The following is a 922,746-nucleotide window of genomic DNA, read 5'->3' on the forward strand; positions in this document are numbered from 1 at the left end:
GTGGTGCGGGCGGATCTCTGGTTCACCACGCCAGCGATCGTTTTTCAACCTCTGTCGGGCTTGTGGCTGGCACATGCCGCGGGCTGGTCCTGGAACGCGCCGTGGATCGTTGCGGCGATCGGACTCTATCTGCTCGCGGGCGCATGCTGGTTGCCGGTCGTATGGCTGCAACTGGCCATGGCGAGAATCGCCGCGACTGCCAATGCGAGCGGCGCCGTCGCGCTACCGCCGCAGTATTGGCGCTATGCCATGCACTGGGAGTGGCTGGGGTATCCGGCGTTCGTGGCGATGGCGGTGATTTACTACCTGATGGTTTTCAAGCCGGCTTTGTAGCCAGGATAAGACGCACACCCGTTTGCGAGGCGTGCGTCTCTTCTTTTACTTTCATTGATAGCGCACCTGAGATAACGCACCTGAGTCGTCAAATCGATTTGACCTCTCCACCGTCCATCCTCAACGTCGAACCCGTCATCCAGTGAGCCGCCGGCGACACGATGAACGCCATCAGTTCGGCGATCTCTTCGGGCGTGCCATACCGGGCGATTCCCGCTTCGGCAGGAAACCGCGCCGTGGCTTCTTCGACTGTCATGTTGTGCAGCGGCGCCCAATGTTCCAGATACGATTGCCGCCGCCCCGTCATCACCGGGCCGGGCAACACGCTGTTGACCTGTACGCCGTCGGTAATGCCCCGGTCCGAGAAAGCTTTCGCCAGCGCCACAATCGCTGCGTTGATCGTGCCCACGGCCGCGTACGGTGCCTTGGGAAACAGCGCCGAATTGCCCGACATCAGCACGACCGATCCCGAGGTTTTCTTCAACGACGGCCACGCTGCGATCGTCAGGCGCCGCGCGCCATGCAGCTTTAGCGCGAAGCCCCGGTCCCATTGATCGTCGGTCATGTCGAACACATCGATCTGCGGCACCGCGCCCGCGATATTGAGCAATGCGTCGATCTGCCCAAATGCCGCCAGTGTGTGATCGACAACCTGCTGTGCGGCCTCCGGTTCAGACAGATCGAGATCGATTGCAAGCGCTTCGGCGCCTGCCTTTTTCACCTCGTCAGCGGTCTGTGCGAGGTTCTCACGATTGCGCGCCACGAGCACGATCGACGCAAAATCCCGCGCTAACCTGATGGCGGTCGAACGGCCGATACCCTGGCTCGCGCCTGTCACGATAGCTACCTTGCTGGACATTTCCCTTCTCCTTTAGCTCGCGGATGCGCCGTTTGAGCGGCGCATCCAATGATCGGCCACGATGCTGTCTTTGCCGGTCAGCGGACCAGAAATCCGGCTATTGCCGCGGCGATCTCTGCCGCGTGAGTCTCCAGCGCGAAGTGTCCGGTATCGAAGAAACGCACCTCGGCGTCCGGTATGTCGCGCTTGAATGCCTCGGCGCCGGGCGGCAGGAAAAACGGATCGTTCTTTCCCCACACGGCAAGGAAACGGGGCTGATGAGTGCGGAAATACTGCTGGAATGCCGGGTACAACGCGACATTGTTCCGGTAGTCTCCGAACAGATCGAGCTGGATCTCGTCGGCGCCTGGGCGGTTCAAATAGAACTCGTCGAGCGAGTAGCCATCCGGCGACACGGAACTCGTGTCCGGTACGCCATGCGTGTATTGCCACTTGGTCGATTCATGCGTCAGCATGGTGCGAAGGGCCTCGCGATTGGCGTGCGAAGGATCCTGCCAATACGCGCGGATCGGATTCCAGCCGTCGCTCAAACCTTCTTCGTACGCGTTGCCGTTCTGCGAGATGATCGCGGTGATTCGCTCAGGGTGCCGGAGCGCAAGCCGAAAGCCGGTGGGCGCGCCGTAGTCGAATACATACATGGCAAAGCGATCGAAACCGATCTGCTCGGTAAAACCTTCGATCACGTTGGCGATGTTGTCGAATGTGTAGGCAAAAGCGCTGCGTGCCGGCATGTCCGACTGGCCAAAGCCTGGCAGATCGGGCGCGACGATATGGAAGCGCTCGGCAAGCAGGGGGATCAGGTCCCGAAACATGTGGCTCGAACTCGGAAAGCCATGCAGAAGTAACAGTTTCGGTGCGTTCGAACGACCCGCTTCGCGATAGAACACCTTGACGCCGTTGACGTCGGCATAACGATTGGCAATGGATGACATGGATTAACTCCTGATTTGGGAAATGACAGGCGGTGAGAGCCTGTAGGCGCGATCGGTTTTAGGTATTCCTAACGAGTTGATAGGGAGGCCGAGGCAGCCTGGACCGCTTCGACGATGACATCGGTAACGAGGTCAGGAGCGGTAACAATCGGTGTGTGATCGACCTCGTGTGAATGCACGCGCGCGTTCATGCGCTGTGCCATGAAATGTTGCGTGTCGGGATTGATCATCCGGTCCTGGCCGGCGGTCAGGAACCAGCTTGGCCGGTCCTTCCAGAGTGGACGCCCGAGCGTCTCGCCAATGCATGAAACCGCAATGGGACGTTGAACCGCGCTAAGCACGGCCAACTCCTGCACGCTCGCGTGCTGTGCGAACGCTGCTGCGAATGCTTCTTCCGGCAACCATATCTGGCCATGCCGATCCGGCGCCAGTTTGGGTGCCAGCGGGTGCGCTTCACCACGATAGAACACGTCGCTCACCGTTTCGCCCTCGGCAGGCGCAAGCGCCGCGATATAGACGAGCGCCTTGACGTTGTCGGCGCGCGTCGCGCCGATCACCGCGCCGGCGTAGGCATGCCCCGCGACAACAACCGGACCGTCGATGCGCTCCAGCGTTCTATCGAGGGCCGCCACGTCCTCGTGCAAAGCACTGAGCGGCAAGGGGGCCGCTACCGCGTGTATGCCATTTGCCTTCAGGCGTTCAATCACCTTGCTCCAGCTTGAGCCATCTGCCCACGCGCCGTGCACCAGCACCGCGCTCACATTGCCGATCGACATTTCTCGCTCCTTTGACGGACTTGGGTGCTGCCTCGCAGGCATGCACATCCGGTTGGCGTGCCTGCTGTGTAACCTGATAAATCGTTATTTAGAGGTTACAAACGAACGATGTAACTTGTCAAGTGCATTTTTAGCGGTTACGATGCAGTCATCGTCACCTCACATCCGTCATGAGAAATGGACTACCGTCAGACTCCCGCGATACTGGTGGCCGACGCGCCGGGCCTCGATTTCCTGAACTCGGTTGCTACGCCTGTCGATGAAGCTGTCGACTGGATCAGCGACGGCGAAGGCTTGCTTGCCTGGCTGGACCAGGCGGCGCTAGTGCCCCGCACAGTCCTCGAGGCGATGCGGAGCCAATCGAGCGCGGCCGAACTCGACGAGTTGGCGGCGCGCGCGCGCGAACTACGCGAATGGTTCAGGGGGTTTGTCCAGAAGCGGAAGGGACGGCCGCTGGCTGCCAAATATCTGCGTGAGATCGAGCCCTTGAACCAGCTGCTCGCGCAGGATCACCAGCACGGCGAAATCGTGACTAACGCATCGGACGGTGCGACACGCTTTGAGCTGCGCGCGAACCGGCGCTGGCAATCGCCCGAGTCGCTACTGATGCCGATCGCCGAGGTGCTGGCGAGGCTGGTATGCGAGGAAGATTTCACCTACGTGAAAGCGTGCGAAGGTCCCAGATGCACGTTGATGTTTGCGGATCACACGCGCGGTCACGCGCGTCGTTGGTGCAGCATGGCGATGTGCGGCAACCGTGCGAAAGTTGCGGCTCACCGCAAGCGGCTCAGGCAACAGGACGGCGCTCAGGTGTAAGCTTCGGGGTCGGCGCGCGGTTCGCGCCAATCGCGACCCGCACACCCTGAATGGCCGACAAGTGGAACCGCAGATGCATAACAACAATCGCTGGCTGCTTGCTCTTGCTTCATCCGTGCTGGGTCCGCTGTGTCTATTGGCGGCGTGCACGTCAACCGATCTGCAAAGCGAGAATGGTCCACCGCTGCCATCGGCCACGGACGTGACCAGCCGCTGCCTCGCGCGCGTGACGCAGAGCGGCGCGCCGACGCCGGCGCTCGATCAATTGACCGGATCGCAATGGCGCGGCTATGTGGGTTGCGCATTGGCCAGCAATCTGGTGGTCGATTCACGCAACGTTGCGGACAACCCGGAAGCGATTATTTCTATTCGCGTCAATGCGGACGGTTCGATCGATTCAGTTGCGCCGTTGCACTCCAGTGGCAATCCGGCGTGGGACGCGGCGGTACAACGCGCGATAGCGGCTGTCGCGCCGTTACCCGCGGCACCGGCCACGCACGCCTTTTCGAGAATCGACCTTCATTTCAGGCCTCAACCGCGTCCGCTCGGCATCGGCGGCAGCACCGGACTCACGGGCGAAAGCCATTGGTCGATACGTCATTGCACCACGGTAGACGGCGTCACCGCGTGCCGATAGCGCCGCTGCGAGTCGTGAAGAGCAGGGTGAAGTCAATCCCTGAATCTGACATCTTCAACTTCTGCGTGACTGCAGCAGAATAATCGGCTCAGCCCGATTAAATTCAAACTATTCCATTCGCATACTATGACGGAAAGCCCGCGCAAGTTTGCACGTTAATGCAAAGACCCCGGTACTATATGGTCCAGCGGAATCGGCCCGGGAGCCAGTGTGAGAGAAACCGGCTTGTAAGCCGGTGCAAGGCACGCCATATATTCCACGTAAAAGACATGAACAATTTTATTCGACCCCCTGTTTTCTATCCGGCATCTGTCGTTTTCGTGGACGACAGCGACAGCTACCTCGACGCGTTGCGTCGATTCTTTCCGGATATTTCCACCAATCTGTTTTTCACGCGGCCTCAAACCGCGCTCGCATTCATCCGCAAACATGCCCGCGAGAATTCGCTGGCGTTTGCGCCGGCTTCAGCCGGTCTGACTGAGACAGGCCTTGAGCGCTTTGTCGAAAGCTCGGCGGAGCGGGACGTGCTGACCCGGGATGCGCGGTTTTCAGAGGTGGCCGCGGTGGTGGTCGATTACGATATGCCCGGACTGAGCGGGGTCGAATTCCTTTCGTCAATATCCAATTTGCGTTGCGCGAAAGTGCTCCTGACCGGTGTCGCCGACGAGACCGTTGCAGTAAAGGCTTTCAATGCCGGCATTGTCGATCTTTATCTGAGAAAAACGGATGCCGATTCAGCCAACAGGCTGGTCCATTTTCTAAAAGACGCCAGAAGCAGACATTGTTCGGAGTCGGGCTGGCTGGGCCTGGGCGATAACGGCATGACCTATTGCGATCCGCGAACCAGACGGGTGATCGACGCGGTGGTCGCCACTGAAGGTATCGTCGAGTATTACTGGCGTCCGGAACAGAATGCGATCCTGATGTTCGACCGTGCGGGCAACCCAAGCGTTTTCCTGGCATGGGCAGAGAACGACTGGATCTCGCAGGCGGAGATCGTGGCCGACGAAAGCGGGCCGGCGAATCTGCTGAAGCAGATGGCGGTACGCGAGTCGATGCCGGTTTTCTGGCCGAATCTGGCGTTTCGTCCCGGAGCGGCATTCAGGACGGTAACGCCGCAAACCATCCCAGGCTGGGACGACGTTTTCTATTGCTGGACCAGAATAGATTCCACCGACGTGGGTCTGAACACGCTGACATTTTCGCAATGGCGTAGTGGCCGCAATCAGCAGGCCCATCTATGAGGAATTAGCCAGTTCGCATAGCCGCTTTGAAAATGCTGTAACAGACCAACGTTTCCCGACACATCGAGCCACATGTACGCCATTCCGACCGCCTTTGTGTCAGCGCTGTTCGTGGTGTTCGGCCTTTACGTACTCATCACTCAAGGGGTGACGCGGCTGTCGGCGCCATTTCTTTTGATGTGCGCGACGACATTTGCATGGCAGGGTACCTGGACCCTGCTGTTCCAGACGCAGGACCCCCACATCGCAAGCGTGCTGGTTCGGGTGGGGTACCTTTTCATTCTCTTCCTGCCTACCACCTTCTATCACTTCGTCACGGAGGTGGCCGCGAGGCGTCGTGAGCGGCCGATATTGCTCGCGTCTTACGGTCTGTGCGTTGTCTTCGCGGTGCTTCTGCCTGGCGATGAAGTCGTCTCCGGCTACCGGCACTACTTCTTTGGCTACTATCCGAGCGCCGGGCCGCTGCATCCTTTGCACGTGCTGCAGACCGTATTGCTGGCCGGCCGCAGCGGACAGCTTCTGCTCGCGGCCCGCAAGCAGGCCGGCGCCGAAGCGCGCAGGCGCCTCGATCTCTGTTTTGCGAGCCTCTGCGTCTATTCGCTTGCCGCGGTCGACTATGCGGTCAACTACGGCTATCCGTTCTATCCCCCAGGGGTATTGTTTATTGCCCTCAGCCTGGGGCTTCTCGCGATCACGATCGTCCGGTATCACCTGATTCATCCCTATGCGATCGCAGCGACGATCGCGCACGAAATTGCCACGCCGCTGGCGACGATCGCCATGCATGCCGACGAGATTGCCAGCGTGTGGTCGCACGTGTTCAAAGGCTACCGGCTGGCCGTCACGCACGGGCTTTACGACGATCAGGAGGAGCATTCCGGGCAGACCGAACGCGTGAGCCAACTCGCCACGGCAATCAGAAGGGAGGTATCGGGCACCAGCGCGATGGTCGAAATGGCGCTCGCTTCGTTCACACTGGATCGTCTGGACCGCACACGCTTTACACCTCATTCCATGAAGCAATGTGTGGTGTCGGCGCTCGAGCGCTATCCATTCCGTGGCGACGAACGCGCCCGCGTCACCGTGGCGCCGATCGACGCAAGCTTATGCTTTTCGGGTTCGGACACGCTGGCGGTTTTTGTCCTGTTCAATTTGCTGAAAAACGCGCTGCATGCGATTCACGTGAGCGGCGAAGGGGAGATCGCGATCAGTGCGGTTCAGGAGCATGGTTTCTGCGTGCTGCGATTTCGCGACACGGGGCCGGGCATCGCGCCCGACGTGCTGCCGCATATCTTCGACGCCTTCTTCTCCACCAAGCGGCACGGAAGCGGCGCGGGAATGGGGCTCGCATTCTGCCGTCGCGCGGCGGAGCTTCTGGGCGGCAGTATCGAATGCAGTTCGACGCGCGGTGCGCACACCACGTTCACCGTGCGCTTGCCGGTACCGGGCTCGCCGGCGGACCGCGCACTGAACAAACCGCCAGCGCGTTCTTTGCGCCGGCGGCAAAAGGTGAAAGTCTAAAGTTGAAGGTTAGTGGTCAAAGTCAGGCGTGGAAGTTGGCAGTGAAAGATAGCGGTGAACCCCCACGACAAAACCCGGCGAAAAAAACTAAACGGCGAAAGTTAATTGTTGAGATCAGGCGGCTAGTGCCGTCCATGGCAGTTCATACTCCTTGACCCGTTCAACGATGCCCTGCGGGAAGCGTCTGATCTTCCGGTCCCGTCCGGCATACAGGATCTGCTGATAGCCCTGCGAAACCTCCCGGCCATCCACGCAAAAGCGGAACAGCAGATAGGCCGAGCACTGCTTGACCTGCACCGTGTTCAGATAGCAATCCACGCGCTGGAAGGGGAACGTTTCATGAACGTATTCCTGGTGCGCGCGTTTGGTCACGAACATGCCGTCCGATCCCAGCAGATCGTTGTGTATGCATTCATGAAACCACCGCTCGCGGCACACACCTTGCCACTCGAAGTAGCGTGAGAAATACGTATTCATGAATGCGTTCGAGTCCTTCAGGTAAATGTCGAACGTATGGTGGAAGGTCTTGAGCGAGGACGGGCTAATCGGGTCTTGCGAAAGAAGGGCGGATCCTCGGGTCAGGGCGGGTGGGATTGCGTCACGCATCAACATACGATTTTCCTTTTTGCAGGAATGGCTGCTTGCGGCAGCCACGCATGCCTCCCTATATGGCAGGCACATCCCATTCTCTTGGGGATAGGGGTTGCGTGGCTATTGGCTGGCAAACATGCCGTGCAGAAAAAGGCTGGTCGTACGCGATCCGTCTATCGACCGGAACAGCGTGCCGTTGCCGGGCGACACGAAAGCGATGCTGACCGGGCAGAGCAAGTAGCTTGATGCATGCATCCTCACTATGCCCGGCGCATTTCCTGTCGTACCTCAGCGGCGCATCAACGGGCGCCGCGTTGTATGGCCTCGCCCAGTTCGGCATTGGAATACGCTTTGCCGCCAATGCCCCATGCACCATCAACCGCATACGTCACGTTGACAAACGTGCGCTCTCGCGGATGAGACCCCGCACTGAGCCGGTCGATGATGTCCGTGGCCGCGCGAACGAATGCCTGCTTGACTTCGGTGTCCGGAAAGGTGGTGGCCGGAACCTTCACCTCGACAACGGCCAGCGATTGAGGTTTGCCGCCGACATAGCTCTGCGACTCCGGGCTGACGATCAGATGGCCAATCACGTTCGGGGTCATGAACCCGTTGCCGCTCAGGCCGTGGGCGCTTAGCAGCGCATCCGCAACAAGAGGCAGCACTTCACGCTCTCCGTGCGGGGTGAGAAGACCTTGCGTGACGTGGATGGAAATAGGCATTGCTGTCACTCCTTGATCAAACGGGGTTAGTCGAATCAGAGTTGTTGCGCCTGCATCACGGTCGCGATATAACGATCGTGATGTCGCGATAGTTTCATAACGATCGTGATGTCGTCAAGCACAAAATAGCGATCGTTATCTGGAGGCGCACGCAATGGCACATCGGGCAGGCAAGAAGGAAGAAAGCAGGGCGAGGATTCTGACCAGCGCGGGCCGGGGATTTCGTAGCCGCGGGTTTGGCGGCTCGGGCGTGGACGGCCTGGCGAAGGACGCCGAGGTGACATCCGGTGCGTTCTACGCACATTTCAAGTCGAAAGCCGCGGCTTTCCGCGAGGCGGTGGTCGTGGGGCTCGAAGACCTGCGGCGAGGTATCGGGCAGACACGCGAGCAAATGGGCGGCAACTGGCGCGGCTGGTTCGTCGATTTCTACCTGGGCGAGCGCCGTACCTGCGATCTTGCCGAGAGTTGCGCTCTGCAGAGTCTCTCGAGTGAAGTGGCCCGCGCCGACGACGAAACCCGGCAGGCCTATGAAACGGAGTTGTGTTCGATTATCGAGGCGATGGCGGCAGGGCTCGAGGGCAAGCCAAAGGCTCGTCGCGAGGAAGCGACGGCGCTGCTCGCCTTACTGGTGGGTGGGGTAACGCTCGCGCGGGCCGTGAAGGACCCGGCGATCAGCGACGAGATTGCCGCGGCTGTCCGCAAGGCCGCGCTGGACCTTGGTGTTCAGTCTGCGTCGTGATGCAAAGGTAGCGGCCATTGGCCGTCGACACCCGTTCGGCGCGATTCGCTTCAGGGTGTCGACGGGTCTTCAATGCATTGTCTGGGTGCGAGAGCGGATCCTTACTGCTCAAACCCGCTCAAACTTGCCCAGACATGGACATCAGAAGCGGTGACGCACGCCGACGCGGAATGCCAGCTGGTTGTCCGCGCCCGGACCGGACGGGCCGAAGAAGCTCGTGCTGGAGCCGATCTGTGCCTGTACGTCCTGCGTGCCATTGCGGCCCGATGCGATCTGGTAGATGCCCAGTCCATACACATCCGTACGCTTGCTCAGTGCGTAGTCGACGCTCAGGTCAGCCTGGTTCCAGTGGCCTGCCCTGGCGCCGCTCAGATGCATGTACGTGTAGCCCGCACCCGCCGTCAGTGCCGGCGTGAATGCGTACTTTGCGCCTGCTTCGTACGCAGCGAAGGTGGTCGAGCCGCCCGTGATCGGCGTGAAGTGCGTGTTCGTGTACAACGCCCACATCGTCGCCGCGCCGATCGAGTAACGGCCGCCGACGCCGAACGTGCGCAGATCGCGGATGGTGCCCGTCGTGACGTTGGCCATCGACGTCGAGGACTGCGTCGTGGTTGCCTGGCTCGGGTAACGGATGTCCGTGTACGCTGCGCCCGCGGCGAACGGGCCGTTCGCGTAGTTCACGCCGAAGCTGTATGCACGCGACGAACCTGCGACCTGTGCCGTAGCCGGGCCGGTTGCCGGCGCGCCTGCGAATGCGCCAGCCTGGTTCGAGAAGCCGTACAACGCGCCGAACGTGAAGCCCGAGAAGTTCGCGCTGCTGAACTTGATCGAGTTGTTGATCCGGCTCGACGTCAACTGGTCCACGTCGTTGATGTGGTAAGCGTAGTTACCCGCAACGGTCTGGCCGCCCGTCGAGTAGTTGCCGCCCAGATAATCCGTCGAAAACGAATACTGGCGACCGAACGTCAGCGAGCCGACGCCGTTCTGCGACAGGCCGACAAACGCCTGACGGCCGAACATCGAATTGCCCTGGCCTGCAGCACCCGTGCCGCTGTTAAAGCCGTTTTCCAACACGAACAGTGCCTTCAGGCCGCCACCGAGGTCTTCGGTGCCGCGCAGGCCCCAACGGCTGCCCGATGCCACGCCGTCGTCGTACTTGACGAGGTTGTCATGGCTCGTGCCGGCACGGGCGTTGTTCACGTAGCTGATACCGGCATCGATCAGGCCATACAGCGTGACGCTGCTTTGTGCATGAGCGCTGAGCGAGATGCTTCCGAGGACAGCGGTGGCGAGGATAGTCTTCTTCATTTTTTCCTTCTTCTTTTAAGGTGTCCATGCCGCGTGTATCCGAGAGCACGGCGTGGACCCAGGTTGGCAAGCGATGCGGATCGAACGCCCACGACAAAGCCGCGCGAGGCCGCGCAGGAATGAGGTCAATGTCGGGAGGGTGCGATCGAACGGGCGCGCAGCGAAAACCTCGTTATGCGAGGTCGTCACCGGCGGGTGACGGAAGCGCCGGAGCATCGGCGAATCCATCCGGCGTGTGGCGTCTTTGAGTGAAGCGAAACGTCTATCCCGTTGTGTTTGACGGAATATATCGAGCCGTCATCTATCCGTAAACAGTTTCGAAGCAGTTTCAAAGGAAATTGTCGCCTTTATGACACATAGCGACCGCTCAGAGCAGCACGACACATTTCCCGACGGCCTCGTTGCGTTCCATCAACGCATGGGCGATCGGCACTTCGGAAAGGCCAAACACATGCGCAGGTTTGCCTCGATACAGGCCGCTCGATTCGAAATCCACGATCTGCTGCATGGGCACGTCCGATAGTGCAAAGTTGGCGGTTCCGAAGTTAAAGCTGCCGAAAAAGCTCAAATGAACGCCGCTCGGCATCTGGCTGAGCGGATCGAAGTCGGCGAGTGGTGCGAGCCCGCCCAGAAATCCGGCGAGGCACACGCGACCGCCACGACGCGTCGCGCGCATTGAGTCGAGAACGGTGCGGTTACCGATGAGGTCGAGCACCGCGTCGACCTTGCCGCCCGGCCAGTCCGGCGCCGCGCAAAGCTCATCCGCGTTCGTCACGGCATGGGCGGCGCCACGCGAGCGCAGCATGGCTTTTCCCTCCGGCCGACGGCTGCTTGCAATCACTTCCACGCCGAGTTGGCAGGCGATATCGATAGCGGCCTGCCCGAGGCTCGACGTGCCACCCCGCACGACGAGCAGCTGCCCGGCCCGGACTTCCAGGTTCCGGTGAAGGCAGGTCCACGCGACGGCATAGGCTTCCGGCAGCGCGGCGAGATGTTCCCAGTCGAGGCCGCTTTCAACGGGCACGACATTCGTGGCCGGCACGAGCACGTATTCTGCGTAACTGCCGTCGATCGTTCGCCCCATTCCGCCCATCAGCGCCACGACCGTCTGACCCTCGCGCAGCGTTCCGGTCGCGTCCAGCACGACGGACCCCGCACATTCGATGCCGCTCACTTCCGCGACGCCTCCCCACAGCCCGCGCCGCATATAGAGCTCGGCCCGGTTCAGGCCAAATGCCCGAACGCGAATCAGGACGCAGCCCGGTTTGACTGCCGGCACCGGTCTGTCGGCAATACCGAGTACTTCGGGACCACCAAACCGTGTTCTTACGATTGCCTTCATGGCGATCTCCTCACGTGGAGACTGAATCGTAGGATCGACGTTCATCGAAATAAATTACTATGTTTCGACAAAGACTGAAGGCCATTTCTACAATGAACGAGCCGACGCTACTACAGCTGCAGTGCTTCGACGCATTGGTTGCCGAAGGCAGCTTTGCCGCGGCCGCAGCACGTCTGAACCGGACGCATCCAACCGTCCACGCGGCCGTAACGGCGCTTGAGGCTCAAGTGGGGATGGTGCTGCTCGACCGGGCGGGGTACCGTGTGTCGCTGACGGCGGAAGGCGCGGCGTATCACGCGCGGGTGGCGCAGTTTCTTCGCCACTATGAAAATCTGCAGCGAGAAGCGGCCCAACTCTCTGCGGGGCAGGAGGCGGAGTTACGCGTCGTGGTAGGTGACCTGTGTCCGTTGCCGGAGACGTTGGGCACGCTCAGGCGGTTTTTTGAGGCGAGTAGCGGCACGCGCCTCATTCTGCTATTCGAGGCGATTAGCGGCCCCTGGGAACGGCTGAACAAGGGTGACTGCGACTTGATTTTTCATCATCTCGACAAACCGTCGCCTGCAATCGAAACTGTCGAGCTTTTCGAGGTAAAGCTTGTGCCGGTTGCCGCGCCTGGGTTTCTCAGGCAGGCCCCAGAAGAATCGCTCACGCCTGACGACATGCGGCCCTACGTTCAGTGCATCATTCGCGATACCGGCAGGCAGCCGTCAGAGGCCAATTACTATCTGATCGAGGGCGCGCCAACCTGCACGGTGCCCGACCAGTTAATGAAGCGCGAGTTGATCGTGCAAGGACTTGCGTGGGGCCACATGCCCCATCATCTCGTCGCTCGCGATATTGAGGAACGTCGTCTGGTGTCGCTGGAAGGGCGGCACCTGCACGGCGCCACGCTCAAGCACTATGCAGCGCGGCGCCGCGAGGCGGCGCACGGTCCGGTTGCGCAGCGTCTGTGGAGTCAGTTGCTGGAGCGTGGCGCACGTTGATCTTCACCTGGCTCCCGTCAGCATCAGAATGTAGGCGATTGTCGATACCACGATGACGCACACGCCAATCAAAACCTTCGTCTGATTGAACTCGACGAGACCAAATACGCAAATTGCGATACCGAAAACCGCCATCAAAGTGCCGATGGCCGCAAGCGCTACGCGCACCTTGCTTGCGGTCGTTTCTTCCGGATCTTCATGCGCTTCCAGGTGTTCAGATTTCATGTGGAATCCTTGCGCGACACGAGCGCGCGGCCTCCAGCCAACGATCACCGGCGGGAGAGATTCTTCAGGCAATCTGGCGCCCCATGTGCCGGTAGATTCATTGTAGAAAGTCTGGTTTACACATCAATGCGTGGCGTGGACACAAGTGCTTCCGGGCGTTATCCGTTATATTCGTAAGGATATAACCGGAGAGCCAGGATGGAAGCAGCAGCTAAAGAGGCAAAACAGGCAAAACAGGCGGTCGGAAGCAGGTACGTGCTTGAGTCGATGAAATATGCGCAAGGCCGAACCTGGGAGGTGGTGAACCAGCTTGCGCGGCGGGTCAAACCGGGCATGCTCGAGTCGGAGGCGACGGCCGAATGCAAGAACGTATTGAACGAATTGGGCATGGATCGTATCTGGCATCCGGTGCTGGTGCGCTTCGGCGAGAACACGCTAAAGACCTTCAAGCAGCAATCGGAGGGTGATCCGCGGCTCAAGGAAGACGATATTTTCTTCGTCGACCTGGGCGTGGTTTGGGATCAGCACGAGGGCGACGCGGGCGCGACCTTCGTCGTCGGCCATGATGCGGAGATGAAGGCTTGCGCTGACGCCGCGAAAACCGTATTCGATGAAGTGGAGCACCATTGGCGCTCGACGCATGCGGGCGGCAAGGCGCTGTATGACTTCGCTGAACAGCGCGCAACGGCGCTCGGCTGGCGGTTGAATCTGGACATCAAGGGTCACCGTGTCAGTGACTTTCCGCATGCGATCTACAAAGCAGGAAATCTGGGCGATTTCGCGGATTGCCCGGACGCCGGCCTGTGGATTCTGGAAATCCAGCTTGCCCATCCGACCCGGCCGTTCGGGTCGTTCTATGAAGACTTGCTGATCTGATCTCGCGTTGCCGAACGTTACGCCGTCGTACGGCTTGACGCTCGCTCAGAGCGCAATGCTGGCGACAGCCGGCTTCTCGGCGGTCGGCAACTCGAAACAGAATGCCGAACCCGTTCCCGCGTGCTCGAGCAGGCGTATCTGGCTGTGATGCAACTGCAGCATGCGCTGCACGATCAGCAGTCCGAGTCCGCCGCCACGATGCGCGCCGCCCGGATTCAGCGGACGCTCGAACAGCCCCTCGCGCTGCGCCGCCGGAATGCCGGGACCGGTGTCGGTGACGGTGACCGATACCTTGCCGTCCTTGTGCGCGAGATCGACGTCGATCGATCCACCGGTGGGCGTGTGGCGAATCGCGTTGTCGAGCAGGTTCGTCAGCACGCGCTCGATCATGCCCAGATCGGCGCTGACGGCCGGCAGACGAGGAGGAAAATCGGCGCGCAACTGGATGTGCCGCGCCTCCGCCGGCAACTCGAATTTCTGGAACACGTCCTGAACCAGATCGACCAGCGAGAATGATTCGAGCGCGGGCTGCACGTTGCCATGTTCGAGCCGCGCCAGTTCGAATAGCGCCTGCGCGAGCCGTCCGACCTTGACGCTTTGCGCAAGTGCGATCGCCAGATAGCGTTTGCGCTCCGTTTCGCCAAGCGTGTCGGCTTTCAGCGACAGCGTCTCGAGGTAGCCGTGCAGCGAGGTCAACGGCGTGCGCAGGTCGTGCGAGATATTGGCGATCAGTTCGCGCCGCTGCTGATCCTGGCGTGTCAGTGCGCGCCACTGATCGCCGATGCGGTTGGCCATCTGCGCAAAAGTGGCTTCGAGTACGGCGATTTCGTCGCGCCGCCCGGCAGGCGACGAGCGTGGCACCGCCGGCTGCTGGGCGGGTTCGCCATCGGCATCGAAGTGGCGCATGGCGTCGGTCAGGCGGCGTAGCGGCCGCGTGATCAGACCGAAAGCCGTCAAGCCGGCGAGCAATCCCAGCAGCGCGACCAGCGCCATCGACCAGAGCGTCGTGCGCAGCACCGAGCTGGCGTCGATGCGCGCGGCGAGCGCGTCGTGTTCTTCGCCGAGCAGGACGACGTAGATGTAGCCGGAAGGCGGCTGCCCATTCGCTTGCAGCGGCGCGGCGCTAAACACTTTCTTGCCGTCGACGCTGCGCGGATCGTCGCCGAGAATCGGCAACGCGTCCCCGGCGATAAATTGCCGGATCGGCGCGAGATTCACCTGGGTGCGCTTGACGTGACCCGCGGGGGCGTCGTCGCCCTTGATGCGCCCCTGGTTGTCGAGCAGGTACACCTCGACGCTCGGATTCACTCTCATCAACTGACCGAACAGTTGACGCACCGCGTCGGGCCGCAAACCGTTCGCATCCATCAGCGTGGTGCGATGCGCGATATGGTCGGCGAGATCTTTTGACAGGCTCTGCACGACCTCCTTCTCATGCAGATCGCTTGAACGGATTTGCAGCCACGCTGACGCACCGCAGCATGCGAGCAGCAGCGCGGAGAAGACGAGCGAGAGCCGCTGGGTGAGGGTCAGGTTCACGGCGCATCCTTCGGTGTGCCGGCGGGCGCGGGTCCGTCACCTGGCGTGCCCGGCATAGCCAGCTTGTAGCCACGCCCCCAGACGGTGAGGATGCGCTCGGGCTGGGCAGGATCGGTCTCGATCTTCGCGCGCAACCGGTTGATGTGGGTGTTGACGGTATGTTCGTAGCCCTCGTGCCGGTAGCCCCATACGGCATTGAGCAGGTCCATGCGCGAGAACACTTTGCCAGGATGCTGCGCGAAGAAATACAGCAGGTCGAATTCACGCGGCGTCAGTTCGATGGGCTTGCCGTCGACCGTTGCCTCGCGCGTCAGCGGATCGATCGTCAGGCCGGCGAGCTGCAAGCTGCCCGCGTCGATGCGCGAATCTTTCGCCAGCGCTTCGACGCGCCGCAGCAAAGCCTTGACGCGCGCAACCAGTTCCAGCACGGAGAACGGCTTGGCGAGGTAGTCGTCGGCGCCGAGTTCGAGGCCGAGGATCCGGTGCACTTCGCTCGAACGTGCGCTGGTGATGATGATCGGCGTATAGCGTGTCATCGCGCGGGCCCGCCGGCAGATTTCCAGGCCGTCGACGCCGGGCAGCATCAGATCGAGAATCAGTGCGTCCCAACCGCCTTGTTCCAGCAGGCGCAGCCCTTCGTTGCCGTCGGCGCTGTGCACGACCTCGTAACGCTCGTCGCGCAGATGAAGGCTCAGCACGTTGGCGATGTCGACGTCGTCTTCAACGATCAGGATGCGCTTTGCTTGGTCCATGGATGGCTTTAGCCGCGGGCGAGGGCGGGGTTCAGAACGGTGGAGGAAAGGGCGCCCGCAACAAGCGGGCCGTTGCGTCATTGTGCAAAATTTCCGGACGGCGAGTTATCACATTTAATTTAACTTTTCGTGAGGACTTCGACACCGCCGGCGCCCTAGGATGTGGGCACTTTCCGCTGATTCGTAACGCACCCGAAACCCGTGCGTATCAGCGTGCCCACCCTGACCGACTGACAACCACGCCCGGAACCGACATGTTAATCATCGTTCTCGCCTATCTTGGCGGCGCTCTGACGATCCTCAGCCCGTGCATCCTGCCGGTGCTGCCGTTTGTTTTTGCCCGCGCCGATCAGCCCTTCGTGCGCAGCGGCCTGCCATTGCTCGCCGGCATGGCGCTCACGTTCGCCGTCGTCGCGACCCTTGCCGCCGTGGGCGGCGGTTGGGTCGCGCAGGCCAACCAGTATGGCCGCTGGCTTGCGATTGCCTTGCTTGCCGTGTTCGGACTGACACTGCTGCTGCCGCGTTTCGCCGATCATCTGATGCGCCCCCTCGTGAGCGCCGGCAATCGCCTGTCGAATTTCGCGCAGGGCGATGGTCAGCAGGTTCGCGTGGGTTCGTCCTTTCTGCTGGGTATCGCGACCGGCTTGCTGTGGGCGCCGTGCGCCGGTCCGATTCTCGGCCTCGTGCTGACCGGCGCGGCATTGCGCGGCGCAAGCGTGGGCACCACGCTGTTGCTGGTGGCCTATGCGGCCGGCGCCGCGACCTCGCTTGCAGTGGCGCTGCTGATCGGCGGGCGGGTGTTTACCGCGATGAAGCGCTCGCTGGGCGCGGGCGAATGGATCCGTCGCGGGATCGGCGCGGCGATGCTGCTCGGCGTGGTGGCGATTGCGCTCGGACTCGACACCGGTGTGCTCGCTCGCGTATCGACCATCGCCACGGGGGGCATCGAACAGAGGCTGGTGGACACACTGTCGCCGGGTGCGACGCCGGGCAATCCGGCTGCGGCGGGTAGCAACGCCAATGCGTCGGCCAATGCCTCGGGCAGCGACGCCGTGACGACCGCCAACTCCGCCACGGATGCAAGCGAAACCGGCGCGCTGATGCATACCGCGCAAGGCGCGCCAGGCGGCGCGGCTGCGTTGCCCGTCGAAGGCGTGCTGCCGACCTTGAACGGCGCCGTCCAGTGGCTGAATTCCCCGCCGCTGACGGTGCAGGACCTGCGCGGCAAAGTCGTACTAGTCGATTTCTGGACCTACTCGTGCATCAACTGCCTGCGCTCACTGCCGTACGTGAAAGCGTGGGCGCAGAAATACAAGGACCAGGGGCTCGTCGTTATCGGCGTGCACGCACCGGAGTTCGCATTCGAACGCAATATCGACAATGTGAAGAAAGCCGTCCACGATCTCGGCGTCGACTATCCCGTTGCAATCGACAACAACTACGCGATCTGGCGCGCACTGAACAATCAGTACTGGCCGGCGCATTATTTCGTCGACGGGAAAGGGCAGATTCGCTATCACCATTTTGGCGAAGGCGACTATGCGGAATCGGAAAAAGTGATTCAGGAACTGCTGATCGAGGCCGGGCATCCGAACGTGTCGAAGATCGCAGTCGGTATTTCAGGCACGAGCGCGCAAGGTGTGCAAGCCGCGGCTGACAATGCCGACATGCAGTCGCCGGAAACTTACATCGGCTACCAGCGTGCCGAGAATTTCGCGTCGCCTGGCGGCGAGGCGCCGGACAAGGTTCACACCTATGCGGCGCCGTCACAACTCGACGTCAACGATTGGGGGCTGGCCGGCGCGTGGAAGGTGGGTGCCGAACACGCGACGCTCGCGGCCGCGTCAGGACGCATCGTCTATCGCTTCCACGCGCGCGATCTGCACCTGGTGCTCGGCCCGGACAAGGACGGCAAACCGGTACGCTTCCGTGTGAGCGTGGATGGCGCGGCGCCCGGCAATGCGCATGGCACGGACGTCGCTGCCGACGGCACCGGCACCGTTACCGGCCAGCGTCTTTACCAACTCGTGCGGCAATCCGGCGAGGTCGCGGATCACACGTTCTCGATCGAATTTCTGGATCCGGGCGTGCAAGCGTATGCCTTTACTTTCGGCTAACCTGAATGGGGTGGCGTGAATCGCCATGTCACACCCACAGGTCGGTAAATGGATCGTCAGCAGGAGCTTGGCACGGTCCGCCGCGCGTATGCCCGGCGGCTGATGGCATTAGCGGGTATTGCCAATCCGGGCATCGAGGCGGCGTTCGCGGCTGTCGAACGCGAACGCTATCTGGGCCCCGGACCGTGGCCCATCCTGTGTCCCGCCGGCTACGTTGCCACGCCCGACGACGATCCCGCCCGCGTCTATGCCGATGTCCTGATCGGCATCATCCCGGAGCGCGGCCTTAACAACGGCATGCCGTCCTACCATGTGCCGCTTCTCGCCAGCGCCGGGATTCGAGCCGGCGACCATGTCGTCCATATCGGCGCGGGTGTCGGTTACTACACGGCCATCATGGCCCGCCTCGCCGGTCCCGCTGGCCGGGTCACCGGCATCGAATTCGATGCCGGTCTGGCCGCGCGCGCGGCTACGAATCTGTCGAATGTCGGCAACGTTCAGGTGCTTCAGGGCGACGGCTTCTCGATGCCCTTTGATCCGGCCGACGTAATCTATGTCAACGCCGGCGTGACCCATCCCGCCGACATCTGGCTCGATCGTTTAAAGGACGGTGGCAGGCTGATTCTTCCCCTTACGACGGAGAATATCTGGCCGCCTGCCCGCGGCGCGGCCATTTCCCATTACGGCGTGGTATTTCGAATCGAACGCGCCGGCGACGAATATCTCGCCGCCTGGATCTCCGCCGTCGCCCTTTATCCGTGCGAAGGAGGGCGCGACGACGCGTCGGAAGCCAGGCTCGACGCCGCCTTTCAGAAGGGTGGCTGGCGTCGCGTCACACGCCTGTACCGCACCGGCGACCTGCCGGACGAGCGATGCTGGTTGCGTGGGGCGCGCTGGGCGCTCGCTTACGACTGATCGCGTTATAGTCGAGACCTATCAACGGCATTGCGAGAATCGCATTCAATTGACGCTCAGTCGCACGTATATTTTAAGTTGCAGTCGTTTGCCGACGCGAGGCAAGCTCGCCCATGCATGCGATGACATCGTTATCGGATGAAGCGTATGCGCGTCGGGTAGTCAACAGTGGTACACAAAAAGCGCCCACTATGTGATTTCCGGCCAGCCCGCCGGCGCGGTTCGGCGGTGCACCCCAGGAGCCGGATGCGGTAGCAGACCAAGTGGGTATGTCCTCTCAAGGAGATAGCGCATGTCAAACGAAGCAAAGTGCCCGTTCAACCATACCGCCGGTGGCGGCACGACGAATCGTGACTGGTGGCCAAAGCAACTGCGGCTCGATCTGCTCAGCCAGCACTCCAGCAAGTCCAACCCGCTGGACAACAGCTTCAACTACGCCGAGGCTTTCAGGAGCCTCGATCTCGCCGCGGTGAAGAAGGACCTCGCCGCGCTGATGACGAATTCGCAGGATTGGTGGCCGGCCGACTTCGGTCATTACGGTCCGCTCTTTATCCGTATGGCATGGCACAGCGCGGGCACTTACCGTACCGGCGACGGCCGCGGCGGCGCCGGGCGCGGCCAGCAGCGGTTCGCGCCGCTCAATAGCTGGCCGGACAACGTCAGTCTCGACAAGGCGCGCCGGCTGCTATGGCCGATCAAACAGAAGTACGGGCAGAAAATTTCCTGGGCCGACCTGTTGATCCTTACCGGCAACGTGGCGCTGGAAACCATGGGCTTCAAGACCTTCGGCTTCGGCGGCGGCCGTGAGGACACGTGGGAGCCGGATCTCGACGTCTACTGGGGCAACGAAAAGACCTGGCTGGGCGGCGATGTCCGTTATGGCAAGGGCGCGGCCGGCAAGGACGGCGACGAAGGCGTGATCGTGGCCGACGCGGAATTGCACGGCAGCGAAACCAGCCGCGACGACCATGGCCGCAATCTGGAGAATCCGCTGGGCGCCGTGCAGATGGGCCTGATCTATGTGAACCCGGAAGGTCCGGACGGTAATCCCGACCCGCTCGCCGCGGCCCATGACATCCGCGAAACGTTCGGACGCATGGCCATGAACGACGAGGAAACGGTCGCGCTGATCGCTGGTGGTCACACCTTCGGCAAGACGCACGGCGCCGGTCCTGCCAGCAACGTGGGGCCGGAACCCGAGGCCGCCGGACTCGAGAACCAGGGGCTGGGCTGGAAGAGCAGCTTCGGCACCGGCAGTGGCCGCGATGCGATCACCAGCGGTCTGGAGGTTACCTGGACCAGTACGCCGACCAGGTGGGGCAATGGCTTCTTCGAGAATCTGTTCGGTCACGAGTGGGAACTGACGAAGAGTCCCGCTGGCGCGAATCAGTGGGTCGCCAAGGATTCCGCTGAAACGATTCCGCATGCATTCGATCCCGCGCAGAAGAAGCGGCCGACGATGCTCACCACGGACCTCTCGCTGCGTTTCGACCCCGCCTACGAGAAAATTTCGCGGCGCTTCCTCGCGAATCCGGATCAGCTTGCCGATGCCTTTGCCCGTGCATGGTTCAAGCTGACCCACCGCGACATGGGACCGCGTGCCCGCTACCTGGGACCGGAAGTGCCGGCCGAAGAGCTGCTCTGGCAGGACCCGATTCCGGAGGGCGACCACCCGCTGGTCGATGCACAGGACATCGCCTCACTGAAGCAGAAAATCCTCGCATCGGGGCTGTCCGTTTCGCAACTGGTCACGACGGCCTGGGCGTCGGCATCCACTTTCCGCGGTTCCGACAAGCGCGGTGGCGCCAATGGCGCACGTATTCGCCTCGCCCCGCAGAAGGACTGGCCGGTCAATCAGCCCGAGCAACTGGCCAAGGTGCTGAAGACCCTCGAAGGCATTCAGGCCGAGTTCAACGGCGGGCAGTCAGGCGGCAAGAAGGTCTCGCTGGCCGATCTGATCGTGCTGGCGGGGAGCGCCGGCATCGAGAAGGCTGCAGAGGCCGCGGGCCATAAGGTGAGCGTGCCTTTCACGCCCGGTCGCATGGATGCATCGCAGGAACAGACTGACGTGGAGTCCGTCGCGTTCCTCGAACCGGTTGCCGACGGCTTCAGAAACTATCTCAAAGGCAAATACGGCGTTCCGGCCGAGGCTTTGTTGATCGACAAGGCGCAATTGCTGACGCTGACCGCCCCTGAGATGACCGCGCTTATCGGCGGCCTGCGTACCCTGAACGTCCATGCCGGACAGAATAACCAGCATGGTGTCTTCACCAGCCGGCCGGAAACGCTGACCAACGACTTCTTCCGCAACCTGCTCGACATGGGTACGGAATGGAAACCGGTCTCGGCCGCCAATGACGTGTTCGAAGGGCGCGACCGCAAGACCGGCGAAGTGAAGTGGACCGGCAGCCGGGTCGATCTGGTCTTCGGTTCGCATGCTCAACTGCGGGCCTTGGGCGAAGTCTATGCAAGCGAAGATGGGCAGGAGAAATTCATCCGCGACTTTGTCGCGGCCTGGGTCAAGGTGATGAACCTCGACCGTTTCGATCTCGCCTGAATCTTTTGAGTAGATGCGGGTCCCGCCAGGCTTGTTGGCCTGGCGGGACCCGGTTTCCCGTTTCTCATCGGTGAAGCCGCCGTTACAGCCTTCCGCGGACCACGTCGGATAACTCCCTCGCAATCCGGCAAACATGCCGGCAACCCACACCCAGATACCGCCGCATTTGCGCTGTCCAGCGCGTGACGCCAGCGCGGATGGAACGCGAATGCGTCATGACGTCTACTTCATCCCACGCATCGTGTTCGTTCCTTTTGCCAGGACCCGCTCGCTCATCGTGAGGCGAGCGGGGTGCCCGGACCGAAACCCACAACGAGCGTGATATAGACGAGCGCAGCGAAGACGCCGGCCAGCGTGCCGAGCAGGTCGCGCGCATCCCGGCCGCGTCGGAGCTGGAGCGGAATTCCGACCAGTAGATACGTGAGCGAGAACACCACGGCGACCATCAAGGGCGGTGGCGCGAGCGAGACAACGAAGTCGGCTAATGCGCGCATGGTCAAATGCTAGTGAAGCTGGGCGACCAACGCGTCCGCCCCCTTGTCGATCCCGGTCTTCGCGGCGCTCAACGAACCGAAGGCGGCCGGAAGGTTCATCGCGTTCGGATACTGCTTCGACACATAGGCCTTCAATAGCTGCCCACTGGCGGCGTCAAAGATCTCCACTGCGTAGGATACCGAACCGCTGAACGCGCCCTGGCCGCCGCGGATTGACTGCACGCCGTTGTAGAGATTGCCTGCAAGATCGAAATGCATGAACTGTCCAATCAGCGTCGTGGTCTGTTCGGCACCCGTTAGCGTCAGCTTGACCCGCAAGGTGTTAGGGCCGGGTTGCTGCGCAACGCTGAACTTCGTCGCCAGTTTTTCCGAAAACGTCTTACCCATGTAATCGGCAAGCGCGGCGCGATCTTCGTTTTTCATGTCGCCGAACTGGTTGTCGCTGCCTTGATAGACAACCACAGGATCCAGCACGACCTGCGTGTAGCGCGACCAGGCGACGGGGGCCGAGTATTTATAAGGCACCTTGCCAGAATCGTCGCCACGGTTCTGCGTCAATTGCGGCGCGGAGGAGATGCCCGTGTAGGCGACCGGCTGTACACCCGCGCATGCGGTCAGGGTCAGCACCGCCGCGGCGGTGAAAAGAAGCGGGACGAGGTTTTTCTTCAGCATTCTGGGTTCCACGAAGGGCAGGTTGGGGTGTCGGGGGATGTTTCGTTTGGCGCAGGACCGATGAGGCCGAACAGTAGCATTGCCGTTATTGTTTGTAAACCGTCTATCCGGATTGTTTTTGTGGTGACTCGATAATGTTGCAATGAGAAGTCGGTTTGTATCCGGTTCTGGTCTTCGATAAAAACAAACCGCCTGGACGGTTTACATAGAAAAATTGCGGTGTTACGCTGGCGCCTCACTTGAACTGTCTCTGCGCAGCGCCGGTACGAACCTGGCCGCACCGATCGAATAAGGTGCCACGCGCTGCTGGGCTGTGCGAGGTAATGCGCCCGCAAGCGGATGCCGAAGATGAATGAAGCCAGAATGATCGCCTGTCACGAATGTGACCTGTTGCAATGGAGGGCGTCGCTGTTCGAACGCAGCATCGCGCGCTGCCAACGATGCGACGCGGCCCTCTACCGGAGCCTGCCGGCTACCTGCGATCGCGCGCTGGCGTTGACGCTCGCCGCCGGGATCCTGTTCGTGGTTGCCAACTGTTTTCCGATCATCGGACTGTGGGTCAAGGGCGCACTCGTCGAAACCACGCTGCTCGATGCGGTTTGTTCGCTGTACGCCGACGGTATGTGGCCCATAGCAGGTCTCGTTCTGGTAACGACGATTCTGATGCCGGCGCTGAACATCGCGGCGGTGATCTATCTACTTTTGCCGCTGCATATTGGCGGCTCGCCTCAGCGTCCCGAGATCGTTCTGCGCGTACTAAGACACGTCGCGCCATGGGGAATGATTGAAGTACTCATGCTTGCCATGCTGGTCGCGCTCGTCAAACTCCAGCACTTCGCGACCGTTGTTCCCGGTGTAGCGATCTGGGCAATCGGCGCGGTAATGGTGCTGCTCGCGGCAGCGGCTGTTTCGTTCAATCCGCGTGATATATGGGCGCGTATTGACGGCGTGCCGGGTGGCGACGCCGCATCACGCACGCCAAAGGCAAGCGTCAACGCGGCTACTGCTGCACGCGCCGGTCTATTCGCTTGTCATGACTGCGGGTTGGTGTCGAAACCGCTCGCTCATTTTCGTGGCGGGATTTGTCCGCGTTGTAGCGCGGTGTTGCATCTGCGCAAGCCCAATAGTCTTGCACGTACCTGGGCGTTTCTGCTGGCCGCAATGGTTCTCTATATCCCTGCCGTGCTGCTGCCGGTAATGATCACCAGCACCTTATTCAGCTCGCAATCCGACACGATTCTGAGCGGCGTGGTGTTTCTCTGGACTTCGGGTTCGTGGGCGCTTGCCACGATCGTTTTCATCGCCAGCATCGTGGTGCCCATGCTCAAAATTCTCTCGTTAGCCTATCTCGCCTGGAGCACTCAGTTGCGCTCGTCCCTGATGCCGCGCAAGCGGACACGTATTTACCGGTGGGTGGAGTGTGTCGGCCGTTGGTCGATGCTCGATATCTACGTCATCACCATCCTGGTCGCGCTCGTGCAATTCGGTTCGGTTGCAACGATCGACGCGGGTCCCGGGGCCATAGCGTTCGGCGCGGTCGTTGTTCTGACCATGTTCGCCGCGCTGTCGTTCGATCCACGACTCATATGGGACGCCGTGGAGCTGGACGGTGAATAAGGTGTCAGGACAGAACGGCAACGACGATACGGCTCACTTCCCAACCGCGGTTGTCGCGCAGCGATCGAAGTGGCGCATGCCGCTTGTGTGGCTCGTGCCGCTCGTGGCGGTGCTGATAGCGGGCGGACTGGCGGTGCAGTCGATCATGCAAAAAGGCCCGACCATCACCATCAGCTTTACCACGGGTGAGGGCATCGAGGCAGGCAAGACGAAGATCAAGTTCAAGAACGTCGATATCGGCGTAATCAGGAGTGTCACCCTTTCCGACGATCACAAGACCGTGCTTGCCAGCGCTGAGATGTCGCGTAACGCCTCGAGCATGCTGGTCGACGACACCCGCTTCTGGGTGGTTCGGCCGCGCATTTCAGGCGGCACCGTGTCGGGTATCAGCACCTTGATTTCCGGTTCGCACATCGGCATGGATATTGGCGCCTCGCAAAAGGCCCGGCGCGATTTCGTCGGACTCGAGTCGCCGCCGGTGCTCGCTTCGGGGGCGCCGGGGCGGGAGTTCGTGCTCAGGAGCAGCAGCATCGGCTCACTCGATATCGGTTCGCCCGTATTCTTTCGCAGGCTTCAGGTTGGCCAGATCGTTTCCTACGCCCTCGATCCCGATGGTGCGGGAATGACCGTGCATGTTTTTATCAACGCACCGTACGACAGGTACGTCACGAATGACACACGCTTCTGGCAGGCGAGCGGTGTTGACGTGAGCCTGGATACGACGGGCGTGAAGGTCAACACGGAATCGCTGGTCTCCATCCTGATCGGCGGCCTCGCGTTCGAGAACCCGCCTGACACGACGACCAGATCTGAAGCGGACGCGAAACGCGAGTTTCAACTTTTCGGCGATCGGGCCGACGCCATGAAGCGGCATGATGCAATCGTCGACAAGTACGTGCTGAACTTCAACGAGTCGGTACGCGGATTGGCCGTCGGCGCGCCCGTCGACTTCCGGGGGATCGTTATTGGCGAAGTATCGGCGATTTCGGCGCACTTCGATCCCGTCAGAAAGGAATTCAATATCCCTGTTGAGGTCAACATTTTCCCTGAACGCCTGGTCTCGCGCGGAAACTGGCAGGGCGGCATGGGTGGCACGGCGTCTGAGCGACAAGCGTTTGCGGACTATCTGATAGCGAAAGGATTGCGAGCCCAATTGAAGACCGCGAGTCTTCTTACGGGGCAACTCTATGTTGCGATCGATTTCTTTCCCGCAGCGCCGAAGGCGAAAGTGAACTGGAACAATGCGACTCCTCAATTGCCGACGGTGCCGGGCAACCTGCAGGGCTTGCAAGACTCGATCGCCAGTCTCGTTGCCAAGCTGAATGCCATTCCATTCGAGGGAATCAGCAAAGATCTGCGCAAGACCTTGAACGACGCGGATTCGCTGTTGAACACCGTCAATACGGATCTGGCGCCGGATGCCAAGGCGACGCTGGCTGCGGCGCGTGAGGCGCTCACGTCAGCAAATCGCACGATGCAAAGCGACTCGCCATTGCAGCAGAGCACGACTGAAACAATGCGTGAACTGTCACAAGCCGCCGTGTCGATTCGCACGCTGGCGGACTATCTGCAGCGCCATCCGGAAGCGCTGATTCGTGGCAAGAGCGAGGATAAGCCATGAGCCGACTGTCGTCGTTTTGCCTGGGAGCGATCGTGCTTACCCTCGTTGCGGGATGCGCAACGTCGCCACCGTCGCAGTTCTATACGTTGAGTCCCGTGCAGCTTGTCGAACTGCGACCGGCTGTCAAACCTGTGGCGATTGCGATCGGCCCGGTTACGGTGCCGGATTTGGTCGATCGCCCGCAAATCGTCTCCCGGGTTGACGAGAACCGTGTATCCATCGACGAATTCGCTCGCTGGGCTGATCCGCTGAAAAGTCAGATTGCGCGTGTGATAGCGGCTGATCTCACGCAATGCCTCCCGGGTTCGATCGTATCCGTCTACCCGCAGCGTGCGGACGACAATGCCTACCGCGTGTCGGTGGACGTGCAGAGCTTCGATTCAGCAACGAGCGGTACGGTGATGCTGGCCGTGATCTGGTCGGTGCGCGCGCCGAAGCGGGGCGAACCGGTTGGCGGGCGAACGGTTGTACGCGAGGTGCTGAGCGGACCGGGCTACAACGCGCTGGTCAGCGCATACAGCCGTGCTCTCGCGTCCGTGGCGCGTGATATCGCCGGGGCGATGCAATCCGTTGTATCGCAGTAGAGGTCAGGGTAGACGGATTAGTGCATGCGCGACAGCGGCTCAGCTCATTCTCCAGCGCCAGCAGCGCGTGGCGCCGGAGAATGGGCGCAGAGGCGTTAGCGATCGACGCGCTGCTGCAAGTGGGCCGGGTAGCGATCGCCCACGACCTGGATCTGCTTTAGTGCCGCTTCGATCGCGGTTAGATCGGCTGCCGACAGTTCGACCGAGGCCGCGCCGATGTTTTCCTGCAGCCGATGCAGCTTGGTGGTGCCCGGAATCGGCACGATCCACGGCTTCTGCGCGAGCAACCACGCTAGTGCGATCTGCGCGCGCGTGGTGCCGCGGCTGCCTGCGATCTTGCCGAGCACGTCGACGAGACCGGCGTTGGCTTTGCGGTTCTCCTCGGAGAAGCGCGGCACGATACTGCGAAAATCAGTCTTGTCGAAGGTGGTGTTCGCGTCGATGGCGCCGGTCAGGAAGCCTTTTCCCAGGGGGCTGAACGGTACGAAGCCGATACCCAGTTCCTCCAGCGTGGGCAGCACCGTCTGCTCGGGCTCGCGCCACCACAGCGAATACTCGCTTTGCAGTGCGGCTACCGGCTGCACGGCGTGGGCGCGCCGGATCGACTGCGCACCCGCTTCGGACATGCCGAAGTGTTTGACCTTGCCTTGCGCGATCAGATCCTTGACCGCGCCGGCTACGTCTTCGAGCGGCACGTTCGGGTCGACGCGATGCTGATAGAACAGGTCGATGCGATCGGTTTTCAGACGCTTGAGCGCCGCTTCGGCGACTGCCCGGATGCGTTCGGGGCGGCTGTCGAGCCCCTTGCTCACGTCGCCCTCCTGGAAGCCGAACTTGGTGGCGATCACGACCTGATCGCGAAACGGCGCAACCGCCTCGCCGACCAGTTCTTCGTTGAAGAATGGGCCGTAGGCCTCGGCGGTGTCGAAGAACGTAACACCTTGTTCAAAAGCACTCCGTATCAGTTTGATGCCTTCGGTTTTCTCGGTGGCCGGGCCATAGCCATAGCTCAAACCCATGCAGCCAAGGCCGATTGCCGACACTTCAAGACCGCTTTTTCCCAGTTTGCGCTTTTGCATGTGCATTCTCCTTTCGAAAGGTGGCTGGCGCAGCGCGCGCCATCTGCAACGCTGAGCAGCGTCGCTCGAGGTTCGTTCAATAGAAGGCAAGCTTAGGCTGCTGTATGTGATTCAACAATATGGCTACAATTGCATGAGGTTATGAGTGGAATTCATCTATGCTGCGCGCCGGTCTTTCCGAACTCACTGCTTTCGTCGCGATTGCCCACCAGCGAAGCTTCAGCGCGGCGGCGCGCACACTGGGTGTCTCTCCATCGGCGCTCAGCCACGCCATGCGAGGCCTCGAAGCGAGACTCGACGTGCGGTTGTTCAACCGGACGACCCGCTCGGTCGCGCTGACCGAGGCCGGCGAGCAACTTCTGCGGCGCGTGGGGCCCGCCATCGCCGACCTCGAAGACGCGGTGAACGAGGTTGCCTCCGCGCGCGATCGTCCGTCGGGTTCGATCCGCATCAGCGCGTCCGAGTCCGGTGCAAAAGCCATTGTTCGGCATGTGTTGCCCGATTTTCTGGCGACCTACCCGGATATTCACGTCGAATTTGTCGTGGATACGCGGCTCGTGGATATCGTGGCCGATGGTTTCGATGCCGGCATCCGGGTGCTGGAGGACGTGCCACGTGACATGGTGGCCATCCGGTTCGGCGCCGATATGCGCTTTGCCGCAGTCGCGTCGCCAGACTACCTCGCGCAGCATGCAGCGCCCAAGGCGCCGCACGATCTCGCGCAGCACCGCTGCATTCGGTTTCGCTTCGAAAGCGGCGCGCTTTATCGGTGGGACCTCGAGTACCACGGCAAGAGCGCCAGCATCGACGTCGACGGTCCCATGACGCTGGGCAATCTGAACGTAATGGTGGAGGCGGCGCTAGTCGGCATCGGCATCGCCTGGGTGCCCGACTATCTGGTCGTAGAGCATCTGGCGTCAGGGCGCCTCGTGCAGGTGCTTGCCGAATGGAGCCCGTCGTTCCCGGGCGTCTGCCTCTATTACCCCGCCAATCGCCATCCGCCCACCGCGCTTCGGTTATTCGCGCAGGCGGTGCGGGATTGGGCCAACGCCAATACCGCCGACACGCGTTGATCACAACCCTTGCAAGCACGATTAGTGAATCGCGCACATAAGGGCGTGCGCGTTATCGGTCTTCTTTCCTTGCTGAACCCTCGCTAGCATGGGCGGTTCACACTCGTCGGTGGCGGGTCACAAGGTGCGCCCGGGCAGCACGGTGTATGCGGCGACCAAGGCCGCGGTGCGTATGCTGTCCGAGGGTTTGCGCCAGGAGGTCAAGCCATACAACATCCGAACCACGATTGTGTCGCCCGGCGCAATCGCTACTGAATTGCCCGGCAGCATCACCGAACCCGATGTCGCCAAAGGTATTCAGCAGTTCTACGAACAGTTCGCGATTCCCGCGGAGTCGTTCGCGCGTGTAGTGGTGTTTGCGATGAGCCAGCCGGACGACGTCGATATGAACGAAATCCTGTTCAGGCCGACGAGTCAGGAAGTGTGAACTTCACCCGCCGGCTACGACTGCTCCACCAGTTCAAACGCCAGCTTCTGTGCCGCTTCCTTCGACTCGACAATCTCCATGGCGACACCGAATGCTTTCGTCGCCAACACGGATTGCGCCTTCAGGGCAGTCCGTTTGATCGCATCCGGTTCGATGGCGACGACTGCCTTGCAAAGTGCGCCGAGCGCGAGTTTGTTGCGCTTGAGCCAGAGCCCTCGCGTCTTCCTGTCTTCGTGCGATTCGTCGGGCTGACCCTCTTCGAAAATGATCACGAACGGCGTTGCGCGTTCAAGCAGCGCATCCATTTCGCTTTCCCACTGCCCGGAGTACCCGGGCTTGATGGCGGAGCGGCGTGACCAGACGACCGGGAAGTTCTCAAGACTATGCACGCTGAAATTGTCGATGGATTCCATGGTTTTCCCTCTCATGAATGATGTGTGGTGGCCACGCAGAACAGACTGCGTGCGCCGTCTTCGGAAGCATTGAGCGCGGTTTCCGCCCAGTCGCGCATGGCGGTTTCGTAACGGGAGACGGCCTCGTGCAGATCCGCGCAAGTCGAGACCGCCTCGGCGAGCGCGGCCGCGTCCCGTAGCGCGGTATTGGCGCCTAGGCCACCGGCAGGGCTCATCGCATGGATCGCGTCGCCGAGTAGCGTCACGGGACCGGAGGGCCACGTTGCGAGCGGCGAGGTGGCGCTGCGTACAGGCAGCATGGCGAGCGTGTTGATATCGCCTTGTGCGAAGAGCGTACGAAGCCTGGGATGCCAATGAGAAACAAGCGTTTCGATGAGCGTCGTTAAACGGGCCGGGTTCGGCAGATCGGCGGCGATGCCCATCCGCGCCCGAGGGCCGATGAACGCCCAGTAAAGATAATCGTCGACCGGGCTCAGCTTGCAGGTGGGCGCAACCCGCCTCGCGATGGAAGGCAATTGTTCGGGAAACCGCATGGGGTCCAGAATCACCGCGAATCCATCGTCAAAGATCACGGATGTGTTCGCGCACAAGCTTGTGCCGATCTTCTCCCTGAGCTCCGGCGTGGCGACGGTCTTGCCATAGATGCAGAGTGCGCCAGTGTCGCCCGGCTCCGATGCTGGCGCGAGTTGCTGACGCACGCTCGAATTCACCCCGTCCGCACCGATCAGCAACGTCGACACCGCCCGCGTGCCGTCCTCGAAGCGGATGCGTACGGCGTCGTCGCCGTCGACCTCGAACTGCTGCAACGACTTGCCGAAATGAACGCGATCCTCGATACCGCTGAGCAGGATCTCTCGCAAGGTTTGCCGGTTTGCGCTGAGGTCGGGCGACGTGGGCTGCGGATCGCTGTCAACGCCCGAGGTCCGCCAACTTCTGGCAGGGCGTCCCGGAGTAGGTTCGAGATCGCCATTCAGAAACTGAACGTTTCCAGCGGCGCCGCAAGTTTGCAGGAACAGCGCGTACAGGTCCTCAGGGAGGCATTGCGATAGCGCCTGCTGTCCGTGAGCGTCGATCCTGATCCGATAACCCTGAGTGCGGCTTTCCGCAGCCGGATCCCGTTCATAAACATCGAAGGGCACGCCGGCCTTTCTTAGACCTTGTGCCAGACACAAGCCGCCAAGACCCGCACCGACGATCGAAACATGCCGCATCTGCATCTATGCTCCCGGAATCCAGTCGGAGCGGTCATTCCGCTCCTGAGATGCAACAAGGTTACCGGTCAAGCCGATTGGCATGATAATGACGGTCGGACGATAAATAATGAAATATGGCCATTTTTAACAAGGGTATCGATCCCATTCCGGATCTGAGCGAACGCGCGGATGGCCCGGCGCTTTTTGCCTTTTGGGGCGCCGATGAGCCTGGAAACGAATTCCGGCTTGGAACGCGGGAGTACAAGTGGCACAGCCACGTGCGCGGGCAACTCTTTTACATCGAGAGCGGCCTGGTCCGCCTTCGCACCGCGCGAGGATCGTGGCTATTGCCGCCGCATCGTGCCGGGTGGCTTCCGCATGGCGTCGATCACGAGGCTAGTGTGAGCGGTGCGCTGAGCGGTTGGGGCGTGATGATCAGACCGGACGTGACCGCGGGTCTGCCGGAGCAGCCATGCGTCGTCGGGGTGAGCGAGATGTTGCGCGCCCTTGTGCGCCGGGCGGCAAGCTGGAGCAGCGCGGAGCAACTTCAGCCGGAGCAGGAACGGGTGGTCGCGGTGCTGCTCGATGAGATCCGTCTGGCGCCGCGCGAAGCGCTTCATTTGCCTATGCCGACGGAGCGCCGGCTTCTGGCGATAACGAACCTTCTGCTCGAATGCCCGCAGGATGAAAGGACGTTCGACGAACTCGCGATGTGGGCCGGTCTGTCGGCACGGACTGCGCGTAGACACTTTGTGGCGCAGACCGGCATGAGTTTCGCGCAATGGCGCCAGCAGAGCCGCCTCACGCTCGCGCTTGAAATGCTGGCAAACGGAGATGCCGTTGCGCACGTTGCCGATGCACTCGGCTACGCAACCCCGAGCAATTTCATCGCGATGTTCCGCAAGGCGTTTGGCGAATCGCCCGGCCGCTATTTCTCGAACCGCAGCAGTGTGGGTTAGGGCGGTGGACAGCGTAGGGTTTTTCCAGCCAGGCGAGGCGATGAATACAGCGGATAGCCGGCCAGCGCCGCGGCGCTACTCGTGAGTCCATTAACCGATGCGCTGGTAGTGGCGGCACAAACCATGGCCTATCATCATTGCAATGGGGCCGTACAGCGCTGTTACGCGACATGTCCATGCGGATCGTGACACGTCCGGCACGCAGCGGCAGATCATGCCTCCTTCGGAAACCAACCGGAGCACCTCATGAAAGGCAGTCAATTGACGATGTTCGCAGCCAATCAAAGCCACCGCAAAAGTCGCATGACCGTTGTCGACTGGATTCTGGAGATGACAAGAACAGCCGGTATTGAGGGCGCGACGGTGATCGAAGTGAGCGAAAGCATCGATGTGCGTGGCAAGTACCACGCGGCGCGCTTTTTTGAATTGGTCGACGAGCCCGTCGTGGTCACGGTGGCTGCGGAGGATGCACGCATCGATGCGCTGCTCGATACCCTCCGGCACGGCGGTGTTCAACTCTTCTATACGCGCTGTCCTATCGAGTACGAAGTGCTTGGCGCAGGCGCAAGTGCGGGAACGGGTAGAGGGGAGCACGACGCCGGGCACGCAGGCGGCGATTGAAGCGATGCTGCGCGGCACAATCGCGCGTGGTTACTGGCGTGAACTAGAATAAATCAAGCGGTGGATGCCCGGGCCTGCCCCGGTCGGGCAAGGTGGCGGGCGGTCCGTGCACAACCTGGCGCCGCAATGACCCGTTGGGCGGCGGAGATACGCGATGAACGGCTATCAACTGACGTTCTATACAGAGCAGAACAGGCGGCACGGTCATCAGACTATATGCGAATGGCTGCTGCACGAGGTTCGCAAACTCGGTATCAATGGCGCAACCGTGATCAATTGCGCCGAAGGTATTGGCCACGCAGGTTCGCATCATGCGGCGCACATGCTCAGGCTCGACGATCAGCCGGTGCAGATCATTCTGGCCGTGACTGAAGAGGAGGCCGGGCAGCTTCTGGATATCGTACGCGCCGAAAACGTACACGTTTTCTACGTACGCTTTCCGATCGAGTTCGGTGTGATCGGCGACGACGTCCCGCACAAAGCGGCGAAGCATTTTTCCGTGTTCAAACGCTCGCAGGAATAGGCGGAAAACACGGAAAACACGGAAAACACGGAAAACACGGAAAACACGGAAAACACGGAAAACACGGAAAACACGGAAAACACGGAAAACACGGAAAACACGGACCTTGTGTCAGGGGCTGCCTCGCGGTCAGCCCCATCGCAATCGCGCACCGGATGTCCTGCGTGGCGGCGACTGCGATCCGCGCGACGACGCGCGGATCTACCGTTATTTCACCGTGAAGGTGTAGTGCCCCTGGGTACGGTGCCCGTCTTCCGCGACCGCCACCCATGCGACCGAATAATCGCCTGGCGTCAGCGCGCTCAGCGCTACCGACATGTGCTTCCTGTTGGACGAATCGACCACGGATTTGCCGCTCGTCACCGGTTTGCCCTGTGCATCGGTCACGGTAATCGAGCTGAATGCCGGTTCCAGACCATCGTCGAAGTCGATCGCCACGTCCTTCTGGGCGGTGGTCACCGTGGCCCCGGCGGATGGCGCCTGATGGGTCGGATACGCGTGAGCATGCGCCAGTTGCGCGACAGTCAACGTGAACGCGGCAACCAGGCCACGTGCTGTGAATGAGTTCAGGAGAGAGGTTTTCATTTAATTGAAGAGCGGCTTGCCAAGAGAGTTGGGGAAGATGTCGTCGAAATACAGATGGGCGTCGAATAGCACTCCCACGTGATTGCCGCTCAGGTGGTTGACCGGAATTTGCGCTTCGACACCGAACTGTCCGTAACGGTTGAGCCAGAGAACGCCCGGGTTGACGGTGCCGGTGGTTTGACCGGCGCATGCGCCGGCCGTGCAGGTGCTCATCGGCGCTTCCACGACCAGCACCAGGTTGCTGAACGGTTGCGGGATGCCCAGGTCCTTCACCTGGGATTGCAGGTAGGGAAGGCTGTACTGCAACGTCAAACCCCAGCCGAGCGAGTTCGGACCATTGTCGGACGATGTAGTCGTCAGGTTCGGCCCGATCTGCCCCGTCACGGCAAAGGGACGCAGGTAGCCAAGTGAGGCCGGCAGGTCGCCAAAGCCCTTGCCGAAATAGAAATTTGGCGTTAGCGTGGAATAGGCATTCGCGATCGATTTTGCGCCAGTGCCGCCGATCTCCGCGAGCAGTCCTATCGACGCCATGAATTCGTGATGCGCATTGGCGTAGATCATGTACTTCGCGCCGACGGTGAGGTTGTCCCAGCCCTTGGCCGAGCCGCCGTTCGGTGCGTTCTGCGTGACGTAGTTGCTGGCAATGCTGAACGCGAGATTATTTGTGATCAGCTTGTCCCACTCGTAGGAGACGGTGTTGACGTTCATGTTGTCACCGTTGTCGTCCTGCGTCTTGACATGGCCGAACTGAGTGTCGAATTCATCGCCGACGCCAGGGTCGTCGACCGTCAAGGTGGCGGGAAACACCCGATCGCCGACGACCGCGTGGGCCGAAGCAGCCGGCGAACCGGCAAGGCAGGCGGCGCCGGCCGCCGCCATCAGCGCGGCGCGCGCGGGCGCCGCGTGCCGCTTGAAAAGCTTGCGCATGATTGAGTCCTTCTCCAATTGTCTTGATACCGCGCCGCGCGTGCGTGCGGCGACACCCCACGACTGCTTGCGCAGCGCGGATTCTGTTCAGGTACAGATCGACTCAGGAAAGGACAGGCGGCGCACGCGGCTGGGCCGCGGTGTAGAAGAGGGGGACGTGGAGCGCGTTGCGCGTGGCGGCAACCGGCGCACGCGCGACCAATTGCATGGCGGCAAACACCGCCGGCGTGCCCGGCAATACCGGTACGTGAGCAAGCATGCCGCAGTACGCGCACGCTTGCCAATGAAATGCTGAGGAGTGCGACGACTTGCTGTCATGCGCGAGCGGTGTGGTGTCCGGCTCGGCGGTGCAGTAGCTCGAGAGGGCTTCGCCCAGCCGGTTATGTGCCGCGAGCGCCTGCGAAACCGTTGGCGCAAGCGTGCTCATCAGGATCGCAAGCAATCCGAGCAGGTTGCCAATCTTCAGGAGGCGCGAGCGAAACATGCTGAGGACGGAGCACGCAGACAGGTAAGAGCGAGGCGCTGATTATGCCACGCGGCTATTCAGCCAAAGATACAAGGTTTCACATGTCCAATGTAGCGCTATTACTAATTTTAATGTGGGGTTACAACCGGCTTACGAGTGTGTGAGGTCACGCGTTCAATGCGGTCAGTCCGCTCGAATCCAGAGGCGGACTGACGCGTGCCGTTAGCGGCTTACTTCCAGTTCGTCGAAACGCTTTGCCCGATAGATCAGGACTGATGTAACCCAGCTGAGAACGAAGATGCCGATGATGATGTAGCCGAGGGTTCCGAAATTATCATTGAGCGTGCCGATGGCATCCCACACCGGACCTTGCAGCTTCAACTGGTCGGCGATCAGCCCCAGCGCTTCGATACCGCCGATCACAACCGCCACGATGACCGACACCAGCGTGATGGTCATGTTGTAGTAGATTTTGCGGATCGGTTTCAGGTAGGCCCAGCCGTAGGCGCCTAACATCAGGTGTCCGTCAAGCGTATCGATCAGCGACATGCCGGCGCTGAACAGGACGGGAAACACCATGATCGCCCACGGAGAGAGACCCCTGGACGCCTGGGTTGCGGCGATCCCGAGCAATCCGATTTCGGTTGCCGTATCGAATCCCAGGCCAAACAGGAAGCCCAGCGGGTACATGTGCCAGCTGCGCGTAATCAGGCGGAACAGCGGGCGAAAGAGCCGGGACAAAAACCCGCGATCCGCCAGCAGCATGTCGAAATCGTCTTCGACATATTTGCCGCCGCTTCTGACGTGACGCCACGCGCTATAGATCGACTTGAGAATGATCAGATTCATGAGCGCGATCGCGAACAGAAACAGCGCCGACACCAGGGTTCCGACGATTCCGCCAATTTCCTTGTAGTGATCGAAACGCGTTTGCATGGCGGACGCAGTAATCGCAACGGCGACGGACGCGAGCACGACAACCGTTGAATGGCCAAGCGAAAAGAAGAAGCCCACTGCCACAGGCCGCTTCTTTTCCTGCATCAATTTGCGCGTGACATTGTCGATTGCGGCGATGTGATCGGCGTCGACGGCATGACGCAATCCGAAACCATAGGCCAGCAGCGCGGTTCCGAGCAGCAGCGGATGGTTGCGGAATGCCACGACGGCCCAGATCCACGCGAGCACGTTGATCGCGATTAACAGGCTGTAGATACCGAAGAGCTTGCTTCGCACCTCCGTACTCGAGTCACTGAAAACTTTTGCAAACTGAGAAATCATCGGTTAGGTCCTTGGGAGGAGCGCGTCCCATTTGAGGTAGAAGCAGGGCGACAAGAGGTCTGACTCCCGGTTCGGCAATCGTGAAACTGCCCAACCGGATACAGCGGCGCGACCGTGCCGGATTCTCACCGGCTTCACTTTCCGTCCTGACAAGGTGATGCCTGACGCTTATACAATGCGCGCGCGTCGAGCGGCAAGTATGGTTTGTGTCGTAATCGATATTCGTGCATCCCGCATCCGCTTTTGTCTGAGAGTTTGAGAAACATGCACAAGAGTCATGCCACCTTCGATCCAAACAGCCGGAGAATGCCGTTGCCATGGGGATTTCAGCCGATCCTGCAAACGATCCCATGTGCTGCCGGCATGCACCTGTCTGGCGCAACATGCGCAACGGCTGGGCCTGGGCGTCATGGCGGTGCATGCGGATGCAGAATCGTTTACGCCGGGGCGCTTATCCGGCATCCGCAAGACGGTTCGCCGCGAGGCAAACGCACAAGGGCGGGCAGCACCTCGGTCTTCATTGCCCGGTAGCCGTTCTGACGAACTCGGCCAGGTCGCGATTGAAACGATCGGGTTCCTCAATAAACGGCGCGTGGCCTGATTCAGCGTACACCTTGCTGACGATGCGAGGATTGAGCGCGGTGGCGCGGGCAAGCGTCGCGTGGGTATCGACCAGCGAATCCTTGCCGCCGTAGAGGAAGAGCAATGGCACATGCGCGTTGCCGAGACCCTCAGCGGCGAACACCGTCATCGTAGGGACTTCTCTTTGCATGTCCCAGGACGCCATCGCGGCGTTGGCGAGCAGCCGGGCGAATGTGTCGGCATCTGGCCGCCGGTTGAAGCAAAGTCCGACAAAGCTGCGCTCGCCGTCGAGATGCGTCTTTAGATCCGGGGCGTTCATGTCCCGGTAGACCTCGGGGTGCGCCACGAGCTGGCCGGGCGTCAGTTCGACCACACCATCCACGTACACGGCGCCGGCGATGGCGCGATCGCCATAGGCTGCGAGGTAGTTGGATATCACCACGCCACCAAGCGACCATCCGACCACGACGGGTTTCTTCGCGTGCGAGCCATTGATCACCGCCGCGAGGTCGTCGCCCCAGCGGCGGCCGTCGTGATACGGCACTGCGCCGGTTGGCTTGTCCGACAGACCGTGGCCGCGCAGATCGTACGTAATGATCCGGTACTGGCGCAATGCGGGGCTTTGCACCTGCGGGTCCCAGTTCAGACGACTGCCGAGCAGACCGTGGATCAGAATGACCGGCGGGCCGTTGGGGTTGCCGGTTTCCTGAACCGCCAGCCTGACCCCGTCCTTCGATGCAACCATGTAGTTCGTCGAACCGGCGGCCGCCGCGGGTACGAACGAGAGGAGGGTGCTCGCCGCGACTGCGGCAATCAACACGTTACTGAAAATTCGGGCGCGCATGGCATATTCCTCATGATGAACAGTTCAGCCAGTCTCAACCCTCACACTGATGTGAGAGTCAAGCGGCTTGTGCTAAGCTGTTTTTCATGAACAGGATGCCCGCACACGAATTGCCGACCATCGTGCTGACCATCGGCGAGCTCTCGCAGCGCACCGGCGCGAGCGTGCGGTCGATAAGGCACTACGACGAACACGGTCTGCTCGCATCGGTGCGTGCGAGCAATGGCTACCGCATGTTTCCCGACAAGGCGGTCGCGCAGGTCAGGCAGATCCAGCGCATGATCGCGACCGGTTTCACCATCGAGGATATTCGCGGGTTCCCGGACTGCATGCTGTTGATCGAAGGCGCCCGGTCGTGCGACCAGATCACCGACGTTCAGCGGCAACGTCTCGCCGCCATCGATCGTCAGATCGCGGATCTCGAACGGCGTCGCACCAGGCTCATCAAGACCTTGTCGGAAGGCGCGGTTCCGCCGGTCGATTGAAGCGCGCAGGCAGGGAAAACCCAGTCTGTCTGCCGGATTTCTCGACCGCGGCGATCAATTCACGCGCGGCCACCGAAGTCGTATTCGCGAACGCGTAGAACTTCACATTGGGCAGCGTGGGCATTCCATCGGCTTTGTCGAGTACACGCAGACCGTCGCGCAGTTGACTGCGTGCAATGGGCGCCACAGCGAACCCCGCGTGCGCAGCGGACAAACAGCCCGCCATACTGCTGCTTTCGAACACCAGGCGCCATGATTTGCCGGCGCGGGTGAGCGCGGCGATCGCCGCCTCGCGATAGACGCAAGGCTCAGGGAAGGCTGCAACAGACACTTCGCCGTCGCGATCGAAAACGATTCCATCGGCGAATGCCCAGACCAGTTCCTCCTCCCACAGCAGCGTTCCGTTGTCCGGCACGCGGGTGCATTGCTTGCCAAAAACAATATCGAAGTGGCCGTGCTCCAGATCGTGCACGAGATCCGCTGTCACGCCCACTTTCAACTCCACGGTTGCCGCGGGATGGGCGCGCCGGAACATCTGCAGGACGCGCGGCAGCCACGCACCCGTAAAATCTTCCGAGGCGCCGATTCGCAAGCGCTCAGCGGTTGGTGCGCCGCGCAGGCGGGCTCGCACCTCGCGCTCCAGATTGACGATGTTCCGTGCGTAGGTGTACAGCATTTCGCCGGCCGGTGTCAGTTGGAAACTGCGGGTTGTCCGCAACAGCAGACGGGTTCCCAGAGCCTGTTCGAGGCGTTTGATATGGCCGCTGATCGCGGGGGCTGTCAAAGCCAGTTGCTCGGCAGCGCGGGCGAAGCCGCCCGTATCGACGACCTCGAGAAAGGTCGCCAACAGGACAATGTCGAGCCCGGCGGCGCTCGATTCCGTGCTCATGGTTGCACCGTAATTCATAGCGATACGTTAACAATAGCATCGAATTCTTCAGCAATTCGCGAGCAAAAATATTCTACTGTCTACTCCTCGACGCCAAGGTTTGAGACCAATCGAAGGAGAACGCGGAAATGGAATACTCGTACGTCAGCACGCCGCTGCTGGAGGTGGGCTATCTGGAATGGAACCCAGCCGGAGAACGCACGGCAGTGCTCGTTCATGGCTGGCCGGATTGTCCGCAAACCTGGGGCGGGGTCGCGGCACGCCTTGCAGACGCCGGCTACCGGGTCTTGTGTCCGGCCTTGCGCGGTTTCGGGCCAACCCGGTTTCGCAACGCGGCAACACCACGGAGTGGTCAGCTCGCGGCGCTTGGGCGGGACCTGCTGGAATTTATCGATGCGCTGGGGATTTCACGGCCGTCCCTGATCGGACATGACTGGGGCGCGCGCGCTGTGGCCAACGCATGCGGTTTGCGCGAACGCGCCGCATCGCACCTGGTGATGCTCTCCGTCGGCTATGGCACCAACGATCCGCAACAGGCGCTCAGTTACGAGCAGGCCCGTAACTACTGGTACCACTGGTTCATGGCCACGCCGAGAGGACAGCGAGCGGTCGAGCAGGATCGGCGAGGTTTTACCCGCCTGATGTGGGACACCTGGTCGCCTGCCGGGTGGTATAGGGAACAGGACTACGAGCAGGCAGTCGCTGCATTCGACAATCCCGATTGGGCCAGCGTGGTACTTCATTCCTACCGGCACCGATGGGGTTTTACATCAGGCGACCCAACGTATGCGGCGGATGAAGCCAGTTTGAATCCTGCCCCCGTCTTGCAGGTTCCCACGCTTGTGCTGCATGGCGGTTCGGATGCCTGCAATCATCCTGACAGTTCGGCCGGCAAGGAGAAGTTCTTTACCGGACCATACGACCGGATTGTGCTTGAGCGTGTCGGACATTTTCCACAACGGGAGGCACTGGCTGAAGTGGCCAGTGCCATCATTGAATTTTTTGAACGAACGCCGGAAAAATCATAGCGCTGCACTGGACGCCCATTGTGTGCCGCGCGTCACGCGCTGAGGAATCCAGCTTGCCGGACCCTCAGCGCATTGCCGACGCGAGCATGGTCCGCTGCCGGATCACAGCAGGGATTTGCCTTGGGCGAGAATCTTGTCGCAGACCTGCTTCGTGACCTGTTGCTTCAGACCACCGCCGCTCAGGTCAAGTTGCTGGCCATTGCCGCTGCTCAGGATGCCCTTGGCGCCGTTGGTATAGCCGCTGTCGGACGAGGCTGAACTGGAGCCGCCGGGAAGCTTGCTCATTAGCGAGTCCTTGACCGAAGACGCGCCGTTGCCGCTGAGATAGTTGTTCTTGATGCAGAACTCGAGCACGCCCGCCACGTTGCTTGTGCTGCCCGAGGTCAATGACTGACCCGACAGGGCACTGCCCACGCCGCCGAGGCTCCCCAGGCCACCGGACGACCCGCCACCTCCGCTCTGGTTGAGCAGGTTTCCGAGCTGCGCCTGGGCAGCGCAGACAGGTAGCAATGCGGCGATCAGGATCCCGGTAGCGGTGGCGCGATAGGTACGTGCTTTCATACTCGAACTCCTTTTGATGGCTGGAAATCCTCTTTACTATAGTTCTTTTCCCACCCGTGGCAGACTCGGCGCCCCAATCGCGCTATCCAACATGCATCCATCATCTGACAGCGGGGCCTCGAACACGGCGCATAACGGACCGGTCACGCCGCCCGATCAATCGGCAAGATTCACCGATGCGCTGGAGAAGGTGAGGCCGCTGCTCGAGATGCAGCCGCCGTTAGCGGACGCCATGCTGGCTGAAGCGTTGCAGATCGCCGCGGTCAGTTCGCTCGGGCTGGGCCTGCTCGACGACGCCGAGTCATATTGGCGCCGCGCGATCGCAGCAAACCCGGGCTTCGCGGACGCGTACATGAATCTCGGCACCCTGCTGAACGGCCTGAACCGCCTGCGTGATAAGGAGGTGCTGTTTCGGCAATTGCTGGCAGTCCGCCCGGATCTCGCCGATGTTCACAACCAGCTCGGCTCGATGCTGCAGGACCAGGGGCGTCTGGCCGAAGCTGAGGCGTCTTATTGGCAAGCGTCGCTCGTTGAACCTGATCGCGCTGAGTTTCATTACAACCTCGGCGTCGTGCTCAGGCCGCTCGGCCGTTGGCACGAAGCCGCGCAAGCGTATCAGCGGGCCGTAGAACTCAGCCCCGGCATGGTCATGGGCTACAGCAACCTCGGCAACGTACTGAAGGAGCTCGGACATTTGCGGGAAGCTGAAGCTGCCTACCGTCAGGCGCTCGCGCTTCGCGCCGATTACCACGTGGCGAAGTTTGGTCTCGCCATCCTGCTAATCAGCATGGGGCGCTTCCAGGAAGGATGGCGCTTATATGAGGAGCGTCACGCGAATCCCAGGTCGATGCAGCATAAGACGCAGAAAGTCATTAACCGTCCCCCTTGGCGCGGCGAAGCACTGGCAGGAAAAAAACTGCTGGTCTGGCAGGAGGGCGGACTCGGCGATGCGATTCAATTTGGCCGCTATTTTTCGTGGCTCAAGGCGCAAGGGGCGGCGGAAATCGCTTTCGCCTGCGCTCCCGCGCTGCATCGGCTCTTCGCGGCGGTTGAGGGCGTCGACGTGGTGCTGGCTCACGAGGCAGGCTGGGCGGGTTCCGCGAATTACGACTATTGGACGAGCCCGCTGAGCGCGCCGCTGTATAGCGGCACAACGATGGAAACGATCCCGCCGCCCGTGCGGTTGAGGCTGGACCCGTCTCTCATCGAAGCGTGGCGCGTGCGCCTCGCAGAGCTTCCTGCCGGTCGCCGGATCGGTCTCGTATGGAAAGGCAACGTCCTGCATCAGAACGATGCCAACCGGTCGCTGCGATCCCTTGCGACGCTGGCGCCGCTCTGGCGCATCCCCGGCATCAGCTTCGTGAGCCTGCAAAAAGGCGAGGGCGAGGATGAGGGCAACGCGCCGCCCGTCGGCCAGCCGTTACTGCATCTCGGGTCCGACGCCGTGGATATGGCCGATAGCGCCGCGATCGTCGCGCAACTCGATCTGGTCATCTGTGTGGATACGTCGATTGCGCATCTCGCCGCATCGCTTGGTACGCCGTGCTGGGTCATGCTGCCGGCAGAGGAAATCGACTGGCGCTGGATGCACGAACGCACCGACTCTCCGTGGTATCCCGACACGATTCGTCTGTTCCGCCAACCTCTGGACGGAACATGGCCGACGGTCGTCGAACAGGTTCGACAGGCGTGTGCCGAAGCATTCGCGGGGTAAAGGGCGGACGAGACCGCCCTCGGCAACACTTCAAAATCACTGCGCCTTCGCGTCGACACTCCCGGCCGCCGTATTGCCTGTCTGCGCAGGCGCAGTCTGCTTGTCCGGATGCCGCGGATCATGCAACTGATCCGCCGACCAGCCGCCGCCCAGATCGCCGAATAGCGAGGCCGTGTCCAGCAGGCGCGTTTCCTGAACATTCAGCGCGGTCTGCTGAGTGCTCAACTGGGTGGCCTGCGCGGTGGCCACCGTCGTGTAGTCCACTGTCCCGGCCTGATACTCGTTGAACGCGATCTCGGCGCCACGGGTTGCGTCCTTCACGGCCGTCTCCAGCACGACCGATTGCTCGGCCAGGATTCGCAACCCGCTCAGATCGTCTTCAACGTTCTGGAATGCCGTCAACACCGTGCCCCGGTAGGTGGCGACGGTGGAATCGTAGGCCGCCTTCGCCGCGTCGACGTCGGCGCTGCGCAAACCGCCGTCGAAAAGCGTTTCGGTCGCGCTGCCGCCCAGCGACCAGACGTAGTTGGCCACCTTGAACAGACCGGACAAGGGCGACTGTGTAAAGCCGGCCAGCCCGGACAGGGAAATCTCCGGGTAATACGCCGATACCGCCACGCCAATCGCCGCATTTTGCGCCGCCATCTTGCGCTCGGCCGCGGCGATATCGGGCCGCCGTTCGAGCAGCGTCGACGGCACACCCACCGGCACGCCCGGCAGCGTCGGCATGGTGGTGCTGTGCGTGATCGACAGTTCTTCCGGATTCTTGCCCACCAGCACGGCAATCGCATGCGCGTACTGGGCGCGCGCCACGCCGAGCGCGATCAGACTGGACTGCGCCGTCTCGAGTTGGGTGCGGGCAGTGATCAGGTCGGACGGCGCGATGGTGCCCGCCTGATCCTGGTCGGACACGACGTCCAGATAGTGCTGGTAGGCCACGACCGTTTTTTGCAGAAGGTCGATATTGGCGTCGCTGGTGCGCAGTTCGATGATCGCCGTGGCCAGCGCCACCTGCTCGGAGAGCGTCGCATTGGCGAGCGTCGCTTCGGTCGATTGCGCCGTCGCGGCGTTTTCTTCGATCGTGCGCCGCACCTGGCCCCACAGATCGGGCGCCCAGCTGACGTTGCCTTCCAGCGAGCCCGAGTTCGCCACGCGCGCCACATTGCCGACCGAGCCACGCGCCTTGGTGCCCGAACCGGTTACGCCGATGGTCGGAAACAGGCTGGCGCGCGCCACCCGCACTTCGGCGAGTGCTTCCTGATAGTTCGCGTAGTCCGCGCGCACGTTCTGGTTCGATACCGACACCAGCGGTTCAAGCTGGTCGATCAACGGATCGTTGAAGGCCGTCCACCAGTCGCCTTTCGGTTTCTCGGCCGAGGGTTCGGCTTGGGTCCAGCCCGGCAACTCCGAGTAGGTGGCGGCCACGTTGACCGGCGGGCGGTGGTAGTCCGGGCCGACCGTGCAGGCACTGGTCAGCAGGGCCAGCGTCGCGACGGCCAGAGGCCGCAGTGGGCCAACGAGGCCAACGAGGCCAACGAGGCCAACGAGGCCAACGTGACCAGGGTGGCCAGGGTGGCCAGGGTGGCCAGAGCGGTTACGGGAAATCTTCATCGTCATGCCCTCGTATCCGGTTGTCCGGGTTGCTGCGTGTCGCGATTCCATGGCAGGTTGGCGGACCATCTGACCAGCTTGAAGCGCAAGCGGTCGAGGTAGAGGTAGATCACCGGTGTCGTGTACAGGGTAAAGACCTGGCTCAGGATCAGGCCACCCATCACGGTGATACCGAGCGGTTGGCGCAGCGACGCGCCCTGGCCAATGCCGATAGCGAGCGGCACCGCGCCGAGCACGGCCGCGAACGTGGTCATCATGATCGGCCGCAGACGGACCACGGCGGCCGAGTGGATCGCTTCCTTCGCCGGCATGCCTTCGCTGCGTTGCAATTGGATCGCGACGTCGACCATCATGATGCCGTTCTTCTTGACGATACCGATCAGCAGGATGATGCCGATCATCGCGATCACCGAGAACGGTGTGCCGAAAATCAGCAGGGCCAGCGTCGCGCCGATGCCCGCGGACGGCAGCGTCGACAGAATGGTCAGCGGGTGGATCGAGCTTTCGTACAACACGCCGAGCACGATATACACCACGCCGAGTGCCGCCAGAATCAGCAGCGGCACCGTCCCCATCGACTGCGAGTAGGCGGCCGCCGCGCCGGCAAACGAACCGTGGATGCTGGCGGGCATGCCGATCTCGCGGATCGTGTTGTTGATCGCCACGGCCGCCTTGCTCAACGAACCGCCCGCCGGCAGGTTGAACGAAATCGTCGCGGCCACGAGGCCGCTCTGGTGATTCACCTGAGTCGACGTATGGCTGTTCGAGAACGAAGCCAGCGCCGACAGCGGCACCATGGTTTCAGCCGAGGTACTGTCCGCGCTGCCGGTCGAACTGCCGCCCTTGCTGTTGGCGATGCTATTGGTGGTCGCGTTGGCCTGCGCGTTCGAGTTGAGTGCGTTCGTGGTCGTGCTGGCCTCGGTCGCCACCGTCACACCCGATACCGTGGCGCCCGGCATCTGCGTGCCCGCCGTGCCGGTGGGGTTGCCCGACGCCGTGCTCAGGTAAATCTGGTTGAGCGTTTGCGGGTATTGCCAGTAGTCCGGCGCCACTTCCATCACCACGAAATACTGGTTCAGCGGGTTGTAGATGGTCGACACGGTCCGCTGGCCGAACGCGTCATACAGCACGCTGTCGACCTGGTTCGGCGCAAAGCCGTAGCGTGCCGCCGTCGAACGGTTGATGGTGACGTAGGTCTGCAGGCCATTTTGCTGCAGGTCCGAGTTCACGTCGAGCAACTGCGCGTGCTCCTTGCCGAGCGCGGCGACGAGCAGCGGTGTCCACTTGAACAGCGCGGCGGAATCGTCGCTGGTGAGCGTGTATTGATACTCGGCGGCGGATTGCCGTCCGCCGATTCGCAGATCCTGCTGGGCCTGCATGAAGAGGCGGGCGCCCGAGACTTCATTGAGTTTGGGCCGTAGACGGTTCACAACTTCGGTGGCCGTGGCATGGCGCTCCGCCAGCGGCTTGAGTTCGACGAACACGTTCGCGGTATTGAGCGCGCGGCCGCCCGTAAAGCCGGCCACCGAGGCCACCGCCGGATCCTTCTGCACGATCTCCTGCAATTGCGTGAGCTTCTTTTGCATCGCCGGAAAGGAGATGCTCTGGTCGGCAATGATCTGTCCGATCAGGATGCCCGTGTCCTGTTCAGGAAAGAAGGTGGCCGGCACCAGCTTGAACAGGAACACGTTCGCCACCAGCAGGCCGACCAACAGCAGGATGACCAGCAGTGCATGGTCCAGGACTGCAGTAAGCGAGCGCGCGTAGGCATCCTTGAAACGATCGAACTGCTTTTCGACCCATATTGCCCAACGCGCTTTCGAATGTCCGGCGTTCTCGCGGCTCAGCACGTAGGCGCACATGGCCGGCGTGACTGTCAGCGAAATCACCAGCGAGATCAGGATCGCGATGGACAGCGTGACCGCGAACTCGTGGAACAGGAGGCCGACCACGCCCGGCATCAGCATGATGGGAAGGAACACCGCGATCAGCGAGAGGCTCATCGAGATCACCGTGAAGCCCACTTCGCCGCTGCCTTTCAAGGCGGCCTCTTTCGGGCTGAGCCCTAACTCCATGTGACGCACGATGTTTTCCAGCACCACTACCGCGTCGTCGACCACGAAGCCCGTACCGATGGTCAGCGCCATCAGCGAGAGGTTGTCGATGCTGTAGCCGAGCAGGTACATCGGCCCGAAGGTGCCTACGATCGAGAGCGGCAGCGCGACGGCCGGCACCAGCGTGGCGCGCGGCGATTGCAGGAAAATGAACACGACGCCCACTACCAGCAGCACGGCAATGAACAGCGTGCGCTCCGTGTCGCCCACCGACGCTCTGACCGATTCCGAGCGGTCAATCGCGATACCCACATGCACACTGCTTGGCAGCGTCGCCTCGATCGACGGCAGGACCTTGCGGATCTGCGCCACGGTGCTCACGACATTGCTGCCAGGCATCGGATACACGATCACGAGAATGGCGGACTTGCCGTTGAAGAGGCCGGCATTGCGGATGTTTTCGTTCGAATCCCTGACCTCGGCCACGTCGCGCAACTGCACCGGTGCGCCGTGGCGGTAGGCGACCACCAGGTCGCGGTAGGGCGCCGCATGTGTGATCTGGTCATTGGAGGTGACCACGTAGCGCTGGTCGCCCTCGTCGAGATGGCCTTTGGCGCTGTCGGCGTTGGCCGCGCTGATTGCCGCGCGCACGTCTTCGAGACCGATACCGTAGCTGCTCAGTTTGCCCGGCTGCAATTCCACCCGTACCGAGGGCAGCGCACCGCCGCCGAGCGTGATCTGACCCACGCCCTGGACCTGCGAGAGCTGCTGCTGGATGACCGAATCGGCGGAATCGTAGAGCTGTGCCTTGGTGAGCGTGTCCGACGTGAGCGAGAGCACCATGATCGGCGCATCCGCCGGGTTGTACTGGCGATAGCTCGGATTGCTGCGCAGCGTGGTCGGCAGGTCGGCGCGCGCGGCCTGGATGGCCGCTTCGACGTCGCGCGCGGCGCCGTTGATGTCGCGCTTCAAACCGAACTCGACCACGATCAGCGACGAGCCGACGGAGCTGATCGAGGTCAGTTCTTCGACGTCGGCAATGGTCGCGAGCCGCCGCTCGAGCGGCTCGGCCACCGTGGTTCCCATGATGTCCGGGCTCGCACCTGCCATGTTCGCCTGCACCACGATGACCGGAAAGGCAATGTTCGGCAACGGCGCAACCGGCAGCCGGAAGTAGGCGAGCGCTCCGGAGATCAGGATGGCGATCGCCAGAAGCGTGGTCGCGACGGGCCGCCGGATGAACAACGCCGAGATGTTCAAGGCGCTTCCTCCGCCCCGCCGCGAGGCGAATCCTCCGGCTTATCCGAATTATGCGGTTTGTTGCGGTTGCGCCAGCGTCTCGTGCGCTCGGCCATTCTGTCGAAGAACAGATAGATCACCGGCGTGGTGAAAAGCGTCAGCATCTGGCTCAGCGTCAGACCGCCGATGATCGCGAGCCCCAGCGGCCGCCGCAATTCCGAACCCGTGCCGGAGCCGAGCAGCATCGGCAGTGCGCCGAGCATGGCGGCCAGCGTCGTCATCAGGATCGGCCGGAAACGCAGCAGCGACGCCTCGAAGATCGCTTCGCGCGGGGCCTTGCCGTGATTGCGTTCGGCGTCCAGCGCGAAGTCCACCATCATGATGGCGTTCTTCTTGACGATACCGATCAGCAGCACGATGCCGATGATGCCGATCACATCCAGGTCGCTGCCGGCGATCATCAGCGCGAGCAGTGCGCCGATACCCGCCGAGGGCAGGGTGGACAGAATCGTCACCGGATGGATGAAGCTCTCATACAGCACGCCGAGCACGATATACACCGCCACCAGCGCCGCGATCAGCAGATAGACCTCGCTCGACAGCGAGTCTTCGAAGGCCTGCGCCGCGCCCTGCAGCGACGAGGTGATCGACGGCGGCAGGTTCACCGACTGTTCGGCTTGATGGATCGCCTTGACCGCCGTGCTCAGCGACGCATCCTTCGCGAGATTGAACGAGATCGTGACCGACGGGAACTGCGCCAGATGGCTGATTACAAGCGGCGACTTCGTGATCTGGATCTTTGCGATACCGGACAGCGGCACCTGGCCCGTGCTGCTGGTCTGACTCGGCAGATACAGGTTGCCGATCGACTGCACGTTCGGCAGCGATTCCGGTTTGGCGACGAGAATCACGCGGTACTGGTTCGACTGCTCGAAGATGGTCGAAACGATCCGCTGGCCCAGCGCGTCGTAGAGCGCATTGTCGATCGTCGCGGGCGTGATGCCGAAGCGTGCCGCCAGTTGCCGGTTGACCTCGACGTTCACGCTCAGGCCGTCGGTATTCATGTCGCTTTGCACGTCGGCGAGCGATGGGATCTGCTTGAGCTTCGCGACCAGTTCCGGCACGTACTTCTGGAACGCCTGCTGGCTCGGTCCGCGCAGCACGAAGCTGTACTGGTTCGGCGAGACTGTGGTGTCGAGCGTCAGATCCTGTTCGGGCTGCATGTAGAGCTTGACGCCCGGCACTTGCGCGACTTCCTGTTGCAGACGCCGGGCAATCTCCTGCGCGGTGTCGGAGCGCTTGTCGTGATCGCGAAGATTGATCAGGAAGCGACCGTTGTTCAGCGTCGAGTTCGTGCCGTCGATACCCACGTAAGAGGTCAGCGAGGTGACGTCCGGGTCTTTCAGGATCGCATCGGCGAGCGCGCCCTGGCGGTTCACCATCGCCGCGTACGACACCGAGTTGTCGGCTACGCTGATCCCCTCGATCACGCCGACGTCCTGCACTGGAAAGAGCCCCTTCGGAATCACCACGTACAGGATGCCGGTCAGCACCACCGTGCCGACGGCCACGACGAGCGTCAGCACCTGGTGATCCAGCACCCAGCGCAGGCCACGTTCATAGGCGCCCAGTGTCTTGTCGAACAGGCCTTCGCTGATCCGCTCGAAGCGGCTCGGATGGCGGTCGGCCTGCGCGCGCAACATGCGCGCGCAGAGCATCGGCACCACGGTCAGCGAAACGATCGCGGAGATCACGATGGTGACGGCGAGCGTCACCGCGAATTCGCTGAACAGACGCCCGATCACACCGCCCATGAAGAGCAGGGGAATCAGCACGGCGATCAGCGAGATGGTCAGCGACAGAATCGTGAAACCGATCTGACCCGCGCCTTCCAGTGCGGCTTCGAGCGGTGTCTTGCCTTCCTCCAGGTAACGCACGACGTTCTCGATCATCACGATCGAGTCGTCGACCACGAAGCCGGTGGCGATAATGAGCGCCATCAGCGAGAGGTTGTCGATCGAGTAGTTCAACTGATACATCACGGCCAGGGTGCCGATCAGCGACACCGGCACCGACACGCTAGGAATGAGGGTGGCGGGCACATTGCGCAGGAACACGAAGATCACCGCGACCACCAGCACGATGGCGAGAATCAGTTCGAGCGCCGCGTCGGAGACCGACGAGCGGATCACGCCCGTGCTGTCCGACACCACGGTCACCTTCATGCCGGCCGGCAGCGTGGATTCGAGCTGCGGCAGTTGCTTCATGATCTGGTTGACCGTCGCGATCACGTTCGCGCCGGGTTGCCGCTGGACGTTGAGCACGATGGCCGGCGAGCCGTTGTACCAGGCGCCGCGTTCGACGTCCTGGGCGGCCTGACTGACCCGCGCGACGTCGCGCATGAACACCGGGGCGCCGTTCTGGTAGGCGATCACCGTATCCAGATAGTCCTTCGGATCGCTGATCTGATCGTTGCCGTTGATCGTGTAATCGAGGTCGGGGCCGTCGAAATTGCCCTTCGGCTGGCTGACGTTGACATAGCTGAGCAGCGTGCGCAGATCGTCGATATTCAGGCCGTAGGCGGCCAGCTTGTGCGGGTCCGCTTCGACACGGATGGCCGGCACATTGCCGCCGCTCGTGGTCACCACACCCACGCCCGACACTTCGGAAATCTTGGTGCCGAGACGGTTGTTGGCGACGTCCTCGAGCTGGGTCAGCGACATCGATTTCGACGTCACCGCAAGCGTCAGGATCGGCTGATCGGCCGGATTGACCTTGGCATACGTCGGCGGCGCGGGCAGGCCGGCGGGCAGGTAGCTGTTCGAAGCGTTGATGGCCTGCTGGACGTTCTGCTGCGCGATGTCGAGGTCGAGCGAGAGATCGAACTGCAGCGTGATGACCGACGCGCCGTCCGAGCTATACGACGTCATCTGTTGCAAGCCCGGGATTTCGCCCAACTGCACTTCGAGCGGCGCCGTGACTGTGGTGGCCATCACGTCCGGACTCGCGCCCGGATAAAACGTCTGCACCTGGATGGTCGGATAGTCGACGTTGGGCAGCGATGAAACCGGCAGCACGCGCATGGCGACGAGGCCCACCAGCACGAGGGCGATCATCAGCAGCAGCGTGGCTACCGGTCGAAGAATGAACAGACGGGAAATATTCATCGGCGCGTGAGCCTGCTACGACGAAGCCGCATTGGCCGACGCTGCGGCCGATGCGGCAGCGGGTTCGGAGGTAGCAGGGGCAGCGGCGGCGCCGCTGGACGCTGGCTTGGCCGCCGCGGGCTTCGGCTTGGCCGCCTCGATCTTGGCTCCGTCGTTCAGGCGGTCGGTGCCGTCCGTGACCACCTGGTTCCCCTGGGCGAGGCCGGAGAGAACGACGGTGTTCTTGCCGTCGCTCGGGCCCAGCTTCACTTTATGCACGGAGACGGTGTTGTTCGCGTTGACCAGATAGACGAAGTCGCCCGGCGCGCCGGTTTGCACGGCGGGGGTCGGCACCAGCACGGCATTCTGCATCGTATCGACCAGCAGCTTGACGTTGACGAACTCGTTGGGGAATAGCGCTTCGTCGTCGTTGGGGAACGTGGCGCGCAAGGTGACGGTGCCGGTCGAGGTGGCCATCTGGTTGCTGACCGCGTAGAGCGCGCCTGTGGCGACCTCGCGCGCGTTGTCGCTGCTATAGGCGGTGACCGGCAACTTTGCGCCGCCATTCAGGCGCTGCACGATCGAGGCGAGCGAGTCCTGCGGCACCGTGAACTGCACGGTAGTCGGCTTGACGGTGGTGATGACGACGATCCCCGTCGACGACGACGCGGTCACGTAGTTGCCCGGGTCGACGAGACGCAGGCCGACCTTGCCGGCGACCGGCGCGGTGATGCGGCAATAGGTCAGGTCGAGGTCGAACTGGGCGATGTTGGCGAGATCGGACTGGACCGCGGCCTCGTCTTGCTGCACGAGGAATTTCTGATCCTCGAAGGTTTGCTGCGCGATCGACTTGCGCTCGTTCAACTGCGTGTAGCGGGCAAGATCGGCACGCGCCTGGGCGAGCGACGCGTGGTCTTTGGCGAGTGCCGCCTGAGCCTGCTGCTTGCTGATCTGATACTGGCGCGGATCGATCTGGGCGAGGAACTGGCCTTTCTGGACTTCCTGGCCTTCGTGATAACCGACCTCCGTGAGGTAGCCGCTCAGTTGCGGCAGCACGGTCACGGTGGCGGTGGGGGTAACCGTGCCGAGTTCGCTCAACGTGACCGGCATCGAACCGAGTGTGGCGCTCGCCACGGTGACGACGATCGGCGCGACTTCACGCGAGGGCTTCTTCTGCGTCAACAGGTGTACAACGACGAGCGCGATCAGCACCAGCACGATAAGCGCAAATAGAATGAGCCCGCGTCGGGAGCGCTTGGGTTGCTTGGACACGGCTTCGCTCATAGGTATCTCCGAAAACGAAAACAGATGCTGCCGTAAATGATCGGATGGGGAGTCATTCTCTGCCAGGATTTTGGGAACATGCCATGGTTCTTGCGTGTTGTCACAACTCAATGATCTTTTTGCATGGCGTTATCTAATTGAAAGAAAAACGGGTCGCGCAAAATGCATAACGTCGTAACCGGCATAAGGCGCCGTAATGGCGTTATGGCGTGGTAACTGGATCGATGACGACGAACACGCTGTGAAATCGGCGGTAATGTTTTATCGGAGCGTCCCCGCGGAATCGAGTGGGCGGCGCGTTGCCGACTGCCGCGAGCGCCTTGCTGACAGACCGTGTGTTGTTCATGTTTGCGTTGGTGGATGCGGGTGGACAACGGGCATGCCGCCAATGTACCGGGTACGTACAAAGTTTGAGTTACCAACGTGAAACATGTTGGGGTCGGAAAGACTCTGTGGGTGTCTTTCCGACCGCAAGCGGCGTCAACGGACAGTTGAATGTGGGGGGTTTCTTTTAGCGGACGTTACGGCGAGTGGGAACGTCCGCTGAAAGCGTGATGTAATTATTTGGACCGTGTAATCGGTCGCGTGCCGCGACATGCCTTCACGCGGCTGCGCCGCTTATACGGCACTCGCAACTGCAAGATACTGGTGAATGGCCTGAATGACGGCTGCGCCTTCACCCACGGCAGCCGCTACTCTTTTGACAGACCCGCTTCGCACGTCGCCGGCGGCGAAGATACCGGGCCGGCTTGTCTCCAGATCATGCGCTGGCCGCTCAGCTTCCCACCGGACGCCTGTATCGGCACCGGTCAGCACAAACCCATCCTTGTCCAGCGCCACGCAATCGCCAAGCCACCGGGTATTGGGCTCAGCCCCCAGGAAAAGAAAAACGTGCTGGATCTGTTTCTGTTCGATGTGTCCCTGCCGGTCCCATTTGATTGCCTCAAGTCTCGACTCGCCGCATAACTCGACGATCTGCGTCCTCGTGTGAAGCGTGATGTTGGCGGTCGCGTTGATGCGCCTGATCAGGTAATCCGACATACTCGCACTGAGCCCGTCGCCGCGAATGGCGACGTGGACGTGACCTGCGAATCTCGCAAGGAATACCGCAGCCTGTCCGGCCGAATTCCCACCGCCGACAACAATCAACTCCTGGTTTTTACAGAACGCACCCTCCATGAAGGTCGCACTGTAGTAGATGCCGCAACCTTCGAAATGCTCCAGTCGGGCAAGCGCCGGCTTCCGATAACGCGCGCCGGTAGCAATGACCACGGCGCGAGCGTGAACACTCTCGTTCTGACCCAGTCCGATGTGAAACGTTTGAGGATCCGTGCATTCAACCTTCAGTGCTTCGATTGGCACACCGACTTCGGCGCCGAACTTGCGGCATTGGGACAGGCCTCGGCCGGCCAGTGCCTGCCCCGATATACCCGTAGGAAAACCGAAGTAATTTTCAATCTTCGAACTGGTGCCCGCCTGGCCCCCTGGCGCCTTGGCATCCAGAACCGCAACCTTCAACCCCTCTGATGCCGCATATACCGCGGCCGCCAGTCCCGCGGGTCCTGCGCCGACCACAACGAGATCGAAGCGCTCGCCGTTCAACCGGTCCGGACTCAGGCCAATCGCATCTGCCACGGCCCGGTTGCCGGGTCTCCTGAGAACGGTGCCTTGCGAGGTGACCACAACCGGAATGTCGGCTTCGGTTACGTCATAGCGGGTCAGAAGTTCTTTTGTTTCGGCATGCTCGACGATATCGAAATATGCCGAGGGTTGCGCGTTGCGGCTCAGGAAATGGCGCAGGCGTAGCGTCGCGGCCGAGGACGTACTGCCGATCACCACCAGGCCTGCCTGGCTCTGGGCGAAAGCGACCCGGCGCAGAATATACGCGCGCATGATGGTCTCGCTTAGCTCCGCTTCAGCGATCACGAGGGCGCGGAGTGACTCCTCATCGATAACGATGACCTCGCAATCGGAAACGGCGCGCGTCGTCGCCGCGGCAGCCCGGCCGGCGAGCGTGCCAACTTCGCCGGTGAAACTGCCGGGACCATATGTACCCAGCGATACGGGGCCTTGAACGGACTTTCTGGTTGTGTTGATCGTTCCGGACAGAATGGCAAACATCGCGATGTGCCGGTCACCCTCGGAATAGAGGATGTCGTTGGTTCTGATCTTGCGGCGCTCGCCGTATCGCTCCAGTATCGCCAGCTGCTTTTCGTCCAGCGTGGGATACACCTGATGGTAACGGCCGTCACCTGACGACAGCTTGCCGGACTTGCCTGAAGAGTCTTGACTCATGATGGATTCCATCAGATTGAGGATGATCCTTGCCATAGAACTACTGCATCCGGCGCATATGATATCGCCGGTTGCAACACGTGATTGGGCCGCGTGCTCTATGGGCCATCGGCACCGGCGTCGCGCTACCCGCTCGCGAGAGGTGGGTCGATTCGGACGCATGTTCCACAAGGGGCGACTACGGAAATTCGTTGTGGGACGGGGACCGGCCAGAAACCGGCGTTTGCGAGTGACAGGCTCCTGGTTGCCGAAGTATTGATGGACGCTGTCTTACGTCTATGATAAATACCGGCACGAGGTGGCATCGCGTTTTCGCACATTCATTGAAGGGTAGAGTCATGACCAGAATGATTTTTGTGAATTTGCCAGTCGCAAATCTGGCGGCATCAAGGCGTTTCTACGAAGCGCTTGGCTTCACGAACAACCCGCTATTCAGTGACGACACGGCTGCCTGCATGGTATGGAGCGAGTCGATAAACGTCATGCTGCTCACCCATGCCAAGTGGAGCACGTTCACGACTCGTCCCATTGCGCCCAGCACCTCAAGCGAGGTGATGCTTGCTGTCTCCTGCGACAGTCGCGAGGCGGTCGACGCGATGAATACGGCTGCAGCGGCTAACGGCGGGACAGCTGATATCAACCCGATGCAGGATCTTGGTTTTATGTACAACCGAAACGTGGCGGATCCCGACGGCCACGTCTGGGAAGCGGTCTGGATGAACCCAACGGCCATTAGTGCCGGCGAGCACAAAGCGCCGGCAGAATAACCGGCGGCTTGTCTTCGATTGCCGAGCGGATTGCCGATCCGGTCTTCGGGAAGAAGGGATTGAAGGGAAAGATTCTTAACCCGCTCGAAAGAAACAGAGAGAAGGAGAGCATCATGTCCACTCCCGCCAGAAGCGTAAAAGCAACCATTATTCCCTGCCTTCGGTACCGAAACGCTCCTGCTGCGATTGACTGGCTGTGTTCGGCATTTGGCTTCGAGAAGCATGCCGTCTATCCGAATCCGGACGGTACGATCGCCCATGCTCAACTGACGTTTGGCAACGGCATGATCATGCTCAGCTCGGTTCTTGAAACGGAGTCTGAATGGACGCGGCTGATCAAACAACCCGATGAGATCGGTGGCGCCGAAACGCAGAGCGCATGCGTGATCGTCTCCGATGCAGACGCAATCCATGCCCGGGCGAAATCTGCTGGAGCCGAAATGCTGCTGGACATTAAAGATGCAGACTATGGTGGCCGCGGCTTTACATGCCGAGATCCCGAGGGGCATATCTGGAACTTTGGGACCTACAATCCATGGTGATACCCAGGCGTCCCTTGCAAAAATCACTGGCTGTTCATCGAGTCGATCCTTTGATCGTCGAGGCGTGGGTAATGGGCTGGGCGCTCTCGCGAAGAACGCCCGCTCCGACGGCATTGCCCATTGGTTTTCGGGTCGACGTCGGATTGCCTCAACAAAAAGCACGCTACGTGCTGCCGGAATTCCAACCCGAAGTCGTTGCGGATCTGGCTTCCCGCATTCATACCCCATGGACGTTCATCAAGGTTTGCACCGAGCCGCGAGCCATAGCTAAGATCCTTCCGCAGACCTGGACCGTGCAAGCGCCGGTATTCCTGATGACTGCCGCTCTCGCCGGCAACGAATGTTCGCGAGGCGAGCCGGTCCTGTCCAAAGAGTATGCCGTGCGCGTCTTTGACGAGGGGCCGATTATCCGGGTACAGGTCGAGGATGCGGCGGGTGATATAGCCGCAAGTGGTCAGTGCGCTCTGGACGGAGAATCGTGCATATTCGACCAGATCATCACGCATGAGTCACACCGAAGACGCGGCCTGGGAAGCGCAGTCATGACGCTACTGAGCGGCGAGGCCGTGGCGCGGGGAAAGACGCAAGGCATTCTGGTGGCGACGACCGATGGCCTCGCGCTGTACAGTGCGATCGGATGGACTGTCCATTCACCTGTCACCTCGGCCGTGATCATTCCCGCGGGGGAGAGCGCAGCCGGGCAATAGCTCTCTGGTAGCGGCCGCGAAATCTTCCACGCCGTTTAAAGGACATGACCTGTTACCTTGCGCGGGGCTCATCTCACTCCCGGCAGGTCGACAAGGCCGTACCTAAGAATTCCTATTGACAACCGTTTTTTTGGCGCTTTAACCTAGCGCTACGCAATTACATTTCGTACCCGTCGCCAACATTGCCGACGAGGTACAAGGCAAAAATGCCCTGTGCAGACGCTCACCCGTCTGCCCGGGGCTTTTTTTTGTCCATTGTTCCTGCAACGTCTCTAACTTGCAGTCGAAAACCCGCTGTTTGCCTGACCTCGCCCGACGCCGGATTCGCCGGCGCCGCGGCTCGTGCACGCCCGCTCAACCTATAACGGGGAGATAGGAGTATGACCAGTATCAATCGCCGACGTTTTCTGCAACTGGGCGGAACCGCCGTTGCCGCGACCGCATTGCCTTCTGCCACGCTCTGGTCCGGTCGCGCTTTTGCTGCCGAGCCGGTCAAGCTTGGGTTGCTGCATTCGCTGACCGGCACGATCGCGATTGCCGAGGCGGCACTCGTGGATGCCGAGAAGCTCGCTGTCGATGAGATCAACGCAGCAGGCGGCGTGCTGGGCCGGCCTATCCAGCCAATTGTCGAAGACGGTGCGAGCGACTGGCCGACCTTTGCAGAGAAAACCCGCAAGCTGCTGCAACGCGATCGGGTTGCGGCCATCGTCGGCTGCTATACGTCGGCTTCGCGCAAGGCGGTGTTGCCCATTCTCAACCAGCATCACGGCCTGCTGTACTACCCGACCTACTACGAAGGCCAGGAGCAGGACTCCCAGGTGATCTACACGTCGCAGGAAGCGACCCAGTCGGTGATCGCTGCCATCCAGTGGATGGCCACGCAGCAAGGCAAGACGTTCTTCCTTGTTGGCTCCGACTATATCTATCCGCGCACCTGCAACAAGATCGCACGACCAACCATCGCCCGTGTCGGGGGCACCGTGGTGGGCGAGGAGTATGCGCCGCTTGGCAACACCGAGTTCTCGTCGATCATCAACAAGATCAAGGCCGCCAAACCCGACTGGATTTACTCGACGGTGGTAGGCGGCAGTAATGTCGCGTTCTACAAGCAGTTGAAAGCGGCGGGACTCGACGGACAGCAGCAGAAGCTGCTGTCCACCGTGGTTTCGGAGAACGAGATCGACGGTATCGGCCGCGAGAACGCCGTGGGCTACTACGCGTGCATGGGGTATTTCCAGAGCCTGCAGAATCCGCGCAATGCCGCCTTCGTCAAGGCGCTCAAAGCGCGGTACGGCCAGAACCGGGTGGTGGGTGACCCGATGGAATGCGCCTACAACTCGGTGTACTTCTGGAAGAAGGCCGCGGAGAAGGCCCAGTCGTTCGATGTCGACAAGGTGATTGCCGCCTCGTCCGGACTACCACTCGATGCGCCCGAAGGGCAGATCCACATCAACGTCAGCAATCACCACGTGGCCAAACGCGTGCGTGTCGGCAGGGCGCGTGCGGATGGCCAGTTCGACATCGTCTACGAGTCCGGTCTGATCGAGCCGAATCCGTTCCCCAAACTGTGACGTCCGGAAGCGAGCGACGCATGACACCCGACATCTTCGCAATGCAGCTCTTCAACGGGCTCAGCAGCTTCACCATCCTGTTGCTGATGGCGCTGGGTCTGGCGATCGTATTCGGCCTGATGGGCGTGATCAACATGGCCCATGGCGAGCTGATGGCGCTCGGCGCGTATATGACTTACCTGACGGCGCGCTTTTTCGAGCTTTATTTGCCCGGTCTGATGGGCATCTACCTGTTCGTTGCCATTGTCGTGGCGTTCTGTTCGACGTTCGCCTTCGGCTACCTGCTCGAACGTCTGTTTATCCGTCACTTCTACGACCGGCCGCTCGACACACTGCTTGCGACCTGGGGGCTGAGCCTGATCCTGCAGCAGGCCTATCGCTCGATTTTCGGCGCCCAGGAAGTGTCGAGTCCGCTGACCGCCTGGTTGAGCGGTGCCTGGGAACCGGTGCCGGGGATCCAGTTACCGCTCAACCGGATCTTCATCATCGGTCTCACCGCGGTGGTTGCATTGTCTGTGTGGGCGATTCTGTACCGCACGCGCTGGGGTCTGAGGGCTCGTGCCGTGACGCAGAACCGCAAGATGAGTTCGGCGGTCGGTATCGACATTCATCGAGTCGACGCGCTGACGTTTGCACTCGGCTCGGGTCTGGCCGGTATCGCGGGCGCGGCGTTCACGATGATCGGTTCGACCAACCCGGGCACCGGCCAGCTCTACATTGTCGACTCGTTCATTGTGGTCGTCTTCGGCGGAATCAGCAGCCTGCTCGGCACCGCTGCATCGGGCTTCGTGATCGCGCAATCGCAGACCACACTCGAATACCTGATGAGTGGTTCGATGGCGAAGGTGTCGATCATGCTGCTGCTGATCGTGGTGTTGTATTTCCGGCCGAACGGGTTATTTGTTTCAAAGGTACGGACATCGTGAAACTAACCTCGAAAACTCTCTCATGGAGCGCCTGGTTCATCACTGCAGTGGTGCTTCTGCTGGCGTTTCCGCTATTACTCGAACCGTTCTGGATCGGCGAGTTCGGCAAGTATCTGGCATTCGCGCTGGTGGCGATCGGCATTGTCCTGAGCTGGGGCTACTGCGGCATCCTGAGCCTTGGACAAGGTATTTTTTTCGGCATTGGTGGCTATGCGATGGCGATGTTCCTGAAGCTGGAAGCGTCCGCGCCGGCGCTGCCCGATTTCATGGTGTGGAGCAGCGTCGACAAGCTGCCGTGGTGGTGGGTGCCGTTTGCCCACTTTCCGGTCGCCGTCCTCGCGATCGTGCTGGTGCCCGTGATGGTCGCGTTTCCCCTTTCGTACGCGCTCTTCATGAAACGCGTGAGCGGCGTCTACTTTGCAATCGTCACGCTGGCCCTTGCCTTGACGATGACGGTGCTGATTGTGGGGCAGCAGGGCGACACGGGCGGCGCGAACGGCATCACGGACTTCAAGACCCTGCTTGGCGCCGACGTCATCAGCGATCCGGCCAAGCTGCACATCTACCTGGTGGAGGCCGTTCTGGTCCTGATCGCCATGGCCTTCGGCAACTGGCTGATCGGTACGCGCTTCGGCAAGATCCTTATCGCCGTGCGTGACCGCGAAGACCGTGTGCGCTTCTCCGGATACGACACGGCGATGATCAAGGCGTTCGTGTTTGCGGTATCGGCGGTACTGTCGTCGATCGGCGGCGCGCTTTTCACGGTGCAGGTCGGACTCGTGAGTCCGAATTCTATCGGGGCGGTTGCCTCGGTGGAGATGGTGATCTACGCAGCGGTTGGTGGACGTCTGTCGGTGTCGGGCGCGGTGACGGGCGCTGTGGTGGTGGGGTTCATGAAATCGTACCTGTCCGAACGCTTTCCCGAAGCATGGCTGTTCTTCCTCGGCGCCATGTTCATTCTGGTCGTCGCGGCGATGCCCAGAGGCGTGGCGGGTCTTGCAGAGCGCTTGCTCCACAAGGGGGACGCCGCATGAACCAGCCTTTACAGGTTGCTGTGCCGCCAAACAGTCTCGCGGGTAGCGGCACGGTTTCAATGACACACGACAGCATGCTCGACATTGACAACGTGACGGTCTCATTCGACGGCTTCAAGGCGGTCGATTCGCTATCGCTTCGCATCGACGAACGGGAATTGCGCGTCGTGATTGGGCCGAACGGCGCGGGCAAGACCACCTTGCTCGATCTGATCTGCGGCAAGACGCGCGCGAGCGCCGGCAGCGTGCGGTTTCGCGGCGTCGAGCTGACCCGCTTGCCGGAATTCCAGATCGTGCGCGCCGGGGTGGGGCGAAAATTCCAGAATCCATCGATCTACGAAGACCTGAGCGTTCAGGAAAACCTGGAGATTTCGATTCCGCAGGCACACAGCATCCGCCGCTCGTTGTTCTTTCGCCGCACGCCGGCCGTTCGTGAGCAGATCGAAGTGGTGGCCGAGCAGATCCGTCTGACGGCACACCTGCGCATGAAGGCCGGACGCCTCTCGCATGGACAGAAGCAGTGGCTCGAGATCGGCATGCTGCTGGTGCAGAACCCGGCGCTGCTGCTGCTCGACGAACCGGTGGCCGGCATGTCGCCGAAGGAGCGCGAACAGACCGCTGAGTTGCTGCGCACCATTGCGCTCGGCAAGTCGCTGGTGGTGATCGAACACGACATGGACTTTGTCCGGTCGATCGCGCAGCGTGTCACCGTGCTGCATCAGGGGCGCGTGCTGGCGGAGGGGGGCATCGACCAGATCCAGGCCGACCCGCGCGTGATTGAAGTGTACCTGGGCCAATGAGCGGGGAACGGTCATGTTGAACGTAGCGAATCTCAATGTGTACTACGGCGAAAGCCAGGTGATTCATGACGTGTCGCTAAACGTCGGGACAGGGCGTTCACTGGCCCTCGTAGGGCGCAATGGCATGGGTAAAAGCACCTTGCTCAAAGCGATGATCGGCATGATCGATGCGCGTTCGGGCTCCATCACGCTCGACGGGGTCGAACTCGCGCGCCAGCCGAGCTATCGGCGCGTCCGCGCGGGTCTCGCGTTCGTGCCGCAGGGCCGGATGATTTTCCCGCAACTGACGGTTGAAGAAAACCTGCTGACCGGTCTCGAAACGGGCCGCTACGAAAAAATCCCCGACTTCATTTACGACTTCTTCCCTGTGCTCGCCGAGATGCGCGAGCGCAGGGGCGGCAATCTGTCCGGCGGTCAACAGCAGCAGATTGCGATTGCCCGCGCGCTGGTGTCGAAGCCGAGTGTGCTGATCCTCGACGAGCCGACCGAAGGCATCCAGCCTTCGATCGTCAAGGAGATTGCCCGCTCGCTTACGGCGCTCCGGCGCGAACTGGGCATCGCACTCCTGGTGTCCGAACAGGTTTTGAGTTTTGCGCTCGAACTGGCCGATCGTCTTCTCGTGATCGACGGCGGACGGATCGTGCGCGAAGCGGATCGCGAAGAGGTGGACCTCGACGAGGTTCGCTCCTTCCTTACGGTGTAACACCGGCAATCAACGTTGGAGAGACAGTAATGCGACACGGCGATATTTCGAGCAGCAAGGATTGCGTTGGCGTAGCGGTAGTCAACTACAAGATGCCGAGACTGCACACCAAGGCCGAAGTGCTGGCAAATGCACGCAAGATTGCGGAGATGGTTACCGGCATGAAGCAGGGGCTGCCGGGCATGGATCTGGTGATTTTTCCGGAGTATTCAACGCACGGCATCATGTACGACTCGAAGGAAATGTACGAGACCGCGGCGACCGTCCCCGGCGAGGAAACCGAAATTTTCGCGGCGGCATGCCGCAAGGCCAATGTCTGGGGTGTGTTCTCCCTCACCGGCGAGCGTCATGAGGAGCATCCGAACAAGGCGCCGTACAACACGCTGATCCTGATGAACAACCAGGGTGAGATCGTGCAGAAGTACCGCAAGATCATGCCATGGGTGCCGGTCGAAGGCTGGTATCCGGGCGACTGTACCTACGTGTCGGACGGTCCGAAGGGCATGAAGATCAGCCTGATCATTTGCGACGATGGCAACTATCCGGAGATCTGGCGCGATTGTGCGATGCGTGGGGCTGAGCTGATCGTGCGCTGCCAGGGCTATATGTATCCGGCCAAGGAGCAACAGGTGATGGTCGCCAAGACCATGGCATGGATGAACAACACCTACGTTGCGGTGGCCAATGCAACCGGCTGGGACGGCGTCTACTCGTACTTCGGACATTCGGCGATTGTCGGTTTCGATGGCCGTACGCTCGGGGAGTGTGGCGAAGAGGAGATGGGCGTGCAGTACGCGGAACTGTCGGTGAGCCTGCTTCGCGATGCACGCCGCAACATGCAGTCGCAGAACCATCTGTACAAGCTCTTGCACCGCGGTTACACGGGCACGATCAATTCGGGCGAAAACGTGAACGGGGTGGCGGTATGCCCATTCAAGTTCTACGGCGACTGGATTCAGGACCCCGAGGGCACCCGCAAGGCGGTCGAAGCAATCACGCGTTCAGCGCCAGGTACGCCTGAATGTCCGATCGAGGGCATCCCGACAGAAGTCCCGTCTCATCGCTAACCTTGCGGTACGAAGCCACGCTATGGATGAACGTATCAAACCCTATCTGATTGCGAGCGAGCCGTACTACCGGCCTGCCGGGCGCGAGGTCGAGTTGTTCGAGGCGGCCTATGCGCGCCGTATGCCGATCATTCTCAAGGGGCCAACAGGCTGCGGCAAGACGCGTTTCATCGAGTATATGGCGTGGCGACTGCGCAAACCGCTGATCGCGATTGCCTGTAACGAGGATCTGAGCGCATCGGATCTGGTGGGCCGCTTTCTGCTGGACGCAAACGGCACAGTCTGGCACGACGGTCCCCTGACTACCGCGGTGCGCTGCGGCGCGATCTGCTATCTCGACGAGGTGGTGGAAGCACGTGCCGACACGACCGTGGTGATCCATCCGCTGGCGGATCACCGCCGCGCGTTGCCGCTCGACCGGCGCGGCGAACTGGTGCTCGCGCATGCGGACTTTCAACTGGTGATGTCGTATAACCCAGGCTATCAGAGCAGCGCGAAAGACCTGAAGATGTCCACCCGGCAGCGCTTCGGCGCACTCGATTTTCACTATCCGCATAAGGAAATCGAAACCGAGATCGTGATGCGGGAGGGGGCGGTCGATAGCGATACGGCGACTCGTCTCGTCGGGATTGCCCGGCAGTCGCGCGAACTGCGCGGCCGTGCGCTGGACGAGGGCATCTCCACGCGCATGCTGATTCATGCCGCCGGGCTGATCAGCCAGGGTATCGATCCGCACGCTGCCTGCCGGATCGCGATGACGCGTCCCATCAGTGACGAGGAGGACGTGCTGCACGCGCTGGACGGTTTTGTGGAGGCGCACTTTGGAACGTGACGTGGGCGTGTCCGGGGAAGGGTGGGTGTGTGCATTGCCGCATGGCGCGCCCGACGGTGCCGGTGTGTCGATCGAGGCGTTGGCGTTGTACGCGCGCGGCTTTGGCCTGGGCAGCATCAACGTCGATACGTTTGCAGAAGACGACAAGGGAACGCATGGTCCCGTTCGCGCGGCGCTCACACGGACCTCGATCATCCTGCCGCCGTCCACGCTTGACAGCGATGCACGCGGCCTCGCCAACGCAACGCTTGCGCATGCGTTCGGTCATCTTCGTTATTCGACCTCAGACCGTCCTGTTGAGAAGCGCAAGCCGTTGCTGGTGGCGATGCTTTCGCTGATCGAGGATGCACGTGTCGAGTGCCTGATGATGCGCGACTACCCCGGTCTGCGAGTGCTATGGGGCCGGTTTCATCGTGCGAGCGCTGTGCGATACGCAGAGGGGCTGAGTTTTTCAGCGCTGGCCGCGCGTCTTGGCTGGGCGTTGCATGAACCCGCGTACATTGATCCGCATCACTGGGTCAACAAGGGCCGCGAGTTGTTCTACGCGGCATGCCGTGACCTTCATGAAGTTGTCCATTTTGAAGAGGCTGCCGCGATTCTCGCGAACGACCTCGGCCAGATGCGCGTGCGCCTCGACGCGTCGTCCTATCAGGTCGAGCCGCCGTATCGTGATGACAACAGCTTCCTGTGGCGGTTCGACGAGACGGAACCGGTCAATGTCGCGCGCACCGAAAGCGGGGAGCTGTGTGGCGGGGCGGAACTCGGCACGAGCGACGAAGCCGACTTGCGTAACTCCGGCGCGACCGTGCAACAGGAGGTCGTGACTCGCCTGTATCCGGAATGGAACTACCGCACTGAGACGCTGCGTGAAGACTGGGTCACCGTCGTGGAAGGCGCGGCGCCGCTGGAGTCGCCGGCGTGCGCCGGGCAGCAGCATACTCTCCGGCCGTCGTCCGGCCCGAGTCAGCGGCTCCAGCCGAGGTGGCGGCAGACTTTCAGCGCACGGCGTCTGAGACGTCAGATCGATGGTGACGATTTTGATCTGGACGCGTTGATCGAGCATATGAGCGCGCGGCGCGGCAAGCGGGAGCCGGATGGCCGCGTTTATACCCGCGCGGGCCGTGAACCGCGTCCCGCCTCGGTGCTCCTGCTGCTGGATCTGTCGATGTCCACCGGGCGGCAGGTCGACGCCTCGGCGTTGAGCCTGCTGGATCGCGAGAAGATTGCAGCCGAGCGCATCGCTTCGGCGTTCGATGGTGCCCGCCACCGCATTGCCCTGCATGGTTTTGCGTCGAACGGCCGGTCCGCGGTACGTTATGTGAAGCTGAAGGAATTCGGCACACCGTATGCCGCGCCACAGCGCCAGCGCTTGCACGCGCTGCGTCCGGCATGGTCGACGCGTATCGGTGCTGCACTGCGTCATGCGGGGCATTGCCTTGCACGTGAAACCAATGCGTCAAAGAGCATTCTGCTCGTCACAGATGGCGAGCCCTCGGACATCGACGTGTTCGATCCGCGCTATCTGCTCGAGGACGCCCGTCACGCCGTGCAGATGCTGGACGCGCAAGGCATCCGGACGCATTGCATCAGCCTCGATGACGAGGCGCATGCGGCGGTCGCATCGATTTTCGGGCATGGCAACTGTGCGACTCTGCCGCACGGCAGTGGTTTGAGCGCCGCCCTTGAGCGCGTGCTGGCGAAGGTTGCGGGGCGATGAAATCGGCCGCGGGTTTCTTTCTGCGCGTGGCTTTGCGTTACGATAGCTTGCGAAGCCGGCTAGCAGCCGGTCCTAACGAGCTGAGGATTTAACATCGTGGCACACACTGACCCTGTCAAAGTGGGCGTGCTGTACTCAGAGACCGGCGTGACGTCGTCGATCGAATCGTCGCAGTTGTTCGGCACGCTATTCGCTATCGATCAGATCAACCACGCCGGCGGCATCAATGGACGCGAGATCGTGCCAGTGCGCTACGATCCTCGCTCCGAGCCACGCGTCTATAGCCAGCTAGCCGAGCGCCTGATTACCAGCGACAACGTCAAGGTAATCTTTGGGTGCTATATGTCCAGCACCCGCAAGGCGGTCATTCCGGTCGTCGAGCGCTGGAACCGCCTGTTGTTCTATTCGACTCTGTACGAGGGGTTCGAATTTTCCGAGCACCTGATCTACACGGGCGCGGCGCCGAACCAGAATAGCGTGCAACTCGCCGAGTTCATGACGTCGTCGTTCGGACCGCGCGTCTATCTGGTCGGCTCCGACTATATCTATCCCTACGAGTCGAACCGCATCATGGCAGACCTCGTGAGCCAGCATCCTGGTGGTGAGAAGGTCGGTGAGCGCTATGTGCCGCTTAACGCATCCGAGGAGGATTTTGCTGACGTGCTAGCCGATATCCGCATTGTGAAGCCCGACTTCATTTTCTCTACCGTGGTCGGCAATGCGACGCAAAACTTTTATCGCGCGTATGCGCGGGCGGGCTTTGATCCGGACAGGTTGCCTATCGGCAGCCTCACTACCACCGAAGTCGAGATCGCGCAGATGGGCGGAGAAATCGCGGCCGGACACTACACCTCGGCGCCATATTTCCAATCGATCGACAGCGACCTCAATCGTGCCTGCCTCGCACGCTTTCGCGAGGGATTCGGTGAGCAGATCGCACCGAATGCGTGTTGGGAAGCCGCCTACTTCCAGGTCCACCTGTTTGCCAACGCCATGCGTGCGAGCGGCAGCGACGATATCGATGCGCTGATGCCCGCTTTGCTAGGGGCGAGTATCGACGCGCCGCAAGGACAGGTCCGCATCGAACCGTCGAACCATCACGCGTCTCTGTATCCGCGTATCGGCCAGGCCAATGCAAACGGACAATTCACGATCCTGCGCGAAACGCGCAACGCTGTGTATCCGGACCCGTATCTCGTCGCGCATTCGCTAGGCGACTGGACGCTCCGTATGACCCCGGTGGAGAATTGAATGCGCACCAACGATGAAGGTGTCCGCGGCGGTACCGACGCGATATCCTCGTCGACTCGTGCCGGCTCGCAGGTTCTGAGGGATCTGCGTTCGCTGCATGTGTGCGTATTTCATCCGCACGATCGCGACGGCGAATTGCTGATGCAACAGTTGCAGCGAATCGGTTGCCAGGTACATTGTTTCTGGCCGCCGCTCGATACACCCGTGCCGGGCAGCGATCTGGTGTTCATTGGCTTGTATCCCGATACCATCACCTACGATTTCGCGTGGTGCGATGCCGACGATGCTCCCTCGGTGGTCGCCGTGGTCAATTACGAGAATCCGACCATTATCGACGCCGTGCTGCGAGTCGGCGCGAAGGCGATCGTCGCGGCACCTGTACGTTCATTCGGTGTATTGAGTGCGCTTGTGCTGGCCCGCCAGATATCGGGCGATCTGAAGAAGCTCAACAAACGTATCGCGCGGCTTGAAGAGCGGGTTTATGGCGCTCGCAAGATCGCTGAAGCGCAGGAAATCCTGATGCGGCAGCATGGCATCAGCAAGCCGGAGGCGTACAAAGCCATTCGCGATCAGGCGATGGGCAAACGCGTGTCGGTCGAAGAGATCGCGTCTGCGATCGTCGCGGCTGACGAGATACTCTCAATTGGGCGTTAGACGCGGTTTGATGGGGTTAGGCGCGGTCTGACGTGGGTGTCGCGCTGATTGTGCGACTACATCGGGCTACTGTTTTTTCCTCGCTTGCCTTCATGTGCTGCTGACACTCGTTTGGTTCAGCGTCTTGATTGCCGCTACGGTTCCGTTGAGCAGATTCTTGCGGCGGCCGGCTGCCGTGAAGACGCTAGATCGTCTGACGGGTGATGTCTTTGTCGCATTTGGCATCAGGCTCGCCGGGTCGACTTCTCACTGAAATAACGGACGGCAGCGCCATATTTTCTGTTTCTCCCTCAAAAACGAAGCTGTCCAGCACGTAGCAGTTCTTCAAAAATCGACTCGCTATATAAGCCGTTGGTCTCCACTATCAACGGCTGACCCTTCATTTCCTACGGGAAACCGACCTCCAGATTTCGTTGCTTTTGCCGATTGCCTGACCTACTATCAAGCAATAGTAAACTGGTCTACTGGCGATGAGCAAAGCGAATCACGACACACGGGCGAAACTTGTCGCCGAGGGGCTTAAGTCCATGATTGTCAATGGGTATGACGGGATTGGCCTGAACGCCATTCTCGATGCCGCGGCCGTTCCCAAGGGCTCGTTCTACTACTTCTTCAAGAGCAAGGAGGAATTTGCCGCTGCAGTACTGGAGGCATATGAGCGGCACTACGTCGAACTGCGGGACGTCATCCTCAACGATGTGTCGGTGAGTCCGCTACAACGGCTAAGAAATTATTTCGATGAGGTCGAGCGCATTCATCTCGCGGAAACGCCACTGGGTGGATGTCTGTATGGCGTACTTGGACAGACAGCACGCGCGCGCACGCCGCAGTTCCGCGCAAAGCTTGCCGCCGTGTTTTCAAGCTGGGAAAAGCAGCTTCAAGGTTTGCTCAAACAGGCGCAGCTCGCGGGTGAGATTGATCCATCTATAAACCCAAAAGACGCCGCAGCCTTTCTGATCGACGCGTACGAGGGAATGCTGATTCGCACCAAGGTCGACGGCAACAAAAAGGCGTTCAACAGATTCAAGACCTTTGCTATCGACTCGCTTTCCCGTTGACGTCTATCGACAGGACTGTTTACACCAGCTAACGAATAGAACTGCTTAACAGGAGTTTGTCGGACGCATGGAGGGTATTGCTGCGGCGCGCACCGTCTGCCTGGTGACAGGACGGCGGCAAGCTATTCGCCTGCCTTCACATGGTGCGGCGGTTCACCAAAGCTTGCCGAGCGCGTCCTCGTCGAGGTCCAGGCGAGGCATAGAGCGATCGCAACCACAGCGCAGCCTGCCCACGGTGTGCTGAGCAACGCACCATTGTCCACCAGAAGCCCCCCGAGGCCCGCGCCCAAGGCCACGCCAAGATGCATTGCGGAAACGTTGATGCCGATGCTGACGTCGGCCTGAGCCGGCGCGCTGCGTATCAGGTAGTTCTGGACGATCGGCGAAATGGACCAGCTCAGGCATCCCCACAGCATCATGGCGGGCAGGAAGAGCAGGGGCGTGCGGCTAGTCGCAGGGAGTATGGCCATGGTCAACAAAAAGACCGCAGGGCAACAGGTCAGCGCACGCGCCGCGCCTGCCCGATCGGAAAACCAGCCCCCCAGCCACGCGCCTATGACGCCCGCCACGCCGAAGGCGACATACAGCAGAGTCAACGTGGCCGCGCCAGGCGAATACAGGGCCTGCACATACGGTGTCAGATAGGCGAACAGCGTAAAGTGCCCGCCGATCATCGCAACAGAGACCAGTTGCCCGGTAAGCATTCGCGGATGCGTGAGCTGGGTCCAACAGGTTCGAACGGAGATTGATTTGCGCGACGCGGACCGCGGCAGCCGGCACGCGAGATAGCCGGCGAGCGGCAATGCCAGAATAGCGATGCAGCCGAATACCGCACGCCAGCCGGCCCAGTTGTTGATGACCATGCCTACTGGAACACCGAGCACCAGCGAGCCGCTGATGCCCATGAAAATAATCCCGATAGCCCGTCCGTGACGGGCGGCGGGTGTGAGTTCGGTGGCAAGCGTTGTGGCCAGCAGGATCACCGTTGCGCAACTGGCGGCCATCAAGATTCGTGCCGCGAACAGAACGACGTAATCGGGAGAGAGGGCTGCCAGCAGATTGCTGAACGCGAAAGCGCCCAAGGCGTACAGCAGCAGGCGTTTGCGTTCCCGATGCGATAGCCACGCCGACACGCAGAACGCGGTCAGTGCGAAGGTGCAGGAAAAGATGGTGGTCAGTTGCCCAGCAGACGCAAGCGAGACATGAAGGTCCGTTGCGATTGACGGCAGAATGCCGATGCAGATGTTTTCGTCGATGCCGGCCAGAAAGACTGTGGCTGCCAGCAGGTACACGCGCGTGTCCATGAAATCCCGTCCGATGTGAGGGATGACGCGGCGAACAGGCCGGGTGCGTCATCGTCAGTCAGTTGGGTTTCGAGGTGCGACCTTCGGTTATCCCTGAAGACTGGACATTACCGAAATTGACGGAAGGCTGCAACTGCAGGGCTTTTGTCGATATGTATTCCTGTGACATTCAAACCTCACAAATATGCGAAAGGCGCGTATGGCGGTGCCAGGGAATGTCAGTCGCTCATCCGGTTAGCATCCGCTTGCCTTCAGGTAGCGGTCGCGCGCAGAATTCCGATTCATCTGAGAGAGGTGTCATGAGCACAACTGAACCCGTCAACGAGCCCGGAAAGGTCTTCACCGTTGAGGCCGACGCCTCGACCGCCTACTGGCATAACAGCCCGGCTAACGCGCTTCCACCACCGGACATGATGGGCGCCTACATGCGCAATCGGCCGGTGCCAGGTCAGGCAGTGGAGGGGCGCAAGGCATGGATTATCGGCAGCGGCATCGCCGGTCTTGCCGCAGCGTTCTACATGATCCGCGACGGCGGCATGGCGGGTGCGGATATCACCATACTGGACGCGCTGCAGGTCGAGGGCGGCTCGCTCGATGGCGCGGGCAATCCTGAGGAGGGCTATATCATCCGCGGTGGCCGCGAGATGAACTGGAACTATGACAATCTCTGGGATCTGTTCCAGGATATTCAGGCGCTCGAACTACCTGAAGGGTATAGCGTGCTTGACGAGTATCGGCTCGTCAATGACAACGATCCCAATTATTCCAAGGCCCGGCTCATGCACAAGCAGGGCCAGGTTCGCGATTTTTCCACGTTCGGCCTGTCGAAATCGCAGCAATGGGAACTAATCCGCCTGCTGCTGAAGCGCAAGGAAGATCTGGACGACATCACCATCGAGCAATATTTCAGCCCGGGTTTCCTCGAGACCAACTTCTGGTATTTCTGGCGTTCGATGTTCGCATTCGAGAACTGGCAGAGTCTGCTCGAGATGAAGCTTTACATGCATCGTTTCCTCGACGCGATCGATGGGCTGGCGGATATGTCGGCACTGGTGTTCCCGAAATACAACCAGTTCGACAGCCTGGTCCGCCCACTCGTCAACCACCTCACGCAACGCGGCGTGAAGGTGCAGTTCGGCACGCGTGCCTATGACCTTGATATGAGCGTCGATGGTGAAGCCCATACGGTGACGGGAATCCGGGCCCGGGTCAGCGGCGTCGACACTGTCATTCCCGTCGGCCCGAAAGACGTGGTGTTCGCACTGACCGGCTCGATGACCGAGGGCACGGCGTATGGCGACATGGATCATGCACCGGTGCTCGAACGCAGCAGACACGATCCCGGTGACGAGAGTGACTGGGCGTTGTGGAAGAACCTTGCCACGAAATCGCCGGTCTTCGGCAAGCCCGAAAAATTCTACGGCGATACCGACCGGTCGATGTGGGAATCGGTCACGCTCACCTGCCAGCCGTCGCCGCTGGTCGAGCGACTCAAGGAGCTTTCGGTCAACGACCCCTATTCGGGCAAGACGGTAACCGGCGGAATTATCACCTTCACCGATTCCAACTGGGTGCTGAGCGTGACCTGCAACCGTCAGCCTCATTTCCCCGATCAGCCGAAGGACGTGCTGGTACTGTGGGCCTATGCGTTATTGATGGACAAGGACGGTAACCACGTTAAAAAGCCGATGCCGGCCTGCACGGGGCACGAGATTCTGGCCGAACTTTGCTATCACCTCGGCATTGCGGATCAGATCGATGCGGTGGTCGCGAACACCAAAGTTCGTCTGGCGCTGATGCCGTACATCACGGCGATGTTCATGCCGCGCGCGGCAGGCGACCGGCCGCACGTGGTGCCTCGCGGGTGCACCAATCTCGGTTTGATGGGGCAGTTCGTGGAAACGTCGAACGACATCATCTTTACGATGGACAGCTCGATCCGTACCGCGCGTATCGCTGTTTATACGCTGCTCGGCCTGCGCAAGCAGGTGCCGGACATCAGTCCGACGCAGTACGATATCCGCTCGATACTGAAGGCCGCGCGGGCGCTGAACAACAATGAACCTTTCCCCGGCGAACGGCTACTGCATCGGGTGCTGGGCAAGACCTACTATGCCCATATCCTGCCGCCGCTTCCGGATCATGAGGGTTCCACGCGCGAAACAGTGGAAGACGAACTGGGGCGTCTACTCGGCAAGGGTGGTCAGGCGCTTGGTGCAATCGGAGGTTGGCTGGAACAGATCAGGGAGAGCTTCTCTTCTCGCAGGAGTTAGCGCTGCGGCGTGTGCCGGCTTGCGGCGCGCAGCCTTGATGTGATGCGCGAAGCGCGAAGCCGGCGCCGAACTTGTCGCCCCGGCGCCGGATCGTGTCGTAACTCACGAGCGTCACCCATCCAGCGCCTCAAGCTTGCCCGGGATACGTTCGCAAAGAAACTGCCAGACCGCGTTCTGTGGCGTCTGCCGGGCAACATCCGCGGGTGCCACGAGCCACAGTGCGATGTAGTGATCAAGAGTGCTGGGTAGTCTTCGCAAACGTGGGTCGTTCCCGGCTAGCATGCACCACAGCGGCGCCACGCCTGACCCCGCAAGTGCAACCCGCTTGAGCGCGTCCCACGTGTTGACACGGGCGCTGATCGTCGCGTTGTGGCCAATACTCTCGTGAACCCAATCGAGAAACGGACGTGGCGCAAAATCGCTCCAACCCACCCATGACGCAGAGCGTTGCGACGGGTCACCTTCGGCCGAGCCGTAGAGCGCAACTTCGAGATTCCCCAGCAACGCGCAATCGAACTTCTCGGGGCGGTCATAACGTTCGGCAATGCCCAAATCCGCCTCACGGTCGTCGACAAGTCGCATCGGATCTGCGACGCATACCAACTCGATGCGGATGCCGGGATGCCGATCCTGCACGGCGACAATATCGTCGATAAATGCATCGCCGAGGCCAAGCGACACGGCAATTCTCACTGTCCCCTCTATTTCTTGCCCTCGCCCCTGCAGGGTCGCCTCCAATGCTTCGATCGTGGTGCTTACCTGTTGAGACGCGGCTAACACCGCCCGGCCCGTATCCGTCACGCGAATCACGCTCCCGTCTTGCGTAAGCAATCGCTTGCCCACCACCCGCTCAAGTGCCTCGATTCTCCGCGCAACAGTCGTGCGATCCACCCGAAGCCTTTTGCTAGCCCCCGAATACGATCCAGCCTGAGCCGTTGCGAGAAAAAATCGTAAATCGTCCCATTTTATCAAGGTGTGCATTTTTGCATTTCACGTTGCGAAATAACTCATGTCGGCATTATGTCGATGTTTTTATACTACCAATTCAACTCGGCATCCGGAAGCGCGAGGCCATAAAAGTATGACTACTGCATAAGTATTAACTTTAATTAAATCGAGGTACGGAAATGGATCGACTGATTTCGCAACCGAGACATGCAAAAATCAATAACACGGACAGTCGACGTAAGCGCTTGTACGATCTGCTGCAGGAAAATCCGCACGTGGATCCTTATCCTGAAGGATGGTTTGTTATTGCTTTTTCCGAAAAAGTCAGTACCGACCGACTTATGTCCAGGAAATTTTTTGGCGAAGATGTCGTGATTTACCGCCATCCGGAAACGCGGAAAGTTATTGTTACCCAAGCGCACTGCCCACATCTGGGGGCGCACTTCGACAGTTACCGAAACGGCGGTTGCCTGGAAAATGGCGTTATTACCTGCCCATATCATCACCTGAAGTTCGATCCCCAAAGACAGGCGGATCGCTGCGCCGAACATCCGCCGGGGCGCTTCGATCTGAAAATTTACCCGACGATCGAATACCACGGCTTCGTGCTCGCTCTGCGGCAGCGCGACGGCGCAACGGCTCCATTGCCCGTGCCGGATCTCGCGTTTGCGGAGGTAGACGAAGATGCATTCCTCTACGACGTCCAATCAGTCGGGGTCTTTCAGGGCGACATGCTCGTTCCGTTAATGGCGAATTCGGATTACATGCACTTCCAGACCGTGCATGGCACCCCGGAGCCCGTCAGCGACCACGACTTCAAGGTGGCCGATGACGGTCAGTCGTGTTTCTTCAGTTTTGAGATTCCGTTGCGCAATGTCGGGAAGGTGGACCCTCAATATCCGCGCGCCGGCAACTGGCGCCGGTTGCGCCGGTTTCTTGCCCAACCGTCTGTCACCAGGAAGTTGCCCGAGGTGCTCACGCACGTTACTGCGGCAGGGATTGGCCCCGGGCTCGCCAAGAGTCGCTGGTGGGAGCCGCAGTTCGGGATCGATCTCCTTTCCTGGCTATACGTCACGCCCATTGACCCCTACACCTATGAACTCTTCATGTGCCATGGGGCACGCACAATCAAAACGTTCAATTCACGGCCGGTGCAGACCATTCTCAACGCGCTTGGCTTGCAGGCGCACATGCTGGCCAATCATCTGTACGTAGGGCAGGAGGATCCGCCGTTCTATACGGCGGACAAGATCCGCTTGTTCAATCCGGCGCTGCGGGGCAAAGACAAACTCGTCGAGCGCTATACCGGCTGGTGGAAGTCGACGTTCTTTACACCAGGGTACCAGGCGATGGTCGACGGCTACGACCTGGATTTCACCCGCCCGTGAAACGGCAACACATACGCGTATGACGAGGGGAAAACACATGAATTGGACCGAAAGCCACGATGTGGTTGTTGTCGGCTCGGGAAATGGCGGTCTGACTGCCGCACTCTGCCTGTACGAGATGGGGATCAAGGACGTGCTGGTCATCGAATCGTCCGATCAGGTGGGAGGCACCAGCGCACTGAGCGGCGGTGGCGTCTGGGTTCCAGGTAATCCGTATGCCGAGGCCGAAGGGATTAAGGACAGCTACGACGATGCGCGTGCGTACGTGCTGGCAACGGACCCGGACGGTGTCGTACCGGTCGAGATGATCGAAACCTACCTGCGAAACGCGCCGAAGATGCTACGTTTTCTGCATGCCCGTACGCGTGTCCGGTATCGCTCTCTCGCGCATTACCCCGACTATTTCTCTACGCTGCCCGGTTCACGTCCTGGGCATCGATCGATTGAGCCGGAGCCGATGAACATATCCGTGCTCCGCGGCGGTGGGCGATATTTGCGGGACCATCATCCGATCCTGAAGATGCTGGGCCGCGTGCCGATGACGCAGACCGAGGCGCACGTATTCAACGTTCAGACGCCAGGTTGGCGCTGGCTTGCCGCGAAGCTTCTGGCACAGTACTTTTTCGATCTTCCGCAACGATTGCGAACTCACCGCTCGCGACGGGCCACATGTGGGAGCGCGGGCGTGGCGCGCCTTCTCTGGTCGATGGACGAGCGTGGTATGTCTCTTGACCGAAACACAGAGATGGTCGATCTGGTGACCGAGAAGGGTACGGTGCAGGGCATTGTCGTCAATACGAACGGCCGTCAACGGGCCATTCAATGCCGGCGCGGCATCATCCTGGCGTCGGGGGGCTTCGAACAGAACCAGCGCATGCGGGAAACTTACCTTCCTGCACCCACGCACGCGAGCTGGACGACGACGCATAAAGGCAACCACGGCAAGCCGATTGAGATTGCGCAGCGCCATGGTGCGCGCCTGACCCGCATGAGCGGAGCATGGTGGGTACCGACATTTCGTGTTCCTGGGATTCCTTATCCTTATCCATCGATCATGGAGAAGTCGTATCCGGGCAGCATCGTCGTGGACAAGCGCGGCAAGCGCGTCGCTAACGAATCGATGAACTACCAGATGTACGTACGGGAATGCCACCGTCTTCATCAGTCGGGGATCGACACCAGCGACCTGTGGATCATCTTCGATGCCGATTTCCGCAGAAAGTACATCGTCAGCCCAATTCTGACCTCGAAGCTCATGCCGGATCGGCGCATACCGAAGGCCTATTTCGACGAAACCTTCCTCACGAAGGCGGATACGCTGGATGCACTCGCGCGTAAGGTCGGCATCGATATCTCAGGACTGTCGGATACCGTCGAACGCTTCAACCGCTTTGCGTCCAACGGCAAAGACGAGGAGTTTGGCCGGGGCGACAGCGAATACGACCGCTACTACGCGGATCCGTCGGTCAAGCCCAATCCGTGTCTCGCGCCGATCCATCAGGGTCCGTTCTATGCGGTGAGGATCTACCTGGGCGAGTTCGGAACCAACGGCGGTCTGGATATCGACCCCAATGGGCAGGTACGGGACGAACAGGGCCATCCCATACCGGGTCTCTATGCGACAGGCAACTGCGCTGCTGCGATCCTGCCCGCGTATCCGGGACCGGGTTCAACGCTGGGGCCGGCCATGACGTTCGCGTATCAGGCGGCGAAACACCTTTCGGGCACGACGCTCGTCGAATGACTGGACCAATTGCTAATGAAAAAGGACAGGGTATTCGTGCGGATTTCCTGCACGGGTCACGACGGGGCTGCACAGATTACGACAACCCATAGCGTATTAAATAAGCAAAGCTTGAGCGAGGTAATTGATGGCGTTGGCGAATGAATGTCAGGGTACCGGGAACAACACCGAACTTCAAACGCATCGGTCTAGATATGGCCTTGCGGTGCCCTATGGCTGGTTTTGCGTGCTGCTGTCGGAGGAGCTGGAGAACGGAACCGTCACTTCGGTGCGCCGCTTCGGACGCGAGTGGGTAATTTTCCGGGACGATGAGGGCAACGTCGGCATGTTTGAACCACATTGCCCACATCTCGGTGCTCATCTGGCAATTGGCGGCAAGATAGAAGGCGGGTTGCTCCGTTGTCCATTCCACAATTGGGGCTTTGACCATCAAGGTTACTGCCGCAATATCCCTTATGCGAGTGCGCTGCCCGGTAAGCTCATACGTGAGCCGGCCTTGAAAGGATTGCCGGTCGTGGAAATGAACCGGATGATATGGGCCTGGTATCACCCGAACGGCGACCGTCCATTGTGGGAAATCACGTCGGTTCCAGAGGCGATTGATGACAACTGGCGCTCAAGACACAGTCAGTTGTTCGAGATCAGGACCGTCCCACAGGAGATCGCAGAGAACAGCGTGGATACCGTTCACCTGAAATATGTGCACGGACAAGCGGCATCGTTGGATATCAACTCGACGTACGACGGCCAGCTTCGTACGACGGCTATCGAGGGGCCGATGACACTGACCGATGCGAACGGTGACAAGGTCGATTGCCTCTTCTCTGTGCATTTCGAACAGATAGGCCCTGGATTACAGGTTGTTCGCATGGAGCGTCACGTGAAATTGATTATGTTAATCACGATCACCCCTGCGGAAGCCGAAATGACGCGATTACGCTTTACGTTCCTCCATCCGGATTACCAGCACGACACCGTTCGGCAGGCGATGCTCGAGGATCTCATCGAGGAACAGATTGGATGGTGCGGTCCGTATGCCGGTGTACTGGCCGACCTGCCAATCTGGGATAACAAAATCTATTTGCGCACGCCTCTTTTATGCGACGGCGACGGGAAGATCATGGAATTCCGTCGTTGGTTCGCGCAATTCTACGCCTGACGATCCTTTCGCTGGAGTGCGGATGTGTAGCCGTGACCGGGTACTGACCTTGAAGTGTTGACCTACCATCGGCCCAGGTTGACATCCGTGCCTGGTTGGACGGCCGATGAAAATCGCAGGTGCTTTTGTGTGCTTCATTTGTGCTCCCTGGCGAGCCATGCTCGCCAGCCGCCAAACTCCGTGATATCGGCCCCGGATTCCAGTCCATATGACTCGCACACGAACCCTGTCACCCACTCGCCATTTGATAGTTCAATCTTCCCCAGCGCAAGCGGAGAAGGAATGGTCGTGATGAACGAACCTAATTCCAGGCTGGGCATTTCCCAGACCTCAATCGCGATCGCCGTGCCGCCGTCTGACACTCGCCGCATTCCAGGGCGTCTTGTGCTATCCGGTGCGGCCGCCAGCGCAGACAACCGATAATGCGGCGCAGTTTGCGTGGCCTCCACGAGGCGTGCGCCACGGCATACCAGGTCACGATTGAGCGGCAAACCCTGCATATGCGCGCCGCACACCGCGACCTTCACGCGATCGTTATTCGCCTGATGCCTATCGTTCGTATCGGATTTGCCACCGCCGACACATTCAATTCCGCTCATTCGTTGCAACGTGTCCGCCACGCTTAGCAGATATTGATCCGTGAACGCGCGGCCGAACACCGTGACGCCCCATGGCAGACCATTCGCCATGAACGCGGTCGGCGTCGCGACGGCGGCATAGTCGAGCAGATTCATGAAGTTCGTGTAGTAGCCGAGTAACGAGTTTGGCCGGATCGGATCGCGTTCAAGCTCCGCCAGCGTAACGGAGCCGCGGATACGTCGGCGTGAGAACAAAGTCGAGTGGTTCAAGCGCCGCGTCGCAGATCGCCTTCAATGCCTGCAGGCGATATTGCGCACGAAAGAGTTCGACGGCGGTGGACCCCGGCGCCTTCGCCAGCACGTCGCGAATAACCGGCAATACGGCCTCCGGGTTCGCTTCCAGCAACTCGTCCACGACGCTGTAGCGCTCCGCGACCCAAGGGCCTTCGTAAAGCAGGTTTGCCGCTTCGACGAACGGCGCGAAGTCGATTTCGACGGCTTCGCCGCCCGCCGCTTCGAGCATCGCACGAGCCTTCGCAAACAACGCCGGGCTTTCCGCGCAGCCCGCGAATTCGAGTTGCGACGGCACGCCGAACCGGAATGTAGCGAGCCTGCCGAACGCGCGTGCGTCGTTCCATTGCGGGTTCTTGCGGCTGTATGCATCGCGGGGATCGACTTGGGCGGTCAGTGCGAGCAGTTCGCTGGCTTCTCGCGCGGTTGCGGTGAAGTACGTCGCGCAATCGAGCGTGCGGCAGGCCGGCACTACACCGGCGGTCGATAGCAGGCCTTTGCTCGCCTTGAGTCCAACGAGGTTGTTCAAGCCTGCCGGCACACGGCCCGAACCTGCGGTATCGGTGCCGAGCGCGAAGCTCGCGACGCCCAGTGCGACGGCTAGCGACGACCCCGCACTCGAGCCGCCCGATGGATAGTCAGGGTGCACGCTGTTACGGCACTTGCCGTACGGTGAACGCGTGCCGTTCAGACCGGTGGCGAACTGATCGAGATTGGTCTTGCCGAGCGGCACGGCGCCTAGCGCGATCAACCGGGCGACGAGTGTCGCCGACTCGGCCGGCGTATAGGCGAAGGCGGGGCACGCGGCCGTTGTCGGAACGCCGGCCAGATCGATGTTGTCCTTGATCGCGAACGGAACGCCATAAAGCGGCAATGCTTCAATATCCTGTGTTTCGAGCCAATCCAGATACGGCGCGACTTCGGCTTCGCTCAGAAGGTGGATGAACAGATGAAACTCGGGATTCAGTGCGGCGGCTTTCGTCAGCAACTCGCCGATCAGCTTGCGCGGCGTATGCGTCCCGGTGCGGTAAGAGGTGCGCAGCGTGGACAGGCGCAGATCGAATGAAGACATCCGTGTTTTCTCCGAATAGTCAAAGACGTTTGATGACGGCAACGCGCTGCCCGGCGCGCACCGGCGAACCGGGCGCCACGTGAATCTCGCTGACCATTCCCGCATACGGTGCGCACACGGAGATCTCCATTTTCATCGACTCGATGATAAGCAGCACGTCGCCTGCTTCGACCCTATCGCCGGGCGACACCCGCACTTGCCAGAGGCTGCCGGCAATCTCGCTGTCCACCGCAATTTCACCGTCTTGCAGCGGTGCCAATTCCGCGCTCTCAACGACTGGCGCGTCGAAACTCTCATCCGTGGTTCCCCCTTCGCGCCAGCGCTCACGTTCAGCTTGAAACGCGGCTTGCTGGCGCGCGCGGAATTGCTGGATGCCGGCAGATTCACGCGTGAGAAACGTTTGATAGTCGGTCAGCGACAACTCGGTCTCATCGATCTTCAACGGATAGCGCCCGAGCGGGAAGTCCGCACGGATGCGCAGCAACTCATCGGCAGGGACTTCATAGAAACGGATCTGATCGAAGAAGCGTAACAGGTACGGCCGCCCCTCGAAATCCGCGACTTCGCGATAGCGATTCCACATCTGCAATGTGCGGCCGACGAACTGATAACCGCCTGGCCCCTCCATCCCGTACACGCATAGATACGCGCCGCCGATACCGACCGAGTTCTCCGCCGTCCACGTGCGCGCCGGGTTGTACTTGGTTGTCACCAGCCGGTGACGAGGATCGAGCGGCGTCGCGACCGGCGCGCCGAGATACACGTCGCCGAGCCCCATCACGAGATAGCTGGCATCGAAGACGATCTGTTTGACCGCATCGATCGAATCGAGGTCGTTGATGCGGCGGATAAACTCGAGATTGCTCGGACACCAGGGGGCGTCCTTGCGTACCGTGGTCATGTATTTGTCGATCGCGAGACGGCACGCGGGATCGTCCCACGACAGCGGCAAATGCACGATCCGCGACGGTACACGCAAGTTCTTCTGCAACAGAACGTCCTGCCATGCGCGCTCGACGATCGCGAGCAACTGCGAAAGCGGCAGGCTTTCTGGCTGATAGTGAATCTGCAGCGAGCGGATGCCGGGTGTCAGATCGATCACGCCGGCAAGCGCCATCGCTTCGAGCGACTGCATCAGCGCGTGACCCCGGAAACGCAAGGCGAGATCGAGCTCCGTCGGGCCGATTTCGAGCAGCAGATGCGTATCGCCGGAAACCCGCGCGACGAGCCGTTCGCGATCCGCACCGGTTTCGAGGACGATAGGCGAGGTGAGCGCTGCGGTCTTCGTGAATGCCGCTTGCGGCTCGAATTCGAGCGTTTGCAATTCACGCAGACGTTGGCGTGCAGCCTCACGCGCGGCGTCGATCTGCACCGGCACGAAGCGCACCTTGTCGCCGGCCTTCAACTGGCCGATTTGCCAGAGATCTGCCTCGATGATCGTCACCGGACAGACGAAACCGCCAAGGCTCGGACCATCGGGGCCGAGAATCACAGGCATGTCGCCGGTGAAATCGACCGCACCGACCGCATAGGGGTTGTCGTGGATGTTCGATGGATGCAGCCCCGCCTCGCCGCCGTCCTCGCGCGACCACTCGGGCTTCGGTCCGATCAGACGCACGCCGGTGCGGCTGGAGTTGAAATGGATCTCCCATTCGGTGTCGAAAAACTGCTCGACATAACGCGGGCTGAAGTACTCCGGCGCGCCATGCGGACCATAGATCACCCGCAGCGTGCGCACGGTTTCCAGCGCGGGAAGGTTAGCGAGTACCGCGCCCGCATGCCCGTCCTGCAACGGATGAAGATGCAGCACATCGCCCGCACGCAGCGCTCGTCCGCCATGCCCGCCGAACTGGCCTAGCGTGAAGGTGCTGCGGCTGCCGAGATACACCGCGACGTCGAAGCCGCCGCGCACGCACAGATAGGCCCGAGCGCCCGCGCCGCGAATGGTGCCGAGCGCGAGCGTCGAACCGGCGGCAACCAGGAGGGTCGTGTTCAACGGCTGTTCGATATCGTCGAGCAGCACGGGCAAATTCGCACCCGTCACGACGACGACCGCGTCCGTGTTAAACCGCAAGGTCGGCCCACTCATCGTAATTTCGAGCGCGGCAGCGTCGGCGCCGTTGCCAAGCAGACGGTTGCCGAGCCGCAGCGCACGGTCGTCCATCGGACCGGATGGCGGAATGCCGACCGCCCAATAGCCGAGACGGCCGGGATGATCCTGCACGGTTGTCTGCGTGCCGGCGCTGATGACTTCGAGCGTGCTCGCCCGATACTTCAGACCTTCGAGGCAGCGCGTCCACGGCTCGCCGGACGCAAACGGATGATCGTCGAGGATCTGCCGCAGATAGTCGCGGTTCGTCTCCACGCCATAGAGGCGCGTCTTCTGCAACGCGTCAGCGAGCGCGAGGCGTGCCGCGTCGCGCGTTGGCGACCACGCAATCACCTTGGCAAGCATCGGGTCGAAGTAGGGCGGTACTTCGCAGCCGGCCTCGATCCACGTATCGATGCGCAGCGCGCGGCCGTCGGCGGGCGGAAACGCGACATCGGTCAGCAAGCCCGGGCTCGGCTTGAAGTCACGGCCCGGGTCCTCGGCATAGAGCCGTGCCTGAATCGCGTGCCCCTGTGGCTTCAAACCCGCGGCGAGTTCCTCCAACGGCGCGAGCGTGCCCGCCGCCAGTTCGATCATCCAGCGCACCAGATCCACGCCCCAGACCTGCTCGGTGACGCCGTGTTCGACTTGCAGACGCGTGTTCACCTCGAGGAAATAAAACTGCTGCGCGGCGCTGTCGTAGACGAATTCGACCGTGCCGGCGGAACGGTAACTGACCGCTTTCGCGAGCTTCACCGCGGCGTCGCACAAGGCGGCCGACATGCCGTCCGGCAGATTAGGCGCGGGCGTTTCTTCGAGCACCTTCTGGTTGCGCCGTTGCACCGAACAGTCGCGCACGCCGAGGGCGATCGCGTCGCCGCGGCCGTCGCCGAATACCTGCACTTCCAGATGCCGCGCCCGTTCGATGTACTTTTCGAGGAACACGCCTGCATCGCTGAAGTTGTTCTGGCCAAGGCGCTTGACTACCTCGAAATACGCACGCAGTTCGTCGACGTTCCAGCACACCCGCATGCCGATGCCGCCGCCGCCCGCCGTGCTTTTCAGCATCACGGGGTAGCCGATCGCCGCGGCCGCTGCCAGTGCGGCGGCGAGATCGTCCAGCAAGCCCGTGCCATTGAGCATCGGCACACCCTGGTCCGCGGCGATCCCACGGGCCGTGTGCTTCAGGCCAAACGCCCGCAACTGGTCTGGCGTCGGTCCGATGAACTCGATGCCCGCCGCCTGGCACGCTTCGCCAAAGGCCGCATTCTCGGACAGGAACCCGTAGCCCGGATGGATTGCCTGGACGTTTTCGCGGCGGGCGATCTCGAGGATCTTTCCCGTGTCGAGGTAGGTGGCGGAGGCCGGACCGTCGCCGAGACCGTGCGCGATAGGCGCCTCGCTCACATGGAGGCTCGCACGATCCGCTTCCGCGTAGACGGCGACGCCTGTTACATCGAGTTCACGCAGCGTTCTGAGGATGCGGCACGCAATGGCACCACGATTGGCGATCAGGATTTTCTCGAACATGAGAGGGGACTGGATTCATGGGCGGGTCGTCCCGCCACGTGGGAATTGCATGCCGCGGTCGTCCGCGGCAGAGGCCCATGTCAGCGATTTGCGTGGGTCAGTTGTTCGCGCGTGCGGGTGCCATGTCGTCCGGCGCGAACCAGCATGACGAAATAAAGCCAGTTGCGGATACGCTTCAGTTCCATATCAGCAACTCCGCGGGTGTCGGGTTATAGGCGTTGCACGGATTGTTCAACTGCGGGCAGTTGGAGATCAGCACGATCACGTCCATTTCCGCGCGCAATTCGACATACTTGCCCGGCGCCGAGATGCCGTCTTCGAATGTAAGACCGCCTTCGGACGTCACGGGCACGTTCATGAAGAAGTTGATATTCGCGCCGATATCGCGCTTCGACAAACGTCCGTCGTGCGCGCAGGCACGCAGGTAATTGTCGCGGCAGCTATGCATGTAGCGCTTTTCCAGTGCGTAGCGAACCGTGTTGCTTTCCTGTGCGCAGGCGCCGCCGAGCGTATCGTGGCGGCCGCAGGTGTCGGCGACGATCGTCAGCATCGGATTGCCAAGGTTCGAATACAGCACGGTCCCGGTCGTCAGATACAGGTTTTTCTGCCGGCGCAGCGTGCGTTGCGGGTCGAAACGCTCGCGCGGATCTGCAAGACTGTAGAACAGCGTATCGACGGCCTGATTGCCTTCCAGGTCGAGAATGCGCAGCGTCTGCCCGGTTTTCAGTTCGTGAAGCCACGGTTCACCGGCCGCGAGTGTCTCGCGAAAGACCGCATGTTCGGGGCGTTTGTCGCTGACGGTAAGCGTTGTTGTCATGGTGTCAGGCTCCGCTCAAAGAAAGAAACGATCGGTGTTGAGAAAGCCGCGCACGTTTTCCTCGCATGAGGTTCGGCAAAGTTCGGCGACGTCGCGCTCCGAGTGGCTCAACGCAAGCTTGACCGGCCTGGGCGCGTATTCCGGGTTCGGATCGAGCGGATGCTGGATCGAGGTCAGCACGACGAGCGTGTTCATCGGGGCATACAGCTCGACATAGTCGCCGGCCTTCGAGTTGCCGGGCACGAAGTTCAAGGCGCCGGCGTCGGTGACGTCGACGCGGCTAAAGAGATTGAGTGTCATCAGCAGGTCCGGGATACCCAGCCCCCACTTGCCCATTTCGACCAGCAGGTTGTCCGTGCCGTTGCGATAGAACGCATTGCGCAGTTCCTGATAACGACCCGCGCCGTAACGTTCGTACACTTCTTCTGCATTCGAGACACCGCCGATACTGTCGTGCCAGCCGCAGGTATCCGTAACGATCGCGGCGAGCACACGGCCCATATCGGAGTACAGACAATGACCGGCCGTCAGTTTCGCCGTGTGCTGACATTTCAGCGTATCGGGGAGATTGAGCCGTTCGCTCCTCTCGGTTGCGTTGATCAGCAGGACGCTGGCGTTCGCGCCGCCGTGCAGGTCGGTGATGCGCAACGACTGGCCGCGCTTGACGATCAGCGAGGTATGGCCGCCGCCGGGGACGGTTTCTTCGAGTAGCAAATCCATGGGGTTAAGATTCCCGTTAGGCTCAGACCGTTTCGACACGCGATGCGCCTTCCACCACGGCTTGAGCCATATGAATGGAGGACGCGGAATCGCGGCTGTGGTCGAGCGGAATGTTGTAGGTGATGCGCGCGCCGTAGGCGCCGGGCGCTTGAGGGTCGACGCGGACCTTGTCGAACACCAGCACGCGGCTGCCGAGCGTGAAGCCTTCCTTCAGGTCATGGGTGACCATGAAAATCGTCAGCTTCGATTCGCGCCACAAGCCCAGCAGCAAGTCGTGCATGTCCTTGCGGATGCCGGGATCGAGCGCGCCGAATGGTTCATCGAGCAGCAACACGCGTGGTTTCATCATCAGCGCCTGGGCAATCGCGAGACGTTGTTGCATGCCGCCCGATAGCTGCTGCGGAAACTTATCCAACGCGGCGCCGAGGCCGACGCGTTTGAGCATCGCGACGGCTTCATCGCGCGCGGCGCGTCGCTGTGCACCGAATAGACGGCCGGTGAATTTCGCGCGGCGCAATTCGAGTCCCAGCATCACATTGCGAACCACACTGAGATGATCGAATACCGAATAGCGCTGAAACACCACGCCGCGATGCTCATCGGGTTCAGCCGGGAAGGGTGCGCCATCGAGCAGAATTTCGCCACGCGTCGCGCGCTCCTGACCGAGCAATAGCCTCAGGAATGTGGACTTGCCACAGCCCGATGCGCCGACCATCGAACAGAATTCGCCTTCTTCGACACGCAGATTTAGCCGTTCGAGCACGACCTGATCCCCGTATTCCTTCCAGACGTTACGAACTTCGATCATCGTGCGCCTCCGCCGTACCAGGGGAACGACCATTGCGTGAGGCGGCGCAGCAGCTCGTCGATGAGCCACGCGAGCAGCGTGATCCACGCGACGTAAGGCAGGATCACGTCCATTGCCAGGTAGCGCCGCATGAGAAAGATGCGGTAACCGAGGCCATCAGTCGAAGCGATCGCTTCCGCTGCGATAAGAAACAGCCACGCCGAACCCAGCGCGAGACGCATTGCCACCAGTAAGCGTGGCAGCAGTTGCGGCAGCACGAGGCGCAGAACCAGGGTCCAGCTGCTTGCACCGAGCGTCTGTGCCTTGACCCACAACTCGGTCGGAATCTCGCGAGCCCGCGCATGCAGATCGCGGACGATCATCGGCGTAATGCCGACCACAATCAGCACCACCTTCGACAACTCGTCGAGCCCGAACACGATGAACAGGATGGGCAGCACCGCGAGCGGCGGAATCATCGAGATCACCGTGATGAACGGTGAGAACGTCGCGCCCACCAGCGGAAACGAGCCGGTCGCGATGGCCGCGACCAAGGCAATTACGGCGCTCACAACGAGGCCGATGCCGAGCCGTCTCAAACTCGATACCGTGTCGGCCCACAGCAGATACTCGCCCGTGCGCTTGTCTTCGTTGAAGGCGACTTCCTTGATGGCGTCGCTCATTTGCGTCGCGCTCGGCAGCAGCTTGTCATCGGGATTGAGCTTGAGCCGCATCGACGACCCGGTGAAATAGACCGCTATCAGCACGATGAACGGCAGCAACAGCAGCATCAAGGCGCCGCTTCGGCTGGGGTGTCGATTGATGAGTCTCATGGGTGCCTGCCGGATGAAATACGTGTTGTTTGACTCAGAGCTTGCCGGCCGCGGCCATTTCCACGTAGGTCGGATCGAAGCGCAACTTGACGTTGCCCTTGTTGCCGATCACGACACCCTTGTCGAACGCCATGCCGACCACGTCCGCGCTTTTCGCGTCCTGCCCGAGCAGACCGTGATCGAACGAGAACTTCGCGACGCGCGTCATGATCTTCGGCAGGTTGGGGCTGGTGACAAAATCGACTGCGGCCTGCGGCGTATAGAACAGCGCGGTGGTCGACAGTTGCCCCTTGAAGCCCGCGAGATCGGTGCCCGATGCCTTCGCCATCGCGGTGAGCGCGGCGGTACTGTCGGCGTTATTGGCCCGCATCAACGCGACCATCTCGAACCATGCGCCCGTCAACGCCTTGCCGAGCGCCGGATTGTCGTTCAGGGTCTTCGTGTTGACGACCATCATGTCCATGATTTCACCGGGAATCTTGCTCGAGTCGAAGACTTCGGTGACGTTCGGCTGCGCCTTCAGTTCGGCAAGCATCGGGTTCCACGTCACTGCGTTGTGGACGGTGGGCGTGGCGAATGCACCGGAGATGTCGGCGTCGGAAGTGTTGACTACCTTGAGGTCGCGCTCGCTCATATGCGCACTCTCGAGGGCGCGTGCAAGCAGGTAGTGCGATACCGAGAACTGGACCAGATTGATCTGCTGGCCCTTCAGGTCGGCAATCTGTTTGCCTTTGCCCTTGACGAGCACGCCATCGTTGCCGTTCGAATAGTCGCTGACGATTAGCGCCGTCGAATCCACGCCGCCTGAGGCTGGGATGGTCAACGCGTCCATGTTGGTCATCGCGCAACCGTCGAACTTGCCGGCGGTGTACTGATTGATGGATTCGACGTAGTCGTTCAGTTGCACGACATCGACATTGATGCCGTATTTCCTGGCCCATTTGGAGACGATGCCCTGGGTTTTCGCCTGACCCCACGGCATCCAGCCCGCGTAGATGGTCCAGCAGACCTTGAAGTCGGTGCGTCCGGCGGCAAACGAAGGAGTGGAGGTGAAAGCGGCGAGAGAGACCGCGGCGATGCTGAGAAAGCGAACGAACTTGCGCATGAGGTTGACCTCGGAAGGGACAGTTAGCGACGGCAGGGAGCAGCGCAAACATCGCGTTCTCTCCCGGGCTTTTGTCCCGCCGTGTAACCTCACCGAGGTCGACAGCTCTCGGACCAGCACCTGCTTGAAGCAGGCCGGAACCCTAGCCGTCCATTTCCAGATTGTGTGTTAAACCGGATCATGCGCCGGCTCCTTGCACTCCCTTGTTAGCGAGAAGCGTGCCAAACGAAAATCAGCGCATTCCGGCACGGCGCAGCGGATTTTTGCACCGCTCCGGTGACGGCGTGCATCCGTGCGTACCGGACTCGCACCTTGTTCGTGCATTGATTGCCGGGTCTTGAATTCAGCCCGATGAAGCCCGCCTTGCCATTGCAATCGATTGGCTGAAGGCCGAATTCCCGAAAACCTGTGAGTTGTACTGTGAGGTCTGTGCGCTGCTGTCCGCAATATCGAATGTCGCTGCCGGCGCGGCTCTGAACGACGGGAGTATCGCGGGCTCATGCCTCACACCCGGCCGATCCTCACTCAGAAAGGAGGTGGCTCGGCGCGAACCCTGGGAAGCTATCGCAACATTCGACAAGGTCCTTGATAAAGATTGAGGCATGGATGCCGTTAACTATTGTTGGATGCAGATTCCCTATTCGAAGCAGGTTCGTGCAATTCGCATAATCGGCCGATTGACTGGCGTGGGACGGAAATGAGCAGAGTTCGCTGTGTCCAATTGATTGAATTACCCGACAACACATTAAGAAGAAGTTAGGACATGCGGAAGGGAAAAAAGAGTTTTTTTCGGGTTGCGGCGATGCTTGTCCTCTCCACACTCGTAGCGAGTTGCGCGATCGACCCGTCTTCTCCGGTGTTATCAGGCCAGAACTTTGCGCCCGAGATGACCGGCGCATTCGATGTGGTGGAAATGAGTGATAGCAGAGCGGGATTTTCACGTCTGACCACCTCTTTCAGCCCGGACGGAACAACCGGCTCGCTTGTGTACAACTACGCCAACGGGCATCGCATGGATGTCGATCTCACTGGTTGTGCATCGTACACTCGACACATTCTCCCTGGCGTAATGCATGACAACGCCACGGTTGAACAGGACGTCCATGAGGTCCGTTGTCGATCCACCGGGTCTATCTGGCGTGTCGCGATTTTTCGGAAAGGTACGCCTGAAACCGGCATCACTGCGTCATTGAAGGCGGCGACGGGCTACGAATTTTCCTTTGACGTCCCCTTCAGATCCACGGTTGCGGTGAGGGCCGCCCGGAGCGTGAGTCGATCCGTCGAGGGGCCGGTTGATAAGAGCTGACCGATGGGCGAGACGCGCATCCACGTCAAGGGGGAATGGCGGTATTTCCACCGGACCATCGACAAAGCGGCGTCAATCGTGACGCGCTTGAAGTGACCAGCGCTCAGCGAGAAACACCTATAAGGATCCGCCAGTCCAACTATCTCAACAACCTCGCAATCCAGGCGGCATTTCCTATATCGATTTCACTCACCATTTAATCCTTACCGCGACAAAACCAAAACCAGTTTCGGTGAAATTAAATCCCATTATATGTATCTATCATTCCCGTATTGGAGTTTCCAAAATGGCCGCTCTACAATCCAGCCCAACACGGGCTGCGAGCCAGAAGTATAGGTGCGAACGTGACGGCGAATAACCGGAGACAAAGCGCCATACCCAATGGTCAGGGGTAGCTTCTCCATGCTTGCCGCCCAGCCGGCAGTAGCCAACAGGCGCGCAACATAAAGCAAGGTGAGCAGCAAGCATGAGTAACAACGGGTATTTAAAGCGGGTACTCAGATTTCACCGGGCGACGAACTGGCGCGTGTGTCACTACCAGTGCAAGGAGACGCAGCTGATACCTTCTAGTTATCAATTAGCCAGGGGACAAGCATCATGAAGCGAAGTATTTTCCTTTTCCTGACCGCAGCCGCGGCGGGAGTGTTCTCGGGTGAGAAGGTGATGAGCACAATCGGCAGCCTGTCGGCTCAGAACGCACAAGGCTTTGTGATTTGTGCGCCTGACATCAAGCTCGGACCGGGCTTCGTCGACAAGGCGAAGGCTGACGCCTGGCTGCGGAAATCAAGAGCAGTGGCTGGGATATGAAAGATGTCGGCACGATCGACATAAGCTACAACCAGTTGTGCAATCGCCGAAGTACAAATGAAGTACTCTCGTCGAATTCATCTTTCTGTCATCAATCAATTCCTAGAACTTTCAAAATAAGCGCTACTTTGCATATCGATCAACGTTACTCCGCGAGCTGTACTGCGACAAAACCCGACATGCGCTGTACCGCGCTTTGTTCTCTACAACGATGTCTGAAACCGATTCATTTTGCCGGGATCTGATCGAGCTTAAGCACGGCGGATGTTGAAGAAGCTCCGTCGGCCGCAGTTTGCTGTGACTCATTGAGTCCAGACAACGTTGTTGCTTGTGCTGCCGGGCTATTTGTCGAAGAGGGAACAGTTTGCGAAGAATCGTCTCCGCCACAGGCAGATAAAAGGAGCGCGAGACAGGTAGCGCCGCATACAGCAGCGACTTGTCGATTCGCAAAAGGACCGGACTTGAGCATGATTGGATAGATTAAACGGCTGATAGGCCTGAGGCCGTCTGCAGTGGCCTCAGGGCGGTCGTCAGTTGGCCCGGACGAACTTGACGTTTTCGGCACGTGCGCAACCGCTGCCGCTTGACGTCAGAGTCACGGTCGTGGCCTTGCCTGCAGGTACGGCGATCGGCGCTGCTGTCAGTTGTACCCAGCCGGTGGTGCCGGTGGTGCCATTGACCATGGTGGTCTGCCCGGCGACATTGAGACTCATGTTGGAATCGCTGTTGGCATTCACGATGTTGTAGTAATAGACGTTGTAGTTGCCGGCGTTCAGGATCGTCGGGGTCCAGGTGGCCACGTTGCCGGCTACGTTGCAAGTCGCGTTGCGCGACACGTAGCCCTTCGTCCAACCCGGGAGGCTGGAGGTGTACCAGGTTCCCGTGACTTCCGCGTATCCCGTGCCCGCGTTGTTGTAGTCGACGTAGTAATCCTTCTGCCAATAGCTGGCATAGGCCCACTTGATCTGGTCTGTAGCCGCTGTAGGCCACTGCGTTGCGACGTCGCTCAGCCAGATATTGACCGGATCGTGAGTGTCCGATCCTGGCTCATATGTGAGGGTTTTCATCAAATTGCCGTCGACGTAATAACTGACCGAATCTTCTTCCCAGTCAATGCCGTACGTGTGATAGCCCGTCGAAAAGTTTGCTCCGCCAGTGAAGTTTGGATACTGGTAGACGCCGGAAGTCAGCTCTGGGGTGCTTTTGAAAGGGGGGTACCACTCGATGATGTTGTGCCGGATGTCGGTCAACGCAGCGGAGTCGATTTCGAAGCCATCGATCTCGGTACGCCGGGCTGTCGTGTACGTGTTCGAACCGTCGCCCGCCTGTAGCCAGAAGGAACTATGCCAGCCGGGAGTGGAATTGATTTGCGCGGAGGTTTCGTAGTAGCCGTAGCGGAAAGCCTGCTTGCTGACAATGCCACCACCGGTGTAATGCTGAGTGGTCGTCCCATTTGACGTTTGCACGTTAGGGGTGGCTTGCTTGAGAAGTGTAATGATCAGACCGTTGTTCACGCTGACATTCGCCGGCGTCTGCACGCTCTTCATGTGTGGCTTCCACTGATCGGTGCGGTAGTTCCACTTTGTTGTGTCGAGGGCCGTGCCGCTGAAGTTGTCGGTGAACACAGGATTGGCGGCGACGTCAGCAGTCCACCCGTTGGTTCCCACCGGCGGCCCCGAGGCCTCGGCGATCGGAACGACCAGGCTCAGAAGGCCCGCAGCGGTGATAGCCAGGGCGGCAGGGTGAATCAAGGGGATCGATATCAATGGCGCGCGCAGGCGCGAAACCTTCTGTCTCATGGTGTTCCTGTCTGATGAGTTTTATATGTTAGTTCCGTTAATTGGAACTAAGCGAAGATTACCCCCGGAATGTCCCTGCACGGTATTGGGGTTAATGCCGAAAAATCCCATTCATCAGAAAAATTAACATCCTTGTTGTCCGTTTAATGGGATTTCGACGATGGTCTCGCGGACCGCCGCTGCATGCTTGGCACCGGTCGAGCACAGGGGAAGTTGTGGAACGCGTGCCGGTACGGCGGGCGCGTTGTGGGCGATCGGGAGGATGATTGAAGGACAGATGGGCAGGCGTTCGGCAAACGTGTCGCACCCAAAGCTGGCTGAAGCGCCAGGTGCCGTGGTGTCAGCGTGAGCACCTTCGCCACACTTTGCTCTTGCGAACACCTGCCTCGCGCGCAGCACCATTACCCCGTTTTCGTCAGAGCCCCGGCTGGACGCGAGCAGAGAAACGCGTCAGCTGATTCCATTCAACCCGCAAAAGTTGTCTCGGGTATGCCGCGTACACCGGGAACCTGAATGGCAAAGAGCGAGCCCGAAAGCGGCGCGCTTTTGAGCACGTCCTGCGTGAGCCGCACACGCGCGCTCGTGACATACAGGATGTCGAGATTGGGGCCGCCGAAGCAGCAACTGGTCGGGCGCGGCACCGGCAGGCGGACGCGCGTCATTTCACGGCCCTCGGGATCGAAACGCGCGATGCACCACTCGTCCCACATCGCGATCCAGAGGCAACCCTCTGCGTCGACGGTAAGCCCGTCGGGCGAGCCCGCCGACGCGTCGAACGAGATCAGCGGCTGGCGATTTTCGATCGTGCCGTTGATGAAATCGAAGTCGTACTGGAACACGAGCTTGCGATGCGAATCGGTGAAATACATGCGCGTATTGTCAGGGCTCCAACCTAGACCGTTCGCCACCGTAAAGCCCGTGTCCATCTTGAACCATGAGCCGTCGGGGTCGACCTTGAACAGGTTGCCGCGATTCGGTGCGGCACCCATGTCCATCGTGCCGACCCACAAGCGACCCATGCGGTCGCACTTGCCGTCGTTGTAGCGATTGCCGGGCCGGTCTGCCTCGGGGTGGGACAGACGCGTCAGCGTGCTGCTGTCGTCGAGGGTCATCAGTCCCTTGGGCGTCGCGATCAGCAGTCCGCCCGTTGCCTTCGGAATGACGAGACTCACCATCGAGCCGAGCTTCGTTTCGGTATCCTTGCCCGTCGCCACGTCGAAGCGGTGAATCGCGGGGGTAAGGATGTCGACCCAGTACAACACTTCGTCACGGGGCGACCAGAGCGGGCCTTCGCCGAGCAGCGACGGAATCTGACTGACGCAGCGAACCTCGGCGTTCGAATGCATTTCCGGCTGGCCCTTGGCCGTGATCGACATTGAGCGGCCACCTGCGTTGTGTGAAATCTTGCGGGCTGCGCCAATGACGGCGGCTGACAGACTATGCGCACGCGCCTCATCCAACTGCGCGAAGGTCCCGGAGATCGCGAGCGCGCCGATGGGCCGCTCTTCGAAATCGAAGATGGGCGCAGCCAATGCGACGGTATCCGCGGAGCTTTCGCAGATGGCCAATGCATAGCCACGCGCGCGCGTCAGATCAAGTTCGCTCCTCAGCGCGCCGATCGACGTAATGGTGCGCGGACCGAGCGACGGCAATCCGATCGAGTCCAGCAGTTGCTGTTGCTGGCTCGGATCCAGCCAGGCCATCACCGCCTTGCCCACCGCGCTCGCGTGCAACGCGAGACGCTCACCAACGCCAGGCGAGAGCCGCGCTGACTGGCGCGCCTGCTCGCCGGCGATCACGACGGCGCTATGTCCTTCGAGCACGACCAGATGTACGGCCTCGCCAACCTGATCGCGTAACAGAAGCAGTTCGTCCTGAGCGGCAACCCGCAAGTCGAAGTCGCTCCACACCTCATGCGCCAGTTCGAGAAAACGCAGACCGAGGCGAAAGGTTTTGCCCCCCACGTCGTGCTGGAGCAGTCCTTCACGTTGCAACGTCGCGAGAATGCGATGCAGCGTGGTGCGCGGCATACCGCACGCATGCAGGAGCTGGGCGAAGGTCATCGGCGCTGGCGCCTTCGACACGATGTTCAGGAGCGTCATCGCCTTCTCCAGTACACCGATCCCGCCAGCGCTTTTGTCGGCGGCAACAACGGCAGATGCTGCGGCATCTGCCCGTTTCGGGGCCGCTTGTGTGGCCGGGCGGGGCGTGGCCGGCAGTTTTTCTCTCACAGTGTTCAAGGTGTCGGATCTGCTCGAAATGGAATGCTCTGCGCCGGCATTGTACGCCGAAAGCCTGTTTACACAGGGTGGGTGTTCTATTGGTTGGGCTTATGACCAACCAATCGGGCGGATAGCTGACATAAAAAAGCTCTCTTTCCCTACCGTGTCGGTCAAGAAATTCCATTGATCGGGAATTTCGAATCCAAAATTTTTCACAAATCTGAACGTTTCGCCGCGGCGCAGGCTGCCGTCAATGCACATAAAAACCGCGCCAGATACTGGGTTCGCTTCAAATTCCGCCGTAGCCGGCGGGGTTTTGAGCCGGTATACGGGACACCCCTGGGCAAGTTCTCCTTTATTTTTTTCCATCTAATGGTAGCATTCGCCGCATGTTGTTCCGTTCAATGGAAAATACAGCCGGGGAGACCAGCCCGAATGAAAGTAAAAAAACAGTTGTTCGTCTTGACGATGGCAGCTTTGGGGGCGTCGCCAGCAATGGCGCAATCGAGTCTGACCATGTACGGCATCGTCGACCTGGAGGTCGGCAAGTACGACGGGAGCACTGCGATTCGTGAGAACACCGGGGCGACGAGCCGCTGGGGTTTGAAGGGTACGGAAGACCTCGGCGGTGGATACCGCGCTGTTTTCTGGCTGGAGCAGCAGTTCAATCCGAATAACGGCACGCTCTACAACTCCACTTCGTTCTTCAGCGGGCGATCGACGGTCGGCCTCGAGGGGTGGTTCGGTCACTTCGTGGTGGGGCGCGACGTGAACGCGAGCCACTACGTGGAATCGAGCGCCGATCCGTTTGGTCAGGACGGCGTCGCTGCCGGTTATGGCGCGCGAGGCGGTATCTCGCAGGCAAACGGAGGGCCTGGCCAGATCGATACCGTGCGGACCAACAATTCGGCCAATTACGTCTACACATGGGCCAACCTGACACTGCGCGCGACGGTGGCCGCGCGTGACAGCGCCATCCAGGGAGGCGACGGCAGCATTCCGTATTCGGCGTCGCTCGTCTACGAGGACAAGCGTCTGAAGTTGGGCGCGTCGTGGATTCGTCCGCAAAACTACAACGCGCACTGGGGCTACACGGCGGGTCAGTACGATTTCGGCTTTGCGCGGCTCTATGCCGGCTATGGCTTCGGTCAGAACACCTATCAGCAAATCATGCACAACCAGATGGTGGGTATCGCGATCCCGACTGGGGCGTACGGCATGGTCCGTGGCACGTACTCGCACACCACCGCTTATGGGCACACGATCCAGAGCCGTAGTGTGCTGGGCTACGTGTACTTCCTTTCGAAGCGCACTTCGGTCTACGCCGATGCCCTCTATGACGCCAATGCGGGCAAATATGCGTACCGCACCGCTAGCACGACCGGCGTCAATGGCTGGCAGCCGACCGGCACGTCGTCGAGCGGAACGGGCTTTACGGTGGGCCTGAAGCAGGCATTTTGACCGGACGCGTGGCGCGGCGCGTGTCAGGGATTCCCGATGCCGACATCCCACGAACTCATGTTCAGGAGGCAAATTGATTTCACGCAGACATTTCATCGGCGCGGTGGCGGTCGCGTCCGGATTGACGGCAGCGGGGGCGAAGGCGCAAAGCCGCGGGATCACGTACGTCGGCTGGTCGCAGGAAGAGGCGGCCAGCAAGCCGACGCTTGCCGCGCTGTTCAACGGCTATCGTCAGAGCGCGGGCGTATCGCTCGATACGGTCGGTTATCCATGGGCGCAGATGCAGCAAAACGTGCTGCTTCGTTTGCGCTCGGGCCAGCCCATGGACGTCGTGCAACTGAACGAACGCTGGGTGCCGCAATTCGCGGCAACGAACCGGCTTGTCGATATCGATACTGTGTTTGGCGCGGCGCAGTTGCGCAATCGCATCAGCAAAGGCGTGCTGGAACTCGGAAGTTACCACGGCAAACAGATGGGACTGCCATGGTCGGCCGGGTCGATCGGCATGGTGGCGAACGCGAAAGTGCTGCAGGGCGCGGGCGTTGCAAAGCCGCCTGCAACAGTGGATGAATTCCTGAGTGCACTCAAGGCAATCAGGAAAGCGAATCCGGATGCCGTGCCGTACGCGATGGCCACGAAGAACAACAATGCGTTGAGCCCCGACTTCCAGGTATGGCTATGGACGTTCGGCGGCCACCTGTTCGACAGCAACGGCAAGGTTGCGGTGGGTAGCCCGGCAGGCGTGAAAACGCTCAGTTTCATGGCGAGTCTCGTCAAGGACGGACTGGCAACGAAAGACGTCGACCGGCCGGACGCACGCCGGATGTTCGCGCAGTATCAGACGGGTTTCTATAACGACGCGCCACTCGCACGTGGCTTTGCCCGCAGCAATTCGAGTATCGGTGACAAATTCGACGCGCTCGTGATTGCGATGCCGACGCCGGTGATGCGCGCGGGTGATGTACCGCGCTCGCTTGCGCGGGGGCATCTGCTTAGCATTTTCAGCGACGGCACGCAGAAGATCGATGCGAACTCGCCGCAAGCGAAGCTGCTCGCATATCTCGCGCTCAACGACGATTCGCAGTTGCGCATTTTCAAGGACATTGGACTCTTTCCCGTCACGAACAGCGCGCTCGAGAAGCTGGCTACCGACCCGTACGTATCGGTCTGGTCGACGGCGGCACGCCGCGCAACGCGTGACGAGACGTCGTTCTGGCCGAATGCTGCCGCGCTCACCACGGTGATCGGCGAAGAAGTGCAGGCCGCATTGCTGGCACAGAAGTCACCACAGGAAGCCATTGACAGCATGAGCAAGCGCTTGCAGGAACAGACAGCGGGTATTTCGAGGTTCTGATATGAGTGATGCATCCATCGCGTCCGCGGATCCGCCGCGCGAAGTGCGCCGCCATTCGACGCTCAAGCAGCACGAGCGCCGGGTCGGTGTGGCGCTTGCGCTCCCCGCGCTGGCAGCGTTCGTCGTCGTCATTCTGACTCCGTTTGTGAAGTCCCTGAAGCTGTCGCTGTTCAAATACACGATCGATACGCCGGAGCCGCAATTCGTCGGGTTCGAGAACTTCGCCAGACTGTTTCGCGACCCGGTCATCGTCAACGTGTGCCTGAATACGGTGGTGTTCGTGGTCAGCGCGACGTGCGTGACGTTGGTGATAGCACTTGCGTGGGCGCTAATGATGAATCAGGCCTTCAAGGGACGGGCGTTGGTGCGCGCGGCGTCGCTGCTGCCATGGGTATTGCCGTCTACGGTGACGGCTTTCCTCGCGGCGTGGATCTTCAACGGTCAGTACGGTGTACTCAATGCCATCATGCTTTCGACGGGACTGATATCGGAGCCGGTTATCTGGCTGGCGGAGCGTCACGGCGCGATGGCATGTGTCATCGTCACGAAAGTTTGGCTTTCCGTGCCACTTTTCATGGCGTTTTTTCTCGCCGGCTTGCAAAGCGTTTCGCAGGACCAGGTCGATGCCGCGCGCGTGGATGGCTGTGAGAATTTTGGTGTCTTGAGGCACGTGGTACTGCCGCATCTCGCGCCCACCATCATCATCGTGATGATTCTCGGCGCGATGGGAAACCTGCAGGCGTTCGACGTAATTTACGCGTTGACCCAGGGCGGACCAGTCGGTGCAACCACGATGCTCTCCGTGGAGGTTTACAAGCAGGCGTTCGAGAGCTGGGACATGGGCATGGCATGCGCGATCGGCGTGTTGTGGTTCGTACTGATTGCCGTACCTACGGTGTTCTATCTGCGTGCGCTGTTCAGGCGGGAGTTGTAATGCTGCTCAATCTTCGAACCAGACTGGCCAGAACGACATTCGTAGCGGCATTCGTGGCTATTGCGGCGTTCCTTTTCCTGCCGATCATGTGGATGGTTATGACGTCGATCAAGCCGCAAGGCGAAGTCTTCGTACGATTTCCGTCGTTCTGGCCACATGTGCCGACTTTTGAAAATTATCGGAACCTCTTCGCACAAGGCGAGATGGTGGGCTATCTGCGCAACAGTCTGCTCACGGCGGGCGGCGGCGCGCTGCTCACGGTCACGCTGGCCACCTATGCGGCCTACAGTTTCGCGAAGTTCCGTTATCGCGGACGCAAAACGCTGATGGTGCTGATGCTCTCGGCACAGATGTTTCCGTTCGCGATGCTGCTGATTAGCCTCTATCCGATTCTGCAAACTCTCGGTTTGCTCAATACGCGCATTGGCCTGATCATCGCGTATATCGTGCTGGCGTTGCCGAGCGGCACGTATATGTTGTACAGCTACTTCGTCAACATTCCGAACGAAATCATTGAAGCGGCACGCACCGATGGCGCGAGCGAACTCTACATCCTGCATCGCATCGTACTGCCTCTGGCGATGCCTGCGCTCGTCACCGTGGGACTGTATTCGTTCATGTGGGCATGGAACGATCTGCTGTTTTCACTGACGTTGATCACGTCGCCCGAGCTGCGTACGGTCGGCCCAGGCCTGCTGCTCGGTTACATGGGCGAGGGCAAGAGCGATTGGGCCGGCGCGATGGCGGCCTCGGTTGTGAGCTCGTTGCCTGTAGTGACCGGCTTCGCGTTTCTTCAACGCTTCTTCATTCAGGGACTCACGGCCGGAGCTGTCAAGTCATGAGATTCTTAGACGAGGTTGTGATCATGACGGATACGGCGCAGGGCAGAGGCGGAGCATTGCTGCGGCGATCACTGAGCAAGCAGATCGCGATCGAGTACTGCACGCAGAGTATTCGCGGCAATGCCGTTTCGCTCGCGTCGATCGCAACTGAAAGCGCAATACAAGCCGTCAACGAACGCGACATGCGCTTAACCGCGAGTGCGGCCCAGTCGGCGCGGATGCGCGACTCCGCGACATGGCCAATACCGTGCTGTTTCTTGCGCCGGATGAAACGTCGTTCGTGGCGGACGTGGATATCCCCATCTATGGCGACCTGACCTCGCTCGCCGAGCGCGCCACCGGACGCATGACGCGGCTATTGCCGCGAAGCGTTCCAACGAGGACAACCCTTATAAAGGAGAAGACAAATGGCTCAAGTTGAGCTGAAAGGAATATGCAGGAGCTTTGGCTCAGTGACCGTGATTCATGGCAACCACCTGCAGTGTGCCGAACACGAAGCACGGCGTGTTTTCACTCCCCGACGGTCCTGGCGTTGGCAATCAGCCGGATATCGACAAGCTTGATCATTACAAGGTCGATCACATCCGCGGCGCGTATCTCGCTGCATATCAGCCCGGATGGATTTCGACCAGGCCTGCATATTGAGCGTGGAGATCAATCAATGACGAAAAACGACAACGTTGCACCCATCCTGGGTGTGTTCCCTGTTTTGCCAACGCCGTTCGATGAACATGGCAAGCCTGATGTCGACAGTATGCGCAGACTCGTGCGCTATCTGATCGAAGCGGGTGTTGACGGCATGACATATCCGGGTGTCGCGAGCGAGTTCAATCAGCTGACGACGGAGGAGCGGCTGGCTTTGACGAATATTGTACTTGGCGAACTCGATGGCCGCCTGCCGTTGGTAGTAGGTGTATCGAGCACCGACATCGAGCAGACCGTTCAGCTCGCACGGGCGGCGGACGAGCATGGTGCGGGCGCGTTGATGATCGCCGTGCCGCCCGACCGCAAGACGGCCGAAGCGCAGATTGAGTTTTTTTCAGCGGTGACGCGCGCCGTGCCCCGCATGCCAATCGTTTTGCAGAACGTGCCGGCGCCCGTGGGCGCGGGTCTCGATCCGGACGTGCTGGTGGCCATCCTGAACGCGGTGCCGGGAATTCATTACGTGAAGGAGGAAACGTTGCCGAGTGGACAGCGGCTCACATCGATCCGGCGCTCGGCACCCCAAACGCTACTCGGCGTCCTGGGTGGCGCGGGCGGCCGTTATATCACCGACGAACTGCGGCGCGGCGCATGCGGCACGATGCCCGCCATTGAACTGGCGGAAATTCATGTCGCGTTGTTTGCCGCGCATCGTGCGGGTGAGATTGAGCGTGTGCGACAACTTTTCACGCGCATGCTGCCGATTCTGAACGTGCAGGCAGTATTTCGCTGGTCGTTGACGAAATATGTGTTGCATCGCCGGGGGCTGATTGCCTGCCGCCTGCAACGTGCGGCTGGCCCATTGCTCGATAACGAAGATGCCGCCGACGTGGATGCTTTCCTGCACGATATCGAGGATCTCCTCGCACCGAGCCGATAAGGACACAAGCCATGCAGACACACATCGCCAGAATAGCCCAGGTCGAATCGTTCGTCATATCGATTCCGCGCGACGAACCGTACCTCGGCGGACTCGGCAAAGACGAGCAGATCAACTCTCGAGGCTATCTGATCCGCAAAGGCAATAAAACGATCTATCCGACTGCGGACATGTCGGTGCTGATCAAGGTGACAGCCGAGGATGGCACCGTAGGTTGGGGTGAGACTTACGGCATTGTCGCGCCGGAAGCCGTGACAGCCATCATCGACGACGTGCTTGGGCCCGCCGTTGTCGGTCGCGATCCGCGCGACGTCGTCGTGATCCAGGAAGATCTGTACGACATGATGCGCGTGCGAGGGTTCTTCGGTGGGTTCTATGTCGATGCCATCGCGGGTGTGGATATCGCGATCTGGGATCTGTTCGGCAAGCTCGTGCGGCAGCCCGTGGTTAAGCTGATCGGCGGGCAGCGTCTGAATGAGATTCCCGCATACCTGTCGGGGCTGCCGGGCCCCACACTCGACGACCGTGTGGCTCTCGCGCGCTCGTTCGTGAAGAAAGGGTTCAACTCGATCAAGTATCACTCTGCGGTATCGTTCGACGGGATCGTCGAGGAGATGCGTGCATTGCGTGAAGGGCTTGGCGACAGCGTCGAGTTGATGGTCGATCTGCACTGGAAGTTCACAGCTCAGGAAGCAATTCAACTGGTAGACCGGTTGACGCCGTATCGTCCGTATTTCATCGAGGCGCCGTGTGCCCCCGAAGACATGGAAGGGCAGGCCCGCGTGGGCGAACAGATTCGCGTACCGCTTGCGCTGGGCGAGGAATGGCGCACGGTCTACGAATACCGCCCGCGCCTGGAAAAGCGCTCAATGTCGATCATTCAGCCGGAGATGGGACATACGGGTATCAGCCAGTTCATGCAGATTGCGCGAATGGCGAACGCCTTTCACGTGAAGGTCATCCCCCATGCGACCATTGGGATCGGCATTTTTCAGGCGGCGAGCCTGCATGCGGCGGCGGCGCTGCCCAACGTACCGATGCACGAGTATCAGCATTCCGTGTTCGATCGCAACCTTCGGTATGTGAAGACTGCGATGCACTGCGCGAATGGTGCATTCCAATTGCCACAGGGGCCTGGCCTCGGCGTCGAGCCGAGCGACGAAGTCTGGCAGCATGTGCGAAAGAGAGCGATAAGCTGAGATCCACAGGCCGGGAATAAGGCCAACGAATGCCTGTTCCCGGAGTGCTAAACATAAATATAGGATACCGTACTATGAATCCATCTTTTATCAGTCTCGATTGGGGTACGTCGAGTTTGAGAGCGGCGCTGGTCTCGGCTGATGGTGAGATCATGGAAAGCCGAAGTGCTCCTGGCGGTGTCATGACCGTGAAGGACAGGGATTTTCATACGCCGTTGAACGCGATCTGTAAGGCCTGGATCGATACTCACGGCTGCCCGATCGTGGCAAGCGGCATGATTGGCAGCCGGCAAGGTTGGGTCGAAGCGCCTTATCTGGCGTGTCCCGCGACGCCAGCAGCGGCCGCAGTGGCATTTACCACGCTCTCCGTAGCCGACAAGGTCGACATGCACATCATTCCCGGTGTGCGTTGTGGCGGCATTGACTCCATCCACGACGTGATGCGCGGCGAAGAGACACAGATCTGGGGGGCGGGCGTCGACTCCGAATGTCTTTGCGTCTTGCCGGGCACACACAGTAAGTGGGTATTTGTCGGCGCAGGCGCAATGATCACCCACTTTGCGACCTACATCACGGGCGAACTGTATGGTTTGCTGACCAGGCATGGCATTCTCGGACGGCTCATGGAGTTCGGTTCGCGCGACGACGATGCGTTTCAAGCGGGTGTGTCACTCGGGCTGAGACATCCGAACCAGGCGACGCATGTCGTGTTTGCCGCACGCACGACGCGTCTGATGAATGAGTTGCCTTCGACAGCATTACCGGACTACCTTTCGGGGATTCTGATCGGCGTGGAGGTGGCGAGCGCGATGGCGTCTTATACACTGAATGAGACACGGTTAGTGGTATTGATCGGCGATAGTGACTTGTGCAGGCGCTATCAGTTTGCATTAGAGGCGGCTGGTTTGCGGGTGGAGCGGACCATTGAAGAGGCGACAGTTCAAGGTCATGTGAGAATAGCTCGCGAAGCAGGGATCGTCGGGCCACGCAGCTTGAGTGGGTACACCCCGGTTCTTTCTCACGCCGCTCAATTGGCGGGTTTCTGACATGAACGTCAATCGCACACGGGCCTTCGATTACCGCATCGGAAAAACCCTGTTTTCGCGACTGCGCCAATTGACTGCGAGGCACATTCGTTATGAGGTGATCGGCCTGATATTCATTGTCATGACGGTCAATCTTGCGGATCGCGCGGCGATGTCAATTGCGGGCGCGCCTATGTCCGCTGAGTTACACCTGAATCACCTTCAGTTAGGGTGGATTTTCTCGTCGTTTGCATGGGCCTACACGCTCTTCCAGTTGGCGGGCGGGTGGGCGTTGGATCGGTTCGGGGCCAAGCGCACTTATACCGGGGCCGTTTTCCTGTGGTCGTTCTGTACTGCGGGTGTAGGTTTCGCGCCGCTCTTTGGGCAACATGCAGCGAGCGTACTGATTTTTGGTTTGATCTTCATGATCGGTGTGGCTGCGGCGCCGTGCTATCCCGCTAACGCCAAGATCGTTTCGGCCTGGTTTCCGGCAACCGAACGCGGGACGGCATCGGCTATCTTCAACGCCACGCAGTACTTCGCTGCCGCGGCGTTTACGCCTGCGCTTGCTTTGCTAGCCGCAAACTTCGGATGGCGCTCCGTCTTCTTTGCGATGGGCGCCATCGGCGTCGCGGCTGGTGTGCTATTCGCACTCAGGCTGAAAGGGCCGCTGGATCACCCGCGGGTCACGCGCGAGGAACGCGAGTTAATCGAAGCTGGCGGCGGGACGCTTGATATGGACGGCGGCGATAGTGGCCGAGCGAGTGCACGCGCCATGCAGAGCATGTCGGCGCGACGACGGATCAGCTTCGGCACGTTTCGCCGGCTGCTGCAAAACCGCTTACTGTTGGGGATTTCAATTGCGCAATACTGCATCAGCACCCTGAGTTTTTTTTTCATCATGTGGGTTCCGGTCTATCTTGTGCAGGAAAGACATATTCCGTTGCTACGCGCCGGCATTCTCGCGTCTGTGCCAGCCATTTGCGGATTTTCTGGCGGAATTCTGGGCGGCGTGCTTTCTGATTTGCTATTGCGGCGCGGTCGGACACTGACGGTTGCACGCAAGGTGCCCATTTGCATGGGCATGCTAATGGCTTCCAGCATCATGGTATGCAATTACGTCAGCGCGGACTGGCTGGTCGTGACGATCATGGCACTGGCTTTCTTTGGGAAGGGCTTCGGCGCACTAGGATGGGCGGTCATCGCTGATACCTCGCCGGTGAATGCGGTGTGCGCTCATATTCGTCGGGGCTCACGCTTTACTCGCTATTGCGAGCTATATGTTTATCGTCGGCACTATCAGGCGTGTCGATCCGTTTTAGGGTGCGGGCCGGGTGACTGATCGTTGGGATCTTCGGGAATTCGAAATTATTTATCACACGATCTTACGCATCGCATGGGCACTGTGACAAAGTCCATTGATGTCCTGCTAACGTTACTCGACATCGTAGTATGCATTCAATGGCGTATTTCTCAGTACATAGCGATCGTCTTAACACGATAAAACATGGATGGCCAATCAAGCGGAGGTGGGCGTGTGTCCTCTCGATCAACTCGAAGCTGACGAATTCACCCTGGGCGTAGATATTGAACGACGCGATACTGCACGCGAGAGGGTGGAGTTCGCAGAGGACATGTTGCATGCAGCCCTGCTGACGGGCCAGCCTCGTTCACTGGAACAGATCATTGCCGCGAACGCGCAACTGCGCGATCCCATTGGACGGGTGGTCGGAAAAACGGAAACCATTCGCTGCTTCAACGAGGGGTGCTTTCGTGTGGATCTGCGCATTCTGAAGAACCGCAGGATTGCCGTGGTCGGCACGTGCGCCCTGACGATCAGTGTTGTGCATCTGAGATGGCAGCGTGAGATGTTCCAATACGAAACCGATATTTGCGAGGTACGGCTCTGGAAAGTGGACGAATCAGGGGCAACGCTGGTGCGCTACGAGTGGCGGCCTACCCGCCGGTGTTCCTCTCAGGGGGAGGGGGCATTTGATGAGGAAAACCGACAGCGTCGCATTGATTGTCGACTTCTTCTCGGTGATTGGGCGCGGCAGCGAGATCGGCTTGTTCATTCACTTGACCCCGCAGGGTGTACGCGTGGTGATCACCGCGGCGAAGTTCAAGCGTGCCATGCATCGATACGTGAACTGCTGGTCGCCGAGCAGGCCGCCGGAAACCGTATCGCTATGGACTATTCCGGGTGGCCGAAAGAAGCGAGTGTTTACTACCGAATGGAGAAGCCTCTGCAGCGAGCGCAGCTCGCGACACAAACCATTAGGTACCGCAGCGTTCGGACGTCCCGTGGATTCAAGGAGGAGTATGAGGATCTCGTGACCGGCGATGTCATGGCGTTTATCGAGTAAGACCGATCGATGTGAAGGAAACTGCTCCCATGACCAATGTTTGGGGCGATTTTTTTGGGCTTCCGGCAGACCCAAAATGCAACGTTGGATAGCTGCCTAACGTAATTACACTTCCGAAGAAAAATGGAGCTTATATGTCGACAAATCGAAAGAAAAATGCTCATGCTTTGTCCATCGATTTGCGACGACGCGATGCTATATGGAAGCTTGGTTTGTTAGGGGGATCGTGCGTACTGTCTGCCTGTGGCGGTAGTAATTCACCGTCAGCGTTGCCTGCATCGGCGCAGCTTGCGGCAACGTCGGCCGCGCTGCCGCAGCAAAAATTGGCCGCCGCGCAGCCTCCGCTATCTGGACCGGTAACGCAAGCGACTGTTGCAATCGACACCAGCGTCGTGGGTCAACTCCCTACCGATGCCGTGGGCGTAAGCATCGGAAAATCAAATATCGGTAGCAAGTTCTACTCTTCTGCGAACACGCAATTGATAGCCGTGTACAAATCACTGGGTAACAGCCTGCTGCGTATTGGTGGAACCGTGGTCGACCACACCGTATGGACGCCTTCCGGGACAGGCAACACGTCAGGTCAGGTAGCGCCGCCGGACATTGATGCACTGGCAGGTTTTCTGCAGGCAACGGGATGGTCCGTACTGTATGGCATCAATCTGATGAACTCGACTCCTGAGCTGGCTGCGCAAGAGGTTGCCTATGCGGAACAGGCGCTGGGGAGTTCTCTGTACGGCATTGAAATTGGCAACGAACCGGCAAACGACAAGTACACGTTATTCGCCAATTTCCTCACAAAATGGCAAAGCTTTGCCACTGCCATCCGGCAGTCTTCGCCAAACGTCAGGCTGACTGGTCCCGCAGCAACCCAGGCGCACATCGTCGGATACGTTGCCCCATTTGCCCAGAAGGAAAGAGCGGTAATAGAGCTACTGACCTTTCATTACTACAAGAGCAATATAAATGCGCCGCTCACGGTGAAGGGCTTACTCTCTTACCCGGACACGGTCCTACAGGCGGACCTTGCGCAAGTGTCGCAAATCGCCGGTGGTATGCCCTTTCGCGTTGCGGAAACCAACTCAATTTCCGGCGGTGGCGTTGCTGGCGTCAGTAATAGCTACGCGTCGGCGCTTTGGGCAATTGATCACATTATGACAAGCGTAGAAGGCGGGGCCACGGGAGTAAATTTTCAAGCAGGCGGTGCCGCCTACACGCCGTACAATGAAACCAAGGGGCCGGTGACCCATATATTCCCTGAATACTATGGAATGCTATTCGTTGCACTGGCGGGGAGCGGTAACCTGCTTGATACAAAGATTACCGCGAATGACCTCAACGCATCCGCCTATACGGTCCGCCGTGCTGACGGCAGCCTCAGCCTGATCATCGTCAATAAAGACGCACAGAACAATCTTGCTGCGAGTATTTCGCTGCCGGGAACTGCGAAAAGCGCAACGCTCGTCGTCATGCAGGGGCCTGCGCTGGATTCGCTTCAGAGCCCGACTATTCAGGGTGCCTCAGTGAATGCGGATGGCAGCTTTTCGTTGCCCGCGGCATATCCACTCGAGATATCGCAGCTGACCGCGAGCGCGAGCGTGCCTGCCGCAAGCGCAGTGCTGGTTCGAATAGTGTTTTGAGTTCCGAAATACGGCTCTGGCGCACACAAAGAATGAACACGTCACGGTCAAGGTGGCGGCCGGAGAACAGCCTGTCGAAACTCTTCGGCCTGCTCATCGCAGTCGCTCAAATCGATCAACTCGACTCTCTACCCGATTCGTTGGCCGCTATTTGCACCACTGCCATTGTTCCACCTTAAGTGAGTACGAGCCATGCTGAACGGCTTCGGATCAGGGCTCGCCAAGGTGTATTCATGCGAGCGGTGTCGGAACGGGTGCTCTTCCGAACAACGTCCGCGCTGCCACGCTTCGAGTGACGCGGGCGCAGTCGCCCGCGTGCCAGGCTTCAGTGGCTCGCGGATTCTGCTGCGCCGATACCGGTCTCCGAACGAACTGTCTGCGCTCCGAAGCCGGCCTTGTCAACGCGTGCCCGCGCCGATCTGTCGGTCACTGAGAACAGCCAGATGCCTAAGAAACCTGCCGTCATCGAAAAGAGCGCGGGAGATGCATAGGGAAACGGCGCACTCGCGTAGTGGAGCACATCGACCCATACGGCCTTCGAGAGTACCGTGAGCACCACGGCCGTAAGCAACCCGAGGAACCCGCCGAGCGCCGCGCCGCGCGTCGTGCAACCGCTCCACAGCACCGACATGAACAGGACCGGGAAGTTGGCCGATGCTGCGACCGCGAACGCGAGCGGCACCATGAACGCAATGTTTTGCTTCTCAAACGCGATGCCGGGCACAATCGCCGTCACACGTGATACTCGTAGCTCGCTCGCACTCGTCGCGTTGCTCTCTTGATCACAATGGCGTATATATCATGCGATACCGCCGATGCACCCGGTACGTCAGGATCAGGTCGAGATCGTCTCAGCCCGTAACGGCCGGTGAGCATCGAACGCGCTTCTGGGTACCTTGCCGAACCGGCCGTTAAAGTCGGCGATGAAGTGGGGCGCATAGTCGTTCGCGGCTTCATGTGTATCAATCCCACGCAGCCGCAGTTCCTTCACGAGCCGGTCCTGCAAGATCAGATTCGCCCGTTCAACCCGCCCCTTGGCCTGGCTGCTGTTCGCATACCATGACTCGATATTGAGCTCGTACAGGGCCCGCCCAAACTGCGTAAATCCCTTGCCGGCCGTCGTCGACGTCTGCGCCGAACGGAACACAGTGGCCTCGTCGCTGTAGAACGCCACCGGTTTGCCATGCTGCCTGAGATACCCGCGTGTCGCCTCGAAGTAACTGAAAGTCGACTCGGTGGCCGTGAAGTGCAGCGCCATCAGCCGGCTGGTCGCGTCGTCGACATACACCAGCAGCGTGTACGCCGGTGCCCGTTCCTCGAACCACCGGCGATCGCTGCCGTCGATCTGTACCAGATCGCCCACGCAGGCCCGACGACTGCGCAACTGATGGATCTTCGGCGGCCGCTGATACCGCGGGATCCACAGGCCGGCATCGGTCATCAGTCGCCTGACGGTTTCCTTGGCCAGCCGCAGTCGATGGCATTCACACAGCTTCTCGCACGCCAGCGTCGGGCTAAAGTCGGCATAGCGCTCGCGAATGATCGCCAGCGCGCGAGCCGCGGTGCCGGCATCGAGCCGGTTGTTACTCGGCTTCGCGCATCGGCCGGACACCAGACCCGCCGGGCTATCTTCACGCAGGCGCGCAACCAGTCGCCGGATCTGCCGCGTCGTCAGGCCGAGCCGCTGCGCAGCGCGCCACGGTTTGAGCAGATTGTCCGCCACCGCCTGCATGACCTTGAACCTGTCCAGCTCACGCATCGTCATGGTGATCCTGTCCGTTGCAGCCATCGCAGCCTCCGGCGCCGGAGGATCGACGCCGGGTAAGCTTATGCCGCCCAAAAGCGGACATCTGAACCTGGCTAAAAGCGGACATTACAACTTAGCCTCTACATCCAATATGTTGATAATTTATATTATGTCAAATTACTTATTCCGGTTGTTCAAATTCCACCGTTCCTCTCCAGCCGACGCAGCTTCGCCCGGTACCTTCGCGTCAGGAGCTAGGTAGCGTGCTCACTTTTGTGTTCGGTGCGCCAATAGTAATCGTCGACACGATGGGCGGCACCATGACTGACTTCATCATCATGCAGGTCGTCAACATTGCTGGCTTCATTGTCACTGCGAATCTCAGCGTGCCGATCGCCGAGCGCTTTGGCACCGAAAACGTCATCTCGCTTGGCACAACATTGGCGGCTATTAGCGCGCTTGCGCTGCTCGCCTACGGCATTACAGGCGGCATGAACACGTCGATGCTGCCGGTGCTTTTCACGCCGATGGCGATCGGCTTCGGCTTGCGCGGTCCCACTGGCTTCTATCGAGGTACCTCCGCCTCAGGCAGTAATAGCGCACGTGGATCGGCGCTGATCGTCTTTTTTATCTTCACGATGACCACGCTCGGTACGGTAGTCGCGGCTCCGTTTATCACGAAGGGACTTCCTGCGCTTGCGTTGGTGGTGAGCGGGATACACATCATGTCGATTGCGGTGCTCCTTGTTCTGCCGAAAATGCCGGAGAACGCGCCCGAACGAACGGAGCCCGATCGGAGTCCCGGACGCGCTGACGGCGGCGCGCAATGAGGGTTTTCGGAAAACTGACGATGCCGGGTTGTCGGCGATCCAGCCAGCTCATGGCCGGCGCGAGTCCGATGGCATAGTGCGCTGATTCAGGTGCCCTCCTCGGGCGCCACTGCTGTGACGCCCGGCGAAGGGATACATCAAAGCGTCTCCGGTGTCTCAGCGCACTGGTTCGATCTTGAAAGCATCGACCGCTACACCAAGGTCTATGCCTTCACCGCTGCCGCTCAACGCCATCGACGTCGTTCCCTTGGTCAGCACCTGCGCAGTACCGCTACTTCCTGCGCCGGCCGAAGCACCGGCCTGCGCGTAGCTGCCGAACACATCCTTAATGCTGTAGACATGGGTGATATCGCCGTGGCCGGTGACGTGAAACTTGCCGGCCGTCAGGCCGCCGCCGTGCACGCTGATCGTGACAGCGGCCTTTTGCCCATTATCGCAAGTTACCTTGCCGCGCCCTTCCGCATGCTGATAAATCGCCGACCATCCGGACATGCTGAAGGTCAGATGGCATTTCACCGGCGCACCGCCTGCCTGAGCCGGGGTGGCGGTCAAGCCCGTCAGGGCACCCACGCACAGCAACGTGGCGGCAGTCGATACAAAGGCATGCTTGCTCATAGGAGTCTCCTGGCACAGGAAGATAGATTATCCAGTGTAACCGTCATTCGCAATGGGTCGGCGAACGGCGACCCAATGTCCGTGCAGCAGTGCGGGCGAACGCCGATCCATGGCCAATCCGTAAATGGCTCCGGGAATCGCTCGCGAGCGCGTTGTGGATCGAAGCGGCCGATAGCAGATTGACATTCACAGGAATGCTCACGATTGCGCCCCGCTCTGCAGACGCAATCTGCGCGCCTGCCTCGGAAGAACAATATAGAATGCCGCGACCGCCTGGACGGCGAGTCCCACCAGTTGGCACAGTAGAACGTTAGTTATGCCACTGATCCAGAAAATGACGAGACTGACCGGTGTCGAAGCACAGAAAGACCATCCCATCGTCGTGAGCCCCACCATAACCACCTGCCAGAACCTCGGCTTGTCGGGAACCGGCATTTTCTGCACGATGAACCCTCGGCGTACCGCGTAACCAACACACGGCACACTGATCAGAAAGCAGATGGCGGATTCAACCGGTCATTGCAACACCTCTGTTCCAATACGGAAATGGAGTGTGGAGCACGATGGAACGACAAAGAAAACATTGGTTGAGCGCGGAGCAGAAGAACGAGATATGGAGGATGTGGCGCGAGGGTGAGTCGTTGAGCACAATCGCGCGCATGCTCGAGCGTCAGCCGAGTGGGGTTTATCGGGTTGTTCACAAGACCGGTGGAATCTCTCCGGTCGCTCGTACACGATCTGCCCGGTCACTGACACTTGCCGAACGCGAGGAGATATCGCGGGCCTTGGGGGCAGACAGATCGTTGGGCCAGATTGCCCTGCAACTGGGGCGCTCGAAATCGACCATCAGCCGGGAGATCGGGCGCAATGGCGGTATTCAGCGATATCGGGCGCACGAGGCCGATGCGAATGCCTGGGAGCGTGCACGGCGGCCCAAGGCGTGTGCGTTGTCGGGCAACGCGCGTCTGCGCCGGCTGGTGGCAGCCAAGCTCAAATTACAATGGGCTCCTGTACAGATAGCGGGATGGCTCAGGCGCGAGTTCCGGGTCAACAAGGACATGCAGATATCTCACGAGACGATCTACCGCAGCCTGTTCATCCAGGCGCGCGGGGTGCTTAAAAAGGAACTCGTCACCCATCTTCGTACGAACCGTACGATGCGTCAGGCGAAGAGCGCCTCGGCAAGCGGCCAGAACAGGGGCAAGATAATCGGGGCAGTGTCGATCAGCGAAAGACCCGCTGAAGTGGAGGACCGCGCGCTGCCCGGTCACTGGGAGGGCGATCTGCTGGCGGGTTCGAACAACACCTACATTGCCACACTGGTGGAGCGGCACTCGCGTTATGTGATGCTGGTCAAGGTGGCAGGCAAGGACACGGCAAGTGTGGTGTCCGCGTTGATAAAACAGGTGAACAAGCTGCCAAAAGAACTGCGTGGATCGCTGACATGGGACCGCGGCACGGAAATGGCGAGCCACCGGAACTTCACGATTGCCACGGACGTGCAGGTGTATTTCTGCGATCCGCGAAGTCCATGGCAACGGGGCAGTAATGAAAACACGAATGGCCTGCTGCGTCAGTACTTCCCCAAAGGCGAGCCGGTGGGCGGCTATTCGCAGTCAGAATTGAACAAGGTCGCCGCGCGCCTGAACGGTCGGCCCCGGCAAACCTTGCAATTTATGAACCCGGCTGAAAAACTGGCAGAAACGTTGGGTGTTGCGTTGACCGGTTGAATCCGCCGATTGATCCAAGCACACAAAACGCTTCCAGCAGGGCTACAAGCGAGGGATACACCCACTGGGCATGCATGAAACCCCATATTAAGGAAAGTCCTAGACAGAGCGCCGAGAGCGGCAAGGTGAACAGCAGTTGCCGCCATAGACACGACCAACATAACGCGACCCGTTGCTCCAGATTCATGGTCGGAAGCATTCTGAACATCTATCTTCTCCTGTGTGAAGCTATATATATCGTCCGGCGAATCTCAACGCCAGAGGTAAAACCGCCGGGTCCAGCCAATGCGTGAAAGCACGCTGACCGTCACTCGGAAGCCGCTGCCGGCTCATTGCCCTGCGCAGTGCCGCACTGATGGCAATGGGGGAAAAAGAAGAAATTCCGGCCACCGCATCCGCATACATTGAAGAGCATCAATCCGCAATGCACACAGAACGTGGAGTCGTCGCCGCCGAGATTCCATTGTTTTTCGCATGACGGGCAGCGTTTTTTTCCGAGTGAACGAACGGCCTTTTCGTACCCGATCGCGCGCGCACGTTCTCCCTGGTCCTGCTGCAATTCGAGCCGCTTACGCTCGGCATAGCGCTTAAAGGCCTTCATCATGTAAAGACCGGCGAATACGGTGAGCGCAATGCCGACCAGCACCCGGACATAGCCGCCGAAGTTCGGCAGGTACGGGACCAGTTCAATGAAAAATGCGCTCAATGCAAACAGGCCAAAGCCATACACAAAAGGCCAGTAGCGCGCCTTGCGATAGCGGATGAACAGCCAGATCGCGACCAGCAGTATCGGCAACGTTAGCGCAAGCCGCAGGCCGAACACCTGCAACTCATAATGCCGCGTCGCCTCATTGAGGCGCCGTTCGGCCACGGCGTCCACGTCGGCGATTCGCGCGTCCAACTGAGCCTTCTGCGATGCCAGTGTCCGTTGCTGGTCGCCAATCGCATCGATCTGATGCTGCCAGTTGATGGCCACCGCCTGGAGCGCGTCCAGCTTGCGGGTTCTGGCCAGAATGTCCGGATCCCTTTTACTGTCGCCCGTCACCGAGCGGGTTGCCAGCCAGTTACGGAAACTTTCCTTCTCGTCCGCGTACTCCTTCGCGGCGCGTCCGCGCGCCACCTCCATGGTGTCAGCCTTCTCATCGAGCGCGTCGCGTTGCAATTGCAGATCGCGCCGCGCTGAGTCCAACTGCGCCTTCGCCGGAGCATCTACGAATTGCTCGATGGTTGGCGGCCCGCCACGCGGTGCAAATGCCATATCGCGGATCACGAGACTGCCGAGCATGTTCAGAAAGATGGCGAAGACAATCGCGATCACGCATGAGGCGAGTCGCAGTAGCCGCGCTGGGCTGGTCAGGCCGTCGCTGGAAGTCATCATTGTCGTTGCCTTTGTTATTAAAAATCTGAAAATGATATTTATCGCTTTTCTACGGATCGATTGTTAACGATCCAGGTGCCAATGTCGAATGTCGGATCGTAGCCGGTTGCTATTCGATGCGTATTGAATCAGCAGCACGCGATATTCGCGTTTCGCCTGTATGCGAACGCGACTTCTTTATTCGGACCGCTCCCAACGACTGCAGCCTCAATAGCGCCATCGACTTTAAAATCTGTTTCGCCAGAACACCAAACCACATGCGCATAATTGATTGGGTTCGAGACACCTATATTCTTTGGCGGCCACAGCGTTTACCGGTCCGCCGTCTGCTCAAGGCTTTAAGAGCCATGCCGGTTCTCTCATACGTGCAGCGAGCAGTGAATGGGCACGGACTCGCTACATGGCGGAGTTTCCACTTTGCAGTTGCCGGTACCAACTGGATAGTCGTTGTACACGACCAGGGATCAGGTCGAGAGCCATGGACGATCTTCATCAATAGATCGAAGGCTTACTCGTTTCAAGGGCGATTCGCGGACTTTCAGCGGTTTGTCGCGCAGTTGCCGGAGCCCTTGCAGAACGAATTCAGGGCTAATGAAGCGCTGTTTCCGAGCCCTCGTCGCAGCCGGGCTTCTAAGGTGCCGTAGGCGGCAGGGTCAATCGATGACCGCGATCGCATCAACTTCGATCAGGTAGTCGGGGGACAGCGCCGTTACACCGAGCAGCACGTCCGCCGGTTTGTGATCTCCGAACAGCGCTACCCGGGCCCTTTCAATAATCGGCAAGCATTCGTCGCGTTGGTAATTGACGACGTAGATTGTGATCCTGGTGACCTGCTCAGGCCGCGCACCGGCTGCAGCAAGTGCCCGGCCGAGATTACCAAACACCTGGCGCGCGTGGGCCTCGAGATCACCACGTCCAACAAGCTTGCCATCGATGTCCTCGGGCTCCTGGCCTGAGACGAATACCATCTTGCTTCCCGTCGCGACGACGACCTGGGTGTACGTTTGCGGAGTTGGCAGATCCTTGGGATTGATGCATTCGAGCGTCATTGATCAGGTCTCCTGCTACGGTTGAATTCCAACATTCCGGCGTGCAATTACCAAATTATTGTAAGACTTTGCAAGCAGAAAATATAAGCTTTGAGGTTGCCCTTTTCTCGTAGACCATGGGCACGCATTACCGCGCACACGCGGGTCTACATCGTTTGAGAAAAGCAGGCCATGCCAGTGCGGTGGAACGTCGTAGTGCGGCCCAGTCAACCAGCCTGGTTATAATCCGCTGCCGTACACAAGAACAAAGCTATCAGCACTCGTTTTGGGGAATCAATGGCACTGGCCAAGCGCAAGGACGTCAAAAAGGGGTTGCCAGTCGGGCAAAGGCCGGCCCGCATTGAGGGATTAAGAATCCGGCCTGGAAAAAAGAAGTCCGCGCCCTCCTCGACTTTGGCTGTAATCAAACGGACCGCCCTGATGCTTCTGAGCGGCCAGCAGCTTCTGATCGCAAATGATGCGCCCCAGGAAGTCCGGAAATTGCTGTGGTATTACGACTGGGCCACTATCGGCGATTCCATCATGGATCTGTCGCAGCGGTTCCTGATCGACCCGCGCATCTCCATCGATCTGTGCATGCCCCACGGTCCGCTAGAGCTGTTTGCCGGCGATGACCGGTTCCGGCGCGTAGTCCGTTCGCTGAACGATTGCGACGCACGATACGACATGGTGATAGTGCAAAGCCTCTCCACGAAGGCCATCCTCAAGAAGCTTCAGTACCATCCGTTCACGCCGTGGTTTTCAATCATGGGACACCGAAGGGATGAGCATTTTTCGAGAATTCACCTCGCGTACGAACAGATTGCACGCGTGTTCAAATCGAAGCACGAATCTGGCCCGATCGAACCCACGCTGACAATGCCGAACCCGTGCGCCGCGCGGTCCGATAGATTTACGATTGCAGTCGCGGTAGGCGGCGGCGACAAGCGTCGCAGGTTTGAAGATTGGGCCGTGCTTCTCCAACTGATTGCTTCGAACTGGCCGAAACAGGCGCCGAGCCCGCGGTTCGTCCTCCTCGGTGCCGGCAAAAGTGCGTTCGATGCCGTCAAAGCGATTCGTGACCGCGTGGATTGCCCGCATATCGACTCGCACGTCGACCTGCCAAATATCACGGCTGCGGCCGAACTGATAGAACAGAGCCGCTTTTTTGTCGGTGCGGACGGCGGCCTCATGCATATTGCCGCAGCCCTGGGGAAGCCCGGCGTGGCGATGTTCTGTCAAATCAAGCCGGAATGGCGTCTCCATTCCCAATCGAAAATGCGGACCGTTTTCGCTGAGCAGGATATCAACAGCATCCCGACCGAAACAATCGCGAGCGAGGTGACCGATTACTGCCGCACACTGCTGTAGTTCAGCCCGCATGGCACGTAACGAAAGCCCGCTCTGACGGGCTTTTTCTTTGATACGGATCGCAAGAGAGGCAGGCGGTTCAGGCGGTTTGGGTTATGAATCGGCCCGACGGCTCTTGCCTGCTTTCTCCCGCCCCGCCCTCGCCGCCTGGCGCAGTTTTCTTGCTTTAGCCGACTTCACCGCGGCTTCTCTTCCCGGCCATAGCGCCACGCCGACAGCGATCAAAAGCAGGCCAGCGAGGCTGAACCCCAGCCCCATCCCCAGATCCATCTTCCATTCGCCGGTCTCGACTGCTTCGCTTCGCCACGCTAACGAGGGATGATCGGCCGACACCCGTAGTCCTTCCGCAGCGGCTCGGGCGCAAAACTTTCTGGCGAGGGCTTCCTCCTCGCTCGGGTTCACGACAGGATCCGGCCCACGGCTATACCTCGGCGAATCCGGGGGCGTCCAGGTTTCCTGGTAATGCTGCTCGAAACCGTTCCCGTAACTAAACGCAGCCGTGACTTCCCACCACGAATCGCGCTTGCCATAGCGCCTGTCCAACGAACATTGATCGACGCGCGCCGTGACCGCGGGCCAGTTGCGTGCCTGCCAGAGTGTGGCGGCATCGCAAAGCCCTTTTATGGCAGCAATCAGAACCACCAGTCCGACCAGAATGAGGACAATCGAACGGATAGTGGAAAAAAAGATTTTCATTGGATATAGCGCTTCAATGGACGTGCACGCACGAATAATCACGACGACGCGGGATTTTATTATGATGTCGCGCTATGGTATTTCATTGATCTGGCAATGGCCGAAAATACAAACGATTCAACTGAACGGCCGCACGCGAGTAAGTGGCACATGCTCGCCGAATTCGCGGTCATTGTTCTGGTGACATGGGCGAGCGCAAAGCTACCGCTGCAATGGGGTCTCGCGGGCTGGCTTTCTATCGCGCTGTTCGAATGGCTGCAGAGTCGATTTACCGTTCTCCGCACCCATTGGCTCTCGCTCGTCAAGCTGTGCTGGCCGATTGGACTCGGCATCCGCACGGCCCTCGAGGTGCCTCATCTCGTGCTCGGAATACCGGCTGGCATTGGTGTTTGGGCGATTTCCGTGCTGGCGCTGGAGGCATTCGAACGGCGCATTGGACTGAGGCCGCGCACGGTCGAATCTGAGCCAGCCGGGCAGAATGCTGAGCGTCCTGCGCGCGCCGTTCACGACGGCCCACGTGGCGGCAGCGCCTGGGGCGGTGACGAGCCTGTCCAGACACCCGAAAACGAGCCAGTCCGCGTGATCTGTGCGGAAGAGATTGCCATGGGCGGCCCGGTCGTCTGCGACTTTCTGCTCCCCGACGGCATCGTGCTGCTCAATGGCGGCGCATCGGCTCGCTTTTCCCGCGATGGACGCTACTTCGTGTCCCCCATGCCAAGTCGCGGCGCATGGGGGCTGTACGTATTCGACCGTCGGGAGCGCGTTCTGTACCACTGCCGCGAGTCGCGCTTCTGGGAACTTGACGAGGTCACCGAGACAGACGTCAAGGGGCGGGTCAGTCCGCTTACGCACGATCAACCCTCGGTGGTGCCGCTCGCAGAATTGATCGCCACAGGCAGGCCTGAGCGCTTCGTCGCCGTGCAGGACCTCTGGCTACAGGAGTCGCTCGTCGAAGACCTCGCAAAACGGCATGCGCACGAGGAGCCGCCGCCGGGGCCGCCGGGATCGCCGGTTGTCGAATGCCGTCATTGGCTGCCCGAGTCTTTGCGCACGCTCGACGATCCGCTTGCCCTGCTCCGGCGACCGCAAGGCGACATATTTGTCGATGGCGTGGCCACCGGGTTAAAGGTGTTCTCGAAAACACTGACCATCGACTGGTGCGGCGGCGGCCCCACCTTTATCTGCACCGCGATGGCGGCCGACGACTACGCGACGCGTCGCCGTCAATGGAGCGCCGAGCATGGATTCACGCTGATCGACGACACGGCGTCGCCCGTTTCCCCGCACCCCTAGAACTTCGGATGGCATTCGAAATTCACCGACGATGCGTGCTCGGTCATCATCTCCACGCCGCTCACCGTTTCAGTCGTGACACTGCTTTGCATGCCGCGACGTTCGCAGAAATCGCGCGCCTCGCTTACCGCGTGTTCATGCGCCCGAGCCCAGGCCATCCGGCCGCCGGTTGCGCTCGCCGCAACGGTGTAAGTGCCGGGTTTGTCGGTAGCGACAACATCGGTCGACGATGCACATCCCACAAGGCTCGCGCACGTGGCGATCGCCGCGAGAAGCAGGCGCGCCCGGGTGGCCAGCTGGTTTTGGCGCTGCGACGCTGCGGGTGCCCGCTCCTCACCGGATGTGTGATCTGAAAAAATAGGGTTGAAGCTGCTCATCTACATTTATTAACTGTTTTTCCAATCCCGAAATTATCCGCAATCAGGCGCGCCAGATCAGCCTCCTCTACTGAAAACACTGTTGCATGCGCTTGAACAATCGCCGCCAGGTGCCGCCGGGACGGGACTTCGCCAAGCCTCGGCCGGCTGGACGACTCAGGCGATTGCGCCGGCCTGAGCCGCGCTTCTCCGGTCTTTTCCTGCCATGCAGTATCTGCACTCTTCTCATAAAAACAATGCACTGGCTTTATCCCGCCAGTTGACTTGAAATTAGCACGGTCATTCCATTTTGCCGCGACCGGTCGGGGTCGCCAGGGTCGAAGAATTCGGACCCCACGCGCTCCCGCATAAAGACAGTGCAATCAAGTCCGCTACAAGCGGATATAAAAAGAGGAGACATGCATGCGTTTTATCAATCATGGCGTTTGCGGAGCGACGCTGATTCTTGCCGCCGGTGGCGCCGCGGCCGCCGAGTCAAGTGTGACCTTGTATGGCGTCGTCGATGCGAACATTCAGTATCTGGATAACGGCGGCGTCCATTCGTATGCAGAGAAAAGCGGCGGCTCGACCGGTTCCCTGTTCGGCCTGAAGGGTACGGAAGACCTGGGCGGCGGCCTGAAGGCGCAGTTCAACGTCGAAACGGGTTTTAACGTGAACAACGGCGGGCTGTTCGCCGACACCTCCGCGCTCTTCTATCGCCAGGCCTGGGTCGGTCTGAGCGACGACAAATACGGTTCGTTGACCATGGGACGGCAGTACGAACCCAGCTTCCGGGTCATCTATCCGTCCGATCCGTTTCGCGCGAACGAGGTGCTGTCGCCGTTTTCGGCCACGGTCCTCGCGGTGGACCGGAACACGCTCTCGACGCAATACGATTCCGGCCGCGCCAGCAATTCGGTCATGTATCAATCGCCGAATCTCAAAGGCCTGCAGTTCTACGGCATGTATGCGTTCGCCGCCACGGTGACGCAGCCTGTGCCGGCCACGACAGGCAACATGCTGAACGTCGCGGCCAACTACTCCGGCTACGGTTTCTACGCCGGCGTTGCGTACGTCAACCAGCACTCCGGGCGGGAAACCATTGCCGGCTTGCCTGCCGCGCTGAGCCTGTTGGGCACCGAGCACTTCATTGGCGCGCTCGCTTACCGGATCGGCATCGTGAACTTCCAGTTCAACTATTCCTATAACCGTGCGCAAGACCCGGCGCCAGGGTCGCTGGCCGCTCATCTGGGCACCGGGCACTCGCTGAGCATTGCGGAGTTGGGCGCCACGATTCAGGCCACGCCAGTCGACGTGATCGAGATTGCCGGAGTTCAGCGCAATGTGCGCGGCACGCATGACAACACGCCAGGCATCGAGCTGGGTGTCGATCACTCGATATCTCAACGCACGAGCCTGTACATGCGGGCGGGCTACATGAAGAACAACGGCACGGCTACGGTGAGCTGGCCGGGTGTGACCGTGACCGCACCTGGAACGAAGCAGATTCTTGCGACGGTGGGCATGACGCACCGGTTCTAACGCGAACCGCCGCGGCAGCGTGGCACGGAAGCCTCGTTGCCCGACGGCGGGTGCGCCTGAAGCAGCCCGCGCGAATCATGGTTTGCCGCGTTCCTGTCGAGCGGCGGCAGGCACGGCGAAGGCGGCGAGGTCCTGACGGCGGAACGCTCGTGAAGCCCTCACGGCGCTGCGCTCGCGCTGGCCGGTGCGCTCGGCAGTGAGTGGGCCGCGCTGCCGCCTGCGTCCGGCGGAGCGATGTCGTCCGGCGTGGGCGTCGGCGCCAAAGCCGGCTCGCCGCTGCCATGCGCCTCACCGTCGACGGAGCCGTTCGCTGCACCATTCACCGCCCCACTCGCCGGCCCAGGCGCTTGAAGAAGCGGCGGCTGCGCGGCCAACGGTTTCGGTTCGACATCCACAGCGGACGCCGGCGCAGGCGTCGGTGCAGGCGCGGTGGCGGCAGGCACGTGTCGTGTCGTATTGCGCTTGACGACCGGCGCTTCAGTCTTCGTGGACTGCGCCGTGAACAGATGCTGGAACCACTCGCGCAACCTGCCCGAGCGTTCCGCAAACCAGCCCGGCTGCTGATCGGTCGCGAATCTGACCCGGCTGTCGATCAGCTTCGAGCGTTGCGCGCGCTGGAAAAAGTCGCCGACGATTGGCAACGCGCTGTGCGCCCCCTGGCCCCAATAGTCGCTGCGCAAGGTCACCCGGCTGTCGTTGAAGCCGACCCACGCGCCTGCCACGAGCTGCGGCTGGATCAGGATGAACCAGCCGTCGGCGTTACCTTGCGTGGTGCCCGTCTTGCCCGCGACGTCGCCGCGAACGCCGAAGCGGCTGCGAATGCTCGAGCCCGTGCCCCGGCTCACCACGTCGCGCATCACGTCGACGAGCGTGCGGGCGGCGTCGGGGGGCAACTCCTGCTTGGGCGGCGCGGGCGCGAATTCAGCCAGCACTTCGCCGTTGCGGTCTTCGATACGCGTGACCATCACCGGCTCCACGTAGCCGCCGAGGTTGGCGATCGTGCCGTAGGCCGAGACCATTTCCTTCAGCGTCACCGGACTCGTGCCGAGCGCGAGCGACGGCACCGGATCGAGTTCGCTGTCGCGCACGCCCATGGCGCGCGCCAGTCGCGCGACCTTGTTCGGACCGACCGTTTCCATCAACTGGGCCGTGATCCGGTTGCGGGAATACGCGAGGCCATCGCGCAGGCTGATGGCGCGTTCGCTCGGCTCATCCTCGTCGTTTGGCCGCCAGACTTCGCCGCCGGCCAGCGGGATCTCGATGGCTTTGTCGACAAACGTGTCGGAGGGTTTGGCGCCGTCTTCGAAGGCCGCGGCGTAGACGAACGGTTTGAAGGTCGATCCTGGCTGACGTCGTGCCTGCTGGACGTGGTCGAACGGATCCTGGCTGAAGTCACGGCTGCCGACCCACGCCTTGATTTGACCGTTGCGTGGGTCCATCGCCAGAAAGTCCGCCTGTACCCGGGTTTTGGATTCGCACACCGACTGCACCAGGTTGCGATCGGATGAGACGCGCTTGAGCGCTTCGTCGTCCGTCAGGCCCGCATCTTTCGCGGCGCGATAGTCGGGTGTTTCGCGCAGGAAAGTTTGCAGCAGATCGCGGCCGTTCGAACAAGCCGCGCGCGTGCCCCACGCCGAGTTGGCGATGCCTTGCAACTGGTTGCCCTGCAAGGTCACGGCCTGGGTGGCCATGGTTTGCAGGCGTGAGTCGATGGTGGTGCGCACCACGAGCCCGTCGGAATACATGTTGTAGTCGTTGCGATCCGCCCAGGCCGCGAGCCACCTGCGCAGTTGCTGTGCGAAGTGCGGCGCGGGTCCGGGCGGCTCGGTTTGCCGCTCGAAATCGATCCGCAGCGGACGGCGTGAGAGTGTCGCGTAGGCCGCGGGCGTGAGCTTGCCGTACTTGACCATTTGCGCCAGCACCGTATTGCGCCGTTGCAGGGCGCGTTCCGGGTTGAGCACCGGGTTGTAGTAGCTGTTGCCTTTGAGCATGCCGGTGAGCGTCGCGCTTTCCAGCACGTTCAGTTCACCGGCCGATTTGCCGAAATAGGTTCGTGCCGCCATCTCGATGCCGTAGGCGTTGTAGAGGAACGGCACCGTGTTGAGATAGGTCTCGAGGATCTCGTCCTTGGTGTAGAGCGCCTCGATCTTGAAGGCCGTGATCGCCTCCTTGATCTTGCGGGTCAGCGTGGGCGCACGGCCAATCTCATCGGGGTAAAGGTTGCGGGCGAGTTGCTGGGTGATGGTCGAGCCACCCTGGCGGTCGCCGGAAAACGTGTGCAGCGCGGCCGATGCTGTGCGACGCCAATCCAGGCCGAAATGCTGGTAAAAACGGTGGTCTTCCGTGGCGATTAGCGCGTTCACCACGTTTGGCGAGATGTCCTGGAGTTTTACCCACTCGCGGTTCGAGGGCTTGAATTCGGCCAGCAGTTTGCCGTCTGCCGAGAGGATTTGCGCCGGCTGCTCGATTTTCGCCTTACGGATATCGCCGATGCTGGGCGTGAACGGGATCAGGGCCAGCACATACACCACGAAGAGCGCGGGGATTGCGGCGCAGGCCCATGCCATGCCGCGCAGCGTGGGGTGGCGCAGGTGCCAGAAGGCTCTGGCGATGGGTTGGTTTGCCAGGGTTAGCCCTTTTTCAAGGGTCTGCAGGAGTTGGGGGATCAGGCGCTTCACTCGAGGGTACCGTTGTCGTTCTGCTTTGACGAAGGCAGCATCGTAGCAGGGGCTGGCTGGTGGTTTTGTTGTTGAGGTGGGTTTTTGGCGTTGCCGTGCTGTGGTCGTGGTCTGTTCTGCTGTTGGTCTTTTGGCCTTTCCTTGATTTGTTCGTGGTCTGTTTGGGTTGGTCTTTGGGCCTTTCCTTGATTTGTTAGTGGTCTATTAGCGTTGCCCCTGTGCGGGGCGGCACCTACTTCTCTTTGCCGGCCGCAAAGAGAAGTAGGCAAGAGAAAGCGGCTCAAACCGCTAATTCTTAAGCGGGTCCCCCGCACAGCCACGGTAGTGGTGCATCTGGAATCTGTGTTCTCGCACATTCGGCCTCAGTGATAAGGCCGTCATACCTCCGGCGGCGCTGCGCGCGCCGATACCCGGTTCATAACGCCGCCCGCCAGGTTCTTGCTGCCCCGATTTATCCCGTTCCCGGTTCGCCGTTGCATCGCTGTCACCAGGCGGGGTTTCGCTTTCCCGCTTTCCCTTGTTCCCTGATTCGCCGTTGCCTTGCTGCTGCCAGCGCAACCGCGGCAGCGATTACGATCGCACCGCGAAAGCGCCACACTGACGTTCCAGTTGAGGTGGGATTCGCCAATCGGAGCGGGAGCGTTTCGCCGAGGCGAAGCCAATGGCTCCCGCTGCGCGAAGCGAAGCCGCTGGTTTCCCGGGCAGACCCGTCCGCGACGCACGCAGTGCGGAGTGGGAGCTGATGAGTGCCTTGTCGCTAACGTGGAGTGTGCGGGGGCACGGATTCCAGATGCACCACTAGCGCTACTGTGCGGGGGACCCGCTTATGAGCTTGCGGTGTAAAGCCGCTTTCTCTTGCCTACTTCTCTTTGCGGCCGGCAAAGAGAAGTAGGTGCCGCCCCGCACAGGGGCAACGCTAATAGACCACTAACAAATCAAGGAAAGGCCCAAAGACCAAAAGACCAAAAGCCCAACAACAGAACAGACCACGACCACAGCAAGAAAAACCAAAGCGGCACCGCCAAACAAACCCAGGCCCTGAACAACCCCAAACCCTTCCCCTCTATAATGTCGGCAATTCTGACAAGAGGTGCTTCATGATCATCAAACCGCGCGTGCGTGGCTTCATCTGTGTATCGACCCATCCGACCGGCTGCGAAGCCAACGTCAAGGAACAGATCGAATACGTCAAGACACGCGGCCCCATTGCCAATGGCCCGAAAAAAGTGCTCGTGATCGGCGCCTCAACCGGCTACGGCCTCGCCGCCCGCATCAGCGCCGCATTCGGCTCCGACGCCGCCACGCTCGGCGTCTTCTTCGAACGCGCCGGCAGCGAAACCAAAGCCGGTACGGCCGGCTGGTACAACACCGCAGCCTTCGAAAAATTCGCAAAAGAAAAAGGCCTGTACGCGACCAGCATCAACGGCGATGCCTTCTCCGATGAAGTCAAGCAACGCACCATCGAAGTCATCAAGCGCAATCTCGGTCAGGTCGACCTGGTCGTCTACAGCCTGGCAGCACCCAAACGCACGCATCCGAAAACCGGTGAAGTGTTCACCTCGACCCTGAAGCCGGTCGGCAAGGCCGTCAAGCTGCGCGGCATCGACACCGACAAGGAAGTCGTCAAGGAAACGGTCCTCGAACCCGCCACACAAGAAGAAATCGACAACACCGTCGCAGTGATGGGCGGCGAAGACTGGCAGATGTGGATCGACGCCCTCCTCGACGCCGGCGTGCTCGCCGACGGCGCGAAAACGACCGCGTTCACCTATCTCGGCGAAAAAATCACGCACGATATCTACTGGAACGGCTCGATCGGCGCGGCCAAGAAAGACCTCGACCAGAAAGTGCTCGGCATCCGCGAGAAACTGGCGGCCAAGGGCGGCGATGCACGCGTCTCGGTGCTCAAGGCTGTCGTCACGCAAGCAAGCTCCGCGATCCCCATGATGCCGCTGTATCTGTCGCTGCTCTTCAAGGTCATGAAGGAAAAAGGCACGCACGAAGGCTGTATCGAGCAGGTCTACGGTCTCTACAAAGACAGCATGTACGGCGCAACGCCGCACATCGATGAAGAAGGCCGTCTGCGCGCCGACTACAAGGAACTCGATCCCGAGGTGCAGGCACGTGTCCAGGCACTCTGGACCCAGGTGAACGACAACAACATCTACGAACTCACCGACTTCAGCGGCTACAAGACCGACTTCCTGCGTCTGTTCGGATTCGAGATCGCCGGCGTGGACTATGAAGCCGACGTCAACCCGGACGTGCAGATCCCCGGGCTCGTGCAGATCTGAGTCTTCGCGGGGCATCCACTGCCCCGCTTGCCTGAAAAATTTGAGTTGCAGTCGGTCGCCCATCCAGGGCTAAACCCATGAGGTCTGGCACGCGATGACCTTCGAAGCGGGCAAAGCTGGCGAAGCGGCGATGTGGCAACTCGTACAGCGCTATACAGGTCGGGTCGGATACCGGCGCGGCGTCAAGTCCGAAGGACTTTCAGCGTCCCCGCCGGTCATCGATTGCTCAGGATGGACCGCCCTGCTTCTCGCCCAGGCCCTGCAAGCGGAAAACGCGGCGGCCTCCCGCACGATCTTCGCCGCTGACAGCATCGAAGCCCTGCACGTGTGGTCCGACCGGATCATCCACGAGATCGAGCACCGCACAGGATTCATTCTTGAGGGGGCCGAGGTCACGGCCGACGCGCTTGCGCGCTGCGCAACCATCGGTTTGAAAATGGGCGAACCCGCATGGGCGGCCAATCATCCCCGGCCGCGCGGTATCACCCATATCGTTCAGGTCGTCCGTCGCCCGGACGATGGCGCGCCGTTCGTTTCCGAGGCATTCGGCGGTTCGGTTGCGCCAGGCATCAGCCTTACGCCGCTGACGGAGTGGCTTGCCCGCTCGCAGCCGTCTGTTCTCGCGAACGAGATATGGGCGGTAGACGCATTTCGAATGGCCTCGTAGCCGAACTGCCTGTCAACTGCCCGGCCAACTGCCTGTCAGCAGGGAAACGCCCCCTGAAGCGAGCGCAGAATGGCGAGCCCGATCGGAAAGTCGTCTGAAATACTCGGATGATTGGTGAAAAACTGATCGAGCAGCGGATAGACGTTCTGGTTGCCGATTGCCAGGTTTGGCGGCGGACAGAACAGCGGCGGACGTTTCTTCGACACCAGGTCCCCGTTCGCCCAACCCAGTGCGTTGATCGTGCCCGTAATGTAAGCCGCGTACACCGAGTTGTTGTCGGTATGCGCCCAGAGCTTATATTGCGCCGCCGTCATCTCGGCGCTTGCGTTGAGCGTACAACAGGCTGTCAGCACAGCCAGTGCAAATTTCAGTACTCGCATCTTCAAACCTTCAATCTGTGTTGCGAAACCGGCCATTGTAGGCGAGTCGCGCCGAGCTACACAGAAGCACCCTGCACCTGGACTTTCGTAAGCATTTGACCGGTATTTTTGTAAGCATTCGCCTGCGAACGGGCCCGTCACGCCAACATCGCCACAGTTCGGCAGCGTCGGCCTGTTCGCCAAGGCGGCACAGCAGGGCGCCGCCCTGGTGGAGTAACCGCACGGCTTACGGCGTGCCGTTGCGGCAATACGCCAGGTAGCCAGGACGCGTGGCCAGGCGCGCCATGTAAGCCGTCAGCGCGGGAAAACCGCCATGCTGTAGCGGCGTTTCGAGCCAGCGGTTGATCGAGAGCGCGATCGGGATGTCCGCAAGCGAGAACGATGGTCCGGCGATGAAGGCACCGGTCGTCTCCAGTTGCCGGTCGACGATCGCAATATGCCGGGTCCAATTTACGCAAGACAGGTCGATTTGCTGCGGATCCTGATGCGCCGGCGAATTGCGGACCAGCGCCAGAAACGCGTAGCTCCACGCCCGATTCAGTTCGCTCGCCTGCCAGTCGATCCATTGATCGCATTTCGCGCGTTCGCAAGGGTCCCCCGGGTAGAGGAACTCGCCACCATAACGGCCGGCCAGATAACGGATGATCGAGTTGGACTCCCACAGCACGAACTCGCCGTCCCGGATCACCGGCACCATTGCATTCGGGTTCAAAGCGACGAATTCGGGCACGTTGGTCGTCCTGAATCCTGAGCCCCAATCTTCCCGTTCAAACGGCAGGCCGAGTTCGGTACATGCCCACAGCACTTTGCGGACGTTGATGGATGAGGCTTTGCCTAGTATCTGAAGCATGGCTGGTCGCTGCCCGTTCGGTCGCTATGGAGGAATACACCGGGAATCCGGTTCGAATCGTAGCGTATCCGCGACGTGACAAAGCGGACATGGACACTTTGCGCGCAGTGCACAGGGCCAGCCCGCCAACCTGACTCAAACCGACTCAAACCCCGCCAGCACATTCACCGCATTCACCCCAATCGCCGCGACTGCATAGCCACCTTCCATCACGAACAACGTCGGTTTCCCCAATCGTCCGATCGCCTCGCCTATGCGCAGATAGTCCGCGCTGCGCAGCTTGAATTGCGAAATCGGGTCTTCTTCGAAAGTATCGACACCGAGCGACACCACCAGTGCATCCGGCGCGTAATCGGCGACACGCGCGCACGCCGCGTCGAGCGCCACCGTATAGTCCGCCCACGCCGTACCCGGTTGCAGCGGGAAGTTCGCGTTGTAGCCGAGGCCCGCGCCCGCGCCGGTTTCGTCGGCGTGGCCGAGAAAGAACGGATACTCAGTGCGCGGATCGCCATGCAACGACGCGAACAATACGTCCGAACGCTGATAGAAAATGCTTTGCGTGCCGTTGCCGTGGTGATAATCGACGTCGAGAATCGCCACGCGTGTTGCGCCCGCATCGAGGAACGACTGCGCCGCCACCGCCGCGTTGTTGATATAGCAGTAGCCGCCCATATAGTCCGCCGCGGCGTGGTGCCCAGGCGGGCGGCATAACGAAAATGCGCCGCGCGCGCCTTCCCTCACGTGGCGCGCGCCGGTGAGCGCCACGTTCACCGCGTCGCTGACGGCGGCCCACGTACCTGCGGTGATCGGCACACCCGCATCCATCGAGTAGTAGCCTAGCTTGCCGTCGATATCTTCCGGCACGCGGTCCTGGCGCATGCCGCGCACCGGCCATATGAGCGGCAGCGCGTCATGTTTGCGGCCGAGCGCGCTCCATTCGTCCCACGCGCTGCCAAGAAACGCAATGAAGCCTTTGTCGTGAATACGCTGCACCGGATCGAGTCCGAACGATGCGGGCGCAATCACGTCGCCGAGTTTCGTTTCGCGCACCCGTTCCAGGATGAAATCAGCGCGGCTCGGCATCTCGAAGCAAGGCTTCATTTCGCCGTCGATCAATTCAGCGTGGCCATGATGCAGCCGGTGCCGATCGCTATATACAGTCAACATGCAATGTCTCCTCAGAATGCTTGCTGCTTGAATCCGTCACTCAATCCGGCGGGGTCCGTCACACTCGTGGATACGATGCTCAGGGTGCGCCCTCCTGAGTCCGGCGTACGCCATCGCTCGTCGCGAGGATGCCGTAGCAGGCCGGCCGCCGGTCGCGAAATACGCCCCATGCATGGCGTGTCGCGGCAACCGCATCCAGATCGAAACGATGCAGCAGGATCGCGGGCTCGTCACGCCCTGCTTTCTTCACCTGCTCGCCATACTGATCGGCGATGAACGACGAGCCGTAATAGCGCTGCGGGAAGTCGCGGCCTTGCTCGCGGCCGGTGCGATTCGCGGCGATCAGCGGCACCAGGTTCGCGCCTGCGTGGCCCTGCATCACACGCTGCCAGTGCGGGCTGCTGTCGAGCGACGGGTCTTGCGGTTCGCTGCCGATCGCGGTCGGATAGAACAGCAGTTCTGCACCGAGCAGCGCCATCGCGCGGGCCGTCTCCGGGAACCACTGGTCCCAGCAGATACCGACGCCGAGTGTGCCGTAACGCGTCGGCCAGACGCGGAAACCTGTGTCGCCGGGCGTGAAGTAGTACTTCTCGCTGTAGCCCGGGCCGTCGGGGATATGGGTTTTGCGGTAGCGGCCGAGCACGCGGCCATCGGCGTCGATCATCGCCACCGTGTTGTAGAAGACGTTGCCGGCCCGTTCGAAGAAACTGATCGGCAGGACCACGTCCAACTCTGCCGCGACGCGGCTAAACCGCGTAATGGCGGGATGGCCCTCGAACGGCAGCGCATGACGGAAGTGCTTTGAATCCTGTTCGGTGCAGAAATACGGCAACTCGAACAACTCGGGCAGCAGAATCACCTGTGCGCCCTGTGCCGCCGCTTCACGCACGAGGCGCTCGGCCTCGGCGAGATTCGCCTCGCGATCCCATCCAGGTACGGCCAACTGGATTGCCGCCACGCTGACTGCACGCATCTCATGTCTCCCTTGTATTCGTCTGGGAAAATTCTGCCCGAGGTGCGCGAGTGAGCGATAACGGAGAAGCGGTCATCGAGGGGATAAATGTGGCCAATGTGGCCCGGCGTCAGTCGTTCATGAGGAGACTTTGCGGCACGAGGTTGCGCCGGCCGGTACGTCGGCTTCGAGGGACGTTTCGACAGAACCGCCAGTCAGGCGTAGCGGTAATCGCTCGGACAATGGCCCGTCCAGCGGCGGAACGCGTGCCGGAAGCCCGCCGTTTCGCTATAGCCGAGCCGCTCGGCAATATCCGACATCGACAGTCGCGTACGCGTCAGATAGTCGAGCGCGAGATCGTGGCGCACGCGGTCGAGTAGCGTCTGGAAGGCGGAGCCGCTGCCCGCCAGGCGTCGCCTGAGAGTGCGCTCCGACACGCACAGCGCATCGGCGAGCGCGCGCAGCGAACCGTAGCGGCAGGGGTCGGAATACAGCAGGCGCAAGCTGCGCGCGGTCACGTCGTTGCCCGCCGCGGTGGCCCATTCGCGCTCCAGTTGTGCGCATTGCTGGCGCGACATCAGATAGCTCACCGGCTCGGCGAGCGGGAGCGGTTCGTCGAGCCAGCTGGCCGGAAAAATCAGGGCGTTTTCGGTGGCGTCGAACGTGGCGTGACGGCCTATGCGCGCTTCGTAGGCATCCGCGTGAGCGGGTGCGTTGAACGTCACCTTAAGCGTATCCGGCGCGCGCCGTGCCGACAGCACGTCGCAGACGATCGCCCACATCGAGGCGAGACACATGTCGGTATTGATCACAGCGAGATCCGGCCGGTAGTGATAATCGGCCGCGACGATCGCGGCTTCCTCCGCGTTGCGGCGCAGCGAAACCTTGAAGTAACTTCCGAGCAGTACGGGAAAGTCCTGGGCGCATTGCAGCGCGTCGCCGAGCGTGGGACTCACCAGCATCGCGTAACCGAGGATGCCGTAGCTCGAAATATGCATGGCGCGGCCAATGTCGAGACCAATACGCGTATCGCCGCAGGCGCGCAGCGCGTTGGCGAACACCATCAGTTCCTGCGCGTGCGTGACAAGCCCGGACGGCTGCCGCAGATCGCCTGCGCCGACGCCGCTTCCCGCCAGCAACACGTCGGCGCCAATCCCCTGCCGCTCCAGCAGCGAGACGGCGGCGGCAATCGTATGCAGGGTCGCAACGCATTGGGCCGGCGACGGGCATTGGGAACACGGCGCATCGGTCATGGGCAGATCTCTCGGGTTCCCTCGATGAATCGATGATATTTGATCAAATTTCCCAAAAGAAAAAATCCGTGTCATGATTTGATGAAATCTCATGATGCAAAACGCCCAGCTTTCCCGAACAGGCAGCGCGTCGCGCAAGGTTTGCCGCCCCCGCCCTGCTTCGCGCCGTCTTCATCAACCGACTGGAGTCAACCTTGCAAAGCGACCTGCGCGACGATCTACGCGAGTTCCTGGAACATCACCACATCCACGAAGTGGAATGCGTGATACCGGACATGACGGGCGTTGCGCGCGGCAAGATCGTGCCGAAGAACCTGTTTCTCTCGGAAGGCAAGATGCACATGTCGAACGCGTTGCTGATGATCACAGTCAACGGCGAGTTCGCGGATTTCGAGCGCTTTGTCGGACCGAGCGATCCCGACATGGTCTGCATTCCCGATCCGAACACGGTGCGGCTCGTGCCGTGGGCGATCGAGCAGGTCGCAGTGGTGATCCACGATTGCGTCGGACTCGACGGCGCGCCGATCGGCATTTCACCGCGCGCGGTGTTGCGGCGCGTACTGAAGCTCTATGAGGAAAAAGGCTGGCGCCCCGTGGTTGCGCCGGAGATGGAGTTCTACCTGATCGCGCAGAACAAGAATCCGCATGAACCGCTGCGCCCGCCACTCGGCCGCGCGGGGCGTCACGAAGCGGGACGCCAGTCGTTCTCGATCGACGCCGTCAACGAATTCGATCCGTTCTTCCAGGAGCTTTCGCGTTTCTGCGAGACCACACATCTCGGCGTCGAAACGCTGGTGCATGAAGTCGGCGCGGGACAAATGGAGATCAATTTTTCTCACGGCGACGCGCTCGATCTCGCCGACCGCGTGTTCCTGTTCAAGCGGGCGGTTCGAGAAACCGCCTTCCGCCATGGCATTTTCGCGACGTTCATGGCCAAGCCGATGGAGCATGAACCAGGCAGTGCGATGCATATTCATCAGAGCATCGTCGACCGTGAAACCGGCGAGAACATTTTTTCGCTCCCCGACGGCACCGCCAGCCCGCTGTTCTTCAACTATATCGGCGGTTTGCAGAAGTACATGCCGCAAGCCATGCCGATGTTCGCGCCCTACGTGAACTCCTATCGGCGCCTGTCGCGGTTTACCGCCGCGCCGATCAACGTGCGCTGGGGTTACGACAACCGCACCTGCGGCATCCGCGTGCCGAACTCCGGACCAGACGGCCGGCGGCTCGAAAACCGCGTGCCGGGGGTCGACGTCAATCCGTATCTGGCCATGGCGGCCACCCTCGCCTGCGGCTACCTCGGCATGGTCGAGCAGCAGGAAGTGTCGGCGCCGATGGTCGAAAGCGCCTACGACCTCGAATACGAATTGCCGCGTGGTCTCGAAGACGCCCTCAAGGCGCTCCTGAAGTGCAGCGAACTCGCCGACGTGCTCGGCGAGAACTTCGTGCAGGCCTATTGCTCGGTCAAGGAAAAGGAGTTCGAGACCTTCTCGCAAGGCATCACCGCGTGGGAACGCGAGCATCTGCAACTGCTCGTCTGAACGCGGGCAGTTTATGGAAACGTCATTGGAGAAGCAGGATTTGGATACCCGTCACGGCATCAACTGGGAGCACGCGCAGGCGCTTGTCGAACGCGAGCGCCGCGCTTTTGCGGAGGCCATGCCGGCATCGCGCGCGCTGTCCGAACGCGCCGCGCGCCATCTGTTGTTCGGTGTGCCGCTGCACTGGATGAACGACTGGTCGACGCCCTTCTCGCTCTATGTCGACGAGGCGCGCGGCGCCTCGTTTACCGATGTGGACGGCCATCGTTACGCCGACTTTTGCCTCGGCGACACGGGCGCGATGTTCGGCCATTCACCCGCCCCCGTGGCCCGCGCGCTGGCGGCCCAGGCTGAGCGCGGTCTGACGACCATGCTGCCGGGCGAGGACGCCGCGTGGGTCGGCGAAGAGCTGGCGCGCCGTTTCGGACTGCCCTACTGGCAGTTCGCAATGACGGCGAGCGACGCCAACCGCTTCGCGCTGCGCTGGGCGCGTGCCGCGACCGGGCGCAGCCAGATCGTGATCTTCAACGGCTGCTATCACGGCACCGTGGACGACGTATTCGTCGATCTCGTGGACGGCAAGCCGCAACAGCGCGACAGCCTGATCGGCCAGGTGCACGATCTGCTCGAAACCACGCGTGTGATCGAATTCAACGATCTTGCCGCGCTGGAGAACGCGCTGAAAGACGGCGACGTGGCCTGTGTGCTGGCTGAGCCCGCGATGACCAACATCGGCATGGTGCTGCCCGAGGCGGACTACTGGCGCGAGGCGCAAGCGCTCATGCGCCGCTACGGCACCCTGCTCGCCATCGACGAAACCCACACCATCAGTTGCGGGCCGGGCGGTTACACGAGGGCGTACGGCCTCGAACCCGACCTGTTCATCCTCGGCAAACCGGTGGGCGGCGGCTTTCCGTGTGCGGTGTACGGTTTCAGCGCCGAACTGGCGGCCCGTGCGCAACACGCCAAGCGCAGTGCCCCGCCCGGCCACTCCGGCATCGGCACCACGCTGACGGCCAACATGCTGGCGATGAGCGCGATCCGCGCGACGCTTGCCGAAGTGATGACCGAGGCCGCCTACGATCACATGTTCGCGCTCGCAGAACGGATCGAGGCGGGCCTGACGAATGCGATCGCGCGTCATGGCCTCGCATGGTGCGTGACATGCGTCGGTGCCCGCACCGAATTCCAGTTCACGCCAACCCCGCCGCGCAACGGCATGGAAGCCGGCCGCCAGCTCGACCCGGAGCTGGAGCAGATCGTTCATCTGTATCTGCTCAATCGCGGCGTGCTGATCACGCCATTTCACAACATGATCCTGGTTTGCCCCGACACGTCGGTCGCCGACGTCGACAGACTGGTGTCGATGTTCGACGCCTGCCTCGCCGAACTGACCACGGGAGCCTCTCTGGATCGCGGCTGATCGGGTACGGCCGACGCTAAACTGTCGGCCTTTCTGCTGTCTCTTTCGGCTTCTATTTCGAGCTTTATGAAAACTTCGCGCCATCACACGCTGCAGGACCAGACCTACGAAACGCTGCGGCAATGGCTGACGATCGGGCGCTTCGTGCCGGGCGAGCGCATCAAGATCCGTCACGTCGCCGCCGAACTCGGCGTGGGCGAGATGCCGGTGCGCTCCGCGTTGCAGCGCCTCGCGGCCGAATCGGCGCTGGTGAACGTGCCCAATTGCGGCGTGACGGTGCCACGCCTATCGAAAGAACAATTCGACGACGTGCTGCGCGTGCGCCTGATTCTCGAAGGCCAGGCCGCCGAACTGGGCACGCCGCATCTCAGCGCGCGCGATCTGGACACGCTGGAAAAGTTGAACGATGCAATGGAACGGGCTCTGCGGACTACGGACGCCAAGGGTTATCTCGACGCCAACGAAGCGTTCCATCTGATTCTGTACCGCGCGGCCGGTTCACCGCTTCTACTCGAGTTGATCGAAACGGTGTGGCTGCAGGTCGGGCCGATTTCGAACCTGCTATTTGGCGATGCGCAGTTTGCCGGCACACTCAACGATGCGCACGACGAATTGCTGAACGCCGCGAAGGCGCGCGACGCAGCGGGCGTGCGGCGTGCGATCGAACACGATCTGAGTCATGCGGCGCGTTGTTTGCGGGCACAGTGTCTGTGAGGATCGCGCTTACATCAGGCCTTCAACGTCGCCTGTTCAAGAATCATGTCGTACAGCGCCTGTGCCGCCGGCGATAAATGAGCCGTCTTGCGCGCCACGAGAACCAGCGTGCGCGAGACCACCGGATGCGTAAGCTCGATGGTGCGAACCGTCGGATACGCACCCTTCTGGATGGCGAGCGCCGGCACCACGGCCGCCCCCACTCCCTGAGCGACCAGGCCGACCGCCGTCGAGCTGCGTTGCACTTCATAGAAAGAGCGCAGCGACAGCTCGCTTTTCTCTAGCGCAACATCGAGCAAGGCGCGATTGCCGCTAACCTCGCCGGCAAAGATCAGCGGATAGGGCTGCAATTGCGGCCACGCGATGCGCCGCCGTTTTGCCAGCGGGTGATCTTCATGGCAAATCAGCACGTAGCGGTCTTCCGTCAACGGCACACTGGCGAGATCCGGATGATGCTCGCCGGCGATATTGATGCCGAACTCCACCTCGCGGCGCAACACCGCCGCCTCCACCGCGGAGGACGCGTGATCGAGAATCTTGATGCGGTTATGCGGATGACGCGCCGCATACGCCTGCAGAATGCGCGGCAGATACTGCACGCCCACGGTCGGCACACAGGCAATCGACACGTCGCCGCGACGGGCCACGCCCGTCTCGCGAATCTCCACCAGCGCATCGGCAAGCTCGCCCAATAAACGGCGTGCCTGCGGCAAAAAACTGCGCCCTATTTCCGTCAGCGCCATGGAACGGGTGGTCCGCTCGATCAGCGTGACGCCGAGAAACGCTTCGAGCTTACGCAGGCGTTGGGTAATGGCCGTTTGCGTGACGTGCAGCGAATCAGCCGCGCCTTGAAAGCTGCCGCGATCTGCAATCGCAACGAACGCCTGGACGCCTAGCGTGTCGATTTTCATTAGAAAAATGAAGGAATAGGAATGATAAATTCATTTTACTCCGCCTTCGCCACCGCACAGAATGAGCGGATTGGATCGGGTCGGCATCGCACGCGGTGAACGGATGTCGGCGAACATGGCTTGGTGGCCAGGATGGCAGGGCAACGGAGGGAAAGATGACTTCATCGACGGATTGGGCGGCAAAACAGTACATGTTGTTCGAAAACGAGCGTACGCGCCCGGTCAGGGATCTGCTGGCGGCGGTCCCGGCAACGGCCGTGCGGGTCGCGGTCGACATCGGCTGCGGTCCCGGCAACTCCACCGAAGCGCTGGCGGCCCGCCTGCCCGGCGCGACGGTCAGCGGCATGGACAGTTCCCCGGACATGATCGAGGCAGCCCGCAAACGCCTGCCGCAATTCCAGTTCGACGTGAGCGACATTGCGACGTGGGATGCGCCGGGTCCGTACGACCTGATTCTGGCGAATGCCGTGCTGCAGTGGGTGCCCGATCACGAGCCGCTGTTTGCGTCGCTGGTGAAGAAACTTGCACCGGGCGGCAGCCTGGCCGTGCAGATGCCGGACAACCTCGACGAACCGGCGCACCGCCTGCTGCGCGAAATCGCGGCGGACGGCCCATGGGCTCACAAACTCAAGGGCGTGGAACGCACCATGCGCTATGGCGCCGACTGGTACTACGGGCTGCTCAAGCCGCTGTGCGAGCGGGTCGACGTGTGGCGCACCGTCTACCATCACCCGCTCGCAGGCGGCGCGGACGCGGTGGTCGAATGGTTCAAGGGCAGCGCGCTGCGGCCGTTCCTGGCCGAGCTCGACGACCGCGAGAAAGGGGTCTTCCTGGCACGCTACCGGGATGCGATCGCAAAGGCTTATCCGGCGCTCGCCGACGGCACCGTGCTGCTGCCGTTCCCGCGGCTGTTCATCGTCGCGACGCGCTGACGCGGCCGGGACGGCGGCCGGCTGGCAACTGCCGCCGCATGCTGTTTGTGGTGCCGGAGCCGCCAGGGTCAGTCAGGCATTGCCGCTCGTGAATTCTGCGTGATATTGTGTAACGGAAGCGGAGGACGGCTTGCCGTCCTTACCGGAACGCAATTTACAGCAGCGAGCGTCGCCATGAGTGATGTACGCCATCATCTGAGTCCACGGGACCGTTTGGAGCTGTTGTGCTGGCTCACCTGCGGTTGCCTCGGCGCTTATTACCTGAATGAGGACTGGCCTGACGCGGCGTTTCACGTGCAGGCCGCCCATAAGTGGCTCGACCACCGGTCCCGGGAAGCGGACTGGTTGAGCATCGCCAGACTGTCGGCCACCGCGCTGGAGATTGCGCGGCGGCACGCGAAATTTGTCGAGGCCGATTGGGCGCGGGACGCCGTCGAGGAAATTCTCGATACGGACGAACTCGATCCCCAGGCGCGGCTGGTGAAGCAGGTGCTGGCGGATTGCCAGAGCGCCCTTGCGGACAAGCGCCTGGCCGATTAACGGCAGACTAGAAATTGTGCCGTATGCCGACGATCACGGAGAGTTGCTTATCCGTGTCCGAGTTGACGATATTCGAAATCTGCGCCAGATTTTCAGTCTGCCCTGTCGCCGGATCGATCGCGAGGCCGGCGCCGGATGATTTCTGCCCGATCGCGACCGCATAGACCGCTGTCCGCTTCGACAAGCTGTACACCGCCCCCAGGTTGATCTGATGCACGCGCGTTGAGGCACCGCCACTCGGTTTGGCATCGTTGAAGATATACGCCAGACCAAGCTGCAGATCCGGCGCGAGCATATACGTCGTGTTCAACTCGGCAATGTCGAACGCGATATCCGCCCCGTCGGGTCGCGCCGCACTCGCGAAATACTGGCTCTGCGACAGCCGCGTGTGCGTGTAGCTGAGCGCCACGCTCGCCTTGCCGAACGCATACGAACCCCCTGCTCCGAATATCCTCACCTTGCTCGCCTGCTGCAGCAGACAATACTGTGCATCGGCATTCGAGCAACTGAAATCGCCGATATACCCGGCAGTGCCGCCTAAGGCCGCCTGCAACGGCTGGTTCAGCTCCAGATACCCCGCGCTCAACGACAACGGCCCCTGCGCGTAATTCGCCGCCAGCGACCAGCCCTTGTTCTGCGAAAAATTCCCTGCCACGCCCCCAAGGCTGAACAGCCCGCCAACCGTCAAACCACCGAAGCTCGGGCTGATGTACTTGATCGAGTTGTTGAAGTTGAACGCCTCGTTGAGATTGTCGACGTCGCCGAAATGCGAGCCGTATAGCGTCGCCCAGTTATTGCTTGACGCGTACGCGCCCATGTAGTCGGAGAACGGATCGTATTGACGGCCGACTGTCAGCGCGCCGTAGTTGGCGTTGTTTAAACCGACCCACGCGTTGCGGTTGAATAGCGTATTCGATTGCAGCATCGTGCCGCTGCCGATCAGAAAACTGTTCTCCAACGTGAAGTTCACCGTGGTGCCGCCGCCGATTTCCTCGGCGCCTGTCAAACCCCAACGCGACGGCACCAGATTGCCGCCCGCCAACTGGTAATTCGCGTGGCCGTTGGTGCTGCCGTTGGCGAGCGTCGTCTGCTGGTTGGTCGTGTAGACGACGCCGGCGTCGACCGTGCCATAGAGCGTCACCGAAGATTGCGCATGGGCGCCCATCGCGAGGCCGCACGTGGCCAGCGCAAGCGCCGAGCGCTTGACGAATTTGTCTGCCATATCTCTGTCGAAAGTTAAGTGGTGAAATCAGCAAGAACAACGGGACGAACGACACCGCTCCGCTGCCGTTCGGGAATGAACAGCAGCAGTCGATCGTTGGAACGTAAGGAGGTGGCGCGCGCTGGGTACCTGGCGCGCCCTTCGATTACTGCCCGAAGCGTGCGTAGATATCCGGCCGCTTCTTACGCAAGATGAGACCGATCATGACGCCGACGAGCGCCACGGCGAATACGATCCAGGGGAAGGATTTGACGATCGGGCTATCGGAGCCGCTGAGCGCGTCGAGATTGCGCACCAGAATCACGCCGATATACAGCAGGCCAATGCCGCCCACCAGAGGCGCAACAAACGAGTGCCATATGCGCGTGTCCTTACGCGTCTTACGGAAGAACGCGATAACAGAAAAACTCGTCACCGCTTGCAGCATCACGATACCGATCGTGCCGAGCGCCGAACTCCAGCTGAATACGATGTTAAACGCATCGCTGCCGGCCGCGATGAAGATCCCGAGCAGAACGCACACGGAGAGTGTTTGCAGATAGCTCGCCACATACGGTGAGCGGTATTTTTCGTGCACCCGGTTGAGCGCTTGCGGCAGGATCCCCTCCAGGCTAAGCGCATGGATATAACGCACCAGCGTGTTATGGAACGACAGCAGACTCGCGAAGATACTGCTGAGCAACAGGAAGCTCATCACAGTCGTCACCGCACCGCCCAGGTACTTGCCGGATTGTATGAACCAGAAGTCGCCCGGTTGCTTCGTCGCGACCGCGACCACGTCATTCAGTCCGTACGCGCAAACAATCGTCCACGTGACGAAAGCGAAGAAAACGAGGATCAGCATGACCGACACATACGTCGCGCGCGGCACAGTCACTTTCGGATCGCGACACTCCTTACCGTAAATTGCCGTCGCTTCAAAACCGATAAACGACGCGAAGGCGAACATCACTGCGATGCCGAGGTGGCCGCTGAACACATGTTCCGGCGTGAACGGCGCGAGCGTGAGGCCGTTCGGGCCACCGCCGTGCACCACAATTGCAATCGCTAGCAGCAACAGAATGCCGAGTTCGAGACACATCAGCACGCCTAGCAGCCGGCTATTCAGATCGATGCCGCGAATGCCGGTGAATTGCACCACGGCCACGCAGATCAGCGAGTAGCCGTACCAGGGCATCGCGGTGTGCAGCAGCGGAGAGAGAATCACCGTGCAGAAGAATCCAAACAGCCCGTACAGCGCGATCTGGATAAAGGTGTACGACATCAGCGCGACGAGTGCGCCGGCCATGCCCAGCGGCCGTCCGAGTCCGGCCGTGATGTAAGCGTAAAACGCGCCGGCGCGCACCACGTGGCGACTCATCGACGCAAATCCCACGCTGAAAATCAGCAGCACCACGCCGGCAATCACGAACGCGCCTGGAATGCCCGCGCCGTTGCCCAGACTGATCGCGGGCGGCACCGCGCCGAGCATGCCGGTCAGCGGCGCGGCTGCGGAGATTACGAGGAACACGATCTGCCACAAGCCCAGCGTATTGCCCTTCAGTTCCACGGGATTCTCCGCGTCGATCAGACGGGTCGGAGAGTAGGGTTCATTCATGGCTGCCTCTGTTTTTGTTGGCTAGTCTGGAATTCGCCTAAACCCGGGACATGCTGGTCCAGACGCTCGGTTGACCGACATTCGATGCTTCGGTGTGAGCGCATGGTAGGTAGCTAAAAAATAAAACGTCTTCGCGAACTGCGCCATTTTTTCGATAATTTGCGCCAATGCGCGCGCCTGGCGGGCACCGCGGTTCGCAGCAAATACTTAGGATGTTGAAGTTATTTTTCGTGTGACGATTGCGCGCCCTCCTGCTTTCAGAGTGAAAGAAATTTTTAGTATCACGAGCGTTTATTGTTTCTTCCAGTTGCGCGTGGCGCGCCACAAAACTGTCGCATCGGCATAACCCACGGCGCGAGCGATCGCCGCATTAGTCAGCCCGTCACGCTCAAGCAGTCCTTCCACACTGCGCTGCCGTTCCTCGCGCACGATTTGCCGTACGGAGGTCCCCGCCTCGGCCAGATGCCGCTGCAACGAGCGATGGGAGAGGCCAAGATCTTTCGCGATGTCCGCAACGATCAGTTTTTCATGGGCAAGCCGCCGCGTGACCAGATCGCGCACCTGCTCGACGATGCTGTGAGGCATCGCATCGCGCGCAATCAGATCCGTGGCATGGCGCTCCATCATGCGCGCCATTTGCGTGTCGGCGCTCTTGAGCGGCGCATCGAGATCTTGCGGGCGCAGGATCACGCCATTGAAAGGCTGTTGGAAGCGCACGGGTACGCGGAAAATGCGTGCATACGGCTTGAGGTCGGCGGGTGTGGCATGTTCGAAATGCACTTCGACCGGATTCCACGCCGCGCCGCGTACGGCGCGGATCATATGGCACATCGTCGACAAGCTGTACTCCGCATCCTGCCGGCGCGGCCATATCTGCGGATTGGCGATCTGATAGGTCCATACCGGCCATTCGCCATCGCGCAGCAACTCGCAGGTCGTGGTGTTCTGCCATGACGCGAGGGCGAGTGAGAACTTGCGCATCGCCGCGTTCAAGGTTGGTGACGAAAGAAACACGAGGCCCGCCGGCCCGAGCTCCGTCAGTTGCAATTCGCTGCCGAGACGCAAGCCGAGCAACGGTTCGCCGAGTACCTCGGCCGCGCGTTCGAAGGCCGCCACATAGCGGGTGAGCGGCAGAATTTCATAGGGGTTCGACAGGAGCTTGCGGCTCATGCCGAACGCTTCGAGCAGCGCGTCGCAATTGGCGCCTGATGCATCGAGTGCGCGCACAACTGGTCCCATTACCGCAGCGCGGATCATCGGGAAACTGCCGTTGAGCGTGACTTTTTTCATGCCGAGCGTCTCCTCTCAAGTCTTCGCTGATGTGCTGCTGTGTCATTGCACCTGGCGCACTTTATCGTTCATTTGGCGCGATAAGCAAGCGCGAAAATAATATTGAGTTCCTACGATTTGCCATCGACTCAGCGTTCGCCGCGCTCGGCTCATCTGCGCGGGACTGCGGTCCGGTCCAGCACAATCCTTACGGGAACCTTATGAATACGAATGCCACGAAAGCCGCTCACTCGCCCGTTCATCCGCTCGATCCGCTGAGTCCGGACGAAATGCAGCTTGCCTGCGATCTCGTGAAGGCCGCCGAAAAACTCGACGCGCAGGTTCGCTTTCCGATGGTCGAGTTGCGCGAGCCGCCAAAGGCCGAAGTGGTCGCATTCAAGGCAGGCGAGTACTTCTCGCGCACGGCGTTCGTTCTGGCAATCGACCGCACGAACGGTACGACCATCGAATACAACGTGGACCTGAGAGAAAAAAGAGTCGCCTCGCGCAACGCGCTGCCGTGCGATCGGGCGCCTTACGGCCAGCCGCCGATCATGATCGAAGACTTCATGAACGCCGAGCAGATCGTCAAGAACGACGCCGCATGGCGCGTTGCAGTATTGAAGCGCGGTCTGACCGAGAAGGATCTGGAGAACGTGCAGGTGGATCCGTTTTCCGCCGGCTGCTTCGACCGCGAGAACGAGAATGGCCGGCGCCTTGTGCGTTGCGTGAGTTACTACCGCGAGAGCGTGACCGATAACGGCTACGCGCATCCAATCGAGGGCGTGGTGGCGGTGGTCGATCTGCTTGAGAAGAGAGTGATCGAACTGGTGGACGACGGCCGCATCATTCCGATTCCACGCGCGAAGCACAACTACGACACGCCGAGCCTCGGCGAGCCGCGCAGCACGCTCAAGCCGCTGTCGATCAGCCAGCCCGAGGGTCCGAGCTTCAAGATCGACGGCTGGCACGTGAGCTGGCAGAACTGGAATTTCCGGGTCGGCTTCACGCCGCGCGAGGGGCTAGTGCTGCATCAACTGTCGTGGGACGACGGCAAGAATGCACGCCCGATCATCTACCGTGCGAGCGTGACGGAGATGTGCGTGCCCTACTCCGACCCGAGCACGAACCACTACTGGAAAAGCGCGTTCGATGCCGGCGAGTACGGCCTTGGCAAACTGGCGAACCAGCTTGAACTCGGTTGCGATTGTCTCGGCACGATCCGCTATTTCGACATCCCGTCCGCCGACGATTTCGGCAATGCGTTCCTGATGAAGAACGCCGTGTGCATGCACGAAGAGGATTACGGCACCCTGTGGAAGCACTATGAGTTCCGCACCGGCGTGTTCGAAATGCGCCGCTCGCGACGCCTTGTGATCTCCTTCTTCGCGACCGTCGGCAACTACGATTACGGTTTCTACTGGTACCTGTATCAGGACGGCACGATCCAGCTCGAATGCAAGCTGACCGGGATCGTCCAAACCTCGGCCGTGGCCGACGGCGACGCGTATCCGTGGGGCGGCATGATTACCGAAAACCTCGGCGGCCCGACCCATCAGCACTTCTTCAATGCGCGCATGCACATGATGGTGGACGGCGAGCGCAACAGCGTGACTGAGCACGAATTCGTGCCGCGTCCGATGGGCGAAACGAATCCGTACGGCAACGTCTTCGACACTACGAAGCGCGTATTCCAAACCGAAAGCGAAGCCGCGCGCGTGGCGAACGGCGGTACTGGACGTTACTGGAAGGTGACCAATCCGAACGTGAAGAACGCCGTCGGCGCCAATCCCGGCTACAAGCTGATCGTGAACGACTCCCCGCTCATGCTGGCGGACGAACGCTCCAAGGTTCGCCAACGCGGCGGCTTTGCTACGCGTCATGTGTGGGTCACACCGTTCGACCCGGCCGAGCGCTACGCGAGCGGTGACTATCCGAACCAGCATGCCGGCGGTGATGGCTTGCCGCGTTACATCCAAGCGAATCGCAACATTGAGAACGAAGACATTGTCTTGTGGCACAGCTTCGGACACACCCACGTGTGCAAACCCGAGGACTTTCCGGTGATGCCGGTGGAGTACGCCGGGTTCATGCTCAAGCCGAACAACTTCTTCTCTGCCAACCCGACGATGGACTTACCGTCCGAGCGTGACCAGAACAGCGTTGAAGACGGCAAGTCCGCGGATCATGGCTGCTGCAAGCACTGAACCGACCACGCGCCGCGCGCGAGCTGCGGCTGCACGCATAGCCGACGCGGCATGCGTGCGTACCGCGATTGCGGCGGACGCCACACACGTGCTGACGGCGAGCATGGGAGAGGCGGCACGCAGGCCGATTGCGAGCTTGAGAAACCACACACGCGGGCTAGTGACGAGCGTGAGTGGCGCAGCCTGTGTGTTGCTCATGAGTGGCGTCGCGACACTGGTGATGCAGGCCAGCCTTGGTCAACGAGCCAGCGCGATATGGATGAGCGCGCTGGCTTTGGCAACGATGACGATCGTGCCGTTATTGATGTCACGGATCGCCAGAGCGCACACCACGTTTGCAACGGCGGTGACGCTGATTGCTGCAATGAGTGCAATGAGCGTCGTGCCACCATATGTGGGCAAGCTGGAGCATCCCACTGCAATAGCGGCGATGTTTGCGATGGTGGGTGGCGTATTGCTGCGTTGCCGGCGGCATTTCGTCGGCGCACGGGCTGCGCCATCAGAAGATGCCGATCGAAATCGGCACACGATTAGAAGCACGGCCCAATCGCCCGAATCCATCCACGCGACCGGTGCGGTGGTGTTGCTTGCATTGCTTGCGGGCTTATCGAGCGGCATGCTTGCGCGTTTTCAGCTGGTTGCAATTTGCGGCGTGGGCAGCCTGCAACCGATGTGGCAGATCGCACTTTCGCTGGTTGCTGTTTGTGCGTTGTCGTTCATCGCTGACCGATCCGGCAGCAACAATCGGATGTTGATTGCGTTGTACGTGTTACGTGCGACGTTAATTGCAGCGCTTGCAGCCGCAGACGCTCCCACCGCGGCCCTGCTCGCGGCAAGAGTATTTGTGATTCTGGACTGCCTGACGATTCCCGCGCTTATGAAGCCACGTAGCAAATCGAACAGAGTGATGAACGCTGGCTGCCCTGGCGCGGCACATCACGTTGGCATGATATTGGGCGCAACGTTGTCGACGACGCCCTATTTTTTCGGTGACGGATTCACGATGCTGTATGTATCGGGCGCGATAGCGAACCTGGTATGCGCCGTAACACTAGCGACCGGACGGTGGCCACTGCACGAGTACTTAGGCCACCGCACCGCAGGGGCAAACCTATCCGCCGAGCACGAAGTGCAAGTCGGGAAGTATGACTGCCTTGTCACTGAGGCGAAATGTGCGAGAACACAGATTCCAGATGCACCACTACCGTGGCTGCGCGGGGGACCCGCTTAAGAGTTAGCGGTGTGAAGCCGCTTTCTTTTGCCTACTTTTCTTTGCGGCAGGCAAAGAAAAGTAGGTGCCCCCCCGCACAGGGGGAACGCTAATAAACCACTAACAAAGCAAGGAAAGGCCAACGAGCCAGATCAACGAAAGAACAACACCCCAAGCAAGCCGCAAAAAAAAACCGTAACTCAAACCCCACAGGAGACACCACAAAATGCCCGACCAAAAAAGCACAGCGCAGCTTCCCACCACCATGTTCATCAACGGTGAAAAGACCCCCAGCGCCGCAGGCAAAACCTTCCCCATCTACAACCCAGCCACAGGAGAAGAACTAGCCCAGATCCCAGACGCTTCAGAAACCGACATCGACCACGCGGTCAAAACTTCGAAGGCAGCTTTCGAATCCAACACCTGGCGCAGAATGCCGCCAGCCACTCGCGAGCATCTGCTACTAAAACTAGCCGACCTGATAGAACAGCATACAGACGAACTAGCCACCCTGGAGACCCTGAACCAGGGAAAACTCATCGCATTCTCAAAGATGCTGGAAGTCTCGGGCAGCGTCCAGTGGTTGCGTTACATGGCTGGCTGGGCCACTAAAATCGAGGGTACGACTTTCGACCTGTCGATCCCCTTCCCGCCGGGCACCCGCTACAACGCTTCGACAAAACGCGTCCCGACGGGCGTTGTCGCCGCAATCGTCCCCTGGAATTTTCCGCTGCTGATGGCGGTCTGGAAAATTGCTCCGGCGCTCGCCTGCGGCTGCACCGTCGTGCTCAAACCAGCCGAAGAAACTCCTTTAACGGCAATCCGTCTGGCCGAACTGGCTCACGAAGCCGGCTTCCCAGCGGGCGTATTCAACGTCGTCACGGGCCGCGGCGAGACTGCTGGCGCGGCGCTGGTCAGGCATCCACTGGTAAACAAAGTCACTTTCACCGGTTCAACCGAAGTGGGCCGCATCATTGGCCGCCAATGCGCTGACGATCTGAAGCGGGCATCGCTGGAACTGGGCGGCAAGAGCCCGGTGATCGTGCTGGACGACTGTGATCCGAAGAAAGCGATTGAAGGCGCGGCAGGCGCGATTTTCTTCAACCACGGACAGGTCTGTACTGCGGGTTCTCGCCTGTATGTTGCACGATCGATTTACGACGAAGTCGTGCAAGGCATTGCCGCGGTAGCCGACGGCATTGCATTGGGTTCCGGTTTCGACGCGGCGACGCAGATGGGGCCCATGGTGTCCGCCCGGCACCGCGACAAGGTCATGGGGATGATTGCGCAGGGCAAACAGGAAGGTGGTGAGATTCTGTCGCGCGATGCGGCTGTTGATGCGGATGGTTTTTTTGTCCGGCCGACGGTTATTGCCAATCGCGCTTGCAAGCCGCTTACCGTTGTCAGGGAGGAGGTATTCGGACCGGTGTTGGTGGCGATGCCTTATGACGATATCGATGAGGTTTTGACTCTGGCCAACGCGTCAGAGTATGGGCTTGGGGCGAGTGTGTGGACGAATCAACTCGATAAAGCACTGCGGCTTGTCGATGGGATCGAGGCTGGGACGGTTTGGGTCAACACTCATAATATGGTTGATCCGGCTATGCCGTTCGGCGGGTTTAAGGCGTCCGGGATCGGACGTGAACATGGGAAGGTTATTGTTGATTCCTATACGGAATGTAAGTCTGTTTGTATTGCTTACTGATGTGGGTTTTGCCTGGTTGGCGGTTTTGTTGGTCTGGATTTTTGGCGTTGCCATGCAGTGGTAGTGGTCTGTTCTGTTGTTGGTCTTTGGGCCTTTTGGCCTTGCCTTGATTTGTTAGTGGTCTATTAGCGTTGCCCCTGTGCGGGGCGGCACCTACTTCTCTTTGCCGCCGCAAAGAGAAGTAGGCAAGAGAAAGCGGCTCACACCGCTAATTCTTAAGCGGGTCCCCCGCGCAGCCACGGTAGTGGTGCATCTGGAATCTGTCGCCTCGCACATTCGGCGCCAGTGACAAGGCAGTCATACCTCCGGCGGCGCTGCGCGCGCCGACGCCCAGTTCATCACACCACCCGCGAGTTTTTTGCTCCCGCGGGTGGCCCGGTTCGCGGCTCGCCGTTGCATCGATGCCACCGGGCCGCAGCCTCACCCTCCGTTTGTCCCCGTCCCGGACTCGCCATTGCCTCGCTGCTGCAAACACAACCGCGGTAGCGATCGCACAGCAAAAGCGAAAGCGAAAGCGACGCACAGACATTTCCTTTGAAGTGGGGGGGTAGCAAACCAGAGCGGGAACACCTCGCCGAGGCGAAGCCGAGGGCTCCCGCTGCACGAAGCAAACCCGCTGGTTTCCCTTGCAGACCCGTCCGCGACGCACACAGTGCGGAGTGGGAGCTGATGAGCGCTTTGTCAACAGTGCGAAGTGTGCGAGGTCACGGATTCCAGATGCACCACTACCGCGGCTGTGCGTGGGACCCGCTTATGGGCTTGCGGTGTGAAGCCGCTTTCTTTGCTCATCTTTCTTTGCGGCGGTGTATAGACCGGAGACATGGTTGACAAACGTGCGGAGACATCATTGACACTTTATGGTCAGTGATTGTCGCTCCTCAGGTCAAGGGTGAGGATGCGGTGATGGGCAAACCAGAATTCAAATACGCCGTCTTCGCCCGGCTTTGCGCGTGCCGCAACCGGCAGTCCATAAAGTGCATTCGAGACCTTGAGGTGCCGTCCTTCAAAGCGTAGCCGGCCATCCGATTTAACCAGCAGCACCACGTCATCCGGGCCGTACTCCGGCTCCGGCAGGATCGATGGATACGCCCGGGGGCTCGGCCGGTAACGGCTGATGGGCGTGTCCATGCCGATCGCCTCATGCGGGCGCTCGCAGTTATATACGGTGCGCCAGCGGTCCAGTTCCTGTTGCACGTGCTGCTGGGTAGCGAAGCTTCGTCCGTTCAGTACTTCAGCCTTCAGCGTACGGTGAAACCGCTCGTCCTTGCCGTTGGTCTGCGGGTGGTAAGGCCGGCTGTAACTGATGCGGATACCCAGCCGGATCAGCCAGACGGCCAGTTCGGTGAGTTGCCCCGGACTGCCAGGCGAACCCCACGGCGAGCCGTTATCGGTATTGATGCGTAACGGCAGGCCATAGTGTCCAAACGCCTCCCGTAATCCTGTCTGCACGGTAGCGGTGTCGGTGGGTCCACAGGCGCGCAGCAGGATGCTGAAGCGCGAGTGGTCGTCGAGTACCGTCAGGGGGCTGCAGCGCTCCTTCCCGAGGGTCTCAAAGTGCCCCTTGAAGTCCATCTGCCAGAGTACGTTAGGCTGCTCGTGCTCAAAGCGCTTCCAGGGTTGGCTCATCGCTGAATCGGCCGGCAGGATCAGGTTGTGCCGGTGCAGGATGTCGGTCACGGTGCTGGGCTGCGGCACCGCCTCAAGGCCCAGATCACGCAGGCGCCGGCTGATCTTGCGGCCGCCCCAGCGCGGATGGGCCTGGCGCAGCCGTACCACTTCCTGCTCCATCGCAGTGGGGGTCTTCGACGGACTGCTGAGCGGGCGTCGGGATTGATCTGCCAGCGCATGCTCGCCGCGATGGAGCCATTTGTAGCCGGTCTGCCGGCTGATGTTAAAGCGCTGGCACAGCTCGGTCATCGTCAGCGTGTCCTGACTGGCCAGATGAACAAATTCCTGTCGGAGGCTCATAGTGTCTCTTGCGTTCCAGGGCATGGTCGGGACCGGGTGTTTTAGTACCCGGAAGTGTCAACCATGTCCCCGCACACCTGTCAGCTATGTCTCCGGTCTATACACGGCGGCAAAGAAAGTAAGTGCCGCCCCGCACAGGGGCAACGCTAATAGACCACTAACACAGCAAGGAAAGGCCAAAGGCCAAAGGCCAAAAAACCAGATCACCAACAAAACCGCCGACCAGGCAACTCCCCCCGTGTGTAACACAGTAAAATACCACCCCACCCGCGCGCCAGCGCCCACCCGCCAACCGGCCCCCGATCTTGAAACGCAAAATGCCCGCGCTAAACGCGCTAAAAGCCTTCGAAGTCGCCGGCCGCACGGGCAGTTTCACCCGCGCAGCGGAACTACTAAACGTCACACAAAGCGCAGTCAGCCGGCAAGTCCGGCAACTTGAAGCCCAACTCGGCGAGACCCTGCTCCAGCGTCACCATCACCACCTGGAACTCTCGGCCGCCGGCCGCATCCTCCTGCAAGCACTGCAACAATCATTCGACCGGATCGAACTCACCGTCCGCAGCCTGCAGGAAAAAACCCACCGCAACCGCCTGCGCATCAACGCGCCACCCACCTTCACGAGCCGCTGGCTAATGCCGCGTCTCGGACGTCTGCGTGACGCGCATCCGCATCTGGAACTCAGCCTGTCGACCCGTCTCGACGACAATCTCGCCGAATCGGGCGTCCTCGACTGCGCCATCCGCTTCGGCAACGGCGAATGGGAAGGCGTCGACAACCGCCTGTTGATGAACGAACGGCACATCGCCGTCTGCGCGCCCGCATTGCTGGCGCGCCAGGCAGGCCGCGCGGCCATCGATCTGAATCAGTTCACGCTGCTGCACGTGCTCGCAAGCGCCGATCAGCGCTATCTGACCTGGCAGCACTGGCTGAAAGCCGCCGGCATCGAAAACGTCGACACCCGCGGCGGCTACGAATTCGATCTGCTCGATCACGCAATCCGGGCCGCTATCGACGGGCTCGGCGTGACCATCGCCGATCGTCATATGATCGGCCGTGAACTCGCGGAAGGCCAACTCGTACAGGTGCTGAACGTGCACGTCGACGGACATCAATCCTATTGGCTCGTTACGCGTGCAGAACAGGACGAACTGCCGCACGTCGCACTGTTTCGCGACTGGTTGCAGCAGGAGATCTGGCTGACCGAACGTGCGCTCCATTCGTCGGAATCGGCACAGTCAGGCGCAGCGAGTTGATGCGAGTGCAACTCGTCTGAGTATGCGAGCTCGGGCGACCCCCGTCAGTCTGCGCCACGCCTGTGTGGCCCTTGCATAATGAAAAAAACGCGCCGATGCGAGGCAATCGGCGCGTTTTTCTTTACACCACCGGCGGTGATTTCCAACCCGTCAGGCAGCCGCTGCCAACTCCACGGCCTTGGGTTCAAAGGCGGTTTCGACGGCGGCGTCCATGAGAATCATCTCGGCGCCCTTCTCCGCCACCATCATGGTGGGCGCATTGATGTTGCCCGACGTGATGTTCGGGAAGATCGACGCATCGACCACCCGCAAGCCGGCAACGCCGTGCACCCGCAAACGCGCATCAACCACCGAAGTATGCGGATCGTCACCCATCGCACACGAACCGCACAGGTGATAGATCGAACCGGATTGCTCGCGGAAATACTGCAGGAAACCTTCACGCGTATTCACCTGCGGTCCCGGCGAAATTTCCTCAACGGTGATCTCTTTCAACGCCGGCGATGCCATCACCTTGCGCACCAGTTCGCAGCCCTGAATCACTTCGTCAATATCCTTCTCCGTGGTCAGCGCGTTGATGCGGATTTTCGCGGCGTCTTCGGCACGGTTCGACGCGATCTCGATCGATCCGCGACTCGTGGGCCGGCACGGATTGAATGCCAGCAGGAAGCCCGAATACGGTTCGGGCTTGAGGCTCGCCGTGCTGCTTTTCGGAATCCGGTACGACAGCGGATTGAAGTACAACTGCAGGTTAGGCTGCGCCTCCTGGTCGTTGCCCTTGAAGAAGCCGCCCGACTGGTTCACGCTCATCGCGAGCGGCCCCTTGCGCGTCAGCAGATACTGCAGACCAAGCTTGAGCTTGCCAAGCAGGGGACGCATCTCGTCGTTGAGCGTTTTCACGTTCGCACGATAGTAGAAGCTCACGCACAGGTGGTCCTGCAGATTCTGCCCGACAGCGGGCAGCTCCTTGACCATCGCGATGCGATGCTTCGCGAGCAATGCACTGTCGCCTACGCCCGAGAGTTGCAGCAACTTGGGCGAATCGACCGCGCCCGCCGCCAGGATCACCTCACGGTTCGCCATGAATTGCCGCGTAGCGCCGTTCTGCGTCACGCTCACGCCGATTGCCCGCTGGTTGCCGTCGAACAGCACGCGGTTCGCCAACGTGTCACGTTCGACCGTCAGGTTCTTGCGCGTCAGCACGGGATGCAGGTACTCGAAGCTGCTCGATGAACGCTGACCGTTGCGCGTACTCACGTCATAGATGCCCGCGCCTTCGAATCGCGCGCCGTTGAAGTCGTCGCTGCGTTTGTAGCCGGCCTGATCGCAGCCTTTCAGGAACACATGGCAGATCGGATGAACGGCATCTTTCATCGGCGAGATACGGATCGGGCCGTCCGCGCCGTGATACTCGGTGTTGCCGAGCGGATGCGATTCGAGCTTGCGGAAATACGGCAGCACATCGTGAAACGCCCAGCCCGGGTTGCCTGCCGCGGCCCAGTCGTCGAAATCGTGCGGTTGGCCGCGCACGTAGATCATCGCGTTGATCGAACCGGAGCCGCCCTGCACTTTGCCGCGCGGACAATAGATCGGGCGGTTGTCGAGTTCCTTTTCGGGCTCGCTGTAGTACATCCAGTTATAGGTTTCGTTGTAGTACGTCTTGGTGAAACCCACCGGGATCCTGAACCAGAACGAGCTGTCCTTGCCGCCCGCCTCGAGCAGCAAGACCGAATATTGGCCCGACGCCGACAGGCGATTAGCCAGAATGCAGCCCGCCGAACCCGCGCCGACGATGATGTAATCGTAGTTCATGCTCTATGTCGCCACACGGCGCCCAATCCATTGAATGCGTAAAACAGATGAATCCGACAGACTCAACCCTTGGCCGGCGCGAGGTCTTTCACGTCGGCGGGACGAGCCGCCATTTGCAGATGCAGACGCTCGCCGGTATACGGCGTGTGCTGCCGGATCACGTCCATGTTCAACTCCACCCCCAGGCCCGGTTCCTGTGAAGGAATGATGTAGCCGTCTTCCCATTGAATCGGTTTCTTCAACACCGCGGCGTGGAAACCGTCCCATGTGCCGATGCTTTCCTGAATCAGGAAGTTCGGCGTGCAGGCCGCGAGCTGAATGCTGGCGGCGGCGCCGATCGGCCCGTTGTACAGATGCGGTGCGATCTGCGCGTAATACACCTCGGCGATCGCCGCGACTTTCTTCGCTTCGAGCAGACCGCCCACACGCGCCACGTTCAGTTGCAGAATCGACGCCGCACCCGCTTCGAGCAGCTTGAAGAACTCATACTTGGTGGTCAGGCGCTCGCCCGCGGCAATCGGAATACTCGTGTGCTGGGCGACTTGCGCCATGGCACCCTCCTGCCCCGGCGGCACAGGTTCTTCGAACCACAGCGGATCGTATTTCTCGAGGCGTTTGGCCAGCCGGATGGCTGACGACGGCACCATCTGCCCATGCGTGCCGAACAGCAGATCGGCCTTGCTGCCGACCGCTTCACGCACACGGCGGCAGAATAGTTCGCAACGGTCGAGCACTTCCATCGATAGTTGATGCCCCGAGTAAGCCGTATACGGCCCCGCCGGATCGAACTTCACCGCGGTAAAACCACGCTTCACATTTTCAACGGCGCATTCGGCGGCGAGATCGGGATCGTCGTAGTCGTATTCGCCTTTGCTGTTCTTCGGATACAGGTACGTGTATGAGCGCAGGCGCTGATTCACCATGCCACCGAGCAGTTCGTACACAGGCTTGTTGGCCGCCTTGCCGATAATGTCCCAGCACGCCATTTCCAGCCCGCTCACCACGCCCATCATCGTCAGATCGGGGCGTTGCGTGAAACCGCTCGAATACGCCTCACGCCAGAGCCGTTCGATATGGTGCGGATCCTGATCGAGCAGGTAGCGGCCGAATACATCGTCGATGATGTGGGTCATCGCCTTCGGATGAAACGTCGCGGAATAGATTTCGCCGACGCCTTCAATACCGCAATCGGTCTTGAGCTTGACGAAGATCCAGTACATGCCGCCCACGTGCGGCGGCGGTACGGCGACGATATGCGTTTCGAGCGAGACGACTTTCATTTACGCAACCCCTTTTTTGCTAAGCATGTTTCTCAGCGCCAGGCCGGCAAAGCCGCCGAGCGCCGCCATTCCGGCCACATAGCCGAAGTAAAGCTGATAACCGAAGACACCCGGGAAGTTCTGTGTCAGATAGCCGTTGATCAGCGGCAGGAACACATCGGGCGAATAGCCGAGCACGGAGATCAGGCCAATGGCGAGGCCCATCGTTTCGACCGGGATATTGCAGCGATCCAGCAGCGACCAGTACAGCCCGCGAATCGCGTAAGTCAGAATGCCGATGAACAACACAAGGAACACCAGCAGCACATGGCTCGAGATACGCGGCGCCGCCATCAGGCCTAGCAGCGACAGCGCCGCCAGGAACAGTGCGATCACCAGCACCGAGACTTTCGAATAACGGTCGCCGAGAAAGCCGCCGCCAATCCCGCCAATCGGCCGCATCCATAACTTGAGCGTCGTGATCGTGCCGGCCATCACCACGGTCAAACCGATCTCGCCTTCATGCAGATACGCGGAGAAGCTGTAGGTGGCCCAGAACACCTGATAACCGCAGAACACGATGGCGGCGACCAGCCACAACTCGGGAATCGATGCGAGCGTTTTCAGATCGACCAGCACGTTGCTGCGTTTGCGCGTGGCGCGGTTGGCGGCGGCGTCTTTTGTGCCTTGCGGATCTTTGACCAGTGCGAGCACCACGCCGAGCGCGATGCATAAAAAGGCGTACATATAGACGACCAGCCTGAAGCCGGCCGTCACCGGCTCGCCTTTGGTCTGCGTGAACCACGCGAACAGCGTGATCGCAATGGTCGCGAGCATTGCTTCGATCAAACCGCGCCCACCGTCGAGCAAACCGAAGAAGCGGCCCTGCTCGTGCGTGCCGGCGATCATCGTCACGCGCTTGATAACCGCGGCCCAGAACGTCAAACCGGTCGACAGACCCCAGCCGCCGAAGATCAGCATCAGCACATTGAACGACGGCGCGGTGGAATACCACAAGCCGAGCACGCCGGTTGCGATCAGCGAAAAGCAGATCAACAGACGTGGTGCGATGCGGTCGGCAAGCCAGCCGCTCGGCAGGTAGCTCAGCAGAAAGATGGTGCCGAGCATCGAATACAGATAGCCAAGCTGACTATCGGTGATGTGAAACACTTCAAGCATGGTCGGCTGATAAACCTGCCGAAGATACAGAATCGGGTAAATCGCACCGGCCGCCAGCACCAGCAGCATGAGCTGGATATAGCGTTGCGCCTTATTGCTTTCCAATGCGGCTTCGTCGCTTAACGCGAGCGAGGCAGTGGTTTGAACGGGTTGAGATGACACGTGAGCGCTCCTGGGAGACACAGCGCCGGGCCGGGTCTCCAAATATTTTTATGAGTGCAGCGGTTTGCTGCGTTTATGCGGGTTTTAGGGCAACGCGTGCCGACTACTCCGAATCGCGCGGCACGCGCCGTTTTTGCGTCAATATCTGCGTCAGTACTTCATGACCACGAGACGGGTCTGCGTGAATTCGAGCATGCCGTGCTTGCCGTCGTCGCCGCCGAGACCCGAGCGTTTCCAGCCTGCGTGGAAACCTTGATACGGATCGGCCGGCGTGCGATTCACATACAACTCGCCAGCCTCGATGCCGTTGGCGATCTTCATCGCGCTGCGGTAGTTCTCGGTATAAAGCACCGAGGACAAACCAAACTGGTGGTCGTTGGCCATCTCCAGCGCTTCGTCCAGCGTGCGGTATTTAACGACCGGCATGATCGGACCGAAGGTTTCTTCCTGGATGATTTCCATGTCCTGCCGGCAATTCGACAGCAACGTGGCCGGATAGAAAAAGCCCTTGCCTTGCGGCAGCCTGCCGCCGGTTTCGAGCGTGGCGCCCGCCGCAATTGCGCGCTCCACCATGCCGTGAATCGACTGGCGCGACGCGTCGTTGACGAGTGGCCCCATCAGCGAAGGCTGTTCGCTGCGATCGCCGCTTTCCACCGCGCTCATATGTTTTTTCAGCAGCGCGACGAAACGGTCATGAACGCTTTCCTGCACATAGACGCGTTCGATCGCCGTGCAAAGCTGCCCGCAGTGAGTGGTTTTGGATGCAACCAGATCGCGTGCGGCCTTCTCGAGATCGGCATCCGCTTCAATGATGGCGGGTGTCTTGCCGCCCAGTTCGAGCGAGGGCTTGGCGATATTCGCCTTGCAGTAGTCGAGCACCTTGCGGCCGGCGCCCACGCTGCCCGTCAGCGTGATCATGCCGACCTTGGGATGCGTGCAGAGCGCCTCGGCGGTTGCGTGATTCATTGCGAGAATGTTCACGACGCCGGCCGGCAACCCGGCCTTCTCCACCGCTCTCGCGATCTCGAACGCCGAGGTCGGCGTGTTGTTGCTCGGACGCACCACCACGGTATTGCCGGCAATCAGCGCGGGCGCCACCTTGCGCATGAACGTATAGACCGGGTAATTGAACGGGATCAGGCACGCGACCACGCCGATCGGTTCGCGATGCAACACGAGGTTTTCGTCGGGCGTGTCGCTCGGAATCACCTCGCCTTCGATGCGGCGCGCCCACTCGGCGTGGTAGCGCGTGATCTGGCCGGCGTAGATCGCCTCATTGGTGGCATCGGCCACGCTCTTGCCCGACTCAAGCGCAAGCGCCGCGCCGATGGCGGGCGCGCATTCGGTAAGCGCATCGGCAAGCTTGTGCAGATAGACCGCGCGCTCGGCCGAAGGCAGCTTGCGCCAGCCCTTTTGCGCAGCGGCGGCAGCGTCGACCGCGGCGATCGCTTCGTCGCGGGTGGCGCCCGTGACGTGAGCAATCACGGCTCCGGTAGCAGGGTTGGTGACGGCGATACGCTCGTCGCTTGCTGCGTCGATAAAGCAGCCGTTAGCAAAATTCCGGTCGAGTCGCATGTCGTCTCCTGACAAAGCTGGTGCGGTGGTGCATTGCCTTCAGCTATTGCCTTCATGCCAAAGGTGCATGAACGGAATTTTTGTCCGCTGTTTGATGCGCCACAAGCGAATAATTCGCGGGACAAACATTCGAAAAAGTCACGTTTATCCAGGGATGTGCCTCATACGCGTTTCCCATCTCGAATAGCAGAATCCAGCCTTTGCCAAAAAGCAGCGGCCGTTGAAGCCGGTCGGATCGCGGTTCGAACCCTGTGCTGAACCTCGCTTCGAACCACCCGGGCCGCTCATTACCAACGTCTGGAGCTCACAATGAAAAAGAATCTCTTCGCTACCGCCGCTTTCACCACGCTCGCCTCGCTGGCGGCCCCATCTGCCTTCGCGCAGAGCAGCGTGACCTTGTACGGGGTGCTCGACGAGGGTATCGACTACACCAACAACGCGGGACGCGGAGCGGTCTGGGAAATGGCGAGCGGTTATGCGCAGGGCAGCCGCTGGGGCCTGAAGGGTTCGGAAGACCTGGGCGGGGGCATGAAGGCGGTGTTCCAGTTGGAAAACGGCTTCGACATAAGCTCGGGACGGCTTGGCCAGGGCGGCCGCATGTTCGGCCGTCAGGCCTACGCAGGTTTGAGCGACGGCCGGTTCGGCACGGTCACGCTCGGACGCCAGTACGACTCGGTGGTCGACTATCTCGCGCCGACCACGGCCAATGGCAACTGGGCCGGCTACCTGTTTGCGCACCCGTACGACAACGACAATACCGACAACTCGTTCCGCCTCGGCAATAGCGTGAAGTACACAAGCCCGGAGATCGCGGGCTTCCAGTTCGGCGGCGTGTACAGCTTCAGCAACGACACGAACTTCGCGAACAACCGCGCCTACAGCTTTGGCGGCAAGTATTCAAACGGCGGGTTGTTGATTGCAGCCGCCTACCTGCAGGCAAACAATCCGGGCGCGGGTTCCACCGGTGCGATCACCGCGAACGACGCGAGCTTCATCGCCGGGCGCATGCGGGTATTCGGCGCCGGCATCAACTACACCTTTGGTTCGGCGAGCGCCGGTTTTGCGTACACCAACTCGAACTATAAGGACCCGACCGGCAACGGCTATATCGGCATTCCGCTGGCGGCATCCGGCGTCACATTGAATACGCTGAAGTACCAGAATTTCGAAGTGAACGGCAAATATCAGTTCACGCCGGCCTTCTTTGTCGGTGCGCAATATGTGTACACGATGGAGAACTACGATGCGTCGACCGGCAGCGTGAAGCCGAAAATTCACTCGGTCGGCTTAATGGCGGATTACAACCTATCGACGCGCACGGACGTTTACGTGCAGGGCGAATTCCAGAAGGTCGCGGGCAGTTCGACCCACTCGATTCTCGACAATGCGTTCATCCCTGGCGTGCAGGCGCCGTCGTCGACGGGCAATCAGCTCGCGGTGCGAGTCGCGCTGCGCCACCAGTTCTGAGCGTCAACAGGTTGCGGGTTGGCGGCTGGGCGTCGCGCTGCCGGTGTCAATCTTCCTCCACCGCCGCCTTCAATCTCAACAACGCCTGATCCCACTGCTGCGAGATCGCCTCGAGCGCTTGCCGCGCTTCGTCAAGGTGCGCCGGTTCAAACGCCCATAAGCGTTCACGGCCCATCTTGACGTCGCGTACCAGGCCGGCATTGGCGAGCACCTGCAAATGCTGCGTGACCGACTGCCGTGTCATTTCCGTGCCGGCGGTCAATTGCGCAATCGACATCGCACTGCCCGCGCACAACACGGCGATCAGACGCAGGCGCGTTTCGTCGCCGAGCGCCGCGAAAATCTGCGCGGAGCTTCGCAGCATGGCAGCCTTCACACGCGCAGGGCCGGCAGCCGGTTTAGCACCGGGCGGCTTGCCGGGTAATTTATCCTTTGGCGACATACTTCTCTATGTTGAGCATCTGTTCCTCCCAGCCGCCGGTATTCATGCGGAACGCTTCCGCGCGGCGCGAGGCGGGAATCTGGTCGAAACCCGATTCGATCACGCGCAGCAAAGTACCCGAATCGACCTCGCTCAGCTTGAATTCGACCAGCGTGGTGGGCTCCGACGAGTAATCGACCGTCACATCCACCGCGGCCGGATGCCAGCGAAACGACAGATGATGTTCCGGCTCGATGCGCTCCACCAGCACCTCCATGACGAGATGCTCATAACCCCGATAGGTGATCTTGCCTTGAATGGGTTGACCGGCCACAAACTGCTTGCCGTTGAAATTCACGCAAAACCATTTACCGAATTCGTCGGCGTTGGACACCGCGCGCCACACGCGCGAGCGCGGCGCCCTCAGCAGAATCTGTTTTTCGATGCGATCGGTCGATGTGCCTTTCGATGTGTCCGATGAGATTTTCATATGCAGCCTCCTGACTGCATATTAGGCGCGTCGCTCACGACATGCAAGTATTTGCCTGCATATTTTTTCGCACGTACCGAACGTACTCAATGTACTCAAGGTCTCCGTATCAATCGCCGACCTTCACCACCACCTTGCCAAATGCACCGCGTTCAAGATGCGCCAGCGCGGCAGGCAGTTGGTCGAATGCGTAGACCGTATCGACAACCGGCTTGAGACCGAGCGTATCGACCGCGCGCACCAGATCGTCGAACGCGCGCCGATGTCCGACGCCGATGCCCTGGATAGTCGGCCGGCCAATGAACGACGGGATACTCGGCAGCGACATGTTGTAGCCGTCGAGCGTGCCGATCAGCGAAATGCGGCCGCCCTGACGCAGCGCACGCAACGAGGCGCCCAGGTTGTCGCCACCCGCCAGTTCGAACACGTGATCGACACCCCGTCCACCCGTCATCTCGCGCGCAACGCGATCCCAATCGGGCGTCTCGCTGCGGTCGATACCATGGGTCGCGCCGAGTTCGCGCACGCGCCGCAGTTTGGCCGCGCTGCTTGAGGTAACGATCACCTGCGCGCCGTGGGCGCGAGCGAGTTGCACGCCGAACAGCGCGACGCCGCCGGTGCCTTGCATCAGCACCGTCTGCCCGGCATGCACGGTGCCCTTCTCGACCAGCGCGAACCACGCAGTGAGCCCGGCGCATGGCAGCGTGCTGGCCTCGATCGCACTCAAGGTACGCGGCGCGCGGACTGCCCAGGCTTCGTTCAGGATGACGTACTGTGCCAGCACGCCGGGCAAGGAGCCACCAAGCACACGGGCCTCAGGCGGGCATTCGCCATCGATCCACCCCGCCCAGAATGTTCCGAGCACGTCGTCGCCCTCACTAAAGCGGATCACGCCTGCCCCCGTGGCCACCACGACGCCGGCCAGGTCGGAGCCTGGTGTCGCCGGCAAGGTCAACGCGGTGCCCGACTGGCCGCCGTTAATGAAACCGAGATCGCGGTAGTTCAACGCAACCGCCGCCACGCGCACAACGATCTCCCCCACGCCGGGTGTAGGCACCGCCGTTTCTTCCAGCGCCAGATGCTGCACGCCTGCTTGCCGAAAAACCCATTTACCCATCGTTTGCATGTCGGCTCCCGCCTGCTCGTTACTAACGGTAAAAAGTCTACGGTTTCTCAGCACGCTACAGTGGTGGAGAATTTTCGCTAGACTGTAGCTATTTTGTCGCCAATTGGAATGGCGTACCCGCAGGGAGAAACTTCGATGAGAGACCGTCTGAGCGGTATCACCGCCTTCGTCAATGCGGCGGAAGCCGGCAGCTTTGCACTCGCCGCCGAGCGTATGCACCTGTCACGCTCGGCGGTCGGCAAGACGATCGCGCGCCTGGAGGATCAGCTCGGCACGCGGCTCTTTCGCCGCACCACGCGCAGCCAGAGCCTGACCGAAGACGGCCACGCGTTCTACGAGCGCTGCGTGCGCGCGCTGGCCGAACTCGAAGCCGGCGAAGCCACCCTGCACGCAGGGCGCCGCGATCCACAGGGGCGCCTGCATGTCAGCGTGCCCGTGTTGTTCGGGCGGCGCTGCATTGCACCGATTCTGCTGGAGTTGGCGCAGCGCTATCCGCAACTGGAGTTGCAGATCAGCTTCACGGACCGGGTCACCGATCTGGTCGACGAAGGGATCGATCTGGTTGTACGAAGCGGAAGGCTGCGCGGCGCGGCGGCGGGATTGGTGGCGCGCAAGCTTGGCGAGCAGGTGATGGCGCTATGCGCGGCGCCCGCCTATCTGGCGAAGCACGGCACGCCTCGCACGGTCGAGGAGCTCGCCAGCCATGAAGGCATCTTCTATGTAACCGGGCGGCAGGAAGCGGCGTGGCCGCTGCCCGATGAAAACGGCGAATGGAAGAGCGTCGCGGCACGGCACCGGTTGCGTCTCGACGATCTTGAGACCATTCTCGCGGCCACCATCGCGGGTGCGGGGATCGCACGCATGCCGTGCTGGCTGATCGCGGACGCGCTCGATAGCGGCGCACTGGTCAAGGTATTGCCCGAGTTGCCCGGGCCGCGTATCGAGCTTCATCTGGCGTGGCAACAGACGCGGCATCTGCCGTCGAGAATGCGCGTGGCGATCGACGAACTCGCGGCACGGGTGCCCGCCATTCTTGCCGTAGGCACAGTGGAAATAGCGGACACATAGCGCCAGGACGTTCGGACATTAGGACGTCCGCACCGCCACGACACCCGGCGTCGCGCTGCGGACGTCCAGTTGCACTACTCCGTTGCGTGCGCGTGCATCACACTGCTGTGCATCGACCACGCCATCCACGGACGGCGCAGTGCGACGATCGCGAGGAACGCGCAAGCCGCCAGCGCGCCGAAAGTCGCGAAGCCCATCTGATAGCTGCCGGTGCTTTCCTTCGCAATGCCCATCACAACCGGCAGATAAAAGCCGCCAATGCCGCCCGCGGCGCCGACAATGCCCGACATCAGGCCGGTGCGGCCCGCCCAACGATGCGGCACCAACTGGAAGGTCGCGCCATTGCCCAGACCGAAGGCCACATACAGGCACAGCAACAGCGCAATCCCGCCCACTATCGACGGCATCGCGGCGGCAAAGACGAAGTCGCACAGCGAAATGATCGCGAGCAGGAAGGTCAAGGCGCGCACGCCGGATACCTTATCGGCAATCAAACCGCCGAGCGGCCGCACGATCGCGCCGGTCGCGGCCAGCAGCGCCATGAACAGACCTGCGTCGATCTTCGAGAGCTGATACAGATTCGTTAGCAGCAGCGAAACATACGACGACATACCGACAAAACCACCGAACGTGATGCTGTACACCAGCATGATCACCCACGTGTCGCGCTCGGCGAGTACCGTGCGATAGCGCTTGGGCAGCACCGCAATCGCCAGCAGCGCGCCGATCACCGGCAACAGCAGCACGCCGGTCTTGCCCGAGCCGAACATGCCTGCTTCGACCAGCAGCACGAGCACGATCAAACCGGCCAGCGTGATCGCGAAGCTGCCGAACGCGCGCAGCACGCTGCCCGATTTGATGCCGGAATCATTGGCCCAGAAGTACAGCGTGATACCCGCGATGGCGAGCAACGGCAGCGCGCCGGCAGTGGCCATTTGCCACCCGTAGTGCGCGGCCAGTTGGGGAAACAGGAAACCGTCGAGCACCGCACCGATGTTGCCGGCAGCGGCAAGGCCCAGCACGAGGCCCTGCACTTTCGGCGGATAGTTGCTGCCGGCCATCGGTAGCGCCACCGCGAAGCTCGCGCCACCCACGCCGAGGAATACGCCGAGCACCAGCAGCAAGGTGTACGACGGCACGAACGGCAACAGCGGCAGCACGATGGTCGGCACCGCCGACAGCAACACGCCCATCAGCGCAATGCGTTTGCCATGCGCCGATTGATAGAGGTTACCGAGCGTCACGCGCAGGATTGCCGCCGACAGCACCGGCACGGCGACCAGCAAACCTTGCTGCGCAGGCGTCATAACCACGCTCTTGCTGATGAACGGCGCAAGCGGTCCGTACAGCACCCAGACCGTGAAGCCGGTGTCGAAGTAGAGAAAACACGCCACCAGTGCGCGCCAGTCTCCGCTCTTTAGTGAGCTCATCACGTTTTTCATTAGGCATCCTCAAATAGACTGATTGTTTTCCAACCTGGCGCATCACGCTGACTCATTGCGCTCGTGCATGGCGCACCGGAATGATCATCACGTTGAATTCCGGTATGAACATGCAACCTTCATGCCATCCGGGCTCTTTTCTGAAGCTGTACTGCGTACTCTGCGGGATCGTGATGCGGCGCATTGGCCACCGCATTAAAAGTCAATAAACGTCACGTACGTAGCGCTTTTCCTGCGCCAGATGGCTCACATACTCAGCGGCTTTTTCTTCGCTCATGGCGCCGTGCTGGGCAACCACATGCTTGAGCGTCGCGTCCACGTCTCTTGCCATCCGGTTTGCGTCGCCGCAGACGTAGAAATGCGCACCGTCTTCGAGCCATGCCCACAATTGCGCACCCTGCTCGCGCATGCGGTCCTGCACATAGATTTTTTCCGTTTGATCGCGCGAGAAAGCAACGTCGAGCCGGGTTAGAACACCGCTGTCCCGCATCGCTTCAAGTTCGTCGCGATAGTAGAAATCGGTGGCTGCGTGCTGCTCGCCAAAGAACAACCAGTTGCGTCCCTTGTCACCACGTGCACGCCGTTCGTGTAGAAATCCGCGAAACGGTGCAACGCCGGTGCCTGGGCCAACCATAATGATCGGCGTGCCGGAAACATGAGGAGGCCGAAAGTGTGCCGACTTCTGCACGAATACCGGCACATTGACGTCACCCGCGCGGTCGGCGAGAAACGTCGACGAGACGCCCTTGCGATGGCGGCGGCCGTTGTTATAGCGAACCGCGGCAACCGTCAGATGAACTTCGCCGGGATGCGCTTTCGGACTCGATGCAATCGAGTACAAACGCGGTTGCAGGCGCTTGAGCATGCCGGTCAATTCGGCTGCCGTCAGCTTGACGGGAAATTCGTGAAGGACGTCGGCGAGCTGTTGGCCCCACAACCATTGTTTGAGATCGGCCTTGCGCCCGGCACCGAGCAGATCGCGCAGTGCGCCGTTGTTGCTGCGGGCGGCAATGAACGCGAGCGCATCGGGACTGGGACGCGCGATCTCGTAGTGCCTCGCGAGCGCGTCGGCGAGATGCATTTCACCCGCGCCGGACACGTTGACCGTCGCGTCCGCGCTCAAACCGCTCAGGCTGATCAACTCGTCGACCAGTTCAGGGCAGTTGCTCGGCCATACGCCCAGCGCATCGCCCACTTCGTATTCGAGGCCCGAGTCGCCCGTGCTCAACGAGAAGTAACGCGTATCCTTCGCGGCGCCGTGTTTGTTCAATGGCAGGTTTCTGACGAGACGGGATGCGGCCGGCCGCGTCCTGGTCGGCACGGCGCCTGGCACCACCGCGTTGATCATGCCGCCAGGCGGCACCGCGTGCAGCGCCGCATCTTCTTCCTTGATACGCACGACGATGCTTTCCAGCCATGCGTCAGCCTGTTCCTGATACTCGCTGTCACAGTCGACCCGGTCCATCAAACGCAGCGCGCCTTGAGCGGCGAGACGTTCGTCCAGACGGCGGCCATGGCCGCAAAACTGGTCGTAGTTGCGATCGCCCAATGCGAGTACCGCGTAGCGTAATCCGTCGAGACGAGGCGCGGCGTCGCCGGCCAGTTGCGACCACAGACCTTGCGCGTTGTCGGGTGGATCACCGTCGCCGAAGGTGCTCGACATCAGCAGCGCGTACTGCGCTTTCGCCAGCGCGGAGACCGGATAGTCCGCCATGCACGCGGTGCGGATTTCGAAACCCGACTCCATCAACCGCGTGGCATAACGTTCGGTCAACGATTCCGTGTTGCCGGTTTGCGAGGCCCACAACAGAGTCACCTTGGGTCGCACACGCAAGATACGCACACCGGATGCCTGCGTGCCGTCGTCATGCGGTGCGGCAAGCGTACCGGCACGCACCGCCGCATGGGTTCCACTGCGGCTATACAGTCCGGCCAGCAAACCGTCCACATACAGGCGGTTTGCCGGATCAAACGGGGCGCCCGCCGGAAGAACCGGCACGCTGTCGATGCCTTGTCCTTCTACCGAGCGCAGCGCGCTAACGAAACCGGCCAGATACGCCCGCTCGGGCTCCGTGAACGACGGCGCCTGCGTCGGTGGAAGCTGCAACAGGCGAGTCAGTGCATCGATGCGGGGCATGTCCGGTTCCTTGGTGTCCGCCGATAGTGCGCCAGGACTTGCCGCGTCGACTCCAGCGGCAAGCGGCTCAGTGAGCGTCTCGTCATCCGCGCTCGAAACCGGCTCGATGGCATCGGCCACAACCGGGCTCAACGCTACCGCGCAGAACTTGAGTTCAGGTTGCTGCGAGATCGGATCGACGGCGTCACTGGTGACGGCGTTGATGCAGAGGTCGTCGCCGAATACGTCGTTCCAGTGCATCGGCGCAAAACAGTTGCCTGCCTGCACGCGCTCCGTGACGACTGCCGGCAACACGGCACGGCCACGCCGCGAACGGATTTCGACCGGATCTTTGGCCTTGATGCCGAGCGTGGCGGCATCCTCAGGATGAATCTCGACGAATGGGCCCGGGTTAAGCTTGTTGAGCATCGCGACCTTGCCGGTCTTGGTCATGGTGTGCCATTGATGCTGCAAGCGCCCCGTATTCAACACGATCGGAAATTCGCGATCGGGCAATTCCGCCGGGGCTGCATAGGCACGGGCAAAAAACACGGCCTTACCGCTTGCGGTCGGAAACACCAGCCGTGGACGGCTGCCGTCGGGCCCTTCCTTCAGTGTCTGGCTAATGCCGTCGTTGACATAGCGAATGGGATTGCGCTCGGCGGCGTCGCTGGAAGCAAGCGGCCATTGCAGCGGCGTATCCCTCAACCGCCGATGGCTCGCGCCGCGCAGGTCGTAGCCGGTTTTCGGATTCGACACGCGGGTGATTTCCGCGAAAACCTCTTCGGCGCTGGCATAGCTAAACGCATTGGCAAAACCCATTTCACACGCCACGCGCGCAATGATCTGCCAGTCCGGCAACGCGGCGCCTGGCGGCTCGATGCCTTTTTGCATCAGCGTCAGATTGCGCTCGGAGTTGATCATCACGCCTTCGGCCTCGGCCCACAGCGCGCCTGGCAAGAGCACATCGGCGTAACGGTTGGTCTCGGTGTCGAGGAACGCATCCTGCGCAATTACGAGCTCCGCCGCGCGCAATCCGGCAATAGCGTTCTGACGGTTCGCGACACTTGCGACCGGATTCGTGCAGATGATCCAGCACGCCTTGATTTCGCCCGCGGCCATGCGGGTGAACATATCGATCGTGCCGTTACCGACTTCCGTTTTCAGTGTGCCCTTCGGAATGGCCCACAGGTTTTCGATAAATACGCGGTCTTCTTCGACCAGCACCGATCGCTGTCCCGGCAAACCCGGACCCATGTAGCCCATTTCACGGCCGCCCATCGCGTTGGGCTGGCCGGTCAGCGAGAACGGTCCACTGCCGCGGCGGCAAATCTTGCCGGTCGCCAGATGCAGATTGCAGATCGCGTTCGTGTGCCATGTGCCATGCGTGCTCTGATTCAGGCCCATGGTCCAGCAGCTCATCCACTCCGGCGCCGCGCCAATCATATGCGCGGCCCGGCGGATGTCCTCGGCGGCGAGGCCTGTTATCTCCGCCACATTCTCCGGTGTGTAGTCCGCGAGAAAGGCCGGCATCGAGTCCCAGCCTTGCGTGGCGTCGGCGATAAAAGCCGCATCCGTATGGCCGTTTTCATGCAGCAGATGCAGCAGCCCATTGAGCAATGCCAGATCGGTACCCGGCTTGATTTGCAGAAAAAGATCGGCCTTATCAGCGGTCGTATTGCGGCGCGGATCGACCACAATCAGTTTTGCGCCCGCCTTCACGCGATCCATCATCCGCAGGAACAGAATCGGGTGACAGTCGGCCATATTCGCGCCGATTACAAAGAACAGGTCGGCGTGATCGATGTCTTCGTACGATCCCGGCGGGCCATCCGCGCCAAGCGAGAGTTTGTAGCCGCTGCCCGCGCTCGCCATGCAAAGACGCGAGTTCGATTCGATGTTGTTGGTACCGACAAAACCCTTGGCGAGCTTGTTGACGAGATACTGCGCCTCGATCGACATTTGCCCGGACACATAGAACGACAGCGCGTCCGGTCCGTGTGCATCGAGCAGGCCACGCAGACGCGCTGCCGTGTCGCTGATCGCCTGTGCCATCGGCAGCGGTGTCGGGTCCTGGCCACGGGCATGACGCACGAACGCCCCTTCCAGTCGCCCGGACTTGCGCAGGGCGACGTGCGCCGACTGCCCCTTCGTGCAGAGCCGTCCGAAGTTGGCCGGATGCTCCCTGTCGCCGGAGATTTTCACGACCTGGCCGTCCTCGACATGCAGCACCATTCCGCAGCCGACGCCGCAGTAGGGGCATACCGTTTTGACGTTACGGGAGGACATGGCAGGCGGCATCGTTCGAGAAGGTCGATAAGGAATCAATGACTCAGATCGCGACCCACACCTGCCCGTTTTCCACCCGCGCGGCAAACGCGTTGACGGAATACGCCGGTGTTTCGAGGCACTCGCCGGTGCGCAGATCGAAGTGATGCTTGTAGATCGGCGAAGCGACCACGAGGCGTTCGCCGAGACTGCCGATCAGCCCACGCGAAAGCACGGCGGCTTGCGAGCCCGGATCGTAGTTTTCGATCGCATACACGACGGTGTCCGTGTCGCCGTTGTCTACGTGAAATACCGCCACCTGTTCGCCATTGACGAGCGCGCACACACCCGTGTTGGGAACAATGTCCTCGAGCGGGCAAATCGGTGTCCAGGCAAGCGGAAGACGGTCAAGGTTCATGGCGTGGGTCCTCGATGAGTGACACAAAAAATCAAACGGTTTCGGCAACCACAGGAATCGCAGCGAGCTTCGAGCGCCGCTCGTCGAGCGTCGCGGGCCGGATCTGGCCGCGTTCCTCGACGAAAGCGACGTTACTGTCCGGCTCGCCGCTGTTGACGAAATGACGAAAGCGCTTACGCGTTTCAGGATCGCTGACGGCCTTCTTCCATTCGCATTCGTAGGTGTCGACCACGTGCTGCATGTCCACTTCGAGCTCCGCCGCCACGCCCAGGCGATCGTCGACAATCACGCCCTTCAGATAGTCGAGTCCGCCTTCGAGGTTGTCGCGCCATACGCTAGTGCGTTGCAGACGGTCGGCCGTGCGCACGTAGAACATCAGGAAACGGTCGATGTAGCGCACCAGTGTTTCCTTGTCGAGGTCCGAGGCGAGCAATTCGGCATGGCGTGGTTTCATGCCGCCGTTGCCGCAGACGTAGAGATTCCAGCCCTTCTCGGTGGCGATGATGCCGACGTCCTTGCCCTGCGCTTCCGCGCATTCGCGCGTGCAGCCGGACACGCCGAATTTGATCTTGTGCGGTGTACGCAGGCCCTTGTAGCGATTCTCGAGTTCGACCGCGAGGCCCACCGAATCGCCGACGCCGTAGCGGCACCACGTCGAACCCACACACGACTTCACCGTACGCAACGACTTGCCGTATGCATGGCCCGATTCGAAACCGGCTGCGATCAGTTCTTCCCAGATCAACGGCAACTGCTCCACGCGCGCGCCGAACAGATCGACCCGCTGACCACCGGTGATCTTCGTGTAAAGGCCGTATTTCTTCGCGATCTGGGCGACCGCGATCAAACCGTCGGGCGTCACTTCGCCACCGGCCATGCGCGGCACGACCGAATACGTGCCGTCGCGCTGGATGTTGGCGAGGTAGTAATCGTTGGTGTCCTGCAACGACGCATGCTCCTTCTTCAGCACGAATTCGTTCCAGCACGAGGCGAGAATGCTCGCCACGGCCGGCTTGCAGATATCGCAGCCGAGACCATGTCCGTGCTTCGCCAGCAATTCGCCGAAACTGCGCAGGCCTTCCACGCGCACGATGTGATACAGCTCCTGGCGCGAATACGGGAAGTGCTCGCACAGATGATTGTTGACCGCGAGACCCTGCTTCTTCATCTCGGCTTTCATCACCTGCGTGACGAGCGGCACGCAGCCGCCGCATGAGGTGCCGGCCTGGGTCGCGCACTTCAACGCGCCGATATCGGTTGCGCCTGCGCAGACGGCCGCGCACAGGTCGCCCTTCGAGACGTTGTTGCACGAGCAGATCTGCGCGCTAGCGGGCAAGGCCTCGACCCCGAGCGCCGGTTTCGCCTGACCGTCTGACGACGGCAGAATCAGGAACTCCGGCGAGGCCGGCAACTCGATGCGGTTCAGCATCATCTGCAGCAGCGTGCCGTATTCGCTCGCCTCGCCCACCATCACGCCGCCGAGCAGGTACTTGCCGCATTCGGACACCACCAGCTTCTTGTAGACCTGCTTGCGTTCGTCGCTGAACTGATAGGCGCGGCTGCCGGGCGTATTGCCGTGCGCATCGCCGATGCTGGCCACGTCCACCCCCATCAGCTTCAACTTGGTGCTCATGTCGGCACCGGCGAATTCCGCCGGGTCGCCGAGCAGTTGCTTCGCCACCGTGCGCGCCATGTCATAACCCGGCGCAACGAGGCCGAACAGTTGGCCGTTCCACAGCGCACACTCGCCGATCGCGTAGATGTGCGGGTCGCTGGTGCGGCACGCGTTGTCGATCGCGATGCCGCCGCGCTCGCCGAGCGCGAGGCCGCTCGCGCGAGCAAGATCGTCACGCGGACGAATGCCCGCGGAGAACACGATCATGTCGGTGTCGAGGAAGCTGCCGTCGGCGAACTGCATGCGATGCGTGCCGTTCTCGCCGTCGACAATCGCGGTGGTGTTCTTCTGCGTGTGGACCGTCACACCGAGTTCTTCGATCTTGCTGCGCAGCACGCGGCCGCCGCCGTCGTCCACTTGCACCGCCATCAGGCGCGGCGCGAATTCGACCACGTGCGTTTGCAGGCCCATGTCGCGCAATGCTTTCGCGCATTCGAGACCGAGCAGGCCACCGCCGACCACCGTGCCGGTCTTCGAACGCGCACCGCATTCCTGCATGGCTTCGAGATCGTCGATGGTGCGGTAGACGAAGCAGTCGGCCCGTTCGCGGCCTTGCACGGGCGGCACGAACGGATAGGAGCCGGTGGCGAACACCAGCTTGTCATACGCCAGGGTTTCGCCGGTCGATACCGTCACGATGCGCGCGTCCCGATCGATCGCCACGGCTTTCGCATTCAGCTTCAGCAAGACGTTCTGGCGTTCGAAGAAACCTGGTTCGACGAGCGACAGATCGTCCGCCGTCTTGCCCGCGAAGAATTCGGACAGATGCACGCGGTCGTATGCGGGCCGGGATTCTTCGCACAGCACCGTGATATCGAGGCCATGCGCCGCGTCTTGTGCCAGGCATTCGACCAGTTTGTGGCCGACCATCCCGTGACCGATAACGATGATTTTCATGACCGCGGTTCCTTGGTGTGCTGAGCTTGCTGTGCTTCGATCGCTGACGCGTAGCCTCTGGCGAAAGCGACTCCGGAAATAAAAACGGCGTCCCGCGAACCCAGTCGATGACTGAATTCGGGGGACGCCGTTGTCCTGACCTGTGCTGCAGCGGGTGCTCTGTTGTTGCACTCGCGCCGGATCCACGTTGATCCGATGGGAAGGCTTAATGCAAAGCCCGTGCCAAGCGTGCGAAATATGGGCTGCAGCGCCGTGGCGCGGGCCTTGGCGGCAAATTAGATAAGGGTGCGGTGAACCGCGTGTGCGTCACGCTTTGATGCAGGGAAGCACAGGGATGGTGCGACGCAGCACTGTGCTCGTGCGAACCGCGAGCATGCGGCCGGGGCCATCGCCCGGGCCGCGTGACATCACGCTGCGATCGGCATCCTCGCCACAAACACCGTGCCTTCCCCGGCGGACGATCTGACTTCGAGCTTGCCGCCATGGGCCAGCACGATCTGCTTGCAGATATACAGGCCGAGCCCCAGACCGCCGCCCGGCTTGCTGGTGGGCGGCCGCCAGTAAGGCTCGAAGACCTTGTGCAGGACATCCGGCGCGATTGCGTCGCCGCCGTTCAACACGCTCAGCACGAACTCGCCGTTCTCCACCCGGGCCCTCACCTGCACCGGAAACTCCGCCGCGCCGTGCGTTAGCGCGTTGCCGAGCAGATTCGAAAGCAGTTGCTGCACGCGCATGCGGTCACACCGAACCCGCGTGGCGATCGCGATGTCGTCGGCCAGCATCCGTTCCGGATTGGCCTCGCGCGCTTCGTCAACCACCGCGCGCAACGCGCTCGCCAGATCGTCGACGTCCCCGATCGATACGTCGACACCGGAACCGAGACGCCCGCGCGCGAAATCCATCACATCGTCGATCAGGCGCGCCATGCGCAAGGTTGTGGTCTTCAGGCGCTGGCCGATTTTCACGAGATCGGGCTCGTTCTTGCGCAGCGTCAGCAGCTCTGCGGTGGCACTGACCGCGGAGAGCGGATTGCGCAAGTCGTGGCCGAGCACCGCGATAAACTGCTCGCGCAAGCTCGAATTCTCCCGTTCGTAGAATAACGCCGCCTCCGTCTCCTGCTGGCGCCCTTGCGTGACGAGCTGGGCCGCGATCAGATCGGCGAATACTTCGAACATGCTTAGCGTGCGCGCATTCGACAGATCGTGCGGATTCGGATCGATCGCGCAGAGATTACCGAAGTAGCTGCCATCGGGCAAAACGATCGGTACGGAGATATAACTTCCCAACTTGTAGATCTGCGCTGTGTGATGCTCCCGGTAGACCGGGTCTTCAGTGAAATTATCGATCACGATCGACGCACGTGCGGCGCGCGACTCGAAACACAGCGTGGTGTGCAGATCGAGCTGGTCGCCGGCGACCAGGCCGAAGTTCACTTCGTCCTGCACCGCACAGGCGGTCCAGCTGTATTCCGTGACCCGGGCGACCGCTGCAAAGCCCATTCCGGTGTTTTTGCAGATCAAGCGCAGGATCGACGGCACCGCTTCGATGCGGCTGACCGCCTCGATGTCCCGCGCGATTCGCGCTTCCTTTTCGTCCCCAAACGGCAATTTATTCATAAGAAGCGGTGGCGGATAGCGTGCTGGAATGACCGGAATAAACAGATTCTTCGAACCCCGATTCTAGCGGGACTTCAAATTGCTCAATACCAGGTACGCAACCTGGAGAAACCGGATGTCTACTGACGATGCCGCACGCCTGCTGATCGCCGACGACGATCCGAACCTGCTGGCCGCCTACGTACTTTTTTTCAGCGCGCATGGTTTCGACATTCGAACCGCGCGCAACGGCCTCGACGCGCTCGCGCAGTATTGTGAGTGGCACCCGGGAGCCGCACTGCTCGACGTCGAAATGCCGCGTCTCGACGGACGTGCGGTCGCGCGGCGCATCCGGCGCGTGGCGGACACCCCGCCGCCCACGCTGGTCGCCGTAACGGGGCTCGCGCGCGCCGAGGATCGGACCGAGTCGTTGCGCTCCGGCTTCAACCATCATTTCGTCAAGCCGGTGCCAATGCCGGTAATCCTTGCGGCGCTGACCGGGTGTGGCCGGCATTAGCGGCATTAGTGGGAATTGCGGGCAAGCGCAGAAATTGCGTGCCCCGGTTGGACCCCGTTTAATCGCCAAAGGCCAATTCAGCTTCCACTTCCTGGCCGACCCGCAGCCACGCCCCGGCTCCCCGCGCGACGACGGCATTGTTGCCGAACGTCAGTGCACCGTTTCGCTGCGGATTCGCCCGATAGGTGCTCAGCGTGTCGGTGGGTTCGTTTGGCCAGTCGGGGTCGGGCGCGCCCTTGGCCTGATCGACGGTCGGCATTGGACAGCGCGCGCACAGCTTGACCAGTTGCAACTGCACGTCCTGCCCCTGCGTGCCGTCGACATTCAGACTCTCGACATAGTCTTCTTCGTACGCGTCGAGCCCTGTCAGCACGACGTTGGGGCGAAACCGGTCGATCGGAATCGACGGAGCGCCCTTGCTGTTCAGGCGCACATTCAGATCGTCGAGCGAGGCCTGACCGATGACCAGCAGCGGAAAGCCGTCGGCAAAATACGTGGTGGCGCCGCCAACGCTGCTCGTGTACTCCGGATCGACAATCCGCTCGCGCTCGGGATTGAAGCGCAGAAGCCGTGCCGGCACACCGAGGAACGCAGAAAACCATGCAGCGCTTGCTTCGCCGGTGTCGAGTCCGTAGGCCGCGTCGCGCCATACCACGGTTTGCACCTTTGGCGCTGCGCCGAGCGCGGCGGCGTCGAGCGGCGTGCGCAACACGCCCATGCCCGGCGCGCGGATCAGGAGTTCGTGCTGGCCGATCTCGACCGTGATCAGCGCCAGGCGCGGATACGCGCGCTGCGTGAGCATCGCGCCGTCAGGGTCGGTGACCATCCAGTACCGATCGTATTCGAGGCCCGTGGCGAGCAGACGCGCTTCATTGAGCGCAATGCCGGCGCAGGATTTGATTGGGTAGACGAAAAGCTCGCTGATAGTGGGCATGCTGTTCAGGCGTGGGGCGGCACGCGTTTTTTGTGTTGATGCGCGATTGTAGAGCTTGTAAAGCGTCGGCACACGTTCGCGCCGGCAGCGCGATAGTTTCGCGAGGCGGCGCGCGCCGCAGCGCCGATCACTCCCAGCCCTCCAGCCGCAATGTTGCACGCACGAGCCGCTGCTCTTCCTGTTCGATTTCCCGTAGGTTCGCGCAGACGCTGGCGATATGATCGGCCGCCGCCTTGCGCGCCTGTTCGGGCAGCTTGCCGGTCACGGCGTTGTAGAGCCGCGCATGCTGACGATCGATCACCCGCTTTTGTGGCTCGCGGTGATAGAGATTGTTCACCGACGCAAACACCGAACTCAATAACAGGTCCGTCAGCGAACTCAAGGTATGCACGAGCACCGGGTTGTGCGAGGCCTCGCAAATCGCGAGGTGAAACGCATGATCGAGCCGCGCGTGGGTGGACGCACTGGTCTCCTTGCCATGCGCCGCGAGCATCTCCTCATAGCGGCGCGTGATCAGCACGAAGTCCGCAGGCGTGCCGCGCAGTGCCGCGAGGCGCGCGGATTCCGCCTCGAGCAAGCCGCGCACCTCGAACAGATCGTACAAGGTGCGCGGCTGCGAGCCGAGCAGATGCATCAGCGGCGTGAGCGCGGGTTGCGCGGTGAGGCTGGCGACAAACGAGCCTTTACCGTGCGAGGTTTCGATGATGCCGCGTGCCCGCAAAAGCTTCAGCCCCTCGCGCAACGCCGTGCGCGACACGCCGAGCTTATCGGTCAGGCGTCGCTCGGAGGGTAGCGCCTGCCCTGTTTTCAGCACGCCGTCGACGATCAATCGTTCGATCCGCTCGGCAACCACGTCCGCGACCTGCCGCGAGCTGTCCTGATCTGCTGTCTGCATTGCAATTCCAACTGGTATGACCACCTTCAAATGCTAACACGCGGAAATCATGCTTGTTCGCTCTATCACCCATTCATAAACGTACTTGCCCTGGCTGCCGTGAAACTGTCAATTCAAAAACTGGTACGACCACTTGTCAGGACCGTCGACAGCAAGTCCCGTAGCCGCAACAATTCCGCCTGAAACACGCTCGCGCACCCGTGTCCACGGGCATGACCGCCAGGTTGGCGCGGCGCCAGGAGACCCCCACATGAGCTACCACTACGACGAGCGCATCGACGGCGCACTCGCGACGCACGACAAATCCGCAGTTGTCGCGCAGTTGCAGGCGCAGATCCCCGACTTGCAGCTTCTCTACGAGCAGGAAGATTTGCGTCCGTTCGAATGCGACGGCCTCGCCGCCTATCGAGCGACGCCCATGCTGGTCGCGCTGCCCGACAGGGTCGAACAGGTCGCGGCGCTGCTGAAATTCGCCAGCGTGCAGAAGATTCCCGTGGTCGCGCGCGGTGCCGGGACCGGTTTGTCGGGCGGCGCGTTGCCGTTGGACAAAGGCATTCTGCTGGTGATGGCGCGCTTTAACCGGATTCTCGAAGTCGATCCCGAGGCCGGCATCGCCCGCGTGCAACCCGGCGTGCGCAACCTTGCGATCTCGCAAGCGGCCGCGCCCTATGGCCTGTATTACGCGCCAGACCCTTCGTCGCAAATCGCCTGCTCGATCGGCGGCAACGTCGCGGAAAACGCGGGCGGCGTGCATTGCCTGAAGTACGGGCTGACCGTCAACAACATCCTGAAGCTCGAGATTCTCACGATCGACGGCGAGCGCATCACGCTCGGCTCGGAGGCGCTGGATGCCCCCGGTTTCGATTTCCTCGCGCTTTTCACCGGCTCGGAGGGCATGCTCGGCATCGTCACCGAAGTCACCGTGAAGCTGCTCACCAAACCGCAAAGCGCGAAGGTGCTGCTCGCCAGTTTCGACGACATCGAGAAAGCGGGCGCCGCCGTTGCACAAATCATCGGCGCGGGCGTGATCCCCGGCGGCCTCGAAATGATGGACAACCTCGCGATCCGCGCCGCGGAAGATTTCATCCACGCCGGCTACCCGGTCGATGCTGAAGCGATCCTGCTGTGCGAAGTCGACGGCGTGGAAAGCGACGTGCAGGAAGACGTGGAACGGGTCGAAGCGCTGCTGCGCGCGGCGGGCGCCACCGATATCCGGCTCGCCAAAGACGAAGCCGAACGCCAGCGTTTCTGGGCCGGCCGCAAGAATGCGTTCCCGGCCGTGGGCCGCATCTCGCCGGACTACTACTGCATGGACGGCACGATCCCGCGCCGCGAATTGCCGCGCGTGCTCAAAAGCATCGAGGAGCTGTCGAACGAATATGGCTTGCGCGTGGCCAACGTCTTCCATGCCGGCGACGGCAACATGCACCCGCTGATCCTGTTCGACGCGAACGCGCCCGGCGAGACCGAACGCGCCGAAGCCCTCGGCGCGAAGATCCTCGAACTGTGCGTGGCGGTGGGCGGCAGCATCACCGGTGAACACGGCGTGGGCCGCGAAAAGATCAATCAGATGTGCGCGCAGTTCAATAGTGACGAACTGAGTTTTTTCCATGCGCTGAAAGCCGCTTTCGATCCGGACGGCCTCCTGAACCCCGGCAAGAACGTGCCGACCTTGCACCGCTGCGCCGAGTTCGGCTCGATGCATGTCCACCACGGCGCACTGCCCTTTCCTGAACTGGAGCGTTTCTGATGCTGATCGAACCGGTATCGATGGACGATAGCGAACGGCTCGTCGCCGAAATCTCGCAAGCACGAGCAGACGGCACACCGCTGAAGATTCGCGGCGGCAACAGCAAGGCTTTTCTCGGCCGCCCGGTGCAAGGCAAGCCGATCGACACGCGCTCTCATCGCGGCGTGCTCAGCTACGACCCGACTGAACTCGTCATCACCGCGCGCGCGGGCACCCCGGTCGCCGAACTGAACGCGGTGCTCGACGCGGCCGGTCAGATGCTGCCCTGTGAGCCCCCGGCTTTCGACGGCACGGCCACGGTCGGCGGGATGGTTGCCGCCGGTCTCGCCGGACCACGCCGGCCGTGGTCCGGTTCGGTGCGCGACTTCGTGCTGGGCTGCCGGGTCATCACCGGCGAGGCGAAGCATCTGCGCTTCGGCGGCGAGGTGATGAAGAACGTCGCGGGCTATGACGTTTCGCGTCTGCTGGCCGGCAGCTTCGGATGCCTGGGTTTGATCACCGAGGTGTCGCTCAAGGTATTGCCCAAACCACGCGCGCTCGGCAACCTCACGCTCGATCTCGATGCAAACGAAGCGCTGCGTGAGTTGTCGGCGTGGCGCCGCGCCGCGTTGCCGATCAGCGGCGCCGCTCACGTCGACGGGCGCCTCTATGTGCGGCTCGAAGGCGGCACGGGATCGGTGGCCTCGGCGCTGGACCGCATTGGCGGCACCGAACTCGATTCGCGCTTCTGGGACGCCTTGCGCGAGCATCGTCTGGCGTTTTTCGACGACCCGCGCCCACTGTGGCGCCTCTCGCTGCCGAATGGGTCGCCCCTCGTCCGCTTGCCCGGCGACACGCTGCTCGACTGGGCCGGCGCGCAACGCTGGCTCAAAAGCGATGCGCCGGCCGTAACCATCCGCCAGATCGCACACGCCGCAGGTGGCCACGCAAGCTGCTTCACACCACGCGTGGACGCCGAACCGTTCACGCCGCTGCCGCAGGCGCTACTGCGATTTCATCAGCAGTTGAAGCAGCACCTCGACCCGCGCGGCCTCTTCAACCCCGGCCGTCTTTATGCCGGCCTGTGAGGCCCGGCCCGTGAGCCTCAGTCTATGAGCATCGACCTGTGAAGCCCTGAAGGCGAACGACACCATGCAAACCAATCTCAGCGAAGCCGCCAAAACCCTGTCGCGCGCCGACGAAGCCGAACAGATCCTGCGCTCGTGCGTGCATTGCGGCTTCTGCAACGCGACCTGCCCGACCTATCAGTTGCTCGGCAATGAACTCGATGGCCCGCGCGGCCGTATCTATCTGATCAAACAGATGCTGGAAGGCGAGCCGGTCACGCAGAAAACCCAGTTGCACCTCGACCGTTGCCTGACCTGCCGCAACTGCGAAACCACCTGCCCATCGGGTGTCACCTACCATGCGCTGCTGGACATCGGCCGCGCCGAACTGGAGCGGCGGATTGTTCGGCCCGCCTCGGAACGCCTGCTGCGCGAGGGTTTGCGCCGGGTAATCCCGCATCCGGCGGTGTTCGGGGCGCTGCTTAAGACCGGCCAGGCCATGCGGCCGTTTCTTCCAGCCGCGCTTGGACGTAAAATCCCCAAGCGAGGCGCTCGGCCAAATGCTGGGACGGAACCGAGGCCGGCGTCGCGGCATCCGCGCAAAATGCTGATGCTGGAAGGCTGCGTGCAACCCGCGCTGTCACCGAACACCAACGCGGCCGCCGCGCGCGTGCTGGACCGGCTGGGCATCAGTATCGTGAATGCCCGCCGGGCCGGTTGTTGCGGGGCGACCGATTATCATCTGAATGCGCAGGAGGCAGGCCTTGCGCGGGCACGGCGCAATATCGACGCGTGGTGGCCCGCTATCGAGGCCGGTGCCGAAGCGATCGTGCAAACCGCGAGCGGCTGCGGCGCGTTCGTCAAGGAGTATGGGCATCTGCTGCGCCACGACCCTCGCTATGCGTCAAAAGCGCAGCGGGTCAGCGAGCTGACGCGAGACCTCGTGGAGGTATTGGCTAACGAGCCGCTCGATCAGCTACAGGCGAATCAATTGCCGGCCGGAGCGGCAACGAAGTTGCCCGATCAGGCGCCGCAGAAAATCGCGTTTCACTGCCCTTGCACGTTGCAGCATGCGCAGAAGCTGGGCGGTGCGGTCGAGTCGGTCCTGCAACGGCTCGGTTTCGATCTCGCCGCCGTGCCCGATGCCCATCTGTGCTGCGGATCGGCGGGCACGTATTCGATCACCCAGCCAGAGCTTGCAGAACGGTTACGCAACAACAAGCTCGATGCACTGGAAAGCGGCAAGCCGGAGATGATCGTCACGGCCAACATCGGTTGCCAGACCCATCTGAACGGCGCCGGGCGCACTCCGGTGCGCCACTGGATAGAACTTGTAGAAGCATCCCTACCATAAACGAAACAGGAAATTCATTATGCTGAGCAAACCCGTGTTGACTGTTGCCGAAACGACCCGAATCCTCGAAGCCGCCCGCGCGGAGGCCGAGAAGAACCAGTGGGCCGTCGCTATCGTAGTGGTGGACGATGGCGGCCATCAACTCGGCATGCTGCGTCTGGACGGCAGCGCGCCGGCCAGCTCGTACATCGCGACGGAAAAGGCTCGCACCTCGGCGATCGGCCGCCGTGAAACCAAGGTGTATGAAGACATGATCAACAATGGCCGCACGGCATTCCTGAGTGCGCCGTTGCAAGGTACGCTGGAAGGCGGCGTGCCGGTGATCGTCGACGGCCAGGTGGTCGGCGCGGTCGGCGTATCGGGCGTCAAGTCGGATCAGGACGCGCAAATCGCCAAGGCGGGTATTCAAGCGATCGCCGCTTAAGTTCGAGATCCGTTCGGATTCGTTCAAAGCGGCATCAATAAAAGCAGGAAGCACAACACGGACCGGTGCCCCCACATCGGTCCCATTCAAGGATGGAGCAGTCGATGACTCAGATGAACCCGCGCGGTGGACTGCAAGTCGCCGCCAACCTCGACCAGTTCGTCGAAACCGAAGCCCTGCCCGGCACCGGACTCGACAGCGCCGCATTCTGGTCAGGTTTCGACGCCCTCGTGCACGAGCTGGCGCCCAAGAACCGTGCGCTGCTCGCCGAGCGCGACCGCCTGCAAACCGAACTCGACGCCTGGCACCGTGCCAATCCGGGTCCGGTACGCGATCTGCGCGCGTACCGCGCCTTCCTCGAAGGCATTGGCTACATCGTGCCGTCGCCGGCGAGCGTCAAAGCCACGACCGACCACGTGGACACCGAAATCGCCGAACAGGCCGGCCCGCAACTCGTGGTGCCGCTGTCGAACCAGCGCTATGCGCTCAACGCCGCCAACGCACGCTGGGGCAGCCTGTACGACGCGCTGTACGGCACTGATGCGATCCCCGAGAGCAATGGCGCGGAAAAGCAGAAGGCCTTCAATCCGGTGCGCGGCGCCGCGGTGATCGCTTATGCGCGCAAGTTTCTCGATCAGGCCGCCCCGCTCGCGAACGGCTCGCACGCCGACGCCACGTTGTATAGCGTCGAAGACGGCAAGCTGGTCGTCACGCTGAAGAGCGGCAAGACCGAATTGAAGACGCCCGCGCAATTCATCGGCTATCAAGGCGATGCAAGCGCGCCGTCCGCTGTGTTGCTGAAGCATAACGGCCTGCACTTCGAAATCCAGATCGACGCGAACGATTCGATCGGCAAGACCGATTCGGCGCACGTGAAAGACGTGCTGGTCGAAGCCGCGGTGAGCACCATCATCGACTGCGAAGACTCGGTTGCAGCCGTGGATGCGGACGACAAGGTCCAGCTCTATCGCAACTGGCTCGGCCTGATGACCGGCGATCTGACGGAAGAAGTCACGAAGGGCGGCAAGACCTTCACACGCCGTCTGAACGCCGATCGCGTGTACACCGCCGCGAACGGCACCGCGCCGGTCGTGCTGCACGGCCGCTCGCTGCTGTTTATCCGCAACGTCGGCCATTTGATGACGAATCCGGCCGTGCTGACCAAAGACGGCCAGGAGATTCCGGAAGGCATTCTCGACGCCGTCATCACCACGCTGTGCGCGTTGCACGACCGCAAGCACCAGTTGAATTCGCGCACCGGCTCGATCTATATCGTGAAGCCGAAAATGCACGGCCCGGCCGAAGTCGCCTTCGCGAGCGAACTGTTCGCGCGCGTCGAAGACCTGCTGAAGCTGCCGCGCAACACGATCAAGATGGGCATCATGGACGAGGAGCGCCGCACCAGCGTCAACCTGCTCGCCTGTATCGGCGAAGCGTCTGAGCGTGTCGCGTTCATCAACACGGGTTTCCTCGACCGCACCGGCGATGAAATGCACTCGGCGATGGAAGCCGGCCCGATGATGCGCAAGGGCGACATGAAGTCGAGCGCATGGATTACCGCGTACGAGCGCAGCAACGTGCTGGTCGGTTTGAGCGCGGGCTTGCGCGGCCGCTCGCAGATCGGCAAGGGCATGTGGGCAATGCCCGATCTGATGCACGCCATGCTCGAACAGAAGATCGCGCATCCGAAGGCCGGTGCGAACACCGCATGGGTGCCCTCGCCGACCGCCGCGACGCTGCACGCACTGCATTACCATCAAGTCGACGTGCAAGCGGTTCAGCAGGAACTCGAACGCACGGACTACGCGAACGTGCGCGACGAACTGCTCGATGGCCTGCTGACGATTCCGGTCGTCGCCGAGGCGAAGTGGAACGCCGACGAGATCCGCAGCGAACTCGATAACAACGTGCAGGGCATTCTCGGCTACGTGGTGCGCTGGGTCGATCAGGGCGTGGGCTGCTCGAAGGTGCCGGATATTCACAACGTCGGTTTGATGGAGGACCGTGCCACGTTGCGCATCTCCAGCCAGCACATCGCGAACTGGCTGTATCACGGCGTGGTGACCCGCGAACTGGTCGAAGAAACTTTCAGACGCATGGCGAAGGTAGTCGACGAGCAGAACGCGGGCGATCCGCACTACAAACCAATGGCGCCGGGCTTCGACACGCTGGCGTTCAAGGCCGCGCAGGCGTTGGTGTTCGAAGGACGTCAACAGCCGAGCGGCTATACGGAACCGTTGCTGCACAAGTTCCGGCTGGAAGTGAAGAAGGCGCAGTAAAGGGTTTTGAGGCGTAGCCCGGATCCGGGGTTCGATTTTTGGACCCAGTGGATCCCGGACGCGAAACAAACCGGAAAGAAAGACGGGCGCCGCGTGATGCGGCGCCCGTTTTAATTTGCGCGATCGTACTGCGCGTTGCTGCTGCGTGAAACAGTTGCGGCGCTCAAGGCCAGACCTCTTACACCTTAAGCCGCTTCAGCCGTGTACTGCGCAGGCACGCTGGCCTGCATATTCGCCTGCATGTAGGTTTGCAGATACGCTTCGAAATCCGCCTTCACTTCAGGATGACGCAGCGCGAATTCCACGGTCGCCTTCAGATAGCCGAGCTTGCTGCCACAATCGAAGCGCGTGCCGAAGTAGCGATAGGCGAGCACCTGTTCTTCGGTCAGCAACGATTGCACCGCGTCGGTCAATTGCAGCTCGCCACCTGCCCCCGGCTTGAGCGCACGAATATGCTTGAAGATGGTCGGCATCAGCACGTAGCGGCCCACCACGCCGAGATTCGAGGGTGCCTTGTCCGGCGCCGGTTTTTCGACGATGCCCGACAGCTTGATCACGTTGTCTTCCCATTCCTTGCCATCCACGACACCGTACGAGCGGCTGTCTTCGCGCGCGATGGTTTCGACACCGATCACCGAGCTGTGATAGTGATTGAACGTGTCGACAAGTTGGCTCATGACCGGCTTCGTGCTGTGCAGCAAGTCATCCGCCAGAATCACGGCGAACGGGCTCTCGCCCACCAGTTTTTCGGCGCACAGCACCGCGTGCCCCAAACCGAGCGCCTCGGCCTGACGCACATAAAAGCAGTCCACATTAGCCGGCTTGATGCTGCGCACGAGGTCGAGCAGCTTCTGTTTGTTGCGCGCTTCAAGTTCCGCTTCGATCTCGTAGGATTTATCGAAGTGGTCTTCGATGGCGCGTTTGCTGCGGCCCGTCACGAAGATCATTTCGGTGATGCCGGCGGCAATCGCCTCTTCAACCGCGTACTGGATCAGCGGCTTGTCGACGATCGGCAGCATTTCCTTCGGGCTTGCTTTGGTTGCCGGCAGGAATCGTGTCCCGAGGCCCGCTACGGGAAACACGGCTTTGGTGACTTTCAGCATGGTAGGTATTCCCACATCGGTTAGAAATTAGTGTGCTCGCGGGCCTGGCGGCCACTCGATGTCGCTGAAATGGCTAACAAAAAAATTCAATCCATTTCATGTGTTAATTTTTCCGCCTCGAATAAATAAATTGATTAATTTTTTTCGAAATTACGGATCACGTTGTGATTCAGGAAACATTTACATATTCAAATTGAATTATTTTCGAAAATTCCGAAAATCTTACGTGCCCGCGCTCCAGCATGCCGGCCCATCCGGCCCCAGAACAGCGTCGGGCGCGGTGAACGGCGGTCACCGTTCTGGTGCTGCTCACTCGTTCTCGTCGACTTGCGGCAGCTTGCCCGGATTGATGCGAAAACGGCGAATCGGTTCGTTGCGTAGCGCCTCCCGGTACGCGGAGGCGGCGACGAGGATCAGCAGCACGGCAATGCCGGCGAGTAAATGCAGGTTCATGACTTCACCCCAGGTCAGAGAATCCGTGATTTAAATTAGCACGAAAAAATCGGCAAATAATTCGCCGTAGCAAATGCTTGTGCGTAATTACAATTCGTCACAAAACCGCCATTTGATTCCCATCTGATGCCATTTGATACGCAATTTTTTATCGATTTTTTGCCTCCGCGGTGCACTAGCATGTGATGCATCGCGGGCGCGTACGGAGCGTCCGGGAATAAGCATTTTCCTTCTTCAGAATAAGGACCGCGTATGAGCGACCCTGCACTGGATGCCGCCGGCTCATCCCTGCCCCTCTCCCCATCACAGCCGGCCGCCACGCTGCGCGCCCGCAGCGAAGCGCGCGCCGACAGCGCCGGCAAGGAACATGTGATCGACGCAATGCGAGGCTTTGCCGCGCTTCTGGTCGCGTATTTCCATTGCCGCCAGGTCGAATGGGTCGGTATGCAGGCGTTTCACCAGAGCGTCGGCCATTTATTCAATCTGAGTACGATTGCAGCTTATCTGACGTTTCCGATTGCGTGGGGCTCGGCCGGCGTGCCGATTTTCTTCGTGATCAGCGGTTACTGCATTCATCGCGGCGGCGCACTGCGCCTCGCAAAAAATCCCGACTACCGGCTCGACGCGGCCAATTTCTGGGTGCGCCGTTTCGCGCGTATTTATCCGGTGCTGCTTGCTGCATTGATACTGACGCTCGCACTCGACTGGGTCAGCTTGCAGTTGCCGCCGGTCAGTCACAAGATTCGCGAGATTGGTCTGCAGGCGTTTCTGGTCAACCTGTTTTCATTGCAAGGCGTGGCCGGCAAGACCTATGGATCGAACGGCGCGCTCTGGACACTGTCGCTCGAAGTGCAGTTTTACGCGATCTACCCGTTGCTATTCGCGCTGCGCCGGCGTTTGGGCATGACCTCGGTGCTGGCGATTGTCGCAGTGATTAACGGGGTGTCCGCTTATGTGCTCGAGCGTCACGATATCCAGTTCTTCACGTCGTACTGGTTCTCCTGGATGCTTGGCGCGTGGATTGCCGATGCGAAAGCCCGCACGGCGCCCAATGCACGTTCGTCCGCCTGGCTTTATGTGCTGGCTGTTGCGTTCATTGCGCTTGGCTGTGTGGCGTTTCACTTCGGCCAATACGGCGCGTTCCAGTTCTGGGCGCTCGGCTTCGCGTTCTATCTGTATAAGGCGCTGGAACGCCCTCAGAGCGCTGCGGCCGATTCGGCCGGCATGCGTCTCCTGTCGCGCTTTGGCGATTTCAGCTTCTCGCTGTATCTGATCCATCTGCCGATCTTCGTGCTGCTGTCGTCGATCCTGTTCCGCTCGTCGCTGCAAATGTCGATCTGGCCGTCGTTCGGATACATGCTGGTCGCCGTGCCGGTGGCTTACCTGTTCTACCGGCTAGTTGAATTACCGGCGATGAAATGGTCGGCAAGCTTCAAGCCGCGATGAAAAGGATGTGTTGCAGGCTTTTTTAGTTGGGGGTGATCGTCAATGTTTAGCGGGGAGATCAGCGGCTTGCAAGATGCACCGTCATCGATAAGCCCTCCCGGCATCACTTTTGCGAGGCCGAAAAAAACTCAAATTAATTTCGCTGCAGGCGTCATTTTGTCAAAACTTTGCTTGTGCGTACGCCCCCGCTTCCCAGTTCATGTGAATCGGCCAAGTAGCGGCGACGCCGTTTTGCGCGACGATGACAAATCGAGTGAAGTTTCTATCAGTGATTCGTATGCTGCTTTTTCCGAAATTTTCACAAACAAAATCTACGGCTTCGTCCAAAGGAAGAAAATCTCCAAGCTTCCGACGAACATGAATTAGAACGTCCATAGTTTCGAGCGTTGCCAGAAGTTGCTGAAGCAGATCCCGTTGAAGCGCTCCGTCACGAATGATGTGGGTCCATTCACAACTCGCAAGATCGATTGCAGGACAGTGTTTTTTGAAAAGTGTATGTACGCGCCTTGGGTTCATATCGTTCGGACAATGTGCCCAGCGTCGACGCCGTGAAAGTATCCTCATTTTACGGAAGCGCGATACCCGCGCGGCAACGCTGGGGAAATGCGGGTCGATGGGCATTCGTGCACACCACGGCGATGCCTCACAGTTCAGGTCACCGCTGCTATAGCCTTGAATAACAGCTCATCGCGCGTGACCAGAAACAACGTTGGACATCCCGCTCCGAGTACGTGCAGAGGGGCGAGTCTCGTAATTTGATCCCAGAACGCGGCCGTATGCTCATCGTCCGAATTGAGCACGCTAAATCCCCAACGGTTAACAAAATTTAGGTGGGGTGCGGGCTCGTCGTTCCGGTCGTAGACATACCACTCGTCAAAGCCGGGCGTCGGAAGCCGAGAGACGGTTTCCACCTTCGGGCTAATCGCGAGCGCCCCAACCTGCCTCCACCCGGCTGTAAGCTCATCGTCGGTTGGCGTGTATGAACCGCTATCACAGCTCGCTATGACAACATACCGCCCTACCAGCGACTGCGCGCAGTGTTGGACAAGGTCGCCCATACAAGCGTCCGTTCCGTCGTCCCGTTCCATGATCCAATATCCGGCGCGATAGCCTGTTCTCACCATTCTTGTCTCATTCGCATACGCGCTCCTTGTCATCCTGCCATCCATGGCTAGAACCACCTGCGCCCGGGTTAGGATTCGGTACCCAGTTAAGGCCGCCCTGCGGGTCTGTAAACCCGTCATCGAACTGCAGCAACCACCCCGCGGGCAATAACCCCAAGTCTAACGTCGTCAGCTATCGACACGGGTATATGGCCGAATACCCAACACCGCCACCTCCGCACAAGTTACTTGTACGTCAAGCCCAATGTTGGGTAAAAGCAGAAGGACCACGAAACGCGGCCCTTCTGTTATCTAGACCCGTGACAGACAACAAATATAACAATTTGCAATTCAATCTTTATCTTGTACGGCTGGACACGATGCGGCAACGGCAACAACAGATCAATCATCTAATGGCTCACAAAGCCAAGTCCCGTCACCTCTAAGCGTCCGCACCTGCTTCGCCTCATAGTCGTAGAGTAGCCACTGCTCCTCATGTCGACCTCCCTCGTCCGGATAAGGCCATGTTGCAAGCTCTCCGCCAAGATCAAACCGAAAGACCGTCTTTACATCTTCCGGTAAGACCTCGACCGACAGCAATATTTGCCCATCGAGATATCGCGATGCTTCATTGATGGCTTCGCTCGACGCCTCGTTGTCCGCGAGCCACGCACCATTCGAGCTTATCGTCCAGTTGCACATATAGATCCAAAGGTGCCACCGACCAGACACGATTACTCGACGACGATCTGCCGACTTGCGAACTTCAGGCAACTCCGATCGAGACCAACGCGGTTCCTGAATCTGCAGATGCGGGTCACCGTACTCCAGGGTAAGGAACGATCCGACGCCTTTCCGGACCAGCCAGGTCGGCAGGCCGCAGACCTCCGAAAAAGCATCTCTTATGTCATCACGCAACATACCTTCGCCTAGTTATTGGTCGGGCAAAACATCTCAATCGCTATCGCTTTGATCTCATGGTAGCCGTAGTCTTGACCAGTTATCGCGTCATGCAAATTACGACGCTGACCTTTGGTCAAGCCGAGTTCCCTAACGATATCGCTAACTTGTTTGTTTTGAGCTTGATTGTTGCCCGGCGTACCTGTTGACTCGAAACCGAACGGTCATTGAATTGAACCGGATTGCCACCCGCGTAAGCGTACGCATTCGTCTGCCCACTCGCCCAGCGAACCGGATCCTCGCTGAAGAACCGTCCAGTCGCCGGACTGTAATACCGACTGAGATAGTAGTACAACGGTGTTGCAATATTTCATACTGCTTACAGTTGGGAGGTCGCATCATGGTTGCACCCTCGAACGCCCGTACCCCACATTTTGGGTATGCCGAGGAACAGATGGCTCATTGCCGCTCATGCCAGTGTCAGGTGGCCGATGCACGCTCTACGCAGATATTTCTGAGCGTCATGAGGCCGATACTCTTGATCTAAAAATAAAAAACCCGAATCGTACGCCCACCCACATCCCGGCCCCCACTCCTAAAAACACTAATGATTGGGTAGATTCACGCCAGCCATATCTGAAAGAAATGGCCACGCACTGACCAACGCCTATTGACAAGATCGCCATAGAGAAAAGACGTATCCATTGCCACGGCGACACCAAACCATTCGACCATGCTGGCATCTCCCATTTTCTTTTTTTGGGCCAAACAACATGATGCAACAGGAGAAACCCCAAGGAAAATATCGCGCCCATTGCCGCTCCTACAAGTCCAATAAATGCCCTAACCGCTAGGGGAAAATGGTCAACCGGGGATCCAAAAAGACCTGTGATCAAAGCGCCTAACAGCACTACGGTCTTGATCCCAGGCCAAATCATAAATTTATTTTCCACGAGTATTGGTCACCTCAATACCAACTGCTGCGCAGGCAGAGCCTCTAAATCCATCGCTCGGAAATCCAATTGAAACGCCACTTCCCGACCCGCGATAAGGCCTTCCTCCGAATCCCGGAAGTCCTGAAGAACCGGACCCGTTGAACTCCATTCCATTGGAGACCCCAACGTTTGTGGCAAAGGGCCCCCAACTAGCGCCGGCCTCCGCAAAGCCACCGATAGTGACAGATGAACCCGTACTATTTCTGCTTGGAGGCGAGCCGTTTGGGTCATAACTAACTCCCCCACCCACCCCGAAGCCACCGCGTCCTCCAACGCCCGTAATATTTAAGCCATCCCCATAGACAGTGACCTGCCCACCAACGACTACGTAGCCGCCAGCGCTAATGCTCCATAGCCCGTAAGGGTCATACAGCGACATGGGATTTCCATTGACGTAGGCATACGCATTCGTCTGCCCACTCGCCCACCCGATCGGATCTTCACTGATGAACCTGCCCGTTGCGGGGTGGTAGTACCGACTCCGATAGTAATACAGCCCCGTCCCATCATTCTCCCGCCCGGTGTACTGCTGCGGGTTCGCATCCGCTGCGCCACTCAGCGTCGTCTGTCCGTAAGGCTCGTAGCGGTACTGCGTGACGATGTTCTGCCCCGCATTGGTCAGCGCAATCACGTTGTTGTTCGCGTCGCGCAGCACGTAGCGGTCGGTTGCCGGATCATCACCAATGCGCCGCATCAGCAATTCGTCCGGCGCACCCCCGACGAACAGCGGGAACTGCTGCAGCCGGTGCGACCAGTCGTCGTCCGTGTTCGCAAGCGCCAGATCGTCGCCCACGTTCAGGTAGTCTGTCGTCCTGCTGCCGTTCGCAATCATCCGCTTGCGGCGCCCCAGCACGTCGTACTGGTACTGGATACTGCTGCCGTCGGCGCTGTCGATCTGACTGAACTCGCCAGTCACGCCCCAGCCGTAGCGATTCACACCGTCGCCGGTGAGGCTGCCGTTCGCGTCATAGGTGAACGTCTTTCCCGCCCAGCGCGTGAGCTGGTTCGCGCCGTTGTACTGCGCGTCAGCGACCGGTTGCGGCAGTGTTGTCTTCGCGAGCGAGCCGCCCATGCCGGTCCGGCGGCCGGCCGCATCATAGGTGTACGTCAGTGTGCCAATCGTTGTGCCGTCGCTCCTGCCGTATGTGATCCCGGTCAGCTGGCCGGCGGCGTCCCACGTGTAGGCAATCGCAATGCCATTGCCCAGCGTCGCCTTCGACCGGCGGCCCAGGGCGTCGTAGGCAAAGGTAAATGTCTTCGGCGCTTCATCGTTTAGCGTGTACTGCGCCTGCGTGATCCGGTGTTCCGCGTCGCGCATGTAGTCTACTGTCGCGTCGTTCAGCACCACACGCGTCAGGTCGCGGCTGTCCTGGGCATATCCATACTGCTGTGTCTGGTGCCCGGGCAGATTGGGGAACTCCTGCACGTCCGCCACCTTGCCGCTGACCGGATCGCGTTTAACCATCAGCACCGCAGCGTTGTCCGTGAAGTACGGATCTTTCCAGGCACTCTGCGACGTGATATCACTAAGTTCGAGCGAATGAACTTGAGACTAGTCTGCACCACCTTCCCCGTTCTCAGCGAAGTAGCGCTTGCCAAGTTCGATAGCGGTTGGCGGATAGCCCAAGTCCGGCACTTCCATACACCGCTTCAGATTTCTTTCAAATCCGCTTCGAACTGCATCGGGGCTCAAGTCACTTATCTTAATTCTAGTGACGTTGGCTGTCGCACCACGCAGCACCTCAAAGATCACCCAATGCAAATTTCGCATGAAGATTTCTTCTGCGGACCCAATATATCGATCTCCGATCGCATCGGCCATTTCGCCAAGACCACTAACGGAATACCTATTCGATATCGGATCGCTCCTCAACATAGGATTGATGTCGATCTCCGAGGGCCACTCCGCCAGAGCTCTAGCCAGTAGATCGTTGAACTTAACCGACATAGATTCCCTCTGCTCCCTATTTCCGGATACGCCCATCGGGCCAGATGCTCTGGGGCGTCCGCCCCTTCTCCCACGACTTCCTGTCTGGCCAGCGCTTCCACTGACTGCCATCGCCATCGCGGTTGCCGTGACCCGACTTATCACGCTCCCAGACTGAGCCATCGTTACATTGCTTTCCGGGAGTTCCGTTAATTGGCGTGAATACGCCATCATCGGCTTTATCCGGATTGTTCGGATAGACAACAGGACTATCGGCGTCACCGTTCGAGAATATCCCGCCAACGGTATCCCTGATCCAGTCGCTAGCCCCCTGAGCACCCCACGGCGGAGAAACCCAGGACGGTGTGTTTGACCCTGCGCCCGGCGGCGGTGGGACCGGCGTGTATGGGAACGGTACCTGCAGGCCCGACGGATCACTGTACGAAACCGGATTGCCGCCCACATAAGCATACGCATTCGTCTGCCCACTTGCCCAGCCTATGGGGTCTTCGCTAATGAACCGCCCGGTTTGTGGGCTGTAATACCGGTTCCGGTAGTAATACAGCCCCGTCCCATCATTCTCCCGCGCCGTGTACTGCTGCGGATTGCTATCCGCCGTGCCGCTCTGCGTGGTCCGGCCATACGGCTCGTACGTATACCGCGTCACGATCTGCTGGTTCGCGTCCGTGAGCGCAATGACGTTGTTGTTCGCGTCGCGCAGGACATACCGGTCCTGGCTCGCATCGTCGCCGATCCGGCGGAACATCAACTCGTCCGATGCGCCCTCGCCGAACAGCGAGAACTGGCGCGTGCGGTGCGCCCAGTCGTTGTCCGTGTTCACCAGGCTCAGGTCGTCGCCAGCGCTGAAATAGTCCGTGCGCTGGCTGTTGATCTGCGCCCACCGCCGGCGGCCGAACATGTCATACACGTACGACGCGTTCCACGCTCCCGCCTGCCGCGTCAGCGACTGCAGCTGGTCCTGGATATCCCAGCCGTACTGGTTCTCGCCGTCGCCCGTCAGGTTGCCGTTCAGGTCGTACGTGAACGTGAAGCCCGCCCAGCGCGTGAGCTGGTTCGCGCCGTTGTACTGCGCGTCTCCGACCGGTTGCGGCAGCGCCGTCTTCGCCAGACTGCCGCCCATCTTCGTGCGACGCCCCGCCAGGTCGTATCCATAGGTCAGGTCGCCCAGCACGCTGCCGTCCGCGCGACGGTACGTGATGCCCGTCAACTGGCTCGCCGCGTCCCACGTGTACCCGATGGCGATGCCGTTGGCGAGCGACGCCTGGCTGCGCCGGCCCAGTGCGTCGTAGGCGAAGCCGAAGGTCTTCACCGTGCCGTCGTTCAGCTGGTACTGCACCTGCGTGAGCCGGTGTGCCGCGTCGCGTGTGTACTGCACCGTCACGCGGTCGAGCAGCAGGCGCTCCAGTTCGCGGCTCGCGGGGGAATACGCGTACTGGATGGTCTGCCCCGGCACGATCGGTGTCTGGTCTTCCCTGGCCAGCTTGCCGGTGAGTGCGTCGTAGGCATAGATCTTCATCGAGATCTCTTTCACCGACGGATCGCGCGCCGTGTTCTGCGTGACCCCCATCAGATGGCCGTTCGCGCTGTCCCAGGCGTAGCTCCACGACCGGATGAAGCCCGCGGTGGACGACGGCGACGCCACCTTCGACACCAGGCGCCCCGCCGCGTCATACCTGTATGTAGTGACCTGCCCCTTGCGGTCGGTCACGCTGGCCAGTTGCCCCGCACTGGTCCACGTGTACGTCTCACTGTGGCCCAGCGGGTCGGTTTTACTCACCGGACGGCCGATGGCGTTATAGGTGTAGCGCGTGGTCACGCCCTTCGGGTCGCTCTGGCTGAGCAGGTGCCCGTTGCGGTCCCACGTGAAGCGGGTCACGCCGTTCAGTGCATCGGTGATATCGGTCGTGCGGTCCAGCGCGTCGAGGGTGCGCTTCGTCCTGTTGCCCAGCGGGTCCTGCACCGCCGTCACACGGCCTGCCGCATCCGTCGTGTACTGCGTGGTGCGGTTCAGCGGATCGGTGACAGCCGTCAGGTCGCCGCCGCTATAGGTGTAACGTGTGATGCCTTTCAAGGCATCGGTCACCGTCAGGACGCGACCCTGCGCGTCGACCGTGAAAGTCGTGCGCTTACCCAGCCGGTCAGTGACCGTCAGCAGGTTGCCCTTCGCGTCGTACGTGTAGCCGGTGGCCACGCCGCGCTGCGGATCGCCCGCCTCCGCGTCCGTCAGGACCTGGCTGTAGCTGTCATGGGTGCGTGTGTGCAGCGTGCCGTACTGATCGGCCTCACTGATGCGATTGCCGTTCGTGTCGTAGCCATAGGTGTACTGGCGATCGCCTGCCGTCAGGTTCGTCACCCGGCCCGTCGCGTCGTACGTGAAGGTCTGCACCTGCTGCGTGGTGTCACCCAGCGGATAGGTGTTGCGCACCACCCGTCCGTTTGCGTCAAACTCCACGCGGCGGATGCTGCCGCGCCGGTCGGTTACGTCGGTCTGCGTCGCCTTGCCGCCGCCCAGCGTATAGGCGAACGCAAAGGTACTGCCGTCCGCGAGTTTCTGGGCAATGACCCGATCGTTGCCGTCGTAGGTGCTGGCGACCTGGAGGTTGCCCTCGGGATCGGTGATGACTGCAAGGCGTGAGTTGCTGTCCCAGCCGTATTTCCAGATGCCGCCGGCTGCGTCGCTCACCTGAACCAGACGGTCCGCGCTGTCGTACGTGTAGCTCACCTGGCGGCCCAGCGGGTCGGTCACGCGCGAAATGAGCGGCGTGCCGCGCGCCCCCACGATCGACGTGAACGTCAGCGTGCGGCCATTGGGGCCGCTCACGCTGGTGATCGCGCCCGTACTGCTGTCACGGGCGATCACGACAGCATTCCCGTTGCGGTCCTCGAGACGGCTCAGGCGGTACACGCCGCCCATCGACGTAAAGCGCTGGATGCGGCCATCGCGCAGCGTCAGCGTCAGGCCGGTCGTGCCGGCCGCGTCGATGCGGGCACGGTAGTACTCGCCGGGACTGGTCAGATCGTCCCAGCCCTTGCCGCCGCTGCCCGCGCGCGGCGTGAACGGCACGCGGATGCCGGTGGCCTGGCGAAGTTCGAGGCGCTGGCGGTCCGTGCTCATCGCGAGGATCGTGTCGAAGCCCAGGCCGCCGCCGACGCCGAACGCGCCCACCAGCGGCCGCCCGCTACCGTCGTAAGCGCCGCTACGGTAGGTGCGGGCAAGATCCAGCGGCAGCGTGTCGGTCACCGCCAGATCGTGGCGGAAGAAATAGAACTGGCCGGTGTACAGGTTGACCGGCTCACCGCCCGACGTGCTGCTGCCACACCCGGCAGTGGCGTCGGCCGCGCAGTTGTCCTGGTCGTCCGGCATGCTGCCCTCGGGCGCAACCGGTTCGGTCGTGTCGGTGGCCGACGGACCGCTGCAATAGCTCGCGATCACCGAAGGATCGCCACAGACGTAGCCGCCCATGCCGCCGAAGTCAGCGGCAGCGGCCTTGAGCGGGCACATCGGATCGGCAGGGTACGCGCCGGAAGCGGCGTAGCGGCTGGGACACTCGACAGCATGCGCGTGCGGCGTGACAAACCACGACAGCAGCACGAAGAAGAACAGCACGAACGGGCGCAGGAGGACCCGACGCGCCGTGAGGGCATCGATAGTGTGCATAAGGATCTGGGAGAGGCGGGGGAAGGAACCCGGAAGATCAGGCGCCGCGAACCTGGCGCGCGCTGGTCTGAGTCGGGATTGACGACAATGCCGGATTACCGGCATCCGCAGCCGGCGGAGAACCCGTGCCGCTCACCGGCACCGCAGAAGCCACCCCACCCTGCCGCCGGATTGCCGTGATGTTGCCCGCCGCGTCGTAGTCGTAATACGCGGTGGCGCCAGACACGGCGACCGACGTCAACCGGCCCAAGGCGTCGTAGCCGTAGGTGATGTCGTCGGCATGACAGAGAAAAGGCAACAGCGCCGTGCCAGCAATCAGTGCCGTGGCAACCACGCCTCGGACGGTTGCCACGGACGCCTTGGGATGACGCTCAATAGGAATACTCACCGCATCTCCTCGTGATCGTTACGTTCTGGAAACTGATCGCAAAACAGTACGGCACCGACCCCTATTAAAGAATCAGCCAGTTCAGTTTGATTTGTAGGAATACACCGCGCCTCATTCGGAGCGCCCACTCCTGCAATGAGCTAATAACGCAAAAGCCCTCAGCCCTTCACCACGCGCTTCAGAATCCGCGCGACACCGTCCACATAGGTTGCCGTCCCAAACCGGCTCAGCGCTGCCTGATACCCATTCCTGACCAGTTTCTCGCGCAGTTCGTCGTTCGAGCGCAACTCAGCCAACGTATCGGCGAGACCATGTGCGTCGCCGGGCGTGCAGAGCACGCCGTTCTCATAGTCGTCGATGATCTCCAGCACGCCGCCCGCGCGTGCCGCCACCACCGGCCGCCGCGCCAGCATCCCCTCGACAATCACGCGGCCGAACGGCTCCGGCGTGATCGACGTGTGGACAACCGCATCGACCGCGCACATGCAAGCGGGGATATCGTGCTGGAAGCCGAGAAAATGCACCCGGTCGGCCAGATCATGCGCGGCGACAAACGCGTGCAGTTCGATCTCGTACGCGTCCTCGCCGAACAGCGGCGCGCCCACCAGCACCGCATGCATCTGCGGATTGAGGACCATTGCTTCGAGCAGTACATGCTGCCCTTTCCAGCGCGCGAGGCGGCTGAACGAGCCGACCAGAAACCCGTCCTGCGGCAAGCCCAGGCGTCTGCGCAGCGTCGCTTGAGGCACCGTGCTCAATGCGTCGAACGGCGCTGCGGAAATCCCGTTGAACACCACGTCGACCCGTTTTTCGTCGAAATGCGTGAGTTCCGTAAAGGCGCGAGCGGAGGCTGCCGAATTGGCGATGACGTGTGTGAGGCCAAGCCGCGCGCACCACTTGATGATCGCCAGTTGCTTGCGGCCAAAGTGTTCCGGGCTGACGATATCGCGCAGATGCCACACCACCGGCCGCCGTGCGAGCTTGCCGGCAAGCGCGCCGATCACCATCGCGCGCTGCGTGTTGGCGTAGATTACCTCGGCGTCGCGCGCGCGTCTTGCCGTGGCGCGCACGAGCGATATCAACCCCTTGAGCGCCTGCCCCTTCGGCAGCGATCCACCCTGCTTGCGAACGTGGCGCAGCGCACCCGCGTCCAGCACGTTGACGCTCGCGCCGGCCTTCGCAAGAGCCGTATGGAACGGGCCGTCGTCGAACAGTACGACTTCCATACGGGTACGCAATGCCTTGACGATCTCCAGCAACGACAACTCGGCACCGCCAAGGACACCGCTCTGATCGACTGCCAGAATACGCGGCGCGCCGGCAGCGGCATCGGCTTTGTAGGGAACATACGGCGGCATCGTTGCCGAGCGCAGTGCGGGCACCGCATCCCGCACATGGTTGAAGAAGCGTTCGCGGAAATGGGCAGCAGAAAATTGCTCCGCGTTCGCACGGCAATCCACCGGCGAAAACCGCTTCACGTGGTCGTCAAAACGCGCGACCGCCGCAATGATCGAATCGACGCTCTGTTCATCGAAGAACATGCCCGTGGGCCGCGCTTCGGACAGATCGCGCACGGTTTCGAGCGCCCCGCCCTTGCCGTACGCAATCACCGGCGTGCCGCAAGCCTGCGCCTCGACCACCGAGATGCCGAAGTCCTCTTCGGCTGCAAACACAAAGGCCTTGGCGCGGCTCATATGGTCCTTCAGCACCTTGAACGGCTGATAACCCATGATCTCGACATTGGGCCCCGCCTTCGCGCGGATCTTCTGCATGTCGGGGCCGTCGCCGATCACCACCAGCTTGCGCTCCGGCATCTGCGCGAACGCTTCGACGATCAGATCGATCTTCTTGTACGGCACCATGCGCGAGGCGGTCAGATAGAAATCGCCCTTATCCGTGCACAGCGAAAAAGCCTCGACGTCGACGGGCGGAAAGATCACCTTTGAATCGCGCTGATAGACCTTCCTGATTCGACGCGCGATGAACTCCGAATTCGCCACGAAGCCATCCACCGAATTCGACGTGCGGATATCCCAGTTACGGATGTAGTGAAGAATCAAGCGCGCGAGTGCCGACTTCGGTCCGCCGGTCAGCTTCGACTGCTGCAGATACTGGTGCTGCAGATCCCACGCATAGCGGATCGGCGAATGCACGTAGCTGATATGCACCTGGTCGGGACCGGTGAGAATCCCTTTCGCTACCGCGTGGCTGCTCGAGATCACCACGTCGTAAGCCGACACGTCGAGCTGCTCGATTGCAAGCGGCATCAGCGGCAGATAGGCGCGGTACTTGGTCCGCGCGCGCGGCAGCTTCTGGATGAACGAGGTCGTCACCGATTTGCCGCGCAGGAAGCTGCGATCGTCGAGAAAATCGACGAGGCTGAACAGATCGGCGTCCGGAAAACACGCGACGATCTGCTCAAGCACCTTCTCGGCGCCCGCATAGGTAACGAGCCAGTCGTGCACGATCGCGACGCGCACCGTCTTGTCGCTGCGCAACGCCGTGTGGCGCGGCGGCGCCTGAACGCCGGGAACGGTGGTGAGTTCGGCCAGTGCACTGCGCGTCGTGGGTCGCAGCACGGCTTCTTCAAGGACTTCGTGGTTCATGCGCTTTTCCTCGGATTCAGTCGCAACAGCAGTGAACGCGCAAGATCGCGCAAAGCGGGTGTCATCGTGATGGACCAGGCGACGTTCGCGCCGACCATCAATACGCCGGCGACGATCGCCAAAGCGAGACTCGGCAGGAAGCTGGCAAGCCACAGGCTGGCCAGCAGAAAAGCGAGGTGAGCGAGCATGTCGAGCGCGATCTGGCGCGCGCGAATCGCCGACAGGCGCAGCAGCACGACGTAGTCGAACAGAGCGCGGCCAGCCACGGCCATCGCCGCGCCGGTCAAACCGAAGTGGGTGATGCCGAGCCATAAAGCCCCTGCAAACAAGGGCAATTCGAACAGGCCGACCCGCGCAGCGGTGGCCGGATTGACTTGCGACTGGATCAGAATCCGCGTCACGTTCGCCTGCCCGACGAGCCACACGGCGACGATCATGATGCGGCCCACCGGTGCGGCTACGGTGGCGATCTCATTGCCGACCCACAGATGCAAAAACGGCTCGAGCACCAGCATCGCAACCAGCGCGACGGGGGTGAACACCCCATTGAGGAATTCGAGCGACTGCTGCGTGATGGTGTCCGCATCCGCGCGGGCCACGGCGGACAGGCGCGGAAACAATGTGCGCACCAGCGCGGTCGGCACGATATTCAAACGCGTCACGAGGTTTTGCGGCACCGTGTAATACGTGACGAAGCGCGCGCCGAGACTCGTGCCGAGCATCACGCGGTCGAGCGATTCCGCGATCATGTTGGTGACGCTCGCAATCAGCATCCAGCCGCCGAAGTTGAAGAGCCCCTTGGCCACGCCGAGTTGCGGCGCAAGAATGCTGCGAATCTCCAGCACCTTCAAGGCCGAACGGCCCAGCAGAATCGCCGCGAGAATTCGCGCGAATACGGCGGCGGCGAGCACGTTCTGCAGCGTCGCGCCTAGCCACAGCGCGGCGCCGAGGGGCAGCAACTGGAACAGAAAGGTGCCGATGGTCTGATTGGTGTTGTAGACACCGAAGCGCTCCGCGCCGTTGATCGCGCCGGCGAACACCCACGACACATTGGCAATCGGAATCGCCACCGCGAGCCACGGCAGCGCCATATAAACCTCGTGCTGCAACTCCGGCGACACCTTGGTGAAGTACGCGGTGTACAGAAACGCGCCGAAATAGATAATCAGACCGCCGACCACACCGGTCGCGAGATTGAGCCACGTCGCGCTCCAGAACACGCGTGCGCTCTCACCCTTGTCGCCCGTGGCACGCGCCTTCGAGATGTGATTCTGCGCGGCCATACTCATGCCGAGATCGAGAATCCCGAAGTAGCCGATCAAGGTCCACACGAGACTGATCACGCCGTAGCGCTCGACGCCGAGCAGCTTGATATACGACGGCACGGTCACGAGCGAGACGAAAGTCGGCAGTACCAGGCCGAAAAAATTGATCGCTACGTTCTTGAGAATGCCTTTGTCCATCGGATGCCTTGGGTTAATTCAGTTGCCTGATGATTCATTCGGAAGCCCTCGCGCCACGAGCGGCGCGTCACGTCACATCGCTTCAAGGCTTCCAGCGATACATCATCACTTTCCCGCGCGCGTCTTCCTCGACGAACACGAGATACTCACCGTTGCTGCGTTTCGCGGCGCTGATGCCGTTGGGCACGTCGACCCAGCCTGACGCGCTGCCTACCTCCGGGCCAGGACGGATGACGCCGATCTCCTTGCCGCTGTTCTTGTCCCACACGTGCACCGCGCCGACCGGTTCGACGCCGAAGATGTATTGCCCCTCGACCGTGAGGCCGATGATCGTGGCGATGGGTTTGGTCTGCGTGGTCCACGGCAGCGTGATCGAATAGCGCTGCACCGGATTGCCGCTCGACCATTTGTCGTAGCGCACCAGCACGCGCCCCACCTCCTTCCAGAAGCCGCGATCGAACGGCGTATCGGGCGTATAACCGGTCAGGTACATCGTGTCGGTATCGGGCTCGTAAATCGCCCGATGCAGTTCGGTGAACGGCTGCGGCACCGGGTAATGCGTGAGATTCGAATACGAGTAAACAGGGTTGCCCTTCGCATCGAGGCCGCCGAAACGGAAGCGATAAATACCCCGGTTATCGCGGGCGCGCCAGATATCCCCCGCGCTATCGACCCACCAGCCCCAGCCGCCCGCCAGCTTCGTGCCGCTCGTGTTGAGGGTGAATTCGTCGGTGTTGAACCTGCCGTCGCCGTTCACATCGCGCCAGATCCAGTCGCCGCCCGGCGGGGCATTCGGCACTTTGGCAACGGCCCGCTCACGCCCGGCGATGAAGCCCGAAGGAATCGCCACTTCGCCATCGCGCTGCGGATCGAAGCGATAGATTTTCAGGTGATCCGCGTACATGTCGGTCAGGTACAGAAACGTGTGACCCTTGAGCTTGCGGGCGATCGGCAGGCCGGGATACTGGTCGGTGTGAAAGACCGGGTCGTCGGGATACTTGAAGCGGTTCGACAGAAAACCCACGTATTTCCAGTCCTGACCGGCAGGCTTCGAGAGATCGAGTTCGAAGCGCTTATTGCCGGTATAGACGCTATCCGGACGTGACGGATCGATCCATGCGCCGTCGACGAACAACAAGCCCTGCACCTGCCAGTTCCGCTTGCCGTCCGGCGCGTAGCTTTCGAGCGTGGCGCCGAGGCCCGCGCCGATCGGCGCATAACGCGGACCGATGCCGTTGGTCGACACATAAACGTTGCCGCGCGCATCCACGCCCACGCCAGTCAAACCGTTGAAGCGCTGCGGTCCTGGACGGCCGGGTACACCGCTGAAAATGCCACCGCGCTCGCCCAGCGAACCCGACTCCGCGTAACGGCCATTGCTCTTGCTGAAGAACAGCACCTGCTGACGCGGACCGTTGTCGGCAATGAGAATGCGGCCTTGCGCATCGACGGCGATATCGACCGCGACCGCATCGGCGGGCAACGTGAAGGTTTCGTCAAGGCGCTTGCCTGAGGCCGTGTAATGCTCCACATGTGGCGCGCGGTCGTTGCGCGTACCGCTCAACACCCAGAGCGTGCCGTCGGGGGCAAGCGCCATGCGGCCCGGTTCGTGCACGCTCCAGTTTGCCTTCTGCTGCATCGATTCCGCGTCATACACCTCGATACGATCGCGCGCGGTGTTCGCCGCGTACAGCGTGGTGTCGTTCGCTGCCAGACCGCCAATTTCCGCGCTGGTGCCCGTCGGCACTTCGTTCATCATCAGAAAACCGGCGGCCAGTTGCGCATGCGGGTCCGCGTTGTTCGCGGCCGGCTGGAACGGCGCGGCGCGCTTCGGATCGGCGATCTGCCGGCGCGAAATGCCGAACCATTGCTTACCCTTCTCCGGCCATACGCCTCGCTCGACCAGATGTCCCTTCTCATTGCCGACCGCGATAGCCACGAACGCGTACTTGCGATTCACCGCGACCGCGTTGCCGCCGCCGTTGCCCCAACCGTGCGTGCCACCCGCGAAGCCGAGCATCTTGCCGTTCTGGTAGATGCTCGCTTCAGCGCCGCTTTCGTCCCACGGTGCGTTCGTATAGACCTTGCCGTCGGCTGCGACCGCAATCGCGGTGATGTCGATCTGGGTCCATGTGCCGTCGCCAAAACCGAAGGTGTTGCCGATCCAGGAATTTTTCGCGTTCAACACGGTTTCAGCGGATGCCGTGAAGCTGACCGACGCGGCCGTCATGCCGGCCGCATAGGCAAATACAGCAATCCAGGTTTTGAACGTGAAACGGGCCAAAAGTAATTCCTCCAATCCGGGCCGTGCCGCGATCGGGCACCGAGCCCGCGCAGATGCGAAATGCAAAGAAGTGCCAGCAGAGACCGCTAGAAGCGACGTAAGAACGTGAGACGGATCACACGGCTCACATTACGCGGGAAAAACGCCGCAACGAAAATCGAAAATAATTCAAAAATATTCGCCGCTTTAAGCGTTGCGAAAGAAAATTATTTAAAAATCGATTAAACGAAAATACTTGCGGGCACCTGCCCCCGGCTCTGCCTTCGCGACCATCCTTACCGATGTGGCGGGATTTCCCCTGCACTTCTTACGCTTTACGACAACCATAAGACACAAGCATGGAAATCAATTTCGAATGGGTAACGAAACACCCTGTTTCAATCTGATTCATTTATCCATTTCATTCCCGTTTTTTCATCAATTTCTTTTGCCTAAAATCGATTGCACTACCGATGCGACGCGCAGCGAGCGCGATCCTTCTCCCGGCTCATCCGCTTCACTCCATGGACGGTTCATGACTGCTAGCGCACTGCCCTTAGCGCCCTCTCACTCACGCCGCATCGTGCAACTCGACGGGTTGCGCGCGATTGCCGTGCTGGCCGTGTTCGCCCAGCACGCGCTAAAAGCGCCGCTGTGGATGGGCGTCGATCTGTTTTTCGTGTTGAGCGGCTTTCTGATTACCGGCATCCTGCTCGAACGCAAGGCGCGTCAACAGTCGTATTTCGGCTACTTCTACGCGCGCCGGGCGCGGCGCATCCTGCCGCCTTATCTGCTGCTGATGGTGGTGTCGTCGATTCTGTTCGGCTTCGGCTGGGCACGGCACTGGCAGTGGTACGCGTTCTTCGCGACCAATATTGGCGACGCGCTCAATCAGAGCGGCCACGACAGCCTGAATGTGCTGTGGTCGCTGGCCGTCGAAGAGCAGTTCTATATTTTCTGGCCGTTTGTGATTCTGCTGCTGCCCGAGCGTGTGCTCGGCTACGTGGCGGCCGCGTTGATCGTGCTGGTGCCGGTGCTGCGCGCGGTTGCCACGCCCTGGTTCGATTCGTTCTGGCCGATCTATTACCTGACGCCGTTCCGCATGGACCTGCTGGCGGCCGGCGCGCTGCTCGCGGTTGCCGTACGGCGCGATCGCGATGCCCTCGAACCGTTCAAGGGACTCGCCGTGCTCGGCTTCTTCGCCGCGCTGGCCGTGCTCGCATGGCTGCATCTGCATTACCCGCGATTTCGCGCGGCCAACACGCCGCTGTCGAACGCCGGGCTCTACAGCGTTTCACTGGTGCTGTGCACTTCCGTCGTGGTCATCGCCCTGCAAAGCAAGGGCATCGTCAAGCGGCTGCTGTGCAACCCCGTGCTGGTCTATATCGGCACCATCAGCTACACGATCTATCTGATTCACCTGAGCGTGCTGTACACGCTGTGGCCGCTGCATCTGAACCGTTACGTCACCGCGGCGCTAGCGCTTGCGATCACCCTCGCCTACGCCAGCATCACATGGTTCGCGTTCGAGAAACGGTTGATTTTCGGCGCGGCCGGCAAAGGCGCGGCCGGCAAAGGCGCGGCCGGCAAAGGCGCGGCCAGCAAAGGCGCGGCCGGCAAAGACCATGCGAGCGCCGGCAGCGTGACGGGAGGCGCGTCGCAAGCGCCGCAAAGCCGCGCATGAGGCGCCGTGCGTGGCTCGCCGCGAGCGTGTCGGGCGTTGCGTGGGCGGTCGCTTCAATGGCTGCGCTGAATGCGCACGCCGGCAGTCCGGCAACCCAGGTGCTGGTGGAGGCCTACGGCGATTCGACCACGCTTGGCATTACATGCAGCGACGGCCGCTGCGGCCCGCAGGCGCAGAACGCCGTGTCGTATCTGCAGGACGACTTGCAGGCGAAGCACGGCGACCGGGTGCGCGTCACGAACTACGGGGTGGGCGGCACCACGGCCACCCAGTTGCGCGACGGCACCGGCAACCGCCGGGCCGGTCCGGGCGCGGGTTTGCCATGGCAGGAACGGCTTGCCGCGTCATCCGCGCAGATCGTGCTGATCAACTACGGCATCAACGAAGTGATGCAGAACCAGACGCCCGAGCAGTTCTACGCGGCCGAAACGACGCTCGTGAAAAGCGCCCGTGCGCTCGGCAAGGAGCCGGTTCTGCAGACCTCGAACCCGATGCCCGACAACCGCCTCAACGCGCGGCTCGCCGCAATGGTTGCAATGACGCGCCGCGTGGCCGCCGAACAGCAGGTGCCGCTCGTCGATCAGTTCGCCTACATCAGCAGTCTGCCGGACTGGAAGGCGCTGATGTCCGACGGCGCGCATCCGAAGCCGGACTTGTACCGGCTCAAGGCTGAACAGGATTTTCAGGTCGTCGATCCGCTGGTGCGGCGACTGCTGGGCGGCACGCTCTGAAGCTCTTTTTTCCAGTGCGCTTCTTTTTTCTTTTACCAATATCGAAGGCAAGCTATGAGCCAACCACGCAAAGCGATCATCACCGGCGTATCCGGACAGGACGGCGCCTATCTGACCAAACTGCTGCTCGACAAGGGCTACCACGTGACCGGCACCTACCGGCGCACGAGTTCGGTCAACTTCTGGCGCATTCGTGAGCTCGGCGTGCTCGATCATCCGAATCTGCGTCTGGTCGAACACGATCTGACCGATCTCGGCTCCACGCTGCGCCTGCTCGAAGGCGCGCAGGCCGACGAGTTGTACAACCTGGCGGCGCAGAGCTTCGTGGGCGTTTCGTTCGACCAGCCCGTGACGACCGCCGAAGTGACCGGTATCGGCGCGCTGAATCTGCTCGAAGGCATCCGTATCCTGAATCCGAAGACCCGTTTTTATCAGGCCTCGACCTCGGAAATGTTTGGTCTCGTGCAAGCGGTGCCGCAGCGCGAGGACACGCCCTTCTACCCGCGCAGCCCGTACGGCGTGGCCAAGCTGTTTGCGCACTGGTCGACCATCAATTATCGCGAGTCGTACAACCTGTTCGCCAGCAGCGGGATTCTGTTCAATCACGAATCGCCGCTGCGTGGCCGCGAATTCGTAACCCGCAAGATCACCGACACGGTCGCGAAGATCAAGCTCGGCAAGCAGGACGCGCTGGAACTCGGCAACCTGAGCGCCAAGCGCGACTGGGGCTTCGCGCTCGAATACGTGGAAGGCATGTGGCGCATGCTGCAAGCCGATGAACCTGACACCTTCGTGCTCGCCACCGGCCGCACCGAGACGGTACGGGACTTCGTGCGCATGGCGTTCGCCGCCGCGGGCTATCAGCTCGAATGGTCGGGTAAGGAAGAACGCGAGACAGGCATCGACGTCGCCACGGGCAAGACGCTGGTGCGCGTGAATCCGAAGTTCTACCGCCCGGCGGAAGTGGATCTGCTGATCGGCTGCGCCGACAAAGCGCGTGAGAAGCTTGGCTGGAAGCCGGAAACCACACTCGAACAGCTGTGCCACATGATGGTTCATGCGGACCTCGGCCGTAACGAGCATCACGAGACGTTCTGACCCGGTGTGATGGAGGATGGTCACCGGAGGCCTCCTCTGCGCCGGCGTGCCCGCCTTCATCGATATCTGCCTGAGTTCGTCAAGCCTGATTGCAATGATTCAGGTCAATGCTATCGATACCTGGTAGTGCAAAAATAGTTGCTCCAGAGGCGTGCCCTGTCTTCCCTCAAGACCTGGCACCCTCACCACTGCCAGATGGAGTGACAGATGTTCCCCGAATACCGCGACCTGATCTCCCGCCTCAAGACTGAAGACGCCCATTTTTCCCGCCTGTTCGAACGCCACAATGAGTTGGATCATCGCATTCACAACATGGCAACGAACGTCACGCCTGCCGACAGCGCCACCATCGAGGCCTTGAAGAAGGAAAAACTTCTGTTGAAAGATCAACTGTATGGGGTCTTGAAGAAAGCGGCCGAAGCTGCCTGAGCAAGCTTGCGCTCCACCCCTGAATCTGTGCGACTGTTCTGGCGTTCGTGGTCGTGTCCGTTCGTGTCCGTTCGTGTCCGTATGTGCGTCCAGCTTCGTTCGTGCCGACTTCGTTCGTCCTGACGCGCGGAGATCAATCTTTCACAAGGAATCCCCTATCGTGGCATCCCAGCAGGACAAAACTCGCCCACGCGCCCCAGCGCCCCGACTCGTCAGTCACGGCGACGTCGCCGTCGACATTCATGCCACTGCTCGCGGCGACGCGCATGGCGAGGCCGCTAGCGAAACCCCCGCCCACGCCAATCACGCCGCGCGTACTGTTGAACGCAGGGAGACCCGCCGTTCGGTGGAAACCGCAAATGCCTTTATCGTCAACGGCATGGAAAGCGTTCTTGCGGGGCAAACCAGATCCAGGCGCGAGCCCGGCGGTGCAATGAGCGCCATCAAGACGCTGCTGGACGGCCTCTCCCCCGATGAAGCCCAGGCGCTGCGTATGCATTTGCTCGAAGGCAATCCCGCCACCTGGCATGCTGGCGCCGTCCGTCATCCAGACGACGAGCTATCACCGGCGCTGCGTGAAGGTGGCTATCCGTACCGCAATCTGATGTCCCGCCGCGCGTACGAAAAGCAGAAATATCGCTTGCAAGTCGAATTGCTCAAGTTGCAGGCGTGGGTTCGGGAAACCGGCCAGCGCGTCGTGATTCTGTTCGAAGGGCGCGACGCGGCCGGCAAAGGCGGCACGATCAAACGCTTCATGGAACATCTGAATCCACGCGGCGCCCGGGTCGTTGCGCTGGAAAAACCGAGCGAATCGGAGCGCGGCCAATGGTACTTCCAGCGCTACGTCCAGCACCTGCCCACCGCGGGCGAGATCGTGCTGTTCGACCGTTCCTGGTACAACCGTGCCGGCGTGGAACGGGTAATGGGTTTCTGTTCACCGCACGAATATGGCGAGTTCATGCAACAGGCGCCCGAATTCGAGCGGCACCTTGCGCGCAGCGGTACGCATATCGTCAAATTCTGGTTCTCGGTGAGCCGGGAGGAACAACGCCGCCGTTTCAAGGAGCGGGAGGTGCATCCGCTCAAGCAGTGGAAGCTGAGTCCGGTCGACCTCGCCTCGCTCGACAAATGGGACGAATACACGCAGGCCAAAGAAGCCATGTTCGCGCAGACCGATACGGCCGATGCGCCGTGGGCCGTCGTCCGCTCCGATTGCAAGAAACGTGCGCGGCTCAATGCGATGCGCTACGTGCTGCATAAGCTGCCGTATGCGAATCGCGACATCGAGGCGCTCGGCCCGGTGGACCCACTAATCGTCGGGCGGGCGATGTAACACTCACCGGCGCAGCGGCCGCCTCAAAGGCGGCCGGACCTCCCCTCAATGCACCCCGCCCGCCGCAATCGCTTCGCTATACACCGAGGCCACACGCTTCGCGATCACCGAGTTGTCGAAGTTCTCGCGTGCATAGCGACGGCAAGCCTCGGCGTCCGGCAGCTTCAGTGAGCCGTTCAACGCGCCCGCCAGACCTGCCGCAATCGCTTTCGCACCGGTCTCCGGCAATACCAGGTTCGGCGACAAAGCCGCCACCGCTTCCGGCAAGCCGCCCACCGGCGTCACCAGCACCGGCGTGCCGGAAGCCAGCGATTCAACCGTAATCAGCCCAAAACCCTCCAGCGCCACCGTCGGCACCACGCTGATATTCGCCGCACGGTACAACGCCGCCAGATGCTGATCGGGCACGAAGCCCAGCAGCTTCACGTTGTTCTCAAGGCCCGCCTCGGTAATACGCGCCTGCAATTCACCTTCAAGCCGCCCCTTGCCTGCGATCAGCAGCAGCACATCGGGTTCCGTACGCTTGAGCAGTTTCACCGCATCGATCAGATCTTCGAGACCCATGCGGCGCACCAGACGCCGCACGGCCAGTACGATCGGCCGGTCTTGCGGCAATTGCAGCTTCAGGCGCGCCTCGGCCGGCGTGAGCGGCAGATTGAACTGTTCGACATCCACGCAACCCGGCACCACACGGACGCGCTCCGGCGCAATGCGATAGCGCGAAGTCAGAATCTTGCCGAACGCCTCCGACAGCACGATCAGCCGCGACGAGCGCACATACACCGATTGTTCCAGATAGCGCTTGGCACGCTGGCCGAGTGAATCGGCGCCTTCCACATGGCTCTCGTCGGCCCACGGTCCCTGGAAATGCGAGACCTGCGGAATGCCGCGCGTCACGTCCAGACCCGGGAACGTGTACAGCGCGAAGTGCGACGAAATCACGTCGGGACGCGAGACGCTAATTTCCTGGCGCAGCGCGCGGCGTGCCGCCATCAGCCGCAGCGGCAGCGATTGCGCGGCGGACCCGAAACCGTTGATCGCGCCACCGGTGTCCGCGGCAACTTTGGGCGAGCCCGCCACCACGCCGCGCACGGCAACGCCCGCGCCCGGCAACGCGCCGACCAGCGAGTAATACATGCGGTCGAGGCCGCCCGCGCGTTCGGGGAACCAGTGCATGCCGATCTGCAGCGATTTGATTGAACTCGTCGTCATGTTTATTGCCCCTGTGCGTTCTGAGAATTGTGGTGAATGGTCTGCCCGGCCAGCGTGTTCAGCGTCAATGCGTCGTTCCTAGCCACCGCCGCGGCCTCCGTTTCGCGGCTCTTGCGGTCTTTCTGCTGCCCCGCGAGTTGCCGGTATAGCGCGATGTATTGCGCGGCCATCCTCGCCCAGCCGAAGCCGCTTGCCAGTTCATTGGCAGCCTTACCCATCGCGCGGCGGGTAGCGTCGTTTTCAGCGAGGCGCGCGACAGCGCCCGCCAATGCCTTGGGATCGTCCGGATCGTCGAGCACGATGCCGCATTCCGGCGTGATGATTTCGGCGCCGCCCGCCGTGCGCGCCGTGACCACCGGCAAACCGGCGGCCATCGCTTCGAGCAGCGACAGGCTCATCGCCTCATAGCGCGACGGGAATACGAACGCGTCGACCGAATGCATCAGCACGGGCATCTCTTTGACCAGCCCAAGAAAATGCACGCGATGCGCAATGCCGAGCGCCTTCGCTTGCTCGGGATACGGACTGCCCGGCAGAAATCCGGCCACCGCGATCTGTACGTGGTCAGGCAGATGCTTGAGCGCCTGCAATACCGTGCCGAGGTTTTTGCGCGGCGTGCGCAGATCGCCCACGAATAGCAGCAGGAATGCGTCGGCGGCCAAGCCAAATTTCGCGCGGTCGCCGGTTGCGGCGGCAAAGCCTTGCGTATCGACGCCGTTGTAAATCACGTCGACCCGGTTATCCGGCGTCAACCCGATCGCGCGAATTTCATCGGCAACCTTCTGCGACACCGCGGTGATCACCTTCGAGCGCCGGTAAGCCCAGCGTTCGAGCCACGCGTTGCAGCGCGTATAGACCGACTGATACGCGGACCACACGCCTTTCGTAAGCCCGAACGGGTAATACTTGCTGCCGAACCAGCCGCTATGCACGAAGTGCGAGGTGTTGACGTCGGCGGGCATCCACGTGATGAAGCCGTTCACGTGCAGCACGTCGTATTCGCGGCGATGCGCGCGCAGCCACATCGCGCTCTTGAACGCGAACACCTGCTGGCGCAACAGGTTGGTGGGCCACCAGCGGCCGATTTTGATCGGCGTCCAGCGTACGTTCGGATGCGCGAGAAGATCTGGCGCGACGTGCGATGCCACCAGGGTGACCGCGATGTTCTCATCGAGGGCGGCGCGCGCAATCTCGTGGTTGACGCGCCCCTGGCCGTCGTTATGGCGCACGACGTGCGTGACAATGGCGACTCTCAATCAGTGCCTCCGTGGAGAAATAGCGTGCGTCTGCGGTTCATCTTCTCGTAGTGCACCGCAGAAAGGATCGAAAAAACACTCATGAAGAGCAGCAGGCCGCCGGTGCCGACCAGCGAATTGGTGAACACCAGCATCGCGAAGGTCGCGAGACTGAGGCTCAGGCAGGCCGAGACGAATTTATCGTTGCGCAGCTTGAACGAGGCGAGCACCGCCCGCACCACCAGCCAGACGATGCCGGACATGTAAAGCAAGGTACCGGGCCAGCCGAGCACGAACGGGATGTTCATCACGCCGCTGTCGAAATTGCCGTACTGGCCGAGCTGGCCGCCGTCGTTCGACAGCTTGGTCGAGGTGCCGGTCGCGCCCATGCCCTCGCCCGACACGTCGGTAAAGGCGGTCTTCGCGAAGTTCGCGTAGAACTCGTTACGCGCGGCGTAGCTCTGGTCGTCGCTCAGATTGACGATGGTGGTCAGACGCGCCTGCATGCGCTCCGCGACCGGGCCGACCGCCAGCAAGGGCACGCACAAACCGACCAGCAGCACCGCACTCGCGACAATCCGCACGCGCACCTTGTTGTTCGACTTGACCAGTTGAATCAGCAGCGCGATCACCCAGCCGCCCCATGTCGAACGCACGAGACTCAACGCGAACGAGAAGAAACCGAGCGCCACCGCGATCCAGCGCACCCGGTGCGTGGCCGCCATCACGAAGACCATCGCACCCATCATCGCGAACGCGAACGGTCCCGACGAGTTCATCGTGCTGAACACCCGCACGCCCATCGGCACGGCATCACCTTGCGAGTTCATCTGCGAGCCGAGCATCCACAGTGCATCCCACTGCGGCATGATGAAAAACTGGATCAGGCCGTAGCCGCCCATCACCAGCATGCCCCAGATAAAGGTATTGACGATGGTATCGCGATACTTCGGGTACTGACGCGTGTGCGCCATGATGTGAAAGCCGATCAGGATCGGATAGAGCCAGTTCGCGAGGTCATAGGTGGCGGCGAGCGGCCCGCTCGACATCACGCCGATCATGAACGCGTAGGCGAGCCCCATCAGGATCAGCAGCACCGGCAGGCCGCGCCGTTGCGACAGCAGCTTGTAGTAGCGGAGCAAGGAGAACGCACTGATCATCGTCACCGCGAGCGGCGCGACCTGGATCAGGCTGGTCGGTGTGAACGAGCCTTTGGACCAGTCGGCGAGACGCCGCACTTCCGGGCTCAGGAACCACAGCCACCACATGAAGCCGATGTAGCGCGCCGGGTTCTTGAAGTAGAGCCACAGGCCCGTCAGGATCGCGAGCACCGGAAAGCCGTACGTGAGCGCCGTGCCTTGATGCGCGCCGATCAGCATCGCCGTGATCAGCCACAACAAGGCCTCCGGCAGCCACTCCTTGCGAGCGCCGGACAGTGCCCGTGTGGCGCTGTCGTCACCGGCTCGCGTAATTGTCGACATCGTTCAGAGGCCTCCGCGTGATTCGGGCGAAGGGCGCGGCGTCTGCCTCTCGCTGCCTGCCGCGACGCGTCCGCGCGACACCGCACGCGCCCGCAGCATCTCCTGCGTGACTTTCACGTGCTGCATCGCATAGCTCTGCGTGGTCAGATCGCGCGACAGCAAGCCGGCCGCGGCGGCCTGCGCCTGACGCAGTGCCTCCATCGGCGCAGCGGCAAGCTGGTCCACCGCCTCACGCAACGCCGGCGGGTTGAACGGCGGGATATAGGCCGCCTCGCCCGCCGGAAAATAATCCTGCAATGCGCCGACGTTGGTGACCACCATCGGCTTGCCGACCGCCGCCGCTTCCAGCATCACCGTAATGCCCGAGGCGTGCGAATTCGGCCGCAGCGGCACGACGATCAGGTCGGCCCAGTCGTAGAGTTCATGCTGTTTTTTGATGCCCGAGAACAGCGCGATTTCGACGTTCGGTGCACGCAGCGAAGCGGGAATCCGTCGCCGTGTGGCGAGTTTCACCGTGTAGCGCTCATCGTTGCCGAAGGCCTTGATGAGCGTGTCCCAATCGCGGTCGCGATCGTTGCCGATCGCGGCGATGCGGATCGGCGTATGGGGCGTCCATTCGGTGGGCATCCTGACGGGAAAATCCTGCGTGTTCAGGCCGTAGAAAAGCGTTTTCGCGTCGCGCTCGAAGTAGCGCTGGCACAGCTCGGCGTTTTCGCTGGCGAGCGTGGTCAACTGATCGGCGCGGCTTATCAGCTTGCGATACAGCCAGCTGCGCACAATCCCATAGGAAGGCCATTTATCGAGCAGCCACACGCTTTGCGCCAACAGCAGCGGCGCGGCTTCAGCGCCCGCCTTGCGACCGCTCAGCAGCAGCATCAGCGCGGCGGACAGCCATTCCTGCTCGGTATGCGTCCAGATCACGTCTGAGCGCAGCATCGCGGCGCGGTTGCGCCACGTATGAATGAAATCGAAACCGAGCGCGGCCTTTAGCGCACGGCGCAGCAAACGCACCGGCTTGCTCTCGCGCGCGTCCTGCGAATAGGTCAGCGCGAATGCATCGGATTCGGCATGGTGATAGCCATACAGACAACCGATGTTGTCGCCCGGCCGGTAAAAGCGCGGGTCGGCGCCGTAAAACAGGTGAACGTGAACTTTCGTACTCATGCAGACACTCCGCTCTGCCGGTGGAAAGGAGCATCGGCAGGCACGAACAGGCCGCGCCGGGACCGATGCACGAACGTGCAGGACGATGGGAGGATGCGTGTCGCGCGTGTCATATGTGGCTCACGCGGTCCGCGACAGCGCGCGGCGCGCCTCATGCGCGCCGGTACGCACCGCGCGCCAGCGCGACAGCCGCAGGCTCGCCTGTTTCGAAACCAGCGCGAGCGCGGCATGCGTAAGACCCGGATAGACGCGCGTGCCGACCAGCGTCCACCACCACCACGCAGTTTCGCGGCGCAGCGGCGGCAACTGGTCGCGCAGGATCAGGTGGAAATTGAAGGCGGCATTGCGCAATGCCGCCATGGTTTGCGCGTCGCGCCGGTCGTCGTCGAAACGTTCGGCAGGGAAATGGTCGACGGCCACGCGCGGGTCGTACATCAGCTTCCAGCCGGCATTCTTCACGCTCAGACTAAAGGCCATGTCGTTGTGAACCTGGGCGCCCGCGCCGCGCAGGCGTTGATCGAAACGGATCGTGCGCACCGCGTCGCGCCGGTAGCTCATGTTGGCGCCCTTCAGGATGTCGACTTCGCGTGCGCCGCCCACCCCCAGGTGATGATTGCCGATGATCTTGCCGTGTGCCGTGACCTTGCCGACCAGCGGCCGCTCCCCATCCAGCACGCGGCCTTTTTCATGCACCCAGTCGCGGCCGCCGAGCGCCCCCAGGCGCGCGTCGCTCTCAAAGGCCGCGGCAATCCGTTCGACCCAGTCCTGGTGCGGCGCGGCGTCGTCGTCGGTAATCGCGATCACGTCGCCGCTGGCCGCATCCAGCCCGCGATTCAGGGCCGCGACCTGGCCGGGCGCCTTCACCAACGCGACGGACAGCGGCAACCTGCCCGATACGGCGGGATCGCGCAGGCAGGCGTGGCTCGCTTCGTCGTCGGCGCGCGCGACCACCACCACTTCGTCCGGCGCGCGCGACTGCCGTTGCAGCGCCGCGAGGCAGCGCGCCAGATCGGCCGGGCGGCGGTAAGTCGGGACCAGTACCGTCACTTTCATCGTGATGTCCTCTTCTATCGTGTTTGCGCTGGGATCAGAACAATGGGCTCAGCCGGCTGGCTCAGGCGCTCAAATATTCCTGCACCGCTGCGTAGCCACGCGCATAACCGCCGCGCGAACGCGCTGGCATTCCGTTGAAAATCCCGCCCTGCACATGCACACCGGCCGCACGCAACCGTTTCAACGACTCCGAGATCTCGCTTTCGTTGTGCACGCCCGAGCGCATCACAAAGAAGGTCGAACCGGCATACGCGCCGATGATCGATGCATCGGTCACGGCCAGCACCGGGGGGGTATCGATCAGGATCACGTCGTAGCGCTTGGCGAGGCCGTCCAGGTATTGCGGAAGGCGCGGCGACATCAGCAATTCAGACGGATTCGGCGGACGACGGCCGCACGAGATGAAGCTCAAGCCTTCGACGTTCGAGGCGCGGATCGCTTCCTCGAGCGAGATCTGCCCGCTCAGCAGTTCCGACAAACCGTTGTCCTGCGCCCCGCCCACATAACGCTCGAGCACGCCGCGGCGCATATCGCCGTCGATCATCAGCACGCGCTTGCCCGAGTTCGCCAGCAGCACCGCCAGATTGACCGTCAGGAAGCTCTTGCCGACACCGGCCATGGGACCGGTCAGCATGACGATGCGGTTTTTGGCATCCATCACCGTGAACTGCATGGAGGTGCGCAAACTGCGCAGGCTTTCGATCGTGACGTCCTTTGGCCGCGCATTCGCCAGCACCGAGCGCAGGCGTTCGCCGCCACGCTGGAAGGCCGTTTCGAGCAATGCCTGTTCAGCGCTCAAGGGCACGAGGCCGTACACCGGCAGATGGAAAGCGCGTTCGATATGGTCAGGGTCGTCAATCCCCTTGAACATATTGCGGCGCAGGAACACGAAACCGGTGCCGCAGATCAGCCCGAGAATCACCGCCGCGGACAGGATCAGCATCTTCTTCGGTTTGACCGGCGCACCCGGGCGCATCGCTTCGTCGACGATATGCACGTTGCCGCCGGTACCGGCCTTCTGCACCGACAACTCCTGCACGCGGTTAAGCAGCAGCACGTAGATGTCTTCAGCCACCTTCGCATCCCGTTGCAACTGCACGGCCTTCACTTCGGTCGCCGGCAGATCGCGGAAACGGTCAGCGTATTTGGCACGCTGTGCTTCCAGCTCGGCCATCTGCTGGCGTGCGGCCACGAGCATCGGATGGTCGTCGCCATAGCGCTGGCTCAGTTGCGCCATCTGCAGGCGCAAACCGGCAATCTGCTGCTCGTACTGCACGCTGCCTTCGAGGTAGACCTTGGCTTCATCGCTCGCATTGATCGAGCCGGACTGGCGCTGGTACGCGGTCAACGCGGCTTCGGCGCGTTCGAGATCGGACTTCAGACGCGGCTCTTCGCTTTTCAGGAAGTCGAGCATCTTGCTCGCGTCGACCTGCTTGTTCGACACATGCTGACGCACATATGAATGCGCAAGCGCGTTGGCCACCAGCGCCGCATGTTCGGGGCTCTTGTCTTCCAGCGAGATCTGGATCACGCCGGTCTGCTTGCCCTGCTCCTGCACGGTGATCGCCGACTGGAACGCGGTGATCGCGTCGAGGTCGTTAAAGCGCGTCACGATGAACTCTTCACCTGGACGGGCCACCAGTTTGCTGACGAGGATCGTCACGCCACCACCCTGCTCCTGCTGGCCGACCTGGCCGCGCAGCAGCAGTGAGCCGTTCTCTGCGTACAGTTCGTAGTGCTGGTCGTCCTGTACTTTCATTGTCAGCTTCGCGCCTTCCAGCGCGGGCACCACGTCGATCGAGTCGACCTCGGCGTCCTCACCGCCCCACGCATAGGAAGACAGACCCAGCCATGGCCGTGCCGGCTGCCCCGGCGTTGCCAGCCGCGCGGCGATGCTGCCGAGCAGCGGAATCGTCCGCGGCGCGACGCTGAAGTTCAGCTTCAACTGCTGGACCACCGGGCCGACCACGCCGCGGCTCTTGATGATTTCGATCTCGGCGTCGGTCGGCAGCGAGGTCGAACCGGTGGTGATCGCCGCGCCCGTCTGCGTTTGCGTGAGCGCCTGCGAGGTGTTGTCGGACTGCTCGACCCGCACGTGCGCGTCAGCGGAATAAATCGGCTTGGCGAGGAAACAGTACGCGGCGGCCAGTGCGACGATCGCCGCGGCGATCGCGATCAGCCACCAGATGTCGTCCAGGATGACCTGCACCAGTTGCCCGAGGACCACGTCCTCTTCTTCGGTCTTGATCGGACCGGCCATATGTGGAGAGATTTGATTGCTCACAATTCGATCCCGTTTCGGTTGCTTCGGCGTGGGCTTCAGCGGGTGCTTTTGGCATGTGCTTCAGCGCTTGCTTTAGCGTTTGCTTTAGCGTTTGCTTTAGCGTTTGCTTCGGTCCCGCGCCCTGGACGAGCGGCGCGGGCCTGTCGACGGTTCAGAGGCTTACTTCGTCAACTGCTTCAGGTAGAACAGCGTCTGGATGGTCGGCAGGACTTGCTGCAACACACGGTTGAATGTGGTCGAAGCGGCGGTGCCCACATACACGACGTCCATCGGTTGCAACTGGAACTGGGCCGACAGCATGATCGCGTCAGGCTGCGTCATATCGAGGCGGTACACGTCCGGCGTGGTCGGATGCTCGCGCATGCCGCGCATCACGAAGATCTGGCGCGGGTTGGCGTCCGTATCGAGAATGCCGCCCGCCTGGGTCAGCGCGTCGGCGATCGTCAGGCGGCCCTTGAGCATCGGCACCTGGATCGGCGTCTTCACCTCGCCCATCACGAAGATCCGGCTGTCGCTGCGATCCGGCACGTTGATCACGTCGCCGTTCTGCAGCATGACGTTCTGCGAGGTATCGCCCTGATCGAGCATACGATTCGCGTCGAGCACGTACAGCTTGTTGTCGCGCGTGAGACGCACACGCTGAATGTCGGCGTCGCTGTTCGTGCCGCCCGAGCGCGTGATCGCGTCGACCAGCGTGATCGGCACGTCGCTGATGGCCAGCGGACCCGGCGTCTTCACGTCGCCGGTGACCTGCACTTTCTGGCCGCGGTATGACAGTACGCGCACGTCGACCTGCGGATTGCGGATGTAGCGCACGAGGCCGGCGCTCAACTGATCGCGCAACTCGCCCACGGTTTTGCCCGCGGCCTTGATCCGGCCGACGAACGGGAAAAAGATCGTGCCGTCGGCGGCAACGGTCTGGCCGTACGGATCGGCCTGACCCGGCAGCGCGGCCGTGTACGGCTGCTGCAAGGCGCCGCCGACGCTTTGCGTGGTGTTGCCGCCCGAGGACAGCGTGCTGCCCTGCGGGGTAGTCAATTCAGGGTGATCCCATACGGTGATGCCGAGAATGTCCTGTGGTGCAAGCCGGTACACATACTGCGACGGGTCGGCGAAACGCGAGACCGGCAGCGCCTGCTGCGCGGCGGCGGCTTGCGCCTGCGCTTGTGCGGCGACCAGCGGACCGTCGATCAGATGGACCGGATAGGTCTCCTGGGGTTGATTCTGGTGCTGGCCGTCGTCCTTCAGACGGGACGTGTCGAGGTAGTTGCCAGGAGCGGTAACACAGGCCGACAGAAAGGACGTCAGCAAAAGCGAGGCGGCGAACTTCGGCCTGAAGTTCGCGAATGTGTGTGCGGTGAGTTTTTTCATCAGCATATTTTTTTCAGCCATCCCATGACCAGATGTTCGATGAGCACGAGACTCTCCCTATAGTCGGCTTCCACGTGGCCGTGCGGATCGGCGACGTCGGAGTCGTCTTCCCATTTGCCGAGTGGATAAACCTTGCCGCGCGAGGCCGGATCGAGCGCTTCGACCGCGCTCACCTGCGCGCGCTCGGTGACGAGCACGAGATCGGCGTCGCGCACGAGCCTGCGTTCGAGGCGCCGCGAGTAGTGAGTACTGGCGGCGACACCCTGCTCGGCGAGCAGGCGCTGCATCACCGGGTCCATGCCGTGGCCGTTCACGGCACGCAGGCCCGCCGAATGAAACGCAATCGGCGTTGAGGAAGACCGCGATGCCGTGCGTTGCCGCGACTTGAACAGCATTTCGGCTGCGGGCGAACGGCATACGTTGGCGTGGCAGACGATCAGAACGTTGGCGAACATAGCGGGCTCCTTGACGAGGTGCAGCGGCCTGGTGATCAGCTTATTGACCGGCTTCGACCGGGTCGGCCGAATGCGCCGCCGAGGTCGTTACCGGCAAACCGTTCGTGCCCGCTCGCGCCGGCGCATTGCGCAGCGCGTGCTGGCGGCCGATCGCGTGATACTCGATACCGAGTTCGAGCAACGTGTCCGGCTCGTACAGATTGCGGCCATCGAAAATCAGCGGCGTGTTGAGACTCTCCTTGAGCGAATTGAAATCCGGACTCTTGAAGACTTTCCACTCAGTGAGGATCACGAGGGCATCGGCGCCCTCGGCCGCCTCCATCTCCTCGTTCACGAACGACAGGCGCGCGTGCTGTTGCGGCACGTCTTTCAGATCGAGTGCGAACACGCGCTTCGATTCGTCGATCGCGACCGGGTCGTAGGCCTTCACGCGTGCGCCGCGGCGCAGCAGTTCCGCGATCAGCGGGCGGCTCGGTGCTTCGCGCATGTCGTCGGTGTTCGGCTTGAATGCGAGACCCCACACGCCGAAGGTGCGATCCGACAGATCCTCGCCCAGGCGCTCGACAATCTTGTGTGCGAGGATCTTTTTCTGCGTGTCGTTGACGGCTTCCACCGCCTCGAGAATGCGCAGGTTGGCCTTGTGATCGGCGGCCGTGCGAATCAGCGCCTGCACGTCTTTCGGGAAGCACGAGCCGCCGTAGCCGCAGCCGGCATACAGGAAGTCGTAGCCGATCCGCGGATCGGAACCGATACCGCGGCGCACCGCTTCGATATCCGCACCGACGCGGTCGGCCAGATTCGCCAGCTCATTCATGTACGAGATGCGCGTGGCGAGCATCGCGTTGGCCGCGTACTTGGTGAACTCCGCCGAACGCACGTCCATGTACAGCGTGCGCTCGCGATTGCGGTTGAACGGCGCGTAGAGGCGCTTCATCAGTTCGCGCGCTTTTTCGCCCGGCACGTCTTCGTCGCAGCCGAGCACGATGCGATCAGGCCGGGTGAAATCTTCCACCGCCGCACCTTCTTTCAGGAACTCCGGATTCGACACCACGGAGAACATGTGGCCAGCGTTACGCGCGGTCAGCTCCCCGGCGATCACCTCGCGCACGCGCGAGGCCGTGCCGACCGGCACCGTCGATTTGTCGACGATCACCTTGAAACCCGTCATATGGCGGCCGATGTTGCGCGCGGCGGCGAGCACGTATTGCAGATCGGCGGAACCGTCTTCGTCGGAGGGCGTGCCCACCGCGATGAACTGGATGTCGCCGTGCGCGACCGCGGCTTCGATGTCGGTCGAAAACCTCAGGCGCCCTGCTTTGCGATTGCGCGCGATGATTTCCTGCAGACCCGGTTCATGGATCGGCACGCCGCCGTTGTTGAGCACGTCGATCTTGCGCTGATCGACGTCGAGACAGAACACGTCATGGCCGATGTCGGCCAGACAGGCGCCCGTCACGAGGCCTACGTAGCCACTACCGATGATCGTCAGGTTCATGTGTTACACCTCGGAAAAGGGAGTTGATTCAGGGGAGCCGTTGCGCGATGCGTTGCGCGGCGGCGGCCCAATAAACGGTCGAACGGTTAATCCGGCGGTCAGTAAGCGTTGCTGCCCACAAAGCCCTTCCACAACGTCAGCACGACGATCTTGATGTCGAGCCAGAAGGTCCAGTGCTGCATGTAGTACAGATCGAGCTTGACGCGGCCCATCATCTTTTCGATGCGATCGGTTTCGCCGCGGTAGCCGTTGATCTGCGCCCATCCGGTGATGCCCGGCTTGATCCGGTAACGGTGCATATAGCCCTTCACCAGATCCTTGTAGATGTCGTCGTGTTCGAGCGCGTGCGGGCGCGGGCCGACCACGGACATCTCGCCGCGCAGCACGTTGATGAATTGCGGCAGTTCGTCGAGGCTGGTGCGCCGCAGGAACGCGCCGACCGCCGTGATGCGCGGATCGCGCCGCGTGGCCTGAGTGATCTTGCCGGCCTCTTCCTGATGGATCTTCATCGAGCGAAACTTGTAGATCTCGAACTGGTTGCCGTCGATGCCCTTGCGCTTCTGGCGGAAGAACACCGGGCCTGGCGAGCTCAGCTTCACCATCACCGCGATCACCAGCATCACCGGCGCCAGCGCGGTCAATGCCGCCAGCGCGAACAGCCGGTCGAAAATGCGTTTGGGCAGCACGCGCAGATCGGTGATCGGCGAGGCGGCCAGGTTGATCGCCGGCACGCCGAGCAGATCGACCATCGGCTGATTGAAGAGCGTCAGGCTGCGCACGTCCGGAATGAAGCGGATGTTCACGAAGTCGTTCTTCAGGTCCATCACAAAGCGGTGGATCGCCTTCTCCTTCGAGATCGGCAGCGCGAGCCACAACTCGCGAATCGCGCGTTGACGCACCAGTTGAAGCATCCGCGCGTAATCGCGCTCGACCGGCACGCCTTCGATCGAGTCGCTGGCATCGGGGTCTTCATAAGGATTGATCGTGCCGTCCTCGTCGAACACCACGACGGGACTGAAGCCCGCTTCCGGGCGGCTGCGCATCTGCGCAATCAGAAAGCGTCCATACGGCGCGCCGCCGACGATCGCCACCGCCCGCTGATTGAAGCCTTCGCGGCGCAATCCGCGCAGGATCGAATAGACGATCACCTTGGTAACGATCAGCAGCACGATCGTGGCGACCGCCCAGTAGACGAGCCACAGCCGCGACAGGCTGTCCGAGCGGTGCAGGCTGAAACTGATCAGCACGCCGGTGACTTCCACGATCAGCCAGCCGCCCGCGACGCGGCACAGCAGGTCGTAGAGCGGCTTGCCGCGCCACGACTGATAGATTCCCAGCGCCGGAAAGAACACCACCACCAGCAGACAATCGAACGCGAGCGATACGCTTTGGACGTCGTCCAGCCACACCAGTTTCCCGCTGTGCACGGCCGTCGCGATGGCGGCGCCGAACGCGACCATGGCGATGTCGATGATTCTCGATAGAACGCTCAGCATGCGCTGCCCCTCAGTTCGTCAGTCAAGTGCCGTCCGTTGGTTGGTTGAATTCGCGTCACACTCATCCGGTCCCCGGCGAGGCAACGCAACGCCGGTATCCGCGCCGGCCAGATAAATGCGCGACGCGAAACTGATTGAAGCGGTGCGAATTGCCCTGCTGCTTTCCTGACTAAAAATTGCCTGACGGCCGATTCGGAAAGCGGGTGCCTGGATGAGTGAATACCCTTGTACAGGTATAGATAAAGCGATATTAAAATTCGGACTGCAAGACAGCAAAATATCTCAAATTGTATCGGTCAAATTTCCGGTATTTTTTCTGATTTTTGTACGGCAATTGTTACCGAATTCACGTTTGAGATCCGCATTTATCGCCTTTCTGGACGTGGCAGCGCGCCGATCTTCTTGTTTTCCTACGAAACTTACGTCCCCTTCGTCGTCTGTAATTTTCCTTATTTCGGCGGACAAAAAAATTCGCCGCCATTTTTTTCGCTTAATTTTTATTTTTAAAAAATTATCCAGACATTTTTCCTTCACGAAATGACTAATTTTATTAGACGCTTTATATAGCTTCTATTTAACGTGCTTTTATTGATTCTTTACTTCGTGATAAAACTCGACGCACTCACCCAGCCTCGAGGAGTCAATCATGACAGCTCCGGTTACGGCCACGCCCGCCGACACCCGGTCCACACAAGCTATGCCCCTTAACGTCAAGCTCAAAGTACATCCCGTGATTCTGGCCGGCGGTTCCGGCACACGGTTGTGGCCCATGTCGCGCGAGCAGTACCCGAAACAGCTGATTGGCTTGCTAGGCGAAGATTCGCTGCTGCAATCCACGACGCGCCGTCTCGACGGGCTCGAAGCGGGTCATCTCCTCTCGGAGCAACTCGTCGTGGTGGCCAATGAAGAACATCGCTTCACCACAGCCGAGCAATTGCGCACGAGCGGCAAGCCGAGCCGGCTGATTCTTGAGCCCGTTGGGCGCGATACCGCGCCGGCACTGACGGTGGCCGCCCTTTCGATCGCCGCGCAGGACGAGGACGGCATCATGGTCGTGATGCCCGCCGATCACGCGGTGACCGACATCGACGGGTTTCATGCGGCGGTAGCCGCGGGCGTACAGCATGCGGTGGCCGGCCATATCGTGACGATGGGCATCGTGCCGACACGTGCGGAAACCGGCTACGGCTACATCCGTATCGGCACGGCGCTTGGCATGCCTAACGACGCCTGCGCGACGCATGCCGATGCAACCGGCAAGATCGGCGCGCACAAACTGGACCGTTTCGTCGAGAAACCGCATCTGGAATTGGCGCAGCGTTATATCGAATCGCAGGAATACTGGTGGAACAGCGGCATTTTCATCATGCGCGCATCGACCTGGCTCAAGGCGATCCGTCACTTCCAGCCGGCGATTTACGAAGCCTGCGCAATAGCGTTCGCTGGCGGCAAGGCGGACGGCGATTTCTTCCGTCTGCAACGCGACGCGTTCAGTGCCTCGCCGTCCAATTCGATCGACTACGCGGTGATGGAACAACTGGGCAACGATCAGAGCGCCGCGTCCGGCGTGGTTGTGCCGCTGCGAGCAGGCTGGTCGGACGTGGGCTCGTGGGACGCAATCTGGGACATCTCGGAGAAAGACGCCGATCAGAACGTAGGCCGCGGCCACGTGATGTTCGAAGGCGCGGATTCGACCTTCGCACATTCGGAAGGACGCCTGATCGCCTGTGTCGGCACCCATGATCTCGTGGTGGTCGAGACGGCCGACGCGATTCTGGTCGCGGACAAATCACGCGTGCAGGATGTCAAGAAGATTGTCGGACGGATTCGCACCGATGGCGGCCTGGAAGCGGCCAACCATCGCAAGGTGCATCGCCCGTGGGGCAATTACGATTCCGTCGACACCGGCGAGCGCTTCCAGGTGAAACGCATTGTCGTGAAGCCGGGCGCGCGGCTCTCGCTGCAAATGCATCATCACCGGGCGGAACACTGGATCGTCGTGCGCGGCACCGCGCTCGTCACGCGAGGTGAAGAGCGCTTCATCGTTTCCGAAAACGAATCCGCCTATATTCCGCTGGGCGTCACCCATCGTCTCGAGAACCCGGGCAAGATGCCGCTCGAAATGATCGAGGTGCAATCGGGTTCGTATCTCGGCGAAGACGATATCGTGCGCTTCGACGATACGTACGGACGACAATGATTCACAACGGATGAAGCGGGAACCTGCGGCGGTTGCTCCTGACGGCCGCGGGGTACTGCTACGCCGGGGTACTGCTGCGCTCTAACCACTGTGCCGGCACCGCGCTTGCTGCTACGCCAGCTAACGCGCTTACGACGGTACTGACAGTCGCACTTGCAGCCGTCCTCACCCCGCGTGGGAGATGAGTTCCGGAAACGACGGAAAACGATCCGACGCGCTACCGCTTTCCGTTGCGGGTGCAGCGGGTTCGCTGGGATAACGGCGCAGCGGTCCACGGAACGCGTTGAGCGGACCGTGCAACGGGCCGCCGTGATTCGCCGTGACGGGTTCCGGCACATGACGCATGGCCGGCAACGGACGCGCCGCTCCCGACGCCGGGTTGGCAGCCGGCGCACCGTCTGCTACAGCCTGCGTACGGCATTCACGGTCGATCCACTGCCGCGCCCATTCAAGCGCGTATTGTTCCGCTGCCTCAGCCTCTGCAAAGCGCGGGCCGACGAGGCCGGAACGCTCGACGCGTCTGCCGTCCTTCATGATCTCCGCCCACGCGCGATACATGGCGTTGGGCACCTGCTCCGCCGCGACGTAAATCACGTAGCCCTGCTGATCGGAGACTTGCGTGCCACGCGGCGCGAAGCTCATTGACAGCGAGCTGCGCTGATCTTCAAGCTGCTGTGCGCGGCGTGCCGACGTAATGGCCGAGTCCAGACTGTGCATGGCCGCGTCAACCGCCCGCGCTTCGTCGAGACCCTGCGGATCGGCGCGCATGACGGGCCGTGCCACCAGTGGCGAGGACACCGGCGGTGGCGAAGGTGCACGAGACACCGGCGGCACGTTCGTCAGTCCGGACAACTGGCGTGTGATATCGGCGATCGGATCGGCCGAGCGCCATTGGCTCAGACTGCTCGATACGCCGGGCGCCTGCCACGACTCGGGACTTTTCCACGACACGCCACGCAGACCTTCGTCGCGCACGCTGACGGTTTCGGTTACCGGCGCGGCCGGCTTGGCCACGACCGGCGGCGCCGGTTGCGGGATGTAGGCGAAGGTACGCCCGGTTTGCGACAACAGCCGAACCATCTCGAGCAGGGTGCCGTTCAACTGCCACTCTTCGAAACGGCGCCGGCAGGTGGGACCCGACGGATAGCGCCCCGGCAGCTTCGACCAGGGTTCGCCAGTTGTCAGAATCCACAGGACGGCATTCGCCACGATGCGCGGTTCGGCGCGGGGCCGGCCGCGCCGGTTCAGACGGACGGCCGGCTCATCAGAGACAAGCGCTGCCAGCAGCGCCCATTCGTCATTGCTTAGCTCATCGAAAAACATTGGGTTTTCTCCACGCAGCCTGGCCCGGCCGCGGCTTTGGGCGGCCACGGATTCAACGTTCACGATCCGTGTGCAGCCCTCGGTTGCACAAATATGTTTTGTACGTTCTGTTTGCGGGTCAATATCGCACTGGCTTAGTGCGGTTTGTCCCTATTGCGAAGCACAAAACGTGGTCTCACTCGTGCATGGGAGAATTTGTGCACGAAGCATACCATCACCAGGGTTTGCGTGAATATCGTTGAGACAAGTGTTACGGATGGAAACAATCTTGTCCTTTTTGCCGCATCGCTTCACGCATTGCTGTAACAGAGCAGCCATCGGTCCGGGCTTCGAAATCCACTATTGCATAGCACAACGGCATGAGAAAAGCGGTGAATTGACTTTACGAAATCAACGCTTGATCCATCATGCATTTCGATGCGCTTTGAAGCTGTTTTTGCCCAGCCTGGGGGATGTGGGTGCAGCAGATGGATAGTACCTGACCGACATCGAAGCTCAATCGTCGAGGAAGCGAACCGCTGCATTTGCGCATGCTGTTCGCATTCCTCTCGATACCGTACAGGAGGCATTGCCGGGCTTGCTTCTAGCGCACAGGATTCGCCGCGCCCTCACCCACCACCGTCATCCATTGGCGCACTCGCCAATGCGTCACCAGTCCCGCGAGTACATACGGATCGGCTCTGGCAAAGGCTTCAGCGGCTGCGGGAGAGTCGCCATTGAAAAGCAGCGCGGCGGTGTCGACAGGGTCGGTCAGTGCGCCGGCCAGATGCAATTCACCGCGCTCCACCGCCGCCCAGGCAAGTTTCAGATGCGCGTCGCGATATGCGCCACGCCGTTCGAGGTAGTCCGGTACGAGGTCATAGATCAACAGATAGTGCATCGCGTGCCTCCTTTGACCTGCGCGGCGCAGACGCCGGGGCGGCGCCTTGGTGCAGGAATTCAAGTCAAGATTACCCCGCTGCTCTTCAACGGCATTTTCTGCCGATTTCCTATTCATTTGCACTTGCAGCAATACGGATCGAATCTTTAATGCCGGATCAGACTTTATCGAATGACGGCGAGCTAATTCATTTGCCTGCCTCTCGCAAATTAATCTGGATTGCATAACATATTTTTGACACCATTAGGGACTTGCCGTTTCAGCCCCTGGAGCACCGTCGTCCCTGACGTCTAGGGGAAAACCTGCGTGAGCGCCTGTCAACCGGAGTGCTCTTTTATCCGTTCAGGCAGACAGCATTTGCCATAATGGACGTGCCGAGGGGTCCTGGACGCCGTAGACGCCCGCGCGCATGAACGACCAAAAACGTTTTCACCACCGATGGAGTGTCCCATGAAAGTCCAATCCGCTATCGCTACGCTGGTGCTGGGTGCTGTCCTCGTGTCGCCGGTGTTCGCACAGAACAGCCAGCAAACGAAAATGGCCGACTGTAACAAGCAGGCCGCCGACAAGAAAGGCGACGACCGCAAAGCCTTCATGAAGACCTGCCTGTCCGCCAAGCCGGCCGCCGCGGCACCGATGAGCCAGCAGGACAAGATGAAGGCATGCAACGCGCAAGCCACCGGCAAAAAGGGTGATGACCGCAAGGCCTTCATGAAGACCTGCCTGTCGTCAGCACCGGCTAATTAAACGCGAGGCAAGCGGCGCGGCCCCATGCCGCGCGTGTAACCGCCTGCTGCTCGAACAGGGTCGCGCCGTTTTCCGGCGCGGCTACTGCGTTTGTTTTGTGTCTGCCGTTGTGTCTGCCCTCGTGCCTGCTTCTGTCCTTACCCTACGCTCCTTCGTAACGTCTCTCCTCAGCAAGCGCCCTCGCGTCACCCACTCCTTCACTGTCCATTCGCGCGAACGCGTCGTTTTTCTTCTATGATGGCTGCGGAGACGGCCCACCCCCATACACAACATTAGACGGGCCGCCATCTTGTCGTTGGTGCTGAAGAGCATCGATCGGAGGCAAGGATGGTAACGAAGCATAAAAACCGCTGGTTGAGGCGGTGGCTGGTCGTCATCATTTTCTGGGCCGTGCCCGTGGCGATCGTTGCGGTCAGCGAGATCCGGGAGGAAATGGCGTACAACGCCGTCGATCTCAATCGCGCGCTGACCACCTGGGACTTCACCGACGCACAACGCGCGGCCGGCGCGCCCGCGCGCTGCCATGGCAAGCCCGACGAGGCGCAAGCCGCCGGCTGTCCGGCCGACGTACTGGCTGCCAATGCGCCGCGCCAGCAAGACGCCCGCAATGAATACAGCGTACGTCGCTCTACCCTCATGGCTTACCTCTGGCATGCGTTCGTCGGCTACTGGATCGTGCCGGCTGTCACGCTGTTCCTGATCGGCCTGCTGATCGGGATGGTTCGCCGCGCGCTGCGCCGCCCCCCGCCTGTCAAAAGTCCGGCGAACCACGGGTGAGGACGCACATGAGGACACGGCGGACGCGCAGGTGGCGTCGCGACAACACTTTCAATTTGATTTCAACGTGGATTTCAACGCGAGCTGCGAGCGCGCAAAATCGGTAAAACAGACGCTTGATACGGCCTCCGTTTAACGGCCGGTGCGCCGCTCCCGGCCTGGCGCGATGCGCCAGAAGCCCATTTGAACGCGCTGCGCCAGCCTCTCGCAACTGTCTTTTGAGGCCGGTCAAAGTTACATCAAGATGCCTTATGGCATGGCTCAAACCCCCGCCACACAAGGCTTTTCGCCTGGCGACGAACTACGCCTTCCCCGCTTGCGTGTGATATAACTCAAAGACAACCCGGCAAGACCATATGAGGTTGTACCCAGGAACCATGATGGAGAAAAACGATGCAAAGACGAAACTTCATGCTGAAGACTACCGCTGCGCTCGCTTTCGGAGGCCTTGCACTCGCTGGTTGTACAACCAACGGCAGCACCCCGAACACGCCCTCCACTGATGCATCCAAACGCCAGTCGATCGACGCCAGCGTCGACGGCACCATGTCGCGCCTGTTCACCACCGTGAAGGGTTCGCGCGAACTCGTCTCCAAGGCGCGCGGCGTGCTTGTGTTCCCGTCAGTACTGCAAGCGGGCTTCATTGTTGGTGGCCAGTATGGCGAAGGCGCGCTGCGCGTGGGTGGCAGCTCGGTGGGTTACTACAGCACGATTTCCGGATCGTTCGGTCTGCAGGCGGGCGCGCAGTCGAAGGCTATCATCTTCCTGTTCATGACCCAGGACTCGCTCGACTCATTCCGCAATGCCGACGGCTGGTCGGCAGGCGGCGACGCCTCCGTCGCGCTGGTGAAGATGGGCGCCAACGGCGCAATCGACACGACCACGGCAACCGCCCCTGTCGAAGTATTCATCCTGACTAACGCCGGCCTGATGGCCGACGTCTCGCTGCAGGGCACGAAGGTCTCACGCCTGAAGATCTAGGCGCCTGCCGGATTCCGGGGCTCAGGTCCCGTAATGTCATGCAGCGGCAATAAAAAACGGCGATGCGCATTGCACGTCGCCGTTCTTTTTCATTGCGCAGCGCGAGTCACACAAGCCATGCACGCCACGCGAGCCACGCCGCTCAGCTCCCCGACGTATCGATCACCTTGAAGCGCGAACGCTTCTGAGCGCGAATCACCGACTGATACGCATCCACATACTGTTGCGCCATGCGGTGCGACGTAAAGCGCTCTTCGAAACGCTGCCGCACACCCGCTCGCGGCATCTTATGCAGGCGATTGACGGCCGCCACCGCGCCGATCTCGTCTTCGACGATAAAGCCTGTCACCCCGTCGTCCAGCACTTCCGGCACCGAGCCACGGTTAAACGCGATCACCGGCGTGCCGCACGCCATGGACTCGATCATCACGAGGCCGAACGGCTCCGGCCAGTCGATCGGGAAGAGCAGCGCATGGGCGCCCGATAGAAACTCGGCCTTCTGATCATCCGCAATTTCGCCGATGAACTCGACATGCGGCAAGTCCAGCAACGGCCGGATTTCGCGCTCGAAATATTCGCGGTCGGCGGCATCCACTTTCGCGGCGATCCGGATCGGCATTCCGCAGCGCCCGGCAATCCGGATCGCGGTATCGACCCGTTTTTCCGGCGAGATGCGGCCGAGGAACGCGAGGTACTTCTGCTCGACCGGCTGCGGCGTGTAGAGCTGCTCCGGCAAGCCGTGATAGACGGTGGTAAGCCATTTGGCCTGCGGCAACGGATGACGCTGCGCGTTCGAAATCGAGATCACCGGCGCGGTGTTGAAGGTGTCGAACACCGGTTGCTGCTCGGGTAGGTCGAGACGCCCATGCATGGTCGTAACGAAGGGAGTCTCCTGGCGCTTGAAGACCGAAAACGAGTAGTAGTCGAGGTGAAAATGCAGCACGTCGAAGTTGTCGGCCTGGCGGCGCACCAGTTCCATCAGCAGCATGTGGGGCGCGATGCGATCGCGGATCCCTGGATCCAGCCGCAGCGCACGCGGCCATACGGCTTCGAGCTTGGCGCTCGTGACGGAATCGCCGCTCGCGAACAGCGTCACGTCATGGCCGAGCTCGACGAGCGCCTCTGTGATGTAGGACACGACACGTTCCGTGCCGCCGTAGAGCTTTGGCGGCACCGATTCGGTCAGGGGGGCGATCTGCGCAATCTTCATATTTGTCTCCGTGAACTGACGGCTTGCGCTGATGGCGGTGCACGTCAGCGGCGCTAAACAGCTCAGCACCGTCCTTCTCCATCACTTCTCCATCAATGCGGCGAACGCCAGGTGTCCGCCTGCACCATCCGCATCAAAGCATTATTCATCAGGGCGTCACAAAAAGCCGCTGGCTTTGCAATTCCTGTGCGCTGTTACATTCAGCTTACATCCCACGACGTGCCTATTATCCACTGCGCGGCGGTTAGCGCGCCGGCCATTTCCAGCCCGGCAGATCGCGATCGTCCGAATCGGCGATGCGCGTCGCGCCAAAGTGCTTCTCAAGCACGATCGACTGACTGCCGTCCTCCCGCTCGAGCGCCGCAATCAGCCGCGCCGCATGCGACACGACCAGCACCTGGGAATGCGCGGAAGCCCGCGCGATCAGGCGTGCCAGCGCCGGCAGCAGGTCCGGATGCAAGCTCGTCTCCGGTTCGTTCAGCACCAGCAGCGCGGGCGGACGCGGCGTGAGCAGCGCGGCCACCAGCAGCAGATAGCGCAAGGTGCCGTCCGAGAGTTCCGCGCCCTTGAGCGGCCGCAGCAAGCCATGCTGCTGCATCGACACTTCGAAGCGACCGTCCAGCGTGGTGACGTCGAGGCGTGAGCCGGGAAAGGCGTCGTCGATTGCGGCGTCGAGCGCCACGGGGTCGCCGATCTCGCGGATCGTTTGCAAGGCCGCGGCAAGGTCCGCGCCGTCGTCCGACAGCACCGGCGTGTGCGTGCCGATCTGCGGCAGACGCGCGGCCGCTTCGGCATCGGTGCGGAAGTGGTCGTAAAAGCGCCACGAGCGGATCTGCTCGCGCACCGTGATCATTTCGGGGGCGGTCCGCGGGTCGGAGAACTCCGTCATCATGCTGTCGAAACTGGCGACGGGCTGAGGGATGGTTTGCCAGTCGCCCTGCTCATCACGCGTGCGCAGCGCCGCGCCGTGCCGGTCGACCAGCAAGGCCGACGGACGCAGCACCGGACCGCTCCAGATGCACTCGCGTTTGATCGTGGGGTCGAGTGGAAACCGGGTAGCTCTATCGAGTGGCGGCAATCCCAGATCGATCGCGTAACCGAATTCGTCGCCGGAAAACCCGAGCCGCAAGCTCACCGGATCTTTGCGACGCGTGCCCTCCACCGGCAACTCGCCGGCCAGCACTGCGCGCGAGAAGCGTTCGGGCCCGGCCCACAACGTGGACTGCAAGCCACCCTCACGCGCCAGCGACGTAATCACGCCGCCGCGCGCGGTCTCGGCCAGCAGGCGCAGCGAGCGATACACACTCGATTTCCCGCTGCCATTCGCGCCCGTGATGACATTCAACTGCCCGAGCGGCACGATCAACTCGCGTAGCGACCGGTACCCCGCGATAGCCAGGGTTCTCAGCATACGGCCGCCTTTCGGGCCGGCAGGCGCCGTCGGACCTTCGGTAAAACAACTTCGTTCAAACGCATCAATATCATTAGTTATGTCCGCCGCCTTTGCCCGGTTTCTGCATAGGCACGCTGCGCAAATCGTTCAGGAAGGTATCGCGCCACACACCGAGATCGTTCTTGCGCAGCGCCGCCATGTTGATCTCGTGACGCCGCTGGCGCGCATCGAGCGGCATTTGCAGCGCGCGCTGCAAGGCTTCGCACATGCCGATCGCATCGTGTGGATTGACCAGCAGCGCGCCGCTCAACTCAGCCGCCGCGCCGGCGAAGATCGACAACACTAGCACGCCGGGATCGTCGGGATTTTGCGCGGCGACATACTCCTTCGCGACCAGGTTCATACCGTCATGTAAGGGCGTGACAAAGCCGATCTGCGACTCGCGAAACAGCGACATCAGTTTCCAGCGGTCGTATTGCTGATTCAGATAGCGGATCGGTGTGTAATCGAGGCCCGAATAACGGCCGTTGATGCGCCCCGCTTCGTATTCGAGATCCTGGCGGATCTTCTGATAGGTAGCGACGTCCGAGCGGGTGGGCGGCGCGATCTGCACCAGCGTGACGTTGCCGCGCCATTCCGGCGAGCGCTCCAGCAATTGCTCGAAGGCACGGAAGCGCTCGACGAGCCCCTTCGAATAATCGAGCCGGTCGACGCTCATGATCAGCTTGCGGCCCTCCAGACTCTGCTTCAGTTCGAGTACGTGCTGGCGGCTTTCGTAGCGTTTGGCCTGTTCGGCGATTTCGTCGGGGAACACGCCGATCCGATAGACGCCCGTGCGCAGCTTGCGGCCGAAGGCCTCGACGTGGTTGCCCTCGCTCACGGTGCCGCGCGCGTGGCGCGTCACATAGTCGTGGAAAGCGAGTTCGTCGGTGGCGGTCTGGAAGCCTAGCAGGTCATAGCAGGACAGCGATTTCACCAACTCTTCGTGCGGCGGAATGTTGAGCAGGATCTGCGGCGCGGGAAACGGAATGTGCAGGAAAAAACCGATGCGGTTCGTGATGCCCTCGGAACGCAGCGCTTCAGCGAACGGGATCAGATGGTAGTCGTGAATCCATATCACGTCGTCGGGTTCGAGCAGTTTGATCAGCTTGTGCGCAAGCCATGCGTTGACGCGCCGGTAGCCCGCATATTCTTCCCGCTCGTAACGCGCGAGATCGTTGCGGTAGTGGAACACCGGCCATAGCGTGGCGTTCGAGAAGCCGCGGTAGTACTGGTCGTAATCCTTGCGCGTGAGGCCGACGGTCGCGAAGGTCACCGCGCCGTCCTGCTCCAGCGTCGGCCCGGCGTTGGCGACAGTCTCGCTCACCACGTCGCCACTCCAGCCGAACCACACGCCTCCCGCATCTTTCAATGCGCCGAATACACCGACCGCGAGGCCGCCCGCGGACCCCTTGGTTTCCGTCGGCGTTGCGACACGATTCGACACGACGATCAGTCGGCCCATGTTGGTAGTCCTCCCTGGTTCGTCCGGCACGGGGGTCGCGTGTCACGCGCTTGCGGCATCTGCTCGTGGCGCCCGGTTGTGACATCCAGGACGCTATAGCATTTTGAGGACCCGAAGCGGGTAAAGCAGGCGGCGCCGTGTCAGTTTGATGAGTTCAATCGACAGTTCGACTGCTTCGGCGTGCGGTCGGTTGCACTCAATTTCGCGTGGGGTGGGCGCATGGTGCGCTGTGGATTGGGGAAAAGCCGCCTGGAGCAGTAGCGTCCGAAGCCGAACGGCCGGCTTTGAGCCGGCACGGAAGCGCATTTCTATATGTACGCCAGCCAATCCGCGTGACGTGCCCGACTCGGGCACGCGGCGTAGGCGTCAGCCGCGATTCACGTCAGATTCAAAGCAACGACACGCTCAGTTACCGCTCTTGCAAGGAAATGCCTTGCCGAGCCCCAATGAGATCGCCGTGCTGGCGTTATAGCCCGCAACGATCGGGTTATCCGCGATGTACTTGCGCACCGCGTCGGTGAGTTGCGCCGAGCGTGCGTCCGGCGGAAGGCAGAAGTACTGGCCGACGCGCGGCCCGGTAGTGCCGCCGATTGCGTCGATCGTGTTGAAGATGCCGTCGGCGGCGCCTTCGATATAGGCGGCACACGCACTGCGCGAAGCCACATCGGTCTTCGTGCAAAGCTTGTTGAGGTCGCCTCCCGTAAACGCGGCTGCCGACAGGGGGACGGCAAGCGCGCTGGCGAAAATCAAGGCCCGCAGCATGGTGTTCCTTTCCAGGGTCGTTTATCAGGCGGTCTTGCGCCGCATCGAACCGGCGCGCCTCGTAGCGCGCCAAGTCGTCATTCTGCACTGTTTTACGGAGCGGCAGGCATGCCGGACACCGCTATCTTCAGTCAAATTCGTTGACCGGCACTCCGGTGGCCGGCAAGTTCCATATTGCGGCAGCCGGTGTGCCGAAGCACGGCGCACCGGTTCTCCACTCAATTCACTTCTGCTGCATCTGTTGCAGGCGCGCCGTGAGTCCCTCGACCACATCCGGCTCCTTGTAGGTCTTTGCGAAATCGAGTGCGGTCAAGCCGATCTGGTTTTTCACCGTGAGGTCCGCGCCGTTGTCGAGCAGCAACTTTACCGTCGACACATGACCGCCGCGTGCGGCCATCATCAGCGGCGTGGTGCCGTTCGGCGAGCCGGCGTCGACATAGGCCGAGTGATCGAGCAGTACCTTGACGATGTCGTCGTGGCCGTTCGCCGCCGCGTAGTGCAGCGGCGCCCAGCCCTTCTTGTTGACTTCGGCGTCCTTCGCGATCAGCAGGTTGACGAAGTTGAGGTCGCCGTTGAGCGCGGCCATCATCATCGCGTTCTCGCCGGCCTTGTCCTGGATCTCGATGTTGGTCTTCGGATTGGCGAGCAGCGCGGCGCCCACCTTGTCCGACTTCTCGCGCGCGGCGATCACCAGCAGCGGGTAGCCCTGATTGTCGACGCTGTTCGGGTCCATACCCTTGGCAAGCAGCTTGTTGACACCGTCGACGTCGTCGAATTTAACCGACTTGATGAGCGAGTCGATCGGCGCGGCCTGAACCGGAGCCGCGACCAGCGAAGTCAGCGCAGCGCAGACGAGCGTGGCGGCCAACGCGAGACGCGACGCGCTGCGGCGTGCCGAGCCGAGGGCGGTTTGCACCGCTGAAGTCTCTTGCAACAGCACGGTCGAAGTCGAGTAATTTGTCATATTTTGCTTTAGGAAACGTCCCTATCCTATTGATATATAGAAACTTTATAAATCACGCGCCGGCCGGCGAAGGGATCTTGAAGAGCCGGAAGAAGTTTTCTGTCGTGGCGGCGGCCAGCGCCGTATCCGGCATGTCGCGTTGTTGCGCGATGAAGCGTCCGACATAACTTACGTACGCAGGTTCATTAGGCTTGCCGCGATACGGCACCGGTGCGAGGTACGGCGAGTCGGTTTCGATCAGCAAACGATCGAGCGGGACGCGGCGTGCGACATCCTGCACGTCGGTCGCGCTCTTGAACGTGACGATGCCCGACAGCGAAATGTAAAAGTTCTGCGCCAGTGCCTGCTCGGCAACCGCCCACGGTTCGGTGAAGCAATGCATCACGCCGCCCGGCTCGCTTGCGCGCTCCTCGGCCATGATGCGCAACGTATCTTCCGCGGACGAACGCGTGTGGATGATCAGCGGCTTCCCGGTGGCGTGCGCCGCGCGGATATGGGTACGGAAACGCTCGCGCTGCCACTCCATATCGGCGATCGTGCGGCCTTCCAGACGGTAGTAATCGAGACCGGTCTCGCCGATCGCGACCACCTTCGGATGCGCGGCCAGTTCGATGAGTTCGGCGAGGCTCGGCTCGCGCATGTCCTCGTGATCCGGGTGGACCCCGACCGACGCGAACACGTTCTCGTGCTGGCTGGCGATCTCCAGCACGGACGGCAGCGTCTCCAGGTCGACTGAGACGCACAGCGCATGCGTGACCGAATGGCTGCGCATGTTCTCGAGCACCTGCGGCAGACGGTCGGCGAGTCCTTCGAAGTTGATATGGCAGTGCGAATCGACAAACATGATGATGTCCTGCTGATAAATAGCGTGGGGTGAATCTGGCCGTCAGTCCGGTTGCAAATCAGGCCGCGGTTGCCGTGTCGAGCCGTTTGCCGAGAATCACCAGGTCGCGCTCCACGCCGTCCAGCACCGCGACGCGCGGCAGTGATCCCCACGTGTCGAAACCAAAGCTGCGGAACAGGCGCAGGCTCGCGTCATTGTGGCCGAAGATAAAACCCAGCACGGTGTCGATGCCGAGCGCCGGCGCCGCCGCGAGCGAAGCCGCTAGCAACTGCTTGCCGAGCCCCTTGCCGCGCGCGCTTTCGTCCAGATAGATACTGACTTCGGCGGTACGCAGATAGGCCGGGCGGCCGTAGAAATCCGAGAAGCTCAGCCACGCGATCACGCGGCCGGGATGCTGCGCATCTTCCACCACCCACAGCGGACGCTTTTGCGGGCCGTGGGCATGAAACCAGGCCAGACGGCTTTCGACGCTCACCGGTTCGAGATCGGCGGTGACTTGCCGCGACGGCACGGTCGAGTTGTAGATGGCGACGATCGCGGGCAGATCGTCGAACGTGGCATCGCGGTAAGTAAGGCTCATGGTGCTTGGACGTGAGGTGGAATACGAATCGAATCAGCGGACGGATGCACGAGGCGTCACAACCGGTAAAGCACCCGGCCCTGAGCAAATCGTCCGGCATCAAAAGATTTATGCGAATAGCTCGCGATAACCAATAAACAGTTCTTCAAACACCAGGCGCGCATTCAGCGGGTGGTTCTCGACCGCGCGCTGGCGCGTCACGGTGCGCATGAAGCGCGCGAACGCGCTGGCGTCGGCTTGCGATGCGCAGCGCGACAACGCCATCGACGCCTGCGGAAAATAGCGCGGCGCGCCGGCCGTGCGCTGCGCCAGCAAATCGTACATCCAGCGTTGCAACCAGCCGAGCACCAGCGGCACCGGCAGCTTCTGCAGCGCCTCGCCGCAGGCAAAGGCGTCGCAATCGGCGCCGGCGGCCAGTTGCTTCAGGGTCCAGTCACGCAGCGTGCGGTTCTCGTCGCTCGCCAGTGCAAGGGCCGTGAGCGGCGCGCCGCCGGCCTCGGCGAGCAGCGCGGGAGCTTCGGCGACGCCTTGCGCGGCGAGCCACTTCGTGGCGACCTCCGGCGCGGGCATCGTCATGGGCCATTGGCGGCAACGGCTGATAATCGTGGGCAGCAGACGGTCGACGCGCGCCGACACCATCAGGAACACCACACCCGCCGGCGGTTCTTCGAGCGTTTTCAGGAGGGCGTTGGCCGCGGCAATGTTCAGGCCCTCGGCGGGATACAACACCACCACCCGCGCACCGCCACGGTGCGAACCGACGCCGACGAAATCGAGCAGCCCGCGAATCTGCTCGATCTTGATTTCCTTGCTGGGCGCGCGGGTCTTCTTGCCTTCTTCGCCTTCAGCCTTCTCGGCTTTTTCGTCCGCGGCATTGGCGAGACCCGCTTCGGCAGCCAGCGCCTCAGGCACGACGATCCGATAGTCCGGATGATTGCCCTGCGTGAACCAGTTGCATGCCACGCACGCGCCGCAGGGCTCGCCGTTGGCCTGCTGAGCTTCACACAGGAGTCCTTGGGCGAGGTGCTGCGCGAAGCGCAACTTGCCGATCCCTGCCTGCCCATGCAGCAGCAAGGCGTGCGGCCAATGTCCACGCAACTGCTGCAGGCGATTCCAGTCGTCGGCTTGCCACGGATAAATCATTGTTTCTCTTTTAAATCAATCGATTGACGACGCCTCCTGAGACAGAGGGCGAACTTCATCGAAGTTATGAGTTAAAATTATATTCTTTTAAAATCAAAGAACTGCAATCAATTCTTCAAGTTGCTTCTGAATTCGCGCGATGCTCTGCGAAGAGTCAATGATAGCGAACCGGTATGGCGCTTCTTCCGCGCGGCGCAGATATTCGGTACGGGTGCGGTTGAAAAACGCCTCCGATTCGCTTTCGAAACGGTCTGGATCGCGCGCGGCACTGCGCCGTTCGTTGGCGATTTCCGGCGCCAGGTCGAACAGCACGGTCAGGTCCGGCTGGAAACCGCCCTGCACCCAGCGTTCAAGCGTTTCCAGCTTGTCGCGCGGCAGGCCACGGCCGCCGCCCTGATAGGCGAAGGTCGCATCCGTGAAACGGTCGGACAGCACCCAGTCGCCGCGTGCCAGCGCCGGCTCGATCACTTCCGCCAGATGCTGGCGGCGCAGCGCGAACATTAGCAATGCCTCGGTTTCGAGGTCCATCTTCTGATGCAGCACGATCTCGCGAATCTGTTCGCCGAGCGCCGTGCCACCCGGCTCGCGCGTCATCACGACCGAGCGGCCGGTGCTCGCGACTTTCTCTTCGAGGCGCTCGCGAAACCAGCTCAGGTGAGTGGTCTTGCCGGCACCGTCGATACCCTCAAACGTTATGAATTTGCCCCGCGCCATCATTGCCCTCGAATGTATTTGTCCACGGCCTTGTTGTGATCGCCGAGGGTGTCAGAAAAGATACTGCTGCCGTCGCCGCGCGATACGAAGTACAGCGCGGTGGATTGCGCCGGGTTCATCGCCGCCTGCAGCGATGCGACACCGGGCAGCGAGATGGGCGTTGGCGGAAGTCCCATCCGGGTGTACGTATTGTAGGGAGTGTCGGTCTGCAGGTCCTTCTTGCGGATACGGCCGGTGTAGCTGTCGCCCATGCCGTAGATCACGGTCGGGTCGGTTTGCAGCGGCATGCCCACGCGCAGACGGTTCGCGAATACCGCCGCCACCATCGGCCGGTCCGATGGCTTGCCGGTTTCCTTTTCGATGATCGACGCCATCGTCAACGCATCATACGGGGTCTTGTACGGCAGGTTCGGCGCCCGCGCGGTCCATGCTTCGTCCAGCCGCTGCCGCATCAGACGGTACGCACGGCGATAGATGTCCAGATCGCTCGTGTTCTTGTCGAACAGATAGGTATCCGGGAAAAACAGTCCTTCGCCATTGCCGATCGACGCTTCCGGCGCGTTGATCGCGTTCATCAGATCGGTATCGCTCATGCCGGCCGTGTCGTGTCTGAGCGCCGGATTGGCGTCCAGTTCGGCCCGCATGCGCTTGAAAGTCCATCCTTCGATGATGGTCGCCACGTATTCGTTGACGTCGCCACGGGCGATTTTCTGCAGCACTTCGTACGGCGTGATGCCCGTCTTGAACTCGTAGTTGCCGGATTTCAGATCGCTTTGCAGCCCGAGCAGGCGCGTCATGACCACGAACAGTTCAGGCTCGACCGGCACGCCGCCGCGAATCAGCTGCAGCGTGACGCTGCGCAGGCTGCTGTGCGGTTTGACGGTGACGTCGAGTTGCGCGGGGGTCAAATCGAGTGGGCTGGTGGCCCAGTGATATCCGCCTGCGATTGCGGCTGCGGCCAGCACAATGACAATTGAGCCGGCGACGAAACATTTCTTCAGAAGGGACATGCGGAACGTGGCTGGGTTGGACCTCATATAATACTTGTTTGCCTTAGCTAAAGTCAGAATTGACTGTTCTCGGAATCCATGAACACACCGCTCGCTACCGCTTCAGGCACGCCCTCCGTCACTCCTGCAGTTGCGCCCTCCGGCGCTGTGGCCACGGCCCAGGCTGCCGCATCTGCCGCACTCCCTACGCTGCCGCGCCCTGCCGCCGATGAATTCGACGCCGTCATCCGGCAAGGCGCCTACATGCCGCTCACGCAGTTCGGCGTGATCGACGCGACCGGTGACGACGCGGCGAGCTTCCTGCATGGCCAGTTGACCAACGACACCCAGCATCTCGATGCCGCCAATGCGCGCCTCGCGGGCTATTGCTCGGCCAAGGGCCGGCTGCTGGCGTCGTTGTTGACGTGGCGCACGGGCGAGACGATCCGTCTGCTGATCTCGAAGGACCTGCAGGCCGCCGTGCAGAAGCGGCTGTCCATGTTCGTCCTGCGCGCCAAGGCAAAACTTGCGGACGCGAGCGGCGAACTGGCGGTGGTGGGCCTCGCGGGCGACGTGCGCAAAGCGCTTTCCGGCGTGTTCGACGCGCTGCCCGACGGCGTGCATGTGCAGGTGGACGGCACGGCGGGTTCGCTGATTCGCGTTCCGGATGCGCTCGGCCGGCTGCGCTATCTGTGGATCGGCCCGAAGGCCACGATCGAAGCGCATCTGCCGACGCTCGACGAAAAGCTCAAACGCGTGTCGCCGGCGGTATGGGATTGGCTCGACATTCGTGCCGGCGAGCCGCGCATCACTCAACCGGTGGTTGAGCAGTTTGTGCCGCAAATGGTCAATTTCGACGTGCTCGGCGCGGTCAATTTCCGCAAAGGCTGCTATCCGGGTCAGGAAGTGGTAGCCCGCAGCCAGTATCGCGGCACGATCAAGCGGCGCACCTCGCTCGCGAACGTGGCGGGTGAACTGGATACGGTCAAGGCCGGCGCGGAGTTGTTCCACTCGGACGATCCGGGCCAGCCGTGCGGCATGGTGGTGAACGCGGCATCGGCGCCGGAAGGTGGTGTCGACGTGCTGGTGGAGATCAAGCTGGCGGCGCTCGAAGGCGGCTCGGTTCACCTGGGCGCGGCGGACGGTCCGGCGCTGACGTTCCTCCCGTTGCCGTACGGATTGCCGACCGAGGTTTAAGCACCCGAACCGCAGCGGCGCAGCAATCAGGCGCCGCTTTTTTTATTGCTTCTGTTCCTCCACCGCCCTCACCGGGAGACTGCCCCCGATGTGCCTGATCGTTTTCGACTGGCGACCCGATGCGCTCGACGGGCCGCTCTTCACACTCGCGGCGAATCGCGACGAATTCTTCCGCCGCACCGCCGAACCGATCAGCTGGTGGCATGACGCGCCGACCGTACTGGCCGGCCGCGATCTGGTGGGCGGCGGCACATGGCTCGGCATGTCACGCGACGGCCGCTTCGCCGCACTGACCAATTACCGCGCGCCACATAAAATGCGCGCCGATGCGCCGACCCGCGGCACGCTGGTCAGCGACTGGCTCACCGGCTCCGCGCAAGGCACGGACAACGGCAAGGGCAACAGCAATGGCCGGCACGAAACGCCGCTCGGCTATCTGCAACACGTCGCGCAAACCGGCGAGATCTACAACGGCTTCAATCTGCTTATCGGCGACTGGACGCGCCGCGAGCTCGGCTGGTATTGCAACCGCTCGAATATCGCGCCCACGCTGCTCGCGCCGGGCACGCACGGCATCTCGAATGCGGTGCTCGATACCGCATGGCCGAAGCTGGTCAGGAAACGCACCGAACTGGCCGCGATGCTCACGCGCGACGCGATGCCGCGGCTCGAACGCCTGATCGATCTGATGCGCGATCCGCGCCTCGCGCGCGATGACGAACTACCGTCCACCGGCATTCCGCTCGAACGGGAGCGGGCCTTGTCGGCAGCGTTTATCGAAACGCCCGAGTACGGTACGCGCGGCACGACCGCGGTGCGCGTGGTCGCGCATGGCGAGGTTATCAGCGTAGCGGCGGCGGAACGCAGCGACGACAACGGCTCGCACCGGATCGTGCGGCCCGGCGATTTCGAGCGAAGCTTCGCGTTCAACGTTGAACGCGAGATTGCCTGACGCGCGGCGTTTATTCGACGCCGAACGCCACCCGCAATGCCGCGGCGGCATCCGCGTGCGCCTGCGCGACATCGGGGACGTAGCCGCCCATCTTGAAGAACTCGTGAATCATGCCCGGATAACGCTTCAGGGTGACCTGATTGCCCGCCGCGCGCAGTTTTTCCGCATACGCATCGCCCTCGTCGCTTAAGGGATCGTATTCGGCGGTCGCGATCCATGCGGGCGCGAGGCCGCTGAAATCGGGCGCGCCGCGCGTGCCGTCGAGCGGCGCGAAACGCCAGTCGTCGCGGTCGCTCTTATCACGCACGTATTGATCGAAGAACCATTGAATCGTCTCGCCCGACAGCAGGAAGCCGTCTGCGAGGCGCGCGTGCGAATCGGTTTGCTGGTGGCCGGTGGCACCTGGATAGATCAGCAATTGCAGCATCAGCTTGATGCCCGCATCCCGTGCCAGCACGGCACACACCGTGGCCAGTGTGCCGCCCGCGCTATCGCCGCCCACCGCCAGCCGCTCTGCGTCGATCCCGTATTCGGCGGCATGCGCGTGCAGCCAGGTCAATGCATCGAATGCGTCTTCAACGGCGGTGGGGAATTTGTACTCGGGCGCGAGCCGGTAATCGACCGACAGCACGGCACAGCGGCCGTCGCGCGCCAACATCCGGCACAACGCTTCGTGCGTATCGACACTGCCGACCGTGAAGCCGCCGCCGTGGAAATACACCAGCGCCGGCGCAGGCTCGGCCCAGCTCGGCTCGACAGGTTGATAAAGACGCGCACGAATCGCCGCGCCGTCGCGCGTCGGCACGCTCAGGTCTTCGACCCCGAACATGGGTGCGCTTGCGATCTCCAGTATCGGCGCGCTTTTCTCGTAGGACGCACGCGCCTGTTGCGGACTCAACTCGTGAAGCTGCGGGCGTTTCGCCCGCGCGATCATGTCGAGTACCTGCTCGATCTTCGGATTCAGCGGCATTGGGTTTCTGGCGGCGCGGAGGCGCTGGGCATCAAGGGGACTTTAAGGGATAAGACCCGGGGGATAAAACCGGGAGAAAAACGTCGGGACAAGCAGCAAAAAACACGGCGGCAACCGCCCCCGTGTGATGCCACACGCCCCTAGCTCGCGTTCTTCACGTCCGGCTTCAGCGACATCGGATCCGTTGGGTTGCGCAACTGCTCGATATCCTCATGACGCAGCTTCACCGTCGCCATGATGCCAGGATGCGTGATGATGTAAAAACGCCGCGCGGCGATCGCTTCGAACGTAATGTCGGCAACGTCGGTCGCGCTCAGCTTGCCCGCTTGCACCGCCCGCTGCAATTGCTTGCCGGCGGCGATCTGCGAGCGCGTCGGTCCACTCGCGTTGCGCAGCTCCGTAGGCCGCGCGCGTTCCGCGTCGGCGATGCCGGTCGGCACGAAGGCCGGACACAATAACGAACAGCCCACCTCGCCGCCACCTGCCGCCGATTCAGGCTTGCCTGCCTGCGCGAGTTGCAGGTCGTGATAGAGCGTCTCGGTGAGCGACACCACGGCGTGCTTCGAGGCGTTGTAGACGCCCATCGCGGGTGGCGACAGCAAGCCCGCCACCGACGCCGTGTTGACGATATGCGCGGGCTCGTTCTGCCGCAGCATGATCGGCGTGAAGGCACGCACGCCGTGCGCGACGCCCATCACGTTGACGTTGAACACCCACGCCCAATCGTTCGCCGAGCTTTCCCAGAGGAAGCCGCCCGAGCCCACGCCCGCGTTGTTGAACAGCAGATGCACCTTGCCGAACGCGTCGAGCGCCGCTTGCGCGAGCGCTTCGACCTGGGCCGCGTCGGACACGTCCGTCGGCACGCCGATTACCTCGGCGCCGCCGGCGCGCAATGCGTCGACGGTTTGAGCAAGCGACTCGGGATTCAGGTCGGCCAGCACGAGCTTCATGCCGAGCGACGCGCCCTTCTCCGCAAACGCCCGGCCGAAACCGCTTGCTGCCCCCGTGATCACCGCCACCTTGCCGGCGAATTCGAACATCGTTTCTCTCCTGCGTTTATCGGCCCGGAATTATCCGCCGGAAAGCGTCAGCCGATGCGGCGACCGGCTGACGCTTTCGATATCTACCGCATACGCGGCTCGACAGCCGCGACGCTCAGCTCAGATCAGCTTGACGAGCTGCTTGCCGAAGTTCTTGCCCTTCAGCAAACCCATGAACGCCTCGGGCGCCGCATCGAGCCCTTGCGCGATGGTCTCGCGATATTGCAGTTTTTTCTGCGCGACCAGCGTGCCGAGCTGCTTGAGCGCTTCGGGCCACACCTCCATGTGCTCGCTGACGATAAAGCCCTGCACCAGCAGACGCTGCGTGAGCATCAGCGAGGGGTGCTTGAGCGGCAGCGGCTGGCCGTCGTAACCCGCGATAAACCCGCACAACGCGATGCGCCCAAAAGCGTTCATGCGCGCGAGCGTTACGTCGAGCACTTCGCCGCCGACGTTCTCGAAATAGCCATCGACGCCGTCCGGCGTCACGGCCTTGAGCTCCTGATACAGGTTGCCGGCCTTGTAGTCGACGCAGGCGTCGAAGCCAAGCGTCTCGACCACGTAGCGGCACTTATCCGCGCCGCCTGCGATACCGACCGCACGTGCCCCGGCCAGCTTCGCCAGTTGGCCGACCACGCTGCCCACCGCGCCGCTTGCCGCGCTGACCACCACGGTATCGCCCGCTTTCGGCGCGATGATCCGGTTCAGGCCATACCAGGCCGTTACGCCCGGCATGCCGACCGGGCCGAGATATGCCGACAGCGGCACGTGCGTGTCGTCGACTTTCTGCACCCCCGCGCCGTTCGAGGTGCCGTATTCCTGCCAGCCGAACATCGCGACCACCTTGTCGCCAACCGCGAATTTCGTATTCTTCGACTCGACCACCTCGCCCACCGTGCCGCCGATCATCACTTCGTTCAGCGGTTGCGGGGCTGCATACGACTTGCTGTCGTTCATGCGGCCGCGCATGTACGGATCGAGCGACAGAAAGTGATTGCGCACGCGGAATTCGCCGTCGGCAAGCGGCGCAAGCGGGGTTTCGACGAGCTTGAAGTTATCGGGCGTAACAGCACCTTGTGGGCGCGAAGCCAGCACGAGTTGACGGTTGATCTGGGGCATGACGATCGTCTCCATGGGTTACCGATGTGATCGGCGAGTGATTCGAACGAACGGTGTCTGCAATAACGGAATCCGGCGCGCAGCGTGCTCGATGCGCGCCATTCATCCGCTGATTAGCTGTCGCTGGGACCGGGTTTCGCCGAAGGATCGCTGCGTAGACGCTGTTGCGTCACGTCGCGGCCCACGGCAAGACGCCGCATATATTTGAAGGTGCCGAGCGCCTTGGCGACGAAGTGACCCTCGCTATCGCGGATCTCGCCTTCGCAATAGGCCATGGTGGTCGAGCGATGCAGCACGCGGCCGGTGGCGCGCAATTCGCCGCTGCCCGGTTGCATGAAGTTGACCTTCATCTCGACGGTGACCACGCCGATACCGTCGCCGGCCAGGCTGCGCGCGGCCATCGCGAGCGCGACGTCGGCAAGCGTCATGGTCACGCCGCCGTGCGCAACATCCCACGTGTTCATGTGGTCGTGCTGCAGCGGCAACACGATTTCGCTGACGCCGTCGGCAACCGATACGAGTTGCGCACCCAGCCGGTCGACGAACGGGCTTTCGGGCAGCGACGCACCGCCCGGTTTAGATGAGGATGATTCGGTCATTGCTGATTTCAGATTCCGTAATCGGCACATTCACGCGACGCGCGCAGTGCGCCTGGCGTGAAAATCCGCGGGTTTCGGGCTGCCCGGACGTGCGCTCGACGGCGCACGCGCGCAGCAGGAAATGATAACCGCTATGGCGTTCGTGCATGCGCCGCCATCCGTGCCGCCAGCCGCCCCAGACTGCGCACCGCCTCGTCGGCCTGATCGAGATCCGTACTCGGGCAACTGAGGCGAATGAAATGATCGAAGCGCCCTGCGTTCGAAAACACCGTACCCGGCATTACGCGGATGCCTTCATCCAGCGCCGCTTCGAAAAAAGCGGAGGACGACACGTTACGCGGCAGTTCGATCCAGTAGAACATACCGCCGCCCGGCGGCGTGAAGCGCGTCCCTTCGGGGAACGATGCGGCGATCGCCGCGGCCATTCGTTCGCGCTGAATCCGCAACCGGTCGCGCAAACGCCGCAAATGCCGCTCATACGCATTCGTTTCCAGAAATTCGGCCAGCACGACTTGCGACAGCTGCTCGTTATGGCGCGACTGCGTGAACTTCAGCATGCCGACGCGCCGATGCCAGCGTCCGCCATTGATCCAGCCGACTCGCATGCCGGGCGCGAGCGTTTTGTTGAACGACGTGCAGTGGATCACCGTGCCGTCGGTGTCCCAGGACTTCAGCGATCTGGGCGGCTGAGCGGTGTCGACCAGTTCGCGATAGGGATCGTCTTCGATCAGCGCAATGCCGGCACGCGAGCACAGTTCGACGAGCCGCGCCTTGTGCGTGTCGGGCATGACGCTGCCGAGCGGATTCTGCAGATTCGGCACGACCACCACCGTCCTGATATCCGGATGCGTTTGCAGCGCGAACGCCAGCGCTTCGACGGCGATGCCGGTGGTCGGGCTGGCCGGGATTTCGAGCGCCCGCAGGCCGAGGCTTTCGAGCACCTGCAGCAAGCCGAAGAAGCATGGCGATTCCACCGCGACCGTGTCGCCCGGCTGCGTCACGGCGCGCAAGGCCAGGTTCACGGCCTCGATGCCGCCGTGGGTCATGATCACGTCGTCCGCGCCGATCTGAATGCCGACGTCGAGCGCGCGGCGCGCAATGATCGCGCGCAACTCGGGATCGCCCTGATCGTGGCCGGCCGTGGTCAGCAAGGTCGGCCGGCGGCGCAATGCGCGCAACGCGGCCTTTTGCAGGGCGTCCGTGGGGTAAAGATCGGGCGACGCAGTCGAGCCGCCGAGATTTAACGCGCCGGGATAGCGCTGGAATTTCGACACGATCGCCGAAATCGCCGAATGGATGCCGACGAACTGCGCGGCACCGAGGGCGGCCGCGAGATCCGGCTCGGTGGCGGCCGGCAACGTAGCCGCTTGCCGGGCGCGCACAAAGTAACCCGCGCGTGGCCGGGCCTCGATCAGCGCGTCGCGTTCCAGCGTGCGATAACTTTCGGTCGCCGTCGCGAGGCTCACGCCGTGCCGCTGCATGAACGCGCGCATCGATGGCATGCGGTCGCCGGGACGCAGCACACCGTTATCGATCGCACGGCGGTATTGGTCGGCCAGTTGGCGGTAGAGGGGGCGGCCATCCGCGGGGCGGCCATCCGCAGGGCTGCCGTCCATGGGCTGTTCCTCCAGCGGTAAAACCGCTGCCGGCGCCTCGGGCATGGAAAGAGAAGAGTTCATGAACCGATGGTGCGGACAGTTCGTGCGCGGCGACAGATACACATCGGCCTGATTCCAACCGATACAGCACACTGAAATCTCGCTTTGTACCGGTTCACATAGTCCATTGCTGCGCCTGTTTTCACGTGGACGAACTCAATAAGCTGTGTGGCATGGAAACGGTTTAAAGGAGTCGGCCATGCCCGCTGCAGCACCTCGCCCCGATTTGTCCCGCGATGCCACCACCTCCCGCGTCGCGGCCGGCCAGATGGCCGTACACAATCTGCGCGCACGCACCTCGATCGTGGCCGTCGAAGGCGATCTGCAACTCGACTTCCGCGATCACGCCCTCGCGTGGCTCGGCGACACCGTCCCGCTCACCTCGCTCACGCTGCACGAAGGCGAACGCTATGTCACGCCACAGCGTGGCGTCGTAACGATCAGCACCACGTATGCGCGATCTGCGGTGTTCGTCGTCCAGCCGTGCCGCGCCGAAAACGAGTGGCTCAGTTACCTCGTTCAAGCCGTGCGCAATCTGGCGAGCCTCGTCAAAACGCGACTGCGGCGCGCCGCCTGACACGTCCCTTCCAGCGAGTGACCGGGCCGCTCTGCCCGGCCACGCGCCTGATCACACCACTTCGAACAAACCTGCCGCGCCCTGCCCGCCACCGATACACATCGTCACGACGACCAGCTTCGCGCCGCGCCGCTTACCTTCGATCAACGCGTGGCCGGTCAGGCGCGCGCCCGACACGCCATACGGATGGCCAACCGCGATCGCGCCGCCGTTCACATTCAGACGGTCGTGCGGAATGCCGAGCTTGTCGGCGCAATACAGCACCTGCACCGCAAACGCTTCGTTCAGCTCCCAGAGGTCGATATCTTCGACTTTCAGGCCGGCCTGCTTAAGCAGCTTCGGAACGGCGAACACCGGGCCGATGCCCATCTCGTCCGGCTCGCAACCGGCCACCGCGAAGCCGCGGAAAATACCGAGCGGTTGCAGACCTTCGCGCTCCGCAACTTTCGCGTTCATCACGACACAAGCCGACGCGCCGTCCGAGAACTGGCTCGCATTGCCTGCCGTGATCACGCCGCCGGGCATCGCAGTGCGAATCTTCGACACACCTTCGAGCGTCGTGTCGGCACGAATGCCTTCGTCGGCGCTGACCGTCACTTCCTTCGTGAAGAGACGCCCGCTCGCTTTGTCGGCGACGCCGGCCAGCACCGTCAGCGGCACGATCTCGTCCTTGAACTTGCCGGCTTCGAGCGCGGCCGCGGCGCGCTGTTGCGAGCGCACCCCGTACTCGTCCTGACGTTCCTTCGAGATCGAGTAGCGCTTCGCGACGTTCTCGGCGGTCTGCAACATCGACCAGTAGATTTCCGGCTTGTTCTTGCTGAGCCAGCCTTCGGCCACCATGTGGCGATTCATCTCGTTCTGCACGCACGAGATCGACTCCACGCCACCCGCGACGAACACATCGCCCTCACCGGCGATCACGCGTTGCGCGGCCAGCGCGATCGTCTGCAACCCGGACGAGCAGAAGCGGTTCACCGTCATGCCCGGCACGCTGACCGGCAAACCGGCGCGCAGCGCGATCTGGCGCGCGATGTTGGCGCCCGTCGCGCCTTCCGGATTCGCGCAGCCCATGATCACGTCTTCGATGCGCGCCGGGTCCAGCTTCGCGCGCTCGACGGCGGCCTGCGTCACATGGCCGCCGAGCGTCGCGCCGTGCGTCATGTTGAAACCGCCGCGCCATGATTTGGCGAGGCCCGTACGAGCGGTGGATACGATTACGGCATCAGTCATGCATGTCTCCAGCTTCCAGATGTTGATGGTGGGCGCTCGCGGACCGCTTCATACACCGCGACGGCCCGCACTTCGGTGCGGCGCCGGTGGCGCGTCGTGCTGCACTCCGCTGCACGCTGCTGCATTCGCAAGGCCCATCGGCGTGATGGAGTCGAAGCGTCGGCGCTTACACGCCACGCATTCCAGTATTCACCACGCCGCTCATTTCATTCACACGGTGATCGAACAAGCCTTCAGCCGTTGAACCCACGGCCCTTTGCCGCCAGTTCCGCGATGCTCGGCGCAAGTTGCCACGCGTCGCCATTCGGCCGCGACGCATAGCGGCGAATCGCACGCTCGACGTTGTAGAGGCCGACCGTATCCGCGTACAGCATCGGACCGCCGCGATAGAGCGGGAAGCCGTAGCCGGTCAGATAGACCATGTCGATATCCGACGCCTTCGAGGCAATGCCTTCCTCCAGAATCTTCGCGCCTTCATTGACGAGCGCGAACACGAGGCGCTCGACGATTTCCTCGTCGCTGATCTTGCGGCGCTCGGCACTGGTTTCCTTCGAGAACGCTGCGATCATGTCGTCGACCACTTTCGACGGATACGCAGTGCGGTCCCCCGCCTTGTAGTCGTACCAGCCGCCGCCGGTCTTCTGCCCGAAACGGCCGGTCTCGCACAGACGGTCGGCAATCTTCGAGTAGTGCATGTCAGGATGTTCCTGATAGCGACGCTTGCGAATCGCCCAGCCGATGTCGTTGCCGGCCAGATCGCTCATGCGGAACGGGCCCATCGCAAAGCCGAACTTCTCGATTGCCTTGTCCACCTGTGCGGGCAATGCGCCTTCTTCAAGCATGAAGAGCGCCTGGCGGATGTACTGCTCGATCATCCGGTTGCCGATGAAGCCGTCGCAGACGCCCGAGACCACCGCGGTCTTCCTGATCTTCTTGGCAAGTTTCATGACGGTGGCGAGCACGTCTTTCGCCGTGGCCTTGCCGCGCACCACTTCGAGCAGCTTCATCACGTTGGCCGGGCTGAAGAAGTGCATGCCGACCACGTCTTGCGGGCGCTTCGTGAAAGCGGCGATCTTGTCGACATCCAGCGTCGACGTGTTCGACGCGAGGATCGCGCCGGGTTTCGCTACCTCGTCCAGACGCTTGAACACCTGCTCCTTGACGCCCAGTTCTTCGAACACCGCTTCGACGATCAGGTCGGCGTTTTTCAGGTCGTCGTAGGAAAGTGTTGGCGTGATCAAAGCCATGCGCTGTTCCAGCGCTTCGGGCTTGAGCTTGCCCTTCTTGACGGTGGCTTCGTAGTTCTTGCGGATCGTGGCGAGACCGCGATCGAGTGCTTCCTGCTTCGTTTCCAGCAGCGTGACCGGAATGCCGGCGTTGATGAAGTTCATCGCGATGCCGCCGCCCATCGTGCCGGCGCCGATCACGGCCACCTGCTTGATGTCGCGCACCGGCGTATCCGACGGCACATCGGGAATCTTGCTCGCCGCACGTTCGCCGAAGAACGCGTGACGCAGTGCGTGGCTTTCCGGCGTTTGCACGAGCGCGACGAAGCATTCGCGTTCGAACGCGAGGCCCTTGTCGAAACCGTTCTGCACGCCCGCTTCCACGGCGTCGATACACTTCAGCGGAGCCGGGAAATTCTTCGCCATCGCGGCAACCGTATTGCGCGCGAACTGGATGAAACCGGCGGCATTCGGATGCTCGATCTTGCGGTCGCGCACCTTCGGATGCGGGCCGGCGTGTGCCCCGACCTTGCGGGCAAACGCGAGCGCCGCTTCAGCCAGATCGCCTTCCACGACCTGGTCGAACAGCCCCGAATCGGCCAGCTTCTCCGACATCACCGGTGCGCCGGAGACGATCATGTTGAGCGCGGCTTCAAGGCCAATTGCGCGCGGCAGACGCTGCGTGCCGCCCGCGCCCGGCAGGATGCCGAGCTTCACTTCCGGCAGCGCGATCTGCGCGCCAGGTGCGGCGATGCGGTAATGCGCGCCGAGCGCAAGTTCAAGGCCGCCGCCCATGGCGACGCTATGAATCGCGGCGACAACCGGCTTGGCGCTCCCCTCGACGGTCTTGATGACCGTGTGGAGGGTCGGCTCCTGGGTCGCCTTCGGCGTGTTGAATTCGGTGATATCGGCGCCGCCCGAGAAGGCTTTGCCGGCGCCCGTCAGCACGATCGCCTTGATGGCCGGGTCGTTCTGCGCGCGCTCGATCCCTTCGACGATACCGGCTCGCGTCGAAAGGCCGAGGCCGTTTACGGGGGGATTGTTCAGCGTAATGACGGCCACGCCGTCATGAGTTGTGTAGTCCACTGCCATCTGCCTGCCTCCGTGCGATGAGGCGGCGCATGACGCGCCGCCCGTCCGGGTTATCGAGTCGACTCATTGTCCGACTTTAGCGCCGATTCCCCGGGGTCAGCAGGCAGAATACACAAAAAAGCACGCTCGTTCAATTTATCGTTAGGCGGGGTTTCCCCTGGCAAGCGGAGTCAGCGGGCAATCCTTTTCGTCTTCGAGCGCGGACGGCAGTACGTGGCTACGGAAAATGTCGCGCAGCTTGAGTTTTTGCAGCTTGCCGGTGGCCGTGTGCGGCAACTCGTCGACGAAAACGACGTCGTCGGGAATCCACCATTTCGCGACCTTGCCGTCGTAGAACGCAAGCAGTTCTTCACGTGTCACCTCGAAACCCGCCCGCTTGACGATCACCAGCAGCGGCCGCTCGGTCCATTTCGGATGCGCGCAGGCGATGCACGCGGCTTCGGCCACCGCCGGATGCGCGATCGCGACGTTCTCGATGTCGATCGAACTGATCCACTCACCGCCGGACTTGATCACATCTTTCGAGCGATCCGTGATGTGCAGGAAGCTGTCGCGGTCGATGGTGGCGACGTCGCCGGTGGGGAACCAGCCGTCCACCAGCGGCGAATCGTCCTTGCGGAAATACCGGTCGATCACCCACGGACCGCGCACGTGCAGATCGCCGAACGCCACGCCGTCCCACGGCAGATCGCGCCCGTCTTCGCCGACGATCTTCATATCGACGCCATACAGCACATGGCCCTGCTTTTCGAGCAGTTTGCGCTGCTCTTCCAGCGGACGCTGACTCTGTTCCCACGTCAGTTTCGACAGGGTGCCGAGCGGGGACATTTCCGTCATGCCCCATGCATGGATCACCTGCACGCCGTACTCGTCCTCGAAGGTCCGCAGCATGGCGGGCGGACAGGCCGAGCCGCCGATCACCGTGCGATTGAGCGAGGAGAAGCGCACCTTCGCCTCGCGCAGATAGTTGAGCAAGCCGAGCCACACGGTCGGCACGCCGGCCGAATAGGTGACGCGTTCGCTTTCCATCAATTCATACAGCGACTTGCCGTCGAGATCCTTACCGGGGAAAACCAGCTTGGCGCCGGTCAGCGGCGCGGAATGCGGAATGCCCCAGGCGTTCACATGAAACATCGGCACGACCGGCAGCACGGAGTCGCGCGCGGACAGGCTCATCGCATCGGGCAGCGCCGCGCCGAACGCATGCAGCACCGTCGAACGATGCGAATACAGCGCGCCTTTCGGATTGCCGGTGGTGCCGGAGGTATAGCAGAGATAAGACGCCTGACGTTCGTCGATGGCCGGCCAGTCGTAGTGGCCATTCTGAGCGTCCAGCAAGGTTTCGTAGCTCAGCACCGGCGTTTGCATCTTCGGCAGATGCGCTTCGTCGGCCAGCGCGATCCAGCCGCGCACTTTGGGGCACTGCGGCGCGAGCGCATCGACGAGCGGTGCGAACGTGGTGTCGAACAGCACGTAGGCGTCGTCGGCGTGGTTGACGATGTAGGCGATCTGATCGGGAAAGAGGCGCGGGTTGATCGTGTGGCAGACTGCGCCGAAGCCGGCCGTGCCGTAATACGCTTCCAGATGCCGGTAGCCGTTCCAGGCCAGCGTGGCCACCCGCTCGCCGGGCTCGACGCCGAGCACGATCAGCGCCTGCGCCAACTGCTTCGCGCGCTTTTCACAGTCGCGATAGGTATAGCGATGCACGTCGCCTTCGATGCGTCGCGACACGATCTCGGTGTCGCCGAAATGCCGCGCGGCATGCGCGAGCAACGAGGACACGGTGAGCGGCACGTCCATCATCTGGCCAAGCAGCGGCGTCGTCATAAAGAGAGGTCTCCTCGCCTTGTGTGCGTCATTGGGGTTGCAGTTCGGGGCCGTGCGGCGCGTTCAGCTCGAGTTACGTGCTCACAGTTACGTGCTCACAGGATTGAGTCGCGTTAGAGTCGCGCGAAACGCGCCGGTAAGTCCGTGCGGCATGCTCTGAAACGGTGCAGGCGCGCTCCGGCAGGAGACGCCCGGCACGCGAGCGGCATGGGGCCAAAGGCCGGCCAGCAGCTCCGCGGGCGCGGACTTACAATATCGGTTAATCCAGAGGCGCTCAACATGTCGTTTTCCCCAAGCATTGCAGGGTTATCCGAGCCTTTATCGGCTCTTTCCAACGCACTTACCGCCTCGCCCGAAAGCGCGTTCGCGCGCCTCGGCAGCGTGTTTCTGACACGGCTGCCGGCGGCGCCGCTCAGCGCACCGTACGTGGTTGGGTTCTCCGAAGAAACCGCTGCGTTGCTCGGTTTAGAGCCCGGGCTCCAGAATGATCCGGGCTTTGCCGAACTGTTCTCCGGCAACGCCACACGCGAATGGCCCGCCGAAGCGCTGCCGTATGCATCGGTGTATTCGGGGCATCAGTTCGGCGTATGGGCCGGCCAGCTCGGCGACGGCCGCGCGCTCGGTCTCGGCGAAGTCGAACACGACGGCCAGCGCTTCGAGCTGCAGCTCAAAGGCGCGGGCCGCACGCCCTATTCGCGCATGGGCGACGGCCGCGCCGTACTGCGTTCGTCGATCCGCGAATATCTGTGTTCGGAAGCGATGCATCACCTCGGCATTCCTACTACGCGCGCGCTGTGCGTGATCGGTTCCGACCAGCCGGTGCGCCGCGAAGAAGTCGAAACCGCCGCAGTCGTCACGCGCGTGGCGCCGAGTTTCGTACGCTTCGGGCACTTCGAACATTTCTATTCGAACGATCGCGTCGACGCACTGCGCGCCCTCGCCGACCATGTGATCGATCGCTTCCATCCGCATTGCCGCGAGACCGGCGATCCGTATCTCGCACTGCTGAACGAAGCGGTGCTGTCCACGGCCGATCTGATGGTCGAATGGCAAGCCGTCGGTTTCTGCCACGGCGTGATGAATACCGACAACATGTCGATCCTCGGTCTCACGATCGACTACGGCCCGTTCGGCTTCATGGACGGCTTCGACGCCGGCTACATCTGCAATCACTCGGATTCGCAAGGCCGTTACGCGTACAAGATGCAGCCGCAGATCGCGTACTGGAACCTCTTCTGCCTCGCGCAAGGCCTGTTGCCACTATTGGGTGAGCAGCATGAGGAGAGCGTGCGTGGCGACAAGGCGATCGAAGACGCGCAACGCGTGCTCGGCGGTTTCAAGGAACGTTTCGCGCCGGCGCTGGAAAAACGCATGCGCGCCAAGCTAGGCCTGGAAACCGAACGCGACGGCGACGACACGTTAGTCAACCGTCTGTTCGAAGTGATGCACGCCAACCGCGCGGATTTCACGCTGACGTTCCGCAATCTGGCGCGTATTTCCCGGCACGACGCAAGCGGCGACGCGCCTGTGCGCGATCTGTTCCTTGACCGCGCCGCGTTCGACGCGTGGGTGAACGACTACCGCGCGCGCCTGTCCCACGAAACACGCGACGACACCGCGCGCGCCATTGCAATGAACCGTGTGAACCCCAAATTCGTACTTCGCAATCATCTGGCGGAAACGGCGATCCGCCGGGCGAAAGAGAAGGATTTCTCCGAAGTGGAACGTTTGGCCGCCGTGCTGCGCCGGCCGTTCGACGAGCAACCGGAAAACGAAGCGTATGCGGGGCTGCCGCCTGATTGGGCCAGCTCGCTGGAAGTGAGCTGCTCTTCGTGACGAGCCCCAAAAACAATCTCGAGACAGGAACCCCGACCATGAACAAACCCGACGACCTCAACACCGGCGCCCCCGCGGTGCAGAAAGACGACGCCGAATGGCGCAAACAGCTCTCCGACGTCGAATATCAGGTGACGCGCCACGCGGCCACCGAGCGCCCCTTTACCGGCCGCTATCACGATCACTGGGACCGCGGCATCTATGATTGCGTCTGCTGCGGCACGCCGCTGTTCGAATCGGACACCAAGTTCGACGCCGGTTGCGGCTGGCCGAGCTACTTCAAGCCGATCAACGGCGAGGTGATTGCCGAAAAAACCGACCGCTCGCACGGCATGCTGCGCATCGAAGTGCAGTGCAAGAACTGCGGCGCGCACCTCGGTCACGTGTTCGAAGACGGACCGGCGCCGACCGGTCTGCGTTACTGCATCAATTCGGCTGCGTTACAATTCGAGCCCAAGTAACGCAGCGCGGAGTTCGGCGCGTTGCCGGCCAGCGTCTGTCATGAAACGCCAGCCGGTGGCGGCTCCCTTCATCCGGCTTGCGCACCGATCAACGCAGCGGTCAACGCGGCGCTTACCCGGCACGGCAATCCTGCTACGAATGGCGCAACGCGCCGCTCCGGGCTGCCGCGGCGGGTTTCTGCCGCAGTCCCTGCCACCGGGCGCCCCGCGCCGCGTCCCCGTTTCTTCGACCCACTCTCCGTATTCCCGACCAGATAATGAAATTCCTGTTCGATCTGTTCCCGATCATCCTGTTTTTCGTCACCTTCAAGATATGGGGCATTTTCACGGCGACGGCAGTGGCGATCGTTGCCACGCTGGTGCAGATCGCGTGGGTGGCCTTCCGCCACCGCAAGGTCGATCCGATGCTGTGGGTGAGCCTGGGCGTCGTCACCGTATTCGGCGGCGCCACGCTCGTGCTGCACAACGACACCTTTATCAAATGGAAGCCGACCGTGCTGTACTGGGCGTTTTCGGTCGCGCTGATCGTCTCGCAACTGGCCTTCAACAAGAACCTGATCGAAGCGATGATGGGCAAGCAGATCACGCTGCCGCACGCGATCTGGGGCAAGCTGAATATCGTCTGGGCGATTTTCTTCGTGCTGCTGGGCCTGGTGAATCTGTTCGTCGCGTACAACTACACGACCGACCAGTGGGTCAATTTCAAGCTGTTCGGCGCAACTGGATGCCTGGTGGTATTCATCGTCGGACAGAGTTTGTGGCTGTCGAAGTACATGAAGGAAGAATGACATGACGAGCGATGTGTTCATGCACGCCACCACCGCCGAGCGCGCCGCGCTGATCGAGGCGCGCCTCACCGCGGCGCTCGCGCCGGTCGCCTCGATCCAGATCACGGACGACAGCGCGCAGCACGCAGGCCATGCCGGCGCGTCTGCCGGCGGTCATTTTACTGTCACGATCGTGGCCGCCGCATTTGCCGGTAAGGCCCGCGTGGCGCGGCATCGCATGGTGTATGATGCGCTGGCCGATGCCATGCAGCGCGGCATTCACGCCCTTGCAATCACGGCGTATACGCCCGAAGAATTCGCTTTGTTGCCCCGCTAGGAAAATTTCTGATGACCTTGAAGAAAACCCACCTTTGGGTATTGCTGGCTGCCTTTGCGGCCGCACCTGCATTTGCACAGAACATCGCTGTCGTGAACGGCACGCCGATTCCGAAATCGCGCGCCGACGCGCTGGTCGATCAACTGGTTCATCAAGGCCAGCAAAACACGCCGCAACTGCAAATGGCCGTGCGCGAAGAACTGGTGAACCGTGAAATCCTGATGCAGGAAGCGCTGCGCCGCGGCCTGCCGAATCGGCCGGACATCAAGGCACAAATCGCCGTCGCGCAACAAACCGTCGTGCTGCGCGCGCTGATCGAAGACTTCGTGAAGAACAACACGCCGACCGACGCCGAAGTCACGGCGCGCTACAACGCGCTGGTCAAGGACGCGGGCGGCAAGGAATACCACCTGCACCACATCCTCGTGGACAACGAACAGCAAGCCAAGGATCTGATCGCCAAGATCAAGGGCGGCGCGAGCTTCGAAGACCTCGCCAAGCAATACTCGAAGGACCCGGGATCGGGCAAGAATGGCGGCGACCTGGACTGGTCGGACCCGAAGGCCTACGTGCCTGAATTCGCGGACGCGGCCACGCATCTGCAGAAGGGCCAGATGACCGACACGCCGGTGCATACGCAATTCGGCTGGCACATCATCCGTGTCGACGACATCCGCGATGTCACGCCGCCGCCGCTCGAACAGGTGCGTCCGCAGATCGTGCAGCAGATCCAGCAGGAAAAGCTGCAGGCGTTCGAAGAAGGTCTGCGTAAGAACGCGAAGATCCAGTAAGCGTTTCTGGCTTGCTGCTTCAGAGCAAAAAAACCGCCCTCGGGCGGTTTTTTTGTTTCTGCGGATTTCATGTGGGATTGCCTGCCCCTCGAGGGCACCGATATCAGTTTCGCAAAGCTCTGCTCATCTCCGCGAGCGGCATTGCAGCAATCGAGTCGAGCAGCCGGACTTCGCCGGCATTGGGCTGCGCAATCTCGTCGATCGCGCGCCGGGTGTCCGCTACCCTGGCGTCGACGATAGCGAGCATCTCATCGAGCAATTTTTCCGAGCCTTTTGACTGAAGGCCAAGCGCTTCGCCGAATGCCAGCATGTTCTTTCTGGAAATGTCCACAAACTGGGTGGCCTCTCCAACAGGCATGGTCAGGTCGCAGTGCGGCCAACGGTCCCGCTGATTCGGCTGGTAGGTCGGCGTATGGTAGACGACCGTGCTGACCAGATCGTAAAACGGCGCCAGCATGTAGCCTCGAGCATTGACGAAAAACGAGAGGTTTTTGAGGTGGGAATCGGCGTTGCCGATTAACACGTTGAAGACCGCCCATCGAAACACATCAAGACGTGCCTTTGCCCGTGTGCCGGTTGTTTCGATAGCATCCCTGAGTATCTGTGCCGTCGCGTTCTGATATTTGAAATGGCGATCGTAGTTCAACAATTGCATTGCGTCGACCGTATGCAGGCGTCGAACCGGCTCTGCCGCCATATCGCGATCGAAACGGTCGATAACATAGCAGGCCGAGGGCACGCGCATGAAATGCGTAGGCGGCACGCACACGCCCATCGCTTGCGCCAGGCGCATGCAGAAAAATTCGTTGATCGCCGAATGCGGATAGCCTGTGCTTCGCATGTCAGGCTTGAGCAGATGCATGGACGGCTCATTCCCCACGGGTTCAGAAAGCTCGTAATTCGGCGCGTCACCCTGCAAGGACAGCAGCAGTTTTTGTTGGGCACCCGCCGCGGACATGCGTTTGGGTGCGGTCGTGCTGAGTGCACGCTCCGGCATGGCCTGAATGCGAGCCTCCAGTTCCGCGTACGACAAGGGCTGCAAACCGGCGGATGCCTCGCGCTCGCCCTCGGCGAGAAGCGTCAAGGCTCCTGCCGACTCCCGTCCGTAGTATGCAAGCAGCCCCCACGCATCGCTCGCATTGACTTTGGCTTCACGAGCAAGCGCCGTGCGCATTTCCTCTTCAGGCAAAAGATTGTCGAAGAACCATTGCACCGGCCTCTGGCTCGACCCGTCGACGAAAGGCCCGGCGTGTAGAGGAAAAGCGGGTGAAAGCGCGAATGCGTCTTCGCGGCCCAGCCAGTCCTCATCGTAGGTAAATGACCAGATACCGCTGTCATCACTCACGACACCGACGCGCCAGCCATTTGCGTAGGCGACGAGCGTTCTAGCTGCCATGAGCCGCTCGTCTGCGCTTGGGGGCCTTGGCGGCCAGGGCCGGAGGAATATCGACGGAAACCTGCGCGCGCAGCGTTATGCCCAGTTCGCCAAGAAGGTGGAGCACCTTGCCGATCTGGGCGGTCGGCTTACCCGCCTCGATGTGTGTAATGAATTTTGGAGACAGGCCGGTGGCGATGGCGACGTCGTCGCGCGTCAGCCCTTGTGCGAGCCTTGATGCCCGCACAAGATCGCCCAACTCCGTCATGCCGCTGATGTAAACCTCAGACTGACGCATTCTCTACCCCACCCGTTCGTACCCGCTCGGGAACATTATGCCAGAGATAGATTCAGGAGCCCAAATTCGTACCCGACCGGGTACGAATTCTCGAATTGAAAAGCGCTATAGCTATTTCGTACCCGAGCGGATACGAGCGACACCAAACCTGCAAGTATCACGCTCTTTCGTACCCGATCGGATACGAAGAACACGAACTGAACGTCGCCAATCTAATGGCAGCAACGCGGCGCTCCTGCACAGAAGCCGCCCGCTGCCAGCTTACTGCAGCCGCCGTACCGGCAGACCGCCACGCACGGATAACGCGGCGATCTGCATTACAACGCTATTAGCCCAGCCAGCGGCGAGCGTTCTGGAACACGCGCAGCCAAGGGCTTGCGTCCGTAGTGCCGTCGCCCCAGCCTTCCGGATGCCAGCTCATCTGCACCGCACGATGCACGCGCTCGGTGTGCGGCATCAGCACCGTAAAGCGGCCATCCGGCGTTGTAACCGAGGTGATGCCGTCCGGCGAACCGTTCGGGTTGAACGGATACTGTTCCGTTGCCTGACCACGGTGATCGACGAAGCGCATCGACACGTCTACCTTCGACGCATCGCCTTGCTGTGAGAAGTCCGCGTAACCCTCGCCGTGCGCGATCGCCACTGGAATGCGCGAGCCTTCCATGCCGGCAAAGAAGATCGACGGCGAAGCCTGCACTTCGACCAGCGAGAAGCGCGCTTCGAATTTCTCCGACTTGTTGCGCGTGAACTTCGGCCACGCTTCGGCGCCCGGAATCATCGACGCGAGGCTGCTCATCATCTGGCAGCCGTTGCAGATGCCCAGCGCAAACGTGTCTTCGCGGCCAAAGAACGCGGCAAACATATCGGCCAGTTGCGAATTGAAGCGGATCGCCTTCGCCCAGCCTTCACCGGCACCCAGCGTGTCGCCGTACGAGAAACCACCGCACGCCACCGCGCCGGCGAAATCCGCCAGATTGGCGCGGCCGGCCAGCAGGTCACTCATGTGCACGTCGTGCGCGTCGAAACCGGCGCGATCGAATGCATAGGCCGTTTCGAGATGCGAGTTCACGCCCTGCTCACGCAGGATTGCGACACGCGGACGGGCGCTCTTGCCAATGAACGGCGCAGCAACGTCTTGTGACGGATCGAACGTGAGAACCGGCGAGATGCCTGGATCAGCAGCGTCGGAAAGCGCGTCGTATTCGGCATCGGCGCAAGCCGGGTTGTCGCGCAGACGCGAAATACGCCAGCTCACTTCGCTCCACGCGCGATGCAATTCGGTACGCGGTGCTTCGTAGATCTTCTTGGCGTCGCGATAGATTTCGATCGTGTCGCGTTCATTGGTCTTGCCGATCACGTGCGAGCATGCCGACAGACCGTGTTCACGCAACGCGCCCAGCACCGCGTCGCGGTCTGTCGCACGCACCTGAATCACGGCGCCGAGTTCCTCGTTGAAGAGCGCGCGGATCGTGCGGTCTTCACGACGGCCGCTGGTCTGCTTCGCCCAGTCTTTCGCGTCGCCGTAATCGGATTCGTGGTTCGGATCGAGCACCAGCATATCGACGTTCAGCGACACGCCGACGTGACCCGCAAACGCCATTTCGCACACCGTTGCCCACAGGCCGCCGTCCGAGCGGTCGTGGTACGCAAGCAGCTTGCCGTCGCTATTGAGCGACTGGATCGCCGTGAAGAAACGCTTGAGATCTTCCGGATCGTCGACGTCGGGCACCGTATCGCCGACCTGCTGCGTAACTTGCGCGAGGATACTGCCGCCCAGACGATGCTTGGCGCGGCCAAGGTCGATCGCGATCAGCACGGAGTCGCCCACCTCATTCGCGCGGCGCAGTTGCGGCGTGAGGTGGCGGCGCACGTCTTCGACCGGCGCGAACGCCGAGATGATCAGCGAAACCGGCGCGACCACTTCCTTCGCCACGCCACGGTCTTCCCACTTGGTGCGCATGGACAGCGAATCCTTGCCAACCGGAATGCTGATGCCGAGCGCCGGGCACAGCTCCATGCCGATCGCCTTGACCGTGTCGTACAGTGCGGCGTCTTCGCCCGCTGCGCCGCATGCGGCCATCCAGTTCGCCGACAGCTTGAGCTTATCGAGCGACGCGATCGGCGCCGCCGCGATATTGGTCACCGCCTCGCCGACCGCCATGCGACCCGACGCCGGCGCGTCGATCACGGCGAGCGGCGTGCGCTCGGCCATGGTCATCGCTTCGCCGCGGAAACCCGCGTAATCCATGGTCGTGATGGCGACGTCGGCTACCGGCACCTGCCACGGGCCGACCATCTGGTCACGCGCGGTCGTGCCGCCCACCGAGCGGTCGCCGATCGTGATCAGGAACGACTTGCTGGCAACCGTGGGGTGACGCAGCACGCTCACCGCGACTTCCGGCAACGCGATGCCGGTGACATCCACCGGTTCGAGCTTCTGTTCGACGCGCTTCACGTCGCGATGCATGCGCGGCGCCTTGCCGAGCAGCACTTCCATCGGCATGTCGACCGGTTCGTGCGCGGCGTCGCCGCTCGCTTGCGAATCGATCACCTTCAACTGACGTTCGGCCGTGGCCGTGCCGACCACCGCGAACGGGCAACGCTCGCGCTCGCACATGGCTTTGAAGGCCGGCAGATCGGCCGGCGCAATCGCCAGAACATAACGCTCCTGCGCCTCGTTCGACCAGATTTCGCGCGGCGACAAACCGCTCTCTTCCAGCTGGATCTTGCGCAGGTCGAAGATCGCGCCCTTGCTCGCACCATCCACGACTTCCGGGAACGCGTTCGACAAACCGCCCGCGCCCACGTCGTGAATGCTCAGGATCGGATTCTTCTCGCCGAGTTGCCAGCACGCGTTGATCACTTCCTGCGCGCGGCGCTCGATTTCCGGATTGCCGCGCTGGACCGAGTCGAAATCGAGTTCGGCCGTGTTGGTGCCGGTCGCCATCGAGCTGGCGGCGCCGCCGCCCATGCCGATGCGCATACCCGGACCGCCGATCTGGATCAGCAGCGAGCCTTCCGGCAGATCGTGCTTATGCGTGTGTTGATCGGAGATATTGCCGATGCCGCCGGCGATCATGATCGGCTTGTGATAACCGCGCACCAGACCCGCGACGTTCTGCTCATAAGCGCGGAAATAGCCGCCCAGATTCGGACGGCCGAATTCGTTGTTGAACGCGGCGCCGCCGAGCGGCCCGTCGATCATGATTTGCAACGGCGACGCGATACGGTCAGGACGGCCGTACGCTTCGAACTTGTCGTCCGGGTTCCGGTGCGCCAGCGGCTGCGAGGCGTCGCGCGCGTTTTCCCAGGCTTCCACGCCGTCCGGCAATTCCAGATTCGACACCGTAAAGCCCGCCAGACCCGCCTTCGGACGCGCACCGCGACCGGTCGCGCCTTCGTCGCGGATTTCGCCGCCCGCGCCGGTCGAGGCGCCCGGGAACGGTGAGATCGCGGTGGGGTGATTGTGCGTTTCCACCTTCATCAAGGTGTGTGTCAGTTCGACGCCGCGGCGATAGTGTTCGGGCAATTCGTTCGCGCCGAGCTCAGCCGGCGTGCGCGGGAACCAGCGCTCGGCCATGCCGCCCGCCATGATCGCCGAGTTATCCGAATACGCGACGATCGTGCCCTGCGGGTTCAGCTTCTCCGTATTGCGGATCATGTTGAACAGCGAGATGTCCTGCTTCTCGCCGTCGATCGTCCAGTCCGCGTTGAAGATCTTGTGACGGCAATGTTCGCTGTTGGCTTGCGCGAACATCATCAGTTCGACGTCGGTCGGGTTGCGGCCGAGTTTCGTGAAGGCGTCGACCAGGTAGTCGATTTCGTCGTCGGCGAGCGCGAGGCCCAGTTCGGTGTTCGCCGCTTCCAGCGCGCCACGGCCGTTGTTCAGCACGTCGACGGTTTGCAGCGGCTTGGCCGGCAGTTCGTCGAACAGATGCAACGCATGGTCGCGCGAGGGCGACATGCTTTCGGTCATGCGGTCGTGCAACGCCGCGGCGACGGCCGCGCGGGCCTCATCTGAAAGCGCTTTCTTGCCGCCCAGCAGACCGCTTTTCAGGGTGACCGTGTATTCGACACCGCGTTCGATGCGGCGCACCTGCGTCAAGCCGCAGAGGTGGGCAATATCGGTTGCCTTGCTGGCCCACGGCGACACGGTGCCGAAACGCGGCACCACGAGGAAAGTTTCAGCCGTGCCGCGCTCTTTGGTTTCTTCGAGCGGATCGCCGTAGTGCATCAGCGCTTCGATCTTCGCGTTGTCTTCCGCGGACAGCGGGGTTTGCGCGTTGACGAAGTGCAGATACTGCCCGCGCACGCCGGTGATGTTGGCGTCGATGCGCGTGAGCGTTTCGAGCAGGCGGGTTTGACGGAAATCGGAAAGGGCCGAAGCGCCGGGGAAACACGAGAAGTGGGCCATGGACTTGACGTTGCGTCGCTAATGATGCCGATGAGTGATGCCGATGAGTCGCGCGTGCAGGCGACGTGAGGCGCAAAGGAAGTCCGAGATTATACCCCGGGAACGGGCTTCCGACGGGCTTCGCACCAGGGTTTTGGTGGGGTTTGCGCGGTGGATCGGGCGGGCCGTGGCGGCGCTTGAGCGTAGCGCTCGCGTGGCAGAGCCATCCGTTTGACTGCTATCATTCGGCCTTTCACCAGATCGGCGCGAGCGGCCTGAGCAATGCCGGGCAGCGCGCCGCATGCCACGCTTAACGGGAACGCGGCGTTTCGGCGTCCCGCCGGCAAATCGAATCAGATATGGATGTCATCGTCATTGGCGGCGGGATTGTGGGCGTCGCCACCGCTTATCAACTGCGCGCGGCCGGCCACCGGGTATGCGTCGTCGAGCGCCACGCAACGGTCGCGCAAGGCGCGACCTATGGGCACGGCGGCACCGTGCTGCCGACCCCGCTCGACGTCTGGTTCGGCCCGACTTTCATGGCGAGCCGCCAGGGCGCCAAAAACGGCGTGATCAGCAAGGCCGGCTTTAATGGGCCGGCACGCCAGTTCGTCAAACAACTGGCCGCCTTGCAGGAGCCCGAGGCGTTCAGCCGCCAGTACGCGCACCTGCGTCCGCTGATCGAAGCCTCGCGCGAGGCCATGGCCGATATCGAAGCGCGCTTCGGCCTGGAATTCGAACAGGCCAGCGGCCTGCTCTATCTGGTGCGTTCCGAGCAGGAATGGCAGCAGACCCAGACGGCGCTCGATCTGCTGCGCCAATACGAAGTCCCGCACCACGTGCTGACGCCGGCCGAATGCGCCGCGTTCGAGCATTCGGTACGGACCGAGCCGGAATTCGCCGGCGGCGTGCTGTTCGACCACGAGCGCACGGCCAACTGCCCGCTTTTCGCCAAACTGATCAAGCAAACGCTCGATACGCAAGGCGGCGTGCAATTCATGCTGGGCTGCGAAGTCTCGGCGATCCGGCTCGAAGGCCAGCGCGCCGCGGTGGAGCTGGCGCCACGGCCCGGCGCCGGTTCTGCCACCGCACGTTCACGCGAAGTCGACGTGATCAACGCCGACGCAATCGTCGTCGCCGCGGGTTACGGCAGCCTGCCGCTGCTCGAACGCCTCGGGCTGCGGCTGCCGCTGCATCCGTTGCGCCTGCATAACCTCGTGGCGCCCATTGCGCATGAGGAATGCGCACCGCATGTCGCGATTGTGGATGCGGTCAAGCGGATTACGGTCAGCCGCATGAATCATCGCCTGCGGGTTGCGGGCGGCGCGGTGTTGCAAAGCGCTGCGCAGATCGACAAGCCGCTGGGCGAGGCGCTCACGAAAGAAGCGCTGGCGTTGCTGGGCCAGGCGACGCACGACTGGATCCCGGGCGCTGCGCGAATCTCCGCCGCCCTGCCGTGGGAAGGCGTAAAACTGCTGTCGCCGGACGGCTTGCCGGTGATCGGCAACGCGCTTCATCCGCGCCTGTTCGTGAATGCCGGTCATGGGCCTGCCGGTTGGGGCCTGGCATGCGGAGCGGGCAAACTGGTCGCCGACCTGATCTCGGGCAACACCCCCGAGGTCCCCGCCGACACCCTGGCGGCGCTGCGCGCGGACCGCTTCCAGTAAGGCGGGCCCGCTCAGCAGCGGGTCCTCGCCAACACGGCGCGCGTCAGACACCTATCGGCACTACCATAGTGGCTCCTCAAGCTTCGTCGCCTTGTCCAAGGTGAACTTCACGCCCCGCCATGACCGCGTCCGAATCCACGCTTGCGATCTTAATCAGCCCGCGCAACCGGGCCTTGCCGCTGCTCACGCTAACCGACCTGCGAATCCTTGAAAGCCAGGCCGCGGCGGCGCTGCCTGAGCACACGCTGATGTCCCGTGCCGGCAAAGCCGCCGCGAGCTACCTGCAGGAACAGATCAGCCGCGATACCTCGATCGAAAAATCGAAGCACAAGGTATGGATCGTGGCCGGCCCGGGCAACAACGGCGGCGACGCCTTGATCATGGCCGCGGAACTCCACCAGGCCGGCATCGCCGTCGACCTGTGCATGCCGCTTGAAGTCAAACCGGACGACGCCCGCTGGGCGCTCGACACAGCCCGCACCGCGGGCGTCGCCATCACTGCGGCGCTGCCGGCCTCGCTGGAAAGCTTCACGTGGCTGGTGGACGGCATGTTCGGGATCGGCCTGACCCGCCCTCTGGAAGGCATCTTTGCGGGCATCGCCCGTCAACTGTCGCAACGTACCAAGGCAAAGCGGGCAAGAGGCGGCGTCCTCGCGCTCGACACACCCAGCGGTCTCGATAGCGATACCGGCACGGTGGTCGGCGAGCCGCGGGATCAGGACAAGGGCGGTAACGAAGGCTCCAGCGATGCTTGCGCGGTACACGCCACCCACACGATCACCTTCATTGGCGCGAAACCCGGCCTTTTCACCGCGCAGGGACGCGATCTCGCCGGCCGGGTGACAGTGGCGCCGATCGGCGTCGACAGTAGCGCTCGCACGGCCGTGCAACTCAACGCACCCGATCTGTTCGCCGCCTTCCTGCCGCCCCGCGACTTCGCCACCAACAAGGGTACGTTCGGCAGTCTCGCCGTGGTCGGCGGCGACACCGGCATGTGCGGCGCGCCGATCCTCGCCGCGCGCGCGGCGCTTTATACCGGCGCGGGCAAAGTGCACGTCGCGTTGCTGGGCGACGGCGCCCCGCCCTACGATCCGCCCCATCCCGAACTGATGCTGCATGCGATCGACACGCTGCCGCTCGACAGGATGGACGCACTCGCCATCGGCTGCGGCATGGGTCAGCGCGATCGGGCCACACATGTCATGCACGACGTGCTGCCGCTCGACGTGCCTAAACTGTTCGACGCCGACGCGCTCAATCTGATTTCCGCCGACCCGTCGCTCGCCGCCGAAGTCACCGCGCGCGGCGTCCAAGGCGACCCGTGCGTACTGACTCCGCATCCACTCGAAGCCGCGCGCCTGCTCGGCACCGACGCGCCGGGCGTGCAACGCGACCGCCTCGCCGCCGCGCGCGCACTGGCCGCGCGCTTTGCCGCCGTGATCGTGCTGAAAGGCACGGGCACCGTGATCGCCGCGCCGGACGGCCGCGTCGCAATCAATCCGACCGGCAATGCCGCACTGGCGACGGGCGGCACGGGTGATGTGCTCGGCGGCATTATCGGCGCGTTGCTCGCCCAGCATCTGCCGCGCTACGAAGCCGCGCTGGCGGGCGTCTATCTGCACGGCCTCGCCGCCGACACATTGAGTGCACAAGGCCACGGCCCAGCGGGTTTGACGGCGGGCGAACTCGCCCCGATGGTGCGGACGTTGCTAAACCGGATGTTCTATCCGGCGGCCGCTGAATAAACCCACCCGTCCCACAGTTTGCGTCGAGCGCCCCAACCACAGCCGAACCGCTGCCACCCCGCTGTCACCTGTCACGCAACGCCGCTATACTGATTAACTGCGCCGCACGTCGGGTCATCGCGGGCTGCAGCGAAACTTCGGTGGGCCGACTCGATTACGAGCCAGGCTCGCGAAGCTTCACGGCAACCCATCGCGAACCCGGCCGCGCGGCATCGCTCTAACAGCATCGTTGCTTCATCCTCGGCAGCGCTTCACGCGCGCGCCATTCTTCGTGCCCCTTCGTTAGACGGACGCTATGACGCAGAACTCGCTCCCCTCCTGGTCCTCGCTGCAAACGCATTACGAGAAGATTCGCGATGCGCACATGCGCGACTGGTTCGCCCCCGCGAACGATCCCGCCCCTACCCGTGCTGAGCGCTTTGCGTTCGCGGGCGGCGGTCTCGCGGCCGATTTCTCGAAGAACCGCATCACCGACGAAACCCTGAAACTGCTGGTGCAACTCGCGCGCGAAGCCGGCGTCGAGAAACGCCGCGACGCGATGTTCGCGGGCGAAATCGTCAACCCGACCGAAGGCCGCGCCGCCTTGCATACCGCGCTGCGCGCCACCGATCCGAAAGCGCCGTTCCATGCTGAAATTCAGGCCGAACGCGCGAAGATGGCCGCGTTCGCCGACCAGGTGCGCAGCGGCGAGTGGACCGGCTATACGGGCAAGCGGATTCGCTACGTCGTGAATATCGGCATCGGCGGCTCGGACCTTGGGCCGAAGATGGTCGTGCACGCGCTGCATCATCTGGCCACGCCGGAGATCACCACGCACTTCGTGTCGAATGTGGACGGTGCGGATCTGTACAACGTGATGCAGATGATCGATCCGGAAGAAACGCTCGCGATCATCGTCTCCAAGACCTTCACCACGCTCGAAACGATGACCAACGCGCGCTCGCTGCGCGACTGGTTCATCGAGAAAGGCTGCCCGGAAAGCGCGCTGGCGAAGCACTTCGTCGGCGTGTCGGCGAACCCGGCCGAGGTGGTCAAGTTCGGCATCGCGAAAGAGAATGTGTTCGAGATGTGGGACTGGGTCGGCGGGCGTTACTCGCTGTGGTCGGCGGTGGGTCTTTCGATCATGATCGCGATCGGCCCGCAACAGTTCGACGAACTGCTGGCCGGCGCCAACGAGATGGACCAGCATTTCCGCGACGCGCCGCTCGAAAAGAACCTGCCCGTGCTGCTCGGCATGATCGGCATCTGGTATCGCAACTTCTTCGGCTCGCAAAGCTATCTGGTCGCGCCGTATTCGGAAGCGCTGCATTTCCTGCCCTCGTACCTGCAACAGCTCGAAATGGAAAGCAACGGCAAGTCGGCGCGCCTGGATGGCGCGATGGTCGACTATCCGACTGCCGCTGTGACCTGGGGTGAACCGGGCACGAACGGCCAGCATGCGTTCTTCCAGATGCTGCACCAGGGCCCGACGATCGTGCCGATCGACTTCGTCGCCGTATTGACGCCGGAGCATCCGCTCGTCAGTCATCATCCTAAGTTGCTGGCGAACTGCTTCGCGCAAAGCGAAGCGCTGATGCTCGGCCGCACGCTCGAAGAGGCGAAGAAGGTGGCCGGCGCGGACAAGCCTGAGCTCGCGCCGCATCTGGTGTTTCCGGGCAACCGTCCGACCACGACGCTGCTCGTCGACGCGCTCACCGCGCGTTCGCTCGGCGCATTGATCGCGCTGTACGAGCATAAGGTGCTGGTGCAGGCATCGGTATGGGACATCAATCCGTTCGATCAATGGGGCGTCGAGTTGGGCAAGATCCTCGGCAAGGTGGTCGAGGCGGATCTGACGTCGGCGAGCGTCGACGAGAAGAAGCATGATTCGTCGACCTCGGCATTGATCGCACGAGCGCGCGCTGCGTTGAAGCGCTGAAAGCTTGACGCGTTCAGAGCGTTGAAATAAAAAGCGGGCCTTTGCGGCCCGCTTTTTATTTATCGACACCCTGGCTGGTCAGGCCAGGCGCCCCGCCTCGATGGTCACCGTCGTATCGCAGCGACGCGCGAGTTCGACGTCGTGCGTGACAAGGATCAGTGTGGCGCCGTTCGCGCGGTTCATCTCGAACATCAAATCGATCACCGCGTGGCCGGTAGCGGCATCGAGACTGCCGGTCGGCTCGTCGGCGAACAGGATCGCCGGATGCGTGACGAAGGCGCGCGCCAGCGCGACCCGTTGCTGTTCACCGCCCGACAGCAGCTTGGGATAGTGTCCCGTGCGTTTGGCGAGCCCCACCTGCTCAAGCAAGCCGCGCGCACGTGCCGCAGCTTCACGCGTGCCGATGCCGCCTTGCAGCTCGAGCGGCAAGGTGACGTTCTCGAGCGCCGTCAAATGCGGCATCAATTGAAACGACTGGAACACGAAGCCGACCGAGCCGCTACGCAATGCAGCGCGCTCGTCTTCGTTCAGTTCGGTCAGTTCGCGACCGAGCAGCCGAACCGAGCCCGAACTCGCGCTGTCCAACCCTGCGAGCAAGCCGAGCAGCGTAGACTTGCCCGACCCGGATGCACCGACGATCGCCACACTGCTGCCGGCTTCGATAGCAAGATCGATGTCCTCGAGAATCGTCAGTTCGCCCGTTGCATCCTTAACCTTCTTGCACAAACCCCGCACTTCAATGACTGGATCAGTTTTGTTTAGCATGGTGAAGCGTAGGTTGAAAGTGCGCGCCGTAGCGCCTCGCGCGCCGGCGCTGACTACGGCATTCGGTTCGGCCGTGCTGGCCGCAACCCTGTTTTCGCTGCCCTTCCCAGCCTTTGCGGCCAACGCGCCGGAACAGGCCAGGCCGGTGATCGTCGTGCTCGGCGACAGCATCTCCGCCGAATATGGCTTGCCCCGTGACACTGGCTGGGTTGCCTTGATGCGCCAGCGTCTCACCGACGAGCGAATCGATTATAGCGTTGCCAACGCGAGCATCAGCGGCGACACCACGAGCGGCGGCCGGGCCCGCTTGCCGGCGCTCCTGCAGCGGCTCAAGCCGAGCATCGTGATCGTCGAACTTGGCGCCAACGATGCCTTGCGCGGCGTGCCGCTCGCCACTACCGAAGACAATCTGCGTACGATCATCGAGCAGGCCCAACAAAGCCACGCGAAGGTCGTGCTGGTCGGCATGTATGTGCCACCCAATTACGGCCCCGACTACACGCAAAAGTTCCATGGCCTGTACGGCGAACTCTCGAAGCAATTGCGAGTGCCGTTAGTACCTTTCCTGCTCGCCGGCATCGCCGACAAACCGGACATGTTCCAGGCGGATCAGATCCATCCCACGCAGCAGGCACAGCCAATGCTACTCAACAACGTGTGGCCGGCTGTCAAGCCACTCCTTCGCACAAGTTCGCCGCACTGAAAAGCTCGCTAACAACTTGTTTCCGGTAATTGGGGAACGCGGATCGGCAAGGTCGTTCTGACACTTTAGTAATCCCGCGTAACCCGGCTCGATTTCTGAGCGACTTCTGAGGAGATAACGTGAAATATTTACCGTTAATCGCTTTGACCGTGGCAATTTCTGCATGCGCCGCTCAACCGCCTGCGGGCGTTCAATCCGTCGGCCAAAGCCAGCAACCACCGAAGGCCGTCGCTACCTGCATCGCGCAAAAGTGGGCTGATAGCTCGCAGCAGCAAGTGGTATCGCAGGACACGCTGGCGAACGATCAGGCGGTGGACGTCTACGTGCCGGGTCAGCAGCCGCCTAACGGCGCGGCCGCCGTGGTACGGCCGTCCTACACCGGGCCGGGTTCATGGGTCGGGTTCCGTTCCAATGGCGCCGCGGGCAGCGACGCCACCAGTTCGATCAGCGCTTGCCTCTAAGCTGAAGGCGATTGACTGCATAGCAAGCCGCGTTCGTTCGCGAGCAAACTGTTTGACGGGTTTGCATGCGTCAAATAAAAAAGCCCCGCAATCTGCGGGGCTTTTTTTGTGCGGCGCGGCTTTACCTGCTTGCGCGCAGCGGATGAAATCGAGCTTTAGTCACCGTTCGCCTGGGCATTGCTGCTGTCGAGCGAGCCATAGAACTTCACCTTCGAACGGGCACGCAGCGCTTCGACATACGCCTCAGCTTCAGACTGAGCGTCCACTTGCGCAATCTGTTGCTGCGCAGCAGCCAAACGCTGCGGATCGATCGGAGCACCCGCAACAACTGCGTTCACGCGATAGATCGCATAGCCGTCGTCACCCAGGTCCACACCGACGTAGGCAGGTAATTTTTGCGCGTCTGCCTTGTAGATTGCACTCAATGCGGCCGGCGGCACGCCCTGAGCGTCGTTGCGCGAAACCTTCAGCGGCGACGAGAAACCTGCCGTGGACTTCGACTTGTCGAACTCAGCCAGCTTCGCGATGCCATCCTTGTGAGCGGCCTCGTTCGACTGAGCCGCAATTACCTTTTGCCGTACTGCATCCTTGATGGCGTCGAGCGCCGGCACGGCTGCGGCCTTGTAGTCGGCCACACGCGCTGCGATCAGTGTGTTACCGCCGACGTCGATCGCCTGCGTATTGTTGCGCGCGGTAACTGCATCGTTTGCGAAGACAGCAGCCAGGAACTTCGGATTGTTCAACGGGCTGTCAGGCGGCAACTTCGGATCCGGCTGCGGCGTTACCGTGGCCGTTTGCAGTTGCAGCTTGTACTTGTCGGCGGCCGGCTGCAGGCTCTTCGCCTTCTCGTACACGATCGACGTGAAGCCTTCCGAATCGTCGCTGAATGCCTTGCTTGCCAGTTGCTTCTTCAGGTCTTGGGCGATCTGATCTTTCACTTCGTCGAACGGCTTGGTGACGGCCGGCTTCACGTCCGTGACCTTGACGATGTGATAGCCGAAGTCGGTCTGCACGATGCCGCTGATTTCGTCTTTCTTGAGACCGAACACGGCGTCGTCGAATGCCTGGCCACCGGCGATCATGCCGCGGCCGAAGTAACCCAGATCACCGCCCTTCGACGCCGAACCCGGATCCTGCGAATCCTGTTGCGCGATCTGCGCGAACTGATCAGGATGCGCCTTGACCTGTGCGAGCACCTCTTCGGCCTTCTGCTTCGCCTTGGCCTTGTCAGCCGCGCTCGCATCTTTCGGCGCCGAGATCAGGATGTGACTCGCCCGCACCTGACCGTCCGTGCGGTAGTGCGCGATGTTGTCGTCGTAGTACTTTTTCAGATCAGCGTCGCTCGGCTGCACCGCGGCAGACAGCGTTGCCGGCGACATCACCAGGTACTGGATCGTAGCCGTAGCCGGCGTGGCGAAGTCGTTGCGATGCGCGTCGTAGTACGCCTGCAGTTGCGCAGCCGTCGGCTGGATCTTCGCGGCGTAGTCACGCGGATGGAACGCGATGCCCTGCACTTCGCGCTGCTGTTCGGCGAGCTCGGTCAAATGCTGTGCGAGGGTCTTCGACGTGAACGCGCTGCCTTGAATGCTGGCCGGCAGTTGCTGCGTGGCGAGACTGTAGCGCACACGTTCGTCGTATTGATCGGGCGTCATGCCCTGCATTGCAAGCAACTGCTTGTAGCGGTCGACGTCGATCGAGCCGTCAGGATTCTTCAGCGACGAAATCACCGGATCGTTCAGCAACACGCGGCGCACGGCGTCGTCGGATGCAGTCAGATGGAGGCGTTGCGTTTCATCGGCCAGCACACGTTGCTCGATCAGGCCGTCGAGCATTTCGCGACGGCGCTCAGGCGTATCGAACGACTTCATGTCGAACTGCGCGCCGAGCATCTGACGAGCGCGGTCAAGCTGCTGACGCATCGCGTCGTCATACTCTGCGCGCGTGATCTTATGACCGTTGACGCTGGCGACGTTTGCACTTTCGTCAAAGAAGCCGCGGAAACCTTGAATGCCCACAAAACCCAACCCCGGCACAATGACGAGGATGAGCATGAACATCATCAGGCGTTTGTGATTGCGGAAAAAATCGAGCATGCGTAAAGGAGTGCCAAAAACAGAACGCCCGATCTTACAACAGCGGGCAATAAAAAAGGCGAACCGGAGTTCGCCTTTCGAGGATACTGGCGGAGTGGACGGGACTCGAACCCGCGACCCCCGGCGTGACAGGCCGGTATTCTAACCGACTGAACTACCACTCCTTATACTTCGACTGCGCTGAAGCACTTAAACGAATCTGAAACTGGTGGGTGCTGAGAGGCTCGAACTCCCGACCTACGCCTTGTAAGGGCGCCGCTCTACCAACTGAGCTAAGCACCCGTTTCATGATTCAGTGCTTCTGCTTTTGCTGCCTGATCTGCATTCCTCACGCAGCAAGCCCATTAGTTTAGCGCATCCTTCAGAGCTTTGCCAGGCCTAAATTTAGGGACCTTCGCGGCCTTGATCTTGATCGCGGCACCGGTGCGCGGATTACGCCCCGTACGCGCGGTACGTTTGCCTACAGCGAACGTACCAAAACCGACCAAAGTCACGGAGCCGCCTTTCTTCAACGTACCTTTAACCCCACCGATCACCGCATCCAGTGCACGACCCGCCGCGGCCTTCGAAATATCCGCTTGCTGCGCAATGTGATCGATCAATTCCGTTTTATTCATTCCAACCCCCGAGAATGTTTATGGCAATCGTGACGGTGCTCTGCTGCACCTCGTTTAACGCGGCTGGCGCCCAGCGCCGAGCCGACTCATTAGAATTGGCCGAAACCCTTGTGTCAAGCGGGGTTGAGCCTGATTCGAGCGGCTCCGGAAGGGGTTTCTCATCACCATATCTTGCCGCCAATAGCCGCTTGCCCAGTCGTCGACAAATAAGAACGCTCTTTGCTCAAAAGATGGGATTGAGTGCATTCCAAAACGCGTGTGTCGTGCATCTTTTGATTCGCATCTTTCGACTTCTTGCCGGCAATAAAAAACCCGCGACCGAGGTCGCGGGTTTTTTACCAGCAAACAGCTGTCGCTGCGGGCTAACTCAGTGCTTCACGACTTCCGTCGCGCCTGCGTCCTTGCCCGGCTCAGCCGCAGCGACAGGCGCCGCCGGCTTTGGCTCTTCCTCTGGCAGTGCCTGAGGCACACGTTCGAGCGCCAACTCGAGCACCTTGTCGATCCACCGGACCGGCACGATTTCGATCGCGTTCTTCACGTTGTCCGGGATCTCCGTCAAGTCCTTGACGTTTTCTTCCGGAATCAGCACCAGCTTGATACCGCCGCGATGCGCCGCCAGCAGTTTTTCCTTCAGGCCACCGATCGGCAGAACTTCGCCACGCAACGTGATTTCGCCCGTCATCGCGACATCGGCACGAACCGGAATCCCGGTCAACACCGACACCAGCGCGGTGGTCATCGCGATACCGGCAGACGGACCGTCTTTCGGCGTCGCGCCTTCCGGCACGTGAATGTGAATGTCCTGCTTCTCGAACGCTTCGTCCTTGACACCCAGACGGCGCGAACGCGAGCGGACCACCGAGCGCGCAGCTTCGACGGATTCCTTCATCACGTCGCCGAGAGAACCCGTGCGGATCACATTGCCCTTGCCCGGCATCACCGCGGCTTCGATGGTCAGCAAATCGCCGCCCACTTCTGTCCACGCCAGACCCGTGACCTGACCGACCTGATTTTCCTTGGCGGCCAGACCGAAGTCGTACTTGCGCACGCCGAGGAAGGTGTCGATATTGCTACCGTCGACCTTCACCGCGCCTTCTGCCTTCTTCAGCAGAAGCATCTTCACGACCTTGCGGCAGATCTTCGAAATTTCACGCTCGAGCGAGCGAACGCCTGCTTCACGCGTGTAATAACGAATGATGTCGCGGATCGCGGTTTCCGTCACATCGACCTCGCCATCCTTGAGGCCGTTATTCTTCTTCTGCTTGGGCAAAAGATAACGTTGCGCGATGCTGACCTTCTCGTCTTCCGTGTAACCCGACAGACGGATCACTTCCATCCGGTCGAGCAACGGCGGCGGAATATTCAGCGAGTTCGACGTTGCCACGAACATCACGTCCGACAGATCGAAGTCGACTTCGACGTAGTGATCGGCGAACGTATGGTTCTGCTCCGGATCGAGCACTTCCAGCAGCGCCGAGGACGGATCGCCGCGGAAATCCTGGCCCATCTTGTCGACTTCGTCGAGCAGGAAGAGCGGATTGCGCACGCCGACCTTAGTCAAGCTTTGCAGAATCTTGCCGGGCATCGAACCGATATACGTACGACGGTGACCGCGAATCTCGGCTTCGTCGCGCACGCCACCGAGCGCCATACGCACGAACTTGCGGTTCGTCGCGCGAGCGATCGACTGACCCAGCGACGTCTTACCGACACCCGGAGGCCCAACGAGGCACAGGATCGGCGCTTTGACCTTGTCGACACGTTGCTGGACCGCGAGATACTCGAGAATGCGTTCCTTCACTTTCTCGAGACCGAAGTGGTCTTCGTCGAGCACGCGTTCTGCATTCGAGAGGTCGTTGTTGACCTTGCTCTTCTTGCGCCACGGCAAGCCGATCAGCGTGTCGATATAGTTGCGCACGACCGTTGCTTCAGCCGACATCGGCGACATCAGCTTGAGCTTCTTCAGCTCTGCGTCGGCCTTCTTCTTGGCCTCCTTCGGCATGCGGGCAGCCGTGATGCGCTTCTCGAGTTCCTCGAGATCCGCACCTTCTTCGCCTTCGCCCAATTCCTTCTGGATCGCTTTGACCTGTTCGTTCAGGTAGTACTCGCGCTGGCTCTTCTCCATCTGGCGCTTCACACGCCCACGGATGCGCTTTTCAACCTGCAGGATGTCGATCTCCGCTTCAAGTTGCGCGAGCAGATGCTCGAGACGCTCGATGACCGGGAACATCTCGAGGATGTGCTGCTTCTGGTCGAGCTTGAGCGGCAGATGCGCCGCGATCGTATCGGCCAGACGGCCAGCCTCGTCGATGCCCGACAGCGACGTCAGGATCTCCGGCGGGATCTTCTTGTTCAACTTCACATACTGGTCGAACTGCGACACGATCGCGCGGCGCAGCGCTTCAGTTTCAGCGCTGTCGGCGTGGTCGGGTTCGAGCGGCATGACTTCGCACGAAAACTGCGTTTCCTGCTCTTCGATGGAAAGCGTTTTCGCGCGCTGCAAGCCTTCGACGAGCACCTTAACGGTGCCGTCGGGCAGCTTCAGCATTTGCAGGATGTTGGCAATACACCCTACTTCGTACATGTCCTTTTCGGTCGGCTCATCTTTCGCAGCCGTTTTCTGGGCGACGAGCATGATGTGCTTACCGCCTTCCATCGCTGCTTCGAGAGCCTTGATCGACTTCGGGCGGCCTACGAAGAGCGGAATCACCATGTGCGGGAAGACGACTACGTCACGCAGCGGGAGCAGCGGGAGCGTAATGCGTTCCGGCGGAAGGAGTTGGGTTCCTGACATTTCATTTCCCCATGAGTGGAATCAGTTCGTTCGATAGGTGAGGCCAGCAGAAAAGATTGCAAGCCTCCGCGTGTGGGAAAAGTTCAGTGACTCCGAAGGTTCAGTGACTCCATAGTGAAAACAACAATCCTGACCACACGATAAACGAAAAAAGCCGTTCACGTTGCCATGAACGGCTTTTTTTTGCGTAACCCGAAAGCCGATCAGTTCGAACCCGCCACTTTGGGCGCGTCTTCGTAGATCAGTAGCGGTTTGCCGTCGCCGTCAATCACGTTGTCGTCAATGATGACCTTGCTAACGCCTTTCATTTGCGGCAGATCATACATTACGTCAAGCAACGCCTGTTCGAGGATCGAACGCAAACCCCGGGCGCCCGTCTTGCGGCGGATTGCCTTACGTGCAACAGCTTGCAACGCACCCGGGCGAATTTCGAGCTCGACGCGTTCCATGTTGAACAGCTTGTGATATTGCTTCACCAAGGCATTCTTCGGTTCGACGAGAATCTTCATCAGCGCCGTTTCGTCGAGCTTGCCGAGCGTGGCCACCACCGGCAGACGGCCGATCAGCTCAGGAATCAGACCGAACTTGATCAGATCTTCCGGCTCCACTTCGCGCAGCACTTCGCCGGCGTCGCGGTCCTGCTTGCTCTTCACGCTTGCGCCAAAGCCGATACCGGTCTTCTCGGTACGGTCGACAATGACTTTCTCGAGACCGTCGAACGCGCCACCGCAAATAAACAGAATATTGGTGGTGTCGACCTGAATGAAGTCCTGATTCGGATGCTTACGGCCACCCTGCGGCGGCACCGACGCCATCGTGCCCTCAACCAGCTTCAGCAAGGCCTGCTGCACGCCTTCGCCCGATACGTCACGCGTAATCGACGGGTTATCGGACTTGCGGCTGATCTTGTCGATCTCGTCGATGTAGACAATGCCGCGCTGGGCCTTGTCGACTTCGTAATTGCAGTTCTGCAGCAGCTTCTGGATGATGTTCTCGACGTCTTCACCGACGTAGCCGGCTTCCGTCAGCGTCGTTGCGTCGGCAATGACGAACGGGACGTTCAGAAGGCGTGCGAGCGTCTGCGCGAGCAAGGTCTTGCCGGAACCGGTCGGGCCGATCAGCAGGATGTTGCTCTTGGACAGCTCGATCTCGTCCTTCTTGTCGAGATGCTTGAGGCGCTTGTAGTGGTTGTACACCGCAACCGCGAGAATCTTCTTCGCGCGCTCCTGACCGATCACGTACTGGTCAAGGATTTCGCGGATTTCCTGCGGGCTCGGCAGATCGGACTTGGACAAGCCCGCTTCGATGCCCGCGCCTGCAGCCTCATCGCGGATGATTTCGTTGCACAGGTCAATGCATTCATCACAGATGAACACCGACGGGCCTGCAATCAGCTTTTTGACTTCATGCTGGCTCTTGCCGCAAAACGAGCAATACAACAGCTTTTCGCTGTTAGAACTTTTCTTGTCCGCCATAGATGTGTGAGCCTCCGGACACTCGATTACATGATACGCCGTTTGCCCCGGCCTCGCAGTCAGGGCGCGGCGGGGCTTGAGCCAAGGTGACGGCGTTTGCCGCAGGCGCTCGGACGAGTCTTGATTATTTCACAACCGATCCGATGACGGCCTCACCCCGTTTCAGGGCAAGACCGCACCGACGATTCAAGGACACTTCATGGACGCTTGTGCGCCACCTGGTCAACCAGACCGTAAGCTTGTGCGTCATCGCCGGACATGAAATTGTCCCGGTCGGTGTCGCGTGCGATTCGCTCGACAGGCTGGCCCGTGTGATGCGCGAGCAGATGATTCAGCCGTTCCTTCAGGTACAGGATTTCACGTGCCTGGATTTCGATGTCCGAGGCCTGGCCGCGCGCGCCGCCCAGCGGCTGGTGAATCATCACGCGCGAATTCGGCAGCGCAAAACGCTTGCCCTTTGCACCGGCTGCCAGCAGAAACGCACCCATACTGGCCGCGAGGCCCATGCACAAAGTCGACACGTCCGGCTTGATGAACTGCATCGTATCGTAGATCGCCATCCCGGCCGAAACCGACCCGCCCGGGCTGTTGATGTAGAAACTGATGTCCTTGTCCGGATTTTCGCTTTCAAGGAACAACATCTGCGCGACGACGAGGTTGGCCGTCTGGTCGTTCACTTCGCCCACCAGGAACACGATCCGTTCCTTTAGCAGACGCGAATAGATGTCATACGAGCGCTCACCGCGGCCGCTCGTTTCCACGACGATCGGCACCAGTCCGAGCGCCTGCGCTTCGAGATCCCGCGAAGACTGGGAGGTCAGCGTGTCCAGCATTTGGGCGCGAAAGGTCATGCAATGGATCCTTGTCTGGAAATATTCTAAATATCAGGTGCTAGACAGGTGCGGCCGACGAGACCGTATTCAAGTGCCCGATCAGCGCGAACGCGGTGTGCGACGCCGCGTGAAACGCGCCATGCAAAACGCAACGTACTTTCACAGCACAAAAAAACGGCGTGCGAGCCGTCGCTCCGACAGCCGGCACGCCGTTGCAGCGACGCTTACGCTTGCGCCGTTGCGCTTGCCAGTTCTTCGAAGCTAACTTCCTTGTCCGTCACCTTGGCCTTGCTGAGGACGAAATCGACGACGTTGGCTTCAACGACGTACGCTTCCATTTCTGCAAGACGTTGCTGGTTGGAATAATACCAGCGGACGACTTCCTTCGGGTCTTCGTAGCTTTTCGCGAATTCGTCGACTTCGGCACGAATCTGCTCCGGCTTGGCTTGCAGCTCATTGGCCTTGACCAGCTCGGCCAGCACGAGGCCCAGCTTCACGCGGCGCTCAGCCTGTTCCTTGAACATCTCAGCCGGGATCGGTGCATCAGCGGCGTTCGGCACACCACGTTGCTCGAGGTCCTGACGCGCCATGCCGACCAGACGTTCCTGATCTTGCGCGATCAGCGCGTTCGGCACGTCGAGCTCCGAAATCTTCAGGAGCGCGTCCATGACCTGGTTCTTGACGATCGCTTGCGTGCGGCGCTTCGCTTCACGCTCGAGATTGTCTTTGATCTCAGCGCGCATCTTGACCAGATCGCCGTCTTCGATACCGAGCGATTTTGCGAATTCGGCGTCGATTTCCGGCAGGTGCGGCCACTCGATCTTCTTCATCGTGATCGTGAACTGCGCGGTCTTACCGGCGACATCCTTGCCGTGGTAGTCGGCCGGGAAAGCCAGGTCGAATTCCTTCGCCTCGCCGACCTTCAGGCCGAGCGCTGCCTTTTCGAATTCCGGCAACATGCGGCCTTCGCCCAGCACGAATGCGAAGTCTTCGGCGCTGCCGCCCTGGAACACTTCACCGTCGATCTTGCCGACGAAGTCGACCGTCACGCGGTCGCCGTCTTTAGCTGCCGTGTCCGCGCCGCCGTCGCCGTGCTCGCCGGATTCGCCACGAGCGTGGAAATGCACGCGCTGCTTGCGCAGGATGTCCAGCGTGCGATCGATTTCGGCTTCGCTGATGGTGGTCGTGGTGCGCTCGATTTCAGCCGTGGCGACGTCGCCCAGCTTCACTTCCGGATACACCTCGAAGGTCGCGTCGAACGCGTAGTCGTTTTCAGCAGCGTCGGCCTTCGGCGCGAAGCTTGGCTGACCGGCAACGCGCAGGTTTTCCGCGCGGCTGATGTCGAAAAACTCCTTGCCGACCTTGTCGCTCAGCACTTCAGCTTCAACCTGGCCCGAATACTGTTGCGTCACCATCTTGAGCGGCACCTTGCCCGGGCGGAAACCCGGCATGCGCACATTCTTCGCGAGTTGACGGATACGCGAGTCCACTTCCTTCTGCACGGCGTCCTTCGGCAGGGAAATCGTTACGCGGCGTTCGAGCTTGCCGAGGTTTTCAACAACGTTAGCCATGGCTTCAATCGTCCTAAAATTATTCGAGCGAATCAGTTATCTTCTGCGTGCCGCTTTTCGATGTCGCTTCGCATCGCGCGTCGCATCAATTCGGCGCCTGCGCCGCGGGCTTGCAGCCCACCGGCAGCACGCTTGGGTCCAAAGAGCCGAATATTTTAGCAAACTATTTGCGCGCTTAGCCGGGATTCGACGATTGCGCGCGTTTTTATCGGTGTTGGAACCGCTTTCGGTGCTGTTTTTCACCTGTTTGCGACTCGCCGGTCGCTGTTGGGTCCTTGCCTTGCGCCTCGCCTGCCAGCATCACGTCTGCTTGCGGTGGTGCGGCGGGCAGTTTGGCTGCCCTTTTCACCGGCTCAGCGGCTGCGCCCACCAGAGCGGCCCGCGGATTCGCAAGCCACACCTGGCGCCCTGCCGCACTTGCCGCCCGCGCCCGTGATTTCCGCACGCGCTCCCATGGACGATTCCGGCTATGCCGTTCGACATATTCAGTCCGCGCGCCCATGCTGATAAGCTAACGGACGCGCTCGGGGCTGCGCATTTATCTGTTCAATTCACCCGCCCTCGCAACGACTCCAACCATTCAGAGACACCATGCCGAATTTGCCGTCCTCGCCTGTCGTCGTCATTGCTCCCGATTCCTTCAAAGGTTCGCTCAGCGCGGAACAGGTCGCGCAGGCGATTGCGTCCGGCATCCAGCGCGCCCGGCCGGACGCCAGCGTGCGCATCTGCCCGATGGCCGACGGGGGCGAAGGCACGCTCGACGCCATGCTCACAAGCGGCGGCGAACGCCGCAAGCTGAGCGTGCGCGGCGCGGCCGGCCCGGTGCGCGAGGCACTGACAGGCCTGCTGGCGGATGGCAGCGCGATCATCGAAACCGCGGAAATCGTCGGCATTACCGATCCGGTCGGCATGGGCGTGCCGGTCGAGGCGCGCAGCACCCGCGGCATGGGCGAAGCGATTCGTGCCTTGCTCGACGCCGGCGTGCGGCGCTTTTTCGTCGCACTCGGCGGCAGCAGCACGAACGACGGCGGCGCCGGCTTGCTGGCCGGCCTCGGCCTGAAACTTTTCGACGCGCAAGACAAGGAACTCGACGCCACGCCGGAGCAACTCGCTCGTGTGGCGCGCGTCGACGTATCGCAACTGGACGCCCGCCTTGCGGACACGCAGTTCGTCGGCATGTCCGATGTGGACAATCCGCTGACCGGCGAACACGGCGCGACCGCCGTGTTCGGACCGCAAAAGGGTGTCAAGCCGGAACAGGTTGCTTCGATCGACGCCGCCCTCGCCCGCTTCGCCGATCTGCTCGAGGCGGCGCTGGGGCGCACGGCGCGCGACCAGCCCGGCGCGGGCGCGGCCGGTGGTCTCGGCTTCGCGCTGCACATGCTCGGCGCGCAGTTCGAGCCGGGCGCGGAAACCGTCGCGCGGCAGATCGGTCTGGACGCCGCGCTTGAAGGCGCGAACTGGCTGATCACCGGAGAAGGACGCTCGGACGTGCAAACGCTGCACGGCAAGGCGCCGTTCATCGCTTGCCGTCATGCGCAGGCTGCGGGTGTGCCGGCCACGCTGCTCTCCGGCGCGGTCGACTCCGCGGCACTGCCGCGCCTTGCCGAATACTTCAGTGGCTGCTTCTCGCCGGCGCCCGGGCCGATCACGCTCGAAGTCGCAATTCGCGACGCGGCGCGCTTGCTGGCCGACGAAGCCGAACAGTTGACGCGTTTGAAATACGGCGTGCGTTGACCGGAGGGGACGGTTGCGGCAACAATCACAGCGCCACAACCGCGCCACTTATCACGGGACAACCATGAAGGCCTCCGCCAAAGCCGGACTCGAGCAGTTCCTGACGTACCGTCTGCATGTCCTGAACAAACTCGCCGAGCGTGGCATCAGCGTGCGCTATCAGGACAAACTGGGTGTGACATTGCCTGAAGCGCGGGTGATTGCGTCAGTGGGCTCGTTCGGACCGTTTTCGATCATGGACCTGGCGCGGCATGCCAACCTCGATAAGAGCCAGGCGAGCCGCGCGGCTGAGGCATTGATCAAGCAGGGACTGGTGAAGCGCGAACCGAGTGCCGAAGACGGCCGCGTCGTGCTGGTGTCGCTCACCCCCGAAGGCCGCGCGCTCTATCGCAAGGTGATGCCGATCGCGCGTAAGTGGAACGGGGATATGTTCGACTGCCTCGATGAACAGGAAAAACTCGCGTTCGGCCAGGCGCTCGACAAGATCATCGAGACAATTTCCGTCCACGAGGGGTAAGCAAGGGCATGTAGTCCCGTCAGCTCTTTGCGGGGCCTTGAGCGTCGGCGTTGTCGCCGCCTGCATCGCTCGCGGTAACGCTCGCCGAGCCGGATTCGCCAGGCACGCCACCTGCCGATCCACCAGCAGCGCCCGCGTCACCGGTTCCGGCCGCTCCGCCCGTTGCACCCACCCCGCCGCCGGCCACACCCCCAGGCTGAGCCTGAACGCCACGCGCAAGCCGCCAGGCAATCGCACCCAGCGAGCCGACAGCCAGCAACAAGGCCGCCCACAACATATAGCGCCGCATCGCGTCGGGGTCTTTACCCGACGCCTGCGCATCGCCTCCCGGCTCAACAGGAAGCGCCTCACCCAGTCTCGCGGTGGCAGCAACCGATGACGCTCCCATCAACAAGTCCGCCCGGCTCAGCGCCGACGACTCCGCGGCCGCGCTCCCCACCGCCAGCGTAAAAGGCCCAGCCCCACGCGCGACAAAGGTGAGCGTCGTCGGACGCCAGCCCGCGGCAACGGTCAACGCGCCGCTTCCCAAACCGCCATTGCGCGTATCGACCACCACTCGCCATTGACGGTTCGTGTCAGGGGCCATCTCAAGCGATGGATTGCTTTGCTCCACCGTGCCGTTGTGCAAACGGAACAGCGTCGCGCCCGATACCTCTCGCCAGGCCGCCTCCAGCCCCGCACGCGAGTAGACGACAGCGGGCGCCACGGTATTCGGCTGCGGCAGGTTCAGGCGCAGACGATCGACGGGATAAGGGCCGCCGGTCTCGAAGAAATATTCGCCGTCTTTCGGACCCGTACGGGCAACGATGCCTTCGCGCCATTCCCGTTGAGTATCCGCGCTCCGCGCGCTATCGGCGCCGGCCGCCTGTAGCTGGGCATCGATGGATTCGATGTATGGCGCGCCGTCGAGCCAGTGCAAACGCAGATAACGCGCGCGCATGCCGGTGAGCTCGATACGGTCCTGGCTCAGCGTGCTGCCGTTGTAGCTCACCTTGAGCAGTTGCGCTTCGCCGGCGGGTTGCCAAATGCGCAGATCGTCACTCGATTCGACGCTGACACGCCCCTGGTAATTGTCATCACGCACATGGACGACCAGTGCATCGATCCGGGCGCCGCCCCGCGTCTCGCGCGCGACATCGATCAGCTCGGCGTCCTGCTGCTCGCGTGACGGTGGTGGGGACGTTGCACGCAGCGACCCGTCGGCGGCAATCGTCACGCCGAGTGGCGCGCTGGTTCCGCCCGGCACGGCGGACGGCAACGGAAACCAGCGCACCGGGCGCAAGGTAGCCGGCGCCCGGGAGGGCTCCCGTGGCGCGTCGAGCGAATACGGTACGGGCTCGCCCGCGCCATTGAACACGCGCACATCGCCGAGATCGCCGCGCTGGCTGGCAGCGTACACGGCAGCCGGAAGCGTCACGCTGTAATAGGCGGCGCCGCTCTCGAGTTCAAGCGCAAAGCGCTGTGCAAACCGATCCGCCGCTACGGCCGCCGTCGACACCCACGCGGACGAGATCGCAAGACACCACCCCGCCGCTATCAGGACACGCTTCATTGCTCAGCTTCCAGAACCGCCGCTTTGGGCGGCAACGGCGAGAAGTAGCCGATCAGCAGCAACATCAGGCCAATACCGATGAACGACACAATCCGCTCGATACCGGTCACGTGTGACAGATCGAACAGGAACAGCTTGACGACAGTCGCCGCCAGCAGAGCGCCGCCGATGAACCAGAAAATCCGGCTGGCTCGCCTGGTCGCCCAGATCATCATAGCCAATGCGCAGGCGGTCCAGAACACCGAGACCGACGCTTGCACGAGCATCGAGTGCGACATTTCGTCGAGCTGGTATGGCACGCCGATCCAATGATGCAGCGTGCGCAGCAGCATCGCGTTGAGCCAGACGAATCCGGTCACGCCAACCGCCACCTGCAACGGCACACGATATTCGCCGATCGGCACGCCGAGACGGTTGATACGGATGAGCCACAACGCCACCAATGCAAAAACCACCGCCTGCACCAGGTCGAGCGGATTGAGCAGCGGCAAACGCGCCCACGCGCCGCCATCCTGCGTCAGGTTCGCATAGAACGTCCACAGCCACATCACCAGCACAAGTGGCGTCGAGGCGATCGCGCACACCCGCACGATGCTGTCGCGGCGCGCAACCCACAGCCCCGCAAAGGCAAACGCACTCCAGCCAACCAGAAACACCTGCTGGAAATTGAACGACGCCAGCACCGCATCGACATCGTACGCTGCATGGAAATGATGATGCAGCGTACGCAGCAGCAACGCGTTGAACCACAGGAACAGGGTCGCGAGCACCGCATAGTCGAAGGCCCGCGGATGCCAGTGCACGCCCAGTGCGCGCAGGCGCCGCAGCCACACGGCGCAAGCGATAAGCGCGAGGATCTGCGCGACGTCCAGCGGATTGAGAATCGGCAGCCAGAAGAGCGGCGCGGCGCTGCCGTCGCTCGTCACGCTCGCGATGCTCCACACCCACAGCAGGACGGCGAGCGGCGCGGCGCCCCACACCTGATACGCTTGCAAGAACCGCGCGACCGGCCAGCGCAAACGATGCCCGACGCCCGCCACCAGCAGCAGCAGAATGCCGAAGCCGTACGCCCACGCGCTCCAGCTCCATGCGCCCTCCGGCACATACGCACGCAAGCCCCAATAGCCTTCGAGCGCGACGAGTGCGCCGGCTGCCCAGAACATCAGCACATGCAGGACAGCAAGCACACGGTCGCTAATATCGCGCTGCTGACGCCACAGCAGCACGTAGGCGGCAGCCGCGACAACCGCGCAAACCAGCCAGCCGTAGCCGCTGACCGGCGCCATGCTCAACATGAACAGACTCAATGTCAGCAAAGCGAGCACCGGCACGAGTGCCAGCGCAGGCAGTTCGGCAAGCGGCCAACGCAGCTTGCGGTGTGCGCCGTGCGCAAGCCACGCGGTTAGAACGGCGAATAGCGCGATGACGGCGGTCTCGAAACGATCGCGGTCGTACGCAAGATGCGCCTGCGCGTACACGTGGATTTCGTGCAGCCCTCCACAGATCCACCACAACAGTCCCCACACCCCGGCGACGAGGCCGATCTGCGGCATCCATGCATGCCATGCGCCCGCTTCACTGCGGCCATGCAGGCACCATCCCGTGAAGATGCCCGCGATCGCAATCAGCACGGTCGCGATGTACGCGCCGTTCAGGACCGGCCAGGCATGCGCGCTGCCGATCTGCGCGTACGTGCCGACACCATACGCGGCCGCCGCGGCCAGTTGCATCAGCAGGCCAAAGCCGAAGGCACTCAGGCGCCGTTGGCGCACGGCGAGCCAGGTGATCGCGGCGCCTTCGATGGCCCAGGTCGCGCTGGTGGTCGGTCCGGTGAAAGCGAGCGGCACGGCGAGTGTGGCGAAGATCACGGCCAGCGCGAGCATCGCATCGAACATCATGCCGAGGCGCGCGCGCCGCGGCGCCAGCCAGCCCGCGATCGCGAGGTAGAAAGCAGCCAGCGCCACCGCGCTCCACGCCAGACCGAATTCGGTGCCCTTCATCAGAGCCGCTTGCAGACCGATCGCGACGAGCGGCGTGCCGAACACCAGCGTACCGTCGACGTAATGCTTGAGCGCGATCTCACGGCGCACCGCATAGAGCAACGCGATGCCGACATACATCAGGAAGAACAGGATCAGGAACGGCTCTGTGCTGGCCAGCAGTTCAGGCCGGTAAGCCGTCACGCCCCACGCGGCGCCGATCGAGAACGTGAACACGAAGCCAAGCAGATTCAGGGGCCGCCACGCCTTGAACCACGCAATCGCGAAAATACCCGCGTTGAGTAGCGCGTAGTAGCTGAACAGCATCACGTGACTACCACCGCCCGTCGACAGGAGTACCGGCGCGAGGAAGCCGCCCGCACTGCCCATGAAAGCCAGCGACGATGCGTTCTGCCGCACCGCCAGAAATGCGCTCAGGCCGCAGATCGCAATCATCAACGGCAAGGCCGCGCCCGCCGGCAGCAGATGATATAGCCGGGTTGCGGCGAACACGGTCAGATAAAGCGCGCCGACGCCGCCGCCCTGCAAGATCAGCCCGTACGCTCCGCGACGCTCGCCAATGCGCCAACCGAGCCCAAGCAGGACGGTCGCGGCGAGCGCCACGCCGGCCAGGCGGAATTCGATCGGCAACAGACTGTTGTCCGCGGCGTATTTGAGCAGGAACGCAATGCCGAAGAACAACACGACGATACCGACCCGCACAACCGTATTGCCGCCAAATAGCCAGTCGCGAGCGCTTTTGAAGAGGCGTTCGACGAGACCGGGACCGCGCGGCGGAGCGGGCGGAGACGGTGGCGCGGGCGGAGTTTGCGCGGGTATCGGTGAATCGGTAGACGGTGACAACGCTGCCGGATTGTGCGGCTGGACATTCAGCGTGCCCGGTACGGCCGGTCCGCTCGCTGCAAGCGCTGCGGCCGACACAGGCGGCGTGGCTGCGCTGATGCTCACCGTCGGGCGCACCGGTGCCGGCTGCGGCGGCGTTACTGCACGCTCGCGAGGTGGCTGCTGTCCCACCGCGGGCGGTATCGCGTAAGGATGCGATGCGATAGTGTCAGGACGCCGCCCGGACAACATCGATTCACCATCCGCACTCCCGGTCGCCGAGGCGCCGGTAACGCCGGCGCGCAATTCCCGGATCTCACCGCGCAGGACGACAATCTCCTGCTCGAGTCGCTCGACGCGCGCAGCGAGTTCGCCGGATGGGCTGCCGGCCGGGTAGTTCAGGTTATCGGACGCAGCCGGTTTGGACACGGGGTTGTTCACGGGTCGTGGAGACTGCTTTTGCAGCAGACGTGCGAGTGCAACGCCAGCCATCCCCCCCACCAATGCACCGAAACCGATCGAGAAATCGTTCGACACGGCGGCTACTATCCCGATCACCGCGCCGATCAGGGCAAATATCACGCTCATCGCATGCCTCTTTTATTGTCTTCAACCGCGAGATCCGTTTGTCGCACGGATTAATCCGAAACCATTGCGCCAGCAATACAGCGAAAATCGGCGCGCAGAATACCATGTAAGTCGAGTTGCGAACCACGCTTTTGAAGCATTACGTGAACGAAACCAAATGGTGGCACCTATTCACCAACGCATATCTCTTTTTTGCCAACCTTTTTGCCAGTTTTTTTGCTAACTTCACACGGTTTTTTTCGCAGGATTAATCCGGGGAAGGCTACCGGCGATTAGCGCACGCCCACGCGGACGCACCGACCGGCGTGGTTCAAACACGTGTGAGCCACGGCCTGGCCCGAGCGGACCCGGGTAGCCATTTCTTAATCCATGCGTTCAATCCCGGTGGCATGCGAATTAACAATCCACGCAATATGCATCGCAACGGATGCCGCATGAATTCAGGCACAGCGCGCTGAACATCCGATTGACTGGACAAATCCGGCAGCCGCTCCCACCTACGCCCGCATCCATATTGTTTAACAGATTAACTGCGTTGAACGCCTTCGTCACACTTCCAGCACGGCAGGTCTGGCCAACCCGCCGGGTTCGCGGCAAGCCATCAACCATGTCAAAATTCGGGATCGGCCAAGCGGCCTTCGATCACCCCATTTCATCCAGGGAAGCTTCAGTGGACATCAACAAACAGGTAGCGGCCCTCACCGCCTCAGAACTTCAAACCGCCGGCGCGAGCCAGGCGACAGCGATCGCAGTCAGTGTGCTGCTGCGCCATCTGCGCTCGCCTGAATTGGTCAAGCTGTTGTCATCGGCGTTCGAAAACCACCAGGCGGTCATGCTGCAAACGCCGTGGCCCGATCCGATGCTGCAGGCGTTCGAATCGACCCGTCGCTTTCTCGAAGGCGCCGCACAAGCCGAACTGCCTGGCACGCAAACCGAACCGCCGTCGCCCGCGCCGGACGCCTGAGCGCTGCCGGACACGCGAAGTTCGATACACGTCGCGCGGAAAACAAAAAACCCCGTCAGTCCAAAGACTTAACGGGGGTTTCTGCTACATACGGATGGTGCGAGGGAGGGGACTCGAACCCCTACACCCTTGCGGGCGTCAGGACCTAAACCTGGTGCGTCTACCAATTTCGCCACCCTCGCAGCCGGGCAAAGCGCTGCGCGTTCCGCCCGATGTCCTGCATGCTCATGAGCGCGTCAAAATCCGCGCCCGAAAGCGTAAGCGCGAGATTCTAACCGATTGATTCGCGCTTGTCTGCATTTGCTCATGCATCTGTCCAACAGGCGTCGATGCTACAATTTTTGGCTAAACGCACGCACACCGTGCCCTCTACGCCTGCCCTTCCCCACATTCCAATCCCGTGAATTTCGACGAATACTGCCAGCAGAAAGCGGCGCCGCCCGGATCGAGCACTTACTATGCGCTTCGGCAGGCACCCGCGGCAAGCCAGCCGCTCCTGACCGCGCTGTTCGCGCTGCGCCGCGAATTCGAGGAAACCGTAAAAGAAATCAGCGATCCGGCAATCGGCCGCACCAAACTCGCGTGGTGGCAAAACGAGCTCGCCGCACTGGCTTCGGGCTCGCCGTCGCATCCGGTTTCAAAGGCACTGGCGGCTTATCTGCCCGACGTGCAGGCCGTCTATCCGGAGTTGCAGGCGTTGCTCGCCGGCTTCGAAATGGACCTCGACCAGGCACGCTATCTCGACTACCCGAATCTGCGGCGCTATGTGCAGGGTGTAGGCGGCACCTTTGCGTCGCTGGTCGCGCGCGCGACGGCAAAAAACGCCGTAGATGCGTCAAGCTGGGCGGCACCGCTCGGCGAGGCGCTACAGCTTGCGCAGTTCGTTGTCGAAACCGGCAATGATGCACGTCACGGCCGCATCTATATTCCGGTCGATGAAATGCAGCGCTTTAACGTCACTGCCGCCGACCTGATCAACCGGAAATATTCCGACGCCTTTACCGATCTGATGCGCTTCGAAACCAGGCGGGCTCGCGATGCGGTGCAGGCAGCACGCGCCGCCATGCCCGCGCATGAGCGACGCACGCAGCGCACGTTGGTCGCGCAAGCGGCACTCGCTCTCGCGCTGCTGGATGAGATCGAACGTGACGGTTATCACGTACTGCATCAACGCATTGCGTTGACGCCGATCCGCAAGCTCTGGCTTAGCTGGCGCGCCAGGTAAGCGGACAAATAGACAAACGGACAAGCGAACCACCGGCTCAGACGAACGGCCGCCGCCTCATGGTGGGAAGCGCGCGCCGTCCCTTGTCAGACGCGCAGTAAGGGCAGCGGCTCGAACCGCTGCTGCAGGATCGCGGACGAATCGAGCCCCCACCAGGGTCCGAGCACGGTCGCGTAGAGTTGCTGGAAATCGACGCCGACCGGCAAGTTGCCGTTGCCGTCGAGCCGCGCGAGCACCGGCGGCACGCCATACAAACCGCCCCGCACTCGCCCGCCCATCACGAAATGCGGCGCCACGGTGCCGTGGTCCGTGCCGTTGCTCTGGTTCTCACGCGGGCGCCGGCCAAACTCGGCATAGGTCATCACCAGCGTTTCATTCCAGCGGCCGAGTTCCACCAGCGCCGACTTCATCGACGCAAACCCTTCGGCGAGTTGCTTGAGCAGCGCCGCCTGCTGGCCGGGCTGGTTCTGGTGCGTATCGAACCCGTTCAGCGTCAACCGGATCACGGCGACGCCTTGTCCATTACGCGGCTGCCCTTGCGGCGTATCGCCGGCGGCGAGCACCTGCATTGCCGTCTTGATCGAACTGCCGAACGCACCGCCGGGAAACGTCGTCTTCAATTGCGCCTGACCTTGCGTAGGACGCAGACGGTCGGCGGCTTTCACGATGTCGTTCTCGACGTCGAGAATGTGCGCCAGCTCCGGATTACGCTCGTGCAGCGACACCGGCGTGGCGAGGCGCGAGGCTTTGACGAATTGCTCCGGATTAACCAGTGCGATCGCACGCGCGCCGTTGGCGAGCGGCCCCATTTCGGCGCTGCCGATCACCACGCCGTCGGCGGCAAAACCGGTAGGTACCGGCGTCTGCGCGAACGCACGGGTGAGCCAGCCCTCGCGCAGGTATTGGTCCGAACGCGACGCGGTGTCCCAGATTTCGATCGAACGGAAATGCGACAGGTTCGGTTGCGCGTAGCTCACGCCCTGCACGATCGCCAGTTGGCGGCTTTGCCAAAGCGGCATCAGCGGCTGCAATGACGGATGCAAGGCAGTGCGCTCGTCGAGCTGAATCGCCTGCTCGCGTTTGATGCCGATGTTTTTTCGTAGCTGATAGTAAGTGGGATCGGCAAACGGAATCACGGTATTCAAACCGTCGTTACCGCCTTTCAGTTCGACGAGAATCAGCAGGTTGCTGTAACCGCGATTCGCTGAGCCGCCGGGCGTCGCCATCTGCGCACCAAAGGCGCGCGGCAACCAGAGCGTTGCGCTGGCGGCCGCGCCCATCGAGAGAAAGCTGCGTCGTTTCATCCTGCACCTCGTTCGCATGTCATGGCGCGCGTCGGGTCGCCTTCGACGGATCGTTGGTTCGCGTGGCCGATCCGGGTTAAACGGTTGAGCGGCTCAATTCCGTCGCCTGCCGCGGTCGCTTACCTCAACCCATAAGCTCGCTGCTCATTCCAACTCTCACTTCAACTGATAAGCCGGGTCCATCAGCAACGCCTCCAGATAAGCACTGGCGGTCGAATCGGTGGCGATGGCATCGACCGGCGTGAGCGGCAACACCGCATGCTGCAGTTGCAGCTCCACCGACAACCCCGGCTTGGCCGTCGGCGCGGCGTTGTATTGCGCAAGCCATGTGTCGATGTCAAAGCGTACGCCACCTTGGGTCGGCTGGCCGACTCGCGCCATCGCGCGCTGCATCTGCGGATTCGCCTGCATCTTGCCGGGTGCGCCGGTCGCTGCGATCTTTGGGTTCATCGGATTGCCGGTACGCCGCGGACCGGCGGTTTCGGTCGCGCGAAACAGTTGCTCGACGAATTGCTTGCGCGCAAGCAAGGTCGAACTATTGATCCATATGGTGCCGCCCGGCCACCCTTTGACGTTCGGCGGATAGAACAGGTTCTCGCCGAGCGTGCGGATCTCCGCGGCGAACGGCGCCGTGTTGTCATAGCCGATATCGAACGCGCGCAGGGTCCCCACGACGAACTCTGCCGGCGATTTCACCAGCACGCCGCGATCGCTGTCGTCCCAGAACGCGTCGCTCATGAAGAGGCCGCGCAGCGCGACCTTGATGTCGTAGTGACTCGCGCGAAACTGCGCGGCGATCGGTGCGATGCGGGCGGGATCCGGGGTATCGGAGACAAACTCGCGCCACAGCTTGGTCGTGACGAAGGTCGCGGTTTCAGGCCGCGCGAGGAGGATGTCGAGCACCTGATCGCCCTCGAACGGACCGGTTTGCCCCAGCACGGTCTTGTTACCGTCGTCGTGCTGGTTGGCGCGCCACACGTACGCCTGCGTATCGGGGTCGAGGCTCCACCCCGTGTAGGCACGCGCGGCTTCCGATACGTCGCGCTGGGTGTAATGCCCTTCGCCGAGCGTAAACAGCTCCATCACCTCGCGCGCGAAATTTTCGTTGGGTTTGCCCTTGCGATTGCTCGCGCCATCCAGGTATTGCAGCATCGCCGGATCTTTCGCGACGTCGTGCAACAGTTCGCCGAAGTTGCCGAGCGCGTCGCGGCGCAACAGCATATTCTGCTGCGCCATTTCCTGCGGATACGCGACCTTGTCCTGCCCTGACGTGAAGTGGTTGTGCCAGAAGAGCGTCATGCGTTCGGTCAGCGGCGACGGCGTGCTCAACATCTCGCGCACCCACCATGCACGTAATATTTCGTAACGCTGGCCGCGCTGCCGCTGCTCGTCGCGGCGTTGATCGTCCGTCCACGTCTTGCGGATGTCGCGCGTCGGGATCGGCTCGAGCACCCATTCAGGCAGCGGAGTCACGGCTTCGGTTCGGACTGTTGCCAGTACCTTGTCGACGGCCTGCTCGCGCGTGAGCCCAACGTATTGCGCGACCTCGCCGCTATCGGGCGCGAAACCGACTCGCGTCAGGAAGAAGCGCGCATCATCGGCGTCGAGAACGTCCTGTTCGGCGGAGACAACGGAGGATGCGGCAGACGCCGCACGATGCTTGTTGTGGGGGACATGAGTGGCGCCTTGCTGCACGGCCGGCGCCGACGCACACCAGGTCGCGGCTGCGAGCGCAGTGGCCGTCACTGCTAGCCAGCGTCTACCCTTACCGCCTGTCAGCACGTTCATTGTCGATTGTCCGGTTGATCCGGTTGAGGGGCGTCACGAAAAGGCGTTCGCGCGTGCAAAAAACGCGCTGTGCTCTGGCAACTCAACGGCAGATGGAAGGGGAAAGTTGACGGGGGAAGTGCAACGAAATCTTTCAGCCGCGGCGAAAGCGCGACCGGGCGCACCCAGAGCGGGCACGGAAATAGCTAGCGTTTGTAGAGCTCGCGGACAGCGTCTTCGATATGCTGCCGCAACAGACGCCGTTCGTCGGGCGTCATATGACCATCACGGCGACGTTGATCAAGATCGGGGGGAACTGCAGTGCGCATCATTGCGTCTGACGCAGGGCGGTCATTAGTGGGGATGTGCCGATTTGCCCTGGCATTAGCCTGCCTTGGCACGCGTTCGCTCGTAGCTCTGTCGGCCGAAGGCTGGGCGTGGGCGAACGTTGACCCGAGTGTGCCTGCAAGCGTCCCGGCTACCGCCAGTGCAATTACGCTTAGGCGCACATTCGGCCAAACCCCTCCCTTCATGTTGTTCCCTTCGTGGCGCGGCAACCGGCTACCTCAAATGCGTATACAGACCCCGGTAGCGAGCCGGGTGCGAGAGTTTTAGTCGAGTGAAGTATCCACCGAACAGCCGCATTCAGTAAAGGAGTCTACCTGCCGATGCTTTACGTCGTGCCACAGTGCGGGTAAATTTTGTAACTGACTGTAACCCCGAAAACGATGCAACCGCGCACCACTTTCTAATCGCGCTAAGATGCCGACCATGGAAACCAAAAACCCTTCGAAAATCCTCGTCGTCGACGACGATCCGCGCCTGCGCGATCTGCTGCGCCGCTACCTCGGTGAACAGGGCTTCAATGTCTATGTTGCCGAGAACGCGCCGTCCATGAACAAGCTCTGGGTGCGTGAGCGCTTCGACTTGCTGGTGCTCGATCTGATGCTGCCTGGCGAGGACGGCCTGTCGATCTGCCGTCGCTTGCGCGGCAGCAACGACCGTACGCCGATCATCATGCTAACGGCCAAGGGTGAAGACGTCGACCGTATTGTCGGGCTCGAAATGGGCGCCGACGACTATCTGCCCAAGCCGTTCAACCCGCGCGAACTGGTCGCGCGGATTCACGCGGTGCTGCGTCGCCAGTCGCCGTCGGAGCTGCCGGGCGCGCCGTCCGAGACCACCGAGGTGTTCGAGTTCGGCGAGTTCGCGCTGAATCTGGCCACCCGCACGCTCACCAAGGCCGGCCAGGAAATCCCGTTGACCACGGGTGAGTTCTCGGTGCTGAAGGTGTTTGCGCGCCATCCGCGCCAGCCGCTGTCCCGTGAAAAGCTGATGGAACTGGCACGCGGCCGTGAATACGAAGTCTTCGACCGTAGTCTCGACGTGCAGATTTCGCGTCTGCGCAAGCTGATCGAACCGGATCCGGGCAGCCCGCGTTTCATTCAAACCGTCTGGGGCCTTGGCTACGTGTTCATTCCTGACGGTGCAGCCTGAGTTTGTTCTCACCTACAGTTTTTGATTTCAAATAAGAAGGGCCCATGCGGATCGACCGGCGCCTCCTGACGCTCGCGTTCGGCGGCCTTTTCTGGCGGACCTTTCTGTTGATCGCGCTGTTGATCGCAGTCAGTCTCGCCGCGTGGTTCCAGAGCTTTCGAGTGATCGAACGCGAGCCGCGTGCGCAGCGCGTGGCTTTGCAACTGGTCGCCATCGTCAAGCTCACGCGCACCGCACTCCTCTATTCCGATCCCGACCTGCGGCGCGCCTTGCTGCAGGATCTGGAGAGCAATGAAGGGGTGCGCGTGTACCCGCGCGAAACCACCGACAAGTACAAACTCCAACCCGACGAGTCGCTGAACCGGCTGATTGAGCACGACATTCGCGGCCGCCTCGGCGACGACACGGTCATTGCGCAGAGCGTCAACGACATTCCGGGCGTCTGGATCAGCTTCAAGATCGACGACGACGATTACTGGGTGGCGCTCGACCGCGATCAACTGGACAACGCAACGGGCCTGCAATGGGCCGGCTGGGGGGTGTTTGCGCTGGCGCTCTCGCTGTTTGGCGCGGCCTTCATTACCAGTCTCGTGAACCGTCCATTTGCCCGGCTCGCGATGGCTGCGCGCAAGGTCGGCTCGGGCCAGTCACCGGAGCCGCTGCCCGAGCGCGGCATGGGCGTGGCTGCCGAAACCAACCGCAGTTTCAACCAGATGGTGCAGGATCTCGAACAACTCGAGGCCGACCGTGCGCTCATGCTCGCGGGTATCTCTCACGATCTGCGCACCCCGCTTGCACGGCTACGGCTGGAAACCGAGATGAGCCCGTCCGACCAGTCCACCAAGGATGCGATGGTGGACGACATCGAGCAGATGGACATGATCATCGGCCGGTTCCTCGATTACGCCCGTCCGGTGCAGCGTGTGCCGGAACCGGTCGATCTGTCGGTGATCGCGGGCGAACTCGCGGCGCGGATGCAAAGCGAAGACAGCATGCGCCTGATCACGCGGCTCGCGCCCTCGGCGGTGATCGAAGCGGACGAAACCGATATGCGGCGCGTGGTGGGCAATCTGCTGGAGAACGCGCGCAAGTACGGTTTGAGCGATGGCGATGGCATCCCGCACGTGATTCTGGAAACGCGGGTGTCGCACTCGCGCGTCGAACTGTCCGTGGTCGATGAAGGGCCCGGCATTCCGGAAGACCAGCTAGCCCTTGTCACGCGGCCGTTCTACCGGGTGAACTCGGCGCGCACCCAGGCGAACGGCACGGGCCTCGGCATGGCAATTGTGCAGCGGCTGGTAGGCCGTTATCGCGGCGCGCTGCGCCTGCGCAATCGCACGCCGGGTCCGGGTCTGGAGGTCACCATTGAATTTCCGCTCGCAAAAGGCGCTTGAATCCCACGAAGGAGCACTCGCATGAAAACCGTCGGCGATAAACTCGAAGCGTTCACCGTGACTGCCGCCAAGCCCGGTTTCAACGATTACGAAGAAAACGGCATATCGGCGTTCGAAGAGATCACCGAACAGTCGTTTCCCGACAAGTGGAAAATTATCTATTTCTACCCGAAGGATTTCACGTTCGTGTGTCCGACGGAGATCGTTGAATTTGCCAGACTCGCGAAGGATTTTGAGGAGCGCGACGCAGTGCTGCTCGGCGGCAGCGTCGATAATGAGTTCGTCAAGCTGGCATGGCGCCGCGAGAACAAGGATCTGAACAAGCTCAACCACTATTCGTTCGGTGACGTGAAAGGCGAGTTGATCGACCAGCTCGGTGTGCGCGACAAGGAAGCCGGCGTGGCGCTACGCGCGACGTTTATTGTCGATCCGGACAATACGATTCAGCACGTCTCGGTCAATAACCTGAACGTCGGCCGCAACCCCGGAGAAATATTGCGTCTGCTGGATGCACTGCAAACTTACGAAGAGTCCGCTTGCAACCGCCCCGTCGGCGGATCGACGTTGTGATGTAATCGGTGCGATTAAAAAACCCGCGGCGCTTGAAAAGCAGCAGCGGGTTTTACGAGGCTCATAAAATCGCACCCAACTTCTAGTTTTTAATCAACAAAACCACGGCCTGAGCCTCAATCCCTTCGCCACGGCCGAGATATCCCAACTTCTCATTCGTCTTGGCCTTAACGTTAACCCGCTCGACCGGCAGATTAAGGTCCGCGGCGATGTTAATCCGCATTGCTTCAATATGAGGCGCGAGCTTAGGCGCCTGAGCAACCACACTACTATCCACATTAGCGATAGAAAATCCACCCGCCGTCACACGGGCAAAGCATTCCCGCAATAAAACCCGGCTATCCGCACCGGCGAATTTCGCATCGGTATCGGAGAAATGACGCCCAATATCCCCCATCGCTGCCGCACCAAAAATAGCATCAGTAATCGCATGCAGCAGCACATCGGCATCCGAATGCCCGAGCAACCCGCGCTCATAGGGAATCGTCACCCCACCAATAATCAACGGACGGCCCGGCACCAGCGCATGCACGTCATAACCCTGCCCAATTCTGAAATCCATATGCGTCAAGTCCATTAATTTAAATTCGATTACCCGCTCAGGAAGCTGAAGCCGGCCGGCACAAAATCGCCTCGGCCAGATCGAAATCTTCCGGATAAGTGACCTTGAAGTTACGCAAACTCCCCTGCACCAACCTGGGCGCATGCCCCAGCCACTCGATCGCGCTCGCTTCGTCGGTCAAATCGTGACCGTCCGCCTGCGCGCGCAAAATCGCCTCGCGCAACATGCCGATGCGGAACATCTGCGGCGTCTGCGCCTGCCACAGGCCGTCGCGCGCCTCGGTGCGGGCAATCCGCCCGTCGGACGAACCGGCTTCGATCCGCTTCAGGGTATCCGCAACCGGCAGCGCCATGATGCCGCCCACCGCGTCGTCCTTCAGCGCGGCGACCAGCGTGCGGATCAAGCCAGGCGTAATGCCGGGCCGCGCGGCGTCGTGCACCAGCACCCAGTCGTCGTCGTGCGCGCCGAACTCGGCCAGCGCATGCAAGCCGTTCAGCACCGACGCCTGGCGCGAGGCCCCGCCAGCGCGGCGCACGGCAAAACGCAGCCCGCTGAAGCGGCGGGCGTCAAAGTGCTGGTCGTCTGGGGCAATGACGACAAGCGTTTGCGCAAACTCGCTGCAGGCGTCGAACGCCGCCAGCGAGTAATGCAACATGTCGCGACCGGCGACAGTGCGATATTGTTTGGGCATCGCGGCGCCGGAACGGCTGCCGGTGCCAGCGCACGGAATCAGGGCAAATAGACGGGAAGTCACGAGTGCGGATGCCGCGAAGTGAAAGTAAACGACGGATTTTATAATAGGTCCTTCGCATCTACGCCCCGACACGCGTAAACTTGCCGATCACGTGTGAGCCCGAGGCCGTCTTTTCTCTTCTATGCCAGACATCGCCGCATCATCGCAGTACTCCCCGCCCGTCGCGCTCGTCAAGACCGGCCAGCGTTTTGCCTTCGACGGCACGCACGGCTCGTCCGACGCGCTGCTGATCGCCCGCTACCATCTCGCCTATCGCGAGAAGGTGCCGTTGCTGGCCGTGGTCTGCGAAAGCGCCGTCGACGCGCAACGGTTGTCGCAGGAAATCAGCTTTTTCGCGCCCGAGGCCCGGGTGCGTTTGCTGCCCGACTGGGAAACGCTGCCTTACGATACCTTTTCGCCTCACCAGGATCTGGTCTCCGAGCGCCTCGCCACGCTGCACGATCTCGGCGAAGGCCGCTGCGACATCCTGCTGGTGCCGGCCACCACCGCCTTGTACCGGATGCCGCCCGCGTCCTTCATGGCGGGCTACACGTTCTCCTTCTCGCAAGGCGAACGCCTGAACGAAGCCAAACTCAAGGCGCAATTGACCCTGGCCGGCTACGAACACGTGAGCCAGGTGGTGCGTCCCGGCGAATACTGCGTGCGCGGCTCGCTGCTCGACCTTTTTCCGATGGGCTCGCCGTTGCCGTACCGGATCGACCTGTTCGACGACCAGGTGGACTCGATCCGTGCCTTCGACCCGGATACGCAGCGCAGCCTCTACCCGGTGAAAGACGTGCGCCTGCTGCCCGGCCGCGAATTCCCCTTCGACGAGGCCGCCCGCACGGCCTTCCGCAGCCGCTGGCGTGAAACCTTCGAGGGCGATCCAAGCCGCGCGTCGATCTATAAGGACATCGGCAACAGCGTGCCTTCGGCGGGCATCGAATACTATCTGCCGCTCTTCTTCGACGAAACCGCCACGCTCTTCCACTATCTGCCCGAAGGCGCGCAACTGGCGTTCGTCGGCGATCTGGATGCGGCGATCAAGCGCTTCACCAACGACACCAGGCAGCGCTACAACTTCCTCTCGCACGATCGCGACCGGCCGATTCTGGAGCCGCAGCGTCTGTTCCTCTCGGACGAGGATTTTTTCACGTTCGCCAAGCCGTTCGCGCGGCTCATCCTGCCGGCTAACGCGGGCGGCGGCTGGTCGACCCCGTTGCCGAATCTTGCGATCGACCGTCACGCGGAAGATCCGATTTCGGCCCTGCGCGCCTATCTGGACACCACGCCAAACCGTGTTCTGTTTGCCACTGAATCGGCCGGCCGGCGTGAAACGCTATTGCAATTGCTCGCCGACAATCATCTGCGACCGGCATCGAGCGATACCTTCCAGAGCTGGCTCGCGGGCGATACGCGTTTCTCGCTCGGCGTCGCCCCGTTGGCCAACGGTTTTGCCGTGCCCGCGGAGGGCATCGCGATCATCACCGAGACGGAGCTTTACGGGCCACTCGCGCGCCGCGCGGGCCGCCGCCGTCAGGAACAGGCGAGCAACGTCGATTCGATGGTGCGCGATCTGTCCGAGCTGAAGATCGGCGATCCGGTCGTGCATTCGCAGCACGGCATCGGCCGCTATATGGGCCTCGTCACAATGGATCTCGGCGAAGGCGAGACCGAATTCCTGCACCTCGAATACGCGAGCGACAGCAAGCTCTACGTGCCGGTCGCGCAGTTGCACGTGATCTCGCGCTACAGCGGCGCAGATCCGGAAAGCGCGCCCTTGCATTCGCTCGGCTCGGGCCAGTGGGAAAAGGCCAAACGCAAAGCCGCGCAGCAGATCCGCGACACCGCGGCAGAACTGCTGAACCTGTACGCCCGTCGCGCCCTGCGTGAGGGCCATGCGTTCGCGCTCGAACCGAAAGACTATGTGAAGTTCGCCGAGAGTTTCGGCTTCGAGGAGACGCCGGATCAGGCCGCGGCGATTGCCGCTGTGATCGGCGATATGACGAGCGGCAAACCGATGGACCGCCTCGTGTGCGGCGACGTCGGTTTCGGCAAAACCGAGGTGGCGCTGCGTGCGGCGTTTATCGCGGTGATGGGCGGCAAGCAGGTCGCGCTGCTCTCACCCACCACGCTGCTCGCCGAACAGCACACGCAAACCTTTAGCGACCGATTCTCCGACTGGCCGGTGCGCATTGCCGAACTGTCGCGTTTCAAGTCGACCAAGGAAGTCAACGCGGCGATCCAGCAGATCAACGAAGGCACCGTCGATATCGTCATCGGCACGCACAAGCTGCTGTCCTCAGATGTGCAATTCAAGCGGCTGGGGCTCGTGATCATCGACGAGGAACACCGTTTCGGCGTGCGTCAGAAAGAGGCGCTGAAAGCGTTGCGCGCCGAAGTCGACGTACTCACGCTCACCGCCACACCGATCCCGCGCACGCTCGGCATGGCGCTCGAAGGCCTGCGCGATTTCTCCGTGATCGCCACCGCGCCGCAAAAGCGCCTCGCGATCAAAACCTTCGTGCGTCGCGAAGAAGACAGCGTGATTCGCGAAGCCATGTTGCGCGAGTTGAAGCGTGGCGGCCAGGTGTACTTCCTGCATAACGAAGTCGAGACGATCGAGAATCGCCGGCAGATGCTCGAAACGCTCGTGCCCGAAGCGCGCATCGCCGTCGCGCATGGTCAGATGCATGAGCGCGAACTCGAACGCGTGATGCGTGACTTCGTTGCCCAACGCGCGAACGTTCTGCTGTGCACGACGATTATCGAAACCGGTATCGACGTGCCGAGCGCCAACACGATCCTGATTCACCGTGCCGACAAGTTCGGCCTCGCGCAATTGCATCAGTTGCGTGGCCGGGTCGGCCGTTCGCATCACCAGGCGTACTCGTATCTGCTGGTACATGACCCGCAAGGCTTGACCAAGCAGGCGCAGCGCCGCCTCGAAGCGATCCAGCAGATGGAGGAACTCGGGTCGGGCTTCTATCTCGCGATGCACGATCTCGAGATTCGCGGCACAGGCGAAGTGCTCGGCGACAAGCAGTCGGGCGAGATTCAGGAGATCGGTTTCCAGCTCTATACCGACATGCTGAACGACGCCGTGAAGGCGCTCAAGGAAGGCAAGGAGCCGGATCTCACCGCACCGCTCGCCGCGACCACCGAGATCAATCTGCACGCGCCCGCGATTCTGCCGGCGAACTACTGCGGCGATGTGCAGGAGCGCCTGTCGCTCTACAAGCGCCTCGCTAATTGCGAACACAACGATTCGATCGACAGCATTCAGGAAGAGTTGATCGATCGCTTCGGCAAGTTGCCGCCGCAGGCACACGCGCTCGTCGAGACACATCGTCTGCGATTGGCGGCCAAGCCTTTGGGCATTTCGAAAATCGATGCAGGCGAAGCCGTGATCGGCTTGCAGTTCATCCCCAATCCGCCGATCGACGCCATGCGGATCATCGAGATGGTGCAGAAACACAAGCACATCAAGCTCGCGGGCCAGGACAAGCTGCGCATCGAAACGCGCAGTCCGGATCTGGCCGTGCGTGTGGCGACGGTCAAGGAAACCTTGCGCGCGCTCGGCACGCCCAGTCGCGGCACCGCTGCCACGGCGGCTGCGCGCTAAGCTGTCGTTGGGTGTTCATGCGCCGCTATCAGGCCGACTTCGGCGTGCATAGCGGCGTCGCGACGGATACCCGCGCCGGCACGTCCGCCTGATGCAAAAAAAACGGGTACGTCTAGCCGTTTTTCGCTCATGCTGCGGTGCGCAAACGCGCTCCGCAGCATACGGGTGAAGGTTTTTTGGGTATGATCGAAAGACTCAAATGCTGGAGTCTTGTCATGTCACACGTCGCTGAATCAGCGCAGTCCTCGCAAACGCCCGCCTCTGCATCGAATTCTTCCTCGCCTGCCTCGCTTCCCTGGGTCACCCGTCTCGTGTCGATGGACACGGTGAGCCGCAATCCGAATCTCGGTCTGATCGAAACCGTGCGCGACGAATTGCGCTCGGTCGGAATCGAAGCCACACTCACCCACGACGAAAGCGGCAAATGGGCCAATCTGTTCGCCACGATTCCGGCTCACGACGGCGAGACCAACGGCGGCGTGGTGCTGTCGGGCCATACCGACGTCGTGCCGGTGGACGGGCAACAGTGGGACAGCGATCCGTTCAAGCCTGAAATTCGCGGCGACAAACTGTATGGCCGCGGCACCTGTGATATGAAAGGCTTCATCGGCGCCGCGCTTTCACTCGTGCCTGAGATGCAGCGCACGAAGCTCGCCAAACCGATTCACTTCGCCTTGTCATTCGACGAGGAAGTGGGTTGCGTAGGCGCACCGCTCCTGATCGCCGATCTGATGAAACGCGGCGTCAAGCCGGACGGCTGCATCGTCGGCGAGCCGACCAGCATGCGTCCGATCGTGGCGCACAAAGGCATCAACGCTTATCAGTGCTGCGTGCGCGGCCAGGCAGCACATTCGTCGCTTACGCCGAAGGGTCTGAATGCGATTGAATACGCCGCGCGTCTGATCTGCTACATCCGCGATATGGCCGATCAGTTCCGCGAGCAAGGCCCGTTCGACGAACTTTATGACGTGCCCTTCACCACGGCGCAAACCAGCACGATCGTCGGCGGCAATGCGATCAATACCGTGCCGGCCGAATGCAAATTCCAGTTCGAATTCCGCAATCTGCCCACGCTCGACCCCGAACCGATCTTCGCGCGCATCGATCAATACGCACGCGAAACGCTGCTGCCGAAAATGTTGCGCGAGCATCCATCCGGCGCCATCGAGATCACCAAAATCGCTGCGGCGCCCGGCCTCGATTCGTCTGAACAAGCGGCCATCACGCAACTCGTGCGCGCGCTGACCGCCGACCAGGACAAGCGCAAAGTCGCATACGGCACGGAAGCCGGACTGTTTTCGCTGGCGGGCATTCCGAGCATTGTGTGCGGCCCCGGCGACATCCAGCAGGCCCACAAGGCCAACGAATTCGTGGCGCTGGATCAGCTCGTGGCATGCGAACGTTTTCTGCAAAAATTCATTCACAGCATGTCGGTCGACGCCCACGCGCACTGAAACTGAGCGCGGCAAAAATAGTCTTAACCATATCGAGGAAAAACCTACTCACGCCATGTCAACCGCCACGCCGCAGCACACCGACCATACGATCGACGGTGAGCCGATCCCCACACTCGACGACATCGCCACACAGCACTTTGCCCTGACGCCGTGGGTGACACGAACGCCGGTGTTCGACCGGCTCGATTTTCCGTCGCTGGAAGGCACGGTGGTGAACTTCAAGTTCGAGTTGTTGCAGGCGGGCGGCAGCTTCAAGGCGCGCGGCGCGTTCACCAACCTGCTCGCGCTCGACGAAGCGCAACGCAGCGCGGGCGTTACCTGTGTTTCGGGCGGCAACCATGCCGTGGCGGTCGCCTACGCGGCAATGCGCCTTGGCATCAGCGCGAAGGTCGTGCTGTTTCGCGCGGCCAATCCGGCACGCGTGGCCTTGTGCCGGCAATATCGCGCGGAGATCGTGTTCGCGGAGAACATTGCCGAAGCATTCGAACTGGTGCGCCGTATCGAAGCGGAAGAAGGCCGCTACTTCGTGCACCCGTTCAATGGTTATCGCACCGTGCTGGGCTCGGCCACGCTCGGCTATGAATGGGCGACGCAAACGCCCGATCTCGAAGCGGTGATCGTGCCGATCGGCGGCGGCGGGCTCGCCGCCGGCGTGGCCACCGCCATGCGGCTCGCCAATCCCAAGGTGCACATATATGGCGTCGAGCCCGAAGGATCGGATGCGATGGGCAAAAGTTTTGCCGCCAATCACACGATCAAGATGGGCCACATGCACACGATTGCCGATTCACTGGCGTCGCCCCACACCGAGGAATACAGCTACGAGTTGTGCCGCCGTCATATCGACCGGCTCGTCACCGTCTCCGACGAGCAGTTGCGCGCGGCCATGCTGACCTTGTTCGGACAACTTAAGCTAGCTGTCGAACCGGCCTGTGCCGCGGCTACAGCAGCGCTGCTCGGGCCGCTGCGCGAAACGCTGCAAGGCAAGCGCGTCGGGGTGCTGCTGTGCGGCACCAATACCGACCCGGTCAGTTTTGCCGCGCATATCGAACGGGCGCGCCACAGCCAGTCACAGTTTCCAGAATAGAGCCAATCCGCTCTTTCCGCGCCAGGGGACTAGCCTATCGCTCTCAGATTGGTATGATTCGATCATCGACTTCTGGGAGGAACATCTATGAGCATGATTAAGGAATTCAAGGAATTTGCCCTTAAAGGCAACGTAATGGATCTGGCTGTCGGGGTGATTATCGGCGGCGCATTTTCCACAATCGTCAATTCAATTGTTAAAGACCTGATCATGCCGGTTGTCGGCGTTGCTACCGGCGGCCTCGATTTCTCCAACAAATTCGTTCGCCTCGGCGATATTCCGGCGAGTTTCAAAGGCAGTCCAGAATCGTATAAAGACTTGCAGACGGCAGGCGTGGCGGTGTTCGGTTATGGCTCGTTCATCACGGTGGCCATCAACTTCGTGATTCTCGCGTTCATCATTTTCCTGATGGTCAAGTTCATCAACAACCTGCGCAAACCGGCTGAAGCCGCACCGGCGGAACCGCCGCCGACGCCGGAAGATGTCGTGCTGCTGCGCGAGATCCGCGATTCGCTGAAGAACGCGCCGCCGCGTTAAGGCTTCCGCATCAAGCATCCGCAAAAGCATTCGCGTCAAGCATTGGCACCGGTGCATTAGCCGGCGCACTAGCCGACGACAATGAAAAAGGCCTGTAGCGCGAAAATCGCCACAGGCCTTTTTTCATCCTGCACGCCAGTTACACCACCTCAGTCGGGGCCGAAAATACAACTAGGCGCCCTTTGCGCCCGCTTCGTCCTTTTCGTCCTTATCATCGGCTTCGCCCTTTTCCGCCTTCAGGTTCAGCGCGCTTTCAATCATTGTTTCGAGCTGTCCGAAATTGACGGGTTTGGTCAGATGCGAAGTAAAGCCCGCGCTCAGGCAACGGCGCACGTCTTCGTCGGTACCGAAGCCGGTCAACGCAACCGCCGGCGCATCCGAATGCTCGCGGAACGCCTTGACGAAATCGAGACCGGTGCCATCCGGCAAGCCCACATCGCTGATCACCAGATCGAAGCTCTGCAACTGGGTGGCGGCCAACGCATCGTCAACCCGCCCCACCACGGTCACGTCGTGCCCCAGGCTGCGAATCAGCTGCGCCATCACCTCGGCGGTATCCACGTGGTCTTCGATCAGCAGGATGGTCAGCAAACCGGGCGGACGCACCTCATCGGGCGCGGCGACAGGCGTCAGCTCCTCCGGCGCGGCGGCCGTGGGCAGCGTGATCGTGAAGGTCGCGCCGCAGTGCGGGCCCGGACTCTGTGCGATCACCGTACCGCCGTGCACGTCGGTCAGCGCCTTGGTGATCGCGAGACCCAGGCCCAGGCCGCCGAATTGCCGCGTCATGTTCTGGTTGCCCTGCTCGAAGGCATTGAAAAGCTTGCCGATCTGCTCGGGCTCGATACCGATGCCCGTATCCTCGACCGAGATCTGCACATGCATGCGTTCATCATGCGTGCGCACGTAGATATGACCGCCGTCCGGTGTGAATTTGGCCGCATTGCGGATCAGGTTCCACAACATCTGCTGCAGCCGTGCGCGATCGGCGAGCACGTAGTGATGCTCGGCGTTCTTGTGGACGTGTACGTCCTGCTGCTTGACCTGGATCTCGCTACGGAAGAGTTCGAGCACGCTGTCCATCACCTCATGCACGTCGACCGTTTCGAGCGACAAACGCAGCTTGCCATTCGCCACACGCGTGAGATCGAGCAGATCGTCGATCAGGCGCGCTTCGAGTTCGACGTTGCGGCGGATCATGCGCACGCTCGTGCGTGCCTGGTCGGGCAGACCCGGGATCATCTCCAGCACGCTGGCCCCCGCCAGCACCGGCGTGAGCGGCGTGCGCAATTCGTGCGACAGCATGGCGAGGAAGCGGTCTTTCGCACGATTGGCTTCTTCCGCGATCTGGCGAGCGGCCTGCTCCGAGGCGAGCAAGCGTTCGCGCTCCTCGATCGCCTCGCGCTGCGGATGAATATCCGTGCAACTGCCGAACCATTTGCTGATATTGCCCTCCGGGTCGCGCATGGCGACTGCACGGACGTCGAACCAGCGATATTCGCCGTCATGGCGGCGAATCCGCAGTTCGTGCCGATAATCGCCGGCGCCGCCCGTCACCGCCTTGAGCCAGGTCCGGCGAATCTCTTCACGATCGTCGGGATGCACCGCTTCGAGCCATGCGAGGCCGTACGAACTGCTTTCCGACAATCCCGTGTAGTCGAACCACTGCTTCGACAGGAAATCGCAATCGCCCGCTGCGTTGCAGGTCAGCACGAGGTGCGGCAACGCCTCGGACAAGGTCCGGTAATGCTGTTCGCGGTCGCGCAACAGCAAGGCTTCAGCCGACGCCTTCTGCAAGCGCACCTGGGAAAGCACACGCTCCACGGCTTCCGGCAGGTAATCGAGGTAGTCGCCGGATTTCGGCACCACGTCGGACACGCCCGCGCGTAACGCTTCGATGACGCGGGATTCGTCAGTGAAACCGGTCACGAGGATGGCGGGAATCCGCACACCTTCGGCCCGCAAACGGCGAAAGAAGTCGAGGCCGGTTTCGGGCCCGCTCAACTGGTAGTCGAGCACCAGCAGGTCGGGCGCGCCGGCAGCAAGCCGCTCGCGGGCCGTGTCGACACCGGCGCAGATGGCAACCCGGCAGCCGGCGCGTTCGAGCGACTTGCGCGCGAGCCGCAGGATGCCTTCGTCGTCATCGACGACCAGCACATACGCGGCGGGTTGCGTGGACACTTCTTCGGTCATGCGGAGTCTTCTTTCGCTAGGTCTGATATGGTTATCTTGTCATGAGCCGCTTTCGGCTTGCCTTCGCATGCGCCTTCCGTCAAGGCGCCGCCAGCCGGTGGCCCGCCGGCAGCTTGACGACTTGCAGGAAGAAGCCGAGGCGGCGGACGGCTTCGATGAACGCGTCGTATTCGACCGGCTTGGTGATATAGACATTGCAGCCGAGTTCGTAACAGCGTTCGATTTCGCGCGGATCGTCGGTCGTGGTCAGCACGATCACCGGCACCGCGGCGGTCTGCGGCGAATCCTTCAGACGCCGCAATACCTCGAAGCCATCCACCCGCGGCATTTTCAGATCGAGCAGCACGACGAAATTCGTCAAATCCTCCCGAGGCGGGTAAGGACTGGCTGCAGCGTCCGCGGGCGCCGGGCCGAAGAAGTAATCGAGTGCCTGCTGGCCATCGCGAAAGCGCACGAAACCGTTTGAAACACCGGCACGGCGCAGATTGCGCTCCACCAGCGTGGCGTGGCCGTCGTCATCCTCGATCAGCACGATGCTGACCGTTTCCCCGTGACTCATATGCCCTCCGGGCTGACAATCCGTTTTTGCATCATGTTTTAGCTATCCCCACATTTTTTCCCGATGCCTGCCCTGACTCAATTGCGCGCGGGCTGTTCCGGCAACACGACGAAAAAGGTCGATCCCGCCCCTTCCGCGGACTCGACCCAGATGCGCCCGCCATGCCGTTCCACCATCCGCCGCACCACGGCGAGGCCCACGCCGTCTCCGTTCGCGACGTCGCCGTGCAGGCGCTGAAACGCCCGGAACACCTTCGACATATACGCTGCCGGAATGCCGAGGCCGTTGTCACGCACATAATAAGTGCGCGTGCGTAACGCGCGCGGCTCCGTCTCGTCGACCGGTTCCGGCTCCAGCGCGCCGATCTCGATGCGCCCATTGCGCGCCGGGTCGAGATAATTCAGCGCGTTACCGACCAGGTTGCTGAAAATCTGCTCGATCGCACCCGGGTCGCCCCACGCGGGCGGCAATTCGCGCACGGTGACCACGGTCGCCCGCTGGCTGATCACGCCCTGCAGCGCGTCGACCACCCGCCCTACCACGCGTCCGACACTGACCCGCTGCCATTGGTATTCAAGCCGGCCGGCACGCGAAATCCGCAACAGCGCGTCAATGATCGCCGCCGCCTGCGTTACCGCGGTGCGCAGATATTGCAGAGACTCGCGCACGTCGCCATCAAGGATATGCGCCATACGCCGATGCTCAGGCTCCGGCAGATTCGCCGCCTCGACGATGCTGTCCAGTTCGTCACACGACACCTGCAATTCTTTCGAAAAGCCCTGCAGATTCACCAGCGGCGAGCGCAGATCGTGCGATACGCTGTAGATGAACATTTCGTTGTCTTGCGTCTCCTGGCGCAGCTCTTCGTTCACGCCCGCCAGTTCCCGCGCGCGCGCCTCGAGCCGCGCTTTCAGCAGCGTCTGCTCGCCTTCGGCCTCGCGCAGGCGTGCACCCGTCTGATGCAGCACCGCGTCGAGCGCGGCAATTTCGTCGCTGCCGGACAGCGGCGGCGCCAGCTCCCAGCCGCGGCCCAGACGTTCGGCGTTGCCAGTCAACACTTCCAGACGCCGGCCGATACTACGCGCAAACACCACCGCGGTGACCGCCCAGATCAGCATCGACCCCAGCACCGCGGCGATCAGCGCGTACTGCTGGCGTTCATGCCGCCGTGCCAGCGCCGCGGAGCGCTCGGCGTCGAGCCGCGAGGCTTCGCTGCTGAATTCGGCGAGCTGCTCGCGAAACAACGCGATCTGCGAAGGGAGCGCGCCAGTATCCTGGGCCGCAAACGAATTCACGTTGTGTCCGGCGCGCAGCGCCTGTGCGATCGCGTTGGCCTGTTCGCGATACGCCTCGATCGCCTGTTGCATCCTGCGTACGCGTTCGGCCTGCTGCGGCGTATCGGCCACCAGCGTTTCCAGGCTCGAAAGCCGGTCGCCGAGATCGACCCAAACGGTATGACGGTCGATAAACGACGGATCGCCGACGACCATACCCGTGCGGACCCGCGCGGCCTGACGCAGCAGCGGATCGACAATGGCCGACGACTGATAAAGGATCTGCTTGCTGTTGCTGACCCACTGCGCGGCCTGCGCCGTTTGCTCCTGGGTATCGAAGAGGACGCCCAGAAGCGCCAGCTCGACCACGCTCGGCACTGCAATCAGCAGCAGACCCTTGGTGAATAGTTTCATGTTCGCCCGAAGGGTCGTTCAAGCCGCGGCGCGCTTGCCAGTCGTGCATCGACCACGCGCGTCGCCGCACCGCGCGGGCGGCCCGTTGCGGTGCGGGATTGGCGAGCACGCCACGGTGCAGCCGGACGGGCCATTATCGACGTGAATGTGAGATATTTCAACGTAGGGACTGGATGCGCTCGCCCACACAAAAATGACTTTTTTATTGATACGGGATGTTTTTTCGGCGGCGCCTGAGTCTATGATGGAGACAGATGTGCTGGGAAGCGAAAGCGCGCGGCGAGGCGGTTCGGCATGATTCGTGCGGGAGGCGGTGGGACGGCGTAGACGTCGAATCACCGTGAATCCGGCCTTGTCGTATGCTATAAAAGATCGACGTGCGGCGCGCGAAGCCGGGAGTTGTCGCATGAGGACGCTGCGTTTCTTGCAATTCTTTTTCAGGCGAATTTTTATGTCCTTCCCGAAAAAGCGTAGACGCGCGAAGGTGGACGGCGATGAGTCGTTCCTCGCGGTACTACGGCATTTCAAGCCGTTCGGTCAGCTCGACACCAAAATTGCGCGCGCCCGCGCGCAAGACGAGCCGGTACTCTATGCACATGTGCTGCCGGGGCTCGACGTTCTGCTCTGCAGCGTACGAGGCGCGCAACCGCCCTATCCCGCGCCCGCCGAATTGCGGCGGCGTTGCATCGAATCCATCACCAATGCGCTGGAGCAGCCGCTAGATGGGCTCGAGAACGGCGGGTACTGGTATGAAGCCGACGGCTTCGGCTTTCTGGTCTTTGCCAGCCGGGCTCGAGGCAAGATCCTGACGGAATTTGGCGCCACCCGCGTTGGCGGCGCCCGGCGAGGGGTTCGCCGGCAGGATGCCGCGGGCGACGCCGCACCGCGCTCGCTCAGGTAGTTCTTTCCTTCCCTTATCGGCGCCGGCGTTTTCAGCCACGCGGCGCCCATTTCCCCGTCTTTCTCTTTCTTTTCCCCTTTCGCCGTGGCACGCGCCGCTTGCGCGATGCTCACGCCCAACGGCCGTGGGTCTCGGGCAAAAAATCCTCAATTCCCTTTGTATTCGGCCGCCGCGGCCGGCGGCATGACTGCTGCCGCAGGCTTCTTTCCGGCCGCAGCCGGCGAATGCGCGTCCGCTGAAGGCTTGTTCACAGGTGCACCGTCGAGGGAAATAGCCGGTTTGGGTTGCTGCTTCATGCCCGGCGGCGGCGCGCTCGGCGCCTGACGAACCTGCGAGAGCAACTGCGCGCACGGCAGCGGCTTGTTATTGCTAGGCGCGAGCAGCGGAATCAGCGCCGCAAACGGATTGATCAGACCGAGCCCGATCGCGGCGCCCCCTCGCAGCGCCAGCGCGGCGGCATTCACCCCCACGTGCGGATCCTTGAACGTCCCCTTCACATACAGCGGCGAGCGCAGCGAAAACACCCGGAAGCCCTTGGTATGCGGATGCACGCCAAGATCCATCGACTCATCGCGCAAATTCACATTGCCGTCGATGTCGATCACCGCGTCGTCCGTGTCGAGCGCGAAGACACGTGAATCCAGCACGCCGTTGGTCGCGACAAAATCCGCCGCCGCGCAGTTGATCTTCACGTCGCGACTGCCAAACAGTTTTTCGTAGACCACGTTTGCCACGTTCAGGCCCGCGGCTTCCATCAGCAGGCGGCTCACCGTCCCGTCGGTCACCAGGGCCTTCACCTCGCCGTTGGAAGTCGCTGCCAACGCCGCCGGCGAATTGCCGGTCGCGCTCAATGCGGCGTCGCCGTTGATTTCACCGAGTGCGTTCTGCATCGTCTTGAAGTTCGGGAACAACTGCTTGAGCTTCAGATGCCGCGCCGAGGTCGCGAAGCGGCCCTTCAACGGTGTCGTGCTGCCATCCAGATGAATATCCGATGACAGCGAGCCGCCGGCCACGCCGAACTTCAGCGGTTCGAGCGACAGCAAGCCGTCGGTCATCACGACGTGCGCGTACAAATCCGTGATCGGCAGGTTGGCGTCCTTGACGATGCGGCGCCCCGTGAACTTCACGTCGGCGTCGATCGCTTTCCAGCGGTCGGTGCGAAACTCTTCCACGGGCAGCACCTTATTGCCGGGTTGGGCCGTCGCGTCGCCGCGCTTCGCCTTGCTGGCCTTCGAGTCCGCGCCGATGATCGGCGCCAGATCGGCGAATTGCAGCAGATGCGACACCAGTTCGCCCTGCAACAGCGGACGTGGCTCACGCGCCGTGTAGGTCAACGAGCCATTCAGATCGCTGCCGCCCACCCGTCCTGTGAAATTCTCATACGTGAAGACGTTGCCGCTGGACTTGAACTGACCGATCAGGTGTCCGTCGGTCGCATACGGGGGCGTGTCGGGCAAGGTCACGCCGGTCAGCGAATACAGGCGCGCGAGGCTGTTGCCTTGCAGCCAGAGGCGCAAATCGACCGCGGCGAGATGCGCCGGATCGGTGATCGTGCCCACCAGGCCGACGCGCAGATCGCCTGCCTTCACATCGGCCTGCACCGGGAACGGGCGGTTTGCGTCCTGCAACGCCAGCACGCCGCCGACCTTGCCGCTGCCGGACACCGGCGTCTTGTTGTAGGTCCCCTTGACGGTCCAACCAATCGCGTAAGGCGGGATCGCCGGTTTTGCGCCGTTCGCCGTGCCTGCGGCGCTGCCGCCCGAGGCCACCGCGGCACCGCTGGCCGCCGCGCTTGTTGCTGTGCTTGCTGCTGCGCTCGCACCATTCGTACTACTTGCGCCATTCGGAGCACTTGCAACCAGCGCGCCCGAGGTGCCATTCGCCGCGCTCGCGCCCGAAGCGGTGGCCGCCGTCGACGCAGCATCGGCAGCCGTCGACGCAGCATCGGCCGCCGCCGCCGCGGAGGCCGCCGCAGCTTCCGATGCGGCCTGTGCATTCGCCTGGGCGGCCAGCTTGCCCGCGCCCGCTTTACCGACCGTCTCCGCCGATGCGGTGCGCGACGCCGCCTCCTGCTGCTTCATCACCTCGCCGATCGGAATCGGCTGGCCCAATGTATCGATGGCTACCTGCACCTCGACCTTCTTCTGCTGGTCGGACAAGGCGACATTGCCCTTGGCAAACGCGATGTCGTGCAGATCGAGCCGCCATTCGGAAGGCCCGCTGGAAGACGCCAGTTTGAAGGTCCAGTTGTTGCGCCCGTCGAGCAGTCGTTCGAGGTCGACCGACGGATTCACAAGATTGATCGCGGGAATCACGATATCGTGCGCGAGCAGCGGCAGCACCATGACCTCGAAGTCGATTTCATCGAGCGTCGCGAAGTGCGGCTGTTTGGCCCAGTCGGGATTGCCTACCGTGATATTGGCCGCCGAAAAACGCGGCCAGGGCACCCAGCCGCGCCAGCCAGTCTCGCCGACCGGATGCCGCCACCCGACTTTCAGATCGCCGTTGATCGCGAACGGCCGGCCGATCGCCTGCGTGACCTTGTCGTCGATGTAAGGCCGCGCGCGGTTCCAGTCAAAGGTCAGAATGAAAATTGCCAGCGCGACAATCAGAATGACGATGATCGCCAGCAGCCATGCGATGATTTTTCCTATCCGCCTTCCAATCGTGCTCGACACCGCCATTGAGAAACTCCGCCTTTGTTCTTTGTTGTGCATCGGGGCAGCACGTATCGTGCCTGGTAATATTGCCTTAAGGGTGCCGTTTTATCATGCCGCAGCGTCCGGGCGCGAGCTACCCTGCGGATTACCTGTCACGCAAAATGTCAATGAGCGTCAATGAATGTCATGGCACCCCTGAATTCACGCAAAAATTCACCCACGACCCAACCATGACCGATGTTCCCTTCGTCTTCGCCGACGGTATCGCCCGGCGCGATGCCTTGCGCGGACAGACGCTGCTGCAACCCACCACGTTCGCCCTCTACGCAAGCGACCGCGTCGCCATCACCGGGCCGTCGGGTTCGGGCAAAAGCGTGTTTCTGCGAGCCCTTGCCCTGCTCGATCCGCTCGATGCCGGACGCATCATGTGGCACGGCGCGCCGGTCGAACGCGCGGCCATTCCGGGTTACCGGCGCAACGTCGCGTATATCCGGCAGCGGCCCGCGCTGCTGGACGGCAGCGTCGAGGACAATCTGCGATATCCGTACGAACTGCGCACCTATCGCGACGTGCGCTTCGATCGCGCACGCGCGGCGAGCCTCGCCGCTCAGGCCGGCCGCGGCGATGACTTTCTCGACAAACGCGCGAGCGAGTTGTCCGGCGGAGAAGCGCAGATCACCGCGCTGATCCGCGTGCTGCAACTTGCCCCCGAAGTGCTGTTGCTGGACGAACCCACCGCTTCGCTCGACCCGGAATCGTCCCACGCAATCGAAGCGCTGGTGCACGCATGGTTCGCCGCCGATCCCGGCCGGCATGCATCGATGTGGGTATCGCACGACCCGGCGCAAGCCGCACGCATGAGCGCGCGGCATCTCACGATGCGCGCCGGCGTGCTCGACGAATCCGCGGTGACGTCGGTACAGCAGGAGCTCGGCCAATGACCTTGCAAAACCTCAGTCTCTGGGACGTCGCGATTGCCGCACTGCTGATCGTGGTGAACGGCGTGGTGTCGGTGGCGCTCAAACTGGACCTCGAACGCAAGCTCGCGTGGGCCGCGGTCCGCACCGTCGTGCAGTTGCTGGCGATCGGCTATGTGCTCGGCTGGGTGTTCCGTTACGACCGCTGGTTCGTGGTGCTGCCCTTGATGGTCGTGATGACGCTGATCGCCGGTTTCGCGGGCGCGCAGCGCGGCAACCGCACCTACGCGGGCCAGCGTGCGGATAGTGTGCTGTCGATCTGGGTCAGTTCGTGGCTGGTGGGCGCGGTGGGCCTCTTCGTCGTGATCCGCATTCACCCATGGTATGAGCCGCAGTATGCGATTCCGATTCTCGGCATGATCCTCGGCAACACGCTGACCGGCGTGTCGCTCGGCATCGAGCGGATGACCGAGGAACTGACCGCGCGGCGTGACCGTGTGGACATGGCGCTCGCGCTCGGCGCAACCCGCTGGGAAGCGGCGCAGGCGCCGGCACGCCAGGCGGTGCGCGCGGGCATGATGCCCACGCTGAATCAGATGGCCGTGGTCGGCGTGGTGAGTTTGCCAGGCATGATGACCGGGCAGGTGCTGGCCGGACAGTCGCCATTGCAGGCCGTGCGCTATCAGATCGTGATCATGTTTCTGATCGCGGCCGCGTCGGCCCTGGGCACGGTGGGCGCCGTGCTGCTCACCTATCGGCGGCTTTTCTCGGCGGAGCACCGGTTTCTGTCGGCACGGCTGGTGGAGCGGGCGGTAAAGCAGCGTTGAAGCGGCAAACAGGCGCGCCGCGCAAGCTTCGGGCCGCCTGTCCTCCTGTTTTCCTGTCTGTCTGCCTGCCTGACGACAACCACAACGACAGCAGCGGCCGCTGCCGACCGGCACACGGCCGCACCCGCATCACGCACTGTTCAGCACGCGCCCGTCAACGTTTCGCAGTGACCGCCAGTTCGGTGCCGTCATTGAGCGTCAGCGTTTTCGTACTGCCATTGGTCGGCATCGTAAAACGCAGAATCTGGCTGACGCTCACCTCGTTCGGACACTTGAGCGTTTTGCCGCCACTCGTCACGGTCTTCACGCCATGCGGCGTCTGCGCCTGGAAGCTCAATTGCACGGACGCGGTGCCGTCGCCGCCGACCACCGGCGCAAAGCGGATCTGCGTTTGACGAATCATCGCGCCATTGGAGTCGGTCGGGAGCGACGAATAATTCGGGCAGCTATCCGCGGCAGGTACGGGGCCGCCTGGCGGCACGGTTTTCCACGTGAAGTCGTCCGATTCGCCGGAGCGGATCGTGCGGGTTTCCTGTGAATTGCCGAATTGTTTCGACGTAACGCGAACCGTGTAACGGATCGGACCGTCGAGGGCCGACTGTGACGTCACCGTGATCGGCGTGGCGGCGTGAGCCGCCGTCACGAGCATGCCGGGCGCAAGCGCGCATGCGAGAGAAGCAACAACTGAAACGGCGGAGAGTTTGAAGCTGAAGCTCATACTGTCACCTCGTTGTTGTACCGCTGCGCGCCCGCTCAAGCGCTACTGCCGATACACCGCCTGACCGAAACCTGATTGATGCCGGGTCCGCGAGACACGCAACTGTTTTAGCATGATGCCCCACCAGTCTACCGCCAAGCGGCGCCGCGCGCGCCTCATACGAATCGGGTATTACCCCGCTTGCAATGAGACGTTTTCTGCGCGCGCGATCTGACAGAACCGCTCAACTCCGTGAAAACCTGCCCGGCTCAGAAACCTGTCAGCACCAGCTTGCCGATCGCGCGCCCCTCCTCGAGCAGCCGATGCGCCCGGCGCAAATTCTCCGCGTTGATCTTGCCGAGTTCCTGACCAACCGTCGTGCGCAACGTGCCCGCATCGACCAGACGCGCCACTTCGGTCAGCAGCTTGTGCTGCTCGATCATGTCGGGCGTGCCGAACATGGAACGCGTGAACATGAACTCCCAGTGGAACGCTGCGCTTTTCGTCTTCAATAATTCGACCGGCAGCGGCTGGCTATTTTCGACGATCGTGCAAATGCCGCCCTGCGGTTTGAGCACTTCGGCGGCGGCCGGGAAATTCCTGTCGGTATCGTTGAAGATCAGCACGTAGTCGACCTGCTCGATGCCGAGTTTTTTCAACTGCGCGGGCATATCGCCGAAGTGATCGACGATATGATCCGCGCCCAGCTCGGTCGCCCACTTCGCCGATTCGGGACGCGAGGCGGTCGCGATTACCTTCAACTTCGCCAGCTGTTTGGCCAGTTGAATGCCGATCGAGCCGACCCCTCCCGCCCCGCCGATGATGAGCACCGTGCGGCCTTCGTCCGCGCCTTGCGGCGAGACCCCGAGGCGGTCGAAGAGCGCCTCCCAGGCGGTGATCGCGGTCAGTGGCAACGCGGCTGCGTGCGTGAAATCGAGCGATGCCGGCTTACGCCCGACAATGCGCTCGTCGACCAGATGGAACTCGCTGTTCGCACCTGGCCGCGTGATGCTGCCCGCATAAAAAACCGGATCGCCGACCTTGAACAGCGTCACGTCCGGCCCGACCGCCGCCACCGTGCCGGCGGCGTCCCAGCCAAGCACGCGCGGCGCTTGCTCGATAGTGTCTTTCGGCGACCGCACCTTGTAATCGACCGGATTGACGGAAATGGCCTCGACCTTCACCAGCAAATCGCGGCCGCTGGCTTCGGGTTGGGGAATATCGACGTCGACCAGAGACTCGGCTTGATCGATCGGCAAATAGCGATAGAGACCCACGGCTTTCATCACAGCTCCTGTTGTTTCAAATGAGGTTGAGAGACCGGCGATCGATTGCCGGCGGCGCCTGGGCGCCGTGACTGCCAATCGATCGCATTGACGTCATGCTAAGGCGGTTCTTATTCTCATAAAAGCGTCATAATGACTGAAACATCTTTTTGAATTTCAGAAGAATGGCCCATTCTGATAACCCGGCACAACCCGCTGCAAAATCCAGCGTAAACGCCCGACACAACGAGCGGGAACGGCTCGATCTGCTCGACGTCGCACTGTTCGTGCGAGCCGCCCTGCTCGCCAACGTGTCGGCGGCCGGCCGCGAATTCGGCTTGTCGGCGGCGGTGGCCAGTTCGCGCATCGCGCAACTGGAAAAGCGCCTCGGCGCGCGTCTGCTGCATCGGACCACTCGCCGCATCAGTCTCACGCAGGATGGCGAGGTTTTCATGACCCGCGCCCAGACGCTGCTCGACGCGGCCGATGCCGCCCGCGCTTCGGTGGGACGCGCGCAGGCCGAACCGCAGGGGCGCTTGCGAGTGTCCATGCCGTCGTCGTTCGGGCGGCAGCACGTGTCACCGGTGATCAGCGAATTTCTGCGCCGCTATCCCGGCGTGAGCGTCGATCTGCGGCTGACGGATCAGCTGGTCGATCTGGTCGACGCCGGTATCGATGTAGCAATCCGCGTCGGCGTGCTTAAGGATTCGTCGCTGGTGGCGCGGCGTCTCGCCGTGAACCGGCGCGTGCTGTGCGCCGCCCCCGCCTACCTCGCTGCGCGTGGCACGCCGCACCATCCTTCGGACCTCGCCCGGCACGAATGCATGATCCTGTCCGACCAGCGCGACTGGGCCTTCGTAACGCCCGCCGGTCCGCTCGAGGTGCGCGTGAGCGGACGCCTCGTTGTCGACAACGGTGAAGTCATTCGCGACGCGTTGCTGGCCGGTTTCGGCATCGCACTCAAATCGACCTGGGATGTAGCGCCCTATCTGCACAGCGGCGAGCTGGTGAGCGTGCTCGACACCTATCCGCTCGCGGAGCAGGTGGCGATCTGGGCGGTCTATCCGAGCCGTGCGTTCGTGCCGCCGAGGACACTCGCATTCATCGAGTTCCTCGCTGCGCATTTCGGCGACCCGCCGTATTGGGATGTGGAACCGGAGTGAGCCGCTCCGGTCAACGCGCGTGGCGCACCGTCAGTGCTTGCCGCGCCCGCCACTGCCGGGTTTGTGATCGGAGTTGACGTCCGCGTGCGAGTCGTTCTGGGTTTTCTGCTGATACTCGTCGCCGCCGCGGCGGTCCGTGTCCTTCAGTCCGCGCTCGATGTCGCGATGCGCCTGCTTGCCGACGCGACGCGGATCGCCGTCATGTTGCGATTCCGGATCCTGATCGGTTTCATGCGGCAACGGTGCTGATGACTCTTCGAGAGGACGCTTCTTTGTGTGCGGGTCGGCTTGCTTGTCGCCGTTGGATGATTGCGGTGAGGTCTTCATGGTTTGCTCCTCTTTCAAGTTGAATAAGGCCGGCTGGATCCGTTCACTGCGCTTCATCCAGACGTTTTTTCATTGCCGCCGTAATGCGCTGACGCGTTTTCGCGTAGCCCGCCCACGGGTCGCGCTTGAGATCCTTGAGACGCTCGTGCACGTTTTCGATGGTCCACTGATCGCCGCTCGTCGTGGTTGCGACTTCGTCCCATGAGAGCGGTACTGAAACGCCCAAGCCCGGCCGGGCGCGTGCCGAGAATGCGGCTACCGTGCTTGAGCCGCGGTTGTTGCGCAGGTAATCGACAAAGATCTTCCGCTTGCGATTCTGCGCACCCATCTTCGCGCTGAAATGCGTGGGCAACGTCGTCGCCATATGCTGGGCGACCGCTTGCGAGAACGCTTTTACTTCGTCCCAACCGGCCTGCTTCGCAAGCGGCACCACCACGTGGAAGCCTTTGCCGCCGCTGGTCTTGCAGAACGAGTTCAGTCCAAGTTCTTCGAGCAGCGAGCGGGTCAGTTGCGCGGCCTCGATCATCCGCTCCCAACCGAGCGACGCGCCGGGGTCGAGATCGAACACCATGCGATCCGGTTTTTCGATGTTCGACACCACCGCGTTCCATGTATGAAATTCAACGGTACCCATTTGCGCGGCGCCGACCAGCGCCTTGAGTGTGTCGACAGTGATCAGCGGCGGATGGCCGGGGTCGAGCCCGGGATGCTGCGTGACGTTGGGGATCGACAGTTTCTGGCTGTGCTTCTGGAAAAACAGTTCGCCGCCGATGTCCTCAGGCGCGCGCACCAGCGATACCGGCCTGTCATGCAGATGCGGCAGCATCCAGTCGGCGACCGATTCGTAGTAGTGCACGAGATCGATTTTCCGGACGCCGGTGCTCTTATCGATGATGCGGTCGGGATGCGAGACGCGCACGCCGGCGACTTCAGCCGGTGCCGCGGCGTTTTTTGATTTCGACGTGCGCTTCTTCGGCACGGTTTCGGATGCGGTATCAGTTCGCTCTTGCACGTCGGCTCCTTGACGAGGATCTTCCTTGATAATTTGCCGTGCCGGTTTGTCGTTACGCAGACTCACGAACGATGCCTGCCGCACGATGCCGTCGCTCGTCCATTCAGCGAAGTTGCATTCGCAAACGAGCACCGGCTCGACCCAATGCACCGGCGTGCGGCTGCGTTCGCGCGGCGCGCTGGCAAACGGCATCTGCCTGATCTCGTGTACGTCGAGCGCCTTCTTGATCGAGCCCAGCAAGGCAGTATCGAAGCCCGTGCCGACACGTCCGGCGTAGCGCAATTTGCCTGCGTTGTCGTAGATACCAAGCAACAACGCACCGAACGCCGCACGGCGGCCGGCCGGTTCCGAATAGCCGCCGATCACGAACTCCTGGCGCCGCCGGCACTTCAATTTGATCCACGCGGACGAGCGTCCCGATGCGTAGCCGCTATCGCGCCGTTTGCCGATAATCCCTTCGAGCGCTACGTCGCATGCACTCTTCAATAGTTCGTCGGCACTGAACGCGAAGTCGTTGGAGAAGCGGAGCACGCCGCCGTCGTGCTTATCCTTGTCGTGCTTATCCTTGTCGTGCTCATCCATTACCGCGCGCAAAATCGCGCGGCGCTGTTCGAGCGGCACGTTGCGCAAGTCATAGCCGTTCAGAAACGGGACGTCGAACAGATAGATCACAACGTCTTGCGGGCGGTTCGAATCAAACGCGTTCTGCAGCGCCTGAAAACTCGGCAGACCGCTTTCATCGAGCACCACGGCCTCGCCGTCGAGCCAACCGCTTTCGATGTCGAGTTGTTCGAACGCCTTCACCTGCTCGCCGAACTTCGCGGTCCAGTCGTTGCCCGCGCGCGTGAACACCTTGACCGCACGGGTCTTCGCTTTTCGATCGATGCGGGCCAGCACGCGATAACCGTCGAACTTGATTTCGTAGGCCCATTCGTCGCCGGGTGGCGCGGTGTCGACGAGCGTCGCCAGTTGCGGCTTGAACGTGGCGGGTAATGCGGCTTTGACCGCGCCTTCGATCGAAGGGGAAGCGGCAATCGCCTGCGTCGTGCTCGCGGCCCTTTTTGCGCTTGCGCGCCCACGCGTAGACTCGTCCACAGTCTTCGTTGGGGTCGCCCGGGTTGTGGGTCCCGCGCGCCTGCCGGTTCGCGCACGGCCATTCAACACGCGGCCCGGGCACGCCGTCACGACGTCATATTCACTCTCGCTACGGGCTTCATCGTCGCGCTCCTTGATCAGCAGCCACTGCTCCTTGTCGCCGCTGCCGCGCATGTGACTGCGCACCAGCGTCCAGCCGCCGTGTAGTTTTTCGCCGTGGAGATGGAATTTGAGCTTGCCCGCCTGATACGACCTGGCGGCTTCCGCCGCGCCGCCGTTCGGCTCCCATGTCCCCCGGTCCCATACCATCACCGTTCCCGCACCGTAGTGCCCCGGCGGAATCTCGCCTTCGAACGAGCCATATTCCACAGGATGATCCTCGACATGCACCGCAAGCCGCTTCACCGACGGATCGAGGCTCGGCCCCTTGGGCACCGCCCACGACAGCAAGGTGCCATTCAGTTCGAGCCGGAAGTCGTAGTGCAAGCGCCGCGCGTGGTGCTCCTGAATCACGTACGACAGCGCCTCGCTCGATGCGCGCGCCGCCATCGCGCGGCCCTTCTTGCGCACAGCCGCGCCTGACGGCTCCGGCGTTTCGTCGAAGCGCCGCTTGCGGTTGTAGAGATCGAGCCGGTCTTTCATGGCAGTGAGTACGTCGTGGGTCGAACCAGCGAGGTGTTAGCGAGCCAGCGATCGATCAGGCAGCCGCGCGCCGTTTGTGTGCCGACGGCGCCGCCTTCGCACTAGCGCTGCCCCGCTTCCCACCACCGCTTCGGCTCGTAGTACTTGCCGTGCGCGCCGCGCGCGGCTTCTTACGTGCTCGCGTGGCCGGCTCGGCATCGGCATCGGCATCGGTGGTATCGCTTGTATCGGCAGCCTCGTCGTCATCGTCCGTCGCATGCTTGCGCGCACCCGCCGCCGGCTTGCCCTTGCCGCGGCCGAGGCTGCGTTTGAGCAGGTCGGACAGATCGAGAATATCGGCGGATCGGCGCGATTCGCGCGGCGCTTCGACTTCGGTGATTTCCTCGGTCTTTCCCGCACGAATTTTTCGCTCGACCAGCGCCATGATGTCGTCGTGAAACGTGTCGTGATACTGCGACGGATCCCACTTATCGCTCATGTCGTTGATCAGCTTCTTCGCCATGTCGAGTTCGCGCGCGCTGACGCCGGCCGCCTTCATCCCTTCGGGTGGCAGTTTGAACTCATCGAAATCGCGGACCTCGGCGGCCCAGCGCAGGGTATTCAACGCCAGCATCGGCCCGACCGGAATCAGCGCGGCGAGATGCTGCTTGTTGTGCAGTACGACGCTCGCCACACCGATCTTGCCGGACGCTTTCATCGCCTCGCGCAGCAGCGCGTACACCTTTTCGCCCTTGCGATCGGGCGTCAGGAAGTAAGGCGTGTCGAGATAGAGGAACGAGATGTCCGGGGCGTCGACGAATGCGAGGATATCGACCGTCTGCGTCGACTCGGGATTGGCCGCGCGAATTTCATCGTCCGAGAGGACGACGTACTTGTCCTTTTCGTACTCGAAACCGCGCACGATGTTATCGCGCGCCACCTCCTTGCCGGTGCGCTTGTTGATCTGCTTGTAGCCGATCGGATCGATCGTGCGCTTGTCCAGCAGATTGAAGCCGACTTTCTCCGACTGCGTCGCCGGATACAACTGCACCGGTACGTGGACAAGGCCGAAGCTGATTGCGCCCTTCCATATCATGTGTGCCATCGTGCGCTCCCCAAGGCCTAGGATCTTGGGTGAAGCAGCAAGCGTGCCACGGTTTCCTATACTGTCACGGGTGGGGCGCCGCGCTGGCTGTCACGGTTTCTGGCGCGATCGCCGGCTGCGCAGCACCGGCTGCCACGGGCAGCGGCTGTAAGTCTTGCGTGATGTCGGCAAAAGATACGGCGCTGATGGACGATTCAACGGTGTGCGTTGAGCGGTGTTCGACACCCGCCGATCGTCATCCACCGGCCCCGGGTTCGAGTTCGACCGGCACCGCGGCAAAGCCGCGAAACCGTACGCGTCCGCCGCGGGTCGGTTCGCCGTCGAGACGATACGCCGGAAAGCGCTGCACGAAGCGTCCAATGGCGATCCGCGCCTCGAGTCGCGCGAGCGACAAGCCCGCGCATTGGTGAATACCGAAGCCGAACGCCAGATGGCGGTTCGGATCGCGGCGGATGTCGAAGCGATCGGGCTCAGCGAACTGTTCAGGGTCGCGATTGGCCGCGCCGATGCACAGCGTGACGGGCGTCCCGCGTGGCACTGCCAGACCGCCGATCTCCGTGTCCACGGTTGCCATGCGGTTGCCCAGCTGATTCGAACTCTCGAACCGCAAACACTCTTCGACCGCCGACTCGACCAGCGACGGTTCGCGCTGTAAGGCGGCACGTTGTTCCGGCCAGTCGGTAAGCGTAACGAGACCGTTACCGATCAGATTCGTCGTTGTCTCATGACCGGCGTTCAGAATGAAAATGCAGTTTTGCAGCAGTTCCGCTTCCGATAATTGCTCACCGCCCTGCTCGCCTTGGATTAGACGCGTCAGCACATCGTGCTGCGGATCGCCGGGCTCGCGCCGACGCCGCGCCACCAGATCGCGCAAATAATCGATGAATTCGCTAACCGCGCGGTTACCGCGTTCGAGTTGCGCCTCGCTTAGCGACGGTTCAAGCGCGCCGAGTATCGCCAGCGACCAGTCGCGCAACGGTTCGCGCTCAGCGTGCGGCACATCCAGCAGATTGCCGATGACCTCGACCGGAATCGCCGACGCGAACTCGCCGATCAGATCGATCCGGCCACGCGCCGCAGCGGCATCGAGCAAGCCGTCGACAAGACGGATCAGCCCCGGCTCCATGGCCGCGATCGCGCGCGCCGTCAGCGCGCCGGCGATCAATTTGCGCACCCGCGTGTGCCGCGGCGGATCGTTGAAGACGAGACTGGTGGTGTGATGGGCGTAAAGCGGAGAGTCGCCGTATTTCGGCTTGAATTCGACGGTCTTGTCGGAACTGAAAGTTTTCGGGTCGCGGTAGACCGCTTGCACGTCGCGAAAACGCGTCAGAAACAGTGAGCCGTCCGGCATGCGTTTGACCGGTTCATAGCTGCGCAACGCGTGGTAGACGGGGTACGGATCGGCATGGAAGGTGGGGCTCAAATGACGCAGATCGAAATCGCGTGCGAGGATGGACGCGTCACTGGCGGTCGCAGGGGGCATGTCTTGTCTCCGTGTGGTAATCCGCCTCTTCGCAGGCGTCAATGCGTACCGTGTGCGGCTCGCCGCGCGCCTCCTGGGCGCTGCGGAACCGGCCAAGGCCCACTCGCCTGCGGGGCATCGTTCGAAGCGCCAGTATGACGCGGCGGCTCGATGATTGCACGGTGGAATGCCTGGCGGAACACGCGATGGGCTGCCTCGCGGGTTTCCATGCCGGGCCGGCTATCCGCGCCTAACGGATAGCGCACGGGTAGCGCACCGCCGAACCGTTACAATGGCGGAATTTTCCGCGCGAACCGCGCGCCCGTCCCTTTCCGCGTCAATGCGTCGTCGTCCATGAACCTCGTCATCCAAAGCACCGCGCCCCTTTCCGCCGACCACCACAAAACGCTCGTCGCACTCGCGCGTGGCTCGCACGCCGCCGTCATCGACGCGAACGCGATTCGCATCGCCAACGCGAACCTTGCACAGCGCGCCGACCTCGAGGTCTATTGCGGCACGCACCAACTGGACTACGCGTTTGTCGAACCCGGCCGCCAGCTGCGTGACTTCGGCCTCGTCGCGATGGACATGGACTCGACGCTGATCACGATCGAATGCATCGACGAAATCGCCGACTTCTGCGGTTTGAAAGCAGAAGTTGCGGCGATTACTGAAGCGTCGATGCGCGGCGAAATCAAGGACTTCAACGAGAGCCTGACGCGCCGCGTGGCACTGCTCAAAGGACTCGACGCCGGCGCGCTCGAACGCGTTTACGACGAACGGCTGCAACTCTCGCCCGGCGCCGAACAGATGCTGGCCGGTGCGAAAGCCGCGGGATTGAAAACACTGCTGGTGTCCGGCGGATTCACGTTCTTCACCGAGAAACTGAAGACCCGGCTCGGCCTCGATTTCACTCGCGCGAATACGCTTGAGATCGTTGATGGCAAGTTGACCGGTAACGTAACCGGCGAGATCGTCAACGCTGACGTGAAGGCACGCACGCTACGCGAGACATGCGCCGAACTGGGGATCGAACCGACGTGCGCGATTGCGATGGGTGACGGTTCGAACGATCTGAAAATGATGGCTGCCGCAGGACTTTCCGTCGCATTCCGCGCGAAGCCGGTGGTACGCGAAGCGGCCAGTGTGGCGTTCAATTACGTTGGACTGGATGGGCTGCTGCGGTTGTTCTGAAGCTTTGGTTTTGCGTTGGCCGGCGCAATGGCGGCCAACGCGGAGACGAGCGTTATTTGTTCAGAAACCTATTGCAAACACGCCCAGCATGTAGATCGCTGTGGCGCATATCACGACGGTCGCCCATTTCAGAACGCGGGCGTAATTTTCGTCAGACTCCAGATACGTAAAAATTTTGTGCATGAGTGCCTCCCGTAAGTAGATCAGTATAAAACCTACGTTATCTAGAAAATCTAAATCAGGCGCACGTGTAGGATTGCAAACAAAATAGCAGCGAAGGAGGAGGTGAGAATCGAAATCCCAATCGCCACGCGCGATAACGCCCCTGCGACAAACCGTTTCTGTCTGTCATGAATGCATGTAGCCATCCGCTCGTGATGTGCATTCACGAGGGACGACATCACGATTGTCGAACAGACGAACGCCAGCACGCAGAAGCCGGCGATAGCAAGCGCGAGAATAGCCGCCACACCACTTCCCCGCTCGAGCGCGCTCACCGCCTCATAAACCGCAGCCGCACATAGCCCGATTGCGCACCAGAACAGTTGGCCGTCTTTCACCGATGCGGCGATCAACCTCTTCGCGACGCGCCAGCGGTGCGTGGGTGCGACGAGCGCCAGCGTAAAGATCGGGGCGACAATCGGCACGCCAAGATTCAGCAACATCCAGAAAAATAGATTCATCGAAACTCACCATCGTGCGATATTCGTTAGTCACGGTACGCACCATCGTAGCGTCGAGATCTGGCATCGACCATTCGGCCGAATGGTTAGGCTTACTGGTTATCTCGACAAACTAAAAAGCCCATCGGGAACCGGTCCCGATGGGCTTACTCAAGCTTCAGCAATCAGCCTCGCAGCTCAGATACTTACCCCAGGGCCACCAGACACTGTTCGATATCCGCGCGCAAATCGGCCTCTTCTTCCAGACCGATATAGAAGCGCACCAACGTACCGCGATACGGCCATTGCCCTTCCGTGCGCATCGAGGCGACCTCATACGGCATCGCAAGACTGTGCGCGCCGCCCCAGCTCCAGCCCAGCGAAAACAGTTCGAGCGACTCGCAGAACGTGTCGATTTGCGCCGCGCTATACCGTGCGTCGAACACCACGGAGAACAACCCGCCCGCGCCGGTAAAGTCGCGTTTGAAAAACTCATGCCCCGGACAGTCGGGCAAGGCCGGATGCAAAACTGCGGCAATTTCCGGGCGTGTCTTCAGCCATCTGGCCAATTCAAGCGCCGCCCGGTCATGCTGCTCGAAACGCAATCGCATGGTCGGCAGACTGCGCAAAATAAGCGAGCAATCATCCGACGACACACCGATACCCGTGCGCATGCGCGCGGCCTTCAGCTTCAGATGCAACTCGCGATCGACGGTGATCGTCGCGCCCATCAGCACGTCGCCGCCGCCTGACTGGTACTTGGTCAAGGCCTGCACCGAGATATCGACGCCGTGGTCGAACGGCCGGAAACCGAGTCCCGCCGACCAGGTGTTGTCGATCGCCGTGACGACGTTGCGCGCACGTGCAGCGGCGGTAATCGCCGGCACATCGGGCACTTCCATCGTGACCGACCCGGGTGCTTCCAGCCAGATCAAACGCGTATTCGGCTGGATCAGATCCGCGATCCCCGCGCCGATCATCGGATCGTAGTAGCGCGCGGTGATGCCGAAATCGCGCGCCAGCCAGTCGCCGTGGTCGCGGTTCGGCGAGTACACGTTATCGGGAATCAGCACGTCGTCGCCGGCCTTCAAGAGACCGAAGTACACGTTCGAAATCGACGACAGCCCCGATGGCTGCAACAGCGCGTGATTACCGCCTTCGATCGTGGCAAGGCGCTGCGCCAGCGCCAGCGAGGTGGGCGTGGCGTGCAGGCCATAGCGCCATTGCGCGTCGTTTTTCCAGTCGAGCGCGCGCATCGTCGCGAGATCGGGGAACACGACCGTCGAAGCACGCGTAACCGGCATCGAAAAAGATTCGAAACCCGGCGTGAGTTGATCTTCGGCACGCACGACACGGGTTTGCAGGCTGCGTTTGAGTTTGGATTGAGTCATGGTGTAAATAGGCCTCACTCGCCGGTTTGCAGATTGCTAACCCCGCCGACGGCGTGAGCGCTACTCGCCGCCGGAGCGGGTGCCGCGGCACTGCTGGCATGCGGTGCGAGCGCCGCACCGGCGCCCGCTGAAGCGGCCGGCACGGCCTGCCCGGCTGCCAATGGTTTCAGATCGAACGGCTGCGGGTCGGAATCGTCGACGTTCATCCGGTCGCCCGACACCGAACCGTCGGCGGCAAACTTGCCCACCCAGTTTCCGGTGATATGCGTGCCATCGTTCGATTCCTCGACTTCGAGCGTATCGCCATCGCGGTCGCCCGCGATCAGGATCACCTCGCCGGTATCGGTGTATTGATACTCGCCATGCACGCCAGCGGGGTCGTCGGTTTTCGCGCCGAGCCGCAACACGATCTGCCGCTTGCCCAGCGTGCCAACGTAGCGCGGAAACTTCGCGAATTCGGGGCTTGGCTTGAGCGGCAACTGAATCGGCGGCGGTGCCGCCAGTTCCTTCACCGCGTCGCTTTGCGCCCATGCCTGCGCGGGCAGCATTGCCCCGGCGCCGGCACACAGCAGCGCGACCGCGCTCAATACGGCCCAACCGCGCCGACGCATCGCACCCTTCATCGCTTTTGATTCCTGCATCCGTTCATTCCTTGTTGCACGATACTGCTCGATGCCCAGTTTGTTACCCGCTCAATGCCGGACCTCGTTCAACAGGGGGAATCAGCGCACTGCCCCACCCCTGCCCCTGCTTCAGATCCGTTCGAAGATCGCAGCGATGCCCTGCCCGCCGCCGATACACATCGTCACCAGCGCATAGCGGCCGCCAATCCGCTGCAATTCATACAGCGCCTTGACGGTAATCAACGCGCCGGTCGCGCCGATCGGGTGGCCAAGCGAAATACCCGAGCCGTTCGGATTGACCCTGGCCGGATCGAGGCCAAGCTCCTTGCTGACCGCGCATGCCTGAGCGGCAAACGCTTCATTCGCTTCGATCACATCGAGATCGGCAACCGTCAGGCCGGCGCGCTCGAGCGCCTTGCGTGTTGCCGGCACCGGACCGATACCCATGTATGCCGGATCGACGCCTGCATGAGCGTACGAAACCAGCCGTGCCAGCGGCTTGATGCCGCGCTTCTCAGCGACGCTACGCTCCATCAGCACGACCGCGGCGGCGGCGTCGTTGATGCCCGACGCGTTGCCGGCCGTCACCGTGCCGTTTTCCTTCGCGAACACCGGCTTCAACTTGGAGAAGTCTTCTGCCGTCGCGTTCATGCGCGTGTGTTCGTCGGTATCGAACACGACGTCGCCCTTCTTCGAGGGAATCGTGATCGGCAGGATCTGGTCCTTGAAGTAGCCGCTGGTAATCGCATTGGCCGCACGGCGATGCGATTCGAGCGCAAGCGCGTCCTGCGTTTCACGCGAGATTTCGTATTTGCGCGCGACGTTCTCAGCGGTCACACCCATGTGGATCGACTGGAACGGGTCGTTCAGCGCGCCGACCATCATGTCGACGAGGCGCGCATCGCCCATGCGCTGACCGAAACGCGCAGCCGGCATCGAGTACGGCGCGCGGCTCATGTTTTCCGCTCCGCCGCCGAGCGCAATGTCGGCATCGCCGAGCAGCACGCTTTGCGCGGCCGAGACGATGGCCTGCAAGCCCGAACCGCACAGGCGGTTGACCGTCAATGCGGGGGCATGTTGCGCAACGCCGCCGTTGATCGCCGCCACGCGGGCCAGATACATGTCTTTCGGTTCGGTATGCACGACGTTGCCGAACACCACGTGGCCAACTTCGTCACCCGACACGTTCGCGCGCGCCAGCGCTTCACGCACGACGCGTGCGCCAAGGTCCGTTGGCGGAAAATCCTTCAGACTGCCGCCAAAACCGCCGATTGCCGTACGCACACCGCTTACCACCACTACGTCCCGTTGCATCGCTCGCTCCTCTCTTTAGTCTCTGAAGATGATCTTGCCTTGCCGGGCTGCGGGGCGCGCCTCGCAGCGCATCGCTGTCAGCCGGCCAGGATGTGTTCGACTGTGGCCCGCAAAGGGATCGGCGCGACCGCGCCGTAACCTTGCGTGGACAGTGCAGCGGCGACGTTCGCATAACGCGCCGCCTGAAAAGGATCGTCGCCCGCGACGATGCGCGCGACGAACGCGCCGCCGAAACAGTCGCCGGCGCCGGTCGCATCGACCGCGTTGACGACGTGGCCCGGCACGACGCGCCGCTCATCGGGCGTGGCAATGTACGAACCTTCCCTGCCAAGCTTGAGTGCCACGACGCGCGGACCGTGCGACAGCAAAAAATCGACGATTTCGTCACGGCCGGTCAGGCCGGTGAGTTCAGTCACATCGTCCCAGCTCGGCAGGCAGATGTCGGTTTGACGAATCGCCTCGAGCATCACCGCGCGCGCTCGGGCGAGCGGCCAAAGCTTCAGGCGCAGGTTGGTGTCGAAACTCACGCGCACACCGTTTGCCCGCGCGTGCTCGATCGCCGCGAACGCTGCGTCGCACGCGCTCACACTGATCGCGAGACTGATGCCGGACAAATGGATGACTTTGGCCGCGGCGATCGCGTCGAGCGGCAAATCGTGCGGCGCGTAGCGGCTCGCGGCCGACCCCGCGCGCAGATAGTCGAACGCATGGCCTGCGGGACCGTGCGAGACGAAATAGACCCCGGTGGACGCATGCGGATCGACGCGCACCAGCGACGTGTCAACCTGTTCGCGTTCCCACAGATCGACCAGCAGACGCCCAAAATGGTCGCTGCCGACGGCCGACACGAAACCCGTCTTCGCGCCCTGCCGTGCTGCCGCGATGCAGAAGTTCGACGTATCGCCGCCGAATCCTTGCAGATAGTTCGGCTGATCTTTAGCCGACTGATTGAATTCGATCATCGCCTCGCCGAGCGCGAGGACTTCTGGAGGCAGGCTTACCGGGGGCCGGTTGTCCGGAGACCGGCCATCCGGCGTGCGGGCCATACTCATCGTCATTGCTTAGACCTCGCCCCACAGATCGTGGCCATCGGCACCGGTGATCTTCACCGAGACGAAATCGCCGACCTTGTAACGTTTGGACGCCTTGGTGGTCGGCGCGATGTACACGACACCGTCGATCTCGGGCGCATCCGCCGCCGTACGGCCGATGCCGCCGTCGGCATTGATTTCGTCGACCAGCACTTTCAGCGTCTTGCCAACCTTCTTCGCGATCCGTTTGGCCGACACTTCTTCGGCCACTTCCATGAAACGCGCGCGACGTTCTTCACGCACTTCATCGGGCAACGCGCCGTCGAGTTCGTTGGCGCTCGCGCCTTCGACCGGCGAGTAAGCGAAACAGCCCACCCGATCCAGTTCCGCCTCGCGAATGAAATCGAGCAGCGTCTGGAATTGCTCCTCGGTCTCACCCGGGAAGCCGGCGATAAACGTGCTGCGGATCGTCAGATCGGGACACATTTCGCGCCACGCCTTTACGCGCTCCATCACCTTTTCGGCGTTCGCCGGGCGCTTCATGCGCTTCAACACTTCCGGATGCGCGTGCTGGAACGGTACGTCCAGATACGGCAGCACGTGGCCCTTGAACGGACCTTCAGCCATCAGCGGAATGACTTCATCGACGCTCGGATACGGATACACATAGTGCAAGCGCACCCATGCGCCGTATTGCGCCGCGAGTTCGCCCAACGCGGCCACCAGATCGGTCATGCGCGTCTTGATCGGCTTGCCGTTCCAGAAACCGGTGCGGTACTTGACGTCGACACCGTACGCGCTCGTGTCCTGCGAAATCACCAGCAGTTCCTTCACGCCGGACTTGAACAGGTTCTCCGCTTCGAGCATCACGTCGGCGACCGGGCGCGACACGAGGTCGCCGCGCATCGACGGGATGATGCAAAACGTACAGCGGTGGTTACAGCCTTCGGAAATCTTCAGGTACGCGTAGTGGCGCGGCGTGAGCTTTACGCCGGCGGCCGGCACCAGATCGATGAACGGATCGTGCGGCTTCGGCAAATGGTTGTGCACTGCCTGCATCACTTCGCCGAGCGCGTGCGGACCGGTCACGGCCAGCACCTTCGGATGCACTTCTTCGATCAGGTTCGAGCCGCTCGCGCTCTGCTTTGCACCGAGGCAGCCGGTAACGATCACCTTGCCGTTTTCGCTAAGCGCCTCGCCGATCGCGTCGAGGCTTTCCTGCACCGCTTCGTCGATGAAGCCGCAGGTGTTGACGACGACGAGATCCGCGCCGTCGTACGTGCCGGAGATCTCGTAACCCTCGGCGCGCAACTGCGTGATGATCTGTTCGGAATCGACTAAAGCCTTAGGACAGCCGAGGCTGACGAATCCGACCTTCGGAGTAGAAGGCGTCGGCACGGCGGGGGAAATGGTCTGCGACATAGGTGGGTCCGGCGTATAGCGGTAACGACAAATGGGGACGGTGCGGCAAGGCTGAGGGTCCAATGGCCATCAAGACCACAGCCCGGACAGCGTCCCGCGCACGCAACCCTTTATTGTACCGCGCCGACGACCGCGTAGCCGGTCAAGTGGCGAGGCAGTGCCGGCTCGGGCAGGCCGGAAGCCGCGTGTTGATGTGCCGGCATCGAATCGTCAACTGCGAGCGCACTTTCGATCACCTCAAGAATCTCGCGCGAGTCGTGCAGGCGCCGGATCGCCGCATGCAGTTCGGCGGCCTGCGGCCAGGTCCGCTTCAGATAGCTGAGCCACATTTTGACGCGTCCGTGCTCGTGGCGAGCCGCGACGCGAGCTGCCAGCTTTCTCAGATAGTCGGCCAGCTGACCCAGCACGGCCGGCCATTCCTCAGCGGACGGCGTCCGGTCCATCAGTCCGCGTACGCGCAAGGCCAGGAAGGGATCCGATACGGCACCTCGCCCGATCATCACATCCGCGCAACCGCTGACCGCCCGGCACCGTTCCCAGTCGGCTACCGTCCAGACTTCGCCATTCGCGATGACCGGCACGTCCACTGCCTCGTCGATACGCGCGATCCATTCCCAGTGTGCCGGCGGCCGGTAACCATGGTCACGCGTTCTGGCATGCACGACAAGGGAGGCCGCGCCGCCTTCGGCCAGTGCCGTGGCGCAGTCGATCGCGAGCGACGTATCGGACACGCCGAGCCGCATTTTGGCTGTCACGGGGATGCCGGCAGGCACCGCGGCGCGAACGGCCGCAACGATCCGGTTCAGTTGTTCGGGGTGAGCCAGCAACATCGCGCCGCCGCCGTGCCGGTTGACGACTTTGGCGGGACAACCGAAGTTCAGATCGAGTCCATGCGGCGACAGCCGGGCCGCCTGGGCCGCATTTAGCGCCATCCATTCTGGATCGCTGCCGAGCAACTGGATCACCATCGGCGTGCCGAAGGGGGTGTAGCCCCCGTGCAGGACTTCGGGCGTGTCCCTCTCGTAGACACGCTCGGGAAGCACCGAACCCGTCACCCGGACGAATTCAGACACGCAGCCATCGAATCCGCCGGTGCTGGTCAGCACATCGCGCAACACGTAGTCCGCAAGCCCTTCCATGGGCGCAAGGAAAAGCTGGTGGCTCATGCGAGAACAGCGCCTAAGCTGCGCTCGCGAATCTTCCGGTCAGCCAAGGCTGACAGATCCGGCCTTGGGAATCGAAGGCGTGAGTGCGGCAGGGGAACGGAAGCGGAAACGGGTCGGCGACATGGACGGTAGACGGGACAGGCACGCAGCGATGGCGATGGCCACAAATGGAATTGAGCGGGGAATGTGCGACGCGGGGCTACGGGGATCCAGAGATGGATCATGAGGATCGCCAGGACCACCCCAAGCCAGCGCACGCAACCTGCAATTGTACCGCGCTCGCGACCGTCCGCTTTCGAACGGCAGGCGGGCCGCCGCGCGGCGGTCCCCACCAACGCACCCTCTGGCGCAAGGTGCACGCCCCGCCGCCGCGTCCATGAGGTGGCCCGCCCAGCGGCGCACCGGTCGCATCAGCGTTCGCGTCGCGCTGCGCGCTTACTTCTTCTCCGGCTCCGGGTTGCTTTGCGGATTAGACGGTGCGCCCGGCGCTCCAGCCGCGTTCACCGGCCCGCCGGGCGTGAACGGAAAAGTCGCGAACATCGATTTCGCCTGGTTCTGCATCTGCTCCTGCATCTGCACGAACATGTTCTTCGACTGCTCGATATAGCTGGTCATCATGCCCTGCATCATCGGTGCCTGCATGTTCATGAACTGCGACCAGACTTCGGGGTTCATCGCCTTGCCTTCGTACAGATTCTTCGACTGGTCGGCGAGTTTCGCCTGAATGTCGATGAAGGCCTGGATGTTCTTCTCCAGATACGTGCCCATCATGCCCTGCATCGCATGGCCGTAGAAACGGATAATCTGCGACAGCATCGACGACGAGAACATCGGCAAGCCGCCGCTCTCCTCTTCGAGAATGATCTGCAACAGGATGGCGCGCGTCAGATCCTCGTTGCTCTTCGCATCGATGACCTTGAAATCCTCCTGATCGAGCACGAGCTGCTTAACGTCCGTCAGCGTGATGTACGTGCTTGTCTCGGTGTCGTAGAGCCGACGATTCGGATATTTCTTGATCAGTCGTTCGGCTGTTTTCTTTGTAGTAGTCATGTAACGCCTTTGAGCGCGAGTTGAGCGCGGAAACGGCGTCATACCGACTGCGCAATCGGGTTATTGCACAGTCGAGACGCCGCCGGAACCATCTGAGTCGAAACACGCCGCCTTGTGAGCAGCGCGCCGCTGACTCAGCCCATATGCAAACCACCATTCAGCGAAAAATCCGCACCCGTGGAGAAACCCGATTCGTCCGAAGCAAGCCATGCCACGATCGAGCCGATTTCGTCCGGCTGGCCGAGACGGCGCACCGGAATCGTCGCGACGATCTTCTCCAGCACGTCCGGACGGATCGACTTGACCATATCCGTGCCGATGTAGCCCGGCGACACGGTGTTCACCGTCACGCCTTTGGTGGCCACTTCCTGCGCCAGCGACATCGTGAAGCCGTGAATGCCGGCCTTCGCGGTCGAATAGTTGGTCTGACCGAACTGCCCCTTCTGGCCGTTCACCGACGAAATGTTGATGACTCGCCCGAAGCCGCGCTCCACCATGCCGTCGATCACCTGCTTGGTGACGTTGAACAGGCTGGTCAGATTGGTGTCGATCACCGCCGTCCAGTCTTCATGCGTCATCTTGCGGAACACGACGTCGCGCGTGATACCGGCATTGTTCACCAGCACGTCGATCTCGCCGACTTCGGCCTTGACCTTGTCGAACGCCGCCTTGGTCGATTCCCAATCGCCGACATTGCCTTCGGACGCAATGAAATCGTAGCCGAGAGCCTTCTGCTCTTCGAGCCACTTCACGCGGCGCGGTGAGTTCGGGCCACAACCTGCAACGACCTTGAAGCCCTCTTTGTGCAGCCGTTGGCAAATGCTCGTGCCGATGCCGCCCATCCCGCCCGTTACGTACGCAATTCGCTGTGTCATACACTACACTCCGTTTTTCGTTTTCGAGGCGCCGACCGGCTGCCTCTTCCCTCGCCTGGTACTTCATCTCCACTGCCGCCGGGCGACCGGCCGACGAGGCCATTGCTCACCGCGCGCCACCTGCATCTGCTTGCCAGACAATGCGCGGCAACCCTGCTTACAGCTTGCTAAAACCCACCTGAACCCGCTTGAACCCGTTTGCGCCTCGAGTCTCTGGCCGTTGTTGCGACCCGCGACCCGCAACTCGAGGCCCGCGGACCCGTTAGGCGCGCTCGAGTGCCAGCGCCACGCCCATGCCGCCGCCGATACACAACGACGCCAAGCCCTTCTTCGCATCGCGCTTCTGCATTTCGTGCAGCAACGTGACGAGAACCCGGCAACCGGACGCGCCGATCGGATGGCCGATCGCAATCGCGCCACCGTTGACGTTGATCTTCGACGTGTCCCAGCCCATTTGCTGATTCACGGCGCACGCCTGCGCGGCAAACGCTTCGTTGATTTCCATCAGGTCGAGATCGGCCGGCGTCCAGCCCGCGCGCTCAAGACAGCGGCGCGACGCAGGCACCGGGCCCATGCCCATGATCTTCGGATCCAGGCCCGAGGTCGCATACGCCTTGATACGCGCGAGCGGCGTGAGGCCGAGCGCTTCGGCCTTCTTCGCCGACATCACCAGCACCGCCGCCGCGCCGTCGTTCAGACCCGACGCATTGGCCGCCGTCACCGTGCCCTCTTTCGAGAAAGCCGGCTTCAGACCCGCCAGCGATTCAGCCGTCACGCCGTGACGCACGAACTCGTCCGTCGCGAAACGCAGCGGCTCACCCTTGCGTTGCGGAATCTCGACCGGCACGATTTCGTCGTTGAAACGGCCCGACTTCTGCGCGGCTTCCGCCTTGTTCTGCGACAGCGCCGCGAACGCGTCCTGCTGCTCGCGCGTGATGCCGTATTCCTTGGCGACGTTTTCCGCCGTCACGCCCATGTGGTACTGGTTGTAGACGTCCCACAGGCCGTCGACGATCATCGAGTCGATCAGCTTCGCGTCGCCCATGCGGAAACCGTCACGCGAGCCCGGCAGCACATGCGGCGCGGCGCTCATGTTTTCCTGACCGCCGGCGATCACGATGTCGGCATCGCCCGCGATGATCGCGTTGGCCGCCAGCATCACGGCCTTCAGGCCCGAGCCGCACACCACGTTGATCGTCATGGCGGGCACAGCCGTAGGCAAGCCGGCCTTGATCAGCGACTGACGCGCCGGGTTCTGACCCGAGCCGGCCGTCAGCACCTGCCCCAGAATGACTTCGCTGACCTGCTCAGGTTTCAGACCAGACCGTTCGAGCACGGCGCGAATCACGGTGGCGCCGAGTTCGGGCGCGGCGATCTTCGCCAGCGACCCACCGAATTTGCCTACTGCCGTACGGGCGGCCGATACGATCACAACATCAGTCATTTCCATATCCTCCGGGCACATCGGCCAAATAGGCCGTAGCCCGTCAAGTTAAAAATCTTGTTGCTCATGCGCCCTTGCCTGTCCGGGCGCGCATTCATACCGCCAGACCACCGCGCCTTCCAGCGCTAACCCTACTCCCGTTGCCGCACATAACGCCCTGGTGCCGGCTCGATTACGGGGAATTCCGCGGAGCCGGCCGCAGCGCGCGGCTTCACTTTCTTGCCGCCGAACTGGTCGAGCCACGTGGTCCATTCGGGCCACCAGCTGCCGGGCACTTCGGCTGCCTGATCGAGCCATTCGTCCGGATTTTCCGGCAACGTTTTGACATCGCCTTCCAGCGTCCAGTAGTTGCGCTTTTTCTTGGCCGGCGGATTGATCACGCCCGCGATATGACCCGACGCACCAAGTACGAACTTCAGCGGCCCGGCGAGCAGCGGCACCGACGCATAGGCGGTTTGCCACGGCACGATATGGTCTTCGCGTGAACCGTAAATAAAGGTGGGCACGTCGATCTTCGAGAGGTCGACCGGTTCGCCGCAGGTGCGCAACGCACCCGGCTCGCGCAGACGATTCTCAAGATACGTATTGCGCAGATACCAGACATACATCGGACCCGGCAGACTGGTCGAATCGCTGTTCCAGTACAGCAGATCGAACGGCACCGGGGTGCGCCCCTTGAGGTAGTTGTCGACGACGTAGTTCCACACCAGATCGTTCGGCCGCAGGAACGAGAAGGTGTTGGCGAATTCGATGCCGCGCATCAATCCGGGCGTGCTGCCGTTCTTGCCGCCGATGGTTTGCTCGCGCATCTGCACATGCGCCTCGTCGACAAAAACGTCGAGCACGCCGGTATCCGAGAAGTCGAGCATCGCGGTGAGCAAGGTCATCGACGACGCCGGATGCTGGCCGCGCGCGGCCGCCACCGCCAGCGCCGTGGCCAGCATCGTGCCGCCCACGCAAAAACCCAGCGTGTTGATCTGCTCGCGGCCACTGATCTTGCTGACCGTGTCGATCGCCTTGAGGACGCCCTCGCCGATGTAGTCGTCCCACGTCTTGCCCGCGATCGACGCATCCGCATTGCGCCACGAAATCAGGAACACCTGATGACCCGAATCGAGCCCGTGCGCAACCAGCGAGTTCTCCGGTTGCAGATCGAGAATGTAGAACTTGTTGATACACGGCGGCACGATCAGCAGCGGCCGCTCGCGCACGGTGGCCGTGCGCGGCTTGTACTGGATCAACTGCATCAGATCGTTTTCGAACACCACCGAACCTTCGGTGTTCGCGAGATTTTCACCGACCACGAAACGCGATTCGTCCGTTTGCGAAATTTTGCCGCGCTGCAAGTCGCCCAGCAGATTCATCACGCCCTGCCGCAAGCTCTCGCCCTGGCTATCCAGCAAGGTCTTTTGCGCTTCCGGATTCAACGCAAAGAAGTTGCTGGGCGATGCCGCCGCGGTCCATTGCTGAACGGCGAAGCGGATGCGCTCGCGCACTTTCGGTTCCGTATCGAGCGCGTCGACCATTTCCTGCAGATAGCGCGCGTTCAACAGATACCACGCGGCGGTAAATGCATAGGCCGGCGTCGCACTCCACGCGTCGGAACTGAAGCGGCGGTCTTTGAGTTCGGGAGCTTTCGTCGCAGAACCCGCTGCCTGCTGGATCAGCTCCATCGCCTCGCGCGAATAATCGGCCTGCAGCTTTTGCAAACGCTCCGATGGAATCGCGGCGCTCGGCACATTGAGTCCGGCGAATGAAGGCATTGACGGCAGAGATCCCACCGTCAGTTTGCTGAAGTCGGGCATGCCGGGGAACGAGGGCATCTGCGGCAAGCCCGTTTGCGGCATTGGCGGGATACCCATCTGCGGCATCGGGAAAGCTGCGCCATTGCCGCCGGGCGGCGTGCCGAGTGAACGCCATGCGTTCATCCACACGTCCAATAACTGCTGCATGCCTGCGGCCGGCGTTGCGCCGCTCGTACCGGCCTGCTGCGTGTGCTCCGTCGAGGAGTCCGTGCTGGGGGAAGCTGAGGAATGTGATGCTGCCATACCTGCTTTTGACCGGTAAGTCCTTGCGGACGGGTTGAGAGGCAGGTTCGTGCGCAAGTGGGCGATTGCTCGCGACCTCGTCACGCCCTGTCTCATGTACGAGGAGCTGTGAGGAACATTCTTGCTCCCCATCGCAAGGCATGTCAATGCTTGTTCCCGATTTTGCCGCAGTGCGATAGTTTTTTAATTATCGTTTTCCCTGTGTAGCAGATCGCGCTTTTGGAACAGGGATTTTTCGGTGCCGATGCAAACGGAAAAAGCTCCCGTACTGCACGGGCTTATCTCAATTCATCCGTTCGCATGCGAACAGTTTTGGCGGCAGATTTACGCCTGCGCGGGGAATTCCGGCAGCGCAGCAAAAAACCATGCTGCGCCTCCGAACAAACCCTCATACGTATGCCGCGAGGAATACATGACGCCCACTCCAGCGGGCGCCAAGGTGGATAGTTTATGCCGCGATTGTCCGCGCCTGATCGTCGAGCCAGATCAGCGCGGCCATGCGGCCGGTTTCCCGATCGCGGCGATAGGAATAGAAACGCTCGCGTTGTGTGACCGTACACAGATCGCCGCCGACAATGCGCGTCACCCCGAGCCGCTGCAAGCGCAGGCGCGCCAACGCCGCAAGGTCGGCGAGATATTTGCCGGGATTATGCGGATGCGTAACGAATGCATTCGCGGTGGCCTCGCGTTGTTTGCCGTCCACGCCATTCATGAAGGCGTCACGCACATCTGCCCCCACCTCGAATGCCTCCGGTCCGATCGCCGGGCCGAGATAGGCGTGCAGCGACGCGGCCTCCACGCCGGCGAGATCGGCAACGCGCTGCGCGGTCTGTTCGACGACGCCCGCTGCGAGGCCACGCCAGCCGGCATGAGCCGCGCCGACCGCGCGCCCCGCTTCGTCGCACAACAGCACCGGCATGCAATCGGCAACCATCACGACGCACACCGTGCCAGGCCGGTCGGTGACACTCGCATCGGCTTGTGTCGGCATGCCGTTCGCGTGAGCTTGCGCGAGCACATCTTCGGCACGCACGATGCCCGCACCGTGAATCTGCTCAAGCCACGCGGCCTCGCTCACGCCGGCCAGATCCAGCAGCCGCGCGCGATTGACCGTGACCGCGGCCGGATCGTCACCGGCTTTCATTCCCAGATTCAGGCCGCCGGGCTGATCGACGCCGTCACGCCAGCGGCCGAACGGCGGTTCGCTCACACCGCCGTTACGCGTGGTGACGAGCGCACGCACCCGTGGCGACACATTCCATGCCGGTTGCACAACATCGGCCAGGCTCAGCTCGGGCAAGCTCATGCGTGATCGTCCTCGTCGTGTTCGTCGTGTTCGTCGTGTTCGTCGTGTTCGTCGTGTTCGTCGTCTTCGTCGTCTTCGGCAGGATCGCCGTCGCCGTGTGTTTCATCTGCGTCGGCATCGTCGTCCAACGAGGCTTCGTAGTCGTCTTCCTCGTAGTACGTCTCGTCGAACTCGCCCGCGTCGTCGCGCCCGAGGCCGAGCGCCGCCGACAGCACCTGCATGTCTTCCGGCGCATCGGCGCGCCATTGCATGGTGCGGCCGGTTTCCGGGTGAATCAGGCCGAGGCGCCATGCATGCAGCGCCTGGCGGGCGAAGCCGTCCGGCAGCGGCGTCACCGAGCGCTTGCCGCGCGCACGCCCATAAACCGGATCGCCGAGCAGCGGATGGCCGATGTGCGCGCAATGCACACGAATCTGATGGGTGCGGCCGGTTTCCAGATCGCAATGAATCGCGGTGACCGGCTGACGCTGCCAGATCGCCGTGTCCACGCGCCGGAAATGCGTGCGCGCCGCCTTGCCCGATGCGCTCGTCACTACCGCCATGCGCGTGCGTTCGCGCGGATCGCGGCCGATCGGCGCATCGATCGTGCCCTCTTCAGGCATGTTGCCCCATACCAGCGCGAGATAACGGCGCTTCACCGTACGTGCCTGAAGCTGGCGCACCAGATCGGTCTGCGCCTCAAGCGTGCGCGCCACCACCATCAGGCCGGACGTTTCCTTGTCGAGCCGATGGACGATACCGGCGCGCGGCAAGCCGGCCGCGGCGTCGCCATAGCGGTACAGCAGACCGTTCAGGACCGTGCCGCTCCAGTTACCGGCTGCCGGATGCACGACCATGCCGGCCGGCTTGTTGATAACCACCAGTGTGTCGTCTTCGTAGATGACGTCGAGCGGCACCGGCTCGGGCGTGAACGCGAGTTGCTCGGGCAACAGGTCGGGCACGAGCTCGATGGTCGCGCCGAGCGGCACCGGCTGACGGATTTTGGCCGGCTTGCCGTCGATGCGCACCCGCTCCGACTCGATCCAGCTTTGCAGCCGGTTACGTGAAAACTCCGGAAAGATCCGGGCGAGCACCTTGTCGAGGCGTTCGCCGGCCATTTCGTCGGGTACGACGATACTGCGCGGCGTCTCGTCCGCCACACGGCTCGCCACCGTCGGCACCATGCTCTGCGGGCCGGCACCGGCAAGTGCGTCGCTGCCGAGATCGTCGTCGAGTGAATCGACGCCCAACGCGTCGGAGGGGTCAGCGCTTACGCTATAATCTTTGTTGCTATTCCCGGCACCGGTTGCGGCGCCTGGAGTATTTGAGCGGGTCATTGAGTCTGGGTCACCTGGACGTAAAGCTAGACTGGAAAATGCGAGCCTTGAACACCATTACTAAAGCGGCGATCAATTTGGCGGCCATCAAGAAGGCGGCCCGGAAAGTGGCCGGATACATTGCGTGTGCCGCGGCCGTCGCCGTTATTGCGGCTTGTCACGGCCTGCCGGAAAAGACCGACGAGACGGCTACGTGGAACAACAACAAATTATATACGGAGGCGAACGACGCTCTGACCGGTGGTGATTACGGCAAGTGCGCCAAGTATTTCGAGATGCTCGAAGGCCGCGATCCGTTCGGCCACTTTGCCCAGCAGGCACAGATCAACGTCGCCTATTGCAACTGGAAAGATAACGAAAACGCCGCCGCCGACCAGGCGATCGACCGCTTCATCCAGTTGCACCCGGATCACCCGGACATCGCGTACGCGTACTACCTGAAGGGCATGATCCACTTCAACGACGACCTCGGTCTGTTCGGCCGCTTCTCTGGCCAGGACATGAGCGAGCGCGATCCGAAGTCGCTGCGCGAGTCGTATGACGCGTTCAAGGTCGTGGTCGACAAGTACCCGAACAGCAAGTATGCACCGGACGCCGCGCAACGCATGCGCTATATCGTGAACGCGCTGGCGTCGCACGAAGTCCACGCGGCGGATTATTACTACCGCCGTGGCGCCTACGTCGCGGCGATCAACCGCGCGCAACTGGCGTTGAAGGAATACAAGAACGCGCCGGCTATCGAAGACGCGCTGCACATCATGATGCTGTCGTACCAGAAGCTGAATCAGCCGCAACTGGCCGACGACACCAAGCGTATTCTGGCAGGCACCTTCCCTGACAGCCCGTATATCACGGGCCATGCAAGGCCGGGTAAGGAAAAGTCGTGGTGGCAGTTCTAAGCTTCAGCCACGCGCTTTAAGAACGCTTCAAACAGAAACGCCACGACCTCGGTCGTGGCGTTTCTGTTTGTGGAGCGCAGCCAGCGTGCGCTCCAGGCCGGCTGGCGACAGGCGCTCTCAGTCCCGCTCGAACAGCGCAATCGACTCCACATGCGAGGTGTGCGGGAACATGTTCACCACCCCCGCGCCCACCAGCCGGTAGCCGGCCTCATGCACCAGCAGGCTGGCGTCGCGAGCGAGCGTAGCCGGGGCGCACGACACGTAGACGATACGCTTGGGCAACGGCCCGTTACCGCTCTGTGCGATCTCAGCGAGCGCCTTGGCGACGGCCAGCGCACCTTCGCGCGGCGGATCGATCAGGACTTTGTCGAAATGGCCGAGCGCGCGCAGATCGTCGGCGGTGACTTCGAACAGGTTTCGGCAGGCAAACGATGTGTGACCTGCCACGCCGTTCAGTTCGGCATTGGCCAGCGCACGCGAAGTCAGCACCTCACTGCCCTCGATACCCATCACTTCCTTCGAGATCCGGGCCAGCGGCAGCGTGAAATTGCCGATTCCGCAGAATAGATCGAGCACGCGGTCGGTGCTGGCCGGGGCCAGCAGACGCAGTGCGCGACTCACCAGCACGCGATTGATCGCGTGGTTCACCTGGGTGAAATCGGTCGGCTTGAACGGCATCCGGATGTTGTATTCCGGGAGCGTGTAGTCGAGTTCCGCGTCGAGCGGATAGAACGGCGCGACCGTGTCAGAACCACCCGGCTGCAACCACCACTGAATCTTGTGTTCGTCGGCGAAATCGCGCAGCACCTGCTCGTCCGCGGCGGTGAGCGGTGCGAGATTGCGCAGCACCAGTGCGGTAACCGAAGAACCGACCGCCAGCTCGATCTGCGGCATACGATCGTGAATCGACAGCTTGCGAACCATGAAGCGCAGCGGCATCAGCATCGCCGACACATGCGGCGGCAGCACCTCGCAGGTCTTCATATCGGAGATGTAGCTGCTCTTCTTCTCGTAGAAACCGATGCGCATGCCGCCCTTTTCCGGCAGATAGCGCACAGCCAGACGCGCGCGGTAGCGATATCCCCACGCCGGCCCATGAATGGGACGGTACACCGTCTCGGGGCGCAGCTTCGCCAGATGCTGGAAATTGTCTTCGAGCACGCGTTGCTTGACGGCGATCTGGGCGCGGATGTCGAGATGCTGCATCGAACAGCCGCCGCAAATATCGAAGTAGGTGCATTTCGGCTTCGTGCGAAGCACGCTTTCGCGGAACACCTGGACCACCTCGGCGTGCTCGAATTTCGGCTTGCTGCGATGGGTCGAGTAGCTGACGCGCTCGCCAGGCAGCGCGCCTTCGACAAAGATTACCTTGCCGGGCGTGCCGTCTTCGCTCTCGATACGGCCCACGCCGCGCGCTTCCATATCGAGCGAAACGATTTCGATGATCGGCTCATTGCCGGTGATGACGTGCGCCTTGACCGGAGCGGGCGCCTTCTGGCGCTTGGGCGAGCGACGTTGGGGGGCAGTTCGGGACACCTGCGACTTCCTGACAAACTTGGGGAAAGGCGAGATTGTAGACGAAGCGCCGCCATTGCCAACGATTTGGCGCGACTGCGGCGGCTAGCGCCTGCCTGCTTGCGCCATAGCCGATTTGCGTACTGCCAACCGCTTCGCTAGCAGAATATTACGGCTTATTGATCAAATGCAGCCAGATACTCGGCCCATTGCGGCGCCGCCTCCAGCGCTAACGCATTCTTGACCAGGTTGATCTCGTCAGCATACTCCGCGGCCGAAAACGCGCCGCGGATCAGCTGGAAGCGGCAATACAGCAGATAGGTATTGACGACGTCGGTCTCGCAATAATTGCGGATTTCCTCGATGCGCCCTTCCTGGTACGCGTGCCACACCTGGCTGCCGTCCATCCCCATCTTGCCGGGGAAGCCGCACATCTTCGCGAGCGCGTCGAGCGGCGCGTTGGCGCGCGCCTGATACATCGCCAGCACGTCCATCAGATCGGTGTGGCGCGCGTGATAGCGGCTGATGTAGTTGTTCCACTTGAACTCGCGGTCGTCCTCGCCGAGGTCCCAGAAACGGGACGCCGGGATGCCGTTGACCAGCGCGCGGTAGTTCAGCACCGGCAGATCGAACCCGCCGCCGTTCCACGACACGAGTTGCGGCGTGTACTTTTCGATCACGCGATAAAACGACTGCACGAGCGCCGCCTCGCCGTCTTCCAGCGTGCCGAGCGAGCGCACACGGAAACCGTTGTTGTCGCGGAACACACAGGAAATCGCCGCGATCCGCTGCAGGTGATGCGGCAGGAAATCGCTGCCGGTTTTTTCGCGACGAGCCGCAAAAGCGTGCTCGGCGACTTCGGCGTCGCTCAACGTGGCGGGCAAATCTTCGAGGCGGCGAATGCCGGCGACATCGGGAATCGTCTCGATGTCGAATACAAGAATCGGTGTCATCAGCTTAGAGAACGGCGTCCTTCCGAACACCGTTGGAGGCAAAGAAGCGCTTTAACCGCACCAGCGCTTCCTGTTGGATCTGGCGTACACGCTCGCGCGTGAGGCCCATTTCGTCGGCCAGCTCTTCGAGCGTGGCGGGCTCGATGTGGTTCAGCCCGAAGCGGCGTTCGATCACATGACGATGCTTGTCCGACAGCCGTGCGAGCCACGCACGCGTAAGCGTTTCCAGCTCGCGATGCTGCACCTCGGCATCCGGCGACTGGCTTTGGTCGTCGGACAGCAGATCGAGCAGACTGCTTGCCGGGTCGAGATCGAGCGGCGCGTCGAGCGACGCGGTGTGCTCGTTCAGCGCGAGGATGTCGGTGACTTCGTCGGTGGTCTTGCCGGTCAGATAGGCAATGTCGTCGATGCTGGCGTCGCGGCGCTCGGCCGCCTCGCCGGAATTCATCGAATTTTTTTCCAGATGACGCTTCGCGCGCAGCACCTGGTTGAGCTCACGGATCACGTGCACCGGCAAACGCACCGTGCGCGCCTGGTTCATGATCGCGCGCTCGATGCTCTGGCGAATCCACCAGGTGGCATACGTCGAGAAACGGAAGCCCCGTGTGGGATCGAATTTCTCGATGGCGTGCATCAGGCCGAGGTTGCCCTCTTCGATCAGATCGAGCAGCGGCACACCACGATTCAGATAACCCTTCGCGATGCTGACAACGAGCCGCAAATTACGCTCGATCATCACCTGGCGTGCGTCGAACTCACCCGCCTTCGCCAGACGCGAATACTTCTGCTCTTCTTCGACGGTCAGGAGCGGTTTGACGCTGATGCGATTCAGGTAATGCTGAATCGTGTCGGCCGTCAACTCGGCTTGCAGCAGCGCGCGGAAATCGTCGACGTCGGGCGGGGTGTCGCTCGCGCCTTCGCGGGTCTCTCCGGTTTCTTCCGCAGCGCCCTGGCGTTCGTCGAGATCGCGCTCTTCGACGACCTCTTCTTCCGCTTCAGAAGCGCCGCTATCCTCCACCGAAGCGGACGTGACGCGGCTAATCGTCTCAGACTCGGCTTGCGGCAGGCGGCGCTTCGATTTCGGCATGGTCGTATCGCTTATTGCGGCGGCAAATACTTCAGTGGGTCGACAGGTTTACCCTGCCGGCGAACTTCGAAATGCAACATCACGCGGTCGGAATCGCTATTGCCCATCTCAGCGATCTTCTGCCCTTTGGTTACCGCATCCCCCTCTTTTACCATCAAAGCGCGGTTGTGTGCATACGCCGTGAGATAAGTTGCATCATGCTTGATGATAATGAGATTGCCGTAACCACGCAGCCCATTTCCGGCATAAACCACGCGGCCATCCGCGGAGGCCTTGACGGGATCGCCCGCTGCACCGCCGATATTAATGCCCTTGTTGGTCGAATCGTTGAACGTACCGAGCATCGGCCCGCGCACCGGCCACGCGAACGCGATGTTGCCGGACGCACCGGTACTCGAGTCACTCGCGGCACCCGGGTTGGCCGGCGGCGTCGCCGCGTTCGCACTCGAACCATAGACCGGCGGCGCCGCGACGCCTGCTGCGGCACCGGCCACCGGCGGCGTGCTGCCAAGCGGCGCGCTCTGTACCGCGCCGCCACCGACCGGCGCCGTCGCCACACCCGGCGTCAGCGCCGCAGTGTTCGCACCCGGCGGCACGACGCGCAGCAACTGGTCGACTTCGATCTGATTCGGATTGGTGAGATTGTTCCACGCCGAAATATCGCGATAGTTCTGGCCGTTCTCCAGCGCGATCCGGTACAGCGTATCGCCGGGTTTCACGCGATAGTAGCCCGGCGGCGGCGGTCCGAGCGGCACGGCCGGCTGCTGCGCGGCTTGCGTGCCGAGCGCGCCGCTGCCGGAGCGGTCGACGACGGGCGCCTGATCGAGACGGGTCGCACAGGCCGACATCAACAGGGACAAGGCGAGCACGCACACGCTACGCTGGGTTACGGTCATAGGAATATTCAGTCTGGTTCTTTGCATCGCGCGCAACATACTCATCGGTGTCAAATCACTCCGGATTTTAAGGGTACAAAGAAAACGCGATCAAGCCGCGACTCGCGCCACTGCGCGGGTCCGAGGCGTTCAACCAGGGTCAGCACCTGGTTCTGGCCTTCCTGCGAGCCGACCGGCGCGACCAGACGGCCGCCGATCGCGAGTTGTTCAAGCAATGCTTGCGGTACGTCCAGCCCCGCCGCCGCGATCACGATCGCATCGAACGGCGCCGCCGACGGCAACCCCAGGCGGCCGTCGCCGTAGTGCAACCGGATGTTCGGAATGCGCAGCGGACGCAAGTTTGTCTTCGCGCGTTCGGACAGCGGCTTGATACGTTCAATCGAATAAACATCCCGCGCGACCTGGCTCAGTACCGCGGCCTGATAGCCGCAGCCCGTACCGATTTCGAGCACGGTGTTCAACGCACGGCCGGCGGCCGCCAGCTCGATCATCCGCGCGACCACGGAGGGCTTGGAAATCGTCTGGTGATGACCGATCGGCAGCGCGGCGTCTTCATAGGCCTGGGCCGCGAGACCCGGGTCGACGAACATGTGGCGCGGCACCACCGACATCGCGTTCAACACGCGCTGATCGGTCACACCGTTCGCACGCAGCCGTTCGACCATCCGTTCGCGAACCCGTTCCGAAGTTAGTGCCAAAGCGCCGTTCAGCGCGACATTCGGCACCGCACTGCGCTCGCTGAGTTTGGCCGCAGGTTTGCTGAGCGGCGCCGGTTTTGGTGCGGCGCGCACAACCGAACCTTGCGCGACGGCTACTGCGTGCGGTTTGGCTTGCGACTTGGCCGGCGCGTTGCCCGACGTGCTTACAGGCGCCTTCGTCGGCGCCTTGGTGGGTGGCTTTGCTTGCGGCGTCGCCTGGGTTTGGGCCTGCGCCCTCACCGGCGGCTTCGCGGGGGTTTTCCCACCGGCACCCGCGGCCGGATTTTTCGCCGATTGCGGGCGAGCATTCAGCGCCGCGAGCGCCGCCGCGCGCATATCACCCGGACGACCTTCAACCCTGCGCGGTTCGCGCACCAGGTCCTCGAGGCCGAGCGGGAAGCGCTTTGCGCGCTCGCTGGTCATGAAGCGCCGCTACCGGCGCGCGCCCAGTCGCGCGCTGCGGGCAGCATTTGCGTGTGGGTCAGATCGAGCTGCAACGGCGTGATCGACACCTGGCCGTTCGCGACAGCGTGGAAATCGGTACCTTCGCTCGCATCGCGCGCGCTGCCCGACGGACCGATCCAATAGATCGGTTCGCCGCGCGGGTTGGTCTGGCGGATCACCGGCTGCGACGGATGCCGCTTGCCGAGACGCGTGATGTGCCAGCCGCCGAGTTGCTCATACGGCAAGTTCGGAATATTGACGTTCAGGAGCGGATGCCCCGGCAGCGGTTGCTCGAGGTAGTGCGCGACGATCTCGGCCGCCACGCGCGCGGCGTCTTCGAGGTGCCCCCAATCCTTGTCGACCAGCGAGAAGGCAATGGCCGGCACGCCGAACATGATGCCTTCGGTGGCGGCGGCGACGGTGCCCGAATAGAGCGTGTCCTCGCCCATGTTCTGGCCGTTGTTGATACCCGAGACGACGAGGTCCGGCGTGTGGTCCAGCATACCGGTCAGCGCGATGTGCACCGAATCGGTTGGCGTGCCGTTCACATAGTAGAAACCGTTCGCCGAGCGCAGCACCGAAAGCGGACGCGACAGCGTCAAGGAATTGGACGCGCCGCTGCAGTTCTGCTCGGGGGCCATCACGGTGACGTTCGCGATCGGCTTGAGCGCTTCGTAAAGCGCGGCAAGCCCGGGCGCCAGATAGCCGTCGTCATTGCTGAGTAGGATTCGCATGCGGCGATTGTAACCGAGGAAAGAAGGCACGCGAACGACACGGCAGGCGCTACGCGCATCCCATGCAAAGCGCACGCGCCAGGCACCACGCCGGCGGGTATCGTCCTCACGGACACCGGGCCCGGAACAATAAAAACGCACGGTCGTGCTGTTTGTTTTACACTCAGAATAGTTGCGACGCCCCGAGGGAAGTCCCCGCGGGGAACCCCGATCGATATGGAGACACGATGCGCGCGATTCGCTGTAATCAGTACGGGCCGCCGGAAAGCCTGGTTGTCGAAAATCTGCCGGATCTCGAGCCGCCGCCCGGACACGTCGTCATCGACGTCAAAGCGGCCGCTGTCAACTTTCCCGATGTGTTGATCATCGAGAACAAATACCAGTTCAAACCGCCGCTGCCCTTTACGCCCGGCTCCGAAGTCGCGGGCGTCGTGCGCGCGGTCGGCGCGGATGTGACGCAGTTCAAGCCGGGCTCCCGTGTGGTCGCGTTCACCGGCTCGGGTGGATTTGCCGAGCAGGCGCTGGCACCGGTCACGGCCTGCGTGCCGCTCGCGGACGGCGTCGAGTTCGAACTGGCCGCCGCGTTCACGCTCGCCTACGGCACGTCGCATCACGCGGTAGTTGATCGCGGCCAGTTGAAGGCCGGTGAAACGATGCTGGTGCTGGGCGCGGCGGGCGGCGTCGGGCTCGCCGCGGTCGAGATCGGCAAAGCGCTCGGCGCGCGCGTGATCGCGGCGGCGTCGAGCGACGAGAAGCTTGCCACTTGCGTGAAGCACGGCGCGGACGCCACCATCAACTACAGCACCGAAGACCTGCGCGAACGGATCAAGGCGCTGACCGACGGCAAGGGTCCGGATGTCATCTACGATCCGGTCGGCGGTATGTATGCGGAACCGGCGTTTCGCAGCATCGGCTGGCGCGGGCGTTATCTGGTGGTCGGCTTTGCGAACGGCGAGATTCCGAAGTTGCCGCTCAACCTGACGCTGCTCAAAGGCGCTAGCCTGGTCGGCGTATTCTGGGGTGACTTTGCAAAACGCGAGCCGCAGCACAATCACGCCGCGTTCGAGCAGATGACCGGCTGGATCGGCGAAGGCAAGCTCAAGCCTTACGTGTCGGCGCGCTATTCGCTGGAAGATACCGGCCGCGCGTTGCGCGATATGGCGGAGCGCCGGGTGATCGGGAAGGTGGTGATTACGCCCTAGCCGGTTGGCCGTTGCGCGTTCAAGCTACGCTTCGTCGAGCCGCAAATAAAACGGCGCGCGGTTTTAAAACCACGCGCCGTTTTTGCTGGACCTTTGCTAGCGGGCCTTCACGGCCCGATCTTGCCTGCGTGACTACAGCTTTTCCGTATCACCCGACTTCGGCTGCCACTTCATCAACCGACGCTCGCCAATCCCAACAATCGCATCGAGAATCAGCGCGAACGCCGTTAGCACCAGAATCCCCGCGAACACCGTATTGATATCGAAGGTGCCTTCGGCTTGCAGAATCAGATAGCCGACGCCGCGCGCCGAGCCGAGATATTCCCCCACCACCGAGCCGACAAACGCCAGCCCCACCGACGTATGCAGGCTCGAAAACACCCAGCTCATCGCGCTCGGCAGATAAACAAAACGCAGCAGCTGCTTGCGGTTCGCCCCAAGCATGCGCGCGTTGGCAAGTACCACCGGGCTCACTTCCTTCACGCCCTGATAGACGTTGAAGAACACGATAAAGAACACCAGCGTGACGCCCAGCGCCACCTTCGACCAGATGCCGAGGCCAAACCACACGCCGAAAATCGGCGCGAGAATCACGCGCGGCATCGAGTTGGCCGCCTTGATATACGGATCGAATAGCGCGCTCGCGAGCGGCGACAGCGCGAGCCACAGACCGACGCCGAGTCCGAAGGCGGTGCCTAGCGCGAACGCGAGGACCGTTTCGACCAGGGTGATCCACAGGTGCAGATAGATTTCGCCGCCCGTGAACCACTCCCAGATGCGCTGCAACACCTTCTGCGGCTCGCCGAAGAAGAACGCAGCCTTGTTCGGATCGTCGAAATAGAACGGCGGCAGCAGCGTCGGACTGGTCAGCGCGTACCAGAGCACAAAACACAGCACGAGCAGCAGCCACTGCCAGATCACCAGGTTCGCCCGGTTCGGGCGCAACGTCTTCCACATGACTAGATTTGCCTTAGACGATTGATCGACACAACAACTGAGCGCCGCCCGCGAGCGCAGCAACGGAACGCCAACGCATCCTTCACCCGCGACGTGTCCGCGAGCCGTGACTAAACGGCGGTGAGTTGCTGCTGGTAGCCCTTGAGCACCTCGTCGCGCAACACGCTCCAGATCTGTGCATGCAACTCGACGAAGCGCGGATGCGCGCGGATCTCGGCGACGTCGCGCGGACGCGGCAGATCGATCGCGAATTCGCCGATCGGGTGCGTGCCCGGCCCCGCCGACAGCACCACCACGCGGTCGGACATCGAGATCGCTTCGTCGAGATCGTGCGTGATGAACAGCACCGCCTTGCGTTTCGCCGCCCACAGGTCGAGCAACTCGTTTTCCATCAGCTGACGTGTCTGGATATCGAGCGCGGAAAACGGCTCGTCCATCAGAATGATGTCCGGGTCGAGGATCAAGGTCTGCGCCATTGCGACGCGCTTGCGCATACCGCCCGACAGTTGATGCGGATAGCGATCGCCGAAACCGCCGAGTCCCACGCGCTTTAACCACTCGTCGGCTTTACTGCGCGCTTCGGACGGCGGTACGCCGTGAAAAGCGAGGCCGGCCATCACGTTGTCGATGGCCGAACGCCACGGCATCAGCGCATCGGCCTGAAACATGTAGCCGGCGCGCCGGTTGATCCCCTTGAGCGGCTCGCCGAACACACTGACCGTGCCCGACGACGGCTCCAGCAAACCCGCGCCGACATTTAACAAAGTGGATTTGCCGCACCCGGTCGGGCCGACCACCGAGACGAATTCGCCCGGGGCGATGCGCAAGGTCGTGTCCTTGACTGCTGTATAGCGCTGCGCGCGGTTGTCCCGCGCAGCGAACGTGCAGGTGATGTTGTCGAGCGCCAGGGCGGCAACGGTCATCGTTCGACTCGCTTCGAAGATCGGTTTTGATTCTGGTTTGTCATGCCGTCGTGACAACGGGGTTCGAGGCGAGCGCAGCACGCACCGCCCTCGCCTCCGCGTTCACCGTGTCTATGCCTTGACCGTCGCCAGCGCTTTCTTGACGAAGTCGTTGGTCCACGCCTTCGACAAATCGATCGGCTTGCCCTGCACGGCCGGATCGAATGCCTGCAAGGTTTTCAGCGACGTGGCCGGGCCATCGGCGGGCATCAGCCCATCCGGCGACATCGCCTCCTTCACGTGCTGCCATGCATCCAGATAGACCGCGCGGTCGCCGAGCAGATAGCCCTCCGGCACCGTGTTGATCAATTCGCTGCCGGTCGCCGTTTGCAACCACTTGAGCGCGCGCACCATTGCATTAGTCAGCGCCTGAGTGGTGTTCGGATTCTTCGTGATGAAGCTCTGCGACGCGTACAGGCAGCCCGCGGGCATGTCGCCGCCGAACACGCTGCGGGTATCGGCCAGCGTACGCGTGTCCGACACGACGCGAATTTCGCCGGTGCGTTCGAGTTTGGTCATCACCGGGTCGAGATTGGCGATCGCGTCGATCTGGCCCGACTGCAGCGCGGCGATCGCGCCCGCCCCTGCGCCCACCCCGATGAACGCCACGTCTTTCGCGGTCAGCCCGGCTTTTGCGAGCACGAAACTCGCCATGATCGAGGTCGACGAACCCGGCGCGGTGACGCCGATTTTCTTGCCCTTCAGATCGGCGATCGACTTGTAGTTCGGCATCGCCTTCTTCGACACGGCAAGCACGATCTGCGGCGCGCGCCCTTGCAGCACGAATTCGCGGAACATCTGCTTTTGCGCCTGCAACAGCAAGGTGTGTTCGAACGCGCCGGAGACCACGTCCGCGCTGCCACCCACGGCCGCCTTCAGCGCTTGCGAGCCGCCGGCGAAATCCGAGATTTCGACCTCGAGCCCCTCGTCCTTGAAGTAGTTGCGGCGCTCGGCAATCGTGAGCGGCAGGTAATAGAACAGGTTCTTGCCGCCGACGGCGATCGCCACCTTGCTGGTTTCAGGTTTGCCCTGGGCGAAAGCAAGCGGCGTGGCAGCGAAGGTGGCGCCCGCAAGCGCGGCGGTGCCGGCGAGGAAGGTTCTGCGTTGCATCGTGTGTCGTCTCCGAACTTTGGTTTTGTTGTCTTCGCAGGGTCCAGCCACGCGCGCTCACTCACACAATCTGTTGCGCACGCAACCTTGCAATATTGTCAGAATCATAACCTAGCGACTGCAGGACTTCATCGGTATGTTCACCCAGTTCCGGGCCCAACCACCGCGTTTCACCGGGCGTGTCCGAAAGCTTCGGCGTTACTGCCGGCAGCGTGATTTCCTGACCGTCCTGCCACTTGAAGCGCTGGATCATCTGGCGTGCCATGAATTGCGGATCAGTGAACATGTCCGCGACGCTGTAAATACGGCCGACCGGCACGTCGGCGGCGTTCAGCACCGTGAGCGCTTCGTCGATGGTGCGCGTGGCGAGCCACGCGGCAATCGCCCCGTCGATCTCCTGGGTACGTGGCACGCGGCCGTCGTTGTGCGTCAGACCGGGATCGTTCGCCAGATCTTCGCGTTCGATCGCGATCATCAAGCGTTTGAAAATCGGGTCGCTATTGCCACCAATGACAATGCTGCCGTCGCGGCAAGGATACGTGTTCGACGGCACGATGCCCGGCAGCGACGCGCCGGTGCGCTCGCGCACCATGCCGTACACGCCGTACTCCGGCACCACGCTCTCCATCATGTTGAAGACCGCTTCGTACAACGCGACGTCGACCACCTGCCCTTTACCGCCGTTCACCTGTTTGTGATGCAGCGCCATCAATGCGCCGATCACGCCATGCAGTGCGGCAATCGAATCGCCGATTGAAATGCCGATACGCGGCGGCGGCAAATCCGGATAGCCGGTGATGTGGCGCAAGCCGCCCATCGATTCAGCGATCGCGCCGAATCCCGGCCGGTCGCGATACGGCCCGGTCTGGCCATAGCCGGACAGACGCACCATCACAAGCCCGGGATTCTCCGCCGACAGGACGTCATAACCGAGGCCGAGCTTTTCCAGCAAACCCGGCCGGAAATTTTCGACGACGATATCGGCTTCTTTCGCCAGACGCCGCACGATCTCCTTGCCCTCTTCAGCTTTCAGATTGATCGTCACCGATTTCTTGTTGCGCGCCTGAACGGCCCACCATAGCGAGGTGCCGCCGACTTCCGGATAGAGCTTGCGCCATTTGCGCAGTGGATCGCCGCCTTTGGGATCTTCGATCTTGATGACGTCGGCGCCGAACTCGCCGAGAAAGCGCGCAGCGAACGGGCCGGCGATCAGCGTGCCGAGTTCGAGCACCTTGACGCCGGCAAGCGGGCCTTTCGGCGCGGCGGTGGCGCTGGGATCGGGGTTGACGCTCATAGGTCTCCTCTGTGGTCTGTTCTTGTCCGGGCACGGCCTCGTGGCCTGACGGATCGATCTCACACGATTTCGCCCAGACATTGCGGGCGCCGCGAGACGTGGCGCTCCCGCAGCTAATCGCGCTACATCGAACGCCGGTCGAGCATTGCGCGGGCGATGGTGCCGGCGTCGACGTATTCGAGTTCACCGCCCACCGGCACGCCGCGCGCGAGGCGCGTGACGGCAAGACCGCGCGCCTTGAGCGTCTGCCCGAGGTAATGCGCGGTGGCCTCGCCTTCATTGGTGAAATTGGTTGCGAGCACGACTTCCGTGACGATGCCATCCGATGCGCGCTTGACCAGCCGATCGAAATGGATCTCCTTCGGACCGATGCCGTCGAGCGGACTGAGCCGACCCATCAGCACGAAATAGAGGCCGCGATAGGTCATGGTCTGTTCGAGCATGATCTGGTCGGCGGGCGTCTCGACGACGCACAGCAACGTCGGATCGCGCTCCTCATCGAGGCAGACCTCGCAGATCTGCGCTTCGGTAAAGGTATTGCACTTCTCGCAGTGCTGCAGATGTTCAGTCGCGAACAGCAACGAGCGCCCGAGTTTTTCGGCGCCGTCGCGGTCGTGCTGCATCAGGTGGTACGCCATGCGTTGCGCGGATTTGGGCCCGACTCCGGGCAGCACGCGCAGCGCTTCGACGAGCGCCGACAAGGCGGAAGGTTGTTTCATGCGGATCGGCGGTGTCGAAGTGGGTGTTGCCGGGGATTCAACTCACGCCGCGGCCACAGCGGCAGCGTGAGTCCATTCTTGCAGCGGCGCCGCTCAGAACGGCAGCTTGAAGCCCGGCGGCAGCGGCAGACCCGAAGTCATTCCGCCCATCTTTTCCTGAGCGGTGGCCTCGGCCTTACGCACGGCGTCGTTGAATGCAGCGGCGACCAGGTCTTCCAGCATGTCCTTGTCGTCGGCAAGCAGGCTCGGATCGATCGATACGCGGCGCACGTCGTTCTTGCAGGTCATCGTCACCTTGACGAGACCGGCGCCCGACTGCCCTTCGACTTCGATCAATGCAAGCTGCTCCTGCATCTTCTTCATGTTTTCCTGCATCTGCTGGGCCTGCTTCATCAGCCCGGCGAGTTGGCCTTTCATCATGGACATGCTCCTTCTTGATAGCGTGAAATCCGGAAATCGGGTGCGCCACGGGGGCGCGGCGAATCAGTGGACGGACGGCGCGCCGTTCGGGCCGGCGTCCTGAGTGATCGGGCGAATCGAGCCGGGAACGATGCTCGCGCCGAATTCGCGGATCAGCGACTGCACGAACGGATCGGCGCCGATTTCGCGCTCGGCTTCCTGCTGGCGCTGGGCCCGCATCGCGGCGTCGTGCGCGGCTGCCGTGCGGCGCGCCGGGCCGACTTCGACCAGCACGTCGACGTTCTGGCCGAGCTTGTCGGCGAGCGCGGCTTTCAGTTTAGCGACCTGCGAAGCCTCAGCGTACTGCGGCACCGGCACGTTCAGTTTGAGCGTGTTGCCTTCGAGCGCCATCAGTTCGCTGTTGAACGCGAGTTGATACGAGATGCCCTTGAGCGGCAGATCGACGGCGAGCGCGGGCCAGTCGCCCTGAAAACCCAGCGGATCGAGCGGCACGGCGGGCGGCAATGGCCGCCTGTCGACCGCCGGCGCGGGTGTCGGCGCAGGCGCGGCGTTCACGCGGACATCGTCGGGACCACTGTCGAACACCGGCACGTAGTTGTCGTCCGGCAGGCCGTAATAGCCCTCGTCTGCTGCGGTGAGCGGCATGTATTCATCGGGCGGCATGTCGTCCCACGGCGCGCCCGGCGAGCCACCTGACTCCTGATGCTGCGGGGACGGTGCACGCGCTGCCGGCGCGGCGTCCTGTTGCGCCGCGCGGCGCGGGGCACCGGGCGTCGGCACATTGACGACCACGCGCGGTGCGGCCGGCTTCGGTGTAACCGGCGCGGCAGCAGGCTTGGCGGTGGTTGCCGCCGTCGTGCGGCCACGGTCGGACGATACTTTCAGACCGGCGCTGCGCAAGACATTGAGCGCGTCGCTCGCGCCGCCGGCACGGCGCGGCGGAATCTCGGCCGCGGGCGGCGATTCTTGCGACGCCGTCGCGGACGCGGACGCGGACGCGGCTTCTTCCGCCCGTGCAGACGCGGCTGCAGCCGGAGCAGTGAATGAAGACGCGGGCACCGAATTCTCGGGAGCGGCTGCGACGGATGGTTCGTTCGGGAACGGCTCGGTGGGCGCATCGTCCCAAGGCGCCAAGGCCCGTGCGGTCGCTACTTTTGTGGTCTCGATGGTTTCAGATGCTTCGGCTGCCAAGGCCGGGGGCGTTGTTTCGAGCATCGCGACCGCTCGCGGCGCGCTCGCCTGCGTCAATGCGGGAGACGCCGACTCACTCAGACCCCGCTCGGCGGGCGGTTCTTCGTGCCACGGAGCTAAAGCTGGCGCGGCAATGGCGGCCGCAGCCGTAGGCGCATTCGGCTCCCCAGAAACAGTTGCAGTTACGGACCTGGAAGCGGCAGCCGCTTCGCCAGAGGCCGGTGCGGACACGGCAACAGTTGCCGCTTCAGCTATGGCGGCTTTCGGCACATCAGTATTTCCAACTGCCTCCGCAGACGCCGGGTGCTGCGAATCCAGCGTCGAGGGCTTCGCGTTTGCCACTGGATTCGCGGAGCGTACCGGCGCCGCAGGGGCTGCTTCGAGCGCCCGCGCCGCCGGCTGCTGCGCGGCGACCGCCGGCGCGCCGGAGCGCTTCGCACCACCCGCCCCCGCTGGCCCTGCCGGACGCGCGGAAGCAGCACCGCCGCCACCGCCGGTGGGCGCCGGCTCGAACGCCAGCATGCGCAGCAATGTCATTGTGAAACCGGCGTATTCATCAGGCGCGAGACCCAGTTCGCTTCGGCCGATAGTCGCAATCTGATAAAACAACTGCACCTGCTCGGCGCTCAACGCTTCGGCAAAGCGACGCAGATCGCCCGCTTCCGGCCATTCGTCCAACACCGACGACGGCGCGAACTGCGCCCACGCGATTCGGTGCAGCAAGCTTGCGAGATCCTGCAACGCCGTCGAAAACGACAGGCTGCGCAACGCCATCTCGTCCGCGACTGCCAGCACGGCGGCGCCGTCGCCATCGGCCAGCGCGTCGAGCAGGCGAATCAGATAGCTTTGATCGAGTGCGCCGAGCATGCCGCGCACCGCCTCTTCATTCACCTGATTGGCCGAATAGGCGATCGCCTGGTCAGTCAGCGAGAGCGCGTCGCGCATCGAGCCGTCGGCCGCGCGTGCGAGCAGACGCAACGCCTGGGCGTCGTAAGGCACCTGCTCTTCGCCGAGGATGTGCTCGAGATGCGAGACGATATGCCCGGCCGGCATCTGCTTCAGATTGAACTGTAGACAGCGTGACAGCACCGTGACCGGAATCTTCTGCGGATCGGTTGTGGCAAGAATGAATTTGACATGCGAAGGCGGTTCTTCCAGCGTCTTCAGCATCGCGTTGAACGCGTGGTTGGTCAGCATGTGCACTTCGTCGATCATGTAGACCTTGAAGCGCGCATCGACCGGCGCGTAAACCGCGCGCTCCAGCAGCGCCGCCATTTCGTCGACACCGCGGTTACTCGCCGCGTCCATCTCCACGTAATCGACAAAGCGACCTTCGTCGATCTCCCGGCACGCGCGGCACACGCCGCACGGAGTGGAAGTCACGCCGGTTTCGCAATTCAACGCCTTGGCGAAGATGCGCGACAGCGTGGTTTTACCGACGCCGCGGGTGCCGGTAAACAGATAGGCATGGTGCAGACGGCCACCGTCGAGCGCGTGCGTGAGCGCGCGCACCACGTGCTCCTGTCCGACGAGCGAAGCGAAATCCTTCGGCCGCCATTTGCGTGCGAGAACTTGATAGGTCATCCGGAAATTGTATCAGTAACGATGGCGCGCAAAACCGAATCGAGACGGCGCGCGAACGCATGTTGCCGCTTCATTGAAACAGGCTAACGGACCGATAGAAAAAAATAGATGAAGTGCGCGAGAAACGCCAATGCAGTGTCTGAGTGACAGCGGCAAGAGTAAAACAAGGGCGGTGGAGGTACGGCAGAAGAAAACAGAAAGAGGAAGGTGACGAGCCTGACCCTCGGCACTGGTGGAAAACGGCTGTGGCTGCTTCGTTCCCGACCTGACCAGGTTGACCATCCCTCCATGCGAGGAGGCCCGTCACGAAACATTCTATCATCGCTCGGACCGCCGCGCGACTGTAAATACGAACAAACCGACATCGGCGCGCTGAATAGGGAGCTTCGCACCATATAGTGCAGCACCCCGCGGCACGGGCTCGGGGTACTTGAGTTTGCGGCGCCCGCCACCAGATAAGCAGCGTCGCGGTTGTTAAAACGGAGTGGCGCTTCACCGGCAGCCATGGGCCCCACTGCCTTTGATGAGTACTATCACCACCGGCAACGCATAGCGAATTAAGCTAAACTGCCATACGGATGACCCGCAAACGCGAGCTTTCCGCACATTCCAGGAATGGTCTTTCGACTTTTTCAGGCAGGTGTCGGCAAGGTTCCGCTTGCGGCAAAGCGAACGGAAGTTTCCCTAGATTTTGACGTATCGTGGCGAGCAATTCAGGCGGGCCTCGAACCGATAGAGGTATTCATACAATGAGCGAATCAATCAAGCATATTAGCGACGCATCGTTCGAACAGGACGTCGTGAAATCCGATAAACCCGTGCTGCTCGATTTCTGGGCTGAATGGTGCGGTCCGTGCAAGATGATCGCGCCGATCCTCGACGAAGTCGCCAAGGATTACGCCGATCGCCTGCAAATCGCCAAGATCAACGTCGACGAACATCAATCGACGCCGGCCAAGTTCGGCGTGCGCGGCATCCCCACGCTGCTGCTCTTCAAGAATGGCGCTGTCGCCGCGCAGAAAGTCGGCGCGCTGTCGAAGTCGCAACTCACCGCATTCCTCGACGGCAACCTGTAAAGCGGCACATCGGCGCGCCGAAGATCTCTTCAGACTTTCAGGCGCGCTGTCTTAGGCGTATGTCTTAGGCGTGTTGTCCCGCGACAACACGCCTGATAAGAAAGATGCCATGCCATCGCACTGGCGAAATTCGTCGTGTGCTATGCTAGAATCCGCAAAACGTCGAAAAGACGTGTAAGTCCTTGAGCGGTTCCGCTCACTCTCCTCCCAGATTTCATTTCGTCGCACCTTCTCCTGCGGGTTCTCCGTATGCATTTATCCGAGCTTAAGACTCTGCACGTGTCCGAATTGATCGAGATGGCCAATGGCCTCGAGATCGAAAGTGCAAACCGCCTGCGCAAGCAGGAATTGATGTTTGCCATTCTAAAAAAACGAGCCAAAACGGGCGACACGATCTTCGGCGACGGCACGCTCGAAGTGCTGCCGGACGGCTTCGGCTTCCTGCGTTCGCCGGAAACCTCGTATCTCGCCAGCACGGACGATATTTACATCAGCCCGTCGCAAATCCGCCGCTTCAACCTGCACACGGGCGACACGATCGAAGGCGAAGTGCGTACGCCGAAAGACGGTGAACGCTATTTCGCGCTGGTGAAGGTGGACAAGGTCAACGGCCAGCCGCCGGAAGCCTCGAAGCACAAGATCATGTTCGAAAACCTGACGCCGCTGCACCCGAACAAGGTGCTGCTGCTCGAACGTGAAATGCGTGGCGAGGAAAACGTCACGGGCCGCATCATCGACATGATCGCGCCGATCGGCAAAGGCCAGCGCGGGCTGCTGGTGGCGTCGCCGAAATCCGGTAAGACGGTGATGCTGCAGCACATCGCACACGCCATCAAGCAAAACCACCCGGATGTCGTACTGTTCGTGCTGTTGATCGACGAACGCCCGGAAGAAGTGACCGAAATGCAGCGTTCGGTGGCGGGCGAAGTGATTGCCTCCACATTCGACGAACCGGCCGCGCGTCACGTGCAAGTCGCCGAAATGGTGATCGAGAAAGCCAAGCGCCTCGTCGAAATGAAGAACGACGTGGTGATTCTGCTCGACTCGATCACGCGTCTCGCGCGTGCATACAACACCGTCGTGCCGGCCTCGGGCAAGGTGCTGACGGGTGGTGTCGACGCGAACGCGCTGCAACGCCCGAAGCGTTTCTTCGGCGCGGCGCGCAATATCGAAGAAGGCGGTTCGCTGACCATCATCGGCACGGCGCTGATCGAAACCGGCAGCCGTATGGACGACGTGATCTACGAAGAGTTCAAGGGCACCGGCAATATGGAAGTGCACCTCGAGCGCCGCCTTGCTGAAAAGCGCGTCTATCCGTCGATCAACCTGAACAAGTCCGGCACGCGCCGTGAAGAACTGCTGATCAAGCCCGAAGTGCTGCAAAAGATCTGGGTGCTGCGCAAGTTCATTCACGACATGGACGAAGTCGAGTCGATGGAATTCCTGCTCGACAAGATTCGCCAGACGAAGAGCAACTCCGAATTCTTCGACATGATGCGTCGTGGCGGCGGCAGTTAAGGCTTCACGCCGAAACAGCCGCACCCGCTGCACTGCATAAAAAAAGCCGCTCGCCACAACGAGCGGCTTTTTTTCGCCCACAGGATTTCATCCCAACGATGTGCGGCAAAGCATGGCAACGTATACGTGAACGTACACGTTGCAGTACAATGCACTCTTCCGTCATGCTGGCGCTGCCTTATGTCGAAGGATTCACCCGCCCTGCTCACCGTACGCGATGCCGCCGAACGCCTCGGCGTCACGCCGCGCACGCTGAAGTACTACGAGGAACGCGGTCTCGTCGCGCCTACCCGCAGCGAAGGCCGCTACCGCCTCTATGACGAGGAGGACCTGAAGCGCTTCGGACGCATTCTGCGGCTGCGCTCGCTCGGCTTTTCGCTGCACAGCATCACCGAAATGCTCAAACGCCCGCTCGAGCCGGTCGAAGGCGGTCATCGCTATTCCACCGAATCGCTGCAGCAGATTCGCGACGCCATTTCAGACCAGGTCCAGGCGCTCGATGCCCGCATCGAAACGATGCGCCGCGAACTCAAGGAAGCACAGAAGCTGCGCGCTGAACTGAGTCCGGACCTCGACTATCTCGAACGACGGCTCGCCGGCGAGAACGCGGACGCGCTGCTCGAACAACGCCGCAACGCATTCGCCAAAGCTGACACCACGTCGCTCGCGAGGCGACCGAAAAAGTCGGGCGAGCCCACATGAGCGCGACCTCGCCCCGCGTACCGCTGTTTAGCGCAGCAAAACTGCGCGGCGATTTTTTCCCATGGGTGCTGGCCGTCGTTACCGGCCTCGACTACTTCGACAACGCGATTTTTTCGTTTTTCACCAGCTACATCGCAGGCGGCATCAACGCGTCGCCGGACGAACTGGTGTGGGCGTCGAGCGCCTATGCGGTGGCAGCCGTGCTCGGCATCCTGCAGCAGCAATGGTGGGTCGAACGCTTCGGCTACCGGCGCTACGTAGCCGGTTGCATGCTGCTCTATTCGGCCGGCGCGATCGCCGCCACGTTATGTGAGTCGTCCATCGAGCTTGCGTTCGCGCGTGGTTTTCAGGGCTATTTCATCGGCCCGATGATGGGTACCTGCCGCATTCTGATTCAGATGAGCTTTACGCCGCAGCAGCGACCCGCGGCAACCCGCGCCTTTCTGGTGCTGATCGTCTTGAGCAGTGCGCTCGCGCCGCTGATCGGCGGCCAACTGGTCGCGCATTTCGATTGGCGCGCGCTGTTCGCCTGCACCGCGCCGGCAGGTGTGCTGTTTGCTATCCTCGCCCTGCTCGCGCTGCCCGATACTGGCAACCGCTTGCCGGAGGAGCGCGGCACGGCGCACTTCTGGCCTTACCTGATTTTCGCGTTCGCGCAAGGCGCGCTGCAAATCGTCATGCAACAGGTGCGGTTCCAGTTGTTCAGCGCCTCGCCGGGGCTGATTCTGCTGACAGTCGCGGGCATCGGCGCGCTGGGTTGGTTCGCGTACCAGCAATGGCACCATCCGGCGCCCCTAGTCCGTCTGCATGCGCTGCGCGAAAAGGTGTTTCAGGTCGGGATCGTGCTGTACATGTTCTACTACTACATCTCGACCGTATTCAGCTATCTGACGTCACGCTTTCTCGAGGGCGGGCTTGGCTATCCGGTCGAGAATGCCGGGCGGCTAGTCGGCGTGACGTCCTTGATTTCGGCGAGCGCGCTGTTCGTCTACCTGCGTTACGCGAAGCTCCTGCCGCGCAAGAAGTGGATCATCGTGCCGGGCTTCGCGGTGGCCGCATTTGCCGCGGCGTGGATGACGCGCATGTCGCCCGGCGTGGACCAATCCGCGCTGATCGTGCCCATGCTGTTGCGCGGCCTGCTCTTGCTGTTCATCGTGCTGCCGGTCGCCAATCTGACGTTTAGAATCTTCGCTATCGAAGAGTTCACGCACGGCTACCGGCTGAAAAATATCGTGCGGCAACTGACGATCTCGTTCGCGACCGCCTCGGTGATCATCGTCGAACAGCATCGGCAGGCACTGCATCAAGCCCGTCTCGGGGAGTTCGTGAATCCGTACAATCCAGTGTTCCAGAATTCGCTCGCGGCGCTGACCCGCGGCTTCAGCGCCGCCGGGCGCTCGCCATCCGAAGCGCATTCGCTTGCACTGGTGGAAATCAGCCGGACGGTCGCGCAGCAGGCCAGCTTCCTGACGTCACTGGACGGCTTCTACTTTCTGATTGGCATTGCGATATGCGGCGGCATTTTCGCCGCGTGGCAAAAACAGATCGACTAAGGGTTTCATCAGGTCATGCTCTCGAAACTCACCCAATGGTTCGGCACGCGCCGCCGCGACCGCGCGCTGCGCGACTACGCGATCGAGGACGCCCTCTGGCAGGCCACGCTCGACGGCCTGCCGTTTCTCGCCCATCTCGACGCGCCGGATCGCTTGCGCCTGCGCGAACTGACCAGCCTGTTCATCGCGCAAAAAGAATTTTCAACCGCGCACGATCTCGAACTGACCGACGCCATGACCGTGGCGATCGCCGCGCAAGCGTGTTTGCCGGTGCTGAATCTGAGCCTCGATCTGTATCGCGGCTGGGTCGGTGTAATCGTCTATCCGGGCGAGTTCGTGATCCGCAAGACGGTCGAGGATGAAGACGGCGTAGTGCACGAGGTCGAGCAGGACGCGAGTGGTGAAGCGTGGGAAGGCGGCCCGGTGGTGTTGTCGTGGGAAGACGCGCAGATGACCGATGGCACCGACGCCTATAACGTCGTGATTCACGAATTCGCGCACAAGATCGACATGCTGAACGGCGAGGCAGACGGCCATCCGCCGCTCACGCGCCGCTGGCACGCACCGCTCGATTCACGGGCCTGGGCCGACATTTTCGACCACGCCTACGACCACTTCTGCGCCAGAGTGGACGCGGTGCCGGACAGGCGCTGGGCCCGTTTCGAGCGCGATTCGCTGATCGATCCGTACGCGGCGGATCATCCATCGGAATTTTTTGCCGTTTGCAGCGAGGCCCTGTTCGTCCAACCGCAGGCCTTCGAGGCCGAATATCCCGAGCTGTACCGTTTACTGGCACGGTATTACCGCCAGGACCCCGCGCGCGTTGGTTTGGCGTTCGCTCCGGCCTGACGCCCACCGCACAAGGGGGACACCGCGCGGCACCCGCACGGGAACGAGCGGACCGGGCAGCGGAGAAATCGACACAAAACACTGCGAAAAAGGTCGCGAAAAGATCGTCAAGCGACTGATTTTCTGGCATAATCGCCGTTTTTCGACCATAGGCAAGTGGCTCGCGCCTAGATGCTGTCCGCCTTCATAGCGGCTGCTCGCGGGTTGGCTACCGCCAGATTAAAGGAAAGACCATGAAAGAAGGCATTCACCCGGATTACCGCGAAGTCCTGTTCGTCGACATGTCGATCGACTTCAAGTTTGTGACGCGCTCGACCATCCAGACGCGTGAAACCGCCGAATTCAACGGCAAGACGTACCCGCTCGCCAAGATCGAAGTGTCGTCGGAATCGCATCCGTTCTACACCGGCCAACAAAAGATCATGGACACGGCTGGCCGCGTCGAGAAGTTCAACAAGAAGTTCGGCACGCGCGCTACCGGCAAGGCAGCAGCGAAGTAATACGCGTTTCGTCGCCGGCCTTGGCCCGCAACGAAGCAGCAGCACAAAAGGGCAGCGCAAGCTGCCCTTTTTTGTCACCCTATTCTAGGCGCCGCAGGCGCCTGGATGTAAGTCGCCCGGCGAAGCGCCGCCCATTGCGGCGCGGTGTTACAGACACCCCGTTCACGTTGCGAGCCGTTACCGGCCGTGACGCGCATCGCACGGCACGACTACAATGCCGGATGCTCCAAACTGGCCATTCCCGCCGGACCCTGCGTCTGGTCCCGGCTGCACCGCTTATCCGATATCCACACACCGCATGAGACCTGTCGTTCGCCTCACTGCCTCCGCGACCAGTGCGTTGCCGCGCTGGCTGCTGCTGACCATCTGTATCGTCTACGCCTTTTTCGGCCTGTTCGGCCGGGATCCGTGGAAGAACGAGGACGCAGCCGGTTTCGGCGTCATGTGGACGATGGCCAACGGCAGCGCCCACGACTGGCTGCTGCCGAATCTGGTCGGCAAGTACATGACCGAAGACGGCCCGCTCGGTTACTGGCTCGGCGCCGGCGCGATCCGCGCGCTCGCGCCCTGGGTCGACGCGAGCAACGCGTCGCGCGTGTTTACCGGCCTGCTGTTTTGCGCGGCCTGCGCATTCGTCTGGTATGCGGCCTACCTGCTCGGCCGGCGCGCCGAGGTGCAGCCGTTCAAATACGCGTTTGGCGGCGAGCCGGAACCGCGCGACTACGGCCGCACCCTTGCCGATGGCGCGCTGCTGATCCTGCTCGCCTGTTTCGGCCTGGCCGAACGCGGCCACGAGACCACGCCGCAACTGGCGCAGTTCTTCGGCATCGCCATGCTCGTCTATGGGCTCGTGCGGATGATCGACAAGCCGATCCAGGGCGCGCTGATCTGGGGCCTCGCGCTCGGTCTCGTGGCGCTCGCCAGCAGCCCGGTGCTGGTCGGCGCACTGTTGCTCGGCACTCTGGCGATGGCCTTGATCGTGCGCGAAGCACGTTCGCGCTGGCTGCTGCTGGCCGGTTTGCCGGTAGCGCTCGTGCTGTCGGTTGCGTGGCCGATCGCCGCAATCGCCGCGTTTCCCGACGACGCTGTCTGGTACCTGAACCAGTGGGTGCACGTCAGCCTGTCGTCATTCGCCGGGCCGCCGGGCTCGGTGGCCGCCTATGCACTCAAGAACCTGCCGCTCTTCACGTGGCCGGCCTGGCCGCTGGCGCTCTGGGCGTGGTTCAGCTGGTCGGGCCTGCGGCGCGCGCCGCACGTCGCGATTCCGCTGTCGGTGATCGGGCCGTTGCTCGTGCTGGTCGTGTTGCAGAGCCACCAGTCGAACCGGCTTTACATGCTGTTGCTGCCGCCGCTCGCGGTGCTTGCCACCTTCGCGCTGCCCACCCTCAAACGCGGCGCGATCAATGCGATCGACTGGTTCGCGTTGCTGAGTTTCACGATCCTCGGCAGCTTCGTCTGGCTGGTGTACATCGCCGGGTTGACCGGCTTCCCGCATCCGCTCGCGCGCAACCTCGCGCGTCTCGCGCCGGGTTTTGCGCCGCAGTTCAAGGTCCTGTCGTTCGTGTGCGCGGTGGCCGTGACGATTTGCTGGTTCGTTCTGGTGCAATGGCGTCTGGCCCGTCATCCGAAAGTCCTGTGGCGCAGCGTGGTGCTCTCGAGTGCCGGCACAACGCTGATGTGGGTGCTGCTGATGACGCTGTGGCTGCCGGTCGTCAACTACAGCCGGACCTATAAGGACGTCGCTGAACAGATCGCCAGCCATCTGCCGGAAGACTACACCTGCATCTCGCCGGTGCGCCTCGGTAATGCGCAGATCGCGACCTTCGCCTATTTCGGCGATATGCATTTCTCGTTCAACCAGGATTGCGACGTGATCCTGCGTCAGGACACCCAGGATTTCGGCGACCCGAGCGCGATGTCGGACTTCATCTGGAAGCTGGTATGGGAAGGCCGCCGGGTGGCCGACCGCGACGAACGCTTCCGCCTGTATGTGCGGATCGACCGTCCGAAGTCGCCGGTCGTCAAACGCCGTAGCTGGCATAAGAAGCCGGACTGATCATGCTCGCCGACGTACGGAAAATCGCCGGGCTCGCATGGCCCGTGCTGATCGGTCAACTGGCGATCATCGCGTTCGGCGTGATCGACACGGCGATGGTCGGCCGCTATTCGGCCGTCGATCTCGCCGCGCTCGGCCTCGGCTCGTCGATCTACATTTCCGTCTACATCGGGCTGACCGGCATTCTGACCGCGCTGCAGCCGATCACCGCGCAACTCTACGGCGCGCGCCGCTACGTCGAGATCGGCGAAGAAGTGCGCCAGGCCTTGTGGCTCGCGCTCGCATTGACCGTGATCGGCTTTCTGATTCTCTATTTTCCGGGGCGCGTACTGCAGCTCGCGCGGGTGCCCGAAGCGCTGCATGAACGCACGGTCGCCTACCTGCGGATTCTGGCGTTCGGCTTGCCGGCCGGCCTCGCGTTTCGCGTCTATAGCTCGATCAGCAATGCGGTCGGCAAGCCGCGGCTCGTGATGATCCTGCAGATCGGCGCGCTGCTGCTCAAGTTTCCGCTCAACACGTGGTTCATCTTTGGCGGATTCGGCGTGCCGGCGCTCGGCGGGCCCGGTTGCGCGCTGGCCAGCACCGCGATCAACTGGGGACTGGCCGTGGTCGGGATGCTGCTGCTGACACGCGTCTACGTGTTCAAGCCGTTCGAGATCTTTGCGCATTTCTGCTGGCCGGTCTGGCGCCGGCAGGCGGCACAGTTGCGGCTGGGCATTCCGATGGGGCTGTCGTACCTGATCGAAGTCACCTCGTACACTTTCATGGCGCTCTTCATTGCGCGCTTCGGCACGACCACGCTCGCCGGACACCAGATCGCCGGCAACATCGGCGCGGTGCTCTACATGACGCCGCTGTCGATCGGGATCGCTTCATCGACGCTGGTTGCCCAGGCGCTCGGCGCGCATCGCCCGGAAGCGGCGCGCACGCTGTCGCGGCACGGCATCATGATGGCGGTGGCGATCGCCTGCTGCTACGGCGCGATCGTGCTGGTGCTGCGGCCGTACGTGATCGAAGGCTATACGCCGGATGCACAGGTCGCGGCGGCAGCGATGCCGCTGGTCTTGATCGTGGTGTGCTATCACCTGTTCGATGCGCTGCAGATCACCACCGCGTTCGTGCTGCGCGCGTACAAGGTAGCGGTCATACCGACCGTAATCTATGCGGTTGCGCTGTGGGGGGTCGGGCTAGGCGGCGGCTATCTGCTCGGCTTCGATGTCTCCGGCACCACGCCGCAATGGCTGACCGGGGCGCGCGGCTTCTGGGTCGCCAATACGCTGAGCCTGGCAATTGCCGGGGTGGGGTTGCTGTTGTACTGGCGTGGTGTGAGCAAGCGGTATTTGCACGCCGAGGCGGTGGTCCGGGTAGATCCGGCGGCTTGACGGGGGCTCGTTGCGTTCGATCGGGTCGACGGGCTGGCTCAATCGGATTGACGGTTTTGCTCGACCGGATTGCAAAACTCAGCGTATCTGACTGTCGAAGCCTCCGTTTATGCAAGCCGGGTTTCCGGGCCGTACCGGCGGCACGCTGTCCAAGTTGCTTACGATATCTGACCGTTAGTTGCATCTTGAACCTCGTAAAAAAAAACGGCTGCGCACGGCAGCCGTCCACCCTGCTCCATCGTCCTGAACTTTTGTCTCAAGCCGCTTGCGCTTGCTCCAGCGCCTGATCACGCCGCTCGAAAACCTCCCGCGCCGCAAACAATGCGTTCAGCGCAGCCGGGAAACCCGCGTAGAGCGCCATCTGCATGAACACCTCGACAATCTCCTCGCGCGTGCAGCCGACGTTCAAGGCCGCCTCGATATGCACCTTCAACTGCGGCTGCGCGCAGCCGAGCGTCGCCAGCGATGCAATCGTCGCGATTTCTCGCGCCCGCAGATCGAGTTGCGGCCGGCTGTAAATATCGCCGAAGCCGAACTCGATCAGCAGGCGTCCGAAATCCGGCGCGATCGGCGCCAGCGCGGCAATCACCTGCTCACCGGTCGAACCGTCGATTTCCTTCAGTTTGTTCCAGCCTCGGGTGTAGCGATCGTTTTGTGCGTGTTCCATGGTGAGTCCTTTTCCGAATGCGAAAGCGATTGGGGTTCGTCGATCTGTCGTGTCGGAGCACTCGCAGTGGGCTGCTGGCCGGTGGCTTCTTCGTAATAAGCGATTTTGTCGATGATCGCGCCGAGATTGCTCTGCAACTCGGCGATCCGCGCCAAAACCGCATCACGATGCGCCACCAGCAAATCACGGCGCTCGCCCATCGTAGGCTGACCTTCCGCCCGCAACGCCGCGAACGCCTGCATCCCGGCGATCGGCATGCCGGTCGCCTTCAGACGCATCACGAACTGCAGCCAGTCGAGATCGGCCGGCGAATACAGGCGATGCCCCGCCTGGGTACGCCCGACTGCCCGAATCAGGCCGGCCTGCTCGTAGTAGCGCAGCGTATGGGTGGAGACGCCGATCGTCCCGGCGACCTCGCCGATGGTGAGTGCTTTTGACATTTTCGACATGACGGAACTCAGGTTAGGACTTCGAGTGCACTCTAAGTCAAGTGGAAGGCGCTGTCATTTATCCGCGCGGTCATTATTTACGGTGAACCGCATTGATCGATAAACGCATAACAGCTCAATCGCCAGGCAAAATCTTCAAATATTGTCCAGCCTGATTTACTTGTCACGAATCGATCGGTATAAATCGTCGGCGTTTGCAAATAAGGGCGCGCAATTTGTTCTATGCTTAAGCGCAGCGCCTGCTGACAGGCTGCGTCGTCCCGAGTTTTCCCTTTGCGGCTAACTTTTTTTGCCCTCAATGGAGTGCTTGCCATGCTGAAGAAGCTTTTGATGCTTTGCCTTGCTTTGGCTTTGTCGCTGTCGGCTGGATTTGCGGCGGCCGTCGAAGTAAATTCCGCCGATCAGGCGGCGCTCGAATCGGTCAAGGGTATCGGCCCGGTACATGCGAAAGCGATCATTGACGAACGCACCAAGAACGGCCCCTTCAAGGATGCCGATGATCTCGCCACTCGGGTCAAAGGCCTCGGCACCAAATCGGTGAGCAATCTCGAGGCGGCGGGCTTGACCGTGAACGGCGCGTCCACGCCGCCTACCGGCGCCAAGGCTGCCGCGAAGTCCAGCAGCAAAGCCGCGCCAGCAGCAACTACCACGGCCGCGACAACAACATCAGCGGCACCGGCTGCGCCTGCCGAGGCATCCGGCACCAAGGCTTCGAAGTCGAAGAAGAAGAGCAAAGCGGCTGATGCGGCGGCCTCCGCACCGGCCACGACGGCGGCTGCCAGCGCGCCGGCCGACGCGTCCGGTACCAAGGCTTCGAAGAAGAAGGCGAAGAAGAGCAAGGCTGCATCGGCTGCGGCAGCCTCTGGCGGCGCGTAAGCCAAGGTAGAGCACCGGTAGTACGGCGGCCACGCGGCTCACATGGTCTGTACGCATGATGAAACCCAGGCGCCGCTCTGCTCCCGTTCGCCCTCCTTCCACCGGCGCCGCGCAACCGCGCGGCGTTTTCACCCGCCGGCTCGTCAAACACGGGTTGGCATTCAAGAGAGACCGTCATGAGCCTACTCGACACTATCGGTTCCCTGGTTGGTAAATCGCCGGAAGGCGGTGGCCAGCAGGCCCTCGTTTCAGCCGCGCTGGAATTCGTCAACAATCAGCCGGGCGGCCTGAACGGCCTGATCAGCAGCTTCGAGGAAAAGGGCCTCGGCGACGTCGTTTCGTCGTGGGTCAGCAACGGCGAGAACCAGGCGATCTCGCCCGACGCACTGCACAGCGTGCTTGGGTCGGACGTCGTTACCAATCTCGCGGCGAAGGCCGGCGTGCAACCGGAGCAGGTCACCGGCCTGCTGTCGCAGATTCTGCCGCACGTCGTCAACGCGGCGACGCCCGACGGTGAAGTCCCCGCCGAAGGCAAACTGAATTCGACGACCGTGCTGGGCGCGCTCGGCGGCCTGTCGGCGCTGTTCGGCAAGGGCAACGCGTAAGCAGCGTCGTCCTGTTACTGCCCGATAGCAGACAAAAACAGGCAAAAAAAAAACGGCAACGAAGTTACCTTCGTTGCCGTTTTTCAGCTTTGGCCGGAACGGCCCAATCTCTGCCGTTCCGTGCGCAGCCGAGCGCGCTTCGCCTGGTTCACTGCTTAATGCACGAGTTGGCGCACGAGTTGGCGCATTCGCACCACTCAGTGCACGACGCGGTCGAATACCAGTTGGCCGTCTTCCACCTCGACCGGGATCACGTCCTTCGGACCGAACTTGCCGGCCAGAATCAGCTTGGCGACCGGGTTCTCGATCTCCTGCTGGATCGCGCGCTTCAACGGCCGCGCCCCAAACAGCGGATCGTAGCCAACCTTGCCGATGTGCTCGAGCGCCGCGTCCGACACCACCAGTTGCATGTCGAGTTTGGCAAGCCGTTCGTGCAGACGCTGCAGTTGAATCCGCGCGATCGACTGGATGTTCGAACGGTCGAGCGCATGGAACACCACGACGTCGTCGATCCGGTTCAGGAACTCGGGCCGGAAGTGCAGCTTCACCTCTTCCCAGACCGCGTCCTTCACCGCTTCCTGCGGCTCGCCGACCATCGCCTGAATCACCTGCGAGCCGAGGTTCGACGTCATCACGATCACCGTGTTCTTGAAGTCCACGGTACGGCCCTGGCCATCGGTCATCCGGCCGTCGTCGAGCACCTGCAGCAGAACGTTGAACACGTCCGGGTGCGCCTTCTCGATTTCGTCGAGCAGGATCACGCTGTAGGGCTTGCGGCGTACGGCTTCAGTCAGGTAGCCACCTTCTTCGTAACCCACGTAGCCCGGCGGCGCGCCGATCAAACGCGCGACGCTGTGCTTCTCCATGAATTCGCTCATGTCGATACGGATCAGATGATCTTCCGAATCGAACAGGAACGAAGCCAACGCCTTGCACAACTCGGTCTTGCCCACGCCGGTCGGTCCGAGAAACAGGAACGAGCCATACGGACGGTTCGGATCGGATAGGCCCGCACGCGAACGGCGGATCGCATCGGCCACCGCGCTGATCGCTTCGTTCTGACCGACCACGCGGTCGTGCAGTTTCTCTTCGATCTGTAGCAGCTTTTCGCGCTCGCCCTGCATCATGCGCGACACTGGGATACCCGTTGAACGCGACACGACTTCCGCGATTTCCTCCGCGCCCACCTGGGTGCGCAACAGACGCGGCCGGGTCGGATTGTTCTGCTCTTGCGCTTCGGCCTTGGTCACTTCCTTCAACTGCGCTTCGAGACCCGGCAGCTTGCCGTACTGCAACTCGGCGACCTTCTCGAGCTTGCCTTCACGCTGCAAGCGCGTGATTTCCGCACGCGTTTTTTCGATGTCTTCCTTCAGTTGCGCGCTGCCCTGCACCGCCGCTTTTTCCGCGGTCCATATTTCTTCGAGGTCCGAATATTCACGATCCAGCCGCTCGATTTCTTCTTCGATCAGTTGCAGACGCTTCTGCGACGCTTCGTCTTTTTCCTTCTTGACGGCTTCGCGCTCGATCTTCAACTGGATCAAACGACGGTCCAGCCGGTCCATCTCTTCCGGCTTCGAATCGATTTCCATCTTGATCTTCGAAGCGGCTTCGTCGATCAGGTCGATGGCCTTGTCCGGCAGGAAGCGGTCGGTGATGTAGCGATGCGACAGTTCGGCCGCGGCGACGATCGCCGGGTCGGTGATATCGACGCCATGATGCAGTTCGTACTTCTCCTGCAAACCGCGCAGGATCGCGATGGTTGCCTCGACCGACGGCTCGTCGACCAGCACCTTCTGGAAGCGGCGTTCGAGCGCGGCGTCCTTTTCGATGTACTTGCGGTATTCGTCGAGCGTGGTGGCGCCGACGCAATGCAGTTCGCCGCGCGAGAGCGCCGGCTTGAGCATATTGCCCGCGTCCATCGCGCCTTCAGCCTTGCCCGCGCCAACCATCGTATGAATTTCGTCGATGAAGACGATGGTCTGGCCTTCGTCCTTGGCGATGTCGCTCAGCACGGCCTTCAGGCGTTCTTCGAACTCGCCGCGGTATTTCGCGCCGGCCAGCAGCGCCGCCATGTCCAGCGACAACACGCGCTTGCCCTTGAGCGTTTCCGGCACTTCGCCGTTGACGATCCGCTGCGCAAGGCCTTCGACGATCGCGGTCTTACCCACGCCCGGCTCGCCGATCAGCACCGGGTTGTTCTTGGTGCGGCGCTGCAGGATCTGGATCGAACGGCGGATCTCGTCGTCCCGGCCGATCACGGGGTCGAGCTTGCCCGCCCGCGCACGCTCGGTCAGATCGACGGTGTACTTTTTCAGCGCTTCACGCTGGCTTTCGGCGTCCTGGCTATGCACTTGCGAGCCGCCACGCACCGCCGCGATCGCGCTTTCCAGCGACTTGCGCGACAGGCCGTGCTGACGCGCCAGACGGCCGGCCTCGCCTTTATCGTCGGCGACGGCGAGCAGGAACATCTCGCTCGCGATGAACGTGTCGTTGAGTTTTTGCGCTTCCTTGTCCGCCTGGTTCAGCAAGCCGGTCAGCTCGCGGCCGATCTGCACGTTGCCGTCAGTGCCCTGCACTTGCGGCAGGCGCGTGATGGCGTCGCCGAGCGCGGTTTGCAGTGCCTGGACATGCACGCCCGCCCGCGAAAGCAGCGAGCGCGCCGAACCGTCCTGCTGGGCGACAAGCGCCGACAGGACATGAACCGGTTCGATGTATTGATTGTCGTGACCGACCGCAAGACTCTGCGCGTCGGCCAGTGCTTCCTGGAATTTAGTGGTAAGTTTGTCGATTCTCATCAAGAGACCTCCAATTTCGATTACCACCAAATTGAGGCGTTTTACGCAGGTTTCAAGCGCTTTTTTGCAACCAGCAGCAACTATTTAACATTTGACGCGCGAGAACTTGCTGACCGGTTTCAGGTGAGCGGCGCCGCGTCGCCGGCAGACGCGGCCGGCACGATCGGGATCACCGTGCTTAAGCCCAGCAGGGCGGCGAGCGGTCCACGCGGTCCTGCGACTTCGCCAATGGTATGACGGTCGAGCTCGGCGAGGAATGCGTTGCGTGCGGCTTCGAGCGCGGCGCGCAAACGGCAGTGCGGTGTAATCACGCAACCCCGGCGCTCGCCATGCTGATCGGGGAAGCAGTTGACCAGCGCGAAGTCGCTTTCCGTGACCCGTACGATCTCGCCCACGGTCAATGCGCTGGTTCGTTCGGCAAGACGCAGGCCGCCGTTGCGCCCGCGCACGGTCTCGACCCAGCCGAGTTCGCCGAGTTGCTGAACTACCTTCATCAGATGGTTTTTGGAGATCCCGTACGCGTCCGAGATGTCCTGGATGGTCGATAAGCCATCGCCGCGGACAGTCAGGTACAGCAGGACGCGCAATGAGTAATCCGTATAGTCGGTCAGTCTCATAAGTGCAGATGTCACGATAAGCGCAAGTCGCGATCCTCGGGATAACCGCGTCGATGCGAGGGTTGCCGGTGGCCACCGCTTCGCCTTAAGATGCAGGCGCTACGCATATTTTATGATTGTGCGCTGAACAGTCGGTGTTGATCTCTCGGCAGTAATGGTAGCGTTTCCTGCATAGGCCATTTATGCGAAAAGCGGGTTGTTCGTGGCCTACTTCCTTTCGTTGGGACGCGGTTTGAGGTCATTCCTGGCAGTCTGTGGCGCCGCGTGGCGATTCATCATAAATAATCGCATTATCTGGAATTTGCATGAACCCGTCATTCCCTGCCGCACCGGCTGTCGAACGCGCCGCCGAACCTACCGAAGCGAATGTTCGCGAGCTCGTCTACGGCTTCTATGACCGGGTGCGCGCCGATCCGCTGCTGGGCCCTGTGTTCGACGCCACGCTTGCGGGCCGTTGGGACGACCACTTGCCCAAAATGTGCACGTTCTGGGGCAGTCTCGTGCTCGGCGCAAAGCAATACCGCGGCAATGTGCAGCAGGCGCACCAGCCGCTCGAGGGCGTCGAGCCACAGCATTTCAGCCGCTGGCTGTATCTGTTTCTGGATACGGTGGAGTCGCGCTATCAGCCGGCGGCGGCGGTCCGTTTCATGGAACCGGCGCTGCGGATCGCGCAGAGTTTGCAGTTGAGCCGCTTCGGCTGGGATTACAAGATTCCGGCGGAACAACAGGCTTTGCTGGAGCGCGTCGCGCCAAAGCGGCGTCCGCACGACAACGAACATGCCGCAGCCGTTTCGACGCGACCGCCCGGTGAACCGTTTCCGACGCGGATCGTCGGGAAAGCCAAAGACGATTGACGCGGGCGCTTCAAAAAGCACCGGCTCCAATCCCGCTAGTCCGCGTCCTGGTTCCCCGATTCGATACCCCATCTGGCCAGCGCCGCGTCGTCGGTAACACGGGCGTCGACCCAGCGCTCGCCTGCTTCGGTCTTCTCTTTCTTCCAGAACGGCGCCTGGGTCTTCAGGTAGTCCATCACGAACTCACATGACGCGAAGGCGTCGCCCCGATGGGCGGCGGTGGTCGCCACCAGCACGATCTGGTCAAGCGGATAAAGCTTGCCGACCCGATGCACGATCAGCACCTCGATCCCCGGCCAACGCTCGCGCGCACTCACCACGATCGCTTCCAGCGACTTCTCCGTCATGCCCGGATAGTGCTCGAGTTCCATGGTTTCGACCGCGCTGCCGTCGTTCAGATCGCGCACGGTGCCGACAAAACAGGCCACTGCGCCGATCTTCGGATTACGCGCGCGCAACGCGGCGACCTCGGCGGTGAGGTCGAAGTCTTCCGTCTGGACACGAACGGGCATCTCTGGCTCCTGTGCGGCCTGGCGAGGCCTGGGTGACGCTTAGCGGGTCAGCCAAGCGTGGTTTCTGGCGGTCACCCGTGCTGATCAACCGCCGGTGACGGGCGGAAAGAACGCGACTTCGCAATTTTCGGTGATGCGCGTGCCGGCATCGGTCATGACGTGATTGCAGGCCATGCGCAGCGCGCGGCCCTCGGCAAGGGTGTCTGCCCAGATGCCGCCGCGGGCGCGCAACCAGCCGCGCACGTCGCCGACGGTCGCAATGCCGTCAGGTACATCGACCGTTTCGTCCGCGGTTTCGAGTGCTTCGCGCACACTTGCAAAATATCGGAGTTGAATCTTCATCGGGACACCGCCGGCGATTGCCGGCCTCAGTTCAGCAATTCGGAAAAGGGGATGAAACGCACGGTCTCGCCAACACTGATTGCATGGTTGGGCGGATTGTCGATCAGGCCGTCGCCCCATACCGTCGATGTCAATACCGCCGAGCTCTGATTCGGAAACAGATCGAGGCCGCCGGCCGCATTGACGCGCGCGCGCAGGAATTCGTTGCGGCGATCGGCCTTCTTCTGGGCGAAATCGGCGCGCAGCGACAGCACGCGCGGCGCCACCGTCCGCATGCCCGCAAGCAGCAGGACAAACGGGCGAACGAACAGCAAAAAGGTCGCGAAACTGGAGACTGGATTGCCCGGCAGGCCAATGAAGAAGGTTTCGGCCGATGCTGCCGCGTCGGCGTCTTTGTCTGTCTGCTGGGCAGACCGGCGCACAGCGCCGAACGCGAGCGGCTTGCCCGGCTTCATCGCGATCTGCCACATAGACAGGCGCCCTTCCGCCTCGACTGCCGGCTTGACGTGATCCTCCTCGCCTACCGACACGCCGCCGCAGGTGAGGATCAGATCGTGCGCCTGGGCGGCTTCGCGCAGCGTTGTGCGGGTGGCGTCGAGCTTGTCGGGGACGATGCCGTAGTCGGTAACTTCACAACCCAGGTTTTCCAGCAAGCCGCGCAGCGTGAAACGATTCGAGTTGTAGATCGCGCCGGGTTTCAGCGGCTCGCCTGGCATGGTCAGTTCGTCGCCGGTGAAAAATACGGCGACTTTCACACGGCGGCGCACCTGCAACTCAGCGCAGCCGACTGAGGCGGCGAGTCCCAATGCCTGCGGCGTCAGGCGCGTGCCCGCCGGCAGGATGATCGAACCGTTGCGGATGTCCGCGCCTTGAGCGGTGATCCATTCGCCGGGTGCCGGGCTGTGGAGCAAAGTGACTTCGTTGCCGTCTGTTTCGGTTTGCTCCTGCATCACGATGGCGTCGGCGCCGCGCGGCACGGTGGCGCCTGTGAAGATGCGGGCTGCCGTGCCTGGTTTTAATGGCTCAGGCGCGTGGCCGGCTGGAATGCGTTGCGAAATGGGCAAACGGCGGTTGCCATCCGCTGTTGTCAGATCCTCAGTGCGGATCGCGTAGCCGTCCATTGAACTGGTGTTCATTGGCGGGACGTCGAGCGGCGAAATGACGTCCGCCGAAAGCACGCGGTTGAGCGCTTCCAGCGTGGGGATCGATTCGGTGCCGGTGATTGGGGTCGCTGCGCTGAGCAAGGTCGCCAACGCTTCGGCAGTGGAAAGCATCGGAGCGCGGGGCGTTGGGGTGGACATCTTTCTGATCTCGAAGCCGCTGGGTGAAAGGAATATTGTAGCGGTAGGAGGGGCCGGCGGTGGCGGCCTGGTGTTATGGTGGTTTTTTTGCCTTTCGGCGAGGGTGCTTCTTTTGGCTGGCTTCCTTTGGCCTTTCCTTGCTTTGGTAGTGGTCTATTAGTGTTGCCCCTGTGCGGGGCGGCACCTACTTTTCTTTGCCTGCCGCAAAGAAAAGTAGGCAAAAGAAAGCGGCTCAAACCGCTAATTCTTAAGCGGGTCCCCCGCGCAGCCACGGTAGTGGTGCATCTGGAATCTGTGTTCTCGCACATTCCGCGTTAGTGACAAGGCAGTCATACCTCCGGCGGCGCTGCGCGCGCCGTGGCGGTACTTCTTGAAGCCGGTTTTCGCTTCGCGTTGAGCGCGACTCCGTCGCGCTCAACGCTCGCTGGTGTTACTTGCCGGTGTTTGCCGCGATGAAGTCTTTTACGCGTTGCGCGTCCGCCGGCAATACCTCGAATCGCTGCGGTAGCGATTCCAGACCCGAAAATGCGGCTGGGCGCTCCGGTTCGCGCAGCAATGCCTCGCGGATCGTTTCGCCAAACTTGATCGGCTGCGCCGTCTCCAGCACGATCATCGGGATGCCCGCCTGCAAATGCTCGCGCGCTACCTTCAGGCCGTCTGCCGTGTGCGTGTCGATCATCGTGTCGTAGCGCTCGAAAACGTCGCGGATCGCGTCCACGCGGTCCTCGTGGCTGCTGCGGCCCGATACGAATCCAAACTCCTTCACGCGCGCAAAATCGCCGCTCGCCGCCAGGTCGAAACCGCCCTTCTCTTCGACGTCGCGGAACAATTGCAGCACGCGCGCCGGGTCGCGGCCCAGCAGGTCGAACACGAAACGCTCGAAGTTAGAAGCCTTCGAAATGTCCATGCTCGGGCTGCTCGTGTGGTACGTTTCGGCCGCCTTGCGCACACGGTAAATACCCGTGCGGAAGAACTCGTCCAGCACGTCGTTCTCGTTGGTGGCAACCACCAGCTTCTCGATCGGCAAACCCATCATGCGTGCGATGTGGCCCGCGCACACATTGCCGAAATTGCCCGACGGCACCGTGAACGAAACGCGCTCGTCATTCGACTTCGTCGCGGCAAAGTAGCCCTTGAAGTAGTACACGACCTGCGCCACCACACGCGCCCAGTTAATCGAATTGACCGTGCCGATCTTGTACTTCGCCTTGAACGCGTGGTCGTTCGAGACTGCCTTCACGATGTCCTGAGCGTCGTCGAACACGCCCTCGACCGCGATGTTGAAAATGTTCGGGTCCTGCAGGCTGTACATCTGCGCCGTCTGGAATGCGCTCATCTTCTTGTGCGGCGAGAGCATGAACACGCTAATGCCCTTCTTTCCGCGCATCGCATACTCCGCCGCGCTGCCGGTGTCGCCCGAGGTCGCGCCCAGAATGTTCAGCGTCTCACCGTGCCTGGCCAGCGCGTACTCGAACAGGTTGCCGATCAACTGCATCGCCATGTCCTTGAACGCAAGCGTCGGCCCGTTCGACAGTTCCAGCAGCGACAGCGGCGCGCCGTTCTCGACGCCCAGCGTCTTCAACGGCGTGATCTGCGCCGCGCTTTCGTCGTCGCGCACGTTGCAGTACGTCTGAGCCGTGTAGGTCTTGCGCGTCAGTGCGTGCAGGTCTTCGGCGGGAATGTCGTCGCTGAATTTCGACAGGATCTCGAAGGCGAGATCCGCGTACGGCAGCGTGCGCCAGCGCGTCAGTTCGTCCGCCGTGACGCGCGGATATTCCGCCGGCAGGTACAGGCCGCCATCTTTGGCAAGACCGCCCAGCAGAATCTCGGAAAACGTATGGCGCTCGCCGGCTCCGGCGCCGCGCGTAGAGAGGTAGTTCATAGTTCGGCCTAGTTCAGCGCTTCCATGCGCAGCTTCGTGACTTGCGAAACAACGGTCTTCAGCGCTTCGATCGTCCTGATCGCCGCGTTGACGTTCTTTTCAACCGTTTCGTGCGTAATCAGGATGATGTCGGTTTCGCCCTTGCCGTTCGCGTCGACCTGCTCCGATTCCTTCTGCAGCAATGCGTCGATCGAGATGCCCCGATCCGCCAGAATGCGCGTGATGTCGGCCAGCACGCCAGTTACGTCAGCCACACGCAGACGCAGGTAGTAGCCGCTCGTCACGTCGTCGATCGACAGGATCGGCGTGCTCGACAGGCTGTCCGGCTGGAACGCCAGATGCGGCACGCGATGCTCCGGGTCCGCCGTGTGCAGACGCGTCACGTCGACCAGATCGGCCACCACGGCGGAGGCCGTCGGCTCCGCGCCCGCGCCCTTGCCGTAGTACAGCGTGGAGCCCACCGCGTCGCCGTGCACGACGACCGCGTTCATCGCGCCTTCCACGTTCGCCAGCAGGCGTTTTTCCGGAATCAGCGTGGGATGCACGCGCAGTTCGATGCCCTTATCCGTGCGGCGCGAGATGCCGAGCAGCTTGATGCGGTAGCCAAGTTCTTCGGCATATTTGATGTCGATTGCGGCCAGCTTGCTGATGCCTTCGACGTACGCCTTGTCGAATTGCACCGGCACGCCGAACGCGATCGCGCTCATGATCGTCGCCTTATGGGCGGCGTCCACGCCTTCGATGTCGAAGGTCGGGTCGGCTTCGGCATAACCCAGTTCCTGTGCGGCTTTCAAGGCGGTCGCGAAGTCGAGCCCGCGGTCGCGCATCTCCGAGAGGATGTAGTTCGTCGTACCGTTGATGATGCCGGCAATGTACTGGATGCGATTGGCCGTGAGCCCCTCGCGCAGCGCCTTGATGATCGGAATGCCGCCCGCCACCGCCGCCTCGAACGACACCATCACGCCATTGGCGCGCGCCGCCTCGAAAATCTCCGTACCGTGCACCGCGAGCAGTGCCTTGTTGGCGGTGACCACATGCTTGCGGTTTTTGATCGCGCGCAGGACGAGATCGCGTGCCACGCCCGTGCCGCCGATCATTTCCGCGATGATATCGATCGACGGATCGTCAACCACCGCGTTGAAGTCATCAGTCAGCGCCACTGTGCCGGCTTCGCTGCCGAGCGCCGCGGTCGCTTTGGCGGGATTGCGCACGGCAATGCGCGCAATCTCAATGCCACGGCCCGCGCGGCGTTTGATTTCTTCCTGATTGCGGCGCAGTACCGTGAAGGTGCCGCTGCCTACCGTGCCGAAGCCCAGCAGTCCAACTTTGATCGGTTCCATGCAGCGTGTGTTTTCGAGTAAGTGATTAAAAAGAAACTGAGGCAACTGGGGCTGGCAGCAGCGCGCGCCGGGCGCGCCGTCCATCTCAAGCTGTGTGGCGTTTGCGATAACCGTCGAGGAAGCGCGCGATCCGGTTGATCGAATCCGCGAGGTCGTCCACGTTCGGCAGGAACACGACGCGGAAGTGATCCGGCGTCTTCCAGTTGAAACCGGTGCCTTGAACCAGCAGCACGCGCTCTTCCAGCAGAAGATCGAGGATGAACTGCTGATCGTCCTTGATCGGATAAATCTTCGGATCGAGGCGCGGGAACATGTACAGCGCCGCCTCCGGCTTCACGCAGCTCACGCCGGGGATGGCCGTCAGCATGTCATACGCGAGTTCGCGCTGTTTGTACAGGCGCCCGCTCGGCACGATCAGGTCGTTGATGCTTTGATAGCCGCCGAGCGCGGTCTGGATCGCGTACTGGCCGGGCACGTTCGGACACAGGCGCATCGAGGCCAGAATGCCAAGCCCTTCGAAATAGTCTTTCGCATCACGGCGGTTCTCGCCGGTCAGGCCCGAAATAAACATCCAGCCGGCGCGATAGCCACACGAACGATAGCTCTTCGAGAGGCTATTGAATGTGACAGTGAGCACATCTTCGGAGAGCGCGGCCATCGACGTGTGCTTCTTGCCGTCGTAGACGATCTTGTCGTAGACCTCGTCGGCGAAGATCACGAGGCCGTGCTGGCGGGCGATCTCGATCAGGCCGAGCAGCAGTTCGTCCGAGTACAGCGCGCCGGTGGGGTTGTTCGGGTTGATGACGACGAGCGCGCGGGTATTCGGCGTGATTTTCGCGCGGATGTCGTCCAGATCGGGCATCCAGCTGTTCGATTCATCGCAGATGTAGTGCACCGGCGTGCCGCCCGACAGGCTGACCCCGGCGGTCCACAGCGGGTAGTCCGGCGCGGGCAGCAATACTTCGTCGCCGTCGTTCAGGAGGCCTTGCAGCGCCATCACGATCAGCTCGGAGGCGCCATTGCCGATGTAGATGTCGTCCAGCTCGACGCCGTGCACACCCTTTTGCTGGGTGTAATGCATGATCGCCTTGCGCGCGGCGAACACGCCCTTGGAATCCGAGTAGCCGGACGAGCCGGGCAGATTCAGGATCATGTCCTGGATGATTTCATCCGGCGCGTCGAAGCCGAACGGCGCGAGATTGCCGATGTTCAGCTTGATGATGCGGTGGCCCTCTTCTTCGAGCCGCTTTGCATGTTCGAGGACAGGCCCGCGAATGTCGTAGCAGACATTCAACAACTTGTTGGATTTGAGAATCGGTTTCACGGCGGGCACTTCATCCTGTTGGTGGGCTTGGGCGAACAAGCAGGGATCAAAAAAGACCCAGGCAAGTCCGCCGACACGGGGAATTATGGCGCGGCACGCCCGCCAGACACGGATCGGACCGCCAGACGCGGATTGGGCCCGCTACCGGACTGAGCCGGCGCATCCGGCGGATTACGCCGGCGCTGCAGCCGAACAGACCCAAAAACGGGCAAAAAACAGTCGAAAACCAGACAAAAAGCGCGCGGAACCCGGCAGGTAGCCGGTAGGCCTAGCCCGTGCCCTCAGCGCGGCTTATGACAGCACATGAGGCGGCACTTGAGCGAGGGGCGCCGCAAGGCGGCTAAAAAGTTATAATTTAGCGGATTTTGGCCGACTTCCGCAATGCACCAACCGCAACGGCAAGCCTTTTCGGCCGCTTCTGTGCCATTCGCGTGTCGCACTCGCGTCAAACCGCCCTGCTTCCGTTCTGCCCGGTCAGGCCGCCAACACGCATGATGTCTCACGACGACTTCGGAAAACGAATTTGAAATTACATCAGGATTCCAGCGGCGCCCTCAACACCGTCACCGGTTACGGCGCCGGCTATGTCGAAATCAATCTGGTGCGCCACGCCGGCAGCATTCTCCTGCTGCCGGAAGCACCCGTGATCGCCTGGCCCGTCGCCGCTTTCGACCAGCTGAGCGCCGAACACTTCGCCATGCTGGTGGAGGCCGCGCCCGAGGTGGTCATATTCGGCAGCGGCGAACGGCTGCGCTTCCCGCACCCGCGCCTGACCGCGGCGCTCACCGCCAAACGCATCGGCGTCGAAACCATGGACTTCAAGGCCGCTTGCCGCACCTACAACATTCTGATGGCCGAGGGCCGCAAGGTTGCGGCCGCGTTGCTGATCGAAGGCTAGTGGCACCGCGCGAGCGCTGCAAAGCTGGCGCTGAGCTTGCATCGAGCCGCCGTGCAGGCGCAGTTCGCCATGCGCGGCGCCCGTAGCGTGCATGGCCGCCGCAGCGGCCCCATCTCTCGCCGCATTACGGCCGATAACGTACACTGCGCGCCATTGGCGCCACGCCGGCAATCGTCTTTCTCAAATAACACCGCCTCGCCGCTCACGCGGCGTCGCCAAAAAGGTTGAAATCCATGAACGATACGCCGACAAGGCTACCGCTCAATCGCACCACGATCCTGCTACTGGTGCTGGCCCTCGCCCTGATCTGGTTCGTGCCGCTCGGCTGGCGCCACCTGCTGCCGAGCGACGAAGGCCGCTACGCCGAAATGGCGCGCGAAATGTTCGTCACCGGCGACTGGATCACACCGCGCTATAACGGCTACAAGTATTTCGAGAAGCCGCCGCTGCAAACCTGGGCAAACGCGCTCACGTTCGCGTGGTTCGGCATCGGCGAATGGCAGGCGCGGCTTTACACCGCACTGACGGGCTTCGCCGGCGTGCTGTTGATCGGCTTCACCGGCGCGCGCGTGTTCAACGCGGCAACCGGCATGTTCGCGGCGATCGTGCTGGCCACCTCGCCCTACTGGAACCTGATGGGCCATTTCAACACGCTCGACATGGGCCTGTCGTTCTGGATGGAGTTGACGCTCTGCTCGCTGCTGCTGGCGCAGCGCCCCAACCTGCCTACCGCCAGGGTGCGGGCATGGATGTGGGTGTGCTGGGGGTCGATGGCGCTCGCGGTGCTGTCCAAGGGCCTCGTCGGCGTGATCCTGCCGGGTGCGGTGCTGGTGCTGTACACGCTGGCCGCACGCGACTGGGCGGTATGGAAGCGTCTACACCTGATCGGCGGCCTGATCGTGTTCTTCGTGATCGTCACGCCATGGTTCGTGCTGGTGCAGCAACGCAACCCGGAATTCCTGAACTTCTTCTTCATCGTTCAGCAGTTCAAGCGCTATCTGACGCCTGAACAGAACCGTCCGGGCCCGTTCTATTATTTCGTGCCGGTGCTGCTGGTCGGTTTCCTGCCATGGCTGTCGGTCACTCTGCAAAGTTTTCGCCATGCATGGCGGCTGCCGCGCCAGCCGAACGGCTTCGCGCCGGTCACGCTGATGCTCGTGTGGGCCGCCTTCATCTTCCTGTTCTTCAGCGCGTCGCACTCCAAGCTGCTCTCCTACACGTTGCCGATCGCCCCGCCGATCGCCCTGGTCATCGGCATGTACCTGCCGCTCGTCACGCGCGACCAGTTGCGCCGCCATCTGGCTGGCTATGCGCTGTTTCTCGTGGTAGCCGCGTTTGGCGCGCTGTTCATGTCACGCTTCGGCAGCGCGCGCAACCCGACTGAGTTGTACGTCGAATACCGCGTGTGGGTACTGGCGGCGCTCGGCGTCGCATTCGTGGTCACGCTGTTCGCGCTGTGGCTAAACCGCCGCAGCCGTGCCGGCACGCTCGGCGCCGTCGCGAGCTTTGGCGCGGCGTGGCTGCTGCTGGGCACGATTGCCGGCACGGGTCACGAAGTGTTCGGCCGCCTGAGTTCCGGCGCGCCGCTCGCGCCCGCGATCAAGGCCGAGATCGCCAGATTGCCGGCTGACACGCCGTTCTACTCGGTCGGCGTGCTCGACCACACGCTGCCGTTCTACGTCGACCACACGATGATCATGGTCGAGCATCCCGATGAACTGGCATTCGGCATATCCGTCGAACCGCAGAAATGGGTGCCGTCGGTCGATGCATGGATCGAGCGCTGGAAGGCCGAGCGCTATGCGCTCGCGCTGATCCCGCCGTCGACTTACGACCGGCTCCTCAAAGAAGGGCTGCCGATGCAGGTGATCGCGCGCGATTCGCGCCGGGTGGTGGTGGCAAAACCTGCACCCGCACCCGCATCCGACGCGGCAGCACAAGGCGCACCGGCGCAGGACACAGCCGCGCCAGTAGAAAAACCACAGCAATGACCCCATCTCAGAGACTAACCGTTCGATGAATCCGATTTCGCTCTTTTGTATCCTCGCCGGCGTCACGTTGAACGCCGGCGCGCAGTTGCTGCTCAAAGCCGGAACGAATGCTGTTGGACACTTCGAATTCACCCGTGCGAACATCCTGCCCATCGCCTTCCGGCTTGCAACCCAGCCGCCGATCATCGGCGGACTGGCCTGCTATGTGATCAGCGTGGCCGTATGGGTGGTCGGGCTCTCGCGGGTAGACGTTTCGATTGCCTATCCGATGTTGTCGCTCGGATACGTCGTCAACGCGTTCGCGGCGTGGTATCTATTCGGCGAAGTGATGTCGGTGCAGAAGCTGGTGGGGATCGGCGTCATCCTGATCGGCGTCGTCGTGCTGGCGCGCAGCTAGGCTGCAAAGCCTCCGGTCGCGCTGTGCCGGGCACGATTTATTACCGTTTATTGCCGGCGCCGCTGCAGGCGCTGCGAGAATGCCGGCTGCAAAAGATGTGGCAAGCCGATGTGGTAAGCCGGGCACCGCCGCCGGCCCGGTAACACTTGAGTCTGGTCGCGGCAACCTGGACGGTTGCGCCCTTTTTTAGTCGTACCCTTGGGTTTGCGTGTAGTTTGTGATCTACTTCGCGCCCTTCGGGTTGCGCCCCTTTCAATCGAGCGAAGCATTCATGAGCCAGTCAACAGTCCCGTTTTTGCCGTTTGTCAAACCTGAGATCGATGAAGAAACGATTCAGGGCGTCGCCGACGTGCTCCGCTCCGGCTGGATCACGACCGGCCCGCAAAACCAGAAATTCGAAGCGGCGCTCTCCGAATTCTGCGGCGGCCGCCCGGTGCGCACGTTCAATTCCGGTACCGCGACGCTCGAAATCGGGCTGCGCATCGCCGGGGTGGGCGAAGGCGACGAGGTCATCACCACCCCAGCCTCGTGGGTTGCGACCAGTAACGTGGTTTATGAGGTCGGCGCGACGCCGGTGTTCGTCGACATCGACCCGGTGACCCGCAACATCGACCTGGATCTGCTGGAAAAGGCCATCACGCCGCGCACCAGGGCGATCATTCCGGTGTACCTGTCGGGCCTGCCGGTCAACATGGACCGGCTGTACGAAATCGCCCGCGCCCACAAACTGCGCGTGATCGAAGACGCCGCACAGGCGTTCGGCTCGACGTGGAAAGGCGAGCGCATCGGCAAACTCGGCGATATGGTTTCGTTCAGCTTCCACGCGAACAAGAATCTGACCTCGATCGAAGGCGGCGCGCTGGTGCTGAACAACGAGGAAGAAGCGATCCTCGCGCAGAAGTACCGCCTGCAAGGCGTCACCCGCACCGGCTTCGACGGCATGGACTGCGACGTGCTGGGCGGAAAGTACAACCTGACGGACGTCGCCGCGCGCGTCGGCCTCGGTCAGTTGCCGCATCTGGAGCGTTTCCTCGCACAGCGCAAAAAGCTCGTGCGCGCATACTTCGCCGGGTTCGAAGGCGGCGCGGCGGTCAAGCTGGGCATTGGCCTGCCGTTTGCCGATTTCGAGAACAGCAACTGGCACATGTTCCAGATCACGCTGCCGCTCGAAAAACTGTCAATCGACCGCGCCGGCTTCATGGGCCAGTTGAAGGAACGCGGTATCGGCTCGGGCGTGCACTATCCGGCGATTCACCTGTTCTCGCTGTACCGTGCGCGCGGCTTCAAGGAAGGGATGTTCCCGCACGCGGAGCGCTTCGGCGCCACCAACGTCACGCTGCCGCTCTTCACGCTAATGAACGAAGGCGACGTGGAGCGGGTCTGCCGCGCGGTCAATGAAATTTGCGAACAATACGGAAAATAAGCGGAAATGAGTTATTCGGAACATCGCGCCGTCGCACCGGAAGTGTCGATCATCATCCCGGTGTACAACGAGGAAGCCGGACTGGCGGCGTTATTCGCACGCCTCTACCCGGCGCTCGACGCGCTCGGCACCGGCTATGAAGTGATCTTCATCAATGACGGCAGCCGCGACAAATCCGCCGCCCTGCTCGCCGAGCAGTTCCGCGCGCGGCCCGACACGACCCGCGTGATCCTGCTGAACGGCAACTACGGCCAGCACATGGCAATTCTGGCGGGCTTCGAGCAATCGCGCGGCGAAATCGTCATCACGCTCGACGCCGACCTGCAGAATCCGCCGGAAGAAATCGGCAAGCTGGTCAACAAGATGCGTGAAGGTTACGACTACGTCGGCACGATCCGGCTGCAACGCCAGGACAGCTTGTGGCGCCGCAAGGCCTCGCGCGCGATGAACCGTCTGCGCGAGCGCATCACCCGCATCAAGATGACCGACCAGGGCTGCATGCTGCGCGCGTACAGCCGCCATATCATCGACACGATCAATCGCTGCGGCGAGATCAACACCTTCATTCCGGCCCTTGCGTACACGTTCGCGCAGAATCCGGTCGAGATCGAAGTCGCGCACGAAGAGCGTTTTGCCGGCGAATCGAAGTACTCGCTGTACAGCCTGATCCGCCTGAATTTCGACCTGGTCACGGGCTTCTCGGTGGTGCCGCTGCAATGGCTGTCGTTCATCGGCGTGATTCTGTCGCTCGGCTCCGCGGCGCTGTTCGTGCTGCTGCTGATCCGCCGCTTCATTGTCGGCGCGGAAGTGCAAGGTGTGTTCACGCTGTTCGCCATCACCTTCTTCCTGCTCGGCGTAATCATCTTCGCGCTGGGCCTGCTCGGTGAATACATCGGCCGGATTTACCAGCAGGTGCGCGCGCGTCCGCGCTATCTGGTGCAGACGATTCTCGAACAGCGCGACGGCACCGCCGTGACCGAAGCGCCGCGTCAGGGTGTGGTGCAGGCCGTGCACACCGCGCCGCTGATCGATCAGGGCCCGAACCCATGAAGCCGCGCGCCGTCGTATTCGCGTATCACAACGTCGGCGTGCGCTGCCTGCAGGTGCTGCTCGCGCGCGGCGTCGACGTGGCGCTGGTCGTCACGCATGAGGACAATCCCACCGAAAACATCTGGTTCGGCAGCGTTGCCTCGGTTGCGGCCGAGCACGGCATTCCGGTCGTCACGCCGGCCGATCCGAAAAGTCCGGAACTGCGCGCCGCGGTAAGCGCCGCGCGGCCGGACTTCATCTTCTCGTTCTATTACCGCCACATGCTGCCGGTCGACCTGCTGGCGCTCACCGCACGGGGCGCTTACAACATGCATGGCTCGCTGCTGCCGAAGTACCGTGGCCGCGTGCCGACCAACTGGGCGGTCATCCACGGCGAAACCGAAACCGGCGCGACGCTGCACGAAATGGCCGCCAAGCCCGACGCCGGCGCGATCATCGCGCAAACGCCGGTGCCGATTCTGCCCGACGACACCGCCGCGCAGGTGTTCGACAAGGTCACCGTGGCCGCCGAGCAGACCCTGTGGCGCGTACTCCCGGCGCTGCTCGCGGGCGAAGCGCCGCATCTGCCGAACGATCTGTCGCACGGCAGCTATTACGGCGGCCGCAAGCCGGAAGACGGCCGGATCGACTGGACGCAACCCGCGCAGCAGGTCTACAACCTGATCCGCGCGGTCGCGCCGCCTTATCCCGGCGCGTTTACCGATATCGCGGGCCACCGCTTCATCATCGCCCGTGCGCGTCTGGCTGCGCCCGGCGCGCTACGCCCGGATTTGCCGCCAGGCCTGCACGTAAGCGATAATGCCGTTTTCGCGATATGCGGCGACGGCCGCTCGATCGCCATCCACGAATTGCGGCACCAGCATGGCGGCAACGAAACCGTTGTCACCCCCGCCGAATTCACCCAGCTCATCCAAACTCCCCGTCATTCATGAAAAAAGTCCTGATTCTGGGTGTGAACGGCTTCATCGGCCATCACCTGTCCAAACGCATTCTCGAAACGACCGATTGGGAAGTCTTCGGGATGGACATGCAGACCGAACGTCTCGGCGACCTCGTCAATCATGAGCGGATGCACTTCTTCGAAGGTGACATCACGATCAACAAGGAGTGGGTCGAATATCACATCAAGAAGTGCGATGTGATCCTGCCGCTGGTCGCGATCGCCACGCCCGCCACGTACGTGAAGCAGCCGCTGCGCGTGTTCGAACTGGATTTCGAAGCGAACCTGCCGATCGTGCGTTCGGCCGTCAAGTACGGCAAGCACCTCGTGTTCCCCTCGACCTCCGAGGTCTACGGCATGTGCACGGACGAGCAGTTCGACCCGGAAGAGTCGCAACTGTCGTACGGCCCGATCAACAAGCCGCGCTGGATCTATGCGTGCTCCAAGCAGTTGATGGACCGCGTGATCTGGGGTTACGGCATGGAAGGCCTGAACTTCACGCTGTTCCGTCCGTTCAACTGGATCGGCCCGGGCCTCGACTCGATCTACACGCCGAAGGAAGGCAGCTCGCGCGTGGTCACGCAGTTCCTCGGCCATATCGTGCGCGGCGAGAACATTAGCCTCGTGGACGGCGGCGCGCAAAAGCGCGCGTTCACGGATATCGACGACGGCATCGGCGCGCTGATGAAGATCATCGAGAACAAGGACGGTGTTGCCACGGGCAAGATCTACAACATCGGCAACCCGACCAACAACTTCTCGGTGCGCGAGCTCGCGCACAAGATGCTGACGCTTGCCGCCGAATTCCCGGAATACGCCGACCTCGCGAAGCAGGTGCAACTGGTCGAGACGTCCTCGGGCGCATATTACGGCGCCGGCTATCAGGACGTGCAGAACCGCGTGCCGAAGATCGACAACACGATGCAGGAACTCGGCTGGGCGCCGAAGTCGACCTTCGACGAAGCGCTGCGCAAGATTTTCGAAGCGTATCGCGGCCACGTCGCCGAAGCTCGCGCCCTCGTCGAACAACAATAAGGCCTGATCCTTGGCTCGTATCGTCCTGAAGATCGACGTCGACACGCTGCGCGGCACCCGCGAAGGCGTGCCGAATCTCGCGCGCATCTTCGATCGCTTCAAGGCGCGCGCCACTTTCCTCTTCAGCCTCGGGCCCGATCACACCGGTTGGGCGATGCGCCGCGTGTTGCGGCCGGGCTTTCTGAAGAAGGTGTCGCGCACGTCGGTGGTCGAGCATTACGGCATCAGGCAACTGATGTACGGCGTGCTGCTGCCCGGCCCGGACATCGGCGTGAAAACCGCCGCGGAAATGCGCGCGATTCATGAAGCCGGTTTCGAATGCGGCATCCACACGTGGGACCACGTTTACTGGCAGGACAACGTGCGTTCGAAAGACCGCGAGTGGACCGGCAAGCAGATGCAGAAGAGCTTCAACCGTTTCGTCGAGATCTTCGGCGCACCGCCCGTCACGCACGGCGCGGCGGGCTGGCAGATGAACGGCCACGCGTTCGAGCAGATCGACGCGTGGGGCATGCGCTATGCGTCCGACGGGCGCGGCCACTCGCCGTATCTGCCGGTGCTCGACGGCAGGCCGCTGTCGCACGTGCAGATGCCCACCACGCTGCCCACGCTCGACGAAGTACTCGGCGTGGATGGCGTCGACGAGCACAACGTCGCCGCCTGGATGTTGAAGCACACCGAAAAAAATCCGCACGATCAGGTGTTCACGCTGCACGCGGAACTCGAAGGACAAAAGCTCGCGCCGATTTTCGAACAGCTGCTGGAAGGCTGGCGCGCGCAAGGCCATACCTTTGCGACCATGGGTGATTACTACGCCACGCTGGACCGCGACACGCTGCCATCGTACCCTGTTACGTGGGGCGAAATTCCAGGCCGCTCCGGCGAGTTGATTGTCCAGCCCTGACTGGTCAAAATACAGCCGGCCTCGCGACCTGGCCGCCGCGCAAGCGTAGACCACGCGCCAGTCGCCCTCCCCCAAAGCCTCGATGCCAGGCCGACGCCACAGCAGTTGCAAGAATCCGTGCAAGTACCGTGGCGGCGGCCATACCAACCGGAGAACCTCGTGCCCATCGCAGTCGACCAACCCGTCCCCGACTTTACCGCCCCCGCTACCGGTGGCGATATCACGCTGTCCAAGCTGCGGGGCAAGAAGGTGGTGCTGTATTTTTATCCGAAGGACAACACGCCGGGCTGCACGACCGAAGGCCTGCAATTCCGCGACCTGTATCCGAAGTTCAAGAAGGCCGGCGCGGAAATTCTGGGCGTGTCGCGCGACAGCCTGCGCTCCCATGACAATTTCAAGGCAAAGCTCGAACTGCCGTTCCCGCTGATCTCGGATCCCGAAGAAACCTTGTGCGCGCTCTTCGGCGTCATGAAATTGAAGAAAATGTATGGCAAAGAAGTACGTGGGATCGAACGCTCCACGTTCCTGATCGATGCCGAAGGCGTGCTGCGTCAGGAGTGGCGTGGCGTGAAAGTGCCAGGGCACGTCGACGACATTCTGGAGGCTGTACAAGCGCTTTGAGGCGCGTTATATTGGGTTCCAATGAGTGCCTGTCCACCCCACACTTTTCGCAGCTGCGCCGGACTTGACGGCCGTTTTCCCGGTTCCGTCGAAGTCGTGAGGCGCAACGCGATAACCGAAGGCGAGCCGCTTGTCCCGTACGCCGGGGCGGCGGCTTTTTTAATTGCGCGCAACCGTTCGTTCACTCGGCCACGCGCTTCCGTTAAGGAGCCGATCGAAGACCAGGCGAACCGGCATCTCTAGACCGAATGCGCGCCTCCGGACGCAAACTGCGTGCACACATACTGGCACCGGCAGAATGCGACAGGCGGCGCACGAAATGTGACCCGATTATTTCGAGGGAAACCATGCCTTTGCCTACCCCCCCCAGCAAGCTCGGCAATCTCCTGCCGCCTGACGAATACAAGGCCAAAGCCGCCACACCGGCGCGCTCCGCCGCGAAGAAACAGGCGGTCGTTGGGGAATCCGCAGAGTCGGCCGATTACGGCCGCGCGAACGTCGCCACGCCGATGGCGCACGCAGCCAATGCCGCGACCACCTTGCGGCCCGTGCCGGCATCGTCGGCCTCCCCTGCTACGTCCGCATCCGCCGAGCAAGCTGCACCGGCGCGCGGACGCAAATCGAAGCAGACCGCCGCATTGCTGCAACCGGTTCCCGCCGCCCGTCCGCAAGCCGAGCCGGCGGTTGTTTCAACGCCCGCGGCCAAATCGCAGCCGGTCGTCGCGCGCGCGCCAAGCGCGAAAGATCCGGCCGCCAGCACATCCGCAGCCGTAGCACCCAGCACGCGCGGCACCAGCAAGAAGCGCGGCGCGTCCACCGACCCGCTCGAAATGCAGAAGCTTTTCGTGCTCGACACGAACGTGCTGATGCACGATCCAAGCTGCCTGTTCCGTTTCGAGGAACACGACGTCTATCTGCCGATGATGACGTTGGAAGAACTGGACAACCACAAGAAGGGCATGTCCGAAGTCGCGCGTAACGCTCGCCAGGTGAGCCGCACGCTGGACGCGTTGGTGGCGAACGCCGGCAACATCTCGGACGGCATTTCGCTTGCGCGTCTCGGCAGCCGTGAAGCGTCCGGGCGCCTGTACTTCCAGACCAAGCTCAACGCCATCGAGCCGGTCGAAGGTCTGCCGGAAGGCAAGGCCGACAATCAGATTCTCGGCGTGGTGCGCGCGCTGCAGCGCGACCGGATGGATCGCCAGGTCGTGCTGGTGTCGAAAGACATCAACATGCGCATCAAGGCGCATGCGCTTGGCCTGCCCGCGGAAGACTACTTCAACGATCAGGTGCTCGAAGACAGCGATCTGCTGTACTCGGGCATCCGCGCGCTGCCGCAGGACTTCTGGACCAAGCACGCGAAGGGCATGGAGAGCTGGCAGGACACCAAAACCGGCACCACGTATTACCGTGTGACGGGTCCGCTGTGCGCTTCGATGCTGGTCAACGAGTTCGTCTATCTCGAGCCGCAGAACGGCGAGCCGGCGTTTCATGCGCTGGTGCGCGAACTGAACGGCAAGACGGCGCTGCTGCAAACCTTGCGCGACTACGGCCACCACAAGAACAATGTGTGGGGCATCACGGCGCGTAACCGCGAGCAGAATTTCGCGCTGAACCTGTTGATGAATCCGGAGATCGACTTCGTCACGCTGCTGGGTCAGGCCGGTACCGGCAAGACGCTGGTCGCGCTCGCGGCCGGTCTCGCCCAGGTGCTCGACGACAAGCGCTACAACGAGATCATCGTGACGCGCGCAACGGTTCCGGTCGGTGAAGACATCGGCTTTCTGCCGGGTACGGAAGAGGAAAAAATGCAGCCGTGGATGGGTGCATTCGACGACAACCTCGAAGTCTTGCAGAAAACCGACGACGCCGCCGGCGAATGGGGCCGCGCCGCGACCCAGGAGCTGATCCGCTCGCGCCTGAAGGTCAAGAGCATGAACTTCATGCGCGGCCGTACGTTCGTGGACAAGTATCTGATCATCGACGAGGCGCAAAACCTGACGCCTAAGCAGATGAAGACGCTGGTCACACGCGCCGGTCCGGGTACGAAGATCATTTGTCTGGGCAATATCGCGCAGATCGATACGCCTTACCTGACGGAAGGCAGCTCGGGCCTGACGTACGTGGTCGACCGCTTCAAGGGCTGGGCACACAGCGGGCACGTCACGCTGGCGCGCGGCGAGCGTTCGCGCCTCGCGGATTACGCATCGGAAATTCTTTAAGTTTCAACGCATTAGCTTCATGCAGAAGCCGCGTCCGGGTCACTCCGGGCGCGGCTTTTTTATTCGGTGCGCGTTCCCGACGGGCAACACTTAGCGCTCAAACTTCAAGTAATTTATCAAGAATTCTTGCCTGAGCCACGTTTGACGGGCTACCATCCCGACATCGTCCGCCATTAAACGAGCGTTTACCGCTCACTTCGTGTTCATGCGCCGACTCGCCCTTTCGCTGCTGACCGTTTTGCTGCTCGCCGCTTGCGCCGGCGCGCCGCAGAAAACGTCGCGCGGGCCAGGTTCGTCGGTCGTGGTCACGAACGGCGCTTATCACGCGCCACCGCCGGGCTTCCCGAATTTCGTCGACCACAGCATCGGCCGTGAGGAAATCTCCATTCAGGCAATGAGTCTTGTCGGTATTCCATACCGGTGGGGCGGTAATACGCCTGATAGCGGCTTCGATTGCAGCGGATTGGTTCGCTATGTCGTATCGCGCGCCGCTTCCGTGAATCTGCCGCGCACTACCGCCGATATGAGCGGTCGCGGCGAATCGATCGAACCGGATCAAATCGCGCCGGGCGATCTGATTTTCTTCAACACCACCGGGCGAGCGCATTCGCACGTCGGTATTTATGTGGGCAAGCTGCGCTTTGTCAACGCACCGTCGACGGGCGGCACCGTGCGGCTCGACTATCTGACCAATCCTTATTGGGCCAAGCGCTTCGACGGCATTCGCCGCGTGGCGGCGCCGGCCGTGACACCTGCGCCGTTCGATACGCCGAGTTATCAGGCGGCAGCGCCTCAGCCTGAACGTGTTGCACCGGTGGCTCAGGCGGCATCGGCTTATGCAGGCACCGCCGCATTGGCAACGCAATCTACGGGCGTTGCGACCACGCGGGCTTCTGACTACGCGGCAGCCCCGGCTGCGCCACAAGCTCCAGGCTATGCCGCGAACCCGGCGGCATCGCAACAGCCGGCTCGTGTTGCGGCCATTCGTGCGCCGCTGACTGCTGGTGGCCTGCCGGCTGTAGCCACGGCCGCCACACCGGCACCCCAGGCTGATCCGTTCGAACCGCCGCCGCCTGGCATGAGCGCCGCGCAGATGCAGGCGCGTGCCGCAGGCGCGGTGTCTCCGGCGCCCCAGCCGGCCGCGCAAGCGAGTGCGTACGACGCCACAGCGGGCGTAACCAGTCAGCAGACGGCAGCGGCGCGTACCGAACCGCCGACGGCTGCGGCACGAGCGCCGGATCCGATCGACGCCGCCGCCGATGCATTCGAGCCGCCTCCGCCATCCGCTTCAATCGCCGCGCGCCAGGCGCAGCAGGCTCAGCAAGCCGACGGGAATGCAGAAGGTGTGCGGATCATGCGCGCTTCGACCGCATCGCGTGGCGTCCCCGCCCCCACGCAAACCACCGACGACCCGATCGCGCGCTTCGCCAACGGCAATTTCTAAGAGCGCGGACGCTGGCTAATCGTCGCTCATGACGCGGGCCGCAACTTGTGGCTCCGTGCCTCGCACCCATACCAACCCAAGTCTGGCCGCGCGACGAAGCCCACACAGCGCACCTCAGCCCGGCCCATCCCCTCCTTGCTGCCGATCTGCTATCGTCATCGATATTCTTCCGACAGCAGGTGATGACGATGGATCTCGGGCTGAAAGACAAGGTGGTACTGATCACGGGCGGCAGCAAGGGGATCGGGTTCGCCTGCGCCCGGGCATTCGCACTCGAGGGCGCGAAGGTGGCGATCGTTTCGCGCGACCCCGCCAATCTCGCGCGCGCTTACGAACAGTTGAAACAGGAAGGCCTGAACGTGCATCGGACCCGCGCCGATCTGCACGAACCGCACAGCGCGGCAGACATCGTCGAGGAAGTCAGCACGGCGGTCGGCCCGATCGATGTGCTGATCAACAGCGCCGGCGCCGCCCGCCGCTACGACCCGGAAACGCTGGACGCCGACGCGTTCCGCGCGACCATGGAAGCCAAGTATTTCCCGTACATCTACCCTCAGCAGGAAGTGCTGCGGCGCATGGCCGAGCGCGTCAAGGCGGGCGACGATGCCGCACCCGGCACAATCGTCAACATCATCGGCATGGGCGGCAAGATCGCGAGCGACATCCATATCGCCGGGGGCGCCGCGAATGCCGCGCTGATGCTCGCCACCGTCGGCCTCGCCCACTACTACGCGCGCTACGGCATCCGCATCAACGCGATCAATCCAGGTTCGACGCTGACTGAGCGCGTCGAGGAAGCGGTCAGGCTGGAAGCGTCGCAGCAAGGCATCGAAAGCGCGGATGCGTTAGCGCGCGGGCAGGCTAAAGTGCCGCTCGGCCGTTATGCAAAACCGGAGGAAATCGCTGATGTCGCGCTGTTTCTGGCGAGCCGCCGCGCGAGCTATGTGACGGGCGCAATCGTCCCGATGGATGGAGGTAGCGCGCCGCTGATCTGAGCGATGCGCTTTATCGACAGCTTTAATTGCTTTGCAGCGTGCGGACAGCCTCGCCGTCCGCGCGCCACCTGCTTACAGGAACCGGTGGCCGAGCCACCAGGCCGCCGCGGAGAGCGCCGCCGAGGCCGGAATCGTCAGAATCCAGGCCCAGACGATGTTGCCGGCCACACCCCAGCGCACCGCGCTCAACTTCTGCGTGGCGCCGACCCCGACGATCGCGCCGGTAATCGTGTGCGTGGTGGACACCGGAATGCCGAGCCACGAAGCGGTGAACAGCGTAATCGCCCCGCCCGTCTCGGCGCAAAAACCGCCGACCGGCTTCAGCTTGGTGATCTTCTGACCCATCGTGCGAACGATCCGCCAGCCGCCGAACAACGTGCCGACACCCATCGACAGATAGCAGCCGCCGATCACCCACAGCGGCGGAGCGTCCGCGATCGATGAGGCATAGCCCGTCGCGATCAGCAGCATCCAGATGATGCCGATGGTTTTTTGCGCGTCGTTACCGCCATGACCCAGGCTGTACAAACCCGCGGAGACCAGTTGCAGACGCCGGAAACGCCGGTCGACTTTGCTCGGCGGCGTGCGGAAATAGATCCACGACACCGCCAGCATGAAGAACGAACCGAGTATGAAACCGAGCAGCGGGGAGATGAAAATGAAGGCCACCGTCTTCATCAAGCCGTCGATATTGAGCGAACCCCAGCCCGACTTGGCCAGCGCCGCGCCCACCAGTCCGCCGATCAGCGCATGCGACGAACTGGATGGAATGCCGTAATGCCAGGTGATGATGTTCCAGCCGATCGCCCCAACCAGTGCACCAAAAATGACGTAGTGGTCGACGATATCCGGATCGATTGTGCCCTTGCCGACCGTCTGCGCCACCTTCAGGTGGAACACAAAGTACGCGATAACGTTGAACGCTGCCGCAAAGGCCACCGCCTGTTGCGGCTTCAGCACGCCGGTCGACACGACCGTGGCGATCGAATTCGCCGCGTCGTGAAAGCCGTTCATGAAGTCGAAAATCAGCGCGACGGCAACCAGGCCGGCGACGACCCAGATAGCGAGTTGTATCGATTGCATTATGCGTTTTCCAGCACGATGCCTTCGATGATGTTCGCCACGTCCTCACACTTGTCGGTGATCGTTTCGAGCAATTCGTAAATCGCCTTCAGCTTGATGAGCGTCTTGACGTTGTCTTCTTCGCGGAAAAGTTTTGACATGGCCGAGCGCAGCACGCGGTCGGCTTCCGACTCCAGGCGGTCGATGTCCTCGCACGCCTTCAGAATCTGGCTCGCCTGCTTCATGTCCGACAGCAGGCTGACAGCGAACTGCACGCGCTCCGAGGTGGCTGTGCAGATGTGCGCCAACTGGCTCGCCTCGGAGGTCACTGCCTGCACGTCGTACAGCGAGATAGCAGTGGCGACGTCCTCCATCAAGTCGAGGATGTCGTCCATCGTGGTGATCAGCTTGTGGATTTCGTCGCGGTCGAGCGGCGTAATGAAAGTCTTATGCAGCAGGTCGATCGCTTCGTGCGTGAGCTTGTCAGCGGCCTTCTCGGCCTTCTGCACATTCTGCTTATGGGTCTCGGCGTCCTGCAGGTTGTCGATCAGCAGCTCGAGTTCGCGGCTTGCCGAGACGATGCACGTTGCGTGTGCATTGAAAATTTCAAAGAACTTGCCCTCGGTGGGCATGAATCGACCGAACATTGGGATCCTGGAAATGGGTCACATTATGGCTGACATAAAACCGCCACATTGTACCGTTACAGGATCGATGCCGCACTTTTGAAAGCGTCGTTACAACAGGCCGGACAGTTAGCCCTTTACTCGCTGTAGAAATTCTGCGCACCGGCAAAATTATCGAACTTCGTGAATTGACCATGGAATGTGAGCCGAACAGGGCCGATCGGACCATTCCGCTGCTTACCGATGATGATCTCCGCGGTGCCCTTGTCCGGACTGTCCGGGTTGTACACTTCGTCGCGATAGATGAACAGAATCACGTCCGCGTCCTGTTCGATAGCGCCGGACTCCCGCAAGTCGGACATGATCGGCCGCTTGTTCGGACGCTGTTCGAGACCACGGTTGAGCTGCGACAACGCGATCACCGGTACGTCGAGTTCCTTCGCGAGACTCTTCAGCGAACGTGAGATTTCCGAAATTTCGGTCGCGCGGTTTTCGCCCGACGACGAACCGCTCATCAGTTGCAAATAGTCGATGATGATGAGACCAAGCTTGCCGCACTGACGCGACAGCCGACGCGCGCGCGAGCGCAATTCCATCGGGTTCAAGCCGCCGGTTTCGTCGATGAAAATCTGCGCCTCGCTCATTTTCTGCACCGCGTGCGTGAGCTTCGGCCAATCCTCGTCAGTCAGACGCCCCGTGCGCATGCGGTGCTGGTCGAGCCGGCCGACCGACCCCAGCATACGCATGGTGAGTTGCGAGCCCGGCATTTCCATGGAGAACACGGCCACCGGCAGACCATACTCGACCGCCACATATTCGCCGACGTTCATCGAAAACGCCGTTTTACCCATCGACGGGCGGCCCGCCACGATGATCAGCTCACCGCCGTGCATACCGGAGGTCATGCGATCCAGATCGACGAAGCCAGTCGGTGTGCCGGTCACGTCGCTCGGATTGGCGGTGTGATACAGCGTATCGATCCGCTCGACCACCTCGGTCAGGAGGGGGCCGATTTCCAGGAAACCCTGCGTGCCACGCGCGCCGTCTTCAGCGATCGAAAACACCTTCGATTCAGCCTCGTCCAGCAACTGGCGGACTTCCTTACCTTGCGGATTAAACGCGTCGGCGGAAATCTCGTCGGCGACGGACACGAGACGGCGCAATACCGCGCGATCGCGCACGATTTCCGCGTAGCGGCGGATATTGGCCGCGCTCGGCGTGTTCTGCGCCAGCGCGTTCAGATACGCAAGACCACCGACCTCTTCCGCCTTGCCCGAGGTGCCGAGCGCCTCGTACACGGTAATCACGTCGGCCGGACGCGTCGCCGCGATCAGCTTGCCGATATGCTCGAAGATGATACGGTGGTCGTATCGGTAAAAATCGCTCTGCGACAGGAAGTCGGCGATGCGGTCCCATGCCGCGTTGTCGAGCAGCAGGCCGCCCAGCACCGACTGCTCGGCTTCGATCGAATGCGGCGGGACTTTCAGCGACTCGATTTGGGGATCTTTGGACGGTGCGTTCATGGAGAGGAATTATCGGGGTAAATGCGCGCGGAGGGAAATCAAAAACCGATACTTCGATACATGGAAAACGAGCAATAAAAAAGGCAGGGGCCGGTCACCCGGCCCCTGCCTTTTGCCAGAAACGTCCTGGCAGATACTGCTAAATGCTTAGACGTGTTCGCCGATCACAGCTACCGTCACATCGACGAGAACGTCGGTGTGCAGCGAGATCTGAACAGCGTGCTCGCCAACCAGCTTCAGCGGGCCTTCCGGCAGACGCACTTGCGCCTTTTCCACTGCGAAGCCTTGCTTAACCAAAGCGTCAGCGATGTCGGCGTTCGTCACCGAGCCGAACAGACGACCGTCAACGCCGGCCTTCTGATTGATCTGAACCGTCGAGCCTGCCAGCTTTTCGCCTTGAGCTTGAGCGGCAGCCAGCTTTTCAGCGGCGATCTTTTCGAGTTCAGCGCGGCGAACTTCGAATTCAGCCAGGGCTTCCTTCGTTGCACGGCGAGCTTGCTTGTTCGGGATCAGGAAGTTACGTGCGTAACCGTCCTTGACCTTCACGATATCGCCCAGGTTACCCAGATTGACGACTTTTTCCAGAAGAATGATTTGCATTCGGATGCTCCTTATCGCGTCGTCGGGTTAGGCCTTGTGCTGGTCGGTGTACGGCACCAGCGCGAGGAAACGTGCGCGCTTGATTGCCGTATCCAGCTGGCGTTGATAGTGCGACTTCGTACCCGTGAGACGCGCCGGCGTGATCTTGCCGTTTTCGCCGATGAAGTCCTTCAGCGTTTCGAGGTCCTTGTAGTCGATGTGATCGACGCCAGCGGCCGTGAAACGGCAGAACTTCTTGCGCTTGAAGAGCGGATTTTGTTGCTGACGACGCTTGTCGAATTTCTTACCAGTCGGGCGGGGCATGTTCAGTCCTTTCCAATGTCCTGCAATTCTGTGATGTGAAATACCAGTGTTCTTGCGTTGCGGTGCTTTTTTGCCAGAAAGCCTGTGAAGAGCGTTTCCACGCCCATCTGACAGCCTTCGAGCTTACCGCTCGCCTCACCTGCGGCTACCGCCTGCATGGTCAGTTCGACTTGCCGGGTAATGCCGGCTTCGACGACTTCCGTGCGGTGGTGCAACGTGCAACCTGCAATCGGAACGCCGGCGGGGGTATACCGCACCGGTTCGCGTTCAACGATGCTGGCCGTAAGTTGCAGCCGATTCATGTAACCTTTGGCGAGAGCGACGCTTTCGTCTGGTAGCTTAAATAGTGTGTCTTAAGCCTGCGCTTCGGACGGTTGCGTAGCAGCCGACTTCTTGGCTTCTTCGCGCTGCACTTCCTTCATCATCGGTGACGGGCCGGTTTCGGCCTTCTTCATCTTGACGATCAGGTGACGCAGAACCGCGTCATTGAACTTGAATGCGTGTTCCAGCTCGTCGAGCGTGGCCTGGTCGCATTCGATGTTCATGCAGACGTAGTGAGCCTTCGCGAGTTTCTCGATCATGTAGGCCAGTTGGCGACGGCCCCAGTCTTCGATGCGGTGGATCTGGCCACCGTGCGAGGTGATCGTGGACTTGTAACGCTCGATCATTGCGGGCACTTGCTCGCTTTGATCCGGGTGCACGATAAATACGATTTCGTAATGACGCATATTCACTCCTTGTGGATTAAAGCCACCCGGGCGTCGGAACCGGTGTGGCAAGTGAGAAGCCAAAGAGTGTAACCCGATTAGGGCCGGGTTGCAAGATATCCCGTTAATCTGGCGCGTGAATCGAGTGTGTTTTCAAGGGTTTAGGGCTAAGCGGACCAACCGCCTTCATCCCTAAGCGCGCGGCGCGCGCCCGGCGGCGACACCACCGGATCGCGCCCGCGAGGCCTGCTCAGCCTCCCTCGGTCTGCTCGCTGCCGCCCGCCAGACGGGCTTTCAGCGCCGTTTCAAGGCCGCCGAGCGCATCCGGCGCGGCGTCGGTCACGGCCCACCAGGTCATCCCCTGCGCGTTCCAGTGCGCGAGCGAGTAACCCTCGCGGGTCTGCGTCAACGCAGCTCCAGCGGCCGCGTAGCGCGCCTCCGGAAACACGTAGACGTCGATGACGTGCTTCTGATAGCGGTACACCAACACCGCCACCCGCTGATGCCCGATGTAGTCCAGCCGGCCGCCTTCGAGCGGAAAACCGTTCGCCGCGAGATCCTCGACCGGTGGCGAATAATCGATCCGGCCGTTGAACCACGGCTTGACCGTGTGCCGATCAGTCGAAATAACGTCGATGTCGTGACCGGACATTTGCGCCCGCACGTGGCTTTCGACCAGTTCATCGGCGAACAGGCTGGTTTGCGCGGGACGCTGCAGGTTCATTGTCACACCCACGGCCACCGCGCCGAGCGCGACCACCAGCGCGACGAGCCAACCCCGCCCGATCGTTGCGCCGGCGCCTGCGCCCCCGCCGGGCCGGCCCATCGCACCTTGCGGACGCCACCAGCCATTCAGCCAGTTACCCAGCCAGCTTCGCTTCGGCCCCGGCGGAACGGGAGCCCGCGGGGTTTCGAGCGGCTCACGAGCAGCGGCATCGTCTTGCGGGAGTGCCGCAAGAATGCGCGCCCGCAAGGCGTCCGGCGCGCGGTGATAAGGCTGCGCGCGCAGCGACTTGCTCAGCACATGCAGGTTTTCGCTTTCGCGCCGGCAAGCGTCGCAAGTCTCGATATGCTGCTGGATGCGTTGGGCGTCCGGCGCGGGCAATTCGTGGTCGGCGTTCGCATCGAGGAGCGGCCGCGCTTCGTTACAGTCCATCTGGCGTCTCCTGAGCTAAGCCGGCAGCACTGGCGCCGGGGTTGTTGGACGGACGGCCGTTGGCGGCTGCCCGCAAGGGTGTGACCGAAGCCGTGGGTGTCGTGCATGCGCCCGGCATCGTGGCGCGTGGCGAACCGCCTCCTCCTTGCATCTCGCCCAGAAGCGCGGCCAGCTTGCGCCTGCCACGCGCGAGCCGCGACATCACCGTGCCGATCGGCACATCGGCCACCATCGCGATCTCGCGATAACCCATTTCTTCAAGCTCCCGCAGGATCAGCACCTCGCGGTACTCCACCGGCAACTTCGCGAGCGCGTCGTGCACCAGCTTCGTATCCTCGTCGCGGATCAGGAGCGTCTGCGGATCCGCGCCACCCGTGCTCCAGCCGTCGAAGGTCGCGTCGTCCATGGTGTCGTCGAACTCGACCGTTTCATGCGATGACGCGCGCCGCCGCCACTCCGTGTACCAGGTGCGGCGCACGATCGCGAGCAGCCACGGCCGCGCCGAATCGCCACGGAAGGTGTCGAAAAAACGGAACGCGCGCATAAACGCTTCCTGCACGACATCGTCGGCGTCGTTGGTGTTGCCGCACAACCAGCGCGCAAGGTTGTACGCGGCGTCGAGGTGCGGCAAAGCCAGCTGCTGAAAGCGGCGGCTCCTTGCTGCATCGGCGTCGGCATTGACGTGCGCGCGGGCGGCGTCGGAATCGGTTTGGACCACCTGGGCCCTCCAGGGCATTGCGGCTAGGCTGTGTGACTCGTTTTCACTCGCATTCACTCGCTCATCACGCATAACCGGTCACACGCCGAGTTTATTCCCGCCTCCCCCTGAATTCGACCATTTAAATGCGCAGGGCTCGCAGAGCTCACAGGGCTAATACGTCGGGCGATTCCAGTAATCCTCGCTGGCATACACCTCTTTCAGATAATCGATGAAGTAACGCACTTTGGCCGGCACATAGCGTTGCTGCGGATAGACCGCCAGAATGTCGTAGTCGGGCAGCGCGAATTCATCCAGCACGGTTTCCAGCTCGCCGCGCGCCAGTTGCTGCTGGATTTCCCATGTGGAGCGCCAACCGAGCCCGAGCCCTTCGGATACCCAGCGGTGCAGCAATTCGCCGTCGTTGCAATCGAGCGTGCCGCCGACCCGCACCGTCGCCAGCTTGCCGTTGCGGCGGAAATACCAGCCGCGGTTCTGGCCGCCCTGCAGATTGAACGCGAGGCAGTTGTGCTGCGGCAGATCTTCGAGCGTTTTCGGCTTGCCGTGTTTGCGGAAATATTCCGGCGTCCCGCAGACCACGCGCCGGTTCGACGCCAGCTTCACCGCGACGAAATTCGGATCGACCGCGCCGCCGATCCGGATCGACAGGTCGTAGCCCTCGCGCACCAGGTCCACCACCCGGTCGGTCAGATTGAACGAGACCTGCAATTCCGGTTTGTCGGCGAGAAAAACCGGCGCGAGCGGCGCGACGTGCTTGCGCCCGAACGCGGCCGGCGCCGACACGATCAGATGGCCGTTCACCGCGCGCCGCCCGGCGCTCAGTTCGTTTTCCGCCTGGTCCCATTCGGTGAGCAGGCCGCGGCAGCGCTCGAGAAACGCCGCGCCGTCTTCGCTGACCACGAGGCGCCGCGTCGAGCGGTACATCAGCTTCACGCCGAGACGCTTTTCCAGCGCGTCGATGCGGCGCCCGAGAATCACCGGCGACACACCCTCTTCCAGCGCGGCCGCCGCGAGACTGCCCGCGTCGGCGACGCGCACGAAGGTTTCGATCTGTTTGAAGCGGTCCATGTTTGTCTCCTCTCCCGTGCATCGCCGCGGCCCATGCGTCGCTCTGCAGGCTGTCACGCCATGAAACCGATGCATTCCATACTTTTTGTTTCGAAATAAGCGACCCGGACTGATCTTATCAAACCTTTAGGTGAGGCCTACAGTTCGATCAACACCTTTTGGTTTGCACATTCCGTCAGCGGATTCGTTACCCCAGCGATTCGCCCACCTCAGACATTCAGGAGACATTCATGGCCAAGATGAGAGCCGTCGACGCAGCCGTGCTGGTGCTCGAAAAAGAAGGCATCAACACCGCTTTCGGCGTTCCGGGCGCAGCCATCAACCCGTTCTACTCGGCCATGCGCAAGGCAGGCAGCATCAGCCACGTGCTGGCGCGTCACGTCGAAGGCGCATCGCATATGGCCGAAGGCTATACGCGTGCCCAACCGGGCAACATCGGCGTGTGTATCGGCACGTCGGGCCCTGCCGGCACCGACATGATCACCGGTTTGTACTCCGCTCAGGCTGATTCGATTCCTATTCTGGCTATCACGGGCCAGGCGCCGCGCGCACGTCTGTACAAGGAAGACTTCCAGGCCGTCGATATCGAATCGATCGCCAAGCCGGTCACCAAGTGGGCCGTCACCGTGCGCGAACCCGCACTGGTGCCGCGCGTGTTCCAGCAGGCTTTCCACCTGATGCGCTCGGGCCGTCCGGGTCCGGTGCTGGTCGACCTGCCGATCGACGTGCAACTCGCCGAAATCGAATTCGACATCGACACGTACGAGCCGCTGCCGGTCTACAAGCCGAAGGCAACACGCAAGCAGATCGAAGCCGCGCTCACGCTGCTGAACAACTCGGACAAGCCGTTGATCGTCTCGGGTGGCGGCGTGCTGAACGCAGCCGCCGAAGACCTGCTGGTCGAATTCGCCGAAACCGTCGGCGTGCCGGTGATCCCGACGCTGATGTCGTGGGGCGCGATTCCCGACGACCATCCGCTGATGGCCGGCATGGTCGGCTTGCAGACTTCGCACCGCTACGGCAACGCCACGATGCTCGCCTCCGACTTCGTGCTCGGCATCGGCAATCGTTGGGCGAACCGCCACACGGGCAGCGTCGAGGTTTATACGAAGGGCCGTAAGTTCGTGCACGTGGACATCGAGCCGACGCAGATCGGCCGCGTGTTCGGACCGGACCTCGGCATCGTGTCGGACGCGAAAGCCGCGCTCGAACTGTTCGTTGAAGTGGCTAAGGAATGGAAGGCCGCCGGCAAGCTGAAGGACCGCAGCGCCTGGGTCGCCGATTGCCAGCAGCGCAAGCAGACGATGCACCGCAAGACGCACTTCGACAACGTGCCGATGAAGCCGCAGCGCGTGTACGAAGAGATGAACCAGGTGTTCGGCCGCGATACGTGCTACGTGAGCACGATCGGTTTGTCGCAGATCGCCGGCGCGCAATTCCTGCACGTCTATAAGGCGCGTAACTGGATCAACTGCGGCCAGGCAGGCCCGCTCGGCTGGACGATTCCGGCAGCGCTCGGTGTGCGCGCAGCCGATCCGCAACGTCCGATCGTCGCGCTCTCGGGCGACTACGACTTCCAGTTCATGATCGAAGAACTGGCAGCCGGCGCGCAATTCAAGCTGCCGTACGTGCACGTGGTGGTGAACAACTCGTACCTCGGCCTGATCCGTCAGGCACAGCGCGCGTTCGATATGGACTTCTGCGTGCAGCTCGGTTTCGAGAACATCAATTCACCGGAAACGAACGGCTATGGCGTGGACCACGTCGCGGTTGCCGAAGGTCTGGGCTGCAAGGCGATCCGCGTGTTCAAGCCGGAAGAACTGAAGCCCGCACTGTTGAAAGCGCAATCGATGCTCTCCGAGTTCAACGTGCCGGTGATCGTCGAAGTGATCCTCGAACGTGTGACCAACATTTCGATGGGCACCGAAATCGACGCGATCAACGAGTTCGAAGATCTGGCCGAGAAGCGTGAAGACGCGCCGACGGCAATCAGCATGCTCGACTGAGCCTGACCGAGCCTGGCTGACGGTTCGACCCGCGCTCAACCGCCTTAACCGGCGCGTTGAAGCGCGCCTCGAACCGATGAGCATCACATGAGCGCGGTGCGGCACCCCGATGCCGCCTCATGAAGTTATTTCACTGACCGACCAGCGAGACACAAGCACCATGCCGAAATTTGCAGCGAATCTCACCATGCTGTTCAACGAAGTCCCGTTCCTCGACCGCTTCGCGGCAGCAGCGGACGCGGGCTTCAACGCCGTCGAATTCCTGTTTCCCTATCCGTACCAGATTGCCGAGTTGAGCGAACGTCTGCAGCAGAACCGTTTGAAACTCGTGTTGCACAACCTCCCCGCGGGCAACTGGGAAGCGGGTGAGCGCGGTATCGCATGCCTGCCGGATCGCGTGAGCGAGTTTCAGGAAGGCGTCGGCCGCGCGATCGAATACGCAACGGCGTTGAAAGTGCCGCAACTGAACTGCCTCGTCGGCATTCCGACGGCGGGCGTCGATGCGGACAAGGCGCGCTCGACGATCGTCGACAACCTGCGCTTCGCTGCGGGCGAACTGAAGAAAGCCGGCATCAGGCTGCTGGTCGAGCCGTGCAATTCGTACGACATCCCGGGCTTCGCGCTGAACCGTTCGGGCGAAGGCCTCGACGTGATTCGCGCAGTGGGTTCGGACAATCTGTTCCTGCAGTACGACATCTATCACATGCAACGGATGGAAGGCGAACTCGCGGCAACCATCAAGAAGAATCTGCCGCAGATCGCGCACATCCAGCTCGCCGACAACCCGGGCCGCAACGAACCGGGCACCGGCGAAATCAACTACCCGTTCCTGTTCGACCTGCTTGATTCGCTCGGCTACGAAGGCTACGTCGGTTGCGAGTACAAGCCGCGCACGACCACCGCCGCCGGCCTCGGCTGGGTGCAAAGCGTGGCCGGGCAAACCCGCGGTGCAGCCCACGCCGCAGCCTGATCGATCCGTCGATCGCATCAGGCACACCACCCCAAACAACACTGGAGATTTAGACACATGGCAAAGATCGGTTTTATCGGCCTCGGCATCATGGGCGCGCACATGGCGCGCAACCTCATCAAGGGCGGCCACACGCTGTTCGTGAATGGCGCGTACCCGGTGCCGGAAGATCTGAGCAAGAGCGCGAGCGTGGTCGCCAGTTCGACCGCGGTTGCACAAGCCGCTGACATCGTTGTCATCATGGTGCCGGACACGCCTGACGTCGCCAACGTGCTGTTCGCCGACGACGGCGTTGCCGCCGGCCTCACGCAAGGCAAGCTCGTGATCGACATGAGCTCGATCTCGCCGCTCGACACGCAGGCTTTCGCGAAGAAGATCAACGCGCTGGGCGCCGACTACCTCGATGCGCCGGTGTCCGGTGGCGAAGTCGGCGCGCGTGAAGCGTCGCTGACGATCATGGTCGGTGGCCCGGAAAAGGCGTTTGCGCTCGCCAAGCCGCTGTTCGAACTGATGGGCAAGAACATCTCGCTGATCGGCGACAACGGCGCGGGTCAAACCTGCAAGGTCGCGAACCAGATCATCGTCGCGCTGAACATCGAAGCCGTGGCCGAAGCACTGCTGTTCGCTTCGCGCTCGGGCGCCGATCCGGAACGTGTGCGCAAGGCGCTGATGGGCGGCTTCGCTTCGTCGCGAATTCTCGAAGTGCATGGCGAGCGTATGACCAAGCGTACCTTCGATCCGGGCTTCCGCATCGAACTGCACCAGAAGGATTTGAACCTCGCCCTGGACGGCGCGCGCAAGCTCGGCATCGCCCTGCCGCATACGGCCAGCGCCCAGCAACTGTTCAGCGTGTGCGCAGCCAACGGCGGCAAGGCATGGGATCACTCGGCGATGGTGCGCGCGCTGGAAATCATGGCGAACTACGAAGTCGCGCAAGCGCCGGGTAGCGAAGCCAAGGCGGCCTGATACATCTCCTGCGAAGGCCGGTTGCACGGGTCACGCACCAGTTCACACGCGTGACCCGCCGTATCGGAGCGAATTGCGACGGGCCAATCAGGGAGCAGGCAGCGGGCGTCAAACGCTGCACATAAAAACAACATGAAGCATGTCATATGGATTGCCGTGATGGTTGCATCGTCATCGTCATGGCAATCGCAGGTGGGGCGCCCGGTCCGTCGTGCTGTAACGGCGGCGGAACGGGCAAATCGTGCCGCTCTGGGCTGAGAGCGGCAAGTGGGGTCCGCAGCGGCACCCGGCGGCGCCGGGGAAGCCTTGGTCGGTCAGACGTCGTCGTCGGGTGTCCGGCTGTCGGATTTCAAACTTATGCGTTTTCCGCCATTCTCTCGCAGCGGCTGCATCATGCATGCCGCCTGCCAGCACCTCTCTCTGCAAGTCTCCTCGCAGCTGTGCTCGCAAGTCCGCTTGCATTTGCTTGCAACTCCGCGTCCGCGGCACGACCTTTTTTGACACATCCCTCCGTACTTTTCTCCTACACTCTTTGAGTCTGGTTGCAGGCGTATCAGCGATCACTTGCGGCTTGCCGATCATCGCAACGCATGTGCTCTGCTTCATTCGCCCGATTCGCAGCCAGTGTTCAACCCGTGAGCGGAATGTGCTTGCGCCGGTAACCCATCTTGCAAAGGATTCAGAATGAGCATCTTTGGTGACATCGTAAACAAGCTCTTCGGCAAAGCGAAGCCCGACCAGCCCGCACCTGCGGTCGAGCCGACACCGGATCCGGCAGCGGCACAAGCTGCCGCACCCGACGCGACACCGACGCCCGCGCCGCTGGCCGACGTCGACGTTGCTGTTGTCATGGACCAGTTCGTGAGTGAGAGTGGGCAAACGTTGAACTGGCGCACGTCGATCGTCGACACGCTGAAAGCGCTCGGCGTCGACAGCAGCCTCGAGCATCGCAAGCAACTCGCCCAGGAACTGAAGTACAGCGGCGACACGAACGATTCGGCAAGCATGAACATCTGGCTGCACAAACAGGTGATGCAAGCGCTGGCGGCAAACGGCGGCAAGTTGCCTCCGGATCTGGCGGGCTAACGGCTTGCCGGCGTCGCCCGGTTTACATTGGTATCGGCATCGGTATCTGTATCGGTAGCAACAAACCTTAAGCTGAAACGACAACGCGGCGCCCGGGTCGATGACCTGGGCGCCGCGTTGTCATTCAAGCGTCGTGCGCGGGACACGGTTCTGACTTTGAACCGGACCACCCGCGCTAATTCAGTCAGTACGTGTCGAAAGTTTTCTGCAACGCAACCGGCCCCGTGCCGCCCGCAGCCAGTGCGAGCATCAGCAGGACCCGCGCCTTGTACGGATTCAGCGAGCCCGCGCTGACGAAACCGAGCGCGTCGTCAGCGGCCGCGCCATTGCGCATGACATGGCCTGAACCCACCCGCGACGAACGCACCACCGCCACACCCTGCGAGGCCGCATCCGCCAATGCCTGTTGCATCGAGGCGTGAATCGAGCCATTGCCCGTACCCGCCACCACGATGCCGCGCACACCCGCCGCCACCAGCGCATCCACGGCGATCCGCGAGACACCGGCATAGCTCGCGACAACCTCCACATGCGGCCACTTCGCGCCGATCACGAATTCGGTTGCAAGCGTATGCGCACGCACCACGCTGCGCTGATATTCGACGCGGCCGTCCTGCACCCAGCCGAGCGCGCCGATCTCGGGCGACTGGAAAGCATCGACCGCATACGTGCTTGTCTTGACCACATCACGCGCGCTGTGAATCTTATTGTTGAATGCCACCAGCACGCCCTGCCCGCGCGACTGCGCGTTCGCGGCAACCGTCACGGCATTCAGCAGATTCAACGGACCGTCGGCCGACAACGCCGATGCCGGACGCATGGCAGCGGTGAGCACGACCGGCTTATCCGACTTGATCGTCAGATGCAGCAGGTAGGCGGTTTCTTCGAGCGTATCGGTGCCATGCGTAATCACCACGCCGTCGACATCACCGTCGGCGAGCAGCGTGTTGATGCGTTGCGCGAGCGTGCTCCACAGCGACATCTCCATGTCTTTACTGTCGACGCTGGCAATCTGCTCGGGCGCGATCCGCGCGACCGTGGACAAAGCCGGCACCACGGCCAGCAATTGATCGACGCCGACCACGCCCGCCTGGTAGCCGGACGTGTTGGTGGCGTCCGCGGCCGCCCCGGCGATCGTGCCGCCCGTTGCCAGCACGGCGATGCGCGGCAGTTGGGGCGTTGCGCCCTGGTTGGAAGGCGTCGCGGAAGAAGAGGTCTGAGTATTCATGGCGGCGATTGTAAGCGATGTGCCGCGCGCCGCCATGCGTCAAAAAAAACGGATGCCCGTTCGCCTGGAGCGCAACGGCTTGCGCCCTCGCCTCAAACCGCTTCGCGCAATTGTGCGGCGATTTCCGCTTCGTTCAGTTGCGGCGCGAACATTTCGATCAGCCGGTATGCATACGCGCGCAGGAACGCGCCCTTGCGCAAGCCGACCCGCGTGGTGCTCGCCTCGAACAGATGCTGCGTATCCAGCGCGACCAGTTCCGTGTCGCGCTTCGGATCGTAGGCCATGGCCGCGACCACGCCGATGCCCATGCCGAGTTCGACGTAAGTCTTGATCACGTCGGCATCGATGGCGGTCAGCACGACGTCCGGCAACGCACCCGCTTTCGCAAACGCCTGGTCGATATGCGAGCGGCCCGTGAAGTCCTGGTCGTACGTGACGATCGGGAATTCGGCGATCTCATCGAGCGTCAGGTTTTCGCGGCCCACCAACGGGTGATCCTTCGGCACCACCACGATGTGATGCCACGAATAGCACGGGAACGTGACGATATCCGGGAAACGGTCGAGCGCCTCGGTCGAAATGCCGATGTCCGCTTCGCCGTTGATGATCATCTGGGCGATCTGTTGCGGGCTGCCCTGGCGCAACGCCAGATGCACCTTCGGGAACACCTCGGTGAATTGACGAATCACCTTCGGCAGCGCATAACGCGCCTGCGTGTGGGTGGTTGCCACGACGAGGTGGCCGCTGTCCTGATCGGCATACTGGCGCGCGACGCGGCGCAGATTCTCCGCATCGAGCAGCATCCGCTCGATCAGTTGATGCACCGCCTTGCCCGGCTCGGTGAGGCCCGTGAGGCGTTTGCCGCGCCGGATGAAGATATCCACGCCGAGCTCGTCTTCCAGATCCTTGATCTGTTTCGATACGCCCGACTGCGACGTGTACAACACGTTGGCCACTTCGGTCAGATTCATGTTCTGACGCACGGCCTCGCGCACAAAGCGCAATTGCTGAAAATTCATCTGTATGTCTCCGGTTAAGCCAGAGTTGAGTTATTAGAGTTTGATTGAAACGCCGAGTTTTGTTGTGCTGCCAGCAGTGCCGCTTATTGCGCCGGAAATACGCGCAACGCGCGCGGCACGGCGGTCACGCCGTCGCCGATCGCCAGTTGCAGATCGCGCCACGATTCGCGGTCGAGTTCCGCCTCGAGCAGGTTGCCTTCGCGACCCGCCAGTTCCACCCGCACCGAGCCGCCGAGCGTCACCACGCGCCGCACGTCGACCACGATGCCTTCGCGATGGCCGGACGCTTGAGGATACAACTGCAGATCGTGCGGCCGCACATACGCGAATGCCGGCCCGCTGAAATCGGCCTTGATCGTGACCGGCAGCGCCGCGCCGTCGACCACGAAGCCGCTCGCATCCACATTGCCGTGCAGACGGTTCGCCGCGCCGAGAAACTCGTAGACGAACGAGGTTTGCGGATGGTCGTACACGTCCTGCGGACTGCCCACCTGCTCCACATGCCCGCGATTCAGCACGACGATCCGGTCGGCCACTTCGAGCGCTTCTTCCTGATCGTGCGTGACGAAAATCGTCGAGATATGCAGATCGTCATGCAGACGACGCAACCAGCTACGCAATTCCTTGCGCACCTTGGCATCCAGCGCGCCGAACGGTTCGTCGAGCAGCAAGACCTTCGGTTCGACCGCCAGCGCGCGCGCCAACGCAATCCGCTGCCGCTGACCACCGGACAATTCCGACGGATACCGTTGCGCGAGCCAGTCGAGTTGCACGAGCTTCAGCAGTTCATGCACCTTCTCGCGAATCACCGCCTCCGAGGGCCGCTCCTTACGGGGCTTCACACGCAATCCGAACGCGACGTTCTCGAATACCGTCATATGACGGAACAGCGCGTAATGCTGGAACACAAAGCCAACTTCGCGTTCGCGGGCGCCGACCGTCGCAACATCCTGGCCCTGCAGCACGACCTGGCCGCCGTCCGCGTATTCGAGACCGGCAATCACACGCAGCAAGGTGGTCTTGCCACAACCCGAAGGCCCGAGCAGCGCAACCAGTTCGCCCGGCGGAAAGTCGAGCGAAACGTTATCGAGCGCGACGAAATCGCCGAAGCGCTTTTGCAGGTTACGAACGGTGATACCCATTACAGCTCTCCTTGCTTGAGCGGGTGCTTGACTACATTGTTCGGCAGACGGGCCGCCTTGACGGACGGTGCAGCGGAGCTCGGCGCGAGCGGCCCGGCATAGGCCGGCACGTCGCGCGCGGCGGACAATTCCGCCGACATATGGCGCTCGGCGAGCAGTTTCAGGCCGAGCGTCACGAGCGCCAGCAAGGCCAGCACCGATGCCACGGCGAACGCGGCCGAGAAGTTGTACTCGTTATAAAGAATTTCGACGTGCAGCGGCATCGTGTCGGTCTGGCCGCGAATGTGGCCGGACACCACCGACACCGCGCCGAACTCGCCCATCGCGCGCGCATTACACAGAATCACGCCGTACAGCAGACCCCATTTGACGTTCGGCAGCGTGACCCGGCGGAAGATCTGCCATCCGGACGCGCCGAGCACGTGCGCGGCCTCTTCCTCGTCGTTGCCTTGCGCCTGCATCAGCGGAATCAGCTCACGCGCGACGAACGGGAACGTGACGAAAATCGTTGCCAGCACGATGCCCGGCACCGCGAAGATGATCTGCACGTTGTGGTCCTGCAACCACGGCCCGAACCAGCCCTGCGCACCGAACATCAGCACGTAGATCAACCCGGAAATCACCGGCGAGACCGAGAACGGCAGATCGATCAGCGTGGTCAGCAGAGCCTTGCCGCGGAACTCGAACTTGGCGATACACCAGGACGCGGCAAGACCGAACACGAGATTCAGCGGCACCGCGATCGCGGCCGTAATCACGGTGAGCTTGATGGCCGACAACGCATCCGGATCGGCCAGGGACTCCAGATAGAAGCCAAGACCCTTGTTCAGGGCCTGATAGAAGACCGCGACGAGCGGTACAACCAGGAACAGCGCAAGAAACAGTAACGCGACGCTGGTCAGAATCCAGCGCACAACCGGCGACTCGGTGACCGGATCGGGCCGGCGCGCGAGATTGAGGGGCGCGCGCGGCGCCACGGCAACAGCCGCGGCATCCGCGCCATTCAGGGAGTTGCGGCTCATTGCACACCTCCGCCAAACGCCACGCTCGCAGCAGCGGGTGCCGGACCTGCGCCGCCACGGCTTGTGCGACGCTGCAAATACCATTGCAAGGTGTTGATGAACAGCAGCATCAGGAACGACACCACCAGCATGACCACGGCCAGCGCGGTCGCGCCGGCGTAGTCGTATTGTTCGAGCTTGGTAATGATCAACAGCGACGTGATTTCCGATTTCATCGGCACATTACCGGCGATGAAAATCACCGAGCCGTATTCGCCGAGCGCCCGCGCGAATGCCAGCGCGAAACCTGTCAGCAAGGCTGGGAACACGGCCGGCAGCACGACGCGGCGAAACGTCAGCCAGCGCGAGGCGCCAAGGCAGGCAGCCGCTTCTTCCTGCTCGCGCTCGAACTCTTCGAGCACCGGCTGCACGGTCCGCACGACGAACGGCAAACCGATGAAGGTCAGCGCGACCAGCACACCGGCCGGCGTGAAAGCGATCTTGATGCCGAGCGGCTCGAGAAACTGGCCGATCCAGCCGTTGCCCGCGTACACCGCCGCGAGCGAAATACCGGCCACGGAGGTCGGCAACGCAAACGGCAGATCGACCACCGCATCGACGATGCGCTTGAACGGGAAGGTATAGCGCACCAGCACCCACGCGACCAGAAAACCGAACACCGCGTTGATCAGCGCGCCGCCGAGGGCCGAGAAAAACGTCAGGCGATACGACGCGAGCACGCGCGGCGACGTGACCGCGCGCACGAACTGGGGCCAGTCGAGCGTCGCGGTCTTGAGAAAGGTCGCCGCAAGCGGAATCAGCACCACGAGGCTCAGATAAGCCACCGTGATGCCGAGTGTCAGGCCAAAACCGGGCAACGCGCTCGGTTTTCGGAAGGTCAACGTCGTCATGCTCAGTACTCTTTCAGGGTTGAAACCGGCGGCTCTTTTCGGCCGCCTGGCTGGCCAGAAAGCGCGCCTTGCGGGCGCGCTTTCCGGCGAGGTGTCACTACGCGTTCAACCGCGCATGTCGTTGTGCCGGGTGCCCCTTACTGCGGCGAGTAAATCGAATCGAACACGCCGCCGTCGGCAAAGTGCGTCTTCTGTGCATTCGCCCAACCGCCGAACGAATCGTCCACCGTGTACAGCTTCAGCTTCGGAAACTTCGAGGTCAGCTCGGCCGGCACCTTGCTCGAACGCGGACGGTAGAAGTTCTTCGCCGCGATTTCCTGACCCTGCTCGCTGTACAGGAAGTTCAGATACGCTTCGGCCAGCTTGCGTGTGCCGTGCTTGTCGACCACCTTGTCCACCACCGCGACCGGCGGCTCGGCCAGAATGCTCACCGACGGCACGACGATTTCAAACTTGTCCGGACCGAATTCCTTCAACGAAAGGAAGGCTTCGTTTTCCCACGCAATCAGCACGTCGCCGATGCCGCGTTGCACGAAGCTGGTGGTCGCGCCGCGCGCCCCCGAATCCAGCACGCCGGCATTCTTATAGAGCTTGCCGACGAATTCCTTCGCTTTCTGGTCGTTGCCGCCCGGCTGATGTTCGGCATAGGCCCATGCAGCCAGATAGTTCCAGCGCGCGCCGCCCGAAGTCTTCGGATTCGGCGTGACGATCGACACGCCCGGCTTGATCAGATCGTCCCAATCCTTGATGTGCTTCGGGTTGCCCTTGCGCACCAGAAACACGATCGTCGACGTGTACGGCGACGCGTTGTCCGGCAGGCGCTTTTGCCAGCCCTTGTCGAGCAAGCCCTTGTTGGCCAACGCGTCGATGTCGTAGGCGAGCGCCAGCGTCACCACGTCCGCCTGCAAACCGTCCAGCACCGAACGCGCCTGCGCACCCGAGCCGCCGTGCGACTGCTTGAAGGTGATCGTCTCGCCCGTTTTCGCCTTCCATTCCTTGCCAAATGCCTGGTTGACGTCCTGGTACAACTCGCGTGTCGGGTCGTACGACACGTTCAGCAGCGTCGTGTCCGCTGCATGTGCCTGCGTCACGACGCCGGCCGCGGTAATCGTGCCGACTGCGCCGAAAGCGAGCGCCGCAATGAATTTTCTGGTCTTGCCTGCCAGCCCCGTGCCTTGATGGTTCATGCCAACTTTCTCCGCGTGGTGGTCCGCTGAAACAGCGTGTGGTGTTGTTTTGCGTCGCGGTCACGTGCACATGAGCCCCAACTCGAAGGAAAGTCTATCGAAGAGCTTTCATCATTAAAAATAATGTTTCTTCATTCTTTAATACGCAAAAGTGGTAATGACGGCCGGATAAGGCGTTGCGGCACGAAAACGGGTGTTATGACGTCCGTTTGCGGCGCTGGAGCGCCACCCCAGGGCACGAACTTAAAGTAAAGCTTGAATTGCGCGGAATACTGTATAAAAATACAGGCACCTGTTCATACATACAGTGGCGCCATGACCAAACTTACCGCACGTCAGCAGCAGGTTTTCGATTTGATCCGCCGGGCCATCGAACGCACCGGTTTCCCGCCCACACGGGCGGAAATCGCCGCCGAGCTGGGTTTCAGCTCGGCCAACTCGGCAGAAGAACATTTGCGGGCGCTGGCTCGCAAGGGTGTGATCGAACTGGCGGCCGGCGCATCGCGCGGCATTCGCCTGCTTGGGGGCGCCGAAGATTCGCCGTACCAGTTCACGCTGCCGCACGCCAGCATCATGCAACTGTCGCTGCCACTGATCGGCCGCGTTGCGGCGGGTAGTCCGATCCTCGCGCAGGAACATATCTCGCAGCATTACGCGTGCGACCCGGCACTGTTCTCGAGCAAGCCGGACTACCTGCTGAAAGTACGCGGGCTGTCCATGCGCGACGCGGGCATCTTCGACGGCGACCTGCTCGCGGTACAGAAGAAAAGCGAAGCCAAAGACGGTCAGATCATCATCGCGCGCCTTGGCGACGACGTAACGGTCAAGCGCCTGAAGCGCCGGCCGAACGGCATCGAGTTGATCGCCGAGAACCCCGATTACGACAACATCTTCGTTGAAACCGGCAGTGCGGAATTCGCGCTCGAGGGTATCGCCGTCGGGCTGATCCGCCCGGGCGAGTTCTAAGCCCTGCGCGTGCGCCAACCCAAAGCTGCCCCAACGTTGAATCGCCTGGAGAGACTCATGGAACGCCTTGCCCGCCTGCTGCCTTTTCGCCAGTTCGGTCGTCTGCGCCATCTGCGCAAGCTGGTGCCCTGTTCGCTAATCGAGGCGTCCCCGGCCGGCACTCCATCGCTATCGCTGTTCGACGCGCCCGGCGTAGGAGCAGGTTTGCCGTCCTCGTTGCCGGCTTTTGCGCGCGTGTCACTGAATTCCGGGCTGAATACGGCTGAACCCGCGCGCCGTGCGCCGGTGCGCGTCTATCATGGGCCGTCGCGGCTGATCATGGTCGGCACGGTAGACGCTGTGTGCCGCATGATCGATCGTTGCATCGCCGACGAAGCCAACGTGCACGGCGCGGTGTTCGAGGCATAAGCTGCACGGCGGGTTGGCGGCAACCGGCTGCAACCGGCTGCCGCCATGCAGCGCACGGGATGCCGCGCGCGACATGCAATAGCCCGCATGCGACGCCCGGCGTGTGCCCCGCAGCCTGCGACGCCCGGCATAGAGTCTCGGCCGCCCGGCCTTCCCGGATATTGCATCGTATGGGATCGTTTTTACGTGGCCGCGGTCCACGTTAGATGACACCTGATAGAGAGTCCCGCTCGATGGCAGTTTCAACTCGCACGAAACGTAGCGCTACCCGGCCGCTGATCGTCACTTTGATTGTGATTGTGGTGATCGCCGCATTGGGGTTCGGATATGCGTCGCCCTACATAGCGCTAAATAATCTCAAGCGCGCGGCGGACGCACGTGATGCGCAAACCGTCAATAAATACGTCGATTTTCCCGCGTTGCGCGAGAGCCTGAAACAGCAGGTCACCGGCCTGCTCACGCGTAGGCTCGACGGACATGGCAACGGTAATCCGTTCGCAGCGATTGGCGCCATGATCGGCGTGGCCTTGATCGGTCCACTGGTCGACGCTTATGCGACACCCGACGGCGTGGCGGCCTTGCTGAACGGCATGCCGCCGCGCGGCAACCCGGGCGAACGGCCGCCGGTTCCACCTGCCGCGCCAGGGCCTGCACCGGAACCAGCCCCGCCTGTTGCCGGTAGCACGGGCAACGACACGGGCAACGGCACAACCAACGGCCCAACCCATAGCGAGAACAACGCGACACCACCGCAACCGCCGCAAACCACGGCGGGCTATCGCGGCTTCAACGAGTTCGTCGTCACTTATCAGCATGGTGCCGGCGATGCGCGTTACTCAGCGATCTTGCAACGCGAAGGTTTATTCATCTGGAAGCTGGCCGCGGTCGATCTGAACGAGTGATCGTCTGGAGGGGCAGTTGGCGAACGCGGCCAGCTGGAACGAATCGCAATCTGGCCGATGCACTCGTCCTGAACAAACGAACGCTCGGCCCATATGACCCGTTTGACCTGTTTGGCCCGTTCAGCCAGATTCACGGGCTCCACGCCCTGACCCCGTCCTGCTTCAAGCCGCCTCTGCTTGCTGCTGCTCCTGCGCGGAAGAGCACGCCACCAGAATGCTGCACGAGATCCGATCGAGCAGCGGGGTATTTCCCGCGCCCATCCACCATCGTGACAGACCGGTTCGGCAACGATGGCCGACCACCACGAGGTCGACATGCAGTTCGTTGGCGAGGTTGGCGATCTCGTCGATCGGATGGCCAAACGCAAAATGCCCTTGCGCGGCCACGCCGCGTTCGGTGAGCCAGTCCACGCCTTCCTGCAGGATGTCGCGGGCCGTTTTCTCGAAACTGCCACAGGCCACATCGGTCAGCAGGCCGGCGCTTTGCGCAATGCTCGAGCGCATGTCGACCACCGACAGCAAGTGCGTTTCCGCTTTCAGATCCAACGCCAGATCGGCGCCGCAACGTAACGCTTTGCGGCCTTCGCGCGAGCCGTCGTAGCACAACAGGATTTTTTGGTAGCTCGCCATGATTTATCTCCCATCCCGCGAGGAACGCGGTCTAAATGAATCATGGTGCGCCGCAATTCAGGTTGCAAGGGATGGAAAACGCTAAGTGCGCCCTAAACAGGTGCGTGCTGGATTCGGGCCCGATCCGGGGCGCCCGCGACCCTATGCGGCAGCGCAAGAAACACCATCGGGCCCATCCTGCGGCCGCCAACGCCTCGCTGCCGATGCCATAGAATGGGCGGCCTTACCGGCTATTTGCCTCTTTTCCCGGAGCCTTGATCGATCCATGTCTGAAGCCGCCATTGAGTTCCACCAGGTCAAAAAAAGCTACGGCGAAAAGACGGTCGTCGACGGACTGTCGTTTCATGTCAACACAGGCGAATGTTTCGGCCTGCTCGGCCCGAACGGCGCGGGCAAGACCACCACGTTGCGCATGCTGCTCGGCATTGCCGCACCGGACGCCGGTACGATTCGGCTGTGCGGCGAGCCGATTCCCGGCCGTGCGCGGATCGCGCGAGCGCGCGTTGGGGTCGTCCCACAGTTCGACAATCTCGATCCCGATTTCACCGTCCGCGAAAATCTGCTGGTATTTGGCCGCTACTTCGGTTTGAGCGCCGCGCAATGTCGCGCGATGGTGCCGTCGCTGCTTGAATTCGCCCGCCTCGAGAGCAAGGCGGATGCCCGCGTGAGCGAACTGTCGGGCGGCATGAAGCGGCGCCTCACGCTGGCGCGCGCGCTCGTCAACGATCCCGACGTGCTGATCATGGATGAGCCGACCACCGGCCTCGATCCGCAGGCGCGCCATCTGATCTGGGAACGGCTGCGTTCGCTGCTGGTACGCGGCAAGACCATCCTGCTGACCACGCACTTCATGGAAGAAGCCGAACGGCTGTGTCATCGCCTGTGCGTGATCGAGGAAGGACGCAAGATCGCCGAAGGCGCGCCGCGCGAGTTGATCGCGTCCGAGATCGGCTGTGATGTGATCGAAATCTTCGGCCCCGATCCGGTGGCGTTGCGCGATGAACTGGCGCCGTTTGTGGAACGCACCGAGATCAGTGGCGAGACGCTGTTCTGCTATGTGAGCGATCCCCAGCCCGTGCATGCCCGCCTCAAGCAGCGTGCCGATCTGCGCTATCTGCATCGTCCGGCGAATCTGGAAGATGTATTCCTGCGGCTGACCGGACGCGAGATGCAGGATTGACGCGCAGCTTGGCGCCTGGCGGCCCCGGCCCGGCTCACAACCTTCTACCGCTATAACGACACGGCAAGAGACACGCAATGGACGCACGCACTTACGAACCGCATGGCGAGACGCCGCCAGAACAGGAAACCTTCGCCGCTTTCCCTGCCAACGCGGTCAACTGGATTGCGGTATGGCGCCGCAACTATCTGGTCTGGAAGAAGCTCGCGATTGCCTCGATGTTCGGCAATCTTGCCGACCCGATGATCTATCTGTTCGGTCTGGGTTTCGGGCTTGGACTGATGGTTGGCCATGTCGACGGCGTGTCGTATATCGCGTTTCTCGCCGCGGGCACGGTGGCGTCGAGCGTGATGATGTCGGCCAGTTTCGAGTCGATGTATTCGGGCTTTTCGCGCATGCACGTACAGCGCACGTGGGAGGCGATCATGCATACGCCGCTGACGCTGGGCGACATCGTGCTCGGCGAGGTGGTGTGGGCGGGCAGCAAGTCGATGCTATCGGGCGCGGCGATCATGCTGGTCGCCGGGGCGTTGGGATACGCGAATTTTCCGTCGATGTTGCTGGCGTTGCCGGTGATTGTGCTGACGGGGTTGGCATTCGCGAGTATCGCGATGGTGGTGACGGCGCTTGCTCCGTCGTATGACTTTTTTATGTTTTACCAGACGTTGGTGTTGACGCCGATGTTGCTGTTGTCCGGGGTGTTTTTTCCTGTTTCGCAGTTGCCTGCCGCGGCGCGGGCTGTGACTGAAGTTCTGCCTTTGGCGCATGCTGTAGACCTGATTCGGCCGGCTATGCTGGGGCGGTCGGTTGATGGGGTGGTGTTGCATGTTGCCGTGCTGGCGGCTTACGCGGTGGGTGGGTTTGTTGTTTCGGCGGTTTTGTTTCGGCGCAGGATGATGAAATAAGGGGGTGGGATTTTGCCTGCCCGGCGGTTCTGATGTTTTTTTGGCGTTGCCATGCTGGGGGTTCGTGGTCTGGTCTGTTGGTGGTCTTTTGGCCTTTCCTTGCTTTCTTATCGGTCTATTAGCGTTGCCCCTGTGCGGGGCGGCACCTACTTCTCTTTGCCGGCCGCAAAGAGAAGCAACCGTATTGGAAGTCAAGCGACGGCTAGCTGGCGGATGACCGATGCCCGGCACGGTAGTCAGCGATGCACAGGCGAGCGCAGACAGCACGATGGATGATCGCGCCCGGACTGCCCGCCATCAGGGCAACGCGTGACGAAGCTCAGTTAGTCGGCGAACTCCAGGGCGTGGCGTTACGGACCATCGCATTGAGCGTGACGACGAGCTTGCGGATGCAGGCCGTGATAGCAACCTTGAACGGTTTGCCGGCCTTGCGCAGCCGGTCATAGAAAGTCCGGATGGTCGGGTTAAAACGCAGCGCCGGCACGCAGGCCATATAGAGCGCTCGCCGCACGACGGCGCGCCCACCCTGAATGCGGCGTTTGCCGATGTGCCTGCCGCTGTCGCTATTGAAGGGAGCGACGCCGGTGAGCGCAGCGATCTCCCGGCGGTTCAGCGAGCCAAGTTGCGGCATAAAGGCGATCAGCGTCGCGGCGGCGCCGGGACCGATGCCTGGCACGGAGCGCAGCAGGTCTTCCTTCTGACGCCACGCGGGCGAGGAGCGCAGGAATGAATCGATGTCGTTGTCAGCGAGCTTGATCTGCTGCTTGAGCCATTTGATGTGCTCGTTCAGACTGTCCCGTGCAGCGGCATGGGCGCGCTCAAGCCGTGCTTTCTCGGCCACGAGCATATCGATGAGCTGGGCACGGCGCAGCAGCAGGGCCTGCAACTGCTCGGTCTGCACATCGGTGAGCGGGCGCACGACGGGCTTGAGGACCGCGGCGAAATGGGCGATGGCGAAGGCGTCGATGCGATCGGTTTTGGCACGCGAGCCGGTTGCGCGGGCGAAGTCGCGTACCTGCCGGGGATTGACCGCGACGGCGGGCAAGCCGGCCTCGCAGAGGGCCCTGAGCACAGCGAGTTCAAGCTTGCCGGTGGCCTCCATGACGATCAGTGTGGGGCTCAACGCGATCAGACGTTGCACCAGCTGTTCGATAGCGACCGGCTCATTGTCGACACGGAAATGTTCGGTGGTGTCGTGAATGGCAATATCGAGCGCGCTGCCGCTGACGTCGATGCCGATATAAACGGAAGAAGATTGATTCATCACGGTACCCATACTTGCAGGAAAATACGAGCTCAAGACTCAGTCAACTGTTCGGGTTAGAAGGATGAAAAAGGATAGTCGCTCAAGCTTTTCTGCGGGCTCGAAACCCGGTAGGCAGACGAACTGACTGTCCCTGTGACGACAACTGATCGGGTCGGCGTCACAGAAGGGAATATACAAGTAGGCAAAAGAAAGCGGCTCACACCGCTAATTCTTAAGCGGGTCCCCCGCACAGCCACGGTAGTGGTGCATCTGGAATCCGTGTCCCCGCACACTCCGCGCCGTTGACAAAGGACTCATCAGCTCCCGCTCCGCACTGCGTGCGTCGCGGACGGGTCTGCCAGGGAAACCAGCGGCTTCGCTTCGCGTGGCGGGAGCCGTCGGCTTCGCCTCGGCGAGACGCTCCCACTCTGATTGGCGAAACCCACTTCAAACGGAATGTCGGTGCGTTGCATTCGCAGCGCAATCGCGATCGCTGCCGCGGTTATGCTTGCAGCAACGGGGCGACGACGGGTCAGGCAACGGGGGCAAACGCGAGAGCGAAACGGCACCCAAGTGGCAGCGATGCAACGGCGAGCCGGGGACGAAGCAAATGCGAGAGCGGAACGGTATCCAGGTGGCGGCGATGCAACGGCGAATCACGAAACCGGGCAAACGGGAGAAGCAAACCGCAGCTTGGTCACAGCGATACAACGACGAGTCGGGGAACGGACCAAACCGCGGAAGCAAAAATCCGGCGGCCGGTTTTATGAACAGGGTATCGGCGCGCGCAGCGCCGCCGGAGGTATGACTGCCTTGTCACTGGCGCCGAATGTGCGAGGGAACAGATTCCAGATGCGCCACTACCGTGGCTGCGCGGGGGACCCGCTTAAGAATTAGCGGTTTGAGCCGCTTTCTCTTGCCTACTTCTCTTTGCGGCCGGCAAAGAGAAGTAGGTGCCGCCCCGCACAGGGGCAACGCTAATAGACCACTAACAAATCAAGGAAAGGCCAAAAGGCCAAAAGCCCAACAACAGAACCAGCCCCCAACAAGGCAACGCCAAAAAAAACCAGAACCGCCGGGCAGGCAAAAACCCAACCCTCAATCCTCATCATCCGTCCAGGGAATATCCACATCAGAAATAAAGGCCACCGTTGCAAACGGCCCCCCATCCTGACGGCCGATCTTCCCATCGGCACGCTGCCATTCAACCCTGAACACCGTGGCAGGATCATCGGCAATCAACCGCACCGTGCGAACTTCATCCGGATCCGCTTCCTCGACAGGACCATCGAGCGAAACCAGCAACTCCTGCGGCCAAAGCCCATCGGTGGGATCGTAAATCTTGTCGCCGTCCGGAATCAGCGTGAATGCCTCCACACCGATCGTCGCGGACGCCTCAATGATCATCTTGCCCAGCGCGCGTAGCAACGCAGTCGCCCGCGCCGAGTTGGCCTGGCGAATTGCAAGATCCCCGCGCGTCAGCGCCTGCTCAAGTTTTGGGTTGGTTTTTTGTTGCGCCATTCGATGTCCTGATTCCTATCGCTCTGTTATGCACGGCACGCCGATTCGTCACGTACCGCTCTCCGTTTTTCGGGCTGAATCCTACCACTGGTGCGGGCCGCAGCATCGCCAGCCATGCCGTAAAAGCCCACCAAGCCGCTCCGTCACCACAGTTTAGGTCGTGAATCGCCGTCCGGCAGGGAGATTTGCCTTTCAATGGGCCTTGCCTCGCTTTCGGGCAGGCTTCGGCGCCGCAGCATCCGCCGGCTTCGCGCCGCCGATCCCGGCAATCAGATGGTCGCGGAACGCCTTGACCGACGGCGGCAACTCCCGACCGGCCATGGTTTGCACCTGGATGCTGCGCTGACGCATCTGCGGGTGCGTCAGCGGTATCGCGACGAAGCCGTCGCCGGCGTAACGATCGCGCACCGATAGCAGCCCCGTGAACATGATCGCCCCAGACTTCTGCGCGTAGCGGTACATCGCCCCGCTATTGTTGCTGGTGAGATCGGGCTCGAGCAGCACGCCTTCAAGCGCACAGGTAATGTCGATCAGTTGCCGGATCGTCGTGCCAGGCTCCGGCAGCACCAGCGGATAGCGCCGCAGGTCAGCCAGCGACACCCGCGCGCGCGCCGCCAGTGGATGGTCGGCGTGCAGCAGCGCCAGCACCGGCGCGCGCTCGGTGTGTTCGACCTTGACGCCCTTCTCCGGCGCGAGACTGAAGGTCAGCGCGAGATCGGCGTCGCCATCGCGCACACGGCGGGTCGCCTCGCCCGGCGGCACCACGGAGAGCGTGAAGTCGATCCCCGGGTACTGGCCGCGGAACGCCGCCATTGCACTGGGCAGAAAATCCGCGGCAAACCCCTCTGAACTCGCGACCTTGATCATGCTGCCATGCAATGCCTCGAGGCCGCCTATCTCCTTCATCACATGCTCCGCCTCGAGCAGGCTGCGCTGCGCATAGGCAAGCAGCCGCTCGCCCGCCTCGGAGAGCGACATGCCACGCGGCCGCCGCTCGAACAGCGCAACGCCGAGATCGCTTTCAAGCCGCGCGATCTGCCGGCTGATCGCCGAAACGGCGACATGCAGCCGCGCGGACGCGTCGCTGATCGAGCCCGTACGAGCCACTTCAACAAAATAGCGCAATGCGATGCCGTGCAATGAAAGTGCCATGAAGGTTGCCTTGAGCAAAGGTACGCACGAGCGTGTGCAGCCGTGTGTGGAGAGATTCAGCTTTGCCTTTTCGGCAATGCAAGTTTCGAAACACGATCATTGTGACAAAAATAACGGCCTCCTAGAATCGTTTCGAAGCTAATGGCCGCGAACCCAGGACCGTGCCACACCAGGCGCCGCGTCGCCGCCATCCCCCGCACCCCGCATCGGAGACAGACAAACGTGAGCCGCAATCAGGCCATTGAACACGCCACGCATCATTTCGAATCCGGCGCCTTTCTTGAGAACCTCAACCGTCGCGTCGGCTTTCGCACCGAGAGCCAGGAAAGCGACCGTGCCGCCACGCTGCTTTCGTACTTGAGCGACGAAATCGCGCCGGAAGTCGAAGGGCTCGGCTTTAGCACCCGCATCGTCGATAACCCGGCGCCAGGGTTCGGGCCGTTCCTGTTCGCCCATCGTCACGAAGACGACCGCCTGCCCACCGTACTGATCTACGGCCACGGCGACGTCGTGCGCGGCTACGACAGCCAGTGGCGCGCACCGCTGACGCCATGGGCCGTGACCGTCGAAGGCGAACGCTGGTACGGCCGCGGCACCGCCGACAACAAGGGCCAGCACTCCATCAATCTCGCCGCGCTCGCGAGCGTGCTGGCCGCGCGCGGCGGCAAGCTGGGCTTCAACGCGAAACTGCTGATCGAGATGGGCGAGGAAACCGGCTCGCCAGGACTCGACGCGATCTGCCACCAGCACAAGCAGGAACTGGCCGCCGACGTGCTGATCGCCTCCGACGGCCCGCGCCTCGCCGCGCGCCGCCCCACCGTCTTCCTCGGTTCGCGCGGCTCGGTGAACTTCAAGCTGTCGCTGAATCTGCGCGACGGCGCGCATCACTCGGGCAATTGGGGCGGCCTGTTGCGCAATCCAGCCACCGTGCTGGCGAACGCACTCGCCAGTCTGGTCGATGCGCGCGGCGTGATCGCAGTCGACGGCTTGCGTCCGCCGCCGATTCCCGAGGCGGTGCGCCGCGCACTGGCCGATATCACGGTAGGCGGCGGCCCGGGCGATCCGGCCGTCGACGACAACTGGGGCGAGCCCGGCCTCACGCCGCCAGAACGCGTGTTCGGCTGGAACAGCTTCGAAGTGCTGGCTTTCAAGGCGGGCAATCCCGAGAACCCGGTCAATGCCATTCCGTCATCGGCATTCGCCCATTGCCAGTTGCGCTTCGTGGTCGGCACCGACTGGGAAAACCTGGCGCAGCATCTGCGCGCCCATCTGGACGCGCATGGTTTTTTGCTGGTCGAGATCGGCGTCGAGCGCGGTGCGCCGGCCACCCGTCTGAATCCCGACGACCCATGGGTGACCTGGGCCATCGCCTCGCTCGAACAGACCACCGGCAAGAAAACGGCCGTCCTGCCGAATCTCGGCGGCACGCTGCCCAACGAAGTCTTCGCCGACACGCTCGGCCTGCCGACCATCTGGGTGCCGCATTCGTACCCGGCCTGCTCGCAGCACGCGCCGAACGAGCATCTGCTCGGGCCGGTGGTGCGCGAGGGCCTGCAGATCATGGCGGGACTGTTCTGGGATCTGGGTGAGAACGCGCCGCGCACGAGCGCAACGCGTCCAGAAGCCACGGCCTGAGCGAGCACCGCAGCACGTTCGCCGCTCATCCCCGGTTCACTCGCACTTCACCCGCAGTTCACTGCCAGCCGCATCCGCTACGAGGCACGCCCACGATGATCACGTCCACCTTGCAAGCCAGCGCCGCGCGGCCGTCCGCCGCGAAGGTCCATCGCATCATTCTCGCGGCGTCGATCGGCAATGCGCTTGAATGGTTCGACCTCGTCGTCTACGGTTTTTTCGCGGTCACGATCGCGAAGCTGTTCTTCCCGGCGCGCACCGAAGCAATTTCGTTGATGCTCACGCTCGGCACCTTCGGCATCTCGTATCTGATCCGCCCGCTCGGCGGATTCGTGCTCGGTTCACTCGCGGATCGCGCGGGCCGCAAGGCATCGCTGCTGCTGTCGATCGGCTTGATGATGATCGGCACGTTGACGATCGCCGTGATGCCGTCGTATGCCGCGATCGGGATATGGGCGCCGGCCGGCATCATGCTGTCGCGGTTGGTTCAAGGATTCTCGGCGGGTGGCGAGTTCGGTGCGTCCACTGCGTTTCTGGTCGAGCATGCGCCGCAGCGGCGCGGTTTCATGGGCAGCTGGCAGTTCGCCAGCCAGGGGCTCGCGACGCTGCTCGCCTCCGGTTTCGGTGCGTTGCTGACGAGCCAGCTCACGACGGCGCAACTCGAATCCTGGGGCTGGCGCATTCCGTTTCTGTTCGGCCTCGTGATCGGCCCGGTCGGCTTCTATATTCGCCGTTACGTGGACGAAGGGGCCGAGTTCGACACAGAGCCCAAAACGCGCACGCCGCTGCGCGATCTGTTCGGCACGCAGAAGGTCCGCATGCTGCTCGCGATCGGCTCGCTGGTGATCTCGACCGCGGCCAACTACATGATCCTGTACATGCCGACCTACGCGATCAAGCAGTTGCACCTGCCCGCCTCGACCGGCTTCACGGCCACGCTCGCGACGGGCATCGTGCTCACCGTGCTGACGCCGTTCGCCGGCCACTTGTCCGATAGCGCGGGACGGATCCGCATCATGGCGGTTGCCGCGACGCTGATGCTGCTGACGGTCTATCCAACCTTTATCTACATGAACGCGCATCCGTCGTTCGCCACGATGCTGCTGGCCTTGATCTGGATCGGCGCATTGAAGGCGGCGTACTTTGGCGCACTGCCCGCGCTGATGTCAGAGATTTTCCCGACGCAAACGCGCGCAACCGGTCTCGCAACCAGCTACAACATCGGCGTAACGGTGTTCGGCGGCTTTGCGCCCTTCGTGATCACCTGGCTGATCGACGCAAGCGGCAACAAGCTCGCGCCCGGCTTCTATCTGATGTTCTGCGCGGTGGTGAGTTTGTCGGCGCTCTATGCGGTGCGCTCGAAGCTGAAGATTCGCTGAGCGGCTTGCCGTGAGCTGGAGGGAGTTCGCGGAGGGCTCGAGGCGAGGCGAGGTGAGGCAAGCTGAGATAAGTTCAGACACGCTGAGGCGGACAAGGCAGATCAACCCGCCTTGCCCGCCCCGGCAACTACCTCAAGGCGCAGGATTGGGCTGCAGTTCATGCAGCTTGTCGATCTCCGCGAGCGCTTCCGGCGAAAGTTTCACGTCGGCGCTGGCGATATTTTCCTTCAGTTGATCGAGCGACGTCGCGCCAATCAGATTGCTCGTCAGGAACGGCCGGCTATTGACGAAGGCCAGCGCGAACTGCGCGGGCGACAGGCCATGACGCTTCGCCAGCTCCACATAGCGCGTGGTGGCCTGGACCGCTTGCGGCTTGCTGTAACGCTGAAAGCGCTCGAACAGCGAAATGCGGGCGCCCGCCGGACGCGCGCCGCCTTCATACTTGCCCGACAGCCAGCCAAAGGCCAGCGGCGAATACGCCAGCAGGCCGATATTGTCGCGATGCGCATACTCGGACAGACCCGCTTCGTACGTGCGGTTCAACAGGCTATACGGATTCTGGATGCTGACAATGCGCGGCAAACCGAGCTTTTCGGCCGCGCGCAGAAACTGCGCGACACCCCAGGGCGTTTCGTTCGACACGCCGATATGGCGAATCTTGCCTGCCTTGACGAACTCGGCGAGCACCGAGAGGGTTTCTTCGATCGGCACCGTATACGCGTCGTCGACCCACGGATAGGCGGGACGGCCAAATGTCATCGTGCTGCGATCCGGCCAGTGCAACTGGTACAGATCGACGTAGTCCGTTTGCAGACGCTCAAGGCTGCCGTTCAGCGCTTCGGTCAGATTCTTGCGGTCGAACTGGTTGCCCTCGCCGCGAATATGGCGCGGGTTGTGCGGCTGACGCGCCGGGCCGGCGATCTTGGTGGCCAGCACGATCTTCTCGCGCGCGCCGCGATGCTGCGCGATCCACGTGCCGATATAGCGCTCGGTCGAACCTTGCGTCTCGGGGCGCGGCGGCACCGGGTACATTTCCGCGGCATCGATCAGATTGACGCCATGGTCGAGCGCGTAATCGATCTGTGCGTGCGCTTCCTGCTCGGTGTTCTGCTCGCCCCACGTCATGGTGCCGAGACCGATCAGGCTAACCTTCACATCCGAGTCGCCGAGTCTGCGGTATTCCATCGAACCTGTCCTATTGTGTGTAAACGGAAAGCGCCGACGTTACCATGCCCGCGCAATGCCTGCAGCGCGGCTAAAATGCTGCTTCAGCAGCCGCTCACACCGGCGCGCTCAACGAACTTTCCGTCGACCGATCTGCGATGAATCCCGAACACCTCGAACTGCTGGTCACGCGAGTGATGCCGTACGGAAAATACAAAGGCCGGCTGATCGCGGATCTGCCCGGCCACTATCTGAACTGGTTTGCGAGTCAGGGCTTTCCACCGGGAGAAATCGGCCGTCTGCTGGCCTTGATGCACGAGATCGACCACAACGGTTTGTCGTCGCTGATCGAGCCTTTACGCAAGCGCTGAGAGCGACGCCTTCGGCAGATGCCAGCCGTAGGTGACGGCAAGCACGCGCAAGATGAAGCACGCGGCGCCGCCGGCCAGGGCCGCGACGCCAGGCGGCAAGCCGGCGCGCCGCGCCACCACCACGACGAAAGCACCCGCGAAGGCCGCGGTCGCATAGATGTCGGCATGCAGCACGAGCGGCACGCGCGCCATCAGCACGTCGCGGATCACACCGCCGCCCACGCCTGTGACGGTACCCATCAGCATCGCGATAAACGGGCGGATTCCGAATAGCAGCGCTTTCTCGACACCCGCCACGGCAAACAGCGCGAGGCCGGCTGCATCGAGCACGGTGATCAGCCCGGCAGGAAATTGCTGGACAGTGGAATGGAAAACGAAGGTGAGCAGCCCGGTGGCGAACGTCAACGCCGGGTAACGCCAGTCGCGTATCGCGTTAGGCGGTGAATCGCCGATCAACAGATCGCGGATCACCCCGCCGCCAAGCGCCGCGACAAACGAGATCACCATCACACCCAGCAGATCGAGACCGCCGCGCATCGCGCTGAGCGCGCCCTCGATCGCGAAGACAACCGTGCCGGCCAGATCGGCGGCCAGAACCAGCGCTTCGACGTTCGGCGTTATTTTTCTTATCGACAATGTCGGCATCGACGCATCACCCTTTCAGTCCACGAGTAGCCGGAAAGGTATAGCGAAATGCCCGCCGCCTGGTGAAAAATTTGTGCGGCCGGCACACAATACGGACGGCGCGCCCGTTATTTCGCGAGGCGCGGCCGGCCAAGCCCGCTCTCTCTCGTCAGGCAACCCATGGCGACCAGATGCACGAGCAGGCGGTCTACCGCCTCGTCGATCGACACCCGATCGGTTTCGATCATCAGATCGGGATCGAGCGGCACATCGTACGGCCCGGAAATGCCGGTGAAATTGGGAATCTCGCCACGCCGCGCACGCGCGTAGAGGCCTTTGACATCGCGTGCCTCGCACACCGTCAGCGGCGCATTCACGAACACTTCGACGAACCCCTCGCCCACGATCTCGCGAGCCATGCGCCGATGCTCATGCTCAGGCGAAATCACCGCGGCCATCGCGATGAAACCCTGTTGCATGAACAGCGCCGCGACGTGCGCGACCCGCCGCAGATTTTCGGTGCGGTCTTCGGGGGTGAAGCCGAGGCCGGCGGTCAGGCCGCGCCGCAGCACGTCGCCGTCGAGCACGATCGAGGCATGCCCCGCTGCTTTCAGACGCTGGTGCAACGCGTCGGCCAAGGTCGATTTACCGGCGCCGGACAGACCGGTCATCCATATGACGGCTCCGCGGGTTGTGCTCATGACTTACGCTCCATATCTGTTGCCGGTGCCTCGGCATTCGCCACCGGCGCGCCGAAGCTGTCGGCCGGCGCCAGGTCCGGTCCCAAACCGTCAAACAAGGGTTGCAGCAACGCCTGGCGCGGCTGCCAGCGCCGCACCGAGGTCTTGTAGAGCGGGCGGCGCACCTGCGCCGCGCTTGCCGTGTTGACCTGCCGCTCGGTCTGGTGAAACGACAGGCAGCGCTCGTCCCAGTCGAGTCCGCAATGCGCAAGCAAACGCCGGACATTGCCTTCGAGGTCCTCGACCAGCTCTTCGTATTTGACTTCGATCATCGTGCCTTCGGGTAATACGCGTTGCCAATGCGCCATCAGCGCGTCGTAGGCGCGGTAGTAGCGGCCCAGTTCACCGAGATCGTAGCTAAACGGTACGTCGTGAAAAATTCGTGAAAAAATCGACAGACAACTTTGCAACGGTGAACGGCTGCTGTGAATGAAGCGCGCGTTCGGCAATGCCAGATGGATCAAGCCGACGTTGATGAAATTGAATGGATACTTGTCGGTGAAGCGCGTGCAGCCCGGTGCCGAGCCTTGCATTTCCAGTTGCGGCGCGTGCATGCGGCGCAAATAGTCGGCGCCGAGCGTGCGCAATTGTGCGGCCCCGACGCCCTGCAATGCTTCGATATCGATACGCAACGGGTCGTTTAAATCGCGGCCGATGCAATTCACCAGCGCCTCGCCGAAGTCCGTACGCTCGCCCATGCCGAGAACCTGCGGATGGCTCGCGAGAATCTGTTCGATCAGGGTGGAACCCGAGCGCGGCATACCGACAATAAAAATCGGCGCGGCCGACGGATCGCCCAGCCCGTGTTTGGCCGCCAGCACCTCCGCAGTCAGGAGCTCGGGCAAATGCGCGAACAGACCGAGCGCCGCCGCTTCGTCATAACGCACGCCGGCGCGGTGCAAGGCGTTCCCTTTCAGGAAATGATCGAACGACGCATTGTTGCGGCCCAGATCGGACAGCGCCTGACCATACGCGAAGTGCAGTTCCGCCTGATTGGCCGGCGTGAGCGAAGCAAGCTTGCCGGCGAACCGCTCGAGCGCGGCGAACACCGGATCGTCGGCGCTCAGGCGCTTGGATTGCACGAAGTTGCGGTAGTACAGCGGCACCTGCGGAGCGGCTTCGATCGCGTGGCGATAGGCTTCGTGCGATTCGTCAAAACGGCCGAGCGCCTGCAGGCAGTTGCCCATGTTGTTGTACGAACCGTCGGCTTGCGGATTCAGCCGCACGGCTTCGCGGTAGGCGTCGACGGCCTGCTCGAGCCGGTGCATCTGCTCGAGCGACCAGCCGAGCCCGTGACGTAAATTGGTGTTCAGCGGATCGAGCGCAATGGCCTCGTGATAGCGGACCACGGCTTCGGAAAAGCGGTTCAGCACGGCGAGCGTCCCCGCAAGGCGCTCATTGACGGCGCCGTTGGCGGGATCGAGCGCGCGCGCCGCTTCGAAACAGTGGAGTGCCGCCTGGAGTTCGCCGCGAGCGACGCATGCGTCGCCTTCGGCGCACCATTCCGGGGCAGTCGCAGGCTGTGGATCGTGCTTCATTAACGGCCAGTTTCTTGCAGGCTTCGCGTCAGGCAGCCCGGCAATGTGGGATACGTTCTTCTTCGTCCAGTGTCGGCACAAACCTGCTCTGGATTCAAAGGGGGAATTGTCTGACGCGAAAGTATCAGGCGTGCCCTACAGTTTCGTTTCGAATATTTAACGAAGTGTTACAGGGAGATGAATCGGTCATCTTCTGGAAGCTTGCTGCAACGCGCGACCGCTATGGCATTGGATCGCCGCGCCGGCCTCTCGGCGGCGGCGTGGCGCGCACCGGCCGTAATTTGCGGACACAAATCCCGCTGAACTCCCGGGCACAGCGTTTTTCTGACTCTTATACGAGGAGGCGGGAGAAAATCGTGAGCAGGCTTATTGCATCAGTCGCGATGCTGGCTGTGGCGGCAAGTCTCACCGGTTGCGCGGTCGCACCGGGATACGACTACGCCTACCCTTACTACTACCCCGGCTACGGTTACGCGTACGGGCCATACGGACCGGCTTACGGCTCGGTCGACATCTGGGGCGGCTGGGGCGGCTCGTGCTGCTACTACCATGGGCACGGCGGCTACTGGCGTGGCGGTGGATGGCACGGCGGTGGATGGCACGGCGGAGGCTGGCATGGGGGTGGCTGGCACGGCGGCGGGGGCGGCCACGGCGGTGGCGGTGGCGGCAGTGCGTGGAGCAGCGGCGGCGGTCAGGGCGGTCACGGGCATTGACACCGCCGGCCGTGCCTTTGTCACGCAGCGGAGCGCGCCGGCCGGGGTGCCCGGCTTACTCATACACGAGGCCGTCGCCTCATCCCTCCCGCGCCACCTCGATCTTCGTTGTCGTTTCAACGATCTTGCCGCTTGACAGCCGGATCACCCGGTCCGCCGTATCGAAGAACCGGTCGTCGTGCGAGATCACGATCAGCGTCTTGCCCTGCCGCTTCAGCTCAGGCAGGAACTCGTTGTAAAACACGCGACGGAAGGTCGGGTCCTGATCGGCCGCCCATTCGTCGAACATCATCACCGGCCGTTCTTCGAGCATCGCATGCACGAGCGCGAGCCGTTTGCGCTGCCCCGCCGACAGATCGATCGTCGAAAACACGCCGTCGCTGACCTTCACCTTGTGCGCGATCTCCAGATGTTCGAGCCACTTCTGGGCGCGCGCGATCATTTCCGGATCGCGCGCAACCAGGTCGTCGAACAGGTAATAGTCAGAGAACACCGCGGAAAACATCTGCCGGTAAGCGTCGATCCGTTCGGCCGGAACCGGTGCGCCGTCGAGCAGCAACTGACCGGCGCTCGGGCTGTACAAACCGAGCAGCAGCTTGACCAGCGTGGTCTTGCCGCAGCCGTTTTCGCCGACGATAAACAACGTCTCGCCGCGCCGGATCGTCAGATCGACCGGGCCGAGACTGAACGGCACGACCTCGCCATTCGACGCATACGTATAGCTCGCCGCGCGCAACGTGATGTCCTCACGCATCGTCAGACGTTCCTGTGCCGGCCCTTCCCTGTCATCGAGCAGATACGGCTCGCGGCTCGTGAATTGCGAGGTCAGATCGGCGATCCGCCGGAACGACACCTGCGCCTGACCGAGCGCGGGCAATGCGCTTGCAAGCTGGTCGACCGGGCCGCGCACGTACAGCAGCACGATCACGAAGCCGCTGATCACTCGCGGATCGACTCCGAGCCGGTATTGCGCCACCAGCAGCACGCCGATCACCGCAAAAAACAGCGTCGAACTGGCCGCGTCGGTGGCCCAGAATACCCGCATCGCACGCGTCTTCAGATCGGCGATCGTGTCGGCCGCACCGGACAATTGCGCGCCGTACACCCGCTCGCGCCGATCGCGATTCAGACGCAGTTCCTTCGCGCCTTCGGTGATCGCGCGGTACTGCTTCTGCAATTCGTCCTGTGCGCCTCGCACGCCTTCGTAATGGCGCGTCCAGCGGCGCGATGCATTGCGGTTGAAGAGCATCCCGAGCGCGATCGCGACTGCCGCGAGCACGAACAGCAGCGGCGAGAGCACCAGCATATAGACGATGCAGCCGACCACGATCGCGAACGCAATCGCGAATCCGGAGAAGTTGAACGTGAATGCGCTGACGGTATCGACATCGCCATTCAGCGTCGCGATCAGCCGATGCACCTTGTAGCGCTCGATTGCCGAAATCGGCGCGCAGACGATCCGCGCGGAAATGTCCTTACGCAGCGCGGCAATGATCTGCTGCCCGATCATGCTGTTGCCGACTCCGGCCGCCGCGCGCCCTGCCAGCGTGACGAGACAGAGCACGACGAACAGTGCGATGGTGCGCCCGCTCGCGCCACCCGGCGCATGCAGGCCGTCATTGATGGTTGCCAGCAGCCACGCGGTGGACAGGCCGCCGATGCCGCCCATCAGGGTTGCAAACAGCGTTACGCGCCAGAACGGGCGCAGCAGGCGGATCAGCTCGTGCGAAAGACCCTGTTTCGAATCAGCCGCGGGGGTCGTGGTGGTGGGTGTCATCGCTTTTTCCATCGTATGCGCCGTGCGGCGTTCAACGTACGTAACTCACCGGCTCGCCGGTGTCGGGGTGGCGCATCACGCCCATTGAAATGCCGTAGATCGCCTGTAATTGCGCGGGCGTCAGGATCTCTTCCGGCGTGCCTTGCGCGATCAGCCTGCCACCGTGCAGCGCGACGATTTCATCGCAATAGCGGGCGGCCATATTGACGTCGTGCAGCACGACGATGATGCCGATGCCGCGCTCGGTCGACAGCCGCTGCACCAGCGACAACACCTCGACCTGATGCGCGACGTCGAGCGCGGAGATCGGTTCGTCGAGCAACAGATAGTCGGCGTCCTGCGCGATCAGCATCGCCAGCCAGACACGCTGGCGCTCGCCACCGGACAGCGTATCGACCAGCCGGTCGGCGAAACCGGTCACGTCGGTGAGCGCCATCGCCTCCTCGACTTTCGCGCGGTCGGCGTCGGTAAAGCGGCCCAGCGCGCCGCGCCACGGATAGCGGCCGAACGCAACCAGTTCGCGTACCAGAATCCCCGCGGCCGACGGCGTGTGCTGCGGCAGATACGCCAGTTTCTGCGCGAAGGCGCGGGTCGGCCATTGATCGAGCGGCTTGCCTTCGAACAGGATCTGGCCGTCGCTGGCCGGCTGCTGCCGCGCGAGAATCTTGATCAACGTGGACTTGCCGGAACCGTTATGGCCGATCAGCCCGATCACGCGCCGCGCGGGCAGCGTCAAGCTCAGCGAACGCAGCAAGGTGCGCTCCGGCAACGCGAACGTCACGTCGCGCAACTCGAAAATCGGCATTTCGGGCGCGTTGTGCGTACCGTTCGAACCGTTCGAACCGGCAATGGCCAGGCTCGCGCCGTCGGGCGCGTCGCCCGCTTGCGCGCGGGACACGGGCCACGGAACCCCATTCGCGGGTCGGGTCATAGGCTTTTTCCTGCCAAACGTCGGGTCGCGCGCGCGGCATCGCGCAGCATGACCGTGAATCGGAGCTTCATGATTTTTGCTTCCACATCAGAATCAGAAAATACGGGCCGCCGATGAATGCAACCAGCAAACCGGCCGGCACCTGATTCGGGAACAGCAGGTTGCGGCCGAGCCAGTCGGCCAGCACCATCAGCGCGGCCCCGATCAGGGCGCCCGCGAGCGCTTGCGGCACCGCGCGGCGCAAACCGAGCAGCCGCGCCATATGCGGCGCCATCAGCCCCACGAACGACACCGGCCCGACAATCAGGGTGGCCGCCGCGGTAGCCAGCGCGCACAAGCCGAGCAAGGCCATCCGCACCGTGGATACCGATACGCCGACCGCCCGCGCCGACTGCTCGCCGAGCGACAGAATCTCGAGAGAGCGCGCCGCGAACGGCAGCAAGCCGGCGCTGGTCACGGCAACCACGCAGGCCGCCAGCGCGTCGGCGCTTTGCACGCGATAGGTCGAGCCCGCCATCCACGCCTGCAGGATCGGCATGCGTGGATCGCCGCTCGTCAGCAGTACCGACACGACGCTGCCGGTCACGGTCGCCACCGCGATGCCGACCAGCACGAGGCGCTCCGGTGAGAACGTGCTTTTGCGCGCGAGCGCAAACATCACCAGCAACGTCGCCAGCGCGCCGGCCGCGCCGGTCAGGACGCGCACCGCCTGCCCCGCCGACGGCGCGATAAAGAGCAGCGCGATCAACGCCAGCGACGCGCCCGACGAAATGCCCAGCACTTCGGGGCTCGCCATCGGATTCGCGGTCAGCCGCTGGATCACGACACCCGCGACCGCCAGCATCACGCCGGCCGCCAGCGCAGCCGCCACGCGCGGCGCGCGCAGCGTCAGCAACGGCTGCACGTCGGCCCACGGCAACAGCCGCCAGCCCGACAGGCCGCGATTGAAATCGACCGCCAGCGTAGCGAGAACGACCAGCGCAAGCGCCGCCAGCACGAGCCAGCCCGCGTGAAACCGGCGCGGCGCCGACGCCCCATAAGAGCTCGGCGCGGGTTGCAACGCGGCGTCTTTCAGGAGCGGCAACATCAGCAACAGCAGCGGTGCACCGAACAGTGCCGTCACCGCACCGGTTGGAATCTCCACGAACACGCGGCCGGCGAGTTGCGCGCCTTCGTCAGCGAGCCACAGCAGGCATGCGCCGATCACCGGCGACCAGACCAGCCGCTGCCGCAGCGTGCGGGCTCCCGCGAGCCGCGCGAGCACCGGACCGGCCAGCCCGATAAAGCCGATCACGCCGACCGCGCTCACCACCAGCGCGCTCAGCATGGAGGCGATCAGCAACGCGCCTGCGCGGATCGTGCGCAACGGCAAGCCCACGCTGCGGGCACTTTCGTCGCCGAGTTCGAGCACGGCGAGCGCGTTCGTCATTAGCGCGACGAGCGCCGCGACCACCGCGAGCCGTGCCACCAGATACTGCGCGACCGCCCAGCCGTTCTGATTCAGCATGCCGCTCTGCCAGATGAACACCGACACGAGGCTCTGCCCGAAAAACAGTGCCAGCACCGACGTAAACGCACCGGTGCACAGCGTAACCAGCAAGCCGCCGAGGATCATGCTCAAGGGCGAGAAGGCGCGGCTCCACGACACCGCCATGACGACGCCGACGCTCACCAGCGCACCCACCAGCGCGACCCATTCACGGCCGTGTATCAACAGATCCGGAAACCACAACGAGACCACCGACAGCGACACGCTCGCGCCCGCCGACACGCCGAGCGTGGTCGGCTCCGCGAGCGGATTGCGCAGCACATGCTGAAAGATCGCGCCGGCCAGCGCGAGCGCCGCGCCGCTCGCCAGCGCGACGGCCAGCCGCGGCAATGTTGCGTAACGCAGCGCGATCAGCGAGAGATCGTCGGACGACGCATCGGCGAGATGCCACAGCGTTCCCCACGACGCGGACGGCAGTTGCAGGCTCAGCAGCCAGAGCGTCGCGGCCAGCGCGACACCGCCTAAGCCGGCCGCCATCAGCCACGGATGCGCAAGCGAGCCCCGGGTGCGCCGCGCGAGCGCAAGACCGGGCGTCACGCGGACCTCCGCGCGGTGAGCGCCGCCGCGAAGTGATCCGCGAACTGGCGTGCGCTTGGCAGCGAACCGAACACGTCGAATGGCTGGATCGGATTCACGCGACCCTCGCGAACCATCGGCAAACGGCTCCACACCGGGCTCTCGGTCAGCGTGTTCAGCGCGGCCTGGGTCGATGCACCGTAATCGATGTAGAGCAGTTCCGCCTGCGGCGCCACGGCGAGTTGCTCGACGCCGACCACCGCGCAGCCGTAGCCGTTGGTCCTGCCTTGCCATGCATTGACGAAGCCGAGTCGCTGCATCACGTCGGACACGACGCAATTTTTTGCATAGATGAGAATATTGCTGCCGCCTGTGTCGAGCTGGGTGACGAACACAGGGCGGCGTGACGGAGGCTTCGCTACCTCGACCGAATCGCCGCCGAGCTTCGTTTTCAGTTCGGCGAAGTGCGCGCCGAGCTGGGCGATATAGGCGGCCCCCTCACGCTCGCGTCCAATCACCCGCGCGAGCCGCATCATTTCTGCGCTCGAGCGCTCGACGATATTCGCGTGGCCGGCGCCGGAATAGATGTCGAGCACGAACACGGGTGCGATCCGTTCCAGCAGACCGCGCAAGCTCGCGCTCATCGTTTCGATAACGATCAGCGAGGTCTTCAGTTCGCGCAGTACTTCGAGGTTCGGCTCCGCCGGATAACCGCAATCGACGATACCGTCGGGCAAAGGCGGAAAACCGCCCATGGTCGCGTACACGTCGAGCGCACCGGCCGCCACCGGTTTTACATCGAGCGCGAGCAGCGTTTCGGTGCCAGGCCGATCCGGGGTCGCGACACGCGGCCCGTTTGCGAATCCCGCAACCGCATGCGTGGAAGCGTGCGCGGTTGCGGGCGTGAAAGTCAGAGCGCCTGCGACCGGCATCATCAACGGCACCGTCAATGCGCCGAGAAAGCCTCGCCGCGTCGTCATTGCCGCGCTCCGGTCACGGCGGCGGCGTCGATGGTGGCATCGAGCCGGATCGTGTCGTTACGGTTGGCGCCCCCAGGCGCATCGCTCGCGATGCCCGTGGCGAACGGCATGCGCAGCCAGTCCTTGCTCGCATAGCGCAGTGTGCCGGCGCTGAAATACGGCGAGCCCGGATCATCGGATTGCGCATCGGCCATCATCGTGTACGCGACCGGGCCGCCCTCCGCGCCCGGCTGCGCAAAGCCCACCGTTTGCATATAGCTGTTGCCGGCCAGGTCCGCAGCGTCGGCGGCGGGTTTGGCGCGGCTGGCGCCGAATACGCACGCTGCCGTGAAATAGCCCGTTTCGCTGCATCCCCCGTACAGCGGAATGCGACGGCCGTTTTCAGTGACGGACAACAACTCGCCGGTAGTCGCATCGATCGCGACACCGTATTTTTGCAGATCGAGCACGGCGGCGCCCAGTGCCGCGCCGAGCCGCGCCGGATCGGTTTGCAAACCGCGCGGCGTGTTCAGTGGATCGGCGGGATCGAACTGGGTCGCGTAGAGCTTCGCATCGCCGATCTTTTCCGCGCGCGACCAGAATGCGCCCCACAACGGCGCACCGCGCGATTGCGTCGCGCCGGTGTTGTCCCACCCGCGCAGCACGCGGCACGCGGCGGCGATATCCACTTTGCGCGAGGCTGGCGCACCCGGGGTGCTCGCTGTGTTGGCAGCGTTGGCAGCAGATGCAGCCGCCGCCGGGTCGTTCGGCACACTGACTTCGATGCGATTCGCACTATCCGCGACGCACACCTGCGCCAGCAACGCAGCCTTGAACAGTTCCGCCGACAGCACGCGGCTATTCAGCGACAGGTCCCGTACCGTCGCATTGGTCGCACCGCGTCCCGGCAAGCCATCGCTGCCCGCCATACGTTGCGCGATCATCAGATGCCCGAGCCGCGCGCGCAACCCGGGCGCCTCCGGTGCGCCGCCAAAAATCCTCGGATAACCGGTAAGCGGCTGCGCGGGATTCGTCAGCCAGTGGCTGTTGTTCATGTTCGCGACGTAATCGGTGCGCAGCAGGCTCGGCATGCTGCTCGCGGCGAACGCGCCGGGTTGAGGCGAACCGGCGTCGGTGCGCCAGTTGCACGACGAACGCGAGCCGTCGAGCAAGGGCACGCCCGGAGCGCCTTTGGCGAACGCGGGTGCCAGCTTCGGCGCGCATTGCGCGGCGAGCTCGTCGGGCACGTTCGGCACCGCGCCGATATCCGCGTACCACGCGCGACGATCGCCACGCCCTATCGCGAGCGTGTTGACCCACGGCACGGCGGCGAGGCGCCGCTGAATCGCGATGAAATCGTCCAGCGAGCGCGCCTGATCCCATGCGAGGAAATTGCGGAACACCCGGAAGTTGTCCGCGTTGATATCGCGGATCGCAAACGCCTGCTGCCCATTCCACGCAAACGCCGGCGACATGGCGCCGAGATTGACCAGCGGACCGAAGCGCGTGCGATACAGCGTGCGCGTACGTTTGATCAACTGACCGTTGCCGTCGAGCACATCGATGGTGAGCGGCACTGCCGTCATCGGCTCGGGTTTGCCGTCGAACAGATAGGTGGTCGGCTTGCCTTGCTGCAAGCTCAACTGAAACACGCCGAAGCGTCGCGCGCTCGATACCGTGTGGGTCCACGCCACCGAATCGTTGAAGCCGATCATCACGAGCGGAACACCGAGAAACCCGGCGCCGCTGACATTCAACTGGCCAGGAATCGTCAGTTGCTGCTGATAGAAACGATCCGGACCGCGCCAGAACCAGTGTGGGTTGCCGAACAGTAACGGCTGGCCGTCGGGCGTCGCGTCGCCGCCGAACGCGATGCCGTTGCTGCCGAGTCCGACGTGTCCGCCTGCCTGGAAGTACTGTTGCGACAAGGCCTGCGCCGCGCTATCGAGCGATGCCGTCTGAATGCCGGCCTCTGCTGAACTCCGCCGTTCCGTCGACGACGTTTGAGCATTCCCGGAAGGCGGCGTAGCCGTGGCGATCGCGGTGACGAATTGGGCGTAACCGCCGGCAAGATTCGCCGCGTACAGACGGCGGTAAATATCGGCTTCAGTGATATCGCTCAGCCACGCCTGCCCGCGGCACGCCTGATATTGCTGGGCCGGTGCGCTACCGTCGCGCACCGATTGCACGACCCGGTTGTAGCCAGCCGCGAAACCATGCACCAGTTGCCGGATTTGCGGCGGCTGCGCTTGCCGGTAGGTCTCGACGATCTCGTTCGTATCGATCAGCCGGAAGAAGAAATCGGCGTCGATGTTCTTCGGCTGGCCGTACGTGGAATGCAAGGGCAAATGCGCATCCGCGCCGAAATAGCGCGAACGTTCGCCGCGATACGTGACGAACGCATCGGCCATCGTGCACAGATTGTCGCTCGCCTGCGCGAAGCCGACGCCATAGCCGAGGCTCGTCCAGTCGGCGGCTTCGATATGCGGCACGCCGTCGGCCATCCGGCGGATCTGCACCTGAACATGTTCGGGACGTGGATTGCCGGCGGCGTTCGCAGCGCGGCCGTTATCGCCCGACGCAGCGCCGGTCGTGCAGCCAACGCCGATCAGCGCGGCGAGGACTCCGGCGCCGAGCGCCAGTACGGTCTTCAGTTTTTGCATGCTCCATCCAGTGACGCTGCGTGAGCGCAGCGCCACGGTCCATTACGTAGAGTTAGTCCATCAGTTCGTCGAGCAGCGACTTCATCTCGCGGACGTTGTCGTCCTGCTCGCGCTGTGCATTCGCGTGCAATGCTTCGCACTCCGCGGCGATCTCATGCAGTGTCGGCTTCAGAAACAGGGATGCTAGTGGAATATCCGTTTGCAGATCGCGGAAAATTGCGCGCTGCGCTTTCATCGTCAGCAACGAGTGTCCGCCAAGTTCGAAGAAATTGTCGTGACGGCCGATCCGTTCGATCCCCAGGATGTCTTGCCAGATTGCCACGATAGCGCGTTCTGTTGGGTTTTGAGGCGGCTCGTAAGTCGCGGCGCGGTCCGCGATGGCGCCTTGCTCCGGCGCGGGCAGCGCCTTGCGGTCCACCTTGCCGTTGGGACTCAGCGGCAGCGTGTCCAGCACGACGATCGCCGACGGCACCATGTGCTCGGGTAACGCTTCGGCGAGAGCCTGCCGCAAGCTCGACGCGGCCAGCGCTGTATTCGCGTTGGCGCTGACGTAAGCGATCAGGCGCGTGCCCATTGGTGATTCCTGAGCGACGACGACCGCCTCACGCACATTGGTCTGCGCGAGAAGCTGTGCCTCGATCTCGCCAAGCTCGATCCGGAAGCCACGAATCTTCACCTGATGATCGATCCGGCCCAGATACTCCAGCGCACCGTCCGCACGCCAGCGCGCCAGGTCTCCCGTGCGGTACAGACGGGTGCCTTCGGCCGAGAACGGGTCCGGCACGAAGCGCTCCGCCGTCAGCGCCGGGCGGTTCAGATAACCCCGCGCGAGCCCCGCTCCACCCAGATACAGTTCACCTGCCACTCCCACCGGCGTCATGTTCAGCGATGCATCCAGCACATACGTCTGAACGTTCGCAATCGGACGGCCGATCGGCGTTACCGTGTCCTCCGCCTGGCAGCTCCAGTGCGTGACGTCGATGGCCGCTTCCGTCGGGCCGTACAGGTTGTAGAGTGCCGCAGCCGGCAGCGCCGCCAGCGCACGGTCCTTCAGCTCCGTGGACAACGCCTCGCCACTGCAGATCACGCGCCTGAGGCCCGTGCATTGCTGCGCGCCTTCGTACGCGATGAACGCCTGCAGCATCGACGGCACGAAATGCAGCGTCGTCACCGCATGGCGTTCGATCAGTTCGGCCAGCTTCTGCGGATCGCGATGATCGTCAGGCGCGGCCACCGCCAGACGCGCGCCGGTCATCAACGGCCAGAAGAACTCCCACACCGAGACGTCGAAGCTGAACGGCGTCTTCTGCAACACCGTGTCTGTGGCATCCAGCGCGTAGGCCTGCTGCATCCACACCAGGCGGTTATATAGCGCGCCATGGCGGTTCGCCGCGCCCTTCGGCTGGCCTGTGGAACCCGACGTGTAGATCACGTAGGCGAGGTTTTCGCCATCCAGTCCGATAACCGGGTTGTGCGACGGTTGGTCCGTAAGATCGGGCGCATCCAGTTCGAGCACCGCGATCCCATCCGGCAGCGGCAGCGCGTCACGCACCCGGCGCTGCGTCAGCAGCAGCGCAATGCCGCTATCGGCCATCATGTACGCGAGTCGCGCAGCCGGATACGACGGGTCGAACGGCACATAGGCGCCGCCCGCTTTCATGATCGCGAGCAGTCCCACCACCATCTCGACCGAGCGCTCGACGGCAATCCCCACGCGCACATCCGGGCCGACGCCCTGTGCCGATAAGCGGTGCGCCAGACGGTTGGCGCGCGCGTTCAGTTCGGCGTAGGTCAGCTTCTGATCGCCAAACAGCACGGCCACCGCGTCCGGCGTCCTGCGCACCTGCGCCTCGATGACCCGATGCACAGGTTGTGCGCCGTCATAGTCCACATCGCAACGGCTAAAACCGAGCAGATGCTCACGCTCCGCGTCGCTCATCAGTTCGACGTCGTTGACCGTGGACACCTGCCCCGACACGAGCGCATTCAGCGACGCCACATAGTGCCGCGCCAGCCGCTCGACCGTCCGCGCATCGAACAGCTCGCACGCGTACACAAAGCTCGCCGACATCGTCCCGTCCGACGCCTCCGTCGTATTCAGCGTCAGCTCGAACTGCGCCATCGCCTCGCTCAACCCGTACCACGCCACGCTCACCCCGGGCAGCGTCTCCAGCACCCGCTCATCGTCGCGCAGATGGTTGAACATCACCTGGAACAGCGGCGCGTGGCTCAGGCTGCGCTGCGGCTGCAACGCATCGACCAGCACGTCGAACGGCAGGTCCTGATGCGCCTGCGCCTCCTGCGCGGCGCGCCTCACCGTCTCCAGCAACGTCGGCAGCGGCGTGCCGCCGTCCAGCTGCGCGCGCATCACCAGCGTATTGACGAACAGTCCGATCAGCCCCGCGGTTTCGACCCGCTCACGGTTCGCCGCCGGCACCCCAACCCGGATGTCGGTCTGCCCCGTGTAGCGATGCAGCAGCAGCTGGAAGCCCGCCAGCAGCACCACGAACGGCGTCGCCCTCAACTGCTGCGCGCGTTGACGGATGGCCCGCGCCAGCGTGTCCGGAATGACGATGCGATGGGTGGCGCCGTGCCAGGCGCTCACCGCCTGGCGCGCACGGTCCGCCGGCAGTGCCAGCACCGGATGATCGTCGCCCAGCTGCGCGCGCCAGTATGCGAGCTGGCGCGCCTGCTCACCCGCTTCGAGCCAGCGCCTCTGCCACACCGCGTAATCGGCGTACTGCACCGGCAACGGATCCCGCTGCGCCTCGCTGCCTCCGCGCAGCGCACGATAGCCTTCGACGAATTCCCGCAGCAGCACATCCACCGACCAGCCATCCGACACGATGTGATGCATCACCACCGCCAGCACATGCTCGCGTTCATGCACCCGGATCAGCGCGACACGCAGCAGCGGGCCATGCACCAGATCGAACGGCTCGGCGGCGAAGGCGTTGACGGTCGATGCCAGGGTGGTTTCTATCGCGCCGGAAGATGCAATATCAACGATGCGCCAGTCGCATCGCGTCACCATACCAATGGACTGCACCACTTCGCCATCGGCCTGCGCCACAAAGGTCGTGCGCAGCGATTCATGCCGTGCGACCACCGCATCGATGCTGGCGCGCACCGCGTGCGCATCGAGTTCACCCGTCAGCCGAAGTGCACCCGGCATGTGATACGCGCTGCTCTGCGGCTGCAGATTCCACAGGAACCACAGACGCTGCTGCGCGTGCGACAGCGGCAATGCCGTCCGTTCGTCCGCGGCGATGACCGTCATCGGCGGCAGTGCGGCTTGCGTGGCGTCTTCGTTCAGGGTCTGGGCCAGCGCCGCCACCGTCTGCGTATCGAACAGCTGGCGCGGCGTCATCGTGATGCCGGCGTGATGGGCCTGGGCGACCACTTTCAGGCTGAGAATCGAATCGCCACCGAGTTCGAAGAAGTTGTCGTGCCGTCCGACGCGCTCCACCCCCAGCACCTGTTCAAACAGCGTGGCGAGCGTCGTTTCGAAGTCGCCTTGCGGTGCTTCATAGCCACGCGTCTGGAATTCAGGCGCCGGCAGCGCCTTGCGGTCCACCTTGCCGTTCGGCGTCAGTGGCAGCGCCTCCAGCACCACCACGGCGGACGGCACCATGTAATCCGGCAATGCCGCCGACAACGCCGCGCGCAACGACGCGCCATCCAGCGTGACGCCCGCATGCGGCGCAACGTAGCCCACCAGGCGCATACCACCCGCTGCGCCTTGCGCGGTCACCACCGCCTCTCGCACGTCCTGCTGCGCCAGCAGTTGTGCCTCGACTTCGCCGAGCTCAATCCGGAAGCCCCGGATCTTGACCTGATGATCGATCCGCCCGAGATATTCCAGCTCACCGTCCGCGCGCCAGCGCGCCAGGTCGCCGGTGCGATAAAGCCGTGCGCCCTGCGTGGAGAACGGATCGGGCACGAAGCGCCCCGCCGTCAGCGCCGCACGCTTCAGATAGCCCCGTGCCAGCGCCTCGCCGCCGATGTACAGTTCACCCGCCACGCCTTGCGGCACCAGATTCAGACTCGCGTCGAGAACGCGCAACTGCGTCGCCGGTAACGGACGGCCCAGCATTGGGGCACTCTCACCGACATGCGCCACCGACGACCAGATCGTCGTTTCGGTCGGTCCGTACATGTTCCACAGATCGACGCCCGCAGCCCGCAGACGCGTCGCCAGTTCGGCCGGCAGCGCTTCACCGCCGCACAGGCCCTTCAGCGAGACCCGTTGCGCGCCCGCAGGCCAGCCCGAGTCGAGCAGCATGCGCCAGGTCGCCGGCGTCGACTGCATCACGCTCGCCGCATGTTTCTCCAGCAACCCTGCCAGCAGACGGGCGTCACGTGCTTCATCGCGAGAGGCCAGCACCACCTTCGCGCCTGCCATCAGCGGCAGGAACAGTTCCAGCGCCGCAATATCGAACGACAGCGAGGTCACCGCGACCAGCGTGTCACCCACCGTCAGACCCGGTTCGCGCGCCACGCCGTGCAGGAAATTCGTCAGCGCGGCGTGACGCACCATCGTGCCTTTGGGCTGGCCTGTCGAACCCGACGTATAGATCACGTACGCCAGTTGCTCACCGCTTACGGCCACCGCCGGATTCCCGGCCGGCCCGGCCGACAGATCCAGCGCATCCAGTTCGATCACACGGGTGGGTTCACCCACCGGCAACGCGCCGGTCATACCCATCACCGCGCGCTGGGTCAGCAGCAAGGGCGCACGGCAATCGTCGAGCATATAGCCCAGCCGGGCGGCCGGATACGACGGGTCGAGCGGCACATACGCCCCTCCCGCCTTCAGCACCGCAAGCAGCGCCACCAGCATATCCACCGAACGCTCCAGCGCCACCGCAACCATCACGTCGGCGCGCACGCCTTCGCGGATCAGGCGATGCGCCAGGCGGTTTGCACGCGCATTCAACGCGGCATAGCTCAATGCCTCATCGCCACAGACCAGCGCAATCGCATCCGGCGTCGAGGCTCCCTGGCGCTCGATCAGCTCATGCACGGCAGCGGCGTCGGCGAACGAATCGGTGCTGCATCCAGCGTGCTGCTGGTGCACCGATGAAGTGTCGTCCAGAAGCGTCAGCTCACCGACAAATTCCACGGCGCACAGCCCATTCAACAGGAGCCCGAACTGCTTCAGAAGCTGCGCGACCCCTGTCGTATCGATCCCGTCTTGCGCAAAACTGCAGCGCGCGCGCAGCACGCCATCGATCTGCGCGACCGTCAGCGTCAACGGATAATGCGTCTGCTCGCGGCTCGATACATCGAGCACCTGCAAGCCGCCAGGCGCGCCGGCCTTCAACGCGGCATCGACCGGATAGTTTTCGAACACGATCAGGCTGTCGAACAGCGCCTCGCCGCCCACGCCGGCCCAGCGTTGAATCTCGTTGAGCGGCGTGTGTTCATGCTCGCGCGACATCAGCGCCTGCGCCTGCATCGCCCGCAACCAGTCGCCGACACGCAGGCCGGCGCGCGGCGATGCGATCACCGGCAACGTATTGATAAACAAGCCGAGCAACTGTTGCGCACCGGGCAGATCGTCGGGACGGCCGGCGACCGTTGCGCCAAATGCAATCGTGTCCTGCGACGTATAACGCTGCAACAGCAACGCCCACGCGGCCTGCACCAGCGTGTTGACCGTCACGCGCTCCTGTCGCGCAAAGGCGGCCAGTCGCTCACTGGCTTCACCATCCAGTTCGAGATGCGCTTCGGCGTAGCCGGGGTTTCCAGTCGCACTATAGTCGCTTGCTTCGGCAGCACCCGCGGTGCCGCGTAACGCAGGTGCGAGCCGCGTCGGTGTATCGAGCGCGGCGAGCTGATCGCGCCAGTACGTTTCGCTGGCACCGGGATCGCGCTTCAACAGCCATTCGACGTAATCGCGATACCGCCCACCGCGCGTCGCCAGAGGTTCGCCACCGTAGTGGCGCAGCACGTCGCCGATCAGCTGCGATGCGCTCCAGCCGTCGAGCAGCACGTGATGCACGGTCCAGATCAGGTGATAGCGCGTGTCGCCGGTTCGCACCAGCGCCAGCCGCTGCAACGGCGGACGCGTGACGTCGAAGCCCTTTGCGAGTTCGGCTTGCGCGAGTGCATCGAGTTCTGCCGATAGCGAAACGCCGTCAAGCGAGGCACGCTCGCGCCAGTCCAGTTCGTCGAGCGGTAACGACGCGCTCTTCGCGACCCACTGCAACAGCGCATGGCGATGCTGGAGAAAACCGGTGCGCAGAATATCGTGACGCTCGGTCACCGCGCGCCATGCCGCGCGGAACCGATGTGCATCGAGCCCGTCGAGATCGACGCGCAATTGATTGCGATACGCGCTGTCGTCAGGTGTCAGCCACGTGTGGAACAGCATGCCGGCCTGCATCGGCGGCAATGGATAGAGGTCCTGCAACTCACGCGCGGCAACCGGCAGCGTGGCGGTCAACGCATCGAGTTCCGGCTGGGTCAAACGCGCCAACGGAAAATCGGACGGCGTCACACCGCCCGCATCGCTCGTGCAATGTTCGATCAATCCGACCAGCTCCGTGCGGAAATCTTGCACGACCCGTTCTATCGTCGCCTGCTCGAAACGCACGCTGCTCCATGCGAGCATCAGATGCAGCTCGCCGTCGAAAACCTGCCCCGCGATCGACAGCGGATACGTGAGCCGCGCGTGCGGATCATTGGTCGTCCCAGCCGACTCTGTCGCGGCACGCCAGCCTGCGTGAGCATCCAGTTGCCCGTCGATCTGTCCAAGGTAGTTGAACAGTGTCTGCGCATGAGCCGGCAAGTCGGACAGCACGCCATATCCAAGACCGCGGTCAGGCACATTCCGCAGTGTTTCCTTGACGCGCTTCAGCGCCGTCCCAGGCGCCCCGCCGGCGTCGAGCACCACCGGATACACACTCGTGAACCAGCCTACGGTCCGGCTCAGATCGAGACCGTCGAACAGATCCTCGCGGCCATGCCCTTCGAGATCGATCCGGATCGCCGGCTCGCCCGTCCACGCGCACAGCGCACGGCCCAGCGCGGTCAGCAGCAGATCGTTGACCTGGGTGCGATAAGCGGCGGGGGCAACTTGCAGCAGCCGTTGTGTGAGGCCGCGATCGAGTTGGAGTTCGGTGCTGCGCAGCAGCGCGCGGGTTTCCGCAATGCCGCCCAAGGTGTCCTTATCGCAAGGCAAGCTCGCCGACGTCGCCAGTTGCGTGCGCCAGTAGGCGCGTTGCGCCTGCACCGCGTCGGACGCCGCGTAGGTCGTCAAACGCTGCGACCACGCGCGATACGACGTTCCATTCGACGGCAAACGTACGTCATCGGGCGAGAGTTTGCCGTCCAGTTGCGCGAAGGCACGCTGCAAATCATCAAGCAGAATGCGCCAAGACACGCCGTCGATCACCAGGTGATGGACCGCCAGCAATACGCGGCTCGTGCCGTCCGCAACATCGATCAATAGCGCGCGCAGCAGCGGGCCATGTTCGATATCGAGGCTAAGCTGCGCGTCATTGCACAGCGCTTCGATCTGCTCACGCGTGTCGGCGCGACGCGTCCACAGCAGCGGCTGCGCATCGCTGAAAACAGCACCCGGCTGTTGATGCCAGTTGCCACGCGCGTCGCGCGTGAAGCGCAAGCGCAACGCTTCATGGTGCGCAACCACGGCGCGCAACGCATCGTGCAGGCGCGCGGCGTCGATCGGCTTATCGCTCGACAACAGCACCGACTGGTTCCAATGATTGTGATTCGGAATCTCGCTACCGAAGAACTCGTGCTGGATCGGCAGCAATCCGATCGGCCCTTGCGCGTGCGCTTCGTTGCCTGCTTCGTTGTCCGCGAACCTGGCATCCGCCTCGAATGCCGGGTTCAATGCCGGGTTCAATGCAATCGCCACCGCCGCCAGTTCCGCAACCGTCTGCCGCTCGAACAACTGACGCGGTGTGATTTTCCAGCCGGCCTCCCGCGCACGTGCGACGATCTGCAAGCTGAGGATCGAATCGCCGCCCAGTTCGAAAAAGTTGTGATGCCGGCCAATTTCATCGATTCCGAGAATCTCGCGCCATGCTGCCGCCAGCGCCATTTCCGCGTCGCCCTGCGGCGCGGCATACGCTTCGCGGTCGAATTGCGGTACGGGCAACGCGCGGCGGTCGACCTTGCCGTTCGGATTGATCGGCAACGCGTCCATCACGACCAGCGCACCCGGCACCATGTAATCCGGCAATTCGGCCAGCAACGCCGCGCGCAATGTAGCCGGGGCGAGCCGGCCAGTGGATTCCGCGTCGCCCCGTGCACTCACGTAAGCGACCAGCCGCGTGCCGCCCGGCCCCTCCTGCGCAACGACCACCGCTTCACGCACACCCGGCTGTTTCAACAACGCCGATTCGACTTCGCCCAACTCGATCCGGAAACCGCGAATCTTGACCTGATGATCGAGCCGCCCTTGATACTCGAGTTCGCCGGCCGCGCCCCAGCAGACCAGGTCGCCGGTGCGGTACAGGCGTGCGCCGTCGTTACTGAACGGATCGGGCACGAAACGTTCGGCGGTCAGCGCGGCACGTCCCATGTAGCCGCGCGCCATTCCGTGGCCGCCGATATACAGCTCGCCTTGCAGACGGTCGGCGAGCAGATGCATGTCCGGATCGAGCACGTAGACGCTGCGCTCGCCGACCGGCCGGCCAATCGGCGCGTAGGCGCTGTCGAACACACTAGCGGCGTCGGCGACCCACGCGGTCGGCGTGATCACCGTTTCGGCGGGACCATAGGCGTTGACGAGCCGCTGCGGACGCAAGCTGCGCCGCACCGCGTCAAAGCCGCTCTTCTGCCAGCCTTCACCGCCTGAAATGCAGGTCTTGACCGAGACGCTGCCGACACCGGCGGCCGACGGCAGCAGGTCCACATAGGCGGGCGGCAAATGCAGGATCGTCACGCGTTTGTCGCGCACTTCCGCGAGCAGACGTTCGGGGGGCCAGTCGCCCATATCCCGGATCACAATAGCCGCGCCGTTGACGAGCGGAGTCAGCCACTGCTCCGCGGCGGCATCGAAACTGATCGAGAAAAATTGCAGTTCGCGGTCGCCGGGCTGCACGTCGTAGCGCTGCGCGATCGCCTGCAGGTGCATCGACAGCGGACCGTGCGCGACGCCGACGCCCTTCGGCCGCCCCGTCGATCCCGACGTGTAGACGACATACGCCAGCGTGCCGTCGAATACGCGCACATCCGGGTTATGCGACGGTTCGGTATCGAACGCCGCGCTGTCGAGATCGATCAGTCGCATGCCGTCACGCGACGGCAAACTGTCGTGCAAATGGCTTTGTGTCAACAGCAACGCAATGCCGCTGTCGTCGAGCATGTACGCGAGCCGGTCGTTCGGATACGCGGGATCGAGGGGCACATACGCGGCACCCGTTTTCAGCACGGCCAACAGGCCGACGATCAGTTCGACCGAACGCTCGGCAGCGATTCCGACACGCATTTCCGGCTGCACGCCGAGCGCAATCAAACGATGCGCGACGCGATTCGCGCGCGCGTTCAGTTCGCCATAGCTGACCGTCGTGTCGCCGAACAGCAGCGCGGGTTCGGCGGGCGCTTGCGCGGCGCGTTGCGCGATGGATATATGGGCAGGCGGCGTGACTGGATAACGCTCGTCGGTACGGCCACGCGCCAGCAGGCTCGCGCGTTGCGCGTCATCGAGAATATCGAGCGAGCCAAGCGGCGCATCGGCGTGGTTCAGCAACGCATCGAGTGCGATCTCATACTGCGCGGCGAAGCGCGCGATAGTCGCGGCGTCGAACAGATCGACGTCGTACACAAAGCGCGCCTCGAGCCGCTGCGCGTTGAAGCCGACGTGCAGCGTCAGATCGAATTTGGCGTCGTCGGCGGGCAGATCGACGGCGTTCACGCGCATGTCGCCCAGCGTCAGCGTGGCCGGTTTCGTCGTGTCCTGATAGCCAAACGTCACCTGAAACAAGGGATGACGGTTCACGCTGCGTTCGACACCAAGTGTTTCGAGCAGGCGCTCGAACGGCAGGCCAGGATGATTCAGCGCGCCGACCGATTCCGCCTGAATCCGGCGCAGCCAGTCGCGCACCGGAAGCTGCGCGTCGGGCCGCGCACGATAGATTTGCAGATCGACAAAGAAGCCGATCAGATTGTCGACGTCGGGCCAATGCCGGCCCGCGCCGGGCACACCGACCAGGAATTCATCCTGCTGGCTGATGCGCGCAAGCACCAGTTGAAACGCGGCGAGGCAGAACACGAATGGCGTGATGCGTTCGCGTGCGCAGAACGCCGCGATGCGCGCGGCAACGCTCGCATCCGCCAGCAAGGTTTGCGCCGCACCGCGAAAACGCAGCACGTCGAGGCGAAAACGATCGGTGGGTAAATTCAGCACCGGCAACCGCGTGCCAAGCGCCGTGCGCCAATAATCGAGATCGGCGCGCGCGGCATCGCTGCGCAGATACTGCGCTTCGCGGCGCGCGTGATCGGCGTACTGGATCGGCAACGCGGGCCAGCGCGGAGTCGAACGCGCGGCGCCATACGGGGAGGTTTCGGCCGCTTCGTAGGCAGCAGCCAGATCGCGCGCCCAGATTGCATTCGACCAGCCGTCCGACACCAGATGATGCAACGCCACCACCAGCAGATGCCGCTCGTCGCTCACCGAATGCACGGACACGCGCAGCAACGAGCCGTCGAGATCGAATGGCTTGCGTGCTTCGCTTTCGAGCGCATCGTGACGCCACGCGTCCCCCTTGAGCTGATCGGGCACGTCGGGCACATCGAGCCGCCGATGCGCAATGGCGAATTCCACGGCGTCCAGCACCTGCTGGCCCGTCACGCCATCGTGCTCGACGAAGCGCGTGCGAAGAATCTCGTGGCGCTCGATCACCCTCTCGAACGCACGCGTCAGACGCGCGAGATCGAGCGGCCCGTCGAGATCGAAACCGTGAACGATGTTGTACGCCGTGCTCGACGGCTCGTAGCGTTGCATAAACCACAAGCGCTGCTGTGCGACCGACAACGGCGCCGGAAGATTGTCGGCGGGTGCCGGACGCTGCGTCGATCCGAAGGACAGATCCGCTGCCAGCAGATCGATCAGGTCCTGGTCGTCGTTGCTCAAGTGCTCGCTCATGGCTGTGTATCTCGTGGATGATGCAGACAGATCAAATCGGTTACACGTTCACGTTCGAATCAGGTAAGCCGGGCACGGCAGCGGTGCCCGCTTCCATTCAGATCGCCGCGCGTGCCGCGGCGGGATGTGCGCCGTGCCGTTCGCGATGCAGGATCGAAGCGGCACGGCGCGGTCGTTACATTTGCATCCGCAGCTTGAACAGCAGTTGGCGCGGGTTGCCCCAGAAGGAGCTGCCCGTCGACGAAATCGAGTCGTAGTAGTGACGATCGAACAGGTTCGTCACGCTCACCGAAGCCGTCAGGTTCTTGTTGATGTCGTACGCGGCGCGCAGATCGAAGGTTGCGAACGTGCCCTGGCGAACCGTGCCCACGCCGTCGGTGGCGGAAATGCCGCTCGACACATATGCACCGCCACCCACCGAGACCTTGTTCAGATTGCCCGGCAACCTGTAGTTGGTCCACAGCTTGAACAGATGCTTCGGCGCGACGCTCTGGAACGCGAAGCCGTCGGCGTTCGTGCTGGCGTCGAGGAACTGCGCATTCGTGTACGTATAGCCGCCGAACACGCTCCAGTTCGACGTCAGCTGGCCGGTCGCCGTCAGTTCGACACCGCGTGCACGCGCCTTACCCGCCGCGACCACGAAACCCTGGCCAGGGTAGCGCGGATCGTCGAGCGCACGGTTCTTCTCGGTCAACTGGAACAGCGCGATATTCGTGTTCAGCTGACCGCCGAAATACTCGCCCTTCAGGCCGATCTCATACTGATCGCCTTCGAGCGGTTGCAGCAGGTTGCCGCTCACATCGGTGCCGTTCTGCGGGATGAAAATACCGGTGTAACTGACATACGCCGAGTAAGTCCGGTTGATGTCATAGATCAGGCCGGCATACGGCGTGACACGGCCCGAAATGTGGTGATGCTGGGTCGAATCACCCCAATAATTGGCCGCCGGGTTCGGCGTAAAACCGTAGTCCCACCACGTCGCGCGCGCGCCGAGCACCAGCGTCAGCGGATCGGCCAGGCTGATGCGCGTGTTGGCGTACAGGCCGTACTGACTCGTCGATTTGGTTTCGTCCGACACGGGGCCGTCAAAGGCCGGTTCGGGAATCGACGAGAAGATGCTGCCGGTGCTCTGGCAGAAAACATTGCCGCCCGAGCAATAGAAGTTGCGGGTCCGCAGGCTCTCGTGGAGATAGCTGCCGCCAACCGTCAGTTGATGCGTGCGGCCGAGCAACTGGAACGGCCCGCTCACGGACAGGTCGACCGATTCCTGCTGGTCGTCCTGCGCCCATTTGGTTGCGCCGATCGTGCCGGTATTGGTGATCGGATCGATCGGGCCGGACACGTTGCCGTTCAGGATCGACGAGCGGTTTTCGAGGTAATTGAACGCGAGTTTGGCGCTCCAGCCGCCGCCCAGTTTCTGCGTCAGCGTCGCGAACGCGGTCGTGATGTCGTAGGTATTGTCGTTCCACGGCGCGCCGAGATAGGTCGAACGCGGCAAGTTCAGGAACGTGTAGTTCGAGTAGGTCGGCGTGCCGGTCCACATCGCCTTCTGATCGGTCTCGGAGTAGCTCGCGCCGATCTGCAATTTGGTCTGCGACGTCAGATCCGCTTCGAGCGTGCCGTAGATGTTCTTGCTGCGGCGCCACGTCGAATCCTGGGTCAGATCCTGACGATCCGCCTCGGCGACCAGGCGGCCGCGCAACGTGCCGGCCGCGTTGATCGGGCCGCCGACGTCCACCATTCCGCCAACCTCGTTATACGTGCCGCCGTACAGTTCCGCGTTCATCGAGAACGTGCCCGGCGCCTGCTTGCGCACCAGGTTCAGCGAGCCGCCCGGGCTGCCGAAACCGTTCATCAGGCCGTCCGGGCCGCGCAGCACTTCGACGCGATCGAACATCGCAAGATTCGGCGCAATCGATGCAAGGTTCTGATTGCTGGCTACACCGTCGAGCAGCCACGTATCGATCGGGAAACCGCGTGCGTAGTAGTTGGTACGCTCCGAGTCCGCGTACACGACACTCACGCCCGGTGTCGCGCGCATCGCGTCGGTCAGCGTGGTCATGTTCTGCTGCTGGATCTGCTCTTGCGGAATCACCGTCACCGTCTGCGGGATTTCGCGCTGCGTGAGCGGAATCTTCGAGCCGATCGTGGTGGGGGGATTGACCGCATTGGCGGCAGCGGTGCCCGCCGCGTTGTCGTTCACCGTGATCGCGGGCAACGTGCCGCTGCCGGTGTCGGTCATGCTATTGGCTGGAACGTTCTGTTGCGCAACGAGGTAAGCGTCGCCGGTTTTCACGGCCTGCAAGCCGGACGCTCCCAGTATCTGTTGCAGCGCCTGCGGAGCCGCGAGCCGGCCATGCACGGCGGGCGCGCTCTTGCCCGCCACCAGTTCGCTCGAGTAGGAAAGCTTCAGGCCCGTCTGACTCGCGAGTTGCTTCAATGCCTGATCGAGCGGCTGTGCGGGCGAATCGATAAGCTGCGGCACGTCGCTGCTTGCGTGCGCCGCCATTGCAAACGCCAACCCGGCAACCAGCGCACCGGCCGTCAACACCCGCCGCCCCGCCAATCGACCGGGTGTGGCTACCCGGTTTCGCCCCTCTCCCATGCCTCTTTTCCCCTTGGTCTCTGCTCTCATGCCCGTTCCAAACGCTGGTAGTTTTTTAGAAACGGCGAACGCCGGCATGACGCTCAATCGGTTGATCGAGGTATGCCGTCGAGCGCCCACTCGAATGGTAATGATTCTTATTACTGATGCAAATTACGAATACTAAACGGAATCATTCCCATTACGCAACTCATTACGCAAGTTTTTGGGCCGATGGCTTTCAAGCCGATATGACGGCCCCACCGGCGCTCATCACCCCACCGGTTGCTCGCGTAAGCGCGCCTGTTCGCGTGCACGTTCCTCGAAGCGCGCGCGCTCGGCGGGATCCATCGCGTCGAGCTTCAGACGCAATTTCGCGGTTCGTTCGAGCACGTCCGGTGCGCCGTGCAACGCCGCCAGCGCTTGCGCGAGATCGGCGACGCCTGGATGCTCGAAGATGAGCCCGGGCAACACGTCGATACGCAGCAGATCGCGAACACGCGACGCCAGCCGGATCACGAGCAGCGAATCGCCGCCGAGTTCGAACAGGCTGTCGTGAATGCCGACGCTGTCGCGCTCCAGCAACATGGCCAGGTTACGTGCGAGCAGGGTTTCGAGCGCGCTGCGCGGCGCCGTTTCCGCGCTTGCGCCGGGATGGCCGCCAGATGCTCGGCCGGGTTCGGCCAGCACCCGTCGATCGATCTTGCCGTTCGGCAGACGCGGCATCGCCGCCATGACGACGACGCGCGCCGGCACCATCGGCTCCGGCAAGCGTTCGCCGAGCGCGCCACGGATTGCCGTTTCGGTGAGCGCAGCGTCGTCGCAGGTGATAAAGGCCGCCAGATAGCGATGCGCGTCGTCGCCGAATGCGCGCACCACCGCCTGGCCGACACCCGGTATGGCGAGCAGCGCCGCTTCGATTTCAACGAGTTCGATGCGAAAACCGCGCAGCTTGATCTGGTCGTCCGCGCGGCCCGCCAACTGGATGCCGCCGGCCGGCAGATAGCGCGCCAGGTCGCCGCTGCGGTACAGACGCTCGCCGGGCCGGAACGGATCGTCGATGAAGGCGCTGTTTTGGGCAGCATGGCCCGACGCGTCGAGATATCCGCGGCACAACTGGGCGCCGCCGATAAACACCTCGCCGAGCACGCCGACCGGCGCGAGCCGTTGCGCCGCGTCGAGCACGTAGACGCGGCAATTCGGCAGCGGCGTGGTGAGCGCAAGCGTGTCGGCCGGCATGGGTTCGAGCGCACTCTCCCCTTCGATCCCCGCACCAAATTCATGAATCAGCACGCCGATCGTCGTCTCCGTTGGACCGTAGTGATTGAAAATCCGGCATGCCGGCTCGATCGCGCGAACCTTGTCGGCAAGACGCCGCGGCACCGGTTCGCCACCGAGAATCAGCGTATGCGGCACGACGGCGCCGTGCGTATCCAGCAACGCGTCGAGATGCGAGGGCGTGATCTTCACGCAATCGATCGACTGGTCGCGCAGGAAGCGCGCGAATGCAGCCGCGTCATGTGTGTCGTGAGCGTTCGCGACGACGAGGCACGCGCCGTTGTACAGTGCGCCAAATAATGCGGTATTGCCGAGATCGGCGGCGACAGTCGAAGTCAGCGCAACGCGGCGCACACGATCAAGGCCAAGCGTTGCGCTCACGCCCGCTACATAGTTCAGCAATTGCCGGTGTTCAATGACGACGCCCTTCGGCGCGCCGGTCGAACCAGATGTAAACAGGACGTAGGCCGCGTCAGCCGGTTCCGGTTTGTGAAGTTCAGCCGCCGCCTTCACCGTTGACGGAGGTGACGCGATTTCGAACGATGCGGCGTCGAGTACGGCATACGACGCGCTCGCCAGATCGTCCGCGTTCAACGATGCGTAGTCGTCACGCAGACACAGCACGAGCGACGGCTTCGCCTGCGCCACAATCGCGCGACGCCTCGCTGCGGGCCACGCAGGATCGAGCGGCAAATACGGTGCGCCGGCCTGCATCACCGCCAGCAAGGCGACGACTTGTGCGACGGAGCGCGGCATCGCCAAAGCGATCGGCGTGCCGCGTGGCGCGCCCAGTGCCGCGAGTTGCGATGCGAGTCCCGTGACGCGTGCGTGCAGTTCGCGGTAGCTCAGCATTACTCCGTCGGCGGCCAGTGCGGGTGCGTCTGGCGTGCGCGTTGCCCAACGCTCGATCCGCTCGCTGACGGTCGATGCAAATTGAACGGGTGCGCCGCTTACATCGAGCGACGCGCCGCGCCAGTCGAGCAAAGCTCGTTCCGATACCGCGGTCGTTAACGGCAACTCGGCGATTCGATCCTTGCGCCGCGTCGTCAGCGAAGGCAACGTCGTCAGCACGTTCACATATTGATCGAGCAGCACGGCCATTGCGTCATGCGGATAAACACCGTGCGCGTAATGCAAGGCGACACGGACGATCCGCCCATCGGCGTCGATATCGGCTTGCAAGCCCAGTTCGCAGTCCGGCGACGGACCGTGCAACGCATCGATTTCCGCCGACAACGGCAATGAGCCCGCGCCGCCGATCGCAAGCGTCACAGCCGGATCTGCGTGAACGAAGGCCACACGTTGTGCCGGCGCGGTGAGCAAAGCCGGATGCGACGAAGCATATTCCTGCCACCGCCGATGCGTCACGAGGGTTGTTTGCAACGCCTGTGCGGTGTCGATAAAACGGTCTTCCGGCGCGCAGCGTAGCAAAACCGGCAGCATCTGCTGATACGCGCCGATCCCGTCTCGCAGCATGTCGTAGTCACGCCGGCAGTCGTGCTGCCAGGCGCCGTGCCACGCCGACGCGCCGCTCACGCGCGCGAGCACGATCCACCATGCCGCCTGAGCAATGACGTCGGCCGAAAGCGCATGGTCGCGTGTGAAAACATCGTACATGGCGTCGCGGGTTGTCGCGCCGAGTTCGAACGCAAGAGGCTGCGCTGCACGCTTTCGCGCGCCCTCGGCGGCCGCTCGCCGTCGATACGGCAACCCTGCCGCGTCTTGCGTTTGCGCGGCGACGTCGGCGGCATAAGCGCGCCAATAGTCGGCGGCGGCGGGCGCATCGCCATCCCGGCTCAATTCGTCGCGCCATTCGACAAATTGCGTGTATTGCACGGGCTCATCGCTCGCTTCGTCCGCTTCGTCCGCCCCGGATGCTTCGCACGACGTATAAGCGTCGACGGTTGCACGCAACAACGCGGCAAGACTCGCATCGTCCGCTGCCGCACGAGAGGCGATCAGCACGAGACGCGCGGTATTCGCATCCGCGCGCAACAACACCGCGCGCAGCGGATGCGTGTCCTCACGGCACAACGCCGGCGCATCCAGCGCGGGCGAGATGCGCGCGATGGCTTCCTGTTCGGCTTCAGCAAGCGTCGCCAGCGTGCATGCGACGCGCTCGATCGAAGGCACCGTCAACGCGTATGGGAATTGTCTGGGCTGCACATAACCCGGCACGTGCCGGAACGCTGTCTGCGTGATCTCATGACGTGCGCAGACGCTTGCAAATGCATCGGCGAGTCGCGCGTCGTCAAACGGGCCGCGCAAGGTCGCGCCCAACACGGCAGGCACGTCACGCCTGCCATCGGCGTTCGCCGTTGTGCCTTGCGCTGTCAGCACCAGCCGTTGCGCCGGCGACAGCGCCAGGCCGTCCTGGTCCATCTGTTCTGCGAAATCGTTCATCGTCTCTGCCTGCAATTCACGGATAAGTTTCGTCTGCGTTCGCAGCGGGTACAGAAGGTGCCGCGAGTGCATCGCGCTCGACCATCGCGCCCATCGCGACGACGATCTTGCGGGGTTCTTCGTACGGATCGCGCGCGTGTGCGACCAGCATGTTGTCGAGCATGACGACATCCCCCGCGCGCCATTCGAAGCGCACCGCGCATGCTTCATACGCCTCGCCGATGGTCGCGAGGTCGGCTTCGTCGATCGGCGTTCCGTCGCCGTAGCAAACGTTGCGTGGCAACTGGTCCGGGCCGACCATCTTGAGCAGATCGGCGCGGATATCGGCGCGCAGGAAGTACGGATGATGCAGTTGCACCTGATTGAAAAATGCCAGTTCGCCCGTCACCGGATGGGTGATGACGCCCGGACAGATCGTGCGCGTTTGCAGTCCGTCGTTCGGCAACCAGCGGAATGCAATGGCCGCCGCGCGCAAACGCGCTTCAACGTCGGCGCGTGCCTCGGTACCGAAAAAGTCCTGCCACGCGACGTCGAGCCGATCGGTGAAGGTGCGGATATACATCAGGTGTTTCTCGCGGAACGCATGCACGATCGGCGCCGGCAAGCGCCGCAGCATCTCGCGGCAATCGACGATCGGCGTTGCGCCGCCGACCTTCGACGGCAGTTCGCAGTAGAACCACTGCTTGCGCGGCCAGCGCTCCAGGTGCGAGCTTTCGTTGTGAAACAGGATCATTTCGCGTTCGGGGTACGGCGTCGAACGATACGTGTTGCGGCCGCCCTCCTTCTTCGGCAGATCGCCGTAACCGCCATACAGTCCCGGCGACATCGCCTCGGCGAATGCCTCGAAATCCGCCACCGAGCTCAGGTTGAAACCGCGGAACAGGATCGAACCGTGCTGTGCGAGCGTCGCGTCGATGAACCCGCGATGCTGCCGCGCCCACGCGTGCGGGTCGACGTCCGGGGCCCAGGGCTCGCAGACCGCCGGCAGCGGTTGTCCGGCTTGCAGTGCGCTCACGCGCGCCGGCGGCCGTGGGGTGTCGATAACGTTCGCAACGCTTGCAACGTCAGGCGCGGCACTTACCGCACCCGGGGTACCCGGTGCACGCGGTCCGCGTGAGGCGATTTTCTTCAGCTTCGCGAGCTTGTCCTGTTGTGCGGACTGGCTTGATTGCGTGGTGTGAGCAGCCTGCGCCGGGCCGTTAGCATCGGCGGAGCGCGGCGGAATATTCGCGTGAATCTCGGTTTGCGTCACGATGTTCTCCAGAAGACTGAGCCATTCGACACTCCACCGCTGGATCGTCGACGGCCTGAAAAGCGCGGTGCTGAACACCCATTCGGCACGCCACGTGCTGTCGTGCGGTTCGATGAACAGCGCCATGTCGAATTTCGAATACACGGTCGGGCGCTCGACCGTTTCGCTGACGATGCCGGGCAAATCCAGGGTCCGCGCCGGCGTGTTTTGCAGCACGAATAGCGCCTGAATCAATGGATTGCGCCGCCGGTCACGGACGGCCTTCACCGTGTCGACGATCTGGTCGAGCGGCAGTTGCGAATGCTCGAGCGCGCTGACAGTCGACCTGCCGGTATCCGCAAGCCACCTGCCGATATCGAGCGGCGCATCGTCGGCAGCGCCTGTTTCGAGTCGTGAACGCAGCGGCACGACGTTGACGAAGAAGCCGATCAATGATTCCAGTTCGACCCTTTCGCGGCCCGCGACATCGGTGCCGAGCAACACGTCGCGACTGCCCGTCAGACGATGCAGCAGCAGTTGATAGCTCGCCAGCAACACGACGAACGGCGTCACGCGATAGCGCTGCGCGGCGTCGTGAACCTTGCGCGCCAACCCGGCATCGAGCGTGCAATGCAGCGAATCGCCGGCTTGCGACACGCCCGGCGGACGCGGAAAATCAACCGGCAGATCGAGTACCTGCGGCGCGCCGTCAAGACGCTCGCGCCAGAATGCGCGCAAGCCATCGGTGCGCGGGCTATCGAGCTGCTGACGATGCCATGCGGCGTAGTCCACGTATTGCACCTCGAGTGGCGCGGGCAGCGCGTCGTTCGCGCCGCTTTGCGCGGCACGATAGAAGCCGCTGAATTCGTCGACGAGCACCCCCATCGACCAGCCGTCGCAGATCAGGTGATGCAGCGACAACATCAATAGATGACACTGCGGCGCAAGCTGCACGAGCGTCGCGCGCATCAGCGGACCGCGCGTCACGTCGAACGGACTGTCGACCCGGTTTCCCGTGAGTTCATCCAGCGCGGCGCGTTGGTCATCGTCAGCGAGGCCGGACAAATCGCGGTTGACGAAATCGGGCACCTGGTATGCGGCTATCGACGCCAGGGGTTGGCCGTCGCAATCCGGATAACTGGTCCGCAGCGTTTCGTGACGCGCAGTGAGCATCGCGAGCGCCGTCTGCACGTGAGCTGCTGACAATGTGCCGTACAGCTTCACCGTCGCGGTGACGTTGTACGAAGCGGCGTCGTGCGTCGCGAGTCGCGCGGCGATCCACAACCGGCGTTGCGCGGGCGACAGCGGCAGCGTGCCCGCGCGCGGGAGTTTTTCGATCGGCGGGGTGTCCGCGAACGCTTCGGCCGACGCGTGCCCGATATGAGATGCGAGCGCCGCAATGGTCGGGTTCGTGAACAGCGCGCGCAGTGCGCATGCGCTGTCGAGCTTCGCACGGATTCGCGCGCTGACCTGCATGGCGATGATCGAATCCCCGCCCAGTTCGAAGAAGTTCGCGTGACGGCCAACCTGCTCCACGCCCAGCACGTCCTGCCAGATGGCCGCGAGCGCGGTTTCAACTGCACCTTGCGGCGCTTCGTACTGCGCTGTGGGGTTCGTGCTGCCCTGCTCTGGCGCGGGCAGCGCCTTGCGGTCCACCTTGCCGTTGGGACTCAGCGGCAGCGTGTCCAGCACGACGATCGCCGACGGCACCATATGCTCGGGTAACGCTTCGGCGAGAGCCTGCCGCAAGCTCGACGCGGCCAGCGCCGTATTCGCGTTGGCGCTGACGTAAGCGATCAGGCGCGTGCCCATTGATGATTGCTGCGCGACGACGACCGCCTCACGCACATTGGTCTGCGCGAGAAGCTGTGCCTCGATCTCGCCAAGCTCGATCCGGAAGCCGCGAATCTTGACCTGATGATCGATCCGGCCCAGATACTCCAGCGCACCGTCCGCACGCCAGCGTGCCAGATCCCCCGTGCGGTACAGACGGGCGCCTTCGGCCGAGAACGGGTCCGGCACGAAGCGCTCCGCCGTCAGCGCCGGGCGGTTCAGATAGCCACGCGCGAGCCCCGCTCCACCCAGATACAGTTCGCCCGCTACTCCCACCGGCGTCATGTTCAGCGATGCATCCAGCACATACGTCTGAACGTTCGCAATCGGACGGCCAATCGGCGTTACCGTGTCCTCCGCCTGGCAGCTCCAGTGCGTGACGTCGATGGCCGCTTCCGTCGGACCGTACAGGTTGTAGAGTGCCGCAGCCGGCAGCGCCGCCAGCGCACGGTCCTTCAGCTCCGTGGACAACGCCTCGCCACTGCAGATCACACGCCTGAGGCCCGTGCATTGCTGCGCGCCTTCGTACGCGATGAACGCCTGCAGCATCGACGGCACGAAATGCAGCGTCGTCACCGCATGGCGTTCGATCAGTTCGCCCAGCTTCTGCGGATCGCGATGATCGTCAGGCGCGGCTACCGCCAGACGCGCGCCCGTCATCAACGGCCAGAAGAACTCCCACACCGAGACGTCGAAACTGAACGGCGTCTTCTGCAACACCGTGTCTGTGGCATCCAGCGCGTAGGCCTGCTGCATCCACACCAGACGGTTGTACAGCGCGCCATGGCGGTTCGCCGCGCCCTTCGGCTGGCCGGTGGAACCCGACGTGTAGATCACGTAGGCGAGGTTTTCGCCATTCAGCCCGATAACCGGGTTATGCGACGGTTGGTCCGTAAGATCGGGCGCATCCAGTTCGAGCACCGTGATTCCATCCGGCAGCGGCAGCGCGTCACGCACCCGGCGCTGCGTCAGCAGCAGCGCAATGCCGCTATCGGCCATCATGTACGCGAGTCGCGCAGCCGGATACGACGGGTCGAACGGCACATAGGCGCCACCCGCCTTCATGATCGCGAGCAGTCCCACCACCATCTCGACCGAGCGCTCGACGGCAATCCCCACACGTACATCCGGGCCGACGCCCTGCGCCGATAAGCGATGTGCCAGACGGTTGGCGCGTGCATTCAGTTCGGCGTAGGTCAGCTTCTGCTCGCCGAACAGCACAGCCACTGCGTCCGGCGTCCTGCGTACCTGCGCTTCAATAACACGATGCACTGGCAACGGGTCACCATAGTCCACATCGCAACGGCTAAACGCTTCGACCTCGCGCCGCGCTTCGGTATCGAGCAACGATACCGCGCCGACTATGGACGACGCATCCACGATCATCGCGTTCAGCACCGTCTCGAACTGTCGAACAAACGCTTCGACATCCTCCGTCCGCAGTTTTTCACGGGCAAACGTCCAGTCGATTTTCAGCGTATCGCCAGGCATCACCGTGATCGTCAGCGGATAATTCGTCTGCTCGCGATTGCGTAATTCGCCAAAGCGCAATCCGCCCGGCGCGGCATCTTGCAGCGCCTCATCCACGGGATAGTTCTCGAACACGACGATGCTGTCGAACAGCGGTTGTCCAGCCACGCCCGCCCAGCGCTGAATATCGTTCAGCGGCGTGTGTTCGTACTCGCGCAATGCCAGCGCACGCGCCTGCATCTCGCGCAACCAGTCGCCCACGCACGCTGCCGCGTCCACCGTCACGATCACGGGCAATGTGTTGATGAACAGGCCAAGCATCTGCTCCGCAGCCGGCAGATCGGCCGGGCGACCCGCGACCGTCGCACCGAACACGACCGCGCGCTGCCCGCTATGCCGATGCAACAGCAACGCCCACGCAGCCTGCACCAGCGTGTTCAGCGTGATGCGCTGCTGGCGGGCAAATGCGGAAAATCGCACGGTTGTGGCGGCGTCGAATTCGACGCGAAGCTCGCCTTGCGAGTCCGGATCGGCATCTGACACATCCCGCTCCGCCGAACCGCTCGCGGCCAACGCCGTCAAGCGGCCCGGCTGATCGAGCGCGGCAAGCTGTGCGCGCCAGAATGCTTCGCTCGCGTCGTTGTCCCGCGCTTGCAGCCAACGGATGTACTCGCGATACCGGCCGCCCCGTGCCGCCGTCACCGGTGCCGAAGCCTCGCCGCTATAGTCGCGCAGCACTTCGCCGATCAGTCTCGACACGCTCCAGCCGTCGAGCAGCACGTGATGATGCGTCCAGATGAAGTGATGACGTGCAGCGCCGGTTCTCACCAGCGTCAGCCGATGCAGCGGACCGCGTGCGAAATCGAATGCCTCGGTGCGCTCCCGTAACGCGAGCGCGTCGAGTTTCCTGGCAACGCCATCGGAATCGGAATCCGAATCGGCCGTGCCGCGCCAGTCGTACTCGGCGAACGGCAAGCTCGCGGCCTTGGCAACCCATTGCAACCAGCCGTCGCCATGCTGCACGAAGCCGGTCCGCAGAATGTCGTGGCGCTGCGCCGCGGCATTCCACGCGGCGCGAAAACGCTCGCTGTCGAGTGCATCGATATCGATGCGAATCTGGTTCACGTATGCGCCGTCGCCGGGCGCGTAGAGCGAGTGGAACAGCATGCCGCGCTGCATTGGCGACAACGGATAGATGTCGTCGACGCCGCCGAGCGGAACCGGCCATGCAGCAAGCTGCGTGGCATCCAGAGGCGCCAGCGGAAAATCGGATTGCGTCGCGGAGGGCATCGCATTCACGCAATGCGCGACGATCTCGCGCAGTTCGCGTTCGAACGCTTCGGCGTATGCGTCGATGGTCGACGCAGAAAAACGTACACCGCTGTAGCTGATCTGCACGGAAAGCCTGGCGTCGAATACCCGTGCATCGATAGAGAGCGCGTGCTCAAGCGGCGCCTCGCGGTCGAACATGGCTCCGCACGATTCGCCCGCGGGCTGCCATCCTGAAGATGCGGTGTTATCGAAGCTGCTGTCGAACTGCCCAAGGTAGTTGAAAACAACTTGCGACGCCGCGATGTCCGACAGCGCCGCGCGGTCCTCCTCAACCCCGAACTGACGCAGCGCGCCGAAGCCCAGCCCCCGCGCCGGAATCGCGCGCAGCGTTTCCTTCACCCGGCAGATAGCTTCGCCCGTGTCGCCCTGCGGCTCCAGCCGCACCGGAAACAGCGTCGTGAACCAGCCGCACGTGCGGCTCACGTCGATCCCGTCGAATACGTCCTCGCGGCCGTGACCCTCCACGTCGATACGGATCGACTCGCGCTTCGTCCAGCCGCACAGTGCCCGCCCCAGCGCAACCAGCAACAGATCGTTGACCTGTGTGCGATACGCCGACGGCGCGTCCTTCAGCAACTGACGCGTCGTCGCCGCATCGAGCGTGACCGTGCGTTGCTGTGCGCTCGCCTGCGTGTTGCCACCCTGCGGATGGTCCTGCGGAATATCCGCCAGTGTCCCGCCAATCTGCTGCCAGTAGCCGCGGGTTTCACGCACGGCAGGCGTGCGTGCGTATTCCTGCAACCGCTTCGACCATGCGCCATACGATGCGGTCTTCTCCGGCAACGCGGGTTTGTCGCCGGCCCGGATCTGCTCATAGGCCGTCTGCAGGTCCTCGAGCAGCACGCGCCATGAAACGCCATCCACGGCCAGGTGATGGATCGCCAGCAACAGACGCGCCGTACCATCCGCCAGCCGGATCGACATTGCCCGCAGCAGCGGACCGTGGGCGATATTCAGGCTCTGCTGCGCTTCATCGCAGATCGCCCCGATCGGGCGGCCTGCCGGTGCATCCCGTGTCCACAGCAGTTGCGCGGACTCGGATGCCGCATAGCGCTGCGTCCATACACCCTGCGCGGATTGTTCGAAGCGCAGACGCAGTGCGTCGTGATGCGCGACCAGCGTATGCAGCGCGGCTTCAAGCGCGGGTTCGTCCAGTGCTTCACCGCTTTGCAGCAGCAACGCCTGATTCCAGTGATGCCGGTTCGGCACCTGTTGCGCGAAGAACGCGGCCTGGATCGGCAGCAGCGGCACGTCGCCGGCCAGCGTTTCTGCAGCCGCCGGATCCGCTTGACCGTCCAGCGTTTCCGCGACCGCCGCGAGCAGTGCCACCGTCTGACGCTCGAACAGTTGGCGCGGCGTGATCTTCAGCCCGACCCGGCGCAGGCGCGCGACGATCTGCAGGCTCAGGATCGAATCGCCGCCCAGTTCGAAGAAGTTCTCATGCCGGCCAACCTGCTCCACGCCCAGCACGTCCTGCCAGATGGCCGCGAGCGCGGTTTCAACTGTGCCTTGCGGCGCTTCGTACTGCGCTGTGGGGTTCGCGAGGCCCTGCTCCGGCGCGGGCAGCGCCTTGCGGTCCACCTTGCCGTTCGACGTCAATGGAAACACGTCCATCACGACAAACGCGGCAGGCACCATGTAATCCGGCAGCACGTTACCCAACGCCGCGCGCAAGCTCGACGCGTCCACCTGTTCACCGGTCTTCGCGCACACATACGCGATCAGCCGCGCGGCGCCCGCGCCTTGTTCCGCGATCACCAGCGCTTCACGCACACCCGCTTGCGCAGCCAGTTGCGCCTCGATTTCGCCGAGTTCGATCCGGAAGCCACGAATCTTGACCTGATGATCGATCCGTCCGACATACTCGATTTCACCGTCGGCACGACGTCGCGCGAGGTCGCCGGTGCGATAAAGGCGCCCGCCCCCAGCACCGAATGGATCCGGCACGAAGCGCTCTGCAGTCAACGCGGCGCGGTTCAGGTAGCCGCGCGCCAACCCCGCTCCCGACACATACAGCTCACCCTCAACACCGGCTGGCACCGGATTGCGCGCAGCATCCAGCACGTAGAGGCCCAGGTCGGGAAGCGGCTTGCCGAGCGGGCTACGCGGGGCGTCCGTATCGTCGAGATCGCGCGCGACGATCCTCCGATACGTGACGTGAACCGTGGTTTCGGTGATGCCGTACATGTTGATCAGTTGCGCTCTGGCATCGCCGAAATGCTCGATCCACGGCCGCAGGCTGTGCAACTCCAGCGCCTCCCCACCGAAGATCACCGCGCGCAAGGCGAGCGGCCGGCTGGACTGACTGCCCGCATCGCTACCGGCGCTACCGGCGCTGGCATCGCTGAAAAGCGAAGGCGCCAGCATCAGTTGACGGAATGCAGACGGCGTCTGGTTCAGCACGGTCACACGTTCACGCCGCAGCAATGCGGCAAATTCATCCGGTGAACGGCTAACGATATGCGGCACGACCACCAGGCGTCCACCATGGCACAACGCCCCGAAAATTTCCCACACGGAAAAATCGAACGCGTACGAATGGAACATCGTCCAGACGTCGGCGGGACCGAAATCGAACCATTCACGTGTGCCGGCCAGCAGGCGCATGACGTTGCGATGCGTCAGTTGTGCGCCCTTCGGCTTACCAGTCGAACCCGACGTGTAGATCACATACGCAAGGTTGTCGGCATGGACCGCAAGATTCGGGTTGTGCGCGGGGTGGGATTGCGTCTCGCCATTCGCATCGAATTCGACGATGCGCACGGCCGCCGGTTTGCCCGCTTCCGCTTCTGTTTCCGCTTCGCCACTGCGATCGGTTTGCTCGACGAGCAACACCGCAATGCCGCTGTCCGCGGACATGTAGGCGATGCGTTCCGCCGGATACGACGGATCGAGCGGCACATAGGCGCCGCCGGATTTGAGGACCGCGAGCAACGCGACAATCAGATCCGCCGAGCGCGTCATCGAGACGCCGACTTTCACTTCCGGTCTCACGCCCGCTTCGATCAGCCGGTGCGCCATGCGATTCGCGCGCGCGTTCAACTCGGCATAACTCAGCGAGTGGCCTTCGAAAACGACAGCGGTTGCCTCCGGTGTCGCGACGGCGTGCCGTTCGATCAGTACGTGCAACGGCTCCGTCACGGCATAGGTACGCTGCTCTTTTGAGCTTGCCAGCAGATGCTCACGCTCCGCATCGCTCATCAGTTCGACGTCGTTGACCGTGGACACCTGTCCCGACACGAGCGCATTCAGCGACGCCACATAGTGCCGCGCCAGCCGCTCAACCGTCCGCGCATCGAACAGCTCGCACGCGTACACAAAGCTCGCCGACATCGTCCCGTCCGACGCCTCCGTCGTGTTCAGCGTCAGCTCGAACTGCGCCATCGCCTCGCTCAACCCGTACCACGCCACGCTCACCCCGGGCAGCGTCTCCAGCACCCGCTCATCGTCGCGCAGATGGTTGAACATCACCTGGAACAGCGGCGCGTGGCTCAGGCTGCGCTGCGGCTGCAACGCATCGACCAGCACGTCGAACGGCAGGTCCTGATGCGCCTGCGCCTCCTGCGCGGCGCGCCTCACCGTCTCCAGCAACGTCGGCAGCGGCGTGCCGCCGTCCAGCTGCGCGCGCATCACCAGCGTATTGACGAACAGCCCGATCAGCCCCGCGGTTTCGACCCGCTCACGGTTCGCCGCCGGCACCCCAACCCGGATGTCGGTCTGCCCCGTGTAGCGATGCAGCAGCAGCTGGAAGCCCGCCAGCAGCACCACGAACGGCGTCGCCCTCAACTGCTGCGCGCGTTGACGGATGGCCCGCGCCAGCGTGTCCGGAATGACGATGCGATGGGTGGCGCCGTGCCAGGCGCTCACCGCCTGGCGCGCACGGTCCGCCGGCAGTGCCAGCACCGGATGATCGTCGCCCAGCTGCGCGCGCCAGTATGCGAGCTGGCGCGCCTGCTCACCCGCTTCGAGCCAGCGCCTCTGCCACACCGCGTAATCGGCGTACTGCACCGGCAGCGGATCCCGCTGCGCCTCGCTGCCTTCGCGCAGCGCACGATAGCCTTCGACGAATTCCCGCAGCAGCACATCCACCGACCAGCCATCCGACACGATGTGATGCATCACCACCGCCAGCACATGCTCGCGTTCATGCACCCGGATCAGCGCGACACGCAGCAGCGGACCATGCACCAGATCGAACGGCTCGGCGGCGAAGGCGTTGGCGGTCGATGCCAGGGTGGCGTCTATCGCGCCGGAAGATGCAATATCAACGATGCGCCAATCGCATCGCGTCACCATGCCAATGGACTGCACCACCTCGCCATCGGCCTGCGCCACAAAGGTCGTGCGCAGCGATTCATGCCGTGCGACCACCGCATCGATGCTGGCGCGCACCGCGTGCGCATCGAGCTCACCCGTCAGCCGAAGTGCACCCGGCATGTGATACGCGCTGCTCTGCGGCTGCAGGTTCCACAGGAACCACAGACGCTGCTGCGCGTGCGACAGCGGCAATGCCGTCCGTTCGTCCGCGGCGATGACCGTCATCGGCGGCAGTGCGGCTTGCGTGGCGTCTTCGTTCAGGGCCTGGGCCAGCACCTGGGCCAGCGCCGCCACCGTCTGCGTATCGAACAGCTGGCGCGGCGTCATCGTGATGCCCGCGTGATGGGCCTGGGCGACCACTTTCAGGCTGAGAATCGAATCGCCACCGAGTTCGAAGAAGTTGTCGTGTCGCCCGACACGTTCCACCTCCAGCACCTGTTCAAACAGCGTGGCGAGCGTCGTTTCGAAGTCGCCTTGCGGTGCTTCATAGCCACGCGTCTGGAATTCAGGCGCCGGCAGCGCCTTGCGGTCCACCTTGCCGTTCGGCGTCAGTGGCAGCGCCTCCAGCACCACCACGGCGGACGGCACCATGTAGTCCGGCAATGCCGCCGACAACGCCGCGCGCAACGACGCGCCATCCAGCGTGACGCCCGCATGCGGCGCAACGTAGCCCACCAGGCGCATACCACCCGCTGCGCCTTGCGCGGTCACCACCGCCTCACGTACGTCCTGCTGTGCCAGCAACTGGGCCTCGACTTCGCCCAGTTCGATCCGGAAGCCCCGGATCTTGACCTGATGATCGATCCGCCCGAGATATTCCAGTTCACCGTCCGCGCGCCAGCGCGCCAGGTCGCCGGTGCGATAGAGCCGTGCGCCCTGCGTGGAGAACGGATCGGGCACGAAGCGCCCCGCCGTCAGCGCCGCGCGCTTCAGATAGCCCCGTGCCAGCGCCTGCCCGCCGATGTACAGCTCGCCCGCCACGCCCTGCGGCGCGAGTTCGCCGCGGTCGTCGAGCACGTACACTTGCCGCCCGGCCAACGCACGGCCAATCGGCACCTTGCGCAACGTGTCATCCGCGTTTGCGACCATCGCATCGCAATCGAACAGCGTCGCCGAGACCGTGGTTTCAGTCGGCCCGTACGTATTCAGCAACTTCACGTGCTGCAAACCGGCCGCGCGCCATGCATTGACGCCCTCGATAGCCATCGCTTCGCCGCCCGCAATTGCGAGCCGCAACGCACCGTAGTCGCGCACACCTTCCTTGGCGAAGTCCTGCGCCAGCAGATACCAGTAAGCGGTCGTGACATCGATCACGCTGATCCGGTGCTGCAGCAGCTTTCGATAAAACGTGCCGCTGTCCCACAACTCGACATCGCGCAGCACGATCGCCGCGCCGACGCACAGCGCCGGGAAAATCTCTTCGATAAAACCGTCGAAGCTGAATGCAGCGAACTGCAGTACGCGGTCGGTCTCGTTCAGCGCACAGAAATCGATCGTTGCCTGCGTATGGATGGCCAGCGAGCGCTGATCGATCGCAACGCCTTTCGGTTGCCCCGTGGAGCCCGAGGTGTAGATCACATAAGCCAGCGAATCGGCATGGGGATCGGCGGCGTCCCGTGGATTCGACGCCGGAAAATCCGCATCCGCGGCAACGTCCGAAGCATCCAGCTCAATTACGCCGACCCGCGATGCCGCCGCGCCGAGCGTGTCCGCGAACAACGCGCGTGTGGCTTCGTGCGTGATCAGCCATTCAATGCCGCTATCCGCGACCATGTAGGCGAGCCGCGTGGCCGGATACGAAGGGTCGAGCGGCACATACGCGGCGCCTGCCTTCAACACCGCAAGTACCGCGACGATCATCTCCACCGATCGCTCGACACCGATCCCCACCTTGACTTCGGCGCGCACGCCGGCCTTGATCAAGCGATGCGCGAGCCGGTTGGCGCGCGCATTCAGTTCGCCGGCGCTGATTTCGAGTTCACCCGCGATCACCGCCGGATTCATGGGCTGCCGCGCTGCTTGCCGCTCGATTGCGGCGACCACCGGCTCGATGCGTTCCGCTTGCGCGGCCGGTCCGGCAAGCGCCAGCAGCGCGGCCGTTTCGCTGTGCGTCGCGCCGCACACGGCGTCGATCCTGCTGCCGGCCGCACCGATCAGGGCACTCAGTACGCTGTCGTAGAAGTCCGCGAATCGTGCGATGGTCCGCGCATCGAACAGATCGCCGGCATACGTGAACACGCCGTCGACTCCGCCATCGGCCGTCTCGTAGGTATCAAGCGTCAACTCGAACGGCACGCCGGCATCGTCCAGACGGAAGCGGCTGGCGACGAGTTCCGGCAACGCGTGAGCGAGCGTATCGCGCTGCGTCTGATGACCGGCCATCACGTCGAAGAACGGTGTACGTCCGGCACTGCGCTCCGGTTGCAGCGCATCGACCAGCAGATCGAACGGCAAATCCTGATGCGCCTGCGCGCCGAACATCGTGTCGCGCATCTGGATCAGCAGCGCGCGCAATGTCATGCCGTGTTCGATCCGCCCGCGCATCACCTGGGTATTGACGAAAAAGCCGACCAGTCCCGCGATTTCGCGGCGGTCGCGATTCGCGACCGGTACGCCCACACGCGGATCGACGTCGCCGGTATAGCGATGCAGCGCAACCAGCAGGGCCGTCAGCGACACCGTAAAGAACGTGGTGCCATGTTCACGCGCGACGGAGTTGAGCGCCGCGTGACGGATCGCGGATAGCGTGAAACGATGTGTCGCGGCCGGATGGTTAGCAGCGTTGCCGCGCGGCGCGTCGGCGGGCAACGCGGACGCAGGCGCCATGTCGGCGAGCTGGGTGCGCCAGTAGGCGAGTTGCCGCGTGTGTTCGTCGCTGTCGAGCCAGCGGTGCTGCCATGCCGCGTAGTCACGGTAGCGGACCGGCAGGTTCGGCAGGCTCGGCAACGGTGCGAGCGCTTCACGATCTCCGAGGATCGCTCGACGATAGCCGTGCGCGATCTCGTCGAACAGCAGATCGGCGGACCAGCCGTCCGCGGCGATATGGTGCGCGACCAGCAGCAGACGCCAGGCGGCGTCCCCGGTACGCAACAGCGTCGCACGCAGCAACGGACCGCGCGTCAGATCGAACGGTCGTGCAACGATTTCGCGCGATGCGGCAAGCGCGGCCTCGTTTGCCTCAACCTCATCCTCTCCGTTGCTGGACGCACGCACATCGAGCTGATCGAGCGCGATCGTCATCGACGGATGAATCACCTGAAGCGGTATGCCGTCCGCCGACGTTTCGAACGTCGTACGCAAGGTTTCATGCCGATTCACCAGCGCCTGTAAAGCGCCGCGCAACGCGTCGATCTTCAACGCACCGCGCAAGGTCAGGCCGCCCGCCAGGTGATAGGCGTTGCTCGCACGGTCGAGTTGCCACAGAAACCACTGGCGCCGCTGCGCAAACGAAGCGGGTACGCGCCCGTCCGCCTGCGGGTCGAATTCGATCCGCATCGGCAGGATGCGTGCGCCGCTCGCGCACAGGCGTTCGATCAGGGCAGCCGATTCGTGCAGCGTGGCGGTGCCGAATACATCGGCAATCTGGAATGCGACCTGCCAGCGATCGCGGACCTGTGCGGCGAGTTGCGTCGCCGCCAGCGAGTTGCCGCCCAGCGAGAAGAAGTGCGCGCTGCGCGTAGCGACGGGTACACCGAGCACCTCGCACCAGATCGCCGCGAGTTCGCGTTCGACGCCTTCGCGCAGGGTGTCGTCGGTGGATGTGGGATGTGCCGCGATCCGATCCGGCGCCCCGGTTTCATTGTGGCCCGTGGTGACGAAGCTGCCATGCTCGTAGACGGCGTAGGCATCCAGTTCTCGGCTGCGCCATCTCTGCGCGGCCGCACTGCGCTGCAATTTGCCGCTCGATGTCTTCGGCAGGCCGCCCGGATTCAGCAGCACGACAACCGACAGCGGTTCACCGCACGCTTCGCCGATGGCATCGTTCAATGCCTCGACGAGCGCTTGCGGCGTGGCGAGCTTTTGCATGCTGCGCGAGATTTCGACGGCGAGGCCAATGCCTTCCCGGCCCTCCAGTTCGACGCCAAACGCCGCGATGCGGCCTTTGCGCACCGCATCGACGTTCATTTCAACCGCACGCTCCAGATCCTGCGGATACAGGTTCTGCCCGCGCACGATAATCATGTCCTTACGTCGTCCGACGATAAAGAACTCGCCGTGGTGACGAAAACCGAGGTCGCCTGTGCGCAGCCAGCGTGTCGCCTCGCGTGTCGGAAAGCTCTCCGCGGTCGCATCGTCACGACGCCAGTAGCCGCGCGCAACGCTCGGCCCCGCCACCCAGATTTCGCCGACACGGCCATCGTCCAGCGTAACGCCGCTGTCCGGCGCGACGATCCTCACCTCGTGATTGACCGCTTCGCGACCGCAACCGACCAGCGTCACGATACCCGCTGCGGCGTATTCACTGTCCGCTTGCGCCTCTGGTATAGCTGGCAACGACGCAACTTCCGCGCGCCCTGCCTTCAATCCGCTGTCGACAAACGACACCGCGGACGGGCCCGCGCCACGCGTGCCGCCAGTGACGAATAGCGTCGCTTCCGCGAGGCCGTAGCACGGATAACGTGCATCCGAATCGAAACGGGCAGCAGCGAAACGCTCCGCGAAAGCCTGTTGCGTGTCGAAACGCACCGGCTCCGAACCACAAAAGGCGACCCGCCAGCTCGACAGGTCGAGATCCGCAATCTGGGTGTCCCGCACCCGCTCGCAACACAGGCGATACGCGAAATCCGGACCGCCCGAGATCGTGCCGCGATGCCGCGCGATCGCTTCGAGCCAACGCACCGGCCGCTCCAGAAAATATCTGGGCGACATCAACACGAGTGGAATACCGCTGTATACAGGCTGCAAAAGCGTGCCGATCAGTCCCATGTCGTGATAGAGCGGCAACCAGCTGACGAACACGTCGTTGGGCGTCACGCCCAATCCGCTCTGAATCGCGATCTCGTTGGCGAGCACGTTGCCGTGCGTGACCATCACGCCTTTCGGACTCGACGTCGAACCGGAGGTGTACTGCAGGAATGCGATATCGGCCGCGCCGTGGGCCGAAGCGAAAGCCGCACTTGACAAGGCGCTCTCGGCGACTTCATCGACGGCAACAAGTTCGACGCCCGGCGCGATAGCGCCGAACGACTCGCGCGTCGATGCGATCAGTGAAGCGGTGGTCAGCACGAAGCGTGCGTCGCAATCCGCCGCGATGCCGCGCAAGCGCGCCAGATGCTGTTCGCGCGCGGATTCCGGCGGATATGCGGGCACGGCAATCGTGCCCGCATACAGGCAGCCAAAGAATGCGGCGACGTAATCTATACCGCTGTCCATCAGCAGCAATGCGCGTTCGCCGGCCGCATTGCGCGCGGCGAGAAAACGGGCAATCGTCTGCGCGCGGGCATCGAGCGCGTGATAGTCGTAACGCGTGTCGCCGCTGTCGTCGACGCAGACCAGTGCGGTGTCGTGCGGACGCGTCGCGGCGAGTTCGCGCAGACGTTCGGCGAGATTGAACGATTGAGGTGACTCAAGCAGCATCGCTAACCTTGTTGTGCTGAAGCGTGAAGTAGTCGTGCACTGCCCCCAGAAAATCGGGGTGATGCAGCAATTCCATATGATTGGCGTCCACGACGGCCGAGCGCGTGATGCTGCTCGCCGCGTAACGCGGCCACTCGTTCTGGCGCGTGGACACGAGCGGATTGCCGGCCGCGAGCTGACGGCCGGCCCACCAGTGGTAACGCGACGCGTGCAGCGTCTTGCGGCGCGCGTCGCGGACCATCGACGTAAAGTAGTCGCTCATCAACGCGACGGCGCGCAACAGTTCGATTTCCGCGTCGCCGGGCAGGTAGTCGCGCCACTTGTGCGCTTCGGCGAGAAACATCCGGTACTTGTCGAGTTCGTGGTCTTCGACATGACGCGGCGCGATGGCCGGTGTCAGCGGCGTCGCATCGTCGACGATGACGTGCGGCGGTGCGCTATCCACGAGGCCGATCCACGCGACCTGCTGGCCTTGCGCTTCGAGCTGGTGAGCGACCTCGACCGCGAGCACGCCCCCGAGCGACCAGCCAAGCAGGTTGTACGGACCGTCCGCCTGGACCTGCCGAATCCGCTGGGCGTAATCGGCAGCGAGTTCGGCCAAATCGGCAGGCCACCACGTGCGGTCGTCGTAGTACGGCGCCTGCACGCCGAAAACCGTGGCCACGCCGTCGAGATGTTGCGCAAGCGCGCGATACTCGGCGACCAGACCATAGAGCGGATGGATGGCGAACAGCGTGGATGGCGCGGACGCGGTGTTCATCCGAACGATGTTGGTCGGTATTGCGGCCCCGCTCGATGAAGCGCTTTCAATGGCGGTGGCGAGCGCGGCGATGGTCGGATGGGTGAAAAGCTGTTCGAGCGGCAGGTTGTCCTGACCGGCGTTTCTCGCGGTCTGGACCACTTTGAGCGCGCGCAGCGAATCGCCGCCGACCTCGAAGAAGTTATCGGTCACACCAATATCGTCGCGGCCCAGCACACCCTGCCAGATCGCCAGCAGCGCGGCCTCCAGCGGCGTGCGCGGCGCCACCCGTTCGAGTCCGCCCTGCACCTGCGGCTCCGGCAGCGCCCGACGGTCCACCTTGCCGTTCTGCATCACCGGCAGACGCTCCAGCACCACGAACGCACCCGGCACCATGTAGCCCGGCAGCCGCGCCTCCAGCACCCCGCGCAGCGTGCCCGTCTCCAGCGCCACCCCGGCCTCGCCCGACACATAACCCACCAGGCGCCGCCCCTCGCCTTCACCCTTGAGCTCCACCACCGCTTCGCGCACCCCGGCCACCTGCCGCAGCACCGCCTCGATCTCGCCCAGCTCGATCCGGAAACCCCGCAGCTTCACCTGCTGGTCCAGCCGCCCCAGGAAGTCGATCGTGCCGTCCTCCCGACGCCGGCACAGGTCCCCCGTGCGGTACAGGCGCGCCCCATCCGTCCGGTACGGGTCCGGAATGAACTTCTCCGCGGTCTGCGCCGCCCGGTTCAGATAGCCACGCGCCAGCGTCTCGCCGCCGATGCACAACTCCCCCAGCCCGCCCACCGGCACCTCGTTGCCCGCTTCATCGAGCACATACACCGTGCGCGATCCGTACGGCGCCCCGATCGGGACGATCGCGTGGTCAATGTCTTCAGCCCGGGTCTGCCGGTACAGGCACGCCACCGTGGTTTCCGTCGGCCCGTACAGGTTGTCCAGGCGGATATGTCCCAGCGGCCCCTCGCGCCATTGACGCAACGCGTCGCCCGGCAGCCCCTCGCCGCCCACCGTGATCTGCCGCAGCGCGCGCAGGCTCTGCGCCGCCGGCGGCTCGCGCAGCCACTGCTGCCAGTACGCCGTCGGAATGCGCGAGAACGTCACCCCTTCTTCGGCCAGATGCCGGCTGGTGGTCGCCAGATCCCACAGCTGCGGTCCGCGCATCTCGACCTGTCCGCCGCACAGCAGCGCGGGCAGCATCTCGTGCAGCGACACGTCGAAGTTGATCGTCGACGACTGCAGCTGTTTGTCCGTTTCGCCGATCCCGTACGTGCCGATGAAGTCCTCAAGGTGCGAGCACAGCGCGCCATGGCTGATCGCCACGCCCTTCGGCCGCCCCGTCGAGCCCGACGTGTAGATCACGTAGGCGAGCTGGTCGGGGTGAATGCTGACGGCGGGGGCCGGGGATTCCTCACCATCCCGCAGCGCTTCCAGCGCGATGGTCTCGCGGCCCGCGAGCAGGCCGGCATGACGTTGCGCCGTGACCGCATCCACCACCACCCGGCTCACCCCCGCGTCTTCCATCATGTACGCCAGCCGGTCTTCCGGATAGTCCGGGTCCAGCGGCACGAACGCCGCCCCCGACTTCAGCACCCCCAGCACCGACGCAACCAGCCCCGCCGAGCGCGTCAGGCACAGCCCGATGCGCTCGTCCGCCCCCGCTCCCCGTTCCACCAGATGCCCCGCCACGCGGTTCGACCACGCCTCCAGTGCGCGGTAGTCCAGCCGCTCGCCCTCGCAATGCACCGCCCCCGCCGTGCCCCGGCGCCGCGCCTGCGCCCCGAAGCGCTCGCCCACCGGCGCGAACCCGTGCCGCGCGATCGCCGTGCGGTAGCGGTCCTCCATCGCCAGCGTGATCTCTCCCAGATACGCATCGTCGCGCGCCGACACCTGCTCGAGAATCTCCACGTAGTGCTCCAGCATGCGCGCCACCACCGGCTCATCGAACACGTCGCGCGCGAAGCTCAACGACACCGACAGTCCTTCGTCCTCCGCCACGTTCAGCACCAGATCGAAACGCGCCGTGTGCGCCTCGCCCGACAGCGCCGACACCTTCAGCCCCGGCAGCGCCACCGTCTCGCGCGAGGCGCCCGTATAGTTGAACATCGCCTGGAACAGCGGCGTATGGCCCAGGCTTCGCGCCGGCTGCAGGGCATCCACCAGCCGCGCGAACGGCAGATCCTGATGCGCCTGGGCCTCCACCACGCGCGTGCGCACCTGCCCGAGCAGCGCCCCGAAGCGCTGCACCCCCGCCAGCTCCGTGCGGATCACCAGCGTGTTGACAAAGAAGCCGATCAGCCCTTCGGTCTCCAGCCGGTCGCGTCCGGCCACCGGCACCCCGACGCGGATGTCCTGCTGGGCGCTGTAGCGCGACAGCAGCACGTCATACGCGGCCAGCAGCGTCATGAACAGCGTCGCGCCATGGCGTTGCGACAGCGCGCGCAGCGCCTGCGCCCGGTGCGCCTCCAGCCGGCGCACCACCCGGCCGCCCGCGGCGCTGCGCAGCCCCGTGCGCTTGCGCGTCACCGGCAGTTCGAGCACCGGATGCCCGTCGCCCAGGCGCGCGCGCCAGTAGTCGAGCTGTGCATCGAGGCGGCTCGCGTCGAGCCATTCGCGCTGCCACACCGCGTAGTCACCGTACTGCACCGGCAATGGCGCGAGCGGCGACGCGGCGCCTTCCGCACCCTCGTTCATACCTTCATTCACACCCTCGCTGAGCGCCTGGTACAGCGTGGCGAACTCCCGCGTCAGCACCCCGATCGACCACGCGTCCGAAACGATGTGATGCATCGCGAAGTGCAGCACGTGCTCCGCCTCCCCGACCCGCACCAGCGACACCCGCAGCAGCGGGCCATGCTCCAGATCGAACGGCCGGCTCGACAGCTGCGCGAGCAGCGACTTCAGCTCCGTATCCCTATCCGCATCCGCTGCCGGCGCCAGATCGTATTGCGCCCATCCGTACGGCGTGCCGTCGATCACCTGCCACGGCGTGCCGTCCACCTCCTCGAAGCGGCTTCGCAGTGACTCGTGGCGCGCCTGAATCAGCGAGAGCGCGCGACGCGCCACGTCGACATCAAATTGACCAGCCAGGCGAGTGGCGCCCACCGTGTTGTATGCGGGGCTGTTGCGATCGAGTCGCCACAGGAACCACAACCGCTCCTGAGCGTGCGACAGCGGCGCGCGATCTGCTGCGCCAGTGCGTCGTGTAATCGTGTCATGCGCGCCAGATGGACGTGTCTCCGCTGCATCGCTCGCGAGCATCGCAGCGGCGATTCCCGCAGGCGTCGGATGCGCAAACAGGACAGGCAACGGAATTTCCACGCGACATTGCTGGCGAACTCGCGAGACCGTCTTGACTGCAAGAATCGAATCGCCACCGAGTTCGAAGAAGTTGTCGTGTCGTCCGACGCGCTCCACCTCCAGCACCTGTTCAAACAGCGCGGCGAGCGTCGTTTCGAAGTCGCCTTGCGGTGCTTCGTAACCGCGCGTCTGGAATTCAGGCGCCGGCAGCGCCTTGCGGTCCACCTTGCCGTTCGGCGTCAGTGGCAGCGCCTCCAGCACCACCACGGCGGACGGCACCATGTAGTCCGGCAATGCCGCCGACAACGCCGCGCGCAGCGACGCGCCATCCAGCGTGACGCCCGCATGCGGCGCTACATAGCCCACCAGGCGCATACCACCCGCTGCGCCTTGCGCGGTCACCACCGCCTCTCGTACGTCCTGCTGTGCCAGCAACTGGGCCTCGACTTCGCCCAGTTCGATCCGGAAGCCCCGGATCTTGACCTGATGATCGATCCGCCCGAGATATTCCAGCTCTCCGTCCGCGCGCCAGCGCGCCAGGTCGCCGGTCCGATAGAGCCGTGCGCCCTGCGTGGAGAACGGATCGGGTACGAAGCGCCCCGCCGTCAGCGCCGCACGCTTCAGATAGCCCCGTGCCAGCGCCTGCCCGCCGATGTACAGCTCGCCCGCCACGCCCTGCGGCACCAGATTCAGACTCACGTCGAGAACACGCAACTGCGTCGCCGGTAACGGACGGCCCAGCATTGGGGCACTCTCACCGACATGCGCCACCGACGACCAGATCGTCGTTTCGGTCGGTCCGTACATGTTCCACAGATCGACGCCCGCAGCCCGCAGACGCGTCGCCAGTTCGGCCGGCAGCGCTTCACCGCCGCACAGGCCCTTCAGCGAGACCCGTTGCGCGCCCGCAGGCCAGCCCGAGTCGAGCAGCATGCGCCAGGTCGCCGGCGTCGACTGCATCACGCTCGCCGCATGTTTCTCCAGCAACCCTGCCAGCAGACGGGCGTCACGTGCTTCATCGCGAGAGGCCAGCACCACCTTCGCGCCTGCCATCAGCGGCAGGAACAGTTCCAGCGCCGCAATATCGAACGACAGCGAGGTCACCGCGACCAGCGTGTCACCCACCGTCAGACCCGGTTCGCGCGCCACGCCGTGCAGGAAATTCGTCAGCGCGGCGTGACGCACCATCGTGCCTTTGGGCTGGCCTGTCGAACCCGACGTATAGATCACGTACGCCAGTTGCTCACCGCTTACGGCCACCGCCGGATTCCCGGCCGGCCCGGCCGACAGATCCAGCGCATCCAGTTCGATCACACGGGTATGTTCGCCCACCGGCAACGCGTCGGTCATACCCATCACCGCGCGCTGGGTCAGCAGCAAGGGCGCACGGCAATCGTCGAGCATATAACCCAGCCGGGCGGCCGGATACGACGGGTCGAGCGGCACATACGCGCCCCCCGCCTTCAGCACCGCAAGCAGCGCCACCAGCATATCCACCGACCGCTCCAGCGCCACCGCGACCATCACGTCGGCGCGCACGCCTTCGCGGATCAGGCGATGCGCCAGGCGGTTCGCACGCGTATTCAACGCGGCATAGCTCAGTGCCTCATCGCCACAGACCAGCGCAATCGCATCCGGCGTCGCTGCCGCCTGGCGCTCGATCAGCTCATGCACGGCAGCGGCATCGGCGAACGAATCGGTGTTGCATCCAGCGTGCTGCCGGTGCACCGATGAAGCGTCGTCGAGAAGCGTCAGCGCGCCTAACGACCGTGATGAATCATCAGCAAACGCACGCAGCAAACCACTCAATCGTTCCGCCAGTTCCGCAACAGCCCCAGCGCTCAGAACCCTCAGGTCATAGCTGTACTTGAACCGCAACGTCCCGGCTTGCGAAACCGAAATGGTCAGCGCGTAGTTCGTTTCCTCGCGATTGAGTAGCGGTCCAAACGATAGACCGCCTGATGCAGCCTGTTTCAACGCGGCGTCGACCGGATAGTTTTCGAACACGATCAGACTGTCGAACAATGCCTGCCCCGCCGAGCCAGCCCAACGCTGAATCTCGTTGAGCGGCGTGTGTTCATGTTCGCGCGACGCCAACGCCTGCGCCTGCATCGCCCGCAACCAGTCGCCGACACGCAGGCCGGCGCGCGGCGATGCGATCACCGGCAATGTGTTGATGAACAACCCGATCAACTGCCCGGCATCGGGCAGATCGGCGGGGCGGCCCGCCACAGTCGCGCCGAACACCACCGTGTCCTGCAACGTATGACGCTGCAATAGCAACGCCCACGCGGCCTGGACGAGCGTATTGACCGTCACGTGCTCCTGTCGCGCGAACGCGGCCAGTTTCGCGGACGTCGCTGCGTCCAGTTCGAGTTCTAGCTCGTCGTAACGGCGGATCCGCGTCGTTTCGTTGTCGATGGCATCGCGAACCAGGGCTGCGGCGATGCGGCTCGGCTCATCGTAATCGCAAAGCTGCGCGCGCCAGAAGTGTTCGCTTGCGATACTGTCGCGTTGCTGAAGCCAGCGTACATAGTCGCGATACCGGCCGCGATTTGCAGGCAATGCCTGACCGGCGTAATGGCGCAGTACTTCGCCCATCAACTGCGATACGCTCCAGCCGTCGAGCAGCACGTGATGATGCGTCCAGATCATCCGGTAGGCTGCGTCGCCGCGTTGCACCAGCGTCAACCGGTGCAGTGGCGCACGCGCAAGATCAAAACCGCGTACACGTTCCGCATGTTCAAGCGCGCTCAACGCAGCGTCTTGCCCGGCTGCGTCATGCGGATCGCGCAGATCGTGCAGTGCGAATGGCAAGTCGATCGTTTTGGCGACCCATTGCAGCCACGCATCGTCCTGTTGCACAAAACCCGTTCGCAGAATGTCGTGACGCTCGGTCACCGCCTGCCACGCGGCCCTGAAACGCGCCACGTCGAGGCCGTCGATATCGACGCACAACTGCATCACATAGGCGCTATCGTTCGGCGCGTACAGGGTGTGGAACAGCATGCCGCGCTGCATCGGCGACAGCGGATACAGGTCTTCGATTTGCGTCGCCGGCACCGGTAATGTCAACTGACGCAATTGCTGCTGATCGAGTCCGGCAAGCGGGAAATCCGATGGCGTAACGCCGCCAGCCGCGGCCGCGCCGCTGGTGCAATGCGCGATCAGCTCGCGGAGTTCGCTAGCGAATCGGGCAAGCAATGCCTCGACGGTCGATGCGTCGTGACGCGCAGCATTGAAGCCAATGGCAAGCGTCAGCTCACTGTCGAATACCTTTGCGTTGATCGACAACGCGTAAGCAAATTCGGCGCTGCTGTCTTGCGGGCGGCCCGTCGATCCGCTGGCGGGTTGCCATCCCGAAGATGCGGTGTTATCGAAGCTGCTGTCGAACTGCCCAAGGTAGTTGAAAACAACCTGCGACGCCGCGATTTCCGACAGCGCCGCGCGGTCCTCCTCAACCCCGAACTGACGCAGCGCGCCGAAGCCCAGCCCCCGCGCCGGAATCGCGCGCAGCGTTTCCTTCACCCGGCAGATAGCGTCGCCCGTGTCACCCTGCGGCTCCAGCCGCACCGGAAACAGCGTCGTGAACCAGCCGCACGTGCGGCTCACGTCGATCCCGTCGAATACGTCTTCGCGGCCGTGGCCTTCCACGTCGATACGGATCGACTCGCGCTTCGTCCAGCCGCACAGTGCCCGCCCCAGCGCAACCAGCAACAGATCGTTGACCTGTGTGCGATACGCCGACGGCGCGTCCTTCAGCAACTGACGCGTCGTCGCCGCATCGAACGTGACCGTGTGTTGCTGTGCGCTCGCCTGCGTGTTGCCACCCTGCGGATGGTCCTGCGGGATATCCGCGCGTGTCCCGCCAATCTGCTGCCAGTAGCCACGGGTTTCACGCACGGCAGCCGTGCGTGCATATTCCTGCAACCGCCCCGACCATGCGCCATACGACGCGGTTTTCTCCGGCAACGCGGGTTTGTCGCCGGCCCGGATCTGTTCATAGGCCGTCTGCAGGTCCTCGAGCAGCACGCGCCATGAAACGCCATCCACGGCCAGGTGATGGATCGCCAGCAACAGACGCGCCGTGCCATCCGCCAGCCGGATCGACATTGCCCGCAGCAGCGGACCGTGGGTGATATTCAGGCTCTGCTGCGCTTCATCGCAGATCGCCCCGATCGGGCGGCCTGCCGGTGCATCCCGTGTCCACAGCAGTTGCGCGGACTCGGATGCCGCATAGCGCTGCGTCCATACGCCCTGCGCGGATTGCTCGAAGCGCAGACGCAATGCGTCGTGATGCGCGACCAGCGTATGCAGCGCGGCTTCAAGCGTGGGTTCGTCCAGTGCTTCACCGCTTTGCAGCAGCAACGCCTGATTCCAGTGATGCCGGTTCGGCACCTGTTGCGCGAAGAACGCCGCCTGGATCGGCAGCAGCGGCACGTCGCCGGCCAGCGTTTCTGCAGCCGCCGGATCCATTTGACCGTCCAGCGTTTCCGCGACCGCCGCGAGCAGTGCCACCGTCTGACGCTCGAACAGTTGCCGCGGCGTGATCTTCAGCCCGACCCGGCGCAGACGCGCGACGATCTGCAGGCTCAGGATCGAATCGCCGCCCAGTTCGAAGAAGTTCGCGTGACGGCCAACCTGCTCCACGCCCAGCACGTCCTGCCAGATGGCCGCGAGCGCGGTTTCAACTGCACCTTGTGGTGCTTCGTACTGCGCTGTGGGGTTCGTGCTGCCCTGCTCCGGCGCGGGCAGCGCCTTGCGGTCCACCTTGCCGTTCGGACTCAGGGGCAGCGTGTCCAGCACGACGATCGCCGACGGCACCATATGCTCGGGTAACGCTTCGGCGAGAGTTTCGCGCAGTTCCGCCGTATTGACCGGGGTGTTTGCGTTCGCGCTCACATAACCGACCAGACGCTTGCCTCCGACGCCTTCCTGAGCGACGACGACCGCTTCACGCACATTGGTCTGCGCGAGAAGCTGTGCCTCGATCTCGCCAAGCTCGATCCGGAAGCCGCGAATCTTGACCTGATGATCGATCCGGCCCAGATACTCCAGCGCACCGTCCACACGCCAGCGCGCCAGGTCTCCCGTGCGGTACAGACGGGTGCCTTCGGCCGAGAACGGGTCCGGCACGAAGCGCTCCGCCGTCAGCGCCGGGCGGTTCAGATAACCCCGCGCGAGCCCCGCTCCACCCAGATACAGTTCACCTGCCACTCCCACCGGCGTCATGTTCAGCGATGCATCCAGCACATACGTCTGAACGTTCGCAATCGGACGGCCGATCGGCGTTACCGTGTCCTCCGCCTGGCAGCTCCAGTGCGTGACGTCGATGGCCGCTTCCGTCGGGCCGTACAGGTTGTAGAGTGCCGCAGCCGGCAGCGCCGCCAGCGCACGGTCCTTCAGCTCCGTGGACAACGCCTCGCCACTGCAGATCACGCGCCTGAGGCCCGTGCATTGCTGCGCGCCTTCGTACGCGATGAACGCCTGCAGCATCGACGGCACGAAATGCAGCGTCGTCACCGCATGGCGTTCGATCAGTTCGGCCAGCTTCTGCGGATCGCGATGATCGTCAGGCGCGGCCACCGCCAGACGCGCGCCGGTCATCAACGGCCAGAAGAACTCCCACACCGAGACGTCGAAGCTGAACGGCGTCTTCTGCAACACCGTGTCTGTGGCATCCAGCGCGTAGGCCTGCTGCATCCACACCAGGCGGTTATATAGCGCGCCATGGCGGTTCGCCGCGCCCTTCGGCTGGCCTGTGGAACCCGACGTGTAGATCACGTAGGCGAGGTTTTCGCCATCCAGTCCGATAACCGGGTTGTGCGACGGTTGGTCCGTAAGATCGGGCGCATCCAGTTCGAGCACCGCGATCCCATCCGGCAGCGGCAGCGCGTCACGCACCCGGCGCTGCGTCAGCAGCAGCGCAATGCCGCTATCGGCCATCATGTACGCGAGTCGCGCAGCCGGATACGACGGGTCGAACGGCACATAGGCGCCGCCCGCTTTCATGATCGCGAGCAGTCCCACCACCATCTCGACCGAGCGCTCGACGGCAATCCCCACGCGCACATCCGGGCCGACGCCCTGTGCCGATAAGCGGTGCGCCAGACGGTTGGCGCGCGCGTTCAGTTCGGCGTAGGTCAGCTTCTGATCGCCAAACAGCACGGCCACCGCGTCCGGCGTCCTGCGTACCTGCGCTTCAATAACACGATGCACTGGCAACGCGTCACCATAGTCCACATCGCAACGGCTAAACGCTTCGACCTCGCGCCGCGCGGCGGCATCGAGCAACTCCACAGCGCCAAGCCGACGCGCACTATCCTCAGCCAACCCGGCCAGCAACCGCTCAACCTGTGCCCCAATACGCGCGATAAACCCATCAGAAAACACGCCGCAATCGAAGCTGAACTTCAGCTTCAGCGTCGCTGCGAATGTCGCCGATACCGTCAGCGGATAATTCGTTTCCTCGCGATTCGCAAGCGCCCCGAAGCTGAGTCCGCGCGGCGTGGTGTCCTTGAGCGCGGCATCGACCGGGTAGTTTTCGAACACGACAATGCTGTCGAACAGTGCCTGCCCACCCATGCCCGCCCAGCGCTGGATATCGTTCAGCGGCGTATGTTCATGCTCACGCGCGGCCAGCGCCGCAGCTTGCAGACGACGCAGCCAGTCGCCGACCGGCATGGCGTCGTCGACCCGCGCAATCACCGGCAGCGTGTTGATAAACAATCCAAGCAGATTTTCGACGCCGTTCAGATCGGCCGGCCGCCCGGCAACAGTCGCACCGAACACGACCGTTTGTTGTCCTGTATAGCGTTGCAACAACAGCGCCCACGCAGCCTGAACCAGCGTGTTTACCGTCACGCTTTCGCGCCGAGCGAACGCGGCAAGCCGTTCGCTCGCGGACGCACTCAATTCGCATTCACGCTCGCCGACCTGGGCGGCGCCGCTGTCATTCGCAACAGCGCCGGGCGGCACCGAAGCGCCAAGCCGCCCAGGACCTTCGAGCGCCGCAAGTTGTTCGCGCCAGAACGATTCGCTCGCCGACGCATCGCGCCGGTCCAGCCATGCGATGTAATCGCGGTATCGTCCGCCACGCGCCGGCATCGCATCGCCAGCGTAGTGACGCAGCACCTCGCCCATCAACTGCGACACGCTCCAGCCGTCGAGCAGCACATGATGGTCGGTCCACACCAGGTCATGCCCGCCGTCCGGACGGGCGAACACGTTGATACGCAATAGCGGCGCGCACGACAGATCGAAGCCCCGTGCGATATCCGCGGCGAGCCATTCCGGGAGACGCGTCTCGTAGTGATCCGCGCTGGCGCGCCAGTCGAATACCGTGTACGGCACCGTTGCGACGCGTTGCACGACCTGCAATGCGGTGCCGCCATGACGCCAGTCGAAATGCGTACGCAGAATGTCGTGGCGGTCCACCGCGGCCTGCCACGCGGCCCGCATGCGCTCGTGATCGAGTTCGCCATGCAGCGTCAGGCGTTTCTGGTTCAGATAGACGCCGCCGCCGTCCTGCCACACGCTATGGAACAGCACGCCTTGTTGAACCGGCGCCGCGGTGTAAAGATCGTCGATCGCGGCAAACGGCAAATCCAGCATGTCCAGCGACGCCTGGTCGATCCGCGCGAGCGGAAAATCCGAAGCGGTTGCGCTCGGCGATGCTTCTGCGCAATGCTCGATCAGACGCTTCAGACGCACTTCGAATTGCGCGGCGAGATCGCGCACGATGGACTCGTCGAGTTCGCCCGCGCGATACGCCCACGACACCGACAAACAACCGTTCGCGATTGCGCCGTTCAGATCGAGCACCATGTCGGCGGGATGCGCGTCCGACATCGTTGCACCGCCCGACTCGCTGGCGAAGCTGAAGCGTCCGCCGGTTTCAAGGCTCTGATCGAACTGGCCGAGATAGTTGAAGCCAATCTGCGGCATGGGCAAATCCGCCAGCGAGGCGCGCAACCATCCATAGCCAAGCCCTTTGCGCGGCACGGCGCGCAAACGCTCTTTCACCCCCTTGATCGCGGCAGATGGCGCATCGGCAGTTTCCAGCCACACCGGATATTGCGTCGTAAACCAGCCGACCGTGCGGCTCAGATCGAGTTCTTCGTCGAGCGCTTCACGGCCGTGGCCTTCGAGCGAGATGAGCGTGCCGCGCTCGCCGCTCCATGCCGCGATGGTTTGTGTCAGCGCGGTCAGCAACAGGTCTTCGACGCTGGTTCGATACGCGCGTGGCGCGGCTTGCAACAGTTGACGCGTCCAGTCGGCGTCAAGTTGTGCGGTGACCGCACCGGGCGCGGCCCGCTGTGCGGTGGACATCGCGATCGGCAGCGACGTGTGCGCGTCCGACAACGCGGCACGCCACCACGCGGCTTCGCCCTGGACCGCGTCGGTCTGCGCGAATGCCTGCTGTCGTGCGACCCATACGCTCCACGGCAAGCCTCCCGGCAACGCGGTCCGGGCGGTTGCCGACGCGCTCGATGCGTTCGATGCGTTCGACTCGCTGCTTGCCGCATTGAGTGCGTCGTCGTAGCGTTGTTGCAGTTCGTCGAGCAGCACGCGCCACGACACGCCATCGACGGCCAGATGATGAATCGCCAGCAGCAAGCGCGCTTCACCGTCACGCTCGAAGTAACCGACGCGCAGTAGCGGTCCGGTTTCGAGGTTCAGGCTCTGTTGCAGACGAGTCGAGCGGGCTTCGAGCGTCGCGGTCCAGTCCTCGTCTTCGCGCAGATCGAAAGACTCGACAATGCGTGCTGTTTCGCGCGGCGCGACCTGCTGGCGCCAGCCCTCGGCGGATGGATGGAAACGCAGACGCAATGCGTCGTGCGCCGCGATCAGATCACCGACGGCGCGCTCAAGAATCGTCGGCTCAAGTACGCCTTCGACACGCAACAATACGGCCTGATTCCAGTGCGATTCACCGTATGGAAAACGCTTGAAAAAGTCCTGCTGGATTGGCGTCAACGCTTGCACGCCGTGTATCTCGGCATGCTCCTGCGCCGCCTCGGACGATAACGTGCGCGCCTGTTGCGCGAGCGTCGCGACGGTTGGATGCTCGAACACCTGGCGCGGCGACAGCAACAGATTCGCCTGACGTGCACGCGCAATGATCTGCAAGCTCAGAATCGAATCGCCGCCGATCTCAAAGAAGTTATCGGTCACACCAATATCGTCACGGCCCAGCACACCCTGCCAGATCGCCAGCAGCGCGGCCTCCAGCGGCGTGCGCGGCGCCACCCGTTCGAGTCCGCCCTGCACCTGCGGCTCCGGCAGCGCCCGACGGTCCACCTTGCCGTTCTGCATCACCGGCAGACGCTCCAGCACCACGAACGCACCCGGCACCATGTAGCCCGGCAGCCGCGCCTCCAGCACCCCGCGCAGCGTGCCCGTCTCCAGCGCCACCCCGGCCTCGCCCGACACATAGCCCACCAGGCGCCGCCCCTCGCCTTCACCCTTGAGCTCCACCACCGCTTCGCGCACCCCGGCCACCTGCCGCAGCACCGCCTCGATCTCGCCCAGCTCGATCCGGAAACCCCGCAGCTTCACCTGCTGGTCCAGCCGCCCCAGGAAGTCGATCGTGCCGTCCTCCCGACGCCGGCACAGGTCCCCCGTGCGGTACAGGCGCGCCCCATCCGTCCGGTACGGGTCCGGAATGAACTTCTCCGCGGTCTGCGCCGCCCGGTTCAGATAGCCACGCGCCAGCGTCTCGCCGCCGATGCACAACTCCCCCAGCCCGCCCACCGGCACCTCGTTGCCCGCCTCATCGAGCACATACACCGTGCGCGATCCGTACGGCGCCCCGATCGGGACGATCGCGTGGTCAATGTCTTCAGCCCGGGTCTGCCGGTACAGGCACGCCACCGTGGTTTCCGTCGGCCCGTACAGGTTGTCCAGGCGGATATGCCCCAGCGGCCCCTCGCGCCATTGACGCAACGCGTCGCCCGGCAGCCCCTCGCCGCCCACCGTGATCTGCCGCAGCGCGCGCAGGCTCTGCGCCGCCGGCGGCTCGCGCAGCCACTGCTGCCAGTACGCCGTCGGAATGCGCGAGAACGTCACCCCTTCTTCGGCCAGATGCCGGCTGGTGGTCGCCAGATCCCACAGCTGCGGTCCGCGCATCTCGACCTGTCCGCCGCACAGCAGCGCGGGCAGCATCTCGTGCAGCGACACGTCGAAGTTGATCGTCGACGACTGCAGCTGTTTGTCCGTTTCGCCGATCCCGTACGTGCCGATGAAGTCCTCAAGGTGCGAGCACAGCGCGCCATGGCTGATCGCCACGCCCTTCGGCCGCCCCGTCGAGCCCGACGTGTAGATCACGTAGGCGAGCTGGTCGGGGTGAATGCTGACGGCGGGGGCCGGGGATTCTTCACCATTGCGCAGCGCTTCCAGCGCGATGGTCTCGCGGCCCGCGAGCAGGCCGGCATGACGTTGCGCCGTGACCGCATCCACCACCACCCGGCTCACCCCCGCGTCTTCCATTATGTACGCCAGCCGGTCTTCCGGATAGTCCGGGTCCAGCGGCACGAACGCCGCCCCCGACTTCAGCACCCCCAGCACCGACGCAACCAGCCCCGCCGAGCGCGTCAGGCACAGCCCGATGCGTTCGTCCGCCCCCGCTCCCCGTTCCACCAGATGCCGCGCCACGCGGTTCGACCACGCCTCCAGTGCGCGGTAGTCCAGCCGCTCGCCCTCGCAATGCACCGCCCCCGCCGTGCCCCGGCGCCGCGCCTGCGCCCCGAAGCGCTCGCCCACCGGCTCGAACCCGTGCCGCGCGATCGCCGTGCGGTAGCGGTCCTCCATCGCCAGCGTGATCTCTCCCAGATACGCATCGTCGCGCGCCGACACCTGCTCGAGAATCTCCACGTAGTGCTCCAGCATGCGCGCCACCACCGGCTCATCGAACACGTCGCGCGCGAAGCTCAACGACACCGACAGTCCTTCGTCCTCCACCACGTTCAGCACCAGATCGAAACGCGCCGTGTGCGCCTCGCCCGACAGCGCCGACACCTTCAGCCCCGGCAGCGCCACCGTCTCGCGCGAGGCGCCCGTATAGTTGAACATCGCCTGGAACAGCGGCGTATGGCCCAGGCTTCGCGCCGGCTGCAGGGCATCCACCAGCCGCGCGAACGGCAGATCCTGATGCGCCTGGGCCTCCACCACCCGCGTGCGCACCTGCCCGAGCAGCGCCCCGAAGCGCTGCACCCCCGCCAGCTCCGTGCGGATCACCAGCGTGTTGACAAAGAAGCCGATCAGCCCTTCGGTCTCCAGCCGGTCGCGTCCGGCCACCGGCACCCCGACGCGGATGTCCTGCTGGGCGCTGTAGCGCGACAGCAGCACGTCATACGCGGCCAGCAGCGTCATGAACAGCGTCGCGCCATGGCGTTGCGACAGCGCGCGCAGCGCCTGCGCCCGGTGCGCCTCCAGACGGCGCACCACCCGGCCGCCCGCGGCGCTGCGCAGCCCCGTGCGCTTGCGCGTCACCGGCAGTTCGAGCACCGGATGCTCGTCGCCCAGGCGCGCGCGCCAGTAGTCGAGCTGTGCATCGAGGCGGCTCGCGTCGAGCCATTCGCGCTGCCACACCGCGTAGTCGCCGTACTGCACCGGCAATGGCGCGAGCGGCGATGCGGCGGCTTCCGCACCCTCGTTCATACCTTCATTCACACCCTCGCTGAGCGCCTGGTACAGCGTGGCGAACTCCCGCGTCAGCACCCCGATCGACCACGCGTCCGAGACGATGTGATGCATCGCGAAGTGCAGCACGTGCTCCGCCTCCCCGACCCGCACCAGCGACACCCGCAGCAGCGGGCCATGCTCCAGATCGAACGGCCGGCTCGACAGTTGCGCGAGCAGCGACTTCAGCTCCGTATCACAATCCGCATCCGCTGCCGGCGCCAGATCGTATTGCGCCCATCCGTACGGCGTGCCGTCGATCATCTGCCACGGTGTACCGTCCACCTCCTCGAAGCGGCTTCGCAGTGACTCGTGCCGGGCCTGAATCAGCGAGAGCGCACGACGCGCCACGTCGACATCGAGCGCCCCGTCGAAACGGACTGCCGACACCATGTTGTAGCTCGCGCTATCCGGCTCCAGGCGCCATAGGAACCACAGACGCTCCTGCGCGTACGACAGCGGAAAACGTTCGCCGCGCGATGCAAGCGGCACGATCGGCAGACGGCTGGCCGGGATGCCCCGCTCAGCGAGACGCGCGCGAAATACCTCGCGCTTCGGCGCCGGCAATCCGGCATAAGCCTTCGATATCGCCAGCATTTCGTCGGCCATTCCGTTCATCGTCTCGCTCATCTTTGCCCTCGTGGACCGGCTTCACAAGCCGATCTGTTATTCATGCCCAACCGGTATCGAAGCAACCGGCCGGCAGTGTGTCCTGCGCCATTGCTCTTCAGATGCCGCGCGTCACGCGCTCAGCGCGTCGGTTCAACCGGCTGCCTGCGCTGAACTTCATCCGTTGCCTCGTCCGCGTCCTTCGTCTGCGCCGCATTGCGCGCACGCCGGCTCAAAAACGGACAGGCGTCCACCGCCGCGACATCGCGATCGTCGAGGAAGTACTGCTTCCACTCGAGATTGCCCGCGTCGCCGTAAAAGCCGAGATCCGGATGCGGCGGCACATCGTCCCAACGACGCAGACGCTCGCGCACCTGATTGCGTGCCTGACGCCCGATCACCTTGTTCGTGATGGTGTCGACGAACACCGCGCGCGGCTGGAACAGCAGCACCATGCCGGGGCCGAGATTGCGGCTGTGCCGCTGGGCGAACGACGGGCATGCGCAGACCACGAACATCTGGATGCCGCCGAACGAAAACTCCCACTCCTCCTGCGACGGGTCCGGCTGGTGGTCCGCCTCCGGATCCGGGTCCTGGTCGTGCAGAAATTGCAGGGTGTCCCAGAACAGATCGTGATACTCGTCGTGCGACAAGGGTTCGGCATCCGGCTCGAAGAAGATCGCGATGTTGTTGCGCCGGTACTCCGGACGCGACGCAAGCGCCGCGAAGGTCGCCATCGTCGCGGGCAGCGTGCTGGTGTCCTTCTCGTTGACGAATGCGTAGAACATCTCGCCGCGCCGCTCGGCAATCGTGCCGAAGAAACACGGGTACTCCGGATGCATGACCTGGTCACGCAAGCTTGCATACGAGTCGGGCAACCACGCGGGCACCTCGGTGAGCCCGAGCTGCTCGCCGAGAATCGTGCGTGAGCGCCAGTCGCTCACGCCGCGTGTCGCCGGATCCTGCTGTTGGTCATCGAGCTCAGCGGGCATGGCCCTCTCCAATGAAGACTCAGACATGGTGTTTTGCATGTGGCGTTATGCCGTTGTGCTGCCGTTGTGCTGCCGTTGTGCTGCCGTTGTGCATGAAGCACTGCGCATCTCCACTCGGTGCGCTGAGCCGGTCGATGCGCTTGCGTGCAGAAATCGCACGCAAACAGAGGCCCTCCGGCGTGCGCGAACGCATCCGTCGAGGGTGTCGGGGAAAACAAAAAATGCGAGGCTTGCGGTGCCGGCCTGCCAATCCGCGCGGCACGCTATCGCATCAGCTCACGAGCTCAGCTCATGACGTCACGGCGATTGCAACGGCCGTCTCCGTGGGGGCTTTCGCGACGGGCGCAAGGCCCGCGTTGGCTGGAACCGGCCGCGTGCCGGGCGGCAGTTCCGCGATCCATTCGTCGGGGATGATCGGCTGGTGATAGGTGCACTCGGCCGACGTGACGGTCGAGCCGTGCAGACGGCCGTCGGGAATCAGCACCATGTCGCCGCGCGTCATTTGCAATTGCATGCCCACGTTGCCCCAGAAAATCATGTCGCCGCTTTCGATGACGACCAGCCGATGATCGTTATGCACATGCGTGGTCGAACACATTTCGCGCGGCTCGACGAAGGTTTCGCGATCGATATCGGGCCGTTCCGCGTTGATACGCTGATCGATGCCTTTGGCAAAGCGCACGTACTGGTCGATCGACGACAGCCAGCGCAGCTGTTCGCCGAGATCCCAACGCGCGCGACTCGCGAGCTTGACGGCAGCGCCCCAGCCCTGGCCAAAGCGATACAGCCCTTGCGTGCCGTAGCGTGCTTCGAGTTCAGCAAGCGCGGCTTCGAAACGGGCAACGAGGGCGGCAAGCGGATCGGCGCCAGCGCCAGCATTGGCGCTCGTGCCTGCATGCGGGTTCGCATTGGGGTGCGCCGCGCCGCGCGACGACGGCGCAACCAGATGCGGGCACGCTTCGGCCAGCGCTAGTGAAAACGCCAGCGCTTCGGCTTCGGCGGCAAACGCCGCGCCGAGCAGCGCGAACGCGCGGTCCGGCCGCGAGCCGAGCGCGTACAGCAGGTTCACTTTCGCGAGGCTGGTCGGCAGATAGAACTGCCAGTACGAATGTTCGCGGCGCGTGAGGCCGGTAAATCCCGCAACGCGCGCGAGTAGCGCGTCATTGGCGGCATCGTCGAGGACCGGACGGTTCGCGGCATCGATCGCGTCGAAATAGCCCGACGCCACCGCGCGGCCAACCGCGATGCGGCGCGACGGCGCGAGGCTCCAGCGCTGGATCATCACGAAGCGCAGGCCTTCGGGCAAATAGTCGTTGCGCATCAGCGTGCCGAATGCATCGCGCCAGAACGCGCTTTCCGCGTCGATCAGTTCGTGGAGACTCGCCCGGTACGCGCGCGCATCCCGCTGCGGCGACGCTTCATCGCCGACGAACGTGAATGCATAGTTCTCGAGGAACGGCCGGATGCGCGCGCCAAGCACCTGGTTGCGCTCGCCGTAATAGCCGTCGAAGCGCGCGAACTCGTCGGCATCGACACTGCGCGGCAGTCGTGCAACGCCCGCTTCGTTGAGTGTCAGCAGCAATCGTTGCGATGCGAGCGACGGCAGACGGCTGACCGTTTCGGCGCGGATCGGCTTCTTGAACAACAGGAAATCGAGGTCTTCAGGGCGCAACGGACGGCGGTAGAAATCGTCGTCCAGTTCGAGCTCCTCGACCGCCGCGCTGCGAAAACCGTCGTGCGCGGCAAATTCACGGATCAGCGGAAGTATCTCGTCCCGTTGATCAAGGTACGGCGAAAAATCAAAAAGCAGAGTTTGCTTGTCCACGCAGAATCTCCATGAAACGCACATTGATTTTGTGTCGATGACGCGGCTTCGTCAGGCGGCCGCTGCGCGCCGTTCCGGCGTGCCGCACTGCACGTGTGCTCCGGTCGCGCGACCCAGGCTGTCGCTCACGAGGTCAATCACCGCATCGCGGTGCGTGTTGATAAAAAAGTGATCCGCGTCGAGCGACGTCAACTGAAACTCGCCAGTCGTTTCCCGCGACCACGCGGACACGCTCTGCGGGTCGTCGTCGAGAATCGGATCGGCGGCACCCGCGAGGGCAAGCACGGGACAGTGAAGCGGCACGCGCGAGCGGTATTCGTACGATCCGCACAAATGAAAATCGGCCCGCAGAAACGGCAGCACAAGCTCCATGAACTCGCGGTTCTCGAGCAGTTCGTCAGGCATGCCGTTGAGCGAACGCACTTCGTCGATGAACTCTTCGTCAGGACAACTCAACCAGTGCAGCTCCCGCTCCCGCCGCGTCGGAGCCGTACACGCCGACGCACCGAACCACACCGGCGAAACGCCGTAGCGGGCCCTGATTGCATGGGCGAGTTCGATTCCGATAAGCGCGCCCATGCTATGGCCAAAGATCGCAAACGGCTCGCTCAGATGAGGCCGCATGTCCTCGACAAGCAACGCCAGCAACTCAGGCCACCGGTGCATCGGCTGCATGTTGTGACGCAGGCCACGGCCCGGGATATGCAGCGGCACCAGCCTGATCCAGGCCGGCAGACGTGAGGGCCACTCACGGTAAATCGCCGCGTTGCCGCCTGCATAAGGCAGACAGAACAGCGTCACGGTGCTGCTGGAGCCAACGGGCCGGGTCATACCGACGATCCTTAATGCGCCTGAGATTGCGGCTGCGGCTGGGCCGCTTCCGGCGCCGCGCTACTGCCGTCCATTGCCCGGCGCAAGCTGGCCGGCCGCATGTCGGTCCAATGCTCCTCGATGTATGCCAGGCATTCGGCCTTCTTTCCCTGCTTGCCCACGGCCCGCCAGCCGCCCGGTATCTGCTTGTAGCCTGGCCAGATCGAATACTGTTCCTCTGCGTTGATCACTACCTCGAATTCGGCATTCTCATCGTCCCAACTCATCGCGGCCCCCTGTCATTTCCGGCATCTCACACGCTGTCCTTCAGCTATTCGACAGCTTCCAATGCGTTACGCAATAAAACTCATTTCACATAGTAAATGAGAACCATTCGCAAACGCCCGTGAAAGTTAGGCGCTGCGAGCCTTCTTGTCAAGATTTTTGACGAATTCCCATACGACTGATCGGCCATTACGACCACAACTCGATATCGCCCACGGCGTTGCAAGACCGCGCCACTCCCCGCCCTTCTCTCATCGTTACGCCTCAAGGGACTAGATGTGTAATGAGAATCGTTTATACTTCGCGGCGATATTTACCCACTGCGGGCCACAGCGTCTCCAAGGTCCTTCGCGGTAACCAAGTGGATGCATAGTAGAAAGCCAGCGTGACGAATTCGTTACCGCGCTTTCATCGAAAACCGAGCGTCACGTCAGCGGCCCGTGTGCATGCGCGGCCCGCTGCCCTCTCCTGCCCCGAACCGTTCAATGAGACGACTATCCAGACGACACACACGAACCGGCATTGTTGTGATTTTCATCTTGCTGACCGCACTGGCTGTCTGGGCGTTTTTCATTAGGGCTATTGAACATGTCGACACTGTCAGCATTGGCCGGGGCGATATCGAGTCCAGCGTCACAGCCCTGGGTACGCTCCAGCCACACAGCTATGTCGACATCGGCGCGCAGGCATCCGGCGAAATCCGCCGCATCCACGTCCAGCCTGGCGACATGGTCCGCAAGGGACAGTTGCTGGTCGAGGTCGATCCCAGCATCCAGCAGGCAAAGGTCGATGTCGACCAGTCCACGCTCGCGAGCCTGCGCGCGCAACTGGTCAGCGCCCAGGCCCAGCGCGAACTCGCGCAGCAGCAATACGACCGGCAGCGGCGCATGGCCTCCGAGGGTTCGACGCGCGACGAAGATTTGCAGACGGCGTACGCCGCGCTGATGTCGGCTCGCGCCACGATCGACAACCTGCGTGCCCAGATCGACGGCGCGCAGTCCAACCTCAAAGGCGATGAAGCGCAGCTCGGCTATACGCGTATCTATGCACCGATGAGCGGTACCGTCGTCACGCTCGATGCGCGCGAAGGACAGACGCTCAACGCAACCTATCAGACGCCGACGATACTGCGGATCGCCGACCTGTCCACCATGACGGTGTGGACCCAGGTTTCCGAAGCCGACATATTGCAGGTCAAGCCGGGCATGCCGGTCTACTTCACGACACTGGGTTCGAGGGAGCGCCGGTGGACCGGGACAGTGCGGCAGATCCTGCCCGCGCCGCCCAATCAGACCACCTCGTCCAATGGCGGCCAGCAGGGCAATCAGCCGGCGTCCACCCAGAGCGCCGGCAAGGTGGTGCTGTATACGGTGCTTTTCGACGTTGCCAACGGCGACGCGCAACTCATGCCGCAGATGAGCGCTCAGGTCTTCTTCGTCGCGGCGAAGGCGCAGAAGGTCATCGTCGCGCCACTTGCCGCGCTGGTGCCGGCGAATGGCCAGCCGGGCAATTACACGGCGCGGGTTGCGCTGGGTGGGCGCATTGTGACTCGCGAAGTGCGGATCGGTGTGCATGACCGCCTCAGCGGCGAAGTCCTGGCGGGACTGCAAGCCGGCGACCGGTTGGTCACCGGGGTACGCCGTACGCGGGCGATCGACGGGAGATTCCAGTGGTAACGGTAACGGCTGGCAGCGCGACAGCCGCAGGGGTGTCTCCTGCTCCGTTGATCGAGCTTCGGGACATCCGCAAGTCTTACGGCGGCAAGACCGAAGGTCCTGACGGCAAGCCGTTGCCGGCGGTCGATGTGCTGCGCGGCGTGAGCCTGTCCATCGGCGCGGGAGAGTTTGTCGCGATCGTCGGCGCATCGGGTTCGGGCAAGTCGACGCTGATGCACATTCTCGGCTGCCTCGACCGCCCCAGCGCCGGGCATTACCTGTTCGCCGGGCAGGACATCGCGGATTTCAACGCCGACGAACTGGCCTGGCTGCGCCGCGAAGCGTTCGGGTTCGTCTTCCAGGGCTATCACCTGATCGCCACCGAATCGGCACGGGAAAACGTCGAGGTGCCCGCCATCTATTCCGGCGTACCGGTCGCCGAGCGCGAAAAGCGCGCGGCAGCCCTGCTCACCCGGCTGGGTCTCGGGGACCGGCTCGACCATCGCCCCGGCCAGCTGTCCGGCGGACAGCAGCAGCGCGTATCGATCAGCCGCGCGCTGATGAACGGTGGCCACATCCTGCTGGCCGACGAGCCGACGGGCGCACTGGATTCCCGCAGCGGCGCCGAGGTCATGCTTCTGCTTGAAGAACTCGCCGAAGCCGGCCACACCGTCATCCTCATCACCCATGATCGCGAAGTCGCCGCGCGCGCGCATCGCACTATCGAGATCCGCGACGGCCAGATCATTGCCGACTCCACCGGCGGCCCGGTATCGAGCGGGCGGGCATCGCTCGATGCGAGCACCTTTCTCGCCTCGATGGCCGATGGCGCGGCGCACACGGCATCATGGACGGCCGACACGCATGAAGCGCTGCGCGCGGCATGGCGGGTTCTGTGGATCAACCGCTTCCGCACCCTCTTGACCCTGCTCGGCATCATCATCGGGGTCGCCTCGGTGATCGTCATGCTGGCCATCGGCGCCGGCACGGAACACCAGGTGATCGAAAAAATGGCCAGCTTCGGCACCAACCGGATGTACGTGATACCGGGCGGCGACAATCCTCGCGGACCGGGCGGCACCCTCTCCGAAGCCGACGCCGATCTCGTGCGCCAGATGCCCAACGTCACCGCCTCGATGCCCTTCCTCCAGGGCAACGTCACCGTGCGCTACAGCAACATCGACGTGCAAGTACCCGTGTGGGCAGTGACAGAGGAAGCGTCCCGCGTACTGAACTGGAAGACCAGCCGCGGCATCTTCTTCACCGGCACGGATGAACAGGACCTTGCCACCGTGATTCTCCTTGGCAAGCGTGTGCGCGAAAAACTCTTCGGCAACACCAATCCCGTCAGCCACTATGTGCTGGTCAATAACGTCCCCTTTCAGGTGATCGGCGAGCTCGAAGAAAAAGGCGCGACCTCAGGGGACTCCGACGACGACAACGTCGTTCTTATGCCGTTTTCGACCGGAAGCCGGCGGATACTCGGCACTACGAACCTCTCGTGGATTTCGGTTCTGGTCGACAGGCTCGATCTTGCGGATCAAACCGCACAGCAAATCGCCGATACGCTGGAAGGCAATCACCATATCCGTGATTTTGAGGTGTTCAACCGTGCCGCCTCCGTGAAAGCGCAGACCGAAACCCAGAGCACGCTGACGCTGATGCTCGGCATGATTGCCGCCATTTCGCTGCTCGTGGGGGGTATCGGAGTGATGAACATCATGCTCATGACGGTCAGGGAGCGCACCCGCGAAATCGGCATCCGGATCGCAACCGGCGCACGTCAGCGCGACATTCTCCGGCAATTCCTGACAGAAGCCACGCTGGTTTCCGGCATCGGTGGCGTGCTCGGCGTTGTCTTCGGCCTGCTGGTCGGCGCAAGCTTGATGGCGTGGAGTGTTCCTGCCATCTTCTCGGTGCGTGCCATTCTCGGCGCCTTCACCTGCGCGCTGCTAACCGGGCTGATATTCGGTTTCATGCCGGCCCGCAAGGCCGCGCGCCTCGATCCTGTGATCGCACTGGCAAGCGAGTGAAGCGATGAAACACTGGGTACTCGGTTTCACCATTCTTGGACTGTACGGGTGCGGTACGCATGCGCCCATCGACAGCGGCATCACCCCGCCCGCCACATGGCAGTATTCGACGGCCGCCGATACACCGACCCGGCCGACCACGCCGACCCGGCCGGTCCGGACAGACTGGTGGAACGAGTTCGGCAACAGCGAACTGAACAGCCTTGTCAGGCAGGCGGACACGGATAGCTTCGACCTTGCGGCCTCGATTGCACGCGTCGAGCAGGCTCAGGCCAGTGCGCGGATCGCCGGCGCGGCGTTGCTGCCTACCGTGTCGGGTTTTGCCGATGCCAGCAGGCAAGGCGGCCTGCTTGTCAGCGACACCGAATTGGCCGGAACGGCTTTCGACCTGGGTCTCGCCGCCAGCTATGAACTCGACTTCTGGGGGCGCAATCGTGCGCTTCGCGATGCGGCGCTCGCCCGGCTTCGCGCCTCCGGGTTCGACCGCGACACCGTGGCGCTCACGTTGAATGCGGACGTCACCAACACCTGGTTGCAGACCGTCGCATTGCGCGAACGATACGGCATCGCCCAGGAAAATCTGAAGATTGCCCAGCAGATTCTCGCCACTGTCGAATCGCAGTTCAGGGCGGGGGCGGCAACGCCAATCGATCTTGCCCAGCAACGTGCGGTTGTCGCCGCGCAGCGCCGCAGCACCGCCCTGCTCGGTCAACAGGCAAACGACAGCCACGCGACGCTCGCGGTGTTGCTCGGCATTCCGGTGTCACGCCTGCAGCTTTCAACGACGGCATTGGACGGACTGCGTATCCCCGGCATTGACGCCGGGGTTCCCTCGTCGCTGCTGGTTCAGCGTCCGGACCTCGCGCGCGCCGAAGCACAGCTTCAGGCCGCCAGTGCGAATGTCACGGCCGCGCGTGCCGCGATGCTGCCGGGCGTTACCTTGACGGGTTCTGTCGGGTTCGGTAACGACCGTATTCGTACGCTGTTCGACAACTCCTTGTATAGCATCGCGGCGGGCTTGAGCGCACCGATCTTCAGCGGTGGCTCACTCGCGGCGGGCCGCGATCTCGCCGTCTCGCAGAAAGAAGAACTGCTCGCCAATTACCGGCAGGCGATCATCGCCGCGTTCGGCGACGTCGAGCGATCTCTCAATGCGATCCAGGGGATCGACGCGCAACGCGCGGCGCAGACCGACGAGCTGGATGAAGCGCGGCGCGCCCTTGCACTGGCACAGAGCCGGTATCGGGCAGGCGCCGAAACCTTGCTTGTCGTACTGGCCGCACAGCAGACGCGGTACCGCGCAGAGGATGAGAACGTTCAGTTGCGACTGGCGCGTTTGCAGGGCGCGGTGTCGCTATTCCGGGCGCTGGGCGGAGGCTGGCGCGATGGTGGGGTGCAGGCCGGCGCCGGTCGTAGCGGCTGATTAGATATATTGCGGCTACCGCCAGAGCTAATGCCGCTTGCTGCTGAGACATCAGTGGGTCGTGATCAATGGACAGCCAGATCCCAGATGCCGCTTATGCAAGTCAGCCTCCGATCGTGAAAACGCGGCTGGCGAGCAGAAGCACAGCAAGCTGGCACTATGGTCGTCCGAGCTGCGCGTGGTGGTCGACGAGCCTGTACGTGTTCGGCAATACGGCAGGGCAGGTGTACACGCGCAGCGGCTGGAACACCAGCTGGTCGCGGTTGATGGACTACTGCGAGATCGAGGCGAAGGCGCGCGGCATCGCGCTCGAACGCTTCTCGCTGCGCGACATGCGGCCGGCTGCTGTTACCGACCGTGAGGAGGAAGGGGACAACCGGATCACAGACGCTACCGGCCATTCCGACGACCGCATGGTGAACAAGGTCTACGACCGGCGACGTCAAAGGAAAGTGCGCGCGACTCGCTAACCGATCGTCAAGAAGGCTTCAGCCCCTTCCACGTGATTGCCGCTACTTCTATTCGCACCGATCTTGAGACCCGTTCGATCGCCGGTAACGTTGAGTCCCGCAGGACGAAGATCCAGCTGGGTGACCGCCGCTTCCTCGCTCGATATCTGCTCTACACGGCACATGACAGTTTCGTCGTATAGCACCGTCGTCGTCCCTGCCGACGCTACAACCCGCACCTGCGGACTGTTCGGCACATTATCCTTCACGATCTGAAAAAACGCCTGCTGCTCGTTCATCACCATTCCCGCAGACATCCACACTCTCGGGCTGGGGCCCCTACCGATCAATAGAGGCGCAAGACCCTCCTTGATGGAGATCGGCGCCTTCGTCGCGATGAGAATGTTCGAGCAAAAGTTGAGCTTGTAATAGGGCTCAAAGCCTAATGGCAACCTCGACAGAATCTGGCTCATGGCTTTCCCCCGAAATGTCGTGTTGCAGGCGTGGTCTTAAAGTGATCGTCAATAGCCTTCATCGTTCGTTTGTATTTGCCCGGAATGAAACGGGCACCGAACCACGCAAGAGCAGCGACCACGATTGTCACGATTGCAGTCCACTCCGCAGCCGGATCTAAATTTGCCGACTTCCCGCTCACAAGGTTCGCAGCTGCTTGCCCCAGCACGGTAAATGCAGCACCGGCTCCCGTGAGCAGGAGGTTCATAAAGATCGTGATGGCCATCGGCTGCCCAGCCTTGATCCGTTCGTACTGCACTTCGGTCAAGTAATAGGGCTCTTGTTGAATGTAAATCTTGGGATCGATCGCAACCGCAGATGACGGCACCTGAAGCGGTTGCTGCCCCGGCGTTCCGCTCTGCGCGGACTGACTAGCATTAGTCAAAGGCACTCCGAAATCGCCAGTCGGCTAGGGACATAAGACGCAAAAAAGCCCGCTACTAGCGGGCTCTCTTTGCTCATCTTCGATAAATTGGAATCACATCTTCCAAAATATGTAAAAACGACGAGCATTTCACATGCAACTGCTTGAATTCTTTGGGGTGGCTGATGGGGCTCGAACCCACGACAACAGGAATCACAATCCTGGACTCTACCAACTGAGCTACAGCCACCACTGACATCTGCTTGACTTGCTAAGCAACTCACCTAACTGCTGAGAAACTTGGCTCGTCGATGAAGAAACGAGATTATACGAACAAGAATTCTGTTTGCCTAGTCCTTTATTCAAAAATTTCGACCGGCTCACGCAGATGCTGTCTTGCCTCGTCGAAGATACTCAGATCGCGCGCGGCCAGGCGTTTGCTATCCGACAACACGCGACGCCATCCTCGTGCACCGGCTTCCCCGCGGTAGAGACCGAGCGCATGACGCGTGATCGCACCAAGGTACGTGCCGCGCGCCATTTCAGCCGTGCAATATTCGATCAGTTTCGCCTCGACCTGCTCGCGCGTGAGCGGTGCATCCGTCGCGCCATAGAAGCGCGCATCGACATCGGCCAGCACATAAGGGTTGTGATAAGCCTCGCGCCCGAGCATTACACCGTCGACGTGCTGAAGATGTGTCTCCACTTCATCAAGCGTCTTGATGCCGCCATTGATGATGATCTCCAGATGCGGGAAATCGCGCTTCAGCTGATACGCGTAGTCGTATTTGAGCGGCGGAATTTCACGGTTCTCTTTCGGGCTCAGGCCCTTGAGAATCGCATTACGCGCGTGCACGACGAACACGTTGCAGCCGGCGTCCGCGATCGTGCCGACGAAGTCGCGCACGAAGTCATATTCTTCGACCGCATCCACGCCGATCCGGTGCTTGACCGTCACCGGTATTGAGACGGCGTCGCGCATGGCTTTCACGCAATCGGCAACGAGTTGCGGCTCGTTCATCAGGCAAGCGCCGAACGCACCGCGCTGCACGCGCTCGGACGGGCAGCCGCAATTCAGATTGATCTCGTCATAGCCCCATTGCTCGCCCAGCCTCGCTGAACGCGCGAGATCGTCCGGCTCGCTGCCGCCGAGCTGCAAGGCAACCGGCGCTTCTTCGGGCGTAAACGCCAGATGGCGCGGCACGTCGCCGTGCAGCAACGCGCCGGTGGTGACCATTTCGGTGTAGAGCCACGTATGGCGCGATATCACGCGATGCAGCGAGCGGCAGTGGCGATCGGTCCAGTCCATCATCGGCGCGACGGACACGCGGCGTGGACTGGGAGTTTGAGCTAAAGACATGGGGCGGCCAGACGGCTTGAATCAAACCGCGATTTTACCGCAAGTGGCCCAATGCCCCTGAAACGCGAATGACAAGCAAGAAATCACCGAAAACCCTGCCAATAACCCACCCCGCCAATCCGGTCTTTGACCGCAAAAACCGCTTGACTACCGGGGTCGGACCACCGCTGACGCCCGTCACATATACGCCTGACAGATTATTTCAGTACCAAGAATAGTAATTTCATATTATCGGTACAAATTTTTAATAGTAGGGGTATACACTGCCATCCATCGACGTTGCAGACACACCCCTACCGGCTCCTGCGACGCCTTCCTGAAATGAAATCGAAACTTATCGGAGTCACACCATGAAGACCAAGCTCATCGCCGCCCTGCTGGTTGCTGTTTCTGCCTCGATCGCTGCTCCCGCATTCGCTAGCGGCTACGGCCCGGCACCGTTCTATCGTCCGGCTGTCGGCGCACCGGCTTCGCAACAAGGCCAGAACGCGCAAACCGTCGCAGCTGAACGCGCTAGCGCCGAATCGGGCGCATACGGTGGCGTGAACACCGTGTCGTCGCAATCGGGTACGCGTGCACCGGCTTCGTCGGGCCCGCAATCGGTTTTCTTCGGCCACTAATCTGTCGCTGTTGAAGGTTGCCGTTCACAAGACGGCAGCCGAACTGGGCGCCGCGCATGCAGTAATGCATGCCGGCGCCCAGTTCCGTTTACACGGCGGCCGCGCTCACGTCGTCGAGCCCATCCATCGAGCCCCAACGCCAGCGTCATCACGCCTCGCGCTTTTCCTCTTCCGGCGATTCGCAGAACCGGATCCGGTTACCGAACGGATCGATCGTCTCGAGCACTTTCCCCCAGGGCTCATCTTCAACGCCCGGCTTTCCGTACTTATAGTCTTTGCGCTGAAGTTCGGCATGCAACGCGTCGATGCCCTGCATCGGCACGTAAATCGTCGAGCCCGGCGTCGCATCGCCATAATGCTCGCTCAAGTGCAAAATCAGATCGGAACGGCGCACTTGCGCATAGAGCGGAGTATTCGCCTCGAAGCGGTGTTCCCAGTCGATGGTAAAGCCGAGAAAGTCCACGTAAAACTCTCTGGCTTTCTCTTCCGAGAAAATACGGATGATCGGAATAGCGCGCGCGAGGTGCATTGCGGTCCCTAACAGGTCGATACAGAACTGTCAGCTTAATCGAATGTGCTTGCCGGTTCCGGCGCCTACGGTTATCCGCTAAGGCCGGCATCGATCGTTTCGCGCGCCGCCCTGAAGCCGGCCTCTGCGGCAGCATGCTCCGTGGGCCATAGAGTGTCGATGTGGACGAGGCGCCAGTCGACCACCACCGCGTCGTTGCGCAACACCCGAAAATGCGCCTTGACGCCGGTCAGCACCTGCTCGACGGCAACTTCGATGTCGTAGTCCTGATAGCGCTCCTGGTAGTCGCCCATGTCGGGGCCTTTCGGCTCCATGATCGCCTCCTTGAAGTGTTCCGTGTCAGGGTGAAATGCGCACGGCCATGCACGCCCGTCGGGCCGTCGTTACGGCTCGAAACAGGGACTGACAGGTCTACATCTGACGATTAGTCGCAATCGCCAGAAAGATACTGCCGGCCGCTAACGGTGATCTCGACGTCGCCGCTGCCCGCCTCGGCGGCAAGGCCATTCGACAGCAATTCCGCCGCGACGGACTGCGCAAACTTCGGCACGGGCTGTCCGACACCGACATCGTTCAGGCGCCGCAAAGCTTCGACCGCTTCCGGACTTAATGACTTCGACATGGCCGTCTCCGTCGTGATGCTGAATTTATCGTAGCAAGTTTCGCGGCCGGACGCAGGCGCGTCTCAGGCGCACCGACATCCAAAGCTTGTGCAGCCCGCGAATTTTGCACGCGCAAGCGGGTCTATCCCACAAGCGTGGCTATAGCAAACCCGGCAAGCGGTAGCGGAAAGGAGGACGAGATGGAGCGAAGCAGAATGACAGCGCTGACGGCGTGCGTCACGCTTGCGGCGTTCAACATGGGCGGTCCGGCAGCATTCGCACAAACGCCAGGCCCGGCACAAAAGACGCAGACCATGCCGCAAAACGGCCCGGCATCGATGGTCAAGCCGCCGGAGACGGGCTCAGGCTCAGGCGGTGCGAGCAATCCGGACAATATGCCGATCAAGCGTCCGCGCAAACCGACCAACGACAAGATGATGCACGAGCCGCCCGCCAGCGCCGCCAACGCGAAATAGCGCCGGCACGGCTGACGGCGCGAACCGCGCGAATAAGGCAAGCGCGTTTAAAGACGCGCGATCGACACCTCCGTGGACTTCACCAGCGCGACCACTTCCGAGCCGACCTTCAGGTCGAGTTCGTCGACCGAGCGCGTGGTGATCACCGAAGTGACGATACCGAACGGCGTGTCCACATCGACCTCGGACACGACCGGCCCGCGGATGATTTCCTTGACCTTGCCTTTGAACTGATTGCGTACGTTGATTGCGGAAATGGTCATATCGAGCGACTCCAGAAAAGCGATTAAAAACAGTCAGTCAAGAGATATCAGACGGCCCAGCGGACGTCCGTCGGCCGCGTGAGGCGGCCCTCGTCACGTGCGTCGTAAGCACGCTGGGACAGCGCGTCGTCATTCGGCGCCGTCTTCAGTACGCGTTGCAACACATGTTCTTCCAGCGCGGCGAACCCGGCCGATGCACGTGCCCGCGGGCGCGCCAGCGGTACCGGCTGATCGAGCGCGATGCGCCCTTCTTCGATCAGCAGAATCCGGTCGCCTAGCGCGACGGCTTCATGCACGTCGTGCGTCACCAGCAGCGCGGTAAATTGATGCTCACGCCACAGGCGTTCGATCAGTGCGTGCATTTCGATGCGCGTCAACGCGTCGAGCGCGCCGAGCGGTTCGTCGAGCAGCAGCAATTGCGGCCGATGCACCAGTGCACGCGCCAGCGCCACCCGCTGACGCTGACCGCCGGAGAGCTGCGCGGGCCAGTCGTTGGCGCGTTCCAGCAAACCGACTTCGGCGAGCACGGCCCGCGCATCCTCACGCGCACTGCGGCCGAGGCCGAGCATCACGTTTTGCAGCACGCTCTTCCAGGGCAGAAGCCGCGCGTCCTGAAACATGATGCGAGTGTCGAGCGGCCGGCCGTCTTCGGTGCGTTTCTCGAGCACCCCCGAGGTGGCCTTTTCCAGACCCGCGACGAGGCGCAGCAAGGTCGATTTCCCGCAGCCGCTCCGGCCGACGATAGCGACAAAGCTGCCGCGCTCGATCGACAGATCAAAATCGGACAACACCTTGCGCTCGCCGTACTGCTTGCCGACACCGCGCAACTCGACCGAATAGTCGGCGGAGCGGCGTGCGTCATTGCGCGCCGAGGCTCCCGTCGCTGCAGGCAGAACGCTCACGCGCTGGTCGCGTTGACGATCGTGCGAGGGTTCCGCCCGATCGAAACCCGCAGCCTCATCCGCGTCGTGATCGGCGGTGCGCGGTTGCGCCAGTTCGGCTTCGAGATCGCTGCCCGCGATGCCGCCGAACGACGTCGACAATGTGGTTGCGCTCATGTTTTCGCTCCTCGTTGATAAGCCGGGTGCCAACGCAGCGACACGCGCTCGAGACTCTTGGCCAGCACGTCGGCGAGTTTGCCGAGCCCCGCGTACAGCAGGATGCCGACCACCACCACATCGGTTTGCAGGAATTCGCGGGCATTCATCGTCATGTAGCCGATTCCCGACTGCGCGGAAATGGTTTCGGCAACGATCAGCGTGACCCACATCAGCCCGAACGCGAACCGCACGCCGACCAGAATCGACGGCAACGCGCCGGGCAGCACCACGTGCCGGTAAAGTGCGAAACCCTTCACGCCGTAACTGCGTGCCATTTCGATCAGATTGGCATCGACCGAGCGGATGCCGTGGAAGGTGTTCACGTAGATCGGAAAAAACACGCCCAGCGCGACGAGAAACACTTTCGCCTCTTCCTCGATACCGAACCACAGGATCACGAGGGGGATCATCGCCAGCGCGGGAATGTTGCGGACCATCTGCACGGTCGAATCGAGCGCGATTTCGGCGGATTTGAACAGACCCGTTGCAAGGCCGAGCACGAGTCCGATGCCGCCACCGATCGCAAAGCCCGACACCGCGCGCCACGTGCTGACCTTCACGTCCGCCCACATTTCGCCGGACTGGATCAGCGACCACGCGGCCTTCACGACCGCGAGCGGTTCGGGCAGCACGCGGGTCGAGAGAATGCCGCTGCGGGCGGCGAATTCCCATGCCAGCAGAATCGCGAGCGGCGCGAGCCACGGCGCAAGATGCGCACCGATGCGGCGCAAGACGGCGAGACTCGCGCTCGAACGAGCGACGGCGTCAGTGCCTTGTCCCGCGCTCAAAGTGGATTGAGCCATGATGATTTCCTCACTGCCTGACCATTAGGTGTTCGTGCTGAACCGGGCGATGCGCTCAGCTCGAACTCGCCGCTTTCGGCAGATAGTTGTTGCCGACGATCTCGCCAAACGGCCCGGACAGCGGACCGCCAGCGGTCTTGATCTGCCGGCCCGGCAGCAACGGAAACACCAGTTCGGCGAAGCGGTACGATTCTTCGAGATGCGGATAGCCGGACAGGATGAACGTGTCGATACCAAGCGCCGCGTATTCGTTCATGAGCGCGGCCACCTGCTCGGGATTGCCGACCAGCGCCGTTCCCGCGCCGCCGCGCACCAGCCCGACGCCCGCCCACAGATGCGGATACACCTCGAGTTCGGCGCGGCCGCCGCGCTTGCCGCCGTGCAAGGCGGCCATGCGGCGCTGTCCTTCGGAATCCATCTTCGAGAAGGAAGCCTGGGCACGGGAAATGGTTTCGTCGTCGAGCTTGCTGATCAGCTTGTCGGCGGCAGCCCACGCTTCTTCTTCGGTTTCGCGCACGATGACGTGCAGGCGAATGCCGAACTTGATCGTGCGGCCACGCGCTTCGGCACGGGCGCGAATGTCGGCGATCTTCTTCGCGACAGCCGCGGGCGGCTCGCCCCACGTCAGATACGTGTCGATGTGATCGCCCGCGATATCGTGCGCCGCCGCCGACGACCCGCCGAACCACAGCGGCGGATGCGGGTTCTGCACCGGCGGATACAGCGCCTTGCCGCCCTTCGAGGTCAGATGCTTGCCCTCGAAGTCGATCGCGTCGTTGGTATGCGCGGCGCTCAGCAGCTTGCGCCAGATATGCAGGAATTCGTCGGTGATTTCATAGCGTGTGTCGTGATCGACGAATACGCCGTCGCCTTCCAGTTCAGCCGAATCGCCGCCGGTCACGACGTTGATCAGCAGACGCCCGTTCGACAGCCGGTCGAAGGTCGCGGCCATGCGCGCCGCCAGACCCGGCGACGAAATACCCGGCCGGATCGCCACCAGAAACTTCAGACGTTTGGTCGCGGCAATCAGGCTCGACGCGACGACCCACGCGTCTTCGCACGAGCGGCCGGTCGGCAGCAGCACGCCCTCGTAGCCGAGCGTATCGGCGGCGACGGCGATCTGCTGGAAGTAGTCGTAATCGGCTGCGCGTGCGCCTTGGGACGTACCGAGATAACGGCTGTCGCCGTGAGTCGGAATGAACCAGAACACATTCATTTGCTGCTCCTGCTAGTTCGAAACTGGATTAAATGGAGACGTGTGCAACGACGAGGAACGCTGCGTCGGGCGAAAGCCGCTAGCCGCGCGCATCCCTCCGGCACGGAAGCCGGAGAGGCGAGCGCTAGAAAAGACGGAAATACTGCAGTGAGGCGCGGATTAGTTCCGACAGCACAGCCACGAACGCGCGTGCGCCATGGGGCAATTGAAGATCGGCATCAGGCAGGACATCGCGACGGCTTCCCTCGACCAAACGTGCGCGTGATGCGCTCGATTAAACAGGCGACGGCGGCAAACGCCGTCTGTATGGAGAAACAGTCTATGGATCGGAACCCGGCTTTTGAACGATTTTTTTGAGCTTAGGTTTTCCACTTTCGTGATTAGCCCGACGCTAAAGCATACGGATGTTGCGCCTTACCCACGCTGGAAGCGGCTTGCCCCTATATATAATGGCGCCACATTTCCAATAATCCGATGCAGGCCGTGCGAACCACGCCGCCTGAGCTCTCGCGGTGCAATGCATGCAAAAACTCATCCTGCCATTCGTCGCCGGCTTTCTGGCTTCCCTGTTTTTTCATGAATCGACCCTGGCGCTGCTGCACGCGGCCGGGCTGATCGACCCGACCGGTTTTTCGACCGCACCGTTCTTGCCGCTGGGGCTGCCCGAGTTCATCGCGAACGCAATCTGGAGCGCGTTCTGGGCAGTGCTGATGGCCTGGCTGCTGCGCGTGGCGCCTGAGCGGCGCGCACCATGGGTGCCGGCCTTCGTATTTGGCGGCATTGCGTTGACCGCGGCGAGCGTGTTCGTGGTCGATCCGCTGCGCGGCATCTGGCCGAGCGGCAACATGCTGCCGCGCCTGGCAGTGGGTTTCGCGGCAAATGCGATGTGGGGCTGGGGCGCGCTGGTGTTCATGCGCGCCTTCATGGCGAGCGAAGACGAGGACTGAGCCTCTCAGGTTCTGCTCAGGACCGTAGATCGCGCAACGGGTGCTCGTTGGCCGGCCAAGGGCTTTCGAACATCTTCGCCACCTCGGCGGCGTTCACGTCTTCAATGCGCGCAAAACGCCAGCGCGGCGCGTTGTCCTTGTCGATAATGCGCGCGCGAATCCCCTCGATCGTGTCGCCCTGCGCGAAGCTCGTGCGCGTCAGATCGAGATCGCCGCGCAACACGTCCGCCATCGAACCCTCGGCACGCGTCACCACTTCCAGCGACACCGCCATCGACAACGGCGAACGTTCGCGCAACACGGCGATCGTCTGCTCGGCCCAATCGGCGGCCTCGCCACCCTGCTCGCGCCCCCGCTCCAGCGAAGCGAGAATCTGCACTACGTCGGGCAGCGCGAAATGCCGGTCGATCAACCCACGTGTGCTCGCGAGCGGTGCGGCATCGGGCTCCGGCACGACCTGATGCGCGGCGGTCTCGCGTTCGATGCACGCCACCACGTCCGCGCCACGTTCGAACAGTTCAGTACGCAGCGTATCGACTAGCGCGGGCAAGGCCGAGTCTTCGATATAGGTGTCGGCGAGGCCTGCGTAGAGTGCATCGGCTGCGCCAATCGTCTCGCCGGTGACCGCCAGATAACGGCCGAGCGCACCCGGCGTGCGCGCCAGAAACCAGCTTGCGCCGACATCGGGAAAGAGTCCGATACGGGTCTCGGGCATCGCCATCTTCGTCGAGTCCGTCACCACCCGCAGGCCGCCGGTACGATGCGCACCTTGCGAAATCCCCATGCCACCGCCCATTACTACGCCGTTCATCAACGCAATGTACGGTTTCGGGTAGGTGAAGATCGCGTGATTGAGCCGGTATTCCTCGATGAAAAACGTGTCGCGCGCGTCCTGCTCGCCGCGCTGCGCCGACTCGTACAGGAAGCGGATATCGCCGCCCGCGCAGAACGCGCGTGGATGCGCGCTGCGCACCACCACGGCCAGCACGTCGGGATCTTCGCGCCACTGGTCGAGCGCCGCGTGCATCGCGCGGATCATGCCGGTGGACAGCGCGTTGAGCGCTTTCGGCCTTTCCAGTTCGATGAAACCGATGCGGTTGGCTACGTAAGTCGCGACTTCGTCGCTGACGGCGGGCGAGGTGGAAATGGACATGGAGAGCTAAGCGCGATGGCGCGAAATGAACCGGAACTGAACGTTATCACGCCCTCGCGGCTTTAGGCCTGGTGGCGGGCTGGGTCCCGGCGTTGCCGGCGACCTCCACGGCCGATTCAGACGGCGCTTCAGCAGACTTCTTTTTACGCGGGCGGGCAGCGCTCATGGCGCCTTGCGGCTGCCCTGCCTGCTGCGTCCCCAGCCAGGCATCGAGTGCGATACCCACCACGGTATCCAGCGGCGCAGTCGGGAACACGGGACATGTCAGGTTGAGCGCGACGATGCCGTGCAGGGTCGCCCAGAACGCCTCCGCCCACACCCCCACCTCCATCGATGCGGGCAAGCGCCCCGCCGCTTTCAATTCTTCGATCGCGGAGATCATCACGTACAAGGCAGCAGCATCCGGGTCGTCTGGCTCGTCTGGTTTGGCAGGCTCGACACTCGCCCCGGCCGCGTTGCCGGGCGCAGCAGAAGCCACGGCCGGCGTTTCTGCCGCCGCGCTCTCCACCGTCTCGCCCGACGCGCCCGCCTGCGCGGCACCAGCCACCGGAGCACCGGCCAGCACAGCGGCCGCGCCGCCCAGCGCCGCGCCCGTGTAGCTCGGGTCTTCCATGAAGATCAGACGATAGGTTTCCGGATGCGCGACACCGAAGGCCACATAAGCCCGCCCGATCGCCTTCAACCGCGCGGTCGGATCGGCAATCTGCGCCAGCGGCACGAAGGTCTCCAGCAACTGCGCATAGCCTTCCGCGCACAACGCCCGTGCGATCTCATCGCGGCTTGCGAAGTGAAGGTACAGCGTGGCGGGCGAATACTCGATGGCGTCGGCAATCTTGCGCATGGACAGCGCGGCAAAGCCTTCGCGCATCACGATGCGCCGTGCTGCATCGAGGATGCGCTCGCGTAGCGCCTGTTTCTGACGGTTTTTTCGTTCGGCGATTCCCATGACGAACATTTTCAGGTTGACAAACTGAAAAGTCAAATTAAACTGAACACCGTTTACTGAACAGTGTTCATTAAATTCTCATCAATCAGTCAACATTATCCTGGCGCGATAAGGCGCCACTTTCAGGAGTCGCCATGCAAGCCATAGGAAAAGTCGGTTTATTCGGTGCCGCCGGCGCGGCAGGTCAAATCATCGCTGCCGCGCTTAGCGCGGCGGGCCGGGATTACCGGGTGGTCGGCCGCTCGCGCGCCCCGCTCGAAGCGGCCTTCGGTCACGACCCGCATGCGGAAATCGTCACGTGGAATCCAGATGAGCCGGCTTCGATCAGCGCCGCGGCTGCCGGTTTGCAGACTGTGATCTACCTGGTGGGCGTGCCCTACGACCGGTTCGCCGAGCATCCGCCGCTCATGGAAAAAACGCTCGCCGGTGTGACGGCAGCGGGTGTCGAGCGCCTCATTCTGATCGGTACCGTGTACCCGTACGGCCGTGCGCGTGGCAATCCGATCAGCGAAGATCATCCGCGTGAGCCCCACACGTTCAAGGGCAAGATGCGGCTCGAGCAGGAGAAGCTGGTGCTGGCGGCGCATGGCCGCGCCAGCGGGTCGGGCCGCCTGTCGACACTGGTGCTGCGGCTGCCGGATTTCTACGGTCCCGGCATCGAACGTAGTCTGATCAATGGCGTATTCGAGGCGGCGGCGCGGGGCAAGCGCGCACAGATGATCGGACCAGTGGATGTGCCGCACGAATTCATCTACCTGCCGGATATCGGACCGGTGGTCGAGACACTTACGCGCACGGCCGACGCATACGGCCGCTGGTGGCATCTGGCCGGCACGGGCACGATCACGCAGCGTGAAGTGGCGAGACAGGCCTACGCGCTGGCCGGCCGCGAGCCGAAGCTGATGGTCGCCGGTAAGACCATGCTGCGCATGCTCGGTCTTTTCAATCCGCTGATGCGCGAACTGGTGGAGATGAATTACCTGATGACCGAGCCGGTTGTGCTGGACGACACCGCGTTGATGAAGCTGATCGGCCCGGTCAGAAAAACCTCATACGAGGACGGTATCCGCCGTTGTTTCGATGCCGCGCGGAAAGCGGCATCGGCGAGTGCGGGAACGCAGCGGGACTCCGCGACAACGGCTTGACCGTGGATGGGTTTCGCAAGCGCGGGGGATTGATGCCCGTTATCCACGCAGCAGCGAATAAACCGGATCAGCCCGCCACGTTGCCGGGCGGAAAATGGCCGCTCCTGAGCAGCACGGGCGTGCCGTTGCTGATCTGCAAATGCTCGCGCGCAACTGCCTCGATGCGCGGACGCCCGGCATCGAACGCGCGCATCCAGCCCTCGAGATCCTCCGGGTACGCGCCGAAGTGATCCTCGAGCGCCTCGACCGAGATCGCGCACGGCACCGGTTCGCCGTCCACGAGCGCGGGAAACACGACGGTCAGATTGGAGTCGCGGTAAGCAGGCGCATCCGCGGGAAACTGAATTTCCATGGTCGCCTCATCAGAAATATCCGGCAGAAAAGAGCGAAGGTGAAAACCGTCCGCCCCCGGACATGCCCGTTATGGTACTCGCGCGGCTGGACCACGGTCCAGCGCCCTTCCCCCTTTTTGTCCGATGCCGCGTGCGCCGGAGCGATCGGTTCCACATGCGAATCGCTATGCGGATTGCACTTGTGCCGCCTACCTCGGTCGAACTTGCTGACCGGCACGATCCGTGCTGACGCAGTGACGCCATTTCGAGGTCAATGAGCGCAATATGGGAAAATATTTTCTGCAGAACCACGAATTGCCTGAGCCGGACGCGGCAACCAGATGGTTTGCTTACGCCGAAAGCCACGGCATCGACATTCCGAAAGCCATTAGCATCTGGGAAGACGCGGCAACCGAAAGCGGCACGGAAAGCCGCCAGATGGTTGGCGCGGCGGGCATCACAATCGAAACGCCTTAGCCCTGCGCAAGGGTACACGTCCAGCGTGTGGCGAGCCTCGATACCTATTTGAAAGGAAAACATCACGATGCATTTCATGACGCAACTGCGCCGCTCCGGCCGCCTCCGACCGGGCCGCACCGCGCTTGCTCTGGTCCGCAACGCGTCCCTGTTTGCCGCCCTGCCCGCCGCTGTGCTGTTCGGCGCGGGTTTGAGCGGCTGCGCATCGTCGAACACCACCTCGCTGATCAATCTGCCGAACGGCCAGACCGGCTTTGCGGTGAACTGCAGCGGTGCCGACGCGGCTTCCAGTTGGGCCTCCTGCTACGTGCAGGCCGGCAAGGCATGTGGCGCGACCGGCTACGACATCGTGTCGAAAGACAACGACGAAGGCGGCGCTGCGGGCGGCAGCATCACGAACGTCGTCTCGGCTAACGTGAAAAACCGCTCGATGATCGTGCGCTGCAAATAACGCACTGAGCGCATGCTCGGGGCGTGTGATCAGTGCGCCTGCATCTTCGAGAAGATGTTCAGCACGGCGACCCCGGCAATGATCAGCCCGAGTCCGATGATGGCCGGCACGTCCGGCACTTGCCGGTACAACACGACCGCAACCAGGGTAATCAGCACGATGCCGGCGCCGGACCACACCGCGTAGACAATGCCCACCGGAATACTCTTCAGCGTGAGCGACAGGCAATAGAACGCGATGCCGTAACCGATCACCACGACCGCTGAGGGCAATAGCCGCGAGAAACCTTCCGACGCCCGCATGGCAGACGTCGCAATCACTTCGGCGACGATCGCAATCGCGAGCAATGCATAAGGGGGCATCCGCATCGCTTCAGGCCTTTGCAAGCGCGAGCTTGCTGTAGTCGTGACCGAGGTGGGCACACAGCGCCTCCACCACCAGTTCGTGATCCGCACGCTGCGGCAGGCCGGATACCGTGATCGAGCCGATCACACCGGCGCCCGTTACCGTTAATGGAAACGCGCCGCCATGCGACGCATATTCCGTGGCCGGCAACGCGTGCTTGTCGGCGAGCGTGCTGCCCGACTGCTGCATCTTCAAACCAATCGCGTATGAACTGCGCCGAAAATGCGCGACGGTGTTGCCCTTGCGGCGCGCCCAGTCGACATTGTCCGGCGTTGCGCCATCGAGCAAGCTGAAGAACAGCGGCTGGCCGAACGTGCGCACGTCGATGGCGGCGGCAATGCCGCGGGCCTTGGCAAGCTCGTGCAGAAATGCGCCGATCTGCCACGCGCGGTCGGCATCGAATTGCGGGAACACCAGCGCGTGTTCCTGGGCGGCAATCACCTGTAGATCGTGAGCGATATCCATGGCGTTCAGAGCAAGGTAAGAGGTGAGACGCGGGCCGTTGTAGATGCACTCCACATCCCGGCGCCGCGCGGAGAACCTGGATTCTAGCGCAGCGCCTTACGAGAGCCTTCTGGTATGCGACACCGGCAATGCGCGTGGCGACGCGAGAGCGTGCCGCGCCAGCAACGCTACGCCGCATTGGCAAGTGACGCGGCGTAGCGCGCATTGAAGCCGGTTCTTAAATAGCTATTGCGTGAGCTGCTGCTTTGTTCTATAATCTTTTCTTCGACGGACGCGGGGTGGAGCAGTCTGGCAGCTCGTCGGGCTCATAACCCGAAGGTCGTAGGTTCAAATCCTACCCCCGCAACCAAGCAGTATTTAGCTGGTTCGAAACGTCGAAACAACATCAAAGGCTTGCCCAACCGGCAGGCCTTTTTTGTTTTCAGCCTCTCCTTCCCAGCGTCCGGGCGAGCACCGCGCCTCATTGATCCGGACTCCAAACATATCCACTTTCTTTCGCAACGTAGCGCTTGGCACGCGCGCCGGCGAGATGCCTCCGAGCGGTGGAATATCGCCGCGCCGAACCCACCGGCGCACCCCGCCATGCCTCGCTCCCGGCAAAGCGCGCCCCAGTGATAAACTCCCATCACTCTTTCTCGTCCCCTTCCTATGAAATTCTGTTCTGTCTGCGGCCACGGCGTCAGCCTGAGCATTCCGCCGGGCGACAACCGCGAGCGCTTCGTATGCGGCAGTTGCGGCACGGTGCACTATCAGAATCCGCGCAACGTGGTCGGCACCGTTCCGGTCTGGGACGACAAAGTGCTGCTGTGCCGTCGCGCGATCGAGCCGCGCTATGGCTACTGGACGCTGCCGGCAGGCTTCATGGAAATGGGCGAAACCACCGCCGAAGCCGCTTCGCGCGAGACGCTGGAGGAAGCCGGCGCGCGCGTCGAGGTGCAGAACCTGTTTTCGCTGCTGAACGTGCCGCACGTGCATCAGGTGCACCTGTTCTATATGGCGCGCCTGCTCGACCTCGACATCGAGGCCGGAGAGGAAAGCCTCGAAGTGAAACTCTTCGAGGAACACGAGATTCCGTGGGACGAGATCGCCTTCCCGACCGTCGGCCAGACCTTGCGCTTCTTTTTCGCTGACCGTGCCGCCGGCAGCTTCGGCCTGCATACGGGCGACATTTTCCGCTCGCTGCGCGAAGGTTGAGCGGCGCGCATGGTTCCCTGGCTCGGACCTGACGATCCGTTTCCCTCCGTCGAGCGCGCGCTCGGCGCGGCAAGCGGCGCACCCGGCCTGCTCGCCGCCAGCGGCGACCTGCTGCCGTCGCGGCTGATCGACGCCTATCGGCGCGGCATCTTCCCGTGGTACTCGGACGGCCAGCCGGTCTTGTGGTGGAGTCCCGATCCACGCATGATCCTGCGTCCCGCCGAATTCAAGGTGTCGCCGTCGCTACGCAAGACGCTCAAACGCGTGCTGCGCGAGGACAGCTGGGAAATCCGCGTCGACCATGATTTCGCCGCCGTGATGCGCGCCTGTGCGCAGGCGCCGCGGCGCGGCCAGCGCGGCACCTGGATCACAGCCGACGTGGTCGAGGCCTACTCGTCGCTGCACCGGGTGGGCGATGCGCACAGTATCGAAACCTGGTTCGAAGGCAGGCGCGTAGGCGGTTTGTATGGGGTCTCGTTCGGCCGGATGTTCTTCGGCGAATCGATGTTCGCGGAGGTTACCGATGCGTCGAAAATGGCGCTCGCCGCGCTCGTCGGACACTTGCGCCGTCACGAAATAGAAATGATAGACTGCCAGCAGAACACGTCGCATCTGGCGTCGCTTGGCGGCCGCGAGATAGCGCGCAAAGCGTTCATCGCGCATGTTCGCGCGTCTGTCGATGCACCGCCGATTCCCTGGCGGTTCGACAAGACCGTCTTGCGCGATGTCGTCGCGCCGCCGGCGTAGAAAGAATCAGGCCGAATCCGGATCCGTCGCCTACCGAGCCGCGGGTCACGAGCCGCGGGTTGAAATCCGCAAGGCGCCGGGTTTGCAATACCAGAGACGCTTCGAGAGCTGCCAACGTGACTCATCCCAACGAGCTGCCTCTTTCGCCGCTTTCCGCGCTGCAATTTTATGCAACGGCGCCCTATCCCTGCAGCTATCTGGATGGACGCATCGCGCGCTCGCAAGTCGCCACCCCCAGCCATTTGATCAATTCCGACGTCTATACCGACCTCGTCAAAGCCGGCTTCCGCCGCTCGGGTGTGTTCACCTACCGCCCGTATTGCGACGGCTGCCGCGCCTGCGTGCCGGTGCGCGTGCCGGTCGACAGTTACGTGGCGAACCGAACCCAGCGCCGGATCTGGAAAAAACACGGCGAACTGATCGCGACGGTGGCCCCGCTGCATTACGACGAAGAGCACTATGCGCTTTACATGCGCTATCAGTCGGCACGGCATGCCGGCGGCGGCATGGACCGCGACAGTCGCGACCAGTACGAACAGTTCCTGCTGCAGAGCCGGATCAACTCGCGGCTGGTCGAGTTTCGCGAGCCTTTGCCGGATCATCCGGACGCGCCGGGCATTCTGCGCATGATCAGCATGATCGACATCCTGGGCGACGGGCTCTCGTCGGTCTATACGTTTTTCGAACCGGGTCTGCCGCACACCAGTTTCGGCACCTACAACATCTACTGGCAGATCGAACAGGCGAAGAGCCTCAAGCTGCCCTACGTGTACCTCGGCTACTGGATTCGCGAGAGTCCGAAGATGGCGTACAAGGCCAATTTCCGGCCGCTCGAAGGCTTGATCGACGGCGCGTGGAAAGTGCTCGATCCCGCCAGCATCGATCTGCCGCCGGTCGATCTGGCGATTCACGGCCGGCGCGGGCCGCTGCGGCCGTAGTCACGGCGGGCGGGCGGTTCCAAAGGTTCGCGCCTGCGCGTCTCGGCCCATTGGTCTCATTAATGCGTTAAAGCCGGTAAAATGGCGGGTTCCCATTTTCCGGCCACCCGGCTTCGTCCCGTGTTCAGTTCCCTCTACCCGCTCGTACGCGCCCAACTCTTTCGCATGGACGCGGAAGACGCTCACCACCTGACTTTGCGCATACTTGGCGCCGCCGGCCGCACCGGCCTTGCCGGCGCGCTCGCGCCACGCGTGCCGGACGCGCCGCGCACCGTGATGGGGCTGACGTTCAGGAATCCGGTCGGGCTCGCCGCCGGGCTCGACAAGGACGGCGCGTGCATCGACGGTCTGGCGGCGCTCGGCTTCGGCTTCATCGAGGTCGGCACGGTCACGCCGCGCGCACAGCCGGGCAATCCGCGCCCGCGCATGTTCCGCCTGCCGCAGGCGAATGCCGTGATCAACCGGATGGGCTTCAACAATGCGGGCGTCGACCAGTTCGTCAAGAACGTGCAGGCCGCGCGCTATCGCGGCATCCTGGGGTTGAACATCGGCAAGAACGCCGACACGCCGATCGAGCGCGCCGCCGAAGACTATCTGTACTGCCTCGAACGCGTGTACCCGTTCGCGAGCTATGTGACGGTCAACATTTCGTCGCCGAATACGAAAAATCTGCGCCAGTTGCAAGGCGCGGGCGAACTCGACGCGCTGCTCGCGGCGCTCAAGGACAAGCAGCAGCGTCTGGCCGACATGCACGGCAAGCTGGTGCCGCTCGCGTTGAAGATCGCGCCGGACCTCGACGACGAGCAGATCAAATCGATCGGCGACACGCTGTTGCGCCACAAATTCGAAGGCGTGATCGCCACCAACACCACCTTGTCGCGCACCGCCGTCACCGGCATGCAATACGGCGACGAGGCCGGCGGCCTGTCGGGCAAGCCGGTATTCGACGCGTCCAACGAAGTGATCCGCAAGCTGCGCGCCGAAGTCGGCGAGACGGTGCCGATCATCGGCGTGGGCGGGATTTTCTCGGGCGAGGATGCGCGCGCGAAGCTGGCTGCGGGCGCTTCGCTGGTCCAGCTCTATACCGGCTTCATCTATCGCGGACCGGCGCTGGTGGCTGAGTGCGCGCAGGCACTGCGTTAAAGCCATATAGATATAAACAAACGATATTTGAATTTCGATAGTCTGTTTTGTTATGCTTTTGTCTGTTAAAACACCAGACGTACAGAAAGGAACACGATGAAATTTGGCTTGCTGAAGAAGATGCTCGTTGCCGGCCTGATCGGCGCGTCGTTCACGGCTGTGACCGCCCATGCGGACGACCTGCTCGACCAGGTCAAGCAGCGCGGCACGCTGCGCATCGGTCTGGAGGGCACCTTCCCGCCGTTCAATTCGAAAGCGCCGTCGGGCGAACTGGTCGGCTATGACGTGGACATCGCCAAAGCGGTCGCCGCCAGGCTCGGCGTGAAGCCGGAGTTCGTCACGACCGAGTGGAGCGGCATCATCGCCGGTCTGCAGGCCAACAAGTTCGACGTGATCGTCAACCAGGTCGGCATCACCGACGCCCGCAAGCAGGTGCTCGATTTCTCGCCGGCTTACACGTACTCGGCCGCGCAACTGATCCAGCGTAAGGACGACACGCGCCAGTTCAAATCGCTCGACGATCTGAAGGGCAAGAAGCTCGGCGTCGGTCTGGGTACGAACTACATGGACATGGCGAAATCGGTGCCGGGAATCGACGTGAAGACGTATCCGGGCGCGCCTGAATATCTGCGCGATCTGGCCGCCGGCCGTCTGGACGCGGCGCTGAACGACCGCCTGATGCTCGCGTATCTGATGAAGAACTCGCAATTGCCGCTGCGCACCGGCGCCACGCTCGGCGCGGGCAACCCGTCGGGCATTCCATTCAAAAAGGGCAATCCGAAGTTCGCCAAGGCGATCGACGACGCGATGGCCCAGCTCGAAGCAGACGGCACGTTCTCGAAGATCTCGGACAAATGGTTCGGCATCGACGTCAGCAAGCCGATCAAGTAACGCACGCCAGATGAAACGAAGGGCGGCATCGTCGGCGATGCCGCCCTTCATTTCTTTGCGCGCCAACCCAGGCAATCGCTCATGTCCACCACTTCCCTGCTCGTCCAATCGCTTCCTGTGCTTGCACAGGGCGCCATCCTGACGGTCAAGTTCGCGGTTCTGTCGATGATCTTCGGCCTGCTGGCCGGCGCCTTGCTCGCGGTGATGGGCATCAGCCACAACCGCGTGCTGAACTGGATCGCGCGCGTGTATGTCAGCCTGTTCCGCGGCACGCCGCTGCTGGTGCAGATTTTCGTGATCTATTACGGCTTGCCGAGTCTCGGCATATCGCTCGACCCCACCCCTGCGGGCGTGATCGCATTGTCGGCGAACGTGGCGGCGTATCTGTCGGAGAGCATGCGCGGCGCGATTCTCGGCATTCCCAGCGGCCAGTGGCTAGCCGCCTATAGTCTCGGACTCTCGCGACGCCAGACGCTGCGCTATGTGATCGCACCGCAGGCCTTGCGCATCGCCGTGCCGAGTCTGTCGAACAGCCTGATCAGCCTTATCAAGGACACCTCGCTGGTATCGGTGATTACGGTGACCGAACTGCTGCGCAGCGCGCAGGAGGTCATCGCGTCGACCTATCAGCCGCTGCCGCTGTATCTCGCGGCAGCCGCGGTCTACTGGGTGCTGTGCCAGGTGCTCGAATGGGTGCAGCACTGGTACGAAAAGCGCCTGGCGCTGCCGTCGCGCCACTGAGTCGCTGAGCCACCAGGCCACTGAATCGGCCGCCGTCAACCTAACGGCTGGCAGTGAGCGATGCCGCATCCAGCGGCGCGCCGAAACGCTCGAAGCGCGGTTTGTAGTAGTGATCCGGGTCGAGCGAAAACGCGACGTGACGCGTGCGGCCCATCAGTTCCTTGCGCGGAAAGAAGCCGAAGTAACGCGAGTCGGCGCTGTCGTCGCGATTGTCGCCGAGCATCAGATATTCGCCCTGCGGCACGATCACCGGCCCGAACGAACTACGCGGACTCGGCGCGTCAGGCGCAAGCCGTACCGTATGCACAACGCCGTCGAAGCGCTCGGTCAGATAGTCGCCTCGCGAAGCCGCATCGCCCGGCAGCGGTTTGAGTTTCAACGGCTGATAATCCGCACGCACGCCGTTCACGTACAGCACGTTGTCGCGCATCGCGATACTGTCGCCGGGCAAGCCGATCAGACGCTTCACGATCAACTCATGCGCGGCCGACGAATCGATCGTGACGATATCGCCGCGCTGCGGATCGTGCAGATGCGCGATCGTGATGTGGGTGAGCGGCACGCGCAGATCGTAGGCCATCTTGTCGACGAAGATCCGGTCGCCTTCGCGGATGGTCGGCAACATCGAACCACTCGGCACGACGTTCCAGTCGGCCACGGCGCTGCGGAATAGCACCATCAGGAACAGAAAGGCGACAAGGCTTTTGTTGTCGCGCCACAGTTTTCCAAGCATGCGCATCGCAGGCGGCTCCGGTGGAAGGTGATCGAAAGCGGTAGGTATGCGGGCCCTTTTTATTCGAGTCCGCATCCGTGCAAATCGTACCATCGCCGCCAAAAGCAACGCGGCGACAGCCTTCACTCTCCCGCGAACTTGAGCCCGAGCGCGGCGCGCGCCGCGTCAGCCATTTCGATCATCTGCAGCGACTTTGCGTGTGGCATCACCGGGCTCTCCAACTGTCCCGCTCGAATCAGCTCGCAGAAATGCGCGGTCTCGTAGTTCAGACCGCCGCCCTCGAACGGTTCATCGAGTTCGACCACGCGGCCATCGGCGTAGCGGATCGTGGCGCGCGCCGGATTCCACCAAGGCTCGTGAATCGTGACATGGCCGCCTTTGGCCATCAGCAACGCGTCGCCCTTGCCGTGCAGATCGAGTCCGCAAAACAATTGGGCAATGCCACGCTCATGCTGGCTGTTCAGGCTCGCGAACGTATCGACGCCGGTCGAGCCGAGCCGCCCGAGCGTTTGCACCTCACGCGGCGCGCCGAGCCAGTCGACCGCGAGAAACATCTCGTACACGCCGATATCGAGCAGTGCGCCGCCGGCATGCTCGAACGACATCGACGGATGATCGTCCGGCACGCCCGGTACCGAACAACCGGCGCGCACGAGGCCGACCTCGCCGATCGGATCGGTCTCCAGATGCGCGCGCAGCGTTCTGTAGAGAGGATAAAACGGCGGCTTCATGGCTTCCATGAAAAGCCGTTGTTCGGCACGCGCGATATCGAGTACGCGCTCGAGTTGCGGCTTGTTGATGGTGGCGGGTTTTTCGCACAACACGTGAAGGCCGGCTTGCAGCGCGGCGATCGCGTAGTCGGCGTGACTGTCCTGGACGGTGGCGATATAGAGCGCGTCGATACCACTTGCGAGCAGTGCGTCGAAACTCGCGCACACTTCGCCGCCGAATTCTTCGGCGAAGGCCAGCGCGGGTTCTGCACGACGTGACCACAGCGCGGTCAGTTGCGCCTGCGGCACGTGGGTGAGTCCAACAGCGAAGCGACGGGCAATGCGGCCCGTCCCAACGATTCCCCAGCGAATCATGGCGCCCGGGGAGGTTTCCTGCATGGCGATTGTCATCGTTCCTTCGAGTCCGTGCGGTTCAGAGCAGGCGCTATTGTGACGCAAGCCGCGCGTGCATGCGCGGGTATGCGGCCGCACTGCTCATGAAGCCGGCGTTCCCGAAAAACGATCTGGGCCGCTCCCGCAGCGGCCGGGTCCAGCCACGCCTGACTACACTCAGCCGCGCTCCGACGGTTCCGAAGTGAGCTTGTTGCCGATCTCTTCAGTGGCGTAATCGATCATTGCCAGCGAGGCGATTTCCGCTTCCTTCGGATCGCGCCGCTCGATCGCTTCGAGCACGCGTTGATGCGTGCTCACCGCCCTCTCCCACAAACCGTCCTTTTGATTGACGATCGGATTGACGGTCGAGAGCGCGCCGCGAATGATCGCCGCCATCTGTTTGAAGAACTGATTGCCGCTCGCCACCATGATGCGCGCGTGGAACAGTTCATCGGCGGCCTGATAACTCGACTCGCCTGGTTGGATCGCGCGGAACGCCTCGAACGCCTCGCGAATCGCCGCGATGTCGGCGGCACTGCCGCGCGCGGCCGCCTGCGCCGAAGCGCGTGGTTCGATCAGGATGCGAAACTCGATCACGTCGCGTAGAAACAGCGGATCGGGCTTCGCGCGAAAACGCCAGTTCACGACGTCCTCGTCGATCATGCGCCAGTCGCTCATCGGCCGGATGCGCGTGCCGATCTTCGGCCGCACGTCCAGCATGTCGCGCGCGAGCAGCATCGACAGCGCCTCGCGCATGACGGTGCGGCTGACGTCGAACTCCTTTGACAGCACATCCTGCGGTGGCAGGATGGCGCCATACTTCTCTTCGACAATACCGGTCACAAGTCCGTCCATGACCTTGCTGACCAGCGATCGATCCTTGTTTGCCTGTTCCATGACCCTCTCTCCCCGAAGCGGTGTTTGCCCCCGCGTAGCCCTGTTGATCAACCGGCCCTGGTGTGTCGTTGTATCGATGCGTAATGGTTCTTTTACGATACGTTGCTAGCATCAAAACGGTTGCGCCAGTTGGGAAACGTCCTGAGAGGGTTATCCCTCTGAAGAATTGTTTCGTCCTTGTAACGCCGCATGTTTTGACGGGCCAAAAGCTTGCGTCTCAAGCGTGCCTGCGTTGCAAAATTTGCATAGTGCGAAGACGCACGTAGTGGACCGAATTGTCTGATCGTCATACTTTGCGCGGCATCGGCCACGCACAAAAAATCTGGCGGGACGAGGCCGCCCTTCAGACGTCGAGCGTCGTCGGCCATTGAATGTAATGAACGAGGGCGAATTGAAAGGAAGGACGTCAAGCGCGCCGCTGCGGCACCTGAGCGCCGCGGGCGACGCGGTGCCCGGTATGGCAGACGGCGCGGCAGGCGGCGTCTCAAAGCGGTGTGGCCATCGACGCATAGCGCCCGCCAAAGAAGATCAGCGGTGCGTGTTCATCGAGCGAGAACACCAGCACTTCGCCGACAAAAAGCGTGTGATCGCCACACGGATGCCGGTCCACCACGCGTGCCGCGAAACGGGCTGCCGCGTGTTCAAGCAGCACCACCTCCGGCAAGCCGTCCACCGGGGCAAAGCGCGGCGCAAACCGGCTCTGCGGTTCGCCGGAGAAGTGCCGGCTATGGCGTTCCTGCGCATCGGACAGCACGCTCACGCCGAACATCGCGCTGTTCATCAAACGCTCGTGCATGCGGGCGCGGTGCCCGACCGATACGACGATCAACGGCGGCCTGAGCGAACCGGACATGAAGGCATTGGCGGTCATGGCGTGCATGCCTTCGCCACTGCCGGTCGAAATCACCACGACGCCGGTCGCAAAACGCCCTAGCGCATGACGGAAACGACGCTCGTCGAAGCTCGACACGTTCAGGTTAGCCGCGTTTGAAGCGCCCGCGTTCGCGCATGCCGGGTCCGCACACGGCGTCCTCTCCTCATCAGGATTCCTGTATATATCGAGGCCTTCTGCGGAACCCGGCGATCGTGGGGTTCGCGGCACCACGCGTTCAACGCGCGTGGAAGGCGCGCTCAGCACTCGCGCCATTACAGGAGCTCGAACGTGTTGACGAACGCCGCGCCGTCGCGCTCGCGGCGCCGCGTGCCAAAGAACGGCTGATTGCCGCGCAACTGGCGCGTCAGGCCGATGAACGGCACGCCGTGTTCGAGGTACGGCCCTTCCGTCTTGCGAAAGCCGAATTGCTCGTAGAAGCCGCGCAGTCCGACTGGCGCGCTCACGCGCGCGGCGTGTCCCGGCCAACGCTCGGCGATCGCCTGCAGTACCCGTTCGAGCAACAGTTCGGCGGTGCCGTCGCCGCGCCGCAGCGGGCTCGTCAGCACCTTGTCGATGGTAATTTCAGGATCTTCGGCGTCGCCGGGCTGCAAGCGTGCATAGGCCAGAATCGGCATGGGCCGTGCCATATCCTCGACCGCGAAGACGTGCAGCGCGCTCTCGTCGCGGCCATCGGCGTCCAGACAGACATGCGATTGCTCGACCACGAAGACCGCGCTGCGTGCCCGCAAGATCAGATACAACTCGCGTGCGGACAACTGCTCGAAATCCAGCGTTTTCCAATTCATCACTTTCCCCAGCGGTAAATACGTTCAGCGAGGACGGCATCACGCGCCGCCCCCGACGGCCTGACCCGACACGCCGGCCTGTAGTTGCCTGTACTCAGGGCTACACGGTACGTCCGCGAAACACGCGTTTCCGTGCGGCATCGCACTGACGCTGGGCTTTGCCAATCCTTAAATACGAAACGTCGGGACCAGAACGGCGACATCCGTTCGTTTCACGTCAGCAACGTTCGAAAGATTGCTCACCTACAAGGGGACACCCCAATATGAAAACAGCACTGCGCCGCATCCTTTCCGAATCAGCCCGTCTCGACGTCTCGCCGGACACTCTGGCCGATGACGCCGATCTCTACGCCGCCGGCCTGTCCTCGCTCGCGACCGTGCATCTGATGCTGGCTATCGAAGATGAATTCGGCATTGAAATCCCGGACCGGATGCTGACGCGCCGGTTGTTCTCAAGCATCGATTCGATGGCCGCCGCGATCACCGAACTGCAACAGGCGCAGGCGGCAGCATGAACGCCCCGCTGCCGGACACACCCGCGGTCACGGCGCCACTCGCGGACTCCGCCGCGGCGCAACCCGCCGCTGCGGGCGTCGTGCTGAGCGCGGTGGCAACCGAGCCCGGCTGGCACGCCGCGGCGCAGCGCTGCGCCGCCGTGGCCGCGCAGTTCGCCGATGCGGTGGACCGCGAAGCGCGCTTTCCCCACGAAGCTTTCGAGGCGCTCAAACGCGAACGTCTGTTATCGGCGATGGTGCCGGCCACGTTCGGCGGCGCGGGGCTCTCGCTCGCGGATGTCGGTGCGATCTGCGAAACACTTGCGCAAGGGTGTGCCTCCACCGCGATGGTGTACGCGATGCATCAGATTCAGGTGGCCTGCATCGACGCGCACGGCAGCGAGTCGGCATGGCAGCGGCAGTTGCTCGCGCGACTGGCTGAACATCAATGGCTGCTGGCTTCGGCTACGTCTGAGGAAACAATCGGCGGCAATATGCGCACCAGCGCCTGCTCGGTCGAGCTCGACGGAGAACCTGGCCACCAGCGCTTTCGCATCGAAAAACTGGCGCCGACGATCTCGTACGGCGCCCACGCCGACGGCATTCTGGTCACCGCGCGGCGCACCGCCGAATCGGCCGCGGCCGACCAGGTGCTGATCGTCGCATTACGCGAAGAAACGCAACTGGAAAAGCGTGGCGGATGGGATTCGATGGGCATGCGCGGCACTTGCAGCGAGGGCTTCCGGCTCGTCGCCACGGGGCTCGCCGAACAGATCCTGCCCACCCCCTTCGCCGATATCGCCGATCAGACCATGTTGCCGGTCTCGCACACGCTGTGGGCCTCCGTATGGACCGGCGTGGCCAGCGACGCGGTGAATCGCGCAAAAGCCTTCTTCCGCGCCCAGGCCCGCTCGAAACCGGGCTCGATTCCACCGGCCGGCCTGCGCCTTGCCGAAGCGGTCGGCCTGCTGCAGATGATGCAGGCACGCCTGTCGGTCGCCTTCGACGCGGCGCGCGCCGCCCACCACGCGCGGCAAGGTGGCTGCCAGGCCGATGCGCCGCTCTCGGCGATGCTCGGCTTCGCCTCCGACATGAACACGCTAAAGACCAGCGTCTCGAACACCGCCCTGCAGGTCGTGCAGGAAGTGCTGATGATCTGCGGCATGGCGGGCTACAAGAACGGCACGGAGTACAGCGTGGGACGGCATTTGCGCGACCTCTACTCCGCACCGCTAATGATCAACAACGACCGTATCGCGCAGAACACGGCGAGCCTGCTGCTCGCACAGCGTCCTGCCGCTCCGGGGAGAGCCTGACATGAACACGATGACCGACACCGCAGCGCTGGCGGTTGAGACGGCCGCTGCCGCCCAGCAACCCGCGGCGCCGACTTTCCGCGACGAATTGCTGGCCGCCGGCCTGTTGATCGATACCGGCGAAAACGGCCTGTATGGCCGCAGCCAGATTTTCGAAGACGTGGTGGAGCGCCTGAACGTGGCGATCACGCATCTCGGCGCCGACCAGCAGCCAGAGGTACTGCGCTTTCCGCCCGCCATGCGCCGCACCGATTTCGAGGACAGTGAATATCTGAAGAGCTTTCCGAATCTCGCCGGCACGATCCATTCGTTCTGCGGTAACGACATGGGACACCAGCGCCTGTTGCGCGCGCTCGACCAGGCCATGGACGAGCGCGACGACGAGCGCAGCGAAGAATGGATGGCGCAGCAGCAACCCACCCGCGTGGTGCTCACGCCGGCCGCCTGCTATCCGATCTATCCGGTCATGGCGCGGCGCGGCCCGCTGCCCGCCGACGGCCGCACCATCGACGTGCTGTCGTATTGCTTCCGCCACGAACCGTCGCTCGATCCGGGCCGCATGCAGATGTTCCGGCAACGCGAATACGTGCGCCTGGGCAACGCCGAACAGGTGATGGCATTCCGGCAGATGTGGATCGAACGCGGTTCGCTGCTGATTACGCTGCTGCAACTGCCGGTCGACGTGGATCTCGCCAACGACCCGTTCTTCGGCCGCGGTGGCAAGATCGTCGCCGATAGCCAGCGCGCCCAGGCGCTCAAGTTCGAACTGCTGATTCCGGTGGCGAACGCCGACAGCAAGACCGCGTGCCTCTCGTTCAACTATCACATGGAGCACTTCGGCGCGATCTGGAAGATCGCCTGCGAAGACGGCGCGGTGGCGCATACCGGTTGCGTCGGCTTCGGCATGGAGCGCATCACGCTGGCCCTGTTCCGTCACCACGGGCTCGATGTCAAGACGTGGCCGGACGACGTGCAGGCGCTGCTATGGGGGGACACCGAGGCGCGCGTCGCGCAAGGCATGCAAGCCATGCAGGCGGCCTCCACGGCGTCGCACGAAGCCGGAGAGCGCATATGAATCCATCCCCGGTCCCCACGCCGAAAGACAGCCACGCGGCCTTCCCATTGTCCGGCCGGCTCGATCTGCCGGCTCAGGGCGGCACGGCCGCACCCACAGCACCCATAGCACCCACAGCGCCGCTGCGCCAGCACGCGCCACACGCGCTGCATCAAGGCGAGCGGGTGTGGCAGGAGACCAACTGCTACGTCGACCTGTGGATCGAATTGCTGCACGGCTTCGGGCTCGATCCGCGCGCGGCGTTCGGCTTTACCGTCACGCAGGACTTCGAGGGCGATCAGTTCACGTTCTTCAAATTTCCGCTCGAAGACCTCGAGCGCCTATATGGCACCCAGGTGCAGGAACTGGCGATCTACGACTCCCTCGAAACCCGCGTGCTCGCGCAGACGCTGCGCGGCCATACGGTGCTGGTGGAAGTGGACGGTTATTACCTGCCGAATACACGGGCCACGTCGTATCGGCGCGAGCATCCGAAAACCACGATCGGGATCGACTTCATCGATCCAGCGGCGCGGCGCCTCGGCTATTTCCACAATACCGGCTATCACCTGCTCGACAGCGAAGACTACGACGGCGTATTTCGCAAGCTGCCACAGTTCGCGCAGCAACCCGATCTGCTGTTTCCGTATGTCGAATTCGCCAAGCAGGTTCGCCCCGCGCTGGAAGGCACCGCCCTCGTCGAAGCATCGGCGGAATTGCTGTGCGCCCATCTGGCGCGGCGGCCGCTGATCAATCCGATCTCGCAGTGGCGCGAGGCCTTTCCCGCGCATCTCGACATGCTGCTCGAACGCGGCGAGGCGTTCTTCCATCCTTATTCGTTCAACCTGATGCGGCAGCTCGGCGCGAACTTCGAGTTTCTCTCGAAGTATCTGACGTGGCTGGCCGCGCAAGGCTTCGACGTGCCGGAGTCGATCCCGGCAGCGGCGCAGCGGATCGCGTCGGAGTCGATGGTGATGCAGTTCCGGCTTGTGCGGGCCATCGCGCGTAGGCGTCGCGATTCGTGTGAAGACTGCTTCGACGTGCTCGAAAGCGCCTATGAAAAGACGCTGCCCCCGCTCGCCGCACTCGTGCTGTGACGAGTCCGGACCTCTGGCCGCAACCACTCGACACAGGCTGGCAGTGTGTCAGCACGCCGGCCGGCGCATGTGCATCACCCGCTGATTTACCCACGCAGGGCTGGCTCGCCGCGCAAGTGCCCGGCACGGTGGCGAGCGCGCGCCGTGCCGCCGGTTTGCTGGACATCGCGAATCCGCCGCCGCTTGCTTTCGACGATCACTGGTACCGGCTCACGCTGACCGGCACGGGCACACGCCGCTTGCGTTTCTCGGGCCTCGCCACGCTCGCCGAAGTCTGGCTCGACGGCAGCAGGCGCCTCGACTCCGATTCGATGTTTATCGCGCACGATCTCGAGATCGAACTGCACGGCAGCGCGACACTCGCATTGTGCTTTCGCTCGCTGACGCCGGCGCTGGCGGCCAAACGTTCACGCGCCCGCTGGCGGCCGCGGCTCGTCACGCCGGCCACCTTGCGCAACGTACGCACCACCCTGCTCGGCCACATGCCCGGATGGTGTCCATCGGTGCAGGCAGTCGGTCCATGGCGGCCAATTGAAATCCTGAGCGACGCGCCGCACGCATTCGACACACTCGATCTGGGCAACCGCATCGAAGACGACGACGGCGTTGTTTCGCTCACGTTACGTTTCGTGCATCCGCATGACGCCGATGCGTGCGCTGCCTCGTTGAATTGCGGTGACCATGTTTCGTCTTTGCAATGGAGCGATGCATATACACTGACCGGCAACGTGCGTGTACCGCGTGCCAAACGCTGGTGGCCACATACGCACGGGGAAGCCACTCTATATCCTCTGACGTTGCAGCTTGATGACGAGCGCGCGATATCCGGCTCGATCGGCCACTCCATACCCGGCTCGATATCCCTCTCATTGGGATCGATCGGTTTTCGCAGCATCGACGTGGATCGCGGCGCGCAGGGTACAGGCTTTGTATTGCGCGTCAATGACACGCCGGTGTTTTGCCGGGGAGCCTGCTGGACTAGCGCTGATCTCGTTACGCTGAGCGGCAGCGAGGCGCAGCTGCGCCATGCGTTCGCGCTCGCGCGCGATGCCGGGATGAACATGCTGCGGGTCGGCGGCACGATGGTGTACGAGTCCGACCGCTTCTACGCGCTCGCCGACGAGTACGGGCTGCTGATCTGGCAAGACTTCGCGTTGGCGAATTTCGACTACCCGAACGATGCCGCCTTCAGTGCGTCCATCGAACGCGAAGCGACGCAATTTCTGACCCGCACACGGCGCTTCGTGTCGCTCGCGGTACTGTGCGGGGGCAGTGAAGTCGACCAGCAGGCGGCCATGTTCGGCCTGCCTGATTCGATGCGTGCGCAACCACTCTTTACCGAATGGCTACCCGCCATCGTGGCGCGCGAGCGGTCGGATGTACCGTATGTAAGCAATTCGCCCTCGGGCGGCGCGTGGCCGTTTTCAACTAATGAAGGCATCACGCACTACTACGGCGTGGGCGCCTATCAACGCCCGCTCGACGACGCGCGCCGCTCGCAGGTCCGTTTCGCCGCCGAATGTCTCGCCTTCGCCAACGTGCCGGACGACGCCACCTTGCGCGACGCGCTGGGCACGTTCCATCCGCACGATCCGCGCTGGAAAGCGGCCGTACCGCGCGACCCCGGCGCCGGCTGGGATTTCGACGACGTACGCGACCATTATCTTCAGACGCTTTACGGTGTCGAGCCGGCGCGGTTGCGTTACGAAGACCCCGAACGCTATCTGGATCTGTCGCGTGCCGTGGTCGCCGAGTTGATGAGCGACGTGTTCGCCGAATGGCGGCGCGCCGCTTCGAGCTGCGGCGGCGCGCTGGTCTGGCAGCTTCAGGACCTGCGACCCGGCGCGGGCTGGGGCTTGATCGACGCCACAGGACGGCCTAAAAGCGCCCTGCACGGGCTCGCGCGGACGCTGCAACCCATCCAGGCGGTGATAACCGACGAGGGCCTCAACGGCCTCGATATTCATCTACTGAACGAGCGTGCTGAACCGTTGCACGCGCAACTGGAGCTGGCCTGCCTGCGTGACGGCAGCGTCAAGGTGGTCTCGGCGAGCCGCACGGTCGAACTGCCGCCGCACAGCGCGCAGCGAATCGGCGCGGGAGAATGCCTCGGCCAGTTCTTCGATTTCACGCACGCCTACCGTTTCGGGCCGCGCGCCCACGACGTAACGATTGCGACACTGCGCGACCCGGCGAGCGGCCGGATCGTTTCAGAAGCGATTCATCTGCCGGAACGGCGCGCAGACGTTCGTCACGACCTCGGCCTGACGGTACGCCCCGAGCGCACCGCCGACGGCTGGCAACTGGTCATTGAAACGCAGCGCTTTGCGCGCTTCGTTCATATCATTGACGCGCATTACCGCGCCGCGCACGACTGGTTTCATCTACCGCCGAACCGCACTCACACCGTGCCGCTCCTGCCCGTCGAGAAACTGGTTGCACACGCATCGAACGCGATGTTTAAAGCAGACGCAACATGCGCGGCACCCGCCGGTGAAGTTCGCGCGATCAATGCGATATCCGCCACCTTCTACGGTTGAATGTCGTCCCTGCACTAGCTATCACCTCGCGAAGCGCGTAAAACCTCGCACTGCGCGAATTTATCTGTCTGGTCAGCGGAATCACAACGGGTTTACCTACGGATTGCCGACCTCCGGATAGACACTTCGTACTACTCCGCACGCAGCGTATAGAACACATCTGAATCAATTCCGGCACACCCCGGACGGCCCCCGGGAACGCACCTGGCAAGGCTATTCCGGCGCCGCGACATCCGCGGCCAAGCGCTGCTCATCAACCGCTAACCCAATCCGATCAATGACTTGGCTCGAATAAAAATACCCTTCGACGGAACCGCCCGTTAAACAGGCGTTGTGCAGAATTGAAACAAAAAAACGCATTTGGCTTCGCGCACCGCTAAGGCTTTGTTCGCTGCGCCGCACCAGCACTGGTTTTCCCTACGCTTGGCACACTCCTCGCTAAAGGAGATGCGCAGCACTGTCACCGCAACGTGATTCACAAGAATGGCGGTGACGCGTCAGGCCAATACGGGGCCGTTCCTGTTTATCCCTTCGCTGCTCGCCAGGCAGCATGTAGTCAATTCAGGGATGCAGGCATCGGATCAAAGACACGAAACCACGCAAAGCGTGGCTTCAGCGAGGACCGATCATGTTGACACTTCAATCAGATCTGCACGGTAACCATTTGCTCGGCGCGTTGCCGTCCCACGAATGGCAAGCGCTTGCCCCTCATCTCGAACTGGTTCATCTGCGTACCGAACAACTGCTGTGCGATTCAGGTCAACGCATCCATCACGTCTACTTCCCGACCACGGCGATCATCTCGATGCTCTCGACGATGGAGGACGGCAGTTCGGTCGAGATCGCCGCGGTCGGCCGCGAAGGCATGACCGGCGTGCCGGTGCTCACGGGCGGCGAAACCATGCCGAACCGCGTGCAGGTGCAATGCGCCGGCTTCGCTTACCGGATGAGCGCACAGGCACTCAAACAGCAATTCGCACGCTCCGATTTCCTGCGCCGCCTGATGCTGTTGTACATGCACGCCCTGCTCACGCAAGTCGCGCAGACCGCGGCCTGCAATCGCCACCACGCGTTGAACAAGCAATTGTGCCGCTGGTTGCTGATCGAAGTGGATCGCGTGGCATCGAACGACCTGACGGTCACCCAGCAACTGATCGCCGACATGCTCGGCGTGCGCCGCGAAGGCATCACCGAAGCGGCGGGCAAGTTGCACGACGAAGGGCTGATTCATCACAGCCGCGGTCATATCAAGATACTCGACCGCAAGGGTCTCGAGGCGCGTGCCTGCGAATGCTACGGCCTCGTCAAACGCGAATTCGACCGTCTGCTGCCACGCCTGCGCCAGGCCGAAACCGTCGAGTAAGCAGTCCCCCAAGGCTGCATCGTTCGATCACAGGGTAGATCACTATGTTCAGGAATACTGCGCGATTTCTCGACGCACTCTTCGTGATTGCGGGCGGGCTGATCGCTCATTGGTTGCGTTTTTCGACGCCGATTGCGTTATCGGACACGGAGCGCCTCCTGATCGCCTTTAACTGTGTGCTCGTATTGCTGATGTTTCCCGGCTTCGGCGTCTACGAACCGTGGCGCGGCAAGGTGCTGCCTGCGATGCTGCTGAGAGTGGCCGCCGCGTGGCTGGTGGTGGTCGCCACCGCTCTGGTGCTGGCGTTCACCTTGCACCGCATGGATGCGGTTTCGCGGCTGTGGTTCGGTTACTCGACGCTGATCTCCGGCGCGCTGATCATCGTTACCAAGTGCCTTGTGCATGTGGCGTTGCGCAGCGTGCGGCGGCGCGGGATGAACTTCCGCACGGTCGCGATCGTCGGTGCGCCCGGCTTCTCGCGTACCTTGCTCGCGCATCTCGACCATGCGCCGCAAGCCGGCTTCAAGCCGGTCTGCGTGTTTGACACCAGCGACACCAGCGGCGCCGGCAGCAGTGGCAACACCGGTGCCCAGGCGGCCGGCACGCAGGGCGCGCGGCTGAATCGCCTGCCGGTGCTGACCGATCTGAACGCGTTCGCCGCCAAGGTGCGCGAAGAGCGCGTGAACGAAGTGTGGCTCGCCTTACCGCTTTCAGAAGAACATACGATCTATCGTTTCACGCGCATTTTCAGGCATGATTTCGTGAATCTGCGCTTCATTCCCGATGTACGCAGCCTCTCGCTTTTCAATCACGCGCTGGTCGATGTCGTCGGCTTACCGACGCTCAATCTGAATGCGACACCCGTGTCGTCGCCGCAGATGTGGCCCAAACTGATCTTCGACCGCCTGTTCGCGGCAGCCGCGCTGCTGGCGCTCGCGCCGGTGTTCTTCGTGCTCGCGATCGGCATCAAGCTGAGTTCGCCAGGACCGGTGTTCTTCCGGCAGATCCGCAAGGGGGTGGATGGCCAGCCGTTTGCGATCTACAAGTTCCGTTCGATGACCGTGCACCACGAAGCCCACGGCCAGCTCACTCAGGCCGCGCGCAACGACACCCGTGTGACGAAGCTCGGCGGCTTCATGCGCCGCACCAGCCTCGACGAACTGCCGCAATTTCTGAATGTGCTGCTCGGCCAGATGTCGGTGGTCGGTCCACGTCCCCATGCGGTGGAACACGACGATCTCTACAAGGATCAGGTGTACGGCTATATGCACCGCTACCGGATCAAGCCGGGCATCACCGGCTGGGCCCAGGTGAACGGTTATCGCGGCGCCACCACCAAAGTCGAGAAGATGGAAGCGCGCGTCAAGTTCGATCTCTTCTACATCCATAACTGGTCGTTCTGGTTCGACATGAAGATCGTATTCATCACGATCTTCAAAGGTTTCGTCGGCCGCAACGCCTTCTGAGCACGCTGCTGCGGGAGCCGTGCGTGAAAGTCTCCGTGATCGTGCCGACGTACCGGCGCACCGCCGACCTCGCACGCTGCCTCGCAGCACTTGACGCACAGGAGCGCCGCGCCGACGAAGTGATCGTGATCGCGCGCCATAACGACTATGCAACGCTCGACTGGCTGCGCACATGCGAGGTGAACCGGCCCGACCCGCGCCGCTGGATCATGCTGGTCCGCAAGCCGGGCGTGGTCGCGGCCTACAATCTCGGCATCGAAAGCGCCCTCGGCGACGTGCTCTGCTTCACCGGCGACGATGCCGCGCCGCATTCCGACTGGATCGCGCGGATCGCCCGCGCGTTCGAAAGCGATCCGGCGCTCGGCGGCCTGGGGGGACGCGATGTCGTGCATGAGTGCAATGGCATTGCGCAGGGACGGAAACTGCCAGTGGGCCTCGTGCGCTGGTATGGCCGGACCATTGGAAATCACCATATCGGCCACGGCGCGGCACGCAAAGTCCAGGTGCTCAAGGGCGTCAACATGGCGTTTCGCCGCGATGCGATCGGCACGCTGCGTTTTGACAGGCGCTTACGCGGCACCGGCGCGCAGGTTCACTGCGAGATGGCCTTTAGCCTGGAAATAGAACGGCGCGGCTGGACCCTGATTTACGACCCCTCGCTGCTGGTGGAGCACTTCCCCGCCCCGCCCGGCAACGAAGGCCCGCGCCTCGCATTTAACGACGCTGCTTTCTATAACGCGTCATTCAACCTTCGGCTCATCATGTGCGAATACCTGACGCCGCCCGGCCGTTGGGCGTTCGTCGTGTATTCGACGCTGATCGGCGAGCACGCGGATCCGGGGTTCCTGCGCGCCTTGTCGCAGGGATTCGAGCACGGCGGCATGGCGCTCGCGCTTCGCAAATGGCGAGTGGGTTTGCGCGCCATGCGCGGAGCGTGGCGGGCGGCGCGCTAGACACGGTCACAGCGCTCAGCAAGGGGCTGTGCGCTGCGCCGTGCTTATAGAAACGCGCTGACGTCGGTGTGAAAACGCAGCGCCAGCGCCTTCGCCACCTTTTTGCTGATGGCGCGCCGGCCCGCGAGAATATCGCTCACCACCGTGGGTGACGCGATCCCGATCAGATCTTTCTGCTTGAGTCCGTGCGTCTCCAGCAGATGCCGAAGCACCTCGCGCGGTTCCGCTTTCGGGATCGTCACGTTGCTCGCTTCCCAGTTTTCGATCAGATCGTTCACGATCGCAAACAGATCGGTTAGCGGATTTTCCCCGTTACCGTTCAGGTGATCGGCGAGTGCGCTGGCGAGCCGCGCCATCGTCTGATAATCCTGCTCGTTGCGAATAGGCGTGATCGGCAACTGGGCTTGCAGTGTGGCCCAGGTTTGAGCGATGTCGGGAAAGGTTCCCGGAAGGCGATCGGCATTCATGAATTTAAATTCTTCCTCGTCCAAAGGTCGGATTCCGCATGCGTCAACACATGACGAACGAACCACGACTGCCTGTTGTAGTGAATCGCCGCGATAATCCTGAACCGCTTGCCGCCCACCTCGAAAACAGTGTCTTGCGGCGGCACGTAGTCCACGCCCGCGAACGTTTTCTTCAGGTCGTTATAGCCATATGCGAGGCAAGCCTGCGCCAGCGCATACCACGTCAACAGCGCACTGCGCGCCCCCGGATGTTTCTTTATATAGAACAGCTATTTATTCGCTTCCGCCGGCATCCCCAACTGCACTGACAGGCATTAGCCGGGCCATGCGATATCCCGGGTGACCAGATCGTGCTCAAGCCGCTCGCCCGCCACCCGCGTCCGCCCACCTGACGTCGCGATCGTGTGCGTCACTTCGGCCATGAAGGCGCGTCGGAATACCGCCGTGGAAAACCTTTCTGCATTCGCGCGGCACGCTGCCGGCGTAATCCGCCCACTGTGCCGCTCGAAGCGGTTAATCGCGCCAAGCAGCGACACGACGGTCTGGCATGCGAAATACACGCCGGTAGGACGCATGTCGCCAAGCGGCACCACGGTCTCAAGCGCCTCGCCTTTACCGAAGGCAATGACCGGCGTACCGCACGCCTGCGCATCCAGCGCGACGGTGCCGAAGTCTTCGTCGGCGGCGAGAACGAAGGCGCGCGCGCGTCGCAGATGATCTTCGACAACCTCGAACGGCTGTGCGCCGAGAATCGTCACGTTCGGACCGGCCTTGGCACGAATCGCCGCCATCTCCGGCCCGTCGCCTATCACGATCAGCTTGCGGTGCGGCGTCGCGTTGAAGGTTTCGACGATCAGATCGATGCGCTTATCGGGCACCATCCGCGAGACGCTCAGATAGAAGTCTTCCTTTTGCATGCACGGTTCGAACCTGTGCACGTCGACTGGAGGCGGAATCACCGCTGCATCGCGCCGGCAAGTTTTCATCACATGGCGCGCCACGAAATGCGAACTTGCGATCAGACGATCGGCACTGTTCGCCGAATGCGAATCCCAGCCGCGCAGATAATGAAACCATGCCCGCACGATCCATGATTTCGGCCCGCGCGTCAGATTCGCTTCGCGCAGGTATTGATGTTGCAGATCCCACGCGTAGCGCATCGGCGAATGCACGTAGCTCACGTGTATCTGAGCCGGGCCGGCCAATATGCCCCGGGCAGCTACAGAGGAACTCGAAACGATGAGGTCGTAATCCGAAAGATCGAACTGCCCGATGGCCCGCGCAATCAGCGGCAAATACGCGCGATAGCGGCGCCGCGCGAACGGCAGACTCTGAATGAACGACGTCGTGACGGGTCTGCCGCCCAGAAACCGGCGGTCTTCGAGAAAATCGACGAGGCTAAAGAGATCAGCATCGGGAAAACACGCAATGATCTGCTCGAGCACCCTCTCAGCGCCGCCGGGCGCGACGAGCCAGTCGTGCACGATCGCCACTCTCATGATCTCCCCACCTGTAGATAAACGCCCAACGGCCATATCGACGAGTGTATGTGCCACATCACCGACTGTGCGTGCGTATGCCCACATTCGACGCGCGACAGTCGGCGAATAGCGAAGGTTCGCGATTCGCTTATTGTGAATTGGGGGGATGCGGAAGGGAGGGAGAGCGAGCCCGCTGCAGCAGGCTCGCGTAAGACTATAAAACCGACGACAAAACGGCTGGCAGAAGCGCCGCGCTCAGTTCTTGTTGTAGTCGATCGTCTCGACGCCGGTATCCGTGCCGAGCATGCACAGATTTGCGCCGCGGCCCGCGAACAGGCCCACCGTCACCACGCCCGGCCATGCATTGATATGCATTTCCAGCGTGCGCGGGTCGCTGATGCGCAGACCCTTGACGTCGATGATCTCGTTGCCGTTATCGGTGATGAACGGCACGCCTTCTTTGGTCACGCGCACCACCGGCACGCCGCCGAGCGCCGTCACGCGGCGGCCGATCGCGGTGCGCGCCATCGGCACGACTTCGATTGGCAGCGGGAAGTTGCCGAGCGTGTCGACCAGCTTGCTCGCGTCGGCGATGCAAACGAACACGTCCGACACCGAGGCGACAATCTTCTCGCGCGTCAGCGCGCCGCCGCCGCCCTTGATCATCGCGCCGCCGTGGTCGATTTCATCGGCGCCGTCCACATACACCGGCAGCGAATCGATTTCGTTGAGGTCGAGCACCTTGAAACCGTGCGATTGCAAACGCGCGGTGGTGGCGAGCGAGCTCGACACCGCGCCGCGATAACGGGTTTTGCTGGCCGCCAGCGCGTCGATGAAACAGTTCGCGGTGGAGCCGGTGCCGACGCCGATCACGGAGCCTTCCGGCACGTTGGCGTTCACATAGTCGGCGGCGGCCTGGCCGACCAGTTGCTTGAGTTCGTCTTGAGTCATGGGGAATGCTGGCGAGCGTAAAAAACGACAAGTTTACCGGAGTCGGGAGCGGTCGCTGGTTTTCGCTTATTTCCGCTTACTTCCGCTTACTTCTTCACCGAGCGCTGCCGCACCGCTTCGAACAGACACACGCCGCTCGCCACGGAAACATTCAGGCTTTCGACCGTACCCGCCATCGGAATCTGCATGACCACGTCGCAGGTATCGCGCGTAAGGCGCCGCATGCCCTCGCCTTCGGCGCCCATCACCAGCGCGACCGGACCGTCGAGCTCGGTCTCGTAGAGGCTCTTGGTGGCTTCGCCGGCGGTACCGACCACCCACACACCCGCGTCCTTCAACTCACGCAGCGCACGCGCCAGATTCGTCACGGTGATGTACGGCACGGTGTCGGCTGCGCCGCTCGCCACCTTTGCCGCCGTTGCGTTCAAACCCACCGCCCGGTCGCGCGGCGCGATCACCGCGTGCGCGCCGGCCGCATCGGCCACACGCAGGCAGGCGCCGAGATTGTGCGGATCGGTCACGCCGTCCAGCACCAGAATCAACGGCGAACCATTGATACCGTCGAGCAATTCGGCCAGATTCTGCGCAAGCGGCATGTCGCCCGCACGCGCGACCACGCCCTGGTGACGCTCGGTATGCGCCAGGCCCCACAGACGCGTTTCGTCGGCAGCAATCAGACGCACACCCGCTTCTTTCGCCGCGTGCAGGAATTCGGTCATGCGCCGGTCTTTGCGCGTGGCGTCGTAATAAACCTCTTCGACCGACGACGCGTCGTGCCGCATACGCGCGGTCACTGCGTGGAAACCGTATAGAACCTTGAGACGTGACATGACTGAAAACCTTTGATTGAGCGCGCCCTGGAACACGCGCTACGGTGATGAATACGAGTCTGCTTACTGCGTTGCCGGCGTATCTGCTTCGATACCCGGCTTGATTGCGATGAAACGAAGACCGCGCGCACCCGATACGTTGGCACGTACCCGATGCGCGCGGTTCAAGCCGCCAGGCGACTTCAGCGCTTCTTGCGAGCCTGCGGTTTCGATGCCGCCTTGGCCGCAGCGCCGCCGTGCTTTTTCGCCGCGCCGCGTGCCGCGCGTGCTTCCTTGACGGCCGCGGTTTGTGCCGGCGCAGCCTTCTTGCGCCGTCCACCCGCGCCTGCCGCCGCGCCGCCTGCCCCGCCGTCCACCGGCGGCAACGAACGCACGCGCGCCCCGCCGCTTTCTCCGGAAGCCTTGTCGGCAAGCGCCGGACGGCCCGTGGGCGGCTTGATCGGCGTATCGCGCACGAGGCGGAAGTCGATCTTGCGCGCGTCGAGATCGACGCGGCTCACCTGCACCCGCACGCGATCCGACAGGCGGTAGCGAATCCCGGTGCGCTCGCCGCGCAACTCGTTCTTGATTTCGTCGTACTGGAAGTAGTCCGAGCCCAGTTCGGTAACGTGCACGAGGCCTTCGATAAAGAGCGAGTCGAGCTGCACGAAAATGCCGAACGAGGTCACGCCGTTGACCATGCCGCCGTACTCTTCGCCGAGCTTGTCGCGCATGAAGTAGCACTTGAGCCAGGCTTCGACGTCGCGCGAGGCTTCGTCGGCGCGGCGTTCGTTGGCCGAGCAATGCAGGCCGAGCTCTTCCCAGATCGCCACGTTGTTGCCACGCTGGCGGCCGCGCTTTTCGTCGTCGGCCTGCTGCATCGCACGGGCGCGCGGCGACAGCGCCGTATTCAACTCGACGCCCTGCGGCGGCTCCGGCTGATACTTGCGGCCCTGCAAAATCGCGTAGATCGCACGGTGCGTGAGCAGGTCGGGATAGCGGCGGATCGGACTCGTGAAGTGCGCATACGCCTCGTACGCGAGACCGAAGTGGCCGATGTTGTCCGGACTATAGACGGCCTGTTGCATCGAGCGCAGCAGCATGGTCTGCAGCATCTGCGCGTCCGGCCGCTCACGGATCTGCGCCATCAGTGCCGCGTAATCACTGGCGTGCGGCTTGTCGCCGCCGGCGAGCGTGAGGCCCATGCCGCGCAGGAAGGTACGCAGATTTTCGAGCTTCTCGGCAGTCGGCCCCGCGTGCACGCGGAACAGCCCCGGGTGCTTGTTGCGCTTGAGGAAGTCGGCCGCGCAGACGTTCGCGGCCAGCATGCATTCCTCAATCAGCTTGTGTGCGTCGTTGCGGGTGCGCGGAATGATCTGCTCGATCTTGCCCTGCGCATTGCAGACGATGTACGTCTCGGTCGTATCGAAGTCGATCGCGCCGCGCTTCTGGCGTGCGGCGAACAGCGACTTGTAGACGCCATACAGATTCTGCAACTGCGGCAGCAATGCCGCACGGCGCGCGGCTTCCGGGCCCTTGGTGTTCTTGAGCACCGCCGCCACTTCCGTGTAGGTCAGGCGCGCGGCCGAATTGATGACGCCCGGATAGAACTGATACGCCTTCACTTCGCCACGCGTGGTGACGATCATGTCGCACACCAGCACGCAACGATCGACGTGCGGATTCAGCGAACACAGTCCGTTCGACAGCTTTTCCGGCAGCATGGGAATCACGCGGCGCGGGAAGTACACCGAGGTGCTGCGCTCGAGCGCGTCGGCGTCGAGCCCGCTCTTCGGATGCACATAGTGCGAGACGTCCGCGATCGCGACGATCAGGCGGAAGCCTTCGCCGCGGCCAACCTGAACCGGTTCGCAATAGACCGCGTCGTCGAAGTCGCGGGCATCTTCACCGTCGATCGTGACGAGCGGCACGTCGCGCAGATCGATGCGATGGCGTGCGTCGGCCGGGCGCACTTCGTCCGGAAGCTTGGCGGCTTCGTCGAGTGCGGCCTGGCTGAATTCATGCGGCACGCCGTACTTGCGCACCGCGATTTCGATTTCCATGCCGGGGTCGTCGATATCGCCGAGCACCTCCACCACGCGGCCGAGCGGCTGCGAATGACGGCTCGGGAAATCGGTCAGCTCAACCACCACCACCTGGCCGACCTTGGCCTTTTTGGTGTTCTGCGCGATCAGGATGTCGTGACCGATGCGCTTGTCTTCGGGCGCCACGATCAGCGCGCCGTTCTCGTTCAGCAGCCGGCCGATCACCCGCTTGTTGGCGCGATCAGTGACTTCGACGATGTGCCCTTCCGGCCTGCCGCGGCGGTCGTAGCCGACGATGCGCGCCAGCACGCGGTCGTTGTGCATGACCTTCTGCATCTCGCCGGTGGGCAGGAACAGATCGTCCTGGCCGTCGTCGCGAATGAGAAAACCGTAGCCGTCGCGATGGCCCTGTACGCGGCCCGCGACAAAGTTCGACGGATGGGTCAGCTGATAGAGATTGCGCTGATCGAGCCGGATCTGGCCGTCGCGCTCCATGGCGCCCAGCCGCTTGAAAAATCCTTCGCGCTCCTGGCGCTTGATCGACAGGGCTTCGGCGATGTCGTTCGCGGCAAGCGGCGCTTCACTCGTGCGCAGGACGCCCAGGATTTCTTCGCGGCTTGGGATCGGATACGGGAATTTGCTCAAGGGCTTATCGATGATTTTTTCTCGTTGCATGGACGTCGGTCGGCGATGTGGCTCGGCTTAAGAAGCGTTTGGGTTGCGCTTAAGTTGCACTTGCGATTGCACTGAAAAGGCTGCTCGGGTCCGGCTCGTTCAAATCTGAGTCCGACGGGCGTGTGCACCGTGCCAACGAACTACTGCGAGGCATTCTAACACCCGTCTCGCGCGCCACGCGGCCCGTCGAGAATCGCTGTGAGCCGCCTGCAGACTCGCCGCGGCAATGTTTAAGCGACTTTTGAGAAAGGCTTGACAGCCCTGAATCTGTCGCTATAATGGCGGTCTTTGCTGTTCATCACCTGCCCAGGTGGCGAAATTGGTAGACGCACTAGGTTCAGGTCCTAGCGGTGGCAACACTGTGGAGGTTCGAGTCCTCTCTTGGGCACCAGATTCAAAAGTAAAGCCGCCTGATGTTTCACATAGGCGGCTTTACTTTTTGTGTGAGGCTACGTGATCCGGTTCAGTTTTTCGATCGGATAACGTGGTTAGCAGGACGGTTGGGTCGATGTGAATCGGCTGCTGTCGAGCAGTGGAGTTTTGCTCTGCTGCATGGCACAACCGGGCGGTCGATGAAGCGATAGTTTGTTTGCATGTAGGGATTGACACGCTGCATCATCACGCTAAAATGTTGGTCTAGCTTGAAGACGTGCCCAGGTGGCGGAATTGGTAGACGCACTAGGTTCAGGTCCTAGCGGTGGCAACACCGTGGAGGTTCGAGTCCTCTCCTGGGCACCATTAGTTGTTCCGGCTTAGTTCCAACTCAAGCCGAAGTAGTTCGAGAAACCCCGTAAGGTTAAAGCCTTACGGGGTTTTTTGTTTTCTACAGATTACTTTCGTTCCGCTGACATCGACGACTGAGCCCGGGCCAGGAGAACGTCCACAGCCTCGGTCCCTACCCCGATATCACGCTCACCGATGCGCGCCGGTCGGCCGCTACCGCACGCAATCTTGTATGCGAAGGCTTCGATCCGCTTGCATATCGTCAGGCCGAATCCATCGCCCGCAAACGCGTGGCCAAAGGCGCCTTCCATCTTGCGGCCCAGCGCGATAGAAGCTGGATCAAGCAAGCGAACCTGACCGGCATGCCCACTCAATCGTCAATCCGACGCTGGAGCCTTGTGGAAACCGCGTTACCGCCGAACATTGGCGATGGTGGCCTGCATCAGGGCGACCACTTTGTAGCCATCGCCAGATCCCGAGAAGGCCCGGACTTCTCCAGTGCAGACCGTGAGGAGTTTTCCCGAACTCTGTACCCGTCCGATGGCCAGGAAGCGCTCACCGACAGCAGGTCGCAAGAGGTTAATTTTGAACTCCGCCGTGACAACCTCGCATTCGAGTGGCGCCTTTGTCAACGCCGCGTAACCGCATGCGCTGTCGACGATGCTTGCGGTCACGCCCGCGTGCAGATACCCATGCTGCTGAGAGAGGCCGTTTGAAAATGGCAACTCAATCTGGACCTCGCCTTCTGCTACCAATCCAAGTCGTGCACCGATGGTTGCCATCAGACCCTGTGCGTTGAAGCTGTCCGCGATTCGTTTATGGATTTCGCTCATCGGATTTGGTGGAAATGTGAGACACGAGAACTTTCTTTTCGGCGCGCTACGCAGTTGCGCTTTACCGGCAAGAATCAGATGCAGCTTAAATTCTGCCACAAGAGTCGACGACCGCCCGCCTCCATCAATGCACTATTGCTTGCTCTGCACTCGCCGGGTTCGAAGCATCAGCGAAACTCAGCATGCCGTTTTTCTCGAAAGGCCGTGACACCTTCTGCCGCGTCCGGTGTGCCTTTGCATACCGACGCCGCGAATTCATGTGCAATCTCGGTGTGTCCCGCTTCGACCATGCGCAATAGCCGCTTTCCGACGGAAAGAGACGCACTGGAGCGACGTTGAATGAGCGCACAGATTTCGGCTACGCGCACGTCAAGCTGCTCAAGCGGGAGTGCCTCGTTGACAATTCCCCATTCGACGGCCCGCGCGGCGGCAATCGGCTCGCCGAGCAGTACGAGTTCTCGCGACCGACCGGTGCCGACCAGGTCCAAAATTCGTTGGCATCCCATCCACCCTGGAATCGCACCAACAGACGCTTCCGGAAAGCCGAGCATCGCACCAGTGGACGCGTATCTGAAGTCGCAGGACAGCGCGAGTTCCAGGCCGCCACCAAGCGCACTGCCGGAAAGCACCGCGATAGTCGGGACATCGAGTTCCGCAATACGCCGGAACACGCGGTTTCCGGCCCGGACAAAACGGCTACCCATGCCTTCAGGGTCAATGTCCCCCCACTCCCCAATATCGGCGCCACTGCAAAAAAAGCGCGTACTTGCCGAGCGGATCACCACCACGCGCACGTCTCTCGTGTTCTCGATCTGCGCGAGAGCGAGATCAATCTCGGCAAGCATTGCCAACGACAGCGCGTTGTGCCGCGCGACGCGCTCGAGCGTGATGGTGGCGACGCGACCGTCAATGTGAAAGCGGATGCTGGAACTGGACATGAGATCGGAAAATTCTTTTGCGAGTTTGGCCTCGGCTTGCAAAACTGAACCGCAAGAGGTATCGAGCGACGGGCTGCCCCGTTAGCGCCTCACAACATGAAAGCCCAGCAACACCCCGGGAGCGGATATTATTCGCCATCCTCATGCACCAGCGCCAATGTTGCATGGTCGTGGCCCAGCAGCGCGCACAACGTCTCGACGATCAATCCATGATCTTCGCGCTGGGCCAAACCTGACACTGTGATCGAACCGATTACACCAGCGCCGTTAGCTCGGGAATGACAACGCACACCAATTGCAAAAGCGGGACGACGCAGCGCTCGCCTGCGAACCTGAGGCGCGGGTTTCCCCCGCGGCGCGCAATCCAGATAGAAATCAATGCCCAAGCGACTCCCCAAAAGAAAAGTCGACGTGCGCCTTTGACGACCGGATCAGAAACATCGCCGCCCACGCCACGAGATACGCCGAGCCGCAAACGATGAACAAAATGTTGTATCCCGAGTTGATAGCGCCGAGCGCCTTGAAGTGGTCGAGAAGCGCTCCAACGAACAATGGGAAAAGCGTTCCCCCGATTGCGCCCGCCATGCCGCCGATGCCGACCACCGACCCGACCAGCGCTTTGGGAAACATGTCAGACGCCGTCGTAAACAGGTTCGCCGACCACCCCTGATGCGCTGCGGCTGCAAGACTTAGCAGCCCGACCATCGCCCACATGTTGTCGATCCATGGCGAAAAAGCGATAGGCACCACCAGAAACGCCAATCCGAGCATGACACTCTGCCGGGCACGTTGAACGGTCCAGCCTCGAGAGATCAATTGTGAGGACAGCCACCCTCCGGAGATACTTCCAATCGATGTAGCCACGTACACGACCACAAGCGGCAGCCCCAGGCTTCTTAAATCAAGGTGATAGCGGGACGAGAAATATGAAGGGAGCCAGAACAACATGAACCACCAGATGGGATCCGTTAGCAATTTCCCAGCGATGAAGGCCCACGTCGCATGCAGGCGCAGCAAGGAGAACCAACTCACTGATTTGCCGGCATCCTCGTCCTCGCTGCGGTCGTCCTCGATATACTTCAATTCGGCCTGCGTGATTTTCGCGTGCTTCTGCGGAGCGTAGTACATGACATACCAAAGGCCAAGCCAGATGAAGCCTGTCAGCCCGGTCACCAGAAACGCAGCCTGCCAACCATATGATGCGGCAAGCCATGGAACGATGGCAGGCGCCGCCACTGCGCCGATACTGGTCCCGGACGTCAGGATCCCTACGGCCAAAGCCTGCTCTTTTCGGGGAAACCACTCCGATACCGACTTTACTGCCGACGGAAAATTTCCAGATTCGGCCAGCCCAAGAAGCGAGCGCATAAACGCAAAGCCCAGCGTGCCGCGCACCAGAGCATGGCCACAGGCAGCTACGCTCCAGATCAGTACGCAGACTCCATAGCCGACCTTTACACCAAATCTGTCAATCAGTTTTCCGGACAGGATAAGCCCGAATGCATAGCACGCAGTGAAGACGACCACCATGTAGCTGTAGTCGGTTTCAGTCCAGTGAAAACGAGCGGCGAGATCCGGCTTGAGCAGCCCGAGAACTTGCCGATCCAGATAGTTGATTGTTGTCGCGAAGAAAAGTAGCGCGCAAATACGCCATCTGTAGTTGGATTTGTCCACCCGTGATCTCCAAAAAATCTCTGCCAGACCCCGTGAAGCTCGGGCTGTTTATGTACAGGGTCAAACGACGTGATACGGCGCCGTATCACGTCTTTCGTTTTAATGCTTTGCAATCTGCCGACATGCAATGGGGTACTGCGCGGCTGTGGTCTGAGGCTAGACGCTACTGAGGCGTCGGTGCATCCTCGCGGATCAACTCGCGGCGCTTCAATTCGGCCCAGAATTCCACTGGAATCTCAGCCCGGAAGGTTTGAAGGTTGTCTTCCAGTTGCGCAACCGTGCGCACGCCCGGAATGTTGGTCGGGATTGCAGGATGGCCGAGGACGAATTGCAGCGCCGCGGCTTTGAGCGGCACCGAGTATTCGCGGCATACCTGCTCCATCTTGCGCACGCGTTCCAGAATGGCCTCCGGCGCAGGTGCGTAGTTGTATTTCGCACCGGGCACCGCGCCCGTCGCGAGAATGCCGCTGTTGTAACCGCCGCCGAGAATCACCGACACCTGCTTCTCTTCGCACAGCGGCAAGAAACCATTCAGTGCGTCCTGCTCGAGTAACGTGTAGCGGCCGGCCAGCAGCAGGCAGTCGAAATCCTGCCGGCGAATCGCTTCGTGTGCGACCTGCCATTCGTTGACGCCGAGCCCCACCGCTTTCACCACCCCTTCGTCACGGAGCTTCAGCAGTGCTTTGGACGCGCCCGCCATCGCTGCCTCGAACATCTCGGGCTGGCGCTCGCCGTGCGTAAAGACGTCGATGTCGTGGATCAGCGCGATATCGATGTGCTCCAGGGCCAGACGCTGCAGACTGTCTTCGATCGAGCGCATCGTGCCGTCGTAGCTGTAGTCGAAAACGGGTTCGAACGGCAACCCGTCGATCCACGGGGAGAAGTTGATCTCGGCGCGCTTGCGTGGCTTCAGAATGCGGCCGACCTTGGTGGACAGCACATACTGGTCGCGCGGATACCAGCGCAACCCCTGCCCGCAGCGCGCCTCGCTCAACCCATGGCCATACATCGGCGCGGTGTCGAAGTAGCGCACGCCCGCGTCCCACGCTGCCTTGATCAAGGCAGCCGAATCTTCTTCACTAATCGGTCTGAAGATGTTGCCAATCGGCGCCGCGCCGAAGCCCATCACGGTTGTCTCCAGTCCTGAACGCGGCCATTTACGCTTTGCTACCGGATCCATCTTCGTCTCCTGTGTCGACCAGAGTTCGCGCTTTAGCGCGATTACTCTGGTCCCATGCAAGCCATTGCGGTCGACCAGAGTTCGCGCTTTAGCGCGATTATTCTGGTCCCATGCAAGCCATTGCGGTCGACCAGAGTTCGCGCTTTAGCGCGATTATTCTGGTCCCATGCAAGCTGGTTGCTGCCATGACTGGAGTTGCTCATCCGCCCGCCATTTAAGTAACGCACTAGATAGTTACTTATCGACGATATTAGGCCGCACCGAAACTTCCATCAAGCGGGTTTTCCCTGGCTCTCTGCGGCTTTCTGCGAAACATCTGCCAGCAGGCCCCGTAGCGCCCATCGGGGCCGGACGATCAGGGCACAAGCCGGAGAAAAGAGGCCATCGTTTCCACCGAATTTTCAAGCAGATGACGGCCTGGATGCGTAGTGAGACCGCGTGCCTGAGCGTCTTCCAGCAGACGCGTTTGCGCGGGTTTCATGATGAGGTCGGCAACCACCGCGTCCGGGTTCGCGCCAGTCAGGTCGATCGGCAGTGGATCGCCAACGCGCATCCCGCATGGCGTCGCGTTCACAATAAGGTCGTGCGTCGCCTGCGCGGATGGCGCACTCCGACGTATAAGCGTCGCGTCTCCACGCGAACGCAAGGCGGCTTCAAGTCGTCGCAGCGATTCCGTGCTGCTGTCGAACAGATCAAGCGAGGCAGCCCCGGCATCGACCAGCGCGTGCGCGACTCCTGCGCCTGCGCCCCCTGTTCCGACAAGCAGCACCGACCTGTTGCGTACGACGTGCCCGCAGGCATCGAGACCTTTCACGAAGCCGATACCGTCAAACATTGCGCCAGACCACATGCCGTCCGTCTCCAGGCGCAGGCAGTTCACGCCGCCCGTCAGCCGGGCCGCCGCGGACAAGTTCGCGGCATACGCGGCTGCAGCAATCTTGTGCGGCACGGTGACGACCACACCCACCAGGTTGGCAACGCCGCGCAGACCATCAAGCACAGCGCCAAGTTTCGCGGGCGGCACATGCAACGGAATCAGCACCGCATTCACGGTGTACCGTTCGAATAGCGCGTTGAACAGTTCGGGTGACTTCGCCTGCGCAATGGGGTCACCCAGAATGGCGACAATTTTCGTTTCTCCGTCGATCTGCATCAGGACGGGTCTCCATGTCGAAGGGTGATCCGTTCGATCAACCGTTGCACGCGCAACGCGTCGTCGCCGACGATGGCGGGTTCCCGACCCTCGCGGATGGCGGCGCAAAAATCCCTGATCAAGTCGCGATGCGTGGTGTGAGAAAAAGCCATCGGCTTCGCACCGAAGCCCGACGAAGACGAATCATGAAATTCGTCGGTGCTGCCATCCTGGAAGGTCACGCGTAACGCGCCGCCTTCGAGCACGGCTGTGCCCTTCTGGCCAACCAGTTCGATGCGCTCGGGAAAGCCTGGAAACGCAGCGGTGGTGGCAAGCACGTAACCGGCCGCGCCGCTTTCGAATCTAAGTGCAGCGCTTGCGAAGTCCTCCGCTTCCATCGCGTGCGATAGGGTCGTCGCCGTTGCGCCTGTCACCGACGACACGTCACCTGCCAGCCACGTGAGTAGATCGAGCGAGTGGATCGCCTGCGTCATCAGCACGCCCCCGCCATCGCGCGCGTAAGTGCCCCGGCCCGGTTCATCGTAGTAAGACTGCGGGCGCCACCATCGCAGATCGAGTCCTGCATAAGCGAGCGGGCCGAGCGAGCCGTCCTGCACCAAAGCGGCAAGCCGCTGCACGGCCGGACGAAAGCGGTTCTGAAACACGACACCGAGCCGCACGTCGGCGTCGCGGCACACTTGCACCAGACGCTCCGCGCGTTGTGTCGAGATGTCGAGCGGCTTTTCCAGCAACACGTGTTTGCCAGCAGCAGCGGCTTGCAGAACGAGATCAAGATGCGTGTGCGGCGGTGTCAGCACCAGAATGGCGTCGACGCCGGGATCTTTAAGCATCGCCTCGAATGATTCTCCGAGCGGAAAGTCGTATTGCCTCGCGAAGCTCTCGAGCCGCTCGCGCGAGCGGCCAAGCACGCCGACCACCTCGACTTCGTCGCGTAGATCGTTGAGCGCAAGCGCGTGAGGTGTGGCAGCGAGCCCGACGCCTACGATCGCAATCCGGGCCTTGCGCATGTCGGGCTCCATGTCATGTCGCATCAAACTGACGCGGCCAGTTCAGGCACCATGTCGAACAGGTCGCCCACCAGACCATAATCGGCGACGCTGAAAATCGGCGCTTCCGGGTCCTTGTTGATCGCCACGATCACCTTCGAGTCCTTCATGCCAGCCAGATGCTGGATCGCACCCGAGATACCGACCGCCACGTACAGTTGCGGCGCGACGATCTTGCCGGTCTGACCGACCTGATAGTCGTTCGGCACGAAGCCCGCGTCCACTGCGGCACGCGATGCGCCCAGCGCTGCGTTCAGCTTGTCGGCCAGCGGTTCCAGAACCTTGGTGTAGTTCTCGCCGTTGCCCAGACCGCGGCCACCCGAGACGATGATCTTCGCCGAGGTCAGTTCCGGACGGTCCAGCTTCGTCACTTCACGGCTCACGAATTGCGACAGGCCGCTGTCGGCTGCTGCTTCGATCTTCTCGACCGTGGCGCTGCCGCCAACGGCTGCGACGGGGTCGAAACCGGTCGTGCGGACCGTGATGACCTTGATCGGGTCAGCCGATTGAACGGTAGCGATCGCGTTGCCTGCATAGATCGGGCGCTCGAACGTGTCGGCGCTGTCCACTGCGGTGATGTCGCTGATCTGCGCGACGTCCAGCTTCGCGGCGATACGCGGCGCGATGTTTTTACCGTAAGCGGTGGCCGGCGTGAGGATGTGCGAATAGTCCTTCGCAATATTCAGCACTGTCGCTTCAACGTTTTCTGCCAGACCCGCTGCGAGTTGCGGCGCGTCAGCCAGCAACACCTTGCTCACGCCTGCAATTTTCGCAGCCGCATCCGCTGCGCCCTGCGCGTTTTCGCCTGCCACCAGCACGTGAATATCACCACCAATCTTCTGCGCGGCTGCGATTGTGTTCAGCGTCGCGGCCTTGATCGACGCGTTATCGTGTTCTGCAATTACCAGATTCGTCATTTCGTCCGTCTCCTCACAGCACCTTGGCTTCGGTCTTCAGCTTCTCGACCAGCGTCTTCACATCCGGCACCTTCACACCGGCGGAACGCTTCGGCGGCTCAACGACTTTCAGCGTCTTCAGGCGCGGCGTCACATCAACGCCGAGGTCTTCCGGCTTGATGACTTCCAGCGGCTTCTTCTTCGCCTTCATGATGTTCGGCAGCGTCACGTAGCGCGGCTCGTTCAGGCGCAGGTCGGTCGTGATCACAGCCGGCAGCGTCAGCGACAGCGTTTCAGCGCCACCGTCCACTTCGCGCGACACCGTCGCCTTACCGTCGGCCACGACCACCTTCGAGGCGAACGTGGCTTGCGGCAAATTCGCCAGCGCAGCCAGCATCTGGCCGGTCTGGTTCGAATCGTCGTCGATCGCCTGCTTGCCGAGGATCACCAGTTGCGGCTGTTCCTTGTCGACCAGCGCCTTGAGCAGCTTGGCCACGGCCAGCGGCTGCAATTCTTCATTCGACTCGATCAGGATCGCGCGGTCCGCGCCGATCGCGAGCGCCGTGCGCAGCGTTTCCTGCGCTTGCGCCACACCCGCCGACACGGCGATCACTTCGGTCGCCACGCCCGCTTCACGCAGACGTACCGCTTCTTCGACCGCGATTTCGTCGAACGGATTCATCGACATCTTCACGTTCGCGATGTCGACGCCCGTGCCGTCCAACTTCACCCGGACCTTCACGTTGTAATCGACCACTCTCTTCACTGCTACTAGCACTTTCATTCGTAACCACCCTTCTCCGCCGGATTTCCCATGTCAGCCGCAACTGACCACGCATGAACTTATTTGATTACCAACACCTTCGAGCGATCGAACGCCACTGTCACCGCGATGATCAGAATCACGCCGAATACGATCTGCTGTGCAAACACGCTAATGCCGACAAAGGTCATGCCCACACGCGCCACCGACACCAGCAACGCACCGATCAGCGTGCGCACAATGCCGCCCGACCCACCCGTCAATGCCGTTCCGCCGACGATCACCGCCGCGATTGCCGGCAACAGAAACTGATTGGCCAACGTGGGCGAGCCGCTGCCAAGACGTCCCGCCATCACGACACCGGCGAGGCCGGCAAAGAAGGAGGACGTTGCAAACACCAGGCATTTCGTCACGGAAACGCGCACGCCTGACGCAATAGCGGCTGGCTCGCCTGCGCCGATCGCATCGGCGTGACGACCAAAAACAGTCGAACGATGCAGAAACCAGCAAAACGCAAACACCGCCACAGCCAGCAAAATCTCATGCGGGATGCCAAACGCGGTCCCCGTTGTCCAGCCCAGCGAAGCGTTGCGCATGTCGTCGCTGATCGCAATGGAACGCGTGCCCGACAGCGTGAGCGCCGCAGCAGATGCAATGCCACTGATGGCAAGCGTCGCAATGAAGGAAGGAATGCGCAGCACGGTCTGAATTACGCCACTCAGGAGGCCGATCGCAAACGACGCCCCGAGTGCAATGACCGCGGCCCACGCACCGTAGCGCGGCAGGAACAGCGCGACGATCACACTCGCCAACGATGCAACTGCCTGCAGCGACAAATCGATACTGCCCAGCAGCACGACAAAGGTCGTACCGGCGGCCATGATGAACAGCGTGGAACTGTCCGCGAGCAGCCCGAGTTGCGTCGATAGCGCCATAAAACCCGGCTGCGCGATTTCGATCAGCACGTACAACGCCACTAACGCAGCGAATGGTGCATTGTCGCGAAGCGTCGCGCGCGACGGTGATTTCAGTAATGACATAGCAGCCTCACACCATATGTTCGACGATTTCAACCTGCGAGGGCTTCGAACCCACTTCGCACGGCAGAACCTTTTGCGCGCGGCCATCGCGCATCACCATAATGCGGTGGCTCAGGCCGAGAATCTCTTCAAGCGTGTCGCCCGTCAGCACGACGGCCACGCCTTCAGCCGTCAACTCGCGAATCAGTTGATAGACCTCTTCCTTCGCACCGACGTCGAGGCCCCGGGTCGGATGGTCGAGCACGAGAATCCGGCTACCGGCAAAGCGCCACTTCGCCAGCACGACCTTTTGCTGGTTACCCCCCGAAAGATTGCGGCATGACGCATCCGGACCCGGTGTCTTGATGCGCAGACGCTGGATCCACTCGTTGGCGATCTTGCGCTCATTCCCTTTGCGCACCACGCCGCCCCGGCTCACGGCACTCAGTCGCGGCAACGTAAGGTTTTGCGCGACGCTCATCTGCGTTACAAGCCCTTCCACCTTGCGCTCGCGCGGCACGTAGCCAACGCCCAGGGCAACCGCATGATTCGCCTGTGGCTTGAGCAGCGTGCCGCCAATCCGCACTTCGCCGGAATCGAGCTTTTCCAGACCGGCGATCACGCGGCACAGTTCTTCACGTCCCGAACCCACCACGCCCGCCACCCCGAATACCTCACCCTGGCGCACGTCAAACGACACGTCGTTCAACGCATGCCCGAGCGAAGCATGCGAAACCGACAGCGCCACCTCATCGCGACACGGCTTTTGCAAATTCTCGCGGTAGTACTCGCCGTGCATCGAACGGCCCACCATCAGTTCATGAAGCTGCTTGACGGAGGCATCGACCGAAGCCATCTCCGCCACCACTTTGCCGTCTTTCATGACGTACACGCGGTCGCTCAGCGAAAGCAGTTCGTCGAGGCGGTGCGAGACGAACACAAACGAGGCGCGCGACTTGAGTTCGCGCACCAGCCTGAACAGAATCTCGATCTCGGCGGCTTCCAGAACAGACGTCGGCTCGTCGAGCAGAATGATCGGTGTGCCGCCGGTGCGGCTCGCCAGCGACAGCGCACGCGCCAGTTCCACCATCTGCCGTTGCCCGAATGAAAGGTCCTCGCAAACTGTCAACGGATCGATGTCGAGATGCACCGTAGCGAGTTCAGCCTGCGCGGCACGTTTGAGTTTCGACCAGTTCATGCGGCCGAACGTCGTGAAGTTTTCCTCACGCCCTAGAAACAGGTTCTCGGCAATCGTCAGGTTAGGCAGGATCGACTGCTCCTGATACACCATCGCGATGCCTTTCGCCGTGGCATCGCGTGGATTGCGAATCACGAGCGGTTGCCCGGAGAGCGTGATTTCACCGGTGTCCTGGTGGTAGGCGCCGGTCAACAGTTTCATTAGCGTCGACTTGCCCGCGCCGTTCTCGCCAATCAGACCGACGATTTCATTGGGTCGGACTTCGACCGATACGTCATCCAGAGCGAGCACACCTGGGAAGCGTTTCGTGATGTTCTTGAGTTTCAGCATGTCGAATCTCCCAGGCTTACTTGACGATGCGTCGGTGCGAGCGATTGAGCGCAAGCGTTACTGCAACGATAATCAGGACGCCCTGAATACCCTGCTGCACATAAGGCGGCACGCCGAGTAGCACCATGCCGTTGCCGAGCACCACCACGATCAACGTGCCAATGAGCGTGTTCAACGGGCTGCCGTTGCCGCCTGCGAGCGAGGTCCCTCCCACCACGATGGCCGTGATCGCAACAAACAACTGGCCGTCAGCGATGAGCGCGTGACCCTGCCCATATTGCGCGACGGCAAGAATGCCGGCCATCCCATAAAAGGCGCCCGCCAGTGCAAAGATCGCAATCCGCACGCGCCGCACCCGCACTCCGTTCAGACGCGCGAGATCCTCGCCGCCGCCGATTGCCAGCGTGTGACGTCCGAGCAACGTATGCCGGTAGATAAACCACGCGGCGGCGAGCGCGAGCACGGCTACCCACACCGACAACGGCAAGCCCACGTAACGCGTGATGGCAATCGAACGCAGCGCCGTATCGCTTACACGGATCGTGTTGCCCGACAGCCATGCCGTGCCGATTCCGGTTGCCACAAAGCCGACCGCGAGCGTGGCGATGAAAGAAGGAATGCGCAGGAACACGTGCAGCATGCCGTTGGCGAACCCCAGCACCGTGCCGGCAGCGATCGCGACGGCCAGTACCCACAAGCCGTAGTGATTGTCGTTGTACGAGTTCTCGACCAGCATCGACACCGTGATCGCGGAGACCGCGACAATTCCTTCCGCCGACAGGTCGATACTGCCGAGTTGAATCACGAAGGTACCGCCGAGCGCGATGGTCAGCGGAATCGCGGCAGAAATCGCGATTCGCGCAAGATTCATCGGATCGAAGAAATCGTGATTGAACGCGCCAATGCAAAGGCCGAGCGCCAGCAAGACCAGCAGCGGCGCAAAACGCTGCAGCAGGGAATGCATCGACATGAATCCGATCCCGGTTGTTGTTGTGCTTACGGCCTGCCGGGTAGGCGCTGCGGTTAGTTTGTTCATCGATACACCACGGGGCCCGCGACGCGGGCGTAAAGATTGTTCCAATCGGCGTTAGGTGCTGATTCGCGCGCCATGACTGTCTGGACGTTCGACCTGGTCACGAGGGTTGCCTTGCAGAACGATTCGCGCTGATCCCTGGGCAGTGACGCGACCTGCAGCTTTTTCTGCTGCGCCTGAAGACCCATCGAGAGACCGATGCCGCCGAGCCAGTACGGGTCCCAGTCGACTGTCGTCACGAGTTCGCCCACCTTGATCGCGGCGAGCCCCGGCTGCGTGCCGTCCATGCCGGAGACCGGCAGTTGTCCCGCGAGCCCTTCTGCGCGCAGCGCTTCGATCGCGCCCAACGCCATATCGTCGTTCGCGGCCCACACACCCTTGATCTTCGAATTGAAGCGAGTCATCCATGCCTGCATGATCGGGAAGGCCTTCTGCGAATCCCAGTCCGCCACCTGAAAGTCCAGCAACTGGATATCAGGGAATTTCTTCAGCGCCGCCATCAGACCCGCCTTGCGCTCGATGGCAGGCACGTTGCTGAAAATGCCGCCGATTGCCACAACGCCCCCCTTGCCGCCCATTGCCTTGAACAACTCAGTCGCGGTCGATTCGCCGTATGCCACGCCATCGAATGACATGTGCGCGACGTAGTTCGGGTTGAAATCCCACGGATGCAGGTCCTTCGGTTTATTCCAGATCGTCGTGACGTAAGCGCCGGCTTTCGAGCAGGCTTCGACGATCACACGCGCGTCGGCCGAGTCGTTGGGGTCGACATTCAGCACCAGGTTGCCACCCGTTTTCTGCAGCAGCGCGCGGATATCCGCGATGCCTTTTTCCGAGCTGCCTTCGGTCGTCAACGGCACGTACGGCAGACCAACGCTCTTTGCGAAAGCCTGCGCGCCCTTGTTGAACGCGGTGTAATACGGATTGGTCAGCGAGCGGAACGAACAGGCGAGCGTGGCCTGCCCCGCGCCGAACGAAAGGCCTGCCATGCCGCTGCCCGCGACGGCAAATGCCGCGCCTGCGCCGAGCTTGATAAAGTCGCGACGCGATACGCCTGTGTGTTGATCCTGTTTCGACATGATGTCTCCTCCGAGCCCAAAAAGACCCTTTGTGTCAGGGATGTTTATAAATAACCGGATATTTACTGATTTGCCAGAAGGAGCCACTTTATCCGGGTGCTCCTTTTCAAACCTCGTCGTCTTTCGTCAGATCGCGGCTACCGCGGCCTCGCGCGCCACACGGCCCGAGGTGCTGGCAAGCCGACCCACCACGGGCGCCGGCGTTGCCGCCAGACCGCGAATCAGATCGGCGGCCTTTTCCGCGATCATCAGCGTGGGCGCGTTCGTGTTCGAACTTACGATCCGCGGCATTACCGATGAATCCGCGACTCTCAATCCTTCGATGCCGTGCACTCGCAATTGCGGATCGACGACGGCAAATTCGTCGATGCCCATCTTGCAGGTGCCGACCGGGTGATAGCCGGTGCGTCCGTACTGCTGCGCGTAGGTTTCGTATTCGGCCTGCGTGCGCACGTTCCCACCAGGGAAGTGCTCACTCTTGATGTACTTGCCGAGCGCCTTCTGACTCATGATTTCGCGACTCTGACGGATCCCTTCGACGGCCACCTTCAGATCATGAGGGTCGCGAATATAAGCAGGATCGATCACCGGTGCATCGGCAGGATCGGCACTATGCAACGTGACGCTGCCGCGGCTGCGCGGCCGGAGAAAATAGGAGTTGAGCGTACAGCCCGAACCCGAGGGCACCGGCGGCACACCGGCCTCGACGCCGGCGCCAGGCAAGAAGTGAAACTGCAAGTCGGGCGTGAGTACGCTACTGTCGGAATACCAGAAGGCGCCTCCTTCGGCGATATTGGACGTGACCGGCCCTTTGTTAAAGAGTTTGTACTCGAGGCCTGCCAGCAACATCATGTGTTTCTTCGAATACTTGTCCAGACTGTACGCACCGTTCAATTCGTAGACGATGTCGATATCGAAGTGATCCTGCAAGTTCTGCCCGACACCGCTTAGCGCATGCACAGGCTTCACTCCGGCGCGTTCCAGATCTTGCGGGCGCCCAATGCCGGAGAGCATCAGCAGCTTCGGCGAACCAATCGCCCCAGCGGTCACGATGACTTCGCGTTCAGCACGCGCAATGATCACATTCGAGCGATCGTCCCCGGGTGCAAATTCAACGCCGATTGCGCGGCCGTTTTCGATGACCACACGCGACACGAGGCAACCGGTTCGCACCGTGAGATTGGGCCGCGTGCGAGCATCGCGCAGATAGCCGACCGCCGCGCTGCAGCGCTTGCCGTTGCGCTGCGTGACCTGATAAACGCCTACGCCTTCCTGCTGCGCGCCGTTGAAGTCGCTGTTATGCGGCATGCCGGCTTCCTGCCCCGCCAGGACAAAAGCCTTGGTTAATTCGTTGACGCTGATGAGATCAGACACACCGAGCGGGCCACCGACACCGTGATACTCGTTGCACAGGCGTTCGTTGTCTTCCATGCGGCGCAAGTACGGCAGCACGCCATCGCGAAAGCCCCAACCAGTGCAACCATCGCGCTCCCAGCCGTCATAGTCCGACGGCTGCCCACGTGTGTAGACCATGGCATTGATCGAGCCGCCACCTCCGAGCACGCGGCCCTGCGCGAATGGAATCTGCCGCCCTTGTGTTTCGGCCGCCGCAGCCGTGCGATAACCCCAGGTCAAAGGGCCACCCGTCATCTTGAAGAAGCCAACCGGCATGTGGATATACGGATCCGTATCGGCAGGTCCGGCTTCGAGAAGCAGCACCCGATTGCCCGCATCCTCGCTCAGACGAGCCGCCAGCGCACAACCCGCCGCGCCGCCACCTACGATCACATAGTCATACATTGCTGTCTCCGATACTGTGTTCTGCAGTCACACTGCGCGTGACTGCGCAATTCCTGAGGTGCTGACGGCTCCTGGCGGCCGCTTGATTCGAACCGGACCACACAACACCACGTTAGGCAATCCAGCGCGGCCGGTTGCCCAACTGGACATGAACCGACTTCAGTTCGGTGTATTCCTCGACGCCGTAACGCCCCGTCTCGCGGCCAATGCCCGATTGCTTGACACCGCCGATCGGCATTTCCGGGCCGCCGGTGATGGTGCAGTTGACCCAGACCCGACCGGCCTGTACATCGCGGAAGCTCTTGATCGCGCCCTGCAGATCGCGCGTCCAGATGCTGGCCGCGAGACCGTACGGCACGCCGTTCGCAATCTGGATCGCCTGTTCGAAGGTGTCGAATGGCGTGACCGACAGCACGGGTCCGAAAATTTCTTCCTGCGCCAGCGCGCTATGCGGTTCGACGTTGCGGAACATGGTGGGCTGGATGAAGAAGCGCTCACCATCCTGGCTCGACGTGCCGCCATGCACCAGTTGTGCGCCGTCGCGACTGCCCGTTTCGATGAAACTGCAAATCTTGTCGAACTGACGCGCTTCAACGATGGCGCCAACGTGGTTCGACGCGTCGAGCGGATCGCCCACCCGCACCTTCTCGAGCACACTCTTGACCCGCGCGACAAGTTCATCTTCCACCGATCGATGCACGACAAGGCGGCTGCCCGACACACAGCATTGGCCCGCATTGAAGCAGATGCCAAACGCGATGGCGTCAGCGGCATCGGCGAGATCGGCGTCCGCGAACACGATCTGCGGATTCTTGCCGCCCAGTTCGAGCCCAACCTTCTTCATGTTGCCGCCCGCTGCCGTCAGCACCGAACGGCCCACTGGGGTGGAACCCGTGAACGACACCATGTCGACATCCATGTGCTCCGCGAGTGCCTGACCTACCTTCGAGCCAAGCCCAGTCACCACGTTCACGACGCCGTCCGGCAAGCCGGCCTCCGTCAGAAGCGCGGCGAGCTTGAGCGTCGTGGTCGAGGTGAGTTCGGCGGGTTTGACGACCGCGGTACATCCCGCCGCCAGCACAAACGGCAGGCGCTCTGACAGAATGAAGAACGGGAAATTCCATGGCGTGACGATGCCCACCACGCCGACGGGCTGACGCACGACAAGACCAAACATGTCGCTGCCGAGGGTGTCATGCGAATCGCCGTGCGCGACCCGCGCAAGACCCGCCGCGTACTCCCAGATGCCCGCCGCGGCGTTGATCTCGCCGCGCGACTGGCCTATTGGCTTGCCGCTTTCCAGCGTTTCCAGGTACGCGAGCGTCTCCACGTTGTCCCGGATAAGACCCGCAGTTTTGAGCAGCACCGTTGCACGCTGCTCACCGGACAGACGCGACCAGCGCCCGTCATCGAACGCCCGGCGCGCCGCAGCCACTGCCAGATTCAGATCGCCGACAGATGCGCGCGCCGTGGACGTCACCGGCACGCCGTGGCCCGGACTCTTGCGCGTCACGAATTCGCCAGCGACTCCGGCGTAGTCCTTGCCGTCGATGAACATCGGCGTGCGCAGAGGTTCAGACGGAAGACGAAGCGTTGCCGCCAGTTCATTCAGATTGCTCATTCCAGTCTCCAGAGTTTTGCTTTCACACGGGCACGGAAAGCGCATCGTGCGTGCGGAAAATCGTGTGGGTGGTCCGGTGTACCGCCCGTTTTTGCGCCCATTCTGCACCACCCGGTTACTTCCTGACAATGCCTTTTTGGTCTATAGTCGCTGACACAACGCGGCCGCGAATGACGCCGTTCTCACTGACTCTCTTTGCAGCGACCACCGACCATGACTCTTGTGACCACGCCTCCCGCCCGGGCATCCAAAACCGCCAGAAAGGGCGCCACCCAGCCGCCGAGGCAGCGGGATCCCGAGGTGACCCGGGCGCGTATTCTCGAAGCCGCGAAAATGGAGTTCGCGAAACTCGGTCTTGCCGGCGCACGCGTGGAAGCCATCGCGACACGCTCGAAGGCCAACAAGCGGATGATCTATCACTACTTCGGGAGCAAGGAGGAGTTGTTCGTTGCTGTGCTCGAGGACGCCTATGCCGACATCCGCACCGCCGAACTGAAGCTCAATCTCGATCATCTTTCGCCCGAAGATGCGATCGTTGCGCTCGCCACGCATACGTGGAATTATTACCTGAAGAACCCCGAGTTCATGACACTCGTCAACAGCGAGAACCTGCACAAGGCGCGCCATCTGAAGAAGTCCGAACGATTCAAGGAACTGCACCATGATTTCATCTCGATGTTGCAACGCATACTCGACCGTGGCGTCGAAGCGGGTGTATTCCGCAGCGGTGTCGACGCCCGGCAACTGCACATTACGATGGCAGCGATCGGTTACTACTACCTGACCAATCGCCACACAAGCGGCCTGATCTTCGACATAGACTTCATGAGCAAGGAGGCGTTGAAAACCCGGCTCGACTTCAACATCGAAACCGTTCTCAGGCTCGTGCGCGCCTGAGTGGTCGGTTGCGGAGCGCCGGGCAACGGCGCTCCCGATTGCGTGGGCGTTCATTAGGCCGGCTGCTCGCGACGCTTGTCCGCCGTGCCCTTACCGCGCGCGAGCAATGCGTCGTCGACAATCGGGCGAAAGCCCATCCGCGCGAGCACGTCCTGCTCGACATCGATACCTTCCGCCACCTCGATCAGCCGAACACCGTTGTCTTCGAGCCTGAACACTGCGCGCTCGGTGACGTACAGCACCTCCTGCTTTGCGATACGCGCCTGCACGCCGCTGAACGTGATGTGCTGCACGCGTTCGACGAGCTTCGGCACACTGCCCGGCGACGCAATATTCAGACGCTCGCCCACCTGCTCGACCTGCAGGCCCTTTGCTTCGAAACTGCCGCAGAAGACGATCTTGCGCGCGCCCTGGGTGATGTCGATAAAGCCGCCTGGTCCTACCACCGTCGAGCCGAGTTTCGAGACATTGATATTCCCCTCTCCATCCATTTCGCCCATGCCGAGAAACGAGATGTCGACCCCGCCCCCGCTGTAGAAATCGAATTGATCGACGCTTGAGAGAATCGCTTCCGCGTTGCGCGCAGAGCCGAACATCGGACCGTCGACCATCGCGCCGTTATGGATACCCTGCTCGACCGTTCCCCAGAAGGTGCCGAGTCGTCCCTGCTGCGCCAGCAAACCCGGAATACCGCCGGGGATGCCGAAACCGAAATTCGCCGAATGCCCTTCGTGCAGCTCCTGCGCGGCGCGTGCCGCAATGATGCGACGAATACCCGTGGGCACTTCATAGAAACCATCGGCAATGGTTCCAAGCGTTTCGCCACTTAGCGTGGCGTCGTAGTCGGCGATCGCACACTGCGGCGCCGCAGGCATTTCGACGAGCGTGTCAACGAGAACACCCGGTATGCGCACCAGTCGCGCAGGCACGTAGCCTGCCGGCTCGCGCTCCTTGACCTGCACAATCACGTGGCCGCCACTGTTGTGAGCAGCAAGAGCCGCTGCGTACGTGTCGAGGTCAACGGGCTCGCGACGCAACGTGACATTGCCGGCCCCGTCCGCGGACGAACCGCGGACGATCGCGAAATCGACTTTGAACGGCTTGTAGCGCAAGTACTCGCGCCCATCGAGTTCAATCAGTTCGACAAGGTCTTCGGTAGCGCGCGCATTGATCTTGCCGCCGTCGATGCGTGGATCGACGAACGTGCGCAGGCCGACGTGCGTGACGAGCCCCGGCCGGCCTGCGCCAATCTCGCGCAGCAAGGTGGAGATTGCGCCCGCTGGGAAGCTATACGCTTCGAACGCATTCTCTTTCGCCATTTGCTGCATGGCCGGCGACCAGCTCCAGTGTCCACCGATGACGCGCCGCACCATACCCGGGTGCGCGAAGCGCCCAAGACCGCTGCCCTTCCCGTCGCCAATTCCAAGGGCGTGAACGACCGTAAGATCGCGCGGATGCCCGGTCTTGAGGAATCGCTGCTCCAGTTTCGCGAGCACAGCGTCCGGCTCAAGCATTCCTCCGCCGTTGCTGGCCAGCGCAATGGTGGCCCCATCGAAGATTTGCTCAACCGCATCTTCGGCTTGCATCCAGTTTTTCAAACTACCCTCCAATCAAATCGGCCACAAAGCTCGTTGACATCGGTCATTCGTTGGTTTTAAATAACCATCCAGATGGTTACTTGATGCCAATGTTGGCACAGGAAATCACGTAATTCAAGCGGCGATGCGCGAGGCTCGGGTTTACCTTCACTAGCGCAAACCAGGCATAAAACAGGTACCGATCATAAGGACGGAGACAGCATGAAACTCTCAGAAACGCATCAGCAGATTCGTGAAACCACCCGCCGCTTTGCACAGGAGGTGATTCGCCCAGTTGCCGAGGAACTGGATCGCGAGGAACGCTTCCCAGCGGAGATCTACGCCCAGATGGGCGAGTTAGGCCTGTTCGGCATCACCGTGCCGGAGGAATTTGGCGGAGCCGGACTCGACGTCACTGCTTACGCGCTCGTGATGGAGGAGTTGTCGCGCGGCTACGCTTCGGTCGCGGACCAATGCGGGCTCCTTGAACTGGTCGGCACGCTTCTTTCAGCACACGGCACCGACGAGCAACGCGCGGCCTACATGGAGCCGCTCTTGCGCGCAAAACTACGGCCGGCCTATTGCATTACTGAAGCCGACGCAGGCACCGACGTCTCAGGCATCCGCACCACCGCGACCCGCACGGCCGAGGGTTGGGAACTGAATGGCGCCAAGCTCTGGATTCATAACGCGCCGGTTGCGGACGTCGCATTCGTGCTCGCCCGGACCGACCCCGCGGCTGGCAAACGCGGTATGAGTATCTTCATCGTGGACTGCTCGTTGGGCGGGGTATCGAAAGGTCCCAAAGAGCACAAGATGGGGCAGCGTGCGTCGCAGGTCGGCGAACTGAATTTCGACCGGGTGAAGTTGCCTCGCGATGCGTTGCTCGGCACCGAAGGCCGCGGCTTTCACATGATGATGAGCGCGCTCGACAAAGGCCGCGTGGGCATCGCCTCGCTTGCCGTGGGCATCGCGCAGGCGGGGCTTGAAGCGGCACTCGAATACTCACAAACCCGCAAGCAGTTCGGCAGTCATATCGCCGAATTGCAAGGCATTCAATGGATGCTCGCGGATATGGCGAAGGACATTCAGGCCGCGCGCCTGCTCGTCCTCGACGCCGCGGAACGACTCGAGTCGGGCGATCGCCCCAGCATTGCCTGCTCAATGGCCAAGTGCTTTGCCGGCGATACCGCCGTTAAGCACAGCGCTAACGCCGTGCAGATTTTCGGCGGCAGCGGCTACATTCGCGGCTACGAAGTCGAACGCCTGTATCGGGACGCCAAGATCACGCAGATCTACGAAGGCACGAACCAGATCCAGCGCACAATCATTGCGCGCGATCTGATCGCCAACGGGGCCTCATTATGAGCGCGCGCCCAATCGCCCTTGTCACAGGTAGCCGGCGCGGCATCGGCCGCGCGATCGCAATCGAACTTGGTCGCGCCGGCTTCGACATCGCACTGACCGATGCGGTGGCGTCGGACGAACTCGACGATGCCGTTCGCGAGGTTCAGCAAACCGACGCACGCGCGATCGCAACGCTCTCCGACCTCGCCGACATCGATTCGCATCCGGCCACGTTATCCGCAATCGAAGCCTCTCTCGGCGGCCAGATCGATTGCCTTGTGAACAACGCGGGAGTTTCCGTGATGTCACGCGGTGACCTACTCGATGTCACCGCGGAAAGCTTCGACCGCTGTATCGCGGTGAATACGCGCGGCACGTTCTTTCTCATGCAGGCATTCGCGAAGCACTGCCTCGCGCGCTCGAACGCGCCCGTTGCACCGCACCCGTCGATCATCACGATCACGTCGTCTAACGCAATCGCGGCGTCGCCCTTGCGCAGCGAATATTGCGTATCCAAGGCCGGGCTTTCGATGGCCAACACACTCTTCTCGCTACGGCTCGCTGAACACGGCGTCAGCGTCTATGAAGTGCAGCCCGGTTTGATTGAAACCGAAATGACCGCACCGTCCCGCGCACGCTACGACACGCAGATCGAACAGGGACTGACCGCCATCAAACGCTGGGGCACGCCGCAGGAAGTGGCAATCACTGTGCGCACGCTTGCCACCGGCGGCCTCCCCTACAGCGTCGGCCAGGCGATCCGTATCGACGGCGGCCTGCTCGTCACCAAATACTGAGTCTCCCTATGAACCTCTCGATCAAACTTCCGACTGCGTCCGGCGCACTGGAAACCTATTCCGTACAGGGCACACCACTTGGAGTGCGACCGCCTGTGCGCGAATTCAACCGCATCGCGTACTCCGCCGCCCACGTGGTGGCCGATCCGCTGCGCGCGGGCGAACTGAACGCCGAGCCCGCCATCGACTGGGACCGCACAATCGCTTACCGGCGCTATCTCCTTGACCAGGGGTTGGGCATCGCAGAAGCCATGGACACAGCGCAGCGCGGTATGGGTTTGCCGTGGAGCACGGCACTCGAACTGATCACACGCAGCATCGAAGGCACCCGCGATATTGCCGGGGCGGCCATCGCGTCAGGCTGCGGCACTGATCACGTCACGCCCGCTTCGGTGACGAACTGCGATCAGGTGATTCGCGCCTATGCGGAGCAACTCGAAGCCGTGCAACGCGTAGGCGGACGCGTGATCCTGATGGCGAGCCGCGCGCTTGCGAAAGTAGCGCGCTCACCGGACGATTATCGGCGCGTCTATCGCGAGGTGCTCGCAATGTGCGATCAGCCGGTGATTCTGCATTGGCTCGGCGCCATGTTCGACCCAGAACTCGCGGGCTACTGGGGCACAAGCGATTTTCCGGGTGCAGCCGAAGTTTGCCTCGATATCATCGAGGCCAATTCGGCCAAAGTGGATGGCATCAAGATCTCATTGCTCGACGAGCAGAAGGAGATCACGTTCCGCCGACGCCTGCCGCAAAGCGTGAAGATGTACACAGGCGACGACTTCAACTATCCCGCGCTGATCGCCGGCGATGGCACGCATTTCTCGCATGCGCTTCTCGGCATTTTCGACGCCATTGCGCCGGCCGCGTCTCAGGCACTGACGGCCCTCTCCGCGGGCGACGTCGAGACCTTCAACCGGTTGCTGGGGCCGACGGTGCCGCTTTCGCGGCACATTTTTCGCGCGCCGACGCAGTACTACAAGACGGGCGTGGTGTTCCTCGCGTACCTGAACGGCTTCCAGGACCACTTCTTCATGCCGGGCGGCCACCATGGTATGCGGCCGCCAGCTTACCTGGCGGATGTGTTCCGCCTCGCCGACCAGGCCGGCCTGTTGCGCGACCCGGGCGATGCAATCACTCGCATCCGGAGGGCCATGGCGCCACTCGGATGCGCAGACTGATCATGGCCCGATCTGGGGGACCCGTACGGCACATGGTGTTTTGCCGGTTCCGTAACGAAGTGACACCGGCATGCCGCCTTGCGTTCTTCGAGCAGATCCGGCGACTGACGGAAGTACCCGGCATTGCCTTCACCAACTTTCAGAGCGGGCCCAACGTATCGCCGGAAGGCTATGGCATGACGTTTTCTGACGGCTTCATGATGGATTTCGCGAGCCGCGACGACTGTTTTGCCTATCTGGCGCATCCAACGCATCAAGCCATTGGGGCACGTCTTCTTGAGGCACTTGAAGACGGTGCGCAAGGTCTGCTCGTCTTCGATATCGATCTGGAAACCTATGAGAAACCTTCACGGAAGACTCGACCTGTGCTCCATCAATACCGCAACGCTGGGCCATCGGGAGCCACTCAGTCGCACGATTGATCGCATTGCCAAAGCGGGCTTTGGTGGGATAGCGCCGTGGCGCCGCGAGGTCGAGGAAGGCAATGTCGCGCAGCTTGCGCGGCAGATCAGAGCGCTCGATCTGACCGTGACCGGCTATTGCCGTTCGACCTACTTGCCGGCAGCGACGCCCGCCGAATTTAACGCCAATGTCGAGGCAAACCGGGCCGCATTGCGCGATGCGGCAATACTCGGAGCACGTTGCTTCGTGATGGTGGTCGGTGGCCTCGTATCAGGTAGCCGCGATCTGGAAGGTGCGCGGACCCAGGTGGTGGACGGCATTTCAATGCTGATGGACACGGCACGCGAGTGCGGCGTACCGCTCGCACTCGAGCCTCTTCACCCTATGTACGCAGCCAATCGTGCCGTAGTCAACACCCTCGCACAGGCAGTGAATATTTGTGAAGCCGTAGATCCAGACCGGTCAGGACTTATCGGCGTTGCAGTCGATATTTACCACTGCTGGTGGGACCCGCAACTGACGGCGTCGATCGCAGCGGCTGGGCAAGCGGGACGCATTCTGGCGTATCACGTGTGCGACTGGTTGCACGAAACTAAAGACATGCTGCTGGATCGCGGAATGATGGGCGATGGTGTCGTCGATCTACCGTCGGTGCGTTCGTGCGTCGAACGCGCCGGATACGAAGGTCTGGTGGAAACCGAAATTTTTTCGGCGCAAAACTGGTGGCAACGCGAACCCGACGAAGTACTCGCCATCTGCAGTGAACGTCTGCAGACAGTTTGTTGACCGCGCTGCGTTAAACGACACGAACACACGGAGACAAAAATGACTGAAAAAATTCGCTGGGGCGTACTGGGCGCCGCAAAGATTGCCGACAACTTTGTCGTGCCGGCTATCCAACGCTCGTCCAACGGCCAGGTGATCACCGTCGCCAGCCGCGATCGTGACCGCGCCCAGATTTTCGCGACCAGGCATGGCATCGACCGTGTATTGACCAGTTACGACGAGGTCATCGCGAGCAAAGACGTCGACGCAATCTATATCCCGCTGCCAACGGCCAGTCACGTCGAATGGTGCACGAAAGCCCTGCTCGGTGGCAAGCACGTGCTGTGCGAGAAGCCGATTGCAATGAATGCCGACCAGCTGCTTGAGCTGATCGCCTTGCGTGACAAAACCGGCCTTGTATGCGGCGAAGCATTCATGGTGGCGCATCACCCTCAATGGGCTTTTGTTCGCGACAGCCTCGCTCAGGGAATGCTCGGCGAACTCACGCTGATCGAAGGGTCCTTCACCTACTTCAACGACGACCCCAACGCACTCAAGAACAATCTTGCACTGGGGGGCGGGGGCGTTCGCGATATCGGCGTCTACCCGGTCGTAACCACGCGTCTTGTGACAGGACTTGAACCGGTTCGCATCCAGGCAGAGGTTTTGCTCGATCCCCGTTTCGGCACAGACCGGTTCGCGCGATGCACGGCCGCGTTCCCAGGATTCTCGATGACGTTCTACTGCGGCACGCAACTGTCGCGCCGGCAGCACATGATTTTTCACGGAATCAAAGGCTGGTTAAGCGTTGACGCACCGTTCAATCCGGGCACATATGGCCCGGCGCAAATTCGCCATCGCTCCGATGAAACAGCTCAAACACGCACCATTGAGTTCGGTGACGTCGATCAATATCAGTTGATGGTTGAAGACTTTGCGAGCACGGTGCTCGGACAGAAAGCGAATCTGGCTTTCACCCTGGAAAATTCACTCGGCAATCAGCGGGTCATCGATCAGATACTTTCCTGAGCAGAAATCGCCGGCAACGCTGTAAGTGCGCGCTCCCATGTCTGGCGCGTGCGCCGCCATGCGATCTCGCGCCAGTCGCCGTCAGCCGGCAGGAACGACTCGAACAAAGCACCGCTGATCTTCTTACCAAGTGCATCGCCGGGATCGCCATAGAGGTGCAGCCAGTGATCGTCGCGCAGCGCCGTATGCATCGGCGCCTCGGGGTACGTGCCGCACTCGATGACAAGCTGCATCAAATGCGTCGTGGGTAGCGCGTCGAGCAAGGCCTGCGATGTATAGCCGGTTGCACGCGCCACCACGCCAGTCTCGCTGACCGCCGCATGCGCGTCGGTCAGCAGTGTGTAAAGCCACGGCCCATAAAGCGCTTCGGCCTGCGCGAGCGCCGGATAGCGTGCCTGCGCGATCGCCATCAACATTGGATGACCAAAAGCACCGGCCCCGGTGTGCAGATCGAAGGCGATAGCCACCTGCGCAGGCTGCAGAAAGCGCGCCGCGATACTCCGCAAAGTCCGGTTCGACCACGTGGCCTGCGCGCCCCCGTAAAACAGCCCGTCCGGATGCACGTATTGGCCGGCGCCGACGATTGCCTGATATTCCGCCCAGCCGATCGACTCCAGTTGCGCCGCCAGCAACTGCTCTGCGCGCTGCCGCTCGGGGCCGTCAAAGTCGCGGCAAGTGTAGATCTCGTGAATCGCTTCGTAACGCGGATTGAGCGGCAACGCTGCGCTGAAGTCGAGATAGTTGCGATTCAGGTCCACGTTGTCTTCGTTGACGCGGCGTACCCATGCCGTGCCCCACGGATTGATCAGATGCACCATCAAGACCGCAACACCATCCGGCAGGTCGCGAGCGGCGAACTCGTGCAGCCATTCGCTCTGACACGTCGATCCGTAATACCCTTCCACGCCATGCGTGCCGGAAATCGCCACCAGCACGCGCCGCGCATCCGGCGAGCCGAGCCATGCGACATCGGTAGCGAGCGACTCGCCGCCAGGACCTTTCAAAGGATGCGGATAGGACGTGAGCGTGGCGCCCGCGGCCCCGGCGGCCTGCAGGAACTGCGCGCGCTGCCGGTCGAAGCCGGGTCGATCCGCGAAACCGTATTTCATCTACGCCTCGGCGATGAAGCGCACGGCGGGTTCACCGTGCCATGAATCAATGGGTCATGCACGCTAAGGCTGTAGCGCCAACGTGAGTGGCGTGACAGGCCGCGTGCAGCAAAGCAGCACCTCGCCGTCGGGCGGCGGGACTAGCGGCTCCTCAATATAGTCGACTTCCCCCGCTAATAGCGGCGTCAAACACGCACTGCAAATACCGGCCCGGCAATTGAAGGGCGGCGCGTAGCCGGCCTGTTCGGCCATTTCCAGCAAAGAATGACAGGACGAATCCCACGGCAGGGGGTCGGCCTGCGGGTGAAACTGTACTGTAACCGCGCTACTGCTCGAAGGCCCGGGCATTGCCATGCCTGGCGCTGACTGAACGGCATCGGATCCATCGCCCGCGTGGTCTTCAAGCACAGTAGCTGGACCGAAGAACTCGTAGTGGATCCGTTCGCGTGCGATACCCAGCCCCCGCAATAGACTCCAGTTCGCCTGCATGAAACCCGGCGGCCCGCATAGATAGACTTCGTAGTCATCGAGCGGCAGCAGCGATTGCAGCGTCTCTTTCGTCAGCAGCCCCGTGCTGTCACAGGCTCCGCTCGCTTCGTCGCCCGTAAGAGGGTTGCGATAGCAGACATGTGTGTGGATACCGTCGCGCATCGCGGCGAGCCTGCGTATCTCGTCGCCGAACGCATGCACTACGCTGTTCTCGCACGCATGAATAACGTGCACGCGCCGCGTCGACGCATGCGTCAGACGATGCAGCATACTCACGTGCGGGGTCACGCCCACGCCACCGCTCATCAGAAGCACCGGCCGCCCGTTGTCCTCGTCGCAGACGAATGTGCCTGCCGGACCAGCCAGTTCCAGTTCGCCGCCCACACCAATACATTCGTGAAGATGCGTCGAGCCGCGCCCAGGTGGCGTGCTTTCGAGTTTGACCGAAATGCGCCAACGCGTGGTATCGGCGGGATCGCCCGACAAGCTGTAATGGCGCAGCAATGATTCGCCGTCGCGCAACGTCAGCCGCACCGCGACGAACTGTCCCGCCACGAACGAGAGAGACCTTTCCGCGTCTACGGGAACCAGTTCGAACGACACAATGGACTGACTTTCCTGACTCCGCCGAACCACGCGAAAGCGCTCGAAACCGCGTGCGGAAACGTCCGTCTCATTCACGATCCGAACCGTCATATCACTGCCCCGCTTCCCGCCGGTCGACAACATACACCGGCGCGCCCGCCGGGTCCGCCACGGGTTCCCGTTCGATCATCTGCGCAAGCGCACGCCGGAAACGCAACGGCCCGGAATCGATCGCCAGATCGATGTTCGGTTTGCGCTTTCGCGCCATGCCCCGATGCACGGCTGTCAGCACCACGCGGTCTTCTTCAAACGCGTGGCGCACGTCCTCGTCGAACTGGCGCGAGATGTCTTCGTCGTCCGGATCGAAGTTGCGCGTCTGGAACCAGTAGTACCGGGTGCGCGCGTCATCCACGGGCGTCATGAAGTTATACGAGTTCATCAGGAACAGATCGGCATGCGGCGGTGCGTCGTCACTGCCCGTGCCGGCCGGCGTGAAAATCGCCTTGATGATGGCGTGTGAAGGAAAGCGCACTTCATAATGCTGTTTACGATCGCAATTCCCCGCGAACCTGACGAACTTCGCGTAGAACGGCGCGACTTCGACATCGCGCATCCAGCGCGACACGGTCACGCCGTTTTCGGCGACGACGGTCTTCAGCGGTTCCGCCTCGCACGCGGCATTGCCAAACGATGAACGATGCACCCACGCGACGTGCGATGGATCGAGCAGGTTGTCGGTGATATACAGGTAATGGCAATCCACCGTCATGGCGTCGCCACGATTGACGCCCCACGCAGGGTCGCCCCACTCTTCGATCCGCACGATCTTGTCCGGGTCCGCAGCGCTCGCGTCACCCATCCAGATCCACACCAGACCATAGCGTTCAGCAAGCGGATAGCTGCGCACCTGCGCGCCCGCGGGAATACGCTGCGAGCCGGGTGCCTTCACGCAGGCACCGGAACAGTCGAATGTAAGACCGTGATAGCCGCACTCGAGCGTGTCGTCGATCAGCCGTCCCATCGAGAGCGGCAACTTGCGATGCGGGCAGGCATCTTCGAGCGCTACGGGTGTGCCATCCGCCTTGCGGTAGAGCACGACCGGCTCGTCGAGAATCGTGACGGGCAGAAGGCTTTGCGTCAGTTCCGTGTCCCATGCCGCCACATACCACGCGTTCTTCAAAAACATGTCCACTGTCTCCGGTTCAGTCCGCCCCGGCTACGCCTCATCGGCTTCGCTATCGAGCATGACCGAAGGATAAAAAGCCAAAACATAAAAGAATAGATGTCTAAAGCTGGCTGTTCTTTTAGAATTTCTAAACTCACATCCCCAATCCGTCCTCGAAGAAGGAAACGTCATGAGCACGCTGCCACCCCTGCGCGCGCTGCAGGTATTCGAAGCCGTGGGCCGTTGCGGCGGCGTGGCGGAAGCCGCCAGACGTCTCGGCATCTCGGCCGGCGCCGTGAGCCAGCAGATGAAGCTGCTCGAGGACACGCTGGGCTTGAGCCTCCTGCAAAAGGACGGCAAACGGCTGCGGCTCACCACGATCGGTCGGCAGTACCACGAAAGTTGCGCGGCGGCATTCGAGAGCCTGCGCGTCGCGCATGCGGAGATCGAGCGCTCAAAAAACGTCCGCAATCTGAGCGTCAGCGCATTGCCCTCCTTGCTCTCCAAGTGGCTCGCGGCGCGCGTCATGGAATGGCAGGCGCAGCATCCGGAGTTGAGCGTCTACCTCGACGGCACGCACACCGAGCCGTCGCCCGAAGGCTATGAGATCGATTTCCGGATTAGCTACGGCGACCGGGTCGCGGACGTCGAGAACGCCATCGAACTGTTCCGCGACAGCGTTGTGCCGGTGTGCAGCCCGCAATTACTGCATGCGGATGCGTCGCTCGCTACGCCTGCGGACATCCTCGCGTATCCGCTGATCGCCGTGGACTGGTTGCCGAAATTCGCGTCGCCGCCCTCATGGCGCGACTGGTTCGAAGCCAGCAAGGTGGACTGCGCCACGCTGCAAAACCCCCGGCATGTGTTCTCGTTGTCGAGCGTGGCGATTGAGGCGGCGATCGACGGTCACGGCTTCGTGCTCGCGCAAACCTCGATGATCTGCGACGACGTGGCCGCCGGCCGCCTCGTCGTCCCGTTCAAATACGGACTCCCCTTGCCGTGGCCCTACTTTCTGACGTGGAAGAAAACCGCGTTCGACCAGCCCCAATGCCGCAGTTTCCATCGCTGGCTCCTGACGCGGGCGAAAGAGCAGCAGCAGATCAACGACCAGATGCTGCAGGTTCCCGGTGAGGCGGCGCCGTAGCACCGCCTCACACTGCCCGCCTGAAAGGCCAAGGTCCACTCAGAACTTGTGACGGACCCCAACTCGCGCCACCCACCAGACATAAACCCAGTACAGCCTTTCTCATACTCATCTCCCTCTTTGTCATTTTTTGATTCGTTATGTATTGCGCCGAGCGTTCTTCCATACGACGGGAAACAGCGGATGCTCCAGCGGTGCGCCTTCGGGCAGTGTTTCTGCGAGACCCGGAAAGTCAGGAGAGGTGCGCCACCGGCGTGGCGCATGGCGAATGTCGTCGCCGACGAAACGCACCGAGAATGCACGCCGGCGTGTCTGCCCACTCACGCCGCCGGAAGCATGGAGCGTCAGCATGTTGAAGCACACCATGTCGCCGGGCTGGAGTGCCCAGCCCACAATCGGAAACGCCGCGCGATCCGCTTCTACGTCCGGCAAATCGGCGAGGCTGCCTTCGGGAAACCACCTGGCTTCGTTATCCATGAAGGTGCGCGGCATCAGCCAGGGGCCAAGATGCGAACCCGCGACGAACTCCAGGGTCGACTCGCGCGTGACCGGATCGACCGGAATCCACATGCTCACGTTGTCACTGCCGACGATGTTGTAGTACGGCTGATCCTGATGCCAGGGCGTGCGCTGCCGTGTATTCGGCTCCTTCACCAGCAGATGATCGTGATGCAGCCGCACCGTCTCGCAGTCGAGCAACGCACCGGCCACCGCGGGCGCCGCCGAGTTGAAAATAAACGCGCGATAAGCCTCGTTTTCCTGCCAGTTGCAGAAGTCTTCGAAGAACCAGCCCGGATCGTCAGGCCTGCTTGCTACCTTCGCGCGCGGGCTCGGCGTTTGCAGATTGCGCTCGATGCCGGAACCCAGCAACGCGACTTCGTCTTCCGTAAAAATGTTGCGGATACATACTGCGCCATCGCGGCGAAAATCTTCGACCAGTTGCGGCGTCACCGCCCGCGCGATACGCGCGCTCACGCTATCCAACATGCCTGACTCCATTTGAAAGATCGTCGACGGGACGCTGATTTCAGTCGCCGTAGATATTGAAATTGAAGTACTTCGCGGCGACCTTCTGATACACACCGTCGTGACGGATCGTGTCGATCGCCTGATTGATGCGCGTTTCGAGCGGTGCATCGCCCTTACGGATGCCGATCGCCACGTCACCCGACACGCGGCTGTCCGTCACCGGCCCGCCCGCGAGAGCGAAGCCCTTGCCGCGCGGCGTCTTCAGGAAACTGAAGTCGACTTGCACCGCGGCCTGAAACGCCGCGTCGAGCCGACCGGTCACCAGATCCTGATAGATCTGATCCTGTGTCTGGTACGGCACCACCGTGACGCCCTTCGGCTCCCATTCGGTCTTGGCGAAGGCTTCCTGGGTCGAGCCCTGCACCACACCGACGCGCTGCCCCTGGAGCGCCTGTGCCGTGGGTTGCAGCTTCGAACCGGTGCGCGCGATCAACGCAGACGGGCCGTTGTAGAGCCGATTCGTGAAATCGATCTGCTGACGCCGCGCCGCCGTGGCCGACATCGCCGAGAGAATCGCATCGAACTTGCGGGCCTTGAGCGCCGGGATCATGCCGTCGAAATTCTGCTCGACCCACACGCACTTCTGATGCAGGCTCGCGCAGATCGCATTGCCCAGCTCGATATCGAAGCCCACCAGTGAACCGTCCGGCGCCTTGGATTCGAACGGCGGATAGCTCGGATCCACCCCGAAACGGATCACCTGCTGATCCTGGGCATGAACCACAGCGGGCAACATCGCCAGTCCGCACAATGCCGAGAGAAGAAGCTGCTTCATGAAGTCTCCTGTTGTTCTGTTGAGTTCGAATCGATCGCCACGCTGGCGCGATCGACAGCGCTTGTCGGGTAAAAAAGATCAGGCGAGAAAGCGTTCGACGAGCCGGACCCAGTAGCCCGCGCCGGTCATCAGAATGTCGTCGTTAAAGTCATAGCCCGGGTTGTGCACCATGCAACTACCTTCGCCGTCGCCATTGCCGATGATCAGGTAGCAACCCGGGCACTTCTGCAGGAACCACGCAAAATCCTCGCTGCCGGTGAGCGGCTGCAGATCGGCGATCATCCCCTCGTCACCCACCCAGTCGCGCGCCACGCCGCTCGCAAAGTCGGTCATAGCCGCGTCGTTGACGAGCACCGGATAGTTTGCTTCGTAGGTCACTTCCGCACGCGCGCCGTACACGGCCGCCTGGGCCTGCACCACGTCGCGAATGCGCTGTTCGAGCGCGTCGCGAACCTCGGGGCGTAGCGCCCGCACCGAGATGTTCATGTTCGCTTCATCGGGAATCACGTTGGAGGCTTCACCCGCATGGATCGCGCCGATCGTGATGACGGCCATGTCGAGCGGCGCCACGTTGCGCGACACGATGGTCTGCAGTGCAAACACAATGGCGGCACACACCACGATCGGATCGACAGTCTTGTGCGGCATTGCGCCATGCCCCCCGTAGCCGATCACGCGCACCGTGACCTGATCGGCGGAGGCCATGAACGGCCCCGCGCGAAATCCCAGTTTTCCTGCGGGAAAACCCGGCATGTTGTGCATCGCAAACACGGCGTCACACGGGAATTGCGTGAGCACGCCGTCTTCGAGCATGCGGCGTGCGCCGGCCAGACCTTCCTCGGCGGGTTGGAAAATCAGATTGAGCGTGCCGTTGAAGGCGCGTGTTGTTGCCAGTTGCTTTGCCGCGGCGAGCAGCATCGCCGTGTGGCCGTCGTGGCCGCATGCGTGCATCTTGCCAGGATGAACTCTCGCATAGGGCAGCCCGGTTCGTTCGTTGACAGGCAGCGCGTCCATGTCCGCGCGCAAACCGATGCTGCGTGTGCCGTCACCCGCTTTCAGCGTGCCGACAAGGCCGGTGCCCGCGAGCCCGCGGTGCACCTCGTAGCCCCATTCGGCGAGCCGCCCGGCGACCAGATCACTCGTCATGAACTCCTGATAGCCCAATTCAGGATGCGCATGAATGGATTGGCGCAACTGGATCATTTCCTCGGTACTTGCCTGCATATCGCAATGGGTATTCATTCGCTGCCGTCCGTGGTTTAGTTTGAAACGTGTTCGACTGGCGCTACCGTATCGCGACAGAATCTGACAAGGGAGAGCTAGAATCGTGAACGTGGCAACCCGAAGCGAACACGTCGTTGCATCAGATCCTTACCGTTGAGACCGCATGAAACTCCATCAACTCAGTACGTTGGTTGCCATCGCCGACGCTGGCGGTATTCGCGGCGCGGCGCGGGCGCTGAACGCCTCGCCCGCGGCAATTACCAAAAGCCTGCGTCAACTCGAGGAGAGCGTGCAGATGTCTCTGGTGGTGCGTACGTCCTCGGGAGTTACCCTGACCGCGAGCGGCCAGGCGCTGCTGGTTCACGCACGCCTCATGGTCGGCGAGATGGCGCGTGCCCACGAAGCCATGAATACACTGCGCGGTGCGCCCCAAGGCAAGCTCGCGATAGCGGTGACGCCGTGGATCGCGATGACTTTTCTGCCTGAGACAGTGACGCGTTTCTGCGAACGGATGCCCGACATCCGACTCGAATTCTTTGAAGGGTTGTTGCCTATTGCCAATCCGCGTCTGCGCGATGGCAGCCTGGATTTCTTCATTGGCAGGCCGACCCCAGGCGCCCTGGGCGTTGAATTCCACTACCGTCCGCTCTTCTCTTCTTCCTGTGCACTCGTGGCGCGCGCAGGGCATCCCCGTGCGAATTGCCGCTCACTCGCGGAGCTGACCGATCTGGACTGGATACTGACGTGGGACCCGACAAACGACAGTCCGCAGGCCGAGAATATTTTCACGCGCCACAACGTGCCTGTGCCACGACAAATTCACCTGGCCCATTCGTTCTCGATCGCCGTCGCACTGCTCAGAAAGACGGACATGGTGAGCGTATTTCCGTGGCCGCTGGTGGAAGTGAGCGCGGTGCGCGAGAACCTCTGCGTCTTCCCGCTGCGTGAGCAACTTGAAGACGCGATGGTTAGCGTGATCTCGCGCAGCGGCCATCCGTTAAGCGCTGCGTCCGAGTGCTTTATCGAATGCCTGATCGAAACGATTCGTGAAGGGTTCAACTCCACTTCACCGGAAACGCGCAACGTGCTGCAGTCGGTGGAGTTGTTGATCTGAAGGCGGCGAAATCCGGCAAGCTGGCAGACACTGCCGGCACGCCGCGAGTTGATCAGGGTGCTGCGATGTCGAAATCGAAGTAGCGCTGCTCGATTTTCCTGTAAGTGCCGTCCTTGACCATAGAGGCGATCGCGCCGTCGATTTTCTCGCGTAAGGCCGTATCGTCTTTGCGCAGGCCGATAGCGGCGCCTTTGCCAAGCGTTTTGGCGTCAGTCACGGGTTCGCCGAGAAACGCGTAGTCCGCGCCTTGCGGGGTCTTCAGAAATCCCTGGTTGCCGGCAATCATGTCGGTAAGCGTGACGTCGATACGGCCTGCGCGCAGGTCGGTATAAACCTGCTCCTGATTGGCGTACGACACCACGTCGATACCCGCAGGTGCCCAATACGCCTTCGCATACGCTTCCTGAGTGGAACCTTGAGCGACACCCACACGCTTGCCGCGCAATGAATCGACCGTCGGCTTGAGGTCACGCCCACGCCTCCCGATTAGCCGGCTCGGTGTATTGAACAAGGGCGTCGAGAAGGCGACCCGGGCCTCACGCTGCGGCGTAATGGACATCGCGGACAGAATCGCTTCGAATTTTCTTCCCTGGAGCGCCGGGATGATGCCGTCGAACGCCGTTTCGACCCACACGCATTTGACGTTCAGCCTGCGGCATATTTCGTTGCCGAGGTCGATCTCGAAGCCGACCAGTTGTCCGGACGGTGCTTTCGATTCGAACGGCGCATAAGTAGGATCGACGCCGAAGCGAAGCTGCGCCGCATCGCTCGCGTTGGCGTTAGCACAGAATGCGGCGAACAGTAGTGCCAGACCAGCAATCGCGTTTTTCATGCGCACTCCAGTTCGCATGCACAGCGGCGTTCATCGAGGCCAAGGCTGGCTCGGCGGGGCGCGACTGTCGGGTTGACGGGTGAGAAACTCCGGCCTTTTGTTGCAATCGACCGTGGCCTAGCTTAGAAACTCAAAAAAATGGCGAACAGAGGGGTCTTCCTGTGTCATCGTTAAGTTTTTCTAAAGTCACTCGTCCGCCAACTCCGGTCTAAGGGCAAGTCCGGACCTTCGGAAAGATGCTCTGACAATCGGATGGCCGGTTACGGGGCGGACCCGGTGCCTGAATGTCGGACCGACGACGCATGAGATCGCCGGGTTGTGGCCACCCTACCCGGTTACCCGATGCATGGCATGCACCGCGCTCTCAGGCTCCCGCCCTTGACCCGCGACCGTAGTCGATAGCGGGCAGGCGTCAAGGGGCGATGGACCGTCTTGCCCGCCTCCTCCCTCGCTTTGTTCTTTGACGGCTGCCCGCCATCGGCTCCTAAAGTCGCACGGGCGCAACCCCGGGAGCCTCGCGACAACAAGGCCAACCCCGGGTTCCACCTGAAGGTGTCCAGTCGCAGCTGCAAGGCACATCCCCTCGCCCGATTCAGGTCCTCAACCCCTTTTTGCTGTCGAGACTGCCAACCATCTGAAAAAGGCTTTGTCCGGGAGCAACGCAATGACCAAAGCTCGCACACCGCCAGCATTCGCCAGGATGCATTGAAGCGTGACAGTTGTGTCTCGCCTGATCGACCAACGGCCCGCAACGGCAAGCCAATCCGTCACTGCGTTGCCGTCCATCAGACCAAGTAACGGTGCCGGCAGACTGCTACCCGCGGTAGGTAGTGAAGCTCATACCGCAAAATGATTTCTTACCAGACTACCGTTCATCTAAGATGCGACTGAACCTTCGTTGCTCACTGCCAGCTCAACCCTTCAGGCGTCTTGAGTAGCAAGCAAATATTGGGGCTTCGTTCACAGCGGCGATGCGAAATGGCCCTACCCAAGGATTTAATGAGGCACAAGGAACGAACATGTCGCTGACCATCCGTCAACTAAAGTACTTTGTAGCCACCGCCGAGTTGGGGCAGATATCCCAAGCTGCAATCCAACTGACCATCTCACAGTCCGCAGTTACGACCGCAATCCGGGACCTGGAAGACTCTCTCGGCACGCCGTTGTTTCTGCGCGCGGCCAATGGAGTCGTTCTTACAAACACCGGTCGCCGGTTTTTGAATCATGCGTACACCATCCTGTCCTCCGTAGAGGAAGCTATGCGCGTGCCAAACCTCGAGAGTACCTTGACGGCGAAGCTCGCGATTGCGGCGAGCTACACGGTACTTGGATATTTTCTTCCGCATCACCTGATGCGACTACACTCGCTGTACCCCAAGCTCGAAGTGCAACTCTACGAACTCAACCGGGAGGCTATCGAAGAGGGATTGATTCAGGGCAGATACGACCTGGCAGTCCTGCTTACCTCCAATGTGTCGAACCCCGACCTCATCCTGGAGCCGATTGTGCATTCGGTCCGCCGGCTGTGGGTCGGGGCGCATCATCCGCTCCTTCAAAAGGCAAGCGTAAAATTTTCTGACGTATCCGTAGAGCCATTCGTCATGCTAACCGTCGATGAGGCTGCCCAGACCGCGATGAAGTATTGGAATCAGACCCAATATCAACCGAACGTAATTTTACGAACCTCTTCGGTTGAGGCCGTGCGTAGCATGGTCGCGAACGGGAGTGGTGTCGCCATATTGTCCGATATGGTCTACCGGCCATGGTCGCTCGAAGGGAAGCGCATCGAAACCATGCTCCTTGAGGATGTAGTTCCTCCTATGAGCGTGGGCCTAGCCTGGCGCAAGGACATGGAAATTACTCCAGCAATCCAGGCAGTGCGGGAATATTTCAAGCACGCGTTTATGGAGCCGAGAGCCAGTTAGCATAGGGGCCACGCCGTATGCATGCCACGCCCCAAAGCCGCTAATCCGCCAGCGGACGCAACGCTGACGTTTCGAGTCCAACACGTCCAAACGTCCCGATTGAAGATCGAACACCTATCCGTGGAGATTTGAACGACACCTGGCCGTTGCTGGCGCCACTGATGGACGAGTCCGTATGTTGTTGAGCTGCGCAGTCACATTCTGGCGAATCATCGTGGCGGCATGTGCTCCCGTCGACGACTGGGTCATATTGGCGACCTGGGGTAGCCGAACCCAAACGCCGCTCGCGGCTTGCAGGGCATGCCCCCCAAACTGATTCCGTTTTCAATCAAACCGTAGAGAGCGACCGTACTTTGTGCGGATGCGTCGGCAGCAGCAAGTGCAAGCCGCAGCTTCATCTATCTCTCCAAACAGACGTGATTTCATACGGAACGCGTCACTTCCATGGTTTCGCCGATGAATCAAATCATTGAGCAGTCACGCTCAATGACAAACATTAGTTATACGAATAGTTTAGCCACAGCCTATGGCTTCATGCGCGCACCGGTTGCCATCCAAGGTGGGGGAATGCCGCCTTTACAGCATCGACCGTCGCCAGGTCGAGCGAACTGTACAGGCGGCATTCTCGTCAGACCAGTTGTATTTTTGGATGCAACGGTATCGAAAATTTAGATGTCGACGTTCTACTGAGGGACCCTTTCGCCGCCGTGAGGTCGTGAGCATCGGCGCTCGTTGTGCAGGTTTTCATCCATCTCAAGGGCCGCGTGACAACGGGTTAGCGTACTTTTCAGGGCGCCATTCATCGGCGAAGGGCCGCCCCCCTCCACACAGTCTGTATCCCGCTCCGTTACAAATGGACCGCGGGTAATTACTTATAACGATGTGCGGACCGTTGGAAATAGAAAAAACAGATATCTCACATTGAAAAACAGAACTTTTTTGACATTCTGCCGACTGCTAACCTTCACAAATCCTGACGCAAGCTTTGCGTCGACGTCCGCTCAAGGGAGTTAGGAATGGGGAAGCAGAGTATCGATTTGAATTCAGATATGGGCGAAGGATTTGGTCCCTGGCTAATTGGCGATGGAGTTGATGAGGAGATTATGCCCCTCATTAGCTCAGCTAACATAGCAACGGGATTCCATGCAGGCGACCCAAACATCATGGCGAGAACCGTGCTGGTCGCTAAAGAAACGGGAGTCCAGGTCGGAGCCCATCCCGGTTTTCGCGACCTTGCTGGCTTTGGCCGTCGACATATCAATGAAACACCACAAGCCTTGGTGCACGACATCATTTATCAACTCGGGGCATTGCGAGAGTTCGCGCGTGTCGCGAATGTCACGCTTCAGCACGTGAAACCTCACGGCGCTCTTTACATGCACGCCGCGTCAAACGAGCCACTCTCCCGCTTACTGGTCGAGACCTTGAGGAAGACGGAACCAAGCCTTCTCCTGTTCTGCATGCAATCCTCCATCACGTACAAGATTGCACAGGAGTATGGACAGCCGGTGGTGCGTGAGTTCTATGCGGACCGTGATTACGATCGAAGCGGTTCTATCGTTTTCACCCGCAGAGTTCAAAGGCTAGACCCCCAGCAGGTAGCGGACAAAGTTGTACGTGCGTGTATCGATGGAAAAGTTAAAACCGTCGACGGCGCCGATATCGACATCGACTTCGATTCGATTTGCATCCACAGCGACACGCCGGGCGCACTTTCACTTATCAAGGTGACGCGTGAAGCACTTCAGGCAAATGGCATAAGAATTGAAGCACCTTTTTCGCCTTCCCATTAATGTCAAAAACTGAGCGACATATCAATGCCTATTCACGAGATTCTGAGTCCCCTACCCGGAACCTTCTACCGACGCGCCGCCCCAGATCAACCGTACTTCGTCGAAGTCGACTCCACTGTCGCTAGCGGTGCGGTTGTCGGCCTGGTAGAGGTCATGAAGCAATTCACCGAGGTCGAAGGCCACGTGTCCGGAAGAGTAGTTGAGGTTACTGTGGAAGATGGCGAACCGGTCGACGCCGGTCAGGTCATCATTCGCATCGAGGAATGATATGAGCAGCCTTACAGCAGTTACTTCTCCCTACACCCCAAGAAAGATTCGGCGCGTGCTGGTCGCAAACAGAGGGGAAATCGCAGTTCGGGTAGTTCGTGCGGTTCAGGAACTCGGGATGGAGGCAATCGCCGTATATAGCGACGCGGACAAAGATAGTCTTGCGGTCAAACTTGCAAATCGCGCGATTCATATTGGCCCCGCGCACGCTGCTAAAAGTTATCTAAATATTGAGAGGATTCTTGAAGCTGCTCGTGAAACGCAATCAGATGCCATCCATCCGGGGTACGGATTTCTTTCCGAGAACGCCCGCTTTGCGCAGCAAGTCGAAGATGCCGGACTCGTTTTCGTCGGCCCGTCAGCATCGGTCATCTCCACAATGGGTGACAAAGCGCGGGCCAGAGAAACAGCTCAGCGGGCCGGTGTGCCAACGGTGCCCGGCAGCGACGGGGTAGTACACGATCTTTCGGAGGCCCGTGACGTAGCCGGCCAGATCGGCTTTCCCGTCATGATTAAAGCCGCCGCTGGGGGCGGAGGACGTGGCATCAGGGTCGCGAACAACCTGCAGGAATTGGACTCGGAGCTTCCAAAGGCACAGCGCGAAGCCGAGGCTGCTTTCGGCGAAGGCGGCGTGTATCTGGAGCGCTTCATTGCAAAAGCACGACACATCGAAGTGCAGATTCTCGGGGACGGGAAGAACGCTATTCATCTCTTTGAGAGGGAGTGCTCTCTGCAACGCCGCCGGCAGAAAGTGATGGAGGAGGCACCCTCTCCTTCAATCGGCGCCGCGGTGCGACGTGAGCTTTGTGAGTCCGCAACTCGTCTCGCGCAATCCGTTGGCTACCGTAGTGCCGGCACGCTCGAGTACCTATATGACGATTCTCGACAAGAGTTCTACTTTATCGAGATGAACACCCGGATTCAGGTCGAACACCCGGTGACGGAGGCGATTACAGGTATCGACCTGGTACGCGAAACCATCCGTATTGCGGACGGAGAGCCGCTAAGATTCAATCAGGACGACGTCGTGATGCGCGGATGTGCCATCGAATTTCGCATCAACGCGGAGGACCCACTAAAGGACTTCAGACCCAGCCCAGGACGAATTGACCAGTTCGATTGGCCCACCGGCCCGGGAGTTCGCGTCGACAGCCACCTATTCTTGGGCTACCAGATTCCTCCATTCTACGATTCGCTTCTCGCCAAAATCATCGTTCACGATGAAAACCGTATCGCTGCCATCGAGCGCGGCCTTCGCGCATTAGGTGAGTTGAATATTGGCGGGGTTAAGACCACGACACCATTGCACCTTGCGCTGCTGCGCGACCCATCCGTGCGTGCTGGCGACTTCCACACCAACTTTCTGGAGGGATGGGTTTCGAACTGGAACAAGGAATCGGCTGAGTTGGTTGAAGATACGGCTCGAGTCACCCATACCCAACCGGCCGAGGTAACAAAATGACATTCCGATATACATTCGGAGGGGACGAATTCATCTTCGTGGAGATTAGCGAAGAAATGTCGCTTGAGGCATTTTTCAAGGGTGCGTCGGTTACTCGCGAGCTCAAAGACTGCAAGGTTCCCGGCATCACTGAGATCTGTCCTGCTAACGCCTCGTATCAGGTTCGGTTCAACCCTGACCTTATTGCTCCGAACGCCGTGATCCAGGTGCTTAAGGAACTTGAGGACAGCATCTCCGATGCATCGCTCAAAATAGAAACCAGAGTTATAGAGGTACCCGTCTTCTATAACGACCCGTGGACGCACGAAACACTCATGCGGTTTCGCGAACGTCATCAAGACCCGACTTCAACTGACCTTGAATATGCCGCCCGTATAAACGGGAAAAGCGACGTCGCGGACTTCATTGCGGCGCATTCCGATTCCCCATGGTTTGTCTCCATGGTGGGATTCGTAGCGGGTCTTCCTTTCATGTTTCAGATGGTCGAAAGGCATAGACAACTGGAAGTGCCAAAGTACCTGAGTCCCAGAACGGACACGCCAAAATTGACGGTCGGCCATGGCGGGTGTTTTACAGCTATTTATTCCGTACGCGGTGCAGGCGGATATCAAATGTTTGGACTCACGCCTGCACCAATATTTGACCCATCGCAGCGGCTCGACTACCTGAAAGATTTCATGGTTTTCTTCCGCCCCGGCGATATCGTAAAGTTCAAGCCCATCGACCGTGAGGCTTATGATCGGGCGGTTTCCGAAGTGGAAGATGGCTCTTTCTCTCTAAGGATCAGACCGGCTACCTTCGTGCTCGAAGATTTCCTGCGCGACCCTGATGGCTACAACCGTTCCCTTATAGAGGATTTCTATGCCAATTAACGAATCTGCTGACATTGAGGTTCAAAAGCCTGGTTTGGCAACCTCGATACAGGATATCGGACGTCAAGGTTTTTATCACGTTGGGATTCCTCCTTCGGGTTCTTTGGACCAGTTCGCCTCCCAGGCCGCTAACCTCCTTGTTGGGAACTCCGCAGATGCGGCAGTGCTCGAGTGCACTCTTCTCGGTCCGCAACTGCTGTTTCGTTCGTCCGCAATTGTCGCCGTAACCGGTGCCGAGATGATGCCGAAAGTGGACGGCGTCGCGCAGACCTGCAACACCGCCTTTAGTGTTAAAGCCGGAAGCGTGCTTTCCTTCGACTTCGTTAAGAGCGGCGCGAGGTCGTATCTGGCGGTTTCGGGTGGCTTCGACGTTCCCGTTGTACTAGGCAGCCGGTCGACATATACCCTCGGCTCCATCGGTGGGCTACACGGACGACGTTTGCAAAAGGCTGATACTTTGAACATCAGACCTGGCAGTGCCAGACGTTCAGAAGGAAACCGCCTGCCGATCGAGTTTATCAATTCACACGGCTCCGAAAATGAGCTGCGCGTTTTGACGGGGCTATACCACCACCGTCTTTCTGAAGAGTCGGCACGGTCATTTTTTGAAGATACCTGGCTGGTGTCGGCGGAGGCCGATCGTACGGGATACCGATTCAAGGGCGGCAGGCAGCTTGTCTTTAAAGAGCGCAAGCAGCCTTTCGGCGCAGGCGCGGACCCGTCCAACATTGTGGACGCATGCTATCCAATTGGTTCAATCCAGATCCCAGCGGGCCGTGAGCCCATAGCATTGCACAGGGATGCGGTATCAGGAGGAGGCTATGCCACCATCGGCACTGTGATTAGCGCCGACATGGATTTGATTGGGCAGATGCAGCCCAACCACAAAACTCACTTTGTCGCGGTCGGCATAGAAGAAGCCTTAGTTGCGAGAAAGAAATATTCGAACCGCCTCGCCATGCTTCACGCCCATTTCACCGAACGCTAAACCGATGGTCTCAAATCTGGATTCAGGAGTGATGCTATGGCCAATTTGACAAAGAAAAATAAGGATGACGACTTTGATTCGTCAACATCAGCCATCTCGGAAGCCGCTCGAATGCCGGCGATGTCGCTCACCATGGCGTGGTGGGCCGTTTGTAGCGCAGTTTTTTACATCGTGGTGGGAGCCACACTCGCACTTACCTACGGCGCGCGAAATGCGCTGATTGGCATGGCACTATCAGTTGTTGTGTATGGCATCGTCAATAGTGTGATGAGCCGCTATGCCATCCGCACGGGGCTCTCGGTGGCGCTCTTCTCGCGAGTGTTGTTCGGAAGTGCGGGCGCTGCGCTGGCAACGCTCATCTTCTTCGCCACTGCTATGTACTACGCCGTATTCGAAGGTTCGGTTATCGCTGTCGCGGCGAATCACCTATTTCCCGCCTTGACTTATAAATGGGCCGCGCTAATTGTCGTTTGCTACAGTGTCCCGCTGGTGTTCGGCAGTGTGCAGCACTGGCTCGATAAATTTAACGGCGTACTTCTTCCGTTCTACCTTTTTGGTCTGATCGCCGCCGTCGTTTTAACGACCTATGAATATGGGTACAACGCAACGTGGCTGGACTTCGGAGGTTCGAAGGAAATATCGACGTCTGGTTGGTGGAATTGCTTCGTATACTACATGGGCGTTTGGGTGTTGATGATGTACACGTTCGACTACGCCAGATTCGGTAAGAGATCGGACTCAACCTACCACGGCCGTTTTAACTTCGGGATCCCTTTCTACCTCCTGACCTTTCTGGTTAACGGAGCAATCGGCATCTATCTCGTCGCATCTATTCCAGGCCTTGGGCCGCTCACCGAAGTCTCGGTGGTCTTCGCCCTTTTGAAACTTATGGGCATATGGGGCCTTCTTTTTGTCTGGGTCACCCAGTCGCGCATCAACACCGCGAACTACTATCTGGCGACAATCAACATGCAGGCTTTTTTCCAGAAATTGGTCAATATCAACGCACCCAAATTCTTCTGGGCCTTGGTAGTGGGTGTGTGCGTCTATGTGATGATGATGGCCGATGTCTTCTCGAAACTCTTGCAAGCTCTTGCCTACCAGGGGATTTTTGTTGTCGCATGGGTAGGAGTCGCGCTCGCACACATTTTCTCGAATCGGTACGAGCAACTTGTTGGGCCTGACATCGAAGTTCGCGACGCTTACGTTCCCACGTTCAATCCTGGCGGCCTCATTGCGTGGCTTCTGGGGGCACTGGCTGGTTTTCTCCTGAACAGCATTCACAGCAATGTCTCATCATTCTCGGCGCCCGCGACTTTCCTGATATCTCTGTTCGCGTATTCGCTCCTCATGCGACGGGCAAAACGTGAATGGTTTGTGGCCGTGCCCGTAGCAGCTTCTTCGCAGGCTGCCTTCGAGGGCAAGTAACCGATACGCATTGCTATCTCCGGCAGGGGCGCTCCCTAAGACCACCCCTGACGAATCACCGATGCAGCAATTGCACAATAGTCTTTACGATCGCCGCGCAGTTACTTCTTTCATCGTTGATGCCCCCGAAAAAAAGCATGGACTGAGCGTCGCCCGGATCTGGTAACAAAAAGTCTGCGCGCAGTCTGGCATCCGCATACCCATCATGAAGCCAGGGATACGATCAGTCTAGCGCCTGGAGAGCGGTTCCTAAGCCCGATGACAGCCCCTGCAACGAATCCAGATTGTGAACGGCAAGTGAAACGTCCGCGAATTCGGAGAACACTTTGGCACCCTTTGTAGCGTTTGTGTATCCGTCGTATCGAAGCATAGGGTTGAGCCATATGATGGCACGCACATTCCTCTGCATCCATTCGAGCTCAGCGCGCAATACAGAGATGTCTCCAGTTTCCAGGCCATCGGTAATCAGGACGGCAACCGTTCGTCCGCGTGATATGCAGTGACTGAAGTTACGCCGTAATTCCTTAAGCGACGGTCCAATCCGGGTCCCACCCGCATAGTCGGAGATAACGTCATTGGCACGAGCCAGCATCTTTTCGGTGTCCGGGGTCTTGAAGCATTTCCGTACATCCGACAGTCGCGTTCCGAAAGCAAATACATCACAACAGACAGGAGGGCGTAAGGCGGAATGCAAAAAGGCGAACGCAATTCGAGCGTACCGCTTCATCGACCCGGAAACGTCCACCAATGCGAGAATGGGTACCGGGTTGCTACGGCGCGAGAGATGGTAGAGATTCACGAATTCGCCACAGGTTCGGCATGCTTCGCTTACCGAGGTACACCAGTCGACTGGATTTTTGTCGGACAACTGTTTCCGCTTACGTAGTCGTCGATTGTGATACCGCGGAAGCGCCAACGGAATGGTCTGGGCGAAACGAAGGACCTCCTCGAATTCGGCATCAGACAGCCCAGAAAAGTCGGCAAATCGCAATCGCTCGCGAGCACTGGGCAAGATGTTCCCGTCAAGTTGGACATCTGGCGGTATTGTGTAACTCATGGATTTTAGAGCCCATGGCGGAGCGGCACGTGATAGCCGGCGACTGACCGACGGAGTGGCTTGATGCCGCTCATCCGACGGCTTAATGAAGTCAGCCATACCGCCCAAACCATCAGGCGAGAACCAGAGCTCAAACGCGTCGCGATAAAGGTCGCGGTCTGCCTCCCGTGAGACCAGAACTGCTTCTAAAGCATCCTTGATATCGCCTCTATTGTCGACGCCAACCCATTCCAGAGCTCGTAGGCCGACCGTCATACGGTCGATGTCGACCGGAATGCCAGCGCGCCGGAGTGCTGAAGCGAACCCTAAATAACGGTCGATAAAAGCCCCACCGGCTGCGTCACCTGTGCTGGTCTGAGTCCGGACCATTCAAACTCCAGTGGATTCCGTTTCGCGAATCAGTGTCTCGACCTGATTTGTCGACAAAGCTGCAATGTCGTGAGGATCCTTAAACAAGACGCCTGAGGTATCAGATACGGCTGCGGCACTTAGTTTTTCGATGCCCATCAGGTGAAGTGACTGAGCCCACTCGACCGCTTCGGCAACACCGGGGAGACGATTGAAGTCGATATCCTCGCCGCGTGCGCGCAACAGCGAGACGAATCTGGCCACCTGGCACGCGAGCCCTTCCTTAACGGATAGCGCACGCGACAAGATGATTTCCACCTCCTGCTCGTAGGGCGGAAATTCAATCCATTGATAGAGGCAGCGCCGTTTTAATGCATCACCCAAATCGCGAGTTCGGTTTCCGGTCAGAATCGTTATGGGCGCAATCGCGGCCGAAACAACGCCGAACTCGGGAATTGTGAGCTGGTACTCTCCGAGATATTCCAGGAGGAAAGCCTCAAAGGGTTCATCTGCGCGGTCCACTTCATCGATAAGCAGAACAGCGCCCGGCGGCTGCGCACGCAATGTTTGTAGAAGCGGGCGCTCCAGAAGGAAGCGCGGGTCATAAAAGGACTTCTCCACGTCAGCGATTGAGCCTCCTGTGGCCTCCATCGCACGTGCGTGCAATAACTGGGCCGAGTAGTTCCACTCGTAAGCCGCTTGCCGTTGTTCGAGCCCCTCGTAGCACTGGAGTCGAATCAGACGGCGCCCCAGAGCGGCTGCCAAAGATTTCGCCAGTTCGGTTTTTCCAACGCCAGGCGCACCCTCAAGCAACAACGGCCGGCGGAGATTTGCAGCGAGAAATACCGCGGTCGCAAGGCGTCTTCCCGCAAAATAGCCTACGTCCCGTAAAGCGGATTTCACGTTATCTATCGAACTCAGGGGGGAGCACTCTTCTTCATTTTCCCGATCGCCAGGAAGGGGGACGGTCATGCTTCCATCCCTTTTTCGACAGTGTTCTCAACCCAGCGGGGTTTTATCTCCGGAAAGTGCAGGGCCGGCGTTCTTTCTTGCATGAGCGAGAGAACCCGTGGCGGAGTCAATGGCAGTTCGAACACTCCCCTGCCGATAGCTCTGGACACTGCGCAAGCAACGGCCGCCCCAACGTTCAAGATGGGAACTTCGCCTGCGCCTTTCACTCCGAGCGGTCCAATTGAAGGAGCACCTTCGTAAAGATGGATGTCAACAGGCACAACGTCTTGCGCCAAAGGAACGCGAAATGAGTCAAGTCCCGTCTGTCGCACTCTCCCAGTGTCATCGATGCTGATTTCTTCATGCAGTGCGTAGCCGATTCCTTGCACAACGCCGCCTTGAATCTGACCAAAGATGGCACGCGGATTGAGCGCACGACCGACGTCCTGCACGACGGTATAGGACAAGATTTCGACGTGCCCAGTGTCCCTGTCGACCGCGACTTCACAGTCATGCACGGCAAACACCGGGATATCGATAGCATCGATAAAGTGTCCGGACGCACAACCAGGCATGGCTGCGACTCCAGGTTTCGTAAAAGACCCACTGCCGGCAATTGGACCAACGGTTTTGTGAGCGCGCTCCAATACCTTGGTTAGAACGACGCCGGAACCGGGTGCGCCTGCAATTTCAACCCGTCCATCCCGAAGAACCAGGTCATCTACTGAGACTTCGAGCATTTCGGACGCTACCTTTAAAAGCTTTTGCCGCACATCCGCACATGCGGCGACACTTGCTGCGCCAAGGGATACGGTCGTCCGTCCCCCTCCGACCCCTAAGTCGAACCCTGCTGCGTCAGTATCGGCCGCCTTTACAACTACTCTCGACGGGTCGATACCTAGCGCGTTAGCCACGATTTGAGGTAGCGACTGCATTGTTGAACCGGAGCCGATTTCCACTCCGGAGGTAACCAGTGTCGCGCTACCATCCGCGTTCAGGTTGACCGTGGCAGCGGAGGGTCCGACAAAGATGAACCAGGTACCGACTGTTGTGGCGCGACCGTATAGCCTTGTGCCTGCGAGGTGCTGGTTGTCGGGCTTTGCCTCGATGACTGCGGCCATCTTTTCCAGCATCGGCCGCAAAACCTCTCCTTCGAACACCTGTCCTGTGGAGCCAACGTCCTGGTCGCCCAGGACATTGCGGCGACGAAATTCATCAGGCGCCATTCCGATGGCGGCACAGATTTCGTCAGTATGGCGCTCCAGAGCAAACGTGTTGTACACCCCATTGCAGGCGCGAAACGCACCGTTCGGGGGCGTGTTCGTATACACCGCTCTGGTGGAGATTTTTACGGCTCCGAGCTTATAGTTCCCGCCTAGCGTATGAGCCGTCATCGTGGTCAGGAAAATCTGCTCTCCCCCATAGGCGCCGCAGTCCATGAGTATCACGGCCTCTCTGCCGACGATTTCACCGGCAGCAGTGACAGCTGAACGTATCAAAATATCGGCGTTCTCCCTGCACAGACAGACCTGCATCTCTTCCTGCCGCGTGTTTGCGATGCGAACGGGGCGTCCAGTCTTTCTTGCGAGCGCAGCTGCGAAGGGCTCGACTGCGCAGTCGAATTTGAGCCCAAAAGCTCCCCCGACGGGTGGGACTGTCACCCGGACGTCCGATGGAGGGATACCTAGCACTTTGGCTGTCGTGTTACGGACAGTCCAAGGCACCTGCGTGGACGTTCGAATATGAAACCGGCCGTCTTCATAGCTTGCGACTACGGCACGCGGTTCAAAAGACAGATGGTTTTGACGGCCGACACGGTGTTTTGTTTCGACAATGCGAACGTCCGCTCTGGCAAACGCTGCATCAGTGTCTCCGCGTACGACTTTCGCCTCCCACGCGACGTTTTCACCACGGGCGCCCCCCTCTAGCAGGATGTCGTAATCCGCCCAATCAGGGTGGATCAGCGGCGCTCCTTCAGCTAGCGCATCCTGCATCGTCTTAGCCGCCGGGAGTTCTTCGATTTCAACAATGATTGTCTCTGCCGCTGCTTTAGCTTGTTCTAGTGTGTCAGCGGCAATAGCAGCCAAAGGCTCCCCGACGAAGCGCACGTAGTCTGACGCGAACAGGACTTCGTCGGCAATACCGATGCCGTGTCGCAAAGGTGCGTCAGCGTTTGTGATAATGCCTCTCACTCCCGGCATCTTCCCGGCCAAAGAAACGTCTAGTCTCGTGATGCGTCCGAACGCGACTTCTGATCTCAGGATGAACGCCTGCAGCATGCGGGGCAGCTGCTGGTCAATCGTATATCGCGTGCGACCTCTGAGTTTGTCGCGCGCGTCGCGGCGACGGAAATTCATGACGGCGCCGGTAGGGTCAGACATGACGCACCTCACCGTTTTCCGCGTTAAGCAAATCCATCACAGCGTCAACGATCCGTTCGTATCCGGTACATCTACAAATATTGCCCGACATTAATGCCTTGACCTCTTCTCGAGTTGAATCACACGAGAGCCTATGAAGGCTTCCAGTAAGGCTCATTACCATACCAGGGAAGCACATACCGCACTGCACCGCATCCGCTTCTTCGAACGCTCTCTGAAGTGGCGACAACTGCTCATTGACGTCAAACGATTCGATCGTATTAACTTGCTTGCCCTCCAGAAATTTGATGGGCAGCAGGCATGCGACCTTTGGTATGTCATCAACGAGTACCGTGCATGCCCCACAAAATCCTTCGCGGCACACCGGTTTGGCACCGGTGAGTTGCATCTCGTCGCGCAGAAGGTCAATCAATGGGCTCAAGGGACCCCGCAGCGTAGTCACTTGCTCGCCATTTATGTTGAGGGTCACTGCCATTTCGTATGCCCGACGCGTTTTGCCTGCTCTTCCGTATCTTTCATCGCTCTTTCCAACAGCGCACCGAGTACGCTTGTGCGGTACCAGCCGGGCGCTTCAACACTATCGCGACCAGTGAACTCTCCTGAGAAATCACGCGCAACTTCCTTAGCGGTCCCGGTCGTTGCACCCAACGACTGCCAACTTTGCTCCAGAGATGTCCATCGTCGAGGTGCGGCTTCGACCGCTCCGACTGCGATTGCACTAACTGTGGAGCGGCTGACGTCGACCGATATGCTGACGATGGCAACCGGATAGTCTCCTGCGACTCTCAAAGGTAACCTTTGATGCGACGTCAACTGATTCGCGCGTCTGACGTGCACGGCTGTAACCAGAAATGGGCCACCAATATTGCTTCGGTCCCTGATGAACCGTTCGACAGGTATCTCGACCGTTCCGTTTTCCATGAGAATCTCGACGCCGGCCGAAAGGGCTAACAGCGCCGTCGTGATATCGGGAGCCTCAAAGTCCACCGTGCATAAATTTCCACCGACCGTTGCGACAGCGCGAATCGCGGGATTCGCTGATTTTGCCGCCGCCAGCCAGAGACCCTTGAGGTCAGGCAGTTCTGATATTGCGTCCGCGAGTTCTGCATGCGTAACGGCTGCCCCAATCGATACACGTTCACCAGTGATGCGGACGCCCTTTAATTCTTGAAGATGACCGACCGCCACATAGCGCTCGCTGCATGCTTCACCGCGAAGCGGGTTGCGCAAAATCCAGGTGGCACCGGAGATGATTCGGGTAGCACCATCGCGGAGTCTCTGATAGGCATCCTGAGTATTGCTTGCGACATGTATCGCTGATTCGCTTAATGCAACCATATCAGCTTTTCCTCATCGTTATGAAGTACTGCATGATGACTCGAGAAATTCGACGCCCTGTTCGGAGATTTTCCCTAGCTGATTTTCTCGCTCCTTTGCTCCCCGTACGGTATTGAGCCTTCCGACCACAACTCCGTTCTTTGCTGCGGTCATCTCTGCGAGTATCGATAGTGCAATCTCGGGTGGCGTCTTGCTTCCAATATAGAGACCAGCGGGTCCCCTCAACCGCGCAATCTGCTCGTCACTTAAATCGAAGAGCTTAAGTCTCTCTCTGCGGGCTGCGTTATTTTTTCGCGACCCGATCGCACCAACGTAAAATGCATCGGTCTTCAGAGCTTCCATTAGGGCGAGGTCATCCAACTTCGGATCGTGAGTCAACGTTACGACGGCCGAGCGTGCATCGAGTTTCATTGAAATTACCGCGTCGTCCGGCATCTCACGAACAAGCGATACAGTTGGAGGCAAGAATTCCTCAAGGTACTCCTCACGGGGATCACAGACGGTAATCTGGTAATCCAGTCCCGAAGCGATTTGAGTGAGATATGTGCTCAGTTGCCCTGCCCCAATGACCAACAGCCGGCAACGGGGTCCATGAACGACAGTGAATATATTTCCGTTGTACGTCACACGGCCGACGGCGTGGGTTCGGTCAAGGGAAACACGACCCGTCCTGACATCCAGATGGCGGGCAGTGAGATTGCCACGTTCCACTTCCTTCACCAGCTGTTCCAGCCTGGAGTCTCTGCCGAGGGGCTCAAGCATGAGTTGGATAGTTCCTCCGCATGGCAAACCGAAACGATGCGCCTCCTCCGCGCTCACACCGTAGGTCAGCATCTCCGGCAGCTCATTCGTTATTCCATTCTCGCGAACCTTCAGAATAAGGTCGTCCTCGATGCAGCCACCCGAAACAGAGCCAATAACGACGCCGTCACCCCGGATGGCCAGCATCGCGCCTTCCGGGCGCGGAGAAGACCCCCAGGTCCTGACGACCGTGACCAGCAGAACACGTTGATTTTTCTCCATCCAGGCAATACTTGTCCTGAGTACCTCCAGGTCGACACTGTCCATAATTTGCTCTCTACCGCCATCAAATTCAGGGTAGTCTGGTTACACCGTCTCCCAGGCGTAACCTGCCGTCTTGTGAGGTCAGGTTAGCGTCGCGCTGGACATAAAAATAGTTGTATTTTTCGATGCTTCGCATCTCGTTTTTAGATACCGGGTGCCCGATAGAGTCCCGGTGCCAGATGCCATTGTCGAAGCCGCGCAGATCCCTCAGGAGGCTGCGGAGAACGCTCTAAAAATCCTGAAAGACCGCCACGGCGATTTTGACAAGAGCCGTTCATCCCGCGCCCAGTGATCGGGCAGAAATGTGTCATCCGCTTCTGCCTGCCGGGCAACCTATTCCGTATCGACCTTGATTGCCATCTGTGCTCTCTTCCCGTCGAGTGCGGCATCCTGAAAATTGACTTGCATCCTGGCCAAATACTGTATAAATTTACAGTACTGTTTTTATATACAGGATCGGTCATGAACCAGCTCATCCGCATCTTGAACGACGGTGATCGCGAAACGCTTGCGTGGCTGCGCAAGCATGTCGGCGACGTGCGCGTAGCTGCCGCTGCGCGGCATCTGGGAGGCAACGGCAAGCCGTACCTGTCCGCGGTGTGCCGCTATCTCGGCGTACGTCCGCCAACGCCTCATCAACAACTCCGACCTGTTGACGACTGCACGGTCGGCGATAACTATCTTGCGCAGATCCGCCTGCTGCTGGCAGAGCGCAACCAGCCGTTGTTGAAGCATCAACGTTGATGCTGCGAGTCTTCAGGAAGATAACAATATGATTAAGGACGCTACTCCTGATAGGGATGTCCACGACATCAATCCGGTCGCCCTCGAACGCGCACTCCGCAGCGCGTCGCTCGATCTCCAGCAAATCATTGCCACGGTCGCAGGTCGTCACCTCGACAATGGCCGTCGCCGTTACTCAAGCAGCGCGCAATTGCCGACATGGCGGACACTGCTGACAATCGACGAACAGGTCTTTGAGAATCGGGGTTTCCTGGCAAGGCACAACGAGGCGGTGCGCTCAACGTTTGTCCGGTTTTGCGACAGTCGCTTGTCCGGGATGGATCTCGACGAACCCATCGACTGGCGACGTGACGACGACGACTTGCCAGTCGTGTACCTGCTTGCGCGCGCACTGGTACAGGCCAACGTTACCGATATGGCCACTCAGGACTAATGTGCCGATATCAGCCGTTGGTCGTTATAGTTTTGGGTGCGCTCCAGAAAGTCCAAGGTTAAATGGATCTCGACGCTAACGGGGCCATGTGCTCGCGGTCCGCTGCACGCGCAATACGGCTCTCCTTGACCGCCACAAGGAACAGCCGGAGCGCAAAAATGCCGCTGCGTGAGCGAGGTGGCTACGTGACTCCTCACGAGGCTAGCCACGCAGATACACCGGTCAGAAGCGATGCACGAGACCGACCTGAACACCGCGCGCCTGCGCACCAGGATACGCCAGCGCCAGCCCGGCATTCGCAGCGCCGGCCAGCGTATAGCCGGCCTGCCCGCGATTTTGCAGAAGCGACACGGCAGCGTAGAAGCTGGTGCGCCTCGAGACATCGTGGTTGTACATCACGCTGAACTGGCGCGCACCGTTGCCCGCCGAGGTTCGATCCGTCAACTGCGCCCAGCCGAGCGCAAGATAGTTGAACGGATTGATCGTGTACCCGATCGACACGCCGTAGGTGTTCGCATCCAGCGCCAGTTCGTCCCACTTCGCCCATGTGTAGGCACCGTAGATCGTGAACTTGCCGATCGCATACGACACACCTGAGAGAATCGTGCGATCGGTCGATGCGCCGTCCGTGTTGCGCAGTGCCTGCCCCGCCACGAATGCGGAAAACGGCCCCTGATCGTAGGTGACGTCGAACTGATAACTCGCACCCGTGCCGCGCAAACCGCCTGCATTGCCGAGACCGACATAGACACCGCCCTTCAGCCCATGAAACGAGGGCGTGAGATACGAAATCGTATTACTCGTGCGAATACCATAGGTTGTGATGTTGTCGAGCCCCGAGGCCTGCGTGACAGCGCCGAACGCGTCCATCCTGCCTTCGTCTATGAACAGTGGCGAATTCTGCCGGCCCAAGCGCACCTGCCCCCAGCCGCTCGACAGGCCGATCCACGCCTGGCGATTGAACAGGCTGCCCGTGCTCGCCAACGCACCCGTCGTAGGCACGAACCCGTTTTCGAGCACGAAGTTGACAGCATAGCCGTCGCCCAGATCCTCTTTGCCACGCAGGCCGAAGCGGCTCGCCCATTGACCACTCGACCCCATCGCCGCCGTGTAGCCGTTGCCCGTATTAACGTATTGCACGAACTCGTCGACGATTCCGTATAGCGTGAGACTCGATTGCGCGTGGGCGACACCGGCGTAGCAAGTCGCGATTAACAATAATGTAGTCCTAAGTTTCATGATTGAAATGGTAATAAGCGAGTGGTGAAATACAGCGGAATAAAAATGGCCGACCGCTTCTCGCGGCCGGCCATGGACGTCAGGTGCTAACTTTTTTCCTCGACAACCACTGCGCGCCGACGAGCGCCGCCGTCGAAATCAGAATCAGCAGCGTAGAGATTGCGGCGATCGTCGGGTCCTGCTGATCACGGATATTCTCGAACATCAGACGCGTCAACGTCGACGTGTCGCCGCCCGAGATGAACAGCACGATCACCGTTTCGTCGAAAGAGGTCATGAACGAGAACAACAGCGACGAATAGATCGCCGGTGCGATTTGCGGCAGCGTAATCTCAAAGAACGCCCGCATGCGCCCCGCGCCCAGACTTCGCGCCACCATCTCATGCGTGAGATCGCAGGTTTCCAGGCCGGCGCCCACGGTGATCACCACATACGGCAACGCGAGCAGCGTATGCGCGAGCACGAGCCCCGCAAGCGAGTTGTTCAGGCCGAGCCGCGCATAGACGAAGAACACCCCAACGGCGATCAGGATGACGGGCGCGATCATCGGTAGCATGAATACCGCGCGCACTACGCCGCCGAACTTGCCGCCGAGATGGCGTATCGCGTACGCGCCGGCAGTGCCGAGCGCCGTGGCGAACACAACCGTGGCGAGCGCGACTTCCAGCGAAACCCGCGCGCCGCGCAACCAGTCGTCCGAGGCGAGAAAGCTGCGATACCAGCGCAGGCTCAAGTGATGCGGCGGAAAATGCAGGAAGCTGTCCGCCGAAAACGACATCGGAATAACGAGCAGGCATGGCACGACGAGAAACGCCAGCACCAATGCGCACAGGAGATAGAGCCATGCTCGCTGCGCGTGCGTGATCTGCGTATCGGTAGCGATCATCTGCATTTCAATGGCCCTCCCGTGGCGCGACCGCACGACAGATGCGCTGCACCAGCCACGACGCGAACAGCGCGATCAGCACGAGTACGACGCCGAACGCGCTCACGAGCCCCCAGTCACCCTCGGTGGCGAGCGTGGTCTGAATCTGCATCGCCATTACGTTGACGTTGCCACCGCCAAGCAGGGCCGGCGTCACGTAATAGCCGAGCGAGATCACGAACACCATGACGATGCCCGCGGCGAGCCCCGTAAGCGTCTGCGGAAAGAATACCTGCCAGAACGCGAGGCGAGGCGACGCACCGCAGTTCGCGGCGGCCTTCACGAGGCTCGGGTCGATTGCACGCATCACGCCGTAGAGCGGCATGATCAGCACGGGTGTCATGACATGGGTCATACCGATCACAACGCCCGTAAAATTGTTCACCAGATGGAGGGGCGATGCGATCAGGCCGTTGCCGACCAGCAGGTCGTTCACCACACCGTTGCGCTGCAGGAGCACAAGCCACGAGTAAGTGCGCACGAGCGTCGAGGTCCAGTACGGCAGCACCACGGCCACGAGCAGCATGCCCGCGATACGGCGCGGCAACTGCGAAATCAGATACGCAACCGGATAGCCGATCAGCACCGCGCCGAGCGTGACCGCGAGCGAGACTTCGAGCGTCGTCACGATCGAGCGCAGATACACCGGATCAAGGAGGGCCATATAGTTGGCCAGCGACCATTGTCCGGCATCGCTCTGCAGCGATTTTTCGACTAGCCACGCGAAAGGAATCACCAACAGCACACCGACGACAGCGAGCCCCGGCATGCCCAGCAAAACCATGCGCAAACGTCCGGCAATTTCAAGGCGTCGCAGCGCAACTTCGTTTTCGAGCTGCCGCGGGCCGACGATGGCGGTTTCGTTCGAGGTGAGATTCATGCGTCCTCCCCGACCAGCACGAGCGCCTCGCGCGGCAGACCGACCTTGACGCGATCGCCCGGTGCGAGCCGCCGCCGCTCGGCGAGCGAGACGCCGGGCGGCATCAGAACCTTCACTTCGTGGCCATCGGCCAGGTCCGCATAGACGATCTGCGCGTCGCCGCGGTACACCTGGTCCTTCACCACGGCGTCGAAGCACAGGCTATCGGTGTCCGCCGTCTCGACGATGCTCAGCGATTCCGGGCGCAGTGCCATCCACAGACCACCCGCCTCGCTCGTCCGTGCGGGTGCAGCAGCAACGCGCGTGTCGCCGAACCAGGCCGCGTGTGCATCGCGGCGCAACGGCACCATGCAGGTCTCGCCCATAAACTGCGCAACGAACCGATTGCGCGGATGCCGGTAAATCTCCTCGGGCGTGCCGACCTGTACGAGCGCGCCGCCGTTGACGATGGCGATGCGATCGGACATCGTCAGCGCTTCCTGCTGATCGTGCGTGACATTGATCGTCGTGGTGCCGAAACGCTCGTGCAGCCGCCGGATCTCGATCTGCATGCGGTCGCGCAGCTGTTTGTCGAGCGCCGAGAGCGGCTCGTCGAGCAGCAGAATGCGCGGCTCGAAAATAAGCGCGCGCGCCAGCGCAATGCGCTGCCGCTGACCACCGGAAAGCGCGCTGATACTGCGCTCGCCAAATCCCGTGAGTTGCACCACGTCGAGCATTTCTGCCACGCGCCGCCGCCGTGTCGCGCCGTCGACGCCCCGCAGCTTGAGCGGATAGCCGATGTTCCCGACCACGTCCATGTGCGGAAAGAGCGCGTAGTTCTGAAATACCATGCCGACATCGCGCCGATGTGGCGGCATCGTCAGCAACTCGGTGCCGGCCACCTTGATCGAGCCTGAACTCGCTCTTGTGAATCCGGCCAGCACCATCAGCAAAGTCGTCTTGCCGCTACCGGACGGACCCAGCAGAGTGAGGAATTCACCCGCGCCGATGTCGAGTGAAACGTTGTCGAGCACCGTCGTCGCACCGTACGACTTGCTGACGTTCCTGATCGAAACTGTCGCTTTCATTGTCTGCACCTGTGTCGTCGCCTCAACGGGAAATCGCGGCCTTGTAGCGCGCAGTGGCAGTTTTCTGGTTGTCGCCGGCGCCCCACCAGCGGCCGTCGATCTTCACGGCGTTCTTGAGGTTTTGCGGACTGGAGTTGAGTTCGGCGAGTTCTTGTGGCGAGAACTGCTTTACGTCGAACGCGCGCGCGTTGGTCGGGCCGTAGCCTTCGAGCGCATGCGGAATGTTCGCCTGAAACTCCGGCGACATCATCAGCGCGATCATCTTCTGCGCGGCAGCCGCGTGCCGCGCGCCCTTCGGAATCGCGAGACAGCCCATGCCGAGAATGGTCTCGGCTTTCGAATACGCAACCGGTGCGTTGTCGTGCAGCACGGGCGTGAGGCGGCTGCCCCATATCATCTCCATGTCGACTTCACCGCTTTCGATCAGTTGCGCCGATTGCGCGCCGCTGGACCACCAGACACTGACCGCCGGCTTGAGTTTCTGGATCGACCGGAGGGCACGGTCCACGTCGAGCGGATAGAGTTTGTCCGGTTGCACACCGTCGGCAAGCAACGCGATTTCCAGCGACTCGATCGGCGCGTCGGACATTGCACGGCGGCCCGGAAATTTGCTGACGTTCCAGAAGTCCTGCCACGTACGCGGCGCATTGTTCGGATACTTGTCTTTGCGGTACGCGAGCACGACGCTGTAGTAGTTGCTCGCAATCCAGTCCTTCGCCCACGCGTTCTGCGCGATGCCGTCGGTCTTGATCTGCCGGTAATCGAGCGGCTCGAAGAGATGTTGCGTACTGCCCGCCGCGCACTCATCCGAACCAAGATTCACAATGTCCCATGCGGGACTGCCGGATTGAACCTGCACGCGCACCGCCGTGAGCCCCGGCGTGGTGTTCTGCACCAGCGACAAACCGAGCCGGGCCGCCGCGGGTTGCGCGAGCGCCTCTACGATGCCCTTCTGATACGCGCCGCCGTACCCCGCGAAGGTCACCGTCTCGTCCGCCAGCGCCGCGCCAGCCGTGGTGCTCAGCATCAGCAAGGATGCCGCCGCGGCCGCCCATTTCATTTTCCTCTGCATCTCCGACTCCTTACGTTAAATTTATTTTGGATTACATAATAATCATGAAAATCTGCCGCCGGGAGGTTCGTCGTACGTGACGCGTCGCACGGCAATCCGCGCGCCAGATCGCGACGCTAGAACCACGCCCGCAGAAAGCTGCGCAGGTTCTCGCCCAGCTCGGGCGCGAGATAGCCACCCTCCTGCACGAGCACCGTCGGCAGGTGCAGGCTTGCGAGGCGTGCGCCGATGCGGGCGAAACCACTCTGCGTGATCTGGAAATACGCGAAGGGATCGTGCTTCGATGCATCGAGACCAAGCGCCACGACAAGCGCATCGGGCGCAAAGCCTGCGATCTCCGCGCAGGCCGCGTCGAGCGTCGTCAGGTAGACGTCGTCGGCCGTACCTTTCGGCATGGGGTAATTGCGGTTGCACCCGAGCGCGGCGCCCGTGCCAAACTCGTGTTTGCCGCCGCTGAAGAATGGATACGCAGCGGCGGGGTCGACATGCAGAGAGATCGTCAACACGCCAGGGTCGGCGTAATAGATGCTCTGTTGTCCGTTGCCGTGATGCACGTCGACATCCACGATCGCGATGCGCCGCAAGCGTGTGCGTAACTGCTCGACGGCAACCGCCACGTTGTTCACGTAACAGAATCCACCGGCGCGCTCGCGCTCCGCATGATGCCCTGGCGGGCGGCACAACGCGTAGGCCACGGCATCCCCGTCGAGCACCGCGCGCGCCGCGTGATGCGCCGCGTGTGCGCTGCGCAGGATTGCACGCCAGCTGCCATCCGAGATGGGAGACGTCGTGTCCGCGACATGAAACCCGCACCGTCCAACGATCGAATCCGGATACACGCTCGCCTCGCCGAACGGATGGAAGCTCGGCACCATCGGGCCGGGGACGCCGGTGGCGCGTCGCCATGTATCGAGTCCATGGAGCAGAAAGTCGAGATAGCGCGCCGTGTGCACCGGTTCGACCGAACTCAATCCGAAATCGTCGGGAACGTGCGCCACGCAACCGGCAGCAAGCGCGGCCGCGTGCAGCACGTCGGCACGCGCAGGCTGCTCGGTATAGACGGTCGCGCGACCATGCACGACAAACGATCCCGGATCGTGTTCGCGCTGGCTCTCGCAATAGAAGACCTTCATCGTCTGTTTATCCTTATGCGATGTTACGGGGCGATGCGGCGTTCATACCAGACAACGATGCCTGCGCATCGCGCGACGCGTCGCTCATCCGGAACCGGCTCGACGGAATCAGCAGCAGCGCTGCGATGCCGAGAACCTGCACGGCGCACAGTACATAGAAGCCGGGTGCGAAACCGCCGGCGAGGGTCCGCGCGTAGCCGATCATGTAGGGAATCGCATAGCCGCCCAGGTTCCCACCAATCGTCACCATCGCCAGCGCGGTGCCGGCCGCGGAACCCGAGAACAAGGTGGCGGGCACCGACCACAGCACGCCCGACGAGGTCTGCGCACCAACCACCGCGAGGATCAGGCCGATCAGCCCCCAGGCCAGGTGGCCCGAGGTCGCCCCTGCCAGCCAGAAGCCGGCGACCGACAGCAGCATTGGCAGGATCGAGTGCCAGCGACGCTCCTGCGAACGATCCGAATGACGCGCCACGAGCACCATGCAGACGCCCGAGAACACATACGGCAGCGCGGACAGAAGGCCGACATGCAGGAGATTCGCGATCCCCGCGCTGCGGACAATCTGCGGCAGCCAGAAGCTCACGCCGTACGCCCCGCCGAGAAGTGCGAAGTTTGCCAGCGCCATCAGCCAGACCGTGGGACTACACAGCGCGTCCACCACGCGGGCCGGCCGTGTTGCAGCGGCTTGCGCGCCGTCTCCACCGCGCGCCGACGCGTGAACGTAACGCCGCTCGTCGGCGCTCAGCCACTTCGCGTCGAGAGGATCGTTGGGCAGCCACGCGAACGTAAAGAGCGCGAGCGCGACGGCAGGCAACGCCTCCATGATGAAGAGCCACTGCCAGCCGCGCAGCCCGCCCCATTGCGGCACCGTTTGCAGAATCCAGCCGGAGAGCGGGCCGCCCAGCATGCCGCCAAAGGTCAGGCCGAGGAAAAAGATCGCGCACACCTGCGAGCGCAAACGCGCGGGGAACCAGTACGTCATATAGAGCATGACACCGGGATAGCAACCCGCCTCGGCGATGCCGAGCAGCACCCGCATCGCGTAGAACTGGTGGGTGTTGGCGACAAACGCCATGCCTGCGGAAATCACGCCCCATGCGAGCATGATTGCACCGAGCCAGCGGCGCGCGCCCACACGCTGGAGAATCAGATTCGCGGGAATCTCGAAGGCGCAGTAGCCAAGGAAGAACAGGCCGGCACCCGTGCCATACGCAAGGTCACTCAGACCGATGTCACCCGCCATCTGCAGCTTGGCGAAACCGACGTTGACCCGGTCGACGAACGACACGACGAGGAGCAGAACGAGGTACGGAAGCAGCTTCGACGCAATCCGGTTGTACAGCGCATCGTCGCGGTCGCGTTCAAAGCCGGTGCGGCTCAAAAGTTTCATGCGAATACCATGGATAGTTGGGGCGCTCACGCACGAAGTGTCACGGGTGCGCGGAGTCAAAGTCACCATCTGAGTCGTCCGCCTATCGTTTCGATAGGCGTTACATCGTTTCTCTAAGTGATCCATCGTCTGTTGACAAAAAGACCGTGTCAATCGGTTCTTGCCGCATCGATCAATCGCACACCCCGCGTGCCGCTTCGTCGAGACACTCCCGCACCGCCGCCAGCAGCGCTTCGATCTGCGCCGGCGTGCTGATCAGCGGCGGCGCGAACAGCACCGAGGCGCCAAGCGCGCGCAACAGGAAGCCGCGCCGCTGCAACGCGTCGGTCACACGTCTCGGCACCTGCAATTGCGGATCGAACGGCGCGCGCGTGCTCTTGTCGGCAACCAGTTCGAGCGCACCCATGAGGCCGAGGCCACGGGCCTCGCCTACCAGCGGATGCTCCGCCAACTGGCGCAGGCTGGCCTGCAGCAATGCGCCCGTGGCCGCGACGCGCTCCAGGATCCGATATTCGTCATAAAGATCGAGCGTTTCGAGCGCGACCGCCGCGGCCACCGGATGGCCGCCGTAGGTAAATCCATGGCCGAAGCCGCCGAGCGCGTCCGTCTGGCTCGCAATGGCCTGATAAAGCGTGTCGCTGAGCATGAGCGCGGAAATCGGCTGATACGCCGACGAAAGGCCCTTCGCGCACGCCAGCATGTCAGGCACGAGATCGAAAGCCTGGGAGCCCCAATAATGCCCGGTGCGCCCGAAGCCGCAAATCACCTCGTCGACGACGAACAGAATATCGTGCCTGCGCAGCACCGCCTGGACGCCTTCGAAATAGCCCTGCGGCGGCACGACCACACCGCCCGTGCCCATGACCGGCTCGGCAAAGAACGCACCAATGTTCTGCGCCCCTTCCGCGAGAATCAGTTGTTCGAGTTCGGTAACAAGCCGCGCGCTGAACGCCTGTTCCGTTTCGCCTGCGCGGCCTTCCCGATAGAAATGCGGGCAGCTCACGTGCAGCATCTCCGGCAGCGGCAGGCCCCACCCTGTCTGCATGTTCGGCAAGCCCGTGAGGCTCGCCGCGGCGACGGTCGTGCCGTGATAGCCGCGGCGGCGGCCGATGATCTTGCGCTTGCCGGGCCGCCCCGCTGCTGCCTGGTAATACCAGACGAGCTTGATCGCCGTGTCGATAGCCTCGGAGCCCGAGCTCTGGAACATCACCTTGGACATCGGCACGGGCGCGCGTTCGAGCAGGCGTGCGGCAAGTTCGATGACGGGCCGGCTGCTGCGATGCGCGAACGTCTGCTGATACGGCAGCTTCAGCATCTGGCGATGCGCGGCGTCGGCCAGGCGCTTTTCGCTGAAGCCAAGCGACGCGCACCAGAGTCCCGACATGCCCTCGAAATAGCGGTGGCCTTCGGTATCGATGACATAGGGACCGTCACCCGACTCAATGATCAGGGGTCCTATTTCTTCATGCTGACGCAGGTTGGTCTGCGGATGCAGATGGTGGTCGATATCGAGTTGGTTCAGCGTGCTCATCAGAGTCTCCGTGACAGGAAATGATGGATTGGGTTGATCACCCGTCGTTTCGCTTTACGTTACCATGTTTCTAATTGCGGTACAAAAATGTTTCTGCTTCCGTGACAGCGTCACGCAGCGCGAACACTCTTTGGGGAGCTGATGTGATATATGTGCATTGCAAAATGACCGCTGCTTCACGGTGAGCGGCGGCCTTCACGAAACAGGCATTGGCGCGCGCGAAAGCGCGGCGCGAGGGGATGATCAAAAGATGGACGAGGAAAAAACCAAGAGCGGCGTCAAGTCGGTGCAAATGACGTTCGACATTCTGGAAGGCGTCGTCGGCGCCCCCGACGAGATCGGCGTGAGCGAATTGGCGGTGCAGTTGAAAACGACCAAGGCCACGGTCTTTCGTCATCTGCAGACGCTGCTGGAGCTGGGCTATCTGGCACAGAATCCGGCGACGTCGCGCTACCGTCCGGGCATGAAGGCGTATCTGCTGAGCCGCGCGGCAGCGTCGCGCATCGACCTGCTGGGCGCGGCGGAAACCTCCATGCGCGAGCTGCGCGAAGAGCTGGGGATGTCGGTCGTGCTGTCCGGGCTAAGTGCGCGCGAGCTGACCGTGCTCGCCACGGTGGTCGGCAAGGCCGCGCTCGAGATCGGTGTGCGGCCCGGCACGAGCCTCGCGCTGCACGCCAACGCGCAGGGCTATGTCGCGCTCGCGTTCGGTCATGCCGAGCTGCGTGCGCAATTGAAGAAGCAGGAGTTGACGGCATTCACACCGCACACCGTCACGGCGCAAACCGAGCTCGACGCGATCGTGCGCAAGACGCGCGAGCGGGGCTATGCCGTCGCATTCGAAGTGGAAACGCTCGGCATCAGTGCGGTCGCAGCACCAATCCTCGACAGCACCGCGTGTGCGGTCGGCACGCTCGCGCTCGTGGGCAGCATCCAGTACATTCCGAAAGCGCCGCCGGCAACCATCGTCGATCCACTCGTGCGCACGGCGCTGCGTATCTCGTGGAATCTCGGTTACAAGGGCAGCGATCTGCAACAGGCCCAAACCGGGCGGCCCGCCAAAGCCTGAGTGCGTCGCGAGCGCAGCCGCGCTTGCAACGCATTCGATACAGCGCACAGGTCAACTCAAACCGGCGTATCGCCGAACCTCGCGTTCCCCGACGCACGCCGGCGCTGCCGCAGTTGCGGCACGCATGCCATCGTGATCGCACCGACCAGCGTCGCCACGGCCAGCGCATAGAGTCCGCTTTCGAGGTGCCCGGTACGGTCGCGCAGCCAGCCGATCAGAAATGGGCTCGCATAACCGCCCAGATTGCCGATCATCGCCATGAGGGCGATTGCGGCAGCGGCGGCCTGCCCTGTCAGCAGAATGCCCGGGAGCGCCCACAGCACGCAGAACGCCGAGAGTCCTCCCGCCATCGCCACACTCAGGCCGATCAGCGAGAGCCACGGCTGCGCATGAAAACAGGCGCTGAACGCGAGGCCGCCCGCCGACAGCAACGTGGCAATCGTGCCGTGCCAGCGGCGCTCCTTGGTACGGTCCGAGTGTTTGCTCACGATAATCATCACGACCGCGGCCACGGCGAACGGTACGGCCGCGAGCAGACCCGTCGTGATGAGGTTGCGGATTCCGAGGTTCTTCACGATCTGCGGCATCCAGAACGACACACCGTACGTGCCGCACAGCAGCGTGAAATTCGTGACGATCAGACACCAGATGCCGACGTTCGAGAAGGCCGCGCGAAAATCGTGGCGCGCGCCGTCGCGTTCGCTCGAAGCGCGTTCGGCCGTCAGTTGCGCAGTCACGCGTGCATTGTCCTCGGCGCTCAGCCAGTGGACCTTGCCCGGACCGTTGTCGAGATAGAAGTACGTGACGATGCCAAACAGAATGGCAGGCGATCCTTCGAGCAGAAACAGCCACTGCCAGCCGGCGAGTCCCCACACCCCCGCGAACGTCTGCATGATCCAGCCCGAAAGCGGACTGCCGAACACGCCGGCGAGTGCGATGCCAAGGTTGAAATACGCCATCGCCTGCGAGCGCGCGTAAGCCGGGAACCAGTACGTGAGATACAGCACGATGCCCGGATAGAAGCCCGCTTCGGTGATCCCGAGCAGGAAGCGCAGCACATAGAACGAATGCGGCGAATGCACGAACAGCATGCACGACGACACGATTCCCCATAGAACCATGATGCGCGCGATCCAGAATTTCGCGCCCAGGCGTTGCAGCATCAGGTTACTTGGAATCTCGCACAGGCAGTAGCCGATGAAGAACACGCCCGCGCCGAAGCCGAACGCGGTGTCGCTCAGACCGATGTCGGCCGCCATCTGCAGCTTGGCGAAGCCGACGTTGACGCGATCGAGAAACGAAATGATATAGAGGACAAACAGGAACGGCAGAATGCGGCGAGCGATCCGGTTATAAAGCGCCCAGTCGCGCGTGGACTCGAACGTCGAGCGGGAAAGCAGATTCATGGTGTCTCCTGGACTGCGTAGTGTGCTGTTATTGGTAATGCGGGTAATGCGGGTAGTGTGGGTAGTACGCAGTGAGCTACGGCTCATCGTCGCGGACGGCGCGGCTCTGTGGCCGCGTCCGCCCTGCCTCCTGTATCAGGCCGCTCGCCGGGCGCCGGCCTGCCGCTGCGCGAGCATGAAGTCGGCGCAGCGTTCGCCGATCATGATGGTCGGCGCGTTGGTATTGCCGCTCACAATCAGCGGCATGACCGAGGCGTCGGCGATACGCAGTCCGTCGAGTCCGCGTACCTGCAGCTCGGGCGAAACGACCGCGAGCGGATCCGTGCCCATCCGGCAAGTGCCGACCGGATGAAACACCGTTTTCGCCACCGAGCGCACATAGTCTTCGTAGACCTGCTGCGGGATCGCGTCGTCGTCGAGATTGGGCAGCATCAGCATGCCGTCGAGATGCCGCGCCAGCGAAGGAGCACGCATGATACGCCGGGCGAAACGCACGCCCGCCACCAGCACGCGTAGATCTTCGTCGTCGGAAAGGAACCCGGCATCGAGTGCAAAACCGTCGTGCGGATCGGCGCTGCGCAGGCGCAGCGTGCCGCGCGACTTCGGGCGCAGCGCGCACGGGTTCAGCGAGAGGCCGTGACCTTCGGGTGGCGCGCGATCGACGTCGCCAACCAGCGTGGGCACGACATGGAACTGCACGTCGGGACGCCCGCAGCCGGTCGCATCGACGAAAGCACCACTCTCGATCACATTCGACGTGAGCAGGCCACGCCGCGCGGCGACGTACTGCAGGCCGTGCCGCAGCGCCTTCATGCCGCGATCGTGGCCAAGCAGGCTCATCGGCTCGCGCGTACGCGCATAGACCGACGCCGCGAGGTGATCCTGAAAGTTACGCCCGACACCGGGCAGGTCGTGCAGCAGGCCCAGCCCGAGATCGCGCAGATGCACGCTGTCGCCCACACCGGAATGCATCAGAATCTTCGGCGTGGCGAGCGCGCCCGCGCTCAGCACCACCTCTTCACGGCAGCGGAATTCATGACGGCTGCCGTCGTCGGCACGCGCGATCACGCCCACCGCACGGCGCCCTTCGAAGACGAGCCGTTCGACCTCCATGCCGGTGCGCACACTGAGGTTGCGCTGTCCGCGCACGCGGCCCAGATACGCCACGGCGGCGCTGCAACGGCGCCCTGCGTCGGTCGTGGTCTGGTAGTAGCCGACGCCCTGCTGGGCCGCGCCATTGAAGTCCTCCGTATACGGCACACCCGCCTCCATCGCCGCGTTCACGAACGCGACGCTCAGCGGATGGCGATGCGTGCCGTCGCTGACCTTCAGCGGCCCACCGGTGCCATGCAGCGGCGCGCCCAGGCGCCGGTTGCCCTCCGCGCGGCGAAACACCGGCAGCACGTCGGCCCAACTCCAACCCTTCGCGCCCGCCGCGGCCCAGTCGTCGTAGTCCTGTTGCTGGCCGCGGATGTAAATCATCGCGTTCACCGAACTGCCGCCGCCCAGCGTGCGCCCCTGCGGGATGAAAACCTCGCGGCCGTTGACATGCGCCTGCGCGTCGGTACGGTACATCCAGGTGCGACGCGTACCGTGCACGCGAATGAAGGTGCCCGGAATGTGGATGAACGGATGGTTGTCGCGCGGGCCGGCTTCGAGCAGCAGGACGCTGCAGCCCGCCTCGACGAGGCGGCCCGCGACCGTGCAGCCGCCGGAGCCGCCGCCCGCCACGATGTAGTCGAACGTCTCCATCGCCATCCCCGTCAGATGCCGATCTGGCTGACGAACTTCGGTTGCAGATAGGCATCGAGCCCTTCGCTGCCGCCCTCGCTGCCGTACCCGCTGTCCTTCCAGCCGCCAAACGGCGTTTCCGGCGCGGCGAGGCCAAAGTGGTTGATCGACACCATGCCGCACTCGAGATCGTCCGCGAGACGCGTGGCCGTGGCGATCGAGCGCGTGAACGCGAATGCGGCGAGCCCGTACGGCAACGCGTTGGCGCGCGCGATGACTTCGTCGAGTGTGTCGAAACGCAGCACCGTCGCGATCGGGCCGAACGGCTCATCGCGCATCACGCGCGCGTGGTCGGGCACGTCGACGAGCACGGTCGGCTGGAAGAAGAAACCGTCTGTGCCCGCGACGCGCTCGCCGCCCACCTGCACCGTCGCCCCGCATTCGCGCGCGTCGGCGACGAACCCGGCCATGGCGTCGACACGGCGTGCGTGCGCGAGCGGGCCCATTTGCGTCTCAGCCGCCGCGCCCGCGCCGACCACGAGCCGCGCGGCCTGGCTTGCGAACGCGCTGACGAACGCGTCGTAGGCACTGGACTGCACGAAGAAACGCGTCGGCGACGCGCACACCTGGCCCGCATTGCGGAACTTCAGGCTCGCGCCGAGCGCGGCTGCCGCCGCGATGTCCGCGTCGTCGCAGACAATGAACGGCGCGTGGCCGCCCAGTTCCAGGGTACAGCGCTTCAGGTGCTGCGCGGCGAACGCGCCGAGCGAACGGCCAACCGGCACCGAGCCCGTGAACGACACCTTGCGGATCACCTCTGAGCGAATCAGGAACGACGAGACCTCGGCCGGCACGCCGAACAGCAGGTTCAACACGCCGGCAGGCACACCCGCGTCCTGAAACGCGCGGCACATTTCGATGCAGGACGAGGGCGTTTCCTCCGGTCCCTTCGCGATAATCGAGCAGCCGGCCGCCAGCGCACCCGCGATCTTGCGCACCAGTTGCGAGACCGGAAAGTTCCACGGGCTGAATGCCGCGACCGGCCCGACCGGCTCACGCAGGACGATCTGACGCGCACCGCGCTGGCGCGGCGGGATCACCCGGCCATAAGCGCGCCGCCCTTCTTCCGCATACCAGTCGACGTGATCGCCCGCGCCGCCCGCTTCCACCCGCGCCTCGGCAAGCGGCTTGCCCTGCTCCTTCGTGATCAGTTGCGCGATCGTCTCAGCACGCTCGCGCAGCAGATCGGCGGCCCGGCCCAGCACTTTCGACCGCTCATACGCCGAGGTCTTGCGCCAGATCTCGAAGCCGCGCTGCGCCGCTTCGAGCGCGAGCGCCATGTCCTGCTCGCTTGCGAGCGTGAGTTCACCCAGTGCGGCGCCGGTCGCGGGGTCGCGCACCGTTGCCCGCTGCGCATGGGTGCCGGCGCGCCACGCGCCGTCGATCAGCAAAGGAGTATTCAAAATCATCTTGCGTCCTGGTTGCGGGGTCTTCCGACCACCTTTCATTAGCCACTTTGTTTTTTTGAACGAAACTATGTTCTTTTCAACGACACATCCTAGACGTACGATTCGAGCCATGTCAAGCACTTGCCACCAGGTGAAAATCCCGACGCCGTTTGCGAACGGTATCGCTTGACCCCGGTAGCCAACGCGATCTACGATTCTTTCCATCGAAAACTTGTTCTTTTAATCGAAACACCGGCAAGCACCAAATTCCGTAGTGCACGCCGCTCCAACTTGCAGGAGACAACCCCTAATGAACTACCAGGATCTGCTTCATAACTGGAACGAGCTGCCGCGCGAGGTCGTGCGCAAGGGCGTGGAACGCGTGGGCTTCCGCGGCGACGACGTCATGTGCGTGATGAACTGGCTTACGCCCGGGATGCAGGTGTTCCCGCACAGCCACACGTTCGAGCAACTCGTGCTGATCGTGCAGGGCCGGGTGCGCTTTCATCTCGACGAAGATGTCATTGAAGGCGGTCCCGGCACGATGATCCGCATCCCGCCGCACGTCATGCATTACGCGGAACCGATCGGCGACGAAGTCGTGCTGAACCTCGACGTGTTCGCGCCGCTGCGTGAGGATTATCGTCATCTGGTCGATTACCAGGCGGACGAGTTTGCAAAGTCGCCCGCGCAGGCGGGGGAATCGGCGTGAGCGCTGACACGTTCCGCAGCCGCCTGTACGCCGGCGAGCCCCTCGTCAGTTCGTTCATCAAGACGGGCCACTATCAGCCCGTGGAGGTGGCGGGCACGGCGGGGCTCGACGCGGTGGTCATCGATGCCGAGCATGCCGCGTTCAGCGCAGGCGATCTCGACGCCTGCCTGATGGCGTGCCGCGCCGCAGGCGTGGCGGGCCTTGTGCGGGTGCCGGACACGCGCCCCGCCACGCTGCTGCAGGTGCTCGACATGGGCGCCCAAGGCGTCCTCGTGCCGCACGTGAAGAGTGCCGCGCAAGCCGCTGAAATCGTCGCCTGCACGCGTTATGCGCGCGGCGTGCGCGGCTTCTCGAACTCGGCGCGTGCTGGCGGCTACGGCGCTGTGCCGATGCGCGAGCACATCGCACGGCAAGACGAAACGGTCAGCGTGATCTGCCAGATCGAGGACGAGGACGCGCTCGCGCATCTCGACGCCATCGCGGCCGTGGACGGCGTCGATTGCCTGTTCGTCGGGCGCGCCGATCTGTCAGTCTCGCTGCGCACGTTCGATCTCGACGCCCCCGCCGTAGCCCAGGCCACCCGCGCCGCGCTCAGCGCGGCCAGCGGCGCCGGCAAGGCCGGCGGCCTCTTTCTCGGCGATGTCGCGAGCGTGCCTCAATGGCGCGCCGCGGGCGCCTCTTTTTTTGTCATCGGCTCGGATCAGTCCATGATGCGCGCCGGCTGGCGTCAGGCCGCACAGGCCGTGCGCGCCGCACTCTGAAAGGAATTCCCATGAACGACACCACACTTGAAATCGACACGACCGAACAGGACGCGCAAATCGACCGCCTCATGCAAGGTGCGATCGACCTGCATTGCCACAGCGGACCATCCGTGATGGCCCGCTACCTCGATCACATCGAGGCGATCCGCGAAGCCTCCACCGCCGGTCTCAGGGCCGTGCTGCTGAAGGATCACTACTACTCGTGCACACCGGTTTCGTATCTGCTCAACAAGCATTTCGCCGATTCCGGCGTGCAGGTGCTCTCGGGCGTGCCGCTTAACAATGCAGTCGGCGGGCTGAACGTGCACGCGGTCGAGCACGGCCTGAAACTCGGCGCGAATCTCGTGTGGATGCCCACGTTCTCGTCGAAGAACCACATCGAGCACCATCATCAGGACAAGCAGTTTGACCAGAAATTTCCCCAGACGACGCAGCGCATGCTGCAGCCGATTCCGCTCACGGTGCTCGACGACAACGGCAAGCTCAAGGATGAAGTGCTGGCGATTCTCGACCTGATTGCCGAAGCGGACGTCGTGCTCTCGGGCGGCCACCTCAACATTGCCGAGATTTTTCCGCTCTTCGAGGAAGCCCGCAAACGCGGCGTGAAACGCCTGCTCGTGAATCACCCAACCTACGTCGTCGACGCCACGCTCGATCACATGCGCCAACTCGCGAGCGAAAGCGTTTTCATGGAACACTCGATGTGCATGTGGGTGCCGGGCTCGAAATTCAAGTTCTACGATCCCGATTTCCTCGGTCAGGTGATCGAGGCAGGCACGGTCGATCTGACGATTCTCGGCTCCGATCTGGGACAGAAAGGCAACCCGACGATCGGCGACGGTTTCCGCAGCGTGATACGCACGGCGCTCGACATTGGCTACAGCGAGGCGGACATCCGTAAAATGACGTCAGGCAATGCCGCCCGGCTGATGGGAATCTGAACCGCCCCGGGCCACAACCGGAGAACGAATCAATGGCAACACAGAAGGCACGCATTCAGGAAGCAAGTGAAGGTCCGACCGTGCTGGAATCGGTCGGGATCGTATTCAGGCTGCTCGACGAGCTATCGTCGGCGCGCCGGCCAATGGGGGTTACCGAGCTCGCGCAGATCGTCGAGGAGCCGAAACCGCGCGTGTACCGGCATCTCGCTTCGCTGCGCCAGCTCGGCGTGGTGGAGCAGGATCCGATCAGCGAGAAATACCGCCTCGGCGCGCGGCTTGTGATTTACGGCGCGGCGGCCAGCGAGCAGTTCGACTTGCGCACGCTCGCCGATCCGTATCTCACGCAGATTCGCGACGCGACGGGTCAGACCGCCCTGCTTTCGGTCGCGACGAACGATACGGCGTTGGTCGTTGCGACGGTCGAGTCGAAGGCGAATGTGTGCATCTCGGTGAAACCCGGCAATCGCGTGCAGCCGTATTGCTCGGCGCAAGGCCGCATCGTGCTCGCGTTCGCCGACGAAGCGAGCCAGCAGCGTGTGATGCGCCGCAAGATGCTGCCGCTTACGCAGAACACTATGACCGACCCCGTCGAACTCGCCGCGCGCCTGAAACTGATACGCGCGCGTCTTTACGACGACGCAGATGGCGAAGTCACGTTCGGCATCAACGCGCTGTGCTGCCCGATCTTCGGCATGAACAACGTGGTGCTGGGAACGATCGGCATCGTCGGATCGAGTGGCGAGGTCGTCTCGCCGCCGGACCCGACGATGCTCCAGCATGTCCAGACCGCCGCCGCGGCGCTCAGCGCACGCATGAACGGCGATGCGTACGAACACACGCTCGCGGCGCATCGCAAGAAAGGGAACAAACCCAAAGCATGACAACTAACCGACTGGAGAGCCGCGTCGGCGCACTCGTCCTCAAGAACCCCGTGATCTGCGGCGCGGGCGAACACACGATGACCGCCGATGCGATTCGCGCCGCACTGCGCCACGGCGCGGGCGCGGTCGTCGCCAAATCGACGAACGAATCGCAAGCCGCGAAGGATCAGCTCGACCGCACTGATTACGCGCTGCTCGACGGACACTGGAACCCCGTTAAGTGGCATGAAGCGGGCTCGCAGGACGCCACGCTCTTCTGTCGCTCGGGCCTCCTGCAACGCAGCTTCGACGGCTGGATCGACGAGCTTGCCGCGCTCGATCGCGAAGCGCGCACAAGTGGCAGCTACGTGATTCCGAGCCTGATTCTGAGCGATCTCGAACAGTGCGCGCGCTTTGCCGCACAGATCGAACAGGCCGGGTTGCGCGTGCTCGAAGTGAATATCGGCGCGCCGCACGGCGAGGAAGCGGCGCAAGGCGCGATCCGGCTGGAGCGCGACGCCGAGCGCATTACCCGGATCGTCGCGCGGCTGCGTGCCAGCACGACGCTGCCGTTATGGATCAAGCTGACCGGCCAGAGCGAAGACGTCACGGGAATCGCGGCTGCCGCGCAGGCGGGCGGTGCGGACGCCGTCATTCTGATGGGCCGCTTCATGGGTTTCCTGCCCGATCTCGACACGCAACGCCCCGTGCTCGGCACGAACGCCGCAGTCGGCGGCGGCTGGGCACTGCCGCTCACGGCGCGCTGGATCTCGCTCACGCGCCGCCGCGTGGGCGCGACGTTTCCTCTGATCGCGACGAATGGCGCGCGCAATGGTCTCGATGTCGCGCGCTTTCTGCTGGCCGGCGCGGCTGCGACCGAAATGACCTCAGCGGTGCTCACCCGCGGCTACGCAGCACTGAGCGAGGCAATCGCCGAACTCGACGCCTACCTCGGCGAGCGCGGACAGTGTGTCGAGCAGGTACTCGGACTCGCTGCCGATAGCGTCGAAACGTATCAGCAGCAAACAAGCCGCCCGGGGCACTGGACGCAGTTCTCTCCCTCCACCGACTGATTCGCCGCTGATCCACGTCATGCCCTTATCCGGGGGCATGACGTGTCTATATATTTCGCATTCCTATACTACTAAAAAGACGCAGGAGACAACTTGAAACGCTTCGCCCCACTACTTGTGCTGCCAATCCTGGCCGCATCGAGCGCACACGCGCAATCGTCGATCACCATGTACGGCATGGTCGATACCTTCGTTCAATACGTGAACACGGGCAACGGTTACACCGCCGCGATGAACAGCAGCGGCCAGTACGGCACGCGCATCGGTTTTCGCGGATCGGAAGACATAGGCGGCGGCAACAAGATCGACTTCACGCTGGAAAATGGCTTCAACTCGAACGATGGCACGTTCGCCACGCCAGGTTCGATGTTCAACCGCCAGGCATGGGTCGGCGCTTCGGGAAACTGGGGAAGCGTGCGCGCGGGGCGACAGAATTCATTGCTGTTCCTCAACGAGGGCCGGCTCGACGCATTCGGTGGCGCGACCCAGGCCTCGGGCATCAATAACCTGAGCGTGTACACCTACCGCACCAGCAACACCGTCTCGTACTTCTCGCCAAAATTCGCCGGTTTTCAGGCGAGTGGCTACCTCGGTCTCGGCGATGCCGGCGGCTTTCGCTCAGGCGGATCGAACTACCAGTTCGCGCTGACCTATGACAACCGGGCGATCTCGGCGGTGTACACCACGCAGGGCGTTCGCAATGCCACCGCGACCAGCACCGAACGCGCCACCTTCGCCGGCGGTTCGTACGACTTCGGCGCAGTACGGCTTTATGCGGGTTACGCTTCGGCCAGTTGGGACGATCTGCGCATCGACATCCGCAGCTACGAAGTCTCGGGGCGCTGGAGCTTCTCGCCGTTCGCCTATGTCGCGCTGGGCTATACCTTCTTGCAGGACCGCAACGGCAGCAACGATGCGGCTCAGTACAGCGCGATGCTCAACTACTCGCTATCCAGACGCATGAACATTTACACGGCACTCTCGTGGCTGGACAACCGAGGCGCCGCACAATATCGTCTGGCTGGCGCAGCCAATGCCGGTCTTGCACTCGCCTACCCGGGCGCGGCTGCCAAGGGCGTGCAGATTGGAATCGTCCAGGCGTTCTAGAGGCGTTCTCAGGATCATGCCGTTCGGCACAGAGGTTTGTGCCGAACGGCATCATCCGGACACGGTGCGGCCGCGCTCATCCACGGCTTTATTTATCCATCGTCGCCAGATACGCCGCACCCTTCGCCTGATCGTAGCGTCCCTCCCATCGGGCGATGACAAGCGGCGCAATCGTGTTACCCAGCACGTTCAGCGCGGAGCGGCCCATATCCATGAACCGGTCGACACCCGCGATCAACAGCAAGCCCTCAAGCGGCAATCCCGCGCTGGTGAGGGTCGCAAGCATGGTCACGAACATCATGCCTGGTACCGCTGCGACGCCTTTGGATGTGACGACCATTGTCAGCGTCAACAGGATCTGCTGCTGCCAGCCCAAATGGATGCCGTACAACTGCGCGACGAAAAGCGCGCCGATTCCGAGGTAAATCGCTGCGCCGTCGAGGTTGAACGTATATCCCGCCGGCACGACAAAGGTCGTAATGCTCTCCGGCACACCGTAGTCTTCCACCTTTCTCATGAGCTGCGGCATAACGGTCGCGGAACTGCAGGTCGAGAACGCGATCAGGAGTTCACTCCTGATCATGCGCAGCAACACGAAAATGTTGAAACCGAAGATCCGTGCCGTTATTCCAAGAACCACCAGCGCGAACAATGCGATGACCAGATAGGTCACGGCGACAAGCTTCAGCAGCGGCAGCAGGGAGCCGAACCCGAAACTCGCCACCGTCACAGCAATCAGCGCACACACGCCAATCGGGGCATAGCGCATCACCATGTTGGTGACCTTGTACATCGTATCGGCGACACCCTTGAACGTTGAGATCACCGGCTTGCGCAACTCCTCCGGCACCGACTGCAGGCCAAGTCCAAAAATGACGGCAAAGAAAATCACCGGCAGCAGGTCACCCTTCGCCATCGAGCTAAAGATGTTCTCCGGAATGATCCCCAGAATGAGCTGCATGAAGCCGTGATGTCCCTGCGCCTGCTGGGTCATCTGCTGGAGCTTCGACACGTCGACATGTCCAAGTTTTGACATGTCCACGCCCACGCCAGGCTGCAGCACATTACCCGCCGCAAGGCCGATGACGATGGCAACGGTCGTGATAACCTCGAAATAGACCAGCGTTTTCAGGCCAATGCGTCCAAGCGATTTACCGTCGCCCACGCCGGCAATCCCCACCACGATGCTGGTGAAAACCAGAGGAACGACAATCATCTTGATGAGCTTGATGAAAATGTCCCCTGCCGGCTGCAATAAACCGCTAACCATCGACTCCCGGAGCTCGGGATTGAAATTGAGTACGATCCCGATGGCGATACCCACTACCAGTCCAATCACAATCTGCCAGGCGAAACCTAATCGTGGTTTGCTGCGCGCTGGCTGAACGCGCCGGTGTTCGGCGATGGTGTCCATGCTGTCTCCTGACTGAAGGCGCCGGACTTCGACGCAGGTGTACCGGTTATTCCCGATCACAAAAGAAGAAACGCGGAATGCCGGCGCTGAACGCCTGCACCGTTAGTCGTCCATCGGGCGATCGTTCGGATGTGAAAAGACGGCCTTCAGGGCGTCGCTCATCGGTAAGCCGAGGTTGATGCCCTTGGGCGCAATCGGCGACATGAACCACGTGGTGTAAAGCGCCTGGCCACGGCCGTCTGTTTCGAGCCGTGCGATAGTCCGGTCGGCTACTGCCTTGAGCGCGCCATCGCCTTTGGGAAGCATGCATGCGATCGCTTCGTGGGTTTGCGGCGCTCCGGTAATGACGTAGTCGTCAGGGCGGTGCGCGGTCGCCCGTTCGCTGGCGAGCACGTCCGCATCCATGAAGAAGGCAGCGGCGCGGCCGGTTTCAAGATTCAGGAACGACGCACTGTGGTCCCGTGCTTCGACAATCGTGATGTTCGCGTTCTTCTGCTGAATGTAAGTTCTAAGGTAGCGCTCGGATGTCGTCCCCGTGGTGACCGCGACCGTCTTGCCGATCAGGTCGTTAAACGAATGGATATCCGAGTTTGCTTTCGTCAGCAGCCGTGTTTCTGTCACCGAGATGGTGTTGGAGAAATCGACCTGCTGGGCCCGTTCCTTGTTGTTCGTCGTCCCGCCGCACTCGAGATCGATCGTGCCGTTCTGAATCAACGCGATGCGGTTCTGCGCGTTCACCGGAATCATCTTCACCTGAAGGCCCGGTGCACCGATCTCCGCCTTGATCTGCTTGACGATCTCCTGCGCGATGTCTTGCGAATAGCCGATCACGCGCTCGTTGTTGTCGTAGTAGGAGTACGGCACCGACGATTCCCGATAGCCAAGCACGATCGTGTTTCTGGCCTTGATGGATGCGAGCCGTCCTGTCAGATCCTGCGCGTGCGCGCCGAGTGCGGCACCGCAGAGCAGCATCACGGCAGCGGCGCGATAAGGCAGACTAGTCATTTCTTTCTTCTCCCCGAGATTGAACAACGCACGCCTCGCCCATCCATCACGGGCGCAGCGCCGCACAGGCGACAGCAATCCGTTGGCACGCCAGTTCGAGCTGCTCGAAGGAAGTGGCAAACGAAATGCGAAAGGCCGGAGAAAGGCCGAACGCCGCGCCCTGAATCACCGCGACCTCCTGGCTTTCCAGCAGGTACATGACAAAATCGGTGTCGCTGCCGATTACCCGGCCATCGGGCGTGCGCTTGCCGATGACGCCCGCGCAGGACGGATAGACATAGAACGCGCCGGTAGGACGCGGGCAATACAGACCGTCAATCGCATTCAGACTTTCCACGACGAGGTCCCGCCGCCGCTGGTATTCATTGCGCCAGCCCGCGAGAAAATCGGTTGATCCGGTCAATGCGGCGAGTGCCGCGGCCTGGCTCACGGAGGACGGATTGCTCGTACTTTGCGACTGGAGTTTGGCCATGGTCTTGATAAGCGTCTTCGGGCCGCCTGCATAACCAATTCGCCAGCCGGTCATGGCAAACGCCTTCGACACACCGTTGATCGTCAACGTGCGCTCGCGCAGATGCGGATTGCAGCGGGCAAACGTGGCGAATTTCAGACCGTCGTAAACAAGATGTTCGTAGACGTCATCGGTCATGACCCAGACATGGGGGTGGCGGCCGAGCACCTCGCCCAACGCGACGAGTTCATTTTCGGTGTAAGTCGCTCCCGTCGGATTGCAGGGAGAATTGAGCACGACCCATTTGGTGCGCCCGGTGATGACCGATTCGAGCTGGGCGGGCGTCATCTTGTAGTTGCTGTCCACGTCACATTCAACCACTACCGGCTGCCCGCCGTTCAGCAGCACCATATCCGGATAGGACACCCAGTACGGCGCGGGAATCACGACTTCGTCGCCCTCCTCCACGGTGCTCGTGAAGGCATTGAAAACGACCTGTTTGCCGCCGTTTCCTACGGTAATCTCATCCTGCGCAAAAATCAGTCCGTTCTCGCGTTCGAACTTTTCGCGTATCGCACGCTTGAGTTCGGGCGTACCGTCCACCACCGTGTAACGTGTCTTGCCCGCCTTCATCGCCGCATAGGCGGCTTCGACGATATGCGGCGGCGTATCGAAGTCCGGCTCGCCGGACGTCAGGCCGATGATGTCCCGGCCTTGCGCGCGCAGTTCCTTGACGCGTGCAGTCGCCATTGAACTCGGCGATGGCTTGATGCGCTCCATACGGCTGGCAATCAGTTTCATTCTGGTCTCTCGTGACAACGTGAATAAGTGCTCAGGCAATGACGCCTTTCTGCTTCAGGTAGGTGTCGATCCAACCGCGCTTGTCCTGTCCGGCGAGAATCGCTTCCTTGCGTTGCTGCTCCCTTTGCGCCTGCGCAGTGGCGGCAACCAGCAGGTTTTCAAGCTGCTCGGCGGGAACCGCCACGAGACCATCCTCATCGCCGACGATCAGATCGCCGGCCGCAATCACAAGGCCGCCGATCGCAACCGGCACATTGATCTCACCCGGCCCCTCCTTGAACGGGCCGCGATGCGTGTTGCCTCGGGCAAAGCACGGGAAGTCCGCCGCATAAAACGCGGCAACATCGCGCACGGCTCCGTCGATGACGAAACCCGCAACGCCGCGTACTTGTGCATGCATCTGCATCAATTCACCGACCAGTGCCTGCGAGAGTTCACCGCCGCCGTCGACGACAATGACATCGCCAGGCTCGGCCATATCCAGCGCCTTGTGAATCATCAGGTTGTCGCCTGGCCTTACCTTGACCGTTACAGCACGGCCCACAAGCTTCTTCTGGCGGTGGTAGGACTTCAGCCCGATCACGCCACACAGCCGCTGCATGTTGTCGCTGATATGCGGCGTAACGATGGACTGAAAGCGTTCGATGATGTCTTGGCGGATCGGCGCCGGCATCGGCATGATGCGAAAGCCCGGCATGGAGGGATGGCTCATGAGTTCTAATCCAGATGACAATGAAAATTAAAGCGTCGAATGCTCGCGCAGATAGGCGACGAGGCCGCCGGCGTCGAGGATCTTCAGAATGTCGTGCGCAATGGGTGCGGCCTCGATCTCGCGACCGTTGTGCGCACAACGCACCACGATGCGCGGCCCCATCTCGATCTCCAGCGCATCGCCGCCCGCGATCTGGCTGGTATCGCATTCGATTGGATAGAGTCCGTTGTTGACGGCATTGCGAAAGTAGGTGCGCGCAAAGCTTTGTGCGAGCACGACCCGGATTCCGGCACCGATCACGGCCGTCACGGCGACTTCCATTGCTGAACCGCAGCCGAAATTCTTGCCCGCAACCAGGATGTCGCCCGTACGCACCGAGGCAGCAAAATCAGGCGCGATGGTCTCGAACAGATAGTTCTTCAGAACGTCCGGATCGAGCGATTCCCGTTTGCGTCGCGAAGAGATGATGTAGTCGGTATTGATGTCGTCGCCAAAGCGGCGCGCGGCACCCTTGATGGAGCGTGGCGTCATCTTTCTATCGCTTCCCAGAGAGGGTTTGCGGGCTGGCTATCTGACCCGCGACAGCGCTCGCAGCGCACACTTCCGGAGACGCCAGGAATATATTGGCGCTTGCGTTGCCCATGCGCCCTTTGAAATTCCGGTTAGCCGTGGAGATCACATTCGCCTCGTCTTCGGGAATGGCACCGGCCGTGCCGCAACATGAGCCGCAACCCGGGGTGACGATAATGGCGCCCAATGCGATCAATTCGGCCAGTTCGCCGCCTTGAGTCAACTCGATCAGCACCTCGCGCGACGCGGGCGTGACCACCAGTTGCACGCCCGCAGCGGGCCTGCCAAATTTCCGGAATACCGCAAGCGCCTGACGAAAGTCTTTCGCGCGGCCACCCGTGCACGTGCCGAGGTATGCCATCTGCACGGGCACGTTGCCTATTTCATCGAGGCGCGTAACGTGATCGACGTTATGCGGCAGTGCCACGTACGGACACAAGGTCGCAAGATCGATCTCCAGGGTTCGGCTATAGACAGCATCCGCATCCGCGGAGAGACCTTCCAGCGGGCCCTCGACGCGCCCGCTGAGGTACCGCTCGCAGGCCGCGTCGAAAGGGAATGCGGCATTCTTGGCGCCCATTTCGACGGACAGATTGGCGAGCACCAGACGATCTTCGAAATCGAGTGTCTCGAGACCGTCGCCATGAAATTCCAGCGTCTGATACGCCGCGCCATCCGCGCCTAGCAGTTTCGCGAGATGAAGCGCGAGATCTTTCGGATAGACACCGAGCGGCAATTCGCCATGCAAGGTAATCCGGATCGACTGTGGCACTTTGAGCCACACTTTTCCGGTCATCATCACGCCCGCCAGATCCGAGGAGCCGATACCGGTTGCAAAACAGTTCGCGGCGCCGTAGGTCACCGCGTGGCTGTCAGCGCCCACGAGAAGCCGGCCAGGCGCAGCAAGCCCCTGCTCCACCACGATCTGGTGGCCGATCCCCTCACCGATATCGAACAACGGAATGCCTTGCTCACGGGCGAAACGCCGGATCTTCGCCTGCAGCATGGCGGCCTTCGGGCTCGGCGCGGGTGCGTAATGGTCGAGTGCAAAGAGCAGTTTCTCAGGCGAGCGAACGTGCGAAGCGCCCATCGCTGCAAAGTAGTCCATGGCCATTGGAATGGAGCCGTCGGTGCCCATTGCACAATCCACGTCACAGATTGCAATATCGCCCGCATTGACGCTGCGTCCCGAGTTGAGAGACAACAGCTTTTCCGAAAGAGTTTTTCCTGACATGTCGTTGATCCGGCGATTCGGAATGGGCTGACAACGGGCTGACATACCGTCTTGCGCAACGCGCAAGCCGCCTCACCCGATACTGACTGCACGCTGCTACGGTCTTTCGGGCCGCCTCAAACCCGACCGCTGAAACCAGTATCGCAAACCACAATAAATCGTATGGGGAGTAATCGGCATCGCGAAGAAGGAATAAAATTCATAGGTCGACGGCGTGACAGATGCACTTATCCGAGGCGGGGAAATATTCGATGCGCGTGAAACCATGCTAACGCTCAAACAACTGGAAGCCGTCTATTGGGTTGCCAAACTAGGCACGTTCGGCGCGGCGGCAGACCGCCTGTACACAACGCAGTCAGCCATTTCAAAGCGCATCGGCGAACTGGAAGTGTTCTTCGAGGTCTCGCTGTTCGACCGCAGCAGGCGGATAGTCCAACTCACCGCGAAAGGCCGCGAATTGCTCGAAGCGGCGGAGGAGATGTTGCAGGCCCGTGACCGGTTACTTGACCGCATGGGCAAAGAAGTGGAAGTCGTGCGGCACTTTCGTTTAGGCATTACGGAGTTGATCGCCTTGACGTTCCTGCCGCGACTCGTACACGAGATTCGCGAGACCTATCCGAGCGTCTCTCTCGAACCGGAAATCGACGTCAGCGCCAATCTTGCTGCAAGGCTTCTGCGCGGCGAGGTCGATTTCATCATCGCGCCGACGGTGCTCAAGGATCCGCGCTTTACGTCGGTGCCGTTGAAAAAACTTCAGCTCCACTGGATGGCGAGCCCGTCGCTGATCGAGGCCTCGCGGGTACTCTCGCTGGAAGAAATTGCCAGTTATCCGATTCTGATGCAGATCGGCACGTCGGGGGTCGACGCCATCTACGAGCGCTGGTTCGCATCGAAAAACCTCGCGATTAAACGCACCTTTGCCGGCAATAGTCTGATCGCGCTGAGTTCGCTCACGGTGGCGGGGTTCGGCGTGAGCTATCTGCCCGCGCTGTATTTCTCCGATCTTGCCGAGCAGGGCCTGCTCAACGTGCTGCATTCCACGCAAAGCTTGCCCGCGGTGCGCTACTACGCCATCTACCGCAACGACGGTCCTGCGCCGCTCTACTCGATGGTGGCCGATCTCGCGAGGCGGCTCTGCGATTTTTCAAAACCTGACCTCGCGTCTGTTATTTCACGCTAAAAAATCAGCCACGGTTGGTGCGGCGAGAGCGTGCTTTGTGGAACGCATCACCGCACCGCCATCAGCCTTGCAATTCCTGAACGAGCGTCTGAACCAGTTGCGCGGCAGTCAGCTCGCGCGCCAGCGGCGCGCCCTGCCCCGCCCACTGCGCCGCGAATTCATGGTTGCCCAGTTTCGCTGCAGCCGCGCTCAATTGCTTGGCAGCGTCGTAGGCGACCGGATACGCGGCGGGCACAGGACTGCCCAACGATTCACCGAACGCGATGAGGCGATTGACCATGCCGCGTGCTGGCCGGCCGGACAGCACGCTCGTCAACCGGGTGGCTGCCGCCCGCGCGCTCCTGAGATTGGCGCGATAGCTGGCATTGGCCGCCGATTCGGGACACAGAACGAAAGCGGTGCCGAGTTGCGCGGCAGCCGCGCCGAGGTCCAGCGCCGCCTTGATTCCCTGACCGTCCATGATGCCGCCCGCAGCAATCACCGGCAGCTTCGTTCGCTGCACCAGCAAGCGGACCAGTACGGCGGTGCTTAGCTGTTCGTCGACAGCGTCCGGGTCGAACATACCGCGGTGGCCGCCGGCCTCGATCCCTTGCGCCACGATCGCGTCGACGCCAGCCTGCTCGCCAAGTTCAGCTTCACGGAGGTTGGTGGCGCTGGCCAACGTGGTGATGCCCGCGTCGCGCAACGCCTTGATGCGATCCACCGACGGCAAACCAAAGTGGAAGCTGACAACCGATGGACGCTGCTCGATCAGCAGATCGAACACCGCATCGTCATGCAGAAATGTCGTGTAGATCTCATTGAGCGCGGCCGGAGGCTCAATGCCCGCCTCCGCGAACAGCGGCGCCAGGTACCGCAGCCACGCCGCTTCACGCGCCGCATCGCGCTCTGCAGGCGCATGGCAGAACACATTCACATTGAACGGCCCACGCGTCAGGCTGCGCGTTTCCTCGATCATCTTGCGCGCCTGATCAGCCGTGCTCGCACCGATGCCAAGGGAGCCCAGTCCACCGGCATTGGAAACCGCGGCCGCTAGTTGCGGCGTGGAGACGCCCGCCATCGGCGCCTGAATGATGGGGAACGCAATGCCAAGTCGTGCGATGAAAGGGTTTAGCGAACTCATGGCGACTCCTGTTCTGGAACGGGTTGAACGGTGACGATGACAAATTCTCTAATTGAGAATAAAATAATTCTATCATTTCTTTTTAGAGATCAACATGGATCTGGAGTCGCTCAACATCTTCTGCATCGTGGCAGCGGAACTGAGCATCACACGCGCGGCAAGCCGCCTTGGCCGGGTGCAGTCCAATGTCACCACGCGGATTCAGCAACTGGAAGCGGATGTAGGCGTGGAGCTTTTTGTCCGCAGCGGCAAGCGGCTCAGCCTGTCGACGGCCGGCGAGCGCTTTCTCGACTACGCAAAGCGTTTGCTGGCGTTGGAAGAGGAGGCGCGTAACGTGGTCACGGGCGGTCTCGATGGCGGCGTCCTGCGCATGGGCTGTATGGAAAGTACGGCCGCCAGCCGTCTGCCCGCCGTGCTCGCTGCGTACCATGCCCGCTACCCGGCCACACGGCTTGAAGTCAGTACGGGCCCGTCGCGCCAGCTACTGGAACAGGTCCGCACCGGGAGACTGGACTGCGCATTCCTGGCCTTGCCGCCGGCAGCGGGCGATGACGCCTCACTGGCAGATATGGGTCTGGTCGCCGAAAAAGCGTGGCTTGAAGAACTGCTGTTGCTGGCCCCCACCAGCGAAGCGTCCGCTGACACTCCTCGGGCAATCCGAACGCGGTCGCTGGCTGCGTTCGCACAGGGTTGCTCGTACCGCGCCATCGCGGAACAGTTGCTCGGCATTCCTGATTCACCTGGCTGGCAAGTCCAGGAAATGGGCTCCTACCACGCCATGATCGCGTGCGTTGCCGCCGGCGCCTGCGTCACGGTGCTGCCGAAAAGCGTCCTTGAGCTAGCCAAGGTTCCAACCGGTCTGAAGACGCTGCCTGCCGGGCAGGTCGAAACCTGTCTGCTGTGGCGTTCGGGCTATAACGTTCCAGCCTTCCAGAACCTGCAGAATCAAATGAAGAGAGTTTGAGAGATGAACACAATCGCAGCACGGACCAGCGTCAATCTGCGCCCGGCTATCGACGCAGCGTTGATCATGGCCATCGGCATGGGCTTTGGCCGTTTCGCATTCACCGCCATCTATCCGCATATGGTGGAAGAGGGATTGCTCAGTCTGCATGGAGGCAGCCTCGCCGCGTCCGCAAACTACGCCGGCTATCTGCTCGGCGCCTTGCTGGCGATCCGGGCCCAGGCCCACAGTGCGCACCGCCTGTGCCTCTGGTCCATGGCCGGCACGGCGTTTTGCCTGGCCATTCTGTCCGTGCTGGACGCAACCTGGATGATTGTGGCGGTCCGCGGCATCGCCGGCGTGTTCAGCGCGCTCGCCATGGTGGCGGCTTCACTCTGGCTCCTCGAACATCGCCGGCAACTTCACAGGGCACCCCTGCTCTATGCGGGTGTGGGCATCGGGATCGCCGTGTCCGCCGAACTTCTGGTCGCGGGCGCCGATGCCGGACTGCACAGCAAAGGGCTTTGGCTGCTGCTCGGCGTAACGAGCCTGATCATCGGGCTGGCCGCCACGCCTGGGCTGGTGGCCCATGGCTCCGCGACGATCGCTTCATCGGCCGGCACCTCATCCCACACGCAAAAAACGGTCAAGCCCTGGCCGCTGGTGGTGATCTATGGCCTGGCGGGCCTGGGCTACATCGTCACTGCCACTTACCTGCCGCTGCTGGTCAGAAGCACCTTGCCGAATGTAGACCCAGCCCATGTCTGGGCGGTGTTCGGACTGGGCGCCGCGCCCTCGTGCTTCCTGTGGCATCGGATTCACGAGCGGCTCGGAACACGTACAGCATTACTGATTAATCTCATCCTTCAGGCAGTAGGAGTCGTTCTACCGGTCATCGCGCAATCCGCGGCCGGGTATCTGCTCAGTGCCCTGCTGGTAGGCGGAACGTTCATGGGGACGGTAACCATTGCCATGCCCGCGGCGCAGCGCGTGGCGAGCAAGGTTCGCGGCAACCTGATGGCGATCATGACGGTGATTTATGGTGTCGGGCAGATCGCCGGTCCGGTGGCGGCCAACGCGCTCCATGCGCAAAGCCACACCTTTTCCAGTTCGCTGGTAGCCGCGTCCGGCGCGCTGGTGGTGGCGGCAGTCATGAGCGTTCTAGTGCTTTGAACCTATCCGCAAGGAAACCCAGATGAGTGCGTCACGCGCCTGGATTCGCTCAGGCAGGGCTAGTGGCTCGAGCACGCAGCCACGTTGCCCGCTGATCCAGCCGGCGCCGCCACTCCAGGGCAAGTCCAGGGACAGCGGCCAGTTCGGCAAGATCATCGAGCAACGGCCGGTGCGACATCTGCACCTGCCAGAACTGCTCGATCGAGAAACGCTGCGTATGCCGCTCGAGAAGCACGATGTCGTCGCCTACCTGCATGTTGCCCGGGCTGAGAACCCGGTAATACCAACCCGTGATCCTCGTCTGGGCGACAAGCATCGACATCCGTTCCACACCAAAACGATGATTGATCTTCCAGCACGGACTACGCGGCTGGGACACCTGCAGGACGACGCTGCCAACCCGGTACACATCGCCGATATACACGTCCCGCTCGGTCATGTGATGAGTCGAAATATTCTCACCAAGGCTGCCGGGCACCAGCGACTCCACACATTGCTGAAACGCCTCGCCCAGCAGGAGGTAGTTTTCAGCCGCGTAGTGATGCACGGCCTTTTCCGCTCCACCATGCACTCTGGGGTCGCCATGTTCGTCGCCAACGATACCCAACGCTTCGACCCGCGCTATTCCGTGCACGCGACGTTTGTAGATACCGGTGCGCTGACCTTCCGGTTCCAGGCTTTTGAGACCGCCTGCGAAGAGATGTTCGATGTTTGAGATCGTCGCCATTTTTTAATAAAGCTCTACTAAGTGTTTGTGCCACTGTGCCGCCCACCGGCGATCCAGTAAAGTGATGATGAGCGATGGATGCCATCACTCTTGATGATAAAAGGGTGTAGCCATGGAATTGCGTCATTTGAAGATCTTCTGCGCCGTCGCCGAATATGGCAGCTTCACTGCCGCTGCGGACAAGGTGCATACCGTCCAGTCCAACATCACCATGCGGGTAAAGGAACTCGAATCCGAGTTGGGGCGGCAACTGTTCATCCGGCAAAAGAGCGGTGTCGTTATCACTTCGGCAGGACAGACCTTTCTTGGCTACGCGCAGCGGATTTTGCAACTCACGGACGAGAGCCGTAATGCGCTGCTCGACACCATCACCCCTGCCGGGCATCTGCGCCTCGGTTCAATGGAGACAACCGCTGCCATTCGGCTACCCCAGGTGCTGACCCGATACCGGGAAAAATATCCTCAGGTTCAACTGTCGCTTCTGACCGGCACAACCATCGAGCTGATCAAAGCCATCGAGAGCCACCGTCTCGACGGTGCCTTTGTCGGCGGACTCCATCAGAATGCCGCCCTGCTGCAGGACGAGATTTTTCAGGAGGAACTGGTTCTGGTCAGCAGCAGCGAGTTCGATTCGCTCGACACGTTGATCGAAGCGATGCCACAGCAGACCGTCCTCGTTTTCCGCACCGGCTGTTTTTACAGGTCGACACTCGAGCACTGGTTTCATCAGGTCGGCCTGATGCCGAACCAGGTGATGGAACTCGGAACGCTGGATGGCATTCTGTCGTGCGTATCCGCCAACATGGGCATTACCCTGCTGCCGAGATCCATCGCTGAAAACTTCGGCGCGCGACACGCACTACACGTCCACCAGTTGCCCGCAGAATTTTCCAACGTCAAGACTGTTTTCATTCGTCGAGCCGATGCCTTGACCACACCGGCGCTGGCCGCGTTCATGGAGGTCGCTCGCGATCAGCTTGCGCAGATCGACGGCGAAGTGGAGGTGCTTCACCCAATCCTCCGCGCTGCCGACAATCAGCCGGCGGACCCGGATCGTGCCACGGCCCTGGCGTCGTGAAGCAGCCTTGGGGCGCGCCGGCCGGCGCGAACTGCACCGTAACGCCCAAAGCTCACAGGTGAATGACATCAGGTGAGAACCCGGTTCACGGCCTGTAGACAGTCAGGCTGTTCCGCCGACCGCAACCTGCAGCGGCCTCATCGGGGTGCGGATCGAGTCGATTTCTCTGGCGTTCGTGGTGGCAGCCTGCTTCGGAAGTCCGGCCGCCAGTTCAGCGACGCGCTCTGCCGCGGGCGTCACACCGTGTATCTTGCCCACGCCCTGGCCCGCATACAGGGAAAGTTTCTGCGCCATACGTGGCTTATCAATAATACGGGCACCGCCACCGACGAAACGCAGAAGGTTCCACCTGTCGCGATTGGGAATCACGCGATGCGGAGTGCCATATTTCCAGCCGAACGAGTAGCCTGTTCGATACTCCGTATCGTCCACCGTTGCGTCGACGATCTTCTGCTTGTACAGCGGATGCGCGTTCGATTCCTCACTGGCCACAAAGGCCGTACCGACCAGCACGCCCGACGCACCCAGCTCCATCACGACGCGCACATCGTCGCGTGTAGTGATCCCTCCCGCTGCCAGCACATGCCGGCCTCGTGCGAGATCGCATAGCGCCGGCAGCAGCGACAGGAGCCCGATGGTGCCGCGATTGAGGTGCCCACCGCATTCACTGCCCTGTGCGACGATAATGTCCGCCCCCCGCTCAAGCGCCATTCGCGCCAAAGCGACTGTGCCGACCTGCACCATGACGATCATGCCGGCATCCTTCGCGCGCGCAATCATGTCGGCGCCATAGTCTTCGGCGTAGAACAGCGACAGCATCCGGGGCCGTTCCTGCAGGACTACCTGGAACTGCGCTTCGAAGACCTCGGGGCCGCCGAAAGACGGAACCAGATTTACACCAAAGGGCTGGTCCGTGAGCGACCGTGTCTGCTGAATCCATTTGCGAAGCGTTAGCGGAGGAAGTCGCAGGCCGCCCAGCGTCCCCATGCCGCCCGCTTCGGCCACCGCGGCGACCAGTTCCGGCCCTGAGATCGCCGCCATGCCGGCGAGGAAGATCGGGTAGCGCACACCGCATAGCCGGGTGATCTCGTTTCCAATGAATCCCGTTTTGAATTCGTTCATGGTTTCAAAGCTCCACGTGTTTACCGAGCATCCGTTTAAGGGCGTCGTTCTTCAGGACCAGATGGTTTTTAAGCGCACCGAAGATGTGCAAGGCGAGTCCCCCCAGGAAAGCGGTTGCGCCCAGATTGAACAGAAACGCGAACACCCGATGCGCCTGCGCATTGGGCCCAAATGGCGCGGGAATCACCCAGCCTCCAGGGAGGCCCACAATTTCCCCCGCCGCGCATCGGGACAGCCACGCGGCAAGCGGCAGCAACACCATCGCCAGCGCGAGCGCCGCAGCGACCGACCGGCTGGCGATCACCTCGACAGGGTTCGGCGTGCCGAGCGGCAACGGATGATACGAAGTGACTCGCGCCCAGAACCGATAAGTCGAGACGAGAAGCACAAAGAGGCCAAGCAGGTTCTGGACGTGTATCCACTCCAGCTTCCGCACATCGTCGCCCGCCTGTGCGATCGCAATGCCCAGACCGATGATCGAGAAAAGCAGTATCGCCACAACCCAGTGCAGAACAATCGTGACGGGCGAAAACCTCAGGCCGTTGTCTCTTAGTTGCATGTCTTGCTCCTTGTCCTTGTATTGGTATGCCGGCAGCGCCGCCCCAAAAACGGGCGGATGTTTCTCTCCAAGCCTCAAGCCTCAAGCTTCAAAGCCCGCCGCGCGATCGCATTCAGTGACCGGCGGTCCCGGATGCGCCCCACCCTGTCTGCGCACGAACGTACTGGTCGTCAAACCGGCTGCGTTCCCGTGCGGCCTCAGCGCTGCGATCGGTCACCGAGCCCAGCCACGCAAACACGAAGGCGATACTCATCGACACGATGGCCGGATACTCGTAGGGATAAATCGCATGGGCATGGCCCAGCACCTTCACCCAGACCGCCGGCGAAAGAATGACGAGGACCACCGAACTGAGAAGCCCCGTGACACCACCGGCCAGCGCTCCGCGCGTGGTGAGTCCCTTCCAGTACATCGAAAGCGCAAGGATCGGAAAATTCACCGAGGCGGCCACACCGAAAGTGAGCGCTACCAGGAAAGCAATGTTCTGATCCTTGAACAGGATTCCAAGAACCACCGCGACCACGCCGATGCACACCGAAGCGATTCTGGATACCCGGCGCTCAGCGGCCGGATCGGCGCGATTCTTCTTGAGCACCATCACATACAGATCGTGCGAAATCGCCGAGGTGCCGGCCATTGTGAGTCCGGATACCACGGCCAGAATGGTGGCAAAGGCCACGGCTGAGAGGAAGCCGAGCATCAGGTTGCCGCCAAGCGCGCGGGCCAGGTGCATCACCGGCATGTTGCCGCCGCCGAGCAGCTTGCCGCCGATTTGCCCTGCTTCATAAAAGGCGGGGTTCTGACCGACGATCACGATGGCAGCCATGCCCAGAACGGCAACGACCAGGAAGAAGAAACCGATGAACCCTGTGGCGACGAATACGGACTTGCGGGCCGCTTTGGCATCCGGAACGGTGAAGAACCGCATGAGAATGTGCGGCAGCCCTGCAGTGCCGAACACGAGGCCAATGGACAGCGAGATCATCGCCACAGGGTCGGCCACCAGTTCGCCCGGAAGCAGGACCCGCGCGCCGCGCACGGCAATGGCCTGCGTGAATAGCGCATCGAGCGAAAAATTGAACCGGCTGAGTGCCAGCACCGCCAGCAGCGTCCCGCCGAACAGGAGCAGGCCGGCTTTGATGATCTGTACCCAGGTGGTCGCCACCATGCCGCCAAAGGTGACATAGACCGCCATCAGTACGCCTACCACGATGACCGCATAGTGATAGGGCAAGCCGAATAGCAGTTCGATGAGTTGCCCCGCTCCGACCATCTGCACCACGAGATAGAAACAGACCACGGTCAGCGATCCACACGCCGTCAGTGTGCGAATCCGGTTCTGGTCGAGGCGGAAGGATGCGATGTCGGCGATCGTGATGCGACCGAGGTTGCGGATCCGCTCCGCAAAGAGAAACAGCAACAGCGGCCATGCGACGAAAAAGCTGATCGCATAGATCATGCCGTCGTAGCCGTGGAAGAAAATCATGCTGGTCACGCCCAGCAACGCCGCAGCCGACATGTAGTCACCTGCCAGCGCAAGGCCGTTCTGAAAGCCGGTAATGCTGCCGCCCGCCGTATAGAAATCGCTCATCGACCGGGTTCGGGCGGCAGCCCACCAGGTTATCGCCAGGGTTGCGGAAACGAACACCAGGAACATCACGATGGCCGTGATGTTAAGCGGCTGACGCTCGACCTTTTCGAGCGCACCTGGCGCGGCCATGGCGGCACATGCAATGCCCAGCAGAGAGAGGAAAAGAATGCTTTGGCGTGCGCGGCTCATCGATTTTCTCCCGCCAGAATTTTCGCGGTGAGCGCATCGAATTCGCCGTTCGCGCGACGAACGTACAGACCCGTCAGAAGCCATGTGCCGATGATCAGTACGACGCCGATCGGCCAGCCGATATTCATCACCCCTCCCCCCGGCAATCTCGTCGCAAGCAGCTTTGGCACAAAGGCCGCGACGAGAATGAACGCGTAATAGGGAATCAGCGTCGCGGCCGTCAGCCCGATCACGAAACGCCTGCGCCGTCGCACCAGCGAGGCGAACAATGAGGTGCTTCGAACCGCTGAGAGTTCGGTTGTCTCCATTCTTTTGTCTCCGTCCATGGAAAAACATCTGATTTCCTGACTCCGCTTTATGCCCCGCTATCAGCGGCGCTGCGGACTTCTTGTGATGGACGATAGGGCCGCTACTCGATCACATCAAATGATGATTGGTGATGGATACGATCTCTCCCAGTGAAGCAGGGTCACGCGATGGTTCATTTTCAGTGAAGTCAACTATCACTATTCATCATTTGATGTGATTCATCAGGTCGCATATCGTCCAACGACACCCAGCGACAACCAACGGCCCCCCCCCGCACGCTGCCGCTGCGAAAGCCTCCGCTGAATTCCCGGCCGGCAGCATCGATACCAACGCAGCTTTTCACTCGACCTTTCTTAATTCTCAAATCAACAGGAGACATCCAGCATGAGCACCAAGCCTGCAGAAATCGGCCACTACATTGATGGTCGCGCAACGCCCGTCGCATCCGGACGCGCTCAGCCGATCACCAATCCCGCCACCGGTCAGGTCACCGGCGTCGTCGCACTGGCTGGCGCAGACGAAGTGGATGCTGCCGTGCAAGCCGCCGCGGCAGCCTTCCCCGGCTGGTCGAACACGCCGCCGGTGCGGCGCGCGCGCGTGCTGTTCAGGTTTCTGGATCTGTTGAACAGGCACCGCGACGAGCTCGCCCACCTGATCACCGCGGAACATGGCAAGGTCTTCTCCGACGCGCAGGGCGAAGTCACCCGCGGCATTGAAGTGGTGGAGTTTGCGTGCGGCATCCCGCAACTGCTGAAGGGCGACTACACCGAGCAGGTATCCACCGGCATCGACAACTGGACGATGCGCCAGCCCCTGGGTGTAGTCGCCGGTGTCACCCCTTTCAATTTTCCAGTCATGGTGCCGTGCTGGATGTTCCCCGTGGCCATCGCCTGCGGCAACACCTTCGTGCTCAAGCCCAGCCCGATCGACCCCAGTCCGTCGTTGCGGATTGCTGAACTTTTCAAGGAAGCCGGCCTGCCCGATGGCGTGTTCAATGTCGTGCAGGGCGACAAGGTGGCTGTCGATGCCCTGCTTGAACACCCGCAGGTCACGGCGATCAGCTTTGTTGGCTCCACACCGATCGCCAACTACATCTACGAGACCGGCGCTCGTCACGGCAAGCGTGTCCAGGCGCTGGGCGGCGCCAAGAATCATATGGTCGTGATGCCCGACGCCGACCTCGACCGTACGGTGGATGCGCTGATCGGCGCGGCCTACGGCTCGGCGGGCGAACGCTGTATGGCGATCTCCGTAGCTGTGCTGGTCGGCGACGTGGCGGACCGACTGCTGCCGCGTCTGGTAGAGCGCACGAAAGCACTCAAGGTGCTCGACGGCGAGAACCTGGAAGCGGAAATGGGACCGATCGTCAGCCGTGCAGCACACGAACGTGTTACGGGCTACATCGAGCAGGGCATCAAGGAAGGCGCGCAACTGCTGGTGGACGGTCGCGGCTTCGACAGCGCCCAGGCAGGCGCGGGATGCGGCGACGGCTTCTGGCTGGGCGGCACGCTGTTCGATCACGTTACCCCCGGGATGCGCATCTACAAGGAGGAGATCTTCGGCCCGGTACTGGCCATCGTGCGTGTCGAAGACTTTACAGAAGCGGTGGATCTCATCAACGCTCACGAGTTCGGCAACGGTACCGCCTGTTTCACCCGCGATGGCCACGTCGCCCGCGAATTCTCGCGCCGCATCCAGGTTGGCATGGTCGGCATCAACGTGCCGATTCCGGTTCCGATGGCCTGGCACGCGTTCGGTGGCTGGAAGCGCTCGCTGTTCGGCGACACGCACACCTATGGCGAAGAAGGTGTGCGTTTCTACACGAAGCAGAAGTCGATCATGCAGCGCTGGCCGGAAAGCATCAGCAAGGGCGCTGAGTTCGCCATGCCCACCGCGCACTGAGCGGGTGGCGCCGGCGATCGTGCCGGCGCCCTTCCCTTCCATCCGTTTTCACCCTGCCTACCCACGTACGCTTTTTATGCTGACAGACACCCAACGCGACATCATCAAGGCCACAGTCCCGCTGCTGGAAACCGGTGGGGAAACCCTCACCACGCATTTCTACAAACTGATGCTCAGCGACTACCCGGAAGTGCGCCCCCTATTCAACCAGGCACACCAGGCCCGCGGTACGCAGCAGCGCGCGCTGGCTAACGGCGTCCTGCAGTATGCCCGCAACATCGACCGGCTCGAGGCACTGGGCCCGCTGGCCGCGCAGATCGTGAACAAACACGTGGCCCTGCAGATTCAGCCCGAGCATTACCCTATCGTCGGCGCGTGCCTGCTGCGCGCCATCCGGGACGTACTCGGTCCAGAACTCGCTACCGACGCGGTGATCGACGCCTGGGGCGCGGCCTATCAGCAACTCGCGGACATCCTGATTGCGGCCGAGCGGCAGGTGTACGACACGTTGGCCGCTGCGCCGGGGGGCTGGCGTGGAGCACGCCAGTTCCGGGTGAGCCGCAAGGTGCCCGAGAGTGAGGAAATCACTTCGTTCTACCTGGAACCCGTTGATGGCAAGCCGGTCGCCGCCTTTCATCCAGGCCAGTACATCGGTCTGCGCCTGACGATCGATGGCGAGGAGATTCGCCGCAACTATTCGCTGTCAGCCGCGCCGAACAACCACAGCTACCGCATCAGCGTCAAACGCGAACCAGGCGGCAAGGCATCCACCTTCCTGCACGACCACGTACCGGCAGGCGGCACATTGGACCTGTTTGCGCCCGCAGGAGCGTTCACGCTTGCCGACAACGACACGCCGCTCGCGCTGATCAGCGGCGGCGTAGGCATCACCCCTACCCTGGCAATGGCCGAGACTGCACTGATCGCCGGGCGGGCAGTCATTTTTATCCACTATGCACGCAATGGCCGCGCGCATGCCTTCGGCGAACTCCTCGACGCTTGGGCGGCACGCTACCCTCGCCTGCAAGCCTACGTCGTCTATGAGCAAACGGAGGCAACGGACAAACGCCCCCCGAACGGCGTGGGGCGCCCAACTTCCTCACAGTTGGCCCAGTGGCTTCCGCTCAATCAGGAGTTCGATGCCTATTTCCTCGGCCCCACGCCGTTTATGGCGTTTATCAGAAGAACGCTGCGCGATCTCGGTCAACCCGACGAGCGCAGCCGGTATGAATTCTTCGGACCTGCGGAGACCTTGAACTAATCACCGGGCCTGAGCGGCAACGACCCGATACACCGGATCCGATACACCGCGACCCTATACACCGTTCAGGTCGAACTCCCCCGCGCGGGCAATGAACCGCCGCCGCGTCTCACAGCGTGCCGGGCGGCTCCGTGGGCACGCCCGACGCGTCTTCATGAGCGTTTTCATCTTCGATTTCGGCGCGTGCCTGCTCCCAGTACTCCTCGGGTGTGCCCCTAGGCTCGGTCGCCTTCTCCCACAAATGGTAGGCCCGGGTCCTGATGCGTTCTTCCACCGACATGGTTTCCATACTCATGCTCCTTGTGAGACCAGCAAAAAAGCCCGCTCCGGGCTTGCGGAATTTGCCGTTTGCAACGGATTGCACGCCGGCAACCTGGAGCGCAGCAAGCGCTGTTCCTCACCGGCGGACGCTACAGAGACGGGTAGCGATACGCAAAAGACTGACTACAATAGTTGAGTGCGGGCAGCAATGAGCAAGCGGTCCGTTCAGGCATGGCGTGTCAGTAGCGTGACGTTTCAATTCCTTCATTGGAGGCATGCGATGATCTGCCTGAGCGAAAGAATTGCCGGCGCAATCATCTTCTTGCTGAGCGGGTATGCGTTCGCGGGCGACCTTACGATCGATTCGCCCGAAGAGATGACCGTGGCGAGCATCGCGCCACTGCCCGTGAAAACGCTTCCCTCCATTCCGGAACCGCAACGCTACGCCTTTGAATATCAGTCGGACCAGGGAAATCCCTTTTACGCGCCAGTCGAGAATTTCTATAGCACGCCGATAACTCACGACGTCCGCTTTGGCGGCGCAACGCCCGCACCAATGCCTGGGGCGGCGTCGCAACAGGCGCCGTCCCAAGCGTCGGATTATCTCTCTCTGGGCCCGTCGACGGCGCCGCAGCTCTCAATCGTCGATGTACAGAACACCACCCTGACGCTCGGTGCGCAACCGCAGCGAAAGCTGTCGTTGACCGTCAACGACTGGGCCTTTTCCGCAACAGCGCGTGTCGCGGTTCTCCACTCGCACAGCACGGGCGCGACGCTTTCCGTGCGGCACGGGTTTTAAACCGACGTTCGCGAGGCCTCGCTACGTCTCGGGCGAGGCCCGGTCTGTCGCGATGATCTGGCGGCCGTACTCCACGGCCGCCTCACGTGCCTGCGCCGGCGTCGCGTAAGGTCCGATCTGCGGCGCGCCTTCGAACGGGAACAGGATCTTCCGGTCGGACTTTCTGATCACCCTCAGGCCGCCCACGTACCGGCCGTCGCTCGTGCCGTGATAGGTCGCGAAGATCTCGAAGTCGCCGTCGGACACATCCGCCTTATGCCGCACCATTGCAAATTCCTTAACTATCCTTACGTTATGCCGGTACCGTTTGCGCCAGCGCCGCCCGCGACCACACGCGGTGCTGCTCCGCCGCCGCAACGAACGCCTTAAGCACCTCGGCGCTCTGGCTGTCGTCGCCGGTTACCACGCCATCGGCCTGGTCCGGCAGTTGAGCCGCCGCCAGCACGTCGCGCCCCGCCCCGAGCGCCGCAATCGCTTTCAGATGCTTGAACGCCTCCAGCACGAAATGCCGCGCGTCGCCGGATTGCGCCAGTGTTTTCGCACCAGCCTCGCCGCCGCAGACGATCACCGCGTCGAACATGATCGACGGCATTCCGGCGATCGTCGCGTCCGGCTGCAAACCGTCGATCGCAGCCAGGCTCGGCGCGATCAGCAACGGCGTCGCGCCCTCGCCCAAGAGCGCCTGCTGAAGCTTCCTGATCGACGCGCCATCGGCACCGGGCGCAGCCAGCAACGCGATCTTGCAGGTCTTGATGCCCGGCTTGCCGCGATTGAGCAGGCTGAGCGCCGGCGAAGTCTGCGGCTTCGACGCGGGGGGCGCCTTACCCTTCTTCGGCGCGGGTAAACCCAAGCCTTCCGCGACCTTCGCTGCGAGACCAGCGTCGAAGTTGGCAAGAATCTCGTTCACCACGCGCTCGCGAATCTCCGGCTTCGTCACCTTGCCGAGTTCGAACTGATAGGCAGCACTGATGTGCTCCTGCTCGACCTCGGACATGCTCTGGTAGAAGAGCGCGGCTTGCGAGAAGTGATCGGCAAAAGACTCGCTGCGCACGCGGATCTTCACGCCGTCGACACGCTCCTGATAGCTCTCGAAGCCGCCTTCTGACGGCGCCGGACTAGTCTCCTTCGGCCAGCCCCCGCTCAGCGAGTTCGGCTCATACGAGGCCTGCCCGACATTGATCGCCTGGCGATGCATCGCGTCGCGCTGGTTGTTATGAAACGGGCACACCGGCCGGTTGATCGGAATCTCGTGGAAGTTCGGGCCGCCCAGCCGGCTGATCTGCGTATCCGTGTACGAAAAGAGCCGGCCTTGCAGCAACGGATCGTTGCTAAAGTCGATACCCGGCACGATATGGCCCGGGTGAAACGCGACCTGTTCGGTCTCGGCGAAGAAATTATCCGGATTGCGGTTAAGCGTCATCTTGCCGATGATTTTTACCGGTACGCGCTCTTCCGGTATCAGCTTGGTCGGATCGAGCAGATCGAAACCGAAGCTGTTTTCATCCTGTTCCTCGACGATCTGCACGCCGAGTTCGTATTCAGGGAAGTCGCCCCGTTCGATTGCTTCCCACAGGTCGCGCCGATGGAAGTCGGGATCCTTGCCGGCGAGCTTTTGCGCTTCGTCCCACAACAGCGAATAGGAGCCCAGCACGGGGCGCCAGTGAAACTTGACGAAACGCGCCTTGCCTTGCGCATTCACGAAGCGGAAGGTGTGAACGCCAAAGCCCTCCATGGTGCGCAAGCTGCGTGGGATCGCGCGGTCCGACATGGTCCACAGCACCATGTGTGCGGACTCCGGCACCAGCGACACGAAATCCCAGAACGTATCGTGCGCGGAGCCGCCGGTGGGCATCTCGTTGGGCGCTTCCGGTTTGACAGCGTGGACGAAGTCCGGGAACTTGATCGCGTCCTGGATAAAGAACACCGGCATGTTGTTGCCTACCAGATCGTAATTACCCTCCTGCGTGTAAAACTTCACCGCGAAACCGCGCACGTCGCGCACGGTATCCGCCGAGCCACGCGGCCCCTGTACGGTAGAAAAGCGCACGTAGACCGGGGTCTGCTCGGCCGGGTTCTGCAGGAACGCGGCTTTGGTGTACTCGGTCATCGGCTCGTATAGCTGGAACACCCCATGTGCAGCGGAGCCGCGTGCATGCACAATGCGCTCCGGAATCCGCTCGTGATCGAAATGCGTGATCTTCTCGCGCATGATGAAGTCTTCGAGCAGAGACGGACCGCGCGGACCGGCGCGCAACGTGTTCTGATTGTCGGCGATCTTTACGCCCTGATTGGTTCGCAGCGCCGCACCGTCGGGACGGACGCGGAACGGTTCGAGATCTTGCGATTTGCGGTCGTCAGCCGGGGTTGCGGGCTGACGGGTGCCGGTTTTGCCTGCCATGGAAACACTCCTTGCGTTAGCAGCGCCAGGCGATGATTCGCTCCGGCTCGAACGCAGGGTCAGCAAGCGTTGTTCCCGATGAAAGCTGCGCGGCTCCGTTTCCGGCCATGCGTCTGGCGGACGCGCTGGTCCGCCAGGCCGGATTACATCGTTGCTGCTACGACGACACGCGGGCGCCCCGCTTCCCGCCACTGCTCGATCACTGCTGCCTCCGTTTTTGCCGGGTCCCATACTGGTACGCGTATTTCTCCGCGTATCTGTCCGCGCACTTCTCCGTATGGCCCCCATATTGAGGCCAAATACGGCACGAACATTATTGTCCTAGTACATTGGCGAACAAAAATAATGCTGTGTATCCGGCATTCGGCAATGCAGTGCAGCACATCTCAGCCATTACAGCGGGGTATCGCATCCGATAACCCCGCCCCGTCGATTAAGGCTTGGCCGCAGCGTACTGATCACGCAGATCGCGCACGCGGTCATGGTTTTGCAGCACGCCCTGATACTGGCGCTCGACGATTGCGCGCACGTCCGGCGGCAATTCCTTCTCGAGCGCATCGTGATAGCGTTTCTTCGCGACGTCCTCGCCCTTTTCGCACTCGGCAAGAATCTCGTGATCGCTGCGATTCGCCACCGCGGACTTCACGTCGACCCAGCCGCGATGCAAGGCGCCGCTCACACTGCCATGCGTTTCGGGCTTGCCGCCCATGCCTTGAACGGCATCCTGCAGTTCACGCGCACCGCGCGCGCAGTCTGCGGCCCGCGACTGGAACAAGGTCTTCAGTTGCGCGTCATGCGCGTCCTCGGCGGCCTTGAGAAAGCCCTTCTCGCCGTCCTTCGACGTTTCGACCAGATCATTCAGCACGGAAACAACGTTCGTAGCCATTCAATACCTCCAGAGGTGTCGTCTATCAGGAAATCCGCCGCCGCAGTTTTTCCATGCAGCAGCAGAACTCCCCAGGCTATTCGCATGCGGCGTGCCTGGCATCCACCGCGTCGCATACGGGAACGTGCGGGCACGCTCCGACAGTCAGGCATCGGCTTTGCTCATAGCGGGAACGCCGGCGCATTGCGCGCCACGCATCTGAAACTTTTACTCACAACGATGCCTGCCACCACCCATTCGACCCAGCGCCGCACTGACAAGCGCGTTGACAAGCTCACGCGGCAAGCCGCTGCCGTCGCGATCGCGCCGGGGCTGCGGCACACGGACGACACCCAGCCCGGTTACACTCGCAAGCGGAAAACCAAAGCGGGAAAGGATGGTTTCGCCTACTTCGACATGGCAGGCAAACGCATCGCCGACGCCGACGAAATTGCCCGTATCAACACGCTCGCAATTCCGCCCGCCTATGAAGAGGTGTGGATTTGCGCGGACGCTCGCGGTCATCTGCAGGCGACCGGCCGCGACGCGCGCGGCCGCAAGCAGTACCGCTATCACCCGCTCTGGCGCGAAACACGCGACACCGACAAATACGAGCGCATGGCCGCGTTCGGCCGCGCGTTGCCGAAGATCCGCGCGCGCGTCGCACGCGATCTGAAATTGCCGGGGATGCCGTGCGACAAAGTCATTGCCGCGATCGTGCAGTTGCTCGACACGACGCTCATCCGCGTCGGCAGTGTCGAATACGCACGCGATAACCAGTCGTACGGTTTGACGACGCTGCGCAAAAAACACCTGAAGATCGAAGCGGGTCAATTGCGCCTGAAATTCCGCGGCAAGAGCGGTATCGAGCACGATGTCGCGGTAGACCATCCGCGCGTCAGGCGCATTGTGCGGCGCTGCGCGGAACTGCCGGGCCACGAACTGTTCCAGTATCTCGACGAGGACGGCATGCGCCGCACCATCGGTTCGGCCGACATCAACGATTACTTGCGCCGCGCGAGCAACGCGGATTTCACGGCGAAGGACTACCGGACCTGGGCAGGCAGCGTCCATGCATTGGCCACGCTACGGCGGCTGATGTGCGGCAGCGCGGCGCAAACCCGCCGGCATATCGTGGCAACAGTCAAGGACGTGGCGACGTTGTTGCGCAATACGCCAGCGGTATGCCGGCGCTGCTACATCCACCCGGTGGTGATCAGCGCGTTCGAAGCGGACGAACTACAGGACTTGCTGCCCGGCCAGTCGCGCCGCGGTCTGAAAGTGGATGAAACGGCGTTCGCCGCGCTGCTGACGCGGGCGGCGAGGCGCGCCGCGAAGCTCGCGCGTCAGGCGGGGCGAAAACCCAGGCAAAGCTCATAGGGCTTATGAACCCGCTGTGAATCCGCTGCAAGCGCAGCGTGAATCTGCGCTCGCGCGTCGTGCGCCAAATGCACCACAGGGATATGGATAGTCGAGAATCTTGGTTCTGCCGCGGCGCAGAAAGGACGACACTGAGCGCTTCCTCTCCGGCGTGGTCTACTGAGATGAGCAAACCCCAGTGGGATTATTCGCAGCACACCGCTGCAACGGCCTCGCACGATGTCTCGCATCCGGAGCCTGAACGTTCGCGTCCATCGCATGGCCGGGTTGTCGCCGTTTTGCTGATCGCCGCGCTATGCGCGTGTTTCGAGCGCGAAATCTCCGGCCCGACAGAGGGTGGCATCCTGCCCGTCGTAGCGAAATACTGGCAAGCGGCCAAAGCCTTGACACCTGCGCCAACACGTTAGCGCGACTTCCTCGCCGGAAGAATTATCTGGCGACGTGCAATTCCGCCGCCATCACCCGTCGCCGGTTGGAACAGCGGTGTTGAGCGCCAGCGAGAGCGCACCCACCAGAATCAGGCTCACCGCCCAGACTGCGTCCAGATTGAACCAGCTCCGCGACACGAACTTCAACCCAAGATAGCGATAGACCAGCCACGCAAGGAGCCCGCCGACCGCGATCATCGCCGCAGCATGAACGCCGGAGACGAGCAGCGCCATGCCCAGATTGGCGTCGATCAGGGCTCGCGCGGCCTGGTGCCCTCGATCCATACCGTAGGAGCGGCACAGGCCGAGATAGACCGGCACCAGCATCAGTCCCGCGCCATGCGCGATGGCCACGGCAAAGGACCAGAGCGCGAGCCGCGACGGCGGAATCCGCGCCAGCACACGTGGATGGCGTCGCCAGATCAGAAGCATCGCGCCAAAAGCAATGACCAGCACACTCGCGCCAATCTGGATCTCGCGCTGCCAGGCGAGCAGCATTGCCAGCATGGCGAACGGCGCCATCACCACGAACATCGCCAATACATGCCCTGCGGCGAGATACAGGAGCGCGGAGAACAACGCCCGCGCACGCCGCTCCATCAACCCGCTGGAAACAGCCAGCGGCCAGCCCATTGCCGGGTTCAGCCCATGATAGAGACCGCTCGCCGCGACGGCCAGCCAAAGGCCGGTTTGCGGCCAGCCGCTGCCAATCAAGTCCCCACCGACGGGTAGCAGAACGAATCGGTCGAGCAGTCGCCGCCTTCGAGCCGAATCTGGTGAGCCCGGTAACCGTCGGGAAAGGCTACCCAGTAGTCCTCGGCGAGGGTCAGGCCACCATCCGGTTCAGCCCGGGCCATGACCTGGGCCGCGGGCACCCCATCCGGATAGAACTGGTTGTCCCATGTCGAGTAGAGAGAATTGGTCCAGTAGACACGCTTGCCGTCGCGACTGATCTCGACCATCTGCGGACCGCCGGCAAAGGTTTGACCGTTCGGGTGCGGCGTACGCCGTACGATCCCGCCGATATGGATTGATCCCGTGAGTTTCGGTTTGCGGGGTTCCGTCACGTCGTACTGACGCAGCTCGCCCGTTCCCCAGCACGCGACGTACAGGAATTTGTCGTCGATAGAGAGATCGATGTCGGTGACGAGCGGCGGCACCGCGCCGAATCCCTGCAGCAAGGGCGGCAGCAGTTCCGCGGCGGCAGGCTCGGGCGGAATAGTCGCCGTCTTCTCGATATGGAACTTGCCGTCCTCGCGCCACCAGGTCCAGATCGATCCTTCAAGGTTCGTCGTATCGACCACCACGCCGATGAAACCGTACTCCCGGGCCGGATCGTGCGCGGGCCGCACTTCGAGCGCCATCTGATGGTTGGCGCCGAGATCGATCGTTTGCACGTTGCGCCTTGCCCGCAGATCCCAGAAGTGGATCTGGTGCCCGTACTTGTTCGAGAGAAGATCTTCGGGGACGATCCCATTCTCGAATTGCGGCGGCAAGGCCCACTCGCTCGACACCATGTAGTCGCGCGGCAGGTTCCACCAGAAATCGTAGTGTTTCTCCTGCGGCCCGCGGTCGATCTCCCAGCGGCCGAGAACCTCGAACGTTTCGCAGTCCATGATGAAGATGCCCGGCGGCCCGTCAGTGCCGTCTTTCCCGCCGCCACCGAGCGTACTGACGTAGATGCCCTCAGGCCCGCAATGAACCGTGTGAGGACGCGAATAACCCGTCTTGCGGAAAATTTCCTCGGGCTCGATGATCTTGTGGATGCGCGCCTGGGTCGGATGAGGCTTGGTGTCGACGATATAGATACGCGAGGAGCGCATGCCCGGAATGATCAGATAGCGCCGTTCGAGAAAGGCGTGACCGGTCAGCGGCGACAGTGACGATGAGCAGGCATTCCAGCCGAAGTGGTGAAACTCGTCCCCCTTGTTCGGCACCGGCACCGTGTGAACCACCTGACTATAGGTCGGCGATCCGGGCTTCACATCGATGACGGCGAGCGCGTCGGGCTGCGAAAAATCGGGGCTGAGCAGCAACGTGTAGGCGAAGTCTTCCGCTGGCGCATCCATCGCGAGCTTCGGCGATGCATGGAACGTAGGATCTGGGCGCATTCCCATAACAGCGTCTCCTTGTCTATCTGATTCGGGGCCGGCTGCGGCGAGCGCAACCGGTTGTTTCGCCAACTTCAGCGCGCTGCGTATTTCGTCATACATAAGCGCGTTGCTACTCGCTCATTGTCGCGCCGTACCGTTAATGCTGCACGCCCCAGCGCCGAACCGTCACGCGCTCCAGCGTATCGAACACCAGATGCTCGATCAGCAAACCGATCACGATCACCGCGGCCAGCCCGGCAAAAACGCGATCCGTGTACAGCTCGTTGCGATTCTGAAAGATATACCAGCCCAGCCCACCGCTGCCGGAACTCGCACCGAATACGAGTTCGGCGGCGATCAGTGTGCGCCACGCAAAGGCCCAGCCGACCCGCAAGCCGGCCAGAATCGCGGGCAACGCCGCCGGCACCAGAATCAGCAGAACATGGCGCATGCCCGTGAGGCCGTAGTTGCGCCCCGTCATGCGCAGCGTCGCCGGCACCGATTGAAAGCCGGAGTACGTGTTCAAGGCGAGTGGCCACAGCACCGAATGGACCAGCACGAACAACAGGCTGCCGGTACCGAGACCGAACCAGAGCAGCGCGAGCGGCAGGAGCGCGATGGAAGGCAACGGGTTGAACATCGCCGTCAGCATCGACAGGACGTCACGGCCCAGACGCGTCGACACGGCGAGCGACGTCAACGCGAAGGCGAGCAAGGCGCCGAGCAGATAGCCGCGCAGCAGCACGGACATCGACACCGCCGTTTTCTGCAGCAGTTCGCCGGACCACACACCCTGTACGAACGCGCTGAAGGTCGCGCCGAAGGTCGGCAGAAGCAGATCGTTGTCGATTGCGCGCGCGGCGATTTCCCATATGACGATCAACACCAGCGCAATCAGTGTCTTGCGCAACCAGCCTTGTTCGAAGAGGCGCTTGCCCAACGGCAACGGCGCTTCGAGGACGAGCTCGCCGAGCGGCTCGAGCGGGCGCTCGTACTCCTCGCGAACCGGCGGTAACAGCGTAGCGGGAGAACTCATTGCCCGGCCTCCGTCTCTTCGAACAGCAGATGATGAATACGCGCGACGCTGCGCTGAAAATCGCTGCGCCCGAAACTGTCCTGCGAATACTGATGGCTATTGAGCTCCGCGCGCACACGGCCGGGATGCGGCGACAGCAACAGAATGCGATTGCCGACCACCAGCGCCTCTTCGATCGAATGCGTGACGAACAGCAGCGTGAAGTTCACTTCTTCCCACAGGCGCAGCAGTTCCTCCTGCATCTTGCGGCGCGTGAGCGCGTCGAGCGCGGCGAAGGGCTCGTCCATCAGCAGCACGCGCGGCTGCATGGCCAGCGCGCGGGCAATCGCGACTCGCTGCTTCATGCCGCCCGACAAGGTGTGCGGATAGGCTTTCGCAAACGACGTGAGTCCGACCTTCTCCAGGTAATGCAGCGCGCGCTCATTGGCTTCTGCGCGCGACAGCTTTCTCGCGACACGCAGCGGAAACGCGACGTTCTGCAGAACCGTCTTCCACGGCGGCAACTGGTCGAACTCCTGGAATACGACGATACGATCGGCGCCGGGACCTCGCACGGTCTCGCCGTCGAGCGCGATGCTGCCCGAGGTCGGTTGAATGAACCCGGCGACCGCTTTGAGCAAAGTCGACTTGCCGCAACCCGACGGTCCCAGCAGCACGAAGCGATCGCCGCCGTAGACATCGAAACTCACGTTATGGGTCGCGCGAACGATCCGGTCGCGCGTGCGGTATTCAAGGTTGACGTTCTCGACCGCAAGCAGCCTTTCGCTGGTCGCCGGTGTGGCCTGGGCAGCGGCGTCGTTCGGAAACAGTAAAGTAGGATTGGCCACCATCAGATCACTCCCTGCAGGTCGACCACAGGGGCCGATGAAGCGCCAACAAAGCGCCGGCAAAGCTCGCGAAGAAAATCATGCTCAACTGCCCGCCGCGGTTGCCGGGTCGTCGAAGAAATAATCCTTCCATGACCTGGGCTCGTTCCTGATGGCGCCGACGCGATACATGAACTGCGCGAGTCCGAATGTGTTCTGCGGTGCGACCTTGAATTGCACCTGCGGGTCCTTGATGACCTTCAGCAGCAGATCGCGGTCGATCTTCGACTGGTTCGTACGGATGTAGATATCGGCGGCGGCGTCGGGATTGGCCGAGATAAAGCGTGCGGCATCCGCCAGCGCGTCGACGAATGCGCGGTAGGTCTTCGGATTGTTGTCGCGGAATTTCTCTGTCGCGTACAGGACGGTCGCCGAGCTCGGGCCGCCCAGTACATCGTAAGAATTCAGCACGATGTGCGCCTTCGGATTGCCGGCGAGCTCCTGCTCCTGAAACGGCGGATTGCCGAAGTGCCCGGTAATTTCCGTGCCGCCCGCGATGATCGCCGCTGCTGCGTCGGGATGCGGCAGCGCCTGCGTGAATTTGTCGAGGCGGTTGTAATCCTTGTCGCCCCAGCGCTTCGCTGCCGCGTACTGCAGTACGCGCGATTGCACCGACACATTGACAGCCGGCACCGCAATGCGGTCTTTCTCGGTGAAGTCGGCAATCGTCCTGACATTCGGATTGTTGCTGACGAGGTAATACGGCAGATTGCCGAGCGAGGCCACGCCCTTCACGTTCTGCTTACCGTGCGTGCGGTCCCAGATCGTCAACAACGGGCCGACACCCGCGCCAGCGACATCCACCGCGCCGGAGAGCAATGCATCGTTGACGGCGGCGCCACCCGAGAGTTTCACCCAGTCGACCTTGATATCGAGTCCCTGCTTGCGCCCTTCTTTCTCGACGAACTGCTGGTCGCGCGCGACGTTCAGCAGCAGATAGACGACGCCGAACTGTTCGGCAATGCGAATCTGGCCTTCGGCATGCGCGGGCATGGCCGCGCCGAGGCTGGCCACGCCCATCGATACGCTCAGCAACGCTGTGGTCAAACGACGGGACAGAGACGGCCCCAGAGGGGTCGGGCGAAACCTGGCAAGCATTGGAACTCCGTTCAGCATGTGTGTGTGGTCAGGGCGGGCTGTGTTGCCATCAGAACGGCACGTCGCCTTCGATCGTTGTGCGATACAGTTTGCGGCGCAGGTGATCCGGCGTGCCGGCTGCCAGATGCATCAATGAGCGGTTGTCCCAGAACACCATGTCGTGTTCGGCCCACTGATGCCGGTACAGATGCTCGGGCCGCACGCTATGCGCAAAAATTTCTTCGAGCAGTGACTTGCTCTCGTCTTCCGGCAAGCCGATCACACGGGTCGTGAAATGCTCACTGACGAAGAGCGCGCGCCGTCCGGTCTCAGGATGAGTGCGCACCATCGGCTGCACCACCGGCTTCACCTGGGCAATCTGCTCCGCCGACAGATTCGGCCGCCACGGGCTGCGCTTCTGCAATTCCGCGTATTTCGCGAGATACGTATGCTCCGCCGAACGGCCTTGCACCGCGCTGCGCAAATGCTCCGGCAACGTGTCCCACGCGAGGTGCATGTTGGCGAACAGCGTGTCGCCGCCTTCCGGGGGCAGCTCCTGCGCGTGCAGCATCGAACCGAGGCTCGGCTTCTCCTTGTACGACAGATCGGAATGCCAGTAGTGACCGGCGTCGCCGAGACCGATCGGCTGGCCGTTCTCGACGATGTTCGAGACGATCAGCACCTCCGGGTGGCCCGGCAACTGGAATTGATGCAGCACGTGAATCTGCAACGGACCGAAGCGGCGGCTGAAGGCAATCTGCTGCTCCGGCGTAATGCGCTGATCGCGAAACACCAGCACGTGGTGGTCCAGATGGGCACGGTGAATGCGGGCGAAATCGTCCTGAGCCAGCGGTTTGTTGAGATCGAGACCCAGAATTTCCGCGCCGACGGGGCCGTCGAAAGCGCGAATTTCGATCTGCCGGGCTTGATTGGCAGGACCAGCGGCGCTGGCGGCGGGGGAGGCAAAGGCAGTCGTCACGGGAAACTCTTCGTCGAATCTGTTCGAAGGACGCCGGCGAAGGCGAAGTCAGACAAATTTACCGGCACACACGCACGGCGACAACGAAGCAAATCCGATACGGTTATCTGCTGGAGTGATAAACCCGATGTTTTAACGCGCCGCGGGCCGCGCAGGCGCTTTTGCGCATTCAGTTGCGCAATGCCAAAAGCGTTGCAGGCACGCGAAGTTCAGAGTCAGCGCAATGCGCTCGCCACTATCGCATCGCAGGGGCGTCTCGTTCTTTAATTCCTCAATGCGTTCGCGTCAACAACTCGTAGCTCGCATCCTGGCTCGCAGTCGACTGCCGCTCGCGGCCCCAGCCGACTGCGCGCCGGTAATTGCCGAGCAGCGGGCCGTCGTCGAAGCCGCCAGGTGGCGCCGGCGCCACCTGGGGCGCGACGAATAACGCGTCCTCGGGACAGTACAGCTCGCACATGAAGCAGGTCTGGCAGTCCCCCTGCCGGGCAATGCGCGGCGGACTGCCCGGCACGATGTCGAACACATTGGTGGGGCATGCCCTCACGCAGATATTGCATCCCGTGCAGCGCGCAGCGTCGACGATCTCGATCATGCCGTCACTCCTTCGGTGCGGACCGTGGCTGGAGACAAGGCCAGCCTGTCGATCCAGACTTCATCCAGACCGCCGCTCAACAGACGATGCCTCTGCGCCGGATCGAGCGCGGCGTGCTCGTGCCGCCGATGCATCCCGCGTGTTTCGGTTCGTTGCTGCGCGCTGCGATACATCCAGCGCGAAGTGGCGAGCATGGCCGCCGCCTCACGCGCGCGCACGGCAGCCAACGCACTTCGCGCCGGCGCCGCACCGCGCACGCGATGCCACAGCGCGTCGAGCCGCGCGAGCGAGTCGTCGAGCAAATCGGCCTGACGGGTCCAGTTGCGCTGCGTAGGAAACACCTCCTGCTGCACGCTGCGAATCACCGCGTCGCTGTCATAAGGTGTCGAGCCGCCGGTGTCGCGAAGTCCAGCGCCGCCGGCCCGTAACAGCCGGCCCCGCAGGCCCGCGCGCCCGCGTGAACGGGCGTAGCCGGCAGCGCCCGCACCGGCCCAGAAACCGGATGACATCGCCCACGCCGCGTTATGACTGCCACCGCCGGTGAAGCCGCCGCAGATCAGCTCGCGAGTGGCCGCATCGCCGGCCGCATACAAACCTTCGACCGACGTCGCGCAAGTCTGATCCACCAGATGCAGGCCGCCCGTTCCCCGCACGGTTCCTTCGAGGCGCAACGTCACCGGGAAATGCTGCGTGAACGGGTCGATCCCGAGCCGATCGAACGGCAGGAAGAAATTCGGCTGTGCAGTACGCATCCACGCCTGAATCTGTTCGTCGGCGCGATCGAGGCAGGCCAGCACGGGCTGGCTCTGCAGAGTGCGGGCAATCACGCCGCGGCCATGCGCAGACCCAGCCCCCGGGATCGCCGACCCGTCCTGGTAGTAGAACGTGGCCCACTTGTAGAACAACGATTTCGTCACGGATGAAAACGCCGGCCCGAGCCCATAGGCATTCGAAAACTCCATGCCCGACAGGGCCGCGCCCACCTCGGCGGCCATCAACTGGCCGTCGCCGGTGAGCACGTTGCAGCCGAGCGCGTTGCTGAGAAACGCACATCCGCCTGTCGCGATGACCACCGCGCCCGCGCGCACGACCCACGTCTCGTCCGCCTGACGGTCGACGCCGGCCGCTCCCGCGACCGCGCCCTGCTCGTCGACGAGCAGTTCGAGCGCGGGGCTGTGATCGAGGATGCGCACCTTCGCTTCCTTGACGCGTTTGCGCATCAGCCGCATGTACTCAGGCCCTTGCAACGAGGTGCGCCGCTGCTCGCCGGTTTCATCGACGGGAAACGGGTAGCCCCACTCGGCCAGTTGCTGCGCATTGGTCCAGGTCTGCTCGAGCACGCGATCCATCCACGCCGGTTCGGCAAGCTCGCCTCCCAAAGTGAAACGACTCGCTTTTGCACGATCCCGTGCGTCCTCGTCAGGCGGCACATACCAGAGCGCCGTGCCGGCCGGTGCGGTCGCGCCGGAGGTGCCGCAAAAACCTTTATCCGCCAATACCACGCGCGCGCCTTTGGCGGCCGCGCTGATCGCAGCCCACGCGCCAGCCGGGCCGCCGCCGATCACGAGTACGTCCGCCTCGTACTGGACTGCGCCATCCGCCGCCGTCACCGGTGGCCGCTGATTTTTTCCCGCGTTGTCCGTCATGACAGATTTCCCCTAAGGTAATGAGCCGATTGCTTAACGACGTTAGCGACGTTAACGACGTAGACAGGCTTTGGCCGGGCGGACCGGCGCGGCGCTACCGCCTGTGCGCCAGCACTAGCCACCGGAGGCGGTGGTTGAAGTGGCCGCCGTTTCGGCGCGCTTCGTGCTGAAATTCCAGCGCTGCGCCGCGGCCGTATCCACCGGCGCCGGCAGAAGCCCCGCTCGATAGAAGGTGTCGGCGATCTTTTGCTGCTCACCGAAATTCTGCGTATCCACCGCGCGGACCGCATAGCTGCGGCGTGCATTGGCACGCTCGATCGTCGCCGCGTCCAGGCCCCAGATCGGCGCGAGCAGCTTCGCCGCATCGTCGGGATGGGCGCGAACCCAAACGCCCGCCGACTTCAACTGCGCGAACACGGTGTCGATCACATCGGGATGGGCCGCGGCAAAACTGCTGGACGCGAGGTAGTACCGCTGATAAGAGGCAAGACCTTCGCCGTTGGCAAGAACACGCACGTCCGGCGCTTTGTCGACCGACGCGACATACGGGTCCCAGGTAACCCACACATCCACGCTGCCGCGCTCGAAGGCGGCGCGTCCGTCGGCGGGCGTCAGATAGCTGATGCGCACGTCAGCAGGAGCGAGACCGGCCTTGGCGAGCGCGGCGAGCAGCAGATAGTGGCTGCCGGCCGCCTTGGTCACGGCGATGCGCTGGCCCTTCAGGTCGGCAAGCGTATGCAGCAGCCCATCGCGCTTCACGATAATGGCCTGGGCGCCCGGCGAAGGCGCCTCCTGCGCGATATACACAAAACGCGCATGAGCGGCCTGAGCGAACACCGGGACCGTGTCGGCGACATCGGCGCTCAGGTCGACCGCGTCCGCATTGAGTGCTTCGGTCAGCGGCAAGCCACTGGCAAACTCGTTCCAGCTAATGCTCACACCCAAGGGCGCGAGCGCCTGCTCGAGCGAACCACGTGCTTTCAGAATGGTGATGAGCGTTGAAGACTTCTGATAGCCGATCCGCAGCTTCAGCGGAGCCGGCGAGTTGGCCGAGGTCTGTGCGTGAGCGGCACTCACGGCGAGCAGCGAAGTCAGCGCCGCGCGAGCGAGCCAACGAAAGATAGAAAAGGTCACGGCGCGAAGTTCCGGTCTGGTCAGGACGATAAAACTGCGATCGTAGCAACGCCCGATCGCGCGGATAAGCGAGCGTTTCAACTATGCTTAGCAGCCGGGCGCATAACGGCAAAAAAACGGCCGGCGCCGGGCGTGCGTCGAGTGGGTACGGCGAACAATTCTCTACGGCTGGATGTACAGGTCGGCAAAATTGCCGCGCAGCCCTTCACCCGTGGGTGCGTAGTCCTTCACCTTCTTCGAGACAATGGTGATGTTGGGGTTCGCACCGAATTCGATCGAAGGAATATCGTCGTGCACGATCTGCTGGAACTGGATGAATAGCTGACGGCGCTTCGCTTCGTCGGTCTCCACCGAAGCCGCCTCGAGCAGACGGTCGACCTCCGGGTTCGAATAGTGCGCGGCATTGGAGAACGGCAGACCGATCTTGAAGTTCTTCGACCAGAACACGCGCTGTACGCCCACCGTCGGGTCGAACACGTTGGCAAGCGCTTCGAGCGTGATATCGAATGCACGATCGGTGTATGCCTTCTTCACGTAGGTCGCGAAGTCATAGCTCTCGATCTCGGCGTCGATCCCGACACGGGCCAGCGACTGGCGCACAAAATCAGCCGCACGCGGGTCCTGGAAGGGGTTAAAAAGAAGCCGCAGCTTGAAGCGCGTGCCGTCCGCGCCACGCTTCAAGCCGGCGGCATCCAGCGCCGCATTGGCCTGAGCCAGGTCATACGGAAAGTAATGGATGCCGGCGTCGTGATACTTCGTATTCGCCGTGCCGATCGCGGCGGCCGAGACCTGGCCGTAGCCGTACCAGACCACCCGGTTCAGCGCATTGACGTCCACAGCCTGGGAGATCGCCTTGCGCACCGCCTTGTCCTTAAGGACCGGCGTGTCCAGATTGAAGATCAACTGCTGGTGGTTGCTGACATAGGGCCAGTTGGTGGTATCCACGTTGAAGTTCGGCAGCGCGCTGAAACGCTTGACATCCGATAAGGGGATCGCCTGGTCGCCAAGGTTGGCGGCGCCCGATTCGAGCGCTGCCGCCCGCGCCGCACCGTCAGGGAGGAAGCGCACGATAAGCTTGTCGACGTACGGCTTGGGTTTGTCCCAGTAGTCCGGATTACGCTCGAGGAGAATGTAGCTGCCGTGCACGAACGATTTGAAAACGAACGGACCCGTGCCGACCGGCGCACTGTTATACGGATTGGCAACGATGTCCGTCCCTTCATACAGATGCTTCGGGATGATCGGCGACTCGGAACCGGAAAGCGCGGTAAGCAGGAACGGCGCCGGTTTCGACAGTTCGATGATCGCCGTGTAAGGGTCCGGCGTTTTGACATCGGTCACGTTCGCAAACGTGCTGCGGCCGCGTGGGTGGACCTGCTTTAACGTCAGGATCGAAAACGCAACGTCGGCGGAAGTAAAAGGCTTGCCGTCGTGCCACTTCACTCCCTGACGCAAGGTGAAGCGATACTGCAGTCCGTCCTTGCTGACGGACCATGCGGTAGCCAGCAGCGGCTTCGGATTGAGATCCTTGTCGTAGGTCAGCAGGCCCTCGACCACCTTGGGACCGATCTCCGCGTTACCGCCAGCGGTGGTCGTCAAAGGAATGATCGACGCCGGCTCCGGTGTGACGAGCCATGTCAGGGTTCCACCGTGATTGGGTGCCGCCAGAGCGGGGGCCGGGCCAGTGCAGATCAGTGTGGCCGCGAACAACGCGCCGAAAATTCTTCCCCGCAGCCTGTTCTTCAAGCTCATAGGTATCCTGTTTATTATAAAAATTAAGGATACTAAGGCGTTTCGTAAGGATCGGAAAACAAGCAAGCGTCATTAGCTTTGCATCTTTAACGCGATCCGTCCGCTCAGCATTGGCTCAGCCGGCATTCACTGCGTACCGCCTCGCTTCGGTCGCGCCTGCCTGCAGCGACGGCAGCTCGAGATTCGATCGCAGATCGTCGCCGCGATAGTCGGTGTCGATCAGGTTGCGCCGGCGCAGCTCCGGCAGCAGCCCGTTCAACAGCAGGTCTTGCTGGTCCGGCTGCCCGAGCCCATGCAGCGACAGCACATCGACCAGCCCCGCGCGATACCGCTCCTCGATCGCGTCGGCGAGTTGCTCCGGCGTGCCGGCAACAGACCAGTGGCCCGTTTCCTGCGCGCGAATGATCAGCTCACGCAACGTGTGTCCCTGCAACGCGTAGCGGCGGAATATCTCCACGCGCCCGCGCCGCCGGTTCACGCTGTCGACCACCGGCAACAGTGCTTCGGGTAACGGACGGTCGAGCGCCAGTTCGCTCAGGTCGATGCCGCCGCCGAGCATGTCGGCGAGCTTCAACCGGCCTTGCTCGTAGTCGATCCGCTCGTGCTTGTCGCGCAGCCGCCGCGCGACGTCCGCGTCAGATTCGCCAATCACCGAGTGAAACGAGTTCATCACGAACGGCAAACGGTTGGCGCGGCCAAAACCGGCCGCCTGCCGATGCAGTTCGGTCACGAACGCGCGCGCGTCGTCGAGCGTAGGTTGTGATGTGTAGACGACTTCCGCGTAACGTGCGCCGAGCGTCACGCCGCTCGCCGACTGCCCGGCCTGAAACAGCACCGGCCGCTGTTGCGGCGGCGGTGGCACGTTGAGCGGCCCTTGTACCTGGAAATGCTCGCCACGATAGTCGATCGTACCGAGCTTGCGGGGGTCTACCGATACCGAACCTGACGGCGTGCGCCGCGAGGCTGCCGGATCGTTTGCGTCGAACAGCGCGTTGACGATCTCGACGAATTCGGTTGCGCGCGCATACCGGCGCGCCGGGTCGGGCAGCGTGCCGTCGCCGAAATTCTCCTCGCCGACCGACGATGTGACTGCGTTCCATGCGGCGCGGCCACCGCTCACGTGATCGAGCGTGCCGATCAGCCGCGCGATGTTGTACGGATGGTGGTAAGTGGTCGACACCGTCGCGACCAGCCCGATATGCGACGTCGCCTGACTCAGCGCGGCAAGCGCGACGATCGGCTCCTGACTGCCGGTGCCGCCCACCAGTCCGGCCGGGTCCGCCTGCAGCAGGTCCGCCGTGAAAAGACCTGTGATCTTTTCCGCCTCCGCGGTGCGCGCGAGTGCCGCCGCGCGGCGAATACCCTTCGCGGCCTCCGCGTCGCCGCTCGCATATAGCACGTTGGCTGCGCCGACCAGCGTCTTCAAGCGCCTGCGCGCGACGCTCATGCTGCACTCCCGTCGCTCAAGCGGCACTGCGCCGCACACTTCGATAGCGCGACACGGTTGCCACGGCCTCCTTGCCGCCGCCCTGTTCTTTCATGCATGAGGATTCCTTGTTTATTTTTAAACCATACCTCAACCCATCCTGTCGTCCGGAACAAATATTTTCGGCTTTCGATATTCTTCTTGATTGTTTGACCGGCTGATACGTCATGAAAATAATGTCGGATGCCGAATCGAATCATCTGTTTCGATTTATCTGCCCCATATTCGATTCCCATGCAATGACATATCAAGCCAGCCAGCCCGACCACGTTGCTGCGAAGCCGGCTTTCAGGTTGAGCATTCTCGACAAGAGTCCGATCGCGGCTGGCGAAAGCGCAGCCGACGCGCTCGCGCGCAGCGTCGAACTTGCCCGCGCCGCTGAAATGTGGGGCTATCACCGCTACTGGTTCGCCGAGCATCACAACTCGAGCGGGCTTGCCTGCCCAACACCCGAAATCCTGATCGCGCACGTGCTTGCGCACACCCATCGGATTCGGGTCGGCTCAGGCGGTGTGATGCTGCAGCACTACAGTCCGTACAAGATCGCGGAGAACTTTAATCTGCTAGCCGCGCTTGCGCCCGGCCGCGTCGATATGGGTATCGGCAAGGCACCGGGTGGTTTACCGCTGTCGACACGCGCATTGCAAGGAAGCAGCGAGCCGTCACACCGGCGCGATTTCACGGAACTGGCATCCGCGTTGAACCAGTATCTGCGTGCAACCGAACCGCCGGCAGCCGACGGTGACGACAATGAAGCTGTGCTGCGCGTGACACCGCTGCCGCCCGAATCGGCCAGCCCGTTCCTGCTCGGCGCGAGCGTCGACAGCGCGACGCTCGCGGCGCAGCTTGGTTGGGATTTCGTCTACGCCGCGCACATCAACGCTGCACCCGCCGACATCGAGCGTGCGTTCGAGCACTACCGGTCCGCGTCCGGCGGACGCGCGCCGCTGCTCGCGATTTCGGTCGTCGTCGCCGAGACGCGTGCCGAGGCCGCCCGGCTTGCCGACGGCTTCCGGCGCTTTCGCGTGCAGGTGGGCGATGCTCAGGCCGTCAACGTCGGCAGTCTCGAACAGGCCCATGCATTCATTCGCCAGTCGGGCGGCGGCGTGCATCGGATCGAAGAACGCGAGACCTATATCGTCCACGGCACGCGCGACGATGCATTGCGTGAACTCGGCGAACTGCAGCGCCGCTATGGCCCCGCCGAGTTCATTGTCGATACGCCGATCACCGAGGCAGCGCCGCGCATCGCGTCGATCCGCCTGCTCGCCGGCGGCCGCGACGACACGCAAGCCGCGACGCGCAAAAACTTGACCCGCGCCCACCCTTCCCTGGAAGTGGCAGAAAAATGACCGACAACATTCGCATCGCCGGTGAGAACGACGTTCCGGCCCTGTACGACCTGCTTCAACAAGCCTATGCGCCGCTAACTCGCGAGGGCGTTCACTTCACGATCACGCGCTCGCCAATCGAACGGGTTCACCACACGGTCGCGAGTCACACCACCTTCGTGCTCGAACGCGAGTCGGCGGCGGGCGGCGGCAAGGCGCTGGCTGCAACGCTCACTGTGCGCTTCCCGTGGACTCCGGAGGACCGGCATCTGACGCCGCATCCGTTCATCCACTGGTTCGCGGTTGCGCCCGATTACAAGCGGCAAGGGCTCGGCAACACGCTGCTCGAGCACGTCGAGAACACTTTCCTGAAGACGCAGGTCAAGGCGCCGGCCACCTACCTCGCCACAGCTGTCGAACACCCGTGGCTGAAGCCGTACTACGAACGGCATGGATACGTAGCGTTCCATCGTTCGATCAATGCACTCGGCACACCGCTCGTCTGGTTGCGCAAGATTCTGATTCCGGAGCTTTACCGGGACGCGCCAGCGGCATAAGCCACAACGGCAGCCGGCATCCAGGGGACCGCGTCATTCCGGGACCGCGACACGGTCTTCCATTCCCTGCTCTTCTCCTGAAGGTATCTGATCCATGACATTTCCGTTTCCGGCGCTGCTGTCTGCCCACCGGGCATCGCGACGCGCCGCATTGGCCGCCCTGCTGCTCACGCTGCCCCATCTGACGTTCGCGCAGAACGCGCCTGTATCCGGCGGCACGCTGACCTGGGGTGTCGAAACCGAGCCGCGCACGCTCAATCCGCAACTGAACGGCCAGGACAAGGTCGAGTTGCTGCTGCGTAACGCGTACGAAAGCCTGCTCGCCCAGAAGCCCGACGGCAGCTTCGTGCCGTGGCTCGCCACCGGCTACAAGGTGTCCGCCGACGGCAAGACGTACACGTTCACGCTGCGCGACGGCGTCAAGTTTACTGACGGCGCGCCGTTCGACGCCCAGGCGGTCGCCCGCAATTTTCTCAATGCACGCAACCTCGCGTATTCGGCGGGCAGCAACCTGTCGCGGCTGATCTCGCACGTCAGCGACGTGAAAACACCGGACGCGCATACCGTCGAGATCACGCTCGACGCGCCGTATACGCCGTTTCTCACGTTCGCCGGCCGCCTGCCGCTGCTGTCGCCCAATGCGTTCGACCGGCCCGGCCTCAAGTCGGGCGGCCCGGATATCGCCGGCACCGGACCGTTTATCCTGCGCAAGTACGTGAAAGGTCAGGATATCGAGTTCGTCAAGAATCCTGACTACCGCTGGGCGCCGTCGACCGCCGGCCACCAGGGCCCCGCGTACCTGGATGGCGTCGTCTACCGGTTCCTGCCGGAATCGTCGGTGCGCACCGGCGCGCTGCTGTCAGGACAAGTCGACGTGATCGAGGGCGTGTCAGGCAACGACGCCACGCTGATCCGCAAGGATCCGGACCTCAGCTATCAACACGCACTGAACACGGGCACACCGTATTCGCTATTCCTGAACGTCACGTATGGCCCGACGCAGGACGTGACGGTGCGCCGCGCGCTGCTCGAAGGGCTCGACGTCACGGGCATCATCCAGTCGATCTATCGCGGCGAACGCACTCGCGCGTGGGGCATCACGTCGCCGATCGATCCGCTGTACGACGGCAGCGTCGAGCGCACCTACGGCAACAATCCGAAGCTCGCGAACGCGCTGCTCGACGAAGCCGGCTGGAGCGCCCGTGATTCGGGCGGCTACCGGACGAAGCAGGGCGAACGGCTGACGATTACCGTGATCCAGGCGCAGGCGACCGTGCGCGACCAGCGCGACGTGCTGCTGCAGGCCCTGCAGGCGCAGGCGCGGCAGCGGCTGGGCGTGGATCTGAAAATCCAGTATGTCGACGACGGTACGTATGTCGACGCCCGCAAGAGCGGCAAGTACGGGGCGATCGCGAACTCGAACACGCCGCCCGATGGGATCGACATCGAAGGTCACTACCTGCCGGTCGATCGCGGTGGCGCGCTCAACTACAGCCGCGCACCGGCGCCCGAGTTGAGCCGCTGGCTGCAGGCAGCGGCACAGACGCAGAATCTCGCGGAACGCAAGAAACTGTACGGCGAACTGCAGCGCTTCGCGATCAACCAGCAAGCGTACGCCGTACCGCTGTACGAGCCGGAAGATCAGATCGCCGCTGCGAAGACCGTGCAGGGCATCCGTTTCCGTCCGTTTGCGCAGATGCCCGAGAACCCCTACGACATCTGGCTGAAGAAATAAGCCGTGGCACTTTCCGTCATCGAGAACCGAAAACCGGCTGGCCGCCTCCCGCCGGCGGGTGGGCGCTTCGTACGCCACGCGCTGGCGCCCGGTTTGCTCGCCGCAGCAACAGCGGCGGCCCCCAGCACTGCATTCGCCGCGCCGCCATCAGGCGGCACGCTGACGTGGGGCGTCGAGACCGAGCCGACCACCTTCAACCCGCAACTGAACGGCCAGGCGAAGGCCGAGCTGATCCTGCGCGCCAGCTTCGAATCGCTGCTCGCGCGCAAACCTGACGGCAGCTACGTGCCGTGGCTCGCGACGGGCTATCAGGTGTCCGCCGACGGCAAGACCTACACCTTCACGTTGCGCGACGGCGTGAAGTTCACCGACGGCACGGCCTTCAACGCGGCCGCTGTGGTGAAGAACTTCGAGCAGGTTCGCGACCCGTCGTACTGCGCGGGCTCGAGCATCTGCGGGATCGCAACCCGCCTCGCCGAGGCGCGCGCGCTCGATCCGCATACGGTACAACTGACGCTGAGGGAGCCGTATGCGCCGTTCCTGTCGTTTGCGGCCGCGCTGAAGCTGATCTCGCCCGCCGCGTATGCGTCGCCGCAACTGAAAGCGGGCGGGCACGACGTCGCGGGCACCGGCCCATTTATTCTCGCGTCGTACCGCAAAGGGCAAGAAGCCGATTTCATTCGCAATCCGGATTATTGCTGGGCACCCGCGACGGCCGGCCATCAGGGTCCGGCCTATCTGGATCGTATCGTCTACCGGTTCCTGCCCGAATCGTCGGTACGCACGGGTGCGCTGTTGTCCGCGCAGGTCGACGCGATCGAGGGCATCTCGGGCAACGATGCCGGCCTGATCGAGAAGCAGCCGAACCTGCGCTATCTCCACGCGCTCAACACCGGCTCGCCGTATTCGCTGTATCTGAACGTCACGCAGCCGCCGACGAGCGATCCGCTCGTGCGCCGCGCACTTCTGCAGGCGCTCGATCTCGACGCGCTCGTCGCCGCGATCTATCGCGGCAAGCGCACGCGCGCGTGGGGCATCACGTCACCGGTCGATCCCCTGTATGACCGCAGCATCGAACATCGTTACGGCAACAATCCCGCGCTCGCGAACCGGCTGCTCGACCAGGCCGGCTGGCAAGCGCGCGACAGCGCCGGCTACCGGACGAAGGACGGACGCCGGCTGTCGATCGACATTGTCCAGGCGCTCGCCACCGTGCGCGATCAGCGCGACGTGCTGCTGCAGGGCGTGCAGGCACAGGCGCGGCAGCGGCTCGGCGTGGAGCTGAAGATCCGCTACGTCGACGCCGGCACCTACGTGGACGTACGCAACAGCGGGCGCTTCGGCGCGATCCCGAATTCGAATACGGACACCGACGGCATCGACACCGAAAACCATTATCTGCCGGTCGACCGTGGCGGCGTGATCAATTACAGCCGCACCGCCGATCCGCGCCTCGCCGACTGGCTGCACGCGGCGGCGCGCACGCGCGACGATGCCTCCCGCGCCCATTTGTACAGCCAGTTGCAGCAGACGGTAATCGTCGACGAAACCTACGCGATTCCGCTGTATCAGCCCGAGGACCAGATCGCGGCAAGCACGCGGGTGCACGGGTTGTCGTTCCGCAGTTTCAAGCAGATGCCGGAAACGCCGTACGACGTGTGGCTCGACGCGCCCTGACGCCGGCCGCCTGACATCGCAAGCACGAGGTAATCCGACCATGACGCATCCGACCACCCTTCCCGACCCCGGCGCCGGTACGCCATCTGCGCCGCCCGCCTCGCTGATCGCCCCGGCCGCCACCGCACGCGCCGCCAGACGCACGGAGAGCAGGCCGTGGCTGCGCTCGCCCGTCGCGACGCGCCTCGTCACCGGCGTGCTGGTGTTGTGGGCGGCCGTCACACTTTCGTTCGTCGCCGTGCAGATCGCGCCCGGCGACATCGTCAGCCTGTTGATCGGCGAACAGTTGAGCACACCCGCGATCCAGGCGGCAATCCGTCGGGAATGGGGGCTCGACGAGCCGCTCTATCTGCAGTATCTGCACTACCTGTGGCGCATCCTGCACGGCGATTTCGGCCGCTCGTACATCCTCAACACCGAGGTCGCGCCGCTCGTGATCAGCCAGTTATGGCCGACGCTGAAGCTGACGGGCGCCGCGCTCGTCGTGACGATCGTGTTCGCGGTCGGCCTCGCGGTGCTGAGCGCCGGCCGCCGCTGGGGCAGCCGCGCAGCTTCCAGCCTCGAACTCCTGCTCGCGTCGACGCCGTCATTCTGGCTCGGGATCATGCTGCTGTTCGTCTTCAGCTTCACGCTGAGGCTGTTCCCCGTGGCCGGCGATCGGGGCTTTTCGTCGATCGTATTGCCGGCGCTATCGCTCGGTCTTGCGCAGGGCGCCGTGATCGGCCGCGTGCTGCGCAAAGGCATCGAACGCGCGCTCGACGAACCGTTCGCGCTGACCGTGCGCTCGTGGGGCGTGGGCGAGTTCGCGCTGCGCGTGCGGCATGCGCTGCGACACGCGGCGCTGCCGGCTGTCACGCTCGCCGGCTGGCTGGTCGGCGGACTCCTGAGCGGCGCCGTCATCACGGAGCAAGTGTTCGGCCGGCCGGGTCTCGGCAAGATCACCGTCGACGCCGTGCTCGCGAGAGACATGCCCGTGATCCTCGCAATCGCGATCCTGTCCGCGGCGATCTACGTCGTGCTCAGCACGGCGGTCGACCTGCTCTATCTGCTGATTGATCCGCGCCTGCGCGAACGGCGCACGCGCCGCTGAACCGGAGATTCCTTATGTCCGTCCCTCTCGAATTGCCGTACCGCACGCGCGCGGGCTTGCGCGCGGCCGGCTGGGTATGGCGCCATCCCGGCCTCGCGCTGGCTGCGCTGTACCTGATCCTCAACGTCGTTGCGGTGTTCGCGCCCGAGTGGCTGACCCGCTACGATCCGCTCGCGGCAGACCCGGTCTCCGCGCAATTGGGCAGCAGCGCCGAGCATTGGCTCGGTACCGACCAGCTCGGCCGCGATATCTTCGCGCGGGTCGTCTACGGGGCGCGCTATTCGCTGTCGATCAGCGCGGCGGCGATTGCCGTCGCAACACTCGCGGGCACCCTGCTCGGCCTGGTCGCCGGACTCGCGCGAGGCTGGCTCGACGAATTGATCACCCGCTTCCTCGACGTCGTCTCGGCGTTCCCGGACCTGCTGCTCGCACTCATGCTGATCTCGTTCACCGGGCCGGGCGCGGTCAACCTGCTGTTCGCGCTTGGCGTCGCATCGGTGCCGCGTTTCGCGCGGGTCGTGCGCGCGCAGACGTTCGTGGTCGCCGAATCCGGCTACGTGGAGCAGGCGAAGACCTTCGGCCTCCCATCATGGGTGCTCGTCTGGCGGCACGTGCTGCCGCATGCGATCGCCCAGGTGCCGGTCCTTGCGACGATCGGGCTCGGCACCGCGATCATCGGCACATCGGGGCTCAGCTTCCTCGGCATGGGGCCGCAGCCGCCGACCGCCGAATGGGGGCTAATGCTCGCCGAGGGCCGCAATTATCTGTACAACGCGTGGTGGATCGCCGTCTGGCCGGGCGTTGCGATCACGCTCGCGGTGGTTGCCGTGAATGCGCTAGGCGGCTACTGGCAAGCGCGCTTCGAACGCCGGGAGGCCGTATGAGTTCCGCCGTCATTTCCGAACTTCCCGTGGCTTCCGCGCGGGCAGCCGCTAATGTCAACCCGCGCGGCGAGCCGGTCGTCCGTATCGAGAATCTGACCATCGGTTTTCGCGGCCGGCACGCAACGCAGCCCGTTGTCGGTCCGCTCGACCTGAGCGTGCATGCGGGTGAATGCGTCGCGCTCGTCGGCGAATCGGGCTCCGGCAAGTCCGTTACCGCGCGCAGCCTGGTGGGCTTGAACGGTGCGAACGCCGAATGGCACGCGGAGCGCTTCGAGATCGCCGGCAAAGACGCGCGCCGCTATCGTGAGCGCGACTGGCGCGCCATCCGCGGCCGCCAGATCGGCTACGTGCTGCAGGACGCGCTCGTGTCGCTCGATCCGTTGTGGCGGGTCCGCGATCTCGTCGCCGAGGCGCAACGCGGCGTACCGGCGCGCGAGGTCCGCGAGCGCAGCGCCGACCTCCTGCGCTCGGTCGGTATCGACGATCCGGCGCGCCGGTTGCCGCAGTATCCGCATCAGTTGTCGGGCGGCTTACGGCAACGTGTGCTGATCGGCACCGCGATCGCCGGCGGCGCATCGCTCTTGATCGCCGACGAACCGACCACGGCGCTCGACATGACAGTCCAGCGGCAGATTCTCGCGCTGCTGCGGGCACGCCGCGATGCGGGCGACGCGCTGCTGCTGATCAGCCATGACCTGGCGGTCGTCGCCGACCTCGCCGACCGCGTGCTGGTAATGCGCGCGGGCCGCGTGGTCGAACAGGGAGCGACGCACGAGGTGCTGAGCGCACCGAGACATCCGTACACACGGCAGTTGCTGGCCGCGATTCCGGGACCCGCATCACGCGGCTTCCGGCTCGCGCCCGACACGCGGTCCACCGACAATCCGGCAGGTGGCGCGCGTATTCCGTTGCCGCACAAACGGATCGTCGGCGAGAACTGGGTGCTATCAGTGGAATCGGTGACGAAGCGCTACGGCGCGCAGCCCGACGCCCCCGCGGCGGTCGACGAAGTGTCGTTCACCCTCGCGAAAGGCGAGACGCTGGGCATAGTCGGCGAATCCGGCTCGGGTAAGTCGACCGTCGCGCGAATCGTGCTCGGCCTCCTCGCGCCGGACAGCGGGCAGGTCACGCTCGACGGCCAGCCGTGGAGCAGTTTGCCGGAATCCGTGCGCCGCCCGCGCCGTGCCGGTCTCCAGTTGATCGCACAGGATCCCTATAGTTCATTCGATCCGCGCTACACGGTCGGCCAGATCATCGGCGAGAGCCTCGACGCCAGCGGCGTGCGTGGCAACGCGCGCCGGCACCGCGTGCTGCAACTGCTCGACGAGGTCCGGCTCGGCTCCGGCTGTTACGACCGCTATCCGCGCGAGCTGTCAGGCGGCCAGCGGCAGCGCGTTGCGATCGCGCGTGCGTTCGCGCCGAATCCGGCGCTGCTGGTCGCCGACGAACCGGTCAGCGCGCTCGACGTGTCGATCCAGGCGCAGGTGCTCGATCTGCTGGCGGACCTGCAGGCCGAACACGGCACCGCGATGCTGTTCATCTCGCACGATCTCGGTGTGGTCCATCACGTCGCCGACCGGATCATCGTGATGCGGCACGGGCGCGTGGTCGAAACCGGGCCGGTCGAGCGCGTGTTCAACGCGCCCACGCATCCGTACACCGCGTCGCTTCTCGCTGCACTGCCGAGCCTGCCCGAGCGGGAGCCGCACGCGGCATTCGCATGACGCTCCTCCCTTTTCCACGTGAGTCCATCATGAGCCAGTTCTCCACCACCGCGTCGCCGCGCCGGATTCATCTCGGCGCGATCATCCAGGGGCCATCGGGCAATATGTCTGCCTGGCGGCACCCGGACGCCGTTGCCGACGCAAGTATCAACGTGCGCTTCGTCCAGCAACTCGCGCGCGAGGCCGAGGCCGCGAAGTTCGACCTGCTGTTCGTCGCGGACGGCCTGCACATCAATGCGAAATCGATTCCGCACTTCCTGAACCGCTTCGAGCCGCTGACGCTATTGTCGGCACTCGCATCCATCACTGAACGGATCGGTCTCGTCGGCACGCTGTCGACGTCATACAGCGATCCGTTCACGGTCGCGCGCCAGTTTTCGAGCCTCGATCATCTGAGCGACGGCCGCGCCGGCTGGAACGTCGTCACGTCGCCGCTCGAGGGCTCCGCGAAGAATTTCTCGCGCGACAAACATCCTGAACACGCGCTGCGCTACCGGATCGCGTCGGAATTCCTGAACGTCACGAAGGGGCTATGGGACTCCTGGGAGGACGATGCGTTCGTGCGCGACAAGGCGCGCGGCGTGTTCTTCGATCCCGGCAAGCTCCACACACTGAACCACAGCGGCGAATTCTTCTCGGTCGCGGGGCCGCTCAATATCGCCCGTTCGCGGCAGGGGCGCCCGATCCTGTTCCAGGCGGGCGCGTCCGAGGACGGTAAGGGCGTGGCGGCCGAACATGCGGACGCGATCTACACACGCCAGGAGACGATTCCGCTCGCGCAGGCGTTCTATGCGGACGTGCAGAAGCGGCTTGCCACGCACGGCCGGGCGCCGGACAGTCTGAAGGTGTTCCAGGGCATCAGTGTGATCGTCGCCGATTCGGCCGACGACGCCGAGGCGCGCTATCAGGAGACAGCACGGCTTGTGACGATCGATAACGCACTGGACTACCTCGGCCGCTACTTCGATCACCACGACTTCGCGCAGTATCCGCTCGACGCGCCGTTCCCGGACCTCGGCGAACTCGGCAGCAACCAGTTCCGCAGTACCACCGACGCCATCAAACGCGACGCTTACGAGCGCGGATTATCGCTGCGCGAGGTGGCGCTTGAAGCGGCGACGCCGCGCCCGAGCTTCGCCGGCACGCCCGAGCAGGTCGCCGACGGGCTGCAGGCGTGGGTCGACGCGCGCGCGACCGACGGCTTTATCGTGCGCGGCGGGACGCCGGCCGCGTTCACCGATTTCGCCACCAAGGTCGTACCGATCCTGCAGGAGCGCGGCGCCTACCGGCGCGATTACGAAGGCGCGACGCTGCGCGAGCACCTGGGGCTTGACTATCCGGTCAACCAGTTCGCGCGGAGGGCGTGAGTTTCTGAGGCGCTGTTCAGTGACCTGACCCGCCCGCGTTCGCGTAGGTGTCCCCCACCATCAGATGCACGATCTCGTCGCCGCTGGTCCCGGCTACGAGCCGTTCGCCCGCGACCTCACCGCGCCGCAGTACGACGATGCGATCGGCAATCGCAAAGATGTCGTGAAGATTGTGCGAGATCAGAATCACGGACACGCCCTGCGCTTTCAGCGCGGCGATCAATTCCATCACCTTGCGTTGTTCGGGTACGCCGAGCGCGGCGGTCGGCTCGTCCATGATCAGCACGCGCGCATTCCAGTAAATCGCGCGGCCAATCGCAATCGCCTGCCGCTGGCCACCCGAGAGCATCTTCACCGGCGCTTTGAGCTTGCGTTCGGGAATCACGATGTCGAGGCGCTCGAGCACTTCGCGTGCAACCTTCGCCATGTGCGGCCGGTCGATCACCTGAAGCCCGAACTGACGGCGCGTCGGCTCACGCCCGAGAAAGATGTTGCTCCCGACATCGAGGTTATCGGCAAGCGCGAGATCCTGGTAGATCGTCTCGATCCCCTGGGCGCGCGCGTCCTGCGGGTCGCGCATCTGCAAGGCTGTGCCGTTGAACAGCAATTGGCCCGCGTCGGCGTGATAGACACCGGAGATGATCTTGATGAGGGTCGATTTGCCCGCGCCGTTGTCGCCCGCCAGCGCCAGCACTTCCCCCGCCATCAGTTGCAACGAGACGCGCCGGAGCGCCTCCACGCCGCCGAAACGAATCGAGATGTCGCGCGCCTCGAGGATCGGGGTGCTCATTGGGCGCCTCCGAGACGTTCCTTGTACTGATCGATCAGCACCGACATGATGATGACAATGCCGACCACGATAAACTGCCAGAACGCGTTGACGTCGATGAACACCAGCCCGAACTCGATCACCGCAATGATCAACGCACCGATCAGCGTGCCGATCACATTGCCGGTTCCGCCGAACAGACTCGCCCCGCCGATCACCACCGCCGCAATCGAGTCGAGCAGCATCGGCTCTCCTGCGTTGGCAGCGCCCGCAGCGAAGCGCGCCGTATAGACGATGCCGCCAATCGCGGCAAACGCGGCGGCGATCAGATAGATCACGAGCAGATGGCGCCTGACATTGATCCCCGCGCGAATCGCCGACTGGGGATTGCCGCCGATTGCATAGGTGTACTGCCCGAATCGCGTCTTTGACAGCACCCAATGCATGATGATCAGCAGGACTGCGGTCAGTATCACCGGAGTCCAGCCGCTGCCAAGCCAGGCGAGACCGGCGTTGTCCACCGCCACGGTCATGCCGCTTCCCGCCGCCAGAAATCCCACGCCTCGGGCAACCCCGTACATGCCGAGCGTGCCGATAAAGGCGGGTACACCGAGCCGCGCGATCAGTACGCCGTTGACCAGTCCGGGAATCGCGCACACCGCGACGGTCAGCGGAATGGAAAACAGCAGGACCCACGGCGAGCCGCTGCCCAATAGCGTGAACTGCGCGACACACACGGCCGCCAGTCCCATCACGAATCCCACCGACAGATCGATGCCCGCGGTGATGATCACAAAGGTCTGGCCAATCGCGAGCAGAAGCGGCGCGCTGGCCGCGAGTCCGATCGACTGCAGGTTGTAGGCGTTGAAGATAAACGAGCGATGATCCGAAATCCGCGCCCAGACTTCGAAGAACACCAGTAACGCAGCAAGGAAAAGCCAGGGCCACACCTTGCTGATCAGCGCGAGCCTGTCGAGCCGTGAGTTATCCATCGAACCGTCCGGGAGTTCGGGGGTGATCGGGAGTGACGCCCGCGTGCGCGCATCGGCGCACACGGGGAGTTAGCCTCATTCGATAGCGCTTGCCTAGTTCGAATAGATGTACTGCTTCATATCCGGCTGATCGATATTCGTCTTGTCGAGCACGACAAAGCCCGTGCTCCTGAATACCGGAATCTTCTTGCCATGAATCAGGTCGGCCGCGAACTTCACACCGTAATAGCCGATCTCATCCGGGCGCTGCGCGATTGCGATATCGACGAGGCCGCTTTTGATCTGCTGGTCGATGCCGGGCACGGCGTCGAACACCACGACCTTGACTACGCCCTGCTTGCCAGCAGCCTTCACGCCCTGGGCGGCGCCGCTGCCGGAGAAGGTGTTGGCGCCGAACACGCCGGCGAGATCGGGATTGCGCGCGAGCACCGCGGCAACGTGGGATGCGGCGCGGTTCGCGTCATCCTCGTTATATTGCGTTTGCAGCACCTTGATGTTCGGGTGCTTCTTCATTTCGTCGAGGAAACCCTCGGCACGCGCGTCGGTACTGGAGATACCCGGTTTGTTGTTTTCGCAGTAGACCGTGCCCTTGTCGCCGATGGCCTTCGCGAGCGCGCGCGCCGCCACGCGGCCGCCTTCCAGGTTATCCGAAGCAATATAGGAGAGCGGAAAATCGGCGTCGCCCTTGCCAGTCTGGTAGTGGCCGTCGCCGATATAGGTATCGACCGTGATGACTTTGATGCCTGCGTCGGCCGCTTCCTTCAGCGGACCGATCATCTGCTGTTTGTCGACCGGCGAAATCAGCAGGACGTCTGGGCGTTTGGCAATGAACGCCTTGAGGATCGGCACCTGCTCCGTGGTGTTCCACGCCTTGGGCACCTGGAATAACAACTGGACGTGCTCTTCATTCGCGGCTCGCTCGGCGCCGCGATGCATCGTGAAGTAGAAAGGATCGGTAACGCCCGGCAGTAGCGCGACGACGGGATGCGCGGCATCCGCGTGGGCCACACCCGTAAACGAACAGGCAACGAACGTTGCCAATGCAACCAGATAGTGGGAAACGACGCGCTTCATTTTTGCCTTCCTCCTGTTGAGTCCGACGAACGGCGCTTCACCTGACGCGTTCCGACCTTACTGAAGTGATGGCGTCTGGCAGTTGGCCAGTATACTGGCGAGCGTCGGTCGCGGCCCTGGTGTTTTCCAGCATCGTTTCCGCATAATTGCGCTGATGCCGCGCGAGGCACAAGCCCGAATTCACGGATTCGCGAACCGGCTTCGCAACGGCGAAACACTGTGACTGCTCTGCAGAAGCTTCGCGAGTCGCCTTTCCGCCTCAAGGTAACGGCGCGACGACACCGCCCCTATCTGCTCGTCGTACCGGCATAGAATCGGTTCGATCGCAGCGGCCTCCTCCCGCCTGACTCGCCAGATTCCCGTCTCCTCCGCGCGCAGCACGGCACGATCGAGCGCCGCCTCAGCGCGAAGAAAGATCTCCGGATCGGTGACATGCCCACCGTCGTCTTCAAGGCAAAACGTGAAATAGAGAATCCTCGTCAGTTCGTTCAGCAGATGACGATTGCCTTCTTCCTGCAGGGTGCCCACCAGTGCAAGGTGGCCACCAAGCGACAGCCGCCGTACGCTCTCATCCGGCATCGGCAAAAGGAACGTTTTGTGCCATCGTGCAGTGCCTTTTCCTACGCGCTTATCTCGTGGTGACCTGGATCTCGGCATGATTGTCTCCGGGGCTCTCGTTACTCGTGGCCGCAGGACCTATTCGTAACATCTCACTTCCGCGTCAAGGATCGGGCGGCGGGAAATAGACCGCGAAACTGCAGGTATCTTTCCTGCAGTGCGTCGAATCGCGATATCCGCGGCGAAAACGTCGCCTTGACGGGGAGCGCGCGATCAAGGACTGCCGGATCGCAACCGTATGCGGCAAAACCAAGCCTGGCTGCGCCGATGCCGGCAGCCAGTTCGCTGCCGTTCAGGGTATGCAGTTCCCGCCCCAGTACATCGGCCAGCAATTGCGCCCAATACTCGCTTCGCGCGCCGCCCCCCACGAGCGAGCAATCCGCAACCGTCACGCCCGACGTTTCAATCGCATTGAGCGCATCGCGCAAGCCGAATGCCACCCCTTCCAGGACGGCATAGCCGAGAGACGCCACCGACGTATCGAGTGCCAGTCCCATGAAACCGCCTCGCAAGCGTGGATCATTGTGAGGCGTTCGCTCCCCCGCGAGGTACGGCAGAAAAACAGGCGCCTCCATGGGGATGGCCCCATCTACCGGAATGTGCTCCGCCACGCAAGCCAGCAGATCCGCTTCCCTACCCGACGCCAGCAGCTTCGACGCCCATTTCAGACAACTGGCGCCGGCCAGAATGGCGCCCATCGCGTACCACGCGCCCGGCAATGCATGGCAATAGCCGTGAACGCCATTGGCGATTCTCGAAAGAGGTTTGTCGACTGTCGAGACGACAGCGGCACTCGTACCGAGTGTGACGAACGATCGGCCAGGAATACTTGCGCCGATTCCGATGGACGACGCCGGGTTGTCACCCGCTCCGCCCGCGACGACGACACCGCTGCTCAGGCCAAGCTGACTTGCAACAGCAGGCAGCACCCGAGCCCCGGCCGACGACCCTTCCACGAGCCGAGGAAGCTGCCGCGGTTGCAGCCCGGTCGCTTCGATCATCGGCTCGAACCAGGAGCGGCCGCGCACATCGAGCCAAAGCGTGCCGGCCGCATCGGACATATCCGTCAGGCGCTCGCCGGTGAGCTTCAGTCGCAGATAGTCTTTCGGGGAGAGCACGCAATCGATCGCCGCGTGCACTTGCGGTTCATGATGCTTCAACCACAGCAGTTTCGGAGCCGTCAGCCCCGCCATCGGAGCACTCCCGATGACATCGAGATGCGCGGCGAACCGTTCTGCCAGCGACGCGGCCTCAAGCGCCGAGCGCCCGTCGTTCCACAAGATCGCCGGACGAAGGCACACGTTGCGCGCGTTGACCAGAACAGCGCCATGCATCTGCCCCGACAGTCCTATACAACAGATTCTTTCGAACGCGCCAGGCTGATTGCGACGCAATGCGCCCAAAGCCGTCATGCAGGCTTGCCACCAGTGCTCAGGATCCTGCTCGGACCAGCCGGGCCGGAGATGCGAACTCGCTATCGGCGCGGAAACCGCATCGAGAATGGTGCCGCCCTCGTCAAGCATGAGAGCCTTCAGATCGGAGGTGCCGAGATCGATGCCCAACGAAACGGGATTACTAATCAATTTATTCACTTTGCCAACGAGAATTGGTCAACATGCCCGATCGTCTATTCGAGCATGATCGGCTCACGCACGGTCCGGCGAGCCGCTTCGTTAGCTGACGCGTCGCAACGTTTCCGGCCTCGACGCGAGCCAGCGGTCCACCGTGCCGTAGGCATCGCGTAGCGCACCGATGAGCCTGCTGTCGGACGTGAGGCCGCCCCACACCCGGCGATCCGAACAGAACACCGCGACCGGATCTTCCGCTGCCAGCATGGCGCGGATCCCAGCGATGTCCTGCAGGCTATCGCGATAGTCGATGTGCAGCTTGCCGTCGGCCCAGCGCGTCAGGAAGGCCAGAAACAACGCTGGCAACATGGCGCTCGCCGCGGGCACCTCCCCGCGCGCGAAGCTGTCGCGCAGCGTCGGGACGACAAAGCCCGACAGTTTTGTGAATCCGTCCGCCGCGACTCGCTCGTTCGTGTCGCGGATATACGGATTGCTGAAGCGGTCGAGCACGACGTCGCGATACCGCGAAAGGTCGATGGGGCTCGGAAGCAGACTCGGTATGACGTCCTGCGTGATGTAATCGTGGGCGAACCGTGCAATCTCCGCGTCTCGCGTTCCTTCGTGGATATATTCAAGTCCGACCAGCGTGCCGGCCCAGGCGACGCAGCTATGGGTGGCATTCAGCACACGGATCTTGGCCTCCTCGTATGGCAATACAGAATCCACGAGTTCCACGCCAACTTTCTCCCAGGCCGGGCGATCCGCAATGAAACGATCCTCGATCACCCATTGCGCGAAAGACTCGCTCATCACCGGGCAACGGTCGTCCAAACCCGTGGCGGCGAGAACACGCGCACAGGTATCGGGAGTTGGACGTGGCGTGATCCGGTCGACCATCGCACTCGGTGTGGTCGTATGGGTCTGCACCCATTGTTTGAGCGCGTCGAGGCTGCGACGCGTGAGGAATTCGGCGAAGCCGGTGCGGAATTTCTCGCCGTTGTGGCGCAGATTGTCACAGCATTGCAGCGTGACCGGCCCTCCGCCGGTTCGGCGCCGCGCTTCGAGGATCGCGGCGAGAACGCCGTAAATGGTCTCACAACCCCCATTGAGATCGGCGGCGACGTCCGGATGTGTGACGTCGAGCCTGTCGTGATTGTCGAGGTAGTACCCGCTTTCTGTGACCGTGAAGGAGATGATCCGGCAGGCACGCGACGAACCGTATTCGATCAGCGACGCATGATCCGGCGACCACGGCAGCACGCGCTGAATCGAGCGAATGGACTCGTACTCCCGCGCACCGTCCGGCGAAACGGTCTCGAGCGTGTAGGTTCCGCCTTGTGCCGCGAGTGCTTCGTGCGTTGTGTTCATGTCGCTTCGGATGTTGCCTGCCGCGATCGACCACGCCCGGTCGCGGCTGTCTCCGCTTTCCCGCAGTCTATGCAGATACCACGCCTGATGCGCGCGGTGAAACGAGCCTGTGCCGATATGCAGGATGATCCGTTCGTCGTCAACAGGTTGAATTGGAGGTGTCATAAAGGTTCGCTACTAGCGTGGTTAATGCAACACGGACGACTCACAAACGAGTGTCGTCATCGCGTCTCCGGGATGCGCTGAGCCGCGTGGATCACGTCCGGGCGCTCGCGGAACCGCGGAGGTGGTCGAGCGCGACCGCGCCGATGATCACCAGACCCTTAATGACGAACTGCCAGGTATCGGAAACGCCGATCAGGATCAGGCCATTGGACAGTACGGCGATGATCAGCGCACCGATCAGCGTGCCCCAGATCGAACCGATCCCGCCCACAAAACTGGTGCCACCGAGAATCACAGCAGCAATCGCATCAAGCTCATAGGAAAAACCAAGCTGCATGCCATTGGCCGCGTAAAGACGGGCGGCGGACAGCGCCCCGCCTAGCCCGGCCAGCAGGCCTGAGATGCCGTACACGAAGAGTGTGATCGACCACACCTTGATGCCGGCGAGGCGTGACGCCTCGGCATTGCCGCCCACCGCGTAGATACGGAGTCCGAGCACCGTTCGTCGCAGGATCAACCAGGAAATCACCACGGTGGCGAGCGCGATCACCACAAGCCATGGCACGCCGAGAAGGTTGCCGTTGCCGAGGAAAGCAAAAGGCAAACTCGAATTGAAGATGGTGTTGTCATGACCAAACATACGAGCGAGGCCCCGTACCGACGTCATCGTGCCGAGCGTGACGATGAAAGGCGGCAGGCGCAGAAAAGCGATCAGCGAACCATTGATCAATCCAAACACGGCGCCGGCCACCAGCGCCACAACCAGTCCGAGCATGCCCCAGCCAGGAATCAACGAAGCGATCAGCGCGAGCATGGCGGAAGCGGCCAGCACCGATCCGACGGAAAGATCGATCCCACCAGTCAGGATAACGAACGTCATACCCGCGGCGAGCACGGTATTGATCGAGGCCTGCTGCGTGACGACCGACAGATTGCTCCAGGTCATGAAGCGGCCATGCGCCCAGGACAGACTGCCTGACTCGGCATAGCCGGACAGCAATTGAAACAGAACGGCGATCAGCACCAGGGCTGGCAGCATGCCCAACCCACGCAGGGTGCCGGTGAGAGCGAGTTTGCGGCGCGTGCTCTGCGCCACAGCGGAATTGATTGAGATCATCGAACTGCCCATCCTGTCTTGAAGTCTGCATCGTTACCGATGGCCTGCCGTGTCATGCCGCGTCAGTGACGGCGGACGTGGCGATGGCCATGATGTTCCCTTGCGTTATCTGTGCGGCCCCAGCGGCTCCCCCGACCTCGCCGGCAATATGGCCCTCGCGCATCACGATGACGCGATCGCAGATACCGACGATCTCCGGCAAGTCCGACGAGATCACCGCAACGCCGACTCCCTCCCGGGCCAGCCGGTCGATCAGCCGGTAGATCTCCGACTTCGCGCCGATGTCGACGCCACGGGTTGGCTCGTCGAGGATCAGCACACGAGGATTGGTTTCGAGTAGGCGCGACAGCAGAACTTTCTGCTGATTGCCACCCGAGAGACCGCCGACCGGGGCGTCGGGCGAACCGGTTCGAATGCCCGTCACCTCGATCGCCGAAGCGGCGCGTTGACACCCTTTGGCAAGGTTGCGAAAGCCGCCGGCCAGGGCGTCGCGGGCAATCACGCCAAGATTGATGTTTTCGGATACCGACATGTCGAGCATCAGCCCGAGCAGTTTGCGATCCTCGGTCAGATAGGCAATGCCGGCGTCAATGGCGTCAAGAGGCGAACGGATGCTCACCTGAGCGCCGTCGACCGCGACCGTGCCCGACACTTTCGGGTCCGCTCCGTAAATCAGGCGGGCAAGCTCCGTGCGCCCCGCGCCAACCAGGCCTGCAATGCCGAGCACTTCACCTTCATGAATATCGAAGGAACAGGGCTGGACACGTTTTCCGTCAGCCACGTCGCGCACCGAGAGAATGACCCGGCCACGGCCAAGACGAGCGTCGTGATCCTTTTTGTAGAACGAAGACAGATCGCGCCCGACCATCATGCGCACAACGGCGGCCGGCGTAATCGCATCCCGCTCCAGCGTGCCGACATAGGTGCCGTCGCGCAGCACCGAGACGCGGTCGGAAAGCTCGTAGACCTCCTTCATCCGGTGGCTGATGTAGACAATGGCCAGCCCCTCCTGTTTGAGCTTGCGCACCAGCGCAAACAGCCGCTCAGTCTCGCGCTCGGACAGGGTGGTAGTCGGCTCGTCCATGATCAGCACGCGCGAACGGGCATGCACGGCGCGCGCGATCTCCACCAGTTGCCGCTCGGCGATCGACAGGTCCGCCACTTTGTGACGCGCGGTGAAACTGGCCCCGAGACGCTGCAGTACATCTTCGACGCCCGCAACCATGGCTGTGCGGTCGATCAACGCGCGCCGGCTGGGCTCGCGACCGAGATAGATGTTTTCAGCAACGGTGAGATTCGGAGCAAGTGCGAGTTCCTGATAGATGATGGCGATGCCCAGTTGCCTCGCCGCCATCGGTCCGTTGATGGCAACCTTGCGGCCCTCGATCAGGATTTCGGAACCCTCATCCGGCACATAGGCGCCGGAAAGAATCTTCATCAACGTCGACTTGCCGGCTCCGTTTTCGCCCATCAGCGCGTGAATCTCACCCAGCCTCACGTCGAGCGAGACGCCCTTCAGCGCCTGAACCGGACCAAATGTCTTCGAGACGTTGCGAATTCCCAGGAAGGATTGCGTATCACCCGTGCTCATGATCTCTTCCCTGCGCCAGTAACTGCGCGAGCGTTGCAGCGGTGCCTTGCGATGCCAGCTGCTTTGCGACGCTCTGGTACGCGGCAACGAAACGTGGACTCCCGCGAAGGCCAAACCCGCGAAAGGCCTCGATGTCGAGCACGGCCAAAGGATCGCCGCCACGCAGCTTTGCCCAGTCCGCGCTTCCGATATGCGGTTCGTTGACGTCGAAGGGCACGCCCTCATCGTCGATGCCGCCGAGGTAACGCTCAAAGCAGGCGATCAGGAAGGCTTCCCGGGTAAGGTCGCCGCCGTTGGCGATCAGTTGTGCGATCGTCTTGCCATGGAAGACCACGATCTTCGAAGCGCCGTCGTGAGCCACGCGTGTTAGCTGGTCCTTGATCGCCGGGTTGGCGAATCGCTCGATGACTTTCTCTGTGAACGCCTCGACTGAATAACCGGACGGCGGGTCGACCAGCCCGCTGGCGTCGAGATTCCAGAAGTGGCGCAGCAGACGCGGGATGTCCGGATGACGCATGCCTTCATCGACAAAACGCGACCCCATCAGCAACGCGGGATAGCACATCAGCATATGAGCCGCATTGGAGAGCCGGCCCTTCACCGCGACGTACGCGGGAACCTCGTCGCTGAATACGACACCGGCAAGTTCGAGACGGGGCCGCCCCGCGCAGAAACGGTCCTCCACGACCCAACTCGTATAGGTTTCGCACGTCGCTGCCAGCAGATCGTCGACACCGGTTGCCGTCACAAGACGTCGACGCTCGTCCTCGGGTACTTGCGGTGCAATCCGGTCGACCATTGAATTCGGGAATGCGCCGTTCTTGTCAATCCAATCGGCAAGATCCGCATCTATTGCCCGTGCAAAGCTCACGACGCAGCGTCGCGAGATGTCGCCGTTACGCTGGAGATTGTCGCAGGACATCACCGTGAAAGGCGGCAGCCCCGCCCGCCGCCGCCGGGCCAGCGCGGTAACGATATAGCCGAACACCGTCCTCGGCGCACCTCCCGCAAGGTCGTGGCGGATATCCGGCGTATCGAGCCTGAATTCGCCGCTCACTTCGTCGATGTTGTAGCCGCCTTCGGTGATGGTGAGCGAGACAATGCGCGTGGCGGCGTCGGCAAGCCGGGCGAGTACGGCCTCCGGCGCACCCGGCGCGTGCAGATACTCGATCATCGCGCCGACAATCTGCCTCTCGTGCGGCGTCTGCGAAGCGAGTTCAGTGACGGTATAAAGATTGTCCTGGCGACGATAGGCTTCGGCTTTTTCCCTTGCGGCCGGTCCGTCCATCAGACCGACGCCGCAGATGCCCCACTCTTCGTGATCCGGATGATGCAGGCAGGCTTCAATGGCAATCCCTTGATGCACCCGGTGGAAGTTGCCGACGCCAAAGTGGACGATGCCTACTCGCAGGCGATCCCGGTCATAGGTTGGTCTGGTTACGGTGGGACCGAAGGACGGCAAGGTGTCGCGGTTGAGTTTGATCATTTGTGGCGATTTCCAGAGGAGAACCTGTCGCTCAAGGCGAAACAGATTCCCTTCATATTTTCTTCAGGAGAGCTCAGTCATCATGCTTGGCGTTCCAGCCCTTGTAGGCGCCCACGTTCTGGCGCGTCACGAGACTGGAAGGGATGAGAATCAGCTGCTTTTCCGGCTTCTTCCCGGCGATCAGGCCGAGGCCGGTTTGAACCGCAACCTTCGGGATCGCATAGAAATCCTGGCTCGCCGAGGCCTCGATCATGGAAAGACCCGGATCCTTCAACGCAGCCTCCATGTCGGGCGAACCGTCGACCGACGTGATGAAGAAATCGCTGCGATTGACCTGCTTGGCCGCCAGCGCGGTGCCGATCGCCTGGGGATCGTTGATGGTGAAAATTGCGTCGATCTTTGGGAAACGGGTCAGATAACCCTGAGCCACCGCCATGCCGCCGTCGCGCGAACCTTTCCCGTCCAGGTTGTCGGACAGGACCTTGATACCCGGATATTTGGCAAAAACCTGCTTGCAGCCGTTGACGCGGTCGATCACCGACGATACCTGTGGGCCGTTTTCGATAATGACGTTGCCTTTACCCTTGAGCTTGTCGGCGATGTACTGGCAGGAGATGCGTCCGGCCATCACGTTGTCGGTGGTCACGTTCGCATCCGCTCCCTCTGCCGCCGTATCGAAAGCGACAACGGGAATGCCGGCTGCATGCGCCTTCTTGATGGCCGGAGCAATGGCCTTCGGGTCGCCCGGGTTGAGCAGGATGAAATCGACTCCGGCCGCGATGAAATTATCGATCTGATTAAACTGCTTGCCGAGATCGTAGTCGTAGCCAACCGTTGTAACCTGGGCGCCTGGGTTGACCTTGTGAATCAGGCGCGTCGCCGTGTTGGCCATGATGACAAAGCCGGGGTTGCCCAATGACCCGACTGAAATTCCGACAGATTTGACCTCCTTAGCCAGACACGGCTCTGCGGATAGCAACGCCAGCGCTGCGCCGGCCAGGAAAATCCGGGTGAAATGACGCGTAGTTTTCATGTCTCTCCTCCATTGTGAGATCGATCTCATTTTCGCGTGGCCGACCTTGTGAGATCGATCTCATTTTTGGGCATAATTTCAGAATCTTCGGAGCCTGTCAATACGTGATCGCGAGTACGTCGCCCGAACCCGCGCGCCCTGTTTGACGTAATTCCGGGGTCAGGTCAGCCGCAAAAGCGGCGTCGAAAAGATCTGACTTATTGCAGGCTAACGGCGCCGTTTCAGCACATTCGCCACCGATCGGCGGTCGATCAACTGGGTCGGCAGTTCGATTTTCCGCGACCGCCCCTCTCCCCTGATTGCCTTGATCAGCGCGGTGGCGGCTGCATGACCGAGCTCGTAGACCGGACGCTTGACCACCGACATAGACGGCGCAATCACCTTCGACCACGGTGTATCGTCGAAGCTGACAAGCGACACGTCCTTGCCGATGGTAAGCCCGAGCTCGCTGCAAGCCGCCAGCACGCCCAGCGCCATTTCCTCGTTGGTTGCGAGGATGGCGGTGGCGCGGGGTTTCTGCGTCAGCAGCTCGAGCGCGCCGGCTTGAGCGGCTTCAACGCTGCTGCGGCTATAGCGGATGGCCGGTTCGCCGATGCCGCGACCCGCCATCGCCTCCTGTGCGCCGGCCACGCGATCCGTCACGGTCGAGACGACGCCTTCGGGCTGCCGTGTCTCCACTCCGCCACGGGCGGCCGCCGTTGCCACCAGGAGACCGATATGGACATGCCCGTGCTCGAGAAAAAGCTCAATTGCCTGTTTTGCGCCCCCGCGGTCGTCCGTACACGCGGTTGGAACGCGCAAACCCTCCACCCGGCGATCGAGCAATACCAGCGGTTTCGCTAACTCGCCTTCCAGAACGAAATGGTCATACTGGGTCGGGGACGATGGCACCACGATCAGTCCGTCCACGCGCTTTTCGATCAGTATGCGTACCGCGTCGACCTCCTTGGCGAGATCGTCGTCCGTATTGAGGACGAAGGTTTCGTAGCCTGCTCTCGCGGCTGTGTCGATGATGGCCCGGGTGGCATGGCTGAAAAAAGAGTTACTGATATCCGCCACGACGACGCCAATGGCCTGAGTCTTCCCGGCACGCATGGCACGCGCCACGACATTGGTGCTGTAGTTCAGCTCACGTGCGGCCGTCAGCACGCGCTCGCGCGTTTCATCGCCGACGAGGCCATAGCCGCCCAGCGCCCGCGCCGCCGTGGCGCGTGATACCTCGGCGCGGTGCGCCACATCGATCAAACGAGCCGGCCGCTCGCTGTGACTCGTGTCTTTCCTGCCCGCCTTGCTTGCCACGATTTTTTTGTCACTCCTTCTCTTTCGAAACAGTGAAATACCCGACCGGGAGAATATCAGAAGGATGTCTGGAGAATCAGCGGCCCGTCACTGCACGCCAATAGCCAGACCCGCGCGTATCGCATCGGGCCGCCTACCCGTTACTCGCTGTACATCTCAACAAGCTTGCTCTGAACCGCATCCACGAAAATCGTCGCAACCCGCCTGATGTGCCGATGATTGGGAAAAACGGCGCAGAAGTTCGACGGGTCCGACCGATACCGGTCCAACACCGGCACCAGACGCCCGGCCGCGAGATCGCGCTTCGCGTACAGGTCAAACAGTAAGGCGATACCGAGACCGTCCACCGCCGCTTGCCTGACCGGGTTGGAGGTACTGGCGAGAAAACGCCCCTGCACCTGAACCCTGCGACGCCCGTCCGGACCGTTCAGATGCCAGGTGCCGGGCCCGGAGTTTCGGGAAATCAGCAAACAGTCGTACCGGCCGAGTTCATCGAGGTTCGCCGGCGTTCCGCGGGTCTCGAGATATTTCGGTGACGCGACAAGCTGCCCGCGTGAAGTACATAGAACGCGGCGCGTCGAATTCTCGTCCAGCATCGATTCGGGGCGCAAGGCGAGATCGACGCCGCTCGCCATCAGGTCGAGATAAGCATTGTCGACAACGAACTCCAGCGTGACGCCTGGATAGCGAGCGAGAAACTCCGTGATCCATGAAATCGGAAAGATGTCGAAGAAATCGGCAAACACCGCGACGCGCAGTGGGCCCATCGGCTCCGGATGCGTGTCCGCAACCTGCTGCCCTGCTACTACGAGTTCCCTTATGTTTCTCGCACATTGCTCGTAGAACGTTTGCCCGATTGCGGTCAGCGTCAGTTTCCTTGTGGTTCGAACAAACAGCCTGCTCTTCAGTTCGGCTTCGAGTTGTAGAACGTGACGGCTGATCGTGTTCGGGGGCATCCCGAGACGTCGCGCGGCTTCGGCAAAACTTCCGGCCTGGACTACTTCGACGAACAGATAGATTTCGTTCAGGTCGAGCATGCATTCCTCATGAAAGTGGACGAGATCCCGCCATTCGTGCCGTCTAGTGGCCAAGCGAAAGGCGGTCTAAGCTACCTTCCAGACAGCGCGATTAGACCACTATTCGCAAGCATTCGTGATCCGGCACACCACCTGGCATGCGTGCCAGGAGGCCGATTTCGCGGTGCTTGCCGAACCATTGCATCGAGATGTTCCCCTCTTTCAAAAGCCCATTCTCGCCTGCAGGATCCCGAATGAATCTCCCTGTTCACCCCGGCGGCGATGCCGCTCGTCCTCGTCATGTGCTGCACGTCCAGAACCACATCGACTGCGGGATCGGCCCGGTCACGGCGATCGCGATCATCCTCGTGCGCAAGCCGGCGAATCAAGACTTCCAGTCAAGTTCGAGATTCAAATGACAGTCAAAGTTGACGTGCGCGCGAAGCCCGATTTTCCGCTACGGGTATGGATCAGCGGCATCGGCGCGGAAGTGTCGGTACTTGAATATGACGGCCGGCAATTGTGGTTACGCTGGGTCGAGCCGGGGCGCTGTCATTACGGTGAGCAACGCTGGTCGCTCGCCGCGGCGAAACGCAATGGATATTGCATCGTGTCCGGCTTACCCATTCGCCGCGGCGAGCTGGTTTTCCGTCCCGGGGAGCGGCCCATGCCTGCGAACGCCGACAGGATGATTCTGCCGGAGCCGGTGGAACAAGTTCTGGCAGGACACACGGTGACGATCTCATAGCAGCCTGTCCCGACTGACCGTTTTTCTGCCCGTCATTCGTAGACCTTATCGTCAAGCATTCACGAGGAAGAATTGACAACACCCCTTGCATCATCTCGTCCCGCGAAACGGCAAGCGCCTTTTGGCTTTCGCTTCGTCGCGCCACTGGCGCTCGGCTCGACGCTCAACCCCATCAATTCCACGATGATCGCCACGGCACTCGTGCCGATCGCGGCGGATTTCCATGCGAGCGTGGCCGAAACAGGCTGGCTGATCGCCGGGCTCTATCTCACGAGCGCCGTTGCTCAACCGACTATGGGGCGGCTCGCCGACCTGTTCGGACCTCGACGCGTCTACCTCGCCTCCCTCCTTCTCATTGCGCTCGCCGGGCTCGTCGGTGGAATCATGCCGTCGCTGGGCGGACTGGTGGCCGTGCGTGTGATGCTGGGGATTGGAACGTCAGGCGCGTATCCGTCGGCCATGCGCATTTTTCGCGTGCGCGCGGACAAACTCGGATGCGAACCACCCGCTACCGCCATGGGCGTGCTTTCCATGGGCGGGACGGCGATGCTGGCAATCGGCCCGTTCCTCGGCGGCGTGCTGACATCCGCCTTCGGGTGGCATGCCATCTTCGCCGTGAATGTGCCGTTCGCACTGGGGATCATGGTGCTCGTCTTCTTGTGGGTTCCAAAAGACGACCGCCCCGCCGAGGGCTTGGGCCGCCTGCTGGAAGAAGTCGACTTGCCCGGCATTGGACTGTTCACGGCGTTTCTGCTGAGCCTGATGATCTTCCTGTTGAACCTCAATCACCCGATCTGGATCGCCCTGCCCGTCTCAGTCATTTTCTGCGCCGGACTCATCCTGCATTCGAGACGCCGCGCGCAACCGTTCATCGACGTGCGAATGCTTGCGCGAAACCGGGCCCTGTCTGTGACCTATCTTCGCGCCGGCATCATGCTCATGATGGTCTACTGCATCCTTTACGGCTTCGCGCAGTGGCTGGAAAGCGCCGCCGGGTTCAGCGAGAAAGAAGCCGGACTCATCACCATGCCCATGTCGATCGTGGCCGCGCTCTCGTCCCTTGCCGGCACGCGCAACGGCAGCATCCGGATGCCCTTCCTCATGAGCATCGGCTCCAGCATTATCGGCTGCGCCTGCCTGTTGCTCCTGAACAACTCGACGACGGCCTGGCTCATCTCGATCGCCGTGATCTTCTTCGCCGCCCCACAGGGCATGTTCGCGACCGCGACGCAAACGGCCGTCTACATGCAGGCCCGGGCCGAAGAGATCGGCACGGCGGCCGGCCTTCAGCGAACCGCGCAATACATCGGCGCTATTGCGGCGACCAGCCTGCTGGGTCTCGTGTACGGCCAATCGGCAACTGACCAGGGCTTGCACCGTCTGGCGCTCGTCATGGGGGTGCTCGGCGTCGTGCTCTTCGTCAGCACGATCTTTGACCGGACTATTTCACGTCCCGCCAAACGCTGAACTCACTCCGCGCTTAAATGGACTGTCGCTGCCTCTTGCTCAATTCAACATCTGGCCCACGCTCGTGACAATCGACATGCAGACAGGCATGGTCGGCTTGCCGACGGCGCATTCCACAAGCGAGATCACCGCAAACAATGCAAGACCGGCACGTGCCCTTCGTGCGCGTGCTTTTCCAGTCGTTCTTATGAATGTCGCGAACCGGGCGCCCGGCGCTCCCTTGAAGATCGTATGCTTGTGCATAGTTGCAACCGGGTCCGCACCATGCCCACCTGTGCGTACGCAAGCGGAAAAGCGAGGCGACATGACTGATGATCCATCGGCGGGACCGCAATTTCGCTGGAGCGATTCGAACGATATCCCGTGGATACCGTCACGGTTCGCGAAGGGCGTCGAAGTGAAAAACCTCGGCAAAGCAGACGGCCGCGCAATGCAGCTAGTGAGGTTCTCACCCGGTGCGGCGTTTCCCGACCACCTTCACACCGGACCTGAGTTCATCTACGTGCTGGAGGGCGAAGTGACCTGGAACGGCAGGCTGCTCACCCGCGGATGCGCCGGCGTGGCGGAAGCGGGAACCCTCGAGCGCGGCTTCCGCAGCATCACCGGATGCATGTTCCTGCTCATGTACGACCTCGGCCAGCTTTTCGATTCGGTGACTTCGGTGATTCGATAAGGCCGGGATCTGCTCAATAGAAGCTGCTACGGCCCGCACGGCATGAACACACTCGCTTCTGCGAGGTCGTACATCCGTGCAGCCACGCCGCTACCGCTTCAGCATCCGTGACGCGGGTCCATAAACATCCCGAGGCGTAAGCGCCAGATGCTCCGACAGCGCCGCGACCGCCGCCTCCGCGTCCCTGCCGAGCACTGAGCGCATGAGCGCTTCATGCCGCTCGACGAAACCGTCCAGTTCCTGCGCGTCGGCAAGGATCACATGACGGTAACGGCTCGCCTGATCGTAAAAGGTCGCCTGCAGATCCATCAGCCGGCGCGAGCGGCAAGCCCCGAGCAACGCGGCGTGAAAGCTCTTATGCGCCATCTCGATCGTGCTCCGCGCCTCTGCCGGCGCATCGTAATGGCGCGTCACGGCAAGCGACAGCTTGGCGAAGCTGCCGGCGATTTCCATCTCCCAGTCGGCATTGCCTGCTGCGATCGCTTCACGCAACGCCTCTGTCTCGACCAGTTGGCGCATCCGGGTCAGGTCCGCCAGGTCCCCTTGCGACAACGGCGCAACACGAAAGCCACGGCGCGTCTCATTGGTCACGAAACCCAGCGAAGTTAGCCGGGCCAGCGCCTCACGCAATGGCGAGGCCCCGATGCTGTACTGCTCCTTCAATTGTTCGATGCGCAGATTGTGCTCAGGCGGCAGCACGCCGGAGACGATATCTTCGACGAGACGCTCGAGTATCGCCTCGGTCAGCGTTTCCTTGACGAGTATTTCCATGGACGGCACATGCTTGAGAGGGACAGCGTCATCCTGCGCCAGACCTTCCTTTTTGTCAATAAAGTCCATTTTATCGATAATAATGGTATTTACCGATAGAAAGGTAGGCATAGGTCATCCACTATGCAGACCATAGGAGGAGGCGTTCCATGAACACTGAGCATTTACGCTTTATCGATTTGTCGGTCGCGCTGGAGAACGACGTGCCGGCCGATCCGCCCGGCCTGCAACCGCGCATCCAGTACACCGATCACCAGCGCGGCGCCGGGCAGCTCGCCGCGATGTTCCCCGGTCTTTCGCCGAGCCAGTTGCCCGATGGCGAAGGATGGGCGGTCGAAGATCTGGTCCTGCACACGCATTGCGGCACCCACATGGACGCGCCGTTGCACTATGCATCGACCATGAACGGCGGTGAACGCGCGATCGGCATCGACGAACTGCCGCTCGACTGGTGCATGGCGCCCGGCGTAAAGCTGGATTTTCGCGCGTTGCCGGATGGGCATGTCGTGCGCGCAGACGAAGTGGAAGCGGAACTGGCACGCATCGGGCATGTTCTCAAGCCGCGCGACATCGTGCTGGTCAACACCGCCGCAGCCCGCGCGTACGGCACGCCCGCCTACATCGATAGCGGCTGCGGCATGGGACGCGCCGCCACCCTTTACCTGCTTGAGCGCGGCGTACGCGTGGTCGGCACGGACGCATGGAGCTGGGATGCGCCATTCCGCTACACGCGCGAGGCCTACCTGAAGAGCGGCGATCCATCGATTATCTGGGAGGGCCACAAGGCAGGCAGGGAGATCGGCTACGGCCAACTCGAGAAACTGACCAACCTGGATCTGCTGCCGCCGTTCGGCTTCACCGTCTGCTGCTTCCCCTACAAGATCAAGGGCGCGTCCGCCGGCTTTACGCGCGCCGTCGCCATCATGGATAAGGAACCCCACTCGTGAAACTCGCCACCTTCGAGACCCGCGATCATGCTGCGCTTGTCGGCGTTGTGTTGCCGGCGCAGCAGCGTGTCGTTGCACTGTCCGATGCGTTTCTCGCGCATCACGGCACAATGCTGCCGGCTTTTGCCGACATGCTGGCGCTAATGCGAAGCGGCCCGGGCGCGCTCGATACTGCCTTCGAGTTGGTCGCACGTACGCACGGTGACGAGCCGTTCGTGCATCCATTCGATTCGGTGCGGTTTCTCGCGCCTGTCCCGCTACCGGAACAGATTCGGGACTTCTCGACCTTCGACCTGCACATGCAACAGGCCGGCGCAGCGATTGCCCGCCTGCGCGCGAACCGGCGGGGTGACGATCCCCGCGCGCTGCCCCAACCCAACAACATCGCACTGCCGCCGGTGTATTACGAGCAGCCGATCTACTACAAGGCCAACCGCCTCAACGTGATCGGTCACGAGCACGACGTGCGCTGGCCGCGGCGCGCAAGGTTGCTGGACTACGAAGCAGAATTCGGCGTGTATATCGGCCGCACCGGGCGGGATATCGAGAGCCGCAACGCCCGCCAGCATATATTCGGTTTCACGATTTTCAATGATTTTTCGGCCCGCGATCTTCAGGAGCACGAAATGGAAGGACCGTTCGGTCCGGCCAAGGGTAAAGATTTCGACACCGGCAATGCAATGGGCCCATGGATCGTGACAGCCGATGAAATCGCGGACCCCTACGATCTGGCCGTCACCGTGCGTGTGAATGGCGAGCAGTGGTCGCGCGGCTCGACCCGCGATATGCGCCATCGCTTCGAGCGAATGATCGAACACGTGTCCGCGGACGAAACCTTGCATGTCGGCGAATTCCTCGGATCGGGCACGGTCGGCAGCGGCAGTGGTCTCGAGCTGAACCGGTGGATCAAGGACGGTGACGTAGTAGAAATCGAAATCGAAAAAATCGGCGTGTTGCGCAACCGTGTCGTTGCGCAGTCAGGCCAACATACAGGGGACGAATCATGAACAACCGTTGGATCGCACTTGCGGTGCTTTGTCTTTGCGTCTTTCAGTTCACACTCAACTGGTTCTGCGTCGTGCCGGCGTTTCCGGCGATTGCGCATGAGTACGGACTCTCGATTCCCCAGGTGGCCGCGCTCGTTGCCGCGTTTGTCGGGGGCTACGGCATTTTCCATCTGCCGGCCGGCTGGTTGTCCGCCCGATTCGGCATGCGCTGCGCGCTGATCGTCGGCATTGCGCTCGAAGCCTGCGCATCGCTCGGCGGCGCACTGGTGTCGTCGTATTCAGCAATGCTGGCCACCCGCGTGATCGCGGGTGCCGGCGGGGCCTGCTGTCTCGGCGCAGTGGTGGGACTCGTCAGCGCCTGGTTCCGCGAGCGCGAATTGTCGTTCGCCATCGGGCTGACAACCGGTGTCGCCTTTGCGCTCGGCGCGGCGGCGGGACTATTCCTGTGGTCGATGGTGGTGGCAGCCACGGGTTGGCATACCGCCGTCATCATCGCCGGGCTCGTCGGGTTGGCAGTGCTGCTGCTCGTCTGGTTTGCACCGATTGTTCCGCGGGCGGCCGCGGCGACACTCGACGGCGGCCACCTCGATATGCGTGCCGTGCGCCGCGTGTTGGGCAACGGAGCGCTCTGGTGGTGGGGACTGAGTATCGTCGGCTCGTACGGCGCGTTCTTTACCCTGGCGCAGTTCCTGCCGATCTATGCCGAGCGTGTCCTGCATTTCTCGCCCACCGAAGGCGGACGTCTTAGCGCCTTGCTGCTGCTGAGCGGCATTCCGGCTGCGATGCTGGGCGGCTGGGTGTCGGACCGCTTCGGCCGGATCAAGCTGCTGATCTGCGGCGCATTCGTGCTGAGCGGTCTCCTGACCTTGATGCTGCCTCGGCTCGACGGAGGATCGTTGCATCTTGCCGCCGCGGCAATCGGCTTGATCACCATGACCGGACTCACGCCGTGGTTCAGCGTACCCGCAATGTATCCCGACCGTATTCCGCTGCATGACGTGCCGGCCGCCTCCGGTCTGATGCTCTCGCTCGCCGCGCTTGGAGGCTTTGCCGTACCGCTGGGATTCGGCCGCATTGTCGCCAGCTACGGGTTTGATGCGGGTCTGCCCTACCTCGGCATCGTATCGATTGTCTTCACCGTCTTCGGGCTGATTGCGCCGACACCGTCGCGCCGCCGTGGCATGGTGGCCCATATTCAGACGGACGCCGCCTGACAGAAGCGAATCCGATGTAACGAAGCGTCTCCGATTCCTGAGGACGGCGCTTTTCAATGTCATTTCACTGATGTTCATAAATTCGGATACCTAATCACACAAAGGAGGAGAACATGCGTATTCCCGGAGGAAAAAAGGCTTACCCGATATGGCTCGCTTGCGCCATGCTCGGCAGCCCCTGCCTTGCGCAAACCAGCGTCAGCCTGTACGGGCAGATCGACGTTTTCGCTGGAGCGACCAAGGCCATCGGCGGTAAAACGGCGTGGCAAGAATCAAGCGGCGGCTTATCCACATCCTATTTCGGCATGAAAGGCGCGGAAGATCTCGGTGGGGGCATGAAGGCGATCTTCGCGCTGGAAAGCTTCTTCCAGCCACAGAACGGACAGATCGGCCGTTTCCCGAATGACGTCTTCTTCTCGCGTAACGCGTACGTCGGCATTGAGTCGCCATACGGCACATTCACCGCGGGGCGCCAGAGCACGAACCTCTTCATCTCGACAATCCTGTTCAATCCGTTTGTCGATTCATTTACCTTCTCGCCCGTGGTGCTGCAAACCTATCTGGGCCAGGGTGGTCAGGGCGTGATCGGCGACACAGGCTGGAACAACGCGATCCAGTACAGCACGCCGCGCTTTGGCGGACTCTCCGGCGCGGCGATGTATTCGTTCGGCAATTCGGCTGGCGCGGCGGGAGTGCGTAAATGGAGTGCCCAGTTCCTCTACTTTCATGGACCATTCGCGGCAACGGGCGTTTATCAGTACGAGAACTACAGCTTTGCCGCCGGCGACATCGGCACCGCGCTTCCCGGCGTGTCGGGCCTGACCAGTCAGAGCACGGGCGAGCTCGGCGCAACCTACGACTTCCGGATCGTCAAGCTGTACGCGCAATATCTGCACACCAATGACCAGACCAGCAACGGCACCATCCTCGTCAACCGCGGACAGGCAGGCTTTTCGATTCCGCTCGGCGCCGGCTCGATTCTCGGCTCGTATGCGTACTCGAAGAGCAACGGCCCGGCCGACGGCGTAACCCGCAAGACGTGGGCGATCGGCTACGACTACTCGCTGTCGAAGCGCACCGATATATACGCCGCTTATCTGTACGACCACCTGAGCGGAAAATCGACCGGCGATACGGCCGGTATCGGGATACGAACGAAGTTCTGAAGCGCGTCAGGCGGAGCGCAGATTGCGAATGCAGATTTGCAGCATTGAGCGCAGCAGGTGTGCCTGATCGGTGTCGAGTCCGTGAAGCATGGCCGTTTCGACACGGCTCGCAGCCTCCCCGCATTGCTCGAACAGGGCCTGCCCGGCGGTTGTCAGTTGCAGCAGCACGATGCGGCGATTGGTTGGATCGTTGGTACGCGTAACCCAGCCGTTGGCTTCCATGGTCTTCATGACTTCGTTGGCGGCCTGAGGCGTGATGAACGAGCGTTCCGCGAGTTGCGCATTCGACGAACGTCCGCGGGCGTGCAGCACGGAAAGCGCGGTGAATTGCGGCAGTGTCAGGCCGTAGCCGGCGAGCGCCTCGGCGAGCCGTTTCGTGACGATGCGGTCGAGCTGGCCAATGAGATAGGTCGAATGAGCCGGCGAGCCTGGTGACACCGGCGTGGCTTTGGTCGTGGAGGCGATCGCCGAAGCACTGGACGCTTCCTTCACGGAAGTACGCGGCGTCAAGCTTGATGGCGTGCGTCCGTGGGCAATGGTTCGAGCAGGTTTGGACATATCTGTGGCAGGTTGTACCGGCGAAATGTACCAGCAATTTGCGCTTTACATATCAGGCTACTTGATATTAAATTGATAAAACACACTCCGCCCCGGAGTGAGGTTCCTGGAGAGAACGAATGACATACGAAGGACGTTGGAAGACCGTGAAGGTCGAGGTCGCGGACAGCATTGCGTGGGTCACGCTCAATCGTCCGGAAAAGCGCAACGCGATGAGTCCGACGCTCAACGCGGAAATGATCGAAGTGCTGGAAGCGGTCGAACTCGATCGCGACGCTGCCGTGCTGGTTCTGACCGGCGAAGGCGACGCATGGACCGCCGGCATGGACCTGAAGGAATATTTCCGCGAGATCGACGCCGGTCCGGAGGTGCTGCAGGAAAAAATCCGCCGTGACGCCTGCCGCTGGCAATGGCAACTGTTGCGCATGTACGCGAAGCCGACCATTGCGATGGTCAATGGCTGGTGTTTTGGCGGCGGCTTCTCGCCGCTGGTTGCCTGCGATCTCGCGATCGCCGCCGAAGAAGCGGTGTTCGGCCTGTCGGAAATCAACTGGGGCATTCCGCCTGGCAATCTCGTCAGCAAGGCGATGGCGGACACCGTGGGTCATCGTCAATCGCTCTACTACATCATGACCGGCGAGACCTTCACCGGCCGTGAGGCGGCTGACATGGGACTGGTGAATAAGAGCGTGCCTCGCGCTGCGCTGCGCGAAGAAACGCGCGCCCTTGCCGAAAAACTGATCGGAAAAAATCCGGTCGTGCTGCGCGCGGCAAAGAACGGCTTCAAACGCTGCCGCGAACTCACGTGGGACCAGAACGAGGACTACCTGTACGCCAAGCTGGATCAGGCGCTGCATCGCGATCCCGAGCATGGCCGCGAAAAGGGGCTCAAGCAATTCCTGGACGAAAAGTCGATCAAGCCAGGACTGCAATCCTATACGCGTTGAGCGGCGCACAGCCGGCATCAATTGAGAGGAGACACGATGCGGAATCTGACAATGTTGATAGGCGGTGAAGCGCGTGCCGCGTCCAATGGCGCAACCTTCGACCGGTTCAATCCGGTAACCGGCGAAGTCGCGAGCCGTGCACCGGCGGCGACCCTCGCCGATGCGGACGCGGCGGTGTCGGCCGCGGCAGCGGCATTTCCCGCGTGGGCGGCGCTGCCGCCCGGCGAGCGTCGCGCGCGGCTCCTGCGGGCCGCCACGCTCATGGACGCGCGTGCCGCGGAATTCGTCGCCACCGGCATCGCCGAAACCGGCGCAATGCCGAACTGGTACGGTTTCAACGTGATGTTGTCGGCGAACATGCTGCGCGAGGCAGCGGCCATGACAACGCAGATTGACGGCAGCATCATTCCGTCAGATGTGCCAGGCAACTTTGCCATGGCGATACGTCAGCCGTGCGGCGTGGTGCTCGGCCTCGCGCCGTGGAATGCCCCGGTGATTCTGGCGACACGCGCCATCGCCATGCCGCTCGCTTGCGGCAATACGGTGGTGCTGAAAGCGTCGGAGGTCTGCCCGGGTGTGCATCGTCTGATTGGCGAGGTCCTGCACGAAGCGGGACTCGGCGACGGCGTGGTGAATGTGATCACCAACTCGCCCGACGATGCGCCGGCACTTGTCGAGAAGATGATTGCGCGTCCCGAGGTGCGGCGTGTGAACTTCACCGGTTCGACGCATGTCGGCCGCGTTATCGCCCAGCATGCGGCGCGCTATCTGAAGCCCGCACTGCTTGAACTCGGTGGCAAAGCACCTGTGCTGGTGCTGGACGACGCGGATCTCGATTCCGCCGTGCAGGCCATCGCCTTCGGTGCGTTCTTCAATCAAGGGCAGATCTGCATGTCGACCGAGCGCGTGCTGGTCGACGAAAGCGTGGCCGATGAATTGATCGCGCGGCTCGTCGAGAAAACGCGCACGCTGAAGGCCGGTGCGCCCACGCATCCTGATTCCGTGCTGGGCTCCATGGTGAGCGCGCAGGCTGTACAGCGCATTCAGGCGCTGGTCGAGGACGCGCGCGGCAAGGGGGCCAGGCTGCCGGTCGGCTGCATCGCGGAAGGTTCGATCCTGCAACCCGTGATCGTCGACGGCGTAACGCGCGACATGAAGCTGTACACGGAGGAATCGTTCGGGCCGGTCGTGACCCTGCAACGCGTCAAGAATGCGGAAGATGCGTTGCAAGCGGCAAACGACAGCGCCTACGGACTATCCGCGGCGATCTTCAGCCGCGACGTGGCGCGCGCGCTGGATCTGGCGCGCCGTATCCAGTCGGGCATTTGCCACATCAACGGCGCGACCGTGCATGACGAAGCGCAGATGCCGTTCGGCGGCGTCAAGGACAGCGGTTACGGACGTTTTGGCGGCAAGGCATCCGTCGAGGCCTTCACCGAGTTGCGCTGGATCACCCTGCAGACGCAGCCGCGGCATTACCCGATCTGATCGCAGCGGCGATCCAGAAACCGCCCTCGCCTTGCATGTCAGCCTTGCATGTCAAAAAAAGGAAATCCATCGTGAATCCTAATCCGTCCGTCGCGCACGCGGCGTTCGAAACATCGGCGGTTCCCAACCGCCAGCGACCCATGCTGATCGGTTCAGCTTCCGTGAGCATCACGCGCAACGGCGACGAATGGCGCCTCGAGTCCGGCGAAGCGTTGTGCGACTATCCAGAACGCCTCACCGACCGTCTCGAGCGCGGCGCGCGGTCTCACCCGGACCGTCTGCTCGTCGCGCAACGCGATGCAAACGGCGACTGGATCGGCATCACGTACGCGCAGATGCTCGAACGCGCACGGGCAATCGGCCACGCGCTCATCGAACGCGGACTCAACGCTCAGCGTCCTGTCGCCATCCTGTCGGGAAACGATCTTGCGCACCTTCAGCTCGCACTCGGCGCGATGTGGGTGGGCGTGCCATATGCGCCCGTCTCGCCGGCCTATTCGCTCGTCTCACGGGACTATGCGAAGCTGCGCCACGTACTGGACGTGCTAACGCCTGGTCTCGTGTTCGCCGCGGACGGTTCCGCGTTTGCCGCCGCGATTCACGCAACCGTGCCGGCGAACGTGGAAGTCGCCATCGTTACCGGCGAGTGCAGGGGCCGCGACGCCACGCCGTTCGAATCGCTGCTCGCCACGCAACGCCCCTCGATCGAAACTGCGCACGATCTTGTAGACGGCGATACGATCGCCAAGATCCTGTTTACATCCGGTTCGACGTCGTTGCCCAAGGCGGTGCCGACCACCAACCGGATGCTCTGCAGCAACCAGCAGATGCTCACGCAGACGTTTCCGCAGTTCGAGGTCGAACCGCCCGTGCTCGTCGACTGGCTGCCGTGGAATCACACCTTCGGCGGCAGTCACAACGTAGGCATCGCGCTCTACAACGGCGGCACGCTCTATATCGACGACGGCAAGCCCGTTCCAGGCAAATTCGACGAGACGCTGCGCAACCTGCGCGACGTCGCGCCCACGGTCTACTTCAATGTGCCGAAAGGTTGGGAAGAACTGACTGCCGCGCTGGAAGTCGATGCGGCCCTGCGCGAACGCTTCTTTTCGCGGGTCAGGATGTACTTCTTTGCGGGCGCGGGGTTGTCGCAGGCGGCATGGAACAGGCTCGAACAGGTGACCGAGCGTTACTGCGGCGAGCGCATCCGGATCATGGCCGGACTCGGCATGACCGAGACATCGCCCTGCTGCCTTTTCACGACCGGTCCGCTCATGCAGGCGGGCTATGTCGGCCTGCCGGCGCCTGGATGCAGCGTCAAGCTGGTGCCGGAGGACGGCAAGCTGGAAGCGCGCTTCAAGGGGCCGCACGTCATGCAAGGCTATTGGCGGGCACACACGGGCATGAGTGCGGCTTCGTTCGATGAAGACGGCTATTACTGCAGCGGCGATGCGCTGCGCTTTGCGGATCCGCTGCACCCGGAGTTCGGTCTGATGTTCGACGGGCGCATTGCGGAAGATTTCAAGCTCAGCACCGGCACGTTCGTGAGCGTCGGGCCGATGCGCGCGCGCATCGTCTCGCAAGGGGCGCCATATATTCAGGACGTGGTCGTCACCGGACGCGATCGCAACACGGTAGGTGTGCTCGTGTTTCCACGTATCGATCTTTGCCGCACGCTCGCCGCGCTTGACGAATCGGTCAGTGTGCGCGAAGTACTTTGCTCTGTCGCGGTGCGGGCGTTCTTTGCCGACCTGCTTGCACGCCTGAATAGCGATTCGACCGGCAGCGCGAACTATATCGACGTCATGCGGCTGCTCGACGCGCCCCCTTCTCTTGATGCCGGCGAAGTCACCGACAAGGGTTCGCTCAACGTCAACGCGGTATTGACACGCCGTGCTTCGTTCGTCGATTCGATGTATGACGGCACGTCGGACGATCCGACCATACTTCGCGCCATGCGCTCACGCTGAGGGGTTCAAAGGTCTAGCGGGCCTTGCCCGCCCCCGCCCGGCCCCAATTGAAACCGGAACCAAACTGCAGCGCAGGCGCCCACTTCACGCACGCCTGAAAACTCAGCGCGGCGCCGCCGACGGCAAACAGAACCGGAATCAGAAAGTCGTGGCCCACGCGGGTAAATTCAAACATGAGAACCACCGCTGTTATCGGCATCTGCATCGATGCGGCCAGAAATGCCGTCGCGCCGACAACGGCAAACGCGCCCAAAGAAGCCCCCGGCCAGAACAGACTCCAGGCGCCGCCAAGCACGATCGCCAGCAACGCGCCATTTGCAAGCCCCGGCGTCAGCAGACCGCCCTCTGCCCCCGCGCGCAAACTGCTCACGGTAATCACCACCTTCAGCACCAGCAGCATGGCTGCGAGTGCGATCGTCAGGTTGCCGTCGAACGCCAGTCCCGCAGGACCTTTGCCATTACCGAGCAACTGCGGAAAGTGCATCGCCAGCACGCCGATGATCGCGAAGTTCAATAGCGACAACACCGGCAAGCGCCAATCCTTCGGCGCCTGGGCACGCGCGCGCTTCGTCACTTCCGTGAAACCCCACGCCGCGACGCCGAAAATCGGCCCGCACACCACCGACCAGACCACCAGCGCCGTACTCACCGTCAACGACGGCACCAGATACTGATGCTCGTTGCCCAGACCGAATTGCGCGACCAGCGCCGCCACTGCGGAGGTCACCACGGCAGGTACCAGGGCCTTCCAGCCGAAGGTGCCCAGCAGAACCTCGAGCACAAATACCGCGCCGCCGAGCGGCACGTTATAGACGGCGGCCAGACCCGCGCCGGCGCCGCATGCGACCATGATCCGGCTCTGCTCGACTGATAAGCCCGCGCGGTGCGACAGCCACCCGGCCAGTACCGAACCGATCTCGCGCGGCGCAACTTCGCGCCCGAGCGGCGAGCCGAGCGCCACGGTCACGATCTGCAGCAACGCATGCACGATCGTGCTCAGCATCGGCATACGCGGATCGTCGGACTTGACGGCCTGGCGAATGCTCACGAGTGGCCGCCCGAAGCGATACAACGCCCACCAGCCAAGCCCCGCCACCAGTCCGCAAAGCGTCAGGATCAGCAGACGGCGTTCAGGCTCAGCAGCGGTGACACCTTGCAGGAAACTCTCGCCGCTGATCAGTTGCGTCACGCTGTAGCCGTAGGCCAGGTGCTGAATGCCGTGCAGCAGCAACGCGAGCAGCATGCCGCCGAGGCCCGCGCCGATGCCGGTCAGCAAAGTGACCACGGCCATTGCCGCAAGGGGGTTGCGGGTACGCCGCCGTGGCGTCGAAATGAGTGATTTGACTGACATGGTGCGTCGACAGAAGCGCAATTAATGGGATAGCAGTCATCCTATTCCGCGTCGCAACATGAGTCCAATTGATTTTTCTGCTCGACTGATGCGGTTAACGCATATATTGTGCACGCCGTCCGCCTCACCGGAAACGTCAATGCCAAAGCCCATCCGGATCGCGAAAGCCGACGGGCATGCTTATCCGTCGGCACCGCCTCACGCTTTGTCCTGCCTTAACTCACGGATACGAAAAACATCGACACCACACACGCGACACCGACGAACCACACCAGCGAGCGTAGCGACGCCAGATTCGCCACATACAGCACGCCGTGCAGCACGCGCACGACGACAAAAGTAATCGCGAGCCAGTTGATCCATGGGTTGGCCCCGCCGGCCTGCCCGGCGGCGACGATTGCCGCGGTGAACATCGCCAGCGCCTCCCACGCGTTCTGATGCGCGGCGTAGGCTCGTGCGCGCCAGCCGTCGAGGCCCGCGAGATAAGTGCGCGGCGCGCCGTTGTCGTAGCGCTTGCTGACCTTCGCGAGCATGATCCACGGAAACGGCAGCACCACCACGATGAGCAGGCATAGATGCGGAATTGTCATTCTTCGGTCTCCCTGTATGCGCGGCGTGAATGCCGCGAGCCGCTGTTATACCCGCCGGCATCCGCCCCCGCCAACCTGAATCCCGCGAGGGCCGCCTCTACCCGCACGCGCAACCCGCAAGGCGGATTGCGCAAAGACTGCTTGTCTTCGCCAGATAAACATTACAAATAACAAACGGAATATCAAACACAATTAATACAATAATTACATTTTCCAGACATTTAGCATGCATTGGGATTCAGCCTGAAATTCGCTCCAGGGATTAATACGGATAAAGACGGGTTCAATCATGCAAGCGTTTAACGCTCGGCGTACACTCGCTCGAAGCCCACAGCACAGGGCACACGGGGCTGCAGAGCCGCCCGTCGTCAAACACGGGTTATTGGAGACTCAGGAGAACAATCAATGAGCTGGACACGGGAACAGAGAAACGTAACGATCGCCGCCTATCTGGGCTGGACCCTGGACGCATTCGATTTCTTTCTAATGGTGTTCGTATTGAAAGATATCGCGGCGGAGTTCAATACGAAAATCCCCACGGTTGCCTTCGGCATTATGCTGACCCTGATTATGCGTCCGCTCGGCGCGCTGATCTTCGGCTGGCTCGCCGACAAATACGGCCGTCGTCCCACGCTGATGGTCAACATCGCGTGCTTCTCGCTGCTGGAATTGCTGTCCGGCTTTTCGCCCAACCTGACCACCCTGCTCGTGCTGCGCGCCCTGTTCGGCATCGCGATGGGCGGCGAATGGGGTGTGGGCGGCGCGCTGACGATGGAAACCGTGCCGCCGAAATCGCGCGGCATTGTGTCGGGCCTCCTGCAAGCCGGCTATCCGAGCGGCTACCTGCTCGCTTCGGTCGTGTTCGGCGTCTTCTACCAATACATCGGCTGGCGCGGCATGTTCTTCGTCGGCGTGCTGCCGGCGCTGCTCGTGCTGTACGTGCGGGCGCACGTGCCGGAGTCGCCGGCTTTCAAGACGCTCGAGAAGAAAACGCGTCCGGGTCTCGTCGCCACATTGAAGCAGAACGTCGGCCTGTCGCTCTATGCGATCGTGCTGATGACCGCGTTCAACTTCTTCTCGCACGGTTCGCAGGATCTGTATCCGACCTTCCTGCGCGTGCAGCATCAGTTCGACGCGCATACGGTGTCGTGGATCACGATCACTCTGAACATCGGCGCGATTTGCGGCGGTCTGTTCTTCGGCTGGTTCTCGGAGAAGATCGGCCGCAAGCGCGCGATTTTCATCGCCGCATTGATCGCGTTGCCGGTATTGCCGCTGTGGGCGTTCTCGTCCACGCCCGTGCTGCTCGCAGCCGGTGCCTTCCTGATGCAGATCTCCGTGCAAGGCGCATGGGGTGTGATTCCGGTGCACCTGAACGAAATCTCGCCCGATGAAATCCGCGCGACGTTCCCGGGCCTCGTGTACCAGCTCGGCAATCTGATCGCGTCGGTCAACGGTCCGCTGCAGGCGAGCGCCGCCGAAGCGCATGGCAACAACTACGCGCTGATCATGGCAATCGTGATCGGTATCGTGGCGGTGGTGATCGCCGCGCTGATTCCGTTCAGCCGCGAACGCCGCGGCATCGACATGACGCAGTCGGCCAAGCAGGTCGCGGCACAGCTTTAAGCGTTCGAACTAAACAGCTATTTCGCCGGCGCGTTATCAGGCACAATAGCTGCGAAGGCGGGCTCGAACCGCCATGAGCAGATAAGCACCGCCAACGAGCGGCGCAGGCAACACAAAAAGCAAGGCCAACACAGGTAGCAAGCAATACGAGGCCGTTCCGATTTCGATCGGAACGGCCTTTTTTATTTCCGCGCGGTTTGACGTGCCCGCGTGCACTGGAAAGGCGGACCTTCGTCAGGTCTTCTAGAGGAGTTAGTCCACATCGAGTCCTTGATCGCAGTCCCCATCCTTCTTTATCCTGAAAAAAACGGCTGTTTCAAATAGTCATTTGAATCGCTTGTTTGCGGGCCGGATGCCCGGCAACTGGGAGACGCAAAATGGCAGTTCGCACAACAGGCCGGCATGCCGGCGACACGAAGTCCCGCATCCTCGACGCCGCTGAAACACTCTTCATCGAATGCGGCTATGAGGCCATGTCCCTGCGCCAGATTACTTCGCGTGCCGAAGTGAATCTCGCGGCGGTCAACTATCACTTCGGCAGCAAGGAATCGCTGATTCACTCGATGCTGTCGCGCCGGCTCGACCGGCTCAACCAGGAGCGGCTCAAGCTGCTCGACCGCTTCGACGAAATGCTCGGCGCGCGCCTGACCTGCGAGCATGTGCTCGGCGCGATGTTCATTCCGGCGTTGCGCCTGTCGCGCGATCCACGCGTTGGCGGCAAGGCGTTTCTGCGCTTGCTGGGGCGGGCTTATACGGATCCGTCAGCGTTCATTCGGGACTTTCTGAATGCGCATTACGAGTCGGTGGCGGTGCGCTTTTTCGACGCCTTCCAGCGTGCGCTGCCGCATCTGCCGCGCGAGGAGCTTGGCTGGCGTCTGCACTTCGCGATCGGCGCGCTGTCCGGCGTGCTGGCCGGCACCGATACCGACAGCCTGATTTCCGAGTTCTCGCAAGGCAAGTCGATGAACGATCTGCAACTGATCGCGCGTCTGGCTTCGCTGATGGTAGCCGCGCTGAAAGCACCGCTGCCGGACGGCTCGCAACTGGCCACGTTTGCCGCCGTACTCGGCGACGCCACCGAAAGCGCTCCCGAAGCTCAGGCAGAAGGCGCGAATCCTGCTGCCGGGGTAGCGGGTGCGCAGCCGGCGTCAGGCGGATCAGGTGAGTCTGGCGGATTCGATACGTCGTCGCCGGCGGTCTCGGACGGTGAACGCCGCGGTGGCGACGTTGAGGCGAGCTCGTTTCAGCCCGCGTTGCACGGCACGGCCTGACTGGAATCGAAGCGGATGCGGACGGCGCCGCGATGGGCCATCCGCGTGCAAAAACATGAATGAATACCGCCTATCCGAGCAGCACGTCTAAGTCCCGCACCTAAACAACGTCACGCTGTCGAACTGAAAACACGACACGAAAAACGCGCCAGGGGCGCCATGCAAAAGCGCCCCGGGCACGCGACGTAGCAGCAACACCGCCAGTTGGAAGATCAATAGAACGCGAGCCGTCCGCGACCCGTGGATGCGTTCGCACGCACCATCGAAACAGGAGGAAACGTCATGCCGTGGTTCATCCTAGTGCTCGTCATTGCCGCTCTGGCGCTCGTCTACGTTCAGGCGCGCGCCTCATGGTGGCTTGCCTTCATGATCGTCTGGGTGGCGGCCGCGCATGTCAGCGGAGCGGCGGGGCCGGTGGCGACGACGGTGCTCGCGATCGTGTTCGTGCTCCCCGCGCTCGTCCTCACGCTCAAACCGCTGCGCCGTACGTGGCTCACGAAACCCGTGCTCGACATCTTCCGCAAGATCCTGCCTGAGATGTCGCCGACCGAGCGCGACGCCATCGAAGCCGGCACCGTCTGGTGGGACGCCCAGCTGTTCTCCGGACGCCCGCACTGGGACACCTTGCTCGGCTACGGCCCGGCCACGCTCACCGCCGAGGAACAAGCGTTTCTCGACGTCGAATGCGAGCGCCTGTGCGATCTGGCGAACGACTGGGAAACCACCATGGTGTGGCAGGATCTGTCGCCGGAAACCTGGCAATACATCAAGGAACGCGGCTTTCTCGGCGTGATCATTCCGAAGCAGTACGGCGGCAAACAGTTCTCCGCTTACGCGCATTCGCAGGTCATCATGAAGCTCTCCACGCGCTGCTCGGCGGCCGCCGTTTCGGTGATGGTGCCGAACTCGCTCGGCCCGGCCGAACTGCTGATGCACTACGGCACCGAAGAGCAGAAGAACCACTATCTGCCGCGCCTCGCGCGTGGCGAGGATATCCCCTGCTTCGCGTTGACGAGCCCTTACGCGGGCTCGGATGCCGCCGCGATTCCCGACGTCGGCATTGTCTGCAAGGGGACTTTTGAAGGCCGCGAAACGCTGGGTTTTCGCGTCACGTGGGACAAGCGCTACATCACGCTCGGACCGATCGCGACCGTGCTCGGCCTCGCGTTCCGCGCGCTCGATCCTGACCACCTGCTCGGCTCGAATGACGAACCCGGCATCACCTGCGCGCTGATTCCGACCGATCATCCGGGCGTCAACATCGGCCGCCGTCACTGGCCGCTGAACGCGGTGTTCCAGAACGGCCCGAACTCCGGCAAAGACGTCTTCATTCCGCTCGACTGGGTAATCGGCGGACGCGCGCAGGTGGGCAACGGCTGGCGCATGCTGATGGAATGTCTCGCCGCGGGCCGCGCGATTTCGCTGCCGTCGTCGAATGTGGGGATGGCGAAGATCGCCGTGCGCGGCACCGGCGCCTATGCCGCGATTCGCCGCCAGTTCCGTACCGCCGTCGGCAAATTCGAGGGCGTGCAGGAAGCACTCGGCCGCATGGGCGGCAATCTCTATGTGATGGACGCCGCGCGCCGCCTGTCCGCGCATGCGGTGGACCTCGGCGAAAAACCCTCGGTGATTTCGGCGATCGCCAAGTATCACATCACTGAACGCGCCCGCATGGTCATCAACGACGGCATGGACGTCGCCGCCGGCAAGGGCATCTGCATGGGTCCGTCGAACTTTCTCGCGCGCGCCTATCAGCAGGTGCCGATTGCGATCACCGTGGAAGGCGCGAACATCCTCACGCGTTGCCTGATCATCTTCGGCCAGGGGGCGATTCGCTGTCATCCGTATGTGCTGAAGGAAATGGAAGCCACGCGCGAAACGGATCGCGCCAAGGCGCTGCGCGATTTCGATGCGGCCTTCTTCGGCCACGTCAGCTTCACGCTCTCGAACGTGGTGCGCAGTTTCGTGTACGGCATCACGGGCGGTGCATTCATCGTCAAGCCGCGCACGGCGTACGCACCGCTGCTGCCGTACTACCGCGCGGCGACCCGAATCTCCACCGCGTTCGCCTTGCTCGCGGACGTCTCCATGTTCGTGCTCGGCGGCGACCTGAAACGGCGTGAGCGCATTTCGGGGCGTCTGGGCGACGTGCTCTCGCAGCTCTACCTGATCTCCGCGACGCTCAAGCGTTTCGAAGACGAAGGCCGCCAGGCAGAAGATCTGCCGCTGGTGCGCTGGGGCGTCGAAGACTCGCTGTACAAGGCCCAACACGCGCTCGACGGCGTGCTCGCCAACTACCCGAATCGCGTCGCCGCGGCGCTGGTGCGCGCGCTGGCATTCCCGTTCGGCCTGCCGCATCGCGAGCCGTCCGACCGCCTCGGCACCGAGATCGCGGAACTGATGCAAACGCCGGGCGCGGCGCGCAACCGCCTCGTATCCGACTCGTACGTCCCACATCCCGATGTCGATGCGCTGGGCTACGGCGAGCTCGTATTCGAGCTGAACCCACGCTTCACGGAGATCGACCAGAAACTGCGTGAAGCGGTCAAGCAAGGTTTGCTTGAACCGATGCCGCAAAGCTTGCCGCAACTGGCCGCGTGGACCGACGCTGCCCTGCACAAAGGCCTGATCGACGCCGACGATCGCCGAGTGCTGGAAGACTACGCGAAGTATGGCGCGCAAGTCGTGCAGGTCGACGACTTCCCGCCGGACTTCGACATGCTCGCCAACTTGCAGAAGCGCAAGGACGCGCTCGAAAAAGCGCTGGAACTCGCGGCCTGAGTGCCTTAAAAAAACATCCGGGCCGGGCACACGCAGATGCCCCAAACTGGGTGCACACTGACACACGTCCGGGGTCTCCCCGGAGCGATCTCCTTCGGGCGTGGCCAGCGGAGCAACGAACAATATGAACGACTCTTATCTGAACTTCGTCAATTCGCCCTTCGGCGCGCGCCTCGCGCGCTCGCTGGGCTTACCGAAGCCTGAGGTCCTGCGCCGCTATCGGGCGGACCGGCCCGAGTTCGACGGCCTGATCGCGATCGGCGCGGGCCGCGAACCGCATCTGCTCGACGCGCTCGCGAATCTCGTGGCGAGCGTCGGCATGACCAGCGTCGCGCATGAAAGCGCCGGGCTGTGGGTGCCGCTCGCGAATCGCCATGGTCTGATGACGGGCCGTTTCGAGGCAGCGGAGCCCGGTTCGCAGGGCAAGCTCGCCGCCCTGCTGTTCGATGCGAGCGGCATCGAAGACAGCAGCCAGCTCGAACCGCTGCATGGTTTCTTCCACGATACGCTGCGCTCGCTTGGCAAGTGCGGCCGCATTGTCGTGCTGGGCCGGCCGCCGGAAGCCTGCGCGAACCCGCGCCAATGGACCGCACAACGCGCGCTTGAGGGTCTCGTGCGTTCGCTCGGCAAGGAAGCGCGGCGCGGCATTACCGCGAATCTCGTCTATGTGGAAAAAGGTGCCGAGCACGGTATCGAAGCGACGCTGCGATTCTTTCTGTCGCCGCGTTCCGCGTATGTGTCGGGCCAGGTGGTACGGATCGGCGTGCCGGCTAGCACAGGAGCTGGGGCCGGGACCGCGGCCTGGCCGCCGTTCGACTGGAAACAACCGCTCGCGGGCCGGCGCGCCGTGGTCACCGGCGCCGCGCGCGGCATCGGCGCGTCGATTGCGGGCGTGCTCGCCGAGCAAGGCGCGCACGTGATCGGCATCGACATCCCTTCGGCACGCGAGGCGCTCGATTCGACCATGCGCCAGTTGAACGGCACCGCCCTCGCCTTCGACATCGCCGCGCCCGAAGCGCCCGCGCAGATCGCCGCGGCGCTCGACGAGCAAGGCGTGGATATCGTCGTGCATAACGCCGGCATCACCAAGGACAAAACCATCGCGAAGATGACCGACGCCGCGTGGCAAAGCGTAATCGACATCAACCTGTCCGCGCAGGAGCGGATCGACGACGCCCTGCTCGCAGCCGGTATCCTGCGCGACGGCGGCCGTATCATCGGCGTGTCTTCGATCAGCGGTATTGCCGGCAATCTCGGCCAGACCAATTACGCCACCTCCAAAGCCGGTGTGATCGGGCGGGTGCAAAGCATGGCGCCGCATCTGCGCGCGCGCGGCATCACGATCAACGCGGTTGCGCCCGGCTTTATCGAAACGCAGATGACCGCGAAGATTCCGCTGACCATCCGCGAAGCCGGCCGCCGGATGAATTCGATGAGCCAGGGCGGCCAGCCGGTGGACGTGGCGCAGACCATCGCGTGGCTCGCGCATCCGGGATCGGCGGGCGTGAGCGGCCAGATCGTGCGCGTGTGCGGACAAAGCCTGATTGGAGCATGAGCATGGGTGAGCCGGGTGATCCGTTCCGGAGCGCTCACGCAGCGAGCGCGGGCCGTCCGAAGACCGTCGTCATCGAACCTTTGCCCACGCCGGCGAAGCTGTATGGGCGCGCGTTGTCGGGCATCGTCAAACGCGGGCGCGAAGCGCACTTGCCGGCGTTGCGCCTCGTGCGCCCCGCCGTGACCCTGGACCCGGGGTCGATCTGGCGTTATTCGCAGGTCTGCGGCTTCATCCCCGAGCACGGCGTGCCGCTCACGTATCCGCATCTGCTGGCTTTCCCGCTGCATCTGCTGATGCTGACGGATCCGGCGTTTCCGTGGCCGGCGCTCGGCCTCGTGCATCTGGCGAACCACGTGCGGCTACGCCGGCCGCTCACTTACAAGGACACGTTGCGCATCGAGGTGGAATTCGGTGCGCTGCTGCGTCACGACAAGGGTCAGGCGTTCGTGCTGCATACGCGCATGTACCGCCGCGGTGAAGCAGTATGGGATGGCGACAGTGTCTATCTGAAACGCGGCGTGCCGGCGAGCGGCAGCCGGCTCGATCCGCTGGAACTCGCACCCGATGGGCTGGAACGCATCTCGCGCTGGCAACTGCCGCCGCAGCTGGGGCGCGACTATGCGCGTGCGTCCGGCGACTACAACCCGATTCACCTGAGCGCGCTATCCGCGAAGGTATTCGGCTTTCCGCGCGCCATTGCACATGGCATGTGGACGCTGGCGCGCGCCGCCGCCGCGCTGCAACCGCCAAAGCCGCTCGCCGAAGCCACGCTCTCCGCCGAATTCAAAGTGCCGATGCTGCTGCCCGGCGAAGCGACGCTGTGGAGCGCATCGCCTTCGCTGATCGAGCGCGACATCGAGGTACGCGACATTGCCGGGGAAAAACCGCATTTGCGCGGCCGCATGCAATGGAAACTGCTATGACACGCCAACCTGACCGGACCGTACCGGCGCGTCACCTCGCTCGCACCGGCTGCACTATCCGCACAATCCGATAACCAGAGAACGATCCAAAGGAGCCGAGCATGTCCAACCCGCAGCCCGCCGTGCGCCGCGTCGCCATCATCGGCGGCAACCGGATTCCGTTTGCCCGCTCGAACACCGCTTACGCGACCGCGTCGAATCAGGACATGCTGACCTTCACGCTGCAAGGCCTGATCGACCGCTATAACCTGCACGGCGAACGCCTGGGCGAAGTCGCAGCGGGCGCCGTCATCAAGCACTCGCGCGACTTCAATCTGACGCGCGAAGCGGTGCTGTCCACCACGCTTGCGAAGGAAACGCCGGCCTATGACGTGCAGCAGGCCTGCGGCACCGGGTTGGAAGCGGCCATTCTGGTTGCCAACAAAATCGCCCTCGGACAGATCGAAGCGGGGATCGCGGGCGGTGTCGACACGACCTCCGATGCGCCGATCGGCGTCAACGAACGCATGCGCAAGATCCTGCTCGAGGCGAATCGCGGCAAAAGCACCGGCCAACGTGTCGGCGCGCTGGCCAAGCTGCGGCCGGGCATGTTTTTCAAACCGCTGTTGCCTCGTAACGGCGAGCCGCGCACCGGGCTTTCGATGGGCGAGCATTGCGAACTGATGGCCAAGCGCTGGAACATCTCGCGCGAAGCGCAGGACGTGCTCGCTTACGACAGCCACCGCAAGCTCAGCGAGGCGTATGCGCGCGGCTTCCTTAACGATCTGATGACGCCGTACCGTGGCCTTGCGCGTGACAACAATCTGCGCTCCGACCTGACGCTCGAAAAACTCGCCGGTCTGAAGCCGGTATTCGATCGCGACGCCGGCACGCTGACGGCCGGCAATTCCACGCCGCTGACCGACGGCGCCTCCGCCGTGCTGCTGGCAAGCGAAGAATGGGCGGCCAGACATGGGCTGCCGGTGCTGGCGTATCTGAGCTGGTCCGAAACCGCCGCCGTCGACTTTTTCGACAAGAAAGAAGGCCTGCTGATGGCGCCCGCCTATGCGGTGCCGCGTATGCTGGCGCGCGCCGGGCTCACCTTGCAGGACTTCGACTTGTATGAAATTCACGAAGCCTTCGCAGCGCAGGTGTTGTGCACGCTCACAGCGTGGCAGGATGACGAATATTGCCGAACGCAACTCGGCTTGCCGGGGCCACTCGGCGCGATCGATCGGGCAAAATTGAATGTGAACGGCAGCTCGCTCGCTACCGGCCATCCGTTTGCGGCGACGGGTGGCCGCATCGTCGCGGGACTCGCGAAAATGCTGGCGCAACTCGACAAGCCGGCCGGCACGGCACGCGGGCTGATCTCGATCTGCGCCGCGGGCGGCCAGGGCGTGGTGGCGATTCTAGAACGCTGAGCGTCGTGCTTCAGTGAATGCCCTGTTTCGAAGCTTGCTGCAATGAGCGCGCTGCTTATTGCTTTCATTGCTGCTTTGATGACTGCATGACTGGCTGTAAAGCCAGCACACAAACAGATGAAGCCCCGGCTTCAGGAGACGACCGATGACCCAGCCCACGCAAACCCAGTTCTCGTCCGCCGCCGTATCCACAGCGCCCGCGCATACGGCGGACCAGGCGCCCGGTCAAACGCCTGGACAGGCGACAAATCATGCGCCCAACACCGACGGCATCTGGTACGCGTCGTATCCGGCCGACGTGCCTCATGAGATCGACGTCAACCAGTACGAATCCGTCGTGCAGTTCTTCGACGAATGTATTGCGCAGTTCCGCGAGCGCGTCGCGTACGTGAGCGTCGGCGCGGACATGACCTATGGCGAACTCGGCCGCAAGGCCGCGGCATTCGCCGCGTATCTGCAAGGCATCGGCGTGAAATCCGGCGAGCGCGTCGCGATCATGCTGCCGAACACGTTTCAGTATCCGGTGTCGCTGTTCGGTGTGCTGAAAGCCGGCGGCGTGGTCGTCAACGTCAATCCGCTCTATACGGTGCGCGAGCTTGCGCATCAGTTGAAGGACAGCGGCGCGCAAACCATCATCGTGTTCGAGAACTTTGCGAAGACCGTTGAGGATGCGTTGCCCGGCACCAAGGTGCAGAACGTGATCGTGACGGGTCTGGGCGATCTGCTCGCCGACGGTCTGAATCTGAAGGGGCGTCTGCTCAATTTCATGCTGCGCCACGTCAAGAAGATGGTGCCGCCGTACAACCTGCCGAAAGCGGTGCCGCTGCTCGACGCGCTTTCGATCGGTTACACGCGGCCGCTGACACCCGTGCACCCCACTCACAACGACATCGCCTTCCTGCAATACACCGGCGGCACCACCGGCGTGGCCAAAGGTGCGATGCTCACGCACAAGAACATCATCGCCAACCTGTTGCAGGCAAAAGCGTGGTCCGAAGGCCAGTTGAGCGGCGAGATCGAAACAGTGCTGACACCGCTGCCGCTCTATCACATCTATTCGCTGACCGTGAACGCGTTGATCTTCATGGGACTCGGCGGACGCAATATTCTGATCGCCAATCCGCGCGACATGAAGCGCGTGATGATGATCATCCGTCACGAGAAATTCACCGGCATGACGGCCGTCAACACACTCTACAACGCGTTCCTCGATAACGAGGAGTTCTGCAAACGTGATTTCTCGAACCTGAAGCTCGCGATGGCCGGCGGCATGGCCACGCAGAAGTCGGTCGCCGATCGATTCAAGGCGGTCACCGGCAAGCCGATCATCGAAGGCTATGGGCTGACCGAGTGCTCGCCGATCGTCTCGATGAATCCCGTGGATCTCACCAATCTGCGCGACTTCGAAGGCTCGATCGGTCTGCCCGCGCCGTCCACGCAGGTGCGCTTCAGGAAAGACGACGGCACGTGGGCCAACATCGGTGAAGCGGGCGAGCTGTGCGTGAAGGGGCCACAGGTCATGAAAGGCTACTGGAATCGCCCGGAAGAAACCGCCAAGGCAATCGACGACGACGGCTGGCTTGCCACCGGCGACATCGGTGTGATGGACTCGCGCGGCTTCATCCGTTTGATCGACAGGAAGAAAGACATGATCCTGGTGTCGGGCTTTAACGTCTATCCGAACGAAGTCGAAGACGTGATCGCGACGCTTCCGGATGTGCGCGAAGTCGCCGCAATCGGCGTGCCCGATGAAGCGCAAGGCGAACGGGTGAAGGTGTTTATCGTCAAGCGCAATCCGGCGCTGACCGCGGAACAGGTGATCGCTCACTGCCGCAAGAATCTCACGGGGTACAAGGTGCCGAAGCTCGTCGAGTTTCGCGACGAGCTGCCGCAAACCAATGTCGGCAAGATTCTGCGCCGCGCGCTGCGCGACGAGGAACTCGCGAAGCAAAAACCTGCCTGACAGGCTAGGCGTGCGCTATCACGCCGGCCATCCTTTCGGAGAGATTCATGAAGCACAGCACGTCCTCAGACTTGAACCGCTCGTCGGTCTTCATGCGTCTCACTCGTTTTTCATCGGCGGCCACCCCGTTGGGGGCCTCCCTGACTGCTTCATTACGTACGCTTTCATCTCGTGGACTGCTGATCGGTGCGCTGGCGGCCAGCGCCGCCATGCTCGCGCCGCCGACGTTCGCGCAGAACGACGACACCCCGCCCGCGCTCGATACCGCCAGTGCCGTGAAGGCGCCCACCACGCCGTCCTCGCAGGTCGGCAAGCTTACGCTCGATCAGCAGGTCAAGTGGCTGCGCGCCGCGCAACAAAGCGGCGCCATGGAGAAGCTCGACGACGCACAACTGGTCGCCCTGTTCCAGTCGCTCGATCCGCTTGCGCTGCCGCGTTACATCAAGGAAGGGCCGAACGGCTACCCGTCTTACGAGTTCGTCATGTCACGCTCGGAACGCATTCACGGTCAATGGCCCGACAAGCCCGATCATATGCTGGTGCGCTTAGCCCACGATCCGCTGCGAATCTACGCGAAGTGGCTGCCCGACGGCGCGCACGCCGGCCAGGAAATCATCTACGACGAATCCAAACGCACCGACGAAATGTACGGTCATCTCGGCGGCATCATGAATGTGATGCCGCTATGGACCTCAGTGACCGGCGCCCTCGCCCGTGCGCAGTCGAACCACCAGGTGCGCGATCTCGGCACCGAGTACATTGCCAACCAGTACCTTGCCGAAGGCAAGAAATATATCGAGGCCGGCTTGCCGCGCTCGACCCAGGTGGAAGTAAAAACGATCGACGGCGTGCGCGTGGTTGCCTTCACCTTTGAAACGCCGACCGGTCAGCCGCAGTTCTATGCGAAGAAAGAAACACTCGGGCTCGATCTGCGGCATCCGTATTTCCGTACCGTCGAGTCCTATAACAACGACGGCAAGATCTTCGAGAAGATCGTCTTCGAAAGCATCACGCCTAAAACCTTCGACGACTCGACCTTCGATCCGAACAACAAGGCCTATAAGTTCTAGCGGATAAAGCGCGGCGTCAGCACGAAAGTGACATGCCCAACCTGCGCAATGGGCCCCGCACCCTGCTCGCTGCCACGCTCGACCATCTGGCCTACGCGGATGGCAAGCTGCTTGAGCACGAAGTAATCGGACGCGCGTGTGAAACCGATCAACGACGCGGGCGATTGCGCTGACGTTTGCCTGAGACGCGGCGCCAGGGTGGTGTACCAGAGCACGCCGATATCGTCGCCCGTTTCGAAGACAGGCAGCTTCATCTGCGCGACGTAGTCGGCGAATGCGGGGCCGCCCGCAAGGGTGGAATCGATCACCGCAAGCGTATCGCGGCGAGCGGCTGCCTGCGCGAGCCACGGCCACACACCGCCTGCCGCGCTCGAAAGCCATGCGCCGGTCATCATGAAAGCGCGTCGGTCCATGATCTTAGGTGTAGCCTCGCCGGTCGCGCCACGCCGCCGGCCAGATGCCTTGCTTGCCCGGCGCGAGAATGCCGTTCGGGTCGAGTGCGTCCTTGATCGTTTCCGATAGCCGCAGCAACGCGCCGTCGTTGAAACTGTACTGCGCCGCGGCGAAATCCATATACGCGAGATGCGCGCGATATTCGCCGTAGCCCGCGGCGCGCGCATCGCTCATCAACGAACGCAGTAATGCACCGGCCTGCTCGACCTGGCTCGCGTCGTCGCGGTCGAAAATCGCTGCGAAAATGTGATGCAGATGACGCATGCCCGCCGTAAAGCCGCCGTAGTAATCGAAGCCGTATTCCGCCGCACGCGTCTTGACCATCGTGTACTGGCGCAGCGCATCGCGTCCGCTCGCCGGACACACCGGTGCGAAATCCACATGGGCGCCCGCGCCGCCGCGCCAGTCGAGCATGCGAAACGCGCTCATCGCGGGGATGCCGGCCATATTGCGGTCGCCGCCCGCCGTGGGTTGCGCATCGCCCGCATAGCGAGCGGCCGAGAGTTTCGCCTGTGGCACGTGGGCGAATGCGCGCTGCACGATCGCATAGTGCGCATCGATCAGTTCAGGCGTGCCGTATAGCGCGAAATGCAGATTCCAGCGGCCCACATTCAGCTTGTCGAGCATCGCCGCCACCGCGCTCTCGGGCATCGCGCCCTTGCCTTCGTACCACTGTTGACGTGCCGACAATCCGGCGGCCCGGCGCAACCCGCCCTCGATCACGGCGTGATTGCGGATCGTTTCATCGAGCCGCAATGGCCGCAGAATATCGACGATCGTTTCGAGATCCGCTTCGTGTCGAAACTGGATTTCGCCGAGCAGATACGCGGGCGGCGCCGGCATCAGCCAGACGCCGAGCTTGGTGACGATGCCGTAGTTCGACTGCATGAACATCGCGTCGAAGGAAGGTCCATAGCCCGGTTGAAACAGTTGCCACGCGGTGCCGATTTCGATGCCACCCATGCCGGTGCGCAGCACGTCGCCGTTCGCGAGTACCACTTCCATGCCGCACTGCGCCGCCGCATGATCGCCGTACGCGGTATAGCCGAAGCCGCGCTCGAGCGTATTGCCGACTACGCTGCCCCAACCCGCCGCGGGCGGATCGACCCACAGCCTGTAGCCGTGTTCGCGCAGATGCGCGTACAGATCGAAGTAGCTGACACCCGGTTCGACCAGCGCGTAGGCAAGCGTCTCGTTCACTTCGATGATGCGGTTCATGCGCTGCAAATCGAGCACGACCGACCCCGCCAGTCGCGGCGCGGCGCCACCGTACGCGAAGTTGCGTCCGGTCGAGACCGTCCATAACGGAATGCGAAATTGATTGGCAATCCGCAACACTGCACGAATTTCGTCGACGGATGCGGGCAGCAGCGCGGCGGACGCCGAGAACGCTTCGCGCTCGCCGGGTGCGAACGGATCGAGATACGCGGCGAGCCCGGCGGCCGAAGTGATCACCTGCGGCTCACCGAGAATCGCGCGCCAGCCCGCGAGCGCGCGATCGAACCCGGCGGCGGAAACCTTCGGCGGCAGGCTGCGCGTCAAGGTATCTCCCTTGCGGCCAGGCGCGCAGGCGCAGGCACGGGCGTAGACGCAGACGCCGGCAAGCTAGCGGCGCATCCCACCGCCGCCAGCGCCGCCGTGCGACATGCCGCTCCATACGTGCGTCGGCGCGCCACCATGCCAGGTGCCGCCATGCACGCCCATTCCGTACGATCCGTGGCCATAACGCACATGATCCATGTGATGAAAATGATGAAAGCGGTCGACGAAAATGACCGACACGCCAGCAGCGAATACCACCGGCGGTCCCCAGTACCATGGATCGTAGTAATACACCGGAGCCGGGCCGAAGGCCAGCGCGCCAGCGTCGTCTTCGACGATCTGCCAGCTGCCGTCCGGCTGCAGGCACGCCCGCCCGCCGACCTGCTGGACGACACCGTCGATCTCCGTCTGACCCACGACGAAGCGGCACGTCGACGCATCGTTCAACGGCGCATTCGCGTCTGTTTGCGCCGCGACCGGCGTCGCACAAACAGCGCACAGGCACAGACACGCTACGCCGGAACACAGCCTGATGCCGGATTGATGAAAAGTACGCATGATTTCACTACCTCGACGCGCCGGCGTTGCGACTCGCAAAAAGCGCGTCGGCACCGTAAAGACCCCGTCGGTTCGCCTCGCATGAGACCGTGCCGTCGCGGCGCATACGCAAGTGCCGGGCAACAGGGTCCTGCAGCGAGTAAACGAAGCGCCGCGCGGCGCTATTCCTGCAGCATGGGCGGCTGCCACACGTTTCTGTTACGACGTGTTGCACGCGATATCTCAGGGCTGAGGTGGGCCTGGCGCTGGCGCCTGGCGTGCTTCCGGCGCTACTGCCAGGTTTCCGGTTTGCCGCCGAGCGCGCTGCACACTTCGATCGCGATCGAGCGCAGCTTGTCCTCCGCAATCGGCCCGGACAACGCATAACCCATACGGTCGCTGACCCAGTAGAAGGTCCGGCGGTTGCCGTCGCGGAACAGGCGGAAGGCGGTTTCGTCGCGAGAAATACCCGTGATGTACAGCGTGAGCCGCTCGCCGCTGCGATTTTCGTACATGAACTGCGCGGCCGGTCCCGCTTCGCCGGGCAACAACCGCCCCCCCACCAGCGAATAACCGTACTCCTGCAACGACGGCACCGACAGCGGCCGGTTCAGGCGCTTGGACAGCCAGCTGATCAGATGCTCTTCCTCGTTCGCGGCGACTTCAACAGGATGACGCTGCTCGGGCGTGTACACGGCATAGGCGATGTCGGCGCGCTCGGCAAAGCTCGGCGGCTGGCCGCCCAAGCCGTTCCACGCGCCGCCCGTCAGACGCGGCGCAAGCGGCCCGAGCGCGAGCGCCAGACCCGCGCCGGCCGCGAGCCAGCACGCGGCGAGGCCGGCGCGCTGCCACCACGGCGTCGGCCGCCGCACCACGATGAAGGCCGGCTCGCCGGCGTCGCTCTGCTCCGTACCGCCAGCGCTTGCGCCGTGCCCATCGAGTTCGGGCTCACGGTTGCGCGTCGATGCCCCGCACAGCGCCTGCAGCGCCGCTTTCTGCGCGCGCCACGCGGCCACCCGGGCGGCCGCCTGAGGTTGCCGGCTGAGTTGCGCCTCGATCGCGGCGTGCTCGGCAGGCGGCAACTCGCCGTCGACAAATGCCGACAGCATTCGCAGATCGGGCCCCTCAGGCAAGCTGGAATCGTGGTCGTTATTCATCACGGATTTCTCACTACTTTCAGCGGCGGGACTTTACGCGCCAACCCCACGGCGTCGCCTTCGAGCGGCCCATCCGTCATCAGCACGCGCATGTGTTCCCGCGCGCGCGACAACCGCGACATCACCGTGCCGATCGGTACGCCGAGCGCCTTCGACGCTTCCTGATATGACAGTTCCTCCACGCAAACCAGCAGCAGCACTTCGCGTTGTTCGACCGGCAGGCAATACAGCGCGCGCTGCAGATCGCGCAATACCAGGCCATCGACCTCGCCATGCGGTGCTTCGAGATTGCGCCATGGCGCGCTTTCGTCGTCGACGGCAATCTCGCGACGGCCGCGCAACTGATCGATGTAAAGATGCCGCAGGATGGTCAGCAGCCACGCCCGCAAGTTGCTGTTCGGACGGAACGCCGCCCAGCGGGCGAACGCGCGCTCCGCCGTATCCTGCACGAGGTCGTCGGCCCACGCGCGGTCGCCCGTCAGCGCGCGCGCATAGCGGCGCAGCTGCGGGAGCCACGAAATCACTTCGGCTTCGAAATTCACCCGGCGCGGCAACGCTCAGTAGCCGCCGGTGCTACCTGAGTTGCCACTGCTGCCCGAGGCGCTGTTGTCGGTCGCGGCGGAGGTGCAGGCGCTGGTGGCAAGCGAGCCGAGCGCGAGCGCCAGCAGCACGAAAGCAGCGGAGAAAATCCGGGATAATTTCATGGTGAGTCTCCTGATGAATACCCGGCCGGCGCCTGCAAGCCGGGAATCCTGCCGGCCACGTGCGATATGCAGCGCCGCCATGCCTGGATTAACGCGAGCAGACGGTGATTTATTCCACATACGGCGGTATCAGGCACTTTCTTTTTCCGCCAACCGCATCGGGCGCACCCAAGCGCGGGTCCGACCGAGCGCGACCGAAGAAAGGGCTATTCGTCCGCAGATTCGTAACTCAACGTTACAGTCAATAGTTATCAGATGCTTATGTGCGCGCAAGCCGTTATAGTGGACGGAGTTCGGCCGCCGACGCGTTCCGCCCCCACACAGGGTAGAATCGCGGCGAACAACCGTTTTACCTAACCTGAATTGTCCATGGCTTCCGCAGAATCGCATCCGCAAAACGATTTCATGAACGCTGCGCGCAAAGAACGAAAGCGCGTCGAGATTTACCTTGTCAACGGCATTCGTCTGACGGGGTGTATCGAGTCGTTCGATCAGTATCTGGTGATGCTGCGCACGCCTGTCGGCCTGCAAGGCATCTACAAGCGCGCGATCTCGACGATCCAGCTCGACACCGGCACCCGTCCGGCACCGCGAGCCGGACGGCCTTCGCACGGCGAGCACACCACGCGCGGCCCGCACGGTTCGCGTGAACCGCGCGACCATCGTGAGCCGCGCGAACCGCGTGAACCGCGCGAGTCGTACGGCGCGCCGGCCTCGGATCGCCCCGCGCCCGATCGTAGCAGCAGCACGTCCGACGGTCCGGTGGTGGTAACACGCCGCCGGCGCCTGTTCGGCACGGGCGGCGGCGACAATGGCAACCATGGCGGCGGCAATCATGGTGGCAACGGCGGCGGCAACGAATAAACCGCCGCCGCAGCGGCCTGGCTACTCCGACGGATAGCCGAGCCGCTGCAAAATCTTCTCCAGCCGCATTACCTGCAAGTCCGTCAGCTCAAATCCGCCTTTGACCGCCAGCACGCGGCGCCGCCAGTACCCGGCGTCCAGCATGCGCAGTGCCGGTTGCCGTGTCGCCCAATCCAGATGTTCCAGCTCGGCTTCCACCACGTGTGACGCGTTGAAGCGCTGCGCGCGCGGAGCGTTTTTTCGGTCCATTTCGTTCGCTGCCTTGGTGTTCGCTGCTTCTGTTTGCTCCCCTCCCGAGCCGGATGCTGCCCTGTTGCCCGTTCACGGTATGCCGTGCGGTCTGCCGGCTGGTGTGGCCGGCGGATGCTTTTTGTTGTCAGGCGACACTCGGAAAACGACTTGATGCGGGATGGTTTTAACTTTTGTTTTTTTCTGTTGTTTTGTTGTCTGGTTTCTTGGGGTTTTGGATTTGAAGGAACTGTCTGCCGGAGAGTGGTCTGGTCGTTCGGCTGATGCACGGCTGATGCTCGGCTGATGCTCGCGTGAGCTCGCTTTGCGCTATGCTGAACTGTTGGCTTTTCTTCTAACGGAGCACGTTATGACCAAGCAGAAGCAACAGGCATCTCATCCCAAAGAAACTGCCTGTTAGCGCCGATGTAAAAATGACCCTGGCGCCGAAGTAAACCTGACCCACCTGGGAGACGATGGCGGATTTTGCCGCCGATGCTGACTCAGGAGCAAGCAGTGGAAATCAAGGTATTGGCCCGGCGTGGGACGGCGGTGCGCGAGATAGCGAGGCAAACAGGTTTATCGCGCATTACTGTGCGACGCTATCTGAGGAACGAGCAGGCTAGCCGCTACAGCCAGCGTGAGCCGCGAGCAACGAAGCTCGACCCGTTCAAGGACTATCTGCTGGAGCGCGTCGCCGCCGCGCGGCCGCACTGGATTCCGGCAACGGTTCTGCTACGCGAATTGCAGGAAGCTGGATACGAAGGCGGCATCAGTCAGCTCAAGGCGTTTCTGGTGCCCCACAAGCGTCCCGAAGTCGAACCGGTGGTGCGCTTCGAGACTGCGCCCGGCAAGCAGATGCAGGCCGATTTCACCGTTATCCGGCGTGGACGCGAGCCATTGCTCGCGCTGGTCGCGACGATGGGTTACAGCCGCGCGAGCTTCGTGCGGTTCACCGCGCGCGAGGACGCCGCGACGCTTTGCGAATGCCTGCGCGAAGCGCTCGTGTACTTCGGGGGCACGCCGGAGCATGTGTTGTTCGACAACGCGAAGTCCGTGGTCATCGAGCGCGATGCATTCGGCGAGGGCCAGCATCGGTGGAATACGCAGTTGCTGGCGCTGGCGGAAACCTATGGGTTCACGCCGAAGGTGTGTCGTCCGTATCGCGCGAAGACCAAGGGCAAGGTCGAACGGTTCAACCGCTATCTCAAGGAGAGCTTCGTTGTGCCCCTTGCCGCGACGCTCAGGTCGTCAGGGTTGAAGCTGGACGTTGAGGCCGCCAACGCGCACATCGGCCGATGGCTGTCAGAAATTGCCAACGTGCGCCGTCACGCGACGACGGGTGAGCGTCCAGCGGTGCTGCTTGCAACCGAGCAGGCGGCGCTTCTTCCGTTGCCGACGCAGGCACCTGCGCTCGCTGTGCCGGACAACCGCCGGGTGCTGCCACGCGAGAGCCTGCAACACCCGCTGGCGGTCTACGACGCGTTGCTGGAGGTCGCCGCATGAATCTGCAACATGAACGGATTGCCGCGCTGTGCGTGCAACTCAAACTCGATTGCATCGCTACCGACTGGGCGCCGCTCGCACAACGCACCGCAACGACTGATTCGAGTATGGCCGACTTCCTTGAACAGCTTCTGCAAGCGGAGCTCGGCGCGCGCGAGCAGCGCAAGCGTCAGGTTCTGACAAAGCTGGCGGCGTTGCCGGGCGTCAAGACGCTTGAGCAATACGACTTCGCCTTCGCCAGCGGCGCGCCGCGTGCGCAGATTCAGGAACTGGCGAGCCTGGCGTTCATCGAGCGTGCAGAGAATGTCGTGCTGCTCGGACCATCGGGGGTCGGCAAGACACATATTGCGACCTCGCTTGCGTATCGTGCGGCGCAAGCGGGCATCAAGACGCGGTTCATCACGGCCGCCGACCTGATGATGCAACTGGCCGCCGCGCGACAGCAGAACCGCTTGCGGGAATTCTTCAATCGAGCGGTCATCGGACCCAGGCTGCTCGTTATCGACGAAATCGGCTACCTCCCATTCGGACGCGAAGAGGCAAACCTGTTCTTCAATGTCGTCGCGAAACGCTATGAGCGCGGTTCAGTCGTCTTGACCAGCAACCTGCCGTTCACGCAGTGGGCGACGGCCTTCGCTGACGACCAGACGCTGACAGCGGCGATGCTCGACAGGCTTTTACATCACGCCCATATCGTGCAAATCAGCGGTGAGAGCTATCGATTGAAGGACAAGAGAAAGGCGGGACAAACAGGTACGCGGGCAAGCGCGAAAGCAGCCGCGTGATACAGGACCCGGGTGGGTCAGATTTACTTCGGCGAAACCTCCAAATGTGGGTCAGGTTTCAGTCGGCGTTGACAACTGCCCAGCCCGCCGAGTCCCTCGAAGACCGGCTCGATGAAGCGCTCGAGGAAAGCTTTCCTGCAAGTGATCCAATCGCCGTTGATGTGGGTGAGGCGAGGCGTTCGACAGTGGACAAGGAGGCCTCGCCCGGAGGGAAGAAGCGGCATTAGAGGTCTGGCTTTGCGCGGGCGCTGTTTTTCTTGTTTCTTTATGCCCGGCGGGGGGTTTGTTGGCCTTTCCTTGCTGCTTTAGTGGTCCATTAGTGTTGCCCCTGTGCGGGGCGGCACTTACTTTCTTTGCCGCCGTGTATAGACCGGAGACATGGTTGACAAACGTGCGGAGACATCATTGACACTTTATGGTCAGTGATTGTCGCTCCTCAGGTCAAGGGTGAGGATGCGGTGATGGGCAAACCAGAATTCAAATACGCCGTCTTCGCCCGGCTTTGCGCGTGCCGCAACCGGCAGTCCATAAAGTGCATTCGAGACCTTGAGGTGCCGTCCTTCAAAGCGTAGCCGGCCATCCGATTTAACCAGCAGCACCACGTCATCCGGGCCGTACTCCGGCTCCGGCAGGATCGATGGATACGCCCGGGGGCTCGGCCGGTAACGGCTGATGGGCGTGTCCATGCCGATCGCCTCATGCGGGCGCTCGCAGTTATATACGGTGCGCCAGCGGTCCAGTTCCTGTTGCACGTGCTGCTGGGTAGCGAAGCTTCGTCCGTTCAGTACTTCAGCCTTCAGCGTACGGTGAAACCGCTCGTCCTTGCCGTTGGTCTGCGGGTGGTAAGGCCGGCTGTAACTGATGCGGATACCCAGCCGGATCAGCCAGACGGCCAGCTCGGTGAGCTGACCCGGACTGCCAGGCGAACCCCACGGCGAGCCGTTATCGGTATTGATGCGTAACGGCAGGCCATAGTGTCCAAACGCCTCCCGCAATCCCGTCTGCACGGTAGCGGTGTCGGTGGGTCCACAGGCGCGCAGCAGGATGCTGAAGCGCGAGTGGTCGTCGAGTACCGTCAGGGGGCTGCAGCGCTCCTTCCCGAGGGTCTCAAAGTGCCCCTTGAAGTCCATCTGCCAGAGTACGTTAGGCTGCTCGTGCTCAAAGCGCTTCCAGGGTTGGCTCATCGCTGAATCGGCCGGCAGGATCAGGTTGTGCCGGTGCAGGATGTCGGTCACGGTGCTGGGCTGCGGCACCGCCTCAAGGCCCAGATCACGCAGGCGCCGGCGGATCTTGCGGCCGCCCCAGCGCGGATGGGCCTGGCGCAGCCGTACCACTTCCTGCTCCATCGCAGTGGGGGTCTTCGACGGACTGCTGAGCGGGCGTCGGGATTGATCTGCCAGCGCATGCTCGCCGCGATTGAGCCATTTGTAGCCGGTCTGCCGGCTGATGTTAAAGCGCTGGCACAGCTCGGTCATCGTCAGCGTGTCCTGACTGGCCAGATGAACAAATTCCTGTCGGAGGCTCATGGTGTCTCTTGCGTTCCAGGGCATGGTCGGGACCGGGCGTTTTAGTACCCGGAAGTGTCAACCATGTCCCCGCACACCTGTCAGCTATGTCTCCGGTCTATACACCGCCGCAAAGAAAGATAAGCAAAGAAAGCGGCTCACCCCGCCAGCTCATAAGCGGGTCCCCCGCGCAGCCACGGTAGTGGTGCATCTGGAATCCGTGCACTCGCACACTCCCCGCTAGTGACAACGCACTCATCAGCTCCCACTCCGCACTGCGTGCGTCGCGGATGGGCATGCCTGGGAAACCACGGGTGTGCGATCGTCTAGTGGCGATCGCGGAGATCAGGTGGGTATGCTGAATCGTCGCCTAGCGGCCAAAGTGCTGCGGAAATGGGGGATTGCGGCTCGGCCGCTGAGGGGCTTCGGAAACACCGTTTGGGCCGTGGATAGGCGGCCGCGTTGTCAGACGGCTTGTACTGCGTGTACGCCCCGTGCGTCCTGCACATCCAATGAGTCGGGCGGCGCTTTCGCGCCGCCCTCCCATTTTCTGTCTCCCCGTCTCCCGGCTGGCGCGCTTAGTGCGTCGGCAGGCCGGTTTCCAGTTGACGCTGCAGTTCGCGAACCTGGCGTTGCGCGGCGCGCAGCTGGTCCTGCGCAGCAGCCTTCTGCTGAGCCAGCGCGGTTGCTTCGGCGCGGGTCTGCGATTGCTGATTCGTCACAATGGTCTGCTGCTGACGTGCGACGTCAAGGTCAGCCTGCAAACGGTTTGCACGGTCCTGCGACAAGGCGATCATGCGTTCCGTGAACGCCTTCTGCGCCTCCAGCTGCGTGCGGCGAATCTCGACGTCAGACAGTTGCAGCGTCTGACGTACAAAATCCTTGTAAATCATGTCGGCACGCGCGGCGTCCTGCGTCTTGATGACGCGCCAGAAATTCTTCTGCTGGAACAACGCCACGTAGTACGTCATCTCCTTGCCGTAAAACAGCAAGCTCGCTCCGTAGCTGCCGTTGTACGTCGTGCGCAATTCGCTCAGATCCGAGCCGCGGATCATCTGCTGCAATTCCGCTACATTGCCCGCCGCAGACTGCTTGGCTTCGTCCGGCGTCAATGCGTTCGTCTGCGCCTGTCCAGCCGCTGTATTGGCCGGCAAAGCCGTCGTCGCGCCCGGCTGGGAAACGACGCCAGCGCTCGCCCCACTATCCGGCAAAGCCTGCGCATTCACGCCCTGCACGGCCCCCATCGCGATGAATGCGGCCAGGGCAATCTGCCGTAGTTTCGACTTTCGGTCCATGTAAATCCTGCTTGAACAGTTTTTGTTTTAGTACAACCGTCTCATTATTACTCACTTTCGCGGGTTTCGGGCTCTTCGTCAAAAATTTGGTACTTGCGCATCTTCTCCCACAAAACCTTGCGGCTAATGCCCAGGTACAGCGCCGTATCCTGCCTGCGCCAACCGTTTGCGTCGAGCGCGGCCAGCACGCGATTGCGCTCGGCCATGTCCCATTTGCTGCGATCCACCAGCACCTCGGCGGCGCTCTCGGCCGGCACCGGCTGGCTGGTGCGCGCGAGCGCGAGCAGCCGTTGCAGGCGCGCCGCGTCCCACGCGCCGATCTGGCGCACCGTCACGCCGATCCGCTCGGCCAGGTTGCGCAGTTCGCGCACATTGCCGGGGAAATACGTGTCGGCCACCGCATCGGCGAGCCAGTATGGAAGGTCGGGTAGGCCGGCAAGACGCTCGCTGCCAACCACCTGTGCGATGAACGCCTTGAAGATCGCAATCTTGTCGACCGCGCCCCGCTCTTCGAGCGACGGAATTTTCAACTCGATCACGGCCAGCCGGTAGTACAGATCGGCGCGGAAAGTGCCGTCCTTGACCAGTTGCGGCAGGTGCTTGTTGGTCGCCGCGACCAGCCGGAAATCGAGCTTCACCGGTGTGGCCGAACCGATACGCGTGACCGCGCTGTCTTCGAGCACACGCAGCAGTTTGACCTGCTGGTAGAGCGGCAAATCGCCTATTTCGTCGAGAAACAGCGTGCCGCCGTCAGCCTGTTCGAAGTAGCCCTTGTGCGCGACCACCGCGCCGGTAAACGAGCCTTTCGAGTGGCCGAAGAACAGCGATTCGAACAAACCGTCCGGAATCGCACCGCAGTTCACCGCGACGAACGGCCCCTGGCCGTAGCGGGTATGTTTCTCGTGCAGCAGTTGCGCAATGCGCTCCTTGCCGACGCCGGTTTCGCCGTGCACCAGCACGCTCGTGTCGCAATCGGCAAACGTGTCGACTTCGTGCAGCAACGCCTGCATGCACTCCGAGTTGGCGATCATCGCGTCCGACTCGTGCGTCTTGGCGCTGTGCGCGCGCAATTGCAGCACCAGCTTCATGACCATGCCGCGCAATTCGGCGCAGGTGAAGTCGAGCGGCAGGATGTGCGAATAGTCGGACGGGTAAGTGGCCGGATCATGGTCGCGCGGCGCGGCGCCGACCCACACGACGGGAATGCCGTGCGCGGCTTGCCAGTCGCGCATGAGCAGCGCGCCGCTGTCGATCACCGACACGCTGATGATCGCGAGCGACGGCCGCAACGCAGTCCGTTCAGGCGAGATCGCGATATCGTCCGCGCGGATCACTTCGACATCGAAGCTCGCCATGCAGCGCGCGACCCGGTCGACGATGTCGGCCTTGCCCTCCCAGACGTAGATATCGAGTTCCTCGATTTTGGGGTTGGTTCTCATCTTGTCTTGGTTACGCTAGTTGACCAGTTGCGCGACGCCGCACGTCAGCGACATGTTGTGGACTGTGGCGGTGCCGACTTGTGCGCCCAACAACGCAAGCGTTGGGACGAGGATGTTGTCGAGGCTCGAAAGAATAGGGGTAAGCGCGGTCGCGAGGGCCGTCGCAAGACCGGAGACAATCGGTTGAAGCAATTGGGAGAGGTCGATCGCTGCAACGCCGACCTGAAGTGCGCCGGGCTTTGCCAACGCCGTGAGTAGCTGGCCAGTGAAGGTTCCCAATCCAGTACCAAGCTGGTTCGAATTAACCGTCTGGGTAGAGTCAAAGCTTCCGGTAGAACCGTTAAACGGTGGCAAGGTCTGAGCACCGGGCCCGAATGTCAGTGGTCCAATACCGTTGAGAGCCACATTCGCTACCGGGATGTTGACTCCTAGCACAACGGCATTTACCGATGCCACGTTAATGGTGCCCCCGCACGTTGAATTTGCGCCGAGGCACACCGTTGCAACACTCGGCGTAACCTGGATTACCGCATTGGTGGCGGCCTTCGTGCTTTCACAGTCCACCGAGACCAGATCGGCGACGCCTTTGCCGACCGTCGCCGACACTACGAGCGGCGTATTCAGTGCGGCGACGGTAACGGACAGGCCCGGAATTCCAATGGACAATGTCGGGAATATCGCCGGTAGCAAGTTCACGCTCAAGTTGACTACCGCCGTGCGCGCCTCCGTGCGCCACGGTGCATTGGCGGCCGTCCCCACAGTGCCGCCCTCGCCTACCGCCAGCACCGGTGGGTTGATGACCTGCAAGGAAATCCCGGCCGCCCCGAGCAGCCCTGCCGTTACGTTGATCACAGGTGCCTTGCCGGTCGTTGGGTCCGGACGCTGCGCGATCTGCGCGGCGACCATTACCGCATCGAATGCATTGATCGTGGCGGTCGTCGCGGCATTCGGATTGGCCAGCCCAAGCGCAAGCAAGCCAGGCGCCGAGGGACCGTTATCCCCAACCGTGATGTTCTGACCACCAGGAACGGCAACGGCCAACGTCTGCAAAATCGCCGCGTTGACGGTGTCTCCGCCCGCCTGTAACGCGTTGACCATCGCGACCATCAACTGCTGATAAGTCACCGTAGTAGCGAGCAAGCCTTGCATCGTCGACGCGCCTAGCGCCGCCATCAAATCGCCCAGCTTGATATGCGCGGTCGCCAGGCTCTGCGTGTCACCCACGCTGAGCGACACGCTGGTATTCAGCAACCCACCAAGGATCGCGTTCAGTAGCGCCGATTGCTGCGTATTGATCGTCGCGATGCCGGTGCCAAGCGAAAACGCATCGATGTTGGACGCAAGCGCGGTGGCGGTCGCCTGCACGGTGCGCGACGGCCCGAGGAAGAAATAAGGTACGACCTGCGTCGCCTGCACCTGCACCGCATTGAGCGGGTTGCCCGTCGTGCCGAAGTAGCTACTGGTAGTCGTATCCCAGCGTCCGCAGGTCGTGCTGAGGGTGGTGCCGGTGCCGTTGGCGGTGAAACCGTTGGACGTGGCATTCTGCTGCGCGGCCATGGTCGCCGTCGTGCAGCCGCCAGACGTGCTGATAACCTGGACCGCCGCCATCGCCGCCAGATCCGCAGTGCGCTGCAACTGCCTGCGCACGAAATACACATTGCCAATGTCGATCGCGCCGAGCGCCGCTATCGCGATGCTCAGCCAGATCACCGCCAGAACCGCGATCGCGCCATGCTGGCGGCGTGCGCCGGGCATCGGCGCGCCGCCGCGCCGCGCGCGAAGCAAGCGCGGATGGCGGGCGGCCACGGTAAAGGTCGAAGAATTGCTCATGTCAGTTCGTACCGCCGCCAGGGCCGCTGCCACCGGTCGCACTCATCGCGCCACCGGCACCACCGCTGCCACCGCTGCCGGAATTCAACGCGGAACCGTAAAGATCGGGAATCTTGCTCTTGAACGATTCCATGTAGCGGCGATAGGCGAGCCCGGCTTCGGCCCCCAGCATAGGCAGCGCCTGTGCAGCCGCCGTGTTGCTGCTTTGCAGGTCGAGCCAGGCGCGGGTCGAGTGACCCACCTCGCTTACGCGGACCGGTGGTGTGGCCTCAACCGGCTGAGCGGTGTCGTTCGTCTGCGCAACCGCAGGAGCAGCCATTCCCATTGCCATGCCGAAGCACAGCATCGCCGCTGCCCAGCTCCGCTTCGTTGTTCCGCTATTCATCTCAACTCCCCTGATTACCTGATCGGTCACGCCACGCTCATCGCGCGTTCACTGCGCGAAGCGCTGCAAGACGCGCGGTGCCGGCTCGATACCCTGCGCGCTCGCGACCGTGCCGGTGCTGACGACTGCCCCCGTCTGCCCGACCTGTTGTTGTGGTTGTATCTGCGACCCGCGAGACAGCGCGCGCCCCGCCGCGGCCACTTTCGCCGCATCACTGCGAATCGCCGCACGCACGTCAGGCGTGAACTTCTGCTGATTCATCACCGCCAGTGCCTGAGCCTGGTCGCCACTGGCGAGCAGATAAAGCACCATGTTGCTGACGATCTTCGGATTGTTCTGATCGAGCTCGGCTGCCTTCATGAGCGGCACGCGCGCGCCGTTCACGTCGCCATCGCGCAATCGCGCATAACCGAGATCCGACAGCGTTACCGCGTCGGTCGGCGCGAGTTGCACCGCCTGCTGCAATTCCTGCGCCGCGTGCGCAAAGTCACCGGCCGCACCGGCGATCAAACCGCGTCCGCGATAGCCGCGCGCGGCGAGCGGCGTCTTCAGCAGTTGGCCGTAAGCAGTCCCGGCAGCGTCAGGCTGATCGGTCATGCGCAATGCGTCGGCGCGGAGCAAAATCGTGTCGGGGCTGACGCCGTACTGCTTTTCGTACGCGTCGATATGCGCAAGCGAAGCGAAATAAAGCCCCTGCGACTGCATCTGGTCGATCAGGCCAAGGTACATGCCGGGCGTGTCCGGCGCGGGATCCCGATTGGCCTGCTGGGCCATCGCCGCACGCTCGGCCTGCGCGCCAACACCATAGCCCATCACGTCTTTGGACGCGCACGCGCCGAGCAGGGACAACATGGCCAGCGCCGCAGCGCAGCGTGTGGCGCGTCGCGCGGTCCGTGTGGAATACACCGGGAATTCGAACGGTAGACAGTGAGCCATTGCAAAATCCTTACCGATGCATCGAGAGCAGTGAATGCTGAACAGCCAGCACGCCCGGGCCGGCTGTGACAATCATCAGCGCGGGTAGCAGCGTGACAATCATCACGCCGGTCATCTTCACGGCGAGGCGGCCAATGCGTTCGCGCAGCATTGCCCGGCGCGTTTCACGCAGACGGTCACCGAACTGCTTGAGCGGTTCCTGCACGGCGCCACCGTGCCGATCGACCTGCACGAGCAGGCGCACGACCGCGCGCAAATCTTCGTTGTCGTAACTGGAAGCGAGCCGGTTCAGCGACTGCTCGCGAGTACGACCGGTCGCAAACTGACGCTGTGCGATTTCCAGTTCGCTCGACAGCACCGGCAGCATCGAGCGGAAATCGTTGACCATCACCTGCAAGCTCTGATCGAGCGACAAACCCACGCCCTGCAGCAGGCGCAACAGATCGACCAGCAATGGCAATTCGTCGACCACGCCGGCGCGGCGCTTGCTGGCACGCCGCCTGAGTAGGATCTTCGGCAGCATGAAGCCCACGACGACCGAGATGATCACCAGCACGACGAGGCGCGAGCCATCCAGATAATCGTGCCCCAGGGTGCCGGCCAGCGCAGGCAGCGCCAGCGCGCCCACGAGCCGCGCCACCAGAAAGAGGCCACGCGTGCGCGTATCGATGAATCCGCATTGTTCAAGCAGCCGGCGGTCTTCTTCGGCAACGATCTGTCGGCCGAATGGTGTGTCGAGCCAGCGAATCCCGGTGTGCGCAAAGCGCTCGAGCAAGCCTTTGAAACCCTTTGGCTGCACGTTGTGCCGGACAACTTTGTCGCCCTGAACACCCTCAGCACCGCGTGCAGCCACCGAGGCAGCCGCCGCTGCAGTCTGCAACGCGCGTTCGTCGAGCGCGTGCCTTAGCATTCGTTCACTGCGCCGTACGGCGGCCACGCGCGCCAGCACCAGCGCCGCAAGCAACAGCAGCGCGAACGCGGCAAGCGCCAGCGCGAGAGCGATGAGTTGATGGGCTTGCATCGTCACGTCCTCAGCCTCGCGAGGCGATACAACATATAGGCGCCGACCATCTGCAAGCCGAACGCCAGATAGACCAGTAGCCGCCCGGTTGGGTCGAACCACATCGAGGCGAAATAACTCGGATTGGAGAGAATCAGAAAACCGCCAATGCCGATCGGCAGCATCGCCAGCACCCACGACGACAGCCGCGTTTCCGCCGACATCGCCACGAGTTCGCGCTCGGCCTGTTCGAGATCGCGCATGAACGAGGCCATGCGGTCGAGCATCACGTCGGCACGACCGCCGTATTTGACCGACAGCCGCAGCACCGCACCAACCAGTTCGAGCTCGCGCACGCCATAGATCACCGCGACCTGCGAAAGCGCACGATCGATTTCGACGCCGGTGCGCAGCATTCGCGACACGTAGTCCAGGCATTCGCGCAGCGGCGCTTCGGTGCTTTGCAATGCCGCCTGAAACGCGGCGGGTACGCTGTTGCCGAGCGTAATCAGACGCACGATGCCGTCGAGGAACAGCGGCAGTTGCCGCACGATCAGTTGACGGCGCTTGTTCGCGCGCACCGACAGCAGAAAATAAATGAACATCACGCACGCAATCAGCGTCGCGCCGACGGCCAGCAAACCACCCACCAACGCCGCCCAGGTACACAGCAACAACACGATCGCGCAAGTGATCACGACCGGCCCCTTGGACTGGGCAACGCCCGCGCGAGCCATCGCGTGTTGCAACATGAAGCGAACCCGCGCCTGCAGGTAGCGCCACTGCGCGAGCCAGTCCGCATCGGCCGGCAGAGCTTGAGGTGCGATCGCGACAGGCGCAGAGCCGGCGCGCGCAGCCGCAGCGCGCGGATTGCCCGCCGCCCCGCTCGCGAGGCCACCCGGCATCGCCACCGCCATACGGCTATCGATATAGCGTTCAGTGCTCATCTGGTCTTTGCGTTGCGTGCCACGCTGCCACAACAGCAACGCGAGCGCCGCGCACAGCAGCGCAAGCGCCGCGAAGACCAGTACCGCGCTAGACATTGAAGCCTCCGCCGAAACCACCGCTGCCACCGCCGAAGCCACCACCGCCGAAACCGCCGCCACTGCTGCCAAAGCCCGCGTTGCCGAAGCCGTTCTGCGCTTCGCCACCGCTCAACGCCTGACGGAAACGCGTCAGCTTCGGCGAGTGCGGATGGATGCCGAGCGAAACCCAGTTATCGAGTTCTTCGCCTTCCGCGGTTGCGATCGCCTCGTAGCGATACAGCTCCTGAGTCGCGATGATGTTGTCCGACAGACCCGTGACTTCGGTGATCGACAGAATCCGTCGGCGCCCGTTGGAAAGCCGTCCGATCTGCACGATGAAATCGATCGCGTTCGCGATCTGCCGGCGCAGGCTCGACTCCGTACCCTGGAACCCCGCGAAACCCGCCAGCATTTCGAGGCGGTACAGACATTCGCGCGGCGAGCTGGCGTGCACGGTGCCCATCGAGCCGTCGTGGCCGGTGTTCATCGCCTGCAGCATTTCGAGCACCTCGCCGCCGCGCACTTCGCCGACGATGATGCGGTCCGGCCGCATCCGCAAGGTATTGCGCAGCAGGTCCCGAATCGTCACGACGCCCGCGCCGTCAAAACCGCCCGGTCGGCTTTCGAGCCGCACCACGTGCGGGTGGTTCAGCGACAGTTCGGCCGTGTCTTCGATCGTCACGACCCGTTCCGGCTCGGGGATGTGAAACGCCAGCGCATTGAGCAGCGACGTCTTGCCCGAGCTCGTGCCGCCGGACACCAGGATGTTGCAGCGCGCGGCGACCGCCGCATCGAGCAGCGCGCCGATTTCCGGGTTGTAGGTACCGTTCGCGAGCAGATCCTCGGGACGCATCGGATCTTTGCGGAATTTACGGATCGAGACGATCGGCCCGTCGATCGACAGCGGTTCGATCACCACATTCACCCGCCCACCGTTCGGCAAGCGTGCGTCGACCATCGGGTTCGATTCGTCCAGGCGCCGTCCGATCGGCGCGAGAATGCGCCGCACGATCCGCAACAAATGCGCGTTGTCGGCAAAGCGCACCTGAATCCTGGTCAGGATGCCGTGCCGCGACACGTACACGTCGTTGTAGCCGTTGATCAGAATATCTTCGACAGCCGGATCGGCGAGCAGATCCTCGATCGGCCCGAAGCCTGCCAGTTCCTTGGTCAGCGCCTCGGCAATCAACCTGACTTCGCTCTCGTTGATCGGTATCCGGCGCAGCCGCACGAAACTGTCCATCTCCAGATCGACGAACTGGTTGATGGCGTTGCGCGACCAGCGGCCGAATTCGGAGCCGAGTTCCTCGATCCGCGTGAGCAGATGTTCGTGCGCCGCGTTCTTGATGTCCTGGAACTGCTGGCTATGCGCGAACGAAGGCGCGTCGTCGGCAAATTCGATTTCTTTTGCCATCGTCTATGACCGCTTGTAAGTGGTTGGAATGAAGCGCTTGAGCGCGCCGAGCGCGGATTTGCTGCCTGTTTGCGAGGCTGCGCGCGCCGCGCCGCCGAGTCGTTCGATCAAGGGTTCGAGCGCCCGCACGTAGGGGTCGCGCGCGGCGGCATCGGCAAGCAGATGTCCCTGATTGACCGCCTGCCCGAGTGTGATGCGCCGCTCCGGCAAACTGGCCAGCAACGGAATTTCCAGCCGCTGCGCAATCTGTGCGGCGGCCAGCCCAAGGTCGGCGTCGAACTTGTTGACGATCAGTTGCACATTCGCCGTGTCCACCCCCTCCTCGCGCAACGCGTCGAGCACGCCGACCGCCGATACGATCGAGGCAACACCCTGATCGCACAACAACCAGGTTTCGTCGGCGGCCTGCACGACGTGAGCGATGAACTCGCTATTGGTGAAGCCGCCGAGATCGACGATCTGTTGATCGAAGAATGCGCGCAGCCGGTTCAGCAGACCGATCGACGACGAGTACGAGACCTCGCGCATATCGGCGAGATTGGGTGGCAGCGTGGTGAGCGCGAGACCGCTCGAATGATGCGACAGCGCGGTATGCACGAAGGTCTGATCGAAGCGGCGCAGATTGCGCACGGCTTCGACGAAGTTGAATTCGCTGCGCGTGTTCAGAAGCAACGAGCCGTCGCCGGCCGGCAAGCCGAGATCAAGCAACGCGGCCTGCCGTCCTTGCGCGACGTCGCGCCGTTGCAACATCACCGCCAGGTTCGCGGCCAGCGTGCTTACCCCCATGCCGATGCGCGCGCCCAGCAACGCGGTGACGCGACCATGGCGGCTGACTGGTTCAACGAGGTTGTCCAGTACCTGGCGTGTGATCCGTAACGCGTCTTCGGCGGGTGCGGATACGTCGATGAAATCGCGCACGCCGGCACGCAGCGCGGCCAACGCGCTTTCAGGCTCGGCGAGCGATCCGAGCGCGACGATCTGCATGCCGGGATAAGCTGCGCGCACCGCACTCGCCGCAGCACTCGCCGCGGCGGCACGGCCACCGGAAAAATCGACGAACACCAGCGACGGATTCAACGCCGCGATGCGCTGCATCAGCATCGAGGGATCCAGTGTGGCCGCTTCGACCACGCCAGCGCCCACCAACGTATCGGCGAGCCAATGCACGTGCGCGTCGGCTAGCGACGCGAACACGAAATAGTCGGTGACCGCCCTTTCAGTCAATGAATGCGTTCTCGCGTTCATGTTGGACATCCTTTTGCGGCATCGGCTGCCAAGCCGCCGCGTCGTACTGCCTGCCAGCCGGCCTACGCGGTTCGCGTGCCTGCTGACTCACTGCTCCACCGATCCGGCGCGCCGTTTGGGCGCCCGCCGGCTTCACTTCGAAAATCCCGGCACCGCATCATGCGCCGCCGCCACACCACCGATCAGCGAACGCCACACCGGGGCATTACGCTGCTCGGACTGCTCGCCCGGCGTCGTCGGCAAGGCCGCACCCTTCGCGAACGGCGACACCAGATGCGGCGTCACGATGATCACCAGTTCCTTCTCGTTCTGCTGGTAATTCAGTTGCTTGAAGAAGGTGCCGATCACCGGCAGATCGCCGAGCAAAGGCACCTTCGCGACATTCGACGCGGTTTCGCGGTCGATCAGGCCGCCGATCACGAAACTCTCGCCGTCGCCGAGTTCGACCGTGGTGTCGGCACGGCGCGTTGTGAACGCGGGCACCGACACGCCGCTAATCGTCACGGCATTGGAGAAATCGAGTTGGCTCGCCTCCGGCGCTACCTTCAACGCAATGCGTTGCGGACTCAATACGGTCGGCGTCAGCGTGAGCCCGACCCCATAGGGCTTGAATTCGATCGAGGTCGAACCGAGTGCCTGCGGCACCGGAATCGGTATCTCGCCACCGGCAAGGAAACTCGCGCTCTGCCCGGATAAGGCCACGAGTGTCGGCTCGGCCAGCACGCGCGCAAGGTTGTTGCTCTCCAGCAGGCTCAGGTTCGCGAACAGTCCATGCGTGGCTGAGTTGAAAACCAGGTTGAACGCCGACGAAATCGGCGTCGAACTCGTCATTTGCGGCGCCTGCCCTGCGGTTGCCGAAAGCGAGTTGAGCGCCGACGGTGCAAACGAGCCGAACGTAAAGCCGTTGTTCTGCTTGAAGAAGTTAAAACCCACCTCTTTGAGCACCGAGCGGCTGAACTCGACCACCCGCACATCGACCTGCACCACCGCGCGGCTCGCCACCGACGAGGTGTCGAACACCGCACCGTCCTTGCCGAGCGAACCTTCCGCAGCGACCACGGCGCGCTGGTGCGCCTCCATCGTCGCGGCCGAGCCCGAGACCACCGCCGTGCTGCCGAGCACCTTGACGGCCGGCGTATCGGGCCCAAGCAGCGAGGCCGCGGCCGGCGTGATGACGTTGACCGTATAGGTCAGCGGCGCTTCGCGATCACTGGTCCACAACATCAGGTTGGTCGTGCCCGCTGCTTTGCCAACCAGCAGCACGCCGCCACGCTTGTCACCCTTGATAATCAGCACGTCGGCCACCGCAGGGTCACCGATCGCGACACGCTTCAACGTACGGCCGGGTGCGAGCGACTGCTGCGCGCCGACCTTCAGGTCGATGGTCTGCGAGTACGCAGCTTGCGCCGCGTCGGACATCTGTGACGATTGCCCCCGCTGCACCACCGGACCCGCCGCATCAGTCGCAGCCGATAGGCCGAGCAAGGCCAACCCGAGCCACGCCGCTTTTCCGAAAACAAAATTCCGTTCTGTCATGTAGTTTTGGACGCGTCCGGCCGCCCGCTCCCTGAAACTGCTTACCAGGCGACCGTCTCGGCGCGCCCACCCCGTATCACTTCGATACCGCTCTTTGTACTATTGGTGTTGCCAGCAACCCGCGTCGGCGGCAGCGGCACATGCGGCAGCGCCGGCCGTACACCCGCGCCTGCCGAATTGCCGCTTCCCGACAAGGCGTCGAGCGACACGCCCGCCGCGGCGCGAGTCGAATCCTGCAGCGGCGCGCTTGCGCCGGCCACCGCTGCCGTTTTCAACACGGTTGGATAGGCCGGTAACACATTCTGATCGACTACTTCGGCATCCTTGGGATTGCGCAACGCGAAGATCAAACGGCCGGCGCTTTCGGCGAGCGTCAGGCGGTCCACGTCGGCGACCGGCACAGCCAGCACCGCGGTGCGCACCATGCCGTTCGGGTCACCCGGGTTGTCACTGCTTGTGGTTGCATTGCCGAACGCGAGCACGCGCACTTTCGACATCAGCAAGCGCGCCTGGGTACGATCGATTTCACCGCCGTTGCCAACAGCGCCGTCGCGCTTGAGTGTGAAAAACACATCGACAAAATTACCGGGCCGCAGCCGGTTACCGACCGCGTTGCCTTCGTCGACCCTCACCGCCAACGCTCGCTCACCCGGATCGACACGCTCCGCGAGCCCCGACGACAGCTGGGTTTCAAGCACCGGCGAGTCCGCACCGATTTCCGCGTTCGGCACGCGGCCGGCCAGTTGCGCCGGATCGGTAAAGGCTCCGTTCGGATTGATCGGCAGCGACTGCACACGCAGTTCGTCGACGGTAATCGGCTTGCCTGCGGGCAGCGCGTGGGTCGCCACCACCACCGGGAAACTCGCCTGCGCTACAGGGGTCACGGCAACGGGCGCCGGGCGGCGCGACAGCATCCACGCGAACAGGCCGAGCAGCAACGCGGCTACGATCAGCACCCCTGCAAGAATTTTTGTCAGATTCGGCATGACGACTCACTGCTACGGTTAAACAATGCCGCGCCGGGCGAGCGTTCGCACCCGCATGGACGGACATAAAGGCTGGGAGCCGGCGCGTGCGTCACTGAATATTCTCCGGGTTGAGTTGTACAGTGGCGTTGCTCGACAGTGTGTTAGGCAGCGTGATGTTCATGAGTGGCAAGTTCGGCACGATCGGACTAGCCTGATAGTTGTAGGCGAGCAGGACATTCACGCACTGCATGGTGTTATTAGGGCCGCAGGGTGCCGAAGAAGACGTACACTGCGCGGATTTCACCAGTGTCGCGATCACTAACTTTGCTGCCGCGCAGCCGGCGTTCCCACGATTGACGAGCGCGGTTTGCAGCGACGTGTTGGCCTGCCAGTTCAGCGCGGCGCGCGCGCCTTCTTCCGCAGCGAGCGTCAGGTTCTGCTGCGCCACGAAAATCAGACTGAAGGTCACAATCCCGTACAGAATGATGAAGAACAGCGGGAACACCATCGCAAATTCAATTGCCGTGACGCCCCGTTGCGCGCGCGCGCGCAATACCCGGACGCGCTTGAGCGGCGCGCGCGCAGCATGGATCGAACATAGCTTCATCGCAGCCCCCCGGGCAGCCCTTGCAGCACAAGCCATGCACTGGCGGCAACGGCAAGACACGCGGCGTACGGCGTAGAGGATTTACCGGCCAACTCGAAAGTCGCGCCGGGAGAACGGATCAGACCGGCGAGCCGCGTACGGGTCGTAATCAACAGCCAGAGCGCATGCACGCCCGCGGCGAGACTGGCCGCCATCCAAAGTCCGAGCAACGCATGCATCCCGCACCACGCGCCCATGACGGCAAACACCTTGACGTCGGCAGCGCCCATCACGCCGAGTGCGAAAAATGGCAGCAACGCGACCAGACCGATTAGTGCGCCAATGCCCGCCTGGGTCAACGACACGCCAAAGGGCCCACACTGGAGAAACGCGCAGCAGAAAGCCGCCGCCAGACCGGCAGCGACAACTGAATTGGAAATACGTCGACTGCGGCAGTCACTTATAGCGACCACCGCAGCCCAGGCGACAAATAACAAAGTACCGACAGAGACATTCATTTCGCACTCGACAGGCGAAGCAACGCCATGCGAATTGCAATGCAATTCGCATTAACCAATTTGGCGGTGCGTTAGAAAACGCCGACGAAGCGAACAAACGTATTAACGTCAGTCGCTCCGCTGGACGTTTACAGGTTGCCCTTACGCTGCTGCCGGAACGACGATCAGAGCCTGGACCGCATTCAACACGGTTTTGAGGCTCGTGCCGATGTTTGTTACCGACGTAGCAATGACGAGTACTACTAACCCCGCGATCAAACCATACTCGATGGCCGTCACGGCCCGGTTATCTCTCAGGAAGCGTTTGGCGAACTTTTTCATTTTTACCCTCGGACTTTCATTTATTTCGTTTGTTTACGTGCTGCTTCGGATGACGGAGTCTTGAGCGCTACGGGACCATTGGTCTCTCATTCCTGGTCCTGCTTGTTGCGCCGCAGAAGCACCGCCTTGCAGCCGGCTTCAATAAAACAGATGTCTGTTAGCTGTCTGTTCGATTACGCACCTCCCTCGTCAATCCTTGATGCTTTCGGGTTTTATAGCCGAACAATCATATTTAAGCAATTGTCCGCTGCCCTTAGCCCCACACCATATGCGTTTTGATGTCGTACTCAGGTTAACGGCAGTTCGTGCGTTGCAGCACATAGGAATAACCATGAGTTAGATTCGCTGCACTAATTATTTGTTTGAACAGAACGTTTCAAGCGCAAGAAACCCTCTCGCTGCGCTTGCGTTACGCCGTGTTTCGTAACGGCGCGCGCGGCTCGTTACGTTACGCAGCCCCCGCAAACGTTTAGCGGATTGATATTCGCACGCTATATCCGAGTTAGCGGGCACTCCATCAATTCCTCGCAAAGCCATATCAGATATGGCTTCACGCCCTTCAGTAAAAAAATATCCTGCATTACTCAGTCGAAATGGCACGGCTCATGCAGAGATACGCACGCAGCAACACCCAATAACACATGCGATGCGAGGGCGACATGAACATTCAAACGGCCAACACTACAGTACGAACAACCCTGATTGCGGCCAGCGTGGCAGCGATGCTTTCTCTTGGCGCTTGCGGGGGCTCCGGAACCCTAAGTTCCGGTACCGGCAGCAACAGCACCGGCAGCGGTTCCGCCGGTGGCACCCTGTCCACCAGCGGCACCGGAGGCACCAGCGGTACCAGCGGCAGCGGCTCGATGGGTTCGGGCGGTTCCGGCTCCACCTCCGGCAGCACCAATTCGGGAAGCAGCTCGGGTACGGACAGCGGAACGGGAACAGGTACGACCCCAGTCGCGAATGCGCTCGGCACAGTCATCGGCAATTCCAGCGGCGTGGTCAGCGATGTCGGCGCGACGGTCTCGAGCATCGGCACCGTGATCGGCTCGCAAAACCTGCCCGGCGTCAGCTCGCAAACCACCCAGGCCGCCGGCGGCATCGTGCAGCAAGTCGGCTCGGCAGTCTCGACGCTCGGCAACGGCGTATCGCAAGGACTCGGCCAACTCGGCACCGGCGGCAACGCGGTCGGCACAACGGTCTCGAGCCTCGGTGGCGTGGTCGGTCATGTCGGCGGCGCCGTGACGGACGCGGGCAACCTCGTGACCAGTCTCGGCAGCGGCCCGCTCGCGCCGTTGGCAGCGGTCACCACCCCACTCGGCGGTGTCGTCGATACGCTCGGCGGTGCCGTGACCAACGCCGGCAACACGCTCACCACCGCACTCTCGACGGGTCCGGTTCAGCAGATCACGCAAACACTCAGCACCGCGATCACACCGATTACGTCGATGGTCGCAGCGACCACGCAGACGGTCGGCAACACGACAGGCCTCGGCGCACCGCTGAACGGTCTGCTCTCGACACTCGGCGGTGGCCTGGGCAAGGCCGGCACGCTGATAAGCGCAACCGGCGGCAATCCGATCACAGCCGCTCTTGGCCATACGGTCACCGATACGGGCACCACGGTCGCATCGTTGGGCGGTCTGCTCACCGGCGGCACCAGCGGCAATCCGCTCGCTCCGCTCACCAGCGTGCTCGGTGGCTTGACCGGCGGCTCCAGCAGCGGCCCGCTCGCCCCGCTCACCAGCGTACTCGGTGGCTTGACCGGCGGCTCCGGCTCCAGCAGCAACCCGCTCGCTCCGGTTACCGGCTTGCTCGGCGGCTTGACGGGCGGCCTTGGCGGCGCCTCGAGCGGCAGCAGCCCGCTGGCACCTGTTACCGGTCTGCTCTCGAGCGTGACCAACGGCCTGAGCAGCGCGACCGGCGGCAGCAGCAGCCCGCTTGCCCCGGTTACCGGCCTGCTCTCGAGCGTGACCGGTGCGCTCGGCGGCGTCACCACCACGGCAGCCGCCACGCCGGCCGCGACGACCAGCACCACCTCGACCACCTCGAGCCCCGGCCTCTCGCTGTCGAGCACCAGCGGCAAGGGATCGTCGGCCAGCAACCCGCTCGCCCCGGTGACGTCGCTCCTCGGCGGCCTGCTCGGCGGTCTGGGTGGGAAGAAGTAAGCCATGCGGCCGCAGCCGTCGAAAGAAGCGCGGTCACCAGTACCCGGAGTGCGGCCCGCCAGCTGTACTCCGGCTCTGCCGGAACCTGGCTGAATTGAGCCGCGCCGCTCAAACACCCGTTACACCGGCGCACGGAAACAACGCACACGACATCCAGAAGACACTGAGACACTGAGGAGCACACATGTCCACCCAACGTTTTTTTTCTCTCCATGCGGCATGCGCGACCGTGTCGTCGTTGCGCGCACCGTTGATCGCCGTAGCGGTCGCAGGCTTGCTCGCCGCGTGTGGCGGCAATGGCGTCACTGTGCCATCGAGCGCGTCCGGCAGCGGTAGCGCCGGCGGCGGCGGTACGACCAGCGGCGGGCCGCCCACCACCTCGACGTCGAGCACCAACGGCGTCGCCACCGCCGCTGCAAAGACCACCAGCGACCTCGGCAACGCGATCGCCTCGCAGACCATTCCAGGCCTCAGCCCGCAAGTCACGCAAGGTCTCGGCAACGCCGTCTCGAGTACCAGCACCACGCTGAATTCGCTCGCCAATGCGGTGAGCGACGGCGTCGGGCAAATCGGCGTGACCTCCAATCCGGTCGGCACCACGGTCGCCGGACTCGGCTCGGTGGTCAGCTCGACGAGCGGTGTCGTGCAAGGTCTGAGCACGACGGTCGGTGGCCTCGGCACCGGCAATCTCGCGCCGCTCTCGCCGCTCACCACGCCGTTGGCAAGCGTGCTTTCCACCACCGCCGGCGCGCTGAACGCGGGTGGCGCGACTCTCGGCAATACGCTGGCCTCGGTACCGGTGCAACAGATCACCCAGCCGCTCAACACCGCGATCACACCGATCGTGCAGACCGTCGGACTCGTCACGCAGACGGTCGGCACGCAGACCGGCCTCGGCGCGCCGGTCGGCGGCCTGCTTGCGCAAATCGGCGGCGCGGTGAGTTCGGCCGGCACGCAAGTCGGCGCGACCACGAAGAATCCGCTCGGCGCCGATGTCGGCAACCTGGTCAGCTCGCTCGGCAACACGGTGACGAACGCCGGCGGCCTCGTCAATCCGAACGGCCCGAATGGCGCGAATCCGATTCCCGGCTTGATTACGAGCCTCGTCGGCAGCACCAACGTCGCCGTCGTCAATGGGCCGCCTGCCAACGGCAGCCCGTTCGGCCCGCTGCAAAACACGCTCGCGAGTCTCGGGCTCGGCAACAACCCGCTCGGCTCGGTCTCGACCCTGCTCGGCGGCACACCGCTGTCAGGCCTGACCTCGGCACTGGGCGGCACGCCCCTGAGCGCGCTGACGTCGGGAACGGGCGGCTCGCCGCTCGGTTCGCTGACCTCACTGCTGGGCGGCACGCCTTTGAGTTCGCTGACTTCGACGTTGGGTGGATTGGGCGGCACGGGTAGCGCATCGAATCCGCTGTCGTCGCTGACCGGCGCGCTCTCCGGCGTTACCAGCAGCACCTCGGGCAGCAGCGGCGGCCCGCTCGCCCCCGTAACCGCCCTCGTCGGCCAGTTGACCGGCGCACTCAGTTCGGCGGCCGGCTCGACGAGCAGTTCGGGCAACTCCAGCAGCGCAACAGGTGGCTTGACGACACTGCTCGGCGGCCTGCTGCCGGTGAGCCATAAGTAGTCCGCATAAGTTGCAGATCTATGCCGCGTGCATAGGACGTCGTTTCTGACGCCCCGTTACACAGTGCGCATGGCAGTTCGCCTTATCACGTGCTCCGCGCTTGTGCAGATGATGCTCAAGCCCAACGGAGCACGTGACGTAATACATGCAAGCATGGCAGTATGCGTCGAGCCACACATAAGCGATCGCGACCAGCCCGGCCAGGCGGCGCGTCCGCAAGACAAGAACGGCATACGAGGAAAATCCGATGAAACTCGGGTACGGTAGTAAATGGACCCTCCTGCTCGCTGCGATTGCGGCAAGCGCGATGCAGGTAGACGCACAAGCGCAGTCACGCCCGGCTGGCCCGACAGGCGGCAACCCACTCGATTCGCTGCCGCAGATCAAGGCACCCGATAAGGGCCCGAACGTGACCATGCAGGTTGCACCGCAAGCCCCGCAACTTCAGGAACTGCTGGCCCGCCATCTGACGCCCTCCAAGATCCAGGTCGAGGGCGTGAAATCCATTCCGTTCGATGAAGTCGCGCAGCGCTTCACGCCGCTCGTCGGCAAGGACACCACGATTGGCGATCTGATTCAGGTCGCCAACGGCGTCACCAAGCTGTATCAGGATCGCGGCTACGCGCTCTCGTTCGCGTTCATTCCCGCGCAGACCTTCGAGGGCGGCGTGGTACGCGTGACGGTGGTGGAAGGCTACGTCTCCACGGTCAAGGTGACGGGCAAGGCGGGGGCGGTGGAAGACAAGATCCGCGCGATCGCGGACCACATCGTTGCCGACCGGCCGCTCAGGCGCGCCACCTTCGAGCGTTACGTCAATGTGCTGGGCCTGCTGCCCGGCGTGAAGGTCGCGGCCAACGTGCCGCCGCCGCAAAATACCGACGGCGCCACGACGCTCGAACTAAACGTCGATCGCAAACCGTTCGACGTCAGCACCGGTATCGACTTCAACCACCCCGGCGTGCAAGGCTTGCTGACCGCCACCGAGAATGGCCTCACCGCGCTTGGTGAACAACTGAGCGTGTCGGCCTTGCTGCCGAAGGGCCGTGACAACGTCACCTATCTCGCCGCGCACGCCACGGTGCCGATCGGCAGCGACGGCTTGATCGGGAAGATCGACGCAACGCACTATCGCGGCAATCCGGTCGACAATCCCGGCCTGCCCTCCTACATCCAGCGCACGGTCATCAACGACAAGATCGGCGGCTCACTGGCCTATCCGATCCTGCTGAACAACAAGCAAAGCGTGATCGGCACGGCCTCCGTCTACGCGTCGCACGACGAGGACAGCTACAACAATCAGCAAACCGGCGCGCAGCTCGGCTTTCGCTCGCAGGTGCGGGTGTTGCAACTGCAGGCCGATTACGTGAACGTGGAAACCGGCCAGGTGCGCCGCGCAAGTATCACGGTAGCAAAGGCATTCGATATTCTGGGGGCATCGAAATCCGGCGACACGAACGTGCCAGGCACCACCGTCACGAATCCGGCGTCGATTAACTTCGTGCGGACCGGCGCAAGCTTTTCGCAAACCAACGAGTGGCCGTTGAAGATCGGCACCGCGGTTTCGTTAACCGGCCAATACAGCGCCGTCTCGCTGCCGACGTCGGAACAGATCTCGTTCGGCGCGCAACGCTTCGCGCAGGGTTATCAACCGGGTGAAGCATCGGGCGATTCGGGCTGGGGCGCGATGTTCGAAGTCAACCGGGGGTTTACACCGGGCTTCACCTATCTGCGCACCTTCACGCCCTACGTGTCATTCGACATGGCCCGCGTCTACCTGCACGCGGGAACGCCATCGCCGTCGAGGCTGTCGTCGATTGCATTCGGATTCCGGATCTCGGACGCGAAGTATTACAGCCTGGACCTGTCGGTAGCCAAGGCAATCGGCGACGCGCCGGTGGAGAGCACGTCACGCAGCCCACGCATCAACGCGACGTTCTCGTATCAGTTGAACTGAGGCTCGACAGTGCCGCGTCCTGATTAGAGGTTCCACTATCAAAAGGCGCGCGCACTTTCATGCGCACTTCACGTATTCTGCGCTGGTGATATGCAGCCCGCGGCATTCGAGCCGCGAGTCGCAGAACGATGTAGCCGAAGCTGAACCTGAGGGCCATGCCGGATACACCAGGCATCACGGCGACCGGAAGTTGAAAACCGCCCGAGATGTCCGAGATGTTAATAACGCCGCGCGACCATGATCGCGCCGTCTTTAATCAAGGAGGAAGACAACCATGCAATTCACTCAACACGCGCGCACGATCGCGCTTCGCACAGCCAAACATGCCGCCCTCGCCGGCGTGCTTCTCGTCAGTGCCATCACGGCGATGGCACAAACCGATTCGCCGGTCGGCACATGGCAAACCATCGACGATCACACCGGCCAACCGAAAGCACTCGTGCAAATTACGCAGGACGGTAGCGGCTCGCTAAACGGCAAGGTGATCAAGGGACTCAATGCGAACGATCAACCGGATCGCCGCTGCACTGAATGTACGGATACGCGCAAGGACCAGTTGATTCTCGGCATGACGATCATCAACGATATGAAAAAGGACGGCGACGGCTGGGATAACGGGCAGATTCTCGACCCGGAAAACGGCAAGGTCTACAAGTGCAAGATGCACCTGGAAGATGGTGGGAACAAGCTGGTGGTGCGCGGCTACATTGGCGTTTCGCTGCTAGGGCGCTCGCAAACCTGGATTCGTCAGCAATAATGAGCGAGTCGTTCAGGCGCCGGCGCCTGAGACGGGATTGAAATACGACGCGAAGTTAATGCGCTATTAGGGCGACCACCGCAGCCCTGATAGCGCCACAAGAAACGGCCAGCGATTGCGATCGTCTGGCCGTTTTTTGTTTGAGCCTGGCTGACTGGCGTCGTCATGCAGCGTGCTTGAAGGGAGACGCATACGCGAACGGTGACGACGGCAACGGTTTGACCGCAGCCGGGCCATACGCCGTAGGTGCTGCGGCCGCGACCCTCTCTGCGTCGACGCCCTTCTGTTCCGCGCTCACATGCTTACGCATGCGTGCTTCCATCAGGTTGCAGAGCTCTTCGCTCCCGGCGCCAAACAACTGGTCCATCACGCGCTTGAGCACGCCGGATTCGTACCACGCCTTGAAGCGGCGGTGACAGGTCTGATACGACGGATATTTGCGCGGCATGGCGGACCAGGTCGCGCCGCTGTACATCACCCACAGTACGCCGTTGAGCACCGAGCGCGTGTTGGCAAGCGGCCGGCCACGCAGTTCGGAGCGCGGACGCAACTCAGGGAGCAACGGCGCAACACGTTGCCATTCTTCGTCATTGATATCGCGGTACGGATTCATGGTTACTCCTTTGTCAAAACCATGACAAAGAAGATATCCAGTCGTCCGCAGGCGGAATATAAGACCAATCCGAATCTTGAAAATACGCCTTCTTACATCGCCTGTTCGGCGAGCGGATCGTGATCTATCGCAAAAGCATTCGCGCCCACGTCATGCGAAGGCTCAGGTAAGCGACGTATCGACGATCCGGCGCGGGGCGTCGAGATACTCTTTCGATTGCATTTCAATAATGCGCGACACCGTCCGCGTGAATTCGTTAGCCATCGGACCGTCGACGTATAACTGCTCGGGCGGCACCGCGGCCGACATCAGCAGCTTGACCTTGTGGTCGTAGAACACGTCGATCAGCCAGGTGAAGCGGCGCGCCTCCGAGGCCATGCGCACCGACATCTGCGGCACGCCGGACAGGATCACCGCGTGAAAGCGGCTCGCCAGTTCCAGGTAATCGTTCTGCGAGCGCGGACCGCCGCACAATGTCGCGAAATCGAACCACACGACGCCGTCGGCGCGGCGCAGCGCCTTCAGCTCGCGCTTTTCGATGCGCAGGATAGGACTCTCGTCCGGAACCGCTGCAAGACGCGAAAACGCGTCGCGCAACGCTTTGTCCGAAGCGGCGCCGAGCGGCGTGTGATACACCTCGACCTGAGCCAGCGTGCGCTTGCGGTAGTCGATGCCCGCGTCGACGTTGATCACGTCGAGCTTCGACTTGATCAGCTCGATGGCCGGCAGCATGCGGTCGCGATGCAGACCGTCCGGATATAACGTGTCCGGATCGTAATTGGACGTCATCACGAACTGCACCCCGTTCTCGAACAGCTTGTCGAGCAGACGGTAGAGAATCATCGCGTCGGCAATATCCGAGACGTGAAACTCGTCGAAACAGATCAGCCGGTAACGCTTGGCGATACGACGCGCGAGTTCGTCGAGCGGATCGGCCGTGCCTTTCAGTTCTTCCAGTTCGCGATGGACCTCGCGCATGAACTCGTGGAAATGCAGCCGTGTTTTGCGCTGCACCGGCACGATCATGTAGAAGCTGTCCATCAGGAAGCTTTTACCCCGCCCTACGCCGCCCCACATGTACACGCCGCGTGGCAGATCCGGGTGGATGATCAGCTTCTTGAACGCGTTCGAGCGGCGCGACTTGTATTCGACCCACTCTTCATAGCACCGCTGCAGACGGTCGACCGCCGCACGTTGCGCCGGGTCCGATTGATAACCCCGCGTCTGCAGTTCTTTCTCGTAGTATTCGGTGACGTTCATTGTGTTGCTGCAAAAAGAAAGGCGGGAGGGAGTGAACCCGCCCGCCTTCGTGGTGATACCAGAGTTGCGTTCAGTCAGGCGTGCGCGTGATTACATGTTCAGCGCGCGCTTGTCCACGGCGAGTGCCGCTTCGCGCATGACTTCCGACAGCGACGGGTGCGGATGGCAAATACGGCCGATGTCTTCCGAGGCCGCCTTGAATTCCATCGCCACCACGGCTTCCGCGATCAGGTCCGATGCGTTCGCCGAGATGATGTGCACGCCGAGCAGTTCGTCGGTCTTCGCGTCGGCGATCATCTTGACGAAACCATCCGCCTTGTTGATGCCCAGCGCGCGGCCGTTCGCCATGAACGGGAACTGGCCCGTCTTGATCTCGCGGCCTTCGGCCTTCAGTTGCTGCTCCGTCTTGCCGACCCACGCGATTTCCGGTTCGGTGTAGATCACCCACGGAATGCAGTTGTAGTCGATATGCGGCTTCTGGCCGTCGATGATTTCGGCGACCAGCACGCCTTCATCTTCAGCCTTGTGCGCGAGCATCGGGCCACGCACCACGTCGCCGATTGCGTACACGTTCGGCACAGCCGTCGCGCAGTGGTCGTCGACGTCGATGAAGCCGCGCTCGTTCGCCTTCAGGCCGATTGCTTCGAGACCGAGGTTGTCGGTGTTCGGCACGCGGCCGATCGACACGATCAGGCGGTCGGCTTCGAGCGTTTGCGCGTTGCCGTCCTTGTCCGTGTAATTGATCGTGACGCTCTTGTCGGTAGTCTTGATTTCACCGACCTTCACGCCGACGTGAATATCCAGACCTTGCTTCTTGAACTGCTTGGCGGCTTCCTTGGCGAGCGCCTGGTCAGCCGCGCCGAGGAATTCCGGCAGCGCTTCGAGCACGGTCACGTCCGCGCCGAGACGGCGCCACACCGAACCGAGTTCCAGACCGATCACGCCCGCGCCGATCACGGCAAGCTTCTTCGGCACGGAGTCGAACGTCAGTGCGCCTTCGTTGTCGGCCACGATCTTGTTATCGACCGGAACGTTCGGCAAATGGCGCGCCTTCGAGCCCGTTGCGATGATGACGTTCTTCGCCGTCACGACTTCCGTCTCGCCTTCGCCGCTGACTTCGATCTGCACGCCGGCGTCCGTCTTGCCGGTGAACTTGCCATGGCCCTTGAGCCACGTGATCTTGTTCTTGCGGAACAGGAATTCGATACCCTTGGTCATCTTCTCGACGATGCCTTCCTTGCGGGCCAGCATCTTCGCGATATCGACCTGCACGTTTTCCACGCTGATACCGTGGTCGGCGAGGTGATGCGATGCGTTTTCAAATTCTTCCGACGACGCGAGCAGCGCCTTCGACGGAATGCAACCCACGTTCAGGCACGTGCCGCCGAGCTTCAGCGCGCCGGCCGGGTTCTTCCATTTTTCGATACATGCAACCGTCTTGCCGAGCTGTGCGGCGCGGATTGCAGCGATGTAGCCGCCGGGGCCGGCGCCGATCACGACGACGTCAAATTCTTTGGACATGACAATCCTTTGGATGGCGGAACGGCGCGCGGCCACGCTTCGTAGCGCGCGTCGTTCCTGTACTGCGGAATGCGAAAGACTTGATGCTTGCTTGATGCCTGCTCGGTTCTTATATGGCGCCGGCTTGCGCGATGACAAGCCGGCGCAGGCCGAGCCCGTGCTTACAGGTCGAGCAGCAGGCGCGCCGGGTCTTCCAGCGCATCCTTCATGGCGACCAGCGACAGCACCGCTTCGCGACCGTCGATGATCCGGTGGTCGTACGACAGCGCCAGATAGTTCATCGGACGGATCACGATCTGGCCGTTTTCGACCACAGCGCGTTCCTTGGTGGCGTGCACGCCCAGGATAGCGGATTGCGGCGGGTTGATAATCGGGGTCGACAGCATCGAGCCGAACACACCGCCGTTCGAGATCGAGAACGTACCACCCGTCATTTCTTCGATCGACAGCTTGCCGTCCTTGGCCTTCTGACCGAACTCGGCAATCTTCTTCTCGATTTCAGCGAGGCTCAGCTGATCTGCGTTGCGCAGGATCGGCACCACCAGGCCACGCGGCGAACCGACCGCGATACCGATGTCGAAGTAGCCGTGATAGACGATGTCGTTACCGTCGATCGATGCGTTCACGAGCGGGAATTTCTTCAGCGCGTGAACCGCCGCCTTCACGAAGAACGACATGAAGCCCAGCTTCACGCCATGTTCCTTTTCGAACTTGTCTTTGTACTTGTTGCGCAGGTCCATCACCGGCGCCATGTTCACTTCGTTGAACGTGGTCAGGATGGCGTTGGTTTGCTGCGACTCGAGCAGACGCTCGGCGATACGCGCACGCAGACGCGACATCGGCACGCGTTGTTCCGGGCGGTCCTTCAGCCATTGGTCGGCCGAAGCGGGCGCCTTGACGTCCGGCAGCGACGGCTTTGCAGCCTTCGGTGCGGCAGCCGGCGCCGGCGCGGCCTTCGCAGCCGGTGCAGGTGCGGCTTGACCCGCGGTCAGCACGTCACCCTTGGTGATGCGGCCGTCGCGGCCCGTGCCGGCGACGTCGCCCGCGCCCAGACCCTTCTCGGCCATCAGCTTGCCGGCGGCCGGCGAAGCAGCGGTGTTCGCACCCGTTGCGGATGCGGCTTGAGCAGCCGGAGCGGCGGCGGGAGCCGGTGCGGCTTCCGGCGCCGGCTTCACTTCGGCTTCGACAGCAGCAGCGCCTGCCTTGCCTTCGGTGTCGATCTTCGCGATCACCTGATCCGCCACGACGATGTCGCCGTCGTTCGAGATCACTTGCGCGAGCACGCCGGCCGAGGGTGCCGGCACTTCGAGCACGACCTTGTCGGTCTCGATTTCGATAAGAATTTCGTCTTGTGCAACAGCCTCGCCGGGCTTCTTCTTCCACTGCAGCATGGTGGCTTCCGAAACCGACTCGGAGAGCTGGGGAACCTTGACTTCAACAATAGCCATTATGAATATCCTGAATACGTATCGGGTGACGGCGCGATCTATGTACTCGACGACCGCCTGCGAACCTCGAATGCCGCGTGTGACCCATCAAGTCGGTCACTAAGCGCGGCACGGGAAAGCGCAGCGCGCTTTCCCGGTTCGGCTCGTGTGCTTATTTAGCGATCGACGCGCTCTTGAGGCGGCCGAAAGCGCCTTCGACCAGCGCCTTCTGCTGCTCGTAGTGCTTCGCGTAGTAGCCGACTGCCGGCGAGGCCGAAGCCGGACGTCCGCTGTATGCCAGCTTCTGCCCGTCCTTCATGCCTTCCTTCAGATGGTGTTCGATGTAGAACCACGGGCCTTGATTCTGCGGCTCGTCCTGCACCCACACCACTTCGGTCGCGTTGTCGTACTTCTTCATTTCCGCTTCGAACTGCTTATGCGCGAACGGATAGAGCTGTTCGATACGGATGATCGCGACGTCGTTCGACTTCGATTCACGGCGATGCGCCAGCAGGTCGTAGTACACGCGGCCCGAGCAGGCCACCACGCGCTTGACCTTCTTCGGCTCGATCGCTTCGTCGATTTCGCCGAGGATCGGCTGGAACGCACCCTTCGCCAGTTCCGACAGATCCGACACGGCTTCCTTGTGACGCAGCAGCGACTTCGGCGTAGCCACGATCAGCGGCTTCCTGAACAGGCGGATCATCTGACGGCGCAACAGGTGGAAAATCTGCGCCGGCGTGGTCGGCTGAACCACTTGCATGTTGTGATCCGCGCACAATTGCAGGAAACGCTCGATACGTGCCGACGAGTGCTCCGGACCCTGGCCTTCGTAGCCATGCGGCAGCAGCATCGTGAGACCCGAAACACGGCCCCACTTCACTTCGCCCGACGAGATGAACTGGTCGATCACGACTTGCGCGCCGTTCACGAAGTCGCCGAACTGCGCTTCCCACGCGACGAACGTATTCGGTTCAGCGGTCGAGTAACCGTATTCGAAACCCAGCACCGCTTCTTCCGACAGCACCGAGTCGATCACCGTGAACTTCGCCTGACCTTCGGCGATGTTCTGCAGCGGCACGTACGTGCCGTCATTCCAGCGTTCGCGATTCTGATCGTGCAGCACCGCGTGACGGTGCGTGAACGTGCCGCGGCCCGAGTCCTGACCGGTCAGGCGAACCGAGTAGCCCGATGCGACCAGCGACGCGAACGCGAGGTGTTCGCCCATGCCCCAGTCGAGCTTCGCTTCGCCACGGCCCATCGCGCGACGGTCGTTGAGAACGCGCTCGACCAGCGGGTGAACCTTGAAGTTTTCCGGAACCGTGGTGACGCGCTCAGCGAGGCGTTTCAACTCAGCCAGCGGCACTGCGGTGTCGGCTGCGTCGGTCCACTTGCGGTTCAGGAACGGAACCCAGTCCACCGCGTACTTGCTCTTGTAGTTCGACAGGACCGGGTCGACCGTGTGGTGACCTTCGTCCATCGCCTTGCGGTAAGCCTTGACGAATTCGTCGCCTTCTTCCGCGGTGATCACGCCTTGCTGCACGAGCTTTTCAGCGTACAGTGCGCGCGTGCCCGGGTGCTTGGCGATCGTCTTGTACATCAGCGGCTGCGTGACAGCCGGCGTGTCCTGCTCGTTGTGACCGAGCTTGCGGAAGCAGACGATGTCGACGACGACGTCCTTGTGGAACTGCATCCGGAAGTCGATAGCCAACTGCGTAGCCAGCACAACCGCTTCAGGATCGTCACCGTTCACGTGCAGCACCGGCGCCTCGATCATCTTGACGACGTCCGAGCAGTACAACGTGGAGCGCGAATCGCGCGGGTCCGACGTCGTGAAACCGATCTGGTTGTTGATGACGATGTGCAGCGTGCCGTGCGTGCCGTAACCGCGCGTTTGCGCGAGGTTCAGCGTTTCCATCACGACGCCCTGGCCCGCGAAGGCCGCGTCGCCGTGGATCTGCACCGGCAGCACTTGCAGGCCGCTGTCGTCGCCGCGGCGATCCATACGCGCCTTCGCCGAACCTTCGACCACCGGGTTGACGATTTCGAGGTGCGACGGGTTGAACGCGAGTGACAGGTGAACCGGGCCGCCTTCGGTCGAGACGTCCGACGAGAAGCCCTTGTGGTACTTCACGTCGCCAGCCGGCAGGTCGTCGACGTGCTTGCCTTCGAATTCGGCGAACAGGTCGGCCGGCATCTTGCCGAGCGTATTGACCAGCACGTTCAGACGGCCACGGTGGGCCATGCCGATAACGATTTCCTGCACGCCGTTGGCGCCGCCATGACGCACGACTTCGTCCATCGAGGCGATGAAGCTTTCGCCGCCTTCGAGCGAGAAGCGTTTCTGGCCGACGTACTTGGTGTGCAGGAAGCGCTCGAGGCCTTCAGCGGCCGTCAGGCGATTCAGGATGTGCTTTTTCTTTTCATTGGAGAAATTCGGCGTCGAACGGATCGACTCGAGCTTCTCTTTCCACCAGCGCTTCTGTTCCGGATCACTGATGTACATGTACTCGGCGCCGATCGTGCCGCAGTACGTGTCACGCAGGGCCTTGACGATCTCGCGCAACGAAGCACGCTCGAATCCGAAATACAGATTTGTGGCGCTGAACTCCTGGTCCATGTCGGCTTCGGTGAAGTCGTAGAACGCGGGTTCAAGTTCGGGGATAGCGGGACGTTCGCGGCGCTTCAGGGGATCGAGATTGGCCCATTGCGAGCCGAGGAAGCGATATGCGCCGATGAGGGACTGCACATAGACTTGCTTGCGGGAGGTAGCGAGGTCTTCGCCGCCAGTTGCCGTGCGCGGGATAAAGGCATTCGCCTTGGCCCGTTGCGCAAACGATTCGACGATCGGGCCATGGGCCACGTCGTTGGCATTGCTGCCATCCGATGCAGGAACGTTCTGCAACGCATCGAAATAGCTGCGCCAGTTCTCGGGCACTGACGCCGGATTATCGAGATACGCTTCGTACATTTCTTCTACGTACGGAGCATTGCCGCCAAACAGATAAGAGTTCGACTGGAATTGCTTCATCATTTTTACGCTCACCTTTCTTCGAGTTTCTCGAGAAATAGCGGGTTACAGAACCTTCCGCGACACGGCCTGACCGTTTAGCGGATTGCGCGAATCAAGTCTTGCTTGGAAGGACCTAAAACTTTGCACCCGGGGAGCATATCACAGAACGGATAGTGCAGATAGCAGACGGATTGCCGCTCAAGCCCATGGCGACGGGCTTTCAGCGACATTACCAAGGCTCGCAATAGTCTTCTGCGGAAAACAGGGACAAACACGACAAACGAACATTCAACGGCGAGCAACTGCGCCCAACGCCGGATGAGCGCCAAAAGGAGCGCCAGAAACGGCAAAAGCCACCCGAAGGTGGCTTCTGCCTGACAGCGCGGCGCTTACCTGAGGATAGCGCGCCGGTGCTGATTTAGTCCACTGCGCCCTTACGGCTAGCGCTGCGGCGCTCATGTTCCTTCAGGTAACGCTTGCGCAGACGGATGGATTGCGGCGTAACTTCGACGAGTTCGTCGTCGTCGATGAATTCAACCGCGTATTCCAGCGACATCTGGATCGGCGGCACAAGGCGCACCGCTTCGTCCGTACCCGACGAACGCACGTTGGTCAGCTGCTTACCCTTGATCGGGTTCACGACCAGATCGTTGTCACGGCTGTGGATACCGATGATCATGCCCTCATACAGCGGCTCGCCCGGCGACACGAACATGCGGCCGCGATCCTGCAGCTTCCACAGTGCGTAGGCAACTGCCGCGCCGTCGTCCTGCGAGATCAGCACGCCATTGCGACGCTCGCCCACCGCGCCTTCCTTGACCGGCTGATACGAATCGAACGTGTGGCTCATCAGGCCCGTGCCGCGCGTGAGCGTCAGGAATTCCGACTGGAAGCCGATCAGGCCACGCGCCGAGATACGGTACTCGAGACGCGTACGGCCGCGGCCGTCCGACGCCATGTCGAGCATTTCGCCCTTGCGGCGGCCCAGCTCTTCCATCACGCCACCCTGGTGGCTGTCTTCCATGTCGACGGTCAGGTTTTCGTACGGCTCGTGCTTCACGCCGTCGACTTCCGTCATCACCACGCGCGGACGCGACACGGCCAGCTCGTAGCCTTCACGGCGCATGTTTTCGACCAGAATGGTCAGGTGCAACTCGCCGCGGCCTGCCACTTCGAACGTCGTTTCGTCGCCCGTTTCTTTCACGCGCAGCGCGACGTTGTGGTTCAGTTCCTTCATCAGGCGGTCACGAATCTGACGGCTCGTGACGAACTTGCCTTCGCGGCCGGCCAGCGGCGACGAATTGACGAGGAAGTTCATCGTCAGGGTCGGTTCGTCGACGGTGATCATCGGCAGGGCTTCCGGCTGTTCCGGCGAGCAGATGGTCACGCCGATACCGATTTCTTCGATCCCGTTGATCAGCACGATGTCGCCGGCTTCAGCCGAGTCGACCTGCACGCGCTCCAGACCCTTGAACGACAGGACCTGATTGATCTTGCGGTTCAGGATCGCGCCGTCGGGGCCGGAACGCACCGCGACGGACATACCCGGCTTGATCGTGCCACGCGTGATGCGGCCGACGCCGATACGGCCAACGTACGACGAATAGTCCAGCGACGTGATCTGCAGTTGCAGCGGCGCTGCCGGATCGGCCGGGCGGACCGGCACGTGCTGCAGCACGGCTTCGAACAGCGGACGCATGTCGCCTTCGCGCACGTCCGGCGTCAGACCCGCGTAGCCGTTCAGGCCCGACGCGTAGACGATCGGGAAATCGAGTTGTTCGTCGGTTGCGCCCAGCTTGTCGAACAGGTCGAAGGTCTGGTTGATCACCCAGTCGATCCGCGCGCCCGGGCGGTCAACCTTGTTGATCACGACGATCGGCTTCAGACCGAGCGCCAGCGCCTTCTTGGTCACGAAGCGCGTTTGCGGCATCGGGCCTTCGACTGCGTCGACCAGCAACAGCACCGAGTCGACCATCGACAGCACGCGCTCCACTTCACCGCCGAAGTCGGCGTGGCCCGGGGTGTCGACGATGTTGATGTGCGTGCCTTCATACTCGACCGCGCAGTTCTTCGAAAGAATCGTGATGCCACGCTCCTTTTCGATGTCGTTCGAGTCCATCACGCGCTCGACAACCTGCTGGTTGTCGCGGAACGTGGCCGTCTGGCGGAGGAGCTGATCGACGAGCGTGGTCTTGCCGTGGTCGACGTGGGCAATGATGGCGATGTTGCGTAGGGCGCGAGTCATAGGAACCTGGAGACAGTTGAGTGCGCCAGCAGCAGCATTGTGTACGAAGCCAACAAAGCCCAAAGCGCACTTTTGGGAACCCAACATTATAGCACGCCCAAATGAACCTATCTGGTATTCCCTGATAGCCCCGCCGTCTTTCATGCAAGGGCACGTAGGAAAAGAACTCACCACAGCCTCGCAAGACCCTACGCAAAGCCGCGCGCATTGTGACTTGAGGAGGGAAAGTTCCTTGCCTAAGCTGTAATAACGCTTGCCGCGTCAATCAACCGCCCCCTATAATCCTGCCTAGTCAACCATTGCATTCGCACGAGAATCATGACGGATCCGTCCTTAACGCCCGACCCAATCGTCAGCGAATACCAGCTAGGCGAAAGCGTCGGCTATCTGCTCTCCCGGGTGAAATCGACCATGTCGAACCTGGTCACGCAGCGCAGCATGGCGGAGCTGGGCATTACCAGTCAGCAAGGCAGCATCCTGTTCATGGTGGCAAGCGGCAAGTGCCTGCTGGCCGCCGAACTGGCGCGTGAATACGGCATAGATGCTAGCGCCGTCACGCGTCTGGTCGATCGTCTGGAGAAGCGCGGGTTACTCACGCGAGTGCGCAGCAACGAAGACCGGCGGGTTGTCCGGCTTGCGCTGACACCGGAAGGCCATGCCATCGCGGCGAGAATGCCTGCCATTTTCAACGGTGTGCTGGACAGTCTGCTGGGCGGTTTCACCCCGGAAGAGGTCGGCTTCCTGAAGAGCATGCTGCGTCGCGTACTCGTCAATTCCGGCGAACAACCACCGGGACTAACCCGTGATGCAGCAAGCAATTTTGACAGCAAATCGTAATAAATTGCTTGCAGTGTCCATCATTACATTCCACTCAAAGAGTCGAGCGATGAAATCCCTTTCCCTGTCCGCGCCCGCGCTTTCGAGCCGGGCCGCTGTCGCCGCCGCGGTGACAGCGCTCGCCCTCACGGGGTGCGCGAACTACTTCGGCATGAAGAGCGACAAGCAGATCTCGTCGCCGACTCAGTATGAGTCCGCCCAGAGTCTGCCCGGCCAGGGCGGCGTGTGGCCGTCGCTCGACTGGGCCAACCAGTTCGGCGACCCGCAGTTGCCGAAACTGATCGCGGAAGCGCTGGAGGGCAGCCCTTCGATCGCACAGGCGCAGGCACGCCTCGCCAAGGCTTCGTCGTACATTGAAAGCTCGCGCTCGGCGCTGTACCCGAAGGTCAACGGCAGCTATTCGTGGACTCGCGAACTGTTCTCGGGCAACGCGCTCTACCCGCCTCCGTACGGCGGCACCTGGTATAGCGAGAACAACGTGCTGGCAAGCGCGTCGTGGGATCTGGACCTGTGGGGCAAGAACCGCCAGCGTCTGGGCCAAGCCGTCTCGCAGGAAAAGGCTGCGGAAGCCGATATGCAGCAGGCGCGCGTAACGCTCGCCGCCTCCGTGGCGAGCACCTATAACCAGCTTGCCCAGTTGTACGCATTCCGCGACATCGCGGCGCGCGAAATCGCCAACCGGCAGGATATCGGCCGCATCACCAACGGCCGCGTCAGCGCCGGCCTCGACACCAACGTCGAACGGCAAACCGCGAACGGCAACATCGCGACCAGCCAGGCGAATTTGACCGACCTTGACGGTCAGATCACGGTGGTGCGCTATCAGTTGGGCGCGCTGCTCGGCAAGGGTCCGGACCGCGGTCTGCAGATCGCCAAACCGGTGCTGACCACCGGCGGCACGGTCGCGCTGCCTGACAACCTGCCGGCCGACCTCGTGGCGCGCCGCGCGGACATCGTCGCCGCGCGCTGGCAGGTCGAAGCCGCGATGCATGACGTGAAGGAAGCAAAAGCCGAATTCTTCCCGGACATCAACCTCGCCGCCGGCGTGGGTTTCGACGCGTTCGGCTGGGGCCGCTTCCTGAAGTCGGGCAGCCGCCAGATGCAATTAGGCCCGGCGATTCACCTGCCGATCTTCGACGCCGGCGCGCTGCGCTCGCAGTTGAAGGGCCGCTACGCCGACTTCGACCTGGACGTGGCGAACTACAACCAGACGCTGATCAGTGCCCTGTCGGATGTCGCGACGCAGGTGTCGTCGATCCGTTCGATCGACCAGCAATCGGGCGATGCCCAGCGCGCGCTCGACGCGTCGACCAAGGCCTATCAGCTGGCAGTGATCCGCTACAAGGCAGGTTTGTCTCCGCAGTTGCAGGTGCTGACCGCCGACCAGAACCGCTTGAGCGCCGAACAGACGGTGACGAGCCTGAAGATGCGCCGCCGCGACATGCAGATCGGCCTCATCAAGGCGCTCGGCGGCGGTTTCGACGCAACGCAGACCGGCCTCGTGGTACCGACCGACGCTCCGGCACCAGCCGCCGCGGCACCGGCCGCCGCGGCATCATCCGCCGCCACGACCGCCGCTGCAAACTGAAGCCGCACTGCCGCAACCACACTCGCACGAACATCCGAATAAACGACGACGCTTGAGAGAACCCGGAGCACATCAATGAGCACCACCCAACAGCCCGCGGCTACTACACAGCCGGCTCAATCGGCCCCGCAGCCGACGCAACCGGCCCAACCGCCGGCGAACAACGGCAAACGCAAGCGCATGATGACGCTGCTCGTCATCGTGATCCTGATCGCCGCGGTCGCCTACGGCCTTTACTACTTCCTCGACGCACGCTTCCATGAAGACACCGACGACGCGTACGTGAACGGCAACGTCGTGCAGATCACGCCGCAAGTCACCGGCACGGTGATCGCGGTGAACGCGGACGACACGCAGACCGTGAAGGCCGGCGACCCGCTCGTCGTGCTCGATCCGGCCGACGCGCGCGTCGCGCTCGAACAGGCCGAAGCGAATCTCGCGCAGACGGTGCGCCAGGTGCGCGGCCTGTTCGCCGACGACAACCAGTACCAGGCGCAGGTTGCCCAACGCCAGTCCGATCTGTCGCGCGCCCAGGACGACCTGAAGCGCCGCCTGACGGTCGCGCAAACCGGCGCCGTGTCGCAGGAAGAAATCTCGCACGCCCGCGACGCCGTGAAGAGCGCGCAAGCCTCCGTCGATGCCGCCGAGCAGCAACTGGCGTCGAACCGCGCGCTGACCGCCAACACCACGATCGCGAATCACCCGAACGTGCAGGCCGCCGCCGCGAAGGTCCGCGACGCGTACCTGAACAATGCACGTAACAACCTGCCGGCGCCGGTCACCGGCTACGTCGCGAAGCGCTCGGTGCAGGTCGGCCAGCGCGTTTCGCCGGGCACCCCGCTGATGGCCATCGTGCCGCTGGGCGGCGTGTGGGTCGATGCGAACTTCAAGGAAGTGCAACTGAAGCACATGCGCATCGGTCAGCCGGTCGAGTTGACGGCCGACGTGTACGGTTCGTCCGTGGTGTACCACGGCAAGGTGGTCGGCTTCTCGGCGGGTACCGGTTCGGCGTTCTCGCTGCTGCCGGCACAGAACGCAACCGGCAACTGGATCAAGGTGGTGCAGCGTCTGCCGGTACGGATCGCGCTCGACCCGCAGGAACTTGAAAAGCATCCGCTGCGTATCGGCCTGTCGATGCAAGCCGACGTGAGCATCAAGGACGACCAGGGGGGCCAGCTCGGCCAGGCGCCGAACACGGTCTATCAGACCAATGTGTTCGACAAGTACGGCGACCAGGCGGACGCTGAAATCGCCCGCATCATTTCGGAAAACGCAGGTCCGAACGGCGGTTCGCAAAAATCGCTTCAAAGCAGCAGCGCCTCCAGGCCCGCTGCGAAGATGATGTAAGCGGCGCGACGATTCCTAGAAGGTTTTTTTAATGGCTCAGGCTCAGGCGCAAGTCCCTCATCCGCCGCTCGAGGGCGCGCAACTGGTGATCGGCACCATCGCGGTGTCGCTCGCCGTGTTCATGAACGTGCTCGACACGTCGATTGCAAACGTGTCGATCCCCTCCATTTCGGGCGACCTCGGTGTGTCGTCCGACCAGGGTACATGGGTGATCACGTCGTTCGCGGTGGCGAACGCGATCTCCGTGCCGCTGACCGGCTGGCTCACCGACCGTATCGGCCAGGTGCGCCTGTTCATGGCGTCGATCATTCTGTTCGTGATCTCGTCATGGATGTGCGGCCTCGCGCCCACCCTGCCGTTCCTGCTGGCTTCGCGCGTGCTGCAAGGCGCCGTGGCCGGCCCGATGATTCCGCTGTCGCAAACGCTGCTGCTCGCCAGCTATCCACGCGCCAAGGCGCCGATGGCGCTGTCGATGTGGGCAATGACCACGCTGATCGCGCCGGTGGCCGGGCCGATTCTCGGCGGTTGGATCTCGGACAACATCTCGTGGCCGTGGATTTTCTACGTCAACATCCCTGTCGGTGCGATTGCCGCCATCGCGACGTGGACGATTTTCCGCAACCGCGATTCGGTCATCAAAAAGGCGCCGATCGACGGCGTCGGTCTCGGCCTGCTGATCCTCTGGGTCGGCTCGTTGCAGATCATGCTCGATAAGGGCAAGGACCTCGACTGGTTCTCGTCGACCACGATCGTCGTGCTGGCGCTGGTCGCGGTGATCGCGCTCGCGTTCTTCATTGTGTGGGAATTGACGGCCGAGCATCCGGTGGTCGATCTGTCACTCTTCAGCCGGCGCAATTTCACGAGCGGCACGGTTGCGTTGTCGATTGGCTACGGGCTCTACTTCGGCAACCTCGTGTTGCTGCCGTTGTGGCTGCAAACCAATATCGGCTACACCGCCACTGAAGCGGGTCTCGTGATGGCGCCGGTCGGCCTGTTCGCGGTGCTGCTGTCGCCGATCACCGGCAAGGTGTTGCCGCGTACCGATCCGCGCTATATCGCGACCTTGTCGTTTCTGGTGTTCGCGCTGTGCTTCTGGATGCGCTCCCGTTATACGACCGGCGTCGATACGTATTCGCTTCTGTTGCCGACTCTGATTCAGGGGATCGGCATGGCCGGGTTCTTCATCCCGCTGGTGTCGATCACGCTGTCGGGCTTGCCGGGCAACCGGATTCCGGCGGCATCGGGCTTGTCGAATTTCGTGCGGATCATGTGCGGCGGTATCGGCACGTCGATTTTCCAGACCGCGTGGGATCACCGCACCATCATGCATCACGCGCAACTGGCCGAGCAGGCTAGCGTGTACAACCCGGTGTTCGATCAGTCGATCCGGCAGATGGGTGCGGCGGGCTTCAGTCAGCCGCAGGCGTACGGTCTGTTCAATACGATGGCAACGCAGCAGGCCGCGCAGTTGGGCGTGAACGATCTGTTCTTCGTGTCGGCGGGGATTTTCGTCGCGCTGATCGCGCTGATCTGGATGGCCAGGCCGGAACGTGCCGGTGGTGATGCGGGTGCGGCAGCGGCTGCTGCGCATTGAGGGTTTAGCCCGTTTCTGTAGCAACCGATGATGTGAAAAAAGGCGGGACCGCTACCAAGCGGTCCCGCCTTTTTATTTGCCAGGTTCTTCTCTTCGCAGGCCAATTGGCGAGCTAACGGGCTAGCGGGCTAGCTCTCCGTGGTGACGACCAGCCGCTCGGGCGCCAATACGCCCTCGCCTTGCTTCGCGACGCCTAACAGGCGCCCTTCTTCTGCATAGACGCGTACACGTGGCGCGTTCACAGCCTCGCCGGTAATGGTCAACTCGGAGAGCTTCAGACGCTGACCGTGCAGGAAACGGCGGGTTGCGTCCTCATTCAGGGTGACGAGCGGGAACGTGGACAACAATGCATCGACGGGCTGCAGCCACGCATCACGCTCGCTCTCCGTCGCGTCGGACAATGCGTCGAGCGTCACCGAATTCTCCAGCGTCAGTGCGCCGACGCCGGTACGCCGCAGTGCAACCAGATGCGCACCACAACCGAGCGCCTCACCGATATCCTCGGCAAGCGTGCGAACATACGTGCCCTTACTGCACGTCACGCGAAACGTCACATCGGGCAAAGTACACGCCAGCATGTCGAGCGCGTGAATCGTCACCTGACGCCCTTCCCGCTCGACCGTCTGACCGGCGCGCGCGTATTCGTACAGCGGCTTACCGTCGCGCTTGAGCGCCGAATACATCGGCGGGACCTGAACGATATCGCCGAGAAATTTTTGCATCGCCACCTGAACCGCCGCCTGATCGCAGGTCACGTCGCGCGTGTCGATCGGCTCGCCTTCGGCGTCACCCGTGGTCGTGCGGATACCGAGGCGCATGGTCGCCTCATAAGTCTTGTCGGCTTCGAGCAGATCTTGCGAAAACTTGGTGGCTTCGCCGAAACACAGCGGCAAAAGACCCGTGGCAAGTGGATCGAGCGTGCCGGTGTGGCCCGCCTTTTTGGCCAGATAAAGACGCTTCGCGCGAATCAGCGCGTCGTTGCTCGACAGGCCGAGCGGCTTGTCGAGCAGCAGCACGCCGTCGAGCGCGCGACGCGGCACGCGGGGGCGTTGAGGTGCGGTCATGTCAGAAAGACAGGGTCTTCGAAGTGTACGGAAACAGCGCTAAACAAGCAGCGGCTGAGGTATTGCAACTGAAGCACTGCAACGGCTCAGTCTTCTTTCGCGCGATTGGCGTTCGCCTCGTCGATCAGACGGGACATTTCAACGGCCCGTTCGATCGTCTGATCGTAATGGAAATGCAGCGTCGGCACGGTATGAATGTGCAGGCGCTTGAACAGCTGATTGTGCAGATGGCCGGCCGCGTGCTGGAGCGCTTCGAGCGTTTGTTGAGGGTCGCCGGTCAGCGTCGTGAAGTAGACCTTCGCGTGCGCGTAGTCGGGCGTCAGCTCAACGCTTTGAATCGTGACGAGGCCGATGCGCGGATCCTTGACCTCGCGCAGCAACTCGGACAGGTCGCGCTGGATCTGATCGGCGATCTGCACGTTGCGATTGGGAGAAGAACGTTTTTTAGGCATGGTGTTTGTGATCCGTTCAGACGGATGCAAAAAAGTTGTTCGTGCGCGCCGTGGCGGTTGTTGCCAGGCTTGTTACCCGGGGATGGCGATGAAGCGGCGTGATAGCGGCTGCAAACCACCCTCGTAGCGCGTTACGCGACAAAATGCGCGGGCCCAAAAACAACGGGCGGAGCGGGCGCTTAAGCCCGCTCCGCCCGTTGAGCCAATGCCGCGTGAATTACAGCGTACGCGCGACTTCGGTAACCTCGAAGACTTCGAACTGATCGCCTTCGACGATATCGTTGAAGTTCTTGATCGACATACCGCACTCGAAGCCCTGACGGACTTCCTTGACGTCGTCCTTGAAGCGCTTGAGCGAATCGAGCTCGCCCGTGAAGATGACGACGTTGTTGCGCAGCACGCGCACCGACGAGGAGCGCTTGACGAAACCGTCCGTGACCATACAGCCGGCCACCGCGCCGATCTTCGGTACCTTGAAGACCTGGCGCACTTCGACCGTACCCGTCACGATTTCGCGCTTCTCCGGTGCCAGCATGCCCGACATCGCAGCCTTCACTTCATCTACTGCGTCATAGATGATGTTGTAGTAGCGAATATCGACGCCGTTGGCTTCCGCCAGCTTGCGCGCCTGTGCGTCCGCACGGGTGTTGAAGCCGATGATGACCGCCTTCGAAGCCGTAGCCAGGTTGACGTCCGACTCGCTGATACCACCCACGGCACCGTGCACGATCTGCACGCGGACTTCGTCGGTCGACAGCTTGAGCAGCGACTGCACCAGCGCTTCCTGCGAACCTTGCACGTCGGCCTTGACGATGAGCGGCATGTACGCCACTTCGCCTTCGCCCATCTGTTCCAGCATGTTCTCGAGCTTCGCGGCCTGTTGCTTGGCCAGCTTGACGTCGCGGAACTTACCTTGACGGAACAACGCGACTTCACGCGCCTTGCGGTCGTCCGGCATGACGATCATTTCTTCGCCAGCTTGCGGGACTTCCGACAGACCTTGAATCTCAACCGGGATCGACGGGCCTGCCGACTTGGTCGGCTTGCCGGTTTCATCGAGCATGGCTCGCACGCGACCGTAAGCGCTACCTGCCAGCACCACGTCACCACGGTTCAGCGTACCCGACTGGACCAGGATCGTTGCAACCGGACCCTTACCCTTATCGAGCTTCGCTTCAATGACGAGACCCTTGGCCGGCGCTTCGACCGGTGCCTTCAGTTCCAGCACTTCGGCTTGCAGCAGCACGTTTTCCAGCAGTTCGTCGATACCCGCGCCGGTTTTCGCCGACACCGACACGAACGGCGAATCGCCACCGTACTCTTCCGGCACGACGCCTTCCGCGACGAGTTCCTGCTTCACGCGGTCCGGATTCGCATCCGGCTTGTCGATCTTGTTGATCGCGACGACGAGCGGCACGCCGCCAGCCTTCGCGTGGGCAATCGCTTCCTTCGTTTGCGGCATCACGCCGTCGTCGGCGGCGACCACCAGAATCACGATGTCGGTTGCCTTCGCACCGCGAGCACGCATGGCCGTGAATGCTTCGTGGCCCGGCGTATCGAGGAACGTGATAACGCCGCGCGGCGTTTCAACGTGATAGGCGCCGATGTGCTGCGTAATCCCACCCGCTTCACCCGCTGCCACCTTGGCGCGGCGGATGTAGTCGAGCAGCGAGGTCTTGCCGTGGTCGACGTGACCCATGACCGTGACGACCGGCGGACGCGGCAGTGCTTCCGCATCCGTGATTTCGCCTTCGACCAGCATGGCTTCCGGATCGTCCAGCTTGGCCGCAACCGCGTGGTGACCCAGTTCCTCGACGATGATCATCGCCGTTTCCTGGTCCAGCATCTGGTTGATCGTGACCATCTGGCCGAGCTTCATCATCGACTTGATGACTTCCGATGCCTTCACCGCCATCTTGTGCGCCAGATCGGCGACCGTGATGGTTTCCGGCACGTGCACTTCGCGCACGATCGGTTCGGTCGGCGCCTGGAACGTGGTGTTCTGATCCTGATGCTTGCCGCGACCCTTCGGACCACCGCGCCAGCCACGATCGACACCGCCGCTCGTATCGCCACGCGTCTTGATACCGCGGCGCTTCGCCGCGTCGTCCTGCCAGCCGCCCTTGCCACCGCCCGGCTTCTTCTTGTCGCCAGCCGACGGCGTGGTCGTTGCAGCCGGAGCCGCTGCAGTAGCCGGCTTCTTGGCTGCCGGACGCGCCGGTGCCTCACCCGCCGGACGTGCCGGCTTGTGCAGCGTGCCCTTGGCTTCCGCGGCCTTGGCCGGCTCAGCGGGCTTCGGTGCCGGTTCCGGCGCCTTGACCTGCGCCTTGCGCGGTGTGTTCATCATTTCGCGAATTGCACGCGCTTCGGCTTCTGCCGCTGCCCGGCGCTTGCTGACTTCTTCCTGCTCGGCGCGCGTTTTCTCGGCGGCCTGACGCGCTGCGTCTTCCGCTTTCTTCGCCGCTTCGCGTTGCGCCGCACGTTCTGCCGCAGCGCGCTCGTCGTCCTGCTCGCTTTCCTTGGCAACCGCCGGTTCCGCAGCCTTGGGCGCGACCGGTTCAGCCTTCGCGGCAGCTGCCGGCTGGGCAGCCTGCGTCGACTTCGTCGTCTGAGCCTGCTCACGAGCCGCCGCTTCGGCCGCAGCCGCAGCTGCAGCGCGCTTCTTCGCCGCTTCTTCTTCCGCACGACGGCGCTCGGCTTCAGCAGCCTGCTCGCGGGCCTGACGTTCAGCTTCTTCGCGCTCGAGTTGCTCCTGACGCGCCTTCAGCTCCTGAGCCTGCTTTTCGAGCAGCTCGGCTTCGTGACGAGCTTCCTCTTCACGGCGCTGGAGTTCGAGATCGTCGACGTCGGCCTCGGCCACATGATTCGATGCATCGCCGCCTTCAGCGGCGGATTCGTCCCGGCGGACGAAAGTGCGCTTCTTACGCACCTCGACCTGAATGGTGCGAGCTTTGCCCGTCGCGTCGGATTGCTTGATCTCCGACGTATGCCGCTTCGTCAGCGTGATCTTGCGCTTGTCCGCATCAGTCGAGCCGTGAGACTTGCGCAAGTGGTCGAGCAGACGCGCCTTGTCCGTTTCGGACAAGCTGTCGTCTTCGCTCGCTTTCGTGACGCCTGCTGCCTGCAGCTGCTCAAGGAGCACGCCTGCTGGCATTTTCAGTTCCGCGGCAAATTGGGCTACGTTGTTACTCGCCATTCATTCCTCTTAATGCAAGGACCGATTCCTTGCGGTTAGCATCTTGTCATGCGGCCTGACGGCCGCTTCAATTTAGTGCGCCATGGTCATTTCTCACTGGAACCAATGTTCACGTGCTTTCATGATCAACGCCTTAGCGGCATCCTCTTCCATTCCGGTCATCTCGACCAGTTCATCCACAGCCAGCTCGGCGAGTTCGTCGCGCGTCTGGATCTGATGTTCGGCAAGCTTGGCGAGCAGGTCGGCATCCATGCCGTCCAGGCTCTTCAGGTCGAGTGCAACATTCTCGACCTTTTCTTCATTCGCGATCGCCAACGTCAACAACGCATCGCGCGAGCGATTACGCAGTTCGTGAACGGTGTCTTCGTCGAATGCTTCGATTTCGAGCATCTCGTTGAGCGGCACATAAGCGATCTCTTCGAGGCTCGTAAAGCCTTCGTCGATCAGGATGTCGGCGACTTCTTCGTCGACATCGAGACGCGCCATGAACAGGTCACGCAGTACACCGCGCTCCTGATTCTGCTTCTGCGCAGATTCGTCCGGCGTCATGATGTTGATCTGCCAGCCGGTGAGTTCGCTGGCAAGACGCACGTTCTGGCCGCTGCGGCCGATCGCGACCGCCAGTTCGTTTTCGTCGACGACGACGTCCATCGAATGCTTCTCTTCATCGACGACGATCGACTGGACGGCTGCCGGCGCGAGCGCGCCGATCACAAACTGTGCGGGATCTTCCGACCATAGCACGATGTCGACGTTTTCGCCACCGAGCTCGTTACGCACGGCCTGCACCCGCGAACCGCGGATACCGACACAGGTGCCGATCGGATCGATGCGCTTGTCGTAAGCGACCACGCCGATCTTGGCGCGCACGCCCGGATCGCGGGCCGCCGCCTTGATTTCCAGCAGGCCCTGTTCGATTTCCGGCACTTCCATCTCGAACAGCTTCATCAGGAATTCGGGCGCCGTACGCGACAACTCGATCTGCGGACCGCGAGCGGTGCGATCGACCTTGGCGATGTAGGCGCGCACGCGGTCGCCCACGCGCAGATTTTCCTTCGGAATCAGCTGATCGCGGCGCAGCAGCGCTTCGACACGGCCGGTTTCGACGATGAAGTTGCCCTTGTCCAGGCGCTTCACCGAGCCGGTCATGATGTGCTCGCCGCGCTCGAGGAAGTCGTTCAGGATCTGCTCGCGTTCAGCGTCGCGCACCTTCTGCAGGATCACCTGCTTGGCAGCCTGCGCGCCGATACGGCCGAACTCGATCGACGGCACCGGTTCTTCGATGTATTCGTCGAGCTGGATTTCCGGCTTCTGTTCGCGTGCTTCGAACAGCAGGATTTCCTGATCCGGCTCTTGCAGACCGGCTTCGTCCGGCACTACTTTCCAGCGGCGAAACGTTTCGTGCTCGCCGCTTTCACGGTCGATCTGGACGCGGATATCCGCGTCTTCTTCGAAGAGTTTCTTGGAGGCCGAAGCGAGGGCCGCCTCGAGCGCGGCAAATACCACGTCTTTATCGACGTTCTTCTCGCGTGCCAGCGCATCCACCAGCATCAACACTTCGCGACTCATTGTTTGCGGCTCCTAAAGTCAACTTTCGGAACGAGGCGTGCCTTATCGATATCCGCGACGGTGAAATCGAGCATCGCGGCGCCTTCCTTCCCTTCAAATTCCAGACCGATCGTCTCGCCTTGCGGAGCATGCAGGATGCCCCGGTACGATTTCCGTCCGTCCAATGGCTTTTTCAATGTGATTACCACTTCGCTGCCTGCGAAGCGTTCGAAATCCGCCAGTTTTTTCAGCGGGCGGTCGAGACCCGGCGACGACACTTCAAGCCGCTCGTAATCGATATTTTCGACCGTCAGAACGTGCTGGAGCTGACGTGTGACTTTCTCGCAGTCTTCGATCGCGATGCCGGCCGGCTGGTCAATATAAATACACAAACTGCCGCGCCCGGTGCGCTCGAGATCGACGAGCTCGTAGCCGAGTCCCACGACCGTGGTTTCAATCAGTTCCGTCAGTTGCACAGTGCCCTCTTAGATGTTCGCGCAGCGAGCCTGCCGCTTGTTTTGCAAACAACCAATGCGGGCCGCGCGCCTAGCTGGCGCACGTTCGTGCTACCCGAGATGCCAAACCACTTAGAACTGAGCGGCAAAAAAAAATGGGCTAAACGCCCATCATCTTATTACCGGTGGTCGCACCTGAGCCGCACATGAAAAGCCGCACGCCCAGCGACTTCGTGATTGTAGCCATTTTTCGGGACAAACGCAAACCGCAGAACGCCGTGCGAAGCGCATTTCCGCTTGATTTCATGGCAATCTTTCAACGATATGACGGCGCCCCGGGCCTTTTGCAAGATGGCCTGTGCCGTCTCGCGCCGCGCCGGACAAGCAGGGCCGGGAAACTCTGCCCCTACTTATGCGCACGCCGCGGTTTCATGCATTACATGAAGCCCGCGGCGCTCATCGATCGATTCCGACGGTGGCGAAGCGTAAATCGTTGAGGAACGATCAACGGCCAACCGTCGTATTTACGTCATTTACGGCTTAACGGCCACGCGAGCGGCCGCGCGGCGCGCCGCCACCACGATTGGCGCCGCCCGGGTTGGCGTTACCGCCACCGGCGCGGTTGGCATTGCCGCCACGATTCCCGCCCGGCCCACGGCTGCCGCCGCCCGGACTGCCACCGGGACCAGCGGGGCCGCCAGGACGCTTACCGCCTGCCGCGCGATTGCCATTGCCCGACGGCGCACGATTGCCGTCGACGTCACGCCCGCCACGCGGGCCAGACGCAGCACCGCCGCCCCCCATCGGCCCGCTAAAGCCACCGGCGCCGCGGCCAGCGCCGCGATTACCATAGCCGCCAGCACCGCCGCCCGCGCCACCGCCGAAGCCGCCACCCGCCGCACCGCGACGGCCTTGACCGCGCGGCTGCTGTTGATCGAAACGGCCGTGCGACATCAGCACCGGTTCGCGGCTGATAAAGCCCATCGACGTCTGCATCGGATCCGGCTGCTTGCGCTCCGGCGCCTCTCTGCGACCGCCCTTTTCTTCCGACGGCGCCTTCAGGCCGACCGACGCCATCAGCGCGCGCACCTGATTGTCTTCGAGTTCTTCCCAGCGGCCGCGCTTGAGCCCCTTCGGCAGCGAGATCGGGCCATGACGCGTGCGGATCAGGCGGCTGACCATCAGGCCGGCTGCCTCGAACATGCGGCGCACTTCGCGATTACGCCCTTCGGCGAGCGCGACGTGATACCAATGATTGGTGCCTTCGCCGCCGCCATCGCGGATGCGCAGGAAATTCGCCGGGCCGTCTTCCAGCTCGACGCCATGCAGCAGCTTCTGACGCATGCCCTCGGCCAGTTCGCCGACCACGCGCACCGCATATTCACGCTCGACGCTGTAACGCGGATGCATGAAACGGTTGGCCAGATCGCCCGAAGTGGTCAGCATCAGCAGACCTTCGGTATTGAAGTCGAGGCGGCCGACCGCAAGCCACTTGGCGGTCTTCATGGGAGGCAGCTTGTCGAACACCGACGGGCGGCCTTCCGGATCGGCATGGCTGACGATTTCGCCAGTCGGTTTGTGATACAGCAGCACGCGCGGCGGCTTGTTGGCCAGCTTGCGCTTGACCGGCTTGCCGTTGATGCGGACCTGATCGGTCGGCATGATGCGCTGGCCGATGTGAGCCGGCTCACCGTTCACCGACACGCGGCCGGCGACGATCAGTTCTTCCATGTCGCGGCGCGAGCCCATGCCGGCTTCGGCCAGCACCTTGTGCAGCTTCGGCGCGTCGTCGTCCGCGGCGAGGACCCGTTTGGGTGCAGCCGGTTTGCCACGGCGCAGCATCGGGGCACGCACGCCGCCGGTCGCGCTATTGTCCGCGTCGAATGCGGGCGACGTGACGTACGAGAACAGGTCGTCCGGACTTGCTTCGGCTGCTACTGCCGCCGGTGCTTCACCGCCCCGGCGATTCTGACGCTGGCCGCCTTCGCGCGGCTGGCGCTCACGCTGCCCTTCACGCGGTCCGCCCTCGCGAGGCGCGCCGTCACGTTGAGCGCCCTCGCGCTTCGCGCCGCCCGCATTGCGGCGCGGCCCCTGGCCCTTGGCGCCTTCCTTGCGCGGCGTACGCACTTGCGCAACCACCTCGCCGTCCGGCGGCGTTTCAGTGACGACCGGCGCGCCTTGCGCGGGCGCACCTTCGGCGCCCTTCGTCTTCGCTCCGGCGCGGCGCCGTGCGATCAGGCTGCGCGGCCCGCGACGCAGGCCGCGGCGCGGACGGTCTTCGCCGTCTGCTTCCGTGGTCTGCGCCGGGCGCTCGCCCTCGCCTGCCGACGCTTGCGTGGTACGCGCTTCATCGGCGCGTGCCGACGGCACGGCGCGCTCGGATTCGGACGAATCGGTGTCGTGGGTATGTGTCAAAACAACCTCAAAATGTCAGGTCGCGCACGCCCGTTGCGGGCGTGGCAAAAAAAGTTCGGTTACGTCAGGCGCTGCGCGACTCGGGTTCGTCGTCGGTCAGAATGCCTGCGTCCTGCGCGGCATCGCGACGATCCTCTGGATCGCCGTGCGCCGCTGTGGTCGGGTTCGGCTCGGCGGCGTGCTCCGTATCGCGGAGTACGCCCGAGTCGTGCGCGGGTATTGCCTGATCGGCCTGGGAGACCGGATCGTGATTCAGTGCGGGCTCAGCAGCGCCGGCCTGCGATTCAACCTTTGCCGCTTCGGCGTGTTCTTGCCTAGCCGGGCCTGCGGCGGCGTCCTGATGCAACTCGGGCGCCGGTGCGGCATCTGCCGCGCCATGCGTCGATTCGGCAAGTTCAGCCGGCTCGTTTGTCTCAGTCGACTCCGCATGCTGCGCCTGAGCGACTGGCGCTTGATGCTCTACAGCGTGTTCGGCAGCGATTTCCGTTCCTGCTGCCTCGCCAGTTTCTTCGCCATGATCGCGATCGGCAGTTTCGCCAAGGGCTTCACCCTCGGCAGTGGCTGCTTCGCCGGCAGCAGATTCCGACGGTTCTTCCAGCGGACTCTCCTCACCCGAAACCAGGGCTTGCGCAGCCTCGACCTCGGAAAATTCGATCGCATGCTGACCGAGCAGATCCGCGTTCAGCTGCGCAGACGGATCAGCCAGCGGCGGCAATTCGTCGAGCGCCTTCAACCCGAGGTCGTCGAGAAATTGCCGCGTGGTCGCGTACAACGCCGGACGGCCTGGCACGTCACGATGGCCGATCACTTCGATCCAGCCGCGATCCTCAAGCTGTTTGACGACCTGCGTATTCACCGTGACGCCGCGAATCTCTTCGATATCGCCACGCGTAACCGGTTGCCTGTACGCAATGATCGCGAGCGTCTCGAGCACCGCGCGCGAGTATTTCGGCGGTTTCTCAGGATGCAGACGATCCAGGTACGAACGCATCGCGGGCTTACTTTGAAATCGCCAGCCCGACGCCAGCCCGACCAGCTCCACACCGCGCCCAGACCAATCCTGCTTGAGGTCTTCGAGCAAATTCCGAACAGTGTCTGCCGACACGCCGTCGGCAAAGAGCTTGCGCAAATCGACGAGCTTTAACGGCTCCTGCGCGCAGATCAAGGCAGTCTCGAGGACGATCTTCGCCTCTTGGGTATTCATGCAGCTAGGTCAGACCCTGTGGTCAAAGAACCGGATCAAACAGACGATGTGGAACTGAAGACGCGCTCGCCCGATTCTGATCGGTCATATTGATGGGAGCACGCACCGGGGGGAGGCGAAACAGGCAATCGAGCCAAACCCAGCCGGACGGAGCAGCGATATTCCTGAAAGGAATCGCGTGACTGAGCGCCATATTACGCAAAAACAACCGGTGCGTAAAGACGAAATCCCCGGCGCATTTTTTAGCGATGCCTCAAGTCGTCCGCTTAAAAGGAAAAGCTGGCCGAATCGGACAGGAATCGGAGCGCGGCAGGCCCGGGATTGGGCTGTGATGTGCCGCGATTGGCCCTTAAGCCGGACCGCCTGCCCGTGCCGCCACACTTCAATGCATGCCGTGCTGCGCCAGGAATCGCCTCAGACGCTCGACGCCCAGGTCCAGCCGGGCGGGATCGCAGGCATAGCACCAGCGTACGAAGCCCTCGCCTTCCCGGCCGAATGCGCTGCCGGGCGCCACGCCCAGGCCTACTTCCCGCACCATGGCCTTGCACAGCTCGAGGCTGCGCGCCGCGCCCGGCATCGAGAAAAACAGATACATCGCCCCCGGCGGCGCCTGCACGTCGACGCCCGGCACGGTGGACAGCGCGTGCACCAGATGATCACGCGATGCCTTCAGGTCGCGCACCAGGTCCTGCGTGAAGCGCTCACCCTGCTGGACCGCCGCGATCCCCGCCTGCTGAACGAAATCCGGCGCACACGACGTGTTGTACTCGACCAGCTTGCCCAGATCGCCCATCAGCGCGGCCGGCGCGACCAGCCAGCCGAGCCGCCAGCCGGTCATCAGCCATGCCTTGGAAAACGAGTTCACGCAGATCACGCGCTCGTCGCGCCCCGCCAGATCGAGAAACGACGGCGCCGTGCGCGAATGGGCGCCGTGCGCGCCGGTGCCGGCATCCGCATCGGCGTCCGGATAATAAAGACGCTCGTAGACTTCGTCGGCGACGATCCAGATACCGTGACGACGGCAATGCGCCAGCACGGCGCGCTGCTCGTCGCGGCTCATCACCCAGCCGGTCGGATTGTTCGGCGAATTGATCAGGAGCATCTTCGTGCCCGGCGTCAACGCTGCCAGCAATTGCTCGAGATCGAGTTGCCAGCCGCGCTCACCGTAACCCAGCGCGACGGTTTCCACATGCGCGCCGAGAATCTTGGGAATCTCGACCAGATTGGGCCACAGCGGCGTAACCGCCACGACGCGGTCGCCCGCCCCAACTACCAGCTGCGCGGCCAGCATCAACGCGTTGACACCGGCGCTCGTCACTGCGATATGGTCGGGCGAGGTCGTTCCGTGCAGCTCGCTGACGTAGCCCGCGAGTGCCGCGCGCAGCGGCGCGATGCCCAGGTTATGCGTATAGAACGTGGCGCCGGCGGCCAATGCGGCGCTGGCGGCGTCGCGGATAAAGGCCGGGGTCACCCGGTCGGACTCGCCGAACCAGAACGGCAGTACGTCGGCGACGCCGAAACCGGCATTCGCGACTTCACGGATCTGCGAAGGACGCAGTGCGCGCACCGCATCGCGCGCGTTAGGGACGGAGGGCACAGGCAGATCCGATTCGCTCATCGAGGCTTCCAGACAGTGATGGACAGGCAATAAGTAATGGGGCAAGGCTTGACGCCGGGGGAGGCGACAGTTTAGCGCGGCGCCTGGTTTTGGGACGGCGAAGTCACCGGGCGGCAAAGCGCGCCGGCGTCGTCAGTTCTTGTCAGTTCAAATCCTCCGCTCGCGCCGGCAATTGACGAATCAGGCTCCACACCGCCTCCGCCGCCGGCGACAACGAGCGGTCGCGCCGCCGCACCAGTTCGACCGTGCGCTCGGCGCGCGGCACGAGTGGCCGCGCCACCAACGCGGCGCCCGCCGGCAAAGGCAGCGCCAGCCAGGGCAACACGCTTACGCCCACGCCCGCCTCGACCAGTCCAAAAACGGTCGCGGAATGCCCCAGCTCCTGCACCACAGTGGCGCTCACGCCGTATTCCTGCATCACAGCGTCGATGATCGGCCGGCTGCCTGACGCGTAGTCGAGCATGACGAGCTGCTGGCCGTCCAGGTCGGTCCATGCCACCCGCTCCCGCGCCGCCAGGGGGTGATCGTCGCGCGCAACCACGCAAAACGAATCCGTCATCAGGGATTCGCTGAGCAGGTCGTCGGCGGAAAACGGACCGATGATCACGCCGAAATCGACTTCTCCCGACTTCACCTTGCGCACCACGTCGCTTTGCACGTCGTCACGCAGACCCAATGTGATGTACGGAAACTGACGTCCGCACGCCGCCACCACGCGCGGCATCAAGCGGCAGGCGACCGTCGGGCTCGCGGCCACCACCACACGCCCGCGACGCTGTTCGCCGATTTCGCGGATCTCGCGCAAGGCGTCGTCCAGATCCGTCAGCAGGCGTGACACGCTCGATACCAGGTTGCCGCCGACGTCCGTTAACTGCACCTCGCGCGTGGTGCGGTCGATCAGCTTCAGGCCAATTTCGCCTTCCAGCTCACGTACGCAGCGGCTGACCGCCGATTGCGTCAGACCGATCTCATCGCCGGCCCGACTGAAGCTCTGCAAACGGGCGACCTCAATGAAAACCCTTAGCTGACGCAGCGTCACATTCATTTACCGACCTCATCAATAACCCCATTTAATGAGCATTGTATGGCGAAATGCCGCACCACAGTCGTGTTCAGTGACATCGCTGCAATGCAGCAATAAGGCGCAAACGCACGCTGGCCGGGCTTGATTGCACAAGATTGGTGATTGTCCCGATTTGCGAGATGGGTTTTTTGGATTCTTATACGCCCCTAGCTAGCGCCCGCGCTGGCCCGCTGTCACAGGGCTTTCTGGTAGTTGGACTCGGCTTGGCACACTTCCTGCATTTACATGCACACAGGGTCGGCGCCATGACTTCTGACTGAAATGAAACCGTGGCAAGCCCGCCCCCCCTTGGCACTCGCCTATCGAGTGCATGGAGAGTGCGCGGCGCGGGGCAGCGCACCGGAGTTAGCTTCGCTGAGGTGAAACATGATGCTGTTCGACGATTTGAGAGACAACGAGTGGGCGCTGGTCGAGGCGTTGTTCTGTGCGGAGCCAGCACGGAGCGAACGGCGCGGTCGGCCACGCGTGGAAGCACGCGCGGTTGTCAACGCCGTGCTTTGGGTGCTATCGACGGGCGAAGGCTGGTCCAAGCTGCCGGGCCGCTATCCGTCGCCGCCGACTTGCCGCCGTCGCTTCGACGAATGGCAAGCCGATGGTACGCTCGCCGAAATAGTTAAGCGACTCGGCACCAGCGGCCGTGAAATTTCGCTGCGTGGGCGCATTGGCGCGACCGCCGCGAAACCGCCGGCACCGCCGAGCCGCGACCGCCTGCGTGGCGCGTTCTGGACCAATCCGGAATCGTGGCGCGCGCCGGTCAAGATGGCCTGACGCGAATTGTTTTGCCTCCGGGCGCCTGCGGGCGCCCGGCGTGTATCTGGGCCGCCGTGCGTTCGCCGTACGCCGTATGTCGACGTCCGTCGACACCCGCCTGGCCTGCAATGGGCACCGCTTCCCGGCGCGCCCAACACAGTCGTCGCTTCCTGTTCCACGGACTTCACCGACTTCATCGCCGCGCCGCTTCAGACACCTGACGCGGCTCGACGGTTGCGGATGAAACATCCATTTACCATTACTTACAGCGTGCTTTCGTGACTCGGCATACCTTATGTGTATGCAAACAGGCCTTGAGTCGATCGGCTTGACGGGAGCTCAGCATGAAACCAATGTCACTGCTTCTGTGCGGCATTGTCGTTTCATCAATGGCCGCACCGGCGCTCGCACAGCAGCGCCCACAAGGCTGGAACTGGCGGCCGGATCACACGGCCACGGTTCAGGCCTGGCAGCAAAACGATGCGCGCGGACGCGACTTCACACCGCCTGCGCCGCGTGGAGATTTGCGCGGCGATATCGCGAGCAATGCGCGCATGCGGCCGGAGCCGCCGCGCGAAGATGCCGCGCGGCGCCGCTAGCGGCATCACGCAATCCAACGCACTGCATGTGCATGGCGAATTGAACGATTGGGGAACCACCCGGCGTGGCGCCAGTCTGATTTAACGCCATTAGCACAGCGTGGCAGTAGTAATTCCGGTACGCCCGTATCCTTGCGATACGGGCTTTTTTTTGCTTTTTTGCCTTAGCGAACGATCGATGCGCGATCAGCGGACAGACAATGCGCGCTGCGCCCAAGGCCATACGCAGGACCATAAGGCGGGCTATAAGCCGGACCACAACTCGGAGCGATAAAATCACCGCCAGCCGCGCAAAGCGGCCGGGGAAACAGCGCCAGTTTGCCGCCCCGGCCTAAGGCCGGGCTTCGAGAGCAGCTGCGGGCCGCGCTTCGGCTGTGGCGACGACGTAATCGTTCATGCGCTGCGCGCTCCAGCTCAACAGGCGCTCGTCGTGCTCGAGTCTCGCGAACTCGGCCCGGCCCCGCTCAGTGAGCACGGCGATATCGACCGGCGCATGAAAACCTGGGGCCGGAGCGACCGTGCGCTGCCGAACAGTGTCCATCAGGCCTAACGCGCGAAGATATTGGAAGACGCCCGGCCGTCTGGCCCATGGAACCTGGCGATATTGCGCCCGCCGCAGCGCTTCAAGTACCGCTTCGTTGGAATACGTGGTCATCTCACTTCTTTCTTAAAGTGCAGCTATGACACATCTATGCCAACACGTCACCGCGCCACCAGTGACGCGCATAGCACCCGCCCTTGGCTGGAAGCCGGCCGCATGCCTTGCTCCGCCAGGTGCTGCCTGGTCTGGTTTTCGGAACCCCCGTCTGAACGGCATGTTAGCGTTCTCTCTGCGGACCGACGATGCAACCGCTGCGGCGCGATAGCAAGCCCGTAGAATTGTCCCGAAAGACATACGTTACCCCATTTAAATTGATTCTATTCACTTTATTAGCGCTTTTTTTTGCAGCAATCGTGCTATGGAAACGCGCCCGCGCGCCTCTCACCATTGTCACGATCGCCCTATTCTGGCTGCTTGCCACCGGCTGGCTCACCGCGCCATTGCTGGAATTGGCGCAGCCGCACCGGCAAACCGACACGCCCGCCAGCTTCGCGCCGCGCACCGCGATCATCATGCTCGGCGGAGGCACTGCCTACGACGAAAACGACGTGCTCGTGCCACCGCCAGACGTGATCGCGCGCATCGCAGCGAGCGCCGAAAGCTATGCGGCTTGCAAGCGTACGGCAGCCACGTGTCAGGTGATCGTGAGCGGCGGCAATCCGCAGCGGCGCGCCGCCAGCGAAGCGGACACCTACCTGCCGTATCTGCTGCGCAAACAGGTGCCGCGCGCGGACATCGTGCTGGAAAACCGCAGCCGCACCACTTATGAGAACGCGCGCAACGTCTCGGCTATTCTCGAACGATCACGTTACGATTCCCTGATACTCGTCACCTCGGCGTATCAGATGCCGCGCGCATTGCTCAACTTCCATCGTTTCGGCATTACGCCTCAACCGTTGATCTCGAGCGCGAGACATGCACGTCTCGGTGTACTGCCGCACTATGACAACCTGGTGAATGCCGAGCTCGCACTGCACGAACTGGTTGGAATCGCGCAATTTCATGTCTATCGTGCAATCGGATGGTTCTGAATCTCACGTGTTGCAGAAAGACAATTTATTTAGAGATGCGAATATTCCCTGTATCGACAAGACATTATCGAATTGGACACGCCATCGGCATCGATAATGACCGCGGCGCGAACGTAACAAGATGTAACTAATTGTCATTACCGTTACAAAACGTCCGCTGGAGCGGATTTTGCTCGCTAGAATGCATTGTCTTTCCGATTGGACAGGCAAATACTCGGGTCCATAACCACTCTGCGGAGGTAACAATGAAGAAAGTGTCCCTGGCGATCCTGATTTCCCTCGGTGCCGTAACGGGTGCAGCCTATGCGCAGGACAACGGCGTCATGATGAGTACCGATCCGGCCAAGGCCGCCGACGTCGAGCAACGCGCGCAAGAGTTGCAAAACCGCCAGCAAGCAATGGAAAGCGCACCGGCTATGCCGGCAAAACATCACAAGATGGCTCCCCATCATCATAAGAAGGCCGCCAAGGCCGACGCCGCCAGTTCGTAAGCGTAGTTCGCAACATCATCCGCAGCCCTGCCGCGGAGATGAAAAGCCGAAGCCGGCACCGCCGGTTTCGGCTTTTTTGTTGTCTAATGAACTTGCTGCAGGCTCGCTGCGCCCGGCTGACGTTATGCTAAAGTCGCGCACCGACCGGCGCCCGCCGGAATCCCCCTAACCTGTGCGCACCTTGGTGCGGAGGACAGCATGAGCAACATTCAGCTAGATATCGAATGGACTGAAGCGGCATCCCGCAAAATCGAAAAACTGATGCCGCGTGGCGGTCAGGAAGCGTTCCTCGCGCTGCCGCCCGTCGAATGCCTGCCGATGGAAGGCGACGTGCTGTTTCTTGGCCCGAACGGCAAGCAACAACCGTTTATCGTCGCAGAGCGCCAGTATCACCACGACGGCGATGCGGACTGGACCATCATCCTGATCCTCGACGTCCCGCAAGCCACGCACTAAAGATAAACGGCGAGCACCGCACGGGCCGGATCCGGCCTGGCAGTTCGCTCGCCGTTGTCCGGCTTTTCCTACCCGGCAGTTCACCTCAAAAGCGCTCAGGCGATCTTCGACACGACCCGAATTTCCGCGTGTTCGACCCAATCCGCCGCGGCTTTCTTGTAAGCCGCAATGTGTGCGGACGCAGCGTGCGCCGCCAACGCTTCCTTGCTGGCCCAACGCTCGACAAACACGAACCGGCGTGGCTCCTGCACGTCACGATGCAGATCGTATTGAAGCGCGCCCGGCTCCTCGCGCGTTGGCCCGACGATGCCTTCCAGCGCTTTGCGCAACTGCTCCTCATAACCCGGCTTTGCCACCGAGATTGCGACCACGGCGATTTCAGCCATGCCTGTCCTCCGTTGTTTCAGGAAAAGCAGCAGCATACCCGCCCCCCGTCAAACCTGCAGGCGGCCACGCGCTACCTGCAAACATGCACGGCGGCAGTTGGATTACCCGGATGCAAGGCAAACCGCGCGCGTGAAACGTCTGAGCACCGTCCTTGCCTGGAGTTTGGCGGGCGGCCACTTACCGCCCTGCTACCCTCGGCTTCATACGCGTGATTGATTCCATTTGAAAGGATCGGTCCTGCGCAAGGCGAACGCGCGCGAAGCTCACGCGCAACGCCCACGACGCCAGAGCCAAAGCCGCGTTACCGCCCGTCTGCCAGGCACCCGGCCAACTCTTGCGTCTGTGATAACCCGCACATTCATGCAAAGTGCGAACTGATAGACTGATTTTGACAAATCCCGCCGGAGTCCCGCATGGCTGGCATTGCTCTCCGCGTTCCCGGGCCGTACCCACCTTGCCCTACCAACGCCTGGGCTGTGCCTCCGTTGCGCGCCGAATCTGTTCGCGCGCCCCGTCACCCGCTTGCCGCGATGCCGTCATGCCCGCTCTCATGCCCGCCCTTATGCCCGCTCTCATGCCAACCGTCAGCGAATTGACCCTGCGCGGCCTGCTCCCGCATCTGGTCCGGGACGAGTCCGGCTGGACCGCGACATGGCGCGCGCTGACCCTGCATAGCGTGTTCCAGCCGGTGCTGTCCGTCACGCATCAGTGTGTGGTCGGCTACGAGGGGCTGTTGCGCGCGTTCGATCCGGTCGGCCTGCCGGTATCGCCGGAGGTGCTGTTCTCCGGCACACGTTCGGCCGCCGACGCACGCGAACTCGACCGCATCGCGCGTTGCCTGCATGTGGCGAATTTCATGGAACAAGGCATCAGCACCGGATGGCTGTTTCTGAACACGCGTCCCCAGGTGTTCGAAACCGGCTGGCCGCAGCGGACCTTCATCGACGAACTCTCGGCGCACTTCGGCTTGCCGCAGGAGCGCATCGTGATCGAAGTACTCGAGCAACCCGCCGACGATGAATCCGCCGTCGCCAGCATGCTCGCCGCTTCTCAGCCACGCGACTTCCTGATTGCGATCGACGACTTCGGCACCGGTTTTTCGAACTTCGACCGTGTGTGGCGCTTTCGGCCCGACATCGTCAAGCTCGACCGTTCGCTGGTTGCGCGAGCGGGCAAGCGTGAAGGCGACGATTCGATGATCGGCCATCTGATCGCGATGCTCCATCAGTCCGGCACGCTGGTGCTCGCCGAAGGCGTCGAAACTGACGAAGAATTGATGATTCTGATGCAGGCCGACGTCGATTTCGTGCAGGGTTTCTGGCTCGGCCAGCCACAGAGTTCAGTGCAGGCGGCATGCGCCGGGGTGCCGGCGCAGATCGAGTCGATGTGGGCCAAGTTCGCCGCTTATGAACACGCCCACGCCGGCCACCAGCGGCTCGGCTTCGAAGGGTTCGCCGAAGCCGTACTCGCCGCCGCCGACACGTTCAAAGCCACCGGCGATCTGCAGCAGGCGGCGCAAAAGATCTGGCATCTGCGCGAGGCGCGCCGGGTGTTCATCACCGACGGCCAGGGCGAACAGACTCAAGCGTCGATCTCAGCCGCCTCGGTGCCGCCGCCCCCGTCGCGGCTCGCACCGCTCTACACCGATACGCGCAGCAACTGGTCGCGGCGATCCTATTTCAAGCACGCGCTCGCCGCGCCGGGGCGCGTCGCGATGATGGGGCCGCACTATTCGCTCGCGGACGGCCAGGACTGCTATACGGCGGCAATCGCGTTCGAGCGTAACGGCACGCATGTGCTCTGCGTCGACTTTGTGCCGGCGACGTCGGCGGCCGATACGCGTTCTGGCGGGCGCGCAGGCAAACGCTGAGCCTGCCCCGGCTGCGCTCAGGCCTCGCTGGCCGCAGCCCCTTTTATCCTCTTCAGTCCTTCTTCAGTCCTCTACGCGCCCGCGGCCGGATTTGATCTCGCTGCGCTTCGCCTTGCTGTCGAGACGACGCCGATTCGAGGCGCGCGTGGGCCGGGTTGCGACACGCGGCTTGCGTGTCACGCTGACGCTTTCGATCAGTTCATCGAGCCGCGCCAGCGCGGCCGCGCGATTCATCTCCTGAGTGCGGTGCTCCTGCGCCTTGATGATCACCACTCCGTCGCGCGTGAGCCGATGATCGGACAGCGCGAGCAGGCGCATCTTCAGCACCTCCGGCAACGACGAGGCCTGTACGTCGAAGCGCAGATGGATGGCACTCGAGACCTTGTTGACGTTCTGACCGCCCGCTCCTTGCGCGCGCACTGCGGTCAATTCGATTTCGTTCGGCAGGATTGGATAGCGGGATGTCATGACAGGATTGAGCTGGGAGATGCAAGTGTACACAGTGCGCAGCCGATTCCGGGCTATGCGCTATCGGGCGGCGGCCACCGATGCGAAAAACCATTTGCATCGGCACAGCCAGTTCGTTGATACTGCGGTTTTCGCTTACAGCGTAAATTTATATGAAACTCCGTCCGGGTTTTGTTCTGGAACTGGCCATCAACTTTCTGTTGCCGTGGCTTGCTTACCGCTTTGCGTTACCGCACCTGGGCGAGACCGGCGCCCTGATCGCCTCCGCCGTGCCGCCAATGGTCTGGAGCGTGATCGAACTGATGCGCTTCCGACGCGTCGACGCGCTCAGCGTGATGGTCGTGGCAGGCATCGTGCTGTCGATCGTGGCCATGGCGCTGGGCGGCAGTCCTCGCATGCTGTTGCTGCGAGAGTCGCTGGTGTCCGGCGCGGTAGGCGTGGTGTTTCTGCTGTCGTTGCCGCTGCGCCGCCCGCTGATCTTCTATCTCGCACGCGCCACCGTCGCCCGTGAGATGGAAGGCGGCGCCGAGCGCTTCGAAACGTTGTGGCGCGAGCGGCCGGGCTTCGTCAGCGCAATGCGGCTCATGACGCTGGTATGGGGCGTCGGCCTGACCGGCGAAACAGCGCTGCGCGCTTGGATGGCGCTCACCTGGCCAATCGAGCGCTTCCTGGTGGTCTCGCCGTTCATCGGCTATGGCATTTACGGCGGCCTGGCGCTTTGGACCGTGTGGTACCGCAAGGCCATGCGCAACCGCGTCGAGACGCGCACACAGCCGGACGGAATCGCGGGCTGAACATGGCGGCCCGCCCGCGCCACGCTACCGGGCCGCGCGCCACGCCTCCGCAATTCGCGCGGCCAGACCGGAGTCGCGCTGCGTCGGCGTCGCGATAGCCTGCAGCAGCACGGCGCGCGCACCGATCACCTCCACCCGTTCACGCGCGCGCGTAATCGCCGTGTACACGAGTTCGCGCGACAACACGCGGCTGAATGCCGACGGCAGCATCAACACCGCATGCTGGAACTCCGAGCCTTGCGACTTATGAACCGTGAGGGCGAATGCCGTATCGTGCGGCGGCAGCGCCGCCGGCGACACGGCTCGCAGACCGCCGTCACCCGTGCGGAAATACACGCGCAACGCGCCGCCCACGCCCGGCAGTGCAATCCCAATGTCGCCGTTGAACAGACCCAGCGCATAGTCGTTGCGCGTGACCATAACGGGCCGTCCGGCGAACCACTGAGCGCCCACCGCCAGCGTCACACCCGCTGAGCGCCGCACCTGCGCGGCCATCGCGGCATTCACCTGATCGACGCCGCGTGGCCCCGAACGCGTCGCGCACAGAATTCGAAAACGGTTTAGTGCATCGAAGAGCGGCAATGGGTCTGGCGTATCGGTGGCTAACGCTTCAGCAAGCGCCTGCGCATACGCCGCAAAACCTGCGGCAAGCCGTGTGACCGTGCGCTCGGCGAGGCTCACATGGGTGTCTTCGTACAGCGCCGCTGCACAGGGTTCGGCGGGGTCGATGCGCAGAGCGTCGAGCGCGACGCCCGCCGCGCCGTTGCGAATCGCGAGCGACAAACGGCCGATCGGCGATTCGAGGCCAAATCGATAATTGCGCTCGAGCCAGACGACGCAGTCGGCGAGCGGGTTTTGCGCAAGCGCAGCCGATGTTGAGGCCGAGCCTGATGCTGATGCCGCAGCCCCTGCTGATTTCGCAGACGACGGCACTCCGGCATCCGGCTCGGCAACATTCGCCAAGAGATCGCCGCTGGGTGGTTCATCGAAGGCGCCTTGCGCATCGGCTTCGGCGAACAGATCGTCGGGCGGCGCATCGAAAATGTCCGGCTCACCCGCGTGTGCGAAAAGCCCGTCATGCCCTTCGTCCAATCCGCTCGATGGACCCGGCAGCGCCTGCGACAACTGCGCCGCGTCAATGCCAAGCGCCCCGGCGATCCGCTGCAGTCCGTTTTGCGTAAAAGCGGGCCGCGCGCTGAGTTCGGCAAACACCGCACCGGCCTCGACGGCGGCGAGCTGGTCCTTGTCGCCCAGCATCACGAGACGCGTCTGCGGGGCAATCGCATCGAGCAGATGCGCCGCCATCGCGACGTCGATCATCGACGCCTCGTCGATTACGACAACGTCATAAGGCAGCGGATTGTCGCGATGATGCCGGAAGCGCCCGCCCGGTCCTGACCCGAGCAACCGATGCAAGGTGTACGACGTCTGCGGCAAGCGCGCCGCGAGTTCGAGCGGCAAATCGCCGGCACGGGCAAGCAAGGCTTCCTGCATCCGCTGGGCGGCCTTGCCGGTGGGCGCCGCCAATGCAATCCGCAGATCGGCCCGCGCGTCCAGCAGACACGCAAGCACGCCGACCACGGTAGTCGTCTTGCCGGTGCCCGGGCCGCCGCTAACGATGGTCAGACGCCCGGACAGCGCCATGACTGCCGCGACACGTTGCCAGTCGACCTCGTCGTCCTGCGGTGCGCCGAAGTAGCGCAACAGACGTTCGTGCAACGCCTGGGCCGTCGTGTTCGTGTTCGCGGTTGGGGCCGTGTCCGCTCCTGCGCCGGAGCGCCCGTTCGCTGGCGCATTGGGATTGGCATCTCCCGCAGCGCCCGCAGGTTCGCGCGCCCTCACCTCCCCCACCTGGCCACCGCCCGCATGCACAACCAGCGAGCGCGCGAGGCGCCGCTCGTAGTCGTAATAGCGCGCCAGATACAGCCGCCCTTGCCCGTCGATCACCAGCGGCCGCAACGCCGCCGCGCTCTGCGTGCCATCGCTGACCATACCGCTTGCGAACAGCGCCGCGCGCACCTCCGCGCTCGACCCATCGAAACGCCGCGCCAGCACGCCAAGCGGCAAACACACGTGCCCTTCGGCAGTCGCACGGCTCGCGGCGAAGGCGGCCCGCGCCGCCCACTTCACCGACTCGCCCGACGCACCGCCGCGGCGCGCCAGCGTGCCGATGCGGCGCGCGAACCCTTCGGCAAGCGCGGTGCTGAAGTCGGCCGGCGCGGGTAGATTCACCCCGATGTCATCGAGCGCCGGCTGTGCGGAAGCGTCCCGCTCGAGCGTGCTCATGCGACACCTCCGATCATCGCCGCGTCGAGCAGCGCCACCAGTTCGAACGCGGGGCGCCGTATATGCACGCCCGCTGCCGCCCCGTCGCCGTCGCGCCACTGCGGACGAACGCCGCGCACGAACAGATAGAGATAGCCGCCGATATGCGTGTCGTATGTGTAATCGCGCACCCGCGTTTTCAGATAGCGATGCAGCGCCACGGTATAGAGCAGCGCCTGCAGGTGATACGCGTGGCTTGCCATGGCCGCTTCAAGCGGCGCCGCGGCGTAGTCGGCGGCAGTGTCGCCCAGATGATTCGATTTCCAGTCGACGATCCAGAAACGTCCGTCGTACTCGACGATCATGTCGATAAATCCTTTGACGAAACCGCGCAACACGCCGGGTTCCAGCGCCACATCGGGATAGCCGTATTCGATCAGCAGTTCGCGCAACGCCGGAAAATCGAGCGAAGGCGCGGCAAACAGAAATTCGAGTTCGTTCAGACGCCGCTGCGGATTCAGGTTGGCAAGCGCCATACCGGGCACGAGCTCGGTGCTCACGACGTCCGCGATCAGCTTGTGCATCATGGCAGGCAAACGTACCGCAAGTTCGGGCACAGCCGGCGCCGGGCGCTCGCGCAATGCGCCCCGGATGGCCTCCGGCCACGTCTGCGGATCGGTGAAATCCGCGAGTTCGAACATGCGGTGCAGACAGTCGCCCGCCGCCGCGCCGCGCGGAAAAGCGAGAATGTCGTCTTCCGCATAGGACGGAGCTTGCGGCACCAGTAACGGCACAGGTGCGAGCACGTCGGCGATCTCGTCGTGATCGGGCCGCACTTCTTCCACCCGCGTAGGCGCCTCCTCGGCTTTGCTGCCGGCGGCGATCAGGCCGCTGAAGCTCGCCATGCGCCACTGATCGCGCAACGGCTGCCGGTTGGCACGCGCCTGCATTCGCGCGCCGCTATCCTGGAGGCTTTCCAACGGCACCCGGCGCCCCACTTCCGGCAACGGCTGCAACGTGATCGAGCCGCCCGCTAGCGCCCGCCATCGTTCGGCCACGGCGGCTTCGTCAGGCGGATCGGTGAGCCAATCGTCAAAGCTGTGGCCGCTGCCGCCCACCAGCCAGTTCAGCACGCTGCGGCGAGACTCCTTGGTGGAGCGCGACGAAAGATAAGTCCCTGCAACCAGATAGCAGCGATACACCGCGCGTGTCAGCGCCACATACACGAGCCGCGCCCGCTCCGCCGCCTGCTCGCGCACCGCGTCACGTGACGCGCGTTCGGCCTCTTCGTCGTCGCAACCGTAGTGCAGCACGGCGCTGCCCGTTTCGTCGTGATATTCGCGCGCATCGGGCAAGCCCGAGGATGGCGGCTCGCGCAGCGCGCCGTCGTTCAGAAACGGGCAGAACACAACCGCGTATTCCAGTCCTTTCGATTTGTGGACGGTGACGATCTGCACGAGGTTGCGATCCGACTCGAGCCGTAACTGCGCGTCTTCGCCACCACCTTGCGTGCGTTGCGCGGCGAGCCAGCGCAAAGTCGGTGCGATACCGGGTTGCGTGGCAGCACGTGCCTGCACGAGTTCGGCCAGATGATTCACGTTGGTCAGACGGCGCTCGCCGTCCGGTCCGGCCACCAGCCGTTGCGCGACTCGCAACTCGCGCATCAGCGTGCGCCACATCAAGGCGAAGCCGCGCTCGTGCCATAGCGTGCGATAGCGTGAGAAACGTTCGACCCAACCCATCGCGTCTGCGGCATGCGCGGGATCGTCGGCGGGCGCCGGCGCGTCGGCGACCTGCTCGAGACGCCACAGCGCGGCGGCGTCGAGACCCAGCCAATCGGTGGCAAGCGCGGCGCGCAGACGTCGCAGATCGCCCGGCGTATCGACCGCGGCCAGCACGCGCTCGATCTGCTCCGCGTCGAGCGTCGCGAACACCGAGGCCTGCGCCAGTTCGACGCTGCCGACACCCCACGACGCCAGCACACGCTTGATCAGACTGCCCTGTTTATGCGTTTGCACCAGCACCGCGATATTGCCCGGCGCGAGCGGCATGTCGCCGATCGTTACCGATCCTTCGCGCGCACCGCGCAGGAGCCGCACGATCTCGGCCGCACACGCTTCACTCGCCGCGCGTTGCGCTTCGCGCTTGGTCAACGCTGCATCGCCTTGCGGCAAGGTCCAGATGCGGAAGTCGCCCGCGCCTGCATCCGGTTCGGAGAAAGGCGCACGACGCCGCTCGCCGGCCCGCACCGGTTGATAGTCGAGACCATCGAGCACGAAAGCCTGGGGATTCGCTTCGAATAGCCGGTTGCAGGCCTCGACGATCGGCGCGGTCGAACGCTGATTAACCGCCAGCGTGTAGCACGCCGAAGCCGCCTCGCGCGCCGCCAGATAGGTATGCAAATCCGCCGCGCGGAAACTGTAGATCGCCTGCTTCGGATCGCCGACCAGAAACAGTGGCCCGGTAGGCGCGAAGATGCGGCTGAAAATCGCGAACTGCAACGGATCGGTATCCTGAAACTCGTCGATCAGTGCGGCCGGATAACGTGTGCGCAAAGCATCGGCAAGCCAGGGGTTGGCCGCGAGCGCCCGATACAGGTTGGACAGCAGATCGTCGAACGACACTACCCTGCGCGTGCGCTTGCGCGCCACCAGTTCGGCGGGCGCGTAATCGAGCCAGGTTTCGATAAGCGCAAGCCAGCGCGCGCGTTGCGTGGCTTCGGCCGCGACCACGGCCGCAGCCAGTGCCTCGGCGTGCTCGAAGAACGGATGCCCGGGCGGCTCGAACTTGACCTTGGTGGCCTTCTTCAACGCCGACGCGGTCAGCTTCAAGGCCGCTTTCGACGGCGGCGCATGGCAATCGCCCTGCGCGAAGTATTCGGTCCACGCCGCGATCGCGGCACTCACGAGATCGGGCTTATGCGAGGTCTTGCTCAGACGGTCCTGCGCCTGTCCAAGCAGGCTCACGATCGTGTCGCGCTCCGCCTGCCAGATTGCGCAAGCTGTATCGAAACGCGCCTGCGGATCGGCGTCGTTGCCGCCGGCATCGACCTTGCCCCAGCGTAGCTGCGCCAACGGCTTCTTCAAACGCCGCGCGAGTTGCTCGTCGAGCGACGCGGGACCGGCGCGTTTGGCCACGAGCCATGCCGCGAACGCGGGATGCGCATAAGCCACCGGTTCCACCTGCTCGCGCCAGAAATCGGCTGCCATTTCGAAACGCAACGCAGCGTCGTCGGCTTCCATTTCGAACGCGAACGGCATGGCCGCGGCGAACGGCGCTTCCTGCAGGGCCCGTTGACAGAAGGCGTGAATGGTGTGAATCGCGGCCTGGTCGAACGTGCGCAGCGCGCGGCGCACGACTTTCAACGCGCTCTCTCGATCAATGCCTCGCTCCGGCGCAAGCGTAGTTTCGAAGAGACGCTGGATAAACGGATCGCCGCCGTCGTCGTCCGTATCGATCGCCCGGTCCAGTTCCGCGAGCCGCCCGCGAATCCGCTCGTGCAACTCCGCGGTCGCCGCCTTCGTAAAGGTTACGACCAGAATCTGATCGGCATTCAGGTTCTTTTCAAGCAGCAGCCGCACGTACAACGCGCAGATGTTCCAGGTCTTGCCGGTTCCCGCCGACGCCTCGATCTGGTTGACGCCCTCGAGCGAACAGGCAAAGACATCGAGCTCTTGCGCAACCAGCGCGTGATGATGAACGGTGCCGCTCATGATGCGCTCCGCAGATGCTGGAGGAGCGGTTTGAATACGATCGAGGCAAGACTGCCGAACGGCTCGTCGAGCGTCAATGGCGTGCCGCGCAGCGCGATGCGCAAAGCAGGGTCGTCGCATTCGCCGCGCACACGATCGTTGATCCACACGCCCTGCGCCGCGGAATCGCTCTCGCTGACCTTCACCCATGCGCTCTTCGGGAAAAAGCGCAGCGGCAGCATGCGCCCGGCCCTGAACAGCGCGGCAAGCGGCGCCAGTTCGTCGAGCGGCGCGGCGACCGGCGTGAGCTCGAAGCTCTCACCGCTGCCATGCCAGACCGTGCGGCGTGGGCCGTTCGGCTGCGCCGCGCAATAAACCAGATGCGCGAGCCACGCCGACAGATAGTCGCGCGCGGTAGCTTTGGCGTAACGGAAAATCACTTGTCCTGTTTCGGTCAGCAAATTCAAGGTGCCGTGAAGTTGCAGCGGTGTTTCGGCTGCTTTGCGGAGCGCCGCGTCATGCGGGCCGAAAAGCGTATCGGCGATGTCAGCGCCAGCGGGCCAGCGCGGCTTGATATCGAGCACGAATGGCAACCGCTCGACACCCGACGCGACTTCGCGGCGCACGCTATCGGCGAGTTGGCGTAGCGCGCCGAGTTCGCGCGAGCGCCATACCGCGCCGGTCGCGCCACCCGGCAATTCCGGGCTGGCCGCGGCGACGCGGCGTACCCGCTCAAACATACCGTCCTGGTCTTCGGCGCCGCTGTCCAGCAGCACCGGCAGGAGCCGCTCCGCCAACGCGTCACGACCGGCCCAGTCGAGTTCGAACGGCTCCGTATCGAGCAACTCGCCCTGCGCGTCCGACAACACAATACCCAAGCGGTCGCGTAACAATGCACGCGCCGGATGGCGCCAGAAACGCACGAATTCGTCGAAGGCAACGGAGGCCGTGTCTTCAGCGGGCAACGGTTGATCGAAAAACGGCGCAGCAGCCGGATGCTGCGGCGCGGCCAGCAAACTGGCCAGTTCCGCGCGATCCATGTCGTAAGTGAAGAGGCCGCGCTGCGACGAGAAATAGTCCGACGCGAACGCCTGCAGCGGGTGATCGATGATGAAGGCATGCCGCGCGGTCTCGATTTCCGCGGGACTCGCCCCTTCCCCCGCCGACACCTGGGCCAGGTGGTCGAGTAATTCGTCGACCAGCGCGGCCGGCGGCAACGGTGCATTGTCGCGAATGCTGCGACCGGTATAGGCGATAAAGAGCCGGTCGCGCGCGGCCAGCAGCAAGTCGAGGAACAGATTGCGTTCGTCGTCGCGGCGCTGCCGGTCACCCGCTTTACCGAACGCAGCCATCAGGTCGAATTCGTCCGCGCGGGCGAGACTCGGCAACACGCCGTCATCCATGCCGAGCAGACAGACAATGCGATAGGGCAAACCGCGCAAGCTGGTCAGCGACGAAAACGTCACGCTCCCCCACGGCACGCCGCCGCGCGCGGGATCGTCGAGCGCCTCGGTGAGTGCGCCGCGCACCACGGTGGCAGGCAACCCGACGTCTTGCGCGCCCGCCTGCATCGCGTCGCCCATCTTGTCGATCGCGTCGCGCACCGCCGCCAGCGAATCGGCAAACTCCACGCCGCCGTCAAAACACTGCGCAAGCGTTTCGAGCAGCAATTGCGCCCATTCGGCAGGGGTCTGCTCGACCGCGCAGCGCTGCGCGAAGCTTTCGATATCGTCGACGAAACGTGACAGGCGGCCGAGCAGCTCGGCATCCGAGCCATCCGCGCCTTCAACGGGCAACCAGGCATCGACCGGCTCGCCGCCATCCGGCATCGCATAGCCGAGGTATAGCCGGGTCAGCGCGTCGGCGAACGTATGGCGCGCGACCGGCACGTGCTCGCCCGTCGGCTCGCCAGGCACCAGCCCGCGCCGCGCACCGGCTGCCGCAAGCCACTCCTGCGCGGCTTCCAGCGCACCGGCATCGATCCCGTAACGCGCGGCGATCGCATCGACCCTCAGCCATTCGATCAGATCCGGTGCGCCCACGCTACGCTCGGGCAAGGCCAGCCAGTCCAGCAGCAAACGCGCGACCGGATTGGCCTGCGAAGGCGGCAAGCCGGTAATCCGGTAGGGAATCCGACGCGTGTCGCCAGGCGGCGCGGTGCCGAATACCGCATCGATCAATGGCCCGGCGGCGGCGAGATCGGACACGGCAACCAGCACATCGGAGGGCTGCAGATCGTCGAACTCGTCGAACCATCCGAGCAGGCGGTCGTGCAGCACTTCAAGCTGGCGCGACAGGCTGTGGCATACGTGGACTTCAATGCCGTTTTCAATCGGCAATTCGTCGGTGTCCGTTTCCGCGCGCAGCTCGAGGATGCCGTTCTGCACGGCGGCGAGCCAGCTCGGTTCCGGATTCTCGCTGAACTCGCCCGTTTCACCGGATGCGGCGCTCTCGGTCAGCTCGTGCAACATGTGCAGTTGCGCCTGAGTCTGACGGCCCCATTCGGCCAGCAACGGATGACCCACCTGCTGATAATCGAGCTGGCCTGCGGCGTCGAGTGCTTCGACGCGGCCCGCGCTGACCACGTCGAACCAGAACTCGCGGCACGGGTTCAACACATACAGCCGCACGTCGACCCAGCGCGAAAGCGCTCGCAATAACGCGACGTGCAGCGGCGGCATGGTGGGCAGCGCGAACACGCTGACCGCTTCCGGCCACTGCGCGTTCGAGATGGCTTCCAGATCGAGCGTGCCGATTTCCTCGAGAAAGCGATAAGCCGGCGGCAAAGCGGCCGCGGGCGTTTGCGCGTTGCCTGCCACTTCGGCGAGCACGGCGCGCCACAGTGCAGCTTGCCAACGCTCGTCTTCACGCGCCGCCTCGCTTGCGCCGACAAGACGCGGACCGGTATCTCCCGCGGCGCCGCTCGCGAAGATCGAACCACCCTTCTGCCATTGCAGCAGCCATTCCGGGCGATAGGTCAGATAGTGGTCGAGCACGGTGGCCACACGACGCGCAAGCTCGTAGCGCATCGACGCATCCGCCGCATCGAGATACGTACGCAGACGCGGCGAGGCATTCCACGGCAAAGCTTCGTCCGCTTCGCCCAGCAGCCGGTAGCAGCGCCAGACGAGCCGGTCCGGCGCGAACGGCGAATGCCTGGGCACCTCGATCACGCCGCCGATTTGCGCCCACAGCCATTGCGCGAGGTAACCAAAATTGACATTCGCGCAGATACCCTGGCGCGCCGCGATGTCGAGCTCGAGCCGGCGGCGCACGGCCGCGCTCGGGACGATCACGGGCTGCGCGCGCCAGGGGTCGGACGGCGCTTGTGCCAGGTCGTCGAGCAGCGCGCCGACAAGGGTTTCGTAGCGGTTCGAGTAGAAGAGCTGGAGCATGGATCCTGGGGAAGCAGGCGGCGCGAGCGGAACGCCCCCGGCCGCGACAGATACTGAAGCGACAGCATAACAAACGCGCCACCAGGGCAGAACCTGGCCGAACGGACGAGGTCAGATCAGGCACAAAATCAGTTAGACTCGACGGCAAGTTTGGGTCTGCACCAGGTCCGCCCCGGGTCGGCCTTTTCAACCGCGTTTTCTCAGTGAATGGAATTCAGGCAGTCGATGCGCTATTCGGTTGAAATAAAAAAATTCCTTTACAGCCAGTACTTTTATGGCGGCCTGCGCATCGCAGTCGGCGTGTCGTTACCAGCCATCCTGTGTCTGATCGTATTTCACGATCGCGACCTCGGCTTCACGATTGCGACCGGCGCGCTCGGCGCATGTGTGGTCGATATGCCAGGCCCGCTCAAGTACAAGCACAACGAGATGCTGGCGTGCACGGTGATCGGCTTCCTGTCCGCGCTCGCCACCGGTCTCGCCACGGTCAACTCGGTGGCGTTGTGGTGCACGGTTGTGCCGCTCACGTTCGTGCTCTCGTTGATCGTCGTGTATGGCAACCGCTGGCCGCAAATCAGCTTTGCCACGCTGTTCATGATGGTCATGACGCTGGAAGAGCATTTCACGCCAATGCAGGCGCTCGTCAATGCGTCGTGGATTCTGGTGGGCGGTCTCTGGTACACGTACTGGTCGACTTTCGTCAGCCGCTGGATGATGCATCGCATCGAACAGCAGGCGCTCGCCGAAAGTGTGTTCGCGTGCGCGGACTATCTGCTCGCGCGCGCCGCCTTCTACGATCTCGATAACGATCTCGACGAGTGCTATCGCAATCTGGTCGACAAACAGATCTCCGCGGTCGATCGTCAGGATGCCGCGCGCGACATCGTGCTGCGCAATCTGCCGAAGCTGAAGACCGGCCGGCTCGAGCCGCGCCGGGCAATGCTGTTCAATCTGTTCATCAATACCGTCGATCTGCACGAGCTGTTTGTCGGCACGCATGTCGATTATTCGCTGGTGCGCAACACGTTTGGCGGCTCCGATCTGCTGGTGTTCTACCGCGATCTGATTCGCAAATCCGCGGCCGATCTCGAAGAAATCGGCCTCGCTGTACTGCAAAACCAGCCGCCGCGTATTCGCATGAATGTCAAAGCCGAGCTGCGCGCCATCGAGTTCGAGATCGACCTGATGCGCAAGCAGGACCTGCCGGGTAAAAATCCCGAGGCGTATTCGGCGATATCGTCCACCTTCCGGCGTATCTGGAGCGCCACGCGCCTGATCGACAAGATGCGCAAAAGCCTGTCGAGCGATCCGGGCGCGAGCGGGACCGAAACCGAATTGCGCCTCGACCAGGCGCTTTCCCGCTTCGTATCGAGCCGCCGTGTGCCGTTCGGGCAGATCTTCTCGAATCTGACCATGGCCTCGCCGAGCTTCCGCCATGCGCTGCGCGTGACGATTGCGGTCGCGGTGGGTTTCTGGCTCGGCCGCCTGCTGCCGCTCACGAATGCCTACTGGATCGTGATGACTACGGTCATCATTCTGAAACCGGGCTATTCGCTGACCAAACAGCGCAACGGGCAGCGGATCATCGGCACGCTGATCGGCTGTGCGGCGAGCATTGCTTTGATGATTTTCGTCAAGGAGCCGCACATCCTGCTGGTGGTGATGTTCGCGTCGATGGTGATGAGCTACAGCCTGTTGCTGTTCAATTACACGGCGAGCGTGGTGTTCACCTCCTCGTACGTGCTGCTCATGTTCCATCTGCTCGCGCCGGGCAGTATGCGCATCATCGGCGAACGCGCGATCGACACAGTGGTGGGTTGCGCAATCGCGATTGCAGCAAGCCACTTGTTCCCCTACTGGGAATACCGGCTGATGGGCAAGCTGGTCAACAACATGATCAATGCCACCCGGCAGTATCTGGAAGCGAGCTGGTGGTGGAGCGGCAAGCCGGCCGCCGCGGTGGTGGCCACGGTAACGGAAGCCGGTGCATTTGCGCCCGCGGCGGCCATGGCTGATCCGGCGATCGATTTCGGCAAGCCGGTGCGCGCGGTGGCAAATGCTGGAACAAGCGCTGGAGCAAGCGCTAAAGCAAATACGAGCGACAACGCGGCACTTCAAGCCGGCTCAGGCACCGCTGCAAACATGGGTGCAACCGCCGCTGCCAACGCGAATACCAATGCGAACGCCAACCCGGGTTCAGGCGGCGCCGCCGCCGTCAGCAGCGCGAGCACCAAGCCGGCCGGCGGGGCATCCGCTGCCGCGGTGGCTGCTGCAACCGCGCTTGATCGCGATTATCGCTACCGGCTCGCGCGCAAGAACGTCCACGTTGCGTTTGCCAATCTGGGCCAGGCGTTCCAGCGCATGATGCTCGAGCCGAAGTCCGCGCAGAAGTTCGTGCCGGAACTGAACGACCTGCTGATACGCAGCCACGTGCTCGCCTCGCAGATCACAGCGGCCGCGCCGTTGCTGCGCACCTCCGCGCAGCAGGCCGACGGTGTCTCGCTACAGCCATTGCAGCGCGCGCTAAGCGTGGTCCGCGACAATTTGACCGAGGCCGAAGCGGGTAGCGCATCGGCCGCCGAGCAGGGCGAACAGATCAAACAATTGATGCGTGAGCTGGATGTGATGGTGGTCGAGACGGAGAAATCGCCCGACTATTCGGCGGACGCCGTGCATGACATGAAGTTGCTCGCCCATCAGTGCAAGCAGATGCTGACGGCGTCAGCGCAGATTCGCAAGGATGCGAGCGTGATCCGGCTACCGGCGGAAGCGTGACACGAAACGGGCCGTGATAACGGCCCGGGCTCGTCGTGCGCCATACATTCAAAACAGGCTTTCAGCGCCAGCCGGCAATCAACACCGCACGAGGCGGAAGCTCCGCCGAACCAGCCGCGGCGGCGGATCGTCGATCGATCGCGTCGTCTGTCTTCATCCGTCTTATTGCGCGGCGCCGCTCGCGGGCTTCGCGGTCGTTGCCGCGGCAGCCGCCGCGTCCGAGGAAATCGTCGGCTCCGGTGCGTTCTGACGGTCGAACTCACGCTTTTCCGTGATGGCGTTGTAGAAGAGCGTGGCGATCACCAGCAGTACCGCGACCACGATGAAAATAGCAATGCCAAAAGTCGGGTTCTTCTTGCGCGGCGGTTTGTTCATGAGGCGGGCTCGGTTCGCGAGGCAGTCGCGGATAGTGTCGGGAAAGGCGGCATTCTACGCCCACTGAGCTTGCGCGTGGCTTGCGGTCAACGGCCCTCCACTACCGCCGAGGGCCGCACCGGGAGCGCCGTCGAGTACTTGATCTGTTCCATCGCAAAACTGGAACTCACGTCATACAGCGGCACGGCACCGATCAATAGCTTATAGACGCGATCGTAGTCGTCGATATCGGACACCACCACGCGCAACAGGTAGTCGGTTTCGCCGCTCATCCGGTAGACCTCCACCACCTCCGGAATGTCCTGCACCGCACGCGTAAAGGTCTGCGCCCAGGCCTCCGTGTGCTGGTTCGTTCGCACCGCCACGAACACGGTCGTGCCCACGCCGAGTTTGCGCGCGTCGCACAGCGCCACCTGGGCGCGAATCACGCCGGTCTCTTTCAGACGTTGCAGCCGCTTCCAACATGGCGTTTGCGACAGATTCACACGCTGCGCCAGTTCGGCGATCGGCATCGTTGCGTCTTCCTGCAACAGTTCGAGCAGCTTCCGATCGATGATATCCATTCCCATCATCACGCCCCTATAGGAAATTATTCTACTTTTAAGACTGTGGGTGGAATTATATGGAAACTCTTTCTCCAGGCAAACGGGTATAAATATCTCTGTCAAAAAATAGCCGATAAGCAGCCATCCAGCTGCACAGCGATCATGAGCCAAGACCCCCGTTCAACCCCCGTCGCCCATTCCTCCGCCCACGCCACGCAGTTTGCCGCTGCGCACGAAATGCCCTCGTGTGCGCCCCGCCCCGCGCCGCTCGCACACCTGTGCGAGGCGCTCGATGCAATGTTCGAAGCCTGCGTGAACTTCCCCGAACCCTCGAATTCGACCTTCTTCGCGCGCAGCATGCGCATCGCGCTTGCCGAAGCCGCCGCGAACCCCGCCTTGCTCACCCCGGCGCAACGCGAAGGCTCCGCCGAAAACTACCGTCGCCATCTGCTGGCCGCCGACCCTCACGGCCGCTATGCGATCGCCGCGCTGGTGTGGCTGCCGCGCCAGGCAAGCCCGGTGCACGCGCACCATACCTGGTGCGGCTACGCGGTGCTAGACGGCACGCTGAGCGAAACGGTCTTCGAATGGAACGGCGCACAGCATTGCGCAAGCGCCACCCGAACGCAAGCCCGTAATAGCGGCGCCGTGTCGTTTGTGCGTGGCGGCAGGAGCGGCATTCACCGGCTCGGCAATTGCAGCGACGCGCCCGCCGTCTCGCTGCATATCTACGGCGTCGCGGGCGCCCAGATCGCCACGCACGTCAATGACATTGTGCACACCGCTCAAGCACCGGCGCTCGTCTGAAACCGGCATCGGGCTTACTCAGCTTTTACCGCCCGCGTCACCAGCGGTCGGAATCTGCGGCGGGATCGGCGCGGTCTGCCCGGTCGGCGGCGGCGCCGGACGCGGTTCGTGCGACACGTCGCGGGCCGCCGCCACGGCAGCGTGCGCGGCACGCGCCGAAGCGCCTGTGGCGACATGCACGTGTTCAGATCCATGTCCATGCCCATGCGCAAGCTCATCGTCCGGCAAAGGCTGCCCTTCACTATCTTTCGATGACGTGTACACACGCATCTGCGGCACGGGAATCTCGATGCCGGCCTCGTCCATCTTGCGCTTGAGCCTCAGATTGAAAGCGCGCGCCACGCTCCATTGCTGCAACGGCCGCGTCTTGATCTGCCCTTTTACGACCATCCAGTTCGGATCGAAACGGTCGAGCCCCCACACCTCGATCGGTCCGAGCATTTCGCGCCGGTAGCGAAAGTCGGCCATCAGGTCGGCGCCGACTTCGCGAATCAGTTGCGTGATCTGATCGACATCGGTCGAGAACGACATCCGCACTTCGAACACCGCATAGGCGAAATCGCGCGACAGGTTCTTGACGATCTTGATCTGTGAAAACGGAATCGCGTGAATCGCGCCTTGCCCGTCGCGCAAACGGACCGTACGGATCGACAGATGCTCGACCGTGCCCGCATGGCCACCGTCCACGTCGATCCAGTCGCCGACCGAAATCGTATCTTCGATGATGATGAACAAGCCTGTGATCAGGTCGGTCACGAGCGACTGCGCGCCGAAACCGATCGCGAGACCAATCACGCCGGCACCGGCCAGCAGTGGCGTCACATTGATACCCAGATTCGCCGCGGTGACGATGCCGGCAATCGTCATGATCGACACCAGCAGCACGTTGCGCAGCAACGGCAGCATCGTGCGCGCCCGCATGCTCGGATTGCGCGATTTGTTGCGCAGACTACCTGGATTGAGCGTTTCGGTGATCGCGGTATCGACAAGAATCCACAGCAGCCATGAAATGAACACGGTTGCGATGATCGCGGTCACGGCATGTGCAATCCCCCGCGCCGCAACATTTTCCTCCACGACTTCCGCGAGCGACACACCCCACAACCGCGCCGCCAGTTCAAAGAAGAGCAGCCAGATGAACAGCGTGAGCAGCGTGCCGCAAAAGCGCAGCAAGCGCGACAGATAAGGCGAGCGGCGCCGCGCGCGCGGGCTGCGCGGGCGCGTCACGCGCAGCACGACGGCCGAGAGGAAAAATGCCAGCACCAGCAACAGCGCGGTCACCACCGAAATCTGCAGCACGTTTTCGCTGGAACCCGAGCCGCCGAGCGTGGCGACCACCGACGCGGTGGCTAGCACCAGCACCGGCACATGCCAGAGCGAGGCGAGCACGTCGAACGCGTCGGTCGCGGCCTTATGGTCGTTACGCTGCTCATAAGCGCGGTTGCGGATCAGATGCGCGACGGGCCGGCGGAACGCCAGCGCGAAATAGCCGGTGAGCACGGCGGCGGTCATGTTGGCCGCCGTCGAAATCAGCGCGGCGAGATTCGATCCCAGTTGATGCTCGACGTCGTAGTTGACCGCCGCATCGCCGAGCGCGGCGCATATGCCCACCACGAACAGCACGCGCCGCGCGTGATCGAGCAGCAGGCGCACGGCAACTCGCCGGTGCCCCGAGCCGAACAGCGAAAACATAATCAGACAGATCGCCGAAAACACCGCGCCCGCGACAATCGCGTAGGCCACCACCATGCCCAGCGTGCGGCCGAGCTCATCGGGCATGGCGCGCACGAACAGCAACGCGGCGAGAAAGGCGACGATCCACGGCCCGACGCGGCGCAGTGCGAAGATCAGCAATTCGCGCGTGGTGGGATTCGGGTTGAGCCCCAGAACGATGCCGAAGCGCCGGTACAGCCGGTGCTGCAGGTAGATCAGCGCGCCGGCGCACGCCCCCCAGCCGGCCAGCATGGCAATCATCGAGAAGACAATGCGCCCGAAGCTCTCCTGCCCTTGACCCGAAATGATCGTGTAGAGCTCGTTGCCGGCCGCGTTGAAGCGCCCGCCCCAATAGCGCACCGGCGTGCGGCCTTGATGCACATCGGATTCGAACGACGCGATGCCCGACGCGATGGCTCCGAGCAAGCCCGGGCTCGGTTGCGCGGGCGCGGGCTGCGCGACGTTTTGCGAGACATCGCGCAGCTTCTTGAGCTGGGCGACGAGCGCGCTGCGCTGCCGGTCGTTGTCGAGCGTCGAGATCACGCTGTCGAGCGAGCGCGCCAGTTCCGCCTGGCTCGCAGGCGACGGCGCGGAGGCCGCATCCGCGGCGGAGGCGCCCGAGGCGGCAGACGCCGGGGTCGCTGTCGCGCTATTGATCAGGCTCTGTAAAGCCGGAATGACAGGCGTGCCGGCGCCGGCAGCCTGGGCAACGGCGGGCATCCATCCGATGCAGAGAATCAGCGCGACGCAAACCGTGGCCGCCCACGCGCCGAGCCACGCCGCAACGCGAGCACGAACACCGCGTCCAGCGCCGCATTCGATCTGATTGAAATGAAATTGAAAGGCGGCGCGAGTTGCCGGTTGCCCGTCGTTAGACGGCGCAGCCCCGGACTCACGCCGCAATCGGCATGACTGCATGGCGATCCGTAAGAAAACGGGAGACGCCAGTGTAGCCGCAGTTTTACCGCAGGCAACCGAACATGCGTAACCGATTGTTAGGACGCTTGCGCAAATGCGGACATTAACGGGCCGCCCAGTCCGCCGGGCGGCCGCTACGATGTATGCAGTGGGATTACGCGCGCCACGAGCCGCGCGAACTCCATACAATGCATTAACGCTCAGTAAGCCACCGTCGCGATCTGACGGACAAAACGGCCCTGCTCCAATTCGTCGACGAAGGCGATCGCATAGTCTTCCGCGGAAATGCGGCTATTACCCTCGGCGTCGGCGATAAGCGCGTTCGCGCCCGTGCGGAACTTGCCGGTGCGCTCGCCCGGAGCGATCAGCGCGGCCGGCGCGAAGAAAGTCCAGTCGAGATCGGTGATGCCGCGGTAGTAATCGAATGCATCGCGGTGCGCCAGTGCGACCGCCTTGTACGCGTCCGGGAAGCCTTCCGTGTCGACCAGTTGCTTGCCCGGCGCGACTTCGAGCGAGCCCGCGCCGCCCACCACCACGAGACGCTTCAAGCCCGCTGCGCGCACGCCGTCGACCAGCGCATGGGTGGCCTTGCTCACCGCCGCGGAGTCGTCTTTCGGCGGCGCGTACGCGCTGGCTACCACGTCATGACCGCGCACTGCGGCGCTGACGCTCGCGGCGTCGAGCACGTCGGCCTGCGCAGCCGTCACGTTCGCCAGATCCGCCGGCACGCGTGCCGGATTGCGCGCCAGCGCCGTCACCTGATGCCCACGGCGAGCCGCTTCTGCGGCGATCCGCGAACCAATCATGCCGGTGGCGCCGAACAACGCGATCTTCAACTGTTTGCTCATTTCGATACTCCTGGTATGTAAGCTAATATGTAACCACATTGATTACATATATTCCGGAAAAAAGAGGGGCATCAGCCCCCGTCCATTCTCACGCGCGCGTCTCGACTACTTCGCGCGCGCCCTTCTGTACCGCTTCTTTGCTACGTTATCCGTGCGAACGCCGCTTACGTTCGCGCGCCCGTTCGGCGCGCACCACGTCGGCAGTGGCGTCGGCAAGTGTGCGCGCGCCGAGCGCCGCTTCCATGGCCTGCTGCGCTTCGTCGATGATACCGCGCAGCACGACCTGAATATTACGCCCCACCATGCATGCCGGATTCGGCTCCTCGCGATGCATGGCGAACAATTGCGCGTCGTCCACTGCGCGGTACACCTCGAGCAGGGTAATGCTTTCGGGCGCCCGGGCGAGCAGCGCGCCGCCGCCCGCACCGAGTTGCGAGGCCGTGAGACCCGCGTCGGCCAACATGGTCAGCAGACGCCGGATCAGCGCAGGATTCGTATTCACGCTGCCCGCAATCATCTCCGACGAAAGCGGCACGCCCTCCTGCAACGACAGCAGCGCGAGCACGTGCACCGCAAACGCAAACCGGCTACTCGTATTCACAGCAAACCTGCCCGGCAACGACAATGTGTAACCATAGTAATTACATTTAATCCGGCTGTCAAATGGGCGGCTGCATGGGCCGTCCTCTCACTTGTCCATCTGCTTTTGCGCATCGCTGGAATCGCCCGATGCCGACGAGGAAGCCGAGCCGGCCGCCGCCGACGCCGAACTTTGCGCCGACCATTCCTGCAGCTTGCGCCCGGCTGTCTCGAGGCCCTGGCCGGTCAGCGCCGCCGCCTTGCCGAGTTGCGCATTCGTGGCGCTCGCCGCGTTTTGCAGGTTGGCTTGCGCGCTCGATGCCAGCGCAGCGGGATCGATCTTGATCGACGGCGCGGAGGCTGCGGAATCCAGATTCTGCTGCGCAGTTGCCTTGGTCGCATCGACCTGCTGGCCAACGTAGCTGGCTGCCTGATCGAGCTTCTGACCGGCGGCTTGCGCCGCATCATTGAGCTTGCCGGCGACCTGATCCGCCGACGCATCATTCTTTTGACAAGCCGTGAGGCCGCCGAACACGAGGGCAACAACGGCGGCGCGGCGCAACAACGGTGAACGAATGGATAAAGTCATATCTGTATATGCTGTGTATGAGCCGCATCGAGCGGCTTTCGCATGCGAAAACGCGCCCATGATACGCCGTTGCGCGGCGGACCCGCTCATCGCGCCGCATGTCGCGTCGCGCCCCGCGCGCCTCGGTGCGGCCGCATGGGTCTTCTAGGACGGCAGTTCGCTCGCTGGAAACGTGAGTTTCACGAGCAGACCCTGGCCGCCGGGCGCATCGTCGAGCGAAATCGTGCCTCTGTGCGCCCGTACGATCTCTCTCGCGATGGCAAGCCCTAGCCCACTGCCCTCTTCGTCGGACGCACGAAAAAACGGCTCGAATGCGCGTTCACGCAATGCCGCGGGAATGCCGGGCCCGTCGTCGAGCACATGGATGCTGACCAACCCGTCCGTCTGACTTGCGCCGATCGTAACTTGCGTGCCTTTGGGCGAATACCGGATCGCGTTGTCCAGAAGGTTCGACAGCACTTCTGAAAGCAGCGTCTCGCTCCCCGTCACAAAGAGAGGCGCGGCAATGGACACGACCAGTTCGATACCGCGACGCCGCGCAGCAAGCGCGAGTTTCTCGAGCGCGCGTGCCGTGACTTCCCGCACGTCGACCACTTCGCCTTCGAACGCCGTATAGTCGGCCGCTTCGGCCTGCGCGAGCATCAGCAACTGGTTAATCAGCGAAACCATCGCCCGGTTGCTGTGGTGCATGGCCAGCAGCGTTTCTCGCACGTCCTCGAGTTTGCCCTGACGCCGCGCGTATTGCAGCTGGGTCCCGAGCAGCGTCAGCGGCGTGCGGATCTGATGCGCGGCATCGGCAATGAAACGCCGCTGGGTCAATGCCTGCCGTTCGATAATGTCGAGACAGGCATTGAAAGCGGCGATCAGCGGATGCAACTCGGCATGGACATCCGTCGTATCGATTCGAACCCGCGTGAGCGATGGCTGTGCGGCGAGGCCTCTTGCCAGTCTTTCGAGCGGCCGCAACTCCAGGGTCAGCCCGACACATACCAGCACCATCGCCGCGGCAATACTGCTGACGATGTACGCGAGTTGCGGTTTCCACAGCGAGGCGACCATCGCATCCCGCGCGATCTGCGTGCGCCCAACCGACACCACGACGTCGACGATCCTGCCGGCGTCGTACATCGGGCGCTTTAACGTGACGGCGCGTATCGGCATCTGCGAAACCTGCGCGTCATACCAGTCGGGCGAATCCGTGGGACGCACCGGCGGAAAATCGGAGGTCCCCGCGATCACGGGGCCGCCCGCGATCTCAATGCGATAGAACACCTGATCGCCCTGCGGCGTGCCGACGATCTGGATCGTGCTGGGCGACACGGAGGCGACCAGATCGTTGCCGCTCCAGCGCACGTCGGCCGCCATCACGCGGGCGGCGGCCAGCAGCGCGGCATCCTGCAGCAGATCGGCGGTGCGCCGCGCGTTCGCATGCGTGAGCCAACCCGCGACGAGGCCGAATACCGTCATCGGCACAATGACCCAGAGCAGGAGCCGCGCGCGCAGGCTACGCTTGCGGCTCTTCATTTTCCAGCAGGTAGCCGAGCCCACGCAGCGTGATGATGGCCGCCGTGCTCTTCTCGATCTTCTTTCTCAGGCGCGACACGTAGATTTCGATCGCGTCGCCGCTTGGCGGCGCATCCTTATCGGTCACGGCCTCGGCGAGCACGGCCTTCGATACCGTGCGCCCCGCTTGCAGGATGAGCGCTTCGAGCACGGCATGCTCACGCGGCGTAAGCGACAGCGCGTCGTCGTCGACGAAGAACTGGCGGCGGTCCATGTCGTAGAGCAAGCTGCCGCAGCGGATACGGTTCGAGCGCGCGGGCGCGTGCCGGCGCGCCAGCACCTTGATGCGCGCCACCAGTTCGCGGTCGTCGAACGGCTTGACGACGTAATCGTCGGCGCCCTCGCTCAGGCAGATCACTTTTTCGCCGACATCGCCCGTGGCGGTCAGGACCAGCACGGGCGTGTCGTTGGCATGCTGGCGCATGCGGCGTAGCAGCGCCTTGCCCGACATGCCGGGCAGGTTCAGATCCAGCAGCACGACGTCGTAGCGCGCGTCGCGCAGCAACGCCTCGGCGATTTCGCCGTCGAGCGCGTGCTCGACGAGGAAACCCTCGTCGGTCAAGGTCTTCGACACCCAATGCGCGAGTTGCCGGTTATCTTCGATCAGCAGAAGTCTCATTGCCCAAGAAAAGCTATGCCAGCTTGTAGCCGTTGCGCGCCTGTCGCGAACGGTAGAGTATCAGCGTCGCCATCGCGCCGCACAATCCGGCCATGCCCATCCACGCGCCGGGCGCGGCCTTGTCGCCGGTGAAGTGGATCAGCGACGTCGAGACGGCCGGTGTGAAGCCGCCGACCAGCGTGGCGAGGCTGTAAGCCATCGAGAAGCCAGTTGTGCGCACATGGGCCGGCATCAGTTCGGTCAGCGCCACCACCATCGCGCCGTTGTACCACGCATAGAGCACCGAAAACCAGAGCTCCACCAGCAGGAGCCGTTCGAACGACGGCGCGGCGACCAGCCAGCGCATGGCCGGATACGACGTCGCCATGGTCAGCACGGTAAAGAGCAGCAGGATGGGCCGCCGTCCGACCCGATCGGAGACCGCGCCGGAAACCGGCAGCCAGATCAGGTTCGATACGCCCACGCAGACGGTGACGACCAGCGAATCGATCGCCGACAGATGCAGCACGGTTTTGCCGAACGTCGGCGTGTAGGTCGTGATCAGATAGAACGACGCCGTGGTCATCACGACGAGACCCATGCCGGCCAGAATCAGACCCGCGTTGTCTCTCATCGACTTCATGATTTCGCCGAATCCCGGATGGTGTTTGCGCGCCGCGAACTCGTCGGTCTCACGCAGCGTGCGGCGAATCAGCAAAAGAAACGGCACGATCAGGCAGCCGATCAGGAACGGCACACGCCAGCCCCACGCGCTCACCTCGCTCGCGGGCAGCAGTTGATTGAGCAGCACGCCGAGCGACGCCGCGAAGATAACGGCGACCTGCTGGCTGCCCGATTGCCAGGAACAGAAAAACCCGCGTTTGCCGGGCGGCGCGATCTCCGCGAGATAGACGGACACGCCGCCGAGTTCGACGCCCGCGGAGAAGCCCTGCAGCAGACGCCCGATCAGTACGATCACAGGCGCCGCGAGGCCGATCGTCGCATAACCGGGAACCAGCGCGACGCAGGCAGTGCCGACCGCCATTAGCGACAGCGACAGGATCAGGCCTTTGCGCCGGCCATGACGGTCGATGTACGCACCGAGTACCAGCGCACCAATTGGCCGCATGAGGAATCCCGCGCCGAACACGGAAAGCGCCAGCAGCAACGAGATGAATTCGTTGTCGGCGGGAAAGAATGTGTGCGCGATCGCACCGGCGTAATAGGCGTAGACCGTAAAGTCGTACATCTCGAGAAAGTTGCCGCTGACCACGCGGAAAACTGCTCGAAACCGCGACTCCGGACGACTGGTGATGGCTGGTTCCATGATGCTCTCTGAAGGCGTAAGGACGAGTTTCGACAACCGGCGCACGGGTTGTGTGTGCCAGGCAATCGCTCCTGTGGGTAGATCTGGCGGCTAGGCGATATCCATCACGGCCTTGCCCGACTGGCGGCGTTCTTCGAGCGCCGCATGAGCCGCTTCGACGGTGTCCAGCGTATAGCGGCCATTGATTTCCACGCGCAGCGCGCCTTGCTGGATGGCGTCGAAAATATCGTCGGCACGCCGCTGTACGGTTTGCGCATCGGCGAGATGATCGGCAAGACGTGGCCGCGTGAGGAACAGCGAACCGGCTTCGCCCAGCTCATACGGATCGAGATCGCGCATTGGGCCGGTGACGGAGCCGTAGTTGACGACGAGGCCGCGGGTTCGCGTCGCCCGGAAGCTGTCGCGCAACGTCGTGCGGCCCACTGCGTCGAACACGACGTCGACGCCTTTGCCCTGCGTCAGCTCGCGAATCCTGTCGGCGAACGCGCCGTCCTCGTACATCAGCACGTGGTCGGCGCCGCGCGCTTTCGCGAGCGCCGCTTTGTCGGGCGAACTGGTCGTGGCAAACACTTGCGCGCCGCGCCGCTTCGCAAGTTGCACGAGCAACTGTCCGATGCCGCCAGACGCGGCATGCACGAGGCAGGTGCTGCCCGGCCCGATGTGCGCGACATCCTCGAGCAGATAATGGGCTGTCGAACCCTGGAAAATCGCTGCGGCGGCGATGTCGTAACCGACCCCGTCCGGCAGCTTCGCGAGACGTGCCGCGGGCACCACCGCATACTCGGCGTACGCGCCCCACGCGATGCACCACGCAACCCGGTCGCCCTTGCGACACGACGTGACGCCCGCGCCCACTTCGACGACTTCGCCCGCGCCCTCCATGCCGAGCGTGCACGGAATCCTCACGGGGTAGGTGCGCGAATCGCGATACTTACCCTGCCGCGTGTGCACGTCCATGAAGTTGATACCCGCCGTCACAACGCGCACAAGCACTTCACCCGGCGACGGTTCCGGCACGTCGATCTCGACGCGCCGAAGCACTTCGGGCCCGCCGTATTCGTGAATCTGGATGGCTCGCATGGCAAAAGTCTCCGGTAGGTATGTGCGAACAGATTGGGGCAGCAAGGCTCAGTGCGAACCTGCGGCCTGGCCGTCCGAAGCGTCCGTGGATGCGGGCGCGACGAAGCGGTTGGTATAGGTGCGCGCGAGGTCGATGTGCCGCGCCGATATCTCGGGGTTGGCGCGGGCCAGCACCGCGAGCACGGTCGACGGTGCGTCCGCCGGCATCGCGCCGGTCGGCGAATACGCCGGTTTCGCGATCGCCAGCGCCTGGCGGTACAGCGCCGGGTCATCGCCCCGGATCGTTGCGGGCACAGCGGCCGCGATCCCGGCTTCGTCGTGCGTCTGGATGAAACGCAGCGCATCGCGCACGGCATGCACCAGCCGCGCCGTCGCGTCCTGATGGGCGTCGATCCAGTCGCGTTGCATGTAGAGACACGCGCCCGCATACGCTCCGCCCAGTTGCGCACGCGTGTCTGTCACGCTGCGCATGTCGACAAGCGGCGTGGCTTCGAGCCGGGTCAGCATGCGTGTCGCGGTCGGCTCTTCGATCATGCCCGCATCGACCTTACCGTCGACAAGGGCTTGCTCGAATGCGGACTCGTTGGCGAGCGGCACCACCGTGTACTCGCCGGCGGCCACGCCCGCGCGCTCAACGAGATAGCGCGTCAGGAAGTAAGTCGACGATCCGAAGCCGGTCACGCCGAGCCGGCGTCCTTTCGCATCCGCCATCGTCTGCATGCCGCCGCCTCGCCGCGCCAGCTCGATGAGGCCGGCGGACTGGCCCAGCACGACCACTGACTGCACATCCAGGCCCTGGCTTTGCAGCGCGATCGTGTGATCGTAATAGCCGACCGCGCCCTGTATCGCGCCCGCCACGAGCTCGGTCGACGTATCGATGCCCGCGGGCGCGGAGACCACGCGCACGTCGAGCCCCTCCCTGCGGAAATAGCCCAACTGGTCCGCCAGGATCACCGGCAGATAGATCAGTTTTGCCGCACCGCCAGTCATCAGCACGATGGGTTGCGCGCTCACGATGTGCGCCGCGGCCAGCGCCACGATGCAGAACAGTGCGCGGACCAGGGTTCCGGCGGGACGCGGCATTCCTGTCTCCTCACAGTTGAAACAGCGCCTGTCAAGGCAGGCTTCGGCATGCGAGAAAGTATAGGGAACGCCGCCCTTCTGATTGCTTTCCGCGGGCAAACTGTTTTCTCAGTAGTTTCCCGATCCACGTGGCGTGCCTGCAGCGCCTCTTCGTCGCGGTTCTGTCAAACGTGTTGGAGTAGACTGACTGCCCGCTCGATGTATTCCGTTGATCAACTGGAGGCATGCGATGGCAGCAAAGAAGATTCTGTTCCTGACCGGCGACTTCGCCGAGGATTACGAAACGATGGTGCCGTTTCAGGCATTGCAGGCCGTCGGCCACGTAGTCGACGCGGTCTGTCCGAACAAGAAAGCCGGCGAGAAGATCAAGACCGCCATTCATGATTTCGAAGGCGACCAGACCTACACCGAAAAGCCCGGCCATCAGTTCACTCTCAATGCGACATTCGACGACGCCGATTCTCGTCAGTACGACGCACTGGCCATCGCGGGAGGCCGCGCGCCCGAGTATCTGCGTCTGAATCACAAGGTCATCGAGCTGGTGCGGCAGTTTGCCGAAGCGGGCAAGCCGATCGCCGCGATCTGCCACGCGGCGCAATTGCTGGCCGCCGCCGACGTGATCCGCGGCAAGCGCATTTCCGCCTACCCAGCCTGCGCGCCCGAAGTGAAGCTGGCCGGTGGCGAGTACGCCGACATTCCGGTCGATGCGGCGATCACCGACGCCAATTTCGTCACCGCCCCCGCGTGGCCCGCTCATCCTGAGTGGCTGCGTCAATTCCTCGTGCTGCTCGGCACCCGGATCGAACTCTGATCCCGACGGCGAGCGCCGGACCTTTGCGGCCACGCGCGCTCGCCTTCCCAATACTTGCGCGGCAACGCGGCGCGCATTGGCTGCAGGTCGATTTTGAACCCCACCTCGAGGAGTTTTATCGCCGCTGTGGCTTCCGTTCGACGGCAGCAGGACTGATAAAGCTTCAGTAGAACCACGAGGCGGATTCGCAGAAACCTCTCAGTGCGATTGCCCCGGAATGCACCCTCGGCGCACCCGAATTTGAGATTCGTCCGATAGTTCGCAGCAAAAGGCTTTCCTATAGTCGCGGGTTGACCTGGGAGCCTTTTTTGATGGAACTGACTGATTGGATCGTCATTCTCGCCGTCACGCTGATGGCGATTGCTTTTTTCTGCGCACGTACCCCGGCCAACTGGTCGCGAGAAAACCGCGCACGGCGTCTGGCGGGTACGCGCATGCTCGTGCAAGCAGCGTGCTCGCTATGGGCGGCGTTGTTGATCGCCGCACGCGGCCTGTTCGCGCTCGACGGCCTGCCCGGCTTGCACCCGGCGCCGCTCGAAGCGCTGACCGGCGTCGCGGTCCTGATCTGCTGCGGCTGTTACTGGTCGATTCGCGGCAGCAAACTGCTCAAACCACGCCGGCTCTTTACCGCGTACTGATACCAGGCGCGGCATGGGCGGTATTCGCGGCGTGTACCGCACTGCCGCCGGGACCCGTGCCCGCAGAATCACCGGGTTCCGCACGCACTTGCCGTCCACCATGCACCGCGTGAGTACCGTCGGCCAGCGTGGCATGCGTTTCGACAGACCGCTGCGCGCTCCGCGCCCCGGCTTCGGGCAGCGACAGATAAAACGTCGTGCCCACCCCCTCTTTCGACTCCGCCCACACGCGCCCGCCGTGGCGCTCCACCACCCGCCGCACGAGCGCAAGGCCGATGCCCTCGCCCGCCGCCACATTGCCGTGCAGCCGCTGAAACGCGTTAAAAAGCCGCGGCAGCGCGACCGCCGGAATGCCCAGGCCATTGTCCCGCACGTAAAAAATCCGTAGCGAATGCACGCCCGGCGGGGCCGGCGTCGTACCGATCTCGATCAGACCTTCGCGCGCCGGGTCCAGATAATTGACCGCGTTGCCGATCAGGTTCGCGAACACCTGTTCAAGCGCGGTCGGGTCGCCCCACACCGGCGGCAGTTCGTCGACGATCACATGCGCCCGCCGGGCCCGGATCGATCCCTGCATGGCATCGACCACGCGCGGCACGATATCGCACACCTCGACCTTTTGCTGCCGGTACTCGACCCGGCCGACACGCGACAGCCGCAACAGCGCGTCGATAATATGGGAGGCGCGCAACACGGCGGTTTGCAGGAAGTGCAAGGCCTCGCCGATATCCTCGTCCACCACCCGTTCGATGCGCTGCCGCGGCTCGGCCGCGAGCGACGACTGCCGCAGCACCGTACGCAGGTCGTCGCAGGCGCGCGTCAGTTCTTTCGAGAAGCCTTGCAGATTCACCAGCGGCGCACGCAGGTCGTGCGACACGCTGTAGATGAACATTTCGTTCTCCTGGGTCTGTTGCCGCAAGGTCTCGTTGATGCGCGCCAGTTCGCCGGCGCGGCGCGCGAGATCGGACTGAAAGCGCGCCTGGATGCGCTCGGCTTCGAGCAGGCGCCGGCTGGTTTCATGCAAGGTCAGATCGAGCCGCGCAATTTCGTCGCGGCCCGGACCGATCGGCGCCAACGGCTCGTTGCCCGCAAGGCGCCCGGCATTGTCGGAGAGCAGCGCGAGCCGGCCGCGCACGCCACGCGTGAACAACCAGATGGCCACCGCGACGAACAGCAAGGAGCCGAGCACGGCCGCGACGACCAGCATCTGCTGCCGTTCACGCGCGGCGCCGGCGGCGCTTGAACGCAGTGTGTCGAGGCGCCGCTCTTCACTCTGGAAGGCCGCCACTTGCTGGCGGAAGCGATCGAGCACGTCGGCGCCGCCCAGGTCTCGAAAGCGATCGAGCAGATCGCGCCGCCGCCCCGAATGCAGCATGTCCTGAACGCGGTCCGACCATTGGCGATAGCCCTGCACCGCCTGGCGCACCTGCACCACCCGTTCGACTTGCGCCGGGTTATCGGCCACCAGCTCGGCCAGTTGATCGATGCGACGGTCGACGTCCATCCACACCGTGACCGGCGTGGTAAAGCGGGTATCGTTGGCGAGCACCGCGCCGCGCAGCGCCACCGACTCACCCAGCACCGGATCGAGAATCGCGGTGGTCTGGCGCAGCACGTCTTCGCTATGGATAGCCCACCGCTCGGCTTGTGCCGCGTCGGACTGCGCCTTGACCAGGCCGGACAGCAACGCCAATTCGAAGAAAGCCGGAATCGCGATCAGCAACAGGCCTTTAGTGGTCAGTCTCATGCGTGCGCATTGGAGGTCGATGGCCGGCAGATCATGCACGGGGACGGCACATTATGTGGGCGTTTGCGCAGGAAGACAAAGACGGCACGCCACGAATCATGCTTGTTCCGCCAGATATCGCTCCGTGCGCAACGATTGCGCATATAACGTCAGGCTTTTGAATTAAACGTAAAACAAATCGAATAATCTGCCCACATTTGGATCATGACAGCCAGAGCGGAACCACAATGCACTTAAATTGTGCTTTCCCCGTCATTCGAGGTGCAACGAAGCGCTGCCGCTGAATCGCCAGAACGTCACACCAAACCCATTCCGGTGCGTCCCTGCACCTGATCGACGCTTTCGGCACAAGTTTGGCCCGGTTCTTGCATTCAATGCCCGCTTTTTTGGCATAAGCGGGACACTCGATGGAAAGTCTTAAAACCGGCACCGATACCCTCTTCCTTTTGCTGGGTGCCGCGATGGTGCTGGCCATGCATGCGGGATTCGCGTTTCTCGAACTCGGCACGGTCCGCAAAAAGAATCAGGTCAATGCGCTGGTGAAGATTCTGGTGGACTTCTCAGTCTCGACGATCGCGTATTTCTTCATCGGCTACACGATCGCCTATGGCGTGCAGTTCTTCGGCAGCGCCGAATCGCTGGCCGCGCACAACGGCTATGCGCTGGTGCGCTTCTTCTTCCTCCTGACCTTCGCGGCGGCAATTCCGGCGATCGTGTCGGGCGGCATCGCCGAGCGCTCGAAGTTCAATCCGCAACTGTTCGCCACCTTCGTACTGGTTGGCTTCGTCTATCCGTTCTTCGAAGGAATCGCGTGGAACGGCCGCTTCGGCATTCAGAACTGGCTGACCCAGGTCTTCGGGGTGCCGTTTCACGACTTCGCCGGCTCGGTGGTGGTGCATGCGTTCGGCGGCTGGGTCGCGTTGCCGGCTGTGCTGCTGCTCGGTGCACGCCACGGCCGTTACCATCGGGACGGCCGCATTGCCGCGCATCCGCCGTCGAATATTCCGTTCCTCGCGCTGGGCGCGTGGGTGCTGGCGGTCGGCTGGTTCGGCTTTAACGTGATGAGCGCGCAGACCATCGACAAGATCAGCGGCCTCGTGGCGGTCAATTCGCTGATGGCGATGGTCGGCGGCACGCTGAGCGCATGGCTCGCGGGCCGCAACGACCCCGGCTTCACGTACAACGGCCCGCTTGCCGGACTGGTGGCGGTATGCGCCGGCTCCGACCTGATGCATCCGCTCGGCGCGCTGGTGACGGGCGGCATTGCGGGCGTGCTGTTCGTCTATATGTTCACCTGCGTGCAAAACCGCTGGCGTATCGACGACGTACTCGGCGTGTGGCCGTTGCACGGTCTGTGCGGCGCGTGGGGCGGCCTCGCGGCCGGCATCTTCGGCTTGCGTGCGCTCGGTGGCCTCGGCGGCGTATCGTTCGGCGCGCAACTGGTCGGCACGCTGGGCGGCATTGTGGTGGCCTTGCTCGGCGGCACGCTCGTGTACGGGGCCATTCGCCTGACGGTAGGGTTGCGGCTCGACCAGGAAGACGAATACAACGGCGCGGATCTGTCGATCCACAAAATTTCGGCCACGCCGGAGCGCGAAAGCGTCGGCTGAGGGGCTGGCAGCACGTTACCCGCGGTTGGCCGCAAACCGGGCTCAGCGGCGCGCCGGATGCTGCGCGCCGCGCACCATGCTCGTCTGTCCCCAATGCCCGGTGGATGCTAGACTTGCGCGCTGGAGATGGCATTCTCCATTAACCGCCCTTGATGGCTGATGATGCCTGCTTCGCCCGGACGACTGCGGACGTGGCATCACGCCTGCCCCGCGAGCCCGGTTTGTCGATCTTTTGGCCTCGCCAGAGTACTTTTCCATGTATTTGTCCATTCTCGCGGTCGGCATTGGCGGCGCGCTCGGCTCGCTATTCCGCTGGTTTCTCGGTATCCGTCTGAACGGCCTGTTCACCGGTTTGCCGCTTGGCACCTTCGCCGCTAACGTGATCGCCGGCTACGTCATTGGCGTCGCAGTCGCAGGGTTCGCGCGGGCGCCGCAGATCGCGCCCGAATGGCGGCTCTTCGTAATCACGGGGTTGATGGGCGGCCTGTCGACGTTCTCGACCTTCTCGGCGGAAGTCGTGCAGCGCCTGCAAGACGGTCGGCTCGGCTGGGCAGCAGGCGAGATCGTCATTCACGTCGGAGCCTCGCTCGTGATGACGATCCTCGGCATCGCAACCGTTTCCTTGCTGGCGCGCTGAGTGCCGCGCGAATAGCGTCTCCCGCCCCTACCCGCTTTTTTTGCGGCCGCGCAGCGTAAACGCGGCCAGCGTGCAGCCAAGCATGGCGATACCGGCCACATAGAAGGTATCGCTGTATGCCATCAGAAGCGCTTCGCGGCCGATCAGCTTGTCCACGATTCCAAGCGCCGCTTCGCGCGCGCCGGCGAGTCCGGACGCCGCCATGGCATCGGCCCGTCCTACGTGTCCCTGAGCCAACACCCGGACCATGCCGATCATGCGCTCCTGAAACGCGCCGTTGAACGGCGTGATCGCTTCTCCGATCCGCGAGGCGTGCAGCTTCTCGCGTTCGACCACGATCTGACTGGCGATCGCAATGCCGATTGCGCCGCCCAGATTGCGCACCATGCTGAACAGGCCCGAGGCCGATCCGAGCTGGCTTTTCTCGATGCCGTCGACGGCCATCACACCGAGTGCGACGACCACCAGCGACTGCCCAATCCCGCGCACGATCAGCGACGGCACCACGACGTTCGCCGATGCGTTCACGTCGAGATGAATGTTCATCAGGCAGCCGATCGCGACGAGCGTGAAGCCGGCGATGATCGTCGTACGTGCGCTGGTGCGGCGCATTAAAGGCGGTGTCAGGAACGACATGACGAACTGAACGAGGCCATACGGCACCATCATCACGCCGATATCCCGCGCACTGTAGCCCTGCAATTCGGCAAAGTAATTCGGCACCAGAAACACGACCGCGAACACCACGCCGCCGAACAGAAACTGCATCAGACTGGCAATGCCGAAGTTATAGCGGCCGAGCAGCCGCAGATTGATGAACGGCTCCTCGCGGCGAAGCTGCACCACCACGAACACCGTCAACCCAACCACCGCAACCAGAAACATGTTCGTAATGAAGCTCGAGCCGAACCAGTCCTTGCGTCCGCCCTCCTCAAGCACGATCTGCAGCGCGCTCAGTCCGATTGCCATCGTCGAAATGCCCAGCCAATCCGCCTTGCGCAGCCGGTCCAGATGCACGGGCTCGGGTTTGATCGCCCAGCCGATTGCGCCCAGCAAAATGAGCGCGGGCGGAATCTGCAGATAGAAGATCCAGCGCCACGAATACATGTCGGTCAGCCAGCCGCCGAGCGAAGGGCCGGCCGCCTGCGCAACATTGTTGGCGACCGCGAACAGCGCCATGCCGAGGGGATGCCGTGAGGCCGGCAGCTCCGTCAGGATCAGCTGGAACGACAGCGGAATCAGCACGCCGCCGAACGCCCCCTGAAAGGCGCGCGCCACGATCATCGCATTGATGGTCGGCGCCACCGAACACACCAGCGAGAAGATCAGGAATCCACTCGTGCCGACCAGCATCACGCGGCGGATGGAAAACACTCGCACGAGCCAGCCGGTCAACGGAATGATGATGATTTCCGCGACCAGATACGCGGTGGTGATCCACGAACCTTCCTCGAAACTCGCGCCAAGCGAGCCGCGAATATCGGGCAGCGATGCATTGGTGACGTGCACGTTCATACCGGCCATGAAGCAGCCGAACACGCCGCCGAGCACCGCCACCCACGCGCGCAGCGACACCGGATCATGAGTGCGGGAAGAAGCGCTCGCCGTGCTCATGAGCGGCTCGCGGCAGGCTGCGTCACGGGAGCGCCGGTATGAACCCGCGCGACGACCGACATGCCCGGCCGCAACCGGATCGCGTCGTGCTGACCGGCGTCCATCTGGATCTTCACGGGAATGCGCTGCACGACCTTGGTGAAGTTGCCGGTCGCGTTATCCGGCGGCAGCAACGCGAACTGCGCGCCCGAGCCCGGTGCGATGCTCAGCACGCGCCCATGCAACGGCTGCCCCGCATAGGTGTCGACGTCGATCTCGACCGGTTGGCCGGCGCTCATGGCCGCGACCTCCGTTTCCTTGAAGTTGGCGATCACGTAGACATCCTGAAGCGGCACCACGGCGAGCAGCGGTTGCCCGGTCTCGACGTACTGCCCTACTCGCACGGTGCGCTGGCCGACCGTGCCGTCGCTCGCGGCGCGAATCTCAGTGTGATCGAGATCGATCTGCGCGAGCGACAGGGCCGCACGCGCGACCTCGAGCTGCGCTTGCGCCTGTTCGATCGCCGCCATGCCTTGCGCCCTGCGCTTCTCCAGCACGGTTTGCTGGCCGCGCTGGGTTTGCACCGTCGCGGCGGCTCTCGCCAGTTCGGCGTCGGCGGTGAGCGCGTCGGCATGGGCCTGCTCCCAGCGCTGAGCGCTCGAAGCCTGCTCGGCCGCCAGTTGCCGGTAGCGTTCGGCGTCCGACTTGCGACGGTTCGCGCCCGCCCGCGCCGCATCGACGTCCGCCCGCGCGGCCGCCATCACGCTGCCTTGCTGGGCGATCTGCGCATCGAGCGTGGCGAGATTCGCCTGCTCCGCGTGCAAGGTCGCCAGCGCCGTGTCGACCGTCGCCTGAGCCTTGGCGACTTTAGCCGCGTAGTCCGCGCTGTCGATATGCGCGAGCACGTCGCCCTTGTGCACCGGCTGGTTGTCTTCGACCTCGACACTCGTCACATAGCCCGGCACGCGCGAGCTGACCGTCACCACGTCGGCGCGCACATACGCATCGTCGGTGCTTTCGATGAAACGGCCGACGGTCCACCAGTGGATGCCCACCACCACGAGCCCAACGACAGCGATGGCCGTGCCCGCGAGCACAAGGTTCTTTTTGCTGAACGGCGAAGTCTTTTCTTTTTCTGGAACGACCGTGGTACTCATATCAGGACCCTGATGAAAAATTAACGGATACGTGAGGCGGTGCCGCGGCGTGAGGTGGCGCCGCGTCATGTGGCGCAATGGCCTGGTGTTGCCAGCCGCCACCGAGTGCCTTGAACACGGCGACCTGGTCGGACGCGAGTGCTTCAGTCGACACCGCGAGCGCGGCGTCGCCGGCAACGAGACTGCGCTCGGCATCGAGCACGTCGAGAAAGTCCAGCGCCCCTGCCTGGTAGTTCAGCTCGGCGAGATGGAAGGCGCGGGCCGCGTTCGCGCGGGCCGCCTGCAACGCGCTCTGGCGCTCCCACTGCGCGCCGTAGAACGTCAGCGCCTGCTCGGATTCCTTCAACGCGACAAGCACGTTCTGCTCGAACTGCGCGAGCGCTTCGCTGTTATCGGCCTTGGCCTGCACCAGCCGCGCGCGGCTCACGGCCATGTTGGGGAAACGCCAACTGATCAACGGCCCGACGCCCCATGCCAGCGCGTACTGATCGCCAAGCGACGCCAGACTGCCGGTCGTCGACAGGAGGTTCACCGAGCCGCCCAACACGATCGACGGATACAGGTCGGCGCGCGCCACGCCGACACGGGCATCGGCGGCGGCCAGCTTGCGTTCCGCCTCACGCAGATCGGGACGGCGGCGCAACAGGGCGGCGCCGTCGCCAACCGGAAACGGCGCGCTGAGCACGGGCACCACACGGCATTGCCCGGCCGCCTTGGGAAATTCGCCAGGCGGGCGGCCCAGCAGCACCGCCAGTTCGAACAGCGCGGCGCGACGTTTGCCCTCGAGCGTCGGCACCGTCGCACGGGTCTCGTCGAAAAAGGCACTAGCGCGCGTGACTTCGAGATCGGACACCAGCCCGCGATCGCGTTGCCGGGTGGTCAGATCCACCAGCCGTTGGGCGATCCCGAGCGAACGGTTGGCCACGTCGATCTGTTCGCCGTAGGCGCACGCGTGCAGATAGGCATCGGTGGTCGCTGCGACAACGGCGACGCGCACCGCGTCGGTGGCCGCCTGCATGGCGTCGGCATCGGCTTGCGACGCCTCGACGAGATGGCGTACGCGCCCCCACAGATCGACTTCGTACGAAACCGCCAGCGAAGGTGCGTAAGCCCAGCGCGTGTCAGCCGATTCGCGCCGCGCCGCCGCGACGATCTGATCGGCGTTCTGCTTGCCGTAGTTGCCGCCGAGCGCAAGCTGCGTATCGGGCAGTTTCGCGGCACCGGTTTCGTTCACCACCGCCTGGGAGCGTGCAAGACGCGCAAACGCGACCGCGAGATCGCGGTTCTGCTCGAGTGCCTGCTGAATCAGACCGTCCAGCACCGGGTCCTGATAGAGACGCCACCAGTCGTCAGGTAACGGCTGTTGCACAACCGGCGCATGCTGCGCCGACATGAACGGCGCGGATGCCCCAGCCGGCAACTGTGGCGCGCGGTACGGCGCCTCAAGGGAACAGGCCGAGGCGAGCAGCGCGAACGCAGCAACGCAGATCGCGCGCAGAGGCGCATGGGTAAGGCGGCGTGGTGCGCGTGGCCGGCAGTTCGTGCCGCCACGGCCAGCAGAGTGACCGGTGGAAGAAGCGATGCCAGGCGCGGTATGGGAAGCCGTACCGGCAGCGGTACCGGCAGCGGTACCGGCAGCGGTACGGGAAACGATACTGAACGCGGTACTAGTCGCGGTGATAAGCGCAGTACTGGAAGCGGTGCGGAAAGCGCCCGGAGGAACCATGACAGATGCTCGGCTGTGGAGTCGGAAGCCTGATGGTAGAGTTCTGCGCTCCGGTTATCTCTCGAAGAATTGCCATGCATCATCGCGAAATGGACAGTTTCGGTTTTTTTGAAAGCCAGAAAGCGCTGGAAGCCGCGTCCGTCACCGTGCTCGCCACGGATCAGCCCGCGGGCACGGTATTCCCGGCGCACACACATAGCAGCGGCCAACTGATCTACGCGATCTCGGGCGTGATGATCGTGCGTTCGGCTAGCGGCAGCTGGATCGTGCCGACCGGCCGCGCGGTGTGGGTGCCGGGCGGCGTGCGCCATGAAATCGAAATTGCGAGCGACGTGCAGATGCGCACCGTCTACGCGGCCCCCGACGCGCGTGACGCGTTGCCCGACAGTTGCAGGGTAATCCTGGTGAGCGCACTGCTGCGCGAGCTGATCGTGACCGCGGTCGGCATTCGACCGGCCGCCGGATACAGCGAACGGGAACGGCGCGTACTGGAATTGACTCTCGACGAAATCTGCATGGCCGCCCCCCTGCTCCTGCACGTGCCGATGCCCCGTCATCCGGCGCTCGTCGAACTGTGCGCCGAACTGATTGCGCAGCCCTCGCTCGACGCGACATTGCAAGGCTGGGCGGGCCGGGCCAACATGAACCCGCGTACGTTCGCCCGGACGTTCCAGCGCGAAACCGGCATGACGCATGGTTCATGGTGCCGCCACACGCGGGTTCTGCTGAGCCTGCCACAACTGGCAACCGGCGCGTCGGTGCTCGATGTCGCGCTCGAACACGGCTACGACAGCCCGAGTGCATTCACGGCGATGTTTCGCAAAGTGCTGGGGGTCGCGCCGAGCGAATACTTCAAATGAGCATCCAGTCCGGCCGTGTCCAATTCGCGACGATGAGTTGAAGATTCACGCGTGCAGCGCACCGGCGTCGTCGAATAGACTGCCAACGCCACTGTGTGAGGTTCATGGCAGCAGGGCACCCTTACCGACCGGGAGAATTTGACTGGATCTGATTCATTGCATGCGCGTTTTTTCGGTGCTCGCCGACACCGGCGGTTTTACTCGCAGCGCAGAACGCCTCGGCCTTTCCACGCCTCATGTGTCGCGTGCTATCGCACAACTGGAAAGTCATCTTGGCACACGTCTTCTGCATCGCACGACGCGTTCGATGGCGCTCACCGAGGTCGGCCTGCGCTATCTGAGCCGCGTACACGAAGTCCTGCGCGCGCTGGATGCGTCTGAGCGCGAAGTGAATCTCGCCTCCGCGGAGCCGCGCGGTACGCTGCGGGTGCACTGCAGCGCGAGTCTGGCCGATCACTTCGTGCTTCCGCTCGCGGCTGGATTCCAGCGTCAGTATCCCCAGGTGAATTTCGATTTGACGGTGGCCTCGCAGATGCCCGATCTGATTCGCGAACGCTACGATATCGTCCTGATCGCCGCCAATCACTTTCCCGAGTCCAACCTGGTCGCGGTGAAGGTCGGCACGATTCGAAGCGTGTTGTGCGCGTCGCCGGACTATGTCGAAGAGCATGGCATGCCGTGCGCGCTTGCCGAGCTTGCGGCACACCGCTGCCTGCAGATTGGCGGCCCCGCATTTCGCGACCGCGAGTGGGCCGTGAAATGCGGCGCGGAAACGAGCATGGTGTGCATTGATCCCCAGCTCACCGTCGACGCCGGACGTTCGCTCGCGATCGCTATCCGGCAAGGCATGGGTATCGGGCCTTTGCCCTCGTATATCGCCGCGCAGGAGATCCAGGGCGGCAACGTGGTCGCCGTGTTACCGGAGTACACGGTCAACGAAACCGACCTGTACCTGTTGTACGCGTCCAGACAGTATCTCGACCCGAAAATACGCGCGTGGATCGATTTCACCAAGGCGCATATTCAGATGCAACGCAGCAGCCAGGAGAACCTTCAGGATCGCTATTCAAGCGTGCTTTAGATTCGGTGCCCCGGACTCACGTCTCTTTGCTTTTACGTGCTTTCGCCCGGGTACTCGCCGGCGCGTTCTTCTTCAATTTGGTCTGGTTGTGTTCAATCGCGGCACGGACCAGATTCTTTAGCGCACGTTCATTGATCCTGTCGCCCTCGAAAAAGTCGATCGCCCGTCTTGCGTTGCCTTCAAGACCCGCGTTGAACAGCTTCTCGGGATCCGGAAGGCTAGCCCCGTGGGCAAAAGTCAGCTTGACCTTGCCTTTGTGCGCATTGGCGACCGCGATCATTCCGTCACGAGACCACACGGGGCTTCCCATCCACTTCCATTCCTCGACGATCTGCGGATCGGCCGCGAGGATGGTCTTGCGCATCGCGGCGAAGGTTTCACCACGCCAATCCGTGATTCCCGCGATCATCTGGTCAATGGTTTCTGATGGAGTCATAGGGTCGTTACGCCTCGAATTCTGGTCCGGTCTCGGCAGAGACTGCCTTTGAATTGTGCCAGCATCAATCCGCCGGCGCCAATGAGGCATTAATTTCGCCATTTTTTTCGATTTTTATCGTTATTTTTGTTGTTCCCCTCGGAGGTAAGATCGCCGCAGCCTGAATAGTAGAAGGGGCAAAAATGGCGATCACCTTGAATCTCTCAGCGTCCACAAATCTGAACAAGTCGTTGAAGATCGACGCCATTCGATTCCTTGCGGCTGTCTGGGTTCTGATGTACCACTTCAAGCCGCCCGCGTTCAAAGAACTTCTGCCCCACCCGCTCGCATTCCTCGGCGGCGCGTTGTGGTCAGGGTCGACCGCGCTGTTCGCGGGCCCCGCCGCCGTCATCGTATTCTTCGTCATTTCCGGCTATTGCATCCACAACGCATATCAAAAGGATGTGACGCTCAAGCCGATCAACTATTACGCGTCCCGATTCATCCGCATCGGCTTGCCGCTGGTGATCCTGCTGTGCCTCGTTCAACCTTTGCCGGCGGGCCAGAACTATCTGGAATCCGTGCTGTGGTCGCTCTACTGCGAGATGGTGTATTACGCCGCTTATCCGCTGCTGCGTCCCCGCTTTCGCTACATCGGTGAAATGATCGTTGGCTGCGCGCTTGCAGCGGGCGTGATGGTGGCCGTGGTTCGTCTGATCGGGCACCCGGTTTGCCACGGCTGCGTCATCGAAACGTATGGTGTTCCCGGCACGGCCCTGCTGTATGCGGCCGGATGGATTTTCGGCTGTCTGATCGCGGAGATCCAGCGCAACGCGGAGCAATTCCACGTTCGCGGCGCGTATTCGCCGCTCACGCTGATGATCAAGGGCGGCCTTGACCGGAGCACGCGCTACCTCGCAAACCATCTGGTTGCGCTGAGAGTGGCGGTAGTCGCTGCCGGAGCGGTCATTATGATTCTGTTGTCCGAATCGAATCTCAAGCCGGCTATCGTGCCCTTGATCACGCCCGACATCACGCTGCCGCTATTTCAGTTCCTCGCGGCGGTCTGGATCGCGGCGGAAACCGCCACGCCGTCCAGAAGCGGCGTGTGGGCCAGACTGGCCACGTTCGGCGCGTGGTCCTATAGCCTCTATCTGTGCCACAAGATGGCGCTTGCCCTGCTGGAAATGACCGGATTCGACGCTACATCCCGATTCGCGTGGTTCGTGCAGGTGGCACTGGCGTTCGCTATCAGCTACGCGTTCTACCGGATGATCGAAAAGCCTTCGCATCTGCTTTCGCAGCGGCTGCGCAAATACACGCCGAATGCGCCGGCTGCCCCGGCTGCATGAAGCGCCCGGCCTGAGCCATCAGATCAGCAGCCGCACCTCATAGCCGTCCCGGCCGTGGATCGGCTACAAAACCGCCGCGATTGGGCATCACCACACGCGGCAGCGACGCCGCATCGAGTCGCGTATCCGCCTGCACGATGCCGTTGCGGTTGAGCAGGAATGCGCTTAGCGCGTACACCTCGTCGGCAGAAAGCGATTCGGGCGCGTTGTACGGCATCGCACGGCGAATGTAGTCGAACAGGGTCGTCGCATAGGGCCAGTAGCTGCCCACGGTGCGCTTCGGCTTCGCGCTCGTCAGCGTACCCTGCCCGCCTACCAGTTGATCGCCGAGACCGCCCTCACCCTGCGCGCCGTGGCACGCCGCACATTTGGCGGCAAACACGTGTGCGCCGGTGGCGACGTCGCCGCTGCCCGCGGGCAAGCCGCGGCCGTCCGGCGCAACGTCGATGTTCCAGGCGGCGAGGTCCTGTTCGGTGAGCGGCGAGCCGATCTCATGCCCCCCGCCGGCGCTCCGGTCACCCGGCGCGACTGTTGAACACGATGCCAACGCCGAGAGCGACAGCAGCACGGCCAGCGCGGTTCGTGCCGTGCGCGCCGGCGTGCGGATCGAACTGCGGCCATCACGCATTGCGCACCTCGCCGCTTGCCTCGACTCGCCATTGCTGGATCGCGTTGTAGTGGTACTGCGAATTCAGGCCACGCGCGGCAACCAGTTCGGCACGCGTGGGCTGCACGTAGCCGGTCGAATCGGTGGCGCGCGAGAGAATCGCGGTTGCACTGCCATCCCAGTGCCAGTCCGCCTGAAAGCGCGTCAGCGCGCGATCGTGAATGGCGCCGTCCAGACGCGCGAGACGCCAGCTCGCACCGCCATCGGTCGACACTTCCACCTTGCGGATCGTCCCGCGTCCGGACCACGCCAGGCCGGTGATCGGGTAATAGCCCTGGGTGGTGAGGCGATGTCCCGGCGAAGGCCGCGTGATCACCGACTTCGCATCCATCTCGAACGCAAACTGACGCGCCGTGCCGTTCGCGAGCAGGCTGGTGTACTTCGAGGTTTCCTCTCGTGTTTGCAACGGCGCGTCGACCACTTTCAGCCGGCGCAGCCATTTGACGTTCGTATTGCCCTCGAAGCCAGGCACGATCAGACGCAACGGATAGCCGTTCTCGGGACGCAAGCGTTCGCCGTTCTGCGCGTAGACCACCAGCGCGCGATCGAGTATGCGCTCGAGCGGCAGGCTGCGCGTCATCACGGCGGCGTCCGCGCCTTCCGCCAACAACCAGCCGCCCGCCGGATTGGCCGGCTTCGACAAACCGCCCACTTCTTCCAGCAAAGTCGACAACCGCACGCCGGTCCATTCGCAGCACGACAGCAAACCATGCGTGAGTTGCACCGGCATGCCGCTCGGACCATTCCATTCGTTGCCGGTATTACCGGAGCATTCGAGAAAATGAATCCGCGATTCGGACGGCAGGCGCAGCAGGTCGTCCATCGTGAACAGCTTGGGCGTGCGCACCAGCCCGTGAATAGCCAGCCGATGCTGATCGGGATCGATGTCCGGCACGCCGCCGTGATGACGCTCGTAGACCAGACCGTTGGGGGTGAGCGTGCCGTGCAGATCGGCGAGCGGTGTCATTGACGAAGCCGCGCCGGGCAGCGGCCACGCACGTGCGCTCCGCCGTACGACATTCGCCTCGTAGGGCGAAGGCACGCCGTATGGATGCTCGAGAATGGGCGCGCCGGGCACGCGGCTCGATTGCGCGACCGTGAGCGGCTTGAGCAATTCACTGGCGGCAGCCGCGTGGGAAACCACCAGACCGCCGGCCGCCAGACGACCGAGCAGTCGACGGCGGCCGCGCGACGGCGGAGGGTTGTGCGGGTTCATCATGGCGTCGGCACATCATAGGCAAGCCGATTAGCGTAACGATGCCTGCTGTCACGGCCAAACGATAAATTCGACTATCGTTCGACACAAACCGCATATCGGACGGATGCGGTGCGCCGTTAAACCAGCACGTTCGAGAACACCCTGTCCGCGAGACGATTGGAATCGGTGCCGCTGTTGAGCACGCCCACCGCCTTCAGATCGTCAGCGTAGAGCGATATCTCTTTCCTGAACGCGTCGCCGACCGGATGATGGCGATCGGTATGGCTCTTGAGCATCGCCGTCAATTGGCTCACTTCGGCAGAAGGCGTATAGACCGAGAAAATCGCCGCCGCGTCGGCCGGATGATTGGCGGTCCACTCGGTTGCTTCGAGCAGCGCCTGGGTCAACGCCTGCGCGGTGGCGCGATCCTTTCGCACCAGCGAACCGCGCACGCCCAGCACGCAGCACGAACGGTTCTGATACTCGCCGCACAGATTGTTCGATACTTCAACCAGGTGATCGGATTCGCGGATCGTCCAGATGGTGGGGTCGCCGTCCGCAATCGCCTGCACTTCGCCCTTCTTCAGCGCCTCGCCCAACAGATTCGCCGGATACTGACGCCAGTTCACATCGCGCTCCGGATCGACGCCGATCTTCTTCAGCACGATCGCAAAGAAATTCTTCGTAGGACTCGCCATATCGCTCACGCCGATCGTGCGGCCCTTCAGTCCCGCCACGTCGACGATGCCCGACGCGCGCGTGGCCAGCAAACGCATGCACCCGCCGTGAATCCCGGCCGTCAGTTTCACATCGAAGCCCTGCTCCAGCGGTTTGATCCAGCGCAGCGCCATGCCGACACCCGCATCGGATTTGCCCGTCGCGATCGCCTCGAGCAACTGGTCAGTCGAACCCGAAAAGTTCACGAGTTCCACCTGCAAGCCGTGCCGCTCGAAAAAACCCTGCTTCACCGCCACGGCCACCGGCGCGGTACAGATCGCGCCGGCATTCCAGGAAAGCTTGAGCGGCTTGAGCGCGGCCTGCGGCGTTTGGGCGACAGCCGGCGAGGCCGGCATACCCAGCCACGCGCCGCCGAGCGCCGCGGCGCCCGCAGTCCAGGCCGTCTTGCGTAACCACGCACGGCGGCTTTCGCTCAGCGGCGATTCATCGTAGGGATTCATGGTTGACTCTTCCTCAGATCGTTATCGATTGTTCTATGGGTTGTTCAGGTGTCGAGTCCGAGTTGAGCGAGCACCTCGCGGCGCAGCGCCACCAGCTTCGGATCGTCGCGATGGCGGGGATACGGTGCGTCGTTATGCACTTGCGCAACCACGCGTGCGGGCCGTTCGCTGAAAACGATCACGCGCCGGGCAAGCAGCAACGCCTCTTCGACATCGTGCGTCACCAGCAGCACGGAAAAGCGCGCGTCCTGCCACAGCCGCGCCAGTTCGCCCTGCATGCGGATGCGTGTCAGAGAGTCGAGCTTGCCGAACGGCTCGTCCAGCACCAGCAGCGCGGGATCGTTGACGAGCGCGCGCGCCAGCGCCACCCGCTGCGCCATGCCGCCCGACAATTGATGCGGAAACGCTTCGGCAAACTCGGTCAGGCCGACCAGTTCCAGCGCGGCATCGATTCGTTGCCGCGCCTGATCTTCCTGTGGACCACGCCGCCGGGCGAAGCCTCTGCGCTGCGCCTGCGGGCCGATCCCGACGTTGCCGCGCACCGTACGCCACGGGTACAGGGTCGGGTCCTGGAACACCACCACGCGCGACGGGTCGGGGCCCGCGATCGTGGCGCCGTCGGCCTGCACACTGCCTTGCGTCGGCGTATCGAGTCCCGCCACGAGACGCAGCAAGGTGGACTTTCCACAACCGCTCGGACCCAGCAGCGCGACGAACTCGCCCGGCTCGACCGCGAAGCTGACATCCTGCAACACGGGCAACGCGGCGCCGCGCAACGCGAATTGATGACTGACATGGCGCACGTCGATGCGCGCGCCGTCGCGAACCGGCGCTGCGGCGGCGTTCCGTTTCAGCACTTCGGGTACGGCTACCATTTGAGCAATCCTTTTTGCCACGCCAGCAAACGGTCACGCAGGCGAAACAGCAACGTGATCAGACCCGAGCACATCAGCGCCATGACCAGCAGCGCGGCATACATATTCGAATAGGCCGCCCAGCCCTGGGCCCATTGCAGGTACCAGCCGAGTCCCGCTTTCACGCCCATCATTTCAGCGACGATCAGGACCGAGAACGATGCGCCCAGCCCCATGAACAGACCGACGAATACCGACGGCAACGCCGCCGGAATCGCGACACGCAGGATCAGAAAAGCCGGTCGCGCGCCGAGCGTGCGGGCGATGTCGTAATAGGCCGGGTTGACGCCGGCCACACCGGACCAGGTCAGGACGGCCACCGGAAAAGCGGTCGCCAGCGCGATCAGGAACACACTCGCGCTAAAGCTCGACGGAAAGAAGAAGAACGCCAGCGGCAACCACGCGGTAGCCGGCAGCGGTCCGATCAGGCGCAGCACCGGATGGACCCAGTAGCTGACCGCTTGCGACCAGCCGATGCTCACCCCCGTCACGAAGCCTGCCGCCGCGCCCAGCACGTAGCCGTAAGCCAGTAGTCCAAACGAATGCACGACACTCGACCCCAGCCGCGGATAGTCTTCGGCATAGACGCCGATTAGCGCTTGCGGCGGCGCGAAAAAGGGCCGCGGCAGCCATTCGAGTTGCGCGGTGACCGCCTCCCATACGCTCACGCCGAGCGCCAGGGCGAGCAACCACGGCATGGCCGCGAGCCACGCATGGGTGCGCGTGGGCGTCCTTGCCTGAAGGGGCTGATTACGCCACCCGGCGACAGCCGTCGCAGCAGCGAATACGGCGAGCACCAGCTTGAGCGCGAGGTATTCTTTCGTGTACGGCCAGTCGTCCGCGCTCGGCCACCATTCGGTCAGCGCGGCACTGCCGAGCCATGCCAGCGCCGCAAGACCGGCGATCCAGACGCCGCGTGAGAGTCCACGCCTTGCTATGGGGCGCGCGGCATCGTGAGGCTCCGCGCCGATAGCCGGAGCGCGCGTCGCGATCGATTCGAACTGAGTAGACATAAAGGTTCCAGCCTCCTGCGTTGTTGAGCTCGCGTGAGTTCGTGCCCGCTTCCGGGTCCGCTTTGGAGCCCGCCTCTGGACGAACTTCAGGCGACGTCGGCCCGGTCGCGCTGCCAGACGCTCTGTGCGTAGACCGATTCGTCGAAATCCGCGGCGATGTCGCCATGAATACGTGCTTCATGCGCGTCCAGATCGGCGAGAAACAGATCGCGGCTGATGCGCTGCACCACGGCGGGAATGTCGCGCTTCATGCTCGGCACGTCGCCGACAGGCAAGCCGAAACTGACGAAGGCCGCCGGGTTGTAGACGTGAATGTTCTTCAGATAAGGCGCTTCACCCTCGACCTTCTCGAGGTATTCGAGCGCGGCGCCGAGATACGGATGCGCGCCAAGCGTGTCGTCGTTATCGCCGGCGGCGGGCACGTATTGATCGCGCCACAGGCGGACATGTCCGGCGATCTGCGCCAGTTCCGGCCGCAGCGCGAGATCGATGGCATAACCCGTGCCGGCAATCACGAAATCGAATGTCAGCGACTCCCCCGCCACCTCGGTTTCGACGCGCCCGTTCCTGACGTCGACGTGCGACCACTGCGTGCCGGGATGCAGATGAAAGTTCGCAAACCGCGTGACGCGCTCCACCGCGTCGAGCGGCGGCGTCGAACCGGCGCGGCGAAAGCGCCGCGCCTGTGACCAGCGAATCGCGTCAGGCAGATGGAAATAGTTGTCGTACGCACCGGGATAGGCGCGAGCGCGAGTCACCGGCACCGAAGCAATCCGCTCACGCCGCGCGAACAGATGGACCTGCCCTGCACCGGCTTCGAGCGCCGTTGCTGCCGCATCGAACGCGGAGGCCGCGCCGCCGATCACCGCGACGGATTTACCGCGCAGCGCGGCGAAATCGATTGCCTCGGAGGTGTGGGCAAGCAAGGTGGACGGCAGCGTTTTCAGCACAGCGGGAATGTTCGGTCCGCCATTGCCCGCGACGCCGTTGCCGAGCACGATCTTGCGCGCCGTCTCCACGACGCTCCGAACCGTGCCGCCGTCTCGGACGTCCAGATGCAAACGGAAATGCTCACCCTCCGGTTCGATTCGCGTGAGCCGGGTGCCGTAGCGAATCGGAATCTCGAGGAAATGCCGGTACCACGCGAGATATTCCGCCCAGCGCGTACGCGCAATCCGATCGATCTCGCCATACGACTCGGCACCGAAGCGCGCTTCATACCACGCCTGAAAGCTCAACCCCGGCAGCCCCACTTCGGGACCCACCAACGATTTCGGGGTGCGCAGCTTGTTCATGCGGGCGCGATTCAGCCAGACGCCCGATTGGCCTTCATCGGCGGCGGCATCGATCACGCTGACCTGACCGATGCCGGCGCGTTGCAGCGCAAAGGCGAACGCCGTGCCGGTTTGTCCGCCGCCGACAATCACGACGTTATGGTCAATACCGTCGCGTGGCGGAACCCAGTTATCGGGTGCCGGGCCAATCAGCCGAAGTGTGTCGAGCGCATGCTGATCGGAGTGAGTGATTTGCGTCATGGAGTCGGGTTCGGCCAGAGAGTTGAACTGCAGACGGATACGTCGAAACCGGATGGCACGGCCATCGGACAATCAAGTATCGCGGCGCCGCGGGCTTACCCAAACCAACAAATTTCGCTTTGCTTATTTGTTTCGGGGCGGTCGGCGCCCATTCGATCCCTGCCAGGAAAAACGAGCACTTTAATCGCATGGCGATTAATTGCATTTCAATGCGATTTTTTTACTTCTATGCTTTTTCTCAGGCAGCGCTGGTTTCGTCCCATTCGGGTCGCAGCCGAGTCGAAGCCGCCGCCCGATCAAGGAACCGGAAATGAACCCAGTCGCGCCCTTGTTAGCCAGCCTGCAAACCGAACTCGGAGCGGACGCGATCCTGAGCGCCGAAGCCGACCTCGACGGCTTCATCGAGGATTGGCGCGGCCGCTACAGGGCGCCGGCGCTCTGCGTTGCGCTGCCCTCGACGGCGGCGCAGGTGTCCGCGGTGGTTCGCCTGTGCGCGGCGCACGGCGTGCCGGTCCTGCCGCAAGGCGGCAACACCAGCCTGTGCGGCGGCGCCGTGCCCGCCGGCGAAGGTGCCCGGCCGGTCATCGTCAACCTGTCGCGGATGCGCCGGATTCGCTCGATCGACACGGCCAACGGCTCAATGGAAGTCGAAGCCGGCTGCGTGCTGAAGACCGTGCAGGATGCCGCCGCGGCCGAACAGCGGCTCTATCCGGTAAGCCTCGGCGCCGAAGGCTCATGCCAGATCGGCGGCAATCTGTCGACGAATGCGGGCGGCACCGGTGTCCTGCGCTACGGCAATACGCGCGACAACGTGCTCGGTCTCGAAGTGGTGCTCGCCGACGGCACGATCTGGAACGGCCTGCGGGCGCTGCGCAAAGACAACACCGGCCTCGATCTGAAGCATCTGTTCATCGGCACCGAAGGCACACTCGGCATCATCACGGCGGCCACGTTGAAGCTGCATCCGCTGCCGACGCATCACGCGCTTGCATGGTTCGCGCCTGTCGATCCGGCGGCCGCGCTGCGTGTTCTCAGCCTGTTTCAGGCCGCCTGCGGTGCGCGCCTGAATGCCTTCGAAATGATCAACCGCCGCCAGCTCGAACTCGTGATCGAACACGTGCCCGAGCGCCGCAATCCGCTTGGCGAACTGCACGACTGGCACGTGCTGGTCGAACTCGCGGACACGCGCGGCGGCGAGGAAATGGCAGAACTGCTGCAACACACGCTCGAACAGGCCGCCGTTGAGGGCCTCATTGCCGACGCCGTGCTCGCCAGCAACGACACCCAGCGCGCCGCGCTTTGGGAGATTCGCCACAGCGTATCCGAGGCGAACAAAAAAGGCGGCGTGGGCTTGACGACCGATTGCGCGGTGCCGGTGTCCGCGGTCCCCGCTTTCATCGAGCAGGCCACGCGCGCGGTCCATGCGCTCGTCCCCGGTCTCGAGATTCTGGTGGTCGCCCATCTCGGCGACGGCAACGCGCACTTCATTCCGTTCTTCAGCTTCGACGCATGGCGTGAATTAGCGGACCCCGCTGCGATGGCTACCGCGATGCGCCGCTGCGTCAACGACGTCGCGCACGAATTGCACGGCACGTTCAGCGCCGAACACGGGGTCGGCCAGACCGGACTCAGCGAAATGGCTCACTACAAATCCGCCGCCGAACTGACTTTGATGCGCGCGGTAAAACAGGCGCTCGATCCGCAGCAGCTGTTCAACCCCGGCCGGTTGCTGCCGTGACGCCCTGCCCGGTGAACCGCCACGCGGTTTGAATTTTCGCCTTTCCGGTCTTCCGCTTATCCACGCTTCCCACGCTTGCCACTTTCCCTGGAGTCGTCATGAAAAAGCAGCCCACACGCGATCAGATTCAGCAACCCGGCCGCCGCACGGCCATCAAGGCGGCGCTGGCAGGCACGGCGGCGGTCGCCTTCCCGTTCGTCTGGACACCGTCGCGCGCGGCCAGCAAACGGATCGTGATTCGTGACGACGGCGGTATCTACACGAAGGCCTACGGCGCGGTGTTCTACCGGCCGTTCACCGAGAAGACCGGCATCGAAGTGGTCGGCGTGCAGGCCAACGCCGAACCGACGGCGCTGATCAAGAGCATGGTCGACACCGGCAGCTACACCTGGGACATGGCGAAGATCAGCCAGCCGGCGATTCTTCTGCTGACCGGCGGCGGCAAGGACTACCTCGAAAAACACGGGCTGGAATCCGATCCGGTGATCGCCAAGATTCCTAAGCAATATATGTCGCCGTATGGCGTGGGCACCAATATCTACACCACCGTGCTCGCTTACCGCACCGACGCGTTCAAAGGCCGCAAGGCGCCGAACTCATGGGCCGACATGTGGAACGTGAAAGACTTCCCGGGCCGCCGCGGCCTGCGCAAGTATCCGTTCGACACGATGGAACAAGCCTTGATGGCCGACGGCGTAGCGACCGGCCAGGTCTATCCCTGCAACCTGGACCGCGGTTTCGCGAGCCTCTCGAAGATCGCGAAGCACGTCGACGTGTGGTGGACCACCGGCGCACAGGTCGAACAGATGCTGGGTTCAGGCGAAGTGGACATGATCAGCACGTGGGTGTCACGGGCGCAGTCGGCGATCGCCAATGGGGCGCCGGTCGGCATCGTCTGGAACCAGAATATCTGGGGGGTCGACAACTGGTCGATCCTGAAGGGCTCGCCGAACGCCAATGCATGCCGCGAGTTCATCAAGTTCGCCGCCGATCCGAAGCGCCAGGCCGCGCTGGTCGACTATTTCCCGGCGGGCGTTACGCAACCCGAAGCCTTCAATTTCATCAAGCCGGAGATCGCGAAAAACTGCCCGACTTATCCCCAGAACATGACCAACGGCCTGCATATCGATGCGAAGTACTGGCAGGAAAACCAGAGTGTCGCGCTCGAGCGGTTCAATCGCTGGATCCTGACGTAAGCGCGCCGCCGCTCCCTGTCACCTTTTCACGGAGGCCGATTTCATGTCCGCTTCGAATCTTCAGATCACGGGACTCAGCAAACGTTACGGCGATTTCGTCGCGCTCGCGCCGACCAGTCTCGACGTCGCCGAGGGCGAATTCCTGACCTTGCTCGGGCCGAGCGGCTCAGGCAAGACCACCCTGCTCAGCCTGATTGCCGGCCTCGCCCTGCCGGATGAAGGCCAGATTCGCATCAATGGGGTGGACGTGACATACGGCGCGCCGTATGAACGCGACATCGGCATGGTGTTTCAGAACTACGCGCTGTTTCCGCACATGACGGTCGCGCAGAACATTGCGTTCCCGCTGCAGATGCGCAAGACCGACGCCAAGGCCACTCAGGACAAGGTGATGCAGGCGCTGGAGATGGTGCATCTGCCGCATGTGGCGCACCGCTATCCACGCGAGCTGTCCGGCGGCCAGCAGCAACGGATCGCGCTCGCGCGCTGCATGGTCTACCGGCCGTCGATCATTCTGATGGACGAGCCGCTCGGCGCGCTCGACAAGAAACTGCGCGATCACATGCAGCTCGAAATCAAACGCATCCATCGCGAACTCGGTACGACGATCGTCTACGTAACGCACGATCAGGAAGAGGCCATGACCATGTCGGACCGCATCTGCCTGATGAACGCGGGTTCGATCGCCCAACTCGGCACGCCGGCCGATCTGTATTTCCGGCCCAACAGCGTGTTCGTCGCGGACTTTCTCGGCGAGTCGAATCTGCTCGACGCGGTGGTTACGAGCCGGGCGGGCGATCAGGTGCAGATCAGCGTGCAAGGCGTCGCAAAAGGCGAGGCGATGGCCTACGACCCGGTGATCGGCAACGGCAAGACCGTCAAGCTGATGCTGCGCCCGCAGAACCTGCGCGTGCACGACGGGGCGAGCACGGACCCGGGCAACGGCGGCAGTCTGTCGGCGAAACTCACCGACATCATGGTGACCGGCAGCATGACGAAGCTCTATCTCGAGCCGCATACCGCCAACGCCGCACCGCTCGTCGCCGCCTTCCCCACCAACCGTTTCGGCAGTCAGTACGAAGTCGGGCAAACGCTCGGCCTGTCGTGGCTCGCCGCCGACGCCGTCGCGATCGCGGGGTAAGCGATGAACCATTCCGCTCTGAGCGCGCGCCCTTCTCAACCCGCGGGACCGGCGCAGCCCATCCAGCCCGCGCCGCGCCGGGCCGCCTGGCGCGCGTGGCTGAAGCCCGGCGCGAAAGGCGCGCCGCTCGTCGTGCTGCTGCTTGTGATGCTGGTCTATCCGGTCGGCCAGCTCCTGCTGCTCAGCATTCACAACGACACCGGCTTCACGCTGATCGAATACAAGCGGCTATTCGCGTCGTCGGTGTATGTGGACGTACTGCTGATCACGCTGAAAGTGTCGCTATGGACCACGTTCTTTTCGGTGCTGACCGGCTATCCGATCGCGTATCTGATTTCGTCGGCGAGCCGGGCACGCAAGAACCGCCTGCTGTTCTGGGTCCTGCTGTCGTTCTGGACCAGCTTTCTCGTGCGCACGTTTGCGTGGGTCGTGCTGCTCGGGCGCAACGGTGTCATCAATCAACTGCTGCTCAAACTCGGCATCATCGACGCACCGCTGAGCCTGCTCTATCACTTTTCCAGCGTGATCGTCGGCATGGTGCATGCGCTGATGCCGCTCGCGGTGCTGACCATGCTGTCGGTCATGGAGAACATCGACCGGCGCCTGCCGAGCGCCGCGGCCACGCTGGGCGCGCGTCCCGGCACCGTGTTCTGGAAGGTGTATTTCCCGCTGTCGCTGCCAGGCGTCGCGGCCGGCGCCCTGATGGTGTTCGTCACCGCGATCGGCTTCTTCATCACGCCGACGCTGCTGGGCGGCCGCCATCAAACGATGATCACTCAACTGATCATCGATCAGGTCATGCAGGCGCTGAACTGGGGCTTTGCCGGCGCGATTTCGGTGCTGCTGCTCGCAGTCGTGCTGGTCGTCTTCCTGGTGTACGACCGCATGGTGGGCCTCTCGACCATGGCGGGCGAAAGCGCGGGCGCGAAAGGCTCACGCGCGGGCGGCTGGAGCCGCAAGCTCGGCGAGCTGATCCTGAGCGCGCTCGGCAATGCAACGGACGCCTTGCTCGCCCTCCTGCCCCGCTCGCGCGCCGGCCGCAAACGCAATGCGCCGGGCAGCGGCGAAAGCCTGACACTGCGCGTGATCGTGTTTCTGCTGCTGGTGTTTCTCAGCGCACCGGCCTTCCTGATGATCCCACTGTCGTTCGATTCGGCCTCCGGGCTGGCATGGCCGCCGCACGGATTCTCGCTGCAATGGTATCGGCAGATCGTCGATTCGCCGCTGTGGATGCAGGCGATCACACGCTCGATGCTGGTAGGGCTCGGCACCGGTTTGCTGTCGATGCTGATCGGTACGCCCGCCGCATTCCTGCTGGTACGCGGCGGCATGCGCGGCAAGGCGGCCATGCTGGCATTCGTGCTCTCGCCGATCGTCGTGCCGCGCATGATCATCGCGGTCGGCATCTTCTATTTCTTCGCGAAGATCGGCCTCGTCGGCTCGTCGCTCGGCCTGGTACTGGCTCACACGACGGTCGCCGTGCCCTACGTCGTGATCACGATGATGGCCGTGCTGCGCAACTACGACACCCGTCTCGATCTCGCCGCGCAGAGCATGGGCGCGCGTCCGTGGGCCACCCTGCGCCGCGTCACCTTTCCGATTCTGGGCGCGGGTTTGATGTCCTCGTTCCTGTTCGCGTTCGCGACCTCGTTCGATGAACTGACCATCGCGCTCTTCACCTCGGGCGGCCTCAGTACGACCTTGCCCAAGCAGTTCTGGGACGAAATCACGATGCAGATCTCGCCGGTCATCGCTGCCGTATCGACCTGCCTCTTCATCTTTATCGCGGCGCTCATCTGGGTCGCGGACCGTTTGCGCCGGCGCAGCCTCGCCGCCTGAACCCCATTCATTCACCGAGACTCTTCATGCTTTCAGCACAACAATTACGCGGCGTTCTGCCGGCCATTCCGACACCGGTCAACGCCGACGACACGATCGACAGCGGCGCGGCCCGCACCTTGATCCGCTATCTGCTCAAGCAGGGCGTGGACGGCATCGTGCCGCTCGGCGGCACCGGTGAATACGGCGCGCTGGCGCGTGCCGAACGCATCCGCATGGCCGGCATCGCCGCCGAGGAAGTGGCGGGCAGCATCCCGGTGATCGCCGGCGTGCTCGACCCGGGATATCACGATGCCATGCAGGCCGGCAAGGAATTCGCCGCTGCGGGTGCGGACGGCTTGCTGGTGCTGACGCCCTACTACACGAATCCGACCCAGGGCGGCATTCGCGACTACTTCCTGCGTTACGCCGACGAATCGCCGCTGCCGATCCTGATCTATGAAATTCCGTATCGCACGCGCATTTCGATCGCGCCCGAAGTGCTGCACGAACTCTCGAAGCATGAGCGGATCATCGGCATGAAGGCGTGCAATACCGACATGTGGCACTTCCTGCGCACCGTGGCCGGCGTCGACGAATCGTTCTCGGTATTGAGCGGCGAAGACACGCTGTTTCCGCTGCATGTCGCGGCGGGCGCGCGCGGCGGTATCGTGGTGACGGCCAGCCTGTTGCCGAGCGCGTGGCAAACGATCTACCGGCTCGCCGCCGAGGGCCGGACACAGGAGTCGCTGGCCCTGCACCGCACGCTGATTCCGTTGATGAACCTGGCGTTTGCCGAAACCAATCCGGGGCCGATGAAATCGGTGATGGATCTGATCGGCGTGCATGCGCCGACGATGCTCGCGCCACTCGTGCAGGCCGCACCGGAGTTGTCGGCGAACCTGCGCGTCGAACTGGAAAAGCAGCTCGACGCGTTCGAGCGCCGGGCGTGAGAGCTGAATAAGCGGTAAATAAGCGCTCAGCGCTGATAGCCCGTGAGCCGCGACTTCGAAATCGACGTCGCGGCCACCTGCACGTGCTGCGCGAGTTCGGCTTCCACTTTCTCACGCGACCAGCGCGAGGTCGGCACCGAGATATTGATCGCGGCGACACCCATGCCGCCGTGATCCGTCACCGGCGCGGCAACGGAAATATCGCCGAGCACGGTTTCGTTCTCGACTACCGCGTAGCCACGCCGCGCGACTTTGCGCACGCGTTCGAGCAGTTTGTCGGGGTCGGTTTCGGTGTAGTGCGTGAGCGGTTCGAGGCGCGTTTGGGCGAGGATCTCGCGCACGCGGTCGTCGGACAGACGCGAGAGGATGGCGATGCCGGCGGCGGTGAACATGGCCGGCAAACGCGCGCCGACCACGATGTCGATATTCACCAGATGCTGGCCTGGAAAGCGCGCGACGAACACGATCTCATGCCCGTCGAGCTCCAGCAGATTGGTGGTCTCGCCAAGCCGCCGGCTGATGTCGAGCAGATAGGGCGAAGCCTTGTCGATGAGCTCGTTGGCGCGCACGTAGTTGTAGGAGAACTGCAGCACTTTCGTCGTGAGGCCGTAGTTGCGGGTATCGGGCACGCGGTACAGATAACCGAGCGCTTCCAGCGTATGCACGAGGCGCTGCGTAGCGCTGCGGTCGAGGCCGGAGGCCCGCGCGAGATCGACGAGGGTCATGTGGCGGCTCGGACCGTCGAACGCGTGCAATACCTGAAACGCCTTCGCGGTCGAGCCGACGAATAGCGACGAGCGCGGTGTCTCCGGTTCAGCCGCCCTGGTCTTGCGGGCTGTGCCTCTGGCGTGTTCTGACATGGTGGTAGCGCGGCCCTTAAGACAAATCGAGCAAATCGAATAGCAGTTATCTCGATTGTAATGCGATTGAATCGGACAACAGCAGCATATTTGGAATCTGTGGAGCATTCATGCTTTCATGCGTAGCCGATTATCGGATCGCCGCCCGGAAACGTCTGCCGCGCCTTGCCTTCGACTATCTCGACGGCGGCGCCGAGGACGGCGACGCCTTGCGCCGCAATGCCGAGGCTTACCGCCAGTGGCTCTTCAAACCGCGTGTGCTGACCGACGTGTCGTGCTGCTCCAGCGCCACGCAGTTTTTCGGACGCGAGGCGGCCGCCCCATTGATCGTCGGGCCGACCGGTCTGAACGGCCTGTTCTGGCCGCGTGCCGACGAACTGCTCGCCCACGCCGCGAGCGAGGCAGGTTTGCCCTTCGTTCTGTCGACCGCCTCCACTTCCCTGCTCGAAGACGTGCGCGCCGCCGCGCCGCGCGGCGACCTGTGGATGCAGCTCTACGTGCAGCAGGATCGCGGCATTGCCGAAGACCTGATGCGGCGCGCGAGCGCGGCCGGTTTTTCCACACTGGTCCTGACGGTGGATGTGCCGGTGCACGGCAAACGCGATCACGACACCCGCAACGGCTTCGCGCTGCCTTTACGGCTATCGCCGCGGCTCATCGCCGATTGCATGCGCCATCCGCACTGGTGCTGGCAGATGGCGCGCCATGGTTCGCCGCAGTTGAAAAACATCGCGCACAGCGTCGGCGAGCGGGCCGATCTGTCACGTCACGCCGCCATGCTCAGCCGGCAGATGGACTTGACGCTCGGCTGGGCGGATCTCGAATGGGTTCGGCGGCACTGGAGCGGCAAGCTGATCGTGAAAGGCATCCAGGGGCGCGACGACGCATTGCTGGCGCTCGCCCATGGAACGGATGGGATCGTGCTGTCGAATCACGGCGGACGGCAATTGGGCAGCACGTTCGCGCCGCTCGAACTGTTGCCGGACATCGTCGAAGCCGTGGGGAACCGTCTCGATGTTTTCGTCGACGGCGGCGTGCGGCGCGGCAGCGATGCATTGAAAGCCGTCTCTCTGGGCGCCCGTGGTGTTCTGCTCGGACGCGCGCCGCTTTACGGTCTGGCCTCGCGCGGGGGCGCCGGCGTCAAAGAGGTGCTGGCCCTGATGCTGCAGGAGATGCATATCGCCATGCGTCTGCTGGGATGTAGCGCGCTCGCTCAACTGCAACCGGGGCTGGTCGAGCGTGCCGCATGAAGATCGCATGAAGGTCCCATGAGCGTCGCATGGTAGCCATGCAATTCGTCATGGCCAAACGACGAATTCAACTATGCAAATCGGGAAAACGCGCACTTGCACACCACAAGTGCCGCGCGGCGCCATTCACGCGGTGTGGTTCGAACTACCGCAGATTTTCTTATCAGCAATGATTGGTTGGATTCAGGCGCCCGCGAATCTAACTTGTAGTGCCAGCTCCTTGCCCACCTGAGCATTTTCAGCCCAACTCCCTTCATTCGATTGGTATTGCCGCATGCGCTATTTCCGTCTGCTGAAATCTTTCTTCGCCGTGGCGGCCCTGTCGCTCACCGCGGTTCACGCCTATGCCGACAAGCCGGCGGTGATTCGCATCGGCGTCGCGCAACAAGGCAACGGCGATCCCCCGACCTTTGGCGGATCGCCTGCGGCGACGGTGCAATTGCAGCAGTCGCTCGAGAAAGAATTCGCCGCCGACGGCATTAAGGTCGAGTGGCTGTTCTTCAAAGGCGCCGGCCCCGCGGTCAACGAAGCGATCGCCAACAATTCACTCGACTTCGCCTACCAGGGCGATCTGCCCGCGGTGCTCGGCCGCGCCAACGGCTTGAAAACGCGCCTGCTGCTCGCCTCGGGCGTCCGCTCCGGCGTCAAGATCGCCGTGCCCCCGGATTCGGACATCCGCTCGATCAAAGACCTGAAAGGCCGGCGCGTGTCGATCTTTCGCGGCACCAATCTGCAGCTCGTCGCGGACAATGCGCTCGCCGCCAATCAGCTCGACGAGCGGGATCTGCGCGTGATCAATCTCGACTCCGCGAGTTCGCTTGCCGCGCTGGCGTCCAAAGGAATCGACGCGTCGATCAACGATTACCACCTGTACAAGTTGCGTGACCAGGGCCTCGCGAAGATCGTCTACGAATCGCAGAACGATGGGCCGCAGTTCACCCGTCAGGCCCATCTGCTGGTGCTCGACGACTTCGATCGCGCGCATCCGGATATCGTGCAACGCGTCGTCAACGTAGTCGTCAAAGGCGCGCAATGGTCGTCCGATGAAGCGAACCGCGACGCGCTCTTCAAGCTGTGGGCCAAAAGCGGGGTGCCCTATTCCTCCTGGCAGGCCGAATTCGCCAATCAAAGCCTGAAGGATCGCAACTCGCCGCTGATCGACCCGTTCATCGTCGCGCGCTATAAGGCGGTTGCCGCGGATGCACTGAAACTCAAACTGATCCGTCAGCCGGTCCAGGTCGACGGCTGGTTCGAGACGAAATATCTCGACAACGCGCTACGCACGCAACAACTCGACCACTACTGGACGCGCTACGACGCCGCCGGCAAGCCGCTTAGCTAAAACGGAAGCGATCACGATGAGCGAAACCGCACTCCATGTCGACCGCGACCGGCTTGGCCACGCTGCCGCGGCGCCGCGCGCGCCGCTCTACCGCAATGCACGCTTGCGCGCCCTCGCCTGGCGGCTCGCGCCGTGGGTATTGCCGACCGTCCTGTTCGCCTTATGGAGCATCGGTTGCGAGCGCGGCTGGATCGCGCCGCAGATCCTGCCGCCGCCCCAACGCGTGTTCGATACGTTCGTCGAGCTTGCGAAGAGCGGCGACCTGGTCAGCAACACGCTGATCAGCCTGCAACGCGTGCTGGTCGGTTTCGCTGCGGGCACGCTGCTCGGTTTTGCGCTTGGCGCGGCACTCGGCCTGTCGCGCACCTTCGAAGCCTACGTGTTGCCGAGCTTCAATGCGCTCGTGCAGATTCCGGTGCTCGGCTGGCTGCCGTTTCTACTGCTGCTCGTCGGTGTAGGCGAACCGCTCAAATACATTCTGATCGCGCATGCCGCGCTGGTTCCCGTGACGTTGAGCACGCTGCAAGGATTCCGCCAGACCCCCGCTTCGCTCGATGAAGTCGCACGCGTATTCGAATACAGCGGCTGGCAACGAATCTTTTATCTCGTGCTGCCCGCAGCCGTGCCGACGCTTGCCACCGGCGTGCGGCTTGCGTTCACCAAAGCCTGGCTCGCGCTGGTGGTGGTCGAACTGGTGGCCTCGTCCGAGGGGCTCGGCTATCTGATCGTCTACGGCCGGCAGTTGTTTCAGCTCGATCTGGTGATGGCGTCGGTGGTGGTGGTCGGCGCGATTGGTTACGCGATGAATCGTTTGCTCGACGCACTCGAAGCGCGTTTGCGGCGCGGTCAACCGTCGGCGTTTCGCGAGTAATGGCGCCAAACGCTGCCATGCACCGCTTATGAGGTATCTACGATGAGTCTTGCTCTTTTCAAGCGCAGCGCGGCCGTGAAGCAGGCAACTACTGCGTCCTGCGACTGCGCTAACGTGCCCGCCTCCTTCCAGCGCGCCGTGCGGCCACGCCGGCCGCTGCTCACACGCGTCGACTGGCGCGGCGCCGTCTTGCCGGTCGTCGCCATTGCAATCTGGTGGGCCGTCTCGGAAGCGCACCTGAGCAAAAGCGGCCTGCTGGTCAGCCCCGCTCAGGTGCTGGCCACCTCGTGGCAGCAGATTGTCAGCGGCGCGCTGTTCAAAGCCCTCTCCGCATCGCTCGCGCGTGAAGCCAGCGGGTTCGTGATCGGCACGCTGGGCGGCCTGCTGCTTGGCAGCGTGCTCGGTTTCTCGCGTCTCGCCACGCGCATGATCGGCCCGAGCTTCGACACGTTCAAACAGATCTCCCTGTTCGCATGGATTCCGCTGATTTCCGTGTGGTTCGGCCTCGGCGATGCGGCGAAAGTCGTGTTCCTCTCGCTCGCGGCCTTGCTGCCGGTCGCCGCGCACACATGCGACGGCATTCATGCAGTACCGCGCGCCTATATCGAAGTCGCGCGCGCATTCCGCTATTCGCGCTGGCAATTGATCCGCGCGGTCATTCTGCCAGCCGCGCTGCCGTCGATTTTCACCGGCATCTATCTCGCGCTGATCTATTCGTGGCTTGCCACCCTCGGCGCGGAATATCTGCTGGTGGCGGGCAGCGGGATCGGCAACACGCTGATCGACGGCAGCGAACAGTTCCGCATGGATCTGGTGCTGTTCGGCGTGATCGTGGTCGGGGTGACCGGCTGGGCGCTGAACGCGCTGGCGCGCGCGGTGGAACGGGCGATCTTTGCGCGCCGTTCACAGGTGCCAACACGATAGACACGCCGTATTCGCGATTCACCGAGGGCGCGCCGCGGACACACCGAACGCGCACCAAACGCGCACCGAATTTGCCCTGAACACAGATCAAGGTCCACCCATGACTTCTTCCACGCTTGCCGAAAGCATCGACATTCTCCACGTCAGCAAACGCTATGCGCAGCAGGACGGCACACCGCTCGCGGTACTCGACGACATCAGCCTGCGGGTGCGTCCCGGCGAATTCGTCAGCGTGGTCGGATCGAGCGGTTGCGGCAAGTCGACCTTGCTACGTCTGATCGCGGGACTGGATACCGACTACACCGGCGATATCGTCGTTGCCGGCGAAAAGGTCCGCGATACGTCGCTCGAACGCGGCATCGTGTTTCAGGATCATCGACTGTTTCCGTGGCTCACGGCGTCGCAGAACATTCTCGCCGCGTTGCGTAATGCGCCGCTGTCGGTGCGTGAAAAACGCGATGCGGTCGCGCAGCACATCGAACTCGTCGGCCTGAAAGGCTTCGAGAATGCGTATCCGCATCAGTTGTCGGGCGGCATGGCGCAACGCGTGGCGATCGCCCGCGGTCTCGTGAACCGGCCGCGCGTGCTGCTGCTCGACGAGCCGTTCGGCGCGCTCGATGCGCTCACGCGTGGCCGCTTGCAGAACGAACTGCAACGGATCTGGGAACACGAGCGCATTACGATGATTCTTGTCACGCACGACGTCGACGAAGCGCTTTACCTCGGTGACCGCGTCGTCACGATGGCGCCGCGGCCCGGTCGCATCAAACGGATTGTCGACGTGCCCTTGCCGCGTCCACGCGACCGTAACGATCCCCGCTTCATTCGTTTGCGCGACGAAGTATTGGCCGATTTCGCCGAACACGACGGCGCGCGCCGCGCCCCTCACGAAGACGAACCGCCGCACAGCGGCACGCGCATTCCGGTCGCGAGTCCGTCGATCACCGAATGGCGGCTCGCGTGGTGAGGTACACCGCATTTCCCATACGTATAAACCCTTCACGGAGCAAACGATGAGCGGTGAAAATCAGCAGAAGCGGCAGATCAAACTGGGCGCTTTCCTGATGGAGACAGGCCACCATATCGCCGCATGGCGACATCCGGATGCGCACGCAAGTGGCGGACTCGACTTCGCACACTATGCGGAACTTGCGCAGATCGCGGAGCGCGCCAAATTCGATGCGGTATTTTTCGCCGACAGCGTGAGCGTACGCGACACGAATCTGCCCGCACTATCGCGCACGGCGCGCGCCGATCATTTCGAACCGTTGACGCTGCTGTCCGCGCTTTCGGTCGTGACGAAACACGTCGGGCTGATCGCAACCGTCTCTACGACATTCAACGAACCGTATAACCTCGCGCGCAAATTCGCGTCGCTCGATCATCTGAGCGGCGGCCGCTCGGGCTGGAATCTCGTCACGTCGAGCACCGAATCCGAGGCGCTCAATTTCAGTTTCGAACGCCATCCGGAGCACGCGATCCGCTATGAACGCGCGCGCGAGTTCTACGACGTGGTCGCCGGCCTGTGGGATAGCTGGGAAGACGATGCGTTTATCCGCGACAAGGCAAGCGGCGTCTATTTCGACCCGGACAAGCTGCATGTGCTCGGCCACGCCGGCAAGCACTTCAAGGTGCGCGGTCCGCTGAACGTCGCGCGTTCGCCGCAGGGGTGGCCGGTTGTGGTGCAGGCCGGCGCATCGGAGGCGGGACGCGAACTCGCGGCGCAAACCGCGGAGGTGATCTTCGTCGCGCATCAGACGCTCGACGAAGCGCAGTCGTTCTATCGCGACGTCAAAGGCCGTCTCGCGAAATATGGCCGTGCGCCGGATCATCTGAAGATCATGCCGGGTATTTTCCCGATCATCGGCCGCACCCAGGAAGAAGCCGACGCGAAATTCGCCGCGCTGCAGGACCTGATCCATCCGACTGTGGGCCTGTCGCTGCTGTCGAATATGTCGGGCGGTGTGGACCTGTCCCAGTACCCCGTCGACGGCCCGCTGCCCGAGCTGCCGGAAACCAACGGCGGCAAGAGCCGCCAACGCCTGTTGTTCGATCTCGCGCGGCGCGAAAACCTGACCATTCGCGATCTGTACCTGCGTATTGCCGGCGCGCGCGGCCATCAGCAGGTGGTCGGCACGCCGCAAAGCATCGCGGACCAGTTGCAGCAATGGTTCGAAGAAGAAGGCGCCGATGGCTTCAACATCATGTCGCCGTGGTTGCCGGGCGGCTTGACCGAGTTCGCCGAACTGGTGGTGCCGGAACTGCAACGGCGTGGACTTTTCCGCACCGAATACGAGGGACGCACGCTGCGCGAGAATCTCGGGCTGCCGCGACCTGCCAACCGTTATACCGACGTGGCAAAACAGCCGCCCGCCACGTTCTCTTTCGCCAGGAGTCTCGCATGAGCGCAGCCGCATTGCAGGAAACACAGTCGATTCAGGTCAACCCGCTTTCCGCGCATATCGGCGCCGAAATTCACGGTGTCGATCTCACGCAGAAACTGGATGCGCGCCAGATCGCGGAGATTCGCGCGGCGCTGCTCAAATGGCGCGTCGTGTTCTTTCGCGAGCAATTCCTGACGCACGAACAACACGTCGCGTTCTCGGCACAGTTCGGCGAGCTGACCCTGGGGCATCCGGTGTTCGGCCATGTCGAGGGCCACCCGGAGGTCTACTCGATCTCCAAGTACCGCAAGGCCACGCGTTTCGAGGGACAAACGCTGCAACGCCCCTGGACCGGCTGGCATACGGACGTAACCGCCGCGGTCAATCCGCCCTGGGCCTCGATCCTGCGCGGCGTGACGATTCCGCCTTACGGCGGCGACACGCAGTGGACCAGCCTCGTGGCCGCGTATCAGAAGCTCTCCGCACCGTTGCGTGCGTTCGTCGACGGCTTGCGCGGGCTGCATCGTTTCACGCCGCCTGCCGGCGCGAGCGGTACGGAGGCGTTTGTGAAAGCCGTCGAGCAACGCATTCTCGTCACCGAACATCCGCTCGTCAGAGTGCATCCGGAAACCGGCGAGCGGGCACTGTATGTGAGCCCGAGCTTCCTGAAGTCGATCGTCGGCGTGACGCCGCGCGAGAGCCACGTGCTGCTCGAACTGCTCTGGGAACATGTAACACGGCCGGAATTCACCGTGCGTTTCAAATGGGAGGCCGGCAGCGTCGCCTTCTGGGACAACCGCGCGACGGCTCACCTCGCCCCCACCGATATTTTCGATCTCGACTTCGACCGGCAGTTGTATCGCACCACGCTGGTCGGCGACGTGCCGGTGGGGCCGGACGGCACGCCCTCGGTGGTGATCGAAGGCTCGCCGGTGAGCGCCGCAGCCGCAGTCGCGTTGAACTGAGTACCAGGCCCTCTATCTCCATCTCTTCCCTACCGGGTCCCCCGGAGCTACTGATGACTCTGCAGGCTTCACCCGTTGCGGCCGCCGAACACCCGGCGGCCGCACCTCGTTCCTATCCACCCGCACACATCATCAGCTCCGACGCTGAGGCAATCGGCATCGCGCAGAATCTCGCCAGCCGCTTCGCCGTGGATGCCGCGCGCCGCGACCGGGAGCGCAGGTTGCCGCTCGACGAACTGAACGCCTGTTCGCAAGCGGGACTTTGGGCAATGACCGTGCCCAAGGCCTACGGCGGCGCCCAGGTCTCCTATGTCACGGTCGGGCGCGTGTTCGCGATTCTTGCCGCGGCCGATCCGTCGATCGCGCAAATCCAGCAGAACCATAACAGCGCCGTGTTCTGGCTCTGGAAAACCGGCAGCGAACAACAACGCTCCCATTTCCTCGGTGCGATCCTGCGCGGTGCTCGCTTCGGCAACGCCAACGTCGATGCGGGTCCGCAGCCGGTCCCCGGCCCTCGGATGGGCATTACACCGGATGAGGACGGCTATCGCCTGTCCGGCCGCAAGCTCTATGCAACCGGCGCCCTGTTTGCCGACTATGTCTCGACCATCGGCCAGGACGAACAGGGTCGCCGCATCGTGGCGATCGTGCCCGCAGGACATCCGGGCATGAACATCGTCGACGATTGGGAGAGTTTCGGTCAGAAGACCACCGCGAGCGGAACGGTCATCTTCGACAATGTATGGGTACCCGCGCTCAACGTCCTGCCGATTTACCGAAGCTACGAAGAATGGCCGCAAAACGCCATCACCCAGATCAGTCACGCCGGTATCGATGCGGGTATCGCACGCGCCGCCCTCGACGCGACGATCGCCTTTATCCGGCAACGCGCGTCCAATCCGTCCACCCCGCCAACAGGGCCGATTCATTCCGATCCGTACGTCATCTTCCAGCTCGGCGAACTGAAGACCCGATTGCACGCGGCCGAGGCGATGCTGGAGCGTGCCGGACACGAGATCGACTTATGCCTCGCCGACCCGCAACCCGACTCGCTTGCCAAGGCGTCGATCGCCGTGGCCGAAGCCAAGGCGTTGACAACCGAAATCGCGATCCAGGCCGGCAACCAGCTGTTCGATCTGGCGGGCACCCGCTCGACGCATCCGTCATTCAATCTCGACCGGCATTGGCGCGACGCACGGGTTCATACCCTGCACGACCCGGTGCGCTGGAAATACGCCGCCGTCGGCAACTTCTATCTGAACGGCGTCCGACCACCCAGTAGCGGACAGACCTGAAGAGACCGTAGCCGGAAGTACGCAGACCTGGTTGGGCAGCATCGCCGTCAACGATGAAACGTAACCGGCGCTATGACACACAGGAGGCACGCTATGGCATGCCTATCGCCGCATCGTTCTGCACCTCGAATGAATAGCAGAATTCGTTGTTTTGCATTGCCAACTCTCGCGTGATCTACTGCAGACACTTAAGTCCTCGCGCCGTGTGCGCCAGCGGTTGACTGAGCCGCGCACAGCGATTTCCCAGGCCGCTTCATCGAACACACGCCCCGGCATACGGTCGGCACGGATACTCCCTGTGACTCATTCAACTCTGACCGCGCCCTCGCCCGCCTCGCCAGCTTCCGCCGACGCGACGCGCGACGCGTCCCCTTTTGTTCCGGTCCGCTCGCCTGCCACGTTCGCGGATAGCCCCGTCTCGCGCGCACTGGAGGAGCCCCTGCTGCTCGGACTGTTCCTGCCGATTCAGGCGGGCGGCTGGAGCGCTTCGACACTGGCACGCAGCACCGACTGGTCATTCGACTACAACCTGGCACTTGTGCAGAAGGCCGAGGCGTTAGGCTTCGATCTCGTCTTCGCTTTGTCGCAATGGTTGCCGAAGGGTGGCTACGGCGGCGTATTCAACGGCGAAGCGCTGGACTCCTTCATGTCGCTCGCCGCGATGACCGCGCGTACCGAGCGCATCATTCTGGTCGCCACCAGCCATGTGCTTTATGGTCCCTGGCATCCGCTGCATTTCGCGAAGTTCACCGCGACGCTCGATCACATTTCGAAAGGCCGCTGGGGCATCAACGTCGTCACCGGTCATCGCGCCATCGAGCACGAAATGTTCGGCTGGCACCGTATCGAACATGACCGGCGCTATGAACTTGCCGCCGAGTTTCTCGACGCCGTTCAGCAACTATGGGCGCAGCCGGAGAACTTCAGCTTCGCGCCCGAGCTTTCCTCGTGGAAGCTGGACAAGGCCTTCGTCACGCCAAAGCCGCGTTATGGGCGCCCGTTGCTCGTCAATGCGACCGGCTCGGATGCCGGCATCGATTTCGCTGCCCGGTACTCCGACATCGTGTTCATCACGAGCCCCGCCGGCTCCGAGATCGAGGGCGCGCTGGCCGCGTTGCCGGCTCACACGGCGCGTGTGAAAGCCGCAGCGGCGAAACACGGCCGCAAGATCCGCACGTTGATCAATCCGATGGTGATCTGCCGCGAGACAGAAGCCGAGGCACGCGCCTATCGCGACGCAATCGTCGCACACGGCGACGAGGGCAGTTTCCACCGTTTCGAAAGCGATGCGCATGCGTGGCGCGGCAACGCGGAACAGCGCAATCAGGCGGCTTCGCGCGCGGTGGGCGGCAACATCTCGATCGTCGGCTCGCCGCAGCAGATCGCCGACTACATCGCGCGTTTGCATCAGGCCGGCGTCGACGGCGTGCAATTGAGCTTCTTCGATTTTCAGCCGGACCTGGATTTCTTCGGCGAGCGCGTGCTGCCGCTGTTGCGCGAAGCCGGCTTACGGTACTGATGACAAACAAAACACATAGGTGATCGGATGAGCCAACTTTGGTATACGCGCTGCCCCGCCCCCACGCCGTTCGGCATTACCGCGCAAAAAGGCTGGCTGGAAGAGGAATTCGCTGCCGACGGCATCGACGTCAAGGCGCTGCAGGATGCCGACGACGTGCAGATTCGCCGCTCGCATTTCACGCACACGCAACCCTGGTCGTTCCGCCAGGGCGGCAATATTCCCGCGCTTTGGGCACGTGCCCAGGGCAGCGACACCCGGTTGATCGGCTTGAGCTGGGTAGATGAATTCCAGGCACTGATCACGCTGGACCGGCAACTCGACACGAGCCCCGAATCTCTTGCCGGACGCCGCTTTGGCTTCCCGCTCAACACTCGCGCGAGCGTGGTCGATTTTCATCGCGCGACCGCGTTGCGCGGTTTTTCTTCGCTGCTCGGCGTGCTGGGTGTGCAACTCGAAGACATCGATCTGGTCGATCTGCCGCACACTCCACGCAGCCTTGAAGACGCGAAACCCGCCGCCGATGCCCCGCTCGCCGACTGGCTCGATGCGCAACGCTCGCACGAATTCGCGCGTGAAGCCGAGGCGCTGCTGCGCGGTGAAGCCGACGTCGTGTTCGTGAAAGGCGCGACAGGCCTCGATATTACCAACCTGCTCAACGCCAGGATTCTGGTCGACATCAGCGCCCAGCCCAACCGGGCATTGCATGCGAATAACGGCACGCCACGCCCGCTGACCGTGGATGCGCAACTGCTGCGCGAGCGCCCCGACCTGGTCGAACGCGTACTGGCGCGCACGCTGGACACCGGCGCGTGGGCCGCCGATCACGCGGGCGAGGTGGCACAGTACGTTGCACGCGAAACGCGCAGCGCCGAGCATTGGGTTGAGCGTGCGTACCCGGGCGGTCTGCACCGGCAACTGACGATCGGACTCGACCCCCACGCGCTGGCCGCACTCGCCGACTTCAAACGCTTTCTGTTCACATGGGGCTTCATTCCATCGGACTTCGATTTCGACGCCTGGGTGGACCCCACGCCCCTTCGCGCAGCGCTCGCACGACGGCAGGCACTGACCGCTTCGGTTTGAGTCCGCTTCGCACTACTCCCCTTTTTTCACCCAACCCAACGATGGCACATGTCACATCGCAGGCGGCGCCATGCCGCCGCGGCCAGCATCTGTTCAAGCTCGCATCCGGATGGGCGCTCACGCTCGTCATCGCGCTATCGATCCCGCTATCGAGCCAGTTTGCGCACGCACAGACTCGCGGCGGCACGCTCAACTTCATCGTCACGCCGGAGCCGACCGCCCTCGTCGATCTGGCTACCACCGCGACCAATGTGCTGAAGGTCAGCCCGAAAGTCGTCGAAGGACTGCTCGAGTACGACTTCAAGTTCCAACCCAGGCCGTCGCTCGCCACCTCGTGGGAAGTCAGCGACGACAGTCGTAAATACGTTTTCCATCTGCGCCACGGCGTGAAATGGCACGACGGCAAGCCCTTTACTTCCGCAGACGTCGCGTACTCGATCCAGACGCTGAGGCAAGTCCACCCGCGTGCGAAGACCACTTTCGCCAATCTCACCGACGTCGCAACGCCAGACCCCTACACCGTTGTCATAACGCTGTCGAAACCGGCGCCCTACCTGATCAAGGCGTTTTCCTCGTCGGAAACGCCGATCGTGCCGAAGCATATCTACGACGGCACCGACGTACTGACCAATCCCGCCAATAACGCGCCGATCGGCACCGGGCCATTTCGCTTCGTCAAATGGGTGCGGGGCAGCTATATCGAGTACGTGCGCAACGACGACTACTGGGACAAAGGCAAGCCCTGGCTCGATCGCATTGTCGTCAAGGTGATCAACGACCCCGCCGCCCGCACCGTCGCATTCGAAGACGGCTCAGCGGATCTGAGCGGCGATTCGCCCGTACCGCTGTCCGATCTCGAACGCCTGAAAAGCAACCCGAAGCTGGGGCTCGAGACACGTGGTTACGAATTTCAGGCGGGGGTGTCGCGTATCGAGTTCAATCTCGACAACCCGGTGCTGAAGAATCCGAAGGTGCGCCAGGCGATCGCCTCGGCGCTGGATCGCGAAGTGATCCGCAAGGTGATCTACTACGGCTACGCGACGCCGCTCGCGAGCCCGATCATCCCGTCGAATCCCTACTACGACCCCACGCCTACGCCCTATCCATTCAACGTGGAGCATGCCAACGCGTTGCTCGACGAAGCGGGTTATCCGCGCAAGGCCGACGGCACACGTTTCGCGCTGACGGTCGACCCATTGCCGATCGGCGATCTGCCCACCCGCACCGCCGCTTACGTCAAATCGGCACTGGCTCGCGTCGGCATTGCCATCACCGTGCGCAGCCAGGATCTGCCCGCCTACCTGAAGCGGATCTACACCGACCGCGATTTCGATTTCAGCATCAACGGGATGAGCAATCTGTTCGACCCCGTGGTCGGCGTGGCCCGTCTCTACACAACCAATAATTTCCGGCGTGGCGTGCCCTTTACCAATGGCTCCCATTACAGCAATCCGGAAATCGATCAGCTGTTCGCCCAGGTCGCCGAAGAAACCGATGAAGCGAAGCGCAAGGCGTTGTTCTCGCAGATTCAACGCATTCTCGAGCGCGATCTGCCGGACATCAATCTCGTGGCGCCGCAGTACCTGACCGTCTATTCGCGCGCGGTGCACAACCATACGACCTCGCCCGACGGCGTCTCGGCCAGTTTCGCCGACGTCTGGCTGCAACGCTAAACCTTTTTCGACTCACATTCTCACGGAATCCGACTCACATGGAATATAGACAACTCGGCCGCAGCGGTATCAAAGTCTCGACACTCACGCTCGGCACAATGATGTTCGGCGGCCCGACCGACGCAGCGACCTCGGCGCGCATCATCGATCAGGCTCACGAGCAAGGCGTCAACTCGATCGATACCGCGGACGTCTACGGCAAGGGCGAATCCGAACGCGTGGTCGGCCGCAGCATCGCCGCGCAGCGCGAGCGCTGGGTGCTCGCCACCAAGTTCGCCAATCCGCTGGACAGCAGCGACGTCAACGCGCGCGGCGCGTCACGCAAACATATCGTGCGGGCCGTCGAGGCGAGCCTCAAGCGCCTGAATACCGACTACATCGATCTGCTCTACATTCATCGGGAAGATCACGAGACGCCGGTCGAAGAAACCGTGCACGCGCTCAACGATCTGATCCAGGCAGGCAAGCTGCGCTACTACGGTTTGTCGAACCATCGCGCGTGGAAGATTGCCGATTTCAGTCATACGGCGCAGGCGCTCGGCCTCGATGCGCCCGTGGCGAGCCAGCCGCTCTACAACATCGCCAATCGCCAGGCCGAAGCCGAGCAATTGACGGCCGCGCACCGCTATGGGCTCGGTGTGATTTCGTACAGCCCGTTGGCGCGCGGTGTGCTGACCGGCAAGTACGAGCCGGGTGCGACGCCCGCGTCCGACACGCGCGCGGGCCGCAGCGACCGGCGTCTGCAACAGACCGAGTGGCGCCCTGAATCGCTCGAACTCGCGCGGCGCGTACGCGAGCATTCCGAAGCCCGCGGGCTTTCCGCAGGGCAATTCGCGCTCGCCTGGGTGCTCAATAGCCGCTACATCAGCTCGACCATCGCCGGCCCACGTACTGAAGCGCAATGGCAGGACTATCTGCCGGCACTGCGTTATCGACTGACTGCAGAAGACGAAGCATTCGTCGACTCGCTCGTCACAAGCGGCCATCCTTCGACGCCGGGCTTCAACGATCCGGGTCATCCGTTCTTCGGCCGGCTCCCGCGGCATGGGGCAACCCAGGACGCGCTAGCCGCCGTTCAGCAGGGATAGCCATGAGCTTCGACCGTCGTCAGTTCCTGCAGACCTCGCTGGCCTTTCTTTCCGCCGGCACCACGGCGGCCTGGCCTGTCCTCGCGAATGCGGCCACGGCTGCGCCGGCTGGCCAGAACGCCACGCCGTCACCGGGCGGCACGCTCACCTATGCGGTGCCACAGGAGCCGCCATCGCTGTTGTCGCTGCTCGACACCAACACGGTGATCCGCAACATCAGCGCCAAAATCACCGAGGGCCTGCTGCGCTACGACGCGCAGTTCACGCCGCAGCCGTTGCTGGCGATTGCATGGAGCACCAGCGCCGACGGTCTCCAGTACACCTTCAAGCTGCGGCCAGGCGTGAAGTGGCACGACGGCGAGAGCTTCACCTCGGCCGACGTGCGCTATTCGATCCTCACTCAAAAACGTCTCGGACCGCGCGGGCGCATCACGCTCGCCAATGTCGAGCGGGTCGATACACCCGATCCGCTGACGGCCGTGGTGGTGCTCGGCAAGCCCACGCCCTATCTGATCAAGGCACTGTCCTCGGCAGAATTGCCGATCGTGCCCCTGCATCGCTACGGCGACGGCGATCCGCTAACGAGCCCGAATCTCAATGCGCCGATCGGCACGGGTCCCTTCATCTTCGACAAATGGGTACGCGGCAGTTACGTGAGCCTGCGCAGGAACCCGAACTATTGGCGCCCGGGCAAACCGCTCCTCGACCGCGTGATCTATCGCATCGTGCCCGACCAGGCGTCGATTTCGGCCGCGCTCGAAACAGGCGAAGTCGACGCCGCTACCGGCGTGGGCCTGGCCGACCTCGGCCGCCTCGCGAAACTGCCGCAACTGAAAATCGACGATAGCTACGACGCGTACCTGAATAACGCAGCCTTCCTCGAGTTCAACGTGGAAAATCCGGTACTCGCAAAGCCGGAGGTACGTAAAGCCATTGCGCACGCGATCGACCGCAATTTCATCAAGGACAACGTCTTCTACAAACGCTCGAGCGTGGTCGACTCGCCGGTGCCCGCCGTGTTGGCGAATTACTACGACGACAGCACCTTCCACTATCCCTTCGACGCGAGCGCGGCGAACCGCCTGCTCGACGAAGCGGGCTATCCGAAACAGGCTGACGGGCAACGCTTCGCGCTCAAGATCAACTACATCACCGGCACCGATTTTCGACGCACCGCCGAATACCTGCGCTCGGCGCTATCGCGCATCGGCGTCAAGGCGACGATTCTGGACGGCGACCTGCCGGCCTATTTGCGCCGGGCTTATACGGCGCGCGACTTCGATCTGAACCTGAATGGACTCGGCCGTCTTTACGATCCGACCGTTGGCGTGCAACGGATCTACTGGTCGGATGGCGTCAAGCATCCGCTCATCTGGATCAATGCCTCCCACTATCAGAATCCGCAGGTCGACGAGCTGTTTCGCCAGGCCGCCATCGAAACGGACGACACACGCCGCGCGGCCGCGTTCCGTCAGATCCAGCAGATCGTCGGCCGCGACCTGCCGGTGCTGCCGCTCGTCACGGTGCCCGCGGTGCAGGTCTATCACGCAAGGGTTCACAACCTGACCAACAGCATCGATCTCATCGCCGGCGATTTGTCCGACGCGTGGATCGAGGCGAAAACCTGACACTTCATCACGAGCCATTTCAACCATGACCGCCCATCAACTGGATGATCCGAAGTCCGCCGTTCTCAACGCACTGACTTTCGCCAGCGCACGAGAGCAGGCACAAGCCCTGGCCGAAGGCCGCGTGTCAGCCGTCGAACTGCTCGAACACAGTCTCGCGCGGATTGCCCGTTTCGATGGCGAGTTGAATGCCGTGGTCGCTCACGACCACGAAGCGGCGCGCGCCGCGGCCCGCGAGGCCGATGCCGCGTTAGCGCGCGGCGAGCGGCGGCCGTTGCTAGGTGTGCCGGTCACGGTGAAGGAATCGTTCGATGTGGCAGGACTCGTCACCAGCGTCGGCAACCCTGCTTTCGCGGCGAATCGCGCCGAGCGTGATTCACTCGCGGTCGCCGCGCTGCGTGAAGCCGGTGCGGTGATTGTCGGCAAGACCAACGTACCGATCGGTCTGACGGACCTGCAAAGCTACAACCAGGTCTACGGATTGACGCGCAATCCGTGGGATCTGGAGCGCACGCCTGGCGGTTCGTCAGGTGGCTCTTCTGCGGCGCTTGCGGCGGGCTACGTCGCGCTCGAACTCGGCTCCGATATCGGCGGGTCGATCCGCATTCCCGCGCACTTTACCGGCGTCTACGGTCATAAGCCCAGCTACGGCCTCATCTCGCTGCGGGGCGCCGGTGCGCCGCCGGGGCGTTTTTCCGCGCGCGATCTGAGCGTGGCGGGCCCGTTGGCGCGCAGTGCGGGCGACCTGGAACTCGCACTGGATCTGCTGCTCAATCGCGACCCGCTGACCGCCAAAGCGTGGCGCGCGACCCTGCCGCCCGCACGCCATGCCCGACTCGCCGAGTTTCGCGTGCTGGTCATCGATACCTGGCCCGGTACCGAACGCAGCCGGTCGGAACGACTCGTCACTGAGCGTGTGGTCGAGCGTCTGCGCACGCAAGGCGTCCAGGTGAGCCGCCCCGCCGACCTGCCCGCCGACCTGCTGCCCGATCTGGCGCGCGCGCATCCGCTGTACAGGTCGCTGCTGGGGTCGTCGCTCGCCGAGCCGCCTGCCCAAAGCGAAATAGCCCGGCAACGGCTCGCCGGACTCGCCGCGGACGACGACAGCGCCGACGCCGCCTGGCTGCGTGCGCCGACGCTCGCGCATCGCGACTGGCTCAAAGCCGACGAACGACGCCACGCATTGCGTCATCAATGGGAACGGCTGTTCGAATCGTTCGACGTGGTCGTGACGCCGGTTGCACCGGTGCCCGCGTTCCGCCACAACCACGAAGAGCCGAAAGACGCGCGAACCTATCCGGTGGCCTACGAAGACGGCGTGCGCCAGGTGCGCTTCCTCGACTTCTTCTATTGGGCGGGCCTGCCCGTGCTGCCCGGCTTGCCCGCTACCAGTTTCCCGCTCGGCCTCGACGACGACGGCTTGCCGGTGAGTGCGCAAGCCGTCGGTCCGTGGCTGGAAGACCGCACGCCGATTGCCTTCGCGCGCCTGCTGGAACAAGCCTATGGCGGCTTTCTCGTGCCGCCCGGTTACGAAGCGGGCCCGGCCCAATAAGCGCGCCGTCTCCGTACTTTTCACTCACTCATCCACACATCATGTCCCGAACCCTTGCAGCACCCTCACCGCGCAGGCGGCGCCTCACCGGCGCTTTCCTGCTGGCCGCCACGCTCACTACGCTCGCCGCCTACGGCGCGGATACAGGCGGTACTGCGCAGGAGTTGCGGGTCGGTTTCGTGCCCGGCCCGTACGCGGACGAATTCAAGGCGGGCGTCGAACCGCAATTGCGCAAGAAAGGCTACGCGATCAAATACGTCGAGTTCAGTACCGGGCTCGAAGCGAATCAGGCGGTGTATCGCGGCGAGATCATCGCCGACGTGATGCAGCACGAGGTCTATCTGAAGTCGTATAACGATCGCAACGGCACCGATCTGGTCGGCGTGGTGCAGGTGCCTACGCCGCCGATGGGCCTCTACTCGAACAAACATCGCTCACTGGCGGAGGTGAAGCCCGGCGCGCGTGTCGCGGTGCCGAACGACCCGGTCAATCTGGAGCGCGCGCTGAAAATTCTCCAGCGCATCGGCTGGATCAGGATCAAGCCGAACCCGAATCCTGTCGACGTAACCGAGCGCGACGTGATCGCCAACCCGGCGGGCATCAAGATCGTTCCGCTTGAATCGGCACAGGCGCCGCGCGCACTCGACGATGTCGATTACGCCGCGATTCAGGGCAATTTCGCGATCTTCAGCGGCCACAAACTGACCGATGCTTTGGCACTTGAAGAGATGACACCGCCGTATATCAATCAGGTCGTCGTCAAGGCAAGCAATCGCAATACGCGTGCGACGCAGGACATCGTGCAGGCGTATCAATCGGCGGATTTCCAGCGTGCAATTCGTGGCAATCGCTTCTATGACGGCTTTCGCTTGCCGGCGTACTTCGGCAACGAGTGAGACCGCTTGATGGATAGCGAGGGCGGCATCAGCCGCCCTGCTTGAGGCCGCCTGGAGCGGCCTTATGCAGCTAGCTTCGTACCAACTCTGCGGGCTACGCCGCCTGCGCGTCGAAGGTCTTGCCGGGAATCGCGTCGAGCAGCGTGCGCGTGTACGGATGCTGCGGCGCGCGCCAGATGTCCCGGTGATGCCCGCTTTCCACAATCCGTCCCGCCTGCATCACATGCACGCGATCAGCGATATATCGCACCACCGAGAGATCGTGCGAGATGAACAGATACGCAAGCCCCAGGTCGCGCTTCAGGTCGACCAGCAGATTGAGAATCTGCGCCTGAATCGATACATCGAGTGCGGACACGGGTTCATCGCAGATCAGCAGATCGGGTTCCAGCACCAACGCCCGCGCGATGCCAATGCGTTGCCGCTGGCCGCCTGAGAACTCGTGCGGAAAGCGCCCGAGCGCCGAGTTCGGCAGACCCACACGATCGAGCATGGTGGCGATCCGTGCACGGCGCTGCTGCGCGTTGCCAATGCCGTTCACCACCAGCACGGTATCGAGAATTTCCGCCACCGTGCGGCGCGGATTGAGCGACGCATAGGGGTCCTGGAACACCATCTGCACATGACGCCGCAGCGGCCGCAGCTCGCGCTCGCCCAGCGGCACCAGATCGGTCCCGCGCAAACGGATTTCGCCGCCCGCTGTCGGCACCAGCCGCAGGATCGCCTTGGAGAGCGTCGATTTCCCGCAACCGGATTCGCCGACCAGACCAACCGTTTCGCCTCGCGCGATCTGCAGCGAAACGCCGTCGACCGCACGCAGTGTGGTTTTGCCATGACGTTGCGGATAATCGATCCGCACGTCCTGTAGCGCGAGTAACGGTGCTTCGCTAACCGCGGTCAGACGTTGTGCGGGATCGGCGTCCGCAACAAAGTGTCCGGTGCGTACCGAACGCGCCACCACGGCGAAGCTCGGCTTGCCGTCATCATCAATACCGTGACGAATTTCGGGTAGTTTCCAGCCGCGGTAATGCAGATCGTCGGCAAGATTCAGCGACGCGCCAAGCAGCCCGCGCGTGTAGGCATGCTGCGCTTGCGTGAAGAGCCGCGCGACCGGCGCTTCCTCCACCTTCTCGCCCGCGAGCATCACGGCGACACGATCCGCGTGGCTGGCGACAATGCCAAGGTCGTGCGTAATCAGCAGCAAGGACATCGACAACTCGCGACGCAAACCGTCGAGCAGGTCGAGAATGCGCGCCTGAATCGTGACGTCGAGCGCCGTGGTCGGTTCATCGGCAATCAGCAAACGCGGCCGGCAGGCCACCGCCATCGCGATCATTACGCGTTGCCGCTGGCCGCCGGACAACTCGTGCGGAAAGTCGAACACACGCCGCTGCGGCTCCGGAATCCGCACCAGTTCGAGCAGCTCGACGGCACGCTTCCATGCCGCGGCTTTGGACAGGCGCTCATGCTGGCGCAACGTCTCGACGATCTGCGCGCCGATCGACAGCACGGGATTGAGCGACGTCATCGGCTCCTGGAAGATCATCGAAATCTGTTGGCCGCGAATCTCCCGAATTTCACGCGCCGGCAGATCGAGCAACTCACGACCGTCGAAGCGCAGGCTCCCCGTCACACGCCCCGGCGTAGGCACAAGACGCATCAACGAAAGCGCCGTCGCCGATTTGCCGCAACCCGATTCGCCGACCAGCGCCAGCGTCTCGCCTTGCGCGATATCGAAACTCAGGCCGCGCACCGCTTCATGCGCGCCGAAACTGACGCGCAGGTCGCGTACTTCAAGCAGGTTTGCCACGGTGCATCCTTTGTACGTTGTCGGCTGCTTTCAAGCCGCATGTGAGTCGCTGCTCAGGCGCGTTCGCGCAAGCGCGGGTTGAGCGCGTCGTTCAGACCGTCGCCAAGCAGGTTCAGCGCAAGCACCGCCAGCACGATCGCCGCGCCGGGAATCGCGGTCAGATACCATGCGGTGCGCAACGAATCGCGACCGGCGCCGATCATGCCGCCCCAACTCACCACGTTCGGGTCGCCCATGCCGAGAAACGACAGCGACGACTCGATCAGGATCGCGCTCGCCACCATCACCGATGCGGTGACGATCACCGGTGGCAAAGCGTTCGGCAGAATTTCACCGAAGATGATGCGCGCGTTGCCGAATCCCTGGCTGCGTGCGGCGAGCACGAAATCCGCCTGGCGCAGCGTACGGAATTCAGCACGCACGATCCGCGCAACGGTAGGCCACGAGGCGATGCCGATTGCCAGCGCGATGATCGTCACGCTCGGCCGGCCGATCGCCACAATCACGATCACCAGCAAAAACGACGGCACCGTTTGAAAGAGTTCGGTCACGCGTACCAGCAGATCGTCGATCACCCCGCCGAAGAAGCCCCCTGTCGCTCCGACCAGCGTGCCGATCACCAGACCGATACCCGCCGACGCCGCGCCGATCAGCAGCGACACGCGTGTGCCGTGCGCGATGCCCGCCGCCACATCGCGGCCCAGCGAATCCGTGCCGAGCCAGTATTGCGGGTCGGCACCCGGCCATTCAAAGGGCGCCGCCACCATATCGAGCGGATCGCCCGGGAACAGATGTCCCGCGCTGAGCGCGAGCGCGATGAAGGCTGCCAGTAACAGCAGTCCGGCAAACGCGGACGGGTTGCGCAGCAGCGTTCGCCCTACGCCTCGCCCCGGCACGCGCGATCCGGATGCGGCCGCGGCGCCGGCGCGCCGCTGACCGAACAGCGTGCCGGCCAGTTGACGCCGCCACGGCGAGGTTGTGGGCTCAGGCGGGGTGGCAATCAGGTTGGAAGAGTCGGAAGCCATTTCATTCCTCTGAGATTAAACAGGTCGGCGTGCGTGTGAAAGCCGTCACGCGACGCGCGGATCTAGCCATGCCTGCAACAGATCGACCAGCACATTGGCGATGATCACGAGCAGCGACGACAGCAGCAACACGCCGAGCAGCACGCTGAAATCGCGCGCCATCACGGCATCGAGCGCGAGACGCCCAAGCCCTGGCCAACTGAACACCGTCTCGGTCACAGCGGCGCCACCTAATAGCGTGCCGAAATGAATCCCAATGATCGTCGTGAGCGGCATCAGCGCGTTACGCAAGACATGCCGCACCGTCACGCGCCATGGATGCAAACCTTTGGCCTGGGCGGTTCGCACGAAGTCCTGGCGCTGCACCTCCAGCATCGCGGCCCGGGTGAGCCGTGCGTAGATCGCGACAAAGAAGGTCGCCAGCGTCGCGGCAGGCAGCAGCACATGTCTGGCTGCGTCGGCAAACCAGGCGAATCCATGCAATTGCACACCGAGCGTGATGTTGCCCCCGCTCGGCAGCCAGCCCAGATGCACCGAGAACAGCACGATCGCCAGCAGGCCGATCCAGAAACCCGGTGTCGAATAGAACAGCAAGGCCAGCACGGACAGCACCCGGTCGGGCCATTTACCGGCCCAATGCGCCATCACCGCGCCGAGCACCACGCCGGCCACGATCGCGAACGATAGAGCCACTCCCATCAGCAGCAGCGTATTGGGCAGGCGCGACAGGATCAGTTGCATCACCGGCATGTCGTAGCGCGGTGAATAACCCAGACTGAAATGCGAGAGATGCGCGAGGTACGACCACAACTGATGCAGCACCGGCTGATCGAGCCCGAACTTCGCGCGCAGCACCTGCATCGTTTCCACCGTTGCCGAGCCGGACTCGCCGGCCAGCACGTCGGCGGCATCGCCCGGCATCAGCTTGAGCAGAAAGAAGTTCAGGATCACGATGCCGATCACCGTCGGCAGTGCCTGCCACGCGGTACGCCGGGCAATGGCAACGAAACGCAAACGTCGACTCATCGTGTCTCTCCTGTCATGCGCTCAGATAGACGTCCGCGAGATTGCCTTCAAGGCCCTGCGCGGAAACCGTGTGGTTGTGAACGCGACGGTTCGCGAGCGTGACCATGCGCGGCGCGACCAGGTTGAGAATCGGCAGCTCGCGATACACGATCTGCTGGAACTGCTGATACAGCGCGACACGTTTGCTCTCATCGGTTTCGACCGATGCACTTTCCAGCAGCCGGTCGACTTCAGGATTGCTGTAATGCGGCGCGTTCGAAAACGGCACACCCGGACGGATATTCTTCGACCAATAGAGGCGCTGAACCCCTACGCTCGGGTCGAACAGTGTGTTGACACCGATACTGGTGAAATCGAACTGACGATCCGCATACACACGCTTCAGGAACGCCGGCAGATCCTGCGAGCGCACGGTAACGTCGATACCCACCCGCGCCAGCGCCGACTTCACGTAGTCCGCCTGGCGGCGGTACATGTCGCCATAGGGCAGAAAATCGTGCGTCAGACCGAAGCGCACGCCGCCGTCCTTGCGCGGATAACCCGCTGCATCGAGCAGTTTTTCGGCGTTGCCGATATCGAATGCATACGGCGTGAGCCTGGCGTCGTGATACGGCGACCCCGGCGTGATCGGCGTGGGTGACAGATCGGCGTAGCCATACGCCACCGTGCGCTGGACGATCTGCGGATTGACGGCGTGAGCGATCGCCTGGCGCACTCGAAGGTCTTTGAGAATCGGGTGGTCGAGATTGAAGTCGATTTCGGCGAGCGGCTCCAGAAAGCGATAGCCGCGTGTTTCGACGGCCAGTTGCGGCAACTGCGTAAGGCGCGGCAGATCGGTGAGCGGCACCGGATTTTCGCCGCCCAGATCGAGCGCGCCGGTTTCGAATGCGGCGGAACGTGCGGCGGCGTCGGGAATCACCTTGAATACGAGGCCGTCGATATACGGTTTGCCCGCGTCCCAGTAGTCCGGATTACGTTCGTAGACGATATTGGCGCCGCGCGTCCACGATTTGAAGCGAAACGGCCCGGTGCCGATCGGCGCGTTGTTGTGCGGATTGGACAGCGGATCGCCCGACGCATACAGGTGCCTGGGCACAATCGGCGATTCCCCCGCCGAGAGCGCCTTTAGCAGATACGGGGCCGGCTTCGACAACTCGATCACCGCTGTGCGGGCATCCGGCGTGGCCACACGTGTTACGTTGGCGAACGTGCTGCGCCCGCGCGGATGCACCGTCTTGAGCAGGTCGATCGAGAACGCCACATCGGCTGAAGTGAACGGCTGCCCGTCGTGCCATTTGACGTTCTGCCGCAGTGTGAACGTGTACTTCAGGCCATCCGGGCTGACGGTCCATGCAGTGGCGAGCTGTGGTCTCGGCCGCAGATCGAAGTCATAGGCGAGCAGGCCTTCGAGCACCTTGGAGCTCGCTACGAGCGCGGGGCCCGTGGTCTGAAAGATCGACACGAGCACCGGCGGCTCGGGATTGATCAGCATGTTCAGCGTGCCGCCGCGCTTCGGCCCGGCGGTGTCGCCTTGTGCAAACGTCAGTGCGGGCATGCCGGCGGCCGCCAGCGCTGCGCCCGATGAAATCAGAAATTCGCGTCGATTCAGCCCTGCCATGTGATCCCGTTCCTTTTGCCGATGATGCCGATGATTCGGCCCGTCGCGGCCGAATGAATTGCCTGCATGATTTTTTCGGCAATGCTGCTGCCGCAGCGCTCACGATAAAGCCGCTGCGACAGCAAACGAACCAATCGTTATGCATATGCAAAGCACGATGTGAAGGAAAGGCGCTGCACCGCTATGGATCGCCAGCTCAGGCAAGAAACACATCGGCCAGATTGCCGCCCAGACCGTCGGCGGTCACCGTATGGTTATGCACACGCCGGTTGTAGAGGGTCACCTGCTTGAGCGTGACCAGATTGACGATCGGCAGGTCACGCGCCACCGCCCACTGGAACTTTTTAAAGTACTCGACGCGCGTGCGCGGATCGTTCTCCACCGCGGCCGCTTCGAGCAGATGGTCGACCTCGGGGCTGTCATAGTGCGACGCGTTGGAGAACGCCACCCCTTTCTTGAAGTTGCGCGACCAGTAAAGGCGCTGCACACCCACGGTCGGATCGAAGGTATTGCCGAGAAAGTTGGCATCGAGAGCGAAATCGCGATCGGTGTAGATCCGCCTCACATAGGCGCCGAAATCCTGCGAGCGCACGGTCGACTCGATCCCTACGCGACGCAACGTCTGCCGTAAATATTCAGCAAGGCGGGCGAAAGTTGGGTCGTACGGGTTGAAATCGATCGTCAACGGAAAGCGAAAACCGTTGGCCTGCCGCGGCAAACCCGCCTCGTCGAGTAATTGCCCGGCTTTGCCGGGATCGTACGGCAAGCTCGGCACATCCGGATCATAGAACTGGGTCAAGAGCGGACTGATCGGTGACGGCGAAACGATCCCGTAGCCGTACCATACCGACTTCAGGATTGCCTGCCGGTCGATGCTGTGCGCAATTGCCTGACGGACCTTCTGCTTCGACAGATAGGGGTTATCGAGATTGAACTGCAACTGGGTTTGCGCGGCATTGTAGCTATAGCCGCGTGTTTCCAGCGCCAGATGTGGCAGAGCCGCGAGGCGCTGGACGTCGGCGAGAGGCACCGGATTTTCACCCGCCAGATCCAGCTCGCCGGTTTCAAGTGCCACGGCCCGCGCCGCCGGATCGCCGATAAAGCGCACAACCAGTTCGTCGATATAAGGTTTCGGCGCGTCCCAGTAGTCAGGATTGCGCACGAACACCACATGACTGCCCCGCTCCCAACGCTTGAACCGATAGGGTCCCGTGCCGATCGGCTCGATGTTATGAGGATTCTCTAGCGGATTCCCGCTGCCGTAGATGTGCGCGGGCACGATCGGCGATTCCGATGCGGCAAGCGCATAGATCAGATACGGTGCCGGCTTCGATAACTTCAGCAACGCCGTGTGTGGGTCGGGCGTCTCTACTGCCAGCACGTTGGCAAAGGTCGAGCGGCCACGCGAGTGATACTGCTTGAGCAGTCCGATCGACACCGCCACGTCTTTCGAGGTGAACGGCTGGCCGTCGTGCCAACGCACACCCTCTCGCAGCCGGAACGTGTACTGCAAACCGTCGGGGCTGATCGACCAGGCGGTGGCGAGTTGCGCGCGCGGCTGCACGTTGAAGTCATAGGCCAGCAGACCTTCGGTCACCTTGGGGCTGATTCGCTGTTCCGCGCCCGCCGTGGTTGCGAAGTTGACCAGTGCGTTCGGTTCCGGATTCACCAGTACCGTCAACCGGCCGCCGCGTCGCGGCGCCACTGTGCTGTCCTGAACCGCGGCCTGCGCCAACGGCGTGAATGGGCCGAGCGCGACACCCGCCGCACTGCCTGCGAGCCCCAGCAATACGTGACGACGTCCAGAATGAAATCCTCTGCGCTGACTCATGCGACCTCCCCTCGGAGGCGAGCGCTGTGCCGACCGGCAACGCACCCGCAATGACTATTGGATGCGCCGCAAGATATCAACCGCTACGCCGCAAAAGAACGAATTAATTCAGGATTGCATATCTATTGTCGATAGTTGGCGTTATCGCTCAATGATCGCCGCTTGAGCGCACACCCAGGGGAAATCATCGATATCCATATCGAATTTGCTTGTTTGTTCAATAAATTCGTTTTGCTTATCGTTACTGGTCGCTTCAAAACGACCCTCGAATAATCACTTCTCCGACGCTTCTTCCACATCGATTCGAATAATCATGAAAAAACTGCTTTTTGCTTTTAGCGTTTCCTCATTAATGGCCGGCACGGCAAGTGCGCAAAGCAGCGTCACGCTGTATGGGATCGTCACCGGTAACGTCACGTATACGAACAACGCGCAAACCGCTGCAACGTCCGCGTCCGGCAAACCGAAGGGCGGCACCCAGGTGTCGCAGTTCGATAGCGGTTCATCGGGCCTGTCGTCGAGCCGCTGGGGCCTGAAAGGCGTGGAAGATCTGGGAGGCGGATTGAAGGCCGTGTTCCAGCTTGAAAGCGGGCTCAGTGTGAATAGCGGCGCGCTTGGACAAGGGGGTACCGAGTTCGGCCGCCAGGCGTGGGTAGGTGTCACAGCCGAGCGCTACGGCACCTTCACGCTCGGACGCCAGGGCGACACGTCGGTGGAATTCGTGTCGCCGTTGATCCACGGCTGGTATTGGGGCAACCTCTCGATCCACCCCGCCGACTATGACAATCTGAACTTCACGCACCGCATCAACAATTCGATCAAGTACCTGTCGGATTCTTTCAACGGCTTCCGTTTCGGCGGACTGTACAGCGTGGGCGGCGTGGCCGGGAACGTGACGCAGAATCAGCTCTGGTCCGCGGGCGGCAGCTATACCGGAGGAGCGTTCGCGATCGCCGCGTCGATCGTCAACGCACGCAACCCGAATACGTCGCTCTACGGCACTAACGCCAATGCGAGCGCCACGGGCAATAACCTGGGTTCCGCCGGGTCGGCCACGGCGCCCGAATCCAATCCCGCGATTGCCGGTTTCGCATCGGCCCGCACACAGCAGACCATTTCGGTTGCAACGACCTATACGAGCGGCGGTGCGATCTTCGGCGCGGCGTACTCGAATACGCAGTTCCGCGGACTAGGCTCGAACGCGTCGCTCAATCCGCTCAACTACAGCGGTTCGACCACGCTCAGTACCGTTAGTGCGAGCCTGCGCTATCAGGCCACGCCGTTCCTGCGCTTCGGTACATCGTTCGACTACACGGAGGGAGGAAGCGTCGGTGGCAAGGGCAGCGCGAAGTACGAGCAGTTGAATCTCGGCACGGCGTACTCGCTATCGAAAGCCACCGATCTGTACCTGACCGGCGCCTACCAGCACGCCAGCGGCACCGACTCGCTGGGCCGGCCGGCGGTTGCTGCGATCGGGTATCTCACGCCGTCCGCGACCAGCAAACAGGTGGCGGTCTCGGCGGGCATCAAGCACCTGTTCTGAGGCCGGCGCACCCGGTCCGAATCAGTATCGGGTGTCCGTTGTTTCTGCGGCGCGCAACGAACCATGCGCGCGCGAACTGGCGGACACCCTCCACGCAGGTCAGTGCACCTTGGGGAAACCGTGCCGCTGCGCGAGCAGGTCGAGGATCCGGCGCGTATCCGTCACGAAGCGCTTTTCTCCCAGCGTCTGCGCATCGGCGGGTGCCGGCTGGTCGTCGCCGAGAATCAATACCGGCAGACTCTGATGCTCGGCGTCGAGCGCCTCCACAACCGCGGCGCGCGGACGCGGGAACGGCAGGCGGCGAATATCCAGCCGCGCGTTGAGCGCCGGGTCGCTGGCCAGCAAGCCTTCAATAGGCGCGCCATCCGGGCAGATAAAGCGCTCACCGGGATGTTTCGGATCGGTGAAGCCCGGTTCCAACAGTAAAAGCAGATCTCGGCTCATGGCATTCCGTGATGAGATGATGGGTGAATGAATGGCGGCGTTCTTTCCCGTGCGTCAGAAAACGCGGCCTTCGGTCAGGTGCGTGGTCACGCCGTTCAACTCGTAATCGCCGACCACGCGCGCTTTATGCAGCAAGGGGTTATGGCTGAAGATGGTGCGCAGATTGCGCCAGTGACGGTCGAAATTGTGCGCGCGCCCCGTAGCCGAAGCCCCGCCGATTTCAAACAGACGCTCGCCCGCATGAAGGGCCAGTTTGCTGACCACCAGTTGCGTTTTGGCGGTCGCCAGCGCCCCTTCCAGCACGAGATCTTCCGCATTGGCCGCGCCGCTGCGGATCGCATTGGCCGAGCGGTCCAGGGTGCGGGCGTTTTGCGCCACCAGCGCGTCGATCGAGAGGCTGTGCGCCGCGAGATCGCCCACCACCTGCTGCACGAAACCGTCTTCGCGCGCCGAGGCTGCCGGGCTATGCAGTACCGGGCGCCCGTATTGCGTCACGTAGCGCCGCGCATCCGCGAGAATGTTGCGCACGATCCCTGCCGCGACCGTGACCAGATGCAACTGCCGCACCGCGCTGCCATGGCGGCCCGCGAGACTCGTATAGCCGCGCGTCGCGATTTCATGCGCAAAGACCTGCACATTGTCGAGCACCAGGCTGCCGCTCGCCGTCATGCGCTGCCCCATTCCGTCCCAGTCGTCGAGTACCTGCAAGCCTTCGCGAGCGACCGGAATCACGATCGACACCTTCTCGTCGTTCTCGTCCTGCACATTGATACGCGCATAGTCGGAGAACGCGGTGCCGGTCGAGTAGTACTTTTTCCCCGTCACGCGAAAGTGCTCACCGTCGCGCACCAGTCTGGTGACGATTTCGCCAGGCCTCGCGGTACCGAGTTCCGTCGACGCACCGCCGAAGATCGCTCCGTTCTGTACCCGCTCGATCTGCGTGTCGTTGAACGCGGAGCGCGGCGACAACAGCAACTGCTCGGTCAGATCGAAATGAATCCGCAACGCATGTGCAACATTCGACTCATGCGCGGCCAGTGTGGCGATCACATGAAAGAGGTCTTCCAGCGAACCACCGAGGCCACCCCACTCGGCCGGAAAACGGAGCACGCCCAGCCCCGATTCGCGAAACAACGCGAAGCGGTCGAACGGCAACTCGCGACGTACTTCGCGTTGCGCCGCATCTTCGCCGATTGCTTCGGCGAGCGCCGGCAACGCGGCGAGTGCCGCCTGAAGCCGCGCACGCGCCGCGCTTTCCTGAGAGACCTGCATGCTTTGATTCCTTGTAAAAGCGCACAGATCAGGCTTGATCCGGCGAGGTGTGCTGGGAGCATGAATATCGGCGTCCGCGTGGGACGTGCCGGTTCGACGGACCAGTATAGGGACGCGGCGCGCAGCACTGAACAAGCAATTCAAGCTATGAATATGCGTGATTCTGAAATGCGATTCACCGATAAGGATCGATGAATCCGTTATTGGAGCGCCGCGCGGCATATTTCTATACTCGATTCCGGTCAGCACTCACCACCGACGAGTGCCAAATCTCAATCGCGGAAGTCCAACCATGAGCCTACGTCCCTTGCATGACCGCTTGATCGTCAAGCGTCTCGACCAGGAAACCAAAACTGCTTCAGGCATCGTCATTCCTGAAAGCGCCGCCGAAAAGCCGGACCAGGGTGAAGTGATCGCCATTGGACCGGGTAAGCGCGATAGCGACGGCAAGCGTATCGAGCCGGATCTGAAAGTCGGCGAACGTGTGCTGTTCGGCAAGTACGCCGGCCAGTCGGTCAAGGTCGACGGCAACGAACTGCTCGTGCTGCGCGAAGAAGATGTTGTGGCAGTGGTCACTCAATAACGAACGGAGCGTCAAACCATGGCAGCAAAAGAAATTATTTTTAGCGACGTCGCCCGCTCGAAACTGGTCGAAGGCGTCAACATCCTGGCCAACGCGGTCAAGGTCACACTCGGCCCGAAAGGACGCAACGTTGTGCTGGAGCGGAGCTTCGGCTCGCCGGTCGTGACCAAAGACGGCGTCTCGGTCGCCAAGGAAATCGAATTGTCGGACCGCGTGCAGAACATCGGCGCGCAACTCGTGAAAGAAGTCGCCTCGCGTACCAGCGACGCCGCCGGCGACGGCACCACCACCGCAACCGTGCTTGCACAAGCGATCGTGCGTGAAGGCCAGAAATACGTCGCGGCGGGCCTCAACCCGCTGGACCTGAAACGCGGCATCGACAAGGCCGTGGTCGCCGCGATCGAAGAACTCAGGAAGATCAGCAAGCCGACTACCACCAGCAAGGAAATCGCCCAGGTCGCGACGATTTCGGCCAACGGTGAAGAATCGATCGGCCAGCGGATTGCCGAAGCGATCGACCGGGTCGGCAAGGAAGGCGTCATTACCGTTGAAGACGGCAAGTCGCTCGACGATGAACTCGATGTGGTGGAGGGTCTGCAGTTCGATCGCGGCTACCTGTCGCCCTATTTCATCAACGATCAGGACAAACAGGTTGCCGTGCTCGATAACCCGTTCGTGCTGCTGCACGACAAGAAGGTTTCGAACATCCGTGATCTGCTGCCGATTCTGGAACAGGTCGCGAAAGCCGGCCGCCCGCTGCTGATCATCGCGGAAGACGTCGAAGGCGAGGCGCTCGCCACCCTGGTGGTGAACAACATTCGCGGCATTCTGAAAACGGTCGCGGTCAAGGCGCCGGGTTTCGGCGACCGCCGCAAGGCACTGCTCGAAGACATCGCGATCCTGACCGGCGGCCAGGTGATCGCTGAGGAAACCGGCCTGTCGCTCGAAAAGGCGACGCTCGCGGAACTCGGTCAGGCCAAGCGCATCGAGGTGGGCAAGGAGAACACCACGGTCATCGACGGCGCGGGCGACAGCAAGAACATCGAAGCGCGCGTGAAGCAGATTCGCACGCAGATCGAGGAAGCGAGCTCCGATTACGACCGCGAGAAACTGCAGGAACGTGTCGCGAAGCTGGCGGGCGGCGTTGCCGTCATCAAGGTGGGCGGTGCGACCGAGATCGAAGTCAAGGAAAAGAAAGACCGTGTCGACGACGCGCTGCACGCCACGCGCGCCGCGGTCGAAGAAGGCATTGTGCCGGGCGGCGGCGTCGCGCTGATTCGCGTGAAGCAGGCCATCAGCGGGCTCAAGGGCGTGAACGCCGATCAGGATGCGGGCATCAAGATCGTGCTGCGCGCGCTCGAAGAACCGCTGCGCCAGATCGTGACGAACGCAGGCGAAGAGGCCAGCGTGGTGGTTGCGAAAGTGGCCGAAGGCACGGGCAACTTCGGTTATAACGCGCAGACCGGCGAGTACGGCGACCTCGTGGAATCGGGCGTGCTCGATCCGACCAAGGTCACGCGTACGGCGCTGCAAAACGCGGCGTCGGTTGCGGGTCTGCTGTTGACCACCGACGCCACCGTGCATGAAGCGCCGAAGGATGCGCCGGCAGCGGGCCAGCCGGGCGGTCCGGGCGCAGGCGGACCGGGCCTGGACTTCTAGGCGTCAAGACGTTTTATCCGCATACACGCCGGCATGCTTTTCAACACGCATGCCGGCGTGGTTCGACATGAATTGGCATGTCAGCCGAGCCAGGCGCCGCAACCTGCTACGCCAGCGCGGCATGCACAAACTCACTCAGAAGAACAGCAGCGTGCGCAGCTCAATGCTTCTGCGCGGCGGCGCATCGGCCGGCGACGTGGGATCATCGAATGCCGTGTGGGCCGTCAGGCGCGCGATTGCGTCACCCGCCGAATCGTAGATCTTCAGCAACAGGTACTCATCCGGCGACATATGCGGGAAGTAGTACCAGCGGTGCCGCGGATTGAACACCAGCGCATACGTCTCGCCAACCTTGTCGGGATACACCAGGTCCGACGCCACCAGATCGTTGAGCGTAATACTGCGCGAATCGCATAGCGCGAGCGGCGACGCGTGCACCGTTTCTCCGATCGGACGCCATAGATTGACGATCGCCACGCGGCCTTGCAGCAAACGTTCGGCTTCCGCTGCCGGCAAATGATCGCGCACCCGGCGCGGCCCCGACACAAACGTCTGGTCGTTATGGATGTACTTGACCGGCTCTCTCATGCCATTGCCGCGTTCAGGATTGCCGTCGCGCAGCGTATGGTCGAACACGACTACACGCCGGGCACCGGTAGCCTGCTTCAGCAGGCGTTCAGCCTCCGGATAGTAGACAGACTCGATCTTTGCCGGATCGGAGAAGTCACTCAACGCGCTGGCATGCCGATGCAGTTCGAAGCCGTTACGATCGAGCGACAGCACACCAGGCGGCGGTGCAACGCGCGCATTCGAAATGCTGACCCGGTGCGCCCGGTACACGCCGCTGCGCTTCGGAACACCCGGTGGCGGGTCGTACTGATATGACACCGGTTTCTCGCCGGTGAATTCGAGGTAGTTCAGTTCCGCCTCGATTGTCGTGGCCAACACCGGTGCATCGATGACGATATCGCTCATGTTCATGCCCTCACGTCAAAACGATTCGTTGAATGGCCGCAGATCGATTTCCTGCGACCATGCACTGCGCGCCTGCTGATGGAGATACCAGTAGGCGTCGGCGATATCGGCAGGATTCAGGAGGCCGTCCTCACCGCGCTCGGCCACCCGCTGCGGCGAGGACGTACGCAGGCGCTCGCCGTCGATGCCGCCGTCGACCACCACATGCGCAACATGGATATTGCGCGGCCCGAACTCGCGCGCGAGGCTTTGCGTCAGCGAGCGCAAACCGGCTTTGGCGGAAGCGAACGCGGCAAACGGCGGACGCCCGCGCAGCGATGCAGTCGCGCCAGTAAAGAGTAACGAACCTCGGCCGGCCGCCAGCAACGGTTGCAGCGCCGCACGCGCAAACAGAAAACCGCCGAGCGTCGTCACTCGCCATGCGGCCTCGAACTGCTCCGCGCTCAGTTCGAGCGTCGGCGCACGCGTCGCACCGGCGGCGTTGAAAATGGCCACTTCGAGCGTGCCTTGCGTCGTGATTTGCCCGGCAATCGCAGCCAGATCCGCTTCGCGCGTGACGTCGCCCGGCGCAGCCACCGCATGGCCGCCGGCACTGCGGATTTCGTCGACGATCGCATCGAGCCGCTCACGCGAGCGCCCCGTCACGACCACGCTTAAGCCGCCCTGAGCGAAGCGGCGCGCGAGCGCCGCACCCAATCCGGCGCTCGCGCCCACCCCGGCAATCCACGCGAAACGCGTCCTCTCCTGCCGCTCTTCGACAGTCCCGGTCATTGGCATCTCCATTGCAGGTAGCCGCGGCACGCAACGCGTGGCGGCAGTAGGCGCATGCGCCTATCGTTTCAGCGTAGGCGATGGCCGGCCAGGAAGGAAATAACGAATCGTGGAAAGTTATGCGCCGGATTCAAGACTGGCCACGGAAAAATAGCGGTTGCCGGGCCGCCGCAATCCGAGGTTCTCGCGCAACGTGCGGCCTTCGTAGTCCTGGCGGAACAAACCGCGCCGGCGCAACTCAGGCACCACCAGTTCGACGAAATCGGTCAAGCCATGCGGCAGCACCGGCGGCATTACGTTGAAACCGTCCGCGCCGTGATTCACAAAGCGCTCTTCGAGCTGATCGACAATCTGTGCCGGCGTGCCGACCAGTTGCCAGTGGCCCCGCGCACCCGCGATTCGCAAATAGAGCTGGCGGATCGTCAGGTTCTCGCGGCGCGCCAGTTCGAGCGTCAGCAACTGACGGCTCTTGCTGGCATTCGTTTCAGGCAGTTCCGGGATCGGGCCGTCGAGCGGATAAGCCGAGAGATCGAAGCCACCGGTCAGTCCGGATACCAGTGCCAGCCCGACCCGTGGATCAATGAGCGACTGCAATTGCTCGAACTTCTCTTTCGCCTCCTCTTCGGTGCGGCCGACAATCGGAAACACGCCCGGCATGATTTTCAGATCGTCGGGGTGACGACCGTAGGCCTCCATGCGCCCTTTCACGTCCGCGTAGAAATCCACCGCATCCTGCAGCGTTTGCTGCGCCGTAAAGATCACCTCGGCCGTTTTCGCTGCAAGGTCGCGGCCGGCTTCGGACGATCCCGCCTGCACGACAACCGGATGCCCCTGCGGGGAACGGGCCACGTTCAGCGGCCCCTTGACCTGGAAGAAGCGGCCCTTGTGATCGAGCACATGCCGCTTGTCCGGGTCGAAGAAGCGCCCTTCGGCCTTGTTGCGAACGAACGCGTCGTCGTCCCAACTGTCCCACAAGCCCTCGGTCACCTCCGCGAATTCGGCAGCGCGCGCATAGCGCTCGGCGTGGTCGAAGTGCCTGTCACGATTGAAGTTCTTTGCTTCGTGCTCGCTCGACGAGGTAACCAGATTCCAGCCCGCGCGTCCGCCGCTGATGTGATCGAGCGACGCGAACTTGCGGGCAATGTGATACGGCTCGTTGAAGCTCGTCGACGCGGTGCCGACGAGGCCAATACGCTCGGTCACCGCCGCCAGCGCCGACAGCAACGTGAGCGGCTCGAACTGCGCAACGTAGCTATGCGCCGTGCGGCTCAGAAAGTCGAGGTTGTCTCCGCGTGTCCCCACGCCGTCGGCGAGAAAGATCAGATCGAACTTCGCGGCCTCGGCCGTTTGCGCGAGCCGGACGTAGTGGCGGAAGTTGACGCCGGCGTCCGCCTGCGCCTCGGGATGCCGCCACGCCGCAATGTGGTGCCCGGACGGATAAAGGAAAGCGCCGAGGCGCAGGTGCCCGCTACGTTTGCTCATGAATGTCCAGAATGATGAGTGAGGTTCAGTCCGCCGCCGGGATCCAGGCCGCGGTGGCAGCGTCGCTCGAACGGAAGGCCGGGAATTTTTCACCGAGTTCGGCGATCGTCCTGATGTTGTTCTTCACCAGATCGTCGCGCGTGATCAGCGTCGGCTTGACCACGATCCGGTGCTCGGGCGTCTGTCCCGCGAGCAGCAGGGCCGCCGCCCGCACGGACACCGCGCCGACCACCGCCGGATTGGTCGCCGCGGTTGCCACCCATGCGCTATTCGGCGCGCGGATCGCCTCGATATCGGAGGTCGAAATATCGGCGCTGTAGATGCGCAGCTTCGACGCCAGATTCGCCTCGTCCGCGGCAAGTTTCGCGCCGCGCGCGAATTCGTCGTAAGGCGCGAACACCACACGAATCTCAGGATGGGCGCGATAGGCCGCGCTAGCCTGGTTGGCCACCGACTGCGCGATCGGATTGTCCACCGTGCCCCAGCGCGCCTTCTCCTGCACCTTCGGATGAGCCGCCTTGAAGTCACGCCATACCGCATCGCGCCGGTCGAGCGGTGCGAAGCCCGCCACATACACATAGCCGGCGGCAAAGTTATCGCCGTTGTCTTTCAACGCCTGATCGAGCAGCAGCGAGGCCAGATCGCGATCGCTCTGCTCGATCTGCGGCACCTTGGGGTTGCCCAGATCGACATCGAACGCGACGACCTTGATGCCTTTATCCAATGCACGCTGCACGACGTCCTTGAGCGATTCCGGCAAACCGTGATTGACGATAATCGCCGACACGCCGAGGCTGATCGCCTGCTGGATCTGTTCACGTTGCTCGGCGGCATCCTGACGGCCTTCGTAGATGCGCAGATCGATGCCGAGCGCTTTGGCCTGCTTTTGCGCACCGGCTTCATAGGCCTGGAAAAAATCGCCCGTCGACAGATAGTTGACGAGCGCGACCTTCACGCCGCCCTTGTCGAAGGGCGCGGGCGCACCTTTGAGCGGAGCCGCGTATGCGGCGGCGCCGGCCAGCAGCGTAGCCGCAGCCAGGGCGAGTGTGCGCAGCGTGTGGCTTACAGTAGCGCTCATAGCAGTGCTCATAGAAGCGCGCACACCCGGCTTGCGACGCAGAAACAAGTTCATCAATGCTCTCCAACCTGATAGACGAGGTGATAGTGGTAACGGTGTGGTGATAAACATGCCACTGCTATCCGGCATGAGCCGGCGTGCGGACGCGATAGGCCGCGCCAGGATGCGGCTCGGTCAGGCGCGGACCACGGCCATGCAGCTTTTCGCGCAGCGAGCCGGCGGTGTAATCGGTCTTGTAGACGCCGCGCCGTTGCAGTTCGGGCACAACCAGGTCGACGAAATCCGCGAAGCTCTCGTGAGTCAATGCATAAGCGAGATTGAAACCGTCGACGTCGGTCTCCTCGACCCACGACTGCAACTCGTCGGCGATCTCCTGCGGGCTGCCCACCGAAAGCGGTCCGAGGCCGCCAATGCCGCCCCACTTCGCAATCTCGCGCACAGTCCACACGCGCGTCGGATCCGCGCTCGACAAAGCCTCCACGGCCGATTGCACGGCATTGCTCTCGATATAACGCAGCGGTTCGTCGAGGTCGTACTTCGACAGGTCGATGCCGGTCCAGCCCGACATCAGCGCGAGCGCGCCCTCGTCGCTCGTATAGCGGCGATAGTCGGCGTGCTTCGCGTGCGCATCCGCGGACGTCTTGCCCGTAATCACCGTGTGCAGGTTGAAAATCAGCACGTCGTGCGGATCGCGGCCGAACGACTTCACGCGGGCCCGGATATCGGCGACAAAGTTCTTCAGGATCGTGCGCGACGGCGCGGCGATAAAGACGCACTCGGCGTGCTGCGCGGCAAAGTCCTTGCCCCGCTTCGACGCGCCCGCCTGGTAGAGCACCGGCGTGCGCTGCGGCGACGGTTCGCACAGGTGAATGCCTGGCACGTCGAAGTACTGCCCGCGGTGCTTGATCGGATGGACCTTCGACGGCTCGGTGAAGACCTTCCGCACGGCGTCGCGCACTACGGCATCGTCTTCCCAGGAGGCTTCCCACAGTTTGTAGCAGACCTCCAGGTATTCCTCGGCGAGCGAGTAGCGCTCGTCATGGTTGGCCTGCGCAGGCAGGCCGACATTCCGTGCCGCGCTGTCCAGATACGACGTCACGATGTTCCAGCCAACCCGGCCGTTGGTCAGGTGGTCGAGTGTCGACATGCGCCGCGCGAATGGATAGGGATGCTCGTACGAAAGCGAACAGGTCACCCCGAAGCCGAGGTGCTCGGTCACATTGGCCATTGCCGAGACGAGCAGAACAGGATCGTTGACCGGCACTTGCGCGGCCTGCCGGATCGCGGCTTCCGCATTGCCGTTGAAAACGTCGTAAATGCCCAGCACGTCGGCAATGAACAGTCCGTCGAACTTGCCGCGTTCGAGCAGTTTCGCGAGATCGGTCCAGTAGTCGAGTTGCCTGTAACGCCAGGACGTGTCGCGCGGATGCGCCCACAAGCCCGGCGACTGATGCCCCACGCAATTCATGTCGAATGCGTTGAGGCGGATTTCTCTGGCCATGATCGAGTTCGGTTAGGGATTGCGGTTGGCGTCAATTCCAGGGATGACGTGCCGGCTTGACGCCGTTCAGATAGTAATTACCGACCAGGTGATACTTCCAGCGCACCGGATCATGCAAGGTGTGAACGCGTGCGTTGCGCCAGTGCCTGTCGAGATTGTGTTCGCCGAGCGTCGCCTGGGTACCGGCCAGCTCGAACAGTTTTTCGCCTGCCAGCAACGCGGTTTCGGTCGTCAGCACTTTCGCTTCGCCCACCGCGACCGATGCGCGTGCCACGTCGTCTTCGCTTGTTTCAGCCTTTGCTGCAATCTCGTCGATGACACGCGCGGCGCGTTCGAGCAAAGCTTCTGCGGCGTGCAACTGGATATGCAAACGACCGATCTCGCGCACAGTCAGCGGATCGTCGCTTGCGCGCTCGACGCCACTGTCGATCCAGGGCCGCGAGCGCTCGCGAACGAACGTCAGCGTATCGTCGAGCGCGGCTCTCGCGATGCCCGCGTCGATGGCGGCCTGAATGATCTGGGAGATCGGACCGTTGAGCGTCGGATAATCGGACACACGGTGCGCCGGCAGCACATGCGAGGCCGGCACGCGCACGTTTTCCAGCACCACGGTGCCGCTTGCGGTGGTGCGCTGACCGAAGCCCGACCAGTCGTCGATCACGGTCAACCCGGGGGTGCCCTTTGGAATGTAGGCGAGCCAGCCTTTGCGCTCGCCGTCGAGCCCCAGCACGGGGACGAAGTCGGCAAACAGCGCACCGGTCGAATAGAACTTGGTGCCATCGACAACGTACTCGCCGCCGTCCTGCTTCACGCTCGTCTTCAGGTCGAGCACGTTCTTCGTGCCCTTCTCCGAAAAACCGTTGCCGAAACGCTTACCGGCCAGCACCTGGGCGAAGAAATACTTTTTCTGCTCCTGCGTGCCGGTGAGCGCGATCACGTCGACGAGGCCGAAATGATTCTGCGGCAACTGCCCGAGCGACGGATCCGCTGCTGCAATGATCTTGACGACTTCCGTTAAGGTTACGAAAGAGACGCCCGCGCCGCCGTATTCCTTCGGCACTGTGATGGCCCACAGCCCCGACTGCGAAAACCATTCGATCTCCTCGCGGGGCAAACGGCGTTCGCTATCGCGCCCGGCGGCGCCTTGCGCGAGGCGGCCCGCAAGCTCGTGGGCCACCGCGATGGCCTGCGCGTCATCGGCGATTACACGCACCGTATGCCGACTCTCACTATGCGTGTTCGATGAAGCCGCTTCGCCAAGCTCTGCCATGGAAATCTCCGCTCGAATGACTGTGCGCTCAATCTATCAGCGGACACCGCACGCGCAAACTGAACGATTCGGCAATCGATATTCCTTCGGATGGCAAACAACTTTCGGCGGCACGCGCGGTTCACGCCCGTGAGTCGGCAGGCCGTCCGACACTGAAGGTGAACGCCAGCGCAAGAACCAGTAGCGCGCCCTTGATGAAATCCTGCATGTAATACGGTGCATTCAGCATGGTCAAGCCGTTGAGCAGCACGCCGACGAACACGGCCCCCACTACGGTGCCAAACACGTTGGGCCGCTTCGCGCCCCACACCGCATAGCCCATCAGCGCAGCCGCCACGGCGTCGAGCAGCAGGGAGTGACCCGCGCTGACGTCGCCCCGCCCGACCCGCGCCGCGATCAGCACCCCGCCCAACGACGCAATCGCGCCCGAGGCGACATAGGCCGCGATCCGGTAGCGGGCCGTGGGCGCACCCGCCAGCCGCGCGGCCGTCTCATTGCCGCCGATCGCATAGATCACCCGGCCCCAGCGCGTCGCCTCCATGACGAGGCAGGCCAGCACCGTCAGCACGGCGAGAATCACGACGGGCAACGGCACGACGTCGAACAGACGCAGACGCCCCAGAGCCAGAAACGCGTCGGAGAACGTACCGCTCGCCTCCGTGCCGTCGGGCAACACGGTACCGGTTGCCAGTGAGCGGCCGCCCGTCGGTATCAGTTGCAGGCCGGCCAGCAGGAACAGCGTGCCAAGCGTGGCCAGCTGGTCCGGCACCCGCAGCCGCGTGATCAGCAAACCGTTGAACAGGCCGGCCGCGACGCCGAGCGCCACGCAGGCGGCCACCGCTGCGAGCGCGCTGCCATGCCAGACAATCAGCACGTAGCTGGCCGCCATCTGCGCCGACGCAGCCACGCTGCCCACCGAAAGATCGAAGCCGCCCGCGGCCAGGGTGACGGTCACGCCAATGCCGAGCAAGGCCACGATCGAGACGGCCTGAAGAATGCTGAACAGATTGTCGATGTTCAGGAAAGCGGGCTCCCTGGCGGCGAACACCACAATCAGAATCGCCAGCACGAGCAGGATGCCGGTACGCTCCAGATGATCGCGCAAGCGCCGCCATGCTGACTGCGCCGGTTGGCCGGATGCCGCGTGAGCGTCGATAGAAGGTGCGAGGGGTTTCATGGATCAGATTTGGCGTTCACGTCGTGGGGGATTGAGCAGTTAACTGAACTGTGGAGTGAATCGTTGAGCGTTCCAGCGTCGCCCGATCGAAGCGCACGACGCGATCCGCAATCTCCAGCGCTTCTTCGAGATCGCTGACGAACACGATCGTCGCCCGTTCGCGAGCATGCCGCCGCAAGGTATCGACGATATCGGCGCGCGCGCCGGCGTCGACGCCCTGAAACGGTTCGTCGAGCAGCAACAGGCGCGCGCGTTCGACATGCCAGCGCGCAAGCACGACTTTCTGCTGATTGCCGCCGGACAGGCGCGTCAGCCGGTCGTCGGGACCGGTGCAACGAATGCCGAAGGTTTTGATCGCTGCGCTCGCGGCATCGCGCTCTACCGTCTCACGTATCGCGCCGCGCCCGAACCAGTGCGACAGAAACGGAAAGCTGAGCGTGCCCGCGATCGATGCAAACGGCACGCTGTCGGGAAACAACGAGGTGCGCCAGCGATCTTCGCCGGCGAGGAACACACCGGCGCGAATCGCGTCGGCCGGAGAACGGGGGCGCCATGGTTTGCCGTCGAGCACCATCCGGCCGCTACTGGCGCGCGCCGCACCAAAGATCGCTCTGGCGAGACGCGATTTGCCGCCGCCTACCGGCCCGGCGATCGCGACGATCTCGCCGCGCCGGACGTCGAGATCGAATGGCAGGCTGGCCGGCGTCAACTGGAAGTCGTGCACGCTGAAACAGGGTTCAAGCGTGGCGCCGCCCTGTGCCGCCCTGGTCTGCTGGTTTCGGCCCTGTGGCAGGGGCCGTCCAATCATCGTCTCGACGGCAGCGTCGAAATCGATTGGAGGATGCAGGTCGGCGACGAGATGTCCGTCGCGTACGATTGCCACCCGGTTCGCCATACGCCTCAAATCGCCCAGCCGGTGCGACACCAGCAGAATCGCGACGCCTTCTTCCCGCAATGGCTCAAGCCGCATGAACAACCGCTCGGCTTCGGCGGCGGACAGGCTGGCGGTGGGTTCATCGAGAACCAGCAACCTCGGGCATGCGGCCAGCGCGCGCGCCAACGTGACGAGTTGCTGATTCGCGAGCGACAGCGAGGCAAGCGGTGCCGACAGATCGGCATCCAGCCCGACCCGCTCAGCCAGCGGTCTTGCCGCCTCGCGCCGTGCTGCCGGCGGCACGCGCCAGGGCGACGCCCGATCGCACAGGCGGTCGAGCAACAGGTTATCCGCGATCGACAGTGCCGGTACCACCGCGTCGGCGATCGACTGATGCACCGTGGCAATGCCCAGTTGTTTGGCCGCCTGAGGCGATGTGGGCCGATACGGTTTGCCCTGCAGCGTCAGGGTCCCGCCGTCAGGCGCGTACACGCCGCTGAGGATTTTGACGAGTGTGGATTTGCCCGCCCCGTTGGCGCCCATCAACGCGACGACTTCGCCAGGGTGGATCGAGAAATCGAGTTTCGATAGCGCGACGGTTGCACCAAAGTGCTTCGTGAGCGCGGAGGCAGTCAGGATCGGCTCGTTCGGGCGCGAAACGTTCTCCGTGCCGTCAGGAAGCGCTGATCTGGTCGATTTCATGAGGAGCGTCATGTGCCTGAGAAAGTGGTGACGATCCGGCAGGAATGCGCGAAACATGCGCACCGTCCGTCATCCGGGAATGATTGTCTGCCTGGGCGGGATGCGCGGAGAACCAATTTGTTCTGATATGCAAAGCGTCGCACGCGGCGAACCGTAGGCTTTTCGCAAGCAGGTGCTTTGAATTACGCGGCAACAGCGGTCCTTGCCGCGCGCTTAGTCTGCCCGGGCATATCGATGCCACAATTCCTTCGTGGTCGCGAACCATCCGCTCCTCGACAATGGACGGATCGCTCAGCGCGCTCGTTCGTTGCTGGCTGCTCCCGCATTCGACAAGACCATGAGAACCGACCCGCCCCGTCAGCTTCATCTGAACGTCAACATCCTCCACTCCGGTTTTGTCCCTTCCGCATGGCGTACACAGGAAGCCGATCCGCGCGCTTTTGTCGATATAGCTCACTACGTTCGCGTCGCGCAGATTGCCGAGGCCGCGAAATTCGATGCGGTGTTTCTCGCGGATAACGCGTCGATTGCCGACCAGATCGATTTCCGCCCGATCACGGCGCTTGAGCCGACCGTGCTGCTCGCCGGCATTGCCGCGGCCACGACGCATATCGGCGTCATCGGCACGGCATCGACGAGTTATAACGAGCCGTATAACATCGCACGCCGCTTTGCCACGCTCGATCAGCTCAGTGCGGGCCGCGCAGGCTGGAACATCGTGACGACCGCCGATCTCGGCTCAGCCCGCAATTTTGGGCGCGAGGCGGTGCCCGACCATGCGCAACGCTACGAGCGCGCAGCCGAGTTCACCGAGGTGGTGAAGGCGCTGTGGGATAGCTGGGAAGACGACGCCTTTATCGGCGACAAGACGAGCGGCCGTTTCATCGACGCCACGAAGGTGCATCGCATCGACCATCGCGGCAAATACTTCAGCGTCGATGGCCCGTTCAATCTGCCGCGTAGCGCCCAGGGGCACCCGGTGCTGATCCAGGCCGGCGGCTCGGCCGACGGACGCGAACTCGCAGCGCGGCACGCGGAAGCGGTGTTCTCCGCGTCACAGTCGTTCGACGAAGCCGCCGCCTATGCGCGCGAACTGAAATCTCGCGCGGCAGCGTGGGGACGCGGCAACGATGCGATTCGCGTGCTACCCGGTCTCACGACCATCATCGGCGCAACCGAAGCCGAGGCTTTGCGCCGCCGCGATGAACTGGTCGATCTGATTCCATGGAGCTACAGCCTCACCCGGCTAGCCGGCATACTGGGCATCAGCGTCGAGCGCCTGAAACTCGACGAACGCCTGCCGGACGATCTCTCGTTGCCCGGCGGCGGCAACGGCAATCACACGTTCTTCCACGCCACGCTCGCGCAGGCGCGCACGCACGGCTACACCGCGCGCCAGTTGATCCGCGCGCTGGCGGGCGGTGGCGGACATCGTGTGGTCGTCGGCACGCCGGAACAGATTGCCGACGACATCGAGCACTGGTTCAAAGGCGGCGCCGCCGACGGTTTCAATCTGATGCCGGATGTGCTGCCGGGTGGCTTGCAGGACTTCACTGATGGCGTGGTTCCGCTGCTGCAGCAGCGCGGCATTTTCCGCACTGACTACGAAGGGCGTACGCTGCGCGAACACTTCAGGCTGCAACGCCCTTTCAGCCGCCACCTGCACCCGCGGGAAGCGGCCGAGACCGCGTAAGGCTGGCGGGTCCTGCCAAGCCCGTGCCTGTTCAGCGCGGGCTTGCACTACCTGTCGAACGCGACGTGAAATAAGTCGAATGATGGTTCAGTGATTCGCTCATCTCAGCGGGCAAAAAACCGGTTGTCAGGCCGTGGCAATCCCAGATTCTCGCGCAGCGTCGTGCCTTCGTATTCGCGCCGAAACAGGCCGCGTCTTTGCAATTCAGGAATGACTTTATCCACGAAGTCGTCAAGGCCGCCCGGCAGATACGGGAACATCACGTTGAACCCGTCCGAGCCCTCCTCCACCAGCCATTGCTCCATCTGATCGGCAATCGTTTTCGCCGTGCCGACCATCTCGAGCCCTGAGTATCCGCCAATACGCTGGGCGAGTTGACGAATCGTCAGCCCGTCGCGCTGCGCCCATTCCACTACCCGTTGCCGTGCAGTCCGGCTTGCATTGGTCTCCGGAATCTCGGGCAACGGACCGTCCGGATCGAAACCGGACACGTCGTGCCCCAATGCGATCGACAGCGAAGCGATTCCGCTCTCGTAGTGAACGAAGGTATCGAGCCGCGCGCGGATTTCCTGAGCCTCCTCCAACGTATCGCCCACCACCACGAAAGCGGCCGGCAAGATTTTCATGTGATCGCGTGCCCGGCCAAGCTTTTCCATCCGGCCTTTCACATCGGCATAGAAGCGCTTGCCGTCGGCCAGCAGGCTTTGCGCGGTGAACACCACCTCGGCGGTCTCAGCCGCGATCTGGCGCCCTGCTTCCGATGAACCGGCCTGCACGATGACGGGCCACCCCTGAATCGGACGGGCAATATTCAACGGCCCGCGCACCGAGAAGTTCTCGCTCCTGTAGTTCAGCACATGGAGCTTTTGCGGATCGAAGAATGTGCCGGTTTCCGTATCGCGGATAAAGGCATCGTCGGCCCAACTGTCCCAGAGGCCCGTGACCACATCGAAGAACTCGCGGGCACGCCGGTAGCGTTCGTCGTGCTCGACATGCTCGTCGAGGCCGAAATTGAGCGCGGCATCGGGATTCGACGTCGTCACGAGATTCCATCCCGCCCGGCCGCCGCTGATATGGTCGAGCGACGCAAAACGTCTGGCGACGTGATAAGGCGCGTCGAACGTGGTGGACGCGGTTGCAACGAGTCCCAACCGTTCCGTGACCGCGGCCAGCGCGGGCAGCAGCGTCAGCGGTTCGAACGAGGTCACCGTGTGGCTATGCTTGAGCGCGTCGAGCGGCATGTTGAGCACCGCGAGGTGGTCGGCCATGAAAAACGCGTCGAAGCGGCCACGCTCGAGCGTCTGCGCGAAGCGCTTCAGATGCGTGAAGTTGAAGTTGGCATCGGGATAGGCGCCAGGATAGCGCCATGCGCCGGTATGAATGGTTGTCGGACGCATGAAAGCGCCGAGGCGAAGCTGACGTGACATGTAGCAAGCTCCATCGCAAACAGGTCGGGCCAGTTTAATCGGCCTTCACCAAGGCTGCTTGGCGCCGCCCACCGCTTTGCACCCACCCGTATCAACCTGCTGAACCCGCTGCGCCGGGCGCCGGCGCTAACCGGCACGCCGAAAGCTCTCCCGCAGAAATACAAAGCACAAAATCTTCGTTCGCCCGCCGCGGCTCCATCACTAGACTGTGCTGCAACTTGTCATAACAAGTACGGATACCCCACAGATCATGCTGAAACCCGACCCGGCCAACGTGCTGCCGCTTTCCGCCGCCCCGCTCTACGAGCAGATCAAGACGGCGTTGCGCGCGCGCATTCTCGACGGCACCTATCCGGCCCATTCGCAGATGCCGTCCGAAAGCGACCTCTGCACGATGTTCAACGTCAGCCGCATCACCGTGCGGCAAGCGCTCGGCGATCTGCAAAAGGAAGGCCTCGTTTTCAAGCTTCACGGCAAGGGTACCTTTGTCGCCAAGCCGAAAGCGTTCCAGAACGTCAGCGCGTTGCAAGGCTTTGCCGAGGCGATGTCGTCGATGGGCTATGAAATCGTCAACCAGCTCAAACATATCCGCTTCATCCCGGCCACCGCGCACATCGCAAGCCGCCTGCAACTGCCGGAAGGCACGAAGGTCGCCGAAATCCATCGGGTGCGTCTGCTCAATCGCGAACCGGTGTCGCTCGAAATCACGTGGGTGCCGGAAGCATTGGGCAAACGCCTCGCCGGCGCGGACCTCGTCACGCGCGACATCTTCCTGATTCTCGAGAACGACTGCGCCGTGCCGCTCGGCCACGCCGACATCTCCATCGACGCGATTCTCGCCGACGATGAAATCGTCGAGGCCCTGAATGTTGAAGAAGGCAGCCCCGTGCTGCGCATCGAACGTCTTACACATAGCGCGGACGGCACGCCAATCGACTACGAATACCTCTATTTCCGCGGCGACGCGTTTCAATACCGCTTTCGCATCGACCGTCAGAAAGAGAAGAAAAGCACAAGGAAGACGAAATGAATACGCGAATGAACACGCAAATGAGTACGCACGTGATCGAGTACGACCTGGTCGTCGTGGGCGGCGGCACGGCCGGCCCTATGGCTGCCGTCAAGGCAAAGGAACAGAATCCGAACCTGAAAGTGTTGCTGCTGGAGAAGGCCAACGTCAAACGCAGCGGCGCGATCTCGATGGGTATGGACGGTCTGAATAACGCCATCATCCCCGGCCATGCCACACCGGAGCAATACACCAGGGAAATCACCATCGCCAACGACGGCATTGTCGATCAGGCTGCCGTCTACGCCTACGCCCGGCACAGTTTCAGGACCATCGAGGAACTCGACCGCTGGGGCGTGAAGTTCGAAAAAGACGGTACGGGCGACTACGCGGTCAAGAAAGTGCATCACATGGGCTCCTATGTTCTGCCGATGCCGGAGGGCCATGACATCAAGAAGGTGCTCTACCGGCAGCTCAAACGCGCGCGCATTCCGATCACCAATCGTATTGTCGTCACACGCGTTCTGACCGACGCGCAAGGCCGTGCCTGCGGCGTACTGGGTTTCGATTGCCGTACGGCGGATTTTTATGTCGTGCGCGCCAAGGCCGTGATTCTCTGCTGCGGAGCGGCGGGCCGGCTAGGCTTGCCCTCGTCGGGATACCTGATGGGTACCTACGAGAATCCCACCAACGCCGGCGACGGCTACGCGATGGCGTATCACGCGGGCGCCGCGCTGGCGAACCTCGAGTGCTTCCAGATCAACCCGCTGATCAAGGATTACAACGGCCCCGCTTGCGCTTATGTGACGGGCCCGCTCGGCGGCTTCACCGCGAATGGCAAGGGCGAGCGTTTTATCGAGTGCGATTACTGGAGCGGCCAGATGATGTGGGAGTTCTATCAGGAACTCCAAAGCGGCAATGGGCCGGTGTTTCTGAAGCTCGACCATCTCGCCGAAGAAACCATTCAGACCATCGAGCAGATTCTGCACACGAATGAACGCCCGAGCCGGGGACGGTTTCACGCAGGACGCGGCACCGATTACCGCCAGCAGATGATCGAAATGCACATCTCGGAGATCGGTTTCTGCAGCGGCCACAGTGCCTCCGGGGTCTATGTGAACGAGCGCGCGGAGACTACTGTCGCGGGCCTCTACGCTGCCGGGGACATGGCCGCCGTGCCGCACAACTACATGCTAGGCGCCTTCACGTACGGCTGGTTCGCCGGGCAGAACGCGGCGCAATACATCGACGGCCGCGAGCATGCGGCGCTCGATAGCGCGCAAGTGGAATCGGAACGGGCGCGAATCTATGCCCCGCTCGAACGCGACACGGGGCTCGCACCGGCGCAAGTCGAGTACAAGCTGCGCCGCATGGTGAACGACTATCTTCAGCCGCCGAAGGTCACGCGCAAGATGGAGATCGGCCTGCAACGTTTCGCTGAAATCGCGGCCGACATCGATCAGATCAAGGCCGACAATCCGCACGAACTGATGCGCGCCGCGGAGGTGCGGGCGATTCGCGATTGCGCCGAAATGGCGGCGCACGCTTCGCTGTATCGCACGGAAAGCCGCTGGGGGCTGTACCACCATCGCGTCGATTATCCGCAACGCAACGACGCGGAATGGTTCTGCCACACGCATCTGAAGAAAGACGCAACGGGCCGCATGGTCAGCGAGAAACGCGCCATAGAACCGTATGTGGTGCCGCTCGACGACCACGAAAGTCAGGCCTATCAGAACCTGCGGATCGGCGAGCCGGCGCTCGCCGACGCTTGAGGAGCCACCATGTCTACGACACCGCACAACATTTTCCAGCGCAGCGCCGCGCCGGTCACGATCGACGAAGACAAATGCATCGCGGACAAAGGCTGCACCGTCTGCGTGGATGTCTGCCCGCTCGACCTGCTCGCGATCGATCTGACCAAGGGCAAGGCCTATATGAAGTTCGACGAATGCTGGTACTGCATGCCGTGTGAAAAAGATTGCCCGACCGATGCGGTCAGGGTCGATATTCCGTATCTGCTGCGCTAGCAGCCACTCACTCAGACCAAAACGTTGTTTCCCTATCAACCGGGGCTTAACTCATGAAACGTCGTCAATTGCTTGCCGCGGCCCTTCTCGCGAGCGGCCTGTTTTCACTCACAGCGGGCGCGGCGCGCGCCGAGACAATTCGCGTCGCGATCGGCACGCAGGACACGACGATCAATTGCGCGTCCGGCGGCCTGCTGATCCGCGAGCTGAATCTGCTCGATAAATATCTGCCGCACGACGGCAAGTACAAAGACGTCAAGTACGACGTGCAATGGAAAGACTTCACCTCCGGTGCGCCGATGACCAACGAAATGGTGGCGGGCAAACTCGACTTCGGATCGATGGCGGATTTCCCCGGCTCGTTGAACGGAGCAGCCTTCCAGAAGGCCGGCAGGAAAAGCATCTTCATCACGGTACTCTCAGGCAGTATCGACGGCAGCGGCAATGGCATCGTCGTGCCGGACGACTCGTCCATCCGTTCGATCGCCGATCTGAAAGGCAAGACGATCTCGGTGCCGTTCGCCTCGGCGGCGCACGGCATGTTGCTGCGGGCCATCAAGGCGCAAGGCTGGAATCCCGACACCGACGTCAACATCATCACGCAGTCGCCCGAAGTGGCCGGTAGTGCGTTGAAGGCGCATAAGATCGACGCACACGCCGACTTCGTGCCGTTCGCCGAACTGTTTCCGTTCCGCGGTTTCGCGCGCAAGATCTACGACGGTGCGCAGACCCACGCGCCGACCTTCCACGGCACGCTCGTCGACGCCGACTATGCGAAGCGCTATCCGGAAGTTGTGGTCGCGTATCTGCGCGCGGTGATCGAGGCGAATCAGCTGTTTGCGCAAGATCCCGAGAAATACAGCCAGTTGATCCAGAAGGTCACCGGCATCGACGCTGAGGTCAATTATCTGTTCCACGGGCCGCTCGGTCTGCAGACGCGCGATCTCACATGGAAGCCCGAATACCGGCAGGCAACTGTCACGGCGATCAGCACACTCAAGCTGCTGAAAAAGACCGACGTCGATCTGGATGTCAACACGTTCATCGACGACCGCTATCTGCGCGAAGCATTCAGACAATCGGGACTGAACTACGACGCGGCCCTCAGGAACTACGCGAAACAGCCACTCGTTGCCAATGACGTGCAAACCGGCAAACTCATCACCGATTTTCGCAGTGTGACGCAGGTCTGGCTCGATGGCGAAGGCAAGGTGCGCAACTATGCATCGGCGCAGGAGGCCTTCGCGGCGCTCAACACGCTGGAGCAAGGCGGCAAGAAAGCTCGCGTGGTCTACGTGCAGGATCGTTCGAGCGGCTTGAAGCTGTTCGCCAATCAGGCGTGGTACGTGAAGGACGCCAAGGGCAACATCAACGCCTTCCTGCTGAAAGACAACGCCGATCGCTACGCGAAACAGGTGAACGGCAACGTAGTGGATTTCGCCGCCGCGAAGACCGATGCGACGCAAGCGGTCGCGGCACGCTAACCGATCGTCCTGCGACGTTCATCCAATCACGGGAGTCCTCGATGTCAGCCATTCTCGACGCCACGGAGAATACCAGCGTTCGACACAGCGCCGCCGTCCGGCGGAACTGGAATCCGGCACGTCTCGCACGTGTGGCGGCCAGGTTCGTATCGGTTCTGGTGTGTGTCGGCATCTGGCAAGTGCTGGCCGAGCATCATGTCTCGTTCGGGCTTGTGACGTTCGCCAACGTGCCCGCGCCAAGTGACGTGGTGCCCGCGGCCTGGGCCCTGTTCCACTCGCCCAAATTGCCGATGCACCTGCTGTCCAGCGTGATGCGCGTGCTGGTGGGCTTTGTCGCGGCGAGCGCCGTGGGTATCGGGCTGGGACTTGCAATCGGGCGCTATCGCGCTTTCGAGGACGCGGTGCTGCCCCCGCTCGAAGTACTGCGGCCGATTCCCGCGGTTGCGTGGATCCCGCTTGCGATCCTGATGTTTCCTTCATCGGAGATGAGCATGATGTTCATCACCTTCATTGGCGCACTGTTTCCGATTTTGCTGAATACGATCCATGGCGTGGAAGGGGTCGATCCACGGCTGGTGGCAACCGCCCGTTCGCTCGGCACACGCGGCGCGGCGCTATTTGGCGAAGTGATCTTGCCGGGCGCGGCGCCCGCTATCGTCACGGGTCTGTCAATCGGCATGGGAACCGCATGGTTCTGTCTCGTCACCGCCGAGATGATCGCCGGTCAGTACGGGATCGGCTATTTCACGTGGGAGTCGTACACGTTGCAGAACTATGCGGACATCGTCGTCGGCATGCTGCTGATCGGCGCATTGGGTATGGGCAGCAGTGTGCTGGTGAGGCGCGCCGGGCTGGCGCTGATACCGTGGTACCGGATGGAGGCATCGCAGCGATGAGCACCGAATTGCAATCGAAACCGCCTGGCCGCATCGACGTGCGCGCGTTGAGCGTCGACGTCGGCGTGCGCGAACAGCGGTTCACCGCGCTCGATCAACTGGATTTCAGCGTCGAACCGGGCGAACTCGTCTGTGTACTGGGCCCCTCGGGATGCGGAAAATCCACGCTGCTGGCGGCACTCGCCGGACACGTGGCAGCCAGTGCGGGCGAGATTGTCGTCGACGGTGAACGGGTCGTGCGCCCGCATCCGGAACGCGGTCTCGTGTTTCAGCAGCACACGCTTTTTCCGTGGAAGCGCGTAATCGACAACGTCGCATTCGGCCTGAAGATGAAAGGACTCCCGGCCGATGAGCGCCACCGTCAAGCCGCCGAGCTGCTCGACCTGGTGGGTTTAAGCGGGTTCGGCACGCGCTATCCGGCGCAATTGTCGGGCGGCATGCAGCAGCGCGTGGAAATCGCCCGCGCGCTGATCAACCGGCCACGCGTGCTGCTGATGGACGAACCGTTCGGCGCGCTCGACGCGCAAACGCGCCGCATGATGCAAACACTGCTGCTCGACGTGTGGACACAGATCCGTACCACGGTGCTGTTCGTCACGCACGATATCGACGAAGCGCTGTTTCTCGCCGACCGCATCCTGGTGCTGTCGCAGCGCCCCGCGCGCATCGTCGCCGATTTGCGCGTCACATTGAACCGCCCTCGCGACGACGAGACCACGACCGACGCGCAATTCATCGAGATCAAGCGCCACTGCCTCGCGCTGTTGCGCGAAGCGTCGGCCTGACGCGTTTCGCGTGCCTGACCGGGGTATCGAAAGCTTCCGCTTCAATCCAGACATCACTCTACACATGACCGATATTTCGCTTCCGCTAACGTTCGACCCCGATTCCCTCGATCCGGAAGCCGCCGAACTCCTGCCGCGATTGGCATCCACGGATGCCGCGGTGCGCCGTATCGCGCTCCTCGCGCTCGCCGACCTTGAAGACGAAGCCCTGCTCGGACCGATTGTCGCCGCGTTGCGCACCGACCTGTCGCCGGACGTTCGCGCGCAGGCCGCCGAGGTGCTCGGTGCGTGGGAGCGCGCCGACGCGGTAGAAGCGCTATGCGAAGCGTTGACGGATCGTACGGAAGCGGTGCGCGACGCAGCCGCGCTAAGTCTGTCCAATCTGAAAGATCCCGAATCGGGGCCGCTGCTCGCACCCTACACCACGCATCCCGATCCGTTCGTACGCCAGGCTGCATTGCGCGGTCTGCGCGAATTACGCTACGCGGGAGCGCTGGAACCCGCGCTGGCCGCGCTCAGCGCAAGCGAAGACCCGGTGCGGCTCGAAGCGGTGAGCGTGCTCGGCTGGTTGAAGAGCGAGCAGGCACTTGGCCCCCTCACCGCGGTCGCCGCGAATGATGCAAACGCTGCCGTACGACGCGCGGCAATCGGAGCGTTGGGTATCGGGGCAGCGGCAACGGAAGAGACCATCGTCGCGTTGCTGGGCTCGCTGCGCGATGCGGCGTGGCAGGTCCGTGAGGAAGCAGCGGCCACGCTCGGCAAATTGCGCGTGTCGGACGCGCGCGATGCGCTGATCGCAGCGCTTGAAGACGACTACTGGCAAGTCCGTTTGCAGGCAGTTCGCGCATTAGGCAAACTCCGCGACACAGCGGCGAGCACAGCGGTCGCCACACTCCTTACCCACGCGATCAGCAATCTACGCAAGGAAGCCGCCTTGTCGCTCGGCGAACTGGGCGACGTAGCGTCATTGCCTGCCTTGCACGCCGCCTCGGCCGATGCCGATCCGGAAGTACGCAAGGCCGCCCGCATCGCCTTGACGCAAATCGAAAAGGCGCAACGATGAACGCCCCGGAACACGTCACGGTTCACGCGGCGAGTGGACGATTGTCCCTCACATGGAATGGCGGACACACGCAGTGGATCGACAACGCGACGCTGAGGGAGCGCTGCCCTTGCTCGACATGCCGCCGCCTGGCGCATGCGGGTCACGCTGCGCGGGTCGAGCCGCATGTTGCGATTGTCGATATGCAGCCGATGGGATACGGCGTGCAGATCGGGTTCAGCGACGGACACGCGCAGGGTATCTATCCGTGGGAATATCTGGCGGCGATCACCTGAAGTGCGGCCTGAAATACAGCCTGAAATACGGCCTGAATGATGGCGCGGTGAAAAAAGCGGCGGCCGTGGAAGGCCGCCGCTTTTCCTAGCGCCGCGAAGACAGCCGCCGCACCACCGACACCAGCGCGTCGACTTCATCGCAGGTGTTGTAGAACGCGAGCGACGGCCTCACCGTAGCTTCGACGCCGAAGCGCCGCAGGATCGGCTGCGCGCAATGATGGCCCGAGCGCACGGCAATGCCCTCTTCGTTCAACGCCTGCCCGACTTCCTCGGTCTCGTACCCCTTCAACACGAAGGACAGCACACTGGCCTTGTCGCGCGCCGTGCCGATCAGGCGAACCCCCGGCACCGGTTGCAGCACGCTCGTCGCATAGGCCAGCAGATCGTGTTCATAACGCGCGATATTCTCGATGCCCACGCGCTGAACGTAATCGATCGCCGCACCGAGACCGACTGCATCGGCGATATTGCCCGTGCCCGCTTCGAAGCGATTCGGTGGCGGCTGGAACACGGTGCGCTCGAAGGTGACGTCCGCGATCATGTTGCCGCCACCCTGCCACGGCGGCATATCTTCAAGAATCGCGCGCTTGCCATACACCACGCCGATGCCGGTCGGACCGAACACTTTGTGACCTGAGAACACGAAGAAGTCCGCGTCGAGCGCCTGCACGTCCACCCGCATGTGCGACACCGACTGCGCGCCGTCGACCAGCGCCTTCGCGCCTGCCCGATGCGCGAGCTCGACGATCTCCTTGACCGGCACCACGGTGCCCAATGCGTTCGACACCTGCGTGACCGACACGATCTTCGTGCGGTCATTGAGCAGCCGCCGGTATTCATCGATCAGAACCTGGCCGCTGTCGTCGACTGGAATCACGCGCAGCTTTGCACCGGTTTGTGCGGCAAGCTGCTGCCACGGCACGATATTGGCGTGATGCTCCAGATGCGAGACGATGATCTCATCCCCCTCGCCCACATGCTTCACACCCCACGTCTTCGCGATCAGGTTGATCGCTTCGGTGGTGCCGCGCACGAAGATGATTTCTTCCGGCGACGCCGCGCCGATGAAACGCTGCACCTTGCTGCGTGCGGCTTCGTACGCATCCGTGGCGCGGCCGGCCAGCGCATGGGCAGCCCGATGGATGTTCGAGTTTTCATGCGCGTAGAAATACGCGAGCCGATCGATGACCGCCTGCGGTTTGTGCGTGGTCGCGGCATTGTCGAACCACACCAGCTGACGCCCGTTCACACGCTCCTGCAGAATCGGAAAATCCCGCCGAATCGCATTCACATCGAAGGGCGGATGGGCCGACGGCCCGGCATGCGGCACGCCATCTGCCGCGCGAGGCGTTGGCGCAGCAAAACGCGACCCCTCATTCAGATCCAGAAAATAATGCGAACGACTGCCGTGTTCCGCCGGCGTCGTTCCCGGCGTAGCCGCCTGTGCGGCTGCCGGCCGGTCGTACGGGAAGCGCTGTTCCGCGAGTGGTTCGTCAACGCCTGGCAAACCGAACGATTGCGCGCTCACCTCATGCCAGCCCGGCACCACGATATCCGGCGACGTCGAACTCGAAGTCTGAGCTTGTGCGGTTTCGCCCAGAAAATAGAACGGCGATGCGGACCCCGCTGACACTGGCGACGCCAATGGCGCACCGCCCGCCGGCGGACGTTGCGCACCGTGCCCCTCAGGCACGCCCAGCGCCGCGCCGCCAAAACGCGGGTCGAGCGCCGGCGCAACGGTCACCGCGCTATCCGGTAAGCCGTTCTGCGCAAGTGCATGTGGCGCCAACGCGGGCGCGCGGTTACCCAGCGACAGGACATGGGTGGGCGCCGAGGGCAACAGGTTGCCGCCCGGCACGTGCCCTTGCGGCAACGCGGCACCAGGCATGCCGGTACCCGCGCCGCCCGGACCCGCGAGCGGCGAACCGGCCGGCGCCGGATTGCTGATCTCGCTGGTTACAGGCGCCGTAAGCGGCAGCGTGGCGGCCACGCCGGGCGCGCCTCCTGGCTGCGGCGCATTGCCCGGCAGCGCCGAGAAAAACGCATTGGCCAGCGACGCTAACGTGGCAGGGTCAGGCAAACCCGCGGGCGGACCCGTCGGCACATCGTGCGGCAGGACGCTGTCCATGGGCTTACTTGTAGGTGTCTGGGTAGTCATGGTACTTGCCGATCTCCACATCATCGAGAACCGCCAGCGCGTCCGGCGAATGCACCGCGAGCGAGCAATAGAGCGAGATCAGATACGAAGCGATCGCATGATTGTTGATGCCCATGAAGCGAACCGACAGACCCGGACCCTGTTCGCCGGCCACGCCCGGCTGGAACAGGCCGACCACGCCCTGGCGCTTGTCGCCCACGCGCAGCAGCAGGATCTTGGTTTTGCCGTCGGCAACCGGAACCTTGTCCGACGGAATCAGCGGAATGCCGCGCCACGTCAGGAACTGCGAGCCGAACAGGCTGACCGTCGGCGGCGGCACGCCGCGGCGCGTGCATTCACGGCCAAACGCGGCGATCGCGAGCGGATGGGTCAGGAAGAATGCCGGTTCTTTCCATACCTTGGTCAGCAATTCGTCGAGATCGTCGGGAGTCGGCGCGCCGGTCAGCGGAAACACGCGCTGCTCTTCGGCCACGTTCGCGAGCAGGCCGTAATCCGGATTGTTGATCAACTGGCTTTCCTGCAACTCCTTGATCGTTTCGATCGTGAGGCGCAGTTGTTCCTTGATCTGATCGTGCGGGCTGCTGTACAGATCCGAGATCCGCGTGTGGACGTCCAGCACGGTGCTGACCGCATTCAGGAAATACTCGCGCGGCTGCTCTTCGTACGGCACGAAAGTGCGCGGCAGGATGCTTTCATCTTCGCGCGCGGTGCAGGCCGCCTTGACGGCTTCCGGATTCTTCACCTGATTCAGACGATAGATGCCCGCCTCGACCGGCAGCCATTGCAGCAGATGGGTGAGCCAGCGCGGCGTAATCGTGGCGAGTTGCGGAACGGTTTTGGTGGCATTGGCTAGTTGCCGTGCTGCGGTATCGCCGAGCGCCGTCAGGCCGCCCACTGTTGCTGTCATCTGAAGCTCCGGGGTTGATAGAAGAAAAACGGGAAAGCTTATGAACGAAAGTGATTATCGGAAGCCGCCCCCAGCCGTTCAACATGCTATAGACGGCAAAGAGGCGGTCTAAAGGGGCGACGCCGGATCGGCGAAAGCGGAATGCGGGCGCGCGGCCAGACTCAAACCGTCAGATGGATGGCTGAGCAGGCGCTCGACCGGCACGTTGAAAGCGCGGGCCAGCTTGTCGAGCGTGACAATCGACGCGATCGCAGAACCGCGCTCGATCTCCCCGACATAAGACCGGTTGAGTCCGGCGTGCTCGGCCAGTTGCTCCTGCGACCAGCCGGACGCCTCGCGAAGGCGCCGCACCGCCGCGCCGAAGTCCCTGACGAGCACGCTCATCGCGCCGCTCCGGCCGCTGCGGGTTCCGCGTCCGCGCTTGCATCCGCGCTTGCATCCGCGTTTGCCCCCGCGTCTGCCTGCACATCTGGCTGACCGCGCGGCGCGCGCTCGCGAACCGCCGCCGCGCCGGTGCCCTCGTTGCGCGACACAGCCTGCGTCACATGCGTACCCGGCGCGACGTCCTGCGTGAGCCACACGTTGCCGCCGATCACCGAACCCTGCCCGAGCGTGACGCGGCCAAGAATGGTGGCGCCCGCGTAAATCACGACGTCGTCTTCGACGATCGGATGACGCGCATGGCCCTTTTCCAGGTGCCCCTGCGCGTCGCGCGGAAAGCGTTTCGCGCCCAGCGTGACCGCCTGATAGACCCGCACACGTTCGCCGATGATGGCCGTTTCGCCGATCACCACACCCGTACCGTGATCGATGAAGAATCCCGCGCCGATCCGCGCGCCAGGATGAATATCGATACCGGTCTGCGCATGCGCGAGCTCGGCGATGATGCGCGCCAGCAGCGGCAGCCCGAGCCCATAGAGCTCGTGCGCGAGCCGATGGTGGATCATCGCCAGCACGCCGGGATAGCACAGCAGGACTTCATCCACGCTGCCCGCCGCCGGGTCGCCGTGAAAGGCCGCCAGCACGTCGCTATCGAGCAGGCTGCGGATCGCCGGCAAACGCGCCGCAAACGCACGCACCGCGATGCCGGCCTGCGCCTCGATCGTGGCGGCGGGCGGCGGTTGATGACGGCTGCGGTAGTGCAACTCCAGCCGCGCCTGGCTCAGCAACGCATGCAGCGCGGCGTCGAGCGCGTGCCCGACGTAAAAGTTTTCACTTTCCTGACGCAGGTCGGCTGGGCCGAGCCGCATCGGAAAAAGCACGCCTTTCAGCGTATCGATGATCTCCGAGAGCGCTTCGCGCCCCGGCAATTCGCGCCCGCCCGGTTCTAGCGAGCGCTTCTGCACTTCGCGCCATTGCTGGCGGACCGTCTGAAGCGCGTGAACAATTTCATCGACATCAAACACAGCCACAGCGGTTACTCCCCGTAAAGTGCAGCGCGAACGATCAGGCCGTCAGTCCTGAATCCACGGCAACCCATGAAAGCGCCAACCATTGCTGGCGCCGCGCCGCTGCGCGCCGTCCAGCTCCCCTTCGAAACCTTCCAGAACGTTGAATACCTGTGTGAAGCCGGCTTTCGCCGCAGCCTCCGCGGCCAGCGCCGAGCGGTTGCCGCTGCGGCACAGCAGCAGCACGACTGCCTCCTTGCCGGTCTTCGCTTCCAGTTCACGCACGAAGCGCGGATTGCGCGTCAGGCTCGTGCCGGTCGCCCACGCGACATGCACGCTGTCCGGTACCAGTCCGACGAATTTGCGTTCTTCGGCGCTGCGCACGTCCACCAGCACGGCGTCGCCGGCCTGGACGAGCGCCCACGCATCCTGCGGCGACACGCCGCCCGCATAAGGCAAACCAGCCGCGGCGGCTTGCGAACGGGCGGCTTCCAGCAATGCATGAGTGGGTCGTTCTGCGATTTCAAGCGTCATGATGTCTCCTTCGATATCGCGCGAATCGGTACGCGCGGGTCTAAGCCATCTGCGAATGCAACCGCCTATAGCCATCAGAAGACACTATGAAAGAGAGTTAGCCGAAGCCGAACCAATTAATTGTGATTTCTAAAGAAGCATCGGTTCGGTCGCTCCTGCTTGGAGCCGCCCCGCCCGCTCGCTGCGGATGTGCCGCGCCCGTGCCGACGCGCGGATCATTCCCGTGGGACCTCGAGCGGTACGACAAACATGCCGGCGGTGTATTCCATATGGAAATAGCCGCAGCGTGCGTAAGCCGCAATGCGTTCGAGCCGCTCGGGTGATGGGGGGATGTAGGCCGCGGCAGCCGTCTTGTCTGAGGATTGCTCAGACAGGACGGACGCGCGTTTTGACCATTGCTTCTGCAGGCTTCGCACAGGATGCCGCAGTCCGCCCCAGATAAGCGTCGCTGAAAGTGTGGTCATGCGAGCTCCGTCGATTCATTGCGATATGAATGAATCTAGCGACCTGGATACGGAATCGCAAACAAGCTTTTGTGGATTGGTTTTCGAAGAAAGACCCTATAGCTCCGTCTGATTCTATAGACCGTGCGACGGCGCCTGGCCGTACCAGTAGCTGCACTGATGCGCGGTGTACGCGTCGTAGGTGTTCGAGACCGGATAACCGAAATCGAGCGTGCGCCGCGTCGCCGGGGTGTACAACGGCCAGCTCGCCACCGTGCTGCCCGAATTCGGATTGCCGGTATGCGCGAAACCGGCCAGCGCGGCCGTCATCGCTCCCGATAACGTCGCCTGGTTCGCCGTGGGACTCGGGATCAGTTGCCACCAGTAGTCGAGATCCGACGAGTGAAAGGCGCCGTAGTTCATCGCGGTGGGCGGCAGCACTGAAATCAGGCTGTGCACGCTATAGGGCGCGGGATCGGAAAAGCGATACATGTACACCGCGGGAGAATACTTCGCGAGGTTGTCGGCGTCCTGCATTTCGCCGCAGGTGAACAGGTAGTCGCCGGTTGCTTTGGCGAGCGCCTGACTCGGCGACGAAAACTGGCTTGCCGGATAAAGCGCTGCGGTTGCGGCGCCGGAAACGCCGAGGAAGCCCTGGATCGCCGCTTCGTAGCCCGAAGCAGTCACGGGCTTGCCTTGCGCATCGAACGCCGCGGCGACGAAATACGTCCCCTCGTCTTCCGTGAAACCCGACATGACCGGCACGCGGTTGTACTGGCCGCTGGCGAATGCCGCGCTTGTCGAACCCGGCAGCACCTTGCCGTCGATCGTTGCGTACCAAGCGACAGGGTTGCCCTGCAACAGCGCGGATGCCGGCAGATTACGCAGGCAGGCCGCGCTGGACGGGTCGGTGCAGCCCCATGTTTTGGCGTAGCCGACGCCATCCGTCTCGGCCTGCTGCAAGCTCTCCTGCTGCCGGCTGAAACCGCCGCTCTGCGCGACAGCCTTCGCAAACAATCCGGCCGAACCCGGCGAAGCAAGTTGCACGTAAACGGAATGGCCACCGGCCGAATCGCCGAAGATCGTCACGTTCGCGGGGTCGCCGTCGAACGCCGCAATGTTCTTCTGCACCCAGGCGAGCGCGGCGGTCTGATCCATGATGCCGTAGTCACCGGTCGCGCCATTGGGATCTTCCGCCGCAAGCGCCGGATGCGCGAGAAAACCAAGCGCATTGAGGCGATAGTTGATGGTCACCACGATCGCATTCGCCTTCAGAGCAAGCGCGCTGCCATCGGTTGCCGCGCCGGAACCGAGAATGAAACCGCCACCGTGAATCCAGAACAGCACGGGCAACGCCGTTGTGCCTGCGGTCGTACCGGGTACATAGACGTTGACGAAGAGACAGTCCTCACTGCCGGTCGGGGCCGCCGCCGTCCCTTGCACACAGACTGAGCCGACGTGCGATGCGTCATACGGACTGCTCGCATAGGCCGCGGCGGGTGCGGGCGGTTTCCAGCGCAACGCACCGGTCGGCGGCGCCGCATAACGCAGGCCAAGGAACTCGCGCACACCGTTGGCGACGATCCCTTTGACCTGTCCCTGCTGGGTCGCGACGACACCAGGATCGGTCGGTGCCGGGCTGTGGACACTGCCGCCGCACCCCAGCATGATGAGTGGAATCGTGACTGCGATGAGCCATTCCATGGCTCGCCGATGATAGGCGTTCATGCTTGTCTCCAGATGTCCGGGAAGGCGCAACCGCCTGACGCGTGCCCCGGACCGGATTCGCTTGGCGGTTTGAGATGAATGGCGCTCAATCGTCGTAGCGCCGCGCATTCAGTCCTGCCGCAGCAGGACTAGAACAGCGTGCGGATACCCACGCGCACCGCAGTCGACGACTGACCCGTGCCGACGTACATGCCATTGGTAAACACCGGCGCTGCCCCGCCGCCGAGGAAAACCGGCGCCGCGCCACCCGATGCCCGCAGATAGGTCGCGCTCGTATAGACATCGGTGCGTTTCGAGAGCGCGTAGTCGAGCAGCAGCGTGCCGTTCTGCCACTTCTGCGAACCGAGCTTGCTGTACCAGTAGCCGCCCATCAGCGTCGTGGCCGGGGTCAGCTGGAACACTTCGTTGATTTCGTAGGTTGGCATCGAACCGTTGTCGTGACCGATACGGAAGTGCGTGTCGGTGAACAGCAGGCGCGTCAGGCTCCGGCCGAAGCGATAGCTGCCGCCCACCCCGAAGCTGCTGACGCTGCTCGCCTGCACCGGCGCGCCAGGCAGATCGGGAAAGAACGTGGTGCCGGCCTGGCTCGGCCCATTCAGGCCGAGATCGTGCGTGTCGGTGTACGCGGCGCCGAGATTCAGCGGGCCATTCGAATAGCGCAGCCCAAACGCAATCACACGCCCTGTTCCCGCCGATACGGATTGCGAAGGAAATGCATATAGCGCGCCTGCTTGCAATCCCAGGTAGTTCGGCGACGTGTACTTGACTGCGTTGTTGATATGCAGCGTGCCCGCCAGGTGATCGAAGTCGCCTGGGTGCCACGAGTACTGGCCGGCAACCTGCCCCATCGCAAACTGCGTGAGGTTGTCCCAGAAGAAGTCGTACTGCTTGCCGAGCGTGAACCTGCCGTAGGTCTGATTCTCGACTCCCAACCACGCCTGACGGCTAAACAGCACGCCCGATTGCACCATCGTGCCCGAGTAGAGATTGAAGCCGTTCTCCAGATCGAACACGACTCGTGTGCCGCCGCCGATATCCTCCACGCCGCGCAGACCCCAGCGATTCGACTGGATCGAACCGTCGTTGGCGACGAAATTCGAATGGCCGTTCACGTTGCTGAAGTAGGTAATGCCCGCATCGATAATCCCGTACAGCGTCACGCTGCTTTGCGCGTGGGCCATCTGGCTGCTCAAGGCCAGTACTGCGGTTGCGCTTAAGCTCAAGGCAAACTTTTTCATTACTCGTCTCCAATGTTTTATTTTTAAAAGGCAAAGCGTCGCCCTCCCCCGCAAAAGGGAAATCGGTTCCTGTGTGGAACTGCCCGGCGGGCCGCCGGGCGCAACTGATAGCCGGGTTTGGCGGTTTCTAGCCGCTAACCGTTGAACCGGTATAAGGTCGAATCAATGCGAAAGCGGATCTCGTCGCTCAGGCTGTTACTCACCACCAGATAGCGCTGACCGTCTTCGACGAAACTGGCAGCATCCGTCGCACCGGAGGTCGCGAAGTCGCCCACCAGTTCGAAACACGCATCCCGCCAATGGAAAATCTCCGACTGCTGCATGACCACCGGTGCTTTAGGCGTGCCCGTGATAAAGCACGCACGCACCAGATAACGTCCCTCTTTACCGTCGATCAAACACAGTTCGCGTCCGCCTGGGCCGCCCAGCATCTGCCGCTCGACAAACTGCGCGCCGTCGAATCGATAAAGCGTGGTGTGTTTGAGCAGGTTCGCGTGCACCATCCAGAGCGTACCGTCGGCTTCGAAAAAGCGGAATGCACGGCCGCCGTTTTCGCTGAAGGTTTGCAGCGGCACAAACTTCTCTCCGTTCCAGCGATTCACCGACGATCCGCTGACGTGATCCGCATACGCGAGATAGTGCTCGCCGGCAAACGACACGAACGCGAAGTTGTAGCCCCACTGTCCGTTGAAGTTCTGAAACGGCACGAAGCGTTCGCCATTCCACTCGAACAGACACGATTCGCGTGGATGTTTCGGCTCGACCCCGTCGACCACCACGCCTTGCGACAGCCCGAGGAAATGACGCGAGTCGAACGAGAAGGCCGTCCACTGTTTCGCCGCGAATACCGGAAAGCTTTGCAACGGCACCCATGCGCCGGCGACGCGTTCATACACCACCGCGTCGGTATCGAGATCGTACGGTCCGTTGCCGCTTCGAACGCCGGCCGCCGCGAGAAAGCGCCGGCCGTCGATCTCGAAGTACTCGAGGTCTTCGCCGCCAGGCAAGGCCAGCGTTTCATGCTCGACGAAACGGCCGTCCTGCCAGCGGTAGATGGGCGCTTCGATATCGCTGTCGCCACCGTTCATGTAGGGCGGCTCACCCGCCACATCGCGCGCGAGTTGCGGCACGCCGAGAAAGGTGCCTTCGTTCGTCGTAAAAATTTCGACCGCGCGCGCGCCGCTAGTCGGCAGTTGCTGCAGTGCCGTGAGCAAGCCCGCGCCCAACTCAGTTTTTGCCATGACTGGCTTCTCCCAACTCCGAACCCGTGACCGGGAACGACGCAGTCGACATGATCTGTCCACCTTCTTTCTCTCGCGGCCGCAGAACATTGGACAGACACAGACCCAGCGCCGCGCCCACCGCGAGAATCGCCGCCAGTATGAAAAGTGTTTCGAACGACAGATGCTGCGACAGCAGCATGCCGCCGACCACCGGCCCGACGATCGAACCGATGCGTCCGATCGCGAGGGTCCAACCGACCCCGGCCGCCCGCACGTTGGCGGGAAAGAGATAGCTGGCAATCGCCGGAAACGTCAATTGGCCGCCCACCAGAAACGCGCCGACCGCAAACAGCATCGCCAGCGCGATATTCCCCGCGCCGATGATCTGACCCAGCGCCACCGTCAACACCGCGCCACCCAGAAAGGCAATCGCCACCGGCATAAACGGTCCACGTTTGCCGACCAGGGTCGAGATCACCAGCGCGCCGCCAATGGCCCCCAGATTGAGCAACACCGAACCGAGCGCGGCACGGCCCGGTTCGACGCCGTTCATGTTGAGAATGGTCGGCATGAAGCTAACCAGGAAACCCGACAGGATCATGCTCGACAGCACGCTGACCCACAGCGCCAACGTGGCCGGGAACCGGCCGCCGGCAAACATGCTGCCGACCACATTCAGACCGCTCGCCGCCGCATGCTGTCGTGCCGCCGCCCGTTCAGCCCGACTGACGGTTTGCGCCGGAATCACGAGAAGCACCGGGATCAGCGCGAGCAATGCAAACGTGCCGCCCATCAGGAATACGAACGGCCAGCCAAAGCGCACCATCAACGCCGCGGTGATCGCACCGCCCACCACCGCGCCGAGCGGAAAACCGATAAACATCAGGATCACCAGCGAAGAACGGCGCTGTGGCGAACTACTCTCGGCGGTGATCGCCGCCACGGGCGGAATGGCGCCCCCCATGCCGAGGCCGCCGATAAACCGCAGCGTGGCCAGCATCGTCGCCGACGTGGCGAACGCACAGCCGAGCGTGAAAATGCCGGTGACAGCAAGCGCAAGCAGCAGCATCGGCCGGCGGCCGAAACGATCCGCCAGCGGCCCGACGATCAGCGAGCCCAGCACCGTGCCGATAAAGCCTGCTCCAAACACGCGGCCTAGCGTTGCGTGATCGATCTGCAACGACTTCGCCAGCAAGGGTGCGACGAACGACAACATCAGCGTGTCGAAGCCGTCGATCATCGATACCGCGAAGCACACCAGCGTGATACGCAGCACGTTGCTGACCGGCGGACCCGCCGACGGCTCTAGTGCGAGTGGATTCATGAAGCCTGTCTCCTTCATCAAGGGCGTTTTGTTATGACCCGCGCGGGCGCCCATGCGCGCGGGTGTCGGTCCGGCGTCCGTCGTTACGACTGCACGGCGCCCGGGAAAGTCACATTCGTAAAGCCAGGGATCTCAACCTTTTGCGGTTGATTGCCGTTGCTGTACAACTGATCGACGATGTAATCCGCGACGCAGTTGGACAACAGTTGAGTCGGATCTTCCATGATGCGGCGCAGACGCGCCGTAGTCGCATCGCGGTCGCCGATCGAGGTGATGGGCGGCATGCCGCCGGGCGGTGCCGGATCGAAGTCATACGGCGTCTGCTCGGGAAACAGCGCACGCGCGACCTCGATACTGGCACGTGTGTTGAGCCACAAATCCCGATACGTGCGCTCCAGTTCCGCCATGCCCGCGGCATCCGGCAGTTCGGCGACCGAGAACGACGGCGCATGCGGCGCGATAAACACGCGCTCCGGCAGCAGCACGCGATTCGACGCGCACCACACCAGATAGCACATGTTGTTCGACCCCCACGTCACGCCGGCAGTCGGCCTGCCCGAGCGGCCGCTGACGAGTACCATCAGGCGGTTCCAGTCGAGCGCCTGGGCACGCAACCAGTTGCCGATGCGATAGACGATGTCGAGAAACGCGAGCCCGAAGGTGGCGAACATCACGTCGTTCATCGGCACGGGGAACGCGCTAGTGGACGGCGCGGCGAAGTATTCGTCGTTCAGACGGTCGAAGCTCAGCAGCGAGTGATCTTTCTCGATCCGACCGAGCAGATCGATGGTGACGCCGCAGGTGTAGTCGACGAGATCGGCGATCTTCTGTTCGTGGCCCGCGAAACTATCGACCGCGACGTGATCGCGCCACAACGCCAGCGAGTTCGCCGCACGGGTTTGCTGCGCATGGGTGCGCAGGTTCGACGCGTCGCGTTGCCAGGCGGTGTCGTGCGGCGCCAGTTCGCGCATCCGCGCAAGATAAGCCAGCGCCAGCGGCAGATGCGATACCGCCGTCAACTCGATGAAGCCGCGCGTCGATTTGCGAAAGCTCTCGATCGTCGGCGCACGCCCCGCGCCGGGAAACAGCACGATATCGCTGCCGGTCGACACCAGCAATGGATCGTCCGCCTGCTGCTGCGCCATCTGCTGCGTCAGGTGCGCGCCGATGCTCTGCGGGTCCGATGTGAACGCGCGAAACAGGCCGGCAAACGCTGCGTTGGGTTGGTAGGGCATAGTTGGGTAAATACCGCCTCAGTAATCGAACAGTCGCGCGGGATTATCGGACAGGATCATCTTGTGCACCGCCGGATCGCCGGTCCATGCGCCGAGCAGATTCAGCAATTCGCCGGTGTCGCGCGTCGAATCGGGAATATGTGGCCAGTCCGAACCCCAGATCACTTTTTGCGGCGCGGCCTTGATGATCGCTTCGGCCATCGGCGCCACGGCTTCATAGCCGCGATGTTTGGCGATCCGGTACGGCGCGCTGAGTTTAAGCCAGCAGTTGCCATCTTTCAGCAAGCTGAGCAGGCGGTCGAAATCCGCTTGCGTGAGACCGTCTTCTTCGAGCATGTAACCCATGTGATCGATGACGAAATCGGTCTGTACGTCGGCGAGAAACGGAATCAGATTACGCACCACCCAGCCCGGCGCATAGAACTGCACGTGCCAGCCAAGGCTCGCGCACAGGCGGGCCATGCGGGTGATGTACTGCTGGATTTCGGCGGTCGGCAGCCCGGAACGCGCAAACAGGTCAAGCCGCACCGCGCGAACGCCCGAGCGAGCGAAGCTGTCGAGCGTCGCCGCGTCCGTGCCCTCCTCGATCATCACGACGCCGCGCGCGATCGAACCCGCCACGTGCAGCACGTCGATCAGACAACGGTTGTCGGTGCCGTAGAAACTCGGCTGCACGATCACGAAGCGCTTCAGCTGCAGCACGCTCATCATCTGCAGATAGTGCGCAAGTTTGCCGTCCGGCAGTGTGTAGTGCGGATGCTCGACTTTCGGATATTTGTCTTCGGGACCGAACACGTGCATGTGTGCGTCGCACGCGAGCGCCGGCATGGTGAACGAAGGCCGCGACAGCGTCTCGTAGTCGCGCATCGGCGTGGAAATCAGCGGGGTTTCTGCCATGATCTGAAAGTAAAGGTTCGAATTAAAGTTGACGTGCCTGCTCGACGCGCTCGCGCAGCGCCGCCAGATAAACATCGCTGTCGATGCCGGCAAAGACGAAGGGCGCTGCGCCTTCGCGGCGCAATTCATTGAGCGCCTCGCACTCCGGCATGCCGCCCACGATCACCACCTTGCCGTGCCGCTGCGCCGCGGCGATCACCTTGCGGCATGCCGCCACGACCTCGGGATGGGCCGATTCGCCGGTGTGGCCCAGATCGGCGGAGAGATCGTTGCAACCGAGCGCAAGCACGTCGACGCCTTCGACCGCCGCGATGGCATCGGCCGCTTCGACACCGGCACGGCTTTCGATCAGGACCTTAAGGACCGTCGCGTCGTTCAGGCGCCGGTTGAGTTCGCGAGCGGGAAGTTTTTCGAAGTTGACGTACGGCAGCGTTGCCAGTTGCGAACGCTGGCCGAGCGGCGGAAACCGCGTGGCGATCACCGCGTCGCGCGCCTGCCCGGCGGTCTCGACACGCGGCACGATGATGCCGAGCGCGCCGCCATCCAGCACGCGGTTGATCGTGCCGTAGTCGCGTTCCGGTACCCGCACCCACGGCATCAGGCCGAGGTCGACCGCGCATGAGCACAGTTGCGACACGGTATCGACCGGCAGCGAGCTATGTTCCATGTCCACCCAGATCGTGTCGTAGCCGGCCGCTTTGGCCCAGCGGACCGCATCCGTTGTGCGCGAGGCGCGAATTCCCAGCGCAATGATCTTGTGTCGCGCGCGCAGGCGTTCGACCAGTTCCGCACCGTTCATGCTGTCTCCGTCGTTGTGTAGGTGGAAGACAGTATCGCCCGGGAAACAGTTTTGATTTATTCTCCAAATCAAGGTTATTGATTTACAGAGCAAATCAATGAATATCCGTCATCTGGAGTTTTTCGTGGTGCTGGCGCAGGAGCTGCATTTCCGCCGCAGCGCCGAGCGGCTGGGCATTACGCAGGCGCCCTTGAGTCTCGCGATCCAGTCGCTGGAGACTGAACTGGGCGCGCGGCTCTTCCACCGCACGCGCCGCTCCGTCGCGCTGACCGAGGCAGGGCTGGCGTTGCTGGACGACGCACGGGCGATTCTCGCGCGCATCGAACACGCGAAGGAAAGCGTCTGGGAAACCGTGAGCGGCGACGTTGGGCGGCTGCGAGTCGGCTTTACCAACGCATCGACACTGTCGCCGTTTTTCCCCAAGCTGATTCACGCGTACCGGACGCAACGTCCGAAGGTCAACATCACGCTGCTAGAGTTGTCGTCGTCCCGGCAGATCGAGGCAATCGAGCAGCGCGAAATCGATGTCGGCCTGTTGCGGATGCCCGAAAGCGTGCCCCCTACCGATCTGGTGTTCACGCCGCTAATGGAAGAGCCGCTCGTGCTCGCCATGCATGCGCGTCATCGGCTCGCCAAGGCGTCATCGATCAAGCTCAAGGATCTGCGCGACGAACCGTTCATCGCCTATCCGCGGCAAGCGGGCGTCGCGGTTTATGAAAAGACGGTCGCGTTGTGCGCGAAGCGCGGGTTCGAACCTCAGGTGGTCCAGGAGGCCCAGCAGGCTTCCACGCTGATCGGGTTGACCGCTACCGGGCTCGGCATTGCGCTCGTGCCGTCGACACTGCAGGCCATCGCGCTGCCGGGGGTGGTGTTCAGACAGCTGGACGAAACCGACACCACCACGACGTTGTACATCGTGCACCGCCGTGGCGACGCCAACGCTCGCGCGATGCAGTTTGTGGCGTTGGCGCAGGGGCTTCGGCAGATTGCCACGAAAGCCGCCCATAGCGCACAAGCCTGACTGATCGCAACCTGTGCACATCCTGCACAGACCTTGTGACGCACGCGGCGTTGTAGCGGCAAGCCGCGGCCCCTAGACTGCGTTCCTTCCCAGTCAGTCGAAAGGAACATGAACATGTCGAAGCGCACACTGCGTAGCATCCTCGGTGCCGGTCAGCCCACTGCTTTGCCGGCCCGCACCACCGCGTTGCTGGTGATTGACTTCCAGAACGAATATTTCACGGGCGCGTTGCCGATTCCAAACGGCACGAGTGCATTGCAGAACGCATGCGCGCTGGTGGATTGTGCCGATCGTCATGGCTGGAAAGTGGTACATGTGCAGCACATCGCGCCGGCAGAGTCGCCCCTGTTCGCCGCCAACAGCCGGCAAGGCGAAATCTGCCCGGAGATCCAGCCAAAACCGAATCATCGCCTGATTACGAAGACCTCCGTGAGTGTGTTTGCCAGTACTGATCTGGCGCAAACGCTGAAAGCCGATGGCGTTACCCACCTCGTGATATGCGGGCTGATGACCCATGCCTGTGTTGCCGGCGCGGCGCGTGATGCGGTACCTGCGGGCTTTGAAGTCGTGGTTGCAGCGGACGCGTGCGCCACCCGCGAGATCGAGTTCAACGACACGGCCAGCGTCCCGCACGAGATGTTGCACCTAAGTGCATTGGCCGAAATCGCGGATACCTTTGGCTCCGTGCTCAGCACACGGGAAGTGCTGTCGCTGGCGTCGTAAGGCGCCTCGCGGAGCCGGGACCGCCCCCATTCGCGCCATTCACGCCATGCCCGGCGCGATGCCGCGCGGTTCGGCTACCGCGCCGTGATAGCATCCGACGCCTCGACAACGTGCTCGAATCATGGATCAACTGCTCGCCATGCGGGTCTTCCGCTGCATCGTGGATGCCAAAGGATTTTCTGCTGCCGCCGAACGGCTCGGCACCTCGCATTCGACCGTATCGCGCCAGCTGAAGCAGCTTGAGGCCGCGCTTGGCGTCCAGTTGATCAACCGTAACACGCGGCGATTTGCGCTTACCACGGCGGGCGAACGCTACTTCGCGGCAAGTGCCGACATTCTCGACCGGGTGGATGCGGCAACCGGAGCCATGGCCGGCGAACATCAGCAAGTAGCCGGCCGCTTGCGCGTGAGCATGCCCCTTGCCATTGGCACGCTCGAACTGGGGGACTGGCTTCCGGCGTTCCAGAAACGTTATCCCGACCTGCAGCTCGAGCTGTCCTGCGGCGATCAGTTTGTCGATCTCGTCGCGGAGGGCTTCGACGTTGCGCTGCGCATCAGCGAACCCTTGAGCGACACCAGCCTGGTTGCACGAACGCTGACGGTATCAGACGTCATTCTGGTCGCGTCGCCTGCTTATCTGGCGCAACACGGGCTTCCGCGCACTCCGTCTCAACTCGCCAGGCACGAACTGCTGCGCTTTTCGGGTGCCAATGCAGCGGCCCAATGGGTGCTCACACCCAGCCGTGGCGCACCGGTCCAGGTTGATCTGAATGGCCGGCTGGCCCTGGATGCGATCACCGCGCTTTATGCCGCTACGCTGACAGGCGCGGGCATCGCCGCGTTTACGCGGCACACCGTTCAGACCGATCTGGCGCGTGGCCAACTGGTTCAGGTTCTTCCCGCCTGCACCGTCGGGGTACGGCACTACTACGCCCTTTACCCGCAGACGCGCCATGTCGCGCCGAAGGTGCGAGCCTTCGTCGACCATATGGTCGAGCACTATCGCGAGCGGTGACACGTCCCTGCCGATCGGGACCGATAGCGGCGCCGCAACTGCACGGGTATAACAACAATTGAAACGATCGCCTCGTATGGCACACCGGTCGGTTTTCGCCAATAATGGCCCCACATCCACTACTGGACGAGGGCAGCCATGCGCTACAGCCCCGAGGCCATCCGCACCATCGCCCTGGTCGGGCATGCTGGATGCGGCAAGACATCCCTTGTCGAAGCGCTGCTGCACCGCGGCGGCGCGCTCCACGCGCCCGGCAGCGTGGAGCGCGGCACCACGGTGTGCGATTTCGACCCGCTCGAACGCAAATACCACCACTCGCTAAGCTCCGCCCTCGCCCACCTGCACTACCTGGATACCCGTATTTATCTGCTGGATACGCCGGGCTATCCGGATTTTTCCGGGCTGTCGATCAGTGCCCTGCCTGCCGTAGAGACGGCCGCCATTGTCATCAATGCCCAGACCGGCATCGAAATGACCACCCGCCGCATGATGGCGTGGGCGCAGGAACGCAAGCTGTGCAGAATGATCGTCGTGAACGGCATCGATGGCGAAAAGGTCGATCTTCCGGCGCTCCTGACGCAAATCCAGGAGGCCTTCGGCAAGGAATGTCTGCCGATCAACCTGCCCGCGCAGCGCGGCCATCAGGTGGTGGACTGTTTTTTCAACCCGGCCGGCGAAGCCGATTTCCTTTCCGTTGCGGCTGCGCACACGGCGCTGGTCGATCAGGTGGTCGAGATCGACCCGGCCTTGATGGAGCTTTACCTGGAACAAGGCGAGGCCATCAGCCCTGAGCAGTTGCACGAACCCTTCGAACGGGCGCTGCGCGAAGGTCATCTGGTGCCGGTTTGCTTTACGTCGGCCGCTAACGGCGCGGGCATTGCGGAATTGCTCGACGTATTCGTCCGGCTGCTGCCCAATCCGATGGAAGGCAACCCGCCGCTCTTCTATCGCGATGCCGGCGGCCGCCAGCAAGTCGCACGTGCCGAACCGGCACCTGACAAGCATGTCCTCGCCCATGTCTTCAAGATCGTCGTCGACCCTTATATCGGCAAGATGGCCGTGTTTCGCGTGCATCAGGGCACGATCAGGCGCGACAGCCAGCTTTATATCGGTGACGGGCGCCAGCCGTTCAGGGTCGCCCATCTCATGATGCTGCAGGGCAAGGAACACGTGGACGTCCCGCAGGCCGGTCCGGGCGATATCTGCGCCACGGCCAAGGTCGACGAGATCGGCTTCGATGCCGTGCTGCATGACGCCGCCGAAGACGGCAACATCCACCTGAGCCCGCTCGACTTCCCCACCCCCATCTACGGTCTGGCAATCGAACCGGCGCGCCGCGGCAACGAGCAGCGCCTCTGGGAAGTCCTGCAAAAGCTGAGCGCGGAAGACCCTTGCCTGATCATCGACCACCCGGACAGCACCAACGAAACCGTGGTGCGAGGGCTCGGCGAGTTGCACTTGCGCGTGATGCTGGAGCGGCTAGCCGAGCAGTACAAGCTCGAGGTCGTGACGCGGCCGCCGAAGATCGCCTATCGGGAAACGATCGGCGCCAAAGCCGAGGGACATTGCCGCCACAAGAAGCAAACCGGCGGCGCCGGGCAATTCGGCGAAGTGATGTTGCGCGTCGAACCGCTGCCGCGCGGCGCGGGTTTCGAATTCGTCGACGCCGTCAAGGGCGGCGCGATCCCCGGCCAGTTCATGCCGGCCGTGGAAAAAGGCGTGCTGCAGGTGATCGACAGCGGACCGCTGGCCGGCTTCCCGATGCAGGACGTGCGCGTCACCGTCTTTGACGGCAAGAGCCATCCGGTCGACTCGAAGGAAGTGGCCTTCGTCTCCGCCGGGCGCAAGGCCTTCATCGACGCGGTGCTGAAGGCCCGGCCCGTCCTGCTCGAACCCATCGTGGACATCGAGGTAATGACACCGGAAACCGCGATGGGCGACATCATCGGCGACCTGTCCGCCAAGCGTGGGCAGGTGCATGGCACACGCACGGCCGCCGGCAATGCCGTGGTGGTTGCGGGCCAGGTGCCCTTGTCCGAACTCAACGACTATCAGTCGCGTCTGAATGCCATTGCCGGCGGCCACGGTCACTACAATATCCAGCTCAGCCATTACGATCCGGTGTCCCCCGCCCAGCAGGAACGGATGGCGTCGCAGTATAAAAAACAGGGCGACGACGCGGCGCCATGAATAGTCACCGCAAACGCCTGCCGCTCAGTTCTGGAAGTAGTTCAGGCCGAGCGCGCTTTTCACCTCGGACACCGTCGCGCCTGCCACCTCCCGCGCACGCATCGTCCCGCGACGCAAAACGTTCAGCACCTCCGCACGGTCGGTTGCGAACTCGCGGCGGCGCTCCCGGATCGGTGCGAGCATCGACTGCAGCCGGTCGTTGAGCAGACGCTTGACCGCACTGTCGCCAAGACCGCCGCGGCGGTAGTGCGCTTTCAATTCGTCGACCATCGGTACGTCCGGCTCGAACGCATCGAGGAACGCGAACACAACATTGCCTTCAACCTGCCCCGGATCGCTGACGCGCAGATGGTTAGGGTCGGTGTACATGTCGTTCACGGCCCGGGTGATTTCATCCGGGCTCGCGCCGAGCGTAATGGCGTTACCCAGTGACTTGCTCATCTTGGTTCTGCCATCTATGCCGGGCAGCCGCGCCACCTGCGAGAGAACTGCTTCGCACTCCACCAGCACCTGCCGATCCACCGTGTTGTTGAAACGGCGTACCAGTTCATTGGTTTGTTCGATCATCGGCAACTGGTCGTCGCCGACGGGCACGCGCGTGGCCTTGAATGCCGTGATGTCGGCGGCCTGGCTGACCGGATAGGTCAGGAAGCCTGCGGGAATATCCCGTTCGAAACCGCGAAGCACGATTTCCGCCTTGATGGTGGGATTGCGTTCGAGGCGCGCGACTGTCACGAGGTTGAGCAGATACTGAGTCAGTTCCGCGAGCTCCGGCACCTGCGACTGAATGACGATAGTTGATTTGGCAGGGTCGATACCGACGGCGAGATAGTCGAGCGCCACTTCGATGACGTTTTCCGTGACCTTCTGGTGCCGGCCGACGTTGTCGGTCATGGCCTGCGCATCGGCTAGCAGGAGGAACTGCTGCGCTTCGTGCTGGAGCTGCACGCGTGAGCGCAGCGAGCCGATGTAGTGGCCAAGGTGCAGCGGACCGGTTGTGCGGTCGCCAGTGAGGATAACCGACTGCTTTGCATGTGACATGGTGAGCTCAGTGTTTGAGGACACCGCCAGTCATGCGCGCGAAAACGAAAATGCCGCCAGGACTGGCGGCATTACGTTGTAGATGTACGTATGGGAACGGGCCGCCTGGGTTAGGCGCGCCACCAGCAATACAGAGTCAGCGAGGTCGGGTTCGTTTCCATGAAAACAGTATAGCGCAGCAGCATGACGGATCGTCAATAGCTGGTCCGCGCCGCTGCGATCGTGATTTGCCGCGCCGTGCCGTGCGCCCCGCGCGCCGGCTTTTAAAATGGCCCGCGGCTAGCCAGTTGGGCGTACTCGTTCTTTAGCGTCTGGATTCGTTGCCGGTACGCGGCAAGCAGGCAAGCCTGATTCGCCGCGCATTTCTTCCTCGCGCTCAACCAGGACTGCTGCTCTTCCCCCATGTCCCCGCGCGTACCCATGGCGACGAGACCCATCATCATCTGGAAGCGCACAGACATTTCAACGTCCAGTTCGCTGAGTTGTCGAGAGGCGCATATCGCCTTTTCGTCCGGCAGACGCGCGCGATTGCAGTCGAAGCTCGCCGCAGAAGCGGGCACTGAGCCGACCGCAATCGCTGCTATCAGTGCGAGGCGCAAGCAACGGCCCATGCGGTGATTGCGCGGTTCATTCATCGTCGTTCATAAGCAGAGATTTCCGGGGGAAGCGTCAACGGAAGTATATGAGTGTTTCCAATGCAGTCAACGACGGTAGCTTGACAACGCGATTGCGCTAAGTCGAAGAAAATACGACTGCGGCAGCGCCTTCAATTTCTGCAAAGCTGCGGAAGAACCGGTAGGTTCTGCCCTCGACTTCAATCAGGTTCGCGCCCGCTTGCGTCATGTCGAGCATTTCGTTGGCAAGCGATGCTGCAACCGTTCCGCAGCGCTTCAAATCTTCTCGCGTGCCTGCTGCGTCACCCAGATACAGCGTGGCGGTTTCGCTCGTATGACGCATCACGACCAGACCCACGCCTGCGTCGAGCGACAACTCGAGATATGCTGCCAACGTCCGCAGCGCCTCGGACAGCGGTGCCTGCTGGTGAATATTCGCGCCCGATGCGTTTGTCATGTCTTTCTCCATCGCGTTGAATAGCTGCTGATAGATAGTCTATGCGCCGCCCGTGCATTGCAGGAAGCCCGATCAGTTTGCTGCGCTGCACCGAGGGATTGATTATCCCGCAACCTCAGGTCAGAAGCGCACGCACGGATAACGAAAGCGCCGGCGGGACAACGCCGGGAGGACCAAAAGCGCGAGCTGGCTATGCTTTCACGGTGGCGCGGCGCTCCTGGAGCCCCCATACTGGGTACAAGTGTAAAGGCGGGCATTCCGAAAAATGCAATGAAATTTTCTGTCAGCATGGTGGTGTCGGGTAGCGCCGATACGCTCTTCTCGCTCTCCCAGGACTATTCCCGCCGACGCGAGTGGGACCCGTTTGCAACACGCTCTGAACTACTTGACGGGGCGGTGGTGCCCGCGGTCGGCGTCGACGAATACATCGAAAGTGCTGGTGGTCTGGTTATGGTGTCGCGTTATGTGTCGTTCCAGCCACCCCACGTGGCGGCGGTCTCGATGATTGAAGGGCCACGTCTGCTGGCCAGTTTCAGCGGAGGTTGGAAATTCCGGCAACTATCGCCCACGCACTGCCGGGTAACGTTCACCTATAACTTCAGGACGTCGCCAATCTGGCTGCGCTGGCTTTTGGAGCCTATTGCCGGCCTCTGGTACCAGCGACAGACACGCGCACGGCTGAACGGCTTCAAGGCGTGGGCCGAAGCCGGCTCTACCGGATGAACGAATTACGGAGTCGCCACCGAATGGGATACGACGTCCACATCATGCGCAAGGAGAACGGGCTCGATGTACGCCAACATTTCGTCAATGCTGGCCGGCGTTAAGCAGCATCCAGATCTGCCGCTCCGGAGGCCCGGCAAGAATCCGCGTAAATACCGCGCGGCACCGAACGCAGGTGTAGTGCCCTTCTGATCGCGCGTCTCCGAGCGCGCCGATACCGTTATGCGCAGGCTCAGTGGCCGGCTTGCCGTATAGGTCAGCGCACTGCGCGCAGGGTTGAATCCAAAGGTCCATTCGTCACTTGTCGGCAATTTCGGGCGACATGCGGTCAGTCCCCAAACGGGTTGCCGGTGTCTTTCACTTCGGTACCAAGATTGTATTCCGCACGCACCGCCTTCAGCACGCCCTCGATGTCGCGCTCGAAGCCGACCGCGTTGCCGAAGTGGCTCATGGTCCAGTTGCAGCCCGTCTTGTCAGCCTCTTGCAACTGCGGCCGCGGCACGCGAATCTTGACACCATCCTCGACGATTTCCTGCAGTCGATGGATTCGCCGGTTGACCTCCTGCTGAAGCTGCGAGGCATTGAGCGTCTTGCGTATCATCCAGGTCTCCTTCCGGTTGCTCGGGCAAGTCTAGCGCAAGTGAGGCGTTCCGCGGCACGAAGCTGACAGCGTTGAGCTCGACGCCAATTGCCCGCCCACGGCCGCTCCACGTCGCGCCAGACGCAGGAGCAAGGTAAAGTGCCGGCTGTGAGGCCAGCCGACCTGGTGTCCGGTAACGCGCCGATACCGCAGCCTGGAGAATCAGATATGTCACAACCCGCTGCTTCAACCGCCTCATCGCGAGCCGCTGGTTCTTTCGTCGACCAGCTCAAGGCCCGGGTTGCGTTGCTCGCTCTTTTTGTCGGCTCGATGTGGGCGGTCTTCTTTCTGTCGGTTTCGATGCCGTTCCTGCACCTGAACCGTCACGGTGTTGTCCCGCGCACGCTGGGCGGTCTGCAAGGAATTCTGTTCGCGCCGTGGCTGCATGCCGGGCTCTGGCATATCGCGGCCAATACAGGCGGCCTGCTCGTGCTCGGCTGGCTCGCGATGTGGCCACGCATCACCAACTTCTGGCAGGCGACGCTCGGCGCCATGCTCGGCGCCGGACTGTGCGCATGGCTGCTCGGTGCGCCCTACTCGGTGCACATCGGCGCGAGCGGCCTGGTGTTCGGCTATGCCGGGTATCTCATTGCGCGCGGCTTCTATACGCGCGGCATCCTGTCGATTCTCGTCGCCCTGTTCGTGCTCAGTAGCTACGGACTGAGTATGCTGCTCGGCACGCTGCCTCTCTACCCTGGCATATCGTGGCAAAGCCATCTCGGCGGCGCAATTGGCGGTATTGTCGCCGCGCGACTGTCGCGGCCAAGCCTGCGCGCCTGGCCCTGAAGTCTTCACATTTGCGGCCGATTTACCGTTCTGGAAAATGCTGGATGAGGGGTTGCGTGAAACTTTAGCCCGTATCAAGCTGCCAAAGAACAACTGGTCACTCGGACATTTGGGTATGGCAAGCGTGCTGCTGGTAGATGACGACGCGGAAACCCTTGCGGCATGGGAGGCGAACTGCATCGCAGACGGATTCGAAGTCAAAAGTGCAAGCGACGGCCAATCGGCATTGGCAATGTTCATCGGCTCCCCTGTCGATATCGTGGTCGCAGACTGGCGTATGCCGGTGATGTCGGGGAGCGAACTATGCCACCGGTTACGCACGCTCCCCGGCCTGGCCGATGTTGCTTTCATACTGATATCCGGAGAACCCAGCCCACCCGCTTTCGTTAGTTACGATGGGTTCCTTCGCAAACCCGTAGATGGGGCAATCTTACTGGCCACCATGCGGCGGCTGCTGGCGGATAACGTCAAGCATCGGCAATTACAGCGCGGCGGACCAACGTAGTTGAGAGACTGTGAAGGCCGCCGATATCCGCGCCTGAAAGAGCCGGAAGTCACCAACATACCGCACCAGATAAAGCCCGGGCGGTACGCTGCCAGCGTACCCCTCGCTGTAGTCAACAGTGATCGATATCTCGTTACCTATCGCGAACATTGAGCGAGCACGACCCATTCGTCCCTGTCGACGTCGACCGGTACGGCCTCCAGGGCGGAGCCTTCACAGGGCCCTTCAATGCATCGGCCATCGTCGAACCTGAAGAGCGCGCTATGGTGCGCACACATCAGCACCTGTGCCTTGTAACAGGACACGATGCCCGGCTCGAAATCGAGGGGAACCGAAAAGTGCGGACAACGATTCACGTATGCCCACACCTGCTGCCCACGCCGCACGACCACCACGGGATGCCCGGCACGGTCGTCGTCAACGACGTGCGCCCCGCCATCGGGGACGTCGACGAACCGGCACAATCGACTCGCACTCATTGCTTACACCCGCCGCTCGGGATTGCCGAGGCTCCAGTCCCACGGGCGAACTTCCACCCGCGCGAATAGACCCTCCTTCATGTAGGGGTCGTTTCCGACGAATTTCATGACAGCATCGATGTCGTCTGCCTCGATCACCAGCAAGGTGCCGTTCATGGCATCGCAATGCGGCGCCAGCGTGGGGCCGCCGAGACGCACAAATACGCCGTGCCGCGCCGCACTTCGCAAATAGGTTCGATGGTTCGGGCGAACCCGTTCACGGACCTCTCGCATGTCCGGCTTGTCGGTTGCGAATACGGCGAAAAAACGGGCCATTTTATTTAGCTCCGGTCGAGAACAAAGTCGTAGCACGCTTCGCGGTAAGGGCCGGCCAGGTTGAACTGTCGCGCCAACTCATCATTCGCGGGACGGTCCCGGTATGCGACCATTAGCGAAGGTTTGACGCCGAATACCGCGTCCGACTTCAAGAATGGGTCGGCCTCGTCAAACAGGTGGGTAACAAGCTTGCGATGCCCTGGCGCGTCAATCATGAAATGCAGATGCGCGGGCCGCCATGGATGCCTGCCGGTTGCGCTGAGCATTTTGCCAACCGGACCATCGGTTGGAATGGGATAGCTGACGGGCAAGATCGTAGTGATTGCGTAGCGTCCTTCGGCGTCGGTTCGATAGCGTCCTCGAAGATTCCCGTGTGGCTGCGCGGTGTCCTGACCGGAATACATGCCGTTCTCCGCCGTCTGCCAGACGTCGAGAAGCGCGTCCGCCACCGGCTCCCCCGCCGTATCCAGTACGCGTCCTCGCACGACGGCCGGTGTCCCGGGCGTTAACGCCATGTTCTCGCCATACCTGCGCTCAGGCATTCCCTTGATGTAGAACGGACCAAACACGGTCGTGTCTGTCGCCCCCGTCGCGTAACGGTGATTGATGGCGTCGACGAGCATCGAGACGCCGAGCGTGTCCGACAGGAGAATAAACTCCTGGCGAACCAGGTCATCACACATCTTGCCGGTCTCGGTGAGAAAGCGAATAGCGCCCATCCACTCCGCTTCAGTCGGTTCCACCTCGCGCACGAACGCATGAAGATGCCGGACCAGACTCTGCATCAAGGTGCGCAAGCGTGCATCCGGCGTGCCTTCGAAGCTGGAAATGACCTGTTCGGTCAATGCGCTGTCGTTCTGTTGATAATCAATTGTCATGTCTCCCTCCACCCTGTCTCGCTCAATTTACCCAGCTCTGTAAGCTCAATGTGGCGACCGCCCCTCCCAGGCATCCTGCAACAGCTGGCGAATTGCTTCGCGCTCAACAGGACGAGGATTAGCATACGGGTTCTTGCACGCCAGTTCAGCAGCCTCATCGAGACCGCTTGCCGGCAACCCAATATCTGCCAGCGCCACCGAAATTCCCAGTTTCTGATTCAACTCGAATAGCAGCCGGCCCGCCTCGGCGGCTTCGGTGCCGCCAAGAGCCCTCGCCACCTTCCGTAAGGCCTCGGGCGCGGCACGGTGGTTGTAGTGGGCCGTGTGAGGAAGCATAGCCGCATGCGTTTGAGCATGCGGCAAGTTGAATGTGCCGCCCAGCGTATGGCAAAGCTTGTGATGCAGCGCCATCCCGACGGCACCCAGACAGGCCCCGGCAAGCCACGCACCGTACAGGGCGCGGCTGCGCATCCCCGCGTCGCCCGGCGTACGCACGATTACCGGCAAGGCCTCGCCGAGAGCGCGTATCGACTCTTCTGCCATCAGACTGGTTATGGGATTCGCATCCTCTGCATACAGCGCCTCAACGGCGTGCGCCATGGCGTTGATTCCGGATGCTGCGGAAATATCCGCCGGCAATGAGAGCGTTAAGGTCGCGTCGTACAACACGGTACGAGGCAACACGCGGGCATCACGTCCGGTTCGCTTCAGGCGTCCCTCCGTGAGGCCAAAGATAGGCGTCATCTCTGAGCCCGCGTAGGTTGTCGGCACGGCGATAATTGGGAGTGACGACTCAAGCGCTATCGCTTTCCCTAGCCCAATTGTGGAGCCTCCTCCGATCGCGACGCAGCAGTCCGCGTCGAGCGTCCTCGCCATCTCACACGCCGCTCGTGCTATCTCGACGGGTACATGCATGACCGCTTGAGCACACACGCCGGCGGCACGCTCTCCCAGGATGCCTTTCACCCGGTCAGCGAGGTCACGCTGCTCAGGTGTCGATAAGATCAGAGCGCGCCGCGCTCCGAGCCTCGCCAGCTCTTCGGGTAGCTGCGCGAGCGCACCGCACTCGAAAACCACGCGGGACGGCGCCCCTTGGTAGACAAAGCGTTCCATGCAAACCTCAGCGCTTGAAATGCGGCGGCACGTTGCCGTCGACGTTGACCCACACCGACCGTGCTTCGGTGTAGTCGTGCATCGCCTCGAAACCCATTTCCCGACCGTAGCCGGATTGCCCAACGCCACCGAACGGGCTGCCTGGGTTGACTCGCTTGTAGCAGTTTATCCAGCACATACCTGCCCGGATTTGCGAGGCAGTCTTGTGCGCACGCGACAGATCGCGGGTCCATAGACCACTCCCGAGTCCATACTCGGTGCCGTTCGCGATCGACAGAGCCTCTTCGTCGCTACTGAATCGCAGTACGGTAACGAACGGACCGAATACCTCCTCCTGCGCGATGCGGTCGATGGCCGTCTTCGCCTCGATGACCGTTGGCCGTACGTAGTAACCGTTCGCGAGCGCGGCGTCCTGCGGTGCGCTCGCACCCGTCAGTACGCGCCCGCCCTGCTCGCGTGCAATGTCAACAAAGGCAAGCACGCGCTCGAGGTGCTGCAGCGAAGTCAGCGGCCCCATTTCCGTATCCGGGTCGAGCGGGTTGCCAATCCGGATGGACGCAGCCAGCGCGACGAAGCGTTCAAGAAACGCGTCCGCAATGCGTTCGTGCAGAATCAACCGCGAACCGGCAATGCACGCCTGCCCCTGGTTATGAAAAATTGCCCACGCAGCGCCGTTGATTGCGGCATCCAGGTCGGCATCGTCGAAGACGATGTTGGCTCCCTTGCCACCCAACTCCAGCTGGACACGTTTCAGGTTGCTCTGCGAGGCTTCGACAATGCGCCGCCCCGTCGCCGTGGAACCCGTAAACGCAATCTTGCCGACACCCGGGTGCTCGGCAAGCCGCTGGCCAGCCGTGTGGCCATACCCGGGAACGATGTTCACCACGCCCGCCGGAAACCCAACCTCCGCCATGAGCTCGACGATGCGCAAAGTCGAGAGCGGCGTAATTTCCGACGGTTTTAGCACCACGGTGTTCCCTGCTGCGAGGGCGGGCCCCATTTTCCAGCTCGTGAACATGAGCGGAAAATTCCACGGCACAATCTGCCCAACGACGCCGATTGGCGCGCGCTGTACATAGTTCAGAAAACCGGTCTCGACGGGAATAACCGAACCTTGCAGCTTGTCGGCCATGCCGCCGAAATAGCGAAAGCAGGCCGCCGTGCGCGGCACATCAAGCCCCCTCGAGTCGCGAATCGGGTGACCTGTGTCCAGCGATTCCAGTTGGGCAAGCTCCTCCGCATTCGACTCGATAGCATCGGCGAGACGCAGCAACAGCCGCCCGCGTTCCGCTGCCGCCATGGCCGACCATTTCGGGAATGCACGGGTAGCGGCCTCGACGGCGAGGTCGACGTCTGCCGCGTTTGCCGCTGCAATCTTCGTGATGAGCGAGCCATCGTGAGGATTGAGTACGTCGATAGTGCCGCCGTCGACGGCATCAACAAAGCGGCCGTCGATGAAGAGTTGGGTTTGCATGAGTCGTCCTCGGGTTGTTGCTGGCTCACTACTCAGAATTCAATCGGGTACGGCGCGAACTCGCCGCTCTCGTATCGCTGCGGAAGATCCGGTGTCGCGTTCTCCCAGACGAGCAGCATCGAGCGTTTTGTCGAATAGCCCTGATGGCGAATGTCGGCCGGCATCGCGCAGATGTCACCGGCACGCATCGTGATGCGTGCGCGCGGCGCACCGGTGTTCTTGTCGCCCACGTCCCAGACGATTTCGTCGGACAGTTGCAGGAACCATTCGACCCGGTCGTTCCCATGGAACACCGGGAGAATGAATTCCTCGGTGGTTGGACAGAACAGGCTGCGGCCGCAAACGGAGGTGACGGACGGATTCCAGGTCACGTCGGAGCGCGACAGATACTTGAAGAGATTGAAGGCGTGCAGTTCGCCCTCGAAGCCTGGTTCGGCGTGAACTTCGGGCTCGTCCTGTACGACATCGAGGAAGGCCCGATTGACCGGCAAGTCATCGCGCAAAGGCGAATCGCCTTCAAGGCCCGGCATTCTGCGCGTGGCGATACGAGTCCGTTCGATTGCCGCGCCGTTGTCGCCATGTTTGCGGCCGAACGCCGTTCCGGTTTCCTCGGGCGCCGCGAACGGGTCGAAACCCTCGTTGGTCCAGTCGTGCAGCATGGCTTTGAAGGTGGCCATGATGGTCGGCGTTTCGAAGGTCTCGGTGTAGTCGACCCCGGCGTCTTTCATGATTCCGTTGAAAGTGCCGGCATAGACATCGACCTTGCCGTAGTGATTGCGCGTGCCGAATACGTGGTCGAAATTCACCCAGCCATAGAAAAATCCCCACGCGACATCACGCATCATCGCGCGCAGAAATGCATCGGCGGGAACGGCGTGCGTGCGCGTCTGGCCTTTCGCCGGCCAGTTGATTTTCACAAAATACTCATCGCGTTGAAATTCGAACGCGCCGAGCGTGAAGCGCCGGTAACCGGTGACCGTATCGGGTTCGGTCGAGCGCACCGTGTCCGCGGCAAAACCGAGGGAGTGGTCGTTGGTTTCGAGGGTGGCCATAGCTTGTCTCCTGAGATTGTTCGATGCGGGGATGTCAGTGCAGGCAGACGTCTGCCCACTTCTGCACTGATAGTTCGCCCAGCATGGTCTGCACGATCGCGACGCCAGCCTGGCGCGCGCTGAACCGATAGGCGCAGCCAGCCGGCAACATGGCCTGATGTCCTTTACGCAGCACCACGTGTCCCATCGCGCGGCCCGCAGGCGCCTCTCCGGCGTGAATAGTCCCTTGCCCTGCAGCGGGTGGCGTGTCGAGCTTGATGAAGTCGATTTGAACCTCACCATCCATCAGAATGGCGAACTCATCGTGCGCGCAGGCGAACCATGCCGAACGGCCCTCGGTACGCAGCACTTCGATGACGTATTCAAGGTTTTTACCGACCACGACCTTTTCGTACGGGGTCGACTGCGAAGCCACCTCGAAGATGTTCGAGAAGGCATAGTGGCGAGCGCTTCCGCTCGTGATTTCAATTTCGCCCTTGTGGTAGCTATCGAGCGAGCCAAAGATGGTGTGGAACGCCGTATCGGTCATTGCTGTCTCCTGCTGTTGGAAGCTTGCGTTAGCTTCAACTTTAGGAGCAGGGGGTGACGGCAACAACCTGCTGGACGACGATTACGGCATTTGCGCTTCGCGAATAATCGCCTTCGTTCCTCCGTTAGCAGACCCAGCCGCGCTCAATCAAAGGCAGGTCCCAGGCAGGCTCGGGGCCGAGATACTCCACGAGAAACTCCACTAGCGCCTTGACCTTCAGAGCCTGTCGCTGCGTGGCTGGATAGACCGCTGCGAAGCTCAGATGCGACAGCTGGTACTCCGTCAAGATCGGCACCAGCGAGCCGTCGAGCAGCGAAGCGCTGGCGACCAGCGTCGGCAAGCACACGACCCCGCCGCCAGTCAGCGCGTAATCGCGAAGTAGATGAACCGAGTTTGACCGGATCATGCCCGGCAGTTCCATCTCGACGACCTCTTCTCCGCGGGTTAGCGTCCAGCGGTTGCGTGAGGGGTATCCCGAGTAAAGAGCCGTTGTGTGCTGCAACAAGTCCCGTGGGTGCTGCGGCGCACCATGTTCGGCGATGTATGCCGGGGCGGCGCAGAACAGGCGGCGCACGGTGAAGAGCCGCCGCTCGATGAGCGATTCCGAAATCGCGGGGAATATCTGAAAGGCGATGTCAAACCCTTCTTCAATCGGGTCAACAACGCGGTCGTTGACTATCACGTCAAGCTGGATGCCAGGATAACGCCGGTTGAACTCAGCCATCGGGATACCAAAATGGCCAAGCGCGAATCCCGGCAGCATCTGAATGCGAAGGCGGCCGGTAGGCGTTGCACGAAGCTCGCGCATCTGGTCGGTCAGCTCATTCACCCGACCCACCACCTCGGCGCACTCGCGATAGAACGCCTCCCCCACCTCCGACAAACGCACGTGGCGCGTGCTTCGGTGAAAGAGAGGCGCATTGACGAATTTCTCCAGTTGCTGAATACGGTTCGTCACCACTGAACTGGTCACGCCAAGCTGCCTCGCTGCCTCAGCGAAGCTGCTCGCTTCCGCGACCCGCACGAACGCTTCGATGCTCAGAAACCGGTCCATACGCACCCTTCCATCGTCAGCAAATGCGTCAGTGTATATGGCCGGAGGACCCGCTGTGCATCACGTAGAACGTTGTGACTTCATCACTAATCGTACCTCTCGGGCACGCTTGTCGAGACACACCTCTCAGGTCCTTTCCAGCTCCGCACGCACGGGCTGACGGCGCTGCAGGACGGCCGGCGCGGTCTCCTTGAGCAGCACGCTAACAACGATGCCCAGCACTACGGCGCACATCGGCAGCCAGAGAATGTTCTGGATCCCGAAGTGAGCTGCGACGTAGCCGCCCAGCGCGGGCGCGATGCCGCCGCCGAAAATTTCACCAACGCCGACCACGACACCGATCGACGTCGACACGAGTCCCACCGGAGCGGCTTCAGTCGCGACCGGCCCGGAGAGTAACGACACCAGACCCAGCGTGAAGAAGGAAGCCGCGAACAGGACGGCAAACAGCGGCAGCGGCTGGGGACCAAGACCGCGGAAGATGTAGAGCATCGCGGCGGTCCCCGCAAAACCCGCGATGCTGGCGAGGCGGCGTCCAACAATGTCAGACAGGCCTGGCAAGCCAAACTGACCGAGAAACCCGCCGAAACCAATGGCGGAGACGACCAGTCCCATCCGTTGCGTGTCGAGCAGAAGATACCCGGTGAGATACAAAGGCAGCAGCGCACCGAGGACAAAGACGCCGGTCATCGCACAGCAGAGTGCGCCCATCGCCACGAGAATGTTCCTGCTCTTCAGGACGTGACGGAGCGAAGCCGGAGTTTCCTCGGCGGCGACCTTCGGCGTTACCCTCGGTTCGCGAATCACATAGAACATTATCAAACCGAGTATCAACCCCGGGATGGCTACGAGAGCAAACACCCACCGCCATGTGACAAAGCCCAGCAACTGCGTCGCGATGATGGGCGCAAGCGCCAATCCGAAAAGAGCAAACCCGCTTTGCTGGAGGCCGAGATTCAAACCGCGTCTGCGCGGGTGCGATGCATCGGCGGTGGCCGCGAAACTCGTGGGGCAGAAGGAACCTTCGGCGACACCCATCAAGCCGCGAATCGCTATCAGGCTGAACAACCCGCCTGCGAGCCCCGAGAAGCCGGAGAGGAGCGAGAACGCGAGGATTGCCGGGATGAGTACCTTCCGGCGCCCTATCTTGTCCGAGATGCCGCCCATCAATGCCGCGAAGACGCCCCACGAAAGACCGAGCACGCCAATGCAGTTACCGACGTCCTGGGCATTCAGATTGAGGTCCTTCATGATGGATGGAAAAAGTGGCGCGATAAGCCAGCGGTCCAGTCCAACCAGGCCGAAGCCGAGCGCTAGTAGCGTGACCGCTTTCCATTCGTAGGAGGTATCCCACTTGTCTGCATTCATTTCCGTCTCCGTTGACGTTGGCTCACCTGTGCGCGCCGAAGCGTTAGCGCATGGTCCAACTCCAATCTTTTTGTGCGACCTCGGTCGCGAAGGATGGGGGCGTCGCTTTGATTCGCGACATTCTTTCGAAGTCACCCGGCGACGCCCCAAAGATAGGTGCAAGGTGCACAACTCGGGTATCGGGGAACGGGCGAACGCGCCATTCGCGAAAGACGAATAATCAGCGTCGGCAAGCGGGAAGCGTCTACGGGAAAGCGCAACGCGACAGGGAAGGCAAAGGAACCAGGAGGTATGCGCAGTCCCAGGGGATTCCCTTGTAGACGCGCAAGCGGCGACATGGCGCCTCATCTCTGCGAGGCCGGCACCGTGGGCATCGGCCTGCTGAAACACGATAGCAACGGCGGCCCGGTCTTTCGCCGGGCCGCCGTGTCAGGTGAATGCGTTGCGACCCTGCGGGGTGATGTCTCGCGACAGGGCGCATCCGCATCCGTTTGACTCCGAAGACCTCAGAATCCTGAGCGGCCTCGCAAACTTCGCGTGCGCTGCACTCACGGTCCGTCCTTCACGGCGTGCGTGTCAACCTCTGAAGAGTTCGTCGATAACCGGAGATACGCGGCAGCTAGCCGTCGCAACTCCTCTTCAGACGCATCCTCTATTCCGATGAGGCGATTGCTTGCTGCGCGATGAGATGACAACAACTCATTCAATTTCAGGTGAAGAGCGACACTATCCTTGTTCTGGCTCTGCTGAATCAGAAAAACCATGAGAAAAGTGACGATGGTCGTGCCGGTGTTAATAACGAGTTGCCAGCCGTCGGAGTAATGAAATATCGGTCCGGTCGCAACCCATGCGACAACGGTCAGCACGGCCAGACCAAAGGCGACAGGCGAACCGGCCCACCGTGTTACCAGGCTCGCAAATTTGTCGAAAGGTCGGGTGAGCAGATGCCGGTCCGCGTATGCGGGGCTCGAGGTATCCGGGACTGTGTCGAGCTTGTCCGTAGACGAGCCTGGAAAATCGGGATTGTTCATCATCAGTTCCAGAGTGACTCGGCGAGCAATAAGCGCAATAAGCGCAATCGGCATGCCAGTTGGCCAATCGTCAGCCGGGAGGCCCATGGTCCGAAGTTCCGCGGCTACTGATGGGGGCGCGAAGCCATTCCTGGCGCAAAAAAAAGGCGTCACGTTTCCGTGACGCCTTGAAAAGTTCTAGCCATTCCGAGGGCCGTGCTAGAACCTGAGAGACGGTATTCGAAAGTTGGACGGGCGCGCGACTGAAGACGCTGGTCTCGAAGCTCGAGACAGACAATGCGTGGACTGTTACGGGGGGCTATTAAGGCACTCGACCAGACACTCCGCGAGCCACGGCTGGTTCAAAACTTCAAAATACAGAACCTGAAACCGTCTTTCGAAATGAGATTCCATTTTTTATGGTTATGCTGACTAAGTCAAGCAAAATCTAAAGAGCTTTCATTCGCCTCGGAAAAATATTCCGATACAATGAATCTTCTGATGAAAAATGGGTGTACATGCCCCATTTTGGGGCTCCGACCAGGTCCTTTCGCCAGGCTTGCCGACAGGTAAGCAAACAGAAAATTGAAATATAGTTCCACAAAAATGATATGAACCGACCCATGCCTTCCCGAACTGCCCCGGCCCCAGCCAAAGACAAAGACGGCTCGGGCGACGAAGTCACGGCACTGGCACGCGGCCTGACCGTGCTGCGATCGGTCGCCGCGGCCGACGCGCCGCTCAGCAATCGCGAGCTGGCTGAAGTAACCGGCATTCCGAAACCCACCGTCTCGCGAATTACCGCCACGCTCGTCGGCGCAGGCTTTCTGTTCCGCCTGCCCGATAGCGAGCGATTTGTCCTGACCTCGTCGGTACTGGAGTTGAGCAATGGTTTTCTGCGCAACTTCGACATCCGGGCAAGAGCGCGCCCCTTCCTCATCGAACTCGCCGAACGCACCGCGTTGTCGGTGCATCTGGCCGTACGCGACCGCCTCGACATGGTGGTGATCGACGCGATCCGGCCGCGTTCAGCGGTGCTGGTATCGCGTCTCGAAATCGGCTCGCGCATGAGCCTCGCGCGCACCGCGGTTGGACGCGCCTATTTGTCGGCGCTCGCCGAACCGGAACGGGAAAAATTATTGATTGGCATGCAGGCCGCCGAGGGCGACGACTGGGGCCATCTCAGCGGCCGTCTGAACAGCGCGCTACGGGAAACCGCGGAACAAGGCTTCGCGATCGCCACCGGCGAATGGTACGACGGCCTGAACGCCATCGCCCTGGGATTCATCGGCCCCTCGGGTGAGCGCTATGCGGTCAATTGCGGCGGCTCGGCGGATCAGTGCCCGCGCGACTGGCTGATCTCGCGCGCGGCGCCGGCGTTGATCGAGTGCATCGGCAAGATCGTTCTCGAGATCGGCGGCACGCCTGGCCGCCGCCTGGATAATTGAGATACGCCGACGCTCGCGCGGCGACGGCCACGATATTTGCAACCGCCCGCCGCGTACTGTAACTTTCGTAATCAATCGAAAAATAGACGGGTGGACTGTTACAGCGCCCGCAACGTAGGATCACGCATTCCCGTCGCGGGCGCGCACGCCCGGCTTACCGCTATCACCCTTTCGATAACGTCCCGCCGACCTGCCATGATGGCCCTTTGCGTTAACATCTTTGTCCCGCGCCTCGGGTAGCATCGCGCTGAACATTTGCGGCGCGTCCGCTGTCGAAACCGCCTGTCATGCCGCCTGCGTGCCGGCCCGCCGAACTGTCGAAGCGGCGCAACCGCATGAGCGGCTCACATCAAAGCCAGTCACCAGACCGAACCGATGGACGAACAACAAAAGTTTTCGGAAACCACACGCCCTGCCGCTCCGGCCTCCCAAGCCGGTTCCCAACCGTCCTCCACCGGCAAGCCTGCCGGCGGTCCGGGCCCGGTGCCGGCTTCAGCCAGAAGTCATCGCGGCCGCAATATCGCGCTGATCGTGGCGGCACTGGTTATCCTCGGGGTGGTGTTGTGGCGCTGGCATCCGTGGGGCGCGCCTGGCGGCACGAACGCGGCGGCCGGGGCAAGCGGCGGCCGGGCGGGACGCGGCGGCGCCGGTTTCGCCAACCTGGCGCAGCCGGTTCACGTGGCAACCGCCACACAGGGTGAGATGCCGGTCGTACTGACCGCGCTCGGCACGGTCACGCCGCTCGCCAACGTCACGGTGCTGCCGCAGTTGAGCGGCGTGCTGCAGGACGTGTATTTCAAGGAAGGCCAGATGGTCAGGAAAGGCGACGTGCTCGCCCAGATCGACCCGCGCCCCTATCAGATCTCGCTGGAAAACGCGCAAGGCACCCTTGCGCGCGACCAGGCGCTGCTGCAAACCGCCCGCCTCGATCTGAAGCGCTATCAGACGCTGCTCGCGCAAGACTCGATCGCGAGCCAGCAGGTCGATACGCAAGCCTCGCTGGTGCGGCAGTACGAGGGCACGGTGAAGTCCGACCAGGCGAACATCGATACCTATAAGCTCGACCTCGTCTATGCGCGCATCACCGCGCCGGTGTCCGGGCGCGTCGGCTTGCGCCAGGTCGACCCGGGCAATTACGTGACGCCGGGCCTGACCAACGGCATCGTCGTCATTACGCAGTTGCAGCCGATCAGCGTGATCTTCACGACTTCCGAAGACAACCTGCAGCAGATTCTCCAGCAGACTCAGAACGGCGCGAAGCTCTCGGTCACCGCGTACGACCGCAGCAACACCACGTCGCTTGAAGGCGGCCAGCTGGAAACCCTGGATAACCAGATCGACACCACCACCGGCACGGTCAAGCTGCGCGCGAACTTCGCGAACGACAAGAACCTGCTGTTCCCGAATCAGTTCGTGAACACGCGCCTGCTGGTGGATACGATCAGGGACGCGGTGATCGTGCCAACACCGGCCGTGCTGAACGGCTCGATGGGCCAGTTCGTGTACGTCGTGAAGCCGGACAACACGGTGACCGTGCGACCGGTCAAGGTAGGACCGGTGGACGGCGAACGCACCAGCATCAAATCCGGCCTGCAAGTCGGCGAGCGCGTCGTGATCGACGGCTCGGACAGGTTGAAGGAAGGCGCGAAGATCACCATCCCGGCCGACCGGCCGCGCGGCGCTTCGGGTGCCCGCGAAGCCAGCGGCGCCAACGGAGCCGCGGCGGCATCGGGTGCCTCCGGCGCACGCGGGCATCATCGCAAACACGCGGCGCAAGCCTCGGAATAAAGGCACGACGACTACTGCATGAATCCATCCCGCGCCTTTATTCTGCGCCCCGTCGGCACCGCGCTGCTGATGGCGGCAATCATGCTGGTCGGTCTCGTCGCGCTGCGCTTTTTGCCGCTCTCCGCGCTGCCCGAGGTCGACTATCCGACGATCCAGGTGCAGACCTTCTATCCGGGCGCGAGCCCGGACGTGATGACCTCGTCGGTCACCGCGCCGCTCGAACGCCAGTTCGGGCAGATGCCGTCGTTGAATCAGATGTCCTCGCAAAGCTCGGCCGGCTCGTCGATCATCACGCTGCAGTTCAGCCTCGATCTGCCGCTCGACATCGCCGAGCAGGAAGTCCAGGCGGCGATCAACGCCGCGGGCAACCTGCTGCCGTCCGACCTGCCCGCGCCGCCGATCTACGCGAAGGTCAATCCGGCCGACGCGCCGATCATCACGCTCGCGATCACCTCGAAGACGATGCCGCTCACGCAGGTGCAGGACCTGGCCGACACGCGTCTCGCGCAGAAAATCTCGCAGGTGGCGGGTGTGGGTCTGGTGAGCCTGTCGGGCGGTCAACGCCCGGCCGTGCGGATTCAGGCGAACCCGCGCGCGCTCGCCGCGTACGGTCTGAATCTGGACGACTTGCGCACCACGATTTCGAACCTGAATGTCAACACGCCGAAGGGCAACTTCGACGGCCCGACGCGCAACTACACGATCAACGCGAACGATCAGCTGACCGACGCCGACGCTTACAAGAGCGCCGTGGTCGCGTACAAGGGCGGCCGTCCGGTCATGCTGACGGACGTCGCCAACATCGTGCAGGGCGCGGAGAACACCAAGCTCGGCGCATGGGTCAACAACACCCCGGCGATCATCCTGAACGTGCAGCGCCAGCCGGGTGCGAACGTGATCCAGGTGGTCGACAGCATCAAGGCGCTGCTGCCGCAACTGCAACAGTCGCTGCCCACCGCGCTCGAGGTGGAGATCGTCACCGACCGCACCACCACGATCCGCGCTTCCGTGCGCGACGTGCAGTTCGAATTGCTGATGTCGGTCGTGCTGGTGGTGCTGGTGATGTATCTGTTCCTTGCCAACATCTACGCCACCATCATCCCGAGCCTGTCGGTGCCGCTGTCGCTGATCGGCACGCTCGCGGTCATGTATCTGTGCGGCTTCTCGCTGGACAACCTGTCGCTGATGGCGCTGACCATCGCAACCGGCTTCGTGGTCGACGACGCCATCGTGATGATCGAGAACATCGCGCGCTATGTCGAAGAAGGCGAGTCGCCGCTGGAGGCCGCGCTGAAGGGTTCGAAACAGATCGGCTTCACGATCATTTCGCTCACGGTTTCGCTGATCGCCGTGCTGATTCCGCTGCTTTTCATGGGCGACGTGGTCGGGCGTCTGTTCCACGAATTCGCGATCACGCTCGCCGTGACGATCGTGATTTCGGCCGTGGTCTCGCTCACGCTCGTGCCGATGATGTGCGCGAAACTCCTGCGCCACACGCCGCCACCTGAAAGCCACCGCTTCGAAGCGAAAGCCCACCAGTTTATCGACTGGGTGATTGCCCGTTACGCGGTCGCGCTGACCTGGGTGCTGAACCGGCAACGCTCCACCCTGTTTGTCGCGTTGCTCACGCTGGTGCTGACCGGCGTGCTGTACGTGTTCATTCCGAAGGGCTTCTTCCCGGTGCAGGACACCGGCGTGATCCAGGCGATCACGCAGGCGCCGCAATCGGTGTCGTATGCGTCGATGGCCGAGCGTCAGCAGGAACTCGCCACGCAGATCCTGAAGAACCCGGACGTCGAAAGCCTCACCTCGTTTATCGGTGTGGACGGCAGCAACATCACGTTGAACAGCGGCCGCATGCTGATCAACCTGAAGCCGCGCGACGACCGCAGCAACACCGCGAGCGACGTGATCCGCCAGTTGCAGCACGACGTCGCACATATTCCGGGCGCCTCGCTGTACATGCAGCCGGTGCAGGATCTGACGATCGACTCCACGGTCAGCCCAACGCAGTACCAGTTCATGCTGACCGACCCGAACATCGGCGAATTCACCACGTGGGTGCCGAAGCTGATCGACCGGTTAAAGCAGTCGCCCGAACTGGCCGACGTGGCCACCGACCTGCAGGACAACGGCCAGTCGGTCTACATCGAAATCGACCGCGCCACCGCGTCGCGTTACGGCATCACGCCCGCTACCGTGGATAGCGCGTTGTACGACGCGTTCGGCCAGCGCATCATCTCGACCATCTTCACGCAGTCGAACCAGTACCGCGTGATTCTCGAAGCGCAGCCGTCGATGCAGCACTACACGGAATCGCTGAATTCGATCTACCTGCCCTCTTCCACGTCGACGGGCGGCCAGGTGCCGTTGTCGTCGATTGCGAAGTTCATCGAGAAGCCCGCACCGCTGCTGGTCACGCACCTGAGCCAGTTCCCGGCCACGACCGTGTCGTTCAATCTCGCGCCCGGCTCGTCGCTCGGCGCGGCGGTCAAGGCGATCGCTCAGGCCGAGAAGGATGTCGGCTTGCCGGCGTCGTTCCAGACGCGTTTCCAGGGCGCGGCGCTGGCATTCCAGGCGTCGTTGTCGAATGAACTGTTCCTGATCCTCGCGGCGATCGTCACGATGTATATCGTGCTCGGCGTGCTGTACGAAAGCTTCATTCACCCGATCACGATTCTGTCCACACTGCCCTCCGCGGGCGTCGGCGCGCTGCTCGCGCTGCTGATCACCGGGCACGATCTGGACATCATCGGCATCATCGGTATCGTGCTGCTGATCGGTATCGTGAAGAAGAACGCCATCATGATGATCGACTTCGCGCTCTACGCCGAGCGCGAAGAAGGCAAGTCGCCGCGCGAAGCCATCTATCAGGCGTGTCTGCTGCGCTTCCGGCCGATCCTGATGACCACGCTCGCCGCCCTGCTCGGCGCCCTGCCGCTGATGCTCGGCACCGGCGCGGGCTCGGAGTTGCGCCGCCCGCTCGGTATCGCGATTGCCGGCGGTCTGATCGTCAGCCAGTTGCTCACGCTGTTTACCACGCCGGTGATCTATCTCGGCTTCGACGCGCTTGCGCGCCGCGTGCGCGAGCGCTTCAATCGCGGCAACCCGGTGCCGCCCGCTACCGATGCAGGGACCTAAGCGATGAACCTGTCGCGTCCGTTTATCTCCCGCCCGGTCGCCACCACGCTGCTGGCGATCGGCATTGCGATGGCCGGGATTTTTGCGTTCACCAAGCTGCCGGTGGCGCCGCTGCCGCAGGTCGACTTCCCGACCATTTCGGTGCAGGCCACCTTGCCGGGCGCGAGCCCGGACACCGTGGCGACCAGCGTCGCCAGTCCGCTTGAACGGCATCTCGGCTCGATCGCCGACGTCACCGAAATGACCTCGCAGAGCTCGGTCGGCTCCACGCGCATCACGTTGCAGTTCGGGCTGAACCGCGACATCGACGGTGCCGCGCGCGACGTGCAAGCGGCTATCAACGCCGCGCGCGCCGATCTGCCGGCGAGCCTGCGCAGCAATCCGACGTATCACAAGGTGAATCCGGCCGACGCGCCGATCCTGATTCTCGCGCTCACGTCGAAGACATTGACCGCCGGCCAGTTGTACGACTCGGCGGCCACCGTGTTGCAGCAATCGCTGTCGCAGGTGGATGGTGTCGGCGAAGTGGATGTGAGCGGCTCGGCCAATCCGGCGGTGCGTGTCGAACTGGAGCCGCACGCCCTGTCCCACTACGGTATCGGCCTCGAAGACGTGCGCGCGGCGCTCGCCGCGGCCAATGCGAACAGTCCGAAAGGCTCGATCGAGTTCGGCCCGAACCGCGTGCAGATTTACACCAACGACCAGGCGAGCAAGGCCTCGCAGTACAAGGATCTGGTCATCGCGTACCGTAACGGCGCGGCGGTGAAGCTGTCCGATGTGGCCGAGGTGGTCGATTCGGTCGAAGATCTGCGCAACCTCGGCCTCTTCAACGGCAAGCGTTCGGTGCTGGTGATTCTGTACCGTCAGCCGGGCGCGAACATTATCGACACCATCGACCGCGTGATGGGCATGCTGCCGCAGTTGCACGCGTCGCTGCCCGCCGACGTCGACATCGCACCCGCCGCCGACCGCTCCACGACGATCCGCGCGTCGCTGAAAGACACTGAACGCACGCTGATGATCGCGGTGGCGCTGGTGGTGATGGTGGTGTTCCTGTTCCTGCGCAACTGGCGCGCCACGCTGATTCCGAGCGTGGCCGTGCCGATCTCGATCATCGGCACGTTCGGCGCGATGTATTTGCTGGGCTTTTCGATCGACAACCTCTCGCTGATGGCGTTGACGATCGCGACCGGTTTCGTGGTCGACGACGCCATCGTGGTGCTGGAAAACATCTCGCGGCATATAGAAAACGGCGTACCGCGTATGAAGGCCGCCTTCCTCGGCGCGCGCGAAGTCGGCTTCACGGTGCTGTCGATCAGTATCTCGCTGGTGGCCGTGTTCCTGCCGATTCTGCTGATGGGCGGGATTGTCGGACGGCTGTTCCGCGAGTTCGCGCTGACGCTGTCGCTGGCGATCGGCGTGTCGCTGATCGTCTCGCTCACCTTGACGCCGATGATGTGTTCGCGCTTGCTGCGCGAGCCGCACGAGAAGGAAGAGGAAGGCCGCTTCGGGCGCTGGCTCGAACGCGGTTTCAGCGCGATGCATCGTGGTTACGAGCGCACGCTTGGCTGGGCGCTGCTGCATCCGCGCCTGATCGTGACGATTCTGATCGCGACTATCGGCCTGAACATCTGGCTGTACATCATTGTGCCGAAGGGCTTCTTTCCGCAGCAGGACACGGGGCGCCTGATCGGCGGCATCCAGGCTGACCAGAGCACGTCGTTCCAGGCGATGAAGGGCAAGTTCTCGGAGATGATGGAGATCGTCGGCAAGAATCCCGCGGTGGACAGCGTGGCCGGTTTCACCGGCGGCCGGCAGACCAACTCCGGCTTCATGTTCGTGTCGCTCAAGCCGAAGAGCGAGCGCAAGCTATCCGCCGACGAGGTGATCCAGCAACTGCGCGCACCGCTTGGCGACGTCGCCGGTGCGCGGACCTTTCTGCAGGCGGTGCAGGACATTCGCGTGGGCGGGCGGCAGTCGAACGCGCAGTATCAGTTCACGCTGCTGGCCGATTCCACCCCTGATCTGTACAAGTGGGGGCCGAAGCTCACCGAGGCGTTGCAGGCGCGCCCCGAACTTGCGGACGTGAATTCCGATCAGCAGCAAGGCGGCCTTGAGGCAATGGTGACGATCGACCGTGCAACGGCCTCGCGCCTCGGCATCAAGCCGGCGCAGATCGACAACACCTTGTATGACGCGTTTGGCCAGCGCCAGGTGTCGACGATCTACAACCCGCTGAACCAGTATCACGTGGTGATGGAAGTGGCGCCGAAGTACTGGCAGAGCCCGGACATGCTGAAGCAGATTTACATCAGCACCTCGGGCGGCAGCGCGAGCGGCGCGCAGACCACCAATGCGCCGGCCGGCACGGTGACTGCGCAGACCACCTCGAGTGCCACGAGCGCAACCACTGGCGGCACCGCGGGCACGACTGCGTCGAGCGCGGCGAGCATCGCTGCCGACTCCGCGCGCAACCAGGCGATCAATTCGATTGCCGCGAGCGGCAAATCCAGCGCTTCGTCGGGCGCGGCGGTGTCGACGGCAAAGGAGACGATGGTGCCGTTGTCGGCGATTGCGAGCTTTGGGCCGGGGAATACACCGTTGTCGGTGAATCACCAGAGCCAGTTCGTGGCCTCGACGATTTCGTTCAATCTGCCGCCGGGCGTGTCGTTATCGACGGCGACGCAGGCGATTTACGACACGATGGCGCAGATCGGCATGCCGGGGACGATTCACGGCAGTTTCCAGGGTACGGCTCAGGCGTTCCAGCAGTCGATGTCCGACCAGCCGATTCTGATTCTGGCCGCCTTGGCGGCGGTGTATATCGTGCTGGGGATGTTGTACGAGAGTTATATCCATCCGTTGACGATCTTGTCGACGCTGCCTTCTGCGGGTGTGGGGGCGTTGCTGGCTTTGTTGCTGTTCAGGACGGAGTTCAGCATCATCGCGTTGATCGGGGTGATCTTGCTGATTGGCATTGTGAAGAAGAACGCCATCATGATGGTGGACTTTGCGATTGAGGCCTCCCGGCAGGGGTTGTCGTCGCGGGATGCGATTTATCAGGCTTGTATGCTGCGGTTCCGGCCGATCATGATGACCACTTGTGCTGCGTTGCTTGGGGCGTTGCCGTTGGCTTTTGGGCACGGGGAAGGGGCTGAACTGCGAGCGCCGTTGGGGATTGCGATTGTGGGCGGGTTGATTGTTAGTCAGATGCTGACGCTCTATACCACGCCGGTGGTGTATCTCTATATGGATCGGATTCGGGTACGGTGGGAGACAAGGAAGGGGCGCCGCGCTGGGATGGCGGCGGGTTAAAGGTTTGGTTTGGGTTGGGTTTTGCCTGCCCGGCGGGAAGGGGCCTTCGCGGCGCTTTTTTTGTTGTCTGGTTCTTTTTGGCGTTGCCTTGCTGTGTTCTCGTGGTTTGTCTCTGTTGTTGGTCTTTTGGCCTTTTGGCCTTTCCTTGATTTGTTAGTGGTCTATTAGCGTTCCCCCTGTGCGGGGGGGCACCTACTTTTCTTTGCCTGCCGCAAAGAAAAGTAGGCAAAAGAAAGCGGCTCAAACCGCTAGCTCATAAGCGGGTCCCCTGGCTTGGAGGGGGCAGTGGTGCATCTGGAATCTGTCTCCTCGCACATTCCGCCTCAGTGACAAGGCAGTGATACCTCCGGCGGCGCTGCGCGCGCCGATGCCCCGTTCATAAAACCGTTGGTCGCGTTTCGTGGTTCAGCCGAACTTGATGTGGCAGCGCTTTCAAAACCCACGATATTTGCGCATTCGGCGCCTCGCCGAGGCGAAGCCGAAGGCCCCCGCTGCGCGAAGCAAACCCGCTGGTTTCCCTGGCAGACCCATCCGCGACGCACGCAGTGCGGAGTGGGAGCTGATGAGCGCTTTGTCACTAACGGGGAGTGTGCGAGAGCACGGATTCCAGATGCACCACTACCGTGGCTGCGCGGGGGACCCGCTTATGAGCTGGCGGGGTGAGCCGCTTTCTTTTGCCTACTTTTCTTTGCGGCAGGCAAAGAAAAGTAGGTGCCCCCCGCACAGGGGGAACGCTAATAGACCACTAACAAAACAAGGAAAGGCCAAAAGACCAACACCAGAACGGACCACGAGCGCACAGCATGGCAACGCCAAAAAGAACCAGACAACAAAAAGCGCCGCGAAGGCCCCTTCCTGCCGGGCAGGCAAAAACCCCCTTCAAAGCCTCTGCTCAACAGCAAGCAAAAAAACCCGCCGCCACTGTTTAGCCTGCCGCTCGCCCAGCATGGGCAAAACCCAAACCTGATGCCTGGCATCTTTAACTGTCAAAGCGACCTGCCATTGAGCATCATGCCGCTGCACCTCAGCCCCCAGCAGATCGGCAAAAATATAAGCCCCCTGCTCGCCGCCAAGGCGAACCTCGCATAGCCGCTTCCCGGCAGCAAGCCGGACCGCCCCCCAGGCCCCTTTAATCTCGTGAGTCCAATCGCCGTCGCGAATATTCGGAGCGACTTCCTTCCGACGCCGCCACCAATAAACAACCGCAGCAATCAGAAGCAAAACAACCAAAGCCGCAACCGCAACAGCAACGGCCAAACCCCCAAGCCGCCTGCAAGGCGTAAAACGCACGCACAGCCCCATACACCAGCGCGATCAGCGCAATGAACGCTACAAGAATCGGCATCGCAAACTCGCCAGGCAAAAAAATCAGCCTAGCACAGCCCACCCCCAACTCCCCGGCAAGAAACCATTGCGAAAAACGCGCCGCCGCGCCAAACCAAGCCCAGCCCAGCCCAGCCCAACCGTTACGGCTGTTTATGCGCCGCCGCCCAGTCCTTCACCGCCTTCAGCGTGTTCTCGACATGCTTCTCCGGCGACAGGCTCGTGTACTCGTAAATAATCTTGCCGTCCGGGGCGATCACATACGACACGCGATTGGCCATCGAGCTATGCATCGGCATGCCGGCGTCATAGGCGCCAATCACCTTCGCGTCAGCGTCGGCCGCCACCGGGAATTTGCTGCGGCATTCGCTCACCGAAAACTTCGTCAACGTATCGATGTTGTCGTGCGACACGCCGATCACCGTCGCGCCATACTTCTTGTACTCGTCGACAGCCTCGGCAAACTCGTGCGCTTCGATCGTGCAGCCTTTCGTGAAGGCCGCCGGGTAGAAATACAGCACCACCGGCCCTTTCTTCAACTCGTCGGCCAGCGAATACGTGTAGGTGTTGCCGCCCAGCGATGCCTGCGCGGTGAATTGCGGCGCGGTATCGCCCGGCTTGAGCGTGGCCGAAGCCGTCAGCGAATGCAGTGCGAATCCCACCGACAAGACAGTGGCGAGCACCACCGGTATAAGTTTCCTCTTCATCTGCCACCCCTCGAAACGTTAGTGCACATGTACGCGTAGTCGAACTCGTCAGCCACAGGCGCCGGCGTTCAGCCGAGCCCGGGCAATCTCCACACGCTATTGGACCACGTACAGACAAGATACGTCGGAATCCCGGGAAAGGATGCATCAGGCCGCTTCGTCGATATGCGAGCCGAACCACGCCGCAGCGGACAGGTTCAGCTCGGCCAGCACCTCGGGCGTGAGCGCCGCGAAACCTGGCGGCGCATCCGGTCCGGCCGCGATCGAGGCGGCATCGCCCCCCTCGCCGGCCGTCTCGGCAATCCGCAACAAGGTGCCGAGCGCGCCGCCGCGCGTAACGATCGCTTCGCGAATCTGCGGCGCGAGGCCAAGTTTCTCGAGAACCGTTGCGGGCGTGCTGCCGACCACCACGTGAACCAGCGAAAAAATGCCGGTCATGAAAGCGGCATCGGCAAACTCGTCGTCGCACGGGCGCAGCCAGCCGGCGGCCAACTCCATCAGGCGCGAACGCGTACCGGCCAGTTGCACCAGCGGGTCGGCGCGCCACGGCAGCTCGCCGCTGTCCGCGTACAACAGCAGTTGCGCCCAGCGGGCGATCTGCCGCGTGCCGGTCGCAAGGATGGCTTCGCGCAGCGAGGCGATATTGCGCCCCAGCCCGAACGCGCTCGAATTGACCAGGCGCAGCAGTTGCACCACCACGCTCGGGTTCAGCTTGAGCTCCGCTTCGAGTTCGATAATCCCGGCATCGCGCGACAGCAGCGCCAGCAGACGCAGCAGGCCGGGCCGCGGCGAGCGGTTGCGCGGCGCGCTCAGCACCTGCGGCCGGGCGAAAAAGTACCCCTGGAACAGATCGAAGCCAAGCTCTCGAGCCAGCGCAAAGTCTTCGCGCGTCTCGACCTTCTCCGCGATCAGTGTCTTGCCATGGCTGCGTATCGTCGAGGCCAGCCGGGCCAGCGCGGGCCGCCCGGTCTGCAGAAAGTCGATCTTGACGATGTCGGCGTACGGCAGCACGGCCAGCAGCTCGTCGGACAGCTCACAGACATCGTCGAGCGCCACCTGGAAGCCGGCGCGCCGCAACTCGGCCAGCCGGCGGCCCAGATGCGCATCGAACCGGACGGTTTCCAGGATCTCGAGCACGAAGCGCTCGGGCGGCATCAAATGGACAATGTCGTTAAAGAGCAGCGCGCGGTCGATGTTGACGAAGCCGCGGTGCTGGCCCAGCACGGCGGCCACGCCAATCCCGCCGATCGCGCGCGCCACCACCTGCGCGGTTGCCTGGGCGTCGTCGTTGACCTCGGCATAGTTATGCGCGCTGGCTCGAAACAGCAATTCATAAGCGTTGAGCGCGCCATCGCGATCGAGAATCGGCTGACGGCCCAGATAGACAAACTGTGCTCCCGACGCCGGGTCGGCGTCTTCGGCACCCTGCTCAAGCACCTCGACGTGCCGGGGCGTGGCCCTGACAAAGTGACGTTCAGACATGGCTCATCGGTGCAAGTGTTCGGAAAGCTACGCAGCGACGTCTCAGCCGGCACTGCACAACGGGTTTGCCGTATTAACGGACGCGAGGCCGCTGCACTTTAACCGAATCGCCGCCGCCACGACGGCACCCCGCTTCGCCGCTTCCTTACCCTTTGTTTTTTGTAGCGGGCGCTAAAGATTTCCCGCCGCGGGTCGTTATCTTGTTCTGATGGGGCGGCCTGATACCTCTTGACCGCCCGGACACGGTGGGCGGCGAGCCGCCCCGCCTGCAGACGAACACAGGTTGCCAGCGACAAACATGGAAGCGAACAGGATCACCGCGCCCCGCCGGGGCTCCTTGCGAACGGTCATCGACCGGTTTCGTGCGCTCGGCCGGCGCGCCTACGGCAAGCCGGAGCCACGCGCAAGCCGCACGGCGCAACTGGAACAGGTGGTCGGCGCCGTCGACCTGCTGGCGCACATCGACGAAGAACTGCGCTTCCTCTACGTTTCCGACGCCAGCCTGCGCTTCATCGGCTATCACCGGGAATACCTCGAGACCATCACGCTGCACGATCTCATGGCGCCCGCCGACGTGCCGCGCCTCGACGCGCTGCTGACGCGCGCCACGGCCACGGGGAACGTCGAGAAAGCCACGCTCGGCCTGATCAAGTCGCTGACCTATCCGATCACGGTCGAGCTGCGCGTGGTGCGCAGCAGCCACGACGGCACCGACGGCTACGCGATCGCCGGTTTCGACGTGTCCGCCTGGCGCGCCACCGAGGAGCGCCTGACCCAGGCATTGCACCTGGACCGCCTGACCAACCTGGCCAATCAGTCGGCGCTGATCCCCACGCTGCTCGACGCGCAACAGCAGGCCGACGCCCACGGCACACCGGCCGCCCTGCTGCTGCTCGACCTCGACGACTATCAGCGCGTGAACCGCGCGCTCGGCTACGATGCCGGCGACGAGATGCTGCGCGATACCGCGCGGCGTCTATTGAATATGACGAGCCCGAACGAGACGGTGGCGCGGGTGGCCAGCGACGAGTTCGCGATCCTCGTGAAGCCGGCCGCGAGCCGCACGGACGCGGCCGCCGCGGCCGAAGCGCTGGCGCGCCGCCTGTTGACCGCGATCCAGCAGCCATATGTCTTTAGCGGCCAGCAGGTGCATCTGTCGGCGAGCATCGGCATTGCGCTCTATCCCGACGTGCGTCACGCCAACGATACCGCCGCGCACGACACACACCTGCTGCGCTGGGCCGACCATGCGCTGCTGCAGGCCAAGGCCGCCGGCGGCAACACGCTCGCCTTCTACGTACCGGACGACAATCCCGCCGACGCCGAGCGCCTGAAGCTGGAAGCCGACCTTTACGACGGCGTGCGCAACGGCGAGTTCTCGCTGCATTTCCAGCCGATCACGAGCAGCCGCACGCACGGCGTGGTCGGCGTCGAAGCGCTGATCCGCTGGTTGCACCCCGTGCACGGCCTGGTTCCCCCGTCGATGTTCATTCCGCTCGCGGAATCGATCGGCCTGATCAACTTCCTCGGCAACTGGGTGTTGAAGGTCGCCTGCATGCAGTTGATCCAGTGGGATGCACAAGGCATCACGCTGCAATACGTGGCCGTCAACGTGTCGCCGCAGCAGTTCCGCGATCCGCGCTTTAAAGACGCCGTGCGCGAAGCGATCGAGCTGACGGGCATCGATCCGCGCCGCCTCGTGTTCGAGATCACCGAAAGCCTGCTGATGCATGACCCTGCTCACGCCAAGGGTTTGCTCGAAGAGTTGACGGCGATGGGTATCCGCTTTGCGGTCGACGACTTCGGTACCGGCTATTCGAGTCTGGCTTACCTGCAACGATTCCCCCTGGCCAAACTCAAGATCGACAGGAGTTTTGTCGAGAATCTGCTAACCTCCCGGAACGATCAGGCAATCGTTAGCGCGGTCGTCGGACTCGCACAGACACTCGATCTCGAACTGGTCGCCGAGGGCGTCGAAACGGAAGCCCAGCGCACCCTGCTCACCGAGATGGGTTGCGACCACATACAGGGATGGCTCGTCTGCAAGGCGCTGCCGTCCGACGAACTCGCGCAGCGATTCGAAGCGCGCACGCTGCACCTGCACACCGCATAACGATGCAGACAATACTCGTGCGCAGCGCAAGATGCCGGCCTGATGCCGGCGTGGCACTCTTTGGAACATGTATGGCTTTTGCGGGACTCACATGGTAAAGGCGGCGGTGCTCGACCGGCTCTGGACGCGAATGAGCGAGCGCGGCGATTTCCCCATGCTGTCGCAGTCGTTGCGTACCACCATGGCGGCGATGAACAACGACGACCTCGACTTCACCGGCCTCGTGCAGGTCGTCTTATCGGATTTCGCCCTGACGCAAAAAGTGCTGCGGCTCGCCAACTCGGCCATGTACATGGCGTTCGGCGGCAACATCACCACCGTGTCGCGCGCCCTGATGGTGCTCGGCATGGACGCAGTCGGCCATCTGGTGGTCGGTCTGAAAATCGTCGATCACTTTCATCACAGCGCGCCACGCCGCATCGACGCGAAACTCGAATTGAACCGCACGCTGCTGTCAGGCTGCGTCGCGCGCAAGCTGACCGAGCGCGGCGATCTGCGTGCCGGCGAGGAAGCCGTGGTCTGCACGCTGATGCGCCAGATCGGCAAGCTGCTGGTGGTGTTCTATCTCGACGCGGAGTGGGATCAGATCCGCCGCCATATCGACGACGGCACGCTCGAAGCCGATGCCTGCGTACTGGTGCTCGGCGTCACGTTCGAGGAAATCGGCGCCGAAGCCGCGGTGCGCTGGCGCTTGCCCGACATGATCCGTTCGGGCATGGGCGAGTTCGACCCGCTGGATGTCGAACAGCCGCGCCAGGTGCAGTGGCTGCGCGCCATCACCAACTATTCGACGGCGGTCGCCGACGTGCTGACCCAGCAGAACATGCCGGACTGGGAGCGCGAAGAACGCATCGCCGAACTGGCGCGGCAATACAGCTACGCACTGAATACCGATCCGGACGTGCTGCATCAGATGAGCGTCGCGCTCGCCCGCGAAGAAGGCGGCGACGGCGTGATGCGCGAGATCGTGGAATTGCGCGCCAATGCGGACGCGATCGCGCGCGAGGCGCTCGATCCGCAAGCGCGCATCGCGGCGGGTGTGGGCGATCTGCGCGGCCTGCCCGACAGCAGCCCGCTCGCGCCGGCGCTGGCCCTGGCCGCGGAAACCGTGCTGGCGGCGCTCGGTTTTGCGCGCACTGTCGTGTTCGTCAAACACAGCAACGGTACGTTCAAGGCGCGCCTCGGGCTCGGTCCGAAGATCGACGCGGCCATGCCGAAGCTGTCGTTCAATACCGCGTTCGAACCCGACGTGTTTCATCTGGCAATCGCGAACTCGGTGGGCATCTTCATCGAGAATGCACGCGACCCGAAGATGGTGGCGCGCTTACCCGAATGGTTCCGACGTTCGTTCGACGATGCCCGCGCGTTCGTGCTATTGCCGGTAGTCGACGAAACCGATCAGACAGTGGCGCTGCTCTACGGCGACTGGTCGCATACTCACGAGCCCCGACGAATATCGCAGAAGGAAATGAGCGCGTTGAATGAGCTGGCGAGGGAGTTAGGACGTTTTTTCGGCCTGGGGCAGATGCAGGAAATGGAGACGATGTGAAGACGTGGCGTGATCGTTGATCGCGGTGCTTCACTCTCACCGGTTTTGTATTTGCCCTAAGTCGCGACGCTCAGATGTGTAAAGTGTAAAGGCCGGCATGCGCAGCATGCCGGCCTCTGAACTCAATCTTCAATCCTCGATCCGCTCCAGACCCTCGGCGCTGTGATCCCCGACGCCGGCCCAGGCGCCCGCCGCCAAGCCAAGCAGCGCGATCTCTTCCACCGTCAACGGTTGCAAACGCGCGCACAAGGCATCAAGCTCGTCCCACGCGCCGCGCTCGAGCGCTTCGACCGCGGTCAGCAACAAGCCCAGCACGCCCTGCCGATGCAGAATGCCCGCCTGGATCGGCCGCGACAGCGTCAACACATTCAGCGTGCTTTCGAGCGAACCGCCGAACACCGCATCGACAAACGAAAACACGCCGGTCAGAAACGCCGCATCGGCTTCATCGCGCCCGGCTTCAGGCAAGCGCTCGATCGCCAGTTCCATGAACCGCGCACGGGTTGCCGCGAGTTGCAGCAGAGGATCGTCTTCCAACGCCACCTTGCGGCCGTCCGCATACAACAGCAACTGGGTCCAGCGCGCGATCCGGTTCGTGCCGGTTGCGTTGATCGCTTCGCGCAGTGTCGTGACCTTGTGGCCAACTGCAAGTCCGCTCGAATTCGCCAGCTTCATCAGATGCATGACCAGCACCGGATTCAACTTGAGTTCAGCTTCGAGTTGCGCGACGGTCGGGTCGCCCGACAGTAGCTGCAGCAGATTCAGCAAGGCATGCCGCGGTGCACTGACACGCCGCGTTGTCGAAGTCTGAGCACGCGCGAAGAAGTAGCCCTGAAAACGGTCGAAACCGAGACCGTGCGCGGCTTCAAAATCGGCCTGCAAATCGAGACCCTGCGCGATCAATAACTTGCCCGCCGATTTGAGCACGCTCGTCAATTTGGGCAACAGTGCCGGCGACGCGTGCGTGAAATCGATCTTCACGACTTCCGCGTAGGGCAGCAGTTTCGCAAACGTTTCATCGGGCTGCGTCACTTCGTCGAGTACGAAGCGATAGCGCCGGCCGTGCAACTGGACGATACGCGCAATCAGTTCATCGTCGACGTGCATGGACGGCGACAATTCAAACATGAAGCGCTCAGCAGGCAGGTGCAGAATCGAATCGTCGAACAGCATCTCGCGGCTTACATCCACGTAAGCTGGATGCCCGGTGAGCGCACTACGCACATTGCTGTGCAGCAGACCGCGCAGTACGGCGCGCGCCACGCGTTGCGCCGGCTCGGGCGCGCGGCCCGGCAAGCCATCGGCGGCCGCGGCCGCGGCCGCGGTCGGATCGGCGCCATGGGCAGCCGTCGCGTCGAGTTCGTCGGCTGCGGGCAGGTCCGGTGCGCGCACCTTGACTTCATAGCCGCACAGCATGCCGTCACGATTCAGAATCGGCTGCCGCGCGAAGCTGGCGTTCAATTGCGCATCGTCCGAAGCCCTCGCCTGCCTCGGATTCTCGATTGCGATGCTGGTCATTCTGCTCCCCCGCAAAGCGCCGCCCCGGCGCTTACTGCTGTATTTTGGTTTTCGCTGCACCCATTGCGCACATCCAGAACCTGAAGCCCTTTGGGTACGCGGTACGCCCGGCGATTTTAGCGCAGGCCATCGCGCGCGGACATGTCAACGCCGCAATATCTCGAAATAATTGGAGGTAATTGAGTGCCCGTCTCGCTGAAGGTCGGGACAGAATCGACGATACTCTTGTGCAGTGCAAAAGCATTCCGTCACGTGCACCACTTTGCAGCAGTCCCGCCTCTAACCACCAAGGAAAATCATGGACGTCAAAAGCGTGCTGTCAAATGCCTTCGCGATGCCGATCACGAGCCCGGCATTTCCGATGGGGCCATATCGTTTCATCGACCGGGAATTCCTGATCATTACCTACCGTACCGATCCGGACAAACTGCGCGCCGTGGTGCCCGAGCCGCTCGAGATCGGCGAGCCGCTGGTGCATTACGAATTCATTCGCATGCCTGATTCGACCGGTTTCGGCGACTATACGGAAAGCGGTCAGGTGATCCCGGTGTCGTACAACGGTGTGGCAGGCAGCTACACGCTGGCCATGTATCTGGACGACCATCCGCCGATCGCCGGTGGCCGCGAACTGTGGGGTTTTCCGAAGAAACTCGCGTCACCGGTGCTCGAAGTCCACACCGACACACTCGTCGGCACGCTCGATTACGGCCCGGTGCGCGTTGCCACCGGCACGATGGGCTACAAGCATCGGCAACTGGATCTCGCGCAACAGCAGAAACGCCTTGAAGCGCCGAACTTCCTGCTGAAGGTGATTCCGCACGTCGACGGTACGCCGCGTATTTGCGAACTGGTGCGCTACTACCTGCAGGACATCACCCTGAAGGGTGCATGGACGGGTCCCGCATCGCTCGAACTCGCGCCGCATGCGCTGGCGCCGGTCGCCGAATTGCCTGTGCTCGAAATCGTCGAGGCCCGGCATCTTCTGGCCGATCTGACGCTCGGACTCGGTGAGGTCGCATTCGATTATCTCGATCAGCCGAAGGCCAACCTTCGCTGATCGGCTGCGGCGCCACCGCATACGTGGCGCTCCAGATGCAAACGGCCGCATCAGCGGCCGTTTGCATCTCACGTTTGCATCTCATTCACTCAGTTCGCTCGATTCACACGCTTTACTTCAACACCACCTTCACGTCGAAATACTTGGCGGCGAAGCGGTCGATCGTGCCGTCGGCCTTCAGTTCCCTGAGCGCCTGGTTCAACGCGTCCTTCAACGCCTTGTCGCCCTTGCGAATGCCGAAGCCCACACCCGCGCCGAGCAGCTTCTCATCCGTGACGGGCGGGCCGGCGAATTCGAAGCCCGCGCCTTGCGGCTTCTTCAGGAAGCCCTTCGAGGCCGCTTCCGCATCCTGGAATGCGGCGTCCAGACGACCCGACGCGAGATCGGCGTAGATCTGATCCTGCGTCTGATACGGCACGACGTCGACACCCGCCGGCGCCCAGCGCGCCTTCGCATACGTTTCCTGAATCGTGCCTTGCAGCACGCCGACGTGCTTACCCTTGAGCGAGGCCGGCGTAGGCAGCAGACCACTGCCCTTCTTCGCGATCATCTGATTCGGGATCGTGTAGATCGGGTCGGTGAAATCGATGGCCTGACGGCGCTGTTCCGTGATCGTCATGTCCGAGTTGATCGCGTTGAACTTGCGCGCTTCCAGTGCCGGAATCAGGCCGTCAAACGAATTCTCGACCCATACGCATTTCGCCTTCAGCTTTGCGCAGACAGCATTGCCGACGTCGATATCAAAACCTTGCAACTCGCCCGACGGCGACTTCGATTCGAACGGCGCATACGACGCCTCGACACCAAAGCGCACTTCCTTGATATCCGCCGCGGATGCGACGCCTGCCGTTACCGTTGCCGTCGCGAACAGCGCGAGCGCGGCCATGTTTCGCCAATTGATCTTCATTACGGGTGTTCCTCTACGGTATTGAATAAGACGAAGCCGAATCCGGGCCAGCATGATTGCCGCGCCAAAAATGCGATTCAAACTCCAGCGGCCGCTGTGGTGCAGCGCAACAGCCGCGCGGGCGGAATTGTACAGGCTTCCCAATGCACGCCTGGCGGGCGCGTCCGCGCGCACCTCGTTTGACGAAGCCGTCCCGGCGCGCATAAAGGCGCAATTGCGTGTCGCGTTCAGGCAAAAAAATACCCGTGCGCAAGCGGTCAGCGCGCCCCGTCGCCGGCAACGAAATCGTCTTCGAGCCGCCGTGAAAGATGCGTGTAGACCGCCGCGACATGCGGCAGATGACGCGATTCAGGATGCGCGAGCACCCAGACCTGCGATTCGGCTTCGTCGAGCGGCGGCGTCAGTTGTACGAGATCGTCCCGGTCGCGCGCGAGAAAGGTCGGGAAGATGCCAACGCCAAAGCCGCGCACCACCATCTCGAACACCGCCATCACGCTATTGGTCTTGTAACGAGGTTCGACCGCGGGGCAATGACGCTTGCGCCACAGAATCGATGGATGATCGCCGAGCGAGCCGTCGGGTGCCGCCCAGTCGCAGCGCGACAGCGCATCGGCGTCGCTTGCATGAATGCCGCTCGCCTTCGCGGCGAACACCGCGATACGCAGCGGGCCGACATGTTTGCCCACCAGATGATCCGGCGCGCGGCGCGTGGCGCGCACGGCAATGTCGGCGTCGCGTTTGGTCAGGCTCGCGAGGCTGTTGGTGGCCGTCAACTCAAACGACAACGCCGGATGCAGTGCCGCGAAATCACGCAATGCGGGCAGCACGAGACCATAGAGCACGGTGTCGGTAGTCGTGACGTGAACACTGCCAGACACGCGGTCGCTGCTCGCCTGCACGGTCGAGCGCGCCGCCGCCAGTTCGCTTTCGATGCGTTCGGCATGGCGCGCCAGTTGTGCGCCAAGCGGTGTCGCGCGATAGCCGCTGCGCGAACGCTCGAACAAACGCTGACCCAGTCCGCGTTCAATCCGCTGCACGGAGCGAAAAATCGTCGACGCATCGATGCCCAGACGCAGCGCCGCTTCCGCCAGCGTGCCGGCGCGCACCAGTGCAAGGATGGTCTGGGTATCCGCCGACGTCAGTTCGTATTGCGTTTTTGCACGCATGGTTTGGCAAGCCGCCTGTTTATTCTGAATGCGATCCGCGCTACTTTTACCACATCGACTTGTCGGCCGACGAGCCTTGCCACCGGCGCCTGCCGGAACTTCACTCTCGTTTTTAGCGGTGACACCATGAAACTCTACTATTCGCCGGGCGCCTGCTCGCTGGCCGTTCACATTGCATTGCGCGAAGCCGGGCTCGATTTCGAAATCGTCAAGGTCAACCTGCAAACGCACAAGCTCGCTAACGGCGACGATTACTACGCGATCTCGCCACGCGGCTATGTGCCCCTCGTCGAATTCGCCGACGGCTCACGCCACACCGAAGGCGCGGCGCTGCTGCAGTACATCGCCGATCTCGCGCCGGAGCGTGGCCTATTGCCGGCCGCGGGCTCGCCGCAACGGCTCGCGGCAGTCGCATGGCTCACCTATATCAGCACGGAATTGCACAAGACGTTCAGCCCGTGGCTGTGGCATCAGGAGACCGCCGATTCGACCAAGGCCGAATGCCGCGCGAAGCTCGCTACCCGCTTCGATGAACTCGAACGCCTGCTCACCGAACGCGACTATCTAAGCGGACAGTACTCGGTTGCCGATGCGTACGCGTTCACGGTGCTGAGCTGGGCGCGGATGCTATCCATCGATCTGGGCGCGTATCCGCATCTGAACGCCTATCTGGCGCGCGTCGCAGCGCGGCCGACAGTGCGTGAAGCGATGGTGGCGGAAGGTTTGGTGAAGGCGGACGCGGCTTAAGCGCGCCCTTGCGCATGGAATGAAACGTTGAGCGCCTTCGGTGCGCAACGTTTCATCCACGAGGCGGCGTTAGACAAGACTGGACAGCGTCTCCTGCGTCGTCTCGACCACCATCAAGCCGGCGCGCAAGCCCGGTTTGACCGTCGCGTTCGGAAACACGATGCGTTCCTCGTCGCGACTCACGACATAGCGATAATCGCCGTCACAGGCGAGTACCGTGCCCTTCACAAACGGCGTGAAGTTCGGCACGTCCGCGGCCACCCGCAATTCGAACGCGTCGCTCTGCTTGGTGATCTGGTCGATTACCGTAAAAGCACGCGGCAGCGCGGCATCCGGATGATTCTTTGCACTGTCAATACCCGCCAGCAGATGGCGCAGCGCTGCGTCCGCACCGGCAAAACGCGTCAGATCGTTCTGGCCGAACGGACGCACCTTGCCGAGTTCCAGCGTACACGCCTCGGCGCCGCATGCGTGCGCGGTGAAGTGCGAATACGTGTTGCCCCTGGTCGTGTGAAGCAGCACCGCACTGATGCGCGCCTCGCCGAGCCACTCGAACATGGCACGCGAAAACGGCATGCCCGTGTGCGGTAGCAGCGCGAACTGCTCGAATGCCGATGCGCGGATCGCCGTGTGCATGTCGATATGCCAGCGCGCGCCGCGTTCAGCCGATGCTACGGCGAAGAACTGCGTCGCCGCGCGTTCCAATGCCGCCGCGCGCGGCGCTTCGTGGCTGTCCGGCAATTGCGCATGACGTCCGCTAAAGAGGCGGTTCAGATCGTCGTCGCGATACCGGCACGCGTCGCGCATGGCGTCGACGTTGCCGAGAATCACCAGCAGGCGGCAAGTCAGCGCTGCGCTGCCTTGCGCGATGTCGCGCACAAGATACGAAAGCAATTCGATCGGCGCGGTCTCGTCGCCATGCACGCCGGCGGAAGCGAGCACACTCCGGGCACCCTTCTCCAGCGCCGTGGGTTCGAGTTGCAGAACGCCGTCGTCGAGCCACGACCAGCGCACGCCGCCGTTCGCACATACGCCCTGTGTTTCCTGCGCGCCGGGGCGCGTCCCCGCCAGCGTGTAGGCAAGGAAATCGTCGAGCATCGCAACCCGCATGCCGTGCTCAGCGCTGGAAGTCATACAGCGAACCCAGGCCGAGAATCTGCGTCAGTTCGTCGAGCGCGGTGCGCGATTCGGCGAGCAGTTGCGGATCGGTCAGATCGGTCGGTGCGAGACGATCGCGATAGTGCTTCTCGATCCATGTATCGAGCCGGCCGAACAGCTTGTCATTGATCCACACGCCAGACGTCACCGCCGCGCGCTCCGCATCGTCCAGCACCACGCGCAGACGCAGACACGCCGGACCGCCGCCGTTCTTCATGCTTTCACGCAGATCGAACACGAGCACGTCGTCGATCGGACCGGTGTGCGAGGTCAGCTCGTCCAGATACGCCGCGACACGCGGGTTCTCGCGGCATTCCTGCGGCACGACCAGCACCTGCTTGCCGTCCGGGCGGGTCAGCAACTGGCTGTTGAACAGGTACGACGTAACGGCATCGGATACGCTCACCTGCGCGTCCGGCACTTCGATCACGTTGAACCCGGCCTTCAGTCCGGCGAGCCTGGTGCGCAGTTCGTCGTACACCGCGTTCTGTTCGACAAACGCGAGCTGGTGGCAGAACAGCGTATTGCGATTGCCGACCGCGATCACGTCGTTGTGGAACACGCCCGCGTCGATCACGTCGGGATTCTGCTGCGCATATACCGTGGCCGCTTCTTCCAGACCGTGACGCTGCGCGACCGCGCGGCTCGCCTCGAACGTCTGACGCGCCGGGAAACGCTTCGGCTCCGGTCCACGGCGATATTCGCTACGGCCGTACACGAAGAATTCGACACCACGTGTGCCGTATTCCGAGCAAAAACGCGTATGATTCGCCGCGCCTTCGTCGCCGAGCGCCGGTGTGCCGGGCAGTGCCTCATGCACCGCGAAACGATCGGAATCGCTGAAAATCGCGCGCAAGGTGCGGCGGGTCGATTCATGCTCGATCGCGCGATGCAGCTTGCTGCACAGATTGGCTGGCGTGAAATGCACGCGGCCGTCGTGCGTATCGGCCGACGGACTCACCGTCGCCGCATTCGCAGTCCACATCGCTGACGCCGAACTCGCCGCGGCCAGCAACTCGGGCGCGTCTTTGGCCACGCGCGCGATCACCGTCGCGTCGTCGCCCGAAAAACCGAGTTCGCGCAACAGGCGCATCGAAGGACGCTCCTGCGGCGGCAACACGCCTTGATGAAAGCCGAGATCGGCCAATTGCTTCATCTTGCGCAGGCCCTGCTTGGCGGCCGCCTTCGGATTCGCAATCGACTTTTCGTTGTTCTGCGACGCGACATTGCCGAACGAGAGCCCTGCGTAATTGTGGGTCGGGCCGACGAGACCGTCGAAATTGGCTTCAGTGGCTTGCATCGTCGATCCTTAGAATTGAAGGCCCGGCGAGACGCTCGCGGGCATTTGCAGTTGCGCGCTTTCGACGGAGGCCATCGGATACGCGCAGTAGTCGGCCGCATAGAACGCGCTCGGCCGGTGATTGCCCGAACGTCCCGGCCCACCGAACGGCGCGCCCGACGACGCGCCATTGGTCGGACGGTTCCAGTTGACGATGCCCGCGCGGATGGTGCGCTGGAAATGCGTCCACAGCGCTTCGTCGTCGGCGAGCAGGCCGGCGGAGAGGCCGAACTCGGTATCGTTGGCTTTTTCGAGCGCTTCGTTGAACGTGCTGTAGCGAATGATCTGCGCCAACGGTCCGAAATGTTCTTCGTCCGGCAGGTTCTTCACGTTCGTGACGTCGAGAATCGCAGGCGTGACGAAGCCCAGTTTCGGATCGCGCTGCTCCATCTTCAGGAGTGCCTTCGCGCCGTCGGCAAGCAAACGCTCCTGCGCCGCAACCAGACGCGAGGCCGCCCGCGCGGAAATCACCGCGCCCATGAACGGCTGCGGATCGGCGTTGTATTCGCCGACGCTGATACGCGAGGTCACTTCGGTCAGGCGTTCTACAAAGCGGTCGCCGAACGCGTCGTTCGGTACGAAAATGCGGCGCGCGCAGGTACAACGCTGCCCTGCCGACAGAAACGCCGATTGAATCGCGTGATGCACGGCGGCGTCGACATCGGCCACGGGTCCGATCACGAGCGGATTGTTGCCGCCCATCTCCAGCGCCAGGACGATCTCCGGACGGCCGCCGAATTGCTTGTGCAGCAATGTTCCGGTATCCGAACTACCCGTAAAGAACAGGCCGTCGATCTGCCGATGATTGGCAAGCGCAATGCCGGTCTCTTTCTCGCCCTGCACGAGGTTCAGCACGCCGGCGGGCAAGCCCGCGTCGCGCCAGATCTGCACCGTGAGCGCCGCCACGGCTGGCGCCAGTTCCGACGGCTTGAACACCACCGCGTTACCCGCGATCAGTGCCGGGACGATATGCCCGTTCGGCAAGTGCCCAGGGAAGTTATACGGCCCGAACACCGCGACCACCCCATGCGGACGATGCCGAAGCACGGCGGTGCCGTCAGCCATCGGCGAGCGCTTTTCGCCGGTGCGCTCGTTGTACGACTGAATCGAGATCTCGACCTTAGCCGCCATCGAAGCCGCTTCGGTACGGGCTTCCCACAGCGGCTTACCCGTCTCGCGCCCAATCGCTTCGGCCAGCGCTTCCTTGCGCTCCGTCACGAGCGCAGCAAAGCGGCGCACCACGCCACAACGCTCGTCGAGGCTCAACGCCGACCATGCGGCGAATGCACGGCGTGCGCTGCGCACAGCACGATCGACGTCATCCGCCGAGGCGCTATTGCCTTCCCACACCGCCGCACCCGTACCCGGGTTGCGCGACGCGAATGCGGGTCCTGTGCCGGCGGCCCATTCGCCGTCGATGAAAAGCTCGCTCATGATCATCCTTGTTTGTGTTTCAACGGCAGCACCCGTACCGGGTCGCCTGCCTTGACGTCGAGTGCGGCCGCTTCGGCGGCGCTCATGCGGAACACGCCGTCTTGCGGCACGCCCGCCGCCACGCCCACGCGAAAATCGCCCAGCGACGTGTTCGATACCAGCGAACGCGGCGCATCCTGCGGCGCGCCTGCCGGCACATTGGCAATCTCGACCGGCACCAGCACGCTTTCGCGCACGGTGCGCAAGTCTGCGATATGGCATTCGAGCACCGGGCCTGCATCGAAAATATCGACGTGGTTCTCGTAGCGCAGCCCTTCGGATTCGAGCATGCGGCGCGCCGGAATCGTGTCGTTATGGGTGAGCCCGACGCATTCCTGCGCTTCTTCCGGCAGCAGTTCGACATACACTGGATAACGCGGCATCAACTCGGCGAGAAACGCCTTGCGGCCGTGCGAACTCAGATAGTCCGCTGCGTTGAAATCGATCTGGTAGAAATGCGAGCCCACCGCGCGCCAGAACGGCGAGGTGCCGTTCGCATCGAAATGGCCGCGCAATTCCGCGCACAAACGCTGCGGAAAGCGTTCCCGGAACTGCGCCAGAAACATGAAGCGCGAACGCGACAGCAAACCACCGACGCCGCTTGTGCGATACCGCGGGCTCAGGAACAGCGAACACACCTCGGCGTAACCCGTCAGGTCGTGCGAAATGTTCAGTGCACGCATGCGCGTCCAGATGCCGAGGTCCTGGCTCGCGTGAACCACCGTGCTCACGCGGTAGTTGTAAAACGGTTGCTGGAGGCCGACCGAGGTTTCGATCCCGCATACGCCCGCCACGTCGCCCGTATCGGTGTCTTCCATCACGAAGAAATAACCGGCTTCGTGCGGCTCGGCCTTGTCTTCCATCGTGCGGCGTGCCCGTTCGACGCGCGCCGCGAGTGCGTCGCGATCCGGCTTGAAGGTGGTGAGGCCAGGGCCCGTCTCCTGCGCGAGCCGCATGAGCGCGTCCACATCGCCTCGTTGCACAACGCGAACGACGATCATTGTGCGTCTCCCAAAGATTCTTCCTGATGCGGCTGATGCAGCGGCACACAGCGTACCGCGTCGCCCTCCTGCACACCGAGCGCGGCACGCGCCGCATGCGACAGCGACGCGCCGCTTGCCTGGCCGCCCGGCAAGGTATCGAGCACGCAGCGGAACTCACCGTCCGCGCCGTTATGCGCGATCAGATACGTCGAGCCGACAGCCACCGTGCCGGCTTCCTGCACCGCGCGGGTTTCATTGCGCGTCACGCAGGCGCTGCGATCGACCTGCGCGGTCAACACCGGACCCGCGTCGAAAATATCGATAAAACGATCCGTCTCGAAGCCTTCTTCGAGGTGAATCTCATACGCGAGCAGCGCCTTCGAATCCGGCTCGCCGAGCACGCGCTGCGCCGCTTCCGGCAGCAAGGGCACGTAGATCGGATAGGTTGGCATCACTTCGGCGATGAAGGTGCGGCTGCGCCCGCCCGATTCGATTTCGATGTCGGCGAAATTGCGGCCGAAGAACTTGCGCCCCACCGCCTCCCAGAACGGCGACACACCTGAGTCGTCGGTCACGCCGAGCAGCAGCGAGAACACTTCTGGCGTGAAGCGCTTGCGATTGGCGGCGATATACATCATCCGTGCCCGCGACATCAGATGCGCGGCCGCATCGCCCCGCAGCGACGGGTCGATATAAAAACCTGCGAGCCGGCTCTTGCCCGTCAATTCATGCGACATGGTCAGCGCGTGAATCTTGCGATTCACATGCAACTCGCGCGACGCATGAATCAGCGCGTCGTTGCGAAATGCGTAGAACGGGTCTGAATAACCGGCGGCGGCAACGATGCTCGCCGTGCCCATCAGCTTGCCGCTCTGCGCATCTTCGAGCACGAACAGATAAAACTCCTCGCCCGGAAAATCGACGTCCGCGCGAAACGAGTCTTCCGACAATGCGACGCGCGCTTCGAGCGCGTGCCGGTCGTGCGGCAGCGAATGCAGCACCGGTTGCGCGGTGCGCGCCATATGTTCGAGCGCATCGAGATCGGCGAGGCGGCCGGGGCGTACGAAGAGCATCGTCGTTCCTGTTGAGTGTGACGCCTGATTAACGGGCCGGCGCTTCAGCGGTTGCGCCGACCACTTCGTCGATCGCCTTCGCCAGACGCGCAAAGCCTTCGTACATGTCGTCGAGCGGAATGATCAGCGACGGGACAAAGCGCAACACGTCCGGACCGGCCATCAGCATGATCACGCCATGCTTGCCGGCAGCCGTGACGAAATCTTTCGCGCGGCCCTTGAATGCGTCGGTCAACTCCGCACCGATCAGAAGACCCTTGCCGCGCACTTCTTTGAAGATGCCGAAGCGCTCGTTGAGCTTCGCCAACTGGCCCTTCAGCGCTTCGCTGCGCGCGTGCACGCCTTCCAGCAGCTTCGGATCGCTGATCAGTTCGACCACCTTTTCCGCGATTGCCGAGCCCAGCGGATTGCCGCCGTAGGTCGTGCCATGCACACCGACCTTGAAGTACGCGGCCAGTTCGTTGGTGGTCAGCATCGCGCCGATCGGGAAACCGTTGCCGAGCGCCTTCGCGGTGGTCAGGATGTCCGGCGTGACGCCGGTTTCCTGATAGGCGTAGAAATAGCCGCTGCGGCCAACACCCGTTTGTACCTCGTCAAAAATCAGCAGTGCGCCGTGCTGATCGCAGGCTTCGCGCAGTGCCTTCAGGAAGGCCGGATCGGCCGGGATCACGCCGCCCTCGCCCTGAATCGGCTCGACGATCACCGCGCAGGTTTGCGCGCCAATTGCCTTCTTCGCGGCTTCGATATCGTTGTACGGCAGATGGGTGATGCCGGCCGGCACCGGGCCGAAGCCTTCCGAATACTTCGGCTGGCCGCCGACGCTCACGGTGAAGAACGTACGGCCATGGAACGATTGCGTGAACGAGATGATTTCGACTTTATCCGCGCCATGACGATCGAACGCGACGCGGCGCGCCAGCTTCAACGCCGCTTCATTCGCTTCCGCGCCCGAGTTGGCGAAGAACGCGCGGTCGGCGAAAGTCAGCGCTTCGAGACGTTTGGCGAGGCGCAGCACCGGTTCGTTGGTGTAGCCGTTACCGATGTGCCACAGCTTGCCGCCCTGGTCGTGCAGGACTTTCAGCAGCTCAGGATGCGCATG

The 922,746-nt window shown here is 62.4% G+C and carries 754 protein-coding genes, 7 tRNA genes, 1 other RNA gene, 11 pseudogenes and 3 riboswitches (2 of these 776 cut by a window edge); of the genes and pseudogenes, 320 read left to right on the forward strand and 453 right to left on the reverse strand.

The window, feature by feature from the left end:
* A protein-coding gene (locus GH665_RS09825; RefSeq protein WP_153135696.1) for a DUF2269 family protein crosses the window boundary here: on the forward strand, positions 1-333 show its 3' portion. Its footprint begins 141 nt before the window's first position; 333 of the gene's 474 nt are visible here — the last part of the coding sequence; the start codon falls outside the window, past its left edge; the stop codon is at positions 331-333.
* Between the two features lie 88 nt (positions 334-421).
* Here the strand turns inward: GH665_RS09825 and GH665_RS09830 are convergent, their stop codons facing one another.
* The 3 genes from GH665_RS09830 to GH665_RS09840 form a co-directional block, all read right to left on the reverse strand.
* Positions 422-1,192: an SDR family oxidoreductase gene (locus GH665_RS09830; protein WP_153135697.1), complete on the reverse strand. Its 771-nt coding sequence runs from the start codon at positions 1,190-1,192 to the stop codon at positions 422-424.
* A gap of 77 nt (positions 1,193-1,269) precedes the next feature.
* Positions 1,270-2,124, reverse strand: coding sequence for an alpha/beta fold hydrolase (locus GH665_RS09835; protein ID WP_153135698.1), 855 nt, complete (start codon positions 2,122-2,124; stop codon positions 1,270-1,272).
* Positions 2,125-2,192: 68 nt separating this feature from the next.
* Positions 2,193-2,900, reverse strand: a complete 708-nt coding sequence (locus GH665_RS09840; RefSeq protein ID WP_153135699.1) for an alpha/beta fold hydrolase — start codon at positions 2,898-2,900, stop codon at positions 2,193-2,195.
* Between the two features lie 177 nt (positions 2,901-3,077).
* Between GH665_RS09840 and GH665_RS09845 the strand changes: the two genes are divergently transcribed.
* From GH665_RS09845 to GH665_RS09860, 4 genes are all read left to right on the forward strand, one after another.
* On the forward strand, positions 3,078-3,716 hold the full coding sequence (locus tag GH665_RS09845; RefSeq protein WP_153135700.1) for a CGNR zinc finger domain-containing protein: 639 nt from the start codon (positions 3,078-3,080) through the stop codon (positions 3,714-3,716).
* A gap of 73 nt (positions 3,717-3,789) precedes the next feature.
* Positions 3,790-4,353 (forward strand): cell envelope integrity protein TolA, encoded by a 564-nt coding sequence (gene tolA, locus GH665_RS09850; protein WP_153135701.1) that lies wholly within the window; start codon positions 3,790-3,792, stop codon positions 4,351-4,353.
* A gap of 269 nt (positions 4,354-4,622) precedes the next feature.
* Positions 4,623-5,597 carry a response regulator gene (locus GH665_RS09855; RefSeq protein ID WP_153135702.1) on the forward strand — a complete coding sequence of 325 codons (975 nt, stop codon included), beginning with the start codon at positions 4,623-4,625 and terminating at the stop codon, positions 5,595-5,597.
* 72 nt (positions 5,598-5,669) lie between these two features.
* Positions 5,670-7,118: a sensor histidine kinase gene (locus GH665_RS09860; protein ID WP_153135703.1), complete on the forward strand. Its 1,449-nt coding sequence runs from the start codon at positions 5,670-5,672 to the stop codon at positions 7,116-7,118.
* A gap of 114 nt (positions 7,119-7,232) precedes the next feature.
* On the opposite strand, the gene GH665_RS09865 is transcribed toward GH665_RS09860, so the two are convergent.
* Both GH665_RS09865 and GH665_RS09870 read right to left on the reverse strand, forming a co-directional pair.
* Positions 7,233-7,730 (reverse strand): acyl-CoA thioesterase, encoded by a 498-nt coding sequence (locus tag GH665_RS09865; RefSeq protein WP_153138349.1) that lies wholly within the window; start codon positions 7,728-7,730, stop codon positions 7,233-7,235.
* A gap of 278 nt (positions 7,731-8,008) precedes the next feature.
* Positions 8,009-8,431 (reverse strand): tautomerase family protein, encoded by a 423-nt coding sequence (locus GH665_RS09870; RefSeq protein WP_153135704.1) that lies wholly within the window; start codon positions 8,429-8,431, stop codon positions 8,009-8,011.
* Between the two features lie 154 nt (positions 8,432-8,585).
* Between GH665_RS09870 and GH665_RS09875 the strand changes: the two genes are divergently transcribed.
* Positions 8,586-9,170: a TetR/AcrR family transcriptional regulator gene (locus GH665_RS09875; RefSeq protein WP_153135705.1), complete on the forward strand. Its 585-nt coding sequence runs from the start codon at positions 8,586-8,588 to the stop codon at positions 9,168-9,170.
* Positions 9,171-9,311: 141 nt separating this feature from the next.
* Here the strand turns inward: GH665_RS09875 and GH665_RS09880 are convergent, their stop codons facing one another.
* Positions 9,312-10,478: a porin gene (locus GH665_RS09880; RefSeq protein WP_153135706.1), complete on the reverse strand. Its 1,167-nt coding sequence runs from the start codon at positions 10,476-10,478 to the stop codon at positions 9,312-9,314.
* A gap of 367 nt (positions 10,479-10,845) precedes the next feature.
* Positions 10,846-11,820 carry a zinc-binding dehydrogenase gene (locus GH665_RS09885; protein WP_153135707.1) on the reverse strand — a complete coding sequence of 325 codons (975 nt, stop codon included), beginning with the start codon at positions 11,818-11,820 and terminating at the stop codon, positions 10,846-10,848.
* Between the two features lie 92 nt (positions 11,821-11,912).
* Here GH665_RS09885 and GH665_RS09890 point away from each other — a divergent pair, with 92 nt between their 5' ends.
* Positions 11,913-12,803, forward strand: coding sequence for a LysR family transcriptional regulator (locus GH665_RS09890; RefSeq protein WP_153135708.1), 891 nt, complete (start codon positions 11,913-11,915; stop codon positions 12,801-12,803).
* Positions 12,804-12,806: 3 nt separating this feature from the next.
* Here GH665_RS09890 and GH665_RS09895 read toward each other — a convergent pair whose 3' ends face one another.
* Positions 12,807-13,028 carry a hypothetical protein gene (locus tag GH665_RS09895; RefSeq protein ID WP_153135709.1) on the reverse strand — a complete coding sequence of 74 codons (222 nt, stop codon included), beginning with the start codon at positions 13,026-13,028 and terminating at the stop codon, positions 12,807-12,809.
* A 198-nt stretch (positions 13,029-13,226) separates the two neighbouring features.
* Between GH665_RS09895 and GH665_RS09900 the strand changes: the two genes are divergently transcribed.
* Positions 13,227-13,904: a M24 family metallopeptidase gene (locus GH665_RS09900; protein ID WP_153135710.1), complete on the forward strand. Its 678-nt coding sequence runs from the start codon at positions 13,227-13,229 to the stop codon at positions 13,902-13,904.
* Between the two features lie 45 nt (positions 13,905-13,949).
* Here GH665_RS09900 and GH665_RS09905 read toward each other — a convergent pair whose 3' ends face one another.
* A complete protein-coding gene (locus GH665_RS09905) occupies positions 13,950-15,443 on the reverse strand; it encodes a sensor histidine kinase (protein ID WP_153135711.1) in 1,494 nt (497 codons plus the stop codon).
* Positions 15,440-16,195, reverse strand: a complete 756-nt coding sequence (locus tag GH665_RS09910) for a response regulator transcription factor (RefSeq protein WP_153135712.1) — start codon at positions 16,193-16,195, stop codon at positions 15,440-15,442. The genes GH665_RS09905 and GH665_RS09910 overlap by 4 nt, the downstream gene beginning before the upstream one ends.
* A gap of 254 nt (positions 16,196-16,449) precedes the next feature.
* On the opposite strand from GH665_RS09910, the gene GH665_RS09915 reads away from it, so the two are divergent.
* The 3 genes from GH665_RS09915 to katG all read left to right on the forward strand — a co-directional run bounded on the left by GH665_RS09915 (position 16,450) and on the right by katG (position 21,784).
* Positions 16,450-18,312, forward strand: a complete 1,863-nt coding sequence (locus tag GH665_RS09915; RefSeq protein WP_153135713.1) for a cytochrome c biogenesis protein DipZ — start codon at positions 16,450-16,452, stop codon at positions 18,310-18,312.
* Between the two features lie 48 nt (positions 18,313-18,360).
* The gene (locus GH665_RS09920; RefSeq protein ID WP_153135714.1) at positions 18,361-19,227 is read left to right on the forward strand and encodes a protein-L-isoaspartate O-methyltransferase family protein; all 867 of its coding nucleotides are present in this window, start codon (positions 18,361-18,363) and stop codon (positions 19,225-19,227) included.
* Between the two features lie 292 nt (positions 19,228-19,519).
* Entirely contained in the window at positions 19,520-21,784 is a 2,265-nt protein-coding gene (gene katG, locus GH665_RS09925) for a catalase/peroxidase HPI (RefSeq protein ID WP_153135715.1), read from the forward strand.
* Positions 21,785-22,056: 272 nt separating this feature from the next.
* Here the strand turns inward: katG and GH665_RS09930 are convergent, their stop codons facing one another.
* Positions 22,057-22,278, reverse strand: coding sequence for a hypothetical protein (locus GH665_RS09930; RefSeq protein WP_153135716.1), 222 nt, complete (start codon positions 22,276-22,278; stop codon positions 22,057-22,059).
* A gap of 9 nt (positions 22,279-22,287) precedes the next feature.
* Positions 22,288-22,950, reverse strand: coding sequence for a DUF3313 domain-containing protein (locus GH665_RS09935; protein ID WP_153135717.1), 663 nt, complete (start codon positions 22,948-22,950; stop codon positions 22,288-22,290).
* Positions 22,951-23,298: 348 nt separating this feature from the next.
* Here GH665_RS09935 and GH665_RS09940 point away from each other — a divergent pair, with 348 nt between their 5' ends.
* The 3 genes from GH665_RS09940 (at position 23,299) to GH665_RS09950 (ending at position 26,772) form a co-directional block, all read left to right on the forward strand.
* Positions 23,299-24,567 (forward strand): paraquat-inducible protein A, encoded by a 1,269-nt coding sequence (locus GH665_RS09940; RefSeq protein ID WP_153135718.1) that lies wholly within the window; start codon positions 23,299-23,301, stop codon positions 24,565-24,567.
* A gap of 76 nt (positions 24,568-24,643) precedes the next feature.
* Entirely contained in the window at positions 24,644-26,188 is a 1,545-nt protein-coding gene (locus tag GH665_RS09945) for a PqiB family protein (protein ID WP_167530981.1), read from the forward strand.
* A complete protein-coding gene (locus GH665_RS09950) occupies positions 26,185-26,772 on the forward strand; it encodes a PqiC family protein (RefSeq protein ID WP_153135720.1) in 588 nt (195 codons plus the stop codon). Before GH665_RS09945 ends, GH665_RS09950 begins: the two co-directional genes overlap by 4 nt.
* A gap of 95 nt (positions 26,773-26,867) precedes the next feature.
* Here GH665_RS09950 and GH665_RS09955 read toward each other — a convergent pair whose 3' ends face one another.
* A complete protein-coding gene (locus GH665_RS09955) occupies positions 26,868-27,851 on the reverse strand; it encodes an aldo/keto reductase (protein WP_153135721.1) in 984 nt (327 codons plus the stop codon).
* A 158-nt stretch (positions 27,852-28,009) separates the two neighbouring features.
* On the opposite strand from GH665_RS09955, the gene GH665_RS09960 reads away from it, so the two are divergent.
* Positions 28,010-28,924, forward strand: a complete 915-nt coding sequence (locus tag GH665_RS09960; RefSeq protein ID WP_153135722.1) for a LysR family transcriptional regulator — start codon at positions 28,010-28,012, stop codon at positions 28,922-28,924.
* 103 nt (positions 28,925-29,027) lie between these two features.
* Positions 29,028-29,351, forward strand: a pseudogene (locus tag GH665_RS09965) (SDR family oxidoreductase); the annotation flags it as partial.
* Positions 29,352-29,365: 14 nt separating this feature from the next.
* Here GH665_RS09965 and GH665_RS09970 read toward each other — a convergent pair.
* Both GH665_RS09970 and GH665_RS09975 read right to left on the reverse strand, forming a co-directional pair.
* The gene (locus GH665_RS09970; RefSeq protein WP_153135724.1) at positions 29,366-29,764 is read right to left on the reverse strand and encodes a hypothetical protein; all 399 of its coding nucleotides are present in this window, start codon (positions 29,762-29,764) and stop codon (positions 29,366-29,368) included.
* An 11-nt stretch (positions 29,765-29,775) separates the two neighbouring features.
* A complete protein-coding gene (locus tag GH665_RS09975; RefSeq protein ID WP_153135725.1) occupies positions 29,776-30,981 on the reverse strand; it encodes an FAD-dependent oxidoreductase in 1,206 nt (401 codons plus the stop codon).
* 110 nt (positions 30,982-31,091) lie between these two features.
* Between GH665_RS09975 and GH665_RS09980 the strand changes: the two genes are divergently transcribed.
* The 3 genes from GH665_RS09980 to GH665_RS09990 all read left to right on the forward strand — a co-directional run bounded on the left by GH665_RS09980 (position 31,092) and on the right by GH665_RS09990 (position 33,060).
* The gene (locus tag GH665_RS09980) at positions 31,092-31,916 is read left to right on the forward strand and encodes an AraC family transcriptional regulator (RefSeq protein ID WP_153135726.1); all 825 of its coding nucleotides are present in this window, start codon (positions 31,092-31,094) and stop codon (positions 31,914-31,916) included.
* Positions 31,917-32,162: 246 nt separating this feature from the next.
* Positions 32,163-32,537, forward strand: coding sequence for a DUF190 domain-containing protein (locus tag GH665_RS09985; RefSeq protein WP_153135727.1), 375 nt, complete (start codon positions 32,163-32,165; stop codon positions 32,535-32,537).
* Between the two features lie 154 nt (positions 32,538-32,691).
* Positions 32,692-33,060: a DUF190 domain-containing protein gene (locus tag GH665_RS09990; protein ID WP_153135728.1), complete on the forward strand. Its 369-nt coding sequence runs from the start codon at positions 32,692-32,694 to the stop codon at positions 33,058-33,060.
* 207 nt (positions 33,061-33,267) lie between these two features.
* Here the strand turns inward: GH665_RS09990 and GH665_RS09995 are convergent, their stop codons facing one another.
* The 5 genes from GH665_RS09995 to GH665_RS10015 form a co-directional block, all read right to left on the reverse strand.
* Complete coding sequence (locus GH665_RS09995; protein WP_153135729.1) at positions 33,268-33,645, reverse strand: copper resistance CopC family protein; 378 nt, start codon at positions 33,643-33,645, stop codon at positions 33,268-33,270.
* A complete protein-coding gene (locus GH665_RS10000; protein ID WP_153135730.1) occupies positions 33,646-34,572 on the reverse strand; it encodes a hypothetical protein in 927 nt (308 codons plus the stop codon).
* Positions 34,573-34,675: 103 nt separating this feature from the next.
* A complete protein-coding gene (locus GH665_RS10005; RefSeq protein ID WP_153135731.1) occupies positions 34,676-35,056 on the reverse strand; it encodes a DUF2946 domain-containing protein in 381 nt (126 codons plus the stop codon).
* A 204-nt stretch (positions 35,057-35,260) separates the two neighbouring features.
* Positions 35,261-36,316, reverse strand: a complete 1,056-nt coding sequence (locus GH665_RS10010) for a HoxN/HupN/NixA family nickel/cobalt transporter (RefSeq protein ID WP_153135732.1) — start codon at positions 36,314-36,316, stop codon at positions 35,261-35,263.
* Between the two features lie 35 nt (positions 36,317-36,351).
* Positions 36,352-36,497: riboswitch (cobalamin riboswitch) on the reverse strand.
* Between the two features lie 336 nt (positions 36,498-36,833).
* Positions 36,834-37,742: an alpha/beta fold hydrolase gene (locus GH665_RS10015; RefSeq protein ID WP_153135733.1), complete on the reverse strand. Its 909-nt coding sequence runs from the start codon at positions 37,740-37,742 to the stop codon at positions 36,834-36,836.
* Between the two features lie 86 nt (positions 37,743-37,828).
* Here GH665_RS10015 and GH665_RS10020 point away from each other — a divergent pair, with 86 nt between their 5' ends.
* Positions 37,829-38,227, forward strand: coding sequence for a MerR family transcriptional regulator (locus tag GH665_RS10020; RefSeq protein ID WP_025496584.1), 399 nt, complete (start codon positions 37,829-37,831; stop codon positions 38,225-38,227).
* Here GH665_RS10020 and GH665_RS10025 read toward each other — a convergent pair.
* Complete coding sequence (locus GH665_RS10025) at positions 38,187-39,116, reverse strand: LysR family transcriptional regulator (protein WP_153135734.1); 930 nt, start codon at positions 39,114-39,116, stop codon at positions 38,187-38,189. The genes GH665_RS10020 and GH665_RS10025 overlap by 41 nt on opposite strands.
* Positions 39,117-39,244: 128 nt before the next feature.
* On the opposite strand from GH665_RS10025, the gene GH665_RS10030 reads away from it, so the two are divergent.
* On the forward strand, positions 39,245-40,144 hold the full coding sequence (locus GH665_RS10030; RefSeq protein WP_153135735.1) for an alpha/beta fold hydrolase: 900 nt from the start codon (positions 39,245-39,247) through the stop codon (positions 40,142-40,144).
* Between the two features lie 102 nt (positions 40,145-40,246).
* On the opposite strand, the gene GH665_RS10035 is transcribed toward GH665_RS10030, so the two are convergent.
* Positions 40,247-40,705, reverse strand: a complete 459-nt coding sequence (locus tag GH665_RS10035) for a YjjA family protein (RefSeq protein WP_153135736.1) — start codon at positions 40,703-40,705, stop codon at positions 40,247-40,249.
* A gap of 91 nt (positions 40,706-40,796) precedes the next feature.
* On the opposite strand from GH665_RS10035, the gene GH665_RS10040 reads away from it, so the two are divergent.
* Positions 40,797-42,419 (forward strand): tetratricopeptide repeat protein, encoded by a 1,623-nt coding sequence (locus GH665_RS10040; RefSeq protein WP_246216183.1) that lies wholly within the window; start codon positions 40,797-40,799, stop codon positions 42,417-42,419.
* A gap of 36 nt (positions 42,420-42,455) precedes the next feature.
* On the opposite strand, the gene GH665_RS10045 is transcribed toward GH665_RS10040, so the two are convergent.
* The 5 genes from GH665_RS10045 to GH665_RS10065 form a co-directional block, all read right to left on the reverse strand.
* Positions 42,456-44,036 carry an efflux transporter outer membrane subunit gene (locus GH665_RS10045; protein WP_246216184.1) on the reverse strand — a complete coding sequence of 527 codons (1,581 nt, stop codon included), beginning with the start codon at positions 44,034-44,036 and terminating at the stop codon, positions 42,456-42,458.
* On the reverse strand, positions 44,033-47,344 hold the full coding sequence (locus GH665_RS10050) for an efflux RND transporter permease subunit (RefSeq protein ID WP_153135739.1): 3,312 nt from the start codon (positions 47,342-47,344) through the stop codon (positions 44,033-44,035). Before GH665_RS10050 ends, GH665_RS10045 begins: the two co-directional genes overlap by 4 nt.
* Positions 47,341-50,490 carry an efflux RND transporter permease subunit gene (locus tag GH665_RS10055; RefSeq protein ID WP_153135740.1) on the reverse strand — a complete coding sequence of 1,050 codons (3,150 nt, stop codon included), beginning with the start codon at positions 50,488-50,490 and terminating at the stop codon, positions 47,341-47,343. Before GH665_RS10055 ends, GH665_RS10050 begins: the two co-directional genes overlap by 4 nt.
* A gap of 15 nt (positions 50,491-50,505) precedes the next feature.
* On the reverse strand, positions 50,506-51,753 hold the full coding sequence (locus tag GH665_RS10060; RefSeq protein ID WP_153135741.1) for an efflux RND transporter periplasmic adaptor subunit: 1,248 nt from the start codon (positions 51,751-51,753) through the stop codon (positions 50,506-50,508).
* 618 nt (positions 51,754-52,371) lie between these two features.
* Positions 52,372-54,048: an FAD-dependent oxidoreductase gene (locus tag GH665_RS10065; protein WP_153138351.1), complete on the reverse strand. Its 1,677-nt coding sequence runs from the start codon at positions 54,046-54,048 to the stop codon at positions 52,372-52,374.
* Between the two features lie 338 nt (positions 54,049-54,386).
* On the opposite strand from GH665_RS10065, the gene GH665_RS10070 reads away from it, so the two are divergent.
* From GH665_RS10070 to GH665_RS10140, 15 genes and pseudogenes are all read left to right on the forward strand, one after another.
* Entirely contained in the window at positions 54,387-54,815 is a 429-nt protein-coding gene (locus tag GH665_RS10070; RefSeq protein WP_153135742.1) for a VOC family protein, read from the forward strand.
* Between the two features lie 113 nt (positions 54,816-54,928).
* On the forward strand, positions 54,929-55,357 hold the full coding sequence (locus GH665_RS10075) for a VOC family protein (protein WP_153138353.1): 429 nt from the start codon (positions 54,929-54,931) through the stop codon (positions 55,355-55,357).
* A gap of 14 nt (positions 55,358-55,371) precedes the next feature.
* Positions 55,372-56,064 (forward strand): GNAT family N-acetyltransferase, encoded by a 693-nt coding sequence (locus GH665_RS10080; protein ID WP_167530934.1) that lies wholly within the window; start codon positions 55,372-55,374, stop codon positions 56,062-56,064.
* Between the two features lie 380 nt (positions 56,065-56,444).
* Positions 56,445-57,635, forward strand: coding sequence for an urea ABC transporter substrate-binding protein (gene urtA, locus GH665_RS10085; protein WP_153135744.1), 1,191 nt, complete (start codon positions 56,445-56,447; stop codon positions 57,633-57,635).
* A gap of 20 nt (positions 57,636-57,655) precedes the next feature.
* Positions 57,656-58,561 carry an urea ABC transporter permease subunit UrtB gene (urtB, locus tag GH665_RS10090; protein ID WP_153135745.1) on the forward strand — a complete coding sequence of 302 codons (906 nt, stop codon included), beginning with the start codon at positions 57,656-57,658 and terminating at the stop codon, positions 58,559-58,561.
* Positions 58,558-59,595, forward strand: a complete 1,038-nt coding sequence (urtC, locus tag GH665_RS10095) for an urea ABC transporter permease subunit UrtC (protein ID WP_153135746.1) — start codon at positions 58,558-58,560, stop codon at positions 59,593-59,595. The genes urtB and urtC overlap by 4 nt, the downstream gene beginning before the upstream one ends.
* A gap of 59 nt (positions 59,596-59,654) precedes the next feature.
* Positions 59,655-60,395, forward strand: a complete 741-nt coding sequence (urtD, locus tag GH665_RS10100; RefSeq protein ID WP_153138355.1) for an urea ABC transporter ATP-binding protein UrtD — start codon at positions 59,655-59,657, stop codon at positions 60,393-60,395.
* 13 nt (positions 60,396-60,408) lie between these two features.
* Positions 60,409-61,098 (forward strand): urea ABC transporter ATP-binding subunit UrtE, encoded by a 690-nt coding sequence (gene urtE / locus GH665_RS10105; RefSeq protein WP_153135747.1) that lies wholly within the window; start codon positions 60,409-60,411, stop codon positions 61,096-61,098.
* Between the two features lie 29 nt (positions 61,099-61,127).
* Positions 61,128-62,165: an aliphatic amidase gene (locus tag GH665_RS10110; protein ID WP_153135748.1), complete on the forward strand. Its 1,038-nt coding sequence runs from the start codon at positions 61,128-61,130 to the stop codon at positions 62,163-62,165.
* 22 nt (positions 62,166-62,187) lie between these two features.
* Positions 62,188-62,997 (forward strand): CbbQ/NirQ/NorQ/GpvN family protein, encoded by an 810-nt coding sequence (locus tag GH665_RS10115; RefSeq protein WP_153135749.1) that lies wholly within the window; start codon positions 62,188-62,190, stop codon positions 62,995-62,997.
* Positions 62,987-64,714 carry a nitric oxide reductase activation protein NorD gene (locus GH665_RS10120; protein WP_153135750.1) on the forward strand — a complete coding sequence of 576 codons (1,728 nt, stop codon included), beginning with the start codon at positions 62,987-62,989 and terminating at the stop codon, positions 64,712-64,714. Before GH665_RS10115 ends, GH665_RS10120 begins: the two co-directional genes overlap by 11 nt.
* A 96-nt stretch (positions 64,715-64,810) precedes the next feature.
* Entirely contained in the window at positions 64,811-65,965 is a 1,155-nt protein-coding gene (locus GH665_RS10125) for a transporter substrate-binding domain-containing protein (protein WP_153135751.1), read from the forward strand.
* Positions 65,966-66,619, forward strand: coding sequence for an ANTAR domain-containing response regulator (locus GH665_RS10130; protein ID WP_153135752.1), 654 nt, complete (start codon positions 65,966-65,968; stop codon positions 66,617-66,619).
* 82 nt (positions 66,620-66,701) lie between these two features.
* Positions 66,702-66,872, forward strand: a pseudogene (locus tag GH665_RS10135) (LysE family transporter); the annotation flags it as partial.
* 217 nt (positions 66,873-67,089) lie between these two features.
* The gene (locus GH665_RS10140; RefSeq protein ID WP_153135754.1) at positions 67,090-67,677 is read left to right on the forward strand and encodes a TetR/AcrR family transcriptional regulator; all 588 of its coding nucleotides are present in this window, start codon (positions 67,090-67,092) and stop codon (positions 67,675-67,677) included.
* Positions 67,678-67,799: 122 nt separating this feature from the next.
* Here the strand turns inward: GH665_RS10140 and GH665_RS10145 are convergent, their stop codons facing one another.
* A complete protein-coding gene (locus tag GH665_RS10145) occupies positions 67,800-68,981 on the reverse strand; it encodes an MFS transporter (RefSeq protein ID WP_153135755.1) in 1,182 nt (393 codons plus the stop codon).
* 62 nt (positions 68,982-69,043) lie between these two features.
* Here GH665_RS10145 and GH665_RS10150 point away from each other — a divergent pair, with 62 nt between their 5' ends.
* Positions 69,044-71,254 carry an oleate hydratase gene (locus GH665_RS10150; protein ID WP_246216185.1) on the forward strand — a complete coding sequence of 737 codons (2,211 nt, stop codon included), beginning with the start codon at positions 69,044-69,046 and terminating at the stop codon, positions 71,252-71,254.
* A 111-nt stretch (positions 71,255-71,365) separates the two neighbouring features.
* Here GH665_RS10150 and GH665_RS10155 read toward each other — a convergent pair whose 3' ends face one another.
* Positions 71,366-72,235 (reverse strand): LysR family transcriptional regulator, encoded by an 870-nt coding sequence (locus tag GH665_RS10155; protein WP_153135756.1) that lies wholly within the window; start codon positions 72,233-72,235, stop codon positions 71,366-71,368.
* Positions 72,236-72,381: 146 nt separating this feature from the next.
* Between GH665_RS10155 and GH665_RS10160 the strand changes: the two genes are divergently transcribed.
* The 3 genes from GH665_RS10160 to GH665_RS10170 all read left to right on the forward strand — a co-directional run bounded on the left by GH665_RS10160 (position 72,382) and on the right by GH665_RS10170 (position 76,493).
* Positions 72,382-73,590, forward strand: coding sequence for a Rieske 2Fe-2S domain-containing protein (locus GH665_RS10160; protein ID WP_153135757.1), 1,209 nt, complete (start codon positions 72,382-72,384; stop codon positions 73,588-73,590).
* Between the two features lie 37 nt (positions 73,591-73,627).
* Positions 73,628-75,334, forward strand: coding sequence for an FAD-dependent oxidoreductase (locus tag GH665_RS10165; protein ID WP_153135758.1), 1,707 nt, complete (start codon positions 73,628-73,630; stop codon positions 75,332-75,334).
* A gap of 127 nt (positions 75,335-75,461) precedes the next feature.
* Complete coding sequence (locus GH665_RS10170; protein ID WP_153135759.1) at positions 75,462-76,493, forward strand: Rieske 2Fe-2S domain-containing protein; 1,032 nt, start codon at positions 75,462-75,464, stop codon at positions 76,491-76,493.
* 134 nt (positions 76,494-76,627) lie between these two features.
* Here GH665_RS10170 and atzF read toward each other — a convergent pair.
* The 7 genes and pseudogenes from atzF to GH665_RS10205 form a co-directional block, all read right to left on the reverse strand.
* Positions 76,628-78,434, reverse strand: a pseudogene (gene atzF / locus GH665_RS10175) (allophanate hydrolase).
* 19 nt (positions 78,435-78,453) lie between these two features.
* Positions 78,454-82,053, reverse strand: coding sequence for an urea carboxylase (gene uca / locus GH665_RS10180; RefSeq protein WP_153135760.1), 3,600 nt, complete (start codon positions 82,051-82,053; stop codon positions 78,454-78,456).
* Between the two features lie 175 nt (positions 82,054-82,228).
* On the reverse strand, positions 82,229-82,870 hold the full coding sequence (locus GH665_RS10185) for an urea amidolyase associated protein UAAP2 (protein ID WP_153135761.1): 642 nt from the start codon (positions 82,868-82,870) through the stop codon (positions 82,229-82,231).
* A gap of 15 nt (positions 82,871-82,885) precedes the next feature.
* Positions 82,886-83,590, reverse strand: a complete 705-nt coding sequence (locus GH665_RS10190) for an urea amidolyase associated protein UAAP1 (RefSeq protein WP_153135762.1) — start codon at positions 83,588-83,590, stop codon at positions 82,886-82,888.
* A 22-nt stretch (positions 83,591-83,612) separates the two neighbouring features.
* A complete protein-coding gene (locus tag GH665_RS10195; RefSeq protein WP_153135763.1) occupies positions 83,613-84,398 on the reverse strand; it encodes an ABC transporter ATP-binding protein in 786 nt (261 codons plus the stop codon).
* A complete protein-coding gene (locus tag GH665_RS10200; protein ID WP_153135764.1) occupies positions 84,395-85,210 on the reverse strand; it encodes an ABC transporter permease in 816 nt (271 codons plus the stop codon). The genes GH665_RS10195 and GH665_RS10200 overlap by 4 nt, the downstream gene beginning before the upstream one ends.
* A 34-nt stretch (positions 85,211-85,244) precedes the next feature.
* Complete coding sequence (locus GH665_RS10205) at positions 85,245-86,315, reverse strand: putative urea ABC transporter substrate-binding protein (RefSeq protein WP_153135765.1); 1,071 nt, start codon at positions 86,313-86,315, stop codon at positions 85,245-85,247.
* Between the two features lie 58 nt (positions 86,316-86,373).
* A riboswitch (guanidine-I (ykkC/yxkD leader) is annotated at positions 86,374-86,472 on the reverse strand.
* A 606-nt stretch (positions 86,473-87,078) separates the two neighbouring features.
* Between GH665_RS10205 and GH665_RS10210 the strand changes: the two genes are divergently transcribed.
* Complete coding sequence (locus GH665_RS10210) at positions 87,079-87,621, forward strand: hypothetical protein (protein WP_153135766.1); 543 nt, start codon at positions 87,079-87,081, stop codon at positions 87,619-87,621.
* Positions 87,622-88,245: 624 nt separating this feature from the next.
* Positions 88,246-88,466 (forward strand): annotated as a pseudogene (locus tag GH665_RS10215) (arabinose ABC transporter substrate-binding protein); the annotation flags it as partial.
* Between the two features lie 492 nt (positions 88,467-88,958).
* Here the strand turns inward: GH665_RS10215 and GH665_RS10220 are convergent.
* The 3 genes from GH665_RS10220 to GH665_RS10230 form a co-directional block, all read right to left on the reverse strand.
* Complete coding sequence (locus GH665_RS10220) at positions 88,959-90,227, reverse strand: family 16 glycosylhydrolase (protein ID WP_153135767.1); 1,269 nt, start codon at positions 90,225-90,227, stop codon at positions 88,959-88,961.
* 464 nt (positions 90,228-90,691) lie between these two features.
* Positions 90,692-92,329, reverse strand: coding sequence for an SMP-30/gluconolactonase/LRE family protein (locus GH665_RS10225; RefSeq protein WP_153135768.1), 1,638 nt, complete (start codon positions 92,327-92,329; stop codon positions 90,692-90,694).
* 228 nt (positions 92,330-92,557) lie between these two features.
* Positions 92,558-92,818 carry a hypothetical protein gene (locus tag GH665_RS10230; protein ID WP_153135769.1) on the reverse strand — a complete coding sequence of 87 codons (261 nt, stop codon included), beginning with the start codon at positions 92,816-92,818 and terminating at the stop codon, positions 92,558-92,560.
* A 66-nt stretch (positions 92,819-92,884) separates the two neighbouring features.
* Here GH665_RS10230 and GH665_RS10235 point away from each other — a divergent pair, with 66 nt between their 5' ends.
* From GH665_RS10235 to GH665_RS10290, 12 genes and pseudogenes are all read left to right on the forward strand, one after another.
* Positions 92,885-93,910, forward strand: coding sequence for a porin (locus GH665_RS10235; RefSeq protein ID WP_167530936.1), 1,026 nt, complete (start codon positions 92,885-92,887; stop codon positions 93,908-93,910).
* A gap of 73 nt (positions 93,911-93,983) precedes the next feature.
* Positions 93,984-95,264, forward strand: coding sequence for an ABC transporter substrate-binding protein (locus GH665_RS10240; protein WP_153135771.1), 1,281 nt, complete (start codon positions 93,984-93,986; stop codon positions 95,262-95,264).
* Position 95,265: 1 nt separating this feature from the next.
* Positions 95,266-96,198: a carbohydrate ABC transporter permease gene (locus GH665_RS10245; RefSeq protein WP_153135772.1), complete on the forward strand. Its 933-nt coding sequence runs from the start codon at positions 95,266-95,268 to the stop codon at positions 96,196-96,198.
* Complete coding sequence (locus tag GH665_RS10250; protein ID WP_217361875.1) at positions 96,198-97,040, forward strand: carbohydrate ABC transporter permease; 843 nt, start codon at positions 96,198-96,200, stop codon at positions 97,038-97,040. The genes GH665_RS10245 and GH665_RS10250 overlap by 1 nt, the downstream gene beginning before the upstream one ends.
* A 235-nt stretch (positions 97,041-97,275) precedes the next feature.
* Complete coding sequence (locus tag GH665_RS10255) at positions 97,276-97,461, forward strand: hypothetical protein (protein WP_153135773.1); 186 nt, start codon at positions 97,276-97,278, stop codon at positions 97,459-97,461.
* 44 nt (positions 97,462-97,505) lie between these two features.
* Complete coding sequence (locus tag GH665_RS10260) at positions 97,506-97,685, forward strand: hypothetical protein (protein WP_153135774.1); 180 nt, start codon at positions 97,506-97,508, stop codon at positions 97,683-97,685.
* A 16-nt stretch (positions 97,686-97,701) separates the two neighbouring features.
* Positions 97,702-98,622 carry a dihydrodipicolinate synthase family protein gene (locus GH665_RS10265; protein WP_153135775.1) on the forward strand — a complete coding sequence of 307 codons (921 nt, stop codon included), beginning with the start codon at positions 97,702-97,704 and terminating at the stop codon, positions 98,620-98,622.
* Positions 98,623-98,633: 11 nt separating this feature from the next.
* The gene (locus tag GH665_RS10270; RefSeq protein ID WP_153135776.1) at positions 98,634-99,821 is read left to right on the forward strand and encodes a mandelate racemase/muconate lactonizing enzyme family protein; all 1,188 of its coding nucleotides are present in this window, start codon (positions 98,634-98,636) and stop codon (positions 99,819-99,821) included.
* 74 nt (positions 99,822-99,895) lie between these two features.
* On the forward strand, positions 99,896-100,867 hold the full coding sequence (locus GH665_RS10275) for a 2-dehydro-3-deoxygalactonokinase (RefSeq protein ID WP_153138361.1): 972 nt from the start codon (positions 99,896-99,898) through the stop codon (positions 100,865-100,867).
* A gap of 37 nt (positions 100,868-100,904) precedes the next feature.
* Positions 100,905-102,168, forward strand: a pseudogene (locus GH665_RS10280) (MFS transporter).
* A gap of 189 nt (positions 102,169-102,357) precedes the next feature.
* Positions 102,358-103,212: a hypothetical protein gene (locus tag GH665_RS10285; protein ID WP_153135777.1), complete on the forward strand. Its 855-nt coding sequence runs from the start codon at positions 102,358-102,360 to the stop codon at positions 103,210-103,212.
* Positions 103,213-103,346: 134 nt separating this feature from the next.
* Entirely contained in the window at positions 103,347-104,852 is a 1,506-nt protein-coding gene (locus tag GH665_RS10290) for a hypothetical protein (protein WP_153135778.1), read from the forward strand.
* Positions 104,853-105,177: 325 nt separating this feature from the next.
* On the opposite strand, the pseudogene GH665_RS10295 reads toward GH665_RS10290, so the two are convergent.
* Positions 105,178-105,674 (reverse strand): annotated as a pseudogene (locus GH665_RS10295) (sodium:solute symporter family transporter); the annotation flags it as partial.
* Positions 105,662-106,641, reverse strand: a pseudogene (locus tag GH665_RS10300) (ISNCY family transposase); the annotation flags it as partial. The pseudogenes GH665_RS10300 and GH665_RS10295, both read right to left, overlap by 13 nt.
* A 221-nt stretch (positions 106,642-106,862) precedes the next feature.
* Between GH665_RS10300 and GH665_RS10305 the strand changes: the two are divergent.
* Positions 106,863-107,429, forward strand: a complete 567-nt coding sequence (locus GH665_RS10305) for an MFS transporter (RefSeq protein ID WP_153135779.1) — start codon at positions 106,863-106,865, stop codon at positions 107,427-107,429.
* Between the two features lie 156 nt (positions 107,430-107,585).
* On the opposite strand, the gene GH665_RS10310 is transcribed toward GH665_RS10305, so the two are convergent.
* Positions 107,586-108,044 carry a hypothetical protein gene (locus GH665_RS10310; RefSeq protein WP_153135780.1) on the reverse strand — a complete coding sequence of 153 codons (459 nt, stop codon included), beginning with the start codon at positions 108,042-108,044 and terminating at the stop codon, positions 107,586-107,588.
* Positions 108,045-108,378: 334 nt separating this feature from the next.
* Between GH665_RS10310 and GH665_RS39420 the strand changes: the two genes are divergently transcribed.
* Both GH665_RS39420 and GH665_RS10315 read left to right on the forward strand, forming a co-directional pair.
* A complete protein-coding gene (locus GH665_RS39420; RefSeq protein ID WP_281357236.1) occupies positions 108,379-108,513 on the forward strand; it encodes a hypothetical protein in 135 nt (44 codons plus the stop codon).
* Between the two features lie 94 nt (positions 108,514-108,607).
* Positions 108,608-109,774: an IS30 family transposase gene (locus GH665_RS10315; RefSeq protein WP_153134736.1), complete on the forward strand. Its 1,167-nt coding sequence runs from the start codon at positions 108,608-108,610 to the stop codon at positions 109,772-109,774.
* Positions 109,775-110,081: 307 nt separating this feature from the next.
* Here the strand turns inward: GH665_RS10315 and GH665_RS10320 are convergent, their stop codons facing one another.
* Positions 110,082-111,149, reverse strand: coding sequence for a hypothetical protein (locus tag GH665_RS10320; RefSeq protein WP_174771737.1), 1,068 nt, complete (start codon positions 111,147-111,149; stop codon positions 110,082-110,084).
* A gap of 656 nt (positions 111,150-111,805) precedes the next feature.
* Entirely contained in the window at positions 111,806-112,201 is a 396-nt protein-coding gene (locus GH665_RS10325) for a RidA family protein (RefSeq protein WP_153135782.1), read from the reverse strand.
* 276 nt (positions 112,202-112,477) lie between these two features.
* Here GH665_RS10325 and GH665_RS10330 point away from each other — a divergent pair, with 276 nt between their 5' ends.
* Positions 112,478-113,551 carry a glycosyltransferase family 9 protein gene (locus GH665_RS10330; protein WP_153135783.1) on the forward strand — a complete coding sequence of 358 codons (1,074 nt, stop codon included), beginning with the start codon at positions 112,478-112,480 and terminating at the stop codon, positions 113,549-113,551.
* Positions 113,552-113,644: 93 nt separating this feature from the next.
* On the opposite strand, the gene GH665_RS10335 is transcribed toward GH665_RS10330, so the two are convergent.
* The gene (locus tag GH665_RS10335; protein WP_153135784.1) at positions 113,645-114,247 is read right to left on the reverse strand and encodes a DUF3592 domain-containing protein; all 603 of its coding nucleotides are present in this window, start codon (positions 114,245-114,247) and stop codon (positions 113,645-113,647) included.
* 96 nt (positions 114,248-114,343) lie between these two features.
* Here GH665_RS10335 and GH665_RS10340 point away from each other — a divergent pair, with 96 nt between their 5' ends.
* Positions 114,344-115,540 (forward strand): hypothetical protein, encoded by a 1,197-nt coding sequence (locus tag GH665_RS10340; protein ID WP_153135785.1) that lies wholly within the window; start codon positions 114,344-114,346, stop codon positions 115,538-115,540.
* Here the strand turns inward: GH665_RS10340 and GH665_RS10345 are convergent.
* A complete protein-coding gene (locus GH665_RS10345) occupies positions 115,537-115,917 on the reverse strand; it encodes a hypothetical protein (protein WP_246216186.1) in 381 nt (126 codons plus the stop codon). The two genes, GH665_RS10340 and GH665_RS10345, sit on opposite strands and share 4 nt — an antisense overlap.
* Before the next feature lie 402 nt (positions 115,918-116,319).
* On the opposite strand from GH665_RS10345, the gene GH665_RS10350 reads away from it, so the two are divergent.
* Entirely contained in the window at positions 116,320-117,438 is a 1,119-nt protein-coding gene (locus GH665_RS10350; RefSeq protein ID WP_153135786.1) for a porin, read from the forward strand.
* 158 nt (positions 117,439-117,596) lie between these two features.
* On the opposite strand, the gene GH665_RS10355 is transcribed toward GH665_RS10350, so the two are convergent.
* Positions 117,597-120,116: a penicillin-binding protein 1A gene (locus tag GH665_RS10355; RefSeq protein ID WP_153135787.1), complete on the reverse strand. Its 2,520-nt coding sequence runs from the start codon at positions 120,114-120,116 to the stop codon at positions 117,597-117,599.
* A 1,097-nt stretch (positions 120,117-121,213) separates the two neighbouring features.
* Here GH665_RS10355 and fabV point away from each other — a divergent pair.
* Positions 121,214-122,410: an enoyl-ACP reductase FabV gene (gene fabV, locus GH665_RS10360; RefSeq protein WP_153135788.1), complete on the forward strand. Its 1,197-nt coding sequence runs from the start codon at positions 121,214-121,216 to the stop codon at positions 122,408-122,410.
* Positions 122,411-122,504: 94 nt separating this feature from the next.
* Positions 122,505-123,077 (forward strand): hypothetical protein, encoded by a 573-nt coding sequence (locus GH665_RS10365; RefSeq protein WP_153135789.1) that lies wholly within the window; start codon positions 122,505-122,507, stop codon positions 123,075-123,077.
* 35 nt (positions 123,078-123,112) lie between these two features.
* Here GH665_RS10365 and GH665_RS10370 read toward each other — a convergent pair whose 3' ends face one another.
* The 5 genes from GH665_RS10370 to GH665_RS10390 form a co-directional block, all read right to left on the reverse strand.
* Positions 123,113-123,457 carry a Rap1a family protein gene (locus GH665_RS10370; protein WP_153135790.1) on the reverse strand — a complete coding sequence of 115 codons (345 nt, stop codon included), beginning with the start codon at positions 123,455-123,457 and terminating at the stop codon, positions 123,113-123,115.
* A 226-nt stretch (positions 123,458-123,683) separates the two neighbouring features.
* On the reverse strand, positions 123,684-124,307 hold the full coding sequence (locus tag GH665_RS10375) for a glutathione S-transferase family protein (RefSeq protein WP_153135791.1): 624 nt from the start codon (positions 124,305-124,307) through the stop codon (positions 123,684-123,686).
* A 135-nt stretch (positions 124,308-124,442) separates the two neighbouring features.
* Positions 124,443-125,474, reverse strand: coding sequence for a histone deacetylase family protein (locus GH665_RS10380; RefSeq protein WP_153135792.1), 1,032 nt, complete (start codon positions 125,472-125,474; stop codon positions 124,443-124,445).
* A gap of 79 nt (positions 125,475-125,553) precedes the next feature.
* Entirely contained in the window at positions 125,554-126,447 is an 894-nt protein-coding gene (gene aguB, locus GH665_RS10385) for an N-carbamoylputrescine amidase (RefSeq protein WP_153135793.1), read from the reverse strand.
* Positions 126,448-126,641: 194 nt separating this feature from the next.
* Positions 126,642-127,679 (reverse strand): AraC family transcriptional regulator, encoded by a 1,038-nt coding sequence (locus tag GH665_RS10390; RefSeq protein ID WP_167530937.1) that lies wholly within the window; start codon positions 127,677-127,679, stop codon positions 126,642-126,644.
* 206 nt (positions 127,680-127,885) lie between these two features.
* Between GH665_RS10390 and GH665_RS10395 the strand changes: the two genes are divergently transcribed.
* The 3 genes from GH665_RS10395 to GH665_RS10405 all read left to right on the forward strand — a co-directional run bounded on the left by GH665_RS10395 (position 127,886) and on the right by GH665_RS10405 (position 131,360).
* On the forward strand, positions 127,886-129,223 hold the full coding sequence (locus tag GH665_RS10395) for a glutamine synthetase family protein (RefSeq protein ID WP_153138366.1): 1,338 nt from the start codon (positions 127,886-127,888) through the stop codon (positions 129,221-129,223).
* A gap of 40 nt (positions 129,224-129,263) precedes the next feature.
* The gene (locus GH665_RS10400; RefSeq protein ID WP_153138364.1) at positions 129,264-130,646 is read left to right on the forward strand and encodes an aspartate aminotransferase family protein; all 1,383 of its coding nucleotides are present in this window, start codon (positions 129,264-129,266) and stop codon (positions 130,644-130,646) included.
* 66 nt (positions 130,647-130,712) lie between these two features.
* Positions 130,713-131,360: a GntR family transcriptional regulator gene (locus tag GH665_RS10405; protein ID WP_153135795.1), complete on the forward strand. Its 648-nt coding sequence runs from the start codon at positions 130,713-130,715 to the stop codon at positions 131,358-131,360.
* A gap of 14 nt (positions 131,361-131,374) precedes the next feature.
* Here the strand turns inward: GH665_RS10405 and GH665_RS10410 are convergent, their stop codons facing one another.
* On the reverse strand, positions 131,375-132,271 hold the full coding sequence (locus tag GH665_RS10410) for a LysR family transcriptional regulator (RefSeq protein WP_153135796.1): 897 nt from the start codon (positions 132,269-132,271) through the stop codon (positions 131,375-131,377).
* A 155-nt stretch (positions 132,272-132,426) separates the two neighbouring features.
* On the opposite strand from GH665_RS10410, the gene tam reads away from it, so the two are divergent.
* Positions 132,427-133,203, forward strand: a complete 777-nt coding sequence (tam, locus tag GH665_RS10415) for a trans-aconitate 2-methyltransferase (protein WP_153135797.1) — start codon at positions 132,427-132,429, stop codon at positions 133,201-133,203.
* Between the two features lie 174 nt (positions 133,204-133,377).
* A complete protein-coding gene (locus GH665_RS10420; protein ID WP_028198761.1) occupies positions 133,378-133,743 on the forward strand; it encodes a hypothetical protein in 366 nt (121 codons plus the stop codon).
* 7 nt (positions 133,744-133,750) lie between these two features.
* Here GH665_RS10420 and GH665_RS10425 read toward each other — a convergent pair whose 3' ends face one another.
* The 3 genes from GH665_RS10425 to GH665_RS10435 all read right to left on the reverse strand — a co-directional run bounded on the left by GH665_RS10425 (position 133,751) and on the right by GH665_RS10435 (position 137,852).
* Positions 133,751-134,965, reverse strand: coding sequence for a porin (locus GH665_RS10425; RefSeq protein ID WP_153135798.1), 1,215 nt, complete (start codon positions 134,963-134,965; stop codon positions 133,751-133,753).
* A gap of 145 nt (positions 134,966-135,110) precedes the next feature.
* The gene (locus GH665_RS10430; protein ID WP_153135799.1) at positions 135,111-136,562 is read right to left on the reverse strand and encodes an APC family permease; all 1,452 of its coding nucleotides are present in this window, start codon (positions 136,560-136,562) and stop codon (positions 135,111-135,113) included.
* A 291-nt stretch (positions 136,563-136,853) separates the two neighbouring features.
* Positions 136,854-137,852: an AraC family transcriptional regulator gene (locus tag GH665_RS10435; RefSeq protein WP_153135800.1), complete on the reverse strand. Its 999-nt coding sequence runs from the start codon at positions 137,850-137,852 to the stop codon at positions 136,854-136,856.
* Between the two features lie 200 nt (positions 137,853-138,052).
* Between GH665_RS10435 and GH665_RS10440 the strand changes: the two genes are divergently transcribed.
* The 3 genes from GH665_RS10440 to styD all read left to right on the forward strand — a co-directional run bounded on the left by GH665_RS10440 (position 138,053) and on the right by styD (position 142,953).
* Entirely contained in the window at positions 138,053-140,038 is a 1,986-nt protein-coding gene (locus GH665_RS10440; RefSeq protein ID WP_153135801.1) for a primary-amine oxidase, read from the forward strand.
* A gap of 196 nt (positions 140,039-140,234) precedes the next feature.
* Positions 140,235-141,269 (forward strand): hypothetical protein, encoded by a 1,035-nt coding sequence (locus GH665_RS10445; RefSeq protein ID WP_153135802.1) that lies wholly within the window; start codon positions 140,235-140,237, stop codon positions 141,267-141,269.
* Positions 141,270-141,474: 205 nt separating this feature from the next.
* A complete protein-coding gene (gene styD, locus GH665_RS10450) occupies positions 141,475-142,953 on the forward strand; it encodes a phenylacetaldehyde dehydrogenase StyD (RefSeq protein WP_153135803.1) in 1,479 nt (492 codons plus the stop codon).
* 861 nt (positions 142,954-143,814) lie between these two features.
* On the opposite strand, the gene GH665_RS10455 is transcribed toward styD, so the two are convergent.
* On the reverse strand, positions 143,815-144,945 hold the full coding sequence (locus GH665_RS10455) for an IS481 family transposase (RefSeq protein WP_153134442.1): 1,131 nt from the start codon (positions 144,943-144,945) through the stop codon (positions 143,815-143,817).
* Between the two features lie 293 nt (positions 144,946-145,238).
* Here GH665_RS10455 and GH665_RS10460 point away from each other — a divergent pair, with 293 nt between their 5' ends.
* Entirely contained in the window at positions 145,239-146,174 is a 936-nt protein-coding gene (locus GH665_RS10460) for a LysR substrate-binding domain-containing protein (RefSeq protein ID WP_153135804.1), read from the forward strand.
* 150 nt (positions 146,175-146,324) lie between these two features.
* Here GH665_RS10460 and GH665_RS10465 read toward each other — a convergent pair whose 3' ends face one another.
* The 4 genes from GH665_RS10465 to aldA form a co-directional block, all read right to left on the reverse strand.
* The gene (locus tag GH665_RS10465; protein ID WP_153135805.1) at positions 146,325-147,986 is read right to left on the reverse strand and encodes a GMC family oxidoreductase; all 1,662 of its coding nucleotides are present in this window, start codon (positions 147,984-147,986) and stop codon (positions 146,325-146,327) included.
* A 62-nt stretch (positions 147,987-148,048) separates the two neighbouring features.
* Positions 148,049-149,266, reverse strand: a complete 1,218-nt coding sequence (locus GH665_RS10470) for a mandelate racemase/muconate lactonizing enzyme family protein (RefSeq protein WP_153135806.1) — start codon at positions 149,264-149,266, stop codon at positions 148,049-148,051.
* Positions 149,267-150,586: an MFS transporter gene (locus GH665_RS10475; RefSeq protein ID WP_153135807.1), complete on the reverse strand. Its 1,320-nt coding sequence runs from the start codon at positions 150,584-150,586 to the stop codon at positions 149,267-149,269.
* A gap of 150 nt (positions 150,587-150,736) precedes the next feature.
* Positions 150,737-152,161, reverse strand: coding sequence for an aldehyde dehydrogenase (gene aldA, locus GH665_RS10480; protein ID WP_153135808.1), 1,425 nt, complete (start codon positions 152,159-152,161; stop codon positions 150,737-150,739).
* A gap of 309 nt (positions 152,162-152,470) precedes the next feature.
* Between aldA and GH665_RS10485 the strand changes: the two genes are divergently transcribed.
* Positions 152,471-153,628, forward strand: coding sequence for a porin (locus GH665_RS10485; protein WP_153135809.1), 1,158 nt, complete (start codon positions 152,471-152,473; stop codon positions 153,626-153,628).
* A gap of 46 nt (positions 153,629-153,674) precedes the next feature.
* On the opposite strand, the gene GH665_RS10490 is transcribed toward GH665_RS10485, so the two are convergent.
* From GH665_RS10490 to GH665_RS10500, 3 genes are all read right to left on the reverse strand, one after another.
* The gene (locus GH665_RS10490; RefSeq protein ID WP_153135810.1) at positions 153,675-154,070 is read right to left on the reverse strand and encodes an ArsR/SmtB family transcription factor; all 396 of its coding nucleotides are present in this window, start codon (positions 154,068-154,070) and stop codon (positions 153,675-153,677) included.
* On the reverse strand, positions 154,054-154,539 hold the full coding sequence (locus tag GH665_RS10495; protein ID WP_153135811.1) for an SRPBCC family protein: 486 nt from the start codon (positions 154,537-154,539) through the stop codon (positions 154,054-154,056). Before GH665_RS10495 ends, GH665_RS10490 begins: the two co-directional genes overlap by 17 nt.
* Positions 154,540-154,648: 109 nt before the next feature.
* Positions 154,649-155,665 (reverse strand): zinc-dependent alcohol dehydrogenase family protein, encoded by a 1,017-nt coding sequence (locus GH665_RS10500; protein WP_153135812.1) that lies wholly within the window; start codon positions 155,663-155,665, stop codon positions 154,649-154,651.
* A gap of 135 nt (positions 155,666-155,800) precedes the next feature.
* On the opposite strand from GH665_RS10500, the gene GH665_RS10505 reads away from it, so the two are divergent.
* Complete coding sequence (locus GH665_RS10505; protein ID WP_153135813.1) at positions 155,801-156,733, forward strand: LysR family transcriptional regulator; 933 nt, start codon at positions 155,801-155,803, stop codon at positions 156,731-156,733.
* A 74-nt stretch (positions 156,734-156,807) separates the two neighbouring features.
* Here GH665_RS10505 and GH665_RS10510 read toward each other — a convergent pair whose 3' ends face one another.
* The 5 genes from GH665_RS10510 to GH665_RS10530 all read right to left on the reverse strand — a co-directional run bounded on the left by GH665_RS10510 (position 156,808) and on the right by GH665_RS10530 (position 167,165).
* Positions 156,808-158,175, reverse strand: coding sequence for an MFS transporter (locus tag GH665_RS10510; protein WP_153135814.1), 1,368 nt, complete (start codon positions 158,173-158,175; stop codon positions 156,808-156,810).
* Positions 158,176-158,377: 202 nt separating this feature from the next.
* Positions 158,378-162,580 carry a bifunctional nitrate reductase/sulfite reductase flavoprotein subunit alpha gene (locus GH665_RS10515; RefSeq protein ID WP_153135815.1) on the reverse strand — a complete coding sequence of 1,401 codons (4,203 nt, stop codon included), beginning with the start codon at positions 162,578-162,580 and terminating at the stop codon, positions 158,378-158,380.
* A 43-nt stretch (positions 162,581-162,623) separates the two neighbouring features.
* The gene (nirD, locus tag GH665_RS10520) at positions 162,624-162,977 is read right to left on the reverse strand and encodes a nitrite reductase small subunit NirD (protein WP_153135816.1); all 354 of its coding nucleotides are present in this window, start codon (positions 162,975-162,977) and stop codon (positions 162,624-162,626) included.
* 31 nt (positions 162,978-163,008) lie between these two features.
* A complete protein-coding gene (gene nirB, locus GH665_RS10525) occupies positions 163,009-165,549 on the reverse strand; it encodes a nitrite reductase large subunit NirB (protein WP_153135817.1) in 2,541 nt (846 codons plus the stop codon).
* A gap of 407 nt (positions 165,550-165,956) precedes the next feature.
* Complete coding sequence (locus tag GH665_RS10530; protein WP_246216187.1) at positions 165,957-167,165, reverse strand: GAF domain-containing sensor histidine kinase; 1,209 nt, start codon at positions 167,163-167,165, stop codon at positions 165,957-165,959.
* 115 nt (positions 167,166-167,280) lie between these two features.
* Here GH665_RS10530 and GH665_RS10535 point away from each other — a divergent pair, with 115 nt between their 5' ends.
* Complete coding sequence (locus GH665_RS10535; protein ID WP_153135818.1) at positions 167,281-167,661, forward strand: response regulator; 381 nt, start codon at positions 167,281-167,283, stop codon at positions 167,659-167,661.
* Between the two features lie 58 nt (positions 167,662-167,719).
* Here the strand turns inward: GH665_RS10535 and GH665_RS10540 are convergent, their stop codons facing one another.
* Together GH665_RS10540 and glcC are read right to left on the reverse strand one after the other, a co-directional pair.
* Entirely contained in the window at positions 167,720-168,595 is an 876-nt protein-coding gene (locus tag GH665_RS10540) for an MOSC domain-containing protein (RefSeq protein WP_153135819.1), read from the reverse strand.
* A gap of 127 nt (positions 168,596-168,722) precedes the next feature.
* Positions 168,723-169,490: a transcriptional regulator GlcC gene (glcC, locus tag GH665_RS10545; protein WP_153135820.1), complete on the reverse strand. Its 768-nt coding sequence runs from the start codon at positions 169,488-169,490 to the stop codon at positions 168,723-168,725.
* Between the two features lie 250 nt (positions 169,491-169,740).
* Between glcC and glcD the strand changes: the two genes are divergently transcribed.
* The 5 genes from glcD (at position 169,741) to GH665_RS10570 (ending at position 176,343) form a co-directional block, all read left to right on the forward strand.
* Positions 169,741-171,240 (forward strand): glycolate oxidase subunit GlcD, encoded by a 1,500-nt coding sequence (gene glcD / locus GH665_RS10550; protein ID WP_153135821.1) that lies wholly within the window; start codon positions 169,741-169,743, stop codon positions 171,238-171,240.
* The gene (gene glcE, locus GH665_RS10555) at positions 171,240-172,307 is read left to right on the forward strand and encodes a glycolate oxidase subunit GlcE (protein ID WP_153135822.1); all 1,068 of its coding nucleotides are present in this window, start codon (positions 171,240-171,242) and stop codon (positions 172,305-172,307) included. The genes glcD and glcE overlap by 1 nt, the downstream gene beginning before the upstream one ends.
* Positions 172,308-172,371: 64 nt before the next feature.
* Entirely contained in the window at positions 172,372-173,640 is a 1,269-nt protein-coding gene (glcF, locus tag GH665_RS10560; RefSeq protein ID WP_153135823.1) for a glycolate oxidase subunit GlcF, read from the forward strand.
* Positions 173,641-173,659: 19 nt separating this feature from the next.
* Complete coding sequence (locus GH665_RS10565) at positions 173,660-174,064, forward strand: heme-binding protein (protein ID WP_028196523.1); 405 nt, start codon at positions 173,660-173,662, stop codon at positions 174,062-174,064.
* Between the two features lie 104 nt (positions 174,065-174,168).
* Entirely contained in the window at positions 174,169-176,343 is a 2,175-nt protein-coding gene (locus GH665_RS10570) for a malate synthase G (protein ID WP_153135824.1), read from the forward strand.
* Between the two features lie 185 nt (positions 176,344-176,528).
* Here the strand turns inward: GH665_RS10570 and galU are convergent, their stop codons facing one another.
* A complete protein-coding gene (galU, locus tag GH665_RS10575) occupies positions 176,529-177,446 on the reverse strand; it encodes a UTP--glucose-1-phosphate uridylyltransferase GalU (RefSeq protein WP_106353119.1) in 918 nt (305 codons plus the stop codon).
* A 309-nt stretch (positions 177,447-177,755) separates the two neighbouring features.
* The gene (locus GH665_RS38735) at positions 177,756-177,899 is read right to left on the reverse strand and encodes a hypothetical protein (protein WP_167530938.1); all 144 of its coding nucleotides are present in this window, start codon (positions 177,897-177,899) and stop codon (positions 177,756-177,758) included.
* 252 nt (positions 177,900-178,151) lie between these two features.
* On the opposite strand from GH665_RS38735, the gene GH665_RS10580 reads away from it, so the two are divergent.
* On the forward strand, positions 178,152-179,345 hold the full coding sequence (locus tag GH665_RS10580) for an acyltransferase family protein (RefSeq protein WP_153135825.1): 1,194 nt from the start codon (positions 178,152-178,154) through the stop codon (positions 179,343-179,345).
* Between the two features lie 159 nt (positions 179,346-179,504).
* Here the strand turns inward: GH665_RS10580 and GH665_RS10585 are convergent, their stop codons facing one another.
* From GH665_RS10585 to GH665_RS10635, 11 genes are all read right to left on the reverse strand, one after another.
* Entirely contained in the window at positions 179,505-179,966 is a 462-nt protein-coding gene (locus GH665_RS10585; RefSeq protein ID WP_153135826.1) for a hypothetical protein, read from the reverse strand.
* Between the two features lie 884 nt (positions 179,967-180,850).
* Entirely contained in the window at positions 180,851-181,369 is a 519-nt protein-coding gene (locus GH665_RS10590; RefSeq protein WP_153135827.1) for a hypothetical protein, read from the reverse strand.
* Positions 181,370-181,484: 115 nt separating this feature from the next.
* A complete protein-coding gene (locus GH665_RS10595) occupies positions 181,485-181,703 on the reverse strand; it encodes an RHS repeat-associated core domain-containing protein (RefSeq protein ID WP_167530939.1) in 219 nt (72 codons plus the stop codon).
* 166 nt (positions 181,704-181,869) lie between these two features.
* The gene (locus GH665_RS10600) at positions 181,870-182,301 is read right to left on the reverse strand and encodes a hypothetical protein (RefSeq protein ID WP_153135828.1); all 432 of its coding nucleotides are present in this window, start codon (positions 182,299-182,301) and stop codon (positions 181,870-181,872) included.
* Positions 182,291-183,808, reverse strand: a complete 1,518-nt coding sequence (locus GH665_RS10605) for an RHS repeat-associated core domain-containing protein (RefSeq protein WP_153138373.1) — start codon at positions 183,806-183,808, stop codon at positions 182,291-182,293. Before GH665_RS10605 ends, GH665_RS10600 begins: the two co-directional genes overlap by 11 nt.
* A gap of 87 nt (positions 183,809-183,895) precedes the next feature.
* Positions 183,896-184,291 carry a hypothetical protein gene (locus tag GH665_RS10610; protein ID WP_153135829.1) on the reverse strand — a complete coding sequence of 132 codons (396 nt, stop codon included), beginning with the start codon at positions 184,289-184,291 and terminating at the stop codon, positions 183,896-183,898.
* Positions 184,292-184,307: 16 nt separating this feature from the next.
* The gene (locus GH665_RS10615) at positions 184,308-187,949 is read right to left on the reverse strand and encodes an RHS repeat-associated core domain-containing protein (protein ID WP_153135830.1); all 3,642 of its coding nucleotides are present in this window, start codon (positions 187,947-187,949) and stop codon (positions 184,308-184,310) included.
* A gap of 37 nt (positions 187,950-187,986) precedes the next feature.
* The gene (locus GH665_RS10620; protein WP_153135831.1) at positions 187,987-188,337 is read right to left on the reverse strand and encodes an RHS repeat domain-containing protein; all 351 of its coding nucleotides are present in this window, start codon (positions 188,335-188,337) and stop codon (positions 187,987-187,989) included.
* Positions 188,338-188,495: 158 nt separating this feature from the next.
* Complete coding sequence (locus tag GH665_RS10625; RefSeq protein ID WP_153135832.1) at positions 188,496-190,943, reverse strand: glycosyltransferase family 4 protein; 2,448 nt, start codon at positions 190,941-190,943, stop codon at positions 188,496-188,498.
* Positions 190,940-192,406 (reverse strand): flippase, encoded by a 1,467-nt coding sequence (locus GH665_RS10630; RefSeq protein WP_153135833.1) that lies wholly within the window; start codon positions 192,404-192,406, stop codon positions 190,940-190,942. The genes GH665_RS10625 and GH665_RS10630 overlap by 4 nt, the downstream gene beginning before the upstream one ends.
* A gap of 82 nt (positions 192,407-192,488) precedes the next feature.
* Complete coding sequence (locus GH665_RS10635) at positions 192,489-194,690, reverse strand: NHL repeat-containing protein (protein ID WP_153135834.1); 2,202 nt, start codon at positions 194,688-194,690, stop codon at positions 192,489-192,491.
* 514 nt (positions 194,691-195,204) lie between these two features.
* Here GH665_RS10635 and GH665_RS10640 point away from each other — a divergent pair.
* The 5 genes from GH665_RS10640 (at position 195,205) to ppk2 (ending at position 199,944) form a co-directional block, all read left to right on the forward strand.
* Positions 195,205-196,353 carry an acyltransferase family protein gene (locus tag GH665_RS10640; RefSeq protein WP_153135835.1) on the forward strand — a complete coding sequence of 383 codons (1,149 nt, stop codon included), beginning with the start codon at positions 195,205-195,207 and terminating at the stop codon, positions 196,351-196,353.
* Complete coding sequence (locus GH665_RS10645) at positions 196,350-197,084, forward strand: SGNH/GDSL hydrolase family protein (RefSeq protein ID WP_153135836.1); 735 nt, start codon at positions 196,350-196,352, stop codon at positions 197,082-197,084. Before GH665_RS10640 ends, GH665_RS10645 begins: the two co-directional genes overlap by 4 nt.
* Positions 197,085-197,138: 54 nt before the next feature.
* Positions 197,139-198,182 carry a GDP-mannose 4,6-dehydratase gene (gene gmd / locus GH665_RS10650; RefSeq protein WP_120291833.1) on the forward strand — a complete coding sequence of 348 codons (1,044 nt, stop codon included), beginning with the start codon at positions 197,139-197,141 and terminating at the stop codon, positions 198,180-198,182.
* A gap of 207 nt (positions 198,183-198,389) precedes the next feature.
* Positions 198,390-198,611, forward strand: coding sequence for an HP1242/YdcH family protein (locus tag GH665_RS10655; protein ID WP_153135837.1), 222 nt, complete (start codon positions 198,390-198,392; stop codon positions 198,609-198,611).
* 346 nt (positions 198,612-198,957) lie between these two features.
* Positions 198,958-199,944, forward strand: coding sequence for a polyphosphate kinase 2 (gene ppk2, locus GH665_RS10660; protein WP_246216285.1), 987 nt, complete (start codon positions 198,958-198,960; stop codon positions 199,942-199,944).
* A gap of 45 nt (positions 199,945-199,989) precedes the next feature.
* On the opposite strand, the gene GH665_RS10665 is transcribed toward ppk2, so the two are convergent.
* From GH665_RS10665 to GH665_RS10710, 10 genes are all read right to left on the reverse strand, one after another.
* The gene (locus GH665_RS10665) at positions 199,990-201,156 is read right to left on the reverse strand and encodes a glycosyltransferase family 4 protein (RefSeq protein WP_153135838.1); all 1,167 of its coding nucleotides are present in this window, start codon (positions 201,154-201,156) and stop codon (positions 199,990-199,992) included.
* Between the two features lie 2 nt (positions 201,157-201,158).
* A complete protein-coding gene (locus GH665_RS10670; RefSeq protein ID WP_153135839.1) occupies positions 201,159-202,412 on the reverse strand; it encodes a glycosyltransferase family 4 protein in 1,254 nt (417 codons plus the stop codon).
* Positions 202,409-203,872, reverse strand: a complete 1,464-nt coding sequence (locus tag GH665_RS10675; protein ID WP_153135840.1) for a glucose-6-phosphate isomerase — start codon at positions 203,870-203,872, stop codon at positions 202,409-202,411. Before GH665_RS10675 ends, GH665_RS10670 begins: the two co-directional genes overlap by 4 nt.
* Before the next feature lie 3 nt (positions 203,873-203,875).
* Positions 203,876-205,036: a glycosyltransferase gene (locus tag GH665_RS10680; RefSeq protein WP_153135841.1), complete on the reverse strand. Its 1,161-nt coding sequence runs from the start codon at positions 205,034-205,036 to the stop codon at positions 203,876-203,878.
* A gap of 120 nt (positions 205,037-205,156) precedes the next feature.
* Positions 205,157-206,089, reverse strand: a complete 933-nt coding sequence (locus tag GH665_RS10685; RefSeq protein WP_153135842.1) for a glycosyltransferase family 2 protein — start codon at positions 206,087-206,089, stop codon at positions 205,157-205,159.
* A 61-nt stretch (positions 206,090-206,150) separates the two neighbouring features.
* Positions 206,151-208,349 (reverse strand): polysaccharide biosynthesis tyrosine autokinase, encoded by a 2,199-nt coding sequence (locus GH665_RS10690; RefSeq protein WP_153138377.1) that lies wholly within the window; start codon positions 208,347-208,349, stop codon positions 206,151-206,153.
* Positions 208,350-208,532: 183 nt separating this feature from the next.
* A complete protein-coding gene (locus GH665_RS10695; RefSeq protein WP_153138379.1) occupies positions 208,533-209,750 on the reverse strand; it encodes a polysaccharide biosynthesis/export family protein in 1,218 nt (405 codons plus the stop codon).
* The gene (locus tag GH665_RS10700) at positions 209,744-210,199 is read right to left on the reverse strand and encodes an arsenate reductase/protein-tyrosine-phosphatase family protein (protein WP_153135843.1); all 456 of its coding nucleotides are present in this window, start codon (positions 210,197-210,199) and stop codon (positions 209,744-209,746) included. The genes GH665_RS10695 and GH665_RS10700 overlap by 7 nt, the downstream gene beginning before the upstream one ends.
* 40 nt (positions 210,200-210,239) lie before the next feature.
* Positions 210,240-211,694 (reverse strand): UDP-glucose dehydrogenase family protein, encoded by a 1,455-nt coding sequence (locus GH665_RS10705; RefSeq protein WP_153135844.1) that lies wholly within the window; start codon positions 211,692-211,694, stop codon positions 210,240-210,242.
* 98 nt (positions 211,695-211,792) lie between these two features.
* Complete coding sequence (locus GH665_RS10710) at positions 211,793-213,190, reverse strand: undecaprenyl-phosphate glucose phosphotransferase (RefSeq protein ID WP_153135845.1); 1,398 nt, start codon at positions 213,188-213,190, stop codon at positions 211,793-211,795.
* A gap of 646 nt (positions 213,191-213,836) precedes the next feature.
* Between GH665_RS10710 and GH665_RS10715 the strand changes: the two genes are divergently transcribed.
* Positions 213,837-215,390, forward strand: coding sequence for a mannose-1-phosphate guanylyltransferase/mannose-6-phosphate isomerase (locus tag GH665_RS10715; RefSeq protein ID WP_153135846.1), 1,554 nt, complete (start codon positions 213,837-213,839; stop codon positions 215,388-215,390).
* A 165-nt stretch (positions 215,391-215,555) separates the two neighbouring features.
* Here the strand turns inward: GH665_RS10715 and GH665_RS10720 are convergent, their stop codons facing one another.
* Together GH665_RS10720 and GH665_RS10725 are read right to left on the reverse strand one after the other, a co-directional pair.
* The gene (locus tag GH665_RS10720; protein ID WP_153135847.1) at positions 215,556-216,713 is read right to left on the reverse strand and encodes a transposase; all 1,158 of its coding nucleotides are present in this window, start codon (positions 216,711-216,713) and stop codon (positions 215,556-215,558) included.
* A 583-nt stretch (positions 216,714-217,296) separates the two neighbouring features.
* Positions 217,297-217,593, reverse strand: a complete 297-nt coding sequence (locus GH665_RS10725; protein WP_106353131.1) for a YciI-like protein — start codon at positions 217,591-217,593, stop codon at positions 217,297-217,299.
* 450 nt (positions 217,594-218,043) lie between these two features.
* Here GH665_RS10725 and GH665_RS10730 point away from each other — a divergent pair, with 450 nt between their 5' ends.
* The 3 genes from GH665_RS10730 (at position 218,044) to GH665_RS10740 (ending at position 220,098) form a co-directional block, all read left to right on the forward strand.
* Positions 218,044-218,340, forward strand: coding sequence for a PsiF family protein (locus GH665_RS10730; protein ID WP_153135848.1), 297 nt, complete (start codon positions 218,044-218,046; stop codon positions 218,338-218,340).
* Between the two features lie 327 nt (positions 218,341-218,667).
* A complete protein-coding gene (locus GH665_RS10735) occupies positions 218,668-219,117 on the forward strand; it encodes a hypothetical protein (protein WP_153135849.1) in 450 nt (149 codons plus the stop codon).
* A 393-nt stretch (positions 219,118-219,510) separates the two neighbouring features.
* Positions 219,511-220,098: a BPSL1445 family SYLF domain-containing lipoprotein gene (locus GH665_RS10740; RefSeq protein WP_153135850.1), complete on the forward strand. Its 588-nt coding sequence runs from the start codon at positions 219,511-219,513 to the stop codon at positions 220,096-220,098.
* 142 nt (positions 220,099-220,240) lie between these two features.
* On the opposite strand, the gene GH665_RS10745 is transcribed toward GH665_RS10740, so the two are convergent.
* The 10 genes from GH665_RS10745 to mltG all read right to left on the reverse strand — a co-directional run bounded on the left by GH665_RS10745 (position 220,241) and on the right by mltG (position 230,222).
* Entirely contained in the window at positions 220,241-221,308 is a 1,068-nt protein-coding gene (locus GH665_RS10745) for a glycosyltransferase family 4 protein (protein ID WP_153135851.1), read from the reverse strand.
* Between the two features lie 244 nt (positions 221,309-221,552).
* Positions 221,553-222,719 (reverse strand): AAA family ATPase, encoded by a 1,167-nt coding sequence (locus GH665_RS10750; RefSeq protein ID WP_153135852.1) that lies wholly within the window; start codon positions 222,717-222,719, stop codon positions 221,553-221,555.
* A gap of 73 nt (positions 222,720-222,792) precedes the next feature.
* Complete coding sequence (gene otsA / locus GH665_RS10755) at positions 222,793-224,205, reverse strand: alpha,alpha-trehalose-phosphate synthase (UDP-forming) (protein WP_028196554.1); 1,413 nt, start codon at positions 224,203-224,205, stop codon at positions 222,793-222,795.
* A 405-nt stretch (positions 224,206-224,610) separates the two neighbouring features.
* On the reverse strand, positions 224,611-224,967 hold the full coding sequence (locus tag GH665_RS10760; RefSeq protein ID WP_028196555.1) for a Rap1a/Tai family immunity protein: 357 nt from the start codon (positions 224,965-224,967) through the stop codon (positions 224,611-224,613).
* A gap of 223 nt (positions 224,968-225,190) precedes the next feature.
* Positions 225,191-225,931, reverse strand: a complete 741-nt coding sequence (locus GH665_RS10765) for an ankyrin repeat domain-containing protein (protein ID WP_153135853.1) — start codon at positions 225,929-225,931, stop codon at positions 225,191-225,193.
* A 52-nt stretch (positions 225,932-225,983) separates the two neighbouring features.
* Entirely contained in the window at positions 225,984-226,775 is a 792-nt protein-coding gene (locus tag GH665_RS10770; protein WP_153135854.1) for a TatD family hydrolase, read from the reverse strand.
* A gap of 58 nt (positions 226,776-226,833) precedes the next feature.
* Positions 226,834-227,355: a GNAT family N-acetyltransferase gene (locus GH665_RS10775; RefSeq protein WP_153135855.1), complete on the reverse strand. Its 522-nt coding sequence runs from the start codon at positions 227,353-227,355 to the stop codon at positions 226,834-226,836.
* Between the two features lie 108 nt (positions 227,356-227,463).
* On the reverse strand, positions 227,464-228,498 hold the full coding sequence (locus GH665_RS10780) for a DNA polymerase III subunit delta' (RefSeq protein ID WP_153135856.1): 1,035 nt from the start codon (positions 228,496-228,498) through the stop codon (positions 227,464-227,466).
* Positions 228,499-228,591: 93 nt separating this feature from the next.
* A complete protein-coding gene (gene tmk / locus GH665_RS10785; RefSeq protein ID WP_030103604.1) occupies positions 228,592-229,212 on the reverse strand; it encodes a dTMP kinase in 621 nt (206 codons plus the stop codon).
* Positions 229,212-230,222, reverse strand: a complete 1,011-nt coding sequence (gene mltG / locus GH665_RS10790; RefSeq protein WP_153138381.1) for an endolytic transglycosylase MltG — start codon at positions 230,220-230,222, stop codon at positions 229,212-229,214. Before mltG ends, tmk begins: the two co-directional genes overlap by 1 nt.
* Before the next feature lie 78 nt (positions 230,223-230,300).
* On the opposite strand from mltG, the gene ygfZ reads away from it, so the two are divergent.
* Complete coding sequence (gene ygfZ, locus GH665_RS10795; RefSeq protein WP_174771711.1) at positions 230,301-231,398, forward strand: CAF17-like 4Fe-4S cluster assembly/insertion protein YgfZ; 1,098 nt, start codon at positions 230,301-230,303, stop codon at positions 231,396-231,398.
* Between the two features lie 88 nt (positions 231,399-231,486).
* The gene (locus tag GH665_RS10800) at positions 231,487-232,350 is read left to right on the forward strand and encodes an NRDE family protein (protein ID WP_153135857.1); all 864 of its coding nucleotides are present in this window, start codon (positions 231,487-231,489) and stop codon (positions 232,348-232,350) included.
* A 10-nt stretch (positions 232,351-232,360) separates the two neighbouring features.
* Here GH665_RS10800 and GH665_RS10805 read toward each other — a convergent pair whose 3' ends face one another.
* The 5 genes from GH665_RS10805 to GH665_RS10825 form a co-directional block, all read right to left on the reverse strand.
* A complete protein-coding gene (locus GH665_RS10805; RefSeq protein ID WP_153135858.1) occupies positions 232,361-233,320 on the reverse strand; it encodes an alpha/beta hydrolase in 960 nt (319 codons plus the stop codon).
* 140 nt (positions 233,321-233,460) lie between these two features.
* Positions 233,461-234,360: an SDR family oxidoreductase gene (locus tag GH665_RS10810; RefSeq protein WP_153135859.1), complete on the reverse strand. Its 900-nt coding sequence runs from the start codon at positions 234,358-234,360 to the stop codon at positions 233,461-233,463.
* A gap of 120 nt (positions 234,361-234,480) precedes the next feature.
* Positions 234,481-235,479, reverse strand: coding sequence for an NADP-dependent oxidoreductase (locus GH665_RS10815; RefSeq protein ID WP_153135860.1), 999 nt, complete (start codon positions 235,477-235,479; stop codon positions 234,481-234,483).
* 113 nt (positions 235,480-235,592) lie between these two features.
* Positions 235,593-236,078, reverse strand: a complete 486-nt coding sequence (locus GH665_RS10820; protein ID WP_153135861.1) for a PaaI family thioesterase — start codon at positions 236,076-236,078, stop codon at positions 235,593-235,595.
* A gap of 131 nt (positions 236,079-236,209) precedes the next feature.
* The gene (locus tag GH665_RS10825) at positions 236,210-237,757 is read right to left on the reverse strand and encodes an aminotransferase-like domain-containing protein (RefSeq protein WP_153135862.1); all 1,548 of its coding nucleotides are present in this window, start codon (positions 237,755-237,757) and stop codon (positions 236,210-236,212) included.
* A 178-nt stretch (positions 237,758-237,935) separates the two neighbouring features.
* Here GH665_RS10825 and GH665_RS10830 point away from each other — a divergent pair, with 178 nt between their 5' ends.
* On the forward strand, positions 237,936-238,313 hold the full coding sequence (locus GH665_RS10830; RefSeq protein WP_153135863.1) for a hypothetical protein: 378 nt from the start codon (positions 237,936-237,938) through the stop codon (positions 238,311-238,313).
* Positions 238,314-238,364: 51 nt separating this feature from the next.
* On the opposite strand, the gene GH665_RS10835 is transcribed toward GH665_RS10830, so the two are convergent.
* The 3 genes from GH665_RS10835 to GH665_RS10845 form a co-directional block, all read right to left on the reverse strand.
* Positions 238,365-239,543, reverse strand: coding sequence for an acetyl-CoA C-acyltransferase (locus tag GH665_RS10835; RefSeq protein ID WP_046569272.1), 1,179 nt, complete (start codon positions 239,541-239,543; stop codon positions 238,365-238,367).
* A gap of 233 nt (positions 239,544-239,776) precedes the next feature.
* Positions 239,777-241,861: a 3-hydroxyacyl-CoA dehydrogenase NAD-binding domain-containing protein gene (locus GH665_RS10840; protein ID WP_153135864.1), complete on the reverse strand. Its 2,085-nt coding sequence runs from the start codon at positions 241,859-241,861 to the stop codon at positions 239,777-239,779.
* A 141-nt stretch (positions 241,862-242,002) separates the two neighbouring features.
* Complete coding sequence (locus GH665_RS10845; protein WP_153135865.1) at positions 242,003-243,688, reverse strand: 3-(methylthio)propionyl-CoA ligase; 1,686 nt, start codon at positions 243,686-243,688, stop codon at positions 242,003-242,005.
* A gap of 279 nt (positions 243,689-243,967) precedes the next feature.
* On the opposite strand from GH665_RS10845, the gene GH665_RS10850 reads away from it, so the two are divergent.
* From GH665_RS10850 to GH665_RS10870, 5 genes are all read left to right on the forward strand, one after another.
* Positions 243,968-245,524, forward strand: a complete 1,557-nt coding sequence (locus GH665_RS10850; RefSeq protein ID WP_153135866.1) for a protein adenylyltransferase SelO — start codon at positions 243,968-243,970, stop codon at positions 245,522-245,524.
* Between the two features lie 38 nt (positions 245,525-245,562).
* On the forward strand, positions 245,563-245,985 hold the full coding sequence (msrB, locus tag GH665_RS10855) for a peptide-methionine (R)-S-oxide reductase MsrB (protein WP_120348630.1): 423 nt from the start codon (positions 245,563-245,565) through the stop codon (positions 245,983-245,985).
* 257 nt (positions 245,986-246,242) lie between these two features.
* Positions 246,243-246,773, forward strand: coding sequence for a septation protein A (locus GH665_RS10860; RefSeq protein ID WP_120348631.1), 531 nt, complete (start codon positions 246,243-246,245; stop codon positions 246,771-246,773).
* A gap of 1 nt (position 246,774) precedes the next feature.
* On the forward strand, positions 246,775-247,089 hold the full coding sequence (locus tag GH665_RS10865) for a BolA family protein (RefSeq protein ID WP_028196576.1): 315 nt from the start codon (positions 246,775-246,777) through the stop codon (positions 247,087-247,089).
* A gap of 11 nt (positions 247,090-247,100) precedes the next feature.
* The gene (locus GH665_RS10870) at positions 247,101-247,880 is read left to right on the forward strand and encodes a peptidylprolyl isomerase (protein WP_153135867.1); all 780 of its coding nucleotides are present in this window, start codon (positions 247,101-247,103) and stop codon (positions 247,878-247,880) included.
* Between the two features lie 103 nt (positions 247,881-247,983).
* Here GH665_RS10870 and GH665_RS10875 read toward each other — a convergent pair whose 3' ends face one another.
* The 3 genes from GH665_RS10875 to purL all read right to left on the reverse strand — a co-directional run bounded on the left by GH665_RS10875 (position 247,984) and on the right by purL (position 253,967).
* The gene (locus GH665_RS10875) at positions 247,984-249,276 is read right to left on the reverse strand and encodes a HipA domain-containing protein (protein WP_153135868.1); all 1,293 of its coding nucleotides are present in this window, start codon (positions 249,274-249,276) and stop codon (positions 247,984-247,986) included.
* The gene (locus GH665_RS10880; RefSeq protein ID WP_153135869.1) at positions 249,266-249,553 is read right to left on the reverse strand and encodes a helix-turn-helix domain-containing protein; all 288 of its coding nucleotides are present in this window, start codon (positions 249,551-249,553) and stop codon (positions 249,266-249,268) included. The genes GH665_RS10875 and GH665_RS10880 overlap by 11 nt, the downstream gene beginning before the upstream one ends.
* A gap of 328 nt (positions 249,554-249,881) precedes the next feature.
* On the reverse strand, positions 249,882-253,967 hold the full coding sequence (gene purL, locus GH665_RS10885) for a phosphoribosylformylglycinamidine synthase (RefSeq protein ID WP_153135870.1): 4,086 nt from the start codon (positions 253,965-253,967) through the stop codon (positions 249,882-249,884).
* Between the two features lie 338 nt (positions 253,968-254,305).
* Between purL and GH665_RS10890 the strand changes: the two genes are divergently transcribed.
* The 3 genes from GH665_RS10890 to pgi all read left to right on the forward strand — a co-directional run bounded on the left by GH665_RS10890 (position 254,306) and on the right by pgi (position 259,276).
* A complete protein-coding gene (locus GH665_RS10890; protein WP_153135871.1) occupies positions 254,306-255,613 on the forward strand; it encodes an FAD-dependent oxidoreductase in 1,308 nt (435 codons plus the stop codon).
* A gap of 119 nt (positions 255,614-255,732) precedes the next feature.
* Positions 255,733-257,358, forward strand: coding sequence for an NAD(P)H-hydrate dehydratase (locus GH665_RS10895; protein WP_153135872.1), 1,626 nt, complete (start codon positions 255,733-255,735; stop codon positions 257,356-257,358).
* A gap of 295 nt (positions 257,359-257,653) precedes the next feature.
* A complete protein-coding gene (pgi, locus tag GH665_RS10900) occupies positions 257,654-259,276 on the forward strand; it encodes a glucose-6-phosphate isomerase (RefSeq protein ID WP_153135873.1) in 1,623 nt (540 codons plus the stop codon).
* A gap of 78 nt (positions 259,277-259,354) precedes the next feature.
* On the opposite strand, the gene GH665_RS10905 is transcribed toward pgi, so the two are convergent.
* The gene (locus GH665_RS10905; protein WP_028196584.1) at positions 259,355-260,041 is read right to left on the reverse strand and encodes an ABC transporter ATP-binding protein; all 687 of its coding nucleotides are present in this window, start codon (positions 260,039-260,041) and stop codon (positions 259,355-259,357) included.
* Between GH665_RS10905 and GH665_RS10910 the strand changes: the two genes are divergently transcribed.
* Complete coding sequence (locus tag GH665_RS10910) at positions 260,040-260,744, forward strand: arylesterase (RefSeq protein WP_153135874.1); 705 nt, start codon at positions 260,040-260,042, stop codon at positions 260,742-260,744. The two genes, GH665_RS10905 and GH665_RS10910, sit on opposite strands and share 2 nt — an antisense overlap.
* A gap of 119 nt (positions 260,745-260,863) precedes the next feature.
* Complete coding sequence (locus GH665_RS10915; RefSeq protein ID WP_153135875.1) at positions 260,864-261,205, forward strand: hypothetical protein; 342 nt, start codon at positions 260,864-260,866, stop codon at positions 261,203-261,205.
* 155 nt (positions 261,206-261,360) lie between these two features.
* Here the strand turns inward: GH665_RS10915 and GH665_RS10920 are convergent, their stop codons facing one another.
* The 8 genes from GH665_RS10920 to tig all read right to left on the reverse strand — a co-directional run bounded on the left by GH665_RS10920 (position 261,361) and on the right by tig (position 270,588).
* Positions 261,361-263,298: a SurA N-terminal domain-containing protein gene (locus GH665_RS10920; protein ID WP_153135876.1), complete on the reverse strand. Its 1,938-nt coding sequence runs from the start codon at positions 263,296-263,298 to the stop codon at positions 261,361-261,363.
* Positions 263,299-263,385: 87 nt separating this feature from the next.
* Positions 263,386-263,462, reverse strand: a tRNA-Asp gene (locus GH665_RS10925).
* Between the two features lie 42 nt (positions 263,463-263,504).
* A tRNA-Val gene (locus GH665_RS10930) sits at positions 263,505-263,580 on the reverse strand.
* A gap of 62 nt (positions 263,581-263,642) precedes the next feature.
* Positions 263,643-263,915, reverse strand: a complete 273-nt coding sequence (locus GH665_RS10935; protein ID WP_007585907.1) for an HU family DNA-binding protein — start codon at positions 263,913-263,915, stop codon at positions 263,643-263,645.
* 367 nt (positions 263,916-264,282) lie between these two features.
* Positions 264,283-266,709, reverse strand: a complete 2,427-nt coding sequence (lon, locus tag GH665_RS10940) for an endopeptidase La (protein WP_153135877.1) — start codon at positions 266,707-266,709, stop codon at positions 264,283-264,285.
* A 203-nt stretch (positions 266,710-266,912) separates the two neighbouring features.
* On the reverse strand, positions 266,913-268,184 hold the full coding sequence (gene clpX / locus GH665_RS10945) for an ATP-dependent Clp protease ATP-binding subunit ClpX (RefSeq protein ID WP_028196589.1): 1,272 nt from the start codon (positions 268,182-268,184) through the stop codon (positions 266,913-266,915).
* A gap of 197 nt (positions 268,185-268,381) precedes the next feature.
* The gene (clpP, locus tag GH665_RS10950) at positions 268,382-269,035 is read right to left on the reverse strand and encodes an ATP-dependent Clp endopeptidase proteolytic subunit ClpP (RefSeq protein ID WP_007182010.1); all 654 of its coding nucleotides are present in this window, start codon (positions 269,033-269,035) and stop codon (positions 268,382-268,384) included.
* A gap of 206 nt (positions 269,036-269,241) precedes the next feature.
* Positions 269,242-270,588 (reverse strand): trigger factor, encoded by a 1,347-nt coding sequence (gene tig, locus GH665_RS10955; RefSeq protein ID WP_153135878.1) that lies wholly within the window; start codon positions 270,586-270,588, stop codon positions 269,242-269,244.
* Positions 270,589-271,179: 591 nt separating this feature from the next.
* Between tig and GH665_RS10960 the strand changes: the two genes are divergently transcribed.
* Together GH665_RS10960 and GH665_RS10965 are read left to right on the forward strand one after the other, a co-directional pair.
* Positions 271,180-272,325 carry a glycerate kinase gene (locus tag GH665_RS10960; protein ID WP_153135879.1) on the forward strand — a complete coding sequence of 382 codons (1,146 nt, stop codon included), beginning with the start codon at positions 271,180-271,182 and terminating at the stop codon, positions 272,323-272,325.
* A 64-nt stretch (positions 272,326-272,389) separates the two neighbouring features.
* Entirely contained in the window at positions 272,390-272,842 is a 453-nt protein-coding gene (locus GH665_RS10965; RefSeq protein WP_153135880.1) for a MarR family winged helix-turn-helix transcriptional regulator, read from the forward strand.
* A gap of 19 nt (positions 272,843-272,861) precedes the next feature.
* Here the strand turns inward: GH665_RS10965 and GH665_RS10970 are convergent, their stop codons facing one another.
* Positions 272,862-274,394 (reverse strand): DUF3999 domain-containing protein, encoded by a 1,533-nt coding sequence (locus tag GH665_RS10970; RefSeq protein WP_153135881.1) that lies wholly within the window; start codon positions 274,392-274,394, stop codon positions 272,862-272,864.
* The gene (locus tag GH665_RS10975; protein WP_153135882.1) at positions 274,391-277,804 is read right to left on the reverse strand and encodes a DUF2339 domain-containing protein; all 3,414 of its coding nucleotides are present in this window, start codon (positions 277,802-277,804) and stop codon (positions 274,391-274,393) included. Before GH665_RS10975 ends, GH665_RS10970 begins: the two co-directional genes overlap by 4 nt.
* A 670-nt stretch (positions 277,805-278,474) precedes the next feature.
* Between GH665_RS10975 and GH665_RS10980 the strand changes: the two genes are divergently transcribed.
* Positions 278,475-278,768, forward strand: a complete 294-nt coding sequence (locus GH665_RS10980; RefSeq protein WP_153138385.1) for a hypothetical protein — start codon at positions 278,475-278,477, stop codon at positions 278,766-278,768.
* 95 nt (positions 278,769-278,863) lie between these two features.
* Here GH665_RS10980 and GH665_RS10985 read toward each other — a convergent pair.
* Positions 278,864-278,950 (reverse strand) — tRNA-Leu (locus tag GH665_RS10985).
* A gap of 218 nt (positions 278,951-279,168) precedes the next feature.
* Here GH665_RS10985 and GH665_RS10990 point away from each other — a divergent pair.
* The gene (locus GH665_RS10990; protein ID WP_153135883.1) at positions 279,169-279,993 is read left to right on the forward strand and encodes a squalene/phytoene synthase family protein; all 825 of its coding nucleotides are present in this window, start codon (positions 279,169-279,171) and stop codon (positions 279,991-279,993) included.
* A gap of 86 nt (positions 279,994-280,079) precedes the next feature.
* Here GH665_RS10990 and GH665_RS10995 read toward each other — a convergent pair whose 3' ends face one another.
* The 3 genes from GH665_RS10995 to GH665_RS39090 form a co-directional block, all read right to left on the reverse strand.
* Positions 280,080-281,297 (reverse strand): DUF1501 domain-containing protein, encoded by a 1,218-nt coding sequence (locus GH665_RS10995; protein WP_153135884.1) that lies wholly within the window; start codon positions 281,295-281,297, stop codon positions 280,080-280,082.
* Between the two features lie 156 nt (positions 281,298-281,453).
* Positions 281,454-283,085, reverse strand: a complete 1,632-nt coding sequence (locus tag GH665_RS11000) for a DUF1800 domain-containing protein (protein ID WP_153135885.1) — start codon at positions 283,083-283,085, stop codon at positions 281,454-281,456.
* A gap of 185 nt (positions 283,086-283,270) precedes the next feature.
* Positions 283,271-283,597, reverse strand: coding sequence for a hypothetical protein (locus tag GH665_RS39090; protein ID WP_153135886.1), 327 nt, complete (start codon positions 283,595-283,597; stop codon positions 283,271-283,273).
* 229 nt (positions 283,598-283,826) lie between these two features.
* Between GH665_RS39090 and ompR the strand changes: the two genes are divergently transcribed.
* Genes ompR through GH665_RS11020 form a run of 3 tightly spaced genes read left to right on the forward strand, consistent with a single transcriptional unit; the run spans position 283,827 to position 286,525 of the window.
* Positions 283,827-284,561 (forward strand): osmolarity response regulator transcription factor OmpR, encoded by a 735-nt coding sequence (gene ompR, locus GH665_RS11010; protein ID WP_006048917.1) that lies wholly within the window; start codon positions 283,827-283,829, stop codon positions 284,559-284,561.
* A 44-nt stretch (positions 284,562-284,605) separates the two neighbouring features.
* Positions 284,606-285,955, forward strand: coding sequence for an ATP-binding protein (locus GH665_RS11015; RefSeq protein WP_035550334.1), 1,350 nt, complete (start codon positions 284,606-284,608; stop codon positions 285,953-285,955).
* A 21-nt stretch (positions 285,956-285,976) separates the two neighbouring features.
* Positions 285,977-286,525, forward strand: a complete 549-nt coding sequence (locus tag GH665_RS11020) for a peroxiredoxin (RefSeq protein WP_153135887.1) — start codon at positions 285,977-285,979, stop codon at positions 286,523-286,525.
* 82 nt (positions 286,526-286,607) lie between these two features.
* Here GH665_RS11020 and ispF read toward each other — a convergent pair whose 3' ends face one another.
* Positions 286,608-287,087 carry a 2-C-methyl-D-erythritol 2,4-cyclodiphosphate synthase gene (gene ispF, locus GH665_RS11025; RefSeq protein ID WP_028196601.1) on the reverse strand — a complete coding sequence of 160 codons (480 nt, stop codon included), beginning with the start codon at positions 287,085-287,087 and terminating at the stop codon, positions 286,608-286,610.
* Positions 287,088-287,124: 37 nt separating this feature from the next.
* On the reverse strand, positions 287,125-287,841 hold the full coding sequence (gene ispD, locus GH665_RS11030) for a 2-C-methyl-D-erythritol 4-phosphate cytidylyltransferase (RefSeq protein ID WP_153135888.1): 717 nt from the start codon (positions 287,839-287,841) through the stop codon (positions 287,125-287,127).
* Positions 287,842-287,962: 121 nt separating this feature from the next.
* Between ispD and mfd the strand changes: the two genes are divergently transcribed.
* The 4 genes from mfd to mscL all read left to right on the forward strand — a co-directional run bounded on the left by mfd (position 287,963) and on the right by mscL (position 294,526).
* Positions 287,963-291,445: a transcription-repair coupling factor gene (gene mfd, locus GH665_RS11035; RefSeq protein ID WP_153135889.1), complete on the forward strand. Its 3,483-nt coding sequence runs from the start codon at positions 287,963-287,965 to the stop codon at positions 291,443-291,445.
* Positions 291,446-291,660: 215 nt separating this feature from the next.
* Positions 291,661-292,899, forward strand: a complete 1,239-nt coding sequence (argE, locus tag GH665_RS11040; protein WP_153135890.1) for an acetylornithine deacetylase — start codon at positions 291,661-291,663, stop codon at positions 292,897-292,899.
* Positions 292,900-292,954: 55 nt separating this feature from the next.
* Positions 292,955-293,989, forward strand: a complete 1,035-nt coding sequence (locus GH665_RS11045; RefSeq protein ID WP_028196605.1) for a threonine/serine dehydratase family protein — start codon at positions 292,955-292,957, stop codon at positions 293,987-293,989.
* Between the two features lie 87 nt (positions 293,990-294,076).
* Positions 294,077-294,526 (forward strand): large conductance mechanosensitive channel protein MscL, encoded by a 450-nt coding sequence (gene mscL / locus GH665_RS11050; RefSeq protein WP_153135891.1) that lies wholly within the window; start codon positions 294,077-294,079, stop codon positions 294,524-294,526.
* 171 nt (positions 294,527-294,697) lie between these two features.
* Here mscL and GH665_RS11055 read toward each other — a convergent pair whose 3' ends face one another.
* The 3 genes from GH665_RS11055 to GH665_RS11065 form a co-directional block, all read right to left on the reverse strand.
* Positions 294,698-296,716: a hybrid sensor histidine kinase/response regulator gene (locus GH665_RS11055; protein ID WP_153135892.1), complete on the reverse strand. Its 2,019-nt coding sequence runs from the start codon at positions 296,714-296,716 to the stop codon at positions 294,698-294,700.
* Between the two features lie 79 nt (positions 296,717-296,795).
* Positions 296,796-297,275, reverse strand: coding sequence for a response regulator (locus GH665_RS11060; RefSeq protein WP_153135893.1), 480 nt, complete (start codon positions 297,273-297,275; stop codon positions 296,796-296,798).
* A 77-nt stretch (positions 297,276-297,352) separates the two neighbouring features.
* Positions 297,353-298,963 carry a sensor histidine kinase gene (locus GH665_RS11065; protein ID WP_153135894.1) on the reverse strand — a complete coding sequence of 537 codons (1,611 nt, stop codon included), beginning with the start codon at positions 298,961-298,963 and terminating at the stop codon, positions 297,353-297,355.
* A gap of 406 nt (positions 298,964-299,369) precedes the next feature.
* Here GH665_RS11065 and GH665_RS11070 point away from each other — a divergent pair, with 406 nt between their 5' ends.
* Entirely contained in the window at positions 299,370-299,864 is a 495-nt protein-coding gene (locus GH665_RS11070; RefSeq protein WP_028196609.1) for a hypothetical protein, read from the forward strand.
* 146 nt (positions 299,865-300,010) lie between these two features.
* Here the strand turns inward: GH665_RS11070 and GH665_RS11075 are convergent, their stop codons facing one another.
* On the reverse strand, positions 300,011-302,548 hold the full coding sequence (locus GH665_RS11075) for an AsmA family protein (RefSeq protein ID WP_153135895.1): 2,538 nt from the start codon (positions 302,546-302,548) through the stop codon (positions 300,011-300,013).
* A 206-nt stretch (positions 302,549-302,754) separates the two neighbouring features.
* On the opposite strand from GH665_RS11075, the gene GH665_RS11080 reads away from it, so the two are divergent.
* Entirely contained in the window at positions 302,755-303,465 is a 711-nt protein-coding gene (locus tag GH665_RS11080) for an ABC transporter ATP-binding protein (RefSeq protein ID WP_153135896.1), read from the forward strand.
* Positions 303,462-304,268 (forward strand): ABC transporter permease, encoded by an 807-nt coding sequence (locus GH665_RS11085; protein WP_153135897.1) that lies wholly within the window; start codon positions 303,462-303,464, stop codon positions 304,266-304,268. Before GH665_RS11080 ends, GH665_RS11085 begins: the two co-directional genes overlap by 4 nt.
* A gap of 154 nt (positions 304,269-304,422) precedes the next feature.
* On the opposite strand, the gene GH665_RS11090 is transcribed toward GH665_RS11085, so the two are convergent.
* Both GH665_RS11090 and GH665_RS11095 read right to left on the reverse strand, forming a co-directional pair.
* A complete protein-coding gene (locus tag GH665_RS11090) occupies positions 304,423-304,986 on the reverse strand; it encodes a DUF6013 family protein (RefSeq protein WP_153135898.1) in 564 nt (187 codons plus the stop codon).
* A gap of 248 nt (positions 304,987-305,234) precedes the next feature.
* A complete protein-coding gene (locus GH665_RS11095; RefSeq protein WP_153135899.1) occupies positions 305,235-306,251 on the reverse strand; it encodes a zinc-binding alcohol dehydrogenase family protein in 1,017 nt (338 codons plus the stop codon).
* 164 nt (positions 306,252-306,415) lie between these two features.
* Here GH665_RS11095 and GH665_RS11100 point away from each other — a divergent pair, with 164 nt between their 5' ends.
* Complete coding sequence (locus tag GH665_RS11100; RefSeq protein ID WP_153135900.1) at positions 306,416-307,393, forward strand: LysR family transcriptional regulator; 978 nt, start codon at positions 306,416-306,418, stop codon at positions 307,391-307,393.
* A 30-nt stretch (positions 307,394-307,423) separates the two neighbouring features.
* Here the strand turns inward: GH665_RS11100 and GH665_RS11105 are convergent, their stop codons facing one another.
* The 4 genes from GH665_RS11105 to GH665_RS11120 form a co-directional block, all read right to left on the reverse strand.
* Positions 307,424-307,720, reverse strand: a complete 297-nt coding sequence (locus GH665_RS11105) for a hypothetical protein (RefSeq protein ID WP_153135901.1) — start codon at positions 307,718-307,720, stop codon at positions 307,424-307,426.
* Between the two features lie 43 nt (positions 307,721-307,763).
* Positions 307,764-310,469: a DNA ligase D gene (gene ligD, locus GH665_RS11110; RefSeq protein WP_153135902.1), complete on the reverse strand. Its 2,706-nt coding sequence runs from the start codon at positions 310,467-310,469 to the stop codon at positions 307,764-307,766.
* A gap of 55 nt (positions 310,470-310,524) precedes the next feature.
* Positions 310,525-311,553, reverse strand: a complete 1,029-nt coding sequence (gene ku / locus GH665_RS11115; RefSeq protein ID WP_153135903.1) for a non-homologous end joining protein Ku — start codon at positions 311,551-311,553, stop codon at positions 310,525-310,527.
* A gap of 235 nt (positions 311,554-311,788) precedes the next feature.
* Positions 311,789-313,036, reverse strand: coding sequence for a cytochrome P450 (locus GH665_RS11120; RefSeq protein WP_153135904.1), 1,248 nt, complete (start codon positions 313,034-313,036; stop codon positions 311,789-311,791).
* A 333-nt stretch (positions 313,037-313,369) separates the two neighbouring features.
* Between GH665_RS11120 and serB the strand changes: the two genes are divergently transcribed.
* Entirely contained in the window at positions 313,370-314,209 is an 840-nt protein-coding gene (gene serB, locus GH665_RS11125) for a phosphoserine phosphatase SerB (protein WP_153135905.1), read from the forward strand.
* 233 nt (positions 314,210-314,442) lie between these two features.
* On the opposite strand, the gene GH665_RS11130 is transcribed toward serB, so the two are convergent.
* From GH665_RS11130 to GH665_RS11190, 13 genes are all read right to left on the reverse strand, one after another.
* Positions 314,443-314,892, reverse strand: a complete 450-nt coding sequence (locus tag GH665_RS11130; RefSeq protein WP_153135906.1) for a hypothetical protein — start codon at positions 314,890-314,892, stop codon at positions 314,443-314,445.
* A gap of 185 nt (positions 314,893-315,077) precedes the next feature.
* Positions 315,078-316,262 (reverse strand): cystathionine beta-lyase, encoded by a 1,185-nt coding sequence (locus tag GH665_RS11135; protein WP_153135907.1) that lies wholly within the window; start codon positions 316,260-316,262, stop codon positions 315,078-315,080.
* 14 nt (positions 316,263-316,276) lie between these two features.
* Positions 316,277-316,903 (reverse strand): hypothetical protein, encoded by a 627-nt coding sequence (locus GH665_RS11140; protein ID WP_153135908.1) that lies wholly within the window; start codon positions 316,901-316,903, stop codon positions 316,277-316,279.
* Positions 316,904-317,014: 111 nt separating this feature from the next.
* On the reverse strand, positions 317,015-318,199 hold the full coding sequence (gene bktB / locus GH665_RS11145; protein ID WP_153135909.1) for a beta-ketothiolase BktB: 1,185 nt from the start codon (positions 318,197-318,199) through the stop codon (positions 317,015-317,017).
* A 77-nt stretch (positions 318,200-318,276) separates the two neighbouring features.
* Entirely contained in the window at positions 318,277-319,245 is a 969-nt protein-coding gene (locus GH665_RS11150; protein WP_425496048.1) for a sugar kinase, read from the reverse strand.
* A 15-nt stretch (positions 319,246-319,260) separates the two neighbouring features.
* Positions 319,261-320,652 carry a 30S ribosomal protein S12 methylthiotransferase RimO gene (gene rimO, locus GH665_RS11155; RefSeq protein ID WP_153135911.1) on the reverse strand — a complete coding sequence of 464 codons (1,392 nt, stop codon included), beginning with the start codon at positions 320,650-320,652 and terminating at the stop codon, positions 319,261-319,263.
* Between the two features lie 110 nt (positions 320,653-320,762).
* Positions 320,763-321,791 (reverse strand): tRNA dihydrouridine synthase, encoded by a 1,029-nt coding sequence (locus tag GH665_RS11160; RefSeq protein ID WP_153138386.1) that lies wholly within the window; start codon positions 321,789-321,791, stop codon positions 320,763-320,765.
* A gap of 462 nt (positions 321,792-322,253) precedes the next feature.
* A complete protein-coding gene (gene phaR, locus GH665_RS11165; RefSeq protein ID WP_153135912.1) occupies positions 322,254-322,868 on the reverse strand; it encodes a polyhydroxyalkanoate synthesis repressor PhaR in 615 nt (204 codons plus the stop codon).
* A gap of 134 nt (positions 322,869-323,002) precedes the next feature.
* The gene (locus GH665_RS11170; protein ID WP_153135913.1) at positions 323,003-323,743 is read right to left on the reverse strand and encodes a 3-ketoacyl-ACP reductase; all 741 of its coding nucleotides are present in this window, start codon (positions 323,741-323,743) and stop codon (positions 323,003-323,005) included.
* Positions 323,744-324,005: 262 nt separating this feature from the next.
* Positions 324,006-325,187 carry an acetyl-CoA C-acetyltransferase gene (locus GH665_RS11175; RefSeq protein WP_153135914.1) on the reverse strand — a complete coding sequence of 394 codons (1,182 nt, stop codon included), beginning with the start codon at positions 325,185-325,187 and terminating at the stop codon, positions 324,006-324,008.
* A 131-nt stretch (positions 325,188-325,318) separates the two neighbouring features.
* On the reverse strand, positions 325,319-327,139 hold the full coding sequence (gene phaC, locus GH665_RS11180) for a class I poly(R)-hydroxyalkanoic acid synthase (protein WP_153138388.1): 1,821 nt from the start codon (positions 327,137-327,139) through the stop codon (positions 325,319-325,321).
* 544 nt (positions 327,140-327,683) lie between these two features.
* Positions 327,684-328,541 carry a peptidoglycan editing factor PgeF gene (gene pgeF / locus GH665_RS11185; protein WP_153135915.1) on the reverse strand — a complete coding sequence of 286 codons (858 nt, stop codon included), beginning with the start codon at positions 328,539-328,541 and terminating at the stop codon, positions 327,684-327,686.
* Positions 328,538-329,857 (reverse strand): RluA family pseudouridine synthase, encoded by a 1,320-nt coding sequence (locus tag GH665_RS11190; RefSeq protein ID WP_153135916.1) that lies wholly within the window; start codon positions 329,855-329,857, stop codon positions 328,538-328,540. Before GH665_RS11190 ends, pgeF begins: the two co-directional genes overlap by 4 nt.
* A 38-nt stretch (positions 329,858-329,895) precedes the next feature.
* Between GH665_RS11190 and GH665_RS11195 the strand changes: the two genes are divergently transcribed.
* Positions 329,896-330,756 carry an outer membrane protein assembly factor BamD gene (locus GH665_RS11195; RefSeq protein WP_153135917.1) on the forward strand — a complete coding sequence of 287 codons (861 nt, stop codon included), beginning with the start codon at positions 329,896-329,898 and terminating at the stop codon, positions 330,754-330,756.
* A gap of 117 nt (positions 330,757-330,873) precedes the next feature.
* On the opposite strand, the gene rlmD is transcribed toward GH665_RS11195, so the two are convergent.
* From rlmD to surE, 6 genes are all read right to left on the reverse strand, one after another.
* Positions 330,874-332,292, reverse strand: coding sequence for a 23S rRNA (uracil(1939)-C(5))-methyltransferase RlmD (rlmD, locus tag GH665_RS11200; protein WP_153135918.1), 1,419 nt, complete (start codon positions 332,290-332,292; stop codon positions 330,874-330,876).
* A gap of 155 nt (positions 332,293-332,447) precedes the next feature.
* Positions 332,448-333,224: a 3'-5' exonuclease gene (locus tag GH665_RS11205; protein WP_028196634.1), complete on the reverse strand. Its 777-nt coding sequence runs from the start codon at positions 333,222-333,224 to the stop codon at positions 332,448-332,450.
* Positions 333,225-333,228: 4 nt separating this feature from the next.
* Positions 333,229-334,311 (reverse strand): RNA polymerase sigma factor RpoS, encoded by a 1,083-nt coding sequence (rpoS, locus tag GH665_RS11210; RefSeq protein ID WP_153135919.1) that lies wholly within the window; start codon positions 334,309-334,311, stop codon positions 333,229-333,231.
* Between the two features lie 11 nt (positions 334,312-334,322).
* Positions 334,323-335,252, reverse strand: a complete 930-nt coding sequence (locus GH665_RS11215) for a peptidoglycan DD-metalloendopeptidase family protein (RefSeq protein WP_153135920.1) — start codon at positions 335,250-335,252, stop codon at positions 334,323-334,325.
* Positions 335,253-335,257: 5 nt separating this feature from the next.
* Positions 335,258-336,328, reverse strand: coding sequence for a protein-L-isoaspartate(D-aspartate) O-methyltransferase (locus tag GH665_RS11220; RefSeq protein WP_153135921.1), 1,071 nt, complete (start codon positions 336,326-336,328; stop codon positions 335,258-335,260).
* On the reverse strand, positions 336,325-337,083 hold the full coding sequence (surE, locus tag GH665_RS11225; RefSeq protein WP_153135922.1) for a 5'/3'-nucleotidase SurE: 759 nt from the start codon (positions 337,081-337,083) through the stop codon (positions 336,325-336,327). Before surE ends, GH665_RS11220 begins: the two co-directional genes overlap by 4 nt.
* Before the next feature lie 227 nt (positions 337,084-337,310).
* Here surE and GH665_RS11230 point away from each other — a divergent pair, with 227 nt between their 5' ends.
* The gene (locus GH665_RS11230; RefSeq protein WP_153135923.1) at positions 337,311-338,285 is read left to right on the forward strand and encodes an NADPH:quinone oxidoreductase family protein; all 975 of its coding nucleotides are present in this window, start codon (positions 337,311-337,313) and stop codon (positions 338,283-338,285) included.
* A gap of 132 nt (positions 338,286-338,417) precedes the next feature.
* Here GH665_RS11230 and GH665_RS11235 read toward each other — a convergent pair whose 3' ends face one another.
* From GH665_RS11235 to ffs, 8 genes are all read right to left on the reverse strand, one after another.
* A complete protein-coding gene (locus GH665_RS11235) occupies positions 338,418-339,242 on the reverse strand; it encodes an ABC transporter permease (RefSeq protein ID WP_153135924.1) in 825 nt (274 codons plus the stop codon).
* 110 nt (positions 339,243-339,352) lie between these two features.
* The gene (locus GH665_RS11240; protein WP_153135925.1) at positions 339,353-340,165 is read right to left on the reverse strand and encodes an ABC transporter ATP-binding protein; all 813 of its coding nucleotides are present in this window, start codon (positions 340,163-340,165) and stop codon (positions 339,353-339,355) included.
* A gap of 111 nt (positions 340,166-340,276) precedes the next feature.
* Complete coding sequence (locus GH665_RS11245) at positions 340,277-341,314, reverse strand: ABC transporter substrate-binding protein (RefSeq protein WP_153135926.1); 1,038 nt, start codon at positions 341,312-341,314, stop codon at positions 340,277-340,279.
* Positions 341,315-341,375: 61 nt separating this feature from the next.
* On the reverse strand, positions 341,376-342,608 hold the full coding sequence (locus GH665_RS11250) for a CaiB/BaiF CoA transferase family protein (protein ID WP_153135927.1): 1,233 nt from the start codon (positions 342,606-342,608) through the stop codon (positions 341,376-341,378).
* Between the two features lie 122 nt (positions 342,609-342,730).
* Positions 342,731-343,327 carry a recombination mediator RecR gene (gene recR, locus GH665_RS11255; RefSeq protein ID WP_028196644.1) on the reverse strand — a complete coding sequence of 199 codons (597 nt, stop codon included), beginning with the start codon at positions 343,325-343,327 and terminating at the stop codon, positions 342,731-342,733.
* Between the two features lie 93 nt (positions 343,328-343,420).
* Entirely contained in the window at positions 343,421-343,747 is a 327-nt protein-coding gene (locus GH665_RS11260) for a YbaB/EbfC family nucleoid-associated protein (RefSeq protein WP_007182071.1), read from the reverse strand.
* A 63-nt stretch (positions 343,748-343,810) separates the two neighbouring features.
* Positions 343,811-346,522, reverse strand: coding sequence for a DNA polymerase III subunit gamma/tau (gene dnaX / locus GH665_RS11265; RefSeq protein ID WP_153135928.1), 2,712 nt, complete (start codon positions 346,520-346,522; stop codon positions 343,811-343,813).
* Positions 346,523-346,728: 206 nt separating this feature from the next.
* An RNA gene (gene ffs, locus GH665_RS11270) (signal recognition particle sRNA small type) lies at positions 346,729-346,827 on the reverse strand.
* Positions 346,828-347,271: 444 nt separating this feature from the next.
* Here ffs and trxA point away from each other — a divergent pair.
* The 8 genes from trxA (at position 347,272) to GH665_RS11310 (ending at position 356,158) form a co-directional block, all read left to right on the forward strand.
* On the forward strand, positions 347,272-347,598 hold the full coding sequence (gene trxA, locus GH665_RS11275; protein ID WP_028196646.1) for a thioredoxin TrxA: 327 nt from the start codon (positions 347,272-347,274) through the stop codon (positions 347,596-347,598).
* Positions 347,599-347,847: 249 nt separating this feature from the next.
* On the forward strand, positions 347,848-349,116 hold the full coding sequence (gene rho / locus GH665_RS11280; protein ID WP_006048863.1) for a transcription termination factor Rho: 1,269 nt from the start codon (positions 347,848-347,850) through the stop codon (positions 349,114-349,116).
* A 180-nt stretch (positions 349,117-349,296) separates the two neighbouring features.
* Complete coding sequence (locus GH665_RS11285) at positions 349,297-349,818, forward strand: MerR family transcriptional regulator (RefSeq protein ID WP_153135929.1); 522 nt, start codon at positions 349,297-349,299, stop codon at positions 349,816-349,818.
* Complete coding sequence (locus tag GH665_RS11290) at positions 349,815-351,371, forward strand: MFS transporter (RefSeq protein ID WP_153135930.1); 1,557 nt, start codon at positions 349,815-349,817, stop codon at positions 351,369-351,371. The genes GH665_RS11285 and GH665_RS11290 overlap by 4 nt, the downstream gene beginning before the upstream one ends.
* 15 nt (positions 351,372-351,386) lie before the next feature.
* Entirely contained in the window at positions 351,387-352,220 is an 834-nt protein-coding gene (locus tag GH665_RS11295) for a M90 family metallopeptidase (protein WP_153135931.1), read from the forward strand.
* Positions 352,221-352,453: 233 nt separating this feature from the next.
* On the forward strand, positions 352,454-352,720 hold the full coding sequence (locus GH665_RS11300; protein WP_028196650.1) for a type B 50S ribosomal protein L31: 267 nt from the start codon (positions 352,454-352,456) through the stop codon (positions 352,718-352,720).
* 298 nt (positions 352,721-353,018) lie between these two features.
* The gene (locus GH665_RS11305; protein WP_153135932.1) at positions 353,019-354,776 is read left to right on the forward strand and encodes an ArnT family glycosyltransferase; all 1,758 of its coding nucleotides are present in this window, start codon (positions 353,019-353,021) and stop codon (positions 354,774-354,776) included.
* Between the two features lie 2 nt (positions 354,777-354,778).
* Positions 354,779-356,158: an MATE family efflux transporter gene (locus GH665_RS11310; RefSeq protein ID WP_153135933.1), complete on the forward strand. Its 1,380-nt coding sequence runs from the start codon at positions 354,779-354,781 to the stop codon at positions 356,156-356,158.
* A gap of 256 nt (positions 356,159-356,414) precedes the next feature.
* On the opposite strand, the gene GH665_RS11315 is transcribed toward GH665_RS11310, so the two are convergent.
* The 3 genes from GH665_RS11315 to GH665_RS11325 form a co-directional block, all read right to left on the reverse strand.
* Positions 356,415-356,825: a carboxymuconolactone decarboxylase family protein gene (locus tag GH665_RS11315; protein WP_153135934.1), complete on the reverse strand. Its 411-nt coding sequence runs from the start codon at positions 356,823-356,825 to the stop codon at positions 356,415-356,417.
* Entirely contained in the window at positions 356,777-357,274 is a 498-nt protein-coding gene (locus GH665_RS11320) for a MerR family transcriptional regulator (RefSeq protein ID WP_153135935.1), read from the reverse strand. Before GH665_RS11320 ends, GH665_RS11315 begins: the two co-directional genes overlap by 49 nt.
* A gap of 77 nt (positions 357,275-357,351) precedes the next feature.
* Entirely contained in the window at positions 357,352-357,588 is a 237-nt protein-coding gene (locus tag GH665_RS11325; RefSeq protein WP_153135936.1) for a hypothetical protein, read from the reverse strand.
* Between GH665_RS11325 and GH665_RS11330 the strand changes: the two genes are divergently transcribed.
* Both GH665_RS11330 and GH665_RS11335 read left to right on the forward strand, forming a co-directional pair.
* Positions 357,587-358,150, forward strand: coding sequence for a ComEA family DNA-binding protein (locus tag GH665_RS11330; protein ID WP_153135937.1), 564 nt, complete (start codon positions 357,587-357,589; stop codon positions 358,148-358,150). The two genes, GH665_RS11325 and GH665_RS11330, sit on opposite strands and share 2 nt — an antisense overlap.
* 176 nt (positions 358,151-358,326) lie before the next feature.
* Entirely contained in the window at positions 358,327-358,755 is a 429-nt protein-coding gene (locus GH665_RS11335; RefSeq protein ID WP_153135938.1) for a YidB family protein, read from the forward strand.
* A 197-nt stretch (positions 358,756-358,952) separates the two neighbouring features.
* On the opposite strand, the gene clpB is transcribed toward GH665_RS11335, so the two are convergent.
* Complete coding sequence (gene clpB, locus GH665_RS11340; RefSeq protein ID WP_153135939.1) at positions 358,953-361,550, reverse strand: ATP-dependent chaperone ClpB; 2,598 nt, start codon at positions 361,548-361,550, stop codon at positions 358,953-358,955.
* A 119-nt stretch (positions 361,551-361,669) separates the two neighbouring features.
* On the reverse strand, positions 361,670-362,167 hold the full coding sequence (locus GH665_RS11345) for an Rrf2 family transcriptional regulator (RefSeq protein ID WP_153135940.1): 498 nt from the start codon (positions 362,165-362,167) through the stop codon (positions 361,670-361,672).
* 305 nt (positions 362,168-362,472) lie between these two features.
* Between GH665_RS11345 and GH665_RS11350 the strand changes: the two genes are divergently transcribed.
* Positions 362,473-363,021 carry a group III truncated hemoglobin gene (locus GH665_RS11350; RefSeq protein ID WP_153135941.1) on the forward strand — a complete coding sequence of 183 codons (549 nt, stop codon included), beginning with the start codon at positions 362,473-362,475 and terminating at the stop codon, positions 363,019-363,021.
* 35 nt (positions 363,022-363,056) lie between these two features.
* Here the strand turns inward: GH665_RS11350 and GH665_RS11355 are convergent, their stop codons facing one another.
* The 6 genes from GH665_RS11355 to GH665_RS11380 form a co-directional block, all read right to left on the reverse strand.
* Entirely contained in the window at positions 363,057-363,533 is a 477-nt protein-coding gene (locus tag GH665_RS11355; RefSeq protein WP_153135942.1) for a molybdenum cofactor biosynthesis protein MoaE, read from the reverse strand.
* A gap of 84 nt (positions 363,534-363,617) precedes the next feature.
* A complete protein-coding gene (gene moaD, locus GH665_RS11360; RefSeq protein WP_028196661.1) occupies positions 363,618-363,875 on the reverse strand; it encodes a molybdopterin converting factor subunit 1 in 258 nt (85 codons plus the stop codon).
* A 26-nt stretch (positions 363,876-363,901) separates the two neighbouring features.
* Entirely contained in the window at positions 363,902-365,176 is a 1,275-nt protein-coding gene (locus tag GH665_RS11365) for a molybdopterin molybdotransferase MoeA (RefSeq protein ID WP_246216188.1), read from the reverse strand.
* A gap of 430 nt (positions 365,177-365,606) precedes the next feature.
* A complete protein-coding gene (gene thrC, locus GH665_RS11370; RefSeq protein WP_153135944.1) occupies positions 365,607-367,058 on the reverse strand; it encodes a threonine synthase in 1,452 nt (483 codons plus the stop codon).
* Positions 367,059-367,066: 8 nt separating this feature from the next.
* Positions 367,067-368,398, reverse strand: coding sequence for a homoserine dehydrogenase (locus tag GH665_RS11375; protein WP_153135945.1), 1,332 nt, complete (start codon positions 368,396-368,398; stop codon positions 367,067-367,069).
* 85 nt (positions 368,399-368,483) lie between these two features.
* Positions 368,484-369,731: a pyridoxal phosphate-dependent aminotransferase gene (locus tag GH665_RS11380; protein ID WP_153135946.1), complete on the reverse strand. Its 1,248-nt coding sequence runs from the start codon at positions 369,729-369,731 to the stop codon at positions 368,484-368,486.
* A 514-nt stretch (positions 369,732-370,245) separates the two neighbouring features.
* Here GH665_RS11380 and GH665_RS11385 point away from each other — a divergent pair.
* The 12 genes from GH665_RS11385 (at position 370,246) to GH665_RS11440 (ending at position 383,642) form a co-directional block, all read left to right on the forward strand.
* Positions 370,246-370,620 carry an Mth938-like domain-containing protein gene (locus GH665_RS11385; protein WP_153135947.1) on the forward strand — a complete coding sequence of 125 codons (375 nt, stop codon included), beginning with the start codon at positions 370,246-370,248 and terminating at the stop codon, positions 370,618-370,620.
* Between the two features lie 233 nt (positions 370,621-370,853).
* On the forward strand, positions 370,854-372,611 hold the full coding sequence (locus tag GH665_RS11390) for an ArnT family glycosyltransferase (protein WP_153135948.1): 1,758 nt from the start codon (positions 370,854-370,856) through the stop codon (positions 372,609-372,611).
* Positions 372,612-372,636: 25 nt separating this feature from the next.
* Complete coding sequence (locus GH665_RS11395; protein ID WP_144113717.1) at positions 372,637-373,008, forward strand: SMR family transporter; 372 nt, start codon at positions 372,637-372,639, stop codon at positions 373,006-373,008.
* A 271-nt stretch (positions 373,009-373,279) separates the two neighbouring features.
* A complete protein-coding gene (locus GH665_RS11400) occupies positions 373,280-374,431 on the forward strand; it encodes a DegT/DnrJ/EryC1/StrS family aminotransferase (protein ID WP_153135949.1) in 1,152 nt (383 codons plus the stop codon).
* Between the two features lie 6 nt (positions 374,432-374,437).
* Positions 374,438-375,481, forward strand: coding sequence for a glycosyltransferase (locus GH665_RS11405; RefSeq protein ID WP_028196670.1), 1,044 nt, complete (start codon positions 374,438-374,440; stop codon positions 375,479-375,481).
* Complete coding sequence (locus tag GH665_RS11410) at positions 375,478-376,413, forward strand: formyltransferase (protein WP_153135950.1); 936 nt, start codon at positions 375,478-375,480, stop codon at positions 376,411-376,413. The genes GH665_RS11405 and GH665_RS11410 overlap by 4 nt, the downstream gene beginning before the upstream one ends.
* Positions 376,410-377,456, forward strand: a complete 1,047-nt coding sequence (locus GH665_RS11415) for a bifunctional UDP-4-keto-pentose/UDP-xylose synthase (RefSeq protein WP_153135951.1) — start codon at positions 376,410-376,412, stop codon at positions 377,454-377,456. The genes GH665_RS11410 and GH665_RS11415 overlap by 4 nt, the downstream gene beginning before the upstream one ends.
* Before the next feature lie 10 nt (positions 377,457-377,466).
* The gene (locus GH665_RS11420; protein WP_153135952.1) at positions 377,467-378,360 is read left to right on the forward strand and encodes a polysaccharide deacetylase family protein; all 894 of its coding nucleotides are present in this window, start codon (positions 377,467-377,469) and stop codon (positions 378,358-378,360) included.
* A 159-nt stretch (positions 378,361-378,519) separates the two neighbouring features.
* Positions 378,520-378,981 (forward strand): peroxiredoxin, encoded by a 462-nt coding sequence (locus tag GH665_RS11425; RefSeq protein WP_030103084.1) that lies wholly within the window; start codon positions 378,520-378,522, stop codon positions 378,979-378,981.
* Positions 378,982-379,328: 347 nt separating this feature from the next.
* Complete coding sequence (locus tag GH665_RS11430) at positions 379,329-381,203, forward strand: PhoH family protein (RefSeq protein WP_153135953.1); 1,875 nt, start codon at positions 379,329-379,331, stop codon at positions 381,201-381,203.
* A gap of 205 nt (positions 381,204-381,408) precedes the next feature.
* The gene (locus tag GH665_RS11435; protein WP_153135954.1) at positions 381,409-382,647 is read left to right on the forward strand and encodes an NlpC/P60 family protein; all 1,239 of its coding nucleotides are present in this window, start codon (positions 381,409-381,411) and stop codon (positions 382,645-382,647) included.
* Between the two features lie 188 nt (positions 382,648-382,835).
* Complete coding sequence (locus GH665_RS11440) at positions 382,836-383,642, forward strand: SDR family oxidoreductase (RefSeq protein WP_153138390.1); 807 nt, start codon at positions 382,836-382,838, stop codon at positions 383,640-383,642.
* 72 nt (positions 383,643-383,714) lie between these two features.
* On the opposite strand, the gene GH665_RS11445 is transcribed toward GH665_RS11440, so the two are convergent.
* From GH665_RS11445 to GH665_RS11490, 10 genes are all read right to left on the reverse strand, one after another.
* The gene (locus GH665_RS11445) at positions 383,715-384,725 is read right to left on the reverse strand and encodes an inorganic phosphate transporter (protein WP_028196678.1); all 1,011 of its coding nucleotides are present in this window, start codon (positions 384,723-384,725) and stop codon (positions 383,715-383,717) included.
* The gene (locus GH665_RS11450) at positions 384,725-385,351 is read right to left on the reverse strand and encodes a DUF47 domain-containing protein (protein ID WP_028196679.1); all 627 of its coding nucleotides are present in this window, start codon (positions 385,349-385,351) and stop codon (positions 384,725-384,727) included. The genes GH665_RS11445 and GH665_RS11450 overlap by 1 nt, the downstream gene beginning before the upstream one ends.
* Positions 385,352-385,467: 116 nt before the next feature.
* Positions 385,468-386,853 carry a replicative DNA helicase gene (locus GH665_RS11455; protein WP_063495982.1) on the reverse strand — a complete coding sequence of 462 codons (1,386 nt, stop codon included), beginning with the start codon at positions 386,851-386,853 and terminating at the stop codon, positions 385,468-385,470.
* A gap of 147 nt (positions 386,854-387,000) precedes the next feature.
* Complete coding sequence (gene rplI / locus GH665_RS11460) at positions 387,001-387,453, reverse strand: 50S ribosomal protein L9 (RefSeq protein ID WP_028196681.1); 453 nt, start codon at positions 387,451-387,453, stop codon at positions 387,001-387,003.
* A 27-nt stretch (positions 387,454-387,480) separates the two neighbouring features.
* The gene (rpsR, locus tag GH665_RS11465; protein ID WP_007182109.1) at positions 387,481-387,756 is read right to left on the reverse strand and encodes a 30S ribosomal protein S18; all 276 of its coding nucleotides are present in this window, start codon (positions 387,754-387,756) and stop codon (positions 387,481-387,483) included.
* A 2-nt stretch (positions 387,757-387,758) separates the two neighbouring features.
* Positions 387,759-388,058, reverse strand: a complete 300-nt coding sequence (gene priB, locus GH665_RS11470) for a primosomal replication protein N (RefSeq protein ID WP_153135955.1) — start codon at positions 388,056-388,058, stop codon at positions 387,759-387,761.
* 51 nt (positions 388,059-388,109) lie between these two features.
* A complete protein-coding gene (gene rpsF, locus GH665_RS11475; RefSeq protein ID WP_097392318.1) occupies positions 388,110-388,484 on the reverse strand; it encodes a 30S ribosomal protein S6 in 375 nt (124 codons plus the stop codon).
* A 229-nt stretch (positions 388,485-388,713) separates the two neighbouring features.
* Positions 388,714-389,619 carry an anti-sigma factor family protein gene (locus GH665_RS11480; protein ID WP_153135956.1) on the reverse strand — a complete coding sequence of 302 codons (906 nt, stop codon included), beginning with the start codon at positions 389,617-389,619 and terminating at the stop codon, positions 388,714-388,716.
* Positions 389,609-390,337 carry an RNA polymerase sigma factor gene (locus GH665_RS11485; protein ID WP_153135957.1) on the reverse strand — a complete coding sequence of 243 codons (729 nt, stop codon included), beginning with the start codon at positions 390,335-390,337 and terminating at the stop codon, positions 389,609-389,611. The genes GH665_RS11480 and GH665_RS11485 overlap by 11 nt, the downstream gene beginning before the upstream one ends.
* A 153-nt stretch (positions 390,338-390,490) precedes the next feature.
* Positions 390,491-391,405: a LysR family transcriptional regulator gene (locus tag GH665_RS11490; RefSeq protein ID WP_028196685.1), complete on the reverse strand. Its 915-nt coding sequence runs from the start codon at positions 391,403-391,405 to the stop codon at positions 390,491-390,493.
* Between the two features lie 230 nt (positions 391,406-391,635).
* On the opposite strand from GH665_RS11490, the gene gcl reads away from it, so the two are divergent.
* From gcl to GH665_RS11510, 4 genes are all read left to right on the forward strand, one after another.
* Positions 391,636-393,411, forward strand: a complete 1,776-nt coding sequence (gcl, locus tag GH665_RS11495; protein WP_120348277.1) for a glyoxylate carboligase — start codon at positions 391,636-391,638, stop codon at positions 393,409-393,411.
* Between the two features lie 160 nt (positions 393,412-393,571).
* Complete coding sequence (hyi, locus tag GH665_RS11500) at positions 393,572-394,381, forward strand: hydroxypyruvate isomerase (RefSeq protein ID WP_028196687.1); 810 nt, start codon at positions 393,572-393,574, stop codon at positions 394,379-394,381.
* A gap of 57 nt (positions 394,382-394,438) precedes the next feature.
* Entirely contained in the window at positions 394,439-395,347 is a 909-nt protein-coding gene (locus GH665_RS11505; RefSeq protein WP_153135958.1) for a 2-hydroxy-3-oxopropionate reductase, read from the forward strand.
* Between the two features lie 684 nt (positions 395,348-396,031).
* Positions 396,032-396,433, forward strand: coding sequence for a DUF3597 domain-containing protein (locus GH665_RS11510; protein WP_153135959.1), 402 nt, complete (start codon positions 396,032-396,034; stop codon positions 396,431-396,433).
* Between the two features lie 184 nt (positions 396,434-396,617).
* On the opposite strand, the gene GH665_RS11515 is transcribed toward GH665_RS11510, so the two are convergent.
* From GH665_RS11515 to GH665_RS11540, 6 genes are all read right to left on the reverse strand, one after another.
* Positions 396,618-397,661 carry an asparaginase gene (locus GH665_RS11515; RefSeq protein ID WP_153135960.1) on the reverse strand — a complete coding sequence of 348 codons (1,044 nt, stop codon included), beginning with the start codon at positions 397,659-397,661 and terminating at the stop codon, positions 396,618-396,620.
* Between the two features lie 92 nt (positions 397,662-397,753).
* Positions 397,754-398,680: a CysB family HTH-type transcriptional regulator gene (locus GH665_RS11520; protein ID WP_028196691.1), complete on the reverse strand. Its 927-nt coding sequence runs from the start codon at positions 398,678-398,680 to the stop codon at positions 397,754-397,756.
* 83 nt (positions 398,681-398,763) lie between these two features.
* Positions 398,764-399,822, reverse strand: a complete 1,059-nt coding sequence (locus GH665_RS11525; RefSeq protein WP_153135961.1) for a sulfate/molybdate ABC transporter ATP-binding protein — start codon at positions 399,820-399,822, stop codon at positions 398,764-398,766.
* Positions 399,822-400,844, reverse strand: a complete 1,023-nt coding sequence (cysW, locus tag GH665_RS11530) for a sulfate ABC transporter permease subunit CysW (RefSeq protein ID WP_153135962.1) — start codon at positions 400,842-400,844, stop codon at positions 399,822-399,824. Before cysW ends, GH665_RS11525 begins: the two co-directional genes overlap by 1 nt.
* Positions 400,841-401,734 (reverse strand): sulfate ABC transporter permease subunit CysT, encoded by an 894-nt coding sequence (cysT, locus tag GH665_RS11535; protein ID WP_153135963.1) that lies wholly within the window; start codon positions 401,732-401,734, stop codon positions 400,841-400,843. The genes cysW and cysT overlap by 4 nt, the downstream gene beginning before the upstream one ends.
* Before the next feature lie 137 nt (positions 401,735-401,871).
* The gene (locus GH665_RS11540) at positions 401,872-402,921 is read right to left on the reverse strand and encodes a sulfate ABC transporter substrate-binding protein (protein WP_153135964.1); all 1,050 of its coding nucleotides are present in this window, start codon (positions 402,919-402,921) and stop codon (positions 401,872-401,874) included.
* Positions 402,922-403,236: 315 nt separating this feature from the next.
* Between GH665_RS11540 and lexA the strand changes: the two genes are divergently transcribed.
* The 3 genes from lexA to GH665_RS11555 all read left to right on the forward strand — a co-directional run bounded on the left by lexA (position 403,237) and on the right by GH665_RS11555 (position 405,197).
* Complete coding sequence (gene lexA, locus GH665_RS11545) at positions 403,237-403,887, forward strand: transcriptional repressor LexA (protein ID WP_028196696.1); 651 nt, start codon at positions 403,237-403,239, stop codon at positions 403,885-403,887.
* A 57-nt stretch (positions 403,888-403,944) separates the two neighbouring features.
* Positions 403,945-404,295, forward strand: coding sequence for a hypothetical protein (locus GH665_RS11550; protein ID WP_153135965.1), 351 nt, complete (start codon positions 403,945-403,947; stop codon positions 404,293-404,295).
* Between the two features lie 233 nt (positions 404,296-404,528).
* Positions 404,529-405,197, forward strand: coding sequence for a DUF2939 domain-containing protein (locus GH665_RS11555; protein ID WP_153135966.1), 669 nt, complete (start codon positions 404,529-404,531; stop codon positions 405,195-405,197).
* A 162-nt stretch (positions 405,198-405,359) separates the two neighbouring features.
* Here the strand turns inward: GH665_RS11555 and GH665_RS11560 are convergent, their stop codons facing one another.
* Positions 405,360-405,827, reverse strand: coding sequence for a universal stress protein (locus tag GH665_RS11560; protein WP_153135967.1), 468 nt, complete (start codon positions 405,825-405,827; stop codon positions 405,360-405,362).
* Positions 405,828-406,092: 265 nt separating this feature from the next.
* On the opposite strand from GH665_RS11560, the gene nodI reads away from it, so the two are divergent.
* Positions 406,093-407,007, forward strand: coding sequence for a nodulation factor ABC transporter ATP-binding protein NodI (nodI, locus tag GH665_RS11565; protein WP_153135968.1), 915 nt, complete (start codon positions 406,093-406,095; stop codon positions 407,005-407,007).
* 77 nt (positions 407,008-407,084) lie between these two features.
* The gene (locus tag GH665_RS11570; protein ID WP_153135969.1) at positions 407,085-407,912 is read left to right on the forward strand and encodes an ABC transporter permease; all 828 of its coding nucleotides are present in this window, start codon (positions 407,085-407,087) and stop codon (positions 407,910-407,912) included.
* A gap of 319 nt (positions 407,913-408,231) precedes the next feature.
* Here the strand turns inward: GH665_RS11570 and GH665_RS11575 are convergent, their stop codons facing one another.
* The 3 genes from GH665_RS11575 to GH665_RS11585 all read right to left on the reverse strand — a co-directional run bounded on the left by GH665_RS11575 (position 408,232) and on the right by GH665_RS11585 (position 411,831).
* Complete coding sequence (locus GH665_RS11575) at positions 408,232-409,176, reverse strand: IS110 family RNA-guided transposase (RefSeq protein WP_174771713.1); 945 nt, start codon at positions 409,174-409,176, stop codon at positions 408,232-408,234.
* A gap of 1,080 nt (positions 409,177-410,256) precedes the next feature.
* Positions 410,257-410,679 carry a hypothetical protein gene (locus GH665_RS11580; RefSeq protein ID WP_153135970.1) on the reverse strand — a complete coding sequence of 141 codons (423 nt, stop codon included), beginning with the start codon at positions 410,677-410,679 and terminating at the stop codon, positions 410,257-410,259.
* A 192-nt stretch (positions 410,680-410,871) separates the two neighbouring features.
* Entirely contained in the window at positions 410,872-411,831 is a 960-nt protein-coding gene (locus GH665_RS11585) for a LysR family transcriptional regulator (protein WP_153135971.1), read from the reverse strand.
* 222 nt (positions 411,832-412,053) lie between these two features.
* On the opposite strand from GH665_RS11585, the gene GH665_RS11590 reads away from it, so the two are divergent.
* Complete coding sequence (locus tag GH665_RS11590) at positions 412,054-413,466, forward strand: M20 family metallopeptidase (protein ID WP_153135972.1); 1,413 nt, start codon at positions 412,054-412,056, stop codon at positions 413,464-413,466.
* Positions 413,467-413,561: 95 nt separating this feature from the next.
* Positions 413,562-414,845, forward strand: coding sequence for an MFS transporter (locus GH665_RS11595; protein WP_153135973.1), 1,284 nt, complete (start codon positions 413,562-413,564; stop codon positions 414,843-414,845).
* Positions 414,846-414,977: 132 nt separating this feature from the next.
* Here GH665_RS11595 and GH665_RS11600 read toward each other — a convergent pair whose 3' ends face one another.
* On the reverse strand, positions 414,978-416,030 hold the full coding sequence (locus GH665_RS11600; protein WP_153135974.1) for an NADP(H)-dependent aldo-keto reductase: 1,053 nt from the start codon (positions 416,028-416,030) through the stop codon (positions 414,978-414,980).
* A 137-nt stretch (positions 416,031-416,167) separates the two neighbouring features.
* Between GH665_RS11600 and GH665_RS11605 the strand changes: the two genes are divergently transcribed.
* Positions 416,168-416,380: a DUF3820 family protein gene (locus tag GH665_RS11605; protein ID WP_006048800.1), complete on the forward strand. Its 213-nt coding sequence runs from the start codon at positions 416,168-416,170 to the stop codon at positions 416,378-416,380.
* Here the strand turns inward: GH665_RS11605 and GH665_RS11610 are convergent.
* The 3 genes from GH665_RS11610 to GH665_RS11620 form a co-directional block, all read right to left on the reverse strand.
* Positions 416,366-417,025, reverse strand: coding sequence for a trimeric intracellular cation channel family protein (locus GH665_RS11610; RefSeq protein ID WP_174771714.1), 660 nt, complete (start codon positions 417,023-417,025; stop codon positions 416,366-416,368). The two genes, GH665_RS11605 and GH665_RS11610, sit on opposite strands and share 15 nt — an antisense overlap.
* Positions 417,026-417,132: 107 nt before the next feature.
* Positions 417,133-417,705: an adenylyl-sulfate kinase gene (gene cysC, locus GH665_RS11615; protein ID WP_153135975.1), complete on the reverse strand. Its 573-nt coding sequence runs from the start codon at positions 417,703-417,705 to the stop codon at positions 417,133-417,135.
* On the reverse strand, positions 417,702-419,282 hold the full coding sequence (locus GH665_RS11620; protein WP_153135976.1) for a tetratricopeptide repeat-containing sulfotransferase family protein: 1,581 nt from the start codon (positions 419,280-419,282) through the stop codon (positions 417,702-417,704). Before GH665_RS11620 ends, cysC begins: the two co-directional genes overlap by 4 nt.
* Before the next feature lie 356 nt (positions 419,283-419,638).
* Here GH665_RS11620 and GH665_RS11625 point away from each other — a divergent pair, with 356 nt between their 5' ends.
* Positions 419,639-419,995 (forward strand): hypothetical protein, encoded by a 357-nt coding sequence (locus GH665_RS11625; RefSeq protein WP_153135977.1) that lies wholly within the window; start codon positions 419,639-419,641, stop codon positions 419,993-419,995.
* 79 nt (positions 419,996-420,074) lie between these two features.
* Here GH665_RS11625 and GH665_RS11630 read toward each other — a convergent pair whose 3' ends face one another.
* From GH665_RS11630 to GH665_RS11695, 14 genes are all read right to left on the reverse strand, one after another.
* On the reverse strand, positions 420,075-421,772 hold the full coding sequence (locus GH665_RS11630) for a cyclic peptide export ABC transporter (protein ID WP_153135978.1): 1,698 nt from the start codon (positions 421,770-421,772) through the stop codon (positions 420,075-420,077).
* A 31-nt stretch (positions 421,773-421,803) separates the two neighbouring features.
* Positions 421,804-422,703: an ATP-binding cassette domain-containing protein gene (locus GH665_RS11635; protein ID WP_153135979.1), complete on the reverse strand. Its 900-nt coding sequence runs from the start codon at positions 422,701-422,703 to the stop codon at positions 421,804-421,806.
* A 67-nt stretch (positions 422,704-422,770) separates the two neighbouring features.
* A complete protein-coding gene (fhuB, locus tag GH665_RS11640; RefSeq protein WP_153135980.1) occupies positions 422,771-424,789 on the reverse strand; it encodes a Fe(3+)-hydroxamate ABC transporter permease FhuB in 2,019 nt (672 codons plus the stop codon).
* On the reverse strand, positions 424,786-425,748 hold the full coding sequence (locus GH665_RS11645; protein WP_153135981.1) for an ABC transporter substrate-binding protein: 963 nt from the start codon (positions 425,746-425,748) through the stop codon (positions 424,786-424,788). The genes fhuB and GH665_RS11645 overlap by 4 nt, the downstream gene beginning before the upstream one ends.
* Complete coding sequence (locus tag GH665_RS11650; RefSeq protein WP_153135982.1) at positions 425,745-428,390, reverse strand: penicillin acylase family protein; 2,646 nt, start codon at positions 428,388-428,390, stop codon at positions 425,745-425,747. Before GH665_RS11650 ends, GH665_RS11645 begins: the two co-directional genes overlap by 4 nt.
* A gap of 52 nt (positions 428,391-428,442) precedes the next feature.
* Positions 428,443-439,515: a non-ribosomal peptide synthetase gene (locus GH665_RS11655; RefSeq protein ID WP_153135983.1), complete on the reverse strand. Its 11,073-nt coding sequence runs from the start codon at positions 439,513-439,515 to the stop codon at positions 428,443-428,445.
* Positions 439,516-439,690: 175 nt separating this feature from the next.
* Positions 439,691-442,120, reverse strand: coding sequence for a TonB-dependent siderophore receptor (locus GH665_RS11660; RefSeq protein ID WP_217361876.1), 2,430 nt, complete (start codon positions 442,118-442,120; stop codon positions 439,691-439,693).
* Positions 442,121-442,372: 252 nt separating this feature from the next.
* A complete protein-coding gene (locus GH665_RS11665; RefSeq protein WP_167530941.1) occupies positions 442,373-445,780 on the reverse strand; it encodes a non-ribosomal peptide synthetase in 3,408 nt (1,135 codons plus the stop codon).
* Positions 445,781-445,796: 16 nt separating this feature from the next.
* Complete coding sequence (locus GH665_RS11670; RefSeq protein ID WP_153135986.1) at positions 445,797-461,540, reverse strand: non-ribosomal peptide synthase/polyketide synthase; 15,744 nt, start codon at positions 461,538-461,540, stop codon at positions 445,797-445,799.
* Entirely contained in the window at positions 461,530-477,894 is a 16,365-nt protein-coding gene (locus GH665_RS11675; RefSeq protein WP_153135987.1) for a non-ribosomal peptide synthase/polyketide synthase, read from the reverse strand. Before GH665_RS11675 ends, GH665_RS11670 begins: the two co-directional genes overlap by 11 nt.
* A 119-nt stretch (positions 477,895-478,013) precedes the next feature.
* Positions 478,014-478,865 (reverse strand): YqcI/YcgG family protein, encoded by an 852-nt coding sequence (locus GH665_RS11680; protein WP_153135988.1) that lies wholly within the window; start codon positions 478,863-478,865, stop codon positions 478,014-478,016.
* Positions 478,866-479,154: 289 nt separating this feature from the next.
* The gene (locus GH665_RS11685) at positions 479,155-480,690 is read right to left on the reverse strand and encodes a cupin domain-containing protein (RefSeq protein ID WP_246216189.1); all 1,536 of its coding nucleotides are present in this window, start codon (positions 480,688-480,690) and stop codon (positions 479,155-479,157) included.
* Positions 480,691-480,741: 51 nt separating this feature from the next.
* Complete coding sequence (locus GH665_RS11690) at positions 480,742-481,521, reverse strand: thioesterase II family protein (RefSeq protein ID WP_153135989.1); 780 nt, start codon at positions 481,519-481,521, stop codon at positions 480,742-480,744.
* An 11-nt stretch (positions 481,522-481,532) separates the two neighbouring features.
* Complete coding sequence (locus GH665_RS11695; protein WP_153135990.1) at positions 481,533-481,787, reverse strand: MbtH family protein; 255 nt, start codon at positions 481,785-481,787, stop codon at positions 481,533-481,535.
* Positions 481,788-482,270: 483 nt separating this feature from the next.
* On the opposite strand from GH665_RS11695, the gene GH665_RS11700 reads away from it, so the two are divergent.
* The 4 genes from GH665_RS11700 (at position 482,271) to GH665_RS11715 (ending at position 487,366) form a co-directional block, all read left to right on the forward strand.
* The gene (locus GH665_RS11700; protein WP_153135991.1) at positions 482,271-483,461 is read left to right on the forward strand and encodes an efflux RND transporter periplasmic adaptor subunit; all 1,191 of its coding nucleotides are present in this window, start codon (positions 482,271-482,273) and stop codon (positions 483,459-483,461) included.
* The gene (locus tag GH665_RS11705) at positions 483,455-485,473 is read left to right on the forward strand and encodes a MacB family efflux pump subunit (RefSeq protein WP_246216190.1); all 2,019 of its coding nucleotides are present in this window, start codon (positions 483,455-483,457) and stop codon (positions 485,471-485,473) included. Before GH665_RS11700 ends, GH665_RS11705 begins: the two co-directional genes overlap by 7 nt.
* A gap of 4 nt (positions 485,474-485,477) precedes the next feature.
* The gene (locus tag GH665_RS11710) at positions 485,478-486,896 is read left to right on the forward strand and encodes an efflux transporter outer membrane subunit (RefSeq protein WP_153135992.1); all 1,419 of its coding nucleotides are present in this window, start codon (positions 485,478-485,480) and stop codon (positions 486,894-486,896) included.
* 68 nt (positions 486,897-486,964) lie between these two features.
* The gene (locus tag GH665_RS11715) at positions 486,965-487,366 is read left to right on the forward strand and encodes a site-specific integrase (protein WP_153135993.1); all 402 of its coding nucleotides are present in this window, start codon (positions 486,965-486,967) and stop codon (positions 487,364-487,366) included.
* Here GH665_RS11715 and GH665_RS11720 read toward each other — a convergent pair.
* The 4 genes from GH665_RS11720 to dusA all read right to left on the reverse strand — a co-directional run bounded on the left by GH665_RS11720 (position 487,363) and on the right by dusA (position 489,582).
* Positions 487,363-487,818 (reverse strand): hypothetical protein, encoded by a 456-nt coding sequence (locus GH665_RS11720; RefSeq protein WP_153135994.1) that lies wholly within the window; start codon positions 487,816-487,818, stop codon positions 487,363-487,365. The two genes, GH665_RS11715 and GH665_RS11720, sit on opposite strands and share 4 nt — an antisense overlap.
* Entirely contained in the window at positions 487,815-488,243 is a 429-nt protein-coding gene (locus GH665_RS11725; RefSeq protein ID WP_153135995.1) for a hypothetical protein, read from the reverse strand. The genes GH665_RS11720 and GH665_RS11725 overlap by 4 nt, the downstream gene beginning before the upstream one ends.
* A 153-nt stretch (positions 488,244-488,396) precedes the next feature.
* Positions 488,397-488,472: transfer RNA gene (locus GH665_RS11730), tRNA-His, on the reverse strand.
* A 108-nt stretch (positions 488,473-488,580) separates the two neighbouring features.
* Positions 488,581-489,582: a tRNA dihydrouridine(20/20a) synthase DusA gene (dusA, locus tag GH665_RS11735; RefSeq protein ID WP_153135996.1), complete on the reverse strand. Its 1,002-nt coding sequence runs from the start codon at positions 489,580-489,582 to the stop codon at positions 488,581-488,583.
* Between the two features lie 350 nt (positions 489,583-489,932).
* On the opposite strand from dusA, the gene GH665_RS11740 reads away from it, so the two are divergent.
* Complete coding sequence (locus GH665_RS11740) at positions 489,933-490,202, forward strand: hypothetical protein (protein WP_153135997.1); 270 nt, start codon at positions 489,933-489,935, stop codon at positions 490,200-490,202.
* A 148-nt stretch (positions 490,203-490,350) separates the two neighbouring features.
* Here the strand turns inward: GH665_RS11740 and GH665_RS11745 are convergent, their stop codons facing one another.
* The 3 genes from GH665_RS11745 to GH665_RS11755 all read right to left on the reverse strand — a co-directional run bounded on the left by GH665_RS11745 (position 490,351) and on the right by GH665_RS11755 (position 491,353).
* Complete coding sequence (locus tag GH665_RS11745) at positions 490,351-490,731, reverse strand: glyoxalase superfamily protein (protein ID WP_153135998.1); 381 nt, start codon at positions 490,729-490,731, stop codon at positions 490,351-490,353.
* Positions 490,732-490,802: 71 nt separating this feature from the next.
* The gene (locus GH665_RS11750; RefSeq protein WP_153135999.1) at positions 490,803-491,045 is read right to left on the reverse strand and encodes a DUF6566 family protein; all 243 of its coding nucleotides are present in this window, start codon (positions 491,043-491,045) and stop codon (positions 490,803-490,805) included.
* Positions 491,046-491,155: 110 nt separating this feature from the next.
* Entirely contained in the window at positions 491,156-491,353 is a 198-nt protein-coding gene (locus tag GH665_RS11755) for a hypothetical protein (RefSeq protein ID WP_153136000.1), read from the reverse strand.
* 180 nt (positions 491,354-491,533) lie between these two features.
* Here GH665_RS11755 and GH665_RS11760 point away from each other — a divergent pair, with 180 nt between their 5' ends.
* A complete protein-coding gene (locus GH665_RS11760; protein ID WP_153136001.1) occupies positions 491,534-491,809 on the forward strand; it encodes a hypothetical protein in 276 nt (91 codons plus the stop codon).
* Between the two features lie 47 nt (positions 491,810-491,856).
* Here GH665_RS11760 and GH665_RS11765 read toward each other — a convergent pair whose 3' ends face one another.
* From GH665_RS11765 to ssuD, 4 genes are read right to left on the reverse strand one after another with little or no spacing between them, the layout of a single operon-like run.
* Complete coding sequence (locus GH665_RS11765) at positions 491,857-492,072, reverse strand: TOBE domain-containing protein (RefSeq protein ID WP_028198179.1); 216 nt, start codon at positions 492,070-492,072, stop codon at positions 491,857-491,859.
* A 47-nt stretch (positions 492,073-492,119) separates the two neighbouring features.
* Positions 492,120-493,130 carry an ATP-binding cassette domain-containing protein gene (locus GH665_RS11770; protein WP_153136002.1) on the reverse strand — a complete coding sequence of 337 codons (1,011 nt, stop codon included), beginning with the start codon at positions 493,128-493,130 and terminating at the stop codon, positions 492,120-492,122.
* A complete protein-coding gene (ssuC, locus tag GH665_RS11775) occupies positions 493,127-493,975 on the reverse strand; it encodes an aliphatic sulfonate ABC transporter permease SsuC (protein ID WP_153136003.1) in 849 nt (282 codons plus the stop codon). The genes GH665_RS11770 and ssuC overlap by 4 nt, the downstream gene beginning before the upstream one ends.
* Positions 493,976-494,030: 55 nt before the next feature.
* Entirely contained in the window at positions 494,031-495,191 is a 1,161-nt protein-coding gene (gene ssuD / locus GH665_RS11780; RefSeq protein ID WP_106354981.1) for an FMNH2-dependent alkanesulfonate monooxygenase, read from the reverse strand.
* A gap of 521 nt (positions 495,192-495,712) precedes the next feature.
* Between ssuD and GH665_RS11785 the strand changes: the two genes are divergently transcribed.
* Positions 495,713-496,138: a hypothetical protein gene (locus GH665_RS11785; RefSeq protein ID WP_028198175.1), complete on the forward strand. Its 426-nt coding sequence runs from the start codon at positions 495,713-495,715 to the stop codon at positions 496,136-496,138.
* 16 nt (positions 496,139-496,154) lie between these two features.
* Here GH665_RS11785 and GH665_RS11790 read toward each other — a convergent pair whose 3' ends face one another.
* On the reverse strand, positions 496,155-497,291 hold the full coding sequence (locus GH665_RS11790; protein ID WP_153136004.1) for an enoyl-CoA hydratase/isomerase family protein: 1,137 nt from the start codon (positions 497,289-497,291) through the stop codon (positions 496,155-496,157).
* 46 nt (positions 497,292-497,337) lie between these two features.
* Entirely contained in the window at positions 497,338-498,237 is a 900-nt protein-coding gene (locus GH665_RS11795) for a TetR/AcrR family transcriptional regulator (RefSeq protein WP_153138397.1), read from the reverse strand.
* Positions 498,238-498,371: 134 nt separating this feature from the next.
* Here GH665_RS11795 and GH665_RS11800 point away from each other — a divergent pair, with 134 nt between their 5' ends.
* The gene (locus GH665_RS11800) at positions 498,372-499,382 is read left to right on the forward strand and encodes an NAD-dependent epimerase/dehydratase family protein (RefSeq protein ID WP_153136005.1); all 1,011 of its coding nucleotides are present in this window, start codon (positions 498,372-498,374) and stop codon (positions 499,380-499,382) included.
* 67 nt (positions 499,383-499,449) lie between these two features.
* Here GH665_RS11800 and GH665_RS11805 read toward each other — a convergent pair whose 3' ends face one another.
* A complete protein-coding gene (locus GH665_RS11805; protein WP_028198171.1) occupies positions 499,450-499,734 on the reverse strand; it encodes a DUF1488 family protein in 285 nt (94 codons plus the stop codon).
* A 265-nt stretch (positions 499,735-499,999) separates the two neighbouring features.
* On the opposite strand from GH665_RS11805, the gene GH665_RS11810 reads away from it, so the two are divergent.
* Entirely contained in the window at positions 500,000-500,191 is a 192-nt protein-coding gene (locus tag GH665_RS11810; RefSeq protein ID WP_153136006.1) for a hypothetical protein, read from the forward strand.
* Between the two features lie 67 nt (positions 500,192-500,258).
* Positions 500,259-500,642 (forward strand): hypothetical protein, encoded by a 384-nt coding sequence (locus tag GH665_RS11815; RefSeq protein ID WP_153136007.1) that lies wholly within the window; start codon positions 500,259-500,261, stop codon positions 500,640-500,642.
* 29 nt (positions 500,643-500,671) lie between these two features.
* Here the strand turns inward: GH665_RS11815 and GH665_RS11820 are convergent, their stop codons facing one another.
* Together GH665_RS11820 and GH665_RS11825 are read right to left on the reverse strand one after the other, a co-directional pair.
* Positions 500,672-501,004: a DMT family transporter gene (locus GH665_RS11820; RefSeq protein ID WP_404935683.1), complete on the reverse strand. Its 333-nt coding sequence runs from the start codon at positions 501,002-501,004 to the stop codon at positions 500,672-500,674.
* Positions 501,005-501,014: 10 nt separating this feature from the next.
* The gene (locus GH665_RS11825) at positions 501,015-501,512 is read right to left on the reverse strand and encodes a heme-degrading domain-containing protein (protein WP_153136008.1); all 498 of its coding nucleotides are present in this window, start codon (positions 501,510-501,512) and stop codon (positions 501,015-501,017) included.
* 272 nt (positions 501,513-501,784) lie between these two features.
* Between GH665_RS11825 and GH665_RS11830 the strand changes: the two genes are divergently transcribed.
* The 7 genes from GH665_RS11830 to GH665_RS11860 all read left to right on the forward strand — a co-directional run bounded on the left by GH665_RS11830 (position 501,785) and on the right by GH665_RS11860 (position 507,166).
* Positions 501,785-501,861, forward strand: a tRNA-Met gene (locus tag GH665_RS11830).
* Positions 501,862-502,160: 299 nt separating this feature from the next.
* Positions 502,161-502,706 carry an NUDIX hydrolase gene (locus GH665_RS11835; protein ID WP_120343991.1) on the forward strand — a complete coding sequence of 182 codons (546 nt, stop codon included), beginning with the start codon at positions 502,161-502,163 and terminating at the stop codon, positions 502,704-502,706.
* A 9-nt stretch (positions 502,707-502,715) separates the two neighbouring features.
* Positions 502,716-503,453: a leucyl/phenylalanyl-tRNA--protein transferase gene (gene aat, locus GH665_RS11840; RefSeq protein ID WP_153136009.1), complete on the forward strand. Its 738-nt coding sequence runs from the start codon at positions 502,716-502,718 to the stop codon at positions 503,451-503,453.
* A 116-nt stretch (positions 503,454-503,569) separates the two neighbouring features.
* A complete protein-coding gene (locus tag GH665_RS11845) occupies positions 503,570-504,391 on the forward strand; it encodes an arginyltransferase (RefSeq protein ID WP_153136010.1) in 822 nt (273 codons plus the stop codon).
* A 165-nt stretch (positions 504,392-504,556) separates the two neighbouring features.
* A complete protein-coding gene (locus GH665_RS11850) occupies positions 504,557-505,534 on the forward strand; it encodes a quinone-dependent dihydroorotate dehydrogenase (RefSeq protein WP_246216287.1) in 978 nt (325 codons plus the stop codon).
* A 96-nt stretch (positions 505,535-505,630) separates the two neighbouring features.
* Positions 505,631-506,425 (forward strand): cystine ABC transporter substrate-binding protein, encoded by a 795-nt coding sequence (locus GH665_RS11855; protein WP_144195514.1) that lies wholly within the window; start codon positions 505,631-505,633, stop codon positions 506,423-506,425.
* An 81-nt stretch (positions 506,426-506,506) separates the two neighbouring features.
* The gene (locus tag GH665_RS11860) at positions 506,507-507,166 is read left to right on the forward strand and encodes an amino acid ABC transporter permease (RefSeq protein ID WP_028198161.1); all 660 of its coding nucleotides are present in this window, start codon (positions 506,507-506,509) and stop codon (positions 507,164-507,166) included.
* 40 nt (positions 507,167-507,206) lie between these two features.
* Here GH665_RS11860 and lepB read toward each other — a convergent pair whose 3' ends face one another.
* The 5 genes from lepB to GH665_RS11885 all read right to left on the reverse strand — a co-directional run bounded on the left by lepB (position 507,207) and on the right by GH665_RS11885 (position 511,579).
* Positions 507,207-507,905 carry a signal peptidase I gene (gene lepB, locus GH665_RS11865; RefSeq protein ID WP_046569579.1) on the reverse strand — a complete coding sequence of 233 codons (699 nt, stop codon included), beginning with the start codon at positions 507,903-507,905 and terminating at the stop codon, positions 507,207-507,209.
* Between the two features lie 116 nt (positions 507,906-508,021).
* Positions 508,022-509,020 carry a Gfo/Idh/MocA family protein gene (locus GH665_RS11870; protein ID WP_153136012.1) on the reverse strand — a complete coding sequence of 333 codons (999 nt, stop codon included), beginning with the start codon at positions 509,018-509,020 and terminating at the stop codon, positions 508,022-508,024.
* A gap of 159 nt (positions 509,021-509,179) precedes the next feature.
* Positions 509,180-509,899, reverse strand: coding sequence for a FadR/GntR family transcriptional regulator (locus GH665_RS11875; RefSeq protein ID WP_153136013.1), 720 nt, complete (start codon positions 509,897-509,899; stop codon positions 509,180-509,182).
* Between the two features lie 484 nt (positions 509,900-510,383).
* Positions 510,384-510,869 (reverse strand): flavin reductase family protein, encoded by a 486-nt coding sequence (locus tag GH665_RS11880; RefSeq protein ID WP_281357237.1) that lies wholly within the window; start codon positions 510,867-510,869, stop codon positions 510,384-510,386.
* A gap of 176 nt (positions 510,870-511,045) precedes the next feature.
* On the reverse strand, positions 511,046-511,579 hold the full coding sequence (locus tag GH665_RS11885) for a GNAT family N-acetyltransferase (protein ID WP_153136014.1): 534 nt from the start codon (positions 511,577-511,579) through the stop codon (positions 511,046-511,048).
* Positions 511,580-511,842: 263 nt separating this feature from the next.
* Here GH665_RS11885 and GH665_RS11890 point away from each other — a divergent pair, with 263 nt between their 5' ends.
* From GH665_RS11890 to GH665_RS11925, 8 genes are all read left to right on the forward strand, one after another.
* On the forward strand, positions 511,843-512,094 hold the full coding sequence (locus tag GH665_RS11890) for an acyl carrier protein (RefSeq protein WP_028198155.1): 252 nt from the start codon (positions 511,843-511,845) through the stop codon (positions 512,092-512,094).
* Positions 512,091-513,389 carry an acyl-CoA dehydrogenase family protein gene (locus tag GH665_RS11895; protein ID WP_246216191.1) on the forward strand — a complete coding sequence of 433 codons (1,299 nt, stop codon included), beginning with the start codon at positions 512,091-512,093 and terminating at the stop codon, positions 513,387-513,389. Before GH665_RS11890 ends, GH665_RS11895 begins: the two co-directional genes overlap by 4 nt.
* A gap of 1 nt (position 513,390) precedes the next feature.
* Positions 513,391-514,464: an amino acid--[acyl-carrier-protein] ligase gene (locus GH665_RS11900; protein WP_153136015.1), complete on the forward strand. Its 1,074-nt coding sequence runs from the start codon at positions 513,391-513,393 to the stop codon at positions 514,462-514,464.
* Positions 514,461-515,540: a DUF1839 family protein gene (locus GH665_RS11905; RefSeq protein WP_153136016.1), complete on the forward strand. Its 1,080-nt coding sequence runs from the start codon at positions 514,461-514,463 to the stop codon at positions 515,538-515,540. Before GH665_RS11900 ends, GH665_RS11905 begins: the two co-directional genes overlap by 4 nt.
* Positions 515,537-518,080: a glycosyl hydrolase 2 galactose-binding domain-containing protein gene (locus GH665_RS11910; protein WP_153136017.1), complete on the forward strand. Its 2,544-nt coding sequence runs from the start codon at positions 515,537-515,539 to the stop codon at positions 518,078-518,080. The genes GH665_RS11905 and GH665_RS11910 overlap by 4 nt, the downstream gene beginning before the upstream one ends.
* Before the next feature lie 628 nt (positions 518,081-518,708).
* Positions 518,709-519,443 (forward strand): Crp/Fnr family transcriptional regulator, encoded by a 735-nt coding sequence (locus tag GH665_RS11915; protein WP_028198151.1) that lies wholly within the window; start codon positions 518,709-518,711, stop codon positions 519,441-519,443.
* 44 nt (positions 519,444-519,487) lie between these two features.
* Entirely contained in the window at positions 519,488-520,909 is a 1,422-nt protein-coding gene (locus GH665_RS11920) for an undecaprenyl-phosphate glucose phosphotransferase (protein ID WP_153136018.1), read from the forward strand.
* A gap of 23 nt (positions 520,910-520,932) precedes the next feature.
* Positions 520,933-521,862, forward strand: a complete 930-nt coding sequence (locus GH665_RS11925; RefSeq protein WP_153136019.1) for a glycosyltransferase family 2 protein — start codon at positions 520,933-520,935, stop codon at positions 521,860-521,862.
* Positions 521,863-521,906: 44 nt separating this feature from the next.
* Here the strand turns inward: GH665_RS11925 and GH665_RS11930 are convergent, their stop codons facing one another.
* The 6 genes from GH665_RS11930 to rnr form a co-directional block, all read right to left on the reverse strand.
* The gene (locus tag GH665_RS11930; protein WP_153136020.1) at positions 521,907-522,329 is read right to left on the reverse strand and encodes a helix-turn-helix domain-containing protein; all 423 of its coding nucleotides are present in this window, start codon (positions 522,327-522,329) and stop codon (positions 521,907-521,909) included.
* Positions 522,326-522,556 (reverse strand): type II toxin-antitoxin system HigB family toxin, encoded by a 231-nt coding sequence (locus GH665_RS11935; RefSeq protein WP_246216192.1) that lies wholly within the window; start codon positions 522,554-522,556, stop codon positions 522,326-522,328. Before GH665_RS11935 ends, GH665_RS11930 begins: the two co-directional genes overlap by 4 nt.
* 87 nt (positions 522,557-522,643) lie before the next feature.
* On the reverse strand, positions 522,644-523,828 hold the full coding sequence (locus tag GH665_RS11940; protein WP_153136021.1) for a glycosyltransferase: 1,185 nt from the start codon (positions 523,826-523,828) through the stop codon (positions 522,644-522,646).
* A gap of 237 nt (positions 523,829-524,065) precedes the next feature.
* Entirely contained in the window at positions 524,066-524,761 is a 696-nt protein-coding gene (gene rpiA / locus GH665_RS11945) for a ribose-5-phosphate isomerase RpiA (protein WP_144195506.1), read from the reverse strand.
* An 86-nt stretch (positions 524,762-524,847) separates the two neighbouring features.
* Positions 524,848-525,591, reverse strand: a complete 744-nt coding sequence (gene rlmB / locus GH665_RS11950; RefSeq protein WP_028198144.1) for a 23S rRNA (guanosine(2251)-2'-O)-methyltransferase RlmB — start codon at positions 525,589-525,591, stop codon at positions 524,848-524,850.
* A 182-nt stretch (positions 525,592-525,773) separates the two neighbouring features.
* Positions 525,774-528,290 carry a ribonuclease R gene (gene rnr, locus GH665_RS11955; RefSeq protein ID WP_153136022.1) on the reverse strand — a complete coding sequence of 839 codons (2,517 nt, stop codon included), beginning with the start codon at positions 528,288-528,290 and terminating at the stop codon, positions 525,774-525,776.
* Positions 528,291-528,594: 304 nt separating this feature from the next.
* On the opposite strand from rnr, the gene GH665_RS11960 reads away from it, so the two are divergent.
* From GH665_RS11960 to GH665_RS39540, 3 genes and pseudogenes are all read left to right on the forward strand, one after another.
* Positions 528,595-528,681 (forward strand) — tRNA-Leu (locus GH665_RS11960).
* A 260-nt stretch (positions 528,682-528,941) separates the two neighbouring features.
* Positions 528,942-529,028, forward strand: a tRNA-Leu gene (locus GH665_RS11965).
* Positions 529,029-529,147: 119 nt separating this feature from the next.
* Positions 529,148-529,273 (forward strand): annotated as a pseudogene (locus tag GH665_RS39540) (Arm DNA-binding domain-containing protein); the annotation flags it as partial.
* A gap of 150 nt (positions 529,274-529,423) precedes the next feature.
* Here the strand turns inward: GH665_RS39540 and GH665_RS11970 are convergent.
* From GH665_RS11970 to GH665_RS12040, 15 genes and pseudogenes are all read right to left on the reverse strand, one after another.
* The gene (locus GH665_RS11970; RefSeq protein ID WP_153136023.1) at positions 529,424-529,846 is read right to left on the reverse strand and encodes a PaaI family thioesterase; all 423 of its coding nucleotides are present in this window, start codon (positions 529,844-529,846) and stop codon (positions 529,424-529,426) included.
* 167 nt (positions 529,847-530,013) lie between these two features.
* Complete coding sequence (locus GH665_RS11975) at positions 530,014-530,826, reverse strand: enoyl-CoA hydratase/isomerase family protein (protein WP_246216193.1); 813 nt, start codon at positions 530,824-530,826, stop codon at positions 530,014-530,016.
* Positions 530,827-530,912: 86 nt separating this feature from the next.
* A pseudogene (locus tag GH665_RS39645) lies at positions 530,913-531,056 on the reverse strand (heme-degrading domain-containing protein); the annotation flags it as partial.
* A gap of 103 nt (positions 531,057-531,159) precedes the next feature.
* The gene (locus GH665_RS11985; protein ID WP_153136024.1) at positions 531,160-532,458 is read right to left on the reverse strand and encodes an MFS transporter; all 1,299 of its coding nucleotides are present in this window, start codon (positions 532,456-532,458) and stop codon (positions 531,160-531,162) included.
* A gap of 163 nt (positions 532,459-532,621) precedes the next feature.
* Positions 532,622-533,638 (reverse strand): aldo/keto reductase, encoded by a 1,017-nt coding sequence (locus tag GH665_RS11990; protein ID WP_153136025.1) that lies wholly within the window; start codon positions 533,636-533,638, stop codon positions 532,622-532,624.
* A 355-nt stretch (positions 533,639-533,993) separates the two neighbouring features.
* On the reverse strand, positions 533,994-534,791 hold the full coding sequence (locus tag GH665_RS11995; protein WP_153136026.1) for a shikimate dehydrogenase family protein: 798 nt from the start codon (positions 534,789-534,791) through the stop codon (positions 533,994-533,996).
* The gene (locus tag GH665_RS12000; protein WP_153136027.1) at positions 534,791-535,798 is read right to left on the reverse strand and encodes a Gfo/Idh/MocA family protein; all 1,008 of its coding nucleotides are present in this window, start codon (positions 535,796-535,798) and stop codon (positions 534,791-534,793) included. The genes GH665_RS11995 and GH665_RS12000 overlap by 1 nt, the downstream gene beginning before the upstream one ends.
* A 23-nt stretch (positions 535,799-535,821) precedes the next feature.
* Positions 535,822-536,754 (reverse strand): electron transfer flavoprotein subunit alpha/FixB family protein, encoded by a 933-nt coding sequence (locus GH665_RS12005; RefSeq protein ID WP_153136028.1) that lies wholly within the window; start codon positions 536,752-536,754, stop codon positions 535,822-535,824.
* Positions 536,755-536,767: 13 nt separating this feature from the next.
* On the reverse strand, positions 536,768-537,517 hold the full coding sequence (locus tag GH665_RS12010) for an electron transfer flavoprotein subunit beta/FixA family protein (protein WP_153136029.1): 750 nt from the start codon (positions 537,515-537,517) through the stop codon (positions 536,768-536,770).
* Between the two features lie 59 nt (positions 537,518-537,576).
* Positions 537,577-538,536, reverse strand: a complete 960-nt coding sequence (locus GH665_RS12015) for an ABC transporter permease (RefSeq protein ID WP_153136030.1) — start codon at positions 538,534-538,536, stop codon at positions 537,577-537,579.
* Between the two features lie 7 nt (positions 538,537-538,543).
* Positions 538,544-540,043, reverse strand: coding sequence for a sugar ABC transporter ATP-binding protein (locus GH665_RS12020; RefSeq protein WP_153136031.1), 1,500 nt, complete (start codon positions 540,041-540,043; stop codon positions 538,544-538,546).
* A 16-nt stretch (positions 540,044-540,059) separates the two neighbouring features.
* Entirely contained in the window at positions 540,060-541,013 is a 954-nt protein-coding gene (locus GH665_RS12025; protein WP_246216194.1) for an ABC transporter permease, read from the reverse strand.
* Between the two features lie 62 nt (positions 541,014-541,075).
* On the reverse strand, positions 541,076-542,155 hold the full coding sequence (locus GH665_RS12030) for a sugar ABC transporter substrate-binding protein (RefSeq protein WP_153136033.1): 1,080 nt from the start codon (positions 542,153-542,155) through the stop codon (positions 541,076-541,078).
* 126 nt (positions 542,156-542,281) lie between these two features.
* Positions 542,282-543,955: a GMC family oxidoreductase gene (locus GH665_RS12035; RefSeq protein ID WP_153136034.1), complete on the reverse strand. Its 1,674-nt coding sequence runs from the start codon at positions 543,953-543,955 to the stop codon at positions 542,282-542,284.
* Between the two features lie 112 nt (positions 543,956-544,067).
* The gene (locus GH665_RS12040) at positions 544,068-545,576 is read right to left on the reverse strand and encodes an aldehyde dehydrogenase family protein (RefSeq protein WP_153136035.1); all 1,509 of its coding nucleotides are present in this window, start codon (positions 545,574-545,576) and stop codon (positions 544,068-544,070) included.
* Positions 545,577-545,789: 213 nt separating this feature from the next.
* On the opposite strand from GH665_RS12040, the gene GH665_RS12045 reads away from it, so the two are divergent.
* Positions 545,790-546,473 (forward strand): TetR/AcrR family transcriptional regulator, encoded by a 684-nt coding sequence (locus tag GH665_RS12045; RefSeq protein WP_153136036.1) that lies wholly within the window; start codon positions 545,790-545,792, stop codon positions 546,471-546,473.
* Positions 546,474-546,526: 53 nt separating this feature from the next.
* Here GH665_RS12045 and GH665_RS12050 read toward each other — a convergent pair whose 3' ends face one another.
* Positions 546,527-548,059 carry a CoA-transferase gene (locus GH665_RS12050; RefSeq protein ID WP_153136037.1) on the reverse strand — a complete coding sequence of 511 codons (1,533 nt, stop codon included), beginning with the start codon at positions 548,057-548,059 and terminating at the stop codon, positions 546,527-546,529.
* A gap of 213 nt (positions 548,060-548,272) precedes the next feature.
* On the opposite strand from GH665_RS12050, the gene GH665_RS12055 reads away from it, so the two are divergent.
* The 6 genes from GH665_RS12055 to GH665_RS12080 are packed head-to-tail and all read left to right on the forward strand — an operon-like array spanning position 548,273 to position 553,568.
* Positions 548,273-549,418 (forward strand): acyl-CoA dehydrogenase family protein, encoded by a 1,146-nt coding sequence (locus tag GH665_RS12055; protein WP_153136038.1) that lies wholly within the window; start codon positions 548,273-548,275, stop codon positions 549,416-549,418.
* Positions 549,415-550,194, forward strand: coding sequence for a 3-ketoacyl-ACP reductase (locus tag GH665_RS12060; RefSeq protein ID WP_153136039.1), 780 nt, complete (start codon positions 549,415-549,417; stop codon positions 550,192-550,194). Before GH665_RS12055 ends, GH665_RS12060 begins: the two co-directional genes overlap by 4 nt.
* 8 nt (positions 550,195-550,202) lie before the next feature.
* On the forward strand, positions 550,203-551,372 hold the full coding sequence (locus GH665_RS12065) for a dihydrodipicolinate synthase family protein (protein WP_153136040.1): 1,170 nt from the start codon (positions 550,203-550,205) through the stop codon (positions 551,370-551,372).
* Positions 551,360-551,794, forward strand: a complete 435-nt coding sequence (locus GH665_RS12070; protein WP_153136041.1) for a Dabb family protein — start codon at positions 551,360-551,362, stop codon at positions 551,792-551,794. Before GH665_RS12065 ends, GH665_RS12070 begins: the two co-directional genes overlap by 13 nt.
* Positions 551,709-552,560 carry a sugar phosphate isomerase/epimerase family protein gene (locus tag GH665_RS12075; protein ID WP_153136042.1) on the forward strand — a complete coding sequence of 284 codons (852 nt, stop codon included), beginning with the start codon at positions 551,709-551,711 and terminating at the stop codon, positions 552,558-552,560. The genes GH665_RS12070 and GH665_RS12075 overlap by 86 nt, the downstream gene beginning before the upstream one ends.
* A gap of 39 nt (positions 552,561-552,599) precedes the next feature.
* Positions 552,600-553,568, forward strand: coding sequence for a Gfo/Idh/MocA family protein (locus GH665_RS12080; RefSeq protein WP_153136043.1), 969 nt, complete (start codon positions 552,600-552,602; stop codon positions 553,566-553,568).
* Here GH665_RS12080 and GH665_RS12085 read toward each other — a convergent pair.
* The 3 genes from GH665_RS12085 to GH665_RS12095 all read right to left on the reverse strand — a co-directional run bounded on the left by GH665_RS12085 (position 553,553) and on the right by GH665_RS12095 (position 556,937).
* On the reverse strand, positions 553,553-554,677 hold the full coding sequence (locus GH665_RS12085) for a DUF2817 domain-containing protein (protein ID WP_153136044.1): 1,125 nt from the start codon (positions 554,675-554,677) through the stop codon (positions 553,553-553,555). The genes GH665_RS12080 and GH665_RS12085 overlap by 16 nt on opposite strands.
* Positions 554,678-554,740: 63 nt before the next feature.
* Positions 554,741-555,862, reverse strand: coding sequence for a 2Fe-2S iron-sulfur cluster-binding protein (locus GH665_RS12090; protein ID WP_153136045.1), 1,122 nt, complete (start codon positions 555,860-555,862; stop codon positions 554,741-554,743).
* Between the two features lies 1 nt (position 555,863).
* Entirely contained in the window at positions 555,864-556,937 is a 1,074-nt protein-coding gene (locus GH665_RS12095) for an aromatic ring-hydroxylating dioxygenase subunit alpha (protein WP_153136046.1), read from the reverse strand.
* A gap of 169 nt (positions 556,938-557,106) precedes the next feature.
* Between GH665_RS12095 and GH665_RS12100 the strand changes: the two genes are divergently transcribed.
* A complete protein-coding gene (locus tag GH665_RS12100) occupies positions 557,107-558,060 on the forward strand; it encodes a LysR substrate-binding domain-containing protein (RefSeq protein ID WP_153136047.1) in 954 nt (317 codons plus the stop codon).
* A 138-nt stretch (positions 558,061-558,198) separates the two neighbouring features.
* On the opposite strand, the gene GH665_RS12105 is transcribed toward GH665_RS12100, so the two are convergent.
* From GH665_RS12105 to GH665_RS12115, 3 genes are all read right to left on the reverse strand, one after another.
* Positions 558,199-559,047 (reverse strand): phytanoyl-CoA dioxygenase family protein, encoded by an 849-nt coding sequence (locus GH665_RS12105; protein ID WP_153136048.1) that lies wholly within the window; start codon positions 559,045-559,047, stop codon positions 558,199-558,201.
* Between the two features lie 40 nt (positions 559,048-559,087).
* Positions 559,088-559,864: an ABC transporter substrate-binding protein gene (locus tag GH665_RS12110; RefSeq protein ID WP_153136049.1), complete on the reverse strand. Its 777-nt coding sequence runs from the start codon at positions 559,862-559,864 to the stop codon at positions 559,088-559,090.
* 78 nt (positions 559,865-559,942) lie between these two features.
* Positions 559,943-561,106 (reverse strand): M20 aminoacylase family protein, encoded by a 1,164-nt coding sequence (locus tag GH665_RS12115; RefSeq protein WP_153136050.1) that lies wholly within the window; start codon positions 561,104-561,106, stop codon positions 559,943-559,945.
* A gap of 145 nt (positions 561,107-561,251) precedes the next feature.
* Here GH665_RS12115 and GH665_RS12120 point away from each other — a divergent pair, with 145 nt between their 5' ends.
* Positions 561,252-562,202, forward strand: coding sequence for a LysR substrate-binding domain-containing protein (locus GH665_RS12120; protein ID WP_153136051.1), 951 nt, complete (start codon positions 561,252-561,254; stop codon positions 562,200-562,202).
* A gap of 52 nt (positions 562,203-562,254) precedes the next feature.
* On the opposite strand, the gene GH665_RS12125 is transcribed toward GH665_RS12120, so the two are convergent.
* Positions 562,255-563,034 (reverse strand): ABC transporter substrate-binding protein, encoded by a 780-nt coding sequence (locus GH665_RS12125; RefSeq protein WP_153136052.1) that lies wholly within the window; start codon positions 563,032-563,034, stop codon positions 562,255-562,257.
* A gap of 1,019 nt (positions 563,035-564,053) precedes the next feature.
* Here GH665_RS12125 and GH665_RS12130 point away from each other — a divergent pair.
* The 7 genes from GH665_RS12130 to GH665_RS12160 all read left to right on the forward strand — a co-directional run bounded on the left by GH665_RS12130 (position 564,054) and on the right by GH665_RS12160 (position 571,769).
* Positions 564,054-564,959 (forward strand): LysR family transcriptional regulator, encoded by a 906-nt coding sequence (locus GH665_RS12130; RefSeq protein ID WP_153136053.1) that lies wholly within the window; start codon positions 564,054-564,056, stop codon positions 564,957-564,959.
* A 1,016-nt stretch (positions 564,960-565,975) separates the two neighbouring features.
* Positions 565,976-566,752, forward strand: coding sequence for a 5-oxoprolinase subunit PxpA (locus GH665_RS12135; RefSeq protein WP_153136054.1), 777 nt, complete (start codon positions 565,976-565,978; stop codon positions 566,750-566,752).
* 24 nt (positions 566,753-566,776) lie between these two features.
* Positions 566,777-567,019, forward strand: coding sequence for an acetyl-CoA carboxylase (locus GH665_RS12140; protein WP_153136055.1), 243 nt, complete (start codon positions 566,777-566,779; stop codon positions 567,017-567,019).
* Position 567,020: 1 nt separating this feature from the next.
* Complete coding sequence (locus GH665_RS12145; protein WP_153136056.1) at positions 567,021-568,481, forward strand: acetyl-CoA carboxylase biotin carboxylase subunit; 1,461 nt, start codon at positions 567,021-567,023, stop codon at positions 568,479-568,481.
* On the forward strand, positions 568,478-569,353 hold the full coding sequence (locus GH665_RS12150; RefSeq protein WP_153136057.1) for a 5-oxoprolinase subunit B family protein: 876 nt from the start codon (positions 568,478-568,480) through the stop codon (positions 569,351-569,353). The genes GH665_RS12145 and GH665_RS12150 overlap by 4 nt, the downstream gene beginning before the upstream one ends.
* Positions 569,343-570,341, forward strand: a complete 999-nt coding sequence (locus GH665_RS12155; protein WP_153136058.1) for a 5-oxoprolinase subunit C family protein — start codon at positions 569,343-569,345, stop codon at positions 570,339-570,341. The genes GH665_RS12150 and GH665_RS12155 overlap by 11 nt, the downstream gene beginning before the upstream one ends.
* A gap of 36 nt (positions 570,342-570,377) precedes the next feature.
* On the forward strand, positions 570,378-571,769 hold the full coding sequence (locus tag GH665_RS12160) for a purine-cytosine permease family protein (protein WP_153136059.1): 1,392 nt from the start codon (positions 570,378-570,380) through the stop codon (positions 571,767-571,769).
* Positions 571,770-571,992: 223 nt separating this feature from the next.
* Here GH665_RS12160 and GH665_RS12165 read toward each other — a convergent pair whose 3' ends face one another.
* Genes GH665_RS12165 through GH665_RS12190 form a run of 6 tightly spaced genes read right to left on the reverse strand, consistent with a single transcriptional unit; the run spans position 571,993 to position 578,912 of the window.
* Positions 571,993-573,195, reverse strand: a complete 1,203-nt coding sequence (locus GH665_RS12165; RefSeq protein WP_153136060.1) for a vWA domain-containing protein — start codon at positions 573,193-573,195, stop codon at positions 571,993-571,995.
* The gene (locus GH665_RS12170) at positions 573,196-574,146 is read right to left on the reverse strand and encodes an AAA family ATPase (protein ID WP_153136061.1); all 951 of its coding nucleotides are present in this window, start codon (positions 574,144-574,146) and stop codon (positions 573,196-573,198) included.
* Entirely contained in the window at positions 574,143-576,506 is a 2,364-nt protein-coding gene (locus tag GH665_RS12175; RefSeq protein ID WP_153136062.1) for a xanthine dehydrogenase family protein molybdopterin-binding subunit, read from the reverse strand. Before GH665_RS12175 ends, GH665_RS12170 begins: the two co-directional genes overlap by 4 nt.
* Complete coding sequence (locus GH665_RS12180) at positions 576,499-576,981, reverse strand: (2Fe-2S)-binding protein (RefSeq protein WP_153136063.1); 483 nt, start codon at positions 576,979-576,981, stop codon at positions 576,499-576,501. The genes GH665_RS12175 and GH665_RS12180 overlap by 8 nt, the downstream gene beginning before the upstream one ends.
* Positions 576,972-577,844 (reverse strand): FAD binding domain-containing protein, encoded by an 873-nt coding sequence (locus GH665_RS12185; protein WP_153136064.1) that lies wholly within the window; start codon positions 577,842-577,844, stop codon positions 576,972-576,974. The genes GH665_RS12180 and GH665_RS12185 overlap by 10 nt, the downstream gene beginning before the upstream one ends.
* Before the next feature lie 18 nt (positions 577,845-577,862).
* Entirely contained in the window at positions 577,863-578,912 is a 1,050-nt protein-coding gene (locus GH665_RS12190) for an XdhC family protein (RefSeq protein WP_153136065.1), read from the reverse strand.
* A 459-nt stretch (positions 578,913-579,371) separates the two neighbouring features.
* Here GH665_RS12190 and GH665_RS12195 point away from each other — a divergent pair, with 459 nt between their 5' ends.
* Both GH665_RS12195 and GH665_RS12200 read left to right on the forward strand, forming a co-directional pair.
* Positions 579,372-579,653: a CppA family protein gene (locus GH665_RS12195; protein WP_153136066.1), complete on the forward strand. Its 282-nt coding sequence runs from the start codon at positions 579,372-579,374 to the stop codon at positions 579,651-579,653.
* A 28-nt stretch (positions 579,654-579,681) separates the two neighbouring features.
* The gene (locus GH665_RS12200) at positions 579,682-580,086 is read left to right on the forward strand and encodes a DUF2471 domain-containing protein (RefSeq protein WP_153136067.1); all 405 of its coding nucleotides are present in this window, start codon (positions 579,682-579,684) and stop codon (positions 580,084-580,086) included.
* A 222-nt stretch (positions 580,087-580,308) separates the two neighbouring features.
* Here GH665_RS12200 and GH665_RS12205 read toward each other — a convergent pair whose 3' ends face one another.
* The 8 genes from GH665_RS12205 to GH665_RS12240 all read right to left on the reverse strand — a co-directional run bounded on the left by GH665_RS12205 (position 580,309) and on the right by GH665_RS12240 (position 589,326).
* The gene (locus tag GH665_RS12205; RefSeq protein ID WP_246216195.1) at positions 580,309-581,304 is read right to left on the reverse strand and encodes a porin; all 996 of its coding nucleotides are present in this window, start codon (positions 581,302-581,304) and stop codon (positions 580,309-580,311) included.
* 100 nt (positions 581,305-581,404) lie between these two features.
* On the reverse strand, positions 581,405-582,211 hold the full coding sequence (locus GH665_RS12210; RefSeq protein WP_153138407.1) for an ABC transporter permease: 807 nt from the start codon (positions 582,209-582,211) through the stop codon (positions 581,405-581,407).
* Between the two features lie 7 nt (positions 582,212-582,218).
* Entirely contained in the window at positions 582,219-583,130 is a 912-nt protein-coding gene (locus tag GH665_RS12215; protein WP_153136069.1) for an ABC transporter permease, read from the reverse strand.
* A complete protein-coding gene (locus tag GH665_RS12220; protein WP_153136070.1) occupies positions 583,127-584,197 on the reverse strand; it encodes an ABC transporter ATP-binding protein in 1,071 nt (356 codons plus the stop codon). The genes GH665_RS12215 and GH665_RS12220 overlap by 4 nt, the downstream gene beginning before the upstream one ends.
* 22 nt (positions 584,198-584,219) lie before the next feature.
* Positions 584,220-585,269, reverse strand: a complete 1,050-nt coding sequence (locus tag GH665_RS12225) for an ABC transporter substrate-binding protein (RefSeq protein WP_153136071.1) — start codon at positions 585,267-585,269, stop codon at positions 584,220-584,222.
* Between the two features lie 116 nt (positions 585,270-585,385).
* A complete protein-coding gene (locus GH665_RS12230) occupies positions 585,386-586,402 on the reverse strand; it encodes a histone deacetylase family protein (RefSeq protein ID WP_153136072.1) in 1,017 nt (338 codons plus the stop codon).
* A gap of 13 nt (positions 586,403-586,415) precedes the next feature.
* Positions 586,416-587,795, reverse strand: coding sequence for an MFS transporter (locus GH665_RS12235; RefSeq protein ID WP_167530942.1), 1,380 nt, complete (start codon positions 587,793-587,795; stop codon positions 586,416-586,418).
* Positions 587,796-587,967: 172 nt separating this feature from the next.
* Positions 587,968-589,326, reverse strand: a complete 1,359-nt coding sequence (locus GH665_RS12240) for an aminotransferase (RefSeq protein WP_153136074.1) — start codon at positions 589,324-589,326, stop codon at positions 587,968-587,970.
* A gap of 250 nt (positions 589,327-589,576) precedes the next feature.
* On the opposite strand from GH665_RS12240, the gene GH665_RS12245 reads away from it, so the two are divergent.
* Positions 589,577-590,392, forward strand: a complete 816-nt coding sequence (locus GH665_RS12245; RefSeq protein WP_153136075.1) for an IclR family transcriptional regulator — start codon at positions 589,577-589,579, stop codon at positions 590,390-590,392.
* Between the two features lie 56 nt (positions 590,393-590,448).
* On the opposite strand, the gene GH665_RS12250 is transcribed toward GH665_RS12245, so the two are convergent.
* The 3 genes from GH665_RS12250 to GH665_RS12260 form a co-directional block, all read right to left on the reverse strand.
* Entirely contained in the window at positions 590,449-591,798 is a 1,350-nt protein-coding gene (locus tag GH665_RS12250) for an MFS transporter (RefSeq protein ID WP_153136076.1), read from the reverse strand.
* A 135-nt stretch (positions 591,799-591,933) separates the two neighbouring features.
* Complete coding sequence (locus GH665_RS12255; protein ID WP_153136077.1) at positions 591,934-593,550, reverse strand: GMC family oxidoreductase; 1,617 nt, start codon at positions 593,548-593,550, stop codon at positions 591,934-591,936.
* A gap of 11 nt (positions 593,551-593,561) precedes the next feature.
* The gene (locus GH665_RS12260) at positions 593,562-594,998 is read right to left on the reverse strand and encodes an NAD-dependent succinate-semialdehyde dehydrogenase (RefSeq protein WP_153136078.1); all 1,437 of its coding nucleotides are present in this window, start codon (positions 594,996-594,998) and stop codon (positions 593,562-593,564) included.
* A gap of 289 nt (positions 594,999-595,287) precedes the next feature.
* Between GH665_RS12260 and GH665_RS12265 the strand changes: the two genes are divergently transcribed.
* From GH665_RS12265 to GH665_RS12290, 6 genes are all read left to right on the forward strand, one after another.
* Positions 595,288-595,689: a cupin domain-containing protein gene (locus tag GH665_RS12265; protein ID WP_153136079.1), complete on the forward strand. Its 402-nt coding sequence runs from the start codon at positions 595,288-595,290 to the stop codon at positions 595,687-595,689.
* Positions 595,686-596,450, forward strand: coding sequence for an HpcH/HpaI aldolase family protein (locus GH665_RS12270; RefSeq protein ID WP_153136080.1), 765 nt, complete (start codon positions 595,686-595,688; stop codon positions 596,448-596,450). The genes GH665_RS12265 and GH665_RS12270 overlap by 4 nt, the downstream gene beginning before the upstream one ends.
* Before the next feature lie 11 nt (positions 596,451-596,461).
* Positions 596,462-597,394, forward strand: coding sequence for a DUF6282 family protein (locus GH665_RS12275; protein WP_153136081.1), 933 nt, complete (start codon positions 596,462-596,464; stop codon positions 597,392-597,394).
* Between the two features lie 32 nt (positions 597,395-597,426).
* Positions 597,427-598,275 carry an IclR family transcriptional regulator gene (locus GH665_RS12280; RefSeq protein ID WP_153136082.1) on the forward strand — a complete coding sequence of 283 codons (849 nt, stop codon included), beginning with the start codon at positions 597,427-597,429 and terminating at the stop codon, positions 598,273-598,275.
* Positions 598,272-599,327 carry a beta/alpha barrel domain-containing protein gene (locus GH665_RS12285; RefSeq protein ID WP_153136083.1) on the forward strand — a complete coding sequence of 352 codons (1,056 nt, stop codon included), beginning with the start codon at positions 598,272-598,274 and terminating at the stop codon, positions 599,325-599,327. The genes GH665_RS12280 and GH665_RS12285 overlap by 4 nt, the downstream gene beginning before the upstream one ends.
* Positions 599,328-599,420: 93 nt before the next feature.
* Positions 599,421-600,434 carry a porin gene (locus GH665_RS12290; protein WP_246216196.1) on the forward strand — a complete coding sequence of 338 codons (1,014 nt, stop codon included), beginning with the start codon at positions 599,421-599,423 and terminating at the stop codon, positions 600,432-600,434.
* Positions 600,435-600,522: 88 nt separating this feature from the next.
* On the opposite strand, the gene GH665_RS12295 is transcribed toward GH665_RS12290, so the two are convergent.
* From GH665_RS12295 to GH665_RS12320, 6 genes are all read right to left on the reverse strand, one after another.
* A complete protein-coding gene (locus GH665_RS12295; RefSeq protein ID WP_153136084.1) occupies positions 600,523-601,848 on the reverse strand; it encodes a cation:dicarboxylate symporter family transporter in 1,326 nt (441 codons plus the stop codon).
* Between the two features lie 102 nt (positions 601,849-601,950).
* Positions 601,951-602,853 carry a transporter substrate-binding domain-containing protein gene (locus GH665_RS12300; RefSeq protein ID WP_425496034.1) on the reverse strand — a complete coding sequence of 301 codons (903 nt, stop codon included), beginning with the start codon at positions 602,851-602,853 and terminating at the stop codon, positions 601,951-601,953.
* A gap of 46 nt (positions 602,854-602,899) precedes the next feature.
* Positions 602,900-604,105, reverse strand: coding sequence for an aminotransferase class I/II-fold pyridoxal phosphate-dependent enzyme (locus tag GH665_RS12305; RefSeq protein ID WP_153136085.1), 1,206 nt, complete (start codon positions 604,103-604,105; stop codon positions 602,900-602,902).
* A gap of 31 nt (positions 604,106-604,136) precedes the next feature.
* Entirely contained in the window at positions 604,137-604,817 is a 681-nt protein-coding gene (locus tag GH665_RS12310) for an RraA family protein (RefSeq protein WP_174771715.1), read from the reverse strand.
* Between the two features lie 27 nt (positions 604,818-604,844).
* Positions 604,845-605,348, reverse strand: coding sequence for a LeuD/DmdB family oxidoreductase small subunit (locus tag GH665_RS12315; RefSeq protein WP_153136086.1), 504 nt, complete (start codon positions 605,346-605,348; stop codon positions 604,845-604,847).
* A gap of 4 nt (positions 605,349-605,352) precedes the next feature.
* The gene (locus tag GH665_RS12320; protein WP_153136087.1) at positions 605,353-606,621 is read right to left on the reverse strand and encodes a 3-isopropylmalate dehydratase large subunit; all 1,269 of its coding nucleotides are present in this window, start codon (positions 606,619-606,621) and stop codon (positions 605,353-605,355) included.
* A 265-nt stretch (positions 606,622-606,886) separates the two neighbouring features.
* On the opposite strand from GH665_RS12320, the gene GH665_RS12325 reads away from it, so the two are divergent.
* On the forward strand, positions 606,887-607,801 hold the full coding sequence (locus GH665_RS12325) for a LysR family transcriptional regulator (protein ID WP_153136088.1): 915 nt from the start codon (positions 606,887-606,889) through the stop codon (positions 607,799-607,801).
* A 61-nt stretch (positions 607,802-607,862) separates the two neighbouring features.
* Here the strand turns inward: GH665_RS12325 and GH665_RS12330 are convergent, their stop codons facing one another.
* A complete protein-coding gene (locus GH665_RS12330) occupies positions 607,863-608,924 on the reverse strand; it encodes an NAD(P)H-dependent flavin oxidoreductase (RefSeq protein WP_153136089.1) in 1,062 nt (353 codons plus the stop codon).
* Positions 608,925-609,018: 94 nt separating this feature from the next.
* On the opposite strand from GH665_RS12330, the gene GH665_RS12335 reads away from it, so the two are divergent.
* Both GH665_RS12335 and GH665_RS12340 read left to right on the forward strand, forming a co-directional pair.
* A complete protein-coding gene (locus GH665_RS12335; protein WP_153136090.1) occupies positions 609,019-609,888 on the forward strand; it encodes a LysR substrate-binding domain-containing protein in 870 nt (289 codons plus the stop codon).
* A 3-nt stretch (positions 609,889-609,891) separates the two neighbouring features.
* Positions 609,892-611,040, forward strand: a complete 1,149-nt coding sequence (locus GH665_RS12340; protein WP_153136091.1) for a YbfB/YjiJ family MFS transporter — start codon at positions 609,892-609,894, stop codon at positions 611,038-611,040.
* Positions 611,041-611,089: 49 nt separating this feature from the next.
* On the opposite strand, the gene GH665_RS12345 is transcribed toward GH665_RS12340, so the two are convergent.
* On the reverse strand, positions 611,090-611,767 hold the full coding sequence (locus tag GH665_RS12345) for an MOSC domain-containing protein (RefSeq protein ID WP_153136092.1): 678 nt from the start codon (positions 611,765-611,767) through the stop codon (positions 611,090-611,092).
* A 112-nt stretch (positions 611,768-611,879) separates the two neighbouring features.
* Here GH665_RS12345 and GH665_RS12350 point away from each other — a divergent pair, with 112 nt between their 5' ends.
* Complete coding sequence (locus tag GH665_RS12350; protein ID WP_153136093.1) at positions 611,880-612,845, forward strand: LysR family transcriptional regulator; 966 nt, start codon at positions 611,880-611,882, stop codon at positions 612,843-612,845.
* 102 nt (positions 612,846-612,947) lie between these two features.
* On the opposite strand, the gene GH665_RS12355 is transcribed toward GH665_RS12350, so the two are convergent.
* From GH665_RS12355 to GH665_RS12370, 4 genes are all read right to left on the reverse strand, one after another.
* Complete coding sequence (locus GH665_RS12355; protein WP_153136094.1) at positions 612,948-613,967, reverse strand: NAD(P)H-dependent flavin oxidoreductase; 1,020 nt, start codon at positions 613,965-613,967, stop codon at positions 612,948-612,950.
* Between the two features lie 4 nt (positions 613,968-613,971).
* Positions 613,972-614,526, reverse strand: a complete 555-nt coding sequence (locus GH665_RS12360) for a cytochrome b (protein WP_153136095.1) — start codon at positions 614,524-614,526, stop codon at positions 613,972-613,974.
* Positions 614,527-614,638: 112 nt separating this feature from the next.
* The gene (gene actP / locus GH665_RS12365; protein WP_153136096.1) at positions 614,639-616,306 is read right to left on the reverse strand and encodes a cation/acetate symporter ActP; all 1,668 of its coding nucleotides are present in this window, start codon (positions 616,304-616,306) and stop codon (positions 614,639-614,641) included.
* A complete protein-coding gene (locus GH665_RS12370) occupies positions 616,303-616,614 on the reverse strand; it encodes a DUF485 domain-containing protein (protein WP_153136097.1) in 312 nt (103 codons plus the stop codon). The genes actP and GH665_RS12370 overlap by 4 nt, the downstream gene beginning before the upstream one ends.
* Positions 616,615-616,999: 385 nt before the next feature.
* Here GH665_RS12370 and GH665_RS12375 point away from each other — a divergent pair, with 385 nt between their 5' ends.
* Positions 617,000-618,517, forward strand: a complete 1,518-nt coding sequence (locus tag GH665_RS12375; RefSeq protein WP_153136098.1) for a CoA-acylating methylmalonate-semialdehyde dehydrogenase — start codon at positions 617,000-617,002, stop codon at positions 618,515-618,517.
* A gap of 76 nt (positions 618,518-618,593) precedes the next feature.
* Positions 618,594-619,778 (forward strand): NO-inducible flavohemoprotein, encoded by a 1,185-nt coding sequence (gene hmpA / locus GH665_RS12380; protein WP_153138415.1) that lies wholly within the window; start codon positions 618,594-618,596, stop codon positions 619,776-619,778.
* Between the two features lie 109 nt (positions 619,779-619,887).
* Here hmpA and GH665_RS12385 read toward each other — a convergent pair whose 3' ends face one another.
* Positions 619,888-620,067: a DUF2934 domain-containing protein gene (locus GH665_RS12385; RefSeq protein ID WP_246216197.1), complete on the reverse strand. Its 180-nt coding sequence runs from the start codon at positions 620,065-620,067 to the stop codon at positions 619,888-619,890.
* Between the two features lie 348 nt (positions 620,068-620,415).
* Between GH665_RS12385 and GH665_RS12390 the strand changes: the two genes are divergently transcribed.
* Positions 620,416-620,838 (forward strand): hypothetical protein, encoded by a 423-nt coding sequence (locus tag GH665_RS12390; protein WP_246216289.1) that lies wholly within the window; start codon positions 620,416-620,418, stop codon positions 620,836-620,838.
* Positions 620,839-620,859: 21 nt separating this feature from the next.
* Here GH665_RS12390 and GH665_RS12395 read toward each other — a convergent pair whose 3' ends face one another.
* From GH665_RS12395 to GH665_RS12405, 3 genes are all read right to left on the reverse strand, one after another.
* A complete protein-coding gene (locus GH665_RS12395) occupies positions 620,860-621,105 on the reverse strand; it encodes a DUF6723 family protein (protein ID WP_153136101.1) in 246 nt (81 codons plus the stop codon).
* A 25-nt stretch (positions 621,106-621,130) separates the two neighbouring features.
* Entirely contained in the window at positions 621,131-623,236 is a 2,106-nt protein-coding gene (gene katE, locus GH665_RS12400) for a catalase HPII (protein ID WP_153136102.1), read from the reverse strand.
* A 433-nt stretch (positions 623,237-623,669) separates the two neighbouring features.
* A complete protein-coding gene (locus GH665_RS12405; RefSeq protein ID WP_153136103.1) occupies positions 623,670-624,122 on the reverse strand; it encodes a PA2169 family four-helix-bundle protein in 453 nt (150 codons plus the stop codon).
* 219 nt (positions 624,123-624,341) lie between these two features.
* Here GH665_RS12405 and GH665_RS12410 point away from each other — a divergent pair, with 219 nt between their 5' ends.
* Positions 624,342-625,481, forward strand: a complete 1,140-nt coding sequence (locus tag GH665_RS12410; protein WP_153136104.1) for a DNA topoisomerase IB — start codon at positions 624,342-624,344, stop codon at positions 625,479-625,481.
* Between the two features lie 164 nt (positions 625,482-625,645).
* Complete coding sequence (locus GH665_RS12415; RefSeq protein ID WP_153136105.1) at positions 625,646-625,888, forward strand: hypothetical protein; 243 nt, start codon at positions 625,646-625,648, stop codon at positions 625,886-625,888.
* A gap of 51 nt (positions 625,889-625,939) precedes the next feature.
* Here the strand turns inward: GH665_RS12415 and GH665_RS12420 are convergent, their stop codons facing one another.
* From GH665_RS12420 to GH665_RS12475, 12 genes are all read right to left on the reverse strand, one after another.
* Positions 625,940-626,623 (reverse strand): hypothetical protein, encoded by a 684-nt coding sequence (locus tag GH665_RS12420; RefSeq protein ID WP_153136106.1) that lies wholly within the window; start codon positions 626,621-626,623, stop codon positions 625,940-625,942.
* Complete coding sequence (locus tag GH665_RS12425; protein ID WP_153136107.1) at positions 626,620-628,026, reverse strand: selenium-binding protein SBP56-related protein; 1,407 nt, start codon at positions 628,024-628,026, stop codon at positions 626,620-626,622. Before GH665_RS12425 ends, GH665_RS12420 begins: the two co-directional genes overlap by 4 nt.
* Before the next feature lie 133 nt (positions 628,027-628,159).
* The gene (locus GH665_RS12430; RefSeq protein WP_153136108.1) at positions 628,160-629,038 is read right to left on the reverse strand and encodes an ABC transporter permease; all 879 of its coding nucleotides are present in this window, start codon (positions 629,036-629,038) and stop codon (positions 628,160-628,162) included.
* Positions 629,035-629,868, reverse strand: a complete 834-nt coding sequence (locus GH665_RS12435; RefSeq protein WP_153136109.1) for an ABC transporter ATP-binding protein — start codon at positions 629,866-629,868, stop codon at positions 629,035-629,037. Before GH665_RS12435 ends, GH665_RS12430 begins: the two co-directional genes overlap by 4 nt.
* An 81-nt stretch (positions 629,869-629,949) precedes the next feature.
* A complete protein-coding gene (locus tag GH665_RS12440) occupies positions 629,950-631,002 on the reverse strand; it encodes an ABC transporter substrate-binding protein (protein WP_153136110.1) in 1,053 nt (350 codons plus the stop codon).
* 49 nt (positions 631,003-631,051) lie between these two features.
* Positions 631,052-631,960, reverse strand: coding sequence for a TauD/TfdA dioxygenase family protein (locus tag GH665_RS12445; RefSeq protein ID WP_174771716.1), 909 nt, complete (start codon positions 631,958-631,960; stop codon positions 631,052-631,054).
* Positions 631,961-632,231: 271 nt separating this feature from the next.
* Complete coding sequence (locus tag GH665_RS12450; protein ID WP_028198036.1) at positions 632,232-632,552, reverse strand: 4Fe-4S binding protein; 321 nt, start codon at positions 632,550-632,552, stop codon at positions 632,232-632,234.
* Entirely contained in the window at positions 632,549-634,198 is a 1,650-nt protein-coding gene (locus tag GH665_RS12455) for an FAD-dependent oxidoreductase (protein WP_153136111.1), read from the reverse strand. Before GH665_RS12455 ends, GH665_RS12450 begins: the two co-directional genes overlap by 4 nt.
* A gap of 114 nt (positions 634,199-634,312) precedes the next feature.
* Entirely contained in the window at positions 634,313-635,332 is a 1,020-nt protein-coding gene (locus GH665_RS12460; protein ID WP_153136112.1) for an aliphatic sulfonate ABC transporter substrate-binding protein, read from the reverse strand.
* Positions 635,333-635,494: 162 nt separating this feature from the next.
* The gene (locus GH665_RS12465) at positions 635,495-637,084 is read right to left on the reverse strand and encodes an ABC transporter substrate-binding protein (protein WP_153136113.1); all 1,590 of its coding nucleotides are present in this window, start codon (positions 637,082-637,084) and stop codon (positions 635,495-635,497) included.
* Positions 637,085-637,199: 115 nt separating this feature from the next.
* Entirely contained in the window at positions 637,200-638,531 is a 1,332-nt protein-coding gene (locus GH665_RS12470) for an NtaA/DmoA family FMN-dependent monooxygenase (RefSeq protein ID WP_153136114.1), read from the reverse strand.
* The gene (locus tag GH665_RS12475; protein WP_153136115.1) at positions 638,528-638,806 is read right to left on the reverse strand and encodes a hypothetical protein; all 279 of its coding nucleotides are present in this window, start codon (positions 638,804-638,806) and stop codon (positions 638,528-638,530) included. The genes GH665_RS12470 and GH665_RS12475 overlap by 4 nt, the downstream gene beginning before the upstream one ends.
* Positions 638,807-638,809: 3 nt before the next feature.
* On the opposite strand from GH665_RS12475, the gene GH665_RS12480 reads away from it, so the two are divergent.
* The 8 genes from GH665_RS12480 (at position 638,810) to GH665_RS12515 (ending at position 648,935) form a co-directional block, all read left to right on the forward strand.
* Positions 638,810-639,922 (forward strand): MsnO8 family LLM class oxidoreductase, encoded by a 1,113-nt coding sequence (locus GH665_RS12480; protein ID WP_153136116.1) that lies wholly within the window; start codon positions 638,810-638,812, stop codon positions 639,920-639,922.
* Positions 639,919-640,458 (forward strand): GNAT family N-acetyltransferase, encoded by a 540-nt coding sequence (locus tag GH665_RS12485; RefSeq protein ID WP_153136117.1) that lies wholly within the window; start codon positions 639,919-639,921, stop codon positions 640,456-640,458. The genes GH665_RS12480 and GH665_RS12485 overlap by 4 nt, the downstream gene beginning before the upstream one ends.
* Positions 640,459-640,552: 94 nt before the next feature.
* Positions 640,553-642,193, forward strand: a complete 1,641-nt coding sequence (locus tag GH665_RS12490) for an ABC transporter substrate-binding protein (protein ID WP_153136118.1) — start codon at positions 640,553-640,555, stop codon at positions 642,191-642,193.
* Between the two features lie 3 nt (positions 642,194-642,196).
* On the forward strand, positions 642,197-643,870 hold the full coding sequence (locus GH665_RS12495) for an ABC transporter substrate-binding protein (protein ID WP_246216198.1): 1,674 nt from the start codon (positions 642,197-642,199) through the stop codon (positions 643,868-643,870).
* Between the two features lie 40 nt (positions 643,871-643,910).
* Positions 643,911-644,960, forward strand: coding sequence for an ABC transporter permease (locus GH665_RS12500; protein ID WP_153136119.1), 1,050 nt, complete (start codon positions 643,911-643,913; stop codon positions 644,958-644,960).
* Between the two features lie 14 nt (positions 644,961-644,974).
* On the forward strand, positions 644,975-645,844 hold the full coding sequence (locus GH665_RS12505; protein ID WP_153136120.1) for an ABC transporter permease: 870 nt from the start codon (positions 644,975-644,977) through the stop codon (positions 645,842-645,844).
* Positions 645,841-647,568 carry a dipeptide ABC transporter ATP-binding protein gene (locus tag GH665_RS12510; RefSeq protein ID WP_153136121.1) on the forward strand — a complete coding sequence of 576 codons (1,728 nt, stop codon included), beginning with the start codon at positions 645,841-645,843 and terminating at the stop codon, positions 647,566-647,568. The genes GH665_RS12505 and GH665_RS12510 overlap by 4 nt, the downstream gene beginning before the upstream one ends.
* A 29-nt stretch (positions 647,569-647,597) precedes the next feature.
* Positions 647,598-648,935 carry an LLM class flavin-dependent oxidoreductase gene (locus GH665_RS12515; protein WP_153136122.1) on the forward strand — a complete coding sequence of 446 codons (1,338 nt, stop codon included), beginning with the start codon at positions 647,598-647,600 and terminating at the stop codon, positions 648,933-648,935.
* Between the two features lie 16 nt (positions 648,936-648,951).
* Here GH665_RS12515 and GH665_RS12520 read toward each other — a convergent pair whose 3' ends face one another.
* The 12 genes from GH665_RS12520 to GH665_RS12575 all read right to left on the reverse strand — a co-directional run bounded on the left by GH665_RS12520 (position 648,952) and on the right by GH665_RS12575 (position 663,052).
* On the reverse strand, positions 648,952-649,725 hold the full coding sequence (locus tag GH665_RS12520) for an ATP-binding cassette domain-containing protein (protein WP_153136123.1): 774 nt from the start codon (positions 649,723-649,725) through the stop codon (positions 648,952-648,954).
* Positions 649,722-650,696 carry an ABC transporter permease subunit gene (locus GH665_RS12525; RefSeq protein WP_153136124.1) on the reverse strand — a complete coding sequence of 325 codons (975 nt, stop codon included), beginning with the start codon at positions 650,694-650,696 and terminating at the stop codon, positions 649,722-649,724. Before GH665_RS12525 ends, GH665_RS12520 begins: the two co-directional genes overlap by 4 nt.
* 93 nt (positions 650,697-650,789) lie before the next feature.
* On the reverse strand, positions 650,790-651,770 hold the full coding sequence (locus GH665_RS12530) for an ABC transporter substrate-binding protein (RefSeq protein ID WP_153136125.1): 981 nt from the start codon (positions 651,768-651,770) through the stop codon (positions 650,790-650,792).
* A gap of 180 nt (positions 651,771-651,950) precedes the next feature.
* Positions 651,951-652,349: a hypothetical protein gene (locus GH665_RS12535; protein WP_153136126.1), complete on the reverse strand. Its 399-nt coding sequence runs from the start codon at positions 652,347-652,349 to the stop codon at positions 651,951-651,953.
* A 131-nt stretch (positions 652,350-652,480) separates the two neighbouring features.
* Positions 652,481-653,980: a xylulokinase gene (xylB, locus tag GH665_RS12540; protein WP_246216199.1), complete on the reverse strand. Its 1,500-nt coding sequence runs from the start codon at positions 653,978-653,980 to the stop codon at positions 652,481-652,483.
* An 81-nt stretch (positions 653,981-654,061) separates the two neighbouring features.
* Positions 654,062-655,489: a D-arabinitol 4-dehydrogenase gene (gene dalD / locus GH665_RS12545; protein WP_153136127.1), complete on the reverse strand. Its 1,428-nt coding sequence runs from the start codon at positions 655,487-655,489 to the stop codon at positions 654,062-654,064.
* A 91-nt stretch (positions 655,490-655,580) separates the two neighbouring features.
* Positions 655,581-656,606: an ABC transporter permease subunit gene (locus GH665_RS12550; protein WP_153136128.1), complete on the reverse strand. Its 1,026-nt coding sequence runs from the start codon at positions 656,604-656,606 to the stop codon at positions 655,581-655,583.
* Between the two features lie 52 nt (positions 656,607-656,658).
* Positions 656,659-658,200: a sugar ABC transporter ATP-binding protein gene (locus tag GH665_RS12555; protein ID WP_425496049.1), complete on the reverse strand. Its 1,542-nt coding sequence runs from the start codon at positions 658,198-658,200 to the stop codon at positions 656,659-656,661.
* The gene (locus tag GH665_RS12560; RefSeq protein WP_153136130.1) at positions 658,184-659,683 is read right to left on the reverse strand and encodes a mannitol dehydrogenase family protein; all 1,500 of its coding nucleotides are present in this window, start codon (positions 659,681-659,683) and stop codon (positions 658,184-658,186) included. Before GH665_RS12560 ends, GH665_RS12555 begins: the two co-directional genes overlap by 17 nt.
* A 73-nt stretch (positions 659,684-659,756) precedes the next feature.
* Positions 659,757-660,716 (reverse strand): ABC transporter substrate-binding protein, encoded by a 960-nt coding sequence (locus GH665_RS12565; RefSeq protein ID WP_153136131.1) that lies wholly within the window; start codon positions 660,714-660,716, stop codon positions 659,757-659,759.
* Between the two features lie 207 nt (positions 660,717-660,923).
* The gene (locus tag GH665_RS12570) at positions 660,924-662,015 is read right to left on the reverse strand and encodes a LacI family DNA-binding transcriptional regulator (RefSeq protein WP_153136132.1); all 1,092 of its coding nucleotides are present in this window, start codon (positions 662,013-662,015) and stop codon (positions 660,924-660,926) included.
* Positions 662,016-662,155: 140 nt separating this feature from the next.
* A complete protein-coding gene (locus tag GH665_RS12575; RefSeq protein WP_153136133.1) occupies positions 662,156-663,052 on the reverse strand; it encodes a LysR family transcriptional regulator in 897 nt (298 codons plus the stop codon).
* A gap of 233 nt (positions 663,053-663,285) precedes the next feature.
* Here GH665_RS12575 and GH665_RS12580 point away from each other — a divergent pair, with 233 nt between their 5' ends.
* From GH665_RS12580 to GH665_RS12595, 4 genes are all read left to right on the forward strand, one after another.
* Positions 663,286-663,450: a hypothetical protein gene (locus GH665_RS12580; protein ID WP_153136134.1), complete on the forward strand. Its 165-nt coding sequence runs from the start codon at positions 663,286-663,288 to the stop codon at positions 663,448-663,450.
* Positions 663,447-663,779 carry a DUF3331 domain-containing protein gene (locus GH665_RS12585; RefSeq protein ID WP_153136135.1) on the forward strand — a complete coding sequence of 111 codons (333 nt, stop codon included), beginning with the start codon at positions 663,447-663,449 and terminating at the stop codon, positions 663,777-663,779. Before GH665_RS12580 ends, GH665_RS12585 begins: the two co-directional genes overlap by 4 nt.
* 72 nt (positions 663,780-663,851) lie before the next feature.
* Positions 663,852-665,246: an MFS transporter gene (locus tag GH665_RS12590; protein WP_153136136.1), complete on the forward strand. Its 1,395-nt coding sequence runs from the start codon at positions 663,852-663,854 to the stop codon at positions 665,244-665,246.
* A 304-nt stretch (positions 665,247-665,550) separates the two neighbouring features.
* A complete protein-coding gene (locus GH665_RS12595; RefSeq protein WP_153136137.1) occupies positions 665,551-665,919 on the forward strand; it encodes a cupin domain-containing protein in 369 nt (122 codons plus the stop codon).
* 90 nt (positions 665,920-666,009) lie between these two features.
* Here GH665_RS12595 and GH665_RS12600 read toward each other — a convergent pair whose 3' ends face one another.
* Complete coding sequence (locus GH665_RS12600; RefSeq protein WP_167530943.1) at positions 666,010-666,690, reverse strand: GntR family transcriptional regulator; 681 nt, start codon at positions 666,688-666,690, stop codon at positions 666,010-666,012.
* A gap of 149 nt (positions 666,691-666,839) precedes the next feature.
* On the opposite strand from GH665_RS12600, the gene GH665_RS12605 reads away from it, so the two are divergent.
* The 4 genes from GH665_RS12605 (at position 666,840) to GH665_RS12620 (ending at position 671,024) form a co-directional block, all read left to right on the forward strand.
* Positions 666,840-667,637 (forward strand): cyclase family protein, encoded by a 798-nt coding sequence (locus tag GH665_RS12605; RefSeq protein ID WP_153136139.1) that lies wholly within the window; start codon positions 666,840-666,842, stop codon positions 667,635-667,637.
* A complete protein-coding gene (locus tag GH665_RS12610; protein ID WP_153136140.1) occupies positions 667,634-668,644 on the forward strand; it encodes a fumarylacetoacetate hydrolase family protein in 1,011 nt (336 codons plus the stop codon). Before GH665_RS12605 ends, GH665_RS12610 begins: the two co-directional genes overlap by 4 nt.
* The gene (locus tag GH665_RS12615; RefSeq protein WP_153136141.1) at positions 668,641-669,858 is read left to right on the forward strand and encodes an MFS transporter; all 1,218 of its coding nucleotides are present in this window, start codon (positions 668,641-668,643) and stop codon (positions 669,856-669,858) included. The genes GH665_RS12610 and GH665_RS12615 overlap by 4 nt, the downstream gene beginning before the upstream one ends.
* Positions 669,859-669,971: 113 nt before the next feature.
* Entirely contained in the window at positions 669,972-671,024 is a 1,053-nt protein-coding gene (locus GH665_RS12620; RefSeq protein ID WP_153136142.1) for a porin, read from the forward strand.
* Between the two features lie 6 nt (positions 671,025-671,030).
* Here GH665_RS12620 and GH665_RS12625 read toward each other — a convergent pair whose 3' ends face one another.
* Entirely contained in the window at positions 671,031-671,516 is a 486-nt protein-coding gene (locus tag GH665_RS12625) for a MarR family winged helix-turn-helix transcriptional regulator (RefSeq protein ID WP_246216200.1), read from the reverse strand.
* A 185-nt stretch (positions 671,517-671,701) separates the two neighbouring features.
* On the opposite strand from GH665_RS12625, the gene GH665_RS12630 reads away from it, so the two are divergent.
* The 3 genes from GH665_RS12630 to GH665_RS12640 all read left to right on the forward strand — a co-directional run bounded on the left by GH665_RS12630 (position 671,702) and on the right by GH665_RS12640 (position 675,987).
* Positions 671,702-672,529 (forward strand): p-hydroxycinnamoyl CoA hydratase/lyase, encoded by an 828-nt coding sequence (locus tag GH665_RS12630; protein WP_153136144.1) that lies wholly within the window; start codon positions 671,702-671,704, stop codon positions 672,527-672,529.
* Positions 672,530-672,565: 36 nt separating this feature from the next.
* Positions 672,566-674,017, forward strand: a complete 1,452-nt coding sequence (locus GH665_RS12635) for an aldehyde dehydrogenase (protein ID WP_153136145.1) — start codon at positions 672,566-672,568, stop codon at positions 674,015-674,017.
* Positions 674,018-674,088: 71 nt separating this feature from the next.
* Positions 674,089-675,987 carry a feruloyl-CoA synthase gene (locus GH665_RS12640; RefSeq protein ID WP_425496035.1) on the forward strand — a complete coding sequence of 633 codons (1,899 nt, stop codon included), beginning with the start codon at positions 674,089-674,091 and terminating at the stop codon, positions 675,985-675,987.
* A 13-nt stretch (positions 675,988-676,000) separates the two neighbouring features.
* Here the strand turns inward: GH665_RS12640 and GH665_RS12645 are convergent, their stop codons facing one another.
* Positions 676,001-677,338, reverse strand: coding sequence for a chloride channel protein (locus tag GH665_RS12645; protein WP_153136147.1), 1,338 nt, complete (start codon positions 677,336-677,338; stop codon positions 676,001-676,003).
* A gap of 215 nt (positions 677,339-677,553) precedes the next feature.
* Positions 677,554-677,928 (reverse strand): MAPEG family protein, encoded by a 375-nt coding sequence (locus GH665_RS12650; protein ID WP_153136148.1) that lies wholly within the window; start codon positions 677,926-677,928, stop codon positions 677,554-677,556.
* A gap of 405 nt (positions 677,929-678,333) precedes the next feature.
* On the opposite strand from GH665_RS12650, the gene GH665_RS12655 reads away from it, so the two are divergent.
* The 8 genes from GH665_RS12655 (at position 678,334) to GH665_RS12690 (ending at position 690,520) form a co-directional block, all read left to right on the forward strand.
* The gene (locus tag GH665_RS12655) at positions 678,334-679,554 is read left to right on the forward strand and encodes an MFS transporter (RefSeq protein ID WP_153136149.1); all 1,221 of its coding nucleotides are present in this window, start codon (positions 678,334-678,336) and stop codon (positions 679,552-679,554) included.
* A gap of 377 nt (positions 679,555-679,931) precedes the next feature.
* On the forward strand, positions 679,932-680,825 hold the full coding sequence (locus tag GH665_RS12660) for a TetR/AcrR family transcriptional regulator (RefSeq protein WP_153136150.1): 894 nt from the start codon (positions 679,932-679,934) through the stop codon (positions 680,823-680,825).
* Positions 680,826-681,107: 282 nt separating this feature from the next.
* The gene (locus GH665_RS12665) at positions 681,108-683,606 is read left to right on the forward strand and encodes an acyl-CoA dehydrogenase (RefSeq protein ID WP_153136151.1); all 2,499 of its coding nucleotides are present in this window, start codon (positions 681,108-681,110) and stop codon (positions 683,604-683,606) included.
* 124 nt (positions 683,607-683,730) lie between these two features.
* Complete coding sequence (locus GH665_RS12670) at positions 683,731-685,161, forward strand: 3-oxoacyl-ACP reductase (protein ID WP_153136152.1); 1,431 nt, start codon at positions 683,731-683,733, stop codon at positions 685,159-685,161.
* A 2-nt stretch (positions 685,162-685,163) separates the two neighbouring features.
* Complete coding sequence (locus GH665_RS12675; protein ID WP_153136153.1) at positions 685,164-686,084, forward strand: MaoC/PaaZ C-terminal domain-containing protein; 921 nt, start codon at positions 685,164-685,166, stop codon at positions 686,082-686,084.
* A gap of 101 nt (positions 686,085-686,185) precedes the next feature.
* On the forward strand, positions 686,186-687,487 hold the full coding sequence (locus tag GH665_RS12680; protein ID WP_153136154.1) for an acetyl-CoA C-acetyltransferase: 1,302 nt from the start codon (positions 686,186-686,188) through the stop codon (positions 687,485-687,487).
* A gap of 145 nt (positions 687,488-687,632) precedes the next feature.
* Positions 687,633-689,450: an AMP-binding protein gene (locus tag GH665_RS12685; protein WP_153136155.1), complete on the forward strand. Its 1,818-nt coding sequence runs from the start codon at positions 687,633-687,635 to the stop codon at positions 689,448-689,450.
* Positions 689,451-689,659: 209 nt separating this feature from the next.
* The gene (locus GH665_RS12690; RefSeq protein WP_246216293.1) at positions 689,660-690,520 is read left to right on the forward strand and encodes a DUF1571 domain-containing protein; all 861 of its coding nucleotides are present in this window, start codon (positions 689,660-689,662) and stop codon (positions 690,518-690,520) included.
* On the opposite strand, the gene GH665_RS12695 is transcribed toward GH665_RS12690, so the two are convergent.
* From GH665_RS12695 to GH665_RS38740, 6 genes are all read right to left on the reverse strand, one after another.
* Positions 690,517-690,933: a hypothetical protein gene (locus GH665_RS12695; protein ID WP_153136156.1), complete on the reverse strand. Its 417-nt coding sequence runs from the start codon at positions 690,931-690,933 to the stop codon at positions 690,517-690,519. The two genes, GH665_RS12690 and GH665_RS12695, sit on opposite strands and share 4 nt — an antisense overlap.
* A 4-nt stretch (positions 690,934-690,937) precedes the next feature.
* Positions 690,938-692,515, reverse strand: a complete 1,578-nt coding sequence (locus GH665_RS12700; protein WP_153136157.1) for an FAD-binding oxidoreductase — start codon at positions 692,513-692,515, stop codon at positions 690,938-690,940.
* 63 nt (positions 692,516-692,578) lie between these two features.
* Positions 692,579-693,073: a hypothetical protein gene (locus tag GH665_RS12705; RefSeq protein WP_153136158.1), complete on the reverse strand. Its 495-nt coding sequence runs from the start codon at positions 693,071-693,073 to the stop codon at positions 692,579-692,581.
* Positions 693,074-693,342: 269 nt separating this feature from the next.
* On the reverse strand, positions 693,343-694,209 hold the full coding sequence (locus tag GH665_RS12710; RefSeq protein WP_153136159.1) for an anti-sigma factor: 867 nt from the start codon (positions 694,207-694,209) through the stop codon (positions 693,343-693,345).
* Positions 694,209-694,751: a sigma-70 family RNA polymerase sigma factor gene (locus tag GH665_RS12715; RefSeq protein ID WP_153136160.1), complete on the reverse strand. Its 543-nt coding sequence runs from the start codon at positions 694,749-694,751 to the stop codon at positions 694,209-694,211. Before GH665_RS12715 ends, GH665_RS12710 begins: the two co-directional genes overlap by 1 nt.
* Before the next feature lie 15 nt (positions 694,752-694,766).
* Positions 694,767-694,913 (reverse strand): hypothetical protein, encoded by a 147-nt coding sequence (locus tag GH665_RS38740; protein ID WP_167530944.1) that lies wholly within the window; start codon positions 694,911-694,913, stop codon positions 694,767-694,769.
* Between the two features lie 369 nt (positions 694,914-695,282).
* On the opposite strand from GH665_RS38740, the gene hfq reads away from it, so the two are divergent.
* Positions 695,283-695,777, forward strand: a complete 495-nt coding sequence (hfq, locus tag GH665_RS12720) for an RNA chaperone Hfq (protein ID WP_028198017.1) — start codon at positions 695,283-695,285, stop codon at positions 695,775-695,777.
* 21 nt (positions 695,778-695,798) lie between these two features.
* On the opposite strand, the gene GH665_RS12725 is transcribed toward hfq, so the two are convergent.
* Positions 695,799-696,026, reverse strand: a complete 228-nt coding sequence (locus GH665_RS12725) for a hypothetical protein (protein ID WP_153136161.1) — start codon at positions 696,024-696,026, stop codon at positions 695,799-695,801.
* Positions 696,027-696,500: 474 nt separating this feature from the next.
* Between GH665_RS12725 and istA the strand changes: the two genes are divergently transcribed.
* Both istA and istB read left to right on the forward strand, forming a co-directional pair.
* Complete coding sequence (gene istA, locus GH665_RS12730) at positions 696,501-697,511, forward strand: IS21 family transposase (RefSeq protein WP_153135355.1); 1,011 nt, start codon at positions 696,501-696,503, stop codon at positions 697,509-697,511.
* On the forward strand, positions 697,508-698,296 hold the full coding sequence (istB, locus tag GH665_RS12735) for an IS21-like element helper ATPase IstB (protein ID WP_153135354.1): 789 nt from the start codon (positions 697,508-697,510) through the stop codon (positions 698,294-698,296). Before istA ends, istB begins: the two co-directional genes overlap by 4 nt.
* A gap of 419 nt (positions 698,297-698,715) precedes the next feature.
* Here istB and GH665_RS12740 read toward each other — a convergent pair whose 3' ends face one another.
* The 15 genes from GH665_RS12740 to GH665_RS12810 form a co-directional block, all read right to left on the reverse strand.
* Positions 698,716-699,846 carry an IS481 family transposase gene (locus GH665_RS12740; protein WP_153136162.1) on the reverse strand — a complete coding sequence of 377 codons (1,131 nt, stop codon included), beginning with the start codon at positions 699,844-699,846 and terminating at the stop codon, positions 698,716-698,718.
* 533 nt (positions 699,847-700,379) lie between these two features.
* On the reverse strand, positions 700,380-701,096 hold the full coding sequence (locus tag GH665_RS12745; RefSeq protein WP_153136163.1) for a DUF2968 domain-containing protein: 717 nt from the start codon (positions 701,094-701,096) through the stop codon (positions 700,380-700,382).
* 47 nt (positions 701,097-701,143) lie between these two features.
* Positions 701,144-702,535: a sigma 54-interacting transcriptional regulator gene (locus tag GH665_RS12750; RefSeq protein ID WP_028199708.1), complete on the reverse strand. Its 1,392-nt coding sequence runs from the start codon at positions 702,533-702,535 to the stop codon at positions 701,144-701,146.
* A 15-nt stretch (positions 702,536-702,550) separates the two neighbouring features.
* Positions 702,551-704,365 carry a TadG family pilus assembly protein gene (locus GH665_RS12755; RefSeq protein ID WP_246216201.1) on the reverse strand — a complete coding sequence of 605 codons (1,815 nt, stop codon included), beginning with the start codon at positions 704,363-704,365 and terminating at the stop codon, positions 702,551-702,553.
* Position 704,366: 1 nt separating this feature from the next.
* Entirely contained in the window at positions 704,367-704,750 is a 384-nt protein-coding gene (locus GH665_RS12760) for a DUF3613 domain-containing protein (protein WP_153136164.1), read from the reverse strand.
* Between the two features lie 48 nt (positions 704,751-704,798).
* On the reverse strand, positions 704,799-705,686 hold the full coding sequence (locus tag GH665_RS12765; RefSeq protein ID WP_153136165.1) for a tetratricopeptide repeat protein: 888 nt from the start codon (positions 705,684-705,686) through the stop codon (positions 704,799-704,801).
* A gap of 10 nt (positions 705,687-705,696) precedes the next feature.
* Positions 705,697-706,707, reverse strand: a complete 1,011-nt coding sequence (locus tag GH665_RS12770; RefSeq protein ID WP_153136166.1) for a type II secretion system F family protein — start codon at positions 706,705-706,707, stop codon at positions 705,697-705,699.
* 2 nt (positions 706,708-706,709) lie between these two features.
* Positions 706,710-707,729, reverse strand: a complete 1,020-nt coding sequence (locus GH665_RS12775; RefSeq protein WP_153136167.1) for a type II secretion system F family protein — start codon at positions 707,727-707,729, stop codon at positions 706,710-706,712.
* The gene (locus GH665_RS12780) at positions 707,722-709,125 is read right to left on the reverse strand and encodes a TadA family conjugal transfer-associated ATPase (protein WP_153136168.1); all 1,404 of its coding nucleotides are present in this window, start codon (positions 709,123-709,125) and stop codon (positions 707,722-707,724) included. The genes GH665_RS12775 and GH665_RS12780 overlap by 8 nt, the downstream gene beginning before the upstream one ends.
* A gap of 3 nt (positions 709,126-709,128) precedes the next feature.
* Positions 709,129-710,370, reverse strand: coding sequence for a fimbrial protein (locus tag GH665_RS12785; protein ID WP_153136169.1), 1,242 nt, complete (start codon positions 710,368-710,370; stop codon positions 709,129-709,131).
* A 132-nt stretch (positions 710,371-710,502) separates the two neighbouring features.
* Complete coding sequence (locus GH665_RS12790) at positions 710,503-711,789, reverse strand: type II and III secretion system protein family protein (RefSeq protein WP_246216294.1); 1,287 nt, start codon at positions 711,787-711,789, stop codon at positions 710,503-710,505.
* A 158-nt stretch (positions 711,790-711,947) separates the two neighbouring features.
* Positions 711,948-712,892: a Flp pilus assembly protein CpaB gene (cpaB, locus tag GH665_RS12795; protein WP_153136171.1), complete on the reverse strand. Its 945-nt coding sequence runs from the start codon at positions 712,890-712,892 to the stop codon at positions 711,948-711,950.
* Positions 712,893-712,983: 91 nt separating this feature from the next.
* Positions 712,984-713,481 carry a TadE/TadG family type IV pilus assembly protein gene (locus tag GH665_RS12800; RefSeq protein ID WP_153136172.1) on the reverse strand — a complete coding sequence of 166 codons (498 nt, stop codon included), beginning with the start codon at positions 713,479-713,481 and terminating at the stop codon, positions 712,984-712,986.
* Entirely contained in the window at positions 713,478-713,978 is a 501-nt protein-coding gene (locus GH665_RS12805; RefSeq protein WP_153136173.1) for an A24 family peptidase, read from the reverse strand. The genes GH665_RS12800 and GH665_RS12805 overlap by 4 nt, the downstream gene beginning before the upstream one ends.
* A 141-nt stretch (positions 713,979-714,119) precedes the next feature.
* Positions 714,120-714,299, reverse strand: a complete 180-nt coding sequence (locus GH665_RS12810) for a Flp family type IVb pilin (protein ID WP_028199719.1) — start codon at positions 714,297-714,299, stop codon at positions 714,120-714,122.
* Between the two features lie 659 nt (positions 714,300-714,958).
* Between GH665_RS12810 and GH665_RS12815 the strand changes: the two genes are divergently transcribed.
* The 4 genes from GH665_RS12815 to GH665_RS12830 all read left to right on the forward strand — a co-directional run bounded on the left by GH665_RS12815 (position 714,959) and on the right by GH665_RS12830 (position 720,805).
* The gene (locus GH665_RS12815; RefSeq protein WP_153136174.1) at positions 714,959-716,467 is read left to right on the forward strand and encodes a collagen-like triple helix repeat-containing protein; all 1,509 of its coding nucleotides are present in this window, start codon (positions 714,959-714,961) and stop codon (positions 716,465-716,467) included.
* A 184-nt stretch (positions 716,468-716,651) separates the two neighbouring features.
* A complete protein-coding gene (locus GH665_RS12820) occupies positions 716,652-718,094 on the forward strand; it encodes a collagen-like triple helix repeat-containing protein (RefSeq protein WP_153136175.1) in 1,443 nt (480 codons plus the stop codon).
* Between the two features lie 247 nt (positions 718,095-718,341).
* The gene (locus tag GH665_RS12825) at positions 718,342-720,048 is read left to right on the forward strand and encodes a ShlB/FhaC/HecB family hemolysin secretion/activation protein (protein WP_153136176.1); all 1,707 of its coding nucleotides are present in this window, start codon (positions 718,342-718,344) and stop codon (positions 720,046-720,048) included.
* Between the two features lie 274 nt (positions 720,049-720,322).
* Positions 720,323-720,805, forward strand: a complete 483-nt coding sequence (locus GH665_RS12830; protein WP_153136177.1) for a DUF2147 domain-containing protein — start codon at positions 720,323-720,325, stop codon at positions 720,803-720,805.
* Positions 720,806-720,968: 163 nt separating this feature from the next.
* On the opposite strand, the gene GH665_RS12835 is transcribed toward GH665_RS12830, so the two are convergent.
* The 6 genes from GH665_RS12835 to typA form a co-directional block, all read right to left on the reverse strand.
* Positions 720,969-721,418 (reverse strand): transposase, encoded by a 450-nt coding sequence (locus tag GH665_RS12835; RefSeq protein WP_153136178.1) that lies wholly within the window; start codon positions 721,416-721,418, stop codon positions 720,969-720,971.
* Between the two features lie 162 nt (positions 721,419-721,580).
* The gene (gene zapE / locus GH665_RS12840) at positions 721,581-722,678 is read right to left on the reverse strand and encodes a cell division protein ZapE (RefSeq protein ID WP_153136179.1); all 1,098 of its coding nucleotides are present in this window, start codon (positions 722,676-722,678) and stop codon (positions 721,581-721,583) included.
* A gap of 90 nt (positions 722,679-722,768) precedes the next feature.
* Positions 722,769-724,199 (reverse strand): dihydrolipoyl dehydrogenase, encoded by a 1,431-nt coding sequence (gene lpdA, locus GH665_RS12845; protein ID WP_030102705.1) that lies wholly within the window; start codon positions 724,197-724,199, stop codon positions 722,769-722,771.
* A 161-nt stretch (positions 724,200-724,360) separates the two neighbouring features.
* The gene (gene odhB, locus GH665_RS12850; protein ID WP_153136180.1) at positions 724,361-725,647 is read right to left on the reverse strand and encodes a 2-oxoglutarate dehydrogenase complex dihydrolipoyllysine-residue succinyltransferase; all 1,287 of its coding nucleotides are present in this window, start codon (positions 725,645-725,647) and stop codon (positions 724,361-724,363) included.
* Between the two features lie 151 nt (positions 725,648-725,798).
* Entirely contained in the window at positions 725,799-728,660 is a 2,862-nt protein-coding gene (locus GH665_RS12855; RefSeq protein WP_153136181.1) for a 2-oxoglutarate dehydrogenase E1 component, read from the reverse strand.
* Positions 728,661-729,057: 397 nt separating this feature from the next.
* Positions 729,058-730,884, reverse strand: coding sequence for a translational GTPase TypA (gene typA, locus GH665_RS12860; protein ID WP_153136182.1), 1,827 nt, complete (start codon positions 730,882-730,884; stop codon positions 729,058-729,060).
* A gap of 318 nt (positions 730,885-731,202) precedes the next feature.
* Between typA and GH665_RS12865 the strand changes: the two genes are divergently transcribed.
* The 4 genes from GH665_RS12865 (at position 731,203) to GH665_RS12880 (ending at position 736,250) form a co-directional block, all read left to right on the forward strand.
* The gene (locus tag GH665_RS12865) at positions 731,203-731,721 is read left to right on the forward strand and encodes a MarR family winged helix-turn-helix transcriptional regulator (protein ID WP_153136183.1); all 519 of its coding nucleotides are present in this window, start codon (positions 731,203-731,205) and stop codon (positions 731,719-731,721) included.
* A gap of 49 nt (positions 731,722-731,770) precedes the next feature.
* The gene (locus tag GH665_RS12870; protein ID WP_153136184.1) at positions 731,771-733,309 is read left to right on the forward strand and encodes an efflux transporter outer membrane subunit; all 1,539 of its coding nucleotides are present in this window, start codon (positions 731,771-731,773) and stop codon (positions 733,307-733,309) included.
* Positions 733,310-733,384: 75 nt separating this feature from the next.
* Complete coding sequence (locus tag GH665_RS12875; RefSeq protein WP_153136185.1) at positions 733,385-734,656, forward strand: EmrA/EmrK family multidrug efflux transporter periplasmic adaptor subunit; 1,272 nt, start codon at positions 733,385-733,387, stop codon at positions 734,654-734,656.
* 31 nt (positions 734,657-734,687) lie between these two features.
* Positions 734,688-736,250 (forward strand): DHA2 family efflux MFS transporter permease subunit, encoded by a 1,563-nt coding sequence (locus GH665_RS12880; protein WP_153136186.1) that lies wholly within the window; start codon positions 734,688-734,690, stop codon positions 736,248-736,250.
* 128 nt (positions 736,251-736,378) lie between these two features.
* On the opposite strand, the gene truB is transcribed toward GH665_RS12880, so the two are convergent.
* The 9 genes from truB to GH665_RS12925 all read right to left on the reverse strand — a co-directional run bounded on the left by truB (position 736,379) and on the right by GH665_RS12925 (position 749,247).
* Positions 736,379-737,314 (reverse strand): tRNA pseudouridine(55) synthase TruB, encoded by a 936-nt coding sequence (truB, locus tag GH665_RS12885; protein WP_153136187.1) that lies wholly within the window; start codon positions 737,312-737,314, stop codon positions 736,379-736,381.
* An 86-nt stretch (positions 737,315-737,400) separates the two neighbouring features.
* Entirely contained in the window at positions 737,401-737,766 is a 366-nt protein-coding gene (gene rbfA / locus GH665_RS12890; protein WP_028199735.1) for a 30S ribosome-binding factor RbfA, read from the reverse strand.
* A 217-nt stretch (positions 737,767-737,983) separates the two neighbouring features.
* A complete protein-coding gene (gene infB / locus GH665_RS12895) occupies positions 737,984-740,962 on the reverse strand; it encodes a translation initiation factor IF-2 (protein WP_153136188.1) in 2,979 nt (992 codons plus the stop codon).
* A gap of 93 nt (positions 740,963-741,055) precedes the next feature.
* Positions 741,056-742,531 (reverse strand): transcription termination factor NusA, encoded by a 1,476-nt coding sequence (nusA, locus tag GH665_RS12900; RefSeq protein ID WP_115782614.1) that lies wholly within the window; start codon positions 742,529-742,531, stop codon positions 741,056-741,058.
* Complete coding sequence (rimP, locus tag GH665_RS12905) at positions 742,528-742,986, reverse strand: ribosome maturation factor RimP (protein WP_074286020.1); 459 nt, start codon at positions 742,984-742,986, stop codon at positions 742,528-742,530. Before rimP ends, nusA begins: the two co-directional genes overlap by 4 nt.
* 519 nt (positions 742,987-743,505) lie before the next feature.
* Positions 743,506-745,380, reverse strand: coding sequence for a 23S rRNA pseudouridine(2605) synthase RluB (gene rluB / locus GH665_RS12910; RefSeq protein ID WP_153136189.1), 1,875 nt, complete (start codon positions 745,378-745,380; stop codon positions 743,506-743,508).
* A gap of 64 nt (positions 745,381-745,444) precedes the next feature.
* The gene (scpB, locus tag GH665_RS12915) at positions 745,445-746,584 is read right to left on the reverse strand and encodes an SMC-Scp complex subunit ScpB (RefSeq protein ID WP_153136190.1); all 1,140 of its coding nucleotides are present in this window, start codon (positions 746,582-746,584) and stop codon (positions 745,445-745,447) included.
* A 382-nt stretch (positions 746,585-746,966) separates the two neighbouring features.
* The gene (locus GH665_RS12920; protein WP_153136191.1) at positions 746,967-748,202 is read right to left on the reverse strand and encodes a pyridoxal phosphate-dependent aminotransferase; all 1,236 of its coding nucleotides are present in this window, start codon (positions 748,200-748,202) and stop codon (positions 746,967-746,969) included.
* A 142-nt stretch (positions 748,203-748,344) separates the two neighbouring features.
* Positions 748,345-749,247 (reverse strand): LysR family transcriptional regulator, encoded by a 903-nt coding sequence (locus GH665_RS12925; RefSeq protein ID WP_153136192.1) that lies wholly within the window; start codon positions 749,245-749,247, stop codon positions 748,345-748,347.
* Between the two features lie 408 nt (positions 749,248-749,655).
* On the opposite strand from GH665_RS12925, the pseudogene GH665_RS12930 reads away from it, so the two are divergent.
* Positions 749,656-750,051, forward strand: a pseudogene (locus GH665_RS12930) (transposase); the annotation flags it as partial.
* A 329-nt stretch (positions 750,052-750,380) separates the two neighbouring features.
* The gene (locus GH665_RS12935; RefSeq protein WP_153136193.1) at positions 750,381-750,635 is read left to right on the forward strand and encodes a hypothetical protein; all 255 of its coding nucleotides are present in this window, start codon (positions 750,381-750,383) and stop codon (positions 750,633-750,635) included.
* 331 nt (positions 750,636-750,966) lie between these two features.
* On the opposite strand, the gene GH665_RS12940 is transcribed toward GH665_RS12935, so the two are convergent.
* Complete coding sequence (locus GH665_RS12940; RefSeq protein ID WP_028199745.1) at positions 750,967-751,290, reverse strand: hypothetical protein; 324 nt, start codon at positions 751,288-751,290, stop codon at positions 750,967-750,969.
* A 257-nt stretch (positions 751,291-751,547) separates the two neighbouring features.
* Between GH665_RS12940 and GH665_RS12945 the strand changes: the two genes are divergently transcribed.
* From GH665_RS12945 to GH665_RS12955, 3 genes are all read left to right on the forward strand, one after another.
* On the forward strand, positions 751,548-752,267 hold the full coding sequence (locus GH665_RS12945; RefSeq protein WP_246216202.1) for a YdcF family protein: 720 nt from the start codon (positions 751,548-751,550) through the stop codon (positions 752,265-752,267).
* Between the two features lie 245 nt (positions 752,268-752,512).
* Positions 752,513-752,758 carry a hypothetical protein gene (locus GH665_RS12950; protein WP_028199747.1) on the forward strand — a complete coding sequence of 82 codons (246 nt, stop codon included), beginning with the start codon at positions 752,513-752,515 and terminating at the stop codon, positions 752,756-752,758.
* A 198-nt stretch (positions 752,759-752,956) separates the two neighbouring features.
* The gene (locus GH665_RS12955; RefSeq protein ID WP_153136195.1) at positions 752,957-753,214 is read left to right on the forward strand and encodes a DNA-binding protein; all 258 of its coding nucleotides are present in this window, start codon (positions 752,957-752,959) and stop codon (positions 753,212-753,214) included.
* A gap of 95 nt (positions 753,215-753,309) precedes the next feature.
* Here GH665_RS12955 and GH665_RS12960 read toward each other — a convergent pair whose 3' ends face one another.
* Positions 753,310-753,600: a putative quinol monooxygenase gene (locus GH665_RS12960; protein ID WP_153136196.1), complete on the reverse strand. Its 291-nt coding sequence runs from the start codon at positions 753,598-753,600 to the stop codon at positions 753,310-753,312.
* Between the two features lie 575 nt (positions 753,601-754,175).
* Here GH665_RS12960 and GH665_RS12965 point away from each other — a divergent pair.
* A complete protein-coding gene (locus tag GH665_RS12965; RefSeq protein WP_153136197.1) occupies positions 754,176-755,471 on the forward strand; it encodes a sensor domain-containing phosphodiesterase in 1,296 nt (431 codons plus the stop codon).
* A 63-nt stretch (positions 755,472-755,534) separates the two neighbouring features.
* On the opposite strand, the gene arfB is transcribed toward GH665_RS12965, so the two are convergent.
* Positions 755,535-755,939, reverse strand: coding sequence for an alternative ribosome rescue aminoacyl-tRNA hydrolase ArfB (arfB, locus tag GH665_RS12970; protein WP_153136198.1), 405 nt, complete (start codon positions 755,937-755,939; stop codon positions 755,535-755,537).
* A gap of 152 nt (positions 755,940-756,091) precedes the next feature.
* On the opposite strand from arfB, the gene GH665_RS12975 reads away from it, so the two are divergent.
* On the forward strand, positions 756,092-756,733 hold the full coding sequence (locus GH665_RS12975) for a VC0807 family protein (RefSeq protein ID WP_153136199.1): 642 nt from the start codon (positions 756,092-756,094) through the stop codon (positions 756,731-756,733).
* 24 nt (positions 756,734-756,757) lie between these two features.
* Here GH665_RS12975 and GH665_RS12980 read toward each other — a convergent pair whose 3' ends face one another.
* From GH665_RS12980 to recC, 3 genes are read right to left on the reverse strand one after another with little or no spacing between them, the layout of a single operon-like run.
* Complete coding sequence (locus GH665_RS12980) at positions 756,758-759,019, reverse strand: AAA family ATPase (RefSeq protein WP_153136200.1); 2,262 nt, start codon at positions 759,017-759,019, stop codon at positions 756,758-756,760.
* On the reverse strand, positions 759,016-762,711 hold the full coding sequence (gene recB, locus GH665_RS12985; RefSeq protein ID WP_153136201.1) for an exodeoxyribonuclease V subunit beta: 3,696 nt from the start codon (positions 762,709-762,711) through the stop codon (positions 759,016-759,018). Before recB ends, GH665_RS12980 begins: the two co-directional genes overlap by 4 nt.
* The gene (gene recC, locus GH665_RS12990) at positions 762,708-766,085 is read right to left on the reverse strand and encodes an exodeoxyribonuclease V subunit gamma (protein WP_153136202.1); all 3,378 of its coding nucleotides are present in this window, start codon (positions 766,083-766,085) and stop codon (positions 762,708-762,710) included. The genes recB and recC overlap by 4 nt, the downstream gene beginning before the upstream one ends.
* 225 nt (positions 766,086-766,310) lie before the next feature.
* On the opposite strand from recC, the gene GH665_RS12995 reads away from it, so the two are divergent.
* A complete protein-coding gene (locus tag GH665_RS12995; RefSeq protein WP_153138427.1) occupies positions 766,311-768,860 on the forward strand; it encodes an FUSC family protein in 2,550 nt (849 codons plus the stop codon).
* A gap of 162 nt (positions 768,861-769,022) precedes the next feature.
* On the opposite strand, the gene GH665_RS13000 is transcribed toward GH665_RS12995, so the two are convergent.
* On the reverse strand, positions 769,023-769,235 hold the full coding sequence (locus tag GH665_RS13000) for a hypothetical protein (protein ID WP_153136203.1): 213 nt from the start codon (positions 769,233-769,235) through the stop codon (positions 769,023-769,025).
* An 86-nt stretch (positions 769,236-769,321) separates the two neighbouring features.
* Complete coding sequence (locus GH665_RS13005) at positions 769,322-769,804, reverse strand: Lrp/AsnC family transcriptional regulator (RefSeq protein ID WP_153138429.1); 483 nt, start codon at positions 769,802-769,804, stop codon at positions 769,322-769,324.
* A gap of 213 nt (positions 769,805-770,017) precedes the next feature.
* Between GH665_RS13005 and GH665_RS13010 the strand changes: the two genes are divergently transcribed.
* Positions 770,018-770,587 (forward strand): cysteine dioxygenase family protein, encoded by a 570-nt coding sequence (locus tag GH665_RS13010; protein ID WP_153138431.1) that lies wholly within the window; start codon positions 770,018-770,020, stop codon positions 770,585-770,587.
* Between the two features lie 18 nt (positions 770,588-770,605).
* Here the strand turns inward: GH665_RS13010 and GH665_RS13015 are convergent, their stop codons facing one another.
* The 9 genes from GH665_RS13015 to GH665_RS13055 form a co-directional block, all read right to left on the reverse strand.
* Positions 770,606-773,218: a mechanosensitive ion channel family protein gene (locus GH665_RS13015; protein ID WP_153136204.1), complete on the reverse strand. Its 2,613-nt coding sequence runs from the start codon at positions 773,216-773,218 to the stop codon at positions 770,606-770,608.
* 200 nt (positions 773,219-773,418) lie between these two features.
* Positions 773,419-774,066: an NAD(P)-dependent oxidoreductase gene (locus tag GH665_RS13020; RefSeq protein WP_153136205.1), complete on the reverse strand. Its 648-nt coding sequence runs from the start codon at positions 774,064-774,066 to the stop codon at positions 773,419-773,421.
* A 145-nt stretch (positions 774,067-774,211) separates the two neighbouring features.
* Positions 774,212-774,667, reverse strand: coding sequence for an Rrf2 family transcriptional regulator (locus GH665_RS13025; RefSeq protein WP_153136206.1), 456 nt, complete (start codon positions 774,665-774,667; stop codon positions 774,212-774,214).
* 87 nt (positions 774,668-774,754) lie between these two features.
* Complete coding sequence (locus GH665_RS13030) at positions 774,755-775,234, reverse strand: BCAL1086 family glycoprotein (RefSeq protein ID WP_153136207.1); 480 nt, start codon at positions 775,232-775,234, stop codon at positions 774,755-774,757.
* Positions 775,235-775,378: 144 nt separating this feature from the next.
* Complete coding sequence (locus GH665_RS13035) at positions 775,379-776,758, reverse strand: sensor histidine kinase (RefSeq protein WP_153136208.1); 1,380 nt, start codon at positions 776,756-776,758, stop codon at positions 775,379-775,381.
* Positions 776,739-777,416 (reverse strand): response regulator transcription factor, encoded by a 678-nt coding sequence (locus tag GH665_RS13040; RefSeq protein WP_153136209.1) that lies wholly within the window; start codon positions 777,414-777,416, stop codon positions 776,739-776,741. Before GH665_RS13040 ends, GH665_RS13035 begins: the two co-directional genes overlap by 20 nt.
* A 13-nt stretch (positions 777,417-777,429) precedes the next feature.
* Positions 777,430-778,722, reverse strand: a complete 1,293-nt coding sequence (tcuC, locus tag GH665_RS13045) for an MFS transporter (RefSeq protein ID WP_153136210.1) — start codon at positions 778,720-778,722, stop codon at positions 777,430-777,432.
* Between the two features lie 90 nt (positions 778,723-778,812).
* Positions 778,813-779,802, reverse strand: a complete 990-nt coding sequence (locus tag GH665_RS13050) for a quinone oxidoreductase family protein (protein WP_153136211.1) — start codon at positions 779,800-779,802, stop codon at positions 778,813-778,815.
* Between the two features lie 48 nt (positions 779,803-779,850).
* On the reverse strand, positions 779,851-780,885 hold the full coding sequence (locus GH665_RS13055; protein WP_153136212.1) for an ABC transporter substrate-binding protein: 1,035 nt from the start codon (positions 780,883-780,885) through the stop codon (positions 779,851-779,853).
* A 229-nt stretch (positions 780,886-781,114) separates the two neighbouring features.
* On the opposite strand from GH665_RS13055, the gene GH665_RS13060 reads away from it, so the two are divergent.
* Both GH665_RS13060 and GH665_RS13070 read left to right on the forward strand, forming a co-directional pair.
* A complete protein-coding gene (locus GH665_RS13060) occupies positions 781,115-781,696 on the forward strand; it encodes a DJ-1/PfpI family protein (protein WP_030102684.1) in 582 nt (193 codons plus the stop codon).
* A 311-nt stretch (positions 781,697-782,007) separates the two neighbouring features.
* On the forward strand, positions 782,008-782,334 hold the full coding sequence (locus tag GH665_RS13070) for a hypothetical protein (RefSeq protein ID WP_153136213.1): 327 nt from the start codon (positions 782,008-782,010) through the stop codon (positions 782,332-782,334).
* Here GH665_RS13070 and GH665_RS13075 read toward each other — a convergent pair.
* Positions 782,321-784,081: a sensor histidine kinase gene (locus tag GH665_RS13075; protein WP_153136214.1), complete on the reverse strand. Its 1,761-nt coding sequence runs from the start codon at positions 784,079-784,081 to the stop codon at positions 782,321-782,323. The genes GH665_RS13070 and GH665_RS13075 overlap by 14 nt on opposite strands.
* A 407-nt stretch (positions 784,082-784,488) precedes the next feature.
* On the opposite strand from GH665_RS13075, the gene GH665_RS13080 reads away from it, so the two are divergent.
* Positions 784,489-785,691 (forward strand): ammonium transporter, encoded by a 1,203-nt coding sequence (locus tag GH665_RS13080; protein WP_153136215.1) that lies wholly within the window; start codon positions 784,489-784,491, stop codon positions 785,689-785,691.
* 113 nt (positions 785,692-785,804) lie between these two features.
* A riboswitch (Fluoride riboswitch) is annotated at positions 785,805-785,867 on the forward strand.
* Positions 785,868-785,947: 80 nt separating this feature from the next.
* Positions 785,948-786,328, forward strand: coding sequence for a fluoride efflux transporter CrcB (crcB, locus tag GH665_RS13085; protein ID WP_046565693.1), 381 nt, complete (start codon positions 785,948-785,950; stop codon positions 786,326-786,328).
* Positions 786,329-786,355: 27 nt separating this feature from the next.
* Here the strand turns inward: crcB and GH665_RS13090 are convergent, their stop codons facing one another.
* Genes GH665_RS13090 through GH665_RS13100 form a run of 3 tightly spaced genes read right to left on the reverse strand, consistent with a single transcriptional unit; the run spans position 786,356 to position 790,804 of the window.
* Positions 786,356-787,942: an MDR family MFS transporter gene (locus GH665_RS13090; RefSeq protein WP_153136216.1), complete on the reverse strand. Its 1,587-nt coding sequence runs from the start codon at positions 787,940-787,942 to the stop codon at positions 786,356-786,358.
* Complete coding sequence (locus GH665_RS13095; protein ID WP_153136217.1) at positions 787,939-789,078, reverse strand: HlyD family secretion protein; 1,140 nt, start codon at positions 789,076-789,078, stop codon at positions 787,939-787,941. Before GH665_RS13095 ends, GH665_RS13090 begins: the two co-directional genes overlap by 4 nt.
* Position 789,079: 1 nt before the next feature.
* On the reverse strand, positions 789,080-790,804 hold the full coding sequence (locus tag GH665_RS13100) for an efflux transporter outer membrane subunit (RefSeq protein WP_153136218.1): 1,725 nt from the start codon (positions 790,802-790,804) through the stop codon (positions 789,080-789,082).
* 89 nt (positions 790,805-790,893) lie between these two features.
* Here GH665_RS13100 and GH665_RS13105 point away from each other — a divergent pair, with 89 nt between their 5' ends.
* On the forward strand, positions 790,894-791,664 hold the full coding sequence (locus GH665_RS13105; protein ID WP_153138433.1) for an AraC family transcriptional regulator: 771 nt from the start codon (positions 790,894-790,896) through the stop codon (positions 791,662-791,664).
* 160 nt (positions 791,665-791,824) lie between these two features.
* A complete protein-coding gene (locus GH665_RS13110) occupies positions 791,825-792,745 on the forward strand; it encodes a LysR family transcriptional regulator (protein ID WP_153136219.1) in 921 nt (306 codons plus the stop codon).
* A gap of 16 nt (positions 792,746-792,761) precedes the next feature.
* On the opposite strand, the gene GH665_RS13115 is transcribed toward GH665_RS13110, so the two are convergent.
* Positions 792,762-793,181 (reverse strand): DUF1801 domain-containing protein, encoded by a 420-nt coding sequence (locus tag GH665_RS13115; protein ID WP_153136220.1) that lies wholly within the window; start codon positions 793,179-793,181, stop codon positions 792,762-792,764.
* Positions 793,182-793,363: 182 nt separating this feature from the next.
* Here GH665_RS13115 and GH665_RS13120 point away from each other — a divergent pair, with 182 nt between their 5' ends.
* Positions 793,364-794,512, forward strand: coding sequence for an acyltransferase family protein (locus GH665_RS13120; protein WP_153136221.1), 1,149 nt, complete (start codon positions 793,364-793,366; stop codon positions 794,510-794,512).
* A 37-nt stretch (positions 794,513-794,549) separates the two neighbouring features.
* On the opposite strand, the gene GH665_RS13125 is transcribed toward GH665_RS13120, so the two are convergent.
* From GH665_RS13125 to GH665_RS13150, 6 genes are all read right to left on the reverse strand, one after another.
* Positions 794,550-795,140, reverse strand: a complete 591-nt coding sequence (locus GH665_RS13125; RefSeq protein ID WP_153136222.1) for a c-type cytochrome — start codon at positions 795,138-795,140, stop codon at positions 794,550-794,552.
* Positions 795,133-796,398 carry a sulfite dehydrogenase gene (gene soxC, locus GH665_RS13130; protein ID WP_153136223.1) on the reverse strand — a complete coding sequence of 422 codons (1,266 nt, stop codon included), beginning with the start codon at positions 796,396-796,398 and terminating at the stop codon, positions 795,133-795,135. The genes GH665_RS13125 and soxC overlap by 8 nt, the downstream gene beginning before the upstream one ends.
* A 116-nt stretch (positions 796,399-796,514) precedes the next feature.
* Positions 796,515-797,555 carry an ABC transporter substrate-binding protein gene (locus GH665_RS13135; protein ID WP_153136224.1) on the reverse strand — a complete coding sequence of 347 codons (1,041 nt, stop codon included), beginning with the start codon at positions 797,553-797,555 and terminating at the stop codon, positions 796,515-796,517.
* Between the two features lie 44 nt (positions 797,556-797,599).
* Complete coding sequence (locus tag GH665_RS13140; RefSeq protein ID WP_153136225.1) at positions 797,600-798,430, reverse strand: ABC transporter ATP-binding protein; 831 nt, start codon at positions 798,428-798,430, stop codon at positions 797,600-797,602.
* Complete coding sequence (locus tag GH665_RS13145) at positions 798,424-799,482, reverse strand: ABC transporter permease (protein ID WP_153136226.1); 1,059 nt, start codon at positions 799,480-799,482, stop codon at positions 798,424-798,426. The genes GH665_RS13140 and GH665_RS13145 overlap by 7 nt, the downstream gene beginning before the upstream one ends.
* 86 nt (positions 799,483-799,568) lie before the next feature.
* A complete protein-coding gene (locus tag GH665_RS13150) occupies positions 799,569-801,017 on the reverse strand; it encodes an NAD(P)-binding domain-containing protein (RefSeq protein WP_153136227.1) in 1,449 nt (482 codons plus the stop codon).
* 310 nt (positions 801,018-801,327) lie between these two features.
* Between GH665_RS13150 and GH665_RS13155 the strand changes: the two genes are divergently transcribed.
* The 5 genes from GH665_RS13155 to dapA all read left to right on the forward strand — a co-directional run bounded on the left by GH665_RS13155 (position 801,328) and on the right by dapA (position 807,863).
* Positions 801,328-802,755, forward strand: a complete 1,428-nt coding sequence (locus tag GH665_RS13155; protein ID WP_153136228.1) for an FAD-binding oxidoreductase — start codon at positions 801,328-801,330, stop codon at positions 802,753-802,755.
* A 98-nt stretch (positions 802,756-802,853) separates the two neighbouring features.
* Positions 802,854-803,951 carry an ABC transporter substrate-binding protein gene (locus GH665_RS13160; RefSeq protein WP_153136229.1) on the forward strand — a complete coding sequence of 366 codons (1,098 nt, stop codon included), beginning with the start codon at positions 802,854-802,856 and terminating at the stop codon, positions 803,949-803,951.
* A 43-nt stretch (positions 803,952-803,994) separates the two neighbouring features.
* A complete protein-coding gene (locus tag GH665_RS13165; RefSeq protein ID WP_153136230.1) occupies positions 803,995-805,092 on the forward strand; it encodes an ABC transporter ATP-binding protein in 1,098 nt (365 codons plus the stop codon).
* Positions 805,093-805,239: 147 nt separating this feature from the next.
* Complete coding sequence (locus GH665_RS13170; RefSeq protein ID WP_246216295.1) at positions 805,240-806,931, forward strand: ABC transporter permease subunit; 1,692 nt, start codon at positions 805,240-805,242, stop codon at positions 806,929-806,931.
* A gap of 26 nt (positions 806,932-806,957) precedes the next feature.
* On the forward strand, positions 806,958-807,863 hold the full coding sequence (dapA, locus tag GH665_RS13175; RefSeq protein ID WP_153136232.1) for a 4-hydroxy-tetrahydrodipicolinate synthase: 906 nt from the start codon (positions 806,958-806,960) through the stop codon (positions 807,861-807,863).
* A gap of 26 nt (positions 807,864-807,889) precedes the next feature.
* On the opposite strand, the gene GH665_RS13180 is transcribed toward dapA, so the two are convergent.
* Positions 807,890-808,723 (reverse strand): IclR family transcriptional regulator, encoded by an 834-nt coding sequence (locus GH665_RS13180; RefSeq protein WP_153136233.1) that lies wholly within the window; start codon positions 808,721-808,723, stop codon positions 807,890-807,892.
* A gap of 110 nt (positions 808,724-808,833) precedes the next feature.
* Between GH665_RS13180 and GH665_RS13185 the strand changes: the two genes are divergently transcribed.
* The 15 genes from GH665_RS13185 (at position 808,834) to GH665_RS13255 (ending at position 827,196) form a co-directional block, all read left to right on the forward strand.
* The gene (locus tag GH665_RS13185) at positions 808,834-809,973 is read left to right on the forward strand and encodes an alpha-hydroxy acid oxidase (RefSeq protein WP_153136234.1); all 1,140 of its coding nucleotides are present in this window, start codon (positions 808,834-808,836) and stop codon (positions 809,971-809,973) included.
* Between the two features lie 274 nt (positions 809,974-810,247).
* The gene (locus tag GH665_RS13190) at positions 810,248-811,315 is read left to right on the forward strand and encodes an ABC transporter substrate-binding protein (RefSeq protein WP_153136235.1); all 1,068 of its coding nucleotides are present in this window, start codon (positions 810,248-810,250) and stop codon (positions 811,313-811,315) included.
* A gap of 16 nt (positions 811,316-811,331) precedes the next feature.
* Positions 811,332-812,186, forward strand: coding sequence for an ABC transporter permease (locus GH665_RS13195; protein ID WP_153136236.1), 855 nt, complete (start codon positions 811,332-811,334; stop codon positions 812,184-812,186).
* 42 nt (positions 812,187-812,228) lie between these two features.
* The gene (locus GH665_RS13200) at positions 812,229-813,110 is read left to right on the forward strand and encodes an ABC transporter permease (RefSeq protein ID WP_153136237.1); all 882 of its coding nucleotides are present in this window, start codon (positions 812,229-812,231) and stop codon (positions 813,108-813,110) included.
* Positions 813,111-813,210: 100 nt separating this feature from the next.
* The gene (locus GH665_RS13205) at positions 813,211-814,077 is read left to right on the forward strand and encodes an ABC transporter ATP-binding protein (protein ID WP_153136238.1); all 867 of its coding nucleotides are present in this window, start codon (positions 813,211-813,213) and stop codon (positions 814,075-814,077) included.
* A 46-nt stretch (positions 814,078-814,123) separates the two neighbouring features.
* A complete protein-coding gene (locus GH665_RS13210) occupies positions 814,124-815,515 on the forward strand; it encodes an LLM class flavin-dependent oxidoreductase (protein ID WP_153136239.1) in 1,392 nt (463 codons plus the stop codon).
* Positions 815,512-816,459: a TauD/TfdA dioxygenase family protein gene (locus tag GH665_RS13215; protein ID WP_153136240.1), complete on the forward strand. Its 948-nt coding sequence runs from the start codon at positions 815,512-815,514 to the stop codon at positions 816,457-816,459. The genes GH665_RS13210 and GH665_RS13215 overlap by 4 nt, the downstream gene beginning before the upstream one ends.
* A 53-nt stretch (positions 816,460-816,512) precedes the next feature.
* A complete protein-coding gene (locus GH665_RS13220; protein WP_153136241.1) occupies positions 816,513-817,754 on the forward strand; it encodes an SfnB family sulfur acquisition oxidoreductase in 1,242 nt (413 codons plus the stop codon).
* Positions 817,755-818,067: 313 nt separating this feature from the next.
* On the forward strand, positions 818,068-819,273 hold the full coding sequence (locus GH665_RS13225; protein ID WP_153138435.1) for an LLM class flavin-dependent oxidoreductase: 1,206 nt from the start codon (positions 818,068-818,070) through the stop codon (positions 819,271-819,273).
* Between the two features lie 27 nt (positions 819,274-819,300).
* Positions 819,301-820,359 carry an ABC transporter substrate-binding protein gene (locus tag GH665_RS13230; RefSeq protein WP_153136242.1) on the forward strand — a complete coding sequence of 353 codons (1,059 nt, stop codon included), beginning with the start codon at positions 819,301-819,303 and terminating at the stop codon, positions 820,357-820,359.
* 41 nt (positions 820,360-820,400) lie between these two features.
* Positions 820,401-822,032 (forward strand): ABC transporter substrate-binding protein, encoded by a 1,632-nt coding sequence (locus GH665_RS13235; protein WP_153136243.1) that lies wholly within the window; start codon positions 820,401-820,403, stop codon positions 822,030-822,032.
* A gap of 38 nt (positions 822,033-822,070) precedes the next feature.
* On the forward strand, positions 822,071-823,120 hold the full coding sequence (locus GH665_RS13240) for an aldo/keto reductase (RefSeq protein WP_153136244.1): 1,050 nt from the start codon (positions 822,071-822,073) through the stop codon (positions 823,118-823,120).
* Between the two features lie 2 nt (positions 823,121-823,122).
* Complete coding sequence (locus tag GH665_RS13245) at positions 823,123-824,748, forward strand: ABC transporter substrate-binding protein (RefSeq protein WP_153136245.1); 1,626 nt, start codon at positions 823,123-823,125, stop codon at positions 824,746-824,748.
* A 25-nt stretch (positions 824,749-824,773) separates the two neighbouring features.
* Positions 824,774-826,300, forward strand: a complete 1,527-nt coding sequence (locus GH665_RS13250; protein WP_153136246.1) for an amidase — start codon at positions 824,774-824,776, stop codon at positions 826,298-826,300.
* A gap of 41 nt (positions 826,301-826,341) precedes the next feature.
* Entirely contained in the window at positions 826,342-827,196 is an 855-nt protein-coding gene (locus tag GH665_RS13255) for a MetQ/NlpA family ABC transporter substrate-binding protein (protein ID WP_153136247.1), read from the forward strand.
* Positions 827,197-827,290: 94 nt separating this feature from the next.
* Here the strand turns inward: GH665_RS13255 and GH665_RS13260 are convergent, their stop codons facing one another.
* The 6 genes from GH665_RS13260 to GH665_RS13285 all read right to left on the reverse strand — a co-directional run bounded on the left by GH665_RS13260 (position 827,291) and on the right by GH665_RS13285 (position 834,506).
* Positions 827,291-829,006 (reverse strand): ABC transporter ATP-binding protein, encoded by a 1,716-nt coding sequence (locus GH665_RS13260; RefSeq protein ID WP_153136248.1) that lies wholly within the window; start codon positions 829,004-829,006, stop codon positions 827,291-827,293.
* Positions 829,007-829,059: 53 nt separating this feature from the next.
* Positions 829,060-830,031: an ABC transporter permease gene (locus GH665_RS13265; protein ID WP_153136249.1), complete on the reverse strand. Its 972-nt coding sequence runs from the start codon at positions 830,029-830,031 to the stop codon at positions 829,060-829,062.
* Positions 830,032-830,076: 45 nt separating this feature from the next.
* Entirely contained in the window at positions 830,077-831,057 is a 981-nt protein-coding gene (locus tag GH665_RS13270; RefSeq protein WP_153136250.1) for an ABC transporter permease, read from the reverse strand.
* A gap of 13 nt (positions 831,058-831,070) precedes the next feature.
* Positions 831,071-832,675, reverse strand: a complete 1,605-nt coding sequence (locus GH665_RS13275; protein WP_153136251.1) for an ABC transporter substrate-binding protein — start codon at positions 832,673-832,675, stop codon at positions 831,071-831,073.
* Positions 832,663-832,809: a hypothetical protein gene (locus GH665_RS13280; protein WP_153136252.1), complete on the reverse strand. Its 147-nt coding sequence runs from the start codon at positions 832,807-832,809 to the stop codon at positions 832,663-832,665. Before GH665_RS13280 ends, GH665_RS13275 begins: the two co-directional genes overlap by 13 nt.
* A gap of 62 nt (positions 832,810-832,871) precedes the next feature.
* Entirely contained in the window at positions 832,872-834,506 is a 1,635-nt protein-coding gene (locus GH665_RS13285; protein WP_153136253.1) for an ABC transporter substrate-binding protein, read from the reverse strand.
* A 313-nt stretch (positions 834,507-834,819) separates the two neighbouring features.
* Here GH665_RS13285 and GH665_RS13290 point away from each other — a divergent pair, with 313 nt between their 5' ends.
* A complete protein-coding gene (locus tag GH665_RS13290; RefSeq protein WP_153136254.1) occupies positions 834,820-836,049 on the forward strand; it encodes a porin in 1,230 nt (409 codons plus the stop codon).
* Between the two features lie 99 nt (positions 836,050-836,148).
* Here the strand turns inward: GH665_RS13290 and GH665_RS13295 are convergent, their stop codons facing one another.
* Both GH665_RS13295 and GH665_RS13300 read right to left on the reverse strand, forming a co-directional pair.
* Positions 836,149-836,493 carry a DUF3088 domain-containing protein gene (locus tag GH665_RS13295; protein WP_153136255.1) on the reverse strand — a complete coding sequence of 115 codons (345 nt, stop codon included), beginning with the start codon at positions 836,491-836,493 and terminating at the stop codon, positions 836,149-836,151.
* 54 nt (positions 836,494-836,547) lie between these two features.
* Positions 836,548-837,765 (reverse strand): acyl-CoA dehydrogenase family protein, encoded by a 1,218-nt coding sequence (locus tag GH665_RS13300; protein ID WP_153136256.1) that lies wholly within the window; start codon positions 837,763-837,765, stop codon positions 836,548-836,550.
* A gap of 292 nt (positions 837,766-838,057) precedes the next feature.
* Between GH665_RS13300 and GH665_RS13305 the strand changes: the two genes are divergently transcribed.
* Together GH665_RS13305 and groL are read left to right on the forward strand one after the other, a co-directional pair.
* On the forward strand, positions 838,058-838,348 hold the full coding sequence (locus tag GH665_RS13305) for a co-chaperone GroES (RefSeq protein WP_007177123.1): 291 nt from the start codon (positions 838,058-838,060) through the stop codon (positions 838,346-838,348).
* Positions 838,349-838,366: 18 nt separating this feature from the next.
* On the forward strand, positions 838,367-840,007 hold the full coding sequence (gene groL, locus GH665_RS13310) for a chaperonin GroEL (RefSeq protein WP_153136257.1): 1,641 nt from the start codon (positions 838,367-838,369) through the stop codon (positions 840,005-840,007).
* A gap of 135 nt (positions 840,008-840,142) precedes the next feature.
* On the opposite strand, the gene GH665_RS13315 is transcribed toward groL, so the two are convergent.
* The 8 genes from GH665_RS13315 to GH665_RS13350 form a co-directional block, all read right to left on the reverse strand.
* Positions 840,143-840,982, reverse strand: a complete 840-nt coding sequence (locus tag GH665_RS13315; protein ID WP_153136258.1) for a CmcJ/NvfI family oxidoreductase — start codon at positions 840,980-840,982, stop codon at positions 840,143-840,145.
* A 15-nt stretch (positions 840,983-840,997) separates the two neighbouring features.
* Positions 840,998-841,753, reverse strand: coding sequence for an SDR family NAD(P)-dependent oxidoreductase (locus tag GH665_RS13320; RefSeq protein ID WP_046569787.1), 756 nt, complete (start codon positions 841,751-841,753; stop codon positions 840,998-841,000).
* Positions 841,754-841,870: 117 nt separating this feature from the next.
* Positions 841,871-843,235 carry an LLM class flavin-dependent oxidoreductase gene (locus GH665_RS13325; protein ID WP_153136259.1) on the reverse strand — a complete coding sequence of 455 codons (1,365 nt, stop codon included), beginning with the start codon at positions 843,233-843,235 and terminating at the stop codon, positions 841,871-841,873.
* Between the two features lie 25 nt (positions 843,236-843,260).
* Positions 843,261-844,313, reverse strand: a complete 1,053-nt coding sequence (locus GH665_RS13330; protein WP_246216203.1) for a substrate-binding domain-containing protein — start codon at positions 844,311-844,313, stop codon at positions 843,261-843,263.
* A 118-nt stretch (positions 844,314-844,431) separates the two neighbouring features.
* Positions 844,432-845,814 carry an LLM class flavin-dependent oxidoreductase gene (locus GH665_RS13335; RefSeq protein WP_153136260.1) on the reverse strand — a complete coding sequence of 461 codons (1,383 nt, stop codon included), beginning with the start codon at positions 845,812-845,814 and terminating at the stop codon, positions 844,432-844,434.
* A gap of 31 nt (positions 845,815-845,845) precedes the next feature.
* Positions 845,846-847,084: an SfnB family sulfur acquisition oxidoreductase gene (locus GH665_RS13340; protein ID WP_153136261.1), complete on the reverse strand. Its 1,239-nt coding sequence runs from the start codon at positions 847,082-847,084 to the stop codon at positions 845,846-845,848.
* A gap of 121 nt (positions 847,085-847,205) precedes the next feature.
* Positions 847,206-848,261: an ABC transporter permease gene (locus GH665_RS13345; RefSeq protein ID WP_153136262.1), complete on the reverse strand. Its 1,056-nt coding sequence runs from the start codon at positions 848,259-848,261 to the stop codon at positions 847,206-847,208.
* A 16-nt stretch (positions 848,262-848,277) separates the two neighbouring features.
* A complete protein-coding gene (locus GH665_RS13350; RefSeq protein ID WP_153136263.1) occupies positions 848,278-849,837 on the reverse strand; it encodes a sugar ABC transporter ATP-binding protein in 1,560 nt (519 codons plus the stop codon).
* A 337-nt stretch (positions 849,838-850,174) separates the two neighbouring features.
* Here GH665_RS13350 and GH665_RS13355 point away from each other — a divergent pair, with 337 nt between their 5' ends.
* Positions 850,175-851,530: an LLM class flavin-dependent oxidoreductase gene (locus tag GH665_RS13355; RefSeq protein WP_153136264.1), complete on the forward strand. Its 1,356-nt coding sequence runs from the start codon at positions 850,175-850,177 to the stop codon at positions 851,528-851,530.
* Between the two features lie 104 nt (positions 851,531-851,634).
* On the opposite strand, the gene GH665_RS13360 is transcribed toward GH665_RS13355, so the two are convergent.
* Positions 851,635-852,957, reverse strand: a complete 1,323-nt coding sequence (locus tag GH665_RS13360) for an LLM class flavin-dependent oxidoreductase (RefSeq protein ID WP_153136265.1) — start codon at positions 852,955-852,957, stop codon at positions 851,635-851,637.
* A gap of 250 nt (positions 852,958-853,207) precedes the next feature.
* Between GH665_RS13360 and GH665_RS13365 the strand changes: the two genes are divergently transcribed.
* The 8 genes from GH665_RS13365 (at position 853,208) to GH665_RS13400 (ending at position 860,499) form a co-directional block, all read left to right on the forward strand.
* Positions 853,208-853,987 (forward strand): GntR family transcriptional regulator, encoded by a 780-nt coding sequence (locus GH665_RS13365; protein WP_028200646.1) that lies wholly within the window; start codon positions 853,208-853,210, stop codon positions 853,985-853,987.
* A 20-nt stretch (positions 853,988-854,007) separates the two neighbouring features.
* On the forward strand, positions 854,008-855,741 hold the full coding sequence (locus tag GH665_RS13370; RefSeq protein WP_153138439.1) for a fumarate reductase/succinate dehydrogenase flavoprotein subunit: 1,734 nt from the start codon (positions 854,008-854,010) through the stop codon (positions 855,739-855,741).
* 9 nt (positions 855,742-855,750) lie between these two features.
* Positions 855,751-855,996 carry a 4Fe-4S dicluster domain-containing protein gene (locus tag GH665_RS13375; RefSeq protein ID WP_030102639.1) on the forward strand — a complete coding sequence of 82 codons (246 nt, stop codon included), beginning with the start codon at positions 855,751-855,753 and terminating at the stop codon, positions 855,994-855,996.
* 53 nt (positions 855,997-856,049) lie between these two features.
* The gene (locus tag GH665_RS13380; protein ID WP_153136266.1) at positions 856,050-857,480 is read left to right on the forward strand and encodes an ABC transporter substrate-binding protein; all 1,431 of its coding nucleotides are present in this window, start codon (positions 856,050-856,052) and stop codon (positions 857,478-857,480) included.
* Between the two features lie 41 nt (positions 857,481-857,521).
* The gene (locus GH665_RS13385; protein ID WP_153136267.1) at positions 857,522-858,376 is read left to right on the forward strand and encodes an ABC transporter permease; all 855 of its coding nucleotides are present in this window, start codon (positions 857,522-857,524) and stop codon (positions 858,374-858,376) included.
* Complete coding sequence (locus GH665_RS13390) at positions 858,373-859,161, forward strand: ABC transporter ATP-binding protein (RefSeq protein ID WP_153136268.1); 789 nt, start codon at positions 858,373-858,375, stop codon at positions 859,159-859,161. The genes GH665_RS13385 and GH665_RS13390 overlap by 4 nt, the downstream gene beginning before the upstream one ends.
* A 64-nt stretch (positions 859,162-859,225) precedes the next feature.
* Complete coding sequence (locus tag GH665_RS13395) at positions 859,226-860,224, forward strand: HEAT repeat domain-containing protein (protein WP_153136269.1); 999 nt, start codon at positions 859,226-859,228, stop codon at positions 860,222-860,224.
* Positions 860,221-860,499, forward strand: coding sequence for a DUF971 domain-containing protein (locus GH665_RS13400; protein WP_153136270.1), 279 nt, complete (start codon positions 860,221-860,223; stop codon positions 860,497-860,499). Before GH665_RS13395 ends, GH665_RS13400 begins: the two co-directional genes overlap by 4 nt.
* 85 nt (positions 860,500-860,584) lie before the next feature.
* On the opposite strand, the gene GH665_RS13405 is transcribed toward GH665_RS13400, so the two are convergent.
* The 13 genes from GH665_RS13405 to GH665_RS13465 all read right to left on the reverse strand — a co-directional run bounded on the left by GH665_RS13405 (position 860,585) and on the right by GH665_RS13465 (position 874,373).
* On the reverse strand, positions 860,585-862,657 hold the full coding sequence (locus tag GH665_RS13405; protein ID WP_153136271.1) for a family 2A encapsulin nanocompartment cargo protein cysteine desulfurase: 2,073 nt from the start codon (positions 862,655-862,657) through the stop codon (positions 860,585-860,587).
* Positions 862,632-863,564, reverse strand: coding sequence for a family 2A encapsulin nanocompartment shell protein (locus tag GH665_RS13410; RefSeq protein WP_054040017.1), 933 nt, complete (start codon positions 863,562-863,564; stop codon positions 862,632-862,634). Before GH665_RS13410 ends, GH665_RS13405 begins: the two co-directional genes overlap by 26 nt.
* A 108-nt stretch (positions 863,565-863,672) precedes the next feature.
* Complete coding sequence (locus tag GH665_RS13415; RefSeq protein ID WP_153136272.1) at positions 863,673-863,948, reverse strand: helix-turn-helix domain-containing protein; 276 nt, start codon at positions 863,946-863,948, stop codon at positions 863,673-863,675.
* On the reverse strand, positions 863,945-864,976 hold the full coding sequence (epsC, locus tag GH665_RS13420; RefSeq protein ID WP_246216204.1) for a serine O-acetyltransferase EpsC: 1,032 nt from the start codon (positions 864,974-864,976) through the stop codon (positions 863,945-863,947). Before epsC ends, GH665_RS13415 begins: the two co-directional genes overlap by 4 nt.
* Before the next feature lie 42 nt (positions 864,977-865,018).
* A complete protein-coding gene (locus GH665_RS13425) occupies positions 865,019-865,486 on the reverse strand; it encodes a rhodanese-like domain-containing protein (RefSeq protein WP_025495882.1) in 468 nt (155 codons plus the stop codon).
* 215 nt (positions 865,487-865,701) lie between these two features.
* Positions 865,702-865,950, reverse strand: coding sequence for a hypothetical protein (locus tag GH665_RS13430; protein WP_153136273.1), 249 nt, complete (start codon positions 865,948-865,950; stop codon positions 865,702-865,704).
* A 114-nt stretch (positions 865,951-866,064) separates the two neighbouring features.
* Entirely contained in the window at positions 866,065-867,657 is a 1,593-nt protein-coding gene (locus tag GH665_RS13435) for a carboxylesterase/lipase family protein (protein ID WP_167530945.1), read from the reverse strand.
* Positions 867,658-867,785: 128 nt separating this feature from the next.
* Complete coding sequence (locus tag GH665_RS13440) at positions 867,786-868,895, reverse strand: porin (RefSeq protein WP_153136275.1); 1,110 nt, start codon at positions 868,893-868,895, stop codon at positions 867,786-867,788.
* Positions 868,896-869,029: 134 nt separating this feature from the next.
* Positions 869,030-870,136 carry a hypothetical protein gene (locus GH665_RS13445; RefSeq protein WP_167530946.1) on the reverse strand — a complete coding sequence of 369 codons (1,107 nt, stop codon included), beginning with the start codon at positions 870,134-870,136 and terminating at the stop codon, positions 869,030-869,032.
* Positions 870,123-871,442 carry an MFS transporter gene (locus GH665_RS13450; protein WP_167530947.1) on the reverse strand — a complete coding sequence of 440 codons (1,320 nt, stop codon included), beginning with the start codon at positions 871,440-871,442 and terminating at the stop codon, positions 870,123-870,125. Before GH665_RS13450 ends, GH665_RS13445 begins: the two co-directional genes overlap by 14 nt.
* A gap of 83 nt (positions 871,443-871,525) precedes the next feature.
* Positions 871,526-872,677, reverse strand: a complete 1,152-nt coding sequence (locus GH665_RS13455; protein WP_153136278.1) for a DUF5624 domain-containing protein — start codon at positions 872,675-872,677, stop codon at positions 871,526-871,528.
* 18 nt (positions 872,678-872,695) lie between these two features.
* Positions 872,696-873,574, reverse strand: coding sequence for an amidohydrolase family protein (locus tag GH665_RS13460; protein ID WP_153136279.1), 879 nt, complete (start codon positions 873,572-873,574; stop codon positions 872,696-872,698).
* A 22-nt stretch (positions 873,575-873,596) separates the two neighbouring features.
* Positions 873,597-874,373 (reverse strand): HpcH/HpaI aldolase family protein, encoded by a 777-nt coding sequence (locus GH665_RS13465; protein WP_153136280.1) that lies wholly within the window; start codon positions 874,371-874,373, stop codon positions 873,597-873,599.
* A 97-nt stretch (positions 874,374-874,470) separates the two neighbouring features.
* On the opposite strand from GH665_RS13465, the gene GH665_RS13470 reads away from it, so the two are divergent.
* From GH665_RS13470 to fusA, 4 genes are all read left to right on the forward strand, one after another.
* Positions 874,471-875,394, forward strand: a complete 924-nt coding sequence (locus GH665_RS13470; RefSeq protein WP_153136281.1) for a LysR family transcriptional regulator — start codon at positions 874,471-874,473, stop codon at positions 875,392-875,394.
* A gap of 114 nt (positions 875,395-875,508) precedes the next feature.
* Entirely contained in the window at positions 875,509-876,117 is a 609-nt protein-coding gene (locus GH665_RS13475) for a cysteine hydrolase family protein (protein ID WP_153136282.1), read from the forward strand.
* A 121-nt stretch (positions 876,118-876,238) separates the two neighbouring features.
* Positions 876,239-877,132: a LysR family transcriptional regulator gene (locus tag GH665_RS13480; protein ID WP_153136283.1), complete on the forward strand. Its 894-nt coding sequence runs from the start codon at positions 876,239-876,241 to the stop codon at positions 877,130-877,132.
* Positions 877,133-877,270: 138 nt separating this feature from the next.
* Positions 877,271-879,322 carry an elongation factor G gene (gene fusA / locus GH665_RS13485; RefSeq protein WP_153136284.1) on the forward strand — a complete coding sequence of 684 codons (2,052 nt, stop codon included), beginning with the start codon at positions 877,271-877,273 and terminating at the stop codon, positions 879,320-879,322.
* 24 nt (positions 879,323-879,346) lie between these two features.
* Here fusA and trpS read toward each other — a convergent pair whose 3' ends face one another.
* The 3 genes from trpS to GH665_RS13500 form a co-directional block, all read right to left on the reverse strand.
* Positions 879,347-880,363 (reverse strand): tryptophan--tRNA ligase, encoded by a 1,017-nt coding sequence (gene trpS, locus GH665_RS13490; protein ID WP_153136285.1) that lies wholly within the window; start codon positions 880,361-880,363, stop codon positions 879,347-879,349.
* 263 nt (positions 880,364-880,626) lie between these two features.
* The gene (locus tag GH665_RS13495) at positions 880,627-880,998 is read right to left on the reverse strand and encodes a lysozyme inhibitor LprI family protein (protein WP_153136286.1); all 372 of its coding nucleotides are present in this window, start codon (positions 880,996-880,998) and stop codon (positions 880,627-880,629) included.
* Positions 880,999-881,095: 97 nt separating this feature from the next.
* The gene (locus GH665_RS13500) at positions 881,096-881,434 is read right to left on the reverse strand and encodes a hypothetical protein (RefSeq protein WP_153136287.1); all 339 of its coding nucleotides are present in this window, start codon (positions 881,432-881,434) and stop codon (positions 881,096-881,098) included.
* A 270-nt stretch (positions 881,435-881,704) separates the two neighbouring features.
* On the opposite strand from GH665_RS13500, the gene GH665_RS13505 reads away from it, so the two are divergent.
* A complete protein-coding gene (locus GH665_RS13505) occupies positions 881,705-882,157 on the forward strand; it encodes a type II toxin-antitoxin system RatA family toxin (RefSeq protein WP_153136288.1) in 453 nt (150 codons plus the stop codon).
* Between the two features lie 328 nt (positions 882,158-882,485).
* On the opposite strand, the gene GH665_RS13510 is transcribed toward GH665_RS13505, so the two are convergent.
* A complete protein-coding gene (locus GH665_RS13510; RefSeq protein ID WP_153136289.1) occupies positions 882,486-882,758 on the reverse strand; it encodes a hypothetical protein in 273 nt (90 codons plus the stop codon).
* Between the two features lie 207 nt (positions 882,759-882,965).
* On the opposite strand from GH665_RS13510, the gene GH665_RS13515 reads away from it, so the two are divergent.
* Positions 882,966-883,583 carry a rhomboid family intramembrane serine protease gene (locus tag GH665_RS13515; RefSeq protein WP_153136290.1) on the forward strand — a complete coding sequence of 206 codons (618 nt, stop codon included), beginning with the start codon at positions 882,966-882,968 and terminating at the stop codon, positions 883,581-883,583.
* Between the two features lie 115 nt (positions 883,584-883,698).
* Complete coding sequence (locus tag GH665_RS13520; protein ID WP_153138440.1) at positions 883,699-884,088, forward strand: response regulator; 390 nt, start codon at positions 883,699-883,701, stop codon at positions 884,086-884,088.
* Positions 884,089-884,225: 137 nt separating this feature from the next.
* On the opposite strand, the gene GH665_RS13525 is transcribed toward GH665_RS13520, so the two are convergent.
* From GH665_RS13525 to GH665_RS13570, 10 genes are all read right to left on the reverse strand, one after another.
* The gene (locus tag GH665_RS13525) at positions 884,226-884,567 is read right to left on the reverse strand and encodes a Rieske (2Fe-2S) protein (protein WP_153136291.1); all 342 of its coding nucleotides are present in this window, start codon (positions 884,565-884,567) and stop codon (positions 884,226-884,228) included.
* Positions 884,568-884,570: 3 nt separating this feature from the next.
* On the reverse strand, positions 884,571-884,882 hold the full coding sequence (locus tag GH665_RS13530) for a YciI family protein (RefSeq protein ID WP_153136292.1): 312 nt from the start codon (positions 884,880-884,882) through the stop codon (positions 884,571-884,573).
* A gap of 5 nt (positions 884,883-884,887) precedes the next feature.
* Positions 884,888-885,760, reverse strand: coding sequence for an intradiol ring-cleavage dioxygenase (locus tag GH665_RS13535; protein ID WP_153138442.1), 873 nt, complete (start codon positions 885,758-885,760; stop codon positions 884,888-884,890).
* 45 nt (positions 885,761-885,805) lie between these two features.
* A complete protein-coding gene (locus GH665_RS13540; protein WP_153136293.1) occupies positions 885,806-886,873 on the reverse strand; it encodes a maleylacetate reductase in 1,068 nt (355 codons plus the stop codon).
* A gap of 7 nt (positions 886,874-886,880) precedes the next feature.
* Positions 886,881-888,347: an aldehyde dehydrogenase family protein gene (locus GH665_RS13545; RefSeq protein WP_153136294.1), complete on the reverse strand. Its 1,467-nt coding sequence runs from the start codon at positions 888,345-888,347 to the stop codon at positions 886,881-886,883.
* A 32-nt stretch (positions 888,348-888,379) separates the two neighbouring features.
* Positions 888,380-889,399: a hydroxyquinol 1,2-dioxygenase gene (locus GH665_RS13550; RefSeq protein WP_153136295.1), complete on the reverse strand. Its 1,020-nt coding sequence runs from the start codon at positions 889,397-889,399 to the stop codon at positions 888,380-888,382.
* Positions 889,400-889,433: 34 nt separating this feature from the next.
* The gene (locus GH665_RS13555; RefSeq protein WP_153136296.1) at positions 889,434-889,928 is read right to left on the reverse strand and encodes a cupin domain-containing protein; all 495 of its coding nucleotides are present in this window, start codon (positions 889,926-889,928) and stop codon (positions 889,434-889,436) included.
* A gap of 124 nt (positions 889,929-890,052) precedes the next feature.
* A complete protein-coding gene (locus GH665_RS13560) occupies positions 890,053-890,982 on the reverse strand; it encodes a LysR family transcriptional regulator (RefSeq protein WP_153136297.1) in 930 nt (309 codons plus the stop codon).
* A gap of 126 nt (positions 890,983-891,108) precedes the next feature.
* A complete protein-coding gene (locus GH665_RS13565) occupies positions 891,109-892,350 on the reverse strand; it encodes an MFS transporter (RefSeq protein ID WP_030102609.1) in 1,242 nt (413 codons plus the stop codon).
* Between the two features lie 548 nt (positions 892,351-892,898).
* Positions 892,899-893,381 carry a low affinity iron permease family protein gene (locus tag GH665_RS13570; protein ID WP_153138445.1) on the reverse strand — a complete coding sequence of 161 codons (483 nt, stop codon included), beginning with the start codon at positions 893,379-893,381 and terminating at the stop codon, positions 892,899-892,901.
* A 602-nt stretch (positions 893,382-893,983) separates the two neighbouring features.
* On the opposite strand from GH665_RS13570, the gene GH665_RS13575 reads away from it, so the two are divergent.
* The 4 genes from GH665_RS13575 to GH665_RS13590 all read left to right on the forward strand — a co-directional run bounded on the left by GH665_RS13575 (position 893,984) and on the right by GH665_RS13590 (position 903,052).
* A complete protein-coding gene (locus GH665_RS13575) occupies positions 893,984-894,808 on the forward strand; it encodes an IclR family transcriptional regulator (RefSeq protein ID WP_408272282.1) in 825 nt (274 codons plus the stop codon).
* A 375-nt stretch (positions 894,809-895,183) separates the two neighbouring features.
* Positions 895,184-896,596 carry an MdtA/MuxA family multidrug efflux RND transporter periplasmic adaptor subunit gene (locus tag GH665_RS13580; protein ID WP_153136299.1) on the forward strand — a complete coding sequence of 471 codons (1,413 nt, stop codon included), beginning with the start codon at positions 895,184-895,186 and terminating at the stop codon, positions 896,594-896,596.
* 18 nt (positions 896,597-896,614) lie between these two features.
* Positions 896,615-899,737, forward strand: a complete 3,123-nt coding sequence (locus GH665_RS13585; protein ID WP_153136300.1) for an MdtB/MuxB family multidrug efflux RND transporter permease subunit — start codon at positions 896,615-896,617, stop codon at positions 899,735-899,737.
* Between the two features lie 3 nt (positions 899,738-899,740).
* On the forward strand, positions 899,741-903,052 hold the full coding sequence (locus tag GH665_RS13590) for an efflux RND transporter permease subunit (RefSeq protein WP_153136301.1): 3,312 nt from the start codon (positions 899,741-899,743) through the stop codon (positions 903,050-903,052).
* Between the two features lie 879 nt (positions 903,053-903,931).
* Here the strand turns inward: GH665_RS13590 and GH665_RS13595 are convergent.
* The 3 genes and pseudogenes from GH665_RS13595 to GH665_RS13605 form a co-directional block, all read right to left on the reverse strand.
* Positions 903,932-904,397 (reverse strand): annotated as a pseudogene (locus GH665_RS13595) (hypothetical protein).
* Between the two features lie 121 nt (positions 904,398-904,518).
* On the reverse strand, positions 904,519-905,082 hold the full coding sequence (locus GH665_RS13600) for a peroxiredoxin (protein ID WP_153136302.1): 564 nt from the start codon (positions 905,080-905,082) through the stop codon (positions 904,519-904,521).
* A gap of 147 nt (positions 905,083-905,229) precedes the next feature.
* Positions 905,230-906,564 (reverse strand): EAL and HDOD domain-containing protein, encoded by a 1,335-nt coding sequence (locus tag GH665_RS13605; RefSeq protein WP_153136303.1) that lies wholly within the window; start codon positions 906,562-906,564, stop codon positions 905,230-905,232.
* A gap of 298 nt (positions 906,565-906,862) precedes the next feature.
* On the opposite strand from GH665_RS13605, the gene GH665_RS13610 reads away from it, so the two are divergent.
* Together GH665_RS13610 and GH665_RS13615 are read left to right on the forward strand one after the other, a co-directional pair.
* The gene (locus GH665_RS13610; RefSeq protein WP_153136304.1) at positions 906,863-908,677 is read left to right on the forward strand and encodes a putative bifunctional diguanylate cyclase/phosphodiesterase; all 1,815 of its coding nucleotides are present in this window, start codon (positions 906,863-906,865) and stop codon (positions 908,675-908,677) included.
* Positions 908,678-908,768: 91 nt separating this feature from the next.
* On the forward strand, positions 908,769-910,226 hold the full coding sequence (locus GH665_RS13615) for an HDOD domain-containing protein (protein ID WP_153136305.1): 1,458 nt from the start codon (positions 908,769-908,771) through the stop codon (positions 910,224-910,226).
* Positions 910,227-910,355: 129 nt separating this feature from the next.
* Here GH665_RS13615 and GH665_RS13620 read toward each other — a convergent pair whose 3' ends face one another.
* Positions 910,356-911,744 carry an EAL and HDOD domain-containing protein gene (locus GH665_RS13620; protein ID WP_153136306.1) on the reverse strand — a complete coding sequence of 463 codons (1,389 nt, stop codon included), beginning with the start codon at positions 911,742-911,744 and terminating at the stop codon, positions 910,356-910,358.
* 298 nt (positions 911,745-912,042) lie between these two features.
* Here GH665_RS13620 and GH665_RS13625 point away from each other — a divergent pair, with 298 nt between their 5' ends.
* Entirely contained in the window at positions 912,043-912,801 is a 759-nt protein-coding gene (locus GH665_RS13625; RefSeq protein ID WP_153136307.1) for an acetoacetate decarboxylase, read from the forward strand.
* 112 nt (positions 912,802-912,913) lie between these two features.
* Here the strand turns inward: GH665_RS13625 and GH665_RS13630 are convergent, their stop codons facing one another.
* Both GH665_RS13630 and GH665_RS13635 read right to left on the reverse strand, forming a co-directional pair.
* Positions 912,914-913,708: an ABC transporter substrate-binding protein gene (locus tag GH665_RS13630; protein ID WP_153136308.1), complete on the reverse strand. Its 795-nt coding sequence runs from the start codon at positions 913,706-913,708 to the stop codon at positions 912,914-912,916.
* A gap of 257 nt (positions 913,709-913,965) precedes the next feature.
* Positions 913,966-914,874, reverse strand: coding sequence for a LysR family transcriptional regulator (locus GH665_RS13635; RefSeq protein ID WP_153136309.1), 909 nt, complete (start codon positions 914,872-914,874; stop codon positions 913,966-913,968).
* Positions 914,875-915,000: 126 nt separating this feature from the next.
* On the opposite strand from GH665_RS13635, the gene gstA reads away from it, so the two are divergent.
* The gene (gstA, locus tag GH665_RS13640; RefSeq protein ID WP_153136310.1) at positions 915,001-915,621 is read left to right on the forward strand and encodes a glutathione transferase GstA; all 621 of its coding nucleotides are present in this window, start codon (positions 915,001-915,003) and stop codon (positions 915,619-915,621) included.
* Positions 915,622-915,690: 69 nt separating this feature from the next.
* Here gstA and astE read toward each other — a convergent pair whose 3' ends face one another.
* The 6 genes in view from astE to GH665_RS13670 are tightly spaced (at most 28 nt apart) and all read right to left on the reverse strand, a layout consistent with a single transcriptional unit that may run on beyond the window.
* Positions 915,691-916,755: a succinylglutamate desuccinylase gene (gene astE, locus GH665_RS13645; RefSeq protein ID WP_246216205.1), complete on the reverse strand. Its 1,065-nt coding sequence runs from the start codon at positions 916,753-916,755 to the stop codon at positions 915,691-915,693.
* Positions 916,739-918,079, reverse strand: coding sequence for an N-succinylarginine dihydrolase (gene astB, locus GH665_RS13650; protein ID WP_153136311.1), 1,341 nt, complete (start codon positions 918,077-918,079; stop codon positions 916,739-916,741). The genes astE and astB overlap by 17 nt, the downstream gene beginning before the upstream one ends.
* 9 nt (positions 918,080-918,088) lie before the next feature.
* Positions 918,089-919,552 (reverse strand): succinylglutamate-semialdehyde dehydrogenase, encoded by a 1,464-nt coding sequence (astD, locus tag GH665_RS13655; RefSeq protein ID WP_153136312.1) that lies wholly within the window; start codon positions 919,550-919,552, stop codon positions 918,089-918,091.
* Between the two features lie 2 nt (positions 919,553-919,554).
* A complete protein-coding gene (astA, locus tag GH665_RS13660; protein WP_153136313.1) occupies positions 919,555-920,592 on the reverse strand; it encodes an arginine N-succinyltransferase in 1,038 nt (345 codons plus the stop codon).
* Complete coding sequence (gene aruF, locus GH665_RS13665) at positions 920,589-921,647, reverse strand: arginine/ornithine succinyltransferase subunit alpha (protein ID WP_153136314.1); 1,059 nt, start codon at positions 921,645-921,647, stop codon at positions 920,589-920,591. The genes astA and aruF overlap by 4 nt, the downstream gene beginning before the upstream one ends.
* 28 nt (positions 921,648-921,675) lie before the next feature.
* Positions 921,676-922,746: the 3' portion of an aspartate aminotransferase family protein gene (locus GH665_RS13670; RefSeq protein ID WP_153136315.1), read on the reverse strand. The gene runs 165 nt beyond the window's last position; 1,071 of the gene's 1,236 nt are visible here — the last part of the coding sequence; the start codon falls outside the window, past its right edge; the stop codon is at positions 921,676-921,678.

It is taken from the genome of Paraburkholderia agricolaris (assembly GCF_009455635.1).
Classification (GTDB): domain Bacteria; phylum Pseudomonadota; class Gammaproteobacteria; order Burkholderiales; family Burkholderiaceae; genus Paraburkholderia; species Paraburkholderia agricolaris.

Coding starts and splice junctions, on each gene's coding strand:
- GH665_RS09830 (WP_153135697.1), bottom strand. CDS start 1,192: ATGTCCAGCAAGGTAGCTATCGTGACAGGCGCGAGCCAGGGTATCGGC.
- GH665_RS09835 (WP_153135698.1), bottom strand. CDS start 2,124: ATGTCATCCATTGCCAATCGTTATGCCGACGTCAACGGCGTCAAGGTG.
- GH665_RS09840 (WP_153135699.1), bottom strand. CDS start 2,900: ATGTCGATCGGCAATGTGAGCGCGGTGCTGGTGCACGGCGCGTGGGCA.
- GH665_RS09845 (WP_153135700.1), top strand. CDS start 3,078: ATGGACTACCGTCAGACTCCCGCGATACTGGTGGCCGACGCGCCGGGC.
- tolA (WP_153135701.1), top strand. CDS start 3,790: ATGCATAACAACAATCGCTGGCTGCTTGCTCTTGCTTCATCCGTGCTG.
- GH665_RS09855 (WP_153135702.1), top strand. CDS start 4,623: ATGAACAATTTTATTCGACCCCCTGTTTTCTATCCGGCATCTGTCGTT.
- GH665_RS09860 (WP_153135703.1), top strand. CDS start 5,670: ATGTACGCCATTCCGACCGCCTTTGTGTCAGCGCTGTTCGTGGTGTTC.
- GH665_RS09865 (WP_153138349.1), bottom strand. CDS start 7,730: ATGTTGATGCGTGACGCAATCCCACCCGCCCTGACCCGAGGATCCGCC.
- GH665_RS09870 (WP_153135704.1), bottom strand. CDS start 8,431: ATGCCTATTTCCATCCACGTCACGCAAGGTCTTCTCACCCCGCACGGA.
- GH665_RS09875 (WP_153135705.1), top strand. CDS start 8,586: ATGGCACATCGGGCAGGCAAGAAGGAAGAAAGCAGGGCGAGGATTCTG.
- GH665_RS09880 (WP_153135706.1), bottom strand. CDS start 10,478: ATGAAGAAGACTATCCTCGCCACCGCTGTCCTCGGAAGCATCTCGCTC.
- GH665_RS09885 (WP_153135707.1), bottom strand. CDS start 11,820: ATGAAGGCAATCGTAAGAACACGGTTTGGTGGTCCCGAAGTACTCGGT.
- GH665_RS09890 (WP_153135708.1), top strand. CDS start 11,913: ATGAACGAGCCGACGCTACTACAGCTGCAGTGCTTCGACGCATTGGTT.
- GH665_RS09895 (WP_153135709.1), bottom strand. CDS start 13,028: ATGAAATCTGAACACCTGGAAGCGCATGAAGATCCGGAAGAAACGACC.
- GH665_RS09900 (WP_153135710.1), top strand. CDS start 13,227: ATGGAAGCAGCAGCTAAAGAGGCAAAACAGGCAAAACAGGCGGTCGGA.
- GH665_RS09910 (WP_153135712.1), bottom strand. CDS start 16,195: ATGGACCAAGCAAAGCGCATCCTGATCGTTGAAGACGACGTCGACATC.
- GH665_RS09915 (WP_153135713.1), top strand. CDS start 16,450: ATGTTAATCATCGTTCTCGCCTATCTTGGCGGCGCTCTGACGATCCTC.
- GH665_RS09920 (WP_153135714.1), top strand. CDS start 18,361: ATGGATCGTCAGCAGGAGCTTGGCACGGTCCGCCGCGCGTATGCCCGG.
- katG (WP_153135715.1), top strand. CDS start 19,520: ATGTCAAACGAAGCAAAGTGCCCGTTCAACCATACCGCCGGTGGCGGC.
- GH665_RS09930 (WP_153135716.1), bottom strand. CDS start 22,278: ATGCGCGCATTAGCCGACTTCGTTGTCTCGCTCGCGCCACCGCCCTTG.
- GH665_RS09935 (WP_153135717.1), bottom strand. CDS start 22,950: ATGCTGAAGAAAAACCTCGTCCCGCTTCTTTTCACCGCCGCGGCGGTG.
- GH665_RS09940 (WP_153135718.1), top strand. CDS start 23,299: ATGAATGAAGCCAGAATGATCGCCTGTCACGAATGTGACCTGTTGCAA.
- GH665_RS09945 (WP_167530981.1), top strand. CDS start 24,644: ATGCCGCTTGTGTGGCTCGTGCCGCTCGTGGCGGTGCTGATAGCGGGC.
- GH665_RS09950 (WP_153135720.1), top strand. CDS start 26,185: ATGAGCCGACTGTCGTCGTTTTGCCTGGGAGCGATCGTGCTTACCCTC.
- GH665_RS09955 (WP_153135721.1), bottom strand. CDS start 27,851: ATGCAAAAGCGCAAACTGGGAAAAAGCGGTCTTGAAGTGTCGGCAATC.
- GH665_RS09960 (WP_153135722.1), top strand. CDS start 28,010: ATGCTGCGCGCCGGTCTTTCCGAACTCACTGCTTTCGTCGCGATTGCC.
- GH665_RS09970 (WP_153135724.1), bottom strand. CDS start 29,764: ATGGAATCCATCGACAATTTCAGCGTGCATAGTCTTGAGAACTTCCCG.
- GH665_RS09975 (WP_153135725.1), bottom strand. CDS start 30,981: ATGCAGATGCGGCATGTTTCGATCGTCGGTGCGGGTCTTGGCGGCTTG.
- GH665_RS09980 (WP_153135726.1), top strand. CDS start 31,092: ATGGCCATTTTTAACAAGGGTATCGATCCCATTCCGGATCTGAGCGAA.
- GH665_RS09985 (WP_153135727.1), top strand. CDS start 32,163: ATGAAAGGCAGTCAATTGACGATGTTCGCAGCCAATCAAAGCCACCGC.
- GH665_RS09990 (WP_153135728.1), top strand. CDS start 32,692: ATGAACGGCTATCAACTGACGTTCTATACAGAGCAGAACAGGCGGCAC.
- GH665_RS09995 (WP_153135729.1), bottom strand. CDS start 33,645: ATGAAAACCTCTCTCCTGAACTCATTCACAGCACGTGGCCTGGTTGCC.
- GH665_RS10000 (WP_153135730.1), bottom strand. CDS start 34,572: ATGCGCAAGCTTTTCAAGCGGCACGCGGCGCCCGCGCGCGCCGCGCTG.
- GH665_RS10005 (WP_153135731.1), bottom strand. CDS start 35,056: ATGTTTCGCTCGCGCCTCCTGAAGATTGGCAACCTGCTCGGATTGCTT.
- GH665_RS10010 (WP_153135732.1), bottom strand. CDS start 36,316: ATGATTTCTCAGTTTGCAAAAGTTTTCAGTGACTCGAGTACGGAGGTG.
- GH665_RS10015 (WP_153135733.1), bottom strand. CDS start 37,742: ATGCGCGCCCGAATTTTCAGTAACGTGTTGATTGCCGCAGTCGCGGCG.
- GH665_RS10020 (WP_025496584.1), top strand. CDS start 37,829: ATGAACAGGATGCCCGCACACGAATTGCCGACCATCGTGCTGACCATC.
- GH665_RS10025 (WP_153135734.1), bottom strand. CDS start 39,116: ATGAGCACGGAATCGAGCGCCGCCGGGCTCGACATTGTCCTGTTGGCG.
- GH665_RS10030 (WP_153135735.1), top strand. CDS start 39,245: ATGGAATACTCGTACGTCAGCACGCCGCTGCTGGAGGTGGGCTATCTG.
- GH665_RS10035 (WP_153135736.1), bottom strand. CDS start 40,705: ATGAAAGCACGTACCTATCGCGCCACCGCTACCGGGATCCTGATCGCC.
- GH665_RS10040 (WP_246216183.1), top strand. CDS start 40,797: ATGCATCCATCATCTGACAGCGGGGCCTCGAACACGGCGCATAACGGA.
- GH665_RS10045 (WP_246216184.1), bottom strand. CDS start 44,036: ATGACGATGAAGATTTCCCGTAACCGCTCTGGCCACCCTGGCCACCCT.
- GH665_RS10055 (WP_153135740.1), bottom strand. CDS start 50,490: ATGAATATTTCCCGTCTGTTCATTCTTCGACCGGTAGCCACGCTGCTG.
- GH665_RS10060 (WP_153135741.1), bottom strand. CDS start 51,753: ATGAGCGAAGCCGTGTCCAAGCAACCCAAGCGCTCCCGACGCGGGCTC.
- GH665_RS10065 (WP_153138351.1), bottom strand. CDS start 54,048: ATGAGTCAAGACTCTTCAGGCAAGTCCGGCAAGCTGTCGTCAGGTGAC.
- GH665_RS10070 (WP_153135742.1), top strand. CDS start 54,387: ATGACCAGAATGATTTTTGTGAATTTGCCAGTCGCAAATCTGGCGGCA.
- GH665_RS10075 (WP_153138353.1), top strand. CDS start 54,929: ATGTCCACTCCCGCCAGAAGCGTAAAAGCAACCATTATTCCCTGCCTT.
- urtA (WP_153135744.1), top strand. CDS start 56,445: ATGACCAGTATCAATCGCCGACGTTTTCTGCAACTGGGCGGAACCGCC.
- urtB (WP_153135745.1), top strand. CDS start 57,656: ATGACACCCGACATCTTCGCAATGCAGCTCTTCAACGGGCTCAGCAGC.
- urtD (WP_153138355.1), top strand. CDS start 59,655: ATGACACACGACAGCATGCTCGACATTGACAACGTGACGGTCTCATTC.
- urtE (WP_153135747.1), top strand. CDS start 60,409: ATGTTGAACGTAGCGAATCTCAATGTGTACTACGGCGAAAGCCAGGTG.
- GH665_RS10110 (WP_153135748.1), top strand. CDS start 61,128: ATGCGACACGGCGATATTTCGAGCAGCAAGGATTGCGTTGGCGTAGCG.
- GH665_RS10115 (WP_153135749.1), top strand. CDS start 62,188: ATGGATGAACGTATCAAACCCTATCTGATTGCGAGCGAGCCGTACTAC.
- GH665_RS10130 (WP_153135752.1), top strand. CDS start 65,966: ATGCGCACCAACGATGAAGGTGTCCGCGGCGGTACCGACGCGATATCC.
- GH665_RS10140 (WP_153135754.1), top strand. CDS start 67,090: ATGAGCAAAGCGAATCACGACACACGGGCGAAACTTGTCGCCGAGGGG.
- GH665_RS10145 (WP_153135755.1), bottom strand. CDS start 68,981: ATGGACACGCGCGTGTACCTGCTGGCAGCCACAGTCTTTCTGGCCGGC.
- GH665_RS10155 (WP_153135756.1), bottom strand. CDS start 72,235: ATGCACACCTTGATAAAATGGGACGATTTACGATTTTTTCTCGCAACG.
- GH665_RS10160 (WP_153135757.1), top strand. CDS start 72,382: ATGGATCGACTGATTTCGCAACCGAGACATGCAAAAATCAATAACACG.
- GH665_RS10165 (WP_153135758.1), top strand. CDS start 73,628: ATGAATTGGACCGAAAGCCACGATGTGGTTGTTGTCGGCTCGGGAAAT.
- GH665_RS10170 (WP_153135759.1), top strand. CDS start 75,462: ATGGCGTTGGCGAATGAATGTCAGGGTACCGGGAACAACACCGAACTT.
- uca (WP_153135760.1), bottom strand. CDS start 82,053: ATGTTCGAGAAAATCCTGATCGCCAATCGTGGTGCCATTGCGTGCCGC.
- GH665_RS10185 (WP_153135761.1), bottom strand. CDS start 82,870: ATGACAACAACGCTTACCGTCAGCGACAAACGCCCCGAACATGCGGTC.
- GH665_RS10190 (WP_153135762.1), bottom strand. CDS start 83,590: ATGGATTTGCTACTCGAAGAAACCGTCCCCGGCGGCGGCCATACCTCG.
- GH665_RS10195 (WP_153135763.1), bottom strand. CDS start 84,398: ATGATCGAAGTTCGTAACGTCTGGAAGGAATACGGGGATCAGGTCGTG.
- GH665_RS10200 (WP_153135764.1), bottom strand. CDS start 85,210: ATGAGACTCATCAATCGACACCCCAGCCGAAGCGGCGCCTTGATGCTG.
- GH665_RS10205 (WP_153135765.1), bottom strand. CDS start 86,315: ATGCGCAAGTTCGTTCGCTTTCTCAGCATCGCCGCGGTCTCTCTCGCC.
- GH665_RS10210 (WP_153135766.1), top strand. CDS start 87,079: ATGCGGAAGGGAAAAAAGAGTTTTTTTCGGGTTGCGGCGATGCTTGTC.
- GH665_RS10220 (WP_153135767.1), bottom strand. CDS start 90,227: ATGAGACAGAAGGTTTCGCGCCTGCGCGCGCCATTGATATCGATCCCC.
- GH665_RS10225 (WP_153135768.1), bottom strand. CDS start 92,329: ATGACGCTCCTGAACATCGTGTCGAAGGCGCCAGCGCCGATGACCTTC.
- GH665_RS10230 (WP_153135769.1), bottom strand. CDS start 92,818: ATGGAAAAAAATAAAGGAGAACTTGCCCAGGGGTGTCCCGTATACCGG.
- GH665_RS10235 (WP_167530936.1), top strand. CDS start 92,885: ATGAAAGTAAAAAAACAGTTGTTCGTCTTGACGATGGCAGCTTTGGGG.
- GH665_RS10245 (WP_153135772.1), top strand. CDS start 95,266: ATGAGTGATGCATCCATCGCGTCCGCGGATCCGCCGCGCGAAGTGCGC.
- GH665_RS10250 (WP_217361875.1), top strand. CDS start 96,198: ATGCTGCTCAATCTTCGAACCAGACTGGCCAGAACGACATTCGTAGCG.
- GH665_RS10255 (WP_153135773.1), top strand. CDS start 97,276: ATGGCCAATACCGTGCTGTTTCTTGCGCCGGATGAAACGTCGTTCGTG.
- GH665_RS10260 (WP_153135774.1), top strand. CDS start 97,506: ATGGCAACCACCTGCAGTGTGCCGAACACGAAGCACGGCGTGTTTTCA.
- GH665_RS10265 (WP_153135775.1), top strand. CDS start 97,702: ATGACGAAAAACGACAACGTTGCACCCATCCTGGGTGTGTTCCCTGTT.
- GH665_RS10270 (WP_153135776.1), top strand. CDS start 98,634: ATGCAGACACACATCGCCAGAATAGCCCAGGTCGAATCGTTCGTCATA.
- GH665_RS10275 (WP_153138361.1), top strand. CDS start 99,896: ATGAATCCATCTTTTATCAGTCTCGATTGGGGTACGTCGAGTTTGAGA.
- GH665_RS10285 (WP_153135777.1), top strand. CDS start 102,358: ATGGCCAATCAAGCGGAGGTGGGCGTGTGTCCTCTCGATCAACTCGAA.
- GH665_RS10290 (WP_153135778.1), top strand. CDS start 103,347: ATGTCGACAAATCGAAAGAAAAATGCTCATGCTTTGTCCATCGATTTG.
- GH665_RS10310 (WP_153135780.1), bottom strand. CDS start 108,044: ATGAGCAAGCATGCCTTTGTATCGACTGCCGCCACGTTGCTGTGCGTG.
- GH665_RS39420 (WP_281357236.1), top strand. CDS start 108,379: ATGACGAGACTGACCGGTGTCGAAGCACAGAAAGACCATCCCATCGTC.
- GH665_RS10315 (WP_153134736.1), top strand. CDS start 108,608: ATGGAACGACAAAGAAAACATTGGTTGAGCGCGGAGCAGAAGAACGAG.
- GH665_RS10320 (WP_174771737.1), bottom strand. CDS start 111,149: ATGACTTCCAGCGACGGCCTGACCAGCCCAGCGCGGCTACTGCGACTC.
- GH665_RS10325 (WP_153135782.1), bottom strand. CDS start 112,201: ATGACGCTCGAATGCATCAATCCCAAGGATCTGCCAACTCCGCAAACG.
- GH665_RS10330 (WP_153135783.1), top strand. CDS start 112,478: ATGGCACTGGCCAAGCGCAAGGACGTCAAAAAGGGGTTGCCAGTCGGG.
- GH665_RS10335 (WP_153135784.1), bottom strand. CDS start 114,247: ATGAAAATCTTTTTTTCCACTATCCGTTCGATTGTCCTCATTCTGGTC.
- GH665_RS10340 (WP_153135785.1), top strand. CDS start 114,344: ATGGCCGAAAATACAAACGATTCAACTGAACGGCCGCACGCGAGTAAG.
- GH665_RS10345 (WP_246216186.1), bottom strand. CDS start 115,917: ATGAGCAGCTTCAACCCTATTTTTTCAGATCACACATCCGGTGAGGAG.
- GH665_RS10350 (WP_153135786.1), top strand. CDS start 116,320: ATGCGTTTTATCAATCATGGCGTTTGCGGAGCGACGCTGATTCTTGCC.
- fabV (WP_153135788.1), top strand. CDS start 121,214: ATGATCATCAAACCGCGCGTGCGTGGCTTCATCTGTGTATCGACCCAT.
- GH665_RS10365 (WP_153135789.1), top strand. CDS start 122,505: ATGACCTTCGAAGCGGGCAAAGCTGGCGAAGCGGCGATGTGGCAACTC.
- GH665_RS10370 (WP_153135790.1), bottom strand. CDS start 123,457: ATGCGAGTACTGAAATTTGCACTGGCTGTGCTGACAGCCTGTTGTACG.
- GH665_RS10375 (WP_153135791.1), bottom strand. CDS start 124,307: ATGCTTCAGATACTAGGCAAAGCCTCATCCATCAACGTCCGCAAAGTG.
- GH665_RS10380 (WP_153135792.1), bottom strand. CDS start 125,474: ATGTTGACTGTATATAGCGATCGGCACCGGCTGCATCATGGCCACGCT.
- aguB (WP_153135793.1), bottom strand. CDS start 126,447: ATGCGTGCAGTCAGCGTGGCGGCAATCCAGTTGGCCGTACCTGGATGG.
- GH665_RS10390 (WP_167530937.1), bottom strand. CDS start 127,679: ATGACCGATGCGCCGTGTTCCCAATGCCCGTCGCCGGCCCAATGCGTT.
- GH665_RS10405 (WP_153135795.1), top strand. CDS start 130,713: ATGAAAACTTCGCGCCATCACACGCTGCAGGACCAGACCTACGAAACG.
- GH665_RS10410 (WP_153135796.1), bottom strand. CDS start 132,271: ATGAAAATCGACACGCTAGGCGTCCAGGCGTTCGTTGCGATTGCAGAT.
- tam (WP_153135797.1), top strand. CDS start 132,427: ATGACTTCATCGACGGATTGGGCGGCAAAACAGTACATGTTGTTCGAA.
- GH665_RS10420 (WP_028198761.1), top strand. CDS start 133,378: ATGAGTGATGTACGCCATCATCTGAGTCCACGGGACCGTTTGGAGCTG.
- GH665_RS10425 (WP_153135798.1), bottom strand. CDS start 134,965: ATGGCAGACAAATTCGTCAAGCGCTCGGCGCTTGCGCTGGCCACGTGC.
- GH665_RS10430 (WP_153135799.1), bottom strand. CDS start 136,562: ATGAATGAACCCTACTCTCCGACCCGTCTGATCGACGCGGAGAATCCC.
- GH665_RS10435 (WP_153135800.1), bottom strand. CDS start 137,852: ATGAAAAAAGTCACGCTCAACGGCAGTTTCCCGATGATCCGCGCTGCG.
- GH665_RS10440 (WP_153135801.1), top strand. CDS start 138,053: ATGAATACGAATGCCACGAAAGCCGCTCACTCGCCCGTTCATCCGCTC.
- GH665_RS10445 (WP_153135802.1), top strand. CDS start 140,235: ATGAGTGGCGTCGCGACACTGGTGATGCAGGCCAGCCTTGGTCAACGA.
- styD (WP_153135803.1), top strand. CDS start 141,475: ATGCCCGACCAAAAAAGCACAGCGCAGCTTCCCACCACCATGTTCATC.
- GH665_RS10455 (WP_153134442.1), bottom strand. CDS start 144,945: ATGCCCTGGAACGCAAGAGACACTATGAGCCTCCGACAGGAATTTGTT.
- GH665_RS10460 (WP_153135804.1), top strand. CDS start 145,239: ATGCCCGCGCTAAACGCGCTAAAAGCCTTCGAAGTCGCCGGCCGCACG.
- GH665_RS10465 (WP_153135805.1), bottom strand. CDS start 147,986: ATGAACTACGATTACATCATCGTCGGCGCGGGTTCGGCGGGCTGCATT.
- GH665_RS10470 (WP_153135806.1), bottom strand. CDS start 149,266: ATGAAAGTCGTCTCGCTCGAAACGCATATCGTCGCCGTACCGCCGCCG.
- aldA (WP_153135808.1), bottom strand. CDS start 152,161: ATGCGACTCGACCGGAATTTTGCTAACGGCTGCTTTATCGACGCAGCA.
- GH665_RS10485 (WP_153135809.1), top strand. CDS start 152,471: ATGAAAAAGAATCTCTTCGCTACCGCCGCTTTCACCACGCTCGCCTCG.
- GH665_RS10490 (WP_153135810.1), bottom strand. CDS start 154,070: ATGTCGCCAAAGGATAAATTACCCGGCAAGCCGCCCGGTGCTAAACCG.
- GH665_RS10495 (WP_153135811.1), bottom strand. CDS start 154,539: ATGAAAATCTCATCGGACACATCGAAAGGCACATCGACCGATCGCATC.
- GH665_RS10500 (WP_153135812.1), bottom strand. CDS start 155,665: ATGCAAACGATGGGTAAATGGGTTTTTCGGCAAGCAGGCGTGCAGCAT.
- GH665_RS10505 (WP_153135813.1), top strand. CDS start 155,801: ATGAGAGACCGTCTGAGCGGTATCACCGCCTTCGTCAATGCGGCGGAA.
- GH665_RS10510 (WP_153135814.1), bottom strand. CDS start 158,175: ATGAAAAACGTGATGAGCTCACTAAAGAGCGGAGACTGGCGCGCACTG.
- GH665_RS10515 (WP_153135815.1), bottom strand. CDS start 162,580: ATGTCCTCCCGTAACGTCAAAACGGTATGCCCCTACTGCGGCGTCGGC.
- nirD (WP_153135816.1), bottom strand. CDS start 162,977: ATGAACCTTGACCGTCTTCCGCTTGCCTGGACACCGATTTGCCCGCTC.
- nirB (WP_153135817.1), bottom strand. CDS start 165,549: ATGAAAATCATCGTTATCGGTCACGGGATGGTCGGCCACAAACTGGTC.
- GH665_RS10530 (WP_246216187.1), bottom strand. CDS start 167,165: ATGAATAAATTGCCGTTTGGGGACGAAAAGGAAGCGCGAATCGCGCGG.
- GH665_RS10535 (WP_153135818.1), top strand. CDS start 167,281: ATGTCTACTGACGATGCCGCACGCCTGCTGATCGCCGACGACGATCCG.
- GH665_RS10540 (WP_153135819.1), bottom strand. CDS start 168,595: ATGCCCACTATCAGCGAGCTTTTCGTCTACCCAATCAAATCCTGCGCC.
- glcC (WP_153135820.1), bottom strand. CDS start 169,490: ATGCAGACAGCAGATCAGGACAGCTCGCGGCAGGTCGCGGACGTGGTT.
- glcD (WP_153135821.1), top strand. CDS start 169,741: ATGAGCTACCACTACGACGAGCGCATCGACGGCGCACTCGCGACGCAC.
- glcE (WP_153135822.1), top strand. CDS start 171,240: ATGCTGATCGAACCGGTATCGATGGACGATAGCGAACGGCTCGTCGCC.
- glcF (WP_153135823.1), top strand. CDS start 172,372: ATGCAAACCAATCTCAGCGAAGCCGCCAAAACCCTGTCGCGCGCCGAC.
- GH665_RS10565 (WP_028196523.1), top strand. CDS start 173,660: ATGCTGAGCAAACCCGTGTTGACTGTTGCCGAAACGACCCGAATCCTC.
- GH665_RS10570 (WP_153135824.1), top strand. CDS start 174,169: ATGACTCAGATGAACCCGCGCGGTGGACTGCAAGTCGCCGCCAACCTC.
- galU (WP_106353119.1), bottom strand. CDS start 177,446: ATGCTGAAAGTCACCAAAGCCGTGTTTCCCGTAGCGGGCCTCGGGACA.
- GH665_RS38735 (WP_167530938.1), bottom strand. CDS start 177,899: ATGAACCTGCATTTACTCGCCGGCATTGCCGTGCTGCTGATCCTCGTC.
- GH665_RS10580 (WP_153135825.1), top strand. CDS start 178,152: ATGAGCGACCCTGCACTGGATGCCGCCGGCTCATCCCTGCCCCTCTCC.
- GH665_RS10585 (WP_153135826.1), bottom strand. CDS start 179,966: ATGCCCATCGACCCGCATTTCCCCAGCGTTGCCGCGCGGGTATCGCGC.
- GH665_RS10590 (WP_153135827.1), bottom strand. CDS start 181,369: ATGTTGCGTGATGACATAAGAGATGCTTTTTCGGAGGTCTGCGGCCTG.
- GH665_RS10605 (WP_153138373.1), bottom strand. CDS start 183,808: ATGGTTAAACGCGATCCGGTCAGCGGCAAGGTGGCGGACGTGCAGGAG.
- GH665_RS10610 (WP_153135829.1), bottom strand. CDS start 184,291: ATGTCGGTTAAGTTCAACGATCTACTGGCTAGAGCTCTGGCGGAGTGG.
- GH665_RS10615 (WP_153135830.1), bottom strand. CDS start 187,949: ATGCACACTATCGATGCCCTCACGGCGCGTCGGGTCCTCCTGCGCCCG.
- GH665_RS10625 (WP_153135832.1), bottom strand. CDS start 190,943: ATGAACCACGAAGTCCTTGAAGAAGCCGTGCTGCGACCCACGACGCGC.
- GH665_RS10630 (WP_153135833.1), bottom strand. CDS start 192,406: ATGGACAAAGGCATTCTCAAGAACGTAGCGATCAATTTTTTCGGCCTG.
- GH665_RS10640 (WP_153135835.1), top strand. CDS start 195,205: ATGACTGCTAGCGCACTGCCCTTAGCGCCCTCTCACTCACGCCGCATC.
- GH665_RS10645 (WP_153135836.1), top strand. CDS start 196,350: ATGAGGCGCCGTGCGTGGCTCGCCGCGAGCGTGTCGGGCGTTGCGTGG.
- gmd (WP_120291833.1), top strand. CDS start 197,139: ATGAGCCAACCACGCAAAGCGATCATCACCGGCGTATCCGGACAGGAC.
- GH665_RS10655 (WP_153135837.1), top strand. CDS start 198,390: ATGTTCCCCGAATACCGCGACCTGATCTCCCGCCTCAAGACTGAAGAC.
- GH665_RS10665 (WP_153135838.1), bottom strand. CDS start 201,156: ATGACGACGAGTTCAATCAAATCGCTGCAGATCGGCATGCACTGGTTC.
- GH665_RS10675 (WP_153135840.1), bottom strand. CDS start 203,872: ATGTCGACAATTACGCGAGCCGGTGACGACAGCGCCACACGGGCACTG.
- GH665_RS10680 (WP_153135841.1), bottom strand. CDS start 205,036: ATGAGTACGAAAGTTCACGTTCACCTGTTTTACGGCGCCGACCCGCGC.
- GH665_RS10685 (WP_153135842.1), bottom strand. CDS start 206,089: ATGAAAGTGACGGTACTGGTCCCGACTTACCGCCGCCCGGCCGATCTG.
- GH665_RS10690 (WP_153138377.1), bottom strand. CDS start 208,349: ATGGCCGGTCCGATCAAGACCGAAGAAGAGGACGTGGTCCTCGGGCAA.
- GH665_RS10695 (WP_153138379.1), bottom strand. CDS start 209,750: ATGCTGATGAAAAAACTCACCGCACACACATTCGCGAACTTCAGGCCG.
- GH665_RS10700 (WP_153135843.1), bottom strand. CDS start 210,199: ATGTTCGCCAACGTTCTGATCGTCTGCCACGCCAACGTATGCCGTTCG.
- GH665_RS10705 (WP_153135844.1), bottom strand. CDS start 211,694: ATGAACCTGACGATCATCGGTAGTGGCTACGTAGGCCTCGTGACGGGC.
- GH665_RS10710 (WP_153135845.1), bottom strand. CDS start 213,190: ATGCTGAGCGTTCTATCGAGAATCATCGACATCGCCATGGTCGCGTTC.
- GH665_RS10715 (WP_153135846.1), top strand. CDS start 213,837: ATGACAGCTCCGGTTACGGCCACGCCCGCCGACACCCGGTCCACACAA.
- GH665_RS10720 (WP_153135847.1), bottom strand. CDS start 216,713: ATGTTTTTCGATGAGCTAAGCAATGACGAATGGGCGCTGCTGGCAGCG.
- GH665_RS10725 (WP_106353131.1), bottom strand. CDS start 217,593: ATGCACTATCTGTTGATCTATGACCTCGTACCGGACTACCTCGAACGG.
- GH665_RS10730 (WP_153135848.1), top strand. CDS start 218,044: ATGAAAGTCCAATCCGCTATCGCTACGCTGGTGCTGGGTGCTGTCCTC.
- GH665_RS10735 (WP_153135849.1), top strand. CDS start 218,668: ATGGTAACGAAGCATAAAAACCGCTGGTTGAGGCGGTGGCTGGTCGTC.
- GH665_RS10740 (WP_153135850.1), top strand. CDS start 219,511: ATGCAAAGACGAAACTTCATGCTGAAGACTACCGCTGCGCTCGCTTTC.
- GH665_RS10745 (WP_153135851.1), bottom strand. CDS start 221,308: ATGAAGATTGCGCAGATCGCCCCCCTGACCGAATCGGTGCCGCCAAAG.
- GH665_RS10750 (WP_153135852.1), bottom strand. CDS start 222,719: ATGCTGAGAACCCTGGCTATCGCGGGGTACCGGTCGCTACGCGAGTTG.
- otsA (WP_028196554.1), bottom strand. CDS start 224,205: ATGGGCCGACTGATCGTCGTGTCGAATCGTGTCGCAACGCCGACGGAA.
- GH665_RS10760 (WP_028196555.1), bottom strand. CDS start 224,967: ATGCTGCGGGCCTTGATTTTCGCCAGCGCGCTTGCCGTCCCCCTGTCG.
- GH665_RS10765 (WP_153135853.1), bottom strand. CDS start 225,931: ATGACAAATTACTCGACTTCGACCGTGCTGTTGCAAGAGACTTCAGCG.
- GH665_RS10770 (WP_153135854.1), bottom strand. CDS start 226,775: ATGTTTGTCGATTCGCACTGCCATATCAACTTCGAAGGACTCGCCGAC.
- GH665_RS10775 (WP_153135855.1), bottom strand. CDS start 227,355: ATGAGCCTTACTTACCGCGATGCCACGTTCGACGATCTGCCCGCGATC.
- GH665_RS10780 (WP_153135856.1), bottom strand. CDS start 228,498: ATGATTTATCCGTGGCAAGCCGACGACTGGAATCGCCTGCAGCAGTTG.
- tmk (WP_030103604.1), bottom strand. CDS start 229,212: ATGGCGCGGGGCAAATTCATAACGTTTGAGGGTATCGACGGTGCCGGC.
- mltG (WP_153138381.1), bottom strand. CDS start 230,222: ATGTCCCTTCTGAAGAAATGTTTCGTCGCCGGCTCAATTGTCATTGTG.
- ygfZ (WP_174771711.1), top strand. CDS start 230,301: ATGAACACACCGCTCGCTACCGCTTCAGGCACGCCCTCCGTCACTCCT.
- GH665_RS10800 (WP_153135857.1), top strand. CDS start 231,487: ATGTGCCTGATCGTTTTCGACTGGCGACCCGATGCGCTCGACGGGCCG.
- GH665_RS10805 (WP_153135858.1), bottom strand. CDS start 233,320: ATGCCGCTGAATCCGAAGATCGAGCAGGTACTCGACATGATCGCGCGG.
- GH665_RS10810 (WP_153135859.1), bottom strand. CDS start 234,360: ATGTTCGAATTCGCCGGCAAGGTGGCGGTGATCACGGGGGCAGCAAGC.
- GH665_RS10815 (WP_153135860.1), bottom strand. CDS start 235,479: ATGCCCCAGATCAACCGTCAACTCGTGCTGGCTTCGCGCCCACAAGGT.
- GH665_RS10820 (WP_153135861.1), bottom strand. CDS start 236,078: ATGACCGAATCATCCTCATCTAAACCGGGCGGTGCGTCGCTGCCCGAA.
- GH665_RS10825 (WP_153135862.1), bottom strand. CDS start 237,757: ATGAACTCTTCTCTTTCCATGCCCGAGGCGCCGGCAGCGGTTTTACCG.
- GH665_RS10830 (WP_153135863.1), top strand. CDS start 237,936: ATGCCCGCTGCAGCACCTCGCCCCGATTTGTCCCGCGATGCCACCACC.
- GH665_RS10835 (WP_046569272.1), bottom strand. CDS start 239,543: ATGACTGATGCCGTAATCGTATCCACCGCTCGTACGGGCCTCGCCAAA.
- GH665_RS10840 (WP_153135864.1), bottom strand. CDS start 241,861: ATGGCAGTGGACTACACAACTCATGACGGCGTGGCCGTCATTACGCTG.
- GH665_RS10845 (WP_153135865.1), bottom strand. CDS start 243,688: ATGACGACGCCGCTGCTTGGCCAGATGATGGACGTGCCGCTCACCGTG.
- GH665_RS10850 (WP_153135866.1), top strand. CDS start 243,968: ATGTCGTTTTCCCCAAGCATTGCAGGGTTATCCGAGCCTTTATCGGCT.
- msrB (WP_120348630.1), top strand. CDS start 245,563: ATGAACAAACCCGACGACCTCAACACCGGCGCCCCCGCGGTGCAGAAA.
- GH665_RS10860 (WP_120348631.1), top strand. CDS start 246,243: ATGAAATTCCTGTTCGATCTGTTCCCGATCATCCTGTTTTTCGTCACC.
- GH665_RS10865 (WP_028196576.1), top strand. CDS start 246,775: ATGACGAGCGATGTGTTCATGCACGCCACCACCGCCGAGCGCGCCGCG.
- GH665_RS10870 (WP_153135867.1), top strand. CDS start 247,101: ATGACCTTGAAGAAAACCCACCTTTGGGTATTGCTGGCTGCCTTTGCG.
- GH665_RS10875 (WP_153135868.1), bottom strand. CDS start 249,276: ATGGCAGCTAGAACGCTCGTCGCCTACGCAAATGGCTGGCGCGTCGGT.
- GH665_RS10880 (WP_153135869.1), bottom strand. CDS start 249,553: ATGCGTCAGTCTGAGGTTTACATCAGCGGCATGACGGAGTTGGGCGAT.
- purL (WP_153135870.1), bottom strand. CDS start 253,967: ATGGCCCACTTCTCGTGTTTCCCCGGCGCTTCGGCCCTTTCCGATTTC.
- GH665_RS10890 (WP_153135871.1), top strand. CDS start 254,306: ATGGATGTCATCGTCATTGGCGGCGGGATTGTGGGCGTCGCCACCGCT.
- GH665_RS10895 (WP_153135872.1), top strand. CDS start 255,733: ATGACCGCGTCCGAATCCACGCTTGCGATCTTAATCAGCCCGCGCAAC.
- pgi (WP_153135873.1), top strand. CDS start 257,654: ATGACGCAGAACTCGCTCCCCTCCTGGTCCTCGCTGCAAACGCATTAC.
- GH665_RS10910 (WP_153135874.1), top strand. CDS start 260,040: ATGGTGAAGCGTAGGTTGAAAGTGCGCGCCGTAGCGCCTCGCGCGCCG.
- GH665_RS10905 (WP_028196584.1), bottom strand. CDS start 260,041: ATGCTAAACAAAACTGATCCAGTCATTGAAGTGCGGGGTTTGTGCAAG.
- GH665_RS10920 (WP_153135876.1), bottom strand. CDS start 263,298: ATGCTCGATTTTTTCCGCAATCACAAACGCCTGATGATGTTCATGCTC.
- GH665_RS10935 (WP_007585907.1), bottom strand. CDS start 263,915: ATGAATAAAACGGAATTGATCGATCACATTGCGCAGCAAGCGGATATT.
- lon (WP_153135877.1), bottom strand. CDS start 266,709: ATGTCAGGAACCCAACTCCTTCCGCCGGAACGCATTACGCTCCCGCTG.
- clpX (WP_028196589.1), bottom strand. CDS start 268,184: ATGGCGGACAAGAAAAGTTCTAACAGCGAAAAGCTGTTGTATTGCTCG.
- clpP (WP_007182010.1), bottom strand. CDS start 269,035: ATGACCTTTCGCGCCCAAATGCTGGACACGCTGACCTCCCAGTCTTCG.
- tig (WP_153135878.1), bottom strand. CDS start 270,588: ATGGCTAACGTTGTTGAAAACCTCGGCAAGCTCGAACGCCGCGTAACG.
- GH665_RS10960 (WP_153135879.1), top strand. CDS start 271,180: ATGCCGAATTTGCCGTCCTCGCCTGTCGTCGTCATTGCTCCCGATTCC.
- GH665_RS10965 (WP_153135880.1), top strand. CDS start 272,390: ATGAAGGCCTCCGCCAAAGCCGGACTCGAGCAGTTCCTGACGTACCGT.
- GH665_RS10970 (WP_153135881.1), bottom strand. CDS start 274,394: ATGAAGCGTGTCCTGATAGCGGCGGGGTGGTGTCTTGCGATCTCGTCC.
- GH665_RS10975 (WP_153135882.1), bottom strand. CDS start 277,804: ATGAGCGTGATATTTGCCCTGATCGGCGCGGTGATCGGGATAGTAGCC.
- GH665_RS10995 (WP_153135884.1), bottom strand. CDS start 281,297: ATGAAACGACGCAGCTTTCTCTCGATGGGCGCGGCCGCCAGCGCAACG.
- GH665_RS11000 (WP_153135885.1), bottom strand. CDS start 283,085: ATGAACGTGCTGACAGGCGGTAAGGGTAGACGCTGGCTAGCAGTGACG.
- GH665_RS39090 (WP_153135886.1), bottom strand. CDS start 283,597: ATGAAGGGAGGGGTTTGGCCGAATGTGCGCCTAAGCGTAATTGCACTG.
- ompR (WP_006048917.1), top strand. CDS start 283,827: ATGCCGACCATGGAAACCAAAAACCCTTCGAAAATCCTCGTCGTCGAC.
- GH665_RS11015 (WP_035550334.1), top strand. CDS start 284,606: ATGCGGATCGACCGGCGCCTCCTGACGCTCGCGTTCGGCGGCCTTTTC.
- GH665_RS11020 (WP_153135887.1), top strand. CDS start 285,977: ATGAAAACCGTCGGCGATAAACTCGAAGCGTTCACCGTGACTGCCGCC.
- ispF (WP_028196601.1), bottom strand. CDS start 287,087: ATGGATTTCAGAATTGGGCAGGGTTATGACGTGCATGCGCTGGTGCCG.
- mfd (WP_153135889.1), top strand. CDS start 287,963: ATGCCAGACATCGCCGCATCATCGCAGTACTCCCCGCCCGTCGCGCTC.
- argE (WP_153135890.1), top strand. CDS start 291,661: ATGTCACACGTCGCTGAATCAGCGCAGTCCTCGCAAACGCCCGCCTCT.
- GH665_RS11045 (WP_028196605.1), top strand. CDS start 292,955: ATGTCAACCGCCACGCCGCAGCACACCGACCATACGATCGACGGTGAG.
- mscL (WP_153135891.1), top strand. CDS start 294,077: ATGAGCATGATTAAGGAATTCAAGGAATTTGCCCTTAAAGGCAACGTA.
- GH665_RS11055 (WP_153135892.1), bottom strand. CDS start 296,716: ATGACCGAAGAAGTGTCCACGCAACCCGCCGCGTATGTGCTGGTCGTC.
- GH665_RS11060 (WP_153135893.1), bottom strand. CDS start 297,275: ATGAGTCACGGGGAAACGGTCAGCATCGTGCTGATCGAGGATGACGAC.
- GH665_RS11065 (WP_153135894.1), bottom strand. CDS start 298,963: ATGAAACTATTCACCAAGGGTCTGCTGCTGATTGCAGTGCCGAGCGTG.
- GH665_RS11070 (WP_028196609.1), top strand. CDS start 299,370: ATGAGGACGCTGCGTTTCTTGCAATTCTTTTTCAGGCGAATTTTTATG.
- GH665_RS11075 (WP_153135895.1), bottom strand. CDS start 302,548: ATGGCGGTGTCGAGCACGATTGGAAGGCGGATAGGAAAAATCATCGCA.
- GH665_RS11080 (WP_153135896.1), top strand. CDS start 302,755: ATGACCGATGTTCCCTTCGTCTTCGCCGACGGTATCGCCCGGCGCGAT.
- GH665_RS11085 (WP_153135897.1), top strand. CDS start 303,462: ATGACCTTGCAAAACCTCAGTCTCTGGGACGTCGCGATTGCCGCACTG.
- GH665_RS11090 (WP_153135898.1), bottom strand. CDS start 304,986: ATGAGCTTCAGCTTCAAACTCTCCGCCGTTTCAGTTGTTGCTTCTCTC.
- GH665_RS11095 (WP_153135899.1), bottom strand. CDS start 306,251: ATGAAAGCCGTGGGTCTCTATCGCTATTTGCCGATCGATCAAGCCGAG.
- GH665_RS11100 (WP_153135900.1), top strand. CDS start 306,416: ATGGCCCATTCTGATAACCCGGCACAACCCGCTGCAAAATCCAGCGTA.
- GH665_RS11105 (WP_153135901.1), bottom strand. CDS start 307,720: ATGAAGACCTCACCGCAATCATCCAACGGCGACAAGCAAGCCGACCCG.
- ligD (WP_153135902.1), bottom strand. CDS start 310,469: ATGAAAGACCGGCTCGATCTCTACAACCGCAAGCGGCGCTTCGACGAA.
- ku (WP_153135903.1), bottom strand. CDS start 311,553: ATGGCACACATGATATGGAAGGGCGCAATCAGCTTCGGCCTTGTCCAC.
- GH665_RS11120 (WP_153135904.1), bottom strand. CDS start 313,036: ATGCCCCCTGCGACCGCCAGTGACGCGTCCATCCTCGCACGCGATTTC.
- serB (WP_153135905.1), top strand. CDS start 313,370: ATGAACCTCGTCATCCAAAGCACCGCGCCCCTTTCCGCCGACCACCAC.
- GH665_RS11130 (WP_153135906.1), bottom strand. CDS start 314,892: ATGAATCTATTTTTCTGGATGTTGCTGAATCTTGGCGTGCCGATTGTC.
- GH665_RS11135 (WP_153135907.1), bottom strand. CDS start 316,262: ATGACTCAATCCAAACTCAAACGCAGCCTGCAAACCCGTGTCGTGCGT.
- GH665_RS11140 (WP_153135908.1), bottom strand. CDS start 316,903: ATGCAGGAATCAAAAGCGATGAAGGGTGCGATGCGTCGGCGCGGTTGG.
- bktB (WP_153135909.1), bottom strand. CDS start 318,199: ATGCAACGGGACGTAGTGGTGGTAAGCGGTGTGCGTACGGCAATCGGC.
- GH665_RS11150 (WP_425496048.1), bottom strand. CDS start 319,245: ATGGCCCGCACGCCGGATGGCCGGTCTCCGGACAACCGGCCCCCGGTA.
- rimO (WP_153135911.1), bottom strand. CDS start 320,652: ATGTCGCAGACCATTTCCCCCGCCGTGCCGACGCCTTCTACTCCGAAG.
- GH665_RS11160 (WP_153138386.1), bottom strand. CDS start 321,791: ATGGAAGGGCTTGCGGACTACGTGTTGCGCGATGTGCTGACCAGCACC.
- phaR (WP_153135912.1), bottom strand. CDS start 322,868: ATGACTACTACAAAGAAAACAGCCGAACGACTGATCAAGAAATATCCG.
- GH665_RS11170 (WP_153135913.1), bottom strand. CDS start 323,743: ATGACACAGCGAATTGCGTACGTAACGGGCGGGATGGGCGGCATCGGC.
- GH665_RS11175 (WP_153135914.1), bottom strand. CDS start 325,187: ATGACTGATGTTGTGATCGTATCGGCCGCCCGTACGGCAGTAGGCAAA.
- phaC (WP_153138388.1), bottom strand. CDS start 327,139: ATGCAGCAGTTATTGGACGTGTGGATGAACGCATGGCGTTCACTCGGC.
- pgeF (WP_153135915.1), bottom strand. CDS start 328,541: ATGAGCTTGCCCGAGCTGAGCCTGGCCGATGTTGTGCAACCGGCATGG.
- GH665_RS11190 (WP_153135916.1), bottom strand. CDS start 329,857: ATGACCCGCTCAAATACTCCAGGCGCCGCAACCGGTGCCGGGAATAGC.
- GH665_RS11195 (WP_153135917.1), top strand. CDS start 329,896: ATGCGAGCCTTGAACACCATTACTAAAGCGGCGATCAATTTGGCGGCC.
- GH665_RS11205 (WP_028196634.1), bottom strand. CDS start 333,224: ATGACACCGATTCTTGTATTCGACATCGAGACGATTCCCGATGTCGCC.
- rpoS (WP_153135919.1), bottom strand. CDS start 334,311: ATGCCGAAATCGAAGCGCCGCCTGCCGCAAGCCGAGTCTGAGACGATT.
- GH665_RS11215 (WP_153135920.1), bottom strand. CDS start 335,252: ATGAGTATGTTGCGCGCGATGCAAAGAACCAGACTGAATATTCCTATG.
- GH665_RS11220 (WP_153135921.1), bottom strand. CDS start 336,328: ATGACCAGCGAGCGCGCAAAGCGCTTCCCGCTCGGCCTCGAGGACCTG.
- surE (WP_153135922.1), bottom strand. CDS start 337,083: ATGCGAATCCTACTCAGCAATGACGACGGCTATCTGGCGCCCGGGCTT.
- GH665_RS11230 (WP_153135923.1), top strand. CDS start 337,311: ATGCGCGCGATTCGCTGTAATCAGTACGGGCCGCCGGAAAGCCTGGTT.
- GH665_RS11235 (WP_153135924.1), bottom strand. CDS start 339,242: ATGTGGAAGACGTTGCGCCCGAACCGGGCGAACCTGGTGATCTGGCAG.
- GH665_RS11240 (WP_153135925.1), bottom strand. CDS start 340,165: ATGACCGTTGCCGCCCTGGCGCTCGACAACATCACCTGCACGTTCGCT.
- GH665_RS11245 (WP_153135926.1), bottom strand. CDS start 341,314: ATGCAACGCAGAACCTTCCTCGCCGGCACCGCCGCGCTTGCGGGCGCC.
- GH665_RS11250 (WP_153135927.1), bottom strand. CDS start 342,608: ATGAGCGTCAACCCCGATCCCAGCGCCACCGCCGCGCCGAAAGGCCCG.
- recR (WP_028196644.1), bottom strand. CDS start 343,327: ATGAAACAACCTTCCGCCTTGTCGGCGCTCGTCGAAGCGCTGCGCGTG.
- GH665_RS11260 (WP_007182071.1), bottom strand. CDS start 343,747: ATGATGAAAGGCCAACTCGCCGGGCTGATGAAGCAGGCCCAGCAGATG.
- dnaX (WP_153135928.1), bottom strand. CDS start 346,522: ATGACCTATCAAGTTCTCGCACGCAAATGGCGGCCGAAGGATTTCGCT.
- trxA (WP_028196646.1), top strand. CDS start 347,272: ATGAGCGAATCAATCAAGCATATTAGCGACGCATCGTTCGAACAGGAC.
- rho (WP_006048863.1), top strand. CDS start 347,848: ATGCATTTATCCGAGCTTAAGACTCTGCACGTGTCCGAATTGATCGAG.
- GH665_RS11285 (WP_153135929.1), top strand. CDS start 349,297: ATGTCGAAGGATTCACCCGCCCTGCTCACCGTACGCGATGCCGCCGAA.
- GH665_RS11290 (WP_153135930.1), top strand. CDS start 349,815: ATGAGCGCGACCTCGCCCCGCGTACCGCTGTTTAGCGCAGCAAAACTG.
- GH665_RS11295 (WP_153135931.1), top strand. CDS start 351,387: ATGCTCTCGAAACTCACCCAATGGTTCGGCACGCGCCGCCGCGACCGC.
- GH665_RS11300 (WP_028196650.1), top strand. CDS start 352,454: ATGAAAGAAGGCATTCACCCGGATTACCGCGAAGTCCTGTTCGTCGAC.
- GH665_RS11305 (WP_153135932.1), top strand. CDS start 353,019: ATGAGACCTGTCGTTCGCCTCACTGCCTCCGCGACCAGTGCGTTGCCG.
- GH665_RS11310 (WP_153135933.1), top strand. CDS start 354,779: ATGCTCGCCGACGTACGGAAAATCGCCGGGCTCGCATGGCCCGTGCTG.
- GH665_RS11315 (WP_153135934.1), bottom strand. CDS start 356,825: ATGGAACACGCACAAAACGATCGCTACACCCGAGGCTGGAACAAACTG.
- GH665_RS11320 (WP_153135935.1), bottom strand. CDS start 357,274: ATGTCGAAAATGTCAAAAGCACTCACCATCGGCGAGGTCGCCGGGACG.
- GH665_RS11330 (WP_153135937.1), top strand. CDS start 357,587: ATGCTGAAGAAGCTTTTGATGCTTTGCCTTGCTTTGGCTTTGTCGCTG.
- GH665_RS11325 (WP_153135936.1), bottom strand. CDS start 357,588: ATGGCAAGCACTCCATTGAGGGCAAAAAAAGTTAGCCGCAAAGGGAAA.
- GH665_RS11335 (WP_153135938.1), top strand. CDS start 358,327: ATGAGCCTACTCGACACTATCGGTTCCCTGGTTGGTAAATCGCCGGAA.
- clpB (WP_153135939.1), bottom strand. CDS start 361,550: ATGAGAATCGACAAACTTACCACTAAATTCCAGGAAGCACTGGCCGAC.
- GH665_RS11345 (WP_153135940.1), bottom strand. CDS start 362,167: ATGAGACTGACCGACTATACGGATTACTCATTGCGCGTCCTGCTGTAC.
- GH665_RS11350 (WP_153135941.1), top strand. CDS start 362,473: ATGAACCCGTCATTCCCTGCCGCACCGGCTGTCGAACGCGCCGCCGAA.
- GH665_RS11355 (WP_153135942.1), bottom strand. CDS start 363,533: ATGCCCGTTCGTGTCCAGACGGAAGACTTCGACCTCACCGCCGAGGTC.
- moaD (WP_028196661.1), bottom strand. CDS start 363,875: ATGAAGATTCAACTCCGATATTTTGCAAGTGTGCGCGAAGCACTCGAA.
- GH665_RS11365 (WP_246216188.1), bottom strand. CDS start 365,176: ATGTCCACCCCAACGCCCCGCGCTCCGATGCTTTCCACTGCCGAAGCG.
- thrC (WP_153135944.1), bottom strand. CDS start 367,058: ATGAACTACCTCTCTACGCGCGGCGCCGGAGCCGGCGAGCGCCATACG.
- GH665_RS11375 (WP_153135945.1), bottom strand. CDS start 368,398: ATGGAACCGATCAAAGTTGGACTGCTGGGCTTCGGCACGGTAGGCAGC.
- GH665_RS11390 (WP_153135948.1), top strand. CDS start 370,854: ATGAACGATACGCCGACAAGGCTACCGCTCAATCGCACCACGATCCTG.
- GH665_RS11395 (WP_144113717.1), top strand. CDS start 372,637: ATGAATCCGATTTCGCTCTTTTGTATCCTCGCCGGCGTCACGTTGAAC.
- GH665_RS11400 (WP_153135949.1), top strand. CDS start 373,280: ATGAGCCAGTCAACAGTCCCGTTTTTGCCGTTTGTCAAACCTGAGATC.
- GH665_RS11405 (WP_028196670.1), top strand. CDS start 374,438: ATGAGTTATTCGGAACATCGCGCCGTCGCACCGGAAGTGTCGATCATC.
- GH665_RS11410 (WP_153135950.1), top strand. CDS start 375,478: ATGAAGCCGCGCGCCGTCGTATTCGCGTATCACAACGTCGGCGTGCGC.
- GH665_RS11415 (WP_153135951.1), top strand. CDS start 376,410: ATGAAAAAAGTCCTGATTCTGGGTGTGAACGGCTTCATCGGCCATCAC.
- GH665_RS11430 (WP_153135953.1), top strand. CDS start 379,329: ATGCCTTTGCCTACCCCCCCCAGCAAGCTCGGCAATCTCCTGCCGCCT.
- GH665_RS11435 (WP_153135954.1), top strand. CDS start 381,409: ATGCGCCGACTCGCCCTTTCGCTGCTGACCGTTTTGCTGCTCGCCGCT.
- GH665_RS11440 (WP_153138390.1), top strand. CDS start 382,836: ATGGATCTCGGGCTGAAAGACAAGGTGGTACTGATCACGGGCGGCAGC.
- GH665_RS11445 (WP_028196678.1), bottom strand. CDS start 384,725: ATGCAATCGATACAACTCGCTATCTGGGTCGTCGCCGGCCTGGTTGCC.
- GH665_RS11450 (WP_028196679.1), bottom strand. CDS start 385,351: ATGTTCGGTCGATTCATGCCCACCGAGGGCAAGTTCTTTGAAATTTTC.
- GH665_RS11455 (WP_063495982.1), bottom strand. CDS start 386,853: ATGAACGCACCGTCCAAAGATCCCCAAATCGAGTCGCTGAAAGTCCCG.
- rplI (WP_028196681.1), bottom strand. CDS start 387,453: ATGCAAATCATTCTTCTGGAAAAAGTCGTCAATCTGGGTAACCTGGGC.
- rpsR (WP_007182109.1), bottom strand. CDS start 387,756: ATGCCCCGCCCGACTGGTAAGAAATTCGACAAGCGTCGTCAGCAACAA.
- priB (WP_153135955.1), bottom strand. CDS start 388,058: ATGAATCGGCTGCAACTTACGGCCAGCATCGTTGAACGCGAACCGGTG.
- rpsF (WP_097392318.1), bottom strand. CDS start 388,484: ATGCGTCATTACGAAATCGTATTTATCGTGCACCCGGATCAAAGCGAG.
- GH665_RS11480 (WP_153135956.1), bottom strand. CDS start 389,619: ATGGACTGTAACGAAGCGCGGCCGCTCCTCGATGCGAACGCCGACCAC.
- GH665_RS11490 (WP_028196685.1), bottom strand. CDS start 391,405: ATGGACCGCTTCAAACAGATCGAAACCTTCGTGCGCGTCGCCGACGCG.
- gcl (WP_120348277.1), top strand. CDS start 391,636: ATGGCCAAGATGAGAGCCGTCGACGCAGCCGTGCTGGTGCTCGAAAAA.
- hyi (WP_028196687.1), top strand. CDS start 393,572: ATGCCGAAATTTGCAGCGAATCTCACCATGCTGTTCAACGAAGTCCCG.
- GH665_RS11505 (WP_153135958.1), top strand. CDS start 394,439: ATGGCAAAGATCGGTTTTATCGGCCTCGGCATCATGGGCGCGCACATG.
- GH665_RS11510 (WP_153135959.1), top strand. CDS start 396,032: ATGAGCATCTTTGGTGACATCGTAAACAAGCTCTTCGGCAAAGCGAAG.
- GH665_RS11515 (WP_153135960.1), bottom strand. CDS start 397,661: ATGAATACTCAGACCTCTTCTTCCGCGACGCCTTCCAACCAGGGCGCA.
- GH665_RS11520 (WP_028196691.1), bottom strand. CDS start 398,680: ATGAATTTTCAGCAATTGCGCTTTGTGCGCGAGGCCGTGCGTCAGAAC.
- GH665_RS11525 (WP_153135961.1), bottom strand. CDS start 399,822: ATGGGTATCACCGTTCGTAACCTGCAAAAGCGCTTCGGCGATTTCGTC.
- cysW (WP_153135962.1), bottom strand. CDS start 400,844: ATGAGCCGCAACTCCCTGAATGGCGCGGATGCCGCGGCTGTTGCCGTG.
- cysT (WP_153135963.1), bottom strand. CDS start 401,734: ATGACGACGTTGACCTTCCGAAAACCGAGCGCGTTGCCCGGTTTTGGC.
- GH665_RS11540 (WP_153135964.1), bottom strand. CDS start 402,921: ATGAACCATCAAGGCACGGGGCTGGCAGGCAAGACCAGAAAATTCATT.
- lexA (WP_028196696.1), top strand. CDS start 403,237: ATGACCAAACTTACCGCACGTCAGCAGCAGGTTTTCGATTTGATCCGC.
- GH665_RS11550 (WP_153135965.1), top strand. CDS start 403,945: ATGGAACGCCTTGCCCGCCTGCTGCCTTTTCGCCAGTTCGGTCGTCTG.
- GH665_RS11555 (WP_153135966.1), top strand. CDS start 404,529: ATGGCAGTTTCAACTCGCACGAAACGTAGCGCTACCCGGCCGCTGATC.
- GH665_RS11560 (WP_153135967.1), bottom strand. CDS start 405,827: ATGGCGAGCTACCAAAAAATCCTGTTGTGCTACGACGGCTCGCGCGAA.
- nodI (WP_153135968.1), top strand. CDS start 406,093: ATGTCTGAAGCCGCCATTGAGTTCCACCAGGTCAAAAAAAGCTACGGC.
- GH665_RS11570 (WP_153135969.1), top strand. CDS start 407,085: ATGGACGCACGCACTTACGAACCGCATGGCGAGACGCCGCCAGAACAG.
- GH665_RS11575 (WP_174771713.1), bottom strand. CDS start 409,176: ATGAATCAATCTTCTTCCGTTTATATCGGCATCGACGTCAGCGGCAGC.
- GH665_RS11580 (WP_153135970.1), bottom strand. CDS start 410,679: ATGGCGCAACAAAAAACCAACCCAAAACTTGAGCAGGCGCTGACGCGC.
- GH665_RS11585 (WP_153135971.1), bottom strand. CDS start 411,831: ATGGCACTTTCATTGCACGGCATCGCATTGCGCTATTTTGTTGAAGTG.
- GH665_RS11595 (WP_153135973.1), top strand. CDS start 413,562: ATGATCACGTCCACCTTGCAAGCCAGCGCCGCGCGGCCGTCCGCCGCG.
- GH665_RS11600 (WP_153135974.1), bottom strand. CDS start 416,030: ATGGAATACCGCAGACTCGGCGACTCGGATGTGAAGGTTAGCCTGATC.
- GH665_RS11605 (WP_006048800.1), top strand. CDS start 416,168: ATGAATCCCGAACACCTCGAACTGCTGGTCACGCGAGTGATGCCGTAC.
- GH665_RS11610 (WP_174771714.1), bottom strand. CDS start 417,025: ATGCCGACATTGTCGATAAGAAAAATAACGCCGAACGTCGAAGCGCTG.
- cysC (WP_153135975.1), bottom strand. CDS start 417,705: ATGAGCACAACCCGCGGAGCCGTCATATGGATGACCGGTCTGTCCGGC.
- GH665_RS11620 (WP_153135976.1), bottom strand. CDS start 419,282: ATGAAGCACGATCCACAGCCTGCGACTGCCCCGGAATGGTGCGCCGAA.
- GH665_RS11630 (WP_153135978.1), bottom strand. CDS start 421,772: ATGACACCCACCACCACGACCCCCGCGGCTGATTCGAAACAGGGTCTT.
- GH665_RS11635 (WP_153135979.1), bottom strand. CDS start 422,703: ATGACCCGACCCGCGAATGGGGTTCCGTGGCCCGTGTCCCGCGCGCAA.
- GH665_RS11645 (WP_153135981.1), bottom strand. CDS start 425,748: ATGACGACGCGGCGAGGCTTTCTCGGCGCATTGACGGTGCCGTTGATG.
- GH665_RS11650 (WP_153135982.1), bottom strand. CDS start 428,390: ATGCAAAAACTGAAGACCGTACTGGCGCTCGGCGCCGGAGTCCTCGCC.
- GH665_RS11655 (WP_153135983.1), bottom strand. CDS start 439,515: ATGAGCGAGCACTTGAGCAACGACGACCAGGACCTGATCGATCTGCTG.
- GH665_RS11660 (WP_217361876.1), bottom strand. CDS start 442,120: ATGGGAGAGGGGCGAAACCGGGTAGCCACACCCGGTCGATTGGCGGGG.
- GH665_RS11665 (WP_167530941.1), bottom strand. CDS start 445,780: ATGAACGATTTCGCAGAACAGATGGACCAGGACGGCCTGGCGCTGTCG.
- GH665_RS11670 (WP_153135986.1), bottom strand. CDS start 461,540: ATGCTGCTTGAGTCACCTCAATCGTTCAATCTCGCCGAACGTCTGCGC.
- GH665_RS11675 (WP_153135987.1), bottom strand. CDS start 477,894: ATGAGCGAGACGATGAACGGAATGGCCGACGAAATGCTGGCGATATCG.
- GH665_RS11680 (WP_153135988.1), bottom strand. CDS start 478,865: ATGCCCGCTGAGCTCGATGACCAACAGCAGGATCCGGCGACACGCGGC.
- GH665_RS11690 (WP_153135989.1), bottom strand. CDS start 481,521: ATGACCCGGCCCGTTGGCTCCAGCAGCACCGTGACGCTGTTCTGTCTG.
- GH665_RS11695 (WP_153135990.1), bottom strand. CDS start 481,787: ATGAGTTGGGACGATGAGAATGCCGAATTCGAGGTAGTGATCAACGCA.
- GH665_RS11700 (WP_153135991.1), top strand. CDS start 482,271: ATGAGACGACTATCCAGACGACACACACGAACCGGCATTGTTGTGATT.
- GH665_RS11710 (WP_153135992.1), top strand. CDS start 485,478: ATGAAACACTGGGTACTCGGTTTCACCATTCTTGGACTGTACGGGTGC.
- GH665_RS11715 (WP_153135993.1), top strand. CDS start 486,965: ATGGACAGCCAGATCCCAGATGCCGCTTATGCAAGTCAGCCTCCGATC.
- GH665_RS11720 (WP_153135994.1), bottom strand. CDS start 487,818: ATGAGCCAGATTCTGTCGAGGTTGCCATTAGGCTTTGAGCCCTATTAC.
- dusA (WP_153135996.1), bottom strand. CDS start 489,582: ATGTCTTTAGCTCAAACTCCCAGTCCACGCCGCGTGTCCGTCGCGCCG.
- GH665_RS11740 (WP_153135997.1), top strand. CDS start 489,933: ATGAAGACCAAGCTCATCGCCGCCCTGCTGGTTGCTGTTTCTGCCTCG.
- GH665_RS11745 (WP_153135998.1), bottom strand. CDS start 490,731: ATGCACCTCGCGCGCGCTATTCCGATCATCCGTATTTTCTCGGAAGAG.
- GH665_RS11750 (WP_153135999.1), bottom strand. CDS start 491,045: ATGGAGCCGAAAGGCCCCGACATGGGCGACTACCAGGAGCGCTATCAG.
- GH665_RS11755 (WP_153136000.1), bottom strand. CDS start 491,353: ATGTCGAAGTCATTAAGTCCGGAAGCGGTCGAAGCTTTGCGGCGCCTG.
- GH665_RS11760 (WP_153136001.1), top strand. CDS start 491,534: ATGGAGCGAAGCAGAATGACAGCGCTGACGGCGTGCGTCACGCTTGCG.
- GH665_RS11765 (WP_028198179.1), bottom strand. CDS start 492,072: ATGACCATTTCCGCAATCAACGTACGCAATCAGTTCAAAGGCAAGGTC.
- GH665_RS11770 (WP_153136002.1), bottom strand. CDS start 493,130: ATGAGCGCAACCACATTGTCGACGTCGTTCGGCGGCATCGCGGGCAGC.
- ssuC (WP_153136003.1), bottom strand. CDS start 493,975: ATGGCTCAATCCACTTTGAGCGCGGGACAAGGCACTGACGCCGTCGCT.
- ssuD (WP_106354981.1), bottom strand. CDS start 495,191: ATGAATGTGTTCTGGTTCATTCCGACTCACGGCGACAGCCGTTATCTC.
- GH665_RS11785 (WP_028198175.1), top strand. CDS start 495,713: ATGCAAAAACTCATCCTGCCATTCGTCGCCGGCTTTCTGGCTTCCCTG.
- GH665_RS11790 (WP_153136004.1), bottom strand. CDS start 497,291: ATGTCCATTTCCACCTCGCCCGCCGTCAGCGACGAAGTCGCGACTTAC.
- GH665_RS11795 (WP_153138397.1), bottom strand. CDS start 498,237: ATGGGAATCGCCGAACGAAAAAACCGTCAGAAACAGGCGCTACGCGAG.
- GH665_RS11800 (WP_153136005.1), top strand. CDS start 498,372: ATGCAAGCCATAGGAAAAGTCGGTTTATTCGGTGCCGCCGGCGCGGCA.
- GH665_RS11805 (WP_028198171.1), bottom strand. CDS start 499,734: ATGGAAATTCAGTTTCCCGCGGATGCGCCTGCTTACCGCGACTCCAAT.
- GH665_RS11810 (WP_153136006.1), top strand. CDS start 500,000: ATGGGAAAATATTTTCTGCAGAACCACGAATTGCCTGAGCCGGACGCG.
- GH665_RS11815 (WP_153136007.1), top strand. CDS start 500,259: ATGCATTTCATGACGCAACTGCGCCGCTCCGGCCGCCTCCGACCGGGC.
- GH665_RS11820 (WP_404935683.1), bottom strand. CDS start 501,004: ATGCCCCCTTATGCATTGCTCGCGATTGCGATCGTCGCCGAAGTGATT.
- GH665_RS11825 (WP_153136008.1), bottom strand. CDS start 501,512: ATGGATATCGCTCACGATCTACAGGTGATTGCCGCCCAGGAACACGCG.
- GH665_RS11835 (WP_120343991.1), top strand. CDS start 502,161: ATGAAATTCTGTTCTGTCTGCGGCCACGGCGTCAGCCTGAGCATTCCG.
- aat (WP_153136009.1), top strand. CDS start 502,716: ATGGTTCCCTGGCTCGGACCTGACGATCCGTTTCCCTCCGTCGAGCGC.
- GH665_RS11850 (WP_246216287.1), top strand. CDS start 504,557: ATGGACGCGGAAGACGCTCACCACCTGACTTTGCGCATACTTGGCGCC.
- GH665_RS11855 (WP_144195514.1), top strand. CDS start 505,631: ATGAAATTTGGCTTGCTGAAGAAGATGCTCGTTGCCGGCCTGATCGGC.
- GH665_RS11860 (WP_028198161.1), top strand. CDS start 506,507: ATGTCCACCACTTCCCTGCTCGTCCAATCGCTTCCTGTGCTTGCACAG.
- lepB (WP_046569579.1), bottom strand. CDS start 507,905: ATGCGCATGCTTGGAAAACTGTGGCGCGACAACAAAAGCCTTGTCGCC.
- GH665_RS11870 (WP_153136012.1), bottom strand. CDS start 509,020: ATGACAATCGCCATGCAGGAAACCTCCCCGGGCGCCATGATTCGCTGG.
- GH665_RS11875 (WP_153136013.1), bottom strand. CDS start 509,899: ATGGAACAGGCAAACAAGGATCGATCGCTGGTCAGCAAGGTCATGGAC.
- GH665_RS11885 (WP_153136014.1), bottom strand. CDS start 511,579: ATGAATTGGAAAACGCTGGATTTCGAGCAGTTGTCCGCACGCGAGTTG.
- GH665_RS11890 (WP_028198155.1), top strand. CDS start 511,843: ATGAAAACAGCACTGCGCCGCATCCTTTCCGAATCAGCCCGTCTCGAC.
- GH665_RS11895 (WP_246216191.1), top strand. CDS start 512,091: ATGAACGCCCCGCTGCCGGACACACCCGCGGTCACGGCGCCACTCGCG.
- GH665_RS11900 (WP_153136015.1), top strand. CDS start 513,391: ATGAACACGATGACCGACACCGCAGCGCTGGCGGTTGAGACGGCCGCT.
- GH665_RS11905 (WP_153136016.1), top strand. CDS start 514,461: ATGAATCCATCCCCGGTCCCCACGCCGAAAGACAGCCACGCGGCCTTC.
- GH665_RS11915 (WP_028198151.1), top strand. CDS start 518,709: ATGTTGACACTTCAATCAGATCTGCACGGTAACCATTTGCTCGGCGCG.
- GH665_RS11920 (WP_153136018.1), top strand. CDS start 519,488: ATGTTCAGGAATACTGCGCGATTTCTCGACGCACTCTTCGTGATTGCG.
- GH665_RS11930 (WP_153136020.1), bottom strand. CDS start 522,329: ATGAATGCCGATCGCCTTCCGGGAACCTTTCCCGACATCGCTCAAACC.
- GH665_RS11940 (WP_153136021.1), bottom strand. CDS start 523,828: ATGAGAGTGGCGATCGTGCACGACTGGCTCGTCGCGCCCGGCGGCGCT.
- rpiA (WP_144195506.1), bottom strand. CDS start 524,761: ATGACTCAAGACGAACTCAAGCAACTGGTCGGCCAGGCCGCCGCCGAC.
- rlmB (WP_028198144.1), bottom strand. CDS start 525,591: ATGTCACGTCTCAAGGTTCTATACGGTTTCCACGCAGTGACCGCGCGT.
- rnr (WP_153136022.1), bottom strand. CDS start 528,290: ATGCAACGAGAAAAAATCATCGATAAGCCCTTGAGCAAATTCCCGTAT.
- GH665_RS11970 (WP_153136023.1), bottom strand. CDS start 529,846: ATGAGCGAAATCCATAAACGAATCGCGGACAGCTTCAACGCACAGGGT.
- GH665_RS11990 (WP_153136025.1), bottom strand. CDS start 533,638: ATGGATCCGGTAGCAAAGCGTAAATGGCCGCGTTCAGGACTGGAGACA.
- GH665_RS11995 (WP_153136026.1), bottom strand. CDS start 534,791: ATGCAGATCGACGGAGAAACGAAAATTGTCGCCATTCTGGGTGACCCC.
- GH665_RS12000 (WP_153136027.1), bottom strand. CDS start 535,798: ATGCGCAAGGCCCGGATTGCGATCGTAGGCGTCGGGCTCGCTGCCACA.
- GH665_RS12005 (WP_153136028.1), bottom strand. CDS start 536,754: ATGACGAATCTGGTAATTGCAGAACACGATAACGCGTCGATCAAGGCC.
- GH665_RS12010 (WP_153136029.1), bottom strand. CDS start 537,517: ATGAAAGTGCTAGTAGCAGTGAAGAGAGTGGTCGATTACAACGTGAAG.
- GH665_RS12015 (WP_153136030.1), bottom strand. CDS start 538,536: ATGTCATTACTGAAATCACCGTCGCGCGCGACGCTTCGCGACAATGCA.
- GH665_RS12020 (WP_153136031.1), bottom strand. CDS start 540,043: ATGCTGAAACTCAAGAACATCACGAAACGCTTCCCAGGTGTGCTCGCT.
- GH665_RS12025 (WP_246216194.1), bottom strand. CDS start 541,013: ATGTCGATGCATTCCCTGCTGCAGCGTTTTGCGCCGCTGCTGGTCTTG.
- GH665_RS12030 (WP_153136033.1), bottom strand. CDS start 542,155: ATGTCGAAACAGGATCAACACACAGGCGTATCGCGTCGCGACTTTATC.
- GH665_RS12035 (WP_153136034.1), bottom strand. CDS start 543,955: ATGTATGACTATGTGATCGTAGGTGGCGGCGCGGCGGGTTGTGCGCTG.
- GH665_RS12040 (WP_153136035.1), bottom strand. CDS start 545,576: ATGAGCAATCTGAATGAACTGGCGGCAACGCTTCGTCTTCCGTCTGAA.
- GH665_RS12045 (WP_153136036.1), top strand. CDS start 545,790: ATGACTCTTGTGACCACGCCTCCCGCCCGGGCATCCAAAACCGCCAGA.
- GH665_RS12050 (WP_153136037.1), bottom strand. CDS start 548,059: ATGCAAGCCGAAGATGCGGTTGAGCAAATCTTCGATGGGGCCACCATT.
- GH665_RS12055 (WP_153136038.1), top strand. CDS start 548,273: ATGAAACTCTCAGAAACGCATCAGCAGATTCGTGAAACCACCCGCCGC.
- GH665_RS12060 (WP_153136039.1), top strand. CDS start 549,415: ATGAGCGCGCGCCCAATCGCCCTTGTCACAGGTAGCCGGCGCGGCATC.
- GH665_RS12065 (WP_153136040.1), top strand. CDS start 550,203: ATGAACCTCTCGATCAAACTTCCGACTGCGTCCGGCGCACTGGAAACC.
- GH665_RS12070 (WP_153136041.1), top strand. CDS start 551,360: ATGCGCAGACTGATCATGGCCCGATCTGGGGGACCCGTACGGCACATG.
- GH665_RS12075 (WP_153136042.1), top strand. CDS start 551,709: ATGAGAAACCTTCACGGAAGACTCGACCTGTGCTCCATCAATACCGCA.
- GH665_RS12080 (WP_153136043.1), top strand. CDS start 552,600: ATGACTGAAAAAATTCGCTGGGGCGTACTGGGCGCCGCAAAGATTGCC.
- GH665_RS12085 (WP_153136044.1), bottom strand. CDS start 554,677: ATGAAATACGGTTTCGCGGATCGACCCGGCTTCGACCGGCAGCGCGCG.
- GH665_RS12090 (WP_153136045.1), bottom strand. CDS start 555,862: ATGACGGTTCGGATCGTGAATGAGACGGACGTTTCCGCACGCGGTTTC.
- GH665_RS12095 (WP_153136046.1), bottom strand. CDS start 556,937: ATGTTTTTGAAGAACGCGTGGTATGTGGCGGCATGGGACACGGAACTG.
- GH665_RS12100 (WP_153136047.1), top strand. CDS start 557,107: ATGAGCACGCTGCCACCCCTGCGCGCGCTGCAGGTATTCGAAGCCGTG.
- GH665_RS12105 (WP_153136048.1), bottom strand. CDS start 559,047: ATGTTGGATAGCGTGAGCGCGCGTATCGCGCGGGCGGTGACGCCGCAA.
- GH665_RS12110 (WP_153136049.1), bottom strand. CDS start 559,864: ATGAAGCAGCTTCTTCTCTCGGCATTGTGCGGACTGGCGATGTTGCCC.
- GH665_RS12115 (WP_153136050.1), bottom strand. CDS start 561,106: ATGAATACCCATTGCGATATGCAGGCAAGTACCGAGGAAATGATCCAG.
- GH665_RS12120 (WP_153136051.1), top strand. CDS start 561,252: ATGAAACTCCATCAACTCAGTACGTTGGTTGCCATCGCCGACGCTGGC.
- GH665_RS12125 (WP_153136052.1), bottom strand. CDS start 563,034: ATGAAAAACGCGATTGCTGGTCTGGCACTACTGTTCGCCGCATTCTGT.
- GH665_RS12130 (WP_153136053.1), top strand. CDS start 564,054: ATGTCGCTGACCATCCGTCAACTAAAGTACTTTGTAGCCACCGCCGAG.
- GH665_RS12135 (WP_153136054.1), top strand. CDS start 565,976: ATGGGGAAGCAGAGTATCGATTTGAATTCAGATATGGGCGAAGGATTT.
- GH665_RS12140 (WP_153136055.1), top strand. CDS start 566,777: ATGCCTATTCACGAGATTCTGAGTCCCCTACCCGGAACCTTCTACCGA.
- GH665_RS12145 (WP_153136056.1), top strand. CDS start 567,021: ATGAGCAGCCTTACAGCAGTTACTTCTCCCTACACCCCAAGAAAGATT.
- GH665_RS12150 (WP_153136057.1), top strand. CDS start 568,478: ATGACATTCCGATATACATTCGGAGGGGACGAATTCATCTTCGTGGAG.
- GH665_RS12155 (WP_153136058.1), top strand. CDS start 569,343: ATGCCAATTAACGAATCTGCTGACATTGAGGTTCAAAAGCCTGGTTTG.
- GH665_RS12160 (WP_153136059.1), top strand. CDS start 570,378: ATGGCCAATTTGACAAAGAAAAATAAGGATGACGACTTTGATTCGTCA.
- GH665_RS12165 (WP_153136060.1), bottom strand. CDS start 573,195: ATGGTCCGGACTCAGACCAGCACAGGTGACGCAGCCGGTGGGGCTTTT.
- GH665_RS12170 (WP_153136061.1), bottom strand. CDS start 574,146: ATGACCGTCCCCCTTCCTGGCGATCGGGAAAATGAAGAAGAGTGCTCC.
- GH665_RS12175 (WP_153136062.1), bottom strand. CDS start 576,506: ATGTCTGACCCTACCGGCGCCGTCATGAATTTCCGTCGCCGCGACGCG.
- GH665_RS12180 (WP_153136063.1), bottom strand. CDS start 576,981: ATGGCAGTGACCCTCAACATAAATGGCGAGCAAGTGACTACGCTGCGG.
- GH665_RS12185 (WP_153136064.1), bottom strand. CDS start 577,844: ATGGTTGCATTAAGCGAATCAGCGATACATGTCGCAAGCAATACTCAG.
- GH665_RS12190 (WP_153136065.1), bottom strand. CDS start 578,912: ATGGACAGTGTCGACCTGGAGGTACTCAGGACAAGTATTGCCTGGATG.
- GH665_RS12195 (WP_153136066.1), top strand. CDS start 579,372: ATGAACCAGCTCATCCGCATCTTGAACGACGGTGATCGCGAAACGCTT.
- GH665_RS12200 (WP_153136067.1), top strand. CDS start 579,682: ATGATTAAGGACGCTACTCCTGATAGGGATGTCCACGACATCAATCCG.
- GH665_RS12210 (WP_153138407.1), bottom strand. CDS start 582,211: ATGATCGCTACCGATACGCAGATCACGCACGCGCAGCGAGCATGGCTC.
- GH665_RS12215 (WP_153136069.1), bottom strand. CDS start 583,130: ATGAATCTCACCTCGAACGAAACCGCCATCGTCGGCCCGCGGCAGCTC.
- GH665_RS12220 (WP_153136070.1), bottom strand. CDS start 584,197: ATGAAAGCGACAGTTTCGATCAGGAACGTCAGCAAGTCGTACGGTGCG.
- GH665_RS12225 (WP_153136071.1), bottom strand. CDS start 585,269: ATGCAGAGGAAAATGAAATGGGCGGCCGCGGCGGCATCCTTGCTGATG.
- GH665_RS12230 (WP_153136072.1), bottom strand. CDS start 586,402: ATGAAGGTCTTCTATTGCGAGAGCCAGCGCGAACACGATCCGGGATCG.
- GH665_RS12235 (WP_167530942.1), bottom strand. CDS start 587,795: ATGAAACTTTTGAGCCGCACCGGCTTTGAACGCGACCGCGACGATGCG.
- GH665_RS12240 (WP_153136074.1), bottom strand. CDS start 589,326: ATGAGCACGCTGAACCAACTCGATATCGACCACCATCTGCATCCGCAG.
- GH665_RS12245 (WP_153136075.1), top strand. CDS start 589,577: ATGGACGAGGAAAAAACCAAGAGCGGCGTCAAGTCGGTGCAAATGACG.
- GH665_RS12250 (WP_153136076.1), bottom strand. CDS start 591,798: ATGAATCTGCTTTCCCGCTCGACGTTCGAGTCCACGCGCGACTGGGCG.
- GH665_RS12255 (WP_153136077.1), bottom strand. CDS start 593,550: ATGGAGACGTTCGACTACATCGTGGCGGGCGGCGGCTCCGGCGGCTGC.
- GH665_RS12260 (WP_153136078.1), bottom strand. CDS start 594,998: ATGATTTTGAATACTCCTTTGCTGATCGACGGCGCGTGGCGCGCCGGC.
- GH665_RS12265 (WP_153136079.1), top strand. CDS start 595,288: ATGAACTACCAGGATCTGCTTCATAACTGGAACGAGCTGCCGCGCGAG.
- GH665_RS12275 (WP_153136081.1), top strand. CDS start 596,462: ATGAACGACACCACACTTGAAATCGACACGACCGAACAGGACGCGCAA.
- GH665_RS12280 (WP_153136082.1), top strand. CDS start 597,427: ATGGCAACACAGAAGGCACGCATTCAGGAAGCAAGTGAAGGTCCGACC.
- GH665_RS12285 (WP_153136083.1), top strand. CDS start 598,272: ATGACAACTAACCGACTGGAGAGCCGCGTCGGCGCACTCGTCCTCAAG.
- GH665_RS12295 (WP_153136084.1), bottom strand. CDS start 601,848: ATGGACACCATCGCCGAACACCGGCGCGTTCAGCCAGCGCGCAGCAAA.
- GH665_RS12300 (WP_425496034.1), bottom strand. CDS start 602,853: ATGACTAGTCTGCCTTATCGCGCCGCTGCCGTGATGCTGCTCTGCGGT.
- GH665_RS12305 (WP_153136085.1), bottom strand. CDS start 604,105: ATGAAACTGATTGCCAGCCGTATGGAGCGCATCAAGCCATCGCCGAGT.
- GH665_RS12310 (WP_174771715.1), bottom strand. CDS start 604,817: ATGAGCCATCCCTCCATGCCGGGCTTTCGCATCATGCCGATGCCGGCG.
- GH665_RS12315 (WP_153136086.1), bottom strand. CDS start 605,348: ATGACGCCACGCTCCATCAAGGGTGCCGCGCGCCGCTTTGGCGACGAC.
- GH665_RS12320 (WP_153136087.1), bottom strand. CDS start 606,621: ATGTCAGGAAAAACTCTTTCGGAAAAGCTGTTGTCTCTCAACTCGGGA.
- GH665_RS12325 (WP_153136088.1), top strand. CDS start 606,887: ATGCTAACGCTCAAACAACTGGAAGCCGTCTATTGGGTTGCCAAACTA.
- GH665_RS12330 (WP_153136089.1), bottom strand. CDS start 608,924: ATGAGTTCGCTAAACCCTTTCATCGCACGACTTGGCATTGCGTTCCCC.
- GH665_RS12335 (WP_153136090.1), top strand. CDS start 609,019: ATGGATCTGGAGTCGCTCAACATCTTCTGCATCGTGGCAGCGGAACTG.
- GH665_RS12340 (WP_153136091.1), top strand. CDS start 609,892: ATGAACACAATCGCAGCACGGACCAGCGTCAATCTGCGCCCGGCTATC.
- GH665_RS12345 (WP_153136092.1), bottom strand. CDS start 611,767: ATGGCGACGATCTCAAACATCGAACATCTCTTCGCAGGCGGTCTCAAA.
- GH665_RS12350 (WP_153136093.1), top strand. CDS start 611,880: ATGGAATTGCGTCATTTGAAGATCTTCTGCGCCGTCGCCGAATATGGC.
- GH665_RS12355 (WP_153136094.1), bottom strand. CDS start 613,967: ATGAACGAATTCAAAACGGGATTCATTGGAAACGAGATCACCCGGCTA.
- GH665_RS12360 (WP_153136095.1), bottom strand. CDS start 614,526: ATGCAACTAAGAGACAACGGCCTGAGGTTTTCGCCCGTCACGATTGTT.
- actP (WP_153136096.1), bottom strand. CDS start 616,306: ATGAGCCGCGCACGCCAAAGCATTCTTTTCCTCTCTCTGCTGGGCATT.
- GH665_RS12370 (WP_153136097.1), bottom strand. CDS start 616,614: ATGGAGACAACCGAACTCTCAGCGGTTCGAAGCACCTCATTGTTCGCC.
- GH665_RS12375 (WP_153136098.1), top strand. CDS start 617,000: ATGAGCACCAAGCCTGCAGAAATCGGCCACTACATTGATGGTCGCGCA.
- hmpA (WP_153138415.1), top strand. CDS start 618,594: ATGCTGACAGACACCCAACGCGACATCATCAAGGCCACAGTCCCGCTG.
- GH665_RS12385 (WP_246216197.1), bottom strand. CDS start 620,067: ATGGAAACCATGTCGGTGGAAGAACGCATCAGGACCCGGGCCTACCAT.
- GH665_RS12390 (WP_246216289.1), top strand. CDS start 620,416: ATGACCGTGGCGAGCATCGCGCCACTGCCCGTGAAAACGCTTCCCTCC.
- GH665_RS12395 (WP_153136101.1), bottom strand. CDS start 621,105: ATGGTGCGGCATAAGGCGGATGTGTCCGACGGCGACTTCGAGATCTTC.
- katE (WP_153136102.1), bottom strand. CDS start 623,236: ATGGCAGGCAAAACCGGCACCCGTCAGCCCGCAACCCCGGCTGACGAC.
- GH665_RS12405 (WP_153136103.1), bottom strand. CDS start 624,122: ATGGCTACGAACGTTGTTTCCGTGCTGAATGATCTGGTCGAAACGTCG.
- GH665_RS12410 (WP_153136104.1), top strand. CDS start 624,342: ATGCCTGCCACCACCCATTCGACCCAGCGCCGCACTGACAAGCGCGTT.
- GH665_RS12415 (WP_153136105.1), top strand. CDS start 625,646: ATGAGCAAACCCCAGTGGGATTATTCGCAGCACACCGCTGCAACGGCC.
- GH665_RS12425 (WP_153136107.1), bottom strand. CDS start 628,026: ATGGGAATGCGCCCAGATCCTACGTTCCATGCATCGCCGAAGCTCGCG.
- GH665_RS12430 (WP_153136108.1), bottom strand. CDS start 629,038: ATGAGTTCTCCCGCTACGCTGTTACCGCCGGTTCGCGAGGAGTACGAG.
- GH665_RS12435 (WP_153136109.1), bottom strand. CDS start 629,868: ATGGTGGCCAATCCTACTTTACTGTTTCCGAACGACGCCGCTGCCCAG.
- GH665_RS12440 (WP_153136110.1), bottom strand. CDS start 631,002: ATGCTTGCCAGGTTTCGCCCGACCCCTCTGGGGCCGTCTCTGTCCCGT.
- GH665_RS12450 (WP_028198036.1), bottom strand. CDS start 632,552: ATGATCGAGATCGTCGACGCTGCGCGCTGCACGGGATGCAATATCTGC.
- GH665_RS12455 (WP_153136111.1), bottom strand. CDS start 634,198: ATGACGGACAACGCGGGAAAAAATCAGCGGCCACCGGTGACGGCGGCG.
- GH665_RS12465 (WP_153136113.1), bottom strand. CDS start 637,084: ATGAGCTTGAAGAACAGGCTGCGGGGAAGAATTTTCGGCGCGTTGTTC.
- GH665_RS12470 (WP_153136114.1), bottom strand. CDS start 638,531: ATGAGCGTCGCGCGCAGGCGCTTGAAGACGCTGGTCGGCGCAGCCAAC.
- GH665_RS12475 (WP_153136115.1), bottom strand. CDS start 638,806: ATGGGAATCGAATATGGGGCAGATAAATCGAAACAGATGATTCGATTC.
- GH665_RS12480 (WP_153136116.1), top strand. CDS start 638,810: ATGACATATCAAGCCAGCCAGCCCGACCACGTTGCTGCGAAGCCGGCT.
- GH665_RS12485 (WP_153136117.1), top strand. CDS start 639,919: ATGACCGACAACATTCGCATCGCCGGTGAGAACGACGTTCCGGCCCTG.
- GH665_RS12490 (WP_153136118.1), top strand. CDS start 640,553: ATGACATTTCCGTTTCCGGCGCTGCTGTCTGCCCACCGGGCATCGCGA.
- GH665_RS12500 (WP_153136119.1), top strand. CDS start 643,911: ATGACGCATCCGACCACCCTTCCCGACCCCGGCGCCGGTACGCCATCT.
- GH665_RS12505 (WP_153136120.1), top strand. CDS start 644,975: ATGTCCGTCCCTCTCGAATTGCCGTACCGCACGCGCGCGGGCTTGCGC.
- GH665_RS12510 (WP_153136121.1), top strand. CDS start 645,841: ATGAGTTCCGCCGTCATTTCCGAACTTCCCGTGGCTTCCGCGCGGGCA.
- GH665_RS12515 (WP_153136122.1), top strand. CDS start 647,598: ATGAGCCAGTTCTCCACCACCGCGTCGCCGCGCCGGATTCATCTCGGC.
- GH665_RS12520 (WP_153136123.1), bottom strand. CDS start 649,725: ATGAGCACCCCGATCCTCGAGGCGCGCGACATCTCGATTCGTTTCGGC.
- GH665_RS12525 (WP_153136124.1), bottom strand. CDS start 650,696: ATGGATAACTCACGGCTCGACAGGCTCGCGCTGATCAGCAAGGTGTGG.
- GH665_RS12530 (WP_153136125.1), bottom strand. CDS start 651,770: ATGAAGCGCGTCGTTTCCCACTATCTGGTTGCATTGGCAACGTTCGTT.
- GH665_RS12535 (WP_153136126.1), bottom strand. CDS start 652,349: ATGCCGGATGAGAGCGTACGGCGGCTGTCGCTTGGTGGCCACCTTGCA.
- dalD (WP_153136127.1), bottom strand. CDS start 655,489: ATGACACCTCCAATTCAACCTGTTGACGACGAACGGATCATCCTGCAT.
- GH665_RS12550 (WP_153136128.1), bottom strand. CDS start 656,606: ATGATCTCAATCAATTCCGCTGTGGCGCAGAGCACGCGCCGCAAACTC.
- GH665_RS12560 (WP_153136130.1), bottom strand. CDS start 659,683: ATGATCAAACTCAACCGCGACACCTTGCCGTCCTTCGGTCCCACCGTA.
- GH665_RS12565 (WP_153136131.1), bottom strand. CDS start 660,716: ATGAAAACTACGCGTCATTTCACCCGGATTTTCCTGGCCGGCGCAGCG.
- GH665_RS12575 (WP_153136133.1), bottom strand. CDS start 663,052: ATGCTCGACCTGAACGAAATCTATCTGTTCGTCGAAGTAGTCCAGGCC.
- GH665_RS12580 (WP_153136134.1), top strand. CDS start 663,286: ATGAATCTCCCTGTTCACCCCGGCGGCGATGCCGCTCGTCCTCGTCAT.
- GH665_RS12585 (WP_153136135.1), top strand. CDS start 663,447: ATGACAGTCAAAGTTGACGTGCGCGCGAAGCCCGATTTTCCGCTACGG.
- GH665_RS12595 (WP_153136137.1), top strand. CDS start 665,551: ATGACTGATGATCCATCGGCGGGACCGCAATTTCGCTGGAGCGATTCG.
- GH665_RS12600 (WP_167530943.1), bottom strand. CDS start 666,690: ATGGAAATACTCGTCAAGGAAACGCTGACCGAGGCGATACTCGAGCGT.
- GH665_RS12605 (WP_153136139.1), top strand. CDS start 666,840: ATGAACACTGAGCATTTACGCTTTATCGATTTGTCGGTCGCGCTGGAG.
- GH665_RS12615 (WP_153136141.1), top strand. CDS start 668,641: ATGAACAACCGTTGGATCGCACTTGCGGTGCTTTGTCTTTGCGTCTTT.
- GH665_RS12620 (WP_153136142.1), top strand. CDS start 669,972: ATGCGTATTCCCGGAGGAAAAAAGGCTTACCCGATATGGCTCGCTTGC.
- GH665_RS12630 (WP_153136144.1), top strand. CDS start 671,702: ATGACATACGAAGGACGTTGGAAGACCGTGAAGGTCGAGGTCGCGGAC.
- GH665_RS12635 (WP_153136145.1), top strand. CDS start 672,566: ATGCGGAATCTGACAATGTTGATAGGCGGTGAAGCGCGTGCCGCGTCC.
- GH665_RS12645 (WP_153136147.1), bottom strand. CDS start 677,338: ATGTCAGTCAAATCACTCATTTCGACGCCACGGCGGCGTACCCGCAAC.
- GH665_RS12650 (WP_153136148.1), bottom strand. CDS start 677,928: ATGACAATTCCGCATCTATGCCTGCTCATCGTGGTGGTGCTGCCGTTT.
- GH665_RS12655 (WP_153136149.1), top strand. CDS start 678,334: ATGAGCTGGACACGGGAACAGAGAAACGTAACGATCGCCGCCTATCTG.
- GH665_RS12660 (WP_153136150.1), top strand. CDS start 679,932: ATGGCAGTTCGCACAACAGGCCGGCATGCCGGCGACACGAAGTCCCGC.
- GH665_RS12665 (WP_153136151.1), top strand. CDS start 681,108: ATGCCGTGGTTCATCCTAGTGCTCGTCATTGCCGCTCTGGCGCTCGTC.
- GH665_RS12670 (WP_153136152.1), top strand. CDS start 683,731: ATGAACGACTCTTATCTGAACTTCGTCAATTCGCCCTTCGGCGCGCGC.
- GH665_RS12675 (WP_153136153.1), top strand. CDS start 685,164: ATGGGTGAGCCGGGTGATCCGTTCCGGAGCGCTCACGCAGCGAGCGCG.
- GH665_RS12680 (WP_153136154.1), top strand. CDS start 686,186: ATGTCCAACCCGCAGCCCGCCGTGCGCCGCGTCGCCATCATCGGCGGC.
- GH665_RS12685 (WP_153136155.1), top strand. CDS start 687,633: ATGACCCAGCCCACGCAAACCCAGTTCTCGTCCGCCGCCGTATCCACA.
- GH665_RS12690 (WP_246216293.1), top strand. CDS start 689,660: ATGCTCGCGCCGCCGACGTTCGCGCAGAACGACGACACCCCGCCCGCG.
- GH665_RS12695 (WP_153136156.1), bottom strand. CDS start 690,933: ATGGACCGACGCGCTTTCATGATGACCGGCGCATGGCTTTCGAGCGCG.
- GH665_RS12705 (WP_153136158.1), bottom strand. CDS start 693,073: ATGCGTACTTTTCATCAATCCGGCATCAGGCTGTGTTCCGGCGTAGCG.
- GH665_RS12710 (WP_153136159.1), bottom strand. CDS start 694,209: ATGAATAACGACCACGATTCCAGCTTGCCTGAGGGGCCCGATCTGCGA.
- GH665_RS38740 (WP_167530944.1), bottom strand. CDS start 694,913: ATGAAATTATCCCGGATTTTCTCCGCTGCTTTCGTGCTGCTGGCGCTC.
- hfq (WP_028198017.1), top strand. CDS start 695,283: ATGGCTTCCGCAGAATCGCATCCGCAAAACGATTTCATGAACGCTGCG.
- GH665_RS12725 (WP_153136161.1), bottom strand. CDS start 696,026: ATGGACCGAAAAAACGCTCCGCGCGCGCAGCGCTTCAACGCGTCACAC.
- istA (WP_153135355.1), top strand. CDS start 696,501: ATGCTGACTCAGGAGCAAGCAGTGGAAATCAAGGTATTGGCCCGGCGT.
- istB (WP_153135354.1), top strand. CDS start 697,508: ATGAATCTGCAACATGAACGGATTGCCGCGCTGTGCGTGCAACTCAAA.
- GH665_RS12740 (WP_153136162.1), bottom strand. CDS start 699,846: ATGCCCTGGAACGCAAGAGACACCATGAGCCTCCGACAGGAATTTGTT.
- GH665_RS12745 (WP_153136163.1), bottom strand. CDS start 701,096: ATGGACCGAAAGTCGAAACTACGGCAGATTGCCCTGGCCGCATTCATC.
- GH665_RS12750 (WP_028199708.1), bottom strand. CDS start 702,535: ATGAGAACCAACCCCAAAATCGAGGAACTCGATATCTACGTCTGGGAG.
- GH665_RS12755 (WP_246216201.1), bottom strand. CDS start 704,365: ATGAGCAATTCTTCGACCTTTACCGTGGCCGCCCGCCATCCGCGCTTG.
- GH665_RS12760 (WP_153136164.1), bottom strand. CDS start 704,750: ATGAATAGCGGAACAACGAAGCGGAGCTGGGCAGCGGCGATGCTGTGC.
- GH665_RS12765 (WP_153136165.1), bottom strand. CDS start 705,686: ATGGCTCACTGTCTACCGTTCGAATTCCCGGTGTATTCCACACGGACC.
- GH665_RS12770 (WP_153136166.1), bottom strand. CDS start 706,707: ATGCAAGCCCATCAACTCATCGCTCTCGCGCTGGCGCTTGCCGCGTTC.
- GH665_RS12775 (WP_153136167.1), bottom strand. CDS start 707,729: ATGTCTAGCGCGGTACTGGTCTTCGCGGCGCTTGCGCTGCTGTGCGCG.
- GH665_RS12780 (WP_153136168.1), bottom strand. CDS start 709,125: ATGGCAAAAGAAATCGAATTTGCCGACGACGCGCCTTCGTTCGCGCAT.
- GH665_RS12785 (WP_153136169.1), bottom strand. CDS start 710,370: ATGAACGCGAGAACGCATTCATTGACTGAAAGGGCGGTCACCGACTAT.
- GH665_RS12790 (WP_246216294.1), bottom strand. CDS start 711,789: ATGTCCGACGCGGCGCAAGCTGCGTACTCGCAGACCATCGACCTGAAG.
- cpaB (WP_153136171.1), bottom strand. CDS start 712,892: ATGCCGAATCTGACAAAAATTCTTGCAGGGGTGCTGATCGTAGCCGCG.
- GH665_RS12800 (WP_153136172.1), bottom strand. CDS start 713,481: ATGAAGCTATGTTCGATCCATGCTGCGCGCGCGCCGCTCAAGCGCGTC.
- GH665_RS12805 (WP_153136173.1), bottom strand. CDS start 713,978: ATGAATGTCTCTGTCGGTACTTTGTTATTTGTCGCCTGGGCTGCGGTG.
- GH665_RS12810 (WP_028199719.1), bottom strand. CDS start 714,299: ATGAAAAAGTTCGCCAAACGCTTCCTGAGAGATAACCGGGCCGTGACG.
- GH665_RS12815 (WP_153136174.1), top strand. CDS start 714,959: ATGAACATTCAAACGGCCAACACTACAGTACGAACAACCCTGATTGCG.
- GH665_RS12820 (WP_153136175.1), top strand. CDS start 716,652: ATGTCCACCCAACGTTTTTTTTCTCTCCATGCGGCATGCGCGACCGTG.
- GH665_RS12825 (WP_153136176.1), top strand. CDS start 718,342: ATGAAACTCGGGTACGGTAGTAAATGGACCCTCCTGCTCGCTGCGATT.
- GH665_RS12830 (WP_153136177.1), top strand. CDS start 720,323: ATGCAATTCACTCAACACGCGCGCACGATCGCGCTTCGCACAGCCAAA.
- GH665_RS12835 (WP_153136178.1), bottom strand. CDS start 721,418: ATGAATCCGTACCGCGATATCAATGACGAAGAATGGCAACGTGTTGCG.
- zapE (WP_153136179.1), bottom strand. CDS start 722,678: ATGAACGTCACCGAATACTACGAGAAAGAACTGCAGACGCGGGGTTAT.
- lpdA (WP_030102705.1), bottom strand. CDS start 724,199: ATGTCCAAAGAATTTGACGTCGTCGTGATCGGCGCCGGCCCCGGCGGC.
- odhB (WP_153136180.1), bottom strand. CDS start 725,647: ATGGCTATTGTTGAAGTCAAGGTTCCCCAGCTCTCCGAGTCGGTTTCG.
- GH665_RS12855 (WP_153136181.1), bottom strand. CDS start 728,660: ATGATGAAGCAATTCCAGTCGAACTCTTATCTGTTTGGCGGCAATGCT.
- typA (WP_153136182.1), bottom strand. CDS start 730,884: ATGACTCGCGCCCTACGCAACATCGCCATCATTGCCCACGTCGACCAC.
- GH665_RS12865 (WP_153136183.1), top strand. CDS start 731,203: ATGACGGATCCGTCCTTAACGCCCGACCCAATCGTCAGCGAATACCAG.
- GH665_RS12870 (WP_153136184.1), top strand. CDS start 731,771: ATGAAATCCCTTTCCCTGTCCGCGCCCGCGCTTTCGAGCCGGGCCGCT.
- GH665_RS12875 (WP_153136185.1), top strand. CDS start 733,385: ATGAGCACCACCCAACAGCCCGCGGCTACTACACAGCCGGCTCAATCG.
- GH665_RS12880 (WP_153136186.1), top strand. CDS start 734,688: ATGGCTCAGGCTCAGGCGCAAGTCCCTCATCCGCCGCTCGAGGGCGCG.
- truB (WP_153136187.1), bottom strand. CDS start 737,314: ATGACCGCACCTCAACGCCCCCGCGTGCCGCGTCGCGCGCTCGACGGC.
- rbfA (WP_028199735.1), bottom strand. CDS start 737,766: ATGCCTAAAAAACGTTCTTCTCCCAATCGCAACGTGCAGATCGCCGAT.
- infB (WP_153136188.1), bottom strand. CDS start 740,962: ATGGCGAGTAACAACGTAGCCCAATTTGCCGCGGAACTGAAAATGCCA.
- nusA (WP_115782614.1), bottom strand. CDS start 742,531: ATGAGTCGCGAAGTGTTGATGCTGGTGGATGCGCTGGCACGCGAGAAG.
- scpB (WP_153136190.1), bottom strand. CDS start 746,584: ATGAATACCCAAGAGGCGAAGATCGTCCTCGAGACTGCCTTGATCTGC.
- GH665_RS12920 (WP_153136191.1), bottom strand. CDS start 748,202: ATGAGCGAATCGGATCTGCCTGTGCCCTCCGTCCCTAACGCGCGCGAT.
- GH665_RS12925 (WP_153136192.1), bottom strand. CDS start 749,247: ATGAATGTGACGCTGCGTCAGCTAAGGGTTTTCATTGAGGTCGCCCGT.
- GH665_RS12935 (WP_153136193.1), top strand. CDS start 750,381: ATGAAACCAATGTCACTGCTTCTGTGCGGCATTGTCGTTTCATCAATG.
- GH665_RS12940 (WP_028199745.1), bottom strand. CDS start 751,290: ATGACCACGTATTCCAACGAAGCGGTACTTGAAGCGCTGCGGCGGGCG.
- GH665_RS12950 (WP_028199747.1), top strand. CDS start 752,513: ATGAAGAAAGTGTCCCTGGCGATCCTGATTTCCCTCGGTGCCGTAACG.
- GH665_RS12955 (WP_153136195.1), top strand. CDS start 752,957: ATGAGCAACATTCAGCTAGATATCGAATGGACTGAAGCGGCATCCCGC.
- GH665_RS12960 (WP_153136196.1), bottom strand. CDS start 753,600: ATGGCTGAAATCGCCGTGGTCGCAATCTCGGTGGCAAAGCCGGGTTAT.
- GH665_RS12965 (WP_153136197.1), top strand. CDS start 754,176: ATGCCAACCGTCAGCGAATTGACCCTGCGCGGCCTGCTCCCGCATCTG.
- arfB (WP_153136198.1), bottom strand. CDS start 755,939: ATGACATCCCGCTATCCAATCCTGCCGAACGAAATCGAATTGACCGCA.
- GH665_RS12975 (WP_153136199.1), top strand. CDS start 756,092: ATGAAACTCCGTCCGGGTTTTGTTCTGGAACTGGCCATCAACTTTCTG.
- GH665_RS12980 (WP_153136200.1), bottom strand. CDS start 759,019: ATGAGCACGCTCGAGCGGGACGCTTCCGCACAGCCGGCGCTCGATGAC.
- recB (WP_153136201.1), bottom strand. CDS start 762,711: ATGAGCGGCACCGTTCATCATCACGCGCTGGTTGCGCAAGAGCTCGAT.
- recC (WP_153136202.1), bottom strand. CDS start 766,085: ATGCTCCAGCTCTTCTACTCGAACCGCTACGAAACCCTTGTCGGCGCG.
- GH665_RS12995 (WP_153138427.1), top strand. CDS start 766,311: ATGCGCTATTCGGTTGAAATAAAAAAATTCCTTTACAGCCAGTACTTT.
- GH665_RS13000 (WP_153136203.1), bottom strand. CDS start 769,235: ATGAACAAACCGCCGCGCAAGAAGAACCCGACTTTTGGCATTGCTATT.
- GH665_RS13005 (WP_153138429.1), bottom strand. CDS start 769,804: ATGGGAATGGATATCATCGATCGGAAGCTGCTCGAACTGTTGCAGGAA.
- GH665_RS13010 (WP_153138431.1), top strand. CDS start 770,018: ATGCCCTCGTGTGCGCCCCGCCCCGCGCCGCTCGCACACCTGTGCGAG.
- GH665_RS13015 (WP_153136204.1), bottom strand. CDS start 773,218: ATGCAGTCATGCCGATTGCGGCGTGAGTCCGGGGCTGCGCCGTCTAAC.
- GH665_RS13020 (WP_153136205.1), bottom strand. CDS start 774,066: ATGAGCAAACAGTTGAAGATCGCGTTGTTCGGCGCCACCGGCATGATT.
- GH665_RS13030 (WP_153136207.1), bottom strand. CDS start 775,234: ATGACTTTATCCATTCGTTCACCGTTGTTGCGCCGCGCCGCCGTTGTT.
- GH665_RS13035 (WP_153136208.1), bottom strand. CDS start 776,758: ATGAAGAGCCGCAAGCGTAGCCTGCGCGCGCGGCTCCTGCTCTGGGTC.
- GH665_RS13040 (WP_153136209.1), bottom strand. CDS start 777,416: ATGAGACTTCTGCTGATCGAAGATAACCGGCAACTCGCGCATTGGGTG.
- tcuC (WP_153136210.1), bottom strand. CDS start 778,722: ATGGAACCAGCCATCACCAGTCGTCCGGAGTCGCGGTTTCGAGCAGTT.
- GH665_RS13050 (WP_153136211.1), bottom strand. CDS start 779,802: ATGCGAGCCATCCAGATTCACGAATACGGCGGGCCCGAAGTGCTTCGG.
- GH665_RS13055 (WP_153136212.1), bottom strand. CDS start 780,885: ATGCCGCGTCCCGCCGGAACCCTGGTCCGCGCACTGTTCTGCATCGTG.
- GH665_RS13060 (WP_030102684.1), top strand. CDS start 781,115: ATGGCAGCAAAGAAGATTCTGTTCCTGACCGGCGACTTCGCCGAGGAT.
- GH665_RS13070 (WP_153136213.1), top strand. CDS start 782,008: ATGGAACTGACTGATTGGATCGTCATTCTCGCCGTCACGCTGATGGCG.
- GH665_RS13075 (WP_153136214.1), bottom strand. CDS start 784,081: ATGAGACTGACCACTAAAGGCCTGTTGCTGATCGCGATTCCGGCTTTC.
- GH665_RS13080 (WP_153136215.1), top strand. CDS start 784,489: ATGGAAAGTCTTAAAACCGGCACCGATACCCTCTTCCTTTTGCTGGGT.
- crcB (WP_046565693.1), top strand. CDS start 785,948: ATGTATTTGTCCATTCTCGCGGTCGGCATTGGCGGCGCGCTCGGCTCG.
- GH665_RS13090 (WP_153136216.1), bottom strand. CDS start 787,942: ATGAGCACGGCGAGCGCTTCTTCCCGCACTCATGATCCGGTGTCGCTG.
- GH665_RS13095 (WP_153136217.1), bottom strand. CDS start 789,078: ATGAGTACCACGGTCGTTCCAGAAAAAGAAAAGACTTCGCCGTTCAGC.
- GH665_RS13100 (WP_153136218.1), bottom strand. CDS start 790,804: ATGGTTCCTCCGGGCGCTTTCCGCACCGCTTCCAGTACTGCGCTTATC.
- GH665_RS13105 (WP_153138433.1), top strand. CDS start 790,894: ATGGACAGTTTCGGTTTTTTTGAAAGCCAGAAAGCGCTGGAAGCCGCG.
- GH665_RS13110 (WP_153136219.1), top strand. CDS start 791,825: ATGCGCGTTTTTTCGGTGCTCGCCGACACCGGCGGTTTTACTCGCAGC.
- GH665_RS13115 (WP_153136220.1), bottom strand. CDS start 793,181: ATGACTCCATCAGAAACCATTGACCAGATGATCGCGGGAATCACGGAT.
- GH665_RS13120 (WP_153136221.1), top strand. CDS start 793,364: ATGGCGATCACCTTGAATCTCTCAGCGTCCACAAATCTGAACAAGTCG.
- GH665_RS13125 (WP_153136222.1), bottom strand. CDS start 795,140: ATGCGTGATGGCCGCAGTTCGATCCGCACGCCGGCGCGCACGGCACGA.
- soxC (WP_153136223.1), bottom strand. CDS start 796,398: ATGATGAACCCGCACAACCCTCCGCCGTCGCGCGGCCGCCGTCGACTG.
- GH665_RS13135 (WP_153136224.1), bottom strand. CDS start 797,555: ATGAATCCCTACGATGAATCGCCGCTGAGCGAAAGCCGCCGTGCGTGG.
- GH665_RS13140 (WP_153136225.1), bottom strand. CDS start 798,430: ATGGTAGCCGTACCCGAAGTGCTGAAACGGAACGCCGCCGCAGCGCCG.
- GH665_RS13145 (WP_153136226.1), bottom strand. CDS start 799,482: ATGTCTACTCAGTTCGAATCGATCGCGACGCGCGCTCCGGCTATCGGC.
- GH665_RS13150 (WP_153136227.1), bottom strand. CDS start 801,017: ATGACGCAAATCACTCACTCCGATCAGCATGCGCTCGACACACTTCGG.
- GH665_RS13155 (WP_153136228.1), top strand. CDS start 801,328: ATGAACCCAGTCGCGCCCTTGTTAGCCAGCCTGCAAACCGAACTCGGA.
- GH665_RS13160 (WP_153136229.1), top strand. CDS start 802,854: ATGAAAAAGCAGCCCACACGCGATCAGATTCAGCAACCCGGCCGCCGC.
- GH665_RS13165 (WP_153136230.1), top strand. CDS start 803,995: ATGTCCGCTTCGAATCTTCAGATCACGGGACTCAGCAAACGTTACGGC.
- GH665_RS13170 (WP_246216295.1), top strand. CDS start 805,240: ATGCTGGTCTATCCGGTCGGCCAGCTCCTGCTGCTCAGCATTCACAAC.
- dapA (WP_153136232.1), top strand. CDS start 806,958: ATGCTTTCAGCACAACAATTACGCGGCGTTCTGCCGGCCATTCCGACA.
- GH665_RS13180 (WP_153136233.1), bottom strand. CDS start 808,723: ATGTCAGAACACGCCAGAGGCACAGCCCGCAAGACCAGGGCGGCTGAA.
- GH665_RS13185 (WP_153136234.1), top strand. CDS start 808,834: ATGCTTTCATGCGTAGCCGATTATCGGATCGCCGCCCGGAAACGTCTG.
- GH665_RS13190 (WP_153136235.1), top strand. CDS start 810,248: ATGCGCTATTTCCGTCTGCTGAAATCTTTCTTCGCCGTGGCGGCCCTG.
- GH665_RS13195 (WP_153136236.1), top strand. CDS start 811,332: ATGAGCGAAACCGCACTCCATGTCGACCGCGACCGGCTTGGCCACGCT.
- GH665_RS13200 (WP_153136237.1), top strand. CDS start 812,229: ATGAGTCTTGCTCTTTTCAAGCGCAGCGCGGCCGTGAAGCAGGCAACT.
- GH665_RS13205 (WP_153136238.1), top strand. CDS start 813,211: ATGACTTCTTCCACGCTTGCCGAAAGCATCGACATTCTCCACGTCAGC.
- GH665_RS13210 (WP_153136239.1), top strand. CDS start 814,124: ATGAGCGGTGAAAATCAGCAGAAGCGGCAGATCAAACTGGGCGCTTTC.
- GH665_RS13215 (WP_153136240.1), top strand. CDS start 815,512: ATGAGCGCAGCCGCATTGCAGGAAACACAGTCGATTCAGGTCAACCCG.
- GH665_RS13220 (WP_153136241.1), top strand. CDS start 816,513: ATGACTCTGCAGGCTTCACCCGTTGCGGCCGCCGAACACCCGGCGGCC.
- GH665_RS13230 (WP_153136242.1), top strand. CDS start 819,301: ATGAGCCAACTTTGGTATACGCGCTGCCCCGCCCCCACGCCGTTCGGC.
- GH665_RS13235 (WP_153136243.1), top strand. CDS start 820,401: ATGGCACATGTCACATCGCAGGCGGCGCCATGCCGCCGCGGCCAGCAT.
- GH665_RS13240 (WP_153136244.1), top strand. CDS start 822,071: ATGGAATATAGACAACTCGGCCGCAGCGGTATCAAAGTCTCGACACTC.
- GH665_RS13245 (WP_153136245.1), top strand. CDS start 823,123: ATGAGCTTCGACCGTCGTCAGTTCCTGCAGACCTCGCTGGCCTTTCTT.
- GH665_RS13250 (WP_153136246.1), top strand. CDS start 824,774: ATGACCGCCCATCAACTGGATGATCCGAAGTCCGCCGTTCTCAACGCA.
- GH665_RS13255 (WP_153136247.1), top strand. CDS start 826,342: ATGTCCCGAACCCTTGCAGCACCCTCACCGCGCAGGCGGCGCCTCACC.
- GH665_RS13265 (WP_153136249.1), bottom strand. CDS start 830,031: ATGGCTTCCGACTCTTCCAACCTGATTGCCACCCCGCCTGAGCCCACA.
- GH665_RS13270 (WP_153136250.1), bottom strand. CDS start 831,057: ATGAGTCGACGTTTGCGTTTCGTTGCCATTGCCCGGCGTACCGCGTGG.
- GH665_RS13275 (WP_153136251.1), bottom strand. CDS start 832,675: ATGGCAGGGCTGAATCGACGCGAATTTCTGATTTCATCGGGCGCAGCG.
- GH665_RS13285 (WP_153136253.1), bottom strand. CDS start 834,506: ATGAGTCAGCGCAGAGGATTTCATTCTGGACGTCGTCACGTATTGCTG.
- GH665_RS13290 (WP_153136254.1), top strand. CDS start 834,820: ATGAAAAAACTGCTTTTTGCTTTTAGCGTTTCCTCATTAATGGCCGGC.
- GH665_RS13295 (WP_153136255.1), bottom strand. CDS start 836,493: ATGAGCCGAGATCTGCTTTTACTGTTGGAACCGGGCTTCACCGATCCG.
- GH665_RS13300 (WP_153136256.1), bottom strand. CDS start 837,765: ATGCAGGTCTCTCAGGAAAGCGCGGCGCGTGCGCGGCTTCAGGCGGCA.
- GH665_RS13305 (WP_007177123.1), top strand. CDS start 838,058: ATGAGCCTACGTCCCTTGCATGACCGCTTGATCGTCAAGCGTCTCGAC.
- groL (WP_153136257.1), top strand. CDS start 838,367: ATGGCAGCAAAAGAAATTATTTTTAGCGACGTCGCCCGCTCGAAACTG.
- GH665_RS13315 (WP_153136258.1), bottom strand. CDS start 840,982: ATGAGCGATATCGTCATCGATGCACCGGTGTTGGCCACGACAATCGAG.
- GH665_RS13320 (WP_046569787.1), bottom strand. CDS start 841,753: ATGACCGGGACTGTCGAAGAGCGGCAGGAGAGGACGCGTTTCGCGTGG.
- GH665_RS13325 (WP_153136259.1), bottom strand. CDS start 843,235: ATGAGCAAACGTAGCGGGCACCTGCGCCTCGGCGCTTTCCTTTATCCG.
- GH665_RS13330 (WP_246216203.1), bottom strand. CDS start 844,313: ATGAGCGCTACTGTAAGCCACACGCTGCGCACACTCGCCCTGGCTGCG.
- GH665_RS13335 (WP_153136260.1), bottom strand. CDS start 845,814: ATGGCCAGAGAAATCCGCCTCAACGCATTCGACATGAATTGCGTGGGG.
- GH665_RS13340 (WP_153136261.1), bottom strand. CDS start 847,084: ATGGCAGAGCTTGGCGAAGCGGCTTCATCGAACACGCATAGTGAGAGT.
- GH665_RS13345 (WP_153136262.1), bottom strand. CDS start 848,261: ATGAAACCCCTCGCACCTTCTATCGACGCTCACGCGGCATCCGGCCAA.
- GH665_RS13350 (WP_153136263.1), bottom strand. CDS start 849,837: ATGAAATCGACCAGATCAGCGCTTCCTGACGGCACGGAGAACGTTTCG.
- GH665_RS13355 (WP_153136264.1), top strand. CDS start 850,175: ATGAGAACCGACCCGCCCCGTCAGCTTCATCTGAACGTCAACATCCTC.
- GH665_RS13360 (WP_153136265.1), bottom strand. CDS start 852,957: ATGTCACGTCAGCTTCGCCTCGGCGCTTTCATGCGTCCGACAACCATT.
- GH665_RS13365 (WP_028200646.1), top strand. CDS start 853,208: ATGCTGAAACCCGACCCGGCCAACGTGCTGCCGCTTTCCGCCGCCCCG.
- GH665_RS13370 (WP_153138439.1), top strand. CDS start 854,008: ATGAGTACGCACGTGATCGAGTACGACCTGGTCGTCGTGGGCGGCGGC.
- GH665_RS13375 (WP_030102639.1), top strand. CDS start 855,751: ATGTCTACGACACCGCACAACATTTTCCAGCGCAGCGCCGCGCCGGTC.
- GH665_RS13380 (WP_153136266.1), top strand. CDS start 856,050: ATGAAACGTCGTCAATTGCTTGCCGCGGCCCTTCTCGCGAGCGGCCTG.
- GH665_RS13385 (WP_153136267.1), top strand. CDS start 857,522: ATGTCAGCCATTCTCGACGCCACGGAGAATACCAGCGTTCGACACAGC.
- GH665_RS13390 (WP_153136268.1), top strand. CDS start 858,373: ATGAGCACCGAATTGCAATCGAAACCGCCTGGCCGCATCGACGTGCGC.
- GH665_RS13395 (WP_153136269.1), top strand. CDS start 859,226: ATGACCGATATTTCGCTTCCGCTAACGTTCGACCCCGATTCCCTCGAT.
- GH665_RS13400 (WP_153136270.1), top strand. CDS start 860,221: ATGAACGCCCCGGAACACGTCACGGTTCACGCGGCGAGTGGACGATTG.
- GH665_RS13405 (WP_153136271.1), bottom strand. CDS start 862,657: ATGACTACCCAGACACCTACAAGTAAGCCCATGGACAGCGTCCTGCCG.
- GH665_RS13410 (WP_054040017.1), bottom strand. CDS start 863,564: ATGACAGCAACAGTGGGCGGCCTGACGGCGCTCGGCGATACCGCAGCA.
- GH665_RS13415 (WP_153136272.1), bottom strand. CDS start 863,948: ATGAGCGTGCTCGTCAGGGACTTCGGCGCGGCGGTGCGGCGCCTTCGC.
- GH665_RS13425 (WP_025495882.1), bottom strand. CDS start 865,486: ATGACGCTTGAAATCGCAGAACGACCCACTCATGCATTGCTGGAAGCC.
- GH665_RS13430 (WP_153136273.1), bottom strand. CDS start 865,950: ATGACCACACTTTCAGCGACGCTTATCTGGGGCGGACTGCGGCATCCT.
- GH665_RS13435 (WP_167530945.1), bottom strand. CDS start 867,657: ATGAACGCCTATCATCGGCGAGCCATGGAATGGCTCATCGCAGTCACG.
- GH665_RS13440 (WP_153136275.1), bottom strand. CDS start 868,895: ATGAAAAAGTTTGCCTTGAGCTTAAGCGCAACCGCAGTACTGGCCTTG.
- GH665_RS13445 (WP_167530946.1), bottom strand. CDS start 870,136: ATGGCAAAAACTGAGTTGGGCGCGGGCTTGCTCACGGCACTGCAGCAA.
- GH665_RS13450 (WP_167530947.1), bottom strand. CDS start 871,442: ATGAATCCACTCGCACTAGAGCCGTCGGCGGGTCCGCCGGTCAGCAAC.
- GH665_RS13455 (WP_153136278.1), bottom strand. CDS start 872,677: ATGCCCTACCAACCCAACGCAGCGTTTGCCGGCCTGTTTCGCGCGTTC.
- GH665_RS13460 (WP_153136279.1), bottom strand. CDS start 873,574: ATGGCAGAAACCCCGCTGATTTCCACGCCGATGCGCGACTACGAGACG.
- GH665_RS13465 (WP_153136280.1), bottom strand. CDS start 874,373: ATGAACGGTGCGGAACTGGTCGAACGCCTGCGCGCGCGACACAAGATC.
- GH665_RS13470 (WP_153136281.1), top strand. CDS start 874,471: ATGAATATCCGTCATCTGGAGTTTTTCGTGGTGCTGGCGCAGGAGCTG.
- GH665_RS13475 (WP_153136282.1), top strand. CDS start 875,509: ATGTCGAAGCGCACACTGCGTAGCATCCTCGGTGCCGGTCAGCCCACT.
- GH665_RS13480 (WP_153136283.1), top strand. CDS start 876,239: ATGGATCAACTGCTCGCCATGCGGGTCTTCCGCTGCATCGTGGATGCC.
- fusA (WP_153136284.1), top strand. CDS start 877,271: ATGCGCTACAGCCCCGAGGCCATCCGCACCATCGCCCTGGTCGGGCAT.
- trpS (WP_153136285.1), bottom strand. CDS start 880,363: ATGTCACATGCAAAGCAGTCGGTTATCCTCACTGGCGACCGCACAACC.
- GH665_RS13495 (WP_153136286.1), bottom strand. CDS start 880,998: ATGAATGAACCGCGCAATCACCGCATGGGCCGTTGCTTGCGCCTCGCA.
- GH665_RS13500 (WP_153136287.1), bottom strand. CDS start 881,434: ATGACAAACGCATCGGGCGCGAATATTCACCAGCAGGCACCGCTGTCC.
- GH665_RS13505 (WP_153136288.1), top strand. CDS start 881,705: ATGAAATTTTCTGTCAGCATGGTGGTGTCGGGTAGCGCCGATACGCTC.
- GH665_RS13510 (WP_153136289.1), bottom strand. CDS start 882,758: ATGATACGCAAGACGCTCAATGCCTCGCAGCTTCAGCAGGAGGTCAAC.
- GH665_RS13515 (WP_153136290.1), top strand. CDS start 882,966: ATGTCACAACCCGCTGCTTCAACCGCCTCATCGCGAGCCGCTGGTTCT.
- GH665_RS13520 (WP_153138440.1), top strand. CDS start 883,699: ATGGCAAGCGTGCTGCTGGTAGATGACGACGCGGAAACCCTTGCGGCA.
- GH665_RS13525 (WP_153136291.1), bottom strand. CDS start 884,567: ATGAGTGCGAGTCGATTGTGCCGGTTCGTCGACGTCCCCGATGGCGGG.
- GH665_RS13530 (WP_153136292.1), bottom strand. CDS start 884,882: ATGGCCCGTTTTTTCGCCGTATTCGCAACCGACAAGCCGGACATGCGA.
- GH665_RS13535 (WP_153138442.1), bottom strand. CDS start 885,760: ATGACAATTGATTATCAACAGAACGACAGCGCATTGACCGAACAGGTC.
- GH665_RS13540 (WP_153136293.1), bottom strand. CDS start 886,873: ATGGAACGCTTTGTCTACCAAGGGGCGCCGTCCCGCGTGGTTTTCGAG.
- GH665_RS13545 (WP_153136294.1), bottom strand. CDS start 888,347: ATGCAAACCCAACTCTTCATCGACGGCCGCTTTGTTGATGCCGTCGAC.
- GH665_RS13550 (WP_153136295.1), bottom strand. CDS start 889,399: ATGGCCACCCTCGAAACCAACGACCACTCCCTCGGTTTTGCCGCGGAC.
- GH665_RS13555 (WP_153136296.1), bottom strand. CDS start 889,928: ATGACCGATACGGCGTTCCACACCATCTTTGGCTCGCTCGATAGCTAC.
- GH665_RS13560 (WP_153136297.1), bottom strand. CDS start 890,982: ATGGACCGGTTTCTGAGCATCGAAGCGTTCGTGCGGGTCGCGGAAGCG.
- GH665_RS13565 (WP_030102609.1), bottom strand. CDS start 892,350: ATGAATGCAGACAAGTGGGATACCTCCTACGAATGGAAAGCGGTCACG.
- GH665_RS13570 (WP_153138445.1), bottom strand. CDS start 893,381: ATGAACAATCCCGATTTTCCAGGCTCGTCTACGGACAAGCTCGACACA.
- GH665_RS13575 (WP_408272282.1), top strand. CDS start 893,984: ATGCCTTCCCGAACTGCCCCGGCCCCAGCCAAAGACAAAGACGGCTCG.
- GH665_RS13580 (WP_153136299.1), top strand. CDS start 895,184: ATGGACGAACAACAAAAGTTTTCGGAAACCACACGCCCTGCCGCTCCG.
- GH665_RS13585 (WP_153136300.1), top strand. CDS start 896,615: ATGAATCCATCCCGCGCCTTTATTCTGCGCCCCGTCGGCACCGCGCTG.
- GH665_RS13590 (WP_153136301.1), top strand. CDS start 899,741: ATGAACCTGTCGCGTCCGTTTATCTCCCGCCCGGTCGCCACCACGCTG.
- GH665_RS13600 (WP_153136302.1), bottom strand. CDS start 905,082: ATGAAGAGGAAACTTATACCGGTGGTGCTCGCCACTGTCTTGTCGGTG.
- GH665_RS13605 (WP_153136303.1), bottom strand. CDS start 906,564: ATGTCTGAACGTCACTTTGTCAGGGCCACGCCCCGGCACGTCGAGGTG.
- GH665_RS13610 (WP_153136304.1), top strand. CDS start 906,863: ATGGAAGCGAACAGGATCACCGCGCCCCGCCGGGGCTCCTTGCGAACG.
- GH665_RS13615 (WP_153136305.1), top strand. CDS start 908,769: ATGGTAAAGGCGGCGGTGCTCGACCGGCTCTGGACGCGAATGAGCGAG.
- GH665_RS13620 (WP_153136306.1), bottom strand. CDS start 911,744: ATGACCAGCATCGCAATCGAGAATCCGAGGCAGGCGAGGGCTTCGGAC.
- GH665_RS13625 (WP_153136307.1), top strand. CDS start 912,043: ATGGACGTCAAAAGCGTGCTGTCAAATGCCTTCGCGATGCCGATCACG.
- GH665_RS13630 (WP_153136308.1), bottom strand. CDS start 913,708: ATGAAGATCAATTGGCGAAACATGGCCGCGCTCGCGCTGTTCGCGACG.
- GH665_RS13635 (WP_153136309.1), bottom strand. CDS start 914,874: ATGCGTGCAAAAACGCAATACGAACTGACGTCGGCGGATACCCAGACC.
- gstA (WP_153136310.1), top strand. CDS start 915,001: ATGAAACTCTACTATTCGCCGGGCGCCTGCTCGCTGGCCGTTCACATT.
- astE (WP_246216205.1), bottom strand. CDS start 916,755: ATGACTTCCAGCGCTGAGCACGGCATGCGGGTTGCGATGCTCGACGAT.
- astB (WP_153136311.1), bottom strand. CDS start 918,079: ATGCAAGCCACTGAAGCCAATTTCGACGGTCTCGTCGGCCCGACCCAC.
- astD (WP_153136312.1), bottom strand. CDS start 919,552: ATGAGCGAGCTTTTCATCGACGGCGAATGGGCCGCCGGCACAGGACCC.
- astA (WP_153136313.1), bottom strand. CDS start 920,592: ATGATCGTCGTTCGCGTTGTGCAACGAGGCGATGTGGACGCGCTCATG.
- aruF (WP_153136314.1), bottom strand. CDS start 921,647: ATGCTCTTCGTACGCCCCGGCCGCCTCGCCGATCTCGATGCGCTCGAA.